Source organism: Halobaculum sp. XH14 (assembly GCF_032116555.1).
GTDB classification, from domain to species: Archaea; Halobacteriota; Halobacteria; order Halobacteriales; family Haloferacaceae; genus Halorarum; species Halorarum halobium.
In genome coordinates, this window is sequence record NZ_CP134949.1 from 2,602,224 (window position 1) to 3,323,858 (window position 721,635).

684 protein-coding genes, 5 tRNA genes and 22 pseudogenes are annotated in these 721,635 nt (G+C 66.6%); 332 read left to right on the forward strand and 379 right to left on the reverse strand.

Annotation, left to right across the window (positions count from 1 at the left end; all coding sequences use genetic code 11):
* Positions 1 to 21 precede the first annotated feature (21 nt).
* Positions 22 to 288 carry a thioredoxin family protein gene (locus RJT50_RS13335; protein ID WP_313691960.1) on the forward strand — a complete coding sequence of 89 codons (267 nt, stop codon included), beginning with the start codon at positions 22 to 24 and terminating at the stop codon, positions 286 to 288.
* 214 nt (positions 289 to 502) lie between these two features.
* Positions 503 to 652 (forward strand): 50S ribosomal protein L40e, encoded by a 150-nt coding sequence (locus RJT50_RS13340; RefSeq protein WP_313691961.1) that lies wholly within the window; start codon positions 503 to 505, stop codon positions 650 to 652.
* Positions 653 to 746: 94 nt separating this feature from the next.
* On the opposite strand, the gene RJT50_RS13345 is transcribed toward RJT50_RS13340, so the two are convergent.
* On the reverse strand, positions 747 to 1,370 hold the full coding sequence (locus tag RJT50_RS13345) for an MBL fold metallo-hydrolase (RefSeq protein ID WP_313691963.1): 624 nt from the start codon (positions 1,368 to 1,370) through the stop codon (positions 747 to 749).
* A 173-nt stretch (positions 1,371 to 1,543) separates the two neighbouring features.
* On the opposite strand from RJT50_RS13345, the gene RJT50_RS13350 reads away from it, so the two are divergent.
* The 4 genes and pseudogenes from RJT50_RS13350 to RJT50_RS13365 all read left to right on the forward strand — a co-directional run.
* Positions 1,544 to 1,720, forward strand: a complete 177-nt coding sequence (locus RJT50_RS13350) for a DUF5786 family protein (protein ID WP_313691964.1) — start codon at positions 1,544 to 1,546, stop codon at positions 1,718 to 1,720.
* Between the two features lies 1 nt (position 1,721).
* The gene (locus RJT50_RS13355; RefSeq protein WP_313691965.1) at positions 1,722 to 2,309 is read left to right on the forward strand and encodes an endonuclease dU; all 588 of its coding nucleotides are present in this window, start codon (positions 1,722 to 1,724) and stop codon (positions 2,307 to 2,309) included.
* A gap of 24 nt (positions 2,310 to 2,333) precedes the next feature.
* Positions 2,334 to 2,930, forward strand: coding sequence for a uracil-DNA glycosylase (locus tag RJT50_RS13360; RefSeq protein WP_313691966.1), 597 nt, complete (start codon positions 2,334 to 2,336; stop codon positions 2,928 to 2,930).
* A gap of 21 nt (positions 2,931 to 2,951) precedes the next feature.
* A pseudogene (locus RJT50_RS13365) lies at positions 2,952 to 3,233 on the forward strand (dihydrofolate reductase family protein); the annotation flags it as partial.
* 83 nt (positions 3,234 to 3,316) lie between these two features.
* On the opposite strand, the gene RJT50_RS13370 reads toward RJT50_RS13365, so the two are convergent.
* The 6 genes from RJT50_RS13370 to RJT50_RS13395 form a co-directional block, all read right to left on the reverse strand.
* Positions 3,317 to 3,463 (reverse strand): hypothetical protein, encoded by a 147-nt coding sequence (locus RJT50_RS13370; protein ID WP_313691967.1) that lies wholly within the window; start codon positions 3,461 to 3,463, stop codon positions 3,317 to 3,319.
* Positions 3,464 to 3,693: 230 nt separating this feature from the next.
* The gene (locus tag RJT50_RS13375; protein ID WP_313691969.1) at positions 3,694 to 4,284 is read right to left on the reverse strand and encodes a 50S ribosomal protein L15e; all 591 of its coding nucleotides are present in this window, start codon (positions 4,282 to 4,284) and stop codon (positions 3,694 to 3,696) included.
* 160 nt (positions 4,285 to 4,444) lie between these two features.
* Complete coding sequence (locus tag RJT50_RS13380) at positions 4,445 to 4,849, reverse strand: hypothetical protein (protein WP_313691970.1); 405 nt, start codon at positions 4,847 to 4,849, stop codon at positions 4,445 to 4,447.
* A gap of 75 nt (positions 4,850 to 4,924) precedes the next feature.
* Positions 4,925 to 5,836: a serine/threonine-protein kinase RIO2 gene (locus tag RJT50_RS13385; protein WP_313691971.1), complete on the reverse strand. Its 912-nt coding sequence runs from the start codon at positions 5,834 to 5,836 to the stop codon at positions 4,925 to 4,927.
* A gap of 432 nt (positions 5,837 to 6,268) precedes the next feature.
* Positions 6,269 to 7,105: a deoxyribonuclease IV gene (locus RJT50_RS13390; RefSeq protein ID WP_313691972.1), complete on the reverse strand. Its 837-nt coding sequence runs from the start codon at positions 7,103 to 7,105 to the stop codon at positions 6,269 to 6,271.
* 84 nt (positions 7,106 to 7,189) lie between these two features.
* Positions 7,190 to 8,032 carry a lipoate--protein ligase family protein gene (locus RJT50_RS13395; RefSeq protein WP_313691973.1) on the reverse strand — a complete coding sequence of 281 codons (843 nt, stop codon included), beginning with the start codon at positions 8,030 to 8,032 and terminating at the stop codon, positions 7,190 to 7,192.
* Between the two features lie 381 nt (positions 8,033 to 8,413).
* Here RJT50_RS13395 and RJT50_RS13400 point away from each other — a divergent pair, with 381 nt between their 5' ends.
* The 5 genes from RJT50_RS13400 to RJT50_RS13420 all read left to right on the forward strand — a co-directional run bounded on the left by RJT50_RS13400 (position 8,414) and on the right by RJT50_RS13420 (position 15,210).
* A complete protein-coding gene (locus tag RJT50_RS13400) occupies positions 8,414 to 9,955 on the forward strand; it encodes a carboxypeptidase M32 (protein WP_313691974.1) in 1,542 nt (513 codons plus the stop codon).
* A gap of 101 nt (positions 9,956 to 10,056) precedes the next feature.
* Positions 10,057 to 11,541 (forward strand): phytoene desaturase family protein, encoded by a 1,485-nt coding sequence (locus RJT50_RS13405; protein ID WP_313691975.1) that lies wholly within the window; start codon positions 10,057 to 10,059, stop codon positions 11,539 to 11,541.
* Positions 11,542 to 11,828: 287 nt separating this feature from the next.
* Positions 11,829 to 12,017, forward strand: coding sequence for an HVO_0416 family zinc finger protein (locus tag RJT50_RS13410; RefSeq protein ID WP_313691976.1), 189 nt, complete (start codon positions 11,829 to 11,831; stop codon positions 12,015 to 12,017).
* Between the two features lie 100 nt (positions 12,018 to 12,117).
* Positions 12,118 to 13,974, forward strand: coding sequence for an ATP-dependent helicase (locus RJT50_RS13415; protein WP_313691978.1), 1,857 nt, complete (start codon positions 12,118 to 12,120; stop codon positions 13,972 to 13,974).
* 84 nt (positions 13,975 to 14,058) lie between these two features.
* On the forward strand, positions 14,059 to 15,210 hold the full coding sequence (locus RJT50_RS13420) for a M24 family metallopeptidase (protein ID WP_313696019.1): 1,152 nt from the start codon (positions 14,059 to 14,061) through the stop codon (positions 15,208 to 15,210).
* A gap of 62 nt (positions 15,211 to 15,272) precedes the next feature.
* Here the strand turns inward: RJT50_RS13420 and RJT50_RS13425 are convergent, their stop codons facing one another.
* Both RJT50_RS13425 and RJT50_RS13430 read right to left on the reverse strand, forming a co-directional pair.
* Positions 15,273 to 15,593 carry a DUF7533 family protein gene (locus RJT50_RS13425; RefSeq protein ID WP_313691979.1) on the reverse strand — a complete coding sequence of 107 codons (321 nt, stop codon included), beginning with the start codon at positions 15,591 to 15,593 and terminating at the stop codon, positions 15,273 to 15,275.
* Positions 15,594 to 15,677: 84 nt separating this feature from the next.
* Entirely contained in the window at positions 15,678 to 16,316 is a 639-nt protein-coding gene (locus tag RJT50_RS13430; RefSeq protein ID WP_313691981.1) for a DUF502 domain-containing protein, read from the reverse strand.
* A gap of 87 nt (positions 16,317 to 16,403) precedes the next feature.
* Here RJT50_RS13430 and RJT50_RS13435 point away from each other — a divergent pair, with 87 nt between their 5' ends.
* The gene (locus RJT50_RS13435; RefSeq protein WP_313691982.1) at positions 16,404 to 17,105 is read left to right on the forward strand and encodes a riboflavin synthase; all 702 of its coding nucleotides are present in this window, start codon (positions 16,404 to 16,406) and stop codon (positions 17,103 to 17,105) included.
* A gap of 659 nt (positions 17,106 to 17,764) precedes the next feature.
* On the opposite strand, the gene RJT50_RS13440 is transcribed toward RJT50_RS13435, so the two are convergent.
* The 3 genes from RJT50_RS13440 to RJT50_RS13450 form a co-directional block, all read right to left on the reverse strand.
* A tRNA-Ser gene (locus RJT50_RS13440) sits at positions 17,765 to 17,845 on the reverse strand.
* A gap of 28 nt (positions 17,846 to 17,873) precedes the next feature.
* Positions 17,874 to 18,080: a DUF7981 family protein gene (locus RJT50_RS13445; RefSeq protein ID WP_313691984.1), complete on the reverse strand. Its 207-nt coding sequence runs from the start codon at positions 18,078 to 18,080 to the stop codon at positions 17,874 to 17,876.
* Positions 18,077 to 18,457, reverse strand: coding sequence for a Rid family detoxifying hydrolase (locus RJT50_RS13450; protein ID WP_313691985.1), 381 nt, complete (start codon positions 18,455 to 18,457; stop codon positions 18,077 to 18,079). Before RJT50_RS13450 ends, RJT50_RS13445 begins: the two co-directional genes overlap by 4 nt.
* A 52-nt stretch (positions 18,458 to 18,509) precedes the next feature.
* Here RJT50_RS13450 and RJT50_RS13455 point away from each other — a divergent pair, with 52 nt between their 5' ends.
* Complete coding sequence (locus RJT50_RS13455) at positions 18,510 to 19,424, forward strand: hypothetical protein (RefSeq protein WP_313691987.1); 915 nt, start codon at positions 18,510 to 18,512, stop codon at positions 19,422 to 19,424.
* Between the two features lie 32 nt (positions 19,425 to 19,456).
* Here RJT50_RS13455 and ilvA read toward each other — a convergent pair whose 3' ends face one another.
* The 4 genes from ilvA to RJT50_RS13475 all read right to left on the reverse strand — a co-directional run bounded on the left by ilvA (position 19,457) and on the right by RJT50_RS13475 (position 22,626).
* Complete coding sequence (gene ilvA, locus RJT50_RS13460) at positions 19,457 to 20,668, reverse strand: threonine ammonia-lyase (protein ID WP_313691988.1); 1,212 nt, start codon at positions 20,666 to 20,668, stop codon at positions 19,457 to 19,459.
* Between the two features lie 190 nt (positions 20,669 to 20,858).
* Complete coding sequence (locus RJT50_RS13465) at positions 20,859 to 21,353, reverse strand: gamma-glutamylcyclotransferase family protein (RefSeq protein WP_313691989.1); 495 nt, start codon at positions 21,351 to 21,353, stop codon at positions 20,859 to 20,861.
* A gap of 78 nt (positions 21,354 to 21,431) precedes the next feature.
* Entirely contained in the window at positions 21,432 to 22,259 is an 828-nt protein-coding gene (locus RJT50_RS13470; RefSeq protein ID WP_313691990.1) for an endonuclease/exonuclease/phosphatase family protein, read from the reverse strand.
* Positions 22,260 to 22,278: 19 nt separating this feature from the next.
* Positions 22,279 to 22,626, reverse strand: a complete 348-nt coding sequence (locus RJT50_RS13475; RefSeq protein ID WP_313691991.1) for a hypothetical protein — start codon at positions 22,624 to 22,626, stop codon at positions 22,279 to 22,281.
* Positions 22,627 to 22,701: 75 nt separating this feature from the next.
* On the opposite strand from RJT50_RS13475, the gene RJT50_RS13480 reads away from it, so the two are divergent.
* Together RJT50_RS13480 and RJT50_RS13485 are read left to right on the forward strand one after the other, a co-directional pair.
* On the forward strand, positions 22,702 to 24,093 hold the full coding sequence (locus RJT50_RS13480) for an MATE family efflux transporter (RefSeq protein ID WP_313691993.1): 1,392 nt from the start codon (positions 22,702 to 22,704) through the stop codon (positions 24,091 to 24,093).
* 73 nt (positions 24,094 to 24,166) lie between these two features.
* Positions 24,167 to 25,633 (forward strand): MATE family efflux transporter, encoded by a 1,467-nt coding sequence (locus RJT50_RS13485; RefSeq protein ID WP_313691994.1) that lies wholly within the window; start codon positions 24,167 to 24,169, stop codon positions 25,631 to 25,633.
* Positions 25,634 to 25,681: 48 nt separating this feature from the next.
* Here the strand turns inward: RJT50_RS13485 and RJT50_RS13490 are convergent, their stop codons facing one another.
* From RJT50_RS13490 to ubaA, 6 genes are all read right to left on the reverse strand, one after another.
* Positions 25,682 to 25,927, reverse strand: coding sequence for a hypothetical protein (locus RJT50_RS13490; protein ID WP_313691995.1), 246 nt, complete (start codon positions 25,925 to 25,927; stop codon positions 25,682 to 25,684).
* Positions 25,928 to 26,037: 110 nt separating this feature from the next.
* Complete coding sequence (gene citZ, locus RJT50_RS13495) at positions 26,038 to 27,174, reverse strand: citrate synthase (RefSeq protein WP_313691997.1); 1,137 nt, start codon at positions 27,172 to 27,174, stop codon at positions 26,038 to 26,040.
* A 119-nt stretch (positions 27,175 to 27,293) separates the two neighbouring features.
* Positions 27,294 to 28,316: a transcription initiation factor IIB gene (locus RJT50_RS13500; RefSeq protein WP_313691999.1), complete on the reverse strand. Its 1,023-nt coding sequence runs from the start codon at positions 28,314 to 28,316 to the stop codon at positions 27,294 to 27,296.
* 238 nt (positions 28,317 to 28,554) lie between these two features.
* On the reverse strand, positions 28,555 to 29,766 hold the full coding sequence (locus tag RJT50_RS13505) for a S1C family serine protease (protein ID WP_313692000.1): 1,212 nt from the start codon (positions 29,764 to 29,766) through the stop codon (positions 28,555 to 28,557).
* Positions 29,767 to 29,908: 142 nt separating this feature from the next.
* Positions 29,909 to 30,343: a PaaI family thioesterase gene (locus RJT50_RS13510; RefSeq protein ID WP_313692001.1), complete on the reverse strand. Its 435-nt coding sequence runs from the start codon at positions 30,341 to 30,343 to the stop codon at positions 29,909 to 29,911.
* Between the two features lie 40 nt (positions 30,344 to 30,383).
* Positions 30,384 to 31,220, reverse strand: a complete 837-nt coding sequence (ubaA, locus tag RJT50_RS13515; protein ID WP_313692002.1) for an SAMP-activating enzyme E1 — start codon at positions 31,218 to 31,220, stop codon at positions 30,384 to 30,386.
* 135 nt (positions 31,221 to 31,355) lie between these two features.
* On the opposite strand from ubaA, the gene RJT50_RS13520 reads away from it, so the two are divergent.
* Positions 31,356 to 32,366, forward strand: a complete 1,011-nt coding sequence (locus tag RJT50_RS13520) for an NADP-dependent oxidoreductase (protein WP_313692003.1) — start codon at positions 31,356 to 31,358, stop codon at positions 32,364 to 32,366.
* A 296-nt stretch (positions 32,367 to 32,662) separates the two neighbouring features.
* Positions 32,663 to 33,460, forward strand: a complete 798-nt coding sequence (locus tag RJT50_RS13525; protein WP_313692005.1) for a class I SAM-dependent methyltransferase — start codon at positions 32,663 to 32,665, stop codon at positions 33,458 to 33,460.
* 35 nt (positions 33,461 to 33,495) lie between these two features.
* Here the strand turns inward: RJT50_RS13525 and RJT50_RS13530 are convergent, their stop codons facing one another.
* A complete protein-coding gene (locus RJT50_RS13530) occupies positions 33,496 to 34,140 on the reverse strand; it encodes a DUF7095 family protein (RefSeq protein WP_313692007.1) in 645 nt (214 codons plus the stop codon).
* Positions 34,141 to 34,258: 118 nt separating this feature from the next.
* Positions 34,259 to 34,723, reverse strand: a complete 465-nt coding sequence (locus RJT50_RS13535; RefSeq protein ID WP_313692008.1) for a DUF4442 domain-containing protein — start codon at positions 34,721 to 34,723, stop codon at positions 34,259 to 34,261.
* 256 nt (positions 34,724 to 34,979) lie between these two features.
* Between RJT50_RS13535 and ncsA the strand changes: the two genes are divergently transcribed.
* On the forward strand, positions 34,980 to 35,945 hold the full coding sequence (ncsA, locus tag RJT50_RS13540) for a tRNA 2-thiolation protein NcsA (RefSeq protein ID WP_313692009.1): 966 nt from the start codon (positions 34,980 to 34,982) through the stop codon (positions 35,943 to 35,945).
* 215 nt (positions 35,946 to 36,160) lie between these two features.
* Here the strand turns inward: ncsA and ftsZ (RJT50_RS13545) are convergent, their stop codons facing one another.
* Both ftsZ (RJT50_RS13545) and RJT50_RS13550 read right to left on the reverse strand, forming a co-directional pair.
* Positions 36,161 to 37,351 carry a cell division protein FtsZ gene (gene ftsZ / locus RJT50_RS13545; RefSeq protein WP_313692010.1) on the reverse strand — a complete coding sequence of 397 codons (1,191 nt, stop codon included), beginning with the start codon at positions 37,349 to 37,351 and terminating at the stop codon, positions 36,161 to 36,163.
* A 2-nt stretch (positions 37,352 to 37,353) separates the two neighbouring features.
* The gene (locus RJT50_RS13550) at positions 37,354 to 37,545 is read right to left on the reverse strand and encodes a ribbon-helix-helix domain-containing protein (RefSeq protein ID WP_313692011.1); all 192 of its coding nucleotides are present in this window, start codon (positions 37,543 to 37,545) and stop codon (positions 37,354 to 37,356) included.
* Between the two features lie 731 nt (positions 37,546 to 38,276).
* Between RJT50_RS13550 and RJT50_RS13555 the strand changes: the two genes are divergently transcribed.
* Positions 38,277 to 39,263: an aldo/keto reductase gene (locus tag RJT50_RS13555; protein ID WP_313692012.1), complete on the forward strand. Its 987-nt coding sequence runs from the start codon at positions 38,277 to 38,279 to the stop codon at positions 39,261 to 39,263.
* Positions 39,264 to 39,332: 69 nt separating this feature from the next.
* Here RJT50_RS13555 and RJT50_RS13560 read toward each other — a convergent pair whose 3' ends face one another.
* The 3 genes from RJT50_RS13560 to RJT50_RS13570 form a co-directional block, all read right to left on the reverse strand.
* Entirely contained in the window at positions 39,333 to 40,064 is a 732-nt protein-coding gene (locus RJT50_RS13560; RefSeq protein ID WP_313692014.1) for an enoyl-CoA hydratase/isomerase family protein, read from the reverse strand.
* 146 nt (positions 40,065 to 40,210) lie between these two features.
* Positions 40,211 to 41,224 carry a HEAT repeat domain-containing protein gene (locus RJT50_RS13565; RefSeq protein WP_313692015.1) on the reverse strand — a complete coding sequence of 338 codons (1,014 nt, stop codon included), beginning with the start codon at positions 41,222 to 41,224 and terminating at the stop codon, positions 40,211 to 40,213.
* Positions 41,225 to 41,317: 93 nt separating this feature from the next.
* On the reverse strand, positions 41,318 to 42,070 hold the full coding sequence (locus RJT50_RS13570) for a pirin family protein (RefSeq protein ID WP_313692017.1): 753 nt from the start codon (positions 42,068 to 42,070) through the stop codon (positions 41,318 to 41,320).
* Between the two features lie 228 nt (positions 42,071 to 42,298).
* Between RJT50_RS13570 and RJT50_RS13575 the strand changes: the two genes are divergently transcribed.
* Entirely contained in the window at positions 42,299 to 43,480 is a 1,182-nt protein-coding gene (locus RJT50_RS13575; protein WP_313692019.1) for a M24 family metallopeptidase, read from the forward strand.
* A gap of 67 nt (positions 43,481 to 43,547) precedes the next feature.
* A complete protein-coding gene (locus tag RJT50_RS13580) occupies positions 43,548 to 44,183 on the forward strand; it encodes an HAD family hydrolase (protein WP_313692021.1) in 636 nt (211 codons plus the stop codon).
* 507 nt (positions 44,184 to 44,690) lie between these two features.
* Here RJT50_RS13580 and RJT50_RS13585 read toward each other — a convergent pair.
* From RJT50_RS13585 to RJT50_RS13595, 3 genes are all read right to left on the reverse strand, one after another.
* Positions 44,691 to 46,613, reverse strand: coding sequence for a DUF2070 family protein (locus RJT50_RS13585; protein ID WP_313692023.1), 1,923 nt, complete (start codon positions 46,611 to 46,613; stop codon positions 44,691 to 44,693).
* 763 nt (positions 46,614 to 47,376) lie between these two features.
* Positions 47,377 to 47,931, reverse strand: a complete 555-nt coding sequence (locus RJT50_RS13590) for a GMP synthase subunit A (protein ID WP_313692024.1) — start codon at positions 47,929 to 47,931, stop codon at positions 47,377 to 47,379.
* A 76-nt stretch (positions 47,932 to 48,007) separates the two neighbouring features.
* A complete protein-coding gene (locus RJT50_RS13595) occupies positions 48,008 to 48,580 on the reverse strand; it encodes a DUF7097 family protein (RefSeq protein ID WP_313692026.1) in 573 nt (190 codons plus the stop codon).
* Positions 48,581 to 48,744: 164 nt separating this feature from the next.
* On the opposite strand from RJT50_RS13595, the gene RJT50_RS13600 reads away from it, so the two are divergent.
* The 5 genes from RJT50_RS13600 (at position 48,745) to RJT50_RS13620 (ending at position 52,694) form a co-directional block, all read left to right on the forward strand.
* Positions 48,745 to 49,128, forward strand: a complete 384-nt coding sequence (locus tag RJT50_RS13600; RefSeq protein WP_425499682.1) for a DUF192 domain-containing protein — start codon at positions 48,745 to 48,747, stop codon at positions 49,126 to 49,128.
* A 144-nt stretch (positions 49,129 to 49,272) separates the two neighbouring features.
* The gene (locus RJT50_RS13605) at positions 49,273 to 50,844 is read left to right on the forward strand and encodes a 2-isopropylmalate synthase (protein WP_425499683.1); all 1,572 of its coding nucleotides are present in this window, start codon (positions 49,273 to 49,275) and stop codon (positions 50,842 to 50,844) included.
* Positions 50,845 to 51,249: 405 nt separating this feature from the next.
* Positions 51,250 to 51,597, forward strand: a complete 348-nt coding sequence (locus RJT50_RS13610) for a hypothetical protein (protein ID WP_313692027.1) — start codon at positions 51,250 to 51,252, stop codon at positions 51,595 to 51,597.
* A 70-nt stretch (positions 51,598 to 51,667) separates the two neighbouring features.
* A complete protein-coding gene (locus RJT50_RS13615) occupies positions 51,668 to 52,168 on the forward strand; it encodes a gamma carbonic anhydrase family protein (protein WP_313692028.1) in 501 nt (166 codons plus the stop codon).
* Positions 52,169 to 52,379: 211 nt separating this feature from the next.
* Positions 52,380 to 52,694 (forward strand): DUF8081 domain-containing protein, encoded by a 315-nt coding sequence (locus tag RJT50_RS13620; protein WP_313692029.1) that lies wholly within the window; start codon positions 52,380 to 52,382, stop codon positions 52,692 to 52,694.
* A gap of 49 nt (positions 52,695 to 52,743) precedes the next feature.
* Here RJT50_RS13620 and RJT50_RS13625 read toward each other — a convergent pair whose 3' ends face one another.
* On the reverse strand, positions 52,744 to 53,271 hold the full coding sequence (locus tag RJT50_RS13625; protein WP_313692030.1) for a phosphopantetheine adenylyltransferase: 528 nt from the start codon (positions 53,269 to 53,271) through the stop codon (positions 52,744 to 52,746).
* A 267-nt stretch (positions 53,272 to 53,538) separates the two neighbouring features.
* On the opposite strand from RJT50_RS13625, the gene RJT50_RS13630 reads away from it, so the two are divergent.
* Positions 53,539 to 54,117 carry a zinc-dependent metalloprotease family protein gene (locus RJT50_RS13630; RefSeq protein ID WP_313692032.1) on the forward strand — a complete coding sequence of 193 codons (579 nt, stop codon included), beginning with the start codon at positions 53,539 to 53,541 and terminating at the stop codon, positions 54,115 to 54,117.
* Between the two features lie 71 nt (positions 54,118 to 54,188).
* Here RJT50_RS13630 and RJT50_RS13635 read toward each other — a convergent pair.
* Positions 54,189 to 54,273: transfer RNA gene (locus tag RJT50_RS13635), tRNA-Ser, on the reverse strand.
* Positions 54,274 to 54,387: 114 nt separating this feature from the next.
* Here RJT50_RS13635 and RJT50_RS13640 point away from each other — a divergent pair.
* Positions 54,388 to 55,350, forward strand: a complete 963-nt coding sequence (locus RJT50_RS13640; RefSeq protein ID WP_313692034.1) for an AAA family ATPase — start codon at positions 54,388 to 54,390, stop codon at positions 55,348 to 55,350.
* Positions 55,351 to 55,501: 151 nt separating this feature from the next.
* Here the strand turns inward: RJT50_RS13640 and RJT50_RS13645 are convergent, their stop codons facing one another.
* From RJT50_RS13645 to RJT50_RS18680, 8 genes are all read right to left on the reverse strand, one after another.
* Positions 55,502 to 55,996: a DUF7519 family protein gene (locus tag RJT50_RS13645; protein WP_313692036.1), complete on the reverse strand. Its 495-nt coding sequence runs from the start codon at positions 55,994 to 55,996 to the stop codon at positions 55,502 to 55,504.
* The gene (locus RJT50_RS13650; protein WP_313692037.1) at positions 55,993 to 57,288 is read right to left on the reverse strand and encodes a DUF58 domain-containing protein; all 1,296 of its coding nucleotides are present in this window, start codon (positions 57,286 to 57,288) and stop codon (positions 55,993 to 55,995) included. The genes RJT50_RS13645 and RJT50_RS13650 overlap by 4 nt, the downstream gene beginning before the upstream one ends.
* Positions 57,285 to 57,962: a DUF7269 family protein gene (locus RJT50_RS13655; RefSeq protein WP_313692038.1), complete on the reverse strand. Its 678-nt coding sequence runs from the start codon at positions 57,960 to 57,962 to the stop codon at positions 57,285 to 57,287. The genes RJT50_RS13650 and RJT50_RS13655 overlap by 4 nt, the downstream gene beginning before the upstream one ends.
* The gene (locus RJT50_RS13660) at positions 57,959 to 58,990 is read right to left on the reverse strand and encodes a DUF4129 domain-containing protein (protein WP_313692039.1); all 1,032 of its coding nucleotides are present in this window, start codon (positions 58,988 to 58,990) and stop codon (positions 57,959 to 57,961) included. The genes RJT50_RS13655 and RJT50_RS13660 overlap by 4 nt, the downstream gene beginning before the upstream one ends.
* A 185-nt stretch (positions 58,991 to 59,175) precedes the next feature.
* Positions 59,176 to 60,936 (reverse strand): helix-turn-helix transcriptional regulator, encoded by a 1,761-nt coding sequence (locus RJT50_RS13665; RefSeq protein ID WP_313692041.1) that lies wholly within the window; start codon positions 60,934 to 60,936, stop codon positions 59,176 to 59,178.
* A 286-nt stretch (positions 60,937 to 61,222) separates the two neighbouring features.
* On the reverse strand, positions 61,223 to 61,825 hold the full coding sequence (locus RJT50_RS13670; RefSeq protein WP_313692042.1) for a DUF7504 family protein: 603 nt from the start codon (positions 61,823 to 61,825) through the stop codon (positions 61,223 to 61,225).
* A 444-nt stretch (positions 61,826 to 62,269) separates the two neighbouring features.
* Positions 62,270 to 63,478 (reverse strand): DUF7282 domain-containing protein, encoded by a 1,209-nt coding sequence (locus RJT50_RS13675; RefSeq protein ID WP_313692043.1) that lies wholly within the window; start codon positions 63,476 to 63,478, stop codon positions 62,270 to 62,272.
* Positions 63,479 to 63,795: 317 nt separating this feature from the next.
* Positions 63,796 to 65,289, reverse strand: a complete 1,494-nt coding sequence (locus RJT50_RS18680) for an ATP-binding protein (protein WP_425499684.1) — start codon at positions 65,287 to 65,289, stop codon at positions 63,796 to 63,798.
* A 173-nt stretch (positions 65,290 to 65,462) separates the two neighbouring features.
* Here RJT50_RS18680 and RJT50_RS13685 point away from each other — a divergent pair, with 173 nt between their 5' ends.
* Positions 65,463 to 65,915, forward strand: a complete 453-nt coding sequence (locus RJT50_RS13685; protein WP_313692044.1) for a hypothetical protein — start codon at positions 65,463 to 65,465, stop codon at positions 65,913 to 65,915.
* A 121-nt stretch (positions 65,916 to 66,036) separates the two neighbouring features.
* On the opposite strand, the gene RJT50_RS13690 is transcribed toward RJT50_RS13685, so the two are convergent.
* Together RJT50_RS13690 and RJT50_RS13695 are read right to left on the reverse strand one after the other, a co-directional pair.
* A complete protein-coding gene (locus tag RJT50_RS13690) occupies positions 66,037 to 67,263 on the reverse strand; it encodes an MFS transporter (protein WP_313692046.1) in 1,227 nt (408 codons plus the stop codon).
* Positions 67,264 to 67,437: 174 nt separating this feature from the next.
* Positions 67,438 to 69,168, reverse strand: a complete 1,731-nt coding sequence (locus RJT50_RS13695) for a PT domain-containing protein (RefSeq protein WP_313692048.1) — start codon at positions 69,166 to 69,168, stop codon at positions 67,438 to 67,440.
* Between the two features lie 488 nt (positions 69,169 to 69,656).
* On the opposite strand from RJT50_RS13695, the gene RJT50_RS13700 reads away from it, so the two are divergent.
* The 4 genes from RJT50_RS13700 to RJT50_RS13715 all read left to right on the forward strand — a co-directional run bounded on the left by RJT50_RS13700 (position 69,657) and on the right by RJT50_RS13715 (position 72,721).
* Positions 69,657 to 70,154, forward strand: a complete 498-nt coding sequence (locus tag RJT50_RS13700) for a metal-dependent hydrolase (RefSeq protein ID WP_313692050.1) — start codon at positions 69,657 to 69,659, stop codon at positions 70,152 to 70,154.
* Positions 70,155 to 70,311: 157 nt separating this feature from the next.
* Positions 70,312 to 71,466 (forward strand): acyl-CoA dehydrogenase family protein, encoded by a 1,155-nt coding sequence (locus RJT50_RS13705; protein WP_313692051.1) that lies wholly within the window; start codon positions 70,312 to 70,314, stop codon positions 71,464 to 71,466.
* A 94-nt stretch (positions 71,467 to 71,560) separates the two neighbouring features.
* On the forward strand, positions 71,561 to 72,103 hold the full coding sequence (locus RJT50_RS13710) for a zinc-ribbon domain-containing protein (protein WP_313692052.1): 543 nt from the start codon (positions 71,561 to 71,563) through the stop codon (positions 72,101 to 72,103).
* 6 nt (positions 72,104 to 72,109) lie between these two features.
* Positions 72,110 to 72,721 carry a dihydrofolate reductase family protein gene (locus RJT50_RS13715; protein ID WP_313692054.1) on the forward strand — a complete coding sequence of 204 codons (612 nt, stop codon included), beginning with the start codon at positions 72,110 to 72,112 and terminating at the stop codon, positions 72,719 to 72,721.
* Between the two features lie 108 nt (positions 72,722 to 72,829).
* Here RJT50_RS13715 and RJT50_RS13720 read toward each other — a convergent pair whose 3' ends face one another.
* The 3 genes from RJT50_RS13720 to RJT50_RS13730 all read right to left on the reverse strand — a co-directional run bounded on the left by RJT50_RS13720 (position 72,830) and on the right by RJT50_RS13730 (position 75,914).
* Positions 72,830 to 73,615 carry an aspartate dehydrogenase domain-containing protein gene (locus RJT50_RS13720; RefSeq protein WP_313692056.1) on the reverse strand — a complete coding sequence of 262 codons (786 nt, stop codon included), beginning with the start codon at positions 73,613 to 73,615 and terminating at the stop codon, positions 72,830 to 72,832.
* An 88-nt stretch (positions 73,616 to 73,703) separates the two neighbouring features.
* Positions 73,704 to 74,855: a cobalamin-independent methionine synthase II family protein gene (locus RJT50_RS13725; protein ID WP_313692058.1), complete on the reverse strand. Its 1,152-nt coding sequence runs from the start codon at positions 74,853 to 74,855 to the stop codon at positions 73,704 to 73,706.
* Positions 74,856 to 74,942: 87 nt separating this feature from the next.
* Positions 74,943 to 75,914, reverse strand: a complete 972-nt coding sequence (locus RJT50_RS13730) for an ornithine cyclodeaminase family protein (RefSeq protein ID WP_313692059.1) — start codon at positions 75,912 to 75,914, stop codon at positions 74,943 to 74,945.
* A 159-nt stretch (positions 75,915 to 76,073) separates the two neighbouring features.
* Here RJT50_RS13730 and RJT50_RS13735 point away from each other — a divergent pair, with 159 nt between their 5' ends.
* From RJT50_RS13735 to RJT50_RS13745, 3 genes are all read left to right on the forward strand, one after another.
* The gene (locus RJT50_RS13735) at positions 76,074 to 77,237 is read left to right on the forward strand and encodes an NAD(P)/FAD-dependent oxidoreductase (protein ID WP_313692060.1); all 1,164 of its coding nucleotides are present in this window, start codon (positions 76,074 to 76,076) and stop codon (positions 77,235 to 77,237) included.
* Positions 77,238 to 77,330: 93 nt separating this feature from the next.
* Complete coding sequence (locus tag RJT50_RS13740; protein WP_313692061.1) at positions 77,331 to 77,822, forward strand: GNAT family N-acetyltransferase; 492 nt, start codon at positions 77,331 to 77,333, stop codon at positions 77,820 to 77,822.
* A gap of 91 nt (positions 77,823 to 77,913) precedes the next feature.
* Positions 77,914 to 78,783: a VOC family protein gene (locus RJT50_RS13745; protein WP_313692062.1), complete on the forward strand. Its 870-nt coding sequence runs from the start codon at positions 77,914 to 77,916 to the stop codon at positions 78,781 to 78,783.
* A gap of 37 nt (positions 78,784 to 78,820) precedes the next feature.
* On the opposite strand, the gene RJT50_RS13750 is transcribed toward RJT50_RS13745, so the two are convergent.
* From RJT50_RS13750 to RJT50_RS13795, 10 genes are all read right to left on the reverse strand, one after another.
* On the reverse strand, positions 78,821 to 79,525 hold the full coding sequence (locus RJT50_RS13750) for an ABC transporter ATP-binding protein (protein WP_313692063.1): 705 nt from the start codon (positions 79,523 to 79,525) through the stop codon (positions 78,821 to 78,823).
* Positions 79,526 to 79,607: 82 nt separating this feature from the next.
* Positions 79,608 to 80,363 (reverse strand): ABC transporter ATP-binding protein, encoded by a 756-nt coding sequence (locus RJT50_RS13755; protein ID WP_313692065.1) that lies wholly within the window; start codon positions 80,361 to 80,363, stop codon positions 79,608 to 79,610.
* Entirely contained in the window at positions 80,360 to 81,427 is a 1,068-nt protein-coding gene (locus RJT50_RS13760; RefSeq protein ID WP_313692066.1) for a branched-chain amino acid ABC transporter permease, read from the reverse strand. Before RJT50_RS13760 ends, RJT50_RS13755 begins: the two co-directional genes overlap by 4 nt.
* Complete coding sequence (locus tag RJT50_RS13765) at positions 81,424 to 82,338, reverse strand: branched-chain amino acid ABC transporter permease (protein ID WP_313692067.1); 915 nt, start codon at positions 82,336 to 82,338, stop codon at positions 81,424 to 81,426. The genes RJT50_RS13760 and RJT50_RS13765 overlap by 4 nt, the downstream gene beginning before the upstream one ends.
* A gap of 3 nt (positions 82,339 to 82,341) precedes the next feature.
* Entirely contained in the window at positions 82,342 to 83,631 is a 1,290-nt protein-coding gene (locus RJT50_RS13770) for an ABC transporter substrate-binding protein (protein WP_313692069.1), read from the reverse strand.
* Positions 83,632 to 83,865: 234 nt separating this feature from the next.
* Positions 83,866 to 84,579 carry a helix-turn-helix domain-containing protein gene (locus RJT50_RS13775; RefSeq protein WP_313692070.1) on the reverse strand — a complete coding sequence of 238 codons (714 nt, stop codon included), beginning with the start codon at positions 84,577 to 84,579 and terminating at the stop codon, positions 83,866 to 83,868.
* A gap of 172 nt (positions 84,580 to 84,751) precedes the next feature.
* The gene (locus RJT50_RS13780; protein ID WP_313692072.1) at positions 84,752 to 85,495 is read right to left on the reverse strand and encodes a hypothetical protein; all 744 of its coding nucleotides are present in this window, start codon (positions 85,493 to 85,495) and stop codon (positions 84,752 to 84,754) included.
* Positions 85,492 to 85,932 carry a helix-turn-helix domain-containing protein gene (locus RJT50_RS13785; RefSeq protein WP_313692074.1) on the reverse strand — a complete coding sequence of 147 codons (441 nt, stop codon included), beginning with the start codon at positions 85,930 to 85,932 and terminating at the stop codon, positions 85,492 to 85,494. Before RJT50_RS13785 ends, RJT50_RS13780 begins: the two co-directional genes overlap by 4 nt.
* Positions 85,933 to 85,995: 63 nt before the next feature.
* A complete protein-coding gene (locus RJT50_RS13790) occupies positions 85,996 to 86,865 on the reverse strand; it encodes an ABC transporter permease subunit (protein WP_313692076.1) in 870 nt (289 codons plus the stop codon).
* The gene (locus RJT50_RS13795; protein WP_313692078.1) at positions 86,862 to 87,899 is read right to left on the reverse strand and encodes an ABC transporter ATP-binding protein; all 1,038 of its coding nucleotides are present in this window, start codon (positions 87,897 to 87,899) and stop codon (positions 86,862 to 86,864) included. The genes RJT50_RS13790 and RJT50_RS13795 overlap by 4 nt, the downstream gene beginning before the upstream one ends.
* 385 nt (positions 87,900 to 88,284) lie before the next feature.
* Here RJT50_RS13795 and RJT50_RS13800 point away from each other — a divergent pair, with 385 nt between their 5' ends.
* Positions 88,285 to 90,699 carry a hybrid sensor histidine kinase/response regulator gene (locus RJT50_RS13800; RefSeq protein ID WP_313692079.1) on the forward strand — a complete coding sequence of 805 codons (2,415 nt, stop codon included), beginning with the start codon at positions 88,285 to 88,287 and terminating at the stop codon, positions 90,697 to 90,699.
* A gap of 128 nt (positions 90,700 to 90,827) precedes the next feature.
* Here the strand turns inward: RJT50_RS13800 and RJT50_RS13805 are convergent, their stop codons facing one another.
* The 9 genes from RJT50_RS13805 to RJT50_RS13845 form a co-directional block, all read right to left on the reverse strand.
* Positions 90,828 to 91,109 carry a DUF7521 family protein gene (locus RJT50_RS13805; RefSeq protein ID WP_313692080.1) on the reverse strand — a complete coding sequence of 94 codons (282 nt, stop codon included), beginning with the start codon at positions 91,107 to 91,109 and terminating at the stop codon, positions 90,828 to 90,830.
* The gene (locus RJT50_RS13810) at positions 91,106 to 91,483 is read right to left on the reverse strand and encodes a helix-turn-helix domain-containing protein (protein WP_313692081.1); all 378 of its coding nucleotides are present in this window, start codon (positions 91,481 to 91,483) and stop codon (positions 91,106 to 91,108) included. Before RJT50_RS13810 ends, RJT50_RS13805 begins: the two co-directional genes overlap by 4 nt.
* A 383-nt stretch (positions 91,484 to 91,866) precedes the next feature.
* Positions 91,867 to 92,841, reverse strand: a complete 975-nt coding sequence (locus tag RJT50_RS13815; RefSeq protein ID WP_313692082.1) for a transcription initiation factor IIB — start codon at positions 92,839 to 92,841, stop codon at positions 91,867 to 91,869.
* A 202-nt stretch (positions 92,842 to 93,043) separates the two neighbouring features.
* Positions 93,044 to 93,580, reverse strand: coding sequence for a plastocyanin/azurin family copper-binding protein (locus RJT50_RS13820; protein WP_313692084.1), 537 nt, complete (start codon positions 93,578 to 93,580; stop codon positions 93,044 to 93,046).
* Positions 93,581 to 93,778: 198 nt separating this feature from the next.
* Entirely contained in the window at positions 93,779 to 95,080 is a 1,302-nt protein-coding gene (gene gdhB / locus RJT50_RS13825) for a glutamate dehydrogenase GdhB (protein ID WP_425499685.1), read from the reverse strand.
* Between the two features lie 2 nt (positions 95,081 to 95,082).
* Complete coding sequence (locus tag RJT50_RS13830) at positions 95,083 to 95,226, reverse strand: rubrerythrin-like domain-containing protein (RefSeq protein ID WP_313692087.1); 144 nt, start codon at positions 95,224 to 95,226, stop codon at positions 95,083 to 95,085.
* 113 nt (positions 95,227 to 95,339) lie between these two features.
* A complete protein-coding gene (locus RJT50_RS13835; RefSeq protein WP_313692089.1) occupies positions 95,340 to 98,222 on the reverse strand; it encodes a bacterio-opsin activator domain-containing protein in 2,883 nt (960 codons plus the stop codon).
* A gap of 544 nt (positions 98,223 to 98,766) precedes the next feature.
* Positions 98,767 to 99,894 carry a tyrosine-type recombinase/integrase gene (locus RJT50_RS13840; protein WP_313692091.1) on the reverse strand — a complete coding sequence of 376 codons (1,128 nt, stop codon included), beginning with the start codon at positions 99,892 to 99,894 and terminating at the stop codon, positions 98,767 to 98,769.
* Positions 99,887 to 100,378: a hypothetical protein gene (locus RJT50_RS13845; RefSeq protein ID WP_313692093.1), complete on the reverse strand. Its 492-nt coding sequence runs from the start codon at positions 100,376 to 100,378 to the stop codon at positions 99,887 to 99,889. Before RJT50_RS13845 ends, RJT50_RS13840 begins: the two co-directional genes overlap by 8 nt.
* A 418-nt stretch (positions 100,379 to 100,796) precedes the next feature.
* Here RJT50_RS13845 and RJT50_RS13850 point away from each other — a divergent pair, with 418 nt between their 5' ends.
* The 7 genes from RJT50_RS13850 to RJT50_RS13880 all read left to right on the forward strand — a co-directional run bounded on the left by RJT50_RS13850 (position 100,797) and on the right by RJT50_RS13880 (position 109,314).
* A complete protein-coding gene (locus tag RJT50_RS13850) occupies positions 100,797 to 101,207 on the forward strand; it encodes a DUF7985 family protein (RefSeq protein WP_313692095.1) in 411 nt (136 codons plus the stop codon).
* 61 nt (positions 101,208 to 101,268) lie between these two features.
* The gene (locus tag RJT50_RS13855; RefSeq protein ID WP_313692097.1) at positions 101,269 to 102,957 is read left to right on the forward strand and encodes a DUF8186 domain-containing protein; all 1,689 of its coding nucleotides are present in this window, start codon (positions 101,269 to 101,271) and stop codon (positions 102,955 to 102,957) included.
* Positions 102,954 to 103,769 carry a hypothetical protein gene (locus RJT50_RS13860; RefSeq protein WP_313692099.1) on the forward strand — a complete coding sequence of 272 codons (816 nt, stop codon included), beginning with the start codon at positions 102,954 to 102,956 and terminating at the stop codon, positions 103,767 to 103,769. Before RJT50_RS13855 ends, RJT50_RS13860 begins: the two co-directional genes overlap by 4 nt.
* A gap of 2 nt (positions 103,770 to 103,771) precedes the next feature.
* Positions 103,772 to 104,929 carry a TrbL/VirB6 family protein gene (locus RJT50_RS13865; RefSeq protein WP_313692101.1) on the forward strand — a complete coding sequence of 386 codons (1,158 nt, stop codon included), beginning with the start codon at positions 103,772 to 103,774 and terminating at the stop codon, positions 104,927 to 104,929.
* The gene (locus RJT50_RS13870; RefSeq protein WP_313692102.1) at positions 104,926 to 106,041 is read left to right on the forward strand and encodes a TraC-like domain-containing protein; all 1,116 of its coding nucleotides are present in this window, start codon (positions 104,926 to 104,928) and stop codon (positions 106,039 to 106,041) included. The genes RJT50_RS13865 and RJT50_RS13870 overlap by 4 nt, the downstream gene beginning before the upstream one ends.
* Positions 106,031 to 108,109, forward strand: a complete 2,079-nt coding sequence (locus tag RJT50_RS13875; protein ID WP_313692103.1) for a VirB4 family type IV secretion system protein — start codon at positions 106,031 to 106,033, stop codon at positions 108,107 to 108,109. The genes RJT50_RS13870 and RJT50_RS13875 overlap by 11 nt, the downstream gene beginning before the upstream one ends.
* A 161-nt stretch (positions 108,110 to 108,270) precedes the next feature.
* The gene (locus RJT50_RS13880) at positions 108,271 to 109,314 is read left to right on the forward strand and encodes an endonuclease NucS domain-containing protein (protein WP_313692104.1); all 1,044 of its coding nucleotides are present in this window, start codon (positions 108,271 to 108,273) and stop codon (positions 109,312 to 109,314) included.
* Between the two features lie 34 nt (positions 109,315 to 109,348).
* Here the strand turns inward: RJT50_RS13880 and RJT50_RS13885 are convergent, their stop codons facing one another.
* The 4 genes from RJT50_RS13885 to RJT50_RS13900 form a co-directional block, all read right to left on the reverse strand.
* Positions 109,349 to 109,561: a hypothetical protein gene (locus RJT50_RS13885; RefSeq protein WP_313692105.1), complete on the reverse strand. Its 213-nt coding sequence runs from the start codon at positions 109,559 to 109,561 to the stop codon at positions 109,349 to 109,351.
* Positions 109,562 to 109,776: 215 nt separating this feature from the next.
* Entirely contained in the window at positions 109,777 to 110,088 is a 312-nt protein-coding gene (locus RJT50_RS13890) for a DUF3006 domain-containing protein (RefSeq protein ID WP_313692106.1), read from the reverse strand.
* Entirely contained in the window at positions 110,085 to 111,533 is a 1,449-nt protein-coding gene (locus tag RJT50_RS13895) for a lamin tail domain-containing protein (RefSeq protein ID WP_313692107.1), read from the reverse strand. Before RJT50_RS13895 ends, RJT50_RS13890 begins: the two co-directional genes overlap by 4 nt.
* Positions 111,534 to 111,628: 95 nt before the next feature.
* Entirely contained in the window at positions 111,629 to 112,579 is a 951-nt protein-coding gene (locus RJT50_RS13900) for a DUF955 domain-containing protein (protein ID WP_313692108.1), read from the reverse strand.
* A 209-nt stretch (positions 112,580 to 112,788) separates the two neighbouring features.
* Between RJT50_RS13900 and RJT50_RS13905 the strand changes: the two genes are divergently transcribed.
* Positions 112,789 to 113,217 (forward strand): hypothetical protein, encoded by a 429-nt coding sequence (locus RJT50_RS13905; RefSeq protein ID WP_313692109.1) that lies wholly within the window; start codon positions 112,789 to 112,791, stop codon positions 113,215 to 113,217.
* 65 nt (positions 113,218 to 113,282) lie between these two features.
* On the opposite strand, the gene RJT50_RS13910 is transcribed toward RJT50_RS13905, so the two are convergent.
* Positions 113,283 to 114,218 carry a transcription initiation factor IIB gene (locus tag RJT50_RS13910; protein WP_313692110.1) on the reverse strand — a complete coding sequence of 312 codons (936 nt, stop codon included), beginning with the start codon at positions 114,216 to 114,218 and terminating at the stop codon, positions 113,283 to 113,285.
* A 67-nt stretch (positions 114,219 to 114,285) separates the two neighbouring features.
* Positions 114,286 to 114,633: an SWIM zinc finger family protein gene (locus RJT50_RS13915; protein WP_313696025.1), complete on the reverse strand. Its 348-nt coding sequence runs from the start codon at positions 114,631 to 114,633 to the stop codon at positions 114,286 to 114,288.
* Between RJT50_RS13915 and RJT50_RS13920 the strand changes: the two genes are divergently transcribed.
* The 3 genes from RJT50_RS13920 (at position 114,517) to RJT50_RS13930 (ending at position 116,127) form a co-directional block, all read left to right on the forward strand.
* Entirely contained in the window at positions 114,517 to 114,762 is a 246-nt protein-coding gene (locus tag RJT50_RS13920) for a hypothetical protein (RefSeq protein WP_313696067.1), read from the forward strand. The two genes, RJT50_RS13915 and RJT50_RS13920, sit on opposite strands and share 117 nt — an antisense overlap.
* Positions 114,763 to 115,451: 689 nt before the next feature.
* On the forward strand, positions 115,452 to 115,742 hold the full coding sequence (locus RJT50_RS13925) for a DUF8011 family protein (protein ID WP_313692111.1): 291 nt from the start codon (positions 115,452 to 115,454) through the stop codon (positions 115,740 to 115,742).
* 121 nt (positions 115,743 to 115,863) lie between these two features.
* Positions 115,864 to 116,127, forward strand: a complete 264-nt coding sequence (locus RJT50_RS13930) for a helix-turn-helix transcriptional regulator (protein WP_313696027.1) — start codon at positions 115,864 to 115,866, stop codon at positions 116,125 to 116,127.
* Positions 116,128 to 116,275: 148 nt separating this feature from the next.
* On the opposite strand, the gene RJT50_RS18760 is transcribed toward RJT50_RS13930, so the two are convergent.
* Both RJT50_RS18760 and RJT50_RS13935 read right to left on the reverse strand, forming a co-directional pair.
* Positions 116,276 to 116,413: a DUF7837 family putative zinc-binding protein gene (locus tag RJT50_RS18760; RefSeq protein ID WP_484494633.1), complete on the reverse strand. Its 138-nt coding sequence runs from the start codon at positions 116,411 to 116,413 to the stop codon at positions 116,276 to 116,278.
* Positions 116,414 to 116,628: 215 nt separating this feature from the next.
* The gene (locus RJT50_RS13935) at positions 116,629 to 116,877 is read right to left on the reverse strand and encodes a hypothetical protein (RefSeq protein ID WP_313692113.1); all 249 of its coding nucleotides are present in this window, start codon (positions 116,875 to 116,877) and stop codon (positions 116,629 to 116,631) included.
* A gap of 278 nt (positions 116,878 to 117,155) precedes the next feature.
* Between RJT50_RS13935 and RJT50_RS13940 the strand changes: the two are divergent.
* Positions 117,156 to 117,793, forward strand: a pseudogene (locus tag RJT50_RS13940) (helix-turn-helix domain-containing protein).
* 585 nt (positions 117,794 to 118,378) lie between these two features.
* Here the strand turns inward: RJT50_RS13940 and RJT50_RS18685 are convergent.
* Entirely contained in the window at positions 118,379 to 118,735 is a 357-nt protein-coding gene (locus RJT50_RS18685; protein ID WP_425499686.1) for a DUF7344 domain-containing protein, read from the reverse strand.
* A 257-nt stretch (positions 118,736 to 118,992) separates the two neighbouring features.
* Here RJT50_RS18685 and RJT50_RS13945 point away from each other — a divergent pair, with 257 nt between their 5' ends.
* Positions 118,993 to 119,235 carry a MarR family transcriptional regulator gene (locus RJT50_RS13945; protein ID WP_313692114.1) on the forward strand — a complete coding sequence of 81 codons (243 nt, stop codon included), beginning with the start codon at positions 118,993 to 118,995 and terminating at the stop codon, positions 119,233 to 119,235.
* A gap of 11 nt (positions 119,236 to 119,246) precedes the next feature.
* On the opposite strand, the gene RJT50_RS13950 is transcribed toward RJT50_RS13945, so the two are convergent.
* From RJT50_RS13950 to RJT50_RS13965, 4 genes are all read right to left on the reverse strand, one after another.
* Positions 119,247 to 120,404, reverse strand: coding sequence for a BREX system ATP-binding domain-containing protein (locus tag RJT50_RS13950; protein WP_313692115.1), 1,158 nt, complete (start codon positions 120,402 to 120,404; stop codon positions 119,247 to 119,249).
* A complete protein-coding gene (locus RJT50_RS13955; RefSeq protein WP_313692117.1) occupies positions 120,404 to 121,300 on the reverse strand; it encodes a hypothetical protein in 897 nt (298 codons plus the stop codon). Before RJT50_RS13955 ends, RJT50_RS13950 begins: the two co-directional genes overlap by 1 nt.
* A complete protein-coding gene (locus RJT50_RS13960) occupies positions 121,297 to 122,331 on the reverse strand; it encodes a tRNA-guanine transglycosylase (RefSeq protein WP_313692118.1) in 1,035 nt (344 codons plus the stop codon). The genes RJT50_RS13955 and RJT50_RS13960 overlap by 4 nt, the downstream gene beginning before the upstream one ends.
* 139 nt (positions 122,332 to 122,470) lie before the next feature.
* Entirely contained in the window at positions 122,471 to 125,374 is a 2,904-nt protein-coding gene (locus tag RJT50_RS13965; protein WP_313692119.1) for a queuine tRNA-ribosyltransferase tRNA-guanine transglycosylase, read from the reverse strand.
* An 860-nt stretch (positions 125,375 to 126,234) separates the two neighbouring features.
* Between RJT50_RS13965 and RJT50_RS13970 the strand changes: the two genes are divergently transcribed.
* From RJT50_RS13970 to RJT50_RS14020, 11 genes and pseudogenes are all read left to right on the forward strand, one after another.
* Positions 126,235 to 126,690 carry a 6-pyruvoyl trahydropterin synthase family protein gene (locus RJT50_RS13970; RefSeq protein ID WP_313692120.1) on the forward strand — a complete coding sequence of 152 codons (456 nt, stop codon included), beginning with the start codon at positions 126,235 to 126,237 and terminating at the stop codon, positions 126,688 to 126,690.
* A complete protein-coding gene (locus RJT50_RS13975) occupies positions 126,690 to 127,463 on the forward strand; it encodes a 7-carboxy-7-deazaguanine synthase QueE (RefSeq protein WP_313692122.1) in 774 nt (257 codons plus the stop codon). The genes RJT50_RS13970 and RJT50_RS13975 overlap by 1 nt, the downstream gene beginning before the upstream one ends.
* A gap of 1 nt (position 127,464) precedes the next feature.
* Positions 127,465 to 128,073, forward strand: coding sequence for a GTP cyclohydrolase I (gene folE / locus RJT50_RS13980; protein WP_425499687.1), 609 nt, complete (start codon positions 127,465 to 127,467; stop codon positions 128,071 to 128,073).
* Positions 128,070 to 128,765, forward strand: coding sequence for a 7-cyano-7-deazaguanine synthase QueC (queC, locus tag RJT50_RS13985; protein ID WP_313692126.1), 696 nt, complete (start codon positions 128,070 to 128,072; stop codon positions 128,763 to 128,765). Before folE ends, queC begins: the two co-directional genes overlap by 4 nt.
* Positions 128,766 to 129,203: 438 nt before the next feature.
* Complete coding sequence (locus RJT50_RS13990; protein ID WP_313692128.1) at positions 129,204 to 131,099, forward strand: PglZ domain-containing protein; 1,896 nt, start codon at positions 129,204 to 129,206, stop codon at positions 131,097 to 131,099.
* A gap of 1 nt (position 131,100) precedes the next feature.
* Positions 131,101 to 132,096, forward strand: a complete 996-nt coding sequence (locus tag RJT50_RS13995) for a hypothetical protein (protein ID WP_313692129.1) — start codon at positions 131,101 to 131,103, stop codon at positions 132,094 to 132,096.
* 2 nt (positions 132,097 to 132,098) lie between these two features.
* Positions 132,099 to 135,863: a hypothetical protein gene (locus RJT50_RS14000; RefSeq protein ID WP_313692130.1), complete on the forward strand. Its 3,765-nt coding sequence runs from the start codon at positions 132,099 to 132,101 to the stop codon at positions 135,861 to 135,863.
* Positions 135,864 to 135,884: 21 nt separating this feature from the next.
* Complete coding sequence (locus RJT50_RS14005; RefSeq protein ID WP_313692132.1) at positions 135,885 to 139,724, forward strand: DEAD/DEAH box helicase; 3,840 nt, start codon at positions 135,885 to 135,887, stop codon at positions 139,722 to 139,724.
* Entirely contained in the window at positions 139,721 to 140,401 is a 681-nt protein-coding gene (locus tag RJT50_RS14010; RefSeq protein WP_313692133.1) for a DUF1998 domain-containing protein, read from the forward strand. The genes RJT50_RS14005 and RJT50_RS14010 overlap by 4 nt, the downstream gene beginning before the upstream one ends.
* Before the next feature lie 511 nt (positions 140,402 to 140,912).
* Positions 140,913 to 141,408 (forward strand): annotated as a pseudogene (locus RJT50_RS14015) (AAA family ATPase); the annotation flags it as partial.
* A gap of 10 nt (positions 141,409 to 141,418) precedes the next feature.
* Positions 141,419 to 141,637: a hypothetical protein gene (locus tag RJT50_RS14020; protein ID WP_313696068.1), complete on the forward strand. Its 219-nt coding sequence runs from the start codon at positions 141,419 to 141,421 to the stop codon at positions 141,635 to 141,637.
* A 36-nt stretch (positions 141,638 to 141,673) separates the two neighbouring features.
* On the opposite strand, the gene RJT50_RS14025 is transcribed toward RJT50_RS14020, so the two are convergent.
* The 7 genes and pseudogenes from RJT50_RS14025 to RJT50_RS14055 form a co-directional block, all read right to left on the reverse strand.
* Positions 141,674 to 142,117: a toxin-antitoxin system TumE family protein gene (locus RJT50_RS14025; protein ID WP_313692134.1), complete on the reverse strand. Its 444-nt coding sequence runs from the start codon at positions 142,115 to 142,117 to the stop codon at positions 141,674 to 141,676.
* Positions 142,117 to 142,614 carry a DUF7342 family protein gene (locus tag RJT50_RS14030; RefSeq protein ID WP_313692136.1) on the reverse strand — a complete coding sequence of 166 codons (498 nt, stop codon included), beginning with the start codon at positions 142,612 to 142,614 and terminating at the stop codon, positions 142,117 to 142,119. Before RJT50_RS14030 ends, RJT50_RS14025 begins: the two co-directional genes overlap by 1 nt.
* Positions 142,615 to 142,688: 74 nt before the next feature.
* Positions 142,689 to 143,525: pseudogene (locus RJT50_RS14035) on the reverse strand (transcription initiation factor IIB).
* 723 nt (positions 143,526 to 144,248) lie between these two features.
* Positions 144,249 to 144,503 carry a hypothetical protein gene (locus tag RJT50_RS14040; protein ID WP_313692138.1) on the reverse strand — a complete coding sequence of 85 codons (255 nt, stop codon included), beginning with the start codon at positions 144,501 to 144,503 and terminating at the stop codon, positions 144,249 to 144,251.
* Between the two features lie 5 nt (positions 144,504 to 144,508).
* On the reverse strand, positions 144,509 to 145,168 hold the full coding sequence (locus RJT50_RS14045) for a hypothetical protein (protein ID WP_313692139.1): 660 nt from the start codon (positions 145,166 to 145,168) through the stop codon (positions 144,509 to 144,511).
* The gene (locus tag RJT50_RS14050) at positions 145,168 to 145,371 is read right to left on the reverse strand and encodes a hypothetical protein (RefSeq protein ID WP_313692140.1); all 204 of its coding nucleotides are present in this window, start codon (positions 145,369 to 145,371) and stop codon (positions 145,168 to 145,170) included. Before RJT50_RS14050 ends, RJT50_RS14045 begins: the two co-directional genes overlap by 1 nt.
* A 223-nt stretch (positions 145,372 to 145,594) precedes the next feature.
* The gene (locus tag RJT50_RS14055) at positions 145,595 to 146,470 is read right to left on the reverse strand and encodes an SOSS complex subunit B family protein (RefSeq protein ID WP_313692141.1); all 876 of its coding nucleotides are present in this window, start codon (positions 146,468 to 146,470) and stop codon (positions 145,595 to 145,597) included.
* A 638-nt stretch (positions 146,471 to 147,108) separates the two neighbouring features.
* On the opposite strand from RJT50_RS14055, the gene RJT50_RS14060 reads away from it, so the two are divergent.
* Positions 147,109 to 148,029 (forward strand): hypothetical protein, encoded by a 921-nt coding sequence (locus RJT50_RS14060; protein WP_313692142.1) that lies wholly within the window; start codon positions 147,109 to 147,111, stop codon positions 148,027 to 148,029.
* A 64-nt stretch (positions 148,030 to 148,093) separates the two neighbouring features.
* On the opposite strand, the gene RJT50_RS14065 is transcribed toward RJT50_RS14060, so the two are convergent.
* The 4 genes and pseudogenes from RJT50_RS14065 to RJT50_RS14080 form a co-directional block, all read right to left on the reverse strand.
* Entirely contained in the window at positions 148,094 to 148,729 is a 636-nt protein-coding gene (locus tag RJT50_RS14065) for a DUF7437 domain-containing protein (protein ID WP_313692143.1), read from the reverse strand.
* Positions 148,730 to 149,103: 374 nt separating this feature from the next.
* A complete protein-coding gene (locus RJT50_RS14070) occupies positions 149,104 to 151,332 on the reverse strand; it encodes an AAA family ATPase (protein WP_313692144.1) in 2,229 nt (742 codons plus the stop codon).
* A 160-nt stretch (positions 151,333 to 151,492) separates the two neighbouring features.
* Positions 151,493 to 152,258, reverse strand: a pseudogene (locus tag RJT50_RS14075) (IS5 family transposase).
* 159 nt (positions 152,259 to 152,417) lie between these two features.
* A complete protein-coding gene (locus RJT50_RS14080) occupies positions 152,418 to 152,636 on the reverse strand; it encodes a hypothetical protein (RefSeq protein WP_313692145.1) in 219 nt (72 codons plus the stop codon).
* A gap of 882 nt (positions 152,637 to 153,518) precedes the next feature.
* On the opposite strand from RJT50_RS14080, the gene RJT50_RS14085 reads away from it, so the two are divergent.
* On the forward strand, positions 153,519 to 154,271 hold the full coding sequence (locus RJT50_RS14085) for a hypothetical protein (RefSeq protein ID WP_313692147.1): 753 nt from the start codon (positions 153,519 to 153,521) through the stop codon (positions 154,269 to 154,271).
* Positions 154,272 to 155,014: 743 nt separating this feature from the next.
* Positions 155,015 to 158,704 (forward strand): ATP-binding protein, encoded by a 3,690-nt coding sequence (locus tag RJT50_RS14090; RefSeq protein WP_313692149.1) that lies wholly within the window; start codon positions 155,015 to 155,017, stop codon positions 158,702 to 158,704.
* A gap of 265 nt (positions 158,705 to 158,969) precedes the next feature.
* On the opposite strand, the gene RJT50_RS14095 is transcribed toward RJT50_RS14090, so the two are convergent.
* Positions 158,970 to 159,557, reverse strand: coding sequence for a VIT1/CCC1 transporter family protein (locus RJT50_RS14095; RefSeq protein WP_313692150.1), 588 nt, complete (start codon positions 159,555 to 159,557; stop codon positions 158,970 to 158,972).
* Positions 159,557 to 159,844: a DUF211 domain-containing protein gene (locus tag RJT50_RS14100; protein ID WP_313692151.1), complete on the reverse strand. Its 288-nt coding sequence runs from the start codon at positions 159,842 to 159,844 to the stop codon at positions 159,557 to 159,559. Before RJT50_RS14100 ends, RJT50_RS14095 begins: the two co-directional genes overlap by 1 nt.
* Before the next feature lie 1,221 nt (positions 159,845 to 161,065).
* Between RJT50_RS14100 and RJT50_RS14105 the strand changes: the two genes are divergently transcribed.
* The 6 genes from RJT50_RS14105 to RJT50_RS14130 all read left to right on the forward strand — a co-directional run bounded on the left by RJT50_RS14105 (position 161,066) and on the right by RJT50_RS14130 (position 167,186).
* Positions 161,066 to 161,293, forward strand: a complete 228-nt coding sequence (locus tag RJT50_RS14105) for a DUF7385 family protein (protein ID WP_313692152.1) — start codon at positions 161,066 to 161,068, stop codon at positions 161,291 to 161,293.
* A gap of 177 nt (positions 161,294 to 161,470) precedes the next feature.
* The gene (locus tag RJT50_RS14110) at positions 161,471 to 163,582 is read left to right on the forward strand and encodes an acetate--CoA ligase family protein (protein ID WP_313692153.1); all 2,112 of its coding nucleotides are present in this window, start codon (positions 161,471 to 161,473) and stop codon (positions 163,580 to 163,582) included.
* Complete coding sequence (locus tag RJT50_RS14115; RefSeq protein ID WP_313692154.1) at positions 163,579 to 164,703, forward strand: phosphotransacetylase family protein; 1,125 nt, start codon at positions 163,579 to 163,581, stop codon at positions 164,701 to 164,703. The genes RJT50_RS14110 and RJT50_RS14115 overlap by 4 nt, the downstream gene beginning before the upstream one ends.
* Before the next feature lie 70 nt (positions 164,704 to 164,773).
* Positions 164,774 to 165,382: a metal-dependent hydrolase gene (locus RJT50_RS14120; RefSeq protein ID WP_313692155.1), complete on the forward strand. Its 609-nt coding sequence runs from the start codon at positions 164,774 to 164,776 to the stop codon at positions 165,380 to 165,382.
* Between the two features lie 229 nt (positions 165,383 to 165,611).
* The gene (locus RJT50_RS14125; RefSeq protein ID WP_313692156.1) at positions 165,612 to 166,466 is read left to right on the forward strand and encodes a hypothetical protein; all 855 of its coding nucleotides are present in this window, start codon (positions 165,612 to 165,614) and stop codon (positions 166,464 to 166,466) included.
* Between the two features lie 147 nt (positions 166,467 to 166,613).
* A complete protein-coding gene (locus RJT50_RS14130; protein ID WP_313692157.1) occupies positions 166,614 to 167,186 on the forward strand; it encodes a DUF2238 domain-containing protein in 573 nt (190 codons plus the stop codon).
* Between the two features lie 56 nt (positions 167,187 to 167,242).
* On the opposite strand, the gene RJT50_RS14135 is transcribed toward RJT50_RS14130, so the two are convergent.
* Positions 167,243 to 169,438 carry a beta-glucosidase gene (locus tag RJT50_RS14135; protein ID WP_313692158.1) on the reverse strand — a complete coding sequence of 732 codons (2,196 nt, stop codon included), beginning with the start codon at positions 169,436 to 169,438 and terminating at the stop codon, positions 167,243 to 167,245.
* A 101-nt stretch (positions 169,439 to 169,539) separates the two neighbouring features.
* A complete protein-coding gene (locus RJT50_RS14140; RefSeq protein WP_313692159.1) occupies positions 169,540 to 170,277 on the reverse strand; it encodes an SDR family oxidoreductase in 738 nt (245 codons plus the stop codon).
* A gap of 185 nt (positions 170,278 to 170,462) precedes the next feature.
* Here RJT50_RS14140 and RJT50_RS14145 point away from each other — a divergent pair, with 185 nt between their 5' ends.
* Entirely contained in the window at positions 170,463 to 171,293 is an 831-nt protein-coding gene (locus RJT50_RS14145; RefSeq protein ID WP_313692160.1) for an alpha/beta fold hydrolase, read from the forward strand.
* A gap of 87 nt (positions 171,294 to 171,380) precedes the next feature.
* Here RJT50_RS14145 and RJT50_RS14150 read toward each other — a convergent pair whose 3' ends face one another.
* A complete protein-coding gene (locus RJT50_RS14150) occupies positions 171,381 to 171,848 on the reverse strand; it encodes a DUF6220 domain-containing protein (RefSeq protein WP_313692161.1) in 468 nt (155 codons plus the stop codon).
* A gap of 194 nt (positions 171,849 to 172,042) precedes the next feature.
* Here RJT50_RS14150 and RJT50_RS14155 point away from each other — a divergent pair, with 194 nt between their 5' ends.
* Positions 172,043 to 173,488, forward strand: coding sequence for an MATE family efflux transporter (locus tag RJT50_RS14155; protein WP_313692162.1), 1,446 nt, complete (start codon positions 172,043 to 172,045; stop codon positions 173,486 to 173,488).
* A 46-nt stretch (positions 173,489 to 173,534) separates the two neighbouring features.
* Here RJT50_RS14155 and RJT50_RS14160 read toward each other — a convergent pair whose 3' ends face one another.
* The 12 genes from RJT50_RS14160 to RJT50_RS14215 form a co-directional block, all read right to left on the reverse strand.
* Positions 173,535 to 174,182, reverse strand: a complete 648-nt coding sequence (locus RJT50_RS14160) for a sugar phosphate isomerase/epimerase family protein (RefSeq protein WP_313692163.1) — start codon at positions 174,180 to 174,182, stop codon at positions 173,535 to 173,537.
* Between the two features lie 24 nt (positions 174,183 to 174,206).
* The gene (locus RJT50_RS14165) at positions 174,207 to 174,839 is read right to left on the reverse strand and encodes a DUF8054 family protein (protein ID WP_313692164.1); all 633 of its coding nucleotides are present in this window, start codon (positions 174,837 to 174,839) and stop codon (positions 174,207 to 174,209) included.
* Positions 174,836 to 175,603: a nucleotide-binding protein gene (locus tag RJT50_RS14170; RefSeq protein ID WP_313692165.1), complete on the reverse strand. Its 768-nt coding sequence runs from the start codon at positions 175,601 to 175,603 to the stop codon at positions 174,836 to 174,838. The genes RJT50_RS14165 and RJT50_RS14170 overlap by 4 nt, the downstream gene beginning before the upstream one ends.
* Positions 175,604 to 175,790: 187 nt before the next feature.
* The gene (locus RJT50_RS14175; RefSeq protein ID WP_313692167.1) at positions 175,791 to 176,867 is read right to left on the reverse strand and encodes a sensor histidine kinase; all 1,077 of its coding nucleotides are present in this window, start codon (positions 176,865 to 176,867) and stop codon (positions 175,791 to 175,793) included.
* 303 nt (positions 176,868 to 177,170) lie between these two features.
* Positions 177,171 to 177,371: an HVO_0649 family zinc finger protein gene (locus tag RJT50_RS14180; protein WP_313692169.1), complete on the reverse strand. Its 201-nt coding sequence runs from the start codon at positions 177,369 to 177,371 to the stop codon at positions 177,171 to 177,173.
* Positions 177,372 to 177,455: 84 nt separating this feature from the next.
* Positions 177,456 to 177,704 carry a DUF3194 domain-containing protein gene (locus RJT50_RS14185; RefSeq protein ID WP_313692170.1) on the reverse strand — a complete coding sequence of 83 codons (249 nt, stop codon included), beginning with the start codon at positions 177,702 to 177,704 and terminating at the stop codon, positions 177,456 to 177,458.
* A 6-nt stretch (positions 177,705 to 177,710) separates the two neighbouring features.
* Positions 177,711 to 178,094 (reverse strand): prefoldin subunit beta, encoded by a 384-nt coding sequence (locus RJT50_RS14190; protein ID WP_313696029.1) that lies wholly within the window; start codon positions 178,092 to 178,094, stop codon positions 177,711 to 177,713.
* Positions 178,095 to 178,903: 809 nt separating this feature from the next.
* Positions 178,904 to 180,406 (reverse strand): aldehyde dehydrogenase family protein, encoded by a 1,503-nt coding sequence (locus RJT50_RS14195; RefSeq protein WP_313692172.1) that lies wholly within the window; start codon positions 180,404 to 180,406, stop codon positions 178,904 to 178,906.
* A 93-nt stretch (positions 180,407 to 180,499) separates the two neighbouring features.
* Positions 180,500 to 180,781, reverse strand: coding sequence for a KEOPS complex subunit Pcc1 (locus tag RJT50_RS14200; protein WP_313692173.1), 282 nt, complete (start codon positions 180,779 to 180,781; stop codon positions 180,500 to 180,502).
* A gap of 10 nt (positions 180,782 to 180,791) precedes the next feature.
* Positions 180,792 to 180,926: a DNA-directed RNA polymerase subunit P gene (locus RJT50_RS14205; protein ID WP_179267030.1), complete on the reverse strand. Its 135-nt coding sequence runs from the start codon at positions 180,924 to 180,926 to the stop codon at positions 180,792 to 180,794.
* 38 nt (positions 180,927 to 180,964) lie between these two features.
* Positions 180,965 to 181,270 (reverse strand): eL43 family ribosomal protein, encoded by a 306-nt coding sequence (locus tag RJT50_RS14210; RefSeq protein WP_313692174.1) that lies wholly within the window; start codon positions 181,268 to 181,270, stop codon positions 180,965 to 180,967.
* Between the two features lie 105 nt (positions 181,271 to 181,375).
* A complete protein-coding gene (locus tag RJT50_RS14215) occupies positions 181,376 to 182,152 on the reverse strand; it encodes a DUF2103 domain-containing protein (protein ID WP_313692176.1) in 777 nt (258 codons plus the stop codon).
* 290 nt (positions 182,153 to 182,442) lie between these two features.
* On the opposite strand from RJT50_RS14215, the gene RJT50_RS14220 reads away from it, so the two are divergent.
* The 3 genes from RJT50_RS14220 to RJT50_RS14230 all read left to right on the forward strand — a co-directional run bounded on the left by RJT50_RS14220 (position 182,443) and on the right by RJT50_RS14230 (position 185,815).
* Positions 182,443 to 183,666 (forward strand): ABC transporter substrate-binding protein, encoded by a 1,224-nt coding sequence (locus RJT50_RS14220; protein WP_313692178.1) that lies wholly within the window; start codon positions 182,443 to 182,445, stop codon positions 183,664 to 183,666.
* A 367-nt stretch (positions 183,667 to 184,033) separates the two neighbouring features.
* On the forward strand, positions 184,034 to 185,299 hold the full coding sequence (locus RJT50_RS14225; RefSeq protein ID WP_313692179.1) for a putative manganese transporter: 1,266 nt from the start codon (positions 184,034 to 184,036) through the stop codon (positions 185,297 to 185,299).
* Between the two features lie 72 nt (positions 185,300 to 185,371).
* Complete coding sequence (locus tag RJT50_RS14230; protein ID WP_313692180.1) at positions 185,372 to 185,815, forward strand: universal stress protein; 444 nt, start codon at positions 185,372 to 185,374, stop codon at positions 185,813 to 185,815.
* A 45-nt stretch (positions 185,816 to 185,860) separates the two neighbouring features.
* Here the strand turns inward: RJT50_RS14230 and truD are convergent, their stop codons facing one another.
* Both truD and pth2 read right to left on the reverse strand, forming a co-directional pair.
* Positions 185,861 to 187,213 (reverse strand): tRNA pseudouridine(13) synthase TruD, encoded by a 1,353-nt coding sequence (gene truD, locus RJT50_RS14235; protein WP_313692181.1) that lies wholly within the window; start codon positions 187,211 to 187,213, stop codon positions 185,861 to 185,863.
* Entirely contained in the window at positions 187,213 to 187,551 is a 339-nt protein-coding gene (pth2, locus tag RJT50_RS14240; protein WP_313692182.1) for a peptidyl-tRNA hydrolase Pth2, read from the reverse strand. Before pth2 ends, truD begins: the two co-directional genes overlap by 1 nt.
* Positions 187,552 to 187,867: 316 nt before the next feature.
* On the opposite strand from pth2, the gene RJT50_RS14245 reads away from it, so the two are divergent.
* The 4 genes from RJT50_RS14245 to RJT50_RS14260 are packed head-to-tail and all read left to right on the forward strand — an operon-like array spanning position 187,868 to position 190,859.
* Positions 187,868 to 188,596, forward strand: a complete 729-nt coding sequence (locus tag RJT50_RS14245) for a Yip1 family protein (protein ID WP_313692183.1) — start codon at positions 187,868 to 187,870, stop codon at positions 188,594 to 188,596.
* Positions 188,597 to 188,654: 58 nt separating this feature from the next.
* Positions 188,655 to 189,272, forward strand: coding sequence for a dCTP deaminase (gene dcd, locus RJT50_RS14250; RefSeq protein ID WP_313692184.1), 618 nt, complete (start codon positions 188,655 to 188,657; stop codon positions 189,270 to 189,272).
* A gap of 1 nt (position 189,273) precedes the next feature.
* Positions 189,274 to 190,173: a thiamine-phosphate synthase family protein gene (locus tag RJT50_RS14255; protein WP_313692185.1), complete on the forward strand. Its 900-nt coding sequence runs from the start codon at positions 189,274 to 189,276 to the stop codon at positions 190,171 to 190,173.
* A 29-nt stretch (positions 190,174 to 190,202) separates the two neighbouring features.
* Entirely contained in the window at positions 190,203 to 190,859 is a 657-nt protein-coding gene (locus RJT50_RS14260) for a class I SAM-dependent methyltransferase (protein ID WP_313692187.1), read from the forward strand.
* 63 nt (positions 190,860 to 190,922) lie between these two features.
* Here the strand turns inward: RJT50_RS14260 and RJT50_RS14265 are convergent, their stop codons facing one another.
* Complete coding sequence (locus RJT50_RS14265; protein ID WP_313692189.1) at positions 190,923 to 191,075, reverse strand: DUF7563 family protein; 153 nt, start codon at positions 191,073 to 191,075, stop codon at positions 190,923 to 190,925.
* 335 nt (positions 191,076 to 191,410) lie between these two features.
* On the opposite strand from RJT50_RS14265, the gene RJT50_RS14270 reads away from it, so the two are divergent.
* The 3 genes from RJT50_RS14270 (at position 191,411) to RJT50_RS14280 (ending at position 194,848) form a co-directional block, all read left to right on the forward strand.
* Positions 191,411 to 192,406 carry a GNAT family N-acetyltransferase gene (locus RJT50_RS14270; RefSeq protein WP_313692191.1) on the forward strand — a complete coding sequence of 332 codons (996 nt, stop codon included), beginning with the start codon at positions 191,411 to 191,413 and terminating at the stop codon, positions 192,404 to 192,406.
* Between the two features lie 169 nt (positions 192,407 to 192,575).
* Positions 192,576 to 193,607, forward strand: a complete 1,032-nt coding sequence (locus tag RJT50_RS14275) for a glutathione S-transferase family protein (protein WP_313692192.1) — start codon at positions 192,576 to 192,578, stop codon at positions 193,605 to 193,607.
* Positions 193,608 to 193,696: 89 nt separating this feature from the next.
* The gene (locus tag RJT50_RS14280) at positions 193,697 to 194,848 is read left to right on the forward strand and encodes a pyridoxal phosphate-dependent aminotransferase (protein ID WP_313692193.1); all 1,152 of its coding nucleotides are present in this window, start codon (positions 193,697 to 193,699) and stop codon (positions 194,846 to 194,848) included.
* A gap of 114 nt (positions 194,849 to 194,962) precedes the next feature.
* Here the strand turns inward: RJT50_RS14280 and RJT50_RS14285 are convergent, their stop codons facing one another.
* Positions 194,963 to 195,964: an arsenic resistance protein gene (locus RJT50_RS14285; RefSeq protein WP_313692194.1), complete on the reverse strand. Its 1,002-nt coding sequence runs from the start codon at positions 195,962 to 195,964 to the stop codon at positions 194,963 to 194,965.
* Between the two features lie 185 nt (positions 195,965 to 196,149).
* On the opposite strand from RJT50_RS14285, the gene RJT50_RS14290 reads away from it, so the two are divergent.
* On the forward strand, positions 196,150 to 197,313 hold the full coding sequence (locus RJT50_RS14290) for a molybdopterin-dependent oxidoreductase (RefSeq protein ID WP_313692195.1): 1,164 nt from the start codon (positions 196,150 to 196,152) through the stop codon (positions 197,311 to 197,313).
* Here RJT50_RS14290 and RJT50_RS14295 read toward each other — a convergent pair.
* From RJT50_RS14295 to RJT50_RS14305, 3 genes are all read right to left on the reverse strand, one after another.
* Positions 197,310 to 197,780 carry an NUDIX domain-containing protein gene (locus RJT50_RS14295; protein ID WP_313692196.1) on the reverse strand — a complete coding sequence of 157 codons (471 nt, stop codon included), beginning with the start codon at positions 197,778 to 197,780 and terminating at the stop codon, positions 197,310 to 197,312. The genes RJT50_RS14290 and RJT50_RS14295 overlap by 4 nt on opposite strands.
* A gap of 373 nt (positions 197,781 to 198,153) precedes the next feature.
* The gene (locus tag RJT50_RS14300) at positions 198,154 to 198,969 is read right to left on the reverse strand and encodes a 4-phosphopantoate--beta-alanine ligase (RefSeq protein ID WP_313692198.1); all 816 of its coding nucleotides are present in this window, start codon (positions 198,967 to 198,969) and stop codon (positions 198,154 to 198,156) included.
* 59 nt (positions 198,970 to 199,028) lie between these two features.
* Positions 199,029 to 199,937, reverse strand: a complete 909-nt coding sequence (locus tag RJT50_RS14305; protein ID WP_313692200.1) for a pantoate kinase — start codon at positions 199,935 to 199,937, stop codon at positions 199,029 to 199,031.
* 109 nt (positions 199,938 to 200,046) lie between these two features.
* Here RJT50_RS14305 and RJT50_RS14310 point away from each other — a divergent pair, with 109 nt between their 5' ends.
* Together RJT50_RS14310 and RJT50_RS14315 are read left to right on the forward strand one after the other, a co-directional pair.
* The gene (locus RJT50_RS14310; protein WP_313692201.1) at positions 200,047 to 200,262 is read left to right on the forward strand and encodes a DUF1328 domain-containing protein; all 216 of its coding nucleotides are present in this window, start codon (positions 200,047 to 200,049) and stop codon (positions 200,260 to 200,262) included.
* Between the two features lie 70 nt (positions 200,263 to 200,332).
* Positions 200,333 to 200,884, forward strand: a complete 552-nt coding sequence (locus RJT50_RS14315; RefSeq protein WP_313692202.1) for a cupin domain-containing protein — start codon at positions 200,333 to 200,335, stop codon at positions 200,882 to 200,884.
* Position 200,885: 1 nt separating this feature from the next.
* Here RJT50_RS14315 and RJT50_RS14320 read toward each other — a convergent pair whose 3' ends face one another.
* Positions 200,886 to 201,338 carry an SHOCT domain-containing protein gene (locus RJT50_RS14320; RefSeq protein ID WP_313692204.1) on the reverse strand — a complete coding sequence of 151 codons (453 nt, stop codon included), beginning with the start codon at positions 201,336 to 201,338 and terminating at the stop codon, positions 200,886 to 200,888.
* Between the two features lie 115 nt (positions 201,339 to 201,453).
* On the opposite strand from RJT50_RS14320, the gene RJT50_RS14325 reads away from it, so the two are divergent.
* A complete protein-coding gene (locus RJT50_RS14325; protein ID WP_313692206.1) occupies positions 201,454 to 201,756 on the forward strand; it encodes a UPF0175 family protein in 303 nt (100 codons plus the stop codon).
* Positions 201,756 to 202,295 (forward strand): PIN domain-containing protein, encoded by a 540-nt coding sequence (locus RJT50_RS14330; RefSeq protein WP_313692207.1) that lies wholly within the window; start codon positions 201,756 to 201,758, stop codon positions 202,293 to 202,295. The genes RJT50_RS14325 and RJT50_RS14330 overlap by 1 nt, the downstream gene beginning before the upstream one ends.
* An 84-nt stretch (positions 202,296 to 202,379) precedes the next feature.
* Here the strand turns inward: RJT50_RS14330 and aspS are convergent, their stop codons facing one another.
* Entirely contained in the window at positions 202,380 to 203,684 is a 1,305-nt protein-coding gene (gene aspS, locus RJT50_RS14335) for an aspartate--tRNA(Asn) ligase (protein WP_313692208.1), read from the reverse strand.
* Between the two features lie 172 nt (positions 203,685 to 203,856).
* Between aspS and RJT50_RS14340 the strand changes: the two genes are divergently transcribed.
* From RJT50_RS14340 to RJT50_RS14350, 3 genes are read left to right on the forward strand one after another with little or no spacing between them, the layout of a single operon-like run.
* Positions 203,857 to 204,348 carry an NAD-binding protein gene (locus RJT50_RS14340; protein WP_313692209.1) on the forward strand — a complete coding sequence of 164 codons (492 nt, stop codon included), beginning with the start codon at positions 203,857 to 203,859 and terminating at the stop codon, positions 204,346 to 204,348.
* The gene (locus RJT50_RS14345; protein WP_313692210.1) at positions 204,348 to 206,579 is read left to right on the forward strand and encodes an amino acid permease; all 2,232 of its coding nucleotides are present in this window, start codon (positions 204,348 to 204,350) and stop codon (positions 206,577 to 206,579) included. Before RJT50_RS14340 ends, RJT50_RS14345 begins: the two co-directional genes overlap by 1 nt.
* A gap of 44 nt (positions 206,580 to 206,623) precedes the next feature.
* Positions 206,624 to 207,118 (forward strand): Lrp/AsnC family transcriptional regulator, encoded by a 495-nt coding sequence (locus tag RJT50_RS14350; protein WP_313692211.1) that lies wholly within the window; start codon positions 206,624 to 206,626, stop codon positions 207,116 to 207,118.
* Positions 207,119 to 207,274: 156 nt separating this feature from the next.
* Here RJT50_RS14350 and RJT50_RS14355 read toward each other — a convergent pair whose 3' ends face one another.
* On the reverse strand, positions 207,275 to 207,997 hold the full coding sequence (locus RJT50_RS14355; RefSeq protein WP_313692212.1) for a phosphoglycerol geranylgeranyltransferase: 723 nt from the start codon (positions 207,995 to 207,997) through the stop codon (positions 207,275 to 207,277).
* Positions 207,998 to 208,354: 357 nt separating this feature from the next.
* Between RJT50_RS14355 and RJT50_RS14360 the strand changes: the two genes are divergently transcribed.
* Genes RJT50_RS14360 through RJT50_RS14380 form a run of 5 tightly spaced genes read left to right on the forward strand, consistent with a single transcriptional unit; the run spans position 208,355 to position 212,481 of the window.
* Complete coding sequence (locus RJT50_RS14360; protein WP_313692213.1) at positions 208,355 to 209,893, forward strand: AAA family ATPase; 1,539 nt, start codon at positions 208,355 to 208,357, stop codon at positions 209,891 to 209,893.
* Positions 209,886 to 211,235 carry a hypothetical protein gene (locus RJT50_RS14365; protein WP_313692214.1) on the forward strand — a complete coding sequence of 450 codons (1,350 nt, stop codon included), beginning with the start codon at positions 209,886 to 209,888 and terminating at the stop codon, positions 211,233 to 211,235. The genes RJT50_RS14360 and RJT50_RS14365 overlap by 8 nt, the downstream gene beginning before the upstream one ends.
* A 49-nt stretch (positions 211,236 to 211,284) precedes the next feature.
* On the forward strand, positions 211,285 to 211,554 hold the full coding sequence (locus RJT50_RS14370) for a DUF433 domain-containing protein (RefSeq protein ID WP_313692215.1): 270 nt from the start codon (positions 211,285 to 211,287) through the stop codon (positions 211,552 to 211,554).
* Complete coding sequence (locus tag RJT50_RS14375; protein ID WP_313692216.1) at positions 211,551 to 211,880, forward strand: DUF5615 family PIN-like protein; 330 nt, start codon at positions 211,551 to 211,553, stop codon at positions 211,878 to 211,880. Before RJT50_RS14370 ends, RJT50_RS14375 begins: the two co-directional genes overlap by 4 nt.
* A gap of 52 nt (positions 211,881 to 211,932) precedes the next feature.
* Entirely contained in the window at positions 211,933 to 212,481 is a 549-nt protein-coding gene (locus RJT50_RS14380; RefSeq protein ID WP_313692217.1) for a DUF7389 domain-containing protein, read from the forward strand.
* Between the two features lie 34 nt (positions 212,482 to 212,515).
* Here the strand turns inward: RJT50_RS14380 and RJT50_RS14385 are convergent, their stop codons facing one another.
* Positions 212,516 to 215,062 carry a DNA topoisomerase I gene (locus RJT50_RS14385; RefSeq protein WP_313692218.1) on the reverse strand — a complete coding sequence of 849 codons (2,547 nt, stop codon included), beginning with the start codon at positions 215,060 to 215,062 and terminating at the stop codon, positions 212,516 to 212,518.
* A 372-nt stretch (positions 215,063 to 215,434) separates the two neighbouring features.
* Positions 215,435 to 216,820, reverse strand: a complete 1,386-nt coding sequence (locus RJT50_RS14390) for a serine hydrolase domain-containing protein (protein WP_313692219.1) — start codon at positions 216,818 to 216,820, stop codon at positions 215,435 to 215,437.
* A gap of 361 nt (positions 216,821 to 217,181) precedes the next feature.
* Here RJT50_RS14390 and RJT50_RS14395 point away from each other — a divergent pair, with 361 nt between their 5' ends.
* The gene (locus RJT50_RS14395) at positions 217,182 to 217,433 is read left to right on the forward strand and encodes a hypothetical protein (protein WP_313692220.1); all 252 of its coding nucleotides are present in this window, start codon (positions 217,182 to 217,184) and stop codon (positions 217,431 to 217,433) included.
* A 147-nt stretch (positions 217,434 to 217,580) separates the two neighbouring features.
* Complete coding sequence (locus RJT50_RS14400) at positions 217,581 to 218,324, forward strand: creatininase family protein (protein ID WP_313692221.1); 744 nt, start codon at positions 217,581 to 217,583, stop codon at positions 218,322 to 218,324.
* A 70-nt stretch (positions 218,325 to 218,394) separates the two neighbouring features.
* Here RJT50_RS14400 and RJT50_RS14405 read toward each other — a convergent pair whose 3' ends face one another.
* The 3 genes from RJT50_RS14405 to RJT50_RS14415 form a co-directional block, all read right to left on the reverse strand.
* A complete protein-coding gene (locus tag RJT50_RS14405; protein ID WP_313692222.1) occupies positions 218,395 to 218,895 on the reverse strand; it encodes a DUF8173 domain-containing protein in 501 nt (166 codons plus the stop codon).
* A 2-nt stretch (positions 218,896 to 218,897) separates the two neighbouring features.
* Positions 218,898 to 219,464, reverse strand: a complete 567-nt coding sequence (locus tag RJT50_RS14410) for a polymer-forming cytoskeletal protein (protein WP_313692223.1) — start codon at positions 219,462 to 219,464, stop codon at positions 218,898 to 218,900.
* Positions 219,465 to 219,618: 154 nt separating this feature from the next.
* Entirely contained in the window at positions 219,619 to 221,532 is a 1,914-nt protein-coding gene (locus RJT50_RS14415) for a S9 family peptidase (RefSeq protein WP_313692224.1), read from the reverse strand.
* A 256-nt stretch (positions 221,533 to 221,788) separates the two neighbouring features.
* Here RJT50_RS14415 and RJT50_RS14420 point away from each other — a divergent pair, with 256 nt between their 5' ends.
* The 4 genes from RJT50_RS14420 to RJT50_RS14435 are packed head-to-tail and all read left to right on the forward strand — an operon-like array spanning position 221,789 to position 224,490.
* Positions 221,789 to 222,568 carry a hypothetical protein gene (locus RJT50_RS14420; protein WP_313692225.1) on the forward strand — a complete coding sequence of 260 codons (780 nt, stop codon included), beginning with the start codon at positions 221,789 to 221,791 and terminating at the stop codon, positions 222,566 to 222,568.
* On the forward strand, positions 222,565 to 222,918 hold the full coding sequence (locus tag RJT50_RS14425) for a hypothetical protein (protein ID WP_313692227.1): 354 nt from the start codon (positions 222,565 to 222,567) through the stop codon (positions 222,916 to 222,918). The genes RJT50_RS14420 and RJT50_RS14425 overlap by 4 nt, the downstream gene beginning before the upstream one ends.
* A gap of 37 nt (positions 222,919 to 222,955) precedes the next feature.
* Positions 222,956 to 223,795: a hypothetical protein gene (locus RJT50_RS14430; protein ID WP_313692228.1), complete on the forward strand. Its 840-nt coding sequence runs from the start codon at positions 222,956 to 222,958 to the stop codon at positions 223,793 to 223,795.
* Entirely contained in the window at positions 223,795 to 224,490 is a 696-nt protein-coding gene (locus RJT50_RS14435; RefSeq protein ID WP_313692229.1) for a hypothetical protein, read from the forward strand. Before RJT50_RS14430 ends, RJT50_RS14435 begins: the two co-directional genes overlap by 1 nt.
* Positions 224,491 to 224,524: 34 nt before the next feature.
* On the opposite strand, the gene RJT50_RS14440 is transcribed toward RJT50_RS14435, so the two are convergent.
* On the reverse strand, positions 224,525 to 225,895 hold the full coding sequence (locus RJT50_RS14440; RefSeq protein WP_313692230.1) for a M20/M25/M40 family metallo-hydrolase: 1,371 nt from the start codon (positions 225,893 to 225,895) through the stop codon (positions 224,525 to 224,527).
* A 104-nt stretch (positions 225,896 to 225,999) separates the two neighbouring features.
* Between RJT50_RS14440 and RJT50_RS14445 the strand changes: the two genes are divergently transcribed.
* A complete protein-coding gene (locus RJT50_RS14445) occupies positions 226,000 to 226,224 on the forward strand; it encodes a hypothetical protein (protein ID WP_313692231.1) in 225 nt (74 codons plus the stop codon).
* Between the two features lie 459 nt (positions 226,225 to 226,683).
* A complete protein-coding gene (locus tag RJT50_RS14450) occupies positions 226,684 to 228,084 on the forward strand; it encodes an MATE family efflux transporter (RefSeq protein WP_425499735.1) in 1,401 nt (466 codons plus the stop codon).
* A gap of 52 nt (positions 228,085 to 228,136) precedes the next feature.
* Here RJT50_RS14450 and gatB read toward each other — a convergent pair whose 3' ends face one another.
* The 6 genes and pseudogenes from gatB to RJT50_RS14480 form a co-directional block, all read right to left on the reverse strand.
* Entirely contained in the window at positions 228,137 to 229,654 is a 1,518-nt protein-coding gene (gene gatB, locus RJT50_RS14455) for an Asp-tRNA(Asn)/Glu-tRNA(Gln) amidotransferase subunit GatB (protein ID WP_313692234.1), read from the reverse strand.
* 118 nt (positions 229,655 to 229,772) lie between these two features.
* The gene (locus RJT50_RS14460) at positions 229,773 to 230,003 is read right to left on the reverse strand and encodes an H/ACA ribonucleoprotein complex subunit GAR1 (RefSeq protein WP_313692235.1); all 231 of its coding nucleotides are present in this window, start codon (positions 230,001 to 230,003) and stop codon (positions 229,773 to 229,775) included.
* The gene (srp19, locus tag RJT50_RS14465) at positions 230,003 to 230,284 is read right to left on the reverse strand and encodes a signal recognition particle subunit SRP19 (protein WP_313692236.1); all 282 of its coding nucleotides are present in this window, start codon (positions 230,282 to 230,284) and stop codon (positions 230,003 to 230,005) included. The genes RJT50_RS14460 and srp19 overlap by 1 nt, the downstream gene beginning before the upstream one ends.
* Positions 230,285 to 230,378: 94 nt before the next feature.
* A complete protein-coding gene (locus tag RJT50_RS14470) occupies positions 230,379 to 230,687 on the reverse strand; it encodes a hypothetical protein (protein WP_313692238.1) in 309 nt (102 codons plus the stop codon).
* A 258-nt stretch (positions 230,688 to 230,945) separates the two neighbouring features.
* A pseudogene (locus tag RJT50_RS18690) lies at positions 230,946 to 231,388 on the reverse strand (SHOCT domain-containing protein).
* An 86-nt stretch (positions 231,389 to 231,474) separates the two neighbouring features.
* A complete protein-coding gene (locus tag RJT50_RS14480; protein ID WP_313692240.1) occupies positions 231,475 to 232,674 on the reverse strand; it encodes a PGF-CTERM-anchored ABC transporter substrate-binding protein in 1,200 nt (399 codons plus the stop codon).
* Positions 232,675 to 232,732: 58 nt separating this feature from the next.
* On the opposite strand from RJT50_RS14480, the gene btuC reads away from it, so the two are divergent.
* The 7 genes from btuC to RJT50_RS14515 all read left to right on the forward strand — a co-directional run bounded on the left by btuC (position 232,733) and on the right by RJT50_RS14515 (position 240,207).
* Complete coding sequence (btuC, locus tag RJT50_RS14485; protein ID WP_313692242.1) at positions 232,733 to 233,830, forward strand: vitamin B12 ABC transporter permease BtuC; 1,098 nt, start codon at positions 232,733 to 232,735, stop codon at positions 233,828 to 233,830.
* The gene (locus RJT50_RS14490; protein WP_313692243.1) at positions 233,827 to 234,603 is read left to right on the forward strand and encodes a heme ABC transporter ATP-binding protein; all 777 of its coding nucleotides are present in this window, start codon (positions 233,827 to 233,829) and stop codon (positions 234,601 to 234,603) included. The genes btuC and RJT50_RS14490 overlap by 4 nt, the downstream gene beginning before the upstream one ends.
* Before the next feature lie 224 nt (positions 234,604 to 234,827).
* Positions 234,828 to 237,047 (forward strand): serine hydrolase domain-containing protein, encoded by a 2,220-nt coding sequence (locus RJT50_RS14495; RefSeq protein ID WP_313692244.1) that lies wholly within the window; start codon positions 234,828 to 234,830, stop codon positions 237,045 to 237,047.
* A 207-nt stretch (positions 237,048 to 237,254) separates the two neighbouring features.
* Positions 237,255 to 237,878 carry a hypothetical protein gene (locus RJT50_RS14500; RefSeq protein ID WP_313692245.1) on the forward strand — a complete coding sequence of 208 codons (624 nt, stop codon included), beginning with the start codon at positions 237,255 to 237,257 and terminating at the stop codon, positions 237,876 to 237,878.
* Positions 237,878 to 238,957: an inorganic phosphate transporter gene (locus RJT50_RS14505; RefSeq protein WP_313692247.1), complete on the forward strand. Its 1,080-nt coding sequence runs from the start codon at positions 237,878 to 237,880 to the stop codon at positions 238,955 to 238,957. The genes RJT50_RS14500 and RJT50_RS14505 overlap by 1 nt, the downstream gene beginning before the upstream one ends.
* Positions 238,958 to 239,083: 126 nt before the next feature.
* Positions 239,084 to 240,067 carry a class I SAM-dependent methyltransferase gene (locus RJT50_RS14510; protein WP_313692248.1) on the forward strand — a complete coding sequence of 328 codons (984 nt, stop codon included), beginning with the start codon at positions 239,084 to 239,086 and terminating at the stop codon, positions 240,065 to 240,067.
* Between the two features lie 67 nt (positions 240,068 to 240,134).
* Positions 240,135 to 240,207 (forward strand) — tRNA-Thr (locus RJT50_RS14515).
* Positions 240,208 to 240,382: 175 nt separating this feature from the next.
* Here the strand turns inward: RJT50_RS14515 and RJT50_RS14520 are convergent.
* Complete coding sequence (locus tag RJT50_RS14520; protein WP_313692249.1) at positions 240,383 to 241,030, reverse strand: hypothetical protein; 648 nt, start codon at positions 241,028 to 241,030, stop codon at positions 240,383 to 240,385.
* Positions 241,031 to 241,527: 497 nt separating this feature from the next.
* On the reverse strand, positions 241,528 to 242,247 hold the full coding sequence (locus tag RJT50_RS14525) for a hypothetical protein (protein WP_313692251.1): 720 nt from the start codon (positions 242,245 to 242,247) through the stop codon (positions 241,528 to 241,530).
* A 372-nt stretch (positions 242,248 to 242,619) separates the two neighbouring features.
* Here RJT50_RS14525 and RJT50_RS14530 point away from each other — a divergent pair, with 372 nt between their 5' ends.
* Together RJT50_RS14530 and RJT50_RS14535 are read left to right on the forward strand one after the other, a co-directional pair.
* Positions 242,620 to 243,711, forward strand: a complete 1,092-nt coding sequence (locus RJT50_RS14530) for a GNAT family N-acetyltransferase (RefSeq protein WP_313692253.1) — start codon at positions 242,620 to 242,622, stop codon at positions 243,709 to 243,711.
* Between the two features lie 125 nt (positions 243,712 to 243,836).
* Entirely contained in the window at positions 243,837 to 245,447 is a 1,611-nt protein-coding gene (locus tag RJT50_RS14535) for an alkaline phosphatase family protein (protein WP_313692255.1), read from the forward strand.
* 48 nt (positions 245,448 to 245,495) lie between these two features.
* Here the strand turns inward: RJT50_RS14535 and RJT50_RS14540 are convergent, their stop codons facing one another.
* The 7 genes from RJT50_RS14540 to RJT50_RS14570 form a co-directional block, all read right to left on the reverse strand.
* Positions 245,496 to 246,998 (reverse strand): cobyric acid synthase, encoded by a 1,503-nt coding sequence (locus tag RJT50_RS14540; protein ID WP_313692257.1) that lies wholly within the window; start codon positions 246,996 to 246,998, stop codon positions 245,496 to 245,498.
* Between the two features lie 70 nt (positions 246,999 to 247,068).
* A complete protein-coding gene (locus RJT50_RS14545) occupies positions 247,069 to 247,821 on the reverse strand; it encodes an adenosylcobinamide amidohydrolase (RefSeq protein ID WP_313692259.1) in 753 nt (250 codons plus the stop codon).
* Entirely contained in the window at positions 247,814 to 248,824 is a 1,011-nt protein-coding gene (locus RJT50_RS14550; protein ID WP_313692261.1) for an aminotransferase class I/II-fold pyridoxal phosphate-dependent enzyme, read from the reverse strand. The genes RJT50_RS14545 and RJT50_RS14550 overlap by 8 nt, the downstream gene beginning before the upstream one ends.
* A gap of 192 nt (positions 248,825 to 249,016) precedes the next feature.
* Entirely contained in the window at positions 249,017 to 249,580 is a 564-nt protein-coding gene (locus RJT50_RS14555) for an NTP transferase domain-containing protein (RefSeq protein ID WP_425499736.1), read from the reverse strand.
* Entirely contained in the window at positions 249,580 to 250,326 is a 747-nt protein-coding gene (cobS, locus tag RJT50_RS14560; RefSeq protein ID WP_313692265.1) for an adenosylcobinamide-GDP ribazoletransferase, read from the reverse strand. The genes RJT50_RS14555 and cobS overlap by 1 nt, the downstream gene beginning before the upstream one ends.
* Positions 250,317 to 251,219, reverse strand: a complete 903-nt coding sequence (gene cbiB, locus RJT50_RS14565) for an adenosylcobinamide-phosphate synthase CbiB (protein ID WP_313692267.1) — start codon at positions 251,217 to 251,219, stop codon at positions 250,317 to 250,319. Before cbiB ends, cobS begins: the two co-directional genes overlap by 10 nt.
* A gap of 16 nt (positions 251,220 to 251,235) precedes the next feature.
* Complete coding sequence (locus RJT50_RS14570) at positions 251,236 to 252,243, reverse strand: nicotinate-nucleotide--dimethylbenzimidazole phosphoribosyltransferase (protein ID WP_313692269.1); 1,008 nt, start codon at positions 252,241 to 252,243, stop codon at positions 251,236 to 251,238.
* A gap of 254 nt (positions 252,244 to 252,497) precedes the next feature.
* On the opposite strand from RJT50_RS14570, the gene dph5 reads away from it, so the two are divergent.
* Positions 252,498 to 253,307, forward strand: coding sequence for a diphthine synthase (gene dph5, locus RJT50_RS14575; RefSeq protein ID WP_313692271.1), 810 nt, complete (start codon positions 252,498 to 252,500; stop codon positions 253,305 to 253,307).
* 21 nt (positions 253,308 to 253,328) lie between these two features.
* On the opposite strand, the gene RJT50_RS14580 is transcribed toward dph5, so the two are convergent.
* From RJT50_RS14580 to RJT50_RS14620, 9 genes are all read right to left on the reverse strand, one after another.
* The gene (locus RJT50_RS14580; protein WP_313692273.1) at positions 253,329 to 253,652 is read right to left on the reverse strand and encodes a DUF5615 family PIN-like protein; all 324 of its coding nucleotides are present in this window, start codon (positions 253,650 to 253,652) and stop codon (positions 253,329 to 253,331) included.
* A gap of 3 nt (positions 253,653 to 253,655) precedes the next feature.
* Positions 253,656 to 253,967: a DUF433 domain-containing protein gene (locus tag RJT50_RS14585; RefSeq protein WP_313692274.1), complete on the reverse strand. Its 312-nt coding sequence runs from the start codon at positions 253,965 to 253,967 to the stop codon at positions 253,656 to 253,658.
* Positions 253,968 to 254,044: 77 nt separating this feature from the next.
* Positions 254,045 to 255,082 (reverse strand): archaeosortase A, encoded by a 1,038-nt coding sequence (artA, locus tag RJT50_RS14590; protein ID WP_313692276.1) that lies wholly within the window; start codon positions 255,080 to 255,082, stop codon positions 254,045 to 254,047.
* A 151-nt stretch (positions 255,083 to 255,233) separates the two neighbouring features.
* Positions 255,234 to 257,465: a BGTF surface domain-containing protein gene (locus RJT50_RS14595; RefSeq protein WP_313692278.1), complete on the reverse strand. Its 2,232-nt coding sequence runs from the start codon at positions 257,463 to 257,465 to the stop codon at positions 255,234 to 255,236.
* A 740-nt stretch (positions 257,466 to 258,205) separates the two neighbouring features.
* Positions 258,206 to 258,478, reverse strand: a complete 273-nt coding sequence (locus RJT50_RS14600; protein WP_313692279.1) for a hypothetical protein — start codon at positions 258,476 to 258,478, stop codon at positions 258,206 to 258,208.
* Between the two features lie 85 nt (positions 258,479 to 258,563).
* The gene (locus RJT50_RS14605; protein WP_313692280.1) at positions 258,564 to 259,733 is read right to left on the reverse strand and encodes an ABC transporter ATP-binding protein; all 1,170 of its coding nucleotides are present in this window, start codon (positions 259,731 to 259,733) and stop codon (positions 258,564 to 258,566) included.
* 2 nt (positions 259,734 to 259,735) lie between these two features.
* On the reverse strand, positions 259,736 to 260,620 hold the full coding sequence (locus tag RJT50_RS14610) for a carbohydrate ABC transporter permease (RefSeq protein ID WP_313696031.1): 885 nt from the start codon (positions 260,618 to 260,620) through the stop codon (positions 259,736 to 259,738).
* Position 260,621: 1 nt separating this feature from the next.
* Positions 260,622 to 261,506, reverse strand: coding sequence for a carbohydrate ABC transporter permease (locus RJT50_RS14615; protein ID WP_313692282.1), 885 nt, complete (start codon positions 261,504 to 261,506; stop codon positions 260,622 to 260,624).
* Positions 261,507 to 261,524: 18 nt separating this feature from the next.
* Complete coding sequence (locus RJT50_RS14620; RefSeq protein ID WP_425499737.1) at positions 261,525 to 262,712, reverse strand: ABC transporter substrate-binding protein; 1,188 nt, start codon at positions 262,710 to 262,712, stop codon at positions 261,525 to 261,527.
* Between the two features lie 541 nt (positions 262,713 to 263,253).
* On the opposite strand from RJT50_RS14620, the gene RJT50_RS14625 reads away from it, so the two are divergent.
* The 3 genes from RJT50_RS14625 (at position 263,254) to RJT50_RS14635 (ending at position 264,636) form a co-directional block, all read left to right on the forward strand.
* Entirely contained in the window at positions 263,254 to 263,913 is a 660-nt protein-coding gene (locus RJT50_RS14625) for a helix-turn-helix domain-containing protein (protein ID WP_313692286.1), read from the forward strand.
* 137 nt (positions 263,914 to 264,050) lie between these two features.
* A complete protein-coding gene (locus RJT50_RS14630) occupies positions 264,051 to 264,476 on the forward strand; it encodes a DUF7344 domain-containing protein (protein WP_313692287.1) in 426 nt (141 codons plus the stop codon).
* The gene (locus tag RJT50_RS14635) at positions 264,469 to 264,636 is read left to right on the forward strand and encodes a hypothetical protein (protein ID WP_313692288.1); all 168 of its coding nucleotides are present in this window, start codon (positions 264,469 to 264,471) and stop codon (positions 264,634 to 264,636) included. The genes RJT50_RS14630 and RJT50_RS14635 overlap by 8 nt, the downstream gene beginning before the upstream one ends.
* Before the next feature lie 341 nt (positions 264,637 to 264,977).
* Here RJT50_RS14635 and RJT50_RS14640 read toward each other — a convergent pair whose 3' ends face one another.
* The 4 genes from RJT50_RS14640 to RJT50_RS14655 form a co-directional block, all read right to left on the reverse strand.
* On the reverse strand, positions 264,978 to 265,250 hold the full coding sequence (locus tag RJT50_RS14640; RefSeq protein ID WP_313692290.1) for a HalOD1 output domain-containing protein: 273 nt from the start codon (positions 265,248 to 265,250) through the stop codon (positions 264,978 to 264,980).
* A gap of 55 nt (positions 265,251 to 265,305) precedes the next feature.
* Complete coding sequence (locus tag RJT50_RS14645; protein ID WP_313692291.1) at positions 265,306 to 265,662, reverse strand: DUF7344 domain-containing protein; 357 nt, start codon at positions 265,660 to 265,662, stop codon at positions 265,306 to 265,308.
* A gap of 174 nt (positions 265,663 to 265,836) precedes the next feature.
* On the reverse strand, positions 265,837 to 266,100 hold the full coding sequence (locus RJT50_RS14650) for a hypothetical protein (RefSeq protein ID WP_313692292.1): 264 nt from the start codon (positions 266,098 to 266,100) through the stop codon (positions 265,837 to 265,839).
* 89 nt (positions 266,101 to 266,189) lie between these two features.
* Complete coding sequence (locus RJT50_RS14655; RefSeq protein WP_313692293.1) at positions 266,190 to 266,294, reverse strand: AsnC family protein; 105 nt, start codon at positions 266,292 to 266,294, stop codon at positions 266,190 to 266,192.
* 193 nt (positions 266,295 to 266,487) lie between these two features.
* Between RJT50_RS14655 and RJT50_RS14660 the strand changes: the two genes are divergently transcribed.
* Positions 266,488 to 267,135, forward strand: a complete 648-nt coding sequence (locus tag RJT50_RS14660) for a helix-turn-helix domain-containing protein (RefSeq protein WP_313692294.1) — start codon at positions 266,488 to 266,490, stop codon at positions 267,133 to 267,135.
* A 64-nt stretch (positions 267,136 to 267,199) separates the two neighbouring features.
* Positions 267,200 to 268,030, forward strand: coding sequence for a response regulator (locus RJT50_RS14665; protein WP_313692295.1), 831 nt, complete (start codon positions 267,200 to 267,202; stop codon positions 268,028 to 268,030).
* A gap of 64 nt (positions 268,031 to 268,094) precedes the next feature.
* Here the strand turns inward: RJT50_RS14665 and RJT50_RS14670 are convergent, their stop codons facing one another.
* The gene (locus RJT50_RS14670; RefSeq protein ID WP_313692296.1) at positions 268,095 to 268,328 is read right to left on the reverse strand and encodes a hypothetical protein; all 234 of its coding nucleotides are present in this window, start codon (positions 268,326 to 268,328) and stop codon (positions 268,095 to 268,097) included.
* Between the two features lie 21 nt (positions 268,329 to 268,349).
* Here RJT50_RS14670 and RJT50_RS14675 point away from each other — a divergent pair, with 21 nt between their 5' ends.
* From RJT50_RS14675 to RJT50_RS14685, 3 genes are all read left to right on the forward strand, one after another.
* Positions 268,350 to 269,132, forward strand: a complete 783-nt coding sequence (locus RJT50_RS14675; protein ID WP_313692297.1) for a DUF7847 domain-containing protein — start codon at positions 268,350 to 268,352, stop codon at positions 269,130 to 269,132.
* A 411-nt stretch (positions 269,133 to 269,543) separates the two neighbouring features.
* Positions 269,544 to 270,377, forward strand: coding sequence for a type IV toxin-antitoxin system AbiEi family antitoxin domain-containing protein (locus tag RJT50_RS14680; RefSeq protein ID WP_313692298.1), 834 nt, complete (start codon positions 269,544 to 269,546; stop codon positions 270,375 to 270,377).
* Complete coding sequence (locus RJT50_RS14685) at positions 270,374 to 271,180, forward strand: nucleotidyl transferase AbiEii/AbiGii toxin family protein (protein ID WP_313692300.1); 807 nt, start codon at positions 270,374 to 270,376, stop codon at positions 271,178 to 271,180. Before RJT50_RS14680 ends, RJT50_RS14685 begins: the two co-directional genes overlap by 4 nt.
* 138 nt (positions 271,181 to 271,318) lie before the next feature.
* Here RJT50_RS14685 and RJT50_RS18695 read toward each other — a convergent pair.
* The 3 genes and pseudogenes from RJT50_RS18695 to RJT50_RS14700 form a co-directional block, all read right to left on the reverse strand.
* Positions 271,319 to 271,450, reverse strand: a pseudogene (locus RJT50_RS18695) (DUF234 domain-containing protein); the annotation flags it as partial.
* A 28-nt stretch (positions 271,451 to 271,478) separates the two neighbouring features.
* A complete protein-coding gene (locus RJT50_RS14695; protein ID WP_313696069.1) occupies positions 271,479 to 271,814 on the reverse strand; it encodes a hypothetical protein in 336 nt (111 codons plus the stop codon).
* Between the two features lie 152 nt (positions 271,815 to 271,966).
* Positions 271,967 to 272,485: an ArsR/SmtB family transcription factor gene (locus RJT50_RS14700; protein WP_313692302.1), complete on the reverse strand. Its 519-nt coding sequence runs from the start codon at positions 272,483 to 272,485 to the stop codon at positions 271,967 to 271,969.
* Between the two features lie 263 nt (positions 272,486 to 272,748).
* Here RJT50_RS14700 and RJT50_RS14705 point away from each other — a divergent pair, with 263 nt between their 5' ends.
* From RJT50_RS14705 to RJT50_RS14725, 5 genes are all read left to right on the forward strand, one after another.
* A complete protein-coding gene (locus tag RJT50_RS14705) occupies positions 272,749 to 274,173 on the forward strand; it encodes a sugar transferase (RefSeq protein ID WP_313692303.1) in 1,425 nt (474 codons plus the stop codon).
* Between the two features lie 144 nt (positions 274,174 to 274,317).
* The gene (locus tag RJT50_RS14710) at positions 274,318 to 275,298 is read left to right on the forward strand and encodes a DUF2334 domain-containing protein (protein WP_313692304.1); all 981 of its coding nucleotides are present in this window, start codon (positions 274,318 to 274,320) and stop codon (positions 275,296 to 275,298) included.
* Positions 275,295 to 276,422, forward strand: coding sequence for a glycosyltransferase family 4 protein (locus RJT50_RS14715; RefSeq protein WP_313692306.1), 1,128 nt, complete (start codon positions 275,295 to 275,297; stop codon positions 276,420 to 276,422). The genes RJT50_RS14710 and RJT50_RS14715 overlap by 4 nt, the downstream gene beginning before the upstream one ends.
* A gap of 64 nt (positions 276,423 to 276,486) precedes the next feature.
* A complete protein-coding gene (locus tag RJT50_RS14720; protein ID WP_313692308.1) occupies positions 276,487 to 277,557 on the forward strand; it encodes a lipid II:glycine glycyltransferase FemX in 1,071 nt (356 codons plus the stop codon).
* Positions 277,558 to 277,597: 40 nt separating this feature from the next.
* Positions 277,598 to 279,046 (forward strand): alkaline phosphatase family protein, encoded by a 1,449-nt coding sequence (locus RJT50_RS14725; RefSeq protein ID WP_313692309.1) that lies wholly within the window; start codon positions 277,598 to 277,600, stop codon positions 279,044 to 279,046.
* Here the strand turns inward: RJT50_RS14725 and RJT50_RS14730 are convergent.
* On the reverse strand, positions 279,043 to 280,626 hold the full coding sequence (locus RJT50_RS14730) for an alkaline phosphatase family protein (protein WP_313692310.1): 1,584 nt from the start codon (positions 280,624 to 280,626) through the stop codon (positions 279,043 to 279,045). The genes RJT50_RS14725 and RJT50_RS14730 overlap by 4 nt on opposite strands.
* 239 nt (positions 280,627 to 280,865) lie before the next feature.
* Here RJT50_RS14730 and RJT50_RS14735 point away from each other — a divergent pair, with 239 nt between their 5' ends.
* Positions 280,866 to 281,741, forward strand: a complete 876-nt coding sequence (locus RJT50_RS14735) for a glycosyltransferase family 2 protein (protein ID WP_313692312.1) — start codon at positions 280,866 to 280,868, stop codon at positions 281,739 to 281,741.
* 151 nt (positions 281,742 to 281,892) lie between these two features.
* On the opposite strand, the gene RJT50_RS14740 is transcribed toward RJT50_RS14735, so the two are convergent.
* A complete protein-coding gene (locus RJT50_RS14740; protein ID WP_313692313.1) occupies positions 281,893 to 283,389 on the reverse strand; it encodes a flippase in 1,497 nt (498 codons plus the stop codon).
* Positions 283,390 to 284,116: 727 nt separating this feature from the next.
* Between RJT50_RS14740 and RJT50_RS14745 the strand changes: the two genes are divergently transcribed.
* Together RJT50_RS14745 and RJT50_RS14750 are read left to right on the forward strand one after the other, a co-directional pair.
* Positions 284,117 to 285,619, forward strand: coding sequence for an ArnT family glycosyltransferase (locus tag RJT50_RS14745; protein WP_313692314.1), 1,503 nt, complete (start codon positions 284,117 to 284,119; stop codon positions 285,617 to 285,619).
* A gap of 167 nt (positions 285,620 to 285,786) precedes the next feature.
* Positions 285,787 to 286,598: pseudogene (locus RJT50_RS14750) on the forward strand (IS5 family transposase); the annotation flags it as partial.
* Positions 286,599 to 286,741: 143 nt separating this feature from the next.
* On the opposite strand, the gene RJT50_RS14755 reads toward RJT50_RS14750, so the two are convergent.
* Complete coding sequence (locus RJT50_RS14755) at positions 286,742 to 287,923, reverse strand: O-antigen ligase family protein (RefSeq protein WP_313692316.1); 1,182 nt, start codon at positions 287,921 to 287,923, stop codon at positions 286,742 to 286,744.
* 1,368 nt (positions 287,924 to 289,291) lie between these two features.
* Between RJT50_RS14755 and RJT50_RS14760 the strand changes: the two genes are divergently transcribed.
* The 3 genes from RJT50_RS14760 (at position 289,292) to RJT50_RS14770 (ending at position 290,716) form a co-directional block, all read left to right on the forward strand.
* Positions 289,292 to 289,546 (forward strand): hypothetical protein, encoded by a 255-nt coding sequence (locus RJT50_RS14760; protein WP_313692317.1) that lies wholly within the window; start codon positions 289,292 to 289,294, stop codon positions 289,544 to 289,546.
* Positions 289,547 to 289,584: 38 nt separating this feature from the next.
* A complete protein-coding gene (locus RJT50_RS14765; RefSeq protein ID WP_313692319.1) occupies positions 289,585 to 289,974 on the forward strand; it encodes a hypothetical protein in 390 nt (129 codons plus the stop codon).
* Between the two features lie 118 nt (positions 289,975 to 290,092).
* On the forward strand, positions 290,093 to 290,716 hold the full coding sequence (locus RJT50_RS14770; protein ID WP_313692321.1) for a DUF7342 family protein: 624 nt from the start codon (positions 290,093 to 290,095) through the stop codon (positions 290,714 to 290,716).
* Between the two features lie 14 nt (positions 290,717 to 290,730).
* Here RJT50_RS14770 and RJT50_RS14775 read toward each other — a convergent pair whose 3' ends face one another.
* The gene (locus RJT50_RS14775; RefSeq protein ID WP_313692322.1) at positions 290,731 to 290,997 is read right to left on the reverse strand and encodes a hypothetical protein; all 267 of its coding nucleotides are present in this window, start codon (positions 290,995 to 290,997) and stop codon (positions 290,731 to 290,733) included.
* Here RJT50_RS14775 and RJT50_RS18765 point away from each other — a divergent pair.
* Positions 290,890 to 291,183: a toxin-antitoxin system TumE family protein gene (locus RJT50_RS18765; RefSeq protein WP_484494641.1), complete on the forward strand. Its 294-nt coding sequence runs from the start codon at positions 290,890 to 290,892 to the stop codon at positions 291,181 to 291,183. The two genes, RJT50_RS14775 and RJT50_RS18765, sit on opposite strands and share 108 nt — an antisense overlap.
* Positions 291,184 to 291,252: 69 nt before the next feature.
* On the opposite strand, the gene RJT50_RS14780 is transcribed toward RJT50_RS18765, so the two are convergent.
* Positions 291,253 to 291,441: a hypothetical protein gene (locus RJT50_RS14780; protein ID WP_313692323.1), complete on the reverse strand. Its 189-nt coding sequence runs from the start codon at positions 291,439 to 291,441 to the stop codon at positions 291,253 to 291,255.
* A gap of 56 nt (positions 291,442 to 291,497) precedes the next feature.
* Between RJT50_RS14780 and RJT50_RS14785 the strand changes: the two genes are divergently transcribed.
* From RJT50_RS14785 to RJT50_RS14795, 3 genes are all read left to right on the forward strand, one after another.
* Positions 291,498 to 291,809 carry a hypothetical protein gene (locus RJT50_RS14785; RefSeq protein ID WP_313692325.1) on the forward strand — a complete coding sequence of 104 codons (312 nt, stop codon included), beginning with the start codon at positions 291,498 to 291,500 and terminating at the stop codon, positions 291,807 to 291,809.
* A gap of 290 nt (positions 291,810 to 292,099) precedes the next feature.
* Positions 292,100 to 292,618 carry a hypothetical protein gene (locus RJT50_RS14790; protein WP_313692326.1) on the forward strand — a complete coding sequence of 173 codons (519 nt, stop codon included), beginning with the start codon at positions 292,100 to 292,102 and terminating at the stop codon, positions 292,616 to 292,618.
* Between the two features lie 137 nt (positions 292,619 to 292,755).
* On the forward strand, positions 292,756 to 293,964 hold the full coding sequence (locus RJT50_RS14795; protein ID WP_313692328.1) for a CBS domain-containing protein: 1,209 nt from the start codon (positions 292,756 to 292,758) through the stop codon (positions 293,962 to 293,964).
* Between the two features lie 668 nt (positions 293,965 to 294,632).
* Here RJT50_RS14795 and RJT50_RS14800 read toward each other — a convergent pair.
* Positions 294,633 to 294,965, reverse strand: coding sequence for a DUF5789 family protein (locus tag RJT50_RS14800; RefSeq protein WP_313692330.1), 333 nt, complete (start codon positions 294,963 to 294,965; stop codon positions 294,633 to 294,635).
* 270 nt (positions 294,966 to 295,235) lie between these two features.
* Here RJT50_RS14800 and RJT50_RS14805 point away from each other — a divergent pair.
* Together RJT50_RS14805 and RJT50_RS14810 are read left to right on the forward strand one after the other, a co-directional pair.
* A pseudogene (locus RJT50_RS14805) lies at positions 295,236 to 295,818 on the forward strand (HpcH/HpaI aldolase family protein); the annotation flags it as partial.
* Positions 295,819 to 296,016: 198 nt separating this feature from the next.
* Positions 296,017 to 296,382 (forward strand): DUF202 domain-containing protein, encoded by a 366-nt coding sequence (locus tag RJT50_RS14810; RefSeq protein ID WP_313692332.1) that lies wholly within the window; start codon positions 296,017 to 296,019, stop codon positions 296,380 to 296,382.
* A 57-nt stretch (positions 296,383 to 296,439) separates the two neighbouring features.
* Here RJT50_RS14810 and RJT50_RS14815 read toward each other — a convergent pair whose 3' ends face one another.
* Positions 296,440 to 296,949, reverse strand: a complete 510-nt coding sequence (locus tag RJT50_RS14815) for an amphi-Trp domain-containing protein (RefSeq protein ID WP_313692333.1) — start codon at positions 296,947 to 296,949, stop codon at positions 296,440 to 296,442.
* Positions 296,950 to 297,406: 457 nt separating this feature from the next.
* On the opposite strand from RJT50_RS14815, the gene RJT50_RS14820 reads away from it, so the two are divergent.
* On the forward strand, positions 297,407 to 297,679 hold the full coding sequence (locus RJT50_RS14820; RefSeq protein WP_313696032.1) for a HalOD1 output domain-containing protein: 273 nt from the start codon (positions 297,407 to 297,409) through the stop codon (positions 297,677 to 297,679).
* A 30-nt stretch (positions 297,680 to 297,709) separates the two neighbouring features.
* On the opposite strand, the gene RJT50_RS14825 is transcribed toward RJT50_RS14820, so the two are convergent.
* On the reverse strand, positions 297,710 to 298,513 hold the full coding sequence (locus RJT50_RS14825; RefSeq protein WP_313692334.1) for a TrmB family transcriptional regulator: 804 nt from the start codon (positions 298,511 to 298,513) through the stop codon (positions 297,710 to 297,712).
* A gap of 385 nt (positions 298,514 to 298,898) precedes the next feature.
* On the opposite strand from RJT50_RS14825, the gene RJT50_RS14830 reads away from it, so the two are divergent.
* On the forward strand, positions 298,899 to 299,699 hold the full coding sequence (locus tag RJT50_RS14830; RefSeq protein WP_313692335.1) for a TrmB family transcriptional regulator: 801 nt from the start codon (positions 298,899 to 298,901) through the stop codon (positions 299,697 to 299,699).
* A gap of 76 nt (positions 299,700 to 299,775) precedes the next feature.
* Entirely contained in the window at positions 299,776 to 300,105 is a 330-nt protein-coding gene (locus tag RJT50_RS14835; protein ID WP_313692337.1) for a HalOD1 output domain-containing protein, read from the forward strand.
* Positions 300,106 to 300,173: 68 nt separating this feature from the next.
* Here RJT50_RS14835 and RJT50_RS14840 read toward each other — a convergent pair whose 3' ends face one another.
* The 5 genes from RJT50_RS14840 to RJT50_RS14860 all read right to left on the reverse strand — a co-directional run bounded on the left by RJT50_RS14840 (position 300,174) and on the right by RJT50_RS14860 (position 303,778).
* A complete protein-coding gene (locus RJT50_RS14840; protein ID WP_313692338.1) occupies positions 300,174 to 300,506 on the reverse strand; it encodes a DUF7344 domain-containing protein in 333 nt (110 codons plus the stop codon).
* A 161-nt stretch (positions 300,507 to 300,667) separates the two neighbouring features.
* The gene (locus RJT50_RS14845) at positions 300,668 to 301,705 is read right to left on the reverse strand and encodes an AI-2E family transporter (protein WP_313692339.1); all 1,038 of its coding nucleotides are present in this window, start codon (positions 301,703 to 301,705) and stop codon (positions 300,668 to 300,670) included.
* Positions 301,706 to 301,957: 252 nt separating this feature from the next.
* Entirely contained in the window at positions 301,958 to 302,386 is a 429-nt protein-coding gene (locus tag RJT50_RS14850) for a DUF7539 family protein (RefSeq protein WP_313692340.1), read from the reverse strand.
* A gap of 539 nt (positions 302,387 to 302,925) precedes the next feature.
* Positions 302,926 to 303,417 carry a DUF8154 family protein gene (locus RJT50_RS14855; RefSeq protein WP_313692341.1) on the reverse strand — a complete coding sequence of 164 codons (492 nt, stop codon included), beginning with the start codon at positions 303,415 to 303,417 and terminating at the stop codon, positions 302,926 to 302,928.
* Positions 303,407 to 303,778 (reverse strand): nucleotidyltransferase domain-containing protein, encoded by a 372-nt coding sequence (locus tag RJT50_RS14860; RefSeq protein WP_313692342.1) that lies wholly within the window; start codon positions 303,776 to 303,778, stop codon positions 303,407 to 303,409. Before RJT50_RS14860 ends, RJT50_RS14855 begins: the two co-directional genes overlap by 11 nt.
* Before the next feature lie 231 nt (positions 303,779 to 304,009).
* Between RJT50_RS14860 and RJT50_RS14865 the strand changes: the two genes are divergently transcribed.
* From RJT50_RS14865 to RJT50_RS14905, 9 genes and pseudogenes are all read left to right on the forward strand, one after another.
* Positions 304,010 to 304,306, forward strand: a complete 297-nt coding sequence (locus RJT50_RS14865; RefSeq protein ID WP_313692343.1) for a hypothetical protein — start codon at positions 304,010 to 304,012, stop codon at positions 304,304 to 304,306.
* Between the two features lie 226 nt (positions 304,307 to 304,532).
* The gene (locus RJT50_RS14870) at positions 304,533 to 304,673 is read left to right on the forward strand and encodes a hypothetical protein (protein ID WP_313692344.1); all 141 of its coding nucleotides are present in this window, start codon (positions 304,533 to 304,535) and stop codon (positions 304,671 to 304,673) included.
* Between the two features lie 305 nt (positions 304,674 to 304,978).
* On the forward strand, positions 304,979 to 306,310 hold the full coding sequence (locus RJT50_RS14875) for a hemolysin family protein (protein ID WP_313692345.1): 1,332 nt from the start codon (positions 304,979 to 304,981) through the stop codon (positions 306,308 to 306,310).
* 622 nt (positions 306,311 to 306,932) lie between these two features.
* Positions 306,933 to 307,235, forward strand: a complete 303-nt coding sequence (locus tag RJT50_RS14880) for a hypothetical protein (RefSeq protein WP_313696034.1) — start codon at positions 306,933 to 306,935, stop codon at positions 307,233 to 307,235.
* Positions 307,236 to 307,754, forward strand: a complete 519-nt coding sequence (locus tag RJT50_RS14885) for a PIN domain-containing protein (RefSeq protein WP_313692346.1) — start codon at positions 307,236 to 307,238, stop codon at positions 307,752 to 307,754. It begins immediately after the preceding gene.
* A 237-nt stretch (positions 307,755 to 307,991) separates the two neighbouring features.
* The gene (locus RJT50_RS14890) at positions 307,992 to 308,291 is read left to right on the forward strand and encodes a hypothetical protein (RefSeq protein WP_313692347.1); all 300 of its coding nucleotides are present in this window, start codon (positions 307,992 to 307,994) and stop codon (positions 308,289 to 308,291) included.
* Positions 308,292 to 308,649: 358 nt separating this feature from the next.
* Positions 308,650 to 309,350, forward strand: a pseudogene (locus tag RJT50_RS14895) (VirB4 family type IV secretion system protein); the annotation flags it as partial.
* 1,238 nt (positions 309,351 to 310,588) lie between these two features.
* Positions 310,589 to 311,356 (forward strand): IclR family transcriptional regulator, encoded by a 768-nt coding sequence (locus tag RJT50_RS14900; protein ID WP_313692349.1) that lies wholly within the window; start codon positions 310,589 to 310,591, stop codon positions 311,354 to 311,356.
* Positions 311,357 to 311,477: 121 nt separating this feature from the next.
* The gene (locus tag RJT50_RS14905) at positions 311,478 to 311,843 is read left to right on the forward strand and encodes a VOC family protein (protein WP_313692351.1); all 366 of its coding nucleotides are present in this window, start codon (positions 311,478 to 311,480) and stop codon (positions 311,841 to 311,843) included.
* An 85-nt stretch (positions 311,844 to 311,928) separates the two neighbouring features.
* Here RJT50_RS14905 and RJT50_RS14910 read toward each other — a convergent pair whose 3' ends face one another.
* The gene (locus tag RJT50_RS14910; protein ID WP_313692352.1) at positions 311,929 to 312,891 is read right to left on the reverse strand and encodes a hydroxyacid dehydrogenase; all 963 of its coding nucleotides are present in this window, start codon (positions 312,889 to 312,891) and stop codon (positions 311,929 to 311,931) included.
* A 54-nt stretch (positions 312,892 to 312,945) separates the two neighbouring features.
* Positions 312,946 to 313,713 carry an HpcH/HpaI aldolase family protein gene (locus RJT50_RS14915; protein ID WP_313692353.1) on the reverse strand — a complete coding sequence of 256 codons (768 nt, stop codon included), beginning with the start codon at positions 313,711 to 313,713 and terminating at the stop codon, positions 312,946 to 312,948.
* 485 nt (positions 313,714 to 314,198) lie between these two features.
* Between RJT50_RS14915 and RJT50_RS14920 the strand changes: the two genes are divergently transcribed.
* From RJT50_RS14920 to RJT50_RS14935, 4 genes are read left to right on the forward strand one after another with little or no spacing between them, the layout of a single operon-like run.
* Complete coding sequence (locus tag RJT50_RS14920) at positions 314,199 to 315,110, forward strand: ABC transporter substrate-binding protein (RefSeq protein WP_313692354.1); 912 nt, start codon at positions 314,199 to 314,201, stop codon at positions 315,108 to 315,110.
* 34 nt (positions 315,111 to 315,144) lie between these two features.
* Positions 315,145 to 315,978 carry an ABC transporter permease gene (locus tag RJT50_RS14925; RefSeq protein WP_313692355.1) on the forward strand — a complete coding sequence of 278 codons (834 nt, stop codon included), beginning with the start codon at positions 315,145 to 315,147 and terminating at the stop codon, positions 315,976 to 315,978.
* Positions 315,861 to 316,820: an ABC transporter ATP-binding protein gene (locus tag RJT50_RS14930; protein WP_313692356.1), complete on the forward strand. Its 960-nt coding sequence runs from the start codon at positions 315,861 to 315,863 to the stop codon at positions 316,818 to 316,820. The genes RJT50_RS14925 and RJT50_RS14930 overlap by 118 nt, the downstream gene beginning before the upstream one ends.
* Positions 316,810 to 317,652, forward strand: coding sequence for an ABC transporter permease (locus RJT50_RS14935; protein ID WP_313692357.1), 843 nt, complete (start codon positions 316,810 to 316,812; stop codon positions 317,650 to 317,652). The genes RJT50_RS14930 and RJT50_RS14935 overlap by 11 nt, the downstream gene beginning before the upstream one ends.
* Before the next feature lie 54 nt (positions 317,653 to 317,706).
* Here RJT50_RS14935 and RJT50_RS14940 read toward each other — a convergent pair whose 3' ends face one another.
* Entirely contained in the window at positions 317,707 to 318,384 is a 678-nt protein-coding gene (locus RJT50_RS14940) for an MBL fold metallo-hydrolase (RefSeq protein WP_313692359.1), read from the reverse strand.
* 908 nt (positions 318,385 to 319,292) lie between these two features.
* Positions 319,293 to 319,681: pseudogene (locus RJT50_RS14945) on the reverse strand (DUF955 domain-containing protein); the annotation flags it as partial.
* 710 nt (positions 319,682 to 320,391) lie between these two features.
* On the opposite strand from RJT50_RS14945, the gene RJT50_RS14950 reads away from it, so the two are divergent.
* Positions 320,392 to 320,634 carry a hypothetical protein gene (locus tag RJT50_RS14950; protein WP_313692361.1) on the forward strand — a complete coding sequence of 81 codons (243 nt, stop codon included), beginning with the start codon at positions 320,392 to 320,394 and terminating at the stop codon, positions 320,632 to 320,634.
* 63 nt (positions 320,635 to 320,697) lie between these two features.
* Here the strand turns inward: RJT50_RS14950 and RJT50_RS14955 are convergent, their stop codons facing one another.
* The 5 genes from RJT50_RS14955 to RJT50_RS14975 all read right to left on the reverse strand — a co-directional run bounded on the left by RJT50_RS14955 (position 320,698) and on the right by RJT50_RS14975 (position 326,484).
* Positions 320,698 to 321,750 (reverse strand): ABC transporter ATP-binding protein, encoded by a 1,053-nt coding sequence (locus RJT50_RS14955; protein ID WP_425499738.1) that lies wholly within the window; start codon positions 321,748 to 321,750, stop codon positions 320,698 to 320,700.
* On the reverse strand, positions 321,743 to 322,783 hold the full coding sequence (locus tag RJT50_RS14960) for an ABC transporter ATP-binding protein (protein WP_425499688.1): 1,041 nt from the start codon (positions 322,781 to 322,783) through the stop codon (positions 321,743 to 321,745). The genes RJT50_RS14955 and RJT50_RS14960 overlap by 8 nt, the downstream gene beginning before the upstream one ends.
* A gap of 34 nt (positions 322,784 to 322,817) precedes the next feature.
* Complete coding sequence (locus tag RJT50_RS14965) at positions 322,818 to 323,798, reverse strand: ABC transporter permease (RefSeq protein ID WP_313692362.1); 981 nt, start codon at positions 323,796 to 323,798, stop codon at positions 322,818 to 322,820.
* Between the two features lie 5 nt (positions 323,799 to 323,803).
* The gene (locus RJT50_RS14970) at positions 323,804 to 324,781 is read right to left on the reverse strand and encodes an ABC transporter permease (RefSeq protein WP_313692364.1); all 978 of its coding nucleotides are present in this window, start codon (positions 324,779 to 324,781) and stop codon (positions 323,804 to 323,806) included.
* A gap of 227 nt (positions 324,782 to 325,008) precedes the next feature.
* Entirely contained in the window at positions 325,009 to 326,484 is a 1,476-nt protein-coding gene (locus RJT50_RS14975; protein ID WP_313692366.1) for a metallopeptidase TldD-related protein, read from the reverse strand.
* Positions 326,485 to 326,664: 180 nt separating this feature from the next.
* Here RJT50_RS14975 and RJT50_RS14980 point away from each other — a divergent pair, with 180 nt between their 5' ends.
* The gene (locus RJT50_RS14980; RefSeq protein ID WP_313692368.1) at positions 326,665 to 327,861 is read left to right on the forward strand and encodes an NAD(P)/FAD-dependent oxidoreductase; all 1,197 of its coding nucleotides are present in this window, start codon (positions 326,665 to 326,667) and stop codon (positions 327,859 to 327,861) included.
* Positions 327,862 to 328,043: 182 nt separating this feature from the next.
* On the opposite strand, the gene RJT50_RS14985 is transcribed toward RJT50_RS14980, so the two are convergent.
* From RJT50_RS14985 to RJT50_RS14995, 3 genes are all read right to left on the reverse strand, one after another.
* Positions 328,044 to 330,002, reverse strand: coding sequence for a S9 family peptidase (locus tag RJT50_RS14985; RefSeq protein ID WP_313692369.1), 1,959 nt, complete (start codon positions 330,000 to 330,002; stop codon positions 328,044 to 328,046).
* 95 nt (positions 330,003 to 330,097) lie between these two features.
* Positions 330,098 to 331,807, reverse strand: a complete 1,710-nt coding sequence (locus RJT50_RS14990) for an ABC transporter substrate-binding protein (RefSeq protein ID WP_313692370.1) — start codon at positions 331,805 to 331,807, stop codon at positions 330,098 to 330,100.
* 78 nt (positions 331,808 to 331,885) lie between these two features.
* Entirely contained in the window at positions 331,886 to 333,052 is a 1,167-nt protein-coding gene (locus RJT50_RS14995; RefSeq protein ID WP_313692371.1) for an NAD(P)/FAD-dependent oxidoreductase, read from the reverse strand.
* A gap of 285 nt (positions 333,053 to 333,337) precedes the next feature.
* Here RJT50_RS14995 and RJT50_RS15000 point away from each other — a divergent pair, with 285 nt between their 5' ends.
* Positions 333,338 to 334,108 carry an IclR family transcriptional regulator gene (locus tag RJT50_RS15000; RefSeq protein ID WP_313692372.1) on the forward strand — a complete coding sequence of 257 codons (771 nt, stop codon included), beginning with the start codon at positions 333,338 to 333,340 and terminating at the stop codon, positions 334,106 to 334,108.
* Positions 334,109 to 334,505: 397 nt separating this feature from the next.
* Here the strand turns inward: RJT50_RS15000 and RJT50_RS18700 are convergent.
* The 3 genes and pseudogenes from RJT50_RS18700 to RJT50_RS18775 form a co-directional block, all read right to left on the reverse strand.
* Positions 334,506 to 334,766 (reverse strand): annotated as a pseudogene (locus RJT50_RS18700) (sensor histidine kinase); the annotation flags it as partial.
* Positions 334,767 to 335,099: 333 nt separating this feature from the next.
* Positions 335,100 to 335,774, reverse strand: coding sequence for a DUF8071 domain-containing protein (locus tag RJT50_RS18770; protein ID WP_484494642.1), 675 nt, complete (start codon positions 335,772 to 335,774; stop codon positions 335,100 to 335,102).
* Between the two features lie 189 nt (positions 335,775 to 335,963).
* Positions 335,964 to 336,239, reverse strand: a complete 276-nt coding sequence (locus tag RJT50_RS18775) for a hypothetical protein (protein ID WP_484494634.1) — start codon at positions 336,237 to 336,239, stop codon at positions 335,964 to 335,966.
* 854 nt (positions 336,240 to 337,093) lie between these two features.
* Between RJT50_RS18775 and RJT50_RS15005 the strand changes: the two genes are divergently transcribed.
* The 3 genes from RJT50_RS15005 (at position 337,094) to RJT50_RS15015 (ending at position 340,562) form a co-directional block, all read left to right on the forward strand.
* On the forward strand, positions 337,094 to 338,128 hold the full coding sequence (locus RJT50_RS15005; protein ID WP_313692374.1) for a zinc-dependent alcohol dehydrogenase: 1,035 nt from the start codon (positions 337,094 to 337,096) through the stop codon (positions 338,126 to 338,128).
* A 197-nt stretch (positions 338,129 to 338,325) separates the two neighbouring features.
* A complete protein-coding gene (locus RJT50_RS15010; RefSeq protein ID WP_313692375.1) occupies positions 338,326 to 339,531 on the forward strand; it encodes an enolase C-terminal domain-like protein in 1,206 nt (401 codons plus the stop codon).
* A 2-nt stretch (positions 339,532 to 339,533) separates the two neighbouring features.
* Entirely contained in the window at positions 339,534 to 340,562 is a 1,029-nt protein-coding gene (locus RJT50_RS15015; protein ID WP_313692377.1) for a TIGR03560 family F420-dependent LLM class oxidoreductase, read from the forward strand.
* A gap of 198 nt (positions 340,563 to 340,760) precedes the next feature.
* Here the strand turns inward: RJT50_RS15015 and RJT50_RS15020 are convergent, their stop codons facing one another.
* Positions 340,761 to 341,621 (reverse strand): phosphogluconate dehydrogenase C-terminal domain-containing protein, encoded by an 861-nt coding sequence (locus RJT50_RS15020; RefSeq protein WP_313692379.1) that lies wholly within the window; start codon positions 341,619 to 341,621, stop codon positions 340,761 to 340,763.
* A 163-nt stretch (positions 341,622 to 341,784) separates the two neighbouring features.
* On the opposite strand from RJT50_RS15020, the gene RJT50_RS15025 reads away from it, so the two are divergent.
* The 12 genes from RJT50_RS15025 (at position 341,785) to aceB (ending at position 359,413) form a co-directional block, all read left to right on the forward strand.
* Positions 341,785 to 343,497, forward strand: a complete 1,713-nt coding sequence (locus RJT50_RS15025) for a beta-L-arabinofuranosidase domain-containing protein (RefSeq protein WP_313692381.1) — start codon at positions 341,785 to 341,787, stop codon at positions 343,495 to 343,497.
* Positions 343,498 to 343,701: 204 nt separating this feature from the next.
* Positions 343,702 to 345,093: an ABC transporter substrate-binding protein gene (locus RJT50_RS15030; protein WP_313692382.1), complete on the forward strand. Its 1,392-nt coding sequence runs from the start codon at positions 343,702 to 343,704 to the stop codon at positions 345,091 to 345,093.
* Positions 345,094 to 345,170: 77 nt separating this feature from the next.
* On the forward strand, positions 345,171 to 346,031 hold the full coding sequence (locus RJT50_RS15035) for a carbohydrate ABC transporter permease (protein ID WP_313692384.1): 861 nt from the start codon (positions 345,171 to 345,173) through the stop codon (positions 346,029 to 346,031).
* A complete protein-coding gene (locus tag RJT50_RS15040) occupies positions 346,025 to 346,978 on the forward strand; it encodes a carbohydrate ABC transporter permease (protein ID WP_313692385.1) in 954 nt (317 codons plus the stop codon). The genes RJT50_RS15035 and RJT50_RS15040 overlap by 7 nt, the downstream gene beginning before the upstream one ends.
* 4 nt (positions 346,979 to 346,982) lie before the next feature.
* Positions 346,983 to 348,149 (forward strand): ABC transporter ATP-binding protein, encoded by a 1,167-nt coding sequence (locus RJT50_RS15045; protein WP_313692386.1) that lies wholly within the window; start codon positions 346,983 to 346,985, stop codon positions 348,147 to 348,149.
* 3 nt (positions 348,150 to 348,152) lie between these two features.
* Positions 348,153 to 349,295 carry an ABC transporter ATP-binding protein gene (locus RJT50_RS15050; RefSeq protein WP_313692387.1) on the forward strand — a complete coding sequence of 381 codons (1,143 nt, stop codon included), beginning with the start codon at positions 348,153 to 348,155 and terminating at the stop codon, positions 349,293 to 349,295.
* Between the two features lie 370 nt (positions 349,296 to 349,665).
* The gene (locus tag RJT50_RS15055) at positions 349,666 to 350,325 is read left to right on the forward strand and encodes an aspartate/glutamate racemase family protein (protein ID WP_313692389.1); all 660 of its coding nucleotides are present in this window, start codon (positions 349,666 to 349,668) and stop codon (positions 350,323 to 350,325) included.
* Positions 350,326 to 350,430: 105 nt separating this feature from the next.
* A complete protein-coding gene (locus RJT50_RS15060; RefSeq protein ID WP_313692391.1) occupies positions 350,431 to 351,693 on the forward strand; it encodes a ribulose-bisphosphate carboxylase large subunit family protein in 1,263 nt (420 codons plus the stop codon).
* Entirely contained in the window at positions 351,690 to 353,069 is a 1,380-nt protein-coding gene (locus RJT50_RS15065; RefSeq protein WP_313692392.1) for a four-carbon acid sugar kinase family protein, read from the forward strand. Before RJT50_RS15060 ends, RJT50_RS15065 begins: the two co-directional genes overlap by 4 nt.
* A 298-nt stretch (positions 353,070 to 353,367) precedes the next feature.
* A complete protein-coding gene (locus RJT50_RS15070) occupies positions 353,368 to 354,243 on the forward strand; it encodes an NAD-dependent epimerase/dehydratase family protein (RefSeq protein ID WP_313692394.1) in 876 nt (291 codons plus the stop codon).
* Positions 354,244 to 354,711: 468 nt separating this feature from the next.
* A complete protein-coding gene (locus tag RJT50_RS15075) occupies positions 354,712 to 358,002 on the forward strand; it encodes a family 78 glycoside hydrolase catalytic domain (RefSeq protein WP_484494635.1) in 3,291 nt (1,096 codons plus the stop codon).
* Positions 358,003 to 358,111: 109 nt separating this feature from the next.
* The gene (gene aceB, locus RJT50_RS15080) at positions 358,112 to 359,413 is read left to right on the forward strand and encodes a malate synthase AceB (protein ID WP_313692398.1); all 1,302 of its coding nucleotides are present in this window, start codon (positions 358,112 to 358,114) and stop codon (positions 359,411 to 359,413) included.
* Between the two features lie 51 nt (positions 359,414 to 359,464).
* Here aceB and RJT50_RS15085 read toward each other — a convergent pair whose 3' ends face one another.
* Positions 359,465 to 362,497: an FAD-binding and (Fe-S)-binding domain-containing protein gene (locus tag RJT50_RS15085; protein WP_313692400.1), complete on the reverse strand. Its 3,033-nt coding sequence runs from the start codon at positions 362,495 to 362,497 to the stop codon at positions 359,465 to 359,467.
* 866 nt (positions 362,498 to 363,363) lie between these two features.
* Here RJT50_RS15085 and RJT50_RS15090 point away from each other — a divergent pair.
* The 4 genes from RJT50_RS15090 to RJT50_RS15105 all read left to right on the forward strand — a co-directional run bounded on the left by RJT50_RS15090 (position 363,364) and on the right by RJT50_RS15105 (position 367,951).
* On the forward strand, positions 363,364 to 364,122 hold the full coding sequence (locus RJT50_RS15090; RefSeq protein WP_313692401.1) for an IclR family transcriptional regulator: 759 nt from the start codon (positions 363,364 to 363,366) through the stop codon (positions 364,120 to 364,122).
* A 113-nt stretch (positions 364,123 to 364,235) separates the two neighbouring features.
* The gene (locus RJT50_RS15095) at positions 364,236 to 365,093 is read left to right on the forward strand and encodes a fumarylacetoacetate hydrolase family protein (protein WP_313692402.1); all 858 of its coding nucleotides are present in this window, start codon (positions 364,236 to 364,238) and stop codon (positions 365,091 to 365,093) included.
* A 106-nt stretch (positions 365,094 to 365,199) separates the two neighbouring features.
* Positions 365,200 to 366,069: an amidohydrolase family protein gene (locus RJT50_RS15100; protein ID WP_313692403.1), complete on the forward strand. Its 870-nt coding sequence runs from the start codon at positions 365,200 to 365,202 to the stop codon at positions 366,067 to 366,069.
* Between the two features lie 1,753 nt (positions 366,070 to 367,822).
* On the forward strand, positions 367,823 to 367,951 hold the full coding sequence (locus tag RJT50_RS15105; protein ID WP_313692405.1) for a Rieske (2Fe-2S) protein: 129 nt from the start codon (positions 367,823 to 367,825) through the stop codon (positions 367,949 to 367,951).
* Between the two features lie 957 nt (positions 367,952 to 368,908).
* On the opposite strand, the gene RJT50_RS15110 is transcribed toward RJT50_RS15105, so the two are convergent.
* A complete protein-coding gene (locus RJT50_RS15110) occupies positions 368,909 to 369,262 on the reverse strand; it encodes a transcription initiation factor IIB family protein (protein WP_313692407.1) in 354 nt (117 codons plus the stop codon).
* 144 nt (positions 369,263 to 369,406) lie between these two features.
* Here RJT50_RS15110 and RJT50_RS15115 point away from each other — a divergent pair, with 144 nt between their 5' ends.
* Positions 369,407 to 370,330, forward strand: a complete 924-nt coding sequence (locus RJT50_RS15115; RefSeq protein WP_313696040.1) for a MarR family transcriptional regulator — start codon at positions 369,407 to 369,409, stop codon at positions 370,328 to 370,330.
* Positions 370,331 to 370,367: 37 nt separating this feature from the next.
* Here RJT50_RS15115 and RJT50_RS15120 read toward each other — a convergent pair whose 3' ends face one another.
* The 3 genes and pseudogenes from RJT50_RS15120 to RJT50_RS15130 all read right to left on the reverse strand — a co-directional run.
* On the reverse strand, positions 370,368 to 370,802 hold the full coding sequence (locus RJT50_RS15120) for a PIN domain-containing protein (RefSeq protein WP_313692408.1): 435 nt from the start codon (positions 370,800 to 370,802) through the stop codon (positions 370,368 to 370,370).
* Positions 370,803 to 371,054 carry an AbrB/MazE/SpoVT family DNA-binding domain-containing protein gene (locus RJT50_RS15125; RefSeq protein WP_313692409.1) on the reverse strand — a complete coding sequence of 84 codons (252 nt, stop codon included), beginning with the start codon at positions 371,052 to 371,054 and terminating at the stop codon, positions 370,803 to 370,805.
* Positions 371,055 to 371,120: 66 nt separating this feature from the next.
* A pseudogene (locus tag RJT50_RS15130) lies at positions 371,121 to 371,252 on the reverse strand (PadR family transcriptional regulator); the annotation flags it as partial.
* A 62-nt stretch (positions 371,253 to 371,314) separates the two neighbouring features.
* Here RJT50_RS15130 and RJT50_RS18705 point away from each other — a divergent pair.
* A pseudogene (locus RJT50_RS18705) lies at positions 371,315 to 371,703 on the forward strand (hypothetical protein); the annotation flags it as partial.
* An 11-nt stretch (positions 371,704 to 371,714) separates the two neighbouring features.
* Here the strand turns inward: RJT50_RS18705 and RJT50_RS15145 are convergent.
* Together RJT50_RS15145 and RJT50_RS15150 are read right to left on the reverse strand one after the other, a co-directional pair.
* Positions 371,715 to 372,014, reverse strand: a pseudogene (locus tag RJT50_RS15145) (hypothetical protein); the annotation flags it as partial.
* Positions 372,015 to 372,575: 561 nt separating this feature from the next.
* On the reverse strand, positions 372,576 to 373,622 hold the full coding sequence (locus RJT50_RS15150) for a PAS domain-containing sensor histidine kinase (protein ID WP_313692413.1): 1,047 nt from the start codon (positions 373,620 to 373,622) through the stop codon (positions 372,576 to 372,578).
* 386 nt (positions 373,623 to 374,008) lie between these two features.
* Here RJT50_RS15150 and RJT50_RS15155 point away from each other — a divergent pair, with 386 nt between their 5' ends.
* The 3 genes and pseudogenes from RJT50_RS15155 to RJT50_RS18710 all read left to right on the forward strand — a co-directional run.
* Positions 374,009 to 374,683 (forward strand): helix-turn-helix domain-containing protein, encoded by a 675-nt coding sequence (locus tag RJT50_RS15155; RefSeq protein ID WP_313692414.1) that lies wholly within the window; start codon positions 374,009 to 374,011, stop codon positions 374,681 to 374,683.
* Between the two features lie 139 nt (positions 374,684 to 374,822).
* Positions 374,823 to 375,674: an aldo/keto reductase gene (locus RJT50_RS15160; RefSeq protein ID WP_313692415.1), complete on the forward strand. Its 852-nt coding sequence runs from the start codon at positions 374,823 to 374,825 to the stop codon at positions 375,672 to 375,674.
* A 520-nt stretch (positions 375,675 to 376,194) separates the two neighbouring features.
* A pseudogene (locus RJT50_RS18710) lies at positions 376,195 to 376,356 on the forward strand (DUF7342 family protein); the annotation flags it as partial.
* Positions 376,357 to 376,363: 7 nt separating this feature from the next.
* Here the strand turns inward: RJT50_RS18710 and RJT50_RS15165 are convergent.
* The 8 genes and pseudogenes from RJT50_RS15165 to RJT50_RS15200 form a co-directional block, all read right to left on the reverse strand.
* Positions 376,364 to 376,816, reverse strand: a complete 453-nt coding sequence (locus tag RJT50_RS15165) for a toxin-antitoxin system TumE family protein (protein ID WP_313692416.1) — start codon at positions 376,814 to 376,816, stop codon at positions 376,364 to 376,366.
* The gene (locus RJT50_RS15170; RefSeq protein WP_313692417.1) at positions 376,813 to 377,325 is read right to left on the reverse strand and encodes a winged helix-turn-helix domain-containing protein; all 513 of its coding nucleotides are present in this window, start codon (positions 377,323 to 377,325) and stop codon (positions 376,813 to 376,815) included. The genes RJT50_RS15165 and RJT50_RS15170 overlap by 4 nt, the downstream gene beginning before the upstream one ends.
* Positions 377,326 to 377,682: 357 nt before the next feature.
* Positions 377,683 to 377,820 carry a hypothetical protein gene (locus tag RJT50_RS15175; RefSeq protein WP_313692419.1) on the reverse strand — a complete coding sequence of 46 codons (138 nt, stop codon included), beginning with the start codon at positions 377,818 to 377,820 and terminating at the stop codon, positions 377,683 to 377,685.
* A gap of 2 nt (positions 377,821 to 377,822) precedes the next feature.
* Positions 377,823 to 378,371: a type II toxin-antitoxin system death-on-curing family toxin gene (locus RJT50_RS15180; RefSeq protein WP_313692420.1), complete on the reverse strand. Its 549-nt coding sequence runs from the start codon at positions 378,369 to 378,371 to the stop codon at positions 377,823 to 377,825.
* Positions 378,372 to 378,396: 25 nt separating this feature from the next.
* A pseudogene (locus RJT50_RS15185) lies at positions 378,397 to 378,702 on the reverse strand (hypothetical protein); the annotation flags it as partial.
* A gap of 92 nt (positions 378,703 to 378,794) precedes the next feature.
* Positions 378,795 to 379,061, reverse strand: a pseudogene (locus RJT50_RS15190) (hypothetical protein); the annotation flags it as partial.
* Positions 379,058 to 379,687: pseudogene (locus tag RJT50_RS15195) on the reverse strand (helix-turn-helix domain-containing protein); the annotation flags it as partial. The pseudogenes RJT50_RS15195 and RJT50_RS15190, both read right to left, overlap by 4 nt.
* A gap of 61 nt (positions 379,688 to 379,748) precedes the next feature.
* Positions 379,749 to 380,033: a DUF7967 family protein gene (locus RJT50_RS15200; RefSeq protein WP_313692424.1), complete on the reverse strand. Its 285-nt coding sequence runs from the start codon at positions 380,031 to 380,033 to the stop codon at positions 379,749 to 379,751.
* A 155-nt stretch (positions 380,034 to 380,188) separates the two neighbouring features.
* Here RJT50_RS15200 and RJT50_RS15205 point away from each other — a divergent pair, with 155 nt between their 5' ends.
* Positions 380,189 to 381,394 carry an ABC transporter substrate-binding protein gene (locus RJT50_RS15205; protein WP_313692425.1) on the forward strand — a complete coding sequence of 402 codons (1,206 nt, stop codon included), beginning with the start codon at positions 380,189 to 380,191 and terminating at the stop codon, positions 381,392 to 381,394.
* A 202-nt stretch (positions 381,395 to 381,596) separates the two neighbouring features.
* On the opposite strand, the gene RJT50_RS15210 is transcribed toward RJT50_RS15205, so the two are convergent.
* Both RJT50_RS15210 and RJT50_RS15215 read right to left on the reverse strand, forming a co-directional pair.
* Positions 381,597 to 382,436, reverse strand: coding sequence for a CPBP family glutamic-type intramembrane protease (locus RJT50_RS15210; protein ID WP_313692426.1), 840 nt, complete (start codon positions 382,434 to 382,436; stop codon positions 381,597 to 381,599).
* Position 382,437: 1 nt separating this feature from the next.
* Complete coding sequence (locus RJT50_RS15215; protein WP_313692428.1) at positions 382,438 to 383,193, reverse strand: cupin domain-containing protein; 756 nt, start codon at positions 383,191 to 383,193, stop codon at positions 382,438 to 382,440.
* Between the two features lie 89 nt (positions 383,194 to 383,282).
* Here RJT50_RS15215 and RJT50_RS15220 point away from each other — a divergent pair, with 89 nt between their 5' ends.
* The gene (locus RJT50_RS15220; protein ID WP_313692430.1) at positions 383,283 to 383,957 is read left to right on the forward strand and encodes a helix-turn-helix domain-containing protein; all 675 of its coding nucleotides are present in this window, start codon (positions 383,283 to 383,285) and stop codon (positions 383,955 to 383,957) included.
* A gap of 770 nt (positions 383,958 to 384,727) precedes the next feature.
* On the opposite strand, the gene RJT50_RS15230 is transcribed toward RJT50_RS15220, so the two are convergent.
* The 11 genes from RJT50_RS15230 to RJT50_RS15280 form a co-directional block, all read right to left on the reverse strand.
* Positions 384,728 to 385,747, reverse strand: coding sequence for a two-component system sensor histidine kinase NtrB (locus RJT50_RS15230; protein WP_313692431.1), 1,020 nt, complete (start codon positions 385,745 to 385,747; stop codon positions 384,728 to 384,730).
* 495 nt (positions 385,748 to 386,242) lie between these two features.
* Positions 386,243 to 386,776, reverse strand: coding sequence for an Lrp/AsnC family transcriptional regulator (locus RJT50_RS15235; protein WP_313692432.1), 534 nt, complete (start codon positions 386,774 to 386,776; stop codon positions 386,243 to 386,245).
* A 95-nt stretch (positions 386,777 to 386,871) separates the two neighbouring features.
* Complete coding sequence (locus RJT50_RS15240; RefSeq protein ID WP_313692433.1) at positions 386,872 to 388,005, reverse strand: S-methyl thiohydantoin desulfurase family protein; 1,134 nt, start codon at positions 388,003 to 388,005, stop codon at positions 386,872 to 386,874.
* A gap of 3 nt (positions 388,006 to 388,008) precedes the next feature.
* On the reverse strand, positions 388,009 to 389,085 hold the full coding sequence (locus RJT50_RS15245; protein WP_313696042.1) for an S-methyl thiohydantoin desulfurase family protein: 1,077 nt from the start codon (positions 389,083 to 389,085) through the stop codon (positions 388,009 to 388,011).
* The gene (locus RJT50_RS15250) at positions 389,085 to 390,635 is read right to left on the reverse strand and encodes a hydantoinase/oxoprolinase N-terminal domain-containing protein (RefSeq protein WP_313692434.1); all 1,551 of its coding nucleotides are present in this window, start codon (positions 390,633 to 390,635) and stop codon (positions 389,085 to 389,087) included. The genes RJT50_RS15245 and RJT50_RS15250 overlap by 1 nt, the downstream gene beginning before the upstream one ends.
* A complete protein-coding gene (locus tag RJT50_RS15255; protein WP_313692435.1) occupies positions 390,632 to 391,732 on the reverse strand; it encodes an S-methyl thiohydantoin desulfurase family protein in 1,101 nt (366 codons plus the stop codon). The genes RJT50_RS15250 and RJT50_RS15255 overlap by 4 nt, the downstream gene beginning before the upstream one ends.
* Positions 391,729 to 392,778, reverse strand: a complete 1,050-nt coding sequence (locus tag RJT50_RS15260) for an ABC transporter ATP-binding protein (RefSeq protein ID WP_313692436.1) — start codon at positions 392,776 to 392,778, stop codon at positions 391,729 to 391,731. Before RJT50_RS15260 ends, RJT50_RS15255 begins: the two co-directional genes overlap by 4 nt.
* Positions 392,775 to 393,935 carry an ABC transporter ATP-binding protein gene (locus RJT50_RS15265; RefSeq protein ID WP_313692437.1) on the reverse strand — a complete coding sequence of 387 codons (1,161 nt, stop codon included), beginning with the start codon at positions 393,933 to 393,935 and terminating at the stop codon, positions 392,775 to 392,777. Before RJT50_RS15265 ends, RJT50_RS15260 begins: the two co-directional genes overlap by 4 nt.
* Positions 393,932 to 394,867 carry an ABC transporter permease gene (locus tag RJT50_RS15270; RefSeq protein ID WP_313692438.1) on the reverse strand — a complete coding sequence of 312 codons (936 nt, stop codon included), beginning with the start codon at positions 394,865 to 394,867 and terminating at the stop codon, positions 393,932 to 393,934. Before RJT50_RS15270 ends, RJT50_RS15265 begins: the two co-directional genes overlap by 4 nt.
* Positions 394,864 to 395,895, reverse strand: coding sequence for an ABC transporter permease (locus tag RJT50_RS15275; RefSeq protein WP_313692439.1), 1,032 nt, complete (start codon positions 395,893 to 395,895; stop codon positions 394,864 to 394,866). The genes RJT50_RS15270 and RJT50_RS15275 overlap by 4 nt, the downstream gene beginning before the upstream one ends.
* Before the next feature lie 145 nt (positions 395,896 to 396,040).
* Positions 396,041 to 397,708 (reverse strand): ABC transporter substrate-binding protein, encoded by a 1,668-nt coding sequence (locus RJT50_RS15280; protein ID WP_313692440.1) that lies wholly within the window; start codon positions 397,706 to 397,708, stop codon positions 396,041 to 396,043.
* A 767-nt stretch (positions 397,709 to 398,475) separates the two neighbouring features.
* On the opposite strand from RJT50_RS15280, the gene RJT50_RS15285 reads away from it, so the two are divergent.
* On the forward strand, positions 398,476 to 399,273 hold the full coding sequence (locus RJT50_RS15285) for a glycerophosphodiester phosphodiesterase (protein ID WP_313692442.1): 798 nt from the start codon (positions 398,476 to 398,478) through the stop codon (positions 399,271 to 399,273).
* Between the two features lie 120 nt (positions 399,274 to 399,393).
* Here the strand turns inward: RJT50_RS15285 and RJT50_RS15290 are convergent, their stop codons facing one another.
* Entirely contained in the window at positions 399,394 to 400,263 is an 870-nt protein-coding gene (locus tag RJT50_RS15290; RefSeq protein ID WP_313692444.1) for a universal stress protein, read from the reverse strand.
* Between the two features lie 219 nt (positions 400,264 to 400,482).
* Positions 400,483 to 401,868 carry a hemolysin family protein gene (locus RJT50_RS15295; protein WP_313692446.1) on the reverse strand — a complete coding sequence of 462 codons (1,386 nt, stop codon included), beginning with the start codon at positions 401,866 to 401,868 and terminating at the stop codon, positions 400,483 to 400,485.
* Between the two features lie 340 nt (positions 401,869 to 402,208).
* Here RJT50_RS15295 and RJT50_RS15300 point away from each other — a divergent pair, with 340 nt between their 5' ends.
* The 4 genes from RJT50_RS15300 to RJT50_RS15315 all read left to right on the forward strand — a co-directional run bounded on the left by RJT50_RS15300 (position 402,209) and on the right by RJT50_RS15315 (position 404,899).
* A complete protein-coding gene (locus RJT50_RS15300; protein ID WP_313692448.1) occupies positions 402,209 to 402,889 on the forward strand; it encodes an energy-coupling factor ABC transporter permease in 681 nt (226 codons plus the stop codon).
* Positions 402,889 to 403,212: a cobalamin transport operon protein gene (locus RJT50_RS15305; RefSeq protein WP_313692449.1), complete on the forward strand. Its 324-nt coding sequence runs from the start codon at positions 402,889 to 402,891 to the stop codon at positions 403,210 to 403,212. Before RJT50_RS15300 ends, RJT50_RS15305 begins: the two co-directional genes overlap by 1 nt.
* Positions 403,213 to 403,214: 2 nt before the next feature.
* Complete coding sequence (cbiQ, locus tag RJT50_RS15310) at positions 403,215 to 404,027, forward strand: cobalt ECF transporter T component CbiQ (RefSeq protein WP_313692450.1); 813 nt, start codon at positions 403,215 to 403,217, stop codon at positions 404,025 to 404,027.
* A 68-nt stretch (positions 404,028 to 404,095) separates the two neighbouring features.
* Positions 404,096 to 404,899, forward strand: a complete 804-nt coding sequence (locus RJT50_RS15315) for an energy-coupling factor ABC transporter ATP-binding protein (RefSeq protein WP_313696043.1) — start codon at positions 404,096 to 404,098, stop codon at positions 404,897 to 404,899.
* 188 nt (positions 404,900 to 405,087) lie between these two features.
* On the opposite strand, the gene RJT50_RS15320 is transcribed toward RJT50_RS15315, so the two are convergent.
* The 7 genes from RJT50_RS15320 to RJT50_RS15350 are packed head-to-tail and all read right to left on the reverse strand — an operon-like array spanning position 405,088 to position 412,229.
* Positions 405,088 to 406,053: an alpha/beta hydrolase gene (locus tag RJT50_RS15320; RefSeq protein WP_313692452.1), complete on the reverse strand. Its 966-nt coding sequence runs from the start codon at positions 406,051 to 406,053 to the stop codon at positions 405,088 to 405,090.
* Positions 406,050 to 406,577: a DUF7974 family protein gene (locus RJT50_RS15325; protein ID WP_484494636.1), complete on the reverse strand. Its 528-nt coding sequence runs from the start codon at positions 406,575 to 406,577 to the stop codon at positions 406,050 to 406,052. Before RJT50_RS15325 ends, RJT50_RS15320 begins: the two co-directional genes overlap by 4 nt.
* A 3-nt stretch (positions 406,578 to 406,580) precedes the next feature.
* Positions 406,581 to 407,630: an ABC transporter ATP-binding protein gene (locus tag RJT50_RS15330; protein ID WP_313692455.1), complete on the reverse strand. Its 1,050-nt coding sequence runs from the start codon at positions 407,628 to 407,630 to the stop codon at positions 406,581 to 406,583.
* A complete protein-coding gene (locus tag RJT50_RS15335; protein WP_313692457.1) occupies positions 407,627 to 408,661 on the reverse strand; it encodes an ABC transporter ATP-binding protein in 1,035 nt (344 codons plus the stop codon). Before RJT50_RS15335 ends, RJT50_RS15330 begins: the two co-directional genes overlap by 4 nt.
* Positions 408,662 to 409,624, reverse strand: a complete 963-nt coding sequence (gene nikC / locus RJT50_RS15340; protein ID WP_313692458.1) for a nickel transporter permease — start codon at positions 409,622 to 409,624, stop codon at positions 408,662 to 408,664. It abuts the gene before it with no gap.
* A 1-nt stretch (position 409,625) separates the two neighbouring features.
* A complete protein-coding gene (gene nikB / locus RJT50_RS15345) occupies positions 409,626 to 410,579 on the reverse strand; it encodes a nickel ABC transporter permease (RefSeq protein WP_321170898.1) in 954 nt (317 codons plus the stop codon).
* An 18-nt stretch (positions 410,580 to 410,597) separates the two neighbouring features.
* Positions 410,598 to 412,229, reverse strand: a complete 1,632-nt coding sequence (locus RJT50_RS15350) for an ABC transporter substrate-binding protein (protein WP_313692461.1) — start codon at positions 412,227 to 412,229, stop codon at positions 410,598 to 410,600.
* Between the two features lie 311 nt (positions 412,230 to 412,540).
* On the opposite strand from RJT50_RS15350, the gene RJT50_RS15355 reads away from it, so the two are divergent.
* The gene (locus tag RJT50_RS15355) at positions 412,541 to 413,332 is read left to right on the forward strand and encodes an MOSC domain-containing protein (RefSeq protein ID WP_313692463.1); all 792 of its coding nucleotides are present in this window, start codon (positions 412,541 to 412,543) and stop codon (positions 413,330 to 413,332) included.
* Positions 413,333 to 413,439: 107 nt separating this feature from the next.
* Here the strand turns inward: RJT50_RS15355 and RJT50_RS15360 are convergent, their stop codons facing one another.
* The 3 genes from RJT50_RS15360 to RJT50_RS15370 all read right to left on the reverse strand — a co-directional run bounded on the left by RJT50_RS15360 (position 413,440) and on the right by RJT50_RS15370 (position 417,724).
* Positions 413,440 to 414,663 (reverse strand): ArgE/DapE family deacylase, encoded by a 1,224-nt coding sequence (locus RJT50_RS15360; RefSeq protein WP_313692465.1) that lies wholly within the window; start codon positions 414,661 to 414,663, stop codon positions 413,440 to 413,442.
* Between the two features lie 620 nt (positions 414,664 to 415,283).
* On the reverse strand, positions 415,284 to 416,609 hold the full coding sequence (locus tag RJT50_RS15365) for an aminotransferase class III-fold pyridoxal phosphate-dependent enzyme (RefSeq protein WP_313692467.1): 1,326 nt from the start codon (positions 416,607 to 416,609) through the stop codon (positions 415,284 to 415,286).
* 314 nt (positions 416,610 to 416,923) lie between these two features.
* On the reverse strand, positions 416,924 to 417,724 hold the full coding sequence (locus RJT50_RS15370; protein WP_313692468.1) for an IclR family transcriptional regulator: 801 nt from the start codon (positions 417,722 to 417,724) through the stop codon (positions 416,924 to 416,926).
* A gap of 182 nt (positions 417,725 to 417,906) precedes the next feature.
* Here RJT50_RS15370 and RJT50_RS15375 point away from each other — a divergent pair, with 182 nt between their 5' ends.
* Positions 417,907 to 419,328, forward strand: coding sequence for a M14 family metallopeptidase (locus RJT50_RS15375; RefSeq protein WP_313692469.1), 1,422 nt, complete (start codon positions 417,907 to 417,909; stop codon positions 419,326 to 419,328).
* 579 nt (positions 419,329 to 419,907) lie between these two features.
* Here the strand turns inward: RJT50_RS15375 and RJT50_RS15380 are convergent.
* The 6 genes from RJT50_RS15380 to RJT50_RS15405 form a co-directional block, all read right to left on the reverse strand.
* A complete protein-coding gene (locus RJT50_RS15380) occupies positions 419,908 to 422,154 on the reverse strand; it encodes an NADP-dependent malic enzyme (RefSeq protein WP_313692471.1) in 2,247 nt (748 codons plus the stop codon).
* A 129-nt stretch (positions 422,155 to 422,283) separates the two neighbouring features.
* Positions 422,284 to 423,462 carry an ABC transporter ATP-binding protein gene (locus RJT50_RS15385; RefSeq protein ID WP_313692472.1) on the reverse strand — a complete coding sequence of 393 codons (1,179 nt, stop codon included), beginning with the start codon at positions 423,460 to 423,462 and terminating at the stop codon, positions 422,284 to 422,286.
* Positions 423,463 to 423,515: 53 nt separating this feature from the next.
* A complete protein-coding gene (locus tag RJT50_RS15390) occupies positions 423,516 to 424,412 on the reverse strand; it encodes a carbohydrate ABC transporter permease (RefSeq protein WP_313692474.1) in 897 nt (298 codons plus the stop codon).
* Between the two features lie 7 nt (positions 424,413 to 424,419).
* A complete protein-coding gene (locus RJT50_RS15395; protein ID WP_313692476.1) occupies positions 424,420 to 425,388 on the reverse strand; it encodes a carbohydrate ABC transporter permease in 969 nt (322 codons plus the stop codon).
* 162 nt (positions 425,389 to 425,550) lie between these two features.
* The gene (locus RJT50_RS15400) at positions 425,551 to 426,810 is read right to left on the reverse strand and encodes a mandelate racemase/muconate lactonizing enzyme family protein (RefSeq protein WP_313692478.1); all 1,260 of its coding nucleotides are present in this window, start codon (positions 426,808 to 426,810) and stop codon (positions 425,551 to 425,553) included.
* A gap of 82 nt (positions 426,811 to 426,892) precedes the next feature.
* Positions 426,893 to 427,945: an Ldh family oxidoreductase gene (locus RJT50_RS15405; protein WP_313692479.1), complete on the reverse strand. Its 1,053-nt coding sequence runs from the start codon at positions 427,943 to 427,945 to the stop codon at positions 426,893 to 426,895.
* Between the two features lie 392 nt (positions 427,946 to 428,337).
* Between RJT50_RS15405 and RJT50_RS15410 the strand changes: the two genes are divergently transcribed.
* The gene (locus RJT50_RS15410) at positions 428,338 to 429,606 is read left to right on the forward strand and encodes an enolase C-terminal domain-like protein (RefSeq protein WP_313692480.1); all 1,269 of its coding nucleotides are present in this window, start codon (positions 428,338 to 428,340) and stop codon (positions 429,604 to 429,606) included.
* A 279-nt stretch (positions 429,607 to 429,885) separates the two neighbouring features.
* Here the strand turns inward: RJT50_RS15410 and RJT50_RS15415 are convergent, their stop codons facing one another.
* Positions 429,886 to 431,352 (reverse strand): extracellular solute-binding protein, encoded by a 1,467-nt coding sequence (locus RJT50_RS15415; RefSeq protein ID WP_313692482.1) that lies wholly within the window; start codon positions 431,350 to 431,352, stop codon positions 429,886 to 429,888.
* 731 nt (positions 431,353 to 432,083) lie between these two features.
* Between RJT50_RS15415 and RJT50_RS15420 the strand changes: the two genes are divergently transcribed.
* The 3 genes from RJT50_RS15420 to RJT50_RS15430 all read left to right on the forward strand — a co-directional run bounded on the left by RJT50_RS15420 (position 432,084) and on the right by RJT50_RS15430 (position 435,918).
* Positions 432,084 to 432,848, forward strand: a complete 765-nt coding sequence (locus tag RJT50_RS15420; RefSeq protein WP_313692484.1) for an IclR family transcriptional regulator — start codon at positions 432,084 to 432,086, stop codon at positions 432,846 to 432,848.
* 477 nt (positions 432,849 to 433,325) lie between these two features.
* Positions 433,326 to 434,777: a 2,5-dioxovalerate dehydrogenase gene (gene xacF / locus RJT50_RS15425; protein WP_313692486.1), complete on the forward strand. Its 1,452-nt coding sequence runs from the start codon at positions 433,326 to 433,328 to the stop codon at positions 434,775 to 434,777.
* A 202-nt stretch (positions 434,778 to 434,979) separates the two neighbouring features.
* Positions 434,980 to 435,918, forward strand: a complete 939-nt coding sequence (locus RJT50_RS15430; RefSeq protein ID WP_313692488.1) for a dihydrodipicolinate synthase family protein — start codon at positions 434,980 to 434,982, stop codon at positions 435,916 to 435,918.
* Positions 435,919 to 436,062: 144 nt separating this feature from the next.
* On the opposite strand, the gene RJT50_RS15435 is transcribed toward RJT50_RS15430, so the two are convergent.
* The 6 genes and pseudogenes from RJT50_RS15435 to RJT50_RS15455 form a co-directional block, all read right to left on the reverse strand.
* The gene (locus tag RJT50_RS15435; protein WP_313692490.1) at positions 436,063 to 437,127 is read right to left on the reverse strand and encodes a mannonate dehydratase; all 1,065 of its coding nucleotides are present in this window, start codon (positions 437,125 to 437,127) and stop codon (positions 436,063 to 436,065) included.
* Between the two features lie 188 nt (positions 437,128 to 437,315).
* Positions 437,316 to 438,998: a thiamine pyrophosphate-binding protein gene (locus RJT50_RS15440; protein ID WP_313692491.1), complete on the reverse strand. Its 1,683-nt coding sequence runs from the start codon at positions 438,996 to 438,998 to the stop codon at positions 437,316 to 437,318.
* Between the two features lie 687 nt (positions 438,999 to 439,685).
* Positions 439,686 to 440,207, reverse strand: a complete 522-nt coding sequence (locus RJT50_RS18715) for a DUF7260 family protein (RefSeq protein WP_425499739.1) — start codon at positions 440,205 to 440,207, stop codon at positions 439,686 to 439,688.
* Positions 440,111 to 440,476 (reverse strand): annotated as a pseudogene (locus RJT50_RS18720) (DUF7260 family protein); the annotation flags it as partial. The pseudogene RJT50_RS18720 and the gene RJT50_RS18715, both read right to left, overlap by 97 nt.
* A gap of 1 nt (position 440,477) precedes the next feature.
* A complete protein-coding gene (locus RJT50_RS15450) occupies positions 440,478 to 441,464 on the reverse strand; it encodes a DUF7551 domain-containing protein (RefSeq protein WP_313692493.1) in 987 nt (328 codons plus the stop codon).
* A gap of 104 nt (positions 441,465 to 441,568) precedes the next feature.
* The gene (locus RJT50_RS15455; protein WP_313692494.1) at positions 441,569 to 442,759 is read right to left on the reverse strand and encodes an ABC transporter substrate-binding protein; all 1,191 of its coding nucleotides are present in this window, start codon (positions 442,757 to 442,759) and stop codon (positions 441,569 to 441,571) included.
* Between the two features lie 345 nt (positions 442,760 to 443,104).
* Here RJT50_RS15455 and RJT50_RS15460 point away from each other — a divergent pair, with 345 nt between their 5' ends.
* Positions 443,105 to 444,124: an LLM class flavin-dependent oxidoreductase gene (locus tag RJT50_RS15460; protein ID WP_313692495.1), complete on the forward strand. Its 1,020-nt coding sequence runs from the start codon at positions 443,105 to 443,107 to the stop codon at positions 444,122 to 444,124.
* Between the two features lie 3 nt (positions 444,125 to 444,127).
* Here the strand turns inward: RJT50_RS15460 and RJT50_RS15465 are convergent, their stop codons facing one another.
* Positions 444,128 to 444,895 carry a helix-turn-helix transcriptional regulator gene (locus RJT50_RS15465; RefSeq protein WP_313692497.1) on the reverse strand — a complete coding sequence of 256 codons (768 nt, stop codon included), beginning with the start codon at positions 444,893 to 444,895 and terminating at the stop codon, positions 444,128 to 444,130.
* Between the two features lie 256 nt (positions 444,896 to 445,151).
* Between RJT50_RS15465 and RJT50_RS15470 the strand changes: the two genes are divergently transcribed.
* Positions 445,152 to 452,915 carry a beta strand repeat-containing protein gene (locus tag RJT50_RS15470; protein ID WP_313692498.1) on the forward strand — a complete coding sequence of 2,588 codons (7,764 nt, stop codon included), beginning with the start codon at positions 445,152 to 445,154 and terminating at the stop codon, positions 452,913 to 452,915.
* A gap of 539 nt (positions 452,916 to 453,454) precedes the next feature.
* Here the strand turns inward: RJT50_RS15470 and RJT50_RS15475 are convergent.
* Positions 453,455 to 454,855 (reverse strand): twin-arginine translocation signal domain-containing protein, encoded by a 1,401-nt coding sequence (locus tag RJT50_RS15475; protein WP_313692499.1) that lies wholly within the window; start codon positions 454,853 to 454,855, stop codon positions 453,455 to 453,457.
* Positions 454,856 to 455,016: 161 nt separating this feature from the next.
* Between RJT50_RS15475 and RJT50_RS15480 the strand changes: the two genes are divergently transcribed.
* The 6 genes from RJT50_RS15480 (at position 455,017) to RJT50_RS15505 (ending at position 460,452) form a co-directional block, all read left to right on the forward strand.
* On the forward strand, positions 455,017 to 456,126 hold the full coding sequence (locus RJT50_RS15480) for a DUF4330 family protein (protein WP_313692501.1): 1,110 nt from the start codon (positions 455,017 to 455,019) through the stop codon (positions 456,124 to 456,126).
* Positions 456,127 to 456,151: 25 nt separating this feature from the next.
* Positions 456,152 to 456,700 (forward strand): hypothetical protein, encoded by a 549-nt coding sequence (locus RJT50_RS15485; protein ID WP_313692502.1) that lies wholly within the window; start codon positions 456,152 to 456,154, stop codon positions 456,698 to 456,700.
* A gap of 73 nt (positions 456,701 to 456,773) precedes the next feature.
* Positions 456,774 to 457,064 carry a UPF0175 family protein gene (locus RJT50_RS15490; protein ID WP_313692503.1) on the forward strand — a complete coding sequence of 97 codons (291 nt, stop codon included), beginning with the start codon at positions 456,774 to 456,776 and terminating at the stop codon, positions 457,062 to 457,064.
* A complete protein-coding gene (locus RJT50_RS15495) occupies positions 457,065 to 457,577 on the forward strand; it encodes a PIN domain-containing protein (protein ID WP_313692505.1) in 513 nt (170 codons plus the stop codon).
* 79 nt (positions 457,578 to 457,656) lie between these two features.
* A complete protein-coding gene (locus tag RJT50_RS15500; protein ID WP_313692507.1) occupies positions 457,657 to 460,038 on the forward strand; it encodes an STT3 domain-containing protein in 2,382 nt (793 codons plus the stop codon).
* A 3-nt stretch (positions 460,039 to 460,041) separates the two neighbouring features.
* Positions 460,042 to 460,452, forward strand: a complete 411-nt coding sequence (locus tag RJT50_RS15505) for a VanZ family protein (RefSeq protein ID WP_313692508.1) — start codon at positions 460,042 to 460,044, stop codon at positions 460,450 to 460,452.
* Between the two features lie 117 nt (positions 460,453 to 460,569).
* Here the strand turns inward: RJT50_RS15505 and RJT50_RS15510 are convergent, their stop codons facing one another.
* The 6 genes from RJT50_RS15510 to RJT50_RS15535 form a co-directional block, all read right to left on the reverse strand.
* Positions 460,570 to 461,382 (reverse strand): undecaprenyl-diphosphate phosphatase, encoded by an 813-nt coding sequence (locus tag RJT50_RS15510; protein ID WP_313692509.1) that lies wholly within the window; start codon positions 461,380 to 461,382, stop codon positions 460,570 to 460,572.
* Positions 461,383 to 461,441: 59 nt separating this feature from the next.
* Positions 461,442 to 461,936, reverse strand: coding sequence for a hypothetical protein (locus tag RJT50_RS15515; RefSeq protein WP_313692511.1), 495 nt, complete (start codon positions 461,934 to 461,936; stop codon positions 461,442 to 461,444).
* Positions 461,937 to 462,033: 97 nt separating this feature from the next.
* Positions 462,034 to 463,230 carry a bifunctional sugar-1-phosphate nucleotidylyltransferase/acetyltransferase gene (gene glmU, locus RJT50_RS15520; RefSeq protein WP_313692512.1) on the reverse strand — a complete coding sequence of 399 codons (1,197 nt, stop codon included), beginning with the start codon at positions 463,228 to 463,230 and terminating at the stop codon, positions 462,034 to 462,036.
* A gap of 79 nt (positions 463,231 to 463,309) precedes the next feature.
* Positions 463,310 to 465,118 carry a glutamine--fructose-6-phosphate transaminase (isomerizing) gene (glmS, locus tag RJT50_RS15525; RefSeq protein WP_313692513.1) on the reverse strand — a complete coding sequence of 603 codons (1,809 nt, stop codon included), beginning with the start codon at positions 465,116 to 465,118 and terminating at the stop codon, positions 463,310 to 463,312.
* Positions 465,118 to 466,311 (reverse strand): sugar phosphate nucleotidyltransferase, encoded by a 1,194-nt coding sequence (locus RJT50_RS15530; protein WP_313692514.1) that lies wholly within the window; start codon positions 466,309 to 466,311, stop codon positions 465,118 to 465,120. The genes glmS and RJT50_RS15530 overlap by 1 nt, the downstream gene beginning before the upstream one ends.
* A 68-nt stretch (positions 466,312 to 466,379) precedes the next feature.
* Positions 466,380 to 466,535, reverse strand: a complete 156-nt coding sequence (locus RJT50_RS15535) for a hypothetical protein (protein ID WP_313692515.1) — start codon at positions 466,533 to 466,535, stop codon at positions 466,380 to 466,382.
* Positions 466,536 to 467,235: 700 nt separating this feature from the next.
* Between RJT50_RS15535 and RJT50_RS15540 the strand changes: the two genes are divergently transcribed.
* Complete coding sequence (locus RJT50_RS15540; RefSeq protein ID WP_313692516.1) at positions 467,236 to 468,096, forward strand: TrmB family transcriptional regulator; 861 nt, start codon at positions 467,236 to 467,238, stop codon at positions 468,094 to 468,096.
* 209 nt (positions 468,097 to 468,305) lie between these two features.
* The gene (locus RJT50_RS15545) at positions 468,306 to 469,073 is read left to right on the forward strand and encodes an FxLYD domain-containing protein (protein ID WP_313692517.1); all 768 of its coding nucleotides are present in this window, start codon (positions 468,306 to 468,308) and stop codon (positions 469,071 to 469,073) included.
* Between the two features lie 93 nt (positions 469,074 to 469,166).
* Here RJT50_RS15545 and RJT50_RS15550 read toward each other — a convergent pair whose 3' ends face one another.
* The 11 genes from RJT50_RS15550 to RJT50_RS15600 all read right to left on the reverse strand — a co-directional run bounded on the left by RJT50_RS15550 (position 469,167) and on the right by RJT50_RS15600 (position 477,317).
* Complete coding sequence (locus RJT50_RS15550) at positions 469,167 to 470,147, reverse strand: NAD-dependent epimerase/dehydratase family protein (protein ID WP_313692518.1); 981 nt, start codon at positions 470,145 to 470,147, stop codon at positions 469,167 to 469,169.
* A 93-nt stretch (positions 470,148 to 470,240) separates the two neighbouring features.
* The gene (locus tag RJT50_RS15555; protein ID WP_313692519.1) at positions 470,241 to 470,645 is read right to left on the reverse strand and encodes a PIN domain-containing protein; all 405 of its coding nucleotides are present in this window, start codon (positions 470,643 to 470,645) and stop codon (positions 470,241 to 470,243) included.
* A 3-nt stretch (positions 470,646 to 470,648) separates the two neighbouring features.
* Positions 470,649 to 470,909, reverse strand: a complete 261-nt coding sequence (locus tag RJT50_RS15560) for an AbrB/MazE/SpoVT family DNA-binding domain-containing protein (protein WP_313692520.1) — start codon at positions 470,907 to 470,909, stop codon at positions 470,649 to 470,651.
* A 57-nt stretch (positions 470,910 to 470,966) separates the two neighbouring features.
* On the reverse strand, positions 470,967 to 471,908 hold the full coding sequence (locus tag RJT50_RS15565) for an NAD-dependent epimerase/dehydratase family protein (RefSeq protein WP_313692522.1): 942 nt from the start codon (positions 471,906 to 471,908) through the stop codon (positions 470,967 to 470,969).
* 91 nt (positions 471,909 to 471,999) lie between these two features.
* Complete coding sequence (locus RJT50_RS15570) at positions 472,000 to 472,299, reverse strand: DUF8036 family membrane protein (protein ID WP_425499689.1); 300 nt, start codon at positions 472,297 to 472,299, stop codon at positions 472,000 to 472,002.
* Position 472,300: 1 nt separating this feature from the next.
* Positions 472,301 to 472,573, reverse strand: coding sequence for an ArsR/SmtB family transcription factor (locus tag RJT50_RS15575; RefSeq protein WP_313692523.1), 273 nt, complete (start codon positions 472,571 to 472,573; stop codon positions 472,301 to 472,303).
* Between the two features lie 113 nt (positions 472,574 to 472,686).
* Positions 472,687 to 474,255, reverse strand: coding sequence for a molybdopterin-dependent oxidoreductase (locus RJT50_RS15580; RefSeq protein ID WP_313692524.1), 1,569 nt, complete (start codon positions 474,253 to 474,255; stop codon positions 472,687 to 472,689).
* Entirely contained in the window at positions 474,252 to 474,677 is a 426-nt protein-coding gene (locus RJT50_RS15585; protein WP_313692525.1) for a hypothetical protein, read from the reverse strand. The genes RJT50_RS15580 and RJT50_RS15585 overlap by 4 nt, the downstream gene beginning before the upstream one ends.
* 246 nt (positions 474,678 to 474,923) lie before the next feature.
* A tRNA-Arg gene (locus tag RJT50_RS15590) sits at positions 474,924 to 475,008 on the reverse strand.
* A gap of 70 nt (positions 475,009 to 475,078) precedes the next feature.
* Complete coding sequence (locus tag RJT50_RS15595) at positions 475,079 to 476,263, reverse strand: NAD-dependent epimerase/dehydratase family protein (RefSeq protein ID WP_313692527.1); 1,185 nt, start codon at positions 476,261 to 476,263, stop codon at positions 475,079 to 475,081.
* A gap of 295 nt (positions 476,264 to 476,558) precedes the next feature.
* A complete protein-coding gene (locus tag RJT50_RS15600; protein WP_313692529.1) occupies positions 476,559 to 477,317 on the reverse strand; it encodes a sensor domain-containing protein in 759 nt (252 codons plus the stop codon).
* Positions 477,318 to 477,548: 231 nt separating this feature from the next.
* Between RJT50_RS15600 and RJT50_RS15605 the strand changes: the two genes are divergently transcribed.
* The 7 genes from RJT50_RS15605 to RJT50_RS15635 all read left to right on the forward strand — a co-directional run bounded on the left by RJT50_RS15605 (position 477,549) and on the right by RJT50_RS15635 (position 481,926).
* Positions 477,549 to 477,899: a helix-turn-helix domain-containing protein gene (locus RJT50_RS15605; protein ID WP_313692531.1), complete on the forward strand. Its 351-nt coding sequence runs from the start codon at positions 477,549 to 477,551 to the stop codon at positions 477,897 to 477,899.
* Positions 477,896 to 478,270, forward strand: a complete 375-nt coding sequence (locus RJT50_RS15610) for a hypothetical protein (protein ID WP_313692533.1) — start codon at positions 477,896 to 477,898, stop codon at positions 478,268 to 478,270. Before RJT50_RS15605 ends, RJT50_RS15610 begins: the two co-directional genes overlap by 4 nt.
* Positions 478,257 to 478,631: a DUF7521 family protein gene (locus RJT50_RS15615; RefSeq protein ID WP_313692535.1), complete on the forward strand. Its 375-nt coding sequence runs from the start codon at positions 478,257 to 478,259 to the stop codon at positions 478,629 to 478,631. Before RJT50_RS15610 ends, RJT50_RS15615 begins: the two co-directional genes overlap by 14 nt.
* Before the next feature lie 128 nt (positions 478,632 to 478,759).
* Complete coding sequence (locus RJT50_RS15620; protein WP_313692536.1) at positions 478,760 to 479,416, forward strand: sensor domain-containing protein; 657 nt, start codon at positions 478,760 to 478,762, stop codon at positions 479,414 to 479,416.
* A gap of 68 nt (positions 479,417 to 479,484) precedes the next feature.
* Positions 479,485 to 480,489, forward strand: a complete 1,005-nt coding sequence (locus tag RJT50_RS15625; RefSeq protein WP_313692537.1) for an AI-2E family transporter — start codon at positions 479,485 to 479,487, stop codon at positions 480,487 to 480,489.
* Between the two features lie 103 nt (positions 480,490 to 480,592).
* Complete coding sequence (locus tag RJT50_RS15630; RefSeq protein WP_313692538.1) at positions 480,593 to 481,183, forward strand: TetR/AcrR family transcriptional regulator; 591 nt, start codon at positions 480,593 to 480,595, stop codon at positions 481,181 to 481,183.
* The gene (locus RJT50_RS15635; RefSeq protein ID WP_313692540.1) at positions 481,180 to 481,926 is read left to right on the forward strand and encodes a CPBP family intramembrane glutamic endopeptidase; all 747 of its coding nucleotides are present in this window, start codon (positions 481,180 to 481,182) and stop codon (positions 481,924 to 481,926) included. The genes RJT50_RS15630 and RJT50_RS15635 overlap by 4 nt, the downstream gene beginning before the upstream one ends.
* A gap of 132 nt (positions 481,927 to 482,058) precedes the next feature.
* Here RJT50_RS15635 and RJT50_RS15640 read toward each other — a convergent pair whose 3' ends face one another.
* The 3 genes from RJT50_RS15640 to RJT50_RS15650 all read right to left on the reverse strand — a co-directional run bounded on the left by RJT50_RS15640 (position 482,059) and on the right by RJT50_RS15650 (position 486,336).
* Positions 482,059 to 482,892 carry a DUF4097 family beta strand repeat-containing protein gene (locus RJT50_RS15640; protein ID WP_313692542.1) on the reverse strand — a complete coding sequence of 278 codons (834 nt, stop codon included), beginning with the start codon at positions 482,890 to 482,892 and terminating at the stop codon, positions 482,059 to 482,061.
* 220 nt (positions 482,893 to 483,112) lie between these two features.
* Positions 483,113 to 484,960 (reverse strand): hybrid sensor histidine kinase/response regulator, encoded by a 1,848-nt coding sequence (locus RJT50_RS15645; protein WP_313692543.1) that lies wholly within the window; start codon positions 484,958 to 484,960, stop codon positions 483,113 to 483,115.
* A 125-nt stretch (positions 484,961 to 485,085) separates the two neighbouring features.
* A complete protein-coding gene (locus RJT50_RS15650) occupies positions 485,086 to 486,336 on the reverse strand; it encodes an outer membrane protein assembly factor BamB family protein (RefSeq protein ID WP_313692544.1) in 1,251 nt (416 codons plus the stop codon).
* A gap of 102 nt (positions 486,337 to 486,438) precedes the next feature.
* Between RJT50_RS15650 and RJT50_RS15655 the strand changes: the two genes are divergently transcribed.
* Both RJT50_RS15655 and RJT50_RS15660 read left to right on the forward strand, forming a co-directional pair.
* Positions 486,439 to 487,917: a hypothetical protein gene (locus RJT50_RS15655; protein WP_313692545.1), complete on the forward strand. Its 1,479-nt coding sequence runs from the start codon at positions 486,439 to 486,441 to the stop codon at positions 487,915 to 487,917.
* 196 nt (positions 487,918 to 488,113) lie between these two features.
* Entirely contained in the window at positions 488,114 to 488,317 is a 204-nt protein-coding gene (locus RJT50_RS15660) for a DUF7569 family protein (RefSeq protein ID WP_313692546.1), read from the forward strand.
* Between the two features lie 65 nt (positions 488,318 to 488,382).
* Here RJT50_RS15660 and RJT50_RS15665 read toward each other — a convergent pair whose 3' ends face one another.
* From RJT50_RS15665 to trpY, 6 genes are all read right to left on the reverse strand, one after another.
* Positions 488,383 to 490,542 carry a S9 family peptidase gene (locus RJT50_RS15665; RefSeq protein ID WP_313692547.1) on the reverse strand — a complete coding sequence of 720 codons (2,160 nt, stop codon included), beginning with the start codon at positions 490,540 to 490,542 and terminating at the stop codon, positions 488,383 to 488,385.
* Between the two features lie 93 nt (positions 490,543 to 490,635).
* Positions 490,636 to 491,829: an NAD(P)/FAD-dependent oxidoreductase gene (locus RJT50_RS15670; protein ID WP_313692548.1), complete on the reverse strand. Its 1,194-nt coding sequence runs from the start codon at positions 491,827 to 491,829 to the stop codon at positions 490,636 to 490,638.
* Between the two features lie 116 nt (positions 491,830 to 491,945).
* Positions 491,946 to 492,569 carry an IMPACT family protein gene (locus RJT50_RS15675; protein ID WP_313692549.1) on the reverse strand — a complete coding sequence of 208 codons (624 nt, stop codon included), beginning with the start codon at positions 492,567 to 492,569 and terminating at the stop codon, positions 491,946 to 491,948.
* A 30-nt stretch (positions 492,570 to 492,599) separates the two neighbouring features.
* The gene (locus RJT50_RS15680; RefSeq protein WP_313692550.1) at positions 492,600 to 493,112 is read right to left on the reverse strand and encodes a hypothetical protein; all 513 of its coding nucleotides are present in this window, start codon (positions 493,110 to 493,112) and stop codon (positions 492,600 to 492,602) included.
* A 227-nt stretch (positions 493,113 to 493,339) separates the two neighbouring features.
* Positions 493,340 to 493,969 carry a twin-arginine translocation signal domain-containing protein gene (locus RJT50_RS15685; protein ID WP_313692552.1) on the reverse strand — a complete coding sequence of 210 codons (630 nt, stop codon included), beginning with the start codon at positions 493,967 to 493,969 and terminating at the stop codon, positions 493,340 to 493,342.
* Positions 493,970 to 494,417: 448 nt separating this feature from the next.
* Positions 494,418 to 494,918, reverse strand: coding sequence for a TrpY family transcription regulator (gene trpY / locus RJT50_RS15690; protein ID WP_313692553.1), 501 nt, complete (start codon positions 494,916 to 494,918; stop codon positions 494,418 to 494,420).
* A 374-nt stretch (positions 494,919 to 495,292) separates the two neighbouring features.
* Here trpY and RJT50_RS15695 point away from each other — a divergent pair, with 374 nt between their 5' ends.
* Positions 495,293 to 496,093 carry a hypothetical protein gene (locus RJT50_RS15695; RefSeq protein WP_313692555.1) on the forward strand — a complete coding sequence of 267 codons (801 nt, stop codon included), beginning with the start codon at positions 495,293 to 495,295 and terminating at the stop codon, positions 496,091 to 496,093.
* 191 nt (positions 496,094 to 496,284) lie between these two features.
* On the opposite strand, the gene hisB is transcribed toward RJT50_RS15695, so the two are convergent.
* A complete protein-coding gene (gene hisB, locus RJT50_RS15700) occupies positions 496,285 to 496,875 on the reverse strand; it encodes an imidazoleglycerol-phosphate dehydratase HisB (RefSeq protein ID WP_313692557.1) in 591 nt (196 codons plus the stop codon).
* A 204-nt stretch (positions 496,876 to 497,079) separates the two neighbouring features.
* On the opposite strand from hisB, the gene RJT50_RS15705 reads away from it, so the two are divergent.
* Entirely contained in the window at positions 497,080 to 497,232 is a 153-nt protein-coding gene (locus tag RJT50_RS15705; RefSeq protein WP_313692558.1) for a hypothetical protein, read from the forward strand.
* Positions 497,233 to 497,365: 133 nt separating this feature from the next.
* On the opposite strand, the gene hisA is transcribed toward RJT50_RS15705, so the two are convergent.
* Positions 497,366 to 498,094: a 1-(5-phosphoribosyl)-5-[(5-phosphoribosylamino)methylideneamino]imidazole-4-carboxamide isomerase gene (hisA, locus tag RJT50_RS15710; protein WP_313692559.1), complete on the reverse strand. Its 729-nt coding sequence runs from the start codon at positions 498,092 to 498,094 to the stop codon at positions 497,366 to 497,368.
* A 157-nt stretch (positions 498,095 to 498,251) separates the two neighbouring features.
* On the opposite strand from hisA, the gene RJT50_RS15715 reads away from it, so the two are divergent.
* Both RJT50_RS15715 and RJT50_RS15720 read left to right on the forward strand, forming a co-directional pair.
* Positions 498,252 to 499,118, forward strand: a complete 867-nt coding sequence (locus RJT50_RS15715; protein WP_313692561.1) for a CheF family chemotaxis protein — start codon at positions 498,252 to 498,254, stop codon at positions 499,116 to 499,118.
* Between the two features lie 165 nt (positions 499,119 to 499,283).
* Entirely contained in the window at positions 499,284 to 499,427 is a 144-nt protein-coding gene (locus RJT50_RS15720) for a DUF7556 family protein (RefSeq protein ID WP_313692563.1), read from the forward strand.
* Positions 499,428 to 499,452: 25 nt separating this feature from the next.
* Here the strand turns inward: RJT50_RS15720 and RJT50_RS15725 are convergent, their stop codons facing one another.
* Together RJT50_RS15725 and RJT50_RS15730 are read right to left on the reverse strand one after the other, a co-directional pair.
* Entirely contained in the window at positions 499,453 to 499,704 is a 252-nt protein-coding gene (locus RJT50_RS15725) for a DUF7967 family protein (RefSeq protein WP_313692564.1), read from the reverse strand.
* 62 nt (positions 499,705 to 499,766) lie between these two features.
* Positions 499,767 to 501,452, reverse strand: coding sequence for a methyl-accepting chemotaxis protein (locus tag RJT50_RS15730; protein ID WP_313692566.1), 1,686 nt, complete (start codon positions 501,450 to 501,452; stop codon positions 499,767 to 499,769).
* A gap of 115 nt (positions 501,453 to 501,567) precedes the next feature.
* Here RJT50_RS15730 and RJT50_RS15735 point away from each other — a divergent pair, with 115 nt between their 5' ends.
* A complete protein-coding gene (locus RJT50_RS15735) occupies positions 501,568 to 503,301 on the forward strand; it encodes an excinuclease ABC subunit C (RefSeq protein ID WP_313692567.1) in 1,734 nt (577 codons plus the stop codon).
* Positions 503,302 to 503,426: 125 nt separating this feature from the next.
* Here the strand turns inward: RJT50_RS15735 and RJT50_RS15740 are convergent, their stop codons facing one another.
* Complete coding sequence (locus RJT50_RS15740; RefSeq protein ID WP_313692569.1) at positions 503,427 to 504,338, reverse strand: CPBP family glutamic-type intramembrane protease; 912 nt, start codon at positions 504,336 to 504,338, stop codon at positions 503,427 to 503,429.
* Between the two features lie 114 nt (positions 504,339 to 504,452).
* Positions 504,453 to 505,367 (reverse strand): malate dehydrogenase, encoded by a 915-nt coding sequence (mdh, locus tag RJT50_RS15745; protein ID WP_313692570.1) that lies wholly within the window; start codon positions 505,365 to 505,367, stop codon positions 504,453 to 504,455.
* Positions 505,368 to 505,600: 233 nt separating this feature from the next.
* On the opposite strand from mdh, the gene upp reads away from it, so the two are divergent.
* The 4 genes from upp (at position 505,601) to RJT50_RS15765 (ending at position 509,258) form a co-directional block, all read left to right on the forward strand.
* Complete coding sequence (gene upp, locus RJT50_RS15750; RefSeq protein WP_313692571.1) at positions 505,601 to 506,278, forward strand: uracil phosphoribosyltransferase; 678 nt, start codon at positions 505,601 to 505,603, stop codon at positions 506,276 to 506,278.
* A gap of 554 nt (positions 506,279 to 506,832) precedes the next feature.
* A complete protein-coding gene (gene lpdA, locus RJT50_RS15755) occupies positions 506,833 to 508,257 on the forward strand; it encodes a dihydrolipoyl dehydrogenase (protein ID WP_313692572.1) in 1,425 nt (474 codons plus the stop codon).
* A gap of 63 nt (positions 508,258 to 508,320) precedes the next feature.
* The gene (locus RJT50_RS15760; RefSeq protein ID WP_313692574.1) at positions 508,321 to 508,788 is read left to right on the forward strand and encodes a hypothetical protein; all 468 of its coding nucleotides are present in this window, start codon (positions 508,321 to 508,323) and stop codon (positions 508,786 to 508,788) included.
* A 158-nt stretch (positions 508,789 to 508,946) separates the two neighbouring features.
* Complete coding sequence (locus tag RJT50_RS15765; protein ID WP_313692575.1) at positions 508,947 to 509,258, forward strand: hypothetical protein; 312 nt, start codon at positions 508,947 to 508,949, stop codon at positions 509,256 to 509,258.
* A 125-nt stretch (positions 509,259 to 509,383) separates the two neighbouring features.
* Here RJT50_RS15765 and RJT50_RS15770 read toward each other — a convergent pair whose 3' ends face one another.
* Positions 509,384 to 509,896, reverse strand: a complete 513-nt coding sequence (locus RJT50_RS15770) for a 2'-5' RNA ligase family protein (RefSeq protein WP_313692576.1) — start codon at positions 509,894 to 509,896, stop codon at positions 509,384 to 509,386.
* Positions 509,897 to 509,905: 9 nt separating this feature from the next.
* The gene (locus RJT50_RS15775; RefSeq protein ID WP_425499690.1) at positions 509,906 to 510,079 is read right to left on the reverse strand and encodes a DUF7554 family protein; all 174 of its coding nucleotides are present in this window, start codon (positions 510,077 to 510,079) and stop codon (positions 509,906 to 509,908) included.
* Positions 510,080 to 510,263: 184 nt separating this feature from the next.
* Here RJT50_RS15775 and RJT50_RS15780 point away from each other — a divergent pair, with 184 nt between their 5' ends.
* The 3 genes from RJT50_RS15780 (at position 510,264) to RJT50_RS15790 (ending at position 513,792) form a co-directional block, all read left to right on the forward strand.
* Entirely contained in the window at positions 510,264 to 511,496 is a 1,233-nt protein-coding gene (locus tag RJT50_RS15780; RefSeq protein ID WP_313692577.1) for a helix-turn-helix transcriptional regulator, read from the forward strand.
* Positions 511,497 to 511,590: 94 nt separating this feature from the next.
* Entirely contained in the window at positions 511,591 to 512,592 is a 1,002-nt protein-coding gene (locus RJT50_RS15785; RefSeq protein WP_313692579.1) for a DUF7096 domain-containing protein, read from the forward strand.
* Between the two features lie 42 nt (positions 512,593 to 512,634).
* Entirely contained in the window at positions 512,635 to 513,792 is a 1,158-nt protein-coding gene (locus tag RJT50_RS15790; RefSeq protein ID WP_313692580.1) for an SPFH domain-containing protein, read from the forward strand.
* A gap of 77 nt (positions 513,793 to 513,869) precedes the next feature.
* Here RJT50_RS15790 and RJT50_RS15795 read toward each other — a convergent pair whose 3' ends face one another.
* On the reverse strand, positions 513,870 to 514,256 hold the full coding sequence (locus RJT50_RS15795; RefSeq protein WP_313692581.1) for a DUF8064 family membrane protein: 387 nt from the start codon (positions 514,254 to 514,256) through the stop codon (positions 513,870 to 513,872).
* A 151-nt stretch (positions 514,257 to 514,407) separates the two neighbouring features.
* Between RJT50_RS15795 and RJT50_RS15800 the strand changes: the two genes are divergently transcribed.
* A complete protein-coding gene (locus RJT50_RS15800) occupies positions 514,408 to 515,529 on the forward strand; it encodes a 60S ribosomal export protein NMD3 (RefSeq protein WP_313692582.1) in 1,122 nt (373 codons plus the stop codon).
* A 61-nt stretch (positions 515,530 to 515,590) separates the two neighbouring features.
* Here RJT50_RS15800 and RJT50_RS15805 read toward each other — a convergent pair whose 3' ends face one another.
* From RJT50_RS15805 to RJT50_RS15815, 3 genes are all read right to left on the reverse strand, one after another.
* Positions 515,591 to 515,776, reverse strand: a complete 186-nt coding sequence (locus RJT50_RS15805; protein ID WP_313692583.1) for a DUF7317 family protein — start codon at positions 515,774 to 515,776, stop codon at positions 515,591 to 515,593.
* Between the two features lie 136 nt (positions 515,777 to 515,912).
* Positions 515,913 to 517,841 (reverse strand): helicase C-terminal domain-containing protein, encoded by a 1,929-nt coding sequence (locus tag RJT50_RS15810; RefSeq protein WP_313692585.1) that lies wholly within the window; start codon positions 517,839 to 517,841, stop codon positions 515,913 to 515,915.
* Between the two features lie 508 nt (positions 517,842 to 518,349).
* On the reverse strand, positions 518,350 to 518,568 hold the full coding sequence (locus RJT50_RS15815; RefSeq protein WP_313692586.1) for a DUF7561 family protein: 219 nt from the start codon (positions 518,566 to 518,568) through the stop codon (positions 518,350 to 518,352).
* Positions 518,569 to 518,643: 75 nt separating this feature from the next.
* On the opposite strand from RJT50_RS15815, the gene RJT50_RS15820 reads away from it, so the two are divergent.
* The 3 genes from RJT50_RS15820 to RJT50_RS15830 all read left to right on the forward strand — a co-directional run bounded on the left by RJT50_RS15820 (position 518,644) and on the right by RJT50_RS15830 (position 521,453).
* Complete coding sequence (locus RJT50_RS15820; protein WP_313692588.1) at positions 518,644 to 519,600, forward strand: YkgJ family cysteine cluster protein; 957 nt, start codon at positions 518,644 to 518,646, stop codon at positions 519,598 to 519,600.
* Positions 519,601 to 519,686: 86 nt separating this feature from the next.
* The gene (locus RJT50_RS15825; RefSeq protein WP_313692590.1) at positions 519,687 to 520,676 is read left to right on the forward strand and encodes an NAD(P)H-binding protein; all 990 of its coding nucleotides are present in this window, start codon (positions 519,687 to 519,689) and stop codon (positions 520,674 to 520,676) included.
* A 75-nt stretch (positions 520,677 to 520,751) separates the two neighbouring features.
* Positions 520,752 to 521,453: a DUF7530 family protein gene (locus RJT50_RS15830; protein ID WP_313696048.1), complete on the forward strand. Its 702-nt coding sequence runs from the start codon at positions 520,752 to 520,754 to the stop codon at positions 521,451 to 521,453.
* A gap of 1 nt (position 521,454) precedes the next feature.
* Here the strand turns inward: RJT50_RS15830 and RJT50_RS15835 are convergent, their stop codons facing one another.
* Positions 521,455 to 521,625 carry a DUF5786 family protein gene (locus tag RJT50_RS15835; RefSeq protein ID WP_425499691.1) on the reverse strand — a complete coding sequence of 57 codons (171 nt, stop codon included), beginning with the start codon at positions 521,623 to 521,625 and terminating at the stop codon, positions 521,455 to 521,457.
* A gap of 118 nt (positions 521,626 to 521,743) precedes the next feature.
* Between RJT50_RS15835 and RJT50_RS15840 the strand changes: the two genes are divergently transcribed.
* Positions 521,744 to 522,784 (forward strand): DUF5784 family protein, encoded by a 1,041-nt coding sequence (locus RJT50_RS15840; RefSeq protein ID WP_313692592.1) that lies wholly within the window; start codon positions 521,744 to 521,746, stop codon positions 522,782 to 522,784.
* 75 nt (positions 522,785 to 522,859) lie between these two features.
* Here the strand turns inward: RJT50_RS15840 and RJT50_RS15845 are convergent, their stop codons facing one another.
* A complete protein-coding gene (locus RJT50_RS15845) occupies positions 522,860 to 523,144 on the reverse strand; it encodes a DUF5789 family protein (protein WP_313692593.1) in 285 nt (94 codons plus the stop codon).
* Between the two features lie 189 nt (positions 523,145 to 523,333).
* Here RJT50_RS15845 and RJT50_RS15850 point away from each other — a divergent pair, with 189 nt between their 5' ends.
* On the forward strand, positions 523,334 to 524,128 hold the full coding sequence (locus RJT50_RS15850) for a PHP domain-containing protein (protein ID WP_313692594.1): 795 nt from the start codon (positions 523,334 to 523,336) through the stop codon (positions 524,126 to 524,128).
* Between the two features lie 51 nt (positions 524,129 to 524,179).
* Positions 524,180 to 524,350 (forward strand): DUF6757 family protein, encoded by a 171-nt coding sequence (locus RJT50_RS15855; protein WP_313692595.1) that lies wholly within the window; start codon positions 524,180 to 524,182, stop codon positions 524,348 to 524,350.
* 81 nt (positions 524,351 to 524,431) lie between these two features.
* Here RJT50_RS15855 and RJT50_RS15860 read toward each other — a convergent pair whose 3' ends face one another.
* Both RJT50_RS15860 and RJT50_RS15865 read right to left on the reverse strand, forming a co-directional pair.
* Entirely contained in the window at positions 524,432 to 524,983 is a 552-nt protein-coding gene (locus RJT50_RS15860) for a GNAT family N-acetyltransferase (RefSeq protein ID WP_313692596.1), read from the reverse strand.
* A gap of 117 nt (positions 524,984 to 525,100) precedes the next feature.
* Positions 525,101 to 525,631: a DedA family protein gene (locus RJT50_RS15865; RefSeq protein WP_313692598.1), complete on the reverse strand. Its 531-nt coding sequence runs from the start codon at positions 525,629 to 525,631 to the stop codon at positions 525,101 to 525,103.
* A gap of 261 nt (positions 525,632 to 525,892) precedes the next feature.
* On the opposite strand from RJT50_RS15865, the gene acs reads away from it, so the two are divergent.
* From acs to hemB, 3 genes are all read left to right on the forward strand, one after another.
* Positions 525,893 to 527,890 (forward strand): acetate--CoA ligase, encoded by a 1,998-nt coding sequence (acs, locus tag RJT50_RS15870; RefSeq protein ID WP_313692600.1) that lies wholly within the window; start codon positions 525,893 to 525,895, stop codon positions 527,888 to 527,890.
* A 275-nt stretch (positions 527,891 to 528,165) separates the two neighbouring features.
* The gene (locus RJT50_RS15875; protein WP_313692602.1) at positions 528,166 to 529,776 is read left to right on the forward strand and encodes a long-chain-fatty-acid--CoA ligase; all 1,611 of its coding nucleotides are present in this window, start codon (positions 528,166 to 528,168) and stop codon (positions 529,774 to 529,776) included.
* Between the two features lie 222 nt (positions 529,777 to 529,998).
* A complete protein-coding gene (gene hemB / locus RJT50_RS15880) occupies positions 529,999 to 530,979 on the forward strand; it encodes a porphobilinogen synthase (protein ID WP_313692603.1) in 981 nt (326 codons plus the stop codon).
* Between the two features lie 113 nt (positions 530,980 to 531,092).
* On the opposite strand, the gene RJT50_RS15885 is transcribed toward hemB, so the two are convergent.
* The gene (locus RJT50_RS15885; RefSeq protein ID WP_313692605.1) at positions 531,093 to 532,211 is read right to left on the reverse strand and encodes a BGTF surface domain-containing protein; all 1,119 of its coding nucleotides are present in this window, start codon (positions 532,209 to 532,211) and stop codon (positions 531,093 to 531,095) included.
* A gap of 235 nt (positions 532,212 to 532,446) precedes the next feature.
* On the opposite strand from RJT50_RS15885, the gene RJT50_RS15890 reads away from it, so the two are divergent.
* From RJT50_RS15890 to RJT50_RS15900, 3 genes are all read left to right on the forward strand, one after another.
* Positions 532,447 to 533,799, forward strand: coding sequence for a S8 family serine peptidase (locus tag RJT50_RS15890; RefSeq protein WP_313692607.1), 1,353 nt, complete (start codon positions 532,447 to 532,449; stop codon positions 533,797 to 533,799).
* Between the two features lie 94 nt (positions 533,800 to 533,893).
* Positions 533,894 to 534,364, forward strand: coding sequence for a carotenoid biosynthesis protein (locus tag RJT50_RS15895; RefSeq protein ID WP_313692608.1), 471 nt, complete (start codon positions 533,894 to 533,896; stop codon positions 534,362 to 534,364).
* Positions 534,365 to 534,453: 89 nt separating this feature from the next.
* Positions 534,454 to 535,074, forward strand: coding sequence for an ArsR/SmtB family transcription factor (locus RJT50_RS15900; RefSeq protein ID WP_313692610.1), 621 nt, complete (start codon positions 534,454 to 534,456; stop codon positions 535,072 to 535,074).
* A gap of 66 nt (positions 535,075 to 535,140) precedes the next feature.
* Here RJT50_RS15900 and argF read toward each other — a convergent pair whose 3' ends face one another.
* The 11 genes from argF to RJT50_RS15955 form a co-directional block, all read right to left on the reverse strand.
* Positions 535,141 to 536,055 carry an ornithine carbamoyltransferase gene (argF, locus tag RJT50_RS15905; RefSeq protein WP_313696052.1) on the reverse strand — a complete coding sequence of 305 codons (915 nt, stop codon included), beginning with the start codon at positions 536,053 to 536,055 and terminating at the stop codon, positions 535,141 to 535,143.
* Between the two features lie 34 nt (positions 536,056 to 536,089).
* A complete protein-coding gene (locus RJT50_RS15910) occupies positions 536,090 to 537,181 on the reverse strand; it encodes a [LysW]-lysine hydrolase (RefSeq protein ID WP_313692611.1) in 1,092 nt (363 codons plus the stop codon).
* A 2-nt stretch (positions 537,182 to 537,183) separates the two neighbouring features.
* Positions 537,184 to 538,320 carry an aspartate aminotransferase family protein gene (locus RJT50_RS15915; RefSeq protein ID WP_313696053.1) on the reverse strand — a complete coding sequence of 379 codons (1,137 nt, stop codon included), beginning with the start codon at positions 538,318 to 538,320 and terminating at the stop codon, positions 537,184 to 537,186.
* A gap of 26 nt (positions 538,321 to 538,346) precedes the next feature.
* Positions 538,347 to 539,330, reverse strand: a complete 984-nt coding sequence (locus RJT50_RS15920) for an acetylglutamate/acetylaminoadipate kinase (RefSeq protein WP_313692612.1) — start codon at positions 539,328 to 539,330, stop codon at positions 538,347 to 538,349.
* Positions 539,327 to 540,397: an N-acetyl-gamma-glutamyl-phosphate reductase gene (gene argC, locus RJT50_RS15925; RefSeq protein ID WP_313692613.1), complete on the reverse strand. Its 1,071-nt coding sequence runs from the start codon at positions 540,395 to 540,397 to the stop codon at positions 539,327 to 539,329. The genes RJT50_RS15920 and argC overlap by 4 nt, the downstream gene beginning before the upstream one ends.
* Entirely contained in the window at positions 540,394 to 541,284 is an 891-nt protein-coding gene (locus RJT50_RS15930; RefSeq protein ID WP_313692614.1) for a RimK family alpha-L-glutamate ligase, read from the reverse strand. The genes argC and RJT50_RS15930 overlap by 4 nt, the downstream gene beginning before the upstream one ends.
* 1 nt (position 541,285) lies before the next feature.
* Positions 541,286 to 541,456 carry a lysine biosynthesis protein LysW gene (gene lysW, locus RJT50_RS15935; RefSeq protein WP_313692615.1) on the reverse strand — a complete coding sequence of 57 codons (171 nt, stop codon included), beginning with the start codon at positions 541,454 to 541,456 and terminating at the stop codon, positions 541,286 to 541,288.
* 358 nt (positions 541,457 to 541,814) lie between these two features.
* Positions 541,815 to 543,317, reverse strand: coding sequence for an argininosuccinate lyase (gene argH / locus RJT50_RS15940; protein WP_313692616.1), 1,503 nt, complete (start codon positions 543,315 to 543,317; stop codon positions 541,815 to 541,817).
* 8 nt (positions 543,318 to 543,325) lie between these two features.
* Entirely contained in the window at positions 543,326 to 544,588 is a 1,263-nt protein-coding gene (locus RJT50_RS15945; protein WP_313692617.1) for an argininosuccinate synthase, read from the reverse strand.
* A gap of 487 nt (positions 544,589 to 545,075) precedes the next feature.
* Complete coding sequence (gene metX, locus RJT50_RS15950; RefSeq protein WP_313692618.1) at positions 545,076 to 546,305, reverse strand: homoserine O-acetyltransferase MetX; 1,230 nt, start codon at positions 546,303 to 546,305, stop codon at positions 545,076 to 545,078.
* A complete protein-coding gene (locus RJT50_RS15955) occupies positions 546,306 to 547,592 on the reverse strand; it encodes an O-acetylhomoserine aminocarboxypropyltransferase/cysteine synthase family protein (protein ID WP_313692620.1) in 1,287 nt (428 codons plus the stop codon).
* Positions 547,593 to 547,702: 110 nt separating this feature from the next.
* Here RJT50_RS15955 and RJT50_RS15960 point away from each other — a divergent pair, with 110 nt between their 5' ends.
* On the forward strand, positions 547,703 to 548,638 hold the full coding sequence (locus RJT50_RS15960) for an ABC transporter ATP-binding protein (RefSeq protein ID WP_313692622.1): 936 nt from the start codon (positions 547,703 to 547,705) through the stop codon (positions 548,636 to 548,638).
* Positions 548,635 to 549,471 carry an ABC transporter permease subunit gene (locus tag RJT50_RS15965; RefSeq protein WP_313692624.1) on the forward strand — a complete coding sequence of 279 codons (837 nt, stop codon included), beginning with the start codon at positions 548,635 to 548,637 and terminating at the stop codon, positions 549,469 to 549,471. The genes RJT50_RS15960 and RJT50_RS15965 overlap by 4 nt, the downstream gene beginning before the upstream one ends.
* 374 nt (positions 549,472 to 549,845) lie before the next feature.
* Here the strand turns inward: RJT50_RS15965 and ligA are convergent, their stop codons facing one another.
* Positions 549,846 to 551,996 (reverse strand): NAD-dependent DNA ligase LigA, encoded by a 2,151-nt coding sequence (gene ligA / locus RJT50_RS15970; RefSeq protein ID WP_313692625.1) that lies wholly within the window; start codon positions 551,994 to 551,996, stop codon positions 549,846 to 549,848.
* A gap of 151 nt (positions 551,997 to 552,147) precedes the next feature.
* On the opposite strand from ligA, the gene RJT50_RS15975 reads away from it, so the two are divergent.
* Positions 552,148 to 553,323, forward strand: coding sequence for a pyridoxal-phosphate-dependent aminotransferase family protein (locus tag RJT50_RS15975; protein WP_313692627.1), 1,176 nt, complete (start codon positions 552,148 to 552,150; stop codon positions 553,321 to 553,323).
* Between the two features lie 21 nt (positions 553,324 to 553,344).
* Here the strand turns inward: RJT50_RS15975 and serB are convergent, their stop codons facing one another.
* Positions 553,345 to 554,004: a phosphoserine phosphatase SerB gene (gene serB / locus RJT50_RS15980; RefSeq protein ID WP_313692629.1), complete on the reverse strand. Its 660-nt coding sequence runs from the start codon at positions 554,002 to 554,004 to the stop codon at positions 553,345 to 553,347.
* A 461-nt stretch (positions 554,005 to 554,465) separates the two neighbouring features.
* On the opposite strand from serB, the gene serA reads away from it, so the two are divergent.
* The gene (gene serA, locus RJT50_RS15985) at positions 554,466 to 556,052 is read left to right on the forward strand and encodes a phosphoglycerate dehydrogenase (protein ID WP_313692630.1); all 1,587 of its coding nucleotides are present in this window, start codon (positions 554,466 to 554,468) and stop codon (positions 556,050 to 556,052) included.
* 26 nt (positions 556,053 to 556,078) lie between these two features.
* On the opposite strand, the gene RJT50_RS15990 is transcribed toward serA, so the two are convergent.
* The 7 genes from RJT50_RS15990 to RJT50_RS16020 form a co-directional block, all read right to left on the reverse strand.
* Positions 556,079 to 557,029 carry a methyl-accepting chemotaxis protein gene (locus RJT50_RS15990; protein ID WP_313692631.1) on the reverse strand — a complete coding sequence of 317 codons (951 nt, stop codon included), beginning with the start codon at positions 557,027 to 557,029 and terminating at the stop codon, positions 556,079 to 556,081.
* 144 nt (positions 557,030 to 557,173) lie between these two features.
* Positions 557,174 to 557,623, reverse strand: a complete 450-nt coding sequence (locus RJT50_RS15995) for a hypothetical protein (RefSeq protein WP_313692632.1) — start codon at positions 557,621 to 557,623, stop codon at positions 557,174 to 557,176.
* A gap of 159 nt (positions 557,624 to 557,782) precedes the next feature.
* A complete protein-coding gene (gene thrC, locus RJT50_RS16000; protein ID WP_313692633.1) occupies positions 557,783 to 559,042 on the reverse strand; it encodes a threonine synthase in 1,260 nt (419 codons plus the stop codon).
* Positions 559,043 to 559,157: 115 nt separating this feature from the next.
* On the reverse strand, positions 559,158 to 559,352 hold the full coding sequence (locus tag RJT50_RS16005; RefSeq protein WP_313692634.1) for a helix-turn-helix transcriptional regulator: 195 nt from the start codon (positions 559,350 to 559,352) through the stop codon (positions 559,158 to 559,160).
* On the reverse strand, positions 559,349 to 559,762 hold the full coding sequence (locus RJT50_RS16010) for a DUF2178 domain-containing protein (RefSeq protein WP_313692635.1): 414 nt from the start codon (positions 559,760 to 559,762) through the stop codon (positions 559,349 to 559,351). The genes RJT50_RS16005 and RJT50_RS16010 overlap by 4 nt, the downstream gene beginning before the upstream one ends.
* A 242-nt stretch (positions 559,763 to 560,004) precedes the next feature.
* Positions 560,005 to 560,379 carry a helix-turn-helix domain-containing protein gene (locus tag RJT50_RS16015; protein ID WP_313692636.1) on the reverse strand — a complete coding sequence of 125 codons (375 nt, stop codon included), beginning with the start codon at positions 560,377 to 560,379 and terminating at the stop codon, positions 560,005 to 560,007.
* A gap of 104 nt (positions 560,380 to 560,483) precedes the next feature.
* Positions 560,484 to 560,720 carry a DUF8001 family protein gene (locus RJT50_RS16020; RefSeq protein ID WP_313692637.1) on the reverse strand — a complete coding sequence of 79 codons (237 nt, stop codon included), beginning with the start codon at positions 560,718 to 560,720 and terminating at the stop codon, positions 560,484 to 560,486.
* 59 nt (positions 560,721 to 560,779) lie between these two features.
* Between RJT50_RS16020 and RJT50_RS16025 the strand changes: the two genes are divergently transcribed.
* Positions 560,780 to 561,181, forward strand: coding sequence for a VOC family protein (locus tag RJT50_RS16025; RefSeq protein ID WP_313692638.1), 402 nt, complete (start codon positions 560,780 to 560,782; stop codon positions 561,179 to 561,181).
* A gap of 89 nt (positions 561,182 to 561,270) precedes the next feature.
* Here RJT50_RS16025 and RJT50_RS16030 read toward each other — a convergent pair whose 3' ends face one another.
* The 3 genes from RJT50_RS16030 to arcD form a co-directional block, all read right to left on the reverse strand.
* On the reverse strand, positions 561,271 to 561,987 hold the full coding sequence (locus RJT50_RS16030; RefSeq protein ID WP_313692639.1) for a DUF5828 family protein: 717 nt from the start codon (positions 561,985 to 561,987) through the stop codon (positions 561,271 to 561,273).
* Positions 561,988 to 562,102: 115 nt separating this feature from the next.
* The gene (locus tag RJT50_RS16035) at positions 562,103 to 562,294 is read right to left on the reverse strand and encodes a hypothetical protein (RefSeq protein WP_313692640.1); all 192 of its coding nucleotides are present in this window, start codon (positions 562,292 to 562,294) and stop codon (positions 562,103 to 562,105) included.
* Between the two features lie 70 nt (positions 562,295 to 562,364).
* Positions 562,365 to 563,816 (reverse strand): arginine/ornithine antiporter ArcD, encoded by a 1,452-nt coding sequence (gene arcD, locus RJT50_RS16040; RefSeq protein WP_313692641.1) that lies wholly within the window; start codon positions 563,814 to 563,816, stop codon positions 562,365 to 562,367.
* Positions 563,817 to 563,995: 179 nt separating this feature from the next.
* Between arcD and RJT50_RS16045 the strand changes: the two genes are divergently transcribed.
* The 3 genes from RJT50_RS16045 (at position 563,996) to RJT50_RS16055 (ending at position 567,928) form a co-directional block, all read left to right on the forward strand.
* Positions 563,996 to 564,238 carry a ferredoxin gene (locus tag RJT50_RS16045; RefSeq protein WP_313692642.1) on the forward strand — a complete coding sequence of 81 codons (243 nt, stop codon included), beginning with the start codon at positions 563,996 to 563,998 and terminating at the stop codon, positions 564,236 to 564,238.
* 668 nt (positions 564,239 to 564,906) lie between these two features.
* Positions 564,907 to 567,486: a DEAD/DEAH box helicase gene (locus RJT50_RS16050; RefSeq protein WP_313692644.1), complete on the forward strand. Its 2,580-nt coding sequence runs from the start codon at positions 564,907 to 564,909 to the stop codon at positions 567,484 to 567,486.
* Positions 567,487 to 567,592: 106 nt separating this feature from the next.
* Complete coding sequence (locus RJT50_RS16055) at positions 567,593 to 567,928, forward strand: hypothetical protein (RefSeq protein WP_313692645.1); 336 nt, start codon at positions 567,593 to 567,595, stop codon at positions 567,926 to 567,928.
* Positions 567,929 to 567,940: 12 nt separating this feature from the next.
* Here the strand turns inward: RJT50_RS16055 and RJT50_RS16060 are convergent, their stop codons facing one another.
* The 4 genes and pseudogenes from RJT50_RS16060 to RJT50_RS16075 all read right to left on the reverse strand — a co-directional run bounded on the left by RJT50_RS16060 (position 567,941) and on the right by RJT50_RS16075 (position 571,369).
* Positions 567,941 to 569,485 carry a TrkH family potassium uptake protein gene (locus RJT50_RS16060; protein WP_313692647.1) on the reverse strand — a complete coding sequence of 515 codons (1,545 nt, stop codon included), beginning with the start codon at positions 569,483 to 569,485 and terminating at the stop codon, positions 567,941 to 567,943.
* Positions 569,486 to 569,606: 121 nt separating this feature from the next.
* Complete coding sequence (locus tag RJT50_RS16065) at positions 569,607 to 569,960, reverse strand: DUF4260 domain-containing protein (protein ID WP_313692648.1); 354 nt, start codon at positions 569,958 to 569,960, stop codon at positions 569,607 to 569,609.
* A 96-nt stretch (positions 569,961 to 570,056) separates the two neighbouring features.
* Positions 570,057 to 570,863 carry an Sjogren's syndrome/scleroderma autoantigen 1 family protein gene (locus tag RJT50_RS16070; RefSeq protein WP_313692650.1) on the reverse strand — a complete coding sequence of 269 codons (807 nt, stop codon included), beginning with the start codon at positions 570,861 to 570,863 and terminating at the stop codon, positions 570,057 to 570,059.
* Between the two features lie 45 nt (positions 570,864 to 570,908).
* Positions 570,909 to 571,369 (reverse strand): annotated as a pseudogene (locus RJT50_RS16075) (histidine kinase).
* 146 nt (positions 571,370 to 571,515) lie between these two features.
* On the opposite strand from RJT50_RS16075, the gene RJT50_RS16080 reads away from it, so the two are divergent.
* Positions 571,516 to 573,741, forward strand: coding sequence for an ATP-dependent DNA helicase (locus RJT50_RS16080; RefSeq protein WP_343218182.1), 2,226 nt, complete (start codon positions 571,516 to 571,518; stop codon positions 573,739 to 573,741).
* Between the two features lie 680 nt (positions 573,742 to 574,421).
* Entirely contained in the window at positions 574,422 to 575,882 is a 1,461-nt protein-coding gene (gene recJ, locus RJT50_RS16085; RefSeq protein ID WP_313692652.1) for a RecJ family nuclease, read from the forward strand.
* Positions 575,883 to 575,912: 30 nt separating this feature from the next.
* Here recJ and RJT50_RS16090 read toward each other — a convergent pair whose 3' ends face one another.
* Positions 575,913 to 576,491 carry a response regulator transcription factor gene (locus tag RJT50_RS16090; protein WP_313692654.1) on the reverse strand — a complete coding sequence of 193 codons (579 nt, stop codon included), beginning with the start codon at positions 576,489 to 576,491 and terminating at the stop codon, positions 575,913 to 575,915.
* Between the two features lie 162 nt (positions 576,492 to 576,653).
* On the opposite strand from RJT50_RS16090, the gene RJT50_RS16095 reads away from it, so the two are divergent.
* Complete coding sequence (locus RJT50_RS16095; RefSeq protein WP_313692656.1) at positions 576,654 to 577,385, forward strand: RAD55 family ATPase; 732 nt, start codon at positions 576,654 to 576,656, stop codon at positions 577,383 to 577,385.
* Between the two features lie 61 nt (positions 577,386 to 577,446).
* On the opposite strand, the gene RJT50_RS16100 is transcribed toward RJT50_RS16095, so the two are convergent.
* Positions 577,447 to 577,791, reverse strand: coding sequence for an ROK family transcriptional regulator (locus RJT50_RS16100; protein WP_313692657.1), 345 nt, complete (start codon positions 577,789 to 577,791; stop codon positions 577,447 to 577,449).
* A 287-nt stretch (positions 577,792 to 578,078) separates the two neighbouring features.
* Here RJT50_RS16100 and RJT50_RS16105 point away from each other — a divergent pair, with 287 nt between their 5' ends.
* The 12 genes from RJT50_RS16105 to flaJ all read left to right on the forward strand — a co-directional run bounded on the left by RJT50_RS16105 (position 578,079) and on the right by flaJ (position 589,145).
* Positions 578,079 to 578,675: an archaellin/type IV pilin N-terminal domain-containing protein gene (locus tag RJT50_RS16105; RefSeq protein ID WP_313692658.1), complete on the forward strand. Its 597-nt coding sequence runs from the start codon at positions 578,079 to 578,081 to the stop codon at positions 578,673 to 578,675.
* A 3-nt stretch (positions 578,676 to 578,678) separates the two neighbouring features.
* Positions 578,679 to 579,287, forward strand: coding sequence for an archaellin/type IV pilin N-terminal domain-containing protein (locus RJT50_RS16110; RefSeq protein WP_313692660.1), 609 nt, complete (start codon positions 578,679 to 578,681; stop codon positions 579,285 to 579,287).
* Between the two features lie 46 nt (positions 579,288 to 579,333).
* The gene (locus tag RJT50_RS16115) at positions 579,334 to 580,176 is read left to right on the forward strand and encodes a DUF7500 family protein (protein WP_313692661.1); all 843 of its coding nucleotides are present in this window, start codon (positions 579,334 to 579,336) and stop codon (positions 580,174 to 580,176) included.
* Positions 580,177 to 580,255: 79 nt separating this feature from the next.
* Positions 580,256 to 580,618: a chemotaxis protein CheY gene (gene cheY / locus RJT50_RS16120; protein WP_313692662.1), complete on the forward strand. Its 363-nt coding sequence runs from the start codon at positions 580,256 to 580,258 to the stop codon at positions 580,616 to 580,618.
* Between the two features lie 2 nt (positions 580,619 to 580,620).
* On the forward strand, positions 580,621 to 581,847 hold the full coding sequence (locus RJT50_RS16125) for a chemotaxis protein CheC (protein WP_313692664.1): 1,227 nt from the start codon (positions 580,621 to 580,623) through the stop codon (positions 581,845 to 581,847).
* Positions 581,834 to 582,382, forward strand: coding sequence for a chemotaxis protein CheD (locus RJT50_RS16130; RefSeq protein ID WP_313692666.1), 549 nt, complete (start codon positions 581,834 to 581,836; stop codon positions 582,380 to 582,382). Before RJT50_RS16125 ends, RJT50_RS16130 begins: the two co-directional genes overlap by 14 nt.
* 290 nt (positions 582,383 to 582,672) lie before the next feature.
* On the forward strand, positions 582,673 to 584,022 hold the full coding sequence (locus RJT50_RS16135; protein ID WP_313692668.1) for a FlaD/FlaE family flagellar protein: 1,350 nt from the start codon (positions 582,673 to 582,675) through the stop codon (positions 584,020 to 584,022).
* Entirely contained in the window at positions 584,006 to 584,440 is a 435-nt protein-coding gene (arlF, locus tag RJT50_RS16140; RefSeq protein WP_313692670.1) for an archaellum stator protein ArlF, read from the forward strand. Before RJT50_RS16135 ends, arlF begins: the two co-directional genes overlap by 17 nt.
* On the forward strand, positions 584,441 to 584,893 hold the full coding sequence (arlG, locus tag RJT50_RS16145) for an archaellum stator protein ArlG (RefSeq protein ID WP_313692672.1): 453 nt from the start codon (positions 584,441 to 584,443) through the stop codon (positions 584,891 to 584,893).
* Positions 584,890 to 585,651 carry an archaellum protein ArlH gene (gene arlH, locus RJT50_RS16150; protein ID WP_313692674.1) on the forward strand — a complete coding sequence of 254 codons (762 nt, stop codon included), beginning with the start codon at positions 584,890 to 584,892 and terminating at the stop codon, positions 585,649 to 585,651. Before arlG ends, arlH begins: the two co-directional genes overlap by 4 nt.
* A 70-nt stretch (positions 585,652 to 585,721) precedes the next feature.
* Positions 585,722 to 587,392, forward strand: a complete 1,671-nt coding sequence (locus tag RJT50_RS16155; RefSeq protein ID WP_313692675.1) for a type II/IV secretion system ATPase subunit — start codon at positions 585,722 to 585,724, stop codon at positions 587,390 to 587,392.
* A gap of 1 nt (position 587,393) precedes the next feature.
* Positions 587,394 to 589,145 carry an archaellar assembly protein FlaJ gene (gene flaJ / locus RJT50_RS16160; protein WP_313692677.1) on the forward strand — a complete coding sequence of 584 codons (1,752 nt, stop codon included), beginning with the start codon at positions 587,394 to 587,396 and terminating at the stop codon, positions 589,143 to 589,145.
* Positions 589,146 to 589,164: 19 nt separating this feature from the next.
* Here flaJ and RJT50_RS16165 read toward each other — a convergent pair whose 3' ends face one another.
* From RJT50_RS16165 to RJT50_RS16180, 4 genes are all read right to left on the reverse strand, one after another.
* A complete protein-coding gene (locus RJT50_RS16165) occupies positions 589,165 to 589,485 on the reverse strand; it encodes a hypothetical protein (protein WP_313692679.1) in 321 nt (106 codons plus the stop codon).
* A gap of 105 nt (positions 589,486 to 589,590) precedes the next feature.
* Positions 589,591 to 590,184 (reverse strand): dolichol kinase, encoded by a 594-nt coding sequence (locus RJT50_RS16170; protein ID WP_313692681.1) that lies wholly within the window; start codon positions 590,182 to 590,184, stop codon positions 589,591 to 589,593.
* Between the two features lie 15 nt (positions 590,185 to 590,199).
* Positions 590,200 to 591,996 (reverse strand): glycine--tRNA ligase, encoded by a 1,797-nt coding sequence (glyS, locus tag RJT50_RS16175; RefSeq protein ID WP_313692683.1) that lies wholly within the window; start codon positions 591,994 to 591,996, stop codon positions 590,200 to 590,202.
* Positions 591,996 to 592,853 carry a CBS domain-containing protein gene (locus tag RJT50_RS16180; protein ID WP_313692685.1) on the reverse strand — a complete coding sequence of 286 codons (858 nt, stop codon included), beginning with the start codon at positions 592,851 to 592,853 and terminating at the stop codon, positions 591,996 to 591,998. The genes glyS and RJT50_RS16180 overlap by 1 nt, the downstream gene beginning before the upstream one ends.
* Before the next feature lie 262 nt (positions 592,854 to 593,115).
* Here RJT50_RS16180 and RJT50_RS16185 point away from each other — a divergent pair, with 262 nt between their 5' ends.
* A complete protein-coding gene (locus RJT50_RS16185) occupies positions 593,116 to 594,225 on the forward strand; it encodes a DNA primase (RefSeq protein ID WP_313692687.1) in 1,110 nt (369 codons plus the stop codon).
* Between the two features lie 107 nt (positions 594,226 to 594,332).
* Here the strand turns inward: RJT50_RS16185 and RJT50_RS16190 are convergent, their stop codons facing one another.
* Positions 594,333 to 594,536 (reverse strand): DUF7472 family protein, encoded by a 204-nt coding sequence (locus RJT50_RS16190; protein ID WP_313692688.1) that lies wholly within the window; start codon positions 594,534 to 594,536, stop codon positions 594,333 to 594,335.
* Between the two features lie 251 nt (positions 594,537 to 594,787).
* Here RJT50_RS16190 and RJT50_RS16195 point away from each other — a divergent pair, with 251 nt between their 5' ends.
* Positions 594,788 to 595,447 (forward strand): SWIM zinc finger family protein, encoded by a 660-nt coding sequence (locus RJT50_RS16195; RefSeq protein WP_313692689.1) that lies wholly within the window; start codon positions 594,788 to 594,790, stop codon positions 595,445 to 595,447.
* A 67-nt stretch (positions 595,448 to 595,514) separates the two neighbouring features.
* Here RJT50_RS16195 and hjc read toward each other — a convergent pair whose 3' ends face one another.
* A complete protein-coding gene (gene hjc / locus RJT50_RS16200; RefSeq protein ID WP_313692691.1) occupies positions 595,515 to 596,006 on the reverse strand; it encodes a Holliday junction resolvase Hjc in 492 nt (163 codons plus the stop codon).
* 168 nt (positions 596,007 to 596,174) lie between these two features.
* Here hjc and RJT50_RS16205 point away from each other — a divergent pair, with 168 nt between their 5' ends.
* Entirely contained in the window at positions 596,175 to 596,399 is a 225-nt protein-coding gene (locus RJT50_RS16205; RefSeq protein WP_313692692.1) for a hypothetical protein, read from the forward strand.
* A gap of 54 nt (positions 596,400 to 596,453) precedes the next feature.
* On the opposite strand, the gene gvpO is transcribed toward RJT50_RS16205, so the two are convergent.
* Positions 596,454 to 596,960 carry a gas vesicle protein GvpO, halophile-type gene (gene gvpO / locus RJT50_RS16210; protein WP_313692693.1) on the reverse strand — a complete coding sequence of 169 codons (507 nt, stop codon included), beginning with the start codon at positions 596,958 to 596,960 and terminating at the stop codon, positions 596,454 to 596,456.
* Positions 596,961 to 597,013: 53 nt separating this feature from the next.
* On the reverse strand, positions 597,014 to 597,271 hold the full coding sequence (gvpA, locus tag RJT50_RS16215; protein ID WP_313692695.1) for a gas vesicle protein GvpA: 258 nt from the start codon (positions 597,269 to 597,271) through the stop codon (positions 597,014 to 597,016).
* A 235-nt stretch (positions 597,272 to 597,506) separates the two neighbouring features.
* On the opposite strand from gvpA, the gene RJT50_RS16220 reads away from it, so the two are divergent.
* From RJT50_RS16220 to RJT50_RS16265, 10 genes are all read left to right on the forward strand, one after another.
* Complete coding sequence (locus tag RJT50_RS16220; protein ID WP_313692696.1) at positions 597,507 to 598,136, forward strand: GvpL/GvpF family gas vesicle protein; 630 nt, start codon at positions 597,507 to 597,509, stop codon at positions 598,134 to 598,136.
* Positions 598,133 to 598,390 carry a gas vesicle protein GvpG gene (gvpG, locus tag RJT50_RS16225; protein ID WP_313692697.1) on the forward strand — a complete coding sequence of 86 codons (258 nt, stop codon included), beginning with the start codon at positions 598,133 to 598,135 and terminating at the stop codon, positions 598,388 to 598,390. Before RJT50_RS16220 ends, gvpG begins: the two co-directional genes overlap by 4 nt.
* Positions 598,387 to 599,094: a gas vesicle protein GvpH gene (gene gvpH, locus RJT50_RS16230; protein WP_313692699.1), complete on the forward strand. Its 708-nt coding sequence runs from the start codon at positions 598,387 to 598,389 to the stop codon at positions 599,092 to 599,094. Before gvpG ends, gvpH begins: the two co-directional genes overlap by 4 nt.
* Positions 599,091 to 599,987, forward strand: a complete 897-nt coding sequence (locus RJT50_RS16235; RefSeq protein ID WP_313692701.1) for a hypothetical protein — start codon at positions 599,091 to 599,093, stop codon at positions 599,985 to 599,987. The genes gvpH and RJT50_RS16235 overlap by 4 nt, the downstream gene beginning before the upstream one ends.
* Positions 599,980 to 600,414: a gas vesicle protein GvpJ gene (gene gvpJ, locus RJT50_RS18725; RefSeq protein WP_425499692.1), complete on the forward strand. Its 435-nt coding sequence runs from the start codon at positions 599,980 to 599,982 to the stop codon at positions 600,412 to 600,414. The genes RJT50_RS16235 and gvpJ overlap by 8 nt, the downstream gene beginning before the upstream one ends.
* Positions 600,401 to 600,733: a gas vesicle protein GvpK gene (gene gvpK, locus RJT50_RS16245; RefSeq protein WP_313692702.1), complete on the forward strand. Its 333-nt coding sequence runs from the start codon at positions 600,401 to 600,403 to the stop codon at positions 600,731 to 600,733. Before gvpJ ends, gvpK begins: the two co-directional genes overlap by 14 nt.
* On the forward strand, positions 600,726 to 601,553 hold the full coding sequence (gene gvpL / locus RJT50_RS16250; RefSeq protein ID WP_313692704.1) for a gas vesicle protein GvpL: 828 nt from the start codon (positions 600,726 to 600,728) through the stop codon (positions 601,551 to 601,553). Before gvpK ends, gvpL begins: the two co-directional genes overlap by 8 nt.
* Positions 601,550 to 601,945 (forward strand): gas vesicle protein GvpM, encoded by a 396-nt coding sequence (gene gvpM, locus RJT50_RS18730; protein ID WP_425499693.1) that lies wholly within the window; start codon positions 601,550 to 601,552, stop codon positions 601,943 to 601,945. Before gvpL ends, gvpM begins: the two co-directional genes overlap by 4 nt.
* A gap of 52 nt (positions 601,946 to 601,997) precedes the next feature.
* Positions 601,998 to 602,264 carry an HAH_0734 family protein gene (locus RJT50_RS16260; protein WP_313692705.1) on the forward strand — a complete coding sequence of 89 codons (267 nt, stop codon included), beginning with the start codon at positions 601,998 to 602,000 and terminating at the stop codon, positions 602,262 to 602,264.
* Between the two features lie 487 nt (positions 602,265 to 602,751).
* Complete coding sequence (locus RJT50_RS16265) at positions 602,752 to 603,606, forward strand: hypothetical protein (protein ID WP_313692707.1); 855 nt, start codon at positions 602,752 to 602,754, stop codon at positions 603,604 to 603,606.
* 45 nt (positions 603,607 to 603,651) lie between these two features.
* Here the strand turns inward: RJT50_RS16265 and RJT50_RS16270 are convergent, their stop codons facing one another.
* The gene (locus tag RJT50_RS16270) at positions 603,652 to 606,024 is read right to left on the reverse strand and encodes a DUF2298 domain-containing protein (RefSeq protein WP_313692708.1); all 2,373 of its coding nucleotides are present in this window, start codon (positions 606,022 to 606,024) and stop codon (positions 603,652 to 603,654) included.
* A gap of 139 nt (positions 606,025 to 606,163) precedes the next feature.
* On the opposite strand from RJT50_RS16270, the gene RJT50_RS16275 reads away from it, so the two are divergent.
* The 3 genes from RJT50_RS16275 to RJT50_RS16285 all read left to right on the forward strand — a co-directional run bounded on the left by RJT50_RS16275 (position 606,164) and on the right by RJT50_RS16285 (position 607,626).
* A complete protein-coding gene (locus RJT50_RS16275; RefSeq protein ID WP_313692709.1) occupies positions 606,164 to 606,955 on the forward strand; it encodes a glycosyltransferase in 792 nt (263 codons plus the stop codon).
* Entirely contained in the window at positions 606,952 to 607,476 is a 525-nt protein-coding gene (locus tag RJT50_RS16280; protein WP_313692710.1) for a GtrA family protein, read from the forward strand. The genes RJT50_RS16275 and RJT50_RS16280 overlap by 4 nt, the downstream gene beginning before the upstream one ends.
* A 75-nt stretch (positions 607,477 to 607,551) precedes the next feature.
* A tRNA-Met gene (locus RJT50_RS16285) sits at positions 607,552 to 607,626 on the forward strand.
* A gap of 299 nt (positions 607,627 to 607,925) precedes the next feature.
* Here RJT50_RS16285 and RJT50_RS16290 read toward each other — a convergent pair.
* From RJT50_RS16290 to aroE, 8 genes are all read right to left on the reverse strand, one after another.
* Complete coding sequence (locus RJT50_RS16290) at positions 607,926 to 609,239, reverse strand: hypothetical protein (protein WP_313692711.1); 1,314 nt, start codon at positions 609,237 to 609,239, stop codon at positions 607,926 to 607,928.
* Between the two features lie 297 nt (positions 609,240 to 609,536).
* The gene (locus tag RJT50_RS16295; RefSeq protein ID WP_313692713.1) at positions 609,537 to 611,132 is read right to left on the reverse strand and encodes a hypothetical protein; all 1,596 of its coding nucleotides are present in this window, start codon (positions 611,130 to 611,132) and stop codon (positions 609,537 to 609,539) included.
* A gap of 65 nt (positions 611,133 to 611,197) precedes the next feature.
* Positions 611,198 to 611,626, reverse strand: a complete 429-nt coding sequence (locus tag RJT50_RS16300) for a Rieske (2Fe-2S) protein (RefSeq protein WP_313692714.1) — start codon at positions 611,624 to 611,626, stop codon at positions 611,198 to 611,200.
* A 337-nt stretch (positions 611,627 to 611,963) separates the two neighbouring features.
* Positions 611,964 to 612,932 (reverse strand): aminotransferase class IV, encoded by a 969-nt coding sequence (locus tag RJT50_RS16305; RefSeq protein ID WP_313692716.1) that lies wholly within the window; start codon positions 612,930 to 612,932, stop codon positions 611,964 to 611,966.
* Positions 612,925 to 613,659, reverse strand: a complete 735-nt coding sequence (locus RJT50_RS16310; RefSeq protein ID WP_313692717.1) for an anthranilate synthase component II — start codon at positions 613,657 to 613,659, stop codon at positions 612,925 to 612,927. The genes RJT50_RS16305 and RJT50_RS16310 overlap by 8 nt, the downstream gene beginning before the upstream one ends.
* Positions 613,656 to 615,206 carry an anthranilate synthase component I family protein gene (locus tag RJT50_RS16315; RefSeq protein ID WP_313692720.1) on the reverse strand — a complete coding sequence of 517 codons (1,551 nt, stop codon included), beginning with the start codon at positions 615,204 to 615,206 and terminating at the stop codon, positions 613,656 to 613,658. The genes RJT50_RS16310 and RJT50_RS16315 overlap by 4 nt, the downstream gene beginning before the upstream one ends.
* A gap of 74 nt (positions 615,207 to 615,280) precedes the next feature.
* A complete protein-coding gene (locus RJT50_RS16320; RefSeq protein ID WP_313692722.1) occupies positions 615,281 to 615,904 on the reverse strand; it encodes a helix-hairpin-helix domain-containing protein in 624 nt (207 codons plus the stop codon).
* A 55-nt stretch (positions 615,905 to 615,959) separates the two neighbouring features.
* Positions 615,960 to 616,802: a shikimate dehydrogenase gene (aroE, locus tag RJT50_RS16325; protein ID WP_313692723.1), complete on the reverse strand. Its 843-nt coding sequence runs from the start codon at positions 616,800 to 616,802 to the stop codon at positions 615,960 to 615,962.
* A gap of 229 nt (positions 616,803 to 617,031) precedes the next feature.
* Between aroE and RJT50_RS16330 the strand changes: the two genes are divergently transcribed.
* From RJT50_RS16330 to RJT50_RS16355, 6 genes are all read left to right on the forward strand, one after another.
* Positions 617,032 to 618,075, forward strand: a complete 1,044-nt coding sequence (locus RJT50_RS16330; protein ID WP_313696055.1) for a calcium/sodium antiporter — start codon at positions 617,032 to 617,034, stop codon at positions 618,073 to 618,075.
* A 109-nt stretch (positions 618,076 to 618,184) separates the two neighbouring features.
* A complete protein-coding gene (locus RJT50_RS16335; RefSeq protein WP_313692725.1) occupies positions 618,185 to 619,513 on the forward strand; it encodes a sodium:calcium antiporter in 1,329 nt (442 codons plus the stop codon).
* A 467-nt stretch (positions 619,514 to 619,980) separates the two neighbouring features.
* Complete coding sequence (locus RJT50_RS16340; protein WP_313692726.1) at positions 619,981 to 621,372, forward strand: D-aminoacyl-tRNA deacylase; 1,392 nt, start codon at positions 619,981 to 619,983, stop codon at positions 621,370 to 621,372.
* A gap of 142 nt (positions 621,373 to 621,514) precedes the next feature.
* Positions 621,515 to 622,687 carry a cell division protein FtsZ gene (ftsZ, locus tag RJT50_RS16345; protein WP_313692728.1) on the forward strand — a complete coding sequence of 391 codons (1,173 nt, stop codon included), beginning with the start codon at positions 621,515 to 621,517 and terminating at the stop codon, positions 622,685 to 622,687.
* A gap of 529 nt (positions 622,688 to 623,216) precedes the next feature.
* Positions 623,217 to 623,390, forward strand: coding sequence for a protein translocase SEC61 complex subunit gamma (locus tag RJT50_RS16350; protein ID WP_313692729.1), 174 nt, complete (start codon positions 623,217 to 623,219; stop codon positions 623,388 to 623,390).
* A gap of 1 nt (position 623,391) precedes the next feature.
* Complete coding sequence (locus tag RJT50_RS16355; protein WP_313696056.1) at positions 623,392 to 623,847, forward strand: transcription elongation factor Spt5; 456 nt, start codon at positions 623,392 to 623,394, stop codon at positions 623,845 to 623,847.
* A 35-nt stretch (positions 623,848 to 623,882) separates the two neighbouring features.
* Here RJT50_RS16355 and RJT50_RS16360 read toward each other — a convergent pair whose 3' ends face one another.
* Positions 623,883 to 624,179 carry a DUF7565 family protein gene (locus RJT50_RS16360; RefSeq protein ID WP_313692730.1) on the reverse strand — a complete coding sequence of 99 codons (297 nt, stop codon included), beginning with the start codon at positions 624,177 to 624,179 and terminating at the stop codon, positions 623,883 to 623,885.
* 88 nt (positions 624,180 to 624,267) lie between these two features.
* Between RJT50_RS16360 and RJT50_RS16365 the strand changes: the two genes are divergently transcribed.
* Positions 624,268 to 625,029, forward strand: a complete 762-nt coding sequence (locus RJT50_RS16365; RefSeq protein WP_313692732.1) for a PHP-associated domain-containing protein — start codon at positions 624,268 to 624,270, stop codon at positions 625,027 to 625,029.
* Between the two features lie 132 nt (positions 625,030 to 625,161).
* Here the strand turns inward: RJT50_RS16365 and RJT50_RS16370 are convergent, their stop codons facing one another.
* Complete coding sequence (locus RJT50_RS16370; RefSeq protein WP_313692735.1) at positions 625,162 to 625,677, reverse strand: CinA family protein; 516 nt, start codon at positions 625,675 to 625,677, stop codon at positions 625,162 to 625,164.
* Between the two features lie 151 nt (positions 625,678 to 625,828).
* On the opposite strand from RJT50_RS16370, the gene RJT50_RS16375 reads away from it, so the two are divergent.
* The gene (locus RJT50_RS16375) at positions 625,829 to 626,929 is read left to right on the forward strand and encodes a pyridoxal phosphate-dependent aminotransferase (RefSeq protein WP_313692736.1); all 1,101 of its coding nucleotides are present in this window, start codon (positions 625,829 to 625,831) and stop codon (positions 626,927 to 626,929) included.
* A gap of 237 nt (positions 626,930 to 627,166) precedes the next feature.
* A complete protein-coding gene (locus tag RJT50_RS16380; RefSeq protein WP_313692737.1) occupies positions 627,167 to 628,354 on the forward strand; it encodes an ArsA family ATPase in 1,188 nt (395 codons plus the stop codon).
* On the opposite strand, the gene RJT50_RS16385 is transcribed toward RJT50_RS16380, so the two are convergent.
* Together RJT50_RS16385 and RJT50_RS16390 are read right to left on the reverse strand one after the other, a co-directional pair.
* A complete protein-coding gene (locus tag RJT50_RS16385; protein ID WP_313692738.1) occupies positions 628,351 to 628,620 on the reverse strand; it encodes a DUF8152 family protein in 270 nt (89 codons plus the stop codon). The genes RJT50_RS16380 and RJT50_RS16385 overlap by 4 nt on opposite strands.
* A 63-nt stretch (positions 628,621 to 628,683) precedes the next feature.
* Positions 628,684 to 629,508, reverse strand: a complete 825-nt coding sequence (locus tag RJT50_RS16390; RefSeq protein ID WP_313692741.1) for an SDR family oxidoreductase — start codon at positions 629,506 to 629,508, stop codon at positions 628,684 to 628,686.
* 466 nt (positions 629,509 to 629,974) lie between these two features.
* Here RJT50_RS16390 and RJT50_RS16395 point away from each other — a divergent pair, with 466 nt between their 5' ends.
* Entirely contained in the window at positions 629,975 to 630,898 is a 924-nt protein-coding gene (locus RJT50_RS16395) for a rhomboid family intramembrane serine protease (protein WP_313692743.1), read from the forward strand.
* Entirely contained in the window at positions 630,899 to 631,741 is an 843-nt protein-coding gene (locus RJT50_RS16400; protein WP_313692745.1) for an endonuclease V, read from the forward strand.
* A gap of 265 nt (positions 631,742 to 632,006) precedes the next feature.
* Here RJT50_RS16400 and RJT50_RS16405 read toward each other — a convergent pair whose 3' ends face one another.
* Positions 632,007 to 632,132 carry a hypothetical protein gene (locus RJT50_RS16405; RefSeq protein ID WP_313692747.1) on the reverse strand — a complete coding sequence of 42 codons (126 nt, stop codon included), beginning with the start codon at positions 632,130 to 632,132 and terminating at the stop codon, positions 632,007 to 632,009.
* Between the two features lie 155 nt (positions 632,133 to 632,287).
* Positions 632,288 to 632,821, reverse strand: coding sequence for an inorganic diphosphatase (locus tag RJT50_RS16410; protein WP_313692749.1), 534 nt, complete (start codon positions 632,819 to 632,821; stop codon positions 632,288 to 632,290).
* A gap of 277 nt (positions 632,822 to 633,098) precedes the next feature.
* Between RJT50_RS16410 and RJT50_RS16415 the strand changes: the two genes are divergently transcribed.
* Positions 633,099 to 633,458, forward strand: coding sequence for a PadR family transcriptional regulator (locus tag RJT50_RS16415; RefSeq protein ID WP_313692750.1), 360 nt, complete (start codon positions 633,099 to 633,101; stop codon positions 633,456 to 633,458).
* 61 nt (positions 633,459 to 633,519) lie between these two features.
* On the opposite strand, the gene RJT50_RS16420 is transcribed toward RJT50_RS16415, so the two are convergent.
* A complete protein-coding gene (locus tag RJT50_RS16420) occupies positions 633,520 to 634,137 on the reverse strand; it encodes a DUF7108 family protein (protein WP_313692751.1) in 618 nt (205 codons plus the stop codon).
* On the reverse strand, positions 634,127 to 634,720 hold the full coding sequence (gene rnhA, locus RJT50_RS16425; protein ID WP_313692752.1) for a ribonuclease HI: 594 nt from the start codon (positions 634,718 to 634,720) through the stop codon (positions 634,127 to 634,129). The genes RJT50_RS16420 and rnhA overlap by 11 nt, the downstream gene beginning before the upstream one ends.
* A 140-nt stretch (positions 634,721 to 634,860) precedes the next feature.
* On the opposite strand from rnhA, the gene RJT50_RS16430 reads away from it, so the two are divergent.
* From RJT50_RS16430 to RJT50_RS16440, 3 genes are all read left to right on the forward strand, one after another.
* On the forward strand, positions 634,861 to 635,841 hold the full coding sequence (locus RJT50_RS16430; protein WP_313692753.1) for a transcription initiation factor IIB: 981 nt from the start codon (positions 634,861 to 634,863) through the stop codon (positions 635,839 to 635,841).
* A gap of 323 nt (positions 635,842 to 636,164) precedes the next feature.
* Entirely contained in the window at positions 636,165 to 637,430 is a 1,266-nt protein-coding gene (gene nreA / locus RJT50_RS16435) for a DNA repair protein NreA (protein WP_313692756.1), read from the forward strand.
* 32 nt (positions 637,431 to 637,462) lie between these two features.
* Positions 637,463 to 637,798, forward strand: coding sequence for a hypothetical protein (locus RJT50_RS16440; protein WP_313692757.1), 336 nt, complete (start codon positions 637,463 to 637,465; stop codon positions 637,796 to 637,798).
* Here the strand turns inward: RJT50_RS16440 and RJT50_RS16445 are convergent.
* Positions 637,774 to 638,223 (reverse strand): DUF302 domain-containing protein, encoded by a 450-nt coding sequence (locus RJT50_RS16445; RefSeq protein ID WP_313692758.1) that lies wholly within the window; start codon positions 638,221 to 638,223, stop codon positions 637,774 to 637,776. The genes RJT50_RS16440 and RJT50_RS16445 overlap by 25 nt on opposite strands.
* A gap of 31 nt (positions 638,224 to 638,254) precedes the next feature.
* Positions 638,255 to 638,545, reverse strand: coding sequence for a DUF5789 family protein (locus tag RJT50_RS16450; RefSeq protein WP_313692760.1), 291 nt, complete (start codon positions 638,543 to 638,545; stop codon positions 638,255 to 638,257).
* Between the two features lie 182 nt (positions 638,546 to 638,727).
* Here RJT50_RS16450 and RJT50_RS16455 point away from each other — a divergent pair, with 182 nt between their 5' ends.
* Entirely contained in the window at positions 638,728 to 639,753 is a 1,026-nt protein-coding gene (locus RJT50_RS16455) for a cell division protein CdpA domain-containing protein (RefSeq protein WP_313692761.1), read from the forward strand.
* A gap of 166 nt (positions 639,754 to 639,919) precedes the next feature.
* On the opposite strand, the gene polX is transcribed toward RJT50_RS16455, so the two are convergent.
* Both polX and RJT50_RS16465 read right to left on the reverse strand, forming a co-directional pair.
* Positions 639,920 to 641,695 (reverse strand): DNA polymerase/3'-5' exonuclease PolX, encoded by a 1,776-nt coding sequence (gene polX / locus RJT50_RS16460; RefSeq protein WP_313692763.1) that lies wholly within the window; start codon positions 641,693 to 641,695, stop codon positions 639,920 to 639,922.
* A 71-nt stretch (positions 641,696 to 641,766) separates the two neighbouring features.
* On the reverse strand, positions 641,767 to 642,216 hold the full coding sequence (locus tag RJT50_RS16465; RefSeq protein WP_313692764.1) for a DUF5788 family protein: 450 nt from the start codon (positions 642,214 to 642,216) through the stop codon (positions 641,767 to 641,769).
* A gap of 1,053 nt (positions 642,217 to 643,269) precedes the next feature.
* On the opposite strand from RJT50_RS16465, the gene RJT50_RS16470 reads away from it, so the two are divergent.
* The 3 genes and pseudogenes from RJT50_RS16470 (at position 643,270) to RJT50_RS16480 (ending at position 645,823) form a co-directional block, all read left to right on the forward strand.
* A complete protein-coding gene (locus RJT50_RS16470; protein ID WP_313692765.1) occupies positions 643,270 to 644,973 on the forward strand; it encodes an acyl-CoA mutase large subunit family protein in 1,704 nt (567 codons plus the stop codon).
* 366 nt (positions 644,974 to 645,339) lie between these two features.
* A pseudogene (locus RJT50_RS16475) lies at positions 645,340 to 645,408 on the forward strand (ArsR family transcriptional regulator); the annotation flags it as partial.
* A gap of 175 nt (positions 645,409 to 645,583) precedes the next feature.
* A complete protein-coding gene (locus RJT50_RS16480; protein WP_484494643.1) occupies positions 645,584 to 645,823 on the forward strand; it encodes a DUF8036 family membrane protein in 240 nt (79 codons plus the stop codon).
* Positions 645,824 to 645,875: 52 nt separating this feature from the next.
* Here RJT50_RS16480 and RJT50_RS16485 read toward each other — a convergent pair whose 3' ends face one another.
* Together RJT50_RS16485 and RJT50_RS16490 are read right to left on the reverse strand one after the other, a co-directional pair.
* Entirely contained in the window at positions 645,876 to 646,685 is an 810-nt protein-coding gene (locus RJT50_RS16485) for a P-loop NTPase (RefSeq protein ID WP_313692767.1), read from the reverse strand.
* A 175-nt stretch (positions 646,686 to 646,860) separates the two neighbouring features.
* Positions 646,861 to 647,634 carry a GNAT family N-acetyltransferase gene (locus RJT50_RS16490; RefSeq protein ID WP_313692768.1) on the reverse strand — a complete coding sequence of 258 codons (774 nt, stop codon included), beginning with the start codon at positions 647,632 to 647,634 and terminating at the stop codon, positions 646,861 to 646,863.
* 120 nt (positions 647,635 to 647,754) lie between these two features.
* Here RJT50_RS16490 and RJT50_RS16495 point away from each other — a divergent pair, with 120 nt between their 5' ends.
* The 7 genes from RJT50_RS16495 to RJT50_RS16525 all read left to right on the forward strand — a co-directional run bounded on the left by RJT50_RS16495 (position 647,755) and on the right by RJT50_RS16525 (position 654,573).
* Complete coding sequence (locus tag RJT50_RS16495) at positions 647,755 to 648,429, forward strand: haloacid dehalogenase type II (RefSeq protein ID WP_313692769.1); 675 nt, start codon at positions 647,755 to 647,757, stop codon at positions 648,427 to 648,429.
* Positions 648,430 to 648,654: 225 nt separating this feature from the next.
* Entirely contained in the window at positions 648,655 to 650,010 is a 1,356-nt protein-coding gene (locus tag RJT50_RS16500) for a substrate-binding protein (protein ID WP_343218183.1), read from the forward strand.
* A 120-nt stretch (positions 650,011 to 650,130) separates the two neighbouring features.
* Entirely contained in the window at positions 650,131 to 651,087 is a 957-nt protein-coding gene (locus tag RJT50_RS16505) for a branched-chain amino acid ABC transporter permease (RefSeq protein WP_313692771.1), read from the forward strand.
* Entirely contained in the window at positions 651,084 to 652,286 is a 1,203-nt protein-coding gene (locus RJT50_RS16510; protein ID WP_313692773.1) for a branched-chain amino acid ABC transporter permease, read from the forward strand. The genes RJT50_RS16505 and RJT50_RS16510 overlap by 4 nt, the downstream gene beginning before the upstream one ends.
* The gene (locus RJT50_RS16515; RefSeq protein WP_313692775.1) at positions 652,283 to 653,041 is read left to right on the forward strand and encodes an ABC transporter ATP-binding protein; all 759 of its coding nucleotides are present in this window, start codon (positions 652,283 to 652,285) and stop codon (positions 653,039 to 653,041) included. Before RJT50_RS16510 ends, RJT50_RS16515 begins: the two co-directional genes overlap by 4 nt.
* 101 nt (positions 653,042 to 653,142) lie before the next feature.
* A complete protein-coding gene (locus RJT50_RS16520) occupies positions 653,143 to 653,880 on the forward strand; it encodes an ABC transporter ATP-binding protein (protein WP_313696057.1) in 738 nt (245 codons plus the stop codon).
* A gap of 3 nt (positions 653,881 to 653,883) precedes the next feature.
* Complete coding sequence (locus tag RJT50_RS16525) at positions 653,884 to 654,573, forward strand: thioredoxin family protein (RefSeq protein WP_313692777.1); 690 nt, start codon at positions 653,884 to 653,886, stop codon at positions 654,571 to 654,573.
* Positions 654,574 to 654,594: 21 nt separating this feature from the next.
* Here RJT50_RS16525 and RJT50_RS16530 read toward each other — a convergent pair whose 3' ends face one another.
* On the reverse strand, positions 654,595 to 654,996 hold the full coding sequence (locus RJT50_RS16530) for a universal stress protein (protein ID WP_313692779.1): 402 nt from the start codon (positions 654,994 to 654,996) through the stop codon (positions 654,595 to 654,597).
* A 92-nt stretch (positions 654,997 to 655,088) separates the two neighbouring features.
* Complete coding sequence (locus RJT50_RS16535) at positions 655,089 to 655,394, reverse strand: DUF7520 family protein (RefSeq protein ID WP_313692782.1); 306 nt, start codon at positions 655,392 to 655,394, stop codon at positions 655,089 to 655,091.
* 154 nt (positions 655,395 to 655,548) lie between these two features.
* On the opposite strand from RJT50_RS16535, the gene RJT50_RS16540 reads away from it, so the two are divergent.
* From RJT50_RS16540 to RJT50_RS16550, 3 genes are all read left to right on the forward strand, one after another.
* A complete protein-coding gene (locus RJT50_RS16540) occupies positions 655,549 to 656,139 on the forward strand; it encodes a DUF998 domain-containing protein (RefSeq protein ID WP_313692783.1) in 591 nt (196 codons plus the stop codon).
* A gap of 205 nt (positions 656,140 to 656,344) precedes the next feature.
* The gene (locus RJT50_RS16545) at positions 656,345 to 656,875 is read left to right on the forward strand and encodes a DUF7344 domain-containing protein (RefSeq protein ID WP_313692785.1); all 531 of its coding nucleotides are present in this window, start codon (positions 656,345 to 656,347) and stop codon (positions 656,873 to 656,875) included.
* 60 nt (positions 656,876 to 656,935) lie between these two features.
* Positions 656,936 to 657,532, forward strand: a complete 597-nt coding sequence (locus tag RJT50_RS16550) for a hypothetical protein (protein ID WP_313692787.1) — start codon at positions 656,936 to 656,938, stop codon at positions 657,530 to 657,532.
* 298 nt (positions 657,533 to 657,830) lie between these two features.
* On the opposite strand, the gene RJT50_RS16555 is transcribed toward RJT50_RS16550, so the two are convergent.
* The 4 genes from RJT50_RS16555 to RJT50_RS16570 all read right to left on the reverse strand — a co-directional run bounded on the left by RJT50_RS16555 (position 657,831) and on the right by RJT50_RS16570 (position 660,979).
* On the reverse strand, positions 657,831 to 659,567 hold the full coding sequence (locus tag RJT50_RS16555; protein ID WP_313696058.1) for a cbb3-type cytochrome c oxidase subunit I: 1,737 nt from the start codon (positions 659,565 to 659,567) through the stop codon (positions 657,831 to 657,833).
* Positions 659,568 to 659,663: 96 nt separating this feature from the next.
* A complete protein-coding gene (locus RJT50_RS16560; protein ID WP_313692790.1) occupies positions 659,664 to 660,068 on the reverse strand; it encodes a DUF6684 family protein in 405 nt (134 codons plus the stop codon).
* A gap of 205 nt (positions 660,069 to 660,273) precedes the next feature.
* Positions 660,274 to 660,633 (reverse strand): DUF7541 family protein, encoded by a 360-nt coding sequence (locus RJT50_RS16565; protein WP_313692792.1) that lies wholly within the window; start codon positions 660,631 to 660,633, stop codon positions 660,274 to 660,276.
* A gap of 142 nt (positions 660,634 to 660,775) precedes the next feature.
* Positions 660,776 to 660,979, reverse strand: coding sequence for a VNG_1110C family protein (locus tag RJT50_RS16570; RefSeq protein WP_313692794.1), 204 nt, complete (start codon positions 660,977 to 660,979; stop codon positions 660,776 to 660,778).
* 327 nt (positions 660,980 to 661,306) lie between these two features.
* Here RJT50_RS16570 and RJT50_RS16575 point away from each other — a divergent pair, with 327 nt between their 5' ends.
* The 4 genes from RJT50_RS16575 to RJT50_RS16590 all read left to right on the forward strand — a co-directional run bounded on the left by RJT50_RS16575 (position 661,307) and on the right by RJT50_RS16590 (position 663,507).
* Positions 661,307 to 662,416, forward strand: coding sequence for an OBG GTPase family GTP-binding protein (locus RJT50_RS16575; protein WP_313692795.1), 1,110 nt, complete (start codon positions 661,307 to 661,309; stop codon positions 662,414 to 662,416).
* Positions 662,413 to 662,952 carry a DUF8050 family protein gene (locus tag RJT50_RS16580; protein WP_313692797.1) on the forward strand — a complete coding sequence of 180 codons (540 nt, stop codon included), beginning with the start codon at positions 662,413 to 662,415 and terminating at the stop codon, positions 662,950 to 662,952. Before RJT50_RS16575 ends, RJT50_RS16580 begins: the two co-directional genes overlap by 4 nt.
* A 94-nt stretch (positions 662,953 to 663,046) precedes the next feature.
* Positions 663,047 to 663,175: a hypothetical protein gene (locus RJT50_RS16585; protein ID WP_313692799.1), complete on the forward strand. Its 129-nt coding sequence runs from the start codon at positions 663,047 to 663,049 to the stop codon at positions 663,173 to 663,175.
* 158 nt (positions 663,176 to 663,333) lie between these two features.
* Positions 663,334 to 663,507 carry a hypothetical protein gene (locus RJT50_RS16590; RefSeq protein ID WP_313692801.1) on the forward strand — a complete coding sequence of 58 codons (174 nt, stop codon included), beginning with the start codon at positions 663,334 to 663,336 and terminating at the stop codon, positions 663,505 to 663,507.
* Positions 663,508 to 663,565: 58 nt separating this feature from the next.
* Here the strand turns inward: RJT50_RS16590 and RJT50_RS16595 are convergent, their stop codons facing one another.
* Positions 663,566 to 663,775, reverse strand: a complete 210-nt coding sequence (locus RJT50_RS16595) for a DUF8106 domain-containing protein (protein ID WP_313692802.1) — start codon at positions 663,773 to 663,775, stop codon at positions 663,566 to 663,568.
* A gap of 143 nt (positions 663,776 to 663,918) precedes the next feature.
* Here RJT50_RS16595 and RJT50_RS16600 point away from each other — a divergent pair, with 143 nt between their 5' ends.
* Positions 663,919 to 664,668 carry a VOC family protein gene (locus RJT50_RS16600; RefSeq protein ID WP_313692805.1) on the forward strand — a complete coding sequence of 250 codons (750 nt, stop codon included), beginning with the start codon at positions 663,919 to 663,921 and terminating at the stop codon, positions 664,666 to 664,668.
* A 234-nt stretch (positions 664,669 to 664,902) separates the two neighbouring features.
* Here RJT50_RS16600 and RJT50_RS16605 read toward each other — a convergent pair whose 3' ends face one another.
* Genes RJT50_RS16605 through RJT50_RS16625 form a run of 5 tightly spaced genes read right to left on the reverse strand, consistent with a single transcriptional unit; the run spans position 664,903 to position 671,154 of the window.
* Complete coding sequence (locus RJT50_RS16605) at positions 664,903 to 665,778, reverse strand: CheF family chemotaxis protein (protein ID WP_313692806.1); 876 nt, start codon at positions 665,776 to 665,778, stop codon at positions 664,903 to 664,905.
* Positions 665,775 to 666,998 carry a HEAT repeat domain-containing protein gene (locus RJT50_RS16610; RefSeq protein WP_313692807.1) on the reverse strand — a complete coding sequence of 408 codons (1,224 nt, stop codon included), beginning with the start codon at positions 666,996 to 666,998 and terminating at the stop codon, positions 665,775 to 665,777. The genes RJT50_RS16605 and RJT50_RS16610 overlap by 4 nt, the downstream gene beginning before the upstream one ends.
* Positions 666,998 to 667,807 (reverse strand): CheR family methyltransferase, encoded by an 810-nt coding sequence (locus tag RJT50_RS16615; protein WP_313692810.1) that lies wholly within the window; start codon positions 667,805 to 667,807, stop codon positions 666,998 to 667,000. The genes RJT50_RS16610 and RJT50_RS16615 overlap by 1 nt, the downstream gene beginning before the upstream one ends.
* Positions 667,804 to 670,101, reverse strand: a complete 2,298-nt coding sequence (locus tag RJT50_RS16620) for an ATP-binding protein (protein WP_313692813.1) — start codon at positions 670,099 to 670,101, stop codon at positions 667,804 to 667,806. Before RJT50_RS16620 ends, RJT50_RS16615 begins: the two co-directional genes overlap by 4 nt.
* Positions 670,102 to 671,154 (reverse strand): protein-glutamate methylesterase/protein-glutamine glutaminase, encoded by a 1,053-nt coding sequence (locus tag RJT50_RS16625; protein ID WP_313692815.1) that lies wholly within the window; start codon positions 671,152 to 671,154, stop codon positions 670,102 to 670,104.
* A gap of 143 nt (positions 671,155 to 671,297) precedes the next feature.
* On the opposite strand from RJT50_RS16625, the gene RJT50_RS16630 reads away from it, so the two are divergent.
* A complete protein-coding gene (locus RJT50_RS16630; RefSeq protein ID WP_313692817.1) occupies positions 671,298 to 671,747 on the forward strand; it encodes a chemotaxis protein CheW in 450 nt (149 codons plus the stop codon).
* A 172-nt stretch (positions 671,748 to 671,919) separates the two neighbouring features.
* Here RJT50_RS16630 and RJT50_RS16635 read toward each other — a convergent pair whose 3' ends face one another.
* Entirely contained in the window at positions 671,920 to 672,501 is a 582-nt protein-coding gene (locus RJT50_RS16635) for a hypothetical protein (protein ID WP_313692820.1), read from the reverse strand.
* A gap of 510 nt (positions 672,502 to 673,011) precedes the next feature.
* On the opposite strand from RJT50_RS16635, the gene RJT50_RS16640 reads away from it, so the two are divergent.
* From RJT50_RS16640 to RJT50_RS16650, 3 genes are all read left to right on the forward strand, one after another.
* The gene (locus RJT50_RS16640; RefSeq protein ID WP_313692823.1) at positions 673,012 to 673,707 is read left to right on the forward strand and encodes an RAD55 family ATPase; all 696 of its coding nucleotides are present in this window, start codon (positions 673,012 to 673,014) and stop codon (positions 673,705 to 673,707) included.
* Positions 673,707 to 674,165, forward strand: a complete 459-nt coding sequence (locus RJT50_RS16645; protein ID WP_313692826.1) for a DUF8057 family protein — start codon at positions 673,707 to 673,709, stop codon at positions 674,163 to 674,165. The genes RJT50_RS16640 and RJT50_RS16645 overlap by 1 nt, the downstream gene beginning before the upstream one ends.
* A 74-nt stretch (positions 674,166 to 674,239) precedes the next feature.
* Complete coding sequence (locus RJT50_RS16650) at positions 674,240 to 674,866, forward strand: DUF7504 family protein (RefSeq protein WP_313692829.1); 627 nt, start codon at positions 674,240 to 674,242, stop codon at positions 674,864 to 674,866.
* Positions 674,867 to 674,911: 45 nt separating this feature from the next.
* Here the strand turns inward: RJT50_RS16650 and RJT50_RS16655 are convergent, their stop codons facing one another.
* The 8 genes from RJT50_RS16655 to cobN all read right to left on the reverse strand — a co-directional run bounded on the left by RJT50_RS16655 (position 674,912) and on the right by cobN (position 685,296).
* Entirely contained in the window at positions 674,912 to 675,217 is a 306-nt protein-coding gene (locus RJT50_RS16655) for a DUF8036 family membrane protein (protein WP_313692830.1), read from the reverse strand.
* A gap of 337 nt (positions 675,218 to 675,554) precedes the next feature.
* Positions 675,555 to 676,031, reverse strand: coding sequence for a ferritin-like domain-containing protein (locus tag RJT50_RS16660; protein ID WP_313696059.1), 477 nt, complete (start codon positions 676,029 to 676,031; stop codon positions 675,555 to 675,557).
* A complete protein-coding gene (locus RJT50_RS16665) occupies positions 675,977 to 676,288 on the reverse strand; it encodes a hypothetical protein (RefSeq protein ID WP_313696070.1) in 312 nt (103 codons plus the stop codon). The genes RJT50_RS16660 and RJT50_RS16665 overlap by 55 nt, the downstream gene beginning before the upstream one ends.
* 170 nt (positions 676,289 to 676,458) lie before the next feature.
* Positions 676,459 to 677,160, reverse strand: coding sequence for a cob(I)yrinic acid a,c-diamide adenosyltransferase (locus RJT50_RS16670; RefSeq protein WP_313692832.1), 702 nt, complete (start codon positions 677,158 to 677,160; stop codon positions 676,459 to 676,461).
* Positions 677,157 to 678,467 (reverse strand): cobyrinic acid a,c-diamide synthase, encoded by a 1,311-nt coding sequence (locus RJT50_RS16675; protein WP_313692834.1) that lies wholly within the window; start codon positions 678,465 to 678,467, stop codon positions 677,157 to 677,159. The genes RJT50_RS16670 and RJT50_RS16675 overlap by 4 nt, the downstream gene beginning before the upstream one ends.
* The gene (gene cbiE / locus RJT50_RS16680; protein ID WP_313692836.1) at positions 678,464 to 679,210 is read right to left on the reverse strand and encodes a precorrin-6y C5,15-methyltransferase (decarboxylating) subunit CbiE; all 747 of its coding nucleotides are present in this window, start codon (positions 679,208 to 679,210) and stop codon (positions 678,464 to 678,466) included. Before cbiE ends, RJT50_RS16675 begins: the two co-directional genes overlap by 4 nt.
* Positions 679,211 to 679,369: 159 nt before the next feature.
* A complete protein-coding gene (locus RJT50_RS16685) occupies positions 679,370 to 681,517 on the reverse strand; it encodes a VWA domain-containing protein (protein WP_313692838.1) in 2,148 nt (715 codons plus the stop codon).
* Positions 681,514 to 685,296 (reverse strand): cobaltochelatase subunit CobN, encoded by a 3,783-nt coding sequence (gene cobN / locus RJT50_RS16690; protein WP_313692841.1) that lies wholly within the window; start codon positions 685,294 to 685,296, stop codon positions 681,514 to 681,516. Before cobN ends, RJT50_RS16685 begins: the two co-directional genes overlap by 4 nt.
* Before the next feature lie 62 nt (positions 685,297 to 685,358).
* Here cobN and RJT50_RS16695 point away from each other — a divergent pair, with 62 nt between their 5' ends.
* The 4 genes from RJT50_RS16695 (at position 685,359) to RJT50_RS16715 (ending at position 687,936) form a co-directional block, all read left to right on the forward strand.
* Positions 685,359 to 685,547 (forward strand): CbtB domain-containing protein, encoded by a 189-nt coding sequence (locus RJT50_RS16695; RefSeq protein WP_313692843.1) that lies wholly within the window; start codon positions 685,359 to 685,361, stop codon positions 685,545 to 685,547.
* A gap of 1 nt (position 685,548) precedes the next feature.
* Positions 685,549 to 686,754: a CbtA family protein gene (locus RJT50_RS16705; RefSeq protein WP_425499694.1), complete on the forward strand. Its 1,206-nt coding sequence runs from the start codon at positions 685,549 to 685,551 to the stop codon at positions 686,752 to 686,754.
* Complete coding sequence (locus RJT50_RS16710; protein WP_313692845.1) at positions 686,754 to 687,128, forward strand: (2Fe-2S) ferredoxin domain-containing protein; 375 nt, start codon at positions 686,754 to 686,756, stop codon at positions 687,126 to 687,128. The genes RJT50_RS16705 and RJT50_RS16710 overlap by 1 nt, the downstream gene beginning before the upstream one ends.
* Positions 687,129 to 687,303: 175 nt before the next feature.
* On the forward strand, positions 687,304 to 687,936 hold the full coding sequence (locus tag RJT50_RS16715; protein WP_313692848.1) for a TetR/AcrR family transcriptional regulator: 633 nt from the start codon (positions 687,304 to 687,306) through the stop codon (positions 687,934 to 687,936).
* 68 nt (positions 687,937 to 688,004) lie between these two features.
* Here RJT50_RS16715 and RJT50_RS16720 read toward each other — a convergent pair whose 3' ends face one another.
* Positions 688,005 to 688,775 (reverse strand): SDR family NAD(P)-dependent oxidoreductase, encoded by a 771-nt coding sequence (locus RJT50_RS16720; protein WP_313692850.1) that lies wholly within the window; start codon positions 688,773 to 688,775, stop codon positions 688,005 to 688,007.
* A gap of 244 nt (positions 688,776 to 689,019) precedes the next feature.
* On the opposite strand from RJT50_RS16720, the gene RJT50_RS16725 reads away from it, so the two are divergent.
* The 3 genes from RJT50_RS16725 to RJT50_RS16735 all read left to right on the forward strand — a co-directional run bounded on the left by RJT50_RS16725 (position 689,020) and on the right by RJT50_RS16735 (position 691,721).
* Positions 689,020 to 689,358: a DUF5783 family protein gene (locus tag RJT50_RS16725; RefSeq protein ID WP_313692851.1), complete on the forward strand. Its 339-nt coding sequence runs from the start codon at positions 689,020 to 689,022 to the stop codon at positions 689,356 to 689,358.
* Positions 689,359 to 689,427: 69 nt separating this feature from the next.
* The gene (locus RJT50_RS16730; protein WP_313692853.1) at positions 689,428 to 689,808 is read left to right on the forward strand and encodes a NifU family protein; all 381 of its coding nucleotides are present in this window, start codon (positions 689,428 to 689,430) and stop codon (positions 689,806 to 689,808) included.
* A 311-nt stretch (positions 689,809 to 690,119) separates the two neighbouring features.
* Entirely contained in the window at positions 690,120 to 691,721 is a 1,602-nt protein-coding gene (locus RJT50_RS16735; protein WP_313692854.1) for a sulfatase, read from the forward strand.
* Between the two features lie 121 nt (positions 691,722 to 691,842).
* Here RJT50_RS16735 and RJT50_RS16740 read toward each other — a convergent pair whose 3' ends face one another.
* Positions 691,843 to 692,760, reverse strand: a complete 918-nt coding sequence (locus tag RJT50_RS16740; protein WP_313692855.1) for a ketopantoate reductase family protein — start codon at positions 692,758 to 692,760, stop codon at positions 691,843 to 691,845.
* A 97-nt stretch (positions 692,761 to 692,857) separates the two neighbouring features.
* A complete protein-coding gene (locus RJT50_RS16745) occupies positions 692,858 to 693,151 on the reverse strand; it encodes a DUF7130 family rubredoxin-like protein (protein ID WP_313692858.1) in 294 nt (97 codons plus the stop codon).
* 363 nt (positions 693,152 to 693,514) lie between these two features.
* Between RJT50_RS16745 and RJT50_RS16750 the strand changes: the two genes are divergently transcribed.
* On the forward strand, positions 693,515 to 694,156 hold the full coding sequence (locus RJT50_RS16750) for a hypothetical protein (protein WP_313692859.1): 642 nt from the start codon (positions 693,515 to 693,517) through the stop codon (positions 694,154 to 694,156).
* 29 nt (positions 694,157 to 694,185) lie between these two features.
* Here the strand turns inward: RJT50_RS16750 and RJT50_RS16755 are convergent, their stop codons facing one another.
* Both RJT50_RS16755 and RJT50_RS16760 read right to left on the reverse strand, forming a co-directional pair.
* On the reverse strand, positions 694,186 to 697,773 hold the full coding sequence (locus RJT50_RS16755) for a DNA polymerase II large subunit (RefSeq protein ID WP_313692860.1): 3,588 nt from the start codon (positions 697,771 to 697,773) through the stop codon (positions 694,186 to 694,188).
* Between the two features lie 39 nt (positions 697,774 to 697,812).
* Positions 697,813 to 698,232, reverse strand: coding sequence for a PPC domain-containing DNA-binding protein (locus RJT50_RS16760; protein WP_313692861.1), 420 nt, complete (start codon positions 698,230 to 698,232; stop codon positions 697,813 to 697,815).
* A 332-nt stretch (positions 698,233 to 698,564) separates the two neighbouring features.
* On the opposite strand from RJT50_RS16760, the gene RJT50_RS16765 reads away from it, so the two are divergent.
* Positions 698,565 to 699,368, forward strand: a complete 804-nt coding sequence (locus RJT50_RS16765) for a nucleoside phosphorylase (RefSeq protein WP_313692863.1) — start codon at positions 698,565 to 698,567, stop codon at positions 699,366 to 699,368.
* A gap of 39 nt (positions 699,369 to 699,407) precedes the next feature.
* Here RJT50_RS16765 and RJT50_RS16770 read toward each other — a convergent pair whose 3' ends face one another.
* Together RJT50_RS16770 and RJT50_RS16775 are read right to left on the reverse strand one after the other, a co-directional pair.
* Entirely contained in the window at positions 699,408 to 699,776 is a 369-nt protein-coding gene (locus RJT50_RS16770) for an Hsp20/alpha crystallin family protein (protein ID WP_313692864.1), read from the reverse strand.
* Between the two features lie 122 nt (positions 699,777 to 699,898).
* Positions 699,899 to 701,026: an ORC1-type DNA replication protein gene (locus RJT50_RS16775; protein WP_313692865.1), complete on the reverse strand. Its 1,128-nt coding sequence runs from the start codon at positions 701,024 to 701,026 to the stop codon at positions 699,899 to 699,901.
* Positions 701,027 to 701,213: 187 nt separating this feature from the next.
* On the opposite strand from RJT50_RS16775, the gene RJT50_RS16780 reads away from it, so the two are divergent.
* Positions 701,214 to 701,819, forward strand: coding sequence for a Pycsar system effector family protein (locus tag RJT50_RS16780; protein WP_313692866.1), 606 nt, complete (start codon positions 701,214 to 701,216; stop codon positions 701,817 to 701,819).
* Between the two features lie 246 nt (positions 701,820 to 702,065).
* On the opposite strand, the gene RJT50_RS16785 is transcribed toward RJT50_RS16780, so the two are convergent.
* The gene (locus RJT50_RS16785; protein WP_313692867.1) at positions 702,066 to 704,135 is read right to left on the reverse strand and encodes a helix-hairpin-helix domain-containing protein; all 2,070 of its coding nucleotides are present in this window, start codon (positions 704,133 to 704,135) and stop codon (positions 702,066 to 702,068) included.
* Positions 704,136 to 704,508: 373 nt separating this feature from the next.
* On the opposite strand from RJT50_RS16785, the gene mutS reads away from it, so the two are divergent.
* Both mutS and mutL read left to right on the forward strand, forming a co-directional pair.
* Positions 704,509 to 707,274, forward strand: a complete 2,766-nt coding sequence (gene mutS, locus RJT50_RS16790; protein ID WP_313692870.1) for a DNA mismatch repair protein MutS — start codon at positions 704,509 to 704,511, stop codon at positions 707,272 to 707,274.
* Positions 707,267 to 708,982 carry a DNA mismatch repair endonuclease MutL gene (gene mutL, locus RJT50_RS16795; RefSeq protein ID WP_313692872.1) on the forward strand — a complete coding sequence of 572 codons (1,716 nt, stop codon included), beginning with the start codon at positions 707,267 to 707,269 and terminating at the stop codon, positions 708,980 to 708,982. Before mutS ends, mutL begins: the two co-directional genes overlap by 8 nt.
* Before the next feature lie 6 nt (positions 708,983 to 708,988).
* Here mutL and RJT50_RS16800 read toward each other — a convergent pair whose 3' ends face one another.
* The 5 genes from RJT50_RS16800 to RJT50_RS16820 all read right to left on the reverse strand — a co-directional run bounded on the left by RJT50_RS16800 (position 708,989) and on the right by RJT50_RS16820 (position 714,200).
* Positions 708,989 to 709,336 (reverse strand): DUF7573 domain-containing protein, encoded by a 348-nt coding sequence (locus tag RJT50_RS16800; RefSeq protein ID WP_313692874.1) that lies wholly within the window; start codon positions 709,334 to 709,336, stop codon positions 708,989 to 708,991.
* 267 nt (positions 709,337 to 709,603) lie between these two features.
* Entirely contained in the window at positions 709,604 to 710,428 is an 825-nt protein-coding gene (locus RJT50_RS16805) for an MBL fold metallo-hydrolase (RefSeq protein ID WP_313692876.1), read from the reverse strand.
* Between the two features lie 95 nt (positions 710,429 to 710,523).
* Positions 710,524 to 711,945 carry an ATP-binding protein gene (locus tag RJT50_RS16810; protein ID WP_313692879.1) on the reverse strand — a complete coding sequence of 474 codons (1,422 nt, stop codon included), beginning with the start codon at positions 711,943 to 711,945 and terminating at the stop codon, positions 710,524 to 710,526.
* Between the two features lie 26 nt (positions 711,946 to 711,971).
* Positions 711,972 to 713,789 carry a flippase activity-associated protein Agl23 gene (locus RJT50_RS16815; RefSeq protein ID WP_313692880.1) on the reverse strand — a complete coding sequence of 606 codons (1,818 nt, stop codon included), beginning with the start codon at positions 713,787 to 713,789 and terminating at the stop codon, positions 711,972 to 711,974.
* 45 nt (positions 713,790 to 713,834) lie between these two features.
* Positions 713,835 to 714,200: a cupin domain-containing protein gene (locus RJT50_RS16820; protein ID WP_313692883.1), complete on the reverse strand. Its 366-nt coding sequence runs from the start codon at positions 714,198 to 714,200 to the stop codon at positions 713,835 to 713,837.
* Between the two features lie 154 nt (positions 714,201 to 714,354).
* Between RJT50_RS16820 and RJT50_RS16825 the strand changes: the two genes are divergently transcribed.
* The 3 genes from RJT50_RS16825 (at position 714,355) to RJT50_RS16835 (ending at position 718,819) form a co-directional block, all read left to right on the forward strand.
* Positions 714,355 to 715,488 (forward strand): thiolase family protein, encoded by a 1,134-nt coding sequence (locus RJT50_RS16825; protein ID WP_313692885.1) that lies wholly within the window; start codon positions 714,355 to 714,357, stop codon positions 715,486 to 715,488.
* A gap of 752 nt (positions 715,489 to 716,240) precedes the next feature.
* Entirely contained in the window at positions 716,241 to 717,623 is a 1,383-nt protein-coding gene (gene serS, locus RJT50_RS16830) for a serine--tRNA ligase (RefSeq protein ID WP_313692887.1), read from the forward strand.
* 242 nt (positions 717,624 to 717,865) lie between these two features.
* Positions 717,866 to 718,819 (forward strand): TIGR03557 family F420-dependent LLM class oxidoreductase, encoded by a 954-nt coding sequence (locus tag RJT50_RS16835; protein ID WP_313692888.1) that lies wholly within the window; start codon positions 717,866 to 717,868, stop codon positions 718,817 to 718,819.
* Between the two features lie 7 nt (positions 718,820 to 718,826).
* On the opposite strand, the gene RJT50_RS16840 is transcribed toward RJT50_RS16835, so the two are convergent.
* On the reverse strand, positions 718,827 to 719,210 hold the full coding sequence (locus RJT50_RS16840; protein WP_313692890.1) for a nuclear transport factor 2 family protein: 384 nt from the start codon (positions 719,208 to 719,210) through the stop codon (positions 718,827 to 718,829).
* A gap of 249 nt (positions 719,211 to 719,459) precedes the next feature.
* On the opposite strand from RJT50_RS16840, the gene RJT50_RS16845 reads away from it, so the two are divergent.
* Positions 719,460 to 719,993, forward strand: a complete 534-nt coding sequence (locus tag RJT50_RS16845; protein WP_313692892.1) for a DUF367 family protein — start codon at positions 719,460 to 719,462, stop codon at positions 719,991 to 719,993.
* 84 nt (positions 719,994 to 720,077) lie between these two features.
* On the opposite strand, the gene RJT50_RS16850 is transcribed toward RJT50_RS16845, so the two are convergent.
* Both RJT50_RS16850 and RJT50_RS16855 read right to left on the reverse strand, forming a co-directional pair.
* A complete protein-coding gene (locus RJT50_RS16850; RefSeq protein ID WP_313692894.1) occupies positions 720,078 to 720,440 on the reverse strand; it encodes a DUF5518 domain-containing protein in 363 nt (120 codons plus the stop codon).
* Between the two features lie 27 nt (positions 720,441 to 720,467).
* Positions 720,468 to 721,229 (reverse strand): hypothetical protein, encoded by a 762-nt coding sequence (locus RJT50_RS16855; protein WP_313692896.1) that lies wholly within the window; start codon positions 721,227 to 721,229, stop codon positions 720,468 to 720,470.
* A gap of 108 nt (positions 721,230 to 721,337) precedes the next feature.
* Between RJT50_RS16855 and RJT50_RS16860 the strand changes: the two genes are divergently transcribed.
* Entirely contained in the window at positions 721,338 to 721,544 is a 207-nt protein-coding gene (locus RJT50_RS16860; RefSeq protein WP_313692898.1) for a hypothetical protein, read from the forward strand.
* The last annotated feature ends 91 nt before the right edge of the window (positions 721,545 to 721,635 follow it).

The following is a 721,635-nucleotide window of genomic DNA, read 5'->3' on the forward strand; positions in this document are numbered from 1 at the left end:
CCGCCGAAAGTCGGGGTCGTCATGAGCGTCCGACTCAAGGACTTCTACGCGGACTGGTGTGGCCCGTGCAAGACGCAGGACCCGATCCTCGAGGAGCTCGAAAGCGAGTATCCGGATGTGAGCTTCGAGAAGGTCGACGTCGAGGAGAACCAGGACGTCGCGAACCAGTATCAGGTCCGCTCGCTCCCGACGCTCGTCGTCGAGAACGACGACGGCGTCGTGGAGCGGTTCGTCGGCGTCACCCAGCGCGAGGACATCGAGGACGCGCTCTCCTCGGCCAACGCCTGATTCCTTTTCGGTAGGCATTCCGGGGTAGCTCGTGTCTCTGGAAGCGCTAGCTACCCACAGGTGACGACTGCGAGGGCTTTCGAGGCCGTCGTCGGGCCGGAACGACCTTCCACGCCGGGACGAACACACTGTCTTGATTGGCCGACACCGAGCACCGGGACACGAAATACGCGACTCGCAACCGTTAACACGGGTCCGGCCACTTCACCATAGCATGGCGAAGTTCGAAGCGGCCGAACGCCGCATCCTCGACAAGCAGATCTGCATGCGGTGTAACGCTCGCAACCCCCAGCGCGCCGACCGCTGTCGCAAGTGCGGCTACTCCCGGCTCCGACCGAAGGCAAAGGAGCCCCGGACCGCATAACGCGACCGGGTCGCCCGCGACGGGCGACCGACCGTTCTCCCGGCCGCCGTTCCGCCCGGAGCCGCGGCACCGTTTTCCGGGATCAGCTCCCGCCTCACTCGTCCGGGTACTTGGGCTCGCGCCGCTCCGCGCGCGAGAGCGCCCGCTCGATGACGTCCCTGACCGACTCCTCGTCGGTCGCGTGGAACGGGTCGCCGTGGCCCGCGTACATCGACGTGACCGACTCGGGCAGGCGGTCGAGCAGGTCCCGGAGGCTCTCCACGAGCCGTTCGCGTGACTGGCCGGCCATGTCCGTCCGGCCGAACGAGCCGTCGTCGAACGCGCCGTCGTTGTAGACGACGACGTCGCCCGAGAACAGCGCCGTCTCGCCGACGAGCGAGACGTGATCGCCCGCGTGGCCCGGCGTGTAGACGACCTCGAACGTCTCCTCGCCCAGTTCGATCTCGTCGCCGTCGGCCAGCGCGCGGTCCCGGCGGGGATGGTCGGCGTAGGCGGACAGCTCCGGGTCGAACGCGTCCAGCACGGCGTCGAGTTCCCCCACGTGGTCGTGGTGCTGGTGGGTGAGCACGACGCGGTCGAGGTCGCTCGTGTACCTGGTCACCACGTCCTCGACGCCGGGCATCGTCCCGGCGTCCACGAGCGCCGGCACGTCGCCGTCGAGCAGGTAGGCGTTGCAGGTGAACTCCTCGGCGTCGGCGGTCACGTTCACGACGTCCATGCCCGGCCACAGGGGCCCGCGGGTGAAAAACGCCCCCCGCGTGGCGGGGGTTGCCGCTATCAGGGAGCGGGGCTCGCCGGGCCAGGGCCGAACCCACGTGTCGGGGAGCGGCAACGACGCGGTCGGAAATCGCCCCCGGGATTTTTCCCTCACAACCGTTTAGTTCACACCGTATGGGCTTCGGTAGCTACGACGAATCCGAACAGGAGAACCAGGACGTCGACGCCGACCTCGACGAGGAGACGGTCTCGACGGGGGAGGCGGACCACGAGGGCAGCGTCGAGTTCGAGATCGGCGCCTCGAACGACGAACTCCTCGACACCCTTTCGGACATCAAGGACGACGACTGACGTGAAAGCCGGTGCGCGCGCGCTCGGGCTGGCGGTCTCGACGCCGCCGGACGCGGAGCCGACCGCAGCCACCGTCGCCGGAGCGCTGGTTCGGGCCGACCGCGCGCTCGACGGACTCGTCTTCTCCACCTGTACCGTCGGGAGCACCGACTACACCGACGCCGTGCTCGACTGCGTCGCGTCGCTCGACCGCGAGGACGTCCGGTACGTGCTCGCGGCCGGCATCGCCCCCGCGTGGTTCAACGTGCTCGACCTCCGCCGGGTCCACGAGGCCGTCGACCGGCCGGTCCTCTCGGTCTCGTTCGAGGCGAGTCCCGGGCTCGAGTCGGCGCTGCGCGAGCAGTTCGCGGGCGACGCGCTCGCCCGGCGACTCGAGACGTACCGGCGCCAGCCCGAGCGCGTTCGGGTCGACGGGCTGGACGCCTGGGTCCGCGCCGTGGGAACCGACGCCGACGAGGCGGCCGCGGTCGTCCGCGCGCTGACCCCCCAGAGCGAGCGCCGGCCGGAACCGCTCCGCGTCGCGCGCATCGCGGCACGGGCCGGCCGGTCGCTCCACGCACCCGCGGGGAGTGACGACCGTGGAACCTAATTCCCTGCCCGCCCGTCCTCACCCATGGACCTCGACGACGACCTCCGCGTGACCGGGTGCGAGCGCTGTCCCGCGCTCGTCGACTCGCGCTCGCGGATCGTCAACGGCGTCGGCCCGACGGACGCGGACCTCGTGTTCGTCGGCGAGGCACCGGGGGCGAACGAGGACGAGCAGGGCGAACCGTTCGTCGGGCGCTCGGGCACGGTGCTCGACGACGCGCTCCGGGACGCCGGTCTCGCGCGCGCCGACGTCCGAATCACGAACTGCGTCCGCTGTCGTCCCCCCGAGAACCGCGACCCGCACCGGGAGGAACTCGACAACTGCCGGGGCTATCTCGCCGAGGAACTCGACCGACTCGACCCCGAACTCGTCGTCACGCTCGGCAAGGTGCCCTCCGAGCACCTGCTGGACCGCTCGGTGGCCGTGACCTCCGAGGCGGGCGAGGTGTTCGACGCCCGCGTGGGAGAGACGGCGATCCGGCTGCTGGTGTCGGTCCACCCGGCGGCGACGCTGTACGACCGGAGCCAAGAGGAGACGTTCGAGGAGACGATTCTGCAGGCCGCGGAGCTGGCCGGCGTCGGGGAGGGCGGGGGCGGACAGTCGCGGCTGGGCGAGTACTGAGGCGTCTCGTCGGGGGAGGCCGTCGCGGACCTCAAGCGGGAGCGCGGCGACGTGATCCTCGTGCAGGGGAGCCACGAGCTGATCCAGACGCTGCTCGCAGGGGACCTCGTCGACGAGTTCTGGCTCTGGATTTTCCCCCTGGTCCTGGGGGACGGAAAGCGACTGTTCGGGGACGGGACGATCCCCGCGGCGCTGGAACTGACGAGCGCGGAGACGTCGAGCACGGGAGTCCAGCTGCTCTGGTTCGAGCGGGCTGGCGAGATTGAGTTCGGCTCGTTCGCGCCGGACGACGTGGCGGAGTGAGTGGTGGGACGGGCGTGGATTCGTCTAGCGAGCGATTCAGCGTCTCGCTACGTACAGGTGAAGGACCAACCGTCCAGTCCAACTCACAGGATGAACAGAACTACGAAGACAGCTATCACCACGAGAAGGAAAAGAAGAAACCAGCGACTCCCGCTTTCATCATCCTTCTGTAGCTGTTCACTTCGGTGTTTGGAGTGAGAGTGCTGTTCATACCCTGTGTCGTCGTTCATCCTTGTATTATCTTATGGATCTGGCGGGATAAAGATAACTTCGCAGGCCGATTCATCGGACGACTCTCCCGAGCCGACCGTAAAATCAACGCCGTGTGACTAGTTCTCCGACGTTCTCCCACGGAGTGGTCGGGGGTGCGCCGGTGCCGAGTACGGAGTGACGCTGCGAACGTTCCGCGAACCGGTGGCTACTACGGTGTAATCCCTGAAAACGCCGAAGCGGAACCGCGTTACTTCCCGCCGCGGTCGCCGCGCGAGACGGACGGCCGTGTCTTCTCCGCGCCCTTGCCGCGGTTGTTCAGCCCGCGGTTCTTCGACCCGGCGTTCGTGAGGCCACGGAACGCGCGACCCTTCTGGGAGTCGTCGCAGATCCAGTTCAGGTCGTCGTCCGACTCGATGGCCGGGTGCTCGGGGTCGACGAGGATCACTTCGAACCACTTCTGGGAGCCGTCCTGGCCCACCGGGTAGGAGGCGAGCGCGCGGAGGTTCGGGTACTTCCGCGAGACGCGCTCCTCGCCGATGCGCTGGATGGACTTCCGGCGACCGATGCGGTTGACGCCCTGTCGCTTCGAGCGGCGGCCCGCCTTGTGTCGCTGCTTTCGCGCCCCGCCCTTGCGGACCGAGACGCGGGTCACGACGATGCCCTGCTTGGCCTTGTAGCCGAGTTCGCGCGCCTTGTCCAGCCGCGTCGGCCGGTCGATGCGGACGATGGCGCCCTCGCGGCGCCAGTCCTGCTTGCGCTGCCACTGCAGTTCCGCGAGCTTTCCGTCGTCCTGGTTCCGCCAGGCTTCCTTGATGTGGGAGTAGAAGCTTCGTGCCATGGGTGATCTGCGGGCGCTTGCGATTCAGCCGCGTCGGGGGAGCCCCGAGCGGCCACATTTCGTCCCAGCGTACCGGGTGCCCGCTGGCGGCCCATCACCAGCGAGTTGTTCGTGAGAACAGGGCGGTCGCTGTTAAGGACTTCGAAGCGACGTCGCCGCGTCAAGGCGTCTCGGGGCCGTCCGGGCGCCCCGAGCGGGCGTCCGACTCGTCGGGGTCGATCGACCCGTCCGCATCGGCCGATCCGTCCGGGCCGCTCGATCCATCCACATCGCCCGGTTCGCTCGACTCGCTCGGCGGGCCCGGCGGCTCGACGACCCCCAGCGCGGGCAGGAGGGCGACCCACCCGGCGAGGACGAGGACGACGCCGACCGCCGCGTAGAAGCCCTGCGAGCAGCAGTAGTAGCCGCCGCCGAGGCCGCGGAGGACCTCGCGCCCGCCGTACGCGATCGTCACCGTGCCGACCGTGGCCGCGCCGGCGCGGCCCACGACGTCGGGGCGACGGCCGACGACCCCGGGCGAGAGGAGCGACGCGAGGAGGAACAGCGTTGCGAGGGATCCGTTCACGCATGGTCGGACGCCGGGCCGATCCAAAACGTTCGTGGTTCGTCGGTCGGAGTCGACGGATCGGGCGGGCGACCGTTACGCCCCGTCGAACGCCCGCACGGACTCGAACGTCCCGTCAGAAATCGCCGCCGCCACGGCGTCGGTTTCCACGTCGGGCGTCTCTCCCGGGTACTTCCGGTGGAAGTAGCCGACGACGTTCTCCACGTCGCGCGCCAGCAGTTCGTCGGCGTTCTCGTGGTCCGTCCCGACCGACTGTGGCCAGTCGAACACGACGACGCCGTCCTCGCTGACCGCGACGTTGTACTCGCTCATGTCGGCGTGGACGTAGCCGACCCGGTAGGCGGTCGCCATCTCCCGCAGGACGAGATCGAGGACGCCCACGACCTGCTCGGACCGGAGCTTCGCGTCCGCGAGTTCCGGCCCGGGGAGCTTCTCCATCACGATGGCGTGGCGGTTGTGGTCCACCGGCCGCGGGACGGAGACGTCCGGGTAGAGGTCCTCCAGCGCGCCGTGCTCGCGCTCTGCGGCCTTCCGCGCGGTGTACTGCCAGGAGACGTGCTGGTTGTCGGCGGTGTAGTCGCGCCCCTTGCTCACCTCCCGGAAGTTGGTGTACCCCTCGCGGTGGAACTTCAGCGCGAACGGCCGGTAGGACTCCACCTCGTACACGTCCGACTCCTTGCCGACGCCCAGCGGCGAGCCGACGCCGAGCACGGTGTCACGCTCGGCGAACGTGTGGAGCGCGAGCGCGTCGTACCCACGGAACGTCAGCTGGTATCCCTCGTACTGGATGGTCTTGCGCTGGATGAGCCCGCGGTCCGAACAGCGGTCGATGCGGTACTCGACCTCCTCCTCGGTGAGGTTCGCGTAGTCGGGGAGCTTCTCCCGGTTCACCCACTCGGAGAAGCGCATGCCCTGCTCGACCCCCGAGAGGAGATAGAAGTCCTCGGGTTCGAGTTCGGTCATCACCCCCGCGACGTTCTCGACCATGTTTCGTGGGAGGTTCGGGAGGCGGTAAAAGCGGTCGGTCACGATTCCGTGTCGTCTCGGACGTCATTGAGTGGAAGTACAGAGTAGGGTCGGAAGCCAGGATGAGAGAGCGACGGCGAGCGGAGCGAGCCGAGTGAACGAATCGGCTGGGGAGGCGTGTGGCTGCGGTGGCGGTGCGGTCGGGTGGGACTGGAAGGGGCCGTGGCTCTCGGGGACGGCGCGACCGTCAAGCACCACAGCGCGAGCGAAGCGAGCGCGAGGAGCGCAGCGGTCGCGCCGTCCCCGAGAGCCATGGGGGCTTCCGAAGCGTTCCGAACCGAATGAGTGGCTACCCTATTCTACGCAGACGGGGACTCCCGCGGTCGTCACCACGGCAGTCGCGGTGCTGACTGAACCAACACCGACGACGAAATCAGACCCGAAGAACCCGGATCATTCCCGCAGTTCCTTCACGCGCTGGATGTTCCAGGCGAACGACTTCCCGTCCTCGGTCGGCGTCTCCAGCGCCATCGGCACGTCGAGCAGGTCGGGGTGGTTGATGAACGCGCGCATCCCCTCCTCGCCGATGAGCCCCTCGCCGATGTGGGCGTGCTCGTCCTTGTTCGTCCCGCACTCGTGTTTCGAGTCGTTCAGGTGGACGTATTCGAGGTGCTCGAGCCCGACCACGTCGTCCAGTTCGGCGATGGTCTCCTCGACGCTCGCCTCCGTGGAGAGGTCGTAGCCCGCCGCGAACGCGTGGGCCGTGTCGAGACAGATGTCGAGATCCAGGTCACAGCGGTCGATGATGCCCGCGAGGTGCTCGAACTCGCCGCCGAGCTTCGTGCCCGAGCCGGCGTCGGACTCGATGAGCACCGTGACGCCGTCGGGAACGTCGAGTTCCTCGAGCGCCGAGGCCGCGTTGTCCAGACCGCCCTCGACGCCCGCGCCGGTGTGTGCGCCGAGGTGGACGTTGACGTACGGGACGTCCAACCTGTCGGCGGCGTCGACCTCCTGTTGCATGGAGTCGACCGACTTCTCGCGCAGGTCCTCCTTCGGCGTACAGAGGTTCACGAGGTACGACGAGTGGATGACCCACGGGCGGACGTCGTTCTCGTCGGCCGTCGCGCGGAAGCGCTCGGCCTCTACGTCCTCGATCTCGCCGTGGTTCCAGACCTGGGGCGAGTGGGTGAAGATCTGCCCGCAGTTGCCGCCGTCCTCGATCGCCTCGTCGACCGCGTTGGACACGCCGCCGGCGATGGACTCGTGTGCGCCGATCCGGAGTTCCGTCATGCCTGCGGGTGGTCGGCGGGCCCTCAAAGCCGCTTCGGAAGCGGTGGAGTAGACGCAAAATCGACCGCTCGAAGCTCGAATCACCTACCGACCGCCGGGAACCCGCCGGACCCAGTCGTCGCTCCGGTACTTCTCGTCGCCGATCTCCTCTGCACGCTCCAGTTCCTCCGCCGTCCACTCGCCCGGCGACGCGTCGGCCCACTCCGCCAGCGTGTCCTCGAACGCAGTCACGGCTTCCCGGCGCGTCGCGTCGGTCAGTTCCGCGATGCCGGCGACCCGCTCGGCGAACCGGTCCTCGGTCACCCCCGGGTCGGCGAAGCACGCGAGATGGTCGCCGGGCTTCGACTCGTAGGTCACCGAGCCGTGCTGGATGACCGCGTCCTCGCGGCGGTACTGGGCGTTGCCCGAGAGCTTCCGGCCGTCGCCGCCGGCCGAGAGCACGTCGTGTGCCGGGTGGAGCCCCCGGAGGTAGCACGCCGGGTGGTAGACGGCGTCGCGCTCCTCGCCCGCGTAGTCGGCGTCGACGCCGAGCCGTCGGAAGGCGTCCAGGACGGGTTCACAGAGCAGGCGGTAGGCGTCCATGAGCGACCCGGGGAGTTCGGCCGCGGGGGCGGTGATGGAGTAGGAGACGTCGCCCGAGCGGTCGTGGTAGATGCCGCCGCCGCCGGTCTGTCTGCGCGTCACATCCACGTCCGCGTCGGCACAGCGGTCCCAGTCGACCGTCTCCGGGTCCTGGTTGTAGCCGAGCGAGAGGCAGGACGGCTCCCAGCGGTACACGCGGACCGTCCGCGGTCCGCCGTCGGCCGCCGTCTCGGCCGCGACCTCGTCGAGCGCCATGTTCAGCGGGCCGGGCCGGGCCTCCTCGCGGACGAGCCGCCAGTCGCGGTCGGCGAGTGGGCCGGCGGAGTCCGCGTCGCCGTCGGTCATGCCCGGAGATGGGCCGCGCCGGGGCAAAGACCCCTCGGTGTCGCGGGAGGACCGACTGGGTGCGGTGGCGCGCGGCGGCCACCCCTCGTGGGCGGCCAATTCGCGCGAGGGACGAGCATCGCAGGCGAGGGAGCGGAGCGACCGAGGCTAGAAGCGCAGAGCGTGCCGAGGAGCGTAGCCAGCCGGGGGCTTTCGAGGCGTGCGTCACGACAGCCGAGACAGGACCGAACGCGACACACAGTAGGCTTTCGAGGCAGTTTGACGGGAAACCGCGAAACCCTCCTCGACCACACGAGAACCCGACCCGACACCGAACGAAAACCGGCCACGAACACAGCACACCCGGACCTTGATACCGTCTACCACACACGAAGATACGAGATGGCACGCCAGTCCTCCGACGCCGAATCCGGCGGAGAACCCGACCGAGAAGCACCCGAACGGTACGAGGCCCTCCTCGACCGATACAGACGGATCGCGTACCTCGAGAGCGGCTCGGGCGTCCTCTACTGGGACCAGCAGGTCACCATGCCCGAGGGCGGTACGCCCGCCCGCGGCAAGCAGCTCGCCGCGCTCTCGGCGACGACCCACGAGAAGCTGACGAGCGATGGGATGGCCGAGGCCATCGCCGACGCGGAGGACGCGGACCTCTCCGAGGCGGAGGCGGCGAACGTCCGCGAGATCCGGCGGCGGCACGACCGCAACCGCTCGGTCCCCGAGTCACTCGTCGAGGAACTCACCGAGCACACGTCCAACAGCCAGCGGGTGTGGCAGGAGGCGAAGGCCGAGGACGACTTCGACCGGTTCGCGCCGGCCCTCGAAACGCTCCGGGACCTGCAGGTGCGACGGGCCGAGGCCATCGACCCCGACCGGCCGCCCTACGAGGTGATGTACGAGGACGGCGAGCCGTACCTCCCGCTCGACCGGATGGCCGAAATCTTCGAGGAGCTCAAGGACGCGCTCGTCCCGCTCATCGAGGAGATCCAGGCGGAGGGCGACGACCTGCCCTCGCCGTTCGTCGAGGCCGGCCCGTACGCCGACGAGGAGCAGCGGGCGCTCTCGGACGCCGTCCTGGACCTGCTCGGCTACCCCGAGGAGCACGGCCGCCTCGACGTCTCGGCGCACCCGTTCACGGCCGGTAACCAGTACGACGCGCGCATCACGACCCGGTTCAAGCCCGACGACCCGATGGACGCGCTCACGGCGACCGTCCACGAGTTCGGGCACGCGAGCTACGAACTCGGCCTGCCGACGGAACGGTTCGGCGAACCGCTCGGCGCGTCGCTCTCCAGCGGCGTCCACGAGAGCCAGTCCAGATTCTGGGAGAATCACGTCGGCCGCACGAAGCCGTTCTGGGAGGGCTTTCTCCCGACCGCGAAGGAGCATCTCGACGGCATCGACGACGTGACGCCCGAGGAGGCGTACGCCGCGGTGAACCGCATCTACCCGGAGAACCTGATCCGCGTGGAGGCGGACGAGCTTACCTACCACCTGCACATCATCCTCCGCTGTGAACTCGACCGCGCGTTCGTCGCGGGCGACCTCGCGGTCGAGGAGCTGCCAGACGCCTGGAACCGGAAGATGGAGGAGTACCTCGACGTGACGCCAGACACCGACGCCGTCGGCGTGCTACAGGACATCCACTGGTCGAGCCGGTTCGCGGCGTTCCAGGGCTACACCATCGGCTCCGTCCTCGCCGCGCAACTCGACCACGCGATGCGGCGGGACGTCGACGACGTGGACGCGAAGATCCGCGAGGGGGACCTGAAGCCGCTCCGGGACTGGATGACCGAACACGTCCACTCGCACGGCCGGCGCTACCCGACCGACGAACTGGTCGAGGAGGCCACCGGCGAGCCGCTGACCGCCGAGTACTTCGTGGACTACGTGGAGGAGAAGTTCGGGGCGCTGTACGGGCTCTGAATCGCGTCGGCCCGGCCCCCGGGTGAAGCGGCGAGTCTCGGCCGGCTTCCACCCACGTCGTCCCCCGGATTTACGGTGGGTCGCGCCGGACGTCGAACCGTATGGGCGGTCATCGGTTCGACGTCGCCGTCGTCGGCGGCGGCGTCGCCGGGATGGCGACGGCGGCACGACTACAGTCCGCGGGACGCTCCACCGTCGTCCTGGAACGACACGATCGGGTCGGCGGGTGTGCCGGCTACTATCGGCGGGACGGGTTTTCCTTCGACGTGGGCGCGACGACGCTCGTGGACTTCAGTCCCGGCGGCGTCGGCGGCCAGCTGCTCTCGGAGATCGGATTCGAGCCGCCGGAGATCGACGTCCAGGACGCCTACGAACTTCGGTTGCCCGACCGGACGGTCACCCTCTATCACGACCAGGAGCAGTGGGAACGCGAGCGGCGGCGGGCGTTCGGCGACGACGAGTCCCACCGCCGGTTCTTCCGCTTTCTCGACCGGACGGCCGAGACGCTCTGGGGGCTCACCAGGCGGGACGTGAAACTGCCGATCCAGGGGGTGGGTGACCTCCTTCGCAACGCCCGGGCGGTCGGGCCGTCGAACGTCGGGCTGGTCAGGTATCTCCGGTGGACGATGAAGGACGCGCTCGTCAGATACGGCGTGTACGACGACCGCCCGCTTCGAACAGCGATGGCGATGCTCGTCGAGGACACCGTCCACGCCGGCCTCGAGGAAGCTCCCCTGCTCAACTCGATCCTCGGGGTCACGATCCGGAGCGCGGGCCTCGGGCGGGCGACCGGCGGGATGGACGGCTTCTGGACGGCGTTTACGGACCACTACGCCGACATGGGCGGGACCCTGAACGTCGGGGAGGCGGTCACCGAGGTGACCGGCAGTCGCGGGTCGTTCCGCGTCGAAACCGACGACGGTCGGCACCGGGCGGACCAGGTGGTGAGCGCGGTTCCCACCGAGCTCACCCGGCGGATCGCTCCCTCGGTCGTGGGGGAGCGGCTGGACGAGTACGTCTCGACGATGCGCGAGCAGGAAGGCGGCGCGATCGTCGTGTTCCTCGGCGTTCCCGAGGCGGCGGTCGCCGGTCGCGAGCACACGCACCACCAGATCCTGCCGGAGTACGACGAACCGCTGGGGAACGGCAACAACATGTTCGTCTCCGTGTCGGCGCCGGGGGATACGGTGAGCGCCCCGGAGGGGTACCGGGCGGTGATGCTCACGACCCACTGTGACGTCGAGCCGTGGCAAGGGCTCGACGAGGCGACCTACGAGCGACGGCGGGCGGCGATCGGGCGGCGACTGGTCCGCGGCGCGCGAACCGTCTACCCCGACCTCGGGACCGACCCGGCGGTGTACGAGGTCGGCACGCCGGTCACCTACGAGGCGTTCACGAACCGGCCACGGGGCGCTGTCGGGGGGTATCGCCAGACGCTCGAGACGGCGAACCAGCGCGCCGTGCCACAGGACGTCGGCGTCGACGGGTTCTATCTTGCGGGGGACACGACCTGGCCGGGGCTCGGGACGGTCGCGTGCATCAAGGGGAGCGGGATCGCGGCCGACCACGTGCTCGGCCGGCGGTGACCAGGACGCGGCACCAAAGGGGTGGAAGACTCGACCAGCGACGCCCGTGGGCTGGGTGAAGACGGCCCCGGCACACCAGTTCGTCCGAGCGATCGAACGGCTGGATCGGTAACCGGCGGCTGGCAACTGGCCGTGTCGCCCGCGCCCGTCCCTCCCCGGAGTACCCGTCACTGCCGGCCCACCGAAAACCGCACGAGGGAGCAGATTAACTCCGCGCCGTGCTGCGGTTTTCGACCGTGTCATACCGCCCCAATACCTATATACTGCCATGTCATAGCGTACCACGTATGGCGTCGGCACCGAGCCCCGACGACGACCTGTTCGATCAGTTCCTGAGTGCCCGCGGTCACGACTCCGAGCCGACACGATGGGAGGAGTCGTACAACAAGAAACAGTGTCCGGACTGTGGCGGACTCCACGAGGACGACGCGCGGACGTGCTCGGTGTGCGGCTGGCGACCCGAGACGCGCCGGTAGCGGAGCCGCCCCCCGCACGGGCGAATCGCCCGTTTTCCAGCCGATATCCCGGCCAGCGGAAGCCACGTCGCTTATGGGGGGCCGGGGCCAGTAAGCGGACATGAGCGACCCCACGGTGACCCGACTGTTCGGCGGTCCGGGCAGCGGGAAGACGACGGCGCTGCTCGACCGCGTCGAGACCCTCATCGAGGACGAGGGCGCGGAGATCCGGGACATCCTCGTGGTCTCCTACACTCGGGCTGCCGCCGCGGAGATCCGCGAGCGACTCGCGGAACGACTCGACACGACGCCCCGACACCTCCAGGGCAACGTGAGCACGATGCACGCGAAGGCGTACGAACTGCTGAACCTCTCGCGGGGCGACGTCGTCTCCGACTCGGACAAGGAGGAGTTCTGCGAGGAGTACGGCGTCGAGTTCGAGGACGAGTACTCGGGCGGCGGCCGGCGGACCGCCCGCTCGACGACGCTCGGCAACAAGGTCATCGCCACCTCCCAGTGGCTCCAGCGCACCCACCGCGACGTCGCCGACTGGTACGACGTGCCGTTCCAGTGGGACGTCGAGGAGGTCCGGCTCCCGCCCGAAATCGACCCGAACGCACAGGAGGGGAACAAGTACACCCCGACGTGGCCCGGCGACGACGACCGGCTGGACGTGCCGAACACGATCCGGGCGTGGCGGACCTACAAGGGCGAACACGACCTCACCGGGTTCGCCGACATGCTCGAACGGGTGAAGCAGCGCTCGCTCCTGCCGAACGTCGACTACCTCGTCATCGACGAGTTCCAGGACATCACGACGCTCCAGTACGAGGTGTACGAGGAGTGGCGGCCACACATGGAGACGGTGCTCATCGCGGGCGACGACGACCAGGTCGTCTACGCCTGGCAGGGCGCCGACCCCGACCTGCTGCTCGACACGCACGTCGACCGGGACGAGGTGTTGCCCAACTCCTACCGACTCCCCTCGGACATCCTGACGGTCGTCAACCGCGAGATCCGCCACATCGAGAAGCGCCAGGAGAAGGACCTCAAACCCCGCAAGGAGGGCGGAACCGTCGAGGCCATCGAGTCGCCCTCGATGCTCGATCTGGTGCGGAACGTCCGCCACACCGTCCAGCGCACCGACGAGACGATCATGGTGCTGTTCCGGGCGCGCTACCAGATGTTCCAGTTCATCGACGAGTTCATGGCCGAGGGCATCCCCTTCTCGTGTCTCACCGACCAGCGGATGTGGACCGATCGGCTCACCGACTACGTCCGCGGCGTCGAGGCGATCGAGAACGACGAGGCGCTCACGGTGCTGCAGGCTCGCCGGCTCGCCGACATCCTCCAGGACTCGGCGTTCGGCTCGAACGAGCGCGACGAACTGTACGACTTCCTCGACGACGTGGAGGAGACCACCGACGAGGACGACCTCGCGGAGATCCCGCTCTCGCCCGACGACGTCACCGACTTCGTCCCGTTCATGCCCGACGGCGCGAGCGCGGCCGACATGGCCCGGAAGGTGACCTCCTTTCAGCGCAAGTCCGTGAAGGCGTACTTCCGGGGCGACTACGGGAAGATGGATCCGAGCCGGGTCCGCCTCGGCACCATCCACTCCGCGAAGGGCCGCGAGGCCGACCACGTGTTCGTCAACACCGACCTGACCGAGAAGGTCGTCGAGCAGATGGCCGCCCAAGTCCGCCAGGAGGAGATCGAGATCGAGGGCCTCCCGGCCGGCGAGGAGTTCACGAAGACGACGAACCCGGTGCCGATCCTCACCGACAACGAGCGCCGCGTGTTCTACGTCGGCATGTCCCGTGCCCGGGAACGGCTGGTCCTCATGGAGAACCTCGTGAACGGCGCGCCGACGCTCCCCATCAGCGTCGTGCTCTCGAACGAACTCAAGGACGACCCGCCCGAGGAGCTCGTCGAGGAGGTCATCGCCGAACTCGACGCCCCCGAACCCGAAGCCTGAGCCGTGCCCGACCGAGACGACCCGGCGGCGTCCGCGGGAACGACCCCGGACGCGCCAGCCCGGACCGCGACCGAGCCGGACGCCGTGGACCCCGACCCGCTCGGGACGGACTACGAGTTCCTCGCCGCGGAACTCCGCCGGCGCAACGCCGCCGCGTTCGTCCACGTCGGCGACCGCTTCGACGACGACCTGCGCTACCTGACGCGCTTTTCCGGTCCGGACCGCGGGTACGCGTTCGTCTTTCGGCGGGGCACCGCGACGCTCTGTCCGCCCGCGCTGTTCGACGAGCAGGCCGGGCGCGAGTTCCCGGGCGACGCGGTCGAGACCGACCGGCAGGGCGACCCGGCGGGGCTCCGTGCCGCCGGGGTGCTCGACGACGCCGGCGTCGACGCCGGCGAGACCGTCCTCGTTCCACGGCACGTCCCGCACGACGCCGCCGTCTACCTCGAACAGGCGGGGTACGACATCGAATCGACCGACGCCGTGGCCCGGGACAGGCGGGTGAAGACCGACCCGGAACTCGACCGACTCCGTCGCGTTCAGGGGACCGCCGCCGGCGGGATGGCCCGAGCGGAGCGAGTGCTGTATGAGGCTGCGGTCGACGGGGACGAGGTCGTCTGGAGCGGCGCGCCGCTCACGACCGAACGGCTCCGCCGGGAGGTGAACCGGGTGCTCGCCGCTCACGGCGTCCGCGACGCGGGCAACACCGTGGTCGGCTGCGGGCCGACCGCCGCGGACCTCCACTTCACCGGCCACGACGCGATCCGGCCGGGCGAGACGGTGCTGCTCGACGTCTCGCCGCGCGGCCCGGACGGCTACTACGGCGACCTCACGAGGACGTTCGCGGTCGACCCGGACGGCGGCTGGGAGCGCCGCGCGTACGTCGCGGTCGAGGCGGCGCGAAACGCCGCGCTCACCGAACTGGAGCACGGCGTGTCCGCCGCGACGGTCCACGAGGAAGCCGCCGCCGAACTGGCGGCCTACGGCTTCCGCGTCGACGACGCGGAGGTGGGCTTTACCCACTCGACGGGCCACGGCGTCGGCCTCTCGCTGCACGAAGGGCCGTCGCTCCCGGGCGACGAGGAGCTCGAAACGGGGACCGTCGTGACCATCGAGCCGGGCGTCTACGACCCCGAGCGGGGCGGCGTCAGGCTGGAGGACCTCGCCGTGGTCACCGACCGGGGCTACCGGCTGCTCGGGGAGTACCCGTTCGGACTGGTCCCGCGGGAACGGTAGGAACGGCCCGCCGTCGCGTCAGGGCCGGCTCGCGGGGACGGGAGGCTCCGTCCACGAGAAGCTCAGGCCTCGTCCGCGGCGTCGTCGTCGCTCGCCGCCGCACCGTTCCCGCTCTCGTCGCGGTTCGACCCGTCCTCGCCGTCGCCTCGCCCGTTCTCGCTTCCGAGGGCGGTGTCGAGGGCTTTCTCGGCCGCCTTGCCCGGAACGTCCCCCGGGGTGGTGAGCCGCTGGGGGAGATACACCATCAGCGCGGCGACGACGAGGAACGCCGCACCCACGACGAGGCTGCCGCCGGCCGCCTGCTGGAGCCCGTAGGCGGCGACGGGGATGGCGAAGATCAGGGTCGCCGCGAGGCCGAGCTGGTCGAGGATGCCGAGTGCCACGGGACGGGGTAGGACCGAGGGCGACAAAACCGGTTCGCCTCGCATCGGCGGCCGGGCACGAGTGGACCATCGGCCACCCGGGACTCACCGCGCCATCGGCTCGGGGAGCTCCTCGGGGTCCTCGATCGAGAGTCCCGTGGTGACGACGAGCCGGAGGCCGCGCGCGACGCTCATGTCCAGTTCGAGAAGCTGTTCGTCGGGGAGCATCGCAAGCTTCCCGGCGGTCGGGTTCGGACTGTGCGGGAAGAACACGGCGTACAGCTCCTCGTCGGCCCGCTCGCTGATCCGGCGCGGCGCGCGGTTCGTCACGAAGCCGACCGCGTACACGCCGTGTCGGGGGTACTCCGCGAGCACGACCCGGTCGAAGCCGTCCCCCGGCGTCCCGAGCGACTCGCTCACTTGCCGGACGCCGAAGTAGACGGTCCGGACGACCGGCAGGAGGCCGACGCCGCGCTCGAAGCCGCCGAACAGCCGCCGTCCCGCCTCGTTGGAGGCGACGAAGCCGACGAGCGTGACGGCGAGCGCGAGCGTCACCGCCGCGAGCACGTGCGCAAGCGGCTCGCTCCCGACGTACTCGGCGAGTCTGGTCGCGCGGATCGGACCGGTGAGCACGGCGGTCAGTCGGTCCACGGCGAAGTCGAGCACGAACAGCGTGATCGCGAGCGGTGCGACGAGCAGGAGCCCGGCGACGAAACTGGCCCGCAGGCGGGCGAACGGGTTCATGCGCGCCGGTGGGGAACGGGGGAGCAAAAAGCCACCCGGCGTCACGGAGTCGGAACGCTTTCCACTTGCGGGACGGAACGAAGAGGCATGTTCACCGGCATCGTCGAGACGACGGGTGCGATCCTCGGCCGGGAGGAGACCGACGACGGCGTCCGCCTCCGGATCGGCGTCGACGGGTTCGACGACCTCGAACACGGCCAGTCGATCAGCGTGAGCGGCGTCTGTCTCACCGTCGAGGCGTTCGGCGACCTGGAGGAGGGACCCGACGGTGGGGACGCCGCGGGCGATGCGGGCGAGCCGGAGGGCGCGGACGGCGGGTCGGCCTGGTTCGAGACGTTCCTCGCGGCGGAGACGGTGGAGAAGACGTACCTGGGCGCGGTACGCGAGGGCGACCTGGTGAACCTGGAACGCGCGCTCCCGGCGGACGGGCGCTTCGACGGCCACGTCGTCCAGGGCCACGTCGACACGACGACCCGCGTGACGGGGATCGAGCAGGTCGGCGAGGACTGGCGCTTCGCGTTCGCGCTGCCACCCGAGTACGCGAGCTACGTCGTCGACAAGGGGTCGGTGACGCTGGACGGCATCTCGCTCACGGTCGCCGAGCGGCGGCCCGACGAGTTCGACGTCGCCGTCATCCCCGCCACCCACGACCTGACGAACCTCTCGGAGAAGCAGCCGGGCGACCCGGTTCACCTGGAGGTGGACGTGGTCGCGAAGTACGTCGAGAACATGCTGGAGGGGTACGCGGAGTCGACGTCGCCCGACCTGGACGACCTGACCGCGGAGTAGGTTACTTCCCTGTCGTGTGGACCGGGGGAGTGCGGTCGGCGCGTGCCGGCGGGCCTCCGTGCCCGCCGGATGCGCGCGAGGGATGAGTGAACGGAACGACCGGAGGGAGTGGAGTGAACGAATCGGCTGGGGAGGCGTGTGGGCGTTGCTGTGCGGAGCGGTGGGGGGACTGAAAGGGGCCGCACCTGTGGGCGACGGCGTGGACCGTCAAGCACCGTGGTTCGAAAATCGGAGATTTTCGTCATCACGAAAGGCGCAAAGCGCCTTTCGAACGACAGGAGGGAGGCCGCAGGCCGACCGACGAGAAGCGCAGCGGCCGCACCGAGCCGACAGGTGCGGGGGCTTTCGCGGTCTGCCGTACGGTTTCCACAGGACCCGTCCGGACGCGGGCCGAGTCTTCTACGGGGGCTTTCGAGGTCCTCGCAACCGAGGGATCCACTACCCTTCCGGATAGGGCTGACTGCGCTGACTGCTCACCGTCAAAATCGTGGAAGAAGACGCCAGGACGGGGATTTGAACCACGCCGAGACGGTCCTGCTCGCCTCGCTTCGCTCGCCTGCGCGGGCTGCGACTCGTCTACTTCAAATCCCTGTCGTTCGGATATTCGTGGGCCGACGGCTCGCTCACTTCGTTCGCTCGCGGTGTCGGCCCGAGAAGTACGCCAGGACAGGGATTTGAACCCTGGATCCCAAGGGGAACACGCTTTCCAGGCGTGCGCCTTACCACTCGGCCATCCTGGCTCGCGTCGAAACTACCCGCGTCGCAGTTTTAAGCCTGTCCCTTCCCCGTCAGGCGGTGTTCGACCAGATACGACACCCCGCCGACGACCGCGCCCAGCGCCACGGCGATGCCGAGCATGCCGAGGAACCCGACCGGCAGCCGGACCGACGCCAGCACCGCGCCCTGCGCGAGCACGAGGAACGCGAGCGCGCCGACCGCACCCCACAGCAGCGCCGACTTCCGGCGCGGCGTCACGCGAGGTCGACGACCGCCTCGATCTCCACGCCGACGCCCTTCGGGAGCGCGCCGGCCTGGACCGCCGAGCGCGCGGGCGGCTCCTCGTCGAAGTACGTCGCGTACGTCTCGTTCATCGCCTCGAAGTCGTCGATGTCCGCGAGGAACACCGTCGTCTTCAGCACGTCCGACGCCCCGGCGTCCGCCTCGGCGAGGACGGCCATGAGGTTGTCCAGCGCCAGTTCCGTCTGCTCGGCGATGGGGGCCTCGTCCCGGAGTTCGCCGTCGGGCGTCAGGGGAATCTGGCCGGCCGTGAACATGACGTCGCCGTTCGTCGTCGCCTGGCTGTACGCGCCGACCGCGGCCGGCGCTTCGTCGGTGGAGATCACGCGCTTCATGGTGGAGGCTGGAACCGGACGTACCTTAAATCGGCCCCCCTTCGATTCGACCATGCGACTCCGGCGCGCGTCCGCGCTGTTCGTGCTCTCGGCTCTCGTGAGCGTCACGGCGACCGCCCTCGCGTTCGCCGCCGCCGCGGTGGTCGACCGGGTCCGAACCGGCACCGCCGGAGCCGACGACCGGCGGGTCCCGCTCTCCCCGCTGACGGCGCGCCGGCGGGTCGGCCGCGACTGGCCCGAGCGGGCGGAGATCACGACCGGCCGGGAGCCGCTCGGCGAGATGGACGACCTCGCGGCGTACGCCCGTCCGGGGTTCGACCCCGACCGCGTCGCGCCCCTCGTCCGCGCGTTCTACGAACGCACCGCCGAGTTCGACGTGGCGTACGACGTCCGCTGGCACGCGCCGTTCCGGCTCGGCGCCGCGCTCGCCTCGCCGGTCACGGCCGCGCTCGGACAGCTGAACCTCCCCGGCCGCTCCGCCGAGGGACGGCGACTTCACAGTCGCTTCGCGGAGGTCCGACCCGACGTCGACCCACGCGAGGGCGCCCGGGCGTGGGTCCGGACCGACGACGGGGGGACGGCCGTCTTCGTCGCCGTGTACGCGAGCCACGTCCGGGACGGCGAGCGGTTCGTCAACATCGCGGTGCCGCTCCCACGCTCGAACCTCTCGACGGTCCTGCGGATCGACCACCTCGACGGGGGGACCGCCGGGGAGAACGGTTCCGAATCGGCGCGGGGAACCGGCGTCCGTCTCCACACCGAGGGCCCGGGCGACCCCGGCCTCTACCTCCGGACGCCCCTCGGTTCCGTCGAACTCCCGATGGACCAGACGTTCACCGTCCGCGTCGCCCCCGAGGGGGAGGACGCCGACCTCCTCGCCACCCACGAGATGTGGCTGCTCGGCCGGCAGTTCCTCACCGTGTGGTATCGACTACACGCGGCCGAACATCCAGTAGAAGAGCCATAGGCGGGTACGGCGACTCGGGCCAGCACGTCGATTCAGGCCAGCACGTCGACCTCGTAGCCGTGCCCCTCCAGCGACGCGACGATCTCGGCGGCGTGCTCGTCGCCGTGGGCCTCGAGGTCGACCTCGACCTCCGCGGCGTTGACCGCGATGTCCCGCGAGGTGCGGTCGTGCCGGATGGCGAAGATGTTCGCGTTCGCGTCGGCGATGACCTCGACGAGCCGCTCCAGGGCGCCGGGCCGGTCCTTCAGTTCCGTCCGGACCTTGAGGTACCGGCCCATCTCGACGAGCCCCCGCAACACGACCGTCGTCAGCGTGTTCATGTCGATGTTGCCCCCCGAGAGGACCGGGACGATCGTCTCGTCGTCCTCGTACTCGAACGCGCGTTCGAGGACCGCCGCGAGCGACACGGCCCCGGCGCCCTCGACGAGCGTCTTCGAACGTTCGAGCAGCTTCGTCACCGCGACGGCGATCTCCTCGTCGCTCACGGTGACGACCTCGTCGACGTGCTCCCGGATGACGGGGAACGTCTTCTCGCCCGTGGCCCGCACGGCGATGCCGTCCGCGATGGTGTCGACGCTCGCGAGCTCCTGGCGGCTCCCCTTCCGCAGGGAGTCGGCCGTGGCTGAGGCACCCTCGGCCTGCACGCCGACGACCCGCACGTCGTCGAGCGTCCCCTTCACCGCCGTGGCGACCCCCGAGACGAGTCCGCCGCCGCCGATTGGCACGACGACGGTGTCGGCCTCGGGGCACTGCTCTGCGATCTCCAGGCCGATGGTCCCCTGCCCGGCCATCACCAGCTCGTCGTCGAACGCGTGGACGTACGTGCGGTCCTCGGCGGCCTCGATCTCGTGGGCGCGGGCGGCCGCCTCGCTGTAGTCGACGCCGTGGAGCACCACGTCGCTGCCGTAGCGACGCGTCGCCGACACCTTCGAGATGGGCGCGTACTTCGGCATGACGATGGTCGAGGGGACGCCCGCACGGGTCGCCGCGAGCGCGACGCCCTGGGCGTGGTTCCCGGCGGAGGCGGTGACGACGCCCCGCTCGCGCTCTTCCGCCGAGAGGGTGCCGATGCGGTTCCGAGCGCCGCGGATCTTGAACGACCCGGTGCGCTGGAACGTCTCCAGCTTGAGGTGGACGGTCGCACCGGTGGCAGCGGAGAAGGTGTGAGAGTACTCCAGCGGCGTGGTACGGGCGACCTCGTTCACCCGGTCGCGGGCCGCGAGCACGTCCGCTAGCGAGAGCATACCGTGGTTCGGACGCGTCGCTGGTTAGTCGTTACGTCCGAAGGGGAGGGGGAATGCACGCGTGTGACGTGCAGTTGCTGGAAAGCCCCCCAGGTATAAAAATGTGCGTCACGCGAAGCGGAAGTAAAATCGCAAGAGGGCGTCGGTTAAATCCGCTCGTATGACGCCCGCACGCCGCCCGTCGCTCGCTTCAATCCACCGACGGGCGTGTGACCCGAATCGGGCGGTCCGCGACGGCGGCTCGCACCCGTTCCGGAAACGGGCCCGTACCGGGCCAGGAGGCCGCCGCGTCGAGCCGGTCGGGGTCGCCGACGTAGACGGCGGCCTCGCGGTCGCCGCCGGCGGGTGCACCGTCCGCCGGGCCGTCCACGCTCGCTCCGTCCGCCACCAGCGGGACCGACACGCGGACGTACAGGCCGTCCTCGACCCGTTCGTACGCGTCGAGGGCGTCGACCTCGTCCGTCCTGAGCAGCCGGCCCGCCACCGCCGGGCCGTCCATCCGTCCGGTGGCCCCGCCGTCACGGCCGCCGGCGGAATCGGCGCCCTCGGCGGGCGCGAGCGTCGGATACTTCCCGTCGACGACCCGGAGGCCGTCCAGCACCGCCGGCCCGACGAACACGAACGAGTCGAGCACCTCCCGGACCCGCTCGGGGTTCGTCAGCGTCCCGTACACGAACACGTCCATACCGAGTTCACGTCGGGCCGGAGGAAGGCGTTTTCCCCCGTCGACCGCGGCCGGTCGCGTCGGCGCCGGCCGTCCGGCTCACGCGGGGTCGGGCAGGGACACGTCGGCGATGACGGGCAGGTGATCGGACGGGTAGCAGCCGTCGCCGTACGTGTCCGAGCAGGTCCCGTGGTTGATCACGTCCACGCCCGCCGAAACGAACACGTGGTCGATCTTCTTCTCGGGGACCAGGTCGTTGAAGTCGGTCATGCTGGTCTCCGGGCCGTGGTGAGGGTACCGCGAGATGTGATGCGTGTCGGTCAGCGAGCGTCGGTGGGTCGCGCCCGCGCCGTCGGTCAGGACGCGGTACGGCTCGCTCGACTCCCGACAGTTGAAGTCGCCCGAGACGACGACGGGGACCGACCCTGACAGCTTGTCGATGCAGTCGCGGAGCAGCCGGGCGCTCTCGACCCGGGCGCGTTCGCCCCGGTGATCGAAGTGGGTGTTGACGTGGAGGAACTCACCGCCGGTCCGCCGGTCGCGGAACCGCGCGTGGCGCACGAGCCGCGGCAGCGCGGCGTCCCAGCCGACGCTTCCCGACTCTCCGGGCGTCTCCGAGAGCCAGAAGGAGCCATCGTCCTCGGGGGCCAGTCGCTCGCGTCGGTAGCCGATGGGGACGTACTCGCCCGCGGTGCCGCCCTCGGGTCGGCCCGCGACGAGCCAGTCGAACGCCGGCAGCCGCTCCCGGAGGTCCTCCAGCTGGTCGTGGAGCGCCTCCTGCAGGCCGACGACGTGGGGACGGTGGAACCTGATCCCCGTGGCGATCGGGTCGCGCCGGTTCTCCCAGCCGTGTTCGCCGCCATCGATGTCGGCGTAGCGAACGTTGTAGCTCATCGCGCGCAACGGCGGCGCGGGCCGGTCGGTCACGCCGGCCACCTCCGGGCGGTCACGAGTACAGCTCCGCCGCGAAGCCGGCCTGGTGGTCCTCGACGAACGCGGCGATCTCCGTCAGGTCGGCCGCCGAGAGGTTCGGGTTGCCGTTCGTCCCGGCCCTGAACATCGAGAGCCGGCCGGTCAGGTAGCCGCGAACCCAGAGTTCCCCGGCCGTCGTCAGCCGGTCCTCGCTCTCGACGAGTTCCACGTCCGCCGACCCGTCCCGCATCCCCATCGCGATGCTCGCGGCCAGGTTCTCCGCGATCGCTTCGAGATACGCCCGCTCGTACGCTTCCATGTTTTCGGGCAGGCGCTCGCACGCCATGCCGTTGGTGACGGGGTGGCGGCCGCTTTCGGACACGCGTGGTTCCGGTTCCTTCCCCGCGCGACGTTCCCCATTCGGTAGCCTGAAACGGGGGCCGACGCAGGGACGTACATGAACACGGGCCGGCTGGTCGGGGTCTGGAAGCGGGTGCTCTCGCTGTCCTGGCCGGTCATGGCCGAACAGACGTTCCGCACGGCGATGCGGACGACCGACATCATCGTCACCGCGCAGTTCTCTCCGGCAGCCGTCGTCGCCATCGGCCTCGCGGACCTCTACGCCCGCTTCCCGCTCCGCATCGGCCTCGGCCTCGGCGGCGGCGCCATCGCGCTCTCCAGCCAAGACACCGGCGCGGCCGCGACCGGGAACCGGGACGAGGCGATCACGCAGGCGGTCCTGCTCGGACTCGTGCTGGGAATCCCGTTCGTCCTCCTCGGGTTCTTCTTCGGCGAGACCGTCATCGGGCTGCTCGGCGCGGACGCGGACACGGCCGCGCTCGGCGGGCAGTACCTGGCGATCGTCTTCGCCACCGCGCCCGCGCGCCACGTCTCGCTCATCGCCGCGCGCTCGCTCCAGGGCACCGGCGACACGCGCACGCCGATGTACGTCAACGTCGTCGCCAACGGGTTCAACATCGTCGGCTCGGTCGCGCTGGGGCTCGGCTTCGCGCCGCTGGGCATCCCGCGGCTCGACGTCGTCGGCGTCGGCGTCGCCACCGCGGCCGCGAACGTGTTCACGGCGAGCATGCTGCTGGCGGCGATGGCGACCGACTGGTCCGACGCGAGCCTCGTGCGCCCCCGGGACCCGGTCATCGCCAGCCAGCTCGTCCGCGTCTCCGCCCCGCGAATCGTCGAGGGGTTCGCGGCGGCGCTCGCGGAGTTCCCGTTCAACGCGCTCCTGCTGTCGTTCGGGACGAACGTGAACGCCGGCTTCCAGATCGGTCGGCGGATGTACCAGCAGGTGACCGGCCCGCTCTCGCGGGGCTACCACGTCGCCGCGAGCGTCGTCGTCGGGCAGGCGCTCGGCGACGGCGACGACGAGGGCGCACGATACGACGGCTACGCGGTGACGGCGCTCGCGCTCGCGACCATCGGCGTCATCGGCCTGGGGCTCGTCGCGCTCGCGCCGCAGTTCGTCCGGGTGTTCACCGACCAGCCGGAGACGGTTCCCTACGCCGTCGCCTTCGCGCGCGTCTACGGCGCGACCGCCGCGTTCCTGGCGACGTTCAGCGTGCTCTCGGGGGCGCTCCAGGGCGCGAGCGAGACGCGGGTTCCCCTGATCGCCCGTCTCGTCGGCGTGTTCGGCTTCCTGCTGGGCTTTTCCTTCCTCGCGGGAGTCACGCTCGGGTACGCCGAGGTCGGCGCCTACTGGGGCGTCGGCCTCCAGTACGTCGCGATGGCGGTGCTGGTGTTCGTCGGGTTCCGCTACACGAACTGGGCCGAGCGCGCCGCGGGGATGATGGCCGAACGCGGGACCGGCGACGGCGAGGTGACCGACGGGCCCTGACCGCCCAGGGGGACGGCCGCACGGGCGTGTGATGTTTCGGTAGCTACAAGTCCGACCGACGTCCCCGGCAGGTATGTCCCTCCGCTCCCGAGCGGCGGCCGGCCTCGACGCCGCGCTGCCCGACGGCTGGTACCCGGTCTGGCGGCGCGCGCTCGGGCTTGGAATCCCCGTCACCGCGCGCAACGGCGTCGGACAGCTCATGCGGACGACCGACGTCGTCATCTCGGCGGCGCTCTCGCCCGCTGCCGTCGTCGGCCTCGGCATCGCGGACCTGTTCGCCTCGCTCCCGTTCCGCGCGGCCGGCGGCGTCATCGGCGGGGCGGCGACGCTCACCAGCCAGGACACCGGCGCTGGCGCGACCGGGAACCGCGACGAGGCGTTCACGCAGGCCGCCATGCTCGCAGCCCTGCTCACGCTCCCGTTCGCGGTCGTCGGCGTCGGCTTCGGCGCGGAGGTGCTCCGGCTCGTCGGAGCCGACGCCGAGTCCGCACGCCGCGGGGCCGAGTACCTCCTGCTCGTCTCCCTCCCGATGCCGCTGGGCGCGTTCGCCGCGGTGTCGAGCGCGACGCTGGAGGCGACCGGCGACACCCGCACGCCGACGTACGTCTCCGTGCCGGCGTCGGCTGGCAACGCCGCCGCCTCGCTCGTGTTCGGGCTCGGCCTGCTGGGCGCGCCCCGCCTCGGCATCGTCGGCATCGGCGCGGCCTCGCTCGTGGCCATGACGGCCCGCTCGCTCGTGCTGGTCGGCTACACCCACCTGCGCGGCCCGGTCGACTTCGTCGCGCCGCGTGACCTCACGATCGCCCGACAGCTCGTCACGATCGCGGCCCCACAGAGCGCCGCTGGCCTCGTCACCGCGGTCGCGGTCTTCCCGTTCAACACGCTCGTGCTCCAGTTCGGGACCGCCGCGAACGCGGGCTACCAGCTCGCCTGGCGGGTGTACACGCAGGTGCTCGGTCCGATCGGCAGCGGCGTCGGCCGCGGCGCGAGCATCGTCGTCGGCCAGCGGCTCGGCGAGCAGGCCGCCACGGCTGCGGAAGCGGACGGCACGGCGTCGGATCGTGCCGACGGCGACGACGCGGCGACGTCGGCGAGCCGAGCGGCGACGGCGCTGGTCGTGCTCGGCGGCGCGATCGCGCTCGTGTTCGGCGGCGGCGTGGCGCTCGCGGCGGCGCCCATCGCGCGACTGCTCGCGGCGGAGCCGGCCGTCGCCTCGGCGGCGGTCCCGTTCGTCACGGTGCTGGGGCTCGCGGGCGTGCTCGGCATCACGAACGTCGTCGCCTCGGCGTCGCTGGACGCCGGCGGCGAGACGCGGATCCCGCTGGCCTCGCGGGTGGTCGGGATGTTCGGCGGCTACGTCGGCGTCTCGTGGGGGCTCTACGAGTTCGCGGGCTGGGGAATCGAGGCGGCCTACGTCGGCCAGTTCGTCTGTTACGTCCTCATGCTCGCGGTGACCGCGTGGGGGCTCGTCCGGACGGACTGGGTCGGGCGGGCGACGCGGCTGCTCGACGAGCGCGGGAGCGTCGGCTCGGACGGGTGATCGGTCGAAAGAAGTTCGGATCGGGCCTGCGGGTCGATGCCGCCCGGTTCAGCGACGGCCCAGGAGTTCGCGGCCGAGCAGGCCGACGGCGATGCCGGCGACGAACGCGCGGCCGGCGTCACGGCGGCGACGGGCGGCGTACTCCTCGGGGAAGCTCTCCGCCAGGATGTCGAACAGGCGGTCCCCCATCTCGTGTCGGAGCTGCTCGCCGCGCTGGCCGGCCTCGGAGCGGGCCTTCGCGCGGACTCGGTCGGCGTACTCACGGCGCTGCTCGGGAGGTATTGTGAACTCCATACGCACACATCGACCGCAAAACGGATAACCCCGTCGGCAGCAGTGTTAGCACGTCCACTACCGGAAAACGAACGATACTGAACTGGTAACAGCCTCCGTCTTCGTGCGGCTTACCGCTCGTCGATCGGGACCCAGTCGGCGTCCTCCTCGCCGACGTACCGGGCGCGGGGCCGGATGAGCCGGTTGTCCTCGTACTGTTCGAGCACGTGGGCGATCCAGCCGCCGACGCGGCTGACCGCGAAGATCGGGGTGTACACGTCGATGGGGATGCCCATCTGGTAGTACGTCGACGCCGAGTAGAAGTCGACGTTGGGCGCGATCCCCTTCTCCTCCATCATGTACGCCTCGATGGCCGTGGACATCTCGTACCACTTCGTGTCGCCGGCGGCCTCGCCCAGTTCCTCCGAGCGCTCGCTGAGGATCCTCGCCCGCGGGTCCTTCACGTCGTAGACGCGGTGGCCGAAGCCGGCGACGCGGCGACCTTCATCGAGGGCCTCCTCGACCCAGTCGACCGGGTCCTGGCCGGCCTCGTCGACCTCCTTCAGCATCCGCATCACGTTGGCGTTCGCGCCGCCGTGGAGGCTCCCCGAGAGGGTGCCGACCGCGGAGGTGACCGCCGAGTGCAGGTCCGCGAGCGTCGAGGAGGTCACCATCGCGGAGAACGTCGAGGCGTTCAGGCCGTGGTCGGCGTGCAGCACGAGCGCCTGATCGAACACGTCCGCGAGCACGTCGTCGGGCTCCTCGTCGTTCAGCATGTAGAGGAAGTTCGCGGCGTGGTCGAGGTCCTCGCGCGGCTCGACGGGCTCGTCGCCGTTCCGGATGCGGGCGAACGCGGCGAGCGCGGTCGGCATCTTCGCCGTGATCCGTCGGCCCTTGCGGGCGTTCGCCTCGCGTTCGGTCGGGTCGGCGTCCACGTCGGAGTCGTGGGCCGACAGCGAGGAGGTGACGGTCCGCAGCGCGGCCATCGGCTCCTCGTCCGCCTCGGCGAGCTGGCGGACCGTCGCCAGCGTGTCCGCGGAGATGCCGCGCTCGGCGGCCATCGCGTCGGAGAACTCGGCCAGTTCGTCGGCCGTCGGCAGTTCGCCGTGCCAGAGGAGATAGAGCGTCTCCTCGAAGGAGGCGTGCTCGGCCAGGTCCTCGATGGCGTACCCCCGGTAGACGAGTTTCCCCTCGCCCCCGTCGATGAAGCTCAGACCGGACTCGGCGACCAGCACGCCCTCCAGTCCTCGCTTGAGTTCGTCGGACATGCTTCGAGGTTCCGAGTGGCGGCCGAAAAGCGTTATCTTTCAGGAGGGTTTCCTCCCCGAACGATCCCGCGGGTTCGCTGTAACGGGAGCGGTCGTGGTCCCGGTTGCGGGGGAGCCGATTACGCGGTCGTCTCCGAGCGTCCGTCGCCGAAGCCGTGCGCGTCCTCGCGGGCCGACAGCAGCTCCTGGTAGCGGTTCCGGATGGTGACCTCGCTCATGTCCGTGACCTCGCTGACCCGCTTCTGGGTCAGGTCGGCGTTCGTGAGCAGGCCGGCCGCGTAGATTGCCGCGGCGGCGAGCCCGACGGGCGACTTGCCCGAGTGGACGTTCGCCCGCTTTGCCGTCTCCAGCAGTTCGCGCGCCTCGCGCTCCGTCTCGTCGCTCACGCCCAGGTCCGAGGCGAACCGCGGGAGGTACTCGGCCGGGTCCGCCGGCTCGATCTCCAGGCTGAGCTCCCGGACCGTGTAGCGGTAGGCGCGCTCGAACGTCTCCTCGTCGACCCGCGAGACGCGCGCCACCTCGTCGATCGAGCGCGGGACGTTCGCCATCCGCGCCGCGGCGTGGAGGCTGGCCGTGGCGATCCCCTCGATCGAGCGCCCGGGCAGCATGTCCTTCTCCAGCGCCTGCCGGTAGATGACCGACGCCGTCTCGCGGACGTTCTCGGGCAGGCCGAGCGCGCTGGCCATCCGCTCGATCTCGCCCAGCGCCTGCTTGAGGTTCCGCTCCTGGTGGTCCGTGGTCCGGAACCGCTCGTTCCACGTGCGGAGCCGCGACATGCGGCGGCGCTGGTTGTTCGAGAGCTGGTTGCCGTATGCGTCCTTGTCCTGCCAGCCGATGTTCGTCGAGAGCCCCTTGTCGTGCATCATGTTCGTCGTCGGGGCACCCACGCGGCTCTTCTCGTCCTTCTCGGCCGAGTCGAACGCACGCCACTCGGGCCCGCGGTCGATCTCGTCCTCCTCGACCACCAGCCCACAGTCTCGACACACGGTCTCGCCCCGCGCCTCGTCGACCTCGAGGTTGCCGCCGCACTCGGGACACGCGTGCTGCTCTTCGTGGGTCGACGTTCGCTCGTCGTCCGTGGTTTCCACGTCGTCGGTGCTGTACTCCGTCTCGCTGTGCTGGAACTGTCGTACGTTGCTCATTGGGAGGGTGGGAGGCCTGGCGTTCACCGGCACGCCCGGGTAGGTACTTCACTTCGAGTTAGCGGGCCAAAGCTTAAAAACCTTTCGCGAAATCCGCGTGGACGATTCTCACGGTACACGACCGTAGCCCCCGGAGAACCGGATTTTCGATCGTGATACTGATCGCCGTCCTGGGTTCGGCGATCGTCGGGCGAGGAGTGCCGACGCCGTGGGGGGCGTGCCCGCCGGCGACCGCCGGTCATCGGGAGGGCGGTTCGGGGCGCTCGGCGAGCGTCACGGTCACCTCCGTCCGCTCGCCGTCGCGGATCACCGTCAGCGTGACCGTGTCCCCCGGTCGGGCTTCGGTCAGGAGGTACTGGGAGAGGTCCTCCGTCGAGTCGACAGCCCGGCCGTCGATGCCGACGACGACATCGCCCCCGACCGGCACCCTCGTGCCGTCGACGACGGCGAACCCGGTCGTCCCCCGGAGAGTGCCCGCCGCGGGCCCGCCCTGGGCGGTCTCGTGGACGTACACGCCGTCGGTCGCGTTCAGCCCGGTCGCGCTCACGAGCCCCGGCGTCACGGGCGCGGTCGTCACGCCGAGGTAGGCGTGATCGTACTCGCCCGTCCGGACGAGGGCGGGGACGACCTGCTCGACGAGCGTCGCGGAGACCGCGAAGCCGATGTTGTCGGCCCGTGCCGCGGGAATCCCGGCGGTGTTGACGCCGACGACGGTGCCGTCACAGGTCACGAGCGGCCCGCCGCTGTTGCCGGGGTTGATCGGCGCGTCGGTCTGGATGACGTTCGGGACGGCCCCGGCCCGCGTCGTCGGGAGCGTCCGGTTGACGCCGCTCACGATGCCGTGGGTGATCGACTCGTCGAGTCCGAGCGGGTTGCCGATCGCGGCGACCTTGCGGCCCGGGTCCGGCGGCGACGACGCCACCGGAAGCGCCCGCGCGGAGTCGGGCGTCCGGGTCACGCGAACCACCGCGAGGTCAGCAAGCCGGTCGCGGCCGACGACCTCGCCGCGTCGCGACTCCTCGGTCGCGAACTGGACGATGACCGAACTCGCGTCGCCGACGACGTGCGCGTTCGTGACGACGTAGCTCGTGTCGTTCGTCCCCGAGACCCGGTAGACGAAGCCCGAGCCCTGGCCGGCGTTCGTCCGCACCCCGACCACCGACGTGATGACCCCGTCGTAGAGCGCGGCGTAGTCGCAGGTCGCGGTCCCGGCTCTCCCGTTCGACTGCGCGAGGCCGGGTGCCGTCGATGGTTCGGACGCGGACGCCCGCGGCGCCGATGGCAGTGCCGAGGACCCGAACCCGGCGGCCGACGGCCCGGACCCGGCGGCCGAGGATGTGGACGGTGTCGACGACGACGACGGCGGTGCTGACGACGCGACTCCGCTCACGCCGACGACGGCGCTCGCGAGCACGAGGACGGTCACGAGGAGCACGCGACTGGGGCGCATCTCCGCGGGACTTGGACACGGACGACAAAGGCAGAACTGGCCGACTGGCGTCCGGAAGGCGACGACCGCTGACGGCGTCGGGTGCAGTTGGTTCGACGGGACGGCCGACGCCGCGGGCGCGCCGGCTGGAGATCGAGGCGGGTTACGGGGCGTCCTCCGGCGAGGCGACGCCCCACGCGCCGCCGTCCTCGCCGCCGCCGGTCTTGAACGTCCCGCGCGCGTCGGCGACGTGGGTGCCGTCCACGTCCTCGATGCGGACGTCGGCGGTGGCGACCGAGCGGCCGTCGCGGACGACCTCCGCCTCGGCCCGGAGGTCCGTCGTCGCTGGCGCGAGGTAGTCGATGCGCATGTCGACGGTCGGCGTCGGCTTGTGGTGCAGCGAGATGACCGACGCCCCGCCGACGGTGTCGGCCAGCGCGTACGTGATACCGCCGTGGGCGATCTCCCGTCCCGGCACCGAGGAGTGCTCCTCCCGCAGCGGGAGTTCGGCCTCGGCGTAGCCGTCCGTCGCCTCCACGACTTCGATGCCGAGCAGGTCCGCGAACGGCATCCCGTTCAGCAGGTCGGCGACGCTCACGCCGCGCTCACCCCGAGCCTCCGCCCGCGACCGCGTGCGTTCACGCCTCGCCCCCGATCCCGCAGCCGCCGGCGTACTCGACGCCCTCGATGGTGTCGATGGGGTCCTCGCCACACACCGGACAGTCCGGGTCCCGCCGGTAGGGGACCGTCTCGAACGTCATCCCGGCCGCGTCGAAAAAGAGGAGCCTGCCCGCCAGCACCTCGGCGTCCGCGAGCGCGCCGCTGCCCTGGAGCAGGAGCTTCACGGCCTCGGTCGCCTGGAGGCAGCCCACGGTGCCGGGGAGCATCCCGAGCACCCCGGTCGTCGCGCAGTCGGGCACCTCGCCGGGTTCGGGTGCCTCCGGGAACAGACAGCGGTAGCACGGGCCCTCGGGGACGAGCGTCGTCACCTGCCCCTCGAACTTGTAGATCGCGCCGTGGGCGACGGGCGTCCCGTCGAGGCGGGCGACGTCGTTGAGGAGGTAGCGCGTGGCGAAGTTGTCCGAGGCGTCGACCACGACGTCGTAGTCGGCGACGAGGTCGGCCGCGTTCCCCGGGTCGACGCGCGTCTCGTGGGTCTCCACGTCGACGTCCGGGTTCAGATCCGCGACGTACTCGGCGGCCGACTCGGCCTTCGGTCGCCCGACGTCGGCGTCCGCGTGGACGATCTGGCGCTGGAGGTTCGAGCGCTCGACCGCGTCGTCGTCGGCGATGCCCAGCCGTCCGACGCCGGCGGCAGCGAGATACTGGACGGCGGGCGAGCCCAGGCCGCCGGCTCCGACGACGAGCACGGAGCCGTCGAGCAGCGCCGCCTGCCCCTCGGGACCCACCTCCTCGAGGATGATGTGCCGCGAGTACCGGTCGAGCCCGGTGGCATCGAGTGCGAGTCCGCTCATGGGCCGCCCTACCCGTTCGGGGGACATAAGCGCCCTGCCGGCGGCAGCCAGGGTCGACCCCGGCGGCCCGGAAACGGTTTCCCCGTCGGTTCCCGTTCTCGGGGGCTTATGGCCCGGGCGGCCCTGCAGACGGGTATGGCCGACAACCGCAGGTTCCACCTGGCGACGCGCCCCGAGGGAACGCCCGACAGCGACACGTTCGACCTCCGGGAGGTCGACCGCCCGGAGCCCGCCCCCGGCGAGGCGCTCGTCCGCGTGCTGTACCTCTCGGTCGACCCGTACATGCGCGACCGGATGCGCGCCGGGGAGTCGTACGCCCAGCCCTGGGAGGTCGGGGGGCCGCTGTACGGCGGTGCCGTCGCGGAGGTCGTCGAGTCCAACGGCGCCGGGTTCGAGCCCGGCGCGACCGTCGTCGGGAACCTGCCGTGGGCCGAGTACGCGAGCGCCGACGGCTCGGATCTCACGCCGGTCGACACCGGCGACCTGCCCGTCTCGACCGCGCTCGGCGTGCTCGGGATGCCGGGGCGGACGGCCTACTTCGGCGTCCGCGAGGTCGTCGAGCCGAAGGCCGACGACACGATGGTCGTCTCCGGCGCGGCGGGCGCGGTCGGCTCGGTGGCCGGACAGCTCGGCGGGTTGCAGGGCGCGGACGTGATCGGCGTCGCGGGCAGCGACGAGAAGGTCGAGTGGCTCACGGGGGACCTCGGCTTCACCGCCGGCATCAACTACGAGACCGAGGACGTCCGCGAGCGGCTCGGCGAGCTCGCGGACGGCGTGGACGCCTACTACGACAACGTCGGCGGTCCGGTGACCGACGCCGTCTGGTCGCACCTGAACGTCGACGCCCGGGTCGGGATCTGCGGACAGATCGCGCTGTACAACGACGAGGAGATCCCGACGGGACCGCGGAAGCTCGGGAAACTCATCGAGACGCGGGCCCGCGTGGAGGGCCTGCTCGTCCGGGACTTCGCGCCCCGGTTCCGCGAGGCGACCGCACACCTGGGCGAACTGGTCGCCCGGGGCGACCTGGGGTACCGGGAGACGGTGACCGAGGGCATCGAGAACGCGCCCGACGCGTTCCTCGGGCTGTTCGACGGTGAGAACGTCGGGAAGCAGGTCGTGAAGGTCGCCGAGACGTCCGAATAGGGTTCGGTTCGGACCGTTCGGTCACGATCCGTACTGCCGCCGACAGCACCGCCTCGGACGCCCCCGCGGCTCAGGCTCCACCCTGGCGGACTCACGAAGGGCGAACGCGCTCCGCGAACCCCGACCCCGTAAGCACCGCAGGCGAGCGGAGCGAGCCGAGGCGCGCAGCGCGAGTCGCGAGAGCGGAGCGCGTGAGGGCTTCGTTGCACCCTCGTCGAATCTCGTAACGCCGCCGACGCGATTCATCCGACCCCCTTTTCACCCACGCACCCCGACGAAAACCAGACCCGACCCCAATGCGTCGATTCACCCCGGAGTACCTCGACCGGACGCGCCGCGGGATGTGGGAGTCCCGCGACGCGCTCGCGGGCCTCGAACTCGACTCCCGGAGCCGCATCCTCGACGTCGGCTGCGGGACGGGTCAGCTCACCCGGGTGCTCGCGGCGGAGTCGCCCGGCGCGACCGTCGTCGGCGCGGACGCGGACGCCGACCTCCTCCGGGTCGCGCGGGAGGAAACCGACCCGGCGTACTGTGCCGCCGACGCACACCGGCTGCCGTTCCCCGACGACTCGTTCGACCTGGTCGTCTGCCAGGCGCTGTTGATCAACCTGCCCGAGCCCGTCGCGGCGGTCCGGGAGTTCGCGCGCGTCTCCTCGGAGCTCGTCGCGGCGGTCGAGCCGGACAACGCCGACGTCAGCGTCGCCTCGACGGTGGACTCGGAAGCCGACCTGGAAGCACGCGTCCGCTCGGCGTACATCGCGGGCGTCGACACGGACGTCGCGCTCGGCGAGCGCGTGCGTCAGGGGTTCCTCGATGCCGGCCTGTCGGGGCTGCGGACGCGCCGCTATCACCACGAGAAGCGCGTCGAACCGCCCTACTCGGAGGCCGACCTGGAGAGCGCGCGGCTGAAGGCGAGCGGCGGGGGACTCTCGATCCACGAGTCCGAACTCACGAGCGAACTGTCGCCCGACGCGTACGAGGAACTGCGTCGGGAGTGGCGTCGGATGGGCCGTGAGGTCGTCGAGCAGATGAGCGAGGGAACGTACGAACGCGTGGAGGTCGTCCCGTTCGACGTGACCGTCGGGCGGGTCTGAGCGGAAAGCCCGTCCAGTCGCCCGTCGGAACTGCTTCAGACCACGTCGCCGCGCACCGTCGGCCCCTCCTGGCCGTCGCGATACGTGCGGACGGCGTCGGCCGCTTCCGACGCCTTCGGCTCCTCGACGCCGAGCATCTCCAGCGCGCCCGACAGCGTCGGGAACGGGAGCTCCCCGCCGCGGAGCTTCTCCATCGTCTCCTCGGCCCGCGTCCCGTCGGCCCACAGTTGAACGCCGCGCGGGTCCAGGATCTGGGCGTAGTCCTCGCGGGCGAGCGCCCCCTTCAGCCGCTGTGTGACGTTCCGGTCGAACGGCGCGTTACACACCTCGAGGTGGACTGGTTCCTCCTCGGGCAGCAGTTGTGCGGCGAGACACTTCTCGGGCGCCGCGTGGCCGTTTTCGTTCGCGCGGAGGTGCTCGGGGAACGCTCTCGCCCACTCGGCCGAGACCGACTTCCCGACGCCCTTCACGCCGTGGGACGTCTCGAACTCCGACTCCGCGTCCGCGTCCCCGCGCATGTGGAGGTCCTTCGTCACGTACACGTCGAGGCGTTCGACCGGGTCGAGCCCCAGCGCGACGTCGCCGTACACCCACACCTCGCGGACGGGCACCGGCATCGGGTCGGACTCGACCGCGTCGACGATGGCGTCGACGCGGTCGAGCGCGGCGGCGCGATCCATGGCAGGTGCTGGGCGTCCCGGCTGTAAGCGTCTTACGTCACGCGCCGGCGGGGGATCCACCTCGGTACGAGCCGTCGGCGTCCGTCCCCGACGGTGGAGGCCCGGCTGTCGCCGGCCCTCACTCGTCCCGGCGGACGTACAGCGTCTTCTCGACCTCGGCGTGGATCTCCCCCTCGGCGTCGACCAGTTCCACGTCGTACACGCGGTCGCAGGACTCGCCGGGCGCGAGCGACCGTTCGATCTCGCGGACCTCCTCCTCGGGGACGTGGAACTCGGCGAACAGCGTCGACCGGCCGGGCCGGCGGAACCTGATCTCGGCCGCCATGTCCCAGACCGTGAAGTCCCCGTCGAGGCGTCTCCTGAGGAGCGCCATGTACACCGGGTCGACGACCCCGTACATGCTCCCACCGAAGGTGGTCCCCACGACGTTCTTCGTCCGCCAGTTCAGCGGGAGCTTCACGCGTGCGTACGAGAAGTCGGGAGAGAGGTCGGTCACCGTCCCGCCGGTCATCCAGAACGCGGGGAAGTAGGAGAACCCCAGACGATAGAGGAACGCGCGGACCGCGGCGATCGAGGGAGTCATACCCGTCGGTCCGAACGCGATACTATCAGGCTGTCCGTTTCCCGGTCCGAGCGCAACGGCTGTTCGAGCGGCGCGCGTCGTCCATGCTGGCGTACAGGCGGTCCCGCTCGCGGCGAGTCGGCGCGCCGTCGGACCGCGCAACCGTGGTCCGACGCGCCGCGTGACTCAGGTCACGGGGGAGCATGGTCCCGCTCTCCCACTTGAACGCTCGCGTCGGACGAAACCGGTATCCCCGCGCGGTCGGTAGCGTCCGGCAATGAACTGCGACAAGTGCGGCCGGGAGGCGGTCCACCACGCCGCCTACTCCGGGGCTCACCTCTGTGGCGAGCACCTCCGGGAGTCGGTCGAGACGCGGGTGCGCCGCCGGGTCCGGGAGGACGACCTGCTCCCGGACGACGCGACGCCCGAGGACCCCGAGCGCTGGGTCATCGGCCTCTCGGGGGGGAAGGACAGCGTCGTCCTCACGCGGATTCTGGACGAGACGTTCGCGCGGGACCCCCGCGTCGAGATGCTCGCGCTCTCGATTCACGAGGGCATCGAGGGGTACCGTGACGAGTCGCTCGCGGCCTGCGAGGAACTTGCTGACGACCTCGACATGCGCCACGAGACGGTGACCTACGAGGAGGAACTCGGCGTCAGGATGGACGACGTGGTCGAGGACGACCCGGAGGACATGGCAGCCTGCGCGTACTGTGGCGTGTTCCGGCGCGACCTGCTGGAGGAGTACGCCGCGGAGTTCGAGGCAGACAAACTGCTCACCGGCCACAACCTCGACGACGAGGCCCAGACGGCGCTGATGAACGTCCTGGAGGGCGACGTCGCACAGGTGGCGAAACACTTCGACGCGAGCCTGGGTGCGTTCCCCGACCGCCGAGAGTCGAAGCACTTCGTCCCGCGAGCGAAGCCGCTGCGGGACGTCCCCGAGAAGGAGGTCGCGCTGTACGCACACGTCCGGGACCTGCCCGCCCACATCACCGAGTGTCCCCACGCCAGCGAGGCGTATCGCGGGGAGATCCAGCAGTTGCTCCTGAAACTGGAGGAGAACCACCCCGGAACGCGCCACTCCATCATGGCCGGCTACGAGGAGCTGGCCGGCATCGTCGCCGAGGAGTACCGGGGCGAGGGATCGACCGACCTCTCCGAGTGTGAACGCTGCGGCTCCTCGACGGCGCGCGACGTCTGCCGGAAGTGCCGGCTCATCGAATCCGTCGAGGCCGTGTAAGACGGAGAAATCGACCGGCCCCGGTCGGTGAGCGAGGAATCGAGCGGCGGGCGCGGTCGATGTTTGCATCGCTCGTCGAACGCTTCCCCGAACGGCGATCCGTCCCGAAACGGGACGCATCGCACGCAAAAGCCGCGGGGTGGGGCGACACGTCGTCGCCCCGGGATCGGGCCGGAACCAGGGTGTAAACGGGTATTCGACGGCGGGACGTCCCCTCAGCGGATGACGTCGAGGCCGTTGTTCTGTTCGGTCTTCTCGCGGCCGCCGTCGGACTGCCAGGCGGCCTGCGAGCTATTGTGGTTGGCCTTCGCGTCAACCTCGAGGTCGGAGCCCTGCTGGCCCTCGATGCTCTGACGGGACTTGTCGGCCTGTTTCTGCGTGCTCGGGCCCAGGACCTGCGCGCTCTGCACGCCGGTCATGATGGCCATCACGCGGACCTTCCCCTTGTACTCGTCCTGGATGCGCGCGCCCCAGATGACGTTGGCGCTCGCCTCCAGTCGCTCGGTGATGTTGTCGGCGATCCCCTCGGCCTCCTTCAGCGTGAGGTCGGGGCCGCCCGTGATGTGGACCAGGCCGCCGCTCGCGCCGCGGTAGTCGACGTCGAGCAGTGGGTGGTTCATCGCGTCGTTGACGACCTCCTGGGTCTTGTTCTTGTCCTGCGTCTCGCCGACGAGCATCACCGCGACGCCGCCCTGGTTCATGATGGTGGACATGTCCGCGTAGTCCAGGTTGATGAGCGAGGGCTGGGTGATAGTCTCGGAGATACCCTTGACGGTCTCGGCGATGATCTGATCCATCACCGAGAACGCCTTGCCGATCGGGAGGTTCGGCACGTAGTCCAGCAGGCGGTTGTTGTCGAGGACGATGATCGAGTCGGCCTCGTTACGGAGTTCCTCGAGGCCCTCCTCGGCCTTCACGGTGCGGGCGCGCTCGACGTTGAACGGCGTCGACACCATGCCGACGACGATGGCGCCCTGCTCCTTCGCGATCTTCGAGACGACCGGCGCCGCGCCGGTACCCGTCCCGCCGCCCATCCCGGCGGTGACGAACACGAGGTCGGCGTCGCCGAGGACCTCCTTGATCGTCCCCTGGGCCATCTCGGTCGCGCGCGACCCCATGCTGGGGTCGCCGCCGGCGCCGAGCCCCTGCGTGAGCGACTTGCCGACGAGGATCTTCGTGTCGGCCTCGATCATCTTGAGGTGCTGCTTGTCGGTGTTGATGGCGACGGTTTCGGCGCCCTCGACGCCGATGTTGTACAGCCGGTTGATGGTGTTGTTGCCCGCGCCGCCCGCGCCGACGATGACGATTCGGGGCTCCCCGAAGTCGTCCTCGTCGTCGCCGACCTCGGACATCTGACGCTTCTCGGCCTCCGCGTTCTCGAGGGCGTCCTGAACGATGTCCTGCATCGTTACACCTTCGCCCAGCTGCGCTTGCTCCGTTCACGACGGGTGCGCTCGCCGGAGCCCTCGGTCTGCTCGTTGAGCATGTCGCGGACCGCCGAGCGAATCGCCTCGCTGCGATTCGGGAACTCGCCAGTCTCGACCAACTGTTCGACCTCCTCGATCTGCTGTTTGGGTATCCGTAGTGTCACACGCTCCATTGTTACATTCCCCCGGTAAGACGGCGAGCACGCGTCCGCGTGCTTCGAGTCCCGAGCCGCTCGGCGTGTCGTCCGCCCGGCGTCAGCGGCTCGTAAGACGATCCGTCTTACGCAGCCGTAATCACAGACGGATGTATTATAAATGTACCGGGGATGTAAGACGTTCTGCCCGTTGGACGTAAGACGAACGTCCGCCGTCCTCCGGTGTTCGAGGGGGGCCGATCCCGGTTCGAGGCCGAAGTTCGTCATACGATCGGCCGGGGTCGGCCCGACCTCGCGTGCTCGCCGTGCCGGCCGGAGAGCCGGGCAGACGCGTGTATGACGGGGCCACGCCGACCGCCGTTGTGGATCCCGGACGCCGCATCGACGGGTCGTCCGCCCACGTGTCAGGAGTGCGTACTCACAGCCCCTATTAAAAGCTGTCCCCGACTGTGGTACGAGGGCCCCGCGTCGGCAACGTCGGAGCGCGTGAACCCGTGACGTGTCCGCGATCGGGAGACGCCATCGAGCGATAACCGCAGACGGAGTAAGGTGAGCGGAGAAGGGCGGTGTGAACTGCGACTGGTCGAGAACGTCCGTGTAGTCTCGTCATTTTTGAGCGTTTACGCACACGCGCGCCACGCGTGATGAAGAAAGGAAACGAGCGAGCCGTCGCCCCGCCGGGACGCTGGATACCCGGGGAGCCTCGCCGCCGTCGTGGGAGTCTTTGAAGTCGCGGCCGAGCGGTCGGTATGGATCGACGAACCCTCGGCGAGGTCGGCCCCGTAACCGAGATCGGACTCGGCACCTGGAACATCGGCGGCGACTGGGGCGACGTGTCGGACGAGGCGGGGCGCGAGGCCGTCAGGACGGCCCTCGACGCCGGCGTGGACTTCCTCGACACCGCCGACGTGTACGGCGACGGCAGCAGCGAGCGCCACGTCGCGGCCGTGCTCGACGAGCGTGACGCCCACGACGAGGTGACGGTGGCGACGAAGGCCGGCCGACGGCTCGACCCACACACCGCCGAGGGCTACGACGCGGGGAACCTCGAACGGTTCGTCGACCGGTCGCGGGAGAACCTGAACGAGGACACCCTGGACCTGCTCCAGCTCCACTGCCCGCCGACGGAGACGTACTACAGGCCGGAGACGTTCGACGCGCTGGCGGACCTGCAGGAGGAGGGCAAGATCGCCCACTACGGCGTCAGCGTGGAGAAAGTCGAGGAGGCGCTGAAGGCCATCGAGTACCCCGGCGTCGAGACCGTCCAGCTCGTCTTCAATCCCCTCCGCCAGCGTGCTGCCGGGTTATTCTTCGAGGAGGCCAAGCGCCGCGACGTCGGCGTCATCGTCCGCGTCCCGCTCGCGTCAGGGCTCCTGACCGGCACCATCGACCGCGACGCGACGTTCCCGGAGAACGACCACCGGAACTTCAACCGCGAGGGCGACGCGTTCGACGTCGGGGAGACGTTCGCCGGCGTCCCGCTCGAGGCCGGCGTCGACGCCGTCGAGGCGCTCGAACCGCACGTTCCCGAGGACCTGACGCTCGCGGCGTTCACGCTCCGCTGGATCCTCGACCACGACGCCGTCTCGACGGTCATTCCCGGCTCGACCTCGCCCGAGCACATCCGGGGGAACGTCGCCGCGAGCGGGGCCGACCCGCTCCCGTATCGCCTCCACGGCCTGACGCGGGACGTGTACGACGAGCACGTCGCCGACCACGTCCACCACCGCTGGTGACGCCGTTCGACCGTCGAGGGACGCCCGGCAGCCATTGAGGGACGACCGGCAACCAGCGAGGAACGACGGTCACCCGTCGAGGAACTCCCGCGAGGCGGCCCGGCAGTCCTCGTCCGAGAGCACCGTGGCGAACGACTCGTGGACGCGCTCGCGTTCGTCGGCCGACGCCACGCTCGCCGCGGCCGCGCGCTTCGCAGTCCTCGTCGCGGTCGCGGGCGTCTCCGCGATCGACGTTACGAACCGCCCGACAGTCTCCCGGAGGCCGTCCGCCGACACGACGCGGTTCACCAGCCCCCAGTCGTGGGCCCGCTCGGCGTCGATGGGCTCGCCCGTCAGCGCGAGTTCCATCAGCCGCTTCTTGCCGACCGTGGCCGCGATCCGTTCGACGGCGTACGGCGGGTACGCCCCGATCGTCGTCTCGGGCAGCGCGAACGTGGCGTCCTCGACGGCGACCGCGAGGTCGCTCGCCGCGACGAGTTCACAGCCGCCGCCGTACGCGAGCCCGTTCACGGCCGCGACGACCGGCACGTCGAGCCGTTCGATGCCGAACAGCACGTCGAACAGCGCGTCCGTCAGGTCCGCCACCTCCGCGTCGGTCTCGGCGGCCGCCAGCGCCGCGATGTCGTCGCCCGCACAGAACGCGTCGCCGACGCCGGTGACGACGACCACCCGGGCCTCCCCCGCCGCGCGGTCGAGCAGTCGGGCGAACTCCCGCCAGTCCGCCACCGCGAGGGCGTTCCGCTTCTCCGGGCGATCGATGGTGATCCACGCGGCCTCGCCGGACAGGTCGTACCTGAGCATGGGCCATGCTCGGACGGGAATCACAAAGGCGGTTCGGCGCCGGGAGAAGATCGCCCGACGGCGCGACGGTTCGGAACGAGCGTGTTCGACGGCTCCGACGGATCCGTGCCGGAGGTGAACCCGGTCGCCGCCGGGACGGCCGTTCGTCAGCGCGGCGCGCCACAGCGCGGGCACATCGGCGGGCCGGTTTCCGGCAGCGCCAGCCCGCAGTGGGGACACTCGCCCTCCGTGGTCGGTGCGACGATCGCGTCGACGGCCTCGCCGGTCGTGCGTCGCACGCCGTCGATCGATCCGATCCCGTCCGGCGGATCGTCGGATGCGGTCCCGTTCCGAACCGAGTCGAGCGCGAACCGGGCCCGATCGCCGACGAACTCCTCCTCGTCGTCGGAGAGCGCCGCCAGCGCGGACTCCGGCAGCGGTGGGCCGTCGGTCACGTCCCGACCGAGCAGGCCGAGCGCCTCGGCCGCTCGCCCTCGAACGTGGGCGGTCCCGTCGTCGAGTCGTCCCGCGAGCGCCTCCGTGGCGCCCGTGAGCCGCTCCGGATACGCACTCCCGACGGCGACGAGCGCCGTGGCGAGGTGATAGCGGACCAGTTCCTCCCCGTCGTCGAGGTGGTCGGCGAGCGTCGAGACCTGGTGGCGAAGCCGTCCCGGGTCGCCCAGGGCGACGTGTTCGAGCGCCTTCGCCAGTTTCTCCCGGACCTCCGGCTCGTCGAACGAGAGGCCGACACGGAGGTCGGCGAGGATCTCCGGCGAGCACACCGCCTCCGGGAACTCCAGCGCGACGTAGCCGAGCACCTCGGCCGAGCGGGCCCTGACGTAGTAGAACTCGTCCTCGTCGGCGAGCCGATCCGCGACCGGGCCGACGGTCGAAACGACCGCCCCCGGTTCCGACTCCGCGACGGTCACCAGCAGCTTCGCGGCCGCCAGCCTGACGGCCCGGTCGTCGTCGCTCAGAAACGGGGAGAGCCCGGAGACGACGCCGTCGAACGCGGCAGCGCGGTCCGCGGCGAGGTCTCGAAGCGCACGCAGGGCGCGTTTTCGGTCCTCGGTTGCGGCCGTCTCGAACTGTCGCAGGGACGCCGCCGCGGCCTCACGTCGGCCGTCGGCGAGGAGGGTGACGAGATGGTCGGGCGAGCGCGATCGACTGGGGTCGTCCATCCGTTATCAACGGTCCGACGGTCGCGTCACGCCTTTAATATTCGGCCGGTCACCGCCGCGTAACGCGGACGTCGCACGGCTTCCCGTCGCGGGTCAGCGACCGATGGTTCCCCGCCGGGTGACGGGCGCGTCGGGGTCGATCAGGAACGCGAGGACGGTGGCGTCCTCACCGGCGGCGAGAGTCGGGTCGGACTCACCGACGAGCAGGCCGCTCTCGGTCGTCCCGAAGCGCGTGCCGGCGACCTCGACCGCGCCGTCGAACACGTAGAAGTACGTGTCCCGGCCCGCGATGGACGGCAGGTCAACGCTCGACCCGGCGTCGAGGCGGAGGTCGTAGAGGTCGACCTCGTTGCGGACGAAAAGCGGCGCGTCGGCGCCTTCGGGGCCGAACAGATGACGCCACTCGCCCTCGACTGGGGTGTCGATGGGCTCGTGCTGGATGTTCGGCTCCAGCCCGAGGCTGTGGGGGCGGACGAACAGCTGGAGCATCCGCAGGGGCGGGTCGCCCGCGCGGGTGAACTCCTCGTGCCGGAACGTCGTTCCCGCGTTCATCACCATCAGGTGATCGGCGTCGGTGACGAGGTCGTTCCCCTCCCCGTCGCCGTGGCGCATCACGCCGGCCGGCACCCACGAGATGATCTCCTCGTCCCGGTGGGGATGCATCCCGATGTGGGTGTCCGGGTCCATGAACGACTCGACGACGGTCGCAAGCGGACCGTACCCGTGGTCCTCGTGGTCGGGGAGAGCGCGGCCGGGGAAGTTGAAGTGAGTCCGGAACGGCCCCTGGTTCCGGGAGACGTCGGTGCGCTCGGCCTTGTAGAGCTTCGGTTCGGAACTGACCGTCACTGTGTTCCCGTCTACGGGCTCGAACCCATATATTCTCCCGGAGACACCGACGAAAGCTGGTGTCGTTCGTGTCACCCGCCCGTTCCTGAGTCGCCGGTCCGTCACCCTCCCCCCGTGCGAGAGCAATTTGATATCGCGTTATTTGATTTATTTGGGCGTTTGCCGTCGGCTACGGGACCGCCCGCCGGTTCCCCGAACCTTATGCCGCGACGGGCGATATCGACCGCTATGGCGACGAAACTCCCCGAATCCGAGTTCGACGCCCGGCTCGCGCAGGTGCGCGGCCGGCTCGCGGACACGGACGCCGACGCGGCGACGTGGTTCGGCGCGACGGGCATCGAGTATCTCACCGGCTTCCACCACATCCAGACCGAGCGACCCGTCGTACTCGCCGTGACTGACGAGCGCGTGGAGATCACGGTCCCGCGGCTGGAGGTCGAGCGCGTGGAGCCGAACCCCCGCATCGACGCCGTCCACCACTACTTCGATTACCCCGGCGGCGCGCCGATCGAAGTAGCCGTCGAGATGCTGGAGGGGCTCGGCGTCGAGGCCGTCGTCTCCGACGCCGACGGCGCGCCCGGCGTGATGGGGTATGAGGGCCCCGCCCTCTCGGAGTTCGTCGACGTCGAGTCCCAGTCCTGGACGAGCCGGATGCGCTGGGAGAAGACCGACGCCGAGGTCGATCTCATCCGCGAGTCCGCCAAGTGGGCGAACCTCGGCCACCGCTACCTGGCGGAGTACACCGAGGTCGGCGCGCACCCGGCGACGGTCAGCCAGCGCGCCTCGACCGAAGCCTCCCGCGCGATGCTCGACACGCTCGGGGACCGGTACTCGGTCCGGGTCCGCGGCAGCGGCCCGGTCCACGCGGGCTACATCTCCGGGCGGGAGACCGCCCTCCCGCACGGCCACACCCCCAACGAGACGCTCTCGGAGGGGGACGTGCTCGTCACGGGCGCGTCGGCGAACGTCGACGGCTACCACTCCGAGCTCGAGCGGACGATGTTCGTCGGCGACTACACCGACGAGCAGGAGCACTACTTCGAGCTCATGCTCGAAGCACAGACCATCGCCATCGAGGCGCTTGGCCCGGGCGTCCCGATCAGCGACGTCGACCAGACGGTCTGGAACTACTTCGAGGAGCAGGGCGTCACGGACCTCGCCCAGCACCACGTCGGCCACAACATCGGGCTCGGCGGCCACGAACCGCCGTACATCGACCGCGGCTGGGGCGAGTACGAACACGTCGACGACGGCGAGGCGCTGATGGCTCCCGGTCAGGTGTACACCATCGAGCCCGGGATCTACACGGAGGACGCCGGGTACCGCCACTCGGACACCATCGCCGTCACCGAGTCGGGCACCGAGTGGCTCACCTACTTCCCGCGCGACATCGACTCGAACGTCGTCTGACTCGGCGCCCCCGTCGCCTCCGATTCCCGGTGCCTTCTTGCCATCGGCCGACGGACACCCCACACCCGTGGCAACGTCCTTCGCCCCGTTCGGAACCCTCGTCGACGCCGACCTCCCGGACGACCCGGCTACCGTGGTTGGCCGCGAACTCCTCGACCGCGGCGTCGCCCTCCCGGACGACTGGGACGCCGCCTACCGGGAGCGCCACGTCGACGCGCCCGACGACGCCGAGGTCCCACTTCCCGCACACGTGAGCGCCGCGCTCGCGTCCCGCGACGTCGACGCGCCGGGAAACGCCGCTCGGCGGGCCGTCGTCGCCGCGTTCGACCCGGCGGTCGAGACCCGCGCGGGCGCGGTCGAGGCCGTCGAGGCGGCCGCCGAACGCGGTCCCGTCGGGTTGCTGGCCGACTGCGCGGTTCCCGAACTCGTCGGTCGAACGCTCGTCCGTTCGGACCTCTCCCGGACCGACTTCGACGCCGTCGTCACCAGCGTCGCCTGTGGGTGGCGGAAACCCGACCGACGGGCGTTCGAGGCGCTCGCCCATCGACTCGACGCCCCGGCGGGCGCGCTGACCCACGTCGGTGCCGACTCCGAGACGGACGGCGGTATCGTCGACGCCGGCGGCGAGTTCCGGGACGTGAACGAACGGTCGCTACCGGCGCTCGCGGCGACGTGGCGGGACGACGCCCGTGGTCGACCCTGATCGGACGACCGAACCCTCCGGATTGCCAGTTCCGGACGAAACCCCGGGACGCGAGGACGAATCGGAGCGGTAGCTACTGACGGAATTCGTCGCGCCCTCGATCGATGGCCGAGCGCCGTGCGTCCCGATAGGGACACCTCCGTGGCACGTCCCGAGGCGAATCCCGAACTGTGCCGGCTGGGGAAGACACCGGACGGTCCGTCGGGTCCGATCGCTACGGTCGACGACTGTGTTGTCGGGTTTTCTCGGACGTCCGTGAGATGATCAAACCACCAGATTGGAGCATGAATCGGAGCTATCGGCCCGCCGTCTCACTCGACCTGTACCGATCGCAACCGACGCCTGATCGGTGGCCGTCGGGGCGGCCCGGTACGGGGGTTCCGATCGCAAGACTGCGGTCCGAATCGGAGAACTCGCTCCCGGGAACTGACCCGAACCGGCAGCGGCACTCACGTCGATTGCCCACCGGACGCAACGGCAGCGCGTGCTCGCCGTCCGACTCCCGGTTCAGGCTCCGGTGAGGAAAAAGAGGATGACCGAGACGGCGAGCGAGGAGACGATGACCGCGAGCGCGAGCGCGCCGCCCATCGAGACGGCGGCGTTCGCGTGGCTGGCGAGCGTCTCGGTCCGGTCGTTGCCGAACACCGTGACCTCGGCGCGCTCGGTCGCCATGCCGACTTCCGCGGGTTCGAGGTCCTCCGTGGCCGCCCCGACGAGGTCCCGGACGGCGGCCTCGAGTTCGGCCTCGTCGATGGCCGCGCCGACCTGGTTGTCCGCCTCGACGGTGTTGACGATGTGGGTGTCGGTCGTCATCACCTCCGCCTCGTCGACGAAGTCGGCGACGAGTCCGTCGACCAGTGCGTCGCGCAGGCCCGGTTCCATGTTGTTGCCGTCGACGAGCACGTACGCCGTCGTGTGGCCGTCGCCGTCGTCGCCGACCTCCGTCACCATCACGCGGATGCCGAGCGGGCCGATGCCGTCCTCGGGCACCCAGTCGGTCTCGTCCCAGGCGGTGCCGACGCGGAGCTTCCCGCGGGGGGCGTTCGCGAGGTGGTCGGCCGCGTCACGCGCGGCGCCCATCAGGTCGAACGAGCGGCGCGACCCCGGCGTGACGTGGCCGAGGTCCGGCCCGTCGAGCCCGTTGTTCGAGTTGTGCGCGTCGACGAGCAGCACGTCGCGGAGGCCGCCCGCCCGGGCCTCCGAGGCGGCCGAGAGGCCGACGGCGTACTCCACGTCGTCGGCAAAGCCCGGCGCGAACGAGGAGACGAGCAGCGCGTCGCCGCCGAACGACTGCCCGAGCACGGTCGCCTCGCCGGCGTCGACGCGGACGCCACGGGTCGCCGACGCCGAGTAGTCCAGTCGGTCGTACGCCCGCGCGGCGGCGTCGACGACGGACTCGACCTCGCGTTCGGTGACGAGGTTGAAGTCGTGCCCGGCGGTCGCGTGGGGCGGGAACGCCAGCCCGTCCGCGTGGTCCGCGACGCGGACCGGGAGGTTCCCGCCGCCGATCTCGCCCATCGGGCCCGGATGGATCATCGGGAGCACCCAGCGGGCCTTCTCCTCGCCCGCGGGGGTCCGGACCGCCATGACCGTCACCGGGACGACCGCTTCCTCGCCGAGTTGCTCGAAGAAGTTCTCCAGTTCGCGGCTCCCCTCGGCGATGTGACCGATGAAGCCGCCGACGAAATCGAGCACCGAGATGCCGAGCGAGTTGCGCCACGGCCGGTCGACGATGTAGAGGAACCCCCAGACTGCGAGCCCGTACAGCGCGCACGTGAGTCCAAGCAGGAGGAAGTGGTCGGGGGTGATCGACGACAGCTCCGCGGGTGCCTGCTCGGGCCGGGCGAGGTACGGCTGGAGGAGCGCGTCGAACAGCGGGCCGCCGATTTCGAGGTACAGCAGCGTCCCGCTGTAGATGAACAGTAGCACCGCGGCAGTCCCGGTCTGGATGCTCGCGGGGACGGCCGCGACGAGGAGCCGCGACCCGGAGACGGCCGCGATGACCAGCAGCCGGAGCGCGAACACGGACGCCAGCGAGACGATCAGCACGTCGAAGACGAACCGCTGGCCGAGCGGCGTGAGGTAGGCGATCGTCGCGGCGGCGGTGAGCATCGCGACGATGACGAGCTCACAGACCAGCGCGAGCAGCGACGACCGGTTGTGCGTGAACCGGCCGCCGACGCGGTGGTCGACCCACGTCGTGGCGAAGCTGGCGACGACGGTCGGCACGCCGATGAAGAAGATGCCCTCCCAGGCGTCGCGCCCGACGAAGAGCACCCCGCGCCAGGTGCCGAGGGGGTCGGGTCGCTCGAACGCTCCGATGCCGGCGACCGCGGCGAGGAAGATGGCGAACGCGACGCTCGTCGACCACGACGGCGCGCGGAAGATGAACCGCGAGAGGCTCGCCAGGTTGCTCTGCGAGGTCGTCATGCGTTTCCTGAGGTGGACCGAGGACGGCGGTCGCTAAAAAGGGCTGTTCTTCTAGTATGTGTTCGATCGGTTGGCAGTCGGATGAGAGGGGTGCTTCGGGGCGGTCGCAGGGGAAAGCACGGGGACCTCATGCCCCTGCGGCTATCAACTCCGTTCGTGTCGGGACGATAGGTCTGGAAACCGCACAGCATACCGCGAAAGCCCCCGCGGCTCTCGACTCGGTGCGGCCGCTGCGCTCGTTCGGCTGCGGTGCTTGTCGGTCCGCGCCTGCGTCGATAGCCGCGGCCCCTTCCAGTCCCACCCACCGTACCGCACGGCACGGCGCCTTCCCCTCCCCAGCCTCCTGCGCTCCTCGGCCTTCGCGGGACTCGCTTTGCTCGACCCGCGTGCTCTCGTTCGCTCCTGCGTCGCTCACGAGAGCTTCGGCCTGCGGTGCTCGTCCCTCGCACGAGCGGTCGCGCCGGCGCGCGACCGCCACGTGCCACGTGGCTGATTCCCGTCGCGACGCACCTGGAATCGGACCGCCGTGCTCGCCCGAGTCACTGGCAGGGTGGGAATGGAAGGGGCCGCGGCTCTCGGGGAACCCCGGACCCGTAAGCACCGCAGCGACCGCAGGGAGCGAGGAGCGCAGCGCGGTCCGCGGGAGCCGAGAGCCGCGGGGGCTTCCGCGGTCGTCACCACGAGCCACCAAGCGACTGTCCCGTTACAACCACAACTTCCTCAAAACCCTCACCGAACCAAATTCTATATCGCGAAAAACGATTTACCGGCAGATCTCGACGAAGTTCTCGAAGACCTCCTGTCCCCGTTCCGTATGCGAGACTTCGGGGTGCCACTGGACGCCGTAGAGGTCACGCGCCACGTCGCTCATCGCTTCGACGCCACAGACGTCGCTCTCGGCGGTCACGGTGAACCCGTCGGGTACCTGCTTCACTTCGTCGGCGTGGCTCGCCCAGGTTCGAGTCTCGGGAGCGAGCGATCCGATCAGGGGGTCCTCGTCGTCGGAGATGGTCACGTCGACGTCGGCGTAGCCGCCGTACTCGCCGCCGCCGACGGTGCCGCCGAGCAGCTCGGCGATGGCCTGGTGGCCGAGACAGACGCCGAGCACCGGCAGGTCCATCTCAAGGTACTCCGCGGTGCGGCCGATGCGGTCCATGCTCGGTCCGCCCGAGAGAACGAGGCCGTCCGCGTCGATGTCGGCGGGAGGGGTGTCGTTGTCCACGACGTCGGTGTCGACGCCGGCGTCCCGGAGGGCACGACCTTCCAGGTGGGTGAACTGGCCGTGGTTGTCGATGACCACGATGCGCGGTGCGCTCATGTCGGCTGTAGCGGCGACGCGGTGAAAAGCCGTCCGCTTCGCGCGACCGGCGATCGACAGTTCGGCCGGGTCGAAATCAGCCCCCGTCCTGTCGTTCCCGGGCGGTCGAGAAGCCGAACTCGCCCATCTCGGTGCCGCGCCGCGACTCCCGTTCGGCGATCGCCTCCGGGTCCGGGTTCGCGTCGTCGTCCACCCGGGCGAACCCGTTGTGGACCTTGGCGTGACACCAGCGACAGAGGCCCACCGTGATCTCGTGGGTCGGCTCGCCCTCCGTGTCGTCCGTCACGCCGATGTCGTCCTCCCCGCCCGCACCCCCGGGAGATCCGGCCCCGGCGTAGGAGAGGTGGTGCTCCTCGACGAGCGGTCTGGCCGCGTCGTGGGCCATCCGGACCTCCTCCAGCCCGCACCGCGCACAGGCCTTCCCGTCGGTCGTCGACCGGTAGTGTGAGCAGTCGGTCCAGTCCGCCTCCTCGTCGCCGGCGACACAGTCGTAGCCCGCGGCCCGGCGCTCGGCCGCGAACGCCGGGTCGTTCCCGGCGTGATCGAGCGCGTACCGACACCGACCGTCGCCCGTGAGGTGATCACAGCGACCGGCGTGCTCGTACGGGTCGTCCACGCCGACCGGCGTCCCGTCCGGCGTCTCCTCCATACGTGGGCTGGCGCGTCCTGCCTGTTAAGCCCTTCTCGTCGGTGCTGAGCCGGGACCGGGTCCGTGGCACGTCGCGGATCGACGGAGATCGTGTAGTCCATTCCGCTATAGAGAATACCCGCCAGGGCGGAACGGTGAAGTCGGAGGCGGCGGAGGGAATCGGCGTGCAAGTCGTCCACCATCCCGCCGACGCCACCGGCGTCGCGAGTACGGCCGACGACGCGACGGCAGGGCGCGTCCTGGCCGCCGACGCGGAGACGGCGGACTCGTTTCTCGCGCAGGCGCGGGGGCTGATGTTCCGCCGGTCGGTTCCCGAGGGCTACGCGCTCGTCTTCCCGTTCGAGGAGGTCGGGTCGCGCGATCTCCACATGGTGTTCGTGCCGTTCGCCATCGACGCGCTCTGGCTGGTGGACGGCGAGGTGCGGGAGCGGAAACGCCTCCGCCCCTGGCTCGGCATCGGCGTCGGCGAGGCCGACACCGTCATCGAGCTGCCGGCGGGCGCGGCCGACGGCGTCGAGGCGGGCGACCGGATCGAACTGCGGGAGTGAGATCGAGTGTGGGGAGGGATCGACCCCGAGAGGGAAGCAGTCGTCGAGCGCGAGCCGCAATTCTTGCGCGCCCGACAGTCGGACCTGTCCGGTCGGTCCGGTTTATGCACCCATGGGCTCGAGGGTGGAGCGAGCATATGACTCGTGACCGCTTTATTCGGGTGCGAACCCACTAACTCCTCACTCCCCCGATCGATCGACGTAACGTTCCTCGACACGACGCTGCGCGACGGCGAGCAGATGCCGGGCGTCTCCCTGTCGGCCGACGAGAAGGCAGCCATCGCGCGCGACCTCGACGCCGCCGGCGTCGACATCGTGGAGGCCGGCTCCGCGTGTACCAGCGCGAGCGAGCGAGAGACGATCCGCCGCGTGGCGGGGCTGGGGCTCGATGCGACCGTCACCAGCTTCGCGCGCGGCGTGCGCGCGGACGTGGACCACGCGCTGGACTGTGACGTCGACGGCGTGAACCTCGTCGTCCCGGCCAGCGACCGCCACGTCGAGACGAAGGTGGGCTCCTCGCACGAGGACGTGCTGGCCCGCACCGTCGAACTCGTCGAGTACGCCCGCGATCACGGGCTCTGGGTCGAGGTGCTCGGCGAGGACGGCTCCCGGGCCGACCTCGACTTCCTCGACCGGCTCTCGGCGGTGGCGATGGAGGCCGGGGCGGACCGGGTCTGCTACTGTGACACCGTCGGCGCGGCCTCGCCCGAGCGGACGGCGGAGGTCGTCTCGACGCTCGCGGCCCACGGCCCCGTCTCGGTCCACACCCACGACGACCTGGGACTGGCAAACGCGAACGTGCTGGCCGGGTTGAACGCCGGTGCCGACCTCGTGCACGCCACGGTCAACGGCGTCGGCGAGCGCGCCGGCAACGTCGCGCTGGAGGAAGTCGCCGTCGCGCTGGAGCGCTGCTACGGCGTCGAGACGCTGGATCTCGCGGAGCTGTACCGGCTCGCCCGCCGGGTCGCGGACGCCACCGGCGTCCCGCTCGGAGCGAACAAGGCCGTCGTCGGCGACAACGCGTTCGCCCACGAGAGCGGCATCCACACCGACGGGACGCTGAAGGACGGCCGGATGTACGAGCCGTACCCGCCCGAGACGGTCGGGCGCGAGCGCCGCCTCGTCCTCGGAAAACACGCCGGACGCGCCGGCGTGAAGGCGGCCCTCTCCGAGCAGGGGTTCGACCCCGACGGGGAGGAACTGGACGACATCGTCGCGCGCGTGAAGGACCTCGGCGATCGGGGCAAGCGCGTCACCGACGCCGATCTCGCCGCCGTCGCCGGGGACGTCCTCGGCCGCGAGCGCGACCGGCGCGTCGAACTGCTGTCGCTCTCGGCGACGAGCGGCGCGGACGTGCCGACCGCGAGCGTGCGGCTCCTGGTCGAAGACGAGGAGCGGACGGCAGCAGGCACGGGCAGCGGCCCGGTCGACGCCGCGGTGGAGGCGGTCCGCTCGGCGCTGGGGCCCGACGCGAACGCCTCGCTGGAGTCGTACCACGTCGACGCCGTGACGGGCGGCACCGACGCGGTCGTCGCCGTCGAGGTGACGATGCGCCGGGGCGACCGGACGGCCACGGTGTCCGCCGCGGACGCGGACATCACCCGCGCGAGCGTCGAGGCCGCCGTGGACGCGCTCGACCGCCTGCTGGCCGCGGAGGCGGACGCGGCCGAGGAGTCGCCGAACGTCGACCCCGACGAGGAAGTCCGGGCTGAGTGATCGGGAACCGGCCGGGAAACGTGCCGGGAGCCAGCCGGCCGGCGCGCGTGACGCGAACCCCCTCGTGGGGTGAGTCGACGCGCGCGAGGGACGAGCACCGCAGGGTGCGCGACCGCAGGAAGCGCACGCGAGGAGCACAGGAGGCTGGGGAGGACGAGGTGCGGTGCCGTACGGTGGGTGGGACTGAAAGGGGCCGGCTGGCTACGCGACGGCGGACGAGACAAGCACTGCAGCGAGGGAGCGGAGCGACCGAGCGAAGCGCGCAGCGAGGCCCCCCGAGCGTAGCCAGCCGGGGGCTTTCGAGGCCGTCGTCTCAGAAAGTCACCTTCCCTGCACGTCTGGCCAGTCGATCGGTTCTCACTGCGGCCCGTACACATATCTCCCCCCACCCCGTTGCCCCGCTCGATGCGAACCCCGCGCCGCCGGACCCTCGCCGCCGCCCTCCTCGCCGGCAAGGGACTCGACGCCGTCTCGACGGTCGTCGTCCTCGCGCTGTCCGACTCCGTGCGGGAGTCGGTGCCCCTGTCGCGGGCGCTGATGGCGGCGTTCGGCCCCGTCGGCGGGATGGCGATCCTCACCGTCCTGACGATGGTCGTCGTGGGGCTGCTCGCGGAGTCGGGCGTGGTCATCGACCGCATGACCGAGGGCGGGACGCCCGAGTGGTACGTTCCGGGGCTTCGGGCGACGGTGTATCTCGGCTGTGCGGGCTGGTTCGGGCTCGTCGGCCTCTGGAACCTCTCGCACCTGCTGTGAGACGACCGGCGACCCGAGCGAACTCGCCGCCGGCCACAGGTTCAAGCCGCCCGTCGCCCAACCACGCGCCATGATCCGCTCCTTCGACGGCGTGGCCCCCGAGGTCGCCGAGTCGGCGTACGTGGACGAGGCGGCGGTGCTCATCGGCGACGTCGTCGTCGAGGCCGGGGCGAGCGTCTGGCCGAACACGACGCTCCGCGGGGACCACGGCCGAATCGTCGTCGGCGAACGGGCGAACGTCCAGGACAACGCGGTCCTGCACGAGGACGCCGTGCTGGAGCCGGACGCGACGGTGGGTCACTGCGGCATCGTCCACGCCGCGACGGTGGGGGAGGGCGCGCTCGTCGGCATGAACGCCGTCGTCCTCGACGACGCGACCGTCGGCGAGGAGGCCATCGTCGCCGCCGGGTCGGTCGTGACTGCGGGGACCGAGGTGCCGCCGCGGACGCTCGTCACAGGCGCGCCCGCCGAACCGAAGACGGACCCCGACGCGGGAACGGCCCGAGCGCCGGCCGAGCACTACGCGGAACTGGGCGAGCGCTACGACGACCTGACCGAACGCGTCGACTGACCCACTGCGATCGACTGATCCGGGCGCACGGGCCGACCCGCGAGCACCGGCCGATTCCAGCGCGCCGGCTGATCCGGCCGGGTTGGCTGATCCGGCCGGGCCGCCGCACGAAACGCGGCGTCGCCGACGACGCCGGCGTTCGAGCCGTTACCGCGGGGATTCGTCGTCGGGAGTTTGGATTTTTAAATAGCAGGACGCGCTACGCCCGGTCGTGTACCTGGTGGAGGTGAAGCCGTCGGCCCGGAAGGCCAACGGCGCGGTCGGCGGGGTCGTCAACCGCGACGGCATCCGGCACGGCTTCGAGAGCCGCGCCGCCGCGGAGGCCTGGGCCAGCGGCCTCTCCGAGTCGGGCAACCGGCCGGTGTGGATCCGGAGCGCCCACCCCACCGACCGCAGCGACGTCGACGGCTACCTCGTGAGCCGCCAGCGGCAGTTGCTCGACCTCGACGGCGCGTACGACAAGCGCCGCCGTCGCCTCCGAAACGGATCGAGCGAGCGGCGAACGCTCGCCAGGTTCGAGTTCTGAATGGCCGTGTTCCGGGCGGCCGTGCCGATGATTCACCCACGACCGGGCCTCACTCGGAGCCGTCCAGAACGCGCCCGTGTGCGTCGATCTCGCCGTTCCGGATGCGGGTGCTGCTGATCCGGGTACCGTCCTCGGCGATGACGAACGGCGAGACGTGGATCTCGAGGGGGCCAAGCCCGTCCGCCACGCGTCGCTCGTTGAGTTCGTGTGCGCGACGCTGGGCTTTCGCCTCGGGGGAGACGACGAGCGCGTCGACGTCCTCGCGGGTCGCCGCAGGGCCGTGGGTGTCCGCCAGCTCGATGATCTCGTAGGAGGCGGTGTAGGCGGCGCTCAGGTGGTCGAGTTCGGTGTCGAGGCTCTCGCGACGGCCGGAGAACGGGCCGAGGAGCTCGGCGTGGGCCGGATCGCTCCGCGTCCGCTTCGCCAGCGCGGTCGAGGTGAGGCCGACGACGACGTGACCGTCCCCCTCGCCGTCGTGGCTCGCGGTCTGGAACGCCCGCTGCAGGAGGGCGCGGTGACCGTGGTGGATCGGTGTGAACGTCCCGCCGAGGATCGCTGTGCGTTCGGTTCGGGTCACGTTCCCACTGTCGCGGCCCGCCCCCGTATACGTACAGGGACGGTCGGTGATGATCTCGAACCGCGAGCGGGTCACGGGAGGGGGAACGGGGTCAGAGGTGGGCAGGGAGCCACGGGTGGGAAACCTGACGGCCATCTCCCGTACACCAGTCGGCAACGGTTCCACGCCCACGGACATGTCTCCGGAAGTGAAATCACCGGCGTCTGAACCGTACTCCGCAGGATTTGGTAACCAAACGTTGATGGTGGGACGCTCGTCTGGTCCGCCGTGTCCCGGGCCGGACGCCCGCCGCTCGCGCGCCTCGGCGCGCTCGCGGTCGGGCTCGCGGTGCTCTGCTCCGCGGTGACCGTGGGCTATCCGGTCGTCGCCGCACAGTCGGAACTCCCGAACGTTGACCAGCTCAGGAACCCCGCCGCGGCGGACAACCCGTGGGAGCAGTCGACCGTCTCGGTGTACGTCGGCCACGACGAGTCGGCCGACGCCGCGGACGTCGGGTTCGCCGACCGGGAACTCGACCACTGGGAGGCGCACGCGAGCGAATACGCCGGGAGCAACGTCTCCTTCGAGCGCGTCGAGGACCGCGAGTCTGCCGACCTGGTCGTCCTGTTCCGTGAGGAGGTGAACTGTGGCCCCCAGCGCTTCGCCGTGGGCTGTGCGAAGCGCGAGACCGTCGAGCGGACGGGGACGGTCACGACCGCGACGATCACCGTCCGGACCGGCTACGACGACCGGGTGATCAGGCGGACGCTCCGCCACGAGATGGGCCACGTGTTCGGCCTCGACCACGAGGACCGCGACGAGTTCCCGTTCATGAAGGGCACCGTTCGTGTCGGCTCCGGGGAGTAGATTCGACGTCGTCGCCGGCGAGGAGAGTCGGTCGAGACGTGTCGCTCGCGGTGCCGCGTCGCCGTCAGAAGCGCCGAGGGGGAGATTTGAACTCCCGAGTCCGAATGGACAGCAGATTTCGAATCTGCCGCCTTGGCCAGGCTAGGCTACCTCGGCTCGTTCGTTCGAAGACGGGACAGCGTTTAATCGGTTTCGGTTCCCGAACTCGGGTCCCGCCACGCGCCGTCGGGAACCCGGGGAGTTATTCGTCGCGGCGTGCCCACACCCCGCATGGACGTATCCGAGGCGAGCGCGGCCGGTTCGGACGTGCTCTCGGCCCTCCGCCGGGCGATCATCGCCGACGACGAGTTCTTCGAGGACGTACTGTTGGGACTCCTCTCGGGCGGTCACGTGCTCATCGAGGACGTGCCGGGCACCGGAAAGACGCTGACCGCGCGGTCGTTCGCCACCGCCCTGGGCCTCTCCTTCTCGCGCGTGCAGTTCACGCCCGACCTGCTGCCCTCCGACGTGACGGGGACGAACGTGTACGACGAGGGCGCGGGCGAGTTCGAGTTCTCCGAGGGTCCCGTCTTCGCGAACGTGGTGCTGGCCGACGAGATCAACCGCGCGCCGCCCAAGACCCAGGCCGCGCTGCTCGAGGCGATGGAGGAAGAGCAAGTCACCGTCGACGGCGAGACGTACGAACTCCCGTCGCCGTTCTTCCTCATCGCGACGCAAAACCCCGTCGAGCAGGAGGGGAACTTCCCGCTGCCCGAGGCACAGCTCGACCGGTTCAACGTCAAGACCTCGATGGGCTACCCGGACCTGGCGGGTGAGGTCGAACTCCTCCGTCGCCGCGCCGGCCGGGACGAGCAGGACCCATCCGTCGGGCGGGTACTCGACGAGGAACGGGTCGTCGGGGTCAGGGACGCGCCGGAGTCGGTCCACGTCGAGGACGACCTGCTGGAGTACATGGCCGCGGTGGCCCGCGCCACCCGCTCGGACCGCCGCGTCGAGGTCGGCGTCTCGCCGCGTGGCACCCAGCGCCTGTTCGAGGCCGCGCGCGCGGCCGCCGTGCTCGCGGATCGAACGTTCCTCACCCCCGACGACGTGAAACGGGTCGCCCAGCCGGCGCTCGCGCACCGACTCGTGCTGACGCCCGACGCCCGCGTCGACGACGTGGCGAAGGCCGACGTGCTCTCGGCGGTGCTCGAGCGGGTCGAGGTCCCGACCGTACAGGACGTCGAGGCGTGAGGACGCGGTGAAATCGGGAGCAGTCGTCGGGTCGTCCGAACCAGTGGCTGCGTTCGGGGTCACGGCACCGCCATCGCCCCAGCGGACGCGAGTGTTTCCGCCGGCCCCCGATTCCACCACATCCCCGAAGGGATCGACGGAAACCCGGAGCCTACCGCACGGCGCTCGCGAGCACCACCGCGCCGAACAGGAGGAACACGAGCGCGACCATCGGCTGCCCGCCCGAGGCCGCGCTGTAGACGCCAAAGGCGACGGCGGCCGCGACCGTCCCGACCGCGAGGCTCGCTGCGGTGTGGACCGCGACGTTCCTGGTCACGTCCGTCTCGCGGCCGAGTTGCTCGCCGAGGCCGATCGCGTGCTCGCCGACGTCCCAGGCGACCGCCGCCGCGACCGCGCCGACGAGCGACGTGCCGACGGTGGCACCGCCGACCGCGTTCCCGACGAGGACGGCGACGGCGATTGCGACGGCACCAGCGCCCAGCACGCGCCGGGAGGCGGCGAGCGAACCGGCCGCGACGAGCACGACGCCGACCGCCGCGACCCCCGCGCCGATCGGCGAGGCGAGCGCGAGCGCGGCCGCCCCGACGAGCGCGGCGACGACGGCACCCCAGACGCCGGCCGCGGGCGGTCGCCGTGTGACCGTCACCGCGACCACCGCGCCGCCGCGCGTTCGAGTTCGGTCGCCAGCGACTCGTCGCCCCAGTCCAGCACGCGGATGCCGGCCCGGCGGAGCTCCGAGAGCCGGTTCCCCCGTTCGATCCGCGCGAACGTGCGCCCCGGCGTGTCGTCGGCGGTCGGGTCCGGGCTGACGACCGTCACCGCGTGACCGTACGCGTCGAGGCGGCGCGCGACCGTCACCGCGTAGTCGTCGGCCACCGGCGAGCAGAAGATGACCTGCGCGTCGGCGGGGAGGCGCCGTCGGAACCGGCGGAGCCACGTCGTCGGGAGGAAGCGCTCGGTCGGCGGCGTCGGCGCGAGCGACGGGTGCGTCCCGAGCAGGTCACGCGCCTTCGTGGCGTGGTCGGCCCCGCTGCCGGGCGGCAGCCAGCACTCGCCGGGGGCGAACGCGGCGACGCCGACGCGGTCGCCGCTGTCGAGCAGCGCCGAGCAGGCCTGCGTCGCCGCGTCGACGCCGCGCTCGACGGCGTTCTCGGCCTCGGGGTCGGGCGCGAGATACGAGCCCTCGCGGGCGTCGATACAGAGCACGACCGTCGCCGCGCGCTCCTCGCGGAACTGGAGCGTCGAGAGCTCACCCGTCCGCGCGTAGCGTGCCCAGTTCACCCGTTTTGCCGGGTCGCCGTGGCGGTACTCCCGGGTCGAGTGGAACTCCAGGCCCGCGCCGCCGACGTCGGTGGCGACGCGCCCGGCGTACTGGGTCGTCAGCCCGCGGAGCGGGAGCGACGCGCTCGCCTCGAGTTCCGGCGCACAGCGCATCGTCGTCTCGACGGTCGCGCGCTCGTCGTGCTCGCGGGACCCGCTCGGGTTGCGCGTGATGACGTGGATCGGCTCCCACTCGTGGGCGCCCCTGACCGCAGTCACCGTGTATCGGAGCGTCGCCGCCTTGCCGGGCCGGAGCGCGGTGCCGAGCCGTGCGGACTCCTCGACCGCGAGCGCCGGCGGGACGCCGTCGACGAGCCTGAGGTCCGGCACGACGCCATCGCCCGCGTTCCGGACGCGGAGCGTCACCGTCACCTCCTCGCCCGGGTCGGGCGTCGTCGTCGAGAGTTCGCGGGTGAACTCGAGCGCCGGCTCGGGTGCCGAGTCGGCCCGCGCGTAGGCGGCGAAGGTCACCCCGACGGCGCCGGCGACGACGAGCGGCGGGCTCTGCAACAGCGCGCCGAGCCCGATGGGGACCAGCGCGAGCGCCGCCATCCCGGCCCAGCGCCCCGTCGGAACGATGCCGCTCGGATCGAGCTGTTCGGGCAGCGTCGACGTCATCGGTTCGACCTCCCCATTTCGCCCTCGGGGACGACCCGCCGTAGCCGCCTGCCGACGGCGCGGACCAGCCCGCGGACGTCGCCCGACTCGGGCGGCTCGGGCGGCTCACGCCGGTCCGGTTCGACCGATCCGGTCCGTGCGTCAGCCAGCGCCTCGACGGTCCGCCTGGCCGCGAAGGTGAACTCGACGTCGGAGCCGAGGACCCGCCTGATCCGGACGGACGGCGGCGGCGAGACGTCCGAGCCGAGGAACCACGCCGCGACCGGGTCGTCGGTCCAGGTCCCCCCCTCGACGGCGGCGGCCACGCTCGCCTCGTCGTAGTCGCCGCGGGCCCGGAGGGTCTCGCGGGTGACCCGCCGGAACCGGTCGTGGAGTTCGCGGCGTCGCTTGATGCTTCCGACCGAGAGCCCGTCCGCGCCGGCGAGGTGCTCGTCGATCTCCCTCCCCGGGGACGGGACCTCGTAGCGGTCCTCCACGTCGGCGGTCTCGGTCGCCCGGTCGTCCACGTCGCGCGCAGCGCTCGCGTAGCGGAGCCCCTGCACGAGCGCGAACGCCCCCACGCCCGTCACGAACAGGTAACTCATGGAGCCGAACGGGGCCGCGAGCCCGCGCTGGAGGACGACCGTGAACCCGAAGACGACCGCGACCAGTCCGAGGGCGGCGCTCCGCCTCATCGGTCCGACCCGTCGCCGGACTCGTCCGTCCCCGTTGTGGTGCCGGCGCCGTCGGTCGCCCCACCGGCCCGGTCCGCGGGGTCACTGGTCCCGTCCGCGTACGTCCCCTCGATCCGTCGGAAGGCCGCGATGGCACGCTCCTCGCGCTCGGCAGTCGGATCCGCCCCGCCGTAGCGGACCGCCTCAAACACGTCGGTCAGCTCCGCCACGTCCGCCCGGTCCATCCCCGCATCGACGGCCGCGTCCGCGAACTCGGCCGGCGTGCTCGCCCGCGGGTTCTCGACGTCGAGCAGGGCGGTCATCTCGCTCCACGCGCGGTACACCTCGTTGCCGAGCACGGCATCTGCCTCCAGCCGATCGGCGGCCTCGCCCGCGAGGGCACCCAGTGCCGCCCGCCGGTCGGCCGGGGGGAGGTCGGGCTCCTCCTCGGCGGGTTCGCGCTCGTCGTCGCCCGTCGAGACGAACAGCAGCGCGAGGCTCCCCAGCAGCGCGAGCACGATGAGGACGCCCACGAGCGTCGTCGGCGTCGAGAGCGCGTCGCCCGCCGCGTTCATCCCCGACGACCCGCCGCCGGCCCCCAACCCGCTCGCGTTGACCGTTCTTCGCGTCGCGGAGAGCGCCAGCTGGGTCGGCGACCGGGTACAGGAAACGAGCGCGAGATAGACGACGCCGAACGGGAAGCAGGCGGCGGCGACGAACAGCGCGCTCAGCCCCGGCGCCCCGGTGGTGCGGTACACCGCGAGGAAGAACAGGCCGACTGCGGCGAGCAGGGTCAGCTGGACGAGCGGCCGGGTGAGAAATTCGACGCAGACGGTGACGCCGAGCTCCGCCCCGGCCGACTCGCCGCCGAAGTCGATGCCGCCGGCCGGCCGCCCCCCGAACCCTTCCTCCTCGGACGCCGAGCCCGCGCCGAAGCCGCCGCTGTTGCTCGTCGACGTCGCGGAGTCGAGCGTCGCGGCCGCCGCCCCGAGCGCGAGGACGGCGAGGGCCGCGAGGAGGGCCGTGGCGGCGGTCCGTCTGTCAACCACGTTGCTCGGTATCACGGGGCGGGCGGTAAATAGCCGACGGAAGTCACCCGACGGCGTCCACACGCGCGGGTCGATTTTCGGCTCCCGGCCCGCCGAGGAGGGGACCGCCGGGGAGGCCGTCCGCGATCGGACCTGCGACGATGGGAACCTCGACGAGCGGCCGGCCGGGAACCCGGACGGAAGCGCTACGACGAGAACGGCGAGTCGGCGCCCTCCGGCTCCTCGCCGGGCAGCGTGATGACGTTGCCGCGACCGACGTTGATCTTGGTCACCTGCCCGGCGTCGTCCATGCGCGAGAGCACCCGGCTCACCTTCGATTTCGACCAGCCGGTCTCGTCCACGAGCGCCGACTGCCTGACGCGCCCGCCGTTCCGCCGCAGCACCGCCAGCACCGCGTCCTCGTTGCTCAACATCTCCAGCGGGACCTCGGCGGGTCCGTCCTCGGGAGGCGCGTCCCGCGGGTCGCCACCGCCCGACGGGTCGCTCGCGCTCCCCTCCGTCCCGCCGCCGATCGCGTCGCCGACTCGCGTCCTGAGTTCGTCGATCCGGGCCCGGACGGTGGGCCAGAGCGCCGCGATCCAGCCGGCGACCCGCGACTCGGCGGCCGCGTCCCGGACCCGGCCCGGGACGTGCGGGAGCCAGCGCTCCCGGGTCGCCCAGAGCGCGCCACCCAGGACGGCCGCGAGGAACGGGACGCCCAGCAGCACGGGAAGCAGGGGGAGTTGGGGCGGGGCGTCGACCTCGTTCCCGTCGCCGACGCCGTCGCCGTCCGAGTCGGCGTTCGTCGGGTCCGTGTCGTACCGGTTCACTTCCAGTCCGTCGCTCAGCCCGTCCCCGTCGGTGTCGGCCCGGTTGGGGTTCGTCTCGTGGGTGTTCACCTCGACGCCGTCCGTGAGGCCGTCGCCGTCCGTGTCGGCGGTCGTCGGGTCCGTCCCGTACTCGCTCACCTCCACCCCGTCCGAGAGGCCGTCGTCGTCGGAGTCGGCGGTCGTCGGGTCCGTGTCGTACGTGTGGACCTCCAGCGCGTCCGAGAGGCCGTCGTCGTCGGTGTCGGCCGCCGTCGGGTTCGTCTCGTGCTGGCGCACCTCCGCGGCGTCCGAGAGGCCGTCGCCGTCCGTGTCGGGGTCGCGGGGGTCCGTCTCGTGGGTGTTTACCTCGAGCGCGTCGTTCAGGCCGTCGCCGTCCGAGTCCGCACGGTTGGGGTCCGTGCCGAACTCGGTCACCTCCACCGCGTCGTCGAGCCCGTCGCCGTCCGTGTCGGCGCGGGTCGGGTCCGTCTCGTGGGTGTTCACCTCGACGCCGTCGTTCAGGCCGTCGCCGTCCGTGTCGGCGCGGGTCGGGTCGGTCCCGAACGTGTCGAGTTCGAGCCCGTCGACGAGTCCGTCCTCGTCCGTGTCCGGATCGGTGAAGTTCGTCCCGCCGCCGACCTCCCGCTGGTTCGAGGCGCCGTCGGCGTCGGCGTCGGCGCTCTTCTCGATGACCGAGACGTTGTGGGTCTCGCGCGCGGCCTCCTCGCGCGTGAGCGTGTCCGCGGTGACGACGATGCTCACCGTCTGTTCGCCCCGGAACGCCTCGGGCCAGCCGTCGAACGAGAACGTCAGTTCCTGCGTGCTGTTGCCCGAGAGGACGACCTCCTGACAGTCGAGGTCGCTCGCCGACCGGTCGTCGGCCGGCTCCGACCTGACACAGACCTCGTAGTGGCCGTCGCCCTCGCTCCCGGTCGTCTCCAGCGTCACGTTCACCGTCGTCACCTCGTCGGCCCAGACGAACTGCGTGTCCCCCCGCGTGGCGAACACGTCCGCCTGGCCGAACCCGCTCTCGGCGATGGTGACCTGGCCGGCCTCCTGGGCCGAGACCCCGGCGACCGGCGCGAGGAGCGCCACGAGCAGCACGGCCGCTACGAGGACGGCTCGGACGGTCTCGCGGCTCGGTCGAGTGCTGAACACGGGCTGGACTCCTGGTTCGTACAGCCGTTTCCGTTCTGGGACTTAACCCTTTCGCGCCGCGGTTGCGACTGTTGCAACTGATGAAACAGTCCGAAACGGTACCATAATTTACCAGAAATATTACCGTCCAGCACCGCGTTCTAAAGTGAAACGGTCAGTTTCGATATATTTCTTCGTTGGAGGGCTGGTGGGTCGACGGCGGCGTCCCCCCGAACGCCGCCGGAACCCACCGCGGGAACCGGGCCACGTCAGCTCAGTGGGTGCCCTTCGCTCGCACGTCGCCCCGTCAGCGACGCTTGATCACGGTCGCCCCGTCGGCGTCGACGCGCACGACTGCGTCCATCAGCGACGCGAAGGTGTCGACGGTCATCTCGTCGTGTGCCTCCGGCGTGAGATGGTAGTGGGCGAACGCGTCCGCGGCCGCGAGGCGGTTCGCCATCGCGTTGCAGAACCGGTAGCCACGCTGTCTGTCGACGTACTGGAGCAGGGCCGTGAGCGACGGGACACAGCAGTCGATCTGCCCGTCCGTCTCCCCCGCACGGTCGAGCAGCTTGTCGATGGCGACCCCCACGTCCGTGAGGTTCGCGGGCGAGGAGACCGACTCGACGGTCACTCGGTCGGTCTCGTCCACGAGCGCGACCCCCTGCGGGGTCGCGTCCACGACGTAGCAGTCCCGGCGCTCGTCCCCGTGGGTCTCCAGCATCCGCACGTCCGCACCCGTGAACGCGACGAACAGCAGCGGGCCGTCCGTCGAGAGTTCGGGTCGATGGCGTTCGAACGCGGAAGAGCCGTGCGGGTCCCCCAGGACGAGCACGTTCCCCGCGTCCGCGATACCGGGCGGACGCGAGCCGTTCTCGCGTACCGCCGACGGGCGCGACGTTCCTGACATGGCGTTTTTCGCCAGGGCGAGACCTACCTAAAAGCCGGATACCCGTCCTGATGAGTTTCCGTACACGGCAGCCACAGTTTCATTCTGTTTCAAATTCTCGGAAACGATTCGTCGGCACCCTCGAGCGGAACCGCCGCAACGATACGGAACGAAGCCGCGCGAGCGGTCGAAACAGTCCACCGCAGTCTTTCGGTTTCGCGTGAAATCCGCCGGTGCGATTCGCGCGCAGTTCGGTGGCCCGTCGCCACGGCCGGGGCGTCATCGACGGCAAACGGCCGTCGAACCGCTCGACCCAGTTCTCCGACGCGTTCCTCCGGCGGGACGAGCCACGCCCGACGCGACCGTCACCCGCGGCGCCGGGGTTCCGGACCGGCGTCGGGCGCGCGGGAATCGGAGCCGCCGGTCCGTTCGTCGGGCGGTCGGTCCGCTCGGGTCCTCCCCGGATCAGTTCCGCCAGAGCGGTCCGAGGAGCGGCGAGTCGTCCTCGGCCGTCTCGGTCACGCTCGTCTCGTTTCCGACCGTCTCGTTGTCGGCGGTGTCGGTGCCGACCGTCTCGGTTCCGTTCTCGGTACCGACCGTCTCGTTCTCGGCGGTCTCGGTGCCGACGGTTTCGTCGTCGGCGGGTTCGTCGTCGGAGACCGCTTCCTCGTCGGTGGCCGTCTCGGTGCCGTTCGTGTCGTCGGCATCGGTCTCCGTACCGACGGTCTCGTTCGCGTCGGTCTCGTTGCCGACCGTCTCGTCGTCGGTCTCGTTGGCGTCTGCGTCGTCGCCCGCCTCGTCGGCGAGCGTCACCGGCGCGGACACCGTGATCGCTTCACCGTCCTCGGTGTACGGGCCGTCCTCGGTCCCGTTCGTGGAGACGAAGTCGTAGGTCATCTCGCCCGACGGTTCGGCGGTCTCGTTCCCGTCGGTCTCGTTCTCGTCGGTTCCGTCGTCACCGACTTCGGTCGCGTTGTCGGCCATCGCGCCGCTCGTCTCCATGTGAGGCATCGCGATGAGGAGCTGACTCTCGGTCAGTTCGCTCTCGGTGAAGTTCGCGCCGGGGACGTCGTCGTACAGGGTCACCGTGACGTTGTCGTGGTAGCCCGGTTCGAGGTACTCGGACACCCCGACGACGCTGCCGATCGCGTCGCCCTCGAGCAGCGTGGCGTCGTGGATGGTCACGTAGCCGCCCTCGGGGAGGAACGCCGAGTCGACGACCACTTCGGTCCCGTTCGTCTCGTGGGCCGCGAAGCTCACGTCGGCCTCGGTGGTCACCTCGAGGGTGGCGAACATGCTACTGTTCGCGGTCGTGACCCCGTGGATGTAGTCGCCGGTGTCGAAGCCGCCCGTGTCGTACGTCATGCTCACCGTCGTCGACTCGTTCGCCGCGAGCGTCACGGACTGGCGGACGACCACGTCCCGGTCGTTCCCGGCCAGCCTGAACGCGACGTCCTCGGTCACCTCCTCGTCGGTCGGGTTCGTGATCGTCGCGTTCACGTCGACGCTGGCGTTCGGCGTCACCGACGGCGTCGCCTCCAGCGACTCCACGACGAGGCCGGACGCCTCCGTGCCGTCCTCCTGTGCCCCCGCGGTCCAGGCCACGGCGGGCGTCAGCACCGACACGACGACCAGCGCCGCGACGAGCGATACGACTGTGTTCCGCACTGTCATTTCAATGCCTCCATCGCGGCACGTCCTGACGCTTGCTGACGGGATAAACCCCTGAAACCGTTAAGCCTCGAAAGGTATCCTTACGGTTCAGTAAGCACGATTACGGCACTTCAGCAATTGAGAGTTAGTCGACATCGAGCGAGCGAACAGGCCGACCTTTCGCGCGGCCCGAACCCGGATGGCCGACCGTACTCGGTCGCCGGCGTCGGGGTTCCGGGCGCCGTGGGTTCGCCACCGGCCGCGACACGTTCGTCCCGGCGCGGGTCGAGAATCACCCGACTGAAGAAGGGTCGGCCGGATTCGGTTCGGTCGAGGAGTCACGGAGCGACCGTCAGCAGGAACAGCCCGGCGAAGAGGGCCGCCGAGCCGAGCAGCAGCGCCGCGAGCAGCCGCGGGTCGACGCCGAGCCGGCGACCCGCCCGCCGCGTCCGCTCGCGCGAGCGCTTCAGCGCCCGCCGAACGGCGAACCTGACGCGAAAGACGCCGTAGCGAAGCCGCCAGATGACCGACTCGACGCCGTAGGCGACGAGGTGGCTCGCCTCCAGGACGATGTTGTCCTCCGGCTCGCGGTTCCGCCGTCGACGGCGACGCTTGCGTGCGATCTCGCGGTGTGCGCTGGCCCGGCTGGACCGCCTCGACCCGCCGGCCGTCGAGGAGGCGCTCGCGGTCGTCGACCCGGATCCGAGACTCGACCCGCCACCGGAGCCGCCGTTCGTCCCGCTGCCGCCCGTCATCGCGCCGCTGTCGGCCGTGCTCGACCGCGGTCTGGTGTCCGTCTCGCCGGCGCCGCCGGCGCCGTCGCCGGCGGCCGACCCGCCGTCCGCGTCGCCCGCATCGTCGCCATCAGCGTCGGCGTCCCCGTCCTCCGTGATTCGAACCCCGTCCGGGGACGCGGTCTGGGTGCCGGAGTCGCCGCCGGAGCCGTTCGAGGTGGAGTCGTCCACCTCCGCCGAGGGGTCGACCATCTGGAGTTCGGCCTCCAGGTCGGCGCTGATCGTCCGGAAGTCGGGGCGCTCGACGTCCTCCAGCCCCGGCGTCGCGCCGGCGTCAAACGTCTTCTTCCGGCGGAACTGGACCCGGTTGACCTCCTCGTCCCAGTCGGTGACGAGGATCGCCTCGCCGTCGTTCAGCTCCTCGACCATTCCCGCGTACTCGTCGTCGAGGAAGCGCCCGACGACCTTCGTGTCGTTCTCCCAGGTGAGCCGGTGCCAGACGAGCCAGTCACACTGGGTGATGAAGTCCTTGTCGACGGCCGCGGGCCGCTGGGACATCCCACAGAGACCGAGCCCGCGCTTCCGACCGCGCTTTGCCACCTGGAGCAGGATCTCGCCCACCTCGTCGAGCCCGCCCGACTCGGGGAGGTACTCGTGACACTCCTCGACGAGCAGCATGAACGGCTTCTTCGCCTTCTTCTCCCTGACGAACAGCGTCTTGACGACGCCGTGGATCAGGTCACGGGCCTCGTCCACGTCGAGATACTCCGAGACGTCGAGGATGACCGGGACGTTCTCTTCGAGCGCGAGCGTGGCGATGCGCTGGGCGTGGGTGGGCGACACCTGCACGTCACAGAGGTCGCCCGCGCCGACGTGGAGCATCTCGTAGCGCTCCTTCAGCCCGTAGTACTCGCCGTCGGTGTCGATGATGAGCAGCGGGAGGTCGAGTTCGAGCAGCTCCTCGGCGATGACGCTCGCCGTGTTAGACTTGCCGCTCCCGGACTTGCCGGTCACGAACCCGCGGCCGGTGAGGAGTTCGATGACGGGCAGGGTGGTGCCATCATCGGAGATCCTGATCTCGTCCGGGATGCCTGACATCGTTCACACCCACGTGCGCGAGGGGCCGCCATATGCCTTCTGTCGTGAGCCGGGCGCTACCGTCCCGTGACCCGGGCGCCGTGGCGTCGGACGCCCGCGGCTGATGTCCGGCCGCTGTCACCGGCGCGGGAGCCGTCGGTACCTTTTTCGCCCCCAGACGGCTGTGCTCGCACATGTCTTCCAGCAGCTGGTTCGAGGGCCAGCTCAAGCAGATCGTCCTGCTGGTCGCGGTTTCGACGGTCGTGCTGACCGCCGACTTCGTCGGCCTGCTGTCGCTGTTGACCGGACGGGCGACGGAAATCGGCACCGGCATCGGCGGGCGCTTCCCGGCCTACGTGCTCGTGATGGCGGTCGCGTTCGTCGTCACCATCGTCGGGCTGGCACGGTTCGACACGGACGGGCGGACGGTGCTCTCGGCGGCGACGGGCGTGGGCCTCCTGACGCTAGTCACGGGCGCGCTGGCCGGCGAGGGCGTCGTGTACGCCATCGCCTACCCGAGCGAAATCCTGAGTTCACAGCTCCTCTTCTACTTCGTCGCGGCCGGGCTCATCGGGACGGGACTCAGCTTCTGGACGGTCAACTACTGGCGCGACTTCACGCGGGAGGCGCGGACCGCCGGCGCGTGACCGAACTGTCCGACGGCGTGAGCGACGGCGACCGGTCCGAGCGCGACCCGTCCGATGCCGTCGGCCACGGGGACCCATCCGAGTGCGACCCATCCTCTCTCGCCCCTGGGACCATCGCGCCTCACCGGGCCGGCGTCTCGGCGACGTCGGGGTTGAGTTCGCCCGTGTGCCGGTACGTGCCGGCCAGCAGGACGACGCCGCCCAGCAGCGGGATCAGCGCACAGGCCGCGTAGACGGGGACGAACCCGAGCGCCTCCACCGCCGGGAGCGAGACGATGGGACCCAGTCCGCCCCCCACGTCGCCGAGGACGTTGTTCGTCCCCGTCGCGCGGCCCATCCGATCGGTCGGGGTCAGATCAGCCAGCAGCGCCATCAGCGGGCCGCCGACGCCGCCCTGGCCCGCGCCGATGGCGAGACAGGCCACGAGCAGGTCGGCGCGGGTGTCCGCGACCGCGAGCAGCAGGAACCCGCCGCAGGCAAGCAGGAGGAACGTCAGCAGGACCGGGATCCTGGCCTCCAGCCGGTCGCTCACCGTGCCGCCGACGAGCATGAACGCCGACCCGGCGAGCACCGTGGCGGCCATCAGGAACCCCGAGGTGCCCTGGGCCGAGTAGTCGAGGACGGTGATACCACGCTCTCCCAGCAGCAGCACCAGCGTCGCAAAGAGGACGCCGGCGTACGAGAAGTAGAGCCCGAAGTTGACGAGCCCCGCCGTCAGCGCCGGCGTGCTCCGGTCGACGTCCCAGGGCCGCACCGTCGAACTCGACTCGCTCGCGTGGGTCTCCGGGACCGTGAGGAACGCCAGCCCGCCCGACACCAGCGCGAACGCCGCCGCGAGCGCGAACGCGGTCGAGACGCTGTACATGTCGCTCACGACGCCGCCGAGCACCAGCCCCGCCGGGAAGCCGAACGTGATGCCCGCCCGGACGAACCCCATGCTCGTCCCCCGGGAGGACGCCTCGCTCACGTCGGCCGTGATGGTGTAGGCCGTCGCGAACACGAGCGCGCTGCCGAGTCCCCACGCGACCCGCGCGAGGAGGAACCAGACCTCCGGGAGTGAGGAGGCCAGCGCGACGTTGTAGCCCAGCGTCGCCACGCCCTCGACCACGAGGCCGACGATGAACGGCCGGCGGGTGCCGACCCGGTCGACGAGCGCCCCCGCGGGCGCGTTCGCGACCATCCTGACGAACCGGTTCGCGCTCAGGATGAGGCCGACCAGGAACGGGGAGATGCCGAGCACCGCCCCGAGGTTCGGCAGGATGGGGAACACGACGCCGCCGCCGAAGCCGACGAAGAACGTGCAGGCGATGACCGCGAGGATCACCGCACGGGGGCGAACGTCGCCCACTCAGGACCACCCGTCGAACCCGCGGCTGCGCGGGGCGAGCGAACCGACACGCCGACGGGAGGAGCCCGGAATCACACTGGCCGAGTAGTCAGTTCCGCCGTATCAGTCGTTCGGTCCCAGCAGTCCGGGCCGGAACGTCGAACGCCGGGGACGCCGCGACCCGCGGTCCGGAACTTACTCCGGGCCGTCGGTCGGCGTCCCGCTCGGCGCGTCTGTGGGCGTGGCCTCGGGCGTGTCGGTCGCACCCGTCGTCGGAGAGTCAGTCGGCTCCTCCGTCGGCGTCCCCGCCGTAGCGACGCAGTCGGCGGCGTTCACGACGTTGAAGCTCACGTCGCCCCCGTCGGCGGAGATTCGGACGTTCTCGATGGCCTTTCCCTCGTTCTCGCCCGTCCCGGCGAACGTCACCGGGGCGGCGTACGCCGGGTCGCCGCCGCGCTCGCCGACCCGCCGTTCGGACCCGTCGGCGAACGCCAGATCGGCGAACTGGAACGTCCGGGGGAGCGAGCCGAACTCCGCGGCGCCGACCGTGACCTCGGTGCAGTCGTCGCTGAACCGCGTCGCGTGCTCGCCCGGGCCACAGGGGGAGTTCGGGTTCCGGACGACGACCTCGTTGGGTGTGTCGAAGCTGAGCCGGTCGAGGACCCGACCCGGGGAGACGACGCGCAGTTCGTTCCCGAACCCGCCGTCGTACCCCTTGGTGGTCCCGTCGGCGAAGTAGGCGTTGACGTCGACGTTCACGTCGGTCGGATGTGACAGCGTCGCGGCCTCACAGCCGAACTCGACGTCCACGCACCCCCGGCGGTCGTGGGTCGCGCTCGCCCGCGCGTCGCCGTCGAGCACGACGACCTCCCGAATCCAGCCGTGGTACGCTCCGAACGTCTCGGCGTCCTCGTCCGTCTGCCCGCTGCCGGCGAAGCCGAACACCCGCTCTCCGGCGTAGTCACCGCTGAACGTGGGGACGGATCCGTCACTCATCTCCAGGCGGACCTCGTCGTACGACTCGGCCTCGACGGTCGCGTAGTAGCAGGACGGATCGATCCACGCGTCCAGTTGCCGGGCGGTCTCCTCCTCGTCTTGCTCGCTGTCCGTCTCGTCGGCGTCGGTTCCGTCCTCCCCGGTCCCGCCGTCGTCGCCGACGCGCTCGCCGGCGAGCAGCCGGTCGGTGACGTCCCGGCCGTTCAGGAGGAGGGTGAACGGGGGCGCACCGTCCGCCTTGTGCTCGAACTCGATGATCGGACCGTACAGGTAGAAGGCGTCACCGTCGCCGTCGCCCGTCGCGCCGAGCACGCCCCACGCGCCGTCGCGGAAGCGGTCGACGTCGTCCTCGACCTCGGCCGAGTTCCCGCCGCGGTCGAACGCCTTGGTGATCCGACCGTCGGCCACGACCTCGTACTCCAGCGTCCCCCCGCCGCCCGTCCTGACCTCGAACAGGTCCCGGCCGAGTTCCGCGTCCGGAGTGTCGAACGAGGTCACCCGGTCGGTCACGTCACGACCGTCGAGCAGGACCTCGAAGGCCGGCGCGGCCCCGTCGTTGTACTCGAAGTCGACGACGCTCCCGGAGAGCCGGTAGGCGTCGCCCTCCCCGTTGCCGCTCTCGCCGGCGACGGCGACCAGGCCCGAGCGGCGCTCGTCCAGGTCGTCGTTCCGGAGTTCGGCGGCGGCATCGCCCCCGAACGCCTTGGAGACCGTTCCCTCGACCGTGAACTCGTAGAACAGCGCTCCCTCCGCCGCGGTGACGATCTCCAGGAGGGCGTCCTCACCGACCTGGAGCCACTCGCCACGGGGGCGTCGCGCCGCCGTCGTCGCCGCCCGCTCCCGGAGGGGCTCGTCGCCGATGCCGACCGAGGCGCCGCCGATCGCCGCGGCGCCGAGGAACTCCCGCCGCGACATGTCGAACGGGTACATCGACACGTACAACGACGTGACAGGGCGTATAGGTCCGACATCGTTCACGTCCGGCCGAAGGAACGTGGTCGCGGTAAGCCGAGCTTTCGACGCCGGCCGCGCCCGCCGGTCGTCCGCGGAACCCCGCTCCGAGCCGCGGTGGCCGGGGGTAGCAACCCGATAGTCACGCCGTTCCGACCGTCCCGTCGCGGTGACCTGTCACACGACCGGGGTACTCGTGCCGTTCGACGAGGCCCGCAGGGGTCCGGGCGGACGGGCGTAGTGGTCCGGGCCGGCCGACCGCAGCAGCCTGGGCCGCCTGCCGCAGGGGTCTGGCCCGGTCGGCGTAGCGGCTGGGTGGGTAGACGCTCGCAGTGGTGGGAGACTGAATCCCCGTCCCGGATCGGTCGCCCGGCCGACAGGAGACGGAGACGGAGCCGAGTTGCGTCAGACGATCGGCAGACGGCGGGCGAAAGAGTCCTAAACCTGTTCGCCCGAGGCCGACCCGGATGAACGAGAGAGGCCACGTCGTGAACGCGGTGCTGCTCGGTGTCGGCACCGGCTTGTTGCTCGAACCGACCGTCTCGGTCGCAGCCCTCCAGAGCGTCGTGCTCGTCGGGGTGCCAGTCGTCCTCGGCGCGCTGTTCCCCGACATCGACACGTCCTTCGGCACCCACCGGAAGACGTTCCACAACGTCTGGGTGCTGGGGATCTTCGTCGCGTTCCCGTACTTCACGGGGAACCTCCAGTACGTCTGGCTGGGCATCACGACCCACTACGCGCTCGACCTGCTTGGCAACGTGAAGGGGATGGGCATCTTCCACCCGTTCCCGGGCTACTACGACATCCCGGTCGGCGTCCCCGTGACGAGCAAGTGGGCCGACGTGGTCACGCTGGCCGTGACCGCGTTCGAACTCGTGATCGTCGCGGCGATCATCAGGGCCGGTCGCGCCGGCGTGCTGGAGAGCCCGCTGTTCACGACGTTGCTCGACGCGGTTCCGGTGTAGGACGACGAATCCGGATCCGCGACGGTCCGCTACCCCGGGGACGGGAGATCGCCGCCCGACGGGGCCCGCTCGTCACCTCACGGTTCGACGGCCGGGCGGACACCCGTGAGGACGTCCCCCGGAAACGAATTTGACTGCCGGGTCCCAAGGGCCGAGCATGGAGTTTCGGCTCTCGGAGCGACGGCGGGAACTGCGCGACGACGTCCGCGCGTTCACCCGGGAGGAGATCCGGCCGGCGGCGATCGAACTCGACGGAAACGGCGAGTACCCGGCCGACATCCTCGACGCGCTGGGCGAGCGCCGCCTGACCGGGCTCACCGTCCCGGAGTCGTACGGCGGGCGCGGGGAGGGGCTCGTCGAACTGGCCGTCGTGACCGAGGAGCTCGCGGCCGGCCTGATGTCGGTCGCCAGCGCGATGGCGCTCCACCTCGGCGTCGCCGCGGTCATCGAGCGCTTCGGGACCGAACCACAGCGGGAGGCGTTCCTGCCGGAGATGGCGACGTTCGACCGGGTCGGCGCGCTCGGTCTCAGCGAGGCGAACGCGGGGAGCGACAAGCTGGCGATGGAGACCACCGCAGAGCGCGACGGGGACGAGTGGGTGCTGGACGGCCACAAGGAGTGGGTGACGAACTTCCTCGACGCCGACGTCGTGCTCACCTACGCGAAGACCGGCCCCGACGCGGACGCCCCGCACAACGTCAGCGCGTTCCTGGTCCCGACCGACGAGTTCGAGGTGGAGGAGGTGTGGCGGACGCTCGGCGCCCGGAGCGCGAAGTCCCCCCGCGTCTCCCTCGATGACGTGCGCGTTCCGGCGGACCGACTCGTCGGGGAGGAGGGGGAGGCGTACGTCCAGCGCGGGGCGGTCGCGACCGGCGTGAACGTCCCGGCACGCGGGGTCGGCATCGCACGCGCGGCCCTCGAGGACACGGTCGCGTACACGAGCGGACGCGAGCAGTTCGACCGACCCGTCGGCGAGTTCCAGGGCGTCCGCTGGCGGGTCGCCGAGATGGCCGAACGGGTCGACGCGGCGCGGTTGTTGACGCTCCGTGCCGCCGCGCGGGCGGACCGCGGGGCGGGCGTGGACCGGGAGCTGAGCATGGCGAAGGTCAGGGCGACCGAGGCGGCCGTCGAGAACGCGAACGACGCGCTCCAGCTTCACGGCGGCAAGGGGTACACCGACGAGCACCACGTGGAGCGCTACCTCCGGGACGCGCGCCTGCTCACCATCGCCGGCGGCCCGAACGAACTCCACAGGAACACGGTCGCCGACGCGACGTTCGACGAGCGTTCCGACGCGTCCGGGGATGAGTGAGACCGTCGGACGACGATCCACGCCGGGCCAGCCGCGGGGCAGCGACCGGGGCCCCACCGGTATCTTTAGCCGCTCTCGGGACCGAGGAGGAACGATGCCCTCCCACGAGACGGACGGCGGGAACGAACCGGAGCGCACGGACGACGGCGTGAACGACGCCGAGCGCGTGCGCGGCGGGGCCGGGGACGAGCACCGGGGTGGCGGCGTCGAGTCCGGGTCCCGCGAGCGCGGCCCCGACGAGGCGTTCTGTCGGGAGTGTGGAACCGTCATCGACGCCGACGCACGATACTGTCCGGACTGTGGCGCGTCCCAGACCGGGGGGCCCCGCGCATCGCCGGGGTCGACGATCGACAGGCTGGTCGAGGACCTGCTGGAGGGTGGCAACCCGTTCGTCGCGGCTGTCTTCTCCGCGCTGGTCCCCGGGCTTGGTCAGCTGTACAACCGGGAGCTCGAGAAGGGGCTCGTCGTGTTCGTCGCGAGCGTCCTCGCGGTGTTCTCGACCGCGATCCTGATCGGGTTCCTCCTCTACCCCGCCGTCTGGCTCTTCGCCATCTACGACGCGTACACGGTCGCGGATCGGCAGTCCGAGGAGCGCGACGAGGCGGAACGCGGCGAGCCCTCCCACGGGACCCGGTGACCGTCGATGGCCGAGGTCTGCCTCTACGTCGCGGCCAGCCTCGACGGCTTCCTCGCCGACGCGGACGGCGGGGTCGGCTGGCTCGAGGCGTTCGAGGACGAGTACCCGGACGGTGAGCCGGGCGAGAACGGGTACGAGGCGTTCTTCGGGACGGTCGACTGTCTCGTGATGGGCGCGAACACGTACGAGCAGATCGTCACCGAGTTCGCGGGAGACGCCGAGGACCGGGCTCCCGACGCCGACGGCGGTGGCGACGACGGCAATGGCGACGACGCGGCCGTTGCCGGCTGGCCCTACGGCGACGTCCCGACGTACGTGACGACCCACCGCGACCTGCCCCGGGCGAGCGACGCCGTCGAGTTCTTCGCGGGCGACGTCGCCGACCTGGCCGCCGATCTCGACGCCGAGTACGACACGGTGTGGCTCGTTGGCGGGGCGGCGCTCGCACGGGAGTTCGTCCGGAAGAACCTCGTCGACGAGATCAGGCTGTCGATCGTGCCGGTCCTGCTTGGCGAGGGGATCCGGCTGTTCGCCGAGGACGGGCCGGAACGCTCGCTCCATCTCGTCGACGAGACCGCCTTCGAGAGCGGCATCGTCGAGTTGCGGTACGCGCTGTGAGCGGATCGGTCGTCGGGCGGATCTTCCGGGTGACCGGGCCGGGGCGTCGCCGGGAGTCGGACGAACCGCACGTCGCCGGGGGTCGGGCGAACCGCACGCCGCCGGGGGTCAGACGAACCGCACGCCGTCGTCGGCGTGGAGGATCCGTCGGATCGACCCCCAGATCGACACGAGCGTGTAGTCGCCGGTCACGCCCTCGATGGCGCTGTCGCGGGTGATCTCCAGGTCGAAGCCGTCGCCGCTCGCCGAGACGACGTGGAGCGCTGAGTCGGCCTCGGGGTCCGCGACGAGCCGCGAGCGGGTGTCGTCGAGTCCGAGCGACGCCAGCGCAACCGCCGCGTGGGAGTTGAAGTTCCGGGGGAAGGTCCGGCAGAGCCCGCGGACGGGGCCCTCGTACAGTACCGTGGGCTCGGTGACGTCGGCCTCGTCCCACTCGTCGGTGTAGGCGAAATCGAGGTGCGAGGGGGCCTTCCTCGCCTCGATTTCGACCGACCGGAGCTCCGAGCGCGCGTCGACGAGGCCGTCGATGCCCAGCAGGGCGGCGTGTGGCAGGTAGACGGCGCTCGCGTGGTCGGCGGCCAGCCGGTCGAGGCGCACCTCCACCTCGGGGTCGGCCAGCGCGGACCCGGACAGGAGCACGAGGTCGGCCGCGGGGAGCACCGCCTCGGCGAGGTCCGGGACGGCCTCCGGGGCCGCGCCCTCGATCACGAGGTCAGCCGAACGGTGGGGGAGTTCGGTCACGTCCGTGACCTGCACGTCCGACGGGAGGTCGTTCCGGGGCGAGCGAACGTGGACGTACGCGAGTTCGAACGCGGGGTCCCGGTCGACGTAGCCGGCCAGCGCCCGACAGATGCGTCCGTAGCCGAGCAGCCCGATCCGATGCGGTGGGCTCATGGGTGTCCGTCTAGCGGCCGCGACGCTTAGCCGTAGTGCCGGTCGCGCGTTCGGAGCGCCGATCAGAACGGCCGATCAGAGCGGCCGATTAGAACAGCCGGTCGCTCGCCACGCTCGCGCCCTCGACGAGCGATTCGAGCTTCGCCCACGCGATCTCGGGGTCGACCATCGCCAGCCCCGCCTGCGTGTCGAAGCCGCAGTCGGGCGCGGCGACGACGCGGGTCGGATCGCCGACGGCGTCGGCCACCCGTTCGAGCCGGTCGGCGACCGTCTCCGGGTGTTCGATGACGTTCGTCTTCACGTCGACGACGCCCGGCATGAGGTACCAGCCGTCGGGCAGGGGGTGCTCGGCGAACGCGCGGTACTCGTGCTGGTGGCGCGGGTTCGCCTGCTCGATGCTGATGCCGGTGACGTCGAGGTCGTACAGCTCCGGGAGCACCTTCTCGAGTTCGACGTCCCGGTGGTGTGGCCCCTCGTAGCTCCCCCAGCAGGTGTGGAGGCGGAGCTGCTCGTCCGGGACGTCGGCGACGGCCTCGTTCAGCGCCTCGACGTGGAGCCGGATGATCCCCTTCAGCGTCTCGAGGGACTTGTCCTGCGGGCCGCGGTGGCCCGACGCGAGCAGCTCGGGCGCGTCGAGCTGGAGGGTCGCGCCCGTCTCGGCGATCAGTTCGTACTCCTCGCGGAGCGCGTCCGCGAGCGCGAAGACGAACTCGCGGTGCGAGCCGTAGTGGTCGTCGAACAGCGAGGCGGCGGCGACGCCCGGGGCGGCGGCCGTGATGAACGTCTCCTCGGGCTCGACGTCCGTCGCCGCGAGCAGGTCGAAGAACGCGTCGAGCTCCTCCCGTGCCGCGTCGGCCCCGACGTACTCGACCGGCTCGACGACCGCGGGCTGGCTCCGCAGGTCGATGGCGTCGGTGACGAACTCCGTCTCGGCGTACTCCGGGTAGTCCTGGAGGTCGTCCCACAGCGGCGCCTCGCGGGTGCCGCCGATCCCCGACACCCGGTTGGCCACGTACCAGTTGAACGAGACGCGGGGCTGCTCGCCGTTGTTGATGACGTCGAGTCCGACCGCGTCCTGTCGCTCGATGACGGTCTCGGTTGCCTCGCGCACCGCGCGCGACCACTCGTCGGCGTCGACGTCCTCCCCGGCGTCCCGACGCTTCAACAGCTCGCGCAGTTCCGGCGGGCGCGGCAGGCTCCCGACGTGTGTCGTCCGTATCCGGTCGGTTGGTTCGGCCATGACTCGTGTTCCGGCCGGGATGACGACGCGCTCGAATATGACTTTTGGGAGTATCCGACGCCGATACTATTCTTGGAAGTAATTAAATCACGTCGACTGCTCGGTGCCGATGCCCGCCTCGCGGGCCGCCCCGTACAGCTCGGTCGCGGCGGCGACGTCCAGGACGGCGCTGCCGACGCTCTCGACCACGATGATCTCGTCGGCGGACTCACGGCCCGCGCTCCCGTCGAACAGCCTCGCCATGGGTAGCAGGTCTCCGACGGTCAGGTCGGTCGCGGCGACGTCGCCGACCTCGACCACCTCCTCGGGCACGTCCGCGAACACCCGCGCGGCGCGGTCGAAGACGGCCGATTCGAGCTCCTGCATCCCCGACTCGTAGGCCCCGACGGCGACGACGAGCGTTCCGGGCGCGAGCGCCTCGGCCGGGAACACCGGTTCGGTGCTCGTCGTCGCCGTGACCACCACGGTCGCGTCCGCCACCGCCTCGGCGGGCGAGTCGGCCGCACGCGCCGGAATCCCCTCCTCGCGGAGGTCGGCGGCACAGTCGTGTTTCGAGTCGCTGGGCGAGTACACCGCGACGGACTCGACCTCGGTCAGCGTCGCGATGGCGCGGGTCTGCCAGCGGGCCTGTGCCCCCGCGCCGAGCACGGCGAGCCTGATCGGTTCGGGTGCGAGCTCCCGGACGGCGAGCCCGCCGATGCAGCCGGTGCGGGCGTTCGTGACGCGAGCGCCGTCCATGAACGAGACGGGCCGGCCGGTCCGGGCGTCCGAGAGGACGATCTGTGCGTGCAGCGTCGGCAGCCCCCGGGCGGCGTTCCCGTCGTGGAGGCTGACGAGCTTGGTGGCGAAGTAGTCGCCGCCGTGGACGTACGCCGGCATCGCCAGCCCCGTTCCGAGCGGCTCCTCGGAGTCGAGCCCGGTTCCGACCGGGTAGTGGGGGCGCTCCGGTCGTTCGACGCTGCCTGCGGCCTGCTTCACGAGCGCGTCCTCGACGACCGGCGCGAGCGAGTCGAGTTCGAGCACCCGCTCGAGGTCGCCGTCGGAGAGGAACAGTACCATGCCGGTCGGGACGGAACCCGTCGGGTTAGGTCTTCCTGCCCCGTCCGCGAGGGCCCGGCGACGACTCGATCGCCGGTCGCCCTGGACGTGACGACGGTCACGGTCGGCGAGCCCGCGTGGGAGTACACTTATTCGGGTCCGACGCGGACCGGCGTACGTATGGAGACCGTCGTCGTCGGGGGAGGAATCGTCGGGCTCTCGTCGGCGTACTACCTCGCTCGTGCGGGGGCCGACGTGACCCTCTGTGAGGCAGGCGCGCTCGGGACCAGAAGCACCGCCCGCTCCGCCGGCGGCATCAGGTCGCAGTTCTCGACGCCGGTCAACGTCGAACTCTCGCTCGCTAGCCGCGAGGTGTGGGACACGTTCGAGGCGGCGTTCGGCGTCGACATGGCCTACCGGAAGCACGGCTACCTGTTCCTCGCGCGGGAGGAGGCGACCGCCGACCGGTTCCGCGAGAACGTCGCGATGCAGAACGATCTGGGCGTCGACAGCGAACTGCTCTCGCCCGCCGAGGCGACCGACCACTGTCCCGAACTCGACCCGGGGCGCTTCGTCGCGGCCACCTACAACGCCGCCGACGGCTACGCCGACCCGAACCTCGCGGTCCAGGGGTACGCCACCGCGGCCCGGGAGGCCGGCGCGGACATCCGCACGAAGACGCCCGTGACGGACGTGCTCTCCGAGGAACGCGGCGGGGAGCCGACCGTGACGGGCGTGGAGACGGCGGCCGAGCGGATCGAGGCGGACGCCGTCGTCAACGCGGCCGGCGCGTGGTCGGCAGAGCTCGCGTCGATGGCGGGCGTCGACCTGCCGATCCGCCCGCGCCGCCGCCAGGTCGCGGTGGTCGACCCGACCGAGGACCTCCCCGAGGACGTCCCCCTCACCATCGACCTCGACACGGGGTCGTACTTCCGGCCCGAGCGGGAGGGGACCGCGCTCGTCGGCGGCCACTTCGGCGGCCCGGACCCGGACGTCGACCCGGACGGCTACTCGACGTCGATGGACATCGAGTGGGCCGCGACGGCCGTCGAGCACGCCGCGGACTACGTGGGCTACTTCGACGGCGACTCGCGCATCGAGCGCGGCTGGGCCGGGCTGTACGCGGTGACGCCCGACCACCACGCGATCCTCGAGGAGACCGTGCCGGGACTGATCACCGCCGCGGGCTTTTCGGGCCACGGCTTCCAGCACGCGCCGGCGACGGGGCAACTGGTCGCGGAGCTCTGCGTCGACGGCGAGGCCTCGCTCGTGGACGTCGACGCGCTGTCGAGCGACCGGTTCGGCGACGAGGGCGAGGAACTCGTCGAGCGGAACGTCGCCTGAGCGGTCGCGTCGGCAGAGCCGGCCGTGACGGTCGAGCGGTCGGACGGTCACGCCGACGGTACCGTTTTCATGCGAGCGCGCCGTTTCCCCCGTATGTCGGTCGAGGTTCGTCCCGCCCGACGGGACGACGTGGACGGGCTGTGCCGGGTCGCCGAGCGCGCCTGGCACGTCGCGCACGCCCCGATCATCGGGGGCGACGCGGTCGAGTCGTTCCTGAACGAGCACTACGACGCCGAGTCGTTCCGCGCGCTCGTCGCGGCCGACGCGGTGGTTCTGCGGGCCGCGCTGGGAAGCGACGGCGTCGTCGGCTTCGTCTCGGCGCGGCCCCGCGAGGGCGGGGCGACGTTCGACCTCGGGCGCATCTACGTCCACCCGGATCGGTGGGGCGAGGGGATCGGCGGGCGACTGCTCGACCGGGCCGAAACGGCGGTCCGTGAGCGCGGCGGCGACCGGATCGAACTCGGCGTCATGGCCGAGAACGACCGCGCCGTCGCGTTCTACGAGTCGGCCGGCTACGACCGCGTCGGCGAGTTCTACGACGACCGGATCGACGCCGACGGGTACACGTACGCGAACGAACTGTGAGAGCCGCTCCGGGTCGCAGTTCGACCGGGACCGAAGAGTGTCGCCGATACGACCAACTGTCCCCACCCCGAGAGCCGACCGTGGACTCACCATGAGCCTCACAATCGACCACGTCACGGTCGCCGGCCGCGACCTGGACGCGCTCGCCGAGGCGTTCACCGAGGCCGGCCTCGCCGCCGAGTACGGCGGCACCCACTCGAACGGCGTCACGCACATGGCGAGCGTCGGGTTCCGGGACGGCAGCTACGTCGAACTCGTCTCGACGGTCGAGTCCGACGCCGACTCGTCGTGGTGGGACGACCCGATCCACGAAAACGGCGGGCCGTGCGGCTGGGCCGTCCGCGCGGACGACATCGACGCCGAGACCGAGCGGCTCCGCGAGCGGGGCGTCGCCGTCGACGGCCCGCACGGCTACGAGCGCGAGCGGCCCGACGGATCCCGCGTCGCGTGGGACCTCGCGTTTCTCGACGACCGCGCGGACCCCGGCGCGACGCTCCCCTTTCTCATCTCCGACCGGACGCCCCGCGAGCGCCGCGTCGAGCCGACCGGCGAACTCGCGGGCTCGCCGGTCCGCGGCGTCGACACGGTGGTTCTCGGGGTACCCGATCTCGCTGCGGCGCGCGACCGCCTCACGGCCGCCTTCGACCTCGCCGATCCCGAGCGCGGGCGACTTCCGTCGATGGACGTCGAACTGGCCCGCTTCGCGGACGCGCCGGTCGCGCTGACAGAACCGACGGGTGACGGCCCGCTCGCCGACCGGCTCGACCGGTTCGGGCCGCGACCGGTCGCCTACCTGCTCGGCGTCGACGGCGGTGGCGACGGCGACGCCGGCGAGGGTAATCCCTTCGCGGACGTGGAGTTCGAGATCGACGGCCGGGAGTCATTCAAGAGCGGAACGGTGGGCTGGCTTCCGCTGACCGAACCTGTCGGTCGGCCGTACGTCGGGTTGATCGACGGCTAAAGAGGACCCGCGAACCGTCCGCCGGGACGGCCCGGGGTCAGCCGCCGAGGAACTGCTGGCGGACCTCCTCGTCGGTCAGCAGCACCTCGCCGTCGTCCTCGTAGCGGTTCTCGCCGCTGGCGAGGACGTAGCCCCGGTCACAGCGTCGGAGCGCCTCCTTGGCGTTCTGCTCGACCATCAGCACCGACGTGCCGCCGTCGTTGACGGCGTCGATGCGGTCGAACATCTCGTCCACGAGGTCCGGCGCGAGCCCTGCCGACGGCTCGTCGAGCAGCAGCAGGTCCGGGTCGAGCATGAGCGCACAGCCCATCGCGAGCATCTGCTGTTGCCCGCCCGAGAGCGAGCCGGCGCGCTCGTCGAGGCGCTCCTCGAGGACGGGGAAGCGCTCGAACACCGCCCGCTTGCGGTCCTCGGACACCTCGTCCTCGACGTACGCGCCGAGCCGGAGGTTCTCCTCGACGGTGAGCGAGGGGAACACGTTCTCCGTCTGGGGGACGTAGCTCAGGCCGCGCCGGATGACCTGCTCGGGGGCGAGCCCCGTGATGTCCTCGCCGTCGAACGAGATGCTGCCGTCGAAGCGGTCGGCGAGCCCGAACACCGCCTTCATCGCGGTGGACTTGCCCGCGCCGTTCGGCCCGACGACGGCGACGTACTCGCCGGCCTCGACGGTGAGGTCGACGTCGTACAGCACCTGGAGGTCGCCGTAGCCGGCGTCGAGGTCGACGACGTCCAGCAGCGTCACCCTGCCACCTCCGCGGCTGGCGACTCGAACCCCGTCCTGGGTCGTGGGTCGGTTCCGGTCGTGGGTCGTGTATCCTGCATGGTCACTCTCCGAGGTAGGCGTCGATGACGCGGTCGTCGGCCAGCACGTCCGCTGGGCTCCCGTCCACGAGCACGGAGCCCTGCTGGAGGACGACGAGGCGGTCGACGAGTTCGGTCAGCGTCTCCAGTTCGTGCTCGATGACGACGACCGTCATCCCGTCCTCGTTGAGCTCCCGGATGAACGACGCGATCTCGTTCGTGAGCGTCGGGTTGACGCCCGCGAACGGTTCGTCGAGCAGGAGGAGATCGGGATCGAGCATCAGCACGCGCGCGAGTTCGAGCAGCTTCCGCTGGCCGCCAGAGAGGTTGCTGGCGTACTCGTCGGCCAGGTGGTCGAGCTCGAACGTCTCGATGAGCTCGTCGGCGCGTGCGGCGACCTCGCGTTCGGTCTCCCGCATCTCGCCCGTCCGGGCCAGCGCCGCGACCGCGCGTTCGCCGGGCTGGTCGGGCGCGGCGAGCCGGACGTTCTCCCGGACGGTCATGGTGTCGAGCTGTCGGGTGTGCTGGAACGTCCGCACGAGCCCCTGTCGGGCGACGACCTCCGGCTGCTTCCCGGTGACGTCGTCGCCGTCGAACACGACGGAGCCGGCGTCCGGGGCGACGACGCCGCTGACGCAGTTGAACAGCGTCGACTTCCCAGCGCCGTTCGGCCCCATCACGCCGACGAGTTCCCCGTCGTCGACCGACAGCGAGAGGTCGTGGATGGCGATCAGGCCGCCGAACTTCTTGCGGAGCTCGTCGACCTCGAGGAGGCTCACGTGTCCACCCCCAGCTCGTCCGGGTCGCCCCAGATGCCCGCCGGCCGGTACCTGATGACGAGCACGAGGATCATGCCGACGACGATGAGCCGGACCGACGCGAACGTGCCCGCGGTGACCGGGATCGCCTCGTTGGCGAACCGGGAGACGAGCCGCAGGCCCATTATGATCGCGAGCCCGCCCAGCACCGCGCGGTGGTTCCCAGCGCCGCCGAGCAGCATCCCGATCCACACCGTCACGGTCACCTGAATGGTGAAAAAGCCCGGCGCGACCGCGCCGTTGTACAGCGCGAACAGCCCGCCGGCGAGGCCGGCGAGCGCGGCGCCGTAGACGAACGCGGCCATCTTGTACCGGAGCGTGGACTTCCCGACCGAGCGCGTGACGAGCTCGTCGGCCCGGATGGCCCGCAGCACCCGCCCGTACGGGGCCTCCGTGAGTCGCGTGAGCGCCGCGTACGTGAGCAGCATGAGGCCGGCAAACAGCACGAGCGTCGCCAGCAGCGCGGTGTCGAAGTCGCCCGCGAGCTCGTCGAGCGGCCGCGGGATGCTGAGGATGCCGGTGTTCCCGCCGAACGTGCCGTCGAAGTTGACGGTGACGTTGTGGAAGATCTCGGCGGCCGCGAGCGTCGCGATGGCGAGGAAGTCGTCCCGTAGCCGGAGCGACGTCGCGCCGATGACGCCGCCGACGACGGCCGCCGCGAGCACGCCCGCGACCAGCGCGAGCGGCCACGGGTAGCCGAGGCTCACGCCCGAGAACGAGTCGACGGCCGACAGCATCGCGACCGTGTACGCGCCGACGGCGAAGAACACGACGTGCCCGAAGTTCACGAGCCCGGTGTGGCCGTACTGCAGGTCGAGCCCGAGCACGAGGATGCCGTAGAGGCCGAACAGGACGCCGACCTCGACGAACACGCTGAGCGGCCCGGGGATGGGCGTCGTGACCGGCAGCCACGCGACCAGGAGCGCCACGACGACGGCGAGCAGGCCGCCCGCCGCCGCCGTCGCGCCGTCCCCCTCGGGGAGCCGCCGACCGACGGTGTCTGGGAGCCGATCGCTGACGCTCACGCCTCACGCACCTCCTGGCCGGCGATGCCGCTCGGTTTCACGAGCAGGACCAGCACGAGCACGAGGAACGCCATCGCCGACGAGACGCCGGTCATCGACGCCGGCAGGAACGCCGTCGACAGCGCCAGCACCAGCCCGATGACGTACGCGCCCGCGATGGCGCCGTACGGGCTGCCGGCGCCGCCGAGGATGGCGGCGGCCAGGATCTGCAGGATCTGACTGAACCCCGTGCTGACGCTGACGTTCGTCTGCACGCCGAGCAGGACGCCCGCCAGCCCGGCGAGCATGCCCGCGAGCACCCACACCGCGTTCCGGATGAGCTGGGTGTCGATGCCGCGGACGCGCGCGAGGTCGACGTCGTCGCTCATCGCGCGCATGGCGATGCCGACGTCGGTGCGCGTCAACAGCGCGTGCAACGCGAGGAACACCACGAGCGCGGACCCGATGACGACGAGGTGCTCGGACGTGACGAAGAAGTCACCCAGCAGGTCGACGGGGCCGATCGGAACCTCGGGGATCCCCCGGAACTGGTAGGTCACGGTGTCGACGTCGAACCGGCGCGCGCTCCGGCCCGCGCCGAGCCGGATGACGTTCCGGAGCACGAGGCCGAGGCCGATCGACGTCAGCAGCATCGGCACCGGTCCCGTGTGGTTGATTGGCGTGAAGAACGCCTTGGCGAGCAGGAGGCTGACGACGCCGGCGCCCGCCATCGCCACGAGGACCGCGGCCGGCAGCGGGAGCGGGAGCGCCGTCGCGGCCACGAACCCGACGAACGCGCCGATCGTGAGGTACTCGCCGTACGCGAAGTTGATCATGTTCACGATGCCGTAGATCATCGTGAACCCGATCGCGGCGATGGCGATGTAGGACCCCTGGACGAGCCCGAAGATGACGTTCTGAACCAGGCCCATTCTCTAGTATTCGCCTTCGGGGACGAACTCCTGGAGCTCCTGGGCCGTGATGGTGTCGATCTGTGTGAACTCCTGGTCCTGGACCTGGTTGATGACGACCGAGCCGAGCACGTTCCCGAACTGCGTGAAGCTCACGTCGGTCGCGGCACCCTGGTAGTTGATCTCGTCGCCGTTCGCGAGCGCCTCCTTCCCCTCGGTGAAGTCGGCGACCTCCGTCCCGGGGCCGCGGCTGACCGGGCCGAGGTTCTGCTCGACGGCCTCCGCGGTGGCCTCGCCCGCCCGCTCGATGGCGAGCGCGGTGACGATGGTGGCGTCCCACGCCGGGGCCGTCCACGCGTTGATCTCGGCGTCGCCCTCGCCGGCCTGGTAGGCGCTCTCGAACGCCGAGTAGTTCGGCCCGGACTCGCCCGGGCTGGCGGCCCACGCGCCGTTGAGTGGTTCGCCGACGGCGTCGATGAGGTCCTGCTGTGCGAGCGGGTCCGAGAGGATCGGCTGGCGGCCGTAGCCGCCGTCCGCCCAGTCGCTCATCAGCGTGGTCGCGTCCTCCAGCGGGAGGCTCACCGCGAACGCCGAGAAGTCGCTCTCGAACAGGCGGTCGAGCGCGGACTGGTAGCTCGAGGAGCCCTGGCTCACCTCGACCTGTTCGGCGACGGTGCCGTCGTTCGCCTCGTAGGCGTTCCGGAAGCCGTTCACCCACGAGCGGGCACCCTCGGTGTTCCCGTTGATGATGCCGACCGTGTCGTGGTCCTCGTCGAGCGCGCGCAGCGCCGCGCCCGCGGTGTGGACGGTGTCGCTGATGACGGTGCGCCAGATCCACTCGTCGTCCGAGACGTCCTCCGGCGTCCCGTGGTCACCGCCGCGGGTGTCGAGGAAGTTCGACCCGGGCCAGGGCGTGATGACGGGCGTGGCCTGATCCTGGATGAAGTCGTACAGGGGGTTGAGTTCGCTGGAGAACAGCCCCAGCAGCGCGACCGCGTCGTCGTTCTCGAGGAGTTGCGTGACGACGGTGCGGGCCTCCTGGGGTTCCACCGCGGTGTCGCGGCGCTCGATGGCGAGTTCGCGGCCGTCGAGCAGTCCCGCGTCGTTGATCTGCTGGACGGCGACGTCGGTCGCCTTCGAGACGCCGGGCTGGAGGAAGTCCCACTGCCCGGTGAGCGCGGCCGGCTGGCCGATGGTGACGGCGCCGCCACCGCCGCCCAGCCCCAGACAGCCCGCCGTCGCGGCGAGCCCACCGGCCCCGACTCCCTTCAGTAACGTACGCCTATTGACAGTACCTGTGTGGTTCGCTACCATGACGGTGAATCCACTCGGGTAAAGGGGGAAATACCCCTACCCGTCCATGGTCGGGTCCCGGAATGCACGACCGGGGTGGGTTTCCCCGATTTCCCGGTTAGTTATTCCTCGGGTCGGGTGGAAAAGTTCCGATCGTCCACGCTTCGCGCGACGACGCCGGCCGTTCGGCCGTTCGTCGCTTCGCTCGCGAGGCTGGCCGCCCGATCGTGAAAGCGGGCGTGTGCGGGGTTCGTGTCAGGGGTCGAGAAGCTTCGCCTCCGCCTTCCGGAGGTGTTCGAGCAGCGTCGATTTCGAGATGTCGAGTTGGTCCGCGAGTTCGCGGGTCGAGGTCTCGCGGGGCCACTGGTAGTAGCCGTGCTCGCGCGCGGCCTCCAGCACCTCCCGCTGGCTCCTGGTCAGGGTGTCGAGCCGGCGCGCCCGCTCCCGTTCGCCCCCGACCGTCCCGATGCTCGCGATCTCGATCTCCGCGCCCGTCTTCTCACACACGGACTCGATCTGCGTCTCGATCTCGGAGCGCTCGCCGGCGTATCGAACGTCCCAGTACTCCCAGCCGTCCTCGATCTTGCACGGGGCGCTGTGGACGAAGCCGTGTTCGAGCAGCAGCGGACAGATCATGTCGCTCGGGTCGTGTTCGAGGAAGAACTCCCGGGAGACCGAGCCGGGCGCGATCCGCCGTCGCCGGGTGTCGAAGCTCGTCTGGAGCTCGGTGAGCGACTCCGTCAGCGGCGACGACTCGATGTCCTGGACGAGCCGTTCCACGTCCGCTTCCGTCCCGCCGTAGGCGGTGAACAGCCCGTTCACGGTCGTCGATCCCGCCACCGGCGTGTCGTACACCGCGTGCGCGAGGATCCCCCCTGGGTGTCGCTCGGTCGCCTGGATGGCCCAGCAGCCCGGGTGCCACAGCTCCAGGGTCAGGCGCGTCCCGGCCACGGCCGTCTCACCGCTCATACTCCTGCTTCGGCGGCACCCTGTATGATGTTGTCCGTTGACACGGACGCGCGAGGCCTGCAGGAAACCTCCGCCGTCGTTCCGTCAGGGCCGGCGGTTCGCGGCGAACGGGGTCGGTGGGCACCGGCGTCTCCGACGAACCGGGGTCGGGGTCGATGCGCGGTCCCGGGGCCTACCGGTAGACGAGCGTCAGGAGCATCGCCGTCTCCCCGAGCAGGATCGCGCCGGAGACGACCCCGACGACGACGGGTTCGGGAACGTGCCCGGCGACGAGGAGGGCCGCGCCAACGGGCGAGGGGAGCGCCGCGAGGAAGAAGATCCCGACCGACAGCGAGGCCATCGCCGGGGAGCGGTACCGGTGGGCGGCCCGGGCGGCCTGGCCCGCGACGAACGTCGAGAGCGCGACCACGAACGAGAGGCCGACCAGCACGAGCGCGCCGGACCGCCACAGCTCCCCGACGAGGACGGTGGTCGCCGCGAGCGAGACCGCGACCGCGACCACGAGGAGGTCGCCGCGGGTCACCCGGTCGCGGAGCCGCCCGTCGCTCGTCCGGGGGTCGCCGTACATCGCCCACAGGACGGCGAGCAGGCCCGCGACCTGGACGATCGGCGGCGCCGCGTCGCGGACGACGGGCGGGACGGTCCCGACGACGAAGATGCGGAACGGCAGCGGCGCGACCGTGATCAACACGAGCCCGACGACCAGCGAGCGCAGCGCCGGGTCCCGACGGTTCCGGTACCGGGAGACGGCGAGCCCCGCGGTGGCGAGCCCGATCAGGAGCGCCAGCGCGATGGTCGCAGCGAGGAGCAGGCCGAGCGTCCCCTCGACGAAGACCCGTGGCTGGCCCTGGGCGAGGACGGCGGTCGCTCCCGGGAGCGCGTCGAGCCGTTCGATGGCGTGTGCGGTGGGCGTCATCTCGTGAGTCGTTCGTGGAGTCGGTTGAGGCGGTCGACGGCGTCGTCCTCGACCGGCCGGCGGGTCACCGTGATCTCGAAGCCGTCGCCGTCGAGGTCGATCGTGACGCGGTCGAGCCTGGCGCGGTACGTCTTGAAGTGGTGTCCGTCCGGGTCCAGCTCCTGTCGTTCCGCGACGAGGTCGAGCTCGACCAGCCGCTGGAGCCGGCGATACACCGTCGTGCGGGAGGCGTCCGTGTCCGCGATGAGCTCCTCGGCCGAGCGCGACACGTCGGCCGTCCCGACGAGGATCGACCGGGCGTACGGGTCCTCGAGCACGGCCGCGACGGTGTCGAGGTCCGCACCCTCCTCGACCCGCTCGGGCACCGCCTCCCCGTCGGGCGCGGAGCCGTCCCCGTCGTGGGGAGACGAGCGGTCGAGATCCCCGTCGTCGGCCATCCCGCTGCCCATCACGTCACAGTCCTTTCAGTGTACGTGGTTTCGAGGGGCGACGCGGCCGGCTCACAGGTCCCTCCGGCGGAAGCGCAGGTAGCCCAACAGCGTCGGGACGACCGTCCAGAGCCCGAGGACGACGACGGCGACCGGCGGCGAGAGGAACGCCGGGACGGCGTCGGTCCCGAGCTGTTCCGCCAGGGGTGCGGTCGCGGCTCCGGGCGGGCGGAGCGAGAAGATCGACGCCGACGCCCCGACCCCGAGCGTGGCCTCGACGAGGACCTGATACGCCATCGTCGGCGAGAGCCGTTCGAGGAACAGGTACCACGAGGGGACGGTCGCACCAGGGAGATCCCCCGCGGCGACGTAGTAGATCCCGGCGACGAGCGGCTGCCAGAACAGCACGAGCAGGAAGTACGCACCCGCCGCCGCCGCCAGCGCCTTGCCGCGGGTGTCGACCGCGGCCGAGACGCCGACGGCGAACCCGACGAACGCGACGCCCAGCCCGACCGTCGCGAGCGTGAACGCCGCGTAGCGAACCGCCGAGAACCCGCCGTACAGCGCGACTCCGAGGACGCCGGCGACCGCGAAGGCGACGGCGATCGAGCCGGCGACGACCGCGGTGCGGCCGAGGAGTTTCCCGGCCAGCACCGCCGCCCGCGAGACCGGGAAGCCGAGCAGGAGCTTCAGGCTGCCGTCCCGCGACTCGCCGACGACGGCCACGTACCCGACCACGATGGCCGCAAGCGGCACCAGCAGCACCGACGGGAGCGTCAGCGCGCCGACCGCCTGGAGGGCGGTCGCGCCGCCGGCGCCGACCACCGCGAGCAGGGAGACGCCGAGGAGCGCGAACGCGGTGAACACGGCCGTCAGTGCCCAGACCGTCCGCGACCGGCTCGCGTCGCGGACGTCCTTCCGAGCCAGCGTGGCGACGCTCACGCGTCCGCCCCCGTGCGGGCGCGCTCGGCGTCGGAGCGCTCCACGCGCTCGGACCGGTCCGCGTCGTCGGACGGCTCCCCGCGCTCGGACTGCTCGGGACTTCCGGTCGCTCGTCCCGACCCGTCGGCGTCGATCCCGTCGAGCGACGCGGCGAACAGCTCCTCCAGCGAGGCGCTCTCTGTCCGGAAGTCCGCGACCGTCGCGCCGGCGTCCCGGACGGCGTCCAGCGTCCGGATCTTCGCCCCGCCGTTCGCGCAGTCGACGACGAGCTGGCCGTCGGCGACCGTCGCCGACCGGACCCCGTCGAGTCCCGCGAGGACGTCCGGGTCCGGGAGCGGGTCGGCATCGACCCGGAGCGCCGACGCGGTGCCGAGCCGGTCGCGCAGGCCCTCGACGGTGTCGACCGCGACGAGCGAGCCGGCGTGGAGGATTCCGACCCGGTCACAGACCGCCTCGACCTGATCGAGGTCGTGACTGGAGAAGAACACCGTCGCGCCCCGCGCCACCTCCTCGCGGACGATCTCCCTGAGCCGCCGGACGCCGGTCGGATCCAGCCCTGATGAGGGCTCGTCGAACAGCAGGAGGTCGGGCGACCCGACGAGCGCCATGCCGAGCGCGAGCCGCTGGCACATCCCCTTCGAGTACCCGCCGACCCGACGGTCGGCCGCGTCCGCGACCCCAACCCGCTCCAGGATCGCGTCCGGGTCGTCGCTCGCGTCCGCGAGTTCGATCGCCAGGTCGACGTGCTCGCGGCCGGTCAACCGGTCGTACAGCCCGTAGCCGTCCGAGAGGACGCCGACGCGCTCGCGGACCGCCGTGGGTTCCCTGACGACGTCGTGTCCGAGCACGGTCACGGATCCGGCGGTCGGGCGGACGTGGTTCAACAGCACGTCGATCGTGGTCGACTTCCCCGCGCCGTTGGGCCCGAGGAAGCCGAACACCTCGTTCTCGCGGACGGTCAGCGTCAGGTCGTCGACGGCGGCGACGTCGCCGTACTCCTTGCGCACCGACTCGATGGAGATCGCGTGGTCCATGTGCGGACTGACGGCCGGGCAGTGAATCAAAGGGGAACGCCGTTCACAGCCGCGTGCACTGGAGGAAACGTATTTATACGACGATCCGATTCGGACGGGCTCCGCCACTCCTGGTACCCGCCCTCCTCCACTGACGAGACGCGTTTCTCCGGGTTCAGACCCGACCGTGCTCCGGACCGGGCCCGTCGACCTCGGACCAGGCTGGGAGGTCAACCACTGGTCGGGCAGCGACGTCGTTCGTCACCGACGGCCCGACGGGGCTACCGGAGAACCTGAGCGGGATGGGTGCCAAGGCGGCAGTGGTCCTGTCACGGACCGTGAGCGTGGCTCCGAGGACCGAGGCGACCACACTTATGCCGGCGCCGTCGAAAGCCACGGTCCTGAAATGACGACAGCGGACTCCGAGCCGACGGTTCGGGTCCTCCACGTCGATGACGACCCGGATCTGGCCGGGCTGGTCGCAACGTGGTTGGAGCGCGAGGACGAAGCCATCAGCGTCACCACGGAGACGACACCCGCGAGGGCGCTAGAGACGCTGGACGACCGGCCGGTCGACTGCGTCGTCAGCGACTACGATATGCCGGGGATGGACGGGCTGGCGCTGCTCGACGCGGTCAGGCGGGAGCACGGGGATCTGCCGTTCATCCTCTTCACGGGGAAGGGAAGCGAGGAAGTGGCGATCGAGGCCATCTCGCGGGACGTCACCGACTACCTCCAGAAGGAGGGCGGGACCGACCAGTACGCGGTGCTGGCGAACCGGATCCGCAACGTCGTCGCCGGAGACCGGTCACGCCGAGCGCTCGAACGGGCCGATCGACGGTTCGAGGCCGTCTTCAACGACCCGAACATCCTGGTCGGCCTGCTCGACACGGACGGCACCGTCCTCGACGTCAACGGGACGGCGATGGAGTACGTCGACGACGACCTCGACGCCGTCGTCGGCGAGCGGTTCTGGGAGACGCCCTGGTGGACGGACGACGACGAGGTCCGGGCCACCGTCCGGTCGTGGGTCGAGCGAGCCGCCGACGGCGAGTACGTCGAGTTCGAGACGGAGCTCGCGAGCCCCGACGAGCGCCGGTACGCCGTCAAGGGCGTGTTCAGACCGGTCACGAACGCGGCGGGCGAGGTGGTTTCGATCGTCGTCTCTGACCGCGACGTCACCGAGCGCGTGGAGCGCGAGCGGAAGCTCGAACGGCTCCGGGACCGCACGCAGACGCTCGCGTACACCGGATCGAAACGGGAGGCCGCCAGGGTCGCAATCGACGCCGCCGACGACACCATCGACGCGCCGCTGAGCGGCGTCCACCTCCTGAACGAGGACCGGGACGCGCTCGAACCGGTGGAGGTCGTCGACGGGGTCGACGAGGCGTTCGACTCGCCCCCGCGCTACGAGCGGGGGGCGGCAGCCGACTCCCGCGCGGGGCTCGTCTGGCAGGCGTTCGAGAGCGGCGACACGCTCCGCATCGACGACACGGAGGCGTACGACGGGCTGTCGGAGTCGACGCCGACGCGGAGCGTCCTCGTCCACAAGCTGGGCGACCACGGGACGTTCATCGTCTCCTCGGGCGAGCCACGCGCGTTCGACGAGACCGACGAGATGCTCGTCGAGGTGCTCTCGACGACGCTCACGGTCGCGATGGATCGGCTCGATCGGGAAGACCGCCTCCGCGAGCGCGAGCGACGGGTCGAGCGCCTCCACGACGCCACCAGGGACCTGATGGAGGCGCGGACCAGACGCGACATCGCCGACCGGGCCGTCGCGGCCGCCGAGGAGATTCTCGGCTTTTCGCTGGTGATGGTCCGGTTCTACGACGAGGACGAGAACGGTCTGGTGCCGGTCGCGACGTCCGAGTCCGTCGCGGACGTCCTCGGGGATCGCCCGGTGTTCACGCCCGAGGGCGGGAGCCGCAACTGGGCCGCGTACGACGCCGGCGAGCCGACGGTCATCGACGACGTCGGCGCGTCCGAACGGACCCTCGACTCCGGGACCGACCTCGGAAGCCTGCTGATCCTCTCGCTCGGCGAGCACGGAACCCTCTCTGCGGGCGATACGGAGACGGGAGCGTTCGACGAGTCCGACGTCTACCTCGCGCGCATCCTGGCGACCGCGACCGAGTCGGCGCTCGACCGGGCAGAGCGCGAGGAGGCGCTGTTGGGCCAGCGCGACGAACTCGAACGCCGGAACGAACGGCTCGACGAGTTCAACAGCATCCTCTCACACGACCTCCGGAACCCGCTGAACGTCGCAACCGGGCGGCTCGAACTGCTGTCCGAAGAGTGCGACAGCGAACACGTCCCCGACATCGAGCGCGCACACGAGCGGATGCGGGCGCTCATCGACGACCTGCTGACGCTCGCCCGGGAGGGCGACGCCGGCACCGACCTGGAGGCGGTTCCGCTGCCCGGCCTCGTGAGAGACTGCTGGGAGGCAGTCCGGACCGAGCGTACCGAACTCGTCGTCGAGACCGACCGGTCGATCCGGGCTGACCGTGGCAGGCTCAGGCAACTGCTGGAGAACCTGCTGCGGAACGCAGTCGAGCACGGCGGGTCGGACGTGACGGTCACCGTGGGCGCGCTCGAGGACGGGGACGGCTTCTACCTCGAGGACGACGGGCCGGGCATCGACCCCGGGCAGCGGGATCACGTGTTCGAGAGCGGCTACTCGACCGCACGCGACGGGACGGGCTACGGGCTGTCGATCGTGAGCCGGACCGCCGAGGCCCACGGCTGGGCCGTCACCGTGACGGAGGGAACGAGGGGCGGCGCGCGGTTCGAGGTGCGCGGCGTGGAGTTCGCCTAGCAGGTCGACGGCGTGGCGGCTCGTCCCCGTCGCGGTCCACTTCGAGGATTCCTGCGATCCGGGCTGGCAGACACAGCCGAGTGTGCAAGGTTCGAGCCCATGAGTTGAACCTGACTCGTCCGGCGGCGTCAGTTGTCCTCAAGATAGAGTGAATACAGGACGATTGCCAAGCCAATCGCAACGAGGACGCTATTGATCAGGATTCCCGCCTCAAACGACACAGAGAGGATTTGATGGGCAATCCCAGCGAGGAGCACACCAAAGGTGATAACACCGAATCCGATTCCGAGAACCCGGAGCGACGAAGCCCCCGTTCGTCGATATGCCCTGAAAGCGATATACGTGATTCCACTCCCCAGCAGCAATATCACCGTCTTCACGACGACGATGGCTGTTTCCACCCAGATCATAGTTCGTCTCCCATCTTCGACCAAATCTCAGCAAGCCGTTCGTCGACATTCCGTGGCGGCCGCTCGACCGTCACCGAGAAGTCATCATCCTCATCCATGGTGAGTATCACGTCGTCGAAGTCACGTCTGTACGTCGTGGTTCGACCGCCCCCGGGGTTTATGCTGTCCTGCTCACGGACGAGTGATGCGTCGCTGAGGAGTTCGAGCTTCCGGTACAACGTTGATCGAGGGATGTCACACGCATCGATGAGTTCGGTTGCGGTCATAGGTTCTGCTGTTTCACCGAGGATGGCCCGACAGTCAGCGTCGTCCAGCGCATTGAGGACAGTTTGCAGCGATGGCGAGTCCTCAGATGACGCTGGATCGCGCACCATTGGTGGGAGTTGGCGGGTATTCGAGATATGCTATTTGATTACGACCTGTTGCACCACGGGTGAGGGCAAGGTAGGAACGATCGTATTCCAGGGTCACGAATCGGATCCCTCCCGTATTCGTCGAATTCCATCCCCTGTAATTTCATAGATTCCTCGGCCGACTGGGTGAATCTGTCCGTGCTCATGGAGTCGTGCACACGTTTGGTCTACTGTAATTGGGTGACGATCTGCTGTCCTGGCGATTTCCATGACGTATTGTGGCGACTCAGCGAGGAGTATTTCGAGGACTTCCCGGTCAGTTTCACGTCCGAGACCACTCATCACATCCCTCGTTGGGACAGCAGTCGAAGACCCGTTCCGCAGTGATGTTGCGGGGTCATTCATTACAAATCGCCATCCTCCGCAGCGTAGACCTCAAGCAGCTCCTGATAGCGGTTCCGAATGGTTACTGTACTGATGTGGGCTGCATTACTCACCGTCTCCTGTGTCAGTTGCTCGTTCGTGAGATGGGTTGCCGCATATAGTGCGGCCGCTGCGAGACCAGCAGGGCTCTTCCCGCTATGGACACTCTGTTCCTTCGCAGTAGTGAGGAGGTCGTGAGCTTGACGCGTTGCCTCGTCACTCACGTTCAGCGTTGAGGCGAACTGAGGTACGTATTCTAGCGGATCAGCAGGTTCGATCTGTAAGCCCAGCTCCCGGGAGAGATACCGATATGCGCGCTGGATGCGAATTTTCTCTACGCGGCTGACTTCAGCGAATTCGGAAACCGGCCGTGGAGTCGTGTGTTGTCTGGCCGCAGCGTACAGCGCAGCTGTCGCCATCCCCTCGATGGACCGACCTGGAAGAAGAGCTTGTTCGACTGCCCGACGATAAATCGCCCCTGCAGTTTCACAGACTGGTTCCGGCACATCGAGGGCTGATGCCATCCGAGTAATCTCACCGAGTGCGTGCTTGAGATTCCGCTCCTGGGAGTCTTTCGTCCGGAACCGTTCATCCCAGATACGAAGTCGGTGCAGACGGGCTCGCTTTCGGCCGGACACCGAGTGTCCATATGCATCCTTGTTTTGCCAGCCGATCGTCGTACTCAGCCCCTTGTCGTGCATGAGTTGTGTCATGGGGGCTCCGACGCGGCTTTTTTCCGCTTTTTCGTCGCCATGGAACGCACGCCACTCCGGTCCTCGGTCTATGGATGCGTCCTCGAGAACCAATCCACACTCCTCACAGGTCGTCTCACCGTGTTCGCCGTCGTAAATGACGTCTCCATCACATTCCGGGCACGATGAACGTGGCTGGGACTCGGTGACTGAGTTCTGCTCACCTGTGCTGCCGTCTTCGGTATTGAGTTGTATTTTGGTCATGAGTGTGGGTCACGGGTGCATTCTTCGTTCACCCCGACTGGGTGTCTCTAGCAAGGCTCAGAGGCGACACCCGAAGAGTTCGCCGCGGAATCCCATACTTTGAGAATTCGCCAACCTGGTTTACCACGGCTAAACGAAGATGAGTAGCCCGAAACGCGCCAATGACTTCAGAGAGCAACTGTTGGCAGAGTGGGTACCGTGATTATCCAGAAAAGTCGCTATAGGAAACTGCTCCCTGGTCGACGATCGTCTGGCTCTCGGGGACGTCTCCGTCCGGCGGCATGCTCCCGTCAGCCGGGCCGCCGGGTTCACCGGCGACGATGCGGCCGACCATTTCGAGACCCTTGTGTGGGGTACAATAGTAGTCGTAGGTTCCTGGCGACTCAAATGTCTGTTCGAAGGTCGCGCCCTGTTCAGTGAGGATCCCACTGTCGAAAGGCTCTGCCCCATCGGGAATGCGCGTGACTGAGGCCTGTCCATTCTCACTGTATGCAGTCGCAGAGTGGCTGCCGCTATCGATCTCGAACGTAACGGTTTCGCCAGGTTCGACGAAGAGCCCGATCGGATCGAAGTAGTAGTCGCTTCCCTCCGTGACCATCAGAACCGTGTTCGTGCTCCCGTTCGAGGGGGTATCCGTCAGGTCACTTACGTCAGGATTTGAGCCGCTACAGCCGGCGAGCCCCATGAGACCAGTGGTTGCTGCAACTCCACCTGCTTTCAGGACCTGTCGACGTTCCATACCTGACCATCAGAACGCCAATAATAGACCACTTTGGCGGAATCCCAAGCGCTGGGATTCCGCTGTCCATTTACTGTGACAGCACTTGGAATTGTGTCCATGGTACTTGAGTAACCATAGTGGAGCGCCCGCAATCAACCTCTCGCGGGAAACCGTACGAACCGCCTGTACTGTAGCGTTCTCGTTACATGCCGCGGATCATGGCCAGAGCCCACGTGCTTCGTGGGCCTCGGCGATACGTGAGAGCGCAACGATGTACGCAGCATCTCGCCAGGTCACATCTCGGCGCTCGAACTCGGATCGAACCGCATCCCAGGCAGCTTGCATCTCCGCTTCGAGTTCCTCGTTCACTCGTTTGAGCGACCACGCTCGACGATTGATGTCCTGAAGCCACTCGAAGTAGCTCACCGTGACCCCACCGGCGTTGGCCAGAATATCGGGAATTACTGCGACTTCCCGCTCGGCGAGGATTGAATCTGCCGTGGACGTCGTCGGACCGTTCGCACCTTCGATGACGTAATCCGCGGCGATTGCTTCCGCGTTCTCTTTGGTGATCACGTTCCCCAGCGCAGCGGGAATGAGGACGTCGACGTCGAGTGTGAGCAACTCATCGTTCGAAATGACGGTGTCAGCATACGTTGTGACGGCCTCTGGTTCTTCATCGTGCGACGGAACGGAGGCTGTATCGATCCCGTCTGGCTCGTACATCGCCCCGTTCACGTCGCTGATCGCGACGACGGTCGCACCCCGGTCATCGAGCAGGCGGGCTGCATTCGCACCGACGCTCCCGTACCCCTGAACTGCGACCCTCGTCTCCTCGAGGTGGCGATCGTAGTACTCGCAGACCAGCTGCGTGATAATCGCGACACTTCGTCCAGGGGCCTCTTCACGGCCTTTACTTCCACCGACGACCGGCGGCTTCCCGGTGACGACGCCCGGCGTCGTTTCGCCCTCCTGCATCGAATACGCGTCCATCAACCACGCCATCGTCTGCGGGTTCGTCCCCATGTCGGGGGCGGGAATGTCCTGGTTGGGACCGATGACGTCACGAAGCTCCTGTGCGAACCGTCGGGTGAGCCGCTCCGTTTCCACTGTGCTCAACTCCTTCGGATTGACAGCAACACCGCCTTTGGCCCCACCGAATGGGAGATTCATCACGGCACACTTCCAGGTCATCCACATACCGAGCCCAACACACTCGTCTCTGGTCACGTCGGGGTGGTATCGCAGACCACCTTTATATGGGCCTCTGACGCTGTCGTGCTGGGCTCGATAGCCGGTGAACACCTCGACCGTCCCGTCATCTCGCTCGATTGGGATCGTCACCTCGTGGACGTTTTTCGGATGGTTGAGCCGTTCGACGATGTTCTGGTCGATATCGAGATGGGTGGCAGCGTGGTACAGCTGACGGCGGGCCGTTTCGAGTGCCGATTCCGATTCAGTCGATTCTGTCGACGCATCGCCCGACTCGTCGGGGGCGCGATCGGGATTCGTTGACATGGTCACTCAAGCGGCGTCCGGCGATTTCGCATCGGACCGCTACAGTTGGGACACTGGCCAGGGTTATCCTCGGCGATGATGATATTGCCACATCCAAAGCACTCGTACGGTGTTCCGTCGTCGGGTTCAGGGTCGACATCTCTCATTGTGAGTCCACGAGTGCCAGCACGCAGATCAGGGCACTCTGAATACAGGTAATAAGTATATAAGGGAATATCCGGTCGTTTTTCACCAAACCGCCTTCTATATTGGTGGTTTGTTATTCAACCCTTCCAGCAGCGGCCGCGATGGGGACGCTGTTTTCCTCAAAAAGTGTCGCAAACAATTTGCGCTGGACCGTCCGAGCGTGCGTATAGAACGCAGGTGGCGAGATATCGAGCGTCTCCGCAACCTCCTCACCGGTACGCTCGCGTGGCGACTCGAAATACCCACTGTAGTATGCCGTCTGGATCACTTCCAGTTGTCGCTCGGTCAGCTTTTCGAGGAACGTCGAGTGGAGGTCGTGTTCTACGGTCTGATCGAGCGTCTGTTTGGCGCGAAGTTCTACAGTAGAGAACGTCTCACGGACGAGGTGGGTGATCGTCCGGACATCAATACTGTCCGGAATATCGATGACGAGTGTCGTCGTGGTCGGATCAGCGGTCGCCTCACGGAAGACGGCCCCGTGATCGGCCAATTCCAGGGCGAGAAACGGCTGAGTGAGGCGGAGACGCAAGACACCGCCGTCCCCATCAGTACTGATCTGTTGGACGTCATCGATGGCGTTCAGCTGCGAGGCGACTTCTGTGACGTTATCCAGAGATTCACCTTCGACGGTGACGAACACGTAACTTCCCTCTGTGGATTGCCGGACTCCGCCCTGATATGAGAGTGTGCACGCTGCGTCCTGTGCCAGCCGTGAGAGGACGAACGCCGGATCATCGATGGCGAACTCGATACGCGTCATCGATGTCGTGAGTAGCGCATTCTTCCGCTCGATCGCACTGAGTGCGGATGCGATGGTCTCGCCAAGTTCGGCAAGGACGGCCTTCGTCGTGTCATCGAACGCGTCTTGCGTCGGAGCGTAGACCGTCAAGATGCCGTGCGTGAGGTCGTTGTACATGAGGGGGATGCTCAATAGGGAAAGATAGTCGCGAGCGAGTGCGTCCTTCCGCCACGGTTCGTCGCGGAGTCCTGCGGCGACGTTCCTCACGATCGTCACGTCGCCAGTCGCCGCTGCTTGTCCGGCTGGCTCTGTCCCTGATCCCTCGGTGGCGAACGACTGGCTATCCAGGTATCCCTGTTCGCTTCCTGCCCAGGCCCGTGGGTCGACACTATCGGTCGTCGGATCAACCGTGCCGATCCAGGCGAACCTGAACCGGTCATCGGCAGTCAGCAGCTCGCAGACTGTATGGTTGACCTCCTCCCGCGTCTCGGCTTGGACGAGTGCTTGATCGATCTCTCGAATCGTCTCGTTGATGCGATTCAGGGAGGTGAGCTGTTCGTTCTGCTGCTGGAGTGTACGGTCCTGTTCGCGGAGTCGGGATTCCCGCGTAACGCGGTCGAGCGCTGCTTCGGCGGTTGCCGCGAGCAGATCGGCCAGTTCCCGCGTCACATCGTCGAAGACGCCAACCTGATCCGAGCCAGCGACGAACACGCCGTGGTTGCCAAGCGGGATGTAGGTCGCACTGCGAAGGTCAGTCGCCCGGTTATCGAGCCGGTCTGCTTCGTGGACATCATCGAAGAATAGCGCTTTGTCCTCGACGAAGCTATAACTCGGAAGGGTCGTGCCGTCGGCGTGAACGGTTGGAAGCGGTCCATTGAGTTCTTTCATCGTCGCCGTCTGTGCAGTAGGGCGAAGGTCGTTGGCATCGGCATCGAAGAGATAGACCGCACTTGCATCCAAATTGAGGACGCCGGATGTATCGTCGACGACGTGCTGGGCGATTTCCTGGTGAGTCTCGGCATAGAGGAAATCCCGAGCGGTTCCCTGGAGGGTTGCAAGCGCCTCCTCACGTTGCTTTCGTTTCGTAATATCCCGACAGCTGAAGAGGAGCGTTCCGTCCTGAATCGAGACCTCTCGAACGTTAACGAGGAGCGTGTGTTCGCGACCCGCTTTGTCCGTTGCCGTGGTTTCGATGTTCTTGAGGACGCCGCCAGCCGCGAGTTCGTCACGGTCGAACAGATCTTCACCGAGGAGGTCGTCGATTGTCCCCTGCTCGTGAATCTCGTCAGCTGTGTAGCCGAAGATGAAGTGGACGTTTGGACAGACGTAGGTGTACTCGCCGGATTCGTCCGTGATGAGGACGGTGTCTGTCATATTGTTGAGCGTGACGCGATGGAGTTCCTCTGACTGACGGAGATCGCGTTCGAGGTCAACGCGCTGAGTAATGTCGACACCATCGACGACGATCGAGACCAGATCCCCGCGTTCGTTCTCGACCGGTCGCACGGACAGATCGATGACGCGCGGGTCCTCGACGTGTGATGGCTGCTGGACGACCGCGTTGCCGAACGTTCCGCCGAGTGCGTTCTCCACGATGTGTCGAATGTCTGCGTTCGTCGCACCAGCCTCTGCCCACCACGGAAGTGTCCAGAATGGCTCGCCGACGATCGTTTCGACGTCTTCATCGACCATCTCCCGTGCTGTTTCGTTCACCCGAGCGAGTGAGCCATCGGGGTCAAGCACCCACGTCGCGGTCCGCGAATCACTGAAGATCGCGTCGAACTGTCTGGCCCGCTCCCGTTGGGTGTCCGACCGCTGTGCGGATCTGACGGCACGTTCGGTTCGTTCGATGAGTTCATCGGTCATCCCTTCTGGCGGGTCCGTGAGCGCGATGTAATCGGTGACACCTGCTTCGATAGCTTCGCTGGCGATGGTTTCATTCCCGGCAGCAGTACCGAGTAGTACTGGTAGCGCAGTCGTTTCCTCGCGGATCTCTCTGAGGAGTTCGAGTCCGGTCGTCTCTTCAAGCGAGTAGTCGCTGATGAGACAGTCTGAGGTCCCCTTCCGGACGATGTCAATTGCCTCCGCCTTGGTTCCAACCGAATGTACGGTGGCGCCAGTCCGTGTCTCGAGCGTCGCTGCGAAGTGCGTGATCCAGTCGTTCGTTCCGACGAGCAGCACCGTCGACGAATTGAGAACGGGGGGAGATGAACCCATTATCTGAACACAGTGGTACAGCGAACGCTTCTCTCGGTATCGATTCGAGCTTGCCTCCAGCTCAGCTGCTGGCCCAGGCTGGAATGCACGTTCATGGCTAGTCAACTATCAAACCATCCAGTGACAAAGGTGTTTGCTATCTAACCCCTAGAGACGTGGGAGGGATCCGTGAGGTGGAACCGTGACTATCGAGACTCGTCACGGTTGACCGACTCTTCCCGAGTTCTACATCCCGCCTTCCGATCATACGTTCGTCGACGACTCCATCGATAGTCGGATGAACGCGACAAATCAGTACGGGAATCCCACTTCACCAGCGATCGCTACACTGGAGGAATTCGATTCGAATACCCACGAATCAGGTGTATTCAGACCTGAGCAGGGGATCGTCAGAGTGGTGTAGGGGTGCTCATCGGGATTGTCATCGTGGAGATGATTGATGAGGGCCACGAACTTCTCTACAAGTACCCATCTGAATCTGCGGACCGCGCGGCATAATATGGAGTAGAAAGACTCCACTCTCTCAAGTTGTCGCCAGTCGTGGCTATAGTTCGAGTCGGTAGATGTTCTCTCGGTATAGCTCCTCGATATCTTCGAAGTATGCGTGAAGATAGGCGTTCATCCCGCGGGCGTTTTCATACGCGCCGGTTCGATCACCACGCATGTATTTCACCAACTGCCGATTCACGTCCTGTTCGACCCGCCAGTAGGTCGTAAATCGGTGCCGTCCGAAATGACTCGTCAACGAACGATGCTCGTCCGTCTCAGCGTACTCGGGATGGAAGGCATCCTTCCAGATCTCGTTGACACCCTGGCTGGTCATCTGTGTGTGGCTCTTCAACGAGAGGAATACCCACGGTTCCCCATTGTCCGGGCGAACGAGGAGATAGCGATTCAGCACCGCTCGCAGTTCCGCATCGAGCGGGAGTAATCGAGGGCGACTGGACTTGTTCCCATCCCGCTCATCTCTCGTCGGAACGTACAGAACGTTCGTATACTCCTGCAGACGGTCGTGTGTTCCCACCTCGGGAAGATACCGTGTGGCTTCAGCGTCGTCCAGATGGACGTCGCACAGTCGCATGTTCGTAATCTCACCTGCGCGAAGTCCGAGTTTCAGTTGAAGTGCGATCAGCGTCCGTGCCCGAAGATTCGGGACTGCCTCCATCATCTCCCGTAACTCCGGAATGGGAATTCTGCGATGCTCCTTTTCCTTTGTGACCGGGAGTGGAACCCGTGCTCTGGCGAGGTAAATCGGGTTATACCCATCCGGATGGGGGAAGGTTGCGTCCTGTTGCCAGTACCGATACGCGTGGTTCAGTTTGCGGAGTTTCTCCGTGGCCGTCCGATTGACGTTTCCCTTTCCTCCCTCCGACTCGGCTGCAGTCTGCCACTCGATAAACGCCTCGACGTGTTCGACATTCGGACAGGCAGGATGACGCCCCTGTCTGGCCATGTAGTCTCTCCACTCTGTGAAGACCAGCTCGTAATGGCGCTCAGTTGCGGGAGCAAGCTCGCGCTGGGCGAGTACTTCCGCTTCGAAGAGTTCGAACGGGTCAATTTCAGTTTCCTCGAACACAGCAGCAGCCTCTGCAAGTGGGTCGACGGGCTGCTCGAAGGCTGCTGCCAGTTCCCGACGCTGATCCCGAATGTCATCATCGGAGTTGTCACTCATCCTTGGTCCCCCTCGCTTTGGCTTTTCGCCACTTCCGGAGTTTCTCCTCCCAGATCTGGCCCGTCGCATCACCCGTCACGACGGCGATGAGGACGGGATCGTAGACGTGTGGGTGATCTACGTGCCAAGTGAGCCATTCGTAGAACCGTTTGATTCGGACCCAGTAGTTGTACGCCGTCGACATGGACTTGTCTGAAACGAGCGTTTCAGACCACGCCTCGACATCTGCGGGCGTTGCAAGCACATGGTGTCGCCCTCGGGTGGCCATGTGTGTCAGCCAGTTGTCACCCACCCGGTCAACCTCACGAAGAAAGGTAGCTGATGAGCCCTGCTCGTACTCGTATTCCTCACAGAATTCAGCCCAGACGTCGCGGTCTTCGTACGTCTCGGCGTATCGTTCGAGTCTGTGGTGCGCGGGTACGTCTTCGAGTCGCTTGTAGACGCCCATCCGATCTGTCACGTCTTGAGATTTCGTTCGGTTCATGCACGTACGGCTCCCAGTTGGTCGCCGTCGCCCGTCGACGGCGACCGCAAAAACTGCTCGTGCTGGGGTCACACCAACTCGATCCGCAGTGGGGGGCAAGCTCCCATGATTCGGGCGCTCCGGGTTGTCCACCTGTGGACTGGCTAGCCACTGATGGGAGAGATGTCAATTGCTGAGGAGAATTCGAAATAGTATCCAGGTACTATGCAGATAGAGACCAGCTCCTTCCGTGAACGGTAATTCATGCCGGGTATTATGGTAATCACTAGTAATCTCTTGTGTACTATACAAAAATAATATATCCCCCAACCTGCGTTGCTGGACGTGAGATGGTTCATCGTGCCGTGGTCGGTAACGGGGAGGTTACGAGCAGCCACCACTCCGTCCGGCGCGAGTTCCATCCGTCCACCGTCAGATAATGATACCTAGTGTAGCGTCGAGGAACTCTGTATTCGATGTAATCCGTATCGCCCGGCCGTCCATCGCTCGACTCTCAAGTGGGCTCTTCGTCCTCTGTCTCGCCGCAGTCGATCCTGTGGCAGCCCAGGAGAGTGCCGTCTGTGCAGCGGATCGACTTCCCGAGATGATCACCGGGTTCTTTCAGTTGACGACCGGGCTCGGCCTCGTCGGGCTCGTCGTCGTCTGGCAGGGCGATTCACTCGTCGAGATGTTCACCCTCCATCGGGAGCAGCGCGAGGGGATCAAACGGCACAAACGAACGGCGCTCAAGTCCGCAGTCGTGCTGGTGATCCTGGGGCCGCTCTACACTGTCGCCGGCTCGATGATGAACCTCCCACTGGCGAGCTGTATCGATCTCGTCCCCTGGTGACGTTCATTCGAAGGCTGTGTGCCGACCCTACGCTCAGATCGCGCTCATCCTTGTCGTCACCATGAGCATGGTCTCGCTCGGGGTCAGCGCACAGGATGGGAGTCGATCGGGAATGCAGCCGAACGCTCCGCTCGATGAATCCGAAGTCGCTTCGCTCTGGTCCATGGATTCTGATCGCTGTGCGCAGCCGGCTGAGACGATCGCCGAAGCCACGACATCCAGCGATATCCAGCAACTCGCTGCCTGTACGGACATCACGTTCAAACGCCCACCAGATACGGCGGCGAGATGGACAGCACATGACTTTTCGGATCTGAAACCCGGAAATTCGTCTACCTCCGTATATCCCCCGGGTGCAACGCTCACCGACGCAGGGACGATTGCAGATGCACACGCGTCGATGTTCTCGGTACAGCCCTCGACGAGACTCCATCGTGGCGTGAACGATGAGCCACTGTACATCGCTCCCGCGGGTACGGTCAGAGCACTCATCGACTATCGGGTGCGTGTGCCGGCACTCGAATCGACGCCGAACGGGACGCGCTCGTGGACACTCACCAGCACCGGGGTGAGTGAGGTTCGATTACTCCGGGATGGGGAGCTCATCGCGGATTCGGCTGGCTCACAGACGCCACTCTTCCGGTACGAAACGACCGGGGCCGGTCCGGCCAACCTCACCGTCGAGGCGGACATTCGAGTGACACTCAGGGGGACAGCGTCGGTAGCTGGAGAGAATCAGACACGGATAACGACCACAGTCGAGATGGTCACCGTCTCAGACACGATTCCGGTCATCGTCTACGAACCGACGATCAGCCAGTACACCGCCCGCTATCCGACTGGTGAGACGGGGATCGCGCTGTCTCAGTACCAGCCGTGGCACGGCTACCACCTGGACACGCACGATGGCGAGCGCGTTCGAGGCGTCTGGCGGTATTACACCGCCCGCGATCTCGGCTGGGACGAGCTCGTCCACTCCAGGCGTACTGGTGAGACACGAGTTGCATCGGCTGCACGACCGGTCTACGTTCACGCGTATCCCTCCGAAATTGGCCCGCGAACGGAGCCTGTTCGTGACGGACCGACGCGGCTCCAGGTCTGGGGTCGGCAGACCGACTCACCCGCAGCAGGCTTCCCTGACTCCATCTCGGTCGGAGTCGTCGAGCGACCCTACACGGAATCGGCCGGGATCGCACTCCGGACGGGGACGAACGGGATCGAACGCGTTCGCGTCCTCGGGATCGTCCGCGGCGTGGATACCACAGTGGATCTTCCACCAGCGGCGGACCGACGAAACGTTCGAGAAAGTGCGCTCACCGTCGATGTTATCTCGCAGACCGAGTCGAACGCGACGCTCCGAATCGAACTCGTGGATGCGAGAACAGGAGCGCCGATTAGACTCACAGATGAAACCGATACAGGACCCGTCGCAGTCCCGATCAACGGCGAGACTCGTGAAGGGTACGTCACGGTCAACGGCGAGCGGGTCACAATGGACGAAGCTGGCGTCGGACGTCTCGTCGTGACTAATCCGGGGAGTTACTCCGTTCGCTACCACCCTGGCTCCTGGCTCTCACACGATCCCGCCTATACCGGAGCGACGGCGAGCGTTTCCTGGCATCCCCTCTTGACGATCACGGGGTGGGTCAACCTGCTCGTCGACGTGGTCTGGTGGTCGATCCCCTTCCTCGTCGTTCTCTTCGCTGGCATCCGTCTCGGTAGCTTCCTGAAATTCAATGAATACAGATGAACGAACACGATTCACCAATCAACCGTCGAACCGCCCTCGGAACGATCACTGCAGCGACGCTGCTCCCCTTCACTGGCTGCACTGCCGCTGGTGACCCTCCGGACAATGAGTCAAATGCGATCGAAGCAATCTCGACCGAAGATCTGCATCTCGTGGTCGAGTTGCGCGAGGATTCAGTCGTCGACGAACTGAGTATCGTCGACCCCGCTGGAAAGTCGTTCGCTACAGCATCGGTCGCACAGGGTGTGAGGACCGTTTCCTTCGATTTGGGCGCGACCTATCTTCCCGGTGAGTTCGGAGTGTACGCCACCCGATCAGGGACCCAGGTAGGTGAATCCACACTCGAAATCCGTCCCGATATCCGTATCACCGACCTGAAACTCGCACGGAATCATCCAACGGAGATGTACGACGGGGCGAGTGAATACTCAATTGCATCGGAGGCAATTGTCACTGTAGAGAACTTTGGAACTGGGCCTGATGCCATCACAAACCTCCGGTTTGTGGGAGATGTACCGTATCCTGATTCAGAACTCTTTGAAGAAAGTGGGATTTACGATACTCAGAGCGAACATGGCGGGAACCGTGAGCAGGTCCAAATTTCCTCTGAACAGGAACTCGTCCTATTCAGCTCCTCCCATCCGTTCTCGCCTGCGGCTGATGACGAGTATTGTCGACGCAGTCTCGACGATGGCAGCTTCACCGTTGAAGTAGATTCACATCTCACAAATACTCCGGTCAAAACAAGGTTCGAGATTAGCTTTAGAGGAAGAAGCGGAGATGACTGCGATATCACCATCTCTGAGGTTTAATCGTGCAAGGAATTTCTCTCGTTGATATTGGTCTCGAGTGGTTTGAAGATGTGATCGATTGGGTCATTGAGTGGTTTAATCGGGGCATTACTGACGGATACGCTGTCTTATCCGAATCCCTCCTGGGAACACCAACTCCAGAGTCCAGTAGCGGCTTCGTCTTTGGTTCACCAACGAACGAACCCTGGATTGCATTGCACGATTCACTCGTCGGTGGAGATATCCAACTCATTGCACTCCTCCTGTTGGTCGTCTGTGTCCAGGGGCGTCACACGATTCGAATCTTTAACATAGGAAGTAGATATGAGGCACAGCGAGCGAAGCGAACGGCTTGGACAGGCGCGATCCTGATCGTTGCCTGGTACTGGGTCGGGGCGCTGAGCCTCTATCTGGTGGACGGCTTCACAATCGCACTGATTCCAGATGTGAGCGCTGTGACGGATGCAATGGTTGAATTCCTACGGGTTTCCATTTCTAACCCCGCCCTGGCGCTCGTACTCGCTATAATCGGTGGGATCGCCATGTGGACCCTTCAGGCGCTCCTGTTCATACGTGAGCTATTACTCTACGTCTATCTCTATGGGATGCCGCTCGCCGTCGCACTCACGTATGGAAACATCCCCGTCGTTTCACGAATCGCCTCCGCCCTCAGCCTGAAGTTCGTTCCGCTCGCGCTGATGCCGCTTCCCGTCGCGATCCTGTTCAAGGCGTACGAACTCCTGTTCAGTGAGGGGATTCAGTCGACGCTCGCACCAACGACTGCATTCCTCAGTACGATACTCGCGGTCTCGCTCCCGGTTCTGGCCGTGCTCGTCGTCTGGAAGGTGTTCAAATACGCCTCCCCGCTGACCACTGCAGTCATCGGGACGACCTCGGGTGCCGCAGTCACAGCGGGGACGATCATCACTGCAGGTGCGGTTGGTGGCCCGACTGCGGCCACCACTGCGGCACGGTGGGGCTCCAAAGCTGCTGCCGGTCACGTCACGGCACAGCGAGTCGCATCCGGGGGCAGTGGGACAGGACACACTGGAGCACGCCAGGGGACGTCCAGTTCACCGACCCAGCAGGACGCGCTCGCGCCTGAGTCGACTCGACGGTCGGGAGCACCGTCGTATCGACGCACGGAGAACGACCCCGGTCACTCGGGTGACCGGCGATGACCGACGACCAAGCGGCAGCCCGTCGGATCATGGATGCGATCGGCGACGAAGGTCGCATCCCGATCATCAACGTCCGCGAAGGTGACGTATACGTCCTCATCGGCTTTCCGACGGTCGGCCTTCTCGGTGGTGGACTCACCGGCGTGGACGCCCTCGTGCTCCCGCTCGTCCTGCTCGGCGTCCTCGTAGGCGTTGCCACGATCGTCGCCGCTCCCGCACACCTCCCTGCAGCGACGTGGCTGCGCGACGTCTCCCGGTACTATCTCACCCGCCCCCGTGTAACGTTTGCCACACCGGAAGGACCGTCCACCGGAAGCGCCGACGCAGTCAGGCGAACTGATGGTGGGCTCGTCCAGTACGGTCCGTTCACCCCGGATGAACGCACGCAGGACCTCACCCACATCGAGCGCGCCTGGCCAGGTGCGAGCGCGCTCGAACGGGATGACGGCACCATGGTCGGGATGCTGCAGGTCGACCCCGCGAACATGGACTTTGCCATGTCGGGCGACTGGGCTGGACGACAGGCCAAGGCAGCCGAATTTGCCAACAATGACCTCGAGTTCCCCCTCACGCTGTATACGTCGACGCGACCGTTTCCGGTCAACCGCCTCGTCGACCAGATCGATGATCGGCTCGCCGACGAGGACGTGAAGGCGAATCCGACGTATCACGACCTGCTCACGGAGTATCGGGAGCGACGACCCGAAGAACTCACAGATATCCAGCAGATTCACTACTATCTCGGCGTCGAAGTGACGCCGTTTGAGGTGTACAATCGGGACCGAGACGAGCGCTCGCCCGCAGAACGGCTCAGTCGCATCCCGCTGTTCGGGCTCCTCTTTACGCCATTCGTCACGCGGCGTGACCGCCTCAGCGAGGCAGCACTCCGTGCGGCGATGTTCGAGCACCTCGACAGGCGCTGTCGGACGGTCGAGACTGAACTCGTCGGGTCGATGAGTGGGTGGGCAGCCCGCCGTCTCGATACACCCGAGCTGTTCGTCCTCGCAATGGACTTCTGGAACGGCGAAACCCACGAGTACGGCGATGCTGCGAGTGTGCTTTCGAACACCCCCGCCGCCAGCGGGACACGACAGAGGGACGATGGGAGGTGAACTCCCCTGGTCGGGAGTCGCACTCCAGGCCTCCGTCAGCGGGTCGCCGACAGACCTGGCAGTCCTCCTCGGTGTGCTGCTGCTCGGCATCCTTGGAGCGACACTTTGGCACAGGCGCGCGAGGACGGACGAGTTCGACCCGACGAGCGTGTTCGACGACGCCACCCTCGAGGCCGCACCTGCTGACCATGCGGTCCTCACCGACGTGTCGGAGCGACACAAACGAGCACTCGCACCAGCCGCGATCGAGTGGGACACCAGAACGGCGCGCGTCGGCGAGCAGTGGACGACGACGCTCTACGTCGCTGACTGGCCTGATTATCCTGCGGATGGGTATCTCAACGAGCTGTTCACCGTCACGGATGTCCCGTTCGATTGTAGCATCCGACTCACGCCGACGAATCAGGAGCGGGCGCTCGATGATCTCCAGTCGGTCGCTGACGACCTACAGGTCGATGCCGATCTCGATCGGAGCGTTCGCGGCCGCTATCTGCAAGAACGGGCTGCAGAAGCGGCCGCCACCTACACCGCCGTCGAGAACGGCCAGCGCGTCTTTGCACAGGCCATGTTCATCACCGTCCGGGCGGACGACCGGGCGACCCTCCGCGAGAACGTCCAGACGCTTCGGCGACGTCTTCGCGAAACGCCCGCCAATCTCACGCCCAAGACGGCCATCTGCAAGCAGGATCTCGCGATTCAGGGGGCTGCCCCGCTGAGTGGAAACCCCTTTGGCCGCGAGGCGGTGGCGCTCGGAGGTGCAGTCGGGGCGTTGCTCGCCACACCCCATTCGCCGACGATCCTCGAACCGGGCGGTATCGAAGTCGGCGTGCATCGCCACACGAACAGCCCGCTCGTCATCGACGACTTCGCCCGCGAGAACGGCTACGCCAAGTTCACGGTGGGCGACCCAGGCTCGGGCAAGTCATTCGGCGCGAAACAACAGTTCCTCCGGTCCGTCGCACAGTCACCTGACCGCCTCGGCATCATCCTCGAGCCGCTCAACAACTGGGCCGGCGTCGCAGACGCACTGGGCGCTCGCCGCATCACTGTCGGCGGGACGACAGGGCTGAATCCGCTCGAACTCAAGCAAACGCCAGCACACGTCCAGCGGGCGATGGGCGAGGACGCCAGTCCGTTCAACGAGAAACTGGCGAGCGTCCTCAGCTTTCTCACGAACTATTTCGCCCTCCGAGGCGTCGAACTCGGTGACCGACGGACCACGCTCGAACTCGCCATCACCGAGTCGTATCGCGAGCAGGGCATTACCGACGATATCACCACGCACTCGAGCGAGAGTCCGACACTGCGGGACGTCCTCGATATCCTCACGGAGCTGGTGGACGACCCAGAGTCCTACGTCGTCCGAACATCCGCGGAGGCGTCCAAACTCCGGGCAGATGCGACCTGGCTCATCGACCAACTCCGCCCGTTTGCAGACGGTGGGAGTTTCGAGAACCTCGGTCGGCCGACGCAGTTTGACATTCGCGATGAGGGACTCATCTATCTCGATCTCGGCCAGCAGGAGGGCAGCGCCGGTGGAAACACGAGTCTCCTGATGCAGTTGCTCATCTCACTGGTCTATGAACGTGCGAAGGAGACGGACAAGGAGGTCGTCTTCGCGATCGACGAGGCGAGATACCTGTTCAAAGAGGCTGCAAATCTGGAGTTCTTCGAGACGATCTTTCGTCATCACCGGCACCACGATCTGTCGATTCAACTCATCACACAGACGGTCGATGAGTTCTTCCAGCGACCGGAAGCAGAGATGATCCTCGATCAGTGTGCCATCAAGCAGTTCCACCGCCTCGATGGGATGGATGAAGCGTGGGCCAACGAGTTCGGCCTCAATTACGCCCAGATGCGCTTCGTTCAGGATGCCATCCCTGGGAACGACCGTGCGGGCTATTCGGAGGCGCTCATCGGTGTCGATGGCGAGTGGCGCGGGATGGAAATTCGAGCGTTGTCTCGGGAGGCAGCGGTCATCGACTTCGATCCGACCAATGAAGATTCACCGGACGTCCCGGGCCAGCCACCTGATCCAGCGATGCGTGAACGGGAATCGGACTGAGATTGAAACGGCCCTGTTGAAACCCTCGATTGGTGATCGGTTTCAGGAGCCGAGCTGCATACCTGGCACGCATCGGGCACCAGGGGACTCTGTGACGGCCAGTTGACTCGCTACACACAGCATAAAAGATTATCGTGCGTCTGTGATTCTATCTCGTCACTATGCTTAGAGTCGGTGCTGAGGAAGACGTATCCACCTTGGAAACGGTTTCACTGAAGGAAGAAGGATTTCGTGAAGACGACCTTCGAGAATGGATAATCACTAGTCCTGAGAGTATCCTTGGTGAGGATTTCCGGCTCATCGGTCGAGAGGTTTCTGTGAAACAGATCGGCGATGGGATCGATCTCCTCGCCATTGATCGTGACGCCAACGTGGTCGCTATCGAACTCAAACGAGGCGCATTGAAACCAAAGGTCGATTTTCAAGGACTCAAGTACGCCGCATACACCTCACACTGGGATTACTCTAAACTCCGTGACCAGTTCAAGAAGTTCAAATCTACGACGTGGGGGCAGACCCTCTACGAGGATGAAACTACGTTTACCGAGGTACTCGACGAGTTCTGCAACGAAGACTATACGCTCAATCAGGATCAGCGAATCGTCTTCGTGGGTGAGTCCGTCCGCGAGCGGCTGGACATCGTGCTCCGGTGGCTCAGCGACCGGTCAATCGACATCTCGGTCATCGAATTCCAACTCCTCAAGGACGATGACCGGCTGTATCTCGATGCGGAACAGACTATACCGACGCTGGAACACACCGTGACAGATGTCAGTCCAGACACCTCCGACGAGCCATGGAAGGAGGACGGACAGAGTTGGCACCTCAACGAGCGTTCCAACGAACAATCAGCCGATCTACTAGAAGACGTTACAACTGCACTCCAGGAACTGGAGTTCCTCAACGGTCCGGAGTGGGGGCAAAAGCACTACGTTGCATTCAACAGAGGCCGAAAGCGCCGTATCGCGATCCGGACGAAGCGAACACTGTTCCACATTGACCTGTACGATGTCGATACCGCGTCGCTAGACGCTATGGAGATCGCAGACGCCCTCAGAATCGATACTGGGTCAGTAGCAGTCAAGGAGGATATGCGAGGAAGTGGTCGAAGCGGCGTGAGAATTACTTGTAAGCCGGATCAGGAGATCGATTTTGACGCGCTTGAATCACAGGCTCGGGAGATACTCGGCGAGACTAGCGGGTGATACAGAGTACTCGCTTATTGGTCAGTACAGCAGATTATTCTTCGAGAGTGTCTGTTGCCGTCTCGAAGAGTCGGTCTGTCCACGCTGGGAAGACGAGAGCAGCGAGGGTTCCAACGACGACACCAACAACAATTCCCTGTGTGATATCCTGGAGAACTGTCGTTCCGAGTGCCGCTCCAAACGCCACTCCAACCAGCATTGCGAAGACGACCCGTTCTCCCCCAGTGTCGTCGGACTCCTCAGACATCCGTATCAGATAGATCTCCGGGAGGCAAAAATAACTGGGGGCAGCGTCGCGTGAGCTGAAATGGCTGGTCGGTTCGCAGGTTCATCTTAGCGGCTGTTTCAGCGTTCACTCGAGAAAACACATCGTCGGCGTACTGTTGAATACCCCTCTGTATTCAGCAGGAAGATCCTGTCAGAGTTCGATAGTTTCAATGGAGTCATTGTAACGCAACGCCCCTAGTCTGTGGATTCATCCGAGTCAGTCTCATCGGAAAGCCGGCTGGAGAGTCGGTCGAATCGATCCGATGCAGATTCTGTTCGCTCCGTGGTCTCATCGGCTTCGTAGGTGAACTCGACGGGTTCACCGTCCTCCAGATTGACGGTGAAGACCGCATCCTGATGCTGGCCATCGTTGGGGAGGTGCGAGCGCGGAACGACTTCCTCACCGACCACTTCACCATCCGATTCGTAGAGTAAGACCGCAACCTCCTCGCCGTCTTCAGTCTCTTCGAACCGGTCGAGCACGGCAGTTTGCGTGGTCTCACTCATGAGTACTCCTCTTCGATAACGACCTGCTCGTTCGAATCGGTAACGGTCACTGTGTCGCCTCCGTTGTTCCAGATCGCGCTGTCTGCCCCCCAGTACAGATCAGTGCTCGAATCCGTCCCACTCCCTGTGTGGAGGGTGACTCGCTCGCCAGGTGCCATCGTGAACCCATCCGGAACGGTGTAGCTGTGGCCCGCCTCGTCTGATATCTGCCATCCGGAGAGGTCGAGCATCTCTTCTCCCGTATTCTCGAAGATGACGTACTCGTCGTTCAAGTTCTCGTTGTCATTCCCATCCGCATCCGCGTGCACCTCGGCCACCCCGAGTGCAGGTGTTCTGTCATCTGTGGATGTGGTCGTCGTCTCTGAGTCCGACGTCTCGGTGGAATCGAAGCCGCCGTCAGCGAGTGTGGCACCGAGCGTCAGTCGATGGTCGAGTCGCCCGGTACTCCCCGGTTCGATGGGAGAGCCGTCTCGAAGCTCAGTCGCCGTCGTCGGTGCCGACTGCTGCGTCCAGACCTCGACTGCTGTGCCGTTCGTACGGACGGCAACTGAGCCGTGGGTTGCCGTCCAGTAGGTCGTGATCTCACGGTCTGTGAGTCGCTCAAGCGTCTCCGTGTGAGGGTGGCCATACTGCGAATCGTACCCGCTCGGGATGATTGCGATCCGTGGCGAGGTCGCCTCGAGGAAGGCTGGTCCGGAACTCGAGCGACTCCCGTGGTGGCCGACCTGAAGCACGGTCACGTTGAGTCGGTCGCCGTACCTCTCGACGAGGTGGGCTTCATGTTCGGCTTCCGCGTCACCGGGGAACAGAAAGCCCGTCTCACCGTACTGCACGGAGATGACGATGCTGTTCTCGTTTCTTTCCTCATCGGCGAGATACGGCTCCGGTGGGCCGAGGACCGTGGCGTTCACACCGTCGAGCGGTAGTGTATCACCGGCTCTCGTCTCGTACAGGGGAACGTCGTGTTCTTCGATCGCATCGAGGTACTCAGAATACGTCTGTGAACTCGACGCGATACCGGGGTCATACACTGCGCCGACTCCGTCTTTATCAGTCTCATAGTGATTGATGACCGCCGCATGCCCCCCGATGTGATCAGCATCAGCGTGCGACGTGACTAGGTGGTCGATGCGCTCGATGCCGAGCCGATCTAGATACGCCAAGACGTACTCGCCGTCGTCGGACCAGTCACCTGAATCGATCAACATGGTCTCGCCGGGCGGCGTGATGAGAAGCGTGCTCGCGCCCTGGCCGACGTTGATGTAGTGGACTTCGAGCGTCCCGTTGACGCCACCCTGTGTCGGTGGCGCTTCTGAGACGGTGGAGGGTGTCGGCGAGTCGGTGTGAACATCGCTGGGAGGGCTCCCCGCGAGACCCCCAAGACAGCCACTCAGCGACACGATCACGACGATCGCGACGATGAGTCCTCCTCGTCGGTCAAGCATACTACTCAGTTCGCTGGACGAGGGAAAACGTTTGAGTTCGGACTCCCCGCATCACCACATCGATCAGCACACGTTCAAATGATCCCAACCGCAATCTAGCTCCGACCGTCGACTGCCTCGATGATTGTCGTTGCTGTTCGACTGATTCGACCGAGTCTGTCGAGAATCGATCCGGGTTCTTCGCCGTGCCAGGCTGCCAGATAGTACTCAGATCCGCTCGTGTCGAGCCCGAAGTACCGACCGACGATGGCGGCGACCGCTTCGGCCTCCAGTTCACGTTTCGCCCGTTCTGCTTCGTCGTCGACGCCACCGTGAAGGATTGCATGGGCGTACTCGTGGACGAGCGTTACGGCGAGGTCGGCCCGATTTTCACGGTCGCGGACTTCGACAGTCGCTGTTCCTTTTCCATCGTCTGGATACGTACAGACTCCCATCGCCTCGCCGTGTGTCCACACACCAGGCTCGACGATCTCGACGTCGATCGAGAGGGGAGGGGCAGCATCGAGGAGTGCTGGAACCAGCTCGTCTGCATCTCCCGTCGCCGCAGTCTCCAGTTCCGGGAGCGGCTCCCCCTCGGTCTGTGAGACGTCGAACACGGGAACGGGTCGAAAGCCCACGAGTCCCTCGTCCCACTCCTCTGGGGCGGTCTCATCGTACTCGCAGTCGCTCGATTTGTGGAATGAGGGGGAGTTCTCACACTTGGGGCACCGAGTCGTGATGATGGGTGCCCAGATCCAGATCGCGGATTCGCCTTCCTGCACCTGCCGGTCAAACTCTTCCTGCCACGTTCGATATCCGGTGACTCGGGTTGCCTCCGGACACTGCAGCGCGATGAGGAGGGTATTGCGGTGGGAGTAGTCGTGAAAGCATCTCTGGACGGCCAGCCAGCGCTCGAACGCTTCGCTCGCTCTCGCGTCGGTAACGTCTGCTACGAGGTCATGGGCCCACTGTTCGATCGTGCTGTGCATCTCCTCGTCGCGATCGTCTGAGTTGGCAAAGGAAGCGACTCGCGTCGGTTCGGACTCCTCAGTGGTTGTCTCAGGCATCTTGTTCTCGCTCCGCACCCATCGGGAGCCGACAAAACCGACCTCATGGCGGCCAGGAGGTGAGTGGCGCGACGACGGAATTGGAGCTACTTGGTCCGACACTGGCCGCTGGCTCGATTGGGACCGTTCTACGGTAATCTCCCTTATAATGAGACAGAGGATCTGCTAACCTGACGAGGTCCTGTTAGAGTAAGTATCCGGGAGGAAACGTGACGAGAAGTGTCGATAGGAGGTATATCTCAATAGACTCAATGACAATCATGGATGTCACTGAATTGACGCTGATGGAACTTCGTAAAATGTGCATAAGCTTCTACAATGATGAAAAGGAACATATCCGTTCCATCATTTTGTACGGAAGCGCCGCAAGAGCCCATCTCGGCCACGGTGACTCACCTGGAGATTTTGATTTGAATATGTTCTTTTCCGATAAGTCAGCAATCAGCTCCACCCATGGAATGCCGAAGATCATCGGAGAACTTGATGGATTGGAGGTTGAGGTGATGAGAAACAAGGTGGCCGATGAGATCTCCATCGATCAATACGTGGATGCTCAACAATCCAAACGATGGAAGGGAATTCAGACCAATCCGGTTGTCCAGATTTATCCGACGATCAAACGAAAATCGTGGGGATAAGAGCATCAACAGTATTCTATGCAACGATTCCGGGGGAGCTGAGATTCTCGTGTACTGACTGTGAGTCAGATTGACTCCGCCATTCCATTGAGTTCGCGAACCCGATTTCGAATCGTCACGGGGGTCACACCGGACGCTTCACCGAGGTCGGCCTGTGTAACGCGTTCGGCCAGGTCGATCCCAGCGACGTACACACAGCCCGCAGCCACCCCGTTGGGATTTCGACCGTTCGCGATACCCGCATCGACCGCATCGCGGGCGAGTCGCTGTGCCAGGTGCTCTACCGCACTGGACGCACCGACCGCAGACGCGAGTCGCGCGACGAGTTCGGGCGGCTGGCGTGGCGCCGCATCAAGGCCGAGTTCCTCGTTCAACACGCGGTAGCCCAGCCGCACCTTTGACTCCCTACACCGCGCGACCTCCGCAATCTCTGCAAGCGTCCGAGTGATGCCGTCACAGCGACACGCCGCGTACAGACACCCCGCCGCGATGGTCTCGACCGACCGGCCGCGAATCAGGTCCGCACCCATCGCCTCGCGGTAGATCGCTGCCGCTCGCTCGGCGACCGATTTCGGCAGGTCGAGCGCGCCCGTCATCCGGGTGAGCTCGCCACAGGCGTGGGCGAGATTCTGGTCGGCCGTCGAGTCGAATCGTGCGCGATTGTGCTCGCGACGCAGCCGGCCGACCTGGGCGCGTTTGCGACGCGAGAGGCCCTTGTTCGGGTCATCGCTTCCGAACCCAATCTCGGTCGAGAGGCCACGGTCGTGTCTCGCCTCGGTCAACGGCGCGCCCGTCCGTTCCGGGGAGGTGTCCTCATCCGCGAACGAGCGCCATTCGGGCCCGTAATCGATCCGCTGGTCGGTGATGACGAGCCCACAGTCGGCACAGCTTCGCTCGCCGGCGTCCGCAATGATTCGACCATCGCATTCGGGACAGGTCGCCCGCAGGTGTTTGTCGGTCGATTCGTCGAACGTCCGCTCGTAGGGATCTCCCAGTGACATCGTCGATCATGCGAGGCACTTCAGGCAGCCCCGCACCCGTCAGGGGCTATCAAACTCCACGCGGTCGCTATCGGTCGGGGAGGGCTCGACGATTCGCGAGAACGCAGTTCCAGCAGGGAAAGTCGTCCGTCAATCCGTCGCACTCGCAAGGGAATTCCTCGTCGTCCCATTCGGCAGAATTGGAAGTCGACTCATCGTCAGGAGATGGGGTTGGCTGCTGAGGTTCATGAGCCAATTGGGGGTCCTCCTCGGCCGGTGCTCGTTGCGAAGTCCCTGAGCCGTCTGCTGCGAGCTGGGTGTGAATCGCCGCATCCAGAACTGGATCCCTGATCGCGACCGCGAGCCGGTGTTTGCACGCTCCGTTGTACTTCTGGTCAGCCGGACAGGTGCAGTGGGTAGGAAGGCCGTCGCTCACGGTGACCCGGTACTCGTGGTTCTCCGGGTCGGGATGGCTGCCGTTCCTGACGAGCAGGCCGTTGTCTATGAGCTGGAACTCGAACGCCTCGTACTGGGCGCGTTTCAGAGCGCGTGTCGATACATCTAGTCGTGAGAGTGGGTGTGCTGGCATCTCGGGATAGCGAGGGCAACTTCGTTGCCCCGCACCCTTCGGGGGTGGATAGAATTCCTCACAGCACAGCCAGCCAAGAGTTCCAGATGTTCCGAATCAGAGAGAAGACCTACTCAGGACAGATACTCACTGAGTGAGATGTTGCGAGACCGTGCACAGACGAGCTCGGCCAACGATGAAAATCCATTGAGGACCTCGAGTGCCGCCCAGTCGTAGTGGTCACTCGATTGTGTGATCACGGATACCGATTCATCCCGAATCACGAAAAGTACGACAATCGTCTGAACGTTCTTGCTCCGCCCTTGCCCACGGCGAGTCCCGTTGAGGTAGAACGTCTGCTCACGGTCCCAGAACAGGGTGCCATCGAGTGAGTGGAGTCGTTCACGGAGTTCACCCTCTCCGAAATATCGATCGACTTTCGATCGCGCCTCGATGGATATCGCGATGGTTGGTCTCTCGTACTGATCTTCGGGGGGCATCCGTAGGCGAGGATGAATGTTGGCCGGACGTCGGACAAAATGTTTTCGAGCTATTGGATCATCCCCATCGCGAGAGATTGGATGTAGAATGTTCGGCCCTGATGAAACCGTAATCAAGTGAGAGGTTCTGCCTCGTGGTGGTCAGATAGCCGAACGCTTTATCGGGTCAACCTTCTGTTAGTACGTATGGCGGCGCTTCAACGGATGTTGTTTCGTGAGCCAGATGGACGACGGAAGGGCCTCTTCTTCGCACTCTTCTCGTTTGTTTGTATGCTTGGGTGGGTGTATTTCGGTATTGTCCTCGACGGCCCTCACAACATGCTCTTTTTAGGCATCGCGTTTGCGTTCTCTGGGTTAGCCGAATTTCTTCCTCCGAACCGACATCGTTCAGCAGGAGTACTACGGATACTTGGACTCGGTATCCTCGTTGTCTTTCTTGTTCTCCTCATATTGGTTCCAGAAGTAATATGGGGCTGAGCGCGAATTATTGGGTTCGACACATACGTAGATCCACCTAACGGCTGTTTCTCTCTCGATTGCATCTGAAGAAGAGGGTTTTAACAGAGCCTGCCAAGAGGGAATAATCCTCCGTGGAAAGCTGTACGATCTCACTGGCTTCCAACGTGATCTGCTCACGGTCACCGCAGGTATCGAGGAACCTCACGGTCTCACGATCAAAGACGACTCCGAATCAGAAATCCACCACGGACGTCTGTACCCCAATCTCGATACGCTGGTTGAGAAGGGGCTGCTTGAAAAAGAAGAGAAAGACCGCCGGACAAACGTCTATACAGTTACAAAAGGCGGTCAGCGAGAACTCGAAGCCCGATGTAAGTGGGAACGTCAGTACGTGGAACTATAACTCGTACCGAGCGATCTCACTACAACCGCACTCGGGACAGGACTCCCGTGCCGCATCTAAACTGGTCCCGCAAGATCGACACTCGAATAGTTCAGTTGTGTCAGTCAAGCTCTGAGAGAGCCGCTTTAGCACTCGAAACATAGGAGGGTTACCGTGGGTCGACGACATCCCGACACTCGGGACACTCAGCCCAGACGCCGCCTTCATACGCTATCAATGTATGACGAGCCAGTATCTCACAACCGCAGTGCGGGCAGTTACCGAGGTGCGGGTCTTGGGTACTCATATGAGTGGGAAGCGTGTGACGGAGGGACGCACTGCCCTCTGCTTCTCTCTAAGGGATGGGCCCACATATATCTCAGTGAACCAAAGTGAAAGTGGGAGCAGCAGGTAGTCTACCTGACGAAACGGCTTCGGAATGAAGTCCCTTGATATTCGCCTCGACAGCCTGTGTCCACGATAGCTCCCCATGTCCTTGGCTCACGTTACCGTGTTCTAGTTTCACAACGCTATACAGTCACAATCCGGCAGATCGCGAGCCTCGCGGATCTGTCGCCAGGAACTGCGTATGATCTCGTCGAAGCGCTCTCTTCGATTCCCGATCTCGGTGCCGACGAGTCGATCCCGACGACGTACATACCGGCTGATTTCGACGAGGACGAAGGCGATCGTCCCGAAGAACACGCAGACGAGTAGACCGAATGACGAAGTATTCTCCACCCCCGTGATGGCGATCGGCGCGCTCTCCACTGCTTCCACGCCAGCGATGACGAATTGAGGCCTGTCCAACGACATCCAGAGGGGAATCAGATACCCACGCTCGATGTACGGCCTTCACCGTCGCCGCTCTCGCCCAACAGGCCCCCACCGCGACCCACGTCGGAGCCGAAATCAGGATCGGCGTTGCCGGGACTGTGACGGCTCCGGAAACACGGCGAAGTGACGCGTTTGTCGAATCCAGTCGAAGTCACTCTACCCGGATATCTAGTAAGCCTTTTAACTATTACCGGATTATTGGTAACCACCAAATGTACGAGGTGTTCGACGACACGGCGGCGCAGATCATCCTCGCAATCGAGAGTGGTGACTCCATCCGTCGTGTCGCACAACACCTCCACACGCCGTACGAAACGGTGAGACAGGCCGTCAATCGGCTCGAAGACGCGGGTTACGTTTCCTATGAAAACGGCCTCACTGTCGTCGACGAGCGCGTACGCGATGCAGCCCGCGAGCTCGTCGCTGCCAGCGCCGGCGTCAGTCCACCATCCATTGGGAAGCCTACGTCATCCCACAGTTCGGTGACTGGCCGTTCGCGTTCACGCGGATCGACGCCGTCTACGTGTGGACTCAGGGCGGCTACCAGGTCGGTCGCGAGCCCGACGACTATCCGCTGTTCCTCGCTGTTCGTGAGCAGGACGTCGACGCCTGGGAGACATTTTTCGAGTCGTTCGACCTCCCCACCGCATTCGAGCGACAGCCCCGAGACGAGTTGGACGGACCGCTGCAGGTCGTCCTCGAGCCACGCCCTTCACCCGACATCGAATACGTCGAGGGGTACCCGGTGATCCCGAGAGCAGAGACGATCGAGTACATGCGCGAGAACTACGCCCAGTTCCAGTCGGCGCTGGCGATGCTCGACCGGATGTACGACGGTCTCGAGCTTTAGTCAGGGCAGATTAGAAGTCTAAAGGGAGTTCCTCACTATCATTCGAGCGAAAGAGGAGATCGAATGCAGGATGCTTGTAGAGTATCTCGCGGCAGTCACGGCACCGTGTGAATAGGGATCGGTCAGCATCCCAAAAATCAGAACGCATCACGACAGCAGAATCACGTGACCCGTAATGTCCGCCAGATGTTGAAAAATAGTTAAATTCACGTCCACCACACTCTGGACAGGGATCATTCATATTTCCCCAGTCTTCCCGCTTGACGCCGGAAATTGTCTGTTCGTTTCCGTATTGATCGATAACTCGTATCGAGAGTCTCATTAATAATCGCCTCCGCTCATAGCGGGCGGAATAAAATGACCGTGTCAGTCAACCGTAACTAACAGACGGACGTCTAAAGCAGAGTGCCGCTCCCGTAACGATCACCGTCTCGAGAAGGAATTCATCGGCTGATCGGCAGGGTCTTCGAGTATCTTAATTATTTCTTCTGATAAAGAACTATCGTATACCGAGAACGACAATCGATCTAACACAATCTGCCGACTGAGGAATACTGGTGCAGCGGGGGACCTATTCATATTCATTCACCGATTTGGAGATATAATTCGAGCAATCACAATCAGGATTACATACTCCTCAATACGAGGAGTGACTATTACGACTTTCGCGCGGTCGTCGTAATCAATAATACCGTATTTGGCGAGTTTTGGCAGGTGGTTCTGAATCAACCCATTATATACTGATTCATAATCTTCGGTAGTGACCTCGCGTGGTGAAATTCCTTTTTCGACGCCTCCAATAACCCTAGCCAGGTGTCGGACTTCGATGTCCTGTTCGTACCCGAATAGGAATAAGTAATTTAATAGAAGGACCCGCCGTTTATTTCCTAATATTCCAAGAACATTCGCAACGCTACTTGGGTAATGAACAGTAGACGTCATACCAGATTTCCTCGAATTCCATTCGGCGATACATACCGATTCTGACCATCGGATTTTTGCAGGTTGTCGGTTTGAGTGTACATGCTGTCTGTCTCAGGCAGCGCGGGTGCGGTGTCTCCAGCACCGCCCTCGTTTCTGAGGGACCGCGCTTCATATCATCAACACACTCCCAGACCCTTAATTCTAACGTAGTAATTTACTCTGTTAGACAAGTGGGGAAGGATACGACTATACGAACTGATGCGTATTTGCCACACATGACTAATGAGGAATATGCTCCGAGTGAAAACGAGGAAGAAATCCTGAAAGTTTTGAAGGAAGGGCAGGGTTCATCTCAACCCTGGGGACGAGTAAACCCATTATTTCTACGAGAACAGACCAATATAAACAAACAACAGGTGAATTATGCACTTAGGCAACTCATCGCTGCTGGGTGGGTAACTAAGGTCACTGAGGGGCTTTATGAATTCGTTGACGATCCCCGAAATGGTAACGCCTAAATTATTGATTATCAGATCTTTCCTTCGGCCCAAGCAACTGTGATTTTATTTTCCTGTGATTTTGCAGCATCATCGAGGATACGACTACACATAGATAGGACCTGTCGGATATTGCCCTGTGATGTTTGGAGAATCAAATCTAAGGCCTCCTCAGAGAATGGGTCTATCCCCTCATTTTCAGTAGAAGACACCCTCTCTTGATCTAAATAATCACGCACCAACTCATAGAGGTTCTCACTTGTGAGGGGTTTCAGGGCAACTTCTTCCCCAATTCGCTCACTGAACGCGTGGTACTCACTCATTACGTCTTGCCAGACCTCGGGAGCACAACCAAACAGCATGCATAGTCCCGAACTGTTCTGGTCCATCAAGTGCCGAATGCTGTTGAGTGTTGCCTGTTCGTCCTTAGGTGAGAGTCGTGCGATGCTCTCGAACTCGTCGACGAAGACGAAAATACCGGTGTAGCCGAGTTCGAGGAGCATATTTTTGAGTGCGGTGAAGGCCCGAACACCCATCGTGTCGTCGTCGAGTGCGCTGTGGATTTCCATCTCCTTCCGCTGCTCGTATCGAATCCCCTCTGCGGTGAGCCACTGCCACGCGTAGAGATTCGTGTCCTCGTACACCATGTGGATAATGGCACGCGCAAAGTCGGCGAACTTCGTCACATCGCTGAGGCGGCGAATCGACTCGGGGACAATTTCCGAGAGCAGCACATCGCCTTCGTCTATCAGCGATTCCATCCCACTGGCACCAATCGGGTTCGTGTCGGTGACATCTCTCGCCACAGATGCAAGGAACTCGTACGCGAGTTCTTGGAGTCGGTTGAAGCCCAGATCGTAGACGAACTCGTGGTAGATGTCGAGGAATCCTTCACCAGGTTGGGCGACATAGCCCACGACGACGTCGTCGCGACCGCGGAGTAGCGAGCGCGTGTATTTGAGCGTATGAGACTTCCCATTTCCATACTTTCCGGTGACCACCAGATGCTTCGACTTCCCAGTAGACAACATCGACGAAACCGTGGAGCTGATCTTGTCCGAAACGTGCTGCTGCCCACAGTAAATCTCGGGGTCTTCAGCTGGAACTGGACTGTATGGGAAGGGGTTCGCCTCTAGGTCGTACTGTGAGTAGTCTTGCTGTTCGTCGGTGATCGTGAATGCGTCGGACATTATGTAGCCTCCTGCGAGTATTCGATGTCGCGGTCATGCACCGCGAGGTAGTAGTATTTCTTATCGAACTGTTCAACGCCGGCCATGACCTGCTGAGTGGACTGAGATGTGCTAACTAAACCGTCCTCTTCGGAGAGCGCAATACGCTTGATGCCGAGTGCTGCATCCTTCGCAGCTGTATCCATCGGCGCTCCCGACAGCTCGAGTTTACCGACGTTCTGTCGGCAAAGCGAGAGCAGCGCTGCGTCGAAATCATCGCGAGTGCAGCCGAGTCGTTCACAGGTCTCCTCACGGAGACGTGGAATCGACAGGTAGCGCTGTCGGAGGTCAACACCTGCTCTCTCTTCAAGATCGTCGTGCACGTCCAAAAGCAGGTAGTGGAAGTTAGCGGATATCGCCGCCTGGTCTACCAAGTAGTAGTCACCTGTGAACGCGTTCCGTTGGACTCGGCCCAACCGCTCAGCCCAATCCCCGAGGACCTCCACACTCGTTTGGTTATACGAATATGGGCTGAACTCTTGTGCCTCTTCCAATTGAGTCAGGAGTGTGTCTAAACCAGCGTTTTCGACGTTTTCGAGAACCTCGATGAGTGTCCCGTAGTGGGGACTACGTGTCTCTAAGATTGTACTTACTTGACTCCAGTCCTCGTCGCGAATTGCACTAAGGAAGGACAAACCGACATCAGTCGTCGTATAGACTGGTTCCTCGCCAGAGTCATTTTCGTCGAGCAAGGAGATACGCTTTGCTTCGAGGATTGTTTCACGCGCACGGCGGTGACTTACCTCCAATTCGTCCTCAAGATCTTCAGTTGACTTGCTAACTGCTTCACAGGCATGAGTCAGTTCAGCCAACCGGCTGAGAGTGACTGGTCTTACAGTTGGTCTCTCATCGCTCATGTGAGCCTCCTCATCTGTTGCTTCGCGGTTTCGTATGCCCGCTTAGTGACCTCGTTCCCGCTGAAGCGCAAGTCGAGGTACTCCTCAATATCTCGACCAGACTCGGCGACATAACGGAAGCGTCGCAGTTCGGTCGCAAGTGCCCAGAGATTATGCTGGGTCAGGGCAGTTCGGTCTTCGCGAATCTCGTCGAGTTCTTTTTGTCCACACACTGGGCAGGGACAGGGGAGCCTGTCTAATTCCTCGATATTCCGTATTTCTTCCCCGCCGAAGCCCGGAATCAGGTAGTTCCGGTTGCCTGCACTACGAATGAAGGCCGAAGAGTCGAAACTGTCGACCCCCAAGTAAAGCAGCAGTGGTTGATAGACGAGACCTCCGAGACCATACACGTGCAGGTGCTTGTCTGTCGCGTTTCGTGCAGATAGTATCAGTTTTGTTATTTTTTTATAATCGGTTCGTATAGGAACCATACTTCCGAGGGCATACCCATCGAATTCGCCGTTCTTCTCCAGGTATTGTATGTTATTCCGGATCGTCTCTGGATCGTAACCATGGACACTCGCGAAGAGAAGGCCCACCCCATCGTGATGGTCGCTCGCTTTGAGTGCGTACTCGATGCTTTGGTCGATTCGCCGTTGGTTTTCTGCTGCCCGGTTCTCCCTTGAGAGAGGAATGTCGACTGTACCGAGGATGTCCGCGTCCAATTGACTCTGGGTATCAAGCGTTTTTGCTGGGGTAGTGTCCACTTCTTCGTTGGCGAAATCGAACCCACCACTATCCGCGAAAACGATGGTGTCCTCGGGGACGTCCATTTCTTCTCGTAATGTTACACCATTCGATATTCTCTGCCACATTGGGTCCCGGTTGCGGATCGATCTCGCGTTGATCATCGCTGCCGAGAACTCTGGGATCGTGCCGACGTACGTCGGTGTATTGTCACTCGACCGCTTCCCGATGTTTCTGACGGGAAAGAGAACAGGGGTGTCTAATTCTCCTCGCGGGAGGTCGAGTTTCCTGCGTCGATACAACATGCCTCCCGCTCGGATAAGCTGTCCTCTTATTTAGTGAATGGGGCGATATGAACTATTCAGATGATTGGGGTTTGTCCTAGAACAGGAGATCAATTCTTAGGAGCGGGAGAACGCTATGATGCCATCTGGCAGTGGAGGATCACTCAGACTCGAATTCCGTTTGTGGTGGTACTTCCTCTACTCGCTGACATACCTCTTCGATAGTTTCCGGGCGAAGAGTATCGACGGTATCGATGTATCGAGCGAAGTTCTTCATATAGTGTCCCTTGAGTCCAACAACGATCGTGCTATGTTCTTTTGCGTCCTCTGTCCGGGCGGGGATGGATTCGATATTGTCAAACTGGTCTTCGACAAGTTCGCGGTTGAACACCACACCAATCTGGTCGGAACGTACCTCCTGAACCATCTCGTCGATGTCGATACTGGTGTAGTAGTCCTTCCCAAGGGTAAAGAAGACGATATCGTAATCGGCCTCTTGAAGGAGGTTTCGTAGGTCTTCTTGGATGTAGAGCTTCGCAGATCGCTCTCTAATGTCGCTAACGTTCATTGAACTGAACGATACCTCGTAGGGTGGGAGATACTCGTCTTCTGCGACAAGGCCAAACCCTGCACTCACGAAGTAACGGTCGACGTCGTGGCCTTGTCGCAAAAGCCATCTAACTGCACTCTTGACGTGTTTTTGCTGGCGTCCAGTGTACAGGTCGCGTGCCGCAATACCTGGCACATTATCACGAGCGAGGAGGTCTTCACGAGAGAACTGAAGAGTTTCCTCTTCACCGAAAATGGGTGCGTCGTCTGGTATCTCCTTTGATCCTGAACACTGGTCGATGACAAGGATGTCCAATCCGTTCTCGGTATCGATCTTAGGTGGATGAGGCACGAAGTTATCACTGGCTGCATAGTTCTGCCCGCAGACCTCGAGTATTTCATCTCGCAAGTCTCGGGGGTTGCTATTGATGTGAACCTCGCAACCGTTTTCACGAGCAACCGCTACAACTTCTTCGTCAAGTTCACCATCAAATGTGTGCACGAAGAGGTGTTTGTACCTCGCTGCTTGTTCGCCGACGTTTGCTGCCATACGATCTGGGGCGAACGAGACGAGCGACGGGGTTTCTTCCCACCACTCACTCACCCCGTTCGCATCTAGTACACCAATCTCTGCGACCGGAAGGTCGTGTGTCTGGCCCCAGAACGAGGAGTGTTTGTCGCGCAGATAGTCTTCAACAGTTTCGTAGCCACTGAGGGCCGCATCACCCTGGGTCGCGACGAGGATCTTCGGAAGATCTTCCTCGAATTCATCATAGAAGCGTCGTGTGTTGTGGAACCCTCGTCTCCGATTCCGATCGTTCCCCCGGAAGATGCAAACCTCGATACCGTACTCTCTACAAATTGGACAGTCACATTTCTCCCACGGACGACTTCGAAGGGTGTCTTGATACTCCTGGAGCAGGTCGTCGTCACCGATCCAAGCGGCGTAATCCCGGACAATCGCCCAGACTCGATCATAGTCACTGACAACGTACGGCTCGTCCAAAACGGTCTTCGCGTGTGGGAACCCCTCAAATACGTCTTCCGCCGTACTCAGCAGTTCGTCGTACTCCTCGAACGAGACGGGAGCAGTCGGGGCATCTTCCCGCAGGAGTTTGACTAGCCTACTACGGAGATTATCACTGAAGCTCGCCTGAAGCTCGCGTCCATACTCGAAATCCGTTCGGAACGCTCTTTCTATGTCCTGTAGGAGCGACTCATCATACTGATCATCGTAGCGGTGTTCCAGTAGATATTCTCTCGTCGCTGGTAGCACCTTCTCAGCCCGCTTGTACCAACTCTCGAGAGAATTACGAATCGAATCTCCTGTATCGTATGCTCGGAGTGCCACCAGTGTTTCACGACCGCGTAAAGACTTTTCAACAGCTTCGTCGAGATCGTCCCGGCTCGATGGGTAGCGAACTCGAATAGCATCGTAGCGTTCGTCGTTATCAAGACGATAATTCTGTCCACCTGTCCACGCCGAACGGAGCATACTCGCGCTGTCGAAACTGGTCATCCCCGACCGACCGATCGTCTCGAACGCCTCAGTCTTCGCGAAGCCGAAGACGTGGGAGTCGATACGGGTGTTGTGTTCCCGTTCGAACTGCTTGATTGTCTTCCCGACCCTTTTGACGATCCCACGGACGTCGTGAGTTGGACTGCCTGCAACGCCCCCGATTCCGAGGTAGTCGTAGCCAATATCAAGCACTTCCTCGGTGGCCTTACTGTATGAGTCAGGGTTCCATCCTTGGATGGCGACCATCAGTCGAAACGGGTAGTCACGACGCTGGTAGAGGTCATACATCTCTCGGGCGTTCCGCAGCGTCAGGTCGTAGCGGAACTCGGCGTCGTGTTCGCGATAGACCGCACGTGAATCCTGTGCGAGATGGAACAGAACGGTATCAATGTCTCCCCGAAAGTCCTCAGCGATGAACGGTTCAACTTCTGTGTCGGGATCAGTACGAATCGTCGGCTCGTACTCGTCGACATATGAGGGCCATTCCTCTGGCCATTCCTCGATCATAACATCAACGACGTCGGTGATGGGATCGGGGATGTCGCCTTTGTTGAGCTCCTCGTCGAACGCCCGTTCGTCAAGATAGAGTCGTCCCTTGTCCTTTCCCGACCCTAGAACGAGGTGGTCGATAGTGACGCCAACAGTAACGTCCAGCGTCTCGTAGAAGTCAAGCATATCCTCGTTCCCGTACGGTGGGAACGGGAGCGACTTGTACCCCCAAGCGCCGCAGTCACTGATCGTCGGCAACCAATTCGGGATAGAAAGAACGGGGTCATCGTAGACACCATACTGGGCGAGTCGCTCGGCTTTGCGGTTTGTCTCTTCGACCTGTTCGCGGGAGATTAGAACCCCGTCTACTGGTGTGGTTTCGGGCTCGAAAATGTCCCAAATATAATCCAAATCGCGCTCTTGACGGTTCAGGGTAGAGAATTCGTCGTGTTCGAAATCGTAGTGAGAGTCGACTGCGTCGTCCCACTCAGGTACGTAAAACCGCACGTTAGATAGTCACCAGTAGTAGCGATGGGAGGGCATCCTATAAATCCGTTCGAAGTACATCACTCTGGAACTGGCACTCGCTAATGGAAATCAGATAGTGTAGGGCCAGTGTGAATCTGTATCGAATCCCACTGGTCAGGGCACTCTGCTTCAACTTGCTCAAAAAAACCGTCACCAATAGCGGTCAATACGTAATTGTTCGACCGAATCTTCGCGAACTCTAAGTGGACTAACCACTTATAGTGTACTTTAGCACGCGGCACCCACGAGCTATCACTATCGACATCGGGGTAGAGATGGCCGATTCGCTCACCGAATCTCTGTGCCGCTGGTGAGTCTTGAGTTGTCGGAACGGTCTCAACTGTAAGTTGGTGGAGAGCTGCCAACATTGGCAAACGGTGCTCATAAAAAATAACCATCCAGAGAAGGGCCTGTTCGGTACACGATAGCGAATCTTTCACTCCGACGCCTAACTTTGCTCCTGAATGACTCTGCTGCCGTGCACGTTCATACGCTTCGGTCAGCCATCGCCCTCTTTCAGTTAGTTCGCCTTCATCCAGAAGGTCAAGCAGTTCCAAGAGTCGAGTCACATGCTGAACTTTTCTTGACCCAACGACACCTCTGTTGAAGGCTAATGTCCGCAGATCGGCATTCGGCTCACGCCGTCGCAACTCAAGCAATTCGCAAGCTAGCGGAAGGTCGTCCCAATCCGGCTGAACCGTCTCGAGGTGCCTGACTGACGACGTTTCCACGACTATTGGTTCTAATTTACCAACTGCAATATAATTTCCTCACGTGATTAGAGACATAGTGAGTATGCTACCGATAATACTTAGTGAATACTGGGAGAGCCTCTTGGTGTGCATCTTGAACAAGAATCGGTCCCTGATCTTACTGAGTCTGGTAAGAGAACACTATTCGTAGGAAAGGACAACCCGATCCGAATCAGCACCGGGCATCGCCTCCTCCACCATGATGGGAAATGTAGCCGTCCACACGGCCACAACTATGAGATCTCGGTTGAGGTCACCGGATCTCTCACTCAAGATGGCTGGGTTGTAGACAAAGGAGATATTACCTCAGTAATAGATGACTGGGACCACCGCTTCCTCCTCGAGAAGGACGACCCGCTCATCGACGCCTTCGAACAGAGCGGCGACGGTGATTCACTCGTCGTTCTTGAACACCCACCGACCGCGGAAGTGATGGGGCTCGTCTTGGAACAAAAACTCCTCGAGACACTCCCAGAGTCACTCTCAGACATCTCAGTGACGGTGCGGGAGACATCAGAGCTCTGTGCGGGGGCGACGCACTGATGCCAGTCAGTTCGACAGCTGATGAGCAGCCAACGGACGATGTCGATGGCGCGGCGCTGCCGGTCAACGAGCTCTTCTACTCGCTCCAGGGCGAGGGCAAACTCACCGGGACACCGTCGGTGTTCGTCCGAACGAGTGGCTGTAACCTCCGATGTTGGTTCTGTGACTCCTACCACACCTCATGGGAACCGACCCACGCTACCATAAGCGTCGACGACATCGTCAAGGAGGTCCAGTCACACGACGACGCCGACCACGTCGTCCTCACTGGTGGCGAACCGCTCATCCATGACGATTCGGTCACCCTCCTGAAACACCTTGATGATCTCGGGTACCACACCACCGTCGAAACCAACGGCACCATCTACCGCGACGCCCCCATCGATCTGGCGAGTATCAGTCCGAAACTCGCCACCAGCACACCCACCACCGAGAAAGACCCCAAGGGCGATGGCGAGTGGGTGGACCGCCATGAGGACCGTCGTATCGACCTCAACACGCTGAGCGCGCTCGTCGACGACTACGGTGCACAACTCAAGTTCGTCGTCACTGGCCACGACGATCTGCCCGAGATCGAATCCCTCCTCGCCGACGTCCGCTCGAAAGCGGCGAGTCACATCCCTGACTCCGACGTGTTGTTGATGCCGGAGGGAACGACTCGGGACGAACTCGACGCTCGCCGGAACGAGGTCGCCGACCTCGCGATGGAGTACGGCTACCGATACACGCCCCGCTTGCACGTCGACTTGTGGAACGACGCTCCCGAAACGTAATATGACGAGTACGCATTCCCAATTCGCAACTGATGAGGTGGAATCAGACATCGACTACGAGAAGGCCCAGCGCGGCGTTCGCCTCCTGTTAGAGGCTGTCGGCGAGGACCCGGACAGTGACGCGCTCGCGGAGACCTGCCAGCGGCGCGTTCCGGACACATTCGCGACACTCACTGAAGGTCAACGGGAGGCCGCGAAGCCGACGATGCGGACCTTCGACGCCGAGACAACCGACCTCGTCGTGAAAACCGGCATTCCCGTATACTCGCTGTGTGAACACCACTTGCTGCCGTTCTTTGGAACAGTCCATCTCGCGTATCAGCCGACAGACGAGGTAGTAGGGCTCTCGAAGCTGACTCGGTACGTTCGCTGGCAGTCACGCCAACTCACAATGCAGGAACGGCTGACGAACGACATTGCGTCGGGGCTCAAAGAAGAACTCAACGCAGACACTGTTCTCGTCGAAGTGAACGCAACGCACCTCTGTGAGGCGATGCGTGGCGTCGAAACGGAAAGTACGACCACCACGAGAGCGACAGCCGGCGAACCGACCGCGGCCGAACGTGAGCGGTTCCAGGCAGCGATCAAGGGTACGGAGGGGCAGCGATGAGTGACCAGCGAGCAGTTATCTTGGCTTCTGGGGGGATGGATAGCGCGACGGCTGCCGCTGTCGCGCAGGATACCGGCTACGAGTTGTACATGCTGCACACGTCCTACGGCCAGCAGACCGAGAGTAAAGAGTACGACTGTGCAAAGGCTCAGGCTAAGACCGTCGGCGCCGCTGATTTCCTTCACCTGACAACGGATCATCTCTCGAAAATCGGTGCGTCGAGTCTTACCGACGATGAGATGGACGTTGAGGAGGCGGACCTCGAAAGTGACGAAATTCCGTCAAGCTACGTGCCGTTCCGGAACGCGAACCTGCTGTCGATGGCAACCTCGTACGCGGAAGCCAACGACTGTGCGGCTGTGTTCATCGGTGCGCACAGCGAGGACTTCTCGGGGTATCCGGACTGCCGGCCGGAATTCTTCGAGGCATTCCAGCAGGTCGTCGACGTCGGCACGAAACCGGAGACGGAGATCAGCGTCGAAGCGCCGTTCGTCGAGTTGTCGAAGACGGACATCGCCGAGCGCGGTCTCGAACTCGAGGTCCCCTACGAGCACACTTGGAGTTGCTACCGGGACGAGGCACCAGCGTGTGGCACGTGTGACGCGTGTGCGTTCCGCCTCCAGGCGTTCCAGAATCTCGGCGCGCGCGATCCGATCGAATACGCCGAGCGCCCGGACTATACCGAATCATAGACGCCGCTGAGCCGATATATCCATGGTTAACCTGGTCTGCGTTAATTCTTCTCGACGCGGGGGCTCACGAAGAGGAGGTCCGATGCTGGAGACACCGAACCCAGAGTACCTGTTGCAGACAGCAATTTGAGTATCATCCAACTGTTCTAGCCTGCGAATTCCTATGGGGGTTTCACCTATTCGCCTAATCGGTCAACTAAGGTGGTCATGGCCAGTCCATACATTACTACAACCGGTAACACCCACATCAACCGATCAATGGGTTAGCACTAACTGACGAGGCGCTAAACAGGACAGTGACCAAAATACTATTAGATTATACCCAGGATGGTGAAGCTAACATACTGCTAATGGTGGAAGAAATTCATTCACAGAGGGGCGGCGGGATACATTCAATATGATTAAACTATTTTGTGACCTGGCAGAGGGGGAGGACTGATGATGGGCCTGGATCTTGACATACCTGACCAAAGAAACTCGTGGGGGACTCTAATAACATATACTACACAAAAGGAGAAGGAGAAAGTGATTGAATATTTAGGAGAGGAAATAGACAACCTACAGCGCCGAAATATTGGGGATATAGAAGATTTTGACCCCGCAATTGGCGTTGTGAATTGTGTTGATATTTCTGATAAGAGTGAAATTGTTCTGTCCGAACCTAAGGCAGGAAAGCAGGTAATGGGCTGGGTCAAAACCTACAAAACAGTTCTCCTCTGTAAGACCTGGCAATGGAAACTCCTCCAAACTCGAGACGGAAGATGGACTAGTCACCTGAACTCAATCCACCATATCTCCGACCACTCACCAATTGAGAAGTCCGCACAACACCTCCTCAAAGAAGAAAATATATCGAAAAAGCAAAGCCGACTAGCTATTCACGAATACCTCCAACAAAGGGATCTCTTCACCGAGTTCCTTGATGAAGCTGGAATTAACCCTAACCGGCTTCAATCTATTATTGACCGAAAAGGGCTTTGGAATCTAAGCGACTCAGAGAAAGCACTCTTACTTCGTCCAAACAAAGAACTCCTTCGCTACATAGCCGCTCAAGAGCTAAGAGAACGACAAGGAGGTCGGTTCGCCCGACAAGACTTCGTCAATCTCTTCGGCGAAATCCCCCGCCAAATCCAATCTAACAGCCAAAGATTCGAAGATATTCTTGAAGAAATGACTATTGAAGAAGGCGATATAGAGGAATTCAGTACAATTCAGGTTCTAGCAGGCATACTATGTCTCGATACCTTTGAGAACCAGTTGGAGCAAGCCATACGCGATAACCTTGCAAGGGAACCGAGTGACGTCCTTAATAACATCGAAGAAGTAGACCGAAGCCAATTCCTGGAACGTTCAAGCTATATCGCCGAGTTTCTGGAGTCAGACCCCACAAGAAGCATCTTCTCAGCACTACTCACTGCAGTTAATCTAGATGGGATTAGTGGTGGGGATCCGTTCTTAGATATCCTAAAAAGATACCAGATGGAAGTCACGTCCAGAGATAAGGCCTTAGTGACGAGACTTCTAGTCGAGAAAATTATTAGTGGGGACTACTCCTCTTCAAAAAACCACAGCGTGATAGCGGACTTCTTAGATGAAGATGGACCGAAAATAGTTCTCCTATTAGATGGTCTCCCACTCGCCACCCATGAAACGGCAGGATTCCTGTCTGAAAGGAAAACGGACGAGCGATGGGAAATTCAGCAGGCAATCGCCCCAATCCCGTCAGTAACGGAGATGTTTCGATCTTCCCTCAGCAGCGAATTAGACTTTGACGACTTAGGTGGATTTACTGATGGCGAAGATGGACTAGCAGGACTTGATTTAGATGCATTTCTCGGAGATGAAAAAGAGGAGGAACTCTTCGAAATGCTTCAGAATGGTGATTCAGTAATCATATACAACGCCGACATCGATCAGGGTGCACGCTACCCTACAGATATTCATCGGAAGATAGACGCTCACTTGAGAGAAAATATCCCAGAATTTATACGAAAATACGGGGACCACGCTGATATCTTAATCACATCAGATCACGGAATGGTCGAAACGCTTGAGTCGGAAGCTATTCCACGACCCACAGAAGCGAATCAAAGGGGAATGAGTCACTGTCGTGGAACATTTGTAGACGACGTCGATGAAATAAGGGGGGAACTCTCAGATGACACGGTAAGTTATATTGAAGTGGGATTACCAGACAGTGATGAGAATTGTGTGATGCTAAATCCTAACAACCCTAACGCGAAGTTTGGGACTCAAAGCTCCGACCTTTGGATTCACGGCGGAGTTTCTATAGAGGAGTCTGTTGTTCCTGTCGCAATTTGGAGGGGTGTATGAGATGTCTTTAAACAAACCTATGCCGAAAGGAGGTTATCGCACTATACTTGAAATCGTGAATATCCTAGGAGGTGAGGGAAGTCAATCCGTTAGAGACCTAGTATCAGAGCTTGACCAATTTGGCTACAGAATAGTTCAGGATGACAGTGGAGAAGACCATAGTCCTGCCCTCAGCCCAGGAGGACACACCTACTCTGAGATCACTCAGCTCCTGAACTTTGTAGAAGCTAAAGGTGATGACCCTCTAGATACTGAACTCAGTTTAACAGAAGAATCAGAGAACAACTTCGGCACCAAGACAAGCGGCAGAAAAGTCTACGATATTTTATCTACCGATAAATTAGATGATGAGACAAAAAGAGGAGCTGTTAGCGCATTAATACTCTCTCTTCTCTGCGAAGCCGATATTGATACCTCAAATGTGACTATTCCCAACGCATTCCGGACCTTCCTAACTAAAGTATGGGAACAAAAGGATAAGTCTACAGGTCGTTATCAAACAAACTGGAGAAAAGACAACACGTACTTCAAAGATATCCTAACCGATCCTGAAATATCTGAGGACTGGAACGAAGAAAAGCTTCGCCACTGCGCAACAAGAGCTATTGACCTCGGTGTTTGCCGGCGCTCAGAAAGAGGCGGCAGCTCAGACCTCATATGCCCTGTACTTGTTGAAGACATCTTCCAAGCGAGCGTGTTCTACATGAACCATCACTACCGAAAAGACCTGGCCGATACAACTCCAAATATACGGCAATTTTACAGTGATCTTAGCAAATGGTATCCGATAGCCAAGGAGTTCTTCGAACAGAATGTCCTCTATGATGGCATTCTACACCAGAATACCAAAATATCTGATAAAACCTACCCTGTGCTTCATGACCTGCTCAACCGGAATAACAATGAGACAAACAATTATCAAGTGAGATGGTTCGAAGGAGAGGATAGCTGGGATGAAAACGTCCGCTTCGCTGAATTCGAATTTGGAGTGATGTAAAAATGGCTAAAAAACTGGAATCTGAAGCAGAAGAGGCACTTGAGTCGGAGTTGGGCATCAACCCACAACGATTCGATGTCGTATTCTCGCAGGTCTGGGACTCGGACGAAGATCCCGAGGATCGAGTCCACATCGATACAGAAGTCGAATCAGAAGTTCTCCGCCTCGTAGATGACTGGGCAGATCAAATCCACGATTCTGCAGGTAATCCCGGTGGCTCAGATGACGGCCTATTTCTCGTGATCGAAGGAGCTCAAGCTACCGGGAAGACCACGATGACCCGGTATACTCGGAACCAGTTAGACCCCACTGAAAATCCAGATCAATCGAATATCCCAATGATCATCCCGGTCTGGGATTCAACTGATCCAAATCCAACCTCCTTCAAATACAGAGGCCTCCTACAGAATGAGGGTCGCAGAGTCTTTGAGGAGTTAGATGTTCCTGACATAGACGACAAGATAGAACTTCTCAACGGAATGGACGCAGAACTATCTGATGAAGAGATCTCAAAGATAGGGGAGCAACACGGAGCTAACGCAGAACAAGTCAAAGGAATTCTAGGAGAAGCAGGATTCGGAGGGGGAGAATACGAACCCAAGGAAGTTGTAAGCCAACTCGCCAGCGAAGGCTATCTCTTCCTATTCATCTTCGACGAGATGGTCTCTGAGAATGACGCAGAAAAAGCCAAATCTGTACTAAAATGGTTTAAAGACCACCTCTACCCATACGTTGGCCTTGTACTCTTCTCCCATCCAGACGTCTCTAGCGCCATTAAGAGCGAAATGCAGGACCAAGCTACCAGGAGAAATATTGACAGAACTCTCAACATCGCTGGGGAAACTTACGACATCAAAGAGGATATTGTCATCAACATCCGGGGCAAGCAGCACCGGATAATAGATATCGAAAAACTGCTCCAAGACTACTTTTCGGATGTATATATAGAGGAGGACCATCCCGATTACGGGCCTCTGGACGAGGCAAACCTCGAATGGATGAAACGGCTCTTAGCAGCAGGTGGTCTAATAGGGAACCTCATCGACGGCCTAAATACTGCTATCGAGCGATTCGCTCAGGACAGAGCAGACGGTAATGACGAAAAAGAGATCGGGGCATATCTATTCGACGAATGCAGCCGGAAGATGAGTCACGTTCAAATCAAGCAACGGTTTGAGGGTAACTCAGATCTAGATCCGGATGAAGAAACAGAAGCAGTTTGGAGGGCAAAGGAACTGATCACGCAATCTACAGGCTTAGAGGAAGTGGAAGACGAGATTCAAAATGAGTTAGAACAAGCCCGTGTCCTGATTGAGGACTCCGACAGCGGAGTGCTCGATCTGAACCCATATTTGATGAACTATGAAGAGTCTGACTACTCTCGGTCGAGAGAAACCACTCCACGTACAACAGAGGAACCAGAAGGTCAGTTAGCAGCCTACCGGGATACAGTACAAAGCTTCAGTGATGACAAGGCCAGTGACCGCGGAACACTACGGAGAAATGTTGACATAGGTCTTTCAACTCTACTGGAAAGAGTTAATTCCCAGCAGGCGAACATTTCCCAGTCGTCTTCTCTCGCTCTTCCAGGCGGCAACAACCCTGAATCCGATTTCTTAGAACTAATAGGTTCCTCAACTACAGGACGTGCTGAGAAAATCGAAATAAGCGACGGAAACCTTTCCGAATACGACTATCGATTCCTCGCCACAACCCTCTTCTCAGATGACTCACTGAATGATCCAGAAATCCGCGACGATATCCAAGAGTGGTTTGACGGAGACAACGGATTACTCATCGTCACTAACAAAGATCCAGAGGATATCTCAAAACCGGGTTGGTTTGATGACACTATCGATAAACAGCGGTGGAGAGAAAACGAATACACGTGGGCAAATATAACCCAGATAATCCACGTTGACCGGCTAAGAGACTTATTAGGCCTTTACCGTCATCTCCAAGAGGAAGACTTCGAGAACGATAGCGAAGTCTTAGCAGAAATCAGAAGACTTTCTGACCAGTCACAATTCCCGGAACTCCCTGATTTGGAGGATTTAGTAACGGGGCTTTACGAGGACTCCTCAGAAGCGGTCCGCAACATCCACAATAGCATCTACGAAAAGTATGATGGACCGACTATAGACGAAGCAGAAGCCTTCTCGGAAATCCTTGATGAGGTCAAGGATCGAGGCTTCATTTCAGATGAAGTTCTGGATAAGCTTCGGGAAGATCATGGAGTTGAAATAGAATCTCTAATCAAAAAAGGCGCTATAAAACGGTTCGAAACAGAAGATGATCGGACAGTCGTCTATTTGAAGCAAGAGTTCGGTGGAGCATCTAAGATTGGAAGAGTCAGTGACAAAAGAGACCTCTTCCCGGTGGGGCCAGAAATCTTCGATAAACTCGAAGAATTCCACGGGATGGAATCCGGCCGTGTCATGCGGGATGACGACGAAATCAGTAACAGGCTGGATAACCTGGAAAAGAAGAGCAGCATAGTCGACTTCTTCCTCTATAACGAGGATAAACTGGCAGACATCAAAAGCGAGATCAATGACTCCGATGTCAAAATCTTCTCTGACGTCTTAGACAAGATTGCAGAAGCAAAACAGACTGACGAGGAAGACTTTAAACTCGTAAGAGAAAAATTTGAAGCCGATCAAGACCTCTGGTCAAAAATACAAGACTTAGATGTCGATGATGACATCTCACCAATTCACCGAGAGCTCTTCTACGCTAAACTCCCAGAACAACCGCCAAATTGGGCCACAGACTACATAGACGACGACAGAGACTATCCTACTCTAATCTACGATCTTCACAAAACAATTCAGCAAATACTGGAAGAACTCGATGACGTGGATGAGGAAGTCTCTGAGGGATTCGAAGACGAAAGCAGCGACCTGGAAGAGCTACGTTCCGACTTAGAAGAATTCGCGGATATTGATTCAAGCTCGGAAGATGATGTTGAACTCAATGATTCGAACTCAGAGACTCTATCAGAACTGTCCAAAGAAGATCTCGAGGACTTCGACTTCGAGTCCTTCATCTCGGACATTGCTGAGAATGAATCCAAAAGAAGCAATCTGAGCAGTGCGACCGGACTACTAACTAGAGCGGATCGAACCCGTAACACCTTCGTTGAGACCCTAGACATAGAATCTCTAAAGGACATAGACCACGACAAAGCTTCAGACCACACCGATGTCGGAAAGCAGATCGTCCAACGACTATTAGACGACGACGTCCTCTTCGACGACGACAGCGATGAACCAGAGATAGTCCTTCAAGACCTTCAGGACTTCTGTGAGAATACCAGGAAGCTAATCCAGGACTCCTCAAAATTACAAGAGTTGACAGAAAATGCAGAAGAGGAGCAGGAGAAGGTAGAATCGGTTCCCGGAGATGATATAGAGGATAAGCTGGAGCATCTCGAAGAAAAGGTCGAGGACATAGATAACGCTGAGAGGTACCTCAAACTCAAAGAAGAACACTGTGAGGTCTGTAAAAGCGATTGGAAGGATCTATCGCTGGAACGGAAAGAAGAAATTGAAGATGAGCTGGAACGGATGGAAGAGGATTATCCGGATGTCGACTTCTCCTTAGACTCTATTGAATCAGAAAAGGACGCCGCTGAAGACAAAAAAGAGGAAGCAGACGACGTAGAAGAAGAGTTGGAAAAGATAGAGAGGAAGAAGGGTCAAATCGATCTCAGCGAATACACCAGTGAGTTAGGAAACCTCCAGGAGAAGTATGCCTCAGATTAAGCCTGAGGAGAAGTGGTCTCAATGAATATCCTAGATATCAAAAACAGGTCTGTTGATCACCTCACCGAGACGATTTGGTGGAACAAAGGCCTGACTAAACTCAACGAAGATACGATTTCGAACTACAACGAGTTTATCGATAACCTGGTTCAGGTCAAGGGGCCTTATCTCGAAAAAGTCCAACCACCTAAGTTTTCGAATCAACCTTGGCCCTACTACTGTGAAAACCACGACATCCAACATGAGGTACAGTCAGCGATCCGCGACGTAGTTTTCGGTGGAGGTGACGGTCGTCTTTACCGACACCAAGGAAGAGCAGTAGGATCTATCTTGGACTCAGTCCACGGAGACACAGAAGACGACGTCATCATAACAGTTCCGACTGCCACAGGGAAAACAGAGTGCTTCGTAATACCCGCTCTCGACACCGCTATCAGAAATCAACAAGAGCGAGAATTCCCTCGACAAATCAAATCACTCATCATCTATCCTCAGAAGGCACTCGAAACCGACCAACTTGACCGCCTGGTGAAATACACATACGAAATCAATAATCAACGGCCCAGCACTGAAGGCGTCAAAATAGGCATCTATGACGGAGACACCCCAAGAGGGCAATATAAAATCTCCAGCGGCCAAAACGTCCGAGGATTAGAATGCCCTGAATGCGACCAGAAATTAGGCTGGGATCAAGACTCTGGAACGATGGTCTGCACAAACACTGAGGAACATCGCAGGCCAGTTGAAATCGACTTCTTGGAGCTCACCCGAGACGATATTGAAGAAAACGGGGCGGACATCCTACTCACGAATCCCGAGGCGCTTGAGTTCCGATTCTTTTCCTCTGATTCACGAGATTTAGTCAACTCTGATCTCTTGGATCTCGTGGTTTTCGACGAGGCCCACGTCTGGAACGGGAACGGAGGTAAAGCAATCTCGCAGTTCATCAGCCGTTTAAGAAATCGTTACGGCTCCACAATGGTCTTGGCCAGTGCTACCATTGCCAACCCCAAGGAATTCGCTTCAGACCTTCTCAACCGTACTGAAACAGGTATAGATCATATTGACTTCGAAGCAGGGAATGTGGATACAAGACATCGAAGCACCAGCGAATTCACCTCCTTAGATTTCCTATCCCCTCAGAACGGTTTCCGGATGCTGAGAGAAATCAGAGAAGGGAATCCAGACGTATCTGACCTAAAATCACTTGCGGAAGCTTCAGAAAAAGAGGTCCAGTCTACACTGACTCTTCTCCAGAGAATCGGTTATTTGGATAGTCAACAGGAGGCTACAGAACACGCAGAAGAACTCTTAGACGAGATAGAGAAACGAAATACAATAGAGGATAATGAACTCCAATCCGTATTCAACGAAGTTCTAAGATTCAGAGAACAGATAGCGGACAGCTTAGTCAACGAAGTTCCCCAGGTTGCAGAGATATTCGACCAATTTGGCGAAGAAAATTTCATCGAAGTAGAAAGACTACTGGAGAGCATATTCACCGATCAGATTCAAGAAAACCAGTTTGAGACGCTCACTAATCTACTCGAATGGTGTAAATTAGGTGGAGTCCTCTACGACCGCTATCACTACTTCATCAAGCCGTATGTGAACTTTTTCTACTGTCCTGACTGCCAAAGCATGTTCACGGAACGAGTTTCGGAGGGAGGAAGAGATCACCATTCTCTCCGAGAAGTCAAATTCTGCTCCAACTGCCACACACCATATTACGTAGACAGAGGCGAAGAATATGCAATCGGAGAACCTTGCTCCTGCTCCAGGCGCAGCTATACTGAGCCACCAATGCAGACAACCACTTTCCTATCCTACTTCCTATCTAAGCTCGGTAGAGATATGAAGGAATTCGGAGCAGGCAAAGTCCTAGTCTTCTCTAATCGGAGAGGAGACGCAGAAGGAGTCGGCTCTCTAATGATGAAACTCGACTACTCGTTGGAAAGCGAGAGAATGATGGTATCATTATTAGAAGAGCAGGATGACGACCAATTCTACTCCGTCTCAAATCTCCGAGAAGACCTATACGAAGAGCTGAAAGAATACTACGTAAAGCAACCTTACACATATTTGGAGGACGAAACGCTCTCGCAAGGCCTCTTCTCGCAGCTAGGTGCTCTAGCAAATCCTCTCGACAAAGGCAACCATCGGAAATTGTGGGATGCAGGGATTCTCAGTGTTAGACCCGAGTCAGAAAACGATGAAATCAACCTCATAGCGAACGAGATCGTGAAAATTCTGGCGTTCAAACCCCATACTGATCTGGATCAAAGTAATAGCATCAAAATCGATTCTCTAAAATCTAAACTCTCAAACTCGGTGCCGACCTATTTCGATTCAGCACCTGATCTTGACGCGAAACTTGACGAAGCACTCTCCGTCTTGGAGCAAGCAGACATTATTAGCCGAGAAAGAGAGCGGTCTAGCGATGAAGTCGTAACTATCCTCACCCTGAGAAGGAACTTCCTCGAGCTAGATGTTCAAAAAGAAGCCTGTGTTTGCGAATTTTGTTATTCAGGATGGCCATTCTGGGATAGAAGTTACTGTCCAGACTGTGGCGAGCACTTAGTCGAAGTGGACCGGGATTCATACGATAAAGTCGAATTCGACCAGGAAGAGTACTCACTAGACCACTGGGGAAATGTGGTCCTCGGTCACGGAGTTGATCCTCTCGTAAGTGCAGTGCATAAGGCCGGTATAAAGACCGATACTCGGAATAAAATCGAAGAAGGGTTCGGCGCAAATCCGCCCAAGATCAACGTAGTATCAGCTACAAACACCCTGGAGCTCGGCATAGACATAGGAACTCTCGATTGCATCGCCGGGCTGGGTATTCCACCTACAAAGACAAGCTATGTCCAGCGAGCTGGTCGTACTGGACGTAGCTTAGACCAGTCCTCAATGGTGTTCACGGTTGCTCGTCCTCACAACGCCGTGGATAACTTCTATTTCGAAGATATAGAAAGTAGATTCCTCAATGCACCTTCCAAACCGGTACAGATCAACCACCTCAATTACGATATCCTTAAGACACAGGTGATGTCCGAGGTACTCACATATCTGAATCTGAACGATCTCGACTATGGACGATTTGAGCGGTTCAAAACGGGCCAGGATATTGACGATGTGATTAATGAAGTCTACGACGGTGTAGAAGCATTACTGGATACTGTCGATGAAAATCAAGACTCTATCAAGGAGCACTTGGAAGGTGCGTTTAAATCGGGTGAAGAGGACCTTGAACAAGCATTAGAAGATCTGTTTGAGAGCCCGTCTGAAGTAAAACAGCGTGTGCTTCGCCGACTTTTCAAATTCTACACAACCTTCCGGGCATTGGAAAAGGAAACTGGCCAGGGTGCTCAGGGTCTCAGAAGGCGGAGAGTCATCCAGGAAGAAATTCTTCAGGAACTGGAGAGGGAAGTTGGATACCTGCCAATGCTTCTGTCCAGTGCCGGAATGATCAGCCAATACCGTTCCACCGAGGATTCAGTAGCGCTCTTCCGAGAAAAGGAAAGTGAGGAAAACGGTCAAGTCCATCTCAGCTACGAATCCAAGAGCGTCTCACAAGCATTGAGAGAATCATATCCAGAAGCAATGGACACCTATGGAGGAGTCGACTACGAGGTTGTGAGTGCACAAGTTAGTCGAGATGAAATTTTCTCCACCAGCGTTTGCACAAACCAATTATGCACTCTTCCCTACAATGAATACCCTGCCTTAGAAGTCTGCCCGCTCTGTGGAGATGACTTAGAGGAAATCAGCGTTCACGAATACTTGGGAGCGGTGCTCAAATCATCCAGATCCAGAAAGAGAACACGGCCGCTGATAATGCGAGGTGTTGACTTTTGACTGAGTTCTCCGAGAACTTCGAAGAAGCACTTGACTTGGACGAAGACGAGATAGAAGGAGGTCTAACACGAGACGCCGAAACACTGGATGAGACATACTTCAAGGATCTTCACATCCGCTTCGTATCTAACCTGAAAGTTCGAAGTACCGTGCCCAAAGTCGAAATTAGCTATTTCTCCAACAGCAACGTCGAAGACGCAAAAGGAGATATCCTGAAATTTGAAGATGGGGAAGTGAAATGGGATCACGCTATTCCCGGTCATCAACATCCAACCGATGGGATCGTCTTTCTACATAGAATCGAAGATCTCAGATCGAAGCTCGGATCGAATGATAACAGGAAGGCAATTACAGCTGCATACTCGGCCGGATATGGACTTAGATCTATAATTTCTAGAAATCTCGGTGTCGACAGCTTGGATATCCAGTGTTCTGTAACAATGTCTCAACGGTTTATTCAGCTAATTGTCTATGACGCCGACGTAGGCGGAGCAGGATTATCCCACGCAGTCTATCAGGACTTAGAAGAGTTCCTATGGGAAACGAGAACCGCTCTGGATGATTGTGTCTGCCCGGATTTCTGTGAACAATGTCTCCTCCTACCACGAACACCCACACATATCATTGAAGAGGGGCTTCTGAATCGGTTTGATGGCCTAAAGTTCCTCTCTGACTGACTCGATACAAAGCTTATTCTCGATGTCGTGTTGTTTGAGCGTCATGACACTATCTGGTAGCATGTTCCGGGCTGGATTCCCCGAAAAAATACGATCTCTCAGACACCCTGATTCTCGTCAATCAATTCGGCTACCGGACTTTCATCTCTGGACTAAAACTTAGTGGTCGAGTCTACTATACCGACTGAACCCTCCTTGAGAAGTAGTTTCTTTCGCATCCACAAAATGCGCATCACCTGTTTCCATACTTCGCAGGTGGGTAGTCGGTCAAGCGTCCGTGAGTAGCTTGATAGTTTATGTATTACTCTCTAACCATCAGTGACCGTACCAAGCCCTCGATGAACAAGCGATGCAGAGCTGCTGTGTTCCTGGAAGTGAGTAGACTACGAAAACAGAAATCAAGTGACTGCGTTCAGTCGAAACGGCTCTCAAAAGTCATAACAACGTCTTTCCGGAAACAACCCGGTCAGGCTTTTATCTCTTGACCGAAAAATCAGTCTATCAGAATCAAATGATCCGCGATGCTCGCGTCCTCCGCATCGGATTCGTCCCTCGGGAAGTTGAGCATCGCGACGCCGCAGTCAACCACTTCTCCAGCGTCCGCGAACCGATAACGAACGGTGAACCCGCCGACACGGCCATCATCACAGGGCCCAGCGGCGCCGGCAAGACCTGCATCTCGAAGTTCGTCACCGAACGCCTCCGTGAGGAGGTCCTCGACGTCGAGACCACTTACATCAACTGCTAGTACAACTAAACCACATTCCGGACGCGTTATTAGATCCTCGACGACCTCGGCGCCACCATCGACATCCACCGGCAGTCGCGCCTCACGACGATCTCGTCGACCGTCTACAGCAGCACGACGGCCCGCGAACCGTCGTCATCCTAGACGAGGTAGACCAACTGGAGGACCCAGCGTCATCTACGACCTCCACAGCCTCCCGCAGTTCACGATTATCTGCATCGCGAACACAGAAGCGGAGCTGTTCAACCACGTCGACGACGGCACTCTACGTGCGAGAGGAGGACATCGACGGCTGGCCGAACGTGATCGAACAGAAGGGGTTCGTCGGCGGCGGAAACACCGAACTCCGCGCAACCGACGAACACGTCTTCTCTGACGCCCAGACAGGTCAGGGCGTCACGACCGTCTCGATCCCACAGCTGATCGTCGATCTCCACGACCAGGACGGTCCGGCAGTCGAAGCCGGGGAGCGGCTCATCGCTCGCTAGCACGACGCGAATCTTGAGTAGGACGCCCCCGACCCCTCACGGCGGGTTGGGTTGCTGGAGGCGGTCGAGATCACCGGATTCGACGGCATCCCGCCAGAGTTGGAGGACGGCCAGCGTGACTAACGGAACGACCTCGACCTCGATACACGACGGGACGGCGTCGTGACTCGCATCCGGCGGTTCGTGGAAGTGCTTCTCGGAGACGTCCGCTCGGGGGTGGCGGCCGTAGCGATAATTGAATCCCTCACCTTCGGTGTAGTGATACTTGTAGTGCCCCTTCCCCGTCCACGTCACGTCGAACCGGCCAGTTTCGGCCCGAATGCCAGCATCCATGGAGAGCTGGAGCGTCTGTGGGTCGACTGGCGAATCGAACGTCGCCTCGCTGACGAGCGGTTCGTGCGCTGTGGCGACGGTTCGTGCCGTCTGAAGTCGCTTCAGGTCGGGCGACCCAGTCTCGACCCGCTCCCAGTCGTCGACCATTATGCCTCGGCGAGCCGATGGGCTTCGTCGACCCGGAGGGCGGCCTGGGCGATCGCGAGGTTCCGCCGCGTGGCACGCCAGCGCCCGACATCCTCCCAGCCGTCGGCGTCGGCGTCGAGTTCGATGGCGAGTTCTTCCGGTCCCTCCACCTCGTAGGTGTCGCGGTAGTCCTGCAGCTGTGCTTTCATCTCGCGAATGCCGTCGATGAGTTCGTCCCACGAAGTCGTTTCCCGGAGTTCGTAGATGCGTTCGTCGATCTGCCGGCCGTCGTTGCGCTTGTACAGGGTGGTCCGGCCGTCCTGGGTCGTGACCCCGATGCCGTCCGCGACGAGTTCGTCGAGGTACTTCCGCGTCGTCGGCTCGCTGGTGCGCGCACGGTCGGCGATCTCCGCAGCCGTCGCGTACTCGGTGGTCTCCTCCAGCACCGTCCGGATGCGCTCGCGACTCGTCGTCTCCTCGATCCACGCCTCCGTCGCCCGCTCGTTGATATCGGTCATACTGGGGAGTGGGGCCCTAAGACAAAATATCTTTCCCGAAGTCGTATTTGTTATCTTGTCCTGAGCGTAGCGTGTCAGTGATCGTTGTCACCGAGCGCACGCAGTTCGTCCCATCGTGCGCGAATCGTGACTGGGGTCACGTCCGCAACCTCGGCGAGGTCGGGCTGCGTGACCCGCTCGCACCGTTCTCGAGCGGCTGTATACAGTCAGGCCGCCACGAGGCCAGTCGGAGGACACCTGTTCGCGAGTTGTTCCTCGATAGCTTTTGCTGCGATTGCCTCCGCCCGGTGCCGTGTCCCGACCGAGAGCCCGAGTGCTGATGCGAATCGGGGAACGTAGGCTGCGGGCGGCGTCGGCATGGCCGGGAGTCCGAGTTCGCGATTGAGGACGCCGTAGGCGTGCTCGACGCGCTCGGCGGTGGCCTTCGCGACGCCACCAACCTCCGGAACTGTGCGTGGAAGGACGTTACAGCGACACACCGCGTAGACGCTCGCGGCGGCGACCGCTTCGATGGAACGACCAGGAAGGAGGTCCTCGCTGGATGCACTGCGATAGAGCGCACAGGCCTGATCACGAATGCTCTCCGGGAGGTCAAGGGCGCTCGCGAGACGGCGCGTCTCGGCCAGGCCGTGTGCGAGATTCCGTTCGGCTTTCGAGCGCCAGCGACCGCGGTTGTGCTCCCGTCGGAGTCCGCCCAACTGGCAGCGTTTCTGGCCGGGGAGGGTGTTCCCGTTGCCGTCGGTTTTGCGACCGATTTCGGTCGACAGGCCTCGATCGTAGCGGGTTGGGGTTAACGGCGCGCCGGTTCGCTCGGGATCTCTCTCGTCATCATCGAAGGTTGGTCATTCCGGACCATGGTCGATCGGCTGTGAGTCGAGTACCAGCCCTCAGTCCTCACAGACCGTTTCCACGGCGTTCGTTGTGACGTGACCGTCGTACTCGGCGCACTGGTTCGCGCTTGCGTCAGCCTATACGTCTTCGTCGAACGTTCTCTCGTAGATGTCTCTGATTGCCATCGTTCTCACCGTGTTCAGGAACTCGCACTATGTCGAGCCCCTCACCCATTGAGGGGTCAATAAACGCTATCGAGTACGGACATCGGTTCAGCTGGAGTGTGACTTCGACTATAGCGCTTGAGTCACTGTGAGGCCCCCTCTACAACAGAGTGATAAACTCCATGAGTGTCGAGGCAAATCCTCTACGGGTAGAAATGAAGGAGAGCTTTTGGGTCTTCTATAGGCTAATACAATCATAATCCAGGAACTCAATCCCGTACTGCACGCTGCCCGGAACCCATTATTGTTCTACTTACACGTATATAGGAGTGAACACGAACTGCCGAAAGCCGGCGACAGTCCTCCCCACAATGACCTGAACGACGATCTGCTCAACCTAGGTCGGCGGCAGATACTTCGTGAATAAATACTGGAACGCGGTCTACACGGCACTGGTAGTATGACAGCCTGTTAAGTCCCCAGAGTGCTGGGAGAGGTACGGATGGACAATGGCCGACGACTAGACAGCGTCGCTACTGCGGTAAGGTCGTCGACGATCAATGGATCACCCTGTGCGGTGCTGGGGGCTATATACATCAGATAGTCTGGAAGATGCCGGGTTTCGTTTGAGTCGGATAGTTATCGACCGCGCCCCCATCCGCCGGAGCCACCGCCATCAAGGATTTCGGTGAGGATGAAAATCATAACGGCGATGCCGATGATGATCAAGCCGAGGCCGGTGACGAGATAGAGGGGTGAGACAGTCGCGGCCGCCGTCCCGAAGATTGGGATTGCCGGTGGCAGTATCGCAAGGCCGATGCCGGCAAGGACAACGAGGACGCCAAGGATTACCGCGGTCAGTGCGACTCCGATGAGTACGAGTGTTTCATTCATCGACATCAGTAGAATACCATGAGGAGAACGCCGGTCAGCATGACGAGGAAGGTCCACGTGAGGTAGCCGCGGACAGCGTTAACGTACCGTTCCCGGGTGCGAAGTACCCGGTTGTTGTGGTGGATGCCGTCCACCGCGTCGGCGGCGACCAGGCGGGAAGCGTCGTCACGATCGATATCTTCCTCAAATTGTGCGGTCGTGAGTGATCCTCCAGCAAATGTCAAGATTACGACAGGGAGATGGACTGCAGCCTGGGAAAGGAACGTTCTAATGCGCGTAAGCGTTGATGGTGGATCAGCCGATTCCGCGGGAATGTTCTCGCCGATGTCGCTGTGAACACCAAGTTGGAGGTCGGTGTAAGAGACACGAGCAGCACCGACGTGGTTGTACCAGGCAAGGAAGGAGAGGAACGTGATGGTGAACCCGACGACCCATAATGGATTTTGTGTTTGGGGGAGGAATAGTCGGGCGTCGATGAGGGAGATGAGCGTGACAAGACCCGCGCCGATAAGTACCTGTGTGCGCGTGGTTCGGAGGAGTTCATCGTTCAGCCGGCGGACGATTTGCAATTGTCGTTCGATGATGACTTCGACATCATCGACATTGAAGCTAGGAGCACTAGCCTCGGTGGTGGTTGCATCCGATTCCGACTGCTGTTCGCTCATTATAATCGGGAGGCGATGTTGAAGATGGCGCCGACGATCACGAGCAATACGATGATTCCGGCGAAAAGATCAGGATGGTTCCCGAACCATACCAAAAAAGAATTACTCGGATCGCCGCCCTGGACGGTTCGCCAAATTGCCAGGGCTACAAGAATCATAAGAAAGAGAACCGCGAGGCCCCCGATAGCGTTCTCTTCCGCCATTTGAGGTAGTATACCGACCGGCACTCCTTAAGCATTCAGTAGCAAACCAGTGGAATTGTGAATTTGAGCGGTAAGTGTATGGTCAATAAAGTCCTACTCCACACTCCTGAAAATGGTCGTGGCTGCGCGCGCAGCGACCGCAGGGAGCGAGCACGGAGCGGTGGGTGGGGAGGCGGGGTCAGGGTCGGCCTCGGCACACAGCAAAAAAGGAGACCCAACCCGGCTACTCCCACCACCGCCCCCGCTCGGAAAAGTGAATCGTCGACCACCCGGTCACGGCCAGCGACACGCGCCCCTCGTACCAGTTCCGCGCCGCCCCGTGAATCCGCACGCGCTCACCCTCCTGCATCCACGGTGCATCCGACCGCTTCCACACGGTCACCTTCACCGTCCCACTCTCATCCTCTACCAGCCCGACCTGGCTGATACTCGTATGGGATGGCTCCCAGAGCGTCTTCACACGGCCCTCGATGCTCACCTCCTGACGTCGCACCTCCTCCAGCGCCGCGATCGGAACGACCCGGCCTGGCTCCGTTTGTAGCGCCTCGAAAACTCCAATGACCGCACTCATCAGTGACGACCCATCTACGACTCGTTCTGCCAGCTTCCGACTGATCGCCGCACTCGTCCAGCCGTCCAGTTTCCGCTCCACCCGCACCGCCTGCTCATTCACTCCCGCCAGTTCCTCCTGGCTCAGTTGTGCCCGTGGGTCCGGCTCATCCGGGTGTGTCCACTTGTTCACAGACCCTGCTCGCTCCTCGAACACTCGTCCACGCTCAGTGCTTCCCTTCTCGGCCACCTTCTTCGTCCGCGCCTCCCGGCTCGACTCCTGCCGCGCATCGAATCTCGTCTTCGTCCGCTCGATCTCCCACTCTCTCGCTTCCAACCGCTCTTCCGCTTCCAACGTGAGCCCGAATGGCCGCGCATCCGGGTGGTTCGCATCCACCTTCGCCTTCATCTCCTGCTCGACCGCTGGCCTGAACTGTGGCGTCTCGTCCACCAGTTCGAACCCATCCTCGTCGACGACCGGCTCGCCGCTCTCATCGAATCCCTGTTCATCGACCGAAACTACTTGTCTGATTGCGTTCTCAGTAGACATTGGAGTCATAGCTCCGAAGGCGTTTCACGACGCCACAACCGCGACCCAAATCGCGGTTTTCACCAACACACGTCTCACTCGACAGCGACATCGACGCGCGCCGCTCGCGCCTTCGCGAGCGCCCCTGGGCGCGAGCGGCGCGCGCCCGACGTCCTTCACAGTACCAGCACCGCGCGCCGACCCGCCCAGCGCGACCGTCCAGCGGAGTACGCGCGGGGGGTGAGCCTGCGAACCCCCCGCGGGTACCCGCTGGCGTCAAACCAGACGCCCGGAACGGCGAGCGACGCAGGAGCGAGCCGCACGCCCGGAATGGTCGGTGACGAGGGCGCGCTGGGCGGCAGCGGCGAGCGGGGCGAGCCGTTACGTACACATCTGTCCAGTCGGCTACGTTGCTCAGTGGACCATCTACGGTCCTGGTGGACTCAGAAAGGGCGAGGCCGTCCCCGACCCCGTAAGCACCGCAGGCACGAGGAGCGCAGCGGCGGTCGCGGGATGCAGAGCGGTCGAGGGCTTTCAGGAAACGAGGACAGTCAATGGCAAGCAGAACTGGATATAGCTCATCGCTAGTTGAGAATATCCGGGTCAGCACTATCTGACACAAATATTATATTCATTGTCTTCAAATTTTTCGCTCAGACATGGCGTCCTATCCATCTGAGAATTCGCTTGTCGTGAATGCAACACACCAAATACTGACTCGTATACGTGGGCCGTACAATCGGACAACAGCCATCGCACCAACACGGTATCAGGAACATCAGGCTGGTGGGGGATACGATGTTGAACTTCCGTTAGCGATGCGACTTCTCTTCCAGTACAAAGCACCCAAGGCTGAGCCAAACCGAGGTGTTCGATTCAAACTCGATACTCAGCAAATCACGACACTTGCGACCCGAGAGCCAGGTGAAGTCGCTTACTACGCATGTCCCGTCGTTGATTCTAACAACCAATTATCCGATGCGCTGACGGAGTGCTATTTTATCGATGCGCAGGCGATCGAAGCTGGATCCTCTCAACTCTATATTCCAACCGATTACCCCAATTCGCCTGTCGAGGCGAAATTCAAGGATTCCGCTGACCAATCCGGGTGGATTGGAGATCCAGTGAATTACTACGAAATCCCACATCCAGCTGTCAAAATGTGGGACGACCTGAGAACTGGCATCGAGTCACGGAACATTGGGATGGTCATTCGTGAGAGCGGATCGACAACGGACTCCCACGACGATTTCGTGGACCGGTTACAGGACCTCTGGGCGCTCCATGATGATACTCGTGGCCAAGCACGAACTGACGGTGGCGAGCCGAATGAGAATAACCAACAGCAAATCGAGCGACTCGTCTCGTTTGCGAGCTCACAACATCGACAGCTATTCGAAGAATCTGACGTAGCAGTGCCCGATATCGAACGGCATGAACGTCATCTACGAGAGACCCTTGAAGGCTATCAAACTGTCCGACGGCCTGATGTTCACGGAATCGGGCGAGCACAAGAACTCATCGCCCAATCTGGGAGCACAGATAGGAGCCGAGCACTCCAGCTCGGGAATCAGCCCTGAATCTATCGTCGACCGAGCAGGGGTTCTTATTCGTCAGATATCGCTCTACAGAACGGTGACCCCATTACAACCGGCCATCCACCGAGGGTAATTCCCTCAGGGCGTAACAACGATATCCCCTCTGCTCGGAACTCTCGTTCTTTCTCGAATCTGCTCCAAATTCCTCGATATCGGAGTGCTCGGAGACGACTGGCCGAAGCGCTTGGAGAATCAGCTCCGCAGCCAGCGGCGAGATATCGAGGTCCTCGGCCATCAGCCGGTGGGTCACCTCGCCGCGTTCGCGTACGACCGCGTAGGTGAGCGCCGTCGCGAGGCCGGCGACGCCGTGGCGGTCGATGTACGTGTCGATGTCGGCGTTCGTCTCCCGCCGTCCAACGGCGTCGATGAGTGCCGGCGTGATCGTGTACTCGCGGTCGTCCGCGGCCGTCGTCACGGTCAGGTCGATCTCGCGGGCCGCGTACGTCCGGGGTTGCTCGTCGGTGGTGACCTCGACGACGCCGGCGTCGTCGAGTCGATTGACGTAGCTGTAGGCGGTTCCCTGGGGGAGCCCGACGTTGTCCATCACGTCCTGGACGGTCGCGTCCCCCTCGCGAACGAGGGACGCGTACAGCTGGGCCAGCTGTGGCTCCTCGAGGAGGTCCGCAACTGAGAGGAAGTCGCGGACGATGTCACCGTCGGCGCGGGGTGATGTGCGTGACACGATTCGGCCTTGATTACAGTTTGCAGCGAATCGGTAAAGGGTATTTGAATCGCTCCGTCGGCGTCGCCACGAGATACTGTTTAAGCTCGTGTATCCAGTACGCCGCTTGTGCCTCCTCCGTTTAGTCAAGGGCGTCGGTGAATTGATCGCTCATAGTGGCTCATCATACTGCTCCGGCTTTAATCTAAGCTGAAGATTAATCTTAAGATAAAGATATGGTTGTTTTTCACACTTCGGTCGGTAACAAGGTGACTGCTCGGTGCTATCCTTTACCACGCTTATATACAATCGAACTTAGAGAGAAGATCGGGGAGCGCGAAGGGTGTTGCCTGTTGTTGAGACGTTTCCTCAAACCTCGCTACTGAGGTATTACGCTACACCTCTCCTACATCGAATATTCTGCTTAAGAATAACTCCAAGTCAGTCGTATCTCCCTCCGAAAATGTAGTAAAGTTCTCCCTGAGCTCTTCTTGAGAGTAATCTCCTGGAGTGAATTCCATCGCTTTCTGGGTGCTGTGTCCAGAATCTGGATAATAGTCTTCTATAGTGCCTTCGAGAACGAGGGCATTATTGTCTTCAATGAGGGTTCTGACAAGCTGTGTCCGTTTTTCTTGCACATCAGGATGACCCAAGATCATCTTCTGGTTTACTAGGGGTTGGGATGAGTCGTCTCCACGACTCTCCTCGCGGGCGATCAATGTTTCCAGTGACCCAATACCATCTTCTTCGGGTTCTTGCCCTTGCTCTAGAGCCGAGTGAAGCGATTTTAGATTCTCAACGGCCTCAGATTTCATGTGTTTGAACCGCTCCTCGATTGTGCTATAGTCAAATCCATCAGAAACATCTTCGTCGGCTACACACTCGTCTGCAGTTTGCTCTAACTCATCAAGCTTCGTCTGAGAACGTCCTGAAAGAGGGAACTCTTGGACTGTTTTTGGAATAGCGTCTCGGTCCAGAACGGAATACGCGGAGATTCCCAGTTCGGAAAGTACTTTTTCGAAAATAGGAACGTAGTCCTTGCCACTTACTTCTAACACAGGAATATCGTGACTATTGAAGTCCCATTGCGAGTCGAAATGGGGGGCTATTTTTTCCAGTATTATTTGATCAGTATCTCCTTCCACGAGGAGGACTGTATCTGCGAAAATGTAGGAAGAGATCCGATGAAGACGAGTCAGCCTTTCCGTTCCTTGATGTCCTATCGTTTCTAGTGCCCTGTGGAATTGAGAAACGGTGGTTGTATTTTCTTTTCTGACCACGTTTATTGTGTCAGCTGACCTCTCAGAATCACCTCCGGTATCATATCTCACCATGACAGGGGAGTGGGTTGAGAAAATAACCTGGGCGTTATTGTCTACTAACTGGTTGAATGCGGACACCAGCGTTGTTTGGAGTTGAGGGTGGAGGAAAAGGTCCGCCTCTTCGTAGAGAATCAAGAGCGGACGTTGGGTTGTTTCTCCCTCAAGGCTCTCTTCGGGACCCGTTCTGAGACCTAATGTTTCCTCGCGTAGGTCCGCGAGGGTTCGTAACAGGCTAAAAATAAGCGTCCGCTTGACACCTTCACCGACATTCCGCATTGACAGCCCTTCCAAATCTGTCTCATCTATCTCAAGTTGCATGTCTCGGAGGACATACTCTGATGTGAAATCTGGGAATGTGAGGCTCGCTTTCCTGTCCGTGAACGTTTCCTGTAGATGCTGTGTGATATTCTCCTCGATTATACTGATTGCGTTAAACCGATCCTGGCTACCGTCAGGTGTTAGCCTACCGCGGAGTGTTTCAAGTTGTTCTTGGACCTCGTTATCAAGAGTGTCCTGTATCGCTTCGGATAGTGCCTGTTGTAATTGCCCGAGTTCTCCACTCCGTTGTGTTGCTGACTCTACCTCTCGAACTGCTGGGATATTGATGGTGCGAGGCAAGAGCTGTTCGAACAGGGGAGTCTCAACTCCACTTGGTATATCCAAGGGGACCGCATCGTGGTCTGCGTCTATATTGTTCTCGTCGACACATTTCAGATAACCTTTAAACCACGAATCCTTCTGCTTCAACTTCGCCTCGTCTACATACTCTTCAACGAGGCTGTAGTCCTGTCGCAGATGATTTCGATAATCTGTTTTTGTGTCATCGTGATCGTCACTGGTCGCGTTTTCCCACCACTGGCTATGGTCTGATTCGAATGAATCGAACGCCATCTCCCCTTCCACTGGCACGGATTTCACGAGTTTTGCGTCGGGGTTCGGGTGGTCCATTCCAGGTGGAACAATTTGACAAACACCGATTTCTACTGTATCTTCGTCGACTTCGGATAAGAATGGCTCAAGATCTGTCTGAGCTCCCTCGTCTGCTCGATTTAACTCGCTTTTGTCAAACCTGAAAAACCCCTTGACCGCCACTTCTCGATTCGTTTCCCGATTCCAGTAAAGTTCTTCATCCAGTTCTTTCTCTGGATTATTTAATAAAAACTGAACTGCGGAAAGAATATTTGTTTTACCTGCATTGTTCTTCCCTACTAAACAGTCTACTCCTTTGAAAACAATCGCTTCACCGCTTTCCTCTCCTTGAATTGAGCGGTAATTCTTTACTATGAGTTTGTGAAGATTCATTGGAGAATAACATCACAGGACCTCCCTTTAAAACGGTCGGCCCTGTTGAAATCCTCAACCAGTGATAGGATGGCGAAGCCATGCTGAATATGGAGGAGTATCGGACACAGGGGGTCTGGTAGTCGGCAGAGTTTTCATAATTCACACACACACCTTCTGATTAGAGTGTCTGGTCGAGATTGTGGGTGAGACAACCGATGGAAAGTTCGAGGAACTGCTTCCACCAACGTCGAGAACGAACGAAAGACCCGTATTTCCGCTTGATACGAGAATTAACCGCCTCATTTTGACTTCGCTGACCGTAGAGGTTGGCATCTAATCGTGCGTTCTATGCTTTCTCGAGGGGCGAGAACTCGCGGTATTTGATGATCGGACGCACCTCTTTCTCACGAGCCAACGTGCGAATCATCTGGTCGTCGTAACCCTTGTCTCCGAGAAGAATCGCAACATCGTCAGTATTCCGTGTGATGAATGATGGAGCAATCTACGTATCGTGTTTTCTGGTCGTCGTCACGTGTAGGTCAAGGATTGCATTCGCTCTCGTATCGACCAATAACGTGACTTACAACTGCTGGATCGTCAGATTCGCTCGCTTCGTGTAGTGCTTGGAGGCATGACTACGGTCGAAGCCCGATGCATCGATCCCGACGAACCGTTCGTCAGAAGAAGGGGTACAGAGAGATTGAGAAGTACCCTCCACACGGCCATATCGAACCGGTCAAACGCTTTACAGAGGGTTGACGGAGTCGGAATCCTGGTGAGCCAATAGCCTTCCGGATGCGTGGCATCTCGATGAGTTCGTCAAGTAGGGTGCGGAAAGTCGTATTGATCCGAATTTTGAGACACAGAAGGACGATATGCTGGTGAAGCGTGTAGCGTCGTTTCGAGAACTTCGAGGAGTATTGTGCAATTGCTTGTCGAGCCAAGTGAAAGGCCTATCCGACGAACCGCAGTAACCGCGACTTTGAGAAGGCCTGCATCCACCCACACTACTGATTGAACCTATAATTCCCCGAAGATTTCAACGGAGCCAATACAGTAGTACTGTAGGCGTCGATGAGTCACCTCCGTCCTATGCCATGAGCTCACGGTCCGGGAAACGCCATCGACTGTGCGACTGGCTCAGCGTCCAGCGTCAGTTCTCGCACCGACTCGACCTCCTCCTGGTACCACGGTCCCTCGGGCGTCTCCCGCCTTAGTTCGATCCGCTTCCACCCGCCCTCGACGAGCATCGGCTGGAATCTAAGCTGTCGCTGACTCCCGTCCTCGAGGTCGAACGTGATCGTGAACCGATGCGCTGTCATCGCTCACCCGCGTCGACGTCCAGCCATGGTTCCCAGAGTGGCGTCCGGGTCAGGACCGTCCCGCATCGCTCACAGCAGTCCAGCAGATCACCTGAGAGAACCGTCACTGACCGATCTCGCGGGTGGTGTGAACACCGACTCGGAAACCCGATCAGGGGATCACCCCGCTGGGGAGAGCGAGTCGGAAGGTAGTCGGCAAGCCGTCGTGGAACTGACGCACTGTTGTACAATTCAAAGCACCTCACCCCGCAGGGGTGCTGATAGACTTTCTGACGTACACACCAGAAAAACACGGACGTCACCCCCGACGAGCCACGGGGTGGGACTGAAAGGGGCCGTGGCGCTCGGGGAGGAACGGACCGTCAAGCACCACAGCGAGCAACGCGAGCGAGGAGCACAGCGGCCGTACCGAGCCGAGCGCCACGGGGGCTTTCGAGGACACCACAACGCCAGACAGCCCCGCGAATCCACACGAGAACCAGCCACCGCATCCAGCAATCACGGAGAGAGAACCCACTTCTGAACCAGTTTGGGCCAGTATCGGAGACACTCAGCGATTCGACGGCTGCACTTCTCCCACAATCCGCACACATTGCCTACGCCCCATGGACCGAGGCCGCATTTCGAACCACGTCTCCTGATGCGAGACTATCCCTCGAAATGAGACCTATGCTCTATTGATACCTCAACTGCTAACAGATTCGGGGGAAGGGAAGCTACGTACAGGGCATCAAGACAATGTCAGACGAGCATGGTCTCTTGGAGAGGAATGGGCACAACCAAGGTTGTGAGTCGTCGGCCGAAATTAAACACTGAACGACGCTCGGTTGCTTGTCACCCCCTGCGAAAGCTATTAACCTTCAAACAAAAACTTGAATTTGAATGTTGGATGTGATTCTGGATACTAACCACTGGATCGCACTCAAGGAAAACCAGAACATCCTTTCTAAATTCGAAAAGTCGAAGCGAAGACATGGATTCAATGTTCTATTCACTCGACCGAATTTCATCGATCTTGCCAAATGGGATCAGCAAGACACACTAAGCGATATTATCGCCGAAATCACCGACACATATGTTGTAGTTGAAGACTATAATTCTGATGGATACCATTACTCGGACGACCCTTTGCTAATCCCTCCGCCCGAAATCCGCGACAACCTCAAGGAATACACGTTGGACTTCGGGGCGGCAAAAACACTGAGATTCTTATTCCGTTCGATGGAGCAAGACCCTGATGAAGGGTTTTCGGACTTATCTCGCGAGCTTAGTGACATCCATGATGAAGGCGGGGAGAGTTATTTGAAGATGGCTGCATTCTGGCGGTATGTCGAACGAGATGACGATCGGGCTCGAGTCGAGTTGAGCGATGCCTCAAAACTCGGCTACGTAAGAAGGCAGCTTACTGTTGAGCACGCAAAGCAGATTCAGCCAAATGAGAACATCGAAACACAGGATTATGTAGACATGGAGATTTGTGCCTACGCTATCTATGCATCTGATGCGTTTGTCGGTGAAAAGAAATGGATTAATCAGGATATCATTCCAAATGTGTGTGAAGGAATTGAAGGCGACGACGGACCTATATTGATGAAATCTCTTGACGAGTTCTTTGCCGTGTTCCCTGAAGTGTGAAGCCCGATCCCACACAACCCGTCAACTGAAATCATATAGAAGGAATAACTTGGCATGTCGAATTCCACAGGCGGTTGGTTTCACAACAGCAGTGGATGAATTACCTGATCTATGCGCAGCCCTCCTGAGCGGCTTTTTCACGAGGAGCGATGTCGAATAATATGATTCCAACACAGCCACCGATCGTTATATGCCACTGACCCGGTGTGAATCGGCATCCCCCTCCATCCACTCATCGTCGCACCGTTCATCGCCCTCCTCGCGATGGGCATCGTCTATTCGGATCCGACCAATCGGTCCCTCTCGTGGCAGACGAAGCTCCGGTGGACTGCGGGAGTTGGCCTCACCAGCCTCGGAGTTTCTCGCAGTGTTCGCACTCGACGACGTGCTGTTGCGGGTATACCTGGGTCTGCGTGGCAACCGTTCATCGTTCGCTCTCCCAGGGAGGTACTCGCAGTATTGGTGCTCGGTGGAACTGCGTTAACCGCGATGGCTGTCCTCACGTATGGAGTCGGGAGTCGGTACGGGCCACTCAAGATACAGCCACCGTCCCAGTAGAGATCCCCACTGATTCGAGCTCGGTCACACGCGAGCTGTACGCGTCTGCTCGTCCACACTGGCCAGAGACCGACCGCACACCCCGAAACCCAACCACGAAAGCAGGTCTCAGTAAGACACATCAACGGCCCTGAACGCAGCTTTAAGCCTCCACACTGGTCGGCATCGAGTACACACGCGACCACATGGCCACAACACCCACGACCGATCACCCACCGCCCTCCAGACAGTATCTCGAACTCACGCCGACCGATGCCGCGTTGAACCCAACAACAGTCGTCTCACAGTTCGGCCGACTCTGTTCGCTCACACGCCCCACGACAGCAGAAGAGATCCCCTGGTATTCCCGCCTCTGGAACAGGATAGCCAGCGGCCCGGCACCGCTCACGTTCGAGTGGTTGCTCGTCACCGACGGCGACCCCGACACACCGGTCCGCTATTTCATCGGCGTCGACGACGACGCAGTGTTCGACCAGCTCGAACAGCTCTGTCGGGCGCTCGTCCCGAACGAGTACGAACTCCGGCGCGTCGACTTCCATCCTGCAGAGATCGCCCCCGAGACCACGTCAGCCGAAGACACCCCCGACGCTGAACCCAGTGAGGAGAGAGAACAACTCGATTCGGGAGACACTCTCTCTGACACCGACAGAGAACCCGCAGAACCAGCCAGACCCGCGAACGACCACTACCACGCCATCGAGTTCTATGGACACGCAGCCCGGCGCGACGACTGGATGACACAGCTCACGTCTTTCACGTCATTTAGAGACGACGCCGACACCCGCCTCCCGCTCGCAGCCGTCCTCGAAGCTCTCGCACGCCTGGAGACGCCCGCGGTCTATCAGGCGCTGCTCCAGCCGTTTCCAGACTGGACGAGCGCTGCGACCGGCCGGCTCGGAGACCTGGAGCAGGGCCTCGATACGCCGGCGATGCGAGCGCTCGACGGAATCATCCCCACGGACGAGCCAGACACTCATCGCAGAAGCAGGGACCACCCAGAGCAGGGGCGAATGGACGCGATCGACGCGAAGGACTCGCGGCGATCGTTCGTCTGTACCGCCCGTATCGTCGCCCGACGGCGTGAGACGAATGCCGAGGGGACGCCACCAGTCGCGTTCGACGCCCTGGAGAACGCACTCGAGACGGTGAGCCACACCTGGTATCGCATCGATGCCCGTGTTCGGAACGGCTCGAAGGCACGAGGCGTCCGCACGGACCTCCTCGACCGAACCGTCCACCCGCCCAACTACGACACGCTCACCGCGAAACTCCCGTGGACGCAGAACACGAGTCGGGGCATCGTCGTCGATCCGGACGAAGCGCCCGTGTTCTGTCTGGTCGATGGCGGCTCGCTCACCACGACTGGGGCGAGAGCCCTGGCCCCGACGCCCGGCGAGCGAACGGCGCTCTCGCGACCGCCCAACCGATTACTTGCACGCTATCGCGGCTCCGGACTCCCACTCGGGACGCCGCTCACTCAGGACGGCACACCCGATGGCGAGCCACTCGTACTTCCACCGGCCCTCCAGTCGCTTCACGTCGGGATATTCGCAAAGACCGGGGGTGGGAAATCGGTCTCCACGGTCAACGGGGTCCTCCAGAACCACGCTGCGACCGACGGCGCGGACATCGTCATCGAACCCAAGGGCGACGGGATGGCCATCGACTACCTCCGCGCCCATTATGCAGAATACGGCACGCTTGACAATGTCCTCTACTTCGACTGTGCGAAGGTTCTCCCCGCGTTCGGCTTTTTCGACATTCGCGACGAACTCGATGCCGGCATCTCTCGAACCACTGCGGTCGAGGACGTCACCGATCACTACGTCGAGATTCTCACCCAGATCATGGGCCGTGACCGCTTCGAGCAGGCCGTCCGCTCACCTGACGTCATCCGCTACATGGTGAAAGCGCTGTTCGACCCGATCAACGGGCAAGATGCGTTCTCCCATCGAGAGCTCCATGGCGCCGTTCGAAAGATGCACGAACGCCAATCCGTCCCACCGGTGAGCGATGGCGACCTCGAACGAATGCTCGGTGGCGTGGTCGCGAACCGCGCTCAGACGTTTGACGAGATCATGCAGGGCGTGGCAAATAGGATGGAGAAGATTCCCGTCGACCAGCGGCTCGCCCGCATCTTCAATCACGTTCCAGAGGGCAGTGAGAGGGATGACGATGCCGATGACACGGATGAACCAGCAGCCATCGACCCCCACTTCGATCTCGCAGACCACCTCAACGAGAATCAGGTGCTCATCTTCGATACGGGTGGGTTGCGATCACAGGCACAGCGCGTCCTCACCCTGGTCGTCCTCTCGAACCTGTGGACCGCACTGCGTCGACGGACACAGCGTGGTGAGGATGACGCCCTGGTGAACGTCTACGTCGAGGAGGCAGCGAGCGTCGCCGTCTCGGACCTCCTGACGGAGCTGCTGGCCCAGTCACGGGGGTTCAACTGCTCGATGATGCTCGCCATGCAGTTTCCCGCACAGTTGCGTGAGACCGATGCTGGTGCCTACGATGAGGTGTTGAACAACATTTCGACGTTCGTGACGGGGAACGTTCCGATCGACCGCCAGCTCGCAGCCCGACTGGCGACAGCCGAGATGGATGCCCAGGCGGTGGGCAATCGGTTACGTGCGCTTCGTCGTGGCCAGTGGCTCGTCTCGCTCCCCGCCGCCTTCGGCGTTGACGAACCACGACCGTTCACGGTCGAATCGCTCCCCCCACCGCCAGGCCATCCCGCTGGGCCGCCAGCCGAGCAAGGTGTAGACGGATTCAGTGAGGCGCTGGAGTCGGTCCGCGAGCGGACCCGCAGCGACGTTGGACTCACGCTGGGCGAGCCGAGCGTCGCAGCCCACGACGAGTCAGCGATCACGGACGACGAGGATGCTCCACAACTGCGGGTCGATACGGCGCTCCCGCATACGAACCGGATGCCGCCGACGGTCGAGTATGCCCCCGAGATGAACTCGCTCGAATGTACGGGCTGTGGCAATCGCTACGACCCCTCGATCGAGGGGATGAAACGCGCCATCGCGTGTTGTTCGAGCCTGGATGCCGTCGACAGTGATGACGTCCCCATCTGTGCGGTGAATCTCAAGCTCACCCCCGATGAGCGGCACGTCTCAGACTGGTCAGAGCACCAGCTCATGTTCCTCCAGGCGGTCTACAACGCCCAGCAACTGCGGTATGATCCACTAGAATACGACCTTCTCACCGATTCGATGCTCCGCTTACAGGAGTACATCGCCATTGGCTCCGAGTCGATTCAGGATCTGCTCGATGCCGACCTCCTTCGCCACGACACGGACCACCCCCATCGCATGTACACGGTGACGCCAGATGGGCGCTCGGTCATCGGCGAGAGCTATCGTCAGGGCGTCGATTACGGCCACGGTGCGGGCGATCTCGAGGAGTCGAGCCAGCACGTCTTTGCCGTCGAGATCGGCCGGCGCTATCTCGAACGAGCCTTCGTGGCTGATCCAGACTCGCCGGTCGTCGAGGTCGTCCCCTACTACGATCTGGATGAGAACCGTCGGCTCGACATCGCAGGGCTCGACGACGAGGGGGACGTCGTCGCCGCCGTCGAAGCAGAACGGGTGAATCACGACATCAAGCGTGCGGTCCCCGAGGATTTCGATAAGATGGCCGACTGTGGGGTGGAAGACGCCATCTGGGTGGTGATGAAACAGTCGGACGGCCACGACGTCCTCCAGGCGTTGAACGATCCGCCCGAGGGCGAGCCCCGCGTCGAGAAGACGTATGCGAAGACGACCCCGCCCCAGCAGTTCACTATCGAGACGCCAGGGTTGACGGCGATGTATCCGGCTGGGTGGCTCCGTGATCGGCTTGCGGATGGTGAGCTGCCATGAGGAGAATGGTGTGATGGGCGATCGTTCGACTCCGCCGAAACGCTCAGGAGGTGATAGTTTCTGCACCGTCGATCGCTCAATACAGGTAGTGAACTTGTCGACGCGAGGAATGTTATCTCGTTCTCTTCGCTGCAGGACGCTGTCATCACTCACCACCGTACTGTGGAAAGTAGCCGATCCAAGGTCAGCCCAACCCCAGGTAGAGGCATATAGGTCAATGTACCAATGACGACCTCGACCCCAGTACCGGTCCTACATGGAATGTTTAGCCGGGGAGAAAGATGCTAATGACCGCGACGACGATTCCCGCGAGCCCCATCCGAATCCCAGCAACGTACCACTGTTGGCGGGAGATCGACGCCATATAGGCACCGAAGGCGAACAACACGCCGACCGCGAGCGCTACCGAGATGAGCGTGGCGTGGAACAACGAGAGAACAACACCTTCGAATAGAAAGGGTGTGAGCGGCAAAACCATCCCGAACAGCGGACCGAGCCCGCTCATCACCGCATTTACGACTTGAGTACTGGTCTTCTCACGCTCGATCTGGGTATCACTCAAGTCGGTGAGCATCGCGTCCTCGATATCGTGTAGTTCGGCACGCATCTCGGCGCGTTCGATCTCCCAGACGCTCCACACGCCAGAGGTGGTGAGACCGACGGCGCCCCCAAGGCCAATCCTGATGACGGTGAAGCCGTCAGGCACTCCGGAAAGGTACGCGCCGACGGTAACTCCGACTCCGGTGAGCGCACCGTCAAACCCATTTGAAACGAAGTACCGCCTCGCAATCGGCCCAATTCTGTCGAGCCCCAATCGCTCCGTCAGCGACTCTGAGTTGGATTTCGCCCCCATCAGTCCTGTGGGGTTGGGGCGTCCTCCACGATGTACTCCCCACACACTACCTGGTCAACCGAATGAATCGTCCCACCCGCATCCTCAATGATCGTCTTGACGTCGTCGTACTTGATCTCTTCTCCCTCAATGGTAAACTTAACATTCTGGACCTCTCTGTCAAGTTCGATGAGCGTCGCATTGACGCCGGCGATGCTTTCAGCCTCTGCAATCTGCTGGGTGAACGCAAGCGTCGGCGGTTCATAGGGTTTCAGCACGTCGACAACCAAGCGGCGTATTGGAGCCATTGAGATTGATACTTCACCTCGTCCCAAAGTAGTACTGGTACTGTAGAACGTGAACGCGTGGTCCTTCAGCCGGAAGCGGTCATTTGCTCATGAGTCTCGTGACTAACCTGGTACGTCTCTTCGAGATGTGATGCCTCAGTCGAAACGGTTGTGACGGTAAGAGGTTCAGCCACGGTACTAACCACTAACAAGAGCAGTAAGAACAAGACGAGCAGCGCCAGTAGTATCCAATCCCATCTCATCGGCACTCACGTACTGTGATAGCTGTGTACATGATTACTTGCCAACAATGTACTTAGGTCTACCTCTGCTGGTCAACCGCTGAGACTCGTCCCTTAGTACTCAGAGACACACTGTTCTGACTGCTGAATCTGTTTATCTGGGCGGCGGTCAATCCGTCCTCCACTACAGTCATATGTTAATATATCACCATTCCTATATATCAACAGATTCTGGTCGCAGTCGATAACTAAGCAGTTCTACCTACCGGCTGGATCAGCTGGAAAGGTGTCTGACCAATACGCGTTCAACGAAGCCGATAGTTCAGGGTCATAGCTGGGCCGAAGAGCAGCGCGGGACTGAGACGGTCGCTCGCGGTCTCCACGATGGCCATCGGGGTTCATACTCAGCGTTAACCCCCGGAAGAGGCCCCCTCGACCGGTTCTGTGTCGCGACTAGGTGAGCGGACGGGTTCACGACGTGTGGGCGGTCACCTCCCCTGTGAGTCACGGCTAGTGACCATCACTCGCGTCTGGGGGTTTCGTGCGTCGACGATGAATCGGTTGTGGGGAGGCGCTCGATACGTAATCGCCAGACTGCAACCGAGTATGAAGCTGTGAGCACCGCAAGTACCGATCAGAACGTGTCGTCACTGACGGTGTATGCATGGCGTAGACGGCCGCTCGCGCCCGCTATCGGGGGTTGTGTCGGGTTTGCGTGCCGCTCGTGTTCGCGTCCTAGTTCTGATTGTGATGCGAGGGGGGAGTGTTCTTGCGGGGAATATCCCCGATTATGAGCCCTCCTGCAGGGCTGTCATTCTCCAGAGAACGTTCATAATCGGTTTTCGTGTGGTGGTTTCGTGTATGGAGTGTGGCCATCCTCTGGCCTCACAGTTGCTCCTGATTGAATGCACATTCCACTCAGTATCTATCGACCCACTCTTCATTGGAGGACAGCTCCAGCCACCCCGAGAGTAATGACCCCGCACCCGTAGAGACGACCATGGACGTCGACACCGACGAACTGCGCGCGTCGCTGACGCCCCGCGAGGAGAACGCCGCCATCAAATCGTTCCAGAACACCGTCTCGGTCGCCTGCCCGGCCTGCGAGCGGCCGTTCGACGACCTCATCGTCTGCAAGCAGAACCCGACGAGCCTCGACCTCTCCAAGCTGCTCGACCTCTGCGTGGGCGTCGACGACGGCCAGACGTACATCTTCACGCACGGCTAGCCGCGGCGGTCAGCCAGCGGCGGAGCAGCCCGGAGCGTCGCGGACCGAAGCGTCCCGCGGACGACGGGCCGCAGACTCTTGTGAACGGGCGGACAACGTTCTCCGGCACGATGGCGAGGACTCAAACGCAGCCGTCGGGGGCGTCACGACGCGACCGGCCGCGACTCCCCGAGGCGCATGGCTGATCGGGACCGGGACCTGTCGGGGCTGTTCTCCCCGGACCGCGTCGCCGTCGTCGGGGCCACCGAGCGCGAGGGGTCGGTCGGCCGCGCCGTCACGGCGAACCTCCTCGCCGAGTTTGCCGGCGAGGTGATCCCCGTGAACCCGGGACGGGAGTCGGTGCTCGGCGTCCCCTGCGTCGCGAGCGTGGCGGATGCGGACGCGGACCTCGTGGTGGTGGCGGTGCCGCCCTCGGCGGTGGCCGACGTGCTGCGTGACACCGGTGAGGCCGGCGTCCGCGACGTCGTCGTCCTCACCGCCGGGTTCGGCGAGGCGGGGTCGGAGGGCGCGGCGCGCGAACGCGAGTTGCGGGAACTGGCCGCCGAGTACGACCTGAACCTCGTCGGCCCGAACAGCCTCGGCGTGATGAGCAGCCCGGCGGGGCTGAACGCGACGTTCGGCCCCGACGCGTCCCCGGCGGGGGGCGTCTCGTTCATGAGCCAGTCGGGGGCGTTCGTCACCGCCGTCGTCGACTGGGCGAGCGAGTCCGGCCTCGGCTTCAACGAAGTCGTCTCGCTCGGCAACAAGGCCGTCCTCGACGAGACCGACTTCCTCCGCGAGTGGGGGGCCGACCCGGAGACGGACGTCGTCGTCGGCTACCTGGAGAGTATCGAGGACGGGCGCGCGTTCGTCGAGACGGCCCGCGAGGTGACCCGTGAGACGCCGGTCGTCGTGGTGAAGTCCGGGCGGACCGAGGCCGGCGCGCAGGCCGCCTCGAGCCACACCGGCGCCATCGCCGGGAGCGACCGCGCGTACGGGACGGCGCTCGCGGAGGCGGGGGTCGTCCGCGCCGACACCGTCCAGGAGCTGTTCGACGCCGCCCGGGCGTTCGCGGCCGGACGGAACCTAGCGACCGACGGCGTCGCGGTCGTGACCAACGCCGGCGGCCCCGGGGTCATGGCGACCGACGCGGTGGGCGACGCCGACCGGCTCTCGCTGGCGTCGTTCGCGGACGACACCCTCGACGCGCTCGACGCGGCGCTCCCCGCCGAGGCGAACGTGTACAACCCGGTCGACGTCGTCGGCGACGCGGACGTCGACCGCTTCGAGGCGGCGCTCGAGGCGGCGATTTCGGACCCGAACGTCGGCGCGGTGGTCCTCATCACCGCGCCGACGGCGACCCTGGCGTTCGGCGACCTCGCGGAGTCGGCCGTGGCGCTGGGCGAGGAACACGAGGTCCCGGTCGCCGCCTGTCTCATGGGCGGCCCACGGCTCGCTGACGCCCGCGGGACGTTCGGCGAGGCCGGCGTTCCCACCTACTTCGACCCGGCCCGCGCGGTCGCGGGACTGGACACGCTCGCCGAGTACGACGAGCGACGCGGACGCGAGCGGCGCGAGTTCGAGCCGTTCGACGTCGACCGCGAGCGGGCCCGCGAGACGCTCTCGGCCGTGACCGAGCGGCGGGACAACCAGCTCGGCGTCGAGGCGATGGACGTGCTCGACGCGTACGGCATCCCGACGCCCGAGGGCGAGGTGGTCGAGGACCCGGCGAAGGCCCGCGCTGTCGCCGAGCGAATCGGTGAACCGGTCGCGCTGAAGCTCGTCAGCCCGGACGTCGTCCACAAGTCCGACATCGGCGGCGTCAGGGTCGGCGTCGACCCCGCCGACGTGGCCGACGCCTACGAGGACCTCGTCACCCGCCTCCGCAACTACCAGCCCGACGCCCGGCTGCTGGGCGTCCAGGTCCAGGAGCTGGTCGACGTCGACGCCGGCGTCGAGACCATCGTCGGGAGCCACCGCGACCCGCAGTTCGGCCCGCTCGTGCTGTTCGGGCTGGGCGGCATCTTCGTCGAGGTGCTCTCGGACGCCACGTTTCGGCTGGCACCCGTGGCCGAGGCGGACGCCCGCGAGATGACCGGCGAGATCGACGCCGCGCCGCTGCTCCGGGGCGCCCGGGGCCGCGAGCCGGTCGACCTCGACGGGGTGGTCGAGGCCGTCGGGCGGCTCTCCCAGCTCGTCGCCGACTTCCCCGCGATCGTCGAACTCGACGTCAACCCCCTCGTCGCGACCCCCGACGGCGTCCGGGCCGTCGACCTGCGACTCACCGTGAACCCGGAGGAGCTCCAATGACACGCACGTTACTCGTCACCTCGACCCGCGAGAGCATCGGCAAGACCGCCATCGCCGTCGCGCTCGGCCGCATCGCGGCCGGCCGCGGCCTGTCGGTCGGCTACATGAAACCGAAGGGGACCCGCCTGCGGAGCGTCGTCGGCAAGACGCTCGACGAGGATCCGATGCTGGCGCGGGAACTGCTCGACACCGGCGCGGAGACCCACGAGATGGAACCCATCGTCTACTCGCCCACCTTCATCGAGGGAGCGGTCCGTGGGCGCGAGGACCCCGACGCGCTCCGGGACCGGATCCGCGAGTCGTTCGACGGCCTGGCGGCCGGCCGGGACCTCGTGCTCGTCGAGGGCGGCGGCGACGTCCACACCGGCGCGGTCGTCGACCTGACCGACCCGGCCGTGGCCGACCTGCTCGACGCCGAGGTCCTGCTCGTCGCGGAGTACGGGGAGCCCGGCGACGTCGACGAGGTGCTCGCCGCGGCCGCGGACGTGGGCGACCGGCTCGCCGGCGTGCTGTTCAACCGGGTCGACGACGCGGCCTACGACACCCTGGAGGCCGACGTCGTCCCGTTCCTGGGGTCGCGGGGCATCGAGACGGTCGGCATCCTCCCGCACCGGCGGGACCTCGCCGGCGTGACCGTCGATCGACTGGCGGCGGAACTCGGAGCGGACCTGCTCACGGGCGGGGACACGGATGCGCTCGTCGAGCGGTTCCTGGTCGGCGCGATGGGCGGGGACGCGGCGCTGCGGTACTTCCGGCGGAGCCGGGACGCGGCCGTCATCACCGGCGGCGACCGTGCCGACATCCACACCGCCGCCATCGAGGCGGGCAGCGTGAACTGCCTCGTGCTCACCGGCGGGCAGCGTCCCCCGGGGTCCGTGCTCGGGGCGGCCGAGGAGGCCGGGGTTCCCGTCCTGCTCGTCTCGGGGGACACCCTGACCACCGTCGAGCGCGCCGAGGACGTGATCCGGAACGGGCGGACGCGCGACGAGCGGACGGTCGAGGTGATGGAGGAACTGCTCGCGGGCCACGCCGACGTCGGGCGCATCATCGGAAACGTTGCGGGCGAAGGGGGTAAAGAGGGCGAAGAGGGGGCGAGCGGCGAGGACGACGGGAGTATTTGACGGACTGGCCGGATGGGAGGTCGACGGGGGCGACAGGCATATCACCTCCTACCCGCCTACGGAGGCCACGATGATGGCGACGACCCACGCGCTGGCCGGGATGCTGCTCGCGGTTCCCGTCTCCCTGGTGGCTCCCGAACTGGCACCCGCGGCGTTCGTCGCGGGCGGCGTCGGTGGGTTCGTCCCGGACCTCGACCTGTACGCCGGCCACCGGAAGACGCTCCACTACCCGGTGTACGGGTCGGTGGCCGCGGTGCCGGCCGTGGGCCTGGCCGCGCTCGTCCCGACCGAAGCGACGGTCGCGCTCGCGGCGTTTCTCGTCGGGGCCGCCCTCCACGCCCGCATGGACGTCTACGGCGGCGGCCTGGAACTCAGGCCGTGGGAGGGAACCTCCGAGCGGGCGGTGTACGACCACGCCCGCGGTCGCTGGCGGCGGCCGCGACGGGTCGTCCGCTACGACGGCGCGCCCGAGGACCTGCTGGTGTCGCTCGCGTTTTCGGCGCCGCTCCTCGTCGTCCTCGACGCCGCGCCGAACGTCCAGCCGGTCGTGTCGTCGCTGCTCGCCGTCTCGCTGCTGTACGTCGCCCTTCGAAAGCCGCTCGGCAGGCTCGCCGCCTCGCTCGCCGCGCTCGTTCCGGCCCGGGTTCGCGGCTACGTCCCCGACCGGTACTTCACCTGACCGCGGTCGCTCGTGGGTCGTCACTCGTGCTGGTGAGCCACGAAGCGTCGCCGGCGACGTCGAGTCGGTGAGTTTCCCCGGATTCGGGTCTCGAAACTCCACACGTGCCCTTGCTGACGGGCCTGATCGGGGACGTGCGTCCCGTCGCCGGGGAGTATCCGCTGAGAGAGGGGCTCTCTCACGGTCGGGTCACACAAAGTATTCAGGACGCCGGGAGCCGGGAACGGGCATGCAGCGACGCGCAGTGCTCGGTCTCTGTGGTGCCGGCCTCGCCGGCCTCGCCGGCTGTTCCTCGCGACAGGAGGGCGGGGCCGACACGCCGGCGAGCGAGACCGCCGTCTCGCCGACGGCGACTGCGACGACACACTCCGAGAGGGAGCTCACGGTCGAACTCGACGCGCTCCAGCCGGCACTCGTCGAACTGGACACCGACTACTACCGGCTGGTCGCGGAGCGCGACCGGCAGTACCTGGTCCTGTCCGTTTCCGTGGTTTCGGGGTCGCCCCCCTCGCGGTCGGCCCTCCGCTTCCGGTTCGACGGAACCGATCACGCGCCGAAAACGTGGGAACGAATCCCGGCACGCGGGTCCGACGGGTCGGACGACGAGCAGTACTCCGGCGAGAACGGGTCCGGCTGGGTCGCGTTCGAGATTCCCGCGACCGGCGACGCGAGCGACGCCGCGCTCGTCTGGCCGGGTGGCGAGTGGCGTCCCGACGACCGACTCCGGGAGCAACTTGACGCACCGTTGCCCTCGCTGTCGCTGGACGGGTGGCGTGTCGCGGAGACCGTCCCGCTGGGCGGCACCACGACGTTCGAACTCACGGTCCGCAACGAGGAGGACCGGACGGGCTGGTTCGTCGGCGGCATCAACGCGGACGGGTGGTTCCCCCACCGGCCCGTCGCACACGTCTCGCGTCAGATCCCTGCCGGCGAGACGGTCACGTGGGAGGTCCCGGGCGAATCGATCGACCTCCCGGGGGAGAGCTGGTCGGAACGCGTCGGGGACGGGGAGGCGGACGTCCACTACGAGCTGGTCTGGCCCGACGGCGACGAGTCGAAACCGGTCCGCGTCGTCGACGAATAGGCTCCCGCCGAGCCGCCCGACGGGCGCGGTCCGGCCTCCCTGGCGACCCTCGGAGCCGTCCCGGTCGGCTTCGAGGACCGGAACCACGGACGCCGTCCGCGACAGAATCTATTTGCCGTGCGGTCCCGTCTGCTGACGGGAGAACACGTGACGGATGCCAGCGAGAGCGGGCGCGGGCAGCACGTCGACCGGACGATCAGGGGCGGGATCCTGCTCGTGTTCCTGCTCGGGGTTCGACGGGGGAACCCGAACACGGCGATCAACGCGGTCGGCTCGCTCGCCGGCAGCTACCTCCCCGCTCTCGTCGAGGGGGAGTGTGGCGTCGAGTTGCGACCGTGGCAGCGCGCCTACGTCGAGACGGCGATGCTCACCCACGCCGTGGGGATGGCGGGACCGTACGACGACGTCTGGTGGTGGGACCACCTCACCCACACCCACTCGGCGACGGTGCTGGGCGGCATCGTCCACGCGGTCGCCAGCCGCCGCGGTCGGGAGCCCGGCCCGCGCGTGCTGGCCGTCGTGTTCGTCGGCGGCCTCGTCTGGGAGCTCGCCGAGTACGCCATCCACCTGGTGGCCGACCGCCTCGGGCTGGAGCCGCTGCTCGTCTTCTACGGCAGGCGGGACACCCTCCTCGACGTCTGCTTCAACCTCCTCGGCGCCCTCCTCGTGATCGCGTTCGGCGATCGGCTGCTGGGGAACCTCGCGCCGTCCGGCGAGTAGCCCGTCGCCGGTCGGTTCCCACCGGCCGAACCGGCACTTCAGGGGGCCCGTCACGGTCAGCGTTCGACGGTCACCGTGGCGCGAGCGTCCCGCGATGACCGGCCGAGTTCCACCGTGAACGCCACCGAGTCGACGGTCCACTCGCCCGCGTCCTCGTCGTAGTAGGCGAACGCCCTGTCGTCGAGATCCAGTTCGACGGTCCGCTCCTCGTCCGGATCGAGTTCGACGGACGCGAACCCGGCGAGTTCCCGCGGCGGTCGCGGGACGGCCGCGTCCTCGTCCCCGACGTACGCCTGGATCACTTCCCTGCCCGCGCGCTCGGCGACGTTCGCGACCGTCACCGAAACCGTCGCGGAGGCGTCCGTCGTCGATTCGACCGTCGCGTCGCGGTAGGCGAACTCGGCGTAGCTCAGCCCGTGTCCGAACGGGAAGGTCGGCTCGATCCCGTCCGCGTCGAACCCCCGATAGCCGACGAAGACGCCCTCGTCGTACTCGGCGACGGGGTACCCCTCGCCGCCGTCGACGCCCGGATGCCGCGTCCGCGAACTCGCCGGGTAGTCGCGCTCCGGCGCGAACGTGACCGGGAGCCGTCCGCCCGGGTCCGCGTCACCGTACAGCACGTCGGCGAGCGCGCCGCCGACCTCCTGCCCGGGGTACCACGCCGAAAGCGCCGCGTCCACCTCGTCGATCCACGGCAGTTCGACCGGTCCCGACGTCTGGAGGACGACGACGGTCCGATCGGCCGCCGCCGCGACCGATCTGACCAACTGATCCTGCTCGCCGGGCAGGGCGAGCGACTCCCGGTCCCGGGCCTCGGTGGCGACGTCCTGCACGACGACGACGGCGACGTCCGCGCTCCGGGCGGCCCGCTCCGCGTCGGCGACGTCGCGGCCGGCCCCCTCGTCGGAGAACGGGAGGTCGATCCCGAGCGAGAACGCGTCGAACATCGACGCGCTCTCGATCGGCGGGTGGCCGTACGCGGCCGTCACCGGCCCCTCCGCCCGGGCGCTGATCCCCTCGATCGGGCTCGTGGTGGTGACCGGCGTGACCTCCGAACTGCCGCCGCCGCCGACCGTCGCCTCGTCGACGTTCGGGCCGATCACCGCGACGGACGCCTCCTCGGCCAGCGGCAGGACCCCGCCGTCGTTCTCGAGGAGGACGGTCCCGCGGGTGGCGATCCTGCGCGCGAGGTCGCGGTGGCTCCCGGGCGGCGTGCCGGCCGGACGGTCACCGTCGAGGGAGCCGACCCGGTCGTGGAGGGTGAGCACGCGCCGGACCATCTCGTCGAGCCGCTCTTCCGGGAACGTCCCGTCCGCCATCGCGGCCGGAAGCTGCTCGGCGAACAGCGACTCCGTGGGGTTCGGGATGCCGCCGCCCGAGATCGCCCGGCGCAACAGCGGCTCCGCCACGTCGCCGGGGCCGGGAACCGCGTCGGGCCAGCGGTCCTCTATCGTGGCGAGTCGGCCGAACCCGCCGAAGTTCGCCAGCAGCATGTCGAACACGCCGACGCCCGGCATCTCCAGGTCCGTGCCGGCCCGCGCCGCGGCGACCCCGTCGTTCACCGCCCACCAGTCCGACATGACCGGGCCGTCGAACCCGAACTCGTCCTTGAGGACGTCGGTCAGGAGCCGCTCGTGTTCGGTCGCGTGGACGCCGCCGATCCGGTTGTACGCGGCCATCACCGACCCGACGTCCGCCTCGGCCGCGGCCTCGAACGCGGGCAGGTAGAGCTCGCGCAGCGCCCGCTCGCCCACCTCGGCGCTCACCGTCGCACGGTCGGCTTCCTGGCTGTTTGCGACGTAGTGTTTGGCCGTCGCGGCGACGCCACGCGACTGGATCCCCTCGATGGTCGGCCCGACGATGCGCGCCCCGTGGTGGGGGTCCTCGCCGTAGTACTCGAATTTCCGGCCGCAGTGGGGTACCCTGATCAGGTTACACCCCGGGGCGAGGAGGACGTCCATCCCCTTCGCGCGCGCCTCGCAGCCGATCGCCTCGCCGAACTCCCGTGCGAGGTCGGGATCGAAGCTCGCGCCCAGCGCGAGCGAGGCCGGGAACGCCGTCGCCTCGTCGAGTCTGACCCCGAGCGGTCCGTCCGCCATCCGGAGGGGCGGGACGTCGAGCCGCTCGACCGGCGCGACGGTGCCCGTCGCCCGCCCCTCCTCGAGGCGGACCGTCCCCCGGATCAGGCTGAGCTTCTCGGAGCGCGTCAGTGCCTCGCAGCGTTCGTGCGCGGACTCGTCCTCGCTCGCCATGAAATATGTCCGTGGATAATTCATCGAGACCCGAGAAAAGTTCTTCGTGACACGTCGTACGACGTGGGATTTCCCTGATCGCTCTCCGTCGCCCCGGCCGGTCAGAAGTGCGCGAACTTGTCCCGGCGGTAGAGGTCGAGTTCGTTCACCGTGTCCGTCGCGGCCTGGCCCAGACAGAACCGCACCGCCTCCGCGATGGCCCCCGGATCGGTCACGTCCTCGGAGTCGAACCGCTCCTCGAACGGGTCGCCGTCCTCCGAGCCGAACTCGGTCCGCACCTCGGTCGGGTTGACGACCGACACCGCGACGCCCTCGTCGCCGACCTGGGCCGCGAGGCTGTGGGCGAACCCGCGGACGCACCACTTGGTCGCGGCGTACACCGGGTTCGCCGGACGGGGGTACTGGCCGGCGAAGCTGCCGACGAAGACGACCGTGCCGTCGGTCTCGTGGAGGTGCGGGAGCGCCGCGCGGGTCGCGTAGAACGTGCCGGTGACGTTCACGTCCAGCATCGTGTGGTACTCCTCGTCTGTCAACTCGGCCACCTCGCCGCCGCGTGCGAGGCCGGCGTTGTTCACCAGGCCGTCGAGGCCCCCGAACTCCTCGACCGACGCCTCGATCAGGGCCTCCACCTGCGCCCGGTCGGTGACGTCGGTCCGGACCGGCCGCACCGCCACGTCGTGTGCCCCGGTCAGTTCGTCCGCGATGGTCTCCAGCCGGTCGAGCCGGCGGGCGCCGAGGACGAGGTTCGCCCCCGCCTCCGCGAGCGCCCGCGCCGTCGCCGCCCCGATTCCCGAACTGGCACCGGTGAGTACGATCGCGTCGCCGTCGAGGTCCTGCATCGTGGAGCCCATCGCGGGCCGTCTCAAAGTGGTTTCCCCCGAACCGACGCGGCGGCGGACGGTCGAGCCGACGCCTGCAGTACCGTTATGGGCCGTCGTTCCCACCGCGAGCCGTGGACGAACCGGAACTCGGATCGACGCGACGATCGGAAGCCCCTTCAGAATCCACCACTGACCAACGGTTGGTGCCCTCCACGCCGCCTCGAGACGCCGACCTCCGGACGGAAGAGTACGCCCTCTCGGACGGCCGGACGCTCGCGTGTACCATCGGCGGTGATTCACGCGGGCATCCCGTGGTCGCTCACCACGGGACCCCGGGCTCCCGGTTGTTCGCGGCCTTGCTGTCCGAGCAGGCCGCCGAGGAAGGCGTCCTGCTCGTCGTCCCTGACCGTCCGGGATACGGCCGCTCGTCGTCGCCACCGCCGGACTGGACATGGAGTGACTGGCGAGACGACCTGGAAGAACTCCTGGATGCGGCGTCGATCGACCGGGCCGGCGTTCTCGGGTTCTCCGGCGGTGGCCCGTTCGCACTCGCGGCCGCGAACGGCGACCGAGCGACCCGGCTCGGGCTGATCAGTCCCGTCGTTCCGCCGGCCGAGAACGGCCTCACCGCGCTCGCCACGGTTCCGTTCGCGCTCCGCGTGTTCTTTCGACTCTCGAAGGCGGTCGCGTCGATCACGGGACCTGACGCCATCGTCAACCAGTACACCGACCGGTCGGTGTCGGGGCCGGTTTCGAACGCCGTCGCGGACGACTTTCACGAGGCCCTCCGACCGGGGGCGAGCGCGGTCGCGCGCGAGACGCGGACGTTCGCGACCGGGTCGCTCGAACCGGATCGCCCGGACGTCCCGATTCGTGGCTGGCACGGTACCCGGGACGAGAACACGCCGCTGGCTCCCGCCCGGAGCCTGATCGAAGCGCTCGACGGGACGCTAGCGACCCCCGACGCCGATCACCTCGGGACCCTCCTCGACCGTCGGCAGGACGCGCTCGAGTGGCTCAGCGCGGAGGAGTGACCGGCGCGAACCGATCGGCGAGTCGCCAGTAGTGCCGTTTCGCCCACCTCGGCGGGCCTCGTTCGGGCGATTCAGCGACGCCAGCGGTCAGGTATCACAGCTCCCCGACGCGACCGACCACGCGCGTCCCGTCGCGAGCGCCGAGACGAGGACGATCAACACCGCGTTCACCGGATGGACCGCGGCGACCAGCGAGTCCGACATGCTCGCGGTCGCGTACTGCGCCGAGACCAGCGCGAACAGCCCGGCCGGTGCCAGCTTCGGGAACCGGGGGAGCCGCCCGACCAGGCCGAGGAGGAGCAACACCAGGAGTAGCGGCTCGAAGAGGTGGACGAACCCCGCGTGTAGCCGCCAGTTGGCCGGGTCGACGAAGACGGCAATCCCAGCGAGGTACGTCTGCGCGAGGACACAACAGGTGAAGACGGCCGCGACGAGAACGTAGCCGAGCCGCGCCCACGCGACCGGCCTCGAGCGCGCGGTCGTCGTCTCCCGCGTTCGGTGGTCCCCGGTTCGATCGTCCCCGGTTCGCCCGGTCCGTGCGGATTCACGATCCATCTCGGTCGTTCCATCCGACCGTGGGGCGGTAAGCCGACCAGCCGATTCGTCGGGAGCGCGTCCGTGGGGAGCAGTTAAATACGAGAACGGCTCGCCCGCGACGAATCGACCCCGGCGGTTCGCGTCGACGAACCGGCGACCCCGTCGCCGAACGGAAACCACTTGGTCACCGCCTGACCAGTATCGGTCTCCACGTGTCGAAGATTCCGAACCCCCTCCGCTCGCTCGTCCTCGCCATCGGGCTGTCGCTCTCCCGGCTCGGCCTGCTCACCGAGCACCGCGCGCGCCGCATCACCGACCTCTCCTGGCCCCGCATCCTCACCGGTCTCGCGCGGATGTCGAAGAACGCCGTCGACGTCGCCATGGTCGGCATCGCGCTCGGCCCCGCGGCGATCGCGGGCGTCGGCTTCGCCTCGCCCTACTGGGGGCTGGCGTTCTCGCTCGGCGGCGGCATGGCCGCCGGCACCATCGCGCTCGTCTCCCAGCGCTACGGTGCCGACGCCCACGGCGGCCTCGGGCAGGCGGTCCGGTCGAGCGCGCTCGTGGTGCTCGCCGTCTCGCTGCCCGTGGCACTGCTGTTTCTCGCCGTTCCCGAGCGCCTCGTCGGCGTCGTCAGCGACGACGCGGTCGCGGTCGGCTACGGCGCGGACTACCTCCGGGTCGTCGCGCTGGGCGTCCCGTTCGCGGGGCTGAACCTCGTCGCCAGCCGGGTGTACATCGGCGCCGACGACGCCTGGACGCCGATGGTGCTCCGGGCCGGCGGCGCGGTCGCGAACATCCTCATCAACGCCGTGCTCATCTTCGGCTTCGACATGGGCGTCGTCGGCGCGGCGACCGGGACGGTCGTCTCGAACGCGGTCGTGACCCTCACCTTCTCGGGCGGCCTCGTCGCCGGCAGGCTCCCGGTGCTGGGCGACTTGCCCGTCCGGATCGATCCCCGGGGGGCGTACCTCGACCGCGGAACGGTCCGCCAGATCGTCGAGATCGGGACGCCGGTCGTCGGCCGCAACCTCGTCTGGACGGTCGCGGAGTTCCCGATGCTCGCCATCGTCGACGTCTTCGGGCGCGACACCGTCGCCGCGTTCGTCGTCTCCCGGCGCATCTGGGGGCTGATGAACACGCCGGGCTGGGGCTTCGGGCTCGCCTCCTCCAGCCTGGTCGGCCAGCACCTCGGCACCGACGACGAGACGACCGCCGAGGCGTACGGCCGCGAGATCATCCGCTTTGCGGTCGCCACGTACCTCGTCTCCGCGCTCCTCGTGTTCGCGTTCGCCCGGCCGATCGTGGTGACGTTCGTCGGCGACCCGACCGCCGGGTCGGTGGAGCCGGCGGTCGCGCTCGTCCGGGCCGCCTGCGTCGCGGTCGTGCTCCAGGGCGTCTCCGGCGGGGCCGCGGGTCCGCTGGACGCGAGCGGCGACACCCGGTGGCCGTTCCTCAGTCAGGCGGTCGGGATGTTCTGCGTCTCCATCCCGCTTGCGTACCTCGGCGCGACCACCTCGCTCGGCTTTCTCGGCCTCCAGCTCGCGTTCCTCGCGGAGACGAGCGTGCCGGCCGCGCTGAACTACTACCGCTTCCGAACCGGGAAGTGGAAGGCGGTAAGTCGAGGCTACCGGCCGGACGCGGCCGCGGGCGGCGACTGAAGCCGGAGGGTACCGCCCGGGCCGTCCCGGTGACCGCCGACGCCTGTCAGTAGCGTTCGACGGCGCGCAACGCCGATCGCTGGTGTTCGGGCATCACCTCCAGGACGACGTCGCCGTCGAACCGAGCCCGGAGCACCCGAGTCAGCGCCGCCATGTCCATCTCGCCCTCGCCGAAGGGAACGCCGTCGGCGGTCGGGGTCGAATCCGTGAGGTGGACGACCCGGATGGCGTCGCCGTGCGTCTCGAGTAGCGACTCGGTCCGTGCGACGTAGTCGGCGTGGGCCATGTACAGGTGGGCCGTGTCGAGGACGAGATCGTGGCCCCGGTCGAGGACGGTCGCCTCCAGATGGCGGACGCTCGTCCCGGGGTTGTTCTCGAAGCCGAACCGGGAGAGGTCGAGGGCAGCGAGTTCGGGGACGTGCATCGGCTGGAGGTACTGCGAGTGAACCACGAGGTAGGCGTCGAGCGCGGACGCGAGGTCGTCGGTCCGCTCGATCAGGCCGAACTCGTCGGCGGTGACGTGTGGCGTGTGGACCGAGGCCACCTCGACGGGCGAGTCGGCGACGGCGTCGCTTATCGCCGTCGGGTCCGCGAGGTATCGGCGCGGAAGGTGGAGTTCGACCGCCTCGAACCCGTCGTCGGCAGCAGCACGGAGCTCCTCGAGGTCCGGGGGGCACTTTCCGATGACGCGCACACTCGATCGGCCCCCGAGAACGGCTTATCGGTTTCGGCCGTCGGTCCCGGAGTCGCCTTCCCCGCGACCGTCGTCTCCCGTCTCGGAGACCAGTTCCCCGTCGAGCCCCCACTCGGCCGCACGCCGCTCGGCCTCCTCCCGGGCCTCCCGCCTGATGGCGTCCACGCGCTCCTCGTCGGCCAGAAACGCGGCGAGCGCGTCGTGTTCCGTCTCGTCGTCGCGGCGCTCGGCCGGCGCCCGATCGCTCGTCCGCTCGGCCAGCCCCGCGTCGTCGGCCAGTTCCCGTGCCGGCCCGCCGGGCGCGACGCGGAGCGGGTCACAGTCGTGAACGGGAGCGAGTTCGCCCGCCGGAAGCCGGTACGAGGACGCCCGTACCGGGCCCGTCCCCGCGAGCGACGCGAGCGCGGCCGGCCCGCCGGCGTCCGAGTCGAGTTCGTAGGCGAGCACCGGCACCCCTGCCTCGAGCGTGATGACGCCGCGCTCGGCCCCGTCGAGCAACAGCGTCGCCTGCGGTTCGAGCACGAGATAGCCCGTCAGGCTCCGATCCAGCGCGTCCCGCAACGGGTCGGCCACGTCCGAGACGACGCGAGCGGCGAGCAGGTCCCCCCGAGGCACCGACACCGGCGAACGCGACTCGGCGAGCACGTCGCCGCTCATGGCCGATTGGGGACCACCGCGCTCCGGAACCGGTCGGCGACGTCGCCCGCCTCGCCCGGTCGCGGGTCGAGGCGCGCCGTGGCGTCCCGGAACGCCCCCGCTGCCGCCGAATCGGGTGCGTGCGCGAGCAGCGGGACGCCCGCGTCGCGGGCCGCCCGCGCGGCGTCGCTGTCCGGGACCGCCCCGAGCGCTTCGCCGCCGAAGTAGCGCTCGGCCTGGTCGGCGACGCTCCCGAGGTCGCCGTGGACCTTGTTGAACAGCACGCCCGCCGTCTCCGTGCCGTACGAGCGGGCGTACTCCTGGACCTTCAGCCCGTCCGAGAGCGAGGGGATGGTGGGCTGGAGGACGACCACGACCCGGTCGGCCAGCACCACCGGGAGGACGGCCGACTTCGAGGCGAGCGTCGCCGGCGAGTCGAGGAGGATCACGTCCGCGTCCGCGGCGAGGTCGGCGACGACCGACCGAAGGCGCTCGGGATCGGCCGCCTCGAACGCCGCGAGGCTCGTGCCGCAGGGGACGACGCGCATGCCGTGGCGCTCGTAGGTCGCGTCCGCGACGTCCGCGGCCGTCCCCTCGACGAGCAGGTCGTGGAGGGTGACCGGCGCGTCGTCGAGGCCCGCGTGGAACAGCAGGTTCGCCATGCCGGTGTCGGCGTCGACGACGGTCACGTCATAGTCGGCCGCGAGCGCCATGCCGAGCGCGAGCGTGCTCGTCGTCTTCCCCGTCCCCCCCTTGCCGCTCGCCACGGCGAACGCTTCGACCATGGGCGGGATGGTGCTCGCCCGTACAAATAATTTCGCCGTTCCGCCCGCGAAAGGTGTTCGGGCCGGCCTACCGGGGCGGCCACGCGCCCGGGGGACGCGGCCAAACGCTCAGTATCGCTCGTACCGCTTGTGTTCCAGGATGGAACGGTCGCAAGGCGACGGGAAACGGCGACCGGACGACTGCCGGTTACGCGACGGGCAGCCGCAGTCGGACCGCCACCCCTTCCGGCTCCCGGTTCTCGAACTCCGCGCGACCCCCGGACGCGTCGAGCACCCAGTAGATGACCCACAGCCCCAGCCCGGTCACGTGCTGGAGGGGAAGTTCCCGGTCGCTCGTGAGGACCGCGAGCTCCTCCTCGGGAACGTGTGAGCCGTCGTCGACGACTTCCAGCGTCGCCCGTCCCGCCCCCTCGTCGACGTCGATCGAAACCTCGACCGACAGCTCGTCGGTCGGGTTGTGGACGGCGGCGTTGTCGAACGTCTCCCGAATGGCGAGGTGGAGATGCCGGCTGGCCTCGACGCTCACCCCGTCCGGGAGGTCGGTCTCGACCGACACCTCGGGACACGCCCGGCGGAACGCCTCCACCTCCTCCCGCGTGACCGCCCCGAGGTCGACGACCTCGGTCTCACCGTGCTTCCAGAGCTCGGAGAGCAACTGGACGTTCTCCGAGAGCCGATGCACCCGGTTGACGTGTGCGTCGACGGTGTCGAGTCGCCGCCGTCGGTCGGCCGAGTCGGTCGAGTCGGTCAGGTCATCCAGCAGCCCGCGAACGACGGTGACCTCGTTCCTGATGTTGTGCCGGAGCACCCGCTGGAGGATGGTGAGCCGTTTCGTCTGCAGCTCCAGTTCGGCCCGTTCGCGCTCGACCGCCGTGAAGTAGTAGCCGACGAGCGCACCGCTGCTCGTCCCCAGACACCAGCTGATGAAGAGGATGAACCAGGCTTCCCCCGTGGGTTCGGCCGTGATCCCCCTGAGCAACAGAAAGAGGGTCCCGAGCAGGCCGACGATCGCGCCGAGCCCCAGACTGACGATGAGGATCCGATACACGTCCGCCGCCGGGAGCCGCTCCGCGACGGCCCTGTGGCCGACGAAGAAGACGGCGGCCGCGAACACGAGCAGGATCGAAGCCTCCACCAGTTCCACGGCGAGGACCTCGCGGTCCACGAGGACGTGGATGCCCGAGAGGAGGACCATGACCGCCCCCAGCAGGTGGACGAGATATCCGACGGTCGGGGTGAGCCGGCCGGCCCGCTGGGTGGACATTTCGGCCTCACTTTTTTACCCGGGTAAATATAACTATGCAAAGGTGTTCCTCTCCATTCATCTCCGGTCGACCGCCCGGGGCCAGGCTCACAGTTAACCGCCGTCGCAGAGTCGGTACGCACGTGCAGCGTGCAGGACCCCAGCGCGACCAGCGGTGGTCGTTCCACCGGGGGTTCGTCCTCGCCGCAGTAGGCGTCGCTGTTCGGCCCCGTGCTCGTCGCGTCACTGGTCGGCGTACTGTGGGTCGCGCGACGGCCCGGCTAGGAGGACTCTCGGGACCCGGATCAATCGAGTCGACGGGGGTCACCCGAGCCGGAACTCGCGCCGTTCGGTGGCGCCACAGCGCGAGCAGACCCGGCGATAGACGAGCCGACCCTCGCGGTAGCGCGTCGTCCACTCGCCGGCCGCCTCGGCGGTCCCGCAGGCCTCACAGCGCTCGGTCCCGTCGAGGCGGTCCCGGTAACGCTCGAGCACGGTGGTTCCGCGTTTCGGTGCGGATGCCATGTGCTAACAGTACGTGAACAGCCGGCAAAAATTGCTAGGACCGTTCATCCGCCGGTCGCCGCCGCCGGACCGGTCAGGGTCGCCCTACTCGCCGAACAGGTCGTCGACGGCGTCGCGCGCCGCGCGCGCCGCCTCGTCGGCGACCTCGTCGGCGTCCGCCTCGGCGTCTTCCGGCGGGTTGACGTACACGTCGACCTCGAGGACGCCGTCCTCGAAGGTGACCGCCACGTCGAAGTCCGTCAGGTCGGCCTGGCGGTAGCGCGAGAGGACGACCCCCTCGGCCGCCTCGGAGGCCGTCTCGACGACCGCCTCGTCGCTCGGTTCGCCTGCCATCGCCCCTTACGCGCCGCCCGCGCCGCCGGGACCCATGCCGGCCGGGCCGCCGCCGGCACCGCCCTGCAGCATCTGCTGGAGCTCGGACTGGAGGTCCTCGAACTGCTCCTGGACGCGCTCCTCCTGCTTGTCGAAGCGCTCGGCGCGCATCTCCAGGGTGTCGACCTTCTCCTCGAGGTCCTCGTACGCCTCGTCGTAGTCGGTCTCGACGAGGAGTTCGCCGACCTCGCGGTACATCGGGGTGTCCTCGTCGATCTCCTCGAGCGCTTCGAGGGCGGTCTTGGACTCCGAGAGCGAGCTCTCGGTGGACTGTTTCTGCTCCGCGAGCTGCTGGGCCTGCTCCTGCAGGTCCTGCAGCTCCTCGATCTTCTCCTGCGCCTCCGGCGGCATGTTGCCCTGCATGAACGGGTAGTCGGGCTTCGGCCTGAAAAACCCGGTTATTGTGGGACGAAGGGGTTCGGACGTGTGTGGAATCGGGCAGGCATCCGGTCGGGAACGCCTCAGGATGGGTTTGCTTTGCCGGGTAGGGTAGAGAACAGTCTTCGAACGCCGCCGGCTGGCTACAAGTCTGGTGTGTCGCATTCGGTCCTGTCTCGGGTGTCGTGACGGCCGCCTCGAAAGCCCCCGGCTGGGTACGCTACCGGAAGACGGTCCTCCTCGCTGCGCTCGTCGGCTGCGACTTCCGTTGTCACCCTCGCTGCGCTCGCGTGACTCCCGCGGACCGCGCTGCGCTCCTCGTCACTCGCTTCGCTCGTTCCTGCGATGCTTGCGGGTCCGGGGTTCGCGTACCCAGCCGGCCCCTTTCAGTCCTACCCACCGCACCCGCACAGCACCGCAGCCACAGCCTCCCCAGCCGATTCCCTCGTCGCTGCGCTCCTCGCTCATCCCTCGCGCGCGTCTGCTCGCCCTCCGGGCTCGCCGCTACGCGCGCCACCGCACACGCCCAACCAGTCCACGTGGCGCGCGGCGGCCGAGAGAAGCGAGGACGCTCGTGCGAGGGACGAGCACCGCAGCGGGCGCGAGGAGCGCAGCGGCCGCACCGAGCCGAGAACGGCGGGGGCTTTCGAGGCATGCGTCACCACAACCGAACCAGCCCTCGAACCGAACGTAGCGGGGGCATTCGAGGTCAGCGTCGGCCGCCTAACCACCGGATCGAAACCGAACGCTACCGAAAAACGCGACCAACAGCGAACCGAAACTCACCGAAGCGAGACGTCGATGCTCTTCGTCCGCGTGTAGTGGTTCACCGTCTCGAACGCCGTTTCCCGGCCGATGCCGGACTGCTTGTAGCCGCCGAACGGCATCCCGGCCGGGAAGTCCTGGTACTGGTTCACCCAGACGGTGCCGGCCTCGATGTCCTTGGCCGTCCGGTAGGCCGTCTCGATGTCGGTGGCGAGCACGCCGGCCGCGAGGCCGTAGTCGACGTCGTTCGCGAGCGTCATCATCTCGTCGTAGTCGTCCCAGCGGAACACCTCCAGCACGGGGCCGAAGATCTCCTGCTGGACCGTGTCGCTGTCGTGATCGAGCCCCTCGACGATGGTCGGGGCGACGAAGCTCCCGCCCGCGAGGTCGGGGTCCTCGACCGGTTCCCCGCCCGTGAGGAACGTCGCGCCCTCCTCGCGCGCGTCCTCGACGAACGACATCGTGCGGTCGACCTGCTCGGGCGAGACCTTCGGACCGAGGCGGGTGTCACGCTCCAGCGGGTCGCCCATCGTCAGCCCCTCCGCCGCCTCGACGAGCGCGTCGAGGAACTCGTCGGCGACGTCCTCGTGGACGAACAGCCGCGAACCCGCAGTACAGCACTCGCCGGTGTTGTAGAAGATGGCGAGCACCGCCGCGCGGACCCCCTTCTCGACGTCGACGTCGGGGTGGACGACGAGCGGGCTCTTCCCGCCGAGTTCGAGCGTCACGTCGGCGATTCGCTCGGCCGCGGCCTTCATCACCTGCTTGCCGACCGGGGTGGAGCCGGTGAACGCCACCTTGCCGACGTCCGGGTGTTCGGTGAGCGGCGCGCCCGCCTCCTCCCCGAAGCCCGTGACGACGTTCACCGCGCCGTCGGGAAGGACGTCGCCCAGGATCCCGGCGAGCTTCAGCGCCGACAGCGGCGTCTCCTCGGCGGGCTTGAGCACGACCGCGTTGCCCGCCGCGAGCGCCGGCGCGAGCTTCCAGGCCGCCATCAGCAGCGGGAAGTTCCAGGGGGTGATCTGGCCGACGACGCCGAACGGCTCCTGGACCGTCGAGACGTGCCGCGGGCCGTCGTCGGCCGGCAGCGTGATGCCCTCGTCGAGCCGCGTCGCCGCCGCGAAGAAGCGGAAGTGGTCGGCCGCGACCGCGACGTCGCCGAACGACTCGCCCGTCGGCTTCCCGTTGTCGAGCGACTCCAGCATGGCGAACGCCTTGCGCTCGGCCTCGATGCGGTCGGCGATCTCGTGGAGCAGTCGCTGGCGGTCGCTCGCGCCCTGCTCGCCCCACTCGCCCTCGTACGCCTCGCTCGCCGCCCGGACCGCGCGGTCGACGTCCTCCGGTCCGCCCGCGGGGACGTCCGCGAGCACGTCGCCCGTGGTCGGGTCGCGCGTCTCGAACGTCTCGCCGCTCGCGGCGTCGACGAACTCGCCCCCGATGAACAGCCCGAGCTCCTCGGGCACGACCTCGGCCGCCGTCTCCTCGTGCTTCTGTCGGATCGACTCCGCGGTGTCTCCCATACCTCTCCTCGGCACCCCCGTCGCAAAAATTGCGGTGTGAGACGATTCCGCACGGGCGCGCCGATCGGCGGGCGAACGACCGCAGACTCCCGGTTACTCCGCGGCGGAAGCGCCCTCGCTTGCGAGCCCGCAGACGTCCTCGGCCACGGTCAGCAGCCGTGCCCACGTGTTCGTCCCGGCGCGGAGCGCGACGAGGTCCCGTGCGCCGATCTCGACCGAGACGGTCCGGCCGTCGCGCGAGACGGTCGCCCGCGAGCGGTCGTCGTCCACCTCGCCGACCTCGACGGCGACCGCGTCGTGCACGTCGCGTGCGCGTCGCTCGTCGGCGTAGGAAACGGAGAAAACTGCGTCGTGTGCGGGGCCGTCCTCGGGCATCGGCTGACGGCTACTCGACGTCGACTTCCTTCACGACCGGGGCGCGCTCCTTGAGGAGCACGCGGTGCCCGCAGTAGGGGCAGCGGACGCCGCCGTACTCGTCGAGTTCGACGTCGCGCTTGCAGCGGGAGCACTTGTAGCTCATTGGTGTGTGGTGGGGGTGGAGGTACTTGGACGTGCGGATTACTCCTCGTCCGCCTCGGCGTCGACCTCGACGTCGGCCGCGCCCTCGCCCTCGAGTGCCGCGCGGATGGACCGCCGGACGCCCCGGCCGCCGGGGGTCTGCGGGCGGTACGCGCCGCCGGTGAACGTCTCGCCGGTCTCCTCGTTGACCCAGACGCCGGTGCCGACCCGCTTGACCGAGTCGCCATCGACCGTCGCGGACTCCATCTCCGCCTCGATCTCGGCGACGCGCTTGCGAGCGACACGCCCGTATCGGGCGCCGAACCGCCCGGCGCTGCCGACCTTCCGTGCCTTGGATTCAGCCATAGTAGCCGTGGATTCGGCGGTCGCGGGTAAAAACCCCGCGAAATCACCCGCGGCGGCGGGCAGGCGGCGTCGCCGGGATCGTCCCGGATCGGTTCGACGCCCGCCTCAGGCGAACTCGTCGTCCGCGAGCGCCTCGTTGAGGTCGTCCCGGACGAGTTCGCCCGTCTCGCGGTCCCCGGCGGTCGTCACCACGCGGTTCTCCTGCACGCTCGACCCGTCACGCAACAGCAGCCTGACGTTGCCGTGCTCGTCGGCACGGGTCACTTTGGCGCGCAGGCCCGTCCGCGACCCGGACCCGCCGGCGTCGATGGGACCGGGGATGAGCTTCTTGACGTGCGGGTGGGCGGCGACGGACCGGATCGCCTGCCAGCCCTTGCGTCCGCCGATGAGCGTCGAGTGGGCCCCGCCGAGTTTCTCCGCGGGCGCGGCCTCGACGACCTCCAGGGACGGTTCGCCGTGCCGGGCCAGCACGGTCTCGACGGGGTCCTCGTCCGGGACGCGGTAGAACTCGTAGTGGAGTTGCGCGCGGGTCTCCCGGAGCGGGTCGCGCTCACCCGCGGCGTACACGGTTTCGGGGCGCTTTCGCCTGATCTCGTCGGCGACGCGGCCCGCGTAGTTCCGGAGTTGCGTCTGTGCGGTGCGCTCGCCGTCGTCGGCGATCGTCGTCACCGCAGTCTCGCCGAGGATCGCCCGCTCGGGGTCGGACTCGGTCGAGTCCTCGGCGAACGTGCCGTCGGCATCGGCCGCCTCGCCGTCGAGCATCGTGAGCGTCGCCCGCTCCGGGCCGAAGACGACGACGACGGCGTCGCAGTTGGCGGTCGAACAGCGCAGACAGTAGTCCCCGGGCCGGTCGAGGGCCGCGCTGCACCGCCGACAGTTCATGCTCGACGGGAGGTGGCGGTTCCGGATAAGCGCGTCCGTTCGGCGGCCATGAATCTTATTTTGCTATATGAAATTCGTGGAAAGAGAGTCATACAGCTTCGAAAGGGAGCACAGAAGAGAACCGATTTGCGTTCCTCTTTCGGACTCTTTTTCGCGTAAAAGTGACAGATGAGACAGAGGTAAGCGTGATAACCAAACAATGCCCGAAACTCGGAAGAATATCGACGCCGAGTGAGAATCGCATCCGCGAGATCGGAACTACTAATAGTATTTAGGCTAGCCTAAAATTTATGTCAGGCGACGACACGAAACACGGGAGGCCCACGCGACGCGACTACGTGAAGTACGGCGGCGCGGTCGTCGGCGGCGGGCTGCTTTCGGGCTGTACCGGGGAGTCGGAGGAAGTCTCGACGCCGACCGACACCGACCGGCACTCCACCGGGACGGCCGAGCCGACCGAGACGGACACGTCCTACGAAGCGTGTATCGAACCCGTCGGCTGTCATCGGTTCGAGGAGGAGCCGGAAACCTACATCGTGAACAACGGCGAGTGGGCGGACATGGCGTTCGCGCTCGGTCGGCGGGACGGCTTCCTCACCGCCACGAACATGATCCCCGGGTTCCTGTTCGAGCCGTTCGGGCTGGACGTGCCGCCACTCTCGGAAACCGAGTCGCTGTCGGCGACGAACTGGGACAAGGAGGTGTTCTACGAACTGGATCCGGACGTGATCCTGATGGATCCGAACTACATGCACAAGACCGGCTGGGACGACGCCTGGGGGGAGTCGGACACCGAGGAGATCAGCGATACCGTCGCTCCGTTCTTCGGGAACAACATTCTCCGCCGGCGAGAGTGGCACGACTACCGGCATTACTCCCTGTACGAGGCCCTCAAACGGCTCGCGGATCTGTTCAGGGAACGCGACCGATACGAGGCGCTCGAGGAGGTCCACGCGTCCGTCCAGGAGGCGGTTCGGTCCCGGCTCCCGCCCGCCGACGACCGCCCGGAGATCGCCCTGGTCAACAGCGCGTCGAACCCGAGCGATGGAACGTTCTATCCGATGCGAACCCAGGTCGAGGGCGTCGAGATGAAGCCGTACCGTGATCTTGACGTCGGCAGCGCGTTTTCCGCCGAGCACATCGAAGCGGTGACCATCGACTACGAGTATCTCCTGAAGATCGATCCGGAGATACTCGTGTTCCACTGGGGGGTCGGGACGACCGGCGACGCGGACAGCTTCTCCCCGGAGACGTTCCGTGAGCGGTACGTCGAACCGCTCGAAGCGGACCCGGTCGGGAGCCAGTTGACCGCCGTCCGGGAGGGCAACGTCTATCCCGGCGCGTTCGGCTCGCAGGGCCCGCTCGTGAACCTTCTCCAGACGGAGATGGTCGCCCAGCAGCTGTACCCGGCGGAGTTCGGCGAGTTCGAACCCGAGCGGTTCCCCGAGGTCGCCAGGGAGAAACAGCTGTTCGACAGGCAGCGCGTCGCGGACATCGTCAACGGCGACTTCTAACCGCGGAGTCGTTTGCTCCCCCCCGATCTCAGTTCAGTTACCAGCCGGTTTCTTTCCCGACTATACTGACAGGAAGGCAGGCAACAAGATTACCCCCGAGACGGTGGGATCCGTGATCGACAAGGTCCCGGGCGCTCTGTACTCCAGATGGATGGGTCCCCCGCCACGTGCCCCAATGGCGGAGTGCCCAGCGCGGTAAGAACGGCACATGTGGTCGCCCGGCGAGCGACGGGTGATCACCAGCTACCCAGTTAGACCGACCAAAGAGTATAAGAGAACGGAGGCTCGAGTAATATTTGATGAGTCTAAATATAGAGTTTGGGTCGCCTTCCACCGGCCGGCGACGTCCGGGCCGGGATCGACGGCGATGACGCTCCTCCAGTCCGTGGGCGCGGGGGTGGGGGAGTTGCTCGACATCACCGCCCAGCAGGCGTTCGACATCCTCGTCTTCTCGGTCAGGGACGGGTTCGTGCAGGTGAGCGCGTTCGTCGCGGTCACGGTGCTCCTCTTCAGCTACATCCAGTACCGGACCGGGGGACGGATCGTCACGTACCTCGAGAACAACGAGCGGATGCAGCCCATCGCCGGCGCGCTGCTCGGGCTGACGCCCGGCTGTGGCGGCGCGATCATCGCGATGCCGCTGTACATCCGCGGCACCGTGAGCTTCGGGACGGTCGTCGCCGCCCTCGCGGCGACGGCGGGCGACTCGGCGTTCGTCATCCTCGCGCTCGCCCCCGAGGCGGCGGCCTACGCCTACGGGATGGCGTTCGTTTCGGCCATCCTGTTCGGCTACGCGATCGACGGCTGGGGGCTCGGCATCGGCCGGGTCGACCGCGCGGTCGACCGGCTCAGCCGGCCGGTGACCGACGGCGGGTTCGCCACGGCGAACGTCGCCAGCGGCGGCCCCAGCGTCGACGGCTACGAGATGGAACACGACGGCCACGGGCACGACCCCGAGCAGCCGTCGGGGACGCTGACGACGGTCAGCCACGCGGTCCACGTCCTCTGGTGGGTCGTCGCCGCCGCAGGACTCGTCGCGGGCGTCATGTACCTGGCGCGGGGCGCCCCGGAGGTCCCCCTCGCGTTCGACCCGACGTTCTTCGGCCTGTTCACCGTCGCGGGGCTCGTGGGGACGACCGCGTCGTTCTACCTCCACTTCGTCGGCCGGCGATACATCGGCGAGGGGGAGGCGGGCCGCATCCGGGACAACTTCTCCAGCGCGTACGAGACGTTCCAGCACGCGGCCATGGAGACGAGCATGGTCACGGTGTGGGTCATCGCCGCCTACCTCATCTACGAGTACGGCATCGTGATCTTCTCGCTGGACGTCGGCGCGCTCACCGCGGCCGCCGGGGTGCTCGCCCCCATCGCGGGCGCGCTGCTCGGCCTGATCCCGGGCTGTGCGCCACAGATCGTCTTCGCCCAGATATACGCGGAGGGCGGCATCCCGTTCTCCGCGCTGACGGCCAACGCGATCAGCCAGGACGGCGACGCGCTGTTCCCGCTGATGGCGATCGACATGAAGGCCGCCATCGTCGCCACGATCTACACGACGATCCCGGCGCTGATCGTCGGGGTGCTCGTCTACTACCTGTGGCCGTTCGCCCACTTCGGGTTCGGGGTGCTCGGATGACCCGCCGACGCCGGCGCGCCGCCGCGGTCGGGGGACGGCTCGCCAGCCACGCCCGGCTGGGAGGTGACTGACGTGTACGAGCGCGTCCTCGTCCCGACCGACGGGAGCGAGCTCTCGGAGACGGCGGCCCGACACGCCCTCGACGTCGCAGCGCAGTACGGCGCGACGCTTCACGCCATCTACGTCGTCGACACGGACACGGGCTGGCTGACCGTCTCGAAGGCGGACGTGCGCGACGCGATCCGGGAGCTCGGCGACAACGCCGGCGAGGAGGCGATCGAGAGCGTCGAACGGCTCGCGGCCGACGCCGACGTGGACCTGGTGACGGCCGTCCTCGACGGGTCGCCCGACGACGAGATCCTCCGGTACGCCGACGAACACGACGCGGACCTGATCGTGATGGGCACCCACGGCCGGGACGGCATCGGCCGCCGGGTCGTCGGGAGCATCACCGAGCGGGTCGTCAGAGGGGCCTCCGTCCCCGTGATGGCCGTCAACGCCGGCTCCGACGACTGAGACGCGAGCGTCGGTTCTGTTCGAGTGGCCCCGGTTCCGCGGTCCTCAGTGCCGCTCCGGGCTCCCCTTCAGATACTCCCGCAGCAGCGTCGTCGCGTACGACCCCGACGGCAGCGCGAACGAGAACACCGGGTCGCCCTCGCGCTCCGCGACCGCGAGGTCGGTCGTCAGTGCGATGGCCCGCCGCGTTCCGGTCGACTCGAACTCGCCCGGGAGCGCGAAGTCCGCCCGCCCGACGTCCAGTTCCGCGAACACCTCGCGTTCGATCTCGCCAGGTTCGCCGTCCGCGAACTCGGTGTCGGTGCCGACGAGCGGCGCGGTGACGAACGCCCGACCGCGCTCGCAGTGGCGCGCGAGGACGTCGACCCGACCCTCGGTGGCGCGCTGAACCCTGTCCGTGTCCGGCTTGGGGAATTTCACGTCGCGCTCGGCGAAGCAACAGACGTCGCCCTCGACGGGGCGGTGGAACGGCAGGCCGCGCCGGAGGCGCTCGCTGAGGATCCTGTTGAACGCGTACGACTGCGCGGCGTTGACGAACAGCCGCTGGAGGTTCGAGGGGACGGCCTCCAGCGTCTCGCGCCAGTCGGCCCCCTCCGCGAGCCGGTGGAGCATCGACCGCTCGTAGCGCAGTCGACCGGGCATCGCGTCGAGCGCGGCGCTCCAGTCCGTGTCGGCCGCGTCGGCCTCGCGCTCGACGACGTTCCTGGCGGCTTGCGAGCCCTCGGGTTCCGTCTCGTAGGGGTTGCCGACGTACGCGAGCACCGCGCCGCGCCAGTCGCCCCGGAGGACGTGCAGGCCGACCTCGTGGGTGACGGGCCGCCTGCTGCCGAACCGCTGGTGGCCGAAGTAGTTCGGGACGGCGACCTCGGCGGGCGCGTCCGCGGATTCATCGAGCCCCTCGCCGTCGTCCCCGGCGAACGCTCGGAGGTCGGCGGTGATGGGGGCGGGGTCGCCCGCCGCGTCGCGGACGCGGATCTCGAACTCGTTGCCCGCGAGGTCGCCGAAGGTGAGGGCTCGACCCACCCGGCCGAGCACCTCGACGTCGGCGTTCCGGACCTCGGGAATCCGCTCGGGGTCGACGTCCCGGACCGTGAACAGCTGTGTCGTCACGGCGTGCTTGTCCTTCGTTCCGGCCCAGGAGACGCGCTCGCGGCTGATTCCCAGGTCGTCGGAGAGCCGCCCGGCGAAGTCGTTCGTGTCCCAGCCGCGCAGCGTCGCCCGGAGGAGGACGTGCGGGTACGAGCCGGGGTCCGAGTCGACGGGCTCTGGCACCATCCGCTCGCGCTCGCGGACGACGAAGTCCTCGGGCTCCTCGCGGAGGTGGCCGCCGATGCCGTCGGCGTCGCTGACGTAGAAGTCGACGCCGACGACCCGTTCGCGGGGGTGGGCCTCGCGCATCAGTACAGCGGCAGGTCGCCGGTCACCTTGTCGACGACGTCGTCCCGGCCCGGACCGACCGCGAGCGCGGTGACGGTGCCCGGGTCGAGCTGGGTGTGCCCGGCGTCGCGGACGACGGCGTACGGCAGCCCCTCGCGCTCGGCGACGTCGGCGAGTTCGAACAGCTGCGACTCGCTCTGGCCCTTGAGGACGACCTTCTTTTGCCCCTCGCCCTTCCACTCCTTGCGGGTTCTCCGGTCGGCGTCCTCGTACGCCGAGAGGGCGGCGTGTGCCACCTGTGCGGCGAGCTTGCCCGTCCCCATCCCGATGTCGGTCCGGGCGACGATGGCCTGTTTCATGGTTCGTGGGTGGTTCCGGGCGGGGTATAGGTGCTGTTATCCGTATGGGTTGATTTCGGCTCGTTTCGTGGTTGGACGACGTTTTCGATGAGGGGGGCTGGCTCGAACGATCTCGTGGCTCGGTCGGTCGGTGTGGCCCACGCCTCGAAAGCCCCCGTGGGTGTCGGCTCTTCCGTCGGCTCATTCGGCACCACGACCGCCTGGAAAGCGTGCGTCACGGTGACCAAACCGACGACCGAGCCCAGAACCACGGATACGATCCGGACCGTGAACGAGTCACAAAACCCATACCGGAGCCACGAAACGCACACCGCAAATGAGCGGTCCCCGAACGCCCCTCCTCCGTCCAGGGTCGTACTTCGAATCACACGACGGCTCCCCGCCAGTGGCGGACGCCGCCATCGCCGTCGCGGTCGTCGCGGCCCTTACGGCCGGCGGCGTCGGCCTGTTCCTCGGCGAGTTCGCGGCCTCCGTCGACGCGACCGTCGAGATGGACAATCCCGAGCACCGGCCCGAGTGGGCCTGCGAGAACTACGAGAACATGGACGTCTCGACGCCGTCCGGCTGTGGCTCGTCCGTCCCCGAGACGGTCGACCGGGACCTGGGCACGCTCGTCGCCGAGGAGCTCTCGTGGCTCCCCTGGGCGACCCTGTTCGTCGTTCCCGTCTTCTGGCTGTTCCAGGCCGGCGTGCTCCACGCGCTGACCGCGATGGCCGGCGGCGAGGGGTCGTTCGCCGGCACGCTCTCGGTCGCCGGTTGGGGGATGGTGCCCAGCATCGCACGGCTGCTCGGCGTCGGCGCGGTGATCCTCTACCAGCTTCGCACGACGCCGGTTCCGGGCTCGCCAGAAGGGGCCGTCGCCGCGCTGGAGGCCGCACTCGCCGGGCTGGGAACGATCTCCATCGGTGCCGCGCTCGTGGTGGCCGTCTGGGGCGGGTACGTGCGGACGTACGGGCTCGCGTCCGCCCGCGACGTCTCGTTCGACGAGGCGCTCATCATCGTCGCCGCGACGACACTCGTCGGGCTCGGCTTCGAGCTGGTCTGATCGGCCGGCCCGGGACGGAGCGGTAGGGTTTACGTCGCCGCGTAACGGTCATCGTGACATGATACTGGCCGACACCGACATCCTCGCGCGCCTCCGCGACGGGGACCTCGTGGTCGACCCGCTCGCGGACGTGGACATGCAGGTACAGCCCGCGAGCATCGACCTCCGACTCGGCCCGGAGTTCCTCGAGTTCCGGCGGACGAACATCCCCTGTATCCACCCGAACGACGAGCGCGAGGTCGACGAGTACGTGACCCAGACGCACGTCCCCGAGGGCGAGGACTTCATCCTCCACCCCGGCGACTTCGTGCTCGGCACGACGAAGGAGCGCGTCGAGATCCCAGACGACCTCGTGGCTCACGTCGAGGGGCGCTCCTCGCTGGGCCGCCTCGCCATCGTCGTCCACGCGACCGCCGGCCTCTGTGACCCCGGCTACCGGGGCCAGATCACCCTCGAACTGTCGAACCTCGGCAACGCGCCCGTCGCGCTCTCGCCGGGCATGCGCGTCTCACAGCTCACCTTCACGGAGCTGAAATCGCCCGCGGACCGCCCGTACGGCAGCGAGCGCGGATCGAAGTATCAGGGCCAGTCCGGCCCGCAGGCCTCGCGCATCGGCGACGACCCGGAGTTCGTGGAGAACGGCCCCGAGGACGTCGACGGAACGGCGGTGGAGTAGCGTGCGGTTCATCGAGGAGATCGTCGTCGAGGAGTTCCTCCCGACGGTGCGGTCGATGCTCGCCGGGGAACTCCGCGACCGTGGGCTCACCCAGCGGGAGGTCGCCGACGTGCTCGGAATTAGCCAGTCGGCAGTCTCGAAGTACGCCCACGGCGAGGTCGGCAGACGGGAGGAGATCCTCCGCGACGAGCGCGTCGTGGCGCTCGTCGAGCGGGTCGCGGACGGCCTCGCCTCGGGGGACATGAGCCCTGTCGCGGCGCTGGTCGAGTTCGAGGTGCTCGTGCGCGAACTGGAGGACGGCGACGTGCTCGCGGAACTCCACGAGGAGGCGATGCCGGAACTCGCGGACGCCGAGTACGACTTCGTGGTCCACGACCCCGACAGCGCGCTCCGCGAGCGCGAGCGGACGCTCGCCTCGCTCCGGCGCGGCCTGCGGACGCTCACCAACACCTCCGGGTTCGCGGGGCTCATCCCGCACGTCGGCTCGAACCTCGTCGAGTGTCTCCCGGACGCGACCGGCATCGAGGACGTCGCGGCCGTTCCGGGCCGCATCTTCGACGTGAAGGGCCGCGCGACCGTCCCCGGCGACCCGGAGTTCGGCGTCAGCGAGCACGTCGCCGGCGTCCTGCTCTCGGCGCGGGCCGCCGGGGCCGACGTGCGCGCCGCCGTGAACATCACCCACGACGCCGACATCGTGGCGACGCTGGAGGCCGCGGGCCACGACTGCGTCGCGTTCGACCCCGACGCGCCGACCGACCCCGTCCGCGCGGCGCTGTCGGACCGCGAGGTGGCCGGGACGGTCGTGGTGTACCAGGCCGGCGGCTTCGGCATCGAGCCGGTCGTCTACGTGCTCGGCCCGGACGCCGCCAGCGTCGTCGACGTGGTGCGCGAATTGGTGTGATGGCCAATCCGGCTATCGAGGGGGCCTGAATGGACGCCCCCGAGTTCTACACGACGTTCTCGACGCTCTACGACGCGCTGGCCCGCCACGGCCCGGGCGTCGGCCGCCTCCGCGAGGCGCTCGCCGACGCGCTCGCGCCCGCTCCCGGCGACACGGTCGTCGAACTCGGCTGCGGGACGGGCGCGAACCATCCCCACTTCCGCGACCTGATCGGCCCCGCCGGCCGGTACGTCGGCGTCGACTTCTCGCCGGGCGTCCTCGACGTCGCCAGCGACCGCGAGCGGGCGGCGGGCGCGGCGTTCGTCCGCGCCGACGCGACGCGGCCGCCGATCCGTTCGGCCTCGGTCGACGCCTGCTGTTCCGCGTTCGTCTCGGGGATGCTCGCGGAGCCGGCGGCCGCGGTCCGGACGTGGGCCGACCTCGTCGGCCCGGGCGGTCGGCTGGCGCTGCTCGACCTCGCGCGGACGACGCGGCCCGGCTGGCGGCTGCTCAACCCCGGCTTCCGACTGTTCGTCCGCCTCGGCTCGCCGCCCGGCGGCGCGAACCCGTTCGACGGGAGCCCGACCGCGCGGCTGGACGAGCGCGTGGCGGCGGCTCACCGGGAACTCGGAACCCGCTGTAGCGACGTGACGACCGCGACGCTCGCGGGCGGGTTCGCCCGCGTGAGCGCCGGCACCGTGCGATAATCGGCCGCGTTCCCCCCTCGATTCGTCGACGGTCCCCCCGGGGCGTGGTCGCGGTCAGGCGTCTCAGCGCGTCGCGCGCGCCTCGCGCACGTCGCCGCCGTCCCGGACCAGGTCCTCACAGTGGGGACACACGCGCGGTCCGTCCGTCTCGTCGGGCGCGAACACCCGAACGTACCGATCGGACACGGAGGACCCGCAGTTGGTACACTCTCGCATACGAGCGGTCGGGTTTCTCGGCATCCGCCATAAATTTCGTGGCTCCGACAGTCGAAACATCGTTCTCCGTGGAGGCGACCCTTCCGCCTCCCGCGTGGCCGGAAGCGGGGAGCCGTCGTCCGGCCGTCCTCGACCACGCCAGCCGGGTACCGATCCGTCGCCACCCGGCCGGAACTGGTAAGTAACTCGTCCGAAACCGTCGATAATCCGTCCATAACAAATCCGTCCGTCTCCGGTTAGTTCGTTGATGAGTCGCGCAGCACTCAGGGAGTCGACTGGAGCATCGAGAGCGAGTATCGGCCCCCGGCGGCCGGGGGCCGGGAGGTGACGGGCTGATGAGCGTCCGCGTCGAGGAGGTCGGGGACGGGACGGAGTGGAACGAACTACTCGCCGGGAGTCGGGGCGGCTCGCCGTTCCACCGGTACGAGTTCCTCGAGACGTGTGCCCGCCACGGCGACGCCACGGTCCACCCGTACGTCGGCTACAAGGGCGAGGAGCCGATCGGGCTGTTTCCCGTCCTCGAGGCGCGGAAGGGGCCGTTCACCGCCGCGTTCTCGCCGCCGCCTGACCTGAAGGTCCCGTATCTCGGCCCCGCGCCGCTGAACGCCGGGAAGCTGAAGCGGGGCAAACGCGAGCGGCGCAACCGCCGGTTCGTCGAGGCGGTGCTCGACCGCGTGGACCGCGAGTTCGGCCCGCGGTTCGTGAACGTCCGGACGAGCCCCGACTACGACGACGAGCGACCGTTCGTCTGGGCGGGCTACGACGCGACGCCGCGGTACACCTACGTGCTCGATCTCACCGAGAACGTCGAGGACCTTCGCATGGCGCTCAACTCGGGCGTGCGCAAGTCCGTCCGCGAGCGTGCCGACGGGTTCGAGATCGCCGAGGCGGACCTCGGCGACGTCGAACGGATCATCGAGGGGGCCGCCCGCCGGCACGCGGAGAAGGGTGCCGACTACAACGTCACGCCGTCGTTCGTCACCGACCTCCACGACGCGCTCCCGGACGGGATGGTCCGGGCCCACGTCTGTCGACACGACGGCGAGTTCTGCGGGGGTGAGGTGTCCCTGGAGTACGACGGAACCGTCTACGGCTGGCAGTCCTACGGCGACCTCTCGCGTTCGGTGCCGGTGTACGATCTCATGTACTGGCACATCTTCCGGGCCGCGAAGGAGCGCGGCTGTACGGCCTACGACCTCCTCGGCGCGAACAACCCCGACCTCTGCCGGTACAAGGCGAAGTTCTCGCCGGAGCTACGGAAGTATCAGGCGCTGAACCGCGCGACCCTGGACATGAAGGCGGCCGCGAAGGTGTACAAGCGGCTGCGGTAGCGGGCGCTCGGAACCCCGCGTTTGCCCACACCGGTGATCGGCTCCTCCTCGTACGCACTCGCACCGGTAACCCGCTCGCCATCGCACGCGCTCCCACCGCACTTGCCCCCGAACGCGCCAGAGCGGCGCGGGTTTTTATCGCCGGGAGCCGAACGTCGGGCACGACCAAATGAGCGACGCCACCAACATGCTCGTCGACGGCGAGTGGCGCACCGACGTCAGGCGGGACACCGGCGACGGCGGCGAGTTCGAGCGGGACGAGACCAGCTTCCGGAACTGGATCGACGGCGCGGTGCCCGAGGCCGGCGCGGAGCCGGTCGAGAACCCCGAGTTCCCGGCCGAGCCCGGCCGCTACCACGTCTACATCAACCGGGCGTGCCCGTGGGCTCACCGGGTCGCGATGACGCGCGCCCTGAACGGACTGGAGGACGTCATCTCGCTCTCGCTCAGCAAGCCCGAGCGTGCCGACGAGGGCTGGGAGTTCTCCGAGGAACAGCCCGATCCGCTGTACGGCTCCGAGTACCTCCGCGAGATCTACACCCGTGCCGACGACGAGTACACCGGCCGCGTGACCGTGCCGGTGCTGTGGGACAAAGAGCGGGAGACCATCGTCAACAACGAGAGCGAGGAGATCATGCGGACCCTCGACACCGCGTTCGACGAGTTCGGCAACGGCGTCGACCTCTACCCCGAGGCGTACCGCGAGGAGATCGACGAGCGCATCGCCGACGTCTACCCCCGGATCAACAACGGCGTCTACCGCGCCGGCTTCGCCGGGACCCAGGCGGCCTACGACGACGCCGTCGACGACCTGTTCGACGCGCTGGACGAGTACGAACGGCGGCTCTCCGACCGGCGCTACCTTGTCGGCGACAGGCTCACCGAGGCCGACGTGGCGACGTTCGCCACGCTGGTCCGGTTCGATCACGTCTACCACACCCACTTCCGGTGTAACCGCCGGGCGATCCACGAGTACCCGAACCTCTGGGGGTACACGAAGGACGTGTTCCAGACTCCCGGCATCGAGGGGACGGTGAACCTCGATCACATCACGCGGCACTACTACAAGTCCCACGAGAGCCTGAACCCGAAACGCATCGTCCCGACTGGCCCCGACGTCGACTTCTCCGCGCCGCACGCCCGCGACAGCAAGCCCGGACTGTCGTTCGAGGAACTGGCCGAGGACGCGACGGCCGACTGAGGACGGCGCCGACGCCCGGCGGTCCCGAGTCGCCGCGTCCGGTTCGCCGGCGCGGGTATCCTTAACACGTTTCGCCCGTAGCCGTATCCATGCCCAGCCCCACCGCTCGCGTCCGCGCCTGTGACCGCTCCCGCATCCGCCTCATGTTCGACCTCGCAGACGAGGCCGAGCGCGCGGGGCGGGACCCGGTGCGCCTGGAGGTCGGCGAACCAGACTTCGACACGCCCGAACACGTCACCGAAGCGGCGTTCGACGCGGCCCGCGGGGGCGCGACCCACTACACCTCGAACGCCGGCCTGCCGGCGCTCCGCGAGGCCATCGCCGACACCCTGGCGGCCGAGTTCGGGGTCCGCCGGACGGCCGGCGAGGTGGTCGTCACGACCGGCGGGATGGAGGCGCTCCACCTCGCCGTGCTGGCGACGGTCGGGCCCGGCGAGGACCTGCTGATCCCCTCCCCCGGCTGGTCGAACTACTGGACGCAGGCGCGACTCGCCGACGCGAACCCGGTCGAGGTTCCGATGCCCGCGCCCGACTACGACCTGGACGCCGAGCGCGTGATCGACCGGATGGGACCGGACACCGCGGCGGTGATGCTCTGCTCGCCCTCGAACCCGACCGGGCGCGTCGCCGATCCGGATGCGGTCCGGGCCATCGTCGAGACCGCCGCCGAGCACGACGCCTACGTCGTCTCCGACGAGGTGTACGGGGCGCTCACCTACGACCGCGACCCCGAGAGCACGGCGTCGATGACGGGCAACCCCGAGCACGTGCTCACGGTCGGCTCCTGCTCGAAGGCGTACGCGATGACCGGCTGGCGGGTCGGCTGGCTCGCGGGCACGTCCGACGTCGTCGACGAGGCGACGAAGGTCCGGGAGTCGACCACCGCTTGCGCGCCGAGCATGGCCCAGCACGCGGCGATCGCCGCGCTCACCGGCCCGCAGGAGCCGTTCGAGGCGATGCACGAGGCGTTCCGCGAGCGCCGGGACTACGTCGACGACCGCCTCGCCGACATGGACGGCGTGACCGCGCCGCGGCCCGAGGGCGCCTTCTACGCGTTCCTAGACCCCGAGACGGACGAGGCCAGCCTCCCGCTGGCCGAGCGCCTGCTGGACGAGGGCGGGGTGGTGCTCGCCCCCGGTGACGGCTTCGGCGAGGCAGGACGGGGACAGCTTCGGCTCTCGTTCGCGAACTCGCTGGCACGGCTGGAGGAGGGGCTGGACCGCATCGAGGCGACGATATAGGGTCCGCCGTCGGCTGCCGAATCGACGGGGGCGGTAAGTCGGAGTGGGGGTGAGGCTCCACGGGCTCCGCCCTGAGCCGGGGCCGAAACGCCCGCTGCCGGCTGGAGCGAGCGCTCAATCGCCACGTAGCCGCTCGGGAACTGAAACCGGCGAAGGCGGCTCCGGGAGGAGCCACGAGGGGACGACCCGCGTGAGGACGACCATCCCGCCCAGTTCGACGAGCGTCTGCGTGACGACGACTGCCGGTGCCAGCCCGTAGCCCGCCGGGAGTGCCAGCGCCAGCGGGAGGACGACCAGCGAGTTCCGGGTGACGGACGTGAACACGAGCGCCCGGCCCTCACCGACGTCCATCCGGAACAGGCCGGCCGCCAGCCGTCCGAGCAACGGCATGACGACGAGAAAGGCGACGTACACCGGGACGACGGCCGTGATCCGGCCGATCGACTCCCCTACGCGCGGGAGCTGGGAGGCGATGACGACGAACAGCGTCACGCCCATCATCGGGACGGGAAGCCACCCCATCGTCTCCTGCCAGGACTCGCCCGTCCGGGAGCGTTCCGCCCACGCCTCGGTGAGCCACGCGAGCGCCAGCGGCGACGCGATGATGACCAGAAACGCCTCGATGAACGGGCCGGCCTCGATGACTTCGGCGACCTCGGCCCCCATGAAGAGCCAGAGGTACGCCGGAAGCAACAGCAGCTGGACGAGCATCAGGGCCGGCGTCGCCGCGGTGAGCTGTTCGGAATTCCCTCCCGCGAGTTCGGCGAAGGTGATGACGTAGTCGATACACGGCGTCAGGAGAACCATGAACACGCCCACCAGGATGGCCGGCTCCGGGGGCAGAACCCGGGTGAGCACCCAGACGACGACGGGGACGACGAGGAAGTTCATCCCGAGCGCAGCCGCCATGAACCGCCCGTTCGTGAACGCACGGCGGAGCCGGACGAACGGGATCTCGAGGAAGGTCACGTAGAGCAGAACCGCGAGGACGGGGTCGATCAGCCGTTCGACGACCGGAGCCGAACCCGGACGTGCCGCTCCGACTCCGACCGCCAGCGTGACCGCGACCGCGTACACGGCGATCTGATGCCGTCGGAGCCAGCTCCGCGTATCCATTCGTGCGCCGGTTCGGGACTACGGGAGAAACCGTCTTCGCTCCGAACCCGGCCCGACCGAGCGTTCGCCGGAGCCGGGGTCGAACGCCTGCGGAACGCCGAACCGACCTGCTCCCCGCCGAGACAGGCCGACCCAGCACGGTCGCCACCGCGGGACCTAACCCCCTCCGGCCCCTCTCCCCGGCCATGTTCGGGGGCGCTCGTTCCCGCCTCGCGGCCACGTTCCGGCGCGTGGAGCCGCCGCCGCGGGTCGTGGACTGGGCGCTCGCCGCGACGGTCGCGTTCCAGATCGGGTCGGGGCTCGTCTCGTTCACCGTCGGCTCGCCCGGCGGCGAGTGGGTGTTCTGGCTCCACTCGGCGGGCGGGCTGGCGCTCGTCGGCCTGCTCGCATTCAAACTGTGGCGCGTCCGCCGGCGGGTCACCACGCCGGCGGCGTGGGACGGCGCGACTCCCCTCTCGGTGCTCCAGGCGCTGGTCGCGGTCGCCGCGCTGGCGACGGGCGTCTTCTGGGTGGTCGGCGGCAACGTGCCGTTCCTCGGCTGGACGACGCTGAACCTCCACGTCGGGCTCGGGCTGGCACTCGTGCCCCTGATTCTGATCCACCTCGGCTCGAAGTACCACTCGCCGCGGGACGTCGACGTTGATCGCCGGGCCGCGCTCCGGACCGGCGCCCTGCTGGTCGGGGGTGCGCTCGCCTGGCAGGCCAGCGAGGCGACGGACCGCCTGCTCGGCGGGGCGTCGCGCCGGTTCACCGGCTCGAAGCCGACCGCGGATCTCTCGGGGGCCGAGACCGAAGGCGGCGAGTTCCCGGTCACGTCGTGGGTCGCGGACGACCCCGACCCGGTGGATCGGGACTCGTGGACGCTCTCGGTCGCCGGGCTGGTCGACGAGCCGCTCGAACTCGACTACGGCGAGGTGGACGGGGCGGCCGACGCCACGGCGGACGAGGGGGGTGGAGACGGGGCTGACGGCGACGCCGGCCGGGAGTCGAGGGCGACGCTCGAAGCCACGCTCGACTGCACCAGCGGCTGGTACACGATCCAGGAGTGGGGCGGCGTCCGCGTCGGCGACCTGCTCGAGTCGGCCGGCGCGGCCGAGGGGGCGCGATACGTCCGCTTCGTCTCGGTGACGGGCTACCGCTGGTCGCTGCCGGTCGAGGAGGCGCGGGACGTCCTGCTGGCGACGCGAGTCGGCGGGGACCGGCTGTCCCACGGCCACGGCGCGCCGGCACGACTCGTCGCCCCCGACCGGCGCGGGTTCCAGTGGGTGAAGTGGGTCGAGCGCGTGGAGGTCCGGCGGCGCGGCGACCCGGCGCAGTGGCTCGTAACCTTGGTCTCGGGGTTCGATTAGTCGCCCTCGGAGACGAGGTGGTCGACGCCGTCGGGGGCGAACAGGTCGGCGACGCCACGCGGGAAGAACGGTTCGGGCGCGTCCAGCAGGCTCTCGACGGTCCGCCACTCGGTGTCGTACTCGAAGGAGCCGCCGTCGTCGATTCCGTGGAACGAGTCGGTCCCGTACAGCGAGTCGTCGGCGAATCGGGCCTCGCGGACGACCACGAGGTCGTGGCCCGCCCGGTCGTTCCACCGGTAGACGTTCTCGACGGTCCCGACGACGGGGCCGGCCGCCACGTCGACGCCGAGTTCCTCCCGGAACTCGCGTTCGAGCGCGTCGTCGCTCGTCTCGCCGAACTCGATGCCGCCGCCGACGAACCGGCGCGCGTCTGTCAGTTCGGGCGGCATCTCGAGGGTCTGGACGAGGTACTCGTCCGTGCCGGGTCGCCGAAGGGCGCCGAGTACCGTCGCTCTGACGGAGGACATGGGGATTGGGTTGGACCCGGGATTCCACTAAATTCGTGTCGGTTTTATTTGGGTTCCAGCCAGTCCTCGCTCGACGTACGACCAAGTAACCGGACGGCGCGCGGCGGCCGCGCTCCGCGCGGCCGCTCGTGCGAGGGACGAGCACCGCAGCCGAAGGCGAGGAGCGCAGGAGGCTGGGGAGGGCGAGGCGCGGTGCTGTGCGGGGCGGTTGGGTGGGACTGAAAGGGGCCGCGGTTCTCGGCGAACCCCGACGACGCAAGCACCGCAACGCGACCGCAGGGAGCGTGAGGAGCGCAGCGAGGCGCGGGAGTCGAGAGCCGCGGGGGCTTTCGAGGCAGTCGCACTCCCCACACGAGATCATCCAGTAAACGCCCTACTCCAGATCGCCCTCACGGATCGCCCGCTCGGCCTCACGAAGCGCGGCCTCGCGGTCGAACTCCTGGAGCACGCGGACCAGTTCCTCCCGCGACGCGTCCGAGAGGGAACGAGCGTGCCGGGTGACGTTGGGCACCGCGCGGATGATGTTGTCGATGATCGGCACGGCGGCCATCCGCGGTGAGCGCGACAGCGGGTTGAGGTCGATGACGATCTCCGTCTTGCCCAGTTCGCCGAGCGCCTCCGCGCGGTCGCCGTCCTCCAGCGGGACGAGCACCACGTCGGCCGCGCCGATGCCGTCGGCGTCGACCTTCGCCCGCTCGTGGGCGATGCCGGGGATGCGCGCGTTCGCCGCCAGCCCCTTCACCTCGTCAGCGCCGTGCTCGCGGAGGTGTTCGGCGATGGCCGCCATCCGCTCCTCGCTCCGGTTGAACAGGTTCACCTCGATGTCGGCGCCGGTCGCGTCCGCGAGCGCGACGATCTCGCCGGGCACGAGCGCCGCGACGTTGCCGTTCACCGAGAGCACCGGGTGCTCCGCGAGGAGCAGGTGGGCGGCCGCCGCGCGGGCCGCGGCGTCGGCGCTCGGGAGGGTCTCCTCGCCGAGGAGGTAGTCGAACGCCTCGCCGCGGCCCTCGGCGATGAGCCCCTGCGTGGAGGTGATTCCCCGCTCTACGCCCTCCTCGATGCGGTGCCGCGTGAGCAGCGACTGGTACCTGGGGTGGTCCTCGGGGAGCTCCGACTCGTGGTCGACCTCCGGCGGGGCGCTCTCGTCCCCGCCGCTCGTCGCCTCGCTACCCGTCTCCTCGTCGGTCATACCCGTCTCTCGGGCCCGGCGCGTGAAAACTCACTCCGTTTCGACCGACCGTCCCGTCATCACTCCCTCTCCGTCGGCCGCAGCGTCGCCCCGGTCGGATGCACCGTACAGGCGGTCGCGTCGTAGCCCGCGTCCGAGAGTCCCGAGCCGAGCGCGAACGCCGTCCGGCCGAGCATCGCCATCGACGCCGCGGATCCCTCGGCCTCCGCGGCCGCGACGGCCTCGGCGACCTCCGGGACGAGCAGGCCGGCGTCCTCCGCGAACGTGCGGGCCGAGGCGAGCAGTTCGTCGAGCGACGGGTCGCGGAGGAGCCGCGTCAGCGCGTCCTCGCCCGCCGTCCGCACCGGGTCGAGGTCGCCGTCGAGCACCTCGGCCGTCGAGAGTTCGCCGAACGTGACGTACTCGACCCGCGGCCGGGCGGGCAGCCCGTCGAACTCGCCTTGGCCCGGCGCGCCCGGTTCGAGTCGAAGGGGGAGGCCGCCCCGGAACTGCGCGACCACGTCACCCAGTCCCGTTCCGGCTTCCACCTCGGCGACGTGCGCGACGCGGACGAGTTCGTTCTCGGTTCGGTCGAGCCCGAACGCGTCGTTGGCCGCGAGCGCGGTCGCCAGCGCGGCCGCCCCGGAGACGCCGAAACCCGCGCCGACGGGGAGGTCGGATTCGACGTCCACCTCGGTCCCCGCGTCGACCCCGAGTCCCGTCAGGACGCCCGCCACGGCCGCCATCCCGACGGGGTCGCCGTCGAGGGAGACGCGCGGCCCGTCGGCTGGGTCGTCCCCGTCGCCGCTTCCGGAGGGAGACTGACCGCCGGCCCCGCCGGCGGACGCCTTCCGGACCGTCACCTCGACGCCGTCCGAGAGTGCCAGCCCCGCCCCCCGCGAGCCCGCGCGAGCGGGGTCCTCGTGGGGGTAGGGGGCGAACAGCGCCGTGACGTGGCCGGGCGCGAACGCGGTCGACTCGTCGGTCATCACCCGTCAATGGCCGGGCCGGTAGGTATCGGTTATGGAACTCCTCCGCCGACCCGTCACTGCGGGTAAGTTCTGAGTTACCAAGGGTCTGGCCGCCGTTCACGTGGATATGTCCGCGACCTCGGCCGCGCCGTCGGCGCTGACCGCCGCCGTCGTGCCGCTCCAGTTCGGCGGCGACCTGCTCTGGCTCGCCCTCGTGTTCTTCGTGCTCGCGATCATCGCCGCCTTCGCGGGGTTCCGCGGCGTCGCGGGGCTCACGATGGAGATCGCCCGGATCCTGATCGTCGTGTTCCTCATCCTCGCCATCCTGACGTTCTTCCTCTAGACGGCGTCGGGCAGTTGCGACGGACGGGTGCCGAGCGAGGGTATTTGACCCCCGAGGTCCCGGGGAGCGTATGGAACGGGTCGCCGTCGACGACGTGGAGAACAGGGTCCAGCCCGCCGCGGTGTTGAAGCCGCTGACCGACGCGCTCGGCTGTACGGACCTCGCGCTGAACTACTACGAACTCGCCCCGGGCGACTCCTTCGCGTTCGCGTACCACAGCCACGACGCGCAGGAGGAAGTGTTCGTGGTGATCGAGGGCGAGGCGACGTTCGAGACGAGCGCGCGGCCGGGCGGCACGGAGGACGCCCCGGGCGAACCCGGGAGCGGCGACGTCCGCGAGGTTTCGGTCGGCCCGAACGAGGCGATCCACTTTGCTCCGGGCGAGTTCCAGCGCGGCTGGAACCGCGGCGACGAACGGGTTCGCGCGTTCGCACTCGGCGCGCCGCTCGTCTACGAAGGCGGCGAGACGCTGGTCGAGTGCCCCGAGTGCGGCGATCGCACCGAACACGACATCGTCGACGCCGACGACGAACCGGCGGCGAGGGCCGTCGTCTGTACCGAGTGTGGCACGGAGACGCAGCGCTGGCGGCGCGGTCCGGACGGCGAGAACGAGTGGGTATGAGCTATCGGTCCCGCTCGCGTTCTCGCCGGTCACGCCGTCGTTCCGCATCCGCCCGCGCGTCCTCGACCGACTCGGTGCGGAGCAGCGCGTCGAGCCGGCGCTCGAACTCCGCCTCGTCGATCTCGTCGCGGGCGTAGCGGCGCCTGAGCGTCTCCAGCGCGTCGGACTCGGGCTCGGTGTCCTCCTCCGTCCGGCCCCGGTTGCGCTCGTAGTACCTCGCGAACGCGACCGCTGCGGGGAGGACGCCGCCGAACCCGACCGGGAACGCGACCCAGAAGAAGGGGACCTCCAGCGCGAGCAGGCCGAACGCGACCAGCAGCGTGAGCGCGGTGACGACGCCGGCGACCGCCTCCTGGAGCGGGGAGTCCCCGTCGTCCGCGTCGTCGCGTCCCCCGTCCACGGCGAAGTTCGTCTCGCACCCGCGGCGGTCGTCCCGTCGGTCCGACCGATCCATGGCGGGAGGTAGGAAACGCCGGGGAAAGAAACGTTGTGGTCGGCTGACGTAGGTCGACCGCGGTCGAAACAGGGACGTAGGTTTATCAGTGTTTGCGTCGTAATATCTTGTATACATGGGTTCGATCAGCGCACGACTCCCCGACGACGAGCAGGCGGAACTCGAGGAGGTCGCCGATCTGCTCTCGTCGGACCGTAGTACCACGATCCGACGGGCGCTCAGGGAGGGACTCCGCGAGCTTCGGGTGGAACGGGCCGTCGAACGGTATCAGTCCGGCGACGTCTCGGTCAACGAGGCGGCGCGCATCGCCGGCGTCAGCCTCGGCGAGTGGCTGGAGATCGCCCGGGAGCGGAACCTGACGACGCAGTTGATCCCCTCGGACCTGGATCGTGACGCCGAGACGGCACTCGACATCTGATGGAGGTGTACGTCGACGCGACGACGGTCATCTCGCTCGGCAACGTCGGTCGACTCGATCTCCTCGATGCCTTCGACGGGAGGGTCCTGATCCCCGACGAGGTCGCCGCGGAGGTGACGACCGAGCCGGCACACAGCAACCTCTGGCAGTTTCTGGACGGGACAGTTCCCGACGACGACGGGGCGTGCGTCACGGATGCCGTCGAAACGTCGAGAGTCGAGGCACGAAGCCTGTTGAACGAGGACGAGGTGACCGGCGACGTGGTGCTCGTCGGCGCGGTGATTCGACTGCAACGGGCGGACGAGGACGTCGCGGTCGTCTCCGACGACCGCCGCGTCCGGCGCATCGCGGAGGGGCTCTGCGCTGACGTGACCGGAACTGTCGGCGTCCTCGTGCGGGCCGTCTCGGAGGACCGTCTCGACGGGACCGACGGCGTCCGACTCGTCGAACGACTGGACGAGCGCGGCCTCCACATGACCGCGGAACTCCGTGCGCGTGCGGAAGAACTCGTTCGGAACGCGGCGGATCGCAGCCCCTGACTACGGGCTCAGCCGCTGGCGGTCCCGCGGGAACGCGGTCGCAGCAAGCTGCTTCCTGCTCCCCCTCGCCGGCAGCGACTTCGCTTACGGGCTCAGTCGCTGCCGGTCTCGCGGGAACAGCACCGCCTCGCGGATGTTCTCCAGGCCGAGGATCGTCATGACGAGACGCTCGGCGCCCATCCCCCAGCCGGCGTGGGGCGGCATGCCGTACCGGAACATCTTCGTGTAGTACTCGAACGCCTCGGGATCGAGCCCCTGCTGCTCGAACCCCTCGATGAGGCGGTCGTGGCGGTGCTCGCGCTGGCCGCCCGAGACGAGCTCCATCCGCGGGTGCATCATGTCGAACCCGGTCGAGAGCTCCTCGTCGTCGTCGTGGTCCTTGATGTAGAACGGCTTGATCTCGGAGGGCCAGTCGGTGATGAAGTAGTGCTCGCCGACGTCCTGCCCGAGCGCGTGTTCGGCCTCCGTCGAGAGGTCGTCGCCCCAGACGAGGTGCTCGTCCAGCGCGCCGGTGGCGTTGATTCGCTCGATGGCCTGCTCGTAGGAGAGCCGCGGGAACTCGCCCGAGGGCACCGAAAACTCCTCGGCCGCGTCGAGCGCCTCCAGTTGAGCCTCGCAGTTCTCCGCGACCGCCTCGTAGGCGGCCTTCGTGACGGCCTCGGCGGCGTCCATCGCCTCGTGGTGGTCACAGAACGCGCCCTCGAAGTCGATGCTGTGGGCCTCGTTCAGGTGCCGGGGCGTGTTGTGCTCCTCGGCGCGGAAGATCGGCCCGATCTCGAAGACGCGCTCCAGGCCGGAGCCGGCCATGAGCTGCTTGAACAGCTGCGGGCTCTGGTTCATGAACGCCTCGCGGCCGAAGTACGTGATCGGGAACAGCTCCGTGCCGCCCTCGGTGCCGGTGGCGACGATCTTCGGCGTGTTGATCTCCGTACAGTCGAGCTCGCGGAACGTCTCGCGGGTCGCGCGGAGGATCTCGGCGCGGATCTCGAAGACGGCCTTCACCTCGTCCTTCCGGAGGTCGAGCGTGCGGTTGTCGAGCCGCGTCGGGAGTTCGGCGTCGACCTTGCCGGAGGGATCGAGCGGGAGTTCGGGGTCCGCGGGGGCGACGACCTCGACCGAGTCGGGGACGACCTCGACGCCGGTGGGGGCGCGGGGCTCCTCGGCGACCTCGCCGGTCACGGAGATGACCGACTCGCGGTGGACGCCGAGTCCGGTCTCGACGAGCTCATCGTCCATCTCGTCCTTCTCGAACTTCACCTGGATGCGGCCCGACGTGTCCCGGAGAATGAGGAACGCGATGCCCCCCAGGTCCCGGGTCTCGTGGACCCAGCCGGCGACGGTGACCTCGTCGCCCGGCTCGGCGTCGGCCGTGTAGGTTCTTCCCTGCATACGCGTTCGTTCCGCCTCACGGGGCTTAAAAACGGTCGATTCGAGGGCGTCGGGGGGTGCCCGCGCTCAAAACGCTTTGTTCGGTATCGTTCGTTAAGATCCTGATTCGAGAAAATACCGGCTAGTTTATGCGGATTCGGCAACTACGTTGCACCAACGGAAGTGACTCGTCATGAACCACGACACGATCATCATCGGCGGACGGGGCGTCGGGGAGACGCTCGCGGAGGAGCTATCGGACGGGGGCGGCGAGGTGGCGTTCCTCGGCGAGGATCACCGCGCGGTCGAGCGCGCCGAGGCGGCCGGCGCCGACGCGCGGGTCGTGGATCTGCGATCCGGGTCCGCGCTCGACCGCGAGGGGCTCGACGGCCCGGCCGTCGTCATCGCGGCCTCCCGGGAGGACCGCCGAAACCTCCTCGTCGCACAGCTCGTTCGCGTCCGGCGGGCCGACCGCGTCATCGCGCTCGTGAACGACCCGGAGAACGTGGACGCGTTCGACGACGCGGGCGTGGAGCCGGTCTGTGCCTCGACCGCCCTGGCGTCCGCACTCGACAGGAAGCGGCGCGGCGAGGAGGTGTTCGAGACGGAGGAGGACTCCGAGGACCACCGGCGGTCGACGAACGAGGACGAGCGGTTGCGCTCGCGCGGGGGAGGTGACGCGTAGTGCCGAAAGGACTCGAACGCGACCTGGGCCTGTTCTCGGTGCTCGCCATCAGCATCGGGGCGATGATCGGCAGCGGCATCTTCATCCTCCCGGCCGTGGCCGTCGAGTACGCCGGCCCGGCGGTCGTGCTCGCGTACGTGCTCGCCGGTCTCGTCGTGCTCCCCGCGGCGCTCTCGAAGGCGGAGATGGCCACCGCGATGCCCGAATCCGGCGGCACGTACCTGTTCATCGAGCGCGGGATGGGCCCGCTGCTCGGCACGGTCGCCGGCATCGGGACGTGGTTCGCGCTGTCGTTCAAGGGCGGGCTGGCGCTGGTGGGCGGGGTGCCGTACATCCTCTACCAGTTCAACGTCCCCCCGAGCATCACGACGCCGCTGGCGCTCACGCTCGCCACGATCCTCGTCCTCGTGAACCTGCTCGGCGCGAAGCAGACCGGCCGGGTGCAGGTCGCCATCGTCGCCATCATGCTCGTCGCGCTCGGCTGGTTCGCGGTCGGGGGGACTCCCGCGGTCGACATGGTGAACTACGGCGGGTTCTTCGACAGCGGCGCCGGCGGCATCCTCGCGGCGACCGGCCTCGTGTTCGTCTCGTACGCCGGCGTGACGAAGGTGGCGAGCGTCGCCGAGGAGATCGAGAACCCCGGGCGGAACATCCCCATCGGCATCCTCGGCTCGCTCGCGTTCACCACGGTGCTGTACGCGCTCATCGTGTTCGTCATGCTCGGCGTCACCGAGCGGTCCGCGATCGCCGACTCCACCGCGCCGATGGCGGTCGCCGCGGAGGCCGCGCTCGGCCCCGCGGGCGTGATCGCGGTCATCATCGCGGCGCTGCTCGCGCTCGTGAGCACGGCCAACGCGGGCGTGCTCTCCTCCTCGCGCTACCCGTTCGCGATGGCGCGGGACGACCTCGTCCCCCCGTCGCTCGGCGAGATCCACGAGCGGTTCAACACGCCGAGCACGTCCATCCTGCTCACCGGCGCGGTGCTGCTCCTGCTCATCGCGTTCGTGCCACTGGAGAGCATCGCCAAACTGGCGAGCGCGTTCCAGATCCTCGTGTTCGTCCTCATCAACGTCGCCGTGATCGCGTTCCGCCGCGGCACGATGGAGTACGAACCGTCGTTCGAGTCGCCGCTGTACCCGTGGATGCAGGGGTTCGGCGTGGTCGGCGGGATCGTCCTGCTCACGCAGATGGGGACCGTGCCGCTCGTCGGCGCAGTCGTCATCACGGGCGCCAGCGTCGGGTGGTACTTCCTGTACGCTCGCGGTCGCGTGGACCGCGAGGGCGCCGCCGTGGACGCCGTTCGGCGCGAACTCGGCAGGCAGGCGCTCGACCGGACCCGCGAGGCGGTCGCGCCCACGGGGAGCGGCTACGAGGCGCTCGTCGCGGTCCCGGAGGACATGGACCCGTCCCACGAACGCGCGCTCGTGGACGTGGCCGCGGATCTCGCGGCGCCCCAGCACGGCGGCGTGTCGGTCGTCCGGTTCGACGAGGTGGCAGACCAGGTGCCCCTGGCGGCCGCCGAGGAGCAGTCGACCGAGGACGTCGAGTTCGAGGAGCGCACGGACGACATCGCGGCCGAACTCGACGTTGACGTCCCGGTGCGGGTGAGCGAGGTCGTCAGCCACGACACCCGTCACGCGCTCGCCAACCACGTCGAGTCGGCCGACGTCGACGTGCTCGTCATGGAGCACGAACCCGGTGGGCTACGCGAGCGGCTGTTCAGTTCGGACGTGGACTGGGTGCTCGACCACACCGACTGCGACGCGGTGCTCGTCGACGACGGCGCGCCCGAGTCCGGCGGTCCGCGGGGCGGGATGGACGCCCCCGCCGGCGTCGGCCTCGGCGACGTGAACGTCGTCTCGGTGCTCACCGACGAGGGGCCGTACGACCCGGCCAAGGTCGCGGTCGCCGACGCGGTCGCGACGGCCCACGACGCCGAGGTCCGCTTCGAGTACAGCGTGGACGGCTTCGTCTCGGAGGAGCAGCGGCGGGTCATCGACGACTACCACGAGGAGATCGCGGGGCTGTGCTCGGCGCCCGTCCGGACCGGGTTCGTCCTCCCCGACGGCGGCGAGGTCGACTTCGAGTCCGAGGAGACGGACGTGCTCGTCACGGGCGTCGGCGCCGGTGAGATCATCGGGAGGGTGGACTGTCCCACGCTCGTCGTCCGGCCGCGCGAGGAGACGACGCCCGGGAGGTTCGCCCGCACGCTGGAGCGCTGGCTGCTGTAGCGGCGAACGCAAACGCTTTCCGGGCCGAGTTCACGTGAGTGGTCATGCCGAAGCGCGAGTTGGACGAGCTCGACGGGTACATCATCTACCGGCTGCAGGGGGATGCCCGGACCACGTCGGCCGCGGAGATCGCGGAGGACTTCGGGGTCTCCCCGAGCACGGTGCGGAACCGGATCAAGCGACTCGAGGAGGACGAGGTGATCCGCGGGAGCCACGTCGACATCGACTACGAGCTGGTCGGCTACCAGCTGTTCACGATCATCTTCTGTACCGCGCCCATCCCCCAGCGCGAGGAGCTTGCGCGTGAGGCGCTCGAGGTGCCGGGCGTCGTGTCCGTCCGCGAACTGATGACCGGCGAGGAGAACCTCCACGTCGTCGCGGTCGGGCGGAGCGGCGACGACCTCAGCCGAATCGGGCGCGACCTCTCGGGACTGGGCCTCGAAATCGTCGAGGAGGAACTCGTCCACAACGAGTACACCTGCCCGTTCCACTGGTTCGACCCGGACTGCGAGGACGAGACGGCGGGCGACGAGGAGTAGCCCGAACCGGGGCGAGTCGCTGATCGAGCCGGATCGGAACCCGCGGGAGAAATCGAAACCCGGGAAGGAACGCGAAATTCGAGAGGAACGCGAAGCCCGGGAGGAACGCGGGTCGCGAAACGGGACTCGCGAACGGGACCCGCGAGTTCGGCGCCTTCAGACGTCCGCCAGTTCGGCGTGGGCGTCCCGCACGCCCTCGACGGTCTCGCGGACCGCGTCGACGCCCTCGTCGTGGAGCAGGTCGCCGACGACGATGGTGTCGGCGTGTTTTCCCATCTCGTGTGCCGAGTCGTAGTCGTGGATGCCGCCGCCGTAAAACAGCGTCGCGTCGTCGAGTGCCGCCCGTGCCGCGCCGACCGTCTCCGTGTCGCCGAAGGTGCCCGAGTACTCGACGTAGACGATCTCCTGGCCGAACATCCGCTCGGCGACGCGGGCGTAGGCGGCCACGTCGTCGGCCGAGAGGTCGCAGTCGGCGTCGGTCAACTGGGCGACGGAGGCCTCGGGGTTCAGGACGATGTACGCCTCGGTGTGGGTGCGCTCCCAGTCGAGGCCGTTGTCGATGCGGACCCACTCCTTGTGCGCGCCGGTGATCCAGAACGGCCCGCCCGCGTTGAACACCGTCGGGACGAGGTAGCCGTCGAGCGCGTCGTCGTCGATGACGACGCCGGGGTTCGAGGGCTCCTGGTACAGCGGGACGTCGTACGCCTCGCAGGCGTCGACGACGCGCTGCATCTTGTCGGCGGTGATGTCGAGGGTGCCGCCGATCTCGATGGCGTCGGTGCCCGTCTCGCAGACGTCCGCGAAGGTGTCGCCGTCCCGCAGGTCCTTGTCCGGGTCCACCTTCAGGACGTGGTCCCAGTCCGTCCAGGGCGTGCTCATTCGTGGGTGTGAGTGTGCGAGGAGGGCTAAAAAGAGCGCGGATTGGGGTACTCAAAGTCGGTCGTGAAACCGCTCGGCCCGCTCGTACACCTCGTCGACGTGGTCCACGTCGGATCGGTGGATTCGGCCGGCGAACGATTCCCAACTGCAGTTGGAGGCGGAACAGTCGAAGTAGACCTTCCAGGATGAGGGTTCCTCCTTCACGCCGTATCTGAGGTCGGAGCCACATCGCGGACAGCGTCCGGAGTCGGTTCGCCGCATGATCATCGATGCGGCGTCTGGTCCCGTTATCCGTGAAGAACTCTCGCGTGGAATGCCACCTACATTTTTGTCGGCTCGACTGAACTGGACGGTAACATGGCATACGACGGGCCCAGGGTCTTTCTCGTACCGTCGAGCGGCGACGCTGCCCGCGACAACCTCGAACGGACCGTTCTGGAGGGGATCTCCTCTGAGGTGCTGGGAGAGTTTACCGACCGGGAGTTCCCCGATGGCCTCGTTCCTATCTGGGGAACTAAGGAGGGAAACAAGTCGACGTGGGACCAGATCGAGTCCGGTGATTATCTCCTCTACTACCGGACCGGCGTGTACGACTACGCCGCCCGCGTCCTCGGAACCGAGACGAACGAACCACTCGGCAAGGAACTCTGGCCGAACTACGAGGAGGGAGACCCGTGGCGCTACATCATTTATCTCGATCAGGTTACCGAGGTCGACGTCCCACGCGACGAGATCAACGACCTCGCCGGCTATTCGGACTCGTTTGCGCCCCGTGGCTTTCAGACGCTCAACGACATGGGCGTCGGCGGAATTCGAGGAAAGTACGGTTCCGTCGAGAAGTTGACTGGCGAATCGAGGGGCTACGTGGAGGCCGGTGACGTCGAAACGGCTGCTGACCTTCACGTGGACCTTCCTGAGAGCCTGCTCTCGGACCTCCACTTCCCCGGGGACCAGGGCGAGGAGATCGTCGAGCAACTCACCTCCGCGCTCAACGCCGGTAAACACGTCATCTTCACCGGCCCGCCGGGGACCGGCAAGACCGAAATCGCCCGGCTGACCTGCAAGTATCTCGAATCCGAACAGGACTCGCTGTTCACCGGCTACCAGATGACGACCGCGACTGCCGACTGGTCGACGTTCGAGACCGTCGGTGGATACATGCCGAACGAGTCGGGGAGCGGCGAACTGGAGTTCGAACCGGGACAGATCCTCCGGCGGTTCAAACGGAACGGCGTCCAGCAAAACGAGCCGCTGATCGTCGACGAGATCAACCGTGCCGACATCGACAAGTCGTTCGGGCAGTTGTTCACCCTGCTGTCCGGTCAGGCCGTCCAGCTTCCGTTCAAGCGCGACGGCGAGGAGATCGAGGTGCTTCGCGGGGAGGAGTTCGACGGCGAACTCGCCTCCCACCGGTACGTGAAGCCGGCCTCCTGGCGGCTGTTCGCGACGATGAACAGCTACGACAAGACCTCGCTGTACGAGCTTTCGTACGCGTTCATGCGACGGTTCGCGTTCATCCACGTCGACGCCCCGACGATACCCGGCGAGGACGAGCAGGAAGAGTTTGTCCGCGAGTACGCCGAGACGTGGGGAATCGACGCCGAACCCGAGACACTCCAGGGCGTCGGGGCGGTCTGGCGGGCCGCGAACACCGCCGTCGAGGACCGGAAGATCGGCCCTGCCATCATCAAGGACCTGCTCACGCACGTCCACGGCTCGAACGGCGACAGGCGCGAGGCGCTGACGCAGGCGGTCGCTAACTACGTCTACCCGCAACTCGAAGGTGTCCCCCGTCGGAAGCGAATCGTCGAGGAGATCGCCTCGACGGACGCGGTGAACGGGGTCGAACTCCGGAAACTGGCCCGGAGCGTCCTGAGCGTGACGCCGGATGAATAGGGACGACCTGCTCGAACGGCTCACGCAGGACGTCTTCGCCTACGTGATGCACGGCGGATACCCCGAGGACCGATTCGTTGGGGAGATCCGACCGGAGGGGCTGGACGAACGGTTCGACGACTTCGAGTCGCTGGTCAGGCTCCACTTCGTCCTCCGACCCGAGGTGGTCCAGTTCGTCGAGGAGTTGCCGAATCGGATTCGGAGCGTGAAGACACAGACCCGAAACGTCTCGTCGACGAACCGCGGCCGCGTCGACGGTCGCATCGACTGGTCGTCGACCATTCGAGAACGGTACTCCAGAGCGCCGAGCGACACCTCGCTGTTCGTCTGTGACAACAGAACCGAGAGCTACGACATCGACGAAAACGTCGTCCTGAAGCGACTCCTGTCGATCATCTACGACACGCTCCGCGACTGCGAGACGCACCTGAAGAACGAGTACGAGTGGGTGGCCGACAGGTGGAGCGAGAACCTCGAACTCGTTGACGTCCTGACCGAGACGTTCGAGCGGAACGTCCACGTCACGCGGATTCGAGACCCGAAGGAGTACGAACCTACCGAGCGGATGCTCCAGACGGCGGAGGAATCCCGGAACGAGATTTACCGTGAGGCCGCCGGGCTGCTCCGAGAGTACGAGGACGCCGCCTCGGGGGACCGTGATGCGATTCGAACTCTGCTCGACGAGACCGCGATTACACCGGACGACGACGAGACGCTCCTCGAACTGTTCGTCCTCTTCCGGTACATCCGAGCGATCGAGGACTTCAGGAGCGAGGAGTTCAGCATCCGGACGATCGAATCCGGTTCCCAGGAGGTGGCCAGAATGGAGGGCGACGACGCGGAGTTCGTGTTGTATCACGACCAGTCTGCTCAGGATCGCGACGTCACGTTCGTCACCGAGGAGAAGGACGCACCCGAGACCGATCTGGGCCGTGCGGAGATGGTGAAACGGAAAGCCCGCGAGGTCGAGGCTCACTACTTCCTCGACGACGAGACGAGCCCACGGACCAACAGGCCCGACGTCATCGTTCTGGAAGTGAGAACCGAGGACCAGTTGAAGTACCTCATCACCGAAGTCAAGAACGCAACTCGACAGGAGACGATCCGCCAGGGAATCGAGGAGACGCTGGAGTATCTCGCGTTCCTCCGGCAGGATGACGAGTTCGTCTTCGACCGCGACACCGAGTTCTTCGGGAACGGCTGGAACGGCCTGCTCGTGATTCAGGACCTCGAAGACGCCGAGACGAGGAGTCTCGACGAGCAGGAGTCGATCAGAATCCTGCAGGCGTCAGAGGTCGAATCCGGAATCAAGGACGTTCTGGAGAACGCTGTTTCGACCTGAAACCGGTGGGTCCGGAAGTTTATACGACAATACGCCCAAACGGAGGGTAATGACCGAAATCGTCAGGGACGACGCTCACAGCGACGGGGCACCCACCATCGATGGCACCGGCATCCGGGTCATCAACGTGGCGAGCGCCTACGTCCACAGCGGCTACTCCCCCGACGAGATCGTGGACTTCTACCCCTCGCTCTCGCTGGCAGACGTCCACTCGGCGCTGGCGTACTACTACGACCACGTCGACGAGTTCGACGTCGAGTCGGCGAGGAACGAACGCGACGGCGAGGGCGGCGCGGGCAACGAGGAAACGCCTGCGTGATCTACGCGGACGAGAACGTCTGGCTTCCGGTCGTCGAGGGACTCCGCCGTCGTGGATGGGACGTGACGACAGCGAGAGAGGAGGACACCATCGGAGACGAGGATGAAGCGCAACTTCGATACGCCGCGGCACGCGGCTGGGTGGTGCTCACGTTCGACGACGACTTCCTCGGTCTCGTCGAGACGGAGTTCGTCGACATCGACCATGCAGGGGTGATTTACGTTCCACAGTACGGAAACGGCGTCGGCGAACTCGTGCGCCGCGTCGATTCGACGCTCGAACGGAACGCCGACCGCGACCTAACGGACGAAGTGTTGTACGCGTAGCCGACCCAGTACGAGAACCTATACCCCAGGCCGACCCAACCCCACCCAACCGATGAAGGAGGAACTCGAGACGGGCGAGGTGTACGTCCGGGTCCGCTCGACCCGCGGGACCGACACCCGGGACCAGGACGAGGTGATCGTCGCGGCCACCTACGACAGCATGGACGAGGCCGAGGACGAGTCCGACCGGCTGAACGCGCTGCTCGCGGAGCGCATCGGGGCCGCGCGGGACGTCCAGCCCGACGACGAGGGCGGGCGAAAATCCGGCGCCGAACCGCGTGGTGACGCCGGGGCCGTTGACGCCACGCCGCCGGCCGAACGGGAGCCGACCATCGACGGGGACGGCGAGGTCTCGAAGGTGTACGTCGGGCAGGGCTCGGGCATCGGCGGCGCGAGCTGGGTGCCGCTGCCGCGCGAGGTCGTGTTCGAGGAGATCGCCCCGATGGTCCGGCGGAACCGCGTGGACGACGACTCGGCCCCGCACGTCAAGATGAACTTCTCCAGCGACGTGCCGATCAGCGGCTGGACGAACGTCGACCCCGACGTGGTCCGGGAGGTCATCATGCCGCTCATCGACCGGCATCGGACGGCCGACACGTAGCGGGCGCGGAGGAATCGGGGGGGACCGAGGGTCCCTAGTCCGCCTTCGCCTGCCAGTCCCGCACCGTGTCCGCGCCGACGCCCTCCACCTCGGCGGCCAGGTCGTCCGGCTCGCTGTCCTTCAGCGACTCCACGTCCTCCACGCCCGCCTCCTTCAGCTTCTCGGCGGTCTTCTCGCCGATGCCCTGGATCGCCTCGAGCTCGGAGCCGTTCTCCCGGGCCTGGTACTCGCGGTAGTTGCAGATGGGACAGCCGAGTTCCCACGGCTCGTCGCCCGAGTGGACCACCAGGTGCGGGAGGTCGTGCTCCTCGCACGTCTCGTCGGTGATCTCGATCTCGCCGCGGCGCGGCAGCGGGAGCGAGTAGTCGCAGTCGGGGTAGCGCGTACAGCCGACGAGCCGCGACCCCGACCGGAGGCGCTTGATGGCCAACTCGCCGCCCTCCGCCTCGCCACACTCCGGACAGACGCCGATGACCTCGTCCTCCTCCTCGTCGGCCTCGTCGGCCTTGCACTGCGGGCAGCCGTGGACGAACGTCTTCCGGCCGGCGAGCATCTTCACGTGGCTCAGCCCGTGCTCCTCACACTCCTCCTCCAGGATCAGGGGCTTGCCCGTCGAGGGCAGCGGGAGCGTGTACGTACAGTCCGGGTAGCCGTCACAGCCGACGAAGTACGAGCCGTGCCGGGACTTGCGCACCAGCAGGTCCTCGCCGCAGTCGGGACACGGGCCGAGTCGCTTGTCCGCCTTCAGCGACTTCTGGAGCATGTCGCCCACCTCGTCGCTCGACTCGGTCAGCCCGTCGAACACGGTCTCCAGGATCTCCCGCGACTCCCGTGTCACCTCCTCGTACCCCTTCTCGCCCGCGGCGATTGCCTGCATGTCCGCCTCCAGCTGGGCGGTCATCTCGTCGGAGACGATGCGGTCGGCGAACGTCTCGCTCGCCTCCACCACCGCCTCGGCGAGCTTCGTCGGGCGCGGCGGGTCGCTCTCGATGTACCCCCGGTCGTACAGCTTCTGGATGACGTCGTGCCGGGTCGCCTTCGTCCCGATGCCCATGTCCTCCATCGTCTCGATGAGCCGCGACTGGCCGTACCGGCGCGGGGGCTGGGTCTGCTTCGCCTCGAACCGGGTGTCGGTCACGCCGAGTTCCTCGCCCTCCGAGACGTCCGGCACGAAGCTCTCGTTCGTCGAGAAGTACGGGTAGACGGCGTGGTACCCCTCCTCCACCAGCCGCTTGCCGTTGGACTTCAGCGAGAGCGGGCCGTCGTTCGGTCCCGCTCCCCCATCCGCTGCAACCTCCGTCACGACGCGCAGGTGCTCCCACTCGGCGTCCTCCGCGACCGTGGCGAAGAAGCGACGCACGACGAGTTCGAACACCTCCCACTCGTCCTCGGAGATCTCGGAGGCAGACGGGAGTTCGCCCGTCGGGTGGATGGGCGGGTGGTCGGTCGTCTCCTCGTCGCCCTCGGTCGGGGTGAGCTCCTCCAGGTCGAGCAGCGCGTCGGCGTCCTCGCCGAACTGCCGCGTCCCGGAGAACGCCTCCAGCAACTCCCGCTCGTCGAGGTCCTCGGGGTAGACGGTGTTGTCCGTCCGCGGGTAGGTGATGAACCCGGCCGTGTAGAGGTCCTCGGCCATGCTCATCGCGCGCTGGGCCGAGTAACCGAGCGACGACGCGGCGCGGATGAACTGGGTCGTGTTGAACGGCGCGGGCGGCTCGTCGGTCCTGTTCCGCCGGCGCACCGAGTCGACCGTCGCGGACTCGGCCCCCTCCAGCACCTCGTAGACCGCCTCCGCGGTCGCCTCGTCCCAGACGCGCTCGGCCTCGGTGCCGTCCTCTGCCTCGTAGAAGTACTGCGCCTCGAACTCCGCGCCCACCTCGTCGTCGCCGTCACCGTCGCCACCCTGCCGCTTCAGCAGGTCGGCGAACAGCTCCCAGTAGTCCTCGGGGTCGAACGCCTGGATCTCGCGCTCGCGGTCGACGATGAGCTTCAGCGTCGGCCCCTGCACCCGACCCACGGAGATGAAGTCGTCGCCGAGCTGGCGGGCCGACAGCGAGAGGAACCGCGTCAGCGCCGCGCCCCACACGAGGTCGATGACCTGCCGGGCCTCGCCGGCGGCCGCCAGATCGAAGTCGATGTCGTCCGGGTTCTCGAACGCGTCCGTCACCTCCCGTTTCGTGATCGAGGAGAAGCGCACGCGGTCGACCGGCACGTCCTCGTTCGCCTCGCGCACGAGTTCGTACGCCTCCTTCCCGATGAGTTCGCCCTCGCGGTCGTAGTCGGTCGCCACGACGACCCGGTCGGCCTTTCGGGCGAGCAGGCGCAGCGCCCGGACGATGTTCTCCTGGGTCTCGCGCTTCTGGACGGGCGCGTCGATGAGTTCGACGGGCTCGACGTCCCGCCAGTCGTCGTACTCGGGCGGGAAGTCCACCCCGACGACGTGGCCCGAGAGCCCGATACACCGGGTCCCGCCCCACCGGTAGACGTTGACACCGGCCCGGCGCTCGGTGTCGAAAGGCTCGCCCGAGAGGATCTCGGCGATCCGCCTCGCGGCGTTGTCCTTCTCGGTGATGATGAGTTCCATTGCCGAGGGATAGGCTCATTCGCCTTCTAAAGGTTTCGCGGTCGTTCGTGCGACGTGTTGTCGTGGTTTGGGTTGGTAGTGCTGTGGTTATTCGGGCGGTCGGTTTCGTGGCTGAACTGCTGAGAACGGCTCGAAAGCCCCCGCTGCTCTCGGCTCCCGCGGACCACGCTGCGCTCCTCAGTCGCTCGCTTCGCTCTCTCCCTGTGGTGCTTGCGGGTCCGGAGTTCCCCGAGAGCAGCGGCCCCTTTCAGTCCCGCCCGATGGTTGGTCGGGCCGAGCGCAACGGGCGGACACCCGCTCGTTCCGCCGTGGGGTGTCGGGGGTCGTCGCCGCCGGCCGTCGGGGGCGTCGTCAGTCGACGGTCGGGCGTCGTCAGTCGAGGTCGGGGACGCCGTCGGCGACCTTGTGGAAGTGCCAGCGGTCGTACAGCAGGTCCACGTCGTCGCCGTCGTCGACGCGGAACTCGACGGGCTCCCGGTTCCCGGCGTCGTCGAGCGCGTGGAACTCGTACTGGTTGCCGTCCTCGTCCGGAATCAGCGCGGTGCCGGTCCCGCCGAGCGCGCCGCCGAGGTCGAGCCGGAGCGTGCCGCCGTCGCGGGCGACGACGGCGCGCTTGATCCCCCTGTAGGAGGCGTACTCGCCCGAGAGCCGGTCGAAGCGGGCGCGACGCTCGAAGAACGGGACGGCCTCCTCGGGGTCCTCGCCCAGCACGGCGGCGAAGACGCCCATCCCGAGATGTGCGAGCGGGTACTCCGGCGAGGCGTTCGCGGCGACGGCGATGCCGATCCCCTCCGCCGGCGAGAAGCCGACGTAGGCGCTGGAGACGGCGATCGAGCCGGAGTGTCCCACGAGGTCCCGACCGCACGCCTCCCGGGTCCGCCAGCCGAAGCCGTACGGCCCCGACGGCGTGTCGACCCGGCCCTCGTGGAGCGCGTCGACGCTCGACTCCGAGAGGAGTCGGTCGCCGTCGACTACGCCGCCGTTCAGGTGGAGGCGGAGGTAGTCCGCGAGTTCGCGGACGGAGGTGAGGATGCCCCCGGCGGCCCGCGAGCGCTCGCGGACGGGGAGCGAGGCGGCCACGAGGTCGCCCTCCTCGTGGAGGTACTGGGTCATGTGGTCGTCGTCCATCGCGAACTCGGTGTCGTCGAACGTCGCGCGCTCCATCCCCAGCGGGTCGAACACGTGCGAGGTGACGTACTCGTCGAACGGCTTGCCCGTACACGCCTCGATTACCTCGCCGAGCAGGGTGTAGCCGCTGTTGCAGTAGGCGAACCGCTCGCCCGGGGCTGCGGCGCGTTCGTCGGCCGCGCCCGCGAGATGCGCGTGGAAGTCGGCCTCGTCCGAGAGCGCGAGCGTGTCGGTGCCGCGGCGCAGGCGCCGGGCGATGAGCGCCTCGCTGACGCCGAGCGACGGGTAGCCCGACGAGTGGGTGAGCAGGTGCCGGAGTCGGACGGGTTCGGCAGAATCGTCGGGGAGGTCGACGTCGAGGTGCTCGCTCACGGGGTCCTCGACGGAGAGCATCCCGGACTCCTGCAACTGCACGACCGCGAGTGCGGTGACCGACTTGGTGACCGAGCCGATCCCGTACAGCGTATCAGGCGTCGCCGGGCGGTTGCCCGCGAGGTCCCGGGAGCCGAAGCCGTCGGCGAAGGTGATCGAATCGTCCTCGAGGACGGCGACGCTGACGCCCGGCAACCGATCGCGGCGCATCGTCCGTCGCACGAGGTCCCCCACGGCCCGCTCAGCGGTCGTGTGCATGGGTGGTGGTCGGGGCGGGACGGCTTCAATTCACGGCTCTCGGTGTGGTGGGTTCGGTCCTGGGTGTTAGAATCAATACTGTCTCGGATGTCGTGACGACCACCTCGAAAGCCCCCGGCTGGCTTCGCTCCCACGGACCGCGCTGCGCTCCTCGTCACTCAGCCTCCGGCCTCGTTCCTGCGGTGCTTACGGGTCCGGGGTTCGCGTAGCCAGCCGGCCCCTTTCAGTCCCACCCCGCACCCGCACCGCACAGCCACACGCCTCCCCAGCCGATTCACTCGCTGGCGCTCGCTCATCCCTCGCGCGACGGCGGCGGACACGGAGGTCCACCAGCCGCGCGCCACCGGACTGGACCAACCACGTGGCGCGCGGCGGCCGCGCCCTGTGCGCGGCCGAATCGCGCGAGGGACGAGCACCGCAGCCGAATGAGCGCAGCGAGTTCGGTGAGGAGCGCAGCGAGGGTCACGCGAACGAAGTGAGGGTGACCTCGGAAGTCGCAGCCGACGAGCGCAGCGAGTTCGGTGAGGAGCGCAGCGAGGGTCACGCGAACGAAGTGAGGGTGACCTCGGAAGTCGCAGCCGACGAGCGCAGCGAGGAGGACCGTCTTCCGTAGCCCCCGACCCGAGAGAGCCGGGAGCTTTCGAGGTGTTCGGTACCACCCGATCAATCCACGTAGCAGTTCAACCAGCACCAAGAACCTCAAAGAAGACCCGTTCCGGTACCGGGAGCGTTTTCACCACGTCCACCCCCACCCACCACCATGCCCGAGACCGACTCCGATCTCACCACGATGACCTGGGAGGACGCGGGCGAGTCGCTCCTCACCGCCGACTGCGCCGTCCTCCCGACCGGCAGCGTCGAACAGCACTCGGTCCACCTCCCCGTCTCGACCGACACCCTGCGTGCGGACCACCTCACGGCCGAACTCGTCGAGGCCGCCGACGAGCACGGCCTGGAGTTCGTCCGCCTCCCGACGCTTCCGTACGGCTACTCCGAGCACCACATGCGCTTTCCCGGAACGGTGACGCTCTCGCAGGACACGTACAAGTCGGTCCTCGTGGACGTGGGAACCTCGCTCGCCGAACACGGCGCCGAGCGCCTGCTCTTTCTCAACACCCACGGCGGCAACGAGGAGGCGCTCGCGCTCGCAGCCGACCGGCTCAACCGCGACACCGACCTGACGGCCCACTTCGTCCACTGGACCGACTTCGCCCGCGACGAACTGGAGGAGCACTTCGGCGAGGGCTGGGGTCACGCCGGCGACCACGAGACGTCGTTCGTGGAACTGTACCGGCCGGACCTCGTGAAGGAGGGGAGAAAGGAGCCACAGACCACGAAGGAGATGCCCGAGACGCGCTCGTACGACTACTTCGACGACGTGACCGAGCAGGGCGGGCTGGGCGACCCGATGAACTCCGACCCCGAGTTCATGGAGACGGTCGTCGAACACGCGACCGACCGCATTCTGGAGTCGTTGAAGCGCGACGTCGAGTCCGGCTGGTGATCGGGAGCAGGCGGTGCGAACCGGAGCAGTTCCGCATGAAAGGAGAGCGGTCCCGAACGGGGAGCGTCGCTCAGACGGCCGGCCTGTTCCGTGACTCCCCGTCCGCGCCGCCGAGTTCGTCCGCCCCGTCGTCGCCGACGCGGCGCGCCCGCAGGACGAGCAGCACCGCGCCCGCACCGACGACCGTGAGCGCCAGCCGAACGAGCCCCCCGCCGGGGACGAACCGGGTCAGCGCGACGACGAGCAGGCCGACGCCGAGCGCGAGCAGGCGAGCGTACTCGACGCGGTCGCGGTCGAGCGCCCGGGTCCCGAGGACGTACGCGCCCAGCACGAGCCCGACCCACAGCAGCAGGCCGTAAGCCACCCCGCCGAGCACCGCGAGCGGAATGCCGACCAGCGTGACGGCGAGCAGCACGAGCAACACCGGGACGAGCAGCAGCGCCGCCAGCCCGACCGCTCCGCTGTGGACCGTGTCGCCGAGCCCCGACTCGCCGACCTCCGAGACGAACCGCGGGGCGAGGACGAGCAGCATCGCCCCGAGCCATAGGTGAACGAGCGTCGTGGAGAGCACGCTCAGCCACGACGGGACGGCGACGGGGACGAGGTCGAACTCGCCGACGCTCGCGCCGAGGTCGCGCTGGTCGACCGACCCGGCGACGCCGTCGCCCTCGAGGCGAAGTCGGGCGAGTCGTACGCCACGTCGCCGCCGACTGTGGCGGTGGGGCCGATGCGGACGCGGTCCGCGCCGACGGCCACGTCGCCCGCGACCGCGCCGTCGATGAGCGCCTCCCCGGCGCCGACGGTCAGGTCGCCGCCGACGGCGCCCGACTCGCGCAGCGCGAACGCTCCGGTCCCGAGTTCGACGACCCCGTCCACGCGGCCCTCGATGGTCACCGCGCCGGCCGCGCCGGCGAGGTCGCCGGTGACGACGCCGGTGGGCGAGACGAGCACCGTGCCGCCGACGGCGTTCAGGTCCCCGTCGACCGTCCCGTGGACGACCACCGTGCCGCCGACCGCGTCGAGGCCGCGGACCGTCTCGCCCTCCCCGACGACGACGGTGCCGCCGACGCTCGACTCCTGTGCTGCCGCCGGCCCGCTCGCAACCAGAAGGAGCACGAGAAGCGCCGTGAGTAGCCGCACCGCCGTGGGTTTCAGATCGGAGGCTAGATCGCGTCCGGTCGGCATAAGCTAGCGTTGACGCGGGATAGCACGTCGCTCGTGGCGTCGTCGGAGCGACCGCCCCGGGACGACGACGAACCGACCTCGCTCGTGATGGCGCCACCCGACCCCCGGCTCAGACGTGCTCGTCGAGGAACTCGGCGATCGCCTCGAACTCCGTGATGAGGTTCTCGCGGCTCGTCGTGTGGTGGCCCTCGTCCTCGAAGATCAGTTTCTCGACCGGCACTCCCTGCTCGCGGGCCGCCTCGGCGACCTGCTCGGCCTCGCCGACCGGCACCCGCGGATCGTTCGCGCCGTGCTGGACGAACAGCGGGCACCGGATCTCGTCGACGTGCGTGAGCGGCGAGATGGACTTCAGGAACTCGTAGTCGTCCGCGAGGCTGCCGTACTCGGCCTCACGGTGGCTCCGCCGCCACTCGCCGGTGTTCTCGAGGAACGTCGTGAAGTCCGCGATGCCCACGAAGTCGACCGCGGCGGCCCACAGGTCGGGGTACTCCGTGATCGCCGCGAGCACCATGAACCCGCCGTACGAGCGCCCGTAGGCGACGACGCGGTCGGAATCGACCGCCCGCTGCTCCCCGAGCCACTCCACCGCGGCGGCGACGTCCGCGACCGAGTCCATCCGCCGTTCCACGTCGTCGAGGTGGGCGTACGCCGTCCCGTAGCCCGAGGAGCCGCGGACGTTCGGCTCCAGCACCGCGTAGCCGCGGTTCAGGAAGTACTGCTTCGTCGGATAGAACCACGGCCGGCGCTGGTGTTCGGGCCCGCCGTGGACGTCGACGATGACCGGGACGGGCTCCTCGGGCGTCGCGCCGTCTGGCATCGCCACCTCGCCGGCGTCCGGCGGTGCCGGCTCGGGCATCGTCCAGTACGCCGGGATCTCGCGCCCGTCGAACGTCTCGTAGTGGATCGTCTCGGGTTCCCGGAACGACGCCTCCGGCACGCCGTTCGTCCCGGCCGGCGTCCAGTCGGCCGAGTCGCGCTCGCCCCAGTCGGTCACCCGGACGCCGTACGGCTCCGTCGGGGCCGTGTGGGTGAACGCCACCCGCTCGGCGTCGGGGCCGAACGCGAACTCGGACGCGATGCCGTCCACGTCGGGCGCGTCGGCGGGGGTAAACTCGGTGCCCTCGAGGGTGCCCGCGCGGACCGCCGAGTAGCCGTCCTCGTTGCGCGCGAAGACGGCCCGGCCGGCGTCGCGGTCGTACGCCAGCGCGTCCACGTCCCAGGCGTCGGTTCCGGGTTCTCCGCTCTGATTCCCGTCGCCTCCTGCGACTTTCTCGAGTTCGCCAGTGGCGAGATCGAACCGTCCCACGTAGGCCGTGTCCGTACCGTGGTCGGTGACGCAGTAGAGCCCGCCCGCGCCGTCGAACTGGAGGTGCGAGTAGGTCGCCCCGGCGTCGTCCGAGAGCGTCCGGGGCGTGCCGGAGTCGAGATCCAGCAGCGACAGATCCACGTCGTAGCTGGAGTGGGGGTTCAGGAGGGCGAGTCGCTCGCCGCGCGGGCCGAACGCGGCGACGGTGAGCCAGCCGCCGGGGCCCTCGTGGAGCTTCCGCGGACTACCGTGTGCGTCGCCGTCGCCGGGCCGCCCGACCCGCTGCACGTACACGTCGAACCGGCCGTCGGCCTCCCGGTTCGCGGTGTAGGCGACCCGCTCGCCGTCGGGCCCCCACGCACCCCAGGCGTGCTTGGCCGTCGGCTCGTCGGTCAGCGCCGTCTCGACGCCGGTTTCGAGGTCGTAGTGGGAGAGCTGGTCCCGCTCGTCGCTGCCGGCGTCCATGCCGAAGACGAACGCCTCGTCGGTCGGCGAGGCCGCGAGCGTCGAGACGCGCTCCTCGTGGGGTGTGAGCCGCCGGGGCCACGCGCCCGGCTCGTCGGTCGTCCAGACCTGTGGCGTCCCTGAGGTGTCGGCGAGAAACAGCAACCGGCCGCCCGGCGTGAACGCCGGCGAATTCACCTGCTCGACCGCGAGGTACCGCGCCACGCCGTAGCCGGTCGTCCCCGCGTCGGTATCGGGGTCGGAGTCAGTCATGCCCGAACCGGGAGTCCGGCCCGGCTAAAGGGTTCGGCTGCCGGCGAGCCGCGAGCGCGCTGAGAAGCGTGAAAACCGCCTGACGACGGCCCGAATCGGAGCTGGTTCCTCCCATCCGGACGTCCCGAAACGGCGGACGCCGTCTCGGGCCCGAGGGTGCGGGCCAACCCGAAGCCTCGGCATACGTCGGGTATGCCGATGGTAACCGGCAAATGCGTGCCGAACCGCCTCCCGTGTCGCCGCCCATGTCCATCGCATGCCATCCTGCCCCGACGACGAGGCGAGCCCAGTTGTCGAGTCGCGGTCGGACGCACGGGCCGGCCAGCCGCGGGACGCCGGAAGTGGGGACGAGCGACCGGCGGAGCACCCGCGTCGGCCGGTCACCGATGGCGGCGAGGACGAGGCGGAGGAAGCCGAGGAGGACGGGAGCGAACACGAGCAGAACGGGAACGAACAAGAGCAGGACGAGGAAGCGGCCGAGGAGTCGGCCGCGGAAGCCGAGCAGGAGACGCCGGAGGAGGCCGAGGACGACGAGGAGTCCGCGGAGGAGGAACGGGATGGGGAGACATCGGAAGAGGATGAGGGCCGCTCGCGCGTCCTCCACCTCGACCTCCAGGGGCTGTTCCTCGACCTGCTCGGCCTCGAAGTCGACCTGAACGAGGTCGTCCTGGACGTCGACGCCGTCGAGGGGAACGACAACCTGCTGGGTAACCTCCTCTCGGGCGTCGCTGGCCTGCTCAGTCCGCCCACCGGCGGCGGCCTCAGGGGGCTGCTCGGTAGCCTGACCGACTTCGACGGCGTCGGCGGGTTCGGCGGCCTCGGCGGCCTCCTCGGGTCCTCGGACGAGGATGACGAGGAGGGGGAGGGACGCATCTCGGGGATGGTCTCGTCGGCGAAGGAGTCGGTGTCGGAGACGGCGGGCGACGCGCTGGAGGAGGTGGACCTCAACGACCTGCTGACGGACCTCCTGAAGGAGTTCGTGAACCAGCTGTTCGAGACGAGTTCAGACGAGTCGAACGGGGAGTCCGAGTCATGAGCGACGACGGCGGCGGCGACGCGGAGGCGGGCGGACTGCTGGAGACCGTCGAGGGCATCGACTTCGAGGAGGTGTTCGAGGGGACGCCGCTGGAGGGCTCGTTCGCGGAGAGCGGGTCCGTCTCCGAGACCGTCGGCGGCTACATGGGGTCGGTCGTCGGCAGAAGCGTCGGCGAGTGGCTCGGCGGCCTCGTCGCCGGCGCTCTGCTCAGCGCGCTCGAGGTGGGTGGGGAGGAAGGGGAGAACGAGGAGGGCGAAGACGTGGGGGAGGAAGAGGAGGACGACGGCGGCGAAACGGAGCGAGACGAGGAGGAAGAACCCGACGACGGAGAGGGCGGGGAGTCGGCGTGACCCGCACCCGCTGCCGGTTCGCACGGGGTGAGCGTCCGTGAGCGACGCGCCGGACCCCAGGGAGGCCCTCCTCGACGAATTCACCGAGCAGACGGACCTCCGGGATCTGGTGAGCGGCGACGACCTGACCGAGCGACTCGACCTCGAATCGCTGGGTCGGGCCGTCGGCAGGGCGCTCGGGGCCACGGTGGGGCGACGGCTCGGACGCGAACTCTCACGTCGCGTCCGGTCGGCGGTCCCGTTCGTCGGCGGGTCGGACCGGGACCGACCGTCGGTCGGGCGCGTCCTCGAGGCGCTGGCCGTCGCCGTCGTCAGGACGGTCTCCCGGCCGCCGTACCGCGGCGCGATCGGCGACGCGCTGTCCGCGCTGGTCGAGAAGCGCGAGGCGGCGCGGGAGGCAGCCGAGTCCGCCGAATCGACGGTCGAGGACGCAACGGAAGCGGCAGGGGAGACGGCGGAGAGTGCGACCGAAACGGCCGGGGAAACGGCGGAGTCGGCCGCCGACGCCGCGTCGGACGCCGGGTCGAGCGCAGCCGACGTGCTGCCGACCGACCGGGACGACATCAAGCGCGACACGTACCGCGAACTGCTGGAGGTGCTGTCGTACTCGGACCTCCAGTCGGTCGCCAAATCGGTCGACGTGACGGCGAACCTGAGCCGCGAGGAGATGATCGACGCCATCGTCGAGGAGTTCTCCGCGGGGGACGTCGAACGGGGCGAGGGAGAATCGGAGGACGACGGCGAGGGTGACGGGGACGAAGCGAACGACGACGGCGACGAAGCGAACGACGACGGCGACGAAGCGAACGACGACGGCGACGAAGCGAACGACGACGGCGAGGATGACGGAAACGGAGCCGACGGGGGGAGCGACTGATGGGCGAGGACGTCGCCGGGGACCGGGAGGACCGGTCGCTGGAGCTCACGGAGCAGTTCTCCGAGACGGCCGAGGCCGTCGCCCCCCTGCTCGATTCCGACGACGGTGGCTCGCCCGACGACGAGGAGGCGGCCCGGGAGACCCTCGGGGACCTGGCGGCGACGGTCCGCGACGCGGGGTTCGACGACCTGCTCCGCGCGGCCGGCGTGGAGAACCTCCCGGAGGACCCGACGCCGGCCGACCTCCCGGAGCTGATGGCCGACGCGGACGAGGGTGACCTTGCCGTGGTCCGTCGCCTGCTCGGTGCCCGCGACCTGGCCGACGGGTGGGACGCGATGGAGTCCGACGAGCGGACCGAGCGGCTCATGGACCTCTTCGGCGGCGTCGCCGACGTGGACGAAAAAGCGAGGGAGGGCGGGGAGAAAGCGGAGTCGGATGACGCCGAAGCGGAGACCGACTCGCTCGCCGACCGACTCCGGGAGGCCGCGGACGAACTCGTTGCGGGTGAGGGGTCGGAGGCCGACGAGGACGACGGGAGCGACGAGGGCGAGACGGACGAGGACGAAGCCGAGCGGCGCTCGGATCGAGAGTTCCCCGGCCGACGGCGGCGCTACTCGTCGGTCCCGTCGCGCAGGCCGGACATGCGCGGCGTGGGGCGCGCGTCGACGATGCCCCGGCGCAGGCGCGACGGGTAGGGCGAGCCCCCGCGGTCGCCGGTCCGGGCGCCGGTCAGTCGGCGAGGCGTTGGTCCGCGAGGCGCCGGAGGACCGCCGCCGTCGTCCGGATGCCGTTCTCGAAGCAGTCGAGGTCGAGGTGCTCGTTGGGCGAGTGGTTGCCCTGGTCGGGGTTCGCGTACGGGACGACGAGCACCGGCACGTCGGCGAGCGCGTCGACGCGCCGGAAGAACGCGGCCGGGAGCGACCCGCCCAGCACCGGAAGTTCGACCGGTTCGTCGCCCCAGACGGCCGCGAGCGCGTCTCGAACCGGGCCGGCGGCCGGGGCGTCGACCGGCGTCTTCATCGGCGGGAACGTCGTCCCCTTCGTCACCCTCACGTCGGGGTGTTCGTCGGCGACGTGGTCCCGGAGAGATTCGAAGACTGCGTCGGGGTCCTGGCCAGGAACCAGCCGGCAATCGCACTTGGCCGTGGCCTCGCTGGGGATGACGGTCTTGCTTCCCTCGCCCTGGTAGCCGGAGTCGAGGCCGTTGACGCTCAGCGTCGGTTCGAGGAGGAGCCGCTCGTAGTACGACCGGTCGGTCGCGAGGTGGGTGAGCCCGAGTTCCTCCCTGATCTCGTCCTCGTCGTCCGGGAGGCGGTCGACCAGTTCCCGGTCGGCGTCGGTCACCTCGCTGCCCTCGTGGAAGCCCTCGACCGTGACCCTGTCGCCGTCCACCATCGAGGCGAGCACCTCGGTCAGTTCCGTCGCGGCGTTGGGGACCGGCCCGCCGAAGTTGCCCGAGTGGAGGTCGGCGTCGGCGGTCGTCAGGTCGAGCCGGAACGTCAGGATGCCGCGGTTGCCGTAGATGAGCGTCGGTCGGCCGCTCCGATGCTGGGGGCCATCGGCCACGTACACGAGGTCGACGTCGGCCAGGGCGTCGGGACCGGTCGCCAGGTAGTCCGCGAGCCCGCGACTGCCCGACTCCTCGCCGCCCTCGACGAGCAGCTTCACGTTCACGTCCGGGAGTTCTCCAGCCCTGTCGAGCGCGTCCACGGCGAACGCGTGGCAGGCGAACTGGCCCTTGTTATCGCCGGCGCCGCGGGCGTAGATTGCGCCGTCGCGGACCGTCGGCTCGAACGCCGGCGAGTCCCACGCGCCCGGGTGTTCTGCGGGCTGGACGTCGTAGTGGCCGTAGAACAGCACCGTCGACGCGTCGTCGTTCGCGTCGGCGAGCCGTTCGGCGTACACCGCCGGATAGTGGTCCGTTTCGACTCGCCGCGCGTCGAAGCCGTGATCCGCGAGGAACTCGCGGACCGCGTCGGCGCCCTCGTCCATCCCCTCGCCGGTCGCGCTGACGGTGGGCCGAGCGAGGAGGTCGAACAGCGCCCCGCGGTAATCGTCGATCCGGTCATCGATCGTCGCGCCGACGTCGCCCGTGCTCATCGGTGGGACGGGCACGCCCGGCGGCTTCGGTGTTGCGGGGCCGGCGGGCCGTGCTGGTTCGGCGACAGCGTTCAAGTGGCTCGCGCGGAATCGCCCGGACTGCCATGGACGAAGCACTAGAAGCCGTCGAGGTCATCGCCGATTCGGGACTGGAGGGCGCGTTCGTGTGGCTGCTCAGGCTCCTCGGCCTCCTTGCGATCGCAGGAGGGCTGGGCCTCTGGCTGTTCACCGAGATGGGCCTGCTCGTCATGCCGGCGCTGCTCGTCGTCGTCGGGGTCGTGCTGCTCGTCGCGCCGAGCGTCCTGCTCGCGCTCGCGGAACTGACGTGACCTCGGACGGGGCCGCCGTTCCGGTCGAGTCGCCGTTCCCGCGGCGGCGACGTTCCTGCCCGGGACGACACTGACTCGACAGAGATTCACCAACTCTTCTTCGCCGCGTTCGGTGCGGAGCACGTCAACCGGGTTGGCCGCGACCAGAACGGCGAGGCCGACGTCGAACGGACACGGCAGACGAGAGACGGTGAGCGGTCGGGAGGCGGGTACACGCGGCCGATTTCGTCAAAATCAGCAGACGGCGTCGGGTGGAGTCCCGAGCATCGACCCGCAAACGGGGACGTGTTTCTGGCCCCGCCGAAAAATTTGATATAGCGAAATGAAGTTCACTCTCCCGAGTCGTCGAACACGAATTCGGGTCGAAAACCGCCCGAACGCTTCCGGATGCACAAGGATTACCGACCGTGAGGACGAGGTTCGGACGCTCACGTGGCGAACGAGGACGCGCGCGTCGACATGACGACCGGACCCATCAGCCCGCGGCTCTTCTCGTTAGCCTGGCCGCTCGTGCTCGGCAACCTCGTCCAGACGCTGTACAACCTCGCGGACATGTTCTGGGTCGGGCGCGTGGGGCCGGAAGCGGTCGCGGCCGTCTCGCTCATGTTCCCGCTCTCGTGGATGTTCGTCTCGACGGCCATGGGGCTCACCGCCGCGACCATCGCGCTCGTCTCCCAGCACGTCGGCGCGGGCGAGGACCGGGCGGCCGACCGCGTCGTGGGGCAGACGACGCTGCTGGCGGTGGTCGTCTCGCTCGCGCTCACGGCCGCAGGGCTGGCCGCGCGGCGGCCGCTCCTGTACTGGATCGGCGCGCGCGGCGAGGTGTTCGTCCAGTCGCTCGCCTACATCGAGGTCATCTTCCTCACGCTGCCGCTCACGTTCCTCTTTTTCGCGTTCCGGTCGTCGCTCCAGGGCGCGGGCGACACCCGGACGGCAATGTGGCTCGTCGCGGTGTCGGCAGGCGTCAACATCGTCCTCGACCCGTTTCTCGTGCTCGGCTGGGGACCGTTCCCGGCCTGGGGGACCCGCGGTGCCGCGGTCGCAACGTTCCTCTCGCGGGGGCTCGCCGCCGTCGTCGGCGTGTACATCCTCCTGCGGGGCGACTGGGGCATCCAGCTTCACCTCCGGGATCTCAGGCCGGACCCCGACCTCCTCCGCAGGCTGGTGGACGTCGGGTATCCCGGGACGCTCGACGGGTGGGCGCGGTCGTTCGCGTCGGTGGCGATGGCCGCGCTCGTCGCGCGGTTCGGCCCGGCCGCGACGGCCGCCTACGGCATCGGGATCAGGCTGATGTCCGTCTCCTGGACCGTGTCGGGCGCGGTCGGGCAGGCGACCGCGACGGGCGTGGGCCAGAACCTCGGCGCGGGGACGCCCGAGCGCGCGAGCCGGGTGACCGCGACCGCGACCGCGGGCACGATGGCGCTGCTGTTCGTGGCCGGCGGGCTCGTCTGGTGGTTCCCCGCGACGGCCATCCGGGTGTTCGTCGGCGATCCGGCCGTCGTCGCGGAGGGCGTGACGTTCCTCCGAATCATCGCGCTGTCCTGGGGATTCTTCGGCGGTCTGATGGTCGTCCAGGGCGCGTTCCGCGGCGCGGGCGACACCCGGATCGCGATGGCGCTCTCGCTGTGTTCGCGGTGGCTCTTTCGCGTTCCCGTCGCGCTCGTGGTCGCGTTCGCCTGGACCGTCACCGTGCCGGGGCTCGGGTCGGTCTCGGGGCTTGGCGTCGGCGTCGAGGGGCTCTGGTGGTCGTTCGCGCTGAGCGCGCTCGCCTCGTTCGTCGTCGGCGTCGCGTGGTTCCTCCGGGGCACCTGGACCGAGGGCGTTATCGACCGCGACGTGCCGAGCGCCGGAGATGACTAGACGGCGGTGGGAATCGGAGAAGTTCGACCCGGTCGTCGACGGGTCCTCGAACTCAGTCGTTCAGCCGTTCGCGGAGCAACTCGTTCACCGTCCCCGGGTCCGCCGAACCGCCCGTCGCGGCCATCACCTGGCCGACGAGAAAGTTGAGCGCGCCGTCGTCGCCGTCGTGGTAGTCCGCGACCGCGTCGGGGTTGTCGTCGACCGCGTCCTCGACGGCCGCGGTGACCTGGTCGTCGTCGGCCTTGCCGAGGCCCTCGCGCTCGATGACCTCGTCGGGGTCGAGTCCCTCGTCGAGCATCGTTCGCAGCACCGTCTCCTCGGCGTTCTTGGTCGTCACCTCGTCGGTGGCGACGAGTTCGACGAGGCGCGTGAACTCGTCGAGGCGGTCGGTCACGTCCTCGACGGCCATGTCGCGGTAGTTGAGTTCGCCGAGCAGGTTGTCGGCGACCCACGTCGCCGCGAGGTCCGGGTCGAACTCGGCGGCGACCGCCTCGTAGAAGTCCGCGACCGCCTTGCGCGAGGTGAGCTTCGAGGCGGCCTCCGAATCGAGGCCGTACTCCTCGCGGAAGCGCGCGCGGCGGGCGTCCGGCAGTTCGGGGATGGGGAGCTCCGCCTTCCAGTCGGACACCTGGAGGGGCGGCAGGTCGGCCTCGCGGAAGTAGCGGTAGTCCTTCTCCTCCTCCTTCGAGCGCATCGAGACGGTGTTGCCGTGCGTCTCGTTGAAGTGGCGCGTCTCCTGCTCGACGGCGCCGCCCGACTGGATGAGCCGGCGCTGGCGGCTCTCCTCGTAGGAGAGCGCCTTCTCGGCGCCACGGTGGCTGGAGATGTTCTTCACCTCGGTCCGGTTCGCGGACTCGAGCGTCTCGTCCGCGACGTCGCCGTCCGCGCCGACTTCGTCGGCCGGCACCATCGAGAGGTTCGCGTCGATTCGGAGGCTGCCGTCCCGCGAGGCGTCGAAGATGCCGAGGTACTCGAACACCTCCTCCAGCTTCTCGAGGAACGCGCGGACCTCGCTCGGGTCGCGGAAGTCGGGTTCGGTGACGACCTCCATCAGCGGCGTGCCGGCGCGGTTGTAGTCGACGAGCGTGTAGTCCGCGCGGTCGACGGAGGTGGTGCGGACGTCGAGCGACTCGGAGCCGTCCCGGACGTGCCGGAGGCTTCCCGGGTCCTCCTCCAGATGAGCGCGGCGGACCGTCACCGTCCGGCGCTCGCCCTCGTGGGAGAACTCGAGTTCGCCGTTCGCACAGAGCGGGGCGTCGTACTGGGTGATCTGGAAGTTCTTCGGCAGGTCGGGGTAGAAGTAGTTCTTCCGGTGAAAGCGGGTTTCCTCGGGGATGTCGGCCTCGAGCGCCTTCCCCACCTTGACGGCGGCCTCGACGGCGGCCTCGTTGAGGACGGGGAGCGCCCCGGGAAGCCCCAGACAGACCGGGCAGACGCGCGTGTTCGGGGCCTCGTCCTCGGCGGGCTCGGTCGAGCACCCGCAGAAGACCTTCGTGTCGGTCTCGAGCTGGACGTGGACCTCCAGCCCGATGACGGGTTCGAGGTCGGCCCGCTCGGCTGCTCGTGCCATTAGCGCCGAGTTCGCGACGCCGGAGGTAAAGGCTAACGGGACGGCGTCCGGGTCGTGGCGGGTCGCGTGCCCGACCGGGGCTCGGTGCCGTCGTGAGCGGCGCGTTCGAACGGGCGACTCAGCGCGCGTACAGCGTCGCCCCGAGCAGGTCGGCGAGTTCGACCGGGCCGGTCGGCGTGACGGCGACGTACGGGTGTGCGACCGGCCCGAACACGTCGACGACGCGCCCGACCGTCGAGAGCGAGTCGTCGACGACCATCGTGCCGATGTCGCTCGGCTCCTCGTCCTCGGGCACCCGGAGGACGGCGAGCCCGCCCGCGGTCCGGACCACGTCGCCGACGCGGCGCATCACTCGCCCCGCAGGATGGCGACGTAGGCGGCGACCGCCTGCACGAGGTCGTTCTTCGCGGTGTCCTCGGTGCCCGAGACGAGCACCCGGCCGCGCTCCTCGTACTCGCGCGAGTAGGTCCTGTCGCGCTCGATCTTGGCGTCGTAGCCGACCTGCTGGACCGCCTTCGCGATCTCGTCCACCGTCGGCTCCGCGACCGCCTGCTCCAGGGAGACGCGCCGCCCCGCCGCGCGGGTGAGCGCCGCGTCGAAGTACGCGGGCCAGAGGACGTTCTCGACCATACCGGAGAGGTGCGCGCCGCGCGGAAAAAGGGTGCTATCGACCGCGAGCGCGGTCGGCGTCGCGGCCCGGTCCGGCCGCGTCAGGGAACCGGGGTCAGTCGGCGTTGCCGGGCGCCCCACGGGGCGTCGGTGACTCCTCCTCGCCCGACTCGACCCCGTGGTCGAGCGGGTGGGGAGAGCGGAGGAACGCGATGACGCTCCACATGACGCCCGTGAGGAGCGAGCCGACCGCGGACATCGTCATCCCGAGGGTGAAGAACGTCGTCCCGTACACGAGGCCGATGGTGGCCGACGGCAGTGAGGTTCCGAGCGGGACGTTCGCCATCGAGTCGCGCAGGGTCGGCACGAGCACGACGAGCGAGAGGACGCTGCCACAGAGGAACACCAGGTCCTGCCACATCATCGGTCACCCGGGGTCGGGAGGGCTTTCTCGGCGGGAGGTTCGGTCATCGACGGGAACGAGTCGGCGGCCGGTGATAAGACTTACTCGTTATCGAGTAAGTTCTTTCGTGACGGTCGTAGGCGTCAGTTACCGTCACGGGGAGCCGGAAGATTCCCCGACTACGTCGCCGCCGCGGACGGCTCGTTGTCGGAGCCAGTCGCGCCCGTGGGCAGAACCAGCGCTGGTTTGCCCGCGGCTACCGCGTCGTCTCGGCCGCGACTACCCGGATCGCTCCTGCTCCCGTTCGCGCGCGTGATCCTCCACGTCCTCCAGCGATTCGTACTCGAGAAGCCGGTCGAGCTTGCGCTCGAACTGCTCGTCGGTCAACTCGCCGCGCGCGTAGCGGTCCCGGAGGGTCTCGATCGCGTCGCGGCTGGTTTCGTCCGGCTCGTCGGCGTCGTCGCGTTCGGTCGCGTCCTTCGACGTCGATCCGCCCCACGACCACCAGTCGTCGCCCCAGTTGTCCTCCCACCACTCCTCGACGTCCTCCTCGTCGCCGAACACAGCGCGACCAGCGGGACGACGACGACGTAGCCCAGCAGCAGCGCCGCCAGCCACCAGCTCTGTCCGGTGAACAGCGCGGCGAGCCAGATGCCGGTGACGACCGTCCCGGCGATCTCGGTCGCGTTCTCCCGGAGCCGGTCACGAGGTGTCGCGGCCATACCGATGAGAGAGCGAGGACCGGGATAAAAGGGGATGCCGGTTCGCGGGACCGACCCCTGCACGGAGCCGCCTCCCGCGCGTGGTCCTACCGCCCGCGGCGGGCCAGCAGCGCGCTCGCGAGCAGCGCCAGCGCGGCGACCGCCGCGCCGAGGCCGGCCGCGGTCGTCTCGGTCGAGTCAGGCTCGTCGGTCGGCTGGCTCGCCCCGTCCTCGGTCGGTTCGGCGGTGGGTTCGGGAGTCGGCTCGGTCTCGACGCTCACCTCGCCCCGGGCGACGAACTCGGCGTTCGCGGCCGCCTCGGGGTGGAACCCCTCCGTGAGGTTCCGCACGGCGTACACCACCGAACGCGGCGCGGGCTGGTTCAGGTAGTTCCTGTTCACCCGCACCGTCTCGTTGTTCCGCACGGCCGCGAGGCTCGCGTACGGCTCCTGTGCGGTGAGGTACGTGGTCGAGCCGGTGAGCACGAGGACCTCCGGGGAGAGCTGGACGATGACCTCGTCGTTCACCTGCGGGTACGTGGTCGAGAAGTTCCGCTGGCCGGCGACGTTCTCGCCGCCCGCGGCCTCGATCATCGCGGAGATGAACGTGCCCGTGTTGGCGACGTAGCCGCCGCCGAGCGGGTAGAGCGCGGTCGGGCGCTCCAGGTCGGCCGTCGCCGTCGCGGCCGCCTCCACGTTCGCGTCCATCCACGCGTTCGCCTCGGCCGCACCCTCGCAGTTACCCGTGAGCTGGCCGGTGAGCGTCGTCTTCTCGCGGACGTCCTCGATGGTCTTCGCCTCCGAGAAGTAGAAGACGGTGAGGCCGGCCTCGCGCAGCGCCGCGACCGTGTCGGCCGAGCTCGCGCTCGGCGCGAGCACGAGGTCGGGGTTCGTCCCGACGACCGTCTCGACGTTCACGCCGAAGCCGGCCGCCGAGACGTTCGTCCGCGACTCCGCCCCCTCGAGGTAGGTCGCGAACTGCGAGAGCCCGACGACCTGCTCGCGGCCGCCGATCTCCCACATCGTCTGGGCGGCGCTCGGGTTGAGAGTCGTGACGCGCTCGGGACGCTCCTCCACGGTGACTTCCGTCCCCGTCGCGTCCGTCGCGGTGAACGGGAACGAACAGGACTCCACGCCGTCGTCGGTCCGTGCCGCGACGCTCCCGAGGCTCGACACGACCGCGGTCGCGTCGGTCGCGGTGGCGGGGCCGGCCGACGCGGCCGGACTCGCCGCGCCGGCGGCGACGGCCGGCGCGGCACCCGCCAGCACCAGGGCGGTCGCCAGCAGGATCGCTGTGTATCGTCTCACACCCGTTCGGTCCGGACAAGACAATAAATATTTACCTAAAGCAACCCACCTTGTCATCGTGCGAGTCTGGGGCCGGGCAGCCGTCGCCTCGGCGGGCCTGCTGTGCCTGCTGGTCGCCGTCGTCACGGTGAGCGCCGGCGTCGGCCCGGTCGAGGTGCCCGCGCGGAACGTGCTCGCGGCGATCGCGAACGCGGTCGTCGTCCCCGTCGGGTTCCGGCGGGTCGCGGGCGCCGCGAACGCGGGCCTCGCCGGCACCGGAATGTCGCTCGCGTACGTCCGTCCGTTCGCCTTCCCGGTCCCGGACGTGCACCAGACGATCGTCATGACCGTCCGCCTCCCGCGCATCGTGCTCGGCGCGCTGGTCGGCGTCGCGCTCGCGGCCGCGGGGACGGTCATGCAGGGCTTCTTCCGCAACCCCATGGCCGACCCCTCCATCGTCGGCGTCTCCTCGGGCGCGGCCGTCGGCGCCGTCTTCGCCATCGTCACCCCGCTGGCGCTTCCACTCGGTCTGGGCCTCCGCGGTGCCGCCTTCGTCGGCGCGCTGCTCGCGGGCTTTGGCGTCTACCTCGTCTCGACGCGGAACGGCCGGACCCCGGTCGCGACGCTGCTGCTCGCGGGCATCGCCGTCCAGACGTTCCTCGGCGCGGTCGTCTCGTTCATGCTCCTCCGTTCGGGCGAGTCGATGGAACGGGTCGTCTACTGGCTCATGGGCCACCTCGACAACGCGACCTGGGGCGACGTGAGCAGCGTCGCGCTGGTCGTGCCGGTGCTCGTCGTCGTCCTGCTCGCCTACGCGCGGGACCTGAACGTCCTGCTGCTGGGCGAGGGCGACGCGAGCGCGCTCGGCGTCAACGTCGAGCGGAGCAAGCGCGCGCTGCTGGCCGTCTCGTCCGTGCTCACCGCCGCGGCCGTCGCCGTCTCGGGCGTCATCGGCTTCGTGGGGCTCGTCGTCCCGCACGTCCTCAGGCTCGTCGTCGGCCCGGACCACCGCATCCTCCTGCCGACGAGCGCGCTCGCGGGCGGGACGTTCCTCGTCGCCGCCGACACGGTCGCCCGGGCCGGGGCCGCGGAGGTCCCGGTCGGCATCGTCACCGCCGCCGCCGGCGCGCCGTTCTTCCTCTATCTCCTCCGCAAGCGCGAGGTGTACGAACTGTGATCCGGGCGCGCGACGTCTCGGTCGAACTCGGCGGCGAACGGGTGCTGTCGAGCGTTTCCCTCTCGGCGGAGTCGGGCGAACTCGTCGGGCTGGTCGGCCCGAACGGCGCGGGGAAGACGACGCTGCTGTCGACCCTGAACGGGACGCTCTCGCCCGAATCGGGGGGCGTGGAGATCAACGGGACCGACGTGGCCACGCTCTCGGCCAGGGAGGTCGCCCGCCGGGTCGCCACCGTCCCGCAGGACACGTCGCTCTCGTTCGAGTTCACCGTCGAGGAGGCCGTCGAGATGGGCCGAACCCCCTACGTCTCTCGGTTCGGACGGACGACGCCCGCGGACCGCGACGCGGTCCGGACGGCCATGGAGCGCGCGCAGGTCGCCGAGTTCGCCGAGCGCGCCGTCACGACGCTCTCGGGCGGCGAGAAACAGCGGCTGCTGTTCGCCCGCGCGCTGGCCCAGGAGACGCCCGCGCTGCTGCTCGACGAGCCGACCGCGAGCCTCGACATCAACCACCAGTTGCGGACGTTCCGGCTCGTCGAGGACGCCGTCGCGGACGGGAAGGCGGCGCTCGCGGCCATCCACGACCTCAACCTCGCGGCACGCTTCTGTGACCGACTCGTCCTGCTCGCGGGCGGCGAGGTCCGGGCCGAGGGCTCGCCCGAGGCCGTGCTGGGCGACGACGCGCTCGCGGCCGCGTTCGGCGTGGAGACCGTGCTGAACCGGGATCCGGCCGTCGACGCGCCGCTCGTCACCGCGCTCTCCGAGGGCGAATAGGGCGGGCGGTCGCCGACGCCGACCGACTCCGAAACCGACTGCCGTGACGACCGGGTGAGGAACGGAGACCGAGCGTCACCGTCGGGACCGCTCGACCGAGTTCGGTTCCGTCCGGTCCGCGTGGGACGATGAAACCGCCCGGAGACGCCGTCGCTCCGGCGAACCAACAGTTTTACCACGAGGTGTAAAGTACGCTTTACTGTAAAGGAAGCTTTACCCCTCCTATGAGCGACGATCAGAACGCGGTCCACGGACGTGTCGAACCGATAGAATCGCACGACGGAGCCACGGACGATGACGGTTCCCGATCGGGCCGACTCACCCGGAGACGGGTGCTGGCGACGTCGGGCGCGCTGCTCGTCGCCGGGGTCGGCGGCGCGGGTCCCGCGGCCGCGGCCGGCAGCAGTGGCGGAAGGGTGCAGCCGCCGTCGGCGTCCGCGTCGCCGGGGCCGATCGACCCGCGGCCACCGGGCGACGTGTCGCTCGAGAGCGTCGAGGCCGTCGTCGACGAGCGGATGGCCGACGTCGTCGAGAACGGCGACGTGGTCGGCGCGAACGCGGCAGTCGTCCGCGGCGGCGAGCCGGTGCTCACCGCCGGATACGGGGACACGAGCCTCACCGACGGCGAGGCGGTCGACGCCGACACGCCGTTCCGGGTCGGCTCGCTCTCGAAGCCGCTCGTCTGGACCGCCGCGATGGGGCTGATCGAGGCCGGAGAGATCGACCCCGAGGAGGACGTGCGGACGTATCTGGACGCCGTCCCGGTCGCCGACGGCGAGCCGATCACGATGGCGCACCTGGCGACCCACACGGCGGGGTTCGAGGAGCGAAACCAGGGGCTGTGGGTGAGCGACCCCAACGAGGCGCGACCGCTCGCGACGGTGCTACAGGAAGAACAGCCCGCCCGCGTTCGACCGCCCGGCGAACTGGCGTCCTACTCGAACTACGGGACCGCGCTGGCCGGCCAGGTCGTCGCCGACGTCGCGGCCCGGCCGCTCGACGAGTACGTCGAGGAGCAGGTGTTCGAGCCCCTCGGGATGGAGACGGCGGCCTTCGAGCAGCCGCCGCCCGACGGGAGCGCCGCGGGCTACACCGCCGCGCTGGGCACGCCGAGCCCGGCACCCGGGCTCGCGCTCGAACTGTGGCCGGCGGGCTCGCTGTGTGCGAGCGCGACCGACATGAGCCGGTTCATGCGCTCCCAGCTCGGCGACGGCAGCGTCGACGGCGGCCGCGCGCTCACGGCCGACGGCCTCGCCCGGATGCAGGAACGATGGTTCGCCCACCACCCCGCAGTCGACGGGATCGGGTTCGGCTGGTTCGAGGACACCCGCGGCGACGTTCGGACGCTCTGGCACAACGGCTCCATCCCGGGCTCGTTCTACAGCCACCTGCTGTTGCTCCCGGAGGCCGACGTCGGCGTGTTCCTCGCCTACAACACGGACGTCGGCGCAAGCGCGGCGAGGGACGTGCTCGACGGCGTCCTGTCGGAAGCAGTCGGATCGACGGAGCCGTCCGAGCGACGGCCGTCGGGGCGTCCCGAGCGAGCAGGGGCCCTCGAGGGCACCTACCGGGGGCTCCGCATCGCGGAGACGACCCACTCGAAGCTGTTCACGACGCTCCAGGCCGCCGAACTCTCCGTGAGCGTGGACGACGAGGGCTATCTCGTGACCCAGGCCGGCGGCGGACGGACGCGGTGGGTCGAGCGGGAGCCGCTCGTGTTCGACCAGGCCGACGGGACCGAGACGCTCGCGTTCGGCGGGTCGGACGACGAGATCACGGACCTGTACGTCGGGTGGCAGGCGCTACGGCGTCGCTCGCGGTTCGAATCGCTCGGGCTCCACGGGGCGCTCGCTGCCGGGTCGGCGGTCGGGATGCTCGCCGGCGTAGTGGGGTATCCCGCGCTCGCCGGCTGGCGGTCGCTCCGCGGGAGCGACGGGGACGAGGCGGACGATGGAAGCAACGAGGACGGCGGCGAGAGGAGCGACGAGGACGGTATGGATGGGAGCGACGTGGACACGGCCGACGCCCGGGCGCAGAAATACTCCGACGGCGGCGAGTCCCCGACTCCGACCGGCGAACGGGTGAACGCCGGGGACGAGTCCCGGCTCGGGGCGCTGCTGGCGATGCTCGATTCCCCGGGCGTCGCCCGGTCAACGATCGGCGGCTCCATCGTGGCCATCCTGGCGTTCCTCGTCGGGGGGACCGCCGGAATCGTGGTCGATCCGACGCTCCTCTCGGACCCGCCCGGCTGGTACCGGGCGCTCCTGCTCCTGCCGGTTATCGCCTCGCTCGGAACTGCCGTCTCGCTCGCGTCCGCGACCCTCGCGTGGCGCTCGGGAACGTGGAGCCGGCGGTCGCTGCTCCACTACGGCGTCGTCGCGGCGGGGACCGCGCTCGCCTGCTGGTTGCTGTACTACTGGAACCTGTTCGGGACGCCCGGGTGAGGGCCGTTCCACGGGAGTGACAGTCGGAGCGCCGAGGCGGTGCTGGGCGACGACGTGCTCGTGGCCGCGGTCTCCGAGGACGAGTAGTGTTCGTCGCGCGATCGTCTGACGCCGGGGTCTCCGGTCGAACACGTGCCGACGGGGAGTACCGGACGTCAGCGGAGAGACGCCGAGAAGTAGCGTCCTACGGCCGAATTTCGGCCGCCATTGGCAAAATACTTGGGCGGAGAACCTCTCGGTAGAGGTACGCGTGCATTCTCTCTCACCTGGCCGACAGCGAACCGCTCCCGCAACCGAGTGGCCCGAGGACACCCCGGGAGGACTGTGAATCCGAGCCGCGTCGACTCGATCGTCGACCTCACGTACGGCCTGCTGATCGCGGTCTCGGTCAGCCTCATCATGATCGCGGGCAACGCGATCGGGCTGGCGTTCGGGTTCGGCGTCCTCATCTCGTACATCATCCACGTCGTCTGGAAGATGTCCCGGTTCGACCCGGACTGGATGACCACGGCGGTCAAGGAAACCGTCGAGGAGACCGTCGACGAGACCGTCGAGGAGAAAGTCGGTGAGACGGTCGAGAAGACTGTCGACGAGACCGTCAGTGAAACCGTCGAGGAAACCGTCGAGAAGACGGTCGACGAGACCGTCAGTGAAACCGTCGAGGAAACGGTCGGCGAGACGGTGGAGAAGACTGTCGACGAAACCGTGGAGGAGACGGTCGGCGAAACCGTCGAGAAAACGGTCGAGGAGACGCTGGAAGAGCAGTTGGCGGCGGCCGAGAAGGAAGAGGAGGAGGGAGACTCCGACACCAGCCCGGACGAGGACGGCTGATGGTCGAACTCCTGCTCGTCGTCGGCGTCCTCGTCGCGATGTTCGTCGCGTACAACATCGGCGGCTCGACGACGGGCCCGGCGTTCGGACCGGCCGTCGGCGCGGGCGCCATCTCGAAGACGGTCGCGGCGGCGCTGATGGGCGTGTTCTTCTTCGTCGGCGCCTGGACCATCGGCCGGAACGTCGTGACGAAGCTCGGAACGGAACTGGTCGTCGACCCCGGCGTGTTCACGCTCGAGTCGTCCATCGCGGTCCTCTTTTTCATCGGCGTCGCGCTCCTCGTCGGGAACGTCTTCGGCGTGCCCGCCTCGACCTCGATGACCGCCGTCGGGGCGATCGCGGGGCTGGGACTTGCCGGTGGCGTGCTGGACTTTGCCGTCATGGGCGAGATCCTCACCTGGTGGGTCGTCTCGCCGATCATCGGCTTCTGGGTGTCGCTGATCATCGGCCGGTACTTCTACGCGCGGCTCAACCGCGTGGTCGCGATGGAGCGCAGCGAGGGGTCGCTGTTCGACGTCGATCGCTCGGGCGCGGTGCCGATCCCGCGCGTCCATCGGACGACCAACCGCCGGGAGCTGGCCGGGACGATCACCGTCGTCGCCATCGGCTGTCTGATGGCGTTCAGCTCCGGGACATCGAACATCGCCAACGCGGTCGCGCCGCTAGTCGGGAGCGGGGAACTGGCGATGAACCCGGCGATCGTGTTCGGCGGCGTCGCCGTGACGATCGGCGCGTTCACGATCGCTCGCCGGACCCTGGAGACAATGGGGAGCGACATCACGGAACTGCCGCTGACGGCCGCGATCGTCGTCGCGACGGTCAGCTCCGCACTCGTCGTCTTCCTCTCGGCGCTCGGCATCCCCGCGAGCTTCGTCGTCATCGCGACGATGTCGATCATCGGGCTCGGCTGGGGCCGGGCGACCCGACCGAGGACCGCCTCCTCGGACGTCCCCACTGCGACGGACCTGTTCAACCCCGCGACGACCGTCCGGATCGTCCTGATGCAGAACGTCGTGCCGGCGATCGCGACGCTGGGCGCGTATCTCACCTTCCGGTTCGTCCCGGCGTTCGGGTTCTGAGTGGTCGCTCTGAGCGGGGCCTCGCCGACCCCCACACCCACAGTCGTGAACCCCGTCCACCCCGTGCGAACGGACCCCGAACCCGCGAACCGGTAGCCCTTTCGCCACCCGTCGGCGAGACGAACCATGCGCGTTCCGTGCGTCAGGGTGCCCGTCGAGGCGGGCGAGGCGACCCGCACGCTGCTGGCCGACGCCGGCCTGCTCGACGGCGACCGCGAGATCTCGGTCGAGGACGGCGACATCTTCGTTCCCGTCACCGACGCCGAGGCGGTGCCCGACGAGTACGACGTGGTCGAGCGGGAGGCCGCCGAGCGCACGGGACAGGTGACGCCCGCCGACGTCCTCGGCTACGAGCCCTCGTACGAGCGCCTGGGCGACGTCGCCATCGTCGACGTCGACGACCCCGAGGAGGCCAGGCGCGTCGCCGAGGCGATCATGGAGGCCGACTTCCCGTGCGAGACGGTCGTGAACCGCGCCTCGAAGGTGCGGGGCGAGTATCGCGTCCGCGACTGGGAGGTGCTCGCGGGCGACGGGACGGAGACGGTCCACCGCGAGTACGGCCACGAGTTCCTGCTCGACATCGCCGAGGTGTACTTCTCGCCCCGGCTCGCCACCGAGCGCCACCGCGTGATCGAGCAGGTCGCGGCCGGCGAGCACGCCGTCGACATGTTCGCGGGCGTCGGCCCGTTCGCCGTGCCGATGGCCGCCCGCGGTGCCGATGTCGTCGCCTGCGACGTGAATCCGCGCGCGATCGAGTATCTCAGAGAGAACGCCCGACGAAACGGCGTTTCGGAGCAGGTCACCGCGATCGAGGGCGACGTGCGGGAGGCGGCGGGCGAGTACGAGGGCTGGGCCGATCGCGTGGTGGCGAACCTCCCCCACTCGGCGAGCGACTTCCTCGACACGGCGGTCGCTCTGGCGGGCGAGGACTGCGTCCTCCACCTCTACGACATCCAGCACGAGGACGACCCGTTCGGCCCCGGCGAGCGCGCGGTCCGCGATGCCGCCGGCGACGAGTACGAGGTGCGCGTGGAGACGCGACGGGAGGTCCGGTCGTACGCCCCCCACGAGCTGAACGTCTGTCTGGACGTCCGTCTCTCGCGGGTGTGAACCCGGGTCACGGCGCCCCGGTTTCGGAATCCTTATTTCCGTCATGCCGGTATCACCGTATGCGAGCGCCGGTGTAGCTCAGCTGGCAGAGCGATTCCTTCGTAAGGAATAGGCCGAGGGTTCAAATCCCTCCATCGGCTTTTCCACGTCGCTTTTCCGGGGGAGGTGCCCGTTTGCCTCTCGGTGTTCACGCCCGTTTTTCGATGAAATCCGGTAGAGGGATTTGAACGGTAAGAGGGGAGGGCCGAAGGAGTGCAGGGTCCGCGCTACCGTCTCGACGCCGCGAATCCGTCAGGAGGGCCGAACCGTCAGGGGTTACTCCTCGAGCGTCACCGAGAACTCGCCGGCCGGCTCGACGGAGAGCCAGCCGACGTCACCCGGGATGGAAACGTCCGTCGTCGTCTCGACCGCCTCGGTCCCGTACACCGAGAGGGCGGCGATCGCACCCGAGGCGTCACGGACCGCGACGGTGTTGGTGCCACCGCCCGCCGCCGTCACCGACAGCGTCCGCGCGGCAGAGAAGTCGATCGGCCCGTCGACGGCCGGGGTGGTTCCCTCGAACGCGACGGGCCACTGGGTCTGGACCTCACCCAGCGCGTAGCGGGGCTGCTGGACGACCTCGGCGGACCACTGGCCCGCCGCGCCGGCGGTGAGCGTGCACTCACCCGGCGAGAGCGCGAGCGCGTACGTGCCGGTCCACGCCGCGTCGTGCTCCCGGCGCAGGTCGAGCTGGGTCCCGTCTGCGTCCGCGATCGTCACGGCGAAGCGCCCCGCGCTCTCGTGTCCGAGCCGGAGCACCGTCGGCCCCTCGCGTTCGACCCGGAACTCCTTCGTGACGTCCGCGCCCGCCCCCGAGAACGACGTCTCGACGGGCCCGGACCCGTCCGGCGTCGACCCGGGCGTCGACCCCGGCGTGCCGGTAGGCCGGCCGGACTGGTTCGATGACGCGGTAACGCTTCCCATACCGCCGACGATACTCGTCAGGGCTGCACCGCCTGTCAGAAGGTACTGGCGTCGGTCCACACGTGGGACCAGTACGCGTCCGATAAAATCCGTATCGCCGGCTTGGGGACTGGTAACCGCGTTCTACTTCCCCGCTTGTGACCAGTTTTCCGGACGAGGTGACCCGAGCCCGTCCGCGCCGGGCGTGCCCGACGACTCGCCGACGCGTCCCCCGTGGCAGGTCGTACGACCCCGTTACCGAACTGATGACCCCGATATCGAACCGGTAACGCCGGCGTTCCGGGGCGCGCCGGCCGCGGTCCGGTCGGGACGGCGATCCGGGTCAAGCTCTCGTCGACACGCTCGCTCGACCGCCCGGTTCAGGACGTCGGTAGAGGGGCCGTACTCCCCATGTGCGCTGGGACGCCACGAGCGGTCGGCGTCGCCCACGACCGCCCGACGTCAGGGCGAGCATCCGCGCGCGTCACCGCCGACGATCCGGCTCGTTCCGGCGTCGGTCACTCGACCGAGAGCGTGTAGGACCCGCCGTCGGTGTCGACCGAGAGCCAGCCGACGTCCTGGGCGATCGAAATTTCGATGCTCGTCTCGACGGGCGACGTCTCGTTCACGAGCACGCTCAGCCGCTCGCCGGAGGCGTCATGGAGGATGAGGACGTTGTGATCCTCGCCGTCGGACGTGAACGAGAGCGTCCGGGGCGCGGAGAAGTCGATCGGCCCGTACAGCTGCGGGGACGAGCCCTCGAACTCGACCGGCGGCGTCGTCCCGACGTCCGCGAGCTCGTACAGCGGCTGCTGGACCAGGGTGATCGACCAGCTCCCGCCGGCCTGAACCCGGAGTTCGTACGCGCCCGGCTCGATGTCGTACGCCAGTTCGCCCGACCACGGGCCGGTGTAGTTCACGGTTCGCTCGATCCGCGTGCCGTCGGCGTCGACGACGTCGACGACGAAGCTCCCCGACCCGCCGTGGCGCATGTCGAAGACGATGGGGCCGCGGCGTTCGATCCGCACGTCGAGGCCGACGGTCGCGCCGGTGCCCGAGTAGCTGGTCTCGATCGGCTCCGTCCCGTCGGGGCCTCCGTCCTGCCGGCGACTCACCGGCGGTCGTCCGTGGCTGCCCTCGGTCGGTCGAGCGGTGGCGGCGGCCGTCGCCGCCCCGACACCGCCGAGAAGCCCCGAGACGACGGCACCGCCGGTCAGGAGACACTGGCGTCGATCCATGGGGCATGGCTCTCGTGGCCAGGCAAATCGCTGCCGCCGGGTTGGTGACTGGTCGGTCCGGACTGCGTTCACCCTGTCGACCAGTTTCCCGCAAGAACGGCCATCGGATCGACCGGCTACGGACACGTCGGTACCGACGGCGGAGGGATGCTCGCCGGCCGTGCGTACGTTCGTCGTTCGATGCGTGCCAACGTGCCCGGCGGTGAGACGACCAGTCGGCGTCCGGCGTCGAGAGCCGACGGCTCGACGTCCGCCGATCCGGCGTCCGCCGGTGAGCCGACGGCTCGACGGCAGCCGGCGAGGATTCACACGACGGTACGGGAGCCATAACAAGGGAGGCGACCGGCGTGGGGTCCCCTACGCGGATCACGCATGGAGGGAAACACGATCCGGTGGTATCGAGCCGACGATCGGGAGCGGTATCTCGACCTGCACGAGGACGTGCTGGGGGAGCGACCGCGGGGGGAGGACTGGTTCGAGTGGAAGTACGAGTCGAACCCCTACGTGGATCACGTCCCGATCGTCCTCGCGGAGCACGAGGGCGAGCTCGTCGGGGCCCGCTCGTTCTTCGCCCTCCCGATGTCGGTCGGCCGCCGGCGGCACGCCGCGCTGCAGCCGTGCGACACGATGGTCCGGCGGGCCCACCGGCGCCGGGGACTGTTCACCCGCATGACCGAGGAGGCGATCGACCGGTACGAGCGCGAGGAGCCGGCGTTCTTCTTCAACTTCCCGAACGAGGCGACCCTCTCGGGCAACCGGAAGCTCGGCTGGCGAGTCGTCGGGCAGGACCCCCGACACTACCGCATCGAGGACGTCGGGACGCTCGTCGCGTCCAGGACCGACAACCCGGGACTCCGGCTGGCTGGAGCCGTCTCGACGCCCGTCGTCGCCGGCTACAACCGGCTCCGGCAGGCGATGGCGTCGAGGTCGTCCGACGTGTCGGTGCGGCGGGCGTCGGGCGTGCCTGCCGACGCGCTCGCGTCGATCTACCGACGGCGAGTGCCGGAGGCGATCCACACCGTCCGGGACCGACCGTTCTATCGGTGGCGCTTCGAGAACCCCGACTGGGCGTACACGACGTACGTGACCGAGGGCGACCCCGACCCGGTCGGGATGGTCGTCGCCGTCCCGCGAAACGGGGCCGGCGTGAGCGAGGGCGTGACCCGGGTCGTCGACGTGGTCCCGCTCCGTGGCGACGAGCGGACCGAGCAAGTCGCCGCGCTGCTCGATCGGGTCCAGTCGGACAACGCGGACTCGGAACTGTTCGTCGCCCCCTCGGGCGTGCTGGATCGGACGCTCCTCCGGCGGTTCGGGTTCCGCCGCGACGACCGCGCACCCGTCTCGTACCTGAAGCAGCCGCGGATGCACGCCGTCCGGTCGCTGTCGGCCTGGGAGATCGAGGGGCTGGACGTGACGCGACCGGAGAACTGGCGGATGACGTTCGCGGAGCTCGACACCGGGTAGGGACGGGAAGACACCCGATGTGGACCCCGAGCCGCTCGGTCGTCCCGGGATAGCCGGACGTTACGCGAGGTAACGGGATCGATAACAATGCGGTTGGTCCGGGCAGTGCCACCACGAACGACACCATGACTGACGACAACGGTTCCGACGGCTCGACGCGCGCGTTCGTCCTCGGGCTCGACGGCGTCCCGTGGGGGATGCTCCGAAAGTGGGCCGAACGGGGCGACCTCCCCGCGTTCGCCGAACTGCTGGAGACCGGGGCGGCAGGCCCCCTGGAGAGCACGACGCCCGCGACGACCCCGCTCGCGTGGCCCTCCATCGCGACCGGGACCAACGCGGACAAACACGGAATCTACGGGTTCCAGAAGCTCTCCCGGGACGGGACCCACCGGATGTACTCCAGCGACGACCTCCGCCAGCCCGCGCTGTGGGAGCGGCTCTCCCCGTCGATGGTCGGCAACGTGCCGATGACCTACCCCGCCCCCGAGATCGACGGCACCCTCGCGGCCGGGATGATGGCCCCGGGCGTCAACGACCGCTGGGGCCATCCCGACTCGTTCCTGGAGCGGGTCCGCGAGGAGATCCCCGAGTACCGGATCGGCCTCGAGTGGGAGCAGTACGGCGACCGGCCCGAGGAGTTCCGGGCGGAGCTCGCCGACCTGCTGGCCGCCCGACGGAAGCTGATGCGGCTCCAGATGGAGCGGGAGGACTGGCGGCTGTTCTTCTTCGTGTACACGGCCCCCGACCGCCTCCAGCACCTCGTCTGGGACGAGGACGTGCTGCTCGACCACTACGAACAGCTCGACGACATCCTCGGCGAGGTGATGGCGTACGCCGACCGGTTCGACGCGGCACTGTACGTCGTCTCAGATCACGGGTTCGGTCCCGTCGAGCAGTTCGTCTCCGTGCCGCTGATCCTCGAACGCGCCGGCCTGCTCGCCCGTCGTCGGGACTCGGGCAGTCGCGGGCGACTCGCCCGGCTCGGCGTCACCAAGGACGCCGTCCGGTCGTGGCTCGACCGCGTCGGCATCGAGGACCGCACGCTCGTGGACCACCTCCCCGAGTCGTTCGTCGATCGGGTGGCCCAGGAGATTCCCGGCGACCACGCGCTGTACGACATCGACCGAACCCGGACCGACGCGTTCGTCCACGGCCCCGGCAACGTGTACGTCAACGCGGCCGAGCGGTTCACCGACGGGCGGGTGGAGCCGGGCGACGTGGCGTCGGTCAAACGCGAGGTCGCGGAGCTGCTCGCGGACGTGCGTGACCCGAAGACCGGCGAGCGGGCGCTGGTCGTCCACGACGGCGCGGAGCTGTTCCCCACCGACGAGCGGTCGCCCGACCTCGTCGTCAAGGGCCGGCCGGGCTACGAGTCCGCGACGTCGTTCAACGACGACGTGTTCGTCGACAGCGACGCCAAGGCGGCGAACCACCGCTCCGAGGGCGTCTTCTTCGCCCGGGGACCCGAGTTCGAGCCCGGCGGCGCGCCGACCGACGCGTCGGTCGTCGACGTCGCGCCGACGCTCCTGCACGCGCTCGGCGAGCCGGTGCCGGCCGAGATGGACGGCCGCGTCCTCACGGAGACGTTCGCCGACGGCTCCGGGCCCGCGGAACGGGCCGTCCGGATCGACGACGAGGACGACGCCACCCGACGGTCCCGCAGGGAGGAATCCACGGACGAGGAGGCGCGCGACGGCGTCGAGGACCGGCTGCGGGGGCTCGGATACATCGACTGAGCGGAATCTTCTCCCCGCCGACTTCCTCCCGAGAAGTCGTGACGCGCGCTACCGACCGGGGTCGGCGCGTTCGAGGCCGACGCGCTCGAGGTCGACGTGGGTCCGGATCAGTTCCGCGGCGGCGTCGAACGGCGCGTGCTCGTCGGCCGACCGCGTCGGGCGGTCCGTCCCGGCCGCCGCGAACGCCGCGTCGAGGAACGCGTCGCGGGCGATCCGGTTCTCGAACAGCCCGTGGAGGTACGTGCCGAGGGCGCGCTCGGTCGCCGCGCTTCCCGGGCCGAGCGGCCGGTCCACGTCGCCGACCGGGATCGACTCGCCCATGTGGATCTCGTAGCCCGTCACCGTCCCGCGCGCGCCGGCGAGCGGGCCGCTCCCGTCGAGTTCGCGGGTCACCGCCTCGACCCGTTTGTCCGGGGAGAACCGGGTCTCGACCGGGAGGAGTCCGAATCCCGCGAGGTCGTCCCGTCCGGTCGTCCCCTCGACGGCCGCGTTCGTGAGCCGCTCGCCGAGCAGCTGGTAGCCGCCACAGAGGCCGACGACCGGGCCCTCGAACGCCGCGAGCGCGTCGCCGAATCCGGCCTCACGGAGCGCGAGCAGGTCGTCGACGGTGTTTTTCGTCCCCGGGAGCACCAGCGCGTCGGCCCCCGAGAGGTCGTCGTCGAGCGGGACGTAGGCGACGCGGACGCCTGGTTCCCGCGCCAGCGGTTCGAGGTCCGTGAAGTTCGAGACGCGGGGGAGCCGGGGGACCGCGACCGTCACCGCTCGGTCGGCGGCGACGCCGTCGTCCGCGCCCCGTACCGCGGTCCCTCCGGGGGCGGGCAGCGAGACGCTGTCCTCGGCCGGGAGTCCGGGGTCGTCGTACGGGAGGACGCCCACGACGGGGACGCCGGTCATCGACTCGAACTCCTCGATGCCGGGCGAGAGCAGGGACACGTCGCCCCGGAACTTGTTGACGAGCGCGCCGACCACGCGCTCGCGGACGTCCCCGGGCAGGAGTTCGACCGTCCCGTAGAGGCTGGCGAACGCGCCGCCGCGCTCGATGTCGACCACCAGGAGCACGTCGGCGTCGGCGAACCTGGCGGTCTCGAGGTTCGCCAGGTCGCGGTCGTGGAGGTTGATCTCCGCGATGCTGCCGGCGCCCTCGGCGACGACGACGTCGTGCTCGGCCGCGAGGCGGTCGTGGGCGGCGGCCGCGGCACGACGCGCCCGCTCCCAGTGTTCGTCGTAGTACGTCCCCGCCTCGTAGTGGCCGACCGCCTCGCCGTCGACGACGAGCTGGCTCTCCCGGTCGCCGCGGGGTTTGAGCAGCACCGGGTTCGTGTCGGTCGTCGGCGTGACCCGCGCGGCCCGGGCCTGGACGTACTGTGAGACGCCGATCTCGCCCCAGCCGCCCTCGGGGGTCGCGGCCGCCCGGGCGTTGTTGCTCATGTTCTGGGCCTTGAACGGCGCGACGGAGACGCCGCGGTCCGCGAGCAGCCGACAGAGGCCCGCGACGACGGTGCTCTTGCCGACGTGGCTCGCCGTCCCCGCGACGAGCAGCGTCCGCGTCATCGGGCACCGACCCCCCGCCGGTGCTGGCGCCCCGCGGTCCGAGCGCGACCGCCGAACCGAGCGCCGCGAGTCACGGCGCGAACACCTCCGCACGTCGGCCGGTGACGACGCCGTACTCCGCGTCCGCGACCGAGCCGGGACGCGCCCGCTCGGCGTACCGCGACTGCAGGCTGGCCCGCACCGCGTCGCGGACGCAGGCGCGCGCCGCCGCGCCGACCGCCGTCGCGCTCCCGGCGAACGGTTCGGGCTCGCCGTCCGCGTCGCTGCCGACGACGACGGCGTCGGTCGTCGTCCCCGGCACGCCGGCCTCGGCGAGCAGCGTCGCCGTCTTCGCCTCGACCGCGACGCCGAGCAGCGTCGCCAGCCCCGCGTCGTCCAGCCGCCGCGTCGTCCCGACGACGACGTTGACCGTGCCGACATCGGGCGGGTCCGACGATTTGGTCGAATCGGGCGAATCGGCCGGACCGGTCAAGTCGGCGGATTCTGGCGCACCGTCCCCGCCGTCGCCGGCCGGCTCCATCGGCAGCGCCGCCGGGTTCGACAGGCCCGCGGTCGCGTACGCGACGGCCGGGTCGAGCCGCGCGCCCCTCGCGTGTCGCTGTTCGACGCCGGTGAGCAGCGTCGGCCCCGCCGCCTCGAACCCGGCGCGCTCGCGTCGGTGCTCGATGTACGCGTCGAGGTCGGTCCGGTCCCACCCCTCGGGCACCGTGACGTTGTACGCGGCGTCGGCGTCCGCGAACCCGCCGTCCCAGCCCGTCGAGAGCCAGGTCGTCCCCGGCCGGGCGAGTCGCAACACGCCGTCCGCGAGGGCCGTCTCAAACATCCGAAAGCGCCTCCAGCAGCCGGTCGTTCTCCTCGGCCAGCCGGACGGCGACCCGGACGTGCGAGTCGAGGTCGCGGAAGGTGGTGGCGTCCCGGAGCGCGATTCCCGAGTCGCGCGAGCGAGCGAGGACCGCCTCGACGTCCCGGTCGCCGACGTCGAGCAGGAGGAACGGCGCGCGCGAGGGGTGCACCGCGAACCGCTCCGCGAGGGTTGCTCGCAGCCGCTCGCGCTCCGTGCGAACCCGCTCGCGCGTGGCCGCGACGAAGTCGTCCCGCTCCATGCAGAACGCGCCCGTCGCGAGCGCGGGGGCGCTCACGTTCCAGGGCCGGCGCGCGGCACGCAGCGCCTCAAGCAGTTCCCCCGTGGCGACCGCAAAGCCCGTGCGGATGCCCGGCAGCCCGAACAGCTTCGTCAGCGAGCGGGCGACGACGACGCCCTCGGTTCCGGCCAGCGAGGGCAGGTCGGTGAAGCCGAGGAACGCCTCGTCGACGAGCAGCGGCGTCCCGGCCCCACGACAGCGAGCGGCGAACGCCGCGAGCGCGTCCGGGTCGGAGGCGTTCCCGGTCGGGTTGTTCGGCGTGCAGACGACCGCCAGCGCGTGTCCCGACGGATCGGCATCCAGAATCTCGTCCTGTGGGACGAACGTCGGCTCGCCGCCCCGGAGGCGCACCTCGCGGGCGTACTCGGCGAAGCTGGGGGCAGGCACCAGCGCGGAGTCGCCCTCCCCGACCGTCAGCGCGACAGTGAGCCGGATCGCCGCCAGCCCGCCCGGCGTCGGGACGACCCGTTCGGGCGCGCAGTCGACGTACTCCGCGGCGGCCTCCCGGAACGCCGTCGGCGGTTCGGCCGGGTACGAACGCGAGCGCTCGAACGCGTCGCGGTAGACCGCCTCGACGCCGTCGGGCGTCCGCGGGTTCGTGTTCGCGCTGAAATCCAGCACGTCGGGGTCGTCGCTGCTCCCGTGTGGCTCGCGGCCGACCCGGCGGGCCGTCTCACGCCGCACGCGTGCCACCTCCCGTGAGTCGTGCGGGGGGGCGACGCGGCATCGCCGCCGACGGGGGAAGGCGTTCGTGACGGTCGACTCGACCGATCATGTGGACACGCCTCCCATTCGCCCCCACCGACTGAAAGCTTGCGTGCGGACGCGCCGGTCCGAGGAAGGGACGCAGGCGGACGCCGGTCGACGGCACGCGCCTCACAGCAGCGCCTCCGCGACGCGGGCGTCCCGGCGACGGTTCACGTTGACCGTGAACCGGACGTCGTCGGTCGTGAACGCGTCCTCCTCGTCGCCCGCGGCGACCACGTTGACGCCGGCGGGGAGCAGGTCCCGGTCGCCGTCGGTCAGCCTCGCGTCGACGCTCACGCCCAGCGCCCGCTTGGCGGCGACGGGGACGCGGACGGCGAGCGAGTCGCCGGCGAACTCCCGGAGCACGGCGTCGACCGCGTCGCCGTCGAGCAGCGGGAGGTCCGCGGCGACCGTCAGGACGGGGCGCTCGACCCGCTCGAGGGCGTCCCCGAGGTCGGCGACGTAGCCCTCGCCCGGCGCGTCGATGATCGAGCAGTCGGCGTCCGCGCCGGCCGCGATCCGGTCGATATGGTCCCGTGTCCGGGGCGCGTGTGGGGAGACGACCGCGTGCGTCGTCTCCACGCGACCGTCGGCGAGCGCGTCGAGCACCCGGTCGACCATCGGGCGGCCGCCGACCTCGAAGAGGGGCTTTTCCGCGTCGGCGTCGAGGCGGGTCCCGCGCCCGCCACACATCACGAGAGCGTCCACGCTACCACCCCGACGTGGAGCGCGGCGACCCGCGCGAGTTCGTTCGTCGCCCCGATCACGTCGCCGCTCACCCCGCCCAGCGTCGCCCGCGCCCACCGGAGGACGAGGAGCGCCACGAGCGGCCCGGTCGCCAGCGTCGCCGCCGCGGGCACGACGCCGGGCCAGGTCAGCAGCGCCGCCGGCGCGGCGAGCAGGAGGACCGGGACGAGGGAGCGAGCGCTCGCGTGCTCGGAGAGTGCGGAGCCGAGCCCCTCGTGGGTCGCCGAGCCGAGACAGACGACGGTCGCCATCGCCGCCTTCGCCGCCACCTCGGCGGCGACGACCAGGGGGAGCGCCCTCGCGGGGAGGCCGACGAGGCCGGCGCCCGCGGTGGCGAGCCCGAGCACGATCACCGCGATCGCGACCGCGCCGCCGACGCCGACGACGGTGTCCCGCATGACCTCGCGCCGCTCCGCGGTGGGGCCGTGGACGACCGCCGCGTCGCCGAGGTCGGCGACGCCGTCGAAGTGATTGATGCCGGTGACGACCGCGACGCCGACGACGAACAGGAGCGCCGCCGTCGCCGGCGGCACGGGGAGGAGCAGCGGAAGCGCGACGAGCGGGCCGAGCACGTAGCCGACGAACGGGAAGGCGCTGGGCGTCCGCGCGAACGCCGCCCAGGCCTCGTCGTCGTGGCCGACGGGGAGCCGGGAGAGGAAGCCGAGCGCGCCCCGGAGCGCGGTCAGAACCACGCGCCCACCCCGGCAAGGATGAACGAGCACAGACCGGCGAGGCCGACGACCCGGATCCCGCGCCGTGCCCGCGCGGCCGTCGGCAACTCGGCAGCCGGGTGTAGCACGTAGACGCCGGGCTTCTCCAGTCGCACGTCGAGGAGCGTCGCGAGCGTCGCCATCGGCCACCCCGAGTTGGGCGAGGGCGGGTCGGCCCGCCAGGCGCGCGCGCGAAGGAGGGCACCCGGACGCCGGCCCGCGAGCGCGACGAGCACCGCGCCGAGCCTCGCCGGAACCCACATGACGACGTCGTCGAGGCGGGCGCTCGCCCAGCCGACCGGCTTCGACCGGTAGCCCAGCATCGAGTCGAGCGTGTTCACCGCCTTCACCCAGACTGCGGCGGCGACCGCGACCGGGAGCGAGAGCTGTGCGCCGAGCGCGAACGCGAACAGCGGCGCGACGAGGCCGTCGACGAGGTTCTCCGCGGCGCTCTCGACGGCCGCGCTCCTGAGCTGGCCGGCCGAGAGCGCCGCGGCGTCCCGCCCGACGAGCGCGCGGACGGCCTCGCGGGCACCATCGAGGTCCCCCTCGGTGTCGTCGATCACGTCCACAGCCACCGCGTACAGCATTCGGAGGCTCGTCGCTCCGAACAGCGCGAGCGCGGCGAGCGCCGCCGCGAACGCGGGGCCGGCGAGCGAAGCGAGCCGGACCGCGCCGCCCGCGACCGCTGCCGCCCCGAGCGGGAGGAACAGCGTCAGGAGCGCGCCGACGAGTTTCGGTCTCGACCAGCGCCGGTCGAACGGCTCGACCAGCCGGCCGAACAGCGCGACCGGGTGGACGCGGGCCGGGAACTCCGCGAACAGCACGTCGAGCGCCAGCGCGAGGCCGACCGTCGACGCGGCAGTCAGCCCCACGGTCCCTCCGCGCCCCTCATGGCTCGACCGCGGGCGCGTCCGCGAGCAGTCGGTCGTACACGGTGACGATCCGCTCGCGGAGGACGGCCATCGGGACCCCCGATTCCGCGACCAGCGCGAGCGCGCCGCCCATCCCGACGCCCTCCTTCGCCTCGCCGGCGACGTAGGCGTCCGTCGCCGGATGCTCCAGACGATCGAATCCGGGGTCCGTGACGGTGACCTCGAGGTCGAGGTCGGCCGCGAGGTCGCGGATCGCCGCCGTCGGGTCGGCGGCGACGAACGAGGTGGTGGCGAGTTCGAGCGGCGCGTCGACGCCCGCGTGCCTGGCGAGCGCGGCGGCGGCCGCCAGTTGCGTCCCCCCGGCGAGCGTCACCGACGTCCCGGATTCCGCCGCGCCGACCGTCAGCCCGGCCACCGCGGCGAGCACCGGGTCGCCGACCTGCCGAACCGCCCCGGCGGGGTCGCCCGCCGCGTCGCCCTCGGCGAAGCCGCTCGATTCGAGCGCGTCCGCGACGACGTCGCGTTTGAGCGCGAGCGGGTTCTCCGGGAGCGACGAGGACACGGTCGCGCGCTCGCCCAGCGCCACGAGCACCCCCATCGCGGTGGTCGTGCCGCCGGGGATCGTCTCGCCGACCGCGAGTTCCTCGTCCGGGAGGCCGCGTCCGAACTTCCGGGCCGCCTCGAACGTCCGCTTCGCGTCGGGGACCGGGTTCGGGTCCCGGATGTCCCCGCCCGGTTCGCCGCCGAACTCGACGGTCGGGGCTCCCGTCGGGCGCGCGAGGCCGGCGTCGACGGCGAGGACGTCGAAGCCCAGCAGGTCGCGCGCGGCGCGGGTGAGGACGGCGGGCGTCGGACAGCCGGAGGGGCTGACGGGCACGACCGGCGACCGGACGGGCCGTCCGTACTCGATGATCTCCAGGTCCGCGCTCGGCGTGTGTGCCATCAGGTCCGGGTCCGCGCCCGCGGCGCTGATTCCGTCGATCCGGGCGGTGGCGGTGCTCCCGCCGACGAGGACGACCCTCATCGGGCGGCTCCCCCGGTCGGGCGCGTGGTAGCGTCGGTGACGGACATGTGCGACTGACTGCGTTCGAATCGAGGGAGAGCGGACGCGGGCGTAAAGCTTGGCATGGGTCTTCGGAGCGGGTGGCTCGCCGATGCACAGTTGTGAGGCGGCCCGGCGGCTCGGTTCGCTCACGTGGGTCGCCGCCGCGGATGGGCGACGCTGACGAGCCGTCCACAAGCGAAACCGGCAAGCGCCCCGCCGCCCCAGATCCGGCAATGCTCACGTTCATCGGCCTCGGCCTGCACGACGAGCGCTCGGTCACCGTCGAGGGACGCGAGGCGCTGCGGGCGGCCGACCGCGTGTTCGCCGAGTTCTACACGAGCCGGCTCGTCGGCGCGACGGTCGCGGACCTGGAGGCCCACCACGGCGTCGAGATCGAGGTACGGGACCGGGCGGGCGTCGAACAGTACCCGGAACCGATGCTCGAGACGGCAGAATCCGAAGACGTCGCGTTTCTCACCGCCGGCGACACGATGATCTCGACGACCCACGTCGATCTGCGGATGCGTGCGGCCGAACGCGGGGTCGACACGCGGGTGATCCACGGCGTCACCGCCCAGTCGGCCGCCTCGTCGCTCACCGGCCTGCAGAACTACCGCTTCGGGAAGGCCGTCACGCTCCCGTTCCCGTACGCCCACGGCGCGGACGGCGTCCCCGCGAGCGTCGTCGATGGCATCGAGGACAACCGCGAGCGGGGGCTCCACACGCTGGTGTATCTCGACATCAAGGTCGCCGGCTCCTCGCCGGCCGGCCCCGCCGAGGGCGAGCCCGACGAGTTCATGACCGCGAGCGAGGCCGCGGGGATGCTCGCGGCGGACTGGGATCCGGACGCGCTCGGCGTCGCGGTGGCGCGGGCCGGCAGTCCCGACCCCGTCGTCGCCGCCGACACGCTCGCCTCGCTTTCCGAGCGGGAGTTCGGCGGCCCGCTCCACATGCTCGTCGTTCCGGGCGAGGTCCACCACCTCGAAGCCGAGGCGGTCGGGACGCTGGCCGGCTGTCCGGACGAGATTCTCCCCGAGCGCTGACGATCGGCCATGGAGGGCGTCTCAAACCGACGAGAGCCAGAGCGGCTCCACGTCGGCCGGGTCGAACGGCATCGCGTCGATACGTGCGATCGCCGCCCGGACGCTTCCCCCCGACATGTCCTGTGGTGCGACGAACACCGGAACACCAGCATCACGGTCGGTAAAATCCTTCACGTCAGTCGAGAGAATCGCCCACCCGTCCGATTCCGCGAACTCGAGTATCGATGCGTCCGTCGCTTCCGGCCCGAGGTCCGAGACCTCACGGGAGAACACGACCGTGTGGTCATCCCCGCGAAGCGCCGAGACGTACTCCTCCGGGACGTTCGTATCGGCGAGAATCCGCATCACTCAGTCGGCCCGTTCGGCGGTGTTCGAATCGTCCCCGCGAACGTCCTCGAGAAGCTGTCGAGTTCGTCGTTCGCCCTCACTGCGCGTTACTTCCGCCTCCTGTTCGCGGTCACGGACGCGGTCCCGGTTGTCGTAGTAGTAGGCGAGCGCCCGGAAGAGATCGCCGATCGAAAGGTCGTGTTCGCCGGCGACGACGTGCGGGTCCTCGTCGTTGTCGATGACGCGCCGCTTGAGATCCAGCACGGTGACACGAGTCCCTTCGATGTGGGGGTCGCCCGAGCGGACCGCATCGTCGCACACGATCCCGGCCATGGCATGGGATAGACCCGGAGCCGTGTTAACAGTTTGGAGCCGTCGGCTCACGAGAGTGCAAGCCCGGAACGCTGCGACTACTCGGAGTCCGACCCGTCGGTCCGCATCGGCCCCCGGGCGGACTCTTCGGGCAGGTCGAGCGAGCCGTGGAGGTCGTACTCCTCGTTAGTGACGAGATACAGCACGTCCTCGATGACCGTCAGGAGTTCGGGGAGTTCGCGGACGACGAGGTAGGTGACGCCCACGAGCGCGACGACCGCGAGCACCTGGCTGATGACCCGATCCGAGAGGAAAAACGAGACCATGTACGGGTCCGAGGAGCCGAACAGGAACAGCACCTCGTCGACGAACACCTGGAGGTACTGGTTGCCGAACGTGACGCCGATGAACGTCGTGCGCACGAGGTTAAGCGACCAGATGACGGGGACGGCGATCGCCAGCCCGCGGAGCTTCCTGCCGAGCGGGGCACGCACCGCGCCGATGAGCCCGACGAAGATGGCGATGCTCCCCAGGCCGGTGCACGCGAGCACGATCTCGAACAGCAGCGTGTGCCCGCCCGCGGTGGTGAACTGGAAGGCGTTCAGGTAGCCGAGCTCGGGGCCGCGGACGAGTTCGGGGTCGTAGCCGAGCAGCCGGATGAGAACGCCGGTCTGGACGGTGACGGTCCGGATGAGGGCCGCCTTCGGGGCGGGGTAGGCCGTGCCGAACAGCGAGACGGAGGGGATCGTCTCGAACGGGAGGTACACCAGGCCCATGCCGGCGACCGCACGCGAGAGGACGAACAGCGAGTCGCGCCCCTCCCAGAGCAGTTTGGCGACGTAGAGACACGCCGGCACGGCGACGATGGCGAGTATCCCCTCGACGTAGCTCTTCTGTGCGAACGCGAAGTGTGGGAACAGCACGAGCCAGAACAGCGCGAACATGGCCCACGCGCCGGCGACGACGCCGCGGGCGGTCCGGACGTATCCGGCGTCGAGCCGGCCCGTCCTGGCGGCCCACTCCATCCCCGCCCCGACGAGGAACGTCAGGACGACGAGCCACGCGAGCGCGTCGGTCGCGGCGTTGGGGGCCGCGAGGAGGACGTCGGTGGCGACGTCGAGGAGGGCGCTCTGCATGGTCGACGCGACGTGTCGGGCTCCTAAAGCCCTTGTCTTGTTCCGTTCGGGTCAGGCGGGTACGCCGTCGCTGGTCGGGGGGTTGGGTCGAAAGAAAGGGTCCGCGTGAAGCGGATGAATGACCGGTAACGCCGGTCAGTCGTGGTTCACGTTAGTCGCGACGGGTCGCGAGGAACGCAGCGCCGATGAGCGCGATCAGAGCGAGCACGGCCGTGAAGCCGGGCGTCGTCGTGGTCGTCGGCGGCTCCGTCGGCGGCTCCGTACCCGGATCCTCCGTCGGCGGTTCCGTCGTCGGCGGCTCCGTCGGCGGTTCCGTCGTCGGCGGCTCCGTCGGCGGCTCCGTCGTCGGCGGTGCCGTCGTGTCGGTGTCGAGCGTCTCGACGACGTTGCCGTCGGCGGTCACGGTGTCGACGTTCGAAGCGTCAGCTTCCACGGTGAAGGTGTCACCGGTGCTCTGCTCGCTGAAGTCGAGTTCGGCACTCCACGTGCCGTCAGGCTGGACCACGGCGGTGGCCGACTTGAAGAACGCCGGCTGGACGCCGTCGTCGGACTCGGCGCGGACCTGAATCTCGCTACCGGGCGCGAGAGACGAGGTGCCGCTGACGGTCTGGTTCGTACCGACGGTGACGTTAACCGGGTCATCGTCGATCGAGACCGTCCGGCTGGCCGTGTCGAACGTGGTGTTGACCGACTGGTGGTCGTCGGAGTCGGTGCTGCCAAGCAGGAAGTCGTCCTCGACCGTGTAGGTCGCTTCGTAGGTCTCGCCGTCAGACGGCGTGACACTCTCGTTGTTCACCGTCCGGTTCCACTGGACCTCGTCGGTCTGGAACGCGATGTAGTAGGAGTCGGAGTCCTGATCGGTGAACAGCGAGATGGATCCCTGGCTTGCGGAAACGTTCAGGGCCTTCGGCTGGAAGTTCCCGATGTTTCCGGTCTGTTCGACCGTGAGGTCACCGCCGAATTCTTCATCGCCGGTGAAGTTCGCAGCACTGAGCTGGGCCGTACCGTTGAGACCCGTGGCGGAGACCTGCACGACGACGTAGTCGCCGAGCGCGATCTCGTCGCTCTCGGTGAGCGAGCCGCCCTCCATCCGTGCCTCGAGGTCGTCGATGCCCACAGCGTCGTCCTCGTCGTCGTCGGTGTCGAGGTCGGTGCTGGGAGCGGTCCAGATGGTGGCGCTATTCGTCGACCGTTCGCGGATGACGAGCGTCCCGACGTCGTCGGGATCGTCCATCGCGCTCACGTACTGGTTCGCGTTCGCGGCGGTCCCGAGCCGGTAGTTACCGGTCGCGAGAACCGAGCCGAGTTCGCCCGTACCGGCCTCGTCGCGGTTGGTGACCGAGTCGTCCTCGGAGGTCGCGTACACGACCTCGTCGATGGTCGAATCGGGGTTACCCGCCGCGTACGTGTTGATGGCGACCGTAACCTGACCGTCACCGCTGCCGTCCTCCGCGGTGAAGTTCAGCTGGTAGCCGATCGAACTGTAGTCACCGAAGGTGACCGACGCCGTGTCGGCCGCACCGGAGATGGAGACGTTGAACGTCGCAATGTCACCCTGCTCCTCTTCGATGGTGCTGGTCTCGAACGACGTCGCGCCGCCGCTGACGTCGTTCACCGTGATGTTGGCCGTGTCGGAGGCCGTCGTGTCGGTGGCATCGACGGTGAACGTGTAGTTCCCGGCGTCGATGTCGGTGAAGTTGGCGGTGTAGTCGCCGTCGTCAATGTTGCTGAGCTGGACGGCGTCGTCGTCACCGTCGGTACCGGTGTCGACGGTCATGCTCGCCGCAGCCGAGTCGTTGAAGATCTCGTGAAGTTCGTCAGCATCGAGATCCTCGGACGAGATGGTCACGTTGTAGCTACCGCGGTTGGACGAGATCGAGAGCTCCGTGGAGTTCGACGGGCCGGCGTTGCCGGCCTCATCGTCGGCGAACTCCGTGGTCAGCGACATCGGAGCAACCTCGAAGGACGCGTCGTTAGCGTCAGTCTCGTGCCCGTCGGCATCGCCGTCGGTGAACGTAATCGGGTCACCGGTCGAGTTGACGACGACGTAGGTACCGTCGAGGTCACTCGTGTCGATGACGGCCGTTCCGTTCTCGTCGAGGGTGAACTCCTCTTCGAGTCCACCAATGTTGTTCGGCGCGTCCGTGTCGACCGAACGGACCTGCCACGATTCGCTGGCGTTGTCGTCACCAGTGTCAATCAGGACCTGCTGTCCTGCCCAATACGTCGATCCCGTGTTCATCTCCGCATCGCGTGTGAGGTCGGACTGATTGCCGACCGCCGCCGCGGCGGAGCCACCGAAGGCTACCGTCATGGCGAACACGGAGAAGACCATCAGCGCTGTCAGGAACAGCGCGCGGATCTTATTGTTTGTTTCTGTCATGATTGTGTCTGTCATCCGGCGACAACAGCTTTCGTCCCACCTTCACCGAAGCGCCCGCGAAGCGGACTCGGCCGGGGGTACTTTCTGCTGCCACCATGGGTAGGGGTACATCTCAACGACATGCGCTCGTTATAAATGTCTTGTGGTGAGGCGAGGGGCGAGTGAACGCTTCACACACCCGATTTCGAGCGCGAGAGCGGTTCTGGGTGGGTAGCGGTACAAGTACTTTGTGTCGCGCTTCGCTCGTCGGGGACTCGCATGCGAGTGGTAACCATGGGCCAGTGGCCGGTCCGAGTCCGGTCCGTCGTCGAGAAACGACCGCATTCGAACGGACTGCGGGGAGGAGAGCCGGTCGTCGTCGCGCTCGGGGGACTCCCTGTCAGGCTTCCCGTCGTCAGTGCACTCCTTCGTGCGGGCGCGCGTGGCCGCCGGCCAAGCACGAGGAAACGACGGGCGTTCACCAGTCGGGTGCGGCGACGGGACGGGTCGCTGTCCGCACTGAACCCCCGCACGGCCCCAACTGTCGACACCGATCCGCTGGCCGCCGCGAACCGACACGCAGCCTACTACTTCCTGACTCACTCTTCGCCCGGCCAGTTCCGCCGCCGTCGAACTCGATGACGCCGACGTCCTCGAGTCAGAGAGGTTCCGATGGGCCTGCTTGTCGTCTCGATCCACCAGTTCCGCGGACTCCCGAATGCTCTCGGGATCGTGCCCAGCAAACAGCACCTGCTGACAGCTTACTCGTTTACGTCGTCCCTGTCGTCTTCCAGCGCTGTGAGTTCTGCATCGAGTTCCTCGTCAGTGCGACCGTCACCGATCTGTTTCTCAGGTTCTTCAGATGTCGCTCCCTCGTCGCGGTGGCGACCGAACATCCGGTTTACCGAGGTGAGGCTAGAGACGTATCGTCGGACGTCCTCCCGTTCGCCGAGGACGTGGTAGTAGCCGTCGTCCGTTTTTCCGATGTAGTCAGTCAGTTGTATCAGGAAGACGTTTCGGTCAGCTCGCAGCACTACTGAGCGGACGATTCGACCACGTCCGACCCGAGATCGGCCTCGCGAATCGGTCTACGGCATCGATCGGTCCGCCGCTTCGATGCTATCCCTGACTCCGGCGAGGTGTTCGCTTCCCCGGAGAGCGGTGGACTTGGGAGTGATAGAGCGCCTCACCGGTTTCGACGTCGAAGAGGTGGAGCCGATCGGGATCGTACGCAACCGAAACCGTCTCACCGGCTCGGATCTCCGCGCGCGGCTCGGCACCGATTTTGCATGACGTGTCCCCGATGGAGCAGTGTAACAGGAGGCTATCACCGAGCGGCTCCGTCACGTTCACCTCGGCGTCGATGGTCCCGGCGTCGCTGCTGGGACGCTCATCGTCGAGGGAGAGGTCCTCGGGCCGGACGCCCAGGACGGCACGGTGACGGTCGCCGATTCGAGTGTCACGCTCGCCGTTCCGATCCGGTCGATACCCCTCCTCGTCGACCGGGAGCGAAAGGGTGAACGCGTCGTGGACGACGGTCCGGTCCTCGAGCGCCACTGGAATCATGTTCATCGCCGGATCGCCGATGAACTCGGCGACGAACCGGTTGGCGGGGAAGTCGTACAGCGTCTGGGGCTCGTCGACCTGCATGATCCGTCCGTCGTTCATCACGACGACCCGTTCGCCGAGCGTCATCGCTTCCGTCTGGTCGTGGGTGACGTAGACGGTCGTCGTCCCGAGCGACGAGTGGAGTCGGGCGAGTTCGGCGCGCATCTGAATCCTGAGTTTCGCGTCGAGGTTGCTGAGCGGCTCGTCCATCAGGAACGCGTCGGGGTCGCGGACGATCGCCCGCCCCAGCGCGACACGCTGGCGTTCGCCGCCGGACATCGCCTCCGGCTTGCGATCCAACAGGTCGGTGATGTCGAGCGTCGCCGCCGCGTCCTCGACCCGTCGATCGATCTCCTCGTCGGTGAAGTCGCCGCTCGATTTCATGCCGAAGGTGATGTTCCGCCGTCCGGTCATGTGCGGGTACAGCGCGTAGTTCTGGAACACCATCGCCATGTTTCGATCCTTCGGCTTCACGGCGGTGACGTCCCGATCACCCATCTCGATCCGGCCGTCGGTCGCCGACTCGAGGCCCGCGAGCAGTCGGAGAGTCGTACTTTTCCCGCAGCCGCTCGGGCCGACGATGACGAGGAACTCGCCATCCCGGACGGCGAGGTCGATCCCGTCGACCGCGAGCACGTCGTCGAACTCCTTCCGGAGGTTTGCTACTGTGACAGTTGTCATTGTTACGTTTGCTGGATGCTAATCGTCTCTAGCAGCGGTTTTCGGAACACGATCATCAACAGAAGCGGCGGCAGTAGCGTCAGCGTCGACCCGGCCATCACGAGCGACCACGAGAGCTGGCCGCCCTGGACGTCACCCTGGAGTAGCTGGAGCCCGACCTGGGCGACCTGATTGGCCTCCGCGTCGATGATGATCAGCGGCCAGAGGTACTGGTTCCAGGCGTACACGAACATGATGATCGAGACCCCGACGAGGACGCCCCGCGACATCGGCAGGAGCACGAACAACATGAATCGTCCCGGCCCGACGCCGTCCATTCTGGCGGTCTCGACGATCGACGTCGGGATCGACATGAAGTGCTGGCGCAGGATGAACACCGTCGTCGCGCTGGCGACGTAGGGGACGGTGATGGCGAGGATCGTGTTGCTCCATCCGAGATCGTTCATCAGCTGGAACAGCGGGACGAACCGAACGGGGACGGGCAACAGCAGCGTGAACAGGATGAACAGGAAGACGAGGTCCTTGTACGGGACCCGGTAGTAGACGATCGCCATCGCCGCGAACACGGAGACGACCAGTTTCCCGACGACGACGACGAGGGCCATCACCAGCGAGTTCCACATGAATCGGCCGAACCGGTAGTCGACCAGCGCCTCCCGGTAGTTCTCGACGGCGTAGCCGCCGGGGACGAGATCGCCGAGGCCCGTGACGACGCCCGTCTCCTTCGTGCTGACGAGCACCGCGACCACGATCGGGAACACCACGGCGAGCACGAGGACCCACAACTGGAGGTGCGTCCCGGGGGGATCGCCGCGGATCGTCCTCCTCGCCGGGTCCCCTCCCAGCGCGTCGACCTGCCGTCTCGCGTATTCGACGATGCCGATCATGTCAGGCACCGTAGTACGAGTAACTGTCAGTCACTCTGAACTGGACGTACATCAGCACGCCGACGATGAGGAACAACACGACGGATTTCGTGGAGGCGACCCCGAAGTTGAAAAAGGAGAACGCCTCCTGATACAGGTCGAAGATCAGGACGTTCGTCGCGTTCGAGGGGCCCCCGCTCGTCAGGAGATCGACGAAGGCGAACGTGCTGAAGAAGGCGTAGATCGTGTTGATGATGACGAGGAAGAACAGCGTCGGCGTCATGATCGGCACGTAGACGAACACGAGCCGACTCAGTCCGCCCACGCCGTCGAGCGCCGCGGTTTCGGTGAGCGTGTCGGGGACGTTGTTCATCGCCGCGATCATGAAGATCACGTTGTAGCCGATCTGCTTCCAGATGGCCGCGAGCGCGACGACGACGAACGCCTGGGGTCCGTCGTTGAACCAGTCGACGTCGACGCCGAGCGCCTCCACCGGACCGGTCAGGACGCCCAGCGTCGGGTGGGCGATGAAGAGGAACACGAGCGCGCCGACCGCGGGGGGGAGCGCGTACGGCCAGATCACCGAGAGCAGATAGACGCCCTGTCCGGTGTCGACCTCGTGGATGAGAAACGTCAGATACAGCGAGACGGCGATGACGCCGACGACGACGACGGCAGCGAACACGATCGACACGAACAGGCTCGAGTGATACCCCGAGTCCGTCAACAGGGAGAGGTAGTTCTCGAGGCCCACGAACTCGTCCTCCTGACCGAACCCGGAGTTGAAGAAACTGGTTCGCACGGCGAGTGCCGTCGGGTAGTACAGGAACACGACCGAGACGAGCAGCGTCGGCAACAGCAGCAGCCCGGACTCGAGCCGACCGGTGAAAATTTCGCGTGTGGACATGCGTGTGGCTCCCGGTAGTCAGTCGTAGTACTCGCTCAACACGGCGTCGACCTCCGTTTTGAGCGCCTCGATTTCGGCGTCGACGTCGGCGGCGTTCAGGATGTCGACCGACTTGTCCTGGATGACCGTCTGCACGTTGCGTGCCGGTCCGAGGAGCGCGCGTTTCGTCGCGGGATCGCTCGCGTCGCCGCTCTGGAGCTGTTCGAGCGCGACCCCGTACATCGGGTTCTCCTCGAACCACCCGTCCTCCCGGAGCGAGTCGACCGACGGTTGCGTGATCGGGTAGTAGCCCGATCCCTTGTGCCACTCGGTCTGGACCGCCGGCTGTGACATGTACTCGAGGAGCCGGCCGATCTCCCCGTACCGCTCCTCGGGCAACCCATCGGGGACGTAGAAGGAGGCGCCGCCGATCACCGGGCCGACGCGGGTCTCGCTGATGCTCGGGTACTGTGCCGCGCCGACCTCGAAGTCTTCCGAGTCGGCGATCAGCCCGGCGACCGAGGCCGTGCTGGTGAGCACCATCCCGACCTCCTGCTCGATGAACAGGGAGGTCGCCTCGCCCCAGGCCTCGATTCCCGGGTTCGTGTAGAGGTCGTCGTCGGACATGCCTTTCCACCACTCGTAGAGGTCGTAGGTCGCCTGGGGGGTCCGGAACTCCGACGGCGTCCCGCCGTGGCCGTTCTCGCCGTCGGTCAGCAGTTCGCCCTCGAAGCCGTACCACGTCTCGACGAACCACACGTGGTTCGGCCAGGTGATGCCGTACTGGGTGACGCCCTGGTCGACCAGCGACCGGGACGCGCTCCGGACCTCGGCCAGCGTTCGCGGCGGGTCGTCGGGGTCGAGACCGGCTTGCTCGAACGCGTCCCGGTTGATGTACATGATCGCGTTCGAGTTGTTGAACGGCAGGGAGGCGAGTTCGCCGTCAACGGTGAAGAACTCCGCGACGTTGTCGAGGAACACGTCGGCGTCGAAGTCGTCCGGAAGGATCTCCTCGACGCGACGCACCTGTCCGGTGTCGAGCACCTGTTGGGCGAAGAGGCTGTCGACCTGAAGCATGTCCGAGACGTTCCCGGAGTCGAACGCGGACAGCGTGTTCGTCAGGACGTTCTCGTAGGAGTCCTGAAACTCCATGTTCACGCCGATTCCGGACTGATCCTCGAAGTCCGTGGCGATCCGATCGAGGGTCTCGCCGTTCGTCCCGCCCATCGCGTGCCAGACCGTGAGGTCCTCCGCGATCGGGGAGAACTGTGAACTGCTGCCGCTGCTACCGCCGATACACCCCGCGAGTCCGGTCGCGGCGGCGAGCGCGGCTCCGGTCGTCGTGAGCGTGTTTCGCCGTGAGAGTCCAGCCGCCTGCTCGGAAGTTGGCGCCATACGTGTTCGACCATCCGGACGCCCAGGATAACTGTTGATAATAGCATTGCCGTGCAGTAGCGATCCCTCGGTGGGTATCCATACGGCTCTACGGGGTCCAGTGACGGTCACGAGTGCTGGGGCGATCACGGTGACCCGGACCCGTGCCGATGGGACTGGAACGTGGCGCGTCCAGTGATGGAGGAACCGGACCCACACGACGGTCGCCGACTCGCTCGGAAGCGTCGAGTCGTCGCGGATGAGTCGCTCAACGCGGCTCTCAACGGGACAGTCCGCCCGATACAGGTGTCCTCAGTCCCGGAGGTAGCCGTCCCAAAGCACCCGCCGAGGGACCCAACGAGGTTATCGGCGTAGAACGCGAATCGGCAGGACCATGAGTCTCATCGCCGAGTTCACCGTCGCAGCCGACAATTTTGCCCTCCGTGATGCACTGACCGCTGCCCCGGAGATGCTCATCGAGATCGAGGAGGTCGTGGCGACGATGGAGGACCGGGTCATGCCGTACTTCTGGGTCAGCAACGGCGACCGAGCGGAGTTCGAATCGGCGCTCCGGGACGACGCGTCCGTCCAGAACATCACGCAGGTGGACGAACTGGAGAACGCCGTCCTCTATCGCGCCGAGTGGACGAGCAACGTCGAATCCGTCGTGTACGCCTACACCGAGGTCGGCGCGACGATCCTCCAGGCGACCGGGCAGGGTGACCAGTGGGAGCTGACGATGCGCTTCGACGACAACGACAGTCTCTCCCAGTTTCAGACGTATTGCCGTGACCACGAGATCGACTTCGACCTCACGCGCCTGACCGAACAGGACCAGCCGATGGCGAGTACCCAGTTCGGGCTCACCGCGACCCAGCGCGAAACGCTCGTGGCCGCACGCGACGCCGGCTACTACAGCGTCCCCCAGGAGGTGACCATGGACGACCTCGCGGCCGAACTCGGAATCTCCCGACAGGCGCTCTCGAAGCGATTACACTACGGCCATCACAATCTCATCACGAGCACGCTCACCGTCGGGCAGCCGGACGAATAAGTTCACGTTGACACCCGTGGCGTCCGGCCGAACGAGTCCGTCGACTGCGAGCGGTCACCGAACCAGGTCCGGTCGTTGGTTTAATCGAGTGGAATATTCACCCGTACGTTCCAACCACGTGAGGACACTACCGGGAAATGATGACATGCCAGACGAGGTTCCCCGGAGACGCTGACCGGATATACACGGCGCTTGGGAAGCAGCGGCGTCGGTCCGTCCTCTATACGCTCGTTCAGCAAGGCGGACGGGCGGAGATATCTCCCCCGGCACGGCGACTCGCAGCGGCGGAACAGCGGACGAGCGTCGCGGACGCGACCGAGGAGATGGTCACGCAGGTGGAACGCCAGCCGTATCACGTCCACCTCCCGAAACTGGACGACAATGGGTTCATTGGCTTCGATACGGACACGGGCGCGGTGACGCTCACCGAGAACGCCGGCCGGATTGCCGAACCGGTAGCGCTGGTGAGCGAACTGGAGGACACCGCCGAGCGCCTGGAGGGCTCGACCGAACAATCCCGGAAACGGGTGGGAACGGGAGCGGTGGAATCGAGCGATGAGTGAGCGAGTGCTGGCACGGTGTGGGGACTGTGGGCGAGGGTACGCGGCGCGAATCCTCGACGACGGGACGCTCCACGTGATGGGCGGGATAAGCGACTGCCGCTGTGGGTCCGACGCGTTCACGCAGGCGACGGTGAGTTTGGAGCGGCGCGACCCAGCCTAGCGGGCGATACGCAGTTCCCCCGAACGGCTGTTTCATGGCCCGTCATAGATCAAGAAGAGGAGCTCACCAGGGCGACTACTCCGCTCGTTCGGCCGAGCGGGACGGGTCAGTCGGTGGGACCGACGAGCACCGCCCGCTCTAGCTTGCATCGGTAGAACGTTCGAGTCGGGGAGTTACCGATGCACCGGTACGGTATCGAAGAAAGAGCGGCTCTGTTGAAACCCGATCGGTCAGACGCTATTTGCGGTGAAACAACCGTAGATAGGGTTGCGAGTTGACCGATGGCCTCGTCCAATCGGGCGGGGACACACTACCGTTGTCCGGGATTCGGCCGACAGCGGTTACGTGACCTGGACGAACTCCGCGGTGCCGCTCTGCTCGACGGTAATACGGTAGCCGCTGTACGTGAATTCGACCGTCATCTGTGCCTCCGGTGACGGCGGATTCGAATACAGCGCCGAGATCATCCCGTCGATGCAGTCGTAGGTCGGTGTCAATTCGTCTGTTTGCGTTCCCTCAAGGTCGGCGATTACTTCCGCTATCGCAACAGCCGGGTCCTCCCTGTCGGTGTTCAGTTTCCGGTGAACGATCTCGTCGTCGTGGGTTTCTGTCATAGTATCTCTATAGTTCGGCCTCGTGGACGGAGTTGATGTGGTCGAAGCGCTGTTCTCAATCGCCCGCGGCGGGCGGTGCATAGCCGTCAATACGTGCCGCTTGGTCGATGAACTGGCCGTGCCCATTTACCCCGCCGAGTTCGATCGATTGCCTATCCTGGGCAACCGTAATGAGGCCAGCATCGGCAAGTTTCGGGAGGTGCATATGACGAAGTTGTACCTCGATGGTAGCACTACTGGTGTTCTGGCTCGCTTCGGGTTGGCCGGGATCCCAGTTGGCGAGTGAAGCCGCCAGCGTGTCGAAATCCACGGCCTCGGACTCCCGGGTCAGGTGATACAGGACGTAGCGTCGATACGGATGCGTCAAGAGGTCGAACATCTCGTTCAGCCCCGTTTTGGGTTGTGCTTCCACACCGATCTTCTGGTCCAGACCACCGTTACATCTTTTTTAGATAATTCTAAGTATTTGATAATCCAGGCAGGAGCGGCTGTTTGCTTTACTTTCCCAAGCACAACAGAGCGGACAGTCGGGCCACCTCCAGTATGAATACAGTACTCCAACTATTGCTGTCCTTCCCGCCGGTGGCTACCCCTCGGCCGAACCGATTTCCTCGGGCGCATCGGCGTCCTCTCCGGCGAACTCCTGATGGAAGTGATTCCACGGTTGGATGTGTTCTTCTGCCAGAATGTTGCTACTCACGATTCGCAGGCCGAGGTCGTCTAACTGGTCGGTACTTTCCTCGATCTCGGAGGTCGATTCGGCGACGACCTCGACGTGGATGTTCTCCTCGCCGGACAGCATCTCCCGGGCGTTGACGACACCCCGAACGTCGAGGGCTTCCTCCGCCATCTCCGACCGACGGGAGAGTTCCGGATTGTATCCAAGGATGATCCCGTCCTCCTCCAGTTGCGTGATTCGGTTGTGGATGGTCGTTCCGGTTACTCTGTTTCCTCCGCAATGTCCGTGTCGGAGGCCCCCCGGGCGTCCACCTGCAACAGGTGCAGGATGCGGCGATCGAGGTTGTTGATGGGGGTATCGCTCATGACGGTCTTTTCGTTGCCGAGTCAGTTGAATCGCTCGCCCGGACGGGACGCGCGTGGAGTCCCCCCTCTGGACGAATCACACACTCGTTGGACTGTATCACTGGTTGGGGATTTCAACAGAGCCGGTGAGGGTACCCGTCGGCGACGGTGAATGAGACAATACATCTTTTCAGCGGCCGCTCGTATCGTGGCCATGGCAATTGAGGCGACGTTCACTGCGACTGACGGTGAGTTTCCACTGGCTGCGGTCTTCTCGGAGTTTCCCGCCGCCGAAATCGAACTGGACCGCGTCGTTCCGACGGATGAGTTTCTCATCCCGTATTTCTGGGTTCGAGATATCGAAATCGAGAACATCTCGATGGAGAACGTCGCGCACCCGGGCATCCACGATATTCGGGTGGTCGATACCGTGGATGGAGCGGCGTTTCTTCGTATCGACTGGGACTTGGCGTACGAGAGCGTCTTAACCGCAATCATCGAAACCAACGTAACGCTCATCTCCGCGCTCGGGAGCCAAACCCAGTGGTCGTTCGAATTTCGGGCTGAATCACAACAGGATCTCGCCGACTTCCAGTCGTACTGCCGAGACCACGACATTCCTCTTGAGCTTACGAAGCTTCACGCGCTCTCGCCGTTAGCATCGGGCCAGGAGTACGATCTGACCGATGCACAACGAGAAGCAATGACGGTCGCGTACACGCTGGGCTATTTTGAGTCTCCGCGAGAGGCGACTCGGCAGGACGTAGCGAACGAACTGGGGATTTCACCGCAGGCTGTTGGGTCTCGGCTTCAGAGAGGGACTCGACGATTAATCGCAAGCACGCTCATGCGACTTAAATAGTAATATATAAATATATTTCTAATGAAAAGGTTAGAAACATCCTACTGGCTCTCGTAGTTGGAGTATGGAACGCGGTCTCAGAGGTAGACCTCAAGCGATGACTATGGAGCCACCCTTGTCATCCCAGCAATCCGAGGCAGGTCCGTTACGCGTCCTTCACGTCGATGACGAGCCTGATCTCTCGGAGCTAGTCGGTATTTTCCTGGAGCGTGAAGACGAACGATTCGCTGTCCAGACGGCGACCAGCGCCAGTGAGGGCTTGGACCGACTTTCCCAGCAGGCGTTCGACTGCGTTGTCTCCGATTACGACATGCCCGGCTGTAATGGCATCGAGTTCCTTGCGGAGGTTCGAGAAGAGTATCCCGATCTCCCGTTCATACTATTCACTGGGAAAGGCACCGAGGAAGTTGCGAGCGACGCGATTTCAGCAGGCGTTACCGAATACCTTCAAAAGGAAATGGGCACGGATCAATATACCGTGCTGGCCAATACCGTTTCGAACGCGATCGACCATTACCGGTCCCTCCAGATGGTCGGACAACGCGAGCAACAGTTCCGGGAAGTCATCGAACGCGTAACGGATGCCATCGTCGAGGTGGATTCGAATTGGTGTTTCACTCTCGTCAATCAGCAGGCTGAGGACCTCTACGAGATGGACGAGGAGTACCTTCTCGGTCGGGACTTCTGGGAGGTCTTCAACGAGGCGCTCGACACTCGATTCGAAGCGGAGTATCGACAGGTCATGGAATCACGAGAACCCGCCTCGTCCGTCGAATACTTCTCCCAGCTCGACGGTTGGTTCGACATCGAGGCGTATCCAGCGCACAACGGCGGCATCACGTTCTATTTCGTCAACGTCCCGAAACCGCGAGACCATCCACCAGCGGCTGAGTGATGTACCGGAACCGGTGCTTTGGGGTTCGACCGCGCCGCCGGACACGGGGCTGGAACCACTCTCGTTACGCGAGAGACTCCCGAGTCGCAACCGAGAGATACGTTCCCCCGAAACGTCCCCCAAACCTGACGATGGCGACCGGGAACACCCCGAGGATGCCGAGCGTCCGACAGCCGAGGAGTCCCCCGCGGGGGACCCATCCGCAGCGGAGTTGTTTTTCCTCCACGAACGAGGGAGGCGACGTTCCGGATACGTTCATCGTCGAAAGTACGTTCGGTGACTCCACAACGTTCTTCATCGTGGCCCGAGGGGTCCCGCTATGGCAGTCATCAAGGCCCTCCGACGGTCCCCCGGCGCGCTCCTCGGGACGCCCGGACTCGTCGTCCCGGCGATCGTGCTGTTCCTGTTTCAGGTCCCCCAGCTCGTCCTGCAGTCGAGTCACCCCTTGCTCGCCTCCCTCGTGTCGCTCGGGGGATCGCTCCTCCTCCTCGTGTTCGTCCCGTTCTTCCAGGGCGGGATGGTCGGCATGGCCGACGAGGCGCTCGACGGGCGGAGTTCGCTCGGCACGTTTCTCGCGGCCGGGAAGGCCAACTACCTCCAGATCCTCATCGCGTACGTCCTGATCCTGGTGGTGAACGCCGTCCTCGGCGGCATCCTGTTCGTCGCCGGGTTCGGGGCGCTGCTCTCGGGAGTGCTCGAACTCGGGACGGCGGCGCTCGCCGTGCTCGGGATCGTCGCCGCGGTCGTGGCCCTCGTCTACCTGCTGATCGCCTTCTTCATCCAGTTTTACGCCCAGGCGATCGTCCTCGAGGGCGACTCGGCGATCGAGGGGCTCAAGCGGAGCTACGGCGTCGTGCGGTCGAACCTGCTCGCCACGGCCGGCTACATGGTCGTGGCGTTCCTCGTCAGCGGGGTGCTCGGCGTCGTGTTCGGCGGGCTGTCGCTACTGACCACGCCCGAAACGGCCACGACGCTCGGACTCCCCGCGCTCTCGACGGGCGCGATACTCGCCGTGGCGCTGGCGATGACGGTCGTCGGGGCCGCCATCTCCGCGTTCCTCCTCGTCTACTCGGTCGCCTTCTACCGGCTCATCGCCCGCTGAGCGGCGGCGGGGTCGAGACGGCGTGTTTCCGACGCGCTGGGTTCGGTGGTCGCCAGCCGTCTGAACAGCCATGCTGGCGCTCATGGTGATGTTCTGACTCCGAGGGCGATGGGTTGTCACGATACCAGCCGCGTTATCGACTGGCGGACGATGATCGGATCGGCATCGATGAGGCGAGCAGTCCGGTCGTGAATCGCCTCGAGGTCAAGCCCCGAGGCACTCGCCTTGCTTATCCGTAGAGTCTCTTTTACGAAGACATTCATTGGACGCACCTCCATCAAAACATTTGATTTTTGACTTGATTTAGTTTCTCTGTTCGCTGAGCGGTTTACACCGCGACTTTCACCGAACTAGTTCTCAGCGAACACCTTTATCACTGCTGGATTTAGACTCTATGTACGCTGAGCGGCTATGGAGTCAACAAACGAAGAAGAGACTCTACGAAAGGGCCTGTCGACGCGTGAGTCGCAGGCACTGTCACGGCTCGCAAGCGAGGATCGGCGGGTCATCAGCAGTAGTGACATCGCGGACGTCCTCGACATCCCTCGGAAGTCGGCCACGGACATGGCGTATGCCCTCAAGGAGAAAGGCTGGCTTGAGCGGATCGTGCACGGGACGTACCTCATTCTGCCGCTCGCTGCCGGCGAGAACCCCGTGTATACCGAACACGAGTTCGTGATCGCGTCTGCACTCGTGGAGCCGATGTACATCGGGTACTGGAGTGCGATGAATCATCACGAACTGACGGAGCAGCTGTCCCGGACGGTGTACGTCGTGACGACAGCGCGCGCCCGAGAGCGTGACATCCACGGGGTCACGTATCGTCCGGTGTCGGTCACGGAGCAGAAGTTCTTCGGCTATCAACCGACGGCGGTCGGGTCGAACCAGGTGAACATTTCGAGTGTCGAAAAGACGCTGGTCGATTGCGCCGATCATCCGGAGTTCTGCGGGGGTATCAGCGAGCTTGCGAAGGCGATGCAGAACGCTGGCAACATGCGATGTTCGTGGGAACGCGTCGTCGAGTATCTGCGGCGAGTTGGAAACGGTGCCGCAACGAAACGACTCGTGTATCTCGCCGACCAGTTGGACATCTACCTTCCGGAGTACCGGGACCTCGTCGAGAACTTCACGACGGGATACCCGCTGCTCGATCCGACGAGGGAAGCGACGGGGACCCGCGACAGCACGTATCAACTCCGTCTGAACGTTGCCCCCGAATCGTTCCTCCCTGGTGACTTCTCATGATTTCCGACGCGCAATTACGACGGCTGGCCAGAGAACTGGATGTTCGCCTCGGCTACGCGGAGAAGAACTACGTCAATTCGTGGATCCTCTGGGCGATCTACACGAGTCCCTCCGGTGACAACCTGCTCTTCAAGGGTGGAACTGCGCTCAGCAAGTTGTACTTCCCGGAGACGTGGCGCTACTCGGAAGACCTTGATTTCGGTGTCGAGGGAGCGTACCACGGGAGCGAAGTGGAGTTGCAAAGCACATTGGAAGACGCGACGAGCGCATCCGGTATCGACTTCGAGGTGACCAAACACCGCGAACTGCAGAAAGAGGAGTATCCGACGCACTACGTCGATATCGATATCCAGTACACCGCCGTTCTCGGCCACAAGAACACGACGAGTCTTGACGTTATGATCGATGAACACGTTGCGTTCGCTTCGGTAGACCATCGCCACAGCTACGAGGATGTCCCGGAATTCGAGGTGACCGCGTACAGCCGTGAGGAAATTTTCGCGGAGAAGTTGCGAGCGCTCTATCAACGGTCACAGGCTCGTGACTACTTCGACCTGTATCGGATGATTACCGAGGCCGACGTTGATGAGTCGGATGTACTTCCGGCATTCACGCGGAAGTGTGAACACGACGGTCTTGACATCGACCTTCGGGACGGGCTTCCCGGAGAGAAACGGAATGAGATCCGTGACGGTTGGCAAAATACGCTCCCCGATTTGGTTGCAGACCTCCCCGAGTTCGGCCCCGTGTATGACACACTCGAAGACTACGTCCATTCGCTGGTCGACGAACAGCAACGCTAGTCCTGGAGGTGGGCAACGGCACGACCCTGGAGTTCACGGGGCTTCCCGACCTGGTCGACCAGTTCCAAACCGAGGTGAACGAATTCCATGAGCGACGAACCAACTGACACCGAGCCCGCGCAGGACGAATCCATCCCCGAGCCCGACGATATCGATCTCGTCACCGCCGAACCACCACCGACCGACCGCCGAGTACGGGTCGAACTCACTCTGTCGAACCGCCTCCCACACCTCCTCAGTACAGACATCCGCGGACGTCGTCGCGACGTAATCGTAGCGAACCAATCGCGTAGTGGACCTATGGATTCGAACGGATGCTCTCGGGGAGATCCGGGGTACGGTCTCGAAGCTCACTGAGACAGGTTTCGAGGATTGCCATCGGATTCGAATCCGTGAAGGATGCGGATTCACGGTGCGGTGCTGCCCACGCGTCGTGATCAACCTGGAAGTGGCTCGGGCCCAAGTTCTCGTGCGTTCCGTCCTGATGCCAGCCGCATGACCACGGTGTCCCCGGTTCGTTGTACTGGATACGGAACTCATCACGCTCGGAACGTGGACGCCACTCGAATTCAAGCGTCGCTTCGTCCGCGTCCAGATCCAGATCAAACAGGATCGCGCGATCGAGTGTCGCCACGAGACGGGCTGGACGCATCGGACTTGGATCAGCGGTCACGGCCGTGACGCCAGCTTCTCGTCGAAGGCGCGTGGTGACACGTTTGTGGACCTCATAGCGGTGGAGATGCGTGTCTCCAGGAATCGGTGAGTTTTCCATTCGCTGTGATCGAGTCAGTTGGCGGATGCGAGCCGAGTATCGCGAGTCGCCTCGATCGTGTCGTAGAGCTGAATTGCCTGCTTGATGAGCGTAGCCTGGTGCTCGTAGTACTCCCAATCCTCCGCGTCGTGCCGCCGCTGTCGGCGTTCGGCTGCCGGAATATCAGCACCGACGGTCGCCCGGAGCTCGTCAGCAGACGCCACAACGTATGCATCCTTCCACTCATCGATATCGTCCCTGATGGCCGCCAATTCAGCCGTGAGTTCGTCCTTCTGGTGCTCAGTGATGAGGTCACGGATCTGATCGAAATACTGGGTGACTGGATCTGGATAGTAGCAGGTCTCGCGGCCACGCTGGATCGTTTCGAGTGTATTCGCCTCGACGAGTTGGGTGAGGTACTTTTCGGCCGTGTTCCGGGCAACACCAGCAGCATCGGCTATCTCTCCCGCGTTTTTTGGGTCGCGAACCGTCATCGCGACCTCGCGAATCCGGGCGACCTTTGCCGTGTGGTCCATGGGCCCCGTGTCGTTCATACACCTGCTCGTCTCTCCAACAGTATTAGCGTTTTGAAACCTGATTCAACATATTGAATTAGAGCTGGGTTTCATCCGCAGACCGATGAACGGGTCTCGTGCCGGCGCAGCCGTGGTCCATCGAACGATCTCACGATGTCGACCTGTCGGTCGAAGATCCCGCATGCTCGATAGGCCGCCCCATCGATCCGAGCCGCGGGCCGAGTACTCACCCCCGAGTAAGACGGAGACTTTAACCCGAACCGTCTCCGGTGACGTAGGTAATGAACGGCGGTTGGCGGTACCGACTGCTGGGCGTCCTCGGCGTCGCGGTGCTCTCGGCAGTCGCCGTCTCGCTCGTCAACAACGCCAGCGTCCAGCTGCTCGTGGGCGGGCTGCCGGTCCTCTCGCGGCTCCCGACCGACCCGCCCGGGACCGCGGAGCTCGGGTACGAGGTGCTGACGACGGTGGTGGTGTGTCTCGCGGCGTTCCTCCCGCTGTACAAGCCGCGCCCGCGGCGGATCCTCGACGTGGTGGCGCTGGCCCAAAAGCGCGTGCTGGTGGCGCTGTTCGCGCTGGCGGCGATCGGCTACTTCGATTACACCTACCGGCTGCCGCGCCAGACGGTGCTGCTCCTGGCGCCGCTGCTGCTGGTGCTGCTGCCGGCGTGGTTCGCGTGGATCCGCCGCCGTCCCGCCGCCGGCCAGGAGCGGGCGATCGTCGTCGGCGACGACCCCGAGTTGATTCAGGAGGTCGCACGCGAGGTGGAGATTCCCCTGCTGGGGTATCTATGTCCGACGAGTTCGTTCGTCGAGGTCGGCGACGGCGGGCGGGTGCCGACGATGGCCGACGGCGGCGAGCGGTTCGTCGGGCTGGATCGACTGGGTGGGCTCTCCAGGATCGAGGACGTGCTCGTGGAGTACGACGTGAATACGGTGGTGCTGGCGTTCGAACACGCGGACCGGGCGGAGTTCTTCGGGGCGCTGGACGCGTGTTACGAGCACGGCGTCGCCGCGAAGGTGCATCGGGATCACGCGGATTCGGTGTTGACCTCGGAGGATGTTGGTGTCGGGCAGTTAGTGGACGTGGAGGTCGAGCCCTGGGACGTCCAGGACTACATCGTGAAGCGTGGGTTCGACGTCGTGTTTTCCGTCGTGGGGTTGGTGGTGCTGGCTCCCGTTGTTGTGGGAATCGCGTTGGCAATCAAACTGGACGACGGTGGATCCGTGCTGTATCGGCAGGAACGGACCGCCGTGTTCGGTGAGACGTTCGACGTGTACAAGTTCCGGTCGATGGTGGAGGATGCCGAGTCTGAGACCGGGGCAACGATCAGCGAGGAGGATGACGGAGGTGTGGATCCACGCGTAACTGACGTGGGGCGGGTGTTACGGCAGACGCATCTGGACGAGATCCCACAACTATGGTCGGTATTGAAAGGTGATATGAGTGTGGTTGGACCTCGGCCGGAGCGGCCCGAGCTGGATTCGGATATTCAAGTGGGGACCGTGGACTGGCAGAAGCGGTGGTTCGTGAAGCCTGGGTTGACTGGACCGGCTCAGGTGAGCGGGGTGACCGGGACCGAGCCGGAGGAAAAAATTCGGTACGACCTGGAATACGTTCGTGACCAGTCGTTCGGGCTTGACCTGAAGTTAGTTACACGGCAGGTATGGCGTGTGGCCATCGACGCAGTTGGAATAGATCGAGGATGAGAAGCATATTTACGATCAAATAGGATACTGTATTGCCTTACACTGCATATTATTACAGAAACTTCAAAATAGACCCCGTCATGGTAAATTTGGTTCCCATAGAAAACCTCAGACACTAAATGGTGGCTTGTTAACGGAGACAGTATGTCGAACTCGCCTGGTGTTGTCACGGTTTCACTGGACACCGAACTCGCGTGGGGGTGTTTCGATACCGTCGGCGTTGCAGCACACGAATTGGCCTACGCTGAAACAAGATCAGTAATTGAACGTCTTTGTCAGTTATTTACGGACTACGATGTGTCGGCAACGTGGGCACTCGTGGCACATCTCATAGATGACTGTAGTTTGAGATCAAACAGGCATAATGAGATGATTGATCCAGGTTTCGAGTGGATTGACAATTGGGCAGACTCCCTACCCTGTCAAAGTGGCGTCGACGAGGCTCTCTGGTACGCACCGGAGATTCTGGAGACTATTCAGGACTGTCCCACCAACCAGGAGATTGGACTACATGGCTACTCGCATATGATACTCGATGAGAAGAGCTGTCAGCCAGATGCTGCAAGACAGGAGTTAAACAGTGCCGTCTCGGTCGCCGAGGAAGTCGGTATTGTCCCCGAAAGCTTTGTCTATCCCCGCAACCGGATTGGATTTCGTTCGATCTTAGCAGATCGCGGCTTTGGAGTCTATCGAAGCCCGGACGCAAACTGGTACGAGCAAATGGAGCTTCCGGAACCCGTCAAGAAGGGACTTCGGTTCGCCACGGAATGCCTTATGACCACCCCACCGCCCGTGACGCCTACTACGGTCGACGACCTGATTGCAGTTCCCGGTTCTCAGGTGTTTCGACCGTCCCACAGCGGGTGGCAGTACACGCCAAGCAACTCACAAAGAGTCAGGGCAAAAAAGGGGATTGAACGGGCCGCCAAAACTGGGGAGATATTCCACCTCTGGTTTCACCCGTTCAATCTCGCACGAGAACCCGACAAGTTGCTATCAGCGCTCGAAGATGTGCTCCAGCACGTGGCAAACCAGCGTGCTGCTGGGCGAATTGAGGTGCTGAGCATGGCCGAGATCGCGCAGCAATTCCGGGATGGTCGCTGGCAAGAAGAGGAAATGCAATGACCGAACCCCACGTTTTACATCTAATCACCAGATTTCACCACGGCGGGGCCGAGGAGACAACAATCAATACACTCGAAGCACTTGCGACCGATTCACGGGCGTATAACCTCCAACTTGGCGTTGGTGCGAGTTACGATTCCGACCGACTCGCGTCAATCGAGGAATGGGGGATCAATACTGTCGTATTCGACTCAATTCGCCACTATAACCCAGTAGCGGCCGTCATTGCGGTGGTAGCCGTCGCCCGGTACCTCAGGCGTGAGGAAATAAGAATTGTCCACACCCACAGTACAGAAGCGGGAATCATTGGACGGTTCGCCGCGCGACTGGCAGACGTTCCGATTGTGATACACGAGATTCACGGTGATCCGGTCACTTCGGATCGGAACCAGTTACTCAATGCTACTATCTGCCGTCTAGAACGACTCGCGACCAACTCTGAGACAATTCTTCTCGTGAAATCAGAACATATCAAACAGGCATATCTGGACCGGGGAATCGGCACATCGTCTCAGTATCGGACCATCTATCACGGCGTTGACTTGGAGCTGTTCCAGACAGCGACACCAGTCCGCGACGACGGTGTCCCGATAGTCTTGTTCATAGGCCGGCTCGCGGACGGCAAAGGCTTATACGACCTTCTCAATGCCGTTCAGCGTCTTCAAGGAAAGGTTTCGTTCAAATTACTTGTCGCCGGTGACGGTCCTTTAGCGAAGGATTTAACGAATCAAGTAGAAACTAGAGGGCTCTCAGGGGTCGTCGAACTCTTGGGATACCGGGATGATGTACCTGGATTGATGGCTAGTGCGGACGTACTGGTCCTCCCATCGTATCGCGAGGGAACGCCAAGAGTGATCACCGAAGCACTCGCAGCCGGGACTCCCGTCGTGTCCACGCAGATCGCCGGTATCCCAGAACAGGTTGAGGAGGGTGTGACTGGTTTTCTGGTCGAACCAGGAGATGTCAATAATCTAATTAATCGTCTGCATCGACTGTTGGCTGACAGAGAGATGCGGATCACAATGGGTGAGCGTGCAATGGAGTCCGTGACGAAATTCGACGTAGCAGAAGCCAAGGAAGCCTACCGAAAGCTATATGCCGAACTCCTGACTGTCAATTCGTGATTTAGTGAGGGGAAACCAACAATCTTGACCCCTCTCACCAAATAGAAGAAATACTACGAATACGATGCCAGGGTTGTCAGCCACCGTTTACGAATCTATTGATGCAGTCGCGGCCAACCAGTGGAACCACATAGTCGAACAGTCTGACCGTGGTAGTATCTATCAGCGTACGGAGTGGCTAGCTGCACTCGAACAAGGGTTAGACCTCAACGGGAAACACGTCGTCATCGAAAAAAACGCCGAACCGGTAGGTGTGTTCCCGAATCTCGTTGTACCGCTCCGGCTCCCAGACACAGTACGTGAGCAGGTTCCCGATTTGATTATAGAGCGAGCCAAAGAACTTGCTTCAACGCGTCCTGGATTTGGCGGACCAGTCCTCGCTAGCAATGAGAGAAAAGCGCTTGAACTGGCACTTAGCCGGCTTGATGCGGCCTGTGGACCCAAGATCCTCTCTCACTACGTTCGTTCACCAGACGTTGACTATATCCGTTATGCAGAACAGTTCGAGGCACAAGGGTACACTCCAAACGTCTCACGTTGTCGTCCCGTTATTGATCTAAATCGAGAGTATGACGATATTCTCGCAAATATGCACAAGGATCGGCGATATAACATCCGAAAAGCTAGGGAGAACAACGCTGAAATCGTCATCCAACCGCCGACGATCGATGTTCTTCGAAGGTTCCACGCCATCTATAAGGAAACTCTGGATCGTGTAGGGGCGGAACCACAGCCCTTCGCCGTGTTCCGCGAGATCGCAGAACAGTTGGACACAGCAGTTCAGATCGTAACCGCCAAACTTGACGGTAAGCCCGTCGGCCAGCACTTCTATCTCTTGGATGAAATTCAGTCAGCTATACGACACGAATTCTCCGCCGTCACTGCCGACAACTTTCAGTATTACCCTTCAGAACTCATCCACGAGCATATGATGCAATGGGGACAGGTGGAAGGATATCGAACCTACGACTTCGGCCCGACTCCTTCAAATCACGAAGATGGGCTGTTCTCGTACAAAAATCAGTACGGTGGAACAATGCTGCCGATTCTGACTTGGGAACAGAAACAGTCACCGCTCTGGGGACTCTACGCAAAAACTCGAACGCTCTACAAACGGTATAGTCAGGAGCAATGATTGCAGGAGATTATAAACGCGTGGTTCGAAAGGCTCTGATATGACTGACGGTGATGTCCTAGCGATTGCGATCGATGGAGCTTGCTGGCCACTGGTTAATCAGTGGATTGACGACGGCGAGTTGCCGAACATCGCCCGTCTTCGGGAGGAGGGAACCTGGGGTAATCTCGAATCTTGCGTCCCGCCGGTTACCTGTCCTGCATGGAAGTGTTACTCTACAGGCAAAAATCCAGGTAAACTTGGTGTTTTCTGGTGGGAGAACCTTGACCTACACGAACAGACGTCGACGATTCCAACTGCCAACGACTTCACCGAACCTGAACTGTGGGATCTGTTGAACGAAAATGGCATCTCGACCGGTGTCGTCGGGATGCCGCTGACCTATCCCCCAAAATCCTTAGACGGGTTCATGGTCGCAGGAGGCCCTGGTGTTCCCGACACAGGTTTCGCACAACCCCGTTCAGTCGAGGACGAACTGAGAGAGAAATTCGATTATACGCCACGCCCTACCTACCCCAGTAGTGTTGAAGAGGGATCTACAGAGGTGTTCGTTGAAGAGAGCATCGAACAGATTGATCAAGATTTCACAATCGCTGAATATCTTTTCGATGCGTATGAGGTCGACTTTCTCCAAATTTGTTCGTTCGAGATCAACGGCCCACTTCAACATCTCTTTTACGATGGTGAACCGACTAGGCGAGCTTGGCAGGTCATCGACAAACATGTGGGGAGCCTCGCCGATAGGTTCGAGACCGTAGTAATTCACTCTGATCACGGGACAAGCGAGATGGACAAACAGTTCTACATAAACAGTTGGTTGGACCAAGAGGGCTTTCTCACCCGCAAGCAGTCTCATTTCGAGCGGCTAGCATCATACGGACTCACTCGTGACAATATCCGCGGTGCTCTCGAACGTGTGGGGCTCCGCAGGCCACTAAGTAACATCCAGTTCCTGCGGTCACTGGCCCAACACATACCCGACTCAACGGGACAGTTCGGCGAAACAGAGGGGAAAGCGATTTTCGATAAGATCGAATGGGACTCGACCAAGGTCGTCGGGCTTGCACAGGGACCGATCTACATCCATGACACAGAAATGGATGCCGGCACTTACGAAGAACTCCGAGCGGAATTGATCCGAGAACTAGAAACACTCGAAGACGACGAGACCGGCCAGCATCCGATCCAATCAGTATTCAGCCGCGAAGAGATTTATTCTGGACCGTATCTTGAGGATGCACCCGATCTCGTTGCGCTAGATACACCTCGATATCACAACAAGGGTGGCATCGGAAAACAGACGCTTTTCGGAGAGTCTGAGTGGCGCGGAAATAATGCCCGACAAGGACTGTACATCCTCAACGATGGGGCTGAATGCGGAACACGAATCGACGCAGAGATCTACGACCTTGCCCCGACGATTCTCGAACTCTTCGATGTCTCGATACCGGAAGAAATGGACGGGGAGGTGCTTGACGTCGTCGATTAAACGTAACCGAGGTCCTCTAGATGTTCCCGCACCGCATTAGCATTTCCACCGCGGCTTTCCACTGATTCGACGATTTCGTAGTCGCGAAACTCTATCTCTCGATTTTCCTTGTGCGCGGGCGTGAACGCATCCTCGATGACAGATCCATCCATGTCTGAAGATATTGGAACCCCCTGATTGTACAGTATCGTCGGGGCAATATCCAGCAACGACGCGTTGGCACCGGTTCCCGTTGCTGCCCCTTCGCCACTGACGATAAATATTCCATTCCGCTTGTGACCTCCGCTCCGCGATGGTGATGGCGGACGCTCTACTAAGACTTCCGAACCAGGTGACCGACCGGCTTCGAGGGCGTATTCGAAATCCTCGATGGTATAGAGAATATCCGGAGCACGGTCTATCGCTGGTCCTGCATAGAGGTCATCGGGCGAGTAAATTTCGTATGCTAAGCCGTTTTGCTCGAATAGATTAGTTAACTTTTCAACAACTCGCCCCCGGTCTGTTGGATTATCTGAGAGCATATGGATAAATCCCTTGTCACTTGCACAGGCGATGCTACGTTCCGTATCGACAGTTTCTACCGGCGACGGTTTGATCGATCTACCAATGGATTTCGCAAAGTCGTTGAGTATTGGTACGTTACTGACAAGTGGCTCTGCAATCCGACGTAAGTGGGGGAAAAACGTATCTCGGGCACGCTGAAGTGATGATTGGTCGGCTGGGATACGGAGTCCCTCTGATTCAAGCCAATCATTCACATAGAAAGTCCCATTGAATGGTCCAAAGCCGTGGTCGGAAATGAGAATTAGAGTTGCGTCGCGTTTCTGGGCAATCCTGTGGACGGCACCGACAGTCTCGTCAACTTTCTTCCATATATCCTGATAACACAATACACCATCTGTAGCAGTTGAATCGTACAAAACATGTTGCTCATCAATATACTTCCAGTAATAGTGTTGCATCCAGTCAGTAACACTAATGACACCACAAAATACATCAGTGGATCGTTTAGTCAATAGATGTTTAATCATCTCCTTGCGGTTATCGAGATGGTCAAGGAGCGCCATCGAAAGTTCTCCAGGACGTCCAATGTACTTGGGATCAGAAAATGGAACCGTAATCTCGAACTCTCCAGCAACGTCTTCAAGTTCCGATTGGAGTTCCGACGGGTAAGCAAACTTGTCGTCCTCAGGGGCACCAAAGCCACTCACCATGTACCCGTCCACTTCGTAAGGCGGGTGAAGCATAGGGAAGTTGAACACCCCAGTTGATTGTCCTTCCTGGGAAAGTAGATCCCAGAAGCTTCGCCCCTTGAAGTCACGGCTACTCATCGGTTCGAATTCGAATGTGTCAGAGTTTACACGGTTGAGAAAATAGTAGATGCCAGTCTTGCCAGGGTTCTTCCCAGTGGCCATCGATGCCCAGGCAGGGCCACTAGTGGGCGGATACACGCTCTCTAATGAGCCAGAATAGCCGTTATCCTTGAGAGCCGCCAGATTAGGGAGGAGATCTTCCTGAATGAGCTGATCTAGTACACTCCAAGTAGCTCCATCCAATCCCAAGACGATTGTGTCTGTCACTCAATTACTACAGTGGATTTTGTCCGTATATCGTTATTGGTTTTGTGCTACTGAGAAGTGTCAGTCTGCCACATAGTGGATAAGACTAAATCTGATTTCGACAGGGTCAGTCATGATATAGAGCCGACTACATCACAGTTTACTAAATTCAGGACAGACAGGGCATGAGAATACGATCTAAAGACTGAATCGCTCATCAATAGAAAAGTTGATTTGGTCTGTAGAGAGCACTAATTTACATGCCCTCAGTTGCGCTAGGTGTGAAGGTGTTCTCTAGAGTTTCGAAGCTTTCTGAATTGCTAAATTCAATTCCAAAAGGCATATTTGATACCGTCTATGTTGCCGATGATGGGGAAAGTGACCCCCAAAAGAAAGAGTTATATTCAAATAACCATGATTATGATTTAATAATATTAGATTTGGAATATGACTCAGGATTGGGTTTCGGTCGGCGTCGTATTATCGAGGAGATGGATGAGGAATACTTACTCATCGTAGATAGCGACCATGAAGTCCCAGATAATGTTGACGTTCTCATCAATCAGATGGAATCATCTCCAGAGTTTGGAGGCATTGCGGGCCTGTGGCTGGAGGATGGAAGTTTGGTTGGGGGATGCCATGATCTTTTTGAGGAGGGTAAAGTACTAATCCGAGATATTCGAGACGGCAAGGAAGCCTCAATAATTGAAGGCCATCCGATTATTCCGTTTGAATTTGTACCCAACACCGCAATTTTTCGGAGTGCTTGTTTAGATAGCTATGCATGGGATGAGGAATACATCATTGGTTCTGAACATCTCGATTTTTATGTTGGCCACAAACGGCATACAGATTGGAAGTTTGGAGTTTGTCCAAGCGTCCTTTTTCCCCACAAACCGGGAGGAGATAGTAGTTATCTACAGAATCGGCAGAGTGCGGCAAAGAATATGGATAGTAAATCTTATTTTTTAGAAAAGTGGGGATATGAGCAAGTTGTTTGGAATGATGTGTTCCCACCACAATATCAACATCGACAGGTACTTTTGAACCAATATTTACTATCCTCGACCAAGTCAAAAGCTCTCGTTCAATCCTTTCTCGATGCAGTACAAAATATTCGTGGTTTCTTTGCATAATTATTATGTGCCAGATGGGTGTGATTCTCTACAACTTCAGTTCGGTCAGTCTGCTTCTCGTTAAAACTAACTGAGTTCATCCCAACAGTACGAGACTATAGAATACGAATATTTTCAAGCGAATATAAGAGACACTATGGATTGTCTAAAATTATTGTAGTGAATTTATGAGAAGTGTATCATTCTCATCCAGTTGTAAGATGGACATAGTTATACAAAATACGAAAAAGGAAATTGTACCAATCAATAGAACACGCAAGATCGGGAATACCGGGAGTAACTGGCCAAACCACATCACAGTAGAGGCGAATAGAATAGCTAGAAGTCCTTTCCAGTAATTTCTACCAAAAGGATTCTGATTCAGTGACCACCAGACTTCTCCCAATCGTAGTAAATTAAGCAAAGCAAGGGCACTACTTGTTGCAAGTGCGGCTCCGACGACACCAAATTGTCGGATTAAGAAGTAATTTAATATAACGTTTGTAAACGCAACAATAACAGTGTTTGCTGCGTCTAATCGTTCGTATCCCGTCATTAGCAACAGAAACCCAACTGGTCCAGTAACTGCAACAATAGCCTGCCCAATAGCGAGTATTCGTAGCGAAATTCGTGCTTCAGGAGTTGATGCTCCGAAGAGTGTGAGAATATCCCCCGCATAGAAAAGAATGAATACAGCCCCTAGTACCGTGAGGTATGTTACCCACTTCGTTACAACATCATGGATCCGTCGCAGACGTTCGTGCTGGCCTCTAGAATGTAAGTCTGATGTGAGCGCTGGGAAAATCGAATTTGCCGCGTTTAGAACAATAGTAAGCATTACTGAGGTTTGAAAAGCTGCTTGGTACCATCCAAGCTCGGAGGCCGGAACCAGAAATCCAAGCATCAGGATGTCCGTCCATGAGATAAAATACTGTGTGATTGCGACGATCGTAAGCGGTGTTGCATACATAATTAATCGCCGCCCCTCAAACTCGGGGCGAATCCACTGAATCCCCCCTTGGCGCCACAATGAAAGTACAACTAACAGAATACCAAATAATAGTGAGCCCAAGTATCCCAATACTATGACCCGAATGTCTGCAAAAACATAACCACCGATAACGGCCATAAGGACGGCTAAGCCAGATTGTCCGAGGTCGCGGATGAGAACGGCGTATTTCGTCTCTTGGAATCCTTTTGTTGCGGACATTCCCACGGTCATCACTGCAAACATTGGGATCCCCAGAAGAAACACCTGTGTAACCGAAGTGAAGGATTCCCCCGTGATTCGATTCACATAACCCTCTGCTACATAAATAATAATCGCGAGAATAACCCCAAGTATGAGTGGGATGATGAGACAAAGGATAACTGTTCCAAGGAGCTTTGAATCGTCATCTTCCATTAGGTAAATCGGTATAAATTTTTGGGCCGCGTTATTTAATCCAACGCGGGCAGCTACCGCACTAGCTTTCATCACAACTATACCGAAGGCAAATACTCCTAGTGCCTCAGGCCCAAGACTACGAGCAATTATAACATTGAGGAAATAGCGTAACCCTCGACCTACCAATCCACCTATAAAAGCAATCGATGCAACCTGGAGAAACGACTTTCGCATTAGACGAAAGTAAGTCAACAGGAGATGGGAAAACTTCTCCGTTCTCATTTTGACCAGTGATCCTAATCATTTTTAGTTCGTCTCATAGAACTATATAATTAGTATCCGTTGAGCATTATAATCCATGAAAACAGGATAACCTCCGTGCATCGGAGAGGCCATCAAACTGCAAACTCCAATTGTTGCTAACTATGTGGGACGTTAATACGATTCTGGCAAGCATATTAAATCTGGAGATTGTGGAGTGGATTGGCTTCATTGACAATTGTTCGTTCTAGCCCACGCCGTCAGAGTAAGTTTCACCCGCCAGGCCGCAGCGTATAGCGCCGGCGAACTCCCCACTCAGAACGACATTCTGTGCACACCGAGTGGATATAGGATCCAATGTATGAGAGTTGCTAGATTATTGAGACTGAACACAATCGTCAGAACAACAACGGATCCATCAAGTATGCATTGGCCTTACAGAGATGTAATGGCTATCCTGTTCTACATCCTAGATCTTCCTGGACGGCCGTAATGGAGACCTCCAGCAGAAAATGACAGTGAAGCATGCTTCGTCGACTTGATGACTGCTGCTGGTCGTCTGTACTTACATTTCTCTCGTGAGCTAATACTCCCAAGCAAACCATCATTCCTAGGGCGATCCAGAGCATGATAGTGAGAAAGTGGATACTACTATCACGAACGAAAACTATGGGGAGTTGACTATGTTCAGTACTCATCGTTTCCTTCTACGTATAGCTTAAATATCTCCGCCGAAGAGACGGCTGATATGAGCAATGAACAGTATCAGTTTACTACTTGGTTTCATCGAATTCGCCGTAATTCATTCTTACAACTTCGATACTTTCCTGTTCTTACTCTTCTACCGCTCCTAACTTCAAGTGTCCCATCATCATACCTGCCAAGCAGGGAGATTGCCCATTATTTCCAAGCACTCGCTTTTGCCCGAGACGGGCTCAATTCCTATGGATATCTCACTGTCCGGGAAAGTGGTGCCGCACTACATCTCTACTCGCTTATTCTTGCTCCTTTCATCAAACTTGGATTCGTTACCTCAGGGCGATTCGTGAGTGCTGTGGCTGCTCTCGGGACTACAATCCTTATCGCGTATCTTGCACGCATTTGGTTTGATTCAAACGTTGCATTTCTAGCCCCGATCATTCTCTGGGTAAATCCGTTTTTCTATCGGTTTGCATGGGCCTATATGCCCGATTCCCTTTCAATATTCTTGACCGTAAGTGCTGTAGGGACGATGGTTCGGTACACTGAAACTGACGCCATTAAATGGTATCTTGTCTCAGTCGCAGCGATTGTACTCGCCATCGCAAATCACGGATGGGAGGCAACGATTCTTCTTCCTGTGGCAACTCTACTCTGGGTATATCAAAAGCGTCGAGGTGCTATTATCTATGCAATTCTTACAGTGGCCTCAGTCGGTACGGTCAAATACCTCGTTGGACTTCAACCACTGCCAACGACGGGATCTGGTTACCTAATTACTGATGTTGGACTATCATTTTATTTTACATCCGACTTTTGGATGGGGGTCGTCACGCGCCCTTACTCACCGTTTTACCTTGGTCACAGTCTCCACTTTTACCCGGGATTAGTAGCAGTTCTCTATTGGCTTCGGAATGCCTACCTCGGAGTCCGAAAAGACACATCCCTCATAATGGCTGCATGGTTGTCTAGTGGGCTGTCTATCCCGTTTATACTTCCAGGGGGATTGAACCATCACTACTATTTATGGGCACTTGTTGCTCCAGTCACGCTTACAGTTGCTGCCGTCATTCCTAAGATAGTAAATTCGCTCGGAGTTGGGATAACTAGTCATCAAGAGAGTCGAATTAAACAAGCAGCAACCGTCATACTTATCATATTAGTTTCAGTAAACGGTCTGGTATTCGAAGCAGGGCTGTTTATCGGAGACGCAGGATCTCCACCAGCAGTAGGTGACCGCCATGAGAATCCTGAAATAATGCCATCAGAAGCAGTCTCGACAGGCGAGCAATTAGCAAAAATGGACGTTTCTGATCCGAATAGGATCGTGTTCCTTACAGAGGAGGCCAATGAGCTTCATCGTCAAACGATATTCCGCGTCCTCGTGCATGGGGATGTCTTACTTCGGGATACATGGAATCCCTCATTTACTCCCAGCTCGAATACAGTACCTCGGTACGTTACTGATCAAGATGATGTACTTAATTGTGATGTAGTTATTAAAAAGGTTGATCAAAAACTACTTGTTAAGAGATGTCTGGGGAATGTGTGAATAGCGTTCTGAAAAATAACACCCATCAAGATACAGTGGTCAAAGGCGACAGAATTCTGTTCAATATGGGAGGAATTCCTAGAATAAAATGGCTCTGGTGAATCCTAGACTGCGCCGAGTTACACCGTTAGAATTTGGGAGATGAAATGAGAAATCACCGATGCTCTATGTCGAAGATCTCCTGCTTCACGAAGGAAGCGGTCACGTTAGCTAAAAATGCTGTTGGGGGGCGAGACGAAGTCGCCGCCCCCGAAGGAGTGGCGACTTCGATGACACGCCCTCATGTCGCTGCTCTGTCTGTGGGTTTACCTCGATGAATCGTACCGCAACACACTCGATCTGCGAGCGAAATGCCGCATATTCTCGGTGAAATCGGCCTTGAAGAGGGCGATCTCCCTGAATCACTCCACGCTAGTGAAGGTGTTTGATAGGTTCGAGATGAAGGTCTGGCAAGTGCTGCTCCGACTCTCGTCGGAACTGCACGACTCCTCGGGTCACGCCGCCATCAACGCGACGTTCTTCGACCGCGAAAACGACAGCAAGCACTACTGTCGCAGGACGAATTGTCGCGTTCAAACGCTCAAAGCGACAGATCTAGTTGACATAGAAAGCAAGCCATCCTCGACGTACACAGTACGACCGAGAAAACGCAAGACACACAGCTCCGCTTGCAGGTCGCCTCCGCAATGCAGGCAATCTGACCAGCCTCGCCGCCGACAAGGGCTACGACTGGATGGACTTACGCGAGAAACTCCGGGAAGACTGCGTGAGACCGCTATTTAAACATCGTCTCTTCTGACCCATCAACCACGCGCATTACGCGCGGGTCGGTGAGCTTCGATATCGCCAACGATCGATGTGCGAGACCGTCTTCTCGTCGATTAAGCGCGCGCACGGCGACGCCGTGCATGCGCGAACCTGGTACCGAGAACTTCGCGAACTAGTTTTGAAGTGTGTCGTTCACAACATCAAGCGTGCCGCGATACGGTGGAATCAACCCCTGTATAGTGATTCACCAGAGCAAATAAAGTTGTATTCCGGATTGTTTTTTAGAACAGCGTTGGTGATATTCTTCCTCCATCGATCTTATCAGATGTCAGCGACTCTATTTCGTTCTGAAACTCATCTGGCAATTGTCCGATTGTTAACCCCGAGCAGTGCATACCCACTGATAGCTGCTGATAGGACTGAAATTGCACCCAAGCCAAGAATGCTGAATCCTCCAAACGATTGTAGAATGACGACTGCAACGACTGGTGGCAACAAACGCTCTTGGCTACTTTGGTGGTAGACTAAGGGGAAGATAATCGTCATTAAAGTGAATATGATGTAGAGTACCCCTCCCACAATACCAGACGTGAGGAAAAACCGGAGGAAAGAGTTGTGTGGAGTATTCGGCGTAGCACCGGACGGTAAATATGGACGAATGAGTTCAGCTCGGTCTCCTGGCCCCCATCCGACAAGAGGCCTTTGTAGTGTAGCGTTAATAGTGGCTGGCCAAAGATATTCTCTACCGGTTACATCAATAGGGATGTTTCGATTACTTACGACACTGGCTTGGAACACTGCAAGACCAAATATACCCGAAAATGTCGAAATAGCTGCTGTAATAATGTATTGGCGATTGAGTAACCAGAAGACAGCGATACCACCCAATGCCGCAATATAACCCGCTCTGGAGTATGTAAAATTCAGGGCAACAAGATTCAATCCTGCGAACACGTATCCGGCGTGATTGTCATATGATCTCCCTTCAATTAGGCCCAGAATGGCGGCAACAGATAGGAACTCCCCTGCAAAGTTAGAGTCGTTGAATATACTAGTGAGTACCTGTATATCTGGGCCGAATATTGCCAAGAACATCGGTCTACCGAACAGTTCCTCCGATTGGAAAGGGGGCACAACTCCAAAGCTAACGAGTAATCCAAGAATAGATAGACCGCCCCCAATCCGGGTCACAGCGAAGACAAACTGTTCATGCGGTAGCGTTGACGGAATCCAAAATACTGTGATCAAAAATACAGGAACGAAGATAATTACCCTGACGCTGGCTGAGGTGACTATATTGGCCCCGCTAGGGTTAGTTACAGCATGCCACCCAAATATAAGGAAGATCCCAACCATAGAAAGGATAGAATATTTTTCGGCCTGAAATGTGCGACTTTTTTTGAGGAAATAAAGTGACGCTATTCCGAATGTCACCAAGGCGATTATGTATGAATAAAATACGGGGAATAGCGTAGTTAGTGAGAACAAACTTCCAAAGAGGAGAAGGACGAACGCCACAGTCGCTCCATATTTCACGGGCCAAATGTGTTGGGGCCAGGTAATAAATACCTCGTTTTACCATCCTTAGTTTGCCATTCAGCCAATGGATCGGAATGTTCAAAAACAGAAGGAGATGGACATTTTGATTCTATCGGCGCTTGGAATTGGCAGGGACACTTACCGAAGCCCAGACGGTGATTACTGGTCGACCCATACTGACGACCATGCAGACGACTAAACGAAGAATCAACCGACGAGCGCCAAGGAATCGACGTCGTGACGACTCTTACATCCCCGTCGTAAGACGTTGGGATCAATCGGCGCGACCCTGTCGATCGTGAGAACCACGTTCTTCCGTAAATTCAAAGGTCAGTTCGTCTCTATCGCCGAAATCCGCGTCTCAGTGACCCCCTCCAAAACCGGGGTTGGACATCTCAAACGGGGGAAACCGCTGAGCCACCCGATTTCGGCCGTTTCAGCTCGAAAAAGGTCCAACCCCACTCAGAGACCGAGAGAACGGGCAGAAATCGGGGCTGGACATCTCACCCCGCGCTCACGCCTCATCGAGCGGTGTTCGTGCAGTCGAAACGGGCCCCTGAATCAGTCGTCGGTAACTCCATCCAGGGACCCCGAATCTGCAGAATTCGTCCGATACAGCCGCCATATCGGGTGCCCGACGCTGTAGGCGTGTCGCCGTTAACGTATCACTCTATCCGTCCGGAAAACGGTCAGAATCCGTTCAGTCATGCTGTTTCATCCTCCCGGAGTGTCGATATGAAATCGGGGGCGTGTCCCGAGCCGATCGGGCGTGACGGCTGCTCGAGTTCCATGTGAAGCGGTGGGATTCGTCGTGTATGACCGCCCGTTTTATCGAATCGTCCCGGTTTCGAATGTGAAGGGAGAGGCCCCTTAGCTGGCGTCAGCAGCAAATTTAGTGACGAGTGGTCCCCGCACCCAGCGGTTCAGACCTGATCACTATCGCGGCCGAGTTCCACCACCCCTTCATCTCGAACGAAATCTCCGAAATTTCACCGGCGACGACCGCTTCAACTCCGCCGGAATCGCCGATGCCCCGAAATCGGTCAGACCCCAAATCTGGCCTATCCCTCGGTCTCTGAGAGGGGTTGGACATCTCAACCAGGGTCGGTACTGGGTCGAATTTCGACGAGAGAGCCATTCTGGCCCGTGAGATCGGCCGAAACGACTTCGGTGATTTTGGATCGAATCGGGCCAGAATCGGCCGAAAATGTCCAGCCCCGATCGTGAAATCGACGCTGCCGGCGATTTAACGGTGGAGATCCGCTCTCCCCAGCGATCTCGAAATGGGAGGAGTCCGGGTGGGTTGCGGTTGAGATTCACGAGTGGACCCTCGTGACCAGTGCTACCGGGGTAGAGTCGTGACCGATGGGTGCCGAGGACCTCCCACCTGACCGGGCGAACCGGATCGCGGACGCCGTGGAGGACGTCGAACGCAACGTCACGAGCCGTCGTGGATTCCAGCACGTCTCTCGGGATGCGTACACCGATCCGGACGAACAGGACCGACGGGACGTCATCGAACGGAAGTTCGAGAAGCTGACCGAGGCGACGCTCGAGCAGTATCGCCTGTATACGGGGAAGTCACGTTCGAGCCAGTCGACACCCCGAGCAAGGAGATGAATGACGTTTTATTAGCTCACGTACATCGTACATGAAACATGGACGGCTGTCCCGAAAAACAGTTAGAAATTTGCAAGAACACATGCGAAACTCAAAAAAAAATTTCGGCCGCCGATCAGGGGCTTCTGATCGACTTCAGCGACCGGATGGCTCTCCTCAAATCCGAGTACACTGACTACCGCCACGACAAGCTCCTTCGCCACTGCACGATCATAGCCGAGGAGGTCGGTGGGCTGGCCGGGGCATTCGAGGAACGCGACGCTGCCGAGGACGTTGTTCGGTGGATCAACCGGAACTGCTCTACGACGTTTAGCAAACCCCCGACCTCTCAGAACGCGTGGGGGAAGACCCGGAACTGTTCGGGGAAGCCCAAGAGTTCTTCGCGCCGAACTCTGGGGAGTGATGCGACTGTGCCGGCCGGTGCATAGCAGGTGACTAACTGAGCGTGAGTAGCTGACGGACACAGTGCCGACAACCACAATTATATTCTTGGAGAAACTATATGGTTCCCAAGGTCGAATACACCAGTGAACGAAAGGTGAGTCCATGTCAGACAGTTCAGATTTGACGGAGCCGTGGAAAGGTAACGTAAACGAGGCGGTCATCAGGGAGTGGAAAGAAGAGACCACCGCGTTCGATCGCATCACGACCGTCATCGACGCGACGTCGAAGCCAGCGTTTGCGAGAGAGATCGCCGAACGTGCCGTCGTCGCCGAACCGACAGCCCGACGCCACCTGAAGTCACTGGCCGAGGTGGGCCGAGTAACGGCCGTCTCGGCGGACGGCGGGACCAAATATAAACGGTCCCCGAGCACGCTCGCGATGCGACGGATTGCAGGACTCCACGCCCACTACTCGAAAGAGGAACTTCAGGATGCAATTGCAGACCTCCGCGAGAAGTTAGCAGCCCTCCGTGACAAACACGGCGTTAGTGATGCGGACGATCTCGCAACGGAACTGGAACTCGGTGACGATAGTTGGACCGACGTCTCCCGGTGGCGAGACCTCGAGGAGAATCTTGACATCGCAAAGGCGGCGCTGAACCTCTACGACTTTGACCCTGATGGAGGCGGACAGGCCGCGATAAGAGCCGTCGAGGAGGCAGACGAGTCAACTTCCCAATCTGTTGTGGGATCCCTCGCTGGATTCGGTAGTCAAAGTGCTGCCTGAGAGCCGTCTCGATGTTACCAACTGATGATCTCGACGGAGAACTGGGTACACTCGACGTCGTCTCCATGGACGAGATCCGAGCCGCGTTTACGGGCCTTGATGGTCTCATTGACGCGGCCGGGTTCCAGAACCCTGCCGACCCGGAGATCATACAGGTGTATGTTTCCGATGGCATCGGCGAAGCCACTGATTGTCGATTCGATATCCGATGGTATCGAAACGGATACTACAGCGTTCACCACACCGATTCGATCAGTCGGAACTTCCGCTGGGATTACCATCCAAAAATGGGTGCCCCGGACAAACACTTCCACCCGCCACCAGATGCTCCATCTGACAACCCAGAACCGTCATGTCTTAGCGCAGAAGAGCCACCCGTCGTTGCCCGTGCGGTCCACAAGTTGTGGCGCCGTGCCTACGATACTGGACGGACGACTGCGCTGAATTCGGCCACAGGTAATCTATAGTACAACTAGTAGAAACACGTTCCGTCCGTTCTCGTCCGATCGTAAGGATCAGTGAGTCTGAGTGGTGGTTTATGACTCCATCCCGGAGCGTATTTCCTCCAGTTCATCCTGCATCTCGTCAACTAGATCAGACTCCCCGAAATTGGCGACCAGAGCTAGCACGGACGCTCGGGCTTCGTCGTTTCCGCAGGCGAGGACGTGACCGAGCAGTTCCGTATTCTCGCTCACGAACTCGCCGACGTCGTCGAAGTTACTCATCGATCTCCCTCGTCGAACGTAGTCCGTTATCCCCGAACGGACCGACACGAGCCACCGTGGATTCCACGGTGACGGTCTACAGGGAAAGAGCCAAGCAAAAGCGGCTTGTCACATCCCTTGTGAATCAGAGGCGAATCGGGGACGTTCTTCTCGGGGTGACGATGATCCTGATCGGTGGTGTCCCGCTGGGACTCACCCTGACTGGACGGGGACACCTGATGGCAGGCGACGGATTCGGTGCTCTCTCAGGGACCCTCAATACGCTTCTCGTAGTGGGTTTCGTGGTCTGTGGGTTGGTGGTAGCCGCCGCGGGGGTCATCGTCGTGAGAAATGGCCGTTCCGGATCTGAGACGACTTCCCTCCACTAATACGGAGGATGTTCTCGCGATCCAGTCGAGAATCGTGTATACGCACACCTGCCCACCGTGTGGGTCACCGAGAGGACCGGACTACCAGGTATCCAACGGAGCACGAGCGCCCTGACGGACACAGTGCTTGTTCGGAGCCCGCCTGTTCCGAGCGTGCCCAGGTACGACTGAACCCGGGGAACGACGCGGGAAACCACGCCCGGCACCCGGTCGGACATCAATCCTGTCGGTTCGAGGCCGCGAAATCAATCCGACGACTTAACCATCCCCTCGCCCTTGCCCGATCCACCGTGGCCGCCCTCCCGGACTGGATCGACGAGCGAATCGATCGCAACCTCAACAACTCGCTGACACAGCAGCACGTGGTCGAGACGATGCTGGAATCGAAGCGCCCGTTCTTCTCCATCCGGCAGCTCCAGTCCCGGGTACGTCCGGACGTGAGCGACGCGACGGTGCGGAATCGGCTCGACGAACTCCAAGAGATCGACGTCGTGGCGACCGAAGCGTACCCCGACTCGGTCACCCTGTACTACGTCGAGTACCCGGAATCGGATTGGCCGGTTCCCCCCGAAGGACGGGATGCAGTCGCCCAGTCCTCCCCGCTCGATCGGCTCTCCATCCGCGGGTTCCTGACGATGCGAGAGACGGCCGGCATCCGGACGCTCGTCCTCGCCGGCTTCCAGTTCACGCTCGTCCTGGTGGCACTCGGCGCCGTCCTCGCCGCGGTCGGGCTCGACGGAGGCCCCGGTCGCGGAATCGCCCTCTGGGGGACTCAGCGTCACGGTCGTCGTGATCGTGTCGGTGAGTGACTGTACGGGCGATCTCGCCGGTGGCTCTCTCAGCGAGGTCTTCACTACTCTCTCGAACCGGCTCCGTCGAAATCGTCGGGAGATCAGGGGTGGAACAAGCATAACCGTCCAGCGCCCCTCCCTGTAGAGAGTAACACATGGATATCTCTCAGATCCTCTCCTCACATTTTACGGAGTTCGACATCGGCACACCGCTCTCGAAGGTTGCCGGGGCGTTTGACAATCAGGAACTCGATGCGATCATCGTAACTGACGGCGACCAGTATCGCGGCGTCGTTAGCCGCCGACAGCTGGCGTCCTCGTCCACCCAGCCATCTGCAAAGGTGGACTCACGGGTACAGCACGTCCCGACTGTCGATCGCACCGAGGACGTCCGCGAGGTCGCGCGACTCATGATCGGCAGCGACGCCAAAACGCTCCCCGTACTCGACGATGACCGTGTTGTCGGCGTGGTGACTGGTGATGCGGTCCTCGAAGCAGTGCGTCCGTTTCTCGACGCAGTGACCGTCGAGGATGCCTATACGACGGAGTTGATCAGTGCGACGCCCGATACCACGGTCGGGAAAGCACTCAATCTGCTTCGAGAAGCCGGGATCGCTCATCTTCCGGTCGTCGACGGGGATGACCTCGCGGGAATGGTGAGCCTGTACGACGTCATCGAGTTCACGACGCGGGCCAGCAGTAAGAGCCAGGGCGGTTCGTCGAGCGGCTTCGGTGGCCGCGGCGGTGGCGGGCAGACTCGTGGTGGATTCGGCGCGCGCGAGGGCGATACCGACCGAATGCTCGACCTGCCAGTGCGGAACCTGATGTCCGACGTAGTCATCACGGTCGAGCGGAGCGCACCGCTCGACGAGGTCGTCGAGACGATGTTCGAGCGAGAGATTTCCTCGCTCGTTGTCACGACCGACGACACCTCCGAGCCGACCGGTATCATCACGAAAACGGACGTCATCGAGGCGCTCACCTGGGAACGCGATGACCAGAACGCCGTGCAGGTGTTCGGACTCGACGTACTGGACGGGATGGACTACGACGACGTCTCCGCACTGATCGAGCGCATGACCTCGAAGTACGGGGAGATGAGCGTGATCAAGGCCAGCATCGAACTGCAGGAGCACAAAGAACAACGCCGGGGTGTGCCGCTGGTGCTCGCACGAATTCGACTGGTCACCGACCGTGGCTACTTCACGGCAGATGGAGAGGGATACGGCGCCTCTCACGCCCTTCGACTTGCCGCAAACGCAGTCGAACGCCAGCTCCTCAAGGGGAAGACCTACGGCCAGTCGAAGAAGCGTTCGGACACTGACGAGCAGGCACCGCTCTATGGCTGGTGGCTTGGCGGGTGATCGGATCGAGGTCTCCGATCGGATGAGCACCCGTTGCTGGCTAGCACACTCGATCCCTGTCAACGCGAGTCCGAATCTTGTGGTCTGTACTGAGGAAGAACGAGCGGGTGGACCACGCTGATGCGTGCGCTTCCCGGACGGCCGACCAATGGGGCCGCACCGTCATGGGGCGCAGTCGTTCATCGACGTCATGCAAACGTACCGTTAGATCATCCAAAACGTTGTCCGGCATGTGGGAACGTCGCCCTCGCCCGCTCGGAGTAGTGAATGAAAAGCGCGATGAGGACGCCCTCCCCGTCGTGCATACCTGCCCACGGTGTGATGGTAGGACGACGTGTTTCTCGTTCGCGCTCCAGCACACGACCGAACTCGTCGCACAACGACGTCGTCCGCCCTCGTCGGGGAGGACGTCGCGATAGCCGGGACCGCCTCGCAGGCCGATCACGCAAGCGCAGTCGAATTACGGCGGGGGATCGGTGCGGTGAGTGAGCGCGATCCGTCCATGCCGATGACCGGGGCCGGTGACGTATCTGCCTCCGGGCGTTAGTGTCGATACGAGTTTGAGCTTCTCAGAACTCGCCACACCAGATCAACTCCCGGGATTCATGCGACCCGAGTGCGGTAAACAGAGAGGGGACGGGCACTAGTGGATACCGAGACGACGGCGGTTATCGATGTATCAGTCCCAGTATCCGGCTTCTCACGTCGTCAGCGGAATCGTACGATTGATTATCGGTTGGGGCAAGGACTTCTTCGAGCGATTCTGTCCCGCCCTGCGTTTCGATCTCGTAATCGCCATAGGCCTCGACCAGGTCATCCGTCGTAGTTGGATAGTCCTGGGCTTCGAGTGCCCCATCGAGATCACCAAGCCGTTCACTAGGGTCACCGCTCATCGCCCGGTCTTCATGGGCGCGGTCGCGGACGTCCTCTTGCTTCCGCTCTGACTGTTGTCGCCGTTCGTCGTCCGGACTCTCGTCTCGGCCCCGGTTGTCGTCTGACATCCTTCGAAATAGGTGCCCGATTCGGATAACTGTGTGGGCGCTCGTCGGTGTGAACTCCTCGGGGACATGGGGAGGAGTGGCCGCTTCGTCGGACCTACGCAATATCCTCCACCGTTCGAGACGAACGACGATTCATCAGTCGGTGAGAGCAGTTCTCCTGTCCGATCGTACCCGTCAGGGTCGTTCGATGTCCCTCACTGCCACGCTGGCCGTGAGTGGTGAGTAGAGTACCCTGTGCAGTAGATGTTTTTCCGTCCGCGCCAGGAGATACTGCTCGTCCGACTCCCCGACACGGACCCGACGTTGGTCCGGAAAGCGCTCGACCTCGGGGTCAGGAACGTCTTTCTGCCCCGCGTGGAGACGGCGACAGAGGTCCGTGAGGCGGTCAAATCCGCTCGATTCAGCTACGAAAGAAGGCCGGGCGATCGGGGTCTCGGGTCGCCCCGAGCCCGGCGCTGGGGGCTCGCCGATGACTACGTTGCCTCCGAGGACCGGGAGACGATCGTCGGCGTGACCATTGAAACCGAGGCGTCCGTTGAGAAGCTCGACGCGATCCTGAACGTCCCGGAACTGGGATTCGTCTTCATCGCCCCGCTCGACCGCTCCGTCTCGCTCGGCTGTCCCGGCGAAGTCGACCATCCGGACGTGCGGGAAGCCGTCGAGACGGTTCGTTCGACCGCCGTCGATGCGGGCGTTCCTGTTGGCGGCCTCGGCTTCGGGATGGACGATGTCAACGAAAAAGGTGACGAACGGGTATCAGCTGCTGAACCTCGGGAGTACGACCGGCGCGCTCAAGCAATCCGTCGCTGGTTGGTTCGACGCCTACGAGGGGGAACGATCACCGAACGAGTAGGTACACCGTTCGAATGGCAACTCACCTGTGTCGAATCACTGAGAGACGTGGAGAGATCGCCCGATTTGCCACGCAGTGTTCGGCGCGCCGCTATCGAAATTAGAAGAGGATAGATTGATCTGACTATGACGGATAGACGGTGCGTACGTAGCACTCAGTGATGCATTCACGGAAACGTACAGCGAACGATCAGCTCTCATGACCGACAAAACTGATATCCAAATTGAACTCGCTCGGGAGAGAACCCCGTTAGCACGCGAACGTACCATCCTCGCCCATATCAGAACTGGCTTCGCGTCCTTTCTCTTTGGAGCAGTACTACTCGGGTTGTTTGGAGCCACAGTCTCCTTTGTCGGGGGCGGATTTATCCTCATTGGTGTCGTATTATTTTTGCGAGTGGGATCTCGCATGTGCGTAGTAACCAACGGGTTAGCCATCTGCGGGGAGGTCTCGACCGTCCGTTCCACTGGAACGGGTAGTACGGCTCTTTACCTTGACGAGCGACTCGATTCGAGAACACGGAACCGAGCGTCACCACCCTCAATTCTACTGCGGTACAAGTAACTGTGAGAACGTTCAGACCAGTGCAACGTCTGATCTCAGCATAGCTGCCGTTCTCTATCAGTTCGGAGCATCCTCCGTTACCTCCGCTTCTGGTGCATTCTTCAGCACACTCTGGAGTCCGTTCCATGCGTTATGTTTGCGTGTGTACCCCTCGCCACTGGTTGCGATGATGTTCCCATTGTGGTGACGGAGTCGCCATCGCCATTCCTCGCCCTGGTCACGGAAGACTTCAAATCGGGCCAGTGCCTGTGAAGCGTCGGCGGCACCGACGGGTACTGATAGTTTGTCGTCTTCCTCTTCAGGGACATCTTCGATGGGAGTGGTCCCGGATTCCTTGCCTTTTGGAGAGGGCCATGTTAGTTCGAGCTCCAGACTCAACTCGTCATCTTCAGCCTCCAGTTCGATCTCAAGAGCGATTTCCTCAGGAGTCACAACAGTGACAGCGTCCTTGCCTTCACCCACCCGAATTGAGCCAGCGAGTATCCCATCTACTACGCTACTCAATACGGCTGCGATCTCTTCACGATTGGCCGTCAGTTCGGACTCATAGTCGTTTGCTTCGCCCATACTCAAGAGTATGGGAACAACAATGGTAAACCATCGCAAAGTCGTCTCTCGTTCGATAGGATGGATCCGCACGACGATTCTGAACCGACGGTCGATTCGGAGTGTGAGACGCCAGCTGACTCGCTGATACCAACTATTTAGAGATCAACTTCGGAGGCCTATTCCATGGTTCAGTCGGTAGAGCTCTTCTCGATTCCGCTGGTGAACCTGTGATTGCTCCTCGGTGGCGCTGAGATCGTCACAAACTCGGTTGCGTGGTTCGATCACCACCCTGGCGTGAGCGAGAGCACGACGGGAAGCATCTTGTCGCCGTCGGGACGGCGTTACCCGAAACGATGATCCCCGTTATTGCCATGTCTCGGTGACCAATTTTGATTATCCGGGTGAAAAGCGCACGACGTTTTAGTCGGCCAGCCCTACTGGGGTTGTGGAGTACGAAATTGATCCGACTGAATCAGTGAGTACGGCTGTCGTGCGCGCGGTGAGCGCCGTGGAAGGACGGGAACCCTGTTCCCTTCGACCGCTGGCGTTCGTCCTCAACCCGAACGCGCTTGATGCGCTATTCGAGTCCCGGTCGAACGGTCAACCACGGACGGGTGGCTGTCTCTCGTTCGTCTATAGCGGCTGTCGCGTCTCCATCGACAACGGCGAATATCTCTCCATTGAACCGCTCGAAAGCGTTCGTCGAGTCCCTACTGATGGAGGATCGGACGGGAACGCAATGTGTTGACGAGTGGACCGATAGTCGCGGCCAGGCAGGTCACTGCTTGGGGTCGCGAACGGTCAGCAGTCCCTGTGCCATGAGGCGGCGCGCGATCACGACGAGACCGTTCCCCAATCCCTCACCGAAGATCGCCTGTTCCTCCTTCGTCCCGGGCATGATGGAACTAACAAGGAGTGCCGATCGATCGACCAGCAGCAACCGGCCGATCGCCGTATCGTTCCTCGCGGCGTTCTCCCCGTGTAACCACTCCAGCCCCGAGATGAACGTCGTGGCGTCCGGTACGGTCGTTTGAATCCGGTCCTGAAGGGTCTCGGTCAACGCGCCGATGAGCAGATCGACCCCGTTCCCGACCCCGTTGAGGGTATCGATGAGGTCCTCGGTCAACAGTGACTCGTTGCCCACCACGAGCACGATCTCGTCGGTCGCCTCCCCGACGAGGTCGTTCGTCCGATTCTCGATCGCGTCACGGCCGGTCATCGCCCACACCTGTTGGACGGGGGATTCGTCATCCGCATCGACGACTTCGACCGTCTCGAGCGCGTCGTGGAGTCGCTCGACGCGAGCCTCGTATTGATCCCGGAGCGTTTCGGTCGCCTCCTCAAGGGGAACCGCGCGGAACTGTTGCGGGCTCGAATGCTGAATCTCGACGAGGCCCTGTGCCTCCAGCATCCGGATCGCACTGTAGACTCGCGTCCGGGGCACTTCAGTTGTCTCGCTCAGTTGCTTTGCCGTCCCTGAGCGTAGGCGCGACAACCCAACGAAACATCGCGCCTCGTACTCCTTCAAACCGAGTTGCTGGAGGACTTCAACGGCTTCCTCCAAATTCTGATTCGCATCCATGTGTCCCAACTCCCCGGTTAGCCCGGGACTTGGTTGAGGTTGGTCACCGGAACAGATAGGTATTGTCACTGAACCCATAACGCCGCGCGACGATGAAAGGCGTGAAGCTGGCCCAACTAGTTGATTTCGCCGATCCGAAAAGGAAGCCAAATGTGTTGTGACTTTCAAAGTGACTACGGATTCGATAGGCTATTCAGGCAATACAGCCCCATGAATCAGGGGTGGAATAGTATTCACCCGTTTAATCACAAAAGGTATAACTCTCCTGGACTCTATCTCTCCACACGCACGCAGGTGAGTACTGTGTCCCAACCACCTTACTTCTGCGTGCCGACCTGCAACCTCGCGTGGCAGGTTCGAGACGGCGAGATAGTTCAGGAACCTGATGAGTAGTGATCCCACCGGAGACCCGGAGTCCACCGCCGTCGAGCAGCTCGAACACTTCGGGTTGAGCACCTATGCGGCCCGGACGTTCGTGGCGCTCGCCAGCCTCGGCACGGGAACGGCAAGGGACGTGAGCCAGGTGTCGGAGGTACCCCGCACGAGGGTGTACGACGCCATCGACGAGTTACACGACCGGGGGCTCGTGGATGTTCTGCAGTCGTCACCCAAGCAGTTCTGGGCCATCTCGGCCGAAACCGCCAGTCGCACGTTCGAACACGATCTACAATCTCGAACGGAGTTATTGCGAACCGCCCTCAGTGAACTCGAACCCGTCGAGCGGCGAGCGGAACAGCGCGGTGTCTGGACCGTCGACGGACAGTCCGCGGTCACGGAGCGTGTACGCGAGTTCTTCGCCAGCGCGGAGGAGGAAATCATCTACATGACCGTCGAGGACCTCCTCATCGAGGATCTGATCGAGGGATTAGGCGAGGCGGCGGATCGGGGGGTTTCGATCAAGCTCGCGGGCGTTTCACCGGAGGTGCAGGATCGAATTCAGGATGCCATCCCCGGCGTGACGATGTTCGAGTCGTTGTGGATCTGGTCGGATACCTCGGCCGGCCGGCTCATGATGGTGGACGGGCGGAAAACACTCGTGAGTGCCATGGTCAACGGCGAGGACGCGAGCCCGACTGATCCCCGGTCGGAGACCGCCATCTGGGGTGAGGGCGAGGCGAATAGTCTGGTCGTGGTTCTGAATGCGATCTTCACGTGGCGACTCGAGACGGCTGAATCGGATACCTGAAGTGCCAAATCACCCGAAACGCGTTCAGAGAACCTCATGATCCAAAACATTCAGGACGAGCACGGTGGTATCTTGTATGACTGAGTCAGAGGACTCAGACGGTGACGTGCCTGCCTCAGATTCATGCGGAGCGATTCAGGCCGAATTTGATTGGTCAGTAGTGACCCCGAGCACGGCGGTTGTCGAGACGGTTGCCATCGCTGCAGCGTGTGAGCCTACCGTACTCGAACCGCTGTACGAAACGGTCGATCCGGATGCCCTCGATACGCTCATTCGTTCGATTGGGACCGATTCAAAAGATGGCGACGCGACTGTTACGTTCGCGCTCGATGGCTACCAGGTGACGGTTGAACGTGACGGTCGGGTCGACGTTCGACCACATGAGGCACGCGCGGAGTCGGAGTAACGGAACTTGGTCCCCAACGATCCAGTTCGCCGCTTCCGGACGATACTTCGACGGTTTGGTCTGAACGTTCAGAGGCTGGCGAGGGGCAGTTCGTCGGGTAGTGAATCCAGTATCGTCTCGAACTGGTCGTCAGACCGATATCGGATGGTGCTGTTTTCGGGATCGAATTCAACGATACCGTGGTCGGCTAACTTCGGCAGGTCGGCGTGTCGCAGTCGGACGGCAATCTGGTCCCGGTCGGTAGTTTGGCCGTCGGCACCCAGTTCACCGTTGTGCAATCGATCGACGAGGCCGTCCACCGTCGTTTCGCCGTTAGCTTCGTGCCGTAAATGGTGGAGTGTCTGCCGTCGGCGTCGATCAGCCACGAGCAGGAGAAGCGCGTCGAGATCCTGTTCGGTCATAGTATCTAGTAACGCACCCCTATATTCTTCAAGCGGCGACATCTTCACACACACTGGAATTGTGATAAAGTGAGTCAAAATCGTTGGAGACGTTGCATGGAGTATCAAGCAGTTCGCGTTACTGCGCTCCACAATGGCTCCGCGCTCGTTCTGGAAAACGGTTAGAAGCCGGACGATTCCGTTTGCTCCCGGGCGAACAGGTCGAGGACGACCTTCGCTCCACCGAGCACGACAGGCCCGACGAACAGGCCCATCGCCCCGAACAGGACGATGCCGCCGAAGATTCCGACGACGATGATCGCGACGTTGAGCGCTCCGCTCCGGTTGATGATGGCCGGACGAAGGTAGAAATCCGAGACACTAACCACGGATCCGAAAACGAACAGGAGTACCGCCGCGGTGGGACGACCGACAGCGAACAGGTAGAGTGAGACCGGTATCCAGACGCCGAACGCTCCGACGAGGGGGAGTAACGTGAGGATGAACGTCGATACGGTCAAGAATACGACCCCCGGCATTCCAAGGAGCGCCAAGCCGATGCCGAGGAGTATCGCCTGGATTCCCGCGACGGCGACGTTCCCAATAACGGACGCCCACATGAGGGTGTCGAGTTCTCTGAACAGTTCCTGCTGGACGTGCTCCGAGACGGGAAGGACTGCTCGCAGCCAGCCAAGGAACTGTTCGCCGTCTCGCAACAGGGTAAAGAGCACAAACATCGTCACGGTGAGTCCGATGAACAGACCGGGGAGGCCACTGATGACGGTTAGCGCGCCGGTAGCGAGACGTTGCAATCCCGCCGTGATTGGCTCTCGATATGTAGCATACACGAGGTCTAAATCGATCACGTACCCGATGGTTTCGATCCGGTTCTCAATGTTGTCTAGACTGAGTTCCCCGTCTTGGATGACCGTCAGGAACCCCAGTCCTTGCTGAATTGCGATCGTGAGGATGTAGGCGACCGGAATGAAAATCACGAAGACCGAGATCACGATGAGCGTAATGGCAGCCATCGTTGAACTCAGATGTCGCTCCAGACGCTGTTGTACGGGTGCAATGACGTACGCCAGTACGATAGCGAGGAGAACGTATTGAAGCTGTGTGAGAACGATGAGACCAGCGAGAGTTCCACTGACAATCGCCAACATCGATATCCCAATACGATCCGGAGACCACGGTCGCTGCGTCCCTTTTTCAGTCATTGCTTCGTGAGATACCCTTTTCACAATGCTGCTTTTCGTACGATCGTTATACGTGCCCGCTCTATTTGGCTATCTCCCTCCTAATGCCGGTTGTAACCAAGGTAATTGTGTGTTCTCAAGATAGTTGACTGTCTCTTCATGGAGCTGCATGATTGCACGGGCATACGCGGTTCCGGGCGCTGACGACGGTGGGATTCTCTCGAGGAGTTGTGATGGATACGTGTGAACACCAGTAAGTGGATCCGATCGGACTTACTGTCGGGTTTGACGGACGAACTCGTCGAGTTTTGCTTCGATGAGTGTTGCGACGCGCTCGCTGTATTTCCAGAGTGCTGCGTTGAGTCGCTCTTCGGTCTCGTCGTCGAGGTCGTCGCCGCCACGGAGGACGGAGTCCCTGGTAATCTGTGGATGGTAGACACAGACGACGCCGAGAGAAGTGGCCGAGCTTGAGGTCCCCGCCGTGTGGATTCCGTACTGATCGGTCCCCCAGACACCATCGCCGCCCTGTCGCTCCAGTTCCGAGTCGAGTGCATCAAGCAGTTGTACCTCTTCGGGGGAGAGGATTGGATCGTCACCTTCGAATAGTTCAGCGTACGCCGCTCTCCGGGCACTATTCGTCCACTGGGCCAACTGGGAGCGCGCCCGGAGTACGAGCTGTCGTTCGTCTGGAAACTCGACCATGCTTCTATGAGGGTGGCCAGGTCAATGAACGTTGTACTCTCATACGGTGCCGAACCCGTCAAGTACGTCGACGACTGGGTGTTCGGCTATGAGCCTGTGGCTGCTGTCATCTGTACTGTATGGCAAGAGATGAGACGGACGTCCGTCCGAAGTGTGGTGAACCGATGATCGGCGCTACCTGCGCTCAAGAGATGCTATGACAAATCACCTGAAATTGATGCTGCACACGCGCCCCGTATTCAGCATCACTCGGGAAGCATCATCTTCGAGTACTGCGATCTCGCAGGGGGGGAAGTTCTCCACTTGCACTGAACGGATCCTCGCCGCTCACAACATTCGGGGCGGCTCTGACTGTCCCAAGTGCAGGTGGAGCCTGGAGAATCGACCACCACATACTCGAACAGGTCACCGGGTAAACGGCCTGAGAGTCAATCGTCGAGAGTGTACGGTAACGAGCTGTAACGGCTGGATCGGCCGACCATAAGAGACAAACACGCAACCATTGCTGCCTCGGATCCAATTCGCCACGTAACACCGCGTTACACCTCACACAGACACTCGTAGCTCACACGACTTCCGTCCACGGGATGCTGGTGCAACACAGTCGCGAGCTCCAGCATCGCCTCTGCCTGGCCCTTAGTCGCGATCCCCAGCCGGTAGTACGTTTTCGTCCGGTTCTGCGTCCAGAGCTCCGCGAGTTCGTCGCCGAACGTCCCGTCGTCCAGTCCGACCTCAGCCCCGCGCTGGTAGAGCACTCGGTGGCTGCTGATGACTTCGCTGGGACCCATCGCCCCGTCGTGGAGCAGCCGGAACTGGATGGTCCGCTCGATGGCGACGAACGCCGACTCGATGCCGACCGTGTAGTACCCGCGATCTAAGAGTAACGACCCGGCTGCAAGGAGTCGGCACGCGCGACGAAGCTGCACCAGCTCCGCGTCGTCGACATCGAGTCCCTCCTCGATCGTCTCCGGCATGCGCTCAAAGGAATGTTCTGCTTCTCGTAACACCTCTCGAACGTCCTCATTCTCCATCGGCGTACACCTCCCGACGAAGGTCGGCAAGCTCGTCGGACCCGACCAGCGTGAGTCCCTTATCAAACTGTTCCTGCAACCGTTCGCCGATCCGCTGCGCGCTCTCGACCGACTCGACTAGGCACTCGAACGTGTACCGGTTCCCCTCGAACGGTCTCTCTTCGAGGTCGCGAACGATCGACTGCACCGCACGCCGGGCGGGCGTTTTCTCACCTCGAACGATTACCAGCAGGTCGATGTCGCTCGCCCGGTCCGCCTCCCCCCGGGCTACACTGCCGAACAACACGATTCCGACCAGGTCCTCGACCTCTACCTGGAGGACAAGGCCCGGGCGTTCCAGCAGTCGACCGTCGGATCCCACCGCTCCCGGCTCGGCTCCTCATTCGATGGTGCGACGACCAGGGTATCGACAACCTGAACGAGCTGACCGCCCGCGACCTCCACGAGTTCCGAGTCTGGCGCCGCCAGGACCTCAACGTCGTCAGCGAGAAAACGCAGATGGACACGCTCCGCGTGTTCATCCAGTGGTGCGAAACCATCGACGCTGTCCAGCCTGGTCTATTCCGCAAGGTCGACTCCCCGGCCATCCCCGATGGGGGCAACGCCAAGGAGACAGTGTTACACGCCGATCAGGCCCTACGAGTACGCTACCGCCCAGCACGTCTGCTGGCTCATCCTCGCCGAGACCGGGATGCGCATGGGCGCAGCCAGGGCGCTGGACGTCGAGGACTACCAGCCCGACGCCGACACGCCACACCTCCGCATCCGTCACCGTCCGGATACAGACACCCCGATCAAGAACGGCCAGAGCGGTGAGCGCAAGGTGGCCATCTCCCCGGAGGCGACGGACGTGGTCGACGACTATCTCGAAACCGCCGACCGGACATGACGGACGACTACGACCGAAAGCCGCTACTGGCGACCCAGCATGGGCGGATCGGATAGTCGACACTCCGGTCGTACATCTACGACTGGTCCCGCCTGCACGACCTCGGACACGTGCCCCCACGGCCGGGACATCGGCGACTGTGAGGCCGTGCAGACGCTCGACAACGCGCCGGGCTGCCCGTCCAGCGATCCGCCGGTGAATACACACCTACCTGCTCCAGACCGGTGTGCCCGTCCAGACCGTCAGCGACCGCCGTAACGTCTCACCGGTGGTTATCGACGAGCACTACGATGTCCGGTCCGATGACGAGAAGATGCAGCAGCGCGAAGAAGCGCTCCGTAAGGCGCTAGACGAAGCCGATAGCTGACTCCGTTGGAATTCGGTTCTCGTGGCTCTGTGAAACTCTCAAAATCTGAAACAGAAGAGGCGCTGCATACAGAGCGTCTCTTCAGCAGGACCCGATGCTGATGCGTCTACTAAATGTTGGAGCCCATGTTCGCAGGCAGTCGGCAGAACGAGGAGGACAGTTGATGGCCTCTAGATCCACGGAACCAGTTCACTACTGACAGCAGTCAGTCACCCGCGAATTCATTAGATGGTTTTAGTTGATGGAACGAGATGCATGAATATGGACACGCTACAACCGAACGGCAGTACGTTCCAGGGGTACCGATGGTAAACGTCGTGCTCTCAGCGGCACAAATCGTCTTAGCGCTGTTTCTCGTGGTGCTCAACGGCTTTTTTGTCGCAGCAGAGTTCGCCTTCGTTCGGATTCGGGGAACGTCGGTTGAGCAACTCGTCGAGGAGGGGCGGCCCGGCTCGGGAACGCTCCAAGAAGTGATGACGAACCTCGACAACTACCTCGCCACGACGCAACTCGGCATCACCATCGCCTCGCTCGGGTTGGGATGGGTCGGCGAACCCGCCGTGGCGGCGCTCATCGAACCCGTACTGGAACCGGTTCTCCCCGCAAATCTCATCCATCTCGTCGCGTTCGCAATCGGCTTTAGTATCATCACGTTTCTCCACGTCGTCTTCGGTGAACTCGCGCCGAAGACGCTCGCAATCGCCCAGACCGAGCGACTCTCGCTGTTCCTCGCCCCGCCGATGAAGTTCTTCTATTACATACTCTATCCGGGAATTGTCGTCTTCAACGGGGCAGCCAATGCGTTCACGCGGTCGCTCGGTGTGCCGCCCGCGTCCGAAACGGATGAGACACTCGGCGAGCGGGAGCTCCTTCGGGTACTAACACGATCCGGCGAGGGCGGGGACATCGACGTGACGGAAGTGACGATGATCGAGCGGGTCTTCGATCTCGACGACACCATGGTGCGGGAGGTCATGGTCCCACGACCAGACGTGGTGAGTGTTCCGGCGGATGCCACGCTATCCGAACTACATTCGACCGTCTTAGAGGCCGGTCACACGCGCTATCCGGTTCTTGACGCCGACGACGGTGACCAGGTGGTTGGATTCGTCGATGTCAAGGACGTATTGCGAGCAGAGGTAGACGATGGGGATGCCGAGGTAGTCGATGACATCGCCCGCGATATTCTCATCGTCCCGGAAACGATGGCAATCAGCGATCTCCTGATACAGTTCAGAGAGGATCGCCAGCAGATGGCCGCAGTCATCGACGAGTGGGGAGCGTTCGAGGGGATTGCGACGGTCGAAGACATCGTCGAGGCCCTCGTCGGAGACCTTCGGGACGGGTTCGATCTCGATGAGCGCGAACATTCGATACGCCAGCGTGACGATGAGGGGTACGACGTTGACGGCGGAGTCCCATTATCGAAAGTTTCCGATGCCCTCGATGGCGACTTCGATAGCGAAGCGGTCGAAACGATCGGTGGGCTGGTGCTGGGACGACTCAACCGCGCGCCAGAACCTGGCGACCGCGTCGAGATCGACGATCACGTCGTTGAGGTAACGAGCGTTGAGGGGACTCGAATTTCGACGGTATGGGTCCACGAAAGAGATATCGACGATCCAGCAGTGGACTGATCGGGATTTGCGTTGATCCTTATACTTTCCAGTGTAGCAGATCACAAATCTGTTGAAATCGGCGTGCAAGACTTAGAGGGTGTATTCAGCAACCACGATACGCACCACGGTGATGAATTGGATCGCCGCGGGTACCCGCTTGCCAGGCGTCACACTATACGTGGCCCTCCTGACCGGATACGTCGGGTCACAGAAGCTCCTCCGGCATCCACGACGAGTTCCTCGTTCAACCTCCGCTTCCCGGGCATTCCCTCCGGACGCTGTCCCAGTCGCCCCCAGCGTACACCTCGCAGAGTGGCTCCCCAGGTTCGAGACACGTGACTCGATCGGAGACACGCTGACCGACAGCGGACCCAACGGCATGCTCCAGCTGACGCTCGTCGGAGCGACCGATCTGCTCGTCGAGGGTTTCCTCGCCGGACGCGGGCCACTCCTGCTCGCCCAGGTCCTCGGCTTTCCTGCTCCGTGGTTCGTCGACGACCCAACCGTCTACTGGGCACTCCTCCCGACGAGCACCCTGTGTCCGACCGGTGGCAGGAGCGTCTCCGTCGATACGAGCACAGGGAAGCTCACAGTGTACACACGGCAAGGGCTAAGTGTGCTGGCTCACAGCGTACACATGATGAGTAGCGAGAAGAAGCGTGTCCAGTTCCGAGCACCGCACCGGCTCATCGATCGGACCGATGCCCTCGCGGACGTCCTCGGGGAAGACCGAACCGACATCCTCGTGACCGCACTCCGAGAGTACCTCCAGGAGGCGGCCCATGACGACGCGCTCACACAGGAGATCGCGGCCGCATTCTACGACGATGAGATCTCCGTCGACCAGCTCAACGCGCTCGTCGGCGCCGAAGAGGCGGCAAACCTCCGTGTGTTGAAACAGCAGCTGGACGATGACTTCATCGACGAGGTTGCCGACGCATAGATGTCCCGGCTCGTCGCAGACGCCTCCACCCTCGTCAGGATCGGGGTCGCCGCTGACAGCGACCCCGATCCGCTCTCGATGTGTCTGGCCCGGTACGAGGTCGTCGTCCCAACGGTGGTCATCGAGGAACTCCGGGAGATCGCTTCCTACGAGGATCACCACGGTCGTGCCGCAACAACCGTCCTCGACAGAACTGATGCACTCACCACTCGGACGGTCGACCTCGACGCCGAGTTTCCGCTTGATGACGGCGAGAACGCCGCGGTCACCCTCGCGAACGAACTCGAAGCTGCCCTGCTGTGCTGTGACGAGTTCACCCAGCTTGGCTTGATCCACGCGTCACTTGCTGATACCAGGCTCGTCACGACGCCGACACTGCTGTCGATTCTCGTTCGAACCGAGCAGCTGACGGTCGCCGATGCTCGCACTCTCCTCGACGAGATCAGCGACGCCCGCAGCTGGGACGCGAACAGCTACGTGCAACGGGCCCGCTCGGTGCTCGAAGAGACCGACCACTGACGTCGAGCGAACCGCCTAGACACCCAGCCGTGACCTGCATCGTCACTTCCAGGGGGCCGTCCCCACGGACGGTTCCGAACGTTGACTCGCTCGCTCGTCCCCATCCATCGAGATCTCACCCTGTCGTGCAACGACTGGTGAGACACAGCGAGCGGAAGGATGCAGCCACCGAAGCATCGAACCCCACAACCCATGCGTTCCGGTCCCTCCATCCGAGATCGAATTCGCCCAAGAGTGGTGCTCGTGTTGCTGGTGGTTGTCGGCGCAGCCACCTACTTCGAGTTCATCTACACTGAGTTCACCGTGTATGCGGTCCTTCTCCGACTCCTGGTCGTCCCACTGTTGTTTGCAAGCACGGTGACGGGAGTTCGAGACCAGCCCTTGTACAAGTCGCTCGCGTACGTGGGCTTCATCGCGGTTGGCGTCCTTCAGTACCTCGACGGTGAGTGGGTCCTGCTTGCCGGGGTGTTCATTCTCGCTGGCCGCGCGGGACTGGTCGCTGACCGTCTCAGGCAGGCGTCTCCTGCAGTTTCGTGACTCAACGGCCGCCGGTGTGCTATGCTGCTTTGATACGCCGTCTCGAACTCTGTCGGATGCCGTGGTGACCATCCCTCCTGACGGCGTCCGCTCTTCCAGTGGTCACGACCGATGGATGCGCCGGACGACGGCACCACCGCCTGGAATACGTCTCCATGTCAATAGAGTCCAAGCATAAATAATTTCTTATTAAATATATCTGTTTCCCATATTGTATTCTCTATACTTCATTATAAATTATATTGTGCCAGCGGGAACTGGGAAGGACTGATGGGGGGAGGAACGCGCGGGGTGCTCGCACCGGCGGGAGTGACGACTCACGCAACGGGCGAGCCACCTCGCGTCCGCCATCGCCATGGAGACGCTCGTCGACGATCCCGAATCGTACGTCGTCCGAACGACGGAGGAAGCGAGCAAACTCCGTGCCGACGCGACGTGGCTCATCGACCAACTGCGGCCGTTCGCGGAGGGCGGCCGGTTCGCAAACCTCGGCCGACCGACCGAGTTCGACATTCGGGACGAGAGCCTCATCTGTCTCGATCTCGGCCAACAGGAGGGGAACGTCGGCGGGAGCACAAGCCTGCTGATGCAGTTGCTCATCTCGTTGGTGTACGAACGAGTAAAAGAGACACCGCAGGAGGCCGCCTTCGTAATCGACGAAGCGCGCTACGTGATGCAGGATACTGCCAGTCTCTCGTTCCTCGAGACAGTGTTTCGCCACCACCGGCACCACGACCTCTCGATTCGACTCGTCACCCAGACCGTCGACGAGTTCTTCCAGCACCTGAATCGGAGGCGATCCTCGACCAGTGTGCGATCAAGCAGTTCCATCGATTAGATGGGATGGACGAAGAGTGGGCCAACGAGTTCGGGCTGAACTACGCACAGATGCGCTTCGTGCAGGACGCCGTCCCCGGCAATGACCAGACGGGCTACTCGGAGGCGCTGCTCGGCGTGGACGGAGAGTGGCGCGGGATGGAGCTCCGAGCCCTGCCCCGAGAGGCTGAGGTGATCGACTTCGATCCGACGAGTGGTGGTGTCGATGTCGATTCGAATTGAAGGAGACCCCGAGCAGTGTACGCTGAACTGCTCGAGATCTTCGTTCCGAACTCCATGTTCCGGGCGGTATAGTATCGGGTGCCCACCGACCCTCGCACATGCGGTACGGTCTCGAGCAACGGCGCGAGCAAATAATACCTGATTTCAGTGTATGACATATAAAATATGTTTTGCGAAGCCAGTCATGAGGAACGTTTCGAACCTCGGGGGAGCGCGCAGTCGCCATCCTCGGTCATCGCGCCCAGTATGCGTATCGAGCCGCGTTGCCTGGTGCTGCACCGATTGGGTTTGGCCTCACACGAAGATCGCGGACCAGGCGAAGCGATCTGCACATTTTCGCTGTTTTACGCTACGGGCGTCCGTGGCGTTCACCTCTCGCCAGGGGTGCACTTTCCCGAAATTCGAATTGGCCGGATCGGTTAGTTAACGCCGCCGATGGCTTGGTTCCAGATATCTCCACCGCGCTCCTCTGGAGTAGCCGCCGGCAGGTCGGGATCACCAGTCGACACCCCACGTGTTCGCACTTTCTCAATCGATGATTGCTGACTCATCGGCTCCACCTTCCTCGACCGATCCGTAGACTGTACTTTCAACATCTATGTAATATTATAGTTACCTTCTTTGTTGTATAATTCTAAATACTGTTATGAGCGATCCGGGTGAATGACTCGTCAGTGAACGCCACCCGACGACGTTCCGGGGCCGTCAGCGGCGTCTCATCGGTCGTGGCCACAGTCTCACGGGACGGGAACCGCACGAGGAATCGGAATCCGTTCGGGGCCGAACCGCTCGACCTACTGCTGGGGAGGTTTCCATAGCGAAACACAGTTGCTGAACGCCGCCGGACGGGAGAGCACGGAATTTATATCCACCCGAAATATCCCGGAACTATTTGGAGATAAACCCACTATTCGGGTTATCTTGAGTATTCTCGTCATGATATACGAATAATCTACATGATCTCGGGGGAGTGGAGGGTGAGCCAGCCACGACATCGGCCACGCTTCCATTACGTCACTATGATCGTAATTGCAATGGATGTTGGCACAGTATATCGCCGAACACCGGGTTCGAAAGAGTTTCTCTCGGGAAACATTCTTCTCAGATATCCTAGTTGTAGTCCAAGTTCGATCGGCACCGATTAACTGAGACGCCGCGACCAGTTCTAATATGAACAAAGAGGCGAGAATCGTTTTCCAGAAGAAACTATTATGAGTCTCCCGGTTGATCCACTTCCCATGCCACCGACCGAGACGGGCACTCCGACGATACAGGCCGTCGAGACCTCACACGAGATCATCGAAGCGCTTCGCGAACTTGATCAGCCCACCGTCACGGACGTCGCAACGCACATCGAATCCTCAAAAGGTGGCGTGTTCAAACACCTGAAGACGCTCCAGAAGAGCGGCTTCGTCATCCGTGAAGGGAACCAGTATCGACTCGGACTAAGGTTCCTCGACATCGGCGGAGAGCTCCGATACTCCCATCCTCGCTCCCAGACGATCAAAGAGAAAATGAAAGAGCTGGCGGAGGAAACCGACGAGACCAGCATCTACACCGTGTTGGATGATACGAAGACGACCACACTGTACCGGGAGACCGGAAGTCGTGGGGTATCCACGAGAACACGAATCGGGAAGCGGCTGTATCCACACGAAACCGCGGCAGGAAAATCAATCCTCTCACAGCTTCCCAGAGGAGAGGTGGAGGACATTATCGACGACGTGGGGCTTCCACCCATCACGGAGAACACGATCACCGAGAAGGAGCGGTTCATCGAGGAGCTCGATACAGTTCGTGAGAGGGGGTACGCCTACAATCTGGGCGAGAGCGTGGAAGGGTTAGTCGCTATGGCTGTTCCACTCGTCCCCAACGGGGAGGTCATGGGTGCCTGCTCCGTTACGGGACCGTATCACCGAATGAAGGAGGATCCGATCAACGAGGAAATCACCGACACGCTGTTGAGCTTCGTGAACGAACTCGAACTGAACATTGCACATTCCTAGTCGGGATGCCGTTCACCGTGTCACCGGAGCCCTGTGGAGAGTGCTGTTGAACGAGCGGCTGGCTCAACGGTTGTCATATGCGAAAAGTATATTGCACCCTGCGGAAAACGGCTGAGATGGGATGGAAGGAACGATCGACCATATCGAGATAGAAGCTAGCGACGCGGACGAAATGGCAGAATTCTTACAAACACTCGGATTCGAGATTCACCGTGAAACCGAGCACCACGGGAAGTCATACGAACTCAAACCCCCGAACTCGGACCAACCGCTCTTCGAAATCCACACGGTTGAGGGTGAGGAGGTACCGGGAATCAACCACATCGCGTTCGAATCGGACCAGGTCGAATCCCTCGCGGAAGAACTCCGGGAGGACGATGTCGACCAGGTCAGCGATCCGTACTACGTCGAGGCCACCGGGCGTACGATCGTGAATTTCAGGGATCCCGACGGCCGTCGGTTCCAGGTCGTCTCCTCCGAAGAGTAACAGCATCGACGAGAGCGGAGTCGAACCGACAGGAACGAGTCTCGTGGTGGAAGAGTAACCGCCCCTCCCACGGGCCTATCGTCGCTTACTCCGGATCGACTGCGAGGTACTCGTCGTTGATCGATTCACCACGAAGGAGTGCGAGCGTGTTACCTGCGAGCATGTTGATCCCTCGCTTCCGGTAGTCCTCGGTCATGGCTGCGACGTGTGGCGTGGTGATGACGGTATCCAGTTCGTGGAGGCGGGAGTGAGACGGCAGCGGTTCCGTCTCGAAGACGTCGAGACCGGCTCCAGCAAGCCGTCCATTGCAGATCGCCTCGATCAACGCGTCCGTATCGACGATGGGTCCCCGTGCGGTGTTGACGAGGATTGCGTCGTCCTGCATCGCATCGAACGCACCTTCATCGAACGTCCCACGCGTCTCGTCGGTGAGTTCCGCGTTTACAGAGATGAACTCGCTCTCGGAGAGGAGGCGCTCGAACGTGACGAGTTCCGTATCGGTGAGCTCCGACTCGATTTCCTGCACGTACGGATCATACGCGATCGTGTGGACACCGAACCCCGAGAGGAGCTTTCCGACTCGGCGTCCGATGTTCCCGTAACCGTAGATGCCAACCGTCTTTCCGGATACCATCGTTCCCAGTGGAGCCGTATCCCGCCAGTTCCCATCCCGAAGAAGCGCCTGTGTCGGTCCGACCTTTCGCGCGACGGCGAGGAGGAGGGCAACGGTGTGTTCAGCGACCGAAAGTGCGTTCATTCCGGGCGTATGCGTAACGACGACTCCCCGTTCACTGGCCGCCTCAAGGTCGACGTTGTCGATGCCCGTACCCAGTTTTGCGACGACACCGAGATCGGTCTCTGCGAGGACCGATTCCGTGACCGACAGCCGGGAAGTGGTGAACAGGACGTCCAGACCGTCTAGTGCGTCGATCAGCGCCCCTTCGCTCGCGTCGATTCCAATCTCGAGATCGATCTCCGGTGTGACTGCGTCCCGCAGGATTTCGTTGGGCTGAACGTCCTGATCGGCGATCGCGTGCCACGAACTCATGCTCGGTTCTCACAGGCCAAGGATAGTATATATTCCCCTTCGTTCGTTTCTCCTCTACTGGATCCGCCTCAGCCGATCTCGAACCGCCCGCTGAACGGCCCCGAATTCGCTCGCGATGCGGACGATCTGATACCCATCCTCAATCGCGCGAGCAGCAGCGTCGGGGTCGCCTTCGATACATCCGACGGGGACGCCGGCGTCGAGGCTTCGGGACCGTACCTCCGCGATCCGCCGCTGGAACTCGGGGTCGTCCTTCTCGAAACCCATCTGCACGGACAGATCCGACGGGCCGACGAAGGTGAACCCGAGTTCGGGCACCGATAGGATCTCGTCGAGGGTATCGATTGCACTCGCCTTCTCGATCATGACGCCGACACACACCTGCTCGTCTTCGGTTTGCAGGTATCGGTCGGTGTTACGCCACGTGTTCGTGCGAGCAGTGGAGTTACCTCGCTCGCCCGGCCCGTCCTCGTACGTATACCGCGCAGCCTCCACACACCGACGAACTTCAGCGGCGGTGTCGATCCGCGGGACGAGAACGTTCCGGACGCCGGTGTCCAGTACTTTGCGCACGAGTGCCGGATTCGGTTCCGGAATACGGACTAACAACTCCGTGTCGACGAGTTCGGCGGCACGTGACAGGTTCTCGAGAGCGTGGCTGTCCCATGGGGTAGCGCCGTGATGCTCGTAATCGAGCCACACGAAGTCGAGCCCGAGTTCGCCGTAGAGTTCGACCAGGCTCGGAGCGAACGTGTCCGCGCTCGCGCCCAGAACGACGGTACCCTCTTCTAGCTTGGTCCGGAATGAGTTCGTCTGATCCATTTACGTAGCCTCCTCGTTATCGGATTAGTATAGGTATTTGGGAAGAGCCAGCAACCACCGGATAGGCTCTCGTTCGATGGGAATGCCCGGCTGAGGTCCCACGAACGTCCCTGGTCCACACGACGGCGTGTATCGGGAGTGGAGAGGGCGTTGGACCAATGGAAGCACGTCGTCCGCTCGGGAGGAGCGCTTCGAGGGAACCCCCCACTGAGACACGGTGGACTCGAGGTTGAACGGAGCTCGGGCTAAATCCATCGAATGTATTTGAGTACATCAACCAGTACAGTTATAGTGACTCATCATAGAGGCTGAATCGCAATACCATGGCAGAGAATGACGGTTCACAGGGGCAGGTGCACGATTCGCCCAGTCGTCGGTCGGTCCTTGCCGGCGGTGCGACGCTCGCAGCAAGCGGGATCGCTGGCTGTATGGGTGGCTCAGGTAGTACGGACGGAGGCGGTTCCAGTGACCTCACCGAGATCCACATGTTGAACCTAGAGGGGTCGATGTTCGTCCCGGTGTTCTTCTACGGACGGGAACAGAACCTCTGGGAAGATCGCGGGATCGACCTCTCGATCGAGGTCGCAGGGTTCGGGAAGTTCTCACGAACCTTCTCGGAGGGGCTCGCGACCGGGCTCTCCCCGCTGTCATCGCTTCCGATGGCGGGGAACCTGGCGGGCGATACGTCCGTCAAGTGTTTCGGCCAGACGATGAACTTCATCAACCAGTGCTTCGTTCAGGCCGATTCCGACATCCAGGAGCCCGGTGACCTCGAAGGAATGACAGTCGGCGTTCCCGGTCGGGGCTCGTCAACGACCCGATACTACATCGCGCAGTGGGCGGAACTGTACGATTTCGACCTGCTCGAAGCGCCGGCCGAGATCGTCGATTCGCCGACGTCGACGCTGTACAACTTCCTCGAAAACGACGAGGAGATCGACGCCGGGATCCTCTTCACTGGAGACACGATCAAGGCACTCGCGAACGACGACCTACGCTCCATCTACAATCCGGTTCCCGCGTGGAAGGAGGACCACGGATACCCGCCCTCGGTCACGATGTTCGGGGTGTACGACGAGTTCCTCGAGACGAACCCGGGCGTCGTGATGGACTTCTGGAACGGCTGGGTCGAAGCGGTGGAACTGTTCCGAGACGAGTTCGACCAGGCGATGAACCAGTATGGGGCAGTCGGGGGAATCGACCTCTCCTCGGACGGGGAAGTCGAACAGGTTCGCAGCCTGGTCGAGAACGGGCAGCTGTTCCCGACCGAGTGGAACGAGGACTGGATCGAAATGAACGCGAACCTCTTCGAACTCGTCGCACAGCACGGGGGGCTGGAGGCCGCTCCGGGAACGGACCAGTTCCGGACACACGAACAGATTCAGGAAACCTCATGAACCGCCGTCGGGAAGCAGGAGCTAACGCAACCAGATGACAACAAACGCTCGCTCAACGCGGTCGACGGTGACCGAGAGACTTCGTGACTCGCGGCTGTACCAGCCGAGTTTGATCGCGATCGCGCTGTTTCTTGGGGGGTGGCAGCTCGTCTCCCAATCGTTCGACCCATCCGTGTTCCCCGGGTTAGCACTGCTCGCGGATAACATATGGATGGTCCTGACGGAGGAGACCCAGTTCGGGTTCATCGAGAATCTGCGTCCCTCAGTTATCCGGATCGCGGTCGGGTTCAGTCTCTCTATGATCATCGGAGTCGTTCTAGGGACGAGCATGGGGATTTATCCCGTGTTCGAGGAGTACGTCACCGCCCCCGTGATGGCGGTAATGACGTTCCCCGCGGTCGTGTGGGCGTTCCTTGGTGTTCTCTGGTTCGGAATCACCGACTACGTCGTGTCGATATTCGTGATCACGCTCGCGGTGGCCCCGTACGTGGCAGTGAACATCTGGAAAGGGGCGGAAGCCGTAGACCACGAGATCGTCGAGATGGCGGAGACCTTTGAAGCGTCCCGCATCAGCAAGTGGCGGCACATCCACATACCGCACCTGCAGCCGTTCACGTTCTCATCGGCACGGCTCGCGTTCGCGCTCTCGTGGAAGATCTCGCTGATCGCGGAGGTGTTCGGCGCGACCTCCGGAGTGGGATACGTCGTCGACTACTACTTCCAGACGCTCCGGGCCGATATGGTCATCGCGTGGGCACTCCCGGTCATGATCGGGATGTTCCTCGTCGAGCGGATGTTCAAACGCCTGGAAGAGCGGTCGTTCGAATGGCGTCCCGAACTCGAGGAAAGCGCCGGACAGAGGCGATAACTATGGAACTCAAGATACGCAATCTCACGAAAACGTTTGAAGAGCCCAGCGGGGACCGACTTGTCGTCCTCGACGACATCAGCTTCCCCGTCGAAGTAGGTTCCTTCACGAGCATCATGGGCCCGTCCGGATGTGGCAAGTCGACGCTACTGAACATCCTCGCTGGGCTCCATACGTACGATGACGGGAAGATCGAGTGGGAGGGGAGTGTCGTTGATCCGGGGGATCTCCCGGTCGGGTACGTCTTTCAGGAGCCCCGTCTCCTGAACTGGCGCACCGTCGAGGACAACATCAAATTCGCACTCAACGCCCAGGGGGTTCCCGAGAAAGAACACGAGGATCGGATTCACGACGTCCTCACGACCGTCGGACTCGCGGACGAAAAGCAGTCATACCCACTCCGTCTCTCGGGTGGGATGCGACAGCGCGTCGGCATCGCCCGCGCGCTAGCCGTCGATCCGGATATCCTCCTGATGGACGAACCGTTTAGCGATCTCGACGAACTCACCGCACGAAATCTTCGCGACGACCTCATCGAACTCTGGCAGGAGACAGGAAAGACCATCGTCTTCGTGACCCACGACATCAGCGAAGCCGTCTACCTCTCCGATGAGATCAAGTTCCTGGACACGATGGGACTCCTGTTCAACGAGGTCAGCATCGACCAGCCCCGTCCACGGAAGCCGAACGACTCCGAGCTGCTCCAGATCGAGTCCGACCTCATGGACACGTTCTTCGCTCGGATGGAGGAGATCGACGCCAACGAGGCGATGACGCGGGACGACGAAGACGCCGAACGGACCTCACAGGCCGCCAGTTCGGGGGGCCCCGATGTCGTCTGAGACCGAACCAGGGGCAACGGCCCGGGGGAGCGCGCTCGGCCGGTCGCTTCCCGAAAACATCCACGGGAAGGCTCTCGCCCGCGGCAAGCAGATCCTCGTCCCGTTGTTCGTACTGGTCATCATGTGGCACGTCGGGGCGGTCCTGCTCAGAGACCCGACCCAGCTTCCCACTCCGGCCGCGACGTTCGCCCAGACGTACGAGGTCTTTACCACGACAGACTTTCGCGGGCTGACCGTCGTCCATCACCTCCAGCTGACGCTCCAACGGGCACTCCTGTCGAGCACCGTTGCGATCGTCCTTGCGATGGCCGGCGGTATCCTGATGTCGACCAACGAACTCTTCGAGGACTCCGTGGGCAGCTGGTTGCCGTTCTGGATGACGACGCCGACGGTTGTCATCATCCTGCTCGCGATGGTCTGGTTCAGTTTCAGCGAAACGGCAGTCTACTTCGCGGTCATCGTCGCGTCAACGCCGTTCGGCACGGTGAACATGTGGGAGGGTGCAAAGGACGTCGACACGAAACTGCTGACGATGGCTGATACTTTCGATGCGAGTTCGGCGAGTGTCTGGCGGCACATTTACCTGCCGCACCTCCTCCCGTATTTCTTCGGAAGTTACCGATACGTCCTCGGGATGGTATGGAAAGTCGTCGTGCTCGCCGAGGTGTTTGGGCTTTCCTCCGGGATCGGGGCGATGTTCCGGTACTACTTCCAGCAGGGGGAGATCATCATGGTCTTCGCCTACCTGATCCCGTTCATCGTGATCGTCCTCACGATCGAATACGGCGTGTTGAAGCCGCTCGAAACGTATCTGTTCCGCTGGCGGGACTAGCGCTACCGTTCCATCGAAGGCAGGTTGCGGTTCGACCTTTCCCTGTGGACCCGTTCAGATGTCGCTTCCGAACTCGTGGTACACCCGAAGGATGTCCGCGTTGGTCACGTCCGCGGGCCCGCCGTGATGACAGAGGACCGTATCGATCGCCAGGTCCGTTAGCCGTCCGATGGATTCGTGTGCCGTCTCGAGGTTCGGCGTCATTTCGAGGTTCGGCCCCCCGAATCCACCCTCGTTGTACAGCAAGTCCCCCGCGATGAGAACGTTCTCCTCCTCGAAGTAGAAGACGAGATGCCCCGGTGCGTGGCCCGGCGTGAAGATGGCCCGAAGCGGGCCTGCGTGGGTCCGGAACCGAGCGCCATCCGTGAGTTCGAGGTCGACGGAGACTCCCGGATACGGCTCCTCAGGGCGCTTCAACATTTTCACCTCACCACTAACGTACGGGGCGGCATACTCGTGTGTGACGATTTCTGCCTCCGTTCGTTCGGCGACGGGGGCGAGACATCCCAGGTGGTCGTAGTCCTGGTGAGTCAGGACGATCGTATGGACGTCCTCGTATGAGAATCCGTGCTCGGCAAGTGCATCAGCGAGGATGTCCTCGTCGCTGGGGCCGCCGACGTCGAACAGGAGGAGGCCACGGCGCGTCTCGACGCCGGTAATGTAGAACGTCCGTTCGTTTCCGAAGTACGTTGTTTCGACTGGGAAAACGTATACGTGGTCGCGTATCTCCATATCCAGACCTCTACAGCGAACTCCTTAACGGTTCTGTCATCAGTAATCTTCGGCCGTTCCGTGATCGTGTCCAAAAAATCAGTGTGTCCGGACGGACTGCCGAACACTCCCGCAAAAACAGAATGTCCACTGCTTGCGGGCGAGGACGGCAGTGATCTCCCGGGTCGCCCGACTGACGACGTTCTAACGTTGCTCGCACGCCGAACTGAGTCCGCTTTCGAGTAGTGTTCAAATAATCTGATTCCACGCGAAGACGAACGCTTACTGACCAGTTCTCGACGACCTGGTTTCGGCATGGATGGAAATATTTGAGAACCGTCTTGTTCGACGTTTTGGTTTTCAGAGAACACGTTTCCGCCGTCCCGATTCCCGCGGAATTCGTGCTGGAACGGAAGCCCGTACCAGTGTCAGGCTGCCTGCAACGACGACGTGCCGTCGACGAGAAAGACCGCGTCGTTGACGGGATATCTCGCGAAGTTCGGTCCGGACAGTTCGGTCGGGGGCTGTTTTTAGTCATGACTATTCGGCGTGGGACAACCGAATGGTGGTGGATTGACAGCGGCGTGCGGCCAGTATCGCTCGTCGTCGAGCGGGACCACGGTCTCGTCGACTGGGACGTGATCCGGATCAGTACCACCATTCGACCGTCGATCGGCGTACCGAATCCGGTTGTAAACGGGCGAGCGACGACGATCCACACTATACCTATCAAATATATGCTATATATGAATGGGATAGTTCTGCCGGAGATGGGACTCGGTGTCACGGCGACCTTCCACGATATGAAGAATATGATTACTGCATGGATTCAGTATATGTGGGCATCATTCGGTGGCAGTTCCTCGTCGATCACCGGATACAACAGGCGAACTATGGAAGGTGGAACCGATTTATGCAGCGGTCGATGAGTCGATCGATTCGTGATCCGACGGACTGTTCTCACACTCGGGACACCGCGTCGTGATGATCGGCACCCGGATCCGGGAGCGGACCCGCCGTCCTGCACCTACCGGTCGAACTCAATCTGCAGGGTTCGATACCCAGCGACCCTGGTCGCTGCTGGACACTGGAGTGCAATGAGCAGCGTATTTCGATGTGAGTAGTCGTGAACGCGGCTCTGGACGGCGAGCCACCGCTCGAACTGCTCGCTCGCTCTCGCATCAGAGATTCCGTCCACGAGTTCGTGTGCCCATGTTTCGATCGTGCTGTGCATCTCGTCGTCACGGTCGTCCGAGTCGGTGAACGAAACCGGTGCCTCCGGCTCGTCCAGTGTGGCGTCAGTGAATTTTGCAGGCATTTCTTTCTCGCTCCGCACCCATCGGGAGCGGATAAACTGGCTGTGCTACCTCACGGATACTGGCCTGTGATACGTCAGACACTCCTCCCCGTACTCTTCCATCTCGAGTGCTCGTAGCGTCAGGACGCAGGAACGTGTTGATCGAAACACAAGACATACTCAAAATACGATAATTCTCGGTTTATAATTTTTTGTGGGTATATAAAACAGCATATTCGCTTGTAGGTTCATTCTCGGATTAGCGTCCGTGGAGAGACTGTCTTCCGGAGGGAGCAACCGTCAATCGGCGAAGAATGATCGAAGAGACCGTCGAACTGCACCACAGCGACGAGTGAGTATTCACTCGAGGAGAGCAGGTGTGTTCCCCAGGCCTTTGACAGAGTTGTCATCAAGACTGTTCCCCCTGTTGTATCGGAGTACTGCGTTTTCCTAACGAAAGCTCAGTTCAGGTAGTGCCGTAGCATGACGAGAAGTGATTCGTTCTACTCGATCCCGAATGCTCTGCCACCATACATAATCCAAAATTCATAATAGTATAATGTATAACTAAATTTTTATGCTTCTGTGGATCCAGCGTCACCATGGCTCGACAATCGGCTGCTCCACACACAGCGCAAGCACTGGTAGTGCCTCGTGACTCGACGAGACGAACCATGGGGCAGCGATGAGCCACCCAAATCCTGATTGGAGGGGACGCCATACGGATTCGTATGAGATCCAGCCGAGGTCGGAGACGCGGTCGAGCCAAGATCGCGCTCGGACTCTCGATCCTGTTCGCTGTCGGCCTCGTCGGCTATTTCGCCCTCGCCGGGACGCCGGTCACTGGTATGCTCCTCGGAATCCTCGTGGTTGGGGCTGGTGGCTGGGAGTACCGCCGAACACTCCAGGACGTTCGAACCGCAGAGCGCTACGAAGCAGAGGCCGAAGCGAGCGCCCGAGAGGGTCGGCGCTAAGCGGCTGTCCAGAAAAGACGCGTATCGCGATGAACCCATTCTGGGGTGAGTGACACGCGCTTTTTATGACGGGGATCTATCGGAATCGAGCGTGGCCTCGATCGGGTCCCCCTCCTCATAGAGGTGACACGCCACACGTCGATCATCGGCAACGTCCCGCTTTTCCGTGAGCGGAGGGACCACCTGATCACAGACATCGCCGATGTACTCCGAGCAGCGATTCTTGAATCGGCAGCCGGTCGGAACGTCGATCGCGTCACCGACTTCGCCCTCGAGCTCGACACGTTCTCGGTCCGCACGCGGGTCAGGGACCGGGACGGCATCGATGAGCGAGCGCGTATACGGATGTTTCGGGTCAGTGATGATCTGTTCTGTTGGCCCCTGCTCGACGATCTTCCCCATGTACATGATCGCCAGTCGATCGCACATGTGCCGGAGGAGCGAGAGGTCGTGACTGATGTAGACGACGGAGACGTTGAACTCGTCAGTGAGCCGTTCCAGCAGCGAGAGGACGCCCGCCCGCAGGCTGACGTCGAGCATCGACACCGGTTCGTCGGCGACGATGAAGTCCGGATCGATGACGAGCGCCCGTGCGATGGCGAGCCGCTGTCGTTGGCCACCGGAGAGCTCGTGAGGGTACTGGTCGAAGAACTTTCGCGCCGGCGTCAGTTCAGCGAACTCGAGCGCCCGCTCGACCCGCGCCTGCTGGTTCGGAACGTCGTGGATTCGGAGCGGCTCGACGACGGTGTCATAGACCGTTCTGAGCGGATTGAGACTTTCGAACGGGTCCTGGAAGATCATCTGGGCGTTCTGCCGGAAGTCTGCTAGTTCCGACCCACTCTTCTGTGCGATGTCTTCGCCGTCATACGTGATCGAGCCGTCTGTCGGGTCGTAGAGCTTCACGAGCGACATCCCTGTCGTCGTCTTCCCACACCCGGACTCGCCTGCAATCCCGAACGTCTCCCCTCGGCGTAGTTCGAACGACACGCCGTCGACGGCGTGAACACGCCGAGGCTCACGGCCACGAACCCGGTTCATGACGTCCGTGAGGAGGCCACTCTCGACGTCGAAGTGTTTCTGGAGCTCCTCGACCTCGACGAGCGTCTCATCACTCATGGGAGATCCCTCCCAGCGAGCCGCCGTCATCCTGCCACGTCTCGGCTTGGTTTGCGACCGGCCGCAGCGCCGAATCAACGTCATCCGTGTGATGACAGTATGTTCGGAGCGACTCTCGCTTCTCCTCCGGTGGAGCGACCTCGGTGCACTCACTCGTGGCCATCGGACAGCGCTCCGCAAACCGGCATCCCATCGGTGGGTCATGGAGATCAGGTGGATGTCCGCCGATCGTCACGAGATCTTGATCCGCCATCTGAATGTTGGGGAACGCACTCTTCAGGCCGATCGTGTACGGATGATATGGCTGTTCGAATATCCGCTCTGCAGGGCCTTCCTCTGCGACTTTACCGGCGTACATGACGACGACGCGATCACACGTCTCGGCGACGACCGCGACGTCGTGTGTGATCACCATCATCGACGCGTTCGTCTCCAGCTGGATCTCGTTGATCCGTTTCAGGATCTGATCCTGCATGATGACGTCGAGCGCCGTCGTCGGTTCGTCTGCCAGGATGAGCGACGGTTCGAGGACCAGTGCCATCGCAATCATCGCTCGCTGGCGCATCCCACCCGAGAACTGGTGTGGATAGTCGGTCTGGCGGTCGCGGTCCAGCCCGACGAGGTCGAACATTTCGTCGATTCGATCCTGGGCATCAGTTTGGCCCATCGCCGGATGGTGGGTATCGATCGCTTCCATGATCTGTTCACGGATGGTGTAGACGGGGTCGAGCGCGTTCATCGCCGACTGAGCGATCATGGAAATTTCGTCCCACCTGAGTTCGCGTCGACGACGATCGGGCATGTCGGTAAGATCCTCGCCATCGAATCGGATTTCCCCGCCGTTGATGTAGCCGTTCGGGGGGAGGATGCCGATGATTGCCTTCGCCAGCGTGCTCTTTCCACAGCCGCTTTCACCAACGATCCCGAGATTCTCGCCGGCCTCGATATCGAAGCTGACGCCGTCGACTGCTTGTACTGTTCCCTCGTCCGTCTCGTAGTAGACTTCCAGATCCCGTACCTCGAGCATCGTCACTGTCGTTCACCTCCACACGGTGCCGTCACTTGATTCATTGTTCCACCTGGAGTTCAGGATTCACGATCTCCTCGTAGCCACGACCGATGAGGAACCCACTGATCACGACCAGTGCGATACAGATCCCGGGCGGCACGAACCACCACCACGTGCCTTCGGCCATCGCGCTGTACGAACGAGCACTCTGGAGCATCACACCCCAGGACACCGTTTCCGGGTCACCCAGACCGAGGAACGAGACGCCTGCTTCCGTGATGATGGCCCAGGCGATTGCAAACGAGCCGTAGAGGAACGACATCGGCAACACGTTCGGTGCGATGTGCCGGGAGATGATCCGCCAGTTGCTTGCACCGGACACCCGTGCCGCTTTCACGAAGGACCGCTCCCGAAGCGACAGGACGAGCGAGCGAATGACTCGGGCTGACGTCCGCCACTGGAGCAGGACGAACGCGAAGATGATGCTGTCGAGCCCGGGCCCGAGAACGGTGACGAGAACGATCACGGTCGGGAGCAGCGGAAGTCCGTAGACGAAGTCGACGAGCCGCATCAGCACGTCGTCGACGTACCCGCCGTAGTAGCCCGCAGTGAGCCCGACCATCGTCCCGATTCCCACCGTCATCAACGCGGCGATGAAACCGACGATGAGCGCCGGTCTGGCCCCGTAGATGAGCTGGCTGAAGATGTCGTATCCCTCAGCCGTCGTGCCGAGCAGGAATCCGCCCTCTCCTCCGAGGAGCGACGGTTCCATCCACTTTGCGATCAGGACCCCATCCGACTGGTACAGTCGTGCCGTCGGTTCATGGGGTGCGAGCAGAGGTGCGAATAGTGCAATGAGGATGAACGACGCGAGGACGCCCATCGCAGTGACGACGAGCGGGTCGTCAGTCAGGACCGCCCATTGTTGGCGAATCGTCTCCTTCCAGAGCCGGAGATTCCGACGCCACATGCTGACCGTTTCATCCGGATCGTATTCGTCGATGTCGTCGAAGATCGTTCGATCGTGTTGTTGGCTCATTGTGTTTAGTCGTACGTGACGCGCGGGTCGAGGATCCCGTACAGGAGGTCCGCGACGAAGTTCATGACTACTACTGACAGTGCAAGTACGAGGAACGTCCCCTGGGCGACGGGATAGTCCCGACGGAGGACTGCACGGATCATTTCCCGTCCGATGCCTGGCCAGCCGAACACCGTTTCGATCAGCACGCTCCCACCGATAGCGAATCCAATGGCGATCGCTGCTGCCGTCAGCACCGGGAGCATCGCGTTCCGTGCCGCGTGTTTGAACATGATCGTGCGATCCGACAGTCCCTTCGCGCGGCAAATCTCGATGAAGTCCTCTGAAAGCGTCTCGAGCATGCTGTTGCGCATGATCAACAGGGGGTATCCCAGATAGTAGAACGAGAGGACCAGCATCGGAGCGATGAGATGGTGGAGGAAGTCGGCCGAGAACACCATCTCGAGAAATCCTTCAGGCTCGGTGCCGATGCTCGTCATCCCACTCATTGGGATGACACCGAACTTCGCTCCGAACACCCAGAGGACGAGGATACCGACCCAGAAGCTCGGGATGCTTCGACCGACGAGTGCCGTCACCACGGTCGTCTTCTCGAACTGGGAGCCACGATACCAACCGGCGAGCACGCCCAGCGTCACGCCCATGCCGTACGCCACTATGAACGCAGAAAGCATGAGCACGAGCGTGTTCGGAAGATAGTTCACGAGGATGTCCGTGACGGGCACGTTGGTCGTGAATGAGCGGCCAAGGTTCAGCGTCGCTAGATTCTCCAGATAGCGGAGGTACTGCACCCAGAGCGGATCGTTCAGCCCGTAACTCTCGATGATGCTCTGTCTGACCTCCGGCGTCAGCTGGGGCGAAATGATGTAGGACGTCGGATCCCCGGGCATCAACCGGAAGAGCGCGAACAGAGCGGTCGCGATCGCCCAGATGGTGACGAAGAGCTGGATCGTCCGACGGACGACGAAGTTTGCTTTGCCCATCGATACGTATTACCTCCGGATTCGGTCCCGTGGTGCTGCATTGGGATCTGTCGAACACTCACCGAGACGGCTGGGCCGATCACGGATCGAACCGGGCGGTCTGATCGAGTCTGTGGAGAGCAAGGAACCCCTCACCATGTAACAGGGTACCGTAGCGCAAAATTGTACATAAATCCTTTGGTGTCAGCAACCCACTGCTGCGACGGCCCCGAGCGGGCACTCGTCGGTCAATCCGTCACACAGAGTGTCGCGGATATGCTGATTGCGGGTGTCGTAACGGCGTATGGGATCGTCGATCGATGTTTCTCACACGTTCCGGTCAGGGTTTCGCGAGCCGATCCGATTGCGGAGATCGTCTGAAGATCGGGAAGAGACACCTCAAGCAGCCCGTTTGTGACAAGCCTGTCACTGCCCTCGTGTCGGAGACGGTATCCCTCTTCGATCGGGAATCGGACCGTCTGTGAGGTACTCTCATCGTCGTACTCCGCAGGCGTCGTCTCCTCGATATCTTTGGCATACAGCGAACTCGGGGGAAGGCCACTCGCTCGCTTCGTCCGCGTGGCTTCGTTCCCGAATCGAGGCGTCCCGAATCGAGTCACACGCAGATCCATCCCATCCTGGAGTTCATCGAGAGACGCACCTCCGGGGTGGACGCTGAGATGGCGTGCATGGATCCGAGGCGGCTGGTCTAACCCGAGACTCGGAATGAAGTTTCCGGCAGGGTGAGCGTTTTCTTCGATCGCGGACGAGGTATCGTACATCCGATTGCGGACGACGCCGTTTTGAATCAACGAGACTGGGTGACACGGTCGTCCCTCCGCATCGTATGCCCGAGCCGCCCAGGACCCCGGTTCGACGGTATCGTCGACCGAGAGCAGAGCAGACGCGACCTGCTCTCCAGGTTCGATCGAGCTTGCACCGATGTATGCTGTATCGATCTCCAGATAGTGAGCAAGCTGATGGATGAGCTCACCCGCCGCGAGTGGATCGAGGATCACATCCACCGACTCGGTTCGGTCGACCGTGGTCGAGGGGGTGTCGGCGACCCGGCGTGCGCGTGCAGCGAGTCGGTCGAATCTGGGTGCAAGCGTCTCCAGAAACGAGCTGCCGCTCGTCGACCCGAAGTGGTCGCGAACGGGTTGACCGTCCGTCGGGACGATGACCGTGTCAGCAGACGCCCGTTCGGTGGTCGTACTGACGGCCGTTCCGTTGGTCGTCATCAGTACGGACTCAGCCAGTTCGTCGCGGTAGGTACTCCGAGTTCGTTCGACAGACAGGCCGTCTATCGCCGTCTGGATCGCGCGCTGGATGCGATCGACCTTCTCCTCGGTATCCACATCAGCAAGCGATGTGCTATCAGGTCCCCATCCAGGATGGCTAGCACACACGGTCGTTCCGGCGTCGACGGATGCGGGTCGTGACTGTGCCAGAAGCCTCGCTGATCGAATTGACCGTTCGATTTCGGTGTCGAGCTGTGATTCGTCCACCATCGTCGTATACCGATAATCGGCCGTACCGTCGGTGAACTGGCGCCACCATACGCCCGAATGAACTGTGTCAGTTTGCGTTCGAACACCAGCGTCCGTGATGACAGCGTCGGTCACCTCACGTGTGATCCCACCGACTTCGGCATATGACACGGCGTCATTCGATTCGAACCGGGACTGAACCCAGTCGACCGCGTCGATCACCGATTCATCCATTGGCGATGCTCGTAAGGCCACGCCGATATAGCTGTCCCCTTCTGCGTCTCGGCCCGATGACAGTTCATTCTCCGAACGAGCTCCCCGTGTGCTGGCCGGGCGACTCGAGATTGAGACGAAGCTCACCAAAAAACCTGGGAAACACTTATGCGGTCCCCAGCGACTTTTTCGGTCAGCCTCATGAGTAGAGACTACGTCGTCATCGGTGGCGGTATCTATGGCGCATACGTCGCGTGGGAACTGGCGAAACGAGATGAGGACGTATTGTTGCTGGAGAAACGGCAACTCGCGAACGAAGCCTCCGGTGGGCCGGGAAAACGTGGTGTCAGAGCGAACGGGCGAGACCCGCGTGAACTCCCGCTCATGCAGACCGCCTACGACATCTGGCCACGGCTTTCCGACGAGATCGGCGAATCGATCGGGTACGAACGGGTCGGCGGTCTCGAACTCATCGAGCGTTCCGTCCCGGAGCTTCACGCGTCATCGCTGCAAAGTGCCCCCGCACAAGTGTGGCTGCAACGCCAGTATGAGATTTCTTCGAAGATCTTGAGCAGAGAGGAAGTCATTCAGAAGGAGCCGCACGTAAGTGATGCAGTACAGGGGGCGATCTACTGTGAGAACGATGGCGTCGTCGATCAGACCGCGGTGACACGGGCAGTCGGTGCGGCTGCTGCCCGCGAGGGCGCAGAGATTCGAGAAGGTGTCGCAGTCGCTGGACTCGACGTGAACGAGCAGCAGGTGACGGCGGTGCGAACTGATGACGGAGAGACGATCGAAGTCGGCGATACAGCACTGCTTCTTTCGAATAGCCACGCACCGGAGTTCCTGAAGCGAGAACTCGACATCTCCCTTCCCGTGTGGAACTTCCTCCCACAGGTTCTGCTCACCGAACCGGTCGAAGAGATGCCCATCTCACACCTGATCGGCCATTCGCACCGGTTGCTCGCAATGAAGGGACTACCCGATGACAGGCTCATGATCACCGGCGGCTGGCCTGCAGAAGTCACTCACGGTGGCGACGGGGTCGGTCGGCCCATCCCCGAACAGGTAGAACAGAACTTCGCCCAGGCCGAGGCGGTCTTCCCCGATATTTCAACTCTCGAAATCGACGAGATCGCGACCGATCATCTGGAATCCTGCACGCTCGATTCGCTTCCGATCATCGACCAGTATCCCGCCGCGAAGAACCTGATTGTGGCCACCGGCTGGACCGGACACGGATTCGCGATTTCGCCGGCGGTCAGCGAACTGCTCGCACAGTGGGCAGCGGAGCATCAGCGACCATCGTTGCTGCGTCCGTTTTCGCTGCAACGGTTCACCGGACGCCGCCAAGGCGCTCCAGAACCGACTGAACCGACGGCCGAGAGTTCAGTCTGAGCAACGAGCCGAGCCCGCAATTCTCCCAGGTCCGTTCCGGAGTCGTGAATAGTCGTTGGCAAACAGGCCGCTCATTCCAGCCAAGACTGTCCCCGCCTGGCGGTAGCGGCTCCGGTCAAGATCGGAATCAGTAGGGTGCCAGGAGTTCAGTTCGCTGCGATCGTGAAACCGTCCGACGTCGGTTACTGATCGCTCGTGTCCGTGCGGTCGTCGAACCAGCCGACGATCCGTTCGAGTCGATCAATGACGTGTGCCGGTTCTCCCCCTCGAGAGAGTTCGTGTCCCTCCCGTGGGTACCGAACGAACTCAGTGTCGACACCGCTCCGTTTCAGAAACGTGAACAGCATCTCGGCGTTATTGATCGGCGCAACGTAATCCTCCTCACTATGCAAGAGCAGCGTCGGTGTCGACACCTCGTGAGCGTGCGCGACCGGTGAGCGCTCCTGATACAGTTCGGGGTCTTCCCATGGCGTGGCGTCGAGTTCCCATTCCATGAGTTTGTGGCAGGTCGATGAGCCATCGAAACTCGCCAGGTCGTAAACCCCGCGCTGGGCCACGGCGCCCGCGAACCGATCCGTGTGACTGACGATCCACGCCGTGAGGTAGCCGCCGTAACTGCCACCGGTGACGAAGAGTGCCTCCTCGTCGACGTACTCGTGCTCCACGACGACGTCCAGCCAGGTCATGATGTCACGATAGTCGATCCCGCCCCAGTCACGTTTGATCGCTTGCATGAATTCCTGCCCGTAGCCGGTCGAGCCATGTGGGTTACACCAGCAGACGACGTAGCCGGCCGCAGCAAGCGTCTGGAACTCGTGCCACATCGTCCCGCTCGTGGTCCACATCGCGTGTGGACCACCGTGGACTTCGAGGATGAGCGGATACGTCCCGTCGGGATCGAACCCGGGCGGCGTCAGTATCCAGCCTTGGATCTCCGTTCCATCCTCGGCTTCGAACCTGAGTTCTTCCGGTTCCGAAAGACGCCGCTCATCGAGGAGTTCGCCGTTAGCCCGCCTCACGCGATCGAGTTCGTCGTCGGCTTCTGCTGCGTAGTAGAGATCGCCCGGTGAGTCCCACTCCGATTTGAGCAGGCATACGCCGTTACTGGACACGTCGAACTCGGTGATCGTCCCGGTTGCACTCCGTGCGACTTCGGTCGGATGCGCCGTGTCGTCTCCTTCAGTTGCGAATAGGGTGTACCCCCCTGCGTCGGGGACGACGAAGTACACTCGTTCCCCAGATGGGTCCCACTGGATCGAGGTGCTTCGTGCCACTGTCCGATTGAGTGACTCCGTGACCACCGTCGTGTCACCGGTCGATCTATCGAGGACGGCGATCTGGGTTTGCCGCATCGACCGGTTTTCTGTGGGGCCGTAGGTGTACGCAAGTCGGGCGGGCGTTGCTGCCAGGTCCGGGTACCACGCGTCTGCCTCCGTTATCGAGTCGACGACAGTCTCCACCGTATCCGTCCTCACGTCGTGAGCGATGATCTCGTGTGTCCGGTAGTCGGTTTTCCGTGTGTAGTAAAGCGTGTCATCGTCACCCCACTCCGGACAGGTGTGGTCAGTCGCTTCGGTCGTGAGTCGACTGACCGATCCCGAGTCACGGTCAAGCAGACACACCTGCGTCCGGGACTCGTCGAAATATCCCTCCGACCCGCGATAGATCGTTCGGGAAATCACTCGCGGATCAGGTGAATTACCCGAATCGGCTCGGACACCGGGACGACCATCGCCGCTGGGAGCCGACTTCGGGTCGACCCGCTGGATGAATGCGATCGTTTGTCCGTCCGGAGACCATCGCGGGGTCGATACCGCGCCGTCGACAGCCGTTACCTGCTCGATGGACCCGCTCGTAGCCGAATAGATCCAGAGATCAGCACCCGGTTGCTCCGAAGCCGTCGACGCGACGGCGAGGTGGTCTCCCGATGGACTCCAGCGGAGTTCCCGTTCGGCACCCTGCGTGAGACTCACGCGTTCACCGTCCGCACCTGACGTCGTATCGATTCGAAGCGAGGTCTCGTAGGCGCGATCCGACTCCGGACGTCGTTCGATGACGGCGATTCGGTCCCCCTCCGGCGAAAACTGCGGATTCTGAAGCATCCGCAGATCGGTGTAATCAGCGGCTGTAACGCGGTTCATCTACGGGTCTGACTGATGGAGAGGGGTGATAAATAGATTATGAAGGGTCGAATCGTTGATGCATCACCGAAGAACGGCGATGAAGGTGAGCGAGCTTAATTCGACGGTGCGTGGACGAAGCCGTCGTCGTCCCACGTGTAGCCCGCTTCCTCGAGGCGCGTTCGTCCATGATCGACACCCTCCTCGAACTGCTTGACGTCCGGATTGTAGTACTGGCCGAACGCCGGCGAGACGAGGTTGTCCGCGATTTCGGGCAGGCCGTACTGGATCTGTTCGACGATCGGCGTTCGCGGAATGCTGTTCACGATCGCCTGTCGGACAGCGACGTCATCGAGTCCGGACCGTCGCGTGTTGATCGCGACTTCCCAGAATCCGGTGCCCGGCATCGTCACCACGCTGATGTCCTCAGCGCTCCGGTTGTTATCGAGCTGGCTTCCGATCCGGCTGAACGGCAGGTAGTTGAGGGTACCCTCTCTGAGCATCTGCCAGCTCGTCGAGGATTCCGGGATGATCTGCCAGATTCGCCGGTTGAACTTCGGAGGCCGCCAGTGAGCGTCGTTACTTTGGAGGCTTAGTTCCGTGCCCTGATCCCAGTACTCGACTTGGAACGGGCCACTCCCGACGGGCTCGCTCACGGCGGTGTTCAGGGGATCGTCCCGCGTTTCCCAGATGTGTTTCGGGATGATCGGCAACTGTGAGGAGAAGATCGCGTGAACCGGACCTGGCGGGTCCGAGAACGTGATCCGAACTTCGTTTTCTGACAGCACCTCGGTGCTCTCGACACGCTCCCAGCGTTCCTTGTACACCGGGACCTCGTGTTCGGCCATGTAATCGAGGGTGAACGCGACGTCCTCCGCGGTGAGCGGCTCCCCATCGTGCCATTCGTGTTCGCGCAGCGTGAACTCCATCACGTCGCGAGACGGTCGATTCCAGTCGGTAGCGAGACTCAACTTGGCAGAGGGCTCGAAGTTCTCGTCTAATCTGACCAGCCGATCATAGAGGACCTCGAACGTCCGAATCCGCTGGGCTTCCGTCTGATGGCTCAGGACGTTCAATGACCCGATCGTCTGTGGCCAGGCCCCGCGCAACTCCCCGTCCTCGTTGTCGACCTCGATCGAGGTCATGTTGTAAAAGGAGTTGTAGTTGAACTTGGTCGGGTGATCGATCCAGCCGCTCACCTGGCTGTTGTTGTACGCCATGATGAACGGCATCCAGTTGATCGGGTTCGTCGGGCAGTCCCGGGTGACGATCCGTTGGATTTCGTGGAGAACATCGGCCCGCTCGCCCGCGTCAGTCAACTGCCCTTGCTCTTCCAGCAGCGGATCAAGTTCCGCGTTCTCGTACCCGGTGTAGTTTCCGTTCCCCGGATCCGTGTTGTCCGAATGGAAAAAGCGGGGCATTCTGAGCCCCGGATCCGCGAGCGTCCGTCCCCACGTGGCCAGGTCGAAATCGTGTTCGCTCAAGGCCTTCGTCACGAGCGTCCCCCACTCGAACACCTGAACGCTCACGTCGAGCCCCAGCTCCGTCAGCTGCTCGCCGATCAGGTTGATCGTGTCGTGCCGCGCGGGGTTGTAGTCCTGCGGATTGTTCAAATAGAGGTACTCTGGGAGCTTCTCGCCCGAGTCGGCCGACGAACTCCCGGATCCACTCTCATCCGGTGACCCCGATTGGTCCCCATCACCCGAACAGCCTGCCAGCACGGCCGTTCCGAGTGTTCCGCCCGTTCCCGCCGTTAACTGGAGAAATCGCCTGCGGTCGAACTGGCCGGGCGACTGGTCGTCATGGGGCATGCTGTCTTTCGACATGGAGCAGAGTATTCAATCAGCACCACTTATATTTTTCCCTCTCACGCCCAGTATTCCGACGCGGGCAGGCGGCATTCCTCACTCGTCAAACCGGTCCATAGAGAGCGCTTCGGCGCCCATCAAAGGTTCTTTGTCTGCGAGCTGTCTCGCGATTGTTCTCCCTGCGGCCGGCGCCAACTGGATCCCGGAGGTACTGAATGCGACCAGTGCGAACCCGTCGACCGCGGTGGTGCTCGCAATCGGGTTCCCGTCCGGAGTCGCAGATCGAACGCCGACCCACTCGTCAACGACCGACGAATCGGCCAGTTCCGGGAGGATCGAGTCGATGGCTTCCCAGGCACCCGAACGAAGATCGTCCGGGACACGCTCTGGAACGTCGCTCGGCTGGAATTCAGTCGCCACGTCCCACCCACCTGGGTTGTTGCCGACCAGAACCGTTCCGTCCTCCTTGACGCCGCGGAAGCCGTAGCCAGTCTCCACCTCACTGATGCTCATCAGGGTGTGAGGAAGCGGACGCGGTGGTTTCAGTTTGAGGACGGGCGCAAGCGTGTGCCTGACAGGAATGTCGAGCCCAACCATTCGGGCAACCTCGACGTTCCATGGGCCGGCAGCTGAGACGACGCTATCAACGACGATCTCACTCTCGGCTGTCTGGATGGCAGTGACTTCCCCATCGCGAACCAAGATATCCTGAACCGGCGTGTGTTCGTGCACCTCGACTCCGTTGCTGCGGGCGCGGTTAAGAAACTCCGTGCAGATTTCCACCGGGGAAACGTACCCGACTTTCGGTCGATAGATCGCCCCTTCGATCGCCGAGTCATCGATGAGGGGGGCGGCGAGTAACTCCTTCAGCTCTGAGGGTTCGAGGAACTCCATGGGAATCTCGTCCGTGTTCGTGGTGAGTTTCGAGTCGTCGCTCGGCTCGCTGTCGGCCACTGAGCGACGAAGCCGAGTTGCCTCCTCGACGGACGTTGCGAGTCCGAGTCGGCCGATCTGTTCATACCGAATTGACGTGTCCGTTTCGGCCATGAATCGGTTGTAGAGCCCCATGGCGTATCGTTTCATCCGATACTGCACCGAATCCCCATAGTAGCCGAACAGCGCGAACGACTTCGCAGTCGTTTCGTTCGCGACTGACCCTCGTTCGAGGATCATGATCGACGCGTCCGTCAGTTCGCTGAGGTGGTACGCGACGCTCGCACCGGCAATTCCGCCACCGATGATAGCAACGGTTTCGTTGGACATGCGTACAGGACCACTACACGGCGCTCATATAGCTATTCGCCCGGCAGGCGAGCGCTGTACGGTTCGAGTAGGCGAGATGCTCGAGACCTGCTCGAAGATACTGTTTTGACACACTCAAAAGAATTCAGGAAATATCGACCCGAAATCGCGGGGTTCCCTCGGCTCGTACTTAACTGAAGGAATAGTACGATTATAGATATAGAAAATAAAATATACTGGAGAAGAATAAAATTCTGAATTTGATATTTCACACATATTTATAATGCTCCCGTCGCATGGGCCTCCATGGGTTCGAATTCACGGACGATCAAATCGGTCGAGAACGCGCTCGACATCATCGACGTACTGAAAGAGCGTGACGGGGCAACCCTCTCCGAACTCGCAGACAGCGTCGGCCTCTCTCCCGGGACCGTCCACACATATCTCACGACGTTTGCCCAGCAAGGGTACGTCGACAAACAGGGAGGAAACGAGTACGCACTCGATCTCGAATTCCTCCATCTCGGCTCTCACATCCGCGAACGGATTCCGATCTACAAACACGGAAAAAGTGCCGCGGACGAACTCGCATGGATTACGGGTGACGTCACCCAGCTCGCGGTTGAATCAGGCGGCGTCGTCCACATTCTGTACTCGACACGCGGAGACAAAGAGTCGCTGAAGGGACCGACCCCGAGCGGTGGAACCCTCCCGATGCACGTCACCGCTGCAGGGAAGGCAATCCTCGCGGAGCTGCCCGACGCGCACATCGAGTCGATCATCGACGAGCACGGGCTCGAGCCCTTCACGGAATACACGATCGCCGATCGAGCGGTCCTGGTCGACGAACTGTCATCAATTCGCGAGACCGGATACGCACGAAACGACGAGGAGCAAACGATCGGAGCGACGACCCTCGCAAAAGCCGTTCACCGACCGGATGGAAGCGTCGTTGGCTCAATCGGCGTGAGCGGAACTGTCGGCCGATTCGAGACGAAAGATACTGACACGCTGGTCAGCGAACTCACCGAAGCGGCAAATCAGATCGAGATCAATATTCACAACGAGATCGGATGACACGGCCCCCTGGCCGAGGCTGGGAACTCGGTTGTAATGCCCATTACAGCTGTATCGGTGTAATTACTGCACCAACTGGCCCGCATGATGAGAGAACACATAAGATGGAATTATACTATATTAGATAGTCATGACTGTTTCTATAGTAGAGATCTCGTCGGGGGTGTACTCCGGAATCGAAAGTCTCGGACCTGAAACTTCGATCTTCTCGATTGTACCTGATCTGGATTCTGAGAGTTGAAAAGGAGAATTCCGGAGAATATCACGGGTAGAACAGCTTAAGTGGCAGATTTGCCTTCCAGAATAATATTTTGGATGTAATTAATAGAAATATTATATTGAGGTGGACGAAGCACAAGAGCATCATGTTGAGGGGTGCACTCCATCGTGGAGCGCGTTACTCCGGGATGTTGACGCCGTTTATTTCGAATCGTGCACCGCCAGTCGGCCCTGACGTCGCCAGAATCGTCCAGCCGTGTGCCCTGGCGATCTGTCGAACGATCCCGGGTCCAAGACCAGTACCGTCCTCCGCGGAGGTATACCCACGGTCGAACACGCTCGCGCGTTCCTCGGGGGAATCCCTCGGTCGTCGTCTTCGACGTAGAATCCGCCCGACGGTGACCTGCACCTCCGCACCACCATGTTCGACGGCGTTCCGAAAGAAATTTTCGGCTTTGTTGAAATCCTATTAGTTCGACACTCTCGTCGCTGGAACGGCCGATGGGTAGGTTTGCGAAAGATAACAGTAGTTTCAATTCCTATTATTTCGGATATCTTCCTGCGTCCCTGAGACTGTTCCGTCCTCTCGGGGTCTATCCTCTATCTGACTTTGGTATACGTCAGGTCGAAACGTGTTCCCATTCAGTATTACTTATCAGTCATCGTGAATACGATTTCTTTATTCAGAGGGGTGGCTGAAAAATTAGTTCAGTCTGTTGCAACTGGCCCGACTGGGAGCACGAAGAGAAATCGCTCGTGGGAGTGGTTTGTATTAGGCTTCTGAAGTCGCGTTACCGTTGCAGCGGCGACCAAACAGTCTGGTACTTCGACGGGCAACCACACCGACCGTGAATCCGACTAGCCTTATCGGGATTCCCCACAGAAGAGCGAGGAACAGAGCAGTACTAAGAGTTTCTAACGGACCAACAGTTTCGAAGTGCATCGCTGTCGCACCGAAGAGTCGGTGAAGTTTACTCGGTGAAAAATGTTCGATTGTCATCCCATATCGAGCAAGACCGATGCCAAAAATCGGACCCATAACCAGAATAGTTGTCGGTGCCAATCCGGCTTTTTTGGCGCTTAAAGCCGCGGACACCGCTACAAGCAGAATGATACTGATAATCGCAACGGCCTGTGGACCTGTCCCGAACGCGCGTGCGACCCATTGTCCGGGAGTGAGGGCATCGCCTACCACCACGTGTTCGATATGACTGTAACCATACGTGGTGGATACGAGTAGACCCGTCACGATTGCCGATATGGGGGCACACAGGACTGCTATCGTCGACAGCTCTCGTCTTGTGCCGAAGATTCCGTTCCAGATGGACGTAAGCAGATGTCGGGTTGTGAGAGTACTTCTAATGGAGCGGCTTTCTGGAGGGATATCTTTCCCGGAGGGGATAGTAGCGGATATACTATTACCCTTATTATAGTTTTCCTGTCGTATCGATCACTCTCCCGTGAATCGATTCGCCGCATTCACAACGGCTGTTATCAGACGGTTCGTTCAGTTACGAAGTGGAAAATAACTACCCCGTGAACAGTTCTTGGCACCTGCGATCAGAACCCTCCCAGTCGAGGTGAGCAGCCACGCCGCGCAACCCCCCGCGTTTACCCGCTGGCGTCGAGACCGGATTCATTTTAGCCCGGACCGGGCGCTCGGGGTGCGGAGAGCGCCCGCACGCCCGGAATGGTCGGTCGCGAGCGACGCGGAGGGCGGCAGCGGCGAGCGGGGCGTGCCGTCTCGTACTATCTGTCCAGCCGGCCACGTCGCTCGGTGAGCCATCGACAGTCCTGGTGGACTCAGAACGGGCGAGGCCGCCTGATATCGCTCGTAGAGCTGGTGGACCTCGTCGTCGACCGCCGCCGCGCGTTCTGCGACCGATTTCGGCAGGTCGAGCGCGCCCGTCATCCGTATCAGTTCGCCACAGGCGTGTGCGAGATTCCGCTCGGCTATCGAGTCGAACCGGGCGCGGTTGTGTTCGCGACGCAGCCGGCAGAGTTGGGCGCGTTTTCGGCGTGTGAGCCCGCTGTTCGAGTCACCCGAACCAAAGCCGATCCCGGTGGAGCGTCCGCGATTCTAAGCTCGCGGACCAGTACATTACAGTCATAGGACTGTAATCATTAAGATGGTATTGCCCCAGTGGGGAGAACACACTGTCCGACAATATCGGACGTTCGGGCGGTGGGACGCGCTCCGGAGGTGAAACAGAATTACCTTTGTATGGGCCACGAAGACGAATGATCCGAACGACAATTGCTCGAAATATGTCTCATCCCAGCCCAAGAAGAGACTGGCTGAACGGATCTGGTCCGATAATACCGAAAGCACACGACGTGCCAAGTCGGTACGCGACTGCCACATGGTTTCGAGTGGTACAGGCCTCAACCAGTTAGTGGTGTGATCTCGGGACGACATGGAGTGATACCCTTTGAGGATGGATACGGTAGCGATTTCCAGCAGTACTCCCTAGTTGATCGTCCGAAAGTGAAAGAGACTCCTCGATAATCGCTAGACTGCGATTGGAAAAGATCGAAGGAAGAACAGAGGTGATGTCCCCGTATGAAGGGTCGTTGAATCCAAACTGTACGACATTACCGGATGCGATAGTTTCCTGGCTACAGAACAACAGTTCCAAAACGCTGGATTATCCCGTGCATTTTCTCGTGGCCAATGTTACAACCCACCCTGCCGAGAGATAAAGAGTTATATGATATAGACATCAATCCGACTGTATCCAGGTCGCCCCTGCTAACCAGACAGACATGAAAGCGATTGTGCAGACGGCAGCTGAGGAGGTAAGGGTAGAGGATCGTGACAAACCGACGCCTGGCCCAGACGGAGTACTCGTTCAAGTCCACTCCGCAGGGCTCTGTGGAAGCGACGCCGGGGCCTATAGCTACGAGGGTGGGTACGAGTGGATTCCAGTCCCTCGGATAATGGGCCACGAGTACTCGGGCGAAGTCGTCGCCGTCGGCGATAACGTTGACCGGTTTGAGATTGGACAAAAGGTCGTCGAAGAGCCAATTCACCACTGCGGTCACTGTTTCCAGTGCCAGAACGGGCAGGAGAACGTGTGCCAAAACTTCTCGATTACTGGGATGCACACCGACGGCGCGTATGCTGAGTACACGACAGTTGAGCAGCGCCATCTCCACGCCGTTCCCGAGTCAGTGCCCCTTGAGTATGCAGCAGTCACGGAACCGACGAGCATTGCGACCAGAGCGGTCTTGGAGCAATCACGTCTCAAGCCCGGTGACACGGTCCTCGTGGAGGGCCCTGGACCGATCGGCATACTAACCGCGGTGATCGCGGACTCCATCGGCGCGAACGTAGTCGTGTCAGGCCTCAATAAAGACGCGAAGTATCGGCTTCCGCTCGTCGAACAGCTGGGGTTGGCGACGGTGAACATAGAGGAGCGAGAGTTGGAGTCGATCGTCGACGAACGAACTGATGGCCTCGGGTTCGATCTCGTGTTCGACGCGACGGGGCATCGAAGTGGCGTTGAACTCGCCATCGATGGGGTTCGAAAAGGCGGCCAGGTTGTCGTTGTTGGGATTCCGGCTTCAGCAAGCGAACTCTTTTTCGCTCCGCTTGTCCGGGGAGAGATCGATATGAATACTTCGTACGGGTCAAAGTGGCGGAATTTTGAACAGGCGCTCCGCCTGATGGAGAACGACACGATCGATATCGAGGGAATAATCGATACGTCGTGGGACGTGGAAGATGCCGGTGCGGCGTTCGATGCCTTCCTCGCCTCCGAGACGTGCAAGCCGGTGTTTCAATTCACGGACGAATAGCGTCAATAGAGATCATTCGAACGGTAGCCGTCGTGTTGGTGCGGTCCGTTCCTCGGAGATGGTCCCCCGAGACCATCGCAGTTTTCTCGATAGAGCCGTTCGAGACGTCTTCGACGGCGTCGATACCTCGCCGCTCCACAAAGACTTAAGTCACTGTTACGCGCAATCATGGGATACGGGCAGCGCCCGGGTGCACGATGGAAATTACCGACATATCCGTAACGAAAGTGAGTACCGACTCTTGGGGCGAGTTCGTTGAATTCCCCCTCGTTACCGTGATGAGCCAGTTCGACGAATACCGAAACTCAGACGGAGACAATCCGCAAGCCCGACGCAACTGGATGGGGCCAGTTGGTGACGTGGTCGTAGAAGTCGAAACGGACGCAGGGATTACCGGGACAGGTCACGGGAACTGGGCGACCGGCGCCATCGAGACCATAGTCGAAGAGACGCTCTCGAAGCTCGTCGTCGGGGAGGACCCGGGCGAGCGCGAGCGACTCTGGGATATGATGTACCGGGCGACGATTCCATTCGGCCGCAAGGGGGCCGCCGTCGAGGCCATCAGCGCCGTTGACCTCGCACTCTGGGACATCGCGGGCAAGGAAAGTGGAAAGCCGGTTTATGAGTTGCTCGGCGGCCCGGTGAAGGACGAGATCCCCTGTTATGCGAGCAATCTCCATCCCGTCGACATGGAGACGCTCGAACGAGAAGCGATGGAGTATGCCGAGAACGGATTCGAGGTGATGAAACTTCGTTTCCGACACGGACCCGAGGCCGGCCGTAAAGGGATGAAAGAAAACGAACAGATCGTCGAGACTGTTCGAGACGCTGTCGGCGACGAGATCGAGATTGCCGGTGACGTATACATGGGCTGGACGGTCAAGTACGCCAAGCGCATGGTCGACCGCCTCGAACCGTATGATATGGCGTGGATCGAAGAGCCTGTTATCCCGGACGACATCGATGGATACGCGGAAGTCAGAGAGGCGGCGCCGATGCCAATCTCCGGTGGGGAGCACGAGTTCACCCGCTGGGGCCACAAGGAACTTCTCGAGCGCGACGCCGTCGACATTCTCCAGCCGGATGTTCACCGCTGTGGTGGCCTAACGGAACTGCAGCGAATCGATGCCTTGGCGAGCACACACGGCGTCCCAGTCATCCCGCACACGGGGACGAATCCACACCTTCACTTCATCGCCGCGTCCAGAAACGCCCCGATGGCCGAGTACTTCCCGATTCCGGAGTGGTACCGGGAGCAACAAGAGGAGAAGGAGTCGACGTACGCAGATGCGATATACGCCGATCCGCCAAACGCCGAGAACGGCGTTATTCCGCTCCCGACGGGTACCGGCCTGAGTGCCGAACTCAACCGTGAAGCCCTGGACCACTTCGCCGTCGAGTAACTATGTCTGAAATCAGCTTCGAGTACAACATACCAGTGTTCGCCGGCGCGCCAGAGAGCGGGTCGGAGCCGGTACACCGTGACACGCCCTGTTATGAGGAACTCAGTTGGAGCCGCACGAAAACGGCGGTTCAGAAGGCCGAACGACTCGGATTTGAGACCGTCTGGGCACCGGATCATCTCATGCTCGGCCGCGACCACGCCGAGTACGAGTGCTGGACGCTCCTGTCGGCCATCGCCGGGTTCACCGACGACGTTAACGTTGGGTCGCTGGTGTTGTGTAATGACTACCGGAATCCGGCGCTCGTTGCCAAGATGGCCGCGACGCTTGATGTCGTCTCCGAAGGCCGCCTCGAGCTCGGTCTCGGTGCGGGATGGCACGAGCCCGAATACGACGCATACGGGTGGGAGTTCCGTGATGGCTTCGAGCGATTGATGCGCCTGGATGAGGCCATTCGGGCAATGAAGCGTCTCTGGTCGGCGGGCAGTGAAGGAGCGAGTTTCGACGGCGATCACTACCAGATCGAGGACGCCTACTGTGTCCCGGCACCGGTACAGGAGCCGCACCCGCCAATCCTCGTCGGCGGTCAGGGCGAGGAGGTGACGCTCAAACTCGTCGCGAAGCATGCCGACGTTTGGAACACTGACGTGTTCAACGGCGATGTGGACACGCTGACCCACAAGACCGGCGTCATCGAAGACCACTGCGAGACGGTCGGTCGTGACCCGGATGAGATCGAGTATTCGTGGGACGGTCACGTCATCTGTACCCGCGATGAGACGAAGCTCGATCGGCTACTCAACCGGATGCTACCAATTCAATTCGAGACTGAGTACACCGACCAACCTGACATCGAAACGAAGGAAGACGCCCGCGAGTACTTCGTCATGGGGACGCCAGAGGAGTGTGCTGCGGCCATCGAAGACCGCATCGAGGTTGGCGTCACCAAGTTCCAGGGGTGGTTCGTCGACTTTCCCGACGCCGACGGGATGGAACTGTTCGCCGACGAAGTCATCCCGGAGTTCACCTGAGGGAACTGCCCGCGTTCGCGTCGATATTGGCGACAGAGTACGCGAGTGATCCCGCCCAATCACGCGTCTACATCCGACGCCAACACCCGTTCTACCCTCCCCTGGATCACCGATAACGAGACCAACTTGCCGGCCACTGTGTCGCTCTCGGTTCGACCTGCGTTTGGCCCAGAAGGAAGGGGGACGTAATCCAGCGCGCTACGACTCCTTGTCGGTGATCGATGCCGTGGATGCTTCCACGTATGCCGGTTCGAAGATGGTGTCCCAATCTTCACGGAAGATATCATCTTTTGCTTCGCGGACAATCTGTTGGGCACCATCTGACAGAGGATATTCCACCTCGTCGAAGAGTATCGCCGATTCGATGCGCAAATGTCCCAGTACGAAGTCGCGAGCGGCCGCTTCGGGGACACCCATTTCGACCGCTGTGTCGAGCCCTTCTCGGATGATCGTAAGACAGGTCGCAGTGAGTGTTTCCCCGAGAGCCGGTTCCAGGATGGCCATCTGCTCGGTGGTCAAACGATGGGCCTCGTCGACCGGGGCGTAGATGTCTCTCGCTATCGACTCCCCGACGTCGTAGTCCGATTCCGGCCCTTGTTCCAGCGCACAGACGATGTTTTGTTCCGCCAGACCGCGTCCCCCGAAGAGGTCGGCCTGGGCCTCTCGGTCGGTTTCCGTTGCGAAGAGTTGCGGGTGACACGGATGGCTGATGAAATACGTCACGTCGTCGCGTTCGTGCAAGACTCCCGCATGCGCGGCGGCGGGATCGAGTAGGAAGATGACCGTCCCTGCATCAAGGTGGGGAACTATCTCTTCGGTCAGGTCGCTGATTACCGTATCCGGAACTGCGAGGATCACGACGTCCGCCCCGGGGAGCGCCTCATCCTGGGACATCGGGGAGAGACCCCGTTCGGAAAGACGTTCGTGCCCTTCGGTACTCGGTTCGACACACCGGAGGTTGTAACTGGACACTCCGCCCAACTGGTCGACGATCCGGCATCCCATTTTGCCGCCGGCTCCCATGACTGTAATGGTGGTTGGCATGACGATATCGTCCATTGACTCAACGGGTATTTATAATCTTGCGTTCCTCACAGCTCGACCCGCGAGTCTCGTACTGCTGCTGGCACATCCTCGGGCACCCACTCTCGACTGATTCGACCTCCACCGACCCTGTTCACCGGTAGATATAAATTCGAATCTTCGGATTTTCCGAACGGCAATGACTGACGACTCGCCGGCAGAGACGAAACAAGTACCGGATACGCTCCTCTTGGAGGATCACGCAAAGCTGGGACTGAACGCACTCACTGGCTACGTTGACCAGCGACGGGATCACATGCCCTATTTCTACGCCAATCTGAAGGCTGACCCGGCGAAACTGTGCCACTCCCGATGGGATTACGGTTCGTCCGTAGGTCGTCTCACATCGTCGTTCGCACTTGCACGAGAGATGACGAAGAGCGACGACGGGGCAGACGTGGAGGAGCGCCTCCGTGAGAAGCTCCTCGATTTCTTCGAGGATGACGGTCTCAACTATCGCCAGGGGTCGGAATCGTACGAAAAGGTCGCGAACATGCACGACCAACGCTCAGTGCTTCTCGGTCTGGTTGGGTGGGCCCTTTCAACCGACAGCGAGGAACCCCGTGAGGCCGCCGCAGATCTCTGTGCCGGTCTCAAGCGGATCGCAGAGAAGGGGAACAATCACGATGTCGACAAGGATGACTTCTGGTACTTCCCTTCGGCCGAACATCCCCGTGGCGGCTGGCAAGCCGACGATATGATCTACCTCGGCATGTCGGTCGACCCTGCACACACGAGCGCTCGCATGATCGACCCGCTCGTGAAATTTTACGAACTCACGGGCAATCAGGACGCGCTCGATCTGGCAGAAAACTTCGCCCGCCACACCGTCGAGTACAGTGGCGCCTTCAACGCCGACGGGAGCTTCAACGACGGCCACGAGTTCCGATTCGGTCACTTCCACAGTCGGACGGTCAGTGTCGCGTCCATTGCCCGCTACGGAGCCATCACCGGTGACGCGTCCTACCTCACTTGGGCGGAGAACATCTACGACTGGATCCTCGATCAGGGGACGGCATTCGGCTGGTTCCCGGGAGCACTCATCGAGACCAAGGCCCACCACCACGAAACCTGCACCCTCACCGACATCATCGAGATCGGTATCACGCTCGCACGGAACGGGTACGAGGAGTACTGGGACGACGTCGAGCGCTTCGTCCGAAATCACCTGGTCGAAACGCAACTCACGGAAAACGACTGGATCGTTGAGGGGGAGGAGTCGATGAACGACGAGGAGTGCGTCTTCACAGACGTTGGAGAGCGCTCGCTCGGGGCGTTTCCGGGATGGGCCGCTCCGCACGATTTCGTCTGTGACGTTGACCACATGAACGACATCATGACGTGTTGTGTCGCCTCCGGCGTTCGCGGACTGTTCCTGGCGTGGGACAACGCCGTCACCGACGAAGGAGACCACCTCGCGGTAAATCTGCTCGTGAACCGCCAAACCGAGCAACTGGACGTCGAAAGTTACCTCCCCCACCACGGACGACTCGAACTCACAGCCAACGTCGATCTTGACGAGGTTCGTGTTCGCATCCCCCAATGGGCTGAGAATTCGGAGGTGCTGCTCGAGCGGGAGGATGACGAGCAGACCCCCGAATGGCGCGGGACGTTCGTCACCGTTCCCGACCTGGCAGAGGACGAATCCGTCACGATCACCTTCCCGGTCAAGGAACGGGAATCGACCGAAGCCGCCTGGAATCGTGACTTCGCCGTCGACTGGCGCGGAGACTCCGTCCGCTCCATCTCTCCGTCGGGAACGCATTACCCGCTATACGCCGATCGAGAAGTGTACGACGACGTTCCGATGCGAACTGTCTCGACCGACCGTCGACGGACCTTCAGTTGGTGAACCGAGTGGATCTGAACGGACTCCCTCCAGTGGGGCCGGAGTCGCGATCTGTGGCCGTCCACTGATCCATTGCCACCTGTTCTGTCTCTCACAGCACACGGAACCCCCCGTCGTGAGTACCGGTGAAGAAATAGCAAGCAATCCGAATATTTATGAACGGTCATAATACTTATATGGGTTGCTATAGAGTACCAAGATGTAGCCATGCAAGAGGATTCACCTCTTAGTCGACGTAGAGCACTGCAGGCAATGGTTGCCACGGGGGTTCCACTGGCCGCCGGTTGTCTCGGCGGAGGCGACGGCACCGAGACGCCCGACAGTTCCGGTGGAGGTTCAAACAGTGACGGCAACGGCGAATCGGATTCGAATGACAATCAAGGAGGCAACTCCAACACGGAGATCAACTTCTGGGCGAAAGAACCCTCTCTCGAGGAGTTTATCCGGGAGCTGGCGAACGATTACGATGGGGCGCAGGTGGACACCAGTATCGTCCCCGAAGCTGACCTCGCCACGGAACTCAACTCCGCCCGGGCGGCGAACACCCTTCCGAACGTCGTTCAGTCCGCGATGGTGACGGGCCAGTTGATGGTGGAAAACGACATCACCGCGAACGAGCAGGCGACCCAGATCATCGAGGATCTGGGGGAAGACGACTTTTACGATCAGGCGCTCGCTCTCGTCAGCGCACCTGACGGTGGGTACTTCTCCGTCCCACACAGTATCGACATTCAGACGCTCGGGTGGCGAACGAGCAAGTTCGAGGAGGTCGGTCTCTCGGAACCGCCGACGTCGTGGGAAGGGATCGAGGCCGCAGCCGAAGCCTTCCACGATCCAGACAATGACGAGTACGGGATCGGGATCGGAAGCGCCCACCACCGCTTCACTCGGCAGTGTTTTCAGCCGATCGCGCTCTCGAACGGCGCGCGCGTGTTCAACGAGGACGGCGAGATCATCTTCGACAATCCGGAGATGGTCGAGGCGATCGAGTTCTACGCGATGCTCCAGAGCGAATACGGTATCCCCGGCGATCACGACCACGTGCCGGTGTTCAACGCCTACGTGGACGAAACCATTCACTTCCTGTCCTTCTCGTCGTACATCCTCGGGTTGATCACCGACAACGGTGGCGAAGAGATGGCGCGTGACACGAATGCTGCGTTCACGCACAGCTCCAGCAACGGTGAGGCGGCCGCGGGTAACGCGACGCTGTTCACCGTCTTGGACTCGAACGCACAATCCCAACTCACCGCCTCCGAGGGCTTCGTCGAGTACATGTACACGGGCGATGCGTACGTGGAGTGGCTGCACGACAACCTGGGCGCGTTCGGTCCGACACGCAAGTCGGTCTTCGAGAGCGACGCCTACCAGGACCACGACAACTGGGACATCTGGGAAGAGGATCTGCAGGAGCGACAAGAGGTAATGGATTCGACGCTCCAACGGTTCGGCATCGTTAACGGAACACCCCAGACTGGGATCGGCGCTATCACGAGCCAACTCCTGATCGCCGAAGCGGTCAGTCGAGCCATCGACGGCGAAAACGCGAGCGACGTCGCTTCAGAAGTTGCAGACAAGATGCGAAACGCTATAGAATAAAGACGTCCTCCCCCTATACTGCAATGAACCTTATTACAAACGCGTTTCCGGTACTCGGAATCAGAAATCCGCGGAACATGACGATCGAGGAAAAAGAGAAGTTCCTCGGTTATGCGCTCATCCTTCCGTCCATCCTCCTGGTGGGGATCGTGATCATCTACCCCCTGGTGTTCAACGCGTACCTCAGTTTTACCGAGGTGCCGTTGAACCCGGCAGAGTCACCAACGTGGGTGGGACTCTCGAACTATGACTCGCTCCTCCAGAGTTCCCAGTTCTGGGATTCATTCAAAACGACGATCATCTTCACGTTCTTCTCGGACCTGTTCGCGCTGCTGATCGGATTAGCTGCCGGACTGCTGCTTCGGCGACAGTTTCGGGGAAGGCGGTTCGTCAGAGGACTCGTCCTGCTACCGTTCATCACGCCGGTGATCGCAGTGACGTTCACCTGGCAGTGGATGTTCGAACCCGTATACGGCGTCTTCACGATGTTGTACACCACCCTCACCGGTGCGTCGACAGCTCCTGATATTCTCGGTCAAAGCGACACTGCGGTGTGGGTCGTTATCCTCTACAGCTCGTGGCGGTATTACCCGTTCGCCTTCCTGATGTTGATCGCCCGTCTCCAGGCGATTCCCGGGGAAATGTATGAAGCGGCGAAGATCGACGGGGCCAGTCGTTTCTCACAGTTCAAGGACATCACGTTTCCCGAGATCAAGTACATCCTCGGAACCATCTTCATCCTCCGGTGGGTGTGGAACTTCAACACGTACGCGGACGTCTGGCTCGTCTCAAGCGAGGTGACGACACTGCCCATCTTCACCTATCAAACCGCATTCTCGACCTTCGAACAGGGCATGGCATCGGCCATCTCAATGATCCTGTTCGTGTTCTTGATGATCTTCGTGTTCGTTTACGTCTCGGTGGTGATAGAATGGTAAACGACGACGCCCAGACGGACGGGGGCCGATCGATCGAGGACGGATCGCCCCTCGCGACAGTACTCCACAACACCAGGTCCGCGTTCGCCATGGTGTTCAAGCGCCAGAGCATCGAGCAAAGCATCTGGGAGAAACTGGCGTTCTACGCCGGAATCGTGGGCTTGCTCGTGTTCACGCTGTTCCCGTTCTACGTGATGCTCCTGACGAGCATTACCTCGAGTGCCGAACTCTACTCGATTCCGTTCGACATCGTCCCGGAGACGTACACACTCGACCACTACAGCTACGTCCTGCTGTCCGAGGATTTCCCGTTCCTCACCTACTTCACCAACTCGTTCATCGTCGCCTCGGTAACGAGTGGTCTGGCGGTGATCGTCGCGACGTTCGGCGGGTATAGCTTCGCCCGACTCGACTATCCGGGACGGAAACTCATCGCTCGCCTCGTGTTGGTCGTCTACCTCTTCGGCGGGATCGTCCTCGTCGTCCCGCTCTTTCGCGTGATCGCCGCACTGGGCCTCATCGACACGCTGGGCAGTCTGATGATCACCTATCTCGTCATCGTCTTACCGCTATCACTGTATCTCCTGGGGAACTACTTCAGGAGCATCCCCGAGGAGATAGAGGAGGCGGCCTTGGTCGACGGCTACTCGCGATTGGAGACGATTTTCTACATTACGCTCCCGCTTAGCGCACCCGCAATCGTCGCCGTGTTCCTGTTCGCGTTCATCATCGCGTGGAACGATTACTTGTTCGCGAGCATCTTCCTCGACTCCCCCGAGAAGTACACCCTCATCATCGGGGTCGAGTATCTGAACGTCCAGTACACGCGGGTTTGGGGTCGAATCATGGCGGCATCGGTGGCGACGAGCGCCCCGATCATCGTCTTCTTCCTCTACCTGGAGAAGTACCTCGTCGAAGGACTTACCACCGGGGGAGTGGAGGGCTAATCAAATGAGCGAGGAGAAACACCAGTCCACGTTGCTCCAAGAACGGGACGGTGATGCATTCGAGTCGGGTGAGAGTGCCGCCGTCGAACTCGCTGACGTCAGGAAAGAGTACGGAGACATCGTCGCAGTCGACGACATCGATCTCCGGATCGAACCGACCGAGTTTTTCGTGTTACTCGGCCCGTCCGGCTGTGGCAAGACGACCACCCTCCGAATGGTCGCCGGGCTCGAAACACCGACTAGTGGTCGTATCTCGATCGGGGACGAGGAGGTCACTGACATGCTCCCCCGCCACCGTGACATCTCGATGGTGTTCCAGAGTTACGCGCTGTATCCACACAAGACCGTCAAGGAGAACCTCCGGTTTCCATTGAACAAGATGGATCTCTCGTCGGCCGAGAAAGCCGACCGAATCGCTGCAACGGCGGAGATGCTCGAGATAGACGACCTCCTCGAAAAAACTCCAGGGCAGTTGAGCGGCGGACAACGACAACGCGTCGCCGTCGGTCGGACCGTCGTCAGGGAACCGAGTGTATTCCTGATGGATGAACCGCTGAGCAACCTTGATGCCAAACTACGCGTCCAGACCAGGAGCGAACTGCGACAACTCCAGCAGGAACTCGAGACGACCACGCTGTACGTGACCCACGACCAGGAGGAGGCGATGAGTCTCGCCGACCGGATGGCGATCATGAACGACGGCGACATTGAACAGGTCGGGACGCCCCAAGAGATCTACGAGTCGCCGACGAACGCGTTCGTCGCTGGCTTCCTCGGGGAACCCGCAATTAACTTCCTCCCCGTGACCGATCGGACCGGAGGCAAGATCGTCGTCGGGAGCCTTCCCACAGGCGTGTTCGGAGATACGTTCCCGGTGGAGACAGAGCGGTTCGGCATCCGGCCAGAAGACATCGACGTCCTGGACTCCATGGACGGCGAGTGGGAAGACGTCGACGGGAAGAGCGCTCCCGTGGAGTTCACGGTACGATTCATCGAACCGCTCGGGAACTCATACGAAATCGAACTCACGAGAGAGGAAACCTCGTTGAAGGCTCACACTGTCGATCTGCCCGCCTCCGTCGAAGAGGGCTCGACAGTTCCGATCGTCTTCGACCTGCAGAACGTGCTCGCCTTCGATGCGAACGGCGATACCATCACTACGGAGGAATAATCCATGGCGAACGTCACTCTCGACGGGATCACAAAGATCTACGACGACGCGAAAGGGACGGAAAGGGCGGTAGACGACATATCACTGGCGGTCGACGAGGGAGAACTCCTCGTGCTCGTCGGCCCGAGCGGTTGTGGAAAGAGTACGACGCTCCGGTTGATAGCCGGCCTCGAGGCCGTGAGTCAGGGGGCTATCGAGTTCGATGAATCCGAGGTCCAGACGCTGACCCCGAGCGACCGGAACGTCGCAATGGTGTTCCAGAACTACGCGCTCTATACGAAGATGACCGGCGAGCAGAACATCGAGTACGGGTTGAAACACTCGATGGACATCCCGGAATCGGAACGGAAACGGCACGTTCACGAGACCGCTGAACTCCTCGGTATCGATGATCTCCTCGACGACCTGCCCGCAGAGATGAGTGGCGGACAGAAACAACGAATCGCGCTCGCCAGAGCCATCGTTCGCGACCCTGCCGTGTTCTTGCTGGACGAACCGCTGAGTAACCTCGATGCGAAGCGGCGTGCCCAGATGCGGACCGAAGTCCAGCGAATTCACGAGGAGATCGATGTAGCCACGATCTACGTGACCCACGACCAGAAGGAGGCTATGACGATGGCCGATCGCCTCGCCGTCATGAACGACGGGGAAATCGAACAAATCGCACCCCCTGAGGAGGCCTATGACGACCCGAACAACCGCTTTGTCGCCACGTTCCTGGGTAGTCCGGCGATGAATGTTCTCGAGTGTGAAACGGAGCGACGTGGCGAGGAGGTGCAGTTGATCAGTTCGGCGAACAAGCGACCACTCCAGCACCTCCCGCGGGAACTGGTCCCGGAGGAGTACGACCGGAGTCACCTCGACGTCGGTTTGCGCCCGGAGGACCTCAAGTTATCCACGGACACCAACGAGTACCCCGCGAACGCCGAAGTCGTCGTCTCCGAGTACCAGGGGAAGGAGAACTTCGTCTACCTCGACTTCGACGGCATCGAGTTGACCGTCCGAACCGGCGACGGTACCGATCTGCGGCAAGGAATGACGGTGAGTTTCACCGTCGCGCCGGCGAACGTCTACCTCTTCGACCCCGATTCGGGAACGTCCCTGAAGACGCGCTCAGCCGTGCGGGAACCGGCGATCGTCGACTGATCGAACGATGATGGCTCAGTTTCGAAGGTTCGGCGTTACTGAGACGCACCCATAACTGAGTCAGGATCCTTCCTCGACGCCGAAGAAACCGTCGCGACGACCGGTCGCGAACTGCTCCACGAGGCACTCATTTTCGGGAGCGGCGGGACCGTGCGTGTCCAAGACGGCGATCGGTCGCCGTCAATCCCTCTTGATCCATACGCGGATGTCACACCCGAGGACGCCCCTGCGCCCGGATTCAGTACCGGACACGTGCCATCGGCGACCCGGCAGTGCGAGACGACGCCGTCGCCGAGTCGTCGACGACGTTCACCAAGAATACGGACAGTAGCAATTCTTATCACCCTCCGTCGAGACCAGAAAACGTCACATGAGCAGTGTATGCTTCTTCCACACGGGAGCAGTGCTAACGGAGACGTTCGACGAACTAGCATCGGAATACATTCCGGACACCGAGTACTACCACATGGTAGACGAAAGCGTCATCGACGAGTTGCTCTCGGAGGGCGCGTTGACGCCCGGGATCACACAACGGATCTGCTCACAACTCACGCTCGCCGAGCAGGCGGGGGCGGACGTCGTCCTTGATACCTGCTCGAGCACATCCCCCGCGGTGAACGTGGCCCGGCAAATCGTCGATATTCCGATCGTCAAGATAGACGATCCGATGACGGAACGGGCAGTCGAAGTCGGTGACCGGATCGCAGTGATCGCGACGGCGGCGTCGACACTCGAACCGAGCACTGAACTGGTCGAGCGCAAAGCAGCCCGGACCGACAGACCCATCGAGATTCAGTCGTCGCTCGTCGACGACGCGTTCGAAGCACGCCAGAACGGTGAGACGGAGCGTCACGACCGGCTCGTCACCGAACGCGCTCGCGAGGTCGCGGACGACGTCGACGTGATCGTGCTGGCGCAGGCGTCGATGAGCCACCTCGAGAACGAACTGTCTGAAGAGACTGGCCTGACGGTGCTCTCAAGCCCCGACTTAGCGATGGAGCGGATCGCAGACATCGCCCACTCGTCGTAGCGTCCGCGTCCTCCCCGGCTGGACGTGTTATGAACACCGGGCGAAAGCCGCCAGGATGGTCAAAAGTTATGAGACTCGAATCAGTCATGGAGAGGTATACCACGCATGGAGAGAATTAGGGCCCGCTATCGGATAGAGACACCATATCCACTCGACGAAGCAGCAGCAGCGATAGCCGGTGAACAGTCCTCGGGAACGTTCGTCGACGTCCCCGCCGAGACGGAGTCGCTCCAGGAACGACACGGCGCCACGGTCGAGGAGATAACCGAACTCGAAACAGTCGAGGAACCGACCCTCCCTGGCGCACGCACGCCGGCGGAGATCGACGATTCGGACGGGTATCGCCGTGCGGAAGTCGTCGTCTCGTATCCCGGGGAAAACGTCGGAACGTCGCTCCCGAATCTGGTGACGACTGTGGGCGGAAACCTCTTCGAACTCCGCCATTTCTCCGGACTCCGGCTGTTCGACATCGACGTGCCAGCCGCACTGGCAGATGCGTACCCGGGTCCGCAGTTCGGTATCGAGGGCACGCGTGAGATCGTCGACGTGTACGACCGGCCGCTCATCGGGACGATCATCAAACCCAGTGTGGGCCTCTCTCCGGCGGAGACCGGTGAGCTCGTCGGGGAGTTGCTAGAGGCGGACCTCGATTTCATCAAGGACGACGAACTCATCGCAAGCCCGCCGTACTCGCCCGTCAAGGACCGCGTGACCGCGGTGATGGGGGCTATCGACTCGTATCGAGATGAGACGGGCAACGAAGTGATGTACGCCTGTAACATTACAGGCGACGTGGACGAGATGCTCGAACGACATGACGCCGTCGTCAACGCGGGCGGCAACTGCGTCATGGTGAGTATGAACAGCGTGGGGCTGTCTGCACTGACTGAACTCCGCAAGCACGCGGACGTCCCCATTCACGCCCACCGGAACGGCTGGGGTGCACTTTCACGCTGTCCCGAACTCGGATACGAATATCAGGCGTATCATCAGTTCTTCCGACTGGCTGGAGCAGACCAGATGCACGTCAACGGCATCCGGAACAAGTTCTGTGAATCCGACGAGTCCGTGATCAAGTCCGCGAAAGCGGTGCAGACGCCCATCGCGTCGGACGACGACGTCGCGATGCCCGTGTTCTCGTCGGGACAGTGGGCCGACCAGGCGGCCGATACCCACGAGGCGCTCGGGAACGTCGACTTACTGTACCTCGCCGGCGGCGGCATCCTCGGTCATCCGGACGGTCCCGCGGCGGGCGTGGATCACCTCAAACAGGGATGGGAGGCCGCCATGAAGGGCATCCCGTTAGACGAACACGCCAAGGACCACCAAGAACTACGCGTGGCCCTCGATCACTACGAGAGACGATGACGGACACTGACCTCCTCCTCGCCTACTACGGCGACGATATCACCGGGTCGACGGACGCACTGGAAGGGCTGGCGCGAAATGGCGTCCGGGCAGTCCTCTTCCTCGCCCCGCCCGACTCCGACGACCTCGACGAGTTCGACGGGATTCAGGCGGTGGGCGTCGCGGGACGCAGTCGTTCGATGACGCCGGACGAGATGGACGAGACCTTGCCGTCGGCGTTCGAGTCACTCGCAGCACTTGACCCGCCGCTCGTCCACTATAAGGTATGTTCGACGTTCGATTCAGCCCCCGAAATCGGAAGCATCGGCCACGCGATAGACCTCGCCCAGGACGTCTACGACTCACCGTTCGTCCCCGTATCACAGGGCTCGACGGTTCCACACGGCCGGTACGTCGCGTTCGGGAACCTATTTGCGGTCCAGGACGGGACGCCGTACCGGATCGACCGTCATCCGACGATGAGCGACCACCCGGTGACGCCCATGTCGGAGAGCGACCTCCGTCGCCATCTGGCAGAACAGACCGACCGGTCGATCGGCACCGTCGACGTTCGCAGTTTGGCGACCGTCGACTCGGCAGTCGACTCTCTCGACGAAGCGACGGACAACCACGAGATCGTCGTGTTCGACGGGATCACGACCGATCACCTCGAGACGATTGGACGGGTCCTCTGGGACCGGGCGACGAGCGAGTCCGATCCGCTGTTTGCCGTCGGGTCGTCCGGCCTCGAACACCACGCGCTGTCGAGCCGATGGGACGCGCTCGGAGAGATCGACCGCTCCCAGTCCGTTCTCGAGCCACGGTCCCCCGTCGACCGGATCGCGGTGATGTCCGGCAGTGCCTCGCCGGTGACTGCCCGTCAAATCGAGGTCGCCGCGGAGACCGGATTCACTATCATCGATCTCGAGACGGCACGTCTCGTCGACCCCGCAGAAGCGGCGGACGCGCGCGCGATCGCCGTCGAAGCTGCGGTTCAGGCCATCGACGGCGGCCAGAGCGTCGTGCTCGCGGCCGCTCGCGGCCCTGACGATGCCGCAATCGCCGAGACACGACTACGATTCGAATCGGTCGATAGCGACGAGACGCTCGGTGCGGTACTCGGTCGGGAACAGGGCGAAATCTTCCGTCGCGTGCTCGAGGAGACCGGAATCGAACGCGCCTGTGTAGCCGGTGGTGATACGAGTGGCTTCGTCGTGCCAGCACTGGACGTCACGGCGCTAGAGCCCATCGCGCCAACCGCCCCGGGTGCTCCTCTGTGTCGCGCCGCGAGCAATGACCCAACGTTCGATGGCCTCGAGTTATCGCTCAAGGGCGGTCAGACCGGCGACGATGACTACTTCGAACTCGTCCGACGGGGCGGTGTCCCCGCGGAGTAAGGCGTCCCGACGTACCGACGCTGCTGATCGAACGAATCGTCACCCCCGGTTCGAAGACAGCCACGCGACGTCTCGTCCGTTCCGGTTCCGGGATCCCTCTCGTTGAACCCATGGTATCGTCGGGGTGCCGACGTACGTTCTGACGGTCGATGAGAGTCCCGGACGATAGATCCCAATCCGGATGGTGATGAATCTGTTACGTCCCGTTCTGCGTCGACGGTAGTGTTTCAGTGAGCGAACACCATTGGTATCCATCAGGCACCGAAAGGCATATCGTGAGCAGATGAAACTAATTTCCATGGATATTGTCGTTACGGGCGCCGTTGGACAGACGGGGAGCTGGACCGTGGACCATTTCGCTGATATGGGATACGAGGTACTGGGCCTCGACCTACGGCGACCGCCTGGTGACCGGTCGAACGTCGATTTCCGTCCGGCAGACGTGACCGACCAGGGCGATGTCCTCGAATTCATCCTCGACGCTGACCCCGACACAGTGATTCACTTCGGGGGACTACGAAGCGATCGCGGCTCGGACAACGCGATCTTTCACACGAACGTCCAGGGGACGTACAACGTATTAGAAGCGGCCGGACGGACGGACGCGAACGTGATCTGGGCCTCCAGCGAGGCCGCATACGGTCGGTTCCTCCCGGACAATCCGGTCGAATACCTCCCGATCGATGAATCACATCCGGTGCGACCGAAGAGACCGTACGGCACGTCGAAACTCCTCGGCGAAGAGGCCGGCAAAGCGGCGTCCAGACGATACGGGATTTCCGTCGTCTCACTGCGAGCGACTTACATCCGCTACCCCGGTGAGTACTGGACGGGGATACTCGAATCCGACGACGAAGATCGACTTGGCGAGTCCGGAAATCTCTGGAGCTACGTCGACATTCGCGACGTACTCGCCTTCATCGAGGCGGCCATCGAGACCGACCTCGACGGGCACGAGGCGTTCAACGTCTCTGCCGTCGATAACCGTGCCGGTGCCCCTACACGGTCCATCGTCAAAGCGATGTACGGTGACCTGCCCGACCGTTGTGACATCTCCGGCGAAGAGTCAATCTACTCGATCGAGAAGGCCCGCAACCTTCTCGATTGGACGCCCGCGCACCGATGGCGGACCGCGGCTGAGGAGGAATCTTACACCCCCTCCTTCCTAGAGTGATCAATGGGGTCGCCGGGGCCTCCGCACTGATACTCACGAACGAGACAATGTTCGACGAGAAGGGGAACGGTGCATTGGTGTTGCGCAGCGCCGAGCGGATCTCCGTTCAGGTTCGGATGCACGCCGGCGGCGGGTTCCACTCGGTCGATCGAGTCACCGAACGAACGACTCGAAAGCCGTTGTCAATCGAGGACGTTCGATCACCGCCTCCTTCGAGTCGTGGTCACTGATCCCGCCCGACGTGCTCGGTGTCAACCTCGATTACGACCCGAAAGGCCGAACCATCCGACCGTGATGAACAGTGCGTCGAGGCGTTCTACAACGAGGGACGACGGGGTGGCTCTGCCGAGTCACAGGTCCGGTGGCAAGAGCGATCAGAATCTGCTCACCCGTCGCCGTCGATTTCGCGAGCGGTCCGAGACGGCAGATCCCAACCTATAAGCGAGTTTCCAGCGAATCCCCGACGACATGCCATCTCCTCCCCGGATATCGGAACGTCCAACGGTCATCGCTCCGAAAGTAGAGTACGAGAGGGCACCGAACAACGTGGTTCCCAGCGAACCGCGATTTTCGTGGCAGGCGAACGCCGACCGGCGAGGAGTCGTCCAGACTGCATATCGGGTCATCGTCGGCCGGACGAGAGACGATGTCGTAGAGAAACGGGGGTCACTCTGGGATTCGGGGAAAGTGGACGGATCCGATTCGACGTCCGTCGTGTACGACGGTGTTCCCCTGGAGGCGGACAGCGACTACTACTGGAGGGTGCGGATCTGGGACGAGGACGACCGACCCTCGAAATGGTCCGACCTCTCCAGCTTCTCGACTGCGCTCTCCGGCGAGCACGAGTGGGATGGCGAGTGGATCAGCTACCAACCGGGCGCCGGCGACTCGAACGGCTACCGGAGTCGCTGGCATCCCGCCACCAAGGACCCCGAGGAGTGGGTACAGGTCGACCTCGGTGAGTCGCGTCCGATCACGCGGATCGAACTCCATCCGGCGTCGCCGTGCGACGGTCCGGAGACGCCCGATGGCGTGGTGGTCTCGAACGTCTACTCGATCGACGATGACCTTGAGAGCGGTCCCAGGGGATTCGGGTTCCCCGTTCGCTACCGGATCGAGGTTTCGGACGACGAGACGTTCGCCCAGTCGAGCGTCGTCGTCGACAGAACCGAGGAGGCGCAAGCGAACCCGGGGACCGATTCGCGCTCGTTCGACGTGAACACGACCGCACGGTACGTCCGGGTCGTTGCCACCGACCTGTACACGTTCGATCCGGCGACTCCTCCAAGAGACCGGTTTGGCCAGCTACGGACCGAGTTTGCCCCGGAGGCCTACGGGTCGTGGCAGACCTTCGCCCTCGCCGGCCTCGGAGTGTACAACGGCGGTGAAACCGACGTCGCAGCCGACCGGCCGGTGACCGCATCGTCCAGTGTCGAGCGAGAGGGGTGGGGCCGATCCAACCTCGTCGACGGATGGTACGCGTCGCGGACGGCGGCCGCCTCACCGCTGTTTCGGACCGACGTGGCGCTCGATGGAGATGTCGTACGTGCCAGAGCGCACGTCTGCACGCTCGGGTACGGTGAACTGTATGCCAATGGCGAACGAGTGGGTAACGAGGTTCTCAACCCAGGGTGGACCGAGTACGACGAGCGGGCGCTGTACAGCACGTACGACCTCAGTGAACACCTCGAAGCGGGCGAGAATGCACTGGGCCTCTGGCTCGGGCGGGGATGGTTCTCGAAGAACGCGCAGGGATGGACGGGCTTCGGTTCGCCGCGTGCCCTCCTGCATCTGACCCTCGAGTACGCGGACGGTTCGACCCGGACGATCGGGACCGACGAGTCGTGGACGGCGACGGAGAGCCCCATCGTCGAACACGACCTCTACGATGGCGAGCGGTACGACGCCCGCCTGGAACAGCCGGGATGGACGGAACCAGATTTCGACGGCGAATGGGAGTACGCGACGGTCGTCGAGGGCCCGGACGGGGAGCTCACACCCCAGCGACTCCCGCCGATCCGCGTGACGGAACAGATCGATCCGGTTGAGGTTCACGACCACGAGAAGGGCCCGATCTTCGATTTCGGCCAGAACCTCGTCGGCTGGGTGGCGATCAACGTACACGGCGCTGACGCCGGCGACGAGATAACGATTCGGCACGCAGAGACCCTCCTGGACGATGGAAGTCTCGCGATGGGAGATCTCCGAACGGCCGACGCGACGGACACCTACGTCGCTGCCGATTCGAGCCGGGCAACTTACCGACCTCGATTTACGTACCACGGATTCAGATACGTGCAGGTGTCGAACTACCCGGGCGATCTCTCGACGGACGACCTACGCGCACACGTCGTCCATTCCGATCTCGACCGGATCGGTTCGTTCGACTGCTCGAATACGGACCTCCGTCAAGTGCAACGGAACGCGATGTGGGGCCTTCGGGGTAACGTACACAGCGTCCTCACGGACTGTCCACAGCGCGACGAACGGTTCGGCTGGACCGGCGATAACCACATCGCCGGCCGGTCACTGATGTTCAACTTCGACGCGGCGCTGTTTTACGAGAAGTGGATGAACGACCACGCTGACGTCCAGTCGGACCACGGCTACGTGGCGGACACGATCCCGTACGGCTATGGATCTACGCCAGAAGACCCGACCTGGGGCATCACGCAGGTCACCATTCCCTGGCACCTGTACCGGCACTACGGTGACCGTGGCGTCCTCAAGCGTCACTACGAACGGATGCGTCGGTACGTCGACTACTGGGATGAACAGTCGAACGACGGGATCATTCCCGACAAGTACGGGAAATACGGTGACTGGCTCGCGTTCGAAAACGCCGACGGGCGACGGGGACTGCCGTTCGACCTGTTCAATAGCGCGTTCCATTACCACACGACGAATCTGTTCGCGAAGATAGCGACGACGCTCGGAAACGAGGCTGACGCCGCCACGTATCGACGGCGCGCAGAACACATCGCTGACGCCATCAACAACGAATTCTTCCGAGCTGATGAGGCGCGGTACGGACCTGGAACGCAAGCATCGTACACGGTTCCGCTGTTCGTGGGACTCGTCCCGGACGAACACGTGAACGACGTCGCCACGCGGTTGGCTGAGACTGTCCGTTCGGACGGTTGCAAACTGAAGACCGGCTTCCTCGGCACACGTCCGCTCCTCCATACCCTCGTCGACCATGGGTACGAGGAGATCGCCTACGAAGTCGTGAGCCAACCGGAGCAGCCCGGATGGGTGTACATGGTCCGGCAGGGCGCGACGACGATGTGGGAGCGCTGGGACTCGGACTCCCGGATCGGTTCCGGGATGAACTCGTTTAATCACTCTCCGTTCACGTTCGTCTCCGAGTACCTCTACGAGGCGATCGCCGGACTCCGACTGGGCGACGATCCAGTCACTGACCATGCGACGGTCGCACCGACGCTCGTTGACGCCCTCGACTGGGCCGAAGGGCAGGTGGAGACGCCCAACGGCGAGTTCACGGTGGCCTGGGAGCGGACTGACTCCGACCGGGGATACGAACTCTCCACGACAGTCCCATGGAACACGACCGCAACGGTTCGCCTGCCCGGTGCGGCTGACTCGCTCGTCACCGAGTCCGGCACGCGACTCGCTGGGACGACCGGTGACGTTCCGGACGGTATCGACGCTGTTCGCCAAGAGGAGGGCGATCTCGTCGTCGAAGTCGGTTCCGGGACGTACCAGTTCGCCGTTGAATCGGAGCAGCCCTCCCGCTGACTGCGCCCAAGACACGCCTGAACGATGGTTGTGGGCGATCCGTTCGGATCTTCGAGCCGGATACCCCCTCGCTTTATTAGAATCCATCTCTCGTGTCTATCCGTCTGTCATGAGCGAACAGTATGGACACGAACGCGAGTTCGTTCGAACGTTCTTCACGTCTCCGACCGCGGTGAAGGGGGAGGACGACTCCGCCAAGATGATCCGCAGCGCGGCCGGACTCCGCGGGCTCCAGGCCCCCGACGTCTGGGTCCCCGACAACGAGGACGCGACCGCGCCCGCCATGCGTGAGGAGGGCGTCGAGAACATCGTCGAGGTCGTCGCCGAGCACGGTGCCGAGTTCCCCGGCGAGATCCACCCCCGCGTCGTCTGGCACCGCGACAGCCCCACCACGCGTCACTCGGGGTTCCAGCAGATCATGGAGATCGCCGACCCCGACAACGGCGCGGTCGAGCACGTCGACGGGTTCGTCATTCCGGAAGTGGGTGACGTCGACGACTGGAAGAAGGCCGACGAGTTCCTCACCATCGTCGAGACCGAGCACGGACTGGAGGAGGGGAGCCTCTCGATGTCCGTGATCGTCGAGAGCGGCGAGGCCGAACTCGCCATGGCCGACCTCCGCGAGGAGATGGGCAAGCCCTCGAACAATCTCGAACGGCTGTTCATGCTCGTCGACGGCGAGGTCGACTACACCAAGGACATGCGGGCGATGACGCCGACCGGCGAACTGCCGCCCTGGCCCGAACTCCGGCACAACACCTCCCGCGGTGCCAGCGCCGCCGGCCTGATCGCCGTGGACGGCCCGTACGACGACATCCGCGACGTCGAGGGCTATCGCGACCGGATGCGGGACAATCGGGCCAAGGGGATGACCGGCATCTGGTCGCTGACGCCCACACAGGTCGAAGTGGCGAACACCGACCCGCTCCCGCCGACAACCGGAAGCTGGCTGCTCTCGGTCGGGGACGACGAGGTCGACCTCCCCGCCGAGGGCGACCGGGCCGTCTACGACGGCGAGGACCTCTCGCTGGCGGAGACCGACGACGGGTACGTCCTGGGTGTCGACGGCGACGAGCACGAACTGGACGCCGACGGCCTGCACGAGGAACTGCTCGACCGCATCTCGTACGTGCCGAGCATGGACGACATCGTCGACTCGATGGAGGAGTTCGAGGCCGCAAAGGAGGCGGGCAGGGGCGCGATCGCCATGACCCAGTCCACGACGCTCGTCCTCGACGGCGTCGAGGTGGCGTTCAGCACGGATCGGATGTGGGACGAGGCGACCTACCAGGCGGCCCAGACGCCGATCACGCTGTTCCAGGACGTCTACGAGCACCGACCCGACCAGCACGCGGAACTCGAGGAGATGTACGGCCCCGACGTCGTCCAACGGGCGAGGAACCTCGGATAGTTCCGTCCCCGGGAGGCGATGCCGGTCCGCTCGACGATCAGCAAGTCGGTATCAAACGATCGCTTCGTGAACCTTCTCGATGGGATGAGACACGCGCTCACCGTATCGGTCGTCGAGTTGTGTCCGACATGATGCCCCCGGTGCCACGACGCTCTCACCCGGACTTCGGTCCACCTGGTCGTACAGGATCCGTCCGATGGCCTTCGAGAGGTCGTAGTGTTCGGCCTCGTATCCGAAGGAGCCAGCCATGCCACAACAGCTGGAGTCGAGGGAGTCGACTTCGTATCCGACCGCCCGTAACACCGCTGCGGTGTGGTGGTCGCGGTTCAACGCCGACTGGTTGCAGTGGCCATGGTACGTGAGGTGTTCTCCGGACACACGGAACTCGATCTCGTCGTACACTCGATACGTGTTCAGGTACTCACATATCCCGTAGGCGTTCGCGGAGACGGTCCGAACGTCCCCGCCGGAGAGTAGGTCGAGATACTCGTCCTGGAACATCGCCGCATCCGACGGCTCGACGAAGACGACCGACCATCCATCCTCGAGGAAGGGTGCCAGCGCGTCGACGTTAGTCGACGCCCGGTCGCGAGCCTCGTCCAAGAGACCCATCGAGAACGCCGCTCTTCCGCTCGGTTCGACTTCACTGGGAGCGAGGACTCGAACGTGGACGTTTGCCTCCTCGAGGACGTCCACGGCGGCCTTTCCGGGTTCGGGGTAGCTGTAGTTCGTGTACGTGTCCGGAAACAGGAGGACTTTGTCGCTCGAGGCATCGATCGAGACACGGTTCTCGCGGGACCGCGCCCAGTCGACGAATGTCTCTCGCCGAAACGTGGGCGTATCGCGCTCGGCTGCGATACCGAACAGCCGTTCTCCGAGGAAGTCGGCACCGGGAAGCTGTTGCATCCAGTTCGAGAGCGGCGCGAGGTTGCTTCCGATGGCACTGACTCGGTCGACGTTGGCAAACAGTCGCTCGCGAACCGTGCGTCCCGCCTCCTGATGGTATTCGTGTTTCACTTCAGCCTTGAGTTTCGCCAGGTCGACACCGGTGGGGCAGTCGCTCTTACAGCCCTTACAGCCCACGCAGAGGTCCAGGACCTCCGTCTGGAATCGTTCGGAGTACAGTTCCGATTCAGGGAGTTCCCCACTGATCGCAGCGCGGAGAAGGTTCGCCCGGCCACGCGTCGTCTGGATCTCCTCGTTGGATGCACGGTAGGTCGGGCACATGACGTCGCTACCCGTCTGGCGACACGTCCCGCATCCGTTGCAAAGTTCGACGAGATCGGAGAACCCACCTTCGTCGGTGAAATCGAGCGTCGTCTGTGGCTCAAGCGACTGATAGTCCGCGCCATACCGGAGGTTCTCGCGCATGTCGGCACCGACGCCACGTTCGGAGTCCGGCCCGATGTCATCCGGCCCGTCGCGGTAGACGACGTTACCAGGATGCATGTCCCATCCGGGATCGAAGGCTGTCTTGACCGCCTTGAACGCTGCCCAGAGATCTTCACCGTACATCTTGGGATTGAATTCGGTGCGAGCCATCCCGTCGCCGTGTTCGCCCGAGAACGCACCGTGGTGTTCGAGTACCAGGTCAGTCACGTCTTCGGTGATCGAGTGCATCGTCTCGATGCCCGCCTCCGTCTTCAAGTTCAGAACGGGGCGGATGTGAAGCGTTCCCGACCCAGCGTGGGCGAAGTAGGCAGCCGAGGTACCGTGGGTGTCGAGGACGGCTTCGAACTTCTCGACGTACTCGGCCAATTCGGCCGGCGGGACCGTCGCATCTTCGATAAACGGGTACGGCTTTGGGTCCCCTTCGAGTGACATGAGTAGAGGGATGGCCGCTTTTCGCAATTTCCAGATGTCGGCCTGGTCCTCGTCGGTGTACGCTTCGACGACATCGAACGCGTTACCGTCATCGAGAAACCGTTCGTTGGTCGCGGCGATGGCCGCCTCGAAATCGTCGTGGAGTTCCGAGTCGTACTCGAGCATCAAGGCGGCCGCCGTTCCTTCAGGTAGGGGTTCGACGTACTCGGCATACCCGTCCGACTCGGAGGCGAGCCGGAAGACCTCATCGTCCATCAGTTCGACGGCGCTGACGTCGTACTCCAGGGCGACCGGAACCGCCTGCATCGCCTTGACCAGATCGTCGAAACAGTACAAAGCGAGCGTCGTCGCCTCGGGCACGGTCACCAGTGAGATCTCGGCTTCGACGATGACGCCCAGCGTGCCTTCTGCGCCGACGAACAGTTTCGCGAGGTTGATCACCTGCTCGCCGTCTTCGTTCTCGTAGATCACCCGGTCGAGATTGTAGCCGGACACGCGGCGTTTGAGTTCGGGGTAGCGTTCGGCGATCTCTTCTTCATTGTCCTCGACAAGTTGGCGAACGGTCTCGTACACGTTGGCCTCACGGTCGTCTTTCCCGACGATGTGGTCGTATTCCTCGCTATCGATGACGACCTCACGGGCGTGGAGGAGGGTACCGTCGGAGAGCACGGCCTTCACTTCTTCCGTATACGCGTCGGTGATGCCATAGCGCACGGAGTGTGCACCGGTCGAGTTGTTGCCGATGCCGCCACCGACGGTCGCACGATTCGACGAGGCGGGGTCCGGCGCGAACTGTAGTCCGTGCTCGGCCAGCACCGCGTCGAGGTCGTCCTGGACGACGCCCGGTTGGATCCTCGCTCGCTGCTCGTCGGGGCGAACGTCGAGCACCTCGTTCATGTGTCTGGACATATCAAGGATGACACAACCCGGGCCGACAGCCTGACCCCCGAGAGATGACCCCGTTCCCCTTGGCATCACCGGGACATCGTGGTCCGTCGCTACCTCGACTGCCGTCTGCACGTCCTCGACCGAGGTGGGATAGACGACGCCGGCGGGCCGAGACTGGTAAATGCTGCCGTCCGTGGCGTAGAGAATTTGTGCGTATTCGTCGAAGCGAACGTCACCGGCAACTGCGGCTCCGAGGTCAGTCGCGAGCGCCCGATACTCCGGAACGACATCGTCGACTTCACGATCGAGATCTGAAGGATTGGCCGGCGATTCTACTGGCTGTACCGACGGCTCTCGCTCTTGGGCGCCCATACACTCGATGGCTAACCGAACCTACAAACGCTTTACGATGACATGTGTTCGCTGCTCGGACTGACGGACGGAGAGACGACACCACAGCGTGGTAACCAGATTATCTATGCCCACCGGCCACACTCAGGAGTACGGCCTCCGAACCGGAATGAGCCAGAATCCGGATATGCCGGATGGTATCCGTGCGGGAGCGTGTTCTCGGTGTACGTTGCACTTCAAGCACCAGTGGAGGCGACGAAGGCTTCCCTCACGATCGTGGAGAATCTTCGGAGATCCGATGGCTCTGATGGCGCTGAATCGACAGACCGACTCGAGATGCTGTCATGAATCGCCCACGACCACCTTGCAGACGCAAAAAGAGGAGTATTCGGTCAGGGACGGCGACACGTAGCACGAGCGCACTCGGTTCTTTTAGCTGTAGGAGCCGAACAAAGCTGAGGATTCGAACATTCGAGGTGAGGGAACCGGAGATCGCGGACATCACCGGCCGAACGGGCGAACACGCCACCAGCACGATCGAGGAGGACGGCCATTTGGCAATTCTCTCTCAGACCAGCGATTCCCCGAATGAAATCGACGGAGACGGTCTCGATTGAAGCTGGCTCGAGAGTGTACGAACCACTGACTGCAAAGAGCACTCTGAGGCCGTCGATAAACGGGCGGCCTGCATCGATCCCAGTCTGTACTACCGGGATAGCAGATGCGACGGAGGACAGAACGCAACGGACCGGTACTGTGAGTCGACTTGCTTGGCGAAACGTTCAATCCCGACACCGAAGCACCGAGACAGATCGTGTGAGAACGTGCCGGCACTTCAATCCGACATTCCCGGAATGATTTTGCCGGTGGAGTCCAATCGTCGATCAATGTCGAATCAAGTTCCGATCAAGGCCGCAAAAGTGGCCCACGAGATCGTCGAATTACTCCGCGAACTCGGGGGTGCGCGCGTTTCGGAAGTCGCAGAACAGATGGACATGCCCACGAGTACCGCGCATGATTACCTCCGGACGCTCGAACAGGAAGAGTATCTGGTGAAAGAAGGCAGCCTCTATCAGATTAGCACTCGATACCTCCAGCTAGGGGAACAGGCTCGCCTCCGCCGAAAGGCGTTCGAGGTCACCAAGCCGGAGATAGACGAACTAGCCGAGAAAACCGGTGAGCACGCCAACCTCATGATAGAAGAGCACGGGCGTGGCGTGTTTCTGTACAAGGCCCGTGGGTCCGTCGCCGTCCAACTCGACACGCACGCGGGTATGCGCGTCCCGCTTCAGACGACGGCGCTCGGGAAGTCCATGATGGCCCATCGACCGCGCGAAGAAGTGGAGGCTATCCTCGACCGGCACGGCATGCCGAAGGTGACCGAGAGCACGATCACCAGTCGAGAGGCGCTGTTCGATGAACTCGATCAGATTCGAGAGCGGGGGTACGCATACGATGACGAGGAACGCGTAAAGGGGATGCGTTGCATCGCCGCGCCGATCATCGGCGAGAATGAACGCGCGATCGCCGCCGTCAGCGTCTCGGGCCCCAAGAGTCGGATGCGAAAAGAACGGTACACCGAAGAGGTCCCGGAACTGGTCCTCAGCAGTGCTAACGTTGTCGAGGTGAATCTCACGTATTCGTGAGTCTTCGGCGGTTGGCGTCGGGATTCGGGCCGATACGCTGCTAGCGTTCGGGATACGCTGCTCAGTGAAACACAACAGTTAGGAGGGTGTGGCCTGACCACAGGGAGGAGACGATGCAGTTTGTTCGCTACACCAACGGTAGCAACGCACAATGGGGCGTTTGTCAGGACGACACGATCGTACCGGTCGCTGGTCTCCGAGAGGAGGTCTCCTACCAGCAGTTGACCGACTCCGGCTTCCTGCGACTCGTCGAGAATGCGGTCAAGGCTGCAGGATCGAATTCGGTCGCCGTCGACGAGACCCGGATCCTGACGCCGGTTCCTCGCCCCGGGAAGATCGTCTGTGTGGGACTCAACTACCACGACCACGCCACAGAGCAGGACGAGGACGTCCCCGAGCGCCCGCTGTTGTTCGGGAAAGCAAGTACTTCGGTAACCAATCCGAGAGACCCCATCGTGCACCCGGCGGACCTGGAGCAAGTGGACTACGAGGTCGAGCTCGGCGTTGTGATCGGACGCACTGCGAAGGACGTCTCAGCGAGTGACGCCCGCGACTACGTCGCCGGATATACGGCGATAAACGACGTCAGCGGGCGCGATGCCCAGTTCGTCGACGAACAGTTCTACCGCGGGAAGAGTTACGATACGTTCGCACCAATGGGTCCAAGCCTGGTACCGGACGAGTACCTCGAACCAGACAGCCTTGATGTGGCGTGTCGAGTTAACGGCGAAACGAAACAGTCATCCAACACGAGCGAATTCATCTTTGCCGTCGACGAGCTCATCGAGTACATTTCCGGGATCACGACGCTGCGTCCCGGAGACGTCATCTCGACGGGAACGCCCGGTGGCGTCGGGATCTTCCGGGATCCGCCCGAACTCCTGGAACCAGGCGATACCGTCGACGTCGAGATCGAGGGGATCGGGACGTTGCGGAACCCGGTCGTCGCTGAGAGCGACCCTGGGGTCTGATCTCGATCCTGGCCCTCCCTGGGTCCGGGGACCCAACTACGCCGGTTTTGAACTCAGACAGTTGTCACACCCCAACGTTTAGTAGCATATCCTCGGTTCTCCCGTCATGGTACTAGATTCGCACACCCATGCGTGGGGCCCCGCGAGCGATGAGCACCCGTGGGTCAACGGACCGCTCCTCGACCGGGTGGATGAGTTCGAAGTGCACACCGTGTATACCGCGGACCGATTGCTCGACGATATGGATCGCAACGGCATCGATGAGGCCGTAGTCGTGGGGTACCCGATCTGCGACTGGACTGATAACTGGTATACTATCCGGGCGGTCGAAGACAGCGAGCGGTTGTCCGGTATCGTCATGATCGACCCGTTTGCCGACGACGCGAGTGAGCAGTTTAGGGAGTGTATGGCCGTCGACGGCGTCATCGGAATTCGGCTGGGCGGAGCGTGCCCGTACGATCGGATGTGGGAAACATTCGACCCGGACGTATCGTGGCTGCGAGAGACGCTCGACGAGACGGCGTTTTGGGAGACCGCCGTCGAAACCGACGCAGTCGTCCAGCTCCTCTGTGACCACAGGCAGCTCGATCAGGTGATTGACATCGTCGAGACCTATCCCGAACTGACCTACCTGATCGACCATTTCGCACACGCCGGTCCGGACACGCCGAAAGACGAGGGAACGTTCGCGCAGTTCGAACGACTCGCCGAATACGAGACCGTTGCCGCGAAAATCTCCGAGGTTCCCCACATGTCGGAGCTGGGTTTTCCATACGGCGACATGCACGCCCACGTCGCGTGGCTCGTCGACCGATTCGGTAAAGAGCGAGTGATCTGGGGGTCTGACTACCCGAACGTCAGTGATGTGGCCACCTACGGCGAGGCGTACCACTGGCTTCGATCCGTCGATTGTCTCTCCGAGACGGATCGACGGTGGCTCAGGGGCCGGTCGTTCCGACGGCACGTCGGCCTCTAGTCCCTGGCCGTCACGTCGGGCCGGTTGCCCCAGTCCTCCTTGGCTCCCACACCGTACATCGAGGTCTCTCGAACGCTACGTCGATGTTGGACACGACAGTATCGTCATCGAACCGAGCGGCCATGTGCTGGTTCAGCGCGAATACGAACGGTTGCTCGCGATGGAGCAGTATCGTCACTTCGCATCCAATCGCGTCGAGTTCGAGGAATACATCTATGGGTTGCTTGATCACGAGGCTCTCGGGGACGCGTCATGCGACGGTTCGGGGGAACGGATTGCATGATTGCAGATCACAGCCACTGCCAGCTACGGACGCGTGGGTTCGAATTACACGCGGGGGCCGTCCGTTCCTCTCGTCCGGCAATTCCGGACGGTGGGTCCCCAGCGTGAGTACCAATATGAAGTCAGTCATCCGTATTTGTGCAGATAGGGCACCCGTTGGGAGTGTCCGACTCCGGTTCGTTACTCTCCAGGCGGTTCGCACTGAGGAGTCGGACACGACAATGCTTCCGAAATAATCGGATCCATTGTCACGGTGGATTTGACTGCGGCTGCGACGTCGCCTGGCTCGCCAACGTATTGAGTTGCAACGGTGTTTTTCGACGTCCTCCCAGTCGTCCACGACCATGTTTCGAAATCGTGCCGTCTCGACGGGTCCTACACAGGGGGCGTTCTCCGTCACGCCGGTCGGCCACTACTCAACTGCCACTTGCCGAGTGAGATTCGACACCGCAGCTTTCGACCCACAGTCGGCTACCGAGTCGATCCAGCGGCAAGTCCTCGCTGAGCGGAGCTGTTGACGATGCGCCCACATGGACTTTCTGGAGACAGGGAAGAGCGAGTTTCGAGCAGAGGAATGGTCCCAGGAAGTTGACGCCGAGTACGACATTCGAGTATCCGATGTTTAGCTCAGTGACGCGGGTGCATGCAGCGATTCCGCGTTATTGGCGAGGATATCCAGGCGATCGAACTCCTCGGCGTCGTATCGACGAGATCGCTGACGTCCTGATCTGTCGAAACCTCCGGCTCACGAACCACCGCCGTTCTGCCGTCGGCACGGATCCGTTCGACCGTGGTGCCGGACGCATGCTCGAGTCATGGGCCATCCGTGATCTCGGCGACGACAGCGGTCGTCTTCTCGTGTACAGTCCGTTCACTCGGGTCGTCGTTCTCTCGCCATCCTCGTCGAGGGATGTCTTTGTACGCCGCCAATCCCGTCCGAGCTCCCGTTCCGCACGGTTCGTTTTTCGATTCGATGACGCCTCTGTGAACTCGAGCGAGGATGCGTTCTCAACCGAGCGGTTCCCACATAGCCACTACCCGGAACCCGAGGTGGTTGGTGTTTGATGTGGACAAACGACCATGAACGGCCCAACCGGCATCATCGAACAGTGAGGCGTTACACGCGTATCTTTGTAATTTAGAACGGCTCTCCCGGAGACGATATCTGAGTTGTCATCAGCGTCCCCATCGCAATCGTTCGATTCGACCCAGCCGATGGTTTCCCCAGAACGGGTCACAGACACGAACCAGATGCTCGAACAGTCGATGGCCGAGGACATCTTCTCTACTCGAGCAACTGGCCCCACCAGACGCTCGAGTCGGCAACGTGGGCGTTCACCAACCCGGCGTTCGACGAGGACCTCCGGACGGCCATCCTCTACGAGAACGCCGAGGAATCCCCGGGATCTATCTGAGCTCGAACCAGCACACCGAAACGGCGGACGTGAACGACCTGGAACCGGGGAACGGCATGGACGTGAAGGTCGACGGGATCGAGATCGCGCCGTTCAACGTCGACGGCGAGTACCACGCCCTCAGCAACCGGTGGCCCACCAACGTGCGCCGCTCTGCAAGGTTGGTGAGAAGACGAGAACGGTGAGAAGTGCTGGAACGAGAACCGTGGTGGCTTTACCGACGCACCAGCAGTCACCTGCCCGTGGCACCTGTGGGGGGATCGATCTCGAGAGCGGCGACATGAGACGTCCGGCACGTGTATCGGCGTGTTTGACGTGAAAATGGATGACGACAAGGTGCTTGTGGACGGTTGAGACGCTAGTCGTCCGACAGGTCGCGTTCAAAGTCGCGACTCTCACGGGATTACGACCGCTGTTGGCCCGATTTCACAGTGTCTGTCCGTGCGCTGAAATAATTGTATGAAGGTTGATTGTTCTGGTGTATGCATTCTTAATCGATATATCTGGCACTCTTCTGGCTCCCATGGATTTCGTGGTGAGATTGGATCAGCTGCGATGAGAGATTTTCGACAGTTCCGGTGCGCTATTGACGAACGCCACTGCATCAGTGGGATAGATACGCCGTGCTACAGTGTGTCGTTCGAAACCGATCCGCGATTTTTCCATTATACTGGCCCAAATTGGCTATTTTTCGAACGTATCTGAATCGAGAGTCGGCACTAGCACCGTCTGTTGTCAGATTGGTCCAGAGAGATTGGATAAGCCCCTACTACTGAGCTCGCACACGATACCCCGTAGCGGTCATTCAGCTGTACCCTGTTGCAGACGATCAGTCGACACTGCTTGGAGAACTGATTGTAATTCTACTATAAATTATGTTTTATATGTGTGGATTCTCGATGTGGATTGCGAGCGATACTACCGTGCGTGAGAGTGGCGACGAATATCTTCGCTCCAGCCGGATATCGAAACTCCGTGATCAACCCTCACCGATCGGACGATGCCGACGATTCAATCGGATGGCTGAGAGCAGGAGACGGCCGAGGGATCGTTCGACGGTGAGTAAACGGACGACGTGGGTTCGTTGTCGAAATCGGATACACAGTCTCCGTCCATCACGCGTGGACTCGTCTCGTGTGGGGTCAGTTCGAGTGACTCAGTGCCTGAAGCTCCCGAACCCGATTTCGAATCGTCACCGGCGTCACGTCCGCTAAGTCAGCGAGTTCCGCCTGCGTGACCCGTTCGGCCAGCTCGATCCCCGCGACGTAGACACACGCTGCGGCGACCCCGTTGGGATTTCGACCGTTCGCGATACCCGCATCGACCGCATCACGAGCAAGTCGCTGTGCCCGCTGTTCGACCGCAGACGCGAGTCGCGCCACGAGTTCGGGTGGCTGGCGAGGCTTCGCATCGAGTCCGAGTTCGGCGTTCAGCACCCGATATCCCAGCCGCACCTTCGGCTCCTCACACCGCGCGACCTCTGCAACCTCTGCCAAGGGACATCGACTGCGCTCGTGTTAACCAACACAATCCGCGAATCCATAGGATTGTTGGTTAAGACGATGAGGCGACTCCCGTGCCTGCTGACTGTAACACTACTCGAAACTTCTTTATATATAATTTTCGTACTATGTTACACTGTGCTCAGGCGCATCGAACTCGAGGTCCTCGCCACGGTCGACCGCGGCGACACGATCTCCGAGCTCGCGATGAAGCTCGACCACAGCGAGAGCTACCTCTCCCGTGCCGTCGCCGACCTCGTCGAGAAGGGGCTCGTCTACACGGAACGCGACGGCCGCCGAAAGCGAGTAGTCCCATCGGATGCTCGTACTGTCGAACTCTACCAGGACCTCGTCCGCCAGCACTCCCACATCGACTTCCCCGAGCTGCTGACCGGCAAGGCACTCGAGGTGCTGTACTACATCGACCAGCCACGAACAGTCTCCGAGATCGCCGACCGGAGCGACAACTACCGCAACACGGTTAACCGCGTCCTCAAACGGTTTCGCGACCGTGGGCTCGTCGGGACGGCCGACGGCCACTACGAGTTCAACGCCGACCTCGACCGCCTCCACGCGTTCGCACGTGAACTCGCACACCATCTGCATCGCCACCGCCTCGAAGCCGTCGCCCCGAAGGGCACGATTCTCTGGGAGGACTACGACGAATTCCTCGCCCAGGCCGAGACGGAGATCGACGCGGAGGCGTTCCACGAAACCGGTCTCGCTCGGTTCGCGGCCTTCGACCTCCAGTTCCTGCTCACCGGCCACCGGTACTACGTCTACTCCAAGGAACTCAATACAGTCTCACCAGCGGAGCTGTGTTGTCACACGCTGTTAATCGACGACGGCAGCCGCCACCGCTCGTACTGTCTCCTCCTGCTCAGCCACGTCGATGTCGACGAGGAGAACCTCCGAGAGCAGGCGGTGAAGTATGGCCTCGACGACGAAATCGACGCCTTGCTTCGCTACCTCGAGACGCACGGCGAGGTCGATGACGAGCGGCTCCCGGAGTGGAACGAGTTCCAGGAGCTGGCGGCTGACTACGAGGCACGACTATCCTGAGACCGAACTTCGTCGCCAGCCGTGGCGTCAGCCAGCGTTAGTTCGGATCGTAGGGATTCGTCGCTGTTTCGAGCCGATAGACGTCCTCGACTGCATCAAAGTCGTCGTCGAACGCATACAGGTAGCCGAGCCCCTCGGTTTGCATATACGCCAGAATGCAGGCATCGACGAAGGAGAGGGGTTCGTGTTGGCGAAAGATGGCCTTCCCTGTCGCGAGGGCGTCGGTGGTGAGTGAGTCGATGTGGAAGCGGGCGTTTTCTTCGATGCGATCAAGGAGATCGACGGCTGCGTCGTGGCCGGCGTGGGACGTGAGGTCGTTGAGCGTTTCCGCGAGGACGTAGTCCAGGACGACTGCTTCGGGTAGCGTTCCATCGTCGATGCCTTGGAGCACCGGGAGCGCGGCATCGTGGGAACTATCGCGCTGGTATGCGGCGGAAAAGAGGACCGTCGTATCGATGAGTGCCCGAGGCATTTACTCGACGTCGACGCCCCAGGCGTCGTGATCACTCGTTACATCGGTCGGCTCCTCACCAGCGTAGCCGTCGAATTCGGCGAACGTGCCCGTTTGTTGTTGGATGAACTGTACTCGAATACTCCCGTCATCTTCGATCTGCCAGCGGAGTTGGTCGCCGTCGTCGATATCGAGTTCACGCCGAATCCGGGCGGGGATGTTTGCCTGGTTTCCAGACACCTTGCTTTCGGCGTCGATTCTGTCGCTACTCATATCTCCTAATGGGTGATCGGCCGTGAAAAGTCTAGTGTGCCGCCACACTACTTTCGATTTGGGTGCTCATTTTTCGTTCGGCCGCGGCGCATTCTCGTACTTGACCATCTTCGCGGGCTTGTCGGAGATGGTGTCGTAGATCTGCTGGAGCGTCTCTTCCGCGGCGAGCAGGTTGTGGTCGTCGAGGAACTCCCGGCACGTTTCGCTTCTCCCTTCACAGCGACGCTATCCGCTCGCCGTCTCCGGATTCAACAGAGCAGTTCAAACTGATCACAGGCCGCGACGACGACATCGAGGACATGAATGTGCTCGTACAGGCCGGCCTCGAGTACGACGTCGTCCGAGAAGAACTCGAAGCCCAGATCGAACGCCCGGGTGACGATTAGTTTGCCACGTTCGCGAACGAGGCCCTGGTCGAACTCGAGGAGCGGTACGGGGTGACCACGCCGATCGAGGGCCGCGTCCAGGAGCTCACGAATAGGTACTACCGGGGCTCGAAGTCCTCCAGGCACTCGACGAACCGATGACTGTCGACGACCTGGCCGCCGAACTGGAGCTGGATACCGACGAGGTTCACGACAGGATCGCGTATCTCTCGGCGTTCGACCGGGTCCAACGAGAGGGCGACACAGTCCGTCCCGTGGAGTAGTCCGCTCACGACTATGGGGAGGGAAGGCGGCCGTCTGGTCGGGGAACGCGGCCACGCTTGATCTCGTGATCGACGCGACGCAGGTGCTTCCAACCGCCTTCTGGTGAGCGCTGCTGCCAGTCAGGGCAGGTACACGACTCGTCGATGACGTCGGCTTCGTACCTGTTGCCGGACGCGGACTGTACCTCGTAGCGGCCACCTTTCGAGAGGAGCGAGACGTCCATCGCTTCGGCGACGGCACGCTTCGTGCGGGGCTCGAGATCGTCCTGTGACTCTGCGTTCTCGTCGACGACCAGTCGGTCGCGAACGTCGGCGTGTCCACACCCTCGACCCCGTCCGCATCGCGCTCGGCTGCCTGCTCGAATCCCTGTTCATCCACCGAAACGACGTCACTGATGGCGTTCTCACTAGACATTGGTCTCACTACGACCGAAGGCGCTCACTCGGCGTCTTCGTTCGACACCACGACTCTCCAGCCGTGGCTCTCACACCGACCGACAGGTCCGCGCGCCGCTCGCGCCAGATGTCTGGTCACCCAGCCAGCACCGCGCGCCGACCCGCCCAGCGCGACCGTCCAGCGGAGTAAGCGCAGCGGGTGAGCCCGCGAACCCCTGGGCTTACCCGCTGGCGTCCAACCAGACGCCCGCACGCCCGGACTGGTCGGTGACGAGGGCGCGCTGGGCGGCAGCGGCGAGCGGGGCGTGCCGGTGAGGATATCCTGTGTATCCTTGGGAGCTACAGACGACACAACGGGTATCGGCATCAAACCCCGATCACCCAGTGCAGACGGTGGCACTGACACGAGGTGTCGCTGCCGCTTATCAGTAGTCCCCAAGAACAATCCATCATACCGATTCGCCGTGTAGATGGAGTTATTCTGCGAGTGGGAGCTGGACAACGAAGACGGCGCCCATCGGCTCATTGTCTTCCGCCCAGATCTCGCCCCCGTATTCGGTGACAAGCGTGTCTACAAGGTAGAGGCCGATTCCTGTGCCAGGACTTCCGAGCCCTCGCTGCCCTTTGCCGAAAACGGTGTCTTTGTGATCGTCGGAAATTCCGGACCCGTTGTCGGCGATTCGAACTTCAACCTCGTCGTCTCGGACCTCACACGAAACCTCGATATGAGGGGTATCCGCGTCATTGTGTTGGACAGCGTTGTTGAGGAGGTTCCGGAAGACCGAACTGAGCATACTGTTCGCAGCGACCTCCACATCAGGCGGGGGGGTTTCCAGGACGAACTCTGCCTCCGGGAAGGACTCCTCGCGAAGCGACAGCTCGGTTTCGAGGACTGAACCCAGTGGCACGGGTTCCACGGTAGGCGCTTCATCTGAGACAACCGTTTCCACGTACTCACGCGCGACCTCGGTCAGTTCAACGACGTGTTCCCCGCTGGCAAGAATATTCTGCAGGTAGTCGCGGCCCTCGTCGTCGACGTGGTCTTCGAGCAGTTCTGCCCAGCCGAGTACGACCGCCATATCGTTGCGGATATCGTGCCGAACGATCCGATTCAACAGTTCAAGCTCTTGCTCGCGACGTTTTTGATCCGTGATGTCGGTGGAGATACCGACGATCTCCGAGACGTTCCCCGCCTCATCTCGGAGGATAACTTGCCGAGTGAGCGTCCATCGGACCGAACCATCCGGGCGAACGATGCGCCCTTCATACTCGGTGTCACGGAGTTCGCGGGTTGATTCCTCGATGTTTGCACGAACACGCTCTCGGTCGTCGGGGTGAATCGTCTCGATCAGTGTATTGATGTCGTCTTTGATTTCGTCGGGTGGGATCCCCCAGACCTCCTCGAATCCGGCACTGATGTACTCGAATTCCCCGGGCTCGGACGCTGTCCAGAGAGCCACGCCGTCGAGTTCATCGAAAAGCGACCGAAAATCACGATGATTACCAAGCGAGGAGTTGTTCATACGGTTTCCTGTAGCCCAAATCGGATAAATTCTGGTTCGACTCTGTTGAAATCCTGTTGGTTCATCACTCTCCCGACTGAAACAGCCGCTGGGTAGACTTATGCTAGTGGTGAGGTGACATGAAACATGTCGATGTAAAATCGAACCGGTGAAATTCGTGGTCTGGCTTTCGCTATCGTGATGGTCTATTTTCGGTCAACGTAATCAGTAGATTCACATGTGTACTTACCGATCATCCTCAGATCTGTCCCAGGTCGAGGGTTTCAACTGAGCTAAGTACATTTACCTACACTCTCGTGGAGGCACAACGGGATTTGATTGAATATGAGTCGGCACTGGCTGTACCGATCTAGAGGGTTAAGTCTGAGTAACGTCTCCTACTGCCTATGACAGTGACTGCGGAACTCCTCGTCAGTTCCCCCTCGCTTCCGTTCGTTAGTTTCGCAGAATCGTTACCGTCCAATCAGCTCGAATGTGAACACGGCCTGTGTCTCGGCGGGGACTCTCAGGTGTTCGTCGTCCATCTCGACCCAGCTGATGGTGTTACCGAAGACGATCTCGTTGCTCTCGATGAAGTAGTCGGGACGACCCCCCTCGGACGCGAGAGTGGCAGGGACGTCTATCAGCTCGACGTCGAACTGGAGGATACTGTTTCGGAAGCGTTCGTTCCCGGACAGTTCGCGAAGGCTCAAACAGAACCGACGACCATCATCCCGGAGGGATGGTACGAAACGAAGATTTTTCGGGATTATGAGTCGCTCAATACTATGCGGAAGCATTGCGATGAGCACGACATCCGGGTCGATCTTCTCTCGATCACGCAGGACTCTCCGTCCCCGGACGAGCACTCACCGTACGGGTTAACTGCCCGGCAATACGAGGCACTGGCGCTCGCTATCTCTCGCGGATACTACGATAATCCCCGACAGGCTACAGCCGGCGACCTGGCAGAGGAGATGGGTATTTCTCAACCCTCGATGTCGGACCTTCTTCGCCGAGGGGAGCGCCAGTTACTCACGTCGACGATCGGCACACAGCCACAGCAGACGTTCCATACGTGAACCACTCACTGAGTCTCTACTCGGATAGTGCTATCTAGTACGCACCATATGGAGTGTTCGGACTCGGCGAAGGGACTTAAATGGGGTTTTAGAATAGCATCGAATCCAAATGGCGTGCGGTCTACATTCAACTGTAGAAATGGAAACCGTCACGCTAAACAACGACGTGGAAATGCCGATCCTCGGATTCGGTACGTACCAGATCAGGGATCTCGCAGTCTGTGAACGAAGCGTCTCCGACGCGCTCCGTACTGGGTATCGTCTCATCGATACGGCGGCCGGGTACGAGAACGAAGAGGCCGTCGGTAGAGCGATCGAAACGAGCGGTGTGGCGAGAGAGGACGTGTTCGTCACCACGAAGCTCTGGATACAGGACGCTGGCTACGAGAGCACGAAGCGGGCGTTTGAACGGTCACTCGATCGACTGGGACTGGACTATCTGGATCTGTATCTGATCCATCAGCCCTTCGGTGACGTTCATGGCTCATGGCAGGCAATGGAGGACCTCTACAACGAAAACAAGATTCGAGCGATCGGCGTTAGCAACTTCCACCCGGATCGCTTGATCGACCTGATCGTCCACAACGAGGTCGTCCCCGCAGTCAATCAGATCGAGACACACCCCTTCTACCAGCGGACCGAAGACGCTGAGTTCCTGAGCGAGCATGAAATTCAGCACGAGTCCTGGGGGCCATTCGCTGAAGGACGGAACAACCTCTTCGAGAACGACGTGCTGGTTTCGATCGGCGAACAGTACGGCAAATCGGCTGCACAGGTCGTGCTTCGGTGGCTGATACAGCGAGAAATTGTTGCGATTCCCAAGTCAGTCCATGCGGAGCGGATCGTCGAGAACTTCGATATCTTCGATTTCGAATTGAATAATGAAGATATGCACACGGTCTTGGAGCTAAATGAGTCTGAATCTCTGTTTCCTGACCACCGAGATCCGGAATTCGTCAAACAACTGAGTGAAGTGGAGGCCAATACCTGAGCGCTCACGAGCGCCAACTCCCCCTCAGTTCCACCCAGTCCTCGGCTGCTTTCCGATCGGACCGACACTGACGTAGTGGCTGAATCGGATGCTGACAGCCGTCCCGAACACCAGTTCGTCGCCGAGAAGACCGACGAGGTATGGCAACAGGCCACGCCGTTCGTCTGTGATGCGTTCGTGCTCTCAGCGGTCGTACGATTGTGGGAGAACCATCAGGGGTCGGTCGTCCGGGATTGTCTGAGCCAGAAAACATAGAAGTCGGGCTTTGGAACGTGGACCACGTCAATGAGTCATATGACTCTCCTTTCTCTGTCGATCAGCCGAGCGCATTCTGACAACGATTGAGGATTTCAACAGAGCGTCTGGTTCGTAACTCTCGGCTCACCGAACGCCTGTCAGCTAGTCGCGGCGAGCGGGACGTGCCGCTACGGACACACCTGTCCAGCCTGCCACGTCGCTCGGGGAGCTATCGACAGTCCTGGCGGACTCAGAACGGGCGAGGCCGACTCGACCGTCCCCCGACCTCGGGGGTGCCGAGCTCCGTAAACGCCGCGACGTCATCGCGTTCTGGCGCGAGAATGAGGAGGATCGCCGCCTCATCAAGCACGCGTTGGCGCTCTACTCAGGTGTCGAAGCTGCTCGCGAACAGCTGACCGACGTGGTTGACCACGCCATGCGCTAATGCCGCCTTACGGCGGGTTTGCTGCGCTATTCAGCTGCTCCATGTCGTCGTCCTCGTACGCTGCTCGCCACAGTGCATGGACTGCACGAGTGACGAGTGAGACCTCGGTCACGTCGAGACAGGACGGTTCGGCTGCCGTCGTCGCTGCCTCGGGCGGAGGGTGGAAATGGATCTCGGGGGAGTGTGTATTCGGGTGGCGATCGAAGCGCCAATTGACGTCGTCGCTATCGACGTAATGAAACGAATACATCCCCAGTTCGCTCCACTGGATATCGAGCCGAGCGCTGTCGGCGTCGCCGAGTCCATCGCTGAGACTGATCTGTAGTTCCGTGGGAGCGACGACGTCATCGTACGATGTAGCATCAACAAGCGGTTCGAGTTCGAGCCAGCAGTCACGAATCCGCTGGAGTGCCGGAAGATAGATCGGCCCGAACTCGCCGGCACGGTCGTCGTCGCTCATACAGCAAGCTGGTGGCTGGCCTCGTCGTAGGCAAGTGCTGCGTGGGCGACGGCGAGATTCTGTCGCGTCGTGCGCCACGACGTCAGGTCGTCCCAGCCCTCCGTTTCGTCGGCGTCGAGTTGCTGGGCGAGTTCTTCGGGAGAGACGACGTCATAGCGGTCCTCATAGCGCCGGATCTCGGCCTTCATCTCCTGGATACTGTCGAGCAACTCCGGCCGCGTGACTTCCTCACGCAGCTCGCGGATCCGGGACATCAAAACCCGGTCGCTGTTTCGCTTGTACAGCGTTGTTTGGCCGTCCTGGTCCGTCTCGGCGAACCCGGTGTTCACGAGCGTCGTGCAGTGGCGACGTGCCGTCGGCTCGCTCACGAGGGCGCGGTCGGCGATCTCGGCCGCCGACTGCCCGTCGTGGGTCTGTTCGACGATTTCGTACACCCGCTCGAACGGCGTGGTGTCGTCTTTCCAGTCCGTTTTGACCTGCTCGTTGACGTCGTCCCACGTCTCGGTCATACTGGGTGCTATGTATCGGGTGCACAAATAGTTTTCTCAGGAAATTATTCTTTCTACTATCGATGTCCTTGAACAGACTACGTGCTCCTCTAAGGTATCTCGGTGCGTCTGGACAGTCACCGCTGAAGCGTTTGCTGCGTTTACGGCCTCAGTTTGGGTTGGCCATTGGCTCTGCTCGCGACCGACCTTGTAAACTGTCTCAGGTCAAGACTCGAGGGTTCTCACGGGGGTGTACCTGAATCTCCGGGCGCTCCACCCACTGGGCCCTGAGCAATATTTGTTGAGGTGGGTGCTGGGAGGGACAACGGAGGGAGTATCGAAGAATGAGTGAACGCCGAGAGACTGCTGGCCGCCGTCCTATTCGGTGGCGAGTTCGTCGTAGATTTCCTCGTGCTCGTCGAGGTCCTGGCGGCCGAGGAACCGGATGAGATACTGTCGTGCCTCCTCGGGAGTCATCTCATCGGGAATCTCGGGCTGCTCACTTTCAGCGGCCATCCTTACTCCTCACTATGGGCGTCGTGGTCATAATCATTCGGTTCGTGGGATTCCTGCTCGACGGTACCGTGCTCTGTCGGTAGCTGGTCTGTATCGTCAATCTGTGCCAGCCAGAGGTTGATGGTCGCCTCGTACTCCGGGGCAAGCGGCTCTGTATGCGCTCGTAGATGCTCGATCACATCGTCCTCATCGACACTGCCCTCATCTGTGGCGAGCGCCTTCAGGATCTCTTTGATTGTCCGATCATAGTTGAAGCGCAGCCCATTCAAGGCGTAGAAAATCCGAGTCGACATGAGCGCCGTTCGCTTGTTGCCATCGACGAATGGATGATTCGCCCCAATAAGGCGCAGCAGTTGGGATGCCTTCTCGTGGAGCGACTCGGGTACTTGGCCGAAATGGCCTTCTTGAATATGTTCTACGGCGTATTCGATATTGCCAGGCGAGGCGACCCCAGCGGTTGTCTCCGCACTTGACTCCACGATCAACTCATGGATGTCACGGATATCAGCAGTCGAGAGATAGCTGATTGACCCCGATTCCTCGTCCATCATCGATATCCTCTGTGACAACGCATATCTAACCTCTGCTTTCTGCAGCTACCCCTCGTTTCTGTATCGTGCTCTTTAGGTCCACTCTCTGCTCATCGTCCAACTGTTGTAGCGTGTCTCGATGGGTCCGAACCGTCGTTTGTGAGATGTTGGCGGCTTCTACAGCCTCGGATTGCGTCAACCATCGGCCCTCTGCGCGACCGGCTTTGTAGAGGCAGGCCGCGGCGAACCCGGCCGGATGGACGCCCGTCGTGACGCCGCGCTCCTCGGCCTGCTCAGCGAGCGTTCGGGCCCGCTGTCGGATCTCGTCCGGACACTCGAGCGGCCGAAGGCGTTCAGGAGTCGTCGCCGGCGCTGGGTGCTCGGGATCGCCGCTCGTGGCTGAGGACGCCACACTGAGACATTGGGAGGCCGCTCGCAGGACGGCTATTCCTCGAGGCGCTGGAGCAATTGCGTCACGGAGGGGCTGTTCTCCCAGCTTCGATGCGGGTTGATCGTCGTGAGCAGTGTTCTCGCTTCCTCCCTGGTCAGAAGTCCGTTCCGGGCGTAGTCACGGATGAGCCGCGGCGTCGGGACGATCCGCGGCCCCTCCAACACCGCGTGGATCAATGGGAAATTCGTTCCGCCGAACTCGTCGGTGAGAAACCCGTTCACGTCGAGTGCGTTCGCGAGGACGATCCCGTCGGTTTCGCCGTACCGCCGACGGCGACCTCGCGGGGCGACTCGTAGTAGCCGTGTTCGACGGCGGCCTGGAGTGCGACCTCCTGTGCTGGCGGCAATCCACTCGGCGTCCCGTCGCCTCCCCCAGCTGCTGTGGTGGTGTCCGCGGCGCGGGGCATCTCCATCCTGGCGAATTCCCCGACGGCGACCTCGAGGGCGTCGAAGAACGCGGCCACGTCGCCGTCGCCGGAGTGGATGAGCCGCCACGTGTAGTGGTGGCCCTCGTGACGGGTCTCGAACAGGACGCCGTCGCCGAGGTGGTCGCGGGCGATGTGGGGAACCGAGGCGCAGGTGGGGGTGCGCTCCCAGTCGGAGTAGAGGACGAGCGTGTCGTCCGCGCGGTCGAGGACGCGGGTAGTTTGCGTGGCGCCGCAATCCTCGGTGGCGAGACAGTCAGCGTAGTAGTCGCCGGTGAGAAAGGCGTCCTCGATGGCGTCGAGCCCCTCGAGAGTTCCGGTGGCGTGGTCGACCCGCCAGAGACGCTCGGCAGTGGCGTGCAGCGAGAGCGAGCGGACGCGGGCGTCGGGATAGTCGGCGAGGGCGTCCGCCACCCTGTTGCATCCCGGTTCGTACTCGAGGGCGAAGACGAGTTCGCGCATACCTCGTGTCGGGCCCGCTACGACATAACCCATGGCCCAGGGCGTCGTCCACGAGTGGACGTCAGATCGCGTCGTCCGGGTCGTGGACCTCCTGCATTCGCCGTGCTTCGACCGCGTACTGTTCTTGGAGGTCGGGGTCGTCGACCGTGCCGAGGTTATCGGGTTCGGCATCGACTGCTGCTGTCGTGTCCCGGACATCAGTGAAGGACGTGAGTGCCCGTTCCTTCCGATAGTACTGTTCGCCATCGGGCGTCGCGTAGGTGAGGATGATCAGGTTCTGTTCGTCGTCGGAGTACGTCCGTTCGACGAGCCAGACACGAACGTCGTCTTCGGACCGATTTGACATACGTGGACGTTTCCCGGTATCCACTAAGGAATGGGTGTTACGGCTCGTCGAGGCTCGCGTTCTCGTGCTGTGTGTGGACTCGTTGGAGGACCGCCGTTGATTAGGCCGGCCTAAAATTCGAAGGCTTCATGTATATTTAGGTTGGCCTAAACATCATGTCAGGCGAGGACGGCGGCCACGAGTCATCGACGCGAAGGGAGTACGTGAAGTACGGGAGCGCGGTCATCGGTGGCGGATTGCTCGCCGGCTGTAGCGAGCAGTCGGAAACAACCTCGACCGTCCCGCCGGCGAGCAGCCAAGCCGACACGACCGCGACGGGGACGGCGACGTCGGAAGCCGAGCGCTACGCAGCGACGCTGTCGCCGGCAGGGACCGTCGAGTTCGGCGAGCCTCCGGAGAACGTGTTCACGGTCCTCCTCCACCACGCGGACATGGCGATCGCGCTCGGCCACGGGGAGTCGCTCAACGGGATGTACAATCCGGAAGGCTTCGGGGAGATCTACGACTTGCTTCTCGAACGGCTCGACGGCGTCTCGGTCGACTGGTCCGGGCTCGCCGACACCTGGAACCCCGACAGGGAGGTACTCTACGAGCTCGACAGCGACGTCCACCTCGAGGATCCGGCGCTCATGACGACGATGCAGGCGTGGGACACCGAGGACGTCGAGGAGATTCGAACGGAGATCGCCCCGTGGTTCGGGAACTCCCTGAGCCGCAACCACAGCGAGCCGCCGGCCGACTGGGCCGACCAGTACCAGTACTACACCCTCTGGGAGATCTTCGGGAAGGTCGCGTCGGTGTTCGGGGAGCGAGCGCGATACGAGGCGCTCTCGGACGTTCGCGGGTCCCTCCTGTCGAGGATCGAGTCCGGCATCCGGGAGGCGGAGGAGCCGCCGCTGACGGCACGATTCCTCTGGCGGGACGGCATCTGGGTCTACCCGCTCAACGGACCGGGCACGGTCCGGGCTCACACGCGGGTGTTCGACGCCGAGGACGCGCTCGCCGACGTTCCGAGCGGGACCCGGATCGACATGGAGGGACTCATCGAAGCCGACCCGGAGGTCATCCTCGTCGACGGCGGACTGGGGCCGAACTGGGAGTCGACCAGACGGGAGCTGTACGACGATCCGGTCGCGGGGAGCATCTCGGCGGTAGAATCCGACCAGGTGTACCCGATCGGCGTTCGCTACGGCGGCCCGATCATGAACCTCTTCCAGCTCGAGATGATCGCAAAGCAGCTCTATCCCGACCAGTTCGGGGAGTGGCCCACGTACGAGGGCGGACCCTACCCCGAGTTTTCGGAGGACGAACGGCTCTTCGACCGCCGGCGCGTCGCGGCCGCCATCAACGGCGACGTCTAATCCGGCACCGGTGGATGGTGAAACGGGCGATGGCGAGACAGGACTGCCCGGCGGGCCTGTGAACGTCCGGTTCGCGCATCGACCGATCGCGGCTCACGTTCTCCCGGCCGTGCTGGCTGGCGGACACGGCTCTCGTGTAGCGATCCGATCGTTTCGAGCGGCCGAATCGGTCAGGACGGGCGGCCGTTCGACGGGGCGGCGGTCAGGCCGTCACCTCCTGCCGGGACCCGACGAGAGTCGGTCCGTTCGACCCGATCGTGCGGACGGAGAGGGACACGACCGAGACGATGGCGACGTACTCGACGACACCGACGACGAGGTGGAGTTCGGGCGGGACGCTCACCGCGACCAGAACCGGCGGCGTGTTCATCGTCGCGTGGAAGAGCGCGACCAGCCAGAGGTTTCCGCTCACCGCGTACACGATACCGTAGGTGAGGCCCATGAGAGTCAGTCCGAGTAGCCGGATCACGGCCGCGGTACCGATGCCGTGCCCGGACGCGAGGACCCACCGCGGGAGGTGGAAGAGGGCGAACAGGACTGCCACGACTACGACGCCGGTGACGACCGCGCGGCGGGTCTCGCCGCCGGCCATCGCGGTGACTTTTTCCTGGAGATACCCACGAAAGACCAGTTCCTCCGGAATCGCGGTGAACAGGAGCGAACTGACGAGCGCCCCGAGATAGGGGAGCGGATGAGCGACGACGCGGGACCACGCCGGGTCGAACCCGACGACGCCACCCAGCGCGAGGCCGACGGCGACGAGATTGTACAGCCCCCAGAACGCGAGGAGAACCGCGATCACGGGGACGAGGCGACGGACGGACGGGAGGATCGAGCGCGGTGAGACGCCCTCGAGTTTCAACGCACCGACGGTGAGTGCGGCGAGGAACACGCCCCAGGCCATCCCCAGGAGGGGTGGCGGCGATTCGTCCGGGGATACGAACAGTAGCACGGAGAGGACGCCGACCACGACGAGGTACGTGGCGACGGGGACCGGCCAACCGCGCTCGAACGTCGGGAGCGCCGCGTCAGTGCGTCCCATCCTAGGATCGCCCCCACTCCGGCTGTTCCACGTGTCGGTTCCAGAATGACGCGTCGAGGTACGCATCCGTCCTGCCGGCCGCTCCCGTCAGCCGGGCGATCCGCCCGACGGTCGCCCCGAGGAGTCGCTGGATCGGCCGGGGAATCGTCGTCATCGTCGTCTCGTCGGCGAGATCCGCCGCGAGCACGAGCGACTGCACCGGTCCCGGGCCGGGATAGGTTCCGTCCCCGTCGCGACCACGTTCGTGCGCGAGCCCCCAGGCGGTGTAGAGGCCGTTCACCGTCCGCATCGACGGGAGTTCGGCCTCGAATGCGACGACCTCGTCGGTATCGTTTCGGAAGGTGTGTGCGCGTTCCGGTTCGACGGTCAGCGACTCGTCGGGGTCGAGTCGGATCGGGTCTCCCTCGCGAACGACCGTGAGTTGCCCCTCGAGCGGCCGGAACGTTTCCGTCGTCGAATGATAGTGGACGGGCGGTTCGGGGGACGCCGGTGACACCCACTGGACCAGAACGGGGCGATCGCTCCGCCCCGAGTCCGGTCGCTCCAGCAGCGCTGCCCACGTCCCGCCCGCGGGGTCGGAAACGAGCGGGTGAGGCGACTGTCGCAGGAGGGCACTCGCGGGACTCTCGGGATCCAGTTCGAGCGTCGGTCCGGCAACCGGGCGTCCGTCCACGAGCGGGCGGCCGGTCCGCAGGGTTCGGCCCCGACTCCGGTCGGTGCGCCGTCCCTGATCACGGGGCTGCGTCTCGGATTCCATCTCCGATACGTGTTGACGGTCCGACGGGGGATGGAGCTTCCGTGAGGTATGCATGGAGGGTTTAAACCTGGCTCGGTGATGGACCGGACGTGAAACACCTCCGGGTCACCGTCCACGTCGACGACGACCACGCGCCGGAGTTCTTCGAGCTGTTGGCCAGTTCGTCGTCCATCGCGGAGACTCGCCTGGTCGACTGGAGCATGACGGCCGGCGAACGGTCGACGCTGCTGTACACCGTCGACGGTGATCCGGCCACCTTCGCCGAACGGGCGGCCGACACCGCCGGAATCGAGTCGGTTGAGCTGTCCGGGACCACTCGAGGGCGGACGTACGCGCTGGTCGTCATGCGACCCCGAGAGACGCCGCTGTTCGCCGCGATCAACCGCGCAAGCGCGGAGGCGGGCCTCATCGTCCGCAAACCGATCGTCTATCGCGACGGAACCATGTCGGCTCGCGTCGTCGGGGAGGCTGCAGTGCTCCAGCGCGCGCTTGACGCTGCTCCCGACGGCGTCGACGTCCGCATCGACGAGATCGGCCAGCTCCGGGGTCATGCCGACGACCCGGTGGTTTCGCTGAGCGACAGACAGCGCGAGGCGGTCGCCGTCGCGCTCGAACTCGGCTACTACAACCAGCCCCGCGAGGCGACTCACGAAGACGTGGCGGTCGAACTCGACTGTGCAGCGCCGACGGCCAGCGACCATCTCCAGAAGGCGGAAGCACGCATCGTCCGCGCGGTGATGGACGAGTTCGGGGTTGACGCGTGAGCCCTCTCGGGAACGCGGCCGTTCGGGCGGGTGGATGCCGTCATGGGAGACTGCGGGAGGAGTTCGAGGCAGCGCGGAGATCGGTCGCACGGACTGTTCGGCGGACGGAGAACTGGCTGACGTTTCCGTTCGCCGGGGGGAGTCGAAGGTGTCCCGGTCTCGGCGGACGAGCAGTCGCCCGAGTCGTGATGCGACGGACTGTTCTCACACTTGGAACACCTGATCGTGATGCTCGGCGCCCGGATCCGGGAGCGGACCCGCCGTCCTGTACCTGTCGGTCGAACTCGTCCTGCCTGGCTCGATACCCAGCGGTCCTCGTCGCTACTGGACACTGTAGTACGATGAGGAGCGTATTTCGATGTGAGTAGTCGTGAAAAGCGGCTCCGGACGGGAAGCCAGCGCTCGAACTGCTCGCGCTCGTCCGTGACACCTGCAACGCGCTCACGTGCCCACCGTCCGATCGTGGCCGCTCGTCGTCGCGGTCGCTCTCTCGGGCATGCTACTCCGCTCTCCACCCGGCGGGAGCGGACAACCCCGCCAAGATCAGACGGAGGGCGGCGTGACGACCCGGAACCTCACGGTGATCGCGTGCTTGCGACGGCCATCCGTTTCGCCCGCTCAGCCGTCCACGGCAGTCCGTGCAGGCGAACAGCAGTCGGAATCGCCCCGGCCGCCCGCTCCACGCGGTTCACCGTCTCTGTGAGGAGATCCACCCTCCAACTCCCGGAACGCAGTCTCTGGTCAATCTGACGGCGGCTCTCGGTCGGCTCTCACCACGTGAGTTCGAACCGTGCTCCGCCTTCCGCGCTCTCCGCGAGTGTGATCTCCCAGCCGTGTCCCTCCACGATCTGGGTGACGATCGAGAGTCCGTAGCCGGTCCCGTCTTCCGTCGTCGAATAGCCGTGCTCGAAGACGTCTGCCCGGACCGGCTCCGGGATTCCCGGCCCGTCATCTGCGACGTACAGTCCCGCGTCTCCCGAGAGCCGTCCCACACGAACCGTGACGTCGGCTCCGGCGTGGTCGATCGTGTTGCGGAACAGGTTCTCGAGCAGTTCCCGCAAGCGACTGCGATCGGCGGTGATCGATCCCAGTTCGTCTTCGAGCTGGAGCGTCGCCCCGTGCGTCTCGACGCTGTTCCACGACTCGTGGACGGCGTCCGCGATACCAACGGACTCGGCGTCTCCCACGGAGTGGCCCTCCTTCGAGAGTTCGAGGACGTCGTCGACGAGATCGTCGATCCGATCGAGCGCGTCCGCGACTCGCTCGAGTTCCGGACTGTCGTGGGTCTCCCGTGCGAGTTCGGTATAGCCTTGCGCGACCGAGAGCGGATTTCGGATGTCGTGTGTCAGGATATCAGCGAACTCGTTCAGCCGGTCTCGTTGTGCCTGCAGCTGGTCCTCTCGTCGTCGCTGCTCGGAGATGTCCCGGATGATGCCCGTGAAGTACTGGTCGCCACCGTGTTCGTGTTCGCGGAGACTGATCAGCGTCGGAACTTCGTGGCCGTCCTTGTGGAGGGCGGGGAGTTCGATGCCACCCCAGTCGATGTTCCGCTCCCCGGTCGTGACGTAGGAGTCGAGCGCCGCAGCATGGACCGGTTCGAGCCGATCGGGGATGATCTTCATCTTCGAACTCCCGATCAGTTCGTCGGGCGCGTACCCCAGGATGTCCTCGACCGCCGGGTTCGCGTACACGATGTCGCTCTCCTCGTCGATGGTCAACATCCCTTCGGCCGCGTTTTCAACGAGCGTCCGATAGACGTCGTCGTCGATCCGCGGGAGCGGAGAGTCCATCACCGTGCGAGCAATGGATGTACACAGTTAACGCTTATCGCAAAACTGCTTCCCTCGGATATATATCAAAATTTGAATGGTTCGGAGATGACGATGGATATCGAGCCACTTGTTCCGGATCGGGTTCGATCGACGTACTCCCCCGTTCGAATCCGGATGGCCCACCCGTGAGCCAGTTCGACGTGCCGACCGCTCCCGACGCTCGTTCCAGGATGGTAGTCAGTTGGAATCCAACTGTAGAGAGTTACATACGTTGATAACTGAGTTGTCCTTTTCACGATAGGTACGCGTGTGAACAACTCGACGGGCGGGACGATCGCACGAAACCAACATCGTATCGACTGGGCCCGACCGGCCGGCCACCGTGGGTGGAAAACGGAACGCCCGCAGTGATCACCGCGCCGATCACGGGACCGTCGAACGCACGGTGCTGCGGTGCCGAAGACGGTGGCGGAGCACCGAGGTCTCAGGTGCGTCAGCGACCTGCCATCGACGTCAGCGATCCTCGGTCGGGTGGTCGAGTTCCTTGTCCCACGCTTTCCACGTGTGAACCATGGGGACGAGTTCGTACTCCTCGATGATCGACGCGTCCTCGAACAGCTCCCACGTGTAGTCTTTCACGTCGTGGAGCGTCTCGTGCCAGAGGCGGACGAACAGGTCGTAGGTCCCCAGACAGGAGTCGAGCGAGTAGATGAGCTCCTCGTCGATCAGTGCGCCGATGAGCTCGTCCCGCTCCTCGGCGGTGGCACTCGAGTCGAGTTTGACGAGGACGTCAGCGTACGCGAGGTCGAGCTCCTGGAGCACGATGACGGCGTGAACGTCCACGGCGCCGCGGTCCAGCAGGTTCTCCCGGCGTCGGCGGACCGCGGTCCGCGATAGTCCGACCTGCTCTGCGAGCTCCGTGTCCGAGATCCGGCCGTTCTCGTTCAGCGCCCGGAAGATGCTGTAGTCGTGTTCGTCCAGGTATCCTTCCAGCAGCGCTCGATGGATCGAGTCGGCGTGCGAGTCGCTCTCGTCGTCTTCCGGCATCGGCTCGGGCTCTGATGGAGTGGACGTCATTGCGTGGCGTCCGACGTGTTACGGTGCATTGGTATAATTCTGGGTAAGTACGTCGCCGTGGTTCGTCAGTGTCTCCCGATCACGGAGTGGTCCGAGAGCGGGCTGTAGTCGATGTCGTACCCGAACGCCTCCGGCCCGATGACGTCCAGGGCCGCGTCCGATTTCAACAGGTTCGGGGCGGGCACGCCGAGGACGGTGACGCGCTGGCCGTATCGGAGCGATCCCGTCGTGATCGGGGCCCCGGTGTCCTTGTCGACGATACAGATGAGGTCCGGGACCGACGCGAGGACGTCGTCGGCGGCGTCACGCGCGATGAGGAACTCGTTCTGGAACTCGATCGACAGCGACTCCTCGCCCTCGAGTGCCGCGAGCGAGACCTCGCCGAACGCGAACCCGTCACGGTTGCGACGGAAGACGTCGACGATCTTCCCGGTGAACAGCGACTCCGCGTGGAGCGTGTCTTCGATCGCGGCGATCGGGCTGCCGGCCCCCTCCCGGCTCTGATGGACACGGCGGCCGAGCTCGCGGGCCAGCGACACCGTGTCAGCGATCGCGTACTCGCCGACGAACGACCCGTCCATCAGGGGGCACGCGTAGCCCGAGCGGCCGCCCATGTTCACGGTGATCGAGCGCGCGAACGTCTCGAGCTGTGACGGGCTCTGGATGTCCTGATACACGACGCTGTTCCCGTGTTCGTCGGTGTTCGCGCCGTAGTTGACGGGCGCGCCGTAGATGAAGAACGTGTCCATCTGGAGCTCGGGGAACGCCCTCCCCATGCCGTCGCCATCGACGACCGGCAGCTCGGCGAGGGCCGCCACGCACAGCGGGGCGATGCTGTTCGCGCCGCCGATCTCGCCGGGGATGACCGCGTCGACCGTTTCGCCGGCTGCCGTCTCGATCGCGCGAAGCGAGTTGAGGTCCTCGTCGCCGCTCGAGAACTTCTCCCGGCTGATGGTCGGAGCGCCCATCCCGCCGACGCTCGTCACCGTCGCGTCGGGGTCGAGATCGTCCGGGCTGATGATCTCGACGTGGTCGGGGTGGGCGTCGTCCTCGAAGATGGTCTGGAGCCGCAAGCGACCCAGCCGCGGATCGCCGCCGCCGCCCGTGCCGAGGATGCCGGCGCCGGTGGCGAGCCACTCGAGGTCGTCCGTTCGGATCGTCGAGACGGTGGGAGCCGTCGTATCGTGTGTTGATGACATGTGTCAGGTCGAGAGCGGGGTGTAGTCGGTTTCGATGCCGAACGTTCGGGGCCCCCAGACGTCGAGGGCCGCCTCCGAGCGCATGATCGGGGGGGTCGGGATCGCCAGGACGCGAGCGCGAGCGCCGTACCGCAAGCGTTCGGTCGGGATCGGGTCGCCAGATTCGCGATCCAGGACCGTGATGAGGTCCGGGACGGTGGCGACGTACTCCCCGTCACGTTTCGCGGCGAGGTTCTCGTTCTGGAACTCGATCCGCATCGAGGAGCCGTGATCCTGGCCGAGCCCCGCGAGCTCGACGTGGCCGAGGACGAACCCCCCCTCGTTGCGGCGTTTGACGTCGACGATCTTCCCCTCGAACAGCGAGGTGGCCTCGCCGTAGATCGAGTCGGCCGTCACCGAGCGGATCGCGTCCACGACGTCCTCGCCGGCCGACCGGACCGCGGCACCGAGCTCCGACGCGAGCGACATCGTCCCCGGGATCGCGGTGTCTTTCACCTCCGCCCCGGACATCGGGTAGTCGGCGACGTAGCCGACGCCCCCCATCCGGACGGTGAGCCCGCGCGCGAGCCACTCGAGTTCGGCGTTGGACTCCGTTTCGAGCAGGCAGACGTTCCCGCGCTCGTCGCTGACCGCGGCCGGCGTCCCGTCGACGCCGTAGATGTTGAACGTCTCGTGCTGGAGTTCGGGGAACGCCCGCCCCATTCCGTCGGCGTCGACGAGCGGGATCCCCTTGCGGGCGGCGACCGCGAACGGGAAGGTGGAGTTGATCCCCCCGCACTCGATGGGCATGGTGGCGTCAGCCTCCGTCCCGAGTTCTCGTTCGAGGCGTTCGAGCGACGCGGCAGGCTCGCCGCCGCCGGGGACCTTCTCGACGGCCACCGTCGGGGCACCCATCTGCGCGGTCGGGATGACCAGCGCGTCATCGTCCAGTTCCGCCGGGTCGATCAGCTCCACCGTGCCGTGCTCACGGATCGCCTGCTTGGCGACGAGTTTCCCGACGTTCGGGTCGCCGCCGCCGCCCGTGCCGAGCACCGTCGCACCGAGGGCGACGTCCTCGACGTCGGCTTCCTCGACGAGCATCATTCGTCGCCGAGCGTCCCCGCGGCTTTGACCTTGATGCGGACCGCGTTCCCGGGGAGGTACGACAGCGGCACCTCCTCGACGTCGACGACGTCGACCGTCTCCTCGGCCGCGCCGGCCCCGACCGCGTTCTCGGTCGCCTCCGATTTCGCGGTTTCGAGCGCCTCGTCCCGGGTCTGGTCGTCGAGGCTGAAGATGCGGTCGACCTGTCCGGAGACCTGCGCGATGGCGACCCCGACCGCGTTCGCCACCTCGTAGTGGTCAGGCATGTACACCTCGCTGGCACCCTCCAGGTCGGCGGGAACGAGAATGCTCCCCCCGCCGACGACGACGACGGGGACCGGTTCGGGGCTCGTCTTCATCCGGTCGACCGCCTGCTCGACGCGGTCGCGGATGTGGCTGCGAGCGCCCTCGATCGTCTCGGCGTCCACGTCGGGCGACTCCGGGCCGATGTCGACCGACCCGCTCGCGACCTCGACGTCGGTCGCGGTGAGCGTCTCCCCGCCGAAGCAACGGCTCTCCTCGGTCAGCCGGTAGCCGACGCTCTGTGGGCCGACGGTGACGTCGTCGCCCTCGCGGGTCACGTGGGACCCGCCCCCGATCCCGATGCTGATCAGGTCCGGCATCCGGAAGTTCGTCTTGACGTCGCCGATCTCCACGGCGACGCTGCTCTCGCGGGGGAACCCGTCGGTCACCGCGCCGACGTCGGTGGTGGTCCCGCCGACGTCGACGATGATCCCGTTTTCCACGCCCGAGAGGTACGCCGCCCCGCGAACGGAGTTCGACGGGCCGCTCGCGACGGTGAAGATGGGGTACTCGAGCGCGTACTCGACGCTCATCAGCGTCCCGTCGTTCTGGCCGAAGTAGAGCTGTGCCTCGATCCCGCGCTCGTCCATCGCCTCGAGGAACGCGGAGGCGGCCTCGTCCGCGACGCTCGTGAGCGCCGCGTTCAGCGTCGTCGCGTTTTCACGCTCCAGGAGGCCGACGCTCCCGATCTCGTTCGACAGCGAGACCGGGACGTCCTCGCCGAGTTCCTCGTGGATCAGCTCCGCGACGCGCTCCTCGTGATCCTCGCGGACGGGCGAGAAGACGCTCGTGACCGCAAACGAGTCGGCGTCGCCGAACTCCCGGACGGTTTCCCGAACCTGCGCTTCGTCGAGGTCGTTGAGCGTCCGGCCGTCGAACTCGTGTCCGCCGTCGAGGATCGCGGTCTTCCCGCCGATCGCGGCCTCGAGATCGTCGGGCCACTCCAGCAGCGGCCGAACGCTCTCGGTCGCCGGCGCGCCCAGTCGGATGACGCCGACGTCGTTCAGCCCCCGCCGTTCGGTGATGGCGTTCGTCGCGTGTGTCGTCCCGAGCATGACGTACTCGAGTTCGTCCGCCGTGAACGCGACGGCGTCGAGCACGTCGTCCAGCGCGTTGACGATGCCGGTCGTGATGTCCTCCGTCGTCGGGCGCTTGGTCTGCGTGATCGGGGAGTCGTCCTCGTCGAGGATGACCGCGTCCGTGTTCGTGCCACCTACGTCGATGCCGAGTCTGTATCCGTTCATTTGTCGTGCTCAGTGTGAATGTGTTCGATCGGTTCGTAGTCGATGTCGTACTCGAAGTACTCCGGCCCGACGAGCTCGAGCCCGGCCGGCGTGCGCCACTTCTCGGAGCACTCCATGCCGATGACGGTGACGCGCTGGCCGTACCGCAGGCCCTCCGTCGTCACCGGGTCGCCGGTTTCCGAATCCAGGACCGTGATGAGGTCCGGGACGCTCGCGAGCACGCCGCGCTCGCTGTCGCGCGCGACGAGGTGCTCGTTCTGGAAGTCGAGCGTGAGCGTCCGCCCCTCGTCGGCCGAGAGGCCGTCGATCGTCGCCTCCCCGACGGCGAAGCCGCCCTCCGTCCGGCGGGCGACGTCCTTCACCTTGCCATCGAACAGTTCGTAGCCGTCGACGAACTCGACGAGCGCGTCGATCGGATCCGCGGACGCCTCCTGTGCCTCCCGGATCGTCTCCCCGATGTCGCGGGCGTACGACATCGACCGCAGAATGCCGTGCTCCCGGAGCTGTGTCCCCGTGTGTGGGTACGTCGCGATCATGCAGGAGCCGCCCATGTCGATGCTCAACGTGCGGGCGAACTGCTCGGCCTTCTCGTTCGTCTTCGTGTCGACGAACACCGAGTTGCCCTTCTCGTCGGCGATCGCCATCGGGGTCGCCTCGATCCCGCCCAGCGTGAGCGTCACCATCTGGACTTCGGGGAACGCGCGTCCCATGGCGTCCGCGTCGACGAGCGGGATCTCGAGCGCCGCGGCGACGGCGATCGGGATGGTGCTGTTGAGCCCGCCCGCCTCGATGCTCATGGTCGCGTAGGCCTCCTGCCCGATGGACCGCTCCAGCGCTTCGAACGCCGCGACTGCCTCGCCCCCGTGGGGGATCTTTTCGACCATGACCGTCGGCGCCCCCAGCATCGCGCTGGGGACGACGAGTTCGTCGTCCGGAACGTCCGCCGGGTCGAGCAGTTCGACCGGTCCGTGTTCTTCGATCGCCTGTTCCGCCATCAGCCGGCCGATGTACGGGTCCCCCCCGCCACCGGTGCCGAGAACCGTGGCACCCGTGGCGAGGTCCGCAAGGTCCTCGCGTGTGATCGTGTCGTTACTCATGTGTTGGGTGTCCGCTCGGTCGCCGCCACCGGTTCCACCGCGGGAGCGTCCTCGAACGCCTCGGCGTGCTCCGGGTGGTAGATGTGGCAGCGAGCTTCGCCGTGTGCGTCGATGGAGTGCAGGGGCACGCGGTCGGTTTCACAGACGTCCGTCGCGTACGGACAGCGCGTGTGGAACCGACAGCCGGAGGGGACGTTCTCCGGGCTCGGAATCTCGCCCTCCAGACGCTCCTGGTGTGGTTTGTACGCCTCTTCGTCCTCGCTCGTCACCGGAATCGCCGAGAGGAGCGCCTGCGTGTACGGGTGGTGTGGCTGCTCGAAGAGCCGCCGGGTCGGTCCCCGTTCCTGGATCTGACCCAAGTACATGACGGCCGTGCGCTCCGCCACGTTCCGCACGAGCGAGAGGTCGTGCGTGATGAACAGGTACGTCAGATCGAACTCGTCCTGCAGGTCGTCCAGGAGGCGAACGATCTTCGCCTGCACGCTCACGTCGAGCGCGCTCGTCGGTTCGTCCAGGATCAACAGCTCGGGTTCGATCGAGATCGCCCGGGCGATGTTGATCCGCTGTTTCTGCCCGCCGCTCAACTCGTGCGGGTAGCGGTGGCGATGTTCGGGGTTCAACTCGACTCGTTCGAGCAGGCGTTCGATCCGATCGACCCGATCGGCACGGGCCACGCCGCGTGCCTTCAGCGGGACCTCGAGGGTTTGCTCGACGGTCCGACGCGGATTCAGGCTGGACGTCGGGTCCTGAAACACCATCTGGACCTTCGTCCGGAGCGCTTCGAGCTCCGAGTCCGAGAGGTCCGTGACGTCCTCCCCATCGAACGTGACCGTGCCGCCGGTCGCCCGCTTGAGGCCGATGATCGTCTCCGCGACGGTGCTCTTTCCGCTTCCCGATTCGCCGATCAGCGCGAGCGTCTCGCCTCGCTCGATGTCGAACGACACCCCGTCGACGGCCTTCACGTGGCCCGTGGTGCGCTGGAACAGCCCCGACTTGATCGGGAAGTACTTCTCCAGGTCCCGAACCGAGAGGAGCGGATCGCTCATTCGACGTCCCCCGTGGACCCGTCGGGCCCACTCTCGGGAACGGTCGTCGCGGCCGGGGCTGGCGAGGACTCACGCATCCTGTCGCGGGTGTCCTGCAGCGTCGGCTTCTCGTAGGGAGCCGGCTTCATCTCGTCGTAGAGGAAGCACGCGACGCCGTGCTCGCCTCCGGGCTCGGGCCGGAGTTCCGGTCGCTCGGTCTCACATCGGTCGTGAGCGTACGGGCACCGGGCCGCGAACCGACAGCCGCCGGGGGGACCGATGTACTCGGGGATCGACCCGTCGATCCCGTCGGCCATTGCTTCCCCGGTCAGCTTGGGGATCGACGCGATCAGGCCCTGCGTGTACGGGTGCTTCGGGTCCCGGAAGATCTCCTCGGTCGGCGCCGTCTCCACGATCCGACCGGCGTACATGATGTACACGCGGTCGCTGAGCTGTCGTGCGACGCCCAGGTTGTGGGTGATCATCAGCAGCGACAGGTTCCGCTCCTCGATGAGATCCCTGAGCAGGTCCAGCACCTGGTCGTGGATGGTCACGTCGAGGGCGGTCCCGATCTCGTCGGCGATGAGGAGGTCCGGCTCGTTGAGGAGCGCCTGTGCGATGAGCACCCGCTGGGACATGCCGCCCGACAGCTGGGACGGGTAGCTGTCCAGGATGCGCTCGGGATCGGGCATCTGGACCTCCTCGAGGAGCTCCAGCACCCGCTTTCGAGCCCCCGCACGGTCACCGTCGAGGTGCTTGCGGCGGAGGTACTCGAGGACGCCCACGTTCTGGTTGCCGCCGAACTGGGCCGTGTCGGTGAGCTGTTCGCCGACCGTGAACACGGGGTTCAGCGACGACATCGGGTCCTGGAAGATCATCCCGATATCCCGTCCCTTGATCCGGTCCACCTCGGTTCTCGACGCGTTCAGGAGGTCGTGGCCCCTGAAGGAGATCTCGCCGGTCGGGATCCGCGCCGGGGGCTGCTGGAGCGTGCCGAGGATGGACCGCATGGTGACGGACTTCCCGCAGCCGGTCTCGCCGACGACGGCGACGACTTCGCCCTCGTTCACCGTGAGGTCGACGCCGTCGATCACCTCCGCGGTGCCGTCGAACGAGTCGAAGTGGACGCGGAGGTCCTCGACCGAGAGGATCGGCTCCCCGTCACCGGCGCGACTCATTGCTGTACCTCCACGTCGAACAGGTCTCTCAGTCCGTCACCGATCATGTTGAATCCCATCACGACGACCAGAATCGCCACGCCCGGGAAGATGCTCACCCACCAGCCGTCCGGGAGATACGTCGTCCCGTCGCTGACCATCGTCCCGAGCCCCGGCTGGGGCGGCTGGACGCCGACGCCGATGAACGACAGCCCGGCGCCGATCAGGATGACGAAGCCGGCGTCGAGTGTCACCTTCACGAGGATGGGCGAGAGGCAGTTCGGCAGGATCTCCCGGAACAGAATGTGCGGCGTCGAGGCCCCCGCGAGTTCCGCCGCGGCGACGTACTCCTCGTTTCGCTCGCTCGCCACGAGGTTCTGTACCAGCCGTGCGTACCACGTCCACCAGAGCGACGCGATCGCGAGCATCGCGTTGGTGATCGTCGGTTGCAGGGCCGACGTGATCGCGAGCGCCATCACGAGCGGTGGCAACGCGAGGAACGCGTCCGTCGCCCGCATGATGACGGTCTCGACGATCCCCTCGTAGTAGCCGGCCACCAGGCCCAGGAGGACGCCGGTCGGGACGCCGATCCCGAGCACGACCGCGACCATCAGGAGCGACAGCCGGTAGCCGAAGATCACCCGGCTGAACACGTCGCGGCCGCTCTGGTCGGTCCCGAACGGGTGTTCGAGACTCGGCGGCTGCATCGAGTTCGCGAAGTCGGTGAACGCGCCGGCGTGTTCCGGGTGTGGAGTGAGGACGGGCGCGAAGACGGCCATCGTCACGACGAACCCGACGATCGCCAGGCCGGCCGCGCTGATCGGCCGGCTCACGAAGCGCTTCGTCGCACGGGCCCACGAGTCCCGCCGCGACGGCGGGAAGCGTTTGTCGAGCCAGCTGAGGCGCTCGGATTCGGGTTCGGATGCGCCGGGCCGTGCCGTGTCACCGCTCATGTCGATTCCTCCATCGCGAGTCGGATCCGCGGATCGACGCGGCCGAGCAGCAGGTCGATGACCAGGTTGGCGAGGACGAACGCCAGGCCGATCGTCATCGTCACGCCGACGATCGCGTTGAAGTCGTTCGCCAGGACCGCCTGCACGCCGTAGGAGGCGATCCCCGGGAAGTTGAACACGAGTTCGATGAGGAACGCGTTGCCCAGCAGCGACGCGTACAGCAGCCCCAGGATCGTCAGCGTGGGGATGAACGCGTTCTTCAGCGTGTACTTGTAGACGACGAGCCAGTTCGGCAGGCCCAGGCCGCGTTCGGCCTCGATGTAGTCCTTCCGCTGGACGTCGATCATGCTCGATCTGGTGATGCGCATGATCTGACCGATCCCGGCCATCGAGAGCGCGAGCGCGGGCAACAGCAGGTGCATCCAGGCGTCGACGTGTGCGGCCCAGTGACCGCCCAACAGCGTGTCGACGAGCATGAACCCGGTCTGTCGGGTCACCTCCTCCTCGAACCCGCGTGAGAGCCGGCCCGTGATCGGGAACCACTGGAGGAGGTACCCGAACACGACCTGGAACACGATGCCGATGAAAAAGCCCGGCACGCTCACCCCGACGAACGAGACGAGGCGAGTCGCGTTGTCGACGACCCCGTCCTTGTCGCTGGCAGCGACCACCCCGAGGAAGATCCCGAAGACGATCGTGAACGCCATGGCGAGCGAGATCAGCTCCAGCGTCGCCGGAAGGTACCAGAGGATGTCGTTCGCGACGGGGCTTCGGGTCTGGAGGCTCATCCCCAGATCGCCGACGAGGAGGCCCTGCAGGTAGTCGACGTACTGAACGGGCAGCGGCTCGTCCAGTCCCAGTTCGCTCGCGAACTCTTCGACCTGCGCTTCCGAGGCCGTCGGACCCAGCGCCATCCGCGCCGGGTTCCCCGGCAGGATCCGTGACACCGCGAAGATGATGACCGACAGCCCGGCGAGGCTCGCGATCATCCCGGTGAACCGCCGGATCAAGTACTGGTAGTACTTCATGCTCCCCTCACCACGCGGGGCGAGTCGGCGGCTCCGACGCCGTGGGCCGACGTGTGGCTCCGAACTCCGTCGAACCGCGGACGGGTTTTCGCGATCGCTCCGGAGGGGCGTGACTGATCAGTGCGGACCCGATCAGACGCGCCGTTCATTCTTGGGTGAGGTCCCGGAACCAGTAGTCGAAGCTCATCGACGGCCGGTACGTGTACCCCTGGACCTCCTCGTTCATCGCGTGCTTTTTCGTGTCGACGAAGACGAACACTTCCGGGTACTGCTCGGCGATCCGTTGCTGGGCGTCGCGGTAGAGGTCCGCCCGCGCGTCCGGGTCGGTGGTTCGGCGCGACTCCTCGATGATGCCGTCCAGTTCCGAATCCTGGAGGTGCGACATGCTCATCCAGGTCGAGGCCGATTCGGAGTAGTACTGGTTGACGAGGTAGGCGTCGACGGACGGGTACACCGGCCCGTAGAACACGTTGTTCGAGTGGGACGTCTGGGCCGGGTCGGTGGCCATGTCGGTCATCGTCCCCCAGGTCTGGGGGTTCAGTTCGACCTCGATGCCGACCTCGTTCAGGTTCTGCTGATACAGCAGCGCCAGCTGCTCTTGCAGGTCGGTCTCCCTGACGAACGTGTGTTCGATCTGGACGTCGCCCTCGCCGTATCCGGCGTTCTCGAGGATCTCGCGTGCGCGTTCGGGGTCGTACCCCGGTTGCGGGACGTCCCCGTTGTGCGAGTCGAACACCGGGGCGACGGGGCCGACCGCCTCACCGGAGCCCGGGGCGACCTCCGTCCGGGCCGTCTCGTAGTCGAAGGCGTGCGCGATCGCCTTCCGGACCTCCACGTCGTCGGTCGGGGCGCGCTGGGTGTTGAGTTTGAAGTACAGCAGCGTCGCCGTCGGGGTGCTGTTGACCCGGATGTGGTCCTCCTCGGCGAGCGTCTGGTACGTCTGCTCGCTCTGGTACTGGCTCGTCATGTGGAGCTCCTCGTTGCGCATCAGGGTCCGCACCGTCGAGTCGGTCGTGATGATGTCGACGTACACCCGTTCGTAGGCGTTCTCCGGGATCTCGGCCCAGTATTCCCGGAAGATGTCGAACGAGATGCTCGACCCGCGCTCGAAGGCGTTGAGCGAGTACGGACCGGACCCGGCGTCGGCGTTGTTCAGGAACTCCACCCCGTAGTCCCCGTCGTCCCCGAACTCGCCGTCGGCGGCGTTCTCCTGGACGAGCTGGCTGTCGACGATGAACAGGAGCACGAGCACGTCCATGAACGGCGCGTAGACCTCGGTGAGGGGGATCTCGATCTCGTACTCGCCGGTGACGGCGACGTTGTCGACGTCGACGATGGAGAACTGCGAGGCGTACCCCTCGTTGATGTCGAGGAGCCGTTCCAGCGAGTACTTGACGTCCGCCGCGGTGAGCTGGTTGCCGCTGTGGAACTGGATGTCGTCCCGGAGCGTGAACGTGTACGTCCTGTTGTCGTCCGACACGCTCCAGTCTTCAGCGACGTGTGGCTGGATCTCCCCGGCTTCGTTGGGGAACACCAGCGGATCGTAGAGGTTCACCATCGCCATGACCTGCGTGTAGTCCGTCCCGCGGGCCGGGTCGATCGTCCCGAACCGCTGGACGGCGTTCATGGCGAGCGTCCGACGATCGTCGCTTCCGCCCTCATCGCCCGACGTCTCGTCGCCGTCGCCGTCGCCGGCGGGTGAACCGCCACCCGACGCCTCGGGGTCCTCCGCGCTACACCCCGCCAGCCCCGCGACCCCTGCGGCCCCGATTCCCTGGAGGAACCGGCGCCGTGTCTCCGCGTCTTCGAACATGTCCGAGACGGGTCCCCCCGGGGACCCGTCCGGTTGAGTGTGTTTTGCACACATGACACTCGGTGTCATTACATACTGTGAATTAAAGGTTCCTATCTGACGGCTAATGGTGTATAAGCAACCAATTCGTCACGATGTTCCGCACACAATGTGGTAAAAACAATAGGCGTCGGCAGTTCGACACGACTGATGGCCGGCGCCTGTTCGATTTCGAACACCGGGTACCGGGGTACCGGACGGAGCTTTCACGCCGGGTCGTCACCGCGCTGACCGGTCGGGCCCGACCCCGTCGGGTGCCGGAAACGGCGAGCGCGACGGGTGACGCTGGAGGCCCGAGACGGCATCTGCAGCAATCAAGCGCCGCGGCCGTCGGATCACACGCGCGGCATCGCCGGTTCCGTGACCCCGGGTCGACCGCGCCCGCCCCACCCCTCGACTACGCACTCGGCGAGTGCTCGCGTCCGCCTTCCGAACGCCGGCGAAGCGATCCATTGCCAACCGTTGTCATCGTGTTCGCCCAATGTGGAACCTGTCACGAAGGAACGGTTCATAGCAACCGATTTTTTAAATCTATCCCACACGTTAGCCGATGCCACTCAGTCGACGGTCGTACGTCGGTGTCTCGTCCGCTGCCCTCCTCGGCGGCGTCGCCGGGTGTCTCTCTGGCGGTTCCGGCGGGTCGGACGGGTCGGAACGCCGCGGGAGGTGTACGAGTCGCCGGCGACGGGGTTCGTCGCGCTGGACGTCCCCGAACTGCCCTTCCTCCGGTGGCGAACTCGAATGACCCGCCGGCCGACGTGACGGTCATCGCCCACCGGGGGTTCGCCGGCGTCGCGCCGGAAAACACCCTCGCGGCGGCCGGACGTGCCGGCGACCTCGGCGCCGACGCCATCGAGTGCGACGTCGTCGCCACCGCGGACGGAACGCCCGTCGTGTTTCACGACCGTCGCCTGGACGATCGCGGGCCCAGCCGCGGGATCACCGACGGAACCGGCTCCGTCGACGAACGCTCGACCGCGGCGGTCACCGACGCGACCGTGCTCGGGACGGCCAATCGGATCCCGACGCTTGCGGCATTCGTCGACGCCGTGCCCGACGGCGTCGCGCTCAACGTCGAACTCAAACACCCCGGAGCCGCGACCACGACGCTCCGGGCACCCGACGGCGAGTCGCGGCGAGCCAGGTGGCGACCGCTGGTCGAACGGACGCTGGACGCCCTGGACGGCGAGCCGACGCTGTTCTCGTCGTTCTCTCGGTCGGCGCTCGAGGTGGTTCGATCGCTGTCCCCCAACGCCCGGGTCGCGCCGATCGCGTGGGACCTCGACGCGGCGGTGGGGATGGCCGAGGCCGTCGACGCGGACGCCGTCCACCCGTCCATCGAGGGGCTCCGATCGACCCAGCGCGACCCGCCGGGCGAGTACGCGGTGAACGCGTGGACGGCCCGGACCTGGCAGGACGCTCGAGACGCGCTCGGGTTCGGCGTCGACGGGCTGATCGCCGACTACCCGAACCTCCTCCCGACGGCGACCGAGCGGGACCGGTCCGGCGCGAACGGCGGCGAGTGAGCGGTCGATCGCCGATGGTGCGGGACGAGGACGGGGACGCCCGCGCAACCAGCCAGGTCCGCGTCCGGGGGCGGCGGGGTTCGCCGCGGCCGCCACCCGCTGCCGTGGCGCCGACCGGGGTCACTCCGGTTCCGCGACGGTCATGACGGGCACCGGTGCCGAGCGCACGGTCTCTTCGGCGACGCTGCCGAGCAGGATCCGATCCGTGCCACGCCGTCCCGTCGTCCCCATCCCGACGGCGTGGACGTCGTTCGCCTCGATGCAGTCGAGGATCGCCTCGACGGGCGTTCCGTGTTCGACGTGGCTGACGGTCTCGGAAACCCCCCGTGACTCGGCCGCCGAGACGACGGTCTCGACGGCGTCGGTCGCGGCCCCCTCGCTCTCCTTCCCGGACGCCGTCGACCGGATGTCGACCCCGAGCGCGGAGTCGTCCACGACCGACAGGACGTGGACGGTCGCGTCGAGCGCCGCCGCAAGCCCGACGAGATGATCGGCCGCGTGGGTCGCGGCGCTACTCCCGTCAGTCGGGATGAGGACGTTCTCGTAGGGGAACTCCAGCGTCTCGTCGGGCCGCATGCGGACCGAGAGGACGGGGACCGAGGAGAGGCGGACGACCTTCTCGGAGACGCTCCCGTTGAGGTACCGCGAGACCCCCTCGCGGCCGTGGGTCGGCATCACGATCAGGTCGTGCTCGTACCGCTCCGCGTACTCGACGACGGTCGGAGCCGGGTTGCCCTGGACGACGTCGGTGTCGTACGAACTTCCGAGCGTGTCCAGCGTCTTCTCGGCCTCGTCGATGACGTCCTCGCCCTTGCGTGCGAGCACGTCGACTGTGTGGCCCTCGACGACGGTGACGCTGTCCCGCGTCGTGTCGGCGACGTAGAGCACGTGGATCGTCGCGTCGGCCCAGTGGGCGAGTTCGCTTGCGTGATGGAGCACCTCTGCTGCGCCGTCGCTCCCGTCGAACGGGAGGAGAACGTCGTCGTACATGACTCGTTGCACGGGGGTACGTGTGCCGGCCCCCTAATGGTTTGACCTCTCCGTCGAGAGAACGGCTCCCGACCGCGCGAACGCCGAGCAGGGACGGCGCGGTCCGACGTCTCCGCGTGCTGGGCGAGCCAGTCCATCCACGGCCCGGCCGGAACGACCACGCCTCCGAGCCAGCCGGAGCGGCACGGCCGGTGAGGGACGGTCGAGATGCACGGACGGTCACTCGGGGTCGCGGTCAGCGGCGGGCGAGCCCCGTTCGATCGGCTCGGCGCCGTCGCGGTCGACGGTCACCCGGACCTTCTGGATGCGGGAGTTCTCCACCCCTTCGGCCCGCAGCGTCACGTTTCCGTACTCGAACTCCTCGCCCTGCTCGACGAGGCGGCCCGCGCGGTTGAAGATGAAGCCCGCGATGGTCTCGAACTCCTCGCCCTCCGGGAGGACGATGTCGAGGGGTTCGTTGACCGCTTCGATCTTGACGTCCCCCCGGACGAGCACGGTGTCGTCGTCGACGAACTCGATCGGGTGGTCCTCGCCGCCCACCAGGATCTCGCCGACGATCTCCTCGGTCATGTCCTCCATCGTGATGAGCCCCCCGGTGGCGCCGAACTCGTCGATGACGATGACCATGTGCAGCCGGTTCTCGCGCATCTCCTCGAGCAGGTCGTCGACGTTCTTGGACTCGGGGACGTGCAGCGTCGGGGTGACCACCTCCTCGACCGCGAGGTCGGCGAACTCGCCGTAGTCGTACCCCTGGAGGTTCCGGATGTCGAAGACGCCGATCACGTTGTCCAGCGAGCCCTCGTAGGCCGGCAGGCGGGCGTGGCCCGACTGGATACACTTCTCGATGGCCGCCTCGACGGTCGCGTCGCTGGAGATGGCCTCCATGTCGAGGCGGGGGGTCATCACCTCCTTGGCGGTGGCGTCGGTGAACTGCAGGGTGCGCTGGAGCATCTGGCGCTCCTCCTCGTCGAGGATGCCCTCGCGCTCGCCCGTCTTGATCATGTTCCGGATCTCGTCGCGGCTGACGTACGAGGACTCGATGGACGAACTGCCGCCGGTGAGGTTGTTGACCGCGGTCGTCAGATAGTAGAACAGGGTGATGAGCGGCCACAGCACCTTCCCGACGATCTTCAGCCCGGGAGCGACGGTCCGCGCCCACGAGTCGGTGTTCTCGACGGCGTAGGACTTTGGCGCGCTCTCGCCGAACAGCAGCACCAGCGACGTGATCCCGAACGACGAGACGAGGACGGCCGTGCCCGCGTCGAAGTAGAAGCCGACGATCGTCGTCGAGATGGAGGACATCGTGATGTTCACGAGGTTGTTCCCGACCAGAATCGTCACGAGCAGGCGGTGGGGGTCCTCCTTGAGGGATTTGACCACTCGGGCGCCCCGCTTGCCCTGATCGACCATCGCGTCGACCTGGTGGGCCGGCAGGGAGAACAGCGCGATCTCGGAGGAGGAAAAGAACCCCGAGCCCATGATGAGCAGCAGTATCAGGAGGACGCCGACCGCGGTGAGGCCGGTCTGGCCCAGCTCGACGCCGACGAACGGCACGGTGGCCTGTACGAGGGGAGCCCCCGCTGCCGTGAGCACGGATATTCCCATGGTATCGACGTATACTACAGCGGAAAATTAACGCTTCCGTACGAGCGGTGAACAGGCTCCCGTTCGTGGCCGCACGGTCCGAGAGCGCCGGACTCGACGGCTTCGAGGACGCCTATCCCGGGACCGTGCAGTCGACCGTCTCCGGCGACCCGAAACGTCCGCGCGACTGGACGGCCCGCGACGTCGTCGAGCACGTCGCGCGGACCGGGACGAACTCGGCGTCCGACGGCGGGACGAACAGTTCTCATCAGCACCCGGCGCTCCCACGCCCAGGATTATTATCTCTTCGAATCCAGTATAGCAACTTTATTATATTTGTATCCAAATTTACTAACCAGTCATGGCACACGTTCACCTCGGAGAAGGGGCGTTCCCGCTGTGGGCACTGGTTCTCTGGACGCTGCTGGGCGCCGGGCTGATCAGCGCCGTCGTCCATCGGATCCGGAAGGACGGCATCGAGACACGTCAGATCGCACTCGCCGGGATCGCTGCGGCCGCGAGCTTCGCGGTGTTCCAGTTGAATATCCCGGTCTGGGGCGGCATCCACATGAACCTCACCGGGCTCGTGGGGATCCTCGCCGGCCCGCTGCTCGGTCCGCTCATCGCGCTCGTCGTCAACGGCTTCTCGGCGGCGCTCGGGCACGGTGCGGTCGGGCTGCTCGGGGCGAACACGCTCGTCAACGCCACCGAGGCGGTCGTCGCCTACTACGCGTTCAGAACGCTGCTGGGGATGGACTGGGACGTCTTCCCCGCCGGCGCGAGCGCCGCGACGCTCGGCCTCTCGGCGGGGGCGTTCCTGATGGGCGCGATCATCGTCGTCAGCGGCGTGAACGGGAGCGCGCTGCCCCGCGGCGACCTGGCGATCGCCGTCGCCGGCCTCGTCGGACTCAACCTCGGCGTCGCCGTCGTCGAGGGGATCCTGACGGGCTTCATCGTCCAGTTCCTCGCGTCGGTCCGGCCCGACCTCGTCGGCCTCGACGACCGTGACGCCCGAGCGGAGGCGACCGGGGTGACGGCCTGATGCGGCGCCGGACGCAGTACGGCGGGCTCGCCGGCCTGCTCGCGGTCTGTTTCGCCGCGGGCCTCCGGGGATTTACCTCGACCGGCGGCGCGCTCCCGTGGGCCAAGCGCTCCGCGCGGACGCTCCAGCGCGGCGTGCAGGAGGGTGGCGGCGCGCTCGTCGACCTCGGCCGCGGCGTCGTCGTGGCCGGCCCCATTCGCAAGGGTGGACTGCTATTCGAATTCTGGGGGCTCGTCGCCCTGCTGGTCGTCCTCGGCGTCGGACTGTACGTCTACGTCGACCGCTACGGCGGCTTCGACGACGGGGAACGCCAGGCCCGATAGTCGTGGCGACGCTCTCGAACCACGTCCCCGACCCGCGGCTCATCACCGCGTTCGCGGAGCGCCGCGACGGGCCGCTCCACCGCGTCAACCCCTGGACGAAGGTCGGCATCGTCGGCGCGCTCGTCCTCGCGGTCACGGCGTTCGACCGGCTCGTGCTGCTGGCCGGACTCTACGGCGTCGTGCTGCTCGTGTACGGCCTCGCTGGCCTCCCGTTTCGACGGCTGGCCGGCTGGTACTCGCTCCCGCTCCTGTTCGTCGTCTCGGTCGCCGGGCCGCTGGCGTTCCTCGAACCGGGCACGCCGGTCGGCGGCGCGCTCTCGACGCCGCTCGGCGACCTCTCGGTCACCTGGGCGGGGCTCGTGCTCTTTGCCGAACTCGGCTGTCGGTCGCTCGTCGTCGTCACGTTCACGCTGACGGCCTCGATGACCACGAAATACACCGACGTCGCGTCCGTGCTCGGGCGACTGCTCCCCCGACCGATCGACCAGATCGCGCTGCTCACCTACCGGTTCACGTTCGTGCTGCTCGAGACGCTCGAGGACCTGGTGAAGGCCGCGCGCTCCCGGGGAGCGAGCCTCTCGGAGTTCTGGTCGAACAAGCGACTGTACGCGAGAATCCTCGGGATGACGATGCTGTCGGCGATCGAGCGGTCCGAACGGCTCGTCAAGTCCATGGATGCCAGAGGGTACGACGGCGACGTCACGCTGTACGGGGACGTCCCGCGGCCACCCGTCCACGAACTGGCCGTCGTCGTCGGGTCGTACGTCGCCGTCGTCGGCTACGCAGCCGTCGCGGTCCACGGGGTGGGCCCGTGAGCCGGGACGGGGCTCCGCTCGTCGACCTCCAGTGTGGGGCCCATACGTACCCCGACGGCACCGTCGGAATGCACGACGTCGAGTTCAGCGTCTCCCCCGACGAGGTCGTCGCGCTCGTCGGCGGCAACGGCGCGGGCAAGTCGACGCTGCTCGAACACCTGAACGCGACGCTCGTCCCCGACGACGGCGACCTCGTCGTCGACGGCACGCCGATCAGCGAGGACACCAAGGCACACGCGCGGACGGAAGTCGGCTTCGTCTTCCAGGACGCTGATACGCAACTCGTCGCGCCCACGGTCCTCGACGACGTGCTGTTCGGCCTCCGGAACCACGGCGTCCCGGGCGAGCAAGCGGAGCGGCGCGCCCGGGAGGCGCTCGCGACCGTCGACGCGAGCCACCTCGAGGAGCGGATCCCGCACTACCTGAGCGGCGGGGAGAAACGCCTCGTCGGACTCGCCGGGGTGCTCGTCCTCGAACCGAGCGTCGTCGTCCTCGACGAGCCGCTCGCGGGGCTCGACCCCGAACGGTCGCACCTGGTCGCCAAGCGGATCCGAGCGATTCACGAGGAGGGCATCAGCGTCGTCCTGTCGACCCACGATCTCGATTTCGCCGCCGAGGTCGCCGACCGGGTCTGCGTGATGGCCGACGGCACCGTCGTCGGCGACGGGACGCCGCGTGAGGTGTTCTACGACGACGCGCTGCTGGCGGAGGCGAACCTCCACCCGCCGAGCGCAGTCCGCGTGGCGCGCGAAGCGGGGCTGGGAGCGACCGCACGACCAGTGACGGAAGCTGATGTCGTGGCGCTGCTCACCGAACCTGGTCGTTCGGAGACCGTGGAGGCCCCTCCACTCGACGGCAGCGGACGCGACTGAGGGCGTTCCTCGACACCTCGCGTGGGTGGGAACCGGGTCGACGCCGGCCGGCCGGCGACTGTCACGCTCACGGGTCGAACTGAGTCGAGGAGTACCGACCCGACCACCGGCGTGAGAATCCGTCGAGGCGTCGAGCCCGGTCGCCGGGAGAGCGGCCGCAAATCGCCGTCGGACCGAAGCGACCGGGACTAGATCGTCTCGGTAAGCTCCCGGGCGACCGTCTCGATCCCCTCGGTCGCTCTGTCGACCGTGTCGGTCATGCTCAGGAAGTCGTGGGTCATCCCCTCGTAGTGGTGATGTGAGACCGGCACGGCTTCGGATTTGAGCCGCTGTGCGTACTCGAACGCCTCGTCCCTGAGCGGATCGAACTCCGCGCTGACGATCGTCGCCGGCGGGAGGTTCGAGTGATCGTGGGCGACCAGCGGGAAGGCGTACGCGTTGCGTCCGTCGACGGGGTCGGCGATGTACTCGTCGTAGAACCGCTCCAGGCTCGCCGTCGTGAGCGTGTACCCCTCGGCGTACGTCGAGTAGCTTTCGAGCCGGTCGAGCCGCACCGGGTTCACCACGGGGTACATGAGGGTCTGGTGGGCGATGGACGGCCCGCCGCGGTCCCGCGCGAGCAGCGTGACGGCCGCGGCGAGGTTGCCGCCCGCCGAGGTCCCCGCGACCGCCAACCGGTCGGGGTCGCCGCCGACCTCATCGGCGTGGTTCGAGAGCCACTCGGTCGCCGCATAACAGTCCCTCGGCGCGGCGGGGAACGGGTGTTCGGGCGCTCGCCGATACTCACACGAGGCGACGAGACAGCCCGTCTCCCTGGCGAGCCGGGAGCAGAGGTGGTCGTAGCAGTCGAGGTCGCCCAGCACCCAGCCCCCGCCGTGAAAGAAGGCGAGGATCGGGCGTGGGGACTCCCCCTCGGGCGTGTACGTCCGGATCGTGATGTCGCCCGCCGGCCCGGGAACCGAGAACTCACGGACGGCGTCCACGTCCGCGAGAGACTGGGCCAGCATCGTCTCCCGAAACTGCCGGCGCGCAGTTTCGACCGAGGAGGCGTGTGAGCCGGGGATTCCGTTCACTGACTGTTCGTCGATCGTCTCTCGTACCTGTGGGTCGATGGTCATCGTACTCGGGTTCGGCTGTCGTTCGATCCAGGTCATTGCTCGCTCCCACCACCGGTTTCGGGCACGATCTCGAACTCCCGCCGGGCACTCGGTCGTGGACCGGCCGTCGCCGTGACTTCGACGCCGAGGGTGTGTGTGCCGGGGTCCACCGGAAGGAACGGGGCCGACTCAGTCGCTCGGATTCGCCCGTTCCAGATCCGGGTGATCTCCTTCCGCTCGAACGCCGAAAACGAGAGCGAGCCGCCCGCCTCCGACAGGCTCCCGTCGGGATCCGGCTCCGTCGCGTCCGCGTCGTGAACGCCGTCGAGCTGCCAGTACCAGGGTCGAACCGTCGTGGGGACGGTGATCGGGACCGGCAGCCAGTTTCTGAGTTCGACGCGAAACTCCATCCGCCGGTCCCGTTCGACCTCCGGCGGGGTTTCGACCGACACGCTCACGGCGCGTGTCCGGACGCTCGGCGGGACAAGCCCGGACACGAGCTTCGAGAGCCATCCCCGAACGGTCGGCCGCTCGTCCCGGTCGTTTCGGCGCTTCGGAGCGGAGGCTGATGGTCCTGACATGGTTCAGATTTCGAACCGTTCCATCTCGAACTCCCGTTCCATCAGGTGACAGGCCCCGAGGTGGGTGGAGTCGGTTCCGTTCGGCGTCGGCCTGAGCGACGGTTCCTCGACCCGGCACTCCTCCTCAATGGCGACCGGGCAGCGCGTGTGAAACCGGCAGCCGTCCGGCGGATCCTCCGGGGAGGGGACCGTTCCGGTGAGGTTGATCTTTCGGGTCCTCGTCGTCGGGTCCGGCTTCGGCACCGACGAGAGGAGCGAGATCGTGTACGGGTGCGTCGCCTCCTGATAGATCGCTTCCGTCGGGCCCATCTCCACGAGCTTGCCGAGATACATGACCCCGATCCTGTCGGCCATGTATCTGATCACGCTGAGGTCGTGTGAGATGAAGAGATACGAGACGTCGGTCTCCTCCTGCAGATCCTTGAGGAGGTTGAGGATCTGGCCCTGGACCGAGACGTCGAGGGCGCTCGTCGGTTCGTCGAGGACGATGAACGACGGGTCGAGCGCCAGCGCGCGGGCGATGGCGATGCGCTGCTGTTGTCCCCCGGAGAACTCGTGGGGATACCGGTCGTAGTGTGCCGGGGAGAGCCCGACCCGTTGCAACAGGCTCGAAACGCGCTCTTGCTGCTCCTTCTCGTCCCCGATCCCGTGAATCTTCAACGGACGACGGATCGCTTCCCCGACCGTCCTGCGGGGGTTCAGGGACGACTGGGGGTCCTGAAACACGATCTGTATCTCGCTGCGGATCGCCGACTCGTCGGTCTCCGGGTCGACGATGTCGATCCACTCGCCGTCCTTCCTGTACTCGGCGCTGCCTGCCGTGGCCGGGAGGAGGTTCAACAGCGTCTGTGCGACCGTCGACTTCCCGCAGCCGGACTCGCCGACGAGTCCGACCGTTTCACCCCTGTTGACGTCGAAGGAGAGCCCGTCGACGGCTTTCGCCGACCGGGATGCGTCCCCGAGCAGCCGATTCATCGCTCGCGAGAACATCCCGTCGTCCTCGCCGTAGTACTTCTTCAGGCCGTCGACGCGAAGGATCGCGTCGTCGGTCATTCGTCGACCTCCACGTCGTCGACGTAGCGATAGCACGCGTTCGCCCGATCCCCCCGCTCGACGAGGGGCGGTTCGGCCTGCCGACACTCCTCCACCGCGTACTTGCACCGGGGGTGGAACGCACAGCCCGACGGGAGGTTCTCCGCGTCGGGCATCTGTCCCGGAATCGGGTCGATCCGTTCGCCGGGTTCCACGTGGGCGGGGATGCTCTCCAGGAGGCCCTCCGTGTACGGGTGGTGGGGGTCGGTGAACAGGTCGATGACGGGCGCCTTCTCGACGATCTGACCGGCGTACATGACGATCGCGCGGTCACAGAGCTCCGCGACGACGCTCAGGTCGTGGGTGATGAAGATGACCGCCGTGTCGAACTCCTCTGAGAGCTCCGAGATCAGCCGTAGGATCTGTGCCTCGGTCGTCACGTCGAGTGCCGTCGTCGGCTCGTCGGCGACGAGGACGTCGGGGTCACACGAGAGCGCGATGGCGATGAGGACCCGCTGTTTCATCCCGCCGGAGAACTCGTGCGGGTAGTCGTCGTAGCGCCCGGACGGGTCCGCGATGCCGACTCTGTCCAGCATCTCGATGGCCCGCTCGCGCGCCGACGCCTTCTTCGGCTCCCGATGGATCCGGATGGCTTCCGCGATCTGTTCCCCGACCGTGTGGACGGGATTGAGATACGTCTGCGGGTCCTGGAAGATCATCGAGATGGAGCCGCCGCGCAACTCCTGGAGTTCCGACGTCGAGTACGAGCGGACGTCCTCGCCCCGAAAGCGGATCTCCCCGTTCGTGATCCGGCCGGGGCTGTCGACGAGCCGCAGGATCGACTGTGCGGTCACCGACTTGCCGGCCCCGGACTCGCCGACGATTCCGACCGTCTCGCCCGGTGACACGCCGAAGGAAACCCCGTTCACCGCCTTCACGGACCCTTCTTCCGTGAAGAACCGGACCTCGAGGTCCTCCACCTCGAGGAGCGGGCTCGACGGGTCCGAACCCGCGCGAGCGTCGCCCGCGCCGGTGGCTGGGACGTCGGGCATCTACAGCGACCTCCGCTGGCTCGTGCTCTCACGCGGGTCCAGGACGTCACGGAGCACGTCGCCGAACAGGTTGAACCCCATGACGGTGATGAAGATGGCGACGCCGGGGAACAGCGAGAGCCACCAGGCGGACTGCACGTACGAGCGGCCCGTCGCGAGCATCATTCCCCACGAGGACGTCGGCGGCTGCGGTCCCAGTCCGAGGAAGGAGAGCCCCGCTTCGGCGATGATCACGCCGCCGATCCCGAGGGTCGCCTGCACGATCACCGGGTAGATCGTGTTCGGAAGGATGTCCCCCATCATGATCTGTCGGTTGCTCGCGCCGATCGATTTCGCGGCCTTGACGTAGTCCCGCTCGCGGACCGAGAGGACTTCCCCCCGGATGAGCCTCGTGTAGGTTACCCATCCCTGTATCGCGAGCGCAATGATAACGTTTGTGATGCTTGGCCCCAGGATGCCCGTCACGGCGATCGCCAGGATGATCCCGGGGAACGCCAGCAGCACGTCGACGATGCGCATGATGACGTCGTCGACGATGCCGCCGCTGTAGCCCGCGACCAGTCCGAACGTGACGCCGATGACGACGCTGATGGAGACGGCGATGACGCCGACCTGGAGGCTGATGAGCGTCCCGTAGAGTACCCGGGAGAGGACGTCACGGCCGAGGTTGTCCGTTCCGAACGGGTGGGCGAGGCTGGGGCCGGCGAGCTGTGCGGTCGCGTCGAGCGCCCGGGGGTCATACAGCAGCATGGAGACGAGCGTCCGGCCCAGGAGATACTTGTCGACCGCGACCACCAGCGCCAGCAGGCTGACGGCGACGATGATGGCCGTCCCGTAGAGCCCCCCGCGGTTCCGGAGGGTCGCGGCCACGATCCGTTTCTTGTCGTCCGTCGGCGATATCTCCTCGACGGAGGGACTGTCCTGGACGGCTGATTCCGTGGTAGTGGTATTTTCAGATGACATGTTAGTACTCGATCCGCGGATCGATGAGCGCGTACAGCAGGTCCACCCCGAGGTTCACCAGCACGAAGATGAGCGCGTAGACGAGGACCGCCCCCTGCACGACCGGGAAGTCACGGCTGAATATCGAGTTCACGACGAGCTGGCCCATCCCCGGGAGCGCGAAGACGACTTCGATGAGGACGCTTCCCCCGAGGAGAAATCCGAGCTGGAGGCCCACGATCGTCGTGACCGGGATCAGCGCGTTCCGGAGCGCGTGTCCGGTGATCACCTGCCGCTTCCCGACGCCCTTCGCGCGGGCGGTCTTGAGGTAATCCTCGTTGAGCGTCTCCAGCATCGACGAACGCATGATCCTGGTGACGATCGCCGCGAGCGCAGTTCCGAGCGTGATCGACGGGAGAATGAGGTGACGGACCCAGCCGACGACCGAGTCTGACAGGTTCACGTAGCCGTAGATCGGAAGCAGGTCCAGCCAGACGCTCACGACGAGGATGAGAAGGATCCCGAGCCAGAAGTTCGGCATCGAGACGCCCCAGAACGCGAACGTCCGGGCGGCCGAATCCGCCCACTCGTCCTTCTCGACCGCGCTGATGATCCCGGCGGGAATGCTGATCGAAAGGCTCACCAACAGCGAACCGATCGCGAGCGACGCGCTGACGGGAAGCTTCGTGAGTATCAGTGAGAGTACAGGAACTCCCTGAACGATGCTCTCTCCGAGCTCCAGCTGGAGTACGTTTGTCACCCAGGTGAGGTACTGAACTGTAAGCGGTTCGTCAAGCCCGTACTGGGCCCGCAGTTGCGCGACCCGCTCCGGCGTGGCTTCCGCTCCGTAGATCGCGTACGCCGGCCCGCCCGGAGCGAGATGGATGAACAGAAACGTAATTACGCTTACCCCAAACAGCACCGGTATCAGGTGGAAAAACCGTTTGATCGCGTACCGTTGGAGGGAACTCACCATTATCTTAGCTGTTTTGAATCATTCGTCCTGGTCGATCCAGACCGTCGACGGCGTGGGGAAATACCCGGTCGGGCTCACGGGAACGACCCCGTTCACTTCATCGAAGTGAGAGACGTATATCTTCGCGGCTCCGTACCAGACCATGGGATGTGCGTTGAATATCAGTTCCTCGACCTGTTTGTACTTCTCCGCGCGCTCCTCACGATCCGGCGTGACGACCGCCTCGTCGAGGAGCCGGTCGATCTCGGGGTCGGTATAATTTGTCATGGTGTTGTACGTACCCTCCGAGTGGAACATGATGTTCAGGTTTCCGTATGGGTCCAGTGCCCCGCCACCGCCCCAGTGCCCGTTGTACATCTGGAAGTTGCCATTATTCACGTGCTCCAGGACCGTCGCGACCTCCAGCACCTCGATCTCGGCGTTGATCCCGACCTGGCTGAGCTGGTCCTGTGCGACGGTCGTCACCTGGCGACGCCACGGCTGTGAGTTCCACACCTTGACCGTGAAGTCGAACCCGTCCGGCCGTCCCGCCTCCTCGAGCAGCGATCGCGCGCGCTCCGGGTCGTACTCCGGTTCAAGCTCGTTGTTACTTCCCCAGTTCGCGTCGGGGAGCGGGCCGGTGAGGTCCTGGAGCGCCGACGTGAACCCGCGGATCGCCTCGTTGTCGATCGCGTAGTAGACCGCCTCGCGGACGAGCGGGTCGTCGAACGGCTCCTCGTCCGTGTTCATCGCGAAGAAATCGATCGTGTTCGACTTCCCCAGGGAGTTCGCGACCTCGTGATCGGAGCTCTCCCGGAGGCTATCCAGGCTGTCGGCGGGGATGCTGTGGAGGTAGTTCCCCTCGTCCTGGTAGGCCTGAACCATCGTCGAGGGCTCCGGGACGGCGCGGAACTGCCACGAGTCCAGGTAGGGGAGCTGGTTCCCCTGATCGTCGGTTCGCCAGTAGTCGTCGTTGGCGACGAACGTCAACACGTTGTCCTGGGTGTTCCAGGAGTCGAACACGAACGGCCCGGTCCCGACGGGGTTCTTCTGCATCCAGCTGTCGTCCTCCCCCTCCAGGGCCGCCCGGGAGACGAAGTACGCGATGGAGTTCAGGTCGTCGAGGAACGGCGCGAACGGCTCCTCGAGGTGAATCGTCAGCTCCATGTCCCCGCTCGCTTCCACTTCGTCGATGCCCCCGAGGCTCACGTCGGAGTAATCCGAGCGCATCCGATCGAAGTTCCACTTCGCGACCTCGGCGTTCCACTCGCTGCCGTCGTGGAACGTGACCCCCTCCCGAAGCGGGAAGACGTAGGTCGTGTCGTCGGGGATGTTGATGTCGGTCGCGAGGTCGTGACGCCACTCCAGGTCCTGGTCGTACGTGAACAGCTGATCGTACCCGATGACCATTTCGAGGGTGCCGAACCCTCTCGTGAAGTGTGGGTCGAGCGACGGTGCGATCTCCGACTGGAAGAACCCGAGTTCCCCGCCCTGCGTGAGCTGGCTCGGGTCCGCGGTCGTCCGTTGCGGTTCGGTCGTCTGCGTCGGGTCGCTCGGCTCCGACGTGCCGGGATCAGAACTGCCGGAACAGCCTGCGATCCCAGCGATCGAGGCTGATCCGACCAGCTTACCCAGCGTTCTGCGGTCGATTTTCGTCTCGTCTCTTTGCATGCACATGGATGCCAAACCCCCCACCTAATAAAAATACCCCATACGACAACGGATGTCACACGTGATCGTCCTCTCGACTTACCCGCTCCGAATCGTTCGAAGTACGGAACGTATTTGCCACTTGCACAATCTACATATGTTTCATCGACACTTCCGGAAACGATGACGGTTACGTCGGCGAACCACCCCCATCGCTCGTTCCGGAACCCCGTGGCGGGGGTCCCGACGGCCGACCCCCTGTCCGCCGTCGACGAGCGCGGGGCGCGTGCGGAGGCACGGGCCGCTGATTCCGCGTCGTGGAGGACGGCGGCGTGAAGACGCTATCCACGATCGCGGTCCACCCGATCAAGGCGCTCGATCCGCTCGAGCGTGGCCGCACGGGCATCAGTCGAATCGGCGGGCTCGAGCACGACCGGAAGTACGCCATCGTGGACGACAACGGTGACTACGTGAACGGCAAGTCGACCAGTCGCGTCCACCGCATCCGGTCGGAGTACGATGCGGAGGCGGAGACGGTCACGCTCTCGTCCTCGGACTCGGCCGCCCGAGAGTTCCATCTGGACCGTGACCGAGAGGCGCTCGAGTCCTGGTTCGGCAGCTACTTCGACACGCCGGTGTCGCTCCGCTCGGAGCTCGGGGGCGCGTTGACCGACGGCGCCGTCTACGGCGACGGCACGGAGACGGGGCCGACGCTCGTCAGCCGGGCCACCCTCCGTGAAGTGGCGTCGTGGTTCGACGGCATCAGTCCGGCGGAGATGCGGCTTCGGCTCCGACCGAACCTCGTCGTCGACGGCGTCCCGCCGTTCTGGGAGGACCGACTCACCGCCGGGGACGGGACGGGTATCCGGATCGGTGACGTGCGTCTGGAGGGAACCGAGCCCGTTCCCCGCTGTGTCGTTCCGACGCGAGACCCCCACACCGGGGAACGCCACGACGGGTTTCGGACCACGCTCGTGGAGAACCGGGAGGAGACGCTCCCCTCGTGGGCACCGCGTGACCAGTTCGACCACTTCTTCAAGCTCATGGTCGGCACGCGTGTTCCGGCCGAGGAACGGACCGGCGAACTCCGCGTCGGCGATCCGGTCACCGTCGTGGACGGCTGAGACGGGGAACGCGTGAGCACCGGGACTATCGGTCCCACCGTCACCGAGGAGTCACCAGGCCAGCGGCCCGTTCGCGTCAGCAGTCCGTCGTTCGAGCGCCGCCGTCCTCAGCCACGCTTCAGGAACTCCCTGACCGTCTCCGCGATGATCTCGCTCCCGAGCACGACCTCGTCCCACTCGACGTGTTCGTTCGGGTGGTGGGCGGTCCCGGACGACCCCGGACCGAACACGACTGCGGGGATCCCGGCCTCGATGTAGTGTCTGGCGTCGGTACCGGCGGTCGTCGCCACGTGGTTCGGGTCGGCGATGCCGCGTGCCCGCATCGACCGCGAGAGGAGTTCGACGATGGGTTCGGTCCGGTCGATCTCCGACCCCGCAAACTGGACGGAGAACCGTTCGAACTCCGGGGGATGGGCGGACAGCCAGTCTGATTCGTCCGTGAGTTCGTCCAGCCGTCGCTGGTAGGCCGCCTCGACCTCCCGGACCGTCTCGGACGGTGCGACGCCGATCCGTACCTCGGCGGTGAGGTTCGACGGGACGCTCGAGGCCCACGTTCCGGCCTCCACCGTTCCGAAGTTGACCGGCCAGGGGTTGTCGTACTCCTCGTAGAGCGGGTGGACGACCCGCTCGGCCCGGTCACGCTCGAGCGATTTGAACGCGTTCCGGATCCGTTCGAAATGGGGAAGCACCGATTCTCCCTCCCACGGACGCCCGGCGTGAGCCGACTTCCCGTCCAGGCGGAGGCGCTTCATCAGACACCCCTCCGAGGCGACGACGACGTCCAGTCCGGTGGGTTCCGCGATCAACATCGCGTCGCGCTCGAACGGATACGGGTTGTTCACGGCGGCGGTGACCGCGCCGACACCCCCGTCCTCCTCGCCGGCGACGCTCTCGACCACGATCCTCCCGTCGAGCCCGGTCGCGCTTTCGGCGACGGCGAGCGCCGCGAACACCGTCGAGACGAGGCCGCCCTTCATGTCGAGCGCGCCGCGGGCGTACAGTCGGCCGTCCTCCCACCGCGGGTCGAACGGGTCCGACGCCCACTTCTCCTCGTCGACGGGGACGACGTCGGCGTGTCCGTTCAACACGACGGTCGGCCCCTCGTCGGGGGCCCCGAGTTCGAGGACGCCGGCGACGCTCGGCCGGTCCGCCAGTTCCAGCGACTCGGCGGACGGGAACGACCGGTGTGCGTCGATGACGGCCGGATCGGGCTGCCACTCGTACGTTCGGAACCCCAGCGACTCCAGCAGGTCGCGGAACCAGGCCTGCACGGCCGCTTCCTCACCCGGGAAACTCGGGAACGAGAGCATCCCTTCGACCGTGTCCCTCATTCGCTCTTCTCGCACGTGCATCGTCAACTGATGACGAACAGTTCGGGTATTAGCGTTTCCGGTCCCGAACGTGGCGAGGCCCGGCCCCGTCGAACGTGGGAGACGTCCCGTCCTGCGTGGCGAATCCGGCCTCCGGCGGCGACCAGTACGATCCGCACCCGACGTTTGATATATGCAAAGACACCACGTCGGGCGGTTCGTCGAACGGCGGGTTCGATACGAGAGTTCGCGGGTTACAACAAACCGTCGGGGGGCCGTGTGGAACGTGGAAGGAAAACGGATGCTGCATTGGGCCGCCCGTTCCCGTGTCGCGTTGTCCGTCCCGGAAGCTGTCGGCCCCCGTTTGATAGTTTCAAACAGCTCTTTTTCATGCTAGTTGTTCTCAATCCACATAGAGTTCTGGCCGCTGAACGCGGTTTCCGTTACACTCGTATGATCGTAATTTCCTGGGGCGTTCGCCGGGGTTCGGCGGGTTAATTTCCGACACCTTCACCGATACTAAAACTTGTTTTGCATATATCAAACGAACGTTCCGCTCCCACGTTCTCGTACTCGGGCGATCCGTTCCGGTGCCGGCCCGGTCTCGAGCGAACCGCCGGGTGGCCGGATCGCTCGAAGTGCTATGCGCAGTGGCCGGCCGAAGCCGTTTCACCGAGCGCATCCTCCAGGAGCTCACACGCGCGGTCGAGTTCGCGGTCCCGCACGTCGAGGGGCGGAAGCAGCCGAAGCGTCTTGTGTCCACACCCGAGGGTCAACAGTCCGCGGGTGAGCGCCGCCTCGATCACCGCGTCGCGGCGGGCCTTCTCGTCGAACTCGATCGCCGCCATCAGTCCGAGCCCACGGACGTCGACGATCGTCTCGGGGTACTCCCGTCGAAGCGATTCGAGCCGGTCGAGCAGCTGTTCCCCCTTCGCTCTCGCGTGATCGATCAACCCCTCCTCCCGGATCACCTCGAGGGTCAGCGCGCCCTGAATCGAGGCGATGACGTCGCCCGCTCCCCACGTCGAGGAGAGTCGCCCCCGCTCGTCGGGGAACATGCTCCGACTCGCCACCGTCGCACCGACGCGGAGTGCCTTGGCGCTCGTGATCACATCCGGCTCGATGTCGTAGTGGTCCGATGCCCACATCTCGCCCGTCCGTCCGACGCCCGACTGGATCTCGTCGGCGATGATCGGAATCCCGTGCGCCGCGCAGACGTCATCGAGCGCGCTCATGAACGCGGGGTCGGGCACTTCGTACCCGCCCTCTCCCTGAACCGGCTCGAGGACGACGAAGGCGACCTGTTCGGCGGGGATGTCCCCCCGCGCCGGGTCGAGCCGTCGTTCGAGCCGTTCGACCCCCGCGAGGGAGAACGGGACGTCGTGGATCCCGCTCAGCTCCGGAAACTTCCGCCTGTGTTTCGCTTTCGACCGGTTCAACGAGAGCGCCCCGAGCGTCCTGCCGTGGAACGCACCTTCGAACGTGATTCCGTACTTGGGGTCCTCACAGCGGTCGTAACAGATCTTCATCGCGTTTTCGATCGCTTCCGCTCCGGTGTTCGACAGGAATACGGTGTCCATGTCGTACTGCTCCGTGATCTCGGCCAGCCTGTGCATCAGGTGTGCTGGCCCGGGGAGCTCGCTCGACTCCGGCGTCCCACCCGTGCTGACGTAGAAGTCCTGTCCGGCGATTTTCAGCGGGTCGAACAGGTCGAACTCCCGAAGCCGGCTCATCACGTGCGGGTTGTTGTATCCCAGCGGCGCCGCGGCGACGTGGCTCGTGAAGTCGAGGAAGACGTTCCCGTCGGTGTCCGTGCAGAACGGGCCGACCGCGTCGGCCGTGATGTCCAGGACGAAATCATAGACGTACGTACTCGGCGCGGAGACGGCTCGATGATACGTCACCCACTGCTTCGCGGTCGGTCCCGGAAACTCACGGACGTGCGGCTCCGCCATCTGGCGCTGCATGTCCGGCCCCTCCAGAGCCAACTACATAAACGATGTGAGTTCACTGGGTGGACAAAATGGGGAGCAATCGAACGCTTCCCGTCGTAGCTGAGCCCCGGACCGGCCCTGGCCGGGTCGTTCGAACCACTCCGAACGGCCGCGGACGGTCTCCGAGTGAACGTCACTCGAGCAGTGATCCGGGTTGCCCGAGTGGGATCATCTGCGCTACAGCCCAGGACGCGATTCGCGCTCGAGTCCCCCCGTTCGTCGAAACCGTCGGACGCACGGCTCCGGACCGTTCCGATGCGTCGACGACGACCCGCGGCTTCGCGGAATCACGGCGCGTCGGCGTCCGCGATCTCCAGGTTCACCTCGATGATGTTGGCGGCCTCCTTGACCATCGACGGGACTGTCGAGTTGAAGTACTCGCCGGAGAACCGACTGCTCGGCGCGGTCACGCTGATTCCCCCGCGGACGCTGTCGTCCCGGCCCTGGATCCACGTCCCGACGGATCGGATCCCGCGCACCTCCTCCTCGTCGTTCACGGCGTACCCCTGATCGCTGATTCGGTCGAGTTCGGAGAACAGACGCTCGGCGTCCGTGATCGTCGCCGGCGTCTTCCGGACGAGCCCCCACCTGTCGATGATCTCCTCGACTCGCTCGCGGTCGAACGCCGCCAACATCGCCTTCCCGGTGGCCGTGTGGTGCAGGTACTGTGGGGACTCCCGGGTCTGGAGGTGATAGTCCGTTCCGATCGCCTGATCGCCGCTGCTCTCGTACACCGTCACTTCCTGGCCACGGAACGGGGCGGTGAGATGGACCCATTCGTCCGTCTCGTCCGCCAGGTTCCGAACCCGTTCCTGTCCGGCCTGATACAGGTCCGACTGGTTGCGGACGGTTTCACCCATGGTCAGACACCGGAACCCGAGGCTGTACTGGTTCCCCGATTTCCCGACGAACCCCTCCTCGTGGAGCGTCTCCACATACGTGTGTATCGTCCCCTTCGACAGCTCTAGTTCCTCACAGAGTCTGGCGAACGTGGGGGCCTGGAGATACTGTATCTTCTCGAGGATCTCGCTCGCGTTCTGGAGAGATTTGATCCGGCGAGGCGAGTCGGACGAACCCCCGGAACTCATGCTCGGTCTCAGGTGGCCGGTGCATTTGTAGCTTGGGTATGCGGGCGTTTTGGGGCGGACGGAGCGGTACCGCTTTCGGGCGGATGGAGCGGCGAGCGGGGACGAACGGTGCTGGTCAGGGCACGATCCGCTACCGTAATCGTTCCAAAACACTATATGCTATAGCCTCATGGCCAACCAACATGGCCAAGCGCCCAGAAAACGGGCAGTACCGATCGTTCGACGCCGTCGTCTCGGACGTCCCCCGCTACGAATCGTTCTACGGCGTCGCCGAACACAGAGCGCGTGACGAAGCCCTCGCGGCCGAGCACGACCACGTGTCGTTCGAGGTCGAGGGCGAAAGCAGCGACGGGAACGAGATCTGGTCGCTGACGGTCGGCGAGGGACCGTACACGGCGTTCATGTTCGCGGCCCCGCACCCGAACGAACCGATCGGAAGCATGACCATCGACTTCCTCGCCCACCGGCTTGCGACCGACGAGTCGTTCAGGGAGTCGTTCGACTACGAGTTCGTGTTCGTAAAGACCGCGGACGTCGACGGGACGCTCCTGAACGAGGGCTGGTTCGACGGGCCGTTCACGGTCTCGAACTACGCCCAGAACTTCTATCGCCCCGCCGGCGACGAGCAGGTCGAGTGGACGTTCCCGATCGAGTACGAGGAGTACGAGTTCGACGCGCCGGTTCCCGAGACGGAGGTTCTCATGGACATCATCGCGGAGACGGAGCCGGAGTTCATCTACAGCCTCCACAACGCCGGGTTCGGCGGCTGCTACTACTACATCAGCCACGACCTCGACGAGATCTTCGACGACCTCCGCGGCATCGCCCGCGAGCGTGATATCCCGCTCCATCTCGGCGAACCGGAGACGCCGTGGGCCACGGAGTTCGACGACGCCGTCTTCGAGACGCTCTCGACGAAGGAGCACTACGACTACCTGGTCGAACACACGGACCAGGACCCGACGGAGATGCTCACGACCGGCGGGAGCAGCCTCGACTTCGCTCACGAACACAACGAGGACGCGGTCGGGCTGATCACGGAGCTCCCGTACTTCTACGACGAGCAGATCGAATCCGAGACCGAGACGGATCGGACGAGACGGGAGGTCGTCCTCGAGGGAGCCGACCGTGGGGCCGAGCTCCTCGCGTTTCTCGAAGCGCAGCTGGACCGGGTTCGTGACCATCTGCCCGACACGCGCCCCTCCCGGGCCGTCGCGGAGATGGTCGAGAAGGGGCCCGAGCGAATCGACGCGAAGCGATCGTGGGCGGAGGACGCCCCCGAACTGGAGGAGCCCGCGACGGTCGCACAGACGGTGGACGCGCTCACGATGCGGTCGTTCTACCAGATGCTCTACTTCGGGACGTTCCTCCGCGTCCTGGATCACGCCGCGATGGGCGCGGAAGACGAGGAGACGGCGGAGCTGCTCGGGGAGGTCAAATCGACGGTGGAAGCGCGCCTGCACGAGCTGAACGGCCAGTTACTCGAGGATCTCGACTACAAGCTCATTTCGATCCGGAAGCTCGTGGCGATTCAGGCGCAGGCGGGTCTGATCTGCATGGACTATCTCCAGCACTCGGGACGGTTCGAGACGGACACGAACTAGCGACCTCCCTCGCCGCACCTTTTCGAACGCCCGGCACGCGGAGAGCGGGGTGTCCCCCTTCGTCCCAACCCGTCCAAAAGACAGTTTAAAATATAATAGTAGTATTTGGTAGTACCAGATAAATTATTTCTCGCAACGACGCCGGCGACTGAAGTCGTGGGGGCGGAGAACGGCCCGTAACCGACGTACTCCGGCCACACAGTGCTCGAAGCCCGGATGAACCGAGGCGACGGCCCGTCCTTCCGGGCCGACTGCGGCCGTCGATCCCGGAGGCGAACGGACTGCTTCGCGTGAAGTCCCCAAACCGACCACAGCCGCCGACTCGACGGACGCTCGGGTCGGAGTGACGTCCGGGTGACGCTCCCCGGCGATCGGATAGCTCCTGACGTCCCTCCCGCAATGAGCAAGTACATTCAGCCTCCTCAAATAGATTTCTTCTTTATACTAACAGAAAGTATATTCTAACTTCGAATAGTCATGGAGTTGTGATTCAGGTCGAGAGATCAGGAACCGGTACGCGTACTCGCAAGCCCCGGGCTACGGTGGAACCCGTCCCAGCGAAAGGAAACGCGAGCGTAGTTACCCGTCCGTCACGGCGACCGCCGCCAGGTTGACGATGTCCCGCACTTCGTCGCCGCGCTGGAGGACGTGGACCGGCTCGTCCATGCCGACGAGCATCGGGCCGACGGCTTCCGCCCCGCCGAGCCGCTGGAGCAGCTTGTAGCCGACGTTCCCGGCTTCGAGGTTCGGGAAGACGAGCACGTTGGCCGGCGCCTCGAGTTCGGAGAACTCGGAGGTCCCGTCGAGCATGTCCGCGACGACCGCGGTGTCGGCCTGCATCGGACCGTCCACCTGAAAGTCGACCGTCGGGTCCGCCCGTAGCAGTTCGGTAGCCCGACGAGAGGTCGCCGTCCCCTCGTTCTCGACGGACCCGAAGTCGGCGTGCGAGAGCAGGGCCGCCCGTGGTTCGACGTCGAAGCGCCGCGCCAGTTCGGCCGTCCGTCTGGTCACCTCGGCAAGGACGGTCTCGTCGGGGTCGAGATTCACCGTCGTGTCCGCGACGAAGACGACGCGGTCGTCGAACGTCAGCAGGTACACGCCGGCCGCACAGTCCGCGTCCGCCGCGGTGCCGACGACCTGCAGCGGCGGACGGAGCGCGGTCGGGTAGTGCTGGGTTAGCCCCGTCAGGAGGGCGTCCGCGTCGCCCCGCTCGACCATGACGCTGCCGAGGTAGTTCGTGTCCCGCCGGAGCAACGCGACCGCCTCGCTCCGCGTGAGCCCCTCGCGGCGACGGAGTTCGTACAGCCGGTCGGCGTACGCATCGTGGTCCTCACGGGGGTCGACCACGGCCGGTCGAAAGTCGAGTCCGAGTCGCTCGCGGGTACGGTCGATGACGGTCCGGTTCCCGACGAGCACCGGTTCGGCGATCCCCCGGTCGTGGATCCGGGAGGCCGCGCGGATCATCTTCTCGTGAGTCCCCTCGGCGAGGGCGACCCGCTTCGTGTCCGCCTTCGCCTCGTTGCGGACGATGCGCAACAGCTCGCGGGACTTGCCGAGTCGCGCTTCGAGCCGCTCGGCGTACGCGTCGAGGTCGAGTTCGGTTCGCGCGGCCCCGGTCTCCATCGCCGCCCCTGCGACGGCCGGCGAGAGTTCGAGTAACACGCGCGAGTCCATCGGTTTCGGGATGATGTACTCGGGGCCGAACTGGAGCGGCTGGTCGCCGTAGGCCTTCACGACCGCGTCGGGGACGTCCTCGCGGGCCAACTCAGCCAGCGCCCGGGCGGCCGCGACCTTCATCTCCTCGTTGATCTCGGTCGCCCGCGCGTCGAGGGCGCCCCGGAAGATGAACGGAAAGCCGAGCACGTTGTTCACCTGGTTCGGATAGTCCGACCGTCCGGTCGCCATGATGACCGTGTCCTCGCGGGCGTCCTTCGCCGTCTCGTACCCGATCTCCGGGTCGGGGTTCGCCATGGCGAAGATGATGGGGTTCTCGGCCATCGACCGCACCATCTCCCCGTCCACGATGCCCCCGACCGAGAGCCCGACGAACACGTCCGCGCCCGCGACGGCGTCGGCCAGTTCGCCGCCCTCGCCGTCCCTGGCGAACCGCCGGGTCCGTCCGGGCAGGTCCTCGCGGTCGGCCGTGAGGATCCCGTGGACGTCACACATCGTGACGTTCGTGGCGCGGACGCCGAGCTGCGTGTAGAACTCGGCCGTCGCCGTCGCGGCCGCTCCGGCACCGGCGAACGTGACCTGCAGCTCGGGGAGCTCCTTCCCGACGAGTTCGGCGGCGTTCAGGAGGGCGGCACCGGAGATGATCGCCGTGCCGTGCTGGTCGTCGTGGAACACCGGGATCGACATCGCCTCGCGGAGCCGTGACTCGATCTCGAAACAGTCGGGTGCCGCGATGTCCTCGAGGTTGATGCCGCCGAACGTCGGCTCCATCGCCGCGACGCCGGCGACGAACGCGTCGACGTCCTCGCTCTCGAGTTCCACGTCGAACACGTCGACGTCGGCGAAGCGTTTGAACAGGACGCCCTTCCCCTCCATCACGGGTTTGGACGCCAGCGGGCCGATGTCACCGAGTCCCAGCACGGCGGATCCGTCGGAGACGACGCCGACGAGGTTGCCCCTGGCGGTGTACTCGTGGGCCGCGTCGGGATTCGCCGCGACGTCCCGGACGGGAGCGGCCACACCCGGGGAGTACGACAGCGACAGGTCCCGCTGGTCGGTCGTCGGTTTCGTCGTCGAGACCTCGACCTTTCCCGGCGGGTCCGATCGGTGGTACTCGCGCGCGTCCTCCCCGAGGCCGTCTTCGTCTGCCATGCGCTCGATGTGGGTTCGTCTCCGTCTCCGAGCATAGTTCTTCGCTTTCCGGGTCGGATGCTCCGAACGGCTGCTCCTCCAGCGAGGCGTCGACCTGCCCGCCACGGTCGGAACGCCGCCGTCAGGGGCTCACCGGCCGGCGTCGTGGACCAGCGAGTCGCCCGTCGACGCGTCGAACAGGTGGCACTTCTCGAGGTTGAACTCGAAGCTCAGCGAGTCGCCCCGCTGGATGTCGCTGTTCGGTTCGACGATGGCCTTGTACTCGATGCCGTTGCCCGTCACCGTGAGGAGGAAGTTCGAGCCCATCTCCTCGACGACGACCACGTCGACGGTCGTGTGGCTGTCGGCGTCCGTTCCGGCGTTGTGCGCCTCGACGCTGACGTCCTCGGGCCGGACGCCGAACCGCGCGTCGAACTCGCCGGTCCGGTCCAGTTCCCCGCGCATCCAGTCGGGCAGCGGGATCGTGAACGCGTCCGTCCGGATCTCCCCGGCGTCGACGGCCACCGACGCGTCGAAGAAGTTCATCGAGGGGCTCCCCATGAAGCCGCCGACGAACTCGTTGGCGGGCTGGTCGTACACCTGCTGTGGGGGCGCGATCTGCTGGACCTCGCCGTCGTACATGACGACGACGCGGTCGCCCAGCGTCATCGCCTCCGCCTGGTCGTGGGTTACGTAGATCGACGTCTTGCCGATCTCGTTGTGGAGCTTGTTGAGCTCCGTCCGCATCTGCACCCGGAGCTTCGCGTCGAGGTTCGACAGCGGCTCGTCGAACAGGAACACCCGCGGCTCGCGGACGATCGCCCGTCCGAGCGCGACCCGCTGCTGCTGGCCGCCCGAGAGGTCCTTCGGCTGCCGTTCGAGCAGTTCGGGAATCTCCAGCAGCCTCGCGCTCTCCTGGACCCGCCGTTCCCGCTCGTCCTTCGGAACGCTCCGGACCTTGAGCGGGTACTCCATGTTCTCGCGGACGGTCATGTGTGGGTACAGCGCGTACGACTGGAACACCATCGCGACGTCGCGCTGGCGCGGGGGTTGCCCCTCCACGTTCTCCCCGTTGATGACGATCTGGCCCTCGGTGATCTCTTCGAGCCCCGCGACCGAGCGGAGCGTCGTCGACTTTCCACAGCCGGACGGGCCGACGAACACGATGAACTCGCCCTCCTCGATGCCGATGTTCATGTCGTCGACCGCGACGACGCCGCTGCCGCCGTCGTCGTACACCTTGGTCAGGCCGTCGATTTCCAGGTAGGAATCGCTGGGGGCAGTGCGTGTGTCGGTCCGTTCGGGATCGGCGGTATCTGTCTCGCTCATTGTGAGGTCGTGTTGAACTACTGTTTGGCTGGCCGTGTCATATATGTTGGTGTCTATCCCTTGATCGCCCCGGCGGTGAGCCCGCTCACGATGTGTCGCTGGAACAGGACCACGAAGACGAGCGCGGGCAACATCGCGATGAAGCCCGCCGCCGCGAGGTAGTTCCAGAGGATGACCACGTCCTCGATCATCATCATCGCGCCCACCGGAATCGTCTTGGACGCGTCGGTGAACGTCAGCACGAACGCGAACAGGAACTCACGCCACGAGAACAGGAACGTGAGGATGGCGCAGGCGGCGACGCCCGGCTTCGCCAGCGGCAGGATGATGTCCTTGAACGTCTGGAACCGGGTGGCGCCGTCGATGTAGGCCGCCTCGTCCAGGTCCGCCGGGATCGAGACGAAATAGTTCCGCATCAGCCAGATCACCAGCGGGAGGTTCATGTACGTGTACACCATGATGAGCGCCAGCCGGGTGTCGATGAGATCGCCGATGCTGAACAGCCGGTAGAACGGGACGAGCATCCCGATCGGGGGGAGCAGTCGGGCGCCCAGGATGCCGATGAACACGTAGTCGTCGTACGGGAAGCGGAACCGCGAGAAGCCGTAGCCCGCGAGCGTCCCGAAGCTGACCACCAGCACCGTCGTCACGACGGCGACGACGAGGCTGTTGAGGGTGAACATGTTGAACGCCCGCTGGAACCAGAGGTCGGCGTAGTTCTGCCAGACCGGGGCGATGAGCTGCTCCGGGACGATGTTCGGCGGGAAGGCGTGTATCGCGTCCAGCGTCTTGATGCTGGAGACGAACGTCCAGTACACCGGGAACGTGAAGTAGAGGACCAGCGCCGTGAGCACCGCGGTCACGACGTACTTGCCCGTAACGATCCGCCCGACCTGTTGGATCATCTCGTACCGACGTTCCGAGCCGAGTACGGAGTCTTTGGTTGCCATTGTTGGATTATGCTGTTTCGAGCGCGTCTTCCTGGACCTGCAGGACGTAGATCGTGACGAAGATCATCGTGATGACGATCATGACGATGGAGAGTGCCGACGCGTAGCCGAGCCGCGACTGGTTGATGCCCACCTGATAGATGTACGTGGCGAGCACGCGCGTGGCGTTGGCCGGTCCGCCCCCGGTCATGGCGAAGACGACCGAGAACGTCCGGAACGCGAACATCGACATGATGAGCAGCGCGATCGCCGCCTGCGGCTTCAGGTGCGGGATCGTGATGTCCCGGAACTGGTGCAGGAAGTTCGCGCCGTCGACGTTCGCGGCCTCGTAGAGGTCCTCCGGGATCGTCTGGAGCCCCGCGAGAAGCAGGATCGCCGCGAACGGTGCGCGCGCCCAGGCGTCGACGATGACGACCGAGACGAACGCGAGCGTCGGGTCGGTGATGAACCCGAGGTTCTCCGAGATGAGCCCGAGCTGGGTGAGCAGTCCGTTCACGATGCCGTAGTCGGCGTGGAGCATGAACCGCCAGATGAGGCCCGTCACGACGAGCGGAACCGCCCACGCGAGCAGGATCAACACGGTGAACGTGCTCCTGACACGCTTCGAGACGACCTGGTTGATAGCGAGCGCGGCCGTCAGGCCGAGGACGAACGCGATCGAGACCGAACCCAGGACGTACAGGACCGAGTGTTGCAACGACAGGTAGAACATCGGGTCCTGCAACACCTGCAGGAAGTTCTGCAATCCGATGAACTCGTCGGGACTGTACTGGTTGGTTATGTGAGTGCTGGTCCACACCAGATAGCTCGTCGGGAGAATAACGATGGTCCCCAGCAGCAACAGCGGCGGCGTGAGGACGATGAACATGAACTTGTCATTGATCCACTCCCGGACCGGTCCGACGTCGCCCGTTTCCTCTCCGCTGAAGAGACCGAACCCTTCGCGAAGACTTTCTGTCGACCCCTTCGATGCCATCTGTGTGTCATAGCTTGTCGTTCCTTATTGAATCTTTTGTTCTCCTGCCGTTCAGTTCCCCACGCCGACGCTACCGACCCGCCGGCGTTCCTCCCCGTCGAACTGCCGTCCGGAGCGAAGCGGGGGACGACGCGAAACGCGGGTGCGTCGTGTCGTCGCGGCTTACCGGGACACCGCCTCGTCGTGGTACTCGAACTCGGTCCACGGCCCGTCGGCGAAGGGGTACTCGTCGACGACGTCCAGGTCGATCTCCACGCCGAGGCCCGGCTCGTCGGGGAGCGAGAGGTGGCCGTCCTCGATGGCGGGCGTCCCCTCGATGAGATCGAACGCGACGTCGTTCCGGTACATTCCGGGGTCGGCGTCGGCCGCGAGCAGCGGGTCGTTCTCGAACACCGGGTACTCGAGGAGCCGGACGTCGGGTGCTGCCGCGACCAGGTGGGCGTTGGCCAGCAGTCCGAACCACGTCCCGAAGTTGTGGGGAACGAACTCCGTGTCCCGCCCGCAGCACAGCTCGATGGCCGCCCGACAGCCGCTGAACCCCTCGTGGTGGCGAACGTCGCCCTGGAGAAAGTCGACCGCGCCGGTCTCGCCGAGTTCGACCAGGCCGGCGGGCGACTCGCTCTCCCCGCCCGCGAGCGGAACGCCCTCCGTCGCCAGCTCGACGTAGCGCTCGTACTGGCCGGGTTCGACCGGCTCCTCCACCCAGTAGGCGCCGTGTTCGCCCGCGTGGGTCACGAGGTCCCGGACCGTCTCCGCGTCGTACCCCCGCTCGATCTTCCACCAGGTGTGGACGTCGAGCATGATCTCGATGTCGTCGACGGCGTCGGCGAGCAGCGAAACGGTCCGTCGGTCCCCATCCGGGCCGATTCCGGGCCGGTACTTGTAGCCGAAGAACCCGAGTTCCTCCAGCGTCTCGGCCTGTTCGACGTACCCCTCCGGCTCCATGTACATCCCGGCGCTCGCGTAGAGGGGGATCCCCGTCGGCTCAGGGCCGTCGTGGTCGTCGTACTGCTCGGCGAGCAGTTCGTACACCGGCGCCCCCAGTTGCTTCCCGTGAACGTCGTACAGCGCCACGTCGAGCGCGGAGATCGCCTCGGTCTTGACGTGTGCCGGAAGCGACGTCGCCTCGATGAGCGGCCGCACGTCCGCCGGTTCTTCGATCGTTTCGCCCACGAGCGCGTCGGCGATGTCATCCTCGAGGACGTCGGCGAACGTTCCCTGCGAGTCACCCTCGAAGTACTCGCGCATCGCCGAACTACTGGCCCCCGCGGTCGCGAAACCGCGCTCGCCGTCGGCCGTCTCGACGACGACGATGACGACGTCGCGCTTGTGAAGCCGGCGGGTTCCGCCGTGGAACTGGCGCTCCTGTGGTGGTTCTATCGGCGACGACACTGCATACCCATGGACGTCTCGGATCCGCATACCGGGCCAGGAACTCCAGCAGTCATAAAACTATGGTTGCCCGGCCGGCACGCGGGGGACCCTGACGGGAACGGACCGCCGATCAGAGTTCGACGCCGTACTCGTCGCCGAGTTCCCGAAGCGTCCCCAGCGTTCCATCGCCCACGGGGACCCCCCCGGCGAGCCGTCGTTCGCGGGTGCGCGCTTCCGGTTCGCCGGGGAGGAGCACCTCGTCGACGTCGGGTGCGGTTCGGAGGTCCTTGATGCCGTCTCGCATCCGTCGCAGCCGGTCGGTGAACCGATCCAGTTCGGTGAACGCCTCGACGTCGAGCGCGGCGACGAAGTGGCCGAGCTGCTGTGGAGCGCTCGTGTCGTCGTACATCCCGGACACGTCGTCGCCGAACGCGGTGTCCAGCAGGACGCCACAGAACGCGTCGATGACGAGCGCGAGCCCGTACCCCTTCGGTCCGCCCATCGGCCTGAGCGCGTGGACCGATTCGGGGTCGGTCGTCGGGTTGCCCGCCTCGTCGACGCCCCACTCGGCGGGAATCTCGTCGCCCTCCTCGGCCGCGAGGATCACGTTGCCCTCCGCGGTGACGCTCGTCGCCATGTCCAGCGTCACGGGGAACCCGTCGCCGTTCGGCAGCCCGAACGAGATCGGGTTCGTCCCGAAGTACGGGTCGGCCGCCCCGGTCGGGGTGACGCTCGGCCCCGCGTGGGTCATCGAGATGCCGATGTAGCCGCGTTCCGCGGCGTAGTTCGTGTAGTAGGACGCCGTTCCGAAGTGGCCGCTGTTCTCGACGCCGACGAACGCGCTTCCGGCGTCCTCGGCGCGGTCGATGGCCTCCCGCATCGCTGTGAGCGTCGCCACCTGTCCCGGGCCGCCGTCGCCGTCGACGACGGCGGCGCCGGCGCCGCGGGACGACACCGTGAGCTCCGGCGAGGGGTTCGTCCCGCCGGCCTCCAGCTGCTCGACGTACGGTTCGAGGCGGACGACGCCGTGGGTGTCGATGCCCCGGAGGTTCGCGTCGACGACCGTCTCCGCGACGGTGGCCGCGTGGGTCGCCGACAGGCCGGCCCGCCGGAACACGTCCGTCGTGAACGTCCGCAGCCGTTCGTGGTCGATTCGAGCGTCGTCGTCAGTGTGGTTCGTCATGGGTCGTGTGTTTGTCGTCCGCAGCGAGTGGTCCGAGCCCGTCCGCCGTCCGCGTCGGTTCGCTCTCCGTCACGCTCGGTGCCCGGGTTCGCGCCCTGGTTCGACGGAGCGTTCCCTCGAACGCTCTGGACTCGTCGTGACGTAGCGCGGATCGCAGATCGACTTATAGCTAGGGTTCAGTTCGCGGGCGAAGGCGGATCGGCCCCGCTTTCGCCCGGTTCGACCGCGGCGTGGCGACCGTTCACCCGGAGGGGACGACCCGCACGGCGAGGCGAACACCTAAGTGACAGGTCGCAGTACCCCGGTCCAGCACGCTCGAACGAGCCGGACGCCCGGAAGCGGGAGGCGTCCGAGTCCGGCGTGCATCCGACCGACGGACAGGGAGCCCCACAATGAGTTCAGGATCCACGTACGAAGCCGAACCGAGCGACAGACGCGTCACCGACCTCGAAGTGATCCCGGTTGCCCACCGGGAACCCGCCCTCCGGAACTCGTGGGGGGCACACTCGGGCGTCGCCGCGCGGACCATCGTCCGCGTCACGACCGCCGACGGGGCGGTCGGCGTCGGCGAGACGTACGGCGACCCGAAGATCATCGACGCGCTCGAACGCGCCGCGAGCCTGGTCGAGGGGATGAACCCCCACGCACGGAAGCCGCTCGAACTCCGCCTCCAGGACCCGATGACCTACGGCGCCATCGACACCGCGCTGCTGGACCTCGTCGGCAAGGAGTTCGGCGAACCGGCGTCCACCCTGCTGGGCGGGAAAGTCCGCGACGAGGTGGAGTACTCCGGCTACCTCTTCTACAAGTACGAGGACGAGGAGCCCGAAACGGCCCGGATCGCGCCCTACGCCGTCGATTCGCCGGAGACGCTCGTCGAGGAAGCGCGCGAGTTCGTCGACGCGCACGGGTTCTCGACGCTGAAAGTGAAAGGCGGCGTGCTGGAACCCGACGAGGAGCTCCGGTCGCTCGAACTGCTCGCCGAGGAGTTCGGACACGACACGCCGCTCCGCATCGACCCGAACGGGACCTGGAGCGTCGAGACCGCCTCGAGAATCGCTCGGCGCGTCGAGCAGTCGGACCTCCGCGTCCAGTTCCTCGAGGACCCGGTTCCGACGATGAACGCGCACGCCCGCCTGAAGCGGAACACGTCGCTGCCGGTCGCGACCAACATGTACGTCGTCGAGTTCGACCAGCTCGCGCCGGCGGTGCGGACGGACGCCGTCGACGTCGTGCTCAGCGACCACCACTACTGGGGCGGGCTGACCGGCAACCTCCGGCTCAACGACGTCGCCGAGACGTTCGATCTCGGCGTGGGGATGCACTCGAACTCGCATCTGGGCGTGAGCATGGCCGCGATGACACACGTCGCGGCCGCGATGTCGAACCTGGGGTACGCCCCCGACACGCACTACCCGTGGATGGCCGACGACGTCGTCGCCGACGCCCCGATCGAGTTTGAGGACGGGGCGATCCCCGTGCCCGACGGCCCGGGACTGGGCGTCGAGATCGACGAGTCGAAGCTCGAGCGGCTGGCCGAGCGCTACGAGGAGACCGACCCCCTCGCGTACTCCGACGTGAGCTCGATGGCCGCCGAGTACGCCGACGCCGAAACCGACGTCGGGCGCTCCGATTGGCTTCCGAACAAGCCGCGCTGGTAACGTCCGCTCGACGACCGCGTTTTCGCTCCGGGCAACCGACACGCTCCCAGGGACGCGAAACGCCCCGAGGGATCCGACACGCTCCGCGACATCGGTTTCGTGCTCCCCCACCGGTTCACGGAACGAGTCGGAACGGCGAAGTCGCTCCCCGTGGTTCACGAACGGCCGGATTCAGACTGGGTGGAGCTGCGTGAGGAGAGGGACGAACTCGGTGAGTTCAGGGACGGGCGAACTCGGCGATCCGAGCGTGGCTCGAGGCGTCGGCCGGACGGTTCCGGATCAGTTCTGGCTCAGGATGTTGTCGATCTCCTCCTGGGAGTCGTCGAGTGCCGCCTGCGCGGACTTCTGCTGGAGCCAGACCTGCTGGAGCTGACTGACCAGCACGTCGTACGTCCGGATCTGGCTCGGCCACAGTTCGACGCGGGCGATCTCGGCGTTCTGTCGGGCCATCTCCCCGTGCCGGGCGTCGGCCAGCAGCTCCGTGTCCCAGGCGGCCTTGTTCGCCGGATAGTTCCCCTCCTGGTCGTACTCCTGTGCGCTCGCGATGGCGCTCCGGGAGCCGTCCATGAACAACATTGCGGCCCGTTTCGTCTCCGCGGGCGCGGCCCGGTTGATCGCCAGGAAATCGGTGTTCATGTAGCTGACCCGGTCGTTGCCCGACGCCTTCGGCGGGAGCGCGACATCGTACCGGTCCGTGTCGTCGCCCCACTCCTCGTAGGCCAGTTCCATCATCCCCGGCTTCCCGACGTAGCCGGCGAGCCGGCCGCTGAGGAAGAGGTCGGCGAGTCCGCCCTCCCCGTACTGGGTCACGTTCGGAACGAGCTCCTCCTCGATGAGCTGTCCCTGCCACTCGAGCGCGGCGACGGCCTCGTCGGAGTTGACGACGACGCGACCGTCGTCCTGGACGAAGCTGCCGCCCCGGGACCACGTCATCAGCAGCCACGGGTAGATGGGGTAGCGGTTCCCCTTGCCCCACCAGGCGAACCCGAAGTAGTCCTCGCTGTGTGAACTGGCCTCCTCGCAGACCTCGCGGACGTCCGCCCAGGTCGACTCCTGGAGGAAATCGGCCTCGAACCCGAGCTCCTCGAGGACCCTCGGGCTGTAGTTGAACCAGTGGGCCTCGCTGAGCGCCACGCCGATGTACGTGTGCTCGCCGTCGAGCGACGGGTCGACGCCCGTCGTGAGCTGATCCTGGAAGTACGGCGGGAAGAGGTCGTACGCCTCGTCGTTCCAGAGTTCGTCGACCGGTTCCAGCCAGCCCTCCGCGACGAAGTCCATGAAGAACTCCTGGGAGATCTGCATGAGCGCGGGGTTGTCCGACCCGGCCGACAGGAGCGTCCGCATCTTCGAGACGGCGTTGGCAGACGGCACCGTGACCGGCGTGGACTCGATTCCGACCGCCTCCTGGAACTGGTCCTCGAACCACGCCGTCGCGGGGTCGTTCTTCATCGAACCGAGGTTCATCCGTTCGAAGGCCGAACCGACTTCGCTCTCGTCGTACTCCGGGGGCGTCCAGTCGCTCCCGGTGATACGCTCGGCCACGGGCGCCGGCGAGTTGATGTCGAGACTCCACTCGCCGAGGGTCCCGGCCGGCCCCCCGGCGGAGCCGCCGTTCTGGTCGCCCGAACCGCTCCCGCTGTCACCACTACCACCGCCGCCACTGCCGTCCGTGCCGCCATCGTTCGAACCACCACCCATGCAGCCAGCGACGGCTGCAGCACCTGCGGTGGTCGTGAGACTCAGCATCCATCGACGGGACAGTTTGCTATCTGGGCCCATACAACACGGTCAATCATAACCAAATGGTATAAATCTGTCGATAGGGGCGTCTTCGGCGGTCGGATCCCGAGCGGGACGCGAGCACGGGACTCCAGTTGCGGCCGTCACGCCGCGTCGGACCTGAATCGCCGAGCGCGGAGGGTCCCTTCAAGCCCGAACGGGCTCCTTGATCGTACGTCCCCGACGCGCGCGTGTCAGTTTCGTCGACGCCGTTCGCCGAATCTAACGCCGAACGTCGCTCGCCGAAACCAGCCGTCCACGAGCGCCGACCGCCCCCTGGCGTTCTTTCCTGGCGAACAACGGTGGGAGAGCCGCCGAACGCCGGAGGGATTACACGAATACCGGTGTAACGGAGCCTCCCTGAACCGGTGCTGGCGTCGAATTCCCATTACAGTGATACTATTGTAATTGTCCGACCGGATTCGGGGAGATCCCCGTCGTCGTTCGGAACCGCCGTCGATCGGGAGCGAAGTGATCGCGTTCGGACGCTTCTGAAAGTGCCGATACTGAATTCCTGCGTGGCTGAAAGCGACGATTCGTCAGGAAAGAACGAATTTCGTCCGGCGCGGCGGCGGGACCGCGGAGAACGGGCGGGAGAGCACGGTTCCGCCGGCAGCGGGAGAAATCGGCGCGAAACGGCGGCGAATCGTTCTCCGCTCGAAAACAAGAGTTATGCCGCTCCACGTCAACGTCTCACTATGACAACTGATGGCTCACGGAAGATCGAAACCGTCCAGAACACGTGTCGGATCATAAACGCCCTGCGGGACTCCGGCGGAAGCGGTATCACGGAGATCGCAACCAGCCTCGACTTCTCGAAGAGCGCCGTCCACGGCCACCTGGCGACGCTCCGGGACGAGGGGCTCGTGATAAAGAACGGACACACCTACAGGCTGAGCCTCCGGTTTCTCCAGATCGCCGAGGAAGTGAAAAACCAGATCGCGGACTACAAGATCGTCAAGGAGGAGGTCAACCGCCTCGCCCAGGAGACGGGTGAAGTCGTCCACTTCGGAACCGAGGAGCAGGGCCGGATCGTCTACCTCTCGAAGGCTCGCGGCGACGTCGCCGTGGAGACCGCATCACGGATCGGCAACCGCATGCCGATGCACTCCACCTCGCTCGGCAAGGCGATCCTGGCGGAGCTCCCCCAGGAGCGGTGTGGGGAGATCATCGATCGGTACGAACTGTCCGGAAAGACGGACAGGACGATCACCACTCCCGAGCGACTCAGGGAGAACCTGGAGGAAACTCGGCAGCGAAGCTACGCGATCGACGACGAGGAGAACATCCGCGGCGTCCGCTGTATCGGCATGGCGGTCTCGGCACCCGACGCCGGCGTGATGGGAGCGTTGAGCATCTCCGGCCCCTCGAAGCGGATGACCGACGAACGGATGGACGAGGAACTCGAGGACAAGATCGCACAGGCGGCCAACGTCATCGAGGTCAATTCACGATACTCCTGACGGTCGGCCGTCCCGCCCGATCTCTTCCTCCAGACTCTCGCGGGTCGCGTCACACGGTTGGCCACCGGAACGGACTCGTCGGGAAACGAGTCCACCGGAGGAACGAACCTGCCGGGAGAACGAGCCCGCCATCGTCGAACGATTCCACTGCACGGTCAGTCGGCACCGTGTCGCGGTGCGTAGCCGCAGCGTTGACACACCCAGACCGTTCGATCCGAGTACTCGACCGACTGCCGGCAGTTCGGGCAAACGTACTCCATGTGGTGCCGATTTTGTTCGTTGATTAATATACGTTACTACGACGAACTCCGGCGTCCAGCTCGCGGGGTCGGTGGCCGTCCGAATCGGACTGGGACCCGCCCTGACTGCCGGCGAGAATCCGCCGGCCGGCTCACGCCGTTCTCCGCCAGATAACGCACCGCGTGGCGTTCGGTCACCAAAACATTAGTAACCCGCGATGGAGAAGGTCGGAACGACATGGCGAGAGAGTACGGCAACTACGTCAACGGCGAGTGGGTCGATTCGGAATCGGGAGAGACGTTCGAGGTGGTGAATCCGGCGAGCACGGACGAAGTGGTCGCCCGGTTCCAGAACTCGACGACGGGCGACGTCGAAACCGCGATCGAGGCCGCCGTCGGAACGCAGGACCACTGGGCCGACACGCCGGGCCCGGAGCGTGGCGCGCTCTTGAATCGTGCGGGCCAGGCGCTCGACGCACGGTCGGAGGAAGCGACCGAGGCGCTCGTGCGCGAAGAGGGGAAGACGTGGGCCGAAGCCGCCGGCGAAGTCCAGCGGGCCGTCGACATCTTCGCGTACTACGGGCAGAAGGCGCGCGACCTCGGCGGCGTGGTCAAATCGCCGAGCGGACGCAGGACGGAACTGTACACGAAGCGCGAACCGCTCGGCACCGTCAGCATCATCACGCCGTGGAACTACCCGATCGCGATCCCGGCGTGGAAGCTCGCGCCCGCGCTCGCGGCCGGCAACACCGTGGTCGCCAAACCCGCGTCGGAAGCGCCGAACTCGACGCGAATCATCTTCGAGTGTCTCGACGAGGCCGGCCTGCCCGACGGCGTCGCGAACTACGTGACCGGCCCGGGGAGCGAGGTCGGCGCCCCGCTCGCCGGTCACGACGGGATCGACGGCGTCTCGTTCACGGGCAGTACCGCCGTCGGGACGACCGTCGCCCGGGCCGCCGCGACGGACCTCAAACGCGTGCAGTGCGAGATGGGCGGGAAGAACCCGACCGTCGTGATGCCGAGCGCCGACGTCGAGGAAGCCGTCAAGATACTCGGCGTCGGCGCGTTCGGCACGACCGGGCAGTCCTGTACCGCGGCCTCGCGCGCCATCGTCCACGAGCAGGTGTACGACGAGTTCGTCGAGGCGATGGTGGAGTACGCTGACGCGATCGAGGTCGGTTCCGGCCTCGAGAACCCCGACGTCGGTCCGCACGTCTCCCAGGGGGAAGTCGAATCGACGCTCGAGTACGTCGATCACGGACGGGATGAGGGCGCGACCCTGGAGACCGGCGGCGAGCGGCTCACTGACGGCGAGTACGCGGACGGGTACTACGTCCGGCCCGCCGTCTTCTCCGACGTCGACAACGACATGCGGATCGCACAGGAGGAGATCTTCGGCCCGGTGCTGTCGGTCATCGAAGCCAGCGACTTCGAGGACGCCCTCGAGCTGGCCAACGACGTCGAGTACGGCCTCTCGGCGAGCATCGTCACCCAGGACCTGACCGAGGCCGACGAGTTCCTCGACGGGATCGAGGCCGGCGTCGCGAAGGTCAACGAAAAGACGACCGGGCTCGAACTCCACGTCCCGTTCGGCGGCTACAAGCAGTCCTCGACGAACACCTACCGCGAACAGGGCGACGCGGGGCTCGACTTCTTCACCTCCACGAAGACGGTCTACCGGAACTACTGAGACCGGCGCGTTCCGCCCTTCCCGTCGGCGACCGCCGCGCTTTCTCGGACTGTGGCCGATCCTCGTCGGACTCCCTTCGGCGGGCTGTGTAGTTCTCGCGCGGACGGGAGCGGCCGACGGGTCGGACCACGTCGAACGGGCCCGCGTCGAACGCTTTGCTTCGTGAGGTAGTTTTATAACTATTGAATTCTTCTTTCGGGTGATGCCGAGAGCAGGTGACGAGGTTAAGGAGCGTCTGCGAGGCGTCGCAGCCGGGCTCCTTACACCGTTTGACAAAAACGGCGACGTCGAATACTGGAAGATCGAGGAGAACGCGAGTTCGCTGTACGACAGCGGCCTGCGTTCGTTCCTCGCGGCCGCAAACATCAGCGAGTACCACTCGCTGACACAGGAGGAGCGCGTGGGGGTGACGGAGGCGAGCCTCGACGGGCTCCCCTCAGACGCCTGTGTGCTCGCCGGGGTCGGCGGCAGCACGGAGGACGCCGTGAAGCTGATTCGCGCGTACGACCGCCTCGGCGCCGACGCGCACATGATCATGCCGCCCGACCACACGTACGTCCACGAACAGGGCCTGCTGGACTACTTCGAGGACCTCGCGTCGGTCACGGACACGCCGTTCGCACCGTACATCCGGGCGTTCGATCCGTCGGTCGAGTTCCTGGCCAGCCTCACGCGAGTCGAGAACGTCGTCGGGATCAAGTACGCGATCGAGGACCCCGTCAAACTCGGCGCGGCGATCGCCGCCGGCTCCGACGACGTGGTCTGGGTCGACGGGCTCGCGGAGCCGTACGCGGTCAGTTACTGGGGCGAGGGCATCGAAGGGTTCTCCGCGGGCGTCAGTAACTTCCGCCCCGAAGTCGGCCTCGAACTGTTCGACGCGCTCACCGCGGAGAACTGGGAGCGCGCCCGGGAGCTCCGGAACATCTGTCTCCCGTACCAGGAGTTCCGCGACAGGACCGGGCAGAACAACACGCTCGGGGGTGCGGTCAGCGTCCCGGCGGTCAAGAAGGGACTCGAACTCGCCGGACTCCACGGCGGGAACGTCCGGAAGCCGATTCGGCCGCTCTCGGCCGAGGACGAGGCCGAAGCCGAAGCGATCTACCGGGAACTGGACGACGACATCAGTCGCCTCGTCGGGTAACGCGGTTCGAGCGCGTCGGAGCGACGCGGACGGGCAGCGTCGAGGGCCGGGACCGTGATTCTCACGGCGCTCTTTTTCAGCGTCCACGACGGGGACGTGTACGGCCGATCGGACGCCGGCGGAAGGCGCTCGGGCGGCGGGTCGCTACTCGCCTCGGACGGTGTCGACGACGCCCCGGAGGTAGCCGACGGTGAACCCGCGGGCGCGGTGTCGCCAGTCGTCGTCGCCTTCCATCTTCGGGACGTGGTCCGGGATGACCGCGCCCTCGAAGCCGACGTCGTCGAGCGTTCTGACGGCCTCGGCGGTGTCGAAGTTCCCCTCGTCGACGAACGTCTCGTTGAACTCGGGGACGGTGCCGACGACGTCGCGGAAGTGGATGAACACGATCTGGTCGCGTTCGGCGAACTGGCGGAGCACGTCGGTGACGTCCTCGCCCATCTGGGAGAAACAGCCGAGACAGAGTTTCAGCCCGTGGTTGTCGCTCGGGACGTGCTCCATCGCGCGCTCGAAGTTCGCCACGTTGCGGAACAGTCGGGGAATCCTGCCCATCGATTCGAGGACGGGCGGATCGACCGGGTGGAGCGCCAGTCGGACGCCCGCCTCCTCGGCGACGGGAACGACTTCCTCCAGGAACGCCTCGTAGTTCGCCCAGAACTCCGCTTCCTCGTAGGCCCTGTCCAGTCCGGGCGCGAGCGCGTCGGGGTCGTCGATCTCGTCGAAGTCGAAGGCGGTGCCCTCCGCGCCGCCGCGCAGTTCGACCGGTTCGGTCCGCATCGGAACCACGCCCCGGGGGTTCCACTGGTAGCCCAGGATCGGGACGTCGGCCTCGCCGAGGTTGCGGATCAGCGTCGTGATCTGTTCGAGCGCGTCCCGTTTCCCCTCGCGGCCGAACATGATGTCGCCGTAGAGCGAGTACGGCAGCGACTGGATGCCGGTGAGACGCAGGCCGTGGGATTCGACCTGCTCGCGGGCGGCTTCCAGTTCCGCGACTGAGGGGATCGAATCCCGACCCACCGCGACCGTGTCCGACCCGTCGCGGTCGTTGAACTCGTCCGGCTCCTCCTCGGTGTCGGCGTGGTCGACGAAGACGTCAGTCGCACCAAGCTGTCGGACGTACCGGAGGCGGGAGTCCGAGAGCGTGCGCGTCCGAACGCCGACTCGGATGTCGCTTCGGGTCTCGGCACTGGCGTTGGCGGAGCTTCCAGTCATGGTACCACCACTGGCACGGGGGAGCATAAACGTCCATGTTTCGGTCAGACTCGCTGTCCCCGGCGGTGGTGGCGTCTCCATCGTTGACTGACGGCCCCTCCGTGAACTGACGACTCCGTCGTGGGCTGACGACCTCGGCGGACCGCGCCGGTTTCCGAAGCGACGTGAAAGGGAACCGGCGGGGCCGGTCACTCGACCTCGAGCGCGGACTCGTAGTCGCCGGCGTCCACGGGGGAGGGTTCCTCGGCGGGGATGTCGACGTCGACGAGCGTCGGCCCGTCCTCGTCGAACGCGTCCGCCATCGCGGTTGCGAGACCGCTCCGGGTGCTCACTCTGACGCCGGTGCACCCGAACCCCTCCGCGATGGACACGAAGTCGGGCGAGTCCCACTCGAAGCGGTGCCCGTCCGTGTAGCGGTCGATCTTCGGCGACTGGCTGATGATCCCGTAGTCGCCGTTGTTGAGGACGACGGTCGTCACGTCCAGCCCGTGCTCGACCGCCGTGTGGAGTTCGGTGAGAGACATCATCAGGCCGCCGTCGCCGGTGAGCGCGACGACCTCACGGTCGGGGTGGGCGAACTTCGCGCCGAGTGCGGCGGGGAGGCCGACACCCATTCCCGCCCACGAGCCCGACGTGACGTACCCGCGTTCGTCGTAGGCTTCGAACGCCTGCTTGGCCCACAGCCTGAATCCCCCGATGTCCGTCGTCACGATGGCGTCCCGCGGGATGACGTCCCGGACGGTCCCGAGCGCGCCGGGCGTGTGAATCGGGTCGTCGGCGAGCAGCCCGTCCGCCTCGAGGTGGTCGAAGTACTCCTCCCGGGCCGTCGTGGCCAGCGCCGCGCCGTTCCACGTCTCGGCCCGCTGCGAGCGCGCCGCGAGCCCGTCGATCAACTGCCCGCCGGCGACGGCGACGTCGGCGACGATAGGGACGTCGGACGCGTAGCCGTTGTCGATGTCCTCGGGGTCGAGATTGACGTGTATCAACGTCTCACCCATCGGGAGGGTCCAGTCGGCCGTGGTCACGCCGTCGAAGTCGGTCCCGAGCGCCAGGACGACGTCGGCCGCCTCCAGCACCCGATGGGCGCTCGCGGGAAGATGTTTGGCCGACACGCCGAGGAACTGCGCGTCGTCCTCCGGAACGACTCCCTTGCCCTTGTACGAGGCGAGCACGGGCGCGTCGAGACGCTCTGCAAGCTCCCGGGCGATCCGACCGCCGTCGGGTGACCGTCTCGTCCCGCCGCCGACGTACACGAGCGGGCGTTCGGCGCTCGCCAGCGCGTCCACCGCGTCGGGGTACCCTCCGTCGCTATCGACGCTCGCACGCCCGCGTTCCACGGGTTTCCGTTCGGCCTCGAACGTCGCCTCCAGTATCGAACTCGGAACCCCGATTCGAACCGGACCGAACGGCGGCGTCAACGCGGTTTCGATCGCTCCGTGGACGGTCCCGGTGAGTTCGGCTCGCGACTCGACGTTGACGTTCGCTTTCACGACGTTATCGTACGTGTCGGGAGGAATCTCGTGAATCGGCCCCTTCCCCCGATCCTCCGGATCGATGTCGGCCGAGACGTGAACGACGGGAACGCAGTCGTCCGCGGCGTTTTTCAGCCCGTGCATCGCGTTCGTGTCACCGGGGCCGGGGACGGTCAACGTCGCCGCCGGCCGGCCCGTCGCCTCGTAGTATCCCCACGCGACGTGGGGAATCGACGTCTCGTGACGGGCCATCACGTACGTCATCTCGTCGCGTTCGGCGACGACCCGATCGAGCGGGAGCGTCTGCGTTCCGGGGAGCCCGACCAGGAGTTCGATGCCCGCATCGACCAGCGCATCGTAGACGTGATCGCCGCCCCGCTTCGTGGTTCGCTCGGACATGGGGAATCTTCGTTCCGAACTCCGTGGTCCGGGCGTTATAGTTTCGGGTGTCCACCGACCGCTCGCGACACGCTCCGCGGCGCCCGGACGGGGCAACGAAAAATATAGTCGTTCCATATATAATGGATAGATTATGTTTCTGCCGAACCGCAACGGAGGTCGCCCCGAACCGCGAGAGAAGACGATCGGCGTCGTCGGAGACCGTGACCGGGACGGGTCCAGTCGCGTCGCCCTGAAGACGGACCGATCGACCGCGTGCCGGAAAACACGCCGGAGGCGGCTCTCCCGACGACACTCCCGCACTGGTCGAGACAAACGACCGTGCGATCCATCTCCCGTCACGTTCGTGACCTCCCGACCGTTCGAACTGCCCGTCATCACCATCTCTGTCCGTCGAACGGGTGGTTTCTGACGGCCCGACCCCGGATTCTACGTCGGACACCGACGGCTCCGAATCGATCAGTCGCGGCCGGACGTTTCCCGGATGTGGCGACGAGCGAACGCCGACTCGGCCCCCTCGCCGAGCTCGTGACCGTCCGTTCCAAATAGGTACTTGTTCTTATATTATCTACATGGAACCAGTATTTTGTTATTTGAGGCGGCGATCACACGCGGCTCGTCGGTGAACGTCCGGTTGGCTGCCCGAAGCCGTTCGCGGCGAGCAGGTCGCGGACCGCGGCGCACGGCTCAGCCCCGCACCACCAGGTGGCTCCGCACCGCTCGCTGGCACTCCGCGCACGTCCGATCGACCCGGGCGACCGTCGCCAGCAGCGGGTGGTCGACCGGGAAGTCCCGGTAGACGGACGGGATCAGACTCCGGTGGCTGACCCCGATTTCACCGCCGCGGCTCGTGGCGCTCCCGAGGAACGCCTGACGCTGCCGGACGAGGCCCGCACATCGCTCACGGTGGGCCGCGAGCGTCTCGTGGCGGGCCCGAAGGTCGTCGAAGTCGAGCGCGGACAGCGGCGTCTCGTCCGTCGCGGCGATCCACGTCGTGATCTCGTCGACGACGGCTCCGGCGTCCTCGAGCCGTGCTGCTTCGCGTTCGAGCGCGCGCGAGCCAGGACGTCGGTTTCGATCCGGCGCGTCCCGGCCTCCGAGAGGATCGCCCGCTTCAGCCGGGGTGAAAACGAGGTGTCCGTCGTCGGAGCGAGCGCGGCCGCGAGCGGCTCCGAGAACTCGGCCCGGATCGTCGCGTGGAGCGACGATGGTTCGTCGCCGTCCCCGCCGCAGTGGGGACGAACCGTCTCGGCGAACGCACGCCGGACGGCCTGACATCGGTCGTCGGTCGAACGGGCGCTCCGGGCCTCCACTCCCGCCGTCGCGGTGACGCGCCGCGGGGACGATGGAGCCGGCTCTGGCGGGAGATCCGCCACCCGGGAGCGGAAGCGATCGATCGCATCGCGCTTCGTCTCGACCGACTCCAGTTCGCACCGGGCGCGAGCGACGGCGTCGTCGATACGGGTGGTCACCGCCACCTCACACCCCCCGCCGGATGGACGCGCTGGCGAGTCCGTTCTGGCGCGCGTCCAGCGCGACTTCGAGCCGAATCAGCCAGCCGTCGTCGACGTCGTCCACGTCGATCGACGTGGGGATCGACCGTGGCCCGTGACGGACGAGTTCGACCACGACGGGCAACACGGGCAGGCGGTCCTCGTGGGGCGACAGCGCGTAGTCGGACAGCAGGACGTTCACCGCCCGGGTCTCGCCGTCGGGATCGGCCGACGACGGCGACCACAGGTAGCTCCCGAGCAGCCCGCGTCGTTCGAGCCGTGTGAGCGTGGCCCCGACGGGATGGTCGGTCGCCGGCGGGGCGGGCAGTCGACCGGCGGCGGTGGCGACGACCTCGGCCTGCTCGTCGGGCGTGAGCCGTCGATCGATCTCGGCCGCCATGCGTTCAAGCAGACGGAGACAGAGGTCGTCGAGGTCCCCGACGCGCTCGGCGTACTCGACGTAGGCGTCCACGACGGCCGACTCGACGGCGTCGTGACCGGCCGCCGAGAGCGCCTCGAAGACGGCCGCAGCGACGCGATGGCAGAACTCGACCCGGTCCGAGCGACTGGAATCTGACGAGGTCGGTCCGAACGCGGTACCCGTCGCGCCCTCGGAGTCGGGACCGTCGCTCGGCCCGGGAGTCGAGCCCGGTTCGCCGTTCGCTCCGGGGGACGAGTCCGGATCGTCGGCCCGCGCCCGGCCGGGGTCGTACTCGGCGGTGACGTGGTCACGACCCTCCTGGCAGACGATGACGTCGTAGTAGGGCAGTCGCGGGTCGTATCGCCGGAGTGCCGCCCGGTACCGCTCGGTCGCGTCCGCGGCCGCCCGTGCGCTCGCTCGGCTCTCGAACCGGAGTCCCGCCGCGGGGACCGGCCGGTCGCCGTAGCGAGCACAGACGAGGACGTACGTGCCGTCGTCGCTCGCCAGGCCCTCGATGTGTGACCGAATCTCGCCGAGCGTCGTTCCGATCATGTGTCGTTCGAGTGTGGATAGTTCGTGTCCGTTCGAGACCGGTCAACGGCGGCCGGGGACGCAGGCGCACGCGTTCACCGCGAGGGAACTGTGTTGCCCATCGGTCAGACCTCCCCGTTGACGATGTCCGCGACGCGCCCTCGGTCGAACAGTTCGTCGTCGCCGGCCACGTCGCCGAACTCCTCGGGAAACAGCTGCTTTGCCGCGCGTTCGGTCAGGAACAGGTTGTGGATCGGCCCCTGGTTGAGGTAGCCGCCGCGGTAGACGCGCCCGTTCCGGACGGCCGCGAGTTCGCTGGCGACGGCGTGGTCCTCCATGAACGCGAGCACCGTGTCGCGGAACTCGGACGCCGTCTTTCGCTCGTGGCCGCGGATGAGCAGCACGTCCGGGTCGATCTCGAGCAGCGTCTCGTAGTCGAGTTCGCCGCGGTTGGTCGTGCTGAGGTTCTCGATGTCGGTCCCCGCGAGCGCGTCGGTGACGCCGAGATCGCGCCACTGCTTCTTGCTCGTCCCCTCGTCGGTGAGTCGGTACGGCGAGAACGTCTCCGGCTCGGTGGTCCCCTCGAAGGTGAGGAACACGTCGGGCCGCTCGTCCGCCGGCGGGAGTCGCGTCCGTATCTCCGCGATGAACTCGTCGTGAAGCTGCTTGAACGCCTCGTATCGCTCGCGCTCCTGGAACACCTCGGCGATCTTCTCGAACGCCTGGTAGAGCGTGTAGTACCGGTAGTCGTGCCAGTCGTCGGAGCGACGGAAGATCAGGTTGCCGACGAACGGGGCGACGTTCCCGGCGATCTCGTCGACGTCCGACTGATCCCAGTCGAACCAGTTGATGAGCATCCCCGGGTCGTACAGGTGGACGTCGTTGTCGAGTTCGTAGAACTGTTCCTTGGTCCGGACCTCGGGGTTCGCCTCGATCCGGTCCCGTTCGAGGCTCACCCCGGGCAGTTCGTCGTAGACGTCCGTGTAGTACCGATCCGCCCCGCCGATCCCGGTCATCCCGGACGCCTGCCCGAGCGCGACCCCCATGTCGGCGTACCCGCCGTCGTAGGCGATCCACCGCTCGGGCACCCAGTCGAACGTGACCTCGCCGACCGGCGCCATCGTGACCGCGTAGGACCCATCCCCGGTCGTCGTGGACTCCCCGGTCGGCTCCGTCGTGTCAGCCGCCGTCGGCGACGTTCCCGCCCCCGTCTCGCCCGCACAGCCCGCGAGGAGCCCGCCGCCGAGGACCGCCCCGCCGTACTTCACGGAGTCCCTGCGTGTCAGCCGCCCGCCCCGTTCGGAGTCTCGTTCCATGCGGTTTAGGCCCGCCTAAATACACATAGTCGTTTCGGTTATTAGGTCGGCCAAAAACGGCGGTCGCTTCGGCACTTCACGGGCGGGCGCGCTCGGGAGCCGACGAGGGCCCCGCGTCCGGGGGCGATCAACGCCGGGGCGGGAACCTGATGGAGAGTTCCTCCGGCGGAAAGCTGACCACTCGATCAGTGCCGAACGGCGACGCGACGAGCCGGACCGAGCCGGCTAACGTCGCCTTCTCGGGGTGTCCGTTCCGCGGCACCGGCACGCGGGGTCGTTCGGAATCGCTCGGACCGACGGGTCGACTAACCAAACCGTTAACCATCGCAGCCACCGAACCCGGACATGGATCTCTCCGCCGTCGACCTGTCCCCTGTTCCGGCCGGCGGGACCGCGAGCGACGCGTACGCAGACACCGTGGAGGTCGCCCGGCAGGCCGAAGGGCTCGGCTACTCGCGGTTCTGGGTGGCCGAGCACCACGGCATGGCCGGCTCCATCGCCGGGGTCGCTCCCGAAGTGCTGCTCGGGCACCTCGCGGCCGAGACGGACTCGATCCGGCTCGGGTCCGGCGCGGTGCTGCTCAACCACTACAGCCCGTTCAAGGTCGCCGAACAGTTCGGCGCGCTCGACGCGCTCGCGCCGGGCCGAATCGACGCAGGGCTCGGGCGGGCGAACGGGTCGCCCGCCGCCGACCGCGCGCTCGGGACCGACCGCCACGTGCAGAGTCCCGACGAGGACCACGCGGAGAAGATCGAAGCCGTCGTGAACCACCTCGCCGACGACTACCCGGCGGATCACCCCTACGGCGACCTGCAGATCCCACGTTCGGGCGAGGACGCGCCGATGCCGTGGGTGCTCGGGTCGAGCCCGTCGAGCGCGCGGATCGCCGGCGAGCTCGGGTTGCCGTACTGTTTTGCCGCGTTCATCCGGCCGGGGCTGGCGACCCGGTCGTTCGAGACGTACCGCGAGGAGTTCCGGTCGTCGCCGGCGGGCGGCGTCGACGAGCCGCAGGGGATGCTCGCCGTGAACGCGGTCTGTGCGGAGACCGACGAGGGGGCCGCGCGGCTCCGGGCCGTGGCCGAAGCGTCGTACAGGCGGATGCAACGGGGCGTCGTCGGCACGAGACCGTCCGTCGAGGAGGCCGTCGACGAACTCGGCGGGGTCCCGGACCCGACGCCCGCGACGCTCGACGGCGACGAGTGGCCGCGGGCGGTCTCCGGGAGCCCGGAGACGCTCCCCGACCTGCTGGAGCAGTTCACGGATCGGGTCGGCGTCGACGAGGTGATGATCCAGCACATCCACGGGACCCACGAGGACGCGCTCCGGTCCCACGAACTGTTGGCCGAGGGCGTCGGACTCGCGTAGGCGTCAGATCGGCTCGGCGGCCGCCCGACATCGCTCGTAGAGGGCTTCGAGCCACGCTCTCGCGGCGGGCCGGTCCGATTCGACGTGGACGGTCGGCAGCCCCGTCGCGGGGTCGTGGCCCACGACGCTGACGTCCGCGTCGTCGATCGCGAACGAGAACGGGACGTCGGCGTCGGGGGCGGCGAGGATCGAGAGGTTCTCGTTCGCCGTCACCGCCCGGAACGCCTCGCCGCCGACCGTCTCGTGGGACTCCAGGGCGCTCGCGGCGAACACCCGCTCGATGTGGCCTCTGTCCTCGAGGGCGGGGGTCGCGCGTTGCAGCGCCTCGACCGCGGTCGTGCTGACGATCGTGCCGCGGGACCCGCTCGTCTCACCGAACCGGTCGATCACGTGGTCGACGACGCGGTAGGGGTTGGACGCATCCGCGACGACGACCTCCGCGCCCGTGAACAGGTGCGCGTGCTCGACGAGCGCCGGGTGGTCGACGAGCTCCAGCAACGGCTCGAGTCGGCCGATGCTCTCGACGGCCGTCTCGTACGTCCGGCCGGCCGCCAGCAACGCCGCACCGAGGCTCGTCGTCCGATAGCCCTCGCCGGTGTTCTCCAGCAGGCCACCCTCCTCGAGGGCCACGGTCGCGCGGTACACGGTCGTCCGGGAGAGGTCCGTCCGCTCGGTGAGCTGTTTCCGGGAGAGCGCGTCGTCGCGGCAGGCGGCGAGCAGCCGTTTCCGTCGGAGGATCGAGCGCGGCCGGTCGTCGTCCGGCGGTTCCATGGGCCACCTCGCCGTCCGATCGTTATAATGGTTCACTTGTAAACCGGCTGTTCGTCGGTGAACCGCCCGTTCACCGAAAACCTATCAGCCCATCGATGGTTATAACCGGTCGTTTTCGGAGGAGTCGCGTAATGATCGCCGCACCGTCCCGGCGTCCTCCCGTCCGGCGACGCGGGCCGCTCGCCCCCGCGACCGGGTCCGCTCACCAGCACGAACGCGCACAGTCGCCCGCAACCGCCCCGGACGCGGCCGACCGATGAGGCGGGTCCTCTCGCTCGCCGTCGTGGTGGTCGTCCTGCTCGGGAGCGTCACGGTCGCCGGGACGGCACCCTTGGCCGGGGTCGCGGCCGCGGCCGGCAACGGCGCGACCCTCTCGGTGACGACCGTCTCGACGAACGGGCCGGTCGACGCCGGCGGGACCCTGACGGTCGAAGCGACGGTCGAGAACGTCGGCGACGACGCCGGGGGAACGCCCGTCAGCCTCGCCGTGAACGGGACGAACGTGGACGACGAGACGGTTTCGCTTGCGGCGGGCGCGAACGAGACGGTCACGCTCTCGTACGACGTGCCGTCCGGCGCGGACACCGGATCGCTCGTCGCCACCGTCTCGACGGCGAACGACAGCGCGGAGCGGACGGTCTCGGTCGACGGCAACGAGACGCTGTCGGGGACGCTGACCGACGGCGCGACCGGCGACGCGCTCCCGGGCGTGACCGTGACGGTGGACGACGGCGAGCGCACCCGGACCGTCCAGACCGACGCCAGCGGCACGTACTCGGTGACGGTGCTGAACGCCTCGGCGGTCACGGTCTCGGCGACCGCGACCGTCGCCGGGGTCGAGGAGTCCGTCGAGATCAACGGGTCGAACGCGACGACCGTCGACGGCCCGACGACGCTCGACCTCGAACTGTATCCCGAACTGCCCGGATCGGGGACGGAGGACGATCCGTATCAGATCGGGAACGCCCGCGAGTTGCAGGCGATGAGTCAGGACCTCTCGGGGCACTACGTACTCGTCGACGACGTGAACGCGAGCGGGGCGGCCGACTGGAACGGCGGGAAGGGGTTCGATCCGGTCGGGACGACGGACGACCTTACTGATCCGGACCCAGCGACCATGTTCGCGGGGTCCCTCGACGGGCAAGACCGGTCGATAACGGGCCTCTCGATCAACCGCTCTAACGAACTGGCCGTCGGACTGTTCGGTGCGGCAAGCGATCCGACGGTCTCGAACGTCTCGCTCGTCGACCTCGACGTGACTGGGGCGTCGCTCGATGACGTTGGAGATATCACCGCGACTGGCGGACTAGTCGGAGTAACTGCTGGCCTCGACGCGTCTTCGATTGATGCGTCAGGTTCTGTTAGTACAGGTCATTTACAAGGCGGCCTCGTCGGCGGTTGGTTTGACTCGAATAACCCGATGTCTCTCGAACTCAACAACGTCAGTTCAACCGTCGACGTGACCACCGACGAGATTACGTATAGCAGTGGTGGGGTCGTCGGAATCTGGAGGGGTCCAGCGACGATCAAGGACTCTCGGGCAACCGGTGATGTTGTTGGCATTGGAGCTAGCGCCGGCGGATTTGCCGGGTCCCTAGATCGAGCGGAACTCACCAACGTCTCGGCGACTGGAACCGTACGGCCGCCGGACGGTAAACAGGTCAACAGAGCTGGCGGGCTCGTTGGTGAGCTCGAAGATGGAAACGTTAGCCGCTCGGCTGCAACCGGCGATGTGCGCACTGACGGCGGAAATTACGCTGGTGGATTGATCGGTGATAGCGACGGAATGGTTTCCATCAACGAGTCATACACGACGGGGAACGTGAGCGGTGAGAGCTATGCTGGTGGGCTTATTGGCACCGATGCCGTGGAGATTTCGAACTCCTACGCCACCGGAACGGTAGAGAGTAACAACTGGGCCGGAGGTTTCGTCGGGAGCGAAGCAGCCAGCATTTCCAACTCCTACGCCACAGGGTCCGTTAACGGCAGCGACGTCGGCGGTATCGCCGGTGAATTAGTCAGTGAAATGACGAACGTCTACTGGAACGCGAGCACGGCGGCGAACGCTACCACTTCCGGTGCCGCTACGGGAGCAACTGGTCTCACGCCCGCTCAGATGACCGGCGCGAACGCCACTAAGCACATGGACGGCCTCGACCACGAGACGACCTGGCTCGCAGTCGAGGACGAGGACACGTATCCGGTGCTCGGCTGGCAGGTCGAGTCATACGACCTCGCACTCGCCGACGACGAAATCGACGTGGGGAACACAACCGAGGCGACGGTCGACGTCACGTTAGCCGACGGCACACAGGCGACCGCGACGGCCACCTCGAACTACACCACCGAGGGCAACGTCTCGGTCGACGACGGGACCGTCACCGCTGACACCTACGGGACTGACACCGTGATCGCTTCCGGGGGCGGCCTGTCCGATTCGGCGTCGATCACCGCGCTCGGGTCGGGTTTCCAGGTCGAGAGCGTCGACGGCCCGGCCGACGTGAACGCCGACGAGACGTACTCGTTCGAGGCGACCGTCGCGAACGTCGGTAACGTCGAGGGGACCGGGAACGTCACGCTCTCGTTCGACGGCACCGAGCTAACCGACGAATCGGTGACGCTCGCCGCGGGCGAGCGTAGGACGATTACCGTGGAGTACACGATTCCCGCTGACGCCGACACCGGCACGGTCGACCTGAACGCGACCACGCCCGACGATAACGCGACCGCGGCGGTCGCGGTCAACGGGTACCGGACGCTCTCGGGCACGCTCACTGACGGCGTGAGCGGCGAGAAACTCTCGGGCGTCGACGTACTCGTCGACGGTGTTGTCGTCGCTACTACGAACGCCAGCGGCTACTACGAGGGCCAGGCTCACGACAACGCGACCGTCGAGGCCGGCGCGACGGCGACCGTCGTGGGAGCCGAGGGTGACGTCGAGATCACGGCGACGAACGGGACGACCATCGTCGGGAACACGACCGCGAACCTGACGCTGTGGGCGGAACTCGACGGCGATGGAACCGAACAGTCGCCGTACGAGATCGGGAACGCCTACGAACTTCAGGCGATGAGCCAGGACCTCTCGGCGAACTACACGCTCGTCTCCGACGTAGACGCGAGCGGAACTGCTGCGTGGAACGACGGCGCGGGCTTCGACCCGATCGCCGGCGATAACGACGTGATTTTCTCGGGGACCTTCGATGGCGACGATCACGCCGTCGAGAAACTGGCGATCGATCGCCCCGGAGAGAACAACGTCGGACTGTTCGGTACGACGAACGGGACCATCCACGACGTCGCGCTCGCGAATGCGTCGGTCGTCGGAGACAACCGCGTCGGTGGCCTGGTTGGGATTAACGAGGGAGCGATCACGAACGCGACGGTGAGCGGATCGGTTCGTGGAACCACTCCAGTCGGCGGATTAGTTGGCGATTTGGAGGCCCCCGTCACGAACGTCTCCGCCACGGCGAACGTGAACGGTTCGAGAGCGGTTGGTGGACTCGTCGGCGAGCAGAGTACCCACGGGGCGATCGATCGCTCGTGGGCGAGCGGAACCGTGACGGGAACCAGTAGTGATATCGGCGGACTGATCGGGCAGTCTCAGGGATACCCGTCCGTCACCAACTCGTGGGCGAGCGGCGACGTAATCGGTGACGGGGCCACCGGATACGTCGGCGGATTCGGTGGGAACATCGAACCGGTCCTGTCGAACGTGAGCGCCACCGGCGACGTGACGGCACCGGACGCCGACAGCGTTGGCGGGCTCGTCGGGGCGGCAGCCGCGGGAGAAATCACGAACACGCGGGCCAGCGGGAACGTAACCGGCGACGAAGAAGTCGGCGGCCTGATCGGTTACGCGTACGAGACCTCCCGATCGTACGCGACCGGGACCGTGACCGGCAACGCATCGGTCGGCGGGGCCATCGGATATATTTCGTCCTACGGCTCGACTACCGACGTCTACTGGGACGTGAACGCGACGGGCCGGATCGCCTCCGCCGGCAACGCGACCGGGCTCACGACCGCGAACATGACCGGCGCGAACGCCACCGAGAACATGGCCCTGGACTTCGAAACAGCCTGGGGGCCGACGACCGGCTATCCCCACCTCCGCTGGAACGACGCCCGGGCGGAACCCGTCTTCGCGGTGACGACCGTCGAGCCACCGGCCACCGTCGCCGCGAACCGGACGCTCGCCGCGAACGCGACCGTCGAGAACGTCGGTGCCGCCGACGGGGCGAAGGACGTGACCCTCTCGTTCGACGGCACCCCGATCGCCACGAAGTCGGTGACGCTCGCCGCGGGCGCGAACGAGACGGTCAGCATCGAGGGCCTCGTGCCCGCAGACACCGCGCCCGGCGAGTACGAGGTCCTCGTCACGTCACCGGCCGGCGGCGCGGCCAGCGCGACCGTCGAGGTGAAGACGCTCAACACGCTCTCCGGGACGGTCACCGACGGCGTGTCGGGCGATGCGCTCGACGACGAGACGGTGGTGGTCGAGTACGCCTCCGGAAGGGCGAAAACGGTCCAGACCGACGCCACGGGCTCGTACACCGTCGAGGTGTTCGACGGGAGCGAGGTGACCGTCTCCGCTAACGTGACCGCCGACGCGATCGAGAACCCGCAGATCAACGACTCCGCGACATTCACCGTCGATGGCGACGAGACGGTCTCCCTCGAACTGTGGCCCGAACTCGACGGCGAGGGGACCGAGGCGAACCCGTACGAGATCTCGAACGCCTACGAGTTGCAGGCGATGAATCGGGACCGGTCGGCCGACTATCAACTCGTCGAGGACGTCGACGCGAGCGGGACTGCCGAATGGAACGACGGGAAGGGGTTCGACCCGGTCGGCGACAGCCTCGCCGCCAGTTTCACGGGGACCCTCGACGGTGACGGGCACACGATCACGGAGATGACCATCGACCGGCCTGCAGGGAGCAACGTCGGGTTGTTCGGCTTCATGAACGGTCACGTCTCGAACGCCACGATACGTGACGCGACCGTTACCGGCGACGAGTCGGTCGGCGGACTCGCCGGCGACCTCTTCGGTTCGGTGACCAACCTGTCGGTGTCTGCGAACGTCAGCGGCACCGAAAACGTGGGTGGCATCGTCGGCTATCACTCGGGGACGGTGGACGCATCGGCTGTTTCGGGGACCGTCAGTGGAACCGAGGACGTGGGCGGGCTCGGTGGCAACGCGGATTCATCGGCAACGGTAACTGATTCCCACGCCGCAAGCACCGTCAGCGGGGCCGAAGAGGTGGGCGGACTCGTTGGCTCCCTCGCGAATGCAGGAACAGTCGAGAACTCCTACGCGATCGGCGACGTTTCCGGCGACTCCCAGGTTGGCGGTCTCCTCGGGAGCGCGGGTTCGTATTCGACGGTCACCGACGCCTACTGGGACGTGGACGCGACGAACCAGTCAACCTCCGCCGACGACGCAATCGGACTCACCACCGACCAACTGACCGGCGTCGCACCGCTTCAGACCATGTCCGGGTTCGACTTCGAGACCACCTGGCAGCTCTCCACCGGCTACCCGCAACTCCGGTCCCAGGGGCTCGCACCCGTCGGCCCGCTCGCCATCGAGCACGTCGAGGCCGACGGCGAGGTCGTCGAGGGCCGTCCGCTCGCGGTGACCGTGACCGTCGAGAACGTCGGTGACGCGACCTCGGACGGACGGGTGAGGCTGGCCGCCGGCGGCGAGACGGTGAACCGATCGGCCGAACTGGCGCTCGCTCCGGGGGAGAACCGGACTGTCACCCTCGAATGGACTCCGGAGGACGTATCCTCGGGCACGCACGCGCTGACCGTCGCGTCCGCCTACGACGACGACGCCACGACCGTCCAGGTCGTGGGTATCGGTTCGGTCGAGGGCACCGTCACCGACGACGTGACCGGCGAGCCGATCGCGGACGCGACCGTCACCGTCGGGAACGGCACGTACGGGCCGTACGACGCGACGACCGGCGCGGACGGGTCGTTCGCGCTCGCGGACGTGCCAGCGGGCGATTACGAGGTGACCGTCGACGCCGACGGCTATCACGGCGAGACGACGGCGGACGTCGCGGTCCACGACGGTGACGCGACGGACCTCGGGACGCGAACGCTGACGGGCAACGCTTCGATCAGCGGGACCGTCGACGGAGCGCTCTTCGACACCCCGCTCGGGAACGCCACTGTGACGGCCGCGAACCCCGGCGGAACGTACACCGCACGGACCGCCGTCGACGGCACGTACACCATCGACGGCGTCCCCGGGACCGGCGACGCGTACGCCATCGTCGCCGACGCGAACGGATACGAGCCGAACGCGACGGCCCACACGCCCGTGACCGTGTTCGAGGGCGCGGCCGTCACCGGAATCGACGCCGCGCTCGCCGGCGACGCCACGCTCGACGCGACCGTCCTCGACGCGCGGGCCGTCGGCACCCACGGCATCGAGGACGCCGACCTGCGACTCACGCGGACCGCGGACGGCGCGTCCGTCACGTTCGAACACGCGACCGACGCGAACGGGACCTTCTCGCGCGCCGTCCCCGGTACGGGGGCCGACTACGAACTGGCGGTCGCGGCCGACGGTTACCTGTCCGCGAGCGAGGCGGTCGGCACCGTCGGCGGGGGCGACTCCGTCGGCGTCGACGCCGAACTCGTCGGCGACGCCACGGTCGCCGGAACCGTCACCGACGACGTCACCGGCGAACCCGTCGCGAACGCGACCGTCACCGTCGGGGACGGAAACGGAACGTACCGCGCCGAGACCGACGTCGACGGCGCGTACGCGGTCACGGTTCCGGGGACGGGCAGCGACTACGCGGTGACCGCCCAGCCGGACGCCCCGTTCCGGACGGCGGGCGCGACGAACGCCACCGTCGACTCCAACCGGACCGTCACGGCGGACCTCGCGCTCGGACGGGTGTCGACGTACGTCGCCGTCGACGCGCTCGGTTCGCCCGGCACGGTCGAGGAGGACGACCGCTTCACCGTGACCGCCACGGTGACGAACCTCGGCGCCGACGGCGGAAACGCGACCGTGGAGTACCGCCGCAACGGCACCGTCGTCGACTCGGCGACCGTCTCGCCGGACGCCGGGAACGCGACGGTCGTCACGTTCGAGGACGCAATCGGCGAGCCGGGGACGTACGTGCTCGGGGTCCGAACCGCGGACGAGACGGTCTCGAACTCGATCGACGCCACCCGAGCGACCGGTGGCGGCGGCTCCGACGACGACGGTGGTTCCGCCGGCGACGACGACGGGTCGGCTTCCTCCGGCGAGCCGGACGACGTGGCGACGGTGGCCGCCGAGATGGACACCGACGGCCACGCCACCGCGACCGTCTCGGACGGTGCCACGGGGACGGTCCGAGTCGAACTCGGCGACCTCGTTCGAGACGACGCGAGCGGCACCGCGATCACGCGGGTCGACCTCTCGCTCGACCGGGGCGGGAGCGACGTCACGTTTACCGCCGACTCGCTGTCCGAGCGGCCGGCGGGGACGAGCGGCTTCAGGCCGGAAGGCGGTGCTTCCGCGTCCGAGGCACTCGCTTACTTCGAGCTGACCGCCACGGGCGAGGACGGGGACGATAGCCAGCGTCTCGACTCGGCGACGGTCCGCTTCGCGGTCGAGGCCGACCGGCTCGAAGGGGACGAACTCGACCGCGAGAACGTCGTCCTCCACCGGTTCGACGAGGACGACGGGGAGTGGGAGGCGCTGGAGACTGCGGCCGTCGAAACGACGGACGGGCGGGTCGTCTACGAGGCGACCACCCCGGGCTTCTCGGTGTTCGCGGTCGGCGCGGGGAACGGCTCCGCCGACGACCCCGGTGGCGCGTCGACACCCGACGGCGGTACAATCCTGACCGAGTCACCGACGCCGACGGGAACGCAGCCGTCGAGCGTCGGCACTACCGACGCGGACCAACGGTCGACGAACACCGAGGGTCCCGGGTTCGGGGGTGCCGTCACGCTCCTCGCGCTCCTCTCCGTCGCGTTCGTCGTTCGGCGGAGGGCGTAGGGACCGTCCCTCTCGGCTCCGCCCCGTCCGCGACTCGTCGGTCGGCCACCGACCGATCGCGGCACGCCCTCGGGCGGCCGTCCCTCGTGTCCGAGTGTCCGCTACTCGACACGTGTCGCGTCGCGGGAACCGGCACACCGGGAGTTCCGCCTCCCGCGCCAGCACCAACACTGAACGGAGGACGGCCCGGACCGGCACTCGCTGCCCGAGCCCGACGTGGTCCCGGAAGAGATACATAACGGTAGAGCTACACTTATCGAGTTCGTTCCGAGGCCATGGAGCACCCCGAGCACGACCCGCACCAGCTACTGGATCAGACGCCGCTGTTGGAGGCGACCCGCGACGGCCCGCTCGACCGGTCGAGAAAGGGGGAGTAGCAGGTCCGACTTCAGGTGGGGAAGGGGGGAACGAAGCCGGATCGAGGGAGGTGTGCCATCCCCGTCCGTACCCGGACCCCTCCGATACTTAACGGAAACTATGACTTCGATCGTCGTTTCAGTTTCCGGGTGCCGAACCGGCGTGGGGCCGGTAGCCGGTCCTTACCGCCGGTTCCCGTCGGCGGGCGGGTCGGAGTCGTCGGTGTTCAGCCCCGCGGGGAACGAGTCGACGACCCGGACCGAGGACTGCGTGCCGGTCACGATCGGCGTGCCGGTCACGTCGAACCGCGTGTTCCGGATCGTCCCCCCGGAGTCCGAGACGAACCGGACGCCGTTGCGGTCCCTGCCCGACTGAACGATGGAGCAGTCGTCGATCACGCAGTCGCTCCGGCCGCTGATCTCCATCGCGCTCCTCGTCGCGGCCGACCCGCGGATCGTGACCGAGTCGAACGTGATCGTCCCGCCCGTCGGGGTGTCGCCCAGGGGCGGCTTGGCCCTGATCCCGTTGATCCCGTCGGCGTCGACCCGGATGTCGGTGTCCCGGACCGTCCCCGAGACCAGCCGGTCCCCGAGCGTGATCGCGCCCCCGCTCCCGGACACCGTCCGGAGTTCGATCGTGCAGTCCTCGACCCGCACGCCGTCCCCGTGCGTGAGTCGGATGCCGCGCATGTTCTCGTACCCGTCCGGCGCGGCGTCGTTCCGGACGTGGACGCCGCGGACGACGCTGTCGTTGCCGACCCGGACGTTCGAGATGTCGGAGTTCGCGTAGTAGCCGCCGACGACCTCAACCCGACCGCGGAGGGGGTCCGCGTAGAGGCCGTTGTCGGGAAAGCCGACGATCAGGCAGTCCGCAAAGCGGAGTTCGCCGCGGTGGTCGTCGCCGACGAGACAGCCGTTCGAGGAGGTGTCCCGCACGGCCCCGTCGGGGAGCCGAAGCCGTTCGACGAGCCCTTTCCCCTCCGGGCTGGTTACGTCGGTCCGCAACATTCCGCTGCCGAGACTCTGGGTGCCGGCCACGGTCAAGTCGCGGATGAGCAGTCCGTCGTCAACCAGCGCGCTCACCGGCCGGGAGCCGGCGTCGGCCGCGCGGAAGTCAAACGCGAGCCCGTCGATCAGCAGGTTCGAGGCCTGCCCGGCGCGGCCGAAGTCGAAGAACGGGTCGTCGAACCCCTCCGGGGGGACGATGACCGCGCCGTCGCCGACGAGGCCGACGTTGTCGAACGAGAGGTGCCGGACGGTGTCGTCCACCAGGTAGCGCCCCTTCGGAAGGTACACCAGCGTGTCGTCGGCCAGGTGCTCCTCGAGCAGCGGGACGACCGACCGCTCCGCGTCCGTGTCGGCCCCGACGGCCGAGAGGTCGACCACCGTCTCGAAGCGGTCGGCGTACTCCCCGGCGGCCGCGGGCGTCTCGGTCGCGTCGGCGGTCGGCGAGCTGGCGGGTGAGCGGTCGGCCGGCGGCTCCGTGGTGGTCCGGTCCTCGTCCGGCAACAGCCCGCCACAGCCGGCGGTCGCCGTCGCCACCCCGGTCGCGCCGAGCGCCTGTAGGAACCGTCGCCTGTCCATGGAAGTCGGTACGCACCGTTCGGGTCGGATCCACTTCAGTATGGACAGCCAACCACGGGTCGGCGCGGCGGTGGGGGTGTCGACGGGCGTGCGCGGAAGTCGCAACGAATTAGTCACCCACGGGAGTCGTACCCGAAAATGATCGTCTCCGGTGACCCGCCATGGATCTGATCGACGACGAGGGCGACCTCTTCGGCGTCGTCAACGTCGTCGACGCGCTCGCCGTCCTGCTCGTGCTCGCCGTCGTCGTGGCCGGCGCGACGTTCGTCCTCCAGCCCGATCCGGAACCGGAACCGCCCGACCGTTCGAGCACCCACGCGACCCTCGACCTCGGGACCCAGCCCGACTTCATCGTCGCACAGCTCAACGAGGGCGACAGCTACGAGCCTGCGGCCAACACCAACCTCACGATCACCGACGTCTCGCTCCAGCCGCGCGGGAACGGTGACACGGCCGTGCTCCTGCGGGTCGAACTCGTCGGGGAGACCGCGACCACCGACAACGGCGAGACCATCACCTACGCCGACGCGCCGCCCCGCCTCGGCCGCAGCCTCGACGTCGTCACCCCCACCTACCAGGTGAGCGGCACCATCACGGCGCTGGGCAGCGGTCCGACCATCCCCACCGCGGAGCGCGAGGTCCTGCTCGCGGCGACCGTCGATTCCGAGACCGCCTCCGGCATCCGGACGGGCGACGAGTACACGCTCCGGCAGCGGACCGTCGGCACCGTCCGGTCGGTCCACGTCTACGGCACCGGCAACCCCGACCGGAAGCGCGTCCTCCTCGGACTGACGCTCGACGCACACGAGACGGGCGACGGGGCCAGGTTCGCCGGCAGGGACCTGAGGGAGGGCAACTCGGTCCCCTTCCGCACGGCGGACTACTCGCTCTCGGGGACCATCCAGCGGGTCGGCGCGACCGAGCCGCGCGGCGACCCCGCGACCCGAACCGTCACCCTGCAGCTCCGTGATCTCCCGCCCCAACTCGCGGACAGCGTCCGCGCCGGGATGACCGAGACGGCGAACGGCGACACCCTCGCGCGCGTCACGGACGTCGAGCGCGACAACGCCACGGTCGTCCTCACCAGCGACGACGGGAACATCTACGAGCGCGAGCACCCCGTGAACCAGGACCTCACCCTCACGGCCGAGCTCGCGGTCCGGGAGACGTCGACCGGGCTCACGTTCAAGGGCCGCAGCGTCCAGCAGGGGAGCACCGTCGTCCTCGATCTGGGCAGCGTCACCGTCTCGGCGACCGTCGTCTCGACGTGATCACCCACACCCCGAGCTCACGCCAATGACCGACACGACACGGAACCAGGACCCATCCGACGGCACGCTCGCACGGCTCCTCGGCGGGTCGCGGGTCGCCGCGACGCTGCGTGGCCCCTTCCGGGAGGGGTCCCGAACGAGGCGCGCTGCCGACCGGCTCTCGGCGACCGTCCGGAACGCGTTCCTCTACCGGTGGCTCACGAAGGAGCCCGAGCCGGAGGTCGTCGTCATCGACCTGCGGGAGACGTGGACGGTCGGCCCCGCGATTCGGGTGCTCGACTGGGCCGTCGAGCGCACGCTCCCGTACTGGCGCGAGTCGACGCTGAGGCGCTGGCTCGACCGGCTGGTCGAACTCGGCGAGCGCGCGGCCGACACGAGGTACGGCGGGCTCGTCGTGCGCCTCCTCGAACCGCCGGAACCGCCGGCGGAGGAGGGCGATTCGGAAGCGAGCGAAAGCGGGAGGGGAGCGGCGGAGCGCGATCACGGGGCGGCCGATGGCGAGTCCGGAGCGGCCGACGATCCGGAGCCGGTCGGGAGCGGCGACCCGGCCGGACCGGACGAGCGACACGACTGACTCGCGGAACGGCCGTGTCTGCCGGGGTCACGGCATCGGTGGCCTTGTATACGATGAAAACATAGTAAACGCCATGGGAACGATCTCGGCACGGGTCCCCGACGACCTCGAGGCGGAGCTCGAGGCGTACCTCGACGACGAGAAGCTGGACCGGAGCACCGGGGTCAGAAAGCTGCTCGCGGAAGGGCTCGAGGAGTGGCGCCGGGAGCGGGCGCTGGAGCAACTGGCCGCCGGCGACGTGACGTTCTCGAGGGCGGCAGAACGGGCCGGCATGTCCGTCTGGGACTTCGCACGGCTGGCGCGCGAACGCGACGTCACGTGGGTCGGTGACGAGCACCTGGCGGCCGACCTCGAGGACCTCTGAATGTGGGTGTTCGATGCGACCCCGCTCATCCATCTGGCGAGCGTCGAACGCCTCGACACGATCGAACATCTGGACGAGCACTGCGTGACTCCGGAGCCAGTGTATTCGGAGGTCGTCACGACCGGCATCGATCGGGGCCATCCCGACGCTCGACGCGTCGAACGCTGCGTCGAGAACGGGGTACTGGAGGTCGTCTCGACGCCCGAGACGTCGCTCGGTTCCCGGCTTCGAGACAACCCCAATCTGAGCGATGCGGACGCGGCGGTCCTCTCGTGTGCAGCCGACCGTGACGGCACGGCAGTCGTGGACGAGGCATACGGCCGCGACGTGGCGACGACGGAGGGAGTCCCGACGCGCGGGACCGCGTTTCTCGTTCTCTCGGTCACGAAACGAGGCGTACTCGCCCCCGAGGAGGCACGCGCCACCATCGACGGGATGATCGAGGAGGGGTGGTACTGTGCGCCCGACCTGTACGCGAAACTGCTCGGGAAACTCGATTCGATCGCGGACTGATGGGACGGCCGCCGACCCACGACCGCCGACCCGACCCGAGACGACGGGTTGAATAGGCGACTGTCACACACCCACGGTAATGGTCACCGCCCCCGAGATCCGCGACCTCCTCGAGGACCGGCCGGACCTCGAACCGGCCGTCGAGGCCGTCCTCGAACCCGACGAGCCGTGGTCGTTCGCCGAGGTCGACGTCGACTCGGGCGCGTTCGGCGAACTCGTCTCCCACGGCGTCGTCGAACACGCGGGCGAGGAGTACCGCGTCGCCGACCGGGCGGCCGTCAGGGCGGCCCTCGACGGCGCTGCCGACGCGGACGCGACTGCCGGGAGCGCGTCCCGGGACGTCGCGCCGAGCGTGGACGTGTCGCTCCCGGCGATCGACCGCCTCGAACTCGCCCTCCTCGTCGGCGCGCTGCTGTTCGTCGTCGCCTTCCGGCTCGTCCCGCTCCCGACCGTCTTCCGCGGCGGCGACGTCGTCCTCTCGGCGAACGACCCGTACTTCTACCGGTACTGGGTCGAGACGATGCTCTCGGACCCGGGCACGACGCTCTCGTCGGTCCCGAGCGGCATCGCCAAGGGGGAACCGCTCCTCGTCGCGACCCTCTGGCTCGCCACGGTCGCGCTCGGGGGCACCGCCGAGGCCGCGGGCCACGTCATGGCGTGGTACCCCGTCGTCTCCGCGGTCGTCACCGCCGGGATCGTCTACTGGTTCACGAAGACGATCACGGACGACCGCCGGATCGGGCTCGCGGCCGTCCTGCTGCTCGCGGTGCTGCCGGCCCACGCCTACCGGACGAGCCTCGGGTTCGCCGACCACCACCCGTTCGACTACCCGTGGCTCGCCCTGACCGTCCTCGGCATCGTCGTCGTCGCGGACGCGGCACGGCGACCCGACGCGACCCGCGGATCGGACGCCGCCGGGCGACGGGACACGAACGGCGGGCCGGCCGCCGTCGGACCGCTGCCGCCGATCACCGCCCGAACGGTCTCCGGGGCGCTCGCCGTCGGCGTCGGCGTGGGTGCCCAGACGCTGGCGTGGGACAACAGCCCGCTCCTGCTCGCTCCGCTCGGCCTCGTTCTGTCGGCCGAAGCGCTCCGCGCGGTTCGGGCGGGCGAGTCCCCGCTCCGGATCGGGGGCCCGGTCCTGCTCGGGGCGGCCGTCGGCGCGGGAATCGCGTGGGCGGGCCACGCCGGGTTCGGCTGGCACACGACGCTGGTCGCCTCCGCGCCGACGCTCGTCGTCATCGGCGGCGTCGGCGTGCTCGCCGCCGGCGAACTCGCCCACCGGTTCGACGTCCCGACCGCGGCGCTCGCCGGCGTCGAGGCCGTCGGCCTCGTCGCCGGCACGGCCGCGCTCGCCGCGGTTCGGCCCGACTACTGGAGCCGGCTCACCACGGGCGTCACCGACCGACTGCTCGCCCGCCGGGACATCGCGGAGGTCCAGAGCCTGTTCGGCGAGTCGGTGGGGTGGCTGCTCCTGTTCGGGTTCATCCTCCTGCTCGCGCTGCCGTACATGGCCTGGGGCGTCCGCCGCGCTCTCGATGACGGGCGCTGGCTCGTGCCGACCGTCTACGCCTGGTACTTCCTCGTCATGTCGGCGATACAGGTCCGCTTCGTCGGCGAGCTCGCGCCCGTCATCGTCGTCTTCGCCGGCCTCGGGTTCGTCCACCTGGCCGAGCGCGTCGACGTCGCCCGCCGTCCCGTCCCGTTCGGGGACCGGACCTCCCTCGACCTCCGGGTTCCGAGCCGGGAGACGCTCGGCCCGCTCGTCGTCCTGTTCCTGCTCGTCACGAGCCTGAGCATCGTGCAGGTGCCCGTGAAGACGAGCCAGCTCACCGTCGCCGAGGGCGAGTACGAGACGGCGAGCTGGATCGCCGAGGACGGCGCCGAACGGGGGCTCGAGTACCCGGAGAGCTACGTGTTCAGCTTCTGGCCGCAAAACCGGATGTACAACTACTTCGTGAGCGGCGAGTCCGAGTCGTACGCCTACGCCCGGAACAACTACGAGGAGTTCGTGCGCTCACGGGAGCCGCGGGCGTGGTACAACAGCCTGGACGGGCGGGCCGGCTACGTCGTCACCACGCCCGGGGTGGTCGGGAACGAATCCTCGCTCGGCGCGCGGCTCCACGACCACGACGGCAACCGAACCGCAAGCACGCCCGCGCTCGTCCACTACCGGCTCGTCCACAGCGAGGCCGACGGCGAGTACAAGGTGTTCGAACTCGTCCCCGGCGCGGTCGTCGAGGGGAGCGCGGAGTCGAACGCGACCGTGACCCTCCGGACCGACGTCGCGGTCGAGGGTGCGTCGTTCACCTACGTCCGGCAGACGACGACCGGCGCGAACGGCACGTACAGCGTCCGCGTCTCCCACCCCGGCGAGTACCGCGTCGCCGGCGGGACGGTCGAGGTGCCCGAGTCGGCGGTGCGAAACGGCACGGTCGTGTCGACCGCGGGGACGGCATAGCCGATGCGACGGCTCCCGTTCCCGCTCGTCCCGCGAGCGCTCCGCTGGCTCGGCGTCCTCGCGGTCCTCGGCGTCATCGGCCACTTCTCGCTCGGGGCCGTGCCGCCCGCGCCCCCGGAGCCGACGCCGTTCTGGGACAAGCGGCTCCACTTTGCCGCCTACGCCGGGCTGGGGCTCTCGCTCGCGTACGCGACGGTCGGTGCCGACGACGCGTCCCGGCGCGTCGCCGTCGTCCTCGGGGGCGCGCTCGCGTTCGGCGCGCTCGTCGAACTGCTCCAGGGGACGCTGCCGAACCGCTACTTCGGGTGGGGCGACCTGCTGGCGAACTGTCTGGGCGCGGCGCTCTCGAGCCTCTGGTTCGCGGTCGAACCGCGACTGGCGTACGTGCGGCTCCCCAGGCGAGGTCGGTCCTAGGCGGCGAGTAACCGACCGGTAACGGACCCGCGATGGACCGGCAGTCGAGCAGCGGTCGACCACCGAGCGCAACGACCGAGTAGCAGCAGACGAGCGAAGCCGGCAGCAGCCGGCGCCCTAGACGAGCAGCAGCCCGCCGAGCATCGCCAGCCCGCCGAGCGCGACACAGACGACCCAGAACGACACCCGCTCGACGACCCGCATCAGCGCGTCGATGGTGAGATAGCCGACGAGCGCGGCCGCGGCGAGCGAGACGGCGGCCGCGGCGAGCGTCACGTCCGCGAGTCCGGCGTCGAGGTACGCGAGCAGCCCGCCGCCCACGGCCGCGGGAATCGACAGGAGAAACGAGAACCTGAACGCGTCGGGCCCGTCGTGGCCACGGAGCAACAGCACGCCTGTCGTGGTTCCCGACCGGGAGACGCCGGGGAGGATGGCGACGCCCTGGGCGAGGCCGACGATGACCGCGTCCAGCAGGTCCGGCTCCGTGCGCCCGCCGAGGCCCAAGCGCGTCGAGAGCCGCTGGAACACCCCGGTGAGGACGAGCAGCGCGCCCACCAGCACGACGAACAGCCCGCCGGTGAGCTCCGAGACGACCGCGTCGAGCGTCGCGTAGGCGGCGATGCCGACGACGCCCGAGACGAGCGTGCCGACCGCGAGGAACGTCACGGTCGCCTGCTTGCCCTCGAACGCCTCCGCGGGACGCCACGCCGGGAGCAGCCCGAGCACCTCGCGGAGGTCGCCGCGGTAGTAGGCCGTCGCCGACAGCGCCGTCCCGAGATGCAAAAAGAGTGCAAAGGCGACGGCGTCGTCGGGCGCACGACCCAGGAACGAGAGCGCGAGCGCGATGTTCCCCTCGCTGGAGATGGGCAGCCACTCGAACACGCCCTGGAGCGCCCCGACGACGAGCGCCACGAGCAGCGATCGGTCCATACGGAGCGTGGCCGGCCCGGGTGGCAAGGGCCTTCCGATACCGTTCGCGGACGGCGGGGTCAGCCGCCCGGGGAGCGAGCCGACCGACCGACGAACAGCCCGAGTCCGAGACAGCCGGCGAGGACACAGCCGCCGTAGACCGGGACGAACGCCACGCCGTCGAGCAGGAACGGGTTCCAGTCGAGCGGGAGGAACGGCGCGGCGTCCGCGTAGAGCAGCGAGTCGAGGACGACGTGCGAGGAGACGCCGACGAGCGCGCCGGCCAGGACGGCCGAGCGGTGGCGCTCCCGCTCCGGGCGACCGAGCGCGAGCGTCGACTCGATCGGCTGCGGGAGCGCGAGGACGACGCCCGCCACGACGAGCGCGAGCGCGCCGCCGCCGACGAACGTCGTCAGGATCCCGTGAACGGGATCCCCGAGCGGGCCGTAGACGACCAGCGCCGCCCGCACGTCCACGACCACGCTTGCGAGGAGGAGCGTCGGGAGGTCGAGCCTGCGGTACAGCAGCGCGCCGAGGAGGAGGGCCGGACCCAGGTGGAACGGGGTGAACGGCATCGATCGGACGGTTCGGGGACGCCACGGAAAAATGACCCTGCCGAGGGCGTGCCGTGGCGGGTCCACCCCGGCTACCGATCCGGTCGAATCGACTCGGCTACCGGTCCCGCAGCACCGACTCGCCGGGCTTCGTCCGCGCGCCGCCGCTCAACACGACGCCGGCGTTGAGCTTCGTGTCGATGCCGGTCTTCACCGCGTCCCCGCAGACGACCCCGAACTTCCGGCGACCCGTGGAGGTCGACTCCCCTTTCACCCGCATGCGGACCGGCTCGTCGTCGTGCCGGAGGTTCGCAACCGTCGTCCCCGCGCCGAAGTTCACGTCCCGTCCGAGCACGCTGTCGCCGACGTACGAGAGGTGTCCGGCCGTCGCGCCGCGCATGAACACGCTGTTTTTCACCTCGACGGCGTGGCCGACCTTCGCGTCCGGTCCGACGAGCGTCGAGCCGCGGACGTACGCGTTCGGCCCGACGCTCGCGCCCGACCGCACCAGCGCCGGCCCCTCGATGACGACGCCGGCGTCCACCTCCGCGCCCTCCTCGACGACGACGCGCCCGCGGAGGTCGGCCGACCCGTGGACGTCGCCGGCGACGTCCCGTTCGAGTTCGCCGAGCTTCCACTCGTTCGCCTCGAGCAGTTCCCACGGTCGGCCCACGTCCAGCCAGCGCTCGAACGGGACGACCCGCACGTCGGCTCGCTCGCAGGCCCGCGTGAGCACGTCCGTGAGCTCCAGTTCGCCCCGCTCGCTCTCCCCGACGTCGAGCCAATCCTGGGCCTCGGCCGGGAAGGCGTACGCGCCGGTGTTGACGAGGTTCGAGGGCGGGTCCGCCGGCTTCTCGGTGACGCCGGTCGCGAAGCGCTCCCCGTCGCGCGATTCGGTGTGGAGGACGCCGTAGTTCTCGGGGGAATCGACGCGGTAGGAGCCGACCGTCGGGGCGAACTCGTACAGCGTCTCGAGGGACGCCTCGTCGTACAGCGCGTCGCCGTTCAGGACGGCGAACGGCCCGGGATCGAGGCGTGGTGCAGCGGCCCTGACGGCGTCGGCGGTGCCGCGCTGGTCGGTCTGCTCGGCGTACTCGACGGGCACCCCGGCGAACTCGTCGCCGAAGAACTCGCGGACCGGCGCCGACTCGTAGCCGACGACGAGCACGAGCCGCGACGCGCCGGCGGAAACCGCGGCCGCCGCGGCGTGGGCGACGAGCGGACGGTCGGCGACGGGGAGCATCGGCTTGGGGCGGCTCGCGGTCAGCGGCCGCATTCGCGTCCCTTCGCCGGCCGCCAGGAGGACAGTCTGCATGGGAGCTACCGCGTCCGCCGGACGCAAATCCGTTGTGGCTCGCGCGACGCCCGCGGCGGCCGCGTCATCCGACCGGCCGTCATTCGACCGTGACGCTCTTGGCGAGGTTGCGCGGCCGGTCGATGCTGCGGCCGAGGCGGTTCGCCATGTGGTAGGCGACGAGCTGGAGCTGTGCGTTCGCCAGCACCGGCGCGGTCCGCGGGTGCGTCTCCGGCACCGACAGCACGGCGTCTGCGTAGCGCTCGACGTCCGAGGCCCCGTCCGTGACCGCGACGACCGGCGCGTCGCGCGCCTCGACCTCCTTCACGTTCCCGATGGTCTTTCTCGCCCGCTCGTCGTCGCCCGTCACCACGGCGAACACGGGCGTCTCGTCGGTCACGAGCGCGAGCGTCCCGTGTTTCAGCTCGCCCGCCGCGAACCCCTCGGCGTGCTCGTAGGTGATCTCCTTGAACTTCAGCGCACCCTCCAGCGCGACGGGGTAGGCCGACCCGCGCCCGATGAAGAAGTACGACTCCGAGCCGAGGTACTCGTCCACGACGGCCTCGGCGTTCGACTCGTCGAGGACGTGCTGGAGGTGGTTCGGGAGGTCACGCAGCGCCGCCACCAGCTCCCGGGAGTCCGCGCCGTCGCGCTCGGCGAGTTCGGCCGTGAACAGCGAGAGCGCGACGAGCTGTGAGGAGAACGTCTTCGTCGCCGCGACGCCGATCTCGGGCCCCGAGCGGATGTAGAGGACGTGGTCACACTCCCGGGCGGCCGTCGAGTCGACGACGTTCGTGAGCGCCAGCGTCTCCGCGCCCCGCGCGTCGGCCTCCCGGAGCGCCGAGAGCGTGTCGGCGGTCTCGCCGCTCTGGGTGACGCCGACGACGAGCGTGTCGTCGGTCACGGGCGCCGGCCCGGTCGCGTACTCGCTGGCGAGGAACGCCTGGGCCGGGATGCCCGCCGAGCGGAGCGCCTCGACGCCGAACAGCGCCGCGTGGTAGGAGGTGCCACAGGCGACGAACTGGATCCGGCCGGGCGTCGACAGCCCGTCGAGCTGGTCGACGGTGACCCGGCCCGCGAGCTCGTCCAGCCGGCCGCTGAGCCCCTGCCGGAGCGCGGTCGGCTGCTCGTTGATCTCCTTCAGCATGAAGTGGTCGTAGCCGCTCTTGCCGGTCTGTTCGGCGCTCCAGTCGACGGTCGTCACGGACTTCTCGACGGGGGTCCCGTCCGCGTCGGTCACGCGCCAGCCGTCAGGGTCGAGCACCGCGAACTCGCCGTCGTCGAGGTAGACGACGTCGCGCGTGTGTTCGAGGAACGCCGGCACGTCGCTGCCGAGGTACGTGGCGTCCTCTCCCACGCCGAGCACGAGCGGCGAGTCGTTCCGCGCGGCGAACACGCGCTCCTCGTCGGCGAGCACGACCGCGATGGCGTAGCTCCCCTCGATGCGGTCGAGCGCGTTCCTGACCGCGGCCTCGGGGTCGAGGCCGTCCCCGAGCGCGCGGGAGACGAGGTGGGGGACGACCTCGGTGTCGGTGTCGCTGTCGAACGTCACGCCCTCGGACGCCAGTTCGTCACGGAGCGCCTGGTAGTTCTCGATGATGCCGTTGTGGACGACGGCGACCCCGCCCGACTCGTCGACGTGCGGGTGGGCGTTCGCGTCCGTCGGCGGGCCGTGGGTGCTCCAGCGGGTGTGGCCGATGCCGACCGAGCCCGCGGGGGCCGTCTCCCCGGCGTCGATGGCGTCCCGGAGGTTCTCCAGTTCGCCCGCGCGCTTTTGCACGTCGAGTCCCGGCGTCGAGAGCGCGACACCGGCCGAGTCGTAGCCGCGGTACTCCAGCGTCGAGAGCCCGTCGAGCACGACGTCGAGCGTCTCGTCGCCCCGGCCGACGACGCCGATGATGCCACACATCAGCGGGTCACCTCCGCGTCCGCCGCGACGTTACCGTCGACGACTGCGCCCGGCCCGACGCGCGCGCCGGGGCCGACGAGCGAGCCCGGGACGACGGTCGCGCCCCCGCCCAGATGCGCCCGGTCGGCGAGCACGCAGCCGAGCCGCCGATCCTCGTGGATCCGCGTGCCGACGCGGACGTCGCTCGGGCCGGCCGGCACCGTCGCGCCGGCGCCGACGACCGCGCCCTGGCCAGTCACCGTGTCCGCCAGCGTCGCGTTCGCGCCGACGCGCGTGTCGTCGTCGACGACGCTCCGCCGGACGGTCGCGCCCGCCTCGACGGTCGCGTTCCGGCCGAGCGCCACGTCGGGGCCGACGACCGCGCCGGGTTCGACGACCGCGTCGGGGCCGACGACGACCGGGGCGAACAGCGTCGCGTCGGGGTGGACGCGCGCGCTCTCGGCCAGGTACGCCCCGTCCCCGCGTTCGGGCTCGTCGACCAGCCCGCGTTCGAGCAGCCGACCGGCGAGTTCGAGCAGGTCCCACGGGTAGGTCACCTCCGAGCGGAGCCCGTCCGCGTGGACCCCCCGGACGTGGCCGCCGCGCTCGATGACGGCCGCGATGGCGTCCGTGAGCCCGAGTTCGCCGTCGGTCCGCGGCGTGGCCTCCAGATCGGAGAAGACGGAGGGGCCGAAGGCGTACACGCCGGCGTTCAGCAGCCGGTAACCGTCGCGGTCGGGCCGCTCGACCAGCTCGGTGACGGTGTCGCCGTCGAGGCCGACCGCGCCGTACATCGGCGCCTCCTCGGACTCGACGACCGCCAGGGTCGCCACGTCCTCGGTGGTGTGGGCCGAGAGGACGGCGTCGATCATCTCGTTCGCGAGCACCTCGTCGCCGTTGACGACGAGGAAGTCCTCGTCGATGGTATCGCGGACCCGGAGGAGGGCGTGGCCGCTGCCGAGCTGCTTGCGCTGGACGTGGTAGGTGATCGGCCGGTCCCGGTAGGTCGAGCCGAAGTGGTTCTGGACCCGGTCGCGCTCGTAGCCGACGACGACGTGGAGGTCGTCGATGCCGGCGTTGACGAGCGCGTCGAGCACGTACTCGAGGATCGGTCGGTTCGCGGCCGGAAGCATCGGTTTCGGCCGGTGACGGGTGAGCGGGCGGAGGCGCTGGCCCTCGCCCGCGGCGAGGACGACGGCGGAGTCGAGTTCCATGGTGGGTTGTAAGGCGTAACGCGCGAACGTAAATTGTTCAGTCCGGATCGAAACTGACCGGTGCCGGGCTACTCGGCGTCGGCGGCGTCGGCGTTCTCGGCCTCGCGCCGCTCGCTGAGCGTCTCCCAGATCTCGGTGCAGCCGGCACCGTCCTCGACGTCCTGGAGGTGTGCGTCGTCGGCGTCGTCGTCGCTCTCGCCGGCCCGGGGCGTGGTGTTACTCATCTTGCGAGTAACCACATGCCCGGGTGTCATGAATCTATCGGTGCGGGGTATCGGTGGTGATCTTTTCGGGTGGAATCGCGGTCGGGTTTGAATTCGGTTTGTGTGTCGCGTCCGGTCTCGTCTCGAGTATCGCGGCGACCACCTCGAAATCCCCCGCGGCTGTCGGCTCCCGCGACCGCTGCTTCGCGCTTCGCGCTCCCTCCGGTCGCGCTTCAGTGCTTGCAGGGTCGGGGTTCGGCGACGTACGGGAGAGCACGCTCTCCCGAATTCACGGGCGCAAGCGCCCGTGAACGCCGCGGCCCCTTTCAGTCCCACCTGACTGCACGGCACCGCGACCGTCCCGCACAGCCACACGCCTCCCCAGCCGATTCGTTCACTCGGCTCGCTTCGCTCGCCGTCGCTCTCTCATCCCTCGCGCGCGTCCGGCGGGCACTACCCGGGACCTGCGATCCCGTGAGTTCACCCTCGCTCGCAGGCTCGCTCGCGTGAGCGACGCAGGAGCGAACGAGAACACGCGGGTCGAGCGAAGCAAGTCCCGCGAAGGCCGAGGAGCGCAACGGCCGCACCGAGTCGACAGCCGCGGGGACTTTCGAAGCGTGCGTCACGAGATCTGAACCGACCGCCGAGACAATATCCCGCTTCGTCTCTCCCCGCCCACACACCACCCGACGTTAAGCCCGTGGCACCCACAGCCGACCCCATGGACGGCGAGCGCGACCCCGGCGACCTCCTCGAAACGCTCGAACTCACCGAGTACGAGGAGCGCGCCCTCGAACGGCTCATCGAACTCGGACGCACGACGGCCCCCGACCTCTCGGAGGCCACCGGCGTCCCGAAGGCGCGGATCTACGGCGTGCTCGACGAACTCGCGGACGCCGGCTACGTCAAGGTTATTCCGGGACGGCCCAAGCAGTACCAGCCGAAATCGCCCGACGACATCCTCGACCGCGCGATCGAGAACCGCCGGCAGTCCTATGAGACGTACCGGAGCGACGTCGAGGAGATCCGCGAGTCGTTCCTCGCGGCGTTCGGCCCGCTGTACGACCGGGCGAGCGAGGACATCTCCCCGACCGAGGAGCTGTTCCACGTCGTCGACGTCGGCGAGCCGAGCGAGCGGGAGACCCGGTCGCTCTACGGCGGGGCCGACGAGCGCGTCCACGTGCTCACCAAGAGCTTCGAGTACTTCGACTCCATCGAGCCGGCGTTCGCGGACGCCTACGAGCGCGGCTGTGAGCTCCGCGTGCTGTTTCTCGACCCCGAGTTCCTCGCCGGGGACAACGCCGCCGTCCAGGAGCGAACGGTCGAGTACCTGCGTTCCGAGTACCCCGACGTCGCCAGCCGCTTCAGCGCGACCCGCCTGCCGTGGCGCGGCACCGTCGCGGACCCGAGCCTGGAGTACGACTCCGGGGAGGCGGTGCTGCTCGTCGAGGAGGAGGACATCCCGCTGCACAAGCGCCAGGCCGCCGTGACCGAGAACGCCTCCTTCGTCGCGGGACTGGAGCGGTACTTCGACCTGACGTGGGAGTACGACACGCTGGAGTCGGACCCGTACGAGGGGTAACACAATCGTACCCCGCCACCTCCCGTTCGGCAAGTCGTCGTGGAGCCGACGGCGATTGTCGCCAAACGGGGAAGAACGTGGCCCGGAACCGACAGTCCAGGTCCCCTACCCTAGTCGAACTGCGGCTTACGGGAGCCGGTTCGAGTGCCGAGAACGGCAAATCGCGGTAGCAATCGGATTACTTTGTTTGTGGGATGCTAGCACGTGGCATGCGAAGACGCGAGTACCTCCTCGGCTCGGCCCTGTTTGCCGTCGGGTTGAGCGGATGCACGACGACTGCTGACCGACGGACGATGTTTCAACAGTCGGCCACCACGGCCGGAACCGATCAGGCCACCGGCACGTCGACGGCCGACGGAAGTGGAACGGAAGCGTCTCCCACGGGCGAGGCCGACGGTGAACCAGTAATCGAGCTCGGCGAAAGCGAACTCGTCGTCGACGAGTCGAGGTTCAGCACGGACGTCTATGTGAGCGTCGCCGTCGAAAACGTCGGCGCTGGCCACTCCGGCACCCTCGAGGTCGTCGCGGATTGGTACAACGACGCGGGGGAGTACATGGGGAACGACTCCGCGTTCCTGAACTCGCTGGGCCCAGGAGAGATCTGGGCCGCACGCGTCTACTACCTCGGGGGCAGTGGAGAGGAGGTGAACGACTACGAGGTGGCTGGAGAGTACAACGTCGAGCCTCCCGACATGAATCCGGACGGCCTCAGTTTGCTTGAGAGCGAGCTTCAGGTCGGGGAGGACGAGGCGGTAGTCTCCGGGCGGGTGGAGAACCGGCGAACGGAACCCGTCTCATACATCGAAGCAACGGCGAAACTCTACGACGCAGAGGGTGTGGTCCTTGGCGACGAGTGGACCAACGTGACCGACGTCCCAGCGGGGGAAGTGTGGGCGTTCGAACTCACGTGGCTCGCTTTCGGACGAGCCCAGGACGTCGCAGAGCATTCGATGTGGCTCGAGGATTCGGCCCTGTGAAATCGTCCGGATTGGTAGTCGAGCACGACGGAAGCCCAGGCTATCGAAATCCGCACTTGGAGTAGTGACGTCCCGTCGTCGGGGACAGGTGAGTTACTCGTCTTTCGCTCGCAACAGTTCGCGGACCGAATCCTCCACGCCGTACTCAGGCTCCCACCCGAGCGTCTCTCGCGCCTCGGAGATGTCCACCTCGAACGAGTCCACCAGCGTCTCGGCGCTCCGCGGGTTCTCGACCAGTTTCACCTCGGGTTCCGTCCCGAGCTCCTCGCCGGCCAGCCGCCGGACCAGCTCCGCGACGGCCATCACGCCCGGGTCCTCCTCGGAGGCGATCTCGTACTTCTCGACGCCCGTCTCGCCGGCCTCCAGTTGCTCGAACAGCCGTTCGGCGCTCCGGACGTACGCGCGGGCCACGTCCTTGACGTGGATGTAGTTGCGGGCCTGCGTGCCCGGCTCGTACACTGTCAGCGGCTCGCCGGCGAGCGCGCGGCTCACGAAGAAGTTGATGACCGTCCCCTTCGAGACGCGCCGGCCGCCGATCTCGTGTTCGCCGTACAGGTTCGACTTGAGGTAGAGGTGGGCCGGGAACGCGCCGGCCGCGAAGTCCTCGATGGCGTGCTCGGAGAGCACCTTCGTCCGGCCGTACCAGTTCATCGGGTCCCGCCCGTCCGCGGCCGAGATGGGGAACGACTCGGGATCACCGAGCACCGCCATGCTGAACGGGAACACCAGCGCGGCGCCGGTCTTCCGGCAGAACCAGGCGACGTTGTTCGTCCCCGTGACGTTCACGTCGTAGGCCCGATCCGGGTTCTCCTCGCAGTCGTCGACGCCGCTGACGGCCGCGAGGTGACAGACCACGTCCGCGCCCGAGAGCGTCTCCTCCAGTTCGGGCCGGTTGCGGACGTCGACGTGCCGGACGGTGACGTCCTCGATCTCGCGGACCTCGCCGAGATAGAAGTTGTCGAGCGCGGTGACCGTCCAGTCGGGGTGCTGCTCGCGGAGCAGTTTCACCACGCGGCTGCCGATGAAGCCGGCCGCGCCAGTGACCGCGACGGTGCGGGAGTCGTCGGTCGTCATGGTCGTACGCCCGTCGTGGGGCGGGAAATAGCCGCCGCTTCCTCGTCGAGAGTGAAAGAGAACACTATCGACGAAGGCCGCACTGGTGGTGGTTCACCAGACGGTCTCGACGTTCCCGTCCTCGAACGCGCCGTCGGTCGTGATGACCGCTTCCGTGGTATGTGCCCGATGGCTCGCAATCACGAGTCCGTCGTGAAGCCCGAAGCAGTCGGCGATCCGTCCGTACTCCCTGAGCACTTCGCCCGTATCGGGTGGCGTCGTGACGGGGCCGTTCGCGAGGAGCGCTTGCTGTGTCGCTTCCGGCGTTCCGACGAGGTCGATTCCCCTGACTGTCTTGTCACGAGCGACCGCGTAGAGTGTTTCCGCGACCGTCGTCGGCGGTGCGTGGATGATCGCTTCGCCCGCCTCGGCCTCGGCGAACAACCGGTCGGCGCGTCGAGGGAGTGCGTCGACGAGGTACGTCAGCAACGCGACCGCATCAGCGGTGTAGGCCCGCACGCGTTACACCTCGTCGTAGTTACGCTCGCGGCGTTCACGGAGACTGTCACGCAGTTCGGCCGCGACCGCATCCCGTTCGGACTCGGAAGCATCGTCCGGCAGGAGCATCCCACGCGCATCGGTCTTGGTCCGTTTCTTGACGAGGATTCCGCTCTCGGTTTCCACCCAGAGCACCTCATCGCCCGGCTCCAGTCCGTATCGTTCACGGAGCGATTTCGGTATCGTCGCCTGTCCCTTCTCCGTGATTCGGGTCGCCTCGCTCATATGGAGTAATACTTCCGGTATTACTTAAAACGTTTCTGGGCCGGGAGCCAAATTGTATCACGCACTGTCGAACCGGTCGGCGAGGTCGCGAATGCCCTCGGTTAGCGTGTGTTCCGGCTCGAAGCCCGTGTCCGCCAGCCGGTCGAAGTTGACGTGATAGGAGGGGCCCGGATGCTCCTCCTCGAGGTAGGTGACGTCCAGGTCGCGGTCGAGTTCCGCCCGAACCGCCTCGGCGATCTCCTCGATGCGGTAGTTCTCGTCGTTGTCGCCGACGTTGTAGACGAGGTCGTCCCAGGCGTCCGGGTCGAGCGCGGCGTCGGCGTAGGCGTTCGCCGCGTCGGTGACGTGGATGAACGGCCGCCAGTTGGAGCCGTCGCCGTACACCGTGAGCGGCCGGCCGGTGAGCGCCCGGAAGACGAAGTGGTTCACGACGAGGTTGAAGCGGACGCCCGGCGAGTAGCCGTAGTTCGTGCTCATCCGGAGCGCCGTGCCCGCGAACCCGTACCGCTCGCTCGCCTCGCGGAGCAGGGACTCGGCCTCGTACTTCGACTCGGCGTAAGGGTTGAGCGGGTCGGGCTCGACCGTCTCGTCGATGTCCTCGACGGCCGCGCGGCCGTAGATGTTACACGAGGAGGCGAACACGACGTTCGAGACGTCGAGCTTGCCGGCCGCGAGGAACACGTTCTCGGTCGCCTCGTGGTTGACGCGGAACGTCTCCTCGCGCCGGTCGTGAGTCGAGTCGGCACCCGTGATGGCAGCGAGGTGGATCACCGCGTCGACGCCCCGCATCGCGGACTCGACGTCGCCGTACTCGGTGATGTCGCCGCGGCGGAACCGCACGGAGTCGTCGCCGCCGAGCCCGCTCCCCATCAGGTTCCGCGGCGACGACATCGAGAGGTCGTCGAGGACGGTCACGCGGGAGACGCGGTCGTCGGCCCGGAGGAGCGGGACGAGCGCGCTGCCGATGTAGCCGCAGCCGCCGGTGACGAGGACGTGCATGGCGGCACGGAACGGGCGGAGAACACTAAACGGCCCGGTTTGAGGACGTGGAAGGCCTCGAGAGCGGAACCGCACGGTCCGGAGCGCCGAGCTACTGCATCGACACGTACGTGAGCGCCGCCAGGGCGACGAACTGGAGCGCGCGCATCACGAGCACCGTCATCTGCGAGGCGGGCGTGGCGGCGTACAGCATGCTCGAACTGAAGAAGAAGCCGATGGCGACGAGGTTCTCCACGAGCAGGACCGCGGCGAACGTCAACAGCCCCAGCGTCAGCGGCGTCCGGAACTCGCGGTAGTTCCGCCACCAGACCGCGACGAGCGCGGCCAGCAGCAGGACGTTCAGCCCGGAGAGGGCGCTTGCGACCGTCAGATAGGGTGTCATCGTTGCCATGTCAGACGTGCTCCGTGATCTCCTCGAACTCCGCCCGGTGGCGCTCGAACCGGTCGGTGAGGAAGTACAGTTTGCCGTACTGCTGGTCCCCGCTCTCGATCACGCCGTGGTCCTCCAGCATGTCGAGGTGGTGTCGAACCGAGTTGTAGTCGATGTCGAGCTCCCCGGTGAGCTGGTTCGCGTTGTGCGGCCGCTCGTCGAGCAGGCGGATGATCGCCGCCCGGTTGGTGCCCCCGCGCGTGCCGGCCAGCAGGTACCAGAGTGCCTTCTCCATCGCGCGTCGTCTCGCTTACCTCCCCGTCCACTGATGGGAAAACGCTTCGCCTTCCGAGGGGGGCGACCCGTCCCGTCCACCCGCGGCCGCAAACTGGCTGGGAACACGGGCGCTCACAGCGACGACGGGTCGACCGTCGCCGACACCCAGCCGCTCGGCCCGCTGGGAAACGCCCGTGACTCCTCCCGCGGCTGGACGGTCCCGTCGGCCTCGACGGCCCGGACGACGGCCTCGTGGCTCCCGTCGGGCGGGTCGTACCGGTGGGCCCACTGTCGCCACACGTCCTCGCCCGGGAGCGGCTCCGAGAGGTCCGCCTCGGTCCACGTCCCGCCGCCGTCGGTCGACACCTCGACGCGATCGATCCCGCGCGTCCCGGCGTAGGCCGCGCCCGCGAGTTCGACGCGGCCGTCCGCGAGCCGGTTGCGGACCCAGAGCTTGGCGACGGTGTTGACCGGTCCGGTGCCGTGCCAGCCGCGCTTCTCCCAGTACCCCTCGGCCTCGCCGTCGAGCACCTCGACCTCCGTGAGCCACTTCACGTTGATCTCGCCCCAGTGGCCCGGAATCAACGCCCGCGCCGGCGCGCCGTGGCCGCGCGGGAGCGGCCCGCCGTTCATCCCGACCGCGAGGAACCCGCCCTCGCGCAGCGCCGCGATGGGGAACTCCTCGAAGAAGCCGTCCTCGGCCCGGAGCATCACGTACTCGCCCTCAGGGTCGGCCTGCTCGACCAGGTCGGCGAGCGAGACGCCGGTCCAGAGCGCGTTGTCGAGTTTGTTGCCGTTCAGCCCCTCGCCGACGCAGCGGAGCGAGACGAACCGGTGCTCGTGTTCCATCGCGTCGACGTCCGCGAAGGTGAACTCCGTCTCCGACCCGACCGCGCCGTGGACGCGGAGCGACCAGTCCTCGCGGGAGAGGTCCGGGTCGACGTTCGCCACGTCGACGGTGTAAAAGGAGTCGCTCACGAGCGGCTCCAGCCCGGCGACGTCGAGCGACTTCTCCTCGGCTTCGGCGAGCAACGCTGCAACCTCGTCCGACGACGAGGACGCAGAGCCATCGGCGGAGTCCATGGAATCGGTTTCGGCCGACGTGGACACGCCGAGCGTACTCGCGACTGACCGTCCGCCTGCGCCCAGCAGGCCGACGCCGAGTGCCGCGGCGACGCTCGCGAGCACGGACCGTCGCGCGGCGTTCGGTGTCCCATCCGCGCTCCGATCGTCTCCGTCCCGCTGTCCGCCCCGTACCGCGGTGAGGACGGCAGGAGCGGCGACCACGACGGCGGCACCGACCCCCGCGGCGGCGGCAGAGCGCGGCGAGTCGACGAGCGCGAACCCAAACAGGGCGACGCCCAGCCCCGCGACGGCCGGCGGCCCGGCCCGGTGGCCCACGCGTCCTCCGAGCCACAGTCCGAGTCCGGCGACGAGCGCGAGCAGGAACGCCGCGGTCGCCAGCCCGCCCGCGAACGCCAACTGGCTGCCCAGGCTGCCGAGAGTCGTGATGGCGACCGTGACGACGGTCCCGGGCGTGAGCCGCACCACCTCGTTCGCGATGGGCGCGCCGACGAACGCCGGCGTGATACCGACCGCGGCGTAGGAGGCCACGAGCCCCGCGACTCCGGCGCTCAGGGCGACGACTGCGGAACCCACCTCGGTCGAAACCGACCCGAACCGCTCACGAACGGGGGTCATCGCGTCCGGGCGTACCCCAGCGCCACCGTCCCGACCACGAGCGCGGCGAGGAACGCGGGTACGCCGAACCCGGGCCCGAACGCGGTCGATTCGTCCGTCGAGTCGGCCATCCCCCCGTCCATGCCGGTCCCGGTCATCCCCGAGTCGGTCATTCCGGTCCCGGTCATCCCCGAGTCGGTCATTCCGGAGTCCGTGGTACCGGAGTCGGTCATCTCGTCGTCCATCCCGGCTTCCGTCCCCGTCATCGAGTCGTTCATCCCCGTCTCGGTCCCGTTCTCCTGTGCGTTCGTCGACTCCGCGAAGCCGTTCAGGTCGGTCGCAGCGGCCGCGTTCGTGGCGGCCAGCGCCCCCGTCACGCCGACGGCGAGCAGGACCGTCGCCGTCACGAGCAGGGTGCCGACCGCGAGGGTGGGTCGTCGCATCACCGATGGGGAGGGGAGGCTTCCCAAAAGGGATTTTCTGAGGTCTCTCCCGGCTCTCTGTGGGGTTCGTGAGGAGTCGATCGAAACTCCGTCTAGAGTTCACCTCGACCGGGACCGTCAGCAGACGACCGGAGCGGGAGAGCGTGATTCGAACGCGGCGAGAAGTCGATGCGTGGGGGACGAATCGAACGATCCAGCTCGACCGTGGAACGGCCGCGTGTTTCCCTTACACCACCCACGCGCGGACGAAAGGGGGCGGATTCGAACCGCCGAGGCCTCTTCGGCCACCCACCGCGACGGTGGATGCTCTACCGGGCTGAGCGACCCTTTCACGCGGCGACGTCCGCCGCGTTCACGACGAGGGGCGCGACCCAACTCGTAATTCGTCCGCTAACGGGCGGTTAGTCGTCGGCGAGCCGGTCCTCGAGAACGCCGGGCAGGAAGCGGTCCTCGTGGGACTCGATGACGTCCGCGTTCTCGACGAGCGTCTCGATCACGCCGCGGATGCCCTCCTCGAACGTGACCGACTGGCCGCCGATGAGGTCGGCGTAGCGCTCGTTCTCGATCTCCATCTGGTGGGTCTCGTCCTCGTCGCGCGGGTTCTCGAAGTGCTCGACCTCCGTGCCGAGATCGAACTCGCCGGCCACGTCCGCGATCGTGTTGCCCATCTCGACGATGGAGATGGGCCGGGTCACCTGGTTGTAGACGACGTGGTCGTCGGGGCGGTCGTCCGGGTCGCCGAGCGCGAGGCGGGCGAGCCCCTCGACGGCGTCCTCCAGCGCGATGAACGGCTTGCGCTGCTCGCCCTTGCCGTACACCGTGATGGGGTAGCCCGCGACCGCCTGGGCGGCAAAGCGGTGGGCGACGACGCCGAAGTAGTAGTCGAAGTCGAAGCGGGTGGCGAGCCGGTCGTCGGTGGCCGTCTCGTCGGTCTCGGCACCGTAGACGATGGCCGTCCGCACGTCGGAGATCGGGATGTCGAACTGCGTGTGGGCGAGCCGCAGGTTCGCCGCGTCGTGGCTCTTGGTGAGGTGGTACCACGAGCCGGCCATCGCCGGGAACGGGACGTCGTCGCGCTCGCCGTCGTTCTCCATCGCCGCGCCGCCCTCGGGGATCGGGAACTCGGGTGCGCCGTAGACGCCGGTCGTCGTCGTCTCGACGAAGTGGGTGTCCGAGAGGTCGTTCTCGTGGAGCCCCCAGACGAGGTTCCGGGTCGCCTGCATGTTGTTGTGCTGGGTGTAGTTCGCCCGCTCGCCGTTGATCTGCGAGTACGGCGCGGAGGGCTGTGCGGCGGCGTGGACGACGGTGTCGGGCTCGTGGACCTGGAGGAGTTCGTCCACGAACGCGCGGTCGGTCAGGTCGCCCTCCACGAACGAGAGGTTCGCGAGCCCGAGCGCCTCCTCGGCCGCCTCGAGCCGCGTCTCGATGTCCGCGACCGGCGTGGCCGAGACGGAGCCGACCTCCTCGACCCAGCCGCGGCGGCCGAAGTTGTCGACGAGCACGACGCGCTCGTCAGTTCGGGAGGCGATGCGGAGCGACGTGGGCCAGCCGACGTAGCCGTCGGCACCCGTGACGACGATGGTCATGGTTACTCAGATTCTGAGTTACTACACGAGATACAAAACTGTATCGGTCCGAGTGCGGGACCCGCGGCCCGCACTCCCGAGGTGACGGCGAGAATCACACGAACGGTCGGTTCCGGGGGCGGTCCCGCACGGTAACGGGACTCCGGGCGGCCGGTCGTCGGTCCGGTCGGTGGAACGATGCCCGGCGGTGAACGCTCCGCGTGAGACCGCCGATCGCAGTGAAAAAGTCGAGGGTGCGGCGACGTCGTGATCGCGGCGACGGACGACCGACCGCCCCAGCCGACGAACGGGCGCCTCAGCCGACGAACGAGCGCCGCGCGGCACCGACCACGTCGAACGTGTCGCCGAGCATCAGCCGGGCGTACCAGCCCGACAGCCGGGCCAGCGCGTTCAACACGTGGAGCCCGACGAGACAGAGGCTCACGCCGAGCCCCGCGACGAACAGCGCCTCCGCGAGCGTCGTCACCTGCCAGGAGCCGACGGTCACGACCGCGTCGAACCCGACCAGCAGCCGGTTCCAGCCGAAGTACAGCGCCGGGTGGAGTTCGACCGGGCGTTCGGCGACGAGCCCCACGTACACGCCGGGCTGGTCGTAGTACAGCGGGACGAACAGCAGGCTGACGCCGGTCGTGAGCGTCGACATGACGACGGTGAAGGAGGCCAGCCCGAACAGGAGCTTCGTCGGGAGGTAGATCAGCGCGGTCCAGGTGCCGCGGTCGGTCGCCAGCGAGACGAGCTGTTCGGGGAACGAGCCGTCCTCGATCCGCGTCGGCGCCTCGAGTTCGACGCCAAGCAGCGCGGTCGTCAGCCAGCGTTCGAGCCCGGCGAGCCCGAGCGAGGCGGCCAGCACGACCGCGAGCAGCGGCGCGCCGACCACGACGAACAGCAGCGCCGCGCCGAGCGAGACGCCGATGGAGACGAACGTGAAATAGAGGAAGCCCAGCGGGAGCGCCAGCGAGAGATAGAGGAGGTTCAGGTACGTCTGCGGGCGGAACGGCACCGCGAAGAACGAGCGGAGTCGACCGCCGACGCTCGCCCGTTGCGTCCGTGACATCTCACCGAAACGTCGCCGAGGTTCGCGCATAAACGTTCGGGTCGGTCTGGCGAGCGTGCAAGCCGTCCGCGGGGATCGAGTCCCCCGCCGCCCCAGCACCACGGGAGATGAGCGGCGCGAACGCGACGGCACGTGGGACGGGTCGGGGCGGGGCGGTCGGACGGCTCCCCGTCGCCGGCACGGGCCGGACAGTCGGGGGACTTTTGCTCCCGGGTCGGGACACGAGCCACGATGGCCGATGACGGGGACGTGACCGGCGTCGTCGACCTCCTGGGCGACGATTACGCCCGGACCATCCTCACGCAGACCCGGCGGGAGCCAAAGTCCGTCGACGCGCTGAGCGACGCCTGCGAGGCGGATCCGTCGACCGTGTACCGGCGCGTCCAGCGGCTCCAGGCGGCCGACCTGCTGGAGGACCACCAGCGGCTCGACCCCGACGGCCACCACTACAAGGTGTACGCCGCGAGCGTCCGGGAGGTCCGGGTCCGGCTCGACGAGGACGGCTTCGAGGTCGACGTCGAACGCGACCCCGAGGAGAACGCCGCCGACCGCTTCACCCGACTGTACGAGGGATTCAAATGAGAGCCACGCACCACCTCCCATCGCTCCCGACGATCACGGCGCTACCGACGGTCACGTCGCCGCTCCCGCTTCAGACGACGACCGGCGGGTCGCCGACGGTGGTGCTGCTCGTCTTCGCGGCGCTGTTCGTCGCGACGCTGCTCTCGATGTATCTCGCCCTGCGGCTCTACCGCGGCTACCGGACCGGCGGCGGCCGCGGAACGCTGCTGCTGGGGGTCGGCCTCGTGCTCGTGACGACGGTGCCGCTGCTGGTTCGGCTCGCGCTCTCGAACGTGCCCGCCGTCCCGCCGACGACCCGCTCCATCGTCGCCACGGCGAGCCAACTTGTCGGCCTGCTGGTCGTCCTGGGGGTGATCCATGACCGCCGGTGACCCCACGGTCGGCATCCCACCGGCGACCGTCGTCGAACCGGGGAGCGTCGCCGACCTGGCGAGCGTCCTGCAAGCGATGGCACCCCTCGACCCGGCGAGCGTGCTGTTCGTGACCGCGGCCGCGACGGCGCTCGTCGGCGCGGTGGTCGCCGCCATCGCGTACCGGGGCTACCGCAGAAACGACAGCGAGTCGATGGGATTCCTCGCGCTCGGCATCGTCTGTTTCGCCGTCGCGCCGTTCCTGTTGACCTACGGCGTCGGGCCGGTCGCCGCGCTCTCGGACGCGGAGACGCTGCTCTCGGTCCTCTGTGCGAACATCGCGGGGCTGCTCGCCGTCCTCCACTCGCTCGACGGCGTCTGACCGACCCTGCCTTCGGCGGCGTCCGCCCGGAGCGGCCCGTCGTCCCACTTAGTTCTGTCGCGGAGTCGCCGACACGACAACCCGTCGGGCGGCTATACCGTGGTGTCGTCCGTCGGTCCGCGTGCAGCATGACGACGACAGCCACCCTCCGGGACGCACTCGGTTCGTTCCTCGGTGCCCCCTTCGACCCGCGCACGTATCGCAACCTCGCGTACCTCGTCCTCGCCGTCCCGATCGGCTTCGCGGCGTTCCTGGTCCTCTCGGTCTGCGTCTCGCTCACGCTCGGGCTGAGCGTCACCCTGCTCGGCCCGGTCGCGCTCGTGGCGACCCTGGCGATCGCCGTCGCGCTCGCCTGGGGCGACGTCACGCTCACGAGCGGCCTGCTCGGACGGCAGCTCTCGCCGACGTTCCCGGACACCGACGGCGACGCCGTGACCGTGCTGAAGCGGCTGGTCGTCGGCCGGCAGACGTGGGCGAGCGTGACGTACCTCTGCTGGCGCGCCCTTCTCGGATTCGTCGCACTCATGCTGCTCACCGTCGGCCTCTCGACCGCGCTCGGGTTGCTGGCGGCCCCGCTGGCGTACGGCGATCACCTCGCCATCACCTACCGGCTCGGCCGGTACCCCATCGACACGCTCCCGCGAGCGACCGGCGCGGCCGCCGTCGGCCTGCTCGCGCTGTTCGTGACGCTCGGGCTCTCCAACGTCATCGCGCGCGTTTCGGGCGACGTCGCCGACGCGCTGCTCGGCGCCGACTCGCTCGCCACGGGTGACTCTCCGGCGTAGGCCGGGGTGACGCCCCGGAGCCGACCCACCCCAACTGCTTCCTCCCGCCGGCGCGAACGTCGGGGGGAATGGACACACGAGCGGCGTTCTCGTGGGCGCTGGTCGCCGTGCTGGCGACGATCGCCTGGCTCCTCGTCCGGCCGTTCCTCTCGTGGCTCCTCGCGACCGGCCTGCTCGCGTTCGTGCTCCGCCCCGTCCACCGCCGCCTCGAGGGGCGCGTGGGGTCGCGGCCCGCCGCCGGCCTCCTCGTCGTTCTGGTCCTCCTCGTCCTGTTCGTCCCCGTGGCGCTCGGCGTGAACGCGGTGCTGACGGAGGGGACCGTTCTCCTGGAAGGGGTTTCCCGTGCGGAGGTGCTGGGGCGGCTCCAGCGCGTTCTCGAACGCTACACCGGCGTCGCAGTGCCGGTCCAGTCGCTCGCGAGTCAGGGGGCCGAGCGACTGCAGGAGTACGTGAGCCGGCGAACCACGTCGTTTCTCGGCGCCGGCCTCCACGCGTTCCTGGGCTTCCTACTGTTGACGTTCGTCCTCTACTTCCTCCTCACGGACGGCGAGTCGTTCCTCGCGTGGCTGCGGCGGGTGACGCCGCTCGAACCGGCCGTCCGCGAGGACCTGTTCACGTCGGCGAACGACCTGACGTGGGCCGTGCTCAAGGGCCACGTGCTCGTCGCGGCCGTCCAGGGGCTCGTCGCGGGGATCAGCCTGTTCGTCACCGGCGTCCCGTACGCGCTCCCGCTCACCGCGGCGATGATGGTGCTCGCGCTCGTCCCCATCGTCGGCGTCTCGCCGGTGCTTGGCGGCGCCGTCGTCTACCTGTTCGTGAACGGACAGCCGCTCGGAGCGGCGTTCGTCGTCGTCTGGGGGTTCACCTCGGTGGCCGTCACCGACGACTACCTGCGGGCGTACCTGATCGACCGCGAGTCGGGGCTCCACTCGGCGACCGTGTTCCTCGGCATCGCCGGCGGCACGTACCTCCTCGGCGCGATCGGCCTGTTCGTCGGACCGATCCTCCTCGGCCTGTGCAAGACGACCGTCGAGGTGCTCGGCGACCACTACGGCGTGTTCGAACGCGCCTGAACGCCACGAACCTCACGGGTCGGGGGAGCGAGTCGCTCGCCCGACGGAGTTGATTGGTCGATCAATCAAAACCGTTTTGTGACGGGCGGACGGACCGTGTGCCATGGGAACGGGCGACACGGACGCGGACACGGCGACGAGGATCGTGGAGGCGGCGCGGCGAGCGCTGGTCGAACACGGCTACGACGGGCTCTCGATGGCCAGGGTCGCCGCCGAGTTCGACGGGAGCCAGTCGCTGATCCACTACCACTTCGACTCCCGCGAGGGGCTGCTCGCCGCGCTCCTGGAACGGGAGCGTGACCTGTACATCGAACGCCTCGAAGCGCTCCCGGACGACCCCGAGAGGCGGCTGGAGCGACTGATGGACACGTTCGTCCGCGAGTTCGAGGACTGGGCCGAGGAGAGCGGGATGGCGACCCGGTTCGTCGAACTGTCCGCGGCCGCCACCGGCTCGGAACCCATCCGGGCGGCGCTGCGGGACATGTACGCGCTGATCCGCGAGGCGTTCGAGCGGACCATCGCCGACGGCGTCAGGTCGGGCGTCTTCGAGCCGGTCGACCCAGCCGAGGTCGCCCGGCTGTTGATGGCCGGACACGACAGCGTCGGGGAGCGCTGGGTCGTCGGGGAACCGAGTGAGATCCCGAGGATCGCCGACGCGCTCGACCGATACGTGCTCACGGAGGTCAGGCGGTGACCGACCCACGGCCGACCGAGGAGGGCGGGCAGGAACTGCCGGCCGGCGACGAGCCGTCCGCGCGGTCGATCGGGAAGCCGCTGGCCGTGCTCCGCGACCGGCCGTCGATCCTCGCCGGGCTTCCCCTGGCGTTGCTCGGTCAGACCGTCGTCGTCGTCGTCCTCGGTTCGTTCGTTGTGCCCTCCGAGGCCGGACTCGTACTGCTGTTCGCGCCCCAGTGGATCGCAGCCACCACCCTCGTCGGGTTCGTGCTCTGGGTGGAACGACGGCCGCTCGCGTCGGTCGGGATCACGTGGCCCGGGTGGAGTGACCTCCCGCTCGGCATCGGAGGTGCCGTGGTCGGGCTGGCGACCCTCCCCGTCACGATCCCGCTGCGGGACGCGCTCGGACTGGGGACGAACGAGGGGTTCCTCTCCATGCTCGTCCAGCTTCCCCTCTGGGCAGTGCTCCTCGTCGTGATCACCGCCGCCGTGACGGAGGAACTGCTCTTTCGGGCCTACCCGATCGAACGGCTCGCGGAACTCACGGGGAGCGCCCGACTCGCGGCCGCCGTCTCCGTCGTCGCGTTCATGCTCCTCCACGTGCCCGCCTGGGGCGTCGGTCACCTCGTCACGATCGGCGGGATCACGATCGTCCTCACCCTCCTGTACCTGCGGTGTCGCCGCCTCGGACCCGTCGTCGTCATGCACTTCCTGAGCAACTTCGTCCTGCTGATCGTCGTCCCGCGGCTCGGCTCGTTCTAGCGGCCCTGTGCCGGCCGAGGGACGGCGACGGTCACCCCACCGCGGAAACGCCCGTCCCGGTGGCAGTCAAACGGGGGTAGCGGGTTCCAGTACCGGAAAACGAGGGGAGCGACCGCCGGACGGTGGGCGGTCTCACCGCATCGCCGTCACGGAGACGTCGCCCGTCTCCGTCCGGACGGTGAGCGACGGGCCGCCGTCGCCGAGCGTCCCGGTGACGACGTGTTCGGCCCGGGTCGAATCCGAGAGCTCGAGCCCCGAGACCGACACGTCGCCCGTCTCCGTCCGCACGCTGAGTTCCGCGCCGACCGAGTCCGCGACCGCGAGGTCGACGTCGCCGGTCTCGGATTCGATCCGCGTGTCGCCGGCGAGCGCGGGCGCGTCGACGGTCAGATCGCCCGTCTCCGTTCGGACGTCGCCGAGCACGTCTGGCGATCTGATCTCGACGTCGCCGGTGCTGCTCTCGCCGGTGACGGTGCCCGAGACGCCGTCGATGGTCACGTCACCGACGTCCGTGGTCGCGTCGAGGTCGCCGGCGGCGTCCGTCACCCGGAGGTCGCCGACGTTCGTCGCCGCGCGGGCGACCGCGAGCGAGCGCGGCACCCGGACGTCCAGCGACATCGAGGGACGGCCGCCGAACAGGTCGCCGCCGCCGGACCACTCCGTCCGGAGGACGAGGCGGCCGTCGGCGCGCTCGACGGCGAGCGAGAGCTTCGAGACGTCGGCGGTCACGGAACTGGACTGCTTGACCGTGTGAACGCGGACGTCCGAGCGGTCGGCCGCGCGGAGCGTCACGTCGCCGACCTGCCCGACGACGGCCAGCGACTCGGCGTCCTCGAGCGCGACGGTTCTGGTCTCTTCCTCCCGCGTGCCGACGAACGGCGTGAGGCCGGTACAGCCGGCCAGCGAGGTGAGGGCAGCGGCGGCACCGCCGGCGAGCAAGCGCCGCCTCGTTGGGTCGTGGTTCACGCCCGAACCTACTGCACGCCATCACTTATAGCGGGACCGACGGCTGTCCGTCGGCCAAGGCGTCCGAACGTTTATACGTGGTCGTGGAATCGCCGCCTGCGTTCGCTGCATCGAGCCAGCACCCGCCGGCATCGCGGTCGGTCGTCTCTGGCCACGATGCCTCCGGCGTCACGTGGCCGTCGGACTCCCGGGTTCGGACGGACCCTCGCGGGACCGCGTCTCAAAACGAGACGACGCCGGAGATCTCGAACCGCACGCCGCCCGCCTCCGACTCGGTCACCGACACCGTCCAGCCGTGCGCGTCGGCGATCTCGCGGACGATGCTCAGCCCGTAGCCCGTCCCCGTCGCGGAGTTCGTGTAGCCGCGCGTGAACACGAGCTCCGGCTCGTCCTCGTCGATGCCGGGGCCGTCGTCGGCGACGAAAAAGCCCGACTCGTCCGGGAGCGTTCCCACGGTCACCTGCACCGCCGGGCCGGCGTGTTCGACCGCGTTGCGAAACAGGTTCTCGAACAGCTGCCTGAGCCGGTCGGGGTCCGCCTCGAACCGGAGGTCGGTCTCGCCGGTGAGGCCGGCGTCGTCCTCGGCGACGACCTGCCAGCTGTCGGCGACGTGGGGTCCGAGCGAGACGAACTCCGTGTCCGTGACCGGTTTCCCCTGTCTCGCGTATTCGAGCATATCCTCGACGGTCGCTTCGAGCCGCGAGAGCGCGTTTCGCGCCTCCTCGACCTGTGTCTCGGTCCCCCCGTCGGCCGTGTCGGACGCGAGCTCGAGGCGGCCGTCCGCGACCATCAGCCCGTTCTTCAGGTCGTGTGAGACCATGCTGGCGAACTCGTCGAGCAGGTCGTTCTGCTGGCGGAGCTGTTCCTCGCGCCGGACGCGGTTCAGCGCGGAGACGACGTGGCCCACGAGCAGTCGCGCGAGCTCGTAGTCCGTCTCGTCGAACGACTCCAGCTCGTCGGAGACGGCCTGGAACACGCCGACCTCGCCGATCGGGAGGCTGAGCGCCGAGCGATACTCCCCCAGCGGACGCACGTCGTCGCGCTCGCCAACGTCCTCGACGCGGAACCCCTCGCCCGTCCGGTACGTCTTCCCGGAGAGCCCCTCCTCGACGGGCATCTCGCCCACGCCCTCGGACGGGACGTCCTCGGAGACCTCGGCGGGGACGAGGAGGCCGTCGCGTTCGACCGAGAACACGCACATGTCGAACGCGAGCACCTCCGTCGCCATCTCGACGGCCGTCTCGTACACCTCCTCGCGCGTCTCGCAGGGCTCCAGCGCGGTCGTCGCCTCGTGGAGCGTCCGGAGCCGCCGCTCGTGTCGCTTGCGTTCGGTGATCTCGCGGCCGAACATCGAGAGGCCGTCCGCGGACGGGTAGGCCCGGACCTCGAGCCACGTCTCCGACTGGGTCTCGGACTTCCCGACCACGGTCGTGGGCTCCTGGGTCTCCATCGCCTCCCTGTAGGCCGGGAGGAACGGGTTCGCGTCGGTCACCTGCTCGGCCGCGAGTTCGAGGTAGTTGCTCCCGATCAGCTCCGAGCGCGACCCCTCGAACCCGTCCAGCGCGCGCTCGTTCGCCTCCGTGATCCGCCAGTCGGAGTCGACCGCCATGAAGCCGTCAGTGATCCGCCCGAGGATGCGTCGCTGCTGGCGGGTGATCTCGGCGACCCGTTCGGTCGCGCGGTAGTGGTCGACGGCCGTTCGCACCCGGTTGGCGAGCAGGTCCCAGTGGTCGTCGCCGCTCCCCTTCCGGATGTAGTCGGTGACGTTCGCCGAGATGGCGTCGCTGGCCACCGACTCGCTCCCCTGTGCCGTGTAGAGGATGACGGGGAGTTCGGGGTACTCTTCCCTGACGGCCTCCAGCAGGTCGATGCCGGTCAGTTCGGGCATCTCGTAGTCGGTGACGAGACACTGCACGTCGGCGAGCCGCCCGAGGTCCTCGGCGATCTCGACCGGCGACCGTGCCGTCTCGAACTCCAGCCCCGGGGCGCGGCGAGCCACGTTGGTCACGACGAGGTCGAGCAGCGCGTCGTCGTCGTCGACGTAGAGGACCCGGGGACTGTGTGCCATCGTCCCTACACGTCAGCGAAGAATCTTATTGCTACCGCCCCGGTTATCAGACGGGAGGTCGACCCGCGCTCGCGGCGTCCCGACGCGGCGCTGCGAGTCGGTGGCACCGAGCCGCGGGCGACGTATCACGCCGACCCCGCCGGCCGCGTCGCGTCGAGCGCGACGACCCGGCCGTCGCCGTAGATCACGTACAGTTCGTCGGCACCGTCGCCGTCCGTGTCCGCGAGCGTCGGGTGGGTGTAGATGGGCCGTTCCCTGCCGTACGTCGCCAGCACCTCGCCCGTCGCGGGGTCGACCACCGAGACGAGGCCGTCGTTCGTCGCGGCGACCACCTCCGGATCGCCGTCGCCGTCGGCGTCGCCCAGCAGCGGCGGGGGCATCATCTGCGTGTCGCCGGTCGTGAGCGTCGTCGCCCACTCCTGCTCGCCGGAGGCCGCGTCGAACGCCCGGAGCCGGTTGTCAGCGGCGCCCGCGTACAGTTCGGGCTCCCCGTCGTCGTCGCCGTCGCCGAACGCGTGGACGGCCGCCAGCGTCCCGAGGTCCGCGTGCCACTGGACCTCGCCCGTCCGTCCGTCGAGGACGCCGACGGTCCCCTCGGTCGTCGCCACGACGAACTCGCGCGCGGGGTCGTCGTCGACCTGTCCGCTCGTCGTCCAGCCGACGGCCTCGTCCCAGGTGTTCCGGCTCCAGACCGTCGTCCCGTTCCCCTCCAGCAGGACCGCCTCGTCCGCGCCCGTGCCGACCGCGAGTTCGGTCGTCCCGTCGCCGGTGAAGTCGCCCGCCTGCGGCGCGCCGTTGGTGATGCCGTCGAGGTCGCGCTCCCAGCGCAACGTCCCGTCCGGCGCGTAGACGAACAGCGTTCCGGTGACGTCGACGACCGCGATCTCCGGGCGCTCGTCGCCGGTAACGTCCGCGACCACGGGCCGCGTGAAGCCGTACTCCGAGAGCGTCTCGCGGAACTCCACCGCGCCCGTCCGTGCGTGGAAGCCGAGCAGTTCGTCGGTGGTCGAGGCGGCGTACACCTCCGCGGTCCCGTCGCCGTCGGCGTCCGCGATGGCGGGGTCGGCGACGGCGTGGAGCGTGCAGTTCGCCGGGGGGACCCCGTGCTCCCACCGGAGCGAGCCGTTGCCGGCGTGGAGCGCGGCGAGCCGACACTCACCGGTCCCGCCCGCGCCGCTGATCGGCGCGTACACCACGCCCTCGCCGGCGACGCTGCCGGCCGCGACCGGGTGGTGGTTCGCCCGGATGTCGGTGCCCGTGTCGCTCACCCAGCGTTCCGAGAGGGTGAGCCCGCCGTCCTGGAGCAGCACCGCGCCGACGCCGGCCGAGAGGAGGCCGAGGACGACGACGAGCGTGACGACGGTTCGCGGGCGCATGCCCGGACCTTCGGGGGAGCACGGATAAGCCGTGTCACCGCGGCGCGCCGTTCGACGGGCGAACCACCGGGGCTTTTCGCGTCGCCGCCGTACGTCGGGACGATGCGCCCCGGACGGCGGCCGACCGCGACCCTGCTGGGAGTCCTCCTGAGCCTCCAGGTCGTGCTCGGACGGGCGAGGGCCCACGACCTGAGCACGTCCCGGTTCGACGCGCCGATCCCCTTCCCGCTGCTGCTGGCCGGCGCGGCCGCCACGGTGCTGGCGACGGCCGCGTTGCTCGGACGAACTGGCGGCGTGCCGACCGTGACGGAGCCGCCCCGGATTTCGCTCCCGGCCCGGCCGGTCGCCCTCGCACGGTCCGTCGCGCGCGTCGGGTTCCTCCTCGCCGTCACGCTCGCCGTGCTGGACGGGCTGTTCGGCCCCAGCGTCGCCGCCGAGAACGCTGTCACCGTGTTCGTCTGGCCGGTCTGGCTGCGCGGGCTGGCGCTGCTCTCGGTCCTCGTCGGGTCGTCGTGGCCGACGCTGTCGCCGTGGCGGACGGCGTACGACTGGCTCCGTCGCCTCGAAGGAGACGACATCGCGGTGCTCGGGGAGTACCCGAAGCGACTCGCGCGCTGGCCGGCGACGGTCGGGTTCGTCGGCGGGGTCGGCGTGCTGGCGACGCTGACGCTCGTGCCGCAGTCGCCGCGCGCGACTGCGGGTCTCGTCGCGGGCTACGCCGCGGTCATGCTGCTCGGCGGGGTCTGTTTCGGGCCGACCTGGTTCCGCCGGGCCGACCTGCTGGCGGTGTTCTACGGACTGCTCGGCAGGGTCGCGGTGGTCGACCTGGACGGCGACCGGGAGGGTGACGGGGTCGACGGCGACGTGACGCTCGCGGCGCGCTACCCTTGGACCGGCTGTGTCCGTCCGGTCGCCGACGGCTCGCTCGTCGCGTTCGTCGTCGCCGCGGTCTACACGGTGAGCTTCGACGGGTTCACCAACACGCCGGAGTTCCAGACGCTGCTGTTCGGGACGCGCCGGGCGTTCGACATCGGCCCGGTCGCAAGCGTGCTGCTGTACGGTGCCGGGCTGGTCGGGTTCCTCCTCGTCTTCGGCGGGGTGGCCTGGCTCGTCGAACGGGTCGGCCGCGAGGCGGCACCGGGTGGCGGCGCGGAGTCGCGGACCGGCCGGGAGACGACGGACGGCGGCGTGGCCGCCGGGGGGACTGGCTCGTGGCGCGGGGCGGCGCTCGCGTTCGCACCGACGGTCGTTCCCATCGCGGCCGCCTACGAGGTGGCGCACAACTACCCGTACGTCTTCGAGAGCCTGGGCCGACTCGTGGCGCTCGCGCTCCGCGCGCTCGGCGTCCAGGTCGGTCCGCTCGAACCGCTAGCTTGGCTGCCGATCGAGGCGTTCTGGGCCTCCCAGGCGGTGCTGGTCGTGGTCGGTCACGTCGTCGCCGTCGTGGCCGCCCACGGCGTCGCAGTTCGGCGGTACGGCGAGGGGGCGCGCCGCGGGCACGCGCCGCTGTTGCTCCTGATGGTCGGCTACACCGTGCTTTCGCTGTGGATCGTTTCGCGTCCGGTGGTTTCGTTCGGGTGAGAACCCCCGCAGGTAGCCTTTTCAACGAAAACGGGACCAGATCGCCCGTGAGTTGACCACCAGCTCGGCGGGGCTCGCGGTTGCGCGGTCCACCCCGTCGAGAACCGGCCGAACCGCCCACCGGAACACGATTCGGACCGCCCGTCAGCCCCACCCGGAGGCAACGACTATATCCCTCCCTTCCCCACGCCCGGACATGAGCGACTCCTGTGACGCCTGTGGCGACCAGGTCGGCGACCCGCTCGCCCGGAACGTCCGGCTCTCGGTCGACCGCTCGACCGTCGACGAGCAGCGGCTCTGCCCGTCCTGTTTCGCCGACTGGATCGAGCGCTACGAGGCGGAGATGACCGCCGGATCGCCGGTCAGCGTCGACGAGGACGGCGACATCATCGTCGACTGAAACGACACGGGAACGGCGGCCTCCGGCCGCTCCCGCGTCGTGGATTCCCCGCGGACGACGCCAGCCTACTCCGTCGCGTCGTCGGCCGACTCGTCCCCGTCACCTGACTCCTCCCCGGCGCTGAGTCCGTCGTCCTCGGGACGGTCCAGCGCCCGCTCGGCGTCGTGGTGCTCCGAGTAGCCGTCGAACCAGCGCGCGATGCGCTCGATCCGGTCGACGACGTGGGCCGGTTCGCCCGACCGCGACAGCTCGTGGCCCTCGCGCGGGTACCTGACCAGCCGCGTCTCCGTCCCCTGCTTGCGGAGGATGCGGTGGAACAGGTCAGCCGTGTTCGCGGGCGTCCGGAAGTCCTGATCGGAGTGGAGCACGAGCGTCGGCGTGTCCACCTCGTGGGCGTGTGCGACCGGCGACTGCTCCCAGAGGAACTCGGGCTCCTCCCAGGGCGTCGTGTCGTAGTCGCCCTCGACCAGCTTGTACGCGCCGTCGGTCGAGCCGTAGAACCCGGTGAAGTCGTAGACGCCGCGCTGGGAGACGGCCGCGCGGAAGTAGTCCGTCCGCCCGACCGTCCAGGAGGTCATGTAGCCGCCGAAGGAGCCGCCCGTGAGGAAGACGCTGTCCTCGTCGACGTAGTCGCGTCCGGCCACCGCCTCGACGCCGGCCATGACGTCGGTCAGCGTGACGTTCCCCCAGTCGCGCTCGATGGCGCTCATGTACTCCTCGCCGAAGCCGGTCGAGCCGCGGGGGTTCGACCAGAAGACGACGTAGCCGCGCGCGGCCAGCGTCTGGAACTCGTGCCACATCGTCCCCGACGTCGTCCACATCGCGTGGGGCCCGCCGTGGACCTCCGCGACCATCGGATACGTCTCGTCCGGTTTCGCGGACTCTGTCCGCTCCTCCGAGGCGCTTCGCGCCTCGCTGAACTCCGGCGGGGTGAGCACCCACCCCTCGACGGGGCCCTGCTCGGACTCGAACTCGATGGGTTCGGGTTCGGGCACCGCGACGTCGTCGAGATAGTCGGCGTTCAGGCTGGAGAGCCGGCGCTCCTCGGATCCGTCGGCTCCGGCGGCCGTACCGCCTCCGTCCCGCCCGGGGACGAGGACGAACAGGTCCCCGGGGTGGTCCCACTCGGACTTCGTGATGGCCACCACGCCCTCGCCGACGTGTGCGCCGTTGACCGAGCCGCCGCGGTACTCGCGTTCGGGCGGTTCGCTCGCGTCGCCTGGGGCCGACCAGAGCGCCGTCGCGCCCTCGTCGGGCGTCGAGAAGTACACCCGCTCCCCGTCGGGGCCCCACTGCGGGGCGGCCTCGTAGCCGAGCCCTCGATCGATGCCGGCGGTGACGTCCACGGCCTCGTCCGTCGAGCGGTCGTACACGTGCAGGTCGGTCGGCTTGATGGACGCCTGCTCGGGATCGGTGTGCAGGCAGGCGACGCGGTCGCCGCTCGCGGAAAGCGCCATCCCGAAGCCGGTCGTCTCGTGGACCCGTTCGGCTTCGCCGGCGCCTCCCGCGGCCGCATCGTGTGCGTAGATGCTGAACCGGTAGTTGTCGTCCGGATCCTCGCCCAGATCCTTCGCCGCGTAGAACAGCGTCGTCTCGTTGCCCCACGTCGGCGCGGCGTGGTCCACGTCGCCGTCGGTGAACCGTTCGATCCCGTCCCCGTCCGACCCGTCCGTGGCGGCATCGACGTCGAGCACGTACACGTGCGAGCGCTTCCCGTCGAAGTACTGCCGTCCCGAGCGGAACACCGTCCGGTCGATGACGCGCGGGTCCGGCTCGTCCGCTTCGTACTCCTCGGGGACCGCGAAGTCGCGTCCCTCCTCGCGGTCGTCGGCGGTGACCGACTGGACGAACGCGATCCGGCTCCCGTCGGGGCTCCACTCGATGCTCGAGACGCCACCCACGACGTCGGTCACCCGCTCGGCCTCGCCGCCGTCGAGCGGGAGCACCCAGAGCTGCTGGGTGTCGTCGTCCTTGCCGCGCGTGGAGGTGAACGCGAGGCGGTCGCCCGAGGGGGAGAACCGCGGTTCGGCGTCGCTCCCCTCGGCCAGGGTGAGCCGTCGCGGCTCCGCACTGCCGTCGGTCGGCGCGACGTACACCGTCGCCTCGTACTCGTCGTCCCCGTCGGGGACGGTCCGCACGAAGGCGACCCGGTCGCCGTCCGGCGCGACCCGGGGGTCGCTCGGCTTGGCGACCTCGTGGTAGTCGCTCGCCTGAATTCGGTCCATACCGCGGGCCTCGGAGTCGGGTCGGAAAACCGTTCGGAACCCGGAAGCGCGCGGCACGAGCGTGGACGCGAGCACGCCCGTTTGCGGTGGTCGCTACCGGAACCGCGCCGGGTCGAACGCCGACGGGTCGGTGCCGGGCTCGACGCCCCGAGCCAGGTCCGCGACGACCGTCCCGCTGTACGGGCCGAGCGTGAGCCCCGTGGGGCCGTGACCGGTCGCGAGGTACGCGCCCTCGACGTCGGGCACCGGACCGATGATCGGGAGCCCGTCCCGCGAGACGGGACGGAGCCCGACCCTGGTCTCGACCGGCTCCGCGTCGGCGAGCCCCGCCGCAACCCGGAGCGCCTCGCCGTAGACGTCGTGCAGTCCGGCGAGCGTGGCCCGCGGGGCGAAGCCGGTGTCGTCCTCGCGGGTCGCCCCGACGGCGACGCGGCCGTCCGGCCAGGGGACCAGGTACTTGTGCCGGAACGGGCTGACGATGGGCCAGTCGGCCGTGTCGGCGCCCACCTCGGCGGCGGTACCGTGGCCGCCTCGGGCGTCGACGTCCAGATGAACGATCTGGCCGCGCTGGGGTTCGACCGGAATCTCGAGGCCCAGCGCGTCCGCGAACGCGCCGGACCACGCGCCGCCGGCGACGATCACCGCGTCGAACTCGCGGAACTCGCCGTCGGCGACGACGCCGGTGACCGCGGGGTCGGATTCGGCGGGCGCGTCGTCGGTGCGGACGTCGGTCACGTTCGCCGCCTCGACCGAGAGGCCGTGCGTTTCGCCGGCCTCGCGGAGCGCGGCGGCGAAGGTTCGGCCGTCGACCCTCGCCTGATCGCGGTACACCATCGCGCGCTCGGCGTCCGAGAGCGGCGGGAACAGGTCGCGTGCGTCCTCGATCGGGATCTCCTCGAACGAGTCGGGCGCGGGCGTGCCGTACTCCTCGGCCCGTCGTTCGGTCCGTCGCCTGGCGGTCTCGAACGGCTCCACCTCGTCCTCGTCGACGGCGACGCTGAGCAGGTCACACGAGCCGTAGCCGTGATCGGTGACGCCGTCGGCCTCAAGGCTGGCGACGAGGTCGGGGTAGTGTGCGGCCGCCTCGACGGCGAAGGCGAACCACGGCTCGGAGTCGGTTCGGCTGCTCGTCGCCGGCGCGACGATGCCCGCCCCGGCGTCGGTGGCTCTGCCCTCGTCGCGGCGGTCGAACAGGGTCGTCTCGACGCCCTCGCGTGCGAGGCGGTACGCGGCGGCCGAGCCGACGATGCCGCCGCCCACGACGGCGACGGAGTCGGGTTCGTTCATGCGTGGTGGTGTCGGCCGAGCCCCCTGAAGCTACGTGCCGGAGCGGAGGCTGCCGGTTCCGGTCGGGACGGGGTCGACGGTTCCGGGCCGGGGTTCGGGCGTCACTGGGTCCCGGGTCACTCGATGTCGACGCGGCCGGACGTCGCCGAGCGCAGGCGGTCGCGGAGGTCGCCCGCGTCCTCGACGGCCACCCTGGCCGCGAACGTGACCTCGGCGTCGTAGTCGGCGTCGAACTCGACGCCCTCGCTCTCCAGAATCCCGCGGACCGTCCCCGAGTCGTCGTACTCCGCGGTGAGGACGACCCGCTCGTGGGGGACCTCCTCGACGACGCCGGCGGCGTCGAGCCCCTCCTTCACGGCGCTGGAGTAGGCGCGAGCCAGGCCGCCGACGCCGAGGTTCGTTCCGCCGTAGTAGCGCGTCACGACCGCGGCGACGCGTTCGACGTCCCCCTGCTGGAGGACGTTCAGCGCGGGTTTGCCGGCCGAGCCGGTCGGCTCGCCGTCGTCGCTCGAGTACTCGCGGAGCATGACCTCGCCGGGCGACCGGGCCGTGCCGTCGCCGGCGGGAACCCGGTACGCCGGGACGTTGTGGGTGGCGTCGTCGTACTCGTCCGCGACCGCCTCCACGAACGCCTCGGCCGCCGCGACGGTGTCGGCGGGGGCGACGTGGCCGACGAACCGCGAGCCGCGCACCTCGAACTCGGCGGCTGCGCGGCCGGAGACGGTCAGGTACGGCTCCATACCTCGACTCAGTGACGCGGGGCCAAAGGGTTACTCGTCCGCGCGCTCGCCGGCCGTCGTTCCCGCGGTGCCGTCCACAGCCCCGTCCGCGGCCCCGCGGGACTCGGGCAGTTCCGGGTCGCCGACGAACAGCGCGAGAAACAGCAGCGCGCCGCCGATCTGGACCACGTATGCCACCAGCGCAATCGGGTCGGTTGCGAGGTGTGCCGCGATCTCGCCGACCGGGTTCGTTACGTCGTGGCTCGGCACGAGGCCGCCGTGGTCGGTGAGGTGCCACCAGGCGTAGCCCGCGGTGTAGGCGAGGAGCACGCCGGCCGAGAGCGAGTAGATGCGGCGGTGTCGCGCCCCGCGGACGATCGCGGTCGCCAGCCCCAGCAGGAGCAGCGCCGAGGGGACGAACAGGTAGCCCCGCGGGTCCGCGAACGACGCGAGCGGCAGGTACACCAGCAGCTTCGGCAGCCCTTCGAGGAGGTGGATGGCGGCGCTCACGACCGCGGCCTGCACCGCGAGCAGTCGGAGGAGGGTCGCCGTGCGGTCGTCCATGACGGGGAGTCGGGTACGGTGGGCGAAGAGAGCGTCGGTTCGCCGGGCGCGTTCGACGTACGCACCACTGCGGGGTCGACGGTGTGTGAAGCGTGCGTGGAGTCACGCGGAGGCGACCACGACGCGACGGGCCCGAACCGGCGACGCGACGGGCCCGAACCGGCGACGCGGCGGGTCCGAAAAATGGGACGCTGCGATGGTGCCGTGAGCCGAAACGCTGCGACGCCTCAGTTTCCGCCGGGCGTGTCGGTTCCGCCGGGGGTGCCGGTCGCGGTGCCGTTTCCGGTTCCGTTCCCGGTCCCGTCGCCGCCGGCGGTTCCGTCCTCCTCCCACCAGTCGTCGGTATCGAGGATCGCGTCCTCCTCGTCCTCGGCGACCGGGCTGACGTCGACGGTGATGAGCTGTTCGTTGTCCCCGAACGGTGCCCACTCCCGGTTCATCTCGAACACCTGCGGCTGGTTCGGATCGTCGTCCGCGTCGACGACGAACCCGAACTCGTCGTCGTACTCGCCGATCTCCGCCTCCTCGACCACGAACAGCGGGACCGTCTCGCCGGTGTTCAACCACCTGATCATCCGGGTGTCGTAGTCCGAGAAGTAGCTGTCCCGGACGTCGCCGTAGTTGGGGGTCCACTCCACGACGTCGGAGACGAAGGTGAACCGGGCGGCTGGCCGGAAGTTGCTGACGAAGATCAGCGCCTGCCAGCCCTCGGTGAGCACGCCGTCGTCGCCCTCCTGTGCGCTCGCCGCGCCCGAGGCGACGGCGCCCATCCCCGCGGTCGCCACCGCGCTCTTTTTGACGAACGACCGACGCGACTCGTCACCGATCAGCCGATCTACCGGGTTTTCCTCGGTCATAGTAGTCCCTCCCGGGAGAGGACGGGACGGCCTCCGCGGGGAAAAGCGGAGAGATAGTTAACACGCCGCTGGCACGGGTTACTTCGAGTACGCTCGGCTTCAGCGGCACGGCCCCGGGGTGCACGGACCCCGGTTGCACCGCTCTAACGTTCCGGTAAGGAGGGCTGACGTCGTGTTCGACTCCGGTTCGTGCGCGGTTCGGCCGGCCGTGACGACTCGCGGACCGGCGGTGAAATCCGGGATTCCGGCGAAGCGGGAGCCACAGGGTCCGTTCACGGCCGCCTCTGCGAGCGGTCGAGACTGCCCGGCACGTCGACCACGCGTCCGGCGCGCGGCGACCGTCCTCCGCGGCGAGCGGTCCTCCCCCGTTCGCCCGAGCGGACCGGCGCGGCGACCGTCCGGCTCCGGCGTCGTGGGCCACGTCCCGCCGCAGGTCCGTCCCCCCGAGTCAGAACTCCACGCTCCGCACGTACGGCAGTTCCCGGATCTCGACGAGCAGGTCGCCCGGGACCTCCGCGTCGGTGATGACGTACAGCTTCGGGTCGTCGGCGAACTCCGGGTCGTCCGAGAGCACCTGCCGGAGCGAGATGCCCGTCTCCGCGAGCATCGTGGTGATGTCGGCGACGATGCCCGAGGCGTCGGGGTCGCCGACCTCGACGGTGAGCACCGTCAGGTCCAGCACCGGCGCGAGGTCCATCAGGCTCGGGACCGCGGTGATGTTGCCGAAGATGCGCCGGAGCTCCTCGTCCTCGAGGATGGCGGTCGTCGTCGCGTCCACGACCCGGCGGTCGACGTCGGCCTCGCGGGCGATGCCGGTGTCGGCGATCTCGATGCCGCCCGAGACGACCCGGCCCTCGTCGTTCACGGAGAAGCCCCGCTCGAGCAGCAGCCGGATGACCGCCTGCTGACCCGGCGATCCCTCGAACTTCCCCATGATCTCGTCGAACATCGCTCGTTCGTGGTGGCGGCCGCGGCGGACATAATCGTTCGGTGTTGACGAGTCGTGGTCGTTCGGTGTTGACGAGTCGTGGCGGGCTGGTGAAGTGCGGGCTGGTCGGTCCTCCCGCTCGAACGCGGCCGTCGTCGACTTCCGTGTCGGTTCCCGCGTTGATTCCGCCGTCGATTTGATCGCTTCGAGAGCCCCCGCAGCGCTCGACTCGGTGCGGCCGTTCACGGGAGCCAAGCCCTCGTGACCGCCGCGCGCCGGGTGGACCGGTCTGGCGAACGCGACGGCGCCGACGGACCGATACGAAAGATTTGCAACAGGTCTCGCAGGCGACGGACGACGGAAGAGCCAAAGCCCCTCCGTCCGACGCCCCTCCCATGCGCGAACTCGACTGCGACTTCTGTGGCACCCGTGCTGCGGGTGCCTTCGAGGTCGTCCCCGCGGAACTCGACCCGACGCCCGAGGAACAGGTCCGCGTCGTGCTCTGCGAGAACTGCCGCGACACCCTCGACGCCGTCACCGCGCCGCTGCTGGCCCGCCTCGGCGTCGGCGACGGTGGCACCCCGAGCGCGGCACGGGACCCCGCCCAGTCCACCCTCCAGTCCGGAACCGACGACGGCGACGATGGCGACGACGGGGACCCGGACGGGACGGGTCCCGAGGACGGCGCCCAGGCCAGCGCCCGCTCGGAGAACCCCGTCTCGCCCGCCGACGACGCGGTGATCATCGACGCCGGCGGGCCGCGAGCGCGGCCGAACGGCGACGAGAGCGACGACCGGGACGCGGACACCATGGACGCCTCTGACGTCGCGGCCGTCCGGAAGGCGACCGCCGCCGAGCAGGACCCTTCGCCCGACGAGTCCGGCGACGACGGCGAGGACGATGCCGACGACGGGGCGGAGGGGGAGGACGCGGCCGACGCGGGGACCGACGCCGAGGACGGAGGTTCCGACGGCGAGGACGGCGGTTCGGGGGGCGGCGCGGGCGGCGAGCCCGCGGAGTTCCGGACGGTGATGCGTCTGCTGAACAACCGCGAGTTCCCGGTCGACAGGGCCGAGATCACCGACCTCGCGAGCGGCGCGTACGAACTCGAGGTCTCGGAGGTCGACGAGATCATCGACTACGCCATCGAGCGCGACATCCTCGCCGAGGACGGCGGGGAACTGACGAAGGCGTGAGCGTCGCCGGACGAACGTCACCGGGTCCCGGTCGGGACCCCCGAACACCGGATTTCATGTGTGTCTGACGCCGGCGCTCCGGACTCACCACTCGCCATCGAGAGATCCCACGCCCGGTGACCCATCGGGTGGCCGGCTACTCCGCCACGGGTCGAAAAGGGAACCCCGTCCGCGAGTGTCGGACCTCCCGCTCAGAGGTCGCCCTTCGTGCTCGGCACTTCGCTTCTCCGCTCGTCCAGTCGCGTCGCGTCGTCGAGCGCCCGGGCGAGCGCCTTGAACAGCGCCTCGACCTCGTGGTGGGCGTTCCGGCCGCGCTCGACGCCGGCGTGGAGCGTCAGGTCCGCGTTCATCGCCAGCGAGTAGGCGAAGTGCCGGCCCATGTCGCTGGTGAACTCGCCGACCGCGTCCTGTGAGAACGCGCCGTCCCACTCGAAGTGCGGGCGGCCGGACACGTCGACGACGACGGACGCGACGGCCTCGTCGAGGGGCACGCGCCGGTCGGCGTAGCGGACGATGCCGCGCTTGTCGCCCAGCGCCTCGTCGAACGCCTCGCCGAGCACGATCGCCACGTCCTCGACCGTGTGGTGGTCGTCGACCTCCAGGTCGCCGTCACAGCGGACGGTCAGGTCGAACAGGCCGTGCTTCGCGAACGCGGCGAGCATGTGGTCGAAGAAGCCGACGCCCGTGTCGACCTCGTGGTCGCCGTCGCCGTCGACCCCCAGCGTCAGTTCGATCGCCGTCTCCCCGGTCTCGCGGGTCACGGCTGCCGTGCGGTCGCTCATGGGCGGACCTCGGCGTGGCGCGCCAAGACGGTTGCGGAACCGTGGGACCCGCTGGCGCGCGGCTCCGAACGGGGAACGGGGGACGCGTCTGACGCTCGGCGAACGGCGGATGCGACGACCGGGAAACGCGTCAGTCGCCCGTCAGACGCGTCAGACGGCCGTCTGCGGGGGGTTCATGTCACGTCACGCCGTGGCACCAGGTCCATGCAATCGGAGTTACCCGCCATGCTCGCCTTCGCCGGTGGCTCCGTCTCCATCGCCTCGGCGACCGCGCTGGGCGTCGTCGCCGGCGTCGCGCTCGTCGCGCTCTCGACGACGTTCGCGGTCGCGTCGCTCTCACGACTGCTCGGCGAGTGAGTCGACGGGGAGGCGAAACGGGCAGTCGGACCGCGGACGGTGGAGACGGCCGGGTCGACGGCGCACCGTTGGGCGTCGATTCGGGCCGAGTCGTGCTCGTTCGGCCGTCCACCGACGATCGGAGCGTACGTCCTCAGGCGTCCATCGCCTCCCGCAGCGTGAACCGTTCCTCGTACAGCGCCGTCCCGACGACCACGGCGGCGGCACCGGCCTCCCGCAGCGCGCGGACGTCCGCCACGGACGCGACGCCGCCCGAGGCGACGACCGGAATCTCCACGGCCTCGACGACGCGCTCGACCGCCTCGCGGTTCACGCCCGCCAGTTGTCCCTCCACGTCGACGTCGGTAAAGAGGATCGCGCCCGCGCCCAGCGCCTCGTACCGCCCGGCCACCTCGGCCGGGTCGAGCCCGGTCCCCTCGGTCCAGCCGGAGACGACGACCTCGCCGTCCCTCGCGTCGAGGCTCACCGTCACGCTCCCCGGGTGCGTCTCGGAGATCTCGCCGACGATGGCCGGGTTCTCCACGGCGGCGGTGCCGAGGATGACGCGGTCGACGCCCCCCTCCAGCAGCCGGGTCGCGCCCTCGACGGTCCTGATGCCGCCGCCGACCTGGACGCCGACGGCGTCGCCGACGGCGTCCACGATGGCGTCGAGCGCGGGGGCGTTCTCGCGCTCGCCGACGAACGCGCCGTCGAGGTCGACGAGGTGGAGCGTCCGCGCGCCGGCCGCGAGCCAGCGCTGGGCGACCTCGACCGGGTCGCCGTACGACGATTCCGTCCCCGGTTCGCCGCCGACGAGCTGGACGGTCTCGCCGCCTTTCACGTCGACGGCGGGGACGACCTCGAACTCCGGAAAGTGGGTCATTCGCTGTCGGTGCTAGCGCGGGCGGGGGCAAAACGGTTCCCAGTGCGGCAGGCTGCCGGGGACGACGGAGCTGACGGTCCCCGTTCGGCTCCCCCGCCGTTTTCACGAACGAGACGGGGTGCGAAACTGTCAAGTATGGTTGCTCGAACCGGACTTCATGAGCGAGTCGGTCGTCGCGGACTTCGTCGGCCACTTCTTCGCGGCCGGCGTGCGGGGTGAACCCCCGACCGGCCGGATCGTCCTCAGCCAGCGACGGCTGGTGCTCGCCGCGGACGAGGTGAAGGAAACCATCCCCCTCTCGTCGGTGTTCGACGTGAAGGTGGGGCAGGTCCCGGCGGAGATGGAGGGCTACTTCAACGACACCATCACCATCGCCTACCGCGTCGACGACGAGCGGCGCGTCGCCGCCGTCGAGGGCTCGGACACGAACATCGACCGCTTCGGCACGGTGCTGTTCAAGGTGCTGCTCAACGGGACGACCGCGCTAGTTCGCCACCCGGCGCGGCTGGGCGGTCGGGTCACGGACGCCGACGCGGAGAAGGCGTCGCTGAAGCTCGAGCACGGCTCGCTCACGTTCAAGCGGAAGAGCGGGCCGTTCACGGTCGATCTGGGGACGGTCATCTCGGTCGAGCGCGCGGACCGCGACCTGGGCAACGGCCCACACCCGGTCGTCACGTTCCGTCACATCGAGGACGGGACGGCGGCCACCTCCGAGGTCGGAATCGACTCGGCCCGGAAGACGAACCTGCTCGGGCGGTACATCCGACTGCGCTACGCCGACGTGCAGGAGGAACTGGCCGACGTCAGTCTCGACGAGGAGGAACTGGAGGTGCTCGTCGCGCTCTACTCGGCCGGCGAGGGCGTCTCGCTGTCGGCCGTCGTCGACATCGACCCCCAGCCGCTCACTTTGCTGTTGAACGGACTCGCGGAGAAGGGCATCGTCGTCGACACGGAGACCGGCACGAAGCTGACGGCGAAGGGGCGGGTCGTCGTCGGCCAGCGGCTCGAGTCCGTGAACACGTAGACGGCGACACGAGCGACCCGCCCTGCTCGCGGTTCAGTCGGACGGTGACGCCCGAGCGCCGGTCTCATTTTCGCCGAAATTCCCCGACAGCAGCCGATTCTCCCGGCCGCGCGTCGATGGTGTCGATTCGATTGATTTATACGCCCGTGTATGTGAGTAGCATCCATGACACCCGCTCGCACGGAGTCAGAGGTGATGGCGTCGGTCGACGAGGACAGTTCCGAGTTCGTCATCGCCGACATCGCGCGGGAGGACGCGTGGCTATCCGTGGGCGAGCGGGACGCGCCGGTGCTCGAACAGTGGTGTTGAGCCCGGCTCGACGCCCGGCGTCGCCCTAGATCTCCTCGTCCGGGTCGTGGCGGTCGGCCACCCGCCGCGCCTCGCTCGCGTACCGTTCTACCGTCTCCTCGTCCTCGACGAGTCCCAGCTCGGACTCCGGTCGCTCGATCCCCGCGGTGGCCGGGTTCCGGGAGAGCAGTTCCACCGACGCCTGCCGGCGGTAGTACCGCTCGCCGTCCTCGCTCGCGTAGGTGAGCGAGACGGTCTGTCTCGTGTCGTACTCGCGCTCGACGAGCCACAGGTGCATGTGACCGGATACGGACGAACGGGATGAAAAGGTGAGCCGTCTCCGTGCGGGCCGGGCGACGATCAGCCGAACTGGAAGCCGCCGACGTCCTCGGGGACTCCGGCGTCGTCGCCGTCCTCGACCGCCTCCCGGCCGACGTCGACGCCGCCGTCGGCGCGGTACTCGACCGACTCGTCGTCGCGCCCGCCGTCGGTGGCCGTTTCCTGCCCGCGGAGTTCGCGGACCTGCTCGGAGAGGTCCTCGATGGCGTCGGTCTGCTCGTCAGTGGCCGCGACGATGCGGTCGGCCGCGTCCTCGGTCTCGCCCGAGCGTTCGCGGACGTCCTCGATGGTCGCGGTCAGCTCCTCGACGGTCGTCGCCTGGTCGTCGGTCGCGCGGGACACTTCGGCGATGCCGTCGGCCGCCTGGTCGATGGAGGCCGCGATGTCCTCGAACGCCTCCAGCACGTCGTCGATCTGGTCGGCCGCGTGGTCGATCTGCTGGTGTGACTGCTCGGCGGCGACGACCGTCGAGTCCGTCTGGTTCTGGAGCTGTTCGATGCTGCCCGTGATCTGCTCGGTGTGCTGGCGGGTCTCGTCGGCGAGCGTCTTCACCTCCTCGGCGACGACCGCGAAGCCGTCGCCGTCCTTGCCGGCCCGTGCGGCCTCGATGTTCGCGTTCAGCGCGAGCAGGTTGGTCTGTTCGGCGACGTCGGAGATGACCTCGACGACGTCCTCGATGTCGTCCATGCGCTCGCCCAGGTCGGTGACCGACTGGACGAGTTCCTCGCCGATGTCCGTGACGTCGTCGGTCGCCTCGCGCGCGTCCTCGGAGGCGTCGAGCCCCTCGGTCGCGGCCTCGCGGGCCTGTTCGGCCGCGGTGTCGACCTCCTCGGCCGTGGCGGCGACCTCCTCCATCGAAGCGGAGAACGTCTGCATCTCGCTCACGCCCTCCGTGAGCAGGTCGTTCTGCTCGGCGACGTTCTCGGCGATGTCTTCGGCGGCATCCACCGCCTCGTTGACGGAGCCCTCCAGTTGCGCCGTCTGCTCGTCGACGCCGAGGGCGGTCGACTCGAACGCCTCCGCCATCTCGTTCAGTTCGCCGACGACCTCCAGGAGCCGCTCGTCGAGACAGTCGTCCTCGTCGACGTAGTTCGCGCGCGCCTCGAGGTGCCCGTCGATGAGCAGCTGGATGGTCCCCTGAACCTCGTCGACCAGCGCTTCGACCGCCTCCTGTCGCTGAACCTGTTCCGTTCGGTCGCGGACCGTCTCGATGACTGCGACGAGTTCGTCTCCCTCGTACAGCGGCATCGCCGTGAAGTAGATGTGGCGTTCGTCGCCGTGCTGGTCCGTCATGACGCTCGTGTCGGCGTACAGCGAGAGCGCCTCGTCCTCCACCGAGATGTCGTACTCCTCGTGGGCGGACTCGGGCGTCTCGAGCACCTTGTCAGCGAGGGTCTGGGCCCGCCGGCCGTCCGGGTAGAACATCTCGCTCGCGTGTGGATGCCCGACGGCCTCCTCGCTCGATGCGCCCGTCAGGTCCTCGATGGCCCTGTTCCAGGCGACGATCGTCCCGCTCGAATCGAGCATGAACACTGCCGACCCGACGCCGTCGAGCAGCAGGTCGTCGTCGACGTTCAGCTCGGATTCGTCCTCCTCGACGTCCAGGGCGTCGACGTCGGCTCCCGACTCGACGGCGACACCTCCGTCCGGCACCGGATCGCGTTCGGACGCGAACCGGTCCCGGAGGCGACTGAGTAGCGACCGCATGCTTCCAGCGCGATGGAGGAACCCCGTTAACGTTACCCCCCAATACTCACATGTGATACCGGCGTGACGGTCGAACGCGTCACCCTCAAGCGGTCGGAGCGCCGAGGACGGGGCGATGGACGCGACGGAGCTCCGTGACCGGGCCGACGCCCTCCCCCGCGAGCCCGGAGTCTACCAGTTTCACGAGGACGACGCCGTCCTCTACGTCGGGAAGGCGGTGGACGTCCGCGACCGGGTGCGCTCGTACGCCGACCCGCGCTCGGCCCGCGTCCGACGGATGGTCCGGCGGGCCGACGCCCTGGAGTTCGCCGTCACGGACACCGAGACGCAGGCGCTGTTGCTCGAGGCGAACCTCATCAAGCGGCACACCCCGCGGTTCAACGTCCGCCTGAAGGACGACAAGTCCTACCCGCTCGTGCAGTTGACCGACCACCCGGTCCCGCGCATCGAGGTGACGCGCGACCCGGCCGAGGGTGCGACCGTGTTCGGCCCGTTCACGGACAAGGGCCGCGTCGACACCGCCGTGAAGGCGCTCCGGGAGACGTACGGCCTCCGGGGCTGTTCGGACCACAAGTACGCCGGGCGTGACCGCCCGTGTCTCGACTACGAGATGGGCCTGTGTAGCGCACCCTGCACCGGGGAGATCGCGGAGGCGGAGTACCGGACTGACGTGGAATCGGTCACGCGATTCTTCGAGGGCGAGACCGGCGTGCTCGCCGACCCGCTCACGCGGGCGATGGACGAGGCCGCCCGCGAGCAGGAGTACGAACGCGCCGCGAACCTGCGCGACAGGCTCGACGCCATCGAGTCGTTCCATGGCGAGGGCGAGGCGGCGGTCTCGGGCCGGTCGGACGAACGGGCGGTCGACGTGCTCGGTGCCGCCCTCGAGGGTGACGCCGCGACGGTCGCGCGGCTCCACAGCGAGCGCGGACAACTCGTCGACCGGACCCGGCACTCGCTCGACGCCCCGGAGGGCGAGGACAGGGTTGCCGCGGTGCTCGCGGCGTTCCTCGTCCAGTACTACGCCGAGCGGGAGCTCCCGGACGCGATCCTCCTGTCGGAACGTCCGGACGACGGCGACGTGCTCGACTGGCTCGCGGCCGAGGACGTCGCGGTCCGCGTTCCCGGCACGGGTCGGGAGGCGAAGCTGGTGGAACTGGCGCTCAAGAACGCCCGGAGCGCGCCGACGCGCACGGACGGCGTCGCCGCGCTCGGCGACCGGCTGAGCATCGACCGACCCGACCGGATCGAGGGGTTCGACGTGAGCCACGGGCAGGGGAAACACGTCGTCGGCTCGAACGTTTGCTTCGTCGACGGCTCCGCGGAGAAGTCGGACTACCGGCGGAAGAAGCTCCACGAGGCGAACGACGACTACGGGAACATGCGCGACCTCGTCCGCTGGCGCGCCGAGCGCGCGGTCGAGGGCCGCGAGGACCGTCCCGATCCGGGGCTGCTGCTCATCGACGGCGGCGACGGCCAGCTCGGCGCGGCCAGGGACGCCCTCGGGGAGGTCGGCTGGGACGTGCCGACCGTCGCGCTGGCCAAGGACCGGGAACTGGTCGTGACGACCGACGGCGTCCGCGACTGGCCCGACGACGACCCCGCGCTCCACGTGCTCCAGCGGGTGCGCGACGAGGCGCACCGCTTCGCGGTCCAGTACCACCAGACGCTCCGGGACGACGTCTCGACGGTGCTCGACGAGGTGCCCGGCGTCGGCCCGCAGACTCGCCGGCGCCTGCTCCGGCGGTTCGGCTCGGTCGAGAACGTCCGCGGAGCGAGCGTCGAGGACCTTCGGGACGTTCCGGGCGTCGGCGCGAAGACGGCCGAAGCGCTCCGCTCGCGGCTGTAAACAGTTTTGGCTGACAGGCGGTCCGACGATTCGGCCCATCGCGACGGACTGGACCGCACAATCGCGCGTCCCGCCGCGACCGCTCTCAGGTCACGGCGGTGCTGGTCCCGGTTTCCTACTTGAATCTACGCCGCCGGGGTCTCGTCCTCGTCGAGGGCGGGCGACCGGTACAGGAGCCAGACGGCGAGCGCGGCGAACGGGACCGTTCCGAGCACTCCGACCGGTAGCGGTCCGAGCAGCGGGTTCGGGTCGCCCTGGAGGAACAGGAGGGCGAGCCCCGCGACGGCGTTGACCGCGCCGTGGCCGATCGCCGCGGGCCAGACGCTCCCCTCGCGGACGGTCGCCCAGGCGAACAGGACGCCGAGCGAGACGGTGAACCCGAGGAAGACGACGAACCCGGCCCAGGGGAACCCGACGTAGCCGAAACCGTACTCGTAGCCCATCGCGATCAGCGGCCAGTGCCAGACGCCCCAGACGACGCCGTGGAGGAGGACCGCCCGGCGGGTGCCGAGCGGGAGCAGTTTCGGGAGGAGGTAGGCCCGCCAGCCGAACTCCTCGCCGAACGCGAACAGCCCGTTGATGAGCGGCGCGACCGTGACCGCGGCGACGACCTGCACGAGGACGAGGACGGTCGGGTCGAGCCCCGTCGCGCCGGCGGAGGCGAACGACTCGGCGGCGGCTCGCATCGAAGGGTCGAACGCGTCGGGGAAGACGGCAAAGAACACGAGCGCGCCGAGGGCGGTGAGGACGAGCGGCGCGACCCAGACGGCCGCGTACGTTCGCAGGTTCCCACTGACGCGGGGGCGGAGCATGAGATCCGACCGACCCTCGCCGGTCGCCAGTCGGGCGACGACGTTTCCGACGGCCGGACCGAACATGTACGTCGTCGGGAGGAGGACGCCCGCGAGCGTCAGCGGGCCGAGGACGGTCGGGCTGTCGGTCAGGCCGCCGGTCGCGTAGATGACGCCCGCGGTGGCCCACGAGACGGCAAAGGTGATCGCGAGAAAGACGGCGATACGGCGGCTTCGGAGCGTCACGATGCGGAACGTGTTCCTCTCGTGAGGTGAATCTGTCGGTGGGGGAGCGCTCGGTGTCGGTTGCAGGGGGTCCGGAAAACGGAATCGGGCCCTCGGATCGACGGTCGGTGCCGACTACGAGATCTTCTCGTACTGCTCGGAGAGCTTCCCGGCGGCCTCGTCCATCAGGTCGGCCTCGTAGTCGTCCAGGTCCCACTCGATTACCTCCTCGACGCCGTTCGCGCCGAGCTTTACCGGGACGCCGAACGCGGTGTCCTCGTGGCCGAACTCGCCGTCGAGCGCGATCGAGCCCGGCAGCACCTCCCCGGTGTCGTGGAGGACGGCCTCGACCATGTGGGCGACGCCGGTCGCGGGACCCCACTGGGTCGCGCCCTTGCGCTCGATGACGTCCATGGCGGACTCCTGGAGGTCGCCGAGGATCTCCTCGCGCTCGTCGGCCGAGAACGCGGGGTCCCGGCCGTCGACGCGCACCTTCGAGAAGACCGGGACCTGGGCGTCGCCGTGCTCGCCGAGGATGGTCGCCTCGACGTTTTTCACCTGCGTATCGAAGCGCTCGGAGAGGACGTAGCGGAAGCGCGCCGAGTCGAGTCGGCCGCCGAACCCGACGACCTGGTTCCGGTCCCGGTCGCCCGCCTCGTACAGGTGGCGGTTCAGCAGGTCCACCGGGTTCGAGGTCGTGATGGAGACGAAGTCATCGTTGTACTCGGCGAGCGAGGAGCCGATGTCCTCCATGATCGGCGCGTTGTCGCCCGCGAGGTCGATGCGCGTCTGGCCGGGCTGGCGCGGGATGCCGGCCGTGACGACGACGACGTCCGAGCCCTCGGTGTCCTCGTACTCGCCCTGCACGACCGTCGTGTTCGAGTCGTACGCGATGCCGTGGTTGGTGTCGGCCGCCTGTCCCACCGTCGTCTCCCGCTGGTCCGGGATGTCGACGAAGACGAGTTCGTCGACGACGTCCCGGAGCGCGAGGTTGTAGCCGGCCGCGGCGCCCACCGTGCCGGCCGCCCCGATGATGCTAACCTTCGTCATACCACGTAAACTGCGGCCCGAAATTCGGGTAAACGTTTCGAAAGCCGCGGTTTCGGTTGCCGGACGTCGTATTGGGATACGACGATCGTCGATTTTCCTTGGCTCGTCGATCCTGCTTCGGCGGTCTCTGGCGACGAGCGGGCGAGGGTTCGCCCGCGGCCGTGCGTGAGGCTCACGACCCCGGAGCCGGCGTTCCGCCGGGGTTTATGGCCACACGCGTTGGCCTCTCGGATATGCCAATCGAGGAACGCGGCGACGCGCACCTCATCACCCACGCGCTCGCCAAGGACACCCTCTCGCGGCTCCGCGACGTCGACACGTCCCAGGTCGGCTTCCGGAAGGGGCTCGTGAAGCTCGGCCGCATCTGTGGCTACGAGATCATCGACGGCGCGATGGAGACGGAGTTCGTCTCGATCCGGACGCCGCTGGCCGAGACGACCGGCGAGCGCGTGAAGCGGCTCGACGACGTGGTCATCATCAACGTGCTCCGTGCAGCGACGCCGTTCGTCGAGGGGCTGCTCAAGGCGTTCCCGCGCGCGAAGCAGGGCGTCATCTCGGCCGGGCGCGACGAGGAGGCCGGGATGGGCGAGGACGGCACGTTCCCCATCAGCATCGACTACACGAAGCTTCCGGAGATCACCGAGACCGACACGGTCATCGTCGCCGACCCGATGCTCGCCACCGGCTCGACGATGTGTACCGTCCTCGACCACGTGCTCGACCAGGAGGCCGACCCCGAGCACCTGTTCGTCCTCTCGGCCGTCTCGGCCCCGGACGGCCTGGTTCGCGTCGGCGAGCAGTTCCCGCAGGCGGACCTGCTGACCGTCGCCATCGACGACCACCTCAACGACGAGGGGTTCATCGTGCCCGGACTGGGCGACGCCGGCGACCGCGCGTTCCGGACCGAGTGACGGCATTCCGGTTGCGTCGTCCAGCTTTCTGTCGCGGTCGGCGCGTACCGGCGCGGACGGAGCCGCGCCGGATGCGCGCGAGGGATGAGCGAGCTTGCGAGCGAATCGGCTGTTCACGCGAGCGAAGCGAGGGTGAGTTCCGGGGAGCTTGCTCCGAGGTAAGGGAGGCGTGTGGCTGTGCGGTGCGTGGCGGGTGGGTGGGACTGAAAGGGGCCGCGGCTCCCGACGAACCCCGGACCCGTAAGCACCGTGGTTCGAGAGAGCTCCGCTCTCTCGTCATCACGAAAATCTTCGATTTTCGAACGACAGCGCGACCGAAGGGAGCGAGGAGCGCAGCGCGGTCCGCGGGAGTCGAGAGCCGCAGGGGCTTTCGAGACGGTCGAAACGACGACCGAACCAACACCAAAACCGACACCCGCGGGAGCTTTCGAGCCGTTGCGGTCGGTGATGCCGAAACCAACCACCGCCATCCACCAACCGGCCACGACCACCCACCAACCCGTAGCCGCAATTCCTGCCAGTTTATCACTCCGGACGAACACGCCACGGACAAGATGGTCGTCGGAGACATCTCGACCGGCACGGACGTGGCTGTCATCGGCGCTGGACCCGGCGGATACGTCGCCGCCATCCGCGCCGCCCAGGAGGGGCTCGACACGACCCTCATCGAGCGGGACGCCTACGGCGGGGTCTGCCTGAACCACGGCTGCATCCCCTCGAAGGCGTTCATCCACGGCGCGGACGTCGCCCACGAGGCCGGCAACGCCGAGGAGATGGGTATCCACGCGGACCCCGCGGTCGACGTGGCCCAGATGCAGGAGTGGAAGTCCGGCGTCGTCGACCAGCTCACGGGCGGCGTCGAGAAGCTCTGCAAGGCGAACGGCGTGAACCTGATCGAGGGCACCGCCACCTTCGCCGACGAGAACAAACTCCGCGTCGCCCACGGCGGCGAGGGGCAGGGCAGCGAGTCCATCGAGTTCGAACACGCCATCGTCGCCACCGGCTCCCGGCCGATCCAGATCCCCGGCTTCGATTTCTCGGACGACCAGGTGCTCTCCTCCCGTGACGTGCTGGCGATGGACGCCGTGCCGGACCGCCTCGTCGTCGTCGGCGCGGGCTACATCGGGATGGAGCTCTCGACGATGCTCGCCAAGCTCGGCTGTGACGTGACCGTCGTGGAGATGCTGGAGGACGTGTTGCCGGGGTACGAGGACGACGTCAAGCGCGTCGTCCGGAAGCGCGCCGAGGAGCTGGGCATCGAGTTCCACTTCGGCGAGGGCGCGAGCGACTGGCGCGAGACGCCCAACGGCGTCGTCGTCACCACCGAAACCGAGGACGGGATGGAGACCGAGTACGCCGGCGACGCGGTGCTTGTCGCGGTCGGTCGCCAGCCGGTCACCGACACGCTCGAACTCGGCGCGGTCGGCATCGAACCGGACGAGGACGGCTTCATCGAGACGGACCACCAGGCTCGCACCGAGGTCGACAGCATCTTCGCCGTCGGCGACGTCGCCGGCGAACCGATGCTCGCACACAAGGCCAGCAAGGAGGGCATCGTCGCCGCCGAGGTCGCCGCGGGCGAGCCGGCCGCGCTGGACTACCAGACCGTCCCCGCCGCGGTGTTCACGGAGCCCGAGATCGGCACGGTCGGGATGACCGAGGCGGAGGCCGAGGAGGAGGGGTTCGACCCCGTCGTCGGCCAGATGCCGTTTAACGCGTCCGGTCGGGCGCTCACCACGGGCCACACCGAGGGCTTCGTCCGCGTCGTTGCCGACGAGGAGTCGGGGTTCCTGCTCGGCGGCCAGATCGTCGGCCCCGAGGCGTCGGAGCTGATCGCGGAGCTCGCGCTCGGCATCGAGATGGGCGCGACCCTGGAAGACGTCGCCGCGACGATCCACACCCACCCGACGCTCGCGGAGGCCGTGATGGAGGCCGCCGAGAACGCGATGGGGCGGGCGATCCACACGCTGAACCGGTAGTAGGATCCGATCCGGCCGAAACGCACGTTTTTCACGTGGATTCGTGAACCGTCGCTCGGGACGATGAACGAGTTCGAGACCGAGACCGGCGTGGCCCGCGAGCAGGCCCGGGCGCTGGTCGAACAGGAGGGCGCGGCCGACGTGCTCGCGGTCGTCGATTACGAGCTCTATCTGGCGGACCTGACCGTGGAGATCGACGTCGCCGAGGAGACGTACGGCTACCTCGCAGCGCTCGCCGACGTCGATCCTGTCCGGGACTTCTCCCACCTCACCCTGTACGTCGGGGCGGAACTGGACGACCTCGTGTCGCGGGCACCGGACTCCTACTTCTCGACGGTCCGGGACCACGCCCCCGACGCCGACGTGTACCCGATCGGCGAGGACCCGCGGCTCGACCTCGTGTTCGGCGCCGGCCACCCCGACCGGCGGACGTTTCCGACCCGGTACGGCAGCATCGACTTCGGGCTGCCGACGATGGAGGCGTATCGGCGACACGCTGTGGACGTGCACGGCACCGACTACGACTGGTGAGCGTGAAACCGGTCCGGCGCGCCGCCGGGAGCGTCCTCCCGAGCTCTGGGAGTACCGTCTCGAACTCCGGGAGCGACGTCCCGACTCGTCCGCTCCGGATGAAACGGTAGCAGTCCCGGCCCGAGTGATTCTTGCCACCCCGCTTCGAACGTCACACTATGGGTCTGTTCGACCGCAACACCGACATGAGTGACGGTGAGCCCTCCGAGACCGACGACGAGCCGGCGTTCGAACCGGTGGCGGGAACCGGGCCGGACGAGGACTCGTCCGCCGACGATTCGGAAGCCTCCACGCCGTGGCCGCCGGACGCACGGCTCGTCCCCGCGGAGTTCCGGGATGACGACTTCAGTGGCACGCTCAAGCGCGCCGTGGACGAGGAGGCCGGGGTCGTGCTGTACGCCTACGCCAACGGCAACGCCGGCGGGCTGACCGCGGTTCCGATCGACCGGACGCGACTGGCCGACGAGTAGAACGGGGAAGCCGAGCGACCCGGTCGACGACCGTCAGCGCCCGCCGAGCTGCTCGCCACCGAGCAACGCCGTGCTGCCGATCGGCTCCGGGTGCGGTAGCGTCCGGGTACGGCCGACCGGACCGCCTAGAGCGGGAACCGCGCGGAGAACTCCCGGTACTCCTTCGTCCAGATGCCGAGCTCCGAGACGGTCCATGGCTCGGATTCGAGCCCGCGCGCCCGGAGCCGCTCGACGGCGGCCTCGGCCGAGTCGCGGTCCTCGGCGACCCCTCTCGCGAGCGTGACGTGCGGGTCGTACTCGTCGCCCTCGAGCCCCTCGACCGCGCCGAACTCCCGGACGACGCGCTCGTGGACGTCCCGCAGCCCCTCGCCCTCGACGGCGAGATAGACCACCGGACTGTCGCCGTTCGGCGGGTTGTCGAACGTCTCGACTCCGGTGATCCTGGCCGCGAACGGCCGCACGTCGGCGAGCGTGGGGCGCAGTTGCTCGCGGAGGCGGTTGAGCGAGCGGTCGTCGCCGAACCGCTTGACGACGATGGTTGGTCGCTTGCGAACCGTCCGGAACGCGGTCAGTTCCGGCGCGACGTCGGCGGCGATCCGCCGCGCGGCGGGCGGCACCGGCACGTTCAGGCTGAACACGGCGTGCTCCTAGATGCGGTCCAGGAGCCAGAGGACGATAAGCACCGCGACGAGGACCCCCAGGATCGAGGGGAGCGCCGCGAGGGCCCCGACGAACAGCCCGAGCACCTCGCCGACGATTTCGAGCACGAGCCACACCAGCACCAGCACCAGCACGAGTTTCAGCAGGTCATCCACGTCCATGCGCCCCCAATCCCGGTCGGGGGTCAAAAGCCCGACGGCAGCGCTGGGCGATCCGACGGTATCGGCCGGCGATCCGACACCAGCATCGCCCGAGAACGAAACCCTTCGACGGCCGACACGATCGGACGGAAGGGCGTCGGGACACACGGCAACGGTTTTTGCCACCCCGGTCGCTCCTCGGGACATGCGACGCGTCCTCGCCGTCCTGCTCGCGCTGGCGCTGCTCGGCGCGGCCGTCCCCGCGACGGCAGGAGCCCAGAACGGCGGGGGCTTCGCCTCGTTCCTCCAGACCGGCGACGTCGACCCGGACGGCGTCTCGCTCCGCGCACACGTCAGTTCGAACGGAACCGCCGAGTGGCGAATCGCCTACCGGATCCGCCTCGACGACGAGAACGCGACGGCGGCGTTCGAGAGCCTCCGCGAGGACGTCGAGGCGAACCGGAGCGCCTACGGCGACCAGTTCGCCGCGCGGATGCGCTCGACGGTCGCGGCGGCCGAGAACGCCACCGGCCGGGAGATGGCCGTGAGGAACGTCTCCGTGACGGCCGAGCGGGACCCGTTCCAGGACTTCGGCGTGGTGGCGTACACGTTCACCTGGGAGGGGTTCGCCGGGGTCGAGGGCGACCGCCTCGTCGCCGGCGACGCGCTCGCCGGCCTGTTCCTCGACGCCGGGACCGACCTCACGGTCACGTGGCCCGATGGGTACGAGGTCCGGTCGGTCGATCCCGCGGCCGACGAGCGGACCGACGGCAGCGTGACGTGGGAGGGCAAGCGCGGGTTCGGCCCGGACCAGCCCCGCTTGGTGGTCGCGCCGGCCTCCCCGCTCCCCGTCGGGACGCTCCCCGCGGCGCTCGCCGGACTCGTCCTCCTCGCGGCGGTGGGCGGCGTGTGGTACCGCCGGCGCGGGGCGGGACTGCCGGTCGCGCCGCTCGGGCGCGACGGCGGCGCGGCGTCGGGGAGTACATCGTCGGGGAACGCCGGCGGCACCGGATCCGGCGGTCCACGGGACGAACCCGGTACGGGCGGGTCGACCACGGCCGCCGCTGGAAGCGGGGAGGCGAACCTCGAACCGACCGACGACGGACCGCCGGAGGAACTGTTGAGCCCCCGGGAGCGCGTCCTCCGGCTCGTCGAGGGCAACGGCGGGCGGCTGAAGCAGGCCCGCGTCACCGACGCGCTCGACTGGAGCGCAGCCCGGACGAGCCAGGTCGTCGGCGACCTGCGGGACGACGGGGAGCTGGAGAGCTTCCGACTCGGCCGGGAGAACGTCCTCAGGCTCCCCGAGGCGGCCGACGGGAACGACGAGGGAGTCGGGACGGGGACCGGCCGCGACCCGGACAGTGACGACTCGGACGACGACGACCCGGACGGTGACGACTCGGACGACGACGACCCGGACGGCGGCGACCGAGCCTGATCGGGCGACTGCGGTGGCTTCCCGTCGCTTAACCCGGCTGAAGGCGGCTTCGACGAGTGGACGATATATGGGGACGGGGCGCGTGACCCGAGCCATGGAACGACCGACTGCCCTGCTGGCGGCAGCCATGCTCGTGGTCGCCGGCCTCCCGGCGGCCGCCGCGGTCGGGAGCCAGCCGTCGGGGGACGGGATCCAGCCCGGCGCGCAGTTCGCCGGCGCGGTCGCCGTCCAGGGCGCCGAGGTCGACGGCGAGATCGAGGGACGGACGCTCGACCGGCGGCTCGCCGCGGCCGACTCGAACGAGTCCCGGGCCGGCGTCGTGGCGCGGGAGTCCGAACGGGCCAGCGAGCGGCTCGAACGCCTCGGCGAGCGCCGCTCGACGCTCCGTGAGCGCCACGAGAACGGGAGCATCTCCGAGTCCGAGTACCGGGCCAGACTCGCCGCCGTCGCGGCCGAATCCCGCGGGCTGGAGCGCCGGCTGAACGAGACCGCCGAGGTCGCGCGCAGCCTGCCGCCCGCGGTGGCCGAGGCGCGCGGCGTGAACGCCTCCAGGCTGGCGGCGCTCCGGGCCGACGCGGACGCGCTGAACGACGGCGAGGCGGCCGAAGCCGCCCGGGCGATCGCCGGCGATGACGCCGGCAACGGCCTCGGCGGGCCGCCCGAGGACGTCGGCCCGCCCTGGGAAACGGACGCCGAGGACGACGACGCCGAGGGGGCGGCCGATGGCGACAGCGACGCGGACGACGAGCGCGGTCCGCCGGAGGACCCCGGCGCGGAACGCGGGGAGAACGGCTCGGAATCCGCCGACGGGACCGAGAACGGGACGGCCGAGGAGGACGGGGACGACCGGCCGGGCGAGGGTCGCGGGAACGGGGAGAACGACGGTGACGACGACCGCGGCGGCACCGCAGCGGGGAACGGAAACGGCTCCGACGACGGGGCGGGCGGAGTCGGGACTGACGGGAACGATTCGGGCGGCGATGCCGGCGACGACGGTGAAGACGGGGGAGCTGGCGGCGAGAACGGGGGAGACGACGGAGAAAAGGGGGAAGCTGAGGGCGCCGACGCCGCCACGGCGGCACCCGAGGGCGACTGATTCCGCGAAATCGGTAAGTAGCCGGGCGTGCCAGGTGAGACCATGGATCAGGCCGGGCGGTCGTTCTTCCGACAGCTTGGACGGTTGAGCGCCGGCCGCGACGCGTCCGGCGGGGGCGAACGAGGGCCCTCCCGCGTCGGCCTCGCGGGCCTCGCGGCCGTCGTCGCGCTCCTGCTGGGCGTGTTCGCCACGCCCGTCGTCGGGCTCGGGTTCCTCCTCGCCGCGCTCGTGCTGGCGACCGTCATCTCGACGGTCGAGATCGTCCAGGCGTACGAACACCGGGCGCTCACGGTGTTCGGCAGCTATCGCGGGCTCCTCGACCCCGGCCTGCATCTCGTCCCGCCGTTCGTCTCGCGGACCCACCGGTTCGACCTGCGGACCGTCGCCATCGACGTGCCGAGACAGGAGGCGATCACGCGAGACAACTCGCCGGTCACCGCCGACGCGGTGGTGTACGTCCGGGTCGTCGACGCCAAGCGGGCGTTCCTCCAGGTGGACGACTACCGGAACGCGACGGCCCTGCTCGCCCAGACGACGCTCCGGGCGGTGCTGGGCGACATGGAGCTCGACGAGACGCTCTCGCGGCGGAGCGAGATCAACGCCCGCATCCGGGAGGGGCTCCAGGGCCCCACCGACGACTGGGGCGTCGAGGTGGAGATGGTCGAGGTGCGCGAGGTGCTGCCGACGCCCGTCGTCCGCGACGCGATGGAGCAGCAGTCCTCCGCCGAACGCCGCCGCCGCGCCATGATCCTCGAGGCGCAGGGCGAGCGGCGGGCCGCGGTCGAGTCCGCCGAGGGTGACCGGGTCGCCAACGTGTTGAACGCGCAGGGCGAGAAGCAGGCGTCGGTGCTGGAGGCTCAGGGCGACGCCGTCGCGACGGTGCTGCGGGCCAACGCCGCCGAGTCGATGGGCGAGCGCGCCATCGTCGACAAGGGGCTGGAGTCGCTCGTCGAGATCGGCGAGGGCGAGTCGACGACGTTCGTGCTCCCGCAGGAACTCACCTCGACGCTGGGCCGGTACGGCCGGCGGCTCTCGGGTAGCGACACGGCCGTCGGCGACGGGCTGGAGGGCCGCGAGTTCGACGAGTCCGAGCGCGAGCTGCTGGGGCTCGACGACATCGAGGCGATCGTCGGGGGCGGCGACGGCGAGAGCGACCGGACACAGGTACTGGAGGATGGCGAGCGGTCGAAGGGCGGGTGAGGACGTCGGTTCCGGGTGGGAGCGTGCCGGACCGCGTCGGCATCCGACCGCACTCGCTCGGGGCGGTCGAGCGGTCGCTACCCCGAGTCGGTTCCCTCGTCGAGTTCGAACCGGAGGTACGACGTCCCGTTCCGGTAGTTGTAGACCTCGACGCCGGTGCCGAGCAGCGCGAGTCCAGTCAGCGCCAGCAGGAACGTGCTGTCCGAGCCGGCGAGCACGTACCAGGAGCCGAACAGGGCGACCGTGAAGACGGCCGAGAGGACGTCGTACAGCGGGTGTGCCCGGACCGCGTCGACCGTGCTCGCCAGCATGAAGGTCGCAGTCCCGCCGATCAGTACGGCGAGGAACGGGGGGAACGGCCCGTCCACGACCCACCAGATCGCGGCGGCCACGAGCAGGAAGGCGCCGGTGATCCCGGCCCGGTAGACGCTGACGTGGTCGCGGAACGAGTCGGAGGGGAGCACGGGTCCCGCGTCGTCCCGCGCCCCGATAAATCCCGCCGTGACCCCGTCCGAGTGCGGCGGTGATCCCGTCCGAGCACGCCCCACGGTGGAAGGCCGGGATCGGACTCGGTCGGGTCGCTTAAACCGGCGAGCGACCTATCGAGGGCAACGAATGAGCGACGCACGCGGCGCCGAGTTCTGCCCGCGCTGTGGCGACCCCGTCCCCGAGCGGGACGAGCCGCTGCCCGGCGAGCCGCGCGACCGCGACCGGGTGCTCTGTGACGCCTGCTACTTCGAGGACTTCGACCTCGTCGACGCGCCCGACCGGGTTGAGGTGCCCGTCTGCGGGGGCTGTGGCGCGGTCCACCGCGGGAACCGCTGGGTCGACGTCGGCGCGCGCGACTACACCGACGTCGCCGTCGAGGCGGTCTCGGAGTCGCTCGGCGTCCACCTGAAGGCCGAGGACGTGCGCTGGGGGGTCGAACCTGAACAGGTCGACGAGACGACGATCCGGATGCACTGTACGTTCGCCGGCGTCGTCCGCGACGTGCCGGTCGAGGCCGAGTTCACCGTCCCCGTCAAGATCTCGCGTGGCACCTGCGACCGCTGTGGCCGCATCGCCGGCGGCTCCTACGCCGCGACGGTGCAGGTGCGCGGCGTCGACCGCGTCCCCGACCCGGCCGAGCAGCGCGAGGCCGTCGAGATCGCCGAGTCGATGGTGGCGGATCGGGAGGCCGACGGCGACCGCGACTCGTTCATCACCGAGATCACCGACCAGCCCGAGGGGAAGGACGTCAAGCTCTCGACGAACAAGCTCGGGAAGGCGGTGGCGACGCGGATCACCGAGCGACTGGGCGGGAGCTACACCGAGGCGCCGACGCTCGTCACGGAGGACGGCGACGGCAACGAGGTGTACCGGGTCACGTTCGCCGTGCGACTGCCGAAGTTCCGCCCCGGCGACGTCATCGACCCCGACGACGGCGACGGGCCGGTGCTCGTCAGGTCCGTGCAGGGCAACCTCAAGGGCGTCAGGCTCCGGACCGGCGAGCGCTACGAGGCGGGCTGGGAGGACGGCGAGACGCCCGAGGCCGAGAAGCTGGGTGAGGCGGCCGACGCTGCGGAGACGACCGTCGTCACCGTCGAGGACGAGAACGCCGTGCAGGTGCTCGACCCCGAGACGTACGAGGCCGTCACCGTTCCCAACCCCGAGTTCTACGACGGCGACGAGTCGGCGGACGTGCTGAAGACCGACGCGGGGCTGTTCGTGGTGCCGGCCGACGAGAGGGAGGAGTAGGGCCGAACCGAGCGGACGTGGGACCGAAGCGGATCGGGGACGGTGCGGCGGGTCGCCCCGGTCAGTCCGCGCTGGCGGGACGGGGCGCCGCCGCGGCCACGTCCGACCCGCCGGTTCCGAGACCGAAGCGCTCACAGAGCGTCTCGAACCGCTCCTCGGACACGCCGGCCCGCGTTGCCGCCTGTGTCGCCGTGAGCGTTCCCGCGCCGTACAGCGTCAGCGCCGTCTGGACCGCGCTCCGCGTCATGCCCACCGCTTGTGCAAGGGAATACATAATCCTTCGTGAGATAATATGTCATGAAGGGCGTGGGATCGGCGGCGATGGCATTCAGTGTCGGTAAAACGTCCTCGAACCTCCCGCCGCGCGGTCGCTCCCGTGGATCTTACTCGCCCCAGACGTCCGAGAGCGGGTGGTCGGCCATCGGGTCGTCGCCGTCCTCGTCGGGACTCGACCCGTTCGCGGACGGGTCGGAGCCGGTGGAGTCGGACGACCCGCCACCCGTGCGACCCGAGTTCGCGTTCCCGCCCGAACCCGAGACGGCCCCGTTCCGGAACCCGTCGCCACCGCCCCGAACGCTTCGGCCTGCTCGGCCGCCTCGACCGCTCCCGCCGCCGCGACCCCGTCGGGCGCTCGACGGGCCCGGTTCGGCGTCCATCCCGGCGAGCGCGGCCGCCGGGTCGAACTCGGGGAGGTCCGGTTCGGTCATCCGGTCGACCTGCTCGCGGAACCACGGCGGCGTGTCGTGCTCGGCGCGCTCGAACAGGTCGAGCAGGCTCGCGTCGGCCAGGTACGTCGCGCCGTGGTCGTCGGGCGCGCGAACGACCCGGCCACAGCCCTGGATGACCGTCCGGAGCGCGGCGCGGTGGTACCACGCCCACTGGCCGTCCTCCAGCCGGCTGGCGACCCGCGAGTCGCCCGTGTTGAGGTACGGCGCCTTGCAGAGCACCTGCCAGCGGCAGCGGTCGCCCTTCAGGTCCAGCGCCTCCTCCATCTTCACGGAGACGAACACCTCGGGGTCGCGGCTCGCCTTCCACTCCTCCAGTTGCACGTCGCGGTCCTCGCGCTCGTGGCTTCGAACCCGGGCGCTCACGCCGAACTCGCCGAACTTCTCGGCCAGTTGATCGGCGATGGCGTAGCTGTGGGCGTGGATCAGCCCCTTCTCGTCGGGGTGTTCGGCCATCAGGCGGAGACAGAGCCTGGCGACCTTCGGGAGCGTCTCGTCCCGGTGCTCGTAGGTCATCTTCCCCTGGGTGACGTCGTACAGCGGCCGGTGCTCGACCGGGAACGTGTGCTCGACGTCGACGAGCGCGACGTTCCCTGGAGCCAGTCCGACCTGCCGGCAGAACGCCTCCTTGTTGAGGATGGTCGCAGAGAGCAGGCAGTGCCTGTTCCCGCGGTCCCAGACCGTGTGTTTCAGGTACTTCTCGGGGTCGAGCGGTTTGATTGCGAGTTCGCCGCCCTCGCCGTCGGGCTGGTCGACGACCCACGTCGTCGACGAGTCACGGTCGCGGTAGTCCTCGAGGAACCAGTTCAGCTCCGAGCGGAGCTCCTGGAGGCGGTCCCGGCGGGCGGCCTCCTCGGCGGTCAGGTCGCCCTTGGCGAGCAAGTCGTCCTTCGCGCGCTCGCAGACGCCGGCCAACTGGTCGGCGAAGCGGGCGGTGCGCTCGACGGGTCCGACCTCGTGGTTGTGCACGTCGGGCACGGTGATGTCGTCCCAGACGGGCACGGTGCGGGGCTTCAGCTCGATGGTCGCGTACATCTCGGCCCACTCGGCGAGCCCGTGGGCCTCGTCGACGACGACGACGTCACGCTTGCGGAACACCTCGGAGCCGGCGGTCTGCATGAAGTACGCCAGCGTCATCGCCGCGATGGGACGGTTCGAGGCGATGGCGCGGTCGGAGTAGTACGGACAGCGGTGCTTGACCGAGCAGTCGTAGCCGCGCTGGCGGGCGCAGGGCGCCCGGTTCACGGGCGTCGTCTCCTCGCCGGGGAGGATGCAGGTGTAGTTCGACTTCCCGCGGATGACGTTGAGGTCCTCCAGCAGGTCGTCCGCGGCGACGTCGTCGAGCTGTGACACCTGCGGGGTGGTGTAGTACGCGCCGGCGGCCTGCGAGGGGCTGGCGTCCTCGACGGTCCGGGCGGCGCCGGCGACGGCGCGCGCGAGGAGGGACTTCCCGCTCCCGGTCGGCGCGCGCACGAGGACGACGTCGTTGCCGGCGGCGAAGGCGTCGCGGATGTCCTCCAGGGCCCGTTCCTGGGCGCCGCGGAAGGAGGGCGCGGGGAACGACGGGAGGATTCGCTCGGGGTCCACTTGTTCGGTGTATGGCTTCGTCGCTGTCGGCGTAAGGGTGTCGGATGGTGTCGTCGTCCGGTGTTTTGTTGACTAGTTACCGTGAGTGACGTTCGAGTACGGATGGTCGGTCTCGCGTTCGGTCTGGACGTAGTGACGACCGCGAAAGCCCCCGCGGCCCCGTTCAGTCCCACCCGGTGGATGGTCGGCCGAGCGACGGAGGCCGACTACCGCATGCGTCGCCGTGGGTAGTCCACGGTGACCCTTGCGCGGCCAGCCGGCGGTGGCGCTGGCAGCAGGGGTGCGGTCGGCGCGTGCTGGCGAATGGCGCGCGTGACGGCGAGCCCCGGAGGGGCGATGCGACGCGCGCGAGGGACGAGCACCACAGCGACCGAGCGAAGCGAAGGAGCGAGGAGCGCAGGAGGCTGGGGAGGGCGAGGCCCTACTCACCGCCAGCAGTAGTGATCTGCTTCGTCGGCCAGCCGACGAAGATTCGCTTCACCGTTCAATCAACGCCTCACCCCAAAAATCACTCTCCACCGTCACCGAGTTCCGAAACGTCCCGCTCGGAAACCTCCTCGTCCTCGGGCAACCGATCGATGCAGTCGTAACAGAGGAAGTGCTCGGTCCCGTCCGCGAGTTCGAGCGTCAGGCCGTCCGTGCTCCCCGTCTCGAACGACCACAGGTCGCCGATGCCGCCGCCGACCCGCACCCGCCGGCCGCAGCCGTCACAGGCCTGTTTCGCCATACTCCCTCTCGGGGCAGGGGGTACAAAAACGCCCGGCCAAGGTTCTTACTCGCCGGGAGCCAACTCGTCGGGGACGTGGAGCTGAACTGCGAGGGCTGTGCGGGCTGCTGTCTCGACTGGCGGCCGCTGGGGGGCGTTCACGCGAGCGACGCGAGTGTGAACTCGGGGGATTCGTCCCCCGTAGTGCCGGACCACGAGCGTCGCGGCCGCTACCGCGCGCTGGACGCCACCTACAACCTCGTGCCGCTCACCCGCGACGAGGTCCGGGCGTTCCTCGATTCGGGCTACGGCGACGTGCTCGTCCCGCGACTGTTCGAGTCGTTCGCGGACGACCCCGGGCGCGCGGTCACCGTCGACGGCCACGAGGTCGCGGCGATGGGCGAGCGACCGCTGTTCCTCGTGGGGCTCCGCAAACACCCCAAGCCCGTCGCGCCGTTCGGTCACGACCCCGTCTGGCTCGACGCCTGCGCCTTCCTCGATCCGGAGACGCTCCAGTGTCGCGTCCACGGCGACGACCTGTACCCGGAGACCTGCGGCACCTACCCGGGTCGGAACCTCGACCTCGACCGGGAGACCGAGTGCGAGCGCGTCGAGGCCGCCCACGGCGACCCCGGCGAGCGCCTGCAGGACCGGTCGGTGCCCGAGGACCTCCCGCCGCCCGCCTTCGGCCCGCAGGCGCTCGGCTCGACCGTGTTCGCCTACCCCGAGCCGGACGACCTCCGGGGCGTCGTCGCCCGCCTCGAGGCCGGCGAGTCGACACGCGAGGACCGCGCGCTGTTCGTCGGCGCGGCCGCGGGCTCGGCGCCGGGGATGGCCGAGGTGAACGAGGACCGGGCCGAGGAAGCCAGGGAACTGGCCCGCGACGCGGATTCGTGGGTCGGCCGCGCCGCGAGCGAGTGGGCCGCGGCGGCGGAGTCGGCGGGCGGTCCCGGCGCTTCCGCCGAGGACGCCCCCGACCCGTACCGCGTCGAGGAGGACCGCGGCGCGCCGCCGACCCCGGGCTGGGACGCGCTGTACGGGGACGGCTCCTGACGCGAACGACGCCTCCCCGACGCCCCGAGTATCAACCGAGCACGCGGAGGCACCATAATTAATTCCGGGGGTCGCGTGAACCTGGTATGCGCGTCCTCGTCACCGGCGCGACCGGCTTCGTCGGGAGCCGGCTCGTGCCCCAACTCCTCGCGGCGGGCCACGACGTCACCGTGCTCGTCCGCGACGCCGACGCCTACGAGGCCCCCGACGGCGTCAGGGTCCTGGAAGGCGACCTGCTCGAACCCGGCTCGTTCCGCCTCGTGGCCGGTGCGGGCGAGACGCCGGGTCAGCCGCTCGACCGGCTGCTCGAGGCGCTCGACGTCGAGGCGGCCTACTACCTCGTTCACTCGATGCGCGCCGGCGAGGACTTCGCCGAGCGCGACCGGACCGCGGCGGGCACGTTCGCCGAGGCGGCCGGGGCGGCAGGCGTCGACCGCGTCGTCTACCTCGGTGGCCTCGGCGAGGCGGGCGAGGAGGGCGATCTCTCCGAGCACCTCGCCTCCCGGCGCGAGGTCGAGGCCGTGCTCGCCGGGGGCGAGTACGACCTCACGACGCTGCGCGCGGGGCTCGTCGTCGGCGACGGCGGCGCGAGCTTCGAGATGGTCCGCCAGCTCGCAGAGCGGCTCCCGGTCATGATCACGCCGCGCTGGGTGCGCACGGAGTGCCAGCCCATCGCCGTCGCCGACGTCGTCGCCTACCTCGTCGGCGTCCTCGACGCGCCAGCGACCGCCGGAGGGACGTTCGAAATCGGCGGCCCGGAGGTGCTCACCTACGGGGAACTGCTCGGCCGGACGCGGCGCGAACTCGGCGGCCGGCTCCTCGTGGTTCCCGTCCCGGTGCTCTCGCCGGGGCTCTCGTCCCGCTGGGTCACGCTCGTCACCGACGTCGAGCCGTCGGTCGTCAGACCGCTCGTCGCCGGACTCGCCACGCCGATGGTCGTCGGCGACGACGCCATCCGCGAGCACGTCCCGGTGACGCTGACGCCGCTGGAGGAGGCGATCAGGACGGCGATCGGCGGGGACGGGACCCCGGACGCGGACGGGACGGAAACCCCCGCGGCCACGGCGGGGGACTGAGCGGTGGACGGGCGCTCCGAGCCCGGATCGGGCGCGGACGCCGAGGGGGCGGAGTCCGCGAACGAGCCGGAGCGGCTGCCGCCCGCCTCGCCGGCGTACGGTGACGCCTGGACCTACGAGAGCATCGTCGGCGCGGTGCCCGGCACGGACCTCTCGACCGCGGCGGCCGTGACGATCCAGGTCGTGTCCTTCGAGGCGGCCGTGCTCGCGCTCGCGGCGGCGTACGGGCTCCCGGACGCGGCCGTCGCCGGCACCGTCGCCGTCGCCGTCGCGGGGGTCGGCAGCGTGCTGATGACCCGGATCGCGTCCGCGAACCGGATCCTCTCCGCGCCGACGCGGTACTACCGGCTGCTGTTCGGTTCCAGCATCGAGGTGGTGCTCGGGGTCGTCGCGTTCTGCGCGCTCGTCACCTACCTGTTCGTGGTCGAACCGGCGTCCTCGTCGCTCCTGACGGAGCTGTTCGGCCCCGAGCCGCCCGTGCCGGCCGTGTTCCTCGCGCTGCTGGTGCTGTGGGACCTCTGTTACCGCATCGGCACCTCCTGGTGGACGGCGGTCGTCTCGCTCGTCCGCGAGGTCCGGTTCGGCCCGACCGGGGAGACGGCAGCCGCGTTCCGGCGGCTCGACCGGACGAACGTCGTCTTCGCGCTCTGTCAGCTCGCGCTGGTGCCGTTCGTCGCGGACCGCCCGGTCCTGGTTGCGGCTATCGGCGGCCACGTCCTCGCAGTAACAGCCGTCTCAGCCGTCGCGGTGGGCCTCTCGACGCGTCGGTGTCGGTGAGCTACTCACCCTTCATTCGCTGGAACTGATCGAGGAGCGCCTCCGCGGACTCGCCGGAGTCGTAGGAGAGTTCGCCGCGGTACTCGCTGCGTTCCTCCGCGAACTCGGTGTCCACTTGCGCTTTCTGCTCGCGCCGTTCGTGTTCGTCCTCGTCGTAAGCACCCATCGACATGGTACGCCATCACTTGGCAAACGGTACTTATGAATGTAACGGTCCTTCACGTCCGGTCGGAGCGTGGGTCCTCCCGCGATGCGGAGGGTTGAAACCCGGTGCGGGCCGAGGTAAGAGCGTGGCTCGCCCCCTTCGCTTCCGGTACGCCCCCGGCTCCTGGTCGCGCTCGCGCGTCGAGTCGGACGTGTACCGGCCGCTCGACTCCAACCTCGGGGCGACGATGGACGACCCGTGGTTCAAACCGCCGGACGGCTACGAGGCCGTCCGGCTCGACATGGACGACGGGAGCCTCGCGCTGTTCTGCTGGACCGACGACGAGGGGCCCGACGGGCTGAACGGCGGCGGTCCCGCGGGCTACTGGCTCGGCAACACGGAGACGCCCTCCTCGCTGTGGCGCACCGACAAGTACGCCTTCGAGGCCGCGCCGTACCCGGTGCGTCGCTGGGCCGAGCGCGAACTCCTGGCCGGCCTCCACGACGAGGAGCCGTGGCTCGCGGACTACCCGCACGTCTCGTGGTACTTTCTCACCGTCTTCTGTTCGAAGGACGGCGCGGGGACGACCCGGGAGTTCTTCCGCGAGCACGCCGCCGGCTTCCCCGACGCGACCCGCGAGGCGGCGCTCGACTTCTACGAGGAGTTCCTCGACACCGGCGTCCTCGATCCGTACCGCGAGGAGATGGCGAGCAAGCTCGGCACCTCCGAGTACTTCGACGAGACGCGGATGACCGCGACGATGGGCGAGTTCGACGTGGCGCGCCTGCTGACGCTCGCGGACTACGAGATCGTGCCCGAGATCGAGGTGACGACCGACCACGTCATCGACTACCGCGTCGAGCGCGGGGACGGCACCTCGACGCTCGTGGAGGTGACCCGGCCGGTCGCGCTGAACCGCCGGAGCGCGAACAATCCGCTCACCGCCATCCGCGACACCGTCCAGACGAAGACCTCCGGGCAACTGGAGGAACACGGCGGCGGCGTCACCCTGTTCGTGGACTGCTCGTCGTTCCGCGACGACGCCTGGGCGGCGCTCCGGGGCGAGCAACCCGACGTGGGCCACCGCCCGGCGGTCGTCTTCCGGAGCCGACCCGACGGCCGGACCGAGGCCTACAGCAGGGGAAGCGTTCCGCTGGAACTGGACGACGCTGTCGAGTGGGTGTGACGGCTCGTCAAGAAAACCGGTTCGCGGGGGGCAGGCGGCGTGGCAGACGTCGCCCCGGCCCCGACGCCGCGGATGCTAGAACGACAGCGGGGTCGGGCCGTCCTCGCCGACGGTCGGCGCGTCGCGGTCGCTGTAGTAGCGGCGGCCGACCGCCTCGTGGCCGACGCCCGACTGGAGCGCCTCGTACGCCTCGCCGGCCGAGGCGAACGTCTCCGCACCCATCCGGCCGAGTACCGTGCCGAGCGACTCCGAACCGTCCTGGAGTTCGATCCGGGTCTCTCCGTACGCGTCGATGAGTTCGCCGCTCGTCGCTGGGTACTCGTGTGCTGACAGGAGTTCTCCGGTGCCGTTCAGGCGCATCGTGTGAACGAATCGTCGGGGCGAATATAACGATTGTCCATGTACGACCTTCGAGTGGTCGGTAGTCCTTAATGGTCCTTAATCCAGGCCGAGTGACATCCGCCGTCGATGTCGGAGCCGCCGACCCCCACGGGGCGACCATCGCACGACCATCGGAAGCGCTTTTCGCCGGGGGAGACACCGCCCGGTATGGTCGTCGCGGACCTCCACGCCCACACGACGGCGTCCGACGGGACGATGACGCTCGAGACGCTTCCCCGCGTCGCCGACGAGGCGGGCGTCGAGGTCGTCGCCGTCACCGACCACGATCGGTTCCACCCGGGGCTGGATGCGCCCGCCTCGGAGCTGGACGGCGTGACGGTGGTCCGCGGCATCGAACTCCGCGTCGACGCCGGCTTCGAGGAACTCGACCTGCTGGGCTACGGCCTCGTCGAGACCGATGACCTCCGCGCCGAGTGCGAGCGCCTCCAGCGAAACCGGGTCGAACGCGGCCGGGAGATCGTCGAGCGCGTCGAGGCGGAGACCGGGGCGGAACTCGGGATCGAACCCCGCGAGGGGCTCGGCCGGCCCCACATCGCCCGTGCGATCGCCGAGAGCGACGCGGGCTACGACTACGAGGGCGCGTTCGAGCACCTCATCGGCGACGACGGGCCCTGCTACGTCGGCCGCGACGTGACGTCGTTCGACCGCGGCGTCGACCTGCTCTCGGACGCCTGCCCCGTCGTCGGCCTCGCGCACCCGTTCCGGTACGAGGACCCCGAGGCGGCGCTGGCGCTGTGTGAACATCTCGACGCAGTCGAGCGGTTCTACCCCTACGGCGACCGCGGCGAGGACGACCCCGAGCGCGTCGAGGCGGTCGCCGCGGAGCACGACCTGCTGCTCACCGGCGGCTCGGACGCGCACGGCGAGGAGATCGGCCTCGCCGGCCTCGACGGGGACGGCTGGGAGCGGGTTCGGGCGCGACTCGGCGAGCCCCGGACGTAAGCGGGTTCCGGAAACGCGGGCTTAACTACGATGGCGCCCCAGAGGTCGAGTATGCAGTGTCACTACTGCGAGCGCGAGGCCGCCTACGCCGCCGAGCAGGACGGACTGCGGGTCGGCCTCTGCGAGCGACACTTCCGCGAGCGCGTCGAGGAGCTCGCCGAGAGCGAGGGGCTCGAATCGCTCCGCGAGCGGGTCGACGTGACCCAGACCGAGGGGGAGTGAGCGGTCGGTCCCCGCGAGCGCCCCGCCCTCCGTTCGCCCGGCGTCCGCGGCTCGTTCCCGCCCGTGGTCCGCCCGCCGGTCTCAGTCGGCCCGGCCCTCCCGATTCGCCCGCCACTCACGAGCCAGCAGGCCGTAGCGCAGCGTGTCGCGCCGCTCGCCGCCCCAGACGTTGGCCTCGCGGAGGCGACCCTCCTCGAGGAACCCCAGCTTTTCGAGCACGTTCGCCGAGGCGTCGTTCCCCTCGTACACCCGCGCCGAGAGCCGGTGGAGCGCGCGCTCGTCGAACGCGTGTTCACACAGCAGGTCGGCCGCCTCCGTGGCGTAGCCGTCGCCCCACGCCTCGGGTGCGAGCCAGTAGCCGAGTTCGGCGACGCCCGACCGCGGCTCCTCCCGGAACAGGAACGCCAGGCCGACCGGGTCGCCCTCGGCGCAGATCAGCAGCGTGAGGCCGTCCTCGCCGCGGACGACCTCCTCGCGGTACGCGGCGACGTCCGCGGCGGTCTTCGGTTCGACCTCGCCGAGCGGTCGCCGGACGGTCGGGTCGTTTCGATGCCGCCGGAGGAACTCGTCGTCCCCGGCTTCGACGGTCCGGAGGGAGACGCGGTCGCCCGGTTTGAACACGGAGCCTGGCACGAGCGTGGACGCTCACGCGACGGGCAAAACGGTCACGGTCGCTGGGCGTTGCGCGGGGCGGCCCGGGCGGCCCGGGCGGTCCGCAGGGGTAGCGCGGTCACCGGGCCGGACGGCGCGCTACCACAGCAGGTCGACGCCGAACACGTACAGTCCCGCCAGCGCGGCCTCGAAACAGAGCGTCCCGACCGCCGAGAGCGCGACGAACGTCCGGTCGTCCATCTCGGCGAGGCCGGCGGGGACGGTGAGCATCCCGCGCGTGAACAGCAGCGAGTTCGAGACGGGGACGACGACCGGGCCCCAGCGGTCGAACCAGCCGTCGAAGCGGTCGAGGCTGTCCTCGCTGATCCGGAACCAGCGCTTCTGCAGGAGCCACTCGCGGCCGCCCCGTTCCGCGAGTTTGAACAGCGCGAACTGGCCGATCGTCGCGCCGAGCACGGCGACGGCGAGGATCGCGGCGATGCGGTCGGCCGAGTGGCCGAGCAGGACGAGCGATCCGGGGACGACCAGTTCGCTCGGGACGAAGTACATCAGCATTGCACCCTCGAGCACGAACACGCCGAAGAGGACGACGTAGGCCCACTCCGAGGTGAGCAGTCCCTCCAGCCACGGGGGGAACTGGCCGGCGATGTTCTGGAGGGGAACGGTCACGACCGCGGGTTACACACCGGTCGCTAAATGGCTTGTGTCACGCCGTCGGCCGGGGGTCCCGGGACGTCGCTGCGTCGAGACGGCCTCTCGGATGCGCGCGGACGGGCGCGACGCCGCCGAGCGGACGGAGCCGCCGCCGGTCCTGTCAGCTTTTCGCCGACAGGAACGGATTATTCGACGGCCGAGAAAACCGCAAGCAAGCAGATACAATCGCACGGTGAGGTAGGTTTATCACGGTCGATTCCGACGGTTTCCGTGAGTATGTCAGACGATGACGTTCAACTGGAGGCCCGGCTCGAGGAACAGGAGGAGTTCGAGCCGCCGGCGGCGTTCGTCGAGCAGGCGAACGTCTCCGACCCTGGCATCTACGACGAGTTCGAGGAGAACTGGCCGGAGTGCTGGGAGGGAGCTGCGGACCTGCTCGACTGGGAGGCCGGCTACGACCAGGTGCTCGACGACTCGAACCCGCCGTTCTACGAGTGGTTCACGGACGGCACGCTGAACGCCTCGACGAACTGTCTCGACCGGCACCTCGCGGAGCGGGGCGACGAGGCCGCCATCGAGTGGATCGGCGAGCCGACCGACGAGGCGAACCGGACGTTCACCTACGAGGAACTCCACCGCGAGGTGAACGAGTTCGCGGCCGCGCTGCGCGAGATGGGCGTCGGCCAGGACGACATCGTGACGATGTACATGCCGATGGTGCCCGAACTGCCCATCGCCATGCTGGCGTGTGCCCGCATCGGCGCGCCCCACTCGGTCGTCTTCGCCGGCTTCTCCGCGGAGGCGCTCGCGACCAGAATGGACGCCGCCGACTCCGAGCATCTCGTCACCTGCGACGGCTACTACCGCCGCGGCGACCCGCTCGACCACCTCGAGAAGGCCAACGAGGGGCTCTCGATGGTCGAGGGGACCGTCTCGGACGTGGTCGTCGTCGACCGGCTCGGCCCGAACGGCGACGACTTCGGCCACGATCTGGCCGACAACCAGCACGACTACGACGCCCTGGTGGACGAACAGTCCGGCGCGACCGTCGATCCGGTCGACCGCGACGCCGAGGACATGCTGTTCCTCATGTACACCTCGGGCACGACCGGCCAGCCGAAGGGGGTGAAACACACCACCGCCGGCTACCTCGCCTGGGCCGCCTGGACCTCCCAGTCGGTCCTCGACGTGAAGCCGGACGACACGTACTTCTGTGCGGCCGACATCGGCTGGATCACCGGCCACTCGTACATCGTGTACGGGCCGCTCGCGCTCGGCACGACGACGATGATGTACGAGGGGACGCCCGACTACCCCGAGCGCGACCGCCTCTGGGAGATCGTCGACGAGTACGACGCGAACCAGCTCTACACCGCGCCGACCGCCATCCGCGCGTTCATGAAGTGGGGCTCGGAGTTCCCCGAGCGGCACGACCTCTCCAGCCTCCGCCTGCTCGGCACCGTCGGCGAGCCGATCAACCCCCGGGCGTGGAAGTGGTACTACAAGCACATCGGCGACGAGTCCTGCCCGGTCGTCGACACGTGGTGGCAGACCGAGACCGGCGGCATGATGGTCACGACCCTCCCCGGCGTGAAGAACATGAAACCCGGCTCCGCGGGCCCGCCGCTGCCCGGCGTCGACGCAGAGATCGTGGACACGAACGGCGACCAGGTCGACGCGGGACGCGCGGGCTATCTCACCGTCCAGAAGCCGTGGCCCGGGATGCTCCGGACGCTGTACGACAACGACGAGCGCTTCATCGAGGAGTACTGGGCCGAGTACTCCGACGTCGACTCCGAGGACCCGGACGACTGGGTGTACTTCCCCGAGGACGGCGCGAAGATCGACGACGACGGCTACATCACGGTGCTGGGCCGCGTCGACGACGTCATCAACGTCTCGGGTCACCGCCTGGGAACGATGGAGATCGAATCCGCCATCGTCGGCGTCGAGGGCGCCGCCGAAGCCGCGGTCGTCGGCGGCAACCACCCGGTGAAGGGCGAGGCGGTCTACGCCTACGTCATCCTCGAGGACGGCTACGAGGGCACCGGCGAGATGCGCGACCGCATCGTCGCGGGCGTCGAGGACGCCATCGGCCCCATCGCGCGCCCCGAGGAGGTCGTGTTCACCTCCGAACTCCCGAAGACCCGCTCCGGGAAGATCATGCGCCGCCTGCTGGAGGACATCGCCAACGAGGACGAACTCGGCGACACGTCGACGCTGCGGAACCCGGACATCGTGGAGGACATCCGGGTGAAGGTGCAGGAGGAGTAGGCAGCGACTCCCGGACTTTTTCAGGCAGAACGCGCCAGACTGCCCGGTGACATCGACGGTGTTCGTCCCCCGATTCACGAACTTACGGATTTACGAGGGGTAAGGGGCGAGTCCATCCTGCCGTCGCGGCGAAATCCGCCAGCGAGGTGAAACGATTTCTCGTCGAGTGAGGACTGATTCCGGCGGCGATGCGTTCCAAACTTTTCCTCACCCCTCGTCAGGTGTTACCAATCCCGCAACGATTATCACGAACGTCCCGGAAGTTCGCGGCAGGCATGGAGAAACCGCTGTTAGTCACGGACTTTCTCGACCGCGCCCGGCGCAACTACGGGGACCACGAGGCGGTCCTCGCCGTCGACGGCACGCGGTACACGTACGACGAACTCGGCGAGCGCGCCGACGGCTTCGCCGCCGCGCTCCAGGAACGCGGGGTGGGGAAGGGCGACCGCGTCGCCGTCCTCGACCCGAACACGCACTACCACCTGGAGGCGGCCTACGGGAGCCACGAGATCGGCGCGGTCCACACGCCGCTGAACTACCGGCTCGTCGAGTCGGACTTCGAGTACATCCTCAACGACGCTGGCGTGACGGCCATCTACGCCGACGCCGAGTACGCCGACCGCATCGAGGCGATCCGCGACACGGTGCCGACCGAGACGTTCATCACCAACGACGCGGACGCCGTCGAGGGCGACTGGGAGTCGTTCGACGGGGCCATCGCGGACGCCGGCGAGCACGAGCGCCCGGAGATGAGCGAGGACGACGTCGTCACCATCAACTACACCTCGGGCACCACGGGCGACCCGAAGGGAGTCTGCCGGACCCACCGGACCGAGACCGTCCACGCCTACCTCATCTCGATCCACCAGGAGATCCGCGACGACGACACCTACCTCTGGACGCTCCCGATGTTCCACGTGAACGGCTGGGGCCACCTCTACGCGATCACCGGGATGGGCGCGCGACACGTCTGCACCCGCGGGGTCGACGCCGCCGCGGTGTTCGACCGCCTCCGCAACGAGGACGTCTCCTACTTCTGTGCGGCCCCGACCGTGCTGAAGATGCTCGGGGACCACCACGACGAGCACGGCGGCCCGGTCGACGGCGGCCAGGACGTCCGCGTCGCCACCGCCGGCGCGGCACCGCCGGAAGCGACGATCCGGACGGTCGAGGACGAGTTCGGCTGGTACCTCAAACACGTGTACGGCGCGACCGAGACGGGGCCGCTCATCACCACCTCGGACGCCCGGCGCTACTTCGATGACGACTCGGACGACCGCTTCGGGGTGAAGAAGACGCAGGGGTTCGGCTACCTGGGCACGGAGATCCGCGTCGTCGACGAGAACGGCCAGGACGTGCCCGAGGACGGGCAGACGATCGGCGAGATCGTGGTCCGCGGCAACCAGGTGATGGACGGCTACTGGGAGAAGCCGGAGGCGACCGAGGAGGCGTTCAACGACCGAATCTCGGGCTACTACCACATGGGCGATCTGGCGGCGGTCAACGAGAACGGCATGCTGGTCATCCAGGACCGCAAGAAGGACATCATCATCTCTGGCGGGGAGAACATCTCCTCGCTCGAACTGGAGGACACGCTGTTCTCGAACGACGCGGTCGGCGACGTGGCCGTCATCCCGGCGCCGAGCGAGGAGTGGGGCGAGACCCCGAAGGCGTTCGTCGTGCCCGCCAACGGCGACGTCTCGTCGCCGGGCACGAGCGAGGCCGACCTCATCGACTACTGCCGCGAGCGCCTCGCGTCGTTCAAGGTGCCGAGCCAGGTCGAGTTCGTGAAGCAGCTCCCGAAGACGGCGACGGGCAAGATCCAGAAGTTCGAACTGCGCCAGCAGGAGTGGGAGGGCGAGGAGCGGATGGTCGGCGAGGGCTGAGGCTCCCCGTCGCTCTCTCATCCCTCGCGGGCCGAACCAGCTATCGAGCCAAACGCCGTGGGGGCTTTCGAGAACGACCCCACGGAGAACCAGTGTGCACTGATGGCAAGAACCACCAGGGATTCGCACCGTTCCGACGCTCCGGAGCATCCCTGACCGACGGCGATCAAACCCCCGAGCGTACCCGACGGCGTTTTCACGACGCCCCCGTACACCTCCGATATGGACCTCACGGACCGGCCGCGCCGGCTCAGAACCGACGGCGTCAGGCCGCTCGTCTCCGAAACCGACCTCGCGGCCTCGGACCTCATCGCCCCGGTGTTCGTCGACGCGACGACCGACGAGCGCGTCGCCATCGAGTCGATGCCCGGCCACGAGCGCGTCCCGGTCGAGGAGGCCGCCGCACGCGTCGCCGAGGTGCGCGAGACGGGCGTCGAGGCGATCATCGTCTTCGGCATCCCCGAGTCGAAGGACGCGGTCGGCTCACGGGCGTACGCCGAGGACGGCGTCGTCCAGCGCGCCGTGCGCGACGTCGCCGCCGAGACCGACGCCTACGTCATCACCGACGTCTGCCTCTGTGAGTACACCGACCACGGCCACTGCGGGGTCGTGGAGGAGGGTGCCGCCGAGGACCCGACGCTCACCGTGCGGAACGACGAGACGCTCGAACTGCTCGAGAGGACCGCCGTCTCGCACGCCGAGGCCGGCGCGGACATGGTCGCGCCCTCCTCGATGACCGACGGGATGGTCGGCGCGATCAGGGAAGGGCTGGACGGCGCGGGCTTCGAGGGGGTGCCGATCATGAGCTACGCCGCCAAGTACGAGTCGGCCTTCTACGGTCCGTTCCGCGATGCGGCCGACGGCGCACCCGCGTTCGGCGACCGGCGGCACTACCAGATGAACCCCGCGAACGGCCGCGAGGCGCTCCGGGAGACGAGACTCGACGTCGAACAGGGCGCGGACGTGCTGATGGTGAAACCCGCGCTGCCGTACCTCGACGTCGTCTCGGCGGTCCGCCGGGAGTTCGACCACCCGGTCGCGGCCTACAACGTCAGCGGCGAGTACGCCATGCTGCACGCGGCGGCCGACCGCGGCTGGCTGGACCTGGAGGCCGTCGCCCACGAGTCGCTGGTGAGCATCAAGCGGGCCGGGGCCGACCTGATCCTCACCTACTTCGCCGAGGACGTCGCGGAGTCGCTGTAGGACGTCGCCGATCCCCGGGGAACCTCGCCGATCCCCGGAGGACGTCGCGGAGTCGCCTCGTCGATCCGGCGCTTCCCGTTCCTGCTTCGAGGCGGGACGCTCCGCGCTCCCGCTCAGTCCCGGAGCAGGACGGCCGCCAGCGCGGCGCCGCCCAGCAGGAACGCCGCGCCGAACAGCCCCGTCAGCACCGACCCTGAGAGCCCGCTGCCCGCGGGGCGCTCGGTCGGGGTCGCCCTCGCCCGGGTCGTGTTCTCGCCCGTCGTTTCGGCCGACTGGACCACGACGGCCCCGACGTCGTCCGGCGAGTCCGCGGTGTCGTTGCCGGCGGACACGACGAGTTCGTACTCGCCGGCGGACAGCGCGGACGGGAGCGAACTCTCCGACCGGACGGTGGCGGCGTCGTCCGTCGAGGCGCTGACGGTCCGTCCCTCGCGGCCCGCCAGCGCCGTGTCGACGTACACCGTCGCTCGCCCGTCGTCGTTCGCGTCGCGGGCGCGGACCACGAGCTCGTAGCCGGTGGCGTTCCGGTCGCCGAGTCGGACGGTCGCCGTCTCCGTCCCGAGGAAGACGAGTTCGAGCGCGACGACGTCCCCCCGGTCGACGGCGAGGATCGAGTCGGACAGCGAGACGCGGGCGTTCGTCTCCGGCGTCGCCGTCGGGGTCTGTTCCGGGCGGGCCGTGGGGGAGTCGGGAACCGGCTCGGTGCAGTCGCCCGCACAGCCGACGATCTCGCCGTCCGCCGACGTCGAGTGCGAGCCGTTCTCGGTCGTGACGGTGACCGAGAACGTGCCGCCGGCGGTCTGCCGGGAGAGATCGGCCGCGATCGCCCAGGTGCCGTTCTCCGTCACGACGGCGTTCGAGCTGACGAAGAACGCGGGCTGGGTGTCGCCCGTCGACTCGAGCCGGACGAGGAGCTCGGTGCCGACGCGGAACTCGGCAGTCCCCGAGATGACCTGCGAGGAGTCGTTGGCCACTGTGACGCGTTCGCCCTCGTGATCGATCGTGATCGCCCCCCGGGTCGACTCGAACGCGGCGGAGGCGCCGGCGGCCGACGTCGACCCGGCGGCGGCTGATGTCGACCCGGCGGCGACCGACGTGGACGCGGGAGCGACCGACGCGGTGGCGGTCGATCGTGACGTCGTGGGGGCCGACGCCGACGCGGTCGCGGCCGGCGCGACCGCCCCCAGCACCAGACAGGCGACGAGCGCGAGCCGGAGCGCGTTCGATCTCACGGCGACCACCCCGCGCCGGTCGCGGCGGTCGCGGCGGCGTGCGGACGGTCCGTCTCGCTGCCCGGCAGGTGGACGTTGAGGGAGGGCATTCCGTCGGCACATCGTCCCTGGTGGTATAAGAAGCAGCGAATGCTTCGAGCGCGTTTTACGGTACGGTGTCCCGCCCGCGGCCCACCCCGTCGTGGCCCACGACCGACAGATTGAACGGCGGGCCGCGGGTCGTTCCGGCGACCCCGTGGCCTCCGACCGCTCACGCGCCGGCTCGCGCGCCGTCGATCGCCGTCGGGCACTACGGATCGGTGCCGCCGCCGTCGCCGCCAGCGTCGCCGCCTCGCCGATCCCGCGCCTCGGCAGCCTGTTCGACCCCGACGGGCTGTTCGGCCCGGACGATCCGCCGCCGGCCGAACCGACCTCGAACGCCGGGACCGACCCGATCGAGACGATTCACGCCGCCGGCGTCACCGGCGAGGGGGTGCGACTCGGCGTGGCGGACCCGACGGGGTTCGACCCGGGCCGTCCGGAACTCTCCTCGGCGACCACGGCCCTGCGCGGGTTCGGGGACGACCCGGTCGCGGTGAGCGGGCCGACCCACGGGACCGCGGCGGCCGCGGCGGTCGCACGGGTCGCGCCCGCCGCCGACCTCGCGCTCGCGCGGTTCAGCCGCCCCCGCGAGTTCGCCCTCGCGGTCGAGTGGTTCCGGGACCGAGGAGTCGACGTCCTGCTCGTGCCGGTCGCGGCCCACGGCACCGCGAGCCCGGAACGGGGACCGGTCGCTCGCGCCCTCCGGGACGCGGAGGCGGCGGGAACCGTCGTCGTCGCACCGACCGGAAACGCCGCCCGTGGCCACTGGCAGCGGCCGGTCGCTCCGGACTCGCTGCGCGAGGGGCGAGCGATCCGCGGGTTGCAGGTCCGATCCCCGTCCGGGGACGACGGGCCGACGGGGCGACTCGTCGCGTGGGTGACCCACGACGGCCCGCCGGCTCTCGACCTCTCGCTCGCGCTCGTCCGCCGGACCGACACGGGCGACGGTCGGAACCTGATCGCGCTCTCGACCGACGCGCCGACCGGGACGGGCGAGCGGCTCGTCGCGCGGCTCGACGGCGGGGACTACCGGCTGCTGGTCCGGCCGTCCGGCGAGTCTCCCGAACCCGGCACGCTCGACACGTTCCGGCTGGAGGTGACGACGCCGACCCATCGGCTGGTCCCGACGACGCCGACCGGGAGCGTGGCGTCGCCGGCCTCGGCGGACACGGTCCTCGCCGTGGGGGCGGCCGACGGCGACGGCGCGGCGCCGTACAGCGGTCGCGGGCCGACGTCCGACGGGGGGACCGGCGTCGACCTGGTCGCGCCACCCCGGCCGTGGTCGGGGCCGGGAAAACCGGGGACGTCCGCTGCCGCGGCCCGGGCGGCCGGCGTCGCCGCGCTCGTGTGCGACGTGCTCGGTGGGAGCGAGCCGCGACGCGTGCGGGAACTCCTCGAAACGACGGCGAGCGAGGCCGGGCGCGCCGGCACCGACCTCGGGACGGGACACGGTCGGCTCGAACCGCTCCGCGCGGTGCGGAGAGCGCGCGCCCGGAACGGGTCCTGACGCGGGTCTCGACGAGACGTGCTGACGCGAGCGCCGGGAGTAGTCCCGACCGTCGGTAGCAACGTTTATGCCGCGAATATGTGGACTGGATCGCATGACGAGTAGCCGCACCTTCGCCGGAACCGCCGCCGCGGTCGGCCTCCTCTCGCTCGCTCACGCCGCGGTCACCTGGCCGGTGCCCGCGATGGTCGCGCTGTTCGGCGGCGGCGCGGTCCTCGCGTTCGTCGCCGAGGCGGTCGTCGTCGACCTCGACTGGCTGGACCACCACGTCGGCCCGAAAGTCATCGGCGTCCCCCTCTACGTCCTGCTCGGCTGGACGGGGACGATCTACGTCGCGTTCCGCGTCGCGCTCCTCGTGACGGACGGCTGGACGGCGGTCGTCGCGACCGGCCTGCTCGCCACGACCTACGACGTGCTCACCGACCACCAGGGGGTCGCGGACGGCCACTGGACGTACACCGACGACCTCCCGGGGCCTCGCTGGCGCGGCGTCCCGTGGTGGAACTTCGCCGGCTGGTTCGCCATCAGCTGTGTCACGGCGGCGGTCACCGTTCCCTTCCTCTGACGGGCGGCCGCGACCGCGTCACGGCGCGGTAAAATCCGCGTTTGATCTTCGCGCACGTTGAAGTACCGGCGGGCGTTACCGCGGGGTAGATGGCATCGCCGCTGACCCGGCTCGGCGGCCGGACCGACTCCGCCGACGCCGCGCCGAGAGTGCTCCCGGTGGACGACGAGGAGACCGACGACGTGATCGAGGCGCTCGGTTCGGGGACGGCCCGCGAACTGTTCCGGGCGGTCCACGCCGACCCGGCTCCCCCCTCGGAGCTGGCCCGCCGCGTCGACACGTCCGTCCAGAACGTCCACTACCACCTTACCAACCTGGAGGCGGCCGGCCTCGTCGAGTCGCTCGGCCGCACCTACTCGGAGAAGGGCAACGAGATGACGGTGTACGGGCCGGCGGCCGAGCCGATCGTCCTGACCGCCGAGCCGGAACCGGACGCGCGGGGCGAACTCGACCGGCTGCTCGGCGACTGGGCCTCGGGCGTCGCGGCGCTCGGGCTCGCCAGCCTGGCCGTCCAGCTCGCCGTCGAGCGGCTGGTCGGGACCACGCCGGTCGAGCTGTTCGAGCCGGCCAGCAGGGCGGCCGGCGACCCGAACTGGGTGGTCGGCGTCGCGCTCACGGCGGCACAGCCGGGCGTCCTGTTCTTCGTCGGCGGCCTCGTCACGTTCGCGCTCGCCGCGTACCGGGACCGCGACCGGTCGCCGTCGGCGTGACGGTCGGTCGGCTCGCGAGCAGTTCCCCCGCGAGCGACGTGCCGACAGTGGCGTCCCGCGAAAACACTACGCCAGCAGTTCCACGAGCAGCGCCTTCTGGGCGTGCATCCGGTTCTCCGCCTGCTCCCAGACGAGCGTCCGGTCCGACTCCAACACGTCGTCGGTGATCTCCTCGCCCCGGTGGGCCGGAAGACAGTGCATCACCCGCGCGTCGGTGTCGGCCAGCAGGTCCCGGTTCAACTGGTACCCCTCGAACGCGGGCAGCTTCTCCTCGCGCAGTTTCTCCTGACCCATGCTCACCCAGACGTCGGTGTAGACGACGTCCGCGTCGGCGACGGCGTCCGCGGGCGAGTCGGTCATCGTCGGCGCGGAGCCGGCCGCGGCGGCGCGCTCGATGGGGTCCTCGCCGAGGCCGTACCCCTCCGGCGTCGCGACCGTCAGGTCCACGCCCGCGACGCCACAGCCGACGGCGAACGAGCGGGCGACGTTGTTGCCGTCGCCGACCCAGGCGACCGAGACGTCCTCGAGGTCGCCGAACGCCTCCCGGATGGTCAGCAGGTCGGCCAGCGTCTGGCACGGGTGCGCGTCGTCGGTCAGCCCGTTCACCACGGGCACGTCGGCGTACTCGGCCAGGGTTTCCAGGTCCGAGTGGTCGAACAGCCGGGCCATGATCGCGTCGACGTAGCCCGAGAGCGCCCGGGCGGTGTCCTTCAGCGGCTCGCCGTGGCCGAGCTGGATGTCGTCAGGGCCGAGGAACATCGCGTGGCCGCCGAGCTGGGTCATCCCCGTCTCGAACGACGCCCGGGTGCGCGTCGAGGGCTTCTCGAACAGCATGGCGAGCGTCGACCGCGGGAGCTGCGTCAGGTCCTTGCCGGCCTTCAGTTCGGTCGCGCGGTCGAGCACCGCCCCTAGCTGGGTGGACGAGAGGTCGTCCACGTCGAGCAGGTCGGTCGGGAACGGGTCGTCGGTGTCGGTCGTCATCTCGGTGTCGTGGGTCGGTGTGTTCATCGGATGGTCAGTCGGCGAGGCGCTCACAGACCGCACACAGCACGTCGACCGTGCGGTCGAACTCGGCGAGCGCGAGGCGTTCGTTCGGGGCGTGATCGAGGTCCGAGTCGCCGGGGCCGTAGGTCGCCATCGGGGCGTCCCAGGCCGCGGCGTACAGGTTCACGTCGGCGGTGCCGGTCTTGCGGAGCAGTCGCGGGTCCCCGCCCGCTCGTCGGATCGCCCCGCGGAACGCCGTCGCCACCTCGCTGCGGGGGCTGGTCATCACCGGGGGGATCGGCTCCTCCCAGTGGACGGTCCCGGCGTCGAGTTCGGCGTCGGCGCGCTCGCGCACGTCCGCCGGCTCCATCTCGGGCGGAACGCGGAACTGGACGTCCATCGTCGCCTCCATCGAGAGCCCGTCGGCCGAGAGCCCGCCGTCGAAGCGCACCGGCTTCGTCGTCACGCCCTCGAACACCGGCTCGTAGTCCGCCGCCTCGAACGCGCCCTCGACACGATTCCACCAGTTCATCGCGTGCTCGACGGCGTTCGGGTCCGGGCGCGACGTGTGGCCGGACTCGCTCGTCGCGACGTACGTGCCGGCGAGGAAGCCGCGGTAGCCCAGCGTCACGCCGTCCCAGCCGGACGGCTCGCCGTTGACGACCGCGTCGGGTTCCTCGCGGTCCTCCACGAGGAAGCGCGCGCCCCGGGAGTCGGTCTCCTCGCCGACGACGCCGGCGAAGGAGACGCCCGTCTCGACGGCCGCGACGGCCATGGCGGCGAGGGGACCGGTGGCGTCGACGCTGCCGCGCCCCCACAGCACCGCGTCGCCGTCGGGCGAGTACTCGTCCTCCGGGTCGCGCTCGATGCGGACCGGGATGTCGCCCGGCACGGTGTCGACGTGGGAGGTCAACAGCACGGAGTCGTCCGCTGGGGCGCGGACGTTCCCGACCCCGTCGAGGAACACCTCGCGGTCGTGTTCCGCGAAGAACGCCGCCAGGCGCTCGGCGGCCTCGGCCTCTTCGCCCGACTCCGAGGGAATCGAGACGAGGTCGTACAGCAGCCGACGTCCCCCGCTATCGAGCGCGTCGAGGTCGGTCGCGTCGTCGACGGCCGAGGCCATCGCTACAGCACCTCCGTCAGCGCGTCCACGACCGCGTCGACGTGGTCCTCCTCGACCACCAGCGGCGGCAGGAGGCGCAACACCGACCGGCCGGCCGGGAGCGCGAGGATCCCGTGGTTCAGCGCCAGGTCCCGCAGCAGGCGGTTCGACCCGCGCTTCACCTCGATGCCGACCATCAGCCCCTGGCCGCGCACCTCGCGCACGCCCAGGTCGTGTTCGTCGACCGCAGCGGAGAGTTCCTCGTGGAGGTAGTCGCCGACGTCGGCCGCGTGGCCGGGCAGGTCCCCCTCCACGATTCCCTCCAGCGTCGCGTTCGCGGCGGCGGCGACGACCGGGCCGCCCGAGAACGTCGAGCCGTGGTCGCCCGCCTCCTCGGCGAGCCAGTCGGCACACAGCGTCGCGCCCATCGGCAGGCCGGAGGCGAGTCCCTTCGCGGTCGTGAGCGCGTCGGGGGTGACGCCGGCGTGCTCGCACGCCCAGAACGCGCCCGTCCGCCCGAGACCCGTCTGGATCTCGTCGAACACGAGCGCCGCGCCCGCGTCCTCGGTCAGGTCGCGCGCGGTCCGCAGGTACTCGGCCGTCGCGGGGTTCACCCCGCCCTCGCCCTGCACGGGTTCGAGGAACACCGCCGCCGTCTCGTCGTCGACGGCTGCGGCCAGTTCCTTGGCGTCGCCGTAGTCGACGAACTCCACGCCGCCGGCGAGCGGTTCGAACGCGGCGCGGTACTTCCTCTTCCAGGTCAGCGCCAGCGCGCCCATCGTCCGGCCGTGGAAGCCGCGCCTGGCGGCGATTATCTTCTCCCGGCCGGTGGCCGAGCGCGCGAACTTCATCGCCGCCTCGTTCGCCTCGGTCCCGGAGTTGCAGAGCCACACCTTCCGGAGGTCGCCGGGCGCGAGCGCGCCGAGTTTCCCGTACAGTTCCGTCCGAGCCTCGACCGGGTACGAGCCCTGCACGTACAGCAGCTCGGCCGCCTGTTCCTGGACGGCCTCCACGACCGCGGGCGGGCTATGCCCGAGCGGCGTGCAGGCGTAGGAGGCGCCGAAGTCGAGGTACTCCGTGCCGTTCGTCCCCGTGAGACGGACGCCCTCGCCCGACTCGATGCCGAGCGGCTTCTCCGAGAAGACGAAGCTCTCGCCCAGTTCGTCCTCCGCGGGGTCGAGCGAACTCACTGCCCCACCCCGCGGATGTCGTCGACGCCGGCGGCGTCGGCACCGTCGTCGGCGTTCGGACCGTCGCCGTCCACGATCTCCTCGCCGCCGTCGGCGACCGTCGAGTCAGCGACGGCGGCCGCGTCGATTCGCGTCCCCGCGCCGTCCAGCGCGGCGATGATCGGGTCCCGGACGTTCGCGTCCGAGACGTAGACGGCGGTCGCGCCGCCCTCCAGCGCCTCCTCGGCGGCCATCACCTTGCGGGTCATGAACCCCTCGGCGGCCGACTCCAGGGCCGCGAACTCGCCGGGCGTCCCGATGGCCCCGATGAGCGTGTCCGGGTCGTCGGGGTCCTCGTAGACGCCCGCAACGTCGGTCAGGACCACGAGTTCCGCGCCGAGCGCGGCCGCGACGGCCGCGGCCGCGCGGTCGGCGTCGGTGTTGACCGCCGTGTGGCTCCCGTCGTCCTCCTCGCCGAGCATCGGCGGGGAGAGCACCGGCGTGTAGCCGTCGGCGAGCAGCGAGCCGAGCAGCGCGTCGTTGACCGACTCGATGCGGCCCGAGTGGTCGCCGCGTTTGATCTTCTTCTTGCCGTCCTCCAGCACCCGGACCGCCGACTTGCGGGGGCCGGTCAGGAGGCCACCGTCGACGCCCGAGAGGCCGAGCGCGTCGACGCCGGCGTTCCGGAGGCCGACGACGAGGTCGGTGTTGAGCTTCCCGGGCAGGGCCATCTCGAACACCTCCATGGTGTCCTCGTCGGTGAACCGGCCGGTGACGCCGCCTGGCGTCTCGACGTACTCGGGTTCGCGCCCGAGCGCCTCGAGCTGGTCGTCCACCTCGGTCGAGCCGCCGTGGACGACGACGACCTTCCGGCCGTTGGCGACGAGGTGGGCGACGTCACCAACCGCGCCCGCCGGGTCGACCGCGCGGGCGCCGCCGAGCTTCACGACGACGGGCGGCTCCGCGCCGCCGTCCGTGCGGAGCTCCGAGAACCCCTTCATGGCGACCCCACCGGGTGGAGCCCCAGTTGATCCAGCCCTGCCGTTTCCTCCAGCCCGAGCGCGACGTTCGCGGCGTGGACCGCCTGGCCGGCCGAGCCCTTCATCATGTTGTCGATGGCGCCGAACGCCACGACGCGCTCGTTGCCGGGGTCGAGCGCGAAGCCGACCTCCGCGCGGTTCGTTCCAGCGACCGCCTTCGGCTCGGGGTAGCGGTACGTCCCGCCGCCGCCGGCGACGACGTCGACGAACGGCTCGTCCTCGTACGCCCCGCGGTAGGCGCCCCAGAGGTCGCCCTTCGTGACGGGGCCGCCGGGGAAGGCGTGACACGTCGCCGAGGCGCCGCGGACCATCTCGACCGCGTGGACCGTGAACGCCGTCGAGAGTCCCAGATACGCCTCCAGTTCCGCCTCGTGGCGGTGGCCGGTCGGCGCGTACGGGCGGACGACGCCCGAGCGCTCGGGGTGGGAGGACGCCTTGCCCCCGCCCGCGCCGCCCTCCGAGGAGCCGACCTTCACGTCGACGACGACCCGGTCCTCGTCCGAGACGACGCCGGCGTCGACGAGCGGCTTCATCGCGAGGAGCGTCGCCGTCGCGTTGCAGCCGCCCGCGGCGATCAGGTCCGCGCCGGCGAGGTTCCCGCGGTTCAACTCGGGGAGCGCGTACTCGGCGTCCGCGAGGTGTTCCGGCGCGGCGTGGCCGTCGTACCACTCGTCGTACAGCTCCGCCTCGGGCAGGCGGAAGTCCGCCGAGAGGTCGACCACGAGGTCGGCGGCGTCGCGGAACGCGTCGACGTGCTGCATGGAGACGCCGTGGGGCGTCGCCGCGAACAGCACGTCCACCGATTCGAGCTCCTCGGGCGAACTGAAGCGGAGGTCGAGCCCCCGCAGGTTCGGGTGGACGTAGCCGACGGTCTTCTTCTCGTACTCGCGGGAGGTCGCCTGGACGACGTCGAACGCCGGGTGGCCGACGAGCAGGCGCAGCAGTTCGCCGCCGGTGAAGCCGGAGCCGCCGACGACCGCGGCGGTGAACGCCTCGCCTGCCCCCCCGCCGTCGGCGCTGGTCGTCATACCGCCGCCGCCTCCGCCGCCACGTCGGCTTTGAGTTCGAGCCAGTCGACGACCGCGGCGGGCACGTCGACGTCGACGCAGCCGTCCAGCGCCTTGAACTCGACCGTGTGGTTCACCTCGTGGACGGTGTACTCGCCGCTTCCGGCCCCGCCGACCTCCATCAGGTCGACGCCGAGCAGGCCGCCGCCGACCGCGGCGCTGGCCTTCTCGACCAGTTCCGTCGCCTCCTCGTCCAGGTCGAACGCCGCCGTCTCGCCGCCCTTCGCGGCGTTCGTGAGCCAGTGGTCCGAGGTGCGCGTCATCGCGGCAACGGGCTCGCCGTCGCAGGCGAGCACGCGTACGTCGCGGCCGGGCTTCTCGACGAACTCCTGGACGTAGAACACCTTGTGCTCGTAGTGACCGAGCGTCTCCTTGTGTTCGAGGACGGCCTCGGCCGCAGAGCGGGTGTCGATCTTCGCCATCAGGCGGCCCCACGAGCCGATGACCGGCTTGAGGACGCAGGGGTAGCCGAACCGCTCGATGATCTCGAGGGCGGCGTCGCTCGTGAACGCCACCTCCGTCGCGGGCGTGGGGACGTCCGCGGCGTCGAGCGCGAGGCTGTTTTTCACCTTGTTCGCGCAGGTCTCGGCCGTCTCGGGCGCGTTGACGACCGGCACGCCGTAGTGCTGCAGGAACTTGGTCGCGTACAGCGAGCGCGAGGTGGCGAGACAGCGGTCGAGGACGACGTCGCAGTCGCCCACGTCGACCCCGCCGGCGGACACGCCGTGGAGGCCGAACTGGAGCGTGCGAACGTCCAGCTTCTCGACGTCGTGACCGCGGTCGCGCAGCTCCCCGAGGAGGAGCTTCTCGTCCCGGCGGATGCGGGAGTAGAGGATGCCGATCTTCATCTCACTCCCCCCAGTCCTCTTGGAGCTCCGGGGCTCGCTCGAGGACCGGCGGGGAGACGTCGACGACCTCCAGTTCCGCACCGCACGTGCCACAGTCGAGTATCTCTCCGATCTCCAGGTCGTCGTGCAGGGCCACGGTGGACCCGCACTCGGGGCAATCTGCTTCCGTCATGTGTACCCCGTCCTACCCGTCCGGACACCTTTAATCCGTCGATTCTATAATCGAAATTAAACGGGAGGGGCGTCGCTACCGGGGCCGAGAGAGGCTGTAACCGCCGTGTTCCGGTTTGACGTCGGAAATGTGTGATGTGGCCCCGAGGAGGGCCGGCGGCGGCACCTCCGGGGTCGGGACCGGAACCGGGAGCGACGCCGGACCGGGCGCGCCCGTCGGGACCGGTCCTCGCGCCCGTCGGGGTCGTCGCGGCGGTCGTGGCAGCCGGCCACGTCGCCCGGCCACCACGCCGGGTCGCGGTCGCGCGGCTCGTCGTGCCTGGAGCCGTCGTCGAAGCCGCCGGACCGCCGTGGTCGCTTCAGACATACTCGCTCACCGCCGTCTCCAGGTCGTCGGCCGCGGATTCGAGCGCCGCGTCGCGCTCGGCCAGCGCGGCCGCGTGGCCGTCGTGCGATTCCGCCAAGCGTGCAAGGGACTCGGCCAGCGCGTCCGGGGCGGGGGCGCCACGCGAATCGCGGGCGGCGACGCTCCCGACCGGGTCGAGCACGGCGTCGAGTTCCTCGCGGCTCACGTACGTCGCAAGGGGTTCACCCAGTACCTCCTCGGCGGCCGCGTCAAGATTTGCGGCGAGAGCGGCCCGAGAGCCCCCCGAGGCGGCAGCGTTCGCCGCCGAGGTGTCGGCCGGACTCTCGGTTTCGGCCGCGGCCGCCGCGACGAGTTCGTGGGCCGTGCGGAACGGCACGCCGGTCATCGCCAGCGCGTCCGCGACGCCCGTCGCCGTCGAGAACCCGGCGCCGGCGTCGGCCTCGCAGGCCTCGGCGTCCCACTCGGCGGTGGCGACCGCGCCGGCCGCGACCTCGGTCGCCTCGGTCACGGAATCGACCGCGTCCCAGGCGTGGGGGGTCGCGCGCTGCAGGTCGCGGTTGTACGCGCGGGGGAGCCCCTTCAGCGTCGTCAACAGCGCCGTCAGCGACCCGGTCGCGTCGCCCGCGACCGCGCGGACGAGTTCCAGCGTGTCGGGGTTCTTCTTCTGGGGCATGATCGAGGAGGTCGAGGAGTAGTCGTCCGAGAGGACGAGGTAGCCGTCCGCGGCGTGCTCGATCAGGTCCGTCGACAGCCCCGAGAGCGTCGTCGCCAGCGTCGCCAGCGCCGCGCACGACTCCGCGAGGAAGTCGCGGGCAGAGGAGGCGTCCGTCGAGTTCTCCACGACGCCGTCGAATCCGAGCAGGTCCGCCGTCCGCTCGCGGTCGATATCGAACGGCGTACCCGCGAACGCCGCCCCGCCGAGCGGCGAGCCGTTCGTCCGGTCGTAGGCGTCGAGCAGGCGCGCGGTGTCGCGCTCCAGCGCGCCGGCGTAGGAGGCGAGGAAGTGGCCCGCGGTCGTCGGCTGAGCGTACTGCCGGTGCGTGAACCCCGGCATCACGGTCTCGGCCTCGGCGGTCGCGGCCTCGAGCAGCGCCTCGCGGAGCGCGAGCGTCGCCTCGACGGCCGAGAGGAGGTCCGCGCGGAAGCGGTACCGGATGCAGGCGGCGACCTCGTCGTTGCGCGAGCGGGCGGTGTGCATCTTTCCGCCGTTCGGGCCGACGCGGTCGACGACGGCCGACTCGATGGCCTCGTGGACGTCCTCCCCGTCGGGGAGCGTCGAGTGGCCCGCGGCTTCGACGTCGTCGAGCGCGGCGAGGACGTCGGCGGCCTCGTCGTCGCCGATGATTCCCTGCTCGGTGAGCATGACCACGTGCGCGCGGTCGACCGCGAGATCGGCGGCGAAGATGCGCTCGTCGGCCGCGAGGCTCGACATGAACGAGCGGGCCGGGCCGTCCGCGAAGCGATCGCGCCGAATCACGGTGTCTTCGCCCTCCATGGTCGGTTCTACTCCCCGGCGCCGCCGTCGGTGGTCAGCGTCGCCTTCTCCTCCTCGTCCGTGCTCGCGTCCTCGGTCTCCTCCGTCGCGTTCGCCAGCACCTCGTTCGCCAGCCGCTCCTGGAAGCCGTGGTACTTGGCGACGCCCGTCGCGTCGGCCTGTTCGATGCCGTCGACCGTCTCCGTGTTGAACGAGGCGGCCGACTCGGAGTAGACGCCGAACTCGGAGTCGCGGGCGACCGGGCGTGCCTGCCCGCCCTGGAGTTTGATCGTGACGGTGCCGGTGACCTTCGACTGGCTGGCGTCGAGATAGCCCTCCAGCGAGGCCATGAGCGGCGTGTCGACGAGGCCCTCGTAGCCCTGCTGGGCCCACTCCTCGTCGACGGTCGCCTTGAAGTCGCGCTCGGACTTGGTGAGGACGAGCTGTTCGAGCGCCTCGTGGGCGGTGAGGAGGACGGTCGCGGCCGGGTGCTCGTAGTTCTCGCGCACCTTCAGCCCGAGCATGCGATCCTCCATCATGTCCGTGCGCCCGACGCCGTGCGCGCCCGCGAGTTCGTTCAGCTCCTCGATGAGCGCCACGGCGTCGAGTTCCTCCCCGTTCAGCGCGACGGCGTGGCCGTCCTCGAAGGTGACCTCGACGAGCTCCTCGCCGCCTGCCTCGCCGGGGGCGGCAGTCCAGTCGTAGATGTCCTCGGGCGGGACGTAGGTGGGGTCCTCGAGGTCGTCGCCCTCGACCGAGCGGGACCAGAGGTTCGTGTCGATGGACCAGGCGCCCTCGTTGCCGCTCTCGACGGGCAGGTCCTTCTCGTCGGCGTACTCGATCTCCCACTCGCGCGTCAGCCCGAGTTCGCGGACGGGCGCGATGACCTCGAGATCGGACGCGCGCCAGACGGCCTCGAACCTGAGCTGGTCGTTCCCCTTGCCGGTGCAGCCGTGCGCGACGGCCGCGCAGTCGTGCTCTTTCGCCACGTCGAGAATCTTCTCGGCGATGACGGGGCGCGCGAGCGCCGTCCCGAGCGGGTAGCCCTGGTAGGTCGCGTTCGCGCGCACGGAGTCGAGACAGAGGTCGGCGAACTCCGCCTTCGCGTCGACGACGTGGTGTTCCAGGTCGAGCGCCTCGGCGGTTTCGGCGGCCTCGTCGAACTCCTCCTCGGGCTGGCCGACGTCCACGGTCACGCCGATGACTTCGTCGTGCCCGTACTCCTCCTCGAGGAGCGGGACACAGACCGTCGTATCGAGTCCGCCGCTGAATGCAAGTGCCACGCGTGTCATTACCGACACCTGTGGCCTTCAGGGTATTAAATTCGGTGTTTTGGTATTTGGAATAAAATGGCGGAGTGCGGGCTCGGGGAGCCTGGTCGGCTGGGAATGCGGCAGCAAGCGGCGTGGGGAGAGGGGTGATAAGTGGGCTCAAAGGCCCGGTCGTCGCGGCGCTCGCGACGGGACGCGGACGCGTCGCTCGGTGGAAGAGCGGACGTGAGCGACGACGTCGTCCGTCATTACGAACGAGTACTGGCTACAGCGGCTTAAATCGTGCCGGTCCGGCAAACGTTGTGTGTCTCACCACGTCGGGATTCCCCGCTCGCTCGTCGGGCGAGGGTTCAAACCGGAAGCCGGGACCAGCGCCCCCGTGACCTGAGCGTCGCCGCCGGGGGCGACGCGGTCGTGCGGCTCATCCTCCGGCGGACCCGCGGAGCCGCCCGTCAGCCAGCAAGCGAACCTGCCGAGCGACGCGTCGTGCCGGGCGTCGGCCGGAGAGTCAGCCCGGGAAGAGGCTCGCGTGGACGGGTGCCCGCCGTTCCTTCCCCGCGTCCCCGCCGTCGGTCGCGGTCCCCTCGTCGCGGACCGCGCGACCGTCGACGCCGTCCGCGAGGAAGTCGCGGAGCGGCGGCCCGACCGACTCGGGTTCGACGAGGAACGCGTCGTGGCCGTGGTCCGAGTCGACGACGTGGTGGGCGACGGGCGCCCCGCCGTCCTCGAACGCCGCCGCCAGCGACCGCGACTGCTCGACGGTGAAGTGCCAGTCGGCCGAAAAGGAGAGCAGCAGCGCCTCTCCCTCGAACGCGGCGAGCGCGTCGGCGTCCGAGCCGTACTCCGCCGAGAGGTCGTAGTCGTCCATCGCCCGCGTCAGGTAGAGGTAGCTGTTCGCGTCGAACCGGTCGGTGAACCCGGCGGCGTTGTAATCGAGGTACGACTCCACCTCGCGGTAGGGGAAGAACGCGCCCGCCGGGTCCTCGGGGAACGCGTCCCGGCGGGCGTCGCGGCCGGCCGCGCGCCGGCCGAACTTCCGCTCCATCGACCCCTTCGAGAGGTACATCACGTGACCGAGCTGTCGGGCCAGGGCGAGCCCGTCGTCGGGGTCCGGCCCGTCGCCGTAGTACTCGCCGCCGTTCCAGTTCGCGTCGGTGGTGATGGCACGGCGTGCGACGGCGTCGATGGCGAGACACTGGGCGTCGAGCCGCGCTGCCGCCGCGATGGGGACGACGCGCCGGACGTCGTCCGGGTATCGCGTCGCCCAGTCGAGGGCGTTCATCCCGCCGACGCTGCCGCCGACGACCGCGTGGAGCCGGCCCACGCCGAGTTCGTCGAGCAGCCGTCGCTGCGCGCGCGTCCAGTCGCCGACCGTCACCGGCGGGAAGTTCGTCCCCCACGGCTCGCCGTCGGGGCCCTCGCTCGACGGGCCGGAGGAGCCGTAGCAGGAGCCGGGAACGTTCACGCAGACGACGTAGTACTCGGTCGTGTCGATCGCCTTCCCCGGCCCGACGACGTCGTTCCACCAGGCCCGCGCCTGGCCGGCGGTGGGCGTCCCGTCGTCCCCCTCCTCGCGCCAGCCCGAGTCGGTGACGTGGTGGCTCCCGGTGAGCGCGTGACAGACGAGCACCGCGTTCGAGCCGTCGAACTCGCCGTACGTCTCGTAGGCGAGTTCGAGGTCGTCGATCGTCTCGCCGCAGGCGAACCGGAACTCGCCGACCCCGGTCGTCTCCGCCATTCAGGACACCTCCGCGATGGCGCGGTCGAGGTCGGCGACGACGTCCTCGGGGTCCTCGATGCCGACCGAGAGCCGGAGGAGGTCCGGGCTGACGCCCGCGGCCCGCTGTTCCTCCTCGGTGAGCTGTGCGTGGGTCGTGCTCGCAGGGTGGATGAGGAGGCTGCGCGCATCGCCGATGTTGGCGAGAAAGGAGATCAGGTCAACTTCCTCGCAGAGCCGTTTCCCCGCCTCGAACCCGCCGTCCAGCCCGAACACGACCATGCCGCCGAAGTCGTCGAGGTAGCGGGCGGCGTGGTCGTGGGTCGGGTGCTCCGCGAAACCCGGGTACGTGACCCACGCCACGTCCGGGTGGTCCCGGAGGTGTTCGGCGACGACGCGGGCGTTCTCGCAGTGGCGCTCCATCCGCAGCGGGAGCGTCGAGAGCCCCTGGAGCGTCTGCCACGCGTCGAATGGCGACTGGCAGTTGCCGAGCGCGCGGACCGCCCGGTGGCGGACGACCTGCGCGAACGCCCGCTCGCCGTACCGCTCGGCGAAGTCGACGCCGAAGGCGGGGTTCTCCCCCGAGAGCTCCTCGTAGTCGGCGTCCGGGTGGTCCCACGGGAACGTCCCGCCGTCGACGAGGACGCCCCCGACCGTCGTGCCCGCGCCGTGGATCCACTTCGTCGTCGAGTTCCAGACGACGTCCGCGCCGTGTTCGATCGGGGTACAGAGCGCGGGCGTGCCGAACGTGTTGTCGACGACGAGCGGGACGGCGTGCTCGTGGGCCACGTCGGCGATCGCCTCGAAGTCGGGCGTGACCAGCGACGGGTTCGCGACGGTCTCGACGTGGACGAACGCCGTGTCCTCGTCGACCGCCTCGGCGTAGGCGTCGACGTCGGTCGTCGGCACCGTCCGGAGATCGACGCCGCGCCGACTGGCCATGTGGATGAAGTAGGCGCTCGTGCCGCCGTACATGTCGCTGCTGGCGACGACGTTCTCGCCCGCCCGGGCGAGCACGCTCGTCGCGGCGTCGACGGCGGCCATCCCCGAGGCGGTGGCGACCGCGTCGACCCCGCCCTCGAGGCTCGCGAGTCGCTCCTCCAGTACCCGCGTCGTCGGGTTCGAGATGCGTGTGTACACGTCGCCCTCCCGCTCCAGGGCGTACAGGTCAGCGGCCGTGTCGGCGTCCGTGAAGGCGTACGAGGTCGTCTGGTAGATGGGCGGTGCCCGGGCGCCCGTCTCGGGATCCCCGTCCCACCCGGCGTGGAGCGCTCGGGTGCGGGGGCCGCGTCCGTCCTCGTCGGTCATGTGCTAAACGAATAATTCTCCGTGGGGATATGCACGTCAGTTACGGCAAGTGGTGCCGCGGACGGGGCGGTCCCAAAACCCTTTATTGTGGACCGGGGGAAGCGGAGCCTATGCCAGCCATCGAGCTGCGGGGGGTCACGAAGCGGTACGGCGACGTGGTCGCCGTCCGCGATCTCGATCTCACGGTCGAGGAGGGGACCGTCTACGGCTTTCTGGGCCCGAACGGCGCGGGGAAATCGACGACCATCAACATGGTGCTCGACTTCGTCCGCCCGACGGAGGGGAGCGTCGAGGTGCTCTCCCGGGACGCCCAGGCCGAGTCGGTCGCCGTCCGCCGCCGGACCGGCGTCCTCCCCGAGGGGTACGACGTGTACGACCGGCTCACCGGCCGGAAGCACGTCGAGTTCGCCATGCGCTCGAAGGGCGTCGAGGGGGACCCGGAGAGCCTGCTCGAACGGGTCGGCATCGCCGACGCGGCCGACCGGAAGGCCGGCGGCTACTCGAAGGGGATGTGCCAGCGCCTCGCGCTCGGCATGGCGCTCGTGGGCGAGCCGGAACTGCTCATCCTCGACGAGCCGTCCTCGGGGCTCGACCCCGCGGGGGCCAAGGAGATGCGCGACATCGTCCGAACGGAGGCCGACCGCGGCGCGACGGTGTTCTTCTCCAGCCACGTGCTCGGACAGGTCGAGGCGGTCTGTGACCGCGTCGGCATCCTGCGCGAGGGCGAACTCGTCGCCGAGGACAGCATCGACGGCCTCCGCGACGCCGTCGGCGGCGAGGAGCAGCTCGTCGTCACCGTCGACGCGGCGAGCGAGGACGACGTCGAGTCGCTCCGCGCGCTCGACGGCGTCTCCTCGGCCAGCACCGACGGCGGCACCGTCACGGTGTCGTGTTCCAGCGACGCGAAGACGGCCGTCATCTCCACGCTGGAGGGCGAGGGCGTCGCCGTGAAGGACTTCTCCACCGAGGAGGCGTCCCTGGAGGACCTGTTCCTCCACTACGCGGAGGGACGTGACGTCGCCGAAACCGGGGAGGTTTCCGCATGAGCCTGGGGGCCGTCGCGCGCAAGGACTTCGAGGACGCGGTGCGGTCGCGCTGGCTGCTCGCGCTCTCGGCGCTGTTCGTCGTGCTCGTCTCGCTGGCCGTGTATCTCATCCGCCCCGCGGCGGGCCAGACCGCCCCCTCGAACGCGGTGTTGAACTACATCCTCGTCAAGGACGGCCTGGTCACGACGCTCATCCCGCTCATCGCGCTCGTCGTCTCCTACTCGGCCGTGGTCGGCGAGCGCGACTCGGGCTCGCTGAAGCTACTGCTCTCGCTGCCGCATTCGCGGGCAGAGGTCGTGTTCGGCAAGGTGCTCGGCCGCTCGGGAGCCATCTCGGTGCCGGTGCTCGTCGGCTTCCTCCTTCCGGGGTTCCTGCTCGTCGTGGTCCCCGGCGTCCGGTTCCTCCCCGGCTACTACGTCGGCTACACGCTGCTCACGGCGCTGCTGGCGGCCGTGTTCGTCGCCATCGCCGTCGGGTTCTCGGCGGCGATGTCGTCCCAGCGGCTCGCGGTCGGGGGGGCGGTCGGCATCTACTTCCTGTTCGTCCCGCTGTGGGGCGTCATCCAGTTCCCGCTCCGGCTCTATCTGGGCGTCGGCGGCGGTCCGAGCTGGCTCCCGGTCTCCGGGACGGGCCTACTCAACTTCCTCCAGCTGCTCAACCCGACCGGCTCGTTCAAGATCGTGGTGAACGCGTTCATGGCCGGCTCGCTGTTCACGAGCGCGCAGGGCGTCCGTCCCGTCGACATGCAGATCGCCGCGGTCGTGATGCTCGTCGCCTGGCTGCTCGTGCCGCCGCTGCTGGGGCTGTGGCAGTTCGAACGGGCCGACCTCTGATCGGCTTCTCTCCGGCGACTTTTCGCTGGTCGCAGTTGAGCGTTCAGTCTCCGCGAACGGGTCGAGAGTCTCCGTGACTCCCGGCTCAGCCGCTGGTTCGGTCGTCGCTTCGACTGCCTCGAAAGCCCCCGCGATGCTCGACTCGGTGGGGCCGCCGTCGTTCGAAGATCGAAGGTTTTCGTGATGCTGTCGGATTCCGTCGGGATCCGACCGTCGACGGGAAACCGACGGGTTCCCGTACTGACGAACGGCGCTCGCGCCGTTCGAACCACGCTCCTCGGCTCACTCACGTCGCTCGTTCGCCCGCGGTGCTCGTCCCTCGCGCGCGTCTGCTCGCCCCTCCGGGGCTCGCCGTCACGCGCGCCGGAGCCGACTCACTCCTCGTCGTCCGGCGGCCAGACGAGTCCGTGCTCGCGCAGTAGCGCCGAGAACTCGCCCTCGTCGACGGTCGGGACGTCGTTCGCGTCCGCGTCCTCCCGCTTGCTCGCGCCGGGATTCTCCCCGACGACCAGATAGTCGGTGTTGCCCGAGACGCTCCCCGTCGCGTTCGCGCCGTGGCGCTGGACCAGGTCCTCGGCCGCGCTCCGGGGTGCCGAGAGCGCGCCGGTGAACACGAACGTCAGCCCGTCGAGTTCGTCCGCGTCGTCGGGCGTCTCCGCCTCCCGGGGCGAGACGAACTCGAGGAGTTCGTCGATGACGGCCGCGTTCTCCTCGCTGGCGAAGAAGTCCCGCACGGTCGCGGCGACGATCTCGCCGACGTCGTCCACGTCCGCGAGTTCGGATTCGCTCGCGGTCCTGACCGCGTCGACGGTGCCGAACTGGCGCGCGAGGTTGCGCGCGGTCGCGCCGCCGACCTCCGGGACGCCCAGCGCCGCGAGGAAGTCCGAAAGCGGCGGTTCCCGGGACGCCTCGATCTCGGCGACGAGGTTGTCCGCGCTGGTCTCGCCCCAGCCCTCCAGGGAGGCAAGTTCGTCGCGCCGGTCCGGCAGGCGGTAGAGGTCCGGCAGCGACTCGACCAGTCCTGCCTCCCGAAGCTGTTCGACCGACTCCTCGCCCAGCCCCTCGATGTCGAGGCCGCCGCGGCTGGCGTAGTGGACCACCGCGCGCTCGGCCTGCGCCTCGCAGGCCAGCCCGCCGGTGCAGAACGCGAGCGGACCGTCCCGCTCCACCGCGCTCCCGCAGACCGGGCAGGTCTCGGGGAACGCGTACGGCTCGTCGCTCCGGGACTCGACGACCTCCGCGACCTGCGGGATGACGTCGCCCGCTCGTTTGACCCGGACCCGGTCGCCGACGTTGACGCCCAGCCGGTCGATCTCGTCGGGGTTGTGCAGCGTCGCCCGCGAGACGGTGACGCCCCCGACGTCCACGGGGTCGAGCAGCGCGACGGGAGTGAGCCGGCCCGTCCGGCCGACCTGGACGACGACGTCGGTGATGGTCGTCACCTCCGCGCGTGCGGGGAACTTGTACGCGAACGCCCAGCGGTACGAACGCGCCGTGGTCCCGAGCTCCTCGCAGAGCGCGAGGTCGTTCACCTTGATGACGACCCCGTCGATCTCGTAGTTCAGGTCCTCGCGCTCCTCGAGCAGGCGGTTCCGGTACTCGACCGCGTCCTCGACGTCGCCGACCAGTTCGACCCGGTCGTTCGTCTTCAGCCCGAAGTCGTCCAGTATCGAGAGCCCCTCCCACTGGGTCGCCGGGGCGTCCCGGCCACCGTCCTCCCAGCCCAAAACGTCATAACAGAAGCAGTCCAGCGGCCGCCGTGCGACGGCGTCGACGTCGAGTTGCCGCAGCGTGCCCGCCGCCGCGTTCCGGGGGTTGGCGAACGGCTCCTCGCCGCGCTCGACCCGCTCGCGGTTGTGCTCCCGGAACGCGTCCCGGGGGATGTACACCTCGCCACGGACCGCGAGAAACTCGGGCGGGTCGCCGCCGAGGCGATCCGGAATCGAGCGGATCGTCCGCACCTGCTCGGTCACGTCGTCGCCCCGCTCGCCGTCGCCGCGCGTCGCTGCCTGCACGAAGCTGCCGTCCTCGTAGACGAGTTCGACCGAGAGGCCGTCGAACTTCGGCTCGCAGGTGTACTCGACGTCGCCGCCACCGCCGTCGTCCCGACCGCCGACTTCCCGCCGGACGCGCTCGTCGAAGTCCCGCACGTCAGCCGCCTCGCCGGACTGGTCGATCGAGAGCATCGGCACCACGTGCTCGACGGTCTCCAGTTCGTCCAGCGTCGTGCCGCCGACGCGCTGGGTCGGCGACTCGGCCGTGTCGAGGTCGAAGGCGTCCTCCAGTTCCGCGAGCCTTGCGAACAGCCGGTCGTACGTCCGGTCGGCGATCAGCGGGTCGTTCTCGGCGTAGTAGCGGTAGTCGTGCTCGCGGAGTGCCGCGCGGAGCAGGGCGGCCTCCGACTCGGCCGCCTCGCGGGGGAGCGAGTCGGCGGACGCGAACTCCGTGTCCGGGTCGAGCAGGAAGGGGTTGTCCGGGTCGGCGAATCGGAGCTCATCGGCGTCGAGCCCGGCGGCGTCGGTCATCGACCGGATCTGGGAGCGCCGCGCCGTAAAACCACGCGACTCCGAGCGAGGGGCGCTCGCCCCCGAGGCCGGCCGTCTCGAGGCGCGGCCCGCGGAGGCGAGGCTTGCACCCCCCGCGAGGCTTATCCCGCCCGCGCCGGAACCGGACGGTATGACCGACGACGACTTCCTGCTGCTCAACCCCGGGCCGGTGCCGGTCCGCGAGGAGGTGCTGGCGGCGATGAGCGAGCCGATGGTCTCGCACCGCTCGGCCGACTTCGAGGCCGTCTACGAGCGCGCCCAGGACGGGCTCGACTACGTGTTCGAGCACTCGGACCCGGACGGCGAGTCGACGTCCAGCGGCGGGACGAGCCTGATCCTCAACGGCACCGCGACGATGGGGATGGAGGCGGCCGTCGCCAACCTCGTCGGCGAGAGCGACGAGGTCGTCTCGCTCGTCAACGGGAAGTTCGGCCGGCGCTTCGCCCGCATCGCCGAGCGCCACACCGACGAGGTGTACCGCGTCGAGGCCGACTGGGGCGAGTCCGTCGACGTCGCCAACGTCGAGGCGGCGGTCTCCGAGCAGACGGCGCTGGTGACGATGGTCCACAACGAGACCTCGACCGGCCTGCTCAACCCCGCCGAGACGGTCGGCGAGATCGCGGCCGAGCACGACGCCCGGTTCGTCGTCGACGGCGTGACGAGCATCGGCGGCGACGAGTTCCGGATCGACGACTGGAACGTCGACGTCGCGCTCACCGACGCCCAGAAGGCCATCGAGACGCCGCCCGGCGTCTCCGCGATGTACCTGACCGACGGCGTCGAGGAACACGTCGACGGCGAGTCCGCGCCGTTCTACGAGGACCTCGACTGGCACCTCCGAAAGGCCGACCAGCACCAGACGCCGTTCACCTCCGCGGTCCCGCTGTTCCGCGCGCTCGCCGTGGCGGTCGAGGGCATCGAGAGCGAGACGATGCCGACCCGCATCGCGCGCCACCGCCGGCAGTCGGCGGCGTTCCGCGAGGGGTTCGTCGGGATGGGGCTCGACCTGTTCGCGAACCCGGAGGGACCCTCGGAGCTGTCGAACACGGTGACCGCGATCGCCCTGCCGGACTCGGTCCGGGGCGACGCGGCCGACTTCTTCGACGCAGTCGCCGAGCGGAACGTCTCCATCTCGGGCGGGCAGGCCCACCTGGGCGGGGAGATCTTCCGCGTCTCCAACATGGGCTCGCTCCCGGACGAGCAGATTCTCCGCGGCGTCCGGACGGTCGGCGAGGCGATGACCGACGCCGGCGTCGACGTGGACCTGGCGGTCGGGATCGCCGCGGCCGAGGAACGGCTCGAGTAGCGGGGCCCGTTCTCGACGCCCTTACCGTTCGGTTCCCGCGTCGGCGGCCAGTAACCCCTCCGCCTCCAGCACCTCGGCCAGTTCGGCCATCGACTCCACGAGGAGGTCGCAGGCCGGTTCCACGGCCGGCTTCGGCTCGTAGCCGACGGCCAGCCCGGCGACCTCCAGCATCGGCAGGTCGTTCGCGCCGTCGCCGACCGCCAGGGTTCGTGCGAGCGGGACCGACCGGTCCGCGGCCAGCCGCTCCAGCTGCTCGTCCTTCGTGCCCTCGATCAGCGGCCCCTCGACCTCGCCGGTGAGGCGGCCGCCCGAGACCGGCAGGCGGTTGGCGACGATCTCGTCGACCTCGACCCCTTCGCGCTCGAGCGCGCGCGCGACGCCGCGCTCGAAGCCGCCGGTGAGGATGGCGACGTAGTGGCCGCGCTCGCGGAGGCGCTCGATGACGTCGGCCGCGCCGGGTCGCAGGCGGACCTCGCCGAAGGCCGCCTCCGCGAGGTCGTCATCGAGGCCGTCGAGGAGGCCGGCGCGCTTCCGGAGGCTCTCGGCGTAGCTGATCTCGTCGTTCATCGCCCGCTCGGTGATCTCGGCCATGTCGGCAGCCACTCCCTCCTCGTCGCCCAGCAGGACCGTCATCTCCGAGTCCGAGAGCGTCCCGTCGAAGTCGAACGCGACGACGTGCATGGGAGGTGGTTGGGGCTGTGTGGCTTGAACTTCGTGGTCTTGGCCATTCTTCCTGGTCGTCTCGTGCGCTGGCGTGGTTCGTGTGACCGGTAGTCGTCGCATCGTCTCGGACATCGCCGCTCGCGTCGAACTCGGCGCGCTCGTTCGGATCGCCTCGAAAGCCCCCGATGTGGTTCGTACCGAGACTAGTCCAGTCGTCGCCTCGTCCGCGAAGACGGCAGTAACAAAGCGTGTGTCCGCCTCCACGGACGACGGCAAACGACCCCGCCAGCGCCGTCGAAGTACCTCCGAACCGATCACGGTCGGAAGACGAATCGGGCTAATAACCGCGCCGAACCGCCCAAAACTCCACCCGAAACGAAGGGGTTAGCAGACGGCTAACAGGTCGGGGACCGGCGACCACCAGGGCGAGTTCCGCCGACGGAGAAAGGCTTACCCTCGCGCCGGAGTTCCCTCGGTGCATGAAGGTACTCGTCAGCGACCCGGTCGCCGACGCCGGGATCGAACTGCTGCGGGAGGCGGGCCACGAGGTCGAGACGGGCTACGACCTCGCGGGCGACGCGCTCCTCGACGCCGTCGCGGACGCGAACGCGCTCATCGTGCGCTCCGGGACGGAGGTCGACCGCGCGCTGTTCGAGGCCGCACCCGACCTCGTCATCGTCGGCCGGGCCGGCGTCGGCGTCGACAACATCGACATCGACGCGGCGACCGATCACGGCGTCATCGTCGCCAACGCCCCGCAGGGGAACATCCGCGCCGCCGCCGAACACACCGTCGCGATGGCGTTCGCCGTCGCGCGCTCCATCCCGCAGGCCCACACCCGGCTGAAGGACGGCGAGTGGGCGAAGGGCGACTACCTCGGGCGCGAACTGAACAACAAGACGCTCGGCATCGTCGGCCTCGGCCGGGTCGGCCAGGAGGTCGCAAAGCGGCTCGACTCCTTCGGGATGGACCTCATCGTGTTCGACCCGTACGTCTCCGAGGAGCGCGCGGAGCAGTTCGGCGCCGAACTCGTCGAGGACCTGGACGACTGTCTCGCCCGCGCGGACTTCGCCACCATCCACACCCCGCTGCTCCCCGAGACCGAGGGGATGATCGGCGCGGCGGAGCTGGACGCGCTGGGCGACGGCTACCTCATCAACGTCGCCCGCGGCGGCCTCGTCGACGAGGACGCGCTGGCCGAGGCCGTGGGGGACGGTTCCGTCCGGGGCGCCGCCCTCGACGTGTTCGCCGAGGAGCCGCTACCGGCCGACTCGCCGCTGCTCGACGTGGACGAGGTCATCGTCACGCCCCACCTGGGCGCCTCGACCGAGGCCGCACAGGAGAACGTCGCCATCGACGCCGCCAGACAGGTGCTCGCGGCGTTCAACGAGGAGCCGGTGATGAGCGCGCTGAACGCCCCGTCGATGGACGAGTCGGCGTTCCCGCGCGTCGAGCCGTACATCGACGTCGCCGAGACGGCCGGCCGCATCGCGGCCCAGCTGCTCGGCGAGCGCATCTCCTCGGTCGAGGTCACCTACGAGGGCGACATCGCCGAGGAGGAGGTCGACCTCGTCACCGCCTCCGCGCTGAAGGGCGTGTTCTCCCAGCTCGAGTACGAGGTGAACGCCGTCAACGCGCCCCAGCTCGCGGAGGACCGCGGCATCGACGTGACCGAGAGCAAGACCCGCCAGACCGAGGACTTCCAGAGCCTCGTCACCGTCACCGTCGAGGACGGCGACACGTCGATGTCGGTCGACGGGACGCTGTTCGCGGGCGACGACCCGCGCATCGTCCGCATCGACGACTACCGCGTCGACGCCCGACCGTACGGCCACATGCTCGTCGCGCGCAACCGCGACGAACCCGGCGTCATCGGCCTCATCGGCACCGTACTCGGCGACGCCGGCGTCAACATCGCGGGGATGTTCAACGCCCGCGAGACCATCGGCGGCGAGGCGATTACCGTCTACAACCTCGACGGCGCGGTGCCCGAGGAGACGCTCGAGCGGCTCCTGTCCGACGACCGCATCATCGAGGTGACTGCGATCACCCTGGACGGGACGTAGCTCCGGCGTCGTCGCCCCGGCGGGGCTCAGTCGTCGGTCGAACCGCCGTCGGCGACGGCGGTTTCGGTGACGTCGTTGATGGTGTCGACGTGGTCGTCGGCGTCCCGGATCGCGTCCGACTGCTCGCGCACGGCGGCGTCGATCTCGCGGGCCTCCGTCAGGATGCGGTCCGCGTTCTCGGCCGTCTGGTCGACCATCGCGGAGATCTCCTCGGCGCTCGCGGCCTGCTGGTCGGTCGCGGTCGCCACCTGCGTCACGCCCACGTCGAGCTCCTCGACCGAGTCGGAGATGTCCTCGAGGTTCTCCATCGCGTTGTCCACCTCGTCGATGCCTTCACGAACCTTCCCGTCGCTCTCGTCGAGCGCGTCGACCGCCGAGGACGTGTCGGACTTGATGCCGTCGAGCGTCGCCTCGATGTCGGCCGCGCGCTGCTGTGACTCCTCCGCGAGCCCCTTGATCTCCTCTGCGACCACCGAGAAGCCCGCACCCGCCTCGCCCGCGCGGGCGGCCTCGATCGAGGCGTTGAGCGCGAGCAGGTTCGTCTGGTCGGCGATGTCGTTGATCACGTCGATGATGACGTCGATCTCGTCGACGCCGTCGTCGATCTTCCTGACGCGATCGGAGACGGTGTCGGAGGCGTCCCGGACCTCCCCCATGGCGTCGATGACCTTCCGGGCCGACCGGCGGCCCTCGCCCGCGAGGTCGCTCACCTCCTGGCTCTCGGCGGCGACTTCCTCGGCCGAGGAGGCGACCTCCTCGACCGCGGCGCTCATGTCCGTGACCTCCGAGCGCACCTCGCCCATCCCCTCGCTCTGTTCACGGCTGAGTTCGACGATCTCGTCGGTCCGTCCGGCGATCTCCTCGGACGTGCCCTGAAGCTCCGCCAGCGCGTCCGACACCTCGTCCTCGACGTCGTCCAGTTCGTTCTCGATGTCCGATGCGACCGCCGGCCCGTCGTCCGCGTTCGGTGATGACACTGTCTTCACCGAGGGCGACCTGGCATATGAGAACTCGGCCCCGATTACAGATCCTGGTATTTTCCCGACCGATTCGAACGCGTTCCGAACGGTCGGATCGGCCCACGACGGGCCGGGACCGGATGCGTCGGGGTGCCCGGGGACTCACCGGAGCCAGTCGCGCAGTTTCCCGATCCACGACCGGTTCCCGGACGGCGAGGACGCGCCCGCGGTGTCGTTCTCGCCCTCGGCGTCCGTGCGGTCCCCCTCGTGAGCGTCCGCGAGCAGCGCCTCGTATCGCGTGATGATGTGCTGGCGCTCCCGGTCCCGGGCGACCAGTTGCCGCCTGAGCCGGGCGTTCTCCCGCCTGAGCCGGGCGACCTCCGGGGCGTCCGCGCCGCCGTACGTCTCCCCCGCCTCGCGCCGCAGGTCGCCGTCCGTTTCCTCGTCGCTCCGCCGCTCATCGCCGTCAGTCGTCTCGCCGTCTCGCGCTTTTCTCCACCGGGGTCCGTCGGCACGCACCCCGGCCCGTGCGCGTCCGGCCTCGGAGGACGTCACGCCCGTCGGCGTGTCGGGGACCTGTCCGTCGCTTGCGCGTCGCGCGTCCACCACCATGGAACGGTCTAGCACGCGCGGGTGGAAAAACACCCGTCGGACGGACGGGTCACGCGTCGGACGGGTGGGTCACGCCCGGGTGACGGCCCGGCAACGCGCGAGGACGGCCGCCGATTCGGCCGATCGCTGACCAGGCCGATCGCTGGCCCGGCCGACCCGTCACTCCAGCAGCGCCCGGACCGCCTCGACGTCGTTCGCCACGGGTTCGGGGTCCTCGCCCGCCGCGAACGCCGCGTCGGGGTCCTTCAGCAGGTGGCCGGTCGTGAGACAGACCACGTCCTCGTCGACGGCGACGACGCCCCGCTCGCGGAGCTTCCGAAGCCCTGCGACCGAGGCCGCCGAGGCCGGTTCGACGCCGACGCCCTCGCCGGCGAGCGCGCGCTGAGCGTCGGTGATCTCCGCGTCACTGACGGCGACGGCGGTGCCGCCGGTCTCGCGGATGCCCGGGAGCGCCTTCGGCGCGTTCACCGGGTTGCCGATGCGAATGGCGGTCGCGCGCGTCTCCACCTCGTCCCAGCGCTCGACCTCGTCGGCGCCGGACTCGACCGCCTCGACCATCGGCGCGGCGCCCTCGGCCTGGACGCCGGTCAGCGCCGGCACCTCCCCGGGCGCGAGTTCACCAGCGGTCACGAGTTCACGGAACGCCTTGAACAGCGCGGCCGTGTTGCCGGCGTTGCCGACGGGGAGGACGATCCGGTCCGGGAACGCCCCGTAGTCGGCGTAGAAGCGCTCCAGGATCTCGAAGCCGATCGTCTTCTGACCCTCCAGCCGGAAGGGGTTGAGCGAGTTCAGGAGGTAGACGTCGCCGTCGGCCGCGAGCGCCTGGACGATGTCGAGGCAGGCGTCGAAGTTGCCGTCGACTTCGAGGATCCGGGCGTCGTGGAGGCTGGCCTGTGCGATCTTCCCGGCCGCGACCTTGCCCGACGGGAGCAGCACGAGCGTCTCCATGCCGGCGCGGGCGCCGTAGGCCGCGAGCGCCGCGGAGGTGTTGCCCGTCGAGGCACACGCGAGGCGCTCGACGCCGAGTTCGCGGGCGACGCGGACGCCGACGGTCATCCCGCGGTCCTTGAACGAGCCGGTGGGGTTCATCCCCTCGTGTTTCACCCGCAGGCGGTTCACGCCGACCGACTCGCGGAGCCGCGGCACCTCGTGGAGCGGCGTGTTCCCCTCGGGGAGCGAGACGCCTTCCTCGAAGGGGAGCGCCGCCGAATACCGCCAGACGCCCTCACCCGAGAAGTCCTCGAACGTCGGGAGGTCGGCGTAGCGGGCCTCCAGCAGGCCGTCGCAGTCGTCGCAGGTGTACCGGATGGCGTCGAACGGCGCGAACTGCTCGCCGCAGGCGATACACTCCAGCCAGGTGCCGGCGGCGGCCGCCGGCGGGGCCGACTGGGCGGGCGCGTCGAGGACGAGGTCGGTCATTGCCGGTGTGTCGGCCTCGGCAGTGAAAAGTCGGCGGATTGTGGCGGGTAGTGCCGAGCGGCAGTCGGAGGCCGCGAGGCGAGGTAGTGCCGAGCGGCAGTCGGAGGCCGCGAACTCACTCCTCGGGGTCGAACACGTCCTCGATGCGGCAGCCGAAGTGGTCCGCGAGCGCGAACGCCAGTTCCAGCGACGGGTCGTACCGCTCGCGCTCGATCGAGTTGATGGTCTGTCTCGTCACGTCGACGGCGGCCGCCAGGTCGGCCTGGCTCAGCCCCTCCCGTTCCCGGCGTTCCCGGAGGTCGTTCCTCATGACCGATACCTGAACACGACGTAGATGCCTCCCCACGTCAGACAGATGACCGCGTAGGCGTACAGCAGCGTCTCGGCCCGCGCCGTCATCGTGTACTGGCTGGTCGCCTCGAGGAGGAACATCGCGACGAAGACGACGAGCCCGAGATAGCCGAACAGCTGGAACGTGACGTCGCTCGCGCGGCGGCCGATCTCGCGCTCGCGCTCGTCCTGGAGTTCGATCTCGCTGCCGAACTGCAGGAACAGCGTCAACGCCAGCGCGCCGACGGCCGTGACCGCGTACACGACGAGCCCCGCGAGCGAGTAGTCGAGGAACATCCCCCCGAGGAGGCTCGCGATGCCGACGCCGATGAGGGCGTAGATGATCCGCCTGTACCGTCGTCCGCTCTGGATCGGCCGTGTGGTCGTCATGGATCGTCTCTTGGAGGGGGTGGTCAGCGGGAACGTAAAGCGATGGTGTGGAAAGCTCGCTTTACAGTAAAGGGAACTTTACATCGGATGATAAATCTGCCGCTCGACGCCGCGCTCCACCGACCGCCACCCGCCCGTCGTCGACCCGTCCCACGGCCGGACGGCAGCCCTCGTTCGATCCGACCGGAACCCGCCGGAGAACGAGCCGTTCGTCGATGTTGCTCCTCACCCACCGTCGTCGGCTACGCCTCGTCGCCGAAGCCGTCGATGCGGTCGTGGACGGTGTCGGACCACTCGTCGAGCGCCGCGTGGAGCATCTCCTTGGCCTCACCCAGCGGGGTCGCCGTGTACTGGTAGACGTAGCCGCCGGGGTCGAGCAGCCGGCGCTCGCGCTCGGCGAGGTTCTTCTCGAGGAGGGTCGTCAGCGACCGGTTCACGTTCGAGCGGTCCCGATCGAGCACCTCGGCGAGCTCCTCGACGGTGCTGCCCGGGTGGTCCCGCAGCGTGAGATACGTCCGGCTCTCGTGTTCCTGGATCCCGAAGACGCAGGCCATCACGTGCTGGAACGTCGGCTCCTCGGTGTGGATGAGGTCCTCCATGTCGGGTGCGTCGCTCATCGGACCGGGCTACGGACGTGGCGCGGTTAAACCCCGACCATGGGGCAGTTCTGCCGGGTGACCTGCCGGAGAATCCGTCTGATAACCCGGCCGACGAGGTCCGCTCACTCCGCCTTCGCGTAGCCCATCTTCTCGATACACGCCCGCATCTCCGACTCGTCGGGGTGTTTGTGCAGCCGCGTCGGCGTGTCGCAGTAGAACGTCTCGCCGTCGTGGCGGAGCGTGAGTTCCCGCTCGTCGCCGAACAGGTCCGCGGTGACGACGACGCGCCGCCCCGACCGCATCGCCTCGATGAGCTCGTCGGCGGTCAGTTCACCGGCGTCGACGCGCAGCGGTGGCATCGACTAGGCGTGCGTGGCCCGCCGCCATGTTTCTTGCTCCCCGCCTCGAACGTCGGTCCATGAACGCGCGCACCATCGACCACGCCACGCTCCACGTGCCGACCGACGGGCTCGAGGATGCCCGGGCGTTCTACGGCGACGCGCTCGGCTTCGACCTGGCGGGCGTCGAGCGCTTCGAGGCCGGGGAAACTCCATTCTTCGACGTCAGATTGACCCCCGAACACCTGCTCCACCTCTGGCCGACCGAGGAGTTCGCGGAACCGGACGGGACGGGCTACGACCACCTCGCGCTGGTCGTCGAGGAGGGAATCGAGGCGATCACGGCCGAACTGAACGCCGCCGGCGTCGAGATCGAACGCCGGCTGGAGAACCCGGTGGGCGCGACCGGCCGCGCGCCGGCGGTGTACGTCCGGGACCCGTTCGGCTATCGGGTGGAGCTGAAGGAGCCGGTGGAGGGGTAGCGGGAAGGGAGTCGGGTCGCCGGAACGGCCTCAGTCGGTTGTCGACTTCTTCGAAACCGACGACGAAGGTATCGGCCGCCGGAGCGGCCTCAGTTCGTCGTCGATTTCGACCGCCCCTCGCTGGCGTCCTCGACCGTCTCCGCGGGGGGCTCGACGCCCTCCGCCGCCTCGGCGGTGTCCATCACCTTCTCGGTGTCGACGTGCCAGCGGCTGATCTCGTCCTCGTAGTCGGCGAGCCGTTCGGACACCTCCGCCTTCAGGTCGTCGTCGTTGACGTTCACCTCGAAGACGAACGCGGGGCCCTCCTCCTCGCCGCGGTTGGTCTTCTGGATGTTCGCCGAGACGAGATCGTTGTCGAAGTAGTACGGCGCGAGCTGGGTCATCACCTTCCGGTAGACGGTGTCCTCGACCTTTCGGACGGCCTTCCTGCTCGCGGAGTCGGCCGCGCGTGCGACGTGGTCGATGGAGTCCTTCCAGGAGTCGAGCGCGCCCTCGCTGTCGCCGTTCTCGACCTTCTCGTAGGACTCCGAGAGCTTCTCGCCCGCGGTCTGGAGGTCGTCCTCGGCGGACTTGCCAGCCTTCTCTCCCTCGCCCTCGTCGACGCTGGCCTGCTCTGCGGTCTTCTCGCTCACGTCCTCGCCGAGTCGCTCGTGGACCTTCGGCCGCCACTCGTTCCACTCGGCGAACGGGTCCGAGGACGACTCGCGGATGCCCGCCTCGCGGAGGGCCCGGGTGATGCGCTCGCCGTGTTCGACGACGTCCCCCCAGTCCCCGCGGACCTTGAAGCCGGAGATGCTCTCCTCCATTGCTGCGTGGGCGGGCTACGCCCGCGAGAGGGATAAGCGTCCCTGCGTCGTCACACGGCTGTCAGACGGCGAGCACGTTCGGCGTCCGGCTCCCCGGCCGGTCGCCGACGAGCGGCTACCGGTCCCTGCGGCCCGTCAGCCGCGACGCGAGGCCGTCGAGACGCGACCGGACCCCGTCCGGGTCGACCGCGTCCTCGGCCGCGTACGGGTCCCGCGTGGCGCGCTCGGCGTCGTCGCGCCCCTCCTCGGTCTCGTCGGTGACGGTGCTCGTGAGATACACCGTGGATTCCATCCCGCGCGTTCCCATGGTGTTCGTTGGCAAGTGGGTCGATATCGGTCATAAATCTTCGGTCCCCCGGGGGCGGCCGTCGTCGCGGTCAGTCGTCCCCGACGGCGACGGGTCCCTCGGCGGCGGAGGGGCGCGGCGTGGCCCCGCGGCCGAGCAGCGCCGTGACGAGGAGGACGAGCGGCGAGAGGAACGCGAAGAAGTAGTAGGGCGCGTACGAGAGCGTGCTCACGCCGAACACGCCGGCCATGTAGACCCCGCCCGCGTGCCACGGGATCAGCGCGCCGGTCGGCGTCCCGGCCGATTCGATCGCGCGCGAGAGGTCCTCGCCGTCCAGCCCGTACTCATCGTAGAGGTTCCGGAGCGTCATCCCGGGGACGACGATGCTCAGGTACTGCTGGGCGGAGAACACGTTCACCGCGATGGCCGACGCGCCGGTGCCGATGACGAGCCCCGTGGTGCCCCGCACGGCGCGTGCGAGGTGGTGGGCCAGCACCGCCAGCACGCCGGTCCGTTCGAGCAGGCCGCCCAGCGAGAGCGCGGCGACGACGACCGAGACCGTCCAGGCCGACCCGGAGAGGCCGCCGGTGACGAGCAGGTCGTTCACGAGCGCGACTCCGGTCTCGGGAGCGGTGCCCGAGAGGAACGTCTCCCAGGCGACCGTGAACGGCGCGCCCTGGACCAGCGTGGTCGTGACCGTCCCGGCGAGCGCGCCGGCGACGAGGGTCGGGAGCGCCGGGACGCCGTACAGCGCGAGGCCGAACGTGACCACGAGCGGCAGGAAGACGAGCGCCGAGACCGCGTACGTTTCCGCGAGCGCGCCCTGGATCTCCGCGACGCTGCCGGCGGCGACGGCCTCGCCCGCCCGGAGCCCGAGGACCGCATAGAGGACGAGCGAGAGGCCGAACGCGACGACGGTGCCGTTCCGCATCGCGCGGATGTGATCGTACAGGTCCGTGTCCGTCACCGCGGCCGCGAGGTTCGTCGTGTCCGAGAGGGGCGACTGCTTGTCGCCGGCGTACGCGCCGCTGAGGATCGCGCCCGCGGTCATCGGCGCCGGGACGGCGAGCCCCGAGCCGATGCCGACGAACGCGACCCCGAGCGTCCCGGCGGTGGTCCACGAGGAGCCGATGGAGAACGCGACGGCAAAGGAGAGCACCGCGGTCACGGGGAGGAACACCCCGGGGCCGAGCACCGAGAGCCCGTAGTACATCAGGCCGGGGATGGTCCCCGCGCTCACCCACGTCGAGATGAGCGCGTAGATGACGAAGAGGATGAGGATCGCCTGCAGCCCCATCAGCAGGCTGTCGGCGATGCCCTCGTAGAGGTCCTCCCACGGGAAGCCGAGCCAGTACCTGCCGACGAGGCCGGCGAGGACGATGCTCCACAGCAGCGGGCCGTGGGGCGCGAGCTTCAGGTAGCCCGAACCCACGCCGAGGAAGACGATCACGCCGAGCACTGGCACGAGCGCCTGTCCGAGGCTCGGCCGCACGTCGGGCGCGATGTCGTCGTACGTTCGGGGTTCGACGGTGAGCGATGGCACGTGTACGCCCCAATAATAACCTGAAAGAATTGAGTGTGTCGTGTTTATTCTTACAAAGCATGATGCCTGGTAGCGCCCGCCGTGCGTCTCGTGATCGTGGATCGCCCCGCTGCCGGCGACCGTCCGGGGGCGACGGCGGAGCGTACCGTTATTGTAGCCCGTCCGCCTAGGGGGCGGTAATGAGGATCGAGTTCGACCGCGACACCTGCGTCGGGATGTTCCAGTGCGTCGCGGAGTGGGACGCCTTCGAGAAGAACGTGGACGACGGGAAGGCGGACCTGCGGGGCGCGGAGGAGATCGAGGCGGACGTGTTCTCGCTGGAGGTCCCCGACGACGCGGAACTGGACGCGAAGTTCGCGGCACGGACGTGTCCCGTCGACGCGATTCGGCTCTACGACGACGACGGCGAGCAGGTGATCTGAGTTCTTGGGTCGTCGGGTGCGTCGGTGGTGGGGAACTCGGTTGGGACCACCTCCAGAGCCCCCGCACCGCTCTACTCTGACGTTGGTTTGGTGGTGACGACGTTCCGGAAAGCCCCCGCGGCTATCGACTCGGTGGGGCCGCCGTCGTTCGAAGATCGAAGGTTTTCGTGACGCTGTCGGATTCCGGCGGAATCCGGCCGTCGACGGGAGATCGGCGGGTTCCCGTACTGACGAACGGCGCTCGCGCCGTTCGAACCACGCTCCTCGGCTCACTCACGTCGCTCGTTCGCTCGCGGTGCTTGACGGTCCGCGACGGTGAACGATTCCACAGAGAACGAAGCGACGACAACCGAACCGACCCCGGAGCCGGCAGCCACGGGGACTCTCCAGGCCATCACCGCAAACCCCTCCCACGAGTACCCACGCTCGAACACCCCAGCCGATCACGGGGGAACCGTTAAGAGGAATCTCACCGTCACACCGACCGATGACGGAGCCCCAGAACTGCCACATCCCGGAGTGGGCGGCGCTCATGGACGTCTCCGTCCCGGAGAGCGCGTGCGAGGAGCGGACGCTCGGCTCCCGCCCGCGGGACGAGGCCTGACGCCCGGTTTCAGTTCCGCCCCGGTTCACGAACGTTTACCCGCGATGGCGGCCAAGCACCCCTGATGGCGGAGGCCGCCGACCCCGAGTACGTCGACCACGCCCTCCTGAACCCCGGGTTCATCGAGCGGCGGCGATACCAGGTCCAGCTCGCAGAGACCGCGAAACGCGCCGACACGCTCGTCTGCCTGCCCACCGGGCTCGGCAAGACGACCGTCTCGCTGCTCGTGACCGCCGACCGGCTCTCCTCGGTCGGCGGCAAGGCGCTGCTGCTCGCGCCGACGAAGCCGCTCGTCCAGCAGCACACGGAGTTCTACCGCGAGGCGCTCTCGATCCCGGACGACGAGATCGTCACGTTCACCGGCGACGTGAAACCGGACGACCGCGCGGCGCTGTGGGACGACGCGCGCGTCGTGATCGCCACCCCGCAGGTCGTCGAGAACGACCTCGTCGGCAACCGCGTCTCGCTCGCGGACGTGACCCACGTCACCTTCGACGAGTGCCACCGCACGACCGGCGACTACGCGTACGTCTACATCGCCGAGCGCTACCACGCCGACGCGAGCGACCCGCTCGTGACGGGGATGTCCGCCTCACCGGGCGGCGACGAGGAGGAGATCCTGATCGTCTGTGAGAACCTCGGGCTCGACGAGGTGGAGGTGATGACCGAGTCCGACGCGGACGTCGCCGAGTACACCCACGACACCGACGTCCAGTGGGAGAAGATCGAACTCCCCGAGTCGATCATCGAGATCCGCGACGCGCTGAACGAGGTGATCAGCGACCGACTGGAGACGCTCAAGTCGCTCGGCGTCTCGAACACGAGCCAGCCCGACGTCTCGCAGAAACAGCTCAACAAGATGCGCGCACAGCTCCAGCGCATGATGGACGGCGGGAACTCGGACGCGTACAAGGGGATGTCCGTCCACGCCGAGGTGATGAAGCTCCGGCGTGCGGTCGAACTCGTCGAGACCCAGAGCGTCGAGGCGCTCCGGCGCTACTTCGAGCGCCAGCGCAACGCCGCCCGCTCGTCGGGCGCGTCGAAGGCGAGCCAGCGCCTCGTCGCCGAACCGGAGGTGCGGGAGGCGATGCGGAAGGCCGAGTCCTACGACGACCTCCACCCGAAGTTCCGCCGGACGCGCGTGCTGCTCGCCCAGACGCTCGGCATCGGCGGCGGCGAGCGCGTCATCGTGTTCACGGAGTCCCGGGACACCGCCGAGGCGCTGACCGAGTTCCTCTCCGAGTCGTTCGACACCCGCCGGTTCGTCGGCCAGGGCGACAAGGAAGGCAGCGATGGGATGACGCAGAAACAACAGGGGGAGACGCTCGACGCCTTCCGCGCGGGCGAGTTCGAGGTGCTCGTCTCCACCTCCGTCGCCGAGGAGGGGCTCGACGTGCCCGAGGTCGACCTCGTGCTGTTCTTCGAACCCGTCCCCACGGCCATCCGCTCCATCCAGCGGAAGGGCCGGACCGGCCGGCAGGACGAGGGCGCGGTCGTCGTGCTGATGGCCGAGGACACCCGCGACGAGGCGTACTTCTGGATCAGTCGACGGAAGGAGAAGCAGATGGAGGAGGAGCTCCGGTCGCTGAAGGGCGTCGCCGCGGACGTGGAGGCGGAACTGGGCGGGGACGGCCAGGCCGCGCTCTCCTCGTTCGAGGGCAACGGGGCCGGTGGCGACACGAATGGCGACAGCGGCGACGCGGCCGGCGACGTGGAGGGCGACGACGGCGACGACGCCGATGCCGGTTCCAACGCGACGGCCGCGAACGACGGCACCGCGGCGGCGTCGACCGGGTCGGGGTCCCAGCCGGGCCTGACTGATTTCGACGCCGAAACCGACGACGGCGCGGGCGACGGGGCGTCGAACGACGGGGCGGCGGGCTCCGATGCGGCTGCTGACGACGACGGCGGCGACGCGGACGGAGCCGACACCGACGACGAGGGTGACGGGGACGGCGTCGTCGCGGCCGCCGGAACGAGCGACGACGTCGAGGGGACCGAGATCGTCATCGACCAGCGCGAACTCGACTCGACCATCGCCCGCGACCTCTCCACGCGCGAGGGGATCACCACCCGGCTGGAGACGCTCGACGTGGGCGACTACGTGCTCTCGGACCGCGTCGCCGTCGAGCGCAAGTCGGTCGCCGACTTCCTCGACACGCTCGTCGGCGGCGACCGCTCGATGTTCGAGCAGGTCCGGGACACGGCGCGGGCGTACGCCCGGCCGGTCGTCATCGTCGAGGGCGAGGACCTCTACGGCGAGCGGAACGTCCACCCGAACGCGGTCCGTGGCGCGCTCTCCTCGCTCGCCATCGACTTCGACGCGTCGGTGCTCCGGACCGAGGACGAGGCCGACACGACGGAACTGCTGGAGGTCATCGCGCGGCGCGAGCAGGAGACGAACGACCGCGAGGTGTCCGCCCACGGCGAGAAGGCGGCGAAGACGCTCGCCGAACAACAGGAGTACGTCGTCAGTTCGATCGCGGACATCGGCCCGGTGACCTCGCGGGCGCTGCTCGACCACTTCGGCACGGTCGAGGCGGTGATGACCGCGCGCGAGGACGACCTGCTGGAGGTGTCGGGCGTCGGCGAGGTGACGGCCGAACGCATCCGGGAGGTCGTCGGCGAGGAGTATCCGGAGTAGTTGGATCGCGAGGGGCGACCGACAGGTGGTCGACGCGGCGCGCGGGACACGCGAGGATCCCGGACCGACCGGTGGGTTTACTGTCCGCTCGTGCGCAGTCGCTCCCATGTCCCCTCCACGCGCCGACGACGGCGACCACTCCCCGCCCGGCCCCGACGCGGACCGTCCCGTCGGGACGGACGGCGGCGACGCGGGCCCCGGGTTCGACGAGGCAGCGCTCTATCTCGTCGTCCGCGAGGCGGTCGAGGACGCCATCCTCGGCGTGCTGGGAACGCTGCTGCTCGTCGGCGTCGCGTTCGTCCTGATCTGGGCCGGCGTCGTGAGCGCGATGTCGGCCGGGGCCCCCGTCGGATACGCCGTCGGCGGGGCGATCGCCCTCCTGGGGTTCTACATCGCCGCCGCGACGCTCGAAGTGATTCCGCCGGTCCGGGACTGGTTCTGAACGGGTTCGTGGTCACTGCCGCCAGTAGGAGGGCGAGAGGACGATCAGCACCGAGAGGATCTCCAGCCGACCGATCCACATGAGCCCGACCATGTAGAGCTTCGAGAGCGTCGAAAACGGGAGGAAGCTGTTCATCGGTCCGACGATCCCGACGCCGGGGCCGATGTTCCCGAGGGTGGCGATGGCCGCGCTCACCGCCTCGATGGCCGAGAGGTCGAGCCCGACCCGGAGCGAGTCGAGGAACAGCACGACGGCCGAGACGGCGAAGATCAGGAGGAACGCGAGGACGAGGATGAACACGCCCCTGACGCTTCCATCATCGACCGGCTCCCCCTGGAAGCGGATCGGCCGCACGGCCTCGGGGTGGATCGTCACGAACAGCTCCCGCGTGATCGCCTTCCGGACGACGACCCAGCGGACGATCTTGATCGAGCCGGCCGCCGAGCCTGCGGAGCCGCCGAGGAACATCGCCAGCAGGAGCACGACCTGGGCGGACTCGTGCCACGTGTTGAAGTCCATGCTCGCGTACCCGGTCGTCGTCACGATGGCGACCGCCTGGAAGACGGCCTGGCGCAGCGAGTGCTCGAACTCGCCCGGGATCGTCGGGACGTTCGCGGGCGACTCGGCGAGCCCGAGCCCGGTGAACAGCAGGACGGCGAGCAGCCCCCCGACGCCGGCCATGGTGAGAAGGTACGACCGGAACTCCTCGTTTTCGATCAGCCGTCGCGGCTTCCCCACCGACGCGTACCAGAACAGCGCGAAGTTCGTCCCGGCGACGACCATGAACACGAGGACCGCCCACTGTACGGCGGGTGAAAACGCCTCGACGCTCCGCGCCTGCGGGGAGAAGCCGCCGGTCGGCATCGTGGTCAGCGCGTGCGCGACGGCGTTGTAGAAGTCCATGTTCGGCGCCGCCCCGAGCTCCGAGAGCCCGTAGTAGACGAGCACGGCGGCGGCGGTGAGCCCGGCGTAGATGAGCCAGAGCGCCCGGGCGGTGTCGCGGATCCGGGGCGTGAGTTTCTCCAGGGAGACCCCCGGAGCCTCCTCGTTGACGACCTGCGCGCCGCCGACGGAGAGCTCCGGCAGGATGGCGACCATGAGCACCAGGATGCCCATCCCGCCGAGCCACTGGGTGAGCTGTCGCCACATGAGGATCGAGCGCGAGTGCCGTTCGAACGAGATCTCCCCGAGCACGGTCGCGCCCGTCGTCGTGAACCCGCTCATGCTCTCGAACAGCGCGTTCACCGGGTGTGCGACCGTCCCCTCCCCGGCGATCAGGTACGGGAGCGTCCCCACCGCCGGGACGGCGAGCCACGTCAGCGCGACCAGCAGGAACGCCTCGCGGTGGCCGAGTTCGCCACCCGTCCGGAGCCGTTCGAGCGCGGTACCCAGCCCCGCCATGACGAGACTGGTCGCCAGGAACGGGACGGGGTTCTCGCCGTAGTAGAGCGCGACGGCCAGGGGGAACAGCGGCGCGAGCGAGAGCAGCTTCAGGATCGAGCCGACGAACCCGAGGGACGTTCCGTAGTCGACGTACGCTCGGGAGTCGGCGGCCATGCACGGCCGTTTGGCTGGTCACGTGAAATGCTCGGGGGATTCGCGCCGACGGCCATTCGCCCACCCCACCTCGACCGTCCACTCGAGCGGACGGCTCCGACGGGCGGGCCCGATTCGCGTCTCAGAGCCGTCCCAGGTGCGTCTCGCCGAACCCCGACTCCTCCTTCAGCCCGTAGCCGGCCGCCCGGTCGATGCCGATGTGGCCGGCCCACACCGCCCCGCCCCACGCCAGCGGTTCGACGCCCGTGAGCAGGAAGCCGGCGAGGAGGACCAGCGGCCAGACGTACACGTGAGCGACGTTGTAGGTACGCGCGCCGACCACGGGGCCGGCGAGGTAGCCGACCATCGAGAGGTCGGGCGCGAGCGCCAGCACGGCGAGCACCCAGAGCGGGCCGTCGAGCACGACGAGGTAGCCCGCGAGCGCGGCGAGCGCGATCGCCAGTCCCTCGACGCGGAGGTAGGTTCGGCTCTCCATCGGTCGTCGAAACGACGCGGAGCGGGATGAACTAGAGGGGAGTTCCGGAATCGCGTCAGGGTGGTGGCCGAGGGGACGGTCCGAGGGGGTCCGCGATCAGCGGCGCAGGGCCGACAGCGCCTCGGCCGCCTCGCGGGCTGCGGCGAGGTGGTCACGCGCGGCCCGGGGGTCCTCCGTCTCGGCCCCGGCGGTCGCGTGACGGGCGAGTGCCGCGACGAGCGCCTCGCGCGCCTCGCCGAGGCCGCCGGTCGTCCCGGGCGCGTCAGGGTTCGAAACCGCCGGCGGCGACGCCGCCGTCCGGTCCTCGGACCGGGCCGCTCCGCCCGCGTTCGAAGGCGGCGAACGGGCGTCGGCGTCCGTCCGCGCCTGCGAGGGCGCCGTGGGTCGCCCGCCGGTCGCGTTCCCTGGCGCCGTCGAGTCGTCGGCCACGTTCGGCGGGACCGAGTCGTCGTCGGACGGGTCGCTGTGCGTCTCGCTGGACGGTGCCGCTGTCGTATCCGTCGATTCTGCGGCCGGTTCGGTCGGTTCCGTGGTCGCGGCGGCGGCTCGTTCGCCCCGCGATTCGGCGTCCGCGTCCGGTTTCGCGGCGTTCTCGCCGGCCGGTACCCCGTCGTCCTCCCGACAGGTGGCACAGAACTCCTGGCCATTCTGGCGGAACAGCGGGTCGCCGCAGGCGTCACAGTGCCTGTTGGTCATCGTCGCGCCCTTGAGCAGGAGTTCGCTCATCCGGCGCGTCGACTCGCGCTTCCGCTCGTCCCGCGCGAACTTCTCGCGGAGCTTCTCGCGTTCGGCCTCCTTGTCGAACCCCGAGTCGTCCGCGGAGTCGGCCGGTCCGGACCCGGACGGGTCACCGCTGTCGTGCGGTTCACCGGCGTCCCCAGCGTTCGTGTCGCTGTCGCTCATGGCTGGGTGATGGGCGGGGGCGGCGAAAAAGTCAGCGGCCCGTCCCTACAGGTCCCGAAGCGCCGGGAACGTCGCGCCGACCACCGCACCGTAGACGACGTGACCGACGAGGCTCATCGGGTTGAAGTTCGGGAGCGGCGGGTTCGCCGGGGACCCGACCGCAGAGAGCCACACCGGCATCACCAGGGCCGCGAGCAGGATCCAGAGAACCACGCCGTACCCGATTCCCAGCGCGGTCGAGCGCCCCGTCGACCTGACGTCCGTCCCCGGGCGAGCGCCGCGAAGCCGACGCCGAGTATCGCCGAATGGGCCATGTGGGCCACCCACCCCGCGAGGCCGCCCGAGAGCCCGTACATCGAGGGAATCGCCACCTCGATGACGGGCGTCATCATGACCGACAGCAGCACGTCCATGACCGCGCCGCCGGCGAGTCCCGCGAGGACGCCGCCGCGCCACTCCGTGTTCTCCGTCGACACGCCAGTCTGTGTGCTGGTATCTGTTGCCATGCGTGTTTCACGTCTTTGTCGGCATATATTACCGTGACTCGGCCACGCACGCCGCACGCACGGAGGCCGTAGCGTTTTATAGGACCTGCCGCTGGTGGGCCGGAGAACACCCGAGCGTTGAAATCCGATGCCACGCTACTACGACCGTGTCGACCACCGACGACCACCTGCGCTTCTTCCCGTACGAGGAGCCGTACCCGAACCAGCGGGAGGCCATGGATCGGGTCGGCAACGCGCTCGCGCGGGGCCAGGACGTGCTCCTCGAGGGCGCACCCGGCACCGGGAAGACGCTCTCTGCGCTGGTGCCGGCTCTCTCGCACGCGCGCGAGCACGACCGCACGGTCGTCATCACCACGAACGTCCACCAGCAGATGCGCCAGTTCGTCGAGGACGCCAGGGCCATCAACGAGACCGAGCCCATCCGCGCGTCGGTGTTCAAGGGGAAGGCCTCGATGTGTCACATCGACGTGGACTACCAGGAGTGCCAGACGCTCCGGGACACCACCCGGTCGCTCGTGGAGGACCGGCAGGACAGGGAGCAACTGGAACGGCGACTCGACGACCTCACCGACGAGATGCGGGACGGCGGGGGCGGAACGGGCGGCGGAGGCGGTATGGGTGGCGACGGGGGAACGGGCGGCGCCTCCGCCGGCTCCGCCGCGGAGGCCCGGCAGGCGGTCGCGGACGAACTGGAGCGGCTGGAGACGGAGATCGAGGACGCGACGAACGTCTGCGAGCACTACCTGAACAACCTCACCGCGGACACCGACGAGTTCTTCTCGTGGCTGTTCCGGGACGTTCGCCGGCCGGGGGAGGTGTACGAGTACGCCGAACAGCAGGGTCTCTGCGGGTACGAACTCCTGAAGGAGGGGATGGAGGACGTCGAACTCGTCGTCTGCAACTACCACCACCTGCTCGACCCCCAGATCAGAGAACAGTTCTTCCGCTGGCTGGACCGCGAGCCCGAGGACGTGATCACCGTGTTCGACGAGGCCCACAACGTCGAGAGCGCCGCGCGGGACCACGCGAGCGAGGCGCTCACCGAGAACACGCTCGAGTCGGCGCTCTCGGAGCTCGAGGAGACCGACGACTCGCGCGCCGAGCCCGCCGGGAACGTGATCCGGGCGTTCACGGACGCGCTCCGGGCGACCTACGACGAGAACCTCGGGTTCGGGGAGCGCGAGCGCGTCGGCGAGAACTGGGAGGACGTCTCCGTGGCGAACGAGGACCGCCGGGACGACCTCACGCTCGCGTTCCTCGACCGCTACGAGGGCCAGGGCATCCGGGCGGAGTGTGACCTCGCGCTCCAGCTCGGCAAGCGGCTCGACGAGGAGTACGAGGACGCCTACCGCGACGGCGAGACCACGAGCCGGCGGGAGTGTCACCTACTTTCGGCGGCGTCGTTCGTCTCGGCGTGGATGGACGGCGGCGGCGAACTCGGCCAGCACCCGATGGTGTCGGTGCGCCGTGACGCCGGCACCGACGAGGTGTACGGCCGGGCTGAGCTGTACACCTGCATCCCGCGGGAGGTGACGGCGGCGCTGTTCGACGACGTGTACGCGTCGGTGCTGATGTCGGCGACGCTGCGCCCGTTCGACGTGACCCAGGACGTGCTGGGCCTGGACTCGCCCGCGACGCTGGCGTACGAACTGGCCTACCCCGAGGAGAACCGCCGGACGTACTCGGTGTCGACCCCGGCGCTGTTCTCCTCCGAACGGGACGAACCGGACACCCAGGAGACGGTGGCCTCGACGCTCTCGGACGCCATCAGGTTCACGCCGGGCAACAGCCTGCTGTTCTTCCCGTCGTACTCGGAGGCCGAGCGCTACCACGAACTGCTCTCGGACAACCCCGACCTCGGGACGCTGCTGCTCGACGGCTCTGATCGGGACGAGGAGGACCTCCGGACGAGGCTCGTGGAGAGCGACGACGCGGCGCTGTTCACCTCGCTGTGGGGGACGCTCGCGGAGGGCGTCAGCTTCGACGGCGACGCGGCCCGGACGGTCGCGGTCGTCGGCGTCCCGTACCCGCACCTCTCCGAGCGGATGGAGGCGGTCCAGGACGCCTACGACCGCGTGTTCGCCGAGCGCTCCCGGGACGCCGGCTGGGAGTACGCGGTCGAGATCCCCACGGTCCGGAAGACCCGGCAGGCGCTCGGGCGCGTCATCCGGTCGCCCGAGGACTTCGGGGTTCGGCTGCTGCTCGACAAGCGCTACACGAGCGCCGACATGGGGAAGTACTCCGTGCGCGGGACGTTCCCGCCCGAGGAGCGCGAGGAGCTGATCGATATTCTCCCGGGGAAGCTGAAGTTCGCGATGTTGAACTTCTACACGGATCACGACGCGTACTCGGGGTCGCCGCCGGAGCCGTAGTGAGGGTGTTCTGACTGGTTCGCTCGCGCTGGAAAGCTTCTCAGCGCTCGGTTCGTTTGATGGTTCGGTCGGTGCTTCGACTGCCTCGAAAGCCCCGCGGTGCTCGGCTCGGTGCGGCCGCTGTCGTTCGAAAACCGAAGATTTTCGTGATGACGAAAGGCGCGAGCGCCTTTCGAACCACGCTCCTCAGGCACTCGCTTCGCTCGTGCCTTGCGGTGCTTGTCGGTCCGCGCCTGCGCCGAGCACCGCGGCCCCTTTCAGTCCCACCCACCGCACCGCCACCGCGCCTCGCCCTCCCCAGCCTCCTGCGATGCTCGCTCCCTTCGGTCGCTGCGTTTCTCGTCCCTCGCACGAGCGGCCGCGCTTCGCTTGGCCGCCGCGCGCCGACCGGCTGATTCCCAGCGTACACACCCGGAATCGAGGCTTCGACGTTCGGCCAGTGAACCGACAGGGCGGGACTGAAAGGGGCCGGACGCTCGAACCCTCCCGGACGACGCAAGCACCGCAGGCGAGCGACCGAAGGGAGCGAGACGAGGAGCACAACGAGGCCCGGAGGGTCGAGGGCCCGGGGGCTTTCGAGGACTGCGTCATCTCATCACCCACCGCTCGAACCCTGATAACCGATCACCCCGATGAGAGGCGAGCGTTTAAACCCGATAGCGACCCACCCCCGAACACGAATGGCGAGCGCCGACGCGACCACCGACCCGGGCGAGTTCCCGGTTCCCGCCCTCCGCGACCGCGCGGTCGCCTGCGCCGAGCGCCTCCGGGCGGCCGACCGGGTGCTGCTCTGCTCGCACATCGACGCCGACGGCCTCACCAGCGCCGCCGTGGCCTCGCGCGCGCTCGAACGGGCCGGCATCCGCTTCGAGACGATGTTCTCGAAACAGCTCGACGCCGCGGAGGTCGCGAGCATCGCCGCGACCGACTACGACACCGTCCTGTTCACCGACTTCGGCAGCGGCCAGCTGGACGTCATCGCCGACCACGAGGCGTCGGGCGAGTTCACGCCGATCATCGCCGACCACCACCAGCCCGCCGAGGCGGAGACGGAGTACCACCTGAACCCGCTGCTGGAGGGCATCGACGGCGCGTCCGAACTGTCGGGCGCGGGCGCGGCGTACGTGCTCTCGCGGGCGCTCGAACCGCGAGACGGAGCCACGGACAACCGCGACCTCGCGGCGCTCGCGGTCGTCGGCGCGGTCGGCGACATGCAGGACTCCGAGGGGGGGCTCCACGGCGCGAACGAGGCGGTCGTCGCCGACGGCGTCGCCGCGGGCGCGCTGGCCGAGGAGACCGACCTGGCGCTGTACGGCAGGCAGACCCGGCCGCTGCCGAAGCTGCTCGAGTACGCCAGCGAGGCGCGCATCCCGGGCATCTCGAACGACGAGGCCGGTGCCGTCGAGTTCCTCTCGGGACTCGACCTGGACCTGAAGGCCGACGGCGACTGGCGGCGGTGGGTCGACCTGACCGGCGAGGAGCGGCAGGCGGTCGTCTCGGGGCTCATCCGCCGCGCGGTCGCCTCCGGCGTTCCCTCCGAGCGCGTCGACTCGCTCGTCGGCACCACCTACGTGCTCGCCGACGAGGAACCCGGGACCGAACTCCGCGACGTGAGCGAGTTCTCCACGCTGCTCAACGCGACCGCTCGGTACGAGCGGGCCGATGTCGGACTGGCCGTCTGTCTCGGCGACCGAGACGGCGCGCTCGAACGCGCCCGGACGCTGCTCCGGAACCACCGCCGGAACCTCTCCGAGGGGCTCCAGTGGGTCACCAACGAGGGCGTCGAGCGCGAGGAGCACCTCCAGTGGTTCGACGCCGGGACGCGCATCCGCGAGACCATCGTCGGCATCGTCGCGGGGATGGCGGTCGGCGCGGACGGCGTCTCGCGGGGGAGGCCCATCGTCGCGTTCGCGGAGAAGAGCGCGGAGGAAGTGAAAGTGTCCGCGCGCGGGAGCGGCCACCTCGTCCGGGATGGGCTGGACCTCTCGGCGGTGATGCGCGAGGCGTCACGATCGGTCGGCGGCGACGGCGGCGGCCACGACGTCGCGGCCGGGGCGACCATCCCGGCCGGGGAGCGGGAGCCGTTCCTCGCGGAAGCCGACCGGCTCGTCGGCGAGCAGTTGTCCGGGGAGGAGCCGTGATTTCGGATCCGAACGTTTCGGACGTGGGACTCAGGCCGACTCGGAGATCGACTTCGAGGAACCGATATCGCGGAACAGCATTCGGTAGTCGTCCGGGGAGAACGCGGTGGCGATGTCGTCCAGATCCCCCTGCAGGGACTCGATCCGGGAGAGGAGTTCGTCGTACTCAGAACTCGATCGGAGCTCGGCCGGGGTCCGTTCGGCCTCGAGGACGGCACGCTTCGTGACGAGCGCGGCGGTGCGGCGGAGCTTCGCGTCGTAGTTCGATCGGGTGTCGAGTCGCTCGATCGCCGTGACGATGTCGTCGCGGGTCGCCGGCTTCACGAGATAGAGGTCGAACCCCATCTCGACGATGTCGACGTCGGGCTCGACTGCGGTGACCATCGCCACCCGGCAGTCGAGCTCTCGGGCACGCAGTTCCGCGAGCACCTCCGCCCCGGAGATGTCGGGGAGCCGGCGGTCGAGCAGCACGGCGTCGACCTGCTCGTCGGCGCGCTCCAGAGCCTCCTCGCCGGTGTTCGCGACCGTGATGTCGTACGTTCCCTCGAGGTATCCGCGATACAGCTCCGCGACCTCCGGTTCGTCCTCGACGATCAGGACGCTCCGCATCACCGACGCTCCCCCCCTTCGCGCGCGTCCCCGTCGGTCATACAGCCCCAGCGGACGTGTTCCTGCATAAAACTATCGCACGTCCTGAACGTTGGCCCGATCCGTCCGTGGCGCTCGCGGCGCAACCGTTTTTATTTATGAGACCGGCGTCACATCCGGAACATGGTCGATACGGTCAAGACGGGGATCGAGGGACTCGACTCCATCCTCAACGGCGGGCTAGTGAAGGACGCGACGGTCCTCGTCAGCGGCAACCCCGGGACGGGGAAGTCGCTGTTCGGCATCCAGTATCTCTACGACGGCGTCAGGGAGGAGGGGGAACGCGGCATCTACATCTCCTTCGAGGAGAACGAGGACGACATCCGCCAGGCGGCCGAGTCCATCGGCTTCGAGGAGTGGGGCGACCTGGTCGAGTCGGGCGACATCAAAGTGTACGACAAGAGCACGATGCTCCGTGAGGGCGATTTCAGCGCGGCGATCGACACGCTGCTCGAGGACTTCGCCAACGCGAACTACGACCGGCTCGTCCTCGACTCGCTGACGATGTTCGAGCTGTTCTTCGAGGACGAGAAGGAGAAGCGCACCTACCTGCTGAAGTTCTCTGACATCCTTAAGGAGAACGGGCTCACCTCGCTGCTCATCAACGAGCAGGGCGCCGTGTTTCCGGAGACGGAGATCGGGCTCGAGAACTTCCTCACCGACGGCAACATCTACTTCATCCAGACGCCCACGGATTCGGGCGTCAACCGATACGTCTGGGTCGCGAAGATGCGGAAACAGGACATCGACACCGACATCTTCCCGATGGAGATCGACACCGGCGGGATCAAGGTGTACGAGCGTGCGGGCGGCTTCTCGATGATGGGGCGCGAGGGTCCGGAAGCGGGATTCTAAGGGGCGAGTGGCGGCTCGGGTCGCGTTCCCGCCGTAGCTGTCGGCGGCAGGGAAGCGCCGGTTACTGACTGTCGGTCATCGTCCGCCAGACCTGATCGAGCTTGTTCTTGACCTCCGATCGCTCCTCCAGTTCCACCGAGAGCCCGTCGCGGAACGTCACGTTCACGCCGTCGACGCTCCGCCGGTACACCTTGATCCGACGGTGTTCGTCCGAGAGCGGCCGGTCGTGAAGCTCCAGCAGTTCCGTCTCCTCGAGCTCGTTGATCCGGCGGTAACACGTCGCGATGGGCACCTCCAGCACCTCGGAGAGCTCCTGTGCCGACATCGGCTCCCCCGCCGCGTCGAGAATTTCGGGATTGTACTTGTTCCCGAGCGCCTCGATGATCTCCTCGTCGTCCCCAGCCATTCAGTATCGCGGTTGATTCTCACCGTGATAAGCCTACCGCCACTGAGACGGCGACGCCGTGCGGATAGTAGGACCACGCTACCGCTCGTATCAGCGCTGAAACTGAAGCGGTTTTAGCGGTAACAGCAGCCTACTCGACGATTTACGGCGCGTTGACGGGAAAGCTAACCAATTATCTGTCCTGAAAACCGGCGGGGCAGGTTTAATAGGAAATTCCGATTCGCTGGGAGCAGAGCCCGCGTGATGACGCACCGAGCCGAGCCGGGACCAGGGTAAGCAAACAACACATGTTCGAAGCAATCACGGACGAGGAAGAGCGCGGTCAGGTTGGTATCGGGACGCTCATCGTGTTCATCGCGATGGTGCTGGTCGCCGCGATCGCGGCCGGCGTCCTGATCAACACCGCGGGCTTCCTCCAGTCGACAGCACAGGAGACGGGCGAACAGTCGAGCAGTCAGGTATCCGACCGCGTCCAGGAAGTCGTCACGACCGGTGGTGACATCGATGGAAGCGCGGGGACGCTCGGCAAAGTGAACGTGACCGTAACGCTGGCGCCCGGTGCCGGCGAGGTCGACCTCGAGAACGTCACGGCGACGTGGGTCGGCCCGCAGGGAACCTACACGCTGGTCAACGAAACGGTCGCTGATGCCGGCGAGGCGAACTTCTCGACGGACGTCGTGAAGGACTCGGACGACTCCGCGCCCGTCCTCAACGACGCGGACGACCGCCTCCAGCTGGTGTTCGTTCCCGGTGACTTCTCGGGTGGCCCCCTCGCCGAGGGCGACGAAGTGACGCTGAAGCTCAACACCAAGTCGGGCGCGACGACGACCATCCGGTTCGCCGTCCCCGACTCGCTCGGTAACAAGAACGCCGTGGAGCTGTAACCCATGTTCGAAGCAATCACGGACGAGGAAGAGCGCGGTCAGGTTGGTATCGGGACGCTCATCGTGTTCATCGCGATGGTGCTGGTCGCCGCGATCGCGGCCGGCGTCCTGATCAACACCGCGGGCTTCCTCCAGTCGACAGCGCAGGAAACGGGCGAACAGTCAGCCAGCCAGGTCTCCGACCGCGTCCAGGAGGTCGTCACGACCGGTAACGTGACCGTGGACAATGGCAGCGAAGTCATCGACTACGTGAACGTGACGGTGACGCTGGCACCGGGTGCCGGCGAGGTCGACCTCGAGAACACCACGGCGACGTGGGTCGGGCCGAAAGGCACCTACACGCTCACGAACGCCTCCGTGGACACCGGAGACGGTGACTTCACGACCGACATCGTGAAGGACTCGGACGACTCCGCACCCGTCCTCAACGACCCGGACGACCGGGTCCTGATGGTGTTCGAACTCAGCGCCAGCGGCAACGCGGACAAGCCGGACTACCTCCAGGAAGGTGACGAGGTGACGCTGAAGCTCAACACCAAGTCGGGCGCGACGACGACCATCCGGTTCGCCGTCCCCGACTCGCTCGGCAACAAGCAGGCAGTCGAGCTGTAACGGCCCGGAACACACCTTTTTGAGCAGCCACACAGTACCCCTACCCATGAGCGACGACCACGCCGCCCCGGCGCTCGACCCGGACGACCTCGACATCAGCAGGAGCGAGTACGTCCGGGAGCTGGGCGAGGACCGGTACGTGGTCTCGGCGGGCGGCGGACCGCCGCGCGCTCCACGGTCCGGAGAGCCCGACGAGCAGCGAGACGCGACCGAAGACCGGACTCCGGAACGCTCGGGGGAGCAGCGGACCCGGTCGGTCGCCGAGGAAGCCGAGGCGAGAGTCGACGTCGCACCGAGTGATCCCAAGCAGGGAGGCGGAAACGAACCCGGTAATCGGCCCGAATCCGGGTCGGCGCGCTCGGAACCCGGGGGGACCGGCGGTGCTACTGACGCCGATGCCGGCTCCCCGACGAGCCCGCCGAAGCGGGCAGCCGAGCCACGGCGCGGCGTGAAACGCGGCGCGCCGACCGGTCGAAACGCCGGCAGCGAGACTGACCCGGCGCCCGGAACCGGGACAAAGACCGGGGGCGACGTCGACGCCGCGGCGGTCGGCCGCTGGCTCGCCGAGTCGCTTTCCGACACCGAGTACGCGTACGGGTTCGACGCGACGGTGACGATGAACGACGAGGCCACGCGCCACCGGATGGTGTCGAACGACGTCTCGGCGGTGTTCGAGACGCTCGCGCTCTGGTTCGCACGGTCGGCCGGCGGCGACGACATGCCGCCCGAACGCGCGCTGGCGATCCTGCTCGCCGAGATGGAGGCCGAGGTCACACTCCCGACGGTGGCGCTCGAGGACGCCGTCGCCCGGCACGGGCTCTCGGCCGAGGACAGCATCGGCGACCTGCTCGCGGCCGCCGAGCGAGAGAACGGCCTCACGCTGGAGTAACGCCCGCGGTCAGCCGCTCGTTTTCACCGCTGATAGCCGGGGGAGAGCGTTTATGCTCGTCCATCGACCCCGTTTCGCTATGTCGACAAGCGTGCTCATCGCCGACGACTCGGAGTTCATGCGGAACCTCCTCCGGGAGATTCTCGAAGGGGAGTTCGAGATCGTCGGCGAGGCCGAAAACGGGGTCGAAGCCGTGGACATGTACGGGGACCAGGACCCCGACCTCGTCATGATGGACATCGTGATGCCGATCCGTAACGGGATCGAGGCGACCGAAGAGATCACGGACTCCGACCCGGGCGCCCGGATCATCATGTGTACGAGCGTCGGGCAGGAGGAGAAGATGAAGGCCGCGGTGAAGGCCGGCGCGGAGGGGTACATCACGAAGCCGTTCCAGAAGCCGAACGTGCTCGAAGCGATCAACGACGTCGTGCCCGCGTAGGGATGTACGTCGACATCCAGTCGCTGGGGACGTTCAGCAGGCTCGCCCGCGACGGGGCCGACCGGGCCGCCGACTCGCTCTCACAGCTCACCGGCGCGAACGTGTACGTCGACGTGACCGACGTGACGCTGATGGCGGCGGGCGACCTGCGCGAGGCGTTCACCGGCCAGGAGTTCGTCGGCGTCGAGGTCGGACTGATGGGCGGAATCGCGGGCCAGACCGTCATGGCGTTCGAACGCGAGGCGGCGACGGAACTCGTCTCGCGGCTCATGCCCGGCGGGAGCGACGACCCCGAGTTCGTCCGCAGCGGCGTCACCGAGGCAGGCAACATCATGACCTCCGGGTTCATCGACGGGTGGGCCGACCACCTCGGCGTCGCCATCGACATGACGCCGCCGTCGTACGTCCGCGAGTCGGGCATCGACGTGCTGCCCGACGGGGCGTTCGACGACGAGCGCGCCGGGGTGTTCCTGTTCGAGTCCCAGGTGTCCTCGATGGACGCCGACCTGGACCTGACCATCTTCATGCTCCCCGAGTACTCCGGGTTCACGGACATGCTCGGCCACGAGGACGGGGGGTCGGCCGCGGCCGGCGACGCCGTTCCGGTCGACAAGCTCCCGACGTTCAATCGGATGACCAAGCGCGGGGCCGCGAGCGCCGCGGAGAAGGTGACGATGATGACCGGCACCGAGACCGACGTGGACGTCTCGCGGCTCCGGTTCGTTCCCGTCGGGGACGTGCCCTCGGAAGTGGGCGACGAGACGGTCGCCGGGACCGTGTTCGAGCTCCACGGCGAGCCGAGCGGCTACCTCGCAATCCTGTTCGACGAGGAGTCCGCCGAGGAGGTCGCCGGGTCGATGATTCCCACCGAGACCGACCCCGGCATCGGCGAGATGGAACGCGGGGCGCTCCGCGAGCTCGGCAACATCATGACCTCCGGGTTCATCGACGGCTGGGCGAACGTGCTCGGCACGAGCATCGAGCACACGCCGCCCGAGTTCGTCCACGACATGGGTTCTGCCGTGATGAGCCCGCTGGTGAGCAAACTCGGCCGGACCCAGGAGCACGCGTTCATCATCGACTCGACCGTCAGAACTCCCGACGGCGGCGTCCGCTGTGACATCTACGCGCTCCCCAACCAGCGCGAACTCGCGGCGGCGCTCGACCGCATCGACGCCGCGGTCGCGGACGGCGGCCGCGACGTGCCGGAGTTCGATGGGGCACGCTGACGCGCCATCCGTGCCGGACGGCCGGGGTGGTGAGTCCGCGGGCCGCCCGTTCGGGGACCTCCCCCGGCGGAAGGTCGGCCTCTCAGACTCGGCGGTCGCGACCGACGGAACCGTCCTGTTGACGAGCGGGCTGGGATCGTGTCTCGGCGTCGGGCTCTACCATCCACCCGCGGGAACGGGCGGGCTGTTGCACGCGATGCTTCCGGAGGCAGAGAGCCATCCCGGAATCGCACAGAAGTTCGTCGTCGAGGGGATCGACGCGCTGGTGGCGGAGCTGGCCGAGCGCGGAGCCGCGCCGAGCGGCCTCCGGGCAAAACTCGCGGGCGCGGCCGAGATGCTCGAACTCGACGTGAGCGGCGACGGGCAGTCCGTGGGCGCACGGAACGTGGCGGCCGCCGAGCGCGCGCTCGCGCGTCACGACGTTCCCATCGTCGCCGCCGACACCGGCGGCAATCGCGGGCGGTCGCTCCGGTTCGACACCGCAGAGGGGCGGCTCCACGTCGTCTACGCCGGCGGCGAGAGCGCCGTCCTGTGACCGGCGTCGCGCGAGTCCGTCGTCTCGGAGGAACCGCTCTGAACCAGCGGCGCGGCGACGCGAAATCGGTGGCGGATTCGACGGGACCGTCGGGAGCGCCCGAGACCGATGAGACCGACACGAGCTCGACGGGCTGTGGACGGGCCGGCGTGGGAGCCGACCGGCTCCGTGGATCGACCGACCGTGAGCAACCCCTGCAGGACCCGGCCAACCGCGCTCGAGCCGACTGTTATCTGTCCTGATAGCCGACGGGGAGAGTTTAAGGGTAGTCCGCGGGAGAAATCGCAGTAATGGGTCTCCTCACCGCATTGTCGGGAGCAGGAGCCGGCTTCGCCGGGGTCGAACTGGGGCTGCTCGCCTCGTTCGGCCTCGTCGGCGCGAGCCTGCTCGATCGCTTCCGCGACGACGATGAGCCGACCGAGGACGCAGAGGACGATGACCCGTTGCTGGACGACGGCGGCGCCTTCGGTGGCGACGCGGACGGTGACGGCGACGACCTCGGCGACCTCGGTGGAATGGACGACTGGGACGACGACGACCCCTTCGGGGGTGACGAGGAGGAGGACGCCACGGCCGAGCTGGAAAAGCGGCTCGAGGACCTCGAAAACGAGGTCGCCAGCCTCTCCTCGACGGTCAACACCGTCCGTTCCGAGAACGAGGAAATCTCCGGGCAGGTCGACGACATGGGCGAGGACGTGCGGAGCCTGCTCGACATCTACGAGATGGTCACGCGCGGGATCAACCCGTTCGTCGACGACGTCCAGACCGGCGGCATGTCCGGCGACGAACTGGGCGGGGAGGGGTCGTTCGGCCTCTTCGACGACGACGCGGACGAGGAGGACCCGGAGGCCGAGGAACTCGACGAGGACCTCGCCAACGCGGAAGCGGAGGGGTTCTTCGACGAGGAACTCGTGGACGGCGAGGAGGACGAGGACGACGAGGATCTGGACGAACTGGACGACGAAGAAGACGACGAAGACGACGACCTTGACAACGAAACCATGGCCAGCGACAACGGCGGCGGCAAGAGCTTCAGTGAACTGAAAGACGAATACGAGTCCGGCGACGCGGAGTGGGCCGGCGGGGAGGAGGCGGAGGCCCCGATCGACGGGGCCGACGACGCCGGGGACGAGTTCCCGCTCGACGAGATGGACGAGGACCCCGTCGAGGACGCCCTCGACGAGGAGCCCGCGTCGACGGCGGCACCGACGGACCCGACGCCCGCCGAGAACGGCGATGGCGGCTTCGAGTTCGTCGAGGACGGCGACCTCTCCGAGGGGCCACAGAAGCCGTATCTCACCAGCCTGCCCGGCGACTACGTGGGCGACCTGATGGTGATGGAGTGGCTGGAGTTCCTCGTCGAGGAGTCGAGCACCACCGACGCGGTGCGCGCCGTGAACTACTACGAGCGCGTCGACTGGGTGGACGCCGAGGTGGCGAACCAGTTGAAGTCGTTCCTCTCGGGCTTTGGCGACATCGACCGGAACCTGATGGACCGGCCCGGCACGTCGGAGCTCGATCTGGACCACCACACCCAGAGCCTCAAGTACATCATGCAGCTGACGAACGCGACGGCCGAGTCGGTCGTCATCGACCGCTGGCCGCAGCTCTCGGGGGGCCTCCATGGGCCTCAGCGTTAGCGCCTCGACGGCCGTCGTCTTCCTCGGCCTGTTCATCGCTGCGGGGACGTTCTACCCCGCGGTGGCGAACGGGGCCGAACTCGTCACCGACGCACAGCACGCAGCGAACGACCGCGCGCTCGACCAGCAGAATACGGACATCACCGTGACCAACGCCACCTACGACGACGCCGCCGACACGCTCGTCGTCAACGCGACGAACGACGGCTCGACGGCACTGGACGTCGACGAGGTCGACCTCCTCGCCGACAACGCGTACCGCTCGACGAACGTGAGCGTCGAGGGAGACGACGCGACCGGCGTCTGGCTCCCCGGCGAAACCGCGAGCTTCGAGGCCGACCTGACGCCGGCGCCGAACCGGACCACGGTCGTCGTGGACCACGGCGTTCGGGTCAGCACGACCGTGGAGGTGATCTAGATGGCGAGCGGTGGCGTCGCGGAGATGGTGCTGTTCATCGCCGCGCTGCTCGTCGCGGCCTCCGTCGCCGGGACCCTGACCAGCGAGGTCACCAGGCTCGGTGACGCCGTCAGCGCGCGCTCGCTCGACGTCGCACAGGACGTGCGCACGGACATGGAGATCGTTTCGGACCCGGCCGCGGGGGTGTACAACGCCTCGGGGAACGGCAACGTGACGCTGTACGTCCGGAACACGGGATCCTCGACGCTCAGGGCGGACGCCTCCACGTTCGACGTGCTGCTCGACGGGCAGTACCGGACGAACGTGACGGTCTCGCCCGTCGAGGGTGGAACGAGCTGGGTCGAAGGGGAGGTCGTGGAGGTGTCCGTCCACGCGCCGGACCTCCCGGCCGGTGACCACCGGGTGAAGCTGGTGGTCAACGCGGACGAGGAGGTGTTGCAGTTCCGCACATGAGCCGGAACAGCCCACGGGACAACCTCCTGTCCATCGGTCTGCCCGAGCGCGATCAGCTCAACAAGGAGCTCGGCGGCGGCATCCCGCGCGGGAGCATCGTCCTCATGGAGGGCGACTACGGCGCGGGCAAGTCCGCGCTCTCCCAGCGGTTCAGCTACGGCCTCGTCGACGAGGGCGCGAGCGTCACCCTGCTCTCGACGGAGCTGACCGTCTCCGGGTTCATCGACCAGATGTACTCGCTGGAGTACGACGTGACGAAGCCGCTGCTCAACGAGGAGCTGCTGTTCCTCGCTGCCGACTTCGACTCGGGCGGGGCGTTCTCCGACGACGACGGCGACCGGAAGGAGCTGCTGAAGCGGCTGATGGAGGCCGAGACGATGTGGAACTCCGACGTCGTCATCCTCGACACGTTCGACTCCATCCTCCGGAACGACCCCACCTTCGAGGCGCTCGTCCGGAACAACGAGGAGCGACAGGCCGCCCTCGAGATCATCTCCTTCTTCCGGGACATGATCTCCAACGGGAAGGTCATCGTTCTCACGGTCGACCCCTCGGCGGTCGGCGAGGAGGCGATCGGCCCGTTCCGCTCGATCGCCGACGTCTTCCTCGAACTCCAGATGATCGAGGTCGGCAGCGACGTGCGGCGGAACATCTCGGTGAAACGCTTCGCCGGCATGGGTAGCCAGGTCGGCGACACCATCGGCTTCTCCGTGCGCTCGGGCACGGGGATCGTCATCGAATCGAGGAGCGTCGCGTGATGACGGGGACGGACGCGCACCCGGCCGTCAGCGGGTCCCGACCCAACAGCCGACCGGCGAGGTGTAACGCATGACCGACCAGGGGATGGCGAAGCCGTCGAGCGAGCTGAAACAGCTCGCGATGAAGCGCCCGCACCTCCGGGAGCATCTCCAGAAGTTCAAGCAGATCACCGGCGAGTTCCCCCTGTTCGTCGACGAGATCGACGGCGAGCACGAGGCCCGCCGGCCGAACGTGCTCTACCCGGTCGGCGGCCCCATCTTCTGTCACGTCTACGGCGACTTCGGACAGGACACGAAGTACTACGCCGTCGAGCCGACGCTCTCCTCTGCCGAGGAGCAGGTGCTCGGCACCGTGAAGGGGAAGCTGCTGAACAAGAGCGGGCACCACGAGGCCCCCGACCAGGAGACGGGTTACGACGACCTCATCGAGGAACTGCTCGAGGACGTCACCGTCATCGCCGAGGAGCAGGACGAGTACGGCCCGCTCTCGAAGGTGATGAACTTCGGCCGGACCGAGGTGTCGAAACAGACCTACGAGAACATCCGCTACCGGCTGAACCGCGACATCGTGGGCTTTGGCCCGCTCGAACCCGTGATGCGCGACCCGGAGAACGAGGACATCCACGTCATCGGCCCGAAGGAGTGTCACGTCGACCACGGCGTGTTCGGGATGCTGGAGACGACCGTCGACTTCGGGACGCCGACCGAGTTCGACAACTGGCTGCGCAACATGGGCGAGCGGATGGGCGACCCCGTCTCCGACTCGAACCCCATCGTCGACTCGACGCTGCCGGACGGGTCGCGTATCAACATCATCTACTCCGACGACGTCTCGATCAAGGGCTCCTCGCTCACCATCCGTCAGGGCGAGGAGACGCCGCTCTCGATCAACCAGATCACCAACTGGGGGACGCTCAGCCCCGAACTGGCCGCGTACCTCTGGCTCTGTCTCGAGAACGAGCAGACGGTGTTCGTGGTCGGGGAGACGGCCTCGGGGAAGACGACGACGCTGAACTCCATCCTCTCGTACATCCCGCGGGACTCGAAGATCTACACCGCGGAGGACACCGCCGAGGTCGTCCCGCCCCACAGCACCTGGCAGCAGCTGCTCACCCGTGAGGGAGACGGCGGCGAGGCGAACGACGTGGACATGTTCGACCTCGTCGCGGCCGCGCTGCGTTCCCGCCCCGACTACATCATCGTCGGCGAGGTGCGTGGCGCCGAGGGTCGCATGGCGTTCCAGGCGGCCCAGACCGGCCACCCGGTCATGCTGACGTTCCACGCGAGCGACATCGTCTCGATGATCCAGCGGTTCACCTCCGACCCCATCAACGTGCCCGAGACGTTCATGGACAACGCCGACGTGGCGCTGTTCCAGAACCGGGTGAAGCAGGGCGACAAGGTGCTCCGTCGGGTCACCTCGGTCCAGGAGATCGAGGGGTACTCCAAGGAGATGGACGGGGTCGTCACCCGCGAGGTGTTCAACTGGGACCCCGTCGAGGACGAGATCGTCTTCCGCGGGATGAACAACTCCTACGTGCTGGAAGAACAGATCGCAACCCTGCTGGGATACGCGGACACCCGCGACATCTACGACGACCTCTCGTTCCGCGCGGACCTGGTCGACCGGATGATCCAGGAGGGGATCCTCGGCTACCACGAGGTGAACGAGGCCATCACGTCGTTCCAGCGCGACGGCGTCGACGGGCTCCCCTTCGACATGCACCGTTCAGTGAGGTAAGATGAGCACCGGCACCGGCAGCGGGAACTCGGACCTGTTCCCCGAATCGCTCTCGGAACTCGTTTCCGAGCTGCTGGACGCCTACGACGAGCTGGACATGCCCAAGCGGCAGTACGTGGGCTACGTCCTGCTGCCCGCGCTGGGCTTTTTCCTGCTCACGCTCGCCGGGGCCGTCCTGTTGCCGTTCCCGCTGTCGGTTCGTCTCCCGGTTCCCATGCTGGGCCTGCTCGTGTTCGGGTCCGCGGTCGCGTACCCGAAGCTGTACCTCAACGCCCGGAAGGTCGCCATCGAGAACCAGCTCCACCTCGTGATGACCCACATGACCGTGCTGTCGACGACGAACATCGACCGGATGGAGGTGTTCCGCACGCTCGCGGCAGAAGAGGAGTACGGCGCCGCCGCGGACGAACTGGGACGCATCGTTCACCTGGTCGACACGTGGAACCAGTCGCTCGACGACGCGCTCCGTCGCCGGGCCATGGAGGTTCCATCCGACGCCTTCTCGGACTTCTTCGACCGGCTCGGCTACACGATCGGCGCGGGCCAGTCCATCGAGGAGTTCCTGCTCTCGGAACAGGACGCGGTCATCCAGAACTACATCACGGTGTACGAGGGCGCGCTGGGGAACCTGGAGGTCATGAAGGACCTCTACATGTCGATGATCCTCTCGATGACGTTCGCGCTGGTGTTCGCCATCGTGCTCCCGATCCTGACCGGCGACAACCCGACGCTCACCGTCTCGGCGGTCATTGTCATGTTCATGCTGGTCCAGCTCGGCTTCTACGTCATGATCCGGGCGATGTCGCCCCACGACCCGGTGTGGTTCCACTCCGAGCAGGGCGCGCCGACCGACCTCCGGCTCTGGGGAAGCCTCGTCATCGGCGTCGGGCTCACGTTCGTGTTCGTGAGCGTCGTCGGCGCGGGGCTGTTCGGCTACGGTCCGGGGCTGCCGGGGATGCTGTTCTTCCTCGACGAGACGCCGCTTCCGCTGTACATCTGCGTGCCGATCACCCCGATGGCGATCACCGGCGTCATGCTCCGCATCGAGGAGCGCAAGATCAGCGAGCGCGACGACGAGTTCCCGTCATTCGTCCGCGCGCTGGGTGCGGCGGAGTCGGCCAAGCAGTCGACGACCGGCGACGTGTTGCGGACGCTCCACGAGAAGGACTTCGGCTCGCTCACCCCGGCCATCGTCCGGCTCTACCGCCGGCTCAACATCCGGATCGATCCCTCCCAGTCGTGGCACACGTTCGCCGCCGACACGCGGTCGTACCTCATCCAGAAGTTCTCGGACATGTACCTCGAGGGGCGCGAGATGGGCGGACAGCCCAAGATGCTCGGCGAGCTCATCTCCTCGAACATGAACACGGTGATGCAGCTGCGCGAGCAGCGCAGACAGGCGACCGTGACGATGATCGGCCTGCTGTACGGCATCACCGCGGCCTCGTCGTTCGCGTTCTTCATCGGCCTCCAGGTCGTCGACATCCTCGCGGACCTCTCCGAGCAGTTCAGCGTCCAGGACGCCGGCGGCATCGGGCAGATCATCTACCCCGGCGTGTACGACATCCCGCTCATCCAGTTCCTCCTGCTGATCGTCATCCTGTTCAACGCCGTCCTCTCGTCGGTGATGATCCGGACCATCGACGGCGGCAACAAGGCGAACGCCTACCTCCACTTCGTCCTGATGACGTGGCTGGGCTGTGGCGTCGCCATCTTCACCCAGCGGATGGTGACCCAGATCCTGACGATCTGAGCGGCGTCCCGGGGAGCCCCTACACCACCTGCGAGAGCGTCAGGACGAGAAACACCGCGCCGAGCACCAGCGCCCCGTACAGCAGCCGTCGGAACCGCGTCGCCGCGGGGACCTCCCCCCGGAGGTCCGGGCGCGTGGCGTAGACGTAGCGGTGGTAGGCTGCCGCGGCGATGACGAGGAAGACGACCGCTGAAACCACCAGTCCGGTCGCCACCGGGAGCCCGAACACCGCCCGCAGGTAGATCGGTCCCGACGAGAAGACGACGAGGAACGCCGCGGAGGCGACGACGAGGAACGGGACGGGATCGACCGGGTCGCCCGCGCGGTTCCGGAGCGGCATGGTCGACCAACGCACGCCTCGCCAAAGGAGGTTTGGACGGGCCGACGCATGGAGCGCGGACCGACGGATTCGGTTCGTGCTTCCTGACCGTCGTGCCCGGGCGACTCAGCCGCCGACGAACAGCAGCACGGCCGTCATCGCCACGCCGGCGGCCGGCGGGATGGTGAGGTTGTCGTCGATGACGTAGCCGCGGACGACCGGCTTCAGCCCGTCCGCGGCCGTCGCGCCGAGCGCGCCCGCGGCCGCGACGGCGACGCCGACGGTCGGCGGGCGCGAGGGGGCCGTGAACGGCACCGCGAGCGCGAAACAGACGAGGAACATGACGCCGAGCACGCCGAGTTCCTTCGCCGTCGTCGCGTCGTTCGAGCCGAGATAGCCCGACACTGGGTCGCCGATCGAGAGCATCAACATCGCCGGAACGGCGACCTCCGGGGCGAACGCGAACGCGGCGACCGCCATCCCGACCATGTAGAGCGCGTAGCCGGCGACGTTGTCGGCCTCGTACTCGCGGGTGAGCCGGTCGTAGACGGCGTGGTCGAGCCCGACGACGAGCCGGAGGAACTCCAGGACGAAGACGACGACGACGAGCCCGACGAGGAACAGTCGCAACTCCGTCCACGTCGCCAGCCCGAGCACGTACAGCAGCGGGATCCCCGTCCCGGAGACGTGTACCCCCCGCCGCCCGAGTTCGCTCGTCATCGATTCCGCCCCATCTCAGGCGGTCTCGACGTCGGTCTCGACCGCCCCGTAGGCCGACGTCAGGTCCTCGAACGCCCGGTCGGACTCGGGGTCGAGCAGCGTCTCCAGTTCCGCCGCCGCGTCGGCGACCGGCACGCGCACCTGGGCGGCCGTGTCGCGCTCGCGGAGCGTGACGGTGTCAGGCCCGTCGCCCTCCAGGCCGTCGCGGTCGACAGTGACACAGAAGGGGGTGCCGACCTCGTCCTGCCGGCGGTAGCGCCGACCGATCGAGCCCGAGTCGTCGTGTTCGACCGCCAGGCCCGCCGCGCGCAGGTCGGCGGTCACCTCGTCGGCGAGTTCGAGCAGACCGTCGTCGTTCGAGACGAGCGGGAACACGGCGGCGTCCGTCGGCGCGAGTTCCGGGTCGAGCGCGAGGTACGTGCGCTCCTCGCCGTCGACGGTGTCCTCGCGGTAGGCGTGCTCGACGAGCGTGTACAGCACGCGGTCGATGCCGAACGAAGGTTCGACGACGTGTGGCGTGACGTGCTCGCCGTTCTCCGTGACCTCCTCGACCGAGAAGTTCGCGAGGTCGGTCGGCACCGACACCTCGTCGCCGTCGAGGTCGACGGTCACCTCGTCGGCCTCGAACGCGTCCGGGTCCCGCTCCGCGAGCCGTTCCAGGGCGTCGGCGACGTCGCCGGCCCGACCGCCGAACTCGGGCCCGAGCGTCGCCATGTCGGGGGCGACGGTCGCGCGCTCGACGGTCTTCGGCTCGTCGTACTGTTTGAACACGGTGAACGACTCGCCGGAGTGCTCGGCGTGTTTCGAGAGGTCGTAGTCGCCACGGTAGGCGAAGCCGGTGATCTCGACCCAGTCGCCCGACACCTCCGACTCGGCGTCCCAGCAGTCGGCCGCGTAGTGGGCCAGTTCGCCGGGGAGGTGCTGGCGGAACCGGAACCGGTCCATGTCGACGCCCACGCGCTCGTACCAGGTCTGGGCGATGCCGAGGTAGTAGCCGACCCAGTCGGAGCCGACGACGCCCTCCGCGACCGCCTCGTCGACGGTCGTCTCGTACGGCTCGCCGTCCTCCGCGTCCTGTTCCGTGGCGGGGTACAGCGTCACCTCGACGTCCGCGACCTCCTCGAGTGGCGGCTCGTCCGACTCGGGGTCGATGAACGTCTCGAGTTCGGCCTGGGTGAACTCCCGGACGCGGATGATGCCCCGCCGGGGGCTGATCTCGTTCCGGTAGGCCGGGCCGATCTGGGTGACGCCGAACGGGAGGCGGTTCCGGGCGTACTCCTTCAGCCGGGGGAACTCCACGAAGATGCCCTGCGCGGTCTCGGGCCGGAGGTAGCCGGGCTGGCCCGAGCCGGGGCCGATGCTCGTCTCGAACATGAGGTTGAACTCGTCGATCGGTTCGCCGGCGAGCGTGGCGCCGCAGTTCGGGCACTCGACGTCGTGTTCGCCGAGCAGTTCGCCCACGCGCTCGGGCCCGAGCGCCTCGGCGTCCTCGATGTCGGTCGCGCCCTCGACGAGGTGGTCGGCGCGGTGGGAGACGCCACACTCGGGACACTCGACGAGCATGTCGTCGAAGCCGTCGAGGTGGCCCGACGCCTCGAAGACGGCCTCGGGCATCACGGTCGGGGCCTCGATCTCGTGGTTGCCCTGCTTCACGGTGAAGCGGTCCCGCCAGGCCGATTCGAGGTTGTCCTTCAGCGCCGCGCCCTTGGGGCCGTAGGTGTAGAAGCCGGCGACGCCGCCGTACGCGCCGTTCGCGCCGAAGAAGAACCCCCGGCGCTTCGCGAGTTCCATGACGTCCGCCTGGCGTGCCATCAGAGCGCCTCCAGGAGGTGGACGTCCCGCACGATGCCCGCGAGGTCGCCGCCGGTCACCAGCGGGAGCTGTTCGATGTCGTTCGAGATCATCTCCTGGGCGGCCTCCTGGACCGACCGCGTCTGCGAGACGGTGAGCACGTCCGCGGTCATGAACTCGGTGACCGCTCCGGCGGGGATCTCGACGTTCCGGGTCGGGATGTACGCGCTGCCGACGGCCTTGATGCCCTCCCACTTCCAGTCGTCGTCCTCGTCGGCGATGGAGTCGCCGGTGTCGTCGGCACCCTCGACGACCCGGGCGACCTCCAGGATGTCGACCTCGGTGAGCATGCCGTCCATCTCGCCCTCGTCGTCGAGCGCGATGGCGTACGGGACGTTGGCGAAGTAGAGTTCCCGCTCGGCGACCGGGAGCGGCGCGCCGCTGTAGACGGTGTTGACGTCGTCGCCGGCGGCGTCGCCGCAGGACGCCTCCGTCTCGGCGTCGCCGTGGGCGATGGCGTGGACGACGTCCGTGACGGTGACGATGCCCGCGAGCGCGTCGCCGTCGTTCTCCTCGACGACCGGGAGCCGGCGGATCCGCGAGCCGACCATCAGCTGTGCGGCGTCCCGGAGGTTCGTCGTCGGGGTCACCGTCGGGACGTCCCGCATGAGCAGCGCCAGCTGGTCCTCGTCGGGGCGCTCGATGAGGTCGTCACGCGAGACGAGCCCGCGGTACGTCTCGCCGGCGTCCGACTCCTTCACGACCGGGACCGACGAGAAGCGGTGTTCCTGCAGGTACTCCAGCGCGTCGTCGCGGGTGCCAGGGAGCGAGACGGTGACCAACTCCGCCCGCGGCGTCATCGCGTCGGCTACGTTCATACCACGGGTGTACCGCCCCATACTCTTGTAAACTGCGAAGGTGTGTTCCGCGGTGTTGTGGTGTGGGGCGTCGGTGTGGATCCACGTGGTTGTCGTCCGCGGTGTTGTCTCGGGCGTGCTGACGACCGTCTCGAAAGCACCCGCGGCTGTCGACGCAGCCGAAACCGACGAACTGAACGAGAGCCGAACCAGTACCGAAACCGACCACACATGAGCGAGACCGTCGCGCTTAACCCACCCCGCTCGCAACCCCGCATCCAGCATGGACCCGCGCAACGCCCGCTACCCGTTCTTTGCGACCGCCCGCGAGGCGGTCAGTGCGGCGGGCGTGGACCTGGCGACGCTCGTCGCCGAGCGCGACCCGGCAGTCGAGCGCGGCCGCGAACGGGTCGAGCGCGCGCTGGTCGAGGGCACCACCGAGTCCGAGTCGCCCCGCGACTGGGAGGCCCGCGAGGAACTGCTCTCGTATCCGCTCGCGCGCATCCTCGTCTCGCTGCTCGACTCGCCCGCGGCGGTGGAAAAGTACGCCGAGGCTGAGGCCCGGACCGCCCACGAGCGGTTCACCACTGATCTCGCACACGACGGGCCGCCCGACCCCTCCCGGACCGACCTGGACGCGCTCCTCCGGGAGTTCGACCTGGCCGACCGCACGCGCCCCGAGGACCCGCCCGCCGGCGCGCCCGATCCGCAGTGGTACCACCTCGGCGTCGGCGCGTACCTCGGCTACGTCGACCCGCGCTGGGGCGACGACTGGCGGCTGGTGAACCGCGAACTCGCCGACGGCGAGGTCCGGGTCCCCCGCGACGGACTGTTTCGCGTGCTCCGGGAGGCGGTCCGCGAGCGCGTCGCCGAAGGGCTGCCGTTCGAAGGCGTGAGCGACGAACTGGCCGACGAACTCGAGGCCGAGATCGCCGACCTCCGGGACCTGCTCGCCGACCGCGCCGCCACCGCCGACCTCGACGTGGTCGCGCCCGAGCACTTCCCGCCGTGCCTCTCCCGCCTGCTCGACCGAGCAAGAAACGGCGAGGGCGACGAGTTCGACCCCCAGGAGCGGTTCGCGCTGCTCTCGTTTCTCGCCGGCCTCAACCTGGACGTCGAGGGCGTCGTGACGCTCACCGAGGGCGGATTCTCCCCCGAGGACGTCGCCGACGAGTTCGCGTCCCTCCGCGACGAGTCGGGGGCGCAGTACCCGCCGCCCTCCTGCGAGACGCTCGGCGCGTACGGGATCTGCGACGACGAGGACGACCACCGGCGCGTCGCGCCCCACCCGCTGGAGTTCTACGCCCGGCGGCTCCGCGAGGCCGACGAGGTGATCGACTGGCGCGACCGGCGGCGGACGGACGACTCGGTCGCGGAGTCGAAGGGGAACTGACGCCCGCGTCCCCGTTCGGCCCCGGCGGTCCGCGAGCAGGATGCTCGGAGGCGAACGAACCGTGACGCCGTGCGGTCGGGAGGAGTCGAACCGGGCGTTCGCGGTCGCTAGGAGCGGTCGAGGAACAGGCCGACGAGTCCCATCAGCACGACGAACAGCGCGACGATGCCGACGAGGGCGTACCCGCCCGTCTCGTTGAGGTGGTGGTTGCTGGTGAACTGGCTCCCCACCGTGACGACGAGCGCGATGAACACGCCGACAGCGCCGACGGATACGGCGATCTTCCGGCGCATCTCCGCGTCGATTTCCATGCGCCGGCCTTCCCCGGCACCCGGCAAAAGGGCTTCGAAGCGGCCCCGTACCCGCCGTCGGTTCCGGTCCGGACGCCCGGTCGATGCGCTCCCCCTCGGGCTTTCCCGCCATCGACCGTTCGTACCGACCTGCCGTTCACCGCCCCGCTCGACCCCCGCCGATGCTCCCGTCTCGCCCGAGTATCAGCGCCGAGACTGCACCCGAAACGAGGGTTTAGGTCCGTCGAGCGCGTAGTTCGTCCCGATACGGGATGACGCACTCAGTACACACATCCGCGTCCACAGCCCGTCACACCCTCCCCGACGACGGCCTCACCGGCCGCGCCGGGCGGGCCCGCCGCGAACCGATGGCGGTCCGGGCGCTCAGGGACGACACCTACCTCGTGGACACCGAGCACGACAGCTACGTCGTCGACCTCGACGGCCGTTCCTGTACGTGCCCGGACTACCGGCTCCGCGGGGCCCGCTGCAAGCACCTCCGCCGCGTCGCGATGGAGGTCAACGAGGGGCTCGTCCCCCCGCCGGGCAAACGCGACGGCGTCTGTGCGGTCTGTGGCGAGTCCGTCTTCGTCCCCGTCGACCGGGGGAGCTACCTCTGTCCCGCCCACAGCCCCGAACGCGGCGAGTTCGTGCGTGATCGCGAGACCCGGAGCCTGCTGCTCGTCACGCGCGTCACCAGCGAGCGGGCGGACGAGCGCGAGACGGAGGACGGGACCGTCGTCGCCGACTACGGCTCGAACGCGGAGTACGGCGGTCACGAACCGGTGATCGAGGCCGTGTACGTCGGCCGCGCGGTCACCGAGAACGGTCGGATGAACGTCGCGGGCCTGAGGCGCTACTCGTTTCCCGCCTCGCGGCTCGCTCGGGTCCCGGCGGCGTTGAGGCCGAACCTGGCGGTCGTCGGGGTCTGAGCGACGGCAACCGGGTCGTGTTCGGGTCCACTCGGGGCGCCGATCCGGGGCCCTCGATACGGACCGACTACTCCAGCATCGCCTCGGCCTCGTCCATCGAGAGGACGCCCTGCTCGACGGCGTTGAGCACCTCGGCCACCGAGCGGTCGCTGCCGGACGCCTCGCCGGCGGCCTTCAGGTCCGCGATGGACTCCCCGTCCTCGACCGCGGTCTCCTTCTTGACGCGGTAGTTGCCCCCGTCGGTCGTGTGGAGGTCGCTCGGGTGGAAGAACGCCCAGTCCTCGCGGTCGAAGCGGACGCCGACCTTGGGTGCCGCGCCGAAGTTCCGCGCGAAGTAGATGAGCGCCTCGACCTCCTCGCCGGTCAGGTAGATCGGGTCGCCCGAGGAGGACTTCGCCTCGACGGCGTAGAAGACGTCGCCGTCGCCCGCGAGCACGTCCGGCAGTTCGCGGTCGGTGGAGGAGCCGCTGGCGGGCGCGCGCATCACCGCGAAGCCGGCCTCGTCCAGCCGGTTGACGAGTTCTCGCTCGCGGCGGTCGCCCTTCGGGTTACCCGGCATTGCTGGTGAAACTCGGAGAAGGGCGCGGATAAAGGGGACGGAAGCGGGGCGGAAGTGAACGACCGGCGACGAGTGGCCGCCCCGCGCCCCGGTCACGCCACGCGCCGGTCCTCACCCGCCTTGTATTGGCAGGCCCGCTCCTTTCCCATCGCTTCCCGTAGCGTGGACGTGAGCAACGAACCAATCGACCTGGCGGGGACGGGCTCGAACACGCTGACCAGACTCAACCTCGCGTCGATCCTCGTCCAGGCGGGCAACGCGCTCCGAAAGGGGAACAGGAAGCAGGCGGCGCTGCTGTTCGGGGCGGCGACCATCGCGCCGCGGTACGGGGCGGCGTCGCACCTCCTCCAGGGCGGCATCACGCTGAACAACCTCAGAAAGCGGCTGACGTAAGCGCCCGCAGCCGGGTGTTTTTCGCCGAGTTCGTACGGTCGAGGGGCCGGTCGGCTACCCGTCGTCGATGTCGGAGCCGCGGCGGTAGCGCTCGCGGAGCCGATAGCCGTCGACTGCGCCGTCCTGGTCCAGCCTGATGGCGTACCGGCCCAGCAGGTCCTCGGTGTCGGGGATGGCGTTCCGCTCGACGGCCTCGATCACGACCAGCCAGCCCTCGTCGTCCCGCCGCTCGATCTCGATGATCCTGTCGAGCGGGGCGCCGACGACGTCGGACGTGATGGCCTCGACGTGGACCCGCACGTCCATCAGACCCGAGACGTCGCCGTCACCCGCCCCGGTCCGGACGCTCGACTGGCCGCCGCTCCCGTCGCCGCCGTCGGTCGCCTGCACCTCGGCCTCGCGGTCGGCGTTCGCGGCGTCGTCGCCGCCCTCGGCGTCGTCGACGGTCTCGTCCTCCGGGCCGTGCTGGTAGCAGAAGCCGTCCTCGCCGGCCGGGCGCGTGCAGCGCTCGCCGTCCTCGGTGAGCGCGCGACACTGCGTCGTGTCCTGTTTGGTTGCCATTGGTGGGTGGGTCAGGTCGCCGATCGGTCAGTCGGTCGAAACGCGGGCGGCCGTCAGGAGCCCGAGCCGGTGACCTCGAGCTCGCGGAGGTCCTCCAGTTCCCCGGAGTCCTCCGCGCGTTCTATCTTCGCCATCTCACCCGCGTACTGGAGGAAGGTGTCGACGGAGGCCGCGACGACGCGTGCCTCGACGGTCAGTAGCTCGATACCGACGACGGACACGCGCGCCCAGATGTCGATAACGATCCCTTTGTCGAGCACACGGTCGAGAACGTCAGCGAGACTCGACGTGTTCGCTCCGGTTTCTACCATGGGGGCCTTCCCCGATTCGGGGGAGACGTGAATAGGCGTTTAGGCCAGTTGTCACTCGGGAAGTTACCAGACGGCGACGCGACCGCCCGACCACTTTACTGTCTTCCCGCACAAGATTGCGAGCGAACAGTCGGCCGGACCGAGCGCCCGGAACCGGTCCGGCGAACCGCTGCGGACGGTGCGACCCGGCGTCGCTGGGCCGCGGCCCCGACGCACGCCACCACCTCGCCACACCATGTCGAGTGATCACCTGTACCTGTACGGCGTCACCGACGCGACCGACCTCCGGTTCGAGACCGACGCGGTCGCGGGCGCCCCGGAAGTACGAACCGTCTCCCACGGCCCGCTGTCGGGCATCGTCTCGGACATCGACACCACCGACCCCGAGCGCACCGACGAGGACGTGGAGCGTCACGACGAGGTGCTCCGGGACGTACTCACCGGCGACGGCGACCGCACGGTGGTTCCGATGCGCTACGGGATGGCCTTCAAGAGCGGCCGGACGCTGAAGAACCTCCTCAGGGAGGCGCGTCCGGTACTCCGTCGGTCGCTCCGGGAGGTCGAGGGCACGGTCGAACTCGGGGTGAAGGTGCTCGCGGACGCGGAGGGCGAGGCCGACCGCGAGGCGGTCCGCGAGGCGGCCGGGCGGTTCGACGACGCGAGCGAGAGGCGCGACGACGACGAGCTGTTCAGCGACCGCCTCGTGGTGAACCGCTCGTACCTCGTCGACCGCGACGACGTCCCGGCGTTCGACGACGCGGTCGAGGCGTTCCGCGGGGCGTTCGGCGACGACGTCGTCGTCCAGTACAGCGGCCCCTGGGCACCGTACAGCTTCGTCGACGTCCACATCGGGGTGGACCGATGACGTTCCTGCTCGACGACCTCCTGTTGAAGCCGTTCGTGACGGTGCTGGACGTGCTGCAGACGATGGCCGTCGAGGAACTGTACGACGTCGAGGCCATCCGGAACGACCTGAAGGAGAACCAGTTGCTGTACGAACTCGGCGAGCGCCCCGAGTCGGAGTACGAGCGCCGCAAGGCGGAGCTGGAGGCCGACCTCGACACCGCCGAGGCGGCCCGCGAACAGTACGCGAACAAGCAACTGGAGGTGCGCTCATGAGCGAGGACGACCCCGAGGACCGCCACGAAGTCGAGGACAGCCCCGACGACCGGCCGGACGACTCCGGCGACCGGCGTGATGGCGAGGACGCGTCGGACCACCCCGGCGACCGATCCGAGGACCGGCACGACGCCGAGGGAGACGCGGCCGACGACGGACCCGACGACCCCGGGGAGACGTGGGACGGCGAGCACCCGCCGCCGAACGAGGACCCGGACGTCCCCGTCGACCCGGTCGATGCCGTCGGCCCGGTCGACGCGCCGGAGTCGGACCGGGACGGCCCGAAGTCGCTCGGCGACCGCCTCCACGAGTTCGCCGTCGACCTGCTCGACGGCGGAACGACCTCCGGCGAGCGTCGCGGCGGCCGGATCTCGTACGGCTACTCGGCCCGCACCGGCCCCGACCGACCGAGCGGCCCGGCCACACCCCACCGCAGAAGCCGGCCGAGTCGCGGGTCGACCGGGCCGTCGGGGACGGACGCCCACGCGAGCGCCGTACGCGACGGGGACGACCTGCTCGTCACCGTCGACCTGCCGGGCGTCGCGCCCGAGGACCTCACCTGCGGCGTCGACCCGGACCGGGACGAACTCGTCGTCGGCGCGGACGGGCAGGTGCTCTCCCGCGTGCCGCTGGAGGGTGCCGACCACGTCGTCGCCGCCTCGCTGAACAACCACGTCCTCACCGTCCACCTCACCGACCAATGACCACCACCACAACCACCGATCTCGAATCACGCCTGGCTGACCTCGACGACCTGGCACAGCGGGAACTGGACAGGCTGGACGAGCACCTCGCCGAGGTCGACGACCTGCTGTCGTGGCTCCGGGAGGAACTCCCGGAGGAGGAGGGCGGCGCGGTCGGCGAACTCCGGGAGCTGATCGAGGCCGTCGACGAGTTCGAGGACGTCGTCTCGACGGCCGACCCGGAGACGCTCGCGGCAGCGATCGAGACCGACGAGGTGGATGTCGACGACGTCCGGGCGATGCTCGATCCGGACGGGGACATCTCCGTCCGCGACCTGCTGGCGGTGCTCGATCTCGAAGGGCTCTGGGAGGCGACCGACGTTCGTGACCTCTGGGGGGAGATCCGCGAGTTCCAGGACGAGGCCGACGACGTCGACGTCCTCGGGGACGACGCAGACGCCGGGGACGAAGATGAGGGACTACCGGGCGTGGAGGCCGAGGACGATCTCGGCATGGAGGACGTCCCCGACGGGATGGCGGACGACCTCTCCGAGAAGCGGGTTCAATCCACCGTGATGGACGGCGTCGAGTCGTTCCGGGAGTCGCTCCTGGCGGCACGGACCGAACTGGAGGACCTGCGGGCGGAGAACCGGGCGCGGATGGCCGACCGCCGCGAGACGGTCCACTCCCGGAACCCCACCGCCGCCTCGACCATGCCCGCCGCCCGGCCGAGCCACCGGGCGGCCGGTCGCTACTCGACGGTTCCCAGGGAGACGAAGTACTCGACAGCGCCGAACAAGCGCCGCCTCTACGGCAGACGACTCGAGGAGGCGGCGGCCGAACGGGACGACGCCGGCGACGACGACCGACCGGAGGGGAGCGATGACCGAACGGAGGGTAGCGACGATGAGTGAGACGCGCCCGACCCGGAGCAGGGACGGCCTCGCCGAGACGCTGGAACTCGTCCTCGACAAGGGACTCGTCATCAACGCCGACGTCGTCGTCAGCGTCGGCGACACGGAACTGCTCTCGGTCGAACTCCGCGCCGCGCTCGCCTCGTTCGAGACGGCCGCCGAGTACGGCCTCCGGTTCCCCGCCGGCACCGACACCGACCGGGTCGCCGCGGCCGCCGACGTGCCGCCAGTCCGCGACCGCCCCGAGGGCCAGACGCGGCTCTCGGACCTCGAGGACCTGCGAATCGAGGACGATCCGGATGCCGGCGTAAGGAGCGAGGGCGGCGATCCGGACGACGGAGACGAGGCGGCCGACCAGGAAGCCACCGACGAGACCGACCCCGACGCCGAACCCGAGGGGGTGCCGGAGGCCGATGACCAGGATTGACGTCGACGGCGAGGACGGCGACGACGCCTCGGGCGTCACGGCGCTCGTCGTGACGGTCGTGGAACTCCTCGTCGAGGCGCTCCAGCGGGAGGCGCTCCGCCGGATGGAGCGGGGCGACCTGACCGACGAGGAAGTCGAGCGCGTCGGCGCGCAACTCGCCGCCATCGAGGCGGAACTGGACGACATGAAGGAGACACAGGGCATCGAGGGGGAGGTCGAGAGGCTCAGGGGGGACCTCGACTCGCTCGTCGGCGACGCGGTCCGGTCGCTCGACCGGGAGGAGGGAAGCCGAACGCCGGACGCGAGGGGCGATGACTGAGGTCGGCTTCGCGGAGGGGCGGTACCTCTACTGCGTCGTCGACGCGAGCGGTCCCGGCGCCGAACGCGACGGCGAGCGCGCCGACAGGGAGGGCGTCGACGCCGCGCGCGAGTTCTCCCCCGAGGGAATCGAGGGCGGCGAGCCGTACGTCGTCGGGTCGGACGGCGTCGGCGCGGTCGTCCAGCCCCGGGGCGAGCCGTTCGACAGCGACGACCTCCGGCGGGTGAAGCGGTGGCTGCTCGCCCACCAGCGCGTCGTCGACGCCGCGGGGCAGGCGTTCGGCACGCCGCTCCCGTTCCGGTTCGACACCATCCACGAGGGCGACGACGACGCGGTCCGGGAGTGGCTCCGGTCCGAGCGCGACGCGCTCCGGGCCAACCTCGACGCGTTCGCCGGGAAGTGGGAGTACCGCGTGACGCTCACCGTCGACGGCGAGTTCGACCCCGACGACGAGGAACTGTCCGATCTGCGGGCCCGCATCGACGCGGCGGGCGAGGGCGAGGCGTTCCTGCTGGAAAAGCAGTACGAGCGCCGACTGACCGACCTCGAACGCGAGCGCGACGATCGACTGGCGGCCGACCTCCGGGAGCGACTGGCGCCGCTTGTCGCCGACGTCGAACCGGTCGAGTCGGGCGGCGTGCTGGACGAGGGACCGGCCGGAAATCGGGTGACTGGACTCGCGCTGCTGGCCCAGAGGGAGCAGGAGTCTGCCATCGGCTCGGAACTGGACGAGGTGGTCGCGGACCCGGACCTCGACGTGGAGTTCACCGGGCCGTGGCCGCCGTACTCGTTCGCGCCGGAACTGGGGGGGTCCGGGTGAAGCCGACGAAAGAGGAGGGCGCGGTGACGGACCTGCTCGACGTGCTGCTCGAGGAGGGCGTCGTCCTCCAGGCCGACGTCGTCGTCTCCGTCGCGGACGTGCCGCTGGTCGGCGTGAACCTCCGCGCGGCGGTCGCCGGGATGGCGACGATGACCGAGCACGGCTTCTTCGAGGAGTGGGACCGGGAGGTCCGCGGGCGGGCGGAGTCGGATCGAGCGGAGATGCGATCGGCCGGAAGCCCCGACCCCGCGAATGCCCCGGAAACGGCCGAGACTCCCCGGAGCGTGAGCCCCCGAGTCGCGGACTACGGCGGCCAGTCCGCCGACGGCGACGGATCCGCCCCGGACGACCCGGACGCGGCCGATTCGGCCGACGGGGACCGGGACGCCTGAGGCGAGCTCACGTATCGAAACCCTTAGTGTCGGACTGTTCGAACCCGCGACCATGCAGAAACTCATCGTCCGCGGCGACCCCGGCATCCGGACGGATGCCATCATCAACTACGGGGGCGAGGAGCAGGTGGTGTTCTCCTGCCAGCGACAGGGCGACTGGCACGGCCCCGACGAGCCCCAGCTCTGGTGTACGATCGGCACCGAGGCCGAGCGCGAGGCGTTCGAGAAGCGCGAGTACGTCCCCCACTGGCTCGACGTCGACGCCATCGACGCGGAGGCGCTCGACGTGGTGAAATCGAAGGGCGACCTCGCGGTCTGAGTCGGGTTCCCTTTTCGGTCGTCTCGTCGTCCTCGAGTTGCGCCGCTCGCCGTGATGGCGGGTCGTAGCGAACGTCACGGCGAGCGTCGGCGTCGATCCGGTAACTCGGTCGGTCTCGTGGTGGCCCTGGCCGTCGGCTCTTCCGGTAGTTCTCCTGTCGTGGCGACCGCCTCGAAAGCCCCCGCGGCCCCGTTCAGTCCCACCCACCGTACCGCAACTGCACAGCACCGCGCCTCTCCCTCCCTTACCTCGGAGCGAGCTCCTCGGACCTCACCCTCGCTCCGCTCGCGTGAGCAGCCTCCTGCGCTCCTCGGCTCGCTCACTGCGTTCGCGAGCCTCTGGTGCTCGTCCCTCGCGCGATTCGGCCGCCCACGAGGGGCGGCCGCCGCGCGCCGCGTGGTCGGGTCGACTTCGCCCCCGGAGCCGAGTGTGAAACCTCGCTTTGTCCCAACGGGGGCTATTTATCGGAGGCCTCGGAGGTGCGCGTATGGTCGAACTGAACTCGGAGACCCTCTTCAACGGCGCGGCGGCCGCGGTGGCCACCGTCGCCGCGCTCATGTTCATCGTCAACGTCCAGTTCCCCTACTCGCCCGCGACGAAGATCGCGCTCGTGCTGGTGTTTCTCGCGGGCATCTTCCTCATCACCCAGCGCACGAGCGACTACCAGCTGACCGTCCTCGGCTACGGCGTCATCGTCGCCTCGGGGCTCGCGCTGTTCTTCGAGGTGATCGGGCTGTTCAGCGCCGGCACCACGCCCACCGTCTTCGGCCTGCTCGTCATCGCTGGCCTGCTGTTCGCGCTCCGCACCCGCCTCGACGAGGACAGCCGATTCGTGTCCGCAAGGCAGGCGCGGTACCTGCTCGCCGCGGTCGCAGTGTTCGCGGCGCTCGTGCTCGTCGTCGACGTCGTCAGCGGCGGGCTCGTCTACGAGCTCCAGCCCGAGAGCGAGGTGGAGATCGCCGGCCAGCAGGAGTACCGCGGCGAGAGCCGGATCGGCTCCCTCGTCGTGTCGAACCCGACGCCGCTCCCCGAGCGCGTCGAGACGCCGCGCTACGAGGCGTGTGCGGCCGGCAACTGGAGCGCGTACGACCCGCCGTCGCCCGAGGGCGAACCCGAGCGCGAGGCCAGCCTCCACGCGAACGTCCAGAGCGGCTACGACGAACACGTGCTCCCGTTCGGGGCGGAGCGGTACCCGATCACCGTCTACGTCAACGGCGCGAACGTCGAGGGCGAGTCGTTCCGGATCGAGACGACCGAGGAGTGCCCCGACGACGGGAGCGGAACGCCGTACATCGCGCTGTTCGAGGTCCCCGAGGACCGGTCGTACGCCTACGCCGTCTGAGCCGTCGGGCGACCGCCTCTTCTCGCCCGCTGACGCCCCCGGATGCTACGCGGGCAACTCGTCCCGGTTCACGCGATACAGCGTCACCGTCGGCGTCTCCACGACCGGCTCGACGCCGGCGATGGCGTCGAAGTTCACCGTGTCGTCGTACCGGATCTCCTCGCCGGGGCCGACCCAGACGTACTCGACGTCGTACGCGTTCAGCACCGCGACCGTCTCCTCTTCCATCGTGTAGGCGTCGTCGACGTCGCGCACGCGGTCGAAGTACGCCTCCGGCCCGCGGTAGCCGACCTCGTGGTGCCAGCCCGCGACGGTCTGAACGCCGGTGAGGCTCGCGGCCGGACTCGCCTCCCACTGGTACATCCCCGGCCCGTGGCCGTACCGGTTCGCCGCGCCCGGATACACCCCCGTCGCGGGGGCCGAGAGGATGGTCGGCTGACCGTCCGTCTCGTCGAGGTACTCGATGGCCGGGGCCTCGCCGGGGTGGTGCGTCTCGACGAACTGGGTCCCGTCGAGCGTCGGGCCGCCCGCCGGCCCCCCGCCGCCGACGTGGCCCGGCAGCGCGAACGCCGCGTACGCCCCGGTCGTCACGACCAGCGCGGCGACGGCGAGCGACGACGCCGTCCGCCGGGATCCCGGGCTCGGCCAGAGCGTGGCCCCCGCCCGGCGGACCGGCGCGAGGAAGCTCGCCAGCACGACGCCCATCGCGGTCGCCCAGAGCGGCCAGACCTGCGCGTACGTCTTGAACACAGTGTTCATCCGGCCCGGCCCGGCCTGCTCGTTCAGGTACACCACCTCGACGAGCAGGACCAGCCCCGCGCCGGCGACGACGAGCACCGTCTCGAACCCGGCGCGCTCGGTCCGCAGCGCGACCCACGCGGTCGCCATCAGCGGGACCAGCAGCGCGACGGCCGGGAACCCGACGGACAGCGCGACCGCGGCGAACCCCGCCACGACGACGAGCAGTTCGACGGGTCGTTCGCGGCCGACGCGGCCGAACAGGGACGCGCCGAACGCGGCGAGGAACGCGCCGTGGACCGCGATCAGCCCCGCGAGCCCGGAGCGCATGTCGGGAGTGAGCAGCTCGACGGTCCTGGTTCCGCCGCCGGTGGCGAAGACGCCGAGCAGGAACGGCGCGGCGACGACGGCCGCGAGCAGCCCCGCGCCGGCGACGAGGACGGCCGCGACGACCGGGCGGGCGAGTTCGGCAGCGAGCCGCGAGTCGCCGGTCGCCTCGTCGAGTCGCTCCCGCGCGACCCCGGGGAGCATCGTTCGCGGCGCGAGCGGCGCGAACGTGAGGCCGAGCCACGCGAGGCCGAACACGCTCGGGAAGCTCCAGGTGTTGACGACCGCCTGGAAGCCGCCGATCACGGGGAGTGCGCCGAACAGCAGGAGTCCGCGGCGTCGCGTGACGTCCGTCACGCTTCCCCCGTCGGTCGCGCTCCCGGCGGCGGCTCCGGTCCCGGAGCCGGCGCGATAGAGCGCGAACGCGACCGCCGCGGCCAGCAGCAGGAACGGCGTGTCGGTCATGTGCGCGTGCAGGTCGCCGTTGAGCCACGCGAACAGCGGGAACTCGTTGATGGTGCCCGGGATGACCCGGCTGGCGGTCCAGTAGGAGAACTCCCGCGCGGCCTCGTGGGTCGGGTCGAACCCGAACGTCGCGCCGAGCCGGACCCTGAGGTCGGCCGGGACGTATTGGAAGAGGACCCAGCCGGCCGTCACGAGGTTCGCCGCGACGCCGACGAAGAACGCGGCGAGCGCGCCGGCGCGACGACGGCCCAGCCCGCGGCGCGCGGCGACGTTGCCGGCGAGGTCGAACGCCGCAGTGACGAGCATGGCGAAAAAGCCCGCGAGCCCGAGGTTGTACGCGAAGTCCGCGGACGTGCCGGTGAGCATGGCGAGCAGCGCGGTCAGCAGGTGGCCGCCGTAGTAGTAGCGCACCGGCTCCCCGGCGAACCACATGTCGCGGGGCGGGAGCACGTCCGCGAGCAGTAGCGAGTTCAGCAGTCCGAAGTCGAGGAACTTCTCGCCCCCGAGCGGGTCGACGGCCGGGTCGAACCCGCGGATGACGACCACGAGCGCGAACGCCGCGAGGAAGACGAGCGCGGTGTCGCGGACCGCGGCGCGGTTCACCGACGCCGCCGGCTCGAACTCGCCCCGACGGAGCGCCTCGCGGTCCAGGCCGGCGAGCGCCGAGAGCGCGACGAGGACGACGAGCGAGGCGACGAGCGCCGGGAGGCCGAACGCGAGGTGGCCGACCCAGAAGGAGACGACGCCGAGCACGAGCAGCGAGACGGGGAGGGCGAACCCGGCACCCCGGGAGGCCGACTCGGGGAACAGCCGGGCGGCGAGCGGGAGGCCGAGGGCGGCGAGTGCCGCGTAGGCGAGGAGCCACGCGGCGAGCAGACCGTATTCCATTTGGTACCATGGTCGCCCGCCCGACCAAGTTCCTTTTGGACCGCGGCCGCCGGTCGGGCCGCCGCCGGATTCGTTCGGAGAGCCCCGACCGCACGCCCGTTCCGCACGGCTTTTACCCACCCCGCGGATACGGGAGCGCATGCCGACAGTCGGCGTCGTCGTCCCCGCGTACGACCCCGAACCGGAGCGGCTCCGCGGCTACCTCCGGGACCTCCGTGCCGTGCTCGACCCCGCGGAGCTCCGGGTCGAACTCGACGCGCCCGCCCCCGGTCAGCCCGCCTCGCTGGACCTCCCGGACGGGGTCGAGTGTGCCGTCTCCTCGCGCCGCCGCGGCAAGGGCGCGGCCGTCACCGCGGGGTTCGAGGCGCTCTCGACGGACGTCCTCGCGTTCGCCGACGCCGACGGCGCGACGCCGGCCGACTCGCTGGACGACGTGGTCTCGACGGTACTCGAGGGCGAGACGGACCTCGCGGTCGGCTCGCGTCGCCACCCGAACGCCGACGTACGCTCCCACCAGACGTTCGCGCGGCGCTTCCTCGGCGACGGCTACGCCTGGGTCGCGCGCCGCCTGCTCGAGGCCGACCTGTACGACTACCAGTGTGGCGCGAAGGCGACGACGGCCGACGCCTGGGACGCCGTCCGGGGCCACCTGTACGAGCCGGGGTTCGCCTGGGACATCGAACTCGTCGCGGTCGCGGCGGCCCTGGAGTTCGGCATCACCGAGGTGCCGGTCACGTGGGAGGATCAGCCGGGCTCGACCGTCTCGCCCGTCAGGGACACCCTCGACATGGGTCGGGGGCTGCTCGTGGCCCGCCACCGCGCGCGGCTGATCCGGAACGACAGGCTGCACCGGCTGTTCGACCGCGAGGACGCGACCGCGCTCGTGGAGGGGCCCGACGAGGACCCGGAGCCGGGGAGCGACCCGCGATGACGGACGGCTCCGACGGCGACGGCCCGGGCGAGACGGGCGCGAGCGCCCGGACCGCCTCCGCCGGCCGCCTACGGGGTGACGGGGCGCTCGCCACGCTCGCCTCGGGGACGCGAATCGGCCAGTTCGTCTCCGTCGGCGTCGCCGGCGCGACGGTGGAGACGCTCATCGTCGCGCTGCTCACGGCGGGGCTGGCGGCGCCGCCACTCGCCGCGAAGGCGGTCGGCGCGGAGACGTCCATCTCGCTCATGTTCCTGCTGAACGACCGGTTCACGTTCGGCGAGGAGGGCGGGGCGGGGCTGGCGGCCGCGGGTCGCCGCTGGGCCCGCTCGCACCTCGTCAGGCTCGGCGGGCTGGCGGTCGCGTTCGCGGTGCTCTGGCTGCTGACCGCGCGGACCGACGTGCGGCTGGTGATCGCCGGCGCGGACTTCTGGCCGACCGTCGCCAACCTCATCGGCATCGGGGTCGGGATGGTGCTGAACTACGTCGCCGAGAGCGTGTTCACCTGGCGCGTGCTGGAGTGAGCGTGGCTGAGAGTGGCATACGGCGGCGGATTTGGAAACACAACCCTTACAAGCGGCCACCGTGTTCAATCCGATAGCGGGATGGGATAGCCAGGAGATTCCGCCGGGCTCATAACCCGGAGATCGGTAGTTCAAATCTACCTCCCGCTATGATTTCCGGCACACGATACGAACGGCGAGCGGAGCGAGCCGTGCGCCGGAGTGTACGTCCGAGGTAGATTTGAAGAGGACGAGGCGCGCGCAGCGTCAGCGAGCACGTCTCGGCGTGGTTCAAATCTACCTCCCGCTACTTCTCCGCGACGTTCACGGCGAACGACGAGCGAAGCGAGTCGTGCGCCGGCCCGCGACCGCGTTTCGAGGCGACGCCCCGACGCCATCGACCGCGAACGTCGAGCACAGCGAGACGCGAGCGGTCGAGTCGCGCGGGAGGGCTCACGAACGGTTCGAACTCACAGCAGGTCCAGCAGCGGCACCGCGAGGCCGACGACCCAGGCCGCCGCCCCGAGCAACCGAACGTGTCGGCCCGTCGTCCCGCCGCGGGCGGTGCCGGCGGCGATCAGCCCGAGCGCGGCGAGCAACCAGCCCCGGTGGAACACCAGCCTGACGGGGATGACGGCGACGCCCATCGTGGCGAAGCTCAGGACGAACGCGATGCCGGTCCCGACGCCGACGAGGGTGAACGCCGTCGCGGGGTCACAGCCGCGGGTGAACCGGCGGCGGGAGGCGACGAGCGGCATCCCGAGGGCCAGCACCGGGTAGAGTGCGGCCGCGATGAGTTTCGGGTGGAGCCACGGGACCGTCGTCTCCAGCGCGATGCCGCCCGTTCGAACCCCGAGCACCAGTCCCGCGAGCAGCCCCGCCAGCAGGATGCCGCCGCGCCGGTCGGCCGCTCCGCGGGCGAGTCGTCGTCCCGTGAGCGTCACCGACAGCCGGCGGTCGGACGAGACGATGCCGAGCAGTCCGGCCGCGGCGGTCGAGGCGAGCGCGCCGGCCAGTCCGCGGGAGCCGAGCAGGGCCGCGGCGAGGTGGACGACCGAGAGCCAGCCGTCGCTCCGGCCGCCCCGGATGCCGTAGTACTCCCGGTCGACGTCCTCGACGTACGGCTCCCCGATGAAGTCGGCCTCCACCCGCCGCGCCGGTTCGTGCGTCCGGGGCACGGTGTGGCGGAGCCGGAACCAGTCCCAGTAGTCCGCGTGGACCTGCAGCGCCGTCCAGTCGTCCTCGGGCGACGCGTACGCCCGGACGTGGTATCTGGAGCCCAGATACGGGCCGTCCCTGAGCTGGTAGCTCTCCCGGACCCACCGTCCGCCGGGGTCGTCGGGCGAGGAGTCGACGTAGGAGTACCTGACCGCGCCGTGGGCGTCCGTCCACTCCAGCCCGTCGTCCGTCACCGCGACCGAGCGGCTCGCGTTCCCGGCCCCGGCGTCGTCGGCGCTCGTGCCGACAGCGTCGCTCGTCCCGTTCCCGGTCCGCATCGGTTCGAACGAAAGGCTTCCGCGGTGCTCCAGCACGTCCCGGACGACGTCCGTGTCGCCGTGGACGACGAGGTTGATGGCGAGCGTCCGCCCCGTGACTGACTGCCGCCGGCTGGTGTAGGGCCAGAGGGAACTGTCGTCGCCGGCCGGATGGATGAGTCGGTCCGCCCCGACCCGCTCGGGTCCGGCAGGGTCACTCGCCGCCGGCCCGAACGCGACCGAGAGCCCCGCCAGTACGACCGGGAGCAACAGCAGCGTGACCGCGACCGTCCGCCGCCGCGAGACCATTCGAGCGACTTACTCGGTACCTAGTAAATAAATCGTTCCACTGGCGAAACGGCCGGGTAGGTGAAACTTACGGGCTGACGAGCGGTTTTCGGTCGCGGACTGTCCGGCCGCCGTCGCGTTCTCGGCCTCGAACGAGTCCAGCCACTCGCCGGGGACCGCGAGGAGCACACGGGCGCTCGACTGCTCGCGGAACCGACCCGGACGGGTCGCCTTCAGGGCCGACCAGCCGCCGGACCCGGAGCGTGGTAATCCAGTACTACCTGGCCGATCCTGCGGGAGTTCCGACAGTCGCCGCCCTCACAGCAGGCTGACCAGCGGCAGCACGAGGCCGACGACCCACGCGCCGATTCCGAGCAGTCGGAGGTATCGCCCCGACGGGCCGCCCTGCGCCGTGCCCGCGGCGACGAGGCCGAGGGCGACGAGGAGCCCGCTCCGGTGGAGGACGAGACCGATCGGGACCGTGGAGACGCCGATCACGCCGAAGTCGAGGACGAAGGCGGCGCCGACCCCGACGGCGACGAAGCCGAACGCCGCGCTCGGGTCGATGTCGCTCGTGAACCCGTTCATCGAGGCGACCGTCGGCATCCCGAGCGCGAGTACGGGGTACAGCGCCGCGACGATGAGCTTCGGGTGGAGTCCCGGGAACGTCGTCTCGACGGCGATACCGCCGAGGCGGACCCCGAGGACGAGGGCGGCCAGCAGCCCCGCGAGCAGGATGCCGCCGCGCTGCCGGTACGCGTCCCGCCGGAGCCACCGATACGTCCGTTCGGCCGCCGTTCGCGTGTCGGTCGAGAACGCGCCGAGCAGGCCGAGCGCGGCCAGCGCGGCGACGCCGCGGAGCGACGAGAAGACGGGCACCGTCGGGGCGAGTTCGACTTCGGAGAGCCAGCCGTCGCTGCCGCCGCCCTCGATGCCGTAGTACTCCCGGCTCACGTCACCGACGTACGGCTTCCCGATGAAGTTGGACTCGACGGTTCTGACCGGTCCCCGGGTGGCGGGCACGGTGTGGCGGAGCCGGAACCAGTCCCAGTAGTCCGCGTGGACCTGCAGCGCCGTCCAGTCGTCCTCGGGCGACGCGTACGCCCGGACGTGGAGGCGCGACCCGAGGTAGGGGCCGTCCCTGAGCTGGTAGCTCTCCTCGACCCAGCGCCCCCTGCCGTCGCTCAGGTTCGTGTCGATGAACGTGTACCGGACCGCGCCGTGAGCGCCGGTCCACTCGAACCCGGTCGGCCTGATCTCGACGACCTGGCTCTCGTTGTTCGTCCCGTTGGCGACCGATCGATCGGCCGTGGCGGACTCGTTCGGAGTCAGCGTGGCGTTGGGCGTGAGCGTCGCGTTCGGAGTGGAAATCACGCTCAGAGTGGCAGTCGCGTTCGCAGTGGCAGTCGGGGTCGCAGTGGCCGTCGCGTTCGAGTCGGCCGGCGGCCCCGGCGTCCCTGCCGTCCCCGCCGCTCCGTCGGCTCCCGTTCCGGTTTCGTCGTCGGTGCCGTCGGCCGATTCGGTTCCGTTCACCGATGCGGTATCGGCGGCTGTCGTGCCGTTCGCGGGGCCGTCACCGCCGAGGAACGTACCGTTCCGGCTCGCGTTCTCACCCTCGTACTCCACCGGCTGGAAGTCGAGGTCCCCCCGCTTGGTCAGCGCGTGCCGGACGTTCTCCTCCGAGCCGTGGACGATGATGTTGATGGCGAGCGTCCGACCGGCGACGGACCGCCCGCTGCTGGTGTAGGGCCACAGCGCGCTCCCGTCGTCGGTCGGTCGGATGAGCCGTTCCTGGGCGACCTGATCGGCGTCGCCGGCGGCTCCGGTCCCCGACTCGAACGCGCCCGAGAGCCCCCACATGGCGGCCGTGAGGAGCAGGAGCGTGACCGCGAGCGCGCGCCGACGAGAGACCATCCGTTCCGTCCAGAGACGGGCCGCTCGGGTATAAGCTGTCTGCCGGATGGCGCGCTGCCGTCGCTTCAGGAGCCGGTGAAGTCGATGCGGCCCCCGGAGTCGCCGTCCCGCTCGACGCCGCTCCCGCCGATGTGCTCGAAGCGGTACGCCTCGTCGGTCAGCACCACCGAGCCGTCCTCGACGCCGACCTCGACCGTCTCCAGCATCGCCCCCTCGCAAGGGCCGAAATCACAGATGCCGGTGTCAAGCTGGAACGTCGCGCCGTGTTTCTGACAGACGACTTCCCCGTTTCTGACCAGTCCGCCGTCGCCCGAGTCGAGGCGGACGTCGGTCCAGTGCTGGCAGACGTTCCGGAACGCGACCACCGTGCCGTCCGAGAGCCGCGTGAGGAACGCCTCCTCGAGGGCTCCGTCCGCGTCGCTGACGGTGAACAGCAGCGTCGTGTCCCCGGGCACGTCTTCGAGGGCGGCGATGCGGGCGGGTTCGTCGCTCACTGCTTCGTCTCAGACGGCGGGGGGTCGTGGTTCGTTCGGTTTCGATTCGTCCGTTGGACCGGATGCTCTGTTCTTCCAGCGGCTGACGGGTACGGGACCGCGAAAGCCCCCGCGTCGCTGCGGTCGCGCGGCCGGCTGCGCTCCTCGGCTCGCTGCGCTCGCCTGCGGTGCTTGACCGCCCGTGCTTCCCGCAGCGACGCGGCCCCTTTCAGTCCCACCCCGTTGACCGGTCGGGCGAGCGCGTTCGCGGGCGTTCGGACGCGTACCGGGGAACGCGGCAGTCGTTGTCGGGCGAGAGGCTGGCGAGTGTCGCCGGGTGGCAGTCGAGCAGTCGTCGTCAGTCGTCGGTGGGGTCCATGTCGCTGTCGGGGCCGTGGGCGTCGTCGACCGCGTCGTCCGGTTCGTCGCCGTAGCACTCCCGCTCAACGCGGTCGGCGTACAGTCGTGAGAGCAGGTTCGTCACGGGACCGCCGCCGATCTCCACGCCGTCGACCGACTCGACCGGGCGAATCTCGCGGACCGAGGAGGTGAGGAACGCCTCGTCGGCCGCGCGCACGTCGTCCGGGACGTAGCTCCCCTCCTCCACCGGGAACCCCTCCTCGCGGGCGACGTCGAGGACCTCGGCGCGGGTGATGCCGGGCAGGACCGGGCCGTCGAGCGACGGGGTGCGGATGGCGTCGTCGGCGACGAAGAACAGGTTCGCCATGGCGCACTCGGCGACGGTCCCGTCGGCGTCGAGCATGAGGGCGACGTCGGCGTCGGTGACGCGCGTCTCGACCTGCGCGAGGACGCTGTTCAGGTAGTTGTGCGTCTTCGCGTCGCTCGGGAGCGACCGGTCCGGGACGCGACGGGTCTTCACCGTCTGGACCGTCGCCGGCTCGTCCCAGCCGGGTTCGCCGCCGCGCTCGGTTCGGCCGCCCCGCGAGAGCGGCCGCACGACCACCACGACCGTCGGGTCGACCTCGGCGGCCGCGGGCGGGGTGACGCCGGGCGCCCCACCCCGGGTGACCGACAGGCGGACGTACGCCTCCCGGAGGTCGTTCGCGGCGAGCGTCTCGCGTACTCTGGCTCGAAGGTCGAGCTTCGAGAGGCCGAGTTCGTCGGCGGGCATCCCGAGCGAGTCCAGCGTGTCGAACAGCCGCTCGAGGTGTGCGTCCCAGCGGAAGACCGTGCCGCCGTAGGCCCGCATCGTCTCGAATCCGGCGTCGCCGTAGCGGAACCCGCGGTCGGACACCGGGACGGTCGCCTCCTCGGCCGGGACCACCTCGCCGTCGACGTGGTACCGGAGCGAGTCGGCCTCAGTCATCGTCGCCCCCGCCGGCTCCCTCGTCGTCGCTGTCCGTCGGTTTCCTGCGGTCGCTACTCGCCGGTTCCCCGCCGTCGTGCCACATCGGTTCCCCGTCCTCGCACAGGCGGATGAAACTACGCATCATCGCCTTCCCGTCCGCGGTGAGGATGCTCTCGGGGTGGAACTGCACGCCGACGTGGGGGCGCTCGCGGTGCCGGACGCCCATGACGACTCCCTCCTCGGCCTCGGTCCGCGCGCTCTCGACCAGGGACTCCGGAAGGTCGCCGCGTTCGACACAGAGCGAGTGGTAACGCCCGACGTCGACGCGATCCGGCAGGTCGGCGAACACCCCCGTCCCGTCGTGGGTCACCGTCGAAGGCTTCCCGTGGACGACCTCCGGGGCCCGCACGACGGGCGCGCCGTTCGCGGCACACAGCGCCTGGTGGCCGAGACAGACGCCGAGCGTCGGGTAGGAGAGCTCGCGGAACACCGGGATCGAGACGCCCGCCTCCGCCGGGGTTCCGGGTCCCGGCGAGACGACGATTCCGTCGGGGTCCAGCTCGCGGATATCCGCCACGTCGACGCGGTCGTTCCGGCGGACGACGACCGCTCCGGCGTCCTCGACGATTCTGCCGTCCCCGGACTCGCCACACCCCGACCCGCCGCCAGCGACGAGTTCGCCCACGTACTGCACGAGGTTGTACGCGAACGAGTCGTAGTTGTCGACGACGAGGACCCGGGTCACCGCTCCACCTCCATCTCGCCCGCTTCCAGCGCCTCGTCAACGGCGGTGACCAGCGCGCGGGCCTTGTCGAGCGTCTCCTCGTACTCGGCCTCGGGCTTCGAATCGTGGACGATGCCGGCACCGACCCGGAGGTGGTAGCGGTCGCCGGTCCGCACGAGCGTCCGAATGACGATGTTGCACGTCGCGCGGCCGTCGAAGCCGAACGCGGCCATGGACCCGGTGTAGGGGCCCCGTCGGGTCCCTTCCAGTTCGTCGATGATCTCCATCGTCCGCGGCTTCGGCGCGCCGGTGATTGTGCCGCCGGGGAACACGGCGGCGAGGGTGTCAGCGAGCGTGCAGTCGGGTCGCTCGCGCCCCTCGACGAGCGAGACGAGGTGCATCACCTCGGAGTAGCGGTCGACGCGACGATACTCGGCGACGTCGACGCTGCCGTAGACGCTCACCTTCCCGAGGTCGTTGCGCTCGAGGTCGACGAGCATCGCGTGCTCGGCGCGCTCCTTCTCGTCGCTCGTGAGTTCGGCCTCCAGCGCGGCGTCCGCCTCGGCGTCCCCGCCGCGGGGGCGCGTGCCGGCGATCGGTTCGGTTTCGAGTCGCGCGCCGTCGCCGTCCGCGTCGGGGATCCGGTCGAGCAGCAGTTCGGGGCTGGCGCTCACAAGATCCACTGCGGGGAACTCCACCAGCCCGGAGTACGGCGCGGGGTTCACCTCGCGTAGCGCGGCGTAGGCCGCGACGGGGTGGACCGCCGCGGGCGCGGAGAGCCGCTGGCTCACGTTCGCCTGGAACGTGTCGCCGGCCCGGACGTGCTCCTTCACGCGCCGAACCCGCGCCGCGTACTCGGCCCGGTCGCAGTCGCTCTCGAACGTGACCGCCCCCGTCCCGTCGGCGACGGGGGCGGGCCCGACCGCCGGGTCGCCGTCGCGGACGCGGTCGGCGAGGTCCGCCGCCGTCCCGAGCGCCCGGTCGTAGACGGCGTCCGGGTCGGCGGCGGCCGGAACCCGCGGACAGGCCGTGATCCGGAGCGTCGGTTCGTCGTCCCTCGGTTCCGCCCACGACGCGAGCGTGTCGAAAACGGCGACCTGGAGGTGCGGAAGCCCCCGGTCGTCGACCGCCCCGTCGACGCCCCCGTCCCGGTCGCCCGGCAGGTCCTCGAGTTCGCGGGCGACGTCGTAGGAGAGCCAGCCGAGCGCGCCGCAGGGGTAGGGCACGTCGCAGTCGCCCCGGACGAGCGCCTCGCCGTCGAGCAGCCCCTGGAGGGCGGCGAGCGACGGCGACGGGGTCGCGTAGTCGCCGTGACCCGGATGGTCCGGATTCCGGGTGACCGCGTCGGGACCGACCGTGAGCCGATCGACCGGGTCGACGCCGAAGGTTCCCCATCCCGACTGGCCGCCCGTCGTCTCGAGGAACACGCCGCCGGGGCCGTCCCTCGCGCGTCGGTAGGCGTCGAAGGGGTCACCCGCCCGGAGGTGAACCTCGACGGGCACGCGAGCGTCCGGCGGGGCGTCGGCCGCGAGCCGGCGGTACGTCCCGCGGTCGGTGACCGTCTGCATACTCGTGGCGACGCGGTCGGGGAGGAAAGTGGTTCGCTTCGGATTCGTCCGGGCTCGGCCCCGGAGCGGACCGGTTACGCGTCGTACTCGGCCGCGCGGTCGATCCACCGCTGGACGCGGGACTCCGAGACCGTCGTGCCTTCGGCGACCTCGGCGGCGTCGGCGGTCGCCAGGTCGGCGACCGACTCGATGCCGATCTCGGCGAGGCGCTCGGCGTACGCCGGGCCGATTCCCTTGACCTTGTCGACGGGGACGTCCTCGCCGGCCGTCGCCGCCTCCGCGTCGGTCTCACCGTCGGCTTCCGTCGCCGCGTCGTCCTCATCCGCCTCCTCGACGTCGGTCGTCACGTCCTCGGATTCCGGCCCGGCCGCCTCCGCGGGCTCCGCCTTCGTGGCGGCGTCCTCGCTCGCCTCCTCCTCGTCGACGATGGATTCCGTGGAGCCGCTCGCGTCCGTCCCGGCCGCCACCGGCTCGTCGGCCGACCCCTCCTCGGGTTCGGCCTCGTCCGCGGGCTCGTCGGTCACGTCCGCATCCCCCTCTTCGGCCGTCTCGGTGCCCTTGACGGCGTCCTCCGACGCGGCGTCCGGCCCGGCATCGGCCTCCCGTTCCCGTTCGACGGTCACGGACGCCTCCGCCGTGGACCCGTCGTCCTCGGAGGGCTGCCCGATGCCAAGCAGGCGTTTGATTTTCCCCAGCATGGTCGTATCGTCGGGTGAGACGACGCCACTATTTAAAAATCCAGCGCCGTCGACCTCACAGTTCCCGGCGCAGGGCGGCGTTCATGGCGTCGACCGGGGCGTCCTCGCCGGTCCACCGTTCGAACGCCTCGACGCCCTGGTACAGCAGCATCCAGGCCCCGTCGACCGTCGTCGCGCCGGCCGCTCGCGCGTCCCGGAGGAGCCGCGTGTCGAGCGGCGCGTACACCGCGTCCAGCACCGCGAGGTCCGCGTGCAGGTGTGCGGCGGGCACCGGCGTCTCGTCCGACTCCATGCCGACGCTCGTCGCGTTCACGAGCAGGTCGGCTGCCGGGACGCGGTCGACGAGGGTGTCGAGGCCGCCGGCCGTCACGCCGGTCCCGGCGCCGGATTCCCCCGCCGACTCGCGCTCGGCTCCCGCCTCACGAACGTCGGCCGCGAGCGCCTCCGCCCGGCGCTCGGTCCGGTTGGCGACGTGGAGCGAGTCGGCCGACCCGGCGAGCGCGAACGCCGCCGCCCGCGCCGCACCGCCCGCGCCGACGACGACCGCCGCGGTTCCCGCGGGGTCGACGCCGTGGTGTGAGAGCGCGCGGGCGACCCCGGCGACGTCCGTGTTGTGACCCGACGGCGGGTCGGTCGAGAAGTCGACGGTGTTGACCGCGCCGACCCGGGCGGCGAGCTCGTCCGGCTCCACCGCCGCGAGCGCGTCCCGCTTGAACGGCACCGTGACGTTCAGCCCCGCGACGCCGAGGGCCGCGGCACCCCGAATCGCCGCCGCCGCGTCGGCCGGTTCGAAGGTGACGTAGCGGGCGTCCAGCCCGAGCGCCTCGAACCCGGCCTCGTGCATCGGCGGCGAGAGCGAGTGCTCGACCGGGTTCCCGACGAGTCCGTAGACGTCCATACCCCGCACTGGCCGCCGGTTCGCATAAACCTCGGCCATCTCCCGTCCGGCCAGCGCCGCCGCGTCGTCCCCTCCGCCACGTATTCGGTCTGATAATCGGGCGCGACGGTTTTTGTAGCTCTCCGGATTCGTCCGGCGCATGTACGAGGTGCTGGGCGCGGCCGCGCCACTGGAACTCAACACGGGCTGGAACTGGCTCGTCGCGGCGGCGTTCCGGGAGTCGACGCTGATGGCCGCCATCGGCGTCGTCCTGCTGTACGTCGGGGCCGAGTCGCTGGTCAGGGGCGTCTCGAAGCTCTCGGTCCAGCTTGGAATGCGGGCGGCCGTGGCGGGGGTGACGGTCGTCGCGTTCGCCACGACCGCGCCGGAGCTGATGATCGGGATACTGAGCGGGCTGGACTACGGCGCGACGCTGGGGCTGGGCGCGATCGTCGGCTCGAACGTGGCGAACATCGGGCTCGTGCTCGGGCTCTCCGCGCTCGTCCGGCCGATGGACATCACGAGCGAGACGCTCCGCCGACACGTGCCGTTCATGGCGGTCGCGGCGGTGCTGCTGGTCGCGCTCGGCCTCGACGGGACGCTCGGCCGACCGGACGGGATCGCGTTCCTCGTCGTCCTCGCCGTGTTCACCTACACGCTGTTGAGCGCGACCGACGGCGAGGGCGGCGTCGACGCCGAGGCGGTCGCCGCCGACGGCGGTTCCGTGGCGGAGCCCGACCCCGCGACCGACGGCGGCACGGTCGGTGAGGACGTCGGCGGGGACGGATCCGCGGACGGCGGGGTCCTGGCCGGCGGACGGCTGGGGTCGGACGTGTCGGTCCTCGGGAGGCGGTTCCGGCCGATCGACGTGCTGTTCGTGCTCGTCGGGCTGGCGCTGCTGCTGGCCGGAGCCCAGCGGCTCATCGAGGGCGGGCGCTCGACGCTGTACTTCCTCGGCGCCGGCGACCGCTTCGTCGGGTTGACCGTGCTGGCGTTCGGCACGTCGCTCCCGGAACTGGCCGCCTCGCTCGTCTCGGCGTTCCGGGGCGAGGCGGAGTTCAGCGTCGGCAACGTCGTCGGCTCGAACATCTACAACGTGCTCGCCGTGCTGGGGCTGCTCGCGGTGCTGACCCCCGTCACGGTGCCGGCCTCGACCGGCTCGTTCGACTTCCCGATGCTGCTCGCGTTCACGGGCGGCGTCATCGCGCTCATGTTCCGGGGCGCGCGGATCACCCGGGTCGACGGCGCGCTGCTCGTGGCCGGCTACGGCTGTTTCTTCTTCTTCCTCCTGTAGACGGTCCCCGTTTTCCTGGCGTTTCAGGGTTTTCCGGGAGAGTATGCCGGTTTCGACCCCCCGGTCGAAAGCACAAGAGTAAGGCCGGCGCATCTGCTCTGGCCGGGTAATGAGTTCACGGCTTCGACACCCGCTGGCGGCGCTGTTCGGCGGGGTGCTGCTGACGCTTCCGTGGGTGTACATCTGGGCGACCGGCGCGGTCGATGGCCTGTCGACGCTGGGGCGGGTGGGAGTGAGCGGCGTCGCGGTGCTGGGCGCGTCGTTCCTGCTCGCGTGGGGCGCCGAAACCGCGGAGAAGGACGTGCCGCGCGCGTTCGCCATCGCCGTGCTGGCGGTGCTCGCGGTCGCGCCCGAGTACGCCGTCGACGCGCTGTACGCCTGGCAGGCCGGGCAGGGCGACCCCGCCGCCGGCAACCTCGCGGTCGCCAACATGACCGGCGCGAACCGCATCCTCATCGGCATCGGCTGGTCCGGCATCGCGCTGTTTTCCATCTACAAGGCCTACGGCGGAAACGACGATTCCAGCGTGCAGACGACCGACTCGCGGCTGGGCGACTACGTCAGCCTCGACCGCGACATCGCCCTCGAGATCCTCTTCCTGTTCGCCGCGACCGTCTTCGCCTTCTTCGTCCCGCTCGGTGGCGGCATCGGCGCGGTCGACACGATCGTGCTCGTCGGGCTCTACCTCGCGTACATCCTCGTCATCGTCCGCGGCGACGTCGAGGAGATCGAGGACCAGGTCGGGGTTCCGGCGTACCTCCAGCGACGGCCGAAGCTGGTCCGGATCCCGTCCGTGCTGGTGCTGTTCGGCTACTCGGCGTTCCTCATCTTCACGGCGGTCGAGCCGTTCGCGCACGGCCTGGAGAGCCTCGGACTCCAGTACGGCATCCCGGAGTTCTTCATGATCCAGTGGATCGCGCCGCTGGCCAGCGAGAGTCCGGAACTCATCGTGACCGCGTATCTCGTGAACAAGGCGCGCTCGACGGCGGCGTTCAACGCGCTCATCTCCTCGAAGCTGAACCAGTGGACGCTGCTCATCGGGACGCTCGTGGTCGTCTACAGCATCTCGCTCGGCCAGTACGGCGTGCTGGAGTTCGACACGAAGCAGGCGGCCGAGATCTGGCTCACGGCCGCCCAGAGCTTCTTCGCGCTCGCCATCCTGCTCAACTTCCGCATCTCCGTGCGCGAGGCGCTCGTGTTGCTGGTCCTGTTCGTCTCGCAGGTCGGCATCGAGTTCGCCATCATCCGGACGTACCCCGAGGCGCTGGCCGAGCAGTACTCGATCTACCTCCTGCTCGCGTACACGGTCGTCTACGTCGCCGCGACGCTGCTGCTGCTCGCCCAGCGCCGCGACGAACTGCGCGAACTCGTCACGATCAGCCGGAGCACGATGCGCGAGGCCTGGCACGGTGCCGGGTCGGGGCACTCGGCTGACTGAAAGATCGGGCTGCGTCGAGGATTTATCGCGGTCGTTCGGCGACGGGAAGCCGATCGTCCGATTCTGCTGCATCCGTGTGAACTTCGGCGTGGCGTGGGGCGGCCGCGCCTCGTGTGCGGCCGACTCGTGCGGGGGATGAGTGAGGGAGCGAGCCGAGCGAGCGAATCGGCTGCTCACGCGAGCGATGCGAGGGTGCGTTCCGAGGAGCGTGCTCCGAGGGAAGGGAGGCCCGTGGCTGCCGTTTGTGCGGCGCGGTGGCGGTCGGGTGGGACCGAACGGGGCCGCGGCGCTCGGGGACGTTCACGAGACGCACTACGTCTCGGGGGCTCACGGGAGCGTTGCCGTGAACGCCGCGCGCCATCCGGACGGTTCACCCCACGAGACGCAGAGCGGAACGTCGACACCACCACGGAGCAGCCTTCGCCGAAACCGACCTCGTTTTCCACGCCCACTCCAACTACCCGACAGTGATCGCCGTCGTCGTCTCCCGGGCCGACCGCGCCTCCGAACACGTCGGGGAGCGCCTGCTCGCGCTCGCCGACTGGACCGAACACGAGGACGACGCCCGCCCCGACGCGAACGGCGGCGGCACCTACCACCGGACGACCGTCGCCGGGACCGGCATCGAACGCCGCGCGTTCGACGACCTCCACATTTACCTCGACGATCCGGTTCCCGCCTTCTCCGAGCGCCCCGAGTTCCTCGTCTTCGTCTCGCGACACTCGGGCGACACCGGGCCGCTGCTCACCTGCCACTTCACGGGCAACTTCGGCGCGGCCGAGTACGGCGGCGCGGACGGCTCGTTCGCCCCGGCCTGTCCGGGCGTCCAGCGCGCGCTCGTCGAGGGGTTCCACGAGCACGCGCCCGGCGGGTACGACGTCGCCATCGAATGTACCCATCACGGGCCGACCGACGTGTCCGTCCCGTCGCTGTTCGCGGAACTCGGGAGCGACGAGGCCGAGTGGGACGACCCCGACGGCGCGGCTGCGGTCGCGCGGGCGGTGCTCGACCTCCCCGAGCGCGACGCGACCGAGTCGGTCGGCGACCCCGACGACCCCCGGCACCTGGTCGGGTTCGGCGGCGGGCACTACGCGCCGCGGTTCACTCGCGTCGTCGAGGGCACGGAGTGGGGTGTTGGCCACGTCGCCTCCGACTGGCAACTCGACGAACTCGGCCCCCCCCAGGAACGTCGGGACGTGCTCGCCGACGCGTTCGCCGCGAGCGGCGCGCGGTTCACGATGCTCGACGGGGAGCACCCCGCACTGGAACGCGCGCTGGCGGCCCTCGCCGAATCGAGCGACGGACCGGACGTCCGCGTGGTCAGCGAGACGTGGGTGCGCGAGGTCGGGGACCGGCCGCTCGACCTCGTCGCGTCCCTCGAAGCCGACCTCCGTTCCGTCGACGAGGGGCTCCGGTTCGGCGCGTCGCGGGCGACCGAGTACGAGGTGCGGGAGTTCCCGGCCGACCTGCTCGCCGAAGCGCAGGGCGTCGACGCCGGGGCGACCCGGGCCGCCGTGACCGAGCGGACGGTCGCCTTCGAGACGAACGAGAACGGCACGCGGGCGGCGGGGAGCGCGGCGTTCCCCTCCCCGGCGACCGGGGACGCCACGGCCGCCCGGGACGGGCTGATCGGGGACCTCGCGTCCGTGCTGGGAGAGAAGTACGACGAGGTTACCCGGACGGACGGCGCGGTCGTGGCGCGGGTCGCCGCGTTCGACCCCGCCGCCGCCGCCGAACTGGGCGTGCCCGAGGGACCGAAGTTCGGCCGCCTCGCCGGTGGATCGGCCGTCGAGGTGGACGGCGAGACGGTCGGGCCCGGCGACGTGACCCGCGAGCGCGAGGAGCGGTTCCCGGTCTGACCGGGACCACCGTGCGGACACTCCGTGGCCGCCGAACCGCCCGCCGGCGCGAATCGGCCCGAACGGCCTCTAAAACGTCTGACGCGTGTATGACGAGAGGGGAAGGATAATAACGCTCCATGGGTTACGGCCGTCATAACCTATGGACTCCATCGTCGAGGACGCGATCGACGAGGCCGAAGGGGAGGGGCAGTCCGTCGAAGCCGACGCGCCGGCGTCGACGGACGGGGCCGCCTCGGGTGTCTCCGACTCCGCCGAAAGTACCCCCACCTCGGGGAAGATGACCGACGAACAGCTGGAGGACGTCCTCCAGGACCTCCAGACGAACATCACCGTCGTCGGCTGTGGCGGCGCGGGCGGCAACACCGTCAACCGGATGGCCGAGGAGGGCATCCACGGCGCGAAGCTCGTCGCGGCAAACACCGACGTCCAGCACCTCGTGAACATCGAGGCGGACACGAAGATCCTCATCGGCCAGGACAAGACGAAGGGTCGCGGCGCCGGCTCGCTCCCCCAGGTCGGCGAGGAGGCGGCCATCGAGTCCCAGGAGGAGATCCGCGACTCCATCTCCGGCTCGGACATGGTGTTCGTCACGGCCGGCCTCGGCGGCGGCACCGGCACCGGCTCGGCACCCGTCGTCGCCAAGGCGGCCCGCGAGATCGGCGCGCTCACCATCGCCATCGTCACGACGCCGTTCACCGCGGAGGGTGAGGTCCGGCGGACGAACGCCGAGGCGGGGCTCGAACGACTCCGCGACGTCGCGGACACGGTCATCGTCGTCCCGAACGACCGGCTCCTCGACGCGGTCGGGAAGCTCCCCGTCCGGCAGGCGTTCAAGATCTCCGACGAGGTGCTGATGCGCTCGGTGAAGGGCATCACGGAGCTCATCACCAAGCCCGGCCTCGTCAATCTCGACTTCGCCGACGTCCGCACCGTGATGGAGAAGGGCGGCGTCGCCATGATCGGCCTCGGCGAGTCCGACTCGGACACGAAGGCCCAGGAGTCCGTCCAGTCGGCCCTCCGGTCCCCCCTGCTCGACGTCGACATCTCCGGCGCGAACTCCGCGCTCGTCAACGTCACCGGCGGCTCGGACATGAGCATCGAGGAGGCGGAGGGCGTCGTCGAGGAGATCTACGACCGGATCGATCCCGACGCGCGCATCATCTGGGGGACGTCCATCGACGAGGAACTCGACGGCACGATGCGGACGATGATCGTCGTCACGGGCGTCGAGTCGCCCCAGATCTACGGGCGCAACGACGCGGCGCAGGCGAAGGCGGAACGGAAGCTCGAGGACATCGACTACGTCGAATAGTCGTTCGCGCTTTCTGTCCCATTTTCTTCCGTGCTGGTTCCCCCACAGCGGCGGGTGGACTGCCACTGGTAGACTTGGATGCCTGTGACGACCGCGAAAGCCCCCGCGGCCCCTTTCAGTCCCACCCGTCGGTTGGTCGGCCGAACGTCGCAGGCCTGACTACCGCTCGTGCCGCGGTGGGTAGTCCACCGGAGCGTTCACCCGGATGGCTGGCGAGTGCGTCGGCAGCAGGGGTGCGGTCGGCGCGTCCTGGCGGTGGGCGCGCGTGACGCGAACCCCCTTGTGGGGTGAGTCGACGCGCGCGAGGGGTGAGCATCGCAGCGAGCCTGCGAGCGAGAAGCGCAAGCGGTTGGGGAGGGAGAGGCCCTCCTAGGTCAAGCAGTAGTGGTCTGCTTGTCCACACTGACACTCCGCGTAGCGACTCCCGTGCTCAGTATCAGGACGCAACGAGTTCTAACACCCCCGAACGACCCACGCCGAGGAGGATTGCAACAGATATAGAAGCCACGGCGCAGTATCCCCGCCAACGATGGACGTCAAGTACGACCTGACCAGCTACGTGCGGGTGCTCAAGCTGGCGAGCACGCCGGCATGGGGGGAGTTCTCCCAGGTCGCAAAGATCGCCGGCGCGGGCATCTTCCTCGTCGGGTTCCTCGGGTTCGTCATCTTCGCGGTCATGTCCTTCCTCCCGGGAGGTGTCTGAGTTGCCGATCTACTCGGTGAAGACGACGGCGAGCCAGGAGCGCACCGTCGCGGACATGATCGCCAGCAAGGAGATGCCGGAGATCCACGCCGTGCTCGCGCCCGATCAGCTCACGAGCTACGTGCTCGTCGAGGCCGACGACGACTCGATCATCCGGCGCGTGCTGGAGGAGGTCCCCCACGCCCGCGGGCTCGTCGAGGGCCCCGACGGCGAGGCGGGCCGCTCGTCGATGTCCGAGGTCGAGCACTTCCTCTCGCCGACGCCGGACGTCGAGGGCATCGCGGAGGGCGACATCGTCGAACTCATCGCGGGGCCGTTCAAGGGCGAGAAGGCGCAGGTCCAGCGCATCGACGAGGGCAAGGACCAGGTGACCGTCGAACTGTACGAGGCGACCGTCCCCATTCCGGTGACGGTGCGTGGCGACCAGATCCGCGTGCTCGACTCGGACGAGCGGTAGAGCCTCCGGACGGACCCGACACCGATTTTCCGGCGCTACACCGCCGTGTCGATGCGGTTGACGACCGACTCGATGTCGACCTCGTCCTCGATCTCCTCTTTCACCCGCTCGCGCTTCCGGACCGCGTCCGAGTCGGCGTCGTACGAGCGGACGAACTCGGCGCGGGTGTGTTCGTCGAACGCGTGTCGGATGGCGAAGTAGCCGTCCGGCACGACCGTTCCACAGACCTTGCACTCGTGGCGCTCGTGGCGTTCGGTCTGGTGGATGATCGCGTCCTCGACGGCGTCGAACGAGTCCCCACAGCCATCGATCGCGCAGGCCCACCTCGGCATACGAGCCCCGACGCCCGGGGAGCGCAAAAGCGTTTCCCGGATCGCCGAAAACGGAACCACTAACGGGGGTGACGATGTTTCACCGCGTGTGAGCGACGCAGCGACCAGGGTCGATCTCCACGTGAAAGTGCTCGACGAGCGCGTCGTCGAGCGCGCCCGCGAGGCGGGGGTCGACGTGCTGGTGTACGCGCCACACTTCACGCGACTTCCCCGGATCCGTGCCCGCGCCGAGCGCTACTCCACCGACGAGGTGACGGTCGTCCCGGCCCGCGAGGTGTTCACCGGCGACTGGCGGAACCGTCGCCACCTCCTCGGCATCGGGCTCTCCGACCCGATTCCAGACTTCATCACCTACGAGGCGGCCCTCGCCGAGTTCGAGCGACAGGACGCGGCGATCCTCGTCCCCCACCCCGAGTTCCTGAACGTGAGCCTCACCCGCGCCGAGGTGAGCGCCTACCGCGACCGGATTCACGCCGTCGAGACGTACAACGCGAAGCTGTTCGACCCGCAGAACTCCCGCGGCCGGCGGATCTCGGAGCTGTTCGACACCCCCGGGTTCGGCTCCTCGTACGCCCACCTCCGGGGCACCATCGGCGCGGCGTGGACGGAGTTCGAGCGCGACGTTCGCGGCGAGGACGGACTCGTCGATGCGCTCCGCGACCGCGTCGACCGGACGGTCGTGAAACAGACCGACCCGGCGACGACCGCGCGCCGCCTGGTGGAGTTCGCCCACCTCGGCTTCGAGAACAGCTACGGGAAACTGGATCGCCTCTTCCTCTCGGGAATGGAGCCGACGAACCCCAGACACATCGCCTACAGCGGCCGGTTCGACGACGTGGCGGTGTACTGACCCGAGACGTCACCCTCCGACGTTGAGGTGTACTGACCCGAGACGTCACCCTCCGACGTTGAGGTGTACTGACCCGAGACGTCACCCTCCGACGTTGAGGTGTACTGACCCGGGCGTCGGCGGTTCGTTCGGTCAGACCGATTCGACCGCATCGAGCAGGTCCGCGAGCGCCCGCCGTGCGATCTGCTCCTTGATCGCCGTCCTGCTCCCGTCGAACTCGTAGCGAGAGACGGTCGCGCCGCTCTCGCCGGTCCCCCAGTCGCCGCGCCGGGCGACGCCGACGAACACCGTCCCGACCGGCTTTGCCGCCGTTCCGCCGTCCGGGCCGGCGATGCCGGTCGTCGAGAGCCCCCAGTCGGTCCCGGCCGTATCACGGACGCCCCGCGCCATCGCCAGGGCGACGGCCTCGGAGACCGCACCCGCGCCGTCGAGGTGTTCCCGCTGGACCGCCAGTTCGGTCAGTTTCGCGTCGTAGGAGTAGGTCACGACCGAGCGGTCGAAGTAGTCGCTCGAACCCGGGACGTCGGTCAACAGCGACCCGATCAGCCCCCCGGTACAGGATTCGGCGGCGGCGACGGTCGCGCCCGCCTCCCGGAGCACGCCGCCGACGCGCTCCTCCACGGGCGGGTCGTCCGCGAACTCGCGCATGATTGGGCTTCGTCGGGTCGAGCCAAATAGCCGACGGACGGTATGGAAGGGTTCTCGCGCTCGGGGGCTCCGGGCTGGCGGCGGCGCTCTCGCCGATCCCGTCGCTGCCGCGACCGCGGGAGTAAAGGGGGCAGCGGGCCGAGCGCGGGGTGTGAACTACGAGCGGCCGCAGTTCTTCCACCTGATGCAGTACGCCAGGCGGGCCGAGCGCGACGTGGTGGACATGGTGTCGGGCAACCCCGACTGGGAGCCGCCGGCCGCGTTGCGGGACGGTCTCCGCGAGTACGCAGACGTGGAGCCCGACGAGTTCCAGTACCCGCCGAGCGAGGGGCTGCTGGAGCTCCGCGAGGAGATCGCCGCGCGGCGGAACGTCTCGCCCGACCGGGTCGTCGTCACGAACGGCACGGGCGAGGCGAACTACCTGGCGATGGCGGCGGCGCTGGATCGGGGGGCCGGCTCGGAGGTGCTCCTCACCGACCCCGTCTACCCGTACTACCCCGGCAAGACGGAACTGCTCGGCGGGGAGATGACGCTGGTGCCGACCGAACGCGACGGCTCCATCGACCCCGAGCGCTTCCGCGAAGCGGCCAGCGGGGAGACGGGGCTGATCCTCGTCAACACGCCGAACAACCCGACCGGCGCGGTGTACTCGCGCGCGACGATGCGGGAACTCGCGGCGCTCGCGGAGGAGGTGGACGCGACGCTGGTCTCGGACGAGGTGTACGACCACTTCGATTTCACCGGCGAGTTCGAGTCGGCCCTGACGCTCGATTCGGACCGAACCATCGTCACCGCCGGCTTCTCGAAGTCGCTCGCCATCACCGGCTTCCGCGTCGGCTACGCGGTGCTCCCCGGGGACATGGTCGGCGGGGCGAAGACCCGCCACATGCTCGTCAACGTCGCCACCTCGCGGCCGCCCCAGGTCGCCGTGTTGCGGGCGCTCCGCGAGACCGACCCGGAGTACTACGAGGACGTCCGCTCGCTGCTCCGCGAGCGGGTGGACACGTTCACCGAGGCCCTCGACGCCGCGGGCGCGGAGTACACCCGACCCGACGGCGCGTTCTACGTGCTCGCCCGGTTCGACGGCTTCCCCGGAACGATGGCGAACGCGGAGCGACTGGTCGAGGAGGCCGGCGTCGCGGGGATGCCGGGCGAGACCTTCGGCTCCGCGCGCGACGAGTGGCTCCGGTTCGCGCTGGTCACGCCGCGCGTGGAGGAGGCGGCGACGCGACTGGCCGACTACTTCGCGTAGTCCCGATTCGTCGGTCACGCCCGGCTCGTCGGTCCTTTTTCCGGCTCGGACCCGCGAGGGCCTACCCGGACTGTCGGTCCCGCCCGCCCCGGGACCAGGAGCGTCCGGCACGGGGTGGTCCCGGTTTCGTACTTCAACGTTCGCGTCGACGGCCGCCCGTGTTCCACCCCGCCCCGCGGCCGACGGATCCGCCTAGCGACCAACGGATAGACAAGCACTCCCGCACGAGACCCGGCCATGAACGACATCGACGTCGAAGCGGTCGAGGAGATCGACGACGGGGACGAGCCGCCGGATCCGGTCGTGCAGGGGGACACCGACCGAGCGCTCGACGTGGCTCCCGGGGCGGCGGCAGACGCGCCGGAGTACGTGCTTTACGGCGGGAAGGGCGGCGTCGGGAAGACGACCTGCGCCGCCGCGACCGCGCTGGCCAGCGCCGCCGGTGGGACGGCGACGCTCGTCGTCTCGACCGACCCGGCCCACTCGCTGTCGGACACGCTGGGGGTCGACATCCCCGCCCGACCGTCGCGGGTCCGCGAGGACGTGCCGCTGTACGCCGCCGAGATCGACCCCGACGAGGCGATGGAGGCGGGGCTGTTCGGCGGGGAAGCCGGGACGGCGGCGGGCGCGAACGGGGAGAACGGACCCGCCGACGGGAGCGCGGGGGGCGCGGGCACGGGGCCGGACGCGGCCGCCGGCGAGAACCCGCTGGGCGGGCTCGGCGGGATGGGCGAGGCGCTGGAGGACGGGCCGATGGGCGCGATGCTCGGCGGGACGATGCCGGGCGCCGACGAGGCTGCCGCGATGCGCCAGTTGCTCGAACACCTCGACGACCCGCAGTTCGATCGGGTCGTCGTCGACACCGCGCCGACGGGGCACACGCTCCGCCTGCTCCAGTTGCCCGAACTGCTCGATTCGATGGTCGGCCGACTGATGAAGCTCCGCCAGCAGTTCGGCGGGATGATGGACGGCCTGAAGGGGATGTTCGGGATGGGCGAGGGCGGTCCCGAGGAGCCCGACCTGGACGAACTGAAGGATCGGATCGAGCGCCTGCGGTCGGTGTTACGGGACCCGACGAGGACCGACTTCCGGGTCGTGATGGTGCCCGAGGAGATGAGCGTCCTCGAGTCCGAGCGGCTGGTCGAGCGCCTCGACGAGTTCGAGATCCCGGTGGGGACGCTCGTGGTGAACCGGGTGATGGAGGACCCGAGCGACGTCGCCGGCGACGCCATCGAGGCGGAGTGGGTCGTGACGCCGAACCTCGACACGTGCGAGTTCTGCCAGCGACGCTGGGACGTCCAGCAGAACGCCCTCGCCGGGGCGACGGACCTGTTCCGCGGACGCGACGTGAAACGGGTCCCGCTGCTCGCCGACGAAGTTCGGGGGGAGGACGCGCTCCGGGTCGTCGCAGCCTGTCTGGCCTAACCGTCCGCCAGTTCGGCGGCCAGTTCCCGCGCGGCGGCGACGTGCTCGTCCGCCTCGTCGTTCCCGGTTCCGTCGATTTCGGCCAGCAGGTCCCGGACGTGTCCCGCTCGTTCGCGGACGACGTCGGGGTCGGCGGGCCGCTCGACGAGGTCGCGGGCGACCGCTTCGGCCTCCCCGAGGTACGCGCTCGCCTCGCGCTCGACCGGGAGTTCCGCGGTCGATTCGAGACGGTCGTGGAGGTCGCGCAGCCGTTCGTCGTCGGTCATTCTCGGCGTCCGTCGGTCATCGGGGTTCGTCGGTCATCGGTGTCCTCGTCTCCCGCTCGGGTGTCATCCAAGTCTCCGCGCCAGCGACCAGATCCCGTCGACGAGCCAGGTCGGGAGGTAGCGCCCGATCTCGCCGGCCCTGGCGACCGGGCCGACCGGGTAGCGCGCGGCCGGCTTCGTCGCGCTGGCGGCGTTGAGCACGTCCTCGGCGACGCGTTCGGGCGGCACCGCGCCGACGCCGCTCCCGCCGACGGCGTCGTAGTCCTCGTACAGCGAGTAGAGCGACTCGTACGCGCCGGAGCGGTCGAGTCCGTCGAGTTCGTCGGCGACGCGCTCCTCGAACATGCTGTCGACCGGGCCGGGCTCGACGAGCGCGACGTCGATGCCGTACTCGTCGACCTCGTTCCGGAGCGCGTCGGTCAGCCCCTCGAGGGCGAACTTGGAGCCGGCGTAGACCCCGGTGCCGGGGACGGCGACCCGGCCGAGCACGCTGGAGACGTTGACGATGGTGCCGTTCTCGCGGCGGCGCATCGCCGGCAACACGGCTTTGATGAGTCGGTGCGGGCCGAACACGTTCACGTCGAACTGCGCCCGGGCGGCCCCGGTCGTCACGTCCTCGACGACGCCGAGCTGGCCGAAGCCGGCGTTGTTGACGAGACAGTCGATTCGCCCCGTCTCGTCGAGCACCCGGTCGACGACGCGCTCGACGTCGCCGTCGTCGGTCACGTCGAGCGTCCCGATCCGGCAGCCCTCACGCTCGCCCAGCGTCTCGATGTCGGCGGGGTTCCGGGCCGTCGCGTACACCGTCCACTCCTCGTCGAGAAACGCCTCCGCCGACGCCCGCCCGATGCCCGACGAGCAGCCGGTGATGAGGACCGTCCGTTCCATGTGCTCACGTCCGTCCGGGGGGTGATAACTTTCGGCGTCTCGCGGGTCGTGGGTATGGTTCGCTGGGTGTTAATCTGTCTTCGGAGCTATCGTGGCAGTATATTCGGACACTGGTTCTGGCGTGGAGACGCACGCTTCGAAGGGTTCCGTGACAACTCCGTGCATGGTTGGGTCGGTTGTCGTGACGACCGCCTCGAACGTCCCGCCGGTTGTTGCTTCTGGGTCCGTTCGGCGATCATGCCGACCGCCTCGAAAGCGACGGCCGGGACAGTATCGAAGGCAGCACGCCCGGGGCCGAGAGGTGCGAGAGTATTCGGCGACTGCTACTCGACGAACCAACTACCACCAGATCCGAACGCCCCGGAGCAGTTCGAGAACGACCAGAACTCGCACCATCCTCCCCGAGGAGCCGACGACCTTCGATTCGGAGGCAACTCCTATTACCGGCCCCCGGCAAGGGCGGGTAATGGCGAGATGCGACGCGTGCGGCGAGTACGAGAGCATGCCGTACCAGTGTCGCCGCTGCGGGCAGACGTTCTGTTCGGAACACCGACTCCCCGAGAACCACGACTGTCCCGGACTCGGCGACTGGAACGACCCCGGCGGCGTCTTCGACTCGGGGTTCGACGACTCGGTGAACCAGCAGGGCGGCGACTCCGGCGGCGTGACCTCGCGGGTGGGCTCCTACGTCGAGCGACAGACCTCGACGGGCGGCGCGCTCGGGTTCTTCCGCGGCAACATGACGTTCGTGTTCCTCGGGCTGATGTGGGTGACGTTCGCCGCACAGCTGCTCGTCGGCGCGTTCGTCTCGGGGCAGCTTGAACTGGACCTCTTCGTCCTCCAGTTCGCCCACCCCGAGTACGTCTGGGCGTGGTTCACCTCCATCTTCGCGCACGGCGGCTTCACCCACATCGTGTTCAACAGCATCGTGCTGTACTTCTTCGGCCCCGTCGTGGAGCGACGGCTTGGCTCGAAGCGCTTCGCGGCGCTGTTCCTCGTCTCCGGCGCGCTCGCCGGGCTGGCACAGGTCGGCGCGACCCTCTACATGACCGGCGGCGCGCTGCCGCGCTCGCCCGGCGTCGTCGGCGCGTCGGGCGCCATCATGGCGGTCATGGGCCTGCTGACGGTGTTGCGGCCGAACCTGAAGGTGTACCTCTACTTCATCATCCCCATGCCGCTGTGGGTGCTCACCATCGGCTTTGCCGCCTTCTCCATCTTCGCGGGCCTGGGGACGTTCGGCAACGGCAACGTCGCCAACTGGGCGCACCTCGCCGGCATGGCCATTGGCCTGGCCTACGGCGCGGTGGTGAAAGGCGAGCGGACCGCTCCCGAGTCCATCCAGTTCGGCGGGCCGGGCGGACCCGGCGGCCCGGGCCGCGGTCGGTTCTGAATGCCCACCGTCGTCCGGCCGGAGTTCCGCCCCGACCCGGCGCTCTCGCGCGAGGAGATGGAGTCGCTCCAGCGCGAGGTGGCCGGGGCGGCGACGTTTCGGGACGACCTCCCGTTCGACCCCGCCGCAGTCCGCCTCGGGAACGCGAGCGTCCGGGCGGAAGGACAGCGCTCGCTCGTCGAGGATCCGGCCACCGAATCGAGCGACGACGCGGACTCGACCAGCGGGTCCGACCCGCCGCTCGTCGCCGGCGTCGACCAGGCGTTCCTCGACGACCGGGCGATCTCCGCGATCGTCGTCACGCGCGGCGCGGAGGTAGTCGAGCGCACGTACGCCGTCTCGCCGCTCGACATCCCGTACGTCCCGGGCCTGCTCGCGTTCCGCGAGGGCGGGCCGATTCTCGACGCGCTCGAAACGCTCGACGCGGAGCCTGACCTCTACGTCCTCGACGGCAGCGGTCGCGTCCACTTCCGGGAGGCCGGCATCGCGACCCACGTCGGCGTGCTGCTCGACGCGCCGGCGGTCGGCGTCGCCAAGAGCCTGCTCTGTGGCGCGCTCGGCGAGGAACCGGACGGGAGGCCGCAGGGCTGGCGAACGCCCATCACGGCGACCGAGCGCGTCTCCGCGCCGGACGGGACGGTCATCGGCTACGCCTACCAGTCGCGCCAGTACGACTCGAAGCCGGTGGTGAACCCGCTGTACGTCAGTCCCGGCCACCGCGTGAGCGCCGAGACGACGGTGGAGCTAGTCGGCGCGCTCCGTGACGGGTACAAGCTCCCGGAGCCGACGCGGCTGGCGGATTCGTACGCCGACGAGGCGAAGCGGGAGGTCCTCGGGGAGTAGTTCTCGCGGACGCGGAAGAACCGTCGCCCGGCAGCGGCCGGCCGCGAAAGCCCCCACCGTTCGACTCACACGCCCGTTCGGCTTTCGTGACGAACGCCTCGGGAGCCCCCTCGGCCCCGTTCTGTTCCACCCGACCGCACCGCACCTCGCCCCAGCGGGGCTCGCCGTCGTGCGCGTCGGCCGGTTAACTGACGGTCTACGAACGGTCGTCCGAAAACACGAGCCTACCCGCTCGCCTCCCGGGAGCCGGGAGTCCGACGGCGAACTACTCGTCCTCGTCGCGCTCGTCGGCCTCGACCTCGTCGTCCCGCTCCGGGGAACGCTCGGGCTCGAAGTTGGTGGGAACGACGGTCGTGTGGTTCACGCCGAGGGTCGGACGTTTGGCGGCCATTGACGTCTACACACTACGGCCTCACGACCAAATAATTACCCATAATCATAACACATCCGCCGGCCGCCGGCGATGTTCAGGAATCATCGGCCGTGGCGCCTGCTGCCGGTTTCGCGGATCGACGGAGAATCGTGGTCGGCGGGTCGCGGCCGGACTCAGCCGAAGTGCTCCTCGTAGAGCTCCTGGGCGTGCTCGATGGCGTCGAAGGCGGCCTCCTTGTCCTCCCAGCCGAGGGTTTCGACCTCCTTGCCCGCCTCGAGGTTCTTGTACGTCGAGAAGAACTCGTCAATCTCATCGAGCTGCTGTTGGGGGATGTCCTCGAGGTCCTGGATGTGGTCGTACCGGGGGTCCTCCGAGGGGACGGCGATGACCTTGTCGTCCTGCTCGCCGTCGTCGTCCATCTTCATCAGCGCGACCGGCCGGGCCTCGATGACACAGCCCGGGAACGTCCGGTCCTCGACGAGCACGAGCACGTCGAACGGGTCCTCGTCGTCGTAGTACGACTGCGGGATGAACCCGTAGTCGGAGGGGTAGTGGACGTTCGAGTGGAGCACGCGGTCGAGCACGACGCCCGGGACGTCCTTGTCGTACTCGTACTTGTTGCGTTCGCCCTTCAGACACTCCACGACGGCGTAGATCTCCTCGGGGGCGTTCGGGCCCGTCTCGAGATCTTCCCAGAGGTTGCTCATGCACCACACGATTGCCCGAAACCGGGCAAAGACCTTTCGACACGAGTTTCCACGGGGCTCGCAACTCGGCTGCCGCCGGCCTCGGGCGGGAACACAGCCGAGGCTTTATTCACCTGGCTGTCCCTTTTTGATGCGAGGCGCACGCCCGGTCCGACGACTACGGGGGAACGGTCCGTCGGAAACGCCAGATAGCTACGTCTCCAGCCTTCTAACTGCCGATTACGTCATCCCGGTTGCCAAGCATTAAATAGACAGGTGACATCTCTTCCGGTATCGCATGTCAGAGGCACAATCCAGGAGCGGCGGTGCGGACGTTGCCCGCGACCTGACCGCGTTTCAACAGAACATCCTCGTCATCCTCGCCGAGGAGCCGATGTACGGGTTGGCGATCAAGCGCGAGCTCGAATCGTACTACGACGCCGAGGTGAACCACGGCCGACTCTACCCGAACCTCGACGACCTCGTCGAGATGGGCCTCGTCGAGAAGAGCGAACTCGACAAGCGCACGAACCAGTACGCGCTCACCGAGGAGGGCCGCCTCGCGGTCCTCGACCGCATCGACTGGGTGCTCTCGAAGTACGTCACCGACGAGGAGCGAGCCGAGGACGTGCGCGAGCGCATCGACCTCGACGACTGAACGGACCGGACGACCTGGTCGGCCCGGTCGCGCCGACCCGAGGAAACGGGCCGACGACCGACTACTCCGGGGGGGAGTCGTCGGCCGCCTCGATCACGAATCGGACCGACGCCTCCACGGCGTCCCGCTGTTTTGTCGACGGCCAGGCGTTGCGCGGGAAGTACTCGTCGAGGAACTCCGCCCGCTCGGCGGCCGTCGCGTCCCCGATCCGCTTCGCGTAGTGGTTGCTCATGAAGTCGGCGAACGCGCGGGCGTTCCGGGCGTGGACGTCGCCGTGTTCCTCCCGGACCCGCTCGACCAGCGCCTCGTTGCGCGCCTCGACCGCCTCCCAGTCGTCGGGGTCGTCGGCTCCCGAGAGCGAGCGTTCGGCGGCGCGCGAGGTGTCCTCGATCCGCTCGACCCGGGCCACGCCGTCGTCGAGCCACTCCTCGGGATGCAACACGAGGGTGTCGTCCGCCTCCCGCACCCGCGCCGTGTAGTCGTGTTCCGCCAGCCGTTCCCGCCGGTCCTCGCGGTACGCGGCCGCCTCGTCCCCGTCGACCGCCTCGCGGGCCAGCCGTGTGAGTCGCTCCGCGGCCTCGACGACCGGTTCCGGCAGTTCGTCAGTGGGGTCACTGCCCGAAGTCGCCCCCGAACCAGCCTCCCCCGCCCCGTCGCCGCCGTTCTGCTCACCCGTCATCGAACGCCTCGTTCGCCAGTTCGTCCGCGCGCTCGTTGATCTCGCGGGGAACGTGTTCGAGCGACCACCGGTCGAACCCCTCCAGCAGTTCGCGAGCCCGAACCCGCTTCTCGCGCAGCGTCGGCTCGTTCACCTGCCACTCGCCCCGGACCTGCTTGACGACGAGTTGGGAATCGCCCCGCAGGTCGAGTTCGGCCAGGCCGTAGTCGCGTGCGGCCTCCACCGCCCGGACGAGCGCGGCGTACTCGGCCTTGTTGTTCGTCGTGTCGTCGATACGCTCGGAGCCCTCGGCGACGACGCCGTCGCTCGTGACGATCGCCCAGCCGACGGCTGCCGGGCCGGGGTTCCCGCGCGAGGCGCCGTCGAAGTAGACGTGGCCGCGGCCGCCGCCGTCCTGAAGCAGCGTCGTCAGCCGCGCCGGGTCGCTCCCCTGCACGACGACCTTGTCGTCGTAGGCGACCGCGGTCGCGCCGCCGTGTTCGGCGCGCCAGCGCTCGTGGTCCGTGTTGCCTCCCGTGACGGTGACTCCGGCCGCCGCGAGCCTGTCCCTGGCGGCGCCGGGATCACCCTCGATAACCGGCATACTCCCCGATCCGACCCCGCGCGGCGAAAGCGTTCCGCTCCGGCCGTCTCGGTTCCCTCGATCGGGCCGCCGCCGGCCCCTTTCGGTCGACCTGCCACGCGAACTTTCAAGTCCCACGCGAGGGATAATATAAAACTGCGATGACACGGCCCACCCGCCAGCGCGAGGGAAACGAGCGACGAGAGTGGCGAGACAGTGGGGAGTCGGAGACGACCGAGGAGACCGACGACGTCGACCTCGACGAGGTGGACGAGGAGGATCTGGTTCGGACGGGCGACGGCGAGTTGATGCACGAGCCGACCGGCATCATCCTCGAGGAGGACCGGATCGACCCCGGTCCCGAGTGGCGCGCGTTCAACCACTCCGAGCGGCAGGAGAAGTCCCGCGTCGGCGCGCCGACGACGAACACGATGCACGACAAGGGGCTGACGACGACGATCGACTGGAAGGATCAGGACGCGTACGGGCGGTCGATCTCCTCGAAGAAGCGCTCCCAGATGCATCGGCTGCGCAAGTGGCAAGAGCGGATCCGCACGAAGGACGCGGGCGAGCGCAACCTGCAGTTCGCGCTCTCGGAGATCGACCGGATGGCCTCGGCACTCGGCGTTCCCCGGAGCGTCCGGGAGGTCGCGTCGGTCATCTACCGGCGCGCGCTGAAGGAGGACCTCATCCGCGGCCGCTCCATCGAGGGCGTCTCCACGTCCACCCTCTATGCGGCGTGCCGAAAGGAGGGCATCCCGCGCTCGCTCGACGAGGTCGCGGAGGTCTCGCGCGTCGAGCAGAAGGAGATCGGCCGAACCTATCGCTACATTTCCCAGGAGCTCGGCCTGGAGATGAAGCCCGTCGACCCGAAGAAGTACGTCCCCCGGTTCAGCTCCGAACTCGAACTCAGCGAGGAGGTCCAGAACAAGGCGAACGACATCATCGAGACGACCGCCGAGCAGGGACTGCTCTCGGGCAAGTCCCCGACCGGCTTCGCCGCGGCGGCCATCTACGCCGCCTCCCTGCTCTGCAACGAGAAGAAGACCCAGCGCGAGGTCGCCGACGTCGCCCAGGTGACCGAGGTCACCATCCGCAACCGCTACCAGGAGCAGATCGAGGCGATGGGCATTCACAGCTAGATCCCCGACGTCTCCGCCGACTCCCCCCTCGACTCGCCGTTTTCCGCCGATCCCGCTGCCGGCGTTTCCTCCCACACCGCGACGCGTAGCTTCAAATACGGTGACGGGGCCACCACCGCCGGACCTGATCGCCGACGCGCGGCGTCCAGCGGTCGTCTCCGGGTCGGACGGGAGCCGGCCCGGATACCCGCGACGCACCGCCGCGCGACCCCGCAGCCCGCGTCGCCCGTCAGCCCCATCTCCCGACGAACCGAACGACCCGCGTTTCAGTTTCACCCGGCCACGGGAACGTTGAAGCCGACTCGGCCGCTAGCCTCGCCCGAATGAAGCTGGACGACTTCATGGAGTTCGAGGTGAACGAGCGCGCCGAGCGCCGCCGCCTCGCCTCTGAGAAGTCCTACGAACTCCTCGATCAGATGGAGTCGTTCCAGCACCGGTTCGAGGAGGCCACGAGCGGCGACTCCATGTTCGGCTCCGTCTCGCCGTCCATCTTCGTCGGTCGTTCGAACTACCCGAAAGTCTCGACCGGGATCCTCTCGCCGGTGGGCCACGAGGCGGACGCCGCCCGGTTCGAGACGAACGCCGGCTGGTACGACGAGGGCGTCTCCATCTCGGACGTGTTCGAGCGGCGCACCTCGCTGCTCAACTCCAACCGGGCGGCCGACGTGACGAACGTCCACGACGCCTGGGACGGCTTCCTCGGCACCCAGCGCGAGGTCGCCATCGCTGACCGCCCGGTCGACGTGGAGATCGGCCTCGACGACGGGCCGGACCTGGACTTCGACGTCACCGAGGACGACGTCGCCACGCCGACCGGCCCGCGGGCGCGGGCCGAATCCGCGAAACTGACCGAGAACCCGCACGTGCCGCGGCCGGTCGAGAAGACGCTGGAGGACGACGACTGGAACGCCGAGGGCGCGATGACGTACCTCTACCGCCGCGGGCTGGACGTGTACGACATCAACACGGTGCTCTCGGCGGGCGCGCTCGGCCGGGGCGAGAACCGACGGCTCGTCCCGACCAGATGGTCGATCACCGCCGTCGACGACACCGTGAGCAAGTACCTCCGGGGAACCGTCCGAGACGCCCCGAGCGTCGACTCCATCCAGGTGTGGCGCAACGAGTACCTCGGCAACGCGTTCTGGGTCGTGCTCGCGCCCGGCGACTGGGAGTACGAACTCGTCGAGATGAAGGCGCCGGGGAGCATCTGGAACCCGGATCCCGTGGCGGGAGTTGCGATGTCGAGCGCCCACGAGAACCGCGACGGTCGGACCGGCTACGTCGACGAGACGGCGGGGGCCTACTACGCCGCTCGACTCGGCGTGCTCGAACACCTCTCGGCCGAGGGGCGCCAGGCCAAGGTGCTCGTCCTCCGGCACGTCTCTGACGACTACTGGGGACCGGTCGGCGTCTGGCAGATCCGCGAGGCGGTCCGCAACGCGTTCGAGGGCGAACACGGCGAGGCCGAGACGTTCGCCACAGCGGTCCGGTCGGTGGCCGACCACCTGCCGGTGTCGCCGGGCCGTCTCCGGTCGAAGTCCACGATGGTCGCGGGACTACAGTCGAGCCTCGCGGACTTCGGGGCGTAGGACTTACCCCGCCGCTCGCGCTGAGTGGAGCCATGGTCCCACTGTTCGGCGCCGTCCCCGGCGGGCCGGAACTGCTCATCATCCTCCTCGTGCTCGTGCTGCTGTTCGGGATTCCGCTGGTCCTGCTGCTGGGCGGCGGCGTCCTCGGCGTGAAACTGTTCGCCGACTCCGGGAACGAGGACGGTCGCGTCGACGAACTGGAGCGGGAACTCTCGGAGACGAAAGCGGAACTCCGCGAACTTCGGGACCAGCGGGACGGGGACTCGGGCGCGACTGGCTCCGGAGACGCGGGACCCGACGCGACGGACCGGAGCGACCGAACCGACGGACGCGACCCGGACGATCAGACGGAGTCGAGGTCCCCGTAGGCCGCGTCGACCATCTCGCCGGTCTCCGAGATAATCTCGTCGATCGCCTCGCGGTCGGCATCCAGCCCGAGCAGCCGCGCGATCCGCATGATGCTCACGTGGTACACCGTCTGCACGCCGGGTTCCTCCTCCCGGATGACGACGTTGCAGGGGAACAGCGCGCCGAGCCGTCCGTCGGTCGCGTCGAGCGCGCGGTCGGCCATCGCCGGGTTGCACGCGCCGAGGACGTAGTACGGGTCGCGGTCGGCGTCCACCTTCTCGTTCAGCAACTCCGCGGGCGAGAACTCGACGGGAACCCCGAACCCGTGGCGCTCGAACGTCTCGCGGACGTGCTCGATCGCCTCCTCGTGGTCGAGTTCCAGCCTCGCGCGTTTCTCGCCGACGTCGCCCGAGGAGACGGCCTCGGGATCGAACGGGAGCGTCATGACCCGCGGTTCGGGACGGGTCCGGAAAAGGTTACTCGGCGGTCTCGACGGGGCCGCGACCGACGGCGTCCTCGACGGCCGAGACGAACGTCTGTCGGCGGTCGAAGTACGTCACGTCCACCGCTTCGAGCACGTCGGCCAGTTCGCAGGGGCCGTCGGGCGTCCGGACGGTCGCGTCGCCCTCCTTCTCGACGATGCGGGACTTCTCCTGGGGCCAGGTGAGCCGCGAGGCGACCCGGGCGACCGGCGCGCCCTCGACGGCGGGGCCCTCGCTGAGTTCGACGGCGGGCTCTTCCGGCTCCTCGGATTCGTCGTCAGCCATGAACGACGGTTCGAAAGCGGCCCGTGTAATCCTTTCCGTTCGCGGCGTCTCGGCGGCGTCGGCGACCCCTCACGGTCGGGCACCCGACCCCGTCGGCCGGCCGTGAACGGGTCGACTCCGGCTCCGACGGGCATCGCCGCGTCTGACATACTGTTTTGTGTGATGCTCTCATAGACCGGGTCATGACCAGTTTGGGGGAGGTGTACGAGGGCAAGGTGGGGGAGTACGCCACCCTCCGGCGACTGTATCTCGGGGTCGGGTTGTTCCTCCTCGGCGCGCTTCTCGTCATCTGTGGCATCGTCGTCGCGTCGACGGACGTCGCCATCGGCGCGCTCGGCCTCGCCGGTGCCCGGCAGTACGGCGGCGTGCTCGGCGGCCTCGGCGTCCCGGCGGTGTTTCTCGGCATCTTCACGGTCCTCCCCACCGGGCGACGAACGCGAGCCGCGGCCGTCATCGGCGCCGGCGTCGCGGTGCTGGGCGTCGCCCTGTTCGCACACGCGTACCCGTGTCAGTGGTCCGGCTCGAACTGCGGCGCGGGGCTCGTCGACCTCACGCTCCCGACCGCTGCGGTGTACTTCGTCGGCACCATCACGACGTTCTGGTGTCTGTTCGTCGGCGTCGCCAACTTCAAGTCGCGCAACGACCCCGGCGGCACCGTTCGCCTGCAGGTGACGCGCGAGGGCGAGACCGAGATCATCGAGGTCCCGGCCTCCCAGGTCTCGGAGGTCGACGGCGCGAAGGGCGCGATGGGTCAGTTCGGCGGCGTCGGCTTCATGGGCTCGACCCCGGACGGCGACGTCGACACCCAGACCAACCGCCGACGGGCGGAGGAGCGCGGGCGCGAATCCGAACTCGACTCGACCGTCAGCGACGGCGGGGCCTCCGCGAGGAACGTCCAGCACCTCCGCGAGGAGGGCGGATCGGCGTCGGGGTCGCGTTCCGGCGGCGCCGACCGGTCGGGACCGACCGCGGCGACGACCGCGCCCGACTCCCCATCGTCCGGTCCGAGCGGGCCGACCGCCGGGGGGACGGCAGGGTCCGCCGGCGGCGACTCGGCGGGCAGATCGCGGAACGCCGGCGACGCGTACTGCGGGTCCTGCGGCCACTTCCAGTACGTCCGGACCGAGAACGGCATGCAGCCCTACTGCGGCCTCCACGACGACCTCATGGACGACATGGAGGCCTGCGAGGAGTGGAACCCCCGGTAAGGCGGGGGCAGCCCCGTCAGAACGGCTCCTCGATCCGGGTCCGGGCCTCGTCCCGGTCGCCTCCCACCCGGAAGCACTACCCGCCGGCGGGACGGCGCCGGAGTTCCTCGTCCGCGAGACCGTCAGGCACGTAATCCCGGGTGCGGTCCGAATCGGGGGCGGACCGTCAGCCGTCGAGGAACTCGCGCAGGCCCTCCGGATCGAGCGCGTTCACGACGTCCGCCGGTTCGGCCCAGCCGCGTCTGGCGGTGTGGACGCCGTAGCGGACGTACTCGAACTCCGCGGGCGAGTGGGCGTCCGTGTTGATCGCGACCGGCGCGCCCGCCTCGACCGCGGCGCGGACGCCGTCGCCGTTGACGTCGAGCCGCGCCGGGTTGGCGTTCACCTCGATGGCGGTGTCGGCTGTCGCCGCCGCCTCGGCGAGTCGCTCGAAGTCGACGTCCAGCCCGGCGCGCTCGTTGATGAGCCGGCCGGTCGGGTGACCGAGCACGTCCACGTGCGGGTGTTCGACCGCGCGGACCAGCCGCTCGGTCGCCTCGCCCTGGCCGAGCGCCGCGTGCGGGGAGGCGATCACGAGGTCGAGTTCGGCGAGCAGGTCGTCGCTCGTCGTCACGTCGCCGTCGGCGTCGACGTTCGCCTCGACGCCGTGGAACACGGCGATGTCGCTCCCTTCGCGGACCTGCTCGACCTCGGCGGCCTGCTCGCGCACGTCCTCGTCCGACAGCCCCGCGTCGCCGAACACGCCGGGTCCCTCGGCGTGGTCGGTCACGCAGTGGTAGTCGTACCCCCGCTCGGCGGCGGCATCGACCATCTCTTCGATCGTGTTGGCCCCGTCCGACCACTCGGTATGGGTGTGCAGGTCGCCCCTGACGTCGGCCTCCACGAGCAGGTCGGGCAACTCGCCGTCGAGCGCGGCCTGAACTTCGCCCGTGTCCCGCCGGATCTCGGGCGGAAAGACGGGCAGGTCGAGCGGTTCGTACACCTCGGCCTCCGTCGCCCCGCCGAGGCGCTCTCCCGCCCGCTGGTCGGGGTCGTCGGTTCCGCCGGACTCCGTCCGGCTCTCCGAGGCGCTCCGCGCCTCGCTGACGTCGAAGATGCCGTACTCGTTCATCTTCAGCCCCCTGTCGACCGCGAGGTTGCGGACACGGACGTTGTGCGCCTTCGACCCGGTGAAGTACTGGAGGGCGGCGCCGTACTCGTCGGGAACGACGACCCGGAGGTCGACCCGGACGCCGTCCGCGCGGACGCTCGCCTTCTGGTCGCCGGCCTCGATGACGTCGTCCGCGGCCGACCAGTCGGTGAAGGCGTCCACCACGGCGGGGCCGGCCTCGCTGGCGACGAGCACGTCCACGTCGCCGATGGTGTCCTTCCACCGCCGGATGGAGCCGGCGACCTCGGCCTCCGCCACCGCGTCGGCGCCGCGCAGGTACGCCAGGGCGTCGTCCGCGAGCGGCCGGGCGACGCCGAGCCGCTGGCGCTCGCCCGCCTGTCTGGCGAACGCGACGTTCTCCAGGATGTTCTCCTCGGTCTTCGGGCCGAACCCCTTCACCTGCTGAATCTCACCCGCCTCGGCGGCCGCTTCGAGTTCGTCCAGCGTCGTGATCCCAAGTTCCTCGTACAGCGTGCCGACCGTCTTCGGGCCGACGCCCTCGACCCGCGTCAGGGCGACCATGTCGACCGGGAGGTCGGCGCGGAGTTCCTCGAGTTCCTCGATCTCGCCGGTCTCGACGTACTCGACGATCTTGCTCGCGATGGCGTCGCCGACCTGGTCGATCTCCGCGACCGCGTCCTCGCCCTCGGCGGCCATGTCCTCGATCGCCCGCGGGTGGTCGCGGACGTTGTCCGCGGCCCGCCTGTACGCGTTCGGCTTGTAGGCGACGTCCCGAGCCTCCAGCAGGTCCGCGAACTCCTCCAGCAGCGCGGCGACCTCTGCGTTCCTCATCGGTGGTGTCTCCGCGCGGACGGGACTTAGAACGACGGGCCGAGTCGGGGCGGGGGGACGTGCGGCCCGCTCTATCGTCCGCCTCGCCCGCCGCGGCGGCCGCTCGACTCGTCCTGCCCGAGCGCCTTCTTCAGGAAGCGCATCCAGCGCTTCCGGTCCATCGCCTCCTGACGTTCGGCCTCCGCCTCGACGTCGCCGGACCTGAGCCCTTCGAGCGCTTCCAGCGCACGGTCGATGCCGATGACGCCCGCGACGAGTTCCTCGCCCGTGGCGAAGTCGACCTCGTTCTCCTCGATGGGTTCGAGCCGCTCGATGCGCTCGCGGCGGAGGTTTCGCTTGGCCCGCTCGACGCGCTCACGTTCCCCGTCGGGGACGGTGTCGCGGCGCTTGATCTCGAAGACGAACTCCCGCAGGTTGATCTGCTCCCCCTGGATCTCGATCTCGTCAGGGATGTCCGCGCCGATGGTGGCGGTCTCGCGGTTGACGCGTTCGAGGAGCTGCTTCTGTTCGTAGGGCTGCACTTCTGGTACTGGGTTCGCGGTTCAGGGGTTTTTGTGTGTCGTTGCTCGTTCGGTTCTGCCGGGGACGTTGGGTCACTGGGTTGACGACCGTCTTGAAGGTCCCCACGGCTCTCGGCTTGAGAGTTGGTTCGGTTGGTGTGGCGACCGCCTCGAAAGCCCCCGCGGCGCTCGACTCGGTGCGGCCGCTGCGCTCCTGTCGTTCGAAAGGCGCTTTGCGCCTTTCGTGATGCCGTCGGATTCCGGTGGAATCCGACTGCTGACGGGAAACCACCGGTTTCCCGTACTGACGAAAATCTTCGATTTTCGAACCACGGTGCTTGACGGTCCGCGCCGACGGAAGACTCGCTGCGCTCGACTTCCGAATTCTCGTTCGTTCCTGCATCGCTCACGAGAACGTCCCCGAGAACCGCGGCCCCTTTCAGTCCCACCCACACCGCACGGCACCGCCCAGCACCTCATCCTCCCCAGCCTCCTGCGCTCCTCGGCACGCTCACGCCGTTCGCGAGCCTGCGGTGCTCGTCCCTCGCGCGAGTTGGCCGCGCATGAAGCGCGGCCACCGCGCGCCACGTGGCTTGCCTACCCGAGTGCGGTGGCGCGTGCCGGCGGGCCTCAGTGCCCGCCGGATGCGCGCGAGGGATGAGTGAAGGGAGGCGAGCGGAGCGAGGCGACCGAGCGAATCGGCTGGGGAGGCGTGTGGCTGTGCCGTGCGGTGCGGTGACGGTGGGTGGGACTGAAAGGGGCCGGCTGGGTACGCGAACCCCGGACCCGCAAGCACCGGAAGGAGCGAACGTAGTGAGCGGCTGAGGAGCGCAGCGCGGTCCGCGGGAGCGTACCCAGCCGGGGGCTTTCGAGGCAGTCGCCACACCAACCGAACCAGCTATCGAACCGGGCGCGGAGGGTAATTCGGCGGCCGGCACCGCGATACTGCCCGACGGAACTCCGTCCAACCGAAATCAGACGACTCCCTCACGGGCGAGTAAGCCTCCGAAACCCGAACCCGACGAACCCGAAACACCCGAATCCTTAATGAGCGCACGGCGAATTCACCTACCCATGTACGACGAGGAGGACCTCGCCGAGATCCGCGAGGCCCGCGAGGAGTGGGAGGCCGAGACCCGCGACCCGGCGCTCGACGCCCACGGCGAGCGGAAGGAGCGGTTCGCCACCGTCTCGAACCTCGAGATCGAGGACCTCTACACGCCCGAGGACGTCGCCGACGTCGACTACGACGAGGACATCGGCTTCCCCGGCGAGGAGCCGTACACCCGCGGCCCGTACCCGACGATGTACCGCGGGCGGACGTGGACGATGCGCCAGTTCGCGGGCTTTGGCACCGCCGAGGAGACGAACGAACGCTTCCACTATCTCATCGAGAACGGCCAGACCGGCCTCTCGACGGCGTTCGACATGCCCTCGCTGATGGGCAAGGACTCGGACGACCCGCTCTCGGACGGCGAGGTCGGCAAGGAGGGCGTCGCGGTCGACACGCTGCGCGACATGGAGATCCTCTTCGACGGCATCGACGTCGGCGACGTCTCCACCTCGTTCACGATCAACCCGAGCGCGCCCGTCATCTTCGCCATGTACGTCGCGCTCGCGGACCAGCAGGGCGTCCCCCGCGAGCAACTGCGGGGCACCTTCCAGAACGACATGCTGAAGGAGTTCATCGCCCAGAAGGAGTGGGTCATCCCGCCCGAGCCGTCGCTCGATCTGGTCACCGACACCGTCGAGTTCGCCATCGACCAGACGCCGGGCATCTACCCCATCTCGGTGTCGGGCTACCACATCCGGGAGGCCGGCTCGACCGCGGTCCAGGAGCTCGCCTTCACCCTCGCGGACGGCTTCGCGTACGTGGAGGACGCCCGGGAGCGCGGGCTCGACGTCGACGAGGTCGCGCCACAGCTCTCCTTCTTCTTCAACTCGCACAACTCCATCTTCGAGGAGGTCGCCAAGTTCCGCGCCGCACGGCGCGTCTACGCCCGGATCATGGACGAGTGGTACGGCGCGGAGGCCGAGGCGGCAAAGCGGCTAAAGTTCCACACCCAGACGGCCGGCCAGTCGCTCACGGCCCAGCAGCCGCTCAACAACATCGTCCGCGTCACCATCCAGGCGCTCGCGGGCGTGCTCGGCGGGACGCAGTCGCTGCACACGAACTCCTTCGACGAGGCGCTCGCGCTGCCCGGCGAGGAGGCCGTCCGCGTGGCGCTGCGCACCCAGCAGATCATCGCCGAGGAGTCGGGTGCGGCCGACTCGGTCGACCCGCTCGCCGGCTCGTTCATGGTCGAGTCCCTGACCGACCAGGTCGCAGAGCGGACGATGGACTACCTGGAGGAACTCAGGGGGATGGGCGACGGCTCGGTCAGGGACGGCGTGCTGGCCGGCATCGAGCAGGGCTTCTTCCACCGCGAGATCCAGGAGGCGTCCTACGAGTACCAGGAGCGCGTCGAGGAGGGCGAGGAGGTCGTCGTCGGCGTCAACAAGTACGCCGTCGACGAGGACCCGGACACGGACCTGCTCCACGTCGACGAGGAGACACAGGAGCGCCAGCTCGACCGGCTCGCCGAGGTGAAAGCCGAGCGCGACGACGACGCGGTCGAGGCGGCGCTCGCGGAGCTGGACGAGGCCATCGAGCACGACGAGAACGTCATGCCGGTGCTCGTCGACGCCGTGAAGACGTACGCGACGATGGGCGAGATCATGGACGTGTTCGAGCGCCACTACGGCGCGTACCGCGAGAAGATCGGACTCGCGTCGTAAGACCGGCCGTCGCTGACAGGACCGTTCTTCGAGAAGCGGGTCGGGTTGTCTGCTGGCCCGGGTCCGAGGCGATGGTCCAGCGAGGGTGGACGTGTCAGAGTGCCGTCCGTCAGGTCCGAGGTTCGTCGCGGGACCACGTCCGGTCGGGCGGGAGTCGAGTCGCCCGCGCCGGACGACCAGCAGCGCCGCACGATGCGGCGACGGCCGTGGTACGTCGGCCGTCGACCCGCACGTGTGGATCGACCGGTGCGCCTAATCAGGATTGTCCGACCTCTCTCCGAATTCTCCCCAAAATCCGTCGAAACTCCCACGAAGAACCGGGTCGTGTCGGTGGACTTACGAGCACGCCGACTGCAGGCACGCTCGATGGAGGGCGTGCTGTGGTACGTGCTGACCGGGACACGCGGGGGCGAGAACCGCGTTCGTATCCTCCGCGCGCGACGGTACTGGGAGACGGTCGAGAAAATCATGGAGCGGGTCTGGTGACGCTGCACACGCCAATTTCGGAGAGAGTTTGCGGGGGCCACGGATATAGATGGCGAGTGACATGAGTCTCCGGCTGACCGTGACGTGAGCCGCCGCGGTCCTCAACATCGTCCTCCTGCTGGGCCTGAGCTACGTCTGGGGCCGGAACTACTGGCGGATGCGGTCGAAACACACGCTGGGGCTCGCGGCGTTCGCGGTCGTCCTCCTCGCGGAGAACGCGCTCGCGCTGTACATCTTCTACTGGGACCCCGTGTTGAGCGACTGGATCGCCTCGTCGGCGCCCGTCGCCCACCGGGCCGTCGGCGCGCTTCGGCTGTTCGAGTTCGTCGCCATCGCGGCGCTGACCTGGGTCACCTGGGACTGACTCCCCGACCGCCCGCGGGCTCTTCTGCCGCGTTCGCCGTACGACCGACGAGTCACCGGAACACGTCGCCCGCGGTCCCGCCGTCGGCGCTCGCGCCGCTGCCGAACCGGAACCCGCCCGAATCCTCCTCGACGGTCATGCCGAGCATGTCCGGGCGGCGACGGAGCGAGTCGGCGACGGCGCGATAGCCGTTCGCCGCCTCGCTGTCGGGCGCGTACGCCACCGCCGGCTGGCCCGCGTCCTGTGACTCCGGAATCGTCTCGTCGTGCGGGATGTGCCCGAGCAGGGGCGCGTCGAGGAAGGTGGCGATGCGTTTGGCCGGCGGCGACCGGCCGGTGCCCGACTTCGTGAGGACGACGCCGCCGACGGGTGCGTCCGCCCGCTCGGCGACGGTCATCGTCTTGTCCGCGTCGCGCACCGACGCGACCCTGGGGGTCGAGACGAGCACCGAGGCGTCCGCGAGCCCCATGGGCACGACCGTCTCGCGGCTGACGCCCGCGCCGGTGTCGACGACGACGACGTCGTAGCGGGCCTTCAGCGCGTCGAGCGCGCCGGGAAAACGGTCGACGTCGGCGTTCACGAACCCGTCCAGCTCCGTGCCGCTCGGCACCACGTCGAACCCGCCCGGGGCGGGGTAGGTGGCCTCGACCACGCCGGTCGCGCCCGCGAGCACGTCGTGGAACGTCCGCCCGTCCGCCAGCTCGACGTCGAGAAAGTCGACCGCGTTCGCCATCGCCAGGTCGGCCTCCACCACGGCGACGGCCCGGCCGTCCTCCGCGAGCGCGGCCGCGAGATTGAGACTCGTCGTCGTCTTGCCGACGCCGCCCTTCGCGCCGACGACGGCGAGTACCCGTCCGTCCATGCACACGTTCGGACGACGACGGTGCTTAAATTGTGATGGGCAGAGTATCGGAACTGATACCGATCCGGCGGCGCCGGCGGGCGCGACTCGAAAAGCACGCCGCGTGCACGGTGTGATTCAGCGGTCCGCCGCGTGCACGGTGCGATTCGACGGTCGGCCGTGATCCCGGTACGGTTCAGAGGTACGCCGCGTCCCACCTGGTCGGCTTGCGTCGGTTGCCGCAGTTGCCACACTCGACGGTCCCCATCGAGTCCACGAGCGCCGACGTGCTCTCGCAGTTCCCGCAGAGGTAGCCCTCGCGGGTCGTCCGCTCGGCGTCCGTGTACGTCGGGTAGAACGGCCCCTTGGAGGCGCGCTCGGCCTCGTCGTAGGCGACCGAGAGCGTTCGCCCGTCCGCGGTCTCGTGCTCCCCGGTGACCGTGGTGTCACCGTCGCCGTCGGTGAACTTCACGTATCGGCGCTCGCGGAACGTTTCGCCGCCGATCTCCACGTCCCGCTCGGCCCCCTCGGTGAACCCCTCGTCAGCGTAGAACGTCGTGCCGGACTCGTTCTCGACGAGGACGCGACCCTCGATGCGCGTGGCACCACGATCCAGCAGTTCCGTCTCAACGTGCCGGAGGAGGTCGGTGCCGATGCCACGGCCGCGGTGGTCAGGGTCGACGTGGAGCCAGTCGATCTCGCTGACCGGGTCCTCCCGGTCGATGAAGTAGCTCTGGACGAAACCGACCACCTCGTCGTCTCCCCCGTCCTCACTCCTCTCGACGGCCACGACGAAGACGGCGTCCTCGTCGGTCAGTTCCGCGGAGAGGTCGTCGCTCTCGTACCAGGTCTCCACGGCGTCCTCGATCGCCTCCCCGGAGAGCGCGTGGCCGTAGGACGCGTCGAGCGACCTGCGGGCAACGGTCCGGATTGCGTCCACGTCCCCGGCGGTTGCGGCACGTAGCTCCATGTGTGCCACGTTAGCATGGGAAGGGCCTAAAGTATGCGGCGCCTTCCCGGTACGGTGTGAGGTCGGGCGTCGCTGCCGCGAGCCGTGCCACTATGTACCAGGGGCGTGAGGTCACGCCCGATGAGCGAGACGCTCTGTTTCGACATGTACGGGACGCTGTGTGACACGAGCAGCGTCCGTGAGGCGCTCGCCGCCGAACTCGCGGTTCCGGAGGCGCTGGTGGCGGAACTCGACGCGACGTGGCGGTCGGAACAGCTCCAGTACTCGTATCAGACGGCGCTGATGGACGAGTACCGGCCCTTCTGGGACGTCACCGCGGACGCGCTCGCGTACGCGCTCGACCAGTGGGACGTCGAGGCCGACGAGCCGACCCGCGAGCGCGTGCTGGACGCGTACAACCACCTCGACCCGTTCCCGGCCGCCGTCGAGACGCTGACCCGGCTCTCGGAGGCGGGCCACACGGTGACGGTGCTCTCGAACGGCAACCCGGAGATGCTGGAGACGCTCGCGGGGAACGCCGGACTCGCGACCCACCTCGACGAGATCATCAGCGCCGACGAGGTGTCGACGTTCAAGCCCGCGCCGGCGGTGTACGAGAACGCCGCCGAGCGGACCGGCCGCGACGTCGGCGACTGTCGGCTCGTCTCGGGGAACGCCTGGGACGTGGCCGGCGCGGGGGCGGCCGGGCTGGAGACGGCGTGGGTGAACCGCGGCAACGACCCGTTCGAACGCGTCGGCGTCGCCCCGTCACTGACGGTCCGCTCGCTCTCGGGAGTCGCCGACGAACTCGCCTGACTCTCGTCCCGAGGGCCGCTCGGCCCCGTTCAGCGTCGACGGGGCTTCGCGGAGTGCTCACGATGGAACGTGTCGCCAGTTTATTACCTAATGGGCAGACTGAAACGACATGGGTGTGATAACCATTATCGTGGGGTTGATGGGGAACGGATATTATCTATATTAACATCAACTAAGGGTATATGCACGGAACGTTCATTAACAACCTGTCCGCCGGTATGTCTCATGGCACGGGATACCAGACCCATGAACAGGCGAGACGTGCTCAAGGCATCCGGCGCCGCGGGGGCCGCCGGGATCGCAGGACTGGCGGGCTGTGCGGGCGTCGGCGGCGGCGGCGGCTCCGAGTATCCCGCGATCGGGAACTACCCCGTCGAGGGCGACGAGGTCGTCTTCGGCTACAACGTTCCGCAGTCGGGCTCGTACTCCCAGGAGGGGCAGGACGAACTGCGCGGCTACCGGCTCGCCGAACAGCACCTGAACAACGGCGGCGGCTGGGTCGACGACTGGTCGGACCTCAGCGGCGACGGCGTCCTCGGCAAGACCGTCACGTCGGTCGAGGGCGACACGGCGACGAACCCCGACACCGCCCGACAGTCCGCACAGCGGATGATCGACCGGGACAACGCGATCATGATCTCCGGGGGGTCGTCCTCGGCGGTCGCCATCGCGGTCCAGTCGCTGTGTCAGGAGGAGAAGGTCCAGTTCCAGTGCTGTATCACGCACTCGAACGACACGACCGGACCCGAGTGTGTCCGCTACTCCTTCCGCGAGATGTTCAACGCGTACATGACCGGCCAGGCGCTCGCGCCGGTGGTCGCCGAGGAGTACGGGGACGACCTGAACTTCTACCAGCTGTACGCCGACTACTCGTGGGGCCAGACCCAGCAGGCCTCGATGGAGCAGTTCCTCACCGAGGCTGGCTGGTCCCAGATCGAGTCGGTGCCGACGCCGCTCGGGACCTCCGACTACTCGTCGTACCTCTCGGACGTGCCCCGCGACGAGGCGGACGCGCTCATCCTCAACCACTACGGGCTGGACGGCGCGAACTCGCTCCCGCAGGCGATCGAACAGGGGCTTGACCAGGACATGGAGGTCATCGTCCCGCTGTACAACCGGCTGATGGCCGAGGCGGCCGCAGACTCCATCGGCGGCATCTTCGGGACGGCCGACTGGAACTGGAAGCTGGAGAACTCGGCGTCCCAGTCCTTCGTCGAGGCGTACCAGCAGGAACACGATCGCGTGCCCAGCTACGGGGCCCGCATCGCGTACGCGCAGACGCTCCAGTACGCGGCGGCCGCCGAGCGCGCCGGGACGTTCTACCCGCCGGAGGTCATCCGCGCCATGGAGGGGTACGAGTACGACAACGCGGGGCTCGGCAGCGAGACGATGCGCGGGTGCGACCACCAGGGACAGCGCGACGTGCTCGTCATGCGCGGGCTCCCGCCGGAGGAGCAGACCGAGGACAGCCTCCTGGAGCTCGTCAGCACGACCTCGCGTGACAACCTCGGCTACGGGTGTGACAGCGGTCCGGCCGCCGACTGTGAGCTCGGCGACTACGGCGACGAGGACAGCGGCTGATCGGGCCGCCGGTCCGACGGGCCGGCACTTTATTCGACCGCAGGGCGAACCACGTCAACGAATGACGCCACCGACAACCACTCACAAGCGGACCCACACACCGGTCCTACACGAAGAATAATGGTACTCTTACAGGTAGACATCGCATCGATACTCCTCAACGGCCTCCAGCAGGGCGCGATCTACGCGCTCCTGGGGATCGGCCTCACTATCATCCTCGGGACGATGGAGTTTCTCAACCTCGCTCACGGGGCGCTCTATCTCGTGGGCGCGTACGTTGGGCTACTGGTGTTCCGCGAGACGACCCTCTCGAGCGGGCTGTTGCACGGCGCGGGCATCACGACCATCGGCTTCGACGGCGGGTTCCTCGCCGCGATCGTCATCGTCCCCATCGTCGGCTTCGCGGTCGGGCTGCTCATGGAGCGGTTCGTCGCCGAGCCGTTCTACGACCGACCGGAGACCGACCAGCTCCTCGTGACGTTCGGGCTCGCTCTCATCGTCGAGGAGATCGTGAAACAGGTCATCGGGGGCAACACGTTTCAGCCGGTCAGCCCCTCGACGATCTTCGGCGTCAACGTCTCCCAGCCGGTGAGCCTGCCGGTCGTGGGGCTGTTCCCGTCCTGGCGGCTGTTCATCATCGGTATCGCGCTCCTGGTCATCGGACTGACCTACATCGCGATCGAACGGACCGACTTCGGGCTGGTCGTGCAGGCGGGGACCCACGACTCCGAGATGGTCCGGCTGCTCGGCATCAAGATCACGCGCTCGTACAGCCTCGTGTTCGCGCTGGGGGCCGCGCTCGCGGCCTTTGCGGGCCTCATCGGCGTGTCGATCCAGACGATCAGCCCACAGATCGGCACCGAGCGCGCGCTGGTGCCCGCGTTCCTCACCATCGTCGTCGGCGGTGCCGGCTCCGTCCGCGGGGCGATCGCCGGCGGGCTCGTGCTCGGGGTGATCATCTCGGCGATGACCCAGACGTACAGCCAGTGGGCACAGATCGTGCTCTACCTGTTCGTCGCGGCGATGCTCATCGTCAAGCCGGAGGGGCTGTTCGGCTCCGTGGAGGTGGGCGAGTGACCGACGATCTCGACCGCGCCGAGGAGGCCGACCCCGTCACCGACGGCGGGAGCACCGTCACCGAGACGGAACGGACCTCGGCCGGCGGTTCGGGGCTGGCGGGCCTGCGCGAGCGCGACGACTTCGTCGTGATCGCCACCGCCGCCGCGCTGGTCGTCTTCCCGTTCCTGCTCGTCGACGTGCTCGGCGTCGTCGGCGACCTCATCGGGATGTCGATCGGCGGCTACGCGGGCCTCCCGTCGCTCGTGCTCATCTACGGCATCATCGTCATCGGCTTCAACCTCCTGCTGGGCTACACCGGGCTGCTGTCGTTCGGCCACGCCGCCTTCTTCGGCTCGGCGGCCTACTCCGCGGCGCTGTTCAGCCAGATCGTCCCCAGCCCCATCCTGATGGTGATCGTGGGGTCGCTCGTGGCGACGCTGCTCGCGTGGCCGATCGGATTCGTCTCGATCCGCCGCTCGGGCGTCTACTTCGCCGTCCTGACCCTGACGTTCGGACAGGCGCTGTACTTCTACGCGCTCGGACCCGGCGCGTGGCTCACCAACGGCGACAACGGCTTCTCGGACGTGGCGGCCCACGGGCTGTTCCTCGGCGCGCTGCCGCTGGACGCCCCGCTGCTTCCGGTGTTCGACTCGTACACGGTGATGTACGCATTCACCGCCGTGATGATGCTGATCGCCGTCTGGGTCGGCAACCGCATCATCAACTCGCCGTACGGGCTCATCTTCGAGGCGCTGGGCGAGAACGAACAGCGCGTCGAGTTCGTCGGCCTGAACGTGTTCCGCTACAAGCTGATGGCGTTCGTCATCTCCGCGGTGTTCGCCGGCGTCGGCGGGGCGATGTTCCTCATCCACGAGCAGTACATCCACCCGACGACGGGGCTCTACTGGATCCAGTCGGGCGACTTCGTCATCATGACGGTGCTCGGCGGCACCGGGAGCCTCATCGGGCCGGTGTTCGGCGCGTTCGTCTTCGAGTACGTCGCCAACGTCATCTCGGGCGTGAACCCGCCCGTCATCGGGCCCATCGGCTCGCTGTGGCGGTTCGTGCTCGGCGCGGTGTTCGTGTTCATCGTCTGGGTGTTCCCGCGGGGCATCTACGGCGCGCTCTCGGATCTCGGCGCCTGGCTCCTCGGGCGGAGCGGGGGCGGCGACGACGGCAGCGACCCCGCAGCGACCGACGGGGGTGAATCGGAGTGACGCTGCTCCACACCGAGGGCCTGACCAAGCGGTTCGGCGGCCTCGTCGCCGTCGACGACGTGAGTTTCGACGTCGAGTCCGGCGAGACCCGGGCGGTCATCGGACCGAACGGGGCCGGCAAGTCGACGCTCATCAACTGCATCACGGGCGCGCTGGAGCCGACGGCGGGCTCGGTCGAGTTCGCGGGCGAGGACATCACCGCGCTCTCGCCCCACGAGACGGTCCAGGCGGGCGTCTCGAAGTCGTTCCAGACGGCGTCGATCTTCCCGGGGATGACCGTCCGCCAGAACGTCGAGATCGCCGCGCTCGGCTCCGAGCACGGCGCGTTCCAGTTCAACTTCCTGAACCGGCTCTCGGGGTTCGAGGCGGTCCACGACACCGCCGACCGGATGCTGGAGTCGGTCGGCCTGCTCGGCGACGCGGACGTGGAGGCGGCGAGCCTCCCGTACGGCGACAAGCGCCGGCTGGAGATCGCCATCGCGCTGGCCTCCGAGCCCGAACTGCTGTTGATGGACGAACCGACCGCCGGCATGTCGCCGGACGAGACGGCCGACACCGTGGACCTCGTGGAACAGCTCCAGGAGGACCTCGGGCTCACGATCCTCATCGTGGAACACGATATGGAGATCATCTTCCGCATCGCCGACCGGATCCTGGTGTTGAACCGCGGCGAGGTGATCGCCGACGGGACGCCGGACGAGGTACAGGAGAGCGACCAGGTGCAGGAGGCGTACCTCGGGGGTGTGGAGCTTTGAGCTCCGACTCCTCCGGGGCCGACGTCGACGCCGCGCCCGCCGAGGACGGGACGGCAAGCCACGCCGAGCGCGCCGCGGCGGCCGCAACGGCCGAGGACCACCTGCTCGCCGTCCGCGGGGTCGACGCCTACTACGGCCAGAGCCACATCCTCCGCGACCTCTCCATGCACATCGAGGAGGGGGAGGTTTGTACGCTGCTGGGTCGCAACGGCGCGGGCAAGACGACGACGCTCCGCTCCATCGCGGGGGCGCGTCCCCCCGACGTGCGCGATGGCAGCGTCGTGTACAAGGGCGAGGACATCACGGAGCACACGACCGAGGACGTCTCCTCGCTCGGCATCTCGCTGGTGCCCGAGGAGCGGCGGGTGTTCCCGAACCTGACAGTCGAGGAGAACCTCCACCTCTCGGACGTGGCCCGCAACTGGTCGAACGTCGTCGGCCGGAAGGTGTCGATGGACCACCCCGGGATGACGACGGGCGAGGTGTACGAGGTGTTCCCGCGCCTGGAGGAGCGCGCCTCACAGAAGGCGGGGACGCTCTCGGGCGGCGAACAGCAGATGCTCGCCATCGCCCGCGCGCTCAAACAGGACACCGACCTGCTGATGCTGGACGAGCCCTACGAGGGGCTGGCCCCCCAGATCATCCAGGCGGTCGAGGACGCCATCCGCCGCATCGCGGACGCGGGGACGACCATCCTGCTCGTCGAGCAGAACGCCGTCGCCGCGATGAACATCGCCGACCGCGCGTACGTCGTCGACCAGGGCAGCATCGTCTTCGCCGGCGGCTCCGAGGAGCTCCGGGGCGACGAAGCGACCCGGGAGCGGTATCTGGGTGTCTGACCCGTGGCCGCAACCGACCCCGACGTCGACCCCGACGCGCTGCTCGACCGGCTCATCGCCGCCGACGTGGTCGACGAGGCCGACGACGGCGAACTCACCGCGACGACGGAGTTCGAGTCCGCCCACGCGGTGTATCGCGACAGCTACCTCGAACTCGGCGACGAGGAGTTCCGGCGGTCGGTCGCGGACGTGTTCGACATCGACGGGGCCGAGGCCGCCGACCGGATCGAGGAGCTCGGCGTCACCCGCGCCGAACTGGCCGCCTACCTGACGCTCCAGTCGTTCCTCGAGGAGCCGCCGGGCGCGGTCGAGCTGGCGACGATGGCCGCGATGGTCGTCGAGGTCGCGCCGCCCTCGCCCGTGCCCGACGGCCAGCGTGAACTCGAGGACGAGGACTACGAGGCGTTCCTCGCCGAGCACGAGCGCGCGGTCGTGTTCGTCTGGAAGCGCGACTGCGTCCCGTGCGAGCGGATGAAGGACGATCTCGACGAACTGCTCGCGGAACTGCCCGAGGACCACGCGGTCGCGGGGGTCGACGGCGGCGCCGTGGGCGCGTTCCGCCGCGAGTTCGAGATCACCGCCGCGCCGACGACGCTCCGTTTCGCTGACGGCGAGCTGGTTGCCCGGGCGGAGGGCCGGCTGCGGGCCGATGGGTTCGCCGACCTGCTCGAACGCGCGTTCGGGGAGAACTGACCGCGGGCCGCCGTTTTTCGTCTACGCTTCCGTCGGGACGCCGGTCACCATCACCGGCCGCCCGGCGTTGAGGATCACCGTCTGGGTGACGCTGCCGAACAGCGCCTTGCCCGCCGGCGAGCGTTTCCGCCCGCCGACGACGACGAGGTCTGCGTCATCCTCCTCGGCGAGTTCGAGGATCGCGTCGGCCGGGTCGCCGCTCGCCTCGCTGATCGACACGTCGACGCCCGCGGCCTTCAGCACCTCCTCCGCGTCCCGGACGGACGCGACCTGCGTGGCGGACGCGCCGCTCGGGTTGTCCTGGAAGACGTGGATGAGCGTGACCCGTTTCTCGTCGGACCCGCCGGGAAGGTTCGCGATCTCCCGGGCCGCGGATTCCGCGCGCTGCTCGTCCTCGTCGACGCCGAGTACGACGTGGTACATGTCCGCAACGAGACCCGGGCGGGGATTAGTCCTTTCGCCCGGAACCCCCCGAGAAACGGCAGGTTCCGCCGGCGAGCGTCGCCGCCGCCGACTCACCCGTCCTCGATCGCGTGGGGGTCGCCGACGGTCCGGGAGACGACCACCACGAGCGAGAGCGGAACCCCGAGGACGACCGCGACGGTCACGCCGCCGTAGAGCGCGAAGCCGAGCGGCGAGAGCGGGACGGTGAACAGGCCGAACAGCGCCGGGGCCGAGAGCTCGTCGACGAACACCGGCACGAGCGCGCCGCCGACGGTGCCCACGCCGACGAGGAGCGCGTAGAGGGTGAGGACGAGCCGTCGACCGCCCCCGCCGGCCGGGGCGTCCTCACCGTCGTCCGAGTCGGTCGATCCGGTCATGCGCGACCTTGGGCCGGTCCGCGAATAGGACTTTCCGTTCGCCGGACGCACTCTCCCCTGGCGTCCCGGCGTCGCCGCCGTCTCCCCGATAGAACTTAAATTGCCGAATCATATCGGCGAAAGGTCGGTGGTTCCCGCCCGAGCGGGAGTTAGTATGACCCGTCCCCGATCATGGCTGTCGGTCGCTGGCGTCGCGGGGCCGACCGTACTGCTGGCGGCGTTCGCGCTCGCCGCGGCCGCTTCTCCCGAGTTCGACGGTCCGACTGATCCGTTCTCGGTGGCCGGGGCCGGCGAGGGCGTCGTCGCGGTCGCGTTCAACGCGGGGCTCGTGCTCGGCGGCCTGCTCGCGCTCGCGTTCGTGCCCTGGCTCCGCGAGGAGTACGGCCGCGTCGTCGCCCTCGCGTACGGCCTCGTCGCGGCGTCGTTCGCGGCCGCCGGCGTCTTCCCCGTCGGGTCCGGCCTCCACTGGGTCGCGGCGGTCGCGTTCGTCGGCGCTCCGGTCGTGCTGCTGGCGGCCGCCGTCGTCGACTGGCGGGCTGGCCGGCCCAGAATCGCCGTCCTGGTGGCCGGACTGGGTGCAGTCTCGCTCGGCGTCTGGCTCCCGTACGACCTCCAGATGGCCTCCCTGCAGATCGGCTACGCCGTCGCCGAGTTCCTCAGCGTCGCCGCCCTGGCCGCCTGGGGCGGACTGTGTGCCGGGTCACTCCGGGGGGCGGACGGCGAGCCATCGAGCGCCGATCGCTGACGCGTCGTCCGCGGGGCCCGTGTCGGGGCGACCGCGACCTGGTCCGTCTTCGAGCGGAACATGTCGCCGCAGGCCGTCTGACGCCCGTCAGACGGACGTCTTGCCTAGGACTTTGGTCCTCGATACCGCACACCACGACGAATGTCAGCAGGTCACGGGAGGGTGCCCGACTAACTGCCGGCCGTCCTCCAGGAGGGGAGCAACCATGCCACGAGCATCCACCGTCGAGAGGGGGGGAACCGAATCAGGGACGATGCGGACCGGAACGCGAGCGGGTGAGCCGGGGGGCGGGTCGACATCCACCGACCCGCCACCGTCCCCGGAGAGGACCGACCTCCCGCGGGACCTCGTGTTCAGGCTGCTGTCGGCCACTCGCCGACGCAGGGTACTCGAAGTTCTGGACGAGAACGGCGGCGCCGCGACGCTGGGGGTCGCAGCCGAACGTGTCGCCGCCGCGGAGAACGGCGTGCCGGTCGAACGGCTCTCCTCGGACCAGCGAAAGCGCGTCTACGTCGGGCTCTACCAGAACCACCTGCCGAAACTCGACGACGCGAACGTGATCGACTTCGACCCCGCGAGGGGGAGGATCGAACTCGGGGAACGAGCCGACCTGCTGTTCCCCTACCTCTACTTCGACCCCGACGCGGCCGAGCGAACGCCGTCGGACGGGGGACCCGGCGGCCTCGACCGACTACACGCGCTCGCTGCCGCGCTCGTGAACCGGGTTCCGCTGTGAGCCGACACCGCGTGCTCGCCGGCCGGCCGCTTATTGCCGTCCCGGCCGTAGTCGAACGGGATGGCCGATCCCAACCAGGAGGTGCTCGAGGAGCTACGGCACGGCGGCCGGTCCATGTTGATCGAGGAGGTCGTCTCCCTCCTCGAGCGGACTCACAGGGGGGACCGACCGGGGGTGTCGCGCGAGACGGTCACGGCGTACGCCGACGCCCTCGAGGAGGACCCCGAGCAGCGGTTCGACCGGGAGACGTTTCACGAGGAGCTCGAAGCGAGCCTGACTGACAGCGACACGTGGGAGGACCCCGACAGCCTCTACCGGATCGGGGACGGGCACCTGAGCTGCTACCCGCCGGTCTGGCACGGCCGACTCGGCGGGACGACCGACGTGCGGGCGTACGTCGAGTTCCTCCAGGAGGAGGCCCCCGAGTTCGATGACGGCTTCGAGCGCGGCGGGGCGGGGGAGGGGATCCCCCAGCAGCCGCTGCTCGACGTGGTCGCCACCGTCGGACGGGTCGACCGCGGGGTGGTGAAAGCGGAGCTGAAGGAGCTCCGCCAACGGGGGGAACTGGTGGAGGACGCCGATCAGCACCCCAACGCCGGCGTCATGCTCCGCGACGATGGCGGGGAGCAGTACCGGGACACGAGCCTCGACACGTAGAACCGTCCCGCGAGCACGCTCGTGTTCCCGTCCCGCCGTGTCGACGACGCCACCGGGAGGCGACGGACGACCCGGAACGACGGGTCTTTGCCCCCGCCGCACCGACTCCCGGTATGAGCGACAAGGACCTCCTCGGCGTGATTCTCGGCGGCATCGCGTTCCTGATGTTCGCGACCGGTCTCGTCCTCGTGCTGGTCTGAGAATCGGCAAGTGGACCGGATGCCCTCGCCCGGAACGTCGAGGGAACGGTTCGTCGTCGGCCAGAACGGGTGAAATCGAACCCGGAGCGTGGGCCGCGTTACTCCCCGTCGTGCTCCGCGTCCTCGCCGCCGTCGGCCCGGACGTCCTCCTCACGGCCGCCGTCGACCACCGCGGTCTCGCGCTGCCGTTCGAACCAGTCCCACTCGGCGGTGTTGAGGTTCTTGTCCGCGAGCTTCCAGGGGTCGCCGCTCTGCACGTGCTGGCCCTCCATCCAGGAGACGAACAGGTTGTACACCCAGATGAGCCCGCCGACGAACAGCAGCGCGGCCCCGAGCGTCGTGATCTGGTGGAGCGTGGCGAACTGCGGCAGGTACGTCGCGTACCGGCGCGGCATGCCACCGTAGCCCAGCAGCACCATGGCGAAGAACGTGATGTTGGTGCCGACCATCCAGAGCCAGAAGTGGGCCTTCGCGAGGCTGCGCTGGTACCAGCGCCCGGTGACGAGCGGGAACCAGTAGTAGATGCCCGCCATGCCGGCGAACGTGATCGCGCCCATCACGATGTAGTGGAAGTGGCCGACGACGTAGTACGTGTCGTGGAGCACGAGGTCGACCGGCACCGACGCGAGGAACACGCCGGTGACCCCGCCGATGATGAAGTTGGAGACGAAGCCGATACAGAACAGCATCGGCGTGGTGAGCCGGAGGTCGCCGTTCCACATCGTCGTGATCCAGTTGAACGTCTTCACCGCCGAGGGGATGGCGATGGCGAGCGAGACCGCCATGAAGCTGGCGCGGAGCCGCGGGTCGATGCCCGTGGCGAACATGTGGTGGGCCCAGACGCCGAAGGAGAGCACGCCGATGGCGAGCGTCGAGTAGACGACGAACTTGAAGCCGAACAGCTTCCGGCCCGAGAACCGCGGCAGGACGTAGCTGATGATCCCCATCGGCGGCAGCACGAGGATGTACACCTCCGGGTGGCCGAAGAACCAGAACAGGTGCTGCCAGAGGATGGGATCGCCCCCGCCGACGGCGAAGAACGTCGTCCCGAAGTTCCGGTCGAGCAGCAACATGACCAGCGCGCTCCCGAGCAGCGGGAACGCGAACAGGATGAGTCCCGACTGGGTGAGGATCGTCCACGAGAAGATGTCGAGGTTGGCCCAGGTGACCTCCTCGGCGCGCTCGGTGAAGATGGTCGCGATGAAGTTCACCGCGCCCATCGTCGCCGAGACCCCGGTCAGGTGGAGCCCCAGCAGCATGAGGTCGACGCCGACGTTCGCCTGGTTGCCGGCACCCACGCCGGCAGAAAGCGGCGTGTACATCGTCCAGGCCGTCTGGGCCGGGATGACGTCGGGAATCGGGAAGAAGCCCGCCCAGATGAGCAGCGCGCCGGGCGGCAACAGCCAGAACGCGATGGCGTTGATGCGGGGGAACGCCATGTCGTCCGCGCCGATGATGAGCGGGATGAGGTAGTTCGCGAACGCCGCGATGATCGGCGTCCCGAACAGGAACAGCATCGTGATGCCGTGGCTCGTCAGGAGCGAGTTGTAGAACGTCGCGGAGCCGAGCACGTCCTCGGCGGGGGTGGTGAGCTCCGCGCGCATGAGCATCACCATCAGCCCGCCGACGACGAACGCGATGGTCGCATAGAGGCCGTACAGAAGTCCGATGTCCTTGTGGTCGACGGTGGTGAGCCACCGGATCAGCCCCGCGGGCTTCTCGCGGTGTGCGTAGCCGGACTCACCGACGCCCCCGCCGGCGCCGAGCGGGGTGTAGGACCGCCAGTCCTCGACCCTGGCGAGGAAGGCGGCCACGCCCACGAGGAACGCCCCCATGAGCACCGTCAACAGGAGTTGGCCGGTTGCCTGCATGGGAGCGATTCAGGTTCGGAGGCACAAGAAAGATTCGAGTCGTGCGCGGTAGCCGTGCGCCTACCGGCTGCCGGTTTCGGAGCCGCTCGCGGCCGATTCCTCGGCCGTCTCGCCGTCCTCGACCGTGCTCGGTTCCCCATCGGCCAGGTCCCCCTCGGGGGCCTCGTCGCCGTGCGCCTCGGCCTCGGCGCGGGTCCGGGCGTCATCCATGGTCGCCTGTCCCTGGAAGTACATCTCGGCGCGCTTCTCGTCGCCGGCGATCGCCTTTCCGGACACGTACGTCAGGAGCGCGAGCGCGACGAACGGAACCACGAGCAGGCCCATGGCGACGAGCTGCCCGAACTGGTCGAGGCTCGCCCACGGGTTGAAGATGAGGAACCCGACGGCGAAAAACAGGATGATGCCCAGCGGGATGACGTTGACCGTCAGGTCCAGCAGGGTCTCCCTGTCGAAGATGCGTGCCATGAACGGGCCTTGGACAGCGCGCCCAAATACCTTGTCGATTCCGTCCCACCCGGTGTCCTCACGCGCCCCGGTGGACTACTCCGTCGGGAGACGCCTCCCTCGTCCGCTATCGACTAACCCACGTCGACTACGCCGACCACGCCGAGTCGGCAAAACCGCGTCGACCACGGCGCACGGCCCTCGGTTCCGAACGGGGGTCGCGTCCTCAAAACGAGAGCAGTTCGCCCGCCAGCGCGGCCAGCAGCATGACGACCCCGGCACCGATCGTGGCGTAGCCGCGCGGCGCGAGCGCGGCCCCGGTCAGCGGGTCCGCCCACACGAACGCGCCGCCGAGCGCGACCGCGAGGAGGGCGATGACGCCGAGCGCCCGCCAGGCCGTCCCGGCGTACCCCGACTCGGCGAGCATTCCCGCGATGCTTCCGCCAAAGAGGATGACCCCGCCGACGGCCAGCGGGATGAGCCCGAACAGCAGACCCAGTTCGGCGATGGGGAGCCCCAGCGCCACGAACAGCGGCCACGGGCTCGCCATCCGGTACTGGTCGCTCAGGCCCGGGTTCTCGTCCATGGCCGCAGTAGCGTGCTGTGAGTTGTAAGCGCGTCGGTGTGGACGCCAGGCGTCGAGCACGTCGCGGACGAGGGAAACGTGGCCGAAGGAGACGAGGGAAACGTGGCCCGAGAGGACAGAGAGACGAGGAGGACCGGCCCGTTCAGGGCATGTTGACGCCGTGCCGGGAGAGGTAGTTCGAGACGGCCTTGATCTCCACGGGGCTGCCGATGATGCGACACTGGCTGTCGGTCTCGCGGAACACGGTCACGGTGAACTCGGCTTCCAGTTCGGCACGGACGGGATCGATCGCGTCACAGGGGAGGACGATCTGTGTGCTGTCGCGGAGACTGGAGGGATCGGGCATCTCGTATTGTATTCAGGCAATCTGGCGCGGCGTATAACCGTGTCGAAGTGCGAATATGGTGGTTCTGGAGCCTCAAACGCCGGAAAATTGGAAAATCGTTACCGGGACGTGTGTTGGATACTCTACAAGTATCGGTCGGCGGGTCGGCTTCCCCGTCCCCCGGCGACTTCCTCCAGCGGCGGCCACGACGGGAGAGTCTACCGGACGGGCGGAGGTGGCCGAAACCGGGGAAGGGCATCGGATCGACGGCCGCGGTCTCGGAGGCGGTCGACGGCCTACCGTATCGAAGGAAAGCGTTTAGGCGCACGCACGGCCGAGACGGAGGTAATGGGACTGGAGGAGGAGATCGAGGACCTCCGCGAGGAGATCGCCGAAACCCCGTACAACAAGTCCACGGAGGGCCACATCGGGCGGCTGAAGGCGAAGCTCGCGGAGAAGAAGGAGAAGCTGGAGAACCAGTCCTCCTCCGGCGGCGGGCAGGGGTACGCCGTCGAGAAGACCGGCGACGCGACGGTCGCGCTCGTCGGCTTCCCCTCGGTCGGCAAGTCCACGCTCATCAACGCCATCACGAACGCCGACAGCGAGGTCGGCTCCTACGAGTTCACGACCCTGAACGTGAACCCCGGAATGTTGCAGTACCGCGGCGCGAACATCCAGATCCTCGACGTTCCGGGGCTCATCGAGGGCGCGGCGGGCGGGCGCGGCGGCGGGAAGGAGGTGCTCTCGGTCGTCCGCACGGCCGACCTCGTCGTCTTCCTGCTCTCGGTGTTCGAGATCGACCAGTACGAACGGCTCGGGACGGAACTGTACGAGAACAAGATCCGCCTCGACGTCGACCCGCCGAACATCTCCGTCCGGAAGACGCACAAGGACGGCATCCGGGTGACGATGGGCGACGGCGTCTCGCTGGAGGAGGAGACGGTCAAGAGCGTCCTCCGCGAGCACGGCTTCGTCAACGCCGCGGTGACCATCCCGCACGACCTCACCATCGACGAACTCATCGACGGCGTGATGGACAACCGGGTGTACCTCCCCTCGATGGTCGCGGTCAACAAGGCCGACCTCATCGACGAGGACTACCTGCCGACCGTGGAGGCGGAACTCCGCGAGCACGACCTCGACCCCGAGAAGGTGACGTTCATCTCCGCCGAGGAGGGCCGGGGCCTGGACGGCCTGAAGGACCGCATCTGGGAGCGGCTGGGGCTCATCCGCATCTACATGGACAAGCCGGGCCGCGGCGTCGACTACGAGGAGCCGCTCGTGCTCCGCGCGGGCGACACGGTCGCGGACGCCTGCTCGAAGCTCGGCGGCGAGTTCGAGGAGCGCTTCCGGTTCGCACGCGTCTCCGGGCCGAGCGCGAAACACGACGAACAGCAGGTCGGGACCGGCCACGAACTCGCCGACGAGGACGTACTGCGGCTGGTCACCCGGAAGTGACCGGGTCGCGGGGCGGCGGGCGGCGGGGCGAACGCTCGCCGGACGCACGGCCGCTCGCCGCACGAGCGTTCGGGACTGCCGGTCGCGCGACGCCCGCCCGGGTCGTCGCCGCGGTCCTGCTGGTCGGTCTCCTCCCCTGGTCGGTCCAGACGTTCGTCGGCGGGGAGGTGCTGTTTCGGTTCGTCTGGGGCGCGGCGAGTGCCCGAGGCGGCCTCGTTCAGAGTTTCGACCCTCGCTTTGCCGTCTCGGTGCTGACCGACTACCCGCTGTTCTCCGGCCCGCCGCTGCTGCTCCGGTGGGTGCTCGCGGCGCTGGTCTGGACGCTCGCCGTCCTGTCGGCAGCGACCGGGTTCGTCGACGCCGAGGACCCGCGCGTCACCGCGGGACTGCTGGCGCTCGCGGGCGTCTCCAACCTCGCGGTCGCGCTGGAGTTCGGCGTCCAGCCCGGGCGGGCCGCGTACCCGGTCGGAACGGTCACGATGTTGGCCGTCGCCGGCTGGCGGTACTTGGCGGCCCGACTCGCGGCGCGGACGTGATGGCGTCACCCGGACGCGTCCGTGTGGCGTGGTAGCAATCCCTGCTCGGCTTTTTTGTCCCTGCCCCCGTCCGTCAGTTCGAGGTGACGGCGACGTGCACGATGCCCTCCAGTCGACCGCCATCCTCCCCGGGCGCCCGCCCGCCGAACCGGCGGCCGTCGCTCCCTGGCTCGCACGCCTCGTCGTCCCGATGAACTGGTCCGTCGAACCCGACCGGACCTGATTCCCCGGCGGCGACGAGTCGGCGGCCGAGCGACCGACTCCGGGTCCCGGACTCCGTCGTCCCGCCGACCGCCGCCGTGTCGGCAGTTCCTCTCGTATCGCAGGTCGACCTCCCGTCCGCGGCGGGTCGACCCCCCGCTGACCACGCCCTCCAGACGGATGTACGCACCCATACCCCCCGCCGACCACGGAACGTATCGACACACGCCCGCGCTCGCGTCCGCAGTCGCGCTGGCGGCGCTCCCGTTCGCCGCGCTGTTCGTCGCGGCGTACCCGACCGTCGCGCTCGCGCTGCTGGTCGGCCTCATCGCCGGCCGCACCGGGAAGCCGTGAGCGACCGCATCAGTCCTCCCTTCACCGCCTCCGTGCCGACGGACTCGCTGATTTCTCGCTAGCCGACTCCCGCGGATGCGAGCGGTCGCCGTCGGGGTCGACTGTCGACGACCGCGCCGCACTCGGGACAGGAACGGACCCTGACCGTCGCCGTCGTGGTCTCGACCCACCGTTCGTCGATCGGGCTCTCGTACGCGCACGCCGGACAGAACAGGGTGCCCTTCCGGCGAACTGACTCGCTTTCGGGGGGCCGTGCGAACTCGTTCATTTCCGAACGTACGCGCTCGAAGGGGATAGCGCTTGTTCGAGACGAAAGACGGTGAGGAACCCCGCCCCGATACGGCCCGATCGAACCCGGCGCACTCGCCCGCTGTCGGTATCCTTTTCGACGGCGCGAGCCTCCCTTCTCGCATGGCATTCACGCTCGACCACGTGATGGCGCGCGTCGAGGACCTGGACGAGGCGCTCGACTTCTACCAGGGCCACTTCGGCTACGAGGAGAAGGGGCGCTGGGACGCCGAGACGTTCACCAACGTCCACCTCGGCCCGCCGGACGCACACGAGGACGGCGCGACGCTCGAACTCACGTACAACCACGACGGCCGCTCGTACGAGATGGGCGACGGCTGGGGCCACATCGCGGTCCGCGTCGACGACGTCCACGACGCCTACGAGGAGCTGATGGACGCGGGCGTGGAGGACTACCGCGACCCCGAGTCCTGCGGCGGCCGCTACGCGTTCGTCAAGGACCCCGACGGCCACGAGATCGAGATCGTCCAGCGGGACTACGGCGCGCGCTGGTCGCTCGACCACACGATGATCCGCGTCGAGGACGTCACGGAGGCGCTGGGCTACTGGCTCCGCACGTTCGAGTACGGACACGCCGGCCGCTGGGAGGCCGACACGTTCGCCAACTACTTCATGAAGCCCGAGGGCGCGGCCGACGAGGAGATGTCGGTCGAACTCACGTACAACTACGACGGCCGCACCTACGACCTGGGCGACGCCTGGGGCCACCTCGCGGTCCGCGTGGACGACCTGGAGGAGGACTGGGCGACGGTGCTCGAGCGCGGCTCGGAGGACTACCGCGATCCGGAGTCGTGTGACAACCGGTACGCGTTCACGAAGGACCAGGACGGCCACGAGATCGAACTGGTCTGATTCTATCGCCCCGACCGGGGCTGCCGTTTCCGTGAGCCCGTTCAGGGGTTCGGCACCGACCTCCGGGGCCACTGGGGCCGTCGACTCGTGCGTGGGTTCAGTTTTCGTGAGGGACGGCCCGGACGACGATCAGACGAGTGCTACTGGAGAGTGCCGGAGGAGCGTTCGAGGCGGACCACGCCGACCCGGGACGGTTCGGAGTGTGACGCGCGAGGACCGAACCAGAATCGAGACTCACTGCTCGTTCATCGCCTCGCTGGCGATGTTCCGGCCGCGCGGCATCAGGTTCACCTCGCGGCGGGTCCGCACCTCCTCCAACACGTCGAGTTCGATGAGGCGCTCGAACGTCTCCTCGACGCGGTCGACGTCCATGCCCAGGAAGTTCGGAACCTCGAACGAGGAGACGCCCGAGTACAGCGCCATCAGCACCTCGCGCTCGGACTCGCTCAACTCGATGGAGCCTTTCGTCTGTTTTTGCCCCTGCTTGAGGTACGACTTGATGACGGCGACGTGCCACGGCTCGCCCGAGAGGTACGTCTGGACGCTGGTGCCGTCCTCGTCGGTGTGTTCGGCCTCGATGACGGTCCGCTTCTCGTCGAGCACCGTGCGCTCTGCCTCCTCCAGCGTGCCGATGTCGTCCAGTTCGAGGCGGACGAACGAGCCGCTCTGCTGGGCGACGCTGATGCCGTCCGGTTCGACCTTCAGGCGGGCCTGCTCGAACTCGGTGTCCTGGACGACCCCGCCCGCCACCGCGGGGTGGCGCGCGTAGATGACCCGGCGGTCGAGGAATGCTCGGTAGAGGTCCGTCCGGAACTCGTCGTGGTGCTCGGATGTGAGCAGGAACACCTCCTCGCCAAGCCGGAGGCTCACGTAGTTCGAGACGCGAGCGACCTCCTGGCTCGAATCGAAGCGCCCGCCGATCCCCTCCACGTCCGAGAGCGGGATGGTTCGCTTCCCCTCGTTGCTGACCATGACGACCCGCTTGTTCGAGAGGATGATGCGCCCGTTCGTCCAGTCGACGTCGTTCACCTTGCGGCCGCTGCGAACGGCCTGGGCGAAGCGCCCGCGGGTGTCTGCGACCTTGTACTCCTCGTCGTTCTGCTTGTTCATTGTCTGATGCCTCCGAGCTTCGAGAGGGCGGCGAAGGCCCGTTTCCGGACCTGCTTGTCCACGTCGCTATCAGTGATTCGGTCCAGCTCCTCGCGGGCCCGCGACCCGCCGACGTCGCCGAGCGCGAACGCCGCCTTGGCGCGCGCCTCGACCGGCGCCTCGTCGTCCCGCAGGAGGTCGATGAGCGACGACTCGACGCTGTGGCCATCCAGTTCGGTGATGCTCGTGGCCGCGAACTGCGCGGTCATCTTGTCGTCGTCGGTGAGCGTCTCGACCAGCGCGTCGATGACGAGCTGTGGCGGCTGGTCGCTCGTGACGCGCCCGAGGAACCAGACGGCGTTGCGGCGCTGGCGGGCCTGGGACGCCTCCTCCAGGATCTCCACCAGCGGCCCGAGCACCGTTCCGTCGTCGGCCTCCTTCAGTTCGGAGACGACCGTCTCCCGCACCTGGTGGGACTGCTTGGTCGGCGCGTTCGCCAGCAGTTCGATGATCGAGAAGACGGCCGCCCGGCGGACGGTGTCGTGCTCGTCGCCCAGCGCCGCGGCGAGCCGCGGCACCGGCTCCGCGCTGCTGGCGTTGCCGAGCGCGCTCGCCGCGACGCGGCGGATCGAGGAGTTCTCGTCCTCCAGCAGGTCCACCAGCGCCGCGAGCGCCTTCCCCGTGGCGATGGTGCCCAGCGCGTCCGCCGCGGCCGCCTTCACCGCGCCGTGATCGTCTTCGAGCTTCGCCTCGAGTTTCCCGACCGGGCGCGGGTCGCCGATGCGACCCAGCGCGTGACAGACTCGCTCGCGGACGCGGGGGTCCGGGTCGTCGAGTCGCTTCACGAGCGGGCCGACCGCGTCGCCGTCGCCGATGCGACCCAGCGCGTTGGCGGCGGCCATCCGGAACTCCGGGATGTCCGCCGAGAGGGCGCGCGCGAACGCCCGGATGGCCGCCCAGTCAGCGCCGTCGGGGTTGACGTCCGCGGTCCGGGCGAGCAGCCGTTCGAGCGCCTCGTCGCCAAGGTCGTCCAGCGCGTCGACCGCCGCCGCACGGACCTTGTCGTCGTCGTCGTCGGTGACGAGGTGGACGAGCACGTCCATCGTCCGGTCGTCCTCCATGTCGCCGACGTCGCCGAGCATCAGCGCCGCGCGGCGCCGGACCGCGGGGCTGTCGCTGTGTTTGGCCCGCTCACAGAGCTCCTCCATGTCGTTGTCCCGGGCGAGTGTGTAGAGCGACATTATCCCGTGTATCGGTAGATGCGGCTGCGTTTGGCGACCGGGTCGAACGCGTCGCGGGCGCCGGGCGGGACCGTCTCCGTCTTGCCGACGACGAGGTAGCCGCCGTCCCGCAGCGAGGACTGCAGCGTGTCGAACAGGCTCTCCTTGTACCCGGTGTCGATGTAGATGAGCAGGTTCCGACAGAACAGCAGGTCGACGTCCGAGCGGCCCCCGTCGCTGATGAGGTCCCGCGTCTCGAAGGTGACCCGGCGTTTCACCGCCTCGCGGACGCGGAAGACGTTCCCGTCCTGTTCGACGTACTCCTCGGCGGCCGACAGCGGGCCGAGTTCCTTCCCGATGTCGGTCGTGCGGGTGGTCTCGTACTCGCCCTTCCGGGCGGCAGCGAGCGCCTCCTCGCTGATGTCCGAGGCGGTCACGTCGACGGACGCCTCGTCGATTTCCGGGTCGTCGGCCGCGAGCATCGCCAGCGAGTACGGCTCCCGGCCGTCCGCACAGGGGGCGCTCCAGGCGTTCACCCGCCGCTGGTCGGCCGAAAGGTCCCGGAGGACCGGGCGGAGGTCCGCCCACATGTCCGGGTCCCGGAAGAAGCCGGTCACGTTGATCGTGAGCGCGTCCAGCAGGGCGTCGCGCTCGGCGTCGTCGCGCCGGAGGATGCCCAGGTACTCGGCGTGGTTCTCGGCGTCACGGCGCTGCATCCGCGCGGCGATGCGCCGGCCGAGGTACGCCTCGTTGTAGTAGCCCGGTTCGAACGGCACCTCGTCCTCGACGTAGCGGATGACCTGTCCGAACCCGTCGTCGCTCGCGCTCATCGGGCCTCCCCCAGCGTCTCCACGTCGAGGATCGACACCACGTCGCCGTCCCCGAGCACCGCGGTCCCCGAGAGGCCGGGCGTCCCCGAGAGGATGCCCTCCAGCGGCTTCACCACGACTTCCTCCTGGTGGAGCACCTGGTCACAGTGGAGCGCCACGGGCCGCTTCTCCCCGCGGATGCGCAACAGCATCCCGTCGTTCCCGGCGGCGTCTTCCCCCCGGGCTTCGGGGGCGTCTTCCCTCCGATTCGCTTTGCCCTCCTGCGGTCGGTCGCTGCCGCCGTCCGCGACCGCGGGCCCGACGCCGCCGCCGGTCGCGTCCGCGAACAGCTCGCCCAGCCTGACGACCGGGTAGATGTCGCCGTCGTGGCGCACGATCTCCTCCCCGTTGGCGACGTCGAGACCGCCCGCGCGGGACACCTCGCCGATGTTCTTGATCGGAACGCCGTACTCCACGCCGTTCACCTCGATGAACATCACGCGGACGATGGCGACCGTGACGGGCAGCCGGATCTCGAACCGCGTGCCCTCGCCGGGCGTCGAGTCGAGCGTGACGTGGCCGTCGAGCTCCTTCACGGTCGTCTTCACCACGTCCATGCCGACGCCCCGGCCCGAGACGTCGGTCACCTCGTCGTTGGTCGAGAACCCGGGGTGGAACACGAGCTGGCGGGCCTCGTCGTCGTCCATCGCCTCGACCTCGGCCGGCGTCTTCACGCCCTCCTCGACGGCCTTCTCGCGGAGCGCGTCCGCCTCGATGCCGCCGCCGTCGTCCTCGACGACGATGGTGACGTGGTCGCGCTCGCGGGTCGCCCGGAGCTCGACGGTGCCCGCCGAGTCCTTCCCGGCGGCCTCGCGCTCGGCGGGCGACTCGATGCCGTGATCCACGGCGTTGCGGAGGATGTGGACGAGCGGGTCCCGGATCTCGGTGAGGATGGTCCGGTCGAGCTCGATGTCCCGGCCGTCGATGTCGAAGTTCACCTCCTTGTCCTGGTCGCGCGCGAGGTCGCGCACGAGCCGCGGGAACGTGTCCACGACCGCCGACAGCGGGATGAGTCGCATGTCCATCACCGTGTTCTGGAGGTTCGAGCTGATCTTGTCGAGCTCGTCGAGGTTGTCCGAGTCGATGCCGGCCTCCTCCATCTCCCGGCGGAGCTTGATGCGGCTCGTCACCAGTTGCTCGACGAGCCCGTACAGGTCGTCGAGCTGGTCCACGTCGACGCGGATCGACGATATCGTATCCGAGGAGCCCCCGCTCCGATTCCCGCCGTCGTCGTCGGGTTTCTTCGCCTCGTCTCCCTCCTCCGACGCGGGGCCCGGGGTCGCCTCCGCGCCGGTCGACCCGTCCGCTTGCGCGCCGGATTCGGAGTCGGCTCCCGTCTCGGCGCCCGACTCCGGCTCGGTTCCGACGTCCGATTCCGCGTCAGACCCGTCGTCCGGGGCCGGCTCGACGGTCGCAACCTCGACGGCGGCGACCTGGCTGGCCGCGTCGATGCCGGCGGACACCTCGTCGGAACTGCCCGCAGTCAGGTAGCAGTCGAAGCCGTCCGCGCCGGCGCCGTCCTCGACCGCCTCGCGCTCGGGGTCGGTCGTCAGGTCGCCGAAGGAGCCCTCGACGGCCTGCAGGAGGAACATCGCGTCCACCCCGGCCATGTCGGTCTCCGCGAGCGTCACGCTCGCACGGTAGACGCCCTCGTCGTCGGCCGGGTCGAGGCCGTGCTCGAAGTCGGCGGCGTCGACCCGCTCCGGGGACCCGTCGTCCGTCGCGTCCGCCTCGTCGGCCCCGGTCGACTCGTCGGGTCCGGCTGACTCGCCGGCCGACCCCGTGCCCGAACCCGGAGCGGTGTCGGTAGCGTCGTCAGCCTCCGATTCCCCATTCTGTCCGTCGGTTTCAGTCCCTTCCCCCTCGGTCGCGGAAGCGCCACCCTCGACTAACGTTCGGAGCGCGTCCTCGGTGTCGCTCGGGTCGACGTTCGTCTCGCCCGTCTCGTCGATCTCGCCGAGCATCGCGTCGAGGTGGTCGACCCCCTCGAACAGCAGGTCCATCAGTTCGCCCGAGACGTCGATGTCGCCGTCGCGGACCTCGTCGAGCAGGTCCTCCATCGCGTGGGCCAGCCCCGAAAAGGAGGTGAAGCCCATCGCCGCCGCGTTCCCCTTCAGCGTGTGTGCGGTGCGGAAGATGGCGTCCATCGCCTCCGCGTCGTCGGGATCCGACTCCAGCGCGAGCAGCGAGTTGTTGAGTTCGGTGATGCCCTCCTCGCTCTCGCGGACGAACGCGCGAACGTGCGCGTCCGACATCTACGGGGCACCCCCGACGATGCCGCCGGCGACGTCGTCCAGCGGGAGCACGCTTCCGACCCGGCCCGTCGCCGCCGCGCGCTTGGGCATGCCGTAGACGACCGAGGTCTCCTCGTCCTGTGCGATGATCCGGCCGCCGGCGTCGTCGATGGCGGTGACGCCGGTCGCGCCGTCGTCGCCCATCCCGGTCAGGATGACGCCGACGATCGGGTCGTCCACGGTTTCGGCCACGGACTCCATCGTCACGTTGACCGAGGGGCGGACGTTCTGGCCGCGATCCTCGTCGACGAGTTCGACCCGGAGCCGTCCCCCGCTGTACCGGGTGACCGCGAGGTGCTTCCCGCCGCGAGCCACGAGCACCTCGCCGCGGCCGACCCGTGCGCCGTCCGTGGCTTCCGAGACGGCCAGCGAGCAGGCCGAGTCGAGCCGGTCGGCGAACCGGCCGGTGAACGCCTCGGGCATGTGCTGGACCACGAGCACGCGCACGTCCGCTCCACCCGGGATCCCGGCGAGCACGCGCTCGACGGCGTCCGGTCCCCCGGTCGAGGAGCCGATGACGACCGTCGTGTTCGGCTCGACGCCGTCGGTCGTCGTCGTGGTCGTCGCCGACCCGCCGTGGGTCGCGGCCGCGACGGCCGCGCCGCCGCTGAGGTCCGCCTCCGCGACCGAGCGGACCGTCTCCACCAGCTGTTCCTCCAGCCGCGAGACGCCCATCGACACCTCGCCGCCCGGCTTCGCGAAGAAGTCGACCGCGCCCGCGTCCAGCGCCGCGAACGTCTCCTCGGCGCCGTCTTCGGTGTACGCCGAGAGCATGAGCGTCGGCGTCGGCTGCTCGCGCATGATGCGCTCGACGGCCTCGATGCCGTCCATCCGCGGCATCTCGACGTCCATCGTCACGACGTCGGGCTCCACCTCGGCCACGACCGTCAGCGCCTCGGCCCCGTCGGCCGCCTCGCCGACGACGTCGATGCCGCCGGATTCGAGGATGTCGGTGATGAGTCCCCGCATGAACCGCGAGTCGTCCACGACGACCGTCCGGGGTGCGTCGGTCACGGCCGCACACCTCCCGCCGATCGCTGCCCCTCTCCTGTCATGCACGGTCGTATCCCCAGCCGTTCCTTCAAGGCTCCGTCCCGAATTTCAGCGGTGATAGTTCGGGGAACACCGTTAAGACCGACGAACGGGCGGGATTGGACATGGCGAGCAGTCAGCACCCGACCGACGACGCCGCCGACCGGGGAGAGACGACGCAGGTACTCGAGTTCGGTCTCGGCGATGAGACGTACTGTCTGGACATCGGCTACATCGACGAGATAGTCGACGCGGGCGATCTCACGGCCATCCCGAACTCGCCGACCCACGTCGAGGGCGTGATGGACCTGCGCGGGAAGACGACGACCATCATCGACCCGAAGACGCTGCTCGGGGTCGCCGGGGACGGCGCGCGCGAGCGGATCATCGTCTTCGACCCCGACGAGACGTCCGAGGGTGGGACGGTCGGCTGGGTCGTCGACGAGGTGTTCCAGGTCCGCGACGTGGCCGCAGACGAGGTGGACGAGGGCACGACCGCCGGCGACGACGACGTCCGGGGGATCGTCAAGGGCGAGGACCGGTTCGTCGTCTGGGTCGAACCGCAGACCGAGTAGTCGGCGGTACGCTCGGGCTGCCGTCCGTTTTGTGACGTTCGGCGTGCACGAGCCGCGGGCATCCGATTTTCGCCGACTGCGACGTTGTTTCGGGGAACGTGTGCCGTCCGAAGCGGCGCGGGAAGCGGGTCCTGCGCGTGGCCAATAAATCGTATTTCGCGATATAGAATTTTCATCGACGGGCCGAACGTGACCGGAGCCGACACGGCTCACGCTCGTCGGTCGGGAGCCGGCGGTCGGCGGTCGAACGCGTCGACGCTGCCCGAATCAGCCGTCCGCGACGGCCGCGAGGAGCCGCGCCGTGGCCGACACCGCCTCGCGGCGGTCGACGACGCGGCAACCGTCTCGACGGCCGCGAGGAACCCGTCGACGACGAGAGCGACGCGGGATCGACGCCGGCGGCGTCGAGGACGTCGACGCTGTAGTACACGGTGTCGACCCGGAAGGCCGCGACCGGGACGGCCCGGTAGCCGCCGTCTCGACGGCACGTCTCGTGGGCGACCGGCGGATGTGCGTCCGCCAGATCGCCGGTCCACGCGTCGTCGACGGCCGCCAGCGAGCCGTCGAACGGTGCCAGGTTTCCCCCCGGGACGGTTCCGACGGCTCCGGGCGGGTCGCCGCCCGCGATGCGCCGCCCGAGGCGGTCGTCGACGCCCACGTCCGCGACGGGTCGCACGTCCGTCGGGACGTCCGGGTGGGCGTCGCGAAACGACGCGGTGAACGACTCGCTCGCGAGCTGACCGGGGCCGGACATCCAGTTGTGCAGCACCTCGACCGGCGGGCGGTCGGATGGGGGGAATCGATTTCGGCCGCCGTCGCGAGCCCGGTCGGACCCGTCGAGCCGCCGTTCGAGGCACAGCCGACGAGGCTCGTGAGGCCACCCGTGGCGATGGTGGCCAGGAGTCCTCGTCGACGGGAGAGCCGCCGTGGCGTCGGGGAACCAGTCATCTGTCCGTCAGGTTCGACGGGAGAGTACAAGCGTCCTGTGCCGGTGGCGACGAGGGAGGGAAACGAAACCGAGGAGCCGGGTACGGGTGCCGACTCTCCCAGTGAAGGACTTCCGGACGGCGGGGGCGACGTCCTGAACTGCGGGGGACATCGTCCTGAAGTGCGGCGGAGGCGTCGTCTGTCCCGCGTTTCCGGTGGGAGTTCCGACCTCGAACCGCTCACAGCGGGTCGGGGTCGATTCCGGCCCGATCACACGGTTATTCTTCGTGATATTCGGGGGCGAACCCTTATTGAGCGCATCGGGGCTCATCGGTGTATGCGCGTATCGAGCGGCGTCAGCGGGTTCGACGAGGTCGTCGACGGCGGGCTTCCCGCCGGGCGGCTCTACGTCGTCTGTGGTCCCCCCGGCAGCGGCAAAACGACGTTCTCCTCCCAGTTCCTGGCCGAGGGCGTCTCGCAGGGCGACCGCTGTCTGTTCGTCAGCATGCACGAGAGCGAGGCCGACCTGGAGGCCGACATGAGCGGCTACGACTTCGGCTTCTCCGAGGCGCTCGACTCCGGGCAGGTAACGTTCCTCGACGCCTTCTCGCAGGACGGCAAGCGCTTCTTCGGGATGCCGGGCGAGCGCAGGGACTCGAACACCATCAGCAACCGCATCACGTCGTTCGTCGAGTCGCGGGACATCGACCGGGTCGTTGTCGACTCGACGATGCTGCTCCGCTACTTCATCGACGACACGGACGACACGATGATCCAGTTCCTCTCCTCGCTCAAGCGGGCGAACGCGACGACGTACCTCATCTCCGAGATGACCGATCCGTCCGCGTACGCCGACGAGCACTACCTCGCACACGGCGTCGTCTTCTTCCACAACTACATGGAGGACGACGGCATGACACGCGGCGTCCAGGTCGTGAAGATGCGGGGGGCCGACGTCGACACCGACATCCACGACCTCCGGTTCACTGATCGGGGACTGGTCGTCGCAACCGACCGGTCGGACGCCCGCTGATGTACGAGGAGCGACTGGGAACCGACTGGGAGACGCTCTCGGAGGCGGAAGCCATCGACCGGGCGTTCGCGCTCGGCGTCGCCTCGGCGTTCGGCTACGAGAACGACGGGGAGTTCGAGCGGCTCCGGGACGTCCTCGACAGCTCCTACGATCGCAGTCTCATCGAACTCGCCTACAGAGAGGGTACACAGAAGGCGCTAGCATTACAAGGCAAAGTTCCGGCGAAGGACGACGTCTGGCGGCGGCTCGTGACCGAGGGGGAGGGGGCGGTCGCGCGCCTCTCGGCGGACGAGAGCGGCGTCCCCCACCCGGCGACCGAGCGCGGTCCGGCCGGGGAGCTTCCGTCGAACCTCGCCCGGGCCGACCTCCTCGAGGGGGGCGAGGACCTCGAAGCGCTCCAGTATCCCCGGTTCCTCGGACGGCGGTCGGACGGCGACGACGGGGACCGGGGGGAGTGACCCGCGATGTACCCGAGAGGTCGATGAACGGGGTGTGGACAAAGGTTTTGAGCGTCCGCCGCCACCTCCGGGACATGGTGGAGGATTCCCCGCTTTCCGTCGATTCCCCCGGCCAGGGGGAGAGCCTCCTCATCGCCGGCCCTCCGATGACGGGGAAGTACGACCTGCTGTTCCGACTGCTCGGGTCGTCGATCGATCAAGGGATCGTCATCTCGACGGGCGACACCGCCGAGGACGTCCGCGCGGACTTCGCCGAGATCGGCGACCTCGACCCGGCAGCCGTCGGCGTCGTGGACTGCGTCTCCAAGCAGCGCGGCGTGAACACGCAGCCGGCCGACCGCACGCGGTACGTCTCCTCGCCCAAGAACGTCACCGAGATCGGGATGAAGTTCACCGACCTCTTCGAGGAGTACCGGGAGTACGAGCCGCCGGTCGGCGTCGGCATCCACTCGCTCTCGGAGCTGCTGATGTATCTCGACCCCGAGGACGTCTACCAGTTCGTCCGCGTGCTCACCAAACAGGCCGAGAGCGAGGGATGGTCGACCGTCGCGGTCCTCGGCTCGACGATGCACGACGAACAGACGCTCCACACGATGTACGAGCCGTTCGACACGGTCGTCAACACGCGCGAGAACGACGGCTCCCGCGAGCTTCGCGTCCGGGACCGCTCGCGGGCCGCGACCGCCTGGACGACGTTCTGACCGCCGCGTCGCCCGGCGGTTTTCACGATTCGAGCGGCGGGGCGATCAGTCCGCCGTGATCCAGACGAGAAAGCCGACCGCCAGCGTCTCGACCACGTGGACCGCCATCGTGGCCCGCCACACGACCGGCGGCACGGCAGTCGCGTACCAGGCCGACAGCGTCGGGTCGACCGCATAGTAGTACAGCGAGGTGGCATTCTCCGCGAGCAGTAACAGCCCGAACAGCACCAGTCCGAGCGGGTGTTTCGTTCGGAAGCGGACGTAGTTCCGCCCCCACACGACACAGAGCCCGGCGAGCAGCACCACGTTCAGCCCGGCGGCCGCGAGGGCGACGGTCGACCAGCCGCTCATCGGGCCGCTCCCCCCCGCTGTCGCGTCGGCGATCCGGTTCGATCAGGTGTCATGGCTGTGGTGCTGCCGTCGGCCGGGGTCGTCGGTGGTGTCAGTACGGTCGTCGGATCGGTGCGGTCGGCACGGTCTGCCCGGCCGGGGGGGTCGGCACGGTCTGCATGGTCGGCCGATCGGCACGGTCTGACCGGTCCGTGCGGCCGGGACGGTGGAGTTCGCTGGCACGGTTCGATCGACGCCGGAACCCGACGGGTGCGCGGGGAGTGGCGCGGTGTGAGCCGGCGAGCGTGTCCCGGCGAGGGCCAAAGCGGGAGGCGGGGAACGGTCGCCGACGGGCCCGTTACCCCTCGACGATGAACTGGCCGGCGACCTCGGTGACCTCGTCCATCATCATCGGCTCGTCCACGCCGTCGGGGAACGGCGAGCTGACGTTCAGCTCGTTCAGGAACGCCGCGTGGCGCGCCTCGACGCTGTGGATCCCGATGGCGGCCGAGAAGATGGCGTCGTTCGAGACGGTCCCGGCGGCCCCGGCGTAGGCCGCGACGCCGGTGTTCTCCAGCGCCTTGGCGACCGCGAGGAACTCCGAGGGCGTCTCGTAGCCGAAGTCGTACTCGGCCTCGCCGACGGGCTCGCCGCCCAGGTCCTCGACGGTCGCGGCGATCGCCTCGACGTGGGCCGCATCGTGTGCGCCCACCGTCTTCAGGTGCTCGGGGACGTCCATGCGGACGGCCTCGCCGAAGTTCGAGAGCACGTCCGCCCCCATCAGTTCGTCGTCGGCGAACGTGTCGAGGCCCTCGCGGTAGAACGCGTTCTCCAGGTGTTCGAGCGCGAGCGCGTAGTTGAGGTCGGGACGTCGGGGTTCGTGGGCACGGGCGTGTCGGTCGGCTCCTCGGTGGGCGCGTCCGTCGGGGTGTCCACCGGCTCGTCGGTCGGGGACGGCGTGTCGGCCTCGCCGCCCGCACAGCCGGCCAGTCCGACCGCCGCGAGCGTGGCACCCGCGCCGACGACGCGTCGGCGCGTGAGGTCGGTCCGTCCGGTCGTCGTCGCGTCGGGAGTGGTGTCGTCCGGGGTCATGTTCCACTCACGTCGTCGGCGAAGCCACACAAGAGGAATTTCCGAGTTCCGACGGCACTGCGACCGGACTCCGTTCGGGTTGTCACCGAACGCCCTCCGAACTCTCTCCAAAATTCGTCCCCACGAGCGTCGCCGACGAACTCGCGCGCACCGACGAGCGCGCCGGCCGGTCAGAACTCGGTTCCCTTCCGGGCCCGCTGGCCCGCGTCGATGGGGTGCTTCTCCTTGCGCACGTTGGTGACGAGGTCGGCGTGATCAAGGAGGTACTCGGGCCGGTTGTGGCTCCCGGTCATGACGAGTTCGAGGTGGTCGGGCTTCTCCTCGACCAGCGTCACGACCTCCGCCTCGTCGACGAGGCCGTGGTCGGCGGCGTACAGGATCTCGTCGAGGACGAGCAGATGCACCCCGGCCTCCGGCTCTCCATCCGGGGGAAGCGGCTCGGTCAGGTCGGCGTCGCCGGCCGCCCGCAGGAGCTCCCGGGCGCGCTCGTAGCCGGCCCGGGCCTCGGTCCGGTGGGAGTCCTCCTCGGAGCCGTCCCGCATCCCGTGCCAGCCGTAGTGGCCGAGGTTCTCGTAGGAGAAGCCGGGCATCGCCTCGATGGCGTTGTACTCGCCGCGGACGGCCTCGACGCTGTCGGCGCCGCCCTTCATGAACTGGAGCATGTGGACCCGGTAGCCGTGACCGGCCGCGCGAAAGCCCATCCCCATGGCGGCGGTCGTCTTGCCTTTGCCGTCGCCCCACCAGGCCTGCGTCAGCCCGAACTCGGGCGGGGCGCCCGGCTCGATGGGATGAGCGCCTGGTTTCACGCCGCCGCCTGGTGTGCGTTTGCGAACCTGGTCCGGATCGGTCGGAGCGTCGTTCGTGTCGGTCATGGTTGGTTGTCGAGTGAGTCGAGGAAGTCGTCGAACGCGCCGCTCTCGGCGTGGACGTGGCTGTACGTTCCGAGGGTCGCGTACTCGGTCACCCCGTCGTGCTCGCCGTCGATGCCGGTTCCGCGGCGGACGTCGAACGCGAACGAGGCGTCCCGCGCGACGTCGGCGCTGGAGTAGTGGAACTCGTGGCCCCGGATCCGGTCGCCGCGCGCCGCGGTGAGCGTGTCGGTCGTCGCCTCCAGCGTGACGTGGTCGAGCGCCCGGTACCGGTCGTGCATCGTGACCTCGACCGGGAGCACCCCGGCCATCCCGTGGGTGTCGCCCCCGGCCGTCGTCAGCGACTCGGCGAGCGCCATCAGGCCGCCGCACTCGCCGTACACCGGCAGGCCCTCGGCCGCCCGGTCGTGCAGCGAGCGGAGCGCCGGGCTCGCGGCGAGCGCGTCGGCGTGGAGTTCCGGGTAGCCGCCCGGCAGGTAGACGCCGTCGCAGTCGGGAAGCTCCGCGTCGGCCGTCGGGGCGAACGTCACGACCTCGGCGCGGTCGCGGAGCCGCTCGACCGTCGCTGGGTAGCTGAACCGGAACGCGTCGTCCCGGGCGACCGCGACCCGGCGGCCGGTCCGGGACGGCGGTTCGCGGGGATCGGGCCGCGGCGGCTCCCGCGCGAGCGCGGCGAGCGCGCCGACGTCGAGGTGGGCGGCGGCGTCCGCCAGCGCGTCCTCGTCGACCGGATGTTCCGCGCCCATGTGGAGCCCGAGGTGGCGGTCCGGAATCTCCAGCCCCTCGGCCGGGGGGATCCGACCGAAGTACGCCAGCCCGTCGGGGAGCGCCTCGCGGATCCCCCGCTCGTGTCGCCCGCCGTGGGCCCGCGCCGCGATGATCCCCGCGACGTCGACGTCTCGACCGGTCCGCTCGGCGTAGGATCGAAAGCCGAGCGCCGTCGCGGCGACGCTCTCCATCCCGGCGCTCGCGTCGACCACGAGCACGACCGGCAGGTCGAGCGCCTCGGCCACCGTCGCCGTGCTCGACGCGTCGCCGTCGTACAGTCCCATGACGCCCTCGACGAGACACACCTCGCCGTCGCCCCGATAGTAGTTCCGGCGGGTGCCCGCGACGCCCTCCAGCCAGACGTCCAGCGTCCGGGACGGCCGCCCCGCGATGGCGGCGTGGTGGCTTGGGTCGATGAAGTCCGGCCCGGCCTTGGCGGGCTGGACCGAGTGGCCCGCGTCCTCGAACGCCCTGATGGCCGCGAGGGTCGCCACGGTCTTGCCGACGCCCGACGCGGTGCCCGCGACGACGAGCCCGTTCATCGCCGCCCCCGCACGACCACGACCGACAGGTCACAGAACGCCGAGTCGCCGTCACCGTCGGCGGTGGAGTCGGTCGCGGCCAGTTCCGCGAGCGTCGTCCGCGTACACGCCTCGTCCTCGAACGTCAGGCGCTCGTGGACGTGGACCGGGAGCGAGCCGTCGACGCCCCGGCCGACGAGCACGGACGCGATCCGCTCTGGCATGTAATCGAACGGGCGCGGGAGGAGCAGCAGGTTTCGGTCGCCCGCCTCCCGGACGAGACGGTCGAACGCCCCGTCGAGGTCGCCCCGCGCGTGCAGGGTCACGACGGTCGAGGACTCGAACGGCGTCCGCGACCTGCTCGCGGCCACCTGGACCGACGAGACGCCGGGTGTCACCCGAACCGGTCGGTCGACCGCCCGTTCGACCTTCCCGAGGAACGCGTAGCCCGAAACGTTCGGGTCGCCCATGAGCGCGGCCGCGCCGGCCTCCCCGTCCTCGACGCGGTCGGCGAAGGCGGCAAGCCGGTCCGCCTCGGTGTCGTACGTACACGAGAGGACGTCGGCGTCGGTCAGGTGCCGGACGCGGTCGAGCACGGTCTCGAAGCCGACGAGGACGTCGGCGCTCTCGAGGATCGATCTCGCCCGGGGATGCAGGTAGGACGGGTTTCCTGGACCGATCCCGAACGCCGAAACCGGGCGCTCGGGCGACTCCTCTTCCGGTTCGGTGGCGAACTGACGGGGAGCGGGCTCCGGCGCCGTCATCCGAGCCACCACCCGGCCGTTCGCGGGACCCGCGCCATACGGTTCAAATGCGCTTGCATTAGTAAAATAAGTATTGCGTTGGTGGACGCGACCGCCGGGCGACTAGCAGCAAGCGAGGCTCTCGGATGCGAGTGTCGCCACCGAGTCGCCGGGGACCGTCTATCCCGCGGGCCGGTTCGGGCGGTCGAACACGTCCCGCACGGTCTCGGAGATTCCGGCCGACTCGAGGTCGTCGAGCCGGTGGTAGCTCGCCCCCATCCGGTCGGCGATCTCCCCGACGAGCCCCATCCGGACCGGGCCGGTTTCGGTGTCGAAACAGATCGCCGGCACCCGGTCGTCGCCGATCCGCGTCGCCCGCGCCATGGCGTCCTCGACCGGCGACGCCGACCCCCCGGGGCCGGTCGGTCGGCCGTCGGTGACGAGAACGAGTAGCGGGGCCAGCGCGTCGTTCGTCCGCCGCTCGCGCTCGACCAGCCGGTGGCCGCGTTCGAGCCCCGCCGCCAGCGGGGTCCGGCCGCCCGTCGGCATGTCGGCCAGTTCGCGCGCCGCACGGCTCACGCTCGCGGTCGGCGAGAGCAGGGTCTCGGCCCCGTCCTCCCGAAACCCGACCAGGCTCACGGCGTCCCGGTTCTGGTAGGCGTCCTCCAGCAGCGACAGGACCGCCCCCTTGACCGCCGACATCCGCCGGTAGGCCCCCATCGATCCGCTGGCGTCGACCACGAACACGACGAGGTTCCGGACGCGCCCCAGTCGCTCCTTCTCGCGCAGGTCTGACGCCCGGAGGGACACGGCCGTCCCCCCGTCGTCGGACGACTGCCGCGCGGCCTGGTGGGGCGCGGCCGCCCGGAGGGTCGCGTCGAGCGCGACGTCGCCCGCCTTCCCTCTGGGCCGGCGAGCGCGGTGGTACGCGCCCCGCCCGTCGTCCGCGACCGTCCGCGTCCGGCCGCCCTGTCCGGCGGGGTCGGGGAGGTCGACCCGCGCGTCCGGCTCCGGGTCCGGGGGCTCGATCCCCCCGGAGATCGGGAACACCTCGTCGCCCGAGGACCCGTCCCCTTCGCCGTCCTCGTCCGTGCTGCTGCCGCCGGCCGCGTCGGTGTCGTCACCAGCAGCATCCCCGCCAGTGTCGGCGGTCGCCTCGTCATCGTCGGTGCCGTCTCCACCGCCGTCGTCGGGCCCGGCGGCGTCGTCGCCGCCGTCCGCCCCCCCGTCCGACGCGGAACTCGGGGGGTCGACGTCCGGGAGGTCGTCGGGAGACGGCTTGTCGGGGGAGTCCGGGGACCGTTCGTCGTCCGACTCGCCGTCGTCGGACGGGTCGGGGCCGCCGGGGGTCCGCGAGGACCGCGACCCCGCGCGGTGCCCGAGCGCGAGTTCGGCCGCGCGCTCGACGTGCTCGTCCCTGACCGTCCGCGCCCCGTCGAGCGCCGCCAGCGCGGTGGCCGTCCGGTGGGTGACGATGTCGGCCCGCAGCCCGTCGACGTCGTGGTCGAGACACAGCCCGACGATGCGGTCGAGCTGTTCGTCGCCGAGGGTCACGTCGTCGACGAGCCCCCGCGCCGTCTCGATGCGCTCGGCGTGGTCAGCCTCCCGCTCCCGCCAGTCCGCGAGCATCCGGTCCGGCTCGGCGTCGTACCGGGTCCGGCGACGGACCACGGCCTTGCGGTCCTCGGCGTCCATCCCGCGGTCCATGTCCACGGACAGCCCGAACCGGTCGAGCAGTTGCGGGCGCAGTTCGCCCTCCTCCGGGTTCATCGTCCCGACGAGGAGCACGTTCGCCGGGTGCTCGACCGAGACCCCTTCCCGCTCGACGCGGTTGGTCCCCGACGCGACGGCGTCGAGGAGCACGTCGATCAGGTGGTCCCCGAGCAGGTTCACCTCGTCGACGTAGAGGATGCCGCGGTTCGCGCGGGCGAGCAGCCCCGGCTCGAACGAGCGCTCCCCCTCCTTGATCGCGGTCTCGATGTCGATCGTCCCGAGCACGCGGTCCTCAGTGGCCCCGATCGGCAGGTCGACGAACGGCGTCCGGATCTCCTCGACGAGGTCGGGGCGGTCAGCGAAGTCCCGCCCCGCGCAGCGCTCGCACTGTAACTCGGGGTCGTCGGGCGAGCAGTTGTACGGGCAGTCGGCCACCGACCGGATCCGGGGGAGCAGGTGCGCCAGGCTGCGCACGGCCGTCGACTTCGCCGTCCCGCGGGTGCCCGAGATCAACACCCCGCCGACGTCCGGCTGGACGGCGTTACACAGCAGCGCGTCCTTCATGTCCGCCTGCCCGACGACCGCCGAGAACGGGAAGTACGTCGAGTCGGTCATTCGCCTCTTCCCTCCAGCATTCCCTCGTTTTCGAGGTACAGTCGCTCCAGTTTCGCCCGCAACTCCTCGTCCGGCTCCGCCCACATGTCGCGGTCCATCGCCTCCAGCAGGCGCTCGCTCATCGACCTGATCGCCCACGGGTTGTGCTCCTCGAGGAACTCGCGGTTCTCCTCGTCCAGGAGGTACGTCTCGGAGACGTCGGCGTACATCCAGTCGTCGACGACCTCCGCCGTCGCGTCGTAGCCGAACAGGAAGTCGACGGTCGCGGCCATCTCCAGTGCGCCCTTGTAGCCGTGCTCGTGCATCGACTCCACCCACTTGGGATTGACCACGCGGGAGCGGAACACGCGCCGGGCCTCGTCGTCGAGGTGCCGGACCTCGACGTCCTCGGGCTCGGAGCTGTCGCCGAACATCGCCGACGGGTTCTCCCCGGTGAGCGCCCGGACGGTGGCGACCATGCCGCCATGGAACTGGAGGTAGTCGTCGGAATCGAAGACGTCGTGCTCGCGGTTGTCCTGGTTCTGGACCGCGACCTGGACGTTCGAGAGCCGCTCTTTGAACACGTCGATGGCCTCGGAGCCGTACTCGTCGTCTGTGTAGGCGTAGCCGCCCCAGTTCAGGTAGACGCCCGCGAGGTCCTCGTCCGTCTCCCAGTTGCGCTGGTTGATCGCCGGCAGGATGCCCGCGCCGTAGGTCCCCGGCTTGCTGCCGAACACGCGGTAGCGCGACCGCCGCTCGGCCTCCTCGGGGTCCATCCCCTCCGCCTCGTAGTTCGTCCGGTCGCGTTCCGCGTGTTTCCGGACGTAGTTCCGCTCGGGCGGCTCGTCCAGGTCGGCGACCGTGTTCACTGCCTCGTCGAGCAGGTCGACGACGTGCGGGAACGCGTCCCGGAAGAAGCCGCTGATGCGGACGGTGACGTCGATGCGCGGCCGCCCGAGCTCCTCGAGTGGAATCACGTTCAGCCCCTCGACGCGGCGATTCTCGTCGTTCCACACCGGTTCGACCCCGAGCAGCGAGAGGATCTCCGCGACGTCGTCGCCCTTCGTGCGCATGTTCGAGGTGCCCCAGACGACGATGCCGATGGACTCGGGGTACTCGCCCTCGTCCTCCCGGTGGGTCGCCAGCAGCGAGTCGGCGAGGTCCGTGCCGACCTCCCAGGCGTACGGCGACGGGACGGCCCGGATGTCGACCGAGTAGAAGTTCCGCCCCGTCGGCAGCAGTTCCGGCATCCCCCGCGTGGGCGCGCCGCTCGGGCCCGGCGGGACGAAGTCGCCGTCGAGCCCCCGGAGGAGGTTGTCGGTCTCGTCGGTCGTGCGCCTGATCGCCGGGAGCAGGTCGTCCTCGACGTAGGTGAGGACGTCCTGGATCGGGGAGTCCGCGTCGATGCCGAACGTCTCGCGGGCGTCCGCCGCCGAGCGGCCCTCCACGAGCGGCGAGACGAGCGCCCGGGCGAACGACTCGATGGCCTCCTCGACGTCGCCCCTCGTCCGAACCCCGTCGGCGTCGACGTGCGCGAGGAACGCCGGCCTCGACCCGTCGTACGGTTTTCCTGGATCCGCCGTCACCGCGTCGTAGTCGATGCCGTACTCGTCGGCGATCGCCCGCCGGATGCCCTGGACGTGCTCGGTGTCGAGCCGGAGCAGCGAGGTGAGAAAGTGGACGAGCTTCTCGTCGGTCGGCGGCTCGCCGAGGACGTGGAGGCCGCCGCGGATCTGCAGGGCGCCGATCTCACAGAGGTAGCCGTCGATCTCCTCGGTGAACGCCCCGAAATCGTCCGGCTGCTCGTTGACCTGGAGGTCCTCGTCGAGGTCGTTCTCGAGGACGAGTTCCCAGATCTCGTTGCGGATCTGCGGGAGCTTCTTCGGGTCCATCTCCTCGGCCTGCTGGTACTCGTCGAGCAGCGTCTGCAGGTGGTCGAGGTCGCCGTACGTGTCCGCGGTCGTCATCGGCGGCACGAGGTGGTCGATGACGGTCGAGTGGAGCCGCCGCTTGGCCTGTGAGCCCTCGCCCGGGTCGTTCATGATGAACGGGTAGAAGACGGGCAGGTCGGGGTTGGCGACCTCCGGGTAACACGACTCCGAGAGGGCGACGGCCTTGCCGGGGAGCCACTCGAGGGTCCCGTGTTTCCCCGCGTGGACGATGGCGTCGGCGCCGAACCCGTTCGAGAGCCAGCGGTAGAAGCCGGCGTAGTGGTGGGTCGGGACGAGGTCGGGGCTGTGATACACCGCGATGGGGTTCTCGCCGAACCCCCGGGGCGGCTGGATCCCAACGAACACGTTCTCGAACCGGACGCCGGCGAGGTAGACGTGCTCGTCGTCCCGGTAGACGTCGCCCGGCGGGTCGTCCCACTCGTCCCGCATCTCCGCCCGAACCTCGTCGGGGAACGTCTCGAACCACTCCCCGTACTCGTCCTCGTGGATCCGGCCCGGGGCCTCCCGCATCTGCTCGCGCGTGAGGAACTGCTCGTCGTACCCGCCCCGGTCGATCAGCGTCTCCATCAGGGCGTCGCCGTCCTCCGGGATCTCGCCGGTCCGGTAGCCGGCATCCCGCAACCGTTCGAGCACGTTGATGACCGACGCGGGCGTGTCCAGCCCGACGGCGTTGCCGACCCGCGCGTTGCTCGTCGGGAAGTTGGTGAGCAGGACGGCGACCTTCTTCTCCTCGTTGTCCAGCCGCCCCAGCCGCGCGTACCGGTCGGCGACGTCGACGGTCGACCCAGTCCGGTCGGGAACGGGATGCTGTCGATAGACCGGGCCCGTGACGGCGTCGTCGAGTTCGACGGGTTCACGGAACGACGAGGCGTTGCCGGTTATTCGGCCGTCGAACTCCGGCATCGCGACCTTGTTCGCCGTGTCACGCGGCGGCAGTCCCTCCTCGTTCGCCTCCCACTCCTCGACGGTCTCGGAGGAGTTCATCCCCTGGACGACGGGGACGTCCAGGTCGGCGAGAAAGTCGTTCGAGCCGGCGTCTTTCGTGGTGCCCCGCTCGTTGCGCCGTAACGAGCCCATGTGATAGCTGAGGGTGGTGAGTATCACGTCCGGCACGGTGCCCTCGTCGTCGGTCAGGTACTCGTCGACCACCGCGGGAGCCGACGCCGAGGCGGAGTCGTCCCGGTTCCGCATCGAGTAACAGAAGATCGGGAGCGGGTCGTAGCCCTCGGCCCGCGCCCGCTCGATCAGGGCGTCGACCGCGTCCAGGTTCCCGCTGATCCAGTTGGCGCGATAGAAGAGGATGGCCATCACGGGGCGGTCCGAGCCGAACGTCCGGTTCCGGAACGCGTCCAGGTCCCGCGTCGCGTCGTCGAGATCCGGGTGATAGAGCCCGTGCCAGGGCAGCTCCTCCGGGTCGTCGTACTCGTAGTCGGCGACGAGATAGCGCGCGGCGAGATACCGGAACAGGTTCTCGAAGTTGGGGACGCCGCCGTGGCTGAAGTACTCGAAGACGGTCCCCGTCTCGGCCGGGGTGGCGGTGCTCAGCGCCGTCAGTTCGGGATCCATCTCCCGGGTTCCCGGGAGCACGAGCAGCGGGACGTTCCGGTCCCGGGCCAGCTCCGAGAGGACGTCCAGCCCGGTCTCGAAGTACTGTTTCCCGCCCAGAACCCGGACGACGATGGCCCCGGGCTCCGTCCCGAGGTCGTCCAGGAACGCCTCGAGTTCCGCCCGCGACTGGAGGTGGTCCGTCCCCGCCATCCGGACCGGCGGGAAATCGCTCGGTAGCCGTTCCAGGGCCTGCTGTGCCGTGAGAAGCTCCGTGTCCACGGACGTGATGAAGAGTATCATTGGGCCGAAGCGTACTCACCGAAAGTTATACAACTATATTAGTTCTTTTGCAAGCGTAGCTTATGTCCGTCGCAAACGACACGGTCCACGACAGGATCGAACGAGCCCGGATCGAACTCTCGCCCGTCCAGCTCACGGCCGTGCTGGGCTTCGTCGCCGCGGTCGGGTTCCTCCTGCTGTTCGTCCAGGAGCCGCTCGTTCACGACTCGATGCACAACCTCAGGCACGCCGCCGGGATCACCTGTCACTGAGATGTTCACGGACTACCTGACCCGCGGTGTGAAGGCGGGGCTGGTCGCCGGGATCGTCTTCGGCCTGTTCATGGCGCTGGCCGCGAACCCGCTCGTCGTCTACGCCGACGAGATGAACCACGCCGCCGGGGAGGGGGACCACGCACACGGCGAGGGCGGAACGCCCTGGGAGTGGGCCGGCTCGTACCACCTCGAACCGGGCACCTACACGTACACGTTCCAGGAGGGGCCCGACCCGGCGATGCACCTCGCTGTCCTGGGGAGCGCCCAGTCCGGACAGGAGAGCATCCACGACACGGAGGGGACGGCCGAGACGCTCTACGGCGACCACGACGCCGCCGCCGCGGTCGGGGACGGCGGGAGCGTCCAGCCGAGCGCGGAGACGCTCTACGACCTCCAGTTCGCCGAGTCGGGCGGGACGACGGTCACCCTCGAAATCGGGGAGGCGGGCTCGTACGTCCTGTTCACCGAGCACGTCCCGTCCGAGTTCGGCGCGGCGCTCACGGACGAGAGCGGCGCGGTCGTCGAGCCGGAAGCGACCGAAGGCGCTGGCGGACACGGCGGGGAGAGCGGGCACGGGGCCGACGGCGGCCACGCCGGCGAGGCGGGCCACCACGACGCCGCCGTCTCGACGGCCGTGAACAAGACCGTCAGCGTGCTCTCCGGCGGGCTGTGGGGCGTCCTGCTCGGCGGGGCGTTCTTCGGCATCGCGTTCTACTTCCTCGAGCCCGCGATCCCGGGGACGGGCGCGACCAGGAGCTACGTGCTGGGCGCGGCCGGCTTCGTCACCGTCTCCGGCGCGCCGTGGCTGGTGCTCCCGCCGGCCGCTCCGGGCGCACGGCAGTCGCTCCCGGCCGATACCCGCCTCCTGCTGTACGGCGGGATGATGGTCGCCGGCGCGCTGGTCTGTCTGCTCTCGGGCGTCGCGTACGACCGGGCGCGGGGCTCGAACGGCCCGGCGATCGCCGCCGTCGCCGCGCTGGTCCCGTTCGCGCTGCTCGCCGTCCCCGTCGTGCTCGCGCCGACGAACGCCGTTCAGGGCGCGCTCCCGGCCGACCTGCGCGCGGGACTCACGGGGCTGTTCGCGTTCGGGCAGGTGCTCCTGTGGGCAGCCCTCGCCGCCGCCCACGCGCAGTTCGCACCGGCGGGCGACCCGCCGACGGACGGGGCGGCGACCGGACGGGACCCGACCGCCACGGCGGACTGATGCGACACAGAACCGAGGAGGTCCACGAGAACGGGTTCACGGACCACGTGCTGGTCTGTACGAACGGCCGGGACTCAGAGTACGCCAGCTGTGCGGACGCGCACGGCCCGGAGGTGTACGAGACGGTGAAAGCGTGGTTGCGCGAGCGGGGTGTGTTCTGGTCGCGCGTCCACGTCGCGGAGACGAGCTGTCTCGGGCTGTGTAGCGAGGACGGGACCGCGATCGCCATCCACCCGCGGAACCGGTGGTACTCGGACGTCCGCCCCGGGGAAGTCCCGGACCTGCTCGCCGACGAGTTCGGCGAGGACGCCTCGCGGCTCGGCGTGAACCGGTCCTCGGCGGGAGGCGTCACCGCGACGACCGACGCCGAGTGACGGGCGGGCCGTCGCTGCTATCGCCGTCAGCACGATCACCGTCACCTCGCCGTTTCCGCCCCGACGAGCGCCCGACGGACGGGTCGGCGCGACGCGCCGGCCGTTCTCACAGCTTTAAGCCGGCGAGGGAGTACCAGGGAGTACGTCCAGCCCGACGGACGAGGAGAGACACGGAATGGACACGAACGCGAACACGGAGGAACGGATCAGGGAAGCCGCGTTTCGAGCGCTCGCGGAGCACGGCTACGCCGACCTCTCGCTCACGGACATCGGGGAGGAGCTCGGCCAGAATCCGTCGCTGATCTACCACTACTACGACAGCAAGGACGACCTGCTGGTCTCGATGCTCGAAGGCTTCACGGACGTCTTCGTGAGCCGGCAGCTAGCGGAGCCGATCACCGACGCCGAGGAGCGACTGTCCCGCCTGGTCGACCAGGTTCGCCACCCGACCCAGTCGCGGGCGAAACGGCTCATGGCGACGCCGCCGGCCGACATGGAGACCGCGGTTGCCCGGGTCCACATCGAACTCTGGTCCCAGGCAAGCCGGGATCCCGAGTATCGGGAGCGAGCGACTGCCGTCCGGGAACGCCTGCGTGGGGCGATCGTCGAGATACTCGAGGCGGGCGTCGAGGGGGGCGAGTTCGACGTCGACGACCCCGAGCAAACCGCCGAGCACGTGCTCGCGCTGCTTCTTCACGAACTCCACACGCGAGCGACGACGAACCGGACCGGGTCGGTCGAGCGGATCGAGTCGCTCCTGGACGAGACGATCGCCGACCTGCGAAGCGACGCGGCCGACGCGTCGTAGGTGGAACGTTCGACCCGGAGCCGCTTCGCCGGCTGGGCCGCGAACCGAAGGCAGTGCCGACGAGTCGTTCAGTCGGCCGCCTGGCCGCCGTCGACCGGCAGCGTGTGGCCGGTGATGTAGGACGCGTCCGACGAACAGAGGAACGCGACCGCGCCGGCCATCTCCGTCGGGTCCGCGGTGCGTCCCATCGGCACGTCGGCCATGGCGGAGACGTCGAACGGCAGCGACCGCGGGTCGCCGCCGCCCACCGAGTTGGCCTGGATGTTCGTGTCGGTCGGCCCGGGGGCGACCGCGTTGACGCGGATTCCACGGGAGGCGTACTCGAGCGCGACCGTCTTGGTCAGGCCGACGACGCCGTGTTTGCTGGCGGAGTAACTGCCGAGCCCGCCCATGCCGACCAGGCCGGCCTCCGAGGCCGTGTTGACGATGACGCCGCTCCCCTGGGACTCCATGACCGGGAGTTCCGCCTTCATGCACGCCCAGATCCCCTTGAGGTTGATGTCGAACAGCTTGTCCCACTGCTCCTCCTCGATGTCGGTCACCTCCGCGAAGCCGGTGAGGATCCCCGCGTTGTTGTGCGCGAACTCGAGGCTTCCGTAGGTGTCCACCGCGACGTCCACCATCGCCTCGACGGACTCGGTGTCGGCCACGTCGACCTCAACGAAGGTCGCGTCGCCGCCGTCCTCCTCGATCAGTTCGACCGTCTCGCGCCCCGTCTCCTCGACGACGTCCGCGACGACGACGTTCGCCCCCTCCTCGGCGAAGCGTCGCGCCGACGCGCGACCGATTCCCGAGCCTGCACCCGTCACGACAGCCGTGTTTCCGTTTAATCCGTTCATGACCGAACACCGTCATTAATTGAACGTTTAATCAACTTAGCGCTTGGGATCGACCGCGGAGCAGCCGGCACACCGCTCACCCGGCCAACGATTCGGGCTGACGCCCCGGCCGACGGCCACGTCCGACGCGGCGTCGGTCGGGCCGAGTTCGGTGTTGGCGCCGGTTCAGTAATTCGATATCGCGCCATACAGTTTACGACCGCGACCGTCGGGCTTACGTCGCCACCGACGGAATCGACCGATAATGGCCGAGTTCGACCCGGAAAAGTTCGAGGACAAGTACGTCCACTACTTCGCGGAGCTCCAGCGCGCGTACAAGAACGCGTTCGAGACGATGAACGACCGCTACGACTCGCAGTTGATCCATGGCATCGACCAGCAGATCCTGAACGAGAGCGAGCCGTTCTACGACGCCGAGTCGGGGGCGTTCCGCGTCGACCTCCCCGAGAACCCGGCCGACCGGCTCACGGCGGTCGTCGTCGATGACGGGAAACTCGAGGAAACCCTTGAGCGGTACGTCGAGGAGATCGAGTCCGAACTGTACCGGGTGTTCGACCTCGAACCGCCGTCTGGGAGCCGGTAACCCACGAAACTAACGGAATCTCTCCGCCGAGCACAAGGCATAAACCGGCGTGCTCCCTACCGTTCGGTAATGAGCACAGACTCTCAGGACGCCGACGACGACCTGCGCGAGCGGGTCACGAACTTCCTGCGGCGCAACTTCCCGCAGATCCAGATGCACGGCGGCAGCGCGGCCATCCAGCACCTCGACCGCGAAAGCGGCGAGATCCACATCGCGCTCGGCGGCGCGTGCTCGGGCTGTGGCATCTCCCCGATGACGATCCAGGCGATCAAGTCGCGCATGACCAAGGAGATTCCCGAGATCACGAAGGTCCACGCGGACACGGGCATGGGCGGCGGTGGCGACGGCGACCTCGGCGGCATGAGCCACTCGGGCGGCGCGTCCCCGTCGTTCCCGGGCGAGACCAGCGACGACGGCGAGTCCGACGAAGGCCCCCAGGCCCCGTTCTAGCGCGCGGTTCTCCTCTTCGATTTTCACGACCCCGTAGCCCCTGCTGAGCGATCGTGGTCGAACTGCCAAACGCCGGCAGTAGCGACGCTCTGGAACCGGACTTCTGTGGCCGAGCTCTACCCGAAAACGAAGGAGTAAATCTCATTTCGCTATATCGAATTTGCCTCGAGCGGCGAACGGTCGTCCGTCCCGACGAGATTCCTCCCGCTGAAACTTCCGTTCCGGGCCCGTGTCGACCGAGGAGGCGGATTCGGTCCCGGTGGCTCACGGAGACCAGAAGACGTATTCGGCGTGGGGCGGTTTCGCCGGGTATGACTCAGGAGTCGCCGGGGAACGTCCTCTTCGTCGTCCTCGATACGGTCCGGAAGGACCGGCTCGGCCCGTACGGGTACGAGCGCGACACGACGCCCGGCCTCGACGCCTTCGCCGAGGAAGCGACGGTCTTCGAGAACGCGGTCGCGCCCGCACCCTGGACGCTCCCGGTCCACGCCTCGCTGTTCACCGGCATGTACCCGCACCGCCACGGTGCCGACCAGGAGAACCCCTACCTCGAGGGCGCGACGACGCTCGCCGAGACGCTCTCCGCGGCGGGGTACGAGACCGCCTGCTACTCCTCGAACGCCTGGATCACGCCCTACACCCACCTCACCGACGGCTTCGACGACCAGGACAACTTCTTCGAGGTGATGCCGGGCGACTTCCTCTCGGGGCCGCTCGCGCGGGCCTGGAAGACGATGAACGACAACGAGACGCTTCGTTCCCTGGCGGACAAGCTCGTCTCGCTCGGCAACGTTGCACACGAGTACCTCGCCTCGGGGTCGGGAGCCGACTCCAAGACGCCGGCCGTCATCGACCGGACGAAGTCGTTCGTCGACGACGCCGCGGCCGCGGACGACGACTGGTTCGCGTTCATCAACCTGATGGACGCCCACTTGCCGTACCACCCGCCCCAGGAGTACGTCGACGAGTACGCGCCCGGGGTCGATTCGACCGCCGTCTGCCAGAACTCGAAGGAGTACAACGCCGGCGCCCGCGACATCGACGACGACGAGTGGGTCGACATCCGGAACCTGTACGACGCCGAGATCGCCCACATCGACGACCAGCTCACCCGGCTGTTCGACTGGCTGAAGGCGACCGACCGGTGGGAGGACACCGCCGTCGTCGTCTGTGCGGACCACGGCGAACTCCTCGGCGAGCACGACCTCTACGGCCACGAGTTCGCCCTTTACGACCAGCTCGTCAACGTCCCGCTGCTGGTGAAACACCCCGACCTCGACGGCGGCCGCCGCGAGGACACGGTCGAACTCCTCGACTGCTATCACACCGTGCTCGACGCGCTCGACGTCGATGGCGGCGAGCCGGCCGCCGCCGACGAGGAGGCGGTTCCCCTCGACCGGACCCGCTCGCTGCTCTCCGATTCGTACCGCCTGTTTGCGGATTCGAGCGACCCGGACCCCGGACAGGCCGCATCGCCCGACGGGACCCACGGCTTCGTCGAGTACTCGCGACCCGTCGTGGAGCTGAACCAGTTGGAGGAGAAGGCGACGTCGGCCGGCATCGAACTGCCGGAGGACTCACGGTTCTACAGCCGGATGCGCGCGGCCCGGAGCACCGCGGCGAAGTACGTCCGCATCGACCGGATCCCGGACGAGGCGTACCGGCTCGACGAGGACCCGGGCGAGACGAGGAACGTCGCAAGCGAGCCCGAGCGCGCATCCGAGAGCCGGCCGGAGGCCGACGAACCCGACGACGCGGCGGTCGAGGCCGCGGAAACGGCGCTCGGCGCGTTCGAGTCGGAGGCCGGCGGCGCGTGGACCGACGCCGCCGAGGGCGAGGTCAGCGACGACTCGCTCGCCGACATGGAGGAGGAGGCCACCGAACGGCTCCGCGACCTGGGCTACGTCGAGTAACGCTACGAGGAGTCGTCGGAGCGATTCTGCCGACCATACAGCGATTTTTCTCGTTCGTTCCATACGGCTGAAGCTGCCATACTGCGAAACGATTCGGAGAGACGTTTCGCCGCTGCCGGCGTCAGGAGGAGTCGGCGGGTCGCAGGTCCCGTTCGGCCTCCCAGGTACGCACGAGCGCGGCGAGCGTCCGGTTCGTCGGCACCGACACGCCGGCGGCGTCGCCGCGTGCGAGAACGGCCCCGTTGATGGCGTCGACCTCGGTCCGCCGGCCGGCGTCGACGTCCTGGGACATCGAGGAGCGGTTGGCAGCCGTCTCGTCGACGACCGCACGGAGCGCCGCGACGGCGTCGTCGTCCCCGAGGTCGACCCCCTCCGCCCGGGCGGCGCGGGCCGTCTCGCGGGCCGCCCGTTCGGCGAGATCGCCGGCCGGCGGTTCGGCGAGCGCCCCGTTTCGAACGCGGGCCAGCGCGGTGACGGCGTTGATGCCGGCGTTCACGGCCAGTTTCTCGAAGCGCCGGCGGGCCATCGCGGGGTCGGCCTCGCAGTCGAGGCCGGCCGCGCGAAACGCCGCGGCGACGCGCTCGGCCCGGTCGCTCGCGCCGCCGTCGAGTTCGCCGACGTGGATCCGCCCGACGCCGGTACAGCGGACGTGACCGGGCTCGACGAGTTCCGCGCCGTAGGTCGCGGTGCCGGCGAGCACGCGGTCGTCCAGTTCCGCGCGGAGCTCCTCCTCGGTCAGGCCGTTCTGGAGCGAGCAGACGAGGTCGACGTCCACGTCGGGGGCGGCGAGCGCGGCGGCCGCCGCGGACGTGTCGTATGATTTCACCGTGACGAGCGCGAGGTCCGCGTCGACCGTCCCGAGGTCGGTTCCCGCGTCCGGGCGGACCGTGGCATCGAGTTCGCCGGAGAGCCGGAGGCCGCGGTCGCGGATCCGGGCGACGTGTGGGTTGCGCCCGACGAGCGTGACCGCGTGTTCGCGGGCGAGCGCGCCGCCGACGAGGCTCCCGAGCGCGCCGGCGCCGAACACGACGATGTCCATGCCACGGGATGGCGCGTGGGCGAAAAGAACGGTTCGGTCCGCGGGCGGTGCGTGGTCGCCCCCGGATCTCTCCGATTCGGTCCGCAGTGTGCCGGTTTCAGTCCTCGGTCCAGTAGTAGATGTGTTCGCGCGGGGCGCCGCAGTTCGGGCACTCGACGGGCAGGTCGTCGTCGATCTCGCCCATCTCGCCGCAGTCGCTACAGCGCCACATCAGTTCGCCCTCGCCGAACTCGTGGCCGGCGCGCTCGTGTTCGATCGACAGCGACTCGATGCCGTCGCGGGTCGTCACGTAGAAGCCGTCCTCGTCGAAGCCGCGAACGGTGCCGAGTGAGCGGCCCGATTCGGTGTAGACGGTCTGCCCGACGCCGACGCTCGGTTGCTCGTCGCTCATGCGCATTGGTACCACGGCGGGGCGATTAAATCCGCCGGCGAATCGGTCGTCTTGCAACTCTGAAATCGAGGTTCTAGTGCGTACGCTTCTACGGCCTGAGGATGGTAACGTACGCTAAGAACCCCGCCAACAGCGCCACGATAAACGCGATTACGTTAGCTCCGATTCCGACGCTAATTGGGAGGCTGCTTGTGAGGACTAACCACGTTACCAGCACGAGTAGCGCTGTGAGCAGTCCGATTATTTGGGCAGCGAGTCTAACCACTGTTCGACACCTCGAACGCCTGGGATGCTATCATCGAGTGCATCGCGTTTTTCTGTGAGCCAGTAGATACTTGGAACCGCCGAGAATACGGGTGTTTAGTGAACGAGAAGCCCGATTTCGAGAAGGAGAAGTCAGGGTTCGTAAACGAGAAACGACGGGGTGAAGATCCACCTGACTTCTTGACTGAAAAACTCGACAACAATATGAATAGAGAATTAATGCAGATTGCGGTCCTCAGAGAACTCTATCAAGGAAATCGTCCATACTATTCGCTGTCACAGATCCAGGGGCGATTTGGTGCGTCGAAAAAGACGGTGGGGAGTCGCCTTGACGAAATGACTGAGTTAGGTGTTTTGAGGAAGGGGGTTATCAATAACGGCGATCATTGGTGGATTGACTGGGGTATCTCTGAATATCCGATTCCACCGGATGTAGAAGTTTACGAACCCAATGACGAGGAGACGGTTTCAGAGTTTTTCAACAAGCTTCACATCCAGATGGGAGTCATTGCACTCCTTGCTACGGTGATTGGTGGAGCAGTTGTGTGGCTAGGCACGCTTCAGATAAGTGGTGCATTTTCGCTTCCAGTACCGGCCTCGGACATTCTCTCAGTTGGGCTGCTCACACAGGCTGTAGCGTATATGCTTCTGCTCGTGGCGATTGTTGTTTGGATGATGCAGAAAGCAATCAGCTCTGATGAAGAAGAAATCGACATATACCGCCTGCTTGGCAGAGAATAGAGATTCAATGACTCTGAAAGCCGTTTTATTTACATGAAGTCCGCGATGCCCGATTGCTTGTTCTTGTCGTTCTCGAACACCGACTCCAGCGAGCGCTCGAGGATCTCCAGGCGCTGTTTCGTGTACTCCCGGCAGTCGAACTCGTCGGCGACCTGGATGGCCGTGTCCATGTACTTGTTCACCGAGCCCTGGTGGACCGTCAGCGTCATCCGGCCGCCACACTCCCGGCAGTCGCCCGTAAGCGGCATCCGGCGGTACTTCTCCCCGCAGTCCAGACAGCGGGTCTCCTGCCGGGAGAACGCCCGGAGGTTGCCGATGAGGTCCGGCAGGAAGTGGTACTCGATGACCCGCTCGGCGACGTCCGTCTCGTCGACCGCGCGGAGCTTCCGGGCGAGTTCGAGCTGGGCGTCCATCTTGTCCATCATGGACCCGAGCGTCTTGTACGCCGAGAGGTCCGGACCGAGCGCGATGTCCGAGGTGTCGTGGGTGTGGTCGAACCCGCGGTACTCGTCGTCGGTGCCGAGCGTGTCCTCGCCGAGCTGGATCCGGTCTTCCACCGCACCCGGATCGGCCATCTCCAGGGTCGCCTCGTAGAACTCGCGGGGGTAGCGCCGCACGATGTCCATGTTGTGCGCCTCGTCGTCGATCTCGGCGGGGTCGATGCGCGAGGACATCACCAGCGGTGCGTCCATCCGCCCGCCGCGCTTGTCCGGGAGGAACTGCTTCGAGAAGTTGAGCAGGCCGTCCATGAGGAGCATCACGCAATCTTCATCCCCGTCACAGTTCCGGCGCTTCGATGCGTGAAAATACGGGTGGGCGTAGCCGACCGCCGCACTCGTGAACCCGACGACCCGCCCCACGACCGCCGCGCTCGTGTGGGGTGCCATCCCGAAGACGAGTTCGCCGACGAGGTCGTCGCGCCCGTTCACCTCGTAGAACGGGTCCAGCCCGTAGAAGTCGGCGAGGAGTTCGTCGACGAAGTCGGCCGTCTTCATCATGTGGTCGGCGGCGCCGTCCGAGAGGACGATGTCCTGCACTTTCAGCTCGACCAGCTGCTCGTCGTGGACCAGCGGCTCGCCGTCGATGTCGGTCTCGTAGCCGAGTTCGCGGAAGTGATCGGCGGTGACGTCGAGTTCCTCCGGCCGGACCGACGTGACGGGCAGGTCCGTCATGTCGTAGCGCACGGTGCCGTCCTTGAACGCCGAGACGCCGTGTTTCGCGCGCAACACGCCCTTCTCCAGCGGCTCGGGCGTCTTGTTCGCGGAGGTGAGCCCCTTCACCCCTTTGAGGATCTCGAAGGACGCTTCCCGCTCGTCGAGCGCGTCGAGCGCGTTCCAGTACTCGTCGTTGAGGTCGAGCCGCTGCCAGGCGACGCTCTCGACTTCCCGCTCACAGCGGGGACACTCGACCCGGCCGGACTCGTCCGGCTCACAGACCGTGCCGCAGTCCTCGCACTCGAAGTGGGGCTCCGTGTGGGCCCCACAGTCCGGGCAGACGTTCTCGAACGTTCGTTCCGAACAGTCCGGGCAGGCGCGCTCGCCGAGCAGGACGTCGAAGACGCCGCGGCCGTGGTCGGTCCGCTCGCGGGCCGCCTCGCCCACGGAGCGCTGGCTGCCGCCGAAGTCGCGGATGGGGAACAGCGCGTGGACCGCCGGCGAGAGCTCGCGGCTCTCGGACTTCTCCGGGCGACCCATCCGGTTGCCGATGCGTGTCGGGGCGCGCTCGCGCACCGCGAACTCCGCCACCTCGTTCACCGCCTCGACGGCGTTGTCGCCGTCGGCCCAGGTGCGGGCCCGCTCGCTCAGGTCGTCGAGCTCCCAGTCCCGGCGCAGTCCGTCGGTCACGCCCAGCTGTCGGAGCAGCGGCCGGAAGTCGGAGATGCGCAGCGCGTCGGGCGTCTGGCTGTGCTCGACGAGCAGCGATTCGAGCGTCCGCCGGGTCGAGTCGGTGTGCTCGACCGCGAGCACCTCGCCCGTGACCTCGCCGGCGGCGGTCGCGGCCGCGAGTTCCGCGTACGCCTCGACGGAGACGTCGTGCCAGCAGTAGGTGTAGGCGGGGTGGAGCGGCGCGTCGTACTCCTCGACCCAGGCGAGCGCCCGGTCGGCGTCCGGGTCCGCCAGGTCCATCCGGGGGTCGTCCCGGAGCGCCTGCAGGTCCGCGCCGGCGGCCGCGAGGTCCTGTTCCCACCACTCCCGCACGTAGGAGGCGGGCGCGAGCGGGTGGTTGTTCTCGACGAACTCGCCGTAGTTCACGAGGTACTCCCCCAGGTCGATGATCTCCTCGACGCCGTTTCGCACCTCCAGGGCCTCCGCGGGGTCGTCGATGCGGCGCACGTCGCCGTTCGCCAGCCGGACCGTCGGCCCCTCGATGGAGTCGACGGGGACGACGCCGCCGGCCTTCCCCGGCCGCTCGGTCTTGATCTGGGTGCCGGCGGCGAGGAAGTCGTCGACGATGTGCATCGTCGCCGGGTGGACGCCGGCGGTCGCGAAGCCGTGGTTGCGCGCCCGGCCGTAGCGCAGGCGGAACCCGCCCGCCTCCGAGGGGTGGCCGAACACCGGCCGGCCGGCGATGAGGTCCCGGAGGAACTTCCCCGTCGGCTCGACGCGCTTCGGGCCGTCGGCGGCAACCGGGGAGCCGTCGGGAGCGTCGAGTTCCGTCTCGGCGGCAGCCCCGTCGCCGTCGGCGTTCTCGGCGCTCGCTCCGTCGGCGTCCGCGTCCGAACCCTCGTCCGCGTCGGCACCGTCACCCCCCTCCGCGTCCGCGTCGTCGCCGCTCTCGTTGTAGGTGCCGTCGATGAGGTCCTGGAGCCAGGGCCAGTCGACCTCCTCGAGCTGGCGGGTGTAGCGCTGGATCTTGGGGGCCTTCAGCGCGATGCCCTCGGCCAGGACGAGACACATGCCGCCGCGGGCGGAGTTGGTGTCGACCCGCTCGAGGTCGCGGAAGCCGGAGACCTCCTCGTCCCCGGTCGCCTCCCCGTCGAGCATGATCGGCATGTGCTCGGCGATGAACTTCGTCTCCTCGTCCTTGGGCGTGTACTGGAGTCCCGTCTCGGTATCGTACAGCGAGATCTCCTCGGCGTAGCGCTCGACCTCGTCGCCCCGCGGCGCGTACTCCTCGACGTCGAGCAGCGAGCGCGCGTAGTCGGCGACGAGCACGGAGAGCGCCTGCGCGGTCCCGCCCGCCGAGCGGATCGGGCCGGCGTAGTAGACGTTCACGAACTCCGTGCCGTCGTCGTTCTGGATCAGTTCCACCCGGTCGATCCCCTCGATGGGCGCGGCGACGACGCCCTCGGTGAGCAGCGCCACGGCGGTCCGGACCGCGCCCTCGATCTTCCCCTCGCGGGAGTCGAAGTCGCCGACGTCGCCGTCGACGAAGTCCGTGACGAGTTCGAGCGCGGCCTCCTCGCGGGAGAACTCGCCCTCCAGTTCGCGGACGCGCTCGGCGACGCCCGGGATGCCGAGGATGTTCTCCACGCGGTCGGCCATGTCGCGGGCGACCGGGATCTCGATCTCCGGTTCGGGGTCCTTCCCCTGGCCCTTCGCGGCCTCGGCGCGGTCGAACGCCTCGTCGAGGCGCTCCTCGATGCGGGCGAAGTAGCGCTCGTCGTCGGGTCTCACGCGTCGGCCTCCGGTCCCGAATTCATCCGTCGACCCCCGTCACAGCCAGAGGTCCAGGTCGGTCACGTCGTCGCGTTCGCGTTCCAGCGGCGTCTCGAACGCGCGGAGGTACGCCTCCCCCGCGAACACGGTGCCGGCGTTGAGGTGGCCCGCGAGCGCCTGGCCGCTGCGGCGCGAGAGCACGGCGTGGGTGTGCGCGAAGCGCTCGCCGTCCAGCAGCGCGACGTTGCCCACGCAGGCCGCGACCTCCAGCGGCTCGTCGAACTCGACCGAGCGGTACTCCGTCTCATCCTGATCGTAGAACCAGACCTCCGCGTCCTCCACCGCGCCCATCGCGGTGAACCAGCCCGCGTCGGCCTCGACGCGGTCGGCCAGGGCCTCGAGTTCGGCGCGCCAGTCGCTCCCCGTCTCCAGGCGCGCGAGGTACTCGCCGTCGGTCTCGACCTCGCGGTAGTTCATGTCCCGACGGTCGTCCGACTGGGTGTAAAGGGTTTCTCTCGGGCCGGGCGGGGAACGGGTCGCGTCGGACGAACCTGCCACGTCGACGGCGTCGGCCGAACCGTCCACGCCGGGGAACCAGTCGGGGTGCGGTGGCGGTCACGCGAGCGGAGCGAGGCTGAGTTTCGAGGAGTTCGCTCCGAGGGCCGGGAGGGTGAGGCCTACTCACCGCCAGCAGCAGTGATCCGCGAGCCCATACTACTGGCAGGATCGAAACACCGGCGAGTCCACGGAACCGACACGATCGAACACGCTCGAAACCTTCTTTCACGACCGGGCGACACGTCCCGAAGATGCCGTTCCCGAACGCCGACGGGAAACACGAGTGGGACGCGCTCGTCACCCCCGAAAGGAGCGCCGAGTACAGCCGCGACGTTGAGGGGCCCGGTCCCGAGACGATGCCCGAGGCGGTCGTCCTCTGCTACAGCCGCGACCTCATGGAGCACCTCGTCGAGACGCGTCCCGGGACGCACGTGGACGACTTCTACGGCGACCTGTACCTGTTCGACGAGACCGACGGGCGGGTCGGCGTCCACGGGAACTTCGGCATCGGCGCGCCGACGGCCGCGATGGTGCTGGAGGATCTGGCCGCGGCCGGCGTCGGGGCGTTCCTCTCGGTCGGGTTCGCCGGCTGTCTCGACGACGCGGTCGGGATGGGCGATGTCGTCGTCCCCGACCGCGCCATCCGCGACGAGGGGACCTCACACCACTACGCCGCCGCCGGGGTGGACGCCGTCCCGACCGAATCGCTCCTGGCCGAGACGAAGCGAGTCCTCCGCGACGACGGCGACGATCCGTTCCACGTCGGGCCCACCTGGACCACCGACGCCATCTACCGGGAGACGGGACGGGAGGTCGAGCGATACGCCGACGAGGGCGTGCTCACCGTCGAGATGGAGGCCGCCGCGGTGTTCACCGTCGCCGCCCACCGCGGGGTCGACGCGGCCGCGATGTTCGTGGCCAGCGACTACCTCGGCCCGGCCGACTGGGAGCCGAAGTTCCACCTGACGACGGCGGACCTGCGGCGGCTGGGCGAGACGGCGGCGCGCGTGCTCGCGGCGTACGTCGGGGCGGAATCGATCGAAAACGGGGACTGAACGGCGGGGACGGGTTCGCCAACGGAACCACGCCCGACGTCACTGTACCTCGATGGGGGTGCCGCGCGGGGCGGCGTTCTGGAGCACCGGCAGCCGGACCTCGAGCACGCCGTTCTCATAGGCGGCCTCGATCTCGTCCGGTTCGATCTCCTTTGGCATCCGGAACGTCCGGTGGGACGTCTTCCGCCGGTTTCGCTCCTCCTCGTCCCGCTCGGCCGAGACGTTCAGCCGGCCCTCGTACCAGTGGAGGTCGATGTCCTCGCGCTCGAAGCCGGGCAGTTCGACCGTCAGGACGAAGTCGCCGTCCTCCTCGTACAGTTCGTAGTCGGTGCGCCCGCTCCCGAACAGGCGGGAGGGGAGGTCGAGACTCTGCGTCCAGTTGCTGGTGGGACTCGTCGGTAGCGCCATTCTCCCTCACCCGGACGGTCGTATGTGGCCGGGTGAACAAAGATTTTGTGGTATTTTTCGCATCCCATCACGAATGACAGCAGTAATATGGAGAATAACGGGCAGTGTGGAAGTTTCGACGGTCACTCCAGCCGATCCAGCACCGCGTCCGGCTCGTACGCCAGCGACAGCGACCGCGACCGCCCGCGCCCGTCGACCTCGGCGTACTCGGTTTCCAGCACCCCGAGCTGCTCCAGCTTGTTGATGATCTCCGAGTAGCGCGTGTACCCCAGGTCGGTCCGCTCGTGGAACGCCTCGTACACGTCGCCGGCCTGCTCGCCGTCGTGGGTGGCCAGCACCTCCACCAGCCCGCGCTCGGACTCGGAGAGTCCCCGCAGCGAGCGGGAGAGGTGGACGTACTTCGACTTGTCGTACGCCTCCTCCACGTCGTCGGTCGAGATGGTCTTGGAGGCGCGCATCTCGGCGTTCAGCCCCGCGCGGCGGAGCAGGTCGATGCCGACCCGGAGGTCGCCCGACTCGGCGGTCAGCTCGGCGACGCGGTCGAGTTCCGTCGTGGCGAGCACGCCCTCGTTGAAGCCGCGCTTGGCGCGCTCGCCGAGGATGTCGACGATCTCGCCGACCCCGTACGTCGGGAAGTACACCTCCTCGGGCCGGAACACCGACTGGACGCGCGAGTCGAGGTCGTCCATCACGTCCAGCGAGAGGTCCGAGGAGATGCAGATGACGCCGATCTTCGCGCCCGAGTGGGCCTCGTGGGCCCGCAGCAGCGAGTAGAGCGTGTCGGAGGCCTCGTTCTCGTAGAACAGGTAGTTCACGTCGTCGAGCGCGACGACGAGCACGTCGTCCTCCTCGACCAGCTCGTCGGTGATCTGGCCGAACAGCTTCTTGAACGAGATGCCCGAGGAGGGCGGCTCGTAGTCGAACAGCCCCTCGAACACGCGCGAGAAGACGGCGTAGCGCGTCGAGTCCACCTGACAGTTCACCCGGACCGTCTCGACGTCGGTCTGGGCGTGCAGTTCGCCGAACAGCTTCTGGACCGCCGTCGTCTTCCCGGTTCCCGGCGGGCCGCGGACGATCGTGTTGAGCGGGCGGGAGCCGCGCGCGGCGGGACGCAGCGCGTACTTCAGCGACTCCAGCTGGCTCTCCCGGTGCCGGAACGTCTCCGGCACGTAGTCGATCTCGAAGACGTGTTCGTCCCTGAACACGGACTCGTCCCACGACAGCATCCCCTCCTCGGGGTCACCGGGCATCGTGCTAGAGGTGTCGCGCCCCGGACCACTTAACCGTTTGCTGGTGGTGCGGCGGAAGTGAAAGTGGTCGTTTCAGAACGTAATGTCCGACTTCGTCGCTATTTTTGTTTCAGTTCCAGTCGGTTCGACACGCGTTCGATACGACGCTGAACTGAATGTTAATATATCATGGCGGGGGGTGAGAAGTATGGACGAGGAGGGGTCCGAGGAGTCGGTCGATCTCGCGCTGGAGCAAGCACGGCGTGTCGTGGACGATCAGTTGCAAACGCTGTCGGACATCGACTCGAAAGCGATCAAAATCCTTCGGCTCAACGTCGTTCTCATCGGTGCAGCTGTGAGTATCCTTTCCGTTTCGGTTCGATCGAACGGCTTTCCGAGCGCGCGATTAGTGAACGGATATACGGTAGTCGGTGGGATGTTGCTCCTGTCATCTACGTTAACAGCTGCAGCGACGTATACGGCATCGACGGTGAAGGCCGGACCGAGCAGTTCCGACGTTTGGAGGATGATTTCCGGGAAGTACGATCCCGACGCAGTAAAACAGGGGTTGGCGGGAAGCTACGCCGACTGGATCGACCGGAACTACCGAACGAACGTCAAGAATGCACCCGTCCTGACGACGACGATTCTCTCGCTCGCGATCGCATTCATCTGCTTCTCGGTTGGAGTAGTCGAGGCGGTGAGAGGACCGTTGCCAGTTGCTACTGTCGTTGTTATCCCTGTTCTGGTAGGGGTGTCAGTCCGGCGAACTGGATTGATCAATCAAATCAGACGCGCATACCGCGAGCGCTGAGGATGGGCGAGTGTTTAACGACGGAGACCGAGTAAGAGAATCCATGAGCGAGGCCGAATCGGAGGAGTCCGAAAAAGAGATCCCCACGTTCGAAGGACAGGTCATCTTCAAGGGAGACTTCGACGAGGAAGACGAACCCACTCGGAGCCCCGGCGAAGAGTGAGTGGCAAGGAAAATTACGGCGAAGACGACGAAGAGAACGGACTCGGAACCGAAAATCCGGACGGTGCTGACGAGTAACGGAGCTCAGAACTTCTCCAGCAGCCCCTCGTAAAAGCCCGCCGCCCCGCCCTCCCCCGACTCCTCCGAGAGCTTCTCGACGATCAACTCGGGCGTCGAGCGCGCCAGGTGGTCCTTCCGCGGCGACCGGTTCACCACCAGTTCGCCGTCCTCCAGCCCCACCGCCTCGATGCCGTCCACGGCGACGTCGAAGTCGGCCGCCGCGCGGATCTCGCGGGCCAGGTGGGAGACGAACACCGCCGTCGTGCCCTGGCCGGAGAGCGCCTCGAGGATGCCCGCGATGATCTTCGCGGACGCCCCCGGTTCGGTGATCGACTCCAGTTCGTCGACGAGCACCAGCCGTCCGGTCGCGCCCTCGACGAGGTCGCCGAAGTCGCGCAGGGTCGACTCGAACGCGCCGGCGTCGAGGGTGCCCTGCGACTTCGCGTAGTAGTGCAGTTCCGAGAAGCGCTGCAGGCGTAGCGACTCGGCGGGGACTGGCAGGCCCATGTGCGCGAGCGTGACGACGAGCGCGGCCAGGTCCAGCGTGGACGTCTTCCCGCCGGAGTTCACGCCCGAGAGGAGCGTCACGCCGGACACGTCGTAGTCGACCGGGTCGACGTCGCCGAACTCGACGTCGAGCAGCGGCGAGCGGCCGGCCTCGATGGCGAACCCGGCGTCCTCGTTCGATTCCGGGGCGGCGTCGCCGCCAGCCCCGGCGTTCGCTCCCGCGCCCGCGCCGACTCCCCCACCCGCGGCCGGGCCGCCGACGAACTCCGGCATCGTACAGTCGAAGTCGCGGGCGAACCGCGAGACGGCGAGTTCCACGTCCAGTTCCAGCGCGTCGCCGACGAGCGCCTCGACGTCCTCGCGCAGTTCGGCCAGATCCGCGGCGAGGTCGGCCTTCAGTTCGGAGGCGCGCCGGTCCCGCGCGGCCTTCAGTTCGGTCCGCAGTCGGGCCAGCGGCTCCTCGTTGTGCTCGACCGGGAACGTCGGGTCGCCGGCGAAGACCCGCTCCGCGAACTCGACTTCCCCCGATTCGAGGCCGAGCGCGTCCACGAAGTGTTCGCGGGCCTTCCGGAGCGCCTCGTCGTACTCGTCGGAGAGTTCCCGGGAGAGCAGTTGGTCGACCCGCGCGCCCTGCTCGACCAGCGAGAGGAAGTCCTGGCCCTGGATGGTGACGTCCTGCTCGCGGATGGCGTCCCGCAGGTGGTCGTTCGCCACCGAGGCCGCGGTGCTGGCGGCGGCGTCGAGGTCGTCCACCGCGTTCGAGAGCCGCCGGAGTTCGTCGTCGCCGAGCACGGTGCCGTCCTCGTCCAGCCGCGAGAGCACGTCGCGCAGGTCCGCGAGGTCCGCGGCGGGGTCCATGCCGGCGGCCTCGTGGACCGCCGCCGCGGCCTCCAGCCGGTCGCGGTTCTCCGCGAAGAAGGACAGCAGGCGCTCGGGCGCGACCGTCTCGACGTTCTCCTCGGGGTCGGTGACCACGCGAACGTCGCCGTCCACGTCGATGCCGGCGAACTGCTCGTCGAGCGCGATCACGGTCGAGTACGAGCGCGCGAGTTCCGCGAGGTCGCGAGCGTCCTCGACCACCTCGACGGAGAGTTCGGGGAACGCGGCCTCGGCCGCGGCGAACCGCTCGGCGTCGGCGGTGGCGAGCGCCCGCTCGCGGACCCGCAGGCCGCGCGGCTCGGAGAGGGGTTCGACGCCCGCGAGGGCGTCGAGCACCGCCTCGTCCGGCTCCCGCTCGACGGCCTCGGCCGCCCACTCGCGGACCTCCTCGATGCGGGACCCCGCGGGACTGGGGTACAGCGTCCGGAGTCGCTTGCGGGCGTAGTCGGTGACGGCGCGGTCCTGGAGGAGCGCGAGCGCGTCGGCGTACACCTCGTCCGCGCGGTCGGTCGCGGCCCACCCGCCGGGGTCGTCGTGCCGGCGGCGGATGGCACCCTGCGCGACGGCGGCCGCGCGGCCCTCGGTGAGGCCGGGCGCGCGGGCGAGCGTCGCCACGTCGCCCTCGCGGAGGGCGGCCGCCGGGTCGTCGAGGTCCGAGAGCGCCTCGGCGGTCTTCTCCCCGACGCCCGGGATCGACGTGAACTCCATTCGCTCCGGGAGTTATCGGGGCTCGTGAAAAGCGTTCCCGAGCGTGTGGGTCGGTGACGCTTGCGTAGCGATGGCGTTTCGATGTGGTGATTCGGTGGGTACCTGTGAGGAGATGTCCGGCGCTGACGGCCTCGTGCCGGCCGTGTGGAAGCAGACCACTGCTGCGCTCCGGTGAGACGCCACCGGCCTCCCCGGCCGATCGCGATGCTCGCTCGCTGGCGCTCGCGGTCGTCTCCGAGCGATTCGCGGTCCGAACGGTCGAACCAACCACGTCCACCGTACCGTCCACACCGACCGCCGAACCACCCGACCCAACCACGAAACCGCGGAGCGGGGCGAAACGCTTTCGCCCCTCCACCGCCCCACCACGCCCATGGTAACGGGCGCGCCGGCGAAGATGCTCGATCGCCGGGACGAACTCACGCCCATGCTCGCCCAGTACGTCGACCTCGCCGAGGAGTACGACGACGCCGTCCTCCTGTTCCGCGTCGGCGACTTCTACAAGGCGTTCTGTGAAACCGCCGACGAGGTCGCCCGGGTCTGTGAACTCACGCGCATCGAGCGCGAGGACTCGACGGGCACCTACACCGCCTGTGGCATCCCCGTCGACAACGCCGCCAAGTACCTCGACCGCCTGCTCGAGGCCGAGTTCCGCCTCGCGGTCGCCGACCAGGTCGAGGACCCCGAGGAGACGAACGGCCTCGTCGACCGCGCGGTCACGCAGGTCATCACCCCCGGCACGGTGGTCGACGACGAACTGCTCGCGGCCGGGTCGAACACGTACGTGGCCTGTGTGACCCGAGGCGGCACCGGTAACGCCGCCGAGGTGGGTGCCCGAGGCGGCTACCAGGACGCCGGCGAGGTGCGTGGCGACGCGGAGCCCCACCCCGAACCCGAGTACGGCCTCGCCCACGTCGACGTCTCGACGGGCGAATGTGCCGCGACCGCCGGCAGCCTCGCCGAGGTCCGCGAGGAACTGGCACGGATCGCCCCCGCGGAACTCCTGACCGGACCCAGCGTCGGGGCGGCCGACGAGGTGGATGCGGCCGAAGGCGTGGACACCGACGACGAGGTGGACGCCACTGCCCTCGCCGACGGCGCGATGGTCACCGACTACGACCCGGCCGTCTTCGAGCCCGACGCCGCCAGCGACCGACTCGACGCCTACGCCGACCCGGGACGGTTCGACCCCGCGGCTGCGACCGCCGCGGGCGCGCTGCTCGCCTACGCCGAGTGGGCGCAGGGCGACGACGGCCCGCTCGGGCACGTCAACCGCGTCCGGCGGTACGACCCCCGGCGGAGCCTCCGGATCGACGCGACCGCGCTCCGCGGCCTGGAGCTGTTCGAGACGCACGCCGGCGGCGGCGCGACGCTGTTCGACACGCTCGACGAGACGCGCTCCGCGCTCGGCCGCCGCCGCCTCCGGGCGTGGCTCCGTCGACCTCTCCTCGACCGCGAGCGGGTCGAAGCCCGCCACGACGCGGTCGCGGCGTTCGCCGACCACACGCTCGTCCGCGAGGAAGTCCGGGACCTGCTCGGGGAGGCGTACGACCTCGAACGGCTCGTCGGTCGCGTGACCCGTGGCCGGGCCGACGCGCGGGACCTGCGGTCGCTCCACGCGACGCTCGAGGCGGTGCCCGAGATCAGGGACGCGCTCGCGGAGGCACCCGAACTCGACTCCCTCCGCGACTCGCTCGACCCGCTCGCGGACCTGCGTGAGCGCATCGACGACGCGGTCGTCGAGGACCCGCCGACCGACGTCACCGACGGCGGGCTCATCCGCGACGGCTTCGACGCCGACCTCGACGACGTTCGGGGGACCGCGCGCGAGGGGCGCGAGTGGGTGGCGAACCTCGAGTCCTCCGAGCGCGAGCGGACCGGCATCGACAACCTGGAAGTGGGCTACAACCGCGTCCACGGCTACTACATCGAGGTGACGAACGGGCGGCTCGACGCCGTGCCCGACGACTACACCCGCCGGCAGACGCTCAAGAACTCCGAGCGGTTCTACACGCCCGAACTGAAGCGCCGCGAGGACGAGATTCTCGGCGCCGAGGAGCGCGCGGACCGGCTGGAGTACGAACTGTTCACCGACGTCCGGGCCGAGGTCGCCGCCGAGGCCGAGCGGATCCAGGGGCTCGCGGACGCCATCGCCCGCGTCGACGCGCTGTCCGCGCTCGCGACCGCCGCGGTCGAGCGGAACTACGCCCGGCCCGAACTCGGCGCGGACGGCGTCTTCGTCGAGGGGGGCCGCCACCCGGTCGTCGAGCGCACCGAACCCGAGTTCGTCCCGAACGACGCCGACCTGCCGACGGGAACGGTCGCGCTCGTCACCGGCCCGAACATGAGCGGGAAGTCGACGTACATGCGCCAGGTCGCGCTCTGCGTCGTGCTCGCGCAGGCCGGGTCGTTCGTCCCCGCCCAGTCGGCCCGCCTGCCCGTCGTCGACCGCGTGTTCACCCGCGTCGGGGCGAGCGACGACATCGCGGGCGGCGAGTCGACGTTCATGCGCGAGATGCGCGAACTGACCGACATCCTCCACGACGCGACCGGCGACTCGCTGGTCGTCCTCGACGAGGTGGGTCGCGGCACCGCCACCACCGACGGCCGGGCCATCGCCCGCGCCGCCGTCGAGTTCCTCCACGACGAACTCGAGGCGACCGCGCTGTTTGCGACCCACTACCACGACCTCACCGAACTCGCCGGCGAGCGCGAGCGCGTCCGGAACCTCCACTTCGCGGCGACCCGCGAGGGCGGCGACGTGACGTTCCTCCACCGCGCGAAACCCGGGGCGGCGGCCGCCTCCTACGGCGTCGAGGTCGCGGAACTGGCCGGCGTCCCCGACGCGGTGGTGGATCGGGCGCGGGCGCTCGTCGACGGCGAGGATGGCGGAGTCGGCGCGGACGCCACGGGTGCCGACGGGACGGGTGCGGACGCGGCCGGGGACGCCGGCGGCGACCCGGCCCAGCGCACCCTCGACGAACTGGGTCCCGGGACCGACCGGCCACGGGAGGAACTCACCGACGCCGAGCGCGAGACGCTCGCGGCGTTGCGAGCCACGGACGTTGCGGACACGACCCCCATCGAGGCGCTGAACCGGCTGAACGACCTGCAGCGGCTGCTCGAGGCCGATGACTGACTCCGCGAGCACCGGTACCGATTCCGTCCGGGAACTCGACGGCGACACGGTCGAGCGCATCGCCGCCGGCGAGGTGATCACCCGACCCGCCCGCGTCGTCGCCGAACTCGTCGAGAACGCGCTCGACGCCGGGGCCGAGCGGATCGACGTCGCGGTCGACGGCGACGGCACCGAGCGAATCCGCGTCGCCGACGACGGCCACGGAATGGGCCGGGCCGACGCCGCGCTCGCGGTCGAACCGCACACGACGAGCAAGATTCGTGACGCGAGCGACCTCGCGGTCGCCGACAGCCTCGGCTTCCGCGGCGAGGCGCTCGCCAGCGTCGCCGACGCGGGGACGCTCGAACTGACGACGAACGCGGACGGGAGCGGCGGGGAGGGGGACGCGAGCGACGGCACGGGGCGGACCGGCGAGGGCGACGTCGGCACCCGCGTCCGCGTCGCCGACGGCGAGACGACGGTCGCGGACGCGGGCCGGGCGCGGGGGACGACCGTCGAGGTGACGGACCTGTTCGCCGACCGGCCCGCCCGCCGGGAGTCGCTCGCCTCGCCGGCCAGGGAGTTCGGGTGCGTCTCGGAACTGGTCGCGGACTACGCGCTGGCTCGGCCCGAGGTGGCGTTCTCGCTCTCCCACGACGGCCGCGAGACGCTCCGGACGCCGGGCACCGGCACGACCGACGCGCTCGTCGCGGTGTACGACCGCGAGGCCGCCGGGCACGCGACGGCGTTCGACCACCGGGCCGAACTCGGTTCCCGGATCGAACTCCGCGCGGAGGGCGCGCTCGTCGCGCCGGCCGTCACGCGCTCGACCCGCGAGCACGTCCACCTCGCGGTGAACGGCCGGCCGGTGACGAACGAGGCGCTCCGCCGCGCCGTTGTCGCGGGGTACGGCACGCTGCTCCCCTCGGGCCGCGAACCGGTCGCGGTCGTCCGCCTCTCGCTCCCCGCCGCGGCCGTCGACGCGAACGTCCACCCGGCGAAGGAGCGCGTCGCGCTCCGCGAGGGCGACGCCGTCGCCGACGCGGTCGAGACCGGCGTCCGGGACGCGCTCACGACGGCCGACCTCCGACGCTCGGGCGAGGTGGCGATGGACCTCGACTCGTCGCTCGCGCCCGTCGAGGGCGCGGACTCGGAGTTCGCGGACGCGACGGTCATCGGCCAGTTCCGCGACCTCTACGTGCTGTGTGAGACCGACGACGGCCTGCTCGTGGTCGACCAGCACGCGGCCCACGAGCGGGTGAACTTCGAGCGCCTGCGGGCCGCGCTGGCCGACGAGGCGGTTCCCTCGGCCGAGGTCGACCCCGCTGCGACCGTCTCGCTCGACCCGGGTGCGGCCGCCGCGGTCGAGGGGAACGCCGACGCGCTCGCCGAACTGGGCTTCGCGTTCGACCGATTCGGCGGGACCACGTACCGCGTGACGGGGGCCCCCGCACCGCTCGGCCGCGTCGCCGACGCGGACGCGCTGGGCGAGACGGCCGCGTCGCTCGACGGCGGGGAGGCGGACCCGCGCGAGGCGGCGCTGGCGGACCTGGCGTGTCACCCGTCGCTGAAGGCCGGCGACGCGCTCGACCGGGAGACGGCGAGCAGGCTCGTGGAACGGCTCGGCGAGTGCGAGCAGCCCCACGCCTGCCCGCACGGCCGGCCGACGACCCTCACCGTCGGGGAGGCGACGCTGGCCGACGGGTTCGAGCGCCACGGGCGGCGGTAGCTACCGCTACCACTCCTTGCAGTCGGGGCAGACGTACTCGCCGTCCTGCCGCCAGCGCGTGGAGACCTGCCCGCCGCAGCCGGCACACTCGCCCCCGTCGGGCGACCAGTCGTAGGTCGGCTCGGCGGGGTCGACGTCGTGGGAGTCCCGACCCCGTTCGTCGCCGGCCGGTTCGGTCGGTTCCGGCTCCGGTTCGGTCGATTCCGAATCCGGTTCGGTACCGGGGGCGGGCTCGTCCCCCGAGGGATTCGGTTCGTCCTCGTCGGCGTCGCCGGACTCGGCCTGCGGGTCGGTCGCTGTCGACTCGCTCCCCTCGGTCCCGAGAAAGTCGTCGAGCGAGTGGTCCCCCGTCACTGTCGGCAGGTGGGCTCCCGCGGGCATAACTCCGGCGCGATCCGTTCGCGTGGAACTCTCGGAAACCCCCGGTCGTCTGCCGTGGCGTGTCGCGTTCGGTTCCGTCTCGGCGTTCGTGGCGGCCGCCTCGAAAGCCGACGCGACGACCGAATCGGCGTACGATCGGACGACGGCGTGGGAGTGGAATCGGAGGGCGGCGTGGGATTTCGAGCCGGTCGAGACGGGTGAAACTGCCTCGCTGGACGCCGAGGAGACCGCCACGAGGACCTACAACTCGTACACCTCACCGTCCACCGCTAGCGGCTCCGCGAACGCCTCGTCGGCCGGGTAGAAGTGCGCGACGTGGACGATCCGCGTCTCCGCCGCACCCAGATCGGCCGCCAGCGCAAGCGCCCCCTCCCTGGTCATGTGCTTGGTGCCGAACGTCCGCGGGACGCCGTCGGGCCCCCGGTCCGTGCCCCCGAGCGGGTGATGCTCACAGAGGCTCGCGGGGACGATGCCGTCCGCCAGGAGCAGGTCCGGGTCGGCCAGCACGCGGCGGGACTCCGCCGGCACGTCGTAGCTCGTATCGCCCGAGAGCGACAGCTTCGCGCCCGTCTCGGGGTCCTCGACCGCCAGCCCGTAACAGACCAGCGGCGGGTGATCCACCGGGACGAACGTCACGTCCAGTCCGCAGACGCGGGCCGGTTCGAGCGGCGTCACGTCGTGGACCGACACGCGGTCGAGGTAGTCGTACTTCGAGCGGATCGTGTCCGCGACCGACTCGCCCGTCGCGGGGTCTGTCTCGTCGGCGGCGTACACCGGCAGGTCGTCGAACAGGCGGTAGGCGTTCCCGAGGCCGTCGAGGTGGTCGAAGTGGACGTGCGTGACGATGCCCGCGTCGGGAAGCGGCGCGTCCGAATCGAGGAACTGCCGGCGGAAGTCGGGCGAGAAGTCGATCAGGAGCGACTCGCCGGTGCGCCCGTTCTCGACGTGGACCGAGAAGCGCGAGCGCTCCACGCCCCGCTCGCGGGCCGCTCGGCAGGTGTCGCAGTCGCACCCGACGGTGGGCGTGCCGGTCGTATCGCCCGTGCCGAGCAGGGTGACGCGCATTCGCTACCCGGCCGAAGGCGGGCGGGGGAGTAAGGGGTGTCGGAGTCGGCGGTCGCGGGGAACCGAACGGTCATCTCGGTTCCGTGTGGGCCCGTTCAGTCGTCGTGCGAGTGGTCGTGCCCGTCGTGGTCGTGATCGTGTCCGTCGTGGGAACGGTCGTGGTCGTCCGACGCCTCGCCGCCGTCGCCGGCGACCTCGGGCACCTCCGCGCCCTCGCCCTCGATCATGTCCATGTTCTTCAGGTTGTCGCGCTCCTCGAAGTCCTCGACGGCGTCCATGATGTCCGCCTGTGTGATGGACATGCGCTCCTCGGTGAGCGCCTCGAGCACCGCCTCCCGAAGCACCATCCGGAGGTCCGAGCCGGTCAGGCCCTCGGTCCGCTCCGCGGCCTCCTGGGAGTCGAAGTCCGCGATCTCCATCCGCCGGGTGATGATCTCGAGGATGTCGGCGCGCATCTGGCGGTCCGGCTTCGGGAAGTTGACGATCTCGTCGAAGCGCCGCCAGGCGGCCGCGTCGAGCTGGTCGGGGTGGTTCGTCGCCGAGATGAGCAGCACCTCGTCGCGGACCAGCGAGATGTCGTCGATGCTCTTGAGCAGGGTGTTGACCGCGCGCTTGAGCGCCGCGTGCTCGTCGCTCCGACGGGTCTTCGCCACCGAGTCGAACTCGTCGATGAAGAGGATACACGGCGCGAGTCGCTTCGCCACCTCGAACGTCTTCTCGACGTTCTTCGCCGTCTCGCCGAGGTACTGGCTCGTCACCATCGAGAGCTTCACCTCGACGAACGGGAGGCCGAGTTCGTGGGCCAGCGCGCGGGCCGCGGTCGTCTTGCCGGTGCCGGGCGGGCCGACGAACAGCAGCTTCCCGATCTCGCGCAGGCCGATCCGGGCGAGGTACTCGCGGTGCTCGATCGCCTTCATCAGCTTCCGGATCTCGCCCTCCTGGTCGTCGGTGAGCACGAGGTCCCGCAGGGTCATCTCGATCTCCTCGGGCGCTTTCACCGTGACGAGATCGAGCATGCCGTCGCCGTCCTCGTCCTCGTCGTCGTCGAAGTACTCGTCGAGCAGCGCGTCGATCCAGACGCGGTCCGCGCGGATCGGGCGGTTCTCGGCGCGCGCCTCCTCGTGGGTGACGTCGAACTCGGCGTCGGCCTCCTCGGCGACCTTCGCGAGCACCGGGTTCGCCAGGAGTCGGTCGTCGTCGACCCGTTCGAGCAGCCACTCGGTCGCCATGTCGGGCTGGGTAAGCTCGAGTTCGCCGGAGAACTCGGTTCGCTGGGTGAACAGCAGGTCGGAGATCGCCTCCCAGGGTCGTTCGACCCCGGTCGCTGTCGTCGCGTTCGGTTCGGTCACGTGGAGCGGGCGGTCGACCCCGCCGGGGCCGGCCTCGTCCTCGGGGGCGTCGCTCCAGAAGACGCGCCGGTAGCGCGGCGGGAGGTCGTCGGCGTCGAGGCCGCGGTCCTCCGTGTATCGGCTGGCGGTGACGAGGAGTTCGACCACGTCCACTGCCGGGTCACTCATCCCACTCTACTTCCCACTCGGTCCGTTTAAGCACGTCGAAGCGTGCGAGCGTTCCGCCCGCGTGGCGCGGGAATCGACGCCGCACGATCAGCCCCGTCCGACGCCAGATCGTACAACCCCGGCTCGGTGAACACGACGACGGTGTTGCCGTACAGCGCGAAGTCGTACTCCTGCCGGACGTAGCCGTCCAGCAGCGGGGCGACCTCGCCAGCCTCGTCGGCCGCCGCGACCACGACCGGCGGCGGGTCCTCGGGCACCGCGTCGGGAGAACGCGCGTACGACGTCTCCGCGCCGGCCCGTTCGGTGTACCACGGGAGCGGGAGCCGGTTGATCCACCAGCCGAGCCAGTCCGGGTTCGTCCGCGGCGGCACGGCCGCGACGGATTCGTTCGGCAGCCAGAACTGCTCGCCGTAGTAGAGCACGCCGCCCGACCCCGCGGCCGCCTCGACGTCGTTCGACAGCGGGTCGAGGTCGTCCCCCGGTTGTGCACCCTGCGCGAGGAAGTTCACCCGGGGCGTGGGCTCCGAGTAGGACGTCGTGACGGCGACGAACCCGGCCTGCGTCCCGACGAGGAGGACGACGCAGGCGAGCGCGGCGGCGGCGAAACGGTCGCCTCCGGTCCACCAGCGCCGCCCGCTCCGGAGCACCGCGACGGCGCCGACCGAGGCGGGCACCGCGAGCGGGACGAGCGCGTGGACCGCGAGCCAGGGGGCCATGATGTCGGCCGCCAGCGGGTAGCCGGCGAGCGCGACGAGGCCCCAGGCGGCGGTTGCGACGACCAGGGGACGAGGGGGTCGGCGGGAGTCGTCGGGGACGCCACGGAGCGAACGCGGGACCGCTCGACGGAGTTCCCCCACGAACCCGAGCAGCGCCGCGCCGTACAGCGCCGCGCCGCCGACGGCGACGCTGCCGAGCAGGTGCGCGAGGAACGGGAGGTACGGGTGGTCGTGCGTGCCGGCCCAGAGGCTCCCCGCGAACGACTCCCACGCGCCGACGGTCCCGGCCGACAGCACCGCGACCGGCTGGCCGGCGAGGTCGCCGAGGCCGGGCGAGTAGCCTCGCGGGACGTAGAAGAACCAGGCGACGAGCAGCGCGAGCAGCAGTGCGGGGACCGCCGCCGGGAGCAGCGGTCGGAGCCGTGTGATCGCGTCGCGGACGGGCGCGGCGGGACCGTCGTCCCCCTCCCTGCCGTTCCACCACAGGACCGCCAGCCCGACGCCCGCGGCCCCCCCGACGCAGAACAGGTAGACGACGACGTTCTCCTTCGTCGTCAGCGCGAGGCCGAGGAGGAGGCCGGCGGCGAGGAGGTCACGGACCGCGGCCGTTGGCCGTCTGGGGGCAGTCCGGTACGCGCGATACGCCAGCGCGAACGCCGCGAACGCGAACGCGGCCAGCGGGACGTCGGCGCGGAAGAAGCGCGAGAAGAACAGCAGCAGCGGGTTGCACGCGAGGAAGGCTGCGAGCGCGACGACCTCGGCGCCCTCCAGCGCGTCGCGGAACGCGAGCGCCGTCAGGGGCAGCGCCGCGCCCAGCAGTGCGGGAAGCAGGCGGACGACGAACTCGCTCGGACCGAACGCCGAGAGGAGGGGCGCGGTCGCGATCTCGAGGAACGGCCCGTGGACGATGGGCCGGTAGGCGTAGTGGCCCGTGTCGACGTAGCGGAGCGTCCAGTAGCCGACGCGGGCCTCGTCGAAGTGCATCGCGCGGGCGCCCAGGTCCCACAGCCGGAGGACGAGCGCGAGGAGGGCGAGGAGCGCGACCGCGCGCCGGGGGGTGCGAACTGCGGCGTCGAGGGCGCCACGGAGGGTGGCGACCGGCTCTCGCGCGATGCTACGGAGCGTCACGGGCCCGACTGTGGTGGCCTGGGGTAAGTGTCTTCCCGAGTGGGGTCAGCCGACCCGGTCGGCGTCGGTGCGCGTCCGCTCGGACTCGACGTTGCCGGTGTTGCGGGTCTCGCTCGGTTCGAACAGCAGGATTTCGGCCGCCTCCTCGGCGACCGGGCGGTGTTCGACCCCTCGCGGGACGACGAGGAGTTCGCCCTCGCGGAGCAGGACGTCGTCCCCCTCCTCGAACTCGATGCGGACCTCGCCCGACCGAACAAGGAACAGTTCGTCGGCCTCCTCGTGGTGGTGCCACACGAACTCGCCCTCGACCTTGGCGAGTTTGACCGCCTGTCCGTTGAGTTCGGCCGCGAGCCGCGGTGCCCACTGCTCGTCGAACGACCCGAACGCCTCGTCCAGGTTGACCTTCTCCATACGCTACGGTCGACGGGCGCGGTGTTGACTCCTCCGCTCACCGTGTCCCCGGGCCGCGACCAGTCGGCCCGACGGCGCCCGCCTCCGCTCCAACGCGACGCAACGAGCCCGCGGTTCTCCCGGATTTATTGGCATGGACCACCCATTCCCGTCCATGGCAACGCCCGTCATCGCGGCCGCTCACCGAACGGCGTTCGGCAAGGGCGGCGGCGTCTTCGCCGACACCCGGAGCGAGGACCTGTCCGTCGCGCTCATCGACCACATCCTGGAGTCGTACGACATCGACCCCGACGACGTGGACGACCTCATGTGGGGCGTCGCACAGCAGCGCGGCGAGCAGGACAACAACGTCGCGCGAGTCATCGCGCTCCTCTCGGAACTGGGCGAGAACACGCCCGCGACGAGCATCAACCGCTGGTGTGCCTCCTCGATGCAGGCGGTCATCTCGGCCTCCGACGCCATCGCGGCGGGCAACCGCGACTGCATCATCGCCGGCGGCGTCGAGAACATGTCCCGCGTGCCGATGGACGGCGACTCCTACGAGCACCTCCACCCGGAACTCTCGGAGGCGTACAACGTGTTCCAGCTCCAGATGGGCATGACCGCCGAGAAGGTCGCCGAGGAGTACGACGTCTCCCGGGAGGCCCAGGACGAGTACGCCGCGCGGAGCCACCACCGCGCCGCGGAGGCGACCGAGTCGGGCCGGTTCGACGACGAGATCGTCCCCATCGAGACCGACGACGGCGTCGTCACCGAGGACGAGGGCATCCGCCCGGACACGGACGTCGAGACGCTCGCGGGGCTCCCGCCGGCGTTCACCGGCGACGGCTCGGTGACGGCCGGCAACTCCTCGCAGATCTCTGACGGCGCGGCGGCGACGCTCGTCTGCTCGCGCGAGTTCGCGGACGAGCACGGCCTCGACGTCCTCGCGGAAGTGGGGATGAACAACGTCGCCGGCGTCAATCCGACGGTGATGGGCATCGGCCCGGTGCCGGCCACGCGCGGCCTGCTGGAGCGGAACGGCCGTTCCATCGAGGACTACGACCTCGTGGAACTGAACGAGGCGTTCGCCTCCCAGTGTGAGTACGCGCGGCGGGAGCTTGGGATTCCGGAGGAGCAGTACAACGTCAACGGCGGCGCCATCGCGATCGGTCACCCGCTGGGTGCCTCGGGTGCGAGGCTGCCGGTAACGCTGATCCACGAGATGATCGAGCGCGACGTGGACCGCGGACTGGCGACGCTGTGTGTCGGGTTCGGGCAGGGCGCGGCGATCGAGTTCAGTCGGTAGAGGCTGCGTTTTCTGCAGTTCATGATACTTTTCCGTAGGCTGTCGGGTCGAACGGTGGCAAATCGGAGTGGCTTGAAAGCCCCCAGTTGCTCGGCTTCCACTGCTCGTTCACGGTGACGCAGTTCTCGAAAGCCCCCGCGGCTCTCGACTCCCGCGGACCGCGCTGCGCTCCTCGTCACTCGGCCTGCGGCCTCATTCCTTCGGTGCTTGCGGGTCCGGGGTTCGCCGAGAGCCGCGGCCCCTTTCAGTCCCACCCAACCGCCACCGCACCGCACAGCCACACGCCTCCCCAACCGATTCGCTCGGTCGGCTCGCTTCGCTCGCCGCCCTTCACTCATCCCTCGCGCGACGGCGGCGGACACGGAGGTCCGCCAGCCGCGCGCCACCGCACTCCCTGGTCAAACCTCGTGGCGCGCGGCGGCCAAGCGAAGCGCGGCCGCTCGTGCGAGGGACGAGCACCACAGCCTGCGCGACCGGAGGGAGCGCAGGAGGCTGGGGAGGGCGAGGTGCGGTCGCGGTGGGTGGGACTGAAAGGGGCCGTGGCGCTGGACGCAGGCGCGGACCGTCAAGCACCACAGCGCGAGCGAAGCGAGCGCGAGGAGCGCAGCGGCCGCACCGAGTCCAGCGCCACGGGGGCTTTCGAGGCAATCGAAGTAGCCCAACCACACCAATCACTTCGAGCGCCAGCAATCCGTGCTAACCACTCGAACGGACCCGACACGGTTTTGCGGCCCCCACAAGAAGCGACGACAATGATTTCGCGGCAGCTCCTCCGGGACGACCCCGAGACCGTCCGAGAGGCCCTCGAAAACAAGGGCGTCGAGGACGTCGACCTCGACCGCATCATCGAGCTGGACGACGAGTGGCGCGACCTCAAGGGACGCGGCGACACGCTGCGACACGAGCGCAACCAGGTGTCCTCGAAGATCGGCGAACTCAAACAGGCGGGCGAGGAGGAGGCGGCCCGGGAGGCCATCGAGAAGTCGGGCGAACTCAAGGCCGAACTCGAGGGAATCGAGGAGCGCGCCGACGAACTCGAGGACGAACTCCACGAGGCGATGCTCCGCCTCCCGCAGATTCCCCAGGACGACGTCCCCGTCGGCGAGGACGAGGACGAGAACGTCGAGCGTCGGCGCGAGGGGTTCGACGACCTGCGCGCGCTCCCCGACGAGGTCGTCCCCCACTACGACCTGGGCGAGGAGCTCGACGTCCTCGACTTCGAGCGCGGCGCGAAGGTGTCGGGCGGCGGGTTCTACTTCGCGAAGGGCGAGGGCGCGATGCTCGAACACGCCCTGATCCAGTTCATGCTCGAACTCCACCGCGAGCAGGGGTACGTCGACGTGTTCCCGCCCATCCCCGTCAAGTCGCGCTCGATGGAGGGCACCGGCCAGTTCCCGAAGTTCACCGAGGACGCCTACCGGCTCGAGGGCGACAACGAGGAGCCGTACGACGACGACGACCTCTGGCTGCTCCCGACCGCCGAGGTGCCGGTGACGAACATGTACCGCGACGAGATCCTGCTGGACGACGACCTCCCGATCAAACACCAGGCGTACTCGCCGAACTTCCGCCAGGAGGCCGGCGAGCACGGCACCGAGACCAGAGGCATCGTCCGCGTCCACCAGTTCAACAAGGTGGAGATGGTGAACTTCGTCCGGCCCGAGGAGAGCGACGAGCGCTTCGAGGGCCTCGTCGACGAGGCCGAGGAGGTGCTGCGGCGCCTCGACCTCCCGTACCGCATCCTGGAGATGTGCACCGGTGACCTCGGGTTCACGCAGGCGAAGAAGTACGACGTCGAGGTGTGGGCGCCCGCCGACGACATGGCCGACGGTCCCGAGGAGGGCGGCCGCTGGCTGGAGGTGTCGTCGGTGTCGAACTTCGAGGACTTTCAGGCCCGACGGGCGGGCCTGCGCTACCGGCCCGAGCGCCACGAGTCGGCCGAGTACCTCCACACGCTGAACGGGTCGGGGCTCGCCGTCCCCCGAATCGTCGTCGCCATCATGGAGTACTACCAGAACGACGACGGCACGGTCGGGGTGCCCGAACCGCTCCGGCCGTACATGGGCGGCCGCGAGGTCATCGAGGGGAGCGAGAAGGTCGGCGAGTCGGCCGTCGGCGCGGGCGAGAAGGAGTAGGCAGGGGGAGCGGAGACGGCGACGGAGTGGCGGGCGACGGGCCGGCCGCCGGGGACGGCACCGGACGGAGCGACTCGCGTAACGGTTCGCGCGGAACGGTAACTGGTTAACAGTCTTTTGCGGGTTCGTGCCGAATTCGACGGACGATGCCACGACCAGGAGTGACCCCCCGGGCGCGCCGTGTGGAACCGGATCGACGCCGCCGAGGAGGAACGGCCGGTCGGAACGGGGGGTGTCGCTGAATGGTCGAACTCGGCTACACGCTCTCCAGCGAGGAGCACCCGCCGACCGACCTGGTCGAACACGCCGCCAGGGCCGAGGAAACCGGATTCGACTTCCTCTCCGTCTCGGACCACTTCCACCCGTGGATCGGGAAGCAGGGCCACAGTCCGTTCGCCTGGGCGACGCTCGGCGGGGTGTCCCGGGCCATCGAGGACGTCCCCGTCGGCGTCGGCGTGAACTGCCCCATCATGCGGATCCACCCCGCTAACGTCGCGCAGGCGGCCGCGACGGTCGCCGACATGCTGCCCGACGGGTTCGTCCTCGGCGTCGGCACCGGGGAACTGCTCAACGAGCACGTCGTCGGCGAGCACTGGCCCGAACACGCCACGCGACTGGAGATGCTCGAGGAGGCGGTCGAAATCATCAGGACGCTCTGGCGGGGCGGCCAGCGAAGCTACCGCGGCGAGCACTTCACCGTCCAGAACGCGCGGCTGTTCACGCTGCCCGACGAGCCGCCGCCGATCCTCGTCTCGGCCTACGGCCCCAGGGCGGCCACCGCGGCCGCCGAGTTCGGCGACGGCCTCTGGACGGTCGGGCCCCAGGACGTCGTGAACACGTGGGCGGACGCGGGCGGCGAGGGGCCCCGCTACACCCAGCTCTCGGTCTGTTACGCCGAGGACGAGGAGGAGGCCGTCGAGACGGCCCACGAGTGGTGGCCGAACTCGGCGCTGCCCGGGGAACTCGCCGGCCACCTGCCGACGCCGACCCACTTCGAGCAGGCGTGCGAGATGGTCTCGACGGAGGATATCAGGGAGTCGAGCATCCTCACCGACCCGAACCCGGCGGCCCACGTCACGAGCATCGAGGAGGCGGTCGACGCCGGGTACGACCACGTCTACGTCCACCAGATCGGCCCCGATCAGGCGTCGTTCTTCGAGTTCTACGGGGAGGAGGTGCTTCCGGCGTTCGAGTGAGTCGACCTCATCGTTCCGGGTGGGAGTCGGTGTAGGTGGTTAGTTCGTGGACGGTACCGTCCGCGACCCGGAACACGTCGACGAAACTGAACAGGTCCTCGCCGTCCTCGGTTCGGAGGCGGCCGCGGACGACGACTTCGACCGCGTCTCCGGCGTCGTCGTGCCCGTCGCCGTCGCCGGCGTCGGTCTCCCGGTACACGGCCCCGACCTCGTGGACCGTGTCGGTCCGCGGGCGCTCCTCGCGCATGAACCGGACGAACGCGTCGCGGCCCGAGAGCGTCCTGTCGGGGCGGTCGTGGGTGAACTCGGGGTGGAGAAGCGCCGCGAGCGAGTCGTCGTCGCCACCGTCGATGGCTTCGTAGTAGCGTCGGGCGGCCTCCTCCGCGTTCATCTCGAGTGGAGGTTTCGGACGGGGTCGCTTGAATCGGTCGGCTATTCCGCGTTTTCGCGTTCACCACGGCGACTGCTGTCGACGGCACGGTCCCCTCGGAAGCCCCCACGGCCCCTTCCAGTCCCACCCGGAGGGCGGTTCGGCCGAGCGTCGTCCCTCGAGGATTCTAATCGTTCGGTGGAATCCGGCCGGTCGTCGGCCCGTCCCCTGCTCCGGGTCGCTTATGCCGGCATGGCACCGAGTCGGGGTGTGGACCTGCACGTCAGGTACGAGGGCGACGACGACCCCGACAAGTGCACGGCGCGAAAGCTCGCGCGCTTCGACCTCGCCGAACTCCACCGGTCGGACCGCGCGACGCCGTACGGAGTCGTGCTCAACCCCCACGCCGAGCGCGCGCTCTCACCCGCGGACGGGGCGGATGAGGACGCCTCCGCTGCCGATACGGACGCAGCGAGGGAGGACCGGCCGCTCGTCGCGCTCGACTGCTCGTGGGAGTCGGCCGGGGAGGCCCGCTTCTCGCTCCCCGGCGAACACCGCGCGCTCCCGTACCTCGTCGCCGCGAACCCGGTCAACTTCGGCCGCCCGATGCGGCTCACGACCGTCGAGGCGCTCGCCGCGGCGCTTTGCATCTTCGGCGAGACCGACCACGCCGAGCGGATCCTCTCGAAGTTCACCTGGGGCGGGACGTTCCTCGAACTGAACGAGGAGCCCCTCCGTCGATACGGCGACTGTGCCGACTCCGCCGAGGTCGTCGAGATCCAGGCCGAGTACATCGACCGCTGACGGTCGGGTCGGGGTCGTCCGGCGCCCTTCCCGGGCCGCCGTCGCTCGGCGACCCACGACCGCAGGCCGTGTTCCCCGCCGATGCTACGCGAGGAGGCCGCCGACCGCGCCGGCGATCGCCGAGTCGAGCGCGAACACCAGCGTCACGAGCAGGCCGAAGACGAGGAGCCCGGTTCCGGCGACCGCGCCGCCGAACGGCCCGCCGCCCGCGAGCCCGAGGACGCCGCCGAACAGCGCGAGCACGATCGTGAACGCGATGCCGGTGAGCGAGCCCGCGATCGCGCCGTGGACCGCGCCGGTTCCGACCCCGCCGCCCGCGAGGTAGCCGGCCACGAGTCCGCCGACGATTCCCGCGCCGAGCTGGCCGACCACGGGGATCGCCGTGCCGAACACCGCGACCACGAGGAACGTGACGAACCCCCAGCCGACCGCGCGCCAGTCAACCATACCGGTCCCGAGGCGACCGGGCCGTATCTACGTTTCCCCGTCGCCGGCGAGCAGCCCCTCGACGTCCCGGGCGTTCAGTTGCTCGTCGGTCGGGATGAACAGCCGGTCCGTCTCGGGGTCGTACACCGAGTCCGCCGGCACGGCGTCGGTCGGGGGCGCCGTGACGTCACGGTCCGGGTCGGCGCGCCAGCCGGGCGTCCCGCGACGCTCGGCAGCCCGCTCGACGGCCGCCTCCACGGTCGCCGCGTCGACGCCCCGGCGCTCGGCCCACTCGGCCGCCGGGACGCCCATCGCGCCGACCGCCCAGGCGTCGAGCGCCGCCGCCGGGTCCATCCCGGCGTCGAGCAGGTCGGAGACGGTTTCGAGCGCGTGCCCCTCCGTCGTCCGCCAGGACTCGGGCTTGTTCACCCGGACCGGATAGAGGAACGGCGCGTCGTACTCCTTCGCGAGGCTCCGCGGGAACGAGACGGTGCGACCCTCCGACTCCTGGAGCGACCGGAGGTTCGTCGCGGCAGCGGCCGCGAGCAGGTCGTCGTCCATCTCGTAGCCCGCCCGCTCCAGCGCCGCTTCGAGTTCGCGGAAGCCGAACGCGAACCAGGCCGCGTCCGACCGCTCGAGCAGGAGGTGGTCCGGCCCATCGGCGTCGCGCGCGTCGGTGAACTCCCCGGCGAGTCGGTCGCGGACGGCGTCGTGGAGCGTCCGCAGTCCGACCTTCACGTCGGTCGGCTCGAAGTCGGTGTTCGACGCGACGGCCTCGATGACCGCGTCGTCGATGGCCGGCCTGTGCATACCGGACCGCTCGGGCGATGCGGGAAGAAGTTTCCCCTCGGGGTATCAGGTCCGAATGGTGGCCCGGCCGGAATCGGATTTTACGCCGCTGCCACGAACTCCGGGGCGATGTTCGGCGATCCTCCCGAGGCGGTCGAGCGCATCGTCGGCGACCCGGTGCTGCGGATCGGTGTGGCGGCGCTCGCGCCGGACGCGGTCGTCGCCGCCGCCGACCCGCCGGCGTCCCGCTCGGCCGTCTTCGGCGTCGCCGTGGTCCTCGTCGTCCTGCGGCTCCGCTACCGGCTGCACACGTACCCGCCGGCCGGCGCGGCGTAGTCGGGTATGATCGTGAGATTCCGCGGGACGACGTGGGTCCGGGAGGCCTCCCGGACGCCAGCGGGATCGACGGCCACGGAGCTCTCGAGGC

Excerpts from the sequence above, each read along its gene's own strand:
- RJT50_RS14845 (WP_313692339.1), bottom strand. The coding sequence starts at position 301,705 with ATGACTGAAAAAGGGACGCAGCGACCGTGGTCTCCGGATCGTATTGGG.
- RJT50_RS13770 (WP_313692069.1), bottom strand. The coding sequence starts at position 83,631 with ATGGTAGCGAACCACACAGGTACTGTCAATAGGCGTACGTTACTGAAG.
- RJT50_RS13465 (WP_313691989.1), bottom strand. The coding sequence starts at position 21,353 with ATGGACGTGTTCGTGTACGGGACGCTGACGAACCCCGAGCGGGTCCGG.
- RJT50_RS16645 (WP_313692826.1), top strand. The coding sequence starts at position 673,707 with ATGTACGAGGAGCGACTGGGAACCGACTGGGAGACGCTCTCGGAGGCG.
- RJT50_RS15845 (WP_313692593.1), bottom strand. The coding sequence starts at position 523,144 with ATGCGCCTGAACGGCACCGGAGAACTCCTGTCAGCACACGAGTACCCA.
- serS (WP_313692887.1), top strand. The coding sequence starts at position 716,241 with ATGATTTCGCGGCAGCTCCTCCGGGACGACCCCGAGACCGTCCGAGAG.
- RJT50_RS15550 (WP_313692518.1), bottom strand. The coding sequence starts at position 470,147 with ATGACGACCGACGACTCCCGCACCGTCGCGGTCACTGGCGCGGCCGGC.
- RJT50_RS15315 (WP_313696043.1), top strand. The coding sequence starts at position 404,096 with ATGCACGACGTCGAGTTCAGCGTCTCCCCCGACGAGGTCGTCGCGCTC.
- RJT50_RS14440 (WP_313692230.1), bottom strand. The coding sequence starts at position 225,895 with ATGAGCACGGGCGACGTCGGCGCGACGATCGATGACCGGATCGACGAT.
- RJT50_RS14365 (WP_313692214.1), top strand. The coding sequence starts at position 209,886 with ATGAATAGGGACGACCTGCTCGAACGGCTCACGCAGGACGTCTTCGCC.
- RJT50_RS13745 (WP_313692062.1), top strand. The coding sequence starts at position 77,914 with ATGAGCCTCACAATCGACCACGTCACGGTCGCCGGCCGCGACCTGGAC.
- RJT50_RS16105 (WP_313692658.1), top strand. The coding sequence starts at position 578,079 with ATGTTCGAAGCAATCACGGACGAGGAAGAGCGCGGTCAGGTTGGTATC.
- RJT50_RS16670 (WP_313692832.1), bottom strand. The coding sequence starts at position 677,160 with ATGACCGACACGAACGACGCTCCGACCGATCCGGACCAGGTTCGCAAA.
- RJT50_RS15930 (WP_313692614.1), bottom strand. The coding sequence starts at position 541,284 with ATGAAGATCGGCATCCTCTACTCCCGCATCCGCCGGGACGAGAAGCTC.
- RJT50_RS14665 (WP_313692295.1), top strand. The coding sequence starts at position 267,200 with ATGGAACGCGGTCTCAGAGGTAGACCTCAAGCGATGACTATGGAGCCA.
- RJT50_RS13990 (WP_313692128.1), top strand. The coding sequence starts at position 129,204 with ATGATGGGCCTGGATCTTGACATACCTGACCAAAGAAACTCGTGGGGG.
- cbiE (WP_313692836.1), bottom strand. The coding sequence starts at position 679,210 with ATGACGGCGCCGGAGCCCGCTCCCCGTCAGTTCGCCACCGAACCGGAA.
- RJT50_RS16615 (WP_313692810.1), bottom strand. The coding sequence starts at position 667,807 with ATGAGCGCGAGCGACGACGGGTTCGGACAGGTCATCCGCTACGTCGAG.
- RJT50_RS14815 (WP_313692333.1), bottom strand. The coding sequence starts at position 296,949 with ATGGGCGAAGCAAACGACTATGAGTCCGAACTGACGGCCAATCGTGAA.
- RJT50_RS16485 (WP_313692767.1), bottom strand. The coding sequence starts at position 646,685 with ATGGACGGACGGGTACTCGCCGTCGTCGGCGCGAAGGGCGGCGTCGGC.
- RJT50_RS16370 (WP_313692735.1), bottom strand. The coding sequence starts at position 625,677 with ATGCGCGAGTTCGCGGACGACCCGCCCGTGGAGGAGCGCGTCGGCGGC.
- RJT50_RS13890 (WP_313692106.1), bottom strand. The coding sequence starts at position 110,088 with ATGAGTGAGACCACGCAAACTGCCGTGCTCGACCGGTTCGAAGAGACT.
- RJT50_RS15265 (WP_313692437.1), bottom strand. The coding sequence starts at position 393,935 with ATGAGTCGCGCCGGTGACGGGGAGCCGATCCTCTCGGTCGAGGACCTC.
- RJT50_RS15785 (WP_313692579.1), top strand. The coding sequence starts at position 511,591 with ATGGAACGACCGACTGCCCTGCTGGCGGCAGCCATGCTCGTGGTCGCC.
- RJT50_RS15960 (WP_313692622.1), top strand. The coding sequence starts at position 547,703 with ATGCCAGCCATCGAGCTGCGGGGGGTCACGAAGCGGTACGGCGACGTG.
- RJT50_RS16555 (WP_313696058.1), bottom strand. The coding sequence starts at position 659,567 with ATGGGGGCGTTCCTCGTGGGCGTGGCCGCCTTCCTCGCCAGGGTCGAG.
- RJT50_RS15460 (WP_313692495.1), top strand. The coding sequence starts at position 443,105 with ATGGATCTCTCCGCCGTCGACCTGTCCCCTGTTCCGGCCGGCGGGACC.
- acs (WP_313692600.1), top strand. The coding sequence starts at position 525,893 with ATGTCAGACGATGACGTTCAACTGGAGGCCCGGCTCGAGGAACAGGAG.
- RJT50_RS14505 (WP_313692247.1), top strand. The coding sequence starts at position 237,878 with ATGGTCGAACTCCTGCTCGTCGTCGGCGTCCTCGTCGCGATGTTCGTC.
- RJT50_RS13895 (WP_313692107.1), bottom strand. The coding sequence starts at position 111,533 with ATGCTTGACCGACGAGGAGGACTCATCGTCGCGATCGTCGTGATCGTG.
- RJT50_RS13945 (WP_313692114.1), top strand. The coding sequence starts at position 118,993 with ATGACTAATGAGGAATATGCTCCGAGTGAAAACGAGGAAGAAATCCTG.
- RJT50_RS16055 (WP_313692645.1), top strand. The coding sequence starts at position 567,593 with ATGTCCCCTCCACGCGCCGACGACGGCGACCACTCCCCGCCCGGCCCC.
- RJT50_RS16825 (WP_313692885.1), top strand. The coding sequence starts at position 714,355 with ATGGCAACGCCCGTCATCGCGGCCGCTCACCGAACGGCGTTCGGCAAG.
- gatB (WP_313692234.1), bottom strand. The coding sequence starts at position 229,654 with ATGGCACGAGCAGCCGAGCGGGCCGACCTCGAACCCGTCATCGGGCTG.
- RJT50_RS14720 (WP_313692308.1), top strand. The coding sequence starts at position 276,487 with ATGCCAGGGTTGTCAGCCACCGTTTACGAATCTATTGATGCAGTCGCG.
- RJT50_RS15380 (WP_313692471.1), bottom strand. The coding sequence starts at position 422,154 with ATGGCAGACGAAGACGGCCTCGGGGAGGACGCGCGCGAGTACCACCGA.
- RJT50_RS15625 (WP_313692537.1), top strand. The coding sequence starts at position 479,485 with ATGGACACACGAGCGGCGTTCTCGTGGGCGCTGGTCGCCGTGCTGGCG.
- RJT50_RS16315 (WP_313692720.1), bottom strand. The coding sequence starts at position 615,206 with ATGCAGACGGTCACCGACCGCGGGACGTACCGCCGGCTCGCGGCCGAC.
- RJT50_RS14325 (WP_313692206.1), top strand. The coding sequence starts at position 201,454 with ATGGGTTCGATCAGCGCACGACTCCCCGACGACGAGCAGGCGGAACTC.
- RJT50_RS15015 (WP_313692377.1), top strand. The coding sequence starts at position 339,534 with ATGTCTGAAATCAGCTTCGAGTACAACATACCAGTGTTCGCCGGCGCG.
- RJT50_RS14390 (WP_313692219.1), bottom strand. The coding sequence starts at position 216,820 with ATGCACACGACCGCTGAGCGGGCCGTGGGGGACCTCGTGCGACGGACG.
- RJT50_RS13800 (WP_313692079.1), top strand. The coding sequence starts at position 88,285 with ATGACGACAGCGGACTCCGAGCCGACGGTTCGGGTCCTCCACGTCGAT.
- RJT50_RS16450 (WP_313692760.1), bottom strand. The coding sequence starts at position 638,545 with ATGGCTGACGACGAATCCGAGGAGCCGGAAGAGCCCGCCGTCGAACTC.
- lpdA (WP_313692572.1), top strand. The coding sequence starts at position 506,833 with ATGGTCGTCGGAGACATCTCGACCGGCACGGACGTGGCTGTCATCGGC.
- RJT50_RS15895 (WP_313692608.1), top strand. The coding sequence starts at position 533,894 with ATGACGAGTAGCCGCACCTTCGCCGGAACCGCCGCCGCGGTCGGCCTC.
- flaJ (WP_313692677.1), top strand. The coding sequence starts at position 587,394 with ATGAGCACCGGCACCGGCAGCGGGAACTCGGACCTGTTCCCCGAATCG.
- RJT50_RS13610 (WP_313692027.1), top strand. The coding sequence starts at position 51,250 with ATGCGAACCCCGCGCCGCCGGACCCTCGCCGCCGCCCTCCTCGCCGGC.
- RJT50_RS14610 (WP_313696031.1), bottom strand. The coding sequence starts at position 260,620 with ATGATCGGCATCGTCGAATACGCGAGACGGCAGGTCGACGCGCTGGGA.
- RJT50_RS15510 (WP_313692509.1), bottom strand. The coding sequence starts at position 461,382 with ATGGACCGATCGCTGCTCGTGGCGCTCGTCGTCGGGGCGCTCCAGGGC.
- RJT50_RS16165 (WP_313692679.1), bottom strand. The coding sequence starts at position 589,485 with ATGCCGCTCCGGAACCGCGCGGGCGACCCGGTCGATCCCGTCCCGTTC.
- RJT50_RS14100 (WP_313692151.1), bottom strand. The coding sequence starts at position 159,844 with ATGGCTCCAATACGCCGCTTGGTTGTCGACGTGCTGAAACCCTATGAA.
- gdhB (WP_425499685.1), bottom strand. The coding sequence starts at position 95,080 with ATGTCAACGAATCCCGATCGCGCCCCCGACGAGTCGGGCGATGCGTCG.
- RJT50_RS15400 (WP_313692478.1), bottom strand. The coding sequence starts at position 426,810 with ATGCGGATCCGAGACGTCCATGGGTATGCAGTGTCGTCGCCGATAGAA.
- gvpG (WP_313692697.1), top strand. The coding sequence starts at position 598,133 with ATGACGTTCCTGCTCGACGACCTCCTGTTGAAGCCGTTCGTGACGGTG.
- RJT50_RS16715 (WP_313692848.1), top strand. The coding sequence starts at position 687,304 with ATGGACACGAACGCGAACACGGAGGAACGGATCAGGGAAGCCGCGTTT.
- queC (WP_313692126.1), top strand. The coding sequence starts at position 128,070 with ATGAGTGACCAGCGAGCAGTTATCTTGGCTTCTGGGGGGATGGATAGC.
- RJT50_RS16840 (WP_313692890.1), bottom strand. The coding sequence starts at position 719,210 with ATGAACGCGGAGGAGGCCGCCCGACGCTACTACGAAGCCATCGACGGT.
- RJT50_RS13840 (WP_313692091.1), bottom strand. The coding sequence starts at position 99,894 with ATGAGTGACAACTCCGATGATGACATTCGGGATCAGCGTCGGGAACTG.
- RJT50_RS16360 (WP_313692730.1), bottom strand. The coding sequence starts at position 624,179 with ATGCCGAGGTGGGCCTGCGCGATCGATGGCTGTGGGGACTCGTTCGAC.
- RJT50_RS16500 (WP_343218183.1), top strand. The coding sequence starts at position 648,655 with ATGGCACGGGATACCAGACCCATGAACAGGCGAGACGTGCTCAAGGCA.
- RJT50_RS16785 (WP_313692867.1), bottom strand. The coding sequence starts at position 704,135 with ATGGAGTTCACGTCGATCCCGGGCGTCGGGGAGAAGACCGCCGAGGCG.
- RJT50_RS15155 (WP_313692414.1), top strand. The coding sequence starts at position 374,009 with ATGACAGTGACTGCGGAACTCCTCGTCAGTTCCCCCTCGCTTCCGTTC.
- RJT50_RS16775 (WP_313692865.1), bottom strand. The coding sequence starts at position 701,026 with ATGCCCGGTGACCCCGAGGAGGGGATGCTGTCGTGGGACGAGTCCGTG.
- RJT50_RS15855 (WP_313692595.1), top strand. The coding sequence starts at position 524,180 with ATGCAGTGTCACTACTGCGAGCGCGAGGCCGCCTACGCCGCCGAGCAG.
- RJT50_RS14225 (WP_313692179.1), top strand. The coding sequence starts at position 184,034 with ATGACGCTCCTCCAGTCCGTGGGCGCGGGGGTGGGGGAGTTGCTCGAC.
- RJT50_RS15255 (WP_313692435.1), bottom strand. The coding sequence starts at position 391,732 with ATGAGTAACGACACGATCACACGCGAGGACCTTGCGGACCTCGCCACG.
- RJT50_RS14615 (WP_313692282.1), bottom strand. The coding sequence starts at position 261,506 with ATGTCCACACGCGAAATTTTCACCGGTCGGCTCGAGTCCGGGCTGCTG.
- RJT50_RS14135 (WP_313692158.1), bottom strand. The coding sequence starts at position 169,438 with ATGGCGAGCGAGGACGAGTCCGCGCACGAACGCTGCGAGGCACTGACG.
- RJT50_RS14140 (WP_313692159.1), bottom strand. The coding sequence starts at position 170,277 with ATGCAGGACCTCGACGGCGACGCGATCGTACTCACCGGTGCCAGTTCG.
- RJT50_RS14400 (WP_313692221.1), top strand. The coding sequence starts at position 217,581 with ATGCCCGAGACCGACTCCGATCTCACCACGATGACCTGGGAGGACGCG.
- RJT50_RS14795 (WP_313692328.1), top strand. The coding sequence starts at position 292,756 with ATGGATATCTCTCAGATCCTCTCCTCACATTTTACGGAGTTCGACATC.
- RJT50_RS16280 (WP_313692710.1), top strand. The coding sequence starts at position 606,952 with ATGACGGACGGCTCCGACGGCGACGGCCCGGGCGAGACGGGCGCGAGC.
- RJT50_RS15875 (WP_313692602.1), top strand. The coding sequence starts at position 528,166 with ATGGAGAAACCGCTGTTAGTCACGGACTTTCTCGACCGCGCCCGGCGC.
- rnhA (WP_313692752.1), bottom strand. The coding sequence starts at position 634,720 with ATGCCGGTTATCGAGGGTGATCCCGGCGCCGCCAGGGACAGGCTCGCG.
- RJT50_RS15430 (WP_313692488.1), top strand. The coding sequence starts at position 434,980 with ATGCCGAGAGCAGGTGACGAGGTTAAGGAGCGTCTGCGAGGCGTCGCA.
- RJT50_RS13400 (WP_313691974.1), top strand. The coding sequence starts at position 8,414 with ATGGCACGCCAGTCCTCCGACGCCGAATCCGGCGGAGAACCCGACCGA.
- RJT50_RS16185 (WP_313692687.1), top strand. The coding sequence starts at position 593,116 with ATGGACCCGCGCAACGCCCGCTACCCGTTCTTTGCGACCGCCCGCGAG.
- RJT50_RS13430 (WP_313691981.1), bottom strand. The coding sequence starts at position 16,316 with ATGAACCCGTTCGCCCGCCTGCGGGCCAGTTTCGTCGCCGGGCTCCTG.
- artA (WP_313692276.1), bottom strand. The coding sequence starts at position 255,082 with ATGCAGAGCGCCCTCCTCGACGTCGCCACCGACGTCCTCCTCGCGGCC.
- RJT50_RS14070 (WP_313692144.1), bottom strand. The coding sequence starts at position 151,332 with ATGAATCTTCACAAACTCATAGTAAAGAATTACCGCTCAATTCAAGGA.
- RJT50_RS13735 (WP_313692060.1), top strand. The coding sequence starts at position 76,074 with ATGGAGACCGTCGTCGTCGGGGGAGGAATCGTCGGGCTCTCGTCGGCG.
- RJT50_RS16630 (WP_313692817.1), top strand. The coding sequence starts at position 671,298 with ATGGCGAGCAGTCAGCACCCGACCGACGACGCCGCCGACCGGGGAGAG.
- RJT50_RS15150 (WP_313692413.1), bottom strand. The coding sequence starts at position 373,622 with ATGAACAACTCCTCGCTTGGTAATCATCGTGATTTTCGGTCGCTTTTC.
- RJT50_RS14995 (WP_313692371.1), bottom strand. The coding sequence starts at position 333,052 with ATGTCCAACGAAACCGTTGCTATCATCGGTGGCGGAATTGCCGGTGCG.
- RJT50_RS13860 (WP_313692099.1), top strand. The coding sequence starts at position 102,954 with ATGAACGAACACGATTCACCAATCAACCGTCGAACCGCCCTCGGAACG.
- RJT50_RS15375 (WP_313692469.1), top strand. The coding sequence starts at position 417,907 with ATGGCCAAGCGCCCAGAAAACGGGCAGTACCGATCGTTCGACGCCGTC.
- RJT50_RS16395 (WP_313692743.1), top strand. The coding sequence starts at position 629,975 with ATGGCGAGATGCGACGCGTGCGGCGAGTACGAGAGCATGCCGTACCAG.
- RJT50_RS15075 (WP_484494635.1), top strand. The coding sequence starts at position 354,712 with ATGCCATCTCCTCCCCGGATATCGGAACGTCCAACGGTCATCGCTCCG.
- RJT50_RS16130 (WP_313692666.1), top strand. The coding sequence starts at position 581,834 with ATGGGGCACGCTGACGCGCCATCCGTGCCGGACGGCCGGGGTGGTGAG.
- RJT50_RS14220 (WP_313692178.1), top strand. The coding sequence starts at position 182,443 with ATGTCAGGCGACGACACGAAACACGGGAGGCCCACGCGACGCGACTAC.
- RJT50_RS16065 (WP_313692648.1), bottom strand. The coding sequence starts at position 569,960 with ATGGAGAGCCGAACCTACCTCCGCGTCGAGGGACTGGCGATCGCGCTC.
- RJT50_RS15055 (WP_313692389.1), top strand. The coding sequence starts at position 349,666 with ATGAGCAGTGTATGCTTCTTCCACACGGGAGCAGTGCTAACGGAGACG.
- RJT50_RS15270 (WP_313692438.1), bottom strand. The coding sequence starts at position 394,867 with ATGAGCGGTGACACGGCACGGCCCGGCGCATCCGAACCCGAATCCGAG.
- RJT50_RS13995 (WP_313692129.1), top strand. The coding sequence starts at position 131,101 with ATGTCTTTAAACAAACCTATGCCGAAAGGAGGTTATCGCACTATACTT.
- RJT50_RS13795 (WP_313692078.1), bottom strand. The coding sequence starts at position 87,899 with ATGGACCACGCGATCTCCATCGAGTCGGTGCGCAAGGAGTACGGCGAC.
- RJT50_RS14915 (WP_313692353.1), bottom strand. The coding sequence starts at position 313,713 with ATGGATCAGACGAACTCATTCCGGACCAAGCTAGAAGAGGGTACCGTC.
- RJT50_RS15200 (WP_313692424.1), bottom strand. The coding sequence starts at position 380,033 with ATGTCAAATCGGTCCGAAGACGACGTTCGTGTCTGGCTCGTCGAACGG.
- RJT50_RS14265 (WP_313692189.1), bottom strand. The coding sequence starts at position 191,075 with ATGCGAGAGTGTACCAACTGCGGGTCCTCCGTGTCCGATCGGTACGTT.
- RJT50_RS14900 (WP_313692349.1), top strand. The coding sequence starts at position 310,589 with ATGCCACCGACCGAGACGGGCACTCCGACGATACAGGCCGTCGAGACC.
- RJT50_RS15975 (WP_313692627.1), top strand. The coding sequence starts at position 552,148 with ATGACCGACGACGACTTCCTGCTGCTCAACCCCGGGCCGGTGCCGGTC.
- RJT50_RS15575 (WP_313692523.1), bottom strand. The coding sequence starts at position 472,573 with ATGGAGAAGGCACTCTGGTACCTGCTGGCCGGCACGCGCGGGGGCACC.
- RJT50_RS16430 (WP_313692753.1), top strand. The coding sequence starts at position 634,861 with ATGACACGGCCCACCCGCCAGCGCGAGGGAAACGAGCGACGAGAGTGG.
- RJT50_RS14295 (WP_313692196.1), bottom strand. The coding sequence starts at position 197,780 with ATGTCCTCCGTCAGAGCGACGGTACTCGGCGCCCTTCGGCGACCCGGC.
- RJT50_RS16380 (WP_313692737.1), top strand. The coding sequence starts at position 627,167 with ATGAACGACATCGACGTCGAAGCGGTCGAGGAGATCGACGACGGGGAC.
- RJT50_RS16135 (WP_313692668.1), top strand. The coding sequence starts at position 582,673 with ATGGGTCTCCTCACCGCATTGTCGGGAGCAGGAGCCGGCTTCGCCGGG.
- RJT50_RS14115 (WP_313692154.1), top strand. The coding sequence starts at position 163,579 with ATGACACGCACGTTACTCGTCACCTCGACCCGCGAGAGCATCGGCAAG.
- RJT50_RS13565 (WP_313692015.1), bottom strand. The coding sequence starts at position 41,224 with ATGGACGACCCCAGTCGATCGCGCTCGCCCGACCATCTCGTCACCCTC.
- RJT50_RS14800 (WP_313692330.1), bottom strand. The coding sequence starts at position 294,965 with ATGTCAGACGACAACCGGGGCCGAGACGAGAGTCCGGACGACGAACGG.
- RJT50_RS14105 (WP_313692152.1), top strand. The coding sequence starts at position 161,066 with ATGGACGTCGACACCGACGAACTGCGCGCGTCGCTGACGCCCCGCGAG.
- RJT50_RS13615 (WP_313692028.1), top strand. The coding sequence starts at position 51,668 with ATGATCCGCTCCTTCGACGGCGTGGCCCCCGAGGTCGCCGAGTCGGCG.
- RJT50_RS14055 (WP_313692141.1), bottom strand. The coding sequence starts at position 146,470 with ATGTCTACTGAGAACGCAATCAGACAAGTAGTTTCGGTCGATGAACAG.
- arlG (WP_313692672.1), top strand. The coding sequence starts at position 584,441 with ATGGCGAGCGGTGGCGTCGCGGAGATGGTGCTGTTCATCGCCGCGCTG.
- RJT50_RS16550 (WP_313692787.1), top strand. The coding sequence starts at position 656,936 with ATGGCCGATCCCAACCAGGAGGTGCTCGAGGAGCTACGGCACGGCGGC.
- arlF (WP_313692670.1), top strand. The coding sequence starts at position 584,006 with ATGGGCCTCAGCGTTAGCGCCTCGACGGCCGTCGTCTTCCTCGGCCTG.
- ftsZ (WP_313692728.1), top strand. The coding sequence starts at position 621,515 with ATGGACTCCATCGTCGAGGACGCGATCGACGAGGCCGAAGGGGAGGGG.
- aroE (WP_313692723.1), bottom strand. The coding sequence starts at position 616,802 with ATGGACGTCTACGGACTCGTCGGGAACCCGGTCGAGCACTCGCTCTCG.
- mutL (WP_313692872.1), top strand. The coding sequence starts at position 707,267 with ATGACTGACTCCGCGAGCACCGGTACCGATTCCGTCCGGGAACTCGAC.
- RJT50_RS15490 (WP_313692503.1), top strand. The coding sequence starts at position 456,774 with ATGGGAACGATCTCGGCACGGGTCCCCGACGACCTCGAGGCGGAGCTC.
- RJT50_RS16855 (WP_313692896.1), bottom strand. The coding sequence starts at position 721,229 with ATGCACAGGCCGGCCATCGACGACGCGGTCATCGAGGCCGTCGCGTCG.
- RJT50_RS15305 (WP_313692449.1), top strand. The coding sequence starts at position 402,889 with ATGCGGCGCCGGACGCAGTACGGCGGGCTCGCCGGCCTGCTCGCGGTC.
- ilvA (WP_313691988.1), bottom strand. The coding sequence starts at position 20,668 with ATGCTCTCGCTAGCGGACGTGCTCGCGGCCCGCGACCGGGTGAACGAG.
- RJT50_RS16445 (WP_313692758.1), bottom strand. The coding sequence starts at position 638,223 with ATGACGCTCCCGTTCGATCCCGAGGCCGTCTCCTCGGGCGACGTCGGC.
- RJT50_RS13375 (WP_313691969.1), bottom strand. The coding sequence starts at position 4,284 with ATGGCACGAAGCTTCTACTCCCACATCAAGGAAGCCTGGCGGAACCAG.
- RJT50_RS14175 (WP_313692167.1), bottom strand. The coding sequence starts at position 176,867 with ATGTCCACCCAGCGGGCCGGCCGGCTCACCCCGACCGTCGGATATCTC.
- RJT50_RS14080 (WP_313692145.1), bottom strand. The coding sequence starts at position 152,636 with ATGACAGCGCATCGGTTCACGATCACGTTCGACCTCGAGGACGGGAGT.
- RJT50_RS13820 (WP_313692084.1), bottom strand. The coding sequence starts at position 93,580 with ATGGAACGTCGACAGGTCCTGAAAGCAGGTGGAGTTGCAGCAACCACT.
- RJT50_RS14885 (WP_313692346.1), top strand. The coding sequence starts at position 307,236 with ATGTCCCGGCTCGTCGCAGACGCCTCCACCCTCGTCAGGATCGGGGTC.
- RJT50_RS15515 (WP_313692511.1), bottom strand. The coding sequence starts at position 461,936 with ATGCCGTTCACCCCGTTCCACCTGGGTCCGGCCCTCCTCCTCGGCGCG.
- RJT50_RS16335 (WP_313692725.1), top strand. The coding sequence starts at position 618,185 with ATGAGTTCACGGCTTCGACACCCGCTGGCGGCGCTGTTCGGCGGGGTG.
- RJT50_RS15205 (WP_313692425.1), top strand. The coding sequence starts at position 380,189 with ATGTCAGGCGAGGACGGCGGCCACGAGTCATCGACGCGAAGGGAGTAC.
- RJT50_RS13415 (WP_313691978.1), top strand. The coding sequence starts at position 12,118 with ATGAGCGACCCCACGGTGACCCGACTGTTCGGCGGTCCGGGCAGCGGG.
- RJT50_RS16090 (WP_313692654.1), bottom strand. The coding sequence starts at position 576,491 with ATGCGGAGCGTCCTGATCGTCGAGGACGAACCGGAGGTCGCGGAGCTG.
- RJT50_RS14170 (WP_313692165.1), bottom strand. The coding sequence starts at position 175,603 with ATGGTCGAAGCGTTCGCCGTGGCGAGCGGCAAGGGGGGGACGGGGAAG.
- RJT50_RS16010 (WP_313692635.1), bottom strand. The coding sequence starts at position 559,762 with ATGACGACCACACGGCCGATCCAGAGCGGACGACGGTACAGGCGGATC.
- RJT50_RS16385 (WP_313692738.1), bottom strand. The coding sequence starts at position 628,620 with ATGACCGACGACGAACGGCTGCGCGACCTCCACGACCGTCTCGAATCG.
- RJT50_RS14765 (WP_313692319.1), top strand. The coding sequence starts at position 289,585 with ATGGACGGCTGTCCCGAAAAACAGTTAGAAATTTGCAAGAACACATGC.
- RJT50_RS14000 (WP_313692130.1), top strand. The coding sequence starts at position 132,099 with ATGGCTAAAAAACTGGAATCTGAAGCAGAAGAGGCACTTGAGTCGGAG.
- RJT50_RS13500 (WP_313691999.1), bottom strand. The coding sequence starts at position 28,316 with ATGAGCAACGTACGACAGTTCCAGCACAGCGAGACGGAGTACAGCACC.
- RJT50_RS13480 (WP_313691993.1), top strand. The coding sequence starts at position 22,702 with ATGAACACGGGCCGGCTGGTCGGGGTCTGGAAGCGGGTGCTCTCGCTG.
- RJT50_RS15850 (WP_313692594.1), top strand. The coding sequence starts at position 523,334 with ATGGTCGTCGCGGACCTCCACGCCCACACGACGGCGTCCGACGGGACG.
- RJT50_RS16455 (WP_313692761.1), top strand. The coding sequence starts at position 638,728 with ATGACCAGTTTGGGGGAGGTGTACGAGGGCAAGGTGGGGGAGTACGCC.
- RJT50_RS15040 (WP_313692385.1), top strand. The coding sequence starts at position 346,025 with ATGGTAAACGACGACGCCCAGACGGACGGGGGCCGATCGATCGAGGAC.
- RJT50_RS13450 (WP_313691985.1), bottom strand. The coding sequence starts at position 18,457 with ATGAAGCGCGTGATCTCCACCGACGAAGCGCCGGCCGCGGTCGGCGCG.
- RJT50_RS14425 (WP_313692227.1), top strand. The coding sequence starts at position 222,565 with ATGAGCGACGACGGCGGCGGCGACGCGGAGGCGGGCGGACTGCTGGAG.
- RJT50_RS14520 (WP_313692249.1), bottom strand. The coding sequence starts at position 241,030 with ATGGGAAGCGTTACCGCGTCATCGAACCAGTCCGGCCGGCCTACCGGC.
- RJT50_RS14670 (WP_313692296.1), bottom strand. The coding sequence starts at position 268,328 with ATGAAGAACGTTGTGGAGTCACCGAACGTACTTTCGACGATGAACGTA.
- RJT50_RS15180 (WP_313692420.1), bottom strand. The coding sequence starts at position 378,371 with ATGATGGACGAGGAATCGGGGTCAATCAGCTATCTCTCGACTGCTGAT.
- RJT50_RS14970 (WP_313692364.1), bottom strand. The coding sequence starts at position 324,781 with ATGGGCAAAGCAAACTTCGTCGTCCGTCGGACGATCCAGCTCTTCGTC.
- RJT50_RS13775 (WP_313692070.1), bottom strand. The coding sequence starts at position 84,579 with ATGAGCGGTGAGACGGCCGTGGCCGGGACGCGCCTGACCCTGGAGCTG.
- RJT50_RS15170 (WP_313692417.1), bottom strand. The coding sequence starts at position 377,325 with ATGACCGAGACGTGGGACGACGTCAACGAGCAGGTCAAAACGGACTGG.
- RJT50_RS16265 (WP_313692707.1), top strand. The coding sequence starts at position 602,752 with ATGGTCGAACTGAACTCGGAGACCCTCTTCAACGGCGCGGCGGCCGCG.
- RJT50_RS13360 (WP_313691966.1), top strand. The coding sequence starts at position 2,334 with ATGGACCTCGACGACGACCTCCGCGTGACCGGGTGCGAGCGCTGTCCC.
- RJT50_RS14535 (WP_313692255.1), top strand. The coding sequence starts at position 243,837 with ATGACTGACGACAACGGTTCCGACGGCTCGACGCGCGCGTTCGTCCTC.
- RJT50_RS15630 (WP_313692538.1), top strand. The coding sequence starts at position 480,593 with ATGGGAACGGGCGACACGGACGCGGACACGGCGACGAGGATCGTGGAG.
- RJT50_RS13550 (WP_313692011.1), bottom strand. The coding sequence starts at position 37,545 with ATGGAGCGTGTGACACTACGGATACCCAAACAGCAGATCGAGGAGGTC.
- RJT50_RS15815 (WP_313692586.1), bottom strand. The coding sequence starts at position 518,568 with ATGGCGAAACAGGCCTGTGACGGCTGCGGCCGGCGGGTGCGGGTCGGC.
- RJT50_RS15580 (WP_313692524.1), bottom strand. The coding sequence starts at position 474,255 with ATGACCCCCGTTCGTGAGCGGTTCGGGTCGGTTTCGACCGAGGTGGGT.
- RJT50_RS14360 (WP_313692213.1), top strand. The coding sequence starts at position 208,355 with ATGGCATACGACGGGCCCAGGGTCTTTCTCGTACCGTCGAGCGGCGAC.
- RJT50_RS15920 (WP_313692612.1), bottom strand. The coding sequence starts at position 539,330 with ATGAAGGGGTTCTCGGAGCTCCGCACGGACGGCGGCGCGGAGCCGCCC.
- RJT50_RS16115 (WP_313692661.1), top strand. The coding sequence starts at position 579,334 with ATGAGCGACGACCACGCCGCCCCGGCGCTCGACCCGGACGACCTCGAC.
- RJT50_RS13700 (WP_313692050.1), top strand. The coding sequence starts at position 69,657 with ATGAACGAGAGAGGCCACGTCGTGAACGCGGTGCTGCTCGGTGTCGGC.
- lysW (WP_313692615.1), bottom strand. The coding sequence starts at position 541,456 with ATGACGGAAGCAGATTGCCCCGAGTGCGGGTCCACCGTGGCCCTGCAC.
- RJT50_RS16610 (WP_313692807.1), bottom strand. The coding sequence starts at position 666,998 with ATGTCGCTCTACACACTCGCCCGGGACAACGACATGGAGGAGCTCTGT.
- RJT50_RS14415 (WP_313692224.1), bottom strand. The coding sequence starts at position 221,532 with ATGACTGACTCCGACCCCGATACCGACGCGGGGACGACCGGCTACGGC.
- RJT50_RS15655 (WP_313692545.1), top strand. The coding sequence starts at position 486,439 with ATGCGCCCCGGACGGCGGCCGACCGCGACCCTGCTGGGAGTCCTCCTG.
- RJT50_RS15475 (WP_313692499.1), bottom strand. The coding sequence starts at position 454,855 with ATGGACAGGCGACGGTTCCTACAGGCGCTCGGCGCGACCGGGGTGGCG.
- RJT50_RS14435 (WP_313692229.1), top strand. The coding sequence starts at position 223,795 with ATGGGCGAGGACGTCGCCGGGGACCGGGAGGACCGGTCGCTGGAGCTC.
- RJT50_RS13485 (WP_313691994.1), top strand. The coding sequence starts at position 24,167 with ATGTCCCTCCGCTCCCGAGCGGCGGCCGGCCTCGACGCCGCGCTGCCC.
- RJT50_RS15720 (WP_313692563.1), top strand. The coding sequence starts at position 499,284 with ATGACACCCGCTCGCACGGAGTCAGAGGTGATGGCGTCGGTCGACGAG.
- RJT50_RS15535 (WP_313692515.1), bottom strand. The coding sequence starts at position 466,535 with ATGAGTAACACCACGCCCCGGGCCGGCGAGAGCGACGACGACGCCGAC.
- hjc (WP_313692691.1), bottom strand. The coding sequence starts at position 596,006 with ATGCCGGGTAACCCGAAGGGCGACCGCCGCGAGCGAGAACTCGTCAAC.
- RJT50_RS13900 (WP_313692108.1), bottom strand. The coding sequence starts at position 112,579 with ATGCCTGAGACAACCACTGAGGAGTCCGAACCGACGCGAGTCGCTTCC.
- RJT50_RS16155 (WP_313692675.1), top strand. The coding sequence starts at position 585,722 with ATGACCGACCAGGGGATGGCGAAGCCGTCGAGCGAGCTGAAACAGCTC.
- RJT50_RS15210 (WP_313692426.1), bottom strand. The coding sequence starts at position 382,436 with ATGGGACGCACTGACGCGGCGCTCCCGACGTTCGAGCGCGGTTGGCCG.
- RJT50_RS14370 (WP_313692215.1), top strand. The coding sequence starts at position 211,285 with ATGACCGAAATCGTCAGGGACGACGCTCACAGCGACGGGGCACCCACC.
- RJT50_RS16745 (WP_313692858.1), bottom strand. The coding sequence starts at position 693,151 with ATGAGCGACGAGCAACCGAGCGTCGGCGTCGGGCAGACCGTCTACACC.
- RJT50_RS16405 (WP_313692747.1), bottom strand. The coding sequence starts at position 632,132 with ATGGCCGCCAAACGTCCGACCCTCGGCGTGAACCACACGACCGTCGTT.
- RJT50_RS14975 (WP_313692366.1), bottom strand. The coding sequence starts at position 326,484 with ATGGATGAATCGGTGATCGACGCGGTCGACTGGGTTCAGTCCCGGTTC.
- RJT50_RS14305 (WP_313692200.1), bottom strand. The coding sequence starts at position 199,937 with ATGACCGACGAGTCGACCGCGTTCGCGCCCGGCCACGTCACGGCGCTG.
- RJT50_RS15825 (WP_313692590.1), top strand. The coding sequence starts at position 519,687 with ATGCGCGTCCTCGTCACCGGCGCGACCGGCTTCGTCGGGAGCCGGCTC.
- RJT50_RS16780 (WP_313692866.1), top strand. The coding sequence starts at position 701,214 with ATGGACGAGGAGGGGTCCGAGGAGTCGGTCGATCTCGCGCTGGAGCAA.
- RJT50_RS14835 (WP_313692337.1), top strand. The coding sequence starts at position 299,776 with ATGACTGAGTCAGAGGACTCAGACGGTGACGTGCCTGCCTCAGATTCA.
- RJT50_RS14290 (WP_313692195.1), top strand. The coding sequence starts at position 196,150 with ATGTTCGGGGGCGCTCGTTCCCGCCTCGCGGCCACGTTCCGGCGCGTG.
- RJT50_RS15730 (WP_313692566.1), bottom strand. The coding sequence starts at position 501,452 with ATGCGGTCGCTACTCAGTCGCCTCCGGGACCGGTTCGCGTCCGAACGC.
- pth2 (WP_313692182.1), bottom strand. The coding sequence starts at position 187,551 with ATGAAACAGGCCATCGTCGCCCGGACCGACATCGGGATGGGGACGGGC.
- RJT50_RS14875 (WP_313692345.1), top strand. The coding sequence starts at position 304,979 with ATGGTAAACGTCGTGCTCTCAGCGGCACAAATCGTCTTAGCGCTGTTT.
- RJT50_RS16235 (WP_313692701.1), top strand. The coding sequence starts at position 599,091 with ATGACCACCACCACAACCACCGATCTCGAATCACGCCTGGCTGACCTC.
- recJ (WP_313692652.1), top strand. The coding sequence starts at position 574,422 with ATGGCGAGCGCCGACGCGACCACCGACCCGGGCGAGTTCCCGGTTCCC.
- RJT50_RS13505 (WP_313692000.1), bottom strand. The coding sequence starts at position 29,766 with ATGCGCCCCAGTCGCGTGCTCCTCGTGACCGTCCTCGTGCTCGCGAGC.
- RJT50_RS14585 (WP_313692274.1), bottom strand. The coding sequence starts at position 253,967 with ATGGCCGGGATCGTGTGCGACGATGCGGTCCGCTCGGGCGACCCCCAC.
- RJT50_RS15470 (WP_313692498.1), top strand. The coding sequence starts at position 445,152 with ATGAGGCGGGTCCTCTCGCTCGCCGTCGTGGTGGTCGTCCTGCTCGGG.
- RJT50_RS13695 (WP_313692048.1), bottom strand. The coding sequence starts at position 69,168 with ATGTACCCGTTCGACATGTCGCGGCGGGAGTTCCTCGGCGCCGCGGCG.
- RJT50_RS14715 (WP_313692306.1), top strand. The coding sequence starts at position 275,295 with ATGACCGAACCCCACGTTTTACATCTAATCACCAGATTTCACCACGGC.
- RJT50_RS15215 (WP_313692428.1), bottom strand. The coding sequence starts at position 383,193 with ATGGAATCCGAGACGCAGCCCCGTGATCAGGGACGGCGCACCGACCGG.
- RJT50_RS15775 (WP_425499690.1), bottom strand. The coding sequence starts at position 510,079 with ATGGACGTGGATGACCTGCTGAAACTCGTGCTGGTGCTGGTGCTGGTG.
- RJT50_RS16320 (WP_313692722.1), bottom strand. The coding sequence starts at position 615,904 with ATGCTGGGGAAAATCAAACGCCTGCTTGGCATCGGGCAGCCCTCCGAG.
- RJT50_RS16035 (WP_313692640.1), bottom strand. The coding sequence starts at position 562,294 with ATGGGAACGCGCGGGATGGAATCCACGGTGTATCTCACGAGCACCGTC.
- gvpA (WP_313692695.1), bottom strand. The coding sequence starts at position 597,271 with ATGGTAGAAACCGGAGCGAACACGTCGAGTCTCGCTGACGTTCTCGAC.
- RJT50_RS13950 (WP_313692115.1), bottom strand. The coding sequence starts at position 120,404 with ATGTCCGACGCATTCACGATCACCGACGAACAGCAAGACTACTCACAG.
- RJT50_RS16100 (WP_313692657.1), bottom strand. The coding sequence starts at position 577,791 with ATGGCTGGGGACGACGAGGAGATCATCGAGGCGCTCGGGAACAAGTAC.
- RJT50_RS14040 (WP_313692138.1), bottom strand. The coding sequence starts at position 144,503 with ATGAATGAAACACTCGTACTCATCGGAGTCGCACTGACCGCGGTAATC.
- RJT50_RS15295 (WP_313692446.1), bottom strand. The coding sequence starts at position 401,868 with ATGGGAATATCCGTGCTCACGGCAGCGGGGGCTCCCCTCGTACAGGCC.
- RJT50_RS14925 (WP_313692355.1), top strand. The coding sequence starts at position 315,145 with ATGACAACAAACGCTCGCTCAACGCGGTCGACGGTGACCGAGAGACTT.
- RJT50_RS16565 (WP_313692792.1), bottom strand. The coding sequence starts at position 660,633 with ATGGACGAGAACCCGGGCCTGAGCGACCAGTACCGGATGGCGAGCCCG.
- RJT50_RS16770 (WP_313692864.1), bottom strand. The coding sequence starts at position 699,776 with ATGGCGCTACCGACGAGTCCCACCAGCAACTGGACGCAGAGTCTCGAC.
- RJT50_RS13885 (WP_313692105.1), bottom strand. The coding sequence starts at position 109,561 with ATGTCTGAGGAGTCCGACGACACTGGGGGAGAACGGGTCGTCTTCGCA.
- RJT50_RS14555 (WP_425499736.1), bottom strand. The coding sequence starts at position 249,580 with ATGTGTGGCGGGCGCGGGACCCGCCTCGACGCCGACGCGGAAAAGCCC.
- RJT50_RS13390 (WP_313691972.1), bottom strand. The coding sequence starts at position 7,105 with ATGACGGAACTCCGGATCGGCGCACACGAGTCCATCGCCGGCGGCGTG.
- glmU (WP_313692512.1), bottom strand. The coding sequence starts at position 463,230 with ATGCAGACTGTCCTCCTGGCGGCCGGCGAAGGGACGCGAATGCGGCCG.
- RJT50_RS15800 (WP_313692582.1), top strand. The coding sequence starts at position 514,408 with ATGAGCGACGCACGCGGCGCCGAGTTCTGCCCGCGCTGTGGCGACCCC.
- RJT50_RS15370 (WP_313692468.1), bottom strand. The coding sequence starts at position 417,724 with ATGAGTTCCGGGGGTTCGTCCGACTCGCCTCGCCGGATCAAATCTCTC.
- hisB (WP_313692557.1), bottom strand. The coding sequence starts at position 496,875 with ATGAGCGACCGCACGGCAGCCGTGACCCGCGAGACCGGGGAGACGGCG.
- RJT50_RS16650 (WP_313692829.1), top strand. The coding sequence starts at position 674,240 with ATGGTGGAGGATTCCCCGCTTTCCGTCGATTCCCCCGGCCAGGGGGAG.
- RJT50_RS15605 (WP_313692531.1), top strand. The coding sequence starts at position 477,549 with ATGGCCGATGACGGGGACGTGACCGGCGTCGTCGACCTCCTGGGCGAC.
- RJT50_RS14310 (WP_313692201.1), top strand. The coding sequence starts at position 200,047 with ATGTCCGCGACCTCGGCCGCGCCGTCGGCGCTGACCGCCGCCGTCGTG.
- RJT50_RS15725 (WP_313692564.1), bottom strand. The coding sequence starts at position 499,704 with ATGCACCTGTGGCTCGTCGAGCGCGAGTACGACACGAGACAGACCGTC.
- RJT50_RS14420 (WP_313692225.1), top strand. The coding sequence starts at position 221,789 with ATGCCATCCTGCCCCGACGACGAGGCGAGCCCAGTTGTCGAGTCGCGG.
- RJT50_RS15330 (WP_313692455.1), bottom strand. The coding sequence starts at position 407,630 with ATGACCGACGACGCGATCCTTCGCGTCGACGGCCTGAAGAAGTACTAC.
- RJT50_RS13725 (WP_313692058.1), bottom strand. The coding sequence starts at position 74,855 with ATGGCCGAACCAACCGACCGGATACGGACGACACACGTCGGGAGCCTG.
- RJT50_RS13810 (WP_313692081.1), bottom strand. The coding sequence starts at position 91,483 with ATGGTGCGCGATCCAGCGTCATCTGAGGACTCGCCATCGCTGCAAACT.
- RJT50_RS16620 (WP_313692813.1), bottom strand. The coding sequence starts at position 670,101 with ATGTCGGACGCGCACGTTCGCGCGTTCGTCCGCGAGAGCGAGGAGGGC.
- RJT50_RS13340 (WP_313691961.1), top strand. The coding sequence starts at position 503 with ATGGCGAAGTTCGAAGCGGCCGAACGCCGCATCCTCGACAAGCAGATC.
- xacF (WP_313692486.1), top strand. The coding sequence starts at position 433,326 with ATGGCGAGAGAGTACGGCAACTACGTCAACGGCGAGTGGGTCGATTCG.
- RJT50_RS13845 (WP_313692093.1), bottom strand. The coding sequence starts at position 100,378 with ATGAACCGAACGAAATCTCAAGACGTGACAGATCGGATGGGCGTCTAC.
- RJT50_RS14580 (WP_313692273.1), bottom strand. The coding sequence starts at position 253,652 with ATGCGGATTCTCGCCGATACGAACGTCCCGGAGGAGTACGTCTCGGCG.
- RJT50_RS13350 (WP_313691964.1), top strand. The coding sequence starts at position 1,544 with ATGGGCTTCGGTAGCTACGACGAATCCGAACAGGAGAACCAGGACGTC.
- RJT50_RS15480 (WP_313692501.1), top strand. The coding sequence starts at position 455,017 with ATGGATCTGATCGACGACGAGGGCGACCTCTTCGGCGTCGTCAACGTC.
- RJT50_RS14855 (WP_313692341.1), bottom strand. The coding sequence starts at position 303,417 with ATGGAGAATGAGGACGTTCGAGAGGTGTTACGAGAAGCAGAACATTCC.
- RJT50_RS15125 (WP_313692409.1), bottom strand. The coding sequence starts at position 371,054 with ATGAGTAGCGACAGAATCGACGCCGAAAGCAAGGTGTCTGGAAACCAG.
- RJT50_RS14315 (WP_313692202.1), top strand. The coding sequence starts at position 200,333 with ATGGAACGGGTCGCCGTCGACGACGTGGAGAACAGGGTCCAGCCCGCC.
- RJT50_RS14445 (WP_313692231.1), top strand. The coding sequence starts at position 226,000 with ATGGACGAAGCACTAGAAGCCGTCGAGGTCATCGCCGATTCGGGACTG.
- RJT50_RS15465 (WP_313692497.1), bottom strand. The coding sequence starts at position 444,895 with ATGGAACCGCCGGACGACGACCGGCCGCGCTCGATCCTCCGACGGAAA.
- RJT50_RS13525 (WP_313692005.1), top strand. The coding sequence starts at position 32,663 with ATGCGTCGATTCACCCCGGAGTACCTCGACCGGACGCGCCGCGGGATG.
- RJT50_RS15570 (WP_425499689.1), bottom strand. The coding sequence starts at position 472,299 with ATGGCAACGATGACACCCTATCTGACGGTCGCAAGCGCCCTCTCCGGG.
- RJT50_RS16060 (WP_313692647.1), bottom strand. The coding sequence starts at position 569,485 with ATGGCCGCCGACTCCCGAGCGTACGTCGACTACGGAACGTCCCTCGGG.
- RJT50_RS16190 (WP_313692688.1), bottom strand. The coding sequence starts at position 594,536 with ATGGAAATCGACGCGGAGATGCGCCGGAAGATCGCCGTATCCGTCGGC.
- RJT50_RS14540 (WP_313692257.1), bottom strand. The coding sequence starts at position 246,998 with ATGACGCGGACGCTGCTCGTCGCGGGGACGGCGAGCCACGTCGGCAAG.
- RJT50_RS16540 (WP_313692783.1), top strand. The coding sequence starts at position 655,549 with ATGACCCGTCCCCGATCATGGCTGTCGGTCGCTGGCGTCGCGGGGCCG.
- RJT50_RS16545 (WP_313692785.1), top strand. The coding sequence starts at position 656,345 with ATGCCACGAGCATCCACCGTCGAGAGGGGGGGAACCGAATCAGGGACG.
- RJT50_RS15245 (WP_313696042.1), bottom strand. The coding sequence starts at position 389,085 with ATGCTCGTCGAGGAAGCCGACGTCGAGGACGTCGCCCTCGGTGCGACG.
- thrC (WP_313692633.1), bottom strand. The coding sequence starts at position 559,042 with ATGACCGACCTCGTCCTCGACGCGCCCGCCCAGTCGGCCCCGCCGGCG.
- mdh (WP_313692570.1), bottom strand. The coding sequence starts at position 505,367 with ATGACGAAGGTTAGCATCATCGGGGCGGCCGGCACGGTGGGCGCCGCG.
- ligA (WP_313692625.1), bottom strand. The coding sequence starts at position 551,996 with ATGACCGACGCCGCCGGGCTCGACGCCGATGAGCTCCGATTCGCCGAC.
- mutS (WP_313692870.1), top strand. The coding sequence starts at position 704,509 with ATGGTAACGGGCGCGCCGGCGAAGATGCTCGATCGCCGGGACGAACTC.
- RJT50_RS14965 (WP_313692362.1), bottom strand. The coding sequence starts at position 323,798 with ATGAGCCAACAACACGATCGAACGATCTTCGACGACATCGACGAATAC.
- RJT50_RS13455 (WP_313691987.1), top strand. The coding sequence starts at position 18,510 with ATGCGACTCCGGCGCGCGTCCGCGCTGTTCGTGCTCTCGGCTCTCGTG.
- RJT50_RS16635 (WP_313692820.1), bottom strand. The coding sequence starts at position 672,501 with ATGTCCGGCCCCGGTCAGCTCGCGAGCGAGTCGTTCACCGCGTCGTTT.
- RJT50_RS16045 (WP_313692642.1), top strand. The coding sequence starts at position 563,996 with ATGAGGATCGAGTTCGACCGCGACACCTGCGTCGGGATGTTCCAGTGC.
- RJT50_RS18680 (WP_425499684.1), bottom strand. The coding sequence starts at position 65,289 with ATGTCAGGCATCCCGGACGAGATCAGGATCTCCGATGATGGCACCACC.
- RJT50_RS15610 (WP_313692533.1), top strand. The coding sequence starts at position 477,896 with ATGAGAGCCACGCACCACCTCCCATCGCTCCCGACGATCACGGCGCTA.
- RJT50_RS13855 (WP_313692097.1), top strand. The coding sequence starts at position 101,269 with ATGAGCATGGTCTCGCTCGGGGTCAGCGCACAGGATGGGAGTCGATCG.
- RJT50_RS14640 (WP_313692290.1), bottom strand. The coding sequence starts at position 265,250 with ATGACAGAAACCCACGACGACGAGATCGTTCACCGGAAACTGAACACC.
- RJT50_RS14275 (WP_313692192.1), top strand. The coding sequence starts at position 192,576 with ATGAGCGACGCCACCAACATGCTCGTCGACGGCGAGTGGCGCACCGAC.
- RJT50_RS16570 (WP_313692794.1), bottom strand. The coding sequence starts at position 660,979 with ATGCCCGATCCCTCCAGTCTCCGCGACAGCACACAGATCGTCCTCCCC.
- RJT50_RS15485 (WP_313692502.1), top strand. The coding sequence starts at position 456,152 with ATGACCGACACGACACGGAACCAGGACCCATCCGACGGCACGCTCGCA.
- gvpH (WP_313692699.1), top strand. The coding sequence starts at position 598,387 with ATGAGCGAGGACGACCCCGAGGACCGCCACGAAGTCGAGGACAGCCCC.
- RJT50_RS15585 (WP_313692525.1), bottom strand. The coding sequence starts at position 474,677 with ATGCGACGACCCACCCTCGCGGTCGGCACCCTGCTCGTGACGGCGACG.
- RJT50_RS15350 (WP_313692461.1), bottom strand. The coding sequence starts at position 412,229 with ATGCAAAGAGACGAGACGAAAATCGACCGCAGAACGCTGGGTAAGCTG.
- RJT50_RS13765 (WP_313692067.1), bottom strand. The coding sequence starts at position 82,338 with ATGGGCCTGGTTCAGAACGTCATCTTCGGGCTCGTCCAGGGGTCCTAC.
- RJT50_RS16805 (WP_313692876.1), bottom strand. The coding sequence starts at position 710,428 with ATGCGCGTCACCCTGCTCGGCACGGGCGATACGACCGGCACGCCCACC.
- RJT50_RS16765 (WP_313692863.1), top strand. The coding sequence starts at position 698,565 with ATGCCGTTCCCGAACGCCGACGGGAAACACGAGTGGGACGCGCTCGTC.
- RJT50_RS14460 (WP_313692235.1), bottom strand. The coding sequence starts at position 230,003 with ATGCGCCGCGTCGGCGACGTGGTCCGGACCGCGGGCGGGCTCGCCGTC.
- RJT50_RS14935 (WP_313692357.1), top strand. The coding sequence starts at position 316,810 with ATGTCGTCTGAGACCGAACCAGGGGCAACGGCCCGGGGGAGCGCGCTC.
- RJT50_RS13815 (WP_313692082.1), bottom strand. The coding sequence starts at position 92,841 with ATGACCAAAATACAACTCAATACCGAAGACGGCAGCACAGGTGAGCAG.
- RJT50_RS16410 (WP_313692749.1), bottom strand. The coding sequence starts at position 632,821 with ATGAGCAACCTCTGGGAAGATCTCGAGACGGGCCCGAACGCCCCCGAG.
- RJT50_RS16675 (WP_313692834.1), bottom strand. The coding sequence starts at position 678,467 with ATGAACGGGCTCGTCGTCGCGGGCACCGCGTCGGGCGTCGGCAAGACC.
- RJT50_RS13650 (WP_313692037.1), bottom strand. The coding sequence starts at position 57,288 with ATGACGTCGACGCTGCCCGAACAGCTCGATCCGAGCGGCATCGTTCCG.
- RJT50_RS13715 (WP_313692054.1), top strand. The coding sequence starts at position 72,110 with ATGGCCGAGGTCTGCCTCTACGTCGCGGCCAGCCTCGACGGCTTCCTC.
- RJT50_RS15320 (WP_313692452.1), bottom strand. The coding sequence starts at position 406,053 with ATGACCTGGATCGAACGACAGCCGAACCCGAGTACGATGACCATCGAC.
- RJT50_RS14660 (WP_313692294.1), top strand. The coding sequence starts at position 266,488 with ATGGCAATTGAGGCGACGTTCACTGCGACTGACGGTGAGTTTCCACTG.
- ncsA (WP_313692009.1), top strand. The coding sequence starts at position 34,980 with ATGAACTGCGACAAGTGCGGCCGGGAGGCGGTCCACCACGCCGCCTAC.
- RJT50_RS16710 (WP_313692845.1), top strand. The coding sequence starts at position 686,754 with ATGCGACACAGAACCGAGGAGGTCCACGAGAACGGGTTCACGGACCAC.
- RJT50_RS14680 (WP_313692298.1), top strand. The coding sequence starts at position 269,544 with ATGGAGTCAACAAACGAAGAAGAGACTCTACGAAAGGGCCTGTCGACG.
- RJT50_RS13595 (WP_313692026.1), bottom strand. The coding sequence starts at position 48,580 with ATGGAGGAGACGCCGGACGGGACGCCGGTCGGCGTGGACGACCCGTAC.
- RJT50_RS15705 (WP_313692558.1), top strand. The coding sequence starts at position 497,080 with ATGCAATCGGAGTTACCCGCCATGCTCGCCTTCGCCGGTGGCTCCGTC.
- RJT50_RS15545 (WP_313692517.1), top strand. The coding sequence starts at position 468,306 with ATGCGAAGACGCGAGTACCTCCTCGGCTCGGCCCTGTTTGCCGTCGGG.
- RJT50_RS14245 (WP_313692183.1), top strand. The coding sequence starts at position 187,868 with ATGAGCGGTCCCCGAACGCCCCTCCTCCGTCCAGGGTCGTACTTCGAA.
- RJT50_RS13975 (WP_313692122.1), top strand. The coding sequence starts at position 126,690 with ATGCCAGTCAGTTCGACAGCTGATGAGCAGCCAACGGACGATGTCGAT.
- RJT50_RS14700 (WP_313692302.1), bottom strand. The coding sequence starts at position 272,485 with ATGAACGACACGGGGCCCATGGACCACACGGCAAAGGTCGCCCGGATT.
- RJT50_RS16560 (WP_313692790.1), bottom strand. The coding sequence starts at position 660,068 with ATGGCACGCATCTTCGACAGGGAGACCCTGCTGGACCTGACGGTCAAC.
- RJT50_RS16390 (WP_313692741.1), bottom strand. The coding sequence starts at position 629,508 with ATGGAACGGACGGTCCTCATCACCGGCTGCTCGTCGGGCATCGGGCGG.
- RJT50_RS15505 (WP_313692508.1), top strand. The coding sequence starts at position 460,042 with ATGCGACGGCTCCCGTTCCCGCTCGTCCCGCGAGCGCTCCGCTGGCTC.
- RJT50_RS16015 (WP_313692636.1), bottom strand. The coding sequence starts at position 560,379 with ATGAGCGACGCACCCGACATGGAGGACCTCATCCACACCGAGGAGCCG.
- RJT50_RS13830 (WP_313692087.1), bottom strand. The coding sequence starts at position 95,226 with ATGAGAGATGTCGACCCTGAACCCGACGACGGAACACCGTACGAGTGC.
- RJT50_RS15365 (WP_313692467.1), bottom strand. The coding sequence starts at position 416,609 with ATGCAGCGCCAGATGGCGGAGCCGCACGTCCGTGAGTTTCCGGGACCG.
- truD (WP_313692181.1), bottom strand. The coding sequence starts at position 187,213 with ATGCGCGAGGCCCACCCCCGCGAACGGGTCGTCGGCGTCGACTTCTAC.
- RJT50_RS15440 (WP_313692491.1), bottom strand. The coding sequence starts at position 438,998 with ATGTCCGAGCGAACCACGAAGCGGGGCGGCGATCACGTCTACGATGCG.
- RJT50_RS15675 (WP_313692549.1), bottom strand. The coding sequence starts at position 492,569 with ATGGAGCCGTACCTGACCGTCTCCGGCCGCGCAGCCGCCGAGTTCGAG.
- RJT50_RS14910 (WP_313692352.1), bottom strand. The coding sequence starts at position 312,891 with ATGAGTTCGTGGCACGCGATCGCCGATCAGGACGTTCAGCCCAACGAA.
- RJT50_RS16050 (WP_313692644.1), top strand. The coding sequence starts at position 564,907 with ATGGCGGAGGCCGCCGACCCCGAGTACGTCGACCACGCCCTCCTGAAC.
- RJT50_RS15435 (WP_313692490.1), bottom strand. The coding sequence starts at position 437,127 with ATGACTGGAAGCTCCGCCAACGCCAGTGCCGAGACCCGAAGCGACATC.
- RJT50_RS15780 (WP_313692577.1), top strand. The coding sequence starts at position 510,264 with ATGCGACGCGTCCTCGCCGTCCTGCTCGCGCTGGCGCTGCTCGGCGCG.
- RJT50_RS15240 (WP_313692433.1), bottom strand. The coding sequence starts at position 388,005 with ATGTCATCAACACACGATACGACGGCTCCCACCGTCTCGACGATCCGA.
- RJT50_RS14980 (WP_313692368.1), top strand. The coding sequence starts at position 326,665 with ATGAGTAGAGACTACGTCGTCATCGGTGGCGGTATCTATGGCGCATAC.
- RJT50_RS15600 (WP_313692529.1), bottom strand. The coding sequence starts at position 477,317 with ATGTCACGGACGCAACGGGCGAGCGTCGGCGGTCGACTCCGCTCGTTC.
- RJT50_RS15995 (WP_313692632.1), bottom strand. The coding sequence starts at position 557,623 with ATGGTGGTGGACGCGCGACGCGCAAGCGACGGACAGGTCCCCGACACG.
- RJT50_RS14320 (WP_313692204.1), bottom strand. The coding sequence starts at position 201,338 with ATGGATCGGTCGGACCGACGGGACGACCGCCGCGGGTGCGAGACGAAC.
- RJT50_RS16590 (WP_313692801.1), top strand. The coding sequence starts at position 663,334 with ATGTACGCACCCATACCCCCCGCCGACCACGGAACGTATCGACACACG.
- RJT50_RS15280 (WP_313692440.1), bottom strand. The coding sequence starts at position 397,708 with ATGTTCGAAGACGCGGAGACACGGCGCCGGTTCCTCCAGGGAATCGGG.
- RJT50_RS13925 (WP_313692111.1), top strand. The coding sequence starts at position 115,452 with ATGGCGGCGCTTCAACGGATGTTGTTTCGTGAGCCAGATGGACGACGG.
- RJT50_RS15645 (WP_313692543.1), bottom strand. The coding sequence starts at position 484,960 with ATGGCACACAGTCCCCGGGTCCTCTACGTCGACGACGACGACGCGCTG.
- RJT50_RS16020 (WP_313692637.1), bottom strand. The coding sequence starts at position 560,720 with ATGCCACCGCTGCGCGTCGACGCCGGTGAACTGACCGCCGACGAGCTC.
- RJT50_RS15955 (WP_313692620.1), bottom strand. The coding sequence starts at position 547,592 with ATGACCGACGAGGACGGACGCGGCCCCCGCACCCGAGCGCTCCACGCC.
- RJT50_RS14705 (WP_313692303.1), top strand. The coding sequence starts at position 272,749 with ATGAACGGCGGTTGGCGGTACCGACTGCTGGGCGTCCTCGGCGTCGCG.
- RJT50_RS14195 (WP_313692172.1), bottom strand. The coding sequence starts at position 180,406 with ATGGGAGACACCGCGGAGTCGATCCGACAGAAGCACGAGGAGACGGCG.
- trpY (WP_313692553.1), bottom strand. The coding sequence starts at position 494,918 with ATGTTCGACGAGATCATGGGGAAGTTCGAGGGATCGCCGGGTCAGCAG.
- RJT50_RS16470 (WP_313692765.1), top strand. The coding sequence starts at position 643,270 with ATGTACGACGAGGAGGACCTCGCCGAGATCCGCGAGGCCCGCGAGGAG.
- RJT50_RS14650 (WP_313692292.1), bottom strand. The coding sequence starts at position 266,100 with ATGGCGGAGGAAGCCCTCGACGTTCGGGGTGTCGTCAACGCCCGGGAG.
- RJT50_RS16535 (WP_313692782.1), bottom strand. The coding sequence starts at position 655,394 with ATGACCGGATCGACCGACTCGGACGACGGTGAGGACGCCCCGGCCGGC.
- RJT50_RS14030 (WP_313692136.1), bottom strand. The coding sequence starts at position 142,614 with ATGACCGATATCAACGAGCGGGCGACGGAGGCGTGGATCGAGGAGACG.
- dph5 (WP_313692271.1), top strand. The coding sequence starts at position 252,498 with ATGCTCACGTTCATCGGCCTCGGCCTGCACGACGAGCGCTCGGTCACC.
- RJT50_RS13410 (WP_313691976.1), top strand. The coding sequence starts at position 11,829 with ATGGCGTCGGCACCGAGCCCCGACGACGACCTGTTCGATCAGTTCCTG.
- RJT50_RS14355 (WP_313692212.1), bottom strand. The coding sequence starts at position 207,997 with ATGAGCACGCCCTGGACGGACTGGGACCACGTCCTGAAGGTGGACCCG.
- serB (WP_313692629.1), bottom strand. The coding sequence starts at position 554,004 with ATGCACGTCGTCGCGTTCGACTTCGACGGGACGCTCTCGGACTCGGAG.
- RJT50_RS14745 (WP_313692314.1), top strand. The coding sequence starts at position 284,117 with ATGAGCAATGAACAGTATCAGTTTACTACTTGGTTTCATCGAATTCGC.
- RJT50_RS13960 (WP_313692118.1), bottom strand. The coding sequence starts at position 122,331 with ATGTTGTATCGACGCAGGAAACTCGACCTCCCGCGAGGAGAATTAGAC.
- RJT50_RS16725 (WP_313692851.1), top strand. The coding sequence starts at position 689,020 with ATGGCCGAGTTCGACCCGGAAAAGTTCGAGGACAAGTACGTCCACTAC.
- RJT50_RS13740 (WP_313692061.1), top strand. The coding sequence starts at position 77,331 with ATGTCGGTCGAGGTTCGTCCCGCCCGACGGGACGACGTGGACGGGCTG.
- RJT50_RS15965 (WP_313692624.1), top strand. The coding sequence starts at position 548,635 with ATGAGCCTGGGGGCCGTCGCGCGCAAGGACTTCGAGGACGCGGTGCGG.
- RJT50_RS14150 (WP_313692161.1), bottom strand. The coding sequence starts at position 171,848 with ATGGATCGTGAATCCGCACGGACCGGGCGAACCGGGGACGATCGAACC.
- RJT50_RS13730 (WP_313692059.1), bottom strand. The coding sequence starts at position 75,914 with ATGGTACTGTTCCTCTCCGACGGCGACCTCGAGCGGGTGCTCGAACTC.
- RJT50_RS16005 (WP_313692634.1), bottom strand. The coding sequence starts at position 559,352 with ATGAGGAACGACCTCCGGGAACGCCGGGAACGGGAGGGGCTGAGCCAG.
- RJT50_RS13785 (WP_313692074.1), bottom strand. The coding sequence starts at position 85,932 with ATGGCCGACGACGGGGATCTCGACCGCTCGTCTCCCCACGACGGGGAC.
- RJT50_RS15050 (WP_313692387.1), top strand. The coding sequence starts at position 348,153 with ATGGCGAACGTCACTCTCGACGGGATCACAAAGATCTACGACGACGCG.
- RJT50_RS13655 (WP_313692038.1), bottom strand. The coding sequence starts at position 57,962 with ATGAGGCGGAGCGCCGCCCTCGGACTGGTCGCGGTCGTCTTCGGGTTC.
- RJT50_RS15060 (WP_313692391.1), top strand. The coding sequence starts at position 350,431 with ATGGAGAGAATTAGGGCCCGCTATCGGATAGAGACACCATATCCACTC.
- RJT50_RS14450 (WP_425499735.1), top strand. The coding sequence starts at position 226,684 with ATGACGACCGGACCCATCAGCCCGCGGCTCTTCTCGTTAGCCTGGCCG.
- RJT50_RS13335 (WP_313691960.1), top strand. The coding sequence starts at position 22 with ATGAGCGTCCGACTCAAGGACTTCTACGCGGACTGGTGTGGCCCGTGC.
- RJT50_RS16760 (WP_313692861.1), bottom strand. The coding sequence starts at position 698,232 with ATGAACTACCGCGAGGTCGAGACCGACGGCGAGTACCTCGCGCGCCTG.
- RJT50_RS15595 (WP_313692527.1), bottom strand. The coding sequence starts at position 476,263 with ATGACCATCGTCGTCACGGGTGCCGACGGCTACGTCGGCTGGCCCACG.
- RJT50_RS14710 (WP_313692304.1), top strand. The coding sequence starts at position 274,318 with ATGTCGAACTCGCCTGGTGTTGTCACGGTTTCACTGGACACCGAACTC.
- RJT50_RS14280 (WP_313692193.1), top strand. The coding sequence starts at position 193,697 with ATGCCCAGCCCCACCGCTCGCGTCCGCGCCTGTGACCGCTCCCGCATC.
- RJT50_RS16495 (WP_313692769.1), top strand. The coding sequence starts at position 647,755 with ATGAGCGAGACGCTCTGTTTCGACATGTACGGGACGCTGTGTGACACG.
- RJT50_RS16605 (WP_313692806.1), bottom strand. The coding sequence starts at position 665,778 with ATGAACAAGCAGAACGACGAGGAGTACAAGGTCGCAGACACCCGCGGG.
- RJT50_RS15300 (WP_313692448.1), top strand. The coding sequence starts at position 402,209 with ATGGCACACGTTCACCTCGGAGAAGGGGCGTTCCCGCTGTGGGCACTG.
- RJT50_RS15540 (WP_313692516.1), top strand. The coding sequence starts at position 467,236 with ATGGACGGCGAGCGCGACCCCGGCGACCTCCTCGAAACGCTCGAACTC.
- RJT50_RS15165 (WP_313692416.1), bottom strand. The coding sequence starts at position 376,816 with ATGAGCGACGACGACCGTGCCGGCGAGTTCGGGCCGATCTATCTTCCG.
- RJT50_RS16305 (WP_313692716.1), bottom strand. The coding sequence starts at position 612,932 with ATGACTGAGGCCGACTCGCTCCGGTACCACGTCGACGGCGAGGTGGTC.
- serA (WP_313692630.1), top strand. The coding sequence starts at position 554,466 with ATGAAGGTACTCGTCAGCGACCCGGTCGCCGACGCCGGGATCGAACTG.
- RJT50_RS14185 (WP_313692170.1), bottom strand. The coding sequence starts at position 177,704 with ATGGCAGGCGAACCGAGCGACGAGGCGGTCGTCGAGACGGCCTCCGAG.
- glmS (WP_313692513.1), bottom strand. The coding sequence starts at position 465,118 with ATGTGTGGCATCATCGGCGTCGTCGGCCGGGGCGACGAGACGCTCGAC.
- RJT50_RS16295 (WP_313692713.1), bottom strand. The coding sequence starts at position 611,132 with ATGGTCTCTCGTCGGCGCGCGCTCGCGGTCACGCTCCTGCTCCTCACG.
- RJT50_RS16505 (WP_313692771.1), top strand. The coding sequence starts at position 650,131 with ATGGTACTCTTACAGGTAGACATCGCATCGATACTCCTCAACGGCCTC.
- RJT50_RS13345 (WP_313691963.1), bottom strand. The coding sequence starts at position 1,370 with ATGGACGTCGTGAACGTGACCGCCGACGCCGAGGAGTTCACCTGCAAC.
- RJT50_RS14740 (WP_313692313.1), bottom strand. The coding sequence starts at position 283,389 with ATGAGAACGGAGAAGTTTTCCCATCTCCTGTTGACTTACTTTCGTCTA.
- RJT50_RS16490 (WP_313692768.1), bottom strand. The coding sequence starts at position 647,634 with ATGGAGCTACGTGCCGCAACCGCCGGGGACGTGGACGCAATCCGGACC.
- RJT50_RS14620 (WP_425499737.1), bottom strand. The coding sequence starts at position 262,712 with ATGGGCGGGACGAACGGCGAGACCCTCGATCGGATCGCCACGGACTTC.
- nreA (WP_313692756.1), top strand. The coding sequence starts at position 636,165 with ATGAAGCTGGACGACTTCATGGAGTTCGAGGTGAACGAGCGCGCCGAG.
- RJT50_RS18685 (WP_425499686.1), bottom strand. The coding sequence starts at position 118,735 with ATGACGTCTACTGTTCATTACCCAAGTAGCGTTGCGAATGTTCTTGGA.
- RJT50_RS14350 (WP_313692211.1), top strand. The coding sequence starts at position 206,624 with ATGCCGAAGCGCGAGTTGGACGAGCTCGACGGGTACATCATCTACCGG.
- argH (WP_313692616.1), bottom strand. The coding sequence starts at position 543,317 with ATGGAGGGCGAAGACACCGTGATTCGGCGCGATCGCTTCGCGGACGGC.
- RJT50_RS14530 (WP_313692253.1), top strand. The coding sequence starts at position 242,620 with ATGGAGGGAAACACGATCCGGTGGTATCGAGCCGACGATCGGGAGCGG.
- RJT50_RS15105 (WP_313692405.1), top strand. The coding sequence starts at position 367,823 with ATGGACGTGAAGGTCGACGGGATCGAGATCGCGCCGTTCAACGTCGAC.
- RJT50_RS15250 (WP_313692434.1), bottom strand. The coding sequence starts at position 390,635 with ATGAACGGATACAGACTCGGCATCGACGTAGGTGGCACGAACACGGAC.
- hemB (WP_313692603.1), top strand. The coding sequence starts at position 529,999 with ATGGACCTCACGGACCGGCCGCGCCGGCTCAGAACCGACGGCGTCAGG.
- RJT50_RS15390 (WP_313692474.1), bottom strand. The coding sequence starts at position 424,412 with ATGGCAACCAAAGACTCCGTACTCGGCTCGGAACGTCGGTACGAGATG.
- RJT50_RS14190 (WP_313696029.1), bottom strand. The coding sequence starts at position 178,094 with ATGCCGCCGGAGGCGCAGGAGAAGATCGAGGAGCTGCAGGACCTGCAG.
- RJT50_RS13705 (WP_313692051.1), top strand. The coding sequence starts at position 70,312 with ATGGAGTTTCGGCTCTCGGAGCGACGGCGGGAACTGCGCGACGACGTC.
- RJT50_RS13490 (WP_313691995.1), bottom strand. The coding sequence starts at position 25,927 with ATGGAGTTCACAATACCTCCCGAGCAGCGCCGTGAGTACGCCGACCGA.
- RJT50_RS16330 (WP_313696055.1), top strand. The coding sequence starts at position 617,032 with ATGGCCGCCATCGGCGTCGTCCTGCTGTACGTCGGGGCCGAGTCGCTG.
- RJT50_RS14595 (WP_313692278.1), bottom strand. The coding sequence starts at position 257,465 with ATGACAGAAACAAACAATAAGATCCGCGCGCTGTTCCTGACAGCGCTG.
- cobN (WP_313692841.1), bottom strand. The coding sequence starts at position 685,296 with ATGATACTCTTCATCACGTCCGTGGACACGGAGCTTCTCACGGCACAG.
- RJT50_RS14840 (WP_313692338.1), bottom strand. The coding sequence starts at position 300,506 with ATGACCGAACAGGATCTCGACGCGCTTCTCCTGCTCGTGGCTGATCGA.
- RJT50_RS15410 (WP_313692480.1), top strand. The coding sequence starts at position 428,338 with ATGAGTTCAGGATCCACGTACGAAGCCGAACCGAGCGACAGACGCGTC.
- RJT50_RS13880 (WP_313692104.1), top strand. The coding sequence starts at position 108,271 with ATGCTTAGAGTCGGTGCTGAGGAAGACGTATCCACCTTGGAAACGGTT.
- RJT50_RS15415 (WP_313692482.1), bottom strand. The coding sequence starts at position 431,352 with ATGCTGAGTCTCACGACCACCGCAGGTGCTGCAGCCGTCGCTGGCTGC.
- RJT50_RS15020 (WP_313692379.1), bottom strand. The coding sequence starts at position 341,621 with ATGGACGATATCGTCATGCCAACCACCATTACAGTCATGGGAGCCGGC.
- gvpK (WP_313692702.1), top strand. The coding sequence starts at position 600,401 with ATGACCAGGATTGACGTCGACGGCGAGGACGGCGACGACGCCTCGGGC.
- RJT50_RS16125 (WP_313692664.1), top strand. The coding sequence starts at position 580,621 with ATGTACGTCGACATCCAGTCGCTGGGGACGTTCAGCAGGCTCGCCCGC.
- RJT50_RS15805 (WP_313692583.1), bottom strand. The coding sequence starts at position 515,776 with ATGACGCGGAGCGCGGTCCAGACGGCGCTGACGCTGTACGGCGCGGGA.
- RJT50_RS13640 (WP_313692034.1), top strand. The coding sequence starts at position 54,388 with ATGGACGTATCCGAGGCGAGCGCGGCCGGTTCGGACGTGCTCTCGGCC.
- RJT50_RS14770 (WP_313692321.1), top strand. The coding sequence starts at position 290,093 with ATGTCAGACAGTTCAGATTTGACGGAGCCGTGGAAAGGTAACGTAAAC.
- RJT50_RS14760 (WP_313692317.1), top strand. The coding sequence starts at position 289,292 with ATGGGTGCCGAGGACCTCCCACCTGACCGGGCGAACCGGATCGCGGAC.
- RJT50_RS15790 (WP_313692580.1), top strand. The coding sequence starts at position 512,635 with ATGGATCAGGCCGGGCGGTCGTTCTTCCGACAGCTTGGACGGTTGAGC.
- RJT50_RS15010 (WP_313692375.1), top strand. The coding sequence starts at position 338,326 with ATGGAAATTACCGACATATCCGTAACGAAAGTGAGTACCGACTCTTGG.
- folE (WP_425499687.1), top strand. The coding sequence starts at position 127,465 with ATGACGAGTACGCATTCCCAATTCGCAACTGATGAGGTGGAATCAGAC.
- RJT50_RS14725 (WP_313692309.1), top strand. The coding sequence starts at position 277,598 with ATGACTGACGGTGATGTCCTAGCGATTGCGATCGATGGAGCTTGCTGG.
- RJT50_RS14810 (WP_313692332.1), top strand. The coding sequence starts at position 296,017 with ATGACCGACAAAACTGATATCCAAATTGAACTCGCTCGGGAGAGAACC.
- RJT50_RS16685 (WP_313692838.1), bottom strand. The coding sequence starts at position 681,517 with ATGACCGACTCGACGTACTTCCCGTTCTCGGCGGTCGTCGGGCAGGCG.
- RJT50_RS14340 (WP_313692209.1), top strand. The coding sequence starts at position 203,857 with ATGAACCACGACACGATCATCATCGGCGGACGGGGCGTCGGGGAGACG.
- RJT50_RS15900 (WP_313692610.1), top strand. The coding sequence starts at position 534,454 with ATGGCATCGCCGCTGACCCGGCTCGGCGGCCGGACCGACTCCGCCGAC.
- RJT50_RS16850 (WP_313692894.1), bottom strand. The coding sequence starts at position 720,440 with ATGGTTGACTGGCGCGCGGTCGGCTGGGGGTTCGTCACGTTCCTCGTG.
- RJT50_RS14735 (WP_313692312.1), top strand. The coding sequence starts at position 280,866 with ATGCCCTCAGTTGCGCTAGGTGTGAAGGTGTTCTCTAGAGTTTCGAAG.
- RJT50_RS14510 (WP_313692248.1), top strand. The coding sequence starts at position 239,084 with ATGCGCGTTCCGTGCGTCAGGGTGCCCGTCGAGGCGGGCGAGGCGACC.
- RJT50_RS13835 (WP_313692089.1), bottom strand. The coding sequence starts at position 98,222 with ATGGGTTCATCTCCCCCCGTTCTCAATTCGTCGACGGTGCTGCTCGTC.
- RJT50_RS13520 (WP_313692003.1), top strand. The coding sequence starts at position 31,356 with ATGGCCGACAACCGCAGGTTCCACCTGGCGACGCGCCCCGAGGGAACG.
- polX (WP_313692763.1), bottom strand. The coding sequence starts at position 641,695 with ATGAGGAACGCAGAGGTCGCCGCGCTGCTGGAGGAGTTCGCGGACCTG.
- RJT50_RS16820 (WP_313692883.1), bottom strand. The coding sequence starts at position 714,200 with ATGGAGAAGGTCAACCTGGACGAGGCGTTCGGGTCGTTCGACGAGCAG.
- RJT50_RS15230 (WP_313692431.1), bottom strand. The coding sequence starts at position 385,747 with ATGGACTCTCCGCTCCCGCGGATCGACGACGACGTCTATCGGACGCTC.
- RJT50_RS15615 (WP_313692535.1), top strand. The coding sequence starts at position 478,257 with ATGACCGCCGGTGACCCCACGGTCGGCATCCCACCGGCGACCGTCGTC.
- RJT50_RS15260 (WP_313692436.1), bottom strand. The coding sequence starts at position 392,778 with ATGAGCGATCCGCTCCTCTCGGTTCGGGACCTGGAGAAGTACTTCCCG.
- metX (WP_313692618.1), bottom strand. The coding sequence starts at position 546,305 with ATGGCGGAGACGACCGGGGTCGGCGAGTTCCGGTTCGCCTGCGGCGAG.
- gvpL (WP_313692704.1), top strand. The coding sequence starts at position 600,726 with ATGACTGAGGTCGGCTTCGCGGAGGGGCGGTACCTCTACTGCGTCGTC.
- RJT50_RS16195 (WP_313692689.1), top strand. The coding sequence starts at position 594,788 with ATGACGCACTCAGTACACACATCCGCGTCCACAGCCCGTCACACCCTC.
- RJT50_RS14330 (WP_313692207.1), top strand. The coding sequence starts at position 201,756 with ATGGAGGTGTACGTCGACGCGACGACGGTCATCTCGCTCGGCAACGTC.
- RJT50_RS16655 (WP_313692830.1), bottom strand. The coding sequence starts at position 675,217 with ATGAGCGGCTGGTCGACCGTCGCCCTCGCGGCCGCCGGGCTGAACGTG.
- RJT50_RS14880 (WP_313696034.1), top strand. The coding sequence starts at position 306,933 with ATGAGTAGCGAGAAGAAGCGTGTCCAGTTCCGAGCACCGCACCGGCTC.
- RJT50_RS14120 (WP_313692155.1), top strand. The coding sequence starts at position 164,774 with ATGATGGCGACGACCCACGCGCTGGCCGGGATGCTGCTCGCGGTTCCC.
- RJT50_RS16220 (WP_313692696.1), top strand. The coding sequence starts at position 597,507 with ATGTCGAGTGATCACCTGTACCTGTACGGCGTCACCGACGCGACCGAC.
- RJT50_RS15565 (WP_313692522.1), bottom strand. The coding sequence starts at position 471,908 with ATGCACGTCCTCGTCACCGGCGGCTGCGGCTACATCGGCAGCGCGCTC.
- RJT50_RS15835 (WP_425499691.1), bottom strand. The coding sequence starts at position 521,625 with ATGTCGATGGGTGCTTACGACGAGGACGAACACGAACGGCGCGAGCAG.
- RJT50_RS16270 (WP_313692708.1), bottom strand. The coding sequence starts at position 606,024 with ATGGAATACGGTCTGCTCGCCGCGTGGCTCCTCGCCTACGCGGCACTC.
- RJT50_RS14110 (WP_313692153.1), top strand. The coding sequence starts at position 161,471 with ATGGCTGATCGGGACCGGGACCTGTCGGGGCTGTTCTCCCCGGACCGC.
- RJT50_RS15025 (WP_313692381.1), top strand. The coding sequence starts at position 341,785 with ATGACTGACGACTCGCCGGCAGAGACGAAACAAGTACCGGATACGCTC.
- RJT50_RS14605 (WP_313692280.1), bottom strand. The coding sequence starts at position 259,733 with ATGACAACTGTCACAGTAGCAAACCTCCGGAAGGAGTTCGACGACGTG.
- RJT50_RS16835 (WP_313692888.1), top strand. The coding sequence starts at position 717,866 with ATGGTCGAACTCGGCTACACGCTCTCCAGCGAGGAGCACCCGCCGACC.
- RJT50_RS15450 (WP_313692493.1), bottom strand. The coding sequence starts at position 441,464 with ATGATCGGAACGACGCTCGGCGAGATTCGGTCACACATCGAGGGCCTG.
- RJT50_RS15290 (WP_313692444.1), bottom strand. The coding sequence starts at position 400,263 with ATGTACGACGACGTTCTCCTCCCGTTCGACGGGAGCGACGGCGCAGCA.
- RJT50_RS15945 (WP_313692617.1), bottom strand. The coding sequence starts at position 544,588 with ATGACACGCGTGGCACTTGCATTCAGCGGCGGACTCGATACGACGGTC.
- RJT50_RS16735 (WP_313692854.1), top strand. The coding sequence starts at position 690,120 with ATGACTCAGGAGTCGCCGGGGAACGTCCTCTTCGTCGTCCTCGATACG.
- RJT50_RS15030 (WP_313692382.1), top strand. The coding sequence starts at position 343,702 with ATGCAAGAGGATTCACCTCTTAGTCGACGTAGAGCACTGCAGGCAATG.
- RJT50_RS13850 (WP_313692095.1), top strand. The coding sequence starts at position 100,797 with ATGATACCTAGTGTAGCGTCGAGGAACTCTGTATTCGATGTAATCCGT.
- RJT50_RS18775 (WP_484494634.1), bottom strand. The coding sequence starts at position 336,239 with ATGACGGGCGCGCTCGACCTGCCGAAATCGGTCGCAGAACGCGCGGCG.
- RJT50_RS13870 (WP_313692102.1), top strand. The coding sequence starts at position 104,926 with ATGACCGACGACCAAGCGGCAGCCCGTCGGATCATGGATGCGATCGGC.
- argC (WP_313692613.1), bottom strand. The coding sequence starts at position 540,397 with ATGACGACCAGCGCCGACGGCGGGGGGGCAGGCGAGGCGTTCACCGCC.
- RJT50_RS14630 (WP_313692287.1), top strand. The coding sequence starts at position 264,051 with ATGATGACATGCCAGACGAGGTTCCCCGGAGACGCTGACCGGATATAC.
- RJT50_RS14985 (WP_313692369.1), bottom strand. The coding sequence starts at position 330,002 with ATGAACCGCGTTACAGCCGCTGATTACACCGATCTGCGGATGCTTCAG.
- RJT50_RS14990 (WP_313692370.1), bottom strand. The coding sequence starts at position 331,807 with ATGTCGAAAGACAGCATGCCCCATGACGACCAGTCGCCCGGCCAGTTC.
- RJT50_RS13780 (WP_313692072.1), bottom strand. The coding sequence starts at position 85,495 with ATGACGCCCACCGCACACGCCATCGAACGGCTCGACGCGCTCCCGGGA.
- RJT50_RS13710 (WP_313692052.1), top strand. The coding sequence starts at position 71,561 with ATGCCCTCCCACGAGACGGACGGCGGGAACGAACCGGAGCGCACGGAC.
- RJT50_RS15500 (WP_313692507.1), top strand. The coding sequence starts at position 457,657 with ATGGTCACCGCCCCCGAGATCCGCGACCTCCTCGAGGACCGGCCGGAC.
- argF (WP_313696052.1), bottom strand. The coding sequence starts at position 536,055 with ATGACGACCGACACCGACGACCCGTTCCCGACCGACCTGCTCGACGTG.
- RJT50_RS15620 (WP_313692536.1), top strand. The coding sequence starts at position 478,760 with ATGACGACGACAGCCACCCTCCGGGACGCACTCGGTTCGTTCCTCGGT.
- RJT50_RS15175 (WP_313692419.1), bottom strand. The coding sequence starts at position 377,820 with ATGGCCGCTGAAAGTGAGCAGCCCGAGATTCCCGATGAGATGACTCCC.
- RJT50_RS15560 (WP_313692520.1), bottom strand. The coding sequence starts at position 470,909 with ATGAGCGAGGCGACCCGAATCACGGAGAAGGGACAGGCGACGATACCG.
- RJT50_RS15760 (WP_313692574.1), top strand. The coding sequence starts at position 508,321 with ATGAACGAGTTCGAGACCGAGACCGGCGTGGCCCGCGAGCAGGCCCGG.
- RJT50_RS14905 (WP_313692351.1), top strand. The coding sequence starts at position 311,478 with ATGGAAGGAACGATCGACCATATCGAGATAGAAGCTAGCGACGCGGAC.
- RJT50_RS16665 (WP_313696070.1), bottom strand. The coding sequence starts at position 676,288 with ATGACCCCGGACGACACCACTCCCGACGCGACGACGACCGGACGGACC.
- RJT50_RS14260 (WP_313692187.1), top strand. The coding sequence starts at position 190,203 with ATGGACGCCCCCGAGTTCTACACGACGTTCTCGACGCTCTACGACGCG.
- gvpO (WP_313692693.1), bottom strand. The coding sequence starts at position 596,960 with ATGGCAACCAAACAGGACACGACGCAGTGTCGCGCGCTCACCGAGGAC.
- RJT50_RS14940 (WP_313692359.1), bottom strand. The coding sequence starts at position 318,384 with ATGGAGATACGCGACCACGTATACGTTTTCCCAGTCGAAACAACGTAC.
- RJT50_RS13405 (WP_313691975.1), top strand. The coding sequence starts at position 10,057 with ATGGGCGGTCATCGGTTCGACGTCGCCGTCGTCGGCGGCGGCGTCGCC.
- RJT50_RS15000 (WP_313692372.1), top strand. The coding sequence starts at position 333,338 with ATGGGTTCGAATTCACGGACGATCAAATCGGTCGAGAACGCGCTCGAC.
- RJT50_RS15395 (WP_313692476.1), bottom strand. The coding sequence starts at position 425,388 with ATGGCATCGAAGGGGTCGACAGAAAGTCTTCGCGAAGGGTTCGGTCTC.
- RJT50_RS14685 (WP_313692300.1), top strand. The coding sequence starts at position 270,374 with ATGATTTCCGACGCGCAATTACGACGGCTGGCCAGAGAACTGGATGTT.
- RJT50_RS13385 (WP_313691971.1), bottom strand. The coding sequence starts at position 5,836 with ATGGTCGAGAACGTCGCGGGGGTGATGACCGAACTCGAACCCGAGGAC.
- RJT50_RS15665 (WP_313692547.1), bottom strand. The coding sequence starts at position 490,542 with ATGGACCGAATTCAGGCGAGCGACTACCACGAGGTCGCCAAGCCGAGC.
- RJT50_RS15385 (WP_313692472.1), bottom strand. The coding sequence starts at position 423,462 with ATGAGCGAGACAGATACCGCCGATCCCGAACGGACCGACACACGCACT.
- RJT50_RS14825 (WP_313692334.1), bottom strand. The coding sequence starts at position 298,513 with ATGGATGCGAATCAGAATTTGGAGGAAGCCGTTGAAGTCCTCCAGCAA.
- RJT50_RS16110 (WP_313692660.1), top strand. The coding sequence starts at position 578,679 with ATGTTCGAAGCAATCACGGACGAGGAAGAGCGCGGTCAGGTTGGTATC.
- RJT50_RS14635 (WP_313692288.1), top strand. The coding sequence starts at position 264,469 with ATGAGTGAGCGAGTGCTGGCACGGTGTGGGGACTGTGGGCGAGGGTAC.
- RJT50_RS15735 (WP_313692567.1), top strand. The coding sequence starts at position 501,568 with ATGGACGCGACGGAGCTCCGTGACCGGGCCGACGCCCTCCCCCGCGAG.
- RJT50_RS14545 (WP_313692259.1), bottom strand. The coding sequence starts at position 247,821 with ATGTTTGAGACGGCCCTCGCGGACGGCGTGTTGCGACTCGCCCGGCCG.
- RJT50_RS15045 (WP_313692386.1), top strand. The coding sequence starts at position 346,983 with ATGAGCGAGGAGAAACACCAGTCCACGTTGCTCCAAGAACGGGACGGT.
- RJT50_RS16260 (WP_313692705.1), top strand. The coding sequence starts at position 601,998 with ATGCAGAAACTCATCGTCCGCGGCGACCCCGGCATCCGGACGGATGCC.
- citZ (WP_313691997.1), bottom strand. The coding sequence starts at position 27,174 with ATGTCCGACGAACTCAAGCGAGGACTGGAGGGCGTGCTGGTCGCCGAG.
- RJT50_RS15530 (WP_313692514.1), bottom strand. The coding sequence starts at position 466,311 with ATGGAACTCGACTCCGCCGTCGTCCTCGCCGCGGGCGAGGGCCAGCGC.
- RJT50_RS15695 (WP_313692555.1), top strand. The coding sequence starts at position 495,293 with ATGCGCGAACTCGACTGCGACTTCTGTGGCACCCGTGCTGCGGGTGCC.
- RJT50_RS13370 (WP_313691967.1), bottom strand. The coding sequence starts at position 3,463 with ATGAACGACGACACAGGGTATGAACAGCACTCTCACTCCAAACACCGA.
- cheY (WP_313692662.1), top strand. The coding sequence starts at position 580,256 with ATGTCGACAAGCGTGCTCATCGCCGACGACTCGGAGTTCATGCGGAAC.
- RJT50_RS18760 (WP_484494633.1), bottom strand. The coding sequence starts at position 116,413 with ATGAGTACCCAAGACCCGCACCTCGGTAACTGCCCGCACTGCGGTTGT.
- RJT50_RS14470 (WP_313692238.1), bottom strand. The coding sequence starts at position 230,687 with ATGATGTGGCAGGACCTGGTGTTCCTCTGTGGCAGCGTCCTCTCGCTC.
- RJT50_RS15085 (WP_313692400.1), bottom strand. The coding sequence starts at position 362,497 with ATGGGCGCCCAAGAGCGAGAGCCGTCGGTACAGCCAGTAGAATCGCCG.
- RJT50_RS15070 (WP_313692394.1), top strand. The coding sequence starts at position 353,368 with ATGGATATTGTCGTTACGGGCGCCGTTGGACAGACGGGGAGCTGGACC.
- RJT50_RS16720 (WP_313692850.1), bottom strand. The coding sequence starts at position 688,775 with ATGAACGGATTAAACGGAAACACGGCTGTCGTGACGGGTGCAGGCTCG.
- RJT50_RS16640 (WP_313692823.1), top strand. The coding sequence starts at position 673,012 with ATGCGCGTATCGAGCGGCGTCAGCGGGTTCGACGAGGTCGTCGACGGC.
- RJT50_RS15090 (WP_313692401.1), top strand. The coding sequence starts at position 363,364 with ATGTCGAATCAAGTTCCGATCAAGGCCGCAAAAGTGGCCCACGAGATC.
- RJT50_RS15660 (WP_313692546.1), top strand. The coding sequence starts at position 488,114 with ATGAGCGACTCCTGTGACGCCTGTGGCGACCAGGTCGGCGACCCGCTC.
- RJT50_RS16810 (WP_313692879.1), bottom strand. The coding sequence starts at position 711,945 with ATGAGTGACCCGGCAGTGGACGTGGTCGAACTCCTCGTCACCGCCAGC.
- RJT50_RS15120 (WP_313692408.1), bottom strand. The coding sequence starts at position 370,802 with ATGCCTCGGGCACTCATCGATACGACGGTCCTCTTTTCCGCCGCATAC.
- RJT50_RS16400 (WP_313692745.1), top strand. The coding sequence starts at position 630,899 with ATGCCCACCGTCGTCCGGCCGGAGTTCCGCCCCGACCCGGCGCTCTCG.
- RJT50_RS15405 (WP_313692479.1), bottom strand. The coding sequence starts at position 427,945 with ATGACGAACCACACTGACGACGACGCTCGAATCGACCACGAACGGCTG.
- RJT50_RS14570 (WP_313692269.1), bottom strand. The coding sequence starts at position 252,243 with ATGAGGGTCGTCCTCGTCGGCGGGAGCACCGCCACCGCCCGGATCGAC.
- RJT50_RS13535 (WP_313692008.1), bottom strand. The coding sequence starts at position 34,723 with ATGACTCCCTCGATCGCCGCGGTCCGCGCGTTCCTCTATCGTCTGGGG.
- RJT50_RS16170 (WP_313692681.1), bottom strand. The coding sequence starts at position 590,184 with ATGACGAGCGAACTCGGGCGGCGGGGGGTACACGTCTCCGGGACGGGG.
- RJT50_RS14005 (WP_313692132.1), top strand. The coding sequence starts at position 135,885 with ATGAATATCCTAGATATCAAAAACAGGTCTGTTGATCACCTCACCGAG.
- RJT50_RS14205 (WP_179267030.1), bottom strand. The coding sequence starts at position 180,926 with ATGAGCTACAAGTGCTCCCGCTGCAAGCGCGACGTCGAACTCGACGAG.
- RJT50_RS14655 (WP_313692293.1), bottom strand. The coding sequence starts at position 266,294 with ATGAGCGATACCCCCATCAACAACCTCGATCGCCGCATCCTGCACCTG.
- RJT50_RS13395 (WP_313691973.1), bottom strand. The coding sequence starts at position 8,032 with ATGACCGACGGCGACGCGGACTCCGCCGGCCCACTCGCCGACCGCGAC.
- RJT50_RS15095 (WP_313692402.1), top strand. The coding sequence starts at position 364,236 with ATGCAGTTTGTTCGCTACACCAACGGTAGCAACGCACAATGGGGCGTT.
- RJT50_RS16070 (WP_313692650.1), bottom strand. The coding sequence starts at position 570,863 with ATGAGCGACAGCGACACGAACGCTGGGGACGCCGGTGAACCGCACGAC.
- dcd (WP_313692184.1), top strand. The coding sequence starts at position 188,655 with ATGATACTGGCCGACACCGACATCCTCGCGCGCCTCCGCGACGGGGAC.
- RJT50_RS16575 (WP_313692795.1), top strand. The coding sequence starts at position 661,307 with ATGGGACTGGAGGAGGAGATCGAGGACCTCCGCGAGGAGATCGCCGAA.
- RJT50_RS13805 (WP_313692080.1), bottom strand. The coding sequence starts at position 91,109 with ATGATCTGGGTGGAAACAGCCATCGTCGTCGTGAAGACGGTGATATTG.
- RJT50_RS13555 (WP_313692012.1), top strand. The coding sequence starts at position 38,277 with ATGGATCGACGAACCCTCGGCGAGGTCGGCCCCGTAACCGAGATCGGA.
- RJT50_RS15100 (WP_313692403.1), top strand. The coding sequence starts at position 365,200 with ATGGTACTAGATTCGCACACCCATGCGTGGGGCCCCGCGAGCGATGAG.
- RJT50_RS14385 (WP_313692218.1), bottom strand. The coding sequence starts at position 215,062 with ATGGAACTCATCATCACCGAGAAGGACAACGCCGCGAGGCGGATCGCC.
- RJT50_RS14095 (WP_313692150.1), bottom strand. The coding sequence starts at position 159,557 with ATGGGGGCGAAATCCAACTCAGAGTCGCTGACGGAGCGATTGGGGCTC.
- RJT50_RS16290 (WP_313692711.1), bottom strand. The coding sequence starts at position 609,239 with ATGGTCTCGCGGCGGCGGACGGTCGCGGTCACGCTGCTGTTGCTCCCG.
- RJT50_RS14775 (WP_313692322.1), bottom strand. The coding sequence starts at position 290,997 with ATGGTAATCCCAGCGGAAGTTCCGACTGATCGAATCGGTGTGGTGAAC.
- RJT50_RS15650 (WP_313692544.1), bottom strand. The coding sequence starts at position 486,336 with ATGCGCCCGCGAACCGTCGTCACGCTCGTCGTCGTCCTCGGCCTCCTC.
- RJT50_RS14865 (WP_313692343.1), top strand. The coding sequence starts at position 304,010 with ATGGGGGCAACGCCAAGGAGACAGTGTTACACGCCGATCAGGCCCTAC.
- RJT50_RS13590 (WP_313692024.1), bottom strand. The coding sequence starts at position 47,931 with ATGAGCGCACCGCGCATCGTGGTCATCGACAACCACGGCCAGTTCACC.
- RJT50_RS15765 (WP_313692575.1), top strand. The coding sequence starts at position 508,947 with ATGGGTCTGTTCGACCGCAACACCGACATGAGTGACGGTGAGCCCTCC.
- RJT50_RS14060 (WP_313692142.1), top strand. The coding sequence starts at position 147,109 with ATGGCGTCCTATCCATCTGAGAATTCGCTTGTCGTGAATGCAACACAC.
- RJT50_RS13875 (WP_313692103.1), top strand. The coding sequence starts at position 106,031 with ATGGGAGGTGAACTCCCCTGGTCGGGAGTCGCACTCCAGGCCTCCGTC.
- RJT50_RS13560 (WP_313692014.1), bottom strand. The coding sequence starts at position 40,064 with ATGCTCAGGTACGACCTGTCCGGCGAGGCCGCGTGGATCACCATCGAT.
- RJT50_RS14165 (WP_313692164.1), bottom strand. The coding sequence starts at position 174,839 with ATGAGCGGCGACGTGCTCGCCGAGTCGCGTTCGCCGGTGTCGGTGCCT.
- RJT50_RS14090 (WP_313692149.1), top strand. The coding sequence starts at position 155,015 with ATGGCCACAACACCCACGACCGATCACCCACCGCCCTCCAGACAGTAT.
- RJT50_RS16415 (WP_313692750.1), top strand. The coding sequence starts at position 633,099 with ATGTCAGAGGCACAATCCAGGAGCGGCGGTGCGGACGTTGCCCGCGAC.
- hisA (WP_313692559.1), bottom strand. The coding sequence starts at position 498,094 with ATGACCCACTTTCCGGAGTTCGAGGTCGTCCCCGCCGTCGACGTGAAA.
- RJT50_RS14675 (WP_313692297.1), top strand. The coding sequence starts at position 268,350 with ATGGCAGTCATCAAGGCCCTCCGACGGTCCCCCGGCGCGCTCCTCGGG.
- RJT50_RS14125 (WP_313692156.1), top strand. The coding sequence starts at position 165,612 with ATGCAGCGACGCGCAGTGCTCGGTCTCTGTGGTGCCGGCCTCGCCGGC.
- RJT50_RS15160 (WP_313692415.1), top strand. The coding sequence starts at position 374,823 with ATGGAAACCGTCACGCTAAACAACGACGTGGAAATGCCGATCCTCGGA.
- RJT50_RS16860 (WP_313692898.1), top strand. The coding sequence starts at position 721,338 with ATGTTCGGCGATCCTCCCGAGGCGGTCGAGCGCATCGTCGGCGACCCG.
- aspS (WP_313692208.1), bottom strand. The coding sequence starts at position 203,684 with ATGCAGGGAAGAACCTACACGGCCGACGCCGAGCCGGGCGACGAGGTC.
- RJT50_RS15715 (WP_313692561.1), top strand. The coding sequence starts at position 498,252 with ATGAGCGAGTCGGTCGTCGCGGACTTCGTCGGCCACTTCTTCGCGGCC.
- RJT50_RS16030 (WP_313692639.1), bottom strand. The coding sequence starts at position 561,987 with ATGGAGGAGAGCATCTCCGGCTTCAAGGTCCGCGGGGACTGGGGGGAC.
- RJT50_RS13670 (WP_313692042.1), bottom strand. The coding sequence starts at position 61,825 with ATGTCAGGAACGTCGCGCCCGTCGGCGGTACGCGAGAACGGCTCGCGT.
- RJT50_RS16695 (WP_313692843.1), top strand. The coding sequence starts at position 685,359 with ATGTCCGTCGCAAACGACACGGTCCACGACAGGATCGAACGAGCCCGG.
- RJT50_RS14850 (WP_313692340.1), bottom strand. The coding sequence starts at position 302,386 with ATGGTCGAGTTTCCAGACGAACGACAGCTCGTACTCCGGGCGCGCTCC.
- RJT50_RS15275 (WP_313692439.1), bottom strand. The coding sequence starts at position 395,895 with ATGAAGTACTACCAGTACTTGATCCGGCGGTTCACCGGGATGATCGCG.
- RJT50_RS14180 (WP_313692169.1), bottom strand. The coding sequence starts at position 177,371 with ATGGCATCCGCACCGAAACGCGGAACCACCGTGCTCGAGCGTTACCGG.
- RJT50_RS13530 (WP_313692007.1), bottom strand. The coding sequence starts at position 34,140 with ATGGATCGCGCCGCCGCGCTCGACCGCGTCGACGCCATCGTCGACGCG.
- RJT50_RS14045 (WP_313692139.1), bottom strand. The coding sequence starts at position 145,168 with ATGAGCGAACAGCAGTCGGAATCGGATGCAACCACCACCGAGGCTAGT.
- ubaA (WP_313692002.1), bottom strand. The coding sequence starts at position 31,220 with ATGAGCGGACTCGCACTCGATGCCACCGGGCTCGACCGGTACTCGCGG.
- RJT50_RS16730 (WP_313692853.1), top strand. The coding sequence starts at position 689,428 with ATGAGCACAGACTCTCAGGACGCCGACGACGACCTGCGCGAGCGGGTC.
- RJT50_RS15335 (WP_313692457.1), bottom strand. The coding sequence starts at position 408,661 with ATGCCCGACGTCCCAGCCACCGGCGCGGGCGACGCTCGCGCGGGTTCG.
- RJT50_RS15670 (WP_313692548.1), bottom strand. The coding sequence starts at position 491,829 with ATGAACGAACCCGACTCCGTCGCCGTCGTGGGCGGCGGCATCGTCGGC.
- RJT50_RS14200 (WP_313692173.1), bottom strand. The coding sequence starts at position 180,781 with ATGCCCGAGGACGGCCCCGCACACGACGCAGTTTTCTCCGTTTCCTAC.
- RJT50_RS15325 (WP_484494636.1), bottom strand. The coding sequence starts at position 406,577 with ATGTCAGGACCATCAGCCTCCGCTCCGAAGCGCCGAAACGACCGGGAC.
- RJT50_RS15455 (WP_313692494.1), bottom strand. The coding sequence starts at position 442,759 with ATGGAACGAGACTCCGAACGGGGCGGGCGGCTGACACGCAGGGACTCC.
- RJT50_RS14380 (WP_313692217.1), top strand. The coding sequence starts at position 211,933 with ATGAAGGAGGAACTCGAGACGGGCGAGGTGTACGTCCGGGTCCGCTCG.
- RJT50_RS16440 (WP_313692757.1), top strand. The coding sequence starts at position 637,463 with ATGGTCCCACTGTTCGGCGCCGTCCCCGGCGGGCCGGAACTGCTCATC.
- srp19 (WP_313692236.1), bottom strand. The coding sequence starts at position 230,284 with ATGGTCGAGAACGTCCTCTGGCCCGCGTACTTCGACGCGGCGCTCACC.
- RJT50_RS16275 (WP_313692709.1), top strand. The coding sequence starts at position 606,164 with ATGCCGACAGTCGGCGTCGTCGTCCCCGCGTACGACCCCGAACCGGAG.
- RJT50_RS13435 (WP_313691982.1), top strand. The coding sequence starts at position 16,404 with ATGTTCACCGGCATCGTCGAGACGACGGGTGCGATCCTCGGCCGGGAG.
- RJT50_RS14270 (WP_313692191.1), top strand. The coding sequence starts at position 191,411 with ATGAGCGTCCGCGTCGAGGAGGTCGGGGACGGGACGGAGTGGAACGAA.
- RJT50_RS14525 (WP_313692251.1), bottom strand. The coding sequence starts at position 242,247 with ATGGATCGACGCCAGTGTCTCCTGACCGGCGGTGCCGTCGTCTCGGGG.
- RJT50_RS13675 (WP_313692043.1), bottom strand. The coding sequence starts at position 63,478 with ATGACAGTGCGGAACACAGTCGTATCGCTCGTCGCGGCGCTGGTCGTC.
- RJT50_RS15035 (WP_313692384.1), top strand. The coding sequence starts at position 345,171 with ATGACGATCGAGGAAAAAGAGAAGTTCCTCGGTTATGCGCTCATCCTT.
- RJT50_RS16025 (WP_313692638.1), top strand. The coding sequence starts at position 560,780 with ATGAACGCGCGCACCATCGACCACGCCACGCTCCACGTGCCGACCGAC.
- RJT50_RS14300 (WP_313692198.1), bottom strand. The coding sequence starts at position 198,969 with ATGACCGACGAGGAGACGGGTAGCGAGGCGACGAGCGGCGGGGACGAG.
- RJT50_RS16705 (WP_425499694.1), top strand. The coding sequence starts at position 685,549 with ATGTTCACGGACTACCTGACCCGCGGTGTGAAGGCGGGGCTGGTCGCC.
- RJT50_RS15680 (WP_313692550.1), bottom strand. The coding sequence starts at position 493,112 with ATGGACGACCGCACGGCGACCCTCCTCCGACTGCTCGCGGTGCAGGCC.
- RJT50_RS14215 (WP_313692176.1), bottom strand. The coding sequence starts at position 182,152 with ATGAACTGTCGGCGGTGCAGCGCGGCCCTCGACCGGCCCGGGGACTAC.
- RJT50_RS14210 (WP_313692174.1), bottom strand. The coding sequence starts at position 181,270 with ATGGCTGAATCCAAGGCACGGAAGGTCGGCAGCGCCGGGCGGTTCGGC.
- aceB (WP_313692398.1), top strand. The coding sequence starts at position 358,112 with ATGAGCGAACAGTATGGACACGAACGCGAGTTCGTTCGAACGTTCTTC.
- RJT50_RS16595 (WP_313692802.1), bottom strand. The coding sequence starts at position 663,775 with ATGAACGAGTTCGCACGGCCCCCCGAAAGCGAGTCAGTTCGCCGGAAG.
- RJT50_RS16095 (WP_313692656.1), top strand. The coding sequence starts at position 576,654 with ATGGTCGATACGGTCAAGACGGGGATCGAGGGACTCGACTCCATCCTC.
- RJT50_RS16420 (WP_313692751.1), bottom strand. The coding sequence starts at position 634,137 with ATGACGGGTGAGCAGAACGGCGGCGACGGGGCGGGGGAGGCTGGTTCG.
- gvpJ (WP_425499692.1), top strand. The coding sequence starts at position 599,980 with ATGAGTGAGACGCGCCCGACCCGGAGCAGGGACGGCCTCGCCGAGACG.
- RJT50_RS16350 (WP_313692729.1), top strand. The coding sequence starts at position 623,217 with ATGGACGTCAAGTACGACCTGACCAGCTACGTGCGGGTGCTCAAGCTG.
- RJT50_RS15235 (WP_313692432.1), bottom strand. The coding sequence starts at position 386,776 with ATGCCGGAAGACGACGAGAGCGACTCGCACGCCGACTCGATCCATCGA.
- RJT50_RS14955 (WP_425499738.1), bottom strand. The coding sequence starts at position 321,750 with ATGAGTGATGAGACGCTCGTCGAGGTCGAGGAGCTCCAGAAACACTTC.
- RJT50_RS16180 (WP_313692685.1), bottom strand. The coding sequence starts at position 592,853 with ATGAACGTAGCCGACGCGATGACGCCGCGGGCGGAGTTGGTCACCGTC.
- RJT50_RS14920 (WP_313692354.1), top strand. The coding sequence starts at position 314,199 with ATGTTGAACCTAGAGGGGTCGATGTTCGTCCCGGTGTTCTTCTACGGA.
- RJT50_RS13955 (WP_313692117.1), bottom strand. The coding sequence starts at position 121,300 with ATGAGCGATGAGAGACCAACTGTAAGACCAGTCACTCTCAGCCGGTTG.
- RJT50_RS15910 (WP_313692611.1), bottom strand. The coding sequence starts at position 537,181 with ATGGCCTCGGCCGTCGACGACGCGACCGACCTCGACGCGCTCGATAGC.
- RJT50_RS15360 (WP_313692465.1), bottom strand. The coding sequence starts at position 414,663 with ATGAGGGACACGGTCGAAGGGATGCTCTCGTTCCCGAGTTTCCCGGGT.
- RJT50_RS13685 (WP_313692044.1), top strand. The coding sequence starts at position 65,463 with ATGTCTTCCAGCAGCTGGTTCGAGGGCCAGCTCAAGCAGATCGTCCTG.
- RJT50_RS15420 (WP_313692484.1), top strand. The coding sequence starts at position 432,084 with ATGACAACTGATGGCTCACGGAAGATCGAAACCGTCCAGAACACGTGT.
- arlH (WP_313692674.1), top strand. The coding sequence starts at position 584,890 with ATGAGCCGGAACAGCCCACGGGACAACCTCCTGTCCATCGGTCTGCCC.
- RJT50_RS14495 (WP_313692244.1), top strand. The coding sequence starts at position 234,828 with ATGAGCGACGATCAGAACGCGGTCCACGGACGTGTCGAACCGATAGAA.
- RJT50_RS16740 (WP_313692855.1), bottom strand. The coding sequence starts at position 692,760 with ATGGACATCGTCGTGTTCGGCGCCGGCGCGCTCGGGAGCCTCGTCGGC.
- RJT50_RS15495 (WP_313692505.1), top strand. The coding sequence starts at position 457,065 with ATGTGGGTGTTCGATGCGACCCCGCTCATCCATCTGGCGAGCGTCGAA.
- RJT50_RS15005 (WP_313692374.1), top strand. The coding sequence starts at position 337,094 with ATGAAAGCGATTGTGCAGACGGCAGCTGAGGAGGTAAGGGTAGAGGAT.
- RJT50_RS14625 (WP_313692286.1), top strand. The coding sequence starts at position 263,254 with ATGAGTCTCATCGCCGAGTTCACCGTCGCAGCCGACAATTTTGCCCTC.
- RJT50_RS15065 (WP_313692392.1), top strand. The coding sequence starts at position 351,690 with ATGACGGACACTGACCTCCTCCTCGCCTACTACGGCGACGATATCACC.
- RJT50_RS14050 (WP_313692140.1), bottom strand. The coding sequence starts at position 145,371 with ATGGCGGAAGAGAACGCTATCGGGGGCCTCGCGGTTCTCTTTCTTATG.
- RJT50_RS13585 (WP_313692023.1), bottom strand. The coding sequence starts at position 46,613 with ATGACGACCTCGCAGAGCAACCTGGCGAGCCTCTCGCGGTTCATCTTC.
- RJT50_RS14285 (WP_313692194.1), bottom strand. The coding sequence starts at position 195,964 with ATGGATACGCGGAGCTGGCTCCGACGGCATCAGATCGCCGTGTACGCG.
- RJT50_RS14025 (WP_313692134.1), bottom strand. The coding sequence starts at position 142,117 with ATGGTCGACGACTGGGAGCGGGTCGAGACTGGGTCGCCCGACCTGAAG.
- RJT50_RS13910 (WP_313692110.1), bottom strand. The coding sequence starts at position 114,218 with ATGTCACTGGGAGATCCCTACGAGCGGACGTTCGACGAATCGACCGAC.
- RJT50_RS15685 (WP_313692552.1), bottom strand. The coding sequence starts at position 493,969 with ATGACCGAGGAAAACCCGGTAGATCGGCTGATCGGTGACGAGTCGCGT.
- RJT50_RS14830 (WP_313692335.1), top strand. The coding sequence starts at position 298,899 with ATGAGTAGTGATCCCACCGGAGACCCGGAGTCCACCGCCGTCGAGCAG.
- RJT50_RS13575 (WP_313692019.1), top strand. The coding sequence starts at position 42,299 with ATGGCGACGAAACTCCCCGAATCCGAGTTCGACGCCCGGCTCGCGCAG.
- RJT50_RS14950 (WP_313692361.1), top strand. The coding sequence starts at position 320,392 with ATGAGATCCAGCCGAGGTCGGAGACGCGGTCGAGCCAAGATCGCGCTC.
- RJT50_RS16530 (WP_313692779.1), bottom strand. The coding sequence starts at position 654,996 with ATGTACCACGTCGTACTCGGCGTCGACGAGGACGAGCAGCGCGCGGAA.
- RJT50_RS16600 (WP_313692805.1), top strand. The coding sequence starts at position 663,919 with ATGGCATTCACGCTCGACCACGTGATGGCGCGCGTCGAGGACCTGGAC.
- ftsZ (WP_313692010.1), bottom strand. The coding sequence starts at position 37,351 with ATGCAGGACATCGTTCAGGACGCCCTCGAGAACGCGGAGGCCGAGAAG.
- RJT50_RS13720 (WP_313692056.1), bottom strand. The coding sequence starts at position 73,615 with ATGAGCCCACCGCATCGGATCGGGCTGCTCGGCTACGGACGCATCTGT.
- nikB (WP_321170898.1), bottom strand. The coding sequence starts at position 410,579 with ATGGTGAGTTCCCTCCAACGGTACGCGATCAAACGGTTTTTCCACCTG.
- nikC (WP_313692458.1), bottom strand. The coding sequence starts at position 409,624 with ATGTCATCTGAAAATACCACTACCACGGAATCAGCCGTCCAGGACAGT.
- upp (WP_313692571.1), top strand. The coding sequence starts at position 505,601 with ATGCCAATCGAGGAACGCGGCGACGCGCACCTCATCACCCACGCGCTC.
- RJT50_RS14085 (WP_313692147.1), top strand. The coding sequence starts at position 153,519 with ATGTTGGATGTGATTCTGGATACTAACCACTGGATCGCACTCAAGGAA.
- glyS (WP_313692683.1), bottom strand. The coding sequence starts at position 591,996 with ATGGCACGCCAGGCGGACGTCATGGAACTCGCGAAGCGCCGGGGGTTC.
- RJT50_RS14780 (WP_313692323.1), bottom strand. The coding sequence starts at position 291,441 with ATGAGTAACTTCGACGACGTCGGCGAGTTCGTGAGCGAGAATACGGAA.